The organism is Mesorhizobium sp. USDA 4775, assembly GCF_054062655.1.
Genome location: NZ_JBSSFM010000001.1, coordinates 563,427 through 1,470,439, shown reverse-complemented (window position 1 = coordinate 1,470,439; position 907,013 = coordinate 563,427). Strand labels below are relative to the sequence as shown.

The following is a 907,013-nucleotide window of genomic DNA, read 5'->3' as shown; positions in this document are numbered from 1 at the left end:
TGCTGGTCAAATTTTCCGACGGTGGATCGATTTTCTACGGCCATCGGCGAATCGGTCGCGGCGGACGGATTTTTCCGTGCCTGAAATTCCGCACCATGGTTCCGGACGGCGACAAGGTGCTGGCCGCCTATCTAGCCACCAATCCGGAGGCCAATGCGGAGTGGATAGCGACCCGCAAGCTGAAGAACGATCCGCGCGTCACCCGCGTCGGCGCGGTGCTGCGTAAGCTCAGCCTCGACGAATTGCCGCAGATCATCAATATTCTGCAGGGCGATATGAGCCTTGTCGGTCCTCGCCCGGTGGTGCGCGACGAGTTGGAAATCTACGGCAGCGCCGCCGTCTACTATCTGAAGTCGCGGCCCGGCCTGACCGGCCTGTGGCAGGTCAGCGGCCGCAACGATGTCTCCTACGACAGCCGCGTCGCCTTCGACCGCCACTATGTCGAGAACTGGTCGCTGTTCGGCGACGTGCGCATCATCATCAAGACCGTGCCGGCCGTCTGGATGTCACGCGGCTCTTACTGACCGGTCGCCGGCACCAGGCATCCGGCGGCAAGCTCATCGGGCGATGGGGCTAAAACGGATCGGAACGTTCAGTTGAAAAAAGATATGTTCGAAGCCTTTGGCAGCGGCCGCTTTTCCGGCCGCTCTCGGCTTATGGCCACCTGCCTTGCGATGTCGCTGGCTTTTCTTCCCCAGGTCGCCATCTCAGGTGAATACCATCTCGGCTCGCAGGACAAGCTCAACATCCGCATCGCTGAATGGCAGACCGTCGAAGGCACGTTCCGCGACTGGACGGCGGTAAACGGCGAATACACGGTCGGCCCCGCTGGCACGCTGTCGGTGCCTTTCGTCGGCGAGTTGCCGGCGGCCGGCAAGACCACGGCGGAAGTCGCGGCGGCAATCGCCGAGGCGCTGCAGCACAAGCTCGCTCTGTCGGACAAACCCGAGGCCTCGGTCGAGATGGCGCAGTTCCGGCCCTTCTATATTTCGGGCGAAGTGCAGAATCCCGGCCAGTTTCCCTTTGTTCCCGAACTGACGGTGCTGAAAGCGATCAGCGTCGCCGGCGGCATCAGGCGCAGCGCCGATTACGGCCCCCAGCTCGGCAAGGACCTGGTCACCGCCAAGGGCAATTTCGATATCTCCGACGACCAGCGCGTCCGGCTGCTCGTCAGGCGCGCCCGCATCGATGCCGATCTGGCCGGCAAGGCAAGTTTCGAAGCGCCGAAAGAGGTCGAGGGCGATCCGCGGCTGCCGACCATCGTCGCCGACGAAATGACGATTCTCACGGCGGACCAGAAGGCGCTGAAGTTGAAGCTCGAGGCGCTCGACGATCTCAAGAGTGTCCTTCAGGCCGAAATCGAATCGCTGCAAAAGAAGATCGTCAACCAGCAGAAGCAGGTCGACTTGGCGCAGCAGCAGCTCACCAGCATCGGTCCGTTGGCGCAGAAGGGCCTGGTCGCCAATGCCAGGCTCCTGGACTCGCAGCAGTCCGTCACCGACCTGCAGGGCAAGATCCTCGACTACGAGACGGCCATCCTCACCGCCAAGCAGTCGATCAGCAAGGCGACGCAGGACGCCATCGACGCCCAGAACACGTTGAGCTCGAGCCTCGCCGCCGACCGGCAGCAGACCGAAGCCGACCTGAACGAGGCCGCGCTGAAGGTGAACATGCAGAAAGGCCTGATCGCCCAGGCCAGCGACCCCGCAACGACTGCCGCCATCACCAACGACCAGCAGCCTACGCTGCTCTATTCGCTGGTACGCAATGTCGACGGCAAGACCAGCGAAATCGCGGCGAAGGAAGAGACACCGGTGCTGCCCGGCGACGTGATCAAGGTCAAGCTGGCGCCACTCGCCAGCCAGTAGGTCACGCGTCCCTCTGAGCGGTTCATCGTTTCACGGAAAGCAGAGCCGCTCCGCGATTTGTTGCGTGGCGATGCCGAGCGGAAACCGGAAGCCCTCGCTTCCGGACCTCGGATTATGACTTGGCCCGCGTTGACTCTCATGGACGGTCCAGGCAGTAGCGCCTCTGACAGTGGTCAGTAAATCCGTTACTGCTCCTTCTTGAACAGGTCCTGGAAGATGAGCTGGCCCCAAGTGCGGCCGCGTGCGTGCACCAGCGCGCCACCCTCGTTGAGTTTTCCCAGCTTGACGGCTGCGAATCCGAGTTGTTTGGCCAAATCCGCCACGAGAGCGGTCGCGTCCTCGTCGTCGCTCGACAGAAAAACCACCCGGTGGCCGCCCTCGACGACCGGATCGGCAGCCAGGGTGGCCGCAGCCAGGTGATTGAAGCCTTTCACGAACCTGGCGCCGGCAAACGCCTTCGCGACGAAGGCGGAGGACGGGAGGCCGTCCAGCTCTTCCGGGACGGGAAACGCGTTCATCGCGTCGATGACCGTCTTGCCTTCCCAGCTCGGCAGGGCCTTGGCGACCTCGCGATGCTCCGCAAACGGGACCGCCAGGATGATCGTGTCGGCCTCGAGCGCATCGCGCAGCGATTTGGCGACGACCGTGGGGCCAATCGCCCTTGCCTGCGGCGCCAACGCCTCGGGCGGCCGGCGGCTCGCGACGGTCACCTCGATGTTCTTACGGGCGAAGGCGTGGGCGAGAGCCTGGCCTATCTTACCGAATCCTATAATTGCGTAGCTCATAGTGCTTCTCCGATCCGTGTTGATATTGATTGCCCGGCCTTCAACGGCGCCGGGTTATCCACTTCGCTGCGTGGCGACTGCTCGCGTAGACGTCCCGCCGTGAACGACTTCGACGCTTCCGGACGGTCAGCCACGTCCGACGATCCGGCGCGAATTCAGATGGCCGAGAAGCCGCCGTCGACAGACAACTCCACCCCATTCACGAAGCTCGAATCGTCTGAAGCAAGAAACACCGCGACAGCCGCGATTTCCTCAGGACGCCCCATCTTTCCCCGCGGGATCAGGGATTCGAACATCTGCTTCGCCTCCTCGGTGAGAACCTGGTCCTGCATCGGTGTGGCGATCGGCCCCGGGCTCAGCACGTTCACGCGGATATTCCTGTCCTTCAGTTCGTTGAGCCAAGTGCGTGCGAATGAACGCAACGCCGCCTTGCTCGCCGCATACACGCCGTAACCAGGAAAACCTTTCACCGAAGCAACTGACCCGGTCATGAGGATCGATCCGCCATCGTTGAACAGCGGCAACGCTTTCTGGACCGTAAACAGCGTGCCGCGCGCATTCAGGTTGAAGGCCGCATCGAAATGCTGCTCGGTAATCTCGCCGAGTGGGACGGCTTCGCCCGTGCCGGCGCTCGCGTACAGGACGTCGATCTTGCCCTTTTCCCGCCTGACTGCGTCGAACAGACGGTCGAGGTCGTCGAGATTGGCCGCGTCGCCGCGCACGCCGGTCACGTTCCGTCCCACCAGCTTGATGGCCTCGTCCAGCGCCTCCTGTCTCCGGCCGGTGATGAAAACATAGGCGCCTTCTTCAACGAACCGCTTGGCGCTCGCCAGCGCCATGCCGCTCGATCCTCCCGTGACGACCGCAACCTTACCGTCTAGCTTTCCCATGACTTTTCCTTTCGTGGTGTCGGGACAGCATCTGCCTCCGAGAACCTCGAAATGGGGCCGCCCTCGTCAGTTGTTGAGTACGGAAGCGCGCACATCGGTGGTGCGAAATCGATCCGGCTGGACAACCGACGCCAGCCCCGACGATCGGTGTCCGCCGTTCGGAACCGGCCTGCTTGTAGGCATGGGCTGTGATGGCCGCCCCGCGCCACCCACATACGAGTTGCCGTACGATGTGTTAGACACCGGCTTTGAAAGGCGCACCTGGCGGTGCCGGATTGCACCATGATCGACTGGGATGACGTTCGCTACTTTCTTGCCGTCGCGCGCGGAGGCTCGGTGCGGGCTGCCGCCGGGCGCCTCGGGGTGAATCACTCGACCGTGCTGCGACGCATCGCCCAGCTCGAGGAACGCCTCGGGGCGCACATGTTCGAAAAGCTGCCCTCGGGCTACCGCCTGACGGCTGCGGGCGAGGAGGTCCTCGAGCTCGCAAACCAGATGGAAGCGTCGTCGCACCAGCTGGAGACGCGCGTCTTCGGGCGCGACCAGAGCGTGCGCGGGCTTCTGCGGGTAACGCTGGCACCGCCCCTCGCGACACACCTGCTCATGCCGGACTTCGCCGATTTCGCGCGTATGCATCGCGACATCGAGATGGAAGTCTTGTCATCCGGCGAGCTGGCGAATCTGACCAACCGAGAGGCCGACGTCGCGATCCGCGTCGTCTACGACCGCAAAACCCTGCCGCTCAATCTTCACGGCCTGAAGGGACCGCAGCTGTTTGGAGGCGTCTATATGTCCCGCGATCGACTGGCCGCGTGGCGTGCGGGCGCGCCTGATCCAATCCGGTGGATCGTCATAAGCAGCCATGGAATCCCGGATTGGGCCAGCGAGGGCGAGGTTCACACCACTGGGGTCCCGTTCAGGATCACGGACGGCGAGGCGCAGATCGTTGCTGTACGGCAAGGGCTCGGGATGACGACACTGCCGTGCTTCGTCGGAGATGCCGACCCCCTGCTGGCGAGGGTGCCGGGCACCGACCTGCACATGTACGGAACGGTTTGGCTTCTCACACAGGGCGAGACACGCAAGACGAAGCGCGTGCGGCTCTTCACCGAGTTCGTATCCCGCAGGCTCGCCGCGCATGCGCCGCTTCTGGCGGGACTGTCCGTATCGCGCGACTGACGCGCGGCAGGTCGACGGCGACGCTTGCAGTGGACAAGTGCCTGCAAGCGAACATTCCTAGCGTCCGACATGAGGTCGAACCCGGTCGCGGGACCGTAGTTCACATCTGATCGGCGGCGGCCGGACGGCCGACATGCCGGGGCCAGGCCGGCTCGCCCCTTGCCGCATCCGCCGGCTCGAAGGCCGGCGACCAGCGGGTGCGGGTGACCGGCAGACGCGCCAGCTTGAAGTAGCTGAAATACATCAGGAAGGAGCCCATAATGTAGGGGTTGAGGACCTCGACCTCGACGAAGGAGCGGATGAGCAGCAACACCATCACGCCGAACAGCACCACCGATTCGGCCTGCCATGCCTTGAAAATTACCGTCGAGACATGGCCGTAGAGCGTGCGCAGCATGATCAGCGAGATCATCACCGCTCCGGTGAAGCCGAGTTCGACAAGCGCCTCGACATAGGTGTTGTGGAAATGGAAGCCGGTGCGGGTGGTGATGTAGAATTCGTTCCACAGCCGCTCGGCCTCGGCAAAGCCCTGCACCCAATAGGCGGCATAGCCGACGCCGAGGATCGGCGAGCGCTGCGCGGCGTTCCAGCCCTGCTCCCACAGATAGGTCCGCCCGGTGAGCGTCGAATCCTTGCCGAAGAGGCCAAGCACGAAGTCCATGAGCCCGAGATTGAGGGCGACAAAGGCCACCACGACGATCAGGCCAGCGCCGACCACGAAGATCACCCGGCGATAGCGCCGTGACAAAAGCTTGGTCATGGCAAGAAGCGCGATCAGCGCCAGAACCGCCGGTATCGAGGCCATCGAGGTAGCGGAATGCGAAATGACCAGCAGGTAGGCCGACAGCAGCACGACAGGCACGGTCAGCATGAAACTCAGCCGGCCACGGCGCAGGAAAGCAAGGAACACCACGGAGAAATAGATGCCGAGCGAGCCGACGAAGCCGATCTGGTTCTTGGACGCAAATGCGCCAACGAAATTGTAGGTGCCGTCAAGGACGTCCTCGGAATAGGCCCCGACCTTGAGCGAATAGAGCATGACGAAGAAGATCCCGATCAGGGCGCCGAGGGTCAGGGTCCGCACGCTGACGGTGCGCGCCGCGACATAGGCACAGGCGATGTGGGACAGGTACTGGACCGCCGTTCTGGCGGTGACGCCGGGCGCCTGCGACCAGAAGATGGAAAAACATATATAGGCCGCGAACAGCAGCGGCAGCCAGGCGCTGGAAAGCTGCCGCAGGAAGCGCCGATAGTCGACCAGGATGAGCGGAAGCCAGACGGCATAGTAGGCCAGGATCAGCACCTGGCCGAAAATGACGGAATAGGAGAACGCCCAGATCGAGACGGCAACGGCAAAAGCGCCATAGACCGAGTTCTTCTCGGGATCGACCAGCAGGGACTTTGGAATTTTCATCTCAGAGTCCCGTCGGCGCGGCCCAAGACCAGCAAACCCGGCAGGCCGCAAGCCGGCCGGCATATCCGCAAAGAGGGCGTGCAATAAACGGCATCTCCATTGTGCAGTGCAATATAGCCTATCGCACCGCATGCTCAATGGCAAATCCGGTCACCTTGTCTTACATCAGAGCCGTTCACCGTTTCGCGGAAACGGCGAACCACTCTAACTCTTTGTTTTGACGCAATTCCTGTGGGAAGACCGTTCACACTTTTCCTGGAATTGCTCCAGCGAACGCAGAGAGATCAGCCGGTGGCCCGCCCCGCGACAGCCGCCTGGATCAGCGACGAGGACGCTACCAGAGTGCTCCGCCGGTGACCTGGATGTTTTCCATGGTGATGCCCTTGGCCAGGTCCGAGCACAGGAACACGGCCAGTGCGGCGATTTCCTGCGGCTGCAGCATGCGCTGCTGCGGGTTGCCCCTGGCGATCTCGGCCATCGCTTCTTCCGCCGTGCGCCCCTTGCCCTCGCGCTCGACGACCTGGGCCACGTTGCGGCGCATCAGTTCGGTCTCGACCCAGGTCGGGCTGATCATGACGCAGGTGACGCCATGCGTCGCGCCCTCCAGCGCCACGCAGCGGGTCAGGCCAAGCAGGCCGGCCTTGGAGGCGCAGTAGGCGGGATTGTCCTTCCAGCCGACTGAAGCCGCGGTCGAGCCGATGTTGACGATGCGGCCCCAGCCACGCTCGATCATGCCGGGAAGCACGGCACGGGTGGCGCGGAAGGCGCCGGTCAGGTTGGTGTCGACGATCTTGTCCCACAGCGCGTCGGAATGGCCGCAGACCGGCTGCTCGGCGGTGGTGCCGGCGGCGTTGACCAAGATATCGGCAGGACCGATGGTGGCCTCGGCTTGCGCCACGAAACGGTTGGTGACCTCGCTGTCGCGGACATCGAGGTGAGCAGCATGCACCCTGGTGCCATGGGCCGACAGGGCCGAGCGCACGCGCTCGATTTCGTCGACGCCGGGATAGTAGGCGGCGTCGGATCTGTCGGCGCCCGCAGGCGCGATGTAGGAGCCGACGGCGACATTGGCACCGGCTTCAGCCAAGGCCGTGGCAATGGCGAAGCCCATCCCGGAAAAGCCGCCGGTGACGATTGCACCGCGCCCAGCAAGGTTTGTCATCGCGTGCTTCTCCAATGGTTGCGGCAGGCAATCAGGTTCCGGAGTATTTGTCGACGCGGTCCGCCTTTCTCTAGAGCGGCTTGCCCAGCCATTCGCGATAGAAGCCTTCGAGATCGGGCTGAAAATCGTGCACGATGGGATAGCCGGGGGCAGCCGCTTCCACCTCGTGCATGGTGCCGCATTCCGGGCAGATGAATTCGCGGATCTCCATCCATTGCGGATCGGGGATATCGCTGTTGGGATAGATTTCGCGCAGCGTCTCCTCGGTGTTGCGCACGATGATCGAAGCCTTGAGCTTCCAGTTCTTGCGATAGTCGCCGAAGGAGTGACCGCATTCGCAGCGTGTCACACGCTCGTCGCCGCTCTGGCAGATGAAGAGGTGATCCGAGACCGGCAGCAGGATCGGGTCCTTCCAGCCGACACGGTCCTGCAGCACCGCGACGTATTTGAAGAAGCGGTCGTCATCCTTGTAGGCGCTCATGACGCGGCGCGTCTGCGGCCAGGGCAGCGTGCCCGCGACCAGATCGGCGATGACTTCCTTGCTGTACGAGGTCATGGCTTTGCTCCCGGCATGAAGATCGATTTGGCGTCGACGTTCCAGAAATCGCTGAATTCCCTGGTGAAGCGCGACGATAGCTTGATCGCGCTGGCGTACATCTTCTTCACCTCGGGCGCGAAGTCGGCCTTCTCGACACGGCAGCGTTCGGTAGCGATCCACTCCGAGACCGGCTTTGCCTGCGCAAGCCGCCTGGCGCGAATTTCGGCGCGGTGGCGCTTGGTGGCCTCGAGGTTGGCGACGGGATAGCCGTCCTCGTCCTCGTCGAGCATGATGCCGAAGATGCCTGTAGCCGCTTCCTTGGTGAGATAGCCGTTCTCGACATCCGTCGCCGTCTTGAGCGGGTCGCGCTCCAGCACGTCGCCATAACCACCGCCGCCATTATAGGAATGGGTGAAGACGTCGCCGGTCTTGTGCGGGGCGGTGATGTAAGGGCCTTCCATCGTCACGTGCTCGCCCTGCAGCCGCAGTTCGAGTTCCGAGCGATGCGGGTTGGTGCCGGTGTGATGCGCCAGCGGCGCCCGCTTTTCGGCGAGTTCGAAGATGTTGCTATCGCGCACCGCGCGGTGCTTCTGGCAGGTTGGCGCCGGGTAGCCGCCGCACATGCCGCCATTGTCGAACACGCGGGAGGAATGTTCAGATGTAACCAGCCTGAGATGGTCGGTCTTGCTGACCAGCCAGGTAGAGATGAAGGAGCAGCCGCCGCGATATTTGCCGGCGCCGCCGGAATTGGGAACGATCGAGCGGCCGATATAGACCATCGGCATGTTCTGTTCCCAGATCTCGATATTGCCCATGTCGGATTCGGGGTTCCAGCCGACATAGGCGGTGTCCAGCCCATCCTTGATGGCCAGCGCGCCGGAACCGGCGGCGGCGCATTCGAAATGCGCCATGCCGAACAGCTTGCCGTACTGGCTGGTGCCGCCCATCTCGATCATCGGGCTGTTGACCTGGCCGACGAAAGCTTCCTCGACAAAGCCGCGCCCGATGAAGGAGCGCGACAACAGCCGCTGGAACACGCCGTAGGCCGGTAGCAGCAAGGCCCATGAGGTGGCGGTCGCCACCATCTCATTGTCCGGATTGGTCCAGGTGCCGTGCGGCAGCTTCAGCTCGGTCGCCATCCAGGCGCCGTCATTGACGAGGCCCTCGAAATTCATGTGCTGGGTGAGCGTCACGAACATGCCGCCATCCATGCCGGCCGGCGTGCAGTTCATCGAATGGTAGCCCCAGGGCTGCGTGCCCTCGAAGTCCATGATGATCTTGCCGTCGGTGGTGATCTCCATTTCGATCGGCATGTTGTAGAGCCAGTCGGGATCGCCGAGCGGCTGATAGCCAGGCTTGCCCGCGGTGACATGGCCGTAGAATGTATGACCGCGATAGATGCCGGGAACCGTGAGCTGGCGCGTGCGGGCGAGCTGGGCACGGCGGCCTTCCTCGATGAATTCCTTCGACACCTGCATCCAATAATCCAGGCCGATCTCGTCGATCAGAGCCTTGACGCTTTCGCGCATGTCGATGCAGGAGGCGACCTTGGCCTTCTCGTCGAGCACCCAATAGATCGGCATGCGCAAATTGCGCTCGCAGCGGATGACATAGTCGCGACGGATCTCGTCGTTCTCGCCGACCTTTTCGGCGCAGACGAAAAGGCCCTCGGTGAAGCGCTCCTGCGCCAGCGCCACATCGCCGCCGGGGGTGATGCCGCCGGCCTCGAGTTCGTGGCAGACCGCGCCCGCCCAGCCGACCAGCTTGCCGGAGTGGAAGATCGGCACCACGTCCATCACATCGGGCACCTGAACGGTGCCGATGAAGGCGTCGTTGTTGGCGAAGATGTCGCCGTCGCGGATGCAAGGGTTTTCCTCGTAGCCGTTGCGGATCATCCATTTGATGAAGCGGCTCATCGTGTGCACATGCACCATGATGCCGTTGGAGAGCGCGATCGCATCGCCTTCCGGCGTGTAGATGGCGACGACCATCTCGCCGACTTCGCGCACGCCCGGCGAAGCCGAGATGCGGCGGGCCATTTCGCGTGCCGAGACGCAATAGGCGCGCAGCTTGGTGTGCAGCGTCTCGAATTTCAGCGGATCCTGGTTGCGCAGCTGCAATTCGGTGATGCCGTCATAGCAGCCGGTCTCTTCCATGAGCCGTTCGGATTCGATCAGCCGTTCGCGGATGCGCAGGGCGGAGGCGGGTTTGTCCAGCATGGCGTTCGCCCTTCTCAAGCGTGGGTGTAGTGCAGCAGTGTCCACTCATCGACATGGACACGGTCCTGCGGATGAACGACGAGCGTGGTGGCGGGATGTTCGATGATGGCCGGGCCGATCACCTCATGACCGGGCTGCAGAAAGTCCATCTCGTAGAGATTGGCCTTGTGCCAGCGGCCGCCAATATAAGCCTCGCGCACGCCCTTATGGGCGGACGACGGATCAGACTTGCCAAGCGGACGCTTGAGCAGCACCGGCTTGACCTTGTCGGCGGTGGCGATCAGCCCAAGTTCGGTGATGGAGAAGCCGGCTTCGCCATAGCGCGAGACGCGATGGTTGACCTTGGCGTAGACCGCCTCGAACTCGTTGATGACCCTGCGCATGTCGTCGGCCGATTGGAGGGCCGACAGCGGCGCCATCACCTCGACGTCCTCGAGCTGGCCGGTGTAGCGCATCATCAGGAACGGCACGGTCTTGATCTTTTCGCGCGCATGGCCGTCCACGATCATCTCGTCGACCGCCGCCTTGGTGAGGTCGTCCCAGACGGCGGTGACCTTCTTGCCGAAGGCGAGCAGCTCGTCGTCGCTGGCCCGCGCGCCGATGTCATGCTGCGTCGACACGGAGTGGCGGCGCATGAAATCGGCGGTGGTGCAGCCGAAGGCCGAGAAGGCGGCGGCGAACTGGAAGGTGATGATGTCCTTGAAGCCGATGCCCCTGGAGCAGCCGGCGAGATGCAGCGGACCCGAGCCGCCATAAGAGAGCAGGGTGAATTCCGAGGGGTGGATGCCCTGGCCGGAGATGACGCGGCGCAGTGCGTTGTTGGCGTCGGCCTCCAGCATGTCGATCATGCCTTCGGCGGCTTCCTCGACACCGACGCCAAGCAGGCGCGAGCATTTTTCCTCGAAGGCTATCCTCGCCTTCTCGACCTGCAGCACGACCTTGCCGCCAAGGAAATAGTGCGGATTGAGTCGGCCGAGGATGGCGTCGCAATCGGCGATGGTCGGTTCGGTGCCGCCCTTGTCGAAGCAGATCGGGCCGGGATCGGAGCCGGCGCTTTCCGGCCCGAGCGAGACTTTCTTGGTCAGCGGATCGACTTTTAGGATCATGCCTGCGCCGGCGCCGATCGTGTCGAGATGCAGCGTCGGCACGTTGAGCTTGAAGCGGTCCATCAATGGCTCGTTCTCGATCCGCGTCTGGCCGCGGGTGATGACGCCCATGTCGAAGGAGGTGCCGCCCATGTCCGAGCAGATCAGCGAGTCGTTGCCGATCAGCTTGCCGACATAGGCCGCACCCAGAATCCCGCCGATCGGGCCGGAGATCATGGTCTCATGCAGGCGCGGATGGTTGATCGAGGTCAGGCCGCCGAAGGAGAGCAGCGTCTGCACACCATATTTGAAGCCGTATTTCTTCGAGACGTCCTCGATGCCCTTGAGCTGCTTGCGGCCGCGCGAGGTGGCATAGGCCTCGATCAGCACCGAGTTCAGCCGCGACTGCTCACGGATGACCGGGCGCACCTCGTGGCTGGTGTAGACGAGGATGTCGGCCCCGGCCTTGGCGATCTCCTCACGGCAGATCTCGGCAATGCGCTTCTCGTGCACGGGATTGACATGCGAGAAGATGGTCATGATGCAGATCGCCTCGACCTTGTCGGCGATCAGCTTCCTGGCGGCGGTCGCGACCTCATGTTCGTAGAGCGGCAGGATGATGTCGCCGAACTGGTCGATGCGCTCGGTGACGCCATGGGTGCGGCGGCGCGGCACCAGCGGATCGGGATGCTGGTGTGTCACCGCATGCAGCCGGTCGGCATAGGAATAGTCCGCCCAGGCCTGCAGGCCGCGGCCCATCAGGATCATGTCCTCCAGGCCTTTGGTGGTGATGAGGCCCAGCCGGCGCCCCGTGCGCGACAACAGCGTGTTGAGCATGCCGGTGCCGGAATAGAGCACGACGTTGACGCCGGAGAACAGCTGCTCCAGCGAGATGCCCCAGGCATCGGCCGCGTCCTCGGCCGAGGCGAGGAAACCCTCGGCCTCGTTCTTCGGCGTGGTCGCCGACTTGCCGATCTTGAAGTGGCCGTCCTGATCGACAAGGATCGTGTCGGTCATGGTGCCGCCGGCGTCGATGCCGATGACGATGGGGTTGGTGGTGATCTGGTCCACGGGTCGCCTTCCCTCTTCGAGAATGACCGCAGGCTAGATTCGATCGTGCGGATCGCGCCATATGCCTAAAGACACAATGACTGCGCGGCGCGGTTCGCCGAGAAAAGGGCATGCGCATGGGCAACATCTGGGCGCCGCTGGCCAAGGCGATCGCCGCCACCGGCACCGACCTGCATGTCGACTGCCTGATCGACCTGATCGGGGCCGACATTGCGCACGATTTGGTGACGGTCACCCGCTACTCGGCGACCAAGACGCCGGAATTCGTCAAGCACCGCCGCTTCTCGGACCAGATGGTGCGGCGCTATCTCGACAATTACTACGTCTTCGACCCGTTCTATGCCTCGTGGCGACGCGAGCGTCGTCTCGGCATCCTGCCACTCAAGGGATTGGCCGACGAAGAAGCCAAGCGCGGCCAGTACATAGCCGGCTTCCTGGCACAGTCCGAAATCTGCGACGAGGTCGGCATCATGCTGGCCGATGGCGGCGACTGGTGCCTGGGCATCTTCCTCGACCGCTCGACCAGTTCGTTCAAGGATAGCGAGATTGCCCTCTTGGACGAGCGACTGCCGGTGTTCGAGGCGCTGCATGCGCTCGACATCAAGGCGCGCGGCAGCAACTTTTCGCGCACCTCTGCCCCGACCGGCCCCGGCGCTTCGCCGCAACAGAAGCCGACCATCCCGACAAGCCTGTGGCCGGAACTGTCGCTGCGCGAGCGGGAGCTGGTGCAGCTGATCCTCGCCGGTCATCCGACAGCCAACATCGCCGAGCGTCTCGGCATCACCGTCGGCACCGTCAAGAACCATCGCCGGCGCATCTACGAGAAGCTCGACATCACCACCGAGCGGGAGCTGTTCTTGCAGTTCTTTCAGAACCGATAGCGCTCCTGCTGGCCTACCAATATCCCGTCCGGCAAGCCCGATCCCGCCTTGAACTTGGTTGCGGTTGACTTCACATTCGCCATCGATTGGGAGGAAGACCATATGCCGAACTTCGCGGGACGCTTCGCTGGCCGGTCAGCCGTCATCACCGGCGGAGCCTCGGGCATCGGCCTGGCAGTCGCGCAAAGGATCGTCGAGGAAGGTGGACGCGTCTGCGTCTGGGACCGTGATCCGGCCCAGATCGAACAGGCGAAAACTCTCATCCCTGGCCTGCATGGTGTTGCCATTGACGTCGCCGATGCCGCCGGCGTCGAAGGCGCCGCCGCACGGACGATCGAAGCGCTTGGCGGCGTCGACATCCTGGTGACCAGCGCGGCCATCACCGGACCGAACATGACGACCTGGGCCTATTCGACCGAGGACTGGCAGAAGGTCATCGACATCAACATCAACGGCGTCTTCTACTGCAACAGGGCGCTGGTGCCGCATATGCTCGAGCGCAATTATGGCCGCATCGTCAACATCGCCTCGATCGCCGGCAAGGAAGGCAATCCCAACGCTTCCGCCTACAGCACGTCCAAAGCCGCCGTGATCGGACTGACCAAGTCGCTCGGCAAGGAACTGGCCAAGACCAAGGTAACGGTGAATTGCGTGACGCCGGCGGCCGTTCGAACAGCGATCTTCAAGCAGATGAGCCAGGAGCACATCGACTTCATGCTGTCCAAGATTCCGATGAGGCGCTTTGGCGAGGTCGAGGAAGTGGCGGCGCTGATCTGCTGGATCGCCTCGGAAGAATGCTCGTTCACGACCGCCGCCGTCTTCGACGTCTCCGGCGGCCGCGCCACTTATTGACCCGGGCCGTAACATCCCAACATTGGCCGGTGCGACTACAATTCCGCGTGACGAGGCAACGATCGGAACTGGACAGGCGTATATAGTCGGCGACGGGCGGCGACAGAACAGGGTTTGCGGGGAGGCCATGACACGACGAGACAGTTTGGCGATGACCCACGGCCGCCGTGCCGGCGCCGTGCTATCGACAGGGGTCGCGGCCATAAGGCTGGAGATTGCATCGCTTGCCTGAAGCAGATCCTGCAGCACTATCCGATGACGACCTCCTGGACCGCTATCAGCGCGCGGCCTTCGGCTATTTCCTGGAGAATGTGAACCCCGACAACGGGCTGGTCGCCGATACATCGCGGCCGAACTCGCCGGCCAGCATCGCCGTCGTCGGTTTCGCCCTCTCCTGCTATCCGATCGGTGTCGAGCGCGGCTGGATGACACGTGCGGCGGCGGTGGAGCTGACGCTTGCGGCGCTGCGTTTCTTCTCGGCCAGTCCCCAAAACGGTGGTGACAACGTCACCGGCCATAAGGGTTTCTACTACCACTTCCTCGACATGCGTACAGGCTTGCGCGTCTGGCGCTGCGAGCTGTCGATGGTGGACACCGCCTTGCTGATGGCCGGCATATTGGTGGCCGGCGCATATTTCTCCGGCGGGGACGCGAAGGAGGCCGAAATCCGGCGGCTTGCCGAAGCGCTCTACCGGCGCGTCGACTGGCGCTGGGCGCAAGGCGCCAGCCCGACCTTGCGGCAAGGATGGAAGCCGAAGAGCGGTTTTCTCCACTATGGCTGGGAAGGCTATAACGAGGCGACCGTCCTCTATGTGCTGGCGATGGCCTCGCCGAACAGCCCGACTTCCGACGACAGTTACGAAGCCTGGACGGCGACCTACCAATGGGAAAACATCTACGGCCATGACGTGCTCTATGGCGGCCCGCTGTTCATGCACCAATTCTCGCATGCCTGGATCGATTTCGCCGGCATCCGCGACGCCTTCATGCGCGAGAAGAATTCGGACTATTTCGAAAACAGCCGCCGCTCGACCTATCTCCACCGCGATTATGCCCGTCACAACCCCTATGGCTTCGACGGCTATGGCGAGAACCTTTGGGGCCTCTCGGCGGGAGACGGGCCGGGCGGCTTCCGCGCCAGCGTGGAGCGACGGAGGCACCGGTTTTCGGGCTATGCCGCGCGCGGCGCACCGTTCGGGCCGGATGACGGGACGATCGCGCCATGGTCCTATCCGGCGTCGCTGCCTTTCGCGCCTGACATCTGCCTGGCAGCCATGCGTCATCTCGGTGAGCGCTATCCCCAGGTGATCGACAATTTCCGCCTGCCGAGCGGCTTCAATCCGACCTTGGCCAACCGGCGAAAATTCGGCCGCGACGGCTGGGTGTCGGAAGGCCATTACGGGCTGGACCAGGGCATCGTGGTGATGATGATCGAGAACCACCGCTCGCGCCTGGTCTGGGAGCTGATGCGCTCCAATCCGCACATCCGCCGTGGCCTGGACAAAGCAGGTTTCACCGGCGGCTGGCTGACACAGCCGGCAGGCTCCGCATCGGGAGCCTACGATGGCGCGTGAACAGACAAAGGCGGCCACCTTCCCGGTCGACCGCAACGACGTCGAACTGGTCCGAGGCGCGCATCCGCCGCACTGGAAGAACCCTACGCCCGACGGCCCCTACAATCTCGTCGTCATCGGCGCCGGGCCTGCCGGGCTGACCGCGGCGCGTGACGCCGCAAGCCTTGGCGCAAAGGTCGCGCTGATCGAACGCGGGCTGATCGGCGGCGCCTGCGTCAATGTCGGCGGCATCCCGTCGAAGTCGATCATCCGCACGGCCAGGCTCTATGCCGACATGCGCGACGCCGAGAATTTCGGCGGTGACACGCCTGCGCGTCTTCCCGTCGACTTCGAGCGGGTCATGATGCGGATGCGGCAGATCCGGCAGCGGCTCAGCCGCGCCGATTCAGCCGCGGCCATCACAGCCGAAGGCATCGACCTCTATTTCGGCGAAGCGCAGTTTGGCGGACCGGACACGGTTGAAGTCGCCGGCAAGACGCTGCATTTCAAGAAGGCCCTGGTCGCGACGGGCGCGCATCCGAGCGGGCCGGCGATCCCCGGACTTGCCGAGGCCGGCTATCTCGACAATGAGAGCATGTTCAACCTCACGCAACGTCCTGAGCGGCTCCTGGTCATTGGCGGCGGTCCGCTTGGCTGCGAGACGGCGCAGGCCTTCTGCCTGCTCGGTGCGAAAGTCATCCTGGCGCAGAACGATCCGATGTTCCTGCCCGGCGAGGAACGCGACGCCGCGCAGATCCTTTCGGACGCGCTGGCACGGGAGGGGGTGGAGGTGCGCCTGAACACCGAGGTGGTGGCGGTGCGCAAGGAAGGCGGCAAGAAGCTCGCCGACCTTTTGCGGGACGGCGACACGACAACGATCTCCGTTGACGAGATCATCGCCGGCGTCGGCCGTTCGCCCAATGTCAGGGGTCTCGGCCTGGAAGAGGCCGGCGTCGTGTATGACGCCAACGGCATCAAGGTGGACGATCACCTGAGGACCACCAATCCGCACATCTACGCGGCAGGCGATGTTTGCCTGGAATACAAGTTCACCCATACCGCAGAGGCAACGGCACGCATTGTCGTGCGCAATGCCCTGTTTCGCGGGCGCGAAAGGCTCAGTGACCTCGTCGTTCCCTGGTGCACCTATACCGATCCGGAGATCGCCCATGTCGGGCTCTATCCGATCGAGGCGCGGCAGAACGGCATTCCGGTCAAGACCTATACGGTGCTGATGCATGACGTCGCCCGCGCCGTGATGGACGGCGAGGAAGAAGGGTTCGTCAAGATCCATGTCCGGGAGGGATCCGACCGCATCCTGGGGGCGACGGTCGTCGCCGCCCATGCCGGCGAGATGATCAATGCGGTGACGCTTGCCATAAGGTCGGGCATGGGATTGCACGCCCTGGCCGACGTCATCCATCCGTTCCCGACGCAGGCACAAGGCATCAAGATGGCGGGCGATGCCTACAGGCGAACCCGGTTCACCTCCTTGCGCAGGCGTCTGGCGGCGCGCTGGCTGGCCTGGTCGAGGCGATGAACCCGGCCCCGCGCAGAGGACTCGGGGCGCGGCAGTATTCAAAATATACAGTGCTTGACGAAAGCCTTGTTCAGCTAAACAAGGTGGCGCTGATGCCTGTAATCACGGAATCGTTCTGAATGCCATCCGAATTGGACCCCTTGCCTGGCACAAAGCCCCAGGCGTCAGCATTGAACGGCACAGGCGCGCAACCAGCTGTCGGCCAGCCCGAGCGGGCGACCCAGAAACGTACGGTGGTCGTGTCGCACGACCCGGGCTTTCCGCCAGCTTCAGGTGCGGATCTGAGAAACTATCGCAACGCCGAAGCGGCCGCCAGGTTCGGACCGGTCTGCCTGGTTTCAGTGAAGCCGAACAAGGTAAGGAATGCACCTGATCCATTGATCCGGGTCGAGGCCCTGTCGATCGAAGGCGAACCTCGTACAGCCTCGATCGGTTGGTGGCGCTCAAGGGCGGAGAATCGCATATCGCGTTCCGCGCTGACGCGGCTTGAGGCACTCGTCCGTGAATTCCGCCCTGACACCATCATTGTCGAGGGCGTTGGCCTGTTCAAGCTGCTGCGGCCCCTGCGGCCGCTGGTGGAGCAACTCATTCTCGACATGCACAATGTCGAGTCCGACCTGGCCGGACAGATCAGGCGTCTCAGTGCCAAGCGAAGCGCGGCAGCATTCAACGTCCGGCTCCTCGAGAGAAAAGCACTATCCCTCGTCGACAGGGTATGGGTCTGCTCGAACCTCGATCGCCAGAAGCTGATGACGCTTTCCCGGCACAGGATCCCGATCGACGTTGTTCCGAACGGAATTCCGCAGGCCGGGGATGGTCTCGCGCGCCTGCCCGCCGAGCCGTCGACCGACAACGGCTTTCCGGTGATCGTGTTCATCGGCCATCTCGCCTACCCGCCAAACATCGATGCCGCCCAGCGGTTGGCCAGTGTCATATTGCCCCGTATGCGAAACGCCCTGCCGGATGCCAAGCTCGTCCTGGCGGGACGCACCCCGCGACCGGAAGTGCAGGCATTGGCTGGATTGCCTGGTGTGGAGCTCATCGAAGATCCCGCGGATGTCGCGCCGCTGTTGTCCAGCGCGCATCTCACAATCGTCCCACTGACGGCGGGCGGCGGCACACGCATCAAGATCCTGGAGGCAATGGCCGCGGGCGTGCCGGTGATCGCCACGCCGATCGCGGCCGAAGGCCTGGACCTGGTCGAAAATGACGAGGTGCTGCTGTCTCAATCCGACGAAACGCTTGCCGAGATGGCCATCGGACTCTGTCTCGACCCCGAACGCAGGGCGCGGCAACGCCTTCGGGCGCATCAGGCGGTATGGGCAAGGTTCGGCCCGCAAGCGATCCGCGATGCCGTTCGTGACGGGCTTGGATCAAACGGCGCCACCGGATGATTCCGGCAATCCTGCACCAGACCTGGAAGAGCGACGCCATTCCAGCGCGCTTCCAGGCCTATGCAGACAGCTGGAAGCGGCACAATCCGCACTGGACGGTGATGTACTGGAGCGACCGGATGCTGCTCGAATTCGTGGCCGAGCACTACCCTGATTTCCTGTCGATGTTCTGCGGCTACACGAGGGGCGTGCAGCGCTCGGATGCGGCCCGCTACATGCTGCTGCATCATTTTGGCGGGGTCTATGCCGACATCGACTGCGAATGCGTGGCAGCCTTCGATCCGATCATGGGCGAGACCCGTGTCGTGCTGTGCAAGGAGCCGGCGTCGCATGCGGCCGTCCAGGCGGACTTCCGGGGCCTGCCCTATCTTCTGTTCAACGGAACAATCGCGAGCCCGCCCCGGCATCCGTTCTGGATGCATGTCCTGTCCATGATGCCCGGGCTCGCAGACGCCGAGGACGTGCTCGACGCGACCGGTCCTTGCCTTTTGACCTCCGCCCAGCGCGGTTACAGCGATCAGGAAGCCTTTGCCATTCACCCTTCCGGCCTGTTCTCGCCGGTGACGTCTGCCGGGAGCATGGAACGTGAGGCCGGCGACGATACTGCAGCACTTTCGATCCATCACTGGGCCGGCACATGGTGGATCCCGGAGCCGCCACCGAAATGGACGACCAGGCTGCGCAACCAAGCCTATCGGCTTCGGTACCAGCTGACGCGCGGAGCGTATCTGGATGAGGCCGAGGCCAAAGCCGGCGTCGACAAGGCGGTTCTGGCGGCGCCGCCGCCTTCGGGCCAGAACATCGCTGTTCTGGTGCCGCTTCGCGACGCCGCCGACCTCATCCAACCCTTTCTCGATGCGCTGGACGGGCTCGACTACCCCAAGGACAGGATCAAGCTGGTCTTCTGCGAAGGCGACAGCCTGGATGGCAGCTGGGAACGGCTGCAGGCCGCGACGACGGGGCTGGCCGGCAGATATCGTGATATTGTGCTGCTGCAGCGACAGGTCGGCACCAGGCTCGACAGGGCAAAACGGGCCAGGCCGAGCATGCAACGCGTGCGGCGCGGCGCGATTGCCAAGGTGCGAAATTACCTCATCGATCACGGGCTGAAGGAAGACGACGACTGGGCGCTGTGGATCGATATCGACATCTGGCGCTTTCCTGGCGATGTGCTGGGCCGGCTGATCGCCACGCGGCATCGCATCGCTGTGCCCAACTGCGTGAAGATCGCCGGCGGCGACAGCTTCGACCTCAAAAGTTTCGTTATCCGACGGCGGACCAGGGATTATCGCTACTACCGCGAGATCCGCGGCGGTCTGCACCAGCCTCCCAAGCAGACCCCATATCGCTATCATCTGAGCGATGTCAGGCATCTCGACATCATCGGCCTCGATGCGGTCGGCGGAACCATGCTTCTGGTCGATGCCGCTCTGCATCGCGGCGGCCTTCGCTTCCCCGAAATTCCCTACCGCGACCTGATCGAGACCGAAGCCTTTGGGGTGCTCGCCAACGATCTCGGCATCCGGCCGGTCGGCCTGCCGAAGCTGGAGATCCTACACGTCCCCTGGTGAGGCGGCAGCCTGCCGAAGTTCCTGCCTGAGGGGCTCCAGATAGGCCTGCGGCCGCAGGCGTCGCCACAAATATTCCCGGTCCATCAGATGCGCGACTTTGCCGATCCAGCGCTGTGGCGCTTCCGGATCCCTGACCTCGTGCCAATCCTCGACAATGATGACCGGCAAGCCCTCGTAGAGAGGATCGAGCGGCGAGGTCTTGGTCACGACGATGCAGCCGAGATAAAGCAGCTCCCATGTGCGGTGACAGTCGAGGCCGTTTCCCGTGGTCGAAAGCACGAGCGGATATTGCGAATACAGCTGCCAGATGCCGCGCTGCGAAACACGTCTTTTCAGGAAGTCGACATGCGGGCATCCGTCCAGCACATCAAGCAATTCCCGACGATCGCTCGAGCCGCTGCTGACGCTGAAATCACAGAATATCCTGGGCTGGCGACGATCCGCACCGCCTTGCCGGCCGCGCAGGGTTTGCAGTTGCCGCACCAGTCCGGCAGGCGTCGCAAGGGAGCGTGGCGTATGGAGGTCCAGTCCGATCGGGAACGGCTTGATCCGGGGATGGACGCCATCGCAGTTCTGGCTGTACCAGGATACCAGATAGGGGTTGGCGAGGAGCCGCTCGACGGTGTCCTTCGCCAGGTCCGACGGCACCGAGGCATCGCCGTCGGTTGTCAGCAGGACGAAGGGAGCCTTGATGGTCGGCAAGACGACCCGGGTGAACGTATCGAGGTCGCAGTTTCGCCGTTCCCTGGCCAATGTGCTCAGCCGCACCCAGACGATGCCGTGTGCGCCACTGTAGTGGTCGCGGAAAAAGGCCTCGTCCTGCGTCGATTCGGTCGGCGCGTTGCGATACCAATCGGGTCCGGCGAAGTCGCAGAAGTAAGCGATGCCTTGCGACCACAGCACGGAAGGAACGCCGAGAAATCTCAGCGCCCAGGAACGCACCGCCTTTTTGAGTTTTGCCCGCCAACGCGACATGCCCATCGGCAAGACTTAGCCCAGACACCGTCGCGGCTGCAATGTCCCGGTTCCGGCCGGAACGTCAGCCGTGGAGTTCCCTTGAAATCGGCGGGCCGACCGAAAATCCCGAGAATGTGACCTCGAAACCCTCGCGCTGCGGCGAACAGCACATCATGCCGACATCGACCGTCTTCGAGATCGGAAAATAGGCGAGCCGCACCGGCTTCCAGTGACCGTCCGAAGCGTCGAGATACTGGACGCGGATCGCCTCGCCGTGGCGGGTCAGGCGGATGCTGACGCCGTTCGGGCCGGCGTGAATGGCGACCAGCGACCAGTCCGATGTGTCGTTGGTGACGACGACGGAGAAATAGGCAAGGCCGTCGGTGTATTCGATGCCGGCCTTGATCCAATGCGTTTCGCTGAGCCGGACCATCAGTCCGGCCTGGTCATAGAGCACCTTGTAGTCGCCCTTGACGGTGACTTCGGCGGTGAAATCGCCCTCGACCGGCCGATGCAGGAAGTGGCCGTTGTCACGCCAGAAACCGTAGAAGGTCTGGCGCCAGAAATCGGTCTCCTTGCCGGTGCGCACGCGCACCGCATCGCCGTCGACGGCGTGATGCGGCGGCGGGTTGAGCCAGGTCAGGTCCTGCAACGTCATTGCCTCATGCCGATTCCCCGGTGAAGGTCGCCGGCCCGACAGGCCGGCGCCCGATCAGCCTGCGAATGTATAGGCGGTCTTCACCGTGGTGTAGAACTCCATGGCATAGCGGCCCTGTTCGCGCGGGCCGTAGCTCGAGCCCTTGCGGCCACCGAAGGGAACATGGAAATCGACGCCCGCCGTCGGCAGGTTGACCATCACCATGCCGGCCTCCGAATTGCGCTTGAACTGCGTGGCATGCTTCAGGCTCGTGGTGCAGATGCCCGAGGTGAGCCCGAAAGGCGTGTCGTTGGCGACGGAAAGCGCCTCGTCATAATCCTTGACGCGGATGACGCTGGCGACTGGGCCAAAAATCTCCTCGCGCGAAGAGCGCATGGCATTGGTGGCTTCGGTCAGCAGGGCCGGGCTGAGATAGAAGCCGGGTGTCTTGCGGTCGAGCCGTTCGCCGCCGAAGGCGAGCGTAGCGCCTTCCCTGACTCCGATGGCGATATAATCCTCGTCCTGTTTCAGCTGGGTCGCGTCGACGACCGGGCCGATCTGGGTCTGCGCATCGAGCGCATCGCCGATCACCAGTCTGCCCATCCGCTCCTTCAGCGCATCGACGAAACGGTCATGGATCCCTTCGGTCACGATCAGCCTGGACGAGGCGGTGCAGCGCTGGCCGGTCGAGAAGAAGGCGCCGTTGAGCGCGCAATCGACCGCGACCGCAAGATCGGCGTCGTCAAGCACGACCAGCGGGTTCTTACCGCCCATTTCGAGCTGGAACTTGCGCATATGCTCGACACTTGCCGCGGCGACGCGTTTTCCCGTGCCGACCGAACCGGTGAAGGTGATGGCGTTGACATCGGGGCTGTCGAGCATCGCCTGGCCGACCACCGAGCCCTTGCCCATCACGAGGTTGAGCACGCCCTTGGGCAGGCCGGCGCGATGCAGGATATCGACGATGGACCAGGCGCTCTCCGGAACCAGCTCGGCCGGCTTGAAGACGATGGTGTTGCCATGCGCCAGCGCCGGCGCGATCTTCCAGGCCGGGATGGCGATGGGGAAATTCCACGGCGTGATGATGCCGACCACGCCGACAGCCTCGCGGGTGATCTCGACGCCGACGCCCGGCCGCACGCTCGGCACCATCTCGCCGGTCAGGCGCAATGTTTCGCCGGCAAAGAAATCGAATATCTGGGCGGCGCGGATGGTCTCGCCAATGCCTTCGGCCAGCGTCTTGCCTTCCTCACGCGCCAGATTGCGGCCGATCTCGTCCTTGCGCGCCATGATCTCGTCGGACGCCTTTTTCAGCACCGCATGGCGTGCCAATGGACCGGAGCGGGACCATGAAGGAAACGCCGCCTTGGCCGCCGCGATGGCCTGCTTGGCCTGTTCGACCCCAGCCGAGGCATATTCGCCGACGACATCGCCGGTGTCCGAAGGGTTGATGTTGCGGGAGCCGGCATCGCCGACCCATTCGCCATCGATGAGGTTCTTTCGAAACTGTGCCATATCTGGTCTTTCCTGCTGGTTGGCCGCGCGGCGGCATCTGGTGAATTGGTATTTGCCAGACAAATGCCTTGCGGGAAAGCACGCACTGGTCGAACAGCCGCGACAAAAATCCCCGGGCCAGCCGTCGCAGCCAGCCCGACTGGTATCCGCGGAGCGTTATTCCCGACCAGGCGAATTGCCCTGTACACCTATGTCCATAGCCTTGATTTGGCTGATGCGGCGTGTCATGCGTCGTAGAGATGGCAGCACTCGAAACGACGATCCAGCGCGCCGGCGCCACCGGCAACATCAAGGCCACGCGCGAAGACTGGCTGAAACTGGCGCTTGAAACGCTGATCTCGGACGGCGTCGAACGCGTCCGCGTGCTGACGCTTGGCCAGCAGCTCGATGTCTCGCGCTCCAGCTTCTACTGGTATTTCAAGAGCCGGCAGGATCTGCTCGACCGGTTGCTGGACTATTGGCGGCAGACCAACACAAGGTTCATCGTCGAACGCGCCTCGCGGCCTTCCGCGACCGTCATCCGCGGCGTGATGAGCATTTTCGAATGCTGGGTGGATGAGAGGCTGTTCGATCCCCGGCTGGACTTCGCGATCAGGGCCTGGGCCCGGCGTTCACCCGCCATCAGGCGCGCCCTCGACGAGGCCGACGAGGAACGCGTCAATGCCATACGCGACATGTTCAAACGTCACGGCTATGAGGAGGAGGACGCATTCGTGCGCGCTCGCGTCCTCTATTTCATGCAGATCGGCTATTACTCGCTTGAGCTCAACGAACCGATGAGCACCCGTCTCACGCACGTCGCCTCCTATCTGCGCAGCTTCACCGGCCAGGAGCCTCCGGCAGAAGATGTCGAGGACTTCGCACGCTACGTCGAGAAGACGCTTTCCGGCAAACGATAGACACATTCGCCGGCCGCCCTGACCCGACAGTTTTCTGGACGCGGTCCGTAGGGCCACCCCCATAGCCAGCCAGCACGCTTGCCTGCTGCGAGCCAACTTGGCAACGTACTAGACACATGTGTACAATGCCGGTAGGCTGCGCCGCCATAACCGGTGGAGTGCGGCAAGATGAAATCCCAATACAGGGCGATCGTAGTCGGCGGCGGCGTGGTTGGGGCTTCGGTGCTCTACCATCTGGCGAAGTTCGGCTGGAGCGATGTCGCGCTGATCGAACGCGAGGTGCTGACCGCCGGGTCCAGCTGGCACGCGGCCGGCGGCTTCCACGCGCTGAACGCCGACCCCAACATCGCCGCGCTGCAGGCCTATACGATCGACCTGTTGTCGGAGGTCGAGACGGAATCGGGCCAGAACATCGGCATGCACATGACCGGCGGCATCTCGGTCGCGTCGGCGCCGGAACGTTGGGAATGGCTGAAGGCCTCCTACCGCATCTTCCAGACCATGGGCATTGACGATGTCCATCTGGTCGGCGTCGACGAGATCAGGCAGCGCTGCCCGATCCTCAACACCGACGGCATGCTGGGCGGCCTTTACGCGGCGCGCGAGGGCCATCTCGACCCCTCGGGCGTCGTCCATGCCTATGCCAAGGCGGCAAGGAAGCGCGGCGCCGAGATCATCGAGCACAACCGCGTGCTGGCGCTGAACCGCCGCGCCGACGGCAGCTGGGATGTGGTCACCGAGAAAGGCACTGTCATTGCCGAGCACGTCGTCAATGCTGGCGGATTGTGGGCCAAGCAGGTCGGTCGGATGGCCGGCATCGACCTGCCGGTGTCGCCGATGGAGCATCACTACCTCGTCACCGAGGCGCTGCCTGAGATCCAGGCGCTCGACCGGGAATTGCCGCTGATCGTCGACCTCGAAGGCTTCACCTATATGCGCCAGGAGCAGAAGGGCCTGCTGCTCGGCATCTACGAAATCAAGCACAAGCACTGGAACATGGACGGCGCGCCGTGGGACTACGGCATCGAGCTGATCCAGGAGGACACCGATCGCATCGCCAACGAGCTGGCGCTCGGCTTCAGCCGCTACCCCTGCCTTGAGACCGCCGGCATCAAGCGCTGGGTGAACGGCGCCTTCACCTTCTCGCCGGACGGCAATCCGTTGGTCGGCCCGGTGCGCGGCGTCCCCAACTACTGGGTGGCCTGCGGCGTCATGGCCGGGTTCCTACAAGGCGGCGGCGTCGGCAAGTCGCTCGCCGAATGGATGATCCATGGCGAGCCGGAAGCCGACGTCTACGGCATGGACATCGCCCGCTACGGCGATTTCGCCTCCAACCGCGAATACATCAAGCAGACGACCGGGCAGTTCTATTCACGCCGCTTCGTCATGAGCTATCCCAACGAGCAATTGCCGGCGGGACGGCCGTTGAAGACGGCGGGTGCGCATGACGCCATGGACGCCGCGGGTGCGCGCTGGGGCAATTCCTGGGGCATGGAAGTGCCGCTGTATTTTGCCCCGCAAGGCTTCGTCGAGGCACCGACGCTGAGGCGCTCCAACGCTTTCGACATCGTCGGCCAGGAATGCCGCAAGGTGCGCGAAGGCGTCGGCCTGCTCGATATCACCGCCTTCTCGCGCTACGAGGTCTCCGGACCGCATGCGGAGGCGTGGCTCGACCGGCTGCTTGCCTGCGCGCTGCCCAAGCCCGGCCGCGCGAAGCTCGCGCCGATGCTGGGCGAAAACGGCAAGCTCAAGGGCGATCTCACGGCCTTCAACTGGGGCGACGGCTCCTGGTGGATCTTGGGGTCCTATTATCTTCGCCAATGGCACATGCGCTGGTTCGAACAGCATCTCGCTGACGGCGTCACCGTGCGCGACATTTCGGACGCGGTCGTCGGCTTCTCATTGGCCGGCCCCAATGCGCGGCGTCTGCTCGAGCGGCTGACACATCAGGATGTCTCGCACCAGGCCTTCGGCTTCCTGGCCTGCAAGACACTCGATGTCGGCCTGGTGCGGGCCAAGGTCGGGCGGCTCTCGGTCATCGGCGAACTCGGCTACGAGATCCATTGCCAGGCCAACGAGCACGCCGGGCTGCGCCGCGCGCTGTTGGCGGCAGGCAGCGACCTTGGCGTCACGGAATACGGCTTCGGTGCGGTCAATTCGCTGCGGCTCGAAAAGAGTTTTGGCATCTGGTCGCGCGAGTTCACCCAGGACTATACGCCTAATGAAACCGGCATGGACCGCTGGATCGCTTTCGACAAGGGCGACTTCATCGGCCGTGAAGCAGCGCTGAAAGAGCGGAAGACCAGATCCAGGCGCACGCTGGTGACGCTCGAAATCGACGCTGCGGATGCCGACGCCAGCGGCTACGAACCGGTCTGGAGCAGAGGCAAGCTTGCCGGTTTCGTTACATCGGGCGGCTATGGCCATACGGTCGGCAAGAGCCTTGCCATGGCGCTTGTCGATCACGATGCGGCCGGTATCGATACGGAGTTGACAACCCATATCGTCGGCGTCGAAACAGGTGCGCGCGTCATCGCTTCGTCGCCCTACGATCCACAGGGCAAAGCGATGCGGGCATGACCGGACGAACCGCTGCCATCCCTGCGGAAGACATACCATGACCAGACGCTATTCCGCTTTGTCGCTGTTCAAGGAGGGCCTTGCCGGCCAGACCGGCTGGAAGCAGGCCTGGCGCTCGCCCGAGCCGAAGCCGACCTATGACGCGATCATCATCGGCGGCGGCGGCCACGGGCTGGCGACAGCCTACTACCTGGCCAAGAATCACGGCATCACCCGGGTCGCAGTGCTGGAAAAGGGCTGGATCGGCGGCGGCAATACCGGCCGCAACACCACCGTGGTGCGCTCCAACTATTATTATCCCGAAAGCGTCGAACTCTACGGGCTGGCGCACCGGCTCTATGAAGGCCTGTCGAAGGATTTGAACTACAACGTCATGCTGTCGCAGCGCGGCATGGTCAATCTCTGCCACTCGACGGCCGAGATGGAGATCGGCGCACGCACCGTCAACGCCATGCAGCTCAACGGCATCGATGCGGAGCTGTTTTCATCAGAAGATGTGCGGCGCGTGGCGCCGATCTACAATTTCTCCCCGGATGCGCGTTTCCCCGTGTTCGGCGGTATCTGGCAAGGCAGGGCCGGCACCGCGCGCCACGACGCGGTCGCCTGGGGCTATGCGCGGGCGGCGAGCCGGCTCGGCGTCGACATCATCCAGAATTGCGAGCTCACCGATTTCATCGTCGAAGGCGGCCGATGCCGCGGCGTCCAGACGACGCGCGGCGCGATCCGCGCCGAGCGCATCGGCATGGCGGTGGCCGGCCATTCCTCGGTGCTGGCGACCAAGGCCGGCTTCAGGCTGCCGATCAATTCCTATGCGCTGCAGGCCTGCGTCTCCGAGCCGGTGAAGCCGATCCTCGACACGGTGGTGCTGTCGCCCGGCTGCGGCGTCTATGTCAGCCAGTCGGACAAGGGCGAGATCGTCATCGGCGGCGGGCTCGACCGCGTCCCCTCCTATGCGCAGCGCGGCAATCTGCCGACGCTGGAAACCGTGATCGCCGGGCTGCTGGAAATGTTCCCGATCTTCGGCCAGTTGAAGCTGATGCGGCAATGGGCCGGCATCGTCGATGTCGTGCCGGACTCCTCGCCGATCATCGGTCCCTCGCCGCTGCCCAACCTCTTCCTCAATTGCGGCTGGGGCACGGGCGGCTTCAAGGCCATTCCCGCCGGCGGGACGCTGCTGGCGAACCTGCTGGCGATCGGCAAGCACAACGACATCAGCCGTCCCTTTGATCTCGATCGCTTCGCCAGCGGACGGCTGATCGACGAAGCGGCCGGCTCCGGCATCGCGCATTAGAGGTTTCTTGATGCAGCTCTTTCCTTGCCCGTTCTGCGGCCCGCGCGACGAGACCGAATTCCACTATGGCGGCGATGCCGGCAACGCCAGGCCGGATGGCGCCGAGGTGCCCATCGAGCGCTGGGCCGGATATCTCTATCTGCGCGGCAACCCGAAGGGCACGGCGCGCGAAATCTGGGTTCACATGAGCTGCGGCGAGTTCTTCGTCATGGAGCGTGACACCGTCACGCACAAGGTGCTGTCGTCGACCGCGCTTGGCGGGGAGCACGCGGCGTGAGCGCCTCGCGTCTCGCCACCGGCGGCAGCGCCATCGACCGCTCGCGGCCGATCCGCTTCAGCTTCGACGGCGCAAGCGTGGACGGTTTTGCCGGCGACACCATCGCTTCGGCACTGCTCGCCAATGATATCGCGGTCGTCGGCCGTAGCTTCAAATACCACCGGCCGCGCGGCATCTGGGGCGCCGGCGTCGAGGAGCCGAACGCGCTGGTCGATATTGGCGGCCCACAGGCGTCGCCGAACACGCGGGCCACGACCGAGCCGGCACGCGACGGGCTGGTGGCGAAAAGCGTCAACGCGACGCCCAATGCGCTGGCCGACCGCAACGCCTTCCTCGATCGCTTCTCGCGCTTCATTCCGGCGGCGTTCTACTACAAGACCTTGATGTGGCCGGACTGGCACATGTTCGAGCCGCGCATCCGCGCCATGGCCGGACTGGGCAAGGTCGACACCGACTGGACCTCGCCGGGCACGGCGGATCAGGTCAACCATCATTGCGACGTGCTGGTGGTCGGCGCTGGACCGGCCGGACTGGCGACAGCCAGGATGGCCGCCGGCGCGGGCCTCTCCGTCACGCTGGTCGACGACCAGCGCAAACCGGGCGGATCGCTCGGCCATCGCGCCGGCGAGATCGACGGCAAGCCCGTGGCCATGTGGATCGAGGAGACAGTTGCGGAACTTACCGCCGGCGGTCACCTGATCCTGCCATCGACCACCGCCTTCGGCATCTACGACCACGATCTGGTCGGGCTGAACCAGCGTCATTTCGATGGCCGGCGCGACACGCTGTGGCGGGTCCGGCCGCGTCATATCGTGCTGGCGACCGGCGCCATCGAGCGGCCACTGCCCTTCGCCAACAACGACCTGCCGGGCGTCCTGTCGGCGGATGCGGCACTCGCCTATCTCAGACGCCACGCGGTTCTCGTCGGCCGGCGCGTTGTCGTCGCGACCAACAATGACAGTGCTTATGAGGTGGCGGCAGCGTTGGCCGAGGCTGGCGCCGACGTCACGCTTGTCGACATCAGGCGTGACGGCATCCCCGAAACGCCGGCCAAGGTGCGGCTAGTCAAAGGGCGGGCGCTTGCAGCCGCCATGGGCAGACTGCGCGTCGAGGGCGTAACGCTGGATGACGGCACCAGGCTCGACGCCGACTGCGTGCTGGTCTCGGGCGGCTGGACGCCGACAATCCATCTGTTCGGCCAGGCCAAAGGCAAGCTCGCCTGGAGCGACGCCCGCGCCGCGTTCCTGCCGGGTGATCCCGTCGATGGCATTTCAGTCGCCGGTGCGGCAGCAGGTTCGGTCTCGTTGTCGGAGGTGTTCGCCAGTTCGGAGAAGACCGTTGCCTCGCTCAGCAAAACGAAAGCAGCAGTGCCACGCAGCACGGGGCCGGAAGCGACTGGCGGCATAGCGGCGGCCTGGCCGGTGCCCGGCTCGAAAGGACGCATCTGGATCGACTACCAGAACGACGTGACAGTGAAGGACGTCGAGCTGGCGGCGCGCGAGAACTTCGTCTCGGTCGAGCACCTGAAGCGCTATACCACGCTCGGCATGGCAACCGACCAGGGCAAGACCTCCAACCTGCCCGGGCTGGCGCTGATGGCCGGGATTACCGGACGCACCGTGCCGGAAGTCGGAACCACAACCTACCGTCCGCCCTTCACGCCGGTGCCGCTGGCAAGCTTTGCCGGCGCGCGCGCCGGTGAATTGATGGCGCCGGTGCGTCGGCTGCCGCTGGAGAGCGTGCATCGCGCCAGCGGCGCGGTCTTCCAGGAATATGGCGGCTGGCTGCGTCCGGCCCACTATGGCGGCCGCGACGCCGATGCGGATCGCGCCATCCAGGACGAAGCGTTGCGCGCCCGCCGGTCGGTCGCGCTGTTCGACGGTTCGACGCTGGGCAAGATCGAGGTGATCGGTCCGAAGGCCGCCGAATTCGTCGATTTCCTCTACTACAACACCATGTCGACGCTGAAGCCTGGCCGCTGCCGCTATGGCTTCATGCTGTCGGAGACTGGCGTGGTCTTCGACGACGGCGTGCTGGTGCGGCTGGACGAGCATCGCTTCGTCGTGTCGTGCTCGTCCTCGCATGTCGCGGCGGTGCATGCCCGGCTGGAGGAATGGCGCCAGGACCGCTTTGGCCGCGAGGCCGTCTATATCCACAACGCCACATCGGACATGGCGACACTTACCGTCTCCGGACCGAACGCCCGCAAGCTGCTCGAAACAATCGATCTTGGCCTCTCGCTCGACGATGCCGATCTGCCGCATATGGCGATCGGTCACGGCAGCTATAGCGGCGACGCGGTGCGCATCGCGCGGGTCAGCTTCACCGGCGACAGGAGCTACGAGATCTCGATCCCTGCGGATCGCGCCGAGCCGCTATGGGCGCATCTGCGGCAAGCCGGGCAGGCATTCGATGCCGTCGTCATCGGTCTCGAAGCGCTGATGATCCTGCGTGCCGAAAAAGGCTTCATCGTCATTGGAAAAGATACGGACGGCACCACGCTGCCACATGATCTCGGCAGCGAAGGCCCACGCACCAAACGCCAGACCGAATATGTCGGTCGCCGCTCGCTGTTTACCGAGGAGGCCTCGCGCGGCGATCGCCTGCAGCTTGTCGGCCTGACGGTGCCGTCCGGTGAAGCGCCGCTGCCAACCGGCGCGCATGGCATCAAGCGGGAGAGCGGCAGGCTGCACAGCCAGGGCTTCGTCACCTCGAGCTACCGGAGCCCGACGCTTGGCCGGCCCATCGCGCTCGCTCTGATCGAGCGCGGCGCGGCGCGCCACGGCGAGACGATCGAAATCCAGCATCTCGGCAAGGTCAGGACGGCGACGATCGCCGCGCCTTGCGCCTTCGACCCGGCAGGAGACCGGCTCCATGCGTGATCTCGCGGAAAAATGGTCCGTCCCACCGGACTGGCGGAACGCCACCATTGAAGTGCCGGGGATGAAAGTAGGCGCCGTTGCCGGGCTGCACCAACGCCTGGTCAGTGGCGACCTTGCGGCATGGGCCGAGGCTTCCGGCTTCGATGGACCAGCCGTCGGGGCATTCGGCCTGGCGGAAGGCATACGCTATTCGGTGCGCTTGGCGCGGGACCGCCTGCTTGCCGTGTCCACCACACCCATCGGCATTGCCACCGGGTGGTTCTCCGAGGGGTTCGCTGTGACGGAGATCAGCGCCGGATTGCAGGTGTTCGAGGTCGAAGGCCCGGCGCTTGATGCCTTCATCGCACGCGGGACGACGCTTGACCCCGCTGGGCAGCCAAGCGCCAGTGCAACGCTTTCCTTCGCCGGCATCAGCGCCGTCGTGTACCGCCATCAGCGCGGCCTGCGCATCCATGTCGATCGTGGCCTCGCCGCCTATCTCTGGACATGGATGGAAACAGCCGCCGCCAAAATCGCCGCCGGATCCCAGAACTAGCCGGCCACGACAATGCCGAACATCCCTGGCTGACTGCCACCCCAGGTCGGCGTGGGTGCGTCTTGCGCAAAATCAATCGCAAGGGCTGGACGCCGTCGCGCAAGGGTTCGACTGTAAAATCTCCATTCATGAATCGACGTCGCGGTTTTGCCGGAGCAATTGCCGATCATGGTCCAAAAGCATACGAGCCGGCCATCTCCCCATCCCTGGATCGACACAGTCTGGCAAACTGTGTGTTTGAGCGACGGGATTTACAAAGCCACACCTGACGGTTCGTGGGATCTGCTCCGCAGCGTCGCGCCGGACGGGATTTCCGTGGTGTTCTTGAGCGGCCAGGCAACCGAGCCCGTCGACGTGCCATATGTCGAGGGTGAGCACTCGGTCGTCATCTCATTTGCCGCCCATGTCTATCTTGCGCGTGACAAGGAGGTGCGAACCGGCGCCGCGGTCCGATTTCTGGATGTAACACAAGACCAATTTCTATTGGATGGCGTGGAACTGCCGTTGCCGACTTTCCTGAACGCCGAAGCTCTTGTCGACGAGATGATAGCGGCGGGGCTGCTTGCGTCCGACGACGTCGTGGCCAGGGCCTTTACCGAGAAGCCCAAGGCTGCCTCCAAACGCTCGGTGCAGCAGCATTTCAAGAACACCACCGGCATCACGCAGAAGGATTTCCAGTTGATCCGCCGCGCACAGGAAGCGGTTCGGCGCTTGAAAGCCGGCGATAGTGCCGCGGCCGTGGCTTTCGATCTTGGCTATACGGATCAACCGCACATGATCAAATCCATAAAGAAGATCATGGGTTCTCTGCCATCAAACCTCGATGCGGTTCACAAGATCTGATGCCGGGCGAGGGTTCGCCCGGCGGAGATCACCGCGGCGCTATTTCGTGACAAGCGCCGCGAATTGCTTGATGTCCTCGACATAGAATGCCGGATCTTCCCACGCGGCGAAATGGCCCGTCTTTTCCATATTGTGAAATTGCACGACATTTCCCGACGTCTGGCGGTCCGCCCATTCACGCGGCAGGCGAACGCCGCCCGGGATCGGCGCTTCGGTCGCCACCGCCACCGGAACCCCGGTGTTCTTTCCCTTGATGGTCGGCGGCTGCATCGCGTTCTGATTGTAAATGCGGAATGACGAGGCCGCCGTTTCCGTCAGCCAGTAGATCATGATGTTGGTCAAAAGCGCGTCGCGACCAAATCTGGCGTCGGCCTCGTCGCCGACCCCCATTCCGGCCATGAAGCTCATAATCCATGCGGCAAGGCCGACCGGAGAGTCGTTCATCGCAAAGGCAAGGCTCTGCGGCTTTGTCGCCTGGACCAGATTGAAGGCGCCATGCATGAAGAACCATTGCTGGATCGCTCCCGCGTAACCCTGCTCCGGCCCGCTGAGGGCGCCAAAATCCGTGGTCTGGTCCGGGTAGCCCACATCGGTCAGATGGAAGCCGATAAGCTTGTCCGAGTGGCGCTGCGCCAGCGACATGGCGATCACCGACCCAAGATCGCCGCCAGCCACGATGAAGCGGTCGTAGCCCAGCACGTCATTCATAAGGTGAGCAAGAATGTCGGCCACCTTGTCGGCGGGCAGAGCCGTTCTGCCAGAAAAGCCAGTCCCCGGAATGGACGGCACGACGACGTGAAATTCCTCCGCCAGCGCATCCACGACCTTGTGATAGCGGTAAAAACTGTCCGGCCAGCCATGAAGCAGAAGGATTGCCGTCGCACCCTTCTTTTTCGACGGCTGATGGACGAAATGCAGGTCGATGCCCTCGATATCGACCTTGTAGTTCGGCAATGCGTTCAGGCTCGCTTCGGCCTTCCGCCAATCATAGTCATGGAGCCAGTAGGCGGTCAGCTTCTTCATGTAGTCGAGATTCGTACCAGTCATCCATCCGGCTCCGGCGCGTTCATCCGGCCAGCGGGTGTGGCTCAGGCGCGCCTTGAGATCGGCGAGTTGGTCATCGGAAATGGCAATCTTGAACGGCGTCGGCTTGGCCATTGTCGTATTCTCCTGTGAGACGGCGCTGCGATCGGTGAGACCGCCGAGAAGAGCTGCCGCGATGGCGCTTTTGGCAAATTCGCGGCGGTTCATTCTCGCAGCTCCTTGTTCATTTTCGATGGAGCCAAACTATTGGAACGGCGGCCGCGCGGATTGTAAATTTGCGCAAACCATCCAGACGAGACGAGCACGCGACAGGTCTCATTCTCGCGCCCGCTGAGGCATGAGGGATGCACAACGACAAACGGTGCAGCGTTCCGCCACCCGGCAACAAAGGGTGGAGGCGGACGAACATTGTGCTTTTTCTAGAGGGTGAACGACCAGAACAGGCAGGCCAGCGTCGCGGCGGCGAAGACCACGAAGAACAGGCTGCGCAACAGCACGTTGCGGCGCAGTTCGTTCATGACGAAGTGGCAGCCGACGACAGCCACGGCGAACAGGAACCGCCAGTTCAGCAATGCGAGCATTGCGCTGCCCTGACCGAAAGCCCATCGGGCGAGAAGGCCGCCGACGATGGTGGCGAACAGCACGATCACCGCCCAGAAGATCGCGTCGGCGCAATGGGTGAGGACGATGCTGGCCGCCCTGATCGGCAGGATCATCATCAACAGCGCGCTGAAGAAAAAGACGGCGGCGAGCGGAATGAAGGTTCCGGCATCAGCGATGCCGTCGAGGCGTCTGACGCCGATTGCGCCATAGGGATAGCCATGCCTGGCCACCGCAAGGCTCAGCGCCATGAGCAAGGCGGTCAGCACGGCGACGAGTGCGAAGGTCGTAAGGGCTTTGCTCATGGTGTTCCTGTCCCGGACGAATCAGACAGGAACTTTGTAGCGGGCGGTCGTAAATTGCACGTAAGTGAGGAAGCCGCTCGTGCGGATTTCAATCGGTGAAAGCCACTGTCGGCTGCTATTCGGCGGCGATCCTGCCTGCCGAGCGGTTGGCGAGTACGAAGCCGACCTCGTCCACCGCCTGCGCCGCGCGCTTCAGGATCGCCTCGGAGCGCAGCACTCCGTCGGTGAAATCCTTGTCGGTGGCATAGACGGCAGTCGGCAAGGCAAAGGCCTCGAAGAAGCCAAACAGCGGCCGCAGTTGATGCTCGACGATCAACGCATGGCGCTCGCCGCCGCCGGTCGCGGTCAGCACGATGGGCTTGCCCCGCAACGCGGCCGGATCGATCAGGTCGAAGAAGTGCTTGAACAGGCCGGTATAGCTGCCCTTGTAGGTCGGCGAACCGACCACCAGCACATCGGCCGCGAGGATCTGCGCCAGGATCGGCTGCGCCCGGCTGTCGAGGTCGCGCGCCCACCGTGCCGTGCCGAGCGAAGGGCCGACATCCTCGATGTCGTAGGTTACAGCCGACAGGCCGTGGCGCGCGGCGATGTCCCTGGTGACCAGTTCGACGAAGGCGCGCGTCTTTGACGGCCGGGTGATGTTGCCGGAAAAACCGACGACTGTGGGGTTTGACATGGCAGTGGGCCTCTTGGATGTCGAAGTTTGAAGTGGCGGGCCACCCGGCCCGCCGAGGGGAAATCAGCTCCAGGCGTGCAGCGGCGGATTTTCGCCGTTTAGGAAATATTTGCCGAGGATCGAGTACTTCCAGCGTACCGGATCGTGCAGCGTGTGGGTGCGGGCATTGCGCCAATGCCTGTCGAGATTGTGCTCGGCCAGCGTCGAACGCGTGCCGGCCAGTTCGAACAGCGTGTTGGTGGCGGCGATGGCGATTTCGGTCGACAGTATCTTCGCCTCGGCAGTTACGATCTGCGCATGCGCCACCGTATCGGCGGTCGGCTCGGCCACCGCGCGGTCGATCGCCAGGCCGGCCTTTTCGAGCAGCGCCTGCGCGGCGTGCAGGCGCAGCGTCAGGTCGCCGACCGCCTGGATGGTGTAGGGATCGTCCCAGGCATTGTCGACGCCGCTGTCGATCCAGGCGCGGCTCTTCGTCCTGACGAAGTGAACCGTCTCGTCGATCGCCGCCTGGGCAATGCCGGTGTCGACCGCCACCTGGATGATCTGGAAGATGGCGCCGTCGGCGGTCGGTTTGTCGTAGCCCTTGTAGCCGGGCACCAGAAAAGTCTTCGGCACCTTGACATTGTCGATGATGACGGTGCCCGACAAGGTCGTGCGCTGGCCGAAGCTCGACCAGTCGTCGATGACCGTCAGGCCCGGCGCTCCGCGGTCGGCAATGGCATACCAGGCGCGGCCCTCGTCATCGAGCGCCACGATCGGCACCAGATGGGCAAGCAAAGCGCCGGAGGAATAGAATTTGCGGCCGTTGACGACGACATGGTCGCCGGCATCGGTGAAACGGGTCTCGAAATCGGCGGCGCGCTTGGAGCCGAACTCGGAAAAGGCGTTGCCGAACCGCGTGCCTTTCAGCGCCTCGGCAAACAGCAGCTTCTGCTGGTCCGCGTCGGAAACGGTGCGGATGGCGGCGACGACGCCGAGATGGTTCTGCGCGATCTGGCCGATCGAGGAATCCGCAGCCGAGATGATCTCGATCACCTTGGTCAACGTCGCGTAGGACACCTCCGGCCCGCCGAACGCCTTGGGTACGTTGATCGACCACAGGCCGCTCTGCGAGAAGGCGTCGAGTTCGGCGACCGGCCAGATCCGCTCGCGGTCGCGCTTCGAGGAGCCCTTGACGAATTCGGCGGCAAGCGCGTGGGCCACCGCAATCGCTTCGGCGTCATCCCGGATGATGTGGGCCGGCGCCGACGGCCTTGCAACGGGCGGCACGGCGGCGGAGGCGTGGTCTGTTTTGACGTTCGAGACGGTCATTTCACTGCTCCTTGAGATTTTGTTCAAGCGACGGCATGGAGATGGGCTGGTTTGGCAGCCGGCGAGGGCTGTTGGCCGGTGGTCGATTGACCGAGATAGAAGGCGCGCACGTCCTCGCGCTGGCGAAGATTGGCAGCCGCGCCGGTGAGAACGGAGACGCCGTTTTCGAGCACCGTGGCGTGGTCGGCATAGCGCAGCGCGACAGCGGAATTCTGCTCGGCGACCAGGATCGACAGGCCGGTTTCGCGGTTGAGTTTTCTGAGTGTCTGGAAGATGTCCTGGACGATGAGCGGGGCCAGCCCCATCGACGGCTCGTCGAGAACCAGCAGACGCGGCCGCGACATCAGCGCCCGGCCGATCGCCGCCATCTGCTGCTCGCCGCCGGAGGTCAGGCCGGACAGGGTCCGACGCTTCTCCTTGAGACGGGGAAAATAGCCGTAGATCCGCTCGAGATCCGCGTTGATCTCGGCACGGCGGCCGCTGCGGCCGATGCCGCCGGCGACCAGGTTTTCCTCGACGGTGAGGCTCTTGAAGCAGTGGCGGCCTTCCAGCACCGACACCAGCCCGGCGCGCACCAGATCGCCGGGCTTGTGGCGAGAGACATCGGCGCCGTCATAGCGGATGCTACCGGCATTGACCTGGCCGCGTTCCGCCGGCAGCAGGTTGGAGACGGTCTTCAGCGTCGTGGTCTTGCCGGCGCCGTTGGCGCCGAGCAGCGCCAGGATTTCGCCGCGCCGGATCTCGAAGCTGACGCCATGCAGCGCCGTGATGGCGTGGTTATAGGTGGCATGGATCGTGTCCACCGCAAGGATGACGTCATTGTCCGGCATGGGCTCTTCTTCCGCGGTTGGAGAACCGTAAGGAGCGGTGCGCCACGGAAAGCTGTCCGTGGCGCCCGGCATTGGCTGATCAGTTGGTGGTCACGGCGTTGGCATCATCGGCGGTGCGCAGCTTGATGCACTTCTCGGCGGCATAGGCTTCGGCGGATTTCTCGATGATTGGCCGCAGCAGCGCCCAGTCCGGCGCGATCCAGTCGGAGACGACGTTCCACTTCTTGCCGTCCCACTGCTGGAAGGTCACGTAGCCTTCGCCCTCGTGATTGTCCCAGCTGACATTGATGGAGTGGAACAGGTCCTTGGCGCCGAGCGCCTCGACCTTGGCCGGATCGAGCTTGAGATGTTCGAAGCCCCAGCGGACTTCATCGCCGGTCAGCGTGCGGTGGCCGAATTTCTCTTGCGCGACACGGATTGCCTCGACATTGAGGATGCCGTTGACGATGCCGAGATTGTGGTAGACCGAGCCGATGCGCGACTTGTCTTCAAGGTTGCCCTTGCTGGCGCCGTAGACAGTCTTCACGATCTCCTGCACCACCGGATAGGTGTTGCCGGAGGCCTGGGTGGTGATGGCGGTGTAGCCCTTGGCGGCGTCGCCGGCCGGGATGACGTCCTCTTCCGAATTCGACCAGACATTGCCGACAATATGGTCGACGGGGAAGCCGACCTTGACCGCCGTCTTCAGCGCCACCGGGTTCATCACGCCCCAGCCGCGCAGGACGACGAAGTCCGGCTTGGCGCGGCGGATGGTCAGCCATTGCGACTGCTGCTCATTGCCGGGATGCGGCACCTCGATCTGCTGCACGGTGAAGCCGTATTTCTGCGCCAGCAATTCATAGATCGGGATGGTCTCCTTGCCGTAGGGCGAGCCGTGATAGAGCACGACGATCTTCTTGCCCTTGAGCTTGTCGATGCCGCCTTCCTTGGCGGCGATGTAGTTCACGATGCCTGATGTCTCGCTGTAGGGATTGAGCAGCAGCGGGAAGACGTAAGGGAAAACGCGGCCGTCGGTGGAGTCGGTGCGGCCATGGTTGACGGTGATCAACGGCACCTTGTCGGCGGTGATGCGGTCGATCATGGCATAGGCGATGCCGACCGAAAGCGGGTTCCATGCGGCGGCACCCGCATGGCTCTTCTGCCGCTCATAGCATTCGACGCCACGCTCGACCTCGTACTGGGTCTCGCATTCGTCCCAGGTCAGCTTGACGCCGTTGACGCCGCCGTCGCGGATGTTGATGAGATTGAGATAGTCGATGAAGCCGCCGAAAAAGCCGGTGCCGCCGGCCGCGTAGGGACCGACGCGATAGCTCTGCAGCGGAAAGTATTGTTCGTCGGCGTGGGCGGCCGGCAAGGCCACCGACACGATCATCGCCGCGGACAGCGCCGCCGCCTTGATTGTGCTGAGGAAGGTCATGGTCGAGATACTCCCGGTATGGGCCGTCTTGGTTCGGCCTCTGGTTCATTTTCCGATTCAGTTCGATGCGGTTGCCCCGCAGGGCTCATGTCGACTGCCAGGCGAACAGGAGCCGTCTTCGGATCCTGTCCCACAGGGCCACCAGCCCGTCGGGTTCCAGGATCAGAAACAGGATGATGAGGGCGCCGAGCACGATGCGCTGGCTCATGTCGAGGACGCCCGAGTCGAAGACATCGCCGAGCAGGAAGCCGCCGAGGCGCGACAGGCCAAGCGGAAAGACGACGATCAGGGCGGCGCCGAAGAAAGCGCCACGGATCGAAGCGAGGCCGCCGATGATGATGATGAACAGGATCTGGAACGAGCGGTCGAGATCGAAGCCGTCCGGCTCGACGGTCCTGAGATAGGCGAAGGCCCAGATGACGCCGGCAACGCCGAAAATGAAGGAGGAGATGGCGAAGGCCAGCAGCTTGGTCTTCAGCACCGGAATGCCGATGATGCGGGCGGCGGTCTCGTTGTCGCGGATGGCAATGAAGTTGCGACCGGTCTGCGACGACACGAGCCGATAGGCGAGGAAGGTGAGGATGCTGACGATGGTCAGCGCAAAGAGATAGCGGCCGACGGCGCCATCCAGCGCAAGACCGCCGATAGACAGCCTCGGCGCGTCGATGACACCGGACGCCGAGTTGTTGGAGAACCAGCTGAACTTGGTCAGCGCCCATTGCACGAAGAACTGAGCGGCGAGCGTCGAGACGGCGAGATAGAACCCTTTCAGCCGTAGGCTCGGCAGGCCGAAGACGATGCCGATCGCGGCGGCGACGATGCCGGCGAGCACGATGCTGCCGATCAGCGGCAGGCCTTCAACACGCAGGTTGAAATTATAGGCGGCGAAGGCGCCCGCCGCCATGAAGGCGCCGCTGCCCAGCGAGACCTGGCCGGCATAGCCGGTGAGGATGTTCAGCCCGACGCCGGCAAGACCGAGCGCCAGGAACGGCAGCAGGATGGCCTCGAACAGATAGCTCGAACCGATCAACGGCACGACGCCATAGGCAAAGGCAAGCAGCAGCACGGGCGCGATCCATTTCGGCAGCACCGGTGCGGAGGTGAGATCGCTTGTGATCGCGGCCATGCTCAGACCCTTTCCACGAGCTTCTGGCCGAACAGGCCGGAGGGGCGAATGAGCAGGAAGACCAGCGCCACCACATAGGCGAACCAGCTCTCGATGCCGCCGCCGAAATAGTCGCCGATATAGACCTCGGCGAGTTTCTCGCTGGCGCCGATCAAGAGGCCGCCGACGATGGCGCCGAGAATGGAATCGAAGCCGCCAAGCACCAGCACCGGCAGCGCCTTGAGCACCACCAGCGACAGGGAGAATTGCACGCCGAGGCGGGCGCCCCAGAGCAGACCCGCGACCAGCGCGACCAGGCCGGCGGCGGCCCAGACGGTCGCCCAGATCAGCGGCAGCCTGAGGCCGACAGCCAGGGCGGCGAACTGGTCGTCGGCAACGGCGCGGAAGGAGAGCCCGATGCGGGTGTAGCGGAAGAACAGCGACAGCAGCAGAACCATGCCGGCGGCGACCACCGCCGCGAAGATGTCGAACTGGCTGATCAGCACGCCGCCGACTTCCAGCGGCACATCCTCGATGCCGAGGTCGAGGCCGTGGACCTGCGTGCCCCAGATCAGCTGGGCAGCGCCCTCGATGATGTAGGACAGGCCGAGCGTCGCCATGAACAGCGTGATCGGCGGCTTGTTGGTGAGTGGCCTGAGCACCGTGCGCTCGATGGCGATGCCGATCGCCACCATAATGGCGAAGGTGGCCACCAGCGCCAGCGCGAAGGGAACGCCGCGCTCGACCAGGCTGACGAAGGTGAGTGCCGCAAACAAGAGCAGCGCGCCTTGCGCGAAATTGAGCACGCCTGATGTCTTGTAGATCAGCACGAAGCCGATCGCGACCAGCGAGTACATGACGCCGGAGAGCAGGCCGCCGACGAGCACTTCGATGAAGAACTGGTAGTCGAAATCGGCGATCATATGCCTGCCCCGTCCTCATTGTCGGAGGCGACGCCGAGATAGGCATCGATGACGCGCTGGTCGTTCCTGACCTCGTCAGGCGTGGCATCGGCGATCTTGCGGCCGTAGTCGAGAACGGCGATGCGGTCGGACAGGCCCATGACGACGCCGACATCATGCTCGATCAGCACGACAGTGGTGGCGAAGCGGTCGCGCGCGGCGCGCACGAAACTTGCCATCTCGCTTTTCTCGCCGGCGGTCATGCCGGCCATCGGTTCGTCGAGCAGAAGCAGGCGCGGTTCAGCGACCAGCGCGCGGGCCAGTTCGACCCGCTTCTGCAGACCGTAAGGCAGCGTCCCGGCGAGACGATCGCGGACTGCGGTGAGATCGAGGAATTCGAGGATCTGGCCGGCGCGGCTCAGGGAGTCGCGCTGCTCGCCACGCGAGCGGCCGATGCCGAGCACCTGCCCGGCGAAATTGGAGCGAACCTTGTAGGCGAGGCCGGAGGCGACATTGTCGAGGACGCTGAGGCCCTTGAACAGGGCAAGGTTCTGAAACGTCCTGGCGACCCCGAGATGCGCCAGCCGCTGCGTCGGCACCTGACCATAGCGGATGCCATCGAGCAGGACATGGCCGCGATCCGGCCAGTAGACGCCGCTGATGACGTTGATCAGCGAACTCTTGCCGGCGCCGTTCGGGCCGATGATGGCGCGGATCTCTCCGGGGCGCACCGACAGGTCGATATCGGCCAGCGCGACGACGCCGCCGAACGACAGGCCGATGCCCTGCAGTGAAAGCAACGGAGCGGCGGCATCCGCGATCGACCCTGCCGGCACGATGCCAACGGCGGACGGCTGGGGCGTTGACGGCAGGCCGGGCGCAAAGACTTCCGGCGCGTAGACCGAGGCGTCCATCATTCCAAGGGCATAGCTGGCCAACGGCATTCCAATCGTCCTCGATTGCTTCAGCAGGCGCACGAACCCTCATCGCCGCCCGATCGATCGAGCGCGCTTGGGAACCTTCATTGGTGTGCAGGCCGGACTGATCGGCCTGCGTTTTGAAAAGGGTTATTCCGCTGCCAGCGATGCAGCCTGCTCGGCATTTTCCAGCTCGCGAACGAGCGGGATGACATGCTTGCCGAAATACTCGACCTCTTCCTGGAAGTGCAGGAAGCCGAGCAGGATGAGATCGGCGCCGGCGCGCTTGAGATCGACGATGCGCTCGGCGACCTGCCTTGGCGTGCCGATCAGGTTCGAACGGAAGCCGTCATTGTACTGGACCAGATCGTCGAAGGAGGATTTTGCCCAGTTGCCCTCGCCTTCCGGCGAGGCCTTGCCGGCATTCTTGACCTCGTGGCCGAAGGCGTTGACCGCTTCGGGGTTGGCCTTGGCGATGATTTCGGCGAGCACCGCCTTGGCCTCGTCCTCCGTCTCGCGGACGATGGCGAAGGCGTTGACGCCAACCTTGACCGAATGGTTGTTGGCCTTCGCCTTGGCCCTGATGTCATCCACCTGCTTGGAGATTTCGGCCGGCGTGTTGCCGTTGGTGAAGTACCAGTCCGAGACACGCGAGGCCATGTCGCGCGCGGCACGCGACGAGCCACCCTGGAAGATTTCCGGCAAAGGCTGTGGCGGCTTCGGCTTCAGTGAATATTCGTTGAAGCGGTAGAAATCGCCGCGGAAGGTGAAGCTGTCCTGCGTCCATATTCCACGCAAGGCGCGGATGAATTCCTCGGAGCGGCGGTAGCGCTCGTCATGGTCGAGCCAGTGCTCGCCGATGGCGTGGAACTCGCCGCGGAACCAGCCGGAGACGAGGTTGATGGCGACGCGGCCATTGGTCAGGTAGCTGATGGTGGCGAGCTGCTTTGCGGCCAGCGCCGGATTCCACGGCCCGGGCAGGATCGCCGCGATGACCTTCAGCGTCGTGGTGGCCGCCAGCAGATCATGGCTGAAGGCAACCGATTCATGCTGTTCGTCGGCGCCGTAGCCGGCGGTGAAACGGATCTGGCTCAGCGCATAGTCGAAGCCGGCCTTCTCCGCGATCTGCGCCAGCTTGCGGTTATATTCGGCCGAATGGTTGGTGCGCTGCTCGATGTTGGAAATCACCAGGCCGCCCGAAACATTCGGCACCCAGTAGGCGAACTTGACCGCGTCGGTTGCTGCGTGTGCCATGAACTGTCTCCCCTTCAGGCCGTGTCGTTGATCGGTCCGGCGTGGCCGGATCTCATCGATATTTATTATGTCTACTGATTATATATACAAAGTAGGATTTTCCGTTTTTGCCGGCCGCTTGGGACGGAAATACCAATTTTGCCCGGCCAGGCCGGCTTCAGCTTGTCAGCGCACGGTCGCAACGTCGCTGGCATTGGCGCCAACCGCCTGGACGGACGGAAACCCGTCGACCAGCCTTGCGATCTCGGTCGCGACCATCTGGGCATGGCGGGCGACCTCCGGCAGGCCCATGAGTTCGCCGAAGGTGCCCCGCGCCAGCGGACCGGCGACAAAGAGCCCGGCGACCGCCTCGCCATCCCGGCCGATGGCGCGGCTGTCGAGATTTGTCTCAATGCCGAGTCCGTAGGCGTCGACCCTGATCAACCCGGCCTCGGCCAGGGAGCGCAGCGCCGGATTGAGCTGAAGCGCCCGCCCATGGGCAGGCCCCGTCGTGTTGATGACGGCATCGAAGCGTGCGGTCTCGATCCTAGTCTGGCCGCGCCGCTGAAAGCTGACCGCGAGGTTCTCGCCCTCGTCGTTCGACGCGACAAGCCTGGCGGCGATGGTGTCGAACGTGCCGGCGGCCTTGCGGCGGTCGAGCACGGAAGCAATTTGCGGGGCGATCCTGAAGCGATGCACGTCCCAGAACACGCGCAGCCGGCGGACGAGCCTTGCACGTTCTGATGGAGCAAGCGCGGCCCACAGAACCGGCCCCTGCAGGCGCAACTGGTCGAAGACGGACTGCCACTTGACATTGGCCTCGCGCGCCGCCGCCAGCGTCACGCGGATTTTGCGAAGCAGACCGAGGGCCGATGTGGCCGGCGCCGATGCGAAATCGCCGAAGGGTTCGCCCCTGACATCAGGATGGCCGCGCGAGCGAAGTCCGCGGCGCGACAGCGCCAGGACGCGGCCGCGATGGCCGCGGCGGTCGAGCTCCGCGACCATGTCGGCCGAGGTCAGCCCGGAGCCGACGATCAGCACCGAAGCTTGCCGGTCGATCCTGGCAAGTGCCGACGCTGCGTAGGGATCGGCGACAAAACCCGGCGCTTCGGCAAGGGAAGCAAGCGCTGCCGGGATTGCGGGAGCAGGATGCGTGGCGGCGAGAACGACAATGTCGGCGATGACAGGTCCGGCGGACGTCTGCACAGCCCAGCCCGCGCCATTGGCTTCGCGTGTCACGCCTGTGGCGAGACAGCCGACATGACGGACCGCGCCTGAAGCCAGATAGGGCGCGAGGTGCTCGGCGACATAGCGGCCGAACACCCGCCGGCGCGGATAGGCGTCGCCATTCTTCCAGATCGCGTCCGCATCACGATCGAGTTCGCCGGAGCCGGCCAACCAGCGGGCGAAATGCTGCGGGTCGTCGGGAGCGATGCTCATTCTGACGGCCGGCACATTGACCCGGTGCGACGGCTCTTCGCTGGAATAGGCCAGGCCGCCGCCGAGCGTGGGGCGTGGCTCGATCACCGAGATCGACAGGCGCTCCGGCCGATGCGCCCGCGCCAGATGCCACGCCAGCGCCGCGCCGGAAAAGCCGCCGCCGATGATGGCGACGCGCAGTCGGCTGACCGGAGGCAGCGCGTTCACGAGGCGCTGGCGAGCGACTTCGGCCGATGGTCGCCGGCGATGGTCTCGCCGAACGGGCCGGTGTTGACGGATGCGCCGGCGGCTTTGACCGGATGATCGGTTGGCAATTTCGGCAGCACCAGTTCGCCAAAACGATAGGCTTCTTCCAGATGCGGGTAGCCGGACAGAATGAAGGTGTCGATGCCGAGGCGCCGGTACTCATCGATGCGCTCGGCGATGGTGTCGGGGTCGCCGACCAGGGCTGTCCCCGCGCCGCCGCGCACCAGGCCGACACCGGCCCACAGATTGGGGGCGATCTCGAGCTTGGCGCGATCGCCGCCATGCAGCGCGCTCATCCGCGCCTGGCCGACCGAATCCATGCGGGCAAAGACCTTCTGGGCCGAAGCAATGGTCGCGTCGTCGAGGCGGCTGATCAGCCGGTCGGCGGCGGCCCAGGCCTCCTCGGTGGTTTCGCGTGCGATGACATGCAGGCGAATGCCGAAGGAGAGTTTTCGGCCTGCCTTTTCGGCCAGGTCACGCACGGCGTCCAGCTTGCGCTCGACATCGGCGGGCGGTTCGCCCCAGGTCAGATATTTGTCGATCTCCTGCGCCGCCACTGTCGACCCGGCATCGGACGAGCCGCCAAAATAGAGCGGCGGATAGGGCGTCTGCACGGGCGGGAACAGCAGCCTGCCATCCTCGATGTGGAAATGCTTGCCCTTGTGCTCGACCGTCTCACCGCTCAGCACGCGCTTGTAGATCCGCAGGAATTCCTGCGTCACCTCGTAGCGCTCGGCATGCGACAGGAAAATGCCATCACCCTTGTTCTCAAGCGGATCGCCGCCAGTGACGACATTGATCAGCAGGCGGCCATTGGAGATGCGGTCGAGCGTCGCCGTCATACGCGCGGCGAGCGTCGGCGACTGCAAGCCGGGCCGCACGGCGACCAGGAAACGCAGCCGCTCGGTCAGCGGCACCAGCGCCGAGGCGATCACCCAGGAATCCTCGCACGACCGGCCGGTCGGCAGCAGCGCGCCGTAATAGCCCAGCGTGTCGGCGGCCTTCGCCACTTGCGTCAGGTAGGGCAGATCGACCGATCGGCCGCCCTCAGCGGTGCCGAGATAGCGGCTGTCGCCATGTGTCGGTAGAAACCAGAGGACCTTGATGCGGTCCGGAACGTCGCCGGTCATGGCCTGCCTCCCGCGAGCCGGTGGCGATGGCGGACTCTTCCTGGCGGGGTTGAGAGCGAGCGCAAAGAGGCGGGCATGGCGGAATCCTGTCCGGGAAACAGATCGTCCGCACTTTGCTTATTCTATAAACTCTGTAGAGTTAGTTTATTCCAAATCCGCGGTTAAAATTGGAAATTCCCTTCGATCGATCGAACCCGCGCCTGATCCTCGGCGGGCTCGCTGGCGTCAGGCCCTGGCGGATTGGAGAACCCTGCTTGGCGGCTTTCCGTTGCAGCGCATCGGGCGCCTGGAGGTGGCTCAAGCCGAGAAATGATGACTGGGAAAGTCACATGCATTCCGGACTTCGAAGGCATGCGGGCTAGGAGCAACCGAGAACTGCTGGAAGCCGACGTTCGATCGAGGTGAAGGCGCTATCGATTGCCCTCCGGACACGTGATCGGGCGTCCCGACAGTCGGAGGGGGCGGCGGCCGAAACTCGCGCTGGCGAGGTTCGCTCCGTCCCTTCCGACCCCTAGGTGCATATTAGCCACAGGTAATGTTAATCAGCTATCCGGTCTTGCAATCGTCGGCATAGGTGTCCCTTAATGGGTCACCGTGTCTGGCACCGTCATTGCACTGTCGGCAATGCCGGCGACATCTCTCACCCAGCAATCGGGGGGCAGATGGGGGGCCCCGCCGCTTCGCAAATGGAGCGGCGGGCTATCGACAACGGGGGGCGGGCAATCATGTATTTTCCGCAATTTTTGGTGGGGATGTTCACCACGTCGGCCGTAGTGGCGATCTGGGCCGAAATGGAAACCGGATCTGTCGGCAAAGCGCTCGTTTGGACCGTCCTCACGCTGATGATGCTGCAGGTTGGATATTTCCTGCTGGCATTTGGGCTTTTCTATAAGCGCTCGACGGAAAGCACCGATACAGAACCGGACACTGCTCATCAGCCCGTCCGTCGAGACGGTAGCGTCTCATCGGGCCGATGATGACCGACAAGCCGGCCGCAACCTACTGTGAGCATGACGCCGCCTACGGGCAATTCCAGGAAAAGTGTGAGCGGTTTTCCGTCTGGAATTGCGTCAAAACAAAGAGTTAGAGCGGTTCGCCGTTTCCATGAAACGGTGAAACGCTCTAAGGGCGAAGTGATGGAGTGGCCAGCGCCCCGTCAAGCCAAAGCTATTTGGCCGTCATCTGCTTGCGCGCCATCCCAAGGTCTGTCGAACGATCCCGACCATACACCGCGCTTGGTTGCCGCGCATTTGCACGACGAAGTGAAGCTTCCGTACCAAGAGCAGTCCTAAAGGCTTGCGGTGCTGGTGAAACTTGAGGCTCGGTCGCGGCTTTCCCGCTTTTTCCTGTCAGTCCGCCGCGCAAACTTGGTCTCCGGGTCGAAAAACGCTCCTGGCCGTGCCCCGGCAGGTTTCCGAATGGCAGCCGCGGACACGCAAACGGCAAATAACTTGAAAACATTGGGAGACTGTTTGGTGGAGCCAATCGGAATCGAACCGACGACCTCTTGAATGCCATTCAAGCGCTCTCCCAACTGAGCTATGGCCCCACTCCCGGCAGTCAGCCGGCGCCGTTTCCGGCGAAGAGATCAGCGCGGGTTGGAACACCGCGCCGTTAGTGCAGGCGGCTTCTAACCCCGCCTTTCTCAGATATCAAGCCTTGATGAGCGGCTTTTTGTTCACAGGCCGAGAAAGCCTGCAAACGCTTACGTTTCAGGCCTGTCAGACCTCGTCGTCGTCGTCGCCGACGCCGATCATGTCGGCAACGTCGTCGTCTTCTTCCTCTTCGTCGGCAAGGAAAGTGTCATCCTCATCGTCGCCGAGGTCGACGTCCTCGTCATCGCCGAGATCGGGCAGGTCGTCGCCCTTGACGTCGTCGTCGGCCTCTTCGAGCGAGACGACTTCAACGCCCTCTTCGTCCTCGGCGTCCACTTCCTTCTCGGCCACTTCCTCTTCCTCCTCGAGGGCGGCGATCTTGCCTTCCTCGAAATAGGAACGCGGATAGGTCTTGCCGGTGTAGGGCGAGACAATCGGGTCCTTGTTCAGGTCGTAGAATTTTCGACCCGTCTCGGGGTCGATACGCTTTGTGCCAAGTTCGGTTTTTGCCACGGCAAGCCTCGTCAATAAAAGAGTGGTCCCCTTAACCACTGTTTGCGGCGCTGTCAAAGCCAAAAGCCGGCGTCACAAAACCAAGTCCTGAAAGGCCTCGCGGCAAGTGACGACCATGGGGATGACCATTTCGCCTCGCCGTGATACGAGACCGCCGCAACAAATGAAAAGCGCCGGCACGCCGGCATTCCGTCCAGGGAAATTCCATGTCTCACGCCGCCGCTGCCAAGCCGGCCACCGCCCGCAAATCTCAAGCCCTTTCCGGCACCGCGCGCGTGCCGGGCGACAAGTCGATCTCGCATCGCTCCTTCATGTTCGGCGGCCTCGCTTCCGGCGAAACCCGCATCACCGGCCTGCTCGAGGGCGAGGATGTGATGCGCACGGGCGCGGCCATGAAGGCGATGGGCGCGCATATCGAGAAGCACGGCGCCGAATGGGTGATCCGCGGCACCGGCAACGGCGCGCTGCTGCAGCCGGAAGGCCCGCTCGACTTCGGCAATGCCGGCACCGGCTCGCGGCTGACCATGGGTCTCGTCGGCACCTATGACATGGAGACCACCTTCATCGGCGACGCCTCGCTGTCCGGTCGGCCGATGGGCCGCGTGCTGGAGCCGTTGCGCCAGATGGGCGTGCAGGTGTTGAAGGCGACGCCGGGCGACCGCATGCCGATCACGCTGCATGGCCCCAAGCACGCCGCCCCGATCACCTACCGCGTGCCGATGGCCTCGGCGCAGGTGAAATCGGCCGTGCTGCTCGCCGGCCTCAACACGCCGGGCATCACCACCGTCATCGAACCTGTCATGACGCGCGACCACACTGAAAAGATGCTCAAAGGCTTCGGCGCCAACCTGTCGGTCGAGACCGACGAACGCGGCGTGCGCCATATCTTCATCGAGGGTCAGGGCAAGCTGACCGGCCAGGCGATCGCCGTGCCCGGCGACCCGTCCTCTGCCGGCTTCCCGCTGGTCGCCGCGCTGATCGTGCCGGGCTCGGACATCGTGATCGAAAACGTGCTGATGAACCCGACCCGCACCGGTCTGCTGCTGACGCTGCAGGAAATGGGCGGCCAGATCGACATCTTGAACCCACGCAATGCCGGCGGCGAGGACGTCGCCGATCTGCGCGTGCGTTATTCCGAACTCAAGGGCGTCACCGTGCCGCCGGAGCGGGCACCGTCGATGATCGACGAGTACCCGGTGCTGGCTGTCGCCGCCAGCTTCGCCGAGGGCGAGACGCTGATGCAGGGGCTGGAAGAATTGCGCGTGAAGGAATCCGACCGGCTGTCGGCCGTCGCCAACGGGCTGAAGCTCAACGGCGTCGACTGCAACGAGGGCGAGGCGTCGCTTGCCGTGCGCGGCAGGCCGGGCGGCAAGGGCCTCGGCGGCCATCCCAACGGCCTGGATACGACGGTGCAGACACATCTCGACCACCGCATCGCCATGAGCTTTCTGGTCATGGGGCTGGCGACGGAAAAGCCTGTCACCATCGACGACCAGGCGATGATCGCGACGAGCTTTCCGGAGTTCATGGGACTGATGACGGGGCTCGGGGCGGAGATCGGGTGACGGTCGTGGCAACCAACAGCCGCGGCACTTTGGGAGGCGGCGAAGGATCTCGGCGCCCAACCCTTTCGTTGGCCAGCCAATGACTCACGTCTTCACCATTGCCATAGACGGCCCTGCCGGTGCAGGCAAAGGCACACTCGCCCGGCGTCTCGCCGACCACTACCGGCTGAACCTACTCGACACCGGCCTCACCTATCGGGCGGTCGCCTATGCATTGCTTCAGCATGCGCTGCCGCTCGACAATGTCTCGGCGGCCGAGACCGCGGCGCGCCAGGTCGATATGGCAAAGCTCGACCGGGCGGTGCTGTCGGCGCATGCCATCGGCGAGGCCGCCTCGAAAGTTGCGGTGTATCCGACGGTGCGGCGCATTCTCGTGGAAAAGCAGCGCGCCTTCGCCAGGACGCCGCCGGGCGCGGTGCTGGACGGGCGCGACATCGGCACGGTCGTGTGCCCTGATGCCGACATCAAACTCTATGTGACGGCGAGCGCGGAGGTACGCGCCAAGCGCCGGCTGGCAGAGATCGAAAGCATCGGCGGCACCGCCAATTTCGCCGAAATCCTCGCCGATATCATGCGCCGCGACGAGCGCGACATGGGCCGTGCCGACTCGCCCTTGAAGCCGGCCGCCGACGCGCACTTGCTAGATACCAGCGAAATGGCTATAGAAGCCGCGTTTCTCGCGGCCATGGCGATCGTTGACGACGTGCTGGCCAGGAGAAACAACGCCTGATCCGGGTTTTCTCCCGCGTTTCCGTTGCCGGAAGCGCAGAAAATACCCATATCGGGCACGAACCAGCCTGCCAGCATTCTTCATGCGCCGGAACTGCCGCTTAAAATGCGGCCCAGGGCTTTTTTAAGCCCGGAACGCCGGCAGGCCGACGCAACGCTAACCCACGGCGCCCGTCCCGCTCAGAGATGCGGGGCACTCCAGGAGAAACAATGTCAGCTGCAAATCCCACTCGCGACGATTTCGCGAGCCTGCTCGAAGAATCATTCACTACCGGCCATTCCGGCGAAGGTCAGGTCGTCAAGGGCACGATCACCGCGATCGAAAAGGACATGGCCATCATCGACGTCGGCCTCAAGGTCGAAGGCCGCGTGCCGCTGAAGGAATTCGGCGTCAAGGGCAAGGACACCACCCTCAAGGTCGGTGACACCGTCGAAGTCTATGTCGAGCGCATCGAGAACGCGCTTGGCGAAGCGATGCTTTCCCGCGAGAAGGCCCGCCGCGAAGAGAGCTGGGTCCGTCTCGAAGAGAAGTTCACCAAGGGTGAGCGCGTCGAAGGCGTCATCTTCAACCAGGTCAAGGGCGGCTTCACCGTCGACCTCGACGGCGCCGTGGCCTTCCTGCCGCGCAGCCAGGTCGATATCCGCCCGATCCGCGACGTCTCCCCGCTGATGCACAACCCGCAGCCCTTCGAGATCCTCAAGATGGATCGCCGCCGCGGCAACATCGTGGTGTCGCGCCGCACCGTGCTCGAGGAGAGCCGCGCCGAACAGCGTTCGGAAATCGTGCAGAACCTCGAAGAAGGCCAGGTTGTCGAAGGCGTCGTCAAGAACATCACCGACTACGGTGCGTTCGTCGACCTCGGCGGCATCGACGGCCTGCTGCATGTCACCGACATGGCCTGGCGCCGCGTCAATCATCCGACCGAAATCCTCAACATCGGTCAGACGGTCAAGGTGCAGATCATCCGCATCAACCAGGAAACCCACCGTATCTCGCTCGGCATGAAGCAGCTCGAGAGCGATCCGTGGTCCGAGATCGGCACCAAGTTCCCGATCGGCAAGAAGATCAAGGGCACCGTCACCAACATCACCGACTACGGCGCGTTCGTCGAGCTGGAGCCGGGCATCGAAGGTCTCATCCACGTTTCGGAAATGTCGTGGACCAAGAAGAACGTGCATCCCGGCAAGATCCTGTCGACGACCCAGGAAGTCGACGTGGTGGTGCTCGAGGTCGATCCGGCCAAGCGCCGCATCTCGCTCGGCCTCAAGCAGACGCTCGAGAACCCGTGGGAAGCCTTCGCGCGCAACCATCCGGTCGGCAGCCAGGTCGAGGGCGAGGTCAAGAACAAGACCGAGTTCGGCCTGTTCATCGGCCTGGAAGGCGACGTGGACGGCATGGTGCATCTCTCCGACCTCGACTGGACCCGTCCGGGCGAGCAGGTCATCGAAGAGTACAATCGCGGCGACATGGTCAAGGCGCAGGTGCTCGACGTCGACATCGAGAAGGAGCGCATCTCGCTCGGCATCAAGCAGCTGGCCCGCGACACGGTCGGCGAAGCGGCGACCTCGGGCGAACTGCGCAAGAACGCCGTGGTCACCTGTGAAGTCATCGGCGTCAAGGATGGCGGTCTGGAAGTGCGGCTGGTCGACAGCGGCATCGAGACCTTCATCAAGCGCTCCGATCTGAGCCGTGACCGCGACGAGCAGCGCCCAGAGCGCTTCACCGTCGGCCAGAAGGTCGATGCCCGCGTCATCGCCTTCGACAAGAAGACCCGCAAGCTGCAGGTCTCGATCAAGGCGCTGGAAATCGCCGAAGAGAAGGAGGCGGTCGCCCAGTACGGCTCGACCGACTCCGGCGCTTCGCTGGGCGATATCCTGGGTGCCGCGCTGAAGAAGCAGGGCAACTAAGGCGTCAGCCATCGACAGCACGCCTCGCGTGCGGCCTTACAAAAAAGACCCGCCGGAGCGATCCGGCGGGTCTTTTTCTTTACGAGAACATAAACTTCATCGCGTATTTGCCGGTGGTCCAACGGAATACTTCCATGAGCACTGGCGCCAATCGTGCCGCTGCGCAGCCTTCGGGGTTGCTGCGCCTTTACACCAGCTCGCCTGTCCTGTTCTGCTTTTGCGCGATGGCGATCCTGACGACCGCTCTGTGGTCTCTGGGCTTCCAGCTCAACAATGACGCGGACGATCTCCTCAAGCTGCACGAAATCCGTACTTTGCTTGAAACGGGCAATATCTTCGACCGCACGCTGCCCGGCATCGTCCAGCCAGAGCCCTATGTCTCACACTGGCCGTGGATCGTGGACTTGCCCTACGCCGCCTTCGCGCGCCTGTTGGCGCCGTTTGCCGGCTTCGAGCCGGCTCTGACGCTGGCAAGCTTTGCCGTCCCGCTGCTGCTGTTGGCGCCCGCGCTCTATTTCTACAATCGGCTGGTGACAGCCATCGGCTTTGCCTACCCGGCCGTTGCATTGCCGTTGGCTTTGATCTTTGCCGCGCGCAGCTTTTTCGAATTCGCCCCGGGACGGATCGACTATCACAATCTGCAAATCCTGCTTCTGCTGGCGGCGCTGGTTTTGATGATGTCGCAGAACCGCCTTTCGGCCTTCGTCAACGGGCTGCTGACGGCCCTGGCAATCGCCGTCAGCGCCGAATTCGCGCCGTTCTACGCCCTGGTGATGGCGGTCTATGCCTTCGACTGGATCTTCGACCGCGAGGGCGGCCAAAACAGGATCATCGGTTTCGGGCTGGCCTTGACCGCCGGTGCAATCGGCCTGTTCGCGGCGATCGTGCCGCCTTCTGCCTATGCCGCGGTCAGATGCGACACCTATTCGACGCCGCATGTCACGGCATTGGTCGCGGCCGGGCTCTCGTTCGCCTTCGGGCCCTTGCTTGCCGGCCGGCGTGTAGGGTGGCCGATGCGAACAGCAATCCTACTGGTGTTCGCGGCGGCCAGCGCGGCGGTGCTGGCGGGGTTGTTCCCGCAATGCCTGGCCAGCCCCTATGCCTCGATCGACGCCTATGTCCGCGACAACATGATCAACAGAATTCTCCAGGAATTGAGCCTGTTTCGGCGCCCTGATGTCGTCCTGTCGACGGGTTTTCTCAGCATGGCGCTGCTGTTTATCGGCGCGCTCGCGCCAGCCGTGATCTGCGCCAGGCCGGAAGGTCGAAGCCGGCCTGTCGTCATATTGGCGCTGTTCTCGCTGCTCTCGCTGGCGCTTGCGATCGGTTACATCCGCTACTACCGCTACCTGCCGATCTTCTCCGGCATCGGCCTCATCTTCGCCCTGGCGAGCCTCCTGCCGAGTGCGGGGCTGGGTCGCTATTTGAAATCTCCGGCGCCGGCGGCATCGCACAGATACGCATTGATCCTGCCCGGTCTGGTTTTGTCCGGAGCAATGGCGCTGTACCACCTGTCGGTAAAACCGGCGCAAGCGGCGGTTCCCGCCGCCGAACTCGCCGACGGCTGCTATTACAGCCCTTTTGAACCGGAACAGGGTTGGCCCTCTGGCGCCGTCGTTCTTTCTCCCCCGCTGATCGGCTCACGTTTCGTCGCCCTCGCCGAAGGTCCGAAGGTGGTGACGATCCCCAACCATCCATCGGCCAAGGGCATCGAGCGCAGCTATCGTTTCCTCGATCCGGCGACCGCCGACCCCCGCGCGATACTCGATGCGTCCAAGGCAACGCATGTCGCGATTTGCGCCTGGCGAGGCCCGCCATTGCCGGGACTGGAAGCCGCCTATCCATTCGCGGCGGGCCTGATTGAAGGCCGGCCGCCGGCATGGTTGCGGGAGTGCCCGACGAAAGCTTCATCGCCGCTGCGCATCTACAGCTATCGCAATGCCGATGGATCGGATGCCGCGTGCCCGACTTCGACGCTCGCCGCTCAGGCCCGGCCGTAGAGCGGCACCAGCGTTCCGCTCATCGCCTGGTTGGCCGGCGAGGCGAGATAGGCGATGGCTTCGGCCGCTGCTTCCAGGCTGACCCATTTGCTGAAATCGGCATCCGGCATGTCGGCGCGGTTTGCCGGCGTGTCGAGCGTCGACGGGGCCACGGCATTGACCAGGATGCCCTTGGCCTTGAGTTCTTCGGCCATCGCCACCGTCATGGCCGCGACCGCCGCCTTGCTGGCGGTGTAGGCGACCATGCCGGCGCCGCGCCTGGGGTCGAGCCCGGCGCGCGCGGTGACGTTGACGATGCGGCCTGATGTGCCCGACGCCAGCATCGATCGGATCGCCGCGCGGCTGCACAGGAAGGTGGTGCGGGCGTTGGTGTCCATCATCTCGGCAAAGGATGCCGATTCGATCTTTTCCACCGGCGCCATGGTGAAGCCGCCGGCGAGATGGATCGATCCCCACAAGGCAGGAACCTGGGCATAGAAGGCTTCGACCTTGGCGGAGTCCGACAGGTCGACATTGTGCGCCAGCTTGACGTTGTCGTGGGCGGTGAAAGGAAATTGCTGGGGTGCCGCGGCGTGTGCGTTCGGCACGTGGCAGATGGCGCCCTGTTCCAGCAGCCGGCCAACCACCGCACCGCCGAGAGCGCCGGTCCCACCGGTCACAACGATATGCCTGCCTTGAAGTGTTTCCGTCATCCTGGACCGCTCCTGTCGTGTTTTTATGATTGTGTCGCTTGTTGTGCCGCCCCGACGCGAAGCGTCGCGCCTTTCGGGCGATCACTCAATTGATATCTCGACATGGCAGCCGTCGCGTCTTTGCATGCGTCACAACGCATATTATGGCAATAGCGTCAGCCATGCGGCCGTTGCGGTACAACAGGCGAGCCGACGAATGGTCCGATGCAGACGAGAGATCAACGCTGGGCTGAAGCCTTCAATCGACGGTGATTTCGATGACGCAAGGCAATCCGGTTGCCCGGGCGCGCTTCAGGGCCTGCGGCAAGGCGCCGATATCGGCGAGCCGTTCTGCTGATATGCCATAGGCTTCGGCCAACTTGCAGAAATCCGGCGGCGCCGGCGAGACCCCGACGGGCTCGACGCCGACATCGAGCATCGAGGTCTCGATCTCGCGATAGCCCCTGTTGTTCCAGACCACGAAGATGACCGGCGCCTTTGCATCGAGCGCCGCGCCAAGTTCGGGTAAGGTGAACTGGAAGCCGCCATCGCCGGTCAGGCAGACAACCGGCGCATCGGGCACGGCAAGTGCGGCGCCGATTGCCGCCGGCGGGCCGTAACCAAGCGCGCCGAAGCCGGTGGCGGCGTTGAACCAGCCGCCTGGCCGGTCGTGATCGTAATAGAGGTTGGCGGCGTAGACCGGCTGCGTCGAATCGCCGACGACGATGGCACCCGGCAAGGCATCGCGGATCATCTCCACGGCATGCACCTGCGCCAGATAGGCCGGGCTCAGCTCGGCGGATGCCGCCTTGCGTGCGGCGGCGGCGCGCGCCTCGCCGCCGGACGCGGCAGGATGAGTGGGGCCGATCGCGGCGAGCAAGGCTTCAATCGCCTCGGCGCAGTCGGCCTGGATGCCGACCGTCACCGGGCGGCGTGCGAGCTGGTCGGCGCCGATGTCGATGCGAATCAGGTTGGATGGCAGCACAAAGCCGCCGTCGCCATAGCCGTCATAGTCGGTCGGGCCGAATTCGGTGCCGGCGGCAATCACCAGATCGGCCTCGGCCATCAGCGCCCGAACCGCCCTCAGGCTTGGGCTTGCCGGCACGCAGAGCGGGTGGCGGTGCAGCAGGCCGCGCGCATTGGTGGTCTCGACGACCGGCGCGCCCAGTGTCTCGGCCAGGCGCCGCAGCGCCGTCTCGGCCCGCTTGGCGCCGCCTCCGGCCAGGATCAGCGGGCGGCGCGCTGCGGCGATGAGTTTGGCAGCACTGGCAATGGCCGCGCCATCCGGCGCCGGCGGCGCCGCGTTGCTCAACAATGCCGCGATGCCGTCGCCCGGTTCGACCATGACATCGGTCGGGATCTCGATGTGCACCGGACCCGGCCGCGAGGATGAAAACAGCGCGAAGGCCTGTGCCAGCGCGTCAGGCAATTCGCTTGCCTCGGTGACACGCCGCGACAACAGCGCCACCTTTTCCATCATGCCGCGCTGGTCCGGGAGCTCATGCAGGAAGCCCAGCCCCTTGCCCAACGTCGGCATTGCGTTGACGCCTGATATGACCAACATCGGCACCGAATCGGCGCGCGCCTGGCCCATGGCGGTGATGGTGTTGGTCAGCCCCGGTCCGGTGATGACGAAGGCGACCCCTGGCCTGCCGCTGGCTCGGGCATAGCCGTCGGCCATGAAGCCGGCGCCCTGTTCATGGCGCGGCGTGACATGGCGGATCTTCGAGCGCGCCAGGCCACGGTAGAGCTCGACCGTGTGGACGCCGGGAATGCCGAAGACGGTATCGACGCCGTGCGCTTCGAGCAGCGTGATCAGGGCTTCGCCGAGTGTTGTCATTGATTGTCTTCCCTTAGAGCCGATCACTGTTCGGAAACAGTGATCGGCTCGGTCCTTTGTTTTCAACGCAATTCCGGACGGAAAACCGCATCTCACTTTTCCTGGAATTGCTTTAGCGGCGCGAGGCCCAGTTCGGCCTCGACAGTCTTGATGCCGATCGCCGCCAATTCGCCGGGCGAGAACATCTCGCCGGCCAGGCAGCCTTCTATCCAGAGCCCGTCGATGATTGCATTGATCGCGATGGCATGGTGGCGCAACTGGCTTGCGTCCGGCTCGCGCCGTTCGGCGGCGAGCACCTCGGCCACAACGGCTTCCACCTCGTTGCGAAAGCCAAGGTAGCCTTCGCGGTGGGCGCGAGCCAGGCTTGGATCCGCACCGGCGCGGCCGATGAAGGTTGCCCAGAGCGAAAACACTCGCGCGTCGATGATCGGCACGTTGAGGTTGGCGGTAACGAAAGCCGCAAGGCGCTGGCGCGGCGAGGCATCTTCCATGGCCAACGCCGCTTTCGCCTGCTCGGTCATGCGGCCCATGAGGGCAGCATAGGCTTCCTGCAGCAATTCTTCCTTGCCGGGAAAATAGTGCCGGATCAGCCCGGCGGTGACGCCGGCGCGCAATGCGATGGTGCGCAAGGTGGCGCCCTGCAGACCACGTTCCGCCACGCTGTCCAGAGTTGCCTCGATCAAATCCTGCCGCCGCCGCTCCTCGCCCTCGCGACGGAACCTGCGGCGGGATGGCGTATTCATTGGCGCAGAATCGGCCGCGTCAGGCATGTCGGCCCGCCTTCACAGGCGATGCAGAGCGCATCGGCCTCGAAGATTTCGACCGTGCAGCCGGCGGCTTCCATCGCGGCCTTGGTCTTTGGAAAGCCTGCGACGGCAATGACCTGGAGCGGATTGGTCGGCAGCACGTTCAGGCTGAGGCCGTTGGAAGCCGCGAACTCTTCGGCATCGCCTTCGACCAGACGGATGCCGCGCGCCTTCAGCATCTGATAGAACGGGGCCGGCAAAAGCGGTGAATAGACCAAAGCAAGGTCATCGGCCAGCGGGCTGATCACCGACATCAGATGCAGGCAGGCCTCTTCGCCCTGCCACAACGGAAGGTCAAAGCCGTAGACCGATACGCCCAGCGGCGTCAGCAGGTTGGAGATCTGCTGGATGCCTTCCTGGTTGGAACGGACACCGCGCCCGATCACCAGCGTTCGCGCATCCAGCCAGACACAGTCACCGCCTTCGACCTGGCCTGGGGCCTCGACGCGGCCGAGGATCGGAATGCCCAGTCTCCTGTAGGTCTCCTCATGCAGCGAAGGCTCCCGGGCGCGCAACGGCTTGCCCATGGACAGAATCAGTGCGCCGCGGTTGGTCATCAGCGATGGGTCGTGCGTGAACACCGAGTCCGAAAGTCCGTCGGCCTTGTCCTCGATCCATTCGATTTCGGCGCCGGAGGCCGCCACCAGTTCAGCAAGGGCCGCGTGCTGCGATGCCGCTTTCGCTGGATTGAATCCCGGGCCATAGTGCCAGGCGGCTCTGTCGGCGTCGCGCATCGCGTTGGCCGCCGACCGCATCAGCACGCGTCGCAGCGGCGCTGCCATGGATTGTGATCCGAAAGCGCTCATCGAAGCCCTTTTTTTGCTGAAAAAAACCGAGAAAATTTCATGGAGGGCTATTTATACACTTGCGCAACAAGCTCGCAAGTGCCGTAATGGGCGGGATTGACGGGCTCGCGCCGTTGGGTCCATGCTGAAATCTGGAGCGGGGCAGTACAGCGTATATGTTGATTGGCCGGATAGACGTTCGACGAACTGCCGCCGACGATGCAGAGGCCAGCCGGTGAGCGCGGTGGAAGCTGCCGCAGTCTCATCCGGCAAGGCGCAGAGTGGCGCTGCCGAAGCAATCCATGTCGAAAACCTGCACAAGAAATTCGGCCAGCTGCATGTACTGAAGGGCGTGTCGCTGTCGGCGCGCGATGGCGAGGTGATCGCCATCATCGGCGGCTCGGGCTCGGGCAAATCGACGCTGCTGCGCTGCATCAACTGCCTGGAAAATCCGACCAGCGGCATCATCCGTGTCAATGGCGAGGAGATCAAGCTCAAGGCGGACAGCCATGGCCACACCGTTCCGGCCGACCGCAGGCAGATCGAGCGCATCCGCTCCAAGCTCGGCATGGTGTTCCAGAACTTCAACCTGTGGAGCCACATGACGCTGATCGAAAACGTCATCGAGGTTCCCGTGCATGTGCTCGGCGTCAAGCGCGACGAGGCGATCGCCCAGGCCGAAAAACTGCTGGCGCGCGTCGGGCTTGCCGAAAAGCGCGACGTCTATCCGGCCTATCTTTCAGGCGGCCAGCAGCAGCGCGCCGCAATTGCCCGCGCGCTCGCCATCAATCCGCGCGTCATGCTGTTCGACGAGCCGACCTCGGCGCTCGACCCCGAACTGGTCGGCGAGGTGCTGAAGGTTATCGGCGATCTGGCGCGCGAAGGCCGCACCATGGTGCTGGTCACCCATGAGATGAAGTTCGCCCGCGAGGTCGCGACCCATGTCGTCTATCTCTACAACGGGCTCGTCGAGGAAGAAGGCCCGCCGGAGCAGATCTTCGGCGCGCCGAAATCCGAAAGGCTCAAGCAGTTCATCCGCAACATCGGCTAGGGACAGGCCGAGACGGAAGAAAACCGGGAACCAACAACAAACTGGGAGTTTGAAATGAAGACTGTTCTGAAGACATTCGCCGCGGCACTGCTGCTCGGCGTCGCCGCCATGGGCGTGGCCAAGGCCGATCCGGTCAAGATCGGCGTCGCCGCCGAGCCCTATCCGCCCTTCACCTCGCCGGATGCCTCGGGAAAATGGGTCGGCTGGGAAATCGACTTCATCGACGCCGTGTGCGCCGAGGAGAAACTCGACTGCGTCATCACGCCTGTTGCCTGGGACGGTATCATCCCGGCGCTGACCACCAAGAAGATCGACCTCATCGTCTCGTCGATGTCGATCACCGACGAGCGCAAGAAGACGATCGACTTCTCGGACAAGTACTACAACACGCCGACGGCGATTATCGGACCGAAGGACCAGAAGTTCGGCGCCACGCCTGACGACCTGAAGGGCAAGGTGGTCGGCGTCCAGGTGTCGACCGTGCACGCCGTCTACGCCAAGAAGCACTTCGGCTCCACGGCTTCCGAAATCAAGGAATACCAGACCCAGGACGAAGCCAACCAGGATCTCGCCGCCGGCCGCCTCGATGCGGTGCAGGCCGATTCCATCGCGCTTGGCGAATTCCTCAAGTCCGACCAGGGCAAGGCCTGCTGCGACCTGAAGGGCATGGTGGCTCCGGACGACGAGGTGCTTGGACCGGGCGTCGGCGCCGGCGTGCGCAAGGAAGACACCGACCTGAAGGGAAAGATCAACGCCGGCATCAAGGCGATCCGCTCCAACGGCAAGTACGACGAGATCTCGAAGAAGTACTTCGATTTCGACATTTACGGCGGCTCGACGCAGTCGAACTGACGCCCCTCCGCATGAGCCGGAGGGCATGACGCCAACGTCGTGCCCTCCGGCCTATCCTTCCCACGCATGCCTGCCGCCGGCCGCTGGCGTCGGCAGAGAGAGCCAGCAATCCGGGGGCAAAGCTGATCGACGCGCTTCTTCCGGCCTCGGCGGCCGGTATCATCGAACTCCTCTCGCCCGCGCCCGTCGGCTGGGGCGGCACACTCATGCTCGGGCTGTTGCATTCGCTCGAGATTGCCGTCGGCGCCACGATCGTCGGCCTGCTCATCGGGATCTGCGGCGCCTATGGCAAGCTCTATGGCGGGCCTGTGGTGCGCGACCTGCTCGCGGTCTACACCACCGTGGTGCGCGCCGTGCCGGAACTGGTGCTGATCCTGCTGCTCTACTATGCCGGCACCGACCTGATCAACCAGGTGCTGACCGCGATCGGTTACCAGCGTGTCGATATTAGCGGGTTGGTGGCCGGCATAGCCGTGCTCGGCTTCTGCCAGGGCGCCTATTCGACGGAGGTCATGCGCGGCGCGATCCTGGCCATCCCGCAGGGCCAGATCGAAGCCGCCCGCGCCTTCGGCATGTCTCCCGGCCTTCTCTTGCGGCGCATCACGTTGCCGGCGATGCTGCCCTTTGCCATTCCGGGTCTCGCCAATCTGTGGCTGATCGCGACGAAGGACACCGCGCTGCTGGCCGTCGTCGGCTTCTTCGAGCTGACGCTGGCGACTCGGCAGGCAGCAGGCGTCACCAAGGCCTATCTGATATTCTATCTCGCCGCCGGCGTTCTCTATCTGGCGGTGACGCTGTTTTCGAACTTCCTGCTTGGCCGCGCCGAGAAATGGGCGCGGCGGGGCATGCCTTCGGTCAAGGAGGCACGCTGATGGCGGGCGAAGCGGCCATCATCAACACGGCGGCGCGCGCCTCGCTCTGGCTGCAGCCGCACCGCATCGTCCTCATCCTGATCGCGCTGGGGCTGGTGCTGTCGGCCGCCTTTTTCATGCGCTGGGACTGGCTGCCGCAATATTGGGAAATGGGCCTGATGGGCATCTGGCGGGCCCTGTGGATCCTGGCCGTCACCTGCGCGCTCGGCTTCCTGATCGCCGTGCCGGTCGGGCTGGCGCAGGCCGCCGGTTCAATCTGGGTCGCGGCGCCGGCGAAAATCTTCTGCACCATCATCCGCGGCACGCCGCTGCTTCTGCAACTGTGGCTGCTCTATTACGGGCTGGGCTCGCTGTTCCCGCAATATCCATGGATCCGCGACTCCTGGATGTGGCCCTATCTGAGGCAGGCATGGCCGTACGGCGTTCTGGCTCTCACCCTGTCCTTCGCCGGTTACGAGGGCGAAGTGATGCGCGGCGCCTTTGCCGGCGTGCCCAAGGGACAGTTGGAAGCCGCCCGCGCCTTCGGCATGAGCCGCTGGAAGATCCTCCGGCGCATCTGGCTGCCGCAGGCCTTCTACCGGGCGCTGCCGACGTTGACCGGCGAGACCGTGCTGCAGTTGAAGTCGACGCCGCTGGTGGCGACGATCAGCGTGATCGATATCTTCGCCGTCGCCGGTAAGGTGCGGCAGGACACCTACCTCACCTACGAGCCCTTGCTGCTGCTGGCGTTGATCTATATGGCGATCACCGGCATTCTGGTCCTGGCTCTCAGCCGGATCGAGGCGCGGATTCCGGTCAAGGTCGGCTAGAGGCGCACCGATCGCGCAGACGGCAACGATGGAGATATCCGCCGCTTTTCTTGCAGGTGCGGACGATTTTCAACACAAACGCCGGCTCATCTGCTGCTAGGCACAGACCAGACAACGCAACCAGATTCCCGCAACCCCAGGACAGCCATAATGCAACTCAGTCTCGACCAGGCAAGAGGACTGTGCCGGATGGCGGCACTCGGCGCCGGCGCCAATGAGGAAGCGGCGCAGTCGCTCACCGCCTCGATCATCGCCGCCGAGGCGGAAGGGCTTTCGACCGTCGGCCTGTCGCATTTCATCGACTATCTCGAAGCGCTGGAAGCCGGGCGCATCGACGGCAATGCCGATCCGGTGATCACAAGGCCGGCGCTGGCCGTCTATCTCTGCGATGCACGGGGCGGGCTGGCGCATACCGGCTTCGACCGGACGATCGACGATCTTGCCAAGGCGGCAAAATTGTTCGGCGTCGCCATCTTCTCGCAGAAGAACGCCTATACGTGCGGCGCGCTCGGCTATTTCACCGGCAGGCTGGCGGCACAGGGGCTGGTGTCCTTCGCCGCGACCAACGGCCCGGCGGTGCTTGCCGGCTCGGGCTCGGTCAAGCCGGTCTATTGCACCAATCCGATGTCGTTTGCCGCGCCCGCCGCCGACGGCGCGCCTCTGGTCATCGACCAGTCATCGAGCGCCACTGCCTTCGTCAACATCCGCAAGGCGGCCGAAGACGGCAAGAAAATCCCGGAAGGCTGGGCGCTGGACGCCAGCGGCAATCCGACCACCGACCCGGCGGCGGCCATGAAGGGCGCCATGCTTGCCTTTGGCGGCCAGCGCGGCGCCAACATCGCGCTGATGGTCGAAGTGTTGGCTGCGGGCATTTCCGGGGCCAACTGGTCGCTCGATGCGCCCTGGTTCACCGGCGGGCCCGACAGCCCCGGCACCGGCCTGTTCGTGCTGGCTATCGAGCCCAAGCTGCTCGATCCGGATTTCGAACAGCGCATGAAGGACCAGCTCGACCGCCTGCGCCGCCGCTTCGGCGTGCATGTGCCGGGCCGCGCCCGGGCGGAAGCCGCCGAGAAGGCGCAGGCGCGCGGCATCACCGCGCCCAAGGCGGTGGTGCAGCGCATTTCCGAATTCGCCGAGCGCTATTCGGCCTGAATTGCGGCGGACGAACGCCGGCCGGTGCCGGGCCTTAGACAGTGCCTTTCACCGGGGATATTCGAGCTGCATGGCGACGAAGTCGGCCGTGCGTGCACCGTGGCGCGCCGAGATGTCTTGCAGCGCCTGGTCAAGCGCCCTCGCCGGCCGCGGATCGGCCATTGCCGGAACCAACCGGTCGACCGGCCAGCCGGTGGCGATCTGGTCAGGCAAGATACGCAAGCCGTCGCGGCTGACGATCGCGCCGTCGTTGCCGGCGAATGTGACCGCGCCGGAGCGAAAGGTTCGCGACCAGGCATCGGCGACCAGCGCCAGCGACACCTCATCCACGCCTGATGTCAGCGGGATGCCGAGCTGCTCATGATCCAGCACGGCAAGCGCGTTGCCGATCGCCGTCAGCGCGAACGGGCGGGTGAACTTGAAGACGCCGCTGTCGTGCCGCGCATCCCAGTGCGCCAGGCCCAGATCACGGCCGACGGCTTCGGCCTTGTCCCGGCCGGCGATGGCCTCGATCAGGGTCAGCATCATCGGCATCGACGCGGTGATCCCCGTTGTCGTCGCGACACCCTGATCGACGACGAAGCGCCGGTCGGCGACATAGTGAATCGCAGGATGTTTCTCGCGGAGCTCGCCGACGGAATACCAATGGGTCGTCGCCCGCTTGCCGTCGAGCAACCCGCTGGCACCGACCACCTTGGCGCCGGCGCAGATGCCGATCACCATGGCGCCCTTGGCTGCCTGGCTCTTGATCCATTTCAGCACCTCGGCGTCGTCGTCGCGCATCATGGCCGGGACGATGACGTAGTCGGCGCCGTCCGGATGCTCGGCGTCGAATGCCGCTGTCGTCGCATCGGGCTCGATCTGCAAGGCCGGGTGCAATCTCATCGGTCCGGGCTGCGTCGCCAGCGCCACGACATCGGCGACATCGGCGCGCCGCAGGATGCCGTAGGGCATGAGATAGTCGGTGGTTTCGGTGCCGTCGTTGATGCCGACGATGGCGATCAGGGGACGCTGGCGCTTCGGCGGCTTCAATGCCGCAAGCGTCGCGGCGGCCTCCTTGGCATCGATTGCCGGCTGAACGGCAGCCTGGGACGCCGCCGGCAGCGACAGCAGCCATGCGGCACCCAATGCGAGGACAGCCGCCACGACGCCGAGACCACTCCACAGCATGATACGCAAATTCATGACCCAGTCCTTCCGATCGAAACACTTGACCATCACCCTAACTGCGGTAGGACTTGTCCGAAATGACATATATCGCGCAAAAACTGCCATGATCCGCAAGGTTGGCATCATCATTCACCCCGGCTTCCAATTGCTGGATGCGGCCGGCCCGGCGGCGGCCTTTGAGCTGGCGGAAGGCTTTTGTGTCGGCAGCTATACGCTCGATATACTGGCGCCCGGCGGCGGGGAGATCGAAAGCTCATCCGGCATGCGGCTCGCGGCCCGGCCTTTGTCGACGGAAGAGCCGCTCGACACCGCCATCATCTCCGGTGGCGAAATCATTCGCTCCATGGCTGCCGCACAGGAGATCGTCACCTGGCTTCCGGGGCACGGGTGTGAGGCGAACGGCGAGCGTGTGCACAGGCGCCTATCTGCTGGCCGAAGCTGGACTTCTCGACGGCAGGCGCGCCACCACCCACTGGTGGAGCACGCACGACTTCGCACGCCGCTATCCCGCGGTGAAACTCGATGCGGAGCGGATCTTCGTCAGGGATGGCAGCGTGTGGACCTCAGCCGGCATTTCGGCCGGCATCGACCTGGCCTTGGCGCTCATCGAGGATGATCTTGGCCCGGCCATGGCGCGACGCGTTGCGCAGCAGCTTGTCGTGCATCAACGCCGCCCCGGCGGCCAGTCGCAATTCTCCGCCCTTGTCGAACTCGGCGGACGAACGGGCCGCTTTATCGAGCTGATCGGGTGGATGCGCACCGCGCTCGCCCAACCGCTGACCGTGGAGTGCCTTGCCGATCGTGCCGCCATGAGCCCGCGGCATTTTGCGCGCGCCTTCAAGGCGGAAACCGGCACCACTCCGGCCAAGGCCGTGGAACGAATTCGCCTTGAGAGCGCGCGGATCGCTGTTGAAACAGGCCCCATGTCGCTCGATCGCATCGCAGAAGAGAGCGGCTTCGGCGATGCCGGGCGAATGCGCCGCGCTTTCCTCAGAAGCTTTGGCCAGCCACCGCAGGCGCTCAGGCGGGCAGCGGCGGTTTCCCGCAATAGCGGCCGGTGACGTCCTTCGACGCATTCATGTCGCCCCGGCGGTACGATTTTTATCCGCCTTTATGAACCTTCCTGCGTGTCGCGGCGACCAATGACTGTCCGGGTTGGGTTTGCCCGGTCGGTGTCTTTTGTCGAATGCGTCCAGGGCTGGGGCGGGCGTCTTACGCCATGCTGATACCGTCTCAGGTCAGGCCGCCTCGTTGGACCCTGCTTTCGACGCGAGTTCACCCGGAAAACCCCGCCTCGGCGGGGTTTTCTGCGTTTCGTCCCACGCGTCCGATAAACATGATCGTAAAAGTTAACTTTAGTTAACTTGACTTGATGGGATCCATCGGGCGTCTGCAGAGGTGTTCACACAGACAGGAGCTACGATGTCCGCAACCACCGACGCTTCCCGCGGCAGACTGATCATTCCGGCGCTCGGCCGCCTGTATTCGTCGCTGCATGACGCTGGCGAAACCGTGCTGCGCGCCGTCGCCGGTGCGTTCCTCGCCATCCACGGCTCGCAAAAGATCACCAATCCTTTCGGCGCCGCCGAGATGGTCGAAGGCCTCGGCTTCTATCCCGGCGCCTTCTGGTCGCTGCTTCTGGCCTGCACCGAATTCTTCGGCGGCATTTTCATCGCCATCGGGTTCTTGACGCGTCCTGCCGCTTTTGCCGGCCTGTTCGTACTGCTGGTCACAGTCTGGTTCCACTGGGTGACCATGGGCCAGGGTTTTTCGGGTGCTGAAAAGTCGCTTTTGTGGGCCGCGATCCTGCTCTTCTTCGTCATTCGCGGCGGCAACCGTCACTCGGTCGACGCCCGCATCGGCAAGGTGTTCTAACCAGCTTTCAAGAGGGGTGACGCGACGACGCGTCACCCTTTGCCTTTGGCGCAAAACCGACTATGAAACGGCTTCAGCCAAGCCATCTGGAAAGTGCGCCGGAGCCAGCCATGACCGAAATCCTGCAGACCCCAAAGCTCGTCGTCGTCTTTGGCGGGTCTGGCTTTGTCGGCCGCCATGTGGTGCGCGCGCTGGCCAAGCGCGGCTACCGCATCCGGGTTGCTTGCCGGCGGCCCGACCTTGCCGGCCATCTGCAGCCGCTCGGCAATGTCGGCCAGATCCAGCCGGTGCAGGCCAATGTGCGCGTGCGCTGGTCGGTCGACCGCGCCGTGCAGGGCGCCGACCATGTCGTCAACCTCGTCGCCATCCTGCATGAGACCGGCCGGCAGAAATTCTCCGCCGTGCACGAATTCGGCTCCCGCGCCGTCGCCGAGGCGGCGCGCTCGGTCGGTGCCGGGCTGACCCATATTTCAGCGCTTGGCGCAGACGCGGACTCCGAATCGGATTACGCGCGCACCAAAGCGCTTGGCGAGAAGGCCGTGCTCGAGACGATCAACGACGCCGTGATCTTCCGGCCGTCGATCAATTTCGGACCGGAAGACAGCTTCTTCAACCGCTTCGCCAACATGGCGCGCTATTCGCCGGTGCTGCCGCTGATCGGCGGCGGCAGGACCAAGTTCCAGCCGGTCTATGTCGGCGACGTCGCCGAAGCGGTGGCGCGCTCGGTCGACGGCAAGATCAATCGCGGCCAGATCTACGAGCTTGGTGGCCCCAATGTGCTCACCTTCAAGGAGTGCATGGAAGAGCTGCTCGCCGTGATCGAGCGCAAGCGCTTGCTGGTTCCCGTGCCGTGGTGGGTTGCCAACATCCAGGCCTCGATCCTCGGCCTGTTGCCCAATCCGCTGCTAACCAAGGACCAGGTGATGCAGCTGCGCGAGCACAACATCGTCTCGGAAGCCGCCGTCAAGGCCAACCGGACGCTCGCCGGGCTCGACATCCAGCCGCAATCGATCGCGACCATCCTGCCGAGCTACCTCTGGCGCTTCCGCGCCGCCGGCCAGTTTCAGCAGCGCAAGCCCGCGGCTTGATTCACCGCAACCGCCTGAAAGCCACGCCTAGCGCGGCGTGACCTGCATGGGCAGCCCGCCTTGCGGTTGGGTCGTTAGCTTCTGCACCGGCCAAGGCTTGGTCTCGGCCGTCGTGTCGAAGCGGAAGCGCGACAAAAGGATGGCGAGGGCGATGATCGCTTCCTGCATGGCGAAACTGGCGCCGATGCAGACGCGCGGCCCCGCACCGAACGGCAGATACTGGAAGCGATCGATCTTCTCACGGTTGCCTGGGTGGAAGCGCTCGGGCAGGAAGGCGTCGGGTCTGTCCCACAGCTTCCTGTGGCGGTGGACGACCCAGGGCATGACCAGCACGGCCGCGTGCTTGGGGATATAAAGGTCCTTCCACATCTCCGGCTCGATCGGCTCGCGGTTGATCGAGGGCGCCGGCGGATAGAGCCGGAGCGCCTCGTCGAAGGCGGCGCGGGTCAACGGCATGGCGTCGAGCCACTTCGTCGGATCGGGTTCGCGCGCCAGCACCTCATCGATCTCCTGCTCGACCCGATTGCGCTCCCATGGCGATTCGGCGAGGCAGTAAAGCGTCCAGCCCAGCGCCCGCGCGGTGGTCTCATGGCCGGCGCCGATGAAGGTGATGATGTTGTCCTCGACTTCCGAGCGCGTCAGCCCGTCGGGACCTTCGGCCTTCAGCAGCAGCGTCAGGAAATCTTGCGGCACCGCATCGGGATCGCGCTTGAATTTCTCTTCGCGCATCTTGACCGTATCGGTCACGATCTTGCGGAAATAGGCCATGGTCTTGCGGCCGCGGATGCGGGTGAGCCGCGGCAGCCAGTCGGGCGCGCGCAACAGATCGAGCGGATCGACGCGGCCCATGGTTTCGAACAGGCGGTCGATCTCGTTGGCGAAACTGCCCGGCTCGCCCGCGATCTGGCCGGAAAACAGCGTCTCGGCGAGGATATCATAGGTGAGCAATGTCATGTCGTGGGCGATGTCGGATGTGCCGCCCGCTTCGTACCGGGTGACGAACTCCTTGGTGCGTTTCAGCATCGGCTGGGCAAAGCCGAAGATATGGCGCGGCGTGAACACCGGCGCCATCGCCTTTCGCGAGCGCCTCCACACCTCGCCCTCGGCGGTCAGCAGGCCATCGCGCAGGATAGGCCGCAGGATCTTCTGGCGCACCGTCGCCATCTTGTAGTTCTTGGCGTTGTCGACCAGCACATGTCGGATGAGGCCGGGATCGTTGGCGACGATCAGATGGCCACCAACGCCATTCGCGGAAATCCACGGCTCGTTATAGGTATGCTCTCCCCACAATTCGAGCGGATTGCGATAGACAATGCGGATCATCTCCAGCGTCGAAGGCGGCGTTGTGCGCGGCTTCGGCGCGGGGGGAACAAAGGGGGCGGGCTGAATGTCCATGAAGTGCTCCGCTGCTCGCATCAATGTAGTGGCTGGCGATCCCCGCGTCCATGTGACCGGACGGCAGGCGCTTCGCCACGCGAAGCAGACGCTCCATTCATCCGATCGTGACCGCCTGCTCCGGCATCTCGCCTTGTCCGCCGGGACGCTCTGCCGTACTGACAGTCACCAACAGATACCGCTTGAGAAAGGAGCCCCGCCTTGAAGCACCAGTTGAGCATTATCATCGGCAGCACGCGGCCCGGCCGCGCCGGCCCGGTTTTTGCCGAATGGCTGGACACATTCGCGCGCCAGCACGGGAAATTCGAGCCGGTGCTGACCGACATTGCCGCGTTCCACCTGCCGGTGCTGGACGAGCCGCACCATCCAAGGCTTGGCAATTATCAGAACGACCACACCAAGGCCTGGTCGAAGGCGATCGACGCCGCGGACGCCTTCGTGTTCGTGGCGCCGGAGTATAATTATTTCGCAGCGCCAGCGATCGTCAACGCGATCGACTACCTGCTGCGCGAATGGAAGTACAAGCCGGCCGCCATTTTCAGCTATGGCGGCGTGTCCGGCGGCCTGCGCGCGGCGCAGGCGCTGAAGCCGCTTTTGACGTCGGTGGGGATCATGCCGATCCCGGAAGGCGTCGCGCTGCCGATGTATCAGAAGCTGCTCGACGAGAACGGCGCCTTCAGCGCCAGCGAACAGGTGACCGGCGGGGCCAGGACCATGCTGGACGAGCTGTTGCGCTGGAGCGAAGCGCTGAAGCCGCTGCGCGCTGCCTGAACGGGCCGGTGTTGGCCAAACGCGCCGGCTTGCCCGCGCCGTAAAGAGGTGGAATGGTCGGCAGGTGACTGAGCCGGGGGCGGTTCGACTTGCGCTTGCTGTTTGCCTTGCTGCTGACGATTGCGACCACCGCCACCGCGGTGGCGGAACGGCGCGTGGCGCTGGTCATGGCAGAGGACGACTACCGGCTGGTGCGGCCGCTCGCCAATCCCATCCATGACGGCGAGGCGATGGAAGCCGCGCTTAAGAAGCTCGGCTTCGAGGTCACCCTAGAAACCAACCGGGACCTTCGGCGCATGCGGCGCGCGCTCGACGACTTTCGCGAGGATGCCAAGGGCGCCGATGTCGCGCTGGTCTATTTCTCCGGCCATGGCGTCGAAATCTCAGGCGACAACCGGCTGCTGCCGGTCGATGCCGACGCGTCTTCGCTCGATCAACTGGACAAGACCAGTCTGCCGCTGGAGGAGGTGCGCGATGCCGTCGCCGCGACCGCCAAGGTCGGGTTGATCGTGCTCGATGCGTGCCGCAGCGATCCGTTCTCGGCAAGCAGCGGCGAAGGGCGTGGCGCGACTTCGCTGGCGAAGGATGTCGCCGACAAGGTCAAGCCGGGTCTCGGCCGCGTCGGGCGTGCGGAAAACATCCTGTTCGCCTTCTCGGCCGCCCCGGGCGAGACCGCCGCCGACGGCACCGGCCAGAACTCGCCCTTCACGACCGCGCTGACCAAATATCTCGGCACGGATGGATTGGAGATCCGCTCGGTGCTGACCTTGGTGCAGCAGGAGGTCTATGACCTCTCGCGCGGCAAGCAACTGCCTTATGTCGAAAGCGGCCTGCCGAAACTGTTCTTTGCCGCTGCCGCCAAGGAACAGCTGCCGGAGCGCGAACGGCTGCTGCTGGCCATGGCCGACGTGACCCCGGAAATGCGCGGCGAGGTCGAACAGATCGCCAGCGACGCCGATATGCCGCTGGCGCCGCTTTATGGCGCGCTGATCAGTTCCGACGCCAACCATCTCTCCGCCGACAGCCTGAATGCCCGGCTGCGCGAGGCCGCCGACGCCTTCGTCAAGGTGCGCGGCGAAATGAAGACGCTCGCCTCCGACGATCCGCAGGTGGCGGAATTGCGCCGGCAGGCCGAGGAACAGCTTTCGCTCGGCGCCTTCGATGGTGCCCGCGCTCTTCTCGCCAAGGCCGCCGACATCGACAATGTTTCGCGCCAGGCGCTGAAGGGCAATTTCGTCAGCCGCACCCTGTCCGAGGCCGCGACGCGCTTCCTATCCGGTGGTGCGGCGCGCGCCGACCTCGACTACGCCACGGCCATTAGTGACTATGAATCGGTGCTGGCGCTCTATGGCGAGGCCGGGCAGACCTCGCTCAACCTGGAACAGGCCGATCGCCAGAGCCGCACGCTGGAGGAACTCGGTATTCTCTATACGACGGTGGGCAATGTCGAGGCGGCCGGCCGCGCCTTTACCGCGCTGTTGACCAATCTCGAGCAGCGGTCACGTCAGGAAACCGACCGCAGCGTCAAGCGCGATCTCGCCATCAGCCACATCAAGCTCGCCAACATAAAGATGGTGCAAGGCGACCTGCCAACCTCCCTGGAGCACTATGAGGCGGCCCGGGACATGCTGCGGGACCTGACCGCAAGCGTGCCGGACGAGAAAGGCTGGCTCGGGGATCTTGCCATGGCCAATGACAAGATCGGCAACGTGCTGGCAACGCAGGGCGATGTGGGTGCGGCGGCCAAGGCCTACCAGCAAAGCCTGTCGATCAAGCAGAAATTGGCCGATGCCGAGCCGAACAGCGCCTACCTGCTGCGCGACCTGACCATAACCTATGATGAAATCGGCGACCTTGCCCGGACCGCGGGACAGTTGGACGACGCCCAAACGGCCTTTGAAGAGAGCCTGAGAATTCGGCTTGTGCTGGCCAAGAACAAACCCGATGACCCTGAGCGCGAGCGCGCGGTTTCTGTCAGCCACGAGAGGATTGGGGATGTACTGCGCGAGCGCGGCGACGCCGCCGGTGCGCTCGCGGCCTACAGCAAGAGCCAGGCGATCGCCGAGGAACTGGTACGCCGTGACCCTAACGACACCGACTTGAAGCGCGATCTGTCGATCAGTTACGCCAAGATCGGCAACGCGCTCAACGACCAGGAGAACTGGCCAGCGGCACTGGCTTCCTATCAGCAAGCGCTGGCCGTAGCGCGCGAACTTGCCGCTGAAGACCCCGGCAACACCGACTGGCAGCGCGACCTGTCGGTCTGCCTGGAAAAAGTTGCCGGTGTGCTTGATGCCCAGGGCAATGTCGGCGGCGCATTGCAAAACTACCAGGATAGTCTTGCCATTGTCGACCGGCTGGCCAAGCTCGATCCAGGCAATTCCGACTGGCAACGCGACCTGTCGATCACTTTGTCGGAAATCGGCATGCTGGAGACCAAGCAGCGCCACTTCGAGGGCTCCAAGAAGGCCTTCGAGGCCAGCCTCGGCATCCGCCAGAAACTGGCTCAGTCCGATCCGAACAATGCGATCTGGCAATTTGATCTGGTACAGGCCTACATCAACTACGCGTATGTGGCGAAGGATCCGAAGGCCGTGCTGACCAAGGCGCTGAACCTGACGCTGGAGCTCGACCGCACAGGCCGGCTGGCTCCAAGAGACAAACCCACGATCAAATATTTGCGCGGCGTTCTCGCCAAATTGAACGCCCAGAAAAAATAGCCGGCTGCCAGCCCGGGATTCGGCCCGGAAATGCCCGCAAACCTTGGAAAAACTGCCTTTAGCGCCTATATCTACGTTATATCAGACGCGCGATTCGGGGCCGATTTTTCGCGCTGTACAAGCGGCATCTAGACAATAGGTTTTCATGAGCGACCAGACCGAGAACACCAACGGCGCCGAAGCCGAATACGGCGCCGATTCCATCAAGGTTTTGAAGGGCTTGGACGCTGTCCGCAAACGCCCCGGCATGTATATCGGCGACACTGACGACGGTTCGGGCCTGCATCACATGGTCTACGAGGTGGTCGACAACGCCATCGACGAGGCCCTGGCAGGGCACGCCGACCTCGTCACCGTGACGCTCAACCCCGATGGTTCGGTGACGGTGATCGACAATGGCCGTGGCATTCCGACCGATATCCACACCGGCGAAGGCATTTCCGCGGCCGAAGTGATCATGACGCAGCTGCATGCCGGCGGCAAATTCGACCAGAATTCCTACAAAGTGTCGGGCGGCCTGCATGGCGTCGGCGTCTCGGTGGTCAACGCCCTTTCGGCATGGCTGAAGCTCAAGATCCGCCGCAACGGCCAGATCTTCGAAATGAGCTTCACGCACGGCAATGCCGATGCGCCGTTGAAGGCCACGGGTAGCTACGAGCAGGACAAGCAGCCAGGCACCTATGAGGGCCGCAGCGGCAGCTCGATCACCTTCTTCCCGTCGGCCGAAACCTTCACCATGGTCGAGTTCGACTTCGGCACGCTGGAGCACCGGCTGCGCGAGCTCGCCTTCCTCAATTCCGGCGTGCGCATCATACTGACCGACGCCCGCCACGCCGACGTCGTGCGGCATGAACTGCACTATGATGGCGGCCTCGAAGAGTTCGTCAAGTATCTCGACCGGGTCAAGAAGCCGCTGATCGAGAAGCCGATCGCCATCAAGGCCGAGCGCGACGGCATTACGGTCGAAGTGGCGATGTGGTGGAACGACAGTTATCACGAGAACGTGCTGGCCTTCACCAACAACATCCCGCAGCGCGATGGCGGTACCCATCTGGCCGGTTTCCGTGGCGCGCTGACGCGCCAGATCACCGGCTATGGCGAATCCTCGGGCCTGACCAAGAAGGAAAAGGTCTCGCTGATCGGCGACGATTGCCGCGAAGGGCTGACGGCGGTACTGTCGGTCAAGGTTCCCGATCCGAAATTCTCCTCGCAGACCAAGGACAAGCTGGTTTCCTCCGAGGTCCGCCCGGTGGTCGAGGGGCTGGTCAACGAGGCGCTCGGTACCTGGCTGGAAGAGCATCCGACCGAAGGCAAGGTGGTCATCGACAAGGTGATTCAGGCCGCGGCGGCGCGCGAAGCCGCGCGCAAGGCGCGCGACATCACCCGCAAGAGCTCGCTCGGCGTCACGTCCTTGCCCGGCAAACTGGCCGACTGCCAGGAGCGCGATCCGGCGAAATCCGAAATCTTCATTGTCGAGGGTGACTCGGCCGGCGGCTCGGCCAAGGGTGGCCGTTCGCGCCAGAACCAGGCTATCCTTCCCCTGCGCGGCAAAATCCTCAACGTCGAGCGGGCGCGTTTCGACCGCATGCTCGGCTCCGACATGATCGGCACGCTGATCACGGCGCTGGGCACCTCGATCGGCAAGGACGAGTTCAACGCCGACAAGCTGCGCTACCACAAGATCATCCTGATGACCGACGCCGACGTCGACGGCGCCCATATCAGGACCTTGTTGCTCACCTTCTTCTTCCGGCAGATGCCGGAGCTGATCGAGCGCGGCCATCTCTACATTGCCCAGCCGCCGCTCTACAAAGTGACGCGCGGCAAGAGCTCGCAATACATCAAGAATGAAAGCGCCTTCGAGGAGTTCCTGATCGAGTCCGGGCTGGAGGAAGCGTCGCTCACGCTGGGCTCGGGCGAAGTGCGTACCGGGCAGGATCTGCGCGGTGCGGTCGACGACGCGCTGGCTGTGCGCCAGCTCATCAACGGCCTGCACACGCGCTACAACAGAGGCGTGGTCGAACAAGCGTCGATCGCCGGCGGTCTCAACCCCGACGTCTTCAGCGATCTTGGCCGCGCCAACGCCATGGCGGAGCGGATCGCGCAACGGCTCGACATCATCGCCGAGGACACCGAGCGCGGCTGGACCGGCCGCATGTCGACCTCGAATGACGGCAGCGGCGGCTATGTCTTCGAGCGCACCGTGCGCAGCGTCAAGGAATACGCCCATCTCGACATGGGGCTGATCAATTCGGCCGACGCCCGCCAGCTCGACCGCTACGCACAGCGCCTCAGCGAGGTCTACGGGACGCCGCCCGTGCTGCGCCGCAAGGATGTCTCCGAAGTCGTCTCGGGGCCACTGGCGCTGCTCAACGCCGTCTTTGCGACCGGCCGCAAGGGGCTGACCATGCAGCGCTACAAGGGTCTCGGCGAAATGAATGCCGAGCAATTGTGGGAAACCACGCTCGACCCGAATGTGCGCTCGCTGCTGCAGGTCAAAGTCAACGACGCGACCGATGCCGACAGCCTGTTCTCACGGCTGATGGGCGACGAGGTCGAGCCACGGCGCGAATTCATACAGGACAACGCGCTGTCGGTCGCCAATCTGGATATTTGATGCATGTCGCCCAAAACCGTGCAGCGGTTTTGGGCAAACGATATGCACAAGAGTCTGGAGCGGTTCACCGTTTCACGGAAACGGCGAACCGCTCCATCTCTTTGTTTTAACGCAATTCCGGACGGAAAACCGCTCACACTTTTCCTGGAATTGCTCTGCGCGCGTCCGCTGAATCCGCTTCAATGCGACGGGCTTTGAGACTGTAGCGATGCGCTGAAGAAGTCTGCCAGGGCGGCGTTCAGGCGCTGATGGAACGCGGCCCGGTCAAAGCCGGGTGCGTCGATGCAAATTTCGGGAGCAGCGGCGCGCCGTCCGGCACCGCATGGCGGCAGGAACGCATAGTGACCCGCCAGGGGTTCGACACGATACTCCGGCGGTCGCGGCAGCGCCGAACGGATCTGTTCCTCATACCAGGGGTCGGGTTGATGCCGGTCGTCGGCCGCGCGCCATAGAAGCACCGGGATCTGAACCGCGGCGAGGCCGGCGCGGTCAAAGGTGAAGCCGAACGCCGGCGCGGCAGCCGCGATGGCGCGAATTCGCCGATCAGGCTGCCACGCATCCGGTGGCGGCTGGACCGCTTTTGCAACGGAATGGACCCCCGCTTTCGCCAACGCCGTGCAAAGATCGTGCTGCGGGTTTGCCGCACAGTATGGGTCGATCCTGCCGAGATCGGGTATTCCGCCCGCTTCGATCAGTACGGTGAAGCCGCCATTCGAGAATCCGAAGGCGCCGATGCGCTGCGGATCGATGTCGGCGTGCTCCTGCCAGTCCTTCAGCATGAAATCGATCAGCCGGCTTAGCTGGGCTGGCCGGCGCCATAACATCAGCACCTTGCTCTGGTCGTCGAAAGTATCGCCGGCGTGGCTGACCGCGGCGACGATGAACCCCGCTCTCGCCAGCGCGATCGCCGTATCATAGTGGCCGGCATAGGATCCGCCGCCGCCATGCGAGATCACGATAAGCGGCAGCGCATGGCCTTTTACCGGACCGGAAGGCGCAACGCGCTGGTGGAAGCCTTCCAGCGGTACATCGCGCGGCTCGGCTGAAGTCGGGTACCAGATACCGGCAGCCAGCGGCGCCTCTCCGCCATTGGGTATTTGAACCGCTTCGAAGCCCACGGGAGAAAGATGCGCGGTGTCTTCGGCAGCCGAACTGGCCGATGGCGCGCCGATCGGCGCACCAGCTGCAGCGGCAAGGGCCGCGCCCCAGGTGAACAGACCAGAGAGCAAGACGAGGCCGACGAAAATTGCCGGGCGCAGCCCGCGGACAGGAGCAGAAATCCGCCGGGCTTTTGCTCTTTGCTTCTTCTGGAATCTCTTCAGAGCCATTTGGCTTCCTGTTCGGCAAGGCACTTCGAAGAAAATTCGTCCAGATTTCCGCTTTTGCCCGACACGGCCTATGGGTCAAATCACAACAACATGATCACTTGAGCCATTGGTGCGGAGCGACGCTCCGAATTGTTCCATCGCCGGCAAACAAAATCATTTTATAGCCCGCCGGAACGGAAGCCCTCTCGGGACATTGTGCCAACATCGATCACAATTTCTCACAGGAGGCCTTCATGGGACGTGGTATTTTGCTCTGGTTGCTCGGTATTCCGATCCCAATCATCATCCTCATCATGCTGTTCGTACGGTAGGGGGCGTTGATGCAGCCCACCGTATCGGCTATCGACCTATCCGCTTCAGAAGAATCCTCCGCGACAGCAGTCAGTTGGGGACCGATCATTGCCGGCGCTTTCGCGGCTTCGACGCTGACTTTCATCCTGATGCTGCTCGGCTCCGGTCTTGGGCTCACCATGGTCTCACCATGGTCGGGCTCTGGTGCGTCGATCACCACCTTCGCGGCGTCGACCGCGATCTGGCTGGTTATCGTGCAATGGCTGTCCTCCGGAGTCGGCGGCTACCTAGCGGGGCGCCTGCGTACCAAATGGGTCGGCATCCACACGGATGAGGTCTATTTCCGCGACACGGCGCACGGCTTTCTTGCCTGGGCGTTGGCCACGTTGCTTGTCGTCGGTGTCCTCGGCTCTGCGCTTTCCGCAGTGCTTGGCTCGGGCGTGCAGGCCGTGTCCACGGTGGCGTCGGGTGCAGCCCTGGGAGCATCTGCCGGTGCCTCAGCCAATGCCGGCAATGCGTCGGCCGACAACGCGACCTCCTATCTGGTGGATTCGCTGTTTCGTCCCGCCGATCCGAGCAAGCTGGCTGCTGCCACTCCGGATGGGGATGCCGCCGCTGTAGGCCAGGCCTCGCGTATCCTCGTCGCCAGCGCCGCCGCGGGTGAGATTTCGGCCGACGACAAGACCTACCTGGCGCAACTGGTTGCCGCCCGCACCGGCCTTTCCGAGGCCGACGCCAAGGCGCGCGTCGATGCAATGGTTGCCAAGGTCGAGGACGCCAAGGTTAAGGCCAAGCAGGCGACCGACAGCGCCAGGAAGGCCAGTGCGACCTTCGCCCTGCTCGGTGCCCTATCGCTGGTCATCGGCGCCTTCATCGCCAGTGCGGCCGCGGCCCTCGGCGGCAGGCAGCGCGACGAAGAGGAAGCGGTTTTCCTGACCAGCCGCTGAGCCTAGGCTTGCGCCAGAAATGAAAGAGCCCGGCACCAGAGCCGGGCTCTTTGCTATTTCTGCCTATCGGCCGTATCAGTGATCCATGGCCTTGACGATTTCCTCGGTCATCTTCTTGGCGTCACCGAGCAGCATCATGGTGCCGTCCTTGTAGAACAGCGTGTTGTCGATGCCGGCATAGCCGGAGCCGAGCGAACGCTTGACGAAGAGGCAGGTGCGCGCCTTGTCGACGTCGAGGATCGGCATGCCGTAGATCGGCGAGGACTTGTCGTCGCGGGCAGACGGGTTGGTGACGTCGTTGGCACCGATGACATAGGCGACGTCGGCCTGGGCGAACTCCGAATTGATGTCCTCGAGCTCGAACACTTCGTCATAGGGCACGTTGGCTTCGGCCAAGAGCACGTTCATGTGTCCGGGCATGCGGCCGGCCACAGGATGAATGGCGTACTTCACGTCGACGCCGTTGGCCTTGAGCTTATCGGCCATTTCGCGCAGCGCGTGCTGCGCCTGGGCGACCGCCATGCCGTAGCCGGGCACGATGATGACCTTCTGCGCGTTCATCATCAGGTAGGCGGCGTCGTCGGCCGAGCCCTGCTTGACCGTGCGCTCGATGCCGTCATCGGCCGCAGCCGCCGTCTCGCCGCCGAAGCCGCCGAGGATGACCGAGATGAAGCTTCGGTTCATGCCCTTGCACATGATGTAGGACAGGATCGCGCCGGACGAGCCGACCAGCGCGCCGGTGATGATCAGCGCCAGATTGCCGAGCGTGAAGCCGAGCGCAGCCGCCGCCCAGCCCGAATAGGAGTTGAGCATCGAGACGACGACCGGCATGTCGGCGCCGCCGATCGGGATGATCAGGAGAATACCGAGCACCAGCGAGGCGGCGACGATCAGCCAGAACACCAGTTTTGACTCGGTGGTGACGAGCAGGATGATCAACACGATCAGCGCGACGCCGAGGGCCGCGTTGATGAAGTGGCGGCCGCCGATCATGATCGGCTTGCCGGACATGCGGCCATCGAGCTTCAGGAAGGCGATGACCGAGCCGGTGAAGGTGATGGCGCCGATGGCGACGCCGAGGCTCATTTCGATCAGCGCTTGTGCATGGATGTCGCCCGCCGTGCCGATGCCAAAACTTTCCGGCGCATAGATGGCCGCCGCCGCGACCATGACGGCGGCGAGGCCGACCAGCGAATGGAAGGCGGCGACCAGCTGCGGCATCGAGGTCATGGCGATGCGGCGCGCGGTGACGGCACCGACACCGCCACCGATGGCGAGGCCGAGCACGATGAGGCCGAAGCGGCCCGCGGACGGGGTTGCCAGCGCCAGCGTGGTGGCAATGGCGATGCCCATGCCGATCATGCCGTAGAGATTGCCCTGGCGGCTGGTGGTCGGATGCGACAGGCCGCGCAACGCCATGATGAACAGGACGCCGGAGACGAGATAGAGGAAGGACGCGAAGTTGGCGTTCATGGCGCTCTACTTGTCCTTCTTCTTGTACATGGCCAGCATGCGCTGGGTGACGAGGAAGCCGCCGAAGATGTTGACCGAGACCAGCATCAGCGCCACGAAGCCGAAGCCGGCGGCAACGCCGGAAGCGGCGATGCCGACGGCGAGCAGCGCGCCGACGACGATGACCGACGAGATGGCGTTGGTGACGGCCATCAGCGGCGTGTGCAGCGCAGGGGTCACCGACCAGACGACATAGTAGCCGACGAAGATCGCCAGCACGAAGATGGCGAAGCGGAAGACGAAGGGATCGATGGCGCCGCCGGACAGGGCGTGCGCGGCATCACCCGCCGCCTCGGCGCCGCCTGGAGCATTGGCCAGGTTCTGCACCGCCAGCCGGACGGCGGCACTTGCCTGGTCGAGCTGGTCCAGGGCTTTCTGCAGGGTCTGATCCATCACGCTGTGCCTTTCGACTTGGGCGAGGACGACTTGGATGCGGCAGGTTTCTTGGCTGCGGTCTTTTTCGGCGTGGACGCGTCGGCGACCATGGTCTTGGCTGGGATCGCCGCCGGCTCGACACGCGGCTGCTGGTCGGCCTTGGCGAAGGCCGGATGAACCACCTTGCCGCCGTCGGTCAGCATCGTCGCCTTGACCAGATCGTCGTCGCGGTTGATGGCGAGCGTCTTGGTGGCCTTGTCGACCAGCGTCTCGAGGAAAGCGAACAGGTTCTTGGCATAGAGAAGCGAGGCGGACGCAGCGACGCGGCCTGGCACGTTGAGGTGGCCGACGATTTTTACGCCATTGGCCGTGGTCACCACCTGACCCGGCCGAGCACCTTCGACATTGCCGCCACGTTCGACGGCGAGGTCGACGAGCACCGAGCCCGGCTTCATCGAGGCGACCATCGCCGCCGACACCAGCTTCGGCGCCGGCCGGCCTGGAATCAGCGCCGTGGTGATGACGATGTCCTGCTTGGCGATGTGCTCGGCGGTGAGTGCCGCCTGCTTGGCCTGGTATTCCTTGGACATTTCCTTGGCGTAGCCGCCGGCTGTTTCGGCGGCCTTGAACTCTTCGTCCTCGACGGCCAGGAACTTCGCGCCGAGCGAGGCGACCTGTTCCCTGGCGGCGGGGCGCACGTCGGTGGCGGTGACAACGGCACCAAGGCGGCGCGCCGTGGCGATCGCCTGCAGGCCGGCGACGCCGACGCCCATGATGAAGACTTTCGCCGCCGGCACCGTGCCGGCCGCCGTCATCATCATCGGCAAGGCACGATCATATTCCGAGGCGCCGTCGATGACCGCCTGATAGCCGGCGAGATTGGCCTGGCTGGATAGCACGTCCATCGATTGCGCCCGGGTGATGCGCGGCATGAATTCCATCGAGAAGGCAGTGACACCGGCCTTTGCCAGCGCCGCGACGACGGCGTCGTTGCCGTAGGGATCCATGATGGCGATCACGGCCGCACCCGATTTGTAGCTCTTCAGCTCGGTTTCATCAGGCCGGCGGACCTTCAGCACGACATCGGCCTTGGCAACGTCCGCGGTCTTGCCGATGGCGGCACCCGCCTTGGCAAACTCTTCGTCGGGGATGCGCGACCTTGTGCCGGCGCCGGTTTCGACAATCACGTCGAAGCCCAGCCCCGCCAGCCGCTTGACCGTATCGGGCGAGGCCGCGACGCGCGGCTCGTTCGCATCAAGCTCACGAGGGATGAAAACCGTCTGTCCCACCGCATGATCCTTTCGGCTGGAACCTGTTTGCGCAAAGTCGGCCGGAATATCCGGCGAGGTCAATGGCAACTGGGTTTTGGAAGGTCTATCGCAGAATGAAGGCGCCGGCGGCCATGATCAAGGCGAACAGGATAAGTGCCGAGAAGAAACCGCCCGCGAAGAAACCGAAGGCCATCGCGATAAGCAGCGCGCCGCAGAAAAGCGATCCATATTTGGCCAGAGCGAGAAAGCCCGCATAGGTGCGGTCATGCTCGGCATAGTCCATCTTCGCGCCCAGTTCGACAGGACCGGTCGGCGAGTGATCAGCCATAGGAATACCCCTTCGAAGACATCTTTCAGGCACATAGCGAAAAGCCGGCCCGAGAGCAATGGCGCTATTGCCGCATTGGAGCCGACAACTGCCTCAAGGGAAAATTGAAACCGCCGACCGGTTCGGCGAAGGGTGGCTGTTGCGGCAGGGCAGCTCGGCGGCGCTCAGCCAGCGAGGTGCGGGAAAAGCCCGAGCAGCCCGACGACGATCAGATAGAGCGCGACGATGTAGTTCAGCAGCCGTGGCATGATCAGGATCAGCACACCGGCGATCAGCGAGATAAGCGGCGTGAGCGCAAGCTGGGAAATATGCATGTCGGGGGTCCTTTCCAGAGGCGATGGCATCGGCTGATGCTGCCACTGATAACGCCGTCAGGCCTGGAAAGCTCCATCGGGATGCATCGTTACCCAATGACGAGACATGAGGCCCTTGGGCCGCGTGCTCTTAGGCCGCTTCGAAATATTTGGCGGTGGGCAGGATGGTCAACGGCGCCAGTTCACCCCTGTTGGGGCGTTGGAAAAGCATGCGTTGCTCGAACGTCGTCGAGTTGAAGAACGGGAAGCGATCCAGCGTCGCCTGCATGTTTTCGGAGCATTTCGACTGGAACAGATGCACGGGAACGGTAAGCCCGGGGTAGTTTCGCGGGGGTACCGCCTGCTCCGACCTGAAGATGCGGTGATAGAAAGCGGAATGTTCTTCCTTGATCGCCGTCAGGCAATAAGTCGGCTTGAAGTGACTGCAGGCAACCACCGCCAGCCTGAGCGTAATGTATGGCAGCACCCGCAGGCTGCTCGACCATTCGAGATCGGCCGCGAACCGGCTTGGATCGACGAAAGTCTCACCGGCCGCCAGACGCCGCGCCAGCACGTCGCCGAAAACATCGGTACTGGGTGAAACAGGGTATCTCGCGCTGGCATAATGGAGCCTGATGGTGCTGACGAGCACACCGTCGAAGAACACGCCAAAGCGATAGGAATTGGGCAGATCGTCGAAACTGTCCTTCACCATGCGGGAAGCCATCGGCTTCACCATGCCGGCGTGAAGGTAGGAGTTGTAGCGGAGCCTGTAGATCGCCTCGAGGTCCTCGGCGCCATCGCAGAGCCGATATTCCACGTGCTCCAGAACATCCATGACGTGATCCGAGAACACTGACGGGCGATGCTTATCGCTGGTCGCAGCCGCCAGCGGCGTACCCAATACCTTGTTTTCCATTTTGTCCTCGCACCGCCACACAACGACAATAGCGAAGCGCTGGAGGAACAAGAAGCAAAATTGCCAGCTTTTGCGTTTACCCTAAATTAACGTTAACAAATGGTAAATTGCGGGCGCAGCGGCGCTTTGGGCAATTCGACGGCTGATTTCAGGTGGCGACGCGCCTTGCAACCGGCTGCAATTCCGCGGCGAAAGGCCAGGTCACGTTGGACATGGTTTCGATGCCCGACGCGCTGAGTGCTGCGCCGAACAGGAAGCCCTGGACAAGATCCGGCTTCACCGAATGCAGCAGGACCTTGAGCTGCTCAAATGTTTCGACGCCTTCGATAGTGACTATGAGTCCCAGGATACGGGCCAGGTCGACGACGCCCTTCAGCAGCTCCAGCGAGCGCGGATTCTGGGTGACGTCCATCACGAAGGAGCGGTCGATCTTGATCTTGTCGAGAGGCAGCTTGTGGAGATAGCTCAGGCTCGAATAGCCGGTGCCGAAATCATCAAGGGCAATGCGCACGCCAAGCTGCTTCAGTTCCTCGATGTATTGGCGGGTCTGCGACTTGTCATCCAGCAGTGCGGTTTCGGTGACTTCGATCTCGAGGCGGTTGGCCGCGAGCCCGGAAACCTCCAGCGCTTCGCGAACCTTCCGGATGACGTCGCCATTGCGGAAGTCCCTGGCGGACAGATTGACCGAGACGCTGGTCTGGTCGCGCCATTTGGCGCATTCGAGGCAGGCGGCCTGAAGCACAAAGGCGCTGATCTCTGAAATGATGCCCATCTCCTCGGCCAGCGGGATGAAGACGCCGGGTGAGATCGGTCCGAGATCGGGATGGTCCCAGCGGCACAGCGCCTCGCAGCTGGCGATGCGCATGGTGTCCATCGCCACGATCGGCTGATAGACGACCCGCAGGCTCCTGCTTTCCACCGCGCTGCGAAGATCCGCCTTCATCAGCTGCCGGTTGCGGAACGCGGCGTCCATTGCCGCCTCGAACAGCCGCCAGCCGTTCTTACCAAGCTCCTTGGCCTTGTAGAGCGCGAGGTCTGCCTTGACGATCATGGCGTCGACATCGGTTTCCGCGACCTTGGACAGAACCGCGCCGGCGCTGGCCTGGATCCGCAATCCATGCCCGGCGACGTCCACCTCGCCCTGCAATGCCGCGAAGATCTCGTCGATCTGCATGGTCAGATGGCTCTCATCCTCGATGCGGTCGAAGAAGACCATGAATTCGTCGCCGCCGAAACGGCTGACGGTGATGCCTTGCCCGGCAACGGCGGCGAGACGCTCGGCGACCGCGTAGATCAAACCGTCGCCGATCGGATGGCCGAGCGTGTCATTGACGCTCTTGAAATCATCGAGGTCGAGCACGGCCAGGCCGCACAGGCGGTCGCGCTCTCCGGAGGCCATCAGCTCGCCGACCAGTTCATGGAAATAAGCACGGTTCGGCAGACCGGTAAGGTTGTCGTAGCGCGCCATGAAACGGATCTTTTCCTCCGCCTCGACTCGAGCCGTGACGTCTTCAAAGGTGATGACACCCAATTCCTGGTTGCCTTCGCGAGCGGAGAATTCGTAGTGCTGCCCGTTGGAGAAGGAGACAAGCACCTTGCGGTCACGTCCCTCGCGCAGCGCGCGCGTCAGTTGCGCCTCGACATAGCGGCAATCCTTCGGTGCCAGCATGCCGCCGGCGACGCCGCGCAGCAACAGCGAATGGATCGACCGTCCGAGCAGTTGGTCCGGCGACCTTAGTGACATCAGACGGGCGGCTTCAGCGTTGCCGACGACCACCTTGCCGTCGGGGCCGAGCATCACCAGACCATGCGACATGGTGTTGAGGGCGCGGTTGAACCGCTGTGCGATCTGTCGCGCCTGCTTGTGTCCAACGACCGCCGAAAACAACACGTTGCGGACGTGGTCGGCACTGCCCTTGATGATAAACATGAAGGGAATGATCAGCAGGCCCAGCACGACATAGGGGATGTCGAGCCTGAGGATGAGCGCCGCGGCGATCGGCCCGACAAAGGTAACCGCGAAGATCATTACCATGCGCGGCGACCCGTAATTTCGGCCGACGACGGTCACCAACGAAGCCATCGTTACCGACAGCGCTCCGATCTCTGCATAGGAATCGGAGTAGACATAGATGGAGATGAAGCAAAAGAACCCCAGCAACAACCCTTGAAGGCTGCCCTTCAGGATGTATTCGCGCTCCCACTTCTTTGCATCGGCGGCGTCGTGCATTTCGCCGCCCGAGCGGTGGAACCGCCGCAGGCTGAAGTAACGCCAGACGCCGATGCCAAGCAGCGCGCCCGCCAGAGCCAGAAAAACCGGCTGGCCATTGCGCCAGTAAACCATGAGGCTGATGACAGCGTGACAAAGCGCGCCGATTATCAGCATGTGCGCGTTGTCGAACAACGAGCGCACAAACTGGATATAAACATCCACGGGGATGTTATCGGCTTTTGTTTTGCCCATTACTGGCGCCCAATGAGCCCCAGCCTTGGCATAGTCCCATTAAAAAACCTTTAGCTTGGCTTGAAATGCCTGATTTCAGAGGCTTTTTGGATCACTCGGCGGCCTGGAGTTCCACCCGCGTCGGCGAGCTAGACAGGCGCTCGACCAGTCTTCGACGCTCGCCCGCGGCCTTTTCCGCGCTGGCCTGCCGGACATGGCCATAACCACGGATGAGCGCGGGAACCGAAACCAGAGCGACCGCCGCCTCGGCCTTATCAGGCGCCAGCGACCTGGCGACGAGCTCAAGATCGCCCTCATATTGCGCCAGAAGCTGCCGTTCCATGCGCCTTTCGGCGGTATAGCCGAACAGGTCGAAAGCGGTGCCGCGCAGGCCCTTCAGCACCGCCAGCAGCCGGAAACCCTTCATCATCCAGGGGCCAAAGCTCGACTTCCTCGGTCTGCCGTCATTGCCGCGACGGCCCATGATCGGTGGGGCGAGATGGAATTCGAGTTTTTCATAGCTCTGGAACTGCTTGCCTAGCTCGGCGGCGAAGGAGCCGTCGGTGTAGAGCCGCGCCACCTCGTACTCGTCCTTGATCGCCATCAGCTTGAACAGGTTCCTGGCCGCTGCCTCGGTCACGGCGGTCGAGCCTGGCACGGCCCTGGCCTCGGCGGCGCGCAGCAGCGCCAGCCTGTCGGCATAGCGCTTGCCATAGGCGGTGTTCTGGTAGGCGGTCAGGAAGGCGACACGGCGGGCAATGATCTCGTCCAGCGTCTGCGCGACCGGGGCCGTCTCTCCTGCCTTGCCTGGCTGGGCGACGAGGCCACGCACGAAATCCGGCTGGTGCGCCGCGCGGCGGCCCCAGCGGAAGGCGGCGATGTTCATCGCCACCGCTTCGCCGTTCAGCTCGATCGCCCTCTCGACAGCCTCCGCCGACAGCGGCAGGCCGCCATGCTGGAAGGCAAAGCCGAGCATGAACATGTTGGCGCCGAGCGAATTGCCGAACAGCGCCGTGGCGGTGCGGGTGGCATCGAAGAAATGCGCCTTGTCGTCGCCGGCGGCGGTGCGGATCGCCTTCTTCAGGCGCTCGATCGGCAAGGAGAAATCCGCCGAGCGGGCAAACTCGCCGGGCATGATCTCGGCGGTGTTGGCAAGGAAGATCGTATGGCCCTCGCGCACTGCGGTCAGCACCTTCTTGGCACCCGACACGACGAGGTCGCAGCCAAGCACGAGGTCGGCCTTGCCAGCCGAGACGCGGATGGCATGGATCTCGTCCGGCGTGCGGGCGATGCGGACATGGGTGAATACCGAGCCGCCCTTCTGGGCGAGGCCAGCCATGTCGATCATGCCGCAGCCCTTGTCCTCGAGATGGGCCGCCATGCCGAGCACGGCACCAACGGTGACGACGCCGGTGCCGCCGACGCCGTCGATGATCGCCGCCCAGCCCTCGGCGCCCAGCGGGAATTCGGCCGGTGTCGGGACGCCGTCAAGCGGATCGGTCTTGCCGGCAAGGCCCTCGGCCTTGCGGATCTTGGCGCCGTGCACGGTGACGAAGGACGGGCAGAAGCCGTTGACGCAAGAGAAGTCCTTGTTGCAGCTCGACTGGTCGATCTTGCGCTTGCGCCCGAATTCGGTCTCTGCCGGCTGGATCGAGACGCAGTTCGACTGCACGCCGCAATCGCCACAGCCTTCGCAGACCAGTTCGTTGATGAAGACGCGCTTGTCGGGATCGGGAAAGGTGCCGCGCTTGCGCCGCCGGCGTTTTTCGGCGGCACAGGTCTGGTCGTAGAGCAGGATCGAGACGCCCTTGACGTCGCGCAGCTCGCGCTGGACGAGATCGAGGTCGTCGCGGTGATGGATGGTGGCGCCGGCCGGAAATTCGGCCTTGCCGGCGTATTTGTCCGGCTCGTCGGTGACGATGGCGATGCGGTCGACGCCTTCGGCCCGCACCTGCCTGGCGATCATGTCGACCGTCAGGCCGCCCTCATGCGGCTGGCCGCCGGTCATGGCCACGGCGTCGTTGTAGAGGATCTTGTAGGTGATGTTGGCCTCGCTCGACAAAGCGAAGCGGATCGCCAGCGTGCCGGAATGATTGTAGGTGCCGTCGCCGAGATTCTGGAAGATGTGCCCGCGCTTCGAGAACGGCGCCTGGCCGACCCATTGCGCGCCCTCGCCGCCCATGGCCGTGAAGCCCAGCGTGTTGCGATCCATCCAAAGCGCCATGAAATGGCAGCCGATGCCGGCGGCGGCGATCGAACCGTCCGGCACCTTGGTCGAGGAATTGTGCGGACAGCCGGAACAGAAGAAGGGCGTGCGCGAACCGATGTCGGTGGCATCGGCCAGCATCGCCTGGAACTGGCGCAGCTTGCCGACCCGCGCCGAGATATCCTCCGACGGGCCGATGGTCTTGACGATCCTCTCGCCAAGGGCAATGGCGATCTCGTTGGGATCAAGTGCGCCCTTGGCCGGAAACAGCCAATCGCCGCGCTCGTCCTTCTTGCCGACGATGACCGGCTGCGAGGCGGTGCCATAGAGGCTTTCGCGCAGCTGCACCTCGATCAGCGAACGCTTCTCCTCGACGACGACGATGGTGTCGAGGCCGCGGGCAAAGTCAGCGATGTGCTGCAGGTCGAGCGGCCAGGGGCAGCCGACCTTGAACAGCCTGATGCCGATGCGGTTGGCGGCCGCCTCGTCGATGCCGATGTCCTCCAGCGCCTGGCGGACATCGAGATAGCTCTTGCCCAGCGTGATGATGCCGAGCTTGGGGTTGCGGCCGCCCGAATAGACGATGCGGTTCAGCCCGTTGGCATGGATGAAGGCGGAGGCTGCGGCACGCTTGTATTCGTGCAGCCGCTCCTCCTGGCCGAGCATATCGATCTCGTGGCGAATGTTGAGGCCGCCCGGCGGCATGTCGAATTCCGGCACGACGATGTTCAAGCGCTCGAGCGAGGCATCGACCGAGGCCGTCGATTCGATGTTGTCCTTGACGCATTTGATCGCCGCCCAGGTGCCGGCAAAACGCGACATCGCAAAGCCGTACAGACCGTAGTCGATGATCTCCTGGACACCGGCCGGGTTGAGGATGGGCACCATGGTGTCGACGAAGAGGAATTCTGTTGCGTGCGCGTTGGTCGAGGATTCGGCCATATGGTCGTCGCCCATCAGCGCAAGCACGCCGCCATGCTTGGATGAGCCGGCGAGATTGGCGTGGCGGAACACGTCTCCCGAACGATCGACGCCCGGACCCTTGCCGTACCAGACGGAAAAGACACCATCATGGGTGCCCTCACCCAGGAGTTCCGTCTGCTGCGATCCCCAGCAGGCGGTGGCGGCAAGCTCCTCGTTGAGGCCGGGCTGGAAGACGATGTCGGCCCCGGCGAGCTGCTTCTTGGCCTTCCACAGCTGCATGTCGAGGCCGCCGAGCGGTGAGCCGCGATAGCCGGAGACGAAACCGGCGGTGTTCAGGCCAGCGCGGCGGTCGCGCTCGCGCTGCATCAGGAGCATGCGGATGACCGCCTGCGCGCCGGACAGGAAGATGCGCTCCTTCCCGAGGTCGAACTTGTCGTCGAGCGCGACATCATGCAGCGTCATCAGGCATTTCCTCTGCGAAGGCCGCGCGGGAGCAGGCAGCCAACGTCGGGGTCGGATGACGCATCCTTTCTCCCCTTGCAAGTGAGGTCAAACAAAATCGCAGGAGCCAGGCAACGCGCAACAAACAGTCCGGCGGGTGCTGGAGCGCGCACGAAACCGCACGTCGAGAGTGCCTCGGCGCACGAAAACTCCGGCCGGAATCGATACCGTCTGAAGGTGTCAGCCGGCTTTCGAGCAGTCCGGCTTCGGCTCGCCCGGCAGCTTGCCGTCGGGATGGCCGGCGAGATCGGGATTGGGCGTATAGAGCTGGTCCATGACCAGCGGCCGGTCGGGCAGGATCGACTGGTCTTCCGTCGACATCAGCGTGGTGTCGATCTTCTGCAGGACCGCGCCGTCGGCGCCCTTGATGCTGATGGCGATGGCGTAGGGCTTGTTCTTGACGATGCAGGTCAGCGCCGGGCTCTCCAGGCTGACCTTGTCGAGCTTCGGCCAGACCTTCTGCTCGACCACCAAGGGCGCACCGCCGGCGGGATTCTGGAAGCTGGCAACCGCCACCTGACCCTCGCCCATCGGCTGCAGGGGCCGTAGCGTCACGACATAGGTCGCCCTGGCGAGACGGTAGTTGAAGACAAATATCTTGCCGGAAACCTCGAACAGCTTGCCCTCGCCGCCGGTGTCGCGGCAGGCGCCGAGGGTCGCTGCGGCAATCAACATGGCGCCGGCAACGAGCGCGCGTGAAAATCCTCTAGGCATCCTTGACCTCATGGGCCGCCATGCGGCGGCGGCGATAGTGACGACTTGCCTTCTGCCGGTTGCCGCACACCGCCATGTCGCACCAAAGCCGGCTGGAATTGCGGCTTCTGTCGACGAACAGCCAGGTGCAGTTGGGGCAGATCCTGAGCCGCGCGACCGTGTCGTCGCGCAGCAGCGAAAGGGCCGAGACCGCCAGCGCCGCCTCGAAGGCGATAGGCGCCGCCGGATCGCCGAACGGCCTTCCCGGCGCGCCGATCTCGGTCCGGCTGCCGGCCAGGCCCTCGGCGCAGGCACGCAGGAAGTCTGGCAGGTCGGCGGTGGCGACTGACCCATTCGACACCGCGCCGCGAAACAGCCGGTCTGTCGTCTCGCGGATCGACAGCACGACAGGCGCGATTGCCCTCGGCGAGGACACGGTCAGCCGCCGGTCCCCAAGCTCGGCGGCGCGAAAGCCGCTGGCCGCGTCGGCGAAGCGGGCGATTTCGGCCGGATCGTCAAAACGATCGAACGTGCGCTCCGGATCGCCGCGCAGCACGACGGTGTTCGCCGTATCGAGCGCAAGCAGGCCGCCGGTGAAGCGGTGCGGGGTCCAAGCAACTGTCATGATGCAAAATCTAACCGATAAATCGCATTTGACAAGTTAGATTCGGCGATGCAAACCTCCGTTGCGCACGGTATCGTCGCCTTTGTCTCGAGCATTCCGTCGTCCCGACCGCTGTCGGCGAGATGCTTTTGGTGTTGTTGAGCATGCTCTATTTCTTCCAGCAGGTGCTGAACGGGCTGCACTCCGGCGCGCTCTATGCGCTGCTCGCCTTCGGCTACGTGCTGATCAACGGCATCCTGCACCGCACCAACCTCGCCTATGGCGCGCTGTTCGCCTTCAGCGGCCAGGCAATGATCCTGAGCGTCGCCTTCGGCTACCAGGTGCTGTGGCTGAAGCTGTTGGCGTCGGTGCTGTTCGGCGTCGTCGCGGCATTCCTCTATGCCGCGCTGATCAGCCACGTCCTATCGCGCAGCGTCTTCGAACCGTTGGCCGACCGCTCGCCCAATGCGATTGTGGTGACGACGCTGGGCATCCTGATCGTCCTGTCGGAAGCAAGCCGCATCGCCGCCGACACGCATGATCTGTGGCTGCCGCCAATGCTGGCACAGCCCATCGTTTTCGCCGAAGGCGCCGGCTTCAAGGCGACGCTGACGCTGATCCAGGTGCTCGACTGCGCGGTGGTGCTGGCGGCGGTCGCACTCGCCACCTCAGCGTTTGCCCGCTCCAGCTTCGGCCGGCGCTGGCGCGCCGTCTCCGACGACCCGCGCGCTGCCGCCCTGTGCGGCGTTGATGTGCGCGGCGTGTTCCGCCATGCCGTGCTGCTCGGCGGCTTCTGCGCCGCGCTGGCCGGCGTCATGGCCAGCCTCTACTACGGCAACGTCAGCTTCGGTTCCGGCCTCGTCTACGGCCTGAAGATCCTGTTCGTGACGGCAGTCGGCGGCTATCTCTCGCCGCCACGGGCAGCGCTTGGCGCGGCCGCCTTCGGCATGGCCGAATCACTGTGGGCCGGTTATTTCCCAATCGAATGGCGCGATGCGTGGATGTATCTGTTCCTGGTGGCCATGCTGATCCTCATCGGCGCCGGCCGCGACACGAGCAAAGTCGTCTGAACCATCAGACTTTGGTTGCATGACGCGGGGCAGAGCGCCCTTGTCCGGCCCCGCTCTCCATCCGATACCGTTTTGCTGCCTCCATGCGTGTTGACCCGTCCGGCCACGCGCGGCATACCGTTGGGCCACGAGGCGTGACGGCAGGGGGAACCGGCACGCCTCCGCTACAAGGGAGGACTGCATGCAAGGGCCGCTCGCTCTGTCACGAGGCATCGACCGCCTCAACGAATTCATCGGCAAATCGGTATCCTGGCTGATCCTGCTGGCGATCCTGGTGAGCGCGGCCAACGCCGTCATCCGCAAGATCTTCGACATTTCGTCGAATGCGTGGCTGGAGCTGCAATGGTATTTGTTCGGCGCCGCCTTCATGCTGGCCGCCGCCTATACGCTGAAGCAGAACGAGCATATCCGCATCGACATTGTCTACGGCCTGTTTTCACGCCGCGTACAGCACTGGATAGACCTTCTCGGCCATCTCCTCTTCCTGATGCCGTTCGTGACGCTGATGGTCATCTATTTCGTTCCCTACGTCTCGCTGTCGTTTCGCAGCGGCGAAATGTCCAACAATTCCGGCGGTCTCATCATCTGGCCGGCCAAGGCCATCCTGCTGGTCGGCTTTTTCCTGCTTGCGCTGCAGGGCATCTCCGAAATCATCAAGAAGATCGCCATCATGCGCGGCGACATGGACGACCCCAATCCGTTCATATCGGCACATGAGCAAGCCGAACTCGAAGCCAAGGCACTGGCCGACGAGGTGCGCTCGTGATGGAATTCATCGCGCAGAACATGGCGCCGATCATGTTCGCCTCGCTGATCATCTTCCTGCTGATCGGCTACCCCGTGGCCTTCTCGCTGGCCGCCAACGGCTTGATGTTTTTCTTCATCGGCGTGCTCCTCTCGCCCTATTCTGGTGGATCGATCAATCTCGCCTGGCCGCTTCTGCACGCACTGCCGGATAATTTCTACGGCTCGAGGGTGATGTCTAACGACACGCTGCTGGCCATTCCGTTCTTCACCTTCATGGGCATCGTGCTCGAGCGATCCGGGATGGCCGAGGATCTGCTCGACACGATCGGCCAGTTGTTCGGTCCGATCCGCGGCGGCCTCGCCTATGCGGTGATCTTCGTCGGCGCGCTGCTGGCGGCGACCACCGGCGTGGTGGCGGCATCCGTCATCGCCATGGGTCTGATCTCGCTGCCGATCATGTTGCGCTACGGCTACGACCGCCGGCTGGCTGCCGGTGTGATCGCGGCATCCGGCACGCTGGCCCAGATCATCCCGCCATCGCTGGTGCTGATCGTGCTTGCCGACCAACTCGGCCGCTCGGTCGGCGACATGTACGCCGGCGCACTGATCCCGGGTCTGGTGCTGACCGGCCTCTACGCGCTTTACATCCTCATCGTATCGATCTTCCGGCCGAAAATGGCGCCGGCGCTGCCGCTCGAAGCACGCACGCTCGGCCACGGTGTTCTGTCGCTGCTGGTGGCGCTGGTGGTGGCGGTGGCCATCTCCTATGCCGCGTATCGCTATCTCGCGCCAGCCCATGGCGACAATGCCGACATTCTCGGCGCCACCGTAGGGGTGCTCTTCATCTACATCGTGGCAATTGCCGACAAACGTCTGAACTTCAACATGATGTCCAGGCTGGCACAGCAGGTGGTCATCGTGCTGATCCCGCCGCTGGCACTGATCTTCCTGGTGCTTGGCACCATCTTCCTCGGCATCGCCACCCCGACCGAGGGCGGCGCCATGGGCTCTGTCGGCGCATTGATCATGGCGGCGGCAAAAGGGCGGCTGTCGCTGGACGTGATCAAGCAGGCACTGACCTCGACGACGCGGCTGTCGTCCTTCGTGCTGTTCATCCTGATCGGCGCGCGCGTCTTCTCGCTCACCTTCTACGGCGTCAACGGCCACATCTGGGTCGAACACCTTTTGACCTCGCTGCCGGGCGGCGAAGTCGGCTTCCTGATCGGCGTCAACATCCTCGTCTTCTTCCTGGCCTTCTTCCTCGATTTCTTCGAACTGGCCTTCATCATCGTGCCGCTGCTGGCGCCGGCGGCCGACAAGCTCGGCATCGACCTGATCTGGTTCGGCGTGCTGCTGGGCGTCAACATGCAGACCAGCTTCATGCATCCGCCCTTCGGCTTCGCGCTGTTCTACCTGCGCTCGGTCGCCGCGCGCGTGCCCTATCTCGACCGCCTTACCGGCAAGCAGATCGCGCCGGTGACGACCGGCCAGATCTATTGGGGCGCGGTGCCCTTCGTGCTGATCCAGGTGGTGATGATCGGGCTGACCATCGCCTTCCCGCAAATGGTGATGCGCTACAAGGCCACGGTGACCGATCCGGGCACGATCGACTACAAGGTGCCGGAAGTGCCCGGCCTGTCGCCGCTCGGTACACCGCCGGCTGGTGGCACGGCCCCCGCCAATGGCGGCAGCGCACCGGCCGCGCCCGGTACGCCGGACCTGTCGCAACCGCCGAGTTTCGGCGATGCGCCGCCGGCCAAGCCGGCAACGCCCGCGCCTGACCTCTCGCAGCCGCCGAGCTTCAATTGATGGGGACGGCGCCATGAAAGCGGTGCGGCTGGAGGCGGTTGGCAGCATTGCGCTGCGCGAAGTCGGCAAACCTGTCGCCGGCCCGGACGAGCTTCTGGTGCGGATCGAGGCTTGCGGCGTCTGCGGCACCGACCGGCATCTTTTCCATGGCGAATTCCCCTGCCGGCCGCCGGTGACGCCCGGACATGAATTTTCGGGCATCATCGAGGCGGTCGGCGACACCGTCTCCGGCTTTGCCGTCGGCGACCGCGTCACCGGCGACCCCAACATCGCCTGCGGACGATGCCCGCAATGCCATGCCGGCCGGGTCAATCTCTGCCGCAATCTCAACGCCATCGGCATCCATCGCGATGGCGGCTTTGCCGAGTATGTCGTGCTGCCGCAGAAACAGGCTTTCATCCTGCCCGCCGATCTGCCGCCGACGCATGGCGCCTTCTGCGAGCCGCTCGGCTGCTGCCTGCATGGCGTCGACCTTGCGCAGATCAGGCCGGGCAGCTCGGTGATCGTGCTGGGCGGCGGCGTGATCGGCCTGCTGACCGTGCAATTGGCAAAACTGGCCGGCGCCACGACCATCATCCTGTCGACCAGGCAGGCTTCTCGGCGCGCGCTTGCCGAGGCGCTCGGCGCGACGGCGACGGTCGATCCCACCGCCGGCGACGTCATCGATGCCATCGCAGGCCCCGCGGGCCTGATGCCGGGCGGCGCCGACGTGGTGTTCGAATGCGCTGGCGTGCGCGACACCGTCGAGCAATCGATGCGACTGGCAAGGGCCGGCGGCACGGTCGTCATTGTCGGCGTGACGCCGCAAGGCATGAAGGCGGAATTCGAACCTTTTGACTTGCTGTTTCGGGAATTGAAGGTGGTCGGCTCATTCCTCAATCCCTACACGCATCGCCGCGCCGCCGAGCTTATCGCGTCGGGCGCGATCGAGATCGACCGGCTGATCTCCAGGCTGGTGCCGCTCGACGAGGCGGCCGATGTGATCGCCAACCCGCCGGCGCCCGGCGAGGTCAAGGTTCTGGTGGTGCCGCGACGGGGTTGAGCCGAGGACCAGTCGCGCCGGACCCGCTTGCCGTCACGCCCCCGATCGGCTACCCAGCCAGCGCCGAAAAAGACATGACCGGTTCGGTAGTCCGGTCTCTTCCGTTCCTGGCGGAGGCCTGTTCGCCGCATGAACGTGCGGGAGAACCCGCAGCCGGCAAGCGAGGCGAAAGCCCGCGGGCCGGTTGGGTCATGTCCGGATTTCCTGATGTCACGGTCCCGCCGGTTCTCGGTCCGCAGCCAAGCCTGTCCGCGCTTCAACCGTGACAGGACAAAGACCATGAAACTGAACCATCTCAACCTCATCACATCGGAGGTCGCGGCTCTTGCCGGCTTCTTCACCAGCCATTTCGGCTTCGAACTTGTCGCCATGCGCGGCAAGGATGCCTTCGCGATCCTGCGTGGAGCCGATGGCTTTGCCCTCAACCTGATGGCGCCGGGCAAGGGAGAGCCTGCTACCTATCCCGACAATTTTCATGTCGGCTTATTCGTTGGCAGCCCAGAGCTTGTACACGCCAAGCAGGCCGAATTGACCGAAGCAGGCTTCGCGCCGGGCGAGGTCGAGGACCTGGCACGCGGCGGCTTCAAATCGACGACGTTCTACTGCATGGCGCCGGGCGGAATACTGGTCGAGGTCGGCTCCTCACGGACCTGAAAAAGAAAGACCCCGGGCATGTCGCCCGGGGTCTCTTCAACAAACGCGATGGGACCGTTTTTACAGCTTGCCGTTGCGCTGCTGGACCATCATGAAGGTGTCGTAATTGTACTCGGCCACCTGCGCCCAGAGATAGTGCTCCTTGCGGAAGCCCTTGATCGATTCCCAGATCTTCTTGAACGGCGCGTTCGAGGCTTCCATTTCGGCGTAGACCTCGTTGGCCTTTTCGAAGCAGGCGGCCATGATCTCCTGGCTGAACGGACGCAGTTTGGCGCCGCCGGCGACCAGCCGCTTCACCGCCGCGGGGTTCACATAATCGTATTTCTGCAGCATGTCGGCATCGGCGGCTTGCGCGGCGGTGCGCAGCAGCGACTTGTAGGCCGGCGAAAGCTCTTCGTATTTCGCCTTGTTGAACATCAAATGCACGGTCGGGCCGCCTTCCCACCAGCCGGGATAGTAGTAGTAGGGCGCGACCTTGTAGAAGCCGAGCTTCTCGTCGTCATAGGGGCCGACCCATTCGGCGGCGTCGATCGTGCCTTTTTCCAGCGCCGGATAGATGTCGCCGCCGGCGATCTGCTGAGGCACGACGCCGAGCTTCTGCACCACCTTGCCGGCGAATCCGCCAATGCGCATCTTGAGGCCGGAGAGGTCGGCGACCGTGTTGATTTCCTTGCGGAACCAGCCACCCATCTGCACGCCGGTGTTGCCGCCCGGCAGGCCGAAGAGACCTTGCGTGGCGAGGAACTCATTGAACAGGTCGATGCCGCCGCCATGGTAGTGCCAGGCATTCATGCCGCGCGCGTTGAGCGAAAAGGGGACCGCCGCGCCGAGCGCCCATGTCGGGTCCTTGCCCCAGTAATAATATGCCACCGTGTGGCAGGCTTCGACCGTGCCGGCCGTGGTGGCATCGGCGGCCTGCAGGCCGGGCACGAGTTCGCCGGCGGCAAAGACCTGGATCTGGAAATTGCCGTCGGTGGCTTCCGACAGCATCTTGGAGAACACCTCGGCGCCGCCATAGATGGTGTCGAGCGATTTCGGGAAGGACGATGCCAGCCGCCATGTCACCTTGGGATTGGACTGGGCGATTGCCGGGGCCGCAAGCGTTGCCGCCGCCGCCGCGGCGCCGACGCCGGTCACACCGGCCTTGCGAATGAATGAACGACGATCCATGCAGTTCCTCCCTTTTGGATCAACAGACCGACATCCGGGAAATCCTCGGGCTCCCGCATCGGTTGGCCGAAACAATACACAGGCGAGAAGGCTAGTCCAGCACGGCGACCGGATTTGGTGACCAAGCCGTGCGACCCTGCAACTATAGTCTAACAGACGACTTCGTGGTCCATGCGACACGCCAAAACTTGGCATGGAAAAATGCCCAGGGATCGCCTATTTTGCAGGCAGGATATCCCTTGCAAGATGGAAAACAGACCCAAAATGCACCAGCCGCTCGTCGCCATATCGACCGACGTCCGTCAGTTCGACAACTACACCTGGCATGCCGCCCCGCAGCAATATCTGGAAGCGGCGGTTGCCGGCGCCGGCGTGTTTCCGCTGCTGGTGCCGTCGTTCGGCGACAGGCTCGACTTCGATGAACTCCTATCCTCGGTCGACGGCGTCATGGTCACCGGTTCGAAATCCAACGTGCACCCCTCGCTCTATGGTGGCGATGCCAGCGAAGCCAACGGTCCCTATGATCCGGCGCGTGACGCCACCACGCTGCCGCTGATCCGCCGGGCGATCGAGCGCGGCGTGCCGCTGCTCGCCATTTGCCGCGGTATCCAGGAGTTGAACGTGGCGCTCGGCGGCACGCTGGGCACCGAGATCCAGGAGCGCGAGGGTTCGCTCGACCACCGCGCGCCGGTGAGCGACCACCAGGACGAGCGCTTCGCCATTCACCAGGCCATTTCGATCAAACCAGGCAGTTGCCTGGCCGGTGTGTTCGGCGCCGGTGAGATCAAGGTCAATTCACTGCACCGCCAGGCGATCGACCGGCTCGGGTCGAAGCTCGAGATCGAGGCTGTCGCCACCGACGGCACGGTCGAAGCGGTTTCGGTGAAGGGCGCCCGAGCCTTTGCCGTCGGCGTCCAGTGGCATCCGGAGTACTGGGTCAACTCGGACAGCAACTCGGCCAAGATTTTTCGCGCGTTCGGCGATGCGGTGCGCCTGCACGCCGCCGCGAAGGCCGGGGCACGGGCAGCGGCGGAGTAGTCAGTCGCCGGTCCTGCGGCCGCCCGCCAGCGACAGCAAGGGCGTGGCTGGCGCATAGGATTCGTAACCGTCGCCGTCGGCCACGGCGAAGGTGACGATCGGATCGACGCCGTTGGCGCTGAAGGCGACCGTGCCGTCATTCTGTTCGCGCCAGAACTTTGCCCGTTCTATGCCAGGGATCAGACGACGGCATGTCGGAGCAACAGTAAGCAGGGACAGGCCATCCGAAATTTCGGCCCCGCGGCCTCACCGCGCAGGCTCCCTCATCGCCATTGGCGACCAGCCTGTAGGTGCTGGACCGCGTGACCTCTTCGGCGACGCTTTGCCCATTGCCGTTATGAAACAGCTGAACGCCGCCAAACAAGGCGGCGATTGCGATCAATGCGGAAAGCGATTTCATTCTGTCTCATCCATGCACACGGGCAGGATGCAAAATGATTTCAAAGGGTTAAGCTGGCGTTAATAAATGTGACGGAGCCACTGCCGGCATCAACGAACGCGGAAGACGAAACCGTCGAACTATTGAGGGACGGTCGTCGGATAGCGATCTGAAAGGAGTTTAAAGAGCCACTCGCGCTCGACATCGGTGGCTGCCGAACCGATCTCGACCCTCTGGGCCCCAGCGTCGACTGTCAGGCGATTGTGAGTATCGCCGTCGCGAAGCCTCAGCGATTTGAGCTGCATCCGGTCGAACCTGCGCTCAGTCCGCTTCGAAAACAGCTGCGTCCAGGCGGAGGCGCCGTAGGACGGCATTTTGAACGGCGGCAACCCAGGGTCATGGCTGACCCCGGCCGCATCGAGCCTTATCACTTCGGGCACGGAGCGCCGGAAAATGCGGCGAACCATGAGCATTGCGAAGATGCCACCGACTGTCCAAGCGCAGAGCCAGAAGGCAACAAACGCCGTAGGCCCGCCGAACGGCCTGGTCACGAGCTGATATGCGGCTGTAATCTCGCCAAAGGCCCAGCCTCCTAGCCAGCAAAGAACGAATATTCCGATCAGGTAGTTGGCGAAGGGCCGCTTTGGATACGGAATCGAAATGATCTGATCTCGGCCATTGGTGGCGACCAAAATCGTGGAATTGTCAGGCGGCTTCACCGTCATCGGTTTGCCTTTCGCTAGCCGCGAGCCTTGACATGCGCCGTCTCCGGCACCGGCGTCAGCGGCCGGCGCTCGGTGAACCAGGACACCAGATTGTCGACGCACAGATCGGCCATGGCGCGGCGTGTGTGTTCCGAGGCAGAGCCGACATGCGGCAAAAGCGAGGCGTTGGGGGCGTCGAGCAACGCCTTGGGCACATTCGGCTCGTCGGCGAAGACATCGAGCCCGGCGGCGGCGATGGTGCCGTCGGCGAGCGCCGCCGCGAGCGCCGCCTCGTCGACCGTGCTGCCGCGGCCGATATTGACGAAGACGCCGTTGGCGCCAAGCGCCGACAGGATCTCGGCATTGACCGCCTTCTGCGTCGAAGCGCCACCAGGCGCCACCGAAATCAGCGTATCGACCGCTTCCGCCAGACCTTTCAGCGTCGGATGATACTCGTAGGAAAGACCCTCGACCCTGCGCCGGTTGTGATAGGCGACCGGCAGGCCGAACGCCTCAAGGCGCCGGGCAATGGCCTGCCCGATGCGGCCCATGCCGAAAATCCCGACGCGGCGGGCGCGCAAGGTCAGCCGGCTCAGCGGATAGTTGCCCTTGCGTACCCAGCTGCCGTCACGCAGCCAGTTTTCCGCGCGCGGCAGGTCACGGATCGTGTTGATCAGCAGCCCGATCGCGGTGTCGGCGACCTCCTCGGTCAGCACGTCGGGCGTGTTGGTGACCATGATGTTGTTCGCCGCCGCATGGCCGACATCGACCGAATCATAGCCGACGCCGAAGGAGGCGATGAGTTCGAGATTGGGCAGCGCATCCATCATCGCCGCGCTGATCCCGGCAAACGACGCAATGCCACGCACCGTGCGGCGCATCTCGTCGGTGACCAGCGCCGGGTCGGTGCGTTCGACCCTGATCTGTTTGAAAGTACGGTCGATGCGCCGGACGGCGTGGTCGCTGAAGTCCGCCGGCACCAGAATGGCGACGGCTTGCAGCTGTTCGGCCTTGGTCATGCCCGCTCCACCGGCTTGCCGGTCGACTGGCGCACATGCAGCTCCGGCTTGATCAATTCCTGCGAGGGCCGCACCGTCTGCCCGTTGAGCTTGTCGAGCAGCGCGCTGGCGGCGCGGCGGCCGACCTCGCGCTGGCCGTTCCAGACGGTGGTGAGCGCCGGCGTGGCGATCGCCGCCTCCTCGAGATCGTCATAGCCGGTGACGGAAATGTCGATGCCCGGCACCAGGCCGGCGCGCGCAATGCCGTTCATCAGGCCGATGGCGACGAGGTCGTTCCAGCAGCAGGCGGCGGTCGGTCTGTCTTTCAGCGCCAGGAACTGCCCGGCGGCCTCGAAGCCGGCCTGCTTGGTGCGCGGACCGGCGATGCGCCAGGACGGCCTGACTTCGAGCCCTGCCGCCTCCATGGCGTTGACATAGCCCTGATAGCGGTCGCGGCCGGTCGAGGTCTGGTCGGTGCCGCCGATCATGGCTATGCGCTTGTGGCCGAGCGAGATCAGATGGTTGGTGGCAAGCCCGGTGCCGTAAGCGTCGTCGCCGCGAAACACCGGCACGTCGGCGCCCTCGACGGTGCGGGCGATCAGCACCGCCGGCAGGCCGTTTTCCTCGGCCATCAGTATGTCGGCAGCCGGGGTGCCGATGGCCGGCGACATGATCACGCCGTCGGCGCCGAGTTGCAGCAGCGTGTCGATGAAGGTGCGCTGCTTTTCGAGCTGGTCGTAGTGATTGGACAGGATGAAGGTCTGCCGGCTGCGGTCGAGTTCGCTTTCGATCGAGCGCAGGATCTCGGCGAAGAACGGGTTCATGATGTCGTGGACGACGACGCCGACAATGCCCGAGCGCGAGGTGCGCAGGCTGGCGGCGCGGCGGTTGTAGATATAGCCGATGGCGCGCGCATGTTCCTTGATACGGTCGCGCGTCGCGCCGGCCACCAGCGGGCTGTCGCGCAACGCCAGCGACACGGTGGCCGTGGACACGCCGAGTGCATCGGCGATCGTCGAAAGCTTGATTTTTTGTGCCAGCGCCTTGCGCTCCCCGAACGAGCTGAATTGCGACCTAAACAGTTTAAAGGCGGCGTTATGCCACCGATCGGGGGCAAATCAAAGTTTTTTTGCCAGCGCCTCGGCCTCGACATCGGAGGCCGCGCGGCTCCGCAGCCGCAGCCGGTGCTCGCGGTGGACGATGTAGAGGCCGCTGGCAACGATGATGGCGGCGCCGACCAGCGTCCAGCGATCCGGGAACTGCTTGAAGACGATCCAGCCGGAAATGATCATCCACACCATCTGCGAATAGGGATAGGGGGCGAGCGCCGTGGTCGTTGCCAGCCGATAGGCCTGGACCAGCAGCCAGTGCCCGACACCGCCGAACACGCCAAGCATGAGCAGGATGAACCAGTGCCAGCCATCATGCGGCAGCGAGAAGGAAAACGGCAGCATGGGCAAAAGCAGCACCGTCGGCGCCAGCGCCGAAAACAGGATCAGGCTTTCCGACGTCTCGGTCGACGACATGCGGCGCGTCATGATGACATAGAAGCAGTTCGACAGCATCGAGCCGAGTGCGAAGAGATGGCCGATGCCGAAGACGCCGACACCTGGCCTTGTGATGATGAGGACCCCGGCGAAGGCGGCCAGAATGGCCAGCCAGCGCCGCCAGCCGGCCCATTCTCCGAGCAGCGGGCCGGCAAGGGCGGTGATCACCATCGGCCCGAAGAAATAGATCGACGTCGTCTCGGCCAGCTGCAGGGAGCGCAAGGCCAGGATGTTGCACATGGTCGAGCCGAACAGGAACACGCCGCGCAGCACATGCGCCGGCAGGTTGACCGGGCGAAACCGCAGCGGATCGCGCCAGCCGCGCAGGAGGGTGCCGACCAGCACGACATGCACGGCAAAGCGCACCCAGGCGACGATCAGCGCCGAAACGCCGGCAAGGACGAGATATTTGCTTGAGGTGTCGAGGAAGGTGAAGAAGACATAGGTGGTCAGCATGCACAGGATCGCCACCGGCGGCGTCGCGCTTTCGACATGTCTTTGGGAAGCGTTCACTTGCAGGCCGGGGAAAAGCTGGGCTGGAGCGCACCTTTGCGGGAATTGTCGCTTGCCGGCAAGCCAATTGTCGGCCACTGCCGCGCACATGAGCTCGCTGGCACAACAATAGAAGCCGCCAGGCTTAGTCCAAGCCTCCCACGCTATGCCTGCATGCGGGCGCCCTTGGTGATCTTGTCGACCACCTTCTTCTCGGCGCGCAGCGCGATGCCGACCACCTTGGCATCTTCTGGCGCGAATTGCGCAAAGACGGCGCGGTTGGCGGCGTCGAAGCCGGTGGAAAACATCTCCTCGACATAGAGCGAGGTCGTCACGCCGCGCTCCAGCGCGCGCCGGTGGAGCGCGGCCAGCGTCGCCTGGTCTGCCGACAACACGATGACCGGCTGGATCGACAGCGGATTGTAGAGATTGCCTGAGCGGTCGCGATAGGGCTCGCCGATGATGTCGGGAAACTGCGCGACGATGCCGCTGGTCAGGAAGGCGGTGACGTTGAGTTTCTGCCAGACGGGCAAGTCTTCGCGCAGCACGATTGCAAATTTCGTATCGAACATGACAAAATGGACCATTCGAGGTTAGGCCCCGATTGCGAGGCTGAATGAGACGATGTCGTTCGAACTAGACCGCCAGGCCTCTAAGGGTCTTGGACGTTTGTGCGCGGACGCGGCGGAGAATTGCATCATCTCCGCACCCGACCCCGCCGGCATGGAGCGGATCGAGGCGCGCTTTCATGGCAGCGCCTTCGATCTGCATCGTCATGACACCTATGCGATCGGGGTGACGCTGCATGGCGTGCAGACCTTCCGCTATCGCGGCGCGACGCGGCTAAGCCTGCCCGGCCAGATCATCGTGCTGCATCCCGATGAGTTGCATGACGGCGGCGCCGGCACCGAGGACGGGTTGCGCTACAGGATGCTCTACCTCGAACCGTCGCTGATGCTGGACTGCCTTGGCGGCGCGTCGTTGCCCTTCGTCAGGGAAGCCGTGGTGCGGGACGAAGCCTTCTGCGCCACGCTGCTTTCGGCGCTGGGGCCGCTGCAACAGGAACTCGACGAGCTGTTCGTCGATGATTTTCTCGCCCAACTGATGCATGGCCTGGCACGGCATGCCGGCCAGCCGGCAAAGCCGATGGCCCGGACGGCATGGCGGGCGGCGACGCTGGCGCGGGACTATCTGACGGAGAACGCAATGCGCCCGGTGCGTTCCGGCGAATTGGAAGCCGTCACCGGACTGGACCGCTACGCCTTATCGAGGCATTTCCGCGCCGCCTTCTCGACCAGCCCGCATCGTTTCCTGGTGATGCGCCGGCTTCAGCGCGCGCGGCGGATGATTACCGCCGGCGAGCCCCTGGCGCAGATCGCGGTCGAGGCCGGCTTCACCGACCAGAGCCATTTCAACAGGCAATTCAAGAAGGCATTTGGCATGACGCCGGGGCGTTGGTCCTCGCTGATCCGGGACGCGGCTCCAGCAGCGGCCTGATCACTCGTCCGACTCGGCGTCGTCGTCGATCAGCACAAGCTCCTCGTTGGAGAGATTGGCCTCGATGCGGGCCAGCAGCTTGAACAACGCCTTCTGGTCCTTCTTGTCGAGGCCCTTCAGCGCCTGCTTTTCGGTCTTCTTCACCGATTTCTCGATGGCGTGGATGATATCGCGGCCAGTGTCGGTGAGGAAAATATGAGCCTGACGGGCGTCGGCCGACGAGGCGCGCTTTTCCAGAAAGCCCTGCGCCTGCAGCCGGTTGATGGTCTTGGTGATGGTGGGCGGGCGCACGCCGAGGCGGCCGGCGAGATTGCCAGGCGTCTGGCCGTCCTCGCGGTCGAGCGCCAGCATGATCTGGTCCTGGCCGGCATAGAAGCCGTGCGCCAGGAGCCGGGCCGCCAGCGCCGTTCTTGCCAGCCTTGCCGCCGAATGCAGCCGGCTCATTGTTGCAGTTTTGTCCGCCTTGGCCATGGTCATCCCCTCTTCGGCCATACCGGTAGCGACAGCATAGACGCAGCCGGCCGGTTGGCAATCGACGATAAAAAGAATCCGGCGCGTGAAACAGCTTTGCCGGCAAGCATTGCGGTGCCCGCCGTGGCTAATGCCAGATGTTTATTTCAGTTAGATGACAAACGACTTTTCGCCGCACGGGAATCGCCGCAAAGGTGAGGCCCGCGTGGCGTGAGACGCGCCTTGCTCGCGACAAAGGCGCACTTTCGCAGTCATCCGGCACGCCGATATCACAGTGGCCGGGCCAAGAGCTTTGGCCCATCGGTTTGCCCCGTGCAAAAGCCCCGCACACATCCTATATGGAGCCCAGAATCCCTTTTTCGCGGCCTGGATTTCAAGGCCCAGTCATCTCGAGGCAAGCCATGAGCGACGCACAGACGCAGATCCCCGTAACCGTTCTCACCGGCTATCTCGGCGCCGGCAAGACGACGCTGCTCAACCGCATCCTGTCGGAGAACCATGGCAGGCGCTACGCGGTCATCGTCAACGAATTCGGCGAAATCGGCATCGACAACGACCTGATCGTGGAATCCGACGAGGAAATCTACGAGATGAACAATGGCTGCGTCTGCTGCACGGTGCGCGGCGACCTGATCCGCGTCGTCGAGGGCCTGATGCGCCGACCGGGGCGCTTCGACGCGATTGTGGTCGAGACCACCGGCCTCGCCGATCCGGTGCCGGTGGCGCAGACCTTCTTCATGGACGACGACGTGCGCTCCAAGACCAAGCTCGATGCGGTGGTGGCGCTGGTCGATGCCAAGCATCTGCCGCTCAGGCTCAAGGATTCCAAGGAAGCCGAAGACCAGATCGCTTTCGCCGATGTCGTCGTCCTCAACAAGACCGATCTCGTCACCCCGGAAGAGCTCGCCAAGGTCGAGGCGACGATCCGCGCCATCAATCCGGCAGCCAGGATCCATCGCACGACGCGCGCCGGCGTCGCCCTGTCGGAGGTGCTCGACCGCGGCGCCTTCGACCTCTCCCGGGCGCTGGAGAACGATCCGCATTTCCTTGAGGCGCATGACGATCACCATCATGACCACGATCACGACCATGATGGCCACGATCACCACCACCATGATCATGACGGGCATGACCATCATCACCACGACCACGCGCATCCCTCAGACATCCATGATGTGACGGTGCAGTCGGTGTCGTTGCGCGGCGGCGAGATGGACCCGAAGAAATTCTTCCCATGGATCGAGAAGATCACCCAGATGGAAGGCCCCAACATCCTGCGGCTGAAAGGCATCATTGCCCTGAAAGGCGATGATGAACGCTACGTCATCCAGGGCGTGCACATGATCATCGAGGGCGACCATCAGCGCGCCTGGAAAGACGGCGAGAAACATGAGAGCCGGCTGGTGTTCATCGGCCGCGAACTGGACGCCGAGCGGCTGAAGAAGAGTTTCGAGGCCTGCCAGGCCTAGTCAGGCTTTGCCGTGCGGTTCCAGGCTGGATGTAATGATCGAAGGAATTGCGGCCGTGGAATTTCAGAAGCCGCCGTTGACGATCGTGGCGTTTCCACGAACGCCGCCACTGCGACGGTAGGTCGGCGGTCCCTTCGCTCAGCGCCGCTTGCTCGATTTGATTGGTGTCAGACCAAGCGAGCGGCTGCCGCCGCCCGTCAGGGTTGAGGTCAAAGTCGCCTGCCTGCCTCCTTCCCAGATAATGGCGGCTGACCGCCAGGCGGCCACCATTCTAGCACAAAACCCGCCGCCGAAGCGGGAGCTTGTCCATGAGGAAAGGAAGACGGGCGGGCGTGTCTAGCCAGTGCATCCTTGAAATGGTCGAATGATCGGCTTTGACCAACAGGCGATAGCTAGCGCGACGTACATCTGTGATCGAGGAGGTGCTCAGCTGCCCTTCCCCAATTTACCAGAATATAGAATCCCGGCCTCGCGTCAGCCAGCGTTGCACCGGCGACGAGTACATTTAGATCATCCATGGTGTGTCGTGCCTGAGGCAAACCGGCAACAACCAGGCCGACCACGTTAGTGGTTCGCAGATCCGGCTCAGCCACTGCCATTATCCAATAGGGTCGCCCCTTCAATATCAATGGAAACGGTTGCCAAATCGCGTCTTGCTTCGGCCCATCTAAGGCAAGCGTCCTTTCCACCGACTCCAGCAAGCAATCGACGTGGATGTGCAACTGATCCTGGGACCGCTCAAAGCGGGAATTAACCGCCAGGCCAACGGCTGATCGTGGCAGGCCGTGTCCGAGTCTTGCTTCAACTTTCTGTCGGGCTTCCCATGCCCGGTTCCATAGTTGGGCGCTATCAGTGGAACGGGCGGATGGGCTTTCCAAGCCCGCAATCGCTGTGATTGGGGCCACCAGAAACTCGGTCCGGTGTAGAGGTGATTTGATGAGGACTGACCCATAATCCCCCTGCTCGGTCAGTATCACCTGGTCGCAGGGGAAGGCGACGCCAAGCCGCGTACTTGCAAGTGCGCAGGTCTGCACCATCTCCCACAATATTCTGCGTTTGAGGAAAGCGTAGCCGGCAGCGGCTGACAAAGCGACCAACAATGTCACGAACAGCCGAAGGCCCCTGCGCTCCAAGAAGCCCAGCACATTGTTCCTTTCTCAAACGACCGGAGCGAGCGGCGCGAGCATCGCCAAGAACATGGTTTGGGTCATCATACAATCGCAGGGTGCGGAAGTTCCGTTCCCGCCTGGAGATCACAATCGCTGATGTTATCCCATTCCGTTGGGGAGGTCGCCATCGGGCAGGGCTTGGAGGCCAACTGCTCGCCGCCGCCGCGTTGCGCTGCCTGCGGCTTGCAGGCGAAGGCGGCGGCATCCTGCTCATCATCGATGCCAAGAGCGACCGGGTCCGCAAGGTGGTATGCCAGCTGTGGTGCAGAGCGCCTCCAGGGATCGGCTTTGACCCTGGTGATGCCATTGGCGACGTTTGCAACTGAACTGCGAGCCAAGGGGCTGCCTTGACTAGATTACAGCCTCTTGCCGCCTCGCCGATCCTCCAAGGTTGCCGGAACCGTAAACGTCGAGTAAGCCCCTGCAACCGCTGCAATTCAACTGAACAAAGATATCCATGCCCACAGTTGCCCCCCTCGACCTCGAAGGCCATTGCGTTGCCGCCGTCTTCCTTGGCGACGTGCCGCATTTCGCGCTGGCCGATGGCGCTATCCATCGGCTCGACAATGGCCACAAGACCATCCAAGCCAATGACGGGCTGCTGGCGGCTTTCCACGATGCGGCCAACGACCGGCTGATCACTGGCGGCGAGGACGGCAAGGTGTTTGCCGTGAAGACAGGCGGCGAAGCCACCGAAGTGGCCAGCGCCGGGAAAAAGTGGATCACCAGCGTCGCCGCCGGGCCGCAGGGCGCCGTCGCCTATGCCACGGGCAAGACCGCCTTCGTGCGCTTCGCCGACGGCAAGACCAGGGAATTTGCCCATCCGCGCTCGGTCGAGGGGCTGGCGTTTTCGCCCAAGGGCATGCGCTTCGGCGTTGCCCGCTACAATGGCGCGACGCTGCATTTCCCGGCCGCCGAGGGCAAGCCGGTGGAACTCGAATGGGCCGGCGCCCATACCGGCATCACCTTCTCGCCGGATGGCGCCTTCCTCGTCACCACGATGCAGGAAAACGCCCTGCATGGCTGGAAGCTGGTCGACGGCAAGCACATGCGCATGAGCGGGTATCCCGGCAAGGTCAAAAGCCTGTCATGGAGCGTCAAAGGCAAATGGCTGGCGAGTTCCGGCGCGCCGGCGGCGATCGTCTGGCCGTTTTCGGGCAAGGACGGACCGATGGGCAAGGCGCCGCTGGAACTCGGCACGCGCGGCAACACGATGGTGACTTGCGTGGCCTGCCATCCAAGCCAGGATGTCGTGGCGATCGGCTACGAGGACGGCATGGTAATCGCCGCGCGCTTCGCCGACGCCAAGGAAGTGCTGCTGCGCCGGCAAGGCAAGGGCGCCGTCACCTCGATGATGTGGGACAGGGAAGAGCGCCGTATCGCCTTCGGCAGCGCGGCCGGCGACTGCGGCGTGATCGACATCACGGCCTGACCTCACCGCGCTCGCGTGGCCAGCCGAAGAGGCTTGCGCCGCAGCGACAGCCCATCGCGAATGTTGAGCGACAACAGTGCGATGTTCGTTGCGCCGGCTACCAGCTCGATCGCCTGGACGACTGCGAAAAACTTGTCGAAGCGACCGGCCGTGGCAAAGCTGCTGAGCAGGAAGGCCGAGGGCACGAGGACCAGCAATCCGTTGGCGGCAATGATGCGCATGCGCCACTTCTTGCGTGCCACGACCGGGCTCTTCCAGCCCTTGCCAAGTGAGAAGCCAGACGCGCCGGCAATGATCATCGCCGGGATGAGCACCACCATGCCGGCCAGCACGCAGTTCTTGACCGTTGTGATCGCGGCCGCGTCGCCGAGCAGTTCGGCCGTAGCCGTCGACAGCCAAAAAGCCGAAACCGTGATGAGCGCGACGGCGCCCGCTGCCGCATGAATTTTGGTTTTCTTTAGTATCTCCATAGCAAGCTATATATCATTGCATAGCATGCTATTCAACTATTATCTGGCAGGCATGACATTTCAGAAAGGACGATCCGCCGGATTCCTGGCCAACCACATGGCGCGGTTGTTTGCCAACGGCCTGCAGCAGCGCATCCGGCCGCTTGGCCTGGCGCCCGCCCAGTTCATGACGCTGCTGGCGCTGTGGGATGAAGACGGCCTGACGCAACGCGAACTCGTGCAGCGTCTCAATGTCGAACAGGCGACGATGGCCAACACGCTGATCCGCATGGAACGTGACGGCCTGATCGAACGACGCCTGCACCCCGAAGACGGGCGCTCGCAGTCGATCCATCTCACCGCGAAGGCCGTTGGCCTGCGCGAGCCGGCGACACAGGCCGCGCGTTCACAAAACGAGGTGGCCCTGACCGGCTTCAGCGAGGACGAGCGGCTGGTGTTCCTCGACCTGATGCGGCGCGCCATCGCCTCGATGCAGGCGGGCTGACACAACCGATCGGCGAGCCTACTCAGCCCCGCACGACACCTTGCCCGTCAATTCCACCGGTTTGCCGTCCTTGTCCGTGTCGGCGGCGTTGTCATAGACGGCAAGCGTGTACTGCCCGTCATAGACGCCTTCGTCGCTGGCCTTGGTCAGGATCGTCAGCTCGACCGAATTGAAGGCGTTGGCCACCTCGTGCTCGTGGTAGATATTCAGCCGCAGTTCCTTGTCGTCCAGCCAGTACTGGGTCAGGTTGGAATCCTCGAACACCGTCTTGCGCAATCCATCGCCAGCCAGCCTCGCCTTGATTTCGAGATCGCCGCGAAAATTGAAGGTCGGGCCGCCCATGCCTCGGGTGACACCGGCGCCGACGTCGAATGTCACCGCCCTGTCGTCGACATTGCACCAGATGCCGCCCGAGGCGAAGGCAGTGCCGGCCGACGCCAGTAGCATTGCCACACAGAGGATGGTCCGCATTTTTGTTCCCCCACCTCATTCCCGTTCATATTGGCGCTGACTTCGCCAGCACGGTCAAGCGCCGCCGGAGCAGGCTGAGCCAATGCAGGGCAGGCGCGCGGCCAATTGCGGTTGCGGACATGGATTGGCTAAGAGGGACGGACGAGAGGGGTTTTCATGCACAGCAGCGACGGTTCAAAGACGTCCATCGGCGGCATCAGCCGTGACCGCATCGTAGAATTGCGCGAGACCGAAGGCGCGGCCTTCCGCAAGGCGCGGCCGAAATCGCAGTCCAAGGTCAGCAACGGCCTGCCCGGCTTCTTCGGCGGCGTGCCGATGCACTGGATGAACGACTGGCCGACGCCATTTCCGATCCTTGTCGACAGCGCCAAGGGCGCTGCGATCACCGACATTGACGGTAACAGGCTCGACGATTTCTGCCTTGGCGACACCGGCTCGATGTTCGGCCATTCGCCGCCACCGGTGGCGCGGGCCATCCGCCGCCAGGCCGGGCGCGGCCTCACCTATATGCTGCCCTCGGAAGACGCGCTTGCCATCGGGCCGCTGCTGCAGCAGCGTTTCGGCCTGCCATTCTGGCAGATCGCGACGACGGCGACCGACGCCAACCGCTTCTCGCTGCGCGTCGCCCGCGCCGTCACCGGGCGCGAAAAGATCCTGGTCTTCAACGGCTGCTACCACGGTTCGGTCGACGAGACGATGGTGCGGTTGATCGACGGCAAGCCGGTCAACCGGCCAGGACTGGCGGGCGAGTTCCGCGACCTGACCCGTACGGCGAAAGTCATCGAGTTCAACGATGTTGCAGCCCTTGAAGCAGCCCTCAAGGACAGGGATGTGGCCTGCGTCATCGCCGAGCCGGTGCTGACCAATTCCTGCATGGTGCTGGCCGACCCCGGCTTCCACGACGCGCTGCGCAGACTGACCCGCGAGACCGGCACGCTGCTCCTGATCGACGAGACACACACGATCTCGACCGGCCCCGGCGGCTACACCGGGAAGTACGGGCTCGACCCCGACTTCTTCGTGCTGGGCAAGCCGATCGCCGGCGGCGTGCCGGCAAGCGTGTGGGGCATGAGCGATGAAGTCGCCTCGCGCTATGCCGAGTACAACAGGACCAAGGAACCCGGCTATTCCGGCATGGGCACGACGCTGTCGGCCAACCCGCTGCAGTTCGCCACCATGCGCGCCACGCTCGAAGAGGTGATGACAGCGGAGAATTATGACCGCATGGACCATCTGGCGCGGCGTTTGGATGCCGGGCTGAACGGGGTGATCGACCACTATCGCCTGCCCTGGCATGTTGCCCGCGTCGGCGCCCGCGTCGAGTTCATCTGCGCGCCCGGACCGTTGCGCAACGGCGACGAAGCCGAGACCGCGCATGCGCCGGAACTGGAGGCCGCCATCCATGTCGCGCTGGTCAATCGTGGCGTGCTGATCGCGCCCTTCCACAACATGATGCTGATCTCGCCGGCGACGTCAGGCGCACAGGTCAACCGGCTGATCAGCGCCTTCGGCGCTGTTGCGGCAAAGCTTGCGGCATGAGACAAGCGGCCATGGACAATGCCTTTGTGACCTCCCCGTCGGGGTCTTCGCCCACCGAGGCGCAAGCCTTTCTCGACGCCCATCCCGAGATCGAAGCCTTCGATATCGTGCTGACGGACGCCAATGGCGTGGGCCGCGGCAAGATCGTGCGCCGGCATGAGTTGAGAAGCATTTTCGAGGGCGGGCGGCACATGCCGATCTCGATCCTCGGCCTCGACATCACCGGCGAGGACGTGCACGAGACCGGACTGATCTGGACGACCGGCGACGGCGACCTCAGGGCATGGCCGATCCCCGGCACGCTGGTGCCCCTCTACGGCACCAATCCGCCGCGCGGCCAGGTGCTGATGGCGATGTATCACCTCGACGGCCTGCCGATGTCGTCGGACCCGCGCCTGGCGCTGGCCCGGCAGGTCGAGATCCTCGCGGCCAAGGGCCTTTACCCGGCCGGCGCCTTCGAGCTGGAATTCTTCCTATTGGCCAATGAGCGAGACGCCGACGGCAAGGTGCAGCCGGCGCGCGCCGTGCTTGATGGCCGCGTCTCGGGCAAGACGGAGGTCTATTCCGTCGACCACCTGCACGGCATGGAACCGCTGTTCTCAGACATCTATGCCGCCGCCAAGGCGCAAGGCATTCCGGCCGAGACGGTCATATCGGAATATGCGCCCGGCCAGTACGAGCTGACGCTGAACTACCGCAAGGATGTGATGCGGGCGGCCGACGACCTCGTCATGCTGAAGCGGCTGGTGCGGGCGCAGGCGCGCCGCCATGGCGTGACCGCCTGTTTCATGGCCAAGCCGATCGAGAAATATGCCGGCTCGGGCATGCATTTCCACGTCTCTCTGCAGGACAAGGCTGGCCGCAACGTGTTTACCGAAGCCGGCGGCGAGAGCTGGTCGCTACCCCTGTTGCAGGGTCTCGGCGGGCTGATCCAGACGATGGCGGAATCGATGCTGGTGTTTGCGCCGCACGCCAATTCCTGGCGGCGTTTCGTCTCGCAATCCTATGCGCCGGTGGCGCCGACCTGGGGCGTCAACAACCGCTCGGTGGCACTGCGCGTGCCGGCTGGCGACGCCAAGAACCGGCGCATAGAGCACCGGCCGTCCGGCGTCGACGCCAATCCCTATCTGATCGCCGCGACGGTACTGGCCGGCATCATCAAAGGCCTCGACGAAGGGCTCGATCCCGGCCCTGAAACGACCGGCAACGGCTATGAAGCAGCCGTTACCCGCACGACGATGCCGGCGGACTGGCGCGCCGCGATCGAAGCGGCCAAGGCCTCCAGCTTCCTGAAAGGCGCGCTCGGCGAGGATTTGCACCGCACCTTCGTGGCGATCAAACAGTCGGAATATCTGCGCGTGGCACGCACGGTCAGCGAACTGGATTACCATCTCTATTTGCACGAGGTGTGAGGACCTTGAGATGGCGGCGATCACTTTTTCGCCGCCTATGTCAAATGACGTAGCGCGGCAGTTGCCCAGAACATATCATGAACGGATGAGCGCTCTCACCGTCCGTGAAAAGCTGGCGATCCTTTCCGACGCCGCCAAATATGATGCTTCCTGTGCCTCATCGGGCTCGGCGAAGAAGGATTCGCAGCAATCCGGCGGCATCGGTTCCACCGAAGGCATGGGCATCTGCCATTCCTATGCACCGGACGGCCGCTGCATCTCGCTCCTGAAAATCCTGCTCACCAATTTTTGCATCTACGATTGCAGCTATTGCATCAACCGCTCGTCCTCGAATGTACGGCGCGCCCGCTTCAGCATCGACGAGGTGGTGAAGCTGACCATGGATTTTTACCGGCGCAACTACATCGAGGGACTGTTCCTGTCCTCAGGCGTCATCCGCTCGCCGGATGAAACCATGGGCGAGATGGTCGAGGTGGCGCGACGGCTGCGGCTGGAAGAGAAGTTTTCCGGCTATATCCATCTCAAAACCATTCCGGAAAGCTCTGCCGAACTGGTCGAGAAGGCGGGGCTCTATGCCGACCGGCTGTCGATCAATGTCGAGCTGCCCACCGATGAGGGCGTCAAGAAGCTGGCGCCGGAAAAGAAGCCGGAAACGATCCGTCTTTCCATGGCCAGGCTGCGCCAGAAGATGGAGGAAAAGGCCGAGCCGACGCTGAGGACCAAGAAGCGCGAACGCTTTGCGCCGGGTGGCCAGTCGACGCAGATGATCGTCGGCGCCGACAAGACCTCGGACGACGGCATATTGCACACCAGCGCGCGGCTCTATGGCAGCTATCATCTGCGGCGGGTTTATTACTCGGCCTTCAGTCCGATCCCGGACTCGTCATCGTCGCTGCCGCTGCAGAAGCCACCGCTGATGCGCGAACACCGGCTCTACCAGGCCGACTGGCTGATGCGTTTTTACGGGTTCTCGCAGCCGGAAATCCTGGCCGGCAGCAGCGATGGCATGCTTGATCTCGCCATCGACCCGAAGCTCGCCTGGGCGCTGCGCAATCGCGGCCAGTTTCCAGTCGACATCAATCGCGCGGATCGCGAGGCGCTGCTGCGCGTGCCTGGCCTCGGCACCAAGGTGGTGGCAAAAATCCTGGAGACGCGGCGCCACCGGCGAATGCGGCTCGAAGATGTCGGGCGGATCTGCCAGTCAATCGCCAAGCTTCGGCCATTCATCATCGCCGAAGGCTGGTCGCCAGGCGCTGTCACCGACAAAACCGGCCTGCGCGACACCATCGTGCGTTCCTGCGAACAGCTGTCGTTGTTTTGACCATGCCGTCGGCCGAGCTCAACCTTGCCCGATACAGTGTCTTGCTCGAAAGCGAGACCGATTTTGCCGGTTGGCGCGACGCGGCCCGTCGCCTGGCGCTGAACGAGGTCAGGCCCGAGGATATCAGCTGGCATGTCGCGGCCGGTTCGGACCGGACGCGGAACGATTTGCCGGCCGCGCCGCAAGGCTCACAACTCGTGGTGCCGCGCGACTTCATCGGGCAGGCGGAAACCGCCTTCTGCCATTCCGATCCCACCCGGTTCGCCTTTCTCTACCGGATGCTGTGGCGGCTGCGCAGCGAGCCTAAGCTGCTGTCGATCGCCTCGGATCCCGACACCAGGCGGCTTGAGGCCATGGAAAAAGCGGTGCGGCGCGACAGCCACAAGATGCATGCCTTCGTGCGCTTCCGGAAGATAGGCGATGGCGCCGTGGAGCGTTATGTTGCCTGGTTCGAGCCTGATCATTTCATCGTTGAGCGCAATGCGGATTTCTTCGTCAGGCGCTTCACGGGCATGCGCTGGACGATCCTGACGCCGCACACCTCCGCCGATTGGGATGGTGAAAGGCTGGCGATCGGGCCGGGTGCGGCCAAAGGCGATGCTCCGACTGAGGATGATACCGAGGCGCTGTGGCGCACCTATTTCGAGAACATCTTCAATCCAGCGCGGCTGAAGGTGAAGGCCATGCAGAAGGAGATGCCGAAGAAATATTGGCGGAACCTTCCCGAGGCCTCGCTCATTCCAGAGCTGATCGCAGGAGCGGACAAGGCCGCCAAGGAGATGATTGCCAGAATGCCGACAACGCCCGCACCGCACCACGCCAAGGTGCAGGCAAAGCATTGGCCAAAGCGTGAGCCGACACAGACGCCGGGAGGTGATGCCGCCAGCAGCATTTCCGAGCTGCGCGAGGCCGCGAAAGGCTGCCGCCGCTGCCCGTTATGGCGCGATGCGACGCAGACCGTGTTCGGCGAAGGGCCTGACAATGCCAAGGTCATCTTCGTCGGCGAACAGCCCGGCGATCAGGAGGACCTCGCCGGCAAACCTTTCGTCGGTCCGGCCGGCAAGGTGTTCGACGCGATCCTCGACGAGGCGGAGGTGGATCGCCAAAAAGTCTACGTCACCAACGCGGTCAAGCACTTCAAATTCGAGCCGCGCGGCAAGCGCCGTATCCATTCCAAGCCGAATGCCGGTGAGGTGCAGGCCTGCCGCTGGTGGATCGACAGGGAATTCGCACTGATCAAACCGGATCTTGCCGTGGCGCTCGGCGCTACGGCTGCCTTGTCTTTGCTGGGCAAGGCCATACCGGTGACAAAGATGCGCGGCCAAGTGATCGAACGAGAGGATGGCCTGCGCGTGTTCATCACCATCCATCCCTCCTTCATCCTGCGCATCCATGAGCCTGCCGACAAGGAGGCCGAGCGCGAGCGTTTCCTGCGGGATATGAGAGAGGTGAAGCGGTTGATGGTTGCCTGAGCCGGTCGCCTATCGGATCAGGATCGCCCTGAGATCATTGACATTCGTGCCGGTCGGCCCCGGCACGAAAAGATCGCCAACTGCATTGAACGCCGTCCAGGCATTGTTGCCGGCCAGCATTGCCTTGGCATCGACGCTTGCAGCGCGCATGCGCGAGACGGTCGAACCGTCGGCGAAGGCCCCGGCATTGTTTTCCGAACCGTCGATGCCGTCGGTGTCGGCGGCCAGGGCGTGAATGCCTTGCACGCCGTTGATGCCAAGGGCGAAGGCGAGCAGGAATTCCGAATTGCGGCCGCCCTTGCCTTTTGCCCGCAAGGTCACGGTTGTTTCGCCGCCCGAGAGAATGAGCACCGGTTTCGAAAATGGCCGGTCGCGCGTCGCCACTTCGCGGGCAATGGCGGCATGGACGCCGCCGACCTCACGCGCTTCGCCCTCGATGGCATCGGAGAGGATGACGGCCTCTATCCCTTGCCGCTTGGCTTCCGCCGCTGCCGCTTCCAGCGACACGCCGGCCGAGGCGATCAGATGCACTTCGTTGCGCGAAAAACGCTCATCTCCAGGGTTTGGCGCATCGGCCGCCGGCGAACTGATATGCGCCATCACCGAAGCCGGCAGCTTCATGCCATAGGCAGATATAGACGCCAACGCGTCTTCCCGGCTGCCGGTATCGGGGATCGTCGGACCGGAGGCGACAAGAGCCGGGTTGTCACCGGGAATGTCGGAGACAACCAGCGACACCACCTTGGCCGGCCAGGCAGCGGCGGCCAGCCGGCCGCCCTTGATGGTCGAGACATGCTTGCGGATGGTGTTCATGGCCGCGATCGGCGCGCCGGAGGCAAGCAGCGCCTCGTTGACGGCCATCTCGTCGGCCAGCGTCAGGTTGGCCGCCGGCGACGGCAGCAGCGCCGAACCGCCGCCGGAAATCAGCGCCACGACCAGATCGTCCGCCGTCAGGCCCTGGACCTTTTCCAGCAGTCGCCGTGAGGCTTCCAATCCGGCAGCGTCCGGCACTGGATGCGCCGCCTCGATGATCTCGATGCGTTCGCATTTCGCGCCATAGCCGTAGCGCGTGACGACCAGCCCTTCGATCGGCCCGTCCCAGACCTTCTCGAAGGCAGCCGCCATCTGCGCCGAGCCTTTGCCGGCGCCGATGACGATGGTGCGACCCTTCGGCCTGGCCGGCAGATGATCCCTGATCGTTCGCTCCGGATCGGCGGCGGCAACGGCGGCGTTGAAGACGGAGGTGAGAAAGGCCTTGGGATCGAGCACGGTCATTCGGCGTCCGTAGCCAGTGCCAGCCCACGCTTGTCGACACCCAAGTGGTCGCACAGCGCATCGACGACCACGCCGTGATCCTCGCGCTCCGGCAGCCCGGAAACCGCGATCACGCCGATAACGCCGGCGCCCTTGACCGTCACCGGAAAACCGCCGCCGGCGAGCACATAGTCGGAGATGTCGAGGCCCTCGCCGATCTTGAAGGCGCGGTCGGGGCGTTGCTGCTCCAGCACCATGCGGTAAGTGCTCCTCAGGAACCGTTTCACCACATTGATCTTGCGGCGCGCCCAATCGGGATTGGAAGCATTCGACCCCGGCATGGCCGCATAGAACAGCGGCCGGTCCCACAGCCTGATGTCGACGATGATGGGCAGGTTTTCGGTGATTGCGCGGTGGCGGATGGCGGAGCCGATCTTGAAGGCGACGGCCTCATCGAAGGCTGGGAAGACAAGAACTTCTTCCTGTTTCCGGATCAGAGCGATGTCGTCAGCAACGGCCATGTCGTTCCCCTGTCAACTTCGCCGCACGCTTTGACCGATGGCTGCCGCCGGGTCAAGCAATGAACGCACCCCGGCGCTCTAATTCGCCATATCGCTCTTGGCCGCCCGCCCCGCGACATAGACCTCGCGCACGGCGCGGTCGTCGCCCAGGGTCTGCAGCAGGAACAATTCCTGCGCCAGCGTCTGCGCCGTTTCCATCCTCAGCCGCATCGCCGGCGTCGCCCTAGCGTCGAGCACGACGATATCGGCGTCGGTGCCTTGATCCAGCGTGCCGATCTTGCCGGCCACGGACAGCGCCTCGGCATTGCCGCGCGTGATCTGCCAGAAGGACTGGAACGGGTTGAGCTTCTCGCCATTCAGCGCGATCACCTTGTAGCCCTCGTCCATGGTGCGCAGCATGGAGTAATTGGTGCCGCCGCCGACATCGGTGGCGGCGGCTATGCGCAGCGACTTTTCCCGGCGGCGAAAGCGCTGGTAGTCGAACAGGCCGGAGCCGAGGAACAGGTTCGAGGTCGGGCAGAACACCGCCACCGAGCCGCTCTCTGAAAGCGCATCGGCCTCGCGCTCCGACAGATGGATGCAGTGGCCAAACAGGCTATTTTTGCCCAGCAAGCCGTAATGTTCGTAGACATCGGTGTAGTCGCGCGACCACGGGTAAAGCTGCTGCGTGAAGGCGATTTCGGCGTGGTTTTCGGACAGATGCGTCTGCATGTGCAGGTCGGGATGCTCGCGGCACAGCGCGCCGGCCATCTCCATCTGCTCCGGCGAGGAGGTGATGGCGAAGCGCGGCGTAATGGCATAGTGCTGGCGCCCCTTGCCGTGCCACTCCCTGATCAGCGCCTTGGTGTCGTCATAGCCGGATTGCGGCGTGTCGAGCACGCCTTCGGGCGCATTGCGGTCCATCATCACCTTGCCGGCGATGTTGAGCATGTTGCGGTCATGCGACTCGGCGAAAAAGGCTTCGGCGGAAGCCTTGTGCACCGAGCAGTAGGCAGCCACCGTCGTGGTGCCGTGCCGCACCATCTCATCGAGGAACAGCCGCGCGATGCGGCGGCCATGCTGGGCGTTGGCGAATTTCGTTTCTTCCGGAAAAGTGTAGGTGTTCAGCCAGTCGAGCAGTTCGGCGCCGTAGGAGGCGATGACCTGCATCTGCGGGAAATGCACATGGGTGTCGATGAAGCCCGGCAGCAAGAGGTGCGGCCGGTGATCGATTTTCTTGGCCCCCTCACCGGCCTGCTTCTCGACGTCCGCATAGGCGCCTGATGCAACGATCTTGCCGTCGCTGATCAGCAGGCCGCCATCTTCCTCGTAGCGCCAGGCCGAATGGTCGTCGATGGTCTCGGGCCAGCGCACGAAGGACAGCATGCGGCCGCGCAGAAGTGTCGAATTCATGCTTATTTCCCCGCGCCTTCGAACCAGGCCACCAGCAGCGCCCGCTCCTTGTCGGTGATCTGGCTGACATTGGCGGGGGGCATGGCGTGGCTACGGCCGGCCTGCAGATAGATCTCGCGGGCGTGGTTGGCGATATCAGCATCGGTGTCGAGCATCACCCCCTTGGGCGCGTGATAGATGCCTTCATAGACCGGCTCTTGCGCATGGCACATCGAGCAGCGGCCGAGCACGGTGTCGCGCACCGCCGGGAAATGCGCGGAAGCGATGTAGATATCCGCCGAGGCGGAGGCCTTGGGCTCACCGGTCAGCACCTTCGGCACGGTCGACAGCCAGATGATGATGATGAACAGGACAAGCGCGCCGAGCCAGGTCCAGTGCGGGTTGCCGGCCCGCTTGTGCACGGTGTTGAAATAGTGCCGGATCAGCACGCCGATGATGAACACCAGCGAGGCGATGACCCAATTGAACTGCGTGCCGAACGCCAGGGGATAGTGGTTCGACAGCATCAGGAACAGAACGGGCAGCGTCAGATAGTTGTTGTGGAGCGAGCGCTGCTTGGCGATCTTGCCGTATTTCGGGTCAGGCTTGCGGCCGGCGATCAGGTCGGCGACGACGATCTTCTGGTTGGGGATGATGACCATGAAGACGTTGGCCGACATGATCGTGGCGGTGATGGCGCCCAGATGCAGGAAGGCGGCGCGGCCGGTGAACAGATGCGTCAGCCCCCAGGCGATGAACACCAGCACGCAGTAAAGCACCAACATCAGGCCGGTATCGCTTTTTCCCAGCGGCGAGCGGCACAGGAGATCATAGACCACCCAGCCGACGCCGATCGTGGCCATGGACAAAAGGATGCCGACCGGCACCGACATTGGCAGCACATTGGGATCGATCAGGAACAGGTCGGCGCCGGCATAGTAGACCACGCACAGCATGGCGAAGCCGGACAGCCAGGTGGCGTAGGATTCCCATTTGAACCAGGTCAGGTGCTCCGGCATCTCGGCCGGCGCCACCAAATATTTCTGGATGTGGTAGAAGCCGCCGCCATGCACCTGCCACTCCTCGCCGAAGGCGCCGGCCGGCATGCCCGGACGCTGGCGCAGGCCGAGATCGAGCGCTACGAAATAGAAGGACGAGCCGATCCAGGCGATGCCGGTGATGACATGCAGCCACCGCACGGCGAAGCTCAGCCAGTCCCAGAAAATCGCGAAATCCATCATTGAAGTCGTCCCTGCCGATGACGCGACTTTACGGTGTCGCACGCAAACGGAAAGAGGCGAGGTGTACGATGACTTTCAAAAAAAAATGGAAAATACTAGGCTAATCGCTGCAAACCGGCGAAGGTGCTCCGAATGGCCTATCTCGACAACATCGCCGTCTTCGTCCGCGTCGTCGAACTCGGCAATCTGTCGGCGGCTGGCCGCGACATGCGCATTTCTCCGGCGGTCGCCTCCAACCGCATCAAGGAACTGGAGAAGCATCTGGGCGTGCGGCTGTTCAACCGTACGACGCGGCAATTGATGCCGACCGAGCATGGCACGGTTTTCTACTCGGGCGCCAAGCAGGTGCTGGAGGCGATCACCGAGGCGGAAGCCGCGGTGTCCGCCTTGTCCGGCCAGCCGCGCGGCACCATTCGCGTGACAGCGCCACTCGGCCTCGGGCGCCGGCTGGTGGCCTCGGGCATTCCCGATTTCCACGACAAATATCCTGACATCGAGGTGCGGCTGAGGCTCTCGGACCACAATGTCGACATCATGAAGGAAGGCATCGACGTCGCTTTCCGGCTCGGCATCATCGAGGATTCCAGCCTCAGGATGCGCGGCATCATGGAATGCGAGCGGGTGCTGGTGGCGGCGCCGAAATATCTGGAGGCGCGCGGCGAGCCGGCCGAGCCGCAGGAGCTGATCGGCAAGAAACACGACTGCCTGATGCTGCGCTATTCCGGTGCGCGCGAATATGTCTGGACGCTGCAGACCCCCACAGGGCCGCAGAAATTCGAGGTGCATGGGCCTTACGACACGGACGATGGCGACGTGCTGACCGGCTGGGCACTGTCGGGACGCGGCATCATCAACAAGCCGCGCTTCGAGGTCGAACCGTTCATCCGCGACCGGCGGCTTCAGGTGATCCTGGCCAACACGCCGCCGACGCCGGTGCAGTTCGCCGCCGTCTATCCGCACAAGAAGCTGCAGGACCCCAAGGTACGGCTGCTGCTGGACTTCATGGCGGAGCGCTGCCAGCGGTTGATCAAGGATATCCTGGCCGGCAAGTAATCGGCTGGCCGACAAGTGAGGGTCCACTGGTCTATCCGCCGGACTTGCCTTGCGCACCGGCGAACCTAGGTTGACGCAATGCATCTCGCCATTTCGCTCAACATCGCTGCCGCCAAAGGACAGGCCGTTCTGGATTTCGGAGAGATCAAGACCTTCGTGCGAGCGGCAGAGGCGGCCGGCATCGACATGGTCGTGATTTCCGATTCCGCGGAAGGGTTATCAAGCAGCCCGTTCGAAGCGACAACGCTGCTGGCCTCCCTGGCGACCGTCACCGATAAGATTGGACTGGTTGCCTCGGCCTCGACGGTTGCCCATCAGCCCTACAATCTGGCGCGCCGTTTTGCCTCGCTCGACATCATCAGCCATGGCCGCGCAGGCTGGCATGCGACGATGGCGCAAGGCCCACGCGAAGCCGCCAATTTCAGCCGGCCGGAAGGATTTTCCGACACGGACTTTCGTCGCCGCAGCGAGGAATATATCGGCATCGTTCAAGGCCTGTGGCAGGGCTGGGATGCCGACGCGTTGCTGTTCGACAAGACCGGCGGCAGATTCCATGATCCCGAGAAAATGCACCTGCTCGATCACAAAGGCGAGTTCTTCTCCGTGCGCGGGCCGCTGAACGTCGCGCGTTCGCCGCAGGATGCGCCGGTGGTGGTGCTGTCGGGCCTAACAGAAGCCGATTTCGACATTGCCGCCCGCACTGCCGATGTCATTTTGTTGGAGAGCGGATCGGCCGAGAGCGCGAAAACACGCTTTGATGATCTGAGGCGTCGTGCCACGGCCGCTGGGCGCGATCCGGACGCCGTGAAGGTGCTGACGAATATCTCGTTCGCCCCCGACGATGAGCCGGCCGCCAGCATGGACAGGCTGGAAACCCAATTGCGGGCGAAAAGCTGCGATGGCTTCAACATCCAGTTGCCCGCGCAGCACTCAGCGCTCGACGATTTCGCCGATCGTGTTCTGCCGGCGTTGCGGCGGCGTGGCCTTGTTCGAGAGGGCTATCGCGGGGCGACGCTGCGCTCGCATCTTGGACTTGCCGGCGGAGGTGACCAATGACCGCGCAGATGAAGCTCGGCGCCTTCCTCTGGGCGACTGGTCACCACATCGCTGCCTGGCGGCACCCGAAAGCGCATGTCATGGCCGGCATCGACATCGACCACTACATCCAGCTGGCGCGCACGGCGGAAGCGGCGAAATTCGACATGATCTTCTGCGAGGACGCCGCGGGCCTGCGCGAAGCCAATGTCGGCATCGCCAGCCAGACGTCGCGCTCGATCGGCTTCGAGCCTATCAGCCTGCTGTCGGCACTGGCCGTACGGACCAGCCACATCGGCCTCGTTTCGACGGCGTCGACAAGCTACAACGAGCCGTACGGGCTGTCGCGGACCTTTCTGTCGCTCGACCATCTGAGCGGCGGCCGGGCCGGCTGGAACCTGGTCACCTCGGCCAGCCCGATCGAAGCAACCAATTTCGGCTCGACGGGCCTCAAGCCCCATGCCGACCGCTACGAGCGTGCGCGCGAGTTCGCCGAGGTGGTCACCGGGTTGTGGCACGGCAAGGCTCCCGGCCATCACGGCCAGAGCTTTTCGGTGCGCGACCCGCTCGACCTGCCCCGTTCGCCGCAGGGCGCGCCGGTCATGGTCCAGGCCGGCGCCTCGGATGTCGGCCGCGACCTTGCCGCCCGCACCGCCGACGTGGTGTTCACGGCAGCGCAGACTTTTGAGGAAGCCAAAGCCTTCTACGATGATCTCAAGGAGCGCATGGCCGCCTATGGGCGTGAGCCCGACGACATCAAGATCATGCCCGGCGTGTCGCCCGTGGTGGCGGAAACCGAGGCCGAGGCCCGCGAGAAGCACGAGGAATTGCAGGAACTGATCCCCGACGATGTCGGCGTGGCGCTGCTCTCCAGCTACCTCAGCATCTCCGATCTCTGGCGCTATCCGATCGACGGGCCGCTGCCCGAACTGCCGGAGAGCGAGGGCATGAAAAGCCGGCAGGCGCTGGTCGTCGAGCAATCGCGCCGCGACGGCCTTTCCATCCGCCAGCTGGCTCGCCACTTCGCCGGTGCGCGCGGCCATTGGCGCATTGTCGGTACGGCGGCGCAAGTGGCAGACGAGTTGCAGGCGCGGTTCGAAGGCGGGGCGGCCGACGGCTTCAATGTCATGCCGTCCTATTTCCCGGGCGATCTTGATGCCTTTGCCACGCTCGTCGTGCCGGAACTGCAGCGGCGCGGCCTGTTTCGCCGGGAGTATGAGGGTCGCACGTTGCGCGACCATCTGGGCTTGAGACGGCCGGCCTGAGCACCAGCAAAAAGCTTAGCCGGCCATCTCCCTGTCATGCGGACGGTCGGCATTTGGTGCGGTGTTGTGACTGACCAGCGCCGTCATGATTTCGGCGGCTGCAAGTGCGGCAATGACTTGGGGGCGCTTGTCCTTGACGGCGTCGCCGCCGATCGGCGTGACGAGGCGGGCAAATTCCGCATCGCTGCCATCCGCCGATTTCAGGAACCAGTGCCTGAACGTAGCTTTCTTGGTCTTCGAGCCGATCATGCCGACATAGGCCGCATCGTCGCGTTTCAGCGCTTCGGCGACGATCAGGAAATCAAGCGCGTGGTCATGGGTGAGGATGGCGAAAGCAGTGCCGGCGGGCGCGTTGCGCACCTCGGCCTCAGGCATCGGCGTCAGCCGCGTCTCGACGGTTTCCGGCATGCCTTGCAGCGCCTCGGCCCGCGTCTCGATGACGACTCCGTGTACGGGAAGGAGCGCAATCGTCGACGCCAGCGCCTGGCCGACATGGCCGCCACCGAAGATATAGACGTGCGGCAGGTGGGCCTCTTCGACTTCGGCCGCCGAAACCAACTCAGCAGCGAGCGCGCTGTCGACAAGCCGGATCAAGACTTCGACGCGCCCGCCACAGCATTGGCCAATCTCGGGCCCGAGAGGCACGTCGAGCGTGGCGCAGACTTCATCGACCTCGATGCGGGCCTCTTTGCCCTCTAGCTTGCGGTGAAATGAAGACGCCACCATCTGCCGCGCCTTGTCGATCGCCATATATTCGAGCTGGCCGCCGCCGATCGTGCCGAAAGTCGCCTCTCGCGAGACGAGCATGAAGGCGCCCTTCTCGCGCGGCGTCGAGCCCTTGGTGCCGGCCACTTCGACCAAGGCGATGCGACCTTGGCCAGCCAGGAAGTCTTTCAGGCTTTGCACTTTCGAATTCATCATTCGCATTCCCGTGCGGGAAACATAGGGTTTTTCGGTCTGAATTGCACGTTTTGCCGGATTCAGTCCTTCGCCTCACCTTTCAGCCGCTCGATCGTCATCAGCACACGCTCCGGCGTCGCTGGAGCATCAAGGCGCGGACAGATCCTGTGATCGGCGACGCTGGCCACCGCATCCGACAGCGCGTGCAGCACCGACATGCCGAGCGGGAAGGGCGGCTCGCCGACCGCCTTGGAGCGATGGATCGTCGGCTCTCCGGCTTCCGGCCAGTCGGCCAAAGTGACGTTGAAGATCTTCGGCCGATCGGAGGCGAGCGGGATCTTGTAGGTCGACGGTGCGTGGGTGCGCAGCCGGCCCTTGCCGTCCCACCACAGCTCCTCCGTCGTCAGCCAACCCATGCCCTGGATGAAGCCGCCCTCGATCTGGCCAAGGTCGATGGCGCGGTTCAGCGAACGGCCGGTCTCGTGCAGGATATCGGTGCGCTCGACCACATATTCGCCAGTCAGCGTGTCGACCGAGACTTCCGAGCAGGAGGCGCCGTAGGCGAAATAGTAGAAGGGGCGGCCCTCGCCCTTGTCGCGGTTCCAGTGGATTTTCGGCGTCTTGTAGAAACCCGCCGCCGAGAGCTGGACGCGCGCCATGTAGGCCTGCTTGACGAGATCGGCGAAGGCGATCTCCTGGTTGCCGATACGCACCCGGTTGGGCAGGAACAGCACCTGATCGCGCGGCACCTGGTATTTCTCGGCGGCGAAATCGGTCAGCCGGTCCTTGATCTGGCGGGCGCCATTCTGTGCCGCCATGCCATTGAGGTCGGAGCCGGACGATGCCGCGGTGGCCGAGGTGTTGGGCACCTTGCCGGTGGTGGTCGCGGTGATCTTCACCTGGTCGAGATCGATCTGGAATTCTTCCGCCACCACCTGCGCGACCTTGAGGTAGAGCCCCTGCCCCATCTCGGTGCCGCCATGGTTCAGATGCACCGAACCATCGGTGTAGACATGCACCAGCGCGCCGGCCTGGTTGTAGTGGGTGGCGGTGAAGGAAATGCCGAACTTGACCGGCGTGAGCGCCAGGCCGCGCTTGATGAAACGGCTGTTGGCGTTGAAGGCCGATATTTGGCGCCGCCGCCGCGCATAGCTGGCGCTCTCCTCGAGTTCGGCGACGATGCGCTGGATGATGTTGTCCTCGACCGTCTGGTGGTAGGGCGTGATGTTGCGGTCGCTGGTGCCATAGAAATTCGTCTTGCGGATCTCGAGCGGATCCTTGCCGACCGCGAACGCCACCTCGTCGATGACGCGTTCGGCGCCGACCATGCCTTGCGGGCCGCCGAAGCCCCGAAAGGCGGTGTTCGACACGGTGTTGGTGTAGAGCGGCGCCGATTGCGCGTGCACGGTCGGCCAGAAATAGGTGTTGTCGCAATGGAACAGCGCGCGATCCGTCACCGGGCCCGACAGATCCGACGAGAAGCCGCAACGCGCGGCGAACATGAAATCGACACCGAGAATGTTGCCCTCGTCGTCGAAGCCGACTTCGTAGTCGACGAGGAAATCATGACGCTTGCCGGTGGCGATCATGTCGTCGTCGCGGTCGGGCCGGATCTTGACGGCGCGATGGTGTTTCTTGGCAGCGATGGCCGCGAGCGCGGCAAACTGATTGCCTTGCGTTTCCTTGCCGCCGAAACCGCCGCCCATGCGGCGGATCTCCACCGTGATGGCATTGCTGGGTACGCCGAGCGCATGGCTCACCATGTGCTGGACTTCGCTCGGATGCTGGGTCGAGGAATAGATGGTGACGTCCTGATCCTCGCCGGGAACGGCCATGGCGATATGGCCTTCAAGATAGAAATGCTCCTGGCCGCCGACGCGCATCTTTCCGTTCAGCCGGCGCGGCGCCGCCTTGATCGCAGCGGCGGCATCGCCGCGTTTCAAGGTAAGCGGCGGCGTGACGAGCTTGTCCTTCCTCGGATCGAGTTCGCCAATGTCGGTGACGAAAGGCAATTCCTTGTATTCGACCTTGGCCAGCCTGGTGGCGCGGCGTGCCTGCTCGCGGGTTTCGGCGATAACGCAGAAGATCGGCTGGCCGAAGAACTCGACCTTGCCGTCGGCGAGCACCGGCTCATCGTGCCGACCGGTCGGCGAAATATCATTCTCGCCCGGCACATCCTTTGCCGTGAGCACATCGACGACTCCGGAGGCAGCGCGCACCGCCGAAAGGTCCATGCGGGTGATGGTGGCATGCGCGGCGGCCGAGAGCCCGAGGCAGCCATGCAGCGTGCCGGATGGTTCCGGCATGTCGTCGATATAGACGGCTGTGCCGCTGACATGCTTGTGAGCGGAATCATGCCGCTGATCGGTGGCGACGCCGCCGACGATCTTCTCGGCCTTGAGGTTCGATGTGGCGTGCTTGTTCATCATGCCGCCTCGTTGCGGGACACCTGGAAGGGCGCCCTGGTGCCGCTGGTCTCGGCGAAGAAACGCAACAACAAGTTGCGCGCCGCAAGCGCCCGGTATTCGGCTGAGGCCCGCATGTCGGTGAGCGGGGTGAAATCCCTACCGTATTGTGCCATCGCCGCCTCGACCGTCTCTTCAGTCCATGGCTTGCCGAGCAGCGCCTTTTCGACAAAGGACGCCCGCTTCGGCGTCGCTGCCATGCCACCATAGGCGATGCGCACATCGGCGACCGTGCCGTCCTTGGCCAGCGTCAGGAAGAAGGCGCCAAGCGCAGCGGTGATATCCTCGTCGCGCCGCTTGGTGATCTTGTAGACGGCAAATTTCTCTCCCTTGGCCGGCACGGGCACGTGCACGGCCTCGACGAATTCGCCCGGCTGCCGGTCCTGCTTGCCATAGGCGATGAAGAAGGTTTCCAGCGGGATCGTGCGCCGCTTCTTGCCCTTGCGCAGGGTCAGGCGCGCGCCGAGCGCGATCAGGGGCGGCGGCGTGTCACCGATCGGCGAGCCGTTGGCAATGTTGCCGCCGATGGTGCCCATGTTGCGCACCTGTTCACCACCGATGCGGTCAAACAGCGGCCCCAGCGCCGGGATGCGTTTCGACAGCGTCGAAAAGGCTTCGGTGTAGGTGACGCCGGCGCCGATCGAAATGACTCCCTTGTCTTCGGCGATGGTGCACAGCCCATCGAGATTGCCGATGAAGACCGCCGGAGAGATGTCGCGCATATGCTTGGTCACCCACAGGCCGACATCGGTCGAGCCGGCAACGATGGTGGCGCCGGGTTCCTGGTCGAGCACAGTGGCGAAATCGTCGACATTGGCCGGCACGATGAGCCGCGCCCTGGCCGAACCGATCTCGACCCGCGCGCCGTCCCGCAAGGCTTCCAGCCTCGCCGTGATCGCCTTGCGCTCGACAGCCAGCGGATCCTTCCCCGCTTTGCCGTAGCTGGAGATGGCGTGCGCGGCGCGCATGATCGCTTCATAGCCGGTGCAGCGGCAGAGATTGCCCTGCAGCGCCTTTTCGATCTCCGCGTTCGATGGATCCGGCGACTTCATCCACAGGCCATAGAGCGACATGACGAAGCCCGGCGTGCAAAAGCCGCATTGCGAGCCATGAAAATCGACCATCGCCTGCTGGACGGGATGCAACTGGCCGGGCTGACCACGCAAATGTTCCACCGTCACGACATGGGTGCCGTCGAGCGAACCGAGGAAGCGGATGCAGGCATTGACGCTTTCATAGACCAGCCGGCCGGCCGAAAGCCTGCCGACCAGAACGGTGCAGGCGCCGCAATCGCCCTCGGCGCAACCTTCCTTGGTGCCGCGCAGCGAACGGTCGAGCCGCAGCCAGTCGAGCAGGGTCGCGTCCGGCGCCACCGAGGACAGCACGACATCCCTGCCATTGAGGATGAAGCGGATTTCGTTGCGGATATTGACCTTGGCCATGCCTCAGCTCCCCCTGTAGGTCGAATAGCCATAGGGCGAAATCAGCAATGGCACGTGATAGTGCACCGCCTCCGCCATGCCGAAACGGATCGGCACGCTGTCAAGGAAGGCCGGCTCGGGCAGCTTTGTGCCCTGGCCGCGCAGATAGTCGCCGGCCGCGAACACCAGTTCGTATTCGCCAGCGCGGAACTCGGCGCCGACCAACAGCGGCGCGTCACAGCGGCCGTCGGTATTGGTTGCGACCGTCTTCAGATGTGTCCTCGCCGAACCGTCGAGACGATAGAGTGCGATCGACAACCCGGCCGCCGGCTTGCCGGTCGCGGTGTCGAGGACATGCGTCGTCAGACGTCCGCCATCGGCTTTCGACGTTTCTGCCACTGGCGCCTCCCATTTCCAATATGAACGAACTGGCCCGGTACAGTCGAACAAAGCAATGAATTGTGCGCCAATTAAAGGCGATGCATAAGTCCCGGTCGAGCGGAGCGGCACAAAAACACTTTCAAAAATTTTAAGGGAATGCTGCGGCAACCCTTTCGACTATCCTGATCACAACTTCCGGCAGTGTCCGGCAGGAGGGGCAATGCGTTACGAAAGAGACATGCACGGCTACGGAGCCAATCCACCGGATCCGAAATGGCCCGGCGGGGCGCATGTCGCCGTGCAGTTCGTCGTCAATTACGAAGAGGGCGGCGAGAATTGCGTGCTGCATGGCGACAAGGCGTCGGAAGCCTTCCTGTCGGAGATCGTCGGTGCCGCACCATGGGTGGGACAGCGCCATTGGAACATGGAATCGATCTACGAATATGGCGCGCGGGCCGGCTTCTGGCGGCTGCTGCGTCTGTTCAGCGAACGCCAAGTCCCTGTGACCTGCTACGGCGTCGCCACAGCGTTGGCACGCTCGCCCGACCAGGTCGCGGCCATGCAGGACGCCGGCTGGGAAATCGCCTCGCATGGGCTGCGGTGGATCGACTACCGCGATCATAGCGCCGAGGATGAGCGCCGCGACCTCGATGCGGCAATCAAGCTGCATTACGAAGTGACCGGCCAGCGCCCGACCGGCTGGTATACGGGCCGCACTTCGGTCAACACCGTGCGGCTGGTGGCCGAAGAAGGCGGCTTCGACTACGTCTCCGATACCTATGACGACGAACTGCCTTATTGGTTCGAGCATGCCTGCGGCACGCAGCTCATCATTCCCTATACGCTCGACGCCAACGACATGCGCTTCGCCACGCCGCAGGGCTTCAATTCGGGCGACCAGTTCTTCGCCTATCTCAAGGACAGTTTCGACACGCTCTATGCCGAGGGCAAGGCCGGGCGGCCGCGCATGATGAGTATCGGCCTGCATTGCCGCCTCGTCGGGCGGCCGGGCCGGGTCGCGGCGCTGAAGCGCTTCGTCGACTATGTCAAATCGCATGACAAGGTCTGGCTGGCGCGGCGCATCGACATCGCCAAGCACTGGCAGGAGAACCATCCCTACAAGCCAGCGGCGCTGCGCCCCTCCAAGATGGAATTCGAAACATTCGTCCACACGTTCGGCGGCGTGTTCGAGCATTCGCCCTGGATTGCCGAGCGAGCCTACGAGTTGGAGCTGGGCCCGGCGCACGACACGGCTGGCGGCCTGCACAATGCGCTCTGCCGCATCTTCCGCGCTGCCAGCGAGACCGAGCGGCTGGGTGTGCTCAACGCCCATCCCGATCTTGCCGGCAAGCTGGCCAAGGCCAGGCGGCTGACGGCGGAATCGACCAGGGAACAAGCCTCCGCCGGCCTCGACGCGCTGACCGACAAGGAACGCGAACTGTTCTCCAAGCTCAACGCCGCCTACGTCACCACTTTCGGTTTCCCCTTCATCATCGCGGTCAAGGGCAAGACCAAGGAGGAAATCCTCGCCGAGTTCGAGGCGCGCATCGGAAACAGCCGCGGCGTCGAATTCGAGACCGCCTGCAAACAGGTCGAGCGCATCGCGCTGCTCCGCCTCAGAGACATGCTACCGCAATAGGTTTGAACCCATGGATACGATCAGGATGCCAGAGCGCACCTACTACGCACCACATGGCGGCCATCCCGGCCAATCTGAATTGCTGACAGGCCGCGCCGTCTTCACCGAGGCCTATGCCGTCATCCCCAAGGGCGTGATGCAGGACATCGTCACCAGCGCCTTGCCGTTCTGGGACAAGACCCGCGTCTGGATCCTGTCGCGGCCACTGTCCGGTTTTGCCGAGACATTCTCGCAATACATCGTCGAGGTGGAGCCCGGCGGCGGCAGCGACCGGCCGGAACCCGATGCCGGCGCAGAAGGCGCCCTGTTCGTGGTCGAGGGCGAACTGACCGTTCTGCTTTCCGGCAAGAAGCATGTGTTGCGGCCAGGTGGCTTTGCCTTCCTGCCGCCGGCGAGCGGCTGGACGGTTCGCAACGAGGCCAAGGCGGCGGTCCGCTTCCACTGGATTCGCAAGGCCTACGAAGTGGTCGACGGTCTCGATATGCCGGAAGCCTTCTTCACCAACGAGCAGGATATCGCACCGACGCCGATGCCGGGCACCGAAGGCCGCTGGGCGACGACACGCTTCGTCGACCCGGCCGATTTGCGCCACGACATGCACATGACCATCGTCACGCTCGAGCCGGGCGCGGTCATTCCGTTCGCCGAAACGCATGTGATGGAACACGGCCTCTATGTGCTGGAAGGCAAGGCGGTCTACCGCCTCAACCAGGACTGGGTCGAGGTCGAGGCCGGCGACTATATGTGGCTGCGCGCCTTCTGCCCGCAGGCCTGCTATGCCGGCGGCCCGGGAAAGTTCCGCTATCTGCTCTACAAGGACGTCAACCGGCACGCCAAGCTCGGCGGGGCCGGTATCGGCGGTCGCGCGCGGTGACCCGCATCACAGCACAGAAGCTGACCCGTGAGGCCTTTGCCCCCTTCGGCGATGTCATCGACATGGGTGGCGACAACCACTACCCGATCAATGGCGGCAAGGCTGAGCGCTACCACGATCTGGCGACCGCCGAGGCCACAGGGCCGAACGCGCGCGTGCTGATCTCGATGGTGCGCGGCACGCCTTACGAACTGCCGCTGAAACTGACCATGGTCGAGCGCCACCCCTTCGGCAGCCAGGCCTTCATTCCGCTGTCGCCGCGTCCGTTCCTGGTTGTCGTCTGCCATGACGGCAAGGAGGGGCCGGGCGAGCCGCACGCCTTCATCACCGCGCCCGGACAGGGCATCAACTATTCCCGCAATCTCTGGCACGGCGTGTTGACGCCGCTCGGCGAGCCCCAGGACTTCCTTATCGTCGACCGTGGCGGCGACGGCTCCAACCTCGAAGAGTTCCATTTTTCGCACGCCTACGAGATCCATCTCCCCTGAAAGCTTTCCCCATGACCGATATATCGCTGATCGACCGCCTGCTCGACGTGATCGAGCACGACATCGTGCCGAAGACGGCGGAAGGCGTCGCCCACGGAAACAAGCTGTTCGGCGCGGCGATCCTGCGCAAGGACGACCGTTCGCTGGTGCTGGCCGAAACCAACAACGAGATGGAAAACCCGCTCTGGCACGGCGAGGTGCATTGCCTGAAGCGGTTCTACGAGATGCCGAGGGCCGAGCGCGTCGACACCAAGGATGCGCTGTTCGTCGCCACGCACGAACCCTGCTCGCTCTGCCTGTCGGCGATCACCTGGACGGGCTTCGACAATTTCTACTACCTGTTCAGCCACGAGGATTCGCGCGACAGTTTTGCGATCCCGCACGATCTGAAGATCCTGAAAGAGGTCTTCACCCTCGACCCCGGCGGCTACAATGCCGAGAATGCCTATTGGAAGAGTTTTTCGATCCGCAGGATGGTACGGGCGTTGCCCGAGGCGCAGCGTCAGCGGCTGGAAACGCGCATCGGCAAGATCTCGGCACGCTACGACGAACTGTCCGACGCCTACCAGGCGAGCAAGAGCGAAAACGACATTCCGCTGAACTGAGGTTGTGCCGCAGGTAACGGCACAGGTCGCATAATTCGCTGCTCCAGTCGCGAATGGCGATTGAAACTTGCCGCGCCGCGGGGCGTTATGCGCACCCATGAAAACCATCACCGAATTTCCCCGCAAGGTCGTCGAATTCCCCGATATGGGCATCGTCATGCCGGATGGCTGCCGGCTATCGGCGCGGGTGTGGATGCCGGAGGATGCCGGCGACGAACCAGTGCCTGTCATTCTCGAGCATTTGCCCTACCGCAAGCGCGATGGCACCATCTTTCGCGATCAGCTGACGCATCCCTATTTCGCCGGCCACGGCTACGCCTCGATCCGCGTCGACATGCGCGGCAATGGCGATTCCGAAGGGCTGATGGACGACGAATATTCCGAACAGGAATTGCAGGATGCCTGCCACGTCATCGCCTGGGCGGCGGCCCAGCCCTGGTGCAACGGCAATGTCGGGATGATGGGCATCTCCTGGGGTGGCTTCAACTGCCTGCAGGTTGCGGCCAAGCAGCCGCCGGCGCTGAAGGCGGTGATCAGCCTGTGCTCGACCGTCGACCGCTACGCCGACGACATCCACTACAAGGGCGGCTGCCTGCTGATCGAGAATTTCGGCTGGGCCTCGACTATGCTCTCCTACTCGTCGCGGCCGCCGGACCCGCTGATCGCCGGCGACAACAGATGGCGCGATCTGTGGCTGACCCGGCTGGAGAACCAGCCCTTCCTTTTGCCGCTGTGGCTCAGCCACCAGCACCGCGACGCCTATTGGAAGCGCGGCTCGATCTGCGAGGATTTTTCGGCCGTCAAGGCCGCCGTGCTGTCGATCGGCGGCTGGCATGACGGCTACCGCAACACGATCTCGCACCTCGTCACCAACATCGAAGCGCCGGTCAAGGGCATTGTCGGCCCCTGGATCCACAAATACCCGCACTATGCCGGACCCCAGCCGGCCATCGGCTTCCTGCAGGAAGCGCTGCGCTGGTGGGACCACTGGCTGAAGGGCGCCGAGACCGGCGTCGAGGACGATCCCGCCTACCGCGCCTATGTGATGGACAGCGTGCGCCCGGCGCGCTGGCATCCCGAGCGGCCCGGCCGTTGGGTGGCCGAGCAACAATGGCCGTCACCCGCGATCAAGACCCAGGCCATCGAACTGCTGCCCAAGGGGAGCAAACCGGCCATCATTGCCTCGCTGCAGAATTGCGGGCTGGCCGGCGGCGAATATTTCCCGTTCACCTTCGGCCCGGAATTGCCGGGCGACCAGCGTCCCGACGATGCCTTGTCTGTCTGTTTCGACCAGCCGGAGCTCACCGAGGCCATCGATATTGTCGGCGCGCCGGAAGTCCAAGTCACTCTCTCCTCCGATCGCCCGCAGGCCAACATCGCGGTGCGGCTGTGCGACGTGCATCCCGACGGCGCTTCCGAACTGATCTCCTATGGCGTGCTCAATTTGACGCATCGCGACTCGCACGAATTCCCGCAGGCCCTGGTGCCTGGCGAGACCGTGTCGGCGCGCGTCGTGCTCGATCAATGCGCCTACCGCGTACCGGCCGGCCACCGCCTGCGCATCGCCGTGTCGAACGCCTATTGGCCCATGATCTGGCCGTCGCCGGAGCCGGTGCAGCTGAGCTTGTCGGCGGCGACACTTGCCTTGCCGCTACGCCCGCTGGCAAAAGGCGACGAAGCGACGTTCGCCGAGCCGGAAGGTGCCACGCCCTGGGCGACCGAGACGATCCGTGCCGCCAACTCCGAGCGCCATGTCGATCGCGACGAAAAGACCGGAATCGTCACGCTTTCCATCGCGGATGATTTCGGCGCGGTGCGTGATCTCGACCACGGCCTGGTCAATGGCAGCATCGCCCGCGAGACCTGGGCTATCCATCCTGACAATCCATTGTCGGCCTCGGGGAAAACACACTGGACGCAGACACTGTCGCGAAATGGATGGTCGGTGCGTACCGAGACATGGGCCGAGATGCGATCGGACGCACAAAACTTCATCGTCAGCGCCAGAATCGAGGCCTATGAGGGTGAGAAAATCGTCTTCGAGCGCAATTTCGAGGAGAAAATCCCGCGCACGCTTGTTTGAGCGCCGACACCCTTGGTCCAAATGCGACGTACGATTTACGCCACGGCATGTCGCATTCGGTCTTGCTTACGGCATTGGCTTACCCTCATTATTCAGGGAGAATTAACAACAAAAATCGACCGTAGAGTCGAACCAACAGAGTGAGGAACTCAAAATGTCGAACGAACTGGAATTCCTTAGCCGGCGTGTCGCAGCGGGCAAGCTGAGCCGTCGTGATTTTCTCGGTCGCGCGGCAGCGCTCGGCATTGCCGCACCCTTCGCCAATTCGCTGCTTTCAAGTGCTGCGCGCGCGGCAGGCCCGGTCAAGGGCGGCACGCTGAAGGCCGGCCTGGTCGGCGGTGAATCCACCAACAGCCTCGATCCGGCGCTGATGATGACGCAGGTGCCGTTCGCCTTCGGCAAGTGCTGGGGCGAAATGATCGTCGAACTGTCGCCGGACGGCAAGCTCGAGAACCGCATCGCGGAAGAGATCGGCTCGTCCGACGACGCGAAGACCTGGACCCTGAAAATCCGCGACGGCGTCGAATTCCACAACGGCAAGACCGTGACCGCCGAGGACGTGGCCGCCACGCTGGAGCGCCACTCGGACGAGAAGTCGAAATCCGGCGCCCTCGGCTACATGAAGGGTATCGCGACCATCAAGGCCAGCGGCAAGGAAGTGGTGCTGACGCTGAAGGAGGCCAATGCCGACCTTCCCTACCTGCTCAGCGACTATCACCTGATCGTCCAGCCGAATGGCGGCAAAGACAAGCCCGATGCCGGCATTTCGGCCGGCCCGTATGTGGTCAAGACCAACGAGCCCGGTGTGCGCCATGGCGGCGAGCGTTTCGCCAATTACTGGCAGGGCGACAAGATGGGCCATGCCGACCAGATCGAAGTCATCGTCATCAACGATGCGACGGCGCGCACGGCGGCCCTGCAGGGCGGCCAGGTCAACATGATCAACCGCGTCGAGCCGAAGATCGTCGACCTGATCAAGCGCGTGCCGGGCGTGACCATCCGCAACCATGCGGGTCCGGGCCACTATGTCTTCATCATGCATTGCAACACGGCGCCCTTCGACAACAACGACCTGCGCATGGCGCTGAAGCTCGCCATTGACCGCGAAGAGATGCTGACCAAGGTGCTGCGCGGCTATGGCTCGCTCGGAAACGACTTCCCGATCAACGCGTCCTATCCGCTGTTCACCGAAATCGAGCAGCGCAAGTACGATCCCGACAAGGCCAAGTTCCACTATAAGAAGTCCGGCCATGATGGCACTGTTCTGCTGAGGACTTCGGACGTCGCCTTCCCCGGCGCGGTCGATGCCTCGCAGCTCTTCCAGCAGAGCGCGGCGAAGGCCGGCATCAAGATCGAGCTCAAGCGCGAGCCCGGCGACGGCTACTGGAATGAGGTCTGGAACAAGCAGCCCTTCTGCGCCTCCTACTGGGGCGGACGCTCGACGCAGGACCAGATGTACTCGACCGCCTATCTGTCGACCGCCGACTGGAACGACACGCGTTTCAAGCGCCCGGACTTCGACAAGATGGTGCTGGCGGCGCGCGCCGAGCTCGACGAGGCCAAGCGCAAGCAGATGTACCACGACATGGCCGTCATGGTGCGCGACGAAGGCGGCCTGATCCTGCCGATGTTCAACCAGTTCATCGACGCCACCGGCGCCAAGGTCGATGGCTGGGTGGACGATCCGCACCAGGAACTGATGAACGGCTACGCCCTGGCGAAGTGCTGGCTGCAGGCCTGAGTCCGGCTTTGCGGAGATGTCCTCACCCATCCTGAAGCTAATTGCCCAGCGCGTCGCGCTGGGCATCCTCCTTCTGCTGGCCATTTCGGTCCTGATCTTCGCCGGCACGCAAATCCTGCCCGGCGACGTCGCGCAAGCCATTCTGGGACAATCGGCAACGCCGGAGTCGCTCGCCAATCTGCGCGAACAGCTCGGCCTCAACGACCCGGCCTATGTCAGGTATTTCCACTGGCTCGGCGGCGTGCTGACCGGCGACCTCGGCGCTGCCATGTCGAGCGGCCAGGATATCGCCACCTCGATCAAGGGCCGGCTGTGGAACACGCTGTTCCTGGCCTTCTGGGCGGCGGTCGTGGCCGTGCCGCTGGCAATCATCCTCGGCCTGATCGCCGTGCGCTACCGCAATGGCTGGGTCGACAAGCTGATCTCCGGGCTGGCGCTCGCCTCGACCTCCTTCCCGGAATTCTTCATCGGCTATCTCCTGGTCTATTTCTTCGCGGTGAAATGGCAGATCTTTCCCGCCATCTCGACCGTCTATGACGGCATGCCCTTTGGCGAGCGCATGCAGGCCATCGCGCTGCCGCGCGACGGCCCTGACGCTGGTGGTGCTGGCCCACATGATGCGCATGACCCGAGCCGCGATCCTCAACGTCATGCAGTCGGCCTATGTCGAGACGGCGGAGCTCAAGGGGCTCTCTGCCTTTGCCGTCATCCGCAAGCATGCCTTCCCGAACGCCATCGCGCCGATCATCAACGTCGTCATGCTCAACCTCGCCTATCTCATCGTCGGCGTCGTCGTGGTCGAGGTGATCTTCGTCTATCCCGGCATGGGGCAGTATCTGGTCGACCACGTCACCAAGCGCGACGTGCCGGTGGTGCAGGCGGTCGGCCTGATCTTCGCCGCCGTCTATATCAGCCTCAACATCATCGCGGACATTGCGGCGATCGTCGCCAATCCGCGTCTGCGACATCCAAAGTGAGGGGGCGGGCATGCTCGATATAAGACGCATTCCCATCCCCGCCCTGATCGGCCTCGTGCTGACCGCCCTGTTCGTGCTGGCGGCGATCTTGGCACCGTGGATCTCGCCGCACGACAATGCCGAGATCGTCGGCGACGTCTGGGAACCAATGTCGGCCGCGCATTGGCTCGGCACCGACAATCTCGGCCGCGATCTCTTGTCGCGCATGATCTACGGCGCCCGCATCACCCTGTTCATCGCCGTGCTGGCCACCGCGCTGTCCTTCTCGCTCGGCGCCATACTCGGTTTCTCGGCGGCGGTGTTCGGCGGCTGGTTCGACACGATCCTGTCGCGCCTCGTCGACCTGCTGATGTCGATCCCGACCCTGATCATGGGCCTGGTCGTGCTCTCCGTGCTGCCGACAAACCTGGTAACGCTGATCCTGGTCATGGGCATTCTCGACTCGACCCGCGTCTACCGCCTGTCGCGCGCGGTCGCCGTCGACATCAACGTCATGGATTATGTCGAGGCGGCAAAACTGCGCGGCGAAGGCAGCGCCTGGATCATCTTCCGCGAAATCCTGCCCAATGCGCTGTCGCCGCTGGTTTCGGAACTCGGCCTGCGCTTCATCTATGCTGTCCTGTTCCTGTCGACGCTGTCCTTCCTCGGCCTTGGCGTGCAACCGCCGGACGCCGACTGGGGCGGCATGGTCAAGGAAAACAAGGACGGCATCGTCTTCGGCATCGCCGCAGCACTCATTCCGGCGGGGGCGATCGCCGCGCTCGCCATCTCGGTCAACCTTGTCGCCGACTGGATTCTCAACCGCACGACAAGCCTGAAGGGAGGACGCGGGTGATGGCCGACAGCAAAGCGAAGCCCGGCGTGCTGCTCGATATCAGGAATCTGCGCATCGAGGCCACGGTCTACCCGCCCGGCGAGGCGCCAAAGAACATCGTGCTGGTGCACGATGTCTCGCTGACGCTGGAAAAGGGCAAGGTGCTGGGCCTGATCGGCGAATCTGGCGCCGGCAAGTCGACCATCGGCCTGTCGTCGATGGGCTATGGCCGCGGCGGCGTGCGCATCACCGGCGGCGAGGTGATCCTCAACGGCCGCGACATCCTGAAGGGCGGCAAGGAAGGTTTCCGCAAACTGCGCGGCCGCGAGGTCTGCTATGTCGCGCAGTCGGCGGCGGCCGCCTTCAACCCGGCGCACCGGCTGATGGACCAGGTGGTGGAAGCCACGCTGCTGCATGGCACGGCGACACGCGCCGAAGCCGAGAAGCGCGCCGTCGCGCTGTTCAAGAAGCTCAGCCTGCCGAACCCTGAAACCATCGGCGAACGCTTTCCGCACCAGGTCTCGGGCGGCCAGCTTCAGCGCGTCATGACGGCAATGGCGCTGTGCTCGGAACCCGACCTGATCGTCTTCGACGAGCCGACAACGGCGCTCGACGTGACGACGCAGATCGACGTGCTGTCGGCGATCAAGGATGCCATCCGCGACACCCATGTGGCGGCGCTCTACATCACCCACGACCTTGCCGTCGTCGCCCAGGTCTCCGACGAGATCATGGTGCTGCGCCATGGCAGGCTGGTCGAATGGGGCGGTACAAGGCAGATCATCAAGGAGCCGCGCCAGGAATACACCAACGCGCTGGTCTCGGTGCATGAGATCGAGCACCAGGAGCAGAACCCCGGCGCCACGCCGTTCCTGTCGGTGAAGAACGTCACCGCCGCCTATGGCGGCGGCCACGTCAAGGTGCTGAAGAACGTCTCGGTCGACATCTACCCCGGCCAGACGCTGGCCGTGGTCGGCGAATCCGGCTCCGGCAAGTCGACGCTGGCGCGCGCCATCACCGGACTTTTGCCGCCCGAACAAGGCACCGTCACCTTCGATGGGCGCCCGCTCGCCAACCGGCTTGCTGACCGGCCGAAGGAAGATCTGCGCCAGTTGCAGATGATCTACCAGATGGCCGACGTGGCGATGAACCCGCGCCAGACCGTCGGCACTATCATCGGCCGGCCGCTCGAATTCTATTTCGGCATGCGCGGCAGGGAACGCGACAAGCGCGTCGCCGAGCTGCTTGACGAGATCGAGATGGGCAAGGGCTTCGTCGACCGCTATCCGGCCGAGCTTTCCGGCGGCCAGAAGCAGCGCGTCTGCATCGCCCGTTCGCTCGCCGCCAAGCCGAAGCTGATCATCTGCGACGAGGTGACCTCGGCGCTCGATCCGCTGGTGGCCAACGGCATCCTCAAGCTGCTGCTCAACCTGCAGCAGCATGAAAAGGTCGCCTATCTCTTCATCACCCACGATCTGGCGACGGTGAAGTCGATCGCCGATTCGATCGCGGTGATGTATCGCGGCGAAGTGGTTCGCTACGGCTCGAAGAGCAAGGTTCTGACGCCGCCCTTCGATGCCTATACCGACCTTCTCCTGTCGTCGGTTCCGGAGATGGAGATCGGCTGGCTGGAAAAGGCGATCAAGGGGCGGCGCATGGCCAGCGCGGGGAACTAGCGACCTGCTGGTCGGGCGGCTGTCGTCATCCAGATGCAACACGAAAGCGCCACACGTCCTTGCGGACGGACGCTGCCCGTGACGTTGTTTTCAACAGGGGGTAGGAACATGAAGCCGGAACTCGACCATCTCGCCGATCTCGCCGGACAGGGCCGGATATCGCGGCGCGACTTCCTTGGCCGCACGGCGGCACTGGGTGTGTCGGCGGCGCTGGCAACGACGCTGGCCGGGAAAGCCTTCGCACAGACGCCGGTCAAGGGCGGTATCCTTAAGGCCGGCCTGCAGGGCGGCGAGTCGACCAACAGCCTCGACCCCGCGCTGAACCTCAGCCAGGTCACCTTCAGCTTCGGCAAGCAGTGGGGCGAATATCTGGTCCGGCTGATGCCCGACAACAGCCTGACCAATATGATCGCGCAGGAGATCGGCGCATCCAAGGATGCCAAGACCTGGACGATCAAGGTGCGCGACGGCGTCGAGTTCCACAACGGCAAGACCGTCACCGCCGAAGACATCGCCGCCACCATCGAGCGCCATGCCGACGAGAAGTCCAAATCCGGTGCGCTCGGCATCCTCAAGAACATCAAGGGCGTCAAGGCAAGCGGCAAGGAAGTCATCGTCACGCTCGGCGATGCCGACGCCGATTTCCCCTATCTGATGGCCGACTACCACCTCGTCATCCAGCCGAATGGCGGCAAGGACAATCCCAATGCCGGCATCAGCGCCGGTCCCTACAAGGTCACCGTCAACCAGCCCGGCGTGCGCCATGGCGGCGAGCGCTTCGCCAATTACTGGCAAGGCGACAAGATGGGCCATGCCGACCAGATCGAGATCGTCGTCATCAATGACGCCACCGCGCGGCTTGCGGCGCTGCAGGGCGGCCAGGTGCACATGATCAACCGCGTCGAGCCCAAGGTCGTCGACCTGGTCAAGCGCATCCCCGGCGTCAGCATCGAGAACGTGTCGGGCAAGGGCTACTACCCGTTCAACATGTTCTGCGACACCGCGCCCTTCGACAACAACGACCTGCGCATGGCGCTGAAACTCGCCATGGACCGCGAGGAAATGCTGACGAAGATCCTGCGCGGCTATGGCTCGGTCGGCAACGACTTCCCGATCAACGAAGCCTACCCGCTGTTTTCGACCGACATTGAACAGCGCAAGTTCGATCCGGAGAAGGCGGCCGCTCTCTACAAGAAGTCGGGCCACAGCGGCTCGATCCTGCTGCGCACTTCCGATGTCGCCTTCCCCGGCGCCGTCGACGCCGCCCAGCTCTATCAGCAGTCCTGCGCCAAGGCCGGCATCAAGATCGAGATCAAGCGCGAGCCCGGCGACGGCTACTGGTCGGAAGTCTGGAACAAGCAGCCCTTCTCGCTCTCCTACTGGGGCGGGCGCGCCACGCAGGACCAGATGTATTCCACCGGCTACGTCTCGACCGCCGACTGGAACGACACGCGCTTCAAGCGGCCGGAATTCGACAAGATGCTGCTTGCGGCGCGCGGCGAGCTCGACCACGCCAAGCGCAAGGCGATCTACCACGACATGGCGGTCCTGATGCGCGACGAGGGCGGCCTGATCGTGCCGTTCTTCAACCAGTTCATCGATGCCGCCGCTACCAACAAGATCGGCGGTTTTGCCAAGAGCCCGATCGGCGAGATGATGGATGGCTACGCGCTTGGTGAGTGCTGGCTCAACGCTTAGCCGGACCCTGCCTGTCTGATTCACGTGCCCCGTCTGATTTACATACAAGAACGCCGTGTGCCAGAAACGGCACGCGGCGTTCCCGTTTCAACAGCCAGACATCATGGAGCAGCCCATGGCGCTCAAATCCAAGCTTCTGCTGATCATCCTCGACGGCGTTCCCTATCGCAACTGGCGCCGGCTGATGGGCAATCTCGAAGGCTGGGTGCAATCGGGTGAAGCGCGGGTCTGGAAGATGCGCTCGGTGCTGCCGTCGACCTCGGCCTGCTGCTATGCCTCGATCCACACCGGCGTGTCGCCGCAGGTGCATGGCATCCTTTCCAATGAGAATCGGTTCCGCGTCGGGCAGCCCGACATCTTCTCCGAAGTCAGCAAGGCCGGCGGCAGGACCGGGGCGGTCACCCACTCCTACTGGTCGGAATTCTTCCGCTCCCACCCGTTCGACCTGGTCGAGGACATGGAGTATGACGAGCCGGGTGGGCCGATCACGCATGGCCGCTTCCACACCATGACCGGCTACAACGCCCGCAACCAGATGACGCCGAGCGACGTCGATTTGTTCGCGACGCTGACCATGCTGACCAAACGCCACGGCATCGACTACGGCATCCTGCACACCTGCACGCTGGACTCCATGGGCCATCGCTTCGGCCATGACTGCCACGAGATGGACCATGCCGTCTACGCGATGGACGGCATGCTGGCCGCCTTCCTGCCGGGCTGGATCGCGGCCGGCTACGAGGTGATGGTCACCGCCGACCATGGCCAGACCGACCGCGGCCACCATGGCGGCCATGATGACGAGATGCAGGATTTCGCGCTGTATTATTTCGGACAAGGCCAAGGGCCTGAAGCCGATACGCTGCTCGACCAGCTGCAGCTGGCGCCGACGGTGCTGAGCCGGCTCGGCGTGCCGGTACCGGCGACGATGAAGGCGAAGCCTTTCTTGGGTTGAGCGGGTCGCCTTTCCTTCTCCCCTTGCGGGAGAAGGTGGCCTCGCGAAGCGAGGTCGGATGAGGGGTGTTCCGGGAAAAGCCAACGTCTCACTCCGCTGGAGCACCCCTCATCCGTCTCGGCGCTGCGCGCCGATCCACCTTCCCCCACAAGGGGGGAAGGAAAGGCGTCCCTACTGGCAACCGCCCCGTTCTTCAGTTAGCCTCCGCAAATTCCTTGGCGGAGGATGAACCTTTTTGGACCGACCGGCGACAGAGCAGACAGGAGCCAGGCGGCTCGATCGGCCATGACGGCAGCGACGGAGACCGATCGCGCGCTTGTCGACCGGGTCGCGAAGGGCGACCGTGCCGCCGTGCGGCTCCTGTTCATGCGTCACCACGCGCGGGTCTACCGCTTCGTGGCGCGCCAGACGGGATCGGAAATGATGGCTGACGATATCGCGAACGAGGTGTTCCTTGAGCTGTGGCGCCAGGCGCCAGGCTTCGAGGGGCGTTCCGAAGTCTCGACATGGCTGCTCGGCATCGCCCGGTTCAAGGCGCTGTCGCTGCTGCGCAAGAAGAAGGAAGACTGGATCGACGACGAGGCGGCCGCCGCGGTGCCGGACAGCGCCGACACGCCGGAGGTCGTCACCATGAAAGAGGACAAGGCCGCCGCCTTGCGCCGCTTTATCGACGCCTTGCCCGAAGAACACCGCACGGTGATCGACCTTGCCTATTATCACGGACAGTCGGTAACCGAGATCGGCGAGGTGCTCGCCATCCCGGTCGCGACGGTCAAGACCCGGATGTTCTACGCCCGCAAGAAACTCGGCGAGGCCCTCAAGGCCGCCGGTTACGACAGGGGGTGGCCATGAGCGCCGCTGAAAAAATGTCACGCCGCGACGAAATGGAAACGCTGCTGCCGTTCTACCTGAACGGCTCGCTGGAAGGCTCCGACCTCGAAGCCGTCGAGGAGTGGCTGGCGACCGATCCCGCGGCGATGACAGCCCTTGGCGAGGCCGAAGCAGAATTCTCCGGCACATCGGCGGCCAATGAAGCAATCCGCCCGCCAGCCGATGCGCTCAGCCGCTTCGCCAAGGCGCTCGACGCCGAGGCCGGACCCGCGCGCAAGCCAGCAGGTTCGTCCTGGCTGGCGCAGGCCTGGGGCCGCTTCTTGGCGGTGCCCGTCGGCGTCGCCTGGGCGGCGGCCGCGGTCCTGCTTGTGCTGATCGCGGTGCAGTCCCTGGTGCAGCCCGGCGGCAAGGGCAAGGATTTCGAAATTGCCGGCGCGCAAGACGACCTGGCGAAAATGCCGTTCGCCCTGGTCAAGTTCAAACCGGATGCGAAGATGTCGGACATTTCGGCATTCCTCGGCAGCAACGGGCTGAAGGTCATCGGTGGACCGACCGCCGACAGCGTGTTCCGGATCGGCATTCCCGCCGCCAACGCAGCCGACTATGCCAAGCAGCTCAGCCTTATTGCCGCCCAGCCATTCGCCGACACTGTGATCGAGGGAAGGAAACCGGTTGATGGCGGCTGAGGCGGCCCTTCGATTTGCGGCGATCCTGGCGGCGGCGATGACAATCGCCGCCGTGCCTGCGTCGGCACAGACCAATGCCGCCAAGGGCGACCAGACGAAAATCGACTGCCGAAACGGCAGCAACGCGGCCGGCGCCGACTGCGCCAAGGACGGCAGCGCCAGCGACAATGCCGGCGGTGCGGGTCCTGCCCAGGCGGCCGCCGTCTTTCTTCCCGCCCTGATCGTCGACCTGTTTCCCAATCCGGTCGCGCCTCCGGCACCGGTGCCGACGCCGCAGCCGGAACCGGTCACGCCGCCCGGCAACAATCAGGCCGGCCCGCCGGCCGGCGGGCCGATCGTCTCGCCGACCGATCTCGTCGCCGTCCAGCCGCCGCGCGCCGTGGCCGGCGAGTTCGTGCCCGACGAGGTGCTGGTGACGGTTGACGGCAATGCCGGCGCCGTGCAGCAGATCGCCGCCTCCTTCGGCCTCGAAGTGCGCTCGCAGCGCCAGTCACGCCTGCTCGGCACCACTTTGGTACGCTTCGGCATTCCCGACGGTCGCCCCGTCGGCGTCGTGCTGGCCCAACTTGCCGCCGACGGCCGCACGCAGCGGCGCGAGCCCAACCACATCTATTCGCTGCAGCAGGCCGCCGGCATCGTCAACTATGCCTTTGACCGCATCGCGCTCGATGCCAAACAGGCGAGCGGCCAAAACGTCCGCGTTGCCGTCATCGATACCGGCATCGACGACAGCAATCCGGCGCTGGCCGGTGTCATCGCCGCGCAGTTCGACGCCATGCCCGACGTGCCGGTCGAAAAGCGTGATCATGGCACCTCGATCGACGGGCTGATCGCCGGCGTCGGCGCCCTGGAAGGCATGGCGCCGGGCGCCAGGATCTACCACGCCCGCGCCTTCGAAGGCGGCAAGTCGACCATGGATGTCATCCTGTCGGCGCTCGACTGGGCGGCGGAACAGAATGTCAGCATCATCAATATGAGCTTCGTCGGACCGAAGAACGACCTGCTCGGCGCCGCCTGCCGCAATGCCCGCGCGCTCGGCATGGTGCTGGTCGCCGCCGCCGGCAACAACGGACCGAAAGCACCCTATGGCTACCCGGCCGCCTTCGACGGCGTCATCGCGGTGACCGCGACCGACGCCAAGGACGCTCTGATGCCGCAGGCCAATCGCGGCGCCTATGTCTTCATCTCGGCGCCCGGCGTCGAGATGGTGGCGCCAAGCGGCGCCGGCTCGGATGTCGTTACCGGCACCTCTTTCGCCGCGGCGATCCTCAGCGGCGCCATCGCCAATCTCCTCCATGCTTCGCCTGGCCGCTCGGCCGACGACATCGAGAAGGCGCTGGCAGCCACCGCCAAGGATCTCGGCCCAAAGGGGCGCGACAATGATTTTGGCTACGGGCTGCTGGACATCAAGGCGGCCGAGGCGGCGAAGGAGTGAATTTTCCTCTGAGCTTCCGGTCTATGCCGCCGGGAGCTGCCGGGTTCGGCCGATCTGCAGAAGCAACGCGGATGCGAGACAAAGCCCAACGACCGCCAGCCCTGATATAACAAGCCATCGCATCAATGCCGCCTGCTCGTCATGGCCGATGACGCGGTAGAGACCGTTGATCTCGACCATTTCCGTGTCGGAGAGCCGCTTCTTGGGCAGTGTTTGGTCGGTGTAGAAATATTTGGTCATCGCGTTGAATTCGAGTTCGCTGCCGATGAACATTTCGGTGGGGTTCAGGTCTGACGTGACATGACCCTTATAGAGGCGTTCCTGTGTGGTCCGGATGTCGACATTGTTGAAGTCCGGCTTGGTCGCACCCGCATGAAACCAGCCTGGCGAAAACACCGTGAATGACCCGGACCGAGGCAGATGGGTAATCGGTTGGTTGACGATTTCGACCACTTTCTGTTCGGTCCGCGCGGCTTCCGCATTTGCCTTCCCGATCCCTGGCAACGTCCAGAAGATCCCAGCGCCGACCGTCAGCAAAAGGCCCGTTAAGCCAAGCAGAAACACGATATGGCCGACAGGGCGCGTCGGTCTTGCGGTGCGCCCAATCGGGGCCGCCGGGACGCGACTCTCGCGCCCGCGCCGGCCGAAAACCGCGCTGGGCTGATCGGTGTTCATCCGCCCATGTTGGAGCAGGCGGGCTAATGCGGCGTTAATAGGATCCATGTGAGGTGATCCCGGTCCGGACTAAGGGATACGCAGGGCGCAAACAGGGCGCACCCGACCCCTGATCGAGGTCAGGTCCTAGACTAGGCCGGCGCTCCCGCAACCGATCCCCTGACCACCAGATCGACCGGCCAGACTTCGCCGCGGGCGCCTTCTTCCAGCCCTGAAATCCGCGCCGCCAGCCGCTCTGCGACGCGGGCGCCGGCAAGGCGGATGGACGAGCGCGTAGTCGACAGCGGCACGGAAAAATTTTCCGGCTTCAACCAGGGGAAGACGTCGTCATGGGCGATCAGCGAGACATCGCCGGGAATGGTGAGGCCTAGGTCGCGCACCGCGCGCACGACGCCCAGCGCCATGATCAGGCTGGAGCAGGCGATTGCCGTCGGCGCATCGCCCTCCTCGAGCAGACGCCTGGTGGCGCGATAGCCGTTCTCTTCGGTCATGACCACAGAACAAACATGGCGTTCGCCCAGGCTCAGCCCACTTGCCGCGAGCGCCCGGCGCACGCCGCGCTCGCGATGGATGGCGAAGGTCTCGCGGTCGTCGCCATTGATCAGCGCCAGCCGCCGGTGGCCGAGTTGGACCAGCAGCCGCGCCGCTTCGTGGAAGGCGCCCTCATTGTCGATGTCGAGATAGGGATAGTCGAAATCGAAGCCTTCGCTGCGGCCATGGACGAGGAAGGGAATGCCGAGCGTGCTGACCAGCGCCACCCGACTGTCCTGCGGCCGCGGCGAGGAGATATAGACGGCATCGACCTGCCGGTTGGCGACGATGCGCCGATAGGTCGTCTCCTGGTCGTCGGCATCGGCCGGCGACAGCACGAGGTCAAGCTCGTGCGAGCGGGCATAGTCGCCGAGGCCCGACAGGAACTCGACAAAATGCGGATCGATGTCGACGGCCGCGCCGGTCGGCAGGACATAACCGATCATGCCGGATTTGCCAGTCGCCAGCCGCCGCGCGCTCGGATTGGGGCGATAGCCATGGCGCTTGGCGGCGTCCATGACGCGCCTGCGCGTTTCCTCGTTGACCTCCGGGTAGCCGTTCAATGCCCGGCTTACCGTGGTCTGCGAAAGCGCTAGCATATGCGCGAGCTGCTTGAGGTTCACAACGGTCTCCATTCCCTCAAAGCGCTTTTAAATTGAATCGACCCAATCGCCACAAGGGCGCGACGATATCGAGATGACCATAGTCGGGGTTGGGGCCAGTTTGAAACGAAAATTGCTGTTGCGCTGCCAAAAAAGCATGCTGCGCTGCACTTTTCGGCGACAAAATTCGCTAGATTAAATCGATTAGCTACCGAGCCTCTTGACTTTCGGATGATTCAATGGCGTGATCGGAAAAGCCAAAGCGCTTTGGAAGACTCTTCGAAAGGTTGCGGTTCCCTTGCGACTGAGTCACAGTCCTGCGGCGTCGGCGGGCGGAATGGAGGTTCCGTCCGGTGTGTGTGACCCACTGGGAGGAATACCGATGAAGAAAATGCTTTTGCTGGGTGTTGCGTTTGCCACGTTCGCCCTGAATGCGCCTGCGCATGCCGAACTGAAGTTCAAGCCGGGCGAGGACAAGCGCTTCAACTGGGCAAACTTTGAAGACCTCAAGAAAGTCGATCTCAAGGGCGAGACCCTGACCATCTTCGGGCCGTGGCGCGGCGAGGATGAGACGCTTGTCCGTTCGGTGCTCGACTATTTCTCCGAGGCGACCGGGGCGGAGGTGAAATACTCCTCGTCCGAAAACTACGAACAGCAGATCGTCATCGACACCCAGGCCGGCAGCCCGCCGAACATCGCCGTCCTGCCGCAGCCGGGCCTTATCCAGGATCTTGCTTCCAAAGGCGTGCTGACCCCGCTGGGCGACGACGTCGCCGCCTGGATCAAGGAGAACTACGCCGCCGGCGACTCCTGGGCCAAACTCGGCACCTATACCGGCAAGGACGGCAAGTCGGCTTTCTATGCCTTTCCCTACAAGATCGACGTGAAGGGGCTGGTCTGGTACTCGCCCGACAATTTCCAGGAAGCCGGCTACAAGGTGCCGAAGACCCAGGAGGAACTGGCCGAGCTCGAAAAGAAGATCATCGCCGATGGCGGCAAGCCCTGGTGCATCGGGCTTGGTTCCGGCGGCGCGACCGGATGGCCGGCGACCGACTGGGTCGAGGACATCATGCTCAGGACGCAGCCGCCGGAAGTCTATGACAAGTGGGTGAAGAACGAGATCCCGTTCACCGATCCGGCGGTGGTCAACGCCATCGACATCTTCGGCAAGATCGCCACCGACGACAAGATGGTCGATGGCGGCGCCAAGGCGGTGGCCGCGACCGACTTCCGCGACAGCCCGAAGGGCCTCTTTACCGTGCCGCCGAAGTGCTACATGCACCATCAGGCATCGTTCATCCCCTCCTTCTTCCCTGAGGGCGTGAAGCTCGGCCAGGACGCGGACTTCTTCCCCTACCCGCCCTACGCCTCCAAGCCGGAACTCGGCACACCCCTGGAGGTCGCCGGAACGCTGGTGATGATCACCAAGGATTCCAAGGCATCGCGCGAGTTCATCAAGTTCCTCGAAATGCCGCTCGCGCATGAATTGTGGATGGCGCAGAAGAGCTTCGTCACCCCCTTCAAGGGCGCCAATAAGGATGCCTATGGCAGCGATGCGCTGAAGAAGCAGGGCGAGATCCTGGTCGGAGCGACGACTGTCCGCTTCGACGGCTCCGACCTGATGCCCGGCAAGGTCGGCGCGGGCTCGTTCTGGACGGGCATGATCGATCTGGTCGGCGGCAAATCTGCCCAGGACGTGGCCGCCGACATCCAGAAGAGCTGGGACGCAATCAAGTAGGTCGCTACAGGCAAGCTAAAACCTTACTGATCCTCCTGCAGGATCCGGGCCACGGCCCGGGTCCGACCGGCGGCATACGCCGGAAGCCTTCGCGTTTCGATTGTTCCGAATGACTCACAAAGTCGGTGCATCCGACCGCCAGCTTGCCTGGCTGGTCATGCGCAGGGAGAGGGACCCATGGCGGCTCAGATCTTCTCGGCCATTTTCGTCATCATCATCGGCGTCGGCGGCTGTGTCGCCTACTTCTGGGGCGCCAACAAACTGCTGGACCTGACCTTCCCCTCGCGTGGGGTCACCGGCACGGCTGCCGTCAACAATCTACGCCGGCAGGGCCTTGTGCGGCCATGGCTGTTTGTCGGCCCGGCGCTGATCATTCTCACCATCTACCTGATCTACCCGGTGATCGCGACACTGTGGCTTTCCTTCCTCGACCGCGGCGGCACCAGTTTCGTGGGGCTGGCCAACTATGAGTGGGCGCTTCGCGATCCCGACCTCCGACACTCGATCCTGAACAACCTGCTGTGGCTGGCGGTGGTGCCGGCGGCCTGCACCTTCCTCGGCCTGATCATTGCCGTGCTCACCGACAAGATCTGGTGGGGCACGATCGCCAAGAGCCTGATCTTCCTGCCGCTGGCTATCTCCTTTGTCGGCGCCAGCGTGATCTGGAAGTTCATTTACGAGTATCGCGGCGAGGGCCAGGTGCAGATCGGCCTGCTCAACGCCATCATCCAGCATTTCGGCGGCCAGCCGCAGGTGTGGATATCGCTGCCGTTCTGGAACAATTTCTTCCTGATGATCATCCTGATCTGGATCCAGACCGGCTTCGCCATGGTCATCCTGTCCTCGGCGCTGCGCGGCATTCCGGAAGAAACGCTGGAGGCCGCCGTCATCGACGGCGCCAATCCGTTCCAGATCTTCTGGAAGATCATGGTGCCGCAGATCTGGGGCACCATCGCCGTCGTGTGGACCACCATCACCATCCTCGTGCTCAAAGTGTTCGACATCGTGCTGACCATGACCAACGGCCAGTGGAACAGCCAGGTGCTGGCCAATCTGATGTTCGACTGGATGTTCCGCGGCGGCGGCGATTTCGGCCGTGGCGCGACGATTGCCATCATCATCATGATCGCGGTCATCCCGATCATGGTCTGGAACATCCGCCAGGCGAACAAAGAGACGGGAGGACACTGAGATGGCCGTCGCGACTGGAAAATCCTTCGTCAGCCGTTTCGGCGTCCACATAGCGGTGCTGGTCTTCGTTGCCATCTGGACCATTCCCACACTCGGCATCCTGGTCTCGTCGCTGCGCGACAAGGACCAGATCGTCGCCTCGGGCTGGTGGAATTCGTTCGCCAGTTCCAGCCAGACCGAGGCCGGGCGGCTGCCGCCCGCCACGGCGCAGACCCAGAAGGACGGCAAGTTCGTCCTCGAGGGCAACATCTTCGGCGATGGCGCCAAGCGCAACATCAGTGCCTTCGGTGTCAAGGCCGCGGCACCGACGCAATATCCGGCCGGCTCATCGGCCGACCTGGGTGACGGCGTAACCCTGCAGGTCAATGCCGACGGCAGCTTCGTCATGACCTCGCCCAAGGCGTTCGAAGGCGACCGCGGCCAGCGCCTCTACTATGCCTCGTCGGCGCCGCCGAAATTCACCACCGACAACTATCAGACCGTGCTGTCCTCGGAAGGCATCGGCCGCTCGTTCATGAATTCGCTGACCGTCACCATACCGGCGACCGTCATCCCGATCCTGATCGCCGCCTTTGCCGCCTATGCGCTGGCCTGGATGCGGTTTCCCGGTCGGGCGCTGCTGATCGCGGTCATCATCGGGCTGCTGGTGGTGCCGCTGCAGATGTCGCTGATCCCGCTGCTCAAGCTCTATAACGGCGTCGGTACTTTCTTCGGCGTGCCGTCGAAGACCTATCTCGGCATATGGCTGGCGCATACCGGCTTCGGCCTGCCTTTCGCCATCTACCTGCTGAGGAGCTATATCGCCGGCCTGCCGCGCGAGATCATGGAATCGGCCCGCATCGACGGCGCCAGCGATTTCGAGATCTTCGTCAAGATCGTGCTGCCGCTGTCCTTCCCGGTGCTGGCCTCCTTCGCCATCTTCCAATTCCTGTGGGTATGGAACGATCTCCTGGTGGCGATGGTTTTCCTTGGTACGGCACCCGACCAGATCGTGTTGACGGCCAAGCTCAACGCGCTGCTCGGCTCTCGCGGCGGCAACTGGGAGATTCTGACGACATCGGCCTTCATCACCATCATCGTGCCGCTGATCGTCTTCTTCTCGCTGCAGCGCTATTTCGTCCGCGGGCTGCTCGCCGGCTCGGTGAAAGGAGGCTGAAACCATGCAATCCGCTTTGAAAGCCAGTTCGAACCCTGACCTCGCCGTCGATCGCGACTGGTGGCGAGGCGCGGTGATCTACCAGATCTATCCGCGCAGCTACCAGGATTCGAACGGCGACGGCATCGGCGACCTCAAGGGCATCATCGGACGGCTGCCCTACATCGCCGCGCTCGGCGCGGACGCCATCTGGATCTCGCCCTTCTTCAAATCGCCGATGAAGGATTTCGGCTACGACGTCTCGGACTATTGCGACGTCGACCCGATGTTCGGCACGCTGGCCGATTTCGACGCACTGACGGCGGAGGCGCACCGGCTGGGTCTCAAGGTGATGATCGACGAAGTGCTGTCGCACACGGCCGACATCCATCCCTGGTTCAAGGAAAGCCGGTCGAGCCGCACCAATCCCAAGGCCGACTGGTATGTCTGGGCGGACGCCAGGCCAGACGGCACGCCGCCCAACAACTGGCTGTCGATCTTCGGCGGGTCGGCCTGGCAGTGGGACACCAGCCGCCAGCAATATTACCTGCACAATTTCCTGGCCGAGCAGCCCGACCTCAACTTCCACAACCGCGAAGTCCAGGATGCGCTGCTCGACGTCACCCGCTTCTGGCTGGAACGCGGCGTCGACGGCTTCCGCCTCGACACGATCAATTTCTACTTCCACAGCCAGGGCCTGGAAAACAATCCGCCGCTGCCGCCGGAAGAACGCAACGACCAGACCGCGCCGGCGGTCAATCCCTACAATTACCAGGACCATCTCTACGACAAGAGCCGTCCGGAAAACCTCGGCTTCCTGGAACGCTTCCGCGCCCTGCTCGACGAATATCCGGCGACGGCGGCCGTCGGCGAGGTCGGCGATTCGCAGCGTGGGCTGGAAGTCGTGGCCGCCTATACGGCCGGCGGCAAGCGCGTGCACATGTGCTATTCCTTCGACTTCCTGGCGCCGGAAAAGATCAGCGCCGCCAAGGTGCGTTCGGTGCTGGAGGCTTTCGGCAAGGTCGCCAGCGACGGCTGGTCGTGCTGGGCGTTTTCCAACCATGACGTGATGCGCCCGGCCTCGCGCTGGGCCGCCGGCGAAGCCGACCCTGTCGCCTATCTCAAGGTCATCTCGGCCTTGCTGATGTCGCTGCGCGGCTCGGTCTGCATCTACCAGGGTGAAGAACTCGGGCTGGGCGAGGCCGAACTGCGCTTCGAGGATCTGCAGGACCCCTATGGCATCCGCTTCTGGCCGGAATTCAAGGGCCGCGACGGCTGCCGCACGCCCATGGTGTGGGATGGCGGCGCCAAGAATGGCGGCTTCTCCCTGGCCAAGCCCTGGCTGCCGGTGCCGGCCAAGCATCTGGCGCAGGCGGTCAATGTCCAGCAAGGCGACCAAGCTTCGCTGCTCGAGCACTACCGGCGCTTCCTGACCTTCCGCCGCGCCCATCCGGCGCTGGCCAAGGGCGACATCACCTTCATCGAAAGCGAGGGCGACACCGTCGCCTTCACGCGCCGCGCCGGCAATGAGCAGGTTGTCTGCGTCTTTAACCTCGGCGCCAAGCCGGCCAAGGTTGACCTTGGCGGCCGATCCCTGCAACCTTTGCCGGGACACGGGTTTTCCGGGCAGGCGAGCCCCGGTTCGGTCGAGCTTGGCGGCTACGCCGCCTGGTTCGGGCGCATAGACTGAAATCTTTGAGGAAATCACTGGGAGGACACCAATGGCCGATGTCAATCTGAGACAAGTGAAGAAGTCCTACGGCAATCTCAACATTCTCCACGGCATCGACCTCGATATCAAATCGGGCGAGTTCATCGTCTTCGTCGGTCCATCGGGCTGCGGCAAGTCGACCTTGCTGCGCTCGATCGCCGGGCTCGAGGAAATCACGTCGGGCGAACTCAAGATCGATGGCGACGTGGTCAACGACGTGCCGCCGTCCAAGCGCGGCATCGCCATGGTGTTCCAGTCCTACGCGCTCTATCCGCATATGACGGTCTACGACAACATGGCGTTCTCGATGAAGATCGGCAAGGAGAACAAGGCCGAGATCGACCGCCGCGTGCGGCAGGCGGCGGAAATCCTGCAATTGACCAAATATCTCGACCGGCTGCCCAAGGCGATGTCGGGCGGCCAGCGCCAGCGTGTCGCCATCGGCCGCGCCATCGTGCGCAATCCGAAAGTGTTCCTGTTCGACGAGCCGCTGTCGAACCTTGACGCGGCGCTACGCGTAGCCACGCGCATCGAGATCGCCAAGCTCAAGGAATCGATGCCCAACACGACGATGATCTATGTCACCCACGACCAGGTCGAGGCGATGACGCTGGCCGACCGCATCGTGGTGCTGAAGGACGGCCATGTCGAACAGGTCGGCACGCCGATGGACCTTTACAAGAAACCCGGCAATCTGTTCGTCGCCCAGTTCATCGGCTCGCCGGCCATGAACATCCTGCCGGCAACCATCGACAAGACCGGCAACCCGACCGTCGTCAACCATGTCGGCGGCCGCAAGGCGACGGTGCCGATCACGACGCCGGCCTCGGCAAAGGGCGCGGCGGTCAGTTTCGGCGTGCGGCCGGAAGACCTGATGATTGCCAGCGGCGCGGACTATCTGTTCGAGGGAACGGTCGACTATGTCGAGCAGCTCGGCGAGGTCCAGCTGGTCTATGTCGATATCGGCCGCGCCGACCTGCCCCTGGTGACCAAGCTGCCCGGCAATGTCGAGGTCAAGCGCGGTTCGACATTGCGGCTGAGCGCCGGTGCCGAGGACCTGCATATCTTCGATGCGGACGGACATTCCTTCGCGCTGCAAAAGCCGGAAGCAAAAGCGGCTTGAGGCCGCCGGTCCTGCTGGGTCAAGGCAACAAAAAAGAGCGGCGGGCCAGGCCCGCCGCTCTTTTTTTGGAGATCAGCTTCGGCTGTTAACGGCCGAAGAGGTTCCGGTCGCTGCCCTGAGGAGCGGACTTCTGCACGTCGCCCGACGAATTGAGCAGCTTGTAGACGGGCGAGCCGCTCTCGCGGATCGAAGCCGTACGCGAGTTGTCGACCGAAGTTGCGGCGGGCTGGTTGGCGCCATTGGAGCCATAGTTGTCGCTGCCCGCGAAAGCGCTGCCGGAGATGGCCAGAACGGCGGCGGCAGCAAGGATGAGCTTGTTCATGTTAGTCTCCTGAATTTCTGGATTTCACGGGAATGGCCGGCATCGCCGCCATTTCCGTGAACCGGCATTACTTGCCGAAGAGGTTGCGGTCAGCGCCCTGCTGAGCAGGCACCTGGGTGGCCGGAGCCGACTTGTCGACCGAAGCCGTGTAGGAATGGTCGACCGCAGCGGCCGGCTGGTTGGCACCGTTGGAACCGTAGTTATCGCTGCCAGCGAAGGCACTGCCGGAAATGGCCAGGACGGCGGCGGCAGCAAGGATGAACTTGTTCATGTTAGTCTCCTGAGTTTCTCAAGATCGGCCAGAGCGGCGGGCGAAAAGCCCGCCATTAGCCGGGACCCGTTGTTAGTTATTGCCGAAGAGGTTGTGATCTGCGCCCTGGGCAGGCGTCTGAGCAGCCGGTTCCGACTTCTTGGTCGAAGCGGTGTACGAGCTGTCGACAGTCGTGGCTGCGGCGGCATTCGAACCGTAGTGGTCGCTACCAGCGAAGGCGCTGCCGGAAATGGCCAGAAGGGCGGCGGCAGTGAGAACAGTCTTTTTCATTTTTAGTACTCCAGTATTTTTTTCCGTCCGTCTAGCGGCGTGTCTTGGGATTGAAATCGCGTCGTTCGGACAGCCCCGATGTGGGAAAGCCAGATCGCCGTTTCCAATCACGAAGTTGTTCCGTGTGGACCAAGAATCCACCACTTGAAATTGTGCCAGAGGTTTCCTCGCCATAAATTTTTCTTCTTAATATCAATCACTTAATAAAAGCCAGCCGCAAGATCACAGACTGTATCGGAGGTCCAGTGTTCACACCGTCCTGCACGCACCGTCAACAGAAACGAACCGTTCGGTTCGATTTTAGAATCCGCTAATAGTCACTTTTCGAAACCGTTAACCTTTTTTGCCCCTGTTCCGGGTCGATTTTGACAGCCAGTACAGCTAACGGCGAAGACGATTTTCGTGACCGCTGTCCGCGCCCAGATCGTTGCGCATGCGTGTCGCGCCGCATGGATGCGATGTCGCTTTCATGCCGATGTCGCAAACGCCGTCGTGATTAGATCATGTCATCTCAGGTGCCGCTTCGTGACGACGGGGCGGAGAATTGGGAAGCCGGTCAAAATCCGGCGCTGCCCCCGCAACGGTGATGGAGTTCAAGTCGCAACGGGAGACCACTGGGCGAAAGCCTGGGAAGGTGTCGCGACCGTCCGCAAGGACACTCCAGAGCCCGGAAACCAGCCCGAGATTTTTGAACTCGACTGATCGCGGTGGGCGGTCAAGAGGCGGATGGCGCGCGCCCGGCTTTCGCCGGCCTGCGTCTCATCCTTCCTCAATCACCACCAGTTCAGTCCTTTAAGTATGAGGACAGGGCATGGATGCGCGCAACGATATGCTGAGGCTCTTGAACAGCCGCAGAGAGGGCTTCTCGCTCGAGCAGCCCTTCTATACCGATCCCAATTTCTTCAAGCTCGACATGGAGCTGATCTGGTATCGCGACTGGCTGTTCGTCGGCCATGATTGCGAACTGCCCAAGCCCGGCAGCTTCATCACCGTGCAGATCGGCGACTATCCGGTCGTGCTGGTGCGCGATCAGCAGGGCAAGATCAACGCTTTCCACAATTCCTGCCGCCACCGCGGTAGCCGGGTCTGCAACACCGACAAGGGCATGGCCGCCAAGCTGGTCTGCCCTTATCACCAATGGACCTATGAGCTGGACGGAAGGCTGCTGTTTGCCCGCCAGATGGCCGACGGTTTCGACAAGAGCCAGTTCGGCCTGAAGCCGGTCGCCTGCGAAAGCGTGGCCGGCTATATCTTCATCTGCCTGGCCAAGGAACCCGCCGACTTCTCGCCGATGCGGGCGATGATCGAACCCTATCTCAAGCCGCACCGGCTCAGCGAAGCCAAGATCGCCTTCGAGAGCACGATCGTCGAGAAGGGCAACTGGAAGCTCGTCTGGGAAAACAACCGCGAGTGCTACCACTGCGCCGGCAATCACCCGGAGCTGTGCAAAACCTTCCCGGAAGCCCCGACGGTGACCGGCGTGCAAGGCGCCGACAGCGATCCGGAGATGCTGGCACACTGGGCCAAATGCGAAGCGGCCGGCCTGCCGAGCAAGTTCCGCATCGATCCGGCTGGGCAATACCGCGCCACCCGCGCGCCGCTGCTGCGCGATGCGGTCAGCTACACGATGACCGGCAAGCGGGCGGTGAAGAAGAACCTGTCCGACAGCGTCTCCGCCGACCGCATCGGTTCCTTGCTGCTCTATCACTATCCGACGACGTGGAACCACATTCTGGGCGACCACGCCGTCACCTTCCGCGTGCTGCCGATCAGCGCCACGGAAACCGCGGTGACGACCAAATGGCTGGTTCACAAGGATGCGGTCGAGGGTGTCGACTACGATCTTGCCGAACTCACCCATGTCTGGACCGAGACCAACGACCAGGATCGCCGCATCGTCGAGGAAAACGCCTTCGGCATCCAGTCGCCGGCCTATGAACCCGGCCCCTATTCGGAGCTGCATGAGGGCGGCGTGATCCAGTTTGTCGACTGGTACGCCCGCTTCATCGGTCCGCGCCTTGCCGACGATGGCCGGCCGGCCCTGCGCAGTGTCGCCTGAGGGGTTTGGGGATGAACGCGATGACGGATCTTGGCCTCTATCGCCATCTCGACCAGATGGCGCCCTGGAACGACAGGCTGCAGGTGCTGGAAGTGATCGGCGTCAGCGACGAGGCGCCTGACGTCAAGACCTTCACCTTCCGCTCCGACAACCAGACCTGGTTCCGCTACAAGCCGGGCCAGTTCGTGACGCTGGAACTGCCGACGCCGGACGGACCGCTGATGCGCACCTATACGCTGTCGTCGTCGCCGTCGCGGCCGTTCTCGATCGCGGTGACGGTGAAGGCGCAGGCCGGCAGCATCGGCACACGCTGGATGTTCGATCACCTGGTGCCCGGTTCGCACGTCAAGGCCTATGGGCCGAGCGGCGATTTTTCGCTGCACAGCCATCCGGCGGCCAAATATCTGTTCATCTCGGCCGGCTCCGGCGTGACGCCGATGATGTCGATGCTGCGCTGGCTGAACGATTGCGCGCCATGGACCGATGTCGGCTTCGTCAACTGCGCGCGTCGCCCGGAAGAGATCATCTTCCGCAAGGAGCTCGAACTGCTCGGCGGCCATATGCCGGGCCTGTCGCTCGGCTTCATGATCGAGGAGCGGTCGAGCCGCGAGGGCTGGTACGGCCATATGGGCCGCATCGACGCGATCCGGCTGCCGCTGCTGGCGCCCGATTTCCGCGAACGCGAGATCTTCTGCTGCGGTCCGGATCCTTTCATGCGCGCCGTGCGCGGCATGCTTGAAGCCGCCGGCTTCGACATGACGAAATACCACCAGGAGAGCTTTGCCGCCCCCGCGGTGGAGGAAGTCCCGGCGCCGTTCGCGTCGCCCGGGGAAGACGGCATCGCCGTTCCCGTAGAGGCCACACCGATCCGCTTCGCGCTTTCGGATGTCGATGCCGAGTGCGTCGCCGGCCAGACCGTGCTGCAGACGGCGCGCTCCTCGGGCGTGCGGATCCCAGCGGCCTGCGAATTCGGCCTGTGCGGAACCTGCAAGGTGAAGAAAGTCTCCGGCGCCGTCGAGATGAGCCACAATGGCGGCATCCTCGATCACGAGATCGATGACGGCTTCATCCTCGCCTGCTGCTCGAAGCCGCTTTCGGCTCTCGAAATCGAGGCGTGACAGCGTCGGCCGGCCCCGGCACCGCAGCCTTGCCAGGCAGTTGCGGCTGTTGTTTCCAGGACCCTTGCGGCCTTGATAGGGACGTGCCTCGGGAGCGGCTTATAAGGCGTTCTCGTGCGGCTTCGTTACCCGCCGCAGCGTCAGATTGATCCTGCCGCCGTTCTTGAGCAGCGCCGAGGTCGAGGGATAGATGCGGTCGACGCCGTGGAAGGCGAGACGGCCCTCGCCGCCAAGCACGACGACGTCGCCGCTCTTCAGCCTGAACGATTTGGTGGCGCCGTCGCGCGTCGTCTGGCCGACCCGGAACAGGCAATCGTCGCCCAGCGAGACGGAGACGACTGGCGCCGAGAAATCGGCCTCGTCGCGGTCCTGGTGCAGGCCCATCTTCGCGTCGGCCGTGTAGAAATTGATAAGACAGGCCTCCGGCGGATTCGGATAGCCCGACACCTGCCGCCACAGCTCGAGCAGGCCCTCCGGGATCGGCGGCCATGGCTCTCCTGTCAGCGGATGCGTCGGCTGGTAGCGATAGCCGCGCTCCTTGTCGGTGACCCAGCCGAGCGGGCCGCAGTTGGTCATGCGCACGCTCATCTCCTTGCCGGTGCGCGGCATGGCAGGGACGAACAGCGGCGCCTGCTGGATGATGCCTCTCACCTCTTCGACCAGCGCCTCCTGAACAGCGCGGGAGAGATAGGCCGGCATGTGGCGGACGCCGTTGGGCAGAACGAGCATGGAATAGCGCACCTTGAGATGGTTCGAGCCCGCAAGATGCCACCATCAACGGAAAACAGCGACCCGAAAGCCGTCGCCGATTGCACTGCTGCGGCTATTGCTATCTGGGTCAGGGCCGCACCATCACGGCCTCGCTGAAGCGCAACTGGCAAAATCGAAAACGCCGCGCGTCCTTTCGGATGCGCGGCGCTTGATTAAGCCGTTTCGAGACTGCCTGGCAGCCGAATCAGGGGATGCGCAGCACCTGGCCCGGATAGATTTTGTCCGGGTGGGTCAGCATCGGCCTGTTGGCCTCGAAGATGGCGGTGTTCTTGGCGCCCTGGCCCTTGCCGTAGCTTTTCTCGGCGATCTTCCAGAGGTTATCGCCCTTCTGGACGGTGTAGAAGGTCGGTTCCTTGGCCGGGGCAGCTGCCTTGCCGGCGTCCGGCGCGACCTGCAATTCGTCGGCCTGCACCTTGGAGACGCCCAGCGTGTTGCCGACGGCGATGACCGCCTTTTCAAAGATCGACTGGTCCTTGACCACGCCCTTCAGCACCGCCGTGTCGCCCTGCACGACGACCTGCACGCCATCGGTGCCGAGCTTGTGTGAATCGAGCTCCTTCTTGAGCGTGTCGGCCGTGGGTGCGGCTTCCTCGTCGCCGCCGATGCCCAGTTTCTTGCCGACGCTCTTGACGAAATCGAACATGCCCATCTCTGGTCTCCCTTGCTGTGGCAATGGCGAAACCTCGCATCTGCGGTGCGAAATGGAAAGCCGTTTTATGCACGCGGCTGGTGTGGTGCTTAGTCGTTTTCCACCCGGCCGCGCAGCTTCTTGATCGTGCCGCGTCCAGCCTTGCTCTTCAGCCGCCGCTCCACCGCGCCTTTCGAGGGGCGCGTCTTCTTGCGGGGTGGCGGCGGCGGTTCGGCGGCCTTGGCGACAAGCGCCGTGAGCCTCGCTCTGGCATCCGCCCGGTTCTGCTCCTGGGTGCGGAAGCGCCCGGCCTCGATGACGATGACGCCGTCCTTGGTGGCGCGCTGGCCGGCAAGCTTGATCGTGCGGGCACGCACGCGTTCCGACAGGCCGGCCGCGCTGGCCGCGTCGAAGCGCAGTTGCACGGCGGTTGCCACCTTGTTGACGTTCTGACCACCCGGCCCCGACGAGCGGATGAAATCCTCGTGCAGGTCACCGGGATGGATCACGGCTTCGTCTGATATGATGATATTGTCATCGATCGGCATGCCGCAGTCATGGCGCGGCGGCGGACAAAAGAAAAGGCCCGATCGAAACCGGGCCTTCGATGGTACTGCGCGGCTACGATGCCAAGCGATCCGGGCTCTTACTCCGCCGCTTCCTGCATGCGAGGCGCCGCCCCCATCACGGTTGCATCGACATGCGGCTCGAATTTCTCGAAGTTGACGGCGAACATGCCGACCAGTCTTGCCGCCTGGCGGTCATAGGCAGGCTTGTCGACCCAGGTCGAGCGCGGATCGAGAATGGCGCCGTCGACGCCAGGCACCGCTACCGGCACCTCGAAGCCGAAATTGGCGTCGGTGCGGAATTCGGCTGTCTTCAGCGAGCCGTCGAGCGCGGCGGTCAGCAGAGCGCGCGTCGCCTTGATCGGCATGCGCTTGCCGGTGCCGTAGGCGCCACCGGTCCAGCCGGTGTTGACCAGCCAGCAATCGGCGCCGTGGCTGGCAATGAGCTCGCGCAGCAGATTGCCGTATTCCGAGGGGTGGCGCGGCATGAACGGGGCGCCGAAGCAGGTCGAAAACGTCGCTTCGGGTTCGGTGACGCCCTTTTCGGTTCCGGCCACCTTGGCCGTATAGCCGGAGAGGAAATGGTACATCGCCTGCGCCGGGGTCAGCCGCGCGATCGGCGGCATCACGCCGAAAGCGTCGGCGGTCAGCATGATGATGTTCTTGGGATGACTGGCGCGCCCGGTCTTCGAGGCATTGGGGATGAAGTCGAGCGGGTAGGCGCAGCGTGTGTTTTCGGTAAGGCGACCATCGTTGAAGTCCGGCACGCCGTCGGCGTCGAGCACGACATTTTCCAGCACCGTGCCGAAGCGCTGCGTGGTGGCGAAGATCTCCGGCTCGGCCTCGGCCGACAGCTTGATCGTCTTGGCGTAGCAGCCACCTTCGAAATTGAAGATACCGTGCGGACCCCAGCCATGCTCGTCATCGCCAATCAGCGTGCGCGACGGATCGGCCGACAGTGTCGTCTTGCCGGTGCCGGAAAGCCCGAAGAAGACGGCCGCGTCGCCCGCCGGCCCTTCATTGGCCGAGCAGTGCATCGGCATCACGCCCTTCTGCGGCAGCAGATAGTTGAGCATGGTGAACACCGACTTCTTCATCTCGCCGGCATAGGAGGTGCCACCGATCAGCACGATCTTGCGGGTGAGGTCGACGGCGATCATCGTTTCCGTGCGGCTGCCGTGGCGGGCGGGGTCGGCGCGGAAGGACGGCAGGTCGATGATCGTCATCTCGGGCACGAATTGTTCGAGCTCGGCCTTGTCCGGACGGATGAGAAGATTGCGGATGAACAGCGAGTGCCAGGCAAACTCGGTGACTACGCGCGTCGGCATTTTCAGCTCGGCATCGGCGCCGCCGACGAGGTCCTGAACATAGAGATCCTTGTCCGCGGCGTGGGCAAGGAAATCGGCGAACAGCGTTTCGAACTGGGCCGGCGAGATCGCCTTGTTGTTGTCCCACCAGACATGCGCCTCGGTGGCGGCGTCGCGGACGACGAACTTGTCCTTGGGCGAACGGCCCGTGTGCTGGCCGGTCTCGGCGACCAGCGCGCCATGCGCGGTCAGCCGGGCCTCGCCGCGCCGGATCGCCTCCTCATAAAGGGCGGCCGCGCCAAAATTATAGCGCACCATGCCGGTGGTTTTCAGGCCGATACGATCGATCGGGCAAGCAGGATTGCGTTTGCCGACTTCCGACATTGGTGTCCCTTCTACGATTTGCCGCATCTTTGCCGGCACATTTCCGGCACGCCCGTTGTGCAGGCTGAGATGGTCAAAACCAGAAAAGCCAAATGATATCAAATCATTAATCGATTTAAAAATTTTGAAAGTTGTTTAAATCGTTTATATATGCGAAAAGTTTCACGGTTGCCCAAAGGATTGGCGATGTACGTTCGTCCAATCCATGTCGAGGTAGGATTGTGGCCTGCGGCACCCCGCGCGTGACAGCGGACAAGGCCTATGCCACATTTTGTACCTAATTTGTCCTGCAAAAGCCCCTTCTCTACGAAAGAAGGGACAGCTCATGAGGGAGCCGCTTGAAATGGCAACAATCGCGCTTGTCGATGACGACCGCAACATTCTGACGTCGGTGTCGATCGCCCTCGAATCCGAGGGATATCGCGTCGAGACCTACACGGATGGTGCGTCCGCGCTGGAAGGCTTGGCGGCGCGTCCGCCGAATCTTGCCATCCTCGACATCAAGATGCCGCGCATGGACGGCATGGAACTCTTGCGCCGGATGCGCCAAAAGTCCGACCTGCCGGTGATCTTCCTGACCTCCAAGGATGACGAGATCGATGAATTGTTCGGCCTCAAGATGGGCGCCGACGATTTCATCCGCAAACCGTTCTCGCAGCGCCTGCTGGTCGAGCGGGTGCGCGCCGTGCTGCGCCGTGCCAGCGCCCGCGAAGCTGCGGCAAAGGCGCCCAGCCAGCAGGCCCGCTCGCTCGAGCGCGGCCAGCTCGTCATGGACCAGGAGCGCCACACCTGCACCTGGAAGGGCGAACCGGTGACGCTCACCGTCACCGAATTCCTGATCTTGCATTCGCTGGCGCAGCGTCCCGGTGTGGTAAAAAGCCGTGATGCGCTGATGGATTCGGCCTATGATGAGCAGGTCTATGTCGATGACCGCACGATCGACAGCCACATCAAGCGGCTGCGTAAGAAGTTCAAGGCTGTCGACGACGACTTCGAAATGATCGAAACCCTTTACGGAGTCGGATACCGGTTCCGCGAAGCGTAATTTGATGTATGTCGAGCAAGAGCGGTCCCGGTTTTGGGGCTGCGACATGCGTCAAACCGAAGACTAAGCAGGGACTGCTATTCGATGGCAGTGGAAGCACAGCGAACAAGAACGACGGGCGCCGCCAGGCGGCCGTCGCGTATCATGCCGTCCTTCGTCTCGAAGATCACGGTGCCGATGCGCCGCTTCCTCGGCCACCACATCTTTTCCAGCCTTACGCGGCGCATCCTGTTCCTCAACCTTGCCGGCCTGGCTGTCCTGGTCACCGGCATCCTCTACCTCAACACCTTCCGCGACGGGCTGATCGATGCCCGCGTCGAAAGCCTGATGACGCAGGGCGAGATCATCGCCGGCGCGATCGCGGCATCGGCGACGGTCGAGACCGATTCGATCAGCATCGACCCGGAGAAGCTGCTTGAGCTGCAGGCCGGCGAAAGCCTGGGGCCGGGCTCCGACCAGCTCGACAATCTCGATTTCCCAATCAATCCCGAGCGTGTCGCGCCGGTGCTGCGGCGGCTGATTTCGCCGACCCGCACACGGGCCCGCATCTATGACCGCGACGCCAATCTACTGCTCGATTCGCGCCATCTCTATTCGCGCGGCCAGATCCTGCGCTACGATCTGCCGCCGGTCGAGGAGGAACAGCCCGACCTTGTCGAGCGCGTCCAGAAATTCATCTTCGACTTCTTCCGCAACACCGACCTGCCGGTCTATCGCGAGCAGCCCGGCGGCAATGGCGCCGCCTTCCCGGAAGTGGTCAAGGCGCTGACCGGCAGCCCCTCGACCATCGTGCGCGTCTCCGAGCAGGGCGAGCAGATCGTGTCGGTGGCGGTGCCGATCCAGCGCTTCCGTGCCGTTCTCGGCGTGCTGATGCTGTCGACCGAAGGCGGCGATATCGACAAGATCGTCGCCGCCGAGCGCAAGGCGATCCTGCGCGTCTTCGGCATCGCGGCACTGGTCACCGCCATCCTGTCGATGCTTCTGGCCTCGACCATCGCCAATCCGCTGCGCCGGCTGTCGGCGGCGGCGGTCAGGGTCCGGCGCGGCGTCAAGAGCCGCGAGGAAATCCCCGACTTTTCCGACCGGCAGGACGAGATCGGCAACCTGTCGGTCGCGGTGCGCGACATGACCAACGCGCTCTATGCGCGCATCGAGGCGATCGAAAGCTTCGCCGCCGACGTGTCGCATGAATTGAAGAACCCGCTGACCTCGCTGCGCAGCGCCGTGGAAACCCTGCCGCTGGCCAAGAACGACAATTCGCGCAGCCGGCTAATGGACATCATCCAGCATGACGTGCGCCGGCTGGACCGGCTGATCACCGATATTTCCGACGCTTCCCGTCTCGACGCCGAGTTGGCGCGTGAGGATGCCGGGACGGTGGACCTGAAGAAATTCATCACCGACCTCGTCGCCGTGTCGCGCGAGACCACGCGCAACAAGAAGGCGGTCGAGATCGAGCTCAAGGTCGCCAAGCTGCCGCAGGGCGTCAAAGGCTATTTCGTCGCCGGCCACGATCTGCGCATCGGCCAGGTCGTCACCAACCTGATCGAGAATGCGCGCTCCCTTCGTTCCCGAGGACCATGGCCACATCAGCCTGTCACTGGCGCGCGCCGGCAAATTCAACATCCTGACCGTCGACGACAACGGTCCCGGCATCCGCGCCGACAATATCGACCGCATCTTCGAACGCTTCTACACCGACCGGCCGGCCGGCGAAGCGTTCGGCCAGAATTCGGGCCTTGGCCTGTCGATTTCGAGGCAGATCGTCGAAGCCCATGGCGGCACGCTGACCGCCGAGAACATCCCCGGCACCAAGCCCGGCGAGATCAAGGGCGCGCGCTTCGTCGTGACGTTGCCGGCCGAAGCATGATCCCGAAAAGTGGGAACCGGTTTTCTCGGACGAACGGTTCCGTTCGTCCAGAGATCTTGCTTCACGCAAAAGGCATGATCGGGCAGCATCGTGCCTGATCCAGTTGCGCAGCCAGAAAACATTCACGGAACCGCGATCCTGATCGGCGAGCGCGGCGTCCTTATCACCGGGGCGTCCGGCGCCGGCAAGACGACGCTGGCGCTGACACTCCTGGACCATTGCCGCGCGCGCGGGCTGTTCTCGCGGCTGATCGGCGACGACAGGCTGCTCGCCGCGGCCCGCGCCGGGCGGCTGGTCTGTCGCGTGCCGGCGCCTATCGCCGGTCTCGCCGAAGTGCCTGGATTCATGCCGCGCCGGCTGCCGTTCGAGCCGGGCGGGGTGATCGACCTGCATGTGAGGCTGGTGCCAAAGGCAGAGATGGCCCGTTTCCAGGAGGAAATCAGCGGGCCGGTCGCAGGCTGCCCGGTGCCGCGTATCGACCTTGCCGAGCGTAACGCCGCCACGGCCCTGCCGGCCGTGATCGCGCGGCTGTCGATCGCGCCTTTTCTATGATCCGCTCCCGATTTTTTGCTGCAATGCGTCAAAATGGCATGGGCCGGCGCAATTTTGGGCTTGTCAACGGGCCGCGCGTCGACAAGATAGCGCTCCCGCCGCCTGGAATGGCTGGCGAGCATAAAATGCGCCTGTGAAGCGGCGATGACGGGAGCCACCAAAGAATGATCGGACTCGTGCTTGTAACGCACGGTCAACTGGCCACCGAGTTCCGACATGCCGTCGAACATGTCGTCGGGCCACAAGACAATTTCGAAACCGTGGCGATCGGTGCCGACGACGATATGGAACAGCGTCGCCGCGACATCGTCGACGCCGTCGCCCGTGTCGATACCGGGGCGGGCGTCATCGTGCTGACCGACATGTTCGGCGGCACGCCGTCGAATCTCGCCATTTCGGTGATGGAGTCCGGCCGCACCGAGGTGATCGCCGGCATGAATCTGCCGATGCTGATCAAGCTGTCCTCGATCCGCAAGGGCGACAATATGGCCGCCGCGCTCGACGAGGCGCAGGCCGCCGGCCGCAAATACATCAATGTCGCCAGCCAGCTTCTGAGCAGCAAATGAACGCGCTATCCCCGGAGAAAGACCACATCGTCCGGGAGTTTCCGATCGTCAACCAGCGCGGCCTGCATGCACGCGCCTCGGCGAAATTCGTCCAGCTCGCCAGCGGCTTCGACGCCGCGGTCCATGTCGAGAAGGATGGCGTCAAGGTGGGCGGCACGTCGATCATGGGCCTGATGATGCTGGCCGCCAGCCCGGGCTACTCGATCCGCGTCACCGCCAGCGGGCCAGAGGCGCTCGAGGTCATGGACGCGCTGGAGCAGCTTGTCGCCTCTCGCTTCGGCGAGGAATGCTGATCCCGGGCGCTGCCCTAGCATGTTCGAGAGACATGCAGGGATAAAGATTTCTTTATATCCCATTGTCGTCTTGAGCCTGATCTGCTAGTCAGGCCGGCAATTCGCGTCCTTCGACGCGCCGACCGGCGCGGGCGCATCCGCAACCAATTCGCAGCATAACAATTCGCATCGGAGTACTGCCATGACGGGTAGCAAGGATTATGTGGTCGCCGACATCTCGCTTGCCGGCTGGGGCCGCAAGGAACTCGATATCGCCGAAACCGAAATGCCGGGCCTGATGGCCTGCCGCGAGGAATTCGGCGCCAAGAAGCCGCTGAAGGGCGCGCGCATCACCGGCTCGCTGCACATGACCATCCAGACCGCGGTGCTGATCGAGACGCTGAAGGTGCTCGGCGCCGACATCCGCTGGGCCTCCTGCAACATCTTCTCGACCCAGGACCATGCCGCCGCGGCCATCGCCGAGGCCGGCATCCCGGTCTTCGCCGTCAAGGGCGAGAGCCTCGAACAGTATTGGGACTACACCGACCGGATCTTCCAGTGGACCGACGGCGGCCTCTCCAACATGATCCTCGACGATGGCGGCGACGCCACCATGTACATCCTGATCGGCGCCCGCGCCGAAGCCGGCGAGGACGTGCTGTCCAACCCGCAGAGCGAGGAAGAGGAATATTTCTACGCCCAGGTCAAGAAGCGCCTGAAGGCTTCGCCCGGCTTCTTCACCAAGCAGAAGGCTGCGATCCGCGGCGTCACTGAAGAGACGACCACCGGCGTCAACCGGCTCTACCAGCTGCAGAAGAAGGGCCTGCTGCCCTTCCCCGCCATCAACGTCAACGATTCCGTCACCAAGTCGAAGTTCGACAACAAGTATGGCTGCAAGGAATCGCTGGTCGACGGCATCCGCCGCGGCACCGACACGATGATGGCCGGCAAGGTCGCGGTCGTCTGCGGCTATGGCGACGTCGGCAAGGGCTCGTCGGCTTCGCTCAAGGGCGCCGGCGCCCGCGTCAAGGTCACCGAGGTCGATCCGATCTGCGCCCTGCAGGCGGCGATGGACGGCTTTGAAGTGGTGACGTTGGAAGACGCGGCGCCGACCGCCGACATCGTCATCACCACCACCGGCAACAAGGATGTCGTCACCCTCGACCATATGCGGTCGATGAAGGACATGGTGATCGTCGGCAATATCGGTCACTTCGACAACGAGATCCAGGTCGCCTCGCTGCGCAATCTGAAATGGACCAACGTCAAGCCGCAGGTCGACATGATCACCTTCCCGGACGGCAAGCGGATGATCCTCTTGTCGGAAGGCCGCCTGCTCAATCTCGGCAACGCCACCGGCCATCCGAGCTTCGTCATGTCGGCGTCCTTCACCAACCAGGTGCTGGCCCAGATCGAGCTGTTCACCAAGGGCGAGCAGTACCAGAACCAGGTCTATGTCCTGCCCAAGCATCTCGACGAGAAGGTCGCGCGCCTGCACCTCGACAAGCTCGGCGCGCGCCTGACCGAACTGTCGGGTGAGCAGGCCGCCTATATCGGCGTCACGCCGCAGGGTCCGTTCAAGCCGGAACACTACCGCTATTAACCAAAGCTAAGTTTACTACCATATATTGAGGCCGGGCGATTGACTTTTCGCCCGGCCTTATTTTTGCGCGCGATCAGCCTTCACGGCGATTCGGCGAGGGTTTATTGTCAGGTGATTCGCGACGCTTCCGGCCCGAGAGGGGATCAGAGAGGCGCGTATCAGGGCGGTCTTGCATTCAGGCGGCGGAGAGGACCAAGACATGCCGGGGCAAAACCCGCACGGAGCGGGATCGGCCGTTTCCGGCGGCCATGACGATTCGGGGACCATAGGCTCGACCATTCAGGGCGGGCGCCTTTCATGGCGTGCCCGCATCGGTCTGTTCCTGACCAGTTCCGCGCTGGCCGGACCCTTGGCCAGTGCCGTGGCGCATGCCGAGAACGCCGCCGCGGCCACCGCCGGCCTGTCGATCAACACGGTCGAAGTCATGCAGCTTGCCGTGTTCGTCGGCGTGACGGGCGCGGCATTCCTGTCGGCCATCGTTCTCATCCGCGAACGGGCCCGCACTTCGGCGGAGAATGTCGAACTGAGAAGCCGCGTCGCCGACATCAATGCGGCACTGCGCCGTTCGGAAGCGCTGCTCAATCTGCGCGACCAGCGCGTGGTGGTCTGGGCCTCGGAGAACAAGAAGCCCGAACTCATCGGCACGTTGCCTGTCGAAAGCGGCGCGCCAGAGGAACGGGCGGCTTTCCTCGCTTTTGGCCGCTGGCTGATGCCGCGCTCGGCGGCGGCGCTCGAGCACGCCATCGCGGGCTTGCGCGAAAAGGCCAGGCCCTTCGACCTCGTCATCGAATCGCAAGCCGGCGCCCCGCTTGAAGTGCATGGCCGCAAGAGCGCCGCGCATATCCTCGTGCGGTTTGTCTCGCTTTCCGAGACACAGCGCAGCCAAGCCCGGCTGAAGATCGACAACCAGCGGCTGGCCGCCGACCATGACACGATGATCGGCCTGCTCGAAGCGCTGAAGATGCCGGCATGGTTGCGCGACGAGCACGGACGCCTGAAATGGGTCAACCGGGCCTATGCCGACGCGGTCGAAGCCGAAAGCGCGGAAGCCGCCGTCCGTGACGCCAAGGAATTCCTCGGCGGCCAGGCACGCGAGGCAATCGACGCCCAGCACAAGACGCATCCGGTCTTCGAGCAGTCGCTCTCCACCGTGATCGAAGGCGACCGCCGCGTCTTCGCGGTGACCGACTTCGCCGGCGCCGACGGTTCGGCCGGCCTTGCCGCCGACACCAGCGCCATCGAGACCATTCGCGGCGAATATGAGCGGACGGTGCGCAGCCACGCCGACACGCTCGACCAGCTCAACACCGCCGTCGCCATCTTCGACACAGACGAGAAGCTACGCTTCTTCAACCAGGCCTTCCAGAAACTTTGGGGCCTGGACAGCGGCTTCCTGCACAGCGCGCCCGACAATGCGCTTTTGCTCGACCGGCTGCGCAGCGAAGGCAAGATCGCCGAGCAGCCCGAATGGCGCCGCTGGAAGGAAGGCCTGCTCGGCGCCTATCGCGCAGTGGAATCGCAGGAACATTGGTGGCATCTGCCCGACGGCAAGACCATCCGCGTCGTCGCCAATCCGCAGCCCAAGGGCGGCGTCACCTGGGTATTCGAGAACCTGACCGAGAAGATGGACCTGGAAAGCCGCTACCGCACCGCGGTGCGCGTCCAGGGCGAAACGCTCGACAATCTCGCCGAAGGCGTGGCGGTGTTCGGCCCCGATGGTCGGCTGCGCCTGTCGAACCCGGCCTTTGCGACACTCTGGGGATTGAGCGGCGACGCCGCCAAGCCCAATGTGCACGTCTCCACCATACGCGACCTTTGCGACCGCCAGGCGGTCGACAGCCCCTGGCCCGGTTTCGTCGCCGCCATCACCGGCTTCGACGACGAGCGCCGCGACCGTCACGGCCAGAGCGAGCTCAACAACGGCACCGTGCTGCGCTACGCCGTGATCCCGCTGCCCAACGGGCAAGTGATGATGACCTTTGTCGACGTCACCGACAGCGTCCATGTCGAACGCGCACTGAAGGACAAGAACGAGGCGCTTGAGAAGTCGGACCAGCTCAAGAACGACTTCGTCCAGCACGTGTCCTACGAACTGCGTTCGCCGCTGACCAACATCATCGGCTTCACCGAACTGCTTTCACTGCCCACCACCGGACCGCTGAATCAAAAGCAGCGCGAATATGTCGAGCACGTCAGTTCGTCCTCCTCGGTGCTGCTGACCATCGTCAACGACATACTCGACCTTGCGACCGTCGATGCCGGCATCATGCAGCTCGACATTTCCGAGGTGCATGTCGACCGCACCATCGCGGCGGCCGCGGAACTGGTTGCCGACCGGCTGCAGGAGCATTCGATCCGGCTCGAAGTCGATGCCGCTGCCGCGCCGAAGACGTTCCACGGCGACGAGACCCGCATCCGCCAGATCCTCTACAATCTGCTGAGCAACGCCGCCAACTACGCGCCGGAAGCCAGCACCATCCGGCTCGCTTGCCGGCATCTGGCGGACGGGGTGGAATTCTCCGTTCACGACGATGGCCCCGGCATGCCGCCGGACGTGCTGGATTCGGTGTTCCGCCGCTTCGAGCCGCGCACCAATGGCGGCCGCCGGCGCGGCGCCGGCCTCGGCCTGTCGATCGTCAAGAGCTTTGTCGAACTGCATGGCGGCAATGTTCGCATCGAAACCGGCAAGGACAAGGGCACCACCGTCATCTGCACCTTCCCCGACATGCCGGGCATCCGCGCCGCGGCCGAGTAGCGCGCTCGATGACGGGACCTGTGCTGGAGCGTTTGCTCGCCGATGAGACACAGACAGCGCGGCTGGGCGAAGATCTGGCCCTGTCCCTGCGCGCCGGCGACGTGCTGGCGCTCAAAGGCGATCTCGGCGCCGGCAAATCGACACTGGCGCGGGCGCTGATCCGGGCGCTGGCCGATGATGGCAGCCTGGATGTGCCGAGCCCGACCTTCACCTTGGTGCAGAGCTACGACACGCGCATTCCGGTGCACCATTTCGACCTCTATCGCCTGGCCTCGGCAGCCGAGCTCGACGAACTCGGCTTCGACGAAGCGCTGACGCAAGGGGCTGCCCTGGTCGAATGGCCCGAGCGGGCGGAAGGCTATCTGCCGAAGACGACGCTCTCGATCGAACTCGTCCAGCATGGCGAGGGCCGGCTGGCGCGGCTGTCGGGGCAAGGCGCCGCCTTCGACCGCGCGGCGCGATCGCTGGCCATGCGCGATTTTCTGGAGAGGGCCGGCTGGGGCGACGCGCGGCGACGCCATTTCATCGGCGACGCCTCCGCCCGCTCCTATGAGATCGTGACGCTCGCCGGCCAGGAGCCGCGCGTGCTGATGAACTCGCCGCGGCTGGTGCTCGGCCCCGCCGTGCGCGACGGCAAACCCTATGCGGTGATCGCCCACACCGCTCAGTCGGTCACCGCCTTCGTCGCCATCGACCGCGCCTTGAAGGCCGGTGGCGTCAGCGTTCCGCAAATCCATGCCGAGGACCAGGACCAGGGCTTTTTGCTGCTCGAACATCTCGGTTCCGAGGGGTTTCTCGGCAAGGACGGCGAGCCGGTGGCCGAGCGCTATGCGGCGGCAGCCGAGTTGTTGGCCATGATGCATGGCAAGACCTGGCCGCAGCGCCTGCAAGCAGGACCCGGCAGCTTCCACGAGGTGCCGCCCTTCGACCGCGACGCGATGATGATCGAAGCCGATCTTTTGGTCGACTGGTATGTGCCGGCGATATCGGGCGGCCCGCCAAGCGACGATCTGCGCTCGGGCTACGCCAGGGAATGGAACGCGCTTTTCGACCGGCTGCAGGGCAGCGAATACACGCTGATGCTGCGCGACTTTCATTCGCCCAACATCATCTGGCGCGACGACCGCGCCGGCCATGACCGGCTGGGCATCGTCGACTTCCAGGATGCGCTGATCGGGCCTTCAGCCTATGACGTCGCCTCGCTGGCCATGGATGCCCGTGTCACCCTATCGCCCGAAATCGAGAAGAAGACGCTCGATGCCTATGTCGCAGCGCGCCATGCGGCAGGCGCCTTCGACGAAGCAAGTTTTCTGGAAGCCTATGCAATCATGGCCGCGCAGCGCAATTCCAAGATCCTCGGCATTTTCGTGCGTCTCGAAAAGCGCGACGGCAAACCTTATTATCTGAAGCACCTGCCGCGCATCCGCGACTATCTGCGCCGGGCGCTGTCCCATCCGGCGCTTGCCAGCCTGCGGGAATTCTACAATACGCACGGGCTGCTCGAGGAACGAACACTGTGACAAGACCGGACACTGCCATCGTCCTTGCCGCCGGGCTCGGCAAGCGCATGCGGCCGATCACCGATACGATCCCCAAGCCGCTGGTCAGGATCGCCGGCAAGACCTTGCTCGACTGGGGGCTCGACAGCCTCGCCGCCGCCGGCGTCGCCAAGGCGGTGGTCAACGTCCACTATCTTCCCGAGCAGATCGTCGCCCATGTCGCGGCGCGCAGCGCTCCGCGGATCATCATTTCCGATGAGAGCGACCGGCTGCTCGATTCGGCCGGGGGCATCGTCAAGGCGCTGCCGGAACTCGGCCAACAACCCTTCTATATCCTCAATGCCGACACGTTCTGGATCGACCACGGTCCGCTCAATCTCGGGCGGCTTGCCCTTGCGTGGGACGCCGCGAAAATGGATATTCTGCTGATGCTGGCGGATCTCCATCAGGCGACAGGACATTGTGGCAGCACCGATTTCCTGGTGGCGCCGGACGGTGCCCTGCGGCGTTCAAAAGGCGATCCGGCGGGCTTGATCTATGCCGGCGCGGCGATCGTCCATCCGCGCCTGTTCAAGGATGCATCGGCCGAACCGCATTCGCTCAACGCCTATTTCGATACCGCCATCGCCGCCGGCCGGCTGTTCGGCATGCCGATGCACGGCCACTGGATCACCGTCGGCACGCCCGATGCCATTCCGCTGGCGGAAGAAGCCGTCGCCGGCGCGCTAACCGAGTCGCAATGAGCGGCTCGAGCCGCGTTTTCTCGATCCCCCCCGGAGCGCCGTTCCTGCCGACGCTGGCCGAGGCGCTGCTTGCCGGCCGCCTGGTTCCGGGATTTCGTTTCGACGGCGATCCGCTCGCGCTCGCCGATGTCACCATCTATGTGCCGACGCGTCGTGCCGCGCGCGCCTTGCGCGGTGTCTTCGTCGACAGTTTGAGGGCACGCGGCGGCGGCGGTTCGGCGATCCTGCCGGTCATCCGCCCGCTCGGCGAATTCGACGAGGACGAAGCCCTGTTCGAGGCCGAGCCTTCGGCGGCGATCGATCTCGCGCCGCCGATCTCGGCGACCGAACGCCTGTTGCTGCTGACGCCGCTGGTGCGGGCCTGGAAGCGCCGGCTGCCGGAACATGTGGCGAAGCTTTTCGCCGAGGAAATCGTCATCCCCGCGTCCACCGCCGACGCGATCTGGCTGGCGCGCGATCTTGCGGGGCTGATGGACGAGATCGAGACGGAAGGCACCGACTGGACCAAGCTCGCCGATCTGGTGACCGGCAACCTTGCCGGCTGGTGGCAGGTGACGCTCGAATTCCTCGGCATCGTCACTGACGCCTGGCCGAAATTCCTGAGCGAGAGCGACCGCTCCAATCCGGCCGCGCATCGCAGCGCGCTGATCCGCTCCGAGGCGGCCCGGCTGCGGCGCAATCCGCCGGCCGGACCGGTCATCGCCGCCGGCTCGACCGGCTCGATACCCGCCACGGCCGAACTGCTTGCCGCGATCTCCCGCCTGCCCGGCGGCGCCATCGTGCTGCCCGGTCTCGACCGGACGCTGGACGAAGCGTCCTTCCAGGCGCTTGTCGCCCCCGGCGCGCGCCCAGCCGTACTTGGCCACCCGCAATATGGCCTGGCCAGGCTGATCGGCAAGATCGGCGTGCTGCGCTCCGACGTCGAAGAACTCAGCACGGCCGAACCGCACCTTGCGCTTCGCGCCGCGCTTGTCGGCGAAGCGCTGCGGCCGGCCGAGACCACCGAATTGTGGGCCGAAACACGCAGCGGGTTTTCGGCATCCGATATTGCCGGCGCCTTTGCCGAGGTGACGCTGCTGGAAGCCGCCAGCGAGCGTGACGAAGCCGTCGCCATCGCCGTTGCGCTGAAGCAGGCCGTGGAAGCCCCCGGCCAAAGGGCCGCGCTCGTCACCGGTGACCGCGCGCTGGCGCGACGCGTCTCGGTCGAACTCAAGCGCTTCGGTGTCGTCGCCGACGATTCCGGCGGCACGCCGCTCGCCAACAGCCCGGCGGCCAGCCTGCTCCGCCTGGCGCTGGAAGCGGTGTTCCGGCCGGGCGATCCCGTCGGCCTCTTGTCCCTGCTCAAGCACCCACTGCTTGGCCTCGGCCTCGAGCGTGCTGCCGTGCGCCATGCGGCAGAACTGCTCGAACTGGTGGCGCTGCGCGGCGGTACCGGCCGCCCCGACATCGTTTCGCTGCCGAAATTGTTCGAAAACCGTCTTACCGGCCTCGGCGATGACAGCCGGCCGCCCTTCTGGTTTTCCCGTCTCACCGTGCGCTCCATCGAGGATGCGCGGAGTTTGCTCGCGCGACTGACGGAAGCGCTGGCGCCGCTTTCGGCCTTTCGCGGCCAGGCGAATGCCGATCTTGCCGCGCTGGTCCAGGCCAGCGTCGTGGCTTTGGAAAGTCTCGGCCGTTCCGCTGATGGCGGCCTGGGCGACCTCTATGCCGGCGATGCCGGTGAAAAGCTTGCCGAATTGCTGCGCGGGCTGGTCGCTGCTTCGGCCTCGCTGTCATTCGCGGCGAGCGAATGGCCCGATGTGATGGACGCGCTGATCGCGCCCGAGACGGTCAAGCCGGCGCAAGGCACCGACAGGAACATCGCCATCTGGGGTGCGCTGGAAGCGCGGCTGCAGGACGTCGACACGCTGGTCATCGGCGGGCTCAACGAAGGTGTCTGGCCGCGCAAGCCGGAGAGCGACCGCTTCATGTCGCGGCTGATGAAGACCGGCATCGATCTCGAACCGCCGGAGCGGCGCATCGGCCTTGCCGCGCATGATTTCCAGATGGCGATGGGCGCGAGACGCGTCGTTCTGGCCCGCTCGGCGCGTTCCGGCGACGCCCCCGCCGTGCCGTCGCGTTGGCTGCAGCGGCTGCTTACCTTCATCGGCAACGACCAGGCGGCAACCCTGCGCCGGCGTGGCGACGAGCTGCTCGCCTGGGCACGCGCGCTCGACACCGGCCCAAAACAGGATTTCGCGCCGCGGCCGCAACCGAAGCCGCCATTGGCGGTGCGCCCAACGCATTTCTCGGTCACCGAGATCGAGACCTTGCGCCGGGATCCCTACGCCGTCTATGCCAGACGCATCCTCGGCCTGATGCCGCTCGATGCGCTCATCCGTGATCCCGGTGCCGCCGAACGCGGCACGCTGTTCCACGCCATCCTGCATCTGTTCTCGTCTGAGGTTGCCGATCCGCGCGCACCCGACGCGCTGGCCGGTCTCATTGCCGCCGGCCGCGCCTGCTTTGCCGAAGCCGCCCTTCCGGCCGATGTCGAGGCGGTGTGGTGGCCGCGCTTCGAAAAGCTCGCCGCCAACATCGTCAAATGGGAGCGCACGCGCGCCGATGCCGTGACCCGGCGCCATGCCGAGGAGCGGGCCGGCAAGACCCCGGTCGGCCAATCCGGCGTGACGCTGTCCGGCTATGCCGACCGCGTCGATCTGCTGGCCGGCGGCATGGCCGATATTCTGGACTACAAGACGGGTTCTTCGCCCTCCAAGGCGCAGGCGCACACGCTGCTGGCGCCGCAACTGGCGCTGGAGGGCGCTCTGCTGCGGCGTGGCGCGTTCAAGGATCTGGGCGCGCGCGAGCCGTCGCAACTGGCCTTCATCAGGTTGAAGCCGAATGGCGAGGTGTTCGAGGAGTCCATCCTCGAGCACAACCGCCAGCCACGGACCGCCGCCGACCTTGCGGAAGAGGCCTGGGCGCGGCTGGAAAAGCTGCTGATCCATTATGCCGACCCGCAGACCGGCTATCTGTCGCGCGCGCTGCCGTTTCGCGAGGGCGAGACCGATGGCGACTACGACCATCTCGCCCGCGTGCTCGAATGGTCGGCCGGCGGCGATGCCGGCGACGAGGGAGGGGAGGCATGAAGAAGGCCTATCCCATCCCGAGCGATACCGCCAACAGCCAGGCCCGCGCCGCAGATCCGCAGAATTCGGCCTGGGTGTCGGCCAATGCCGGCTCCGGCAAGACCCATGTGCTGGCCCAGCGCGTCATCCGGCTGCTGCTCAACGGCACCGACCCGTCGAAGATCCTGTGCCTGACCTATACGCGCGCCGCCGCCGCCAATATGTCGAACCGGGTCTTTTCCACGCTGTCGGACTGGACGGTGCTCGGTGACACCGAGTTGGCCGCGAAGATCGAGGCGCTGGAAGGGCGCCGCCCAGACCGCGACACGATGCGCCGGGCGCGGCGCCTGTTCGCCGAGGCACTGGAGACGCCAGGCGGACTGAAGATCCAGACCATCCACGCCTTCTGTGAATCGGTGCTCCACCAGTTCCCGCTTGAAGCCAACATTCCGGCCCATTTCGAGATGCTCGACGGCCAGATGGAGGCATCGCTGTTCGCTGCCGCGCGCCGCGAGATGATCACCGGCACGGCTGCCGGCAACCCGGATCTGGCCGACGCCTTCGCCACCGTGCTGGAACGCGGCGGCGAGGCCGGTCTCGATGCCTTGCTCGGCGAGATCGTGCGCAAGCGCGACGGGTTGCGGCAGTTCCTCGATGCGGTCGGGCGTGACGGCTTCCAGCCTTTGTTCGATGAATTCCATTTCCGCCCTGGCCAGACCGCCGAAGGGATTGCGGCATCGGTCTGGCCGCTGCCCGGCTTCCTGCCCGACTATTTCACCGGCTTCGCCCAGGCCGCCGAATCTACCGACGCCAGGTCGGTGCTGAACAACATCCTGCCCTATGCGCGCCAGGCTTTTGCCGAGAGCGATCCCGTTCGCCGCCTGCAATCGCTCGCCAGAGCCTTTCTCAAGACCGATGGCGATCCGTACGATCCGGCGAAGGCCTTCAAGAAAGCCCTGACCGACAGGCTGCCGGACCTTGCCGAGCGCTATGTCTCGGCGGCAAGCGCCATTATAGAAACCGTCGACCGGCTGGCGCTGTTCCGCATGCTGGAAGGCACACGAGCGGCACTGACCATCGCCGACTGGCTGATCGCCCGCTACGAAGTGCTGAAGCGCAGCCGCGGCTTTCTCGACTTCAACGATCTGATCACCCGCACGGTCAACCTTCTGGCGCGGCCCGATGCCGGCCCCTGGGTGCAATACAAGCTCGACCAGGGCATCGACCACATTCTGCTCGACGAGGCGCAGGACACCAGCCCGGATCAATGGGAGGTGGTGAAGCGGCTGGCGGAGGAATTTTTCGCCGGGCTCGGCGCGCGCGACCGGGTCCACCGCACGGTCTTCGCCGTCGGTGACGAGAAGCAGTCGATCTATTCCTTCCAGGGAGCCGCGCCCGACTCGTTCGCCGACAGCCGGCTGTTGTTCGCCGGCCGGGTGCGCGATGCCGAGGCATCCTTCGCCGACCTCAAGCTGACCTGGTCGTTCCGTTCGACCGACGACGTTCTGGCCGCCGTCGACCGCGTCTTTGCCGATCCCGTCGTGCGGCGCGGCATCAGCCATGATCCCGATCCGTTGAGCCACAAGGCCATCCGCACCGATGCGCCGGGCTATGTCGAGGTCTGGCCGTCGATCGGCGCCGATGTCGTCGACGAGCCCGACGACTGGACGCAAGCCATCGACCACGCCCATGCGCCGGCGGTGCGCGTTGCCGAGAATGTCGCGGCGACCATTGCCGGCTGGATCGGCAAAAGCGAGATCATCGAAGGCCGCGGCAAGCGGCTGCGGCCGGGCGACGTGCTGGTGCTGGTGCGCAAACGCGACAGTTTTGTCCATGCGCTGACCCGCGCCTTGAAGCGCCGCGACATCCCGGTTGCCGGCGCCGACCGGCTGAGCCTACCCGGCCACATCGCGGTCAAGGACCTGATCGCGCTCGGTCATCTGCTGATCCAACCGCAGGACGACCTGTCGCTCGCGGCCGTGCTGCGCAGCCCGATCTTCGATCTGCCGGAGGAGGCACTGTTCACGCTCGCCGCGCAAAGGCCGCCCGGCCTGTCGCTGGCCGCGTCGCTGCGCCAGCATGCCGAAGAAAACGAGCGCCTGGCGAAGATTGTCGCGCAACTCGACGCCTGGGCTGACGAGGCCGCCTTCAAACCGGTGTTCGAACTCTATGCCGGCCTGCTGGCGCGTGATGGCGTGCGTAAAAGGATGATTGCGAGGCTTGGGCCGGAAGCCGGGGATATTCTCGACGAATTCCTGAGCTTCTGTCTTGCCGAGGAACGGACCGGCCTGCCCGGGCTGGAAGCCTTCCTGTCGACGCTGGAAAATGCCGGGCCCGAGATCAAGCGCGAGATGGACCAGACGCGCGACGAGGTTCGCGTCATGACCGTGCACGCCGCCAAGGGCCTGGAGGCGCCAGTGGTGTTCCTGGTCGATGGCGGTTCCGCTCCGTTCAGCGACCAGCATCTGCCGCGGCTGATGCCCTTCGACGGCTCAGGCACTTTCTGGTACGGCAAGGGCTACCTCTGGCGCTCGGCCAGCGACGTCGCCAACGGCTTCTCGAAGGCGGCAGCCGCCAGGGCAAGGGAACTCGCCGACGACGAGTACCGCCGGCTGCTCTATGTCGGCATGACCCGCGCCGAGGACCGGCTGATCGTCTGCGGCTATCACGGCAAGCGGGCGCCGAACACCGGCACCTGGCATTCGATCGTCAGCCGCGCGCTAACCGGCGCGCCGGAAAGCGAACAGCGCGCGCATCCCGCCGGCGGCGAGCCGGTGCATCGTTTCCACGTCACCAAGCTGCCGCCCGTCGCGGCGAGCGCCGATGAACAGGCGCGGCAGGCCGATGCTTTCGGTCCGCTGCCGGGGACCCTGTTCCGGCCCTTGCCGCCCTTCGAGGACCTGCCGCGGCCGCTGTCGCCATCCGGCGCCTCAGCGCTGATCGACGAAGGCAAGGAAGCGGTCGTCGACAAGGCTTCACCGGTGCTGGACGCCGATGCCGAGCCCGGCTTTGCCGTGCTGCGCGGTCTCGCCTTGCACAAGCTGCTGCAGATGCTGCCCGGCATTGCCGAGGGTGAACGCCAGGGCGCGGCCGAGCGTTATCTCGCGCGAACGGGTGCCGTGTGGCCGCCGTCGGAGAGGGAAAAGGCCATGGCATCGGTCATCGCCATCCTCGACGATCCACGCCTCGGCCAACTTTTCGCGCCCTCCTCGCGCGCCGAGGTGGCGGTCATGGGCCGCCTGCAAGTGAGGGGCAAAACACGCTCGATTTCCGGCAAGATCGACCGGCTGGCGGTGACCGCGGACACGGTGTCGATCGTCGACTACAAGACCAACCGGCCGGCGCCCGCTTCGCTGGCCGAAGTCCCGCCGGCCTATCTTTTGCAGTTGGCGCTTTATCGCGCCCTGCTGCAGCCGCTTTATCCTGGGCGCGAGGTCAAGGCGGCCCTTCTGTTCACCGAAGCGCCAAGGCTGATCGAGCTGCCGGCCCGGACCATGGATGACGCCCTTGCCCGACTCACAGGAGCGTGACACAAGACCTGCTTGAAGAAGGGCCAGATAACCACCACATTTGGTGCGACAAAGAACTCTCGAAAGGAATTTTCCGCATGGGTGCCACCGTCAAGGTCGACAAGAACAATTTCCAGGCTGACGTGCTCAACGCCAACGTACCGGTTGTGGTCGATTTCTGGGCGGAATGGTGCGGCCCCTGCAAGCAGATCGCGCCGTCGCTCGAAGACATCGCCACTGAACTCGGAGCCAAGATCAAGATCGCCAAGCTCAACATCGACGAGAATCCCGAGCTTGCCGCCCAATTTGGCGTGCGCTCGATCCCGACGCTGATGATCTTCAAGGGCGGTGAAGTGGCCGACATGAAGGTTGGTGCAGCGCCCAAGACCGCGCTGTCGCACTGGATCAATGGCAGCCTCTGATCCTCTCTGTTTAGACGCAATTCCGGACAGAAAACCGCTTCACACTTTTCTTGGAATTGCTTTGAAATTCCCGATATCAAGAGCCCGGCCATCGCGCCGGGCTTTTTGTTGGCGTCACCTACAGCGCCGCGCATCCTTGGATGCGCAGAGGACGCTGTAGCAGTTGGATGGCTCATTATCCTCTGGGTCATGCGCTGGGCGGCTCTGGCCCTCACATCAGGGCACGCCATGTCTTCTGCTGGGAACCAGAAACAGGGAGAGCGACATGACCGGATCCGCCAAGGCCACCGTCTTCATCGACAATGAGCGCGTCATCGTCACCGAGTACCGCTTCCAGCCCGGCGACAATACCGGCTGGCATCGCCATGGCCACGACTATGTCGTGGTGCCGCTGATGGACGGCAAGCTGAAGTTGGTGACCAAAGACGGCGAGACCTTCGCCGAGATGAAGAAAGGCGCGCCCTATTTCCGCAAGGAGGGTGTGGAACACGACGTCATCAGCGCCAATGACGGCGAATATGCTTTTATCGAGATCGAGTTGAAGTAAGCAGGCTCATCGCGCATGAGATGGCACGCCATCAAGTGCCATCTTGATGGCAGAGACGCGTAGGCTTATATTCCCTTTTCCAAAGGGAGTCTTAAATGGCCGAACCACAGCTCTCGGTCCGCAGCGCGAAAGCACGTGACCTGGCTCATAGGCTTGCTCGTCGCGAGAACCGCTCGATAGCCGACGTGGTCGAACGCGCGCTTGAATCCTACGAGATTCGAGAGGCTGGCCGCGAACCTGCTTCCATTTTCTATGCCAGCCTGACCGCAAGCAGTGGCGTCGACATCGATCTGGAGAACGTTATTCGCCAAGGTCGTGAGGTTCATTCAGGAATTGAGCTTTGATTTTCGTCGATACCAACGTGATTTCGGAGTCTCTGAAGAAGACGCCGGATCCAGCCGTGCTGGCGTGGCTTGTGCGCAATGACGCCGAACTGGCGCTTCCCACGGTGACGATTGCTGAAGTCGCCTTCGGTATTCAAAAGATACCTGACGAGCGTGCGGATCGGCTGGAACAGGGACTTTCCCGATGGCGGCATCGATTTGCCGACCGGATTTTTGGACTGACGGAAGAGGCTGCCTTGGCTTACGGCGAGATCATGGGGGCCGCGACACGCCAAGGTCGCGGCATGTCGGCTCCCGATGGCATGATCGCGGCGATAGCGCGCGTGAATGGAGGCCGGCTGGCAACCCGAAATCTCAACGACTTCGGCACCACCAGCCTGGACCTGATCTCACCATGGAATTTCTGAAGCATGTCTAGTCACCAGTCGGCGATACGGTCGCCGCCGACGAACTGCGCGCTTTTGGCGGTGTATTCGAACAGCTCGATCTTCACGCCGTTGGGATCGCGTATCCAGGCCTGAAAGGTGTCGTCGCAGGCATGCTTCTTGGCCGTGACGTCGACGCCCTTCGACTTGATGTGGGCGATCGCCGCGTCGATGTTTTCGACCTCAAGGCAGAAATGGTTGATCTGGTTGAGTTCGCTATAGGTGGTGGCTTCCTTCTGGAACACCTCGACGTGGCTGCCGCCGCCGCAATCGAGATAGAAGCCGAAAATCTTGCCGTCGCGCAGGAAATTGAACCTTGTGTCCATGCCGAGCACGTCGCGGTAGAAACTGCGCGTCGCTTCCAGATCATGCGCGAAAATGCAGACATGGGCGAGCTGCTTCACCTTGATCATCACGGGCTCCTTGTGCAAGCCAGGCTCTCAGGTTGGCGGCGTGCCATTCTCGGCGAGCACCGAGCCGGCCAGATAGAGTGATCCGCCGATCAGGATGCGCGGCGCCGGGCCGTCCCAGGTGTCGCGCAGCAGCATCAGCGCGTTGGCGACGGAACTCACCGGCTCGGCCGTCAGCCCGGCTTCCGTGGCCCGGATCGCCAGCTCATCGTTCGGCACGCCGGCATCGCTCAGGCTCACCGGCACGGTGTAGACATGCCGGACGAGGCCCTTGAAGGCGCGGAAATAGCCGCTCTGGTCCTTGGTGTTGATCATGCCCGAAATGAGGAACAGCGGCCGCGGGTTCTTCTCTTCCTGTTCGGCCAGCGCCTCGGCGACGACCACGCCGGCGCCCGGATTGTGGCCGCCGTCGAGCCAGATGTCGGTGCCCTTCGGCGCCAGCTCCGTCAGCCGGCCTTGCATCAGCTTCTGCATCCGGCCGGGCCAGACGACATGGGTCATCGCCTTCTCGGCGGCGCGGTGGCTGATCTCGAAGCCCGCCGCCTTGACCGCGGCGATCGCGGCGGCCGCATTGGCGAACTGGTGGCGCCCGGGCAGGCGCGGCGGCGGAAGGTCCATCAGGCCGTCCTCGTCCTGGTAGACCATGCGGCCGTTTTCCTCGAAGGCGAGGAAATCCTGGCCATAGACGAAGGTCGGGCACTCCAGCCGCTCGGCGGTCTCGATCAGCACCTGCAGCGCCGTCTCGCTTTCCTGCGCGCCGATCACCACCGGGCAGCCGCGCTTCATGATGCCGGCCTTTTCGGCAGCGATCAGTTCGACCCGGTCGCCGAGATAGGCTTCATGGTCCATCGACACCGGCATGATCACCGTCACGGCGGGCCGGGCGACAACATTGGTGGCGTCGAAGCGGCCACCGAGGCCGACCTCGATGATGGCGGCTTCGGCCGGATGTTCGGAAAACAGGATGAAGGTGACGGCGGTGAGGATCTCGAAGACGGTGATCTTCTGGCCGTCATTGGCCTTGGCGACGCGGGCAATGGCCTCGGCGAAGGTCTCATCGTCGACGAGTTTGCCGCCGCCTTCGGCGGCCAGCCGGTAGCGCTCGGCCCAGTTCACCAGATGCGGCGAAGTGTGGACATGGACAAGGTGGCCGGCGGCTTCAAGCAGCGCGCGAGAAAAGGCGGCGCAGGAACCCTTGCCGTTGGTGCCGGCGATGTGGATGACCGGCGGCAGCAGATCCTGCGGACTGCCAAGCCGCTCCAAGAGCCGCGTGATGCGGTCGAGCGAAAGGTCGAAGCCTTTCGGGTGAAGCGCCATCAGGGCTTCGATTTCGCGGTCGGCGGCAAGCGTTGTCATGACAAAATCCCGGCGCATGGCCCAAGCACCAGAATCAATCCCGGAATGGCCATGGCAATCAAAAGGCTACAGCGCGCGATGGACATGGCGCAATCGCTGTTCGCGGCGGCCAAAGCCGCGTTATGCATGTCGTTTCCCAAAACCGAGGTCACTTTTGGGCGACATGCACAGTGTCGTGTCAGGCCTGCGGCCTGGCTTCGGCGGCAACCACCGCGGGCGGCAGGATTTCCGGCTCCAGCGGCTTCTGCTCGCCTGGCATCTTGAGCAGCATCTTCAACAGCCGCGCTATCGTTTGGCGCATCTCCAGCCGCGACACCACCATGTCGACCATGCCGTGCTCCATCAGATATTCGGAGCGCTGGAAGCCGTCCGGCAGTTTCTCCCGGATCGTCTGTTCAATGACGCGCGGCCCGGCAAAGCCAATCAGCGCGCCCGGTTCGGCGATATGCACGTCGCCCAGCATGGCATAGGAGGCGGTGACGCCGCCGGTGGTCGGGTTGGTCAGCACGACGATATAGGGAAGGCCGGCTTCCTTCAGCCTGTCGACGCCGACCGTGGTGCGCGGCAATTGCATAAGGGACAAAATACCTTCCTGCATGCGGGCGCCGCCAGAAGCGGCGAACAGGATCAGCGGCCGCTTGCGCTGCAGCGCAACTTCGAAAGCGTGCACGATGGCGTCGCCCGCCGCCATGCCGAGCGAGCCGCCCATGAAGGCGAAATCCTGCACCGTCACCACCACCGGCAGGCCCTCGATGGTGCCCAGCGCGTTGACGATGGCGTCTTCCAGCCCGGTCTTGGCCTTGGCGTCCTTCAGCCGGTCGGTGTAGCGCTTCTCGTCGCGGAACTTCAGCGGATCCAGCACAACCTTGGGGTTTTCGAGCTGCTCGTACCTGCCGTCATCGAGGAAGTATTTCAGCCGCTCCTTGGCCGAGATCTTCATGTGATGGCCGGAAGACGGGATGACGAACTGATTGGATTCCAGATCCTTGTGGAACACCATTTCGCCGGTCTCGGGATCCTTGATCCAGAGATTCTCGGGCATGTCGGTGCGCCGGCCGAGCATCGAATTGATCTTCGGGCGAACGTAATTGGTGATCCAGTTCATCGCTTCGGCTCCTGTCCTGACGAAGAGTTGGCTAAAGACGTAGGAAAACTATTCGGCGGCAGCAAGGCGGGCCGAGCGCACGCCTTGCGCCAGGCCGCTGACCAGCGTGGCGACGGCCTCGGCCGGGTCGGCGGTCTTTTCGCCCTTCGGCCCCAGCACATTGGCGACCGCATTGACGATCGCCGTGCCAACGACGACGCCATCGGCATTGGCGCCGATGACACGCGCCTGTTCGGCGGTCTTGACGCCGAAGCCGACGCAGACCGGCAGGTCTGTGTGGCCCTTGATGCGCGTGACGGCGGCGGCCACCTTGCCGGTGTCGGCCAGCGCCGAACCGGTGATGCCGGTCATCGAGACGTAGTAGACGAAGCCGGAGGTGTTCTGCAGCACTTTCGGCAGGCGCTTGTCGTCGGTGGTCGGCGTCGCCAGGCGGATGAAGTTGATGCCGGCCTTCAGCGCCGGAATGCAGAGTTCCTCGTCCATTTCCGGCGGCAGGTCGACGACGATCAGCCCGTCGATGCCGCTGGCCAGCGCGTCTTTCAGGAAGCGATCGACGCCATAGATGTAGATCGGGTTGTAGTAGCCCATCAGCACGATCGGCGTTTCATTGTCGCCGGCGCGGAACTCGGACGCCATCTTCAGCGTCTTGACCAGCGTCTGGCCGCCTTTCAGCGCCCGCAGGCCCGCCGCCTGGATCGCCGGACCGTCGGCCATCGGGTCGGAAAACGGCATGCCGAGCTCGATGATGTCGGAGCCGGCGCCGGGCAGCGCCTTCATAATCGACAGTGAGGTGTCGTAGTCGGGGTCGCCGCCCATGAAATAGGTGACGAGTGCCGGGCGGCCTTCGGTCTTGAGCTTCGCCATGCGGCGGTCGATGCGGGTCGTCATGTGTGGCCCTTTGGACGAATTTTGCTCATAATCAACTCCCAAGTCGAAACTTGTTCAAAGGGCCTAGATCTCCATGCCCAGCATCGAGGCCACCGTGTGCACGTCCTTGTCGCCACGGCCAGACAGGTTGACGATGACGATCTGGTCCTTGTCCATGGCAGGCACGATCTGCACCGCGTGCGCGATCGCGTGCGCCGATTCCAGCGCCGGGATGATGCCTTCGACGCGCGTCGTCAGCTTGAAGGCTTCCAGCGCCTCGTCATCGAGGATCGGCACATATTCGACGCGGCCGGTATCGCGCAGCCAGGAATGTTCCGGGCCGACGCCGGGATAGTCGAGACCGGCCGAGATCGAATGGCCGTCCATGATCTGGCCGTCGGCGTTCTGCAGGAGATAGGTGCGGTTGCCATGCAGCACGCCGGGCGAGCCGGCATTCATCGAGGCGCAATGCTCGATGCCGTCGAGACCACGTCCGCCTGCTTCGATGCCGATGATGCGCACATCCTTGTCGTCGAGGAAGGGATGGAACAGGCCGATGGCATTCGAGCCGCCGCCGACGGCGGCGATGATGGTGTCGGGCAGCCGGCCTTCCCGTTCGAGGATCTGCGCGCGCGCCTCGGTGCCGATTACCGACTGGAAGTCGCGCACCAGTTCCGGATAGGGATGCGGGCCGGCGGCGGTGCCGATCAGGTAATAGGTGTCGTCGACATTGGTGACCCAATCACGAAGGGCTTCGTTCATGGCATCCTTCAGCGTGCCGTGGCCGGCGGTGACCGGCCGCACTTCGGCGCCGAGCAGCTTCATGCGGAACACGTTCGGGCTCTGCCGGGCGACGTCGGTGGCGCCCATATAGACGACGCAGGGATAGCCGAAGCGGGCGGCGACGGTGGCGGACGCCACGCCATGCTGGCCGGCACCGGTCTCGGCGATGATGCGCTTCTTGCCCATGCGCTTGGCCAGCAGGATCTGGCCGAGGCAGTTGTTGATCTTGTGCGACCCGGTGTGGTTCAGGTCCTCGCGCTTGAAATAGACTTTTGCGCCGCCGAGATGTTTCGTAAGACCCTCGGCGAAATAGAGCTTCGACGGGCGCCCGGCATAGTGGGTCGAAAGATCGGTGAGCTCAGCCCTGAAATCCGGATCGTTTTTGACCTCGTTCCAGTGCCTCTCCAGGTCGAGGATCAGCGGCATCAGCGTTTCGGCGACGAAGCGGCCGCCGAAAATGCCGAACATGCCCTGCTCGTCGGGTCCGGTGCGGAAGGAATTGGGTGTCGCCGGCTGGTCCATCGCCGATCTCCTGGTCTCGATGTGGGAGCATGTCCTTGTCGGAAAACCGGTTACCACTTTTCCGGGGCATGCTCAGGTTTGAGCCGGTCAGGCGGCGCGGTTGTCGCGCGCTGCCCTGACGGCCCGGAAAAACTGTTCGATCAACGCCGGGTCCTTGACGCCCGGCGCGCTTTCGACGCCTGAGGAAATGTCTATTCCGGGCGGGTTCGCAAGCCGAAGGGCATCGCCGATGTTGGCGGCGTTGAGCCCACCGGAAAGCATGTAATCGACGCCGGCGTCAAGGCCGGCGAGGATGCGCCAGTCGAAGGCCACGCCATTGCCGCCCGGCAACTCGGAGCCCTTTGGCGGCTTGGCGTCGAACAGGAAGCGGTCGGCGACGCCGATGAATGGCTTGATCCGGTCGAGATCGGCCGCCTCGCTGAGTGGCAACGCCTTCATCACCGGCAAGCCATAGCGAGCTTTCAGTTCAGCCACCCGTTCGGGGTGTTCGGAGCCGTGCAACTGCAACATGTCGGGCTGCATGGCCGTGACGATTGCGTCCAGGAAGGCGTCGCTGGCGTCGACCGCGACAGCAACCGCCAAGGCCTTGCCGCGCGCGGCTTCGCGCAGGCGGCCGGCTTCAGCCGGCTCGACATAGCGAGGGCTTTTCGCGAAGAAAATAAAGCCGACATGGCTGGCACCGCCGGCGAGCGCCGCGGCCATTGCCTGGTCGGTCTTCAAGCCGCAGATTTTGATGTCGAGCGCCATGGCGCGGGAATTGGCATGAAATCGAGCCAGAGTCGAGAAAAAGCATACTGTTTGCCGGCAAGGCCAAAGGCGCTACCTATTGATGGACGGGATTATCAGCATGCCGGGCGGGAGAACGATCATGGCCGACAGAACGGTTGCCGAACTGAAGCAGAAGATCGCGCAGGCGCGCGAAGTCATCGCCCATCTGATGGACAAGGCCGCCTTCAACGGCGCCGAGGCGCATCGCGCGCTCGACTATTTCGGCAGCGATGAATTCGACCGGAATTTCCTACCGTGGCCGCATCATGGCGATGAGGGGCTGCGGCCGGAGGAACTCAACGCCGCGAATGACGACTGACTACTCGAACACGATCGCCTGCAGCGCACCGCCGTTGCGCTTCAGCCAGTCCTTGCAGCGGTCGGTGTCGGGGCAGAGTTTTTCGCACAATTTCCAGAATTTCGGACCGTGGTTCATCTCCTTGAGATGCGCGACCTCGTGCGCCACGAGGTAGTTTATCACAGGCTGCGGCGCCATCATGATGCGCCAGGAGAAGGAGAGATTGCCTTCCGAGGTGCAGGAGCCCCAGCGGCTGGAGGTGTCCTTGTAGCGGATCGCCTTGGCGCGCTTGCCGAGCGCCTCGGTGTGTTTGACCACCAGCTTCTCGATCTCCTTCTTGGCCTCGCGCTTCAAGAAGTCGGCGATGCGGCGCGGCAGGTGCACACGGTCGCCATGCACGATCAGCAGCGGGCCGCGCTCGTCACGCGATACCGTCACGGTGCCGCGCTTCGACGGTTCATGGACGATGCGGTGCGCCACGCCCCGGATCGGGATCTTGATGCCCGGCCGCACTTGCGGGCGCGTCGGCACCTTGGCCAGGCGCTGCTCCAGCCAATCCTGATGGCGGTCGAGGAACCTGTCCACCTCGCCACGCCGCAGGCCGGGCGGCACGGTGATGCGCAGGCCCTGGCCGCCGGAATCGATGCGCAGCGTCAGGCGCCGTGCCCGGGCGCTCTCGACGATCTTGAGCGGCAGCGTGCGACCGGCGACGCAATATTCGCGCTCCACGACTGGCGTGGCCTTGGGCTTCGTCAGATTGCGGAAGAATCCGATGGTCATGGCGGGACGATACGCGATTCGAGAAAAACGACTAGAACAAAAAAGAAACGGCGCCGCTCGCGCGACGCCGTCATCGTACCTTGGCTCGTCGCAAAGCCTCAGTCGTCAAGCAGGTTCGAGCCCTTGCCGCGCTTGGTAGGGGTCGTGCCGGTGCTCGGATCGGTCTTCGCCGGCGCGGTCGACTTGTTGCGCTTCGCCATGAAGCGATCGAACTCGTCCTGATCCTTGGCGCGACGCAGTTCGCGGGCATAGTCGTCGAACTCGGTCAGCATGTCGTCGAGCTTGCGGCGCTCCTCGGCGAGGCGCTCAAGCTCCTTTTCGCGCCAGTCGTCGAAAGCGACGTTGCCGGTGCGGGCGGAGCCATTGCCCCAGCGCGCGGCCTTGTCGGAACCGCGGCGGCAGCCGGCGAAGATGCCGTCCGTCGCACGGTTGACGTCACGCTTGAAGCCGTCGAGCCGGTCGCCCCAGATGATGTAGGCGAGCATGGCGAAGCCGAGCGGCCAGAACACCATGAAGCCGATCACCATCAACGCGATGGTTGCCGGCGTCCAGGCCGGGCGGATCAATGCAGATGTGTTCATTTTCTCCCATTCCTTCGGTTGGAGACAGCCAAGACCGGCTGCGTGGAATCGAAATGGGAAGGCAAAAACGGCGATTCAAGACAATGTCCGCCAAAACCGGACAAGGGTCTGAAATGATTATCGCTTTTTGAGCCTGTCGAGGAAAAGCACGACCAGCCCGGCGATCAGCCCCCAGAATGCCGCGCCAACACCGAACAGGGTCAGCCCCGAAGCGGTGACGACAAAGGTGACGGTGGCGGCCATGCGATCGCCTTCGTCCTTCAGCGCGATCGCCAGCGCGTTGGCCAGCGAGGCCATCAGCGCCAGGCCCGCCACCAGCACGATCAGACTCTGCGGCAGGACGGCGAAGATCGCCACCAGCGAGGCGCCGAAAATCGCGAAGATGAGATAGGCGACCGCATAAAACGGGCCGGTCTTCCAGCGCTCGGCGGGGTCGGGATGTACGTCCGGCCCGGTGCAGATCGCCGCCGAAATCGCCGCCAGATTCGTCGTCGAGCCACCGAATGGCGCCGACAACAGGGAAAACAGGCCGGTGACGCCGATCAACGGGCCGGGCTCCGGGTGGTAGCCGGCGGCGCGCAGCACGGCCAGCCCCGACAGGTTCTGCGAGGCCATGGTGACGAGATAGAGCGGCAGCGCCAGGCCGATCATCGCCTTGGCGGTGAAATCAGGTGAAATCAGCGTCAGCGTCGACAGTTCGGGTGTCGGCAGGCCGCCGACACGGCCGGTGAGAAATGCGGCGAGACCGCCGCCGACCAGCACCGACAGCACCGACAGCGCCGGGTGGAACACGCGGATCAAGAAGAAGGCCGCGATCAGCGGCAGGATCAGCCAGGGGTCGACGGGAACGGTCTTGACCGCATTGAGGGCGAAGGTGACGACGATGCCGGCGAGCATGCCTGAAGCGACGGAGGGCGGTATCCTGGAGATCAATTGCGTCAACGGCCGGAACAGGCCGGTGGCGATCAACAGGATGGCGGTGGCGATGAAGGCGGCGACGGCCTCGCCGATCGAAAAGCCGGTCGACGCCGCCATCAGCGCCAGGCCTGGCGTCGACCATGCGGTAATGACAGGCATTTTCGTGCGCCAGGACAGCCACAGGCTCTCGATCGCCATGGCCAGGCAAATGGCCGTCACCCAACTCGCCGTCTGAATTTGCGTGGCGCCGACCGCGTGGGCGGCGGCAATGACGATGGCCAGCGTACCGCCAAAGCCGACGATTGCCGCGACGAAGGCCGAGATCGGAATGGAAAGGCGCATCGTCACTTGCCCCGCCCGGCCATGTCGCCGACCGCGCGCACCAGCATGTCGAGGTCCTGCGGCCGCGACAGGCGGTGATCGCCGTCGGGAATCAGCGACAGCGTGACATCATCGGCCGGCAGCAGGCTGACCAGCTTCAGAGCGTGGCTCGACGGTACGTCCGGATCGGCCAGCCCCTGCAGGATGTGCACCGGGCAATGCGTGTCGATCGGCCCAGTCATCACCCGGTTGGCGCGCCCGTCCTCGATCAAAGCGCGGGTATAGATGTAAGGCTCCGTGGAATAGTCCGACGGCTCGGCGAAGAATCCCTTCTCAGCGAGGGCGCGCTTCTGCGCTTTGGTCAGCACGGGCTCGACCAGCTCGGAGGTAAAATCCGGCGCCGGTGCCAGCAGCACCAGGCCGACGACGCTTGCGTCGCCCGCCTTACGCAATTCCTGCACCATGCGCAGCGCGATCCAGGCGCCCATCGACGAGCCGACCAGGATCTGATTGCCCTTGGCAAACTTCCGGAACACGGCAAGGCTCTGCGAAAGCCATGTCGAAATCGTGCCGTCGGCAAAGGCGCCGCCGGATTCGCCGTGGCCGGAATAGTCATGGCGCAGGAAGGCGCGACCCTCTTTCGCCGCCCAGTCCGACAGGGTCTGCGCCTTAGTGCCCAGCATGTCCGACTTGTAGCCGCCGAGCCAGACGATACCGGGCGTCGAACCCGCATTATGGCGCACCGCGATGCGCGATCCATCGACATCGAGAAAGGTTGGGGGCGTGACGGTCATGGCTTTTTCCTCAGGCCCCTCTTCTGGCTCGGGGTTCTTGTGGCACAGCCACGGGCGTGGCGAAAAGTGCTCGCGCCGTTTCTTTGTTTGGTGCAGGCGGTGATCAGGGTGATTTTCTATCAATGCTGTGCTATTGACTCCGCCCGCGCGCTCACCACATTGGCGCGTCCACGCATCAAGACTGACAAATCCTGAACGAAACGGCCAAGGAGACCACGACCATTCGCAGACCTTTCAAAGCAGCGGCGCCGACCAAGGATGGGCCGCGCTCCAACCGTGACATCCGGGTTCCCCGGGTCCAGCTTATCGACGCCGAAGGCCAGAACCGCGGCGATGTTTCCATCAACGACGCATTGCTGCTCGCCGAAGAGGCGGGGCTCGATCTCGTTGAGATATCGCCCAATGCGGTGCCGCCCGTCGTAAAGATCCTCGATCTCGGCAAGTTGAAATACGCCAACCAGAAGAAGGCGGCCGAGGCGCGCAAGAATCAGAAGGTCATCGAGATCAAGGAGATCAAGATGCGCCCGAACATCGACAGCCATGACTACGAGACCAAGATGAAAGCGGTGCGCCGCTTCTTCGAGGAGGGCGACAAGGTCAAGCTGACATTGCGCTTCCGCGGCCGCGAGATGGCGCATATGGAGCTCGGCATGCAGCTTCTGAACAAGGTGCGCGAGGAAGTGGCGACCATTGCCAAGGTCGAGGCGGAGCCGAAGCTCGAAGGCCGCCAGATGATGATGGTGCTGGCGCCGCGCTAGCTAAAGGTGTGCTGAATACCGACACATCTGAGATCACGATAAAGTCAGGCGTGACCAGCGCTCCAAATCCGCCTGAATTGTCTTGCAGAGCGTCCCGGCGATCGGCGGGACGCCTGTTTCTCGGCTAAAGCTGCGATCGCCGGCTTTGTATTATGCATGTCGTCCTCCCAAAACCTGGGCCACTTTTGGGCGACATGCAATAGCTCCTCGACGATCGGATATCCCCTTGGACAACGAACTCAAATACGGGCTGGGCAATTACCAGCAGATGCGACGGCTGGTGCTTGCCGTGCTCGTGGTGGTGCTGTTTCTGGCGCTGCTGTTCGGTCAATCGACCTTCCCGCCCGACACGCCGGTGCATGAAACAATCGAGATGTTCGGCGTGCTCCTGATTTTCCTCGGCATCGTCGGCCGCCTTTGGGCGACGCTCTATATAGGCGGGCGCAAATCCTCCGAGGTGGTGACGGGCGGGCCCTACTCGATCACCCGCAACCCGCTCTACGTGTTCTCGACGGTGGCCGCGGCCGGGGTCGGCGCACAAATCGGCTCGTTCTCGGGCATCATCCTGTTCGCACTGCTGTGCGCCGGCGCCTTCCACATCGTCATCCTGCGCGAGGAGAAATTCCTTAGGGAAGCGCTCGGTGCGCCCTATCAGGCCTATCTGGACAAGGTGCCGCGTTTCTTCCCGAAGCTTTCCCTCTACCAGGAGGGCGACACTGGCAGCTTCAAGCCACGCCTGCTGTTGACCACGCTGCTCGACGGCCTGGTGTTCCTGATCGCCCTGCCGGCCTTCGAACTGATCGACGGCGCGCAGCAGTCGGGCATGCTGCCGGTGTGGTTCACGCTGCCCTGAGCGGGGGACACAGCGTCTCACGGCTTCAGGTGTTGCGCACAGGCCGTCTTTGACGTATAGGACCGCCGTTCAAGAAAACCGCCCGGCAGGGCATGCCGTGGCGGTTTCATTTGCTTTTCGGGCTTTGGTCGGCCCGGAGCGAACAAGAAGCGCGATAGTGCGCCAACAATACGGAGTAGCAAAATGCCCAAGATGAAGACCAAGTCGGCCGCCAAGAAGCGGTTCAAGATCACAGGTACGGGTAAAGTCCTGTCGGCTGCGGCCGGCAAGCGTCACGGCATGATCAAGCGTTCCAACAAGTTCATTCGAAATGCCCGCGGCACGATGGTTCTGGCTGAACCGGATGGCAAGAAGGTCATCAAGAATTTTCTGCCGAACGGCCTCTAAGGCATTCGGTCCGGACACGCAGTAGTTTTACGCAATTCCGAACGGAAAGCCGCAGGCACCTGGAATTGCTTTTAAGGAGATCATGACATGGCACGCGTAAAGAGAGGCGTCACCTCGCACGCCAAGCACAAGAAGGTCCTGAAAGCCGCCAAGGGCTTCTACGGCCGCCGCAAGAACACCATCCGCATCGCCAAGCAGGCGGTGGAAAAGTCGCTGCAGTACGCCTACCGCGACCGCAAGAACCGCAAGCGCTCGTTCCGCGCGCTGTGGATCCAGCGCATCAATGCCGCGACCCACGAGCATGGCCTGACCTATGGCCGCTTCATCGATGGCTTGAACAAGGCCGGAATCGAGATCGATCGCAAGATCCTGTCCGACATGGCCATCCATGAGCCGCAGGCTTTCGCCGCGCTCGTGGCCAAGGCCAAGGTCGCGCTCGAATATCTGAAGAACACCACGCCGAACGCTTTTGAAAGCGCTGTCGCCTAAGACCAGCGCTTCCCAAGCATTCGCAATTCTGATTTGGGGAACCCGCGCTGGCACGGCTGGCGCGGGTTCTTTTTTGACCCTGATGCAACCAAAATGGTGACGACGAACCAAAGTGGTGTCGGTCGCCCTATCGAGAGAGCTTCACTGTGAACGCCACCGCTGGAAATCTTGAAGCCCTGGAAGATTCACTGCTGGCCGATATCGCATCGGCCGCTGACGAGCCGGCCATCGAGGCCGTGCGCATCGCCGCCTTCGGCAAGAAGGGCACCGTGTCCGAGATGCTGAAAACGCTTGGCGCCATGACCGCCGAGGAGCGCCAGCTCAAGGGGCCCGTCATCAACGGCCTCAAGAACCGCGTCACCGAGGCGCTGACGGCCCGCAAGGCCGAATTGAAAGACGTGGCGATCGCAGCGCGTCTGGCCGCCGAGAAGGTCGACGTGACGCTGCCGGTGCGGCAGTCGCCGGCCGAGCGCGGCCGCATCCATCCGATCAGCCAGGTCATCGACGAGATCGCGGCGATCTTCGGCGATCTCGGCTTCGCCATCGCGGAAGGTCCAGACATCGAGACCGACTATTACAATTTCACCGCGCTGAACTTCCCTGAGGGACATCCGGCGCGCGAGATGCACGACACCTTCTTCTTCCAGCCGGACGAAAAGGGCGAGCGCAAGCTGTTGCGCACGCACACCTCGCCCGTGCAGATCCGCACCATGGAGAAGCAGAAGCCGCCGATCCGCATCGTCATTCCGGGCAAGACGTACCGGCAGGATTCCGACGCCACGCACTCGCCGATGTTCCATCAGGTCGAGGGACTGGTGATCGACAAGACGGCCAACGTCGCCAATATGAAGTGGGTGCTGGAAGAATTCTGCAAGGCGTTCTTCGAGGTGCCCTCGGTCAAGATGCGCTTCCGGCCGTCCTTCTTCCCGTTCACCGAGCCAAGCCTCGAGGTCGACATCCAGTGCGACCGCTCGCGGCCCGGCGAAGTGCGTTTCGGCGAAGGCTCCGACTGGATGGAGATTCTCGGCTGCGGCATGGTGCATCCCAATGTGCTGCGCGCCGGCGGGCTCGATCCGGACGAATATCAGGGTTTTGCCTGGGGCATGGGCATCGATCGTATCGCCATGCTCAAATACGGCATGCCGGATCTGCGCGCCTTCTTCGACGCGGATGTCCGCTGGCTGTCGCATTACGGTTTCCGGCCGCTCGATATGCCGACGCTGTTCGGCGGCTTGAGCGCATGACAGCGCTCCACATCGGCGGCTGCCGCTGCGGCGCCGTGCGGTTCGAGGCTTCGGCCGAGCCGCATCACGTCAGCTATTGCCATTGCGGCGATTGCCGGCGGGCCAGCGGCGCGCCGGTCTCGGCCTTTGTCGGCTTTTTGGCCGGCAAGGTGGCGTTCACCGGCAAGGCGCTGAAGATGTACGAGAACGGCCCGGTGACGCGCTCGTTTTGCGGCGTCTGCGGCTCGCCCATCGCCTATGTCGACGAGCGGCTGGAAGACGACATCTACTTCATGCTCGGCGCCATGGACGCGCCGGCGGATTTCAAGCCGACGCTGCATGCCTATGTCAGCGAGCAGCTTCCCTTCCTGCATATGTCCGACGATCTGCCGAGACATCTGAAATCAAGCGTCAAAAGACCAGACGGAACAGCCCCATGAAATTCACCCTCTCCTGGCTCAAGGATCACCTCGAGACCGATGCCTCGCTCGACGAGATCGTCGAGCGGCTGACGTCGATCGGCCTCGAAGTCGAGCATGTCGACGACAAGTCGAGCCTGAAACCCTTCGTCATCGCCAAGGTGCTGACGGCGGTGCAGCACCCCGATGCCGACCGGCTGCGCGTGCTGACCGTCGACACCGGCGACGGCAAGCCCCCCGTCCAGGTTGTCTGCGGCGCGCCGAATGCTCGCGCCGGCCTGATCGGCGCTTTCGCAGCGCCCGGCACCTATGTGCCCGGCATCGACGTGACGCTGACAGTCGGAAAGATCCGGGGCGTCGAAAGCCACGGCATGATGTGTTCGGAGCGCGAGCTGGAACTGTCCGACGAGCACAATGGCATCATCGACCTGCCGGCCGACGCGCCGGTCGGCACCAGCTTTGCGTCCTACGCCCATCTCGACGATCCGGTCATCGAGATTAATCTGACGCCGAACCGGCCGGATGCCACCAGTGTCTACGGCATTGCCAGGGATCTGGCGGCAAGCGGGCTCGGCACGCTGAAAAGCGCTGCGGTCGAACAGATTCCCGGCAAGGGCGAGACGCCGGTCAAGGTGGTGATCGAAGCGCCGGAGCTTTGCCCGGGCTTCGCCTTACGGTTGGTGAAGGGCGTCAAGAACGGCCCGTCACCGAAATGGCTGCAGCAGAGGCTGATCGCCATTGGCCTCAGGCCAATCAGTGCACTGGTCGACATCACCAACTATGTCACCTTCGATCGCGGCCGGCCGCTGCATGTGTTCGACGCCATGAAGGTCGCCGGCAACCTTGTCGTGCGCCGCGCCAGGGACGGCGAGAAGGTGATGGCGCTCGACGGTCGCGAATACACGCTGACATCAGACATGTGCGCCATCGCGGACAACAACGGCGTCGAATCGATCGCCGGCGTGATGGGCGGCGAGCATTCCGGCTGCGACGAGTACACGACCGACGTGCTCATCGAATCCGCGCTTTGGGATCCGATCACCACCGCCCGCACCGGCCGCACGCTCGGCATCATCACCGATGCGCGCTACCGTTTCGAGCGCGGCGTCGACCCTGAATTCATGGTCCCCGGCGTCGAGCTGGCGACGAGGCTGGTGCTCGATCTCTGCGGCGGTGAGCCGGCCGAGACCGAGGTCGTCGGCTATGCCGGCCACAAGCCCAAGATCGTCTCCCTTCCGCTGTCGGAAGTGACGCGGCTGACCGGCATCGAGGTGCCCAAGGCGGAAAGCCTCGACATCCTGTCACGACTCGGCTTCAAGCCGCAGGGTTCGGGCGATGTCGTCGATGTGGCGGTGCCGTCCTGGCGTCCCGATGTCGATGGCAAGGCCGATCTGGTCGAGGAAGTGATGCGCATCCACGGCGTCGACAACATCGCCCCGCAGCCGCTCGGCGCTCATGACGCAGTCAATTCGAAGATCCTGACCACGCTGCAGATCCGCACCCGCACAGCCAAGCGCGCGCTTGCCGTGCGCGGCATGATGGAAGCCGTCACATGGTCGTTCATTCCGGCCAAGCATGCCGAGTTGTTCGGCGGCGGCCAGACGGCGCTGAAGCTTGCGAACCCGATCGCCGCCGACATGTCCGACATGCGGCCGTCGCTGCTGCCGGGGCTGATCGCCGCCGCGCAGCGCAATGCCGACAAGGGCATTGGCGACGTCGCGCTGTTCGAGGTCTCGGGCACCTATGAGGGCGACGGCGCCGACCAGCAGCGGCGCGTGGCCGCCGGCGTGCGCCGCGGCACGGCCAAACTCGACGGCTCCGGCCGCAGCTGGGCCGGCAATTCCGGTCCGGTCGGCGTGTTCGATGCCAAGGCCGATGCGATTGCGGCGCTCGAGGCCTGCGGCGCGCCCGTCGAACGGCTGCAGATCGAGGCGGGCGGTCCGGCCTGGTACCATCCCGGCCGGTCCGGCACGATCAAGCTCGGGCCGAAGACCGTGCTCGGCACGTTCGGCGAATTCCATCCCAAGACGATGGAAGGGCTCGATGTTTCCGGCCCACTCTGCGGCTTCGAAGTGTTCGTCGACGCCGTGCCGGAGCCGAAGGCCAAGCCGACGAAGACCAAGCCGAAGCTGGAGCTCTCGGCCTTCCAGGCGGTGAAGCGCGACTTCGCCTTCGTCGTCGACAAAGCGATCGAGGCCGGTACGCTGATGCGCGCCGCACTTGCCGCCGACAAGAAGCTGATCACAGCCGTCTCGGTCTTCGACATTTTCGAAGGCGCGTCGCTCGGCGCTGACAAAAAATCGATCGCCATCGAAGTGTCGATCCAGCCGGTCGAGAAGACGCTGACCGACGAGGATTTCGAGGCGCTGGCCAAGCGCATCGTCGAGAATGTCGGCAAACAGACGGGCGGCGTGCTGCGCGGCTGAAGCAATTTCGGGAAAAGTGCGTAGCGGTTTTCCTACAGGAATTGCGCCGGAACTACGCCTTGCAGGCAGATGGCGAATCGTCCTCCAAAGGGCGATGGACCATCTGCGCTATTCCGGGCTGCCGTTCGAAGCACAGCGAGGGGCGTTTCTCGAGATCGTGTCGGGGGACTCGCTCGTCCGTGAAGCACTGGTACGTGCCCGCACGCTTGAGCTGCCGGACTGGCTGGTCGTCTCCGGCGCACTTTACAACAGCGTCTGGAACCATTTGACGGGCAAGCCATCAGGTTACGGCATCAAGGATGTCGACCTGTTCTATTTCGACGACAGCGACCTGTCCTATGAGGCCGAGGACGATGTCATCCGCCAGGCAGCGCGGCATTTCGAAGAGCTGGCGCTGCCGGTCGAGGTGCGCAACCAGGCGCGGGTGCATCTTTGGTATCCGCAGAAATTCGGGCAGCCCTGCCCGCGCTATACGAGTTCCCGCGAACCCATCAGCCATTTCGCCTCGAAGACGCATGCGGTCGGGGTGCGGTTCGATGCCCACGGGCAGCTCGATCTGGTGGCGCCATTCGGGCTCGACGATGTCTTTTCGTTCCGCATCACGCCAAACCGAGTGATGGATAACCGGCGCACGCATGAGGCGAAGGGCAAGCGGGCGCGGGAGTGCTGGCCGGAGATTGAGGTGGTGCCGTGGTAGGACGCGGAGGCAGGACAGAGGGGGGCGCTGTCCCGCCGACGGCTCCCATTCTCAACGCTGCAAAAAGAGGCGCCGAAGCGCCCCTTCTTCCGCTGACCGCTGCTCACCCATTCACAAGCGCCAGCAACTCCTCCGTGTAGCGCTTGCCGACCACCTTGTCCGGCGACAGCGCATCGCCGATCGCCGCGACCTCGGCTGCACTCAGTTCGATCTCCGCCGCCGCAGTGTTCTGCTCCAGATGGCGGATTTTCCGTGCACCCGGGATCGGCACGATGAAATCGCCCTGGTGCAGCACCCAGGCGAGCGCCAGCTGCGCCGAGGTTACGCCCTTTTCCGCCGCCATTTTTTCCAGCGTGGCGATAACCTTGGCATTGGCTTCCATGGCCTCGGCCTGGAAGCGCGGCAAGGTCCGGCGCCAGTCGCCATCGTCTAGCGTTTCCGGCCTGGCGATGGTGCCGGTCAAAAGGCCACGGCCGAGCGGGCTGTAGGGAACGAAGCCGATGCCGAGTTCGCGGCAGACGGCGAACACCTCTTCTTCCGGGTCACGGGTCCACAGCGAATATTCGCTCTGTACGGCCGCGATGGGATGCACGGCATGCGCACGGCGGATGGTCGCCGCACTTGCCTCCGACAGGCCGAGCGCGCGCACCTTGCCCTCGCGCACCAGCTCGGCCATGGCACCGACCGTATCCTCGATCGGCACGTTGGGGTCGACACGGTGCTGGTAATAGAGGTCGATGACATCGGTACCCAACCGCTTCAGCGAGGCCTCGGCCACCGCCTTGACGTGCTCGGGGCGGCCGTCGACGCCGGCCATGCGGTCGAGGCCGGTGCCTTCCTCCAGAATCTTGAAGCCGAACTTGGTGGCGATAGTCACCTTGTCGCGAACCGACTTCAGTGCCTTGCCGAGCAGGATCTCGTTCTCGTAGGGGCCATAGACTTCCGCCGTGTCGAAGAAGTTGACGCCGATCTCGACGGCGCGGTGCAGCGTGGCGATCGCCTCGCCCTCCGGCTGACCGCCATAGGCAAAGCTCATGCCCATGCAGCCGAGGCCGACGGGATAAACGTTCAATTCAGTTCCCAGCTTGCGGGTTTGCATCACGCGTCTCCTTGTTGTGATGCTTAAAGCGCGTCGACAACGCGCTTTAAGTTTTGTTTTGTGCATGTCGTTGTCCCAAAACCGCTGCGCACTTTTGGGCGACATGCGTGAGGAGATAGCGCCTTGCTTTGTGTTCGATAATCGTCTCTCATTTGCACGGGCTGTTCCAAGAAATAGATCAATGAACCGAGCGCATCTCTCCCAACTGGCCGTGCTTGCGACCGTCGCCCAATGTGGCAGCTTTCGCGGCGCGGCCAGGGAATTGGCCATCGCACCGTCAGCGGTCAGCCATGCCGTGTCCAGTCTGGAGGCACGGCTCGGCGTGCGGCTCCTGGCGCGCAGCACCCGCAGCGTCGCGCCGACGGAAGAGGGTGCGCAATTGCTGGAGCGGTTACGTCCTGCCCTTTCCGAAATCGACCTGGCGCTGGAGACGGCACTCGAGGCGCGCGACCGGCCGGCCGGGAATCTGCGGCTCAGCGTGCCGCGCACGGCGGCGCATCTGGTGCTGACGCCACGGCTCGGCGCCTTTGCCGCGGCCTATCCCGATATCGTGCTGGAGATCCTCATCGAGGATCGTTTCACCGATGTGGTGGAAGGTGGTTTCGACGCCGGCGTGCGGCTCGGCGAGAGCCTGCAGCGCGACATGATCGCGGTGCGCATCGGGCCGGACATGCGCGGCGCGGTGGTCGGCGCGCCATCCTATTTCGCGGCCATGCCGAGGCCGCATCATCCGCGCGACCTTGCCGTTCATCGCTGCATCCGCTTCCGCTTCTCCAGCGGCATTCTCTACCGCTGGGAATTCGAAAAGGACGGCGAGGAGATGGAGATCGCCGCGCAGGGGCCGCTGATCCTCGACGAGGACCATCTGATCGCGCAAGCCGCGATCGACGGCGCCGGGCTCGCCTTCGTCTTTGAGCCTTATGTGCATGCCCCGCTCGCCGACGGAAGGCTGATCCGCGTGCTGGAGGACTGGTGCCCACCCTTCGACGGGTTCTTTGTCTATTACCCCAGCCGCCGGCAGATGCGCCCGGCGCTCAGGGCATTTGTGGATTTCTTCAAGGTGAGCGGTTAGCTTACCCTTTCACCTTGTAGGGAGGGTGAGGGGCGTTGGAAGAAAGTTCTGTCCAGCGTCGTTCACACACAATGCAGTCGATCACCAACACCGCGACCCGCTACGGCTGGGCGACGATCCTTCTTCACTGGCTGATCGGCATCATCTTCATCGGCCAGTTCGCCCTCGGCTTCATCATGGTGCGGCTGACCAGCCAGCGCACCGCTTTCGAGCTGATCCAGTTGCACAAATCGCTGGGCTTTCTGCTGCTTGGCCTCATTATCCTGCGCATCGCCTGGCGGCTTGGCAATGCGATGCCGCCTCTGCCGGCTTCGGTCGGCGCGCTCGAACGGCGTACGGCGCCGCTTGCGCATCTGGCGCTCTATGCCTTCCAGATCACCTTGCCCTTGTCCGGCTGGGCGCTGGTTTCGGTTTCGACGCTGGAAATTCCGACCATGCCGTTCAACCTGTTCGTTATGCCCAATCTGCCGCTCGCCGAATCCGATGCCGCCGAAAGCTTCTGGGCGGCCGCGCACTGGTATCTCGCCTATGTCGGCATCGCGCTCGTCGCGCTGCATGTCGCAGCCGCCCTGCGCCATCACTTCCTGCTGCGCGACAGCGTGCTCACGCGTATGATCACACCTTCGTCAGGTGGGGAATAGAGCGGGCGGCACGCGCGTTTGTGAGGGGAGGACGCTAACAAGCGTTGCCTCCAGGAAAGGAACAATCCCATGCATGCGCGCATCCTTGGATTCGCGGCTTTTGCCGCATGCCTTGCCGTGCCCGCAGCCGCGGCGGTGGCATTGAGCGACGCCGCCGGCAGCTACACGATCAGCCCGGCAGGCTCCAGCATCCGTTTCACCATAGGCAAGGCCGGCGGCGGCGGCTTCGACGGCGCCTTCGCCCGCTTCAAGGGCACGATCCGCATCGACAATGGCGATGTCGGGCGCTCGAAGGTCGACCTTACCATCTATCCGGAAAGCGTCGGCACCGGCCAGAGTCGCATCGATGCCTTCCTGCGCTCCGACGCGGTGTTCGATGCGGCCAACAGCCCGGAAATCCAGTTCCGCTCGACCAGCGTGACCCGCACCGGCGACACGTCAGCCCTTGTCACCGGCAGGCTGACGGCGCGCGGCAAGACGTTTGCGGAAAAATTCACCGCCGAGCTCAATGGGTTGAAGGGCGGCACGATCAAATTCCATGTCACCGGCAAGGTACTGCGGTCGCGCTACGGCATGGATGTCGGCACGCCGCTCTATTCCAACGTCGTCGACTTCGACATGACGCTGACGGGGAAGCGGGGCTGAGCCAGGGGTCAGCCTCGGTCATTGGCTTTTCCGTCGATTTCGGGCAAACCTCGCCTGATGTAACCGACATGGAGAAGCGTGATGTTCCGATGGGGTGTGTTGTCGACGGCCAAGATCGGTCGCGAGCAGTTGTTGCCGGCAATCGTCGAGGCGGAGAATGGCGTGCTGTCGGCGATTGCCAGCCGCGACCTGTCGAAAGCCACGGCCCTGGCCGAGCGCTTCGGCGCGCGCCATGCGTTCGGATCGTACGAGGAACTGCTGGCCTCCAAGGATATTGACGGCGTCTATATCCCGCTGCCGACCTCGCAGCATGTCGAATGGACGGCCAAGGCCATCGAGGCGGGAAAACATGTGCTGGTCGAGAAGCCTCTGGCGCTCGACGCCAAGGATATCCCGCCGCTGATCAAGCTGCGCGATGCCAAGAAGGTGCTGGTCTGCGAAGCCTTCATGGTCATTTACCACCCGCAATGGATCAAGGTGCGCGACCTCATCGCCGGCGGCGCCATCGGCCGGCTGCGCCATGTGCAGGGCGCGTTCTCCTATTACAATGTCGACCCCAACAATATGCGCAACCAGCTCGACCTCGGCGGCGGCGCATTGCCCGACATCGGCGTCTACCCGACTGTGTCGACGCGGTTTTCGACCGGCAAGGAGCCTAGCCGTGTGCAGGCAACGATCGAGCGCGACAAGAAATTCGGCACCGACATCTACTCCTCGATCCGCGCCGATTTCGGCGATTTCGAACTGTCCTTCTATCTGTCGACGCAGATGGCGGCGCGCCAGGTGATGGTGTTCCACGGCGAGAAGGGTTTCATCGAGGTCTTCTCGCCCTTCAATGCCGGGCTCTACGACCATCACCGCGTCGAGTTGCACAACCAGAACCATACCGAAGCGCAAGTGTTCCGCTTTCCCGGCACGCAGCAGTACCGGCTGGAGGTCGAGACTTTCGCGCGCGCCGCACAGGGCGGCAAGGAGCGTGTCTTCACGCTGGAGGAATCCGTGCTCAACCAGAAGGTCATCGACGCTATCTTCCGCGCCGGCGGCAAGGACGGCTGGGAGGCCGTCTGACATTTACTTTGACGCAATTCTGGATGGAAAACCGCCTCACACTTTTCCTGGAATTGCGCTAGCCGGCTAATTCTGGGAGGAAAGATGGCTGACGATGCGGACGTTATCATTGTCGGCGGCGGCCTTGCCGGGCTGGTTGCCGCCGCCGAACTCGCCGAGGCCGGCAAGAAGATCATCATCGTCGACCAGGAGCCGGAGCAGTCGCTGGGCGGACAGGCGTTCTGGTCGTTCGGCGGGCTCTTCCTCGTCGATTCGCCCGAGCAGCGGCGCATGCGCATCCGCGATTCGCATGATCTGGCGCTCGAGGACTGGATGGGCACGGCCGCTTTCGACCGGCCGGAGGATTTCTGGCCGCGCAAATGGGCGGAAGCCTATGTCGGTTTCGCCGCCGGCGAGAAACGCTCCTGGCTGCTGCAGCGCGGCCTGAAATTCTTTCCCGTCGTCGGCTGGGCCGAGCGCGGCGGCGGCAATGCCATAGGCCACGGCAATTCAGTGCCGCGCTTCCACATCACCTGGGGCACCGGCCCCGGTGTTCTCGAGCCCTTTGTTCAGCGCGTGCGCGAGGCGCAGAAGCGCGGATTGGTCAGCTTCAAGTTCCGCCACCGGGTCAACGAACTGACGCGCACTGGCGCTGTCGTGACCGGTGTGCGCGGCGACATCCTGGAACCCAGCACCGTCGAGCGCGGCCACAAGAGCTCGCGCGACATATCGGGCGATTTCGAGCTTCACGCGCAAGCGGTGATCGTCGCCTCCGGCGGCATCGGCGCCAACCACCAGCTGGTGCGGGAAAACTGGCCGAAGCGGCTGGGAACGGCGCCCAAGCGCATGATCACCGGCGTGCCTGACCATGTCGACGGCCGCATGCTGGCGATCACCGAAGCGGCCGGCGGCATGATCATCAACCGCGACCGCATGTGGCACTATGTCGAGGGCATAAGAAACTGGGCGCCGATCTGGACCGACCATGCGATCCGCATCCTGCCCGGCCCGTCCTCGCTCTGGCTCGACGCGCGCGGCAAGCGCCTGCCGGTGCCGCTCTATCCCGGTTTCGACACGCTGGGCACGCTCAGCCACATCATGAGCACCGGCTTCGACTATTCCTGGTTTATCCTGACCAGGAAGATCATCCAGAAGGAGTTCGCGCTGTCGGGCTCCGAGCAAAATCCCGACCTCACCGGCAAGAGCTGGCGCCAGGTGCTCGGCCGCGCGACGTCGGGCATTCCGGGTCCGGTGAAAGCGTTCATGGAGAAGGGCGAGGATTTCATCGTCGAGGCCGACCTTTCGAAGCTGGTGACGCGCATGAACGCGCTGGCCGGCGGCGAGCCGCTGCTCGACGTCGCCCAGGTGGAACGCGAGATCCGAGCCCGCGATCGCCAACTCGACAATCCGTTCTCCAAGGACATGCAGATCACCGCCCTGCGCGGCGCCCGCGCCTATCTCGGCGACAAGCTCATCCGTACGGCCAAGCCGCACAAGATGCTCGATCCGGCAAAGGGCCCGCTGATCGCGGTGCGGCTCAACATCCTGACGCGCAAGACGCTGGGCGGCCTGCAGACCGATCTCGATAGCCGCGTGCTGGGCGCCGATGGGCAACCAGTACCCGGGCTCTATGCGGTGGGCGAAGCGGCCGGCTTCGGCGGCGGCGGCGTGCACGGCTATGCCGCACTGGAAGGCACGTTCCTTGGCGGCTGCATCTTCTCCGGCCGCAGCGCCGGCCGAGCGGCGGGACGCTCGGTGGCGTGAAACGACGTTACCATGGCCCGTGGTGAGACGGGAAACCGCTTACCAGAGCCAGGCGCCTCGTCCAAGGGCGGCGACCGCGTCGACGATCCGCGTGAAACTTTCGCGGGCGCGCCCGACCGTGTGCCGGGCCCTGAGATAGCCGTGCACCAGACCCGGTTCCTCGAACCAGGTGGCCCGCCCGCCTGCCGCGACGATGCGGTCACAATAGGCCTCGCCGTCCGAAGACAGCGGGTCGCACTCAGCGGTGACCAGCACTGTCGGCGGCAGCTTGGCGAAGTCGGTGTCGGCAAGCGGCGCCAGCGCGGCATCGCCGCTGCGATCCTGCCCGCCGGTGCGGATATGCTTGTAGAATTCGAGATCGCGCATGGTCAGCATCGGCGCTTCGGCATGTGTCACATACGAACCCTTCGAGCGGTCGCCGCCGAGGCCGGGATAGATCAGCACCTGGCCTGCCGGCCGTTTCGCATGGCCGCGCGTTGCGTGCGCAGTGGCGGCGCAGAGATTGCCGCCGGCGCTGTCGCCGCAAAGCAGGATGGGTTGGTCGCGGGTGGAGGCAGCCCATGCGAAAGCGCTCATGGCGTCGTCAAAGGCGGCCGGATGCAGATGCTCCGGCGCCAGCCGGTAATCGACGGAGACAATTTCGTAGCCAGTGCGGGCGCAGAGCTCGGCGCAGACGTCGTCATGGCTGTCCAGCCCGCCAAGGATGAAGCCGCCGCCATGGATGTAGAGCACTGTCGCCGCCGGTTGCGGGGCGCTTCGGTAGGTGCGGATCGGGATATTGTGCGTTGGTGTTGCAATGGCCGAGGTTTCGACCGTCACGCCCTGGGGATAGCCGGCAAAGAATTCCCGGCACATACGGTCATAGATCTCGCGCTGCTGCGCGATCGTGTAGTCGATCGTATCGGGCGGATAATAGGAATTGGTCCGCTCGATGAAGGCCCAGGTCTCTGCGTCGATGAGTTTTGTGTAATCGGTCATGCTGGACACGCCGACTGCAAAGGTCGAGCCCAGTCACCCCCCTCTGTCCTGCCGGACATCTCCCCCGCAAGGGGAGAGATTAGCAACTTTGATCGCGGCGCTTTTCTTGCGGCGCCTGTGATTGGCGAAAGCAGAGACAACATCCGATCTCCCCCCTTGCGGGGGAGATGCCCGGCAGGGCAGAGGGGGGTGCTTTGCGCTGTCATCTCCGCGGAGTCACTTCCCCTTCCACACCGGATCGCGCTTTTCGGCGAAGGCGCGGAAACCTTCCATATTGTCTTCCGACCCATACAGCGCATCGACGGTCGCCAACTGGCGGCGCGTCACCTTGTTCATGGCGTCCTGAAAGGTCAGCGCTTCGGCCACGCGCGCGGTCTCCTTGATCGCGGCGAAGACCAGCGGCGGGCCGCTGGCGAGCAGGCGGGCGATCTCCCAGACGCGGTCCTCGAGCTTTTCCTTGGGCAGCACTTCGTTGACCAGGCCCCAGCGATGCGCCTCAGCGACATCCATCCAGCGGCCGGTGAGCAGAAGGTCCATGGCGACATGATAGGGAATGCGCTTCGGCAGCTTGATCGTCGCCGCGTCGGCCAGCGTGCCGGCACGGATTTCGGGCAGCGCGAAAGAGGAGTGGTCAGAGGCGTAGATGAGGTCACAGGACAGCGCCAGTTCGAAGCCGCCACCCACCGCCATGCCGTTGACGCAAGCGATGACCGGCTTGTTCAAGTCGCGCAATTCCTGCAGGCCGGCAAAGCCGCCGACGCCATAGTCGCCGTCGACCGCGTCGCCGCCGGCGGCGGCCTTCAGGTCCCAGCCGGCGCAGAAGAACTTGTCGCCGGCTGTCTTGACGATGGCGACGCGCAGTTCCGGGTCGTCGCGGAACGCCTTGAAGGTTTGCCCCATCAGCCGCGAAGTCTTCAGGTCGATGGCGTTAGCCTTGGGCCGGTCGAGGGTGACCTCTAGGATCGAGCCTTCGCGGCGGGTGGAAATGACGTCAGACATTCTTGTTTTCTCCGAGCACCAGCAGCGCGTCGGCGATCCAGGCGCCCTTGCCCTCGACGCAGACGATCAGCGGGTTGATGTCGAGTTCCTCGATCTCGCCGGCATTCTTCTGCACGAAGCCGGCAATGCCCGCGATGGCATCTATGGCGGCCGCGACATCGGCCTTCGGCCGGCCGCGATAGCCTTCGAGCAGCGGGAACAGTTTGAGGCCGCGCAAAGCCGCCTCGATGTCGTCGCGGGTCGCCGGCAGCATCAAGGTGACGCTGTCGCGCAGCAATTCGACCAGCACGCCGCCTGTGCCGAGCGTCATCACCGCGCCGAACATCGGATCCCTGGTGAAGCCGACGATCAGTTCGGCGACGCCGTCGCGCACCATGCGCTCGACATAGAGGCCTGTGCCGAGCGGCAGCAGATCATGCGCCGCCGTGCTGACGGATTCGGCGTCCTTGAGATTGAGCCGGACGGCGCCGACCTCGGATTTATGGGTGACGCCCAGCGCCTTCAGCGCCACGGGAAAGCCGAGCGCCATCGAGGAGATCACCGCTTCCACCGCATTGCCGGCGCGCTCGCCCTTGGGCACCGGAAGCCCGGCCTTGATCAGCCGCGCCTTGGCTTCGGCCTCGTCGGGCGTGACCTGCTCGCCGCCGGCAGCACCTGCAGCGGATGTGTCGACCGGCTTCGCCTGCGGCTCGCCCCATGCCCAGCCGATGAAGGCCGCCGCGCCCGCCGCATCCATGGCCTCGGAAATGCCGAACAACGGCACCATGCCGCGCGCCATCAGTTCGGCGGTGTATTCCTCGGGCAGGTTCTCCGGCAGCGAGGAGACGATCGCGCCATGCGCCCCTGTTGGTCTTCAGCGCCGATTCGAAGGCGCGCAGCGTCGCCCACCAGTCGGTGACCGAACAGCGGTCGGGGCGCGGAAAGTCGAGCACCAGCATGTTGAGGTCGAAGCCGCCCGACACCATGGCGGTGAAGGTGGCGGTCATCGCCGGCTCGTTGTTCCAGATGAAGGTGTGATAATCCAACGGATTGGCGACCGCGACCAGCGGCCCGAGCGTCGACTTGACATAGGCGCGATGGCTCTCGGTCAGAACCGGGAAATTGACCCAGCGGCCTTCGGCGCTGTCGGCCATGACGGAGGCCTCGCCGCCCGAACAGCTCATCGACGACAGCCTATAGCCGGGCAGCGGCCCGGTGATGTGCAGCAGCTTCAGCGCCTCGATGAAGGCGGGGATGGAATCGACGCGCGCAATGCCGAGCCGCCTCAGGAAGGCACCCGAGGCCGCGTCCGAGCCGGCCAGTGAGGCGGTGTGCGAAACGGTCGCCTGCCGCGCCTGTTCGGAGCGGCCGACCTTCATGGCGATGATAGGCTTTTTCAGTTCGCGTGCGCGCGCCGCCAGCCGCTCGAAGCCGGCTACCGAATCGAAGGCCTCGATATGCAGGCCGAGCGAGGTGACCCGCTCATCCTCGATCAGGCCGAGCGCCATTTCGGAGAGGCCGGTCTGCGCCTGGTTGCCGGCGGTCATCAGGAAGGCGATCGGCAGGCCGCGCTTCTGCATCGTCATGTTGATGGCGATGTTGGAGGACTGGGTGATGATGGCGACACCCTTGCCGCCCTCCTCCAGCCGGATGCCGCCATGCTGGTCAGGCCACAAAAGCGCGCCGTCGGCATAGTTGATCAGGCCGTAGCAATTCGGCCCGATGATCGGCATCTCGCCAGCGGCCGCGACCAATTCGGCCTGCAGCCGCTCGCCGTCATCGTCATAGGCTTCGGTCTCGAGGAAGCCGGCGGCAAAGCAGACGGCGCCGCCGGCGCCGCGTTCGGCCAGCGCCTTGACGACCTCGATGGTCAGATGCCGGTTGACTCCGACAAAGGCGGCATCCGGCGCGCCGGGCAGATCGGCGACGGACCGGTAGGCCTTACGTCCGGCAACCTCGTCCTTGGTCGGGTGCACCGGCCAGATCTCGCCGGCAAAACCCATCTTGATCGATTGCGCGACGACGGCGGCGGCCTGCACGCCACCGAAGACGGCGATCGATTTCGGGCGCAGGAGACGTTCGAGTTTATGCATGGTCATCTTTTCGTTTGAGCATCTCAGGACAAACGATCTCGTTTGCCCGACAAAACCGAATCTCGGCTTTGGACGATCATGCTCTAAGCACCGAACGGACGCAGCAGCGCCCGCGAAATAATATGTCGCTGAATCTCCGACGTGCCCTCCCAGATGCGTTCGACGCGAGCGTCGCGCCAGATGCGTTCCAGCGGCAGGTCGTCCATCAGCCCCATGCCGCCATGGATCTGGATCGCCTCGTCGGCAACGTATGCGAGCATTTCGGTGGCCTTCAGCTTGGCCATGGCCATGTCCTGGTCGGTGACGGTGCCTTGATCGTACTTCCAGCCGGCTTCGAAGACCATGAGGTCGGCGGCCTTCAATTCGGTCGCCATGTCGGCGAGCTTGAACGACACGCCTTGGAACTTGCCGATCTGCTGGCCGAATTGCTGGCGCTGCGCGGCATACTCCACCGCATGGCCGAGCGCCCGCTCGGCGCGGCCGAGACAGGTGGCGCCAACCTGCAGGCGCGTGGCGCCCAGCCAGGAATTGGCAACATCGAAGCCCTTGTGCACTTCGCCGAGAACCTGGCTTGCCGGCAGCCGGCAATCGTCGAATTCGAGGATGGCGTTGGTGTAGCCGCGGTGGGAGACGTTGCGGTAGCCATCGCGCACCGTGAAACCCTTGGTGCCCTTGTCGACAAAGAAGGCGGTGATCTTCTTGCGCTTGCCACGCGGCGAATCCTCTTCGCCGGACGCCATGAAGACGATGGCGAAATCAGCGAGATCGGCGTGAGAGATAAAATGCTTGGTGCCGTTGAGCACCCAGTCATCGCCGTCCTGCACGGCTGACGCCTTCATGCCGCGCAAATCGGAGCCGGCGCCAGGCTCGGTCATCGCCAGGCAGTCCCATTTCTCGCCACGGATGCAAGGAAACAGATATTTTTCGCGCTGCTCGGGGGTGCCGGCCAGGAGGATGTTGGAAGGCCGCGCGACGCAGGTCCAGTGCAGCGCATAATTGGCGCGGCCGAGTTCCTTTTCGTAGAGCAGCCAGGTCACCGTATCGAGACCCGCGCCGCCGACGTCCGCCGGCATGTTGGCGGCATAGAGCCCGGCCTCGATCGCCTTGGCCTTGATCTCCTCGATCAGCTCGCGGCGCAGCACGCCGGTGCGCTCGACCTCGCGCTCATGCGGATAAAGCTCGTTCTCGACGAAGGCGCGCGTCGTCTCGACGATGAGTTTTTGTTCCTCCGAAAGACCGAAATCCATGGCCTCAGCCCTTCTTCTTTTTCTTCGGCTTCTCCGCCTTCTTCACCGGCTTGGAGGCCTTGGCCTTCTCGGCGGCCGTGGAAGCCGTCGGCTTCTTCGCCGCCAGCTTGGCCAGCTGCTTCGTATAATCCTTATGCAGCGCGCCGGCGCCCCAGCCCTTGCCCTTGTTCTGCTTCGACAGCGCATCCATGATCGCGACAAGATTGTCGTCGCGGATCTTTTCCAGCTCGCGGATCGACAGGCCATGCGCCTGGTCGTCCGACTGGGTGGCGATCAGGTCGACCAGCTCGTCGTTGAATTCCGGCACGTCCATCAGCTTGGTCCACGGCCATTTCAGGCACGGCCCGAACTGCGCCATGAAGTGGCGCATGCCGGCCTCGCCGCCGGCGACGCGGTAGACCTGGAACATGCCCATCTGCGCCCAGCGCAGGCCGAAACCGTAGCGCATGATGTCGTCGAGTTCCTCGACCGTGCAGATGCCGTCCTTGATCAGCCACAGCGCCTCGCGCCAGGCTGCTTCCAGCAGGCGGTCGCCGACGAAGGCCTCGATCTCCTTGCGGATGACGACAGGCTTCATGCCGATCGAGGCATAGATCTCCTTGGCGACCTCGATGGCCTCGGGAAAGGTCTGCTCGCCGCCGACGATTTCGACCAACGGCAGGAGATAGACCGGGTTGAACGGATGGCCGACGACCAGCCGCTCCGGGTGCTTCTTCATCGCCACCTGCATGTCGGTCGGCTTGATGCCGGAGGTCGAGGAGCCGACAATCGCGTTGGTCGGCGCATGGGCGTCGATCTCGGCCAGCACCTTGTGCTTGAGATCGAGACGCTCCGGCACGCTTTCCTGGATGAAATCGGCATCGGCGACCGCCTCGGCAATGGTCTTGGCGAAGGTGAGCTTGCCCTCTTTCGGCAAGCCGCCGGGCACCATCTGCTTGTAGGCGCGGCGCGCGCCCTTCATCACTTCCGAGACCTTGCGCGAGGCTTCGGGATCGGGATCGAAGATCGACACGTCGATACCGTTGAGCAGCAACCGCGCCACCCAGCCGGCGCCGATGACACCGCCGCCAATGGCGGCCGCCTTGTTGATGATGCTCATGCGGAAGCTCCGGTTCTTGTCCTGGCTGTTTCGGGATCGACGAGAGGCACGCGCTCGCCGGCGCGGATCACGGCCGGGTCGTAAGCCTTGCGGGCAAAGACCTCGAGCACGAAGGGTCGGAAGAAGTCGATCGGCAGCGTCTCGTAATCGGGATCGAAGCTCGACTGGTCCCAGCGCTCGCAAAACTGGTCGCAATCGTCGAAATAGGCGTGGCCGGCAAAGCGATCGCGCGCATGGCGGTTGCCGCCGAGATGATGGGCGTAGTAGAGCCGCTGGAAGTCACCGTGCTTTTCCACCACCCAGGTGCATTGCTCGCGCACGAAGGGCTTCAGGATCGAAGCGGCGTATTCGTCGTGATTGTAGGGCGCGTAGATGTCGCCGATATCATGCAGCAGCGCGCAGGCGATCCAGTCGGTGTCGGCGCCGTCGCGCCAGGCGCGCGTCGCCGCCTGCAGCGAATGGCCGAGCCGGGTGATCTTGTAGCCGGACAGCCCCTCGTCGAGCTGGACCAGCGCGTCGAGCAGCCGCTCGCCGGTTTTGGCGGCATAGTCGATTTCATGGGCGGTCAGGAACTCGTAATCGTCCCTGTCGCCATCCTTCATCGCGGTGAACTTGACGGTAGCCATGATCAGACCCCGTTTTACGCCGCGGCTGCGATCGGCGCCCGCTTGGTCAGGTTGAGCTTCTTGCGCACTTCCTCCGGCCCCAAGATCCGGGCGCCGAGATTGGTGACGATGCTGGCGGCGCGCTCGACCAGCTGCGCGTTGGTGGCCAGCACGCCCTTGTCGAGCCAGAGATTGTCTTCCAGACCGACGCGGACGTTGCCGCCGGCGAGCACGGCCGCGGCGGCATAGGCCATCTGGTTACGGCCGATGGCGAAGGCCGACCAATTCCAGGTCGACGGCACATTGTTGACCATTGCCATGAAGGTGTTGAGATCGTCGGGCGCGCCCCACGGCACGCCCATGCAGAGCTGCACCAACGCATCGGGGTTAAGCACCTTTTCCTCGACCAGTTGCTTGGCGAACCAGAGGTGGCCGGTGTCGAAAGCCTCGATCTCCGGCTTGACGCCGAGCGCCGTCATCATGCCGCCCATGGCGCGCAGCATGCCGGGCGTATTGGTCATGACATAGTCGGCTTCGGCGAAGTTCATGGTACCGCAGTCGAGCGTGCAGATTTCCGGCAGGCACTGGCGCACATGTTCCATGCGGTTGGTGGCGCCGCCCATGTCGGTGCCCTTTTCGTTGAGCGGAAGCGGCGCTTCCGGCGAGCCGAACACCATGTCGCCGCCCATGCCGGCGGTGAGGTTGAGCACCACGTCGACATTCGCGTCGCGGATGCGCTCGGTCACTTCGCGGTAGAGATGCACATCGCGCCTGGGTTTGCCGGTCTCGGGGTCGCGGACATGGCAGTGGACGATTGCCGCACCGGCCTTGGCCGCGTCGATGGCCGAATCGGCGATCTGCTTGGGCGAACGCGGCACATGCGGAGAGCGATCCTGCGAACCGCCGGATCCGGTCACGGCACAGGTAATGAAGACCTCACGGTTCATCGCAAGCGGCATGGAATTCTCCTCCCAATCGAAACAGAAGCACAGCATTGCGCGACTTGCAGGCGACTGTTTTGCGCTTTACGAAGGCTGCATGCCAAAAAACGAAAAAGCGACAATCTTTCGCGCCGAGCAGTCGCCGCTCAAGGTGACGTTGCTGGTGTTTTCCGGGGCATCCATCATGTGCGTGGCGTGCGCCGTCGATCCGCTGCGCGCCGCCAACCGCATCGCCGGCGAAACCCTGTTCGACTTCAAGCTGGTTTCGGTAACCGGGGAGGCGCCGGTCACGACATGCGGCCTGCCCGTGGCTGTCAGCGGCCGATTCGATGCGACGGAACCAACCGATGTCCTGGTCGTGGTCGCGGGCTTCGGCACGCAGAACTATGCCACGTCTGCCTTGCTCGCCGGGCTGCGCCGCGCGGCGCGTTCGGCCCGCGCCTGCGGCGGCGTCGAGGCGGGCACCTGGCTGGTGGCGCGCGCCGGCTTGCTGGAAGGGCGCAGCGCCACCACCCATTGGGAAGACATGGAAGATTTTTCGTCGGCCTTTCCCGGCGTCGACGTGCGCCCCGATCGATACATCATCGATGGGCCGGTGTTCACCACGGGCGGCGCGTCACCGACCCTAGACCTGATGCTGCACCTGATTCGCACCCGGCTCGGCATGGCCGTGGCGCTCGATGTGGCAAGCGCGTTCATCTACGATCAGGCGCGCGTGGCGACGGATGCGCAGCCGCTGGTCTCGCTTGGTCGGCTCGATGGCTACGATCCACGCCTGGCGCAGGCCATCCGGCTGATGGAAGCGCATGTCGATCAGCCGCTGACCATCGAAGCAATAGCCAAGCGTGCCGGCGTGACGGCGCGCACCCTGGAAAGCATCTTCCGCAAGTCGATTGGCGAGACGCCGGGCGCCTATTATCTGAGGCTGCGGCTAGGGGCCGCGCGCCGGCTGGTGGTCGACACGCGCGTGGCCATGGCGGATATTGCCGGGCGGACGGGATTCTCGTCCGCCGCGGCATTTTCCAGAGCGTTTTCAAGAGCTTTTGGCGAAGCCCCGGTCAGGTTGCGCCGGGGCTAATTCAGTTCAGGGGAATCAAGCAGCGTTCTGGCGATCGCTGCCGGCGTCGATCTGCGAGCGCATCTGTCTCACCAGCCGGACTTCAAAACGGTTGCTGACGGCGCGATCCCATTGGTTTTTCACGTCGTCGGTCGGCCGCGGCAGCGCCATCAGCCGGTCGATGATCGATCCGGTCTCCCCAGATGAGAGCAGGGCGTCGATTTCGCGTTCGTGCTGCATATCGGTTCGCCTCCTTCCTTTTCACCCGCCACAGGCCCCTCTTATACGAGATACGTGACGGCAGTTTGAAGGCAAGAGCGAGGTCATTGAGGGGCGGCCAAGGGCAAAACCTTGTCGCCGGATGAGCGCTTCGGCGCAAAGCCGTTCCGCGCGCCAAAACCCGAATCAGGAAGATCAGCCGGGCCGTTTCACGAACAGCACGGTGGCGAAGCCGCTGTCCCATTCATCATCGGGATAGCGGTCTTTTTCGGATGTAGCCGACCGCCTTGTAGACATTGCGGGTGCGCTCGTTGAACGTGTCGGTCTCGACATAGCGCCGCGCCGATGCCTGGGTGACGTGCGGCAGCCAGGTGCCTTCAAAGGTTTCCCGCAGCGCCTGTGTCAAGGCTGCGACGTCGCCCGCCTGCGCCTTGCGCACCGTGATCCGCCCGTTTGCCATCGTCATCTCCCTTAGGAAGAGCGGATTAGCAAAAGGCGATCACGGCGGCTTTCGGCCACATCGGGCAGCTGTCTGTCCAGCGTCCGCCCTCAGACGTAGCGGTTGACGATGTTTTCCAGCAATTCCTGACGGCCGGAGCGCGGCTGCGGTTCGATCTTCTTCTTGACCACGCGCTCGGCGATGTCCTCGAGCGTGCGCTTGCCCGACAGCATTGCCTTGCCCTCTGCCGTGTTCCAGCCGGCATAGCGCTCGGCCAGCGGCGCCGACAGCGCCTTGTCCTCGACCATGCGGGCCGCGGCCTTGAGGCCGCGCGCACAAGAATCCATGCCGCCGATATGGCCGATCAGCAGGTCCTGCGGGTCGAGCGACTGGCGACGCAACTTGGCGTCGAAATTGGTGCCGCCGGTCTTGAAGCCACCGGCCTGCAGGACCTGGTAGTAGGCCAGCGCCATTTCCGGCACGTTGTTGGGGAACTGGTCGGTGTCCCAGCCCGACTGGTAGTCGTTGCGGTTCATGTCGATCGAACCGAAGACGCCAAGCGCATTGGCGAGCGCCAGCTCGTGCTCGAAGGAATGGCCGGCGAGGATGGCGTGGCCCTGCTCGATGTTGAGTTTTACTTCCTTCTCCAGGCCGAAGCGCTTGAGGAAGCCATAGACCGTGGCGACGTCATAGTCGTACTGATGCTTTGTCGGCTCCTGCGGCTTTGGCTCGATCAGGATGGTGCCCTTGAAGCCGATCTTGTGCTTGTAGTCGACGACGAGGCTGAGGAAGCGGCCGGCCTGTTCCTGCTCGCGGGCAAGGTCGGTGTTGAGCAGCGTCTCATAGCCTTCGCGCCCGCCCCACAGCACATAGTTCTCACCCTTCAGCCGCTTGGTGACGTCGATGCAGCTCTTCACCGTCGCCGCCGCATAGGCAAAGACATCCGGATCGGGGTTGGTGGCGGCGCCCGACATGAAGCGGCGATGCGAAAAAAGGTTTGCCGTGCCCCAGAGCAGCTTGACCCCGGTCTGCTTCATCTTGCCGGCGAAATAGTCCGCGATCTCGTCGAGGCGGGCGGCACTTTCTGAAAAGTCCTTGCCCTCGGGCCGGACATCGGCGTCGTGGAAGCAGAAATAGGGCGCGCCGAGCAGCGAGAACATCTCGAACGCAACATCGGCCTTGAGCTTCGCCAGTTCCATCGTGTCGATGCCGCCGGCCTTGGGGAACCAGGGGCGATCGAAGGTCTGGCCGCCGAACGGGTCGCCACCCGGCCAGGCAAAGGAGTGCCAATAGGCGACGGCGAAGCGAAGATGGTCTTCCAGCCGTTTGCCGGCGACGACCTCGTCAGGATTGTAGAAGCGGTAGGCCAGCGGATTGGTCGAATCCGGCCCCTCATATTTGATCTTCTGAATGTCGCCGAAAAATCCGCTGCTCATGATTTCTGTCCTCTCTCGAATAGTTCGCCCTGATTACCTCAGGTAATTCGCCTTGATTACCTCAGGCGTAATTGGTTTCGCACTGCCGTGGGGTGAAAAGGGTTGCGTCAAAGCCACTCAACGAAGGAGACAGACCATGACCGACCTCAACAAAATCGCCGAGGGCTACATCACCGCCTGGAACGAAAGCGATGCCAGCCGTCGCGCCGAATTGCTGAAGGCCACGTTCACCGAAGACGTCAGCTATCGCGATCCGCTGATGCAGGGCGACGGCCATGACGGTGTCGCGGCGCTGATCGACGGCGTGCAGCAACGCTTTGCCGGCTTCCGCTTCTCGCTGAAGGGCACGCCGGACGGCTTCGCCGACAAGATCCGCTTCTCCTGGAACCTCGGGCCTGAAGGCGTTCCTTCGGTCATCGAAGGCACCGATATCGGCGTCATCGAAAACGGCCGCCTGAAGAGCATCACCGGCTTCCTCGACAAGGTCCCGGCGCAGTGAGGCCGGAAGTCGCGGCGTGGGCGAGAAATCGTTCACGCCGTGGCACCCCTGATTGCCGGATAGAGCGCCCGGTAGCGATGATAGGCATCGGCGTAGGCGCCGCCGAGCTTGGCATCCGGTTCGATCGTGGCATCCGTCCTTGGGGCGGAGCAGACGGCCAGCGGATCGGCACCCGTCGCCGCGATCAGGCCGAGCCTGGCGGCACCGAAGGCGGCGCCGAAATCGCCGTCGGCGGGAATATCCACCGGCACCTGCAGCGCGGTGGCGATCGATTTCAGCCAGTAGCGCGAGCGTGAGCCGCCGCCGATCGCCGTCACCCGCGTCAATGTGGTGCCGGCTGTCTTCAGGGCTTCGAGACTGTCGCGGAAGGCGAAGGCGACGCCTTCGAGCACCGCCTGCGTCAGGACTGCCCGGCTCGATTCATGCGCCAGCCCGGTGAAGGAACCGCGAATGGCGGAATCATTGTGTGGCGTGCGCTCGGCCGAGAGGTAGGGCAGGAAGGATACACCGGTCGGCGCCTTCAGCGCGTCGCCGAGTTCAGCGGTCAGTTCACCCGCGCCCTTTCCAGTGATCTCCGACAGCCAGTTGAGCGAATCGGTCGCCGACAGGATGACGCCCATCTGGTGCCAGGTGTCGGGCAGCGCATGGCAGAAGGTGTGGACGGCACTTGCCGGGTTGGGCAGATAGGACGCGTTGGCGGCAAACAGCACGCCCGACGTGCCGAGAGAGACAAAGGCATGGCCAGCGCCGACCGTGCCCATGCCGCAGGCCGAGGCTGCATTGTCGCCGGCGCCACCGGCAATCGGGATGCCGGCCTCGACGCCCCATTTCGATGCCAATTCGCTGCGCAAACCGCCGGCCTTCTCGGTGCCTTCGACCAGGGACGGCATCTGCTTCTCGTCGAGCGACGTTGCCGCCAGCAATTCGGCCGACCAGCGGCGCTTGCCGACATCGAGCCAGGACGTGCCCGCTGAGTCCGACATTTCGGAAATGTGCTCGCCAGTCAGCCAAAGCCGCAGGAAATCCTTCGGCAGCAGCACCTTGGCCACTTTGGCGAAGACGGCGGGTTCGTTGTTCTTCACCCAGGCGAGCTTGGGCGCGGTGAAGCCGGGGAAAACGATGTTGCCGGTGAGCTTGCGGAAGCGCGGATCGGCGTCGAGCGCTGCTGCCTCGACATGGCTGCGCGTGTCGTTCCACAGGATGCAGGGGCGCAGCACATGATCAGCCGCATCGAGCAAGGTCGCGCCGTGCATCTGGCCGGACAGGCCGATGCCTTTCACCGCCGCGAACTGCCTGGGGTGCGAAGCCTTGAGTTCGGCGATCGCGTCTTCGCAGGCGCGTATCCAGTGGGACGGGTCCTGTTCGGACCAGCCGGGATGCGGCCGCGAAACGTCAAGCGAACCATGGCCGGAGCCGACGACGGTCTGTCCGGCATCGATCAGCAGCGCCTTGACGCCCGACGTGCCCAGGTCGAGGCCGAGATACATATCATCCTCCCATGCCAATTATTTTTTTCGGATCTCGAAAAAATCTGGCTGAGCAGTTTTTAAGGCAAGATCGGCTTGCGGTCAATTCTCTGACAAATCGGCCGCGCGTCGCGCAAGCAGCACAGACAGCGGGCTATCCGGCCGCGCCATCGAACGCTCCGCCGTGAGCGCCCCGGCGAGCGCGCGGTCACCGGCCCGCAAGGCCGCTTCGATCAGCGTCAGGTCGATGACGTCGCGCTGTGCGTGGCTGCCGCCGAAGCGGTTGGCGATCGCCCGGATCGGCCGGATCAGGTGCACGGCCTCGCTGTAGTTGCCCTCGCCGAACGCCTTGATTGCCAGCGTCAGTGGATGGCCGACATCCCGCGTGAAAGCGACGTTGTCGCCGCCGCCATGCATCGCCTCGCGTTGCGCCTCGAGCAAGGCAAGGGCGGGTCCGTCGAGCCCGGCGCCAACGAAGGCCATCATCGCATGCGCATCGTTGAAGGCATAATCGCCGGCGCCGGCCTTGGGCCAATTGGCGGCGAGCGCCGTCCAGCGGTCACCGACATCGATGCCGCCGAGATGCAGCCGCCACAGGATTGCCGACGCATCGACCATGTTCAACGCCATCGCCGATGGCGTGCCATAGATCGGTCCGTCATAGAGCGCCAGCACCTGGTCGATCTCGCCGAGATCGTAGTGGAACAGCGCCAGGTGCCACCAATTGTGCACCTGCAGGAAGCTCTCCTTTGTCCAGGCTTCGGGATTGGCGCGCATCCAGGCGATACCGTCCTTTTGCCGGCTTTGCATTTCCATGACATGGGCGACCGCATGTTGCGCCCAGCCGTCGCGCGGCTCGATCTCGACCGCCGCGCGACCAAGCTTTTCGGCCCTGGTATAGTCCCCCATTTCCTCCAGCCCGAAGGCCTGCATGCCGAGGATGGCGTGGTAGCCCGGCATGCCGCTCTGCCATGACGGCAAGGCGCGGGCGATGCGATCACGCAGCATGCGGGCATTGCCGGTGAAGAAATCGATCTGGTGCCCGACCTGCAGCGCCAGCGCGTCGAGCGGGGTCTGGATGGCGATATCCTCGAGGATCCTGGCGGCGTCATGCCAGCGCCCGTTGGCGAGGTGGCCGAGGGCCAGAACATGCGCCGCTTCGCGCGCCGTCGCGGCAAGCGGCAGCGCCGCCTCGTGGCAAGCCCTGGCCACCGCCGTCGCGTCGCGCTCGGTGGCAAGGCCGAAGAGATAGCCCTTGAAGACATGCGCCATGACGAAACCGGGATCCGCCGATATGGCACTGTCGACGGAAGCGACGGGATCGCCGATGAAGCACAGCAGTTCACGCACGGCCTGGCTGTAGGGCGTGAACCCCGCTTCGGTGGCGCCCGAAAATGTCAGGCCGAATGTGTCCCTGATTGCCATGCAACATCCCTCTGATCGACCTGGAACAAGCCCCGGACCCTTCGGGCCAAGGCGATCTTAAATCATGGGCCACGGACGTGCCAATCGTGCACTGCATAAGGTCTATGCCAGCAGCCTTTGCAGTTCATCAACCATGGAATGCAGATTAGGCTTTGTAAAATCGAACGAATTGTGGCTTCATTGCGGCGCGGCGAAGGGCTTGTAATCGCGATCTGAGAGGGGACGCGATGCGGCATTTTGAAATACAGCGTCCGAACAGCCGTTCGGAAAACGTTGATGAGTCGATTTCTTTGTTGTGGCGAAAACCACGGCAAATCCATCCATGGTTTATTAGCTTACTTGCAACTACCACGCTTGTGTTGCTGCCGAATTCCGCGGCCCTGGCGGCCTGCGTGCTGGTTCCGTCGGCTGGAAATACCACCTTCACCTGCGATAGCGGCGATTCGGGCGGCGGCCTTACCGATACAAGCGGCGACAACACGCTGACCTTTCCCGCCGGCGGCACCGGGCAGGTGAGCGGCAACGTCACCTTCGGCGCCGGTACGGATCGCATCGACATGCAGTCCGGCACCATTACCGGTACGGTCAACCAGGGCGACGGCACGGATTTCTTCACGATCGGCGGCGGCACCGTCTCCGGCAATGTCCAGCAGGGCGCCGGCATCGACGATTTCAACATGAGCGGCGGCCAGATCGGATCGCTCAACCAGGGCGACGGACTGGACACATTCACCATGACGGGCGGACGCATCGTCGATTTCTTCGACGATGGCGACAACGCGGTGATGACCGGCGGCCGCATCGGCCGGGTCAACATGAAGCTCGACAAGAACTATTTCAACCTGTCCGGCGGCACCATCGACCGCAACCTCGTCACCGGCTTCGATCAGGACACCATCATCCTCTCGGGCGGCACGATCGGCGGCAACATCAGCGTCAGCGGCGGCAATGACAGCGTGACGATATCGGGCGGCACGGTCGGCGGCGATGTGCTGATGAGCTTTGGCTCCGACAGTTTCGTCTGGAATGGCGGCGGCATCATCTATGGCGCCGTCGATCTCGGCGCCGACAACGATACCGCCAAGCTCAGCAACCTCACCAACGCCAATCTCGGCGACACGGATGCCCTGAATGGCGGCCTCGGTACCGATGCGCTGACCTTCGACAACGTCAAGCTGGAGGGGATCGCCAGAGTCCAGAACTGGGAAAGCATCGGCGCCACCAACGACACACAGCTGCTGCTCGACGGCAATCTCAAGCTCGGCGACAGCGGCACCGGCACGGGCTTGCTCAGCGTCGATGCTTCGAGCACGCTCTATGGCGGCGGCTTCAACGCGACGATCCAGGCTTCACGGCAGGCCAGTTGGCGGAAGTGACCAATGCCGGGCGCATCGACCTGACCAACGGCACCACCGGCGCAACCGATCGGCTGACGATTTCGGGCAATTATGTCGGCGCCGGCGGCGTGCTGCTTGTCCAGACCGAACTCGGCGACGATTCTTCCGCGTCCGACAGGCTGGTGCTTTCGGGCGGCACGGCTTCCGGCTCGACCGGCATTTCCGTGGTCAACGCCGGCGGCGCGGGTGCCGCGACCGCTCAGGACGGCATCATGCTCGTCCAGGCAGTCAACGGCGCCACTTCCGGCGCCTCGACCTTCGCGCTCGACGGGCCAGTCGCCGCCGGCGCCTTTGAATACTATTTGTTCAAGGGCGGCGTCAGCGCCGGCAGCGAGGAGAACTGGTATCTGCGCTCGACGCTGATAACACCGACGACGCCGGCCGCGGCGCCGCCGACGGTCGAGCCCTCCCCGCCGGTGGAACCGGTGCCGCCGGCGGCCGAGCCGCCACCCCCGCCGCCATCCGAACTGCCGCCGACGCCACCGCCGAGCGAGGGCGACATCAACAATCCGCCGCTCGACCCGACACCGCCCGTGCAGGCCAGCGACCCGCAACCCGAACCGCCGCCGCCGCCGCCACCGGCGCCTCCGGCGGATCCGCCACCGCCGCCACCGGTGGTGCCGACCGAAGCGCCGGCGCTTCCGGTGCCGACACTGCCCGGCCCGCCGCCTGTCCAGCCGGCGCCGCCGACACCCGGAGCGACCGCGGTGCAGGCAGCCGTGATCCCGCTCTACCGCATCGAGGTCCCGGTCTATTCGGCCTTGCCGCCGGTGGCCGAACACCTGGCGATGACGACGCTCGGCACCTTCCACGAACGGCGGGGTGAGCAAAGCCTGCTGTCGAACCCCGAGCTATCGCCGGTCTGGGGCCGCATCTATGGCCAGGACGCCAAGATGGGCTGGTCGGGAACGGTGTCGCCCTCCTTCGACGGCACGCTGTTCGGCCTCCAGGCGGGTTTCGACGTGTTCGGCCGCGACACCACCTCGGGCGGAATCGATCGCGCCGGCCTGTTCGTCGCCTATGCCAGCATGAAGGGCGATTTGCGCGGCCAGGCGCTGGGATGGAACGATCTGTCCGTCGGCAGCCTCAACGTCACCGGCACCAGCGTCGGCGGTTACTGGACCCGGATCGGCCAAAGCGGCTGGTACCTTGACGGCGTCCTCATGGCCACGTTCTTCGGCGGCCACGCGACATCGTCGCGCGACATCGGCATCGATGTCGGCGGAACAGGCGTCACCGCTTCGCTGGAAGGCGGCTATCCCATCGCGCTGGCGCAGGGCTGGACGCTCGAACCGCAGGCGCAACTGGTCTGGCGGCATCTGTCGCTCGACGACACCAACGACCGCTTCTCGTCGGTTTCCTTCGACACCAACGACAGCGTCAGCGGCCGGCTGGGTGCGCGGCTGCAGGGCGAGACCACCATCAACGGCATGGCGCTGCAACCCTACCTCAAAGCCAACATCTGGCACGATTTCGGCGGCACCAGCCATGTCAATTTCGACACCACCGACATCTCGACCGAGGGCCGGTCGACCTCCTTCGAGTTTGGCGGCGGCGTGGTCGCCAAAGTGACCGACAAGGTCAGCCTCTTCGCCACCGGCGACTACACGACCAATCTGGGCGGCGACAAGCGCCGCATCCTCGAGGGCAATGTGGGCATCAGCGTGAAGTGGTGAACCACCATCCGAAACCGGTTCCGGTTCGGATGGTGGAATAAAGGGTCGCCTAGTTCCCCGAACGCATCGCCACCGTGGCGATGCCGGCGCCGACCAGCAGCGTGCCGCCGGTGCGGTTGAAGATGCGGATCGCCTTGGGATTGCGGACGACGTTTCGGGCGCGGGCCGCGACCAGCGCATAGCCGAAGGCATTGGCGAAGGCGAGCGCCAGGAAAGTCGTCTCGAAAATCAGCATCTGCGTCCAGAAATCGGCGTGCCGGTCAAGGAACTGTGGCAGGAAGGCGACGAAGAAGGTGATGCTTTTCGGGTTGAGCGCGGTGACCAGCCAGGCATGCGCCATCATCTTGGCCGAAGACACCACGTCGGTGCGCGGCTCGGCCTTCAGCGCGCCGCCGGCGCGGAACAGCTTTACGCCGAGATAGATCAGATAGCCGGCGCCGATCAGCTTCAAGATGGTGAAGACCGTCGCCGAAGCGGCGAGCAGCGCGCCAATGCCGAGCATCGACAAGGTCATGGCGGTGAAATCGCCGAGTGCCACGCCAACCGCCATCGGCAAAGCGGTGCGCCAGCCCTGGCCCAGCGCATAGGACACGACCAGCAGAATCGTTGGCCCCGGAATGATGAGCAGGATGGTAGACGCGGCGGCGAAGGCGGCCCAGTTCTCGAAGGACATGTCTGTCTCCCTTGGGTTAAGGAGAAGGATAAATCCTCAGCCCAGGGGCAATGTAAAGAGGCATGATTTTTGTTTTTACGAAAATCCGGGCGGAAGACCGCCACGCACTTTCCTTGGAATTGCCGCGCCATCAATTGCGCCAAAGGCAGGTCGGCGTCAGTTCGCGCCGCTCAGCGTGCTCACGATATCGGCCAGGCTGACATCGGCACCGAGAACCAATGCGGCCGCGACAATGGCAGCGGCAAAAAGCGTGATGTCGGTTTTTAACGTCTTGCACATGGAGGCCCCTCGCTGATCGCCCGATGGGTAGGAAAGACCGGTGCCGGGATTATGACCCTGCCTGGGTCTTTTTGTGCAGGAACGCCCGGTTGCCAGTTCATTCGGCACGGTCAGGTGCCGCCAGGCCAGGCGCAAATCCAGGCAGCGCAAGGCATTCACGCTTTATCAACCATGAATGATGAAAATGCCCGCTATCCGGCCGGACCGTGCTTCCCGCCGACAGCGTAGGGTTTGGGTATATGCGTGAGTTGCCGCAAGGTCCGACGCCGCCACGATACGGCGACGCAATCGATACCGATCATCATCTTTCCCGCCGCGCTATCCTGTCCGGGGCAGGCGCGCTGGCGCTGCTCAGCGCGGCCGGCTGCTCGACGTCCGGCGGCGGCATGCCGGCGCTCGAACTCGACAATACGGTCACCGGTTCCGTGCCGCCGATGCGGCCGGCGATCAGCGTCGACAGGAATATCACCAGCCCCGACCTGATGTACGCCGCCTTGACGGACAATGGTTTCAACGTGCCTGAAGTGCCGTATCAGAAGGTCAAGCCGGAATTCCGCCGCCAGATCGTCGTCGACACGACCGGCGAGGCGCCCGGCACCATCGTCGTCCATCTCAAGGAGCGCATGCTCTATCTCGTCCAGCCGGGCGGCGACGCCATCCGCTATGGCGTCGGTATCGGCAAGGACGGCTTCCGCTGGTCCGGCCGCGCCAACATCCAGTATGGCAGGGAATGGCCTACCTGGACGCCGCCGCCGGAGATGATCCAGCGCAAGCCCGAACTGGTGAAGTGGCAGGGCGGCCAGCCAGGCGGCCTCACCAACCCGCTCGGCGCGCGCGCGCTCTACATCTACCAGGACGGCAAGGATACCGGCTACCGCATCCATGGCTCGCCCGAATGGTGGAGCATCGGCCAGGCGATGTCGTCTGGCTGCGTGCGCCTGATCAACCAGGACATCATCGACCTCTACAGCCGCGTTTCGAAGAAAAACCCGGTCGTCGTCATGTGATCGTTTTGGGCGGCTCAGGCGGCCGCTTCCATCTTCCTGTTCGCGCATGAACTTTTCCCGAAAACCCGTTTCCACTTTTCGGGATCATGCTCAAGACTCTCCCGTTGCGTGACGCGGCAAGACAGGCCAAGGTGCCTTGAAAACCATCGCTCGGGAGACGTCAGGAATGGCCGGAACTTTTGTCATCGCACAAGGCGGCGGCCCGACCGCCGTCATCAACCAGACGGTGGTCGGCGCCACGCTGGAGATCCGCAAGCGGCATCCCGGCGCCAAGGTGCTGGGTTCCATCCATGGCGTGCGCGGCATCCGTGACGGCAATTATGTCGACCTTTCGGCCATTCCCGAGGATCGGCTGCGGCTGATCGCCGGAACGCCAAGCGCGGCCCTCGGCTCGACACGCGACAAGCCGGATGCCGCCTATTGCGATATCATCCTCAACGGCCTGAAGAAGGCCGGCGCCGACGCCTTCATCTATATCGGCGGCAACGACACGTCGGGCACGCAGCAGATCCTGACCGATGCCGCCGGCGGCTCGATCGCTTTCGTCCATGCGCCCAAAACCATCGACAATGATCTGGAGGAGAACGACCATACGCCGGGATTCATCTCGGCGGCCGAGTTCGTCGCCGGCGCCTTCCTCTCGGTCGATCTCGATTTCCGCGCTTTGCCCGGCATCTATGTCGGCATCGTGATGGGCCGGCATGCCGGCTTTCTCACGGCAGCGGCGGCTGCCTGGCAGCTCGATCCCGACAGCGGCCCGCATTTGGTCTACGTGCCGGAACGGCCATTCTCGGCCGCGGGCTTCATCGACGATGTGCGTGCCACGCTCGACCGCCACAAGCGCTGCATCGTTGCCGTGTCGGAAGGGGTGAGCACCGCCGACGGCAAGGCGCTGGTCGAAAGCCTGGTAGCGCCGGAGAAGCTCGAGCGCGACGCGCATGGCAACGTCAAATTGTCGGGCAGCGACCTGCCGGCAGCTCTCGAGCGCGCATTGGCCGAGGGCCTGCCGGGCAAGCGGGCCCGCGTCGACGCGCTCGGCTACATGCCGCGCGGCTATGTCGGCGCCATCAGCGCCGTCGACGCACAAGAGGCGTTCGATGCCGGCGCCTTCGCCGTGTCCGTAGCCGAACAGGGCGGCGGCTCCGTGGCGCTGCAATATGACGGCGCAAAGACCGTTCTGAAGAAGGTGCCGCTGAAGAACGTCGCCGGCAAGACCCGCCACATGCCTGACAATTTCATGAAGCCCGACGTCAACCAGCTGTCGGAGGCCGGCATGGCCTATCTCAAGCGGCTGGTGCCGGAAAAGTACAAGGTCGGGAAGCCTTTCGTTTGATGTCAGGCTTCCACCTGATACCGGGCTCACAAGTGATGCCGGAGTGGTTCAGCAAGAGCATCGTCGACGACAGGACGACGATGCTGACCGAGCCGTTCGTGCATGACTATGTGCGCGCCAACATCTGGCATCTGCGCGGCCGCGACGCCGACCTTTTGGTCGACACCGGGATGGGCATCTGCCCGCTGGCGCCGCAGATAGAGACGCCGCAAGGCAAACCGCTGCTGGTCGTCGCCACCCACATCCATCTCGACCATGTCGGCTCGCTGCACGAATTTGCGTGGCGGGCCGGGCCGAAGATGAGTGCGGCGCAATTCGAAAGCATGGATGAGGCGGCGACCTACGCCTACATGTTCCACGATCTCGAAGGCGCCGTGTCGAAATTGCCGGCGCCGGGCTGGAAGGCCGCCGACTACAAGATCCCCTCGGCGCCGCTGACGCGGACGCTTGACGAGGGCGACGTGGTCGATCTCGGCGACCGGCAATTGCGCGTGCTGCACCTGCCCGGGCATTCGCCGGATTCGATCGCGCTTTTCGACGAGGCCGACGGGCTTTTTTTCAGCGGCGATGCCATCTACGACGACACGCTGATCGACACGCTGCCGGATTCCGATCGGGCCGCCTATGCCAGCACCATGCAGCGCCTGCTCGACCTGCCGATCCGCATCGGCCATGGCGGCCACGGGCCGAGCTTCGACGGCAAGCGTATGCGCGAGATTGCGGCCGACTATCTGCGCCGGCATGACGATCCGTAAGCGCTCCCTGAATTAAATCTTCGTAAGGTCGGCCGAAAACCCTAATTCGGGCCGATCGGCACCCTAGATACCTCGGTGTCGATCCGGCCGGCCGCCATGTACGGCGAGACAGGCAATCCGGTCGTCGACACGCCGGCGGGCGCTTCTCCCAAGGTGCCCGCGGCGCCCGATCAACTCTCGCCCGGACAGAACGACCATGTCACCTCTTGGTATTCTTCGTAGGCATCGCGTCGCCGCCCTGCTGGGCGCTGCGCTGATCATCTCCCCCGTCGTCGTCTCGTTCGCCCAGAGCGCGAACAACAGCACCGGCGTCAGTAAAATTGTCGCGACGACCCAGACCCCGGTCGCCGGAATAACGGCCCCGAACGGCTCCTTTGCGCCGATCGTGGCGGCCGACAAGCCGGCAGTGGTCACGGTCACCACCATCATGAAGGCCCAGCCGGCAGGCGCCGATGACGGCATGCCTCTCGGCAATTCGCCGTTCGACCAGTATTTCCGCCAGTTCTTCGGTGACCAGGGCATGCCCGCTCCGCAGACGCCGCCTCAGCAGGCACAACGGGCCGAAGCGCTCGGTTCCGGCTTCATCGTCAGCGCCGACGGCACCATCGTCACCAACAACCACGTCGTCGACGGCGCCTCTTCGATCAAGGTGACGCTCGATGACGGTACCGAACTTCCCGCCAAGCTCGTCGGCCGCGATGCCAAGAACGACCTTGCCGTGCTCAAGATCAAATCCGACAAGCCCTTGCCGACGGTCAAATGGGGCGATTCCGACAGGCTGATGACCGGCGACCAGGTGCTGGCGATCGGCAATCCGTTCGGCATCGGCACCACGGTCACCGCCGGCATCGTTTCGGCACGCGGCCGCGACCTGCATAGCGGGCCGTTCGACGATTTCATCCAGATCGACGCGCCGATCAACCATGGCAATTCCGGTGGCCCGCTTGTGGATGTGAACGGCAATGTCGTCGGCATCAACACGGCGATCTATTCGCCCAATGGCGGCAGTGTCGGCGTCGGCTTCGCCATCCCGTCGGACCAGGCGCAAAAGGTCGTCGCCAAGCTGATGAAGGACGGTTCCATCCAGTACGGCTATCTCGGCGTCGAGATCCAGTCGGTGACGCCGGACGTGGCAAGCGCCATCGGGCTCGATCACCCCGGCGGCGCGCTGGTTTCCAAGGTCAATGACAGCTCGCCCGCCGCCAGCGCCGGAGTCGAGGCCGGCGACGTCATCACCGGCTTCGCCGGACAGGACGTGAAGGATCCCAAGGATCTGTCGCGGGCCGTGGCCGATGTCGCGCCCGGCGCCAAGGAAACGCTTGATGTCTGGCGCAAGGGCAAGGCGATACAGATTTCCGTCAACGTCGGGCAAAACAGCGACGATGTTAAGACGGCATCGACGGACGATTCCGGCGCACCGAGCGCCGAGCAGGGCTCGCGCGCACCGGCGATCGGCCTCGGCCTGATGGACATCACGCCCGACATTCGCCAGGAAATGAACCTCGCCGACAATGAGCATGGCGCGGTGGTTGCGCGCGTCAATCCCGACAAGGCGGCCGCTGCTGCCGGCATTCAGCCCGGCGATGTCATCGTCGCCGTCAACCAGGCCCCGGTGAAGAGCGCCAGGCAGGTCACGCAGGCGATCGCGCAGGCGAGCAAGTCGGGCCGCAAGTCGGTGCTGCTTTTGATCGAACGCGATGGCAGCCAGATCTATGTCGCCGTGCCGTTCGCCAATGGCTGAGCCGCGATGCCGATGACATGAACGTCGAAGTGGCGGGCCTGCCGGAGGCGGGGCCGCCACCTCGGTATCTGGCTGGAGCAATTCCAGAAAAAGTGTGCGGTTTTCCCGGGAAAAGCGCGTAGCGCTTTCCCTTGGGAATTGCGCCAAAACAAAGAGTTAGAGCATTTCGCCGTTTCCATGAAACGGTGAAACACTCGGGTCTAAAGTTTGCGCAGCGCCACTTCCTCGACCAGATGGTCGGCGCCCTTGCGCAGGATGAGGTCGGCGCGGGCGCGTGTCGGCAGGATGTTCTCGCGTAAATTCTTCAGATTGATGTTGGACCACAGGCCTTCGGCGATGGCGCGCGCCGCTTCCTCCGAAAGCTGCGAGTAGCGGTGGAAGAACGAGTCCGGATTGCGGAAGGCGGTCTCGCGCAGCCGCATGAAGCGCGCGATGTACCATTCGTGGATCAGCTTCTCGTCGGCATCGATATAGATGGCGAAGTCGAAAAAGTCGGACAGGAAGGGCACGATCTTGCCGTCCTGCGGCAACTTGCCCGGCTGCAGGACATTGATGCCTTCGAAGATCAGGATGTCGGGCCGGTCGATAGTGACGAACTCGCCGGGAATGACGTCGTAGGTGAGGTGCGAATAGACCGGCGCGCGGATATCGGGCAGCCCCGACTTGATGCCCGAGAGGAAACGTAGCAGCGCGCCGACATCGTAACTGTCGGGAAAGCCCTTGCGTTCCATCAGGTTCTCGCGGCGCAACACCTCATTGGGCAGCAGGAAACCGTCGGTGGTGATGAGATCGACCTTGGGGCTCGACGGCCAGCGCGCCAGAAGCTCCTTCAGCACGCGTGCGGTGGTCGATTTGCCGACGGCGACGGAGCCGGCGATGCCGATGATGAACGGCGTCTTGACGATATCGACGGCGTTGAAGAAAGCTTGGCGCTGCCGGAACAAGAGCTGGCTCGCCTCGACATGGGCGGACAAAAGCCGCGACAGCGACAGATAGATGCGCTTGACCTCCTCGAGGTCAACCGGATCGTTGAGCGAACGCAGGCGGCGGAACTCGTCCTCGCTCAGCGTCAGTGGTGTGTCGGCGCGGAATTGCGACCATTGCTCGGCCGAGAAGAAACGAAAGGGGGAATATTTCTCGGTTGGCGCGAGCTGATCCATCGAGATACCTGCCCTCCTTCGCGGTCAGCCCTGGGGCCGTGACGCCTTCTCGGCGATGCCCGAACGCCCGGTGCGGCTTTCGAGCTCCTTGAGCACGTCGCTCAGCGGAACACCCGAGAGGCCGAGAACGACGAGCCAATGATATATAAGATCGGCACTTTCGGAAACGAGGCCCTGTCTGTCGCCCTTGACGGCGGCAATCACCGTCTCGACCGCCTCCTCGCCGAGTTTCTGGGCCGCCTTGTCGATGCCGCGCGCGAACAGTTTCGCCGTCCAGGAGTCCGGGTCGCCGGAATGGGCGCGGTCCCTGATGATTGTCTCCAGATCGGAGAACGAAAATTCAGCCATGGCGCCTGGGCCCTTTTCTTAGCCGGAACAGCCTCTAGGGCCGATCACCCGAGGAGTCCAGCCGCATCGGCAGGCCCGCGGCGGCCATATGCGCCTTGGCCTGGGCGATTGTATAGGTGCCGAAATGGAAGATGGACGCCGCCAGCACCGCGCCGGCGTGGCCGTCGCGAATGCCTTCGACCAGGTGATCCAGCGTGCCGACGCCGCCCGAAGCGATGATCGGCGCGCGCACCGCATCGGCGATCGCACGCGTCAGCGCGATATCGTAGCCGGCCTTGGTGCCGTCGCGGTCCATCGAGGTCAGCAGGATCTCGCCGGCGCCGCGATCGACCATTTGACGCGCGAATTCGACCGCGTCGATGCCGGTCTTCTCGCGCCCGCCATGGGTGAAGATCTCCCAGCGGTCGGCCTCGCCAGCGCCGGAGACCTTCTTGGCGTCGATGGCGACGACGATGCACTGGTTACCGAACTTGTCGGCGGCTTCGGCGACGAAATCCGGGTTCTTCACCGCCGCCGTGTTGATCGACACCTTGTCGGCGCCGGCCAGAAGCAGCTTCCTGATATCGGCGACCTGGCGCACGCCGCCGCCGACGGTCAGCGGCATGAAGCACTGTTCGGCGGTGCGGGCGATGACATCGAAAATGGTTTCACGGTTGTCGGACGAGGCGGTAATGTCGAGAAAGCAGAGCTCGTCGGCACCAGCGGCATCATAAGCCTTGGCCGCCTCGACCGGGTCGCCGGCGTCGATGAGGTCGACGAAGTTGACGCCCTTGACGACACGGCCGTCTTTGACGTCGAGGCACGGGATGACACGGGCTTTCAGCATCAGCGGCCCTCTATCGTGGCGATGAGATCGTTTAGCAGCTCGCCGACCAGCGGCGGGACGTCGCCCTGCGCGTCGAAGGCCGGATCGTAGGCGGAAACGGTGATGCCGACGACCGGCACCGCCAGCGCGATGGCGCAGGCCGCGTCGCGCAACTGTTCCGGGCTGGGCCCGCCTGACGTGACGTATCGATTGGCCTGCAGTTCCTTGGGGTCGTGCACGTCGAGATCGAGATGCATGTGCACGCTTTTGGCGCCTGCGGCCTTCAGCTTCGCAGTTGCTGGTCCAATGCCTGGACATTCGGTGCGGATGACCGGCAAGGTCTTGAGCAGTTCTTCCTCGGCCGGATCGAGATCGCGGGCGTTGACAAGCACACAGCGTGACGGATCGATCGGCTTGAAACCTGGAATGGCCGCTGCCATCGGACGCCAGCACAGGCCAAGCACGGTCGCCAGCGCCATGCCGTCGAGAAAGCCGTATACCGAGGTCTCGGGCGTGTTGAGATCGCCATGCTGGTCGGCCCAGATGATCGCATCGGCACCCTCGCCGGCGACCGCGCCGGCCGATGTCAGGCAGTTTCCGGCCAGCACGATGGGGAACCGCCCCCTGTCGATGGCAATGCGGACCTCGCCCGAGACGGCATTGCAGACGGCGAAACCGGTGGCGATCTCGCGTTCCTGGTCGTCACCGACCCTGCCGATATCCGCGACCGCGACCTCGTGGCCGGCAATGGTCAGGGCGTCGACCAGACCGCCTGCAATCAGCGCATCCGGGCCCTGTCCCATGCCGCCGTGATAGTGGCCGCTGTCATAGGAGGCGAGGATGATGGTGATCTTCACGATTTCGCCTCCGCCGCCGGCCGGCCCTGCAGGATCGCCAGCGCCTCGGCGGGATCGATGCGGCCGTCATAGAGCGCGCGACCGGAGATGGCACCTTCAAGCTTCTTTGCATCGGGCATCGTCATGCGCACGATGTCGGCGATCGAGGCGAGGCCGCCAGAAGCGATGACCGGGATCGATACGGCCTCGGCGAGGTCGATGGTGGCGTCCCAGTTGATGCCGGTCAGCACGCCGTCGCGATCGATGTCGGTGTAGATGATGGCGGCGACGCCGGCACCCTCGAATTTCCTCGCCAGTTCAATGACGCCGAGGCTCGACGCCTCGGCCCAACCCTCGACCGCGACCTTGCCGCCCTTGGCGTCGATGCCGACGGCCACCTTGCCCGGGAAAGCCTTGCAGGCCTGCCTGACAAGGTCGGGATCGCGCACCGCCACCGTGCCGAGGATGACGCGGGCCAGCCCGCGGTCGAGCCAGTCCTCGATCTGCGCAAGCGTGCGGATGCCGCCGCCGAGCTGCACCGGGTTCCTCGTCGCCTTGAGGATGGCGCCGACCGCCGCGCTGTTGACGCTCTGGCCCTTGAAGGCGCCGTTGAGGTCGACGACGTGCAGCCATTCGAAGCCCTGGTCCTCAAAGGCTTTTGCCTGCGCGGCCGGATCATCATTGTAGATGGTCGCGGTCGCCATGTCGCCGTGCTTCAGGCGCACGCACTGGCCGTCCTTGAGGTCGATGGCGGGAAACAGGATCACGATTCAGGCGCCCTTCTTGCTCATGCACTAGGGCCTCCAGCGCAGGAAATTGGTGATCAGCGCCAGCCCCAGCGCCTGGCTCTTTTCGGGATGGAACTGCGTGCCGACGAGATTGTCGCGGGCGACGGCCGCCGTCACCGGACCACCATAGTCGGCGACGGCCAGAACCTCGGCCGGCTTTTTCGCGTCGAGATGGTAGGAATGGACGAAATAGGCGTGCAGCCCCTCCGGTCCGGTCGGAATGCCGACAAACAGCGGGTGTTGGCGTCTGAGCTCGATCGTGTTCCAGCCGATCTGCGGGATTTTCAGAGCCGGATCGGCGGGCGTGATCTCCTTGACGTCGCCCGAGATCCAGCCAAAGCCATGGGTGACGGTCTTTTCCAGGCCGCGCTCAGACATCAGCTGCATGCCGACGCAGATGCCGAGGAAGGGCCGGCCCTTGGCGATGGCGACGTCTTCGACCGCGTCCCACATGCCGTCGACCGCCCGCAGACCGGCCGCGCAGTCGGCATAGGCGCCGACGCCGGGCAGGACGATGCGGTCGGCGCTGCGCACCCGGTCGGCATCGGCCGTCAGGTCGATTTCGGCCGATATGCCGGCTTCGCGCGCGGCGCGCTCGAAAGCCTTGGTGGCCGAGCGCAGATTGCCCGAGCCGTAGTCGATGATTGCTACCCGCATGTCAGGGCCGTCCCGGTATGTGGGTCAGGCCCAGCGCCATGCCCGGCTGCGCCGGACGCGCCTGGGCGGCATCCGGAACGATGCGCGGCGGCGGCGCGGCTTCCTCCGCATGCGCCTCGACCTCCAGCGCGTAGCGTATGTCGGCATCGTCGAGCCGGCCGGCCTGAACCGCGCCCCATTCATGCCAGCCGCGCCGGCGCAGGGCCGCGATACGCAACCCCTGCCCTTCCAGGCCGACATAGAACGAAACTAGCGTCGACAGCAGTGAACTTGCCAATCCAAGGCCAAGGTTTTGCCCAGCCATCGAAAGCGCGCCCATGACGACGAAGGCAAGTCCGGCCTCGATCCACAGCCGGTGCCAGGCGAGCCATATCGGCGGCGCCAGCAGGCCGAGCCAGGTGAAGCCGTCGCGGATAAAGGCCGTTGTGTCGACCTTCTCGCTGCGGCCGGGCGGTTCCATCACGACATAGGTGGCCATGGCCTATCCCTTCAACGATCCCTTGGTGGAGGGAACCGCGTCCGGCTGGCGCGGGTCGGGCTCGAGTGCGGCACGCAGCGCGCGCGCCACCGCCTTGAAACAGGTCTCGGCGATGTGGTGGTTGTTGGCGCCATAATGGTTGGTGACATGCAGCGTGATGCCGGCATTTTGCGCCAGCGCCTGGAAGAATTCACGCACCAGTTCGGTGTCGAAAGTACCGATCTTGGGCGACGAGAAAGACACGTTCCAGACCAGGAACGGCCGGCCCGACACGTCGATCGCCGCGCGCGTCAGCGTCTCGTCCATGGCAAGGTCGATCGAGGCATAGCGCATGATGCCGCGCCGTTCGCCCAGCGCCTTGGTCAGCGCCTGGCCGAGCGCGATGCCGGTGTCCTCGACCGTGTGGTGGTCGTCTATGTGCAGGTCTCCCTTGGCCCTCACCCTCATGTCGATCAGCGAATGGCGCGACAGCTGGTCGAGCATATGGTCGAAGAAGCCGACGCCCGTGGCGATATCGGATTTGCCCGAGCCGTCGACATGGACCGACACCGAGATGTCGGTTTCCTTGGTCTTGCGGCTGGCTTCGGCGGAACGGGGCGCCATGACCTTGTCCTTGTCTCAGGGTTTCAAAGCTCCGCAGACGAGCTTCGAACATTCACCGGCTTGAAAACGAAAGCCTTCTATCAGCATGATCCGGCGATTGCCAGTTGCCTCGGACAGAGGTATCGGCCTTGCCGGAGTGGCGATTTGCAATCATGGGTCCCGTGCATACATATGGCCGATAAAATCACTCGTACCGCGCCAATCGCCTTTTGGGATCGCGCGAATCGGAGCCAATAAATGTCTGATAATCTGACCATGCACGCCACGACCATCGTGACGGTGCGCAAGGGCAACAAGGTGGTGGATCGCCGGGGACGGCCAGGTCAGCCTTGGCCAGACCATCATGAAGGGCAATGCCCGCAAGGTCCGCCGCATCGGCAAGGGCGGCAATGTGATCGCCGGTTTCGCCGGCGCCACCGCGGACGCCTTCACACTGCTGGAACGGCTGGAAGCCAAGCTCGAACAATATCCCGACCAGCTGACGCGCGCCTGCGTCGAGCTCGCCAAGGACTGGCGCACCGATCGCTATCTGCGCCGGCTGGAGGCGATGATGCTGGTGGCCGACAAGTCGGTCTCGCTGGCGCTGACCGGCACCGGCGACGTGCTCGAACCCGAACATGGCGTCATGGCCATCGGTTCAGGCGGCAACTATGCGCTGGCCGCGGCGCGGGCGCTGATGGACACCGACAAGGATGCCGAGGAGATCGCCCGCAAGGCGATGCAGATCGCCTCCGACATCTGCGTCTACACCAACAACAATTTCGTCGTCGAAACGCTCGATGCCGCCTGAGAAGGGTGTGCTCTACGATTTTCGGCCGGTTACCGAAAAGGACCTGCCGATGATCGCCGGCTGGCTCGCCGAGCCGCATGTTGCCCAGTGGTGGAACGATCCGGAGACGGAGATCGCCGAGATTCGCGATCATATCGACTCGATTTCGGTCGAGCCGCTGATCGTGGAACTCGACGGCAAGCCGATCGCCTATCTGCAGAGCTACGACCCGCATCTGGAAGACGACCATCCCTATGCCGACCAGCCGTTCGGCACGCTCGGCATCGATTTGTCGATCGGGCCGCCGGAGCTGGTCGGCATCGGCCATGGCTCGGCGATCGTACGCCAGTTCGTCGAAGATCTGTTCGAGGAAGGTGTGCCCCGCGTCATCATTGATCCCAACCCCGCCAACATCCGGGCCATCCGCGCCTATGAAAAAGCCGGATTCCGGGCCATAGACCGCAGGCAATCGGTCTATGGCGACGTCGTGCTGATGGCGATCGATGCCGACGATGAACAAATGGGGGAATAACCAGATGAGCAAGCCGACCGCGGATGATGGCTATTCGGCCTATGAAGACAGCTGGCGCATGGGTCTTCTGCTCGTCCTTGGCCTGCTCATCTTCCAGGCCGGGGCTCTCTATGGCATGGGCCGGACGCCGATCTGCACCTGCGGCTACGTGAAACTCTGGCATGGCGTGGTGAACAGTCCGGAGAATTCCCAGCACATTTCCGACTGGTACACCTTCTCGCACATCATCCACGGCTTCCTGTTCTATGCCTTGGCGAGGTTCCTGTTTCCGCGTTCGCCGATCGGCTTGCGGCTGGCCTTCGCCGTCCTCATCGAGGGCGGCTGGGAGCTGCTGGAGAACAGCCCGTTCATCATCGACCGCTACCGCGCCGGCACCATCTCGCTCGATTATTACGGCGACAGCATCATCAATTCGGTGTCCGACACACTGGCCATGGTGCTGGGATTTGTGATGGCGCGAAGGCTACCTATATGGGTGATCGTCAGCCTCGCCATCCTCTTCGAACTCGGTACCGGCTATCTCATCCGGGACAATCTGACACTCAACGTGATCATGCTGCTGCATCCGTTCGAGGCCATCAAGCAGTGGCAAAGTGGAATTTAGCTATGACGACATTTTCTCCCCGCGAAATCGTTTCGGAACTCGACCGCTTCATCATCGGCCAGAAGGACGCCAAACGCGCCGTAGCCATCGCCTTGCGCAACCGCTGGCGCCGCCAGCAGCTGGAAGGCCAGATGCGCGAAGAGGTGATGCCGAAGAACATCCTGATGATCGGCCCGACCGGCGTCGGCAAGACCGAAATCTCGCGCCGCCTGGCGCGGCTGGCCGGCGCGCCTTTCGTCAAGGTCGAGGCCACCAAATTCACCGAGGTCGGCTATGTCGGCCGTGACGTCGAGCAGATCATCCGCGATCTCGTCGAGATCGCCATCGGGCTCGTCCGCGAAAAGATGCGCGAGGACGTCAAGGCGCGCGCCCACATCAATGCCGAGGAACGTGTCCTGGAAGCGCTGGTCGGCAAGACCGCCAGCCCGGCGACGCGCGACTCTTTCCGCAAGAAGCTGCGCGACGGCGAGCTCGACGACAAGGAAATCGAGATCGAAGTGGCCGACACCGGCAATGGCGGCATGCCCGGCTTCGAGATCCCCGGAATGCCGGGCGCCAATATCGGCGTGCTCAACATCAACGACATGCTGTCGAAGGCGATGGGCGGCAAGAAGACCAAGCTGCGCAAGACGACGGTGAAGGAGTCCTACGATCTGCTGGTCAGCGACGAGTCCGACAAGCTGCTCGACCAGGACGAGGTGGTGCGCCGGGCGCTCGATGCCGCGGAAAATGACGGCATCGTCTTCCTCGACGAGATCGACAAGATCGCCGCCAGATCCGACATTTCCGGCGGCCCTTCGCGCGAAGGCGTGCAGCGCGACCTGCTGCCGCTGGTCGAAGGCACCACGGTGGCGACCAAATACGGGCCGTTGAAGACGGATCACATCCTGTTCATCGCCTCGGGCGCGTTCCACGTGTCGAAGCCGTCCGACCTGTTGCCCGAATTGCAGGGCCGCCTGCCGATTCGCGTCGAACTGCGGGCCTTGGAGAAGCAAGATTTCGTCCGCATCCTGACCGAGACGGAAGCGAGCCTGATCAAGCAATATATCGCGCTGATGAAGACCGAGGGTGTCGACCTGACCTTCACCGACGACGCCATCGATTCGCTGGCCGGCATTGCCGTCGACCTCAATGACAGCGTCGAGAATATCGGCGCCAGGCGGCTGCAGACGGTGATGGAGCGGGTGCTGGACGAAATCTCCTACGACGCGCCCGACCGCAACGGCACATCGGTCACCATCGACGCCGCCTATGTGGAAAAGCATGTGGGCGACCTGTCGCGAAACACAGATTTGTCGCGATTCATCCTTTAAAGCACGGCGCCGGCTGGTCCGGCGCCGGTTCAGGCAACCCGGTAGAACAATCATGTGTGGCCAGATGGTACCATCTGGCCACCTTTCGTCTTGCCGGGTGAAGGGGCGCTCTCGACTCGAACGGGAGCACTACCCTAGTTTGCCCGCAAGATTGCAGGCGGCGGACGCATGAAAAAACTCATCCCAATCATTCTCAGGCCAGTCATTCTCGGCTTGACGCTGGCGGCGACGCTGTTCGCGGCTGAGGCGGCGACATTGGTGCCGGCGGGAAACCGCAATGCCGAGCAGCCCGATATCCCCGGCGCGTCGAGCCGGCGCACGCAGGCGACCAACACCACCTTCCAGGCGAAATACCGCAAGGTCTATGCCTTGCTGCAGAACGACCCCGACCTGCGCGGCAAGATCAAGAAGGCCGCTGCCGCCTATGGCATCGATCCGATGCATATCGTCGGCGCCATCGTCGGCGAGCACACCTACAATGTCGACGCCTATGACCGGCTGCAGACCTATTACGTCAAGGCGATCTCCTACCTCTCCAGCAAGCTCTCCTTCGCCTATGATGGCGAGGACATCACCGATTTCGTGCAGCGGCCGGAATTCAAGAAATGCGCCGGGATGTCGGACAGCTACGACCTCTGGGAATGTCGTGAACAGGTCTGGAACCATACGTTTCGCGGCAAGAACGTCGGCGGCGAGGACTTTCCCGATGACCGCTTCGGCGCCACCTTCTTCCAGCCCTATTATGCCGGCCAGACTTTTGGGCTCGGTCAGCTCAACCCGCTGACCGCGCTGCAGATGAGCGATCTCGTGCACAAGGTGTCGGGCCTGCCGAAGCTCGATGTCGGTGACCCCAATTCGGTCTACAAGACCATCATGGATCCCGATCTGACACTGCCTTATGTCGCCGCGACGATCAGGAAATCGATCGATGCCTACAAGAGCATTGCCGGCTTCGACATTTCGGGCAATCCCGGGCTGACCGCGACTCTCTACAATGTCGGCAATCCGGAGCAGCGCGCCGATGCGCTGAAGGCGGAGAACGACAGGCGTCGCGCCGCAGGCGAGCCGGAAAAACTGCCGGAGGAGAATTATTACGGCTGGCTGGTCAACGACAAGCTGCCGGAGCTGAAGGCGCTTTTTTAGACCGGTTCACGCCGCCAGCAACGACTTCAGCTTGACGGCCTGCGATCCCAGCGCCTCCGGTGCCGGCTTGGCCCGCTTGCCGATCAGCATTTCGGCCAGCCGGATGTCGCGGGCGACCGCATTGCCGGGGCCGATGCCGCTGGCCGCCACCAGCCTGCCGTCTTCGGCGAGATGGAAAAGTATGAAGGCGCCGTCACCGAGATCGCGGCGCACCGTGTTTCGGCCTTCGTCCGAAAGTCCGGCTATCTGCAGTGACAGGCCATACTGATCCGACCAGAACCACGGCACCGCCGCATGCGCCTCGCCGGCACCGAGCATGTTCTTTGCCGCCAGTGCGCCTTGTTCCTGGGCGTTGCGCCAGGCCTCCAGCCGCACGCGGCGGCCGCCATAGACGGCAAGCGGGAACGAACAGCAGTCGCCGGCGGCAAAGATGTCGGGATCGCTGCTGCGCAGCTCGGCATCGACAGCGATGCCATTGTCTATCGTCAGGCCGGCCTCGGCCGCGAGCCCGGTCACCGGCACGGCGCCGATGCCGATAATGGCGAGGTCGGCTGATATCTCGCGCCCGCCGGCGAGTGTCAGGTACACTTGCCTGCCGTCGTCGGCGATGGAGGCAATACCTTGACCACACACGATGTCGACGCCTTCGGCGACATGGGCCTGATGGATGATTTCGGCGATCTCGGCCGGCACGCCGCGCATCAGGATGCGCGGCTGCGCCTCGATGACCGTGACCGCAGCACCGAGCTTGCGGGCCGCGGCGGCGAGTTCGAGGCCGATGAAGCCACCGCCGATGACGGCAATGCGGTTGCCGGCACGGAGATGGCCGCGAATGGCCAGCGCATCGGCGAAGGTCCTGAGATACACGCAGCGCGCGCCAAGGCCGGGCAACGGCAGCTTGCGTGGGGTCGAGCCGGTGGTCAGCAGGAGCTTGTCGTAAGGCAGGACCGAACCATCCGACAGGCGCACCCTATGTGCGGCGCGATCGATCGCCACGGCCTGGACGGAATGGATATGGCGGATCGACCTCTCGGCCAGCACCGCGTCGCTGGCGATCGCCTTGATTTCCGGCGCGTCGCTGGCCATCGCCTCCTTGGACAGAGGCGGCCGTTCGTAGGGCAGATACGGCTCGTCGCCGACCAGCGTCACCGGCCCATCATAACCGAGATCGCGCAGCGCAAGTGCTGCCCGCCCGCCGCATTCGCCGGCGCCGATGATGACCATGCCCCGCGCCATCTCCGTCACCCGATCTGAACGAGGACTTTGCCGGCGTCGACCTTGACCGGATAGGTTTTCAGATTGACGCAGACCGGGGCGCCACGGGCCGCACCCGTCTTGTAGTTGAAGCGGCCATTGTGCTTGGGGCATTCGATGATGTCGTCCATCACCAGACCGTCGGCGAGATGCACCTTTTCATGCGTGCAAAGCCCATCGGTGGCGAAATAGTCATCGTCGGGACTGCGATAGATGGCGAAGGTGCGGCCGCCATGATCGAAGCGCATCACGTCCTCTTCATCGATGTCACCGGCGGCACACGCCTCGACCCAGTCGCTCATTCAGTCCTCCCCTGGAAGATCGGATAGCCAGCGCGCGATCATTCCGCAGCGGCGGCGACGACATCGTTGTGGAATTCCTCGCGGTATGGCCTGGCGGTCGGCGGCAGTTCGCGCTTGAGGAAATAATCCTCGTTGCGCAGCTGACGCAGGAAGACCGGGACCATCTCGCGATAGCCGGCCAGGATCGACGGCGTCGGCGCCGGCAGATCATGCTTGATCAGTTCATGCAGCCGGGGCAGCGCATGGTAGGGCACCATGGGGAACATGTGATGCTCCACATGGTAGTTCATGTTCCAGTAGATGAAGCGGCTGATCGGGTTCATGTAGACGGTGCGGCTGTTCAGCCGATGGTCGATGACATTGTCGGCGAGGCCGCCATGCTGCAGCAGGCCGACCATGACGTGATGCCAGGCGCCATAGAGCCTGGGCAGGCCGACCAGCATCAAGGGCAGGAACGAGCCGGAATAGATCGCCAGCGCGATGGTTGCGGCATAGATCGCCGTCCAGATGCGGGCAATGCGGATCGCCTTGCCCTGCTCCTGCTCGGGAACGAAGGTCTTTTCGGCGGCGCTGATGTTGCCGGCGGCGTTGCGCAGCATGTCCGACATCGCATGCCAGGCGTCCAGCACGCCGACAAAGCCGAGCAGCGCGCGCACCAGGTCCGGCGGCCGCATGACCGAGATTTCCGGGTCACGGCCGACGATGATGGTGTCGGTGTGATGGCGCGTGTGGCTCCAGCGCCAGGTCACCGGATTGCGCATGATCATGAAGCAGGCGATCTGATAGACCGCATCGTTCATCCACTGCGTCCGGAACGCCGTACCGTGCCCGCATTCATGCCAGCGTGAATCCGTCGATGAGCCGTAGAGGACGCCGTAGACGAAGAAGAACGGCACGCACCACCAGCTGCCCCAGAACCAGGCGCCACCGGCGCCGCTGGCGATGAGCGCGGCCAGCCAGATCGCGGTGTCGCGGATCGCCGGCCCGTCGGAGCGCTGCATCAGCTCCTTCATCTGCTTGCGGGACACGTCGGTGTGATACCACTCGGCCGCCGACAGGCCGGTTTCCACGGCAAGTTTGGCGTCGCGGCCGATCAGGCTGTAGTCCCGCCGGGACGGCGCAGTGATCATGATTGCCTCCTCGGCAGGCACTCGCCCAGGCGAATGCCGGTTGCCCATATGGCTTCTAGCGTGAAAGTACCGCTTGCCCATGATAGACTCAATATCACAAAGATAGTTTCTATCATTTCCTATCAGAATGATGTATCGTGCCCGGCAACGGAACCGAGGGCGACCATGGCGAAACGGCCGACCATATCCGATCTGTCACGCATCTCCGGCGTAAGCGTTGCCACGGTGGACCGCGTGCTCAACAATCGCCTGCCGGTGCGCGAGGAGACCGCGCGGCGCGTCTATGAGACCGCGACCGAGATCGGCTATCACGCGGCCGGCCTGATCAAGCAACGGATGCGCCATGAACTGCCGGAGTACCGGCTCGGCTTCCTGCTTTTGCGAGGCAACGATGTCTTCTACGGCGATTTCGCGGCGGAGCTCGAACTGGCGGTGTCGCAATCGCAGCGGTTCCGTGGCGCCGCAACCATCGACTTCGCCAGTTCCCTGGTCCCCGACGAGATCGCTGCCCAGATGCGCAAGCTGGCGGCAAAATCGAGGGCCATCGCCGTTGTCGGCCCGGACCATCCGACCCTGACGGCGGCGGTCGAGGCGTTGAAGGCGAGAGGGCAACCGGTCTTCTCGCTGCTGTCCGACTTTGCCGCCGGTATCCGCGAGGGCTATGTCGGCCTCGACAACCGCAAGGTTGGTCGTACCGCGGCCTGGATGATCGCCAGGGCGGCGCGGCAGCCCGGCAAGGTCGCCCTCTTCGTCGGCAGCCATCGCTTCCATGGCCACGAGTTGCGCGAGATCGGCTTCCGCTCTTTCTTTCGCGAGCATGCACCCGACTTCAGCGTGCTGGAAACGCTGGTCAATCTGGAGGCAAACCAGGTGACCCATGATGCGATGATCGATCTTCTGGCGCGCTATCCGGATCTTGCCGGCTGCTACGTCGCGGGCGGCGGCATGGAAGGCGCGGTATCGGCGCTGCGGGCAGCAAGGCCGGTGCATATGCCGGTGGTCGTCTGCAACGAGATCAACGCCGAGTCGCGCGCGGCACTCGCCGACAACATCCTGACCATGGTGATCTCCACGCCGCTCGCCGCGCTCTGCCGCGAACTGGTCGATCGCATGGTGCATGCCATCGAGACCGGCGCGGCCAATGCGCCTGGCCAGACCTTCCTGCCCTTCGACATCTATCTGCCGGAAAATATCTGACCTTTGCCGGGCGGAAGCAGCCGCCGGAAATGATAGAATCCATCAGGACGATCCGAAAATCCGGCGGCAGGCCGCGGAATCGCCCTTGACGTTCCGCTGGAATGGAATAAATATTTCACCCACTGTACATTTTGGTTCTTTCGTTCCGGAACGTCTGTTTCAAACAGAGGGTTTGGCATTCCAGCTCAAGCAGGGGCCAGCCCAAGTAGGGGATGCCACACGGAGCGAAGCGATATCAGGGAGAGATTCCCCGGGGAGATCGGGGATTCCGGATAGATCGGTGCAACCGGACACCAAAAGTGGAGGAGAGATACAATGAAGAAACTGCTTTTGGGCGTCGCCTTCGCGGCGCTGATGAGTTCATCGGCTTTTGCCGCCAAGATCGGCGTATCGATGGCCAAGTTCGATGACAACTTCCTCACCGTGCTGCGCAACGGCATGATCGCCCAGGCCAAGGGCATGAGTGGCGTCGAGCTGCAGGTCGAAGACGCACAGAACGACGTTGCCAAGCAGCTCGACCAGATCAAGAACTTCGCCGCTTCGGGCGTCGACGCCATCATCGTCAACCCGGTCGACACCTCGGCCACGCAGGCGATGTCCGACGCTGCCGCCGCCGCCAAGATCCCGCTGGTCTATGTCAACCGCGAGCCGGTCAACGTGAACTCGCTGCCCGACAATCAGGCCTTCGTCGCCTCGAACGAGGCCGATTCCGGCACGCTCGAGACCAAGGAAGTCTGCCGCCTGTTCAAGGAAGCCGGCAAGAAGGAAGCCAATGTCTATGTGATCATGGGCGAGCTTTCCAACCAGGCCGCCGTGCAGCGCACCAAGGACATTGAAGAGGTGATCGCCACGCCGGACTGCAGCTTCATCAAGATCATCGACAAGCAGACCTCGAACTGGAACCGCGACGAGGCGCAGAACCTGATGACCAACTGGCTGTCGACCGGCAAGAAGTTCGACGGCGTCATCGCCAACAATGACGAAAGCGCCATCGGCGCCATCCAGGCGATGAAGGCCGCCAACATCGACATGAAGTCGGTTGTCGTCGGCGGCGTCGACGCCACGCAGGACGCGCTTGCCGCCATGCAGGCCGGCGACCTCGATGCAACCGTGTTCCAGGACGCCGCCGGCCAGGGCGCAGGCGCGCTGGATGCGGCGCTGAAACTGTCCAAGGGCGAGAAGGTCGAGCACAAGGTCTACGTGCCGTTCCAGCTTGTCACCCCGGCAAACATCGACAAGTTCCTGAAGAAGAACTGAGCCGCGGACATAGGAGCGGCGCGCGCGCAGAAGGCAGCGCCGCTCCCCTTTCCCTCGGCGCCTGACGGCGCTCGAGGCGCGACCGCGGCTGACGGAGGATAGAAGATTGGCACAGACATCTCATGGCGTCGGAGGGCTTACCTACGATGCGAAGAAGCGCGCCTGGCCGGCCGAATTCAACGTTTTCCTGGCGCTCGTCATTCTCGTCGTCATCTTCGAACTGATCGGCCGCATCTTTCTCGGCGACAGTTTCCTGTTCAACACCCGCAGCGACGTCTCGGGGATCTTCAATGAGGCCCGCCTGCAGATCATCATCCTGCAGGTGTCGATCGTCGGCATCATCGCCATCGGCGTGACGCAGGTGATCATTTGCGGCGGCATCGACCTGTCTTCGGGTTCGATCGTCGGGGCCACCGCCATGATCGCCATGAGTTTCGCCCAGGTGGCGACCGTCAACGGCAATCCCAACCCGAAGGCGATGTTCCTGGCGCAAGGCTGGACCGACCTGCCCGTCATCGTGCCGCTGCTGGTGGCGATCGGCTGCGGGCTGCTCGCCGGCCTCGTCAATGGCTCCTTGATCGCCTACACGCGCATTCCTCCCTTCATCGCCACGCTCGGCATGATGGTGACCGCGCGCGGCATCGCCAAATGGTGGTCGAAGGGCCAGCCCATCTCGTTTCCCACCGACAGTTTCGCGGCGATCGGCAAGGGCCTGATGCCCGTCATCATCTTCCTGTCGCTGGCCGTGCTGTTCCAGCTCATCATGAGCTACACACGCTACGGCAAGCACTGTTACGCGATCGGCTCCAATGAGGACGCCGCGCGCATGTCCGGCATCAAGATCGCCAACCACAAGATCCTGGTCTACGTCATCGCCGGCATCCTCGCCTCGCTCGCCGCGGTGGTGCTCTCGTCCAAGAACCTCACCGCCCAGGCCGGCATGGGGGTGATGTACGAACTCGACGCCATCGCCATGGCCGTCATCGGCGGCGTCTCGCTGTCGGGCGGCCGCGGCTCGATCATCGGCACGGTGATCGGCTCGCTGATCTTCGGCGTCATCATCTCCGGCTTCACCTTCCTGCGCCTCGACGCCTACTACCAGGAGATGGTGAAGGGCGTGATCATCGTCGGCGCGGTCGTTCTCGACCAGTGGCGCCAACGCCTGCGGGCATTGAGGGCTTGACCATGTCAGACATCGTCCTGAAGACCGAAAACCTGACCAAGCGCTATGGCGGCGTGCATGCGCTGGAAGGCGCAAACTTCGAACTGCGCAAGGGCGAGCATGTCGCCATCATGGGCGACAATGGCGCCGGCAAATCGACCTTCGTGCGCCAGATCACCGCTGTCGAGCAGCGCACCAGCGGCCAGATCTGGTTCGACGGCAAGGAAGTGAATTTTGCCGGGCCGATCGAGGCCCGCACCGCGGGCATCGAGACAGTGTTCCAGAACCTGGCGCTGGCCGACGATCTCGACGTGCCGTCGAACCTGTTCCTCGGCCGCGAAAAGGTGCTGTTCAATCTGGGGCCCTTCTCAATCCTCGACCGCAAATACATGCGCAAGGCAACCGAGGCGGCGCTGGTGCGCACGGCGGTGAAGATCCCCAATCTCTCCAACACCATCCGCCACATGTCGGGCGGCCAGCGGCAGTGCGTGGCGATCGCACGGACCGCGACCTTCGCCTCCAAGCTGATCATCATGGACGAGCCGACAGCCGCACTCGGCGTGCAGGAGACGGCGCAGGTCGAAAACATCATCCGCACGCTGAAGGACAATGGCGAGCCGCTGATCCTGATCAGCCACAATATGCGCCAGGTATTCGACCTGTGTGACCGCATCGTGGTGTTCCGGCGCGGCCGCATCGTCGCCAATCTGCGCAAGGAGAATACCGACGGCCAGGACATCGTCTCCTACATCACCGGCGCCAAGACCGGGGAGGCGGAACTCGCGGCTTGAGGCTAGGCGATCGCCCGCTTCCGGGACGATCTGCCGCGCCAACAAAATACCCCAGGCACCTTTCCCTAACAGGAAGGTGCGGACACAACGCTCTCGAACCCATCCCTCAGAGGAAACATCCATGACTGTTCGTTTCGCCCTCCTCGGTGCCGGCCGCATCGGCAAGGTCCACGCCCGCGCTGTCGGCTCCAACCCGCAGGCCAAACTGGTGGCGGTGGCCGACGCCTTCGAGAAGGCGGCGACCGAACTGGCAACGGCCTATGGCGCCGAAGTGCGCACCATCGACGCCATCGAAAAGTCCAAGGACATTGACGCCGTCGTCATCTGCACGCCGACCGACACCCATGCCGATCTGATCGAGCGTTTCGCCAAGGCCGGCAAGGCGATCTTCTGCGAGAAGCCGATCGACCTGAACGTCAAGCGCGTCGAAAAATGCCTGGCCGTGGTCGAGAAGGCCAAGGCGACGCTGATGGTCGGCTTCAACCGCCGCTTCGACCCCCACTTCGCCGCCGTGCGCAAGGCAATCGACGACGGCGCCATCGGCACGGTCGAGATGGTCACCATCACCTCGCGCGATCCCGGCGCGCCGCCGATCGACTACATCAAGCGCTCCGGTGGCATTTTCCGCGACATGACCATCCATGATTTCGACATGGCGCGCTTCCTGCTCGGCGAAGAGCCCGTTGCCGTGAGCGCCCACGCCTCGGTGCTGGTCGACAAGAAGATCGGCGAGGCCGGCGATTTCGACAGCGTCAGCGTCATCCTGGAGACGGCTTCCGGCAAGCAGGCCGTCATCTCCAATTCGCGCCGCGCCACCTATGGTTACGACCAGCGCATCGAAGTGCATGGCTCGAAAGGCATGATCGCAGCCGAGAACCAGCGGCCGGTGTCCATCGAACTGGCCAATGAGAAGGGCTATACGCGCCCACCGCTGCACGATTTCTTCATGACCCGCTATCTCGACGCCTATGCGATCGAGATCGCCTCGTTCATCGCCGCCGCGACATCAGGCAAGAAAGCGGCACCGAGCGGTGCAGACGGCCTCGTGGCGCTGAAGCTGGCGGATGCGGCGCTGAAGTCGGCGACTACAGGCAAGACCGTTCGTCTCGACACGGTGCGTTGATATTCGGGTGAGGCCGGCCTGACCCGAACCTAAACACACCTTGAGTTGTTTGGAACCTAACAAAGGAGTAGGGCGATGAGCGCATCCGCCGATCGTAATTCACAGACACGCGCCATCGTCACCGGCGGCGCGCAAGGCATCGGCTTTGCCGTCGCCGAGGCGCTGGCCGACGAGGGCTGCCGGGCATTGGCGCTCATCGGCCGCTCGCAGGAGAAGGGCGACAAGGCCGTTGCCCATTTCAAAAAGGCCGGCGTCGACGCGATCTTTGTCAGCGCCGACGTCTCGAAGGTGGCGGACTGCAAGCGCGCGGTTTCGACCGCGCTCGCTCATTTCGGCACGCTGAACGCGCTGGTCAACGCCGCCGCCACCTCGGCGCGCGGCTCGCTGGTCGAAACCTCGGAAGAGCTTTTCGACCAGATCTTCGCCACCAATGTGCGCGGACCCTTCTTCTTGATGCAGGGGCTGGTCGCCCATCTCCTGGAGCGCAAGGCGCCGGGCTCGATCGTCAACGTGCTGTCGATGTCGGCGCATTGCGGCCAGTCGTTCCTGACGCCCTATTCGACCAGCAAGGGCGCGCTGATGACGCTGACCAAGAACGTCGCCAACGCCTATCGCTTCAACCGCATCCGCTGCAACGCGGTCCTGCCTGGATGGATGGATACCGAGGGCGAGGACATCGTGCAGAAGAAATGGCACGACGCCCCGGACGACTGGCTGGCGAAAGCCGAAGCCGCGCAGCCGATGGGCCAATTGGTCAAGCCGGACCAGCTGGCCCGGCTGATCAGCTACATGGTCAGCCCGCAATCGGGGGTGATGACGGGGTCGCTGGTTGACTACGACCAGAGCGTTGCCGGGTCGTCGCCGGAGTAGCAGCGAGCCCTGCGCAAACGCTCCTCACTTCGTCATCCACGGGCGGAGCAAGGAGCGAAGCGACGCCGCGCAGCCTGAGGATGACGAAATCGCGAGGGTACGGCTCATCCCTGATTGACTGTCGTCGAGGGGACGTGACAAACGCCTCGGCTTCGACTATATGAGCCGCATGATCCACCTGTCCGCCACCTATTGGTACTTTAGCAGCTCGCTGGCGGCGGGAGGATTGCGCTCGATCTGAAGATTGCAGCAACACAATCCGAACAGCCGCCAGACCTGGCGGCTTTTTTGTTTCAGCCGGCAGGTCTCCTAACAGGAGCAGAAAGCCGTGTTGACCACCACAGACGACCTGCGGGTCAAGGAAATCCGAGAACTGAGCACGCCGGACCAGGTGATGCGGGAGATCCCGCGCACGCTGACGGCGACGCGCACCGTGAGCGCCTCACGCAATGCCATCCACGCCATATTGAACGGCACCGACGACCGGCTGCTTGTCGTCGTCGGACCTTGTTCGATCCATGATCCGGTCGCGGCCGTTGACTATGCCAGCCGTCTGGCGGCGCTGCGCGAGACCCTGTCCGACCGGCTCGAGATCGTGATGCGGGTGTATTTCGAGAAGCCGCGCACCACGGTCGGCTGGAAGGGCCTGATCAACGACCCCGACCTCGACGGAAGCTTCAACATCGACAAGGGGCTCAGGATGGCGCGCAATGTGCTGTCGGCGGTCAACAATCTCGGCCTGCCGGCGGCGACCGAATTCCTCGACATGACCACGCCACAATACATTGCCGACCTCGTCGCCTGGGGCGCCATCGGCGCGCGCACCACCGAGAGCCAGATCCACCGCGAGCTGGCCTCGGGCCTGTCCTGCCCGGTCGGCTTCAAGAACGGCACCGACGGCAATCTCAGGATCGCCGGCGAGGCGGTAAAATCGGCCGCCCAGCCGCATCATTTCATGGCGGTGACCAAGGGGGGACGCAGCGGCATTGCCACCACCACGGGCAATGAAGACTGCCACGTCATCCTGCGCGGCGGAGTCCAGCCGAACTATGACGCGGCAAGCGTCGAGGCGGCCTCGCTCGAACTCGCCCGCCTCGGTGTCGCGCCGCGGCTGATGATCGATGCCAGCCACGCCAACTCGACCAAGAAGCCGGAGAACCAGCCCAAGGTGGCGGCCGATGTGGCCGGCCAGGTGGCGGCGGGCGACGAGCGCATCATCGGCCTGATGATCGAGAGCAATCTCGTCGCCGGCCGGCAGGACGTGGTGCCCGGCAAGCCGCTCGTATATGGCCAGAGCATCACAGATGGCTGTATCGACTGGGCGACCACCGAGACCGTGCTGCACGGCCTTGCCGGCGCCGTCGAATGGCGCCGGTCGGCACGCCGCGCCATGCTGGAAAGCCGGCAAGGCGCTGCCTGACAGGACGGCAATGTGGGAAGGGCGGCGCTGGATTACGCCGTCCTCAGCCCTTCCCAGGCGGTGAACACCGAGACCGCAAAGAGCAACAGCCCGACCGCGCGGCCGGCAAGGATGGTCGCCCGCGGATTGGCGATCAGAAGCTTGCGGCTGCGGCCGGCGGTGATTGCAAGCCCGCCATAGATCCCGGCCTGGGTGATCACCGTCATCAGACCCATGACAGTCGCCTGCACCCAGATCGGGCCGTAGTCCGGCTTCAGGAACTGCGGATAGACGGCAAGCACGAACAGATAGGCCTTCGGATTGATCAGGCAGGTCACCAGCCCCTGACGAAACGCCTTCCATGCGGAGCGGCTGCCGACAGGCCCGTCCTGACCGACGGTGATGGAGCTGCGCATCAGCGTGATGCCGATGAAGGCCATGTAGGCGGCGCCGGCGATCAGCAGCGGCTTGAACAGGATCGGCACGAAATGCATCAGCAGGCCGACGCCGATCGCCCCGTTCAGCGTGTGCACCATGCCGCCGACCATGATGCCGCCGGTCGCGGCCAGACCCCTGTCGCGGCCGCCGGTCAGCGCATTGGCCAGCACGAACAGCATGTCCATGCCCGGAACGGCGATGATGCCGAACAGCAGGATAAAGAAAAGCCAGAGATTTTCCGCGTAGCCCATGTCAGTTGCCTGTCGCCTCGTTCCACCAAGCCGCAGCGGAACCTGTTGATTTTCAATTCGATAGGCAGTCCTATAGGTCGACCCAACTGACAAGGGTGTGTCAGTTGCGGTCGGAGCCGGGTGAGGAAAATGCGCAAGGCGTCACGCCTGTTCGAGATCATCCAGATCCTGCGGCTGGCGCGGCACCCGGTGACGGCCGCCATGATCGCCGAACGGCTGGAAGTGACGATCCGTTCGATCTATCGCGACATCGCCGCACTTCAGGCGATGCGCGTGCCGATCGAGGGTGGGCGCGGCATCGGTTATATCTTGCGCCCCGGTTTCGACCTGCCGCCGCTGATGTTTTCGATCGAGGAGATGGAGGCGATCGTGCTGTCGCTGGCGCTGCTGGAGCGCACGGGCGACGACGAGCTCAAGCAGGCGGCCAAGCGCGTCAGCAGCAAGATCGCCGGCGCGGTGCCGCCGCCGCTGCGCCAGACATTCGACGCCAATGCCCTGCATGCCTGGGGCTTTGCCGCCCCCTCGGCCGGCACGATCGACCTGGCTCTGGTGCGCCGCGCCGTCCGCGACGAGGAGAAGCTCGACCTCTCCTATCGCGACGAAGCAGGCCGGACCACGCAACGCATCATCCGGCCGATCGCGCTGATCTACTACGCCGAGTCCGCCAACATCGTCGCCTGGTGCGAACTGCGGCACGCGATCCGCAATTTCCGCAGCGACCGCATCGAGGACTGCCAGCCGACCGGGCTGCACTTCAAGGGCGAAGGCGACCGCCTGCGCCAAATCTGGGTCGACGGCTGGGAAACCCCGGCCCCCGGCGGCTAGACGAGCAGGTATTACCGCACATCCACCCAGCGCTTTTCCTCGAAGGAACGTGCCATGGCGTGCACGGTGCGCTCGATCTCCAGACCCTCGGCGAATTCGATGAGGCGCGCCGGTCGGCCGGCGAGCCGCGTCAGCAATTCGTGGCACTCGATGATCTTGAGGTCGTTGAAGCCCAGGCCATGGCCGGGCGCCGGCAGGAAGGCGTCGTAGGGCTTGTGGTGCGGCGCCACCAGGATGGTGCGGTAGCCCTGTTCGGTCGGGCGATCCGCGGTGAGATAGAGCTGCAATTCGTTCATTCGCTCCTGGTCGAACAGGATCGAGCCCTTGGAGCCGAAGATCTGGATGGCGATGCGGCCCTTGCGGCCCCAGGCCGAGCGGTTGACCTGGAGCGTGCCGGCAATGCCGTTTTCCAGATGCATCAAGATGCTGGCGATGTCGTAGGTCTCGACCGCGCGGCGGCCGCCCGCCGCCAGCTTGCGGTCGGCATAGGGCTTGGCCATATCGCAGATGACGCTGGCGACGCGGCCGAACAGGACAGAGACCAGCGACAGCGGATGCACGGCGAAGTCGTCGAGCGCGCCGTAGCCGGAGGCGGCATCGTGCTTCCAGAAGAACAGCGCCTCGGGATCGGCCATGAAATCTTCGTCCATCTCGATGCGCAGATGATTGACCTCGCCGATGATCTTCTCGTCGAGCAGCGCGCCGATGTGACGGATGGCCGGGCTCTGGATGTAATTGTAGCCAAGGGCAGCGACCTTGCCGGATTTCCTGGCCGCTTCCGCCATCGCCTCGGCTTCGGCAAAGCTCGGCGCCATCGGCTTTTCGCACCACAGATGCTTGCCGGCCTGGAGGATGGCGATGGCCATTTCCGGATGGAACTGGTTGGGCGTGGTCAGCGAGACGATATCGACTTCCGGATCGTTGACGACGGCGCGCCAGTCGCCTGAGGCCTTGGCGAAGCCGAACTCCCCGGCCTTGCGCCGGGCAAGCTCCTCATTGACCTCGCCGAGATGGACGAGCCTGGGCTTGGCCACGTCGGGAAAGACGGCGCCGACGGCACTCCACGCAATGGCGTGGCACTTGCCCATGAAACCCGTGCCGATAAGACCGACGCCGACCATTTTCTGTTTCCTCCGCTGCCTGAAGCACTGCGTGGATGAATTAGTCCATTTTCTCTCCAAATGGAATGTCTGCCTCATTTTTTATGGCGTTCTTGCGCAGGCTCGCTATGATGGGGCAGAGAGGACGTTTCACGGATGAGCTTGGACGGGCCGACGATGGACGAACGGGTACCTCGCGACTTCGAGACGCTGCGCGCCACCATCCTGGACCGGCGCGAAAGCCTGCCCAAGCGCATCGCCCAGATCGCCGCCTACGCGCTCGACAATCCCGACGACATCGCCTTCGGTACCGCCGCCAGCATCGCCGCCTCGGCCGGCGTGCAGCCCTCCACCCTGATCCGCTTTGCCCAGCAGCTCGGCTTCGACGGCTTCACCAGCCTGCAGCAGGTGTTCCGCGAGCGGCTGCGCGAGCGCAACTCATCCTATGACGAGCGGCTGCAGGCGCTGCGCGCCAAGGCCGAGGGCGGCGCCGGTCACCGCGCGATCTTCGACGGCTTCGTCGCCGCCGCCAGCACCTCGCTCAACGACATTTCGCGCACGCTGGACGATGCGCATCTGGAAGAGGCGATTTCGCTGCTGGCAAAGGCGCAGACCATTTATGTCTTAGCCAAGCGCCGCTCCTATCCGGTGGCGAGCTATATCGCCTATGCGCTGGGCAAGCTGAAGATCCGCAACCAGCTGATCGAATCGGCCGCCGGCCTGAACGCCGAGATGATCGCCTTCGCCACGCCGGCGGACGCCGTCATCGCCATCTCCTTCTCGCCCTACGCGCCGGCCACCATCGAGGAAGCCCGCACCATTTCAGAACAGGGCGTGCCGATCGTCGCCATCACCGACAGCTCGTTTTCGCCGCTCGCCCAGTTCGCCAGGGTCTGGTTCGAGGTTGCCGAGGCGGATTTCGCCGGCTTCCGTTCGCTGTCGGCGACGATGGCCCTGGCCATGGCGTTGACCGTTGGCGTCGGCGAGAAGCGGCGCGATACCGCCCGCAGGCGCAAAGCCTGATCGGGCACCTAAAAGCCAATTTTAGATCCGGGAATGCTCATTCCATATTGACTATGGATTGGAATTATTATTTCATATTCCCGGCACCACGCCGCCGCTCGCGCGTGTTACCCAAACAATGTTGTTCCTGACAACAAGTCTGACGGGAGGTTCCAATGAGCGAAGCCGTGGACGCCAGACAGGCGCCGCTCGACGTCATCACCATCGGTCGCGCTTCCGTCGACCTCTACGGCCAGCAGATCGGCTCGCGGCTGGAGGACATCACCTCTTTCGCCAAGTCGGTCGGTGGCTGCCCGGCCAACATTTCGGTCGGCACGGCGAGGCTTGGCCTGCGTTCGGCGCTGCTGACGCGCGTCGGCGACGAGCAGATGGGCCGCTTCATCCGCGAACAGCTGAAGCGCGAAGGCGTCAACACCGATGGGCTGAAGACCGACAAGGAGCGGTTGACCGCCCTGGTGCTGCTTTCGGTCGAGAGCGAAGGCGTTTCGCCGATGATCTTCTACCGCTCGGACTGCGCCGACATGGCGCTGGCGCCGGAAGACATTGACGAGGCCTTCATCGCCTCGGCACGCTCGATCGTCGTCACCGGCACGCATTTTTCCCGCCCCAACAGCGACGCCGCCCAGCGCAAGGCGATCCGCATCATGAAAGCCAAGGGCGGCAAGGTTATCTTCGACATCGACTATCGGCCCAATCTGTGGGGCCTTGCCGGCCATGCCGAAGGCTTCGAGCGCTATGTCAAATCCGACCGGGTCTCGGCCCAGCTGAAGACCGTGCTGCCCGATTGCGATCTCATCGTCGGCACCGAGGAAGAGATCATGATCGCCTCGGGCGCCGACGACTGCCTGAGCGCGCTGAAGACGATCCGCGCGCTGTCGGCGGCCACCATCGTGCTGAAACGCGGCGCCATGGGCTGCATCGTCTATGACGGACCGATCAGCGACGATCTGGAAAACGGTGTCGTCGGCAAGGGTTTTCCGATCGAGATCTACAATGTGCTGGGCGCCGGAGACGCCTTCATGTCCGGCTTCCTGCGCGGCTGGCTGGGCGGGCAAGACCACGCGACGGCGGCGACCTGGGCCAATGCCTGCGGCGCCTTCGCCGTGTCGCGGCTGCTCTGCGCGCCGGAATATCCGACCTTCGAGGAGCTGCAGTTCTTCCTCAAGAACGGCAGCAAATACAGGGCGCTGCGCAAGGACGAGGCGATCAACCATATCCATTGGGCAACGACCCGGCGGCGCGATATCCCCTCGCTGATGGCACTCGCCTGCGATCACCGTGTGCAGCTAGAAGACGTGGCGGCGAAAGCCGGCGCCGATGCGGCGCGCATCCGCGATTTCAAGGTGCTGGCGGTCAAGGCGGCGGCCAAGGTCGCTGCCGGCCGTGACGGCTACGGCATGCTGATCGACGAGAAACATGGCCGCGAGGCGATGTTCGAATTCGCCAGGCATTCCTTCGCCTGGCTCGGACGCCCCGTGGAACTGCCGGGCTCGCGGCCGCTGCGTTTTGAGTTCTCGCAGGACATCGGCTCGCAACTGGTGGAATGGCCGGTCGACCATTGCATCAAGTGCCTGTGCTTCTACCACCCCGACGATCCGGCGGCCTTGAAGGAGGAACAGCAGCAGAAATTGCGCGCGCTGTTCGAGGCGGCGCGGAAAGTCGGCCGGGAACTGCTCGTCGAGATCATCGCGGGCAAGCACGGCAAGCTCGACGACATGACCATTCCGCGCGCGCTGGAAGAGCTTTATGCGCTCGGCATCAAGCCGGATTGGTGGAAACTCGAACCGCAGGCTTCAGCCGGTGCCTGGACCAGGATCGAAGCGGTCATCCTGAAGCATGATCCGTGGTGCCGCGGCATCGTGCTGCTTGGCCTGGAAGCGCCGCAGGACGAGCTGGAAGCCGCCTTTGCGGCCACCGCCAATGCGCCGATCGTCAAGGGTTTCGCCGTCGGCCGCACCATCTTCGTCCATGCGGCCGAAGAGTGGCTGGCCGGCAGGATGTCGGATGACGAGGCTGTCGCCGACATGGCGTCGCGCTTCGAACAGTTGACCGAGGCGTGGCTTGCCGCGCGCGGCCGCAAGGCGGCATAAGAAGGCGCGGCACAAGGACTGCGGAGGAAAACACCATGAGCAAGACAATCCGCCTGACGATGGCGCAGGCGCTGACCCGCTTCCTGTCCCGCCAGATGACCGAGATCGACGGCAAAAAGATGCCGATCTTCGGCGGCGTCTGGGCGATCTTCGGTCACGGCAATGTCGCCGGCATGGGCGAGGCGCTCTACCAGGTGCGCAACGAATTGCCGACCTTCCGCGCCCACAATGAACAGGCGATGGCGCATGCGGCTATCGCCTATGCCAAGGCCAATTTCCGCAGCCGCTTCATGGCCGCGACCTCTTCGATCGGCCCCGGCGCGCTCAACATGGTGACGGCGGCGGCGCTTGCCCATGTAAACAGGTTGCCTGTCCTGTTTTTGCCCGGCGACGTCTTCGCCAACCGCATCCCCGACCCGGTGCTGCAGCAGGCCGAGGATTTTTCCGACGGCACGGCGACGGTCAATGACTGCTTCCGTCCGGTGTCGCGCTATTTCGACCGCATCACGCGGCCGGAGCAGATCATCCCGGCGCTGAGCCGCGCCATGCAGGTGCTGACCGATCCGGCCGATTGCGGCCCGGTGACGCTGTCGCTCTGCCAGGATGTGCAGGCCGAGGCCTATGACTATCCCGAAAGCTTTTTCGCCGAACGGGTCTGGCACCAGCGTCGGCCGCGCCCGGACCGCCACGAACTCGCCGCCGCTGTGGCGGCACTCAAGGGCGCGAAGAAGCCGCTGATCATCGCCGGCGGCGGCGTTCTCTATTCGCAGGCCTCCGATGCGCTGGCCGAATTCGCCCAGGGCGCCGGTATTCCGGTCTGCGAGACACAAGGCGGCAAATCCTCGCTGCCGGACGATCATCCGCTCAACATGGCGGCGGTCGGCGTCACCGGCACCTCGGCCGCCAACCGGCTGGCGGAAGATGCCGATGTGGTGCTCGCCATCGGCACGCGCCTGCAGGATTTCACCACCGGCTCATGGGCGCTTTTCAAGACTTCCGGCAAGACCATCATCGGGCTGAACGTCCAACCTTTCGATGCCGGCAAGCACCGGGCACTCCCGCTGGTCGCCGACGCGGCCGAGGGACTGGCCGAACTCGGCGCGGCGCTGAAGGGCTGGAAGGCGCCTGCCGCCTGGACCGACAATGCGGCCAAGGGCAAGAAGGCCTGGCAGGCCGACGCGGCCAAGGTGACGGCCTCGACCAACGCCGCTTTCCCGTCCGACGCGCAGGTGATCGGCGCCGTGCAGCGGGCCATGGGCTCCGGCGTGACGCTGCTGCATGCAGCCGGCGGTCTGCCCGGCGAATTGCACAAGCTTTGGCAGGCCGGCGCGCCGGGTTCCTACCACGCCGAATACGGCTTCTCGACCATGGGCTACGAGATTGCCGGCGGACTCGGCACCAAGATGGCCAAGCCCGGCGAAGAGGTGGTCGTCATGATCGGCGACGGCTCCTATCTGATGCTGAATTCGGAGATCGCCACCTCGGTGATGCTGGGTTTGAAGCTCACCATCGTGCTGCTCGACAACCGTGGGTATGGCTGCATCAACCGGCTGCAGATGGCGACCGGCGGCGCCAACTTCAACAATCTCCTGAAGGATTCGCGCCACGAAATCCTGCCCGACATCGACTTCGCCGCGCACGCGGCGAGCATGGGCGCAATTGCCGAGAAAGTGCCGTCGATTGCCGGCCTGGAAAACGCCCTGCAGAAGGCGAAGACGAACGACCGCACCACCGTGCTGGTCATCGACACCGACCCGCTGGTCTCCACCGACGCCGGCGGCCATTGGTGGGATGTGGCGGTGCCGGAAGTCTCCGCGCGGCCGCAGGTCAACGCGGCGCGCAAGGCCTATGACGAAAAGCGCCAGATGCAGAGCGTTGGCGATTGATGCTAAGTCGGCGCTGCTCCCTACCTCCCCCTTGTGGGGAGGTCGGACCGAGGGTCCGGGTGGGGGTCGGCGTCGCACCCCCACCCCGCTGCTTCGCAGCGACTTGCCGGGGCGAGCCACGGGTCTCGCCCGTCCTTCGGACCCCCACAAAGGGGAGGACAGATACGAACTGAAACTGGAGTGACGACTTGAAAGCCAAACTGGGCATGTCCCCCATCGCGTGGTGGAACGACGATCTTGCGGAACTGAGCGATGACGTGTCGCTGGAGGAGTGCCTGCGCCAGTCGCGCTCGGCCGGCTTCACCGGCATGGAGATGGGGCGGCGCTTCCCCAACGATCCCGCTGTCATGCTGCCGATCCTGAAAGCCGCCGACGTGACGCTGTGCGGCGGCTGGTTTTCCGGCACGCTGGTCGATGAGGAGATGAGCAAGAACAAGGATCGCATCCAGCCGATGATCGAGCTGTTCAAGGCGGTCAACGCGCCTTGCATCGTCTATGGCGAGGTCGGCCGCTCGATCCAGGGCGACCGCTCGAAGCCGCTGGCCACCAAGCCGAAACTCACCGGCGACGAGATGAAGGCCTATGCAAGGCGCCTGACCGAATTCGGCGAATGGTGCGCCGAACAAGGCATGCCGCTGTCCTATCATCACCACATGGCGGCGGTGGTCGAGACCGAGCCGGAGCTCGATGCATTCATGCGCCATTCCGGCGAAGGCATTCCGCTGCTGCTCGATGCCGGACACCTGGCCTTTGCCGGCGGCGATGTGCTGCGCGCCATCGACAACCACCACAAGCGCATCAGCCATGTGCATGTGAAGGATGTGCGCATGGATGTGATCGACAGGCTCGACCGCACGAAACAGTCGTTCCTCGACGCCGTGGCGCTCGGCGCCTTCACCGTGCCGGGCGACGGCTCGCTCGACTTCGGCGCCATCGTGCAGCGCTTCGCCGACCATGGCTATGAAGGCTGGTTCGTGGTCGAGGCCGAGCAGGACCCGAAGAAGAACCCGCCGCTCAAGATGGCGCAGGTCGGCCACAAGGAGCTGATGCGGGTGATGACATCAGCCGGCTACACGGTCGAAACCCAGGGTTTTCCGAATGCCTGACGCGACGGGTTCACGGCGAGGCAGGTTGCTGTAGATTGGCCCGATGAAAGATTCCGAGCACCCCTTCTTCCGCCCGTTGTGGCGGCGTGTCGCCGTCGTCGCGGTCTGTATCATCTGGTCGATCATCGAGTTCACCACCGGCACGCCATTCTGGGGCACCATCGCGCTCGGCTTCGCCGGCTATGCCGTCTGGCAGTTTTTTTATCTGTACAAGCCGGTTGATGAGAACAAGGCGCCGGCCGAGTCCGAACCGAAGGAGTAACCCGATGTCGAAGCTGCTGGTGAAGGCCGACAAGGGCCATGGCCGCGTTGCCCATGTGACGCCGAAAAGCGCCGGCTGGACCTATGTCGGTTTCGACCTGCATCGGCTGCAGCCCGGCGAAAGCGCCTCGGGAAAGACGCAAGACCGCGAAGTCTGCCTGGTGTTCGTCACCGGCAAGGGCAGCGCGACAGCCGGCGGCAAGGATCTCGGCCTGCTCGGCGCGCGTATGTCGCCTTTCGAGGGCAAGCCGTGGTCGGTCTATGTGCCCGAGGGATCGGACTGGTCGGTGACAGCGGACACCGAATTGGAACTCGCAGTCTGCTCGGCCCCCGGCCTCGGCGGCGGCTTGCCGGTTCGGGTGATCGGGCCGGACGATCTCGGCCAGGAGGTGCGCGGCAAGGGCACCAACACGCGCTACGTCACCAACATCCTGCCGGAAGGCAAGCCGGCCGATTCCTTGCTGGTGGTCGAGGTCATCACGCCGGGCGGCCACACGTCGAGCTATCCGCCGCACAAGCATGACCAGGACAATCTGCCGGCAGAATCCTATCTCGAGGAGACCTATTACCACCGCCTCAACCCGCCGCAGGGCTTTGCCTTCCAGCGCGTCTACACCGATGCCGACACGAATGGCCATCGCGCGCTGGACGAAGCCATGGCGATCGAGGATGGCGATGTCGTGCTGGTGCCCAAAGGCTATCACCCCTGCGCCGCCTGCCATGGCTACGATCTCTACTATCTCAACGTCATGGCCGGGCCGAAGCGGACGTGGAAATTCCACAATGCGCCCGAGCACGAATGGTTGATGAAGGCCTGACCGTTTTGCGTTTCCGGCTGAACTTATTGGTCCAGCTCGGAAAAATCGTCGGCTAAGGACCTATTGGGTCGATTTGCCTTCGAAAACCCTTCAAAGCTTCGTCAATCCGTCATGGAAATCACCTATGGCAGCGGTCTGACGAGGATTTTCGATGCGTTATGCCATCTACTTCACCCCCCGGCAGGACGAACCGCTGGCGCGGATCGCCGCCAACTGGCTGGGCCGTGACCCATTCGGCGCGGCGACAAGGCCGGTTGAGGCCGTGGCCGATCTGGCGGCGGAGGAAGTTGCCTTCCACACCGCCTCGGCACGCCGCTATGGCTTCCACGCGACGCTGAAAGCACCCTTTCGCCTGGCTGCCAGCGAGACCGAGACGTCGCTGCGCGCCGCAATCGACCATTTTGCCGAAGCGACGCCGGTTGTGACGATCCCGCGTCTCTTCGTCAGCCAGATCGACAGCTTCTTCGCGCTGGTGCCGGAAGGACCGCTGCCGCCGCTCAACCGTTTCGCCGACGAGGTGGTGCGCGATTTCGACCGCTTCCGCGCGCCACTGACCGAGGCCGAGATCGAACGGCGCAGCCCGGATTCGCTGAAGCCGGCCGAGTTCCGCAATCTCTGCCAGTGGGGTTACCCCTATGTCTTCGAGACCTTCCGCTTCCACATGACTCTGTCGGGCCGCGCCGGGCCACAGGAAAGCCCTCGTTTGCGCGCAGCAATCGACAGCCTGTTCGCGGATGTGTTGCGGCAGCCGGTGCTGGTCGACGCGTTGACGCTGTTTATCGAGCCCGAACCGGGCGCGCCGTTCATGGTGCTTTCGCAGCACGCGCTGGGACGCCGCCCGGCAAGGAAAACTGCCTGAACTAACCTGCTCGAAGAACCAAAGGACTGCCCGAAATGACCGCCGAAACCGCTCTTTCCAACGCCCGCATCGTGCTTGCCAACGAGATCGTCGAGGGGTCGCTGGTGCTGCGTGATGGCTTTATCGCCGGCATCGATGCCGGCGGCAGCCGGTCGGGCGAGGACATGGGCGGCGACTATGTCATTCCCGGGCTGGTCGAGCTGCACACCGACCACCTGGAAGGCCATTACGCACCCCGGCCTAAGGTGCGCTGGAATCCGATCGCCGCAGTGCTTGCCCATGACGCGCAGGTGGCGACGGCCGGCATCACCACCGTGCTCGACGCCTTGCGCGTCGGCATGGACGAGGACGCCGACCTCACCTTAGCCGATATCCGCAAGCTGGCCGATGCCATCGAGGACAGCGTCGCGCAGGATCGTCTGCGCGCCGATCACTTCCTGCATCTGCGCTGCGAGGTTTCGGCGCCGGACTGCCTGCAGGCCTTCGCCGATTTCGACCGGGACGACCGGGTCAAGCTGGCCTCGCTGATGGACCATGCGCCCGGCCAGCGTCAGTTCGTCAATCTCGAAACCTATGCCTATTACTACCAGCGCAAGCTGAAGCTGACCGACCGCGACTTCAAACTGTTCTGCGAAAAGCGGCTGGCGGAATCGGCGCGCTATTCGGCGCCGAACCGCGCGGTGATCGCGGCTGCCTGCCGTGAGCGCGGCATTGTGCTTGCCAGCCATGACGACGCCACATCGGGCCATGTCGACGAGGCGATCGAGCAGGGCGTGCGCGTTGCCGAGTTCCCGACCACCGAGGAAGCGGCGCGCGCTTCGAAGGCCGCGGGCCTGGGTGTTCTGATGGGTGCGCCGAATGTCATGCGCGGCGCCTCGCATTCGGGCAATGTCTCGGCGCGCGCGCTGGCCGGCGACGGCCTGCTCGACATCTTGTCATCAGACTATATTCCCTTCAGCCTGATCCAGTCGGCCTTCTTCCTCGGCGACATGGTCGAAGGCATTTCGCTGCCGCAGGCGGTCGCCATGGTGTCGAAGAACCCGGCCGAGGCCGTTGGCCTGACCGACCGCGGCGTCATCGAGCAGGGCCGCCGCGCCGACCTGGTGCGCGTGCGCGTCGACGACCATGTTCCGGTGGTGCGCACCGTCTGGCGGCAAGGGCGCCGGGTCGCATGATGGTGTCGGCCTTGATCGAGCGCGAGTTGTCCGCTGAAACGTTCCCTGTGCGTCATGGCGTCTTTGTCGCCGTCGTGGGGCCGAGCGGCGCCGGCAAGGACACGGTGATCGGTTACGCCCGTGCCCTCTTCGCCGATGAGACCCGGCTGGAATTCGTCCGCCGCGTCATCACCCGGCCAAGCGATGCGGCGAGCGAGGATCACGACACACTGGCCGACGCCGCCTTCGTCGAGGCCGAGGCCGACGGCGCCTTCGCCATCTCCTGGGAAGCGCATGGCTTGCGCTACGGCCTGCCTGCCGATGTCGACTGGTCGGTCGCCAATGGCCATGTGGCGGTGGCGAACGTGTCGCGTGCGATCATTCCCACCTTGCGCGAGCGCTATGCCAATCTGGCCATTGTCGAGATCACCGCTTCGCCTGACGTGTTGGCCGAGCGGCTGGCGATGCGCGGCCGCGAGTCGCGCGGCGAAGTGCTGGCGCGCCTGGCGCGCAGCGCCAATGTGACCCTGACCGGCCCCGGCGTGACCACGATCGACAATAGCGGCCCGCGCGAAGTGGCGGGCGAGCGCTTCGCCGAGCTGCTGCGCAAGGCAATGGCCTTCTCCGACATGTCGGGCATGATCTGATTTAGGCGTGCATCCTGCAGCGGCAGCGTGCGCGGCTCAATTGGCCCCAAGCGCCGCCCATTGGCGCTCACTTGCTTTCCCGCGGCTTCCGGAGCGCTATGTGGTGCTGACCACAGAAGTGATTCCAGGCCACGCGTCCTGGAACACCCGATCAGAGAATCCGGGGCGAACGAGGACAGGGAGCTTTCATGCAGACGCTGACGCCCATCCTCCCGACGGTCACGGCGGCATTTCTCGCCTCCTTCGTCGAGGTCGTCGAAGCCTTCACCATCGTGCTTGCGGTCGGCGTGACGCGCAGCTGGCGCCCGGCGCTGACTGGCGCCGCCTTGGCGCTGGCGTTGCTGGCGGCGCTGGTGCTGGCGTTCGGGCCGCTGCTGGCGCTGGTGCCGATCACCACGCTGCAGTTCATCGTCGGGGTGCTGCTGGTCCTGTTCGGCATGCGCTGGCTGCGAAAGGCCATCCTGCGCAGCGTCGGCGTCATTGCACTGCATGACGAGGAGGCGGCCTTCTCCAAGGAGACCGCCGCCCTCAGCCAGCAGGCCAATGACCGCCGCGCCGACTACCTCGCCGGCCTGGCCTCGTTCAAGGCGGTGCTGCTCGAGGGTGTCGAGGTTGTGTTCATCGTCATTGCCGTCGGCGCCGCCCATGGGCAGACGCTCTACGCCAGCCTGGGCGCGCTGGCAGCCTTCGTCCTGGTGATGCTTATCGGCCTGGCGGTGCACCGGCCGCTGGCACGCGTGCCGGAGAATGCGCTGAAATTCGTGGTCGGGCTGATGCTGACCAGCTTCGGCATCTTCTGGACCGGCGAAGGCATAGGCGCCGACTGGCCGGGCGCCGATCTCGCTCTGCTCGCCATCTTCTCCATCGTCACGCTGGCGTCCTTTGCCATGGTGCGCTGGCTGCGCGGCACCTATCCCGTATCAGCCGGAGGATTCGCCCGATGAGCATCATCCGTCTTGTTGCCAGGGAATTCTTCGGCATGTTCGTCGATGACGGCAATCTGGCGCTGTTGGCGCTGGTGCTGGTGGCCGCCGTCGCGGCGGCGGTGAAGCTGCTGGCCCTGCCGCCGCTGCTCGGCGGCGTGCTGCTGCTGGTCGGCTGCCTCGCCATCCTGCTGCAAAGCGTTCGCCGCGCGGCACGTGCGGTCAAACGATAAAGGCGGCCCGCATGGCCGCTACCTCGGGCATCGTTTCGATAGCAAAACGATGCCCCAGCGATGCTGGCTATCCCTTGAACGCCGGCAGGGTCAGGCCCTTGACGCCGACATCGAGCGCGAACAGTCCACCCGGATTCTTCTGGCGGACGAAGTGGCTGGCCGGGCGCTTGAGGACGGCTGACGTGACATAGAGGATGTCGAGGTCCTTGCCACCGAATTCGCAGCAGGTCGGCAGGTCGGTCGGCAGAACCACGGTCTGCATCAATTCGCCATCAGGATCATATCGGCAGACCTTGCTGGTCACCGGGATGGTCACCCAATAGCATCCCTCGGCATCTACGGTGGCGCCGTCGGCGACGCCGCCGGTCGCCGTCATGTCGATGAAGGTGCGGCGGTTTTCGATATCGCCGGTGGCGGCCTCGAAATCATAGGCCCACACCGCGCCGGCATGGCTGTCGGAGAAATACATGGTCTTGGAATCCGGGCTCCAGGCCAGCCCATTGGAGCAACCGATGCCATCGATCATCTTGTGCACGGAAAGGTCGGGATCGAGCCTATAAAGCGCGCCGATGAATTCGATCGGCTGACCCGGCACCTCGAACATCGAGCCCGACCAGAAGCGGCCCTGGCGATCCGGCTTGCCGTCATTGAAACGGGTGTTGGGCATATGAGATTCCGGGTCGACGATCGCCTGGAAAGTGCCGGTCGCCGGGTCGAAGAAGTGAAAGCCGTTGGCCATGGTCAGCACAAGGCCGCCCCTCTCGCGCAGGCCGAGGCAGCCGAGATATTCCGGTGTCTCGAAGGTCTCGTCCTTGCCGGTCGCTGGATCATAGCGGTGGATCAGCTTCTTCCAGATGTCGATCCACCACAGCACGCCGGCCTTGGGGTCCCAGAGCGTGCCTTCGCCGAGTTCGGCCCTGGCATCGACGACGCAAGTGATTTCGACCATGGTCAGCCCTCTTTTCTCCGCAGCCTGCCGCCGAGGCCGGCGAAGGTCTCGCTGCCGATCGACACGGTGAGCAGGATGACAGCGCCGTAAACGATGAGCAGCGCTCCGCTCGACAGGTTCAGCGCCGGCAAAAGGCCGGTGAGGATGGTGAGCACCATGGCGCCGGCGACGGTGCCGAGATAATGGCCGCTGCCCCCGAGGATGGAGGCGCCGCCGATGGCCACCGCCGCGATCGAGGTGAACAGATAGGCGTCGCCCATGCCGAGATAGGCCTGACCGGAATAGCCGGTCAAAAGCATGCCGGCGAAAGCGGCGGTGAGGCCTGAGATGACATAGGTGAGGATAGTGGTGCGTGCGGTCGGCACGCCGGAGAATTCGGCGACCGTGGCGCTGGTGCCTAGCGCGTAGAGATGGCGGCCGAACGCCGCCTTGGAGAGCAGCAGCGTCGCCACCAGGGTCAGCGCCAGCCAGATCAGCGCGATGACCGGAAAACCACCGAGCCGCCCGACCGACAGGAACTGGATCAGGGCCGGGGCCGAAGGCGTCGGCGAGCCGCCCGTCAGCACCAGGATCAGCCCTTGCAGGATGACGTTTGTGGCCAGCGTCATGATGATCGGCGGCACGCCGAACTGGGCAACGCCGATGCCGTTGATGAGGCCGATGAAAGCGCCGCCGGCAAGCAGCAGCGGCATGACCCAGACCAGCGGCAGATCCTGGCCGCCGCACAGCAGCGCCATGATGATGGCGGCCGAATTCAGCACCCAGGGCACCGACAGGTCGATGCCGCCGCCGATGATGACGAAGGTCTGGCCGAGCGCGACGATGCCGACGAAGGCGGCCAGCACGACGGTGGAGCGCATGTTGGAGACCGACAGGAAACCCGGCGAGAACAGCGCCGTGACCAGAAGCAGCACCACCATGCCGGCATAGGCGAGCACGATGAGGCGGTTGCGGGCAAGGAAAGCGCTCATTGGACACGGTTCCTTGCGGCTTTCTCGGCGACGGAACTGGCCAGCACCGAGAGCAACAGGATGACGCCGGAGGCGACCGGCTGCCAATAGCTCGACACATGCAGGACGAAGACCAGATTGCCTATCAGGGTGAGCACGAAGGCGCCGATCAGCGTGCCGGCGAGATGGCCGCGTCCGCCGAACAGGCTGACGCCGCCGATGACCGCCGCCGCCACCGAAGGCAGGATATAATCCTTGCCGATGGTGGGCGAGCCGGCGCCGGTCTGCGTCACCAGGAACAGCGCCGCACCAGCCGCGAACAGGCCGGACAGGCCATAGGTGACGAGGTTGACCCTTGCGATCGAGACGCCGGACAGGAAGGCCGACTTTTCGTTGGAGCCGGTCGCCTGGATGGCGATGCCGACCCGCGTCGCGCGAAACCACCACCAGAACAACAGCAGCACCAGCAGCATCCAGACCGGGCTGGTCAGGCCGAGGGGCTGTGCGGAAGCGAAGCCAACCCACCATGAGGGAATGCTGCCGCCATCGGTCGGCAGGATGATCATGGCGACGCCGTTGAGGATCGACCAGGTGGCGAGCGTGACCAGGAAGGGCTGCAGCTTGAGCAGCGAGATCAGCAGGCCGTTGAGTGCGCCGATCAGGAAACCGAGCGCCAGGATGATCAGCGCCCAAAGTGCCGTGATCGACGGATCGTCGGTAAAGCGCGTCGCCGCGATCACCGTGCCGAGGCTGATCATGCCGCCGATCGACAGGTCGATGCCGCCGCGCAGCAGCACGATGGTCTGCCCGGTCGCCGCCAGCATCAGCGTCATCGCCGCCGCCGTGTCGAGATTCAGTTCGTCCAGCGAGAAGACGCCGGATTGTAGGCTGCCATAGATGCCGACAATCAAGGCCAGCATCAGGCAGGCGACCAGGAACGGCGCGCGGTCGAGCAGGCGGCCGCGCCAGTCGATGGCCGGCTTGGTGGGCTTCGTCTCGGCCGGCCTCTGCGCCATCTCCACAGTCTGCTCCACGGACATCACCATGATTCAGGCCGCCCTGGTTTCAAGCATGGCGGCGCGCAGGATTTCCTCCTCCGAAATGTGATCCCCCTCCAGCGTCGCGGCAATGCGGCCGTTGCGCATCACCAGCACGCGGTCGGCGACATGGACGAGTTCCGGCATGTCGCTGGAATGGAACAGGATCGCATAGCCCTTGGCGGCGAGGTCGCGCATCAGCTGGAAAATCTCGCCCTTGGTGCCGACATCCACGCCGCGCGTCGGATCGTAGAGCAACAGCACGCGCGCCTGCGTCAAAAGCATCTTGCCGAAGATCACCTTCTGCTGGTTGCCGCCTGACAAGGTGCCGGCAAGCTGTTCCGACGTGCCGGCCTTGATACGCAGGAAATCGACCATCTCCTTGACGAGCGCCGCTTCCTTTTGCCGGCTGAGCAAGCCGTTTTCAGTGAAGCGCTTGATGACCGACAGCGTCAAATTCTCGCGCACGCTCTTGGTCAAAAGCAGGCCCTGGCCGCGCCGGTCCTCCGGTACCAGCGCGATGCCATCCTTGCCGGTCAGCGCCTGGCGCGGATTGCCGATCGAAACCGGCTTGCCCCACAGTTCGATCGAGCCGCTTGCCTTGGTGGCGCCGAACAGCGCCTGAAACAGTTCGCGCTGGCCATGGCCTTGCAAACCGCCGACGCCGAGCACCTCGCCTTCGCGCAGCGCGAAGTCGACGCCGGAAAGCCGGCTGCCGCTCGAAAACCCCTTTACTCCGAGAGCGATGCGATCTGTCGCGGTGGACACACGCTCGGGATAGAGCCGGTCGAGATGGCGGCCGATCATCTGGGTTACGATCTCATTGTCGGACACCGCATCGGCCTCATGCGCGGCGACGGTGCTGCCATTGCGGAAGATGGTCAGCCGGTCGGCGATGGCGCGCACCTCGGCCATGCGGTGCGAGATGAAAATGACCAGCCGGCCTTCGGCGGCGAGCTGCCGGGTGAGCTTGAGCAGCCATTCAGCTTCCCGCGCCGGCAGCGCCGAGGTCGCCTCGTCGAGGATCAGGATGCGCGGGTCCTTGGCCAGGCCCTTGGCGATCTCGACGATCTGCCGTTCGGCCAGGGTCAGCCGCCGCAGCTCCTGATCGGGGCGCAGCGCCGGGAAGTTGTATTTTTCCAGCAACGCCAGCGTCTTGCGGCGCATCTCCGTGCGGTTGACGGTGCCAAGCCACGTGCGCGGCTCATGGCGAAACCAGATGTTCTGTTCGACGCTGAGATCAGGGATCAGCGACAACTCCTGGAAGACTGCGGCGATGCCGCGTGCCTGCGCCGCATCCGGATTGGCCGGGCGATAATCCTGGCCATCAACCAGGATCGAGCCGCCATCATGCTGCACGGCGCCCGACAGGATCTGGATGAAGGTGCTCTTGCCCGCGCCATTCTCGCCAAGCAGGGCATGCACCTCGCCGGCACGGGCGCTGAATGTCGCCTCGCTCAGCGCGACAATGCCGCCATAGCGTTTGGACAGGCCGTTGACGGTGACAAGGTCCATGCATGCGCCTTCGAAAAGCTCTCCCGACATCTTGCGATGCCGGGAGACAGGGTCATGGTCACTGGATGTTACTTCGCCCCGGCGGCTTCCGCAGCGGTGATCTCTACCCAGTCGGGCGTGATCGGCAGCGTCAGGCCGGGCGCCTGGTCCGGGAAGGCATTTTCGCCAATGGCGATCTTGATCATCTTGGTGCCCGGATAGAGCTTGGACTCGAAGGGATCGGTGGTGACGAAATCGCCCTTGACCGAGACGGAACGCTCGGCCGGCTTCTTGCCGGTGTCGAGAATGTCGACCGCCAGCTTGATCGCTTCCGAGGAGAGGTAGGCCGGGTTGGAGCCCAGGATGCACTTGGCGCCTTGCGTCTGCGCGCAGGTGACGGCGGCGACATTGTAGGAGAAGCCGACGACCGGGACGATCGGCCGGCCGGCATCCTTCAGCGCCTGGATGGCGCCCGAGCCATAGCCTTGCGTCATGATGCCGTCGATCTTCGGATTGGCGGCGAGCAGCGCCGCGACACCCGACTGTTCCGGTCCGAGCGCATAGTTGCCGTTGTAGTAGCCGACGACCTTGATGTCGGGATATTTGGCCAGCACCTTCTCATAGCCCCCCTGCAGCTGCGCCGAGATCGGCGCGCCGGCGAGGCCGCGGTCGAGGATGATGTTGCCCTTGCCGCCGAGCTGCGTGGCCATCCACTCGGCCATGACGGAGGGGATGCGGTCCCAGTCGGAAGCGACGGCATAGGCGCAGGGTTCGGTCACCACCTGGTCGAAGGAGATGACGACGATGCCGGCGTCGCAGGCCTTCTTGATGGTCGGATTCAAGGCCGAGTCCGAACCGGCATCGACGAGGATGGCGTCCGGCTTCTGGCGGATGATGTTGTTCAGCGAGTTGATCTGCGCCTGGACGGTGTTCTCGACATTCTCGATCTTGAGGTCGACGCGGCCCTTCAGCGGCCCTTTGTTGACCGAGACGGTGGCGACGCGCTCCATCTGTTGGCGCCAGTCATTGCCGACGAAATTGTTCGAAAGATAGATGGTGTAGGGCTTCTTGTCCTCGGCGTGGCCAGTCTGCATGCCGGCAGCCATCATGGTGGCGGCAAAAGCTGCGAGGCCGATGTTACGGCTCAATGATTTCATGATTTTCTCCTCCCGTTTTTCGTTTCGCGCCCGATGCGGCGCATTGCAATTCACCAAATCAGGTTCCCGAGGCCTCCTTGGGGGTGATCTCCACCCAGCTCGGCGACACCGGCAAGGAAAGTCCCGGCGCGAGATCGGGAAATACGGTCTTGCCGAGCTCGATCTTCACCGCCGAGGAATTCGGCGCATATTTGGCATCGACCATATCCGTGGTCAGGCCGGGCGAATTGAACAGCACGGTGGTGTCGGCCGGCTTCTTGCCAGTGTCCAGTATGTCGACCGCGAGCTTGATCGCTTCGGCCGACAGCGACGGCGGATTGGCGCCGAGCCAGCATTTGGCGCCCTTGGTCTGCGCGCAAGTCACGCCGGTGCCGTTGAAGGCGGCGGCGACGATCGGCACCATCGGCCGGTCGGCATTCTGCAGCGCCTTGATGGCGCCTGTACCGTAGCCCTGCGAGAAGATGCCGTCGACTTCCGGATGCGCGGCGAGCAGGCTGGCGACGCCTTCCTGTTCGGGGCCGGCGGCATAGTTGCCGTTGAAATAGCCGACGATCTCGATGCCGGGATATTTCTTCAGCACGGCGCCAAAGTTCTTCTCGAACTGTTCCGAGATCGGCGCGCCGGCGAGGCCGCGATCCATGAAGACCTTGCCCTTGCCGCCGAGGATGGAAGCCATCCACTCGGCCTGGTTGTTGGCCATGATATCGAAATCGGAATGCATCTTGTAGGCGCATTCGGCAGACACGGTCTGGTCGAAGCTGACGACGATGATACCGGCGTCGCAGGCCTTCTTGATGGTGGGATTGAGCGCCTCGGCCGACGACGCATCGATGAGGATGGCGGCCGGTTTCTGGCGGATGATGTTGTTCAGCGAATTGATCTGCGCCTGAACGGTGTTCTCGGCATTTTCGATCTTGAGGTCGACGCGACCCTTCAGCGGCCCCTTGTTGACGGCGACATTGGCGACGCGTTCCATCTGCTGGCGCCAGTCATTGCCGACGAAATTGTTCGAGAGATAGATGGTGTACGGTTTCTGGGTCGCGGTATGGCCCGGCATCGCAGCCATCGACGCTGCGAACCCGGCAAGCGCCACGAAGCAGGCGCTCAAGCTCCTTAGTTTCATGGTCTTCCTCCCTGTATTTCCTGCCCAGCCGGTGATGGACTGCGCCATCTTAGTCGGATGAAGACGACAAATTGATACCGGTACCAATCGCTGTTGTCAATTTGCCCAGACTTCCCAAAGGCTGCGTCCGCGAGCCGAATTCGCAGGAGTTCTTCTCTTGCGACGTCTCCCGTGGCCGGCACTTCAGCCTAGCTATCATGCTATTATAATTTTATGGGCCTGTCTATGCGACGTCAGCAGAAAATCCCGCCTCCGGCGCGCTTCAGGACAGGTCGTTCGGCGCGTCGTAAGTGATGCTGAAGATATCGGCGGGGTGGCGGGCGACGGAGAATTCGATGCTGCGCTGGTCCGCCGACTGGTAGAGCATCTCTACCGTCAGCACCGGACTGCCGAGCGTTATGCCAAGGTCGGCGGCAACCGCCTCGTCGGCGATCTCGGCGCGCACCGTGACATGCGCCACGTCGAGCCGCAGGCCGAGATGTTGCTGCACCGAACGGAAGATCAGCACGTCCGAAAAATCCTCCCGCTTCAGGCGCGCGCCGATGTCGGGCGGGAAATAGGTGGTGATCTGCGCCTTGCGCTGTTCGCCGATCGACAGCACGCTGCGCAGGCAATAGCCGGCCTCGTCCTTGCCCATGCCGAAATGCCGCTGGAGCACGGGCGAAACCTCCTTGCGGTAGGATTTCACCGTCAGCTCGGCATCCTTGGTGAAGGCCGCCATGTCGGCGAAATTCTTGAACTTCCAGCTCAGATTGACCGAGGGGCTGCGCGCCGCGACCACGGCAGGCTTGGCCGAGCGCTTGCGGATCAGCCCGTCGGCTTCGAGATCGCGCAGCGCCTGGCGAACCGTGATCAGGCTGACGCCGAAATGCTCGGCAATGGCCGCTTCCTTCGGCAGTTCGCCGCCGACGGGGAAGGTGCCGTTGCCGATCGGTTCGCGCAGAATGTCGGCGAGCTGGCGGTAAAGCGGCCCGTTGGCGCGGCCGAGCGTGCGCCTGGGAAGACTGTCTATGGTGGGGTGGTCCATGTGCCTCGTCGCGTCTGTGTCGAAGCTTTTATAATAGCTTCCTGGGCCCGAGGCTAGGCAAGGCTGTTGACGATCAACCGTCTCAGACAAAGAGCCGAAGCGGCTGTTCGATCACCGATTTCAGGGTCGCGAGCCATGCGGCAGCGGTGGCCTCGTCAACACTTGCCGCATCTATCGTCAGCAGGCATTCGGCATGGCCGCCCGGCGTGTCGGGCGAAACGGTCAGGCGCATGGCACGGCCCGGCAGAAGCGGCGTCATCACCGGCCTGATGTCGCTCGCCGGCAGCAGCCGCAGGGATAGGGTCGCTGGCGTTCCCGTCCCATCCCGGCTGTCGGCCAATGCCGCAAGCCGCATGGCGCGCAGCGATGTCAGCGGCATCTCCGGAATCACTGCGAATACGGTTTGCCGACCCGCCAGTTCCAGCGCCACGCAAGCGCCACCTAACCTAGCTGCCTCCGGCATCTCGACAAATGCGCGACCGGCGGCTCGCAGCAGCACGTCGTCGATGGCGAACACATGCCCCGAGCTCTCAAGCGCCGCCAGCAGGTCTTCCAGCGCGCCAAGGGCAACGGAGGTGGCAAAGGCGGCGATCCGGGGCGCGGTCGGGGACAGGGGCGCTGCCGCGGGGGCGACTTTTGGCGAGACGACCGGCGCGGCAACCGGAACGAAGGCTTGCACATCGGCGGCCAGGATGCGGCCGCCCAGGCCGCTGCCGCGAAGTGTTTCGAGCGGCAGGGAACGCTCGCGCGCTAGGCGGCGGGCATAGGGCGAAACCGCCAGCCGGGTCTGCGCCGTCGCGATGTTCATTTCAGATACTCTGAATTCACGCAGTTGGTCAGCCGCCCCTCGGCGAGATAGGCGTGCACCACCTCGATCGATTTCAGCCGGAGGTCGCGCATCGACGCCGGGCTGTAGAAGGCGGCGTGCGGGGTGACGATCAGCCGATTGGCGATCCAAGGTTCTCGGGCGCGCCATGCGGCGAGCAGCGGATGATCGAGATCGCCGGGCTCGTTCGGCAAAACGTCGAGGCCGGCGCCGGAGACGATGCCCTCGCGCATCGCCGCTTCCAGCGCGTCGAGATCGACGATCGGACCGCGCGCGGTGTTGATGAGCACAAGACCAGGCTTGGCGGCGGCGAAGGCGGCCGCGCCAAGCAGCTTGCGGGTCTCCTCGCTGAGCGGCGTGTGGACGCTCACCACATCCGCCCGCTCCATCAATTCACTGAGCGAATGGACACGTTCGTAACCGGTCGACAGGTCGACACCGGAGAGAAGATGCGGGTCATAGAACACCACCTTCATATCGAAGGCGGCGGCGCGGCGCGCCGTCGCAAGTCCGATGCGGCCGAGACCGACAATGCCGAAGGTGGCGCCCTTGTGCCGGCGCACCAGCGGCGCCTTGGAAAAATGCCAGCCTCCGGCGCCATGGCTGGAAAGCTCCGCGCCATAGGCCGATGTGCCGCGCGTCAGCGCCAGCATGAGGCCGATGGCGTGGTCGGCGACCTCGGTGGTGCCATAGTCCGGCACGTTGCAGGCCGGAATCTTGCGCGCACCCCAGCCCGCCGTATCGATGTTGTCGAAGCCGACGCCGGAACGCACGGCGATGCGCGCCTTGGGAAAGGCCGATGGCGCGGCAGCGACATTGTGGGTGGGCGAATAGTTGATGACGGCGTCGACCACCTCGCAGACGGCAGGATCGAGTGCGGCTGCCTTGTCGTTGGTCGAGCGGGCGAGGATGAACTCCACATCGGGATAATGCTGCCGCTCGAGTTCGGCCTCGTCGGCGGCTTGCCAGTTGGCGCAAAGGATCTTCATGCTTGCCCTTCGGATTTCCTCGGTACGATGATTATTTCTTGATGCCGCCGATGCGGCCGCCCATCGGCACCACGGCGCCGACCGGCTGATCGATGGTGTTGAGCGTCCCGCTGACCGGTGCCTCGATCTCGACCACGGCCTTGTCGGTCTCGATCTCGGCGATCAGTTCGCCTTCCTTGACCGGATCACCGACCGCCTTCAGCCATTTGACGACAGTGCCTTCGCTGACGGTGAGATCACCGAACGGCATTGTGATCGGCTCGTCGTTGCTGGGAGCGGCAGCCGCTGAAGCGGCGGGCAAAGGTTTGGCTGGAGCAGGCGTTGGTTTAGCCGGCGCAGCGCTTTTCAGGCCGACCGTGTACCAATGGTCCGGCACCGGCGGTTGGCCTGATATGACATCGCGCACGCCCTGGGCGATGCGCGCCGTGTCGACCAGCATGGCGCGCTCCAGTACCGGCGCGAAGGGATGCGAGGTCGGCGCGGTGTGCAGCCTTCCGGGCGGGGCGTCGAGTTCGTCGAAGGCGAGTTCGTTGATGGCCTGGGCGATCTCGCCGCCAAGGCCGCACATCGCCCAGGCTTCGTCGACGATGAGCAGGCGATGGGTCTTTCGCACGCTGGCGACGATAGTGTCGATGTCGAGCGGCATGATGGTGCGGGGATCGATCACCTCCGCCTCGATGCCTTCACCAGCCAGCGCCTCGGCAGCCTCCAGCGCGCGCTGCACCATCTGGCCGGCGGCAACGATGGTGATGTCGGTGCCGGCCCGCGCAATGCGCGCGACGCCGAAAGGCACGAAATGCTCGCCGACCGGCACCTCGCCCTTGGAGCCGAACAGCGCCTTGGGTTCCAGCATGATGACGGGATCGCCGGCCCTGAGCGCTGTCTTCATCAGGCCCTTGGCGTCGGCAGGGGTCGACGGCACGCAGACGATAAGGCCCGGCATATGGGCAAAGACCGGATGATAGATGCCGCTGTGATGCGGGCCGGAGCTGCGCAGCGCGCCGGCGCCGACGCGCACCACCATCGGCGCGCTCATCAGGCCACTGGTCATGTAGCGCAGCTTGGCTGCCTGCAGGAAGATCTGGCCGGCGGTCTCAAAGGCGAAGTCGGCGAACATCAGGTCCGATACGGTGCGCGCACCGGTGGCCGAAGCGCCGACGGCGGCGGCGGTGAAACCCTGTTCGGAGATCGGCGTGTCGACCATGCGCTCGGCGCCGAATTCCTGCCATAGGTTTTTGGTGTGTGCGAAACTGCCGCCACGCTCGCCGGTGCCCTCGCCGAAATAGAGGATCGCCGGATTGGCGCGCATTTCCTCGGCGATGCCGTCGCGCACCGCTTCGAGCCAACCTTGCGTGCGCGTCTCGCCGACGGCGCGCGGCTGTAATGCGGCCGGCGGATTGATCGGATCGGCGAAGACATGCAGGCGCACCGTCGCCGGATCGGGCTCGGGCGACTTGCGGGCGAAGGTCAGCGCCTCCTCGACCACCTTTTCGATCCGCGCCTCTATTGCCGCGAGCGCCTCGGCATCGGCGATGCCATAGTCCTCGATCAACCGCTTGCGGAACATGTCGATGGGATCGCGCTTGACCCAGGCGTCGAGTTCCTCCTGCGTGCGATAGGTGCCGATGACCGGATCGCCCTCATGGTGACCGACGGTGCGGTAGGTTTTGGCCTCGATGAGCGTCGGGCCCTTGCCTGAACGGGCGCGCTCGGTGGCCTCCTTCATCGCCAGCCAGACGGCGAAGACGTCGTTGCCGTCGACCGCGACCCCAGGCATGCCGTAGGAGGCGGCCTTGGTGGCGATCTCTGGGTTCAGCGTGACCGACTTCAACGGCGTCGCGGTGGCGTAGAGGTTGTTCTCGCAGATGAAGACCGCCGGCGCCCGCTGCACGGCAGCGAAGTTGAGCGCCTCGTGGAAGCCGCCATGGTTGGCGGCGCCGTCGCCGAAGAAGGCGACGCCGATGTCGTCGCGGCCCTGCTGGCGGGCGCTCATGCCGATGCCGACGGCATGGCCGATGCCGGCGGCGACGATGCCGTTGGTGCCGAACAGGCCGACCGAACGGTCGTAGAGATGCATGGTGCCGCCACGGCCGCCGCAAATCCCGTCAACCTTGCCGAACAGCTCGGCCATCACCCGGCCGGGATTGGCGCCCTTGGCAAGTGCGTGGCCGTGGCCGCGATGGGTCGATGTGACCCAGTCGGTTGGCCTGAGATGCGCGCAGACGCCGACGCCTGTCGCCTCCTCGCCGATATAGAGATGCAGGAAGCCTGGCGTTTCGCCCTTGCGGCAGGCGATCTGGGCGATGCTTTCGAAGCGGCGCAACAGCACCATGCGTTCGAACAGGTCGAGCAGGATTTTTGGATCGGGCAGGTTTGGAGCGCCCTTGAAATCGTCGCGTGCGCGCGCCGCAGACATTGCCACCAAAGCCTCCCTGAAATGCGTCCGACGCCGGGCGGCAGAGCGCCGGCGGCGAGCTTGTTGGCCGCTCGCTTTGGCGCATCATAGATTATAATAGCATAATGTCTACTGGCTTCGGACAAAGCCGTGCGACGGCTAGAGTCTGGTGATCCGAACGGTCGCGTCGGGCCGCTGAAACAGCTCCGGCCGCAGGCTGAGACCCAGCCCCGGCCCTTCGAGCGGCGCGACGTGACCGTCCTTGACCGGCGGAATGTCGGCGACGATCTCGGTGTACCAGCCGGTGAAATAGGCGCGCACCGCCTCTTGGTAGTTGACGTTCGGCAAGGTCGCCGACAGCGCGCAGCTGGCGGCATAGACGATCGGCCCGGTGCAATCGTGCAAGGTCACCGGCAGTTCGCTGGCCTCGGCCATGTTGGCGATCTTGCGCGCCTCGGAGAGGCCGCCGCACCAGGCGAGATCGATCATGATCACGCTGGCCGCGCGCTTGTCGATCAGCTGCTTGAACATCTGCCGCGAGGCCAGCCGCTCGCTGGCGGCGATCGGGATCGAGGTATGGCGGGCAAGCTCGGCCATGGCGTCGAGCTCATTGTAGCGGATCGGCTCTTCCAACCAGGCGACGTCATGGGCTTTCAGCGCCTCGGCAATGCGCAGCACCGGCGGCAAGGTCCACAGGCCGTGCAGCTCGACCATGATTTCCATGTCGCGGCCGACGGCGTCGCGGATTTTCTGGAAAGGCTCCAATGCCTTGTCCAGATCGGCCAGCGAAATGCGGGTGCCGTTCGACGCTTCGGCGGCGATGTCGAACGGCCATATCTTCATCGCGCCGATGCCTTCGGATTTCAGGCTCCTGGCGAGATCGCCGGCATTGTAGCGCCAGGCGAGCAGGTCCTCGTAGGGGCCTTCGTTGGAATCGCCAGGCTTGAGCGACCAGTCCTCGCCCCGCTCGAACAGGGCGTTCTTCTTCTTCGTGGCGCGGACATGCTTGTAGCCGGCGCAGGTGTTGTAGATCGGCACGCTCTTGTGGGTGCGCCCGCCAAGCAGCCGCCAGACCGGCTCGCCAAGCGCCTGGCCATAGATATCCCACAGCGCGATGTTGACGGCGGAGTTGCCGCGTACCTCGGCGCCGGAATCGCGCGCGCCGACATAGACGCTGCCTAGCGTGCGATCATGCAGCTCGATGTCGCGCGGATCCTTGCCCAGCAGATAGGACGCGACATTGTCGTGGATATAGGCGGCGACCGGCCCCGGCGCCCAGAACGTCTCGCCGGTGCCGATCAGGCCGGCATCGGTGTGGACGCGCAGCCAGAACAGGAAGGGAAACTCCGCCAGCTGCAACGTTTCGAGCGCGACGACTTTCATCTTCTTCTCCCCATTGCAGCGGACCATGCGGTCGATGGGACAATAGCACATCGCCGTTGACAGCCACTTATGGTACCGGTATCAATTCCGTCAAGATGGCCACCGGGAGGGTGTTTTCTTGCCAGCCGAAAATCACAATACGCCGCCACGAAGAACACTCGTCACCGGTGCCGCCGGCGGCCTCGGTCGCGAGGTGGCGATCCAGCTGGCGCGGCGCGGCTGTGTCGTCGCGGTCACCGACATCAATGGCGAGGGCCTGGCCGAGACCGCCAGGCAGATCGGCGAAGCCGGCGCGGAAAGCGAGAGCATCGTCAGCGACTTCACCGGGGAAGGAGCGCCGGAGGCGGCGGTGGAGAAAGTGGTGGCGCGCTGGGGCGGCATCGACATCCTCGTCAACAATGCCGGCTATGGCGTGATCGAGCCCTTCCTCGACGCCACCTTCAAGGCCTGGACGCGCACGCTGGCGCTCAATGTCACCGCATTGGCCATGGCCTGCAAGGCAGCTGGCCGGGTGATGCGCGAGCAGCGTTCGGGGCGTATCATCAACATCACCTCGCCGGGTTCGCGCATGGCGCTGCCCGACTACACCGCCTACACGGCGAGCAAGGCCGGGGTCGATTCCATCACCCGCGCCGCGGCGGTGGCGCTGGCGCCCTATGGTGTGCTGGTCAATAGCCTGGCGCCGGGCATGATGGACACGGACATGCAGCGCTCGACCGAGGTCGACCTCGCCCGCGCCAATGGCCGCAGCGACCTGCAGGCCTTCCTCGACGAGCGCACCCGCCGCATCCCGCTCGGCCGCCGCGCCGAGATTGCGGAAGTCGCGGAAGCCGTCGTCTGGCTGTGCCTCGATGCGCCCAAATACATGACCGCCGAGCGGCTCAACATGTCGGGCGGGCTCGACAAGGACTGATCAGATGCTGCGAAACTCCCCACCCGGCAGCGCCGATATCGGCGCGCTCGAACGCAAGGCGATACAATTGCGCCATCACATGCTGACCATGGCGCGCGGCCAGGGCCAGGGCTACGTCGGCCAGGGCCTCGGCATCGCCGATGTGCTGGCCGCGCTCTACTTCCACGAACTGCGTTACGACCCGCACAATCTGGCGTGGGCCGACCGCGACCGCTTCCTGTTGTCGACCGGGCATTATTCGATCGCGCTGTGGGCAGCGCTGGCCGAGGCCGGCATCATCCCGGTCGAGGAACTTGCCACCTATGGCGCCGACAACAGCCGGCTGGAGATGTCGACGCTCGACACGACGCCCGGTGTCGAGGTCATCGGCGGCTCGCTCGGCCATGGGCTGGGACAAGGCGTCGGCCAGGCGCTGGGCCTGCGCATCGACAAATCCGAGGCGCGCGTCTTCGTCGAACTGTCCGATGGCGAAATGCAGGAAGGCTCAACCTGGGAAGCGGCGATGTCGGCCAGCCATTTCAAGCTCGACGGGCTGGTGGCGCTGGTCGACTGCAACGGCATCCAGGCCGACGGGCCTGTCGTCCTCGATATGGAGCCGGTCGCCGACAAATGGCGCGCCTTCGGCTGGCAGACATCGGAGATCGACGGCAACAACATGAAGGCGGTGGTCGGCGCACTGGCCGATGCGCGCGAGCGAAACGGCAAGCCGAAGGCGATCGTGCTGCGCACGCTGCCTGGCAAGGGCGTGCCGCGCATCGAAACCTCCGAGAAATCGCATTTCTTCCGCATCGACGTGGCGCAATGGGACGGCATCATCGCCGAGTTCGAAAAGACCGTGGGAGCAGCCCAATGAGCGGCGCGGCGACGGAGGCCGGCCGCACGCTGGCCATGGGTCAGGACGAAGCTGTTGGCGGTGGCCGGCAAAGCGTGGAGGCGCCGTTTGGCAAGGCGCTGGCGCGGCTCGGCCAGAACCGTCCCGACATTGTTGGGCTGACCGCCGACCTCGGCAAATACACCGACATCCTGCCGTTCCGCGACGCGTTCCCCGACCGCTTCTTCAATGTCGGCATGGCCGAGCAGAACCTGGTCGCTGTCGCCGCCGGGCTGGCGCGTACCGGCAAGGTGCCGTTCGCCACCACCTATGGCGTGTTCGCGACAAGGCGTGCCTATGATTTCGTCGCCATCGCGGTCGCCCACTCCAACCTTAACGTCAAGATCGTCGCCGGCCTGCCGGGATTGACCACCGGCTATGGCGGCACGCATCAGGCGATCGAGGATCTGGCACTGATGCGCATGATTCCCGGCCTGACCATCATCGACCCCTGCGACGCGACCGAGATCGAGGCGGCGACCGAGGCGATCGCCGAGCGTCACGGGCCGGTTTATATGCGGCTGCTGCGTGGCAACGTGCCTGTGGTATTTGAAGCCGGCTATCGTTTCGAAATCGGCAAGGCGCGGCAGCTTCGTAAGGGCTCCGATGTCGGCATCATCTCGACCGGCTTCATGACCGAGCGGGCGCTGGATGCGGCGGACGCGTTGCGAAAACAGGGCATCTCCGCCGGCCTGCTGCATGTGCCGACCATCAAACCGTTCGATGCCGAGGCGGTGGCCGCGTTCGCAGCCGGCGTCAGCCACATCGTCACAGCGGAAAACCATGTTGTCGTCGGTGGCCTGGCCAGCCTCGTTGTCGAGACCTTGTTCGACGCCGGCATTGCGAAGAAAGTCACCCGCATCGGCTTGCCCGACCGCTACATCGAATGCGGCGCGGTGCCGACCCTGCAAGCGAAATACGGCCTGACATCAGAGGCCGTCGTCGCCGCGATCATAGCCCTGGGTTAGGACCACCGCATGAAAATCACCGAAATCGAGACCTTTGCCGTCGGCGCCGGCTGGAAGAACTGGCTGTTCGTCAAGGTCCATACCGACAAGGGCATCCATGGGATCGGCGAAGGCACGCTGAACGGCTTCATCAAGACCACCGAAGCCGGCGTGCACGAGCTCAAGCATCTCGCCATCGGCCAGGATCCGCGCCGCATCAATGCGCTGGCCAGGCGCATGCTGGATAGTGTCTCGCTCGACGGCGGCCACATCCATCGCACGGTGATCGCGGCGATCGAGGTTGCCTGCTGGGACATTCTGGGCAAGAGCCTCGGCGTGCCGATCCACCAGTTGCTCGGCGGCCAGGTGCGCGACAGCGTGCTCGGCTACGCCAATGGCTGGTACCGCACCGAGCGCACGCCGGAGGCCTTCCTCGAGGCCGCCAAGGCGGTTCTGACCAAGGGGTTCAAGGCGTTCAAGCTCGACCCGTTCGGCACAGCGCAAGGTTTTATCTCGCGCGAGGAATTGGAGCTTTCCTACGCGATCTGCCGAAAATTGCGTGATGAACTGCCTCGGGACACGCTGATCCTGATCGACGTGCATGCGCGCTTCACCGAGATCGCCGCCCTGCAGGCAGCGCAGAAATTTGCCGATCTCGACATCTTCTGGTGGGAGGAGCCGACCTCGCGCGACCGGCAAGAGACGGTGCACGAAGTGGCGCATCGCTCACCGATCCCCGTGGCGACCGGCGAAATGTACGACACGGTCGGGCAATTCTACACGCTGGCCGCAGGTGGGGGCGTCAACATCTTCCAGCCCGAACCGATGTCGCTCGGCGGTATCGCGCCGTCCATGCAGGTGGCCAACCTCGCGCTTGCCCATGGCAGCCACATCGCCCCGCACCAGAGCGGCGGCCCGGTGGCGACGGCGGTGTGCCTGCAGCTGGCGGCCGCGGTGCCGAACTTCCTCATCCAGGAGCACTTCGACGCTTTCAACGACCCGTGGACGCGCGATCTCGTGACCTGGCACCCGACCGTCGATCCGGACAATGGCCATCTGTCACTGCCCGACGCGCCAGGCCTTGGCATCGATCTCAACATCGAGGCGATCAAGAGCCACCCTTACGATCCCAACGCCTATCTCAACGTCCATGCGGAAGGATGGGAAAAACGGCTCGGGCGGCGGGAAGACGCGGGGCAGCGTGCTTTCTAATCCGTCACGCGCTTTCGCGATCGACGATCTCGAAGCCGAGGCTGGTGATGGTCGGCACCTTGGTGTCGCCGCCGAGCCGTGCCAGCAATTGCCGCACCGCACGGCGGCCCATCTCGTAGCGGTTGACCTTCACCGTGGTCAGCGGCGGATAGAGCTGCGCGGCGAGATCCATGTCGCCATAGCCGGCGATGGCGATCCTGCCCGGCACCGCCCAGCGCCGGCGGTGGCATTCCTGCACGGCGCCGACCGCGAGCGTGTCGCTGGAAAAGAAGATGGCATCGATATCCCGGTGGCGGGAGGTCAGCGTCACCAGCGCCTCGGCACCGCCCTGCGCGGTGATCGGCACTTCGACCTCCATATCGGCATGGTTCTTGATGCCGAGTTCCGTCAGGGCGGCGTGGTAACCGGTGCGGCGCTGCCGCAGGCGGTCATTGCCGTGGATCGGCGTCGAAACGAAGCCGATGCGCTTGTAGCCCTTGGCCGCCAGATGCATGGTCATGGCATAGGCGGTCTCGAAGTTGGAGACGCCGACCACCATGTCGATCGGCTTGCGGCCCTTGATTTCGGAAATTTCGACCACCGGGGCGCCGCTGCTCTTCAGCAAGGCGCGCGCGGTCTCGCTTTGCACGAAGCTCTGCAGGATCATGCCGACCGGGCGCCAGCCGAGCAGGTTGCGGATCGACTTCTCCTCGGCCTCCTGCGTGAACTCGCCTTGCACCAGGAGCATCGAGTAGCCGCTCTCATGGCATTCGTCGGACATGCCTTGCACCTGTTCGGCAATGCCCGAATTGATCAGCGGCGGCACGACAGTGCCGATCATGCGGCCATTGCCGCGCATGCTGGACGCAAGCCGGTTGGGTACGAAGCCGGCCTGCTCGATGGCTTCCAGCACTTTGGCCCGCGTTTCCGGCGAGACCATGTCGGGATTAGACAGCGCGCGCGACACCGTCATCGGCGCCACACCGACACGCTTGGCGATCTCGCGAACGCCGAGGCGTTGCGGCTTCTTTTCGCCCGCCGGCGGCTTGTCGACCATCACCATGCTCCAAGAAAGCGCTATCCACCAAGGCAATGTCCTGCGGATCACGCCGAAACGTCCATTCATAGCGGTTGCCGAGAGTGCTTTCCAGCGATGGACCCAGCTATGCACCGCCAGAAAATTTCAGCGTTGACAAGTTATAATATTATAATCTTAATGGCCGAGAGGAGCGCGCCAGGATCGGCGCGGGCGCATGGGGCCGGCCGCAAGAGCGGCAAAGGTCGCTGCCAGGGAGGTCGGGATGAACAGCGCGGCTGAGGTGAGCGCGCCGCCAAGGGACGCGCGATCGTTCCGGCGGCGACTGATCGGCTTGATTGCCGTCGGTGAGGTCGGCGTGCTGGCGGCCATGGCTTTGCTGATCGCCTTCTTCTGGCTGCTCGAGCCGGCCTTCCTGTCGGAGCGCAACATCCGCGCCATTCTCAACGTCGTCTCCTTTGTCGGCATCATCGCCATCGGCCAGACCATTCTGCTGGTCGCCGGCGAGTTCGACCTGTCGGTCGGTTCGGTGGCCGGACTGTCGGCCGTAGTCGCCGCCAAGCTGATGACCGCGGCCGCCCTGCCGGTGAGCGTCGGCATTCTCGGCGGCATCGGCGTCGGCGCGCTGATCGGCCTCCTCAACGGCTTGATCGTCGTCAGGCTGGGCATCCCCGCCTTCATCCAGACGCTCGGCATGCTGTTCATCGGCCAGGGCCTGATCCAGGTGGTGACGGGCGGCTATCCGGTCTATCCGCTGCCCGAGGCGATCAACACCATTGGCGGCACCGATCTCGCCTTCGGTCTCGGCTGGAGCTTTGCCTTCTTCATCGTCGCCGCCCTCTTTGCCGACTTCGTGCTGCGGCGCACCGTGCTCGGGCGCAACATGTATGCCACCGGCGGCAACAAGGAAGTGGCGCATCTCGTCGGCATCAACACCAGCGCCTACAAGATCGGCGCCTTCATCACCGTCGGCGCGCTGTCGGCGATCGCCGGCATGTTCGTCATGGCCGATCTCGGCAGCGGCGGCACTTCGATCGGCAGCGGCTGGGAACTGACCGTCATCGCTGGCGTCGTGGTCGGCGGCGTCAGCCTGTTCGGCGGCGCCGGCACGGTGGCCGGCGGCGTCGTCGGCATCCTGATGCTGAAAGTGGTGCAGAGCGGCCTCGTCGTCATCGGCGTCAACTCCAACTGGCAGCAGATCTCGGTTGGCGTGATCATGGTCATGGCTGTCGGCCTCGACATAGTGCGCCGCCGCTACTTCATCGCCGGCGCCTGAGAGGCCGCGGATATTGCGCCGGCAAAAATGCCGGCGAACCAAGGGAGGTAAGGCATGAAAACCCATTTGAAAAAGCGGCTGATCCGAACCGCATTGGTGGCAGCGGCACTCGCCACCTCGCTCGGCTCGGTGAGCCTGGCCCGGGCGGCGGACATCCACCTGCTCTGGGTGCAGGCGATGAAGGATCACCCGGTGCACCGGCTGATGCAGGCGGGCTTCCTCAACAAGTGCAAGGAACTTGGCTACACCTGCGAGGTGGTCGGCGACCCGAGCGCCACCAACTGGGATATTCCGGCGACCTTGCCGCTTGCCGAGGCCGCCCTTGCCCGCACCAAATACGACGCGATCGCGGTCTACGGTCCCGATCCGGCCATCTATTCCTACATCTCCAAGCTGGCCAAGGAAGGTTTCCCGATCGTCACCTGGCACGTCCTGCCGCCCGAAGGGACCGTCAACGGCCTGAAAGCGGCAACGGGAGAGAACATCGCCGAAGCGGGAACCAATGCCGCGATCGCGATCGGCGACAAGCTCGGCGGCAAGGGCACCGTGGCGTTGACGCAGGGCGCTTCCAACGACACCGAAAATGCCATGTCGGATGCCTTCCGCAAGACCATCGCGGCGAAATATCCAGGCATCAAGGTGCTCGACACGCAGATGGAAGGCTTTGAGCCGTCGGCGGCCGAGGCAAAGGCGGTGGCGATCCTGCAGGGCAATCCCGATGTGACCGCCGCCTTCGGCACCACCGGCAACAGCATCCAGACCTGGTCGGGCGCCGCCCGCAAGGCCGGACGCGACGTCGTCATCGTCGGCATGGACTATATCAGGCAGAATCTCGATCTGGTGAAATCCGGCGCCGCCTACGGCATCGTCGCGCAGCCGCTCTATGAAGAGAGCGCCAAGGTCGCCGAACTGCTCGGCGATCTCGCCCAGGGCAAGACCGTGCCTTACAGCAATCCGCTGCCGGCAAAGGTGATCACCGCAGCTGATCTCGATCCCTATTACAAGATGCTGGACAGCGCCGGCCAGTAACACCTGCCGCCGGGCCCGCGCCTTGCAGGCCCGGCGCTTTCCGAAGGGATGCGTCTTGTCCATCACCACCCAAGCGCCGCTGTTTTCGGCCACCGCCATCGCCAAGAATTTCGGCGGCGTGCAGGCGCTTCGCGGCGTCGATTTCGATGTCGTGGCCGGCGAGATCCACGCCTTGCTCGGCCAGAACGGCGCCGGCAAGTCGACGTTGGTCAAGATCCTCAACGGCGTGCATCCGGCCGGTTCCTACACCGGCACGATCCAGCTCGACGGCCAGCCCATCAGCTTCGCTTCGCCGGCCGATGCGCGATCGAACGGCGTCGGTTACGTGCCGCAGGAAATCGAGGTGCTCGAACAGCTGTCGGTCGCCGAGAATGTCTTTGCCGGCCGCACCGGGCTGGGCACCGGCATGCTGGTTTATCAGCGCAAGCTCGAGCAGCGGGCCGGCGAAATCTTTGCCGACCTCGGCATCGACATCAACCCCAGGGCCTATGTCGCGTCGCTGACCTCGGCGCAGCGTCATCTGGTGATGATTGCGCGTGCCATCGTCACGAAGCCACGCGTGCTGATGCTGGACGAGCCGACGGCCTCGCTCTCCGGCACCGAGGTCGATGCGCTGTTCGCCGTGCTGCGCCGCCTGAAGGCGCAAGGCGTGGCGATGATCTACATCACCCACCGCCTGCCCGAGGTGCTCGCCATCTGCGACCGCGCCACGGTGCTGCGCGACGGGCAGGTGGCGGTACGGATCGCGCGCGAGGACTTCGATGCCGAGACCTTCATCTTCTCGATGTCGGGTCAAAGGCTGCAGCGGCTGTTTCCTGAACATGCAGCACCCGTCGGCGCGCCGACGGCGCTGGAGGTGCGCCATCTCACAGTCGCCGGCCACAGCGGCGCGGTCCATGGCGCCAGGGATATCAACCTGTCCGTGGCGGCGGGCGAAATCGTCGGGCTGGCCGGGCTGCTGGGCTCGGGCCGCAGCGAGATCCTGCACGGCATCTATGGCCGCGTCGCGGCCGAGGGCGAAGTCCGTGTCGCCGGCCAGACCGTGTCGATCAAATCGCCCAGGGATGCCCGCGCGGCCGGCATTGCGCTGCTGACGGAAGATCGCAAACGCGACGGCCTGCTGTTCAACCTGCCGGTCGGCGCCAACATCACCATCGGCAATCTCGCGCCTCTGTCGCGTCACGGCATGGTGCGCGGCGGACTGGAGCGGAGCTCCATCCTCACCGCCATGCGCGCGCTCAACGTCAAGGCGTCGTCGCCGCAGGCCGTGGTCACCCATCTGTCGGGCGGCAATCAGCAGAAGCTGTTGTTCGCCCGTGTGCTGATGCGGGCACCCAAAGTGCTGCTGCTCGACGAGCCGACCAAGGGCGTCGACGCGGCGACCCGGCACGAAATCTACCGGCTGGTGGTTGAACTCGCCGAGAAGGGCGTGGCTTTGCTGATCGTCGCTTCCGAACTGGAAGAGCTGATTGGCCTTTGCGATCGCTGCCTCGTGGTCGCCGACGGGCGCATCGTCGACGAATTTGGCCGTGGCGAAGGCGGCGAGGACCGCGTGCTGCGCTCGGTGACCGCGGCGCAAGCGGAACGCCACGCTGTGGCTGCACAGGTTTCAGCATGATGTTCGCCGGCAAACGTGTTTTCGTCACGGGTGCTGCGACCGGCATTGGCCGGGCGACCGCGGAGTACCTCGCCAACGAGGGTGCCAGGGTTTTCGGCGCCGGACTGGACGGCGAGGAGGGCAAGGCCCTTGCCGGCCGCTATGGCGAAAGCCAGTTGATCTTCCGCGAGTGCGATCTCACCCGCGAAGCGGAGGTTCAGTCGGCAGCGACGGCAATCACCAAACGGCTTGGCGGGCTCGACGCCGTCGTCAACTGCGCCGGCATCTACCCCACCGGCAAGCGGCTTGAAGACGTTTCCGACGCGGAGTGGGAAAAAACCATCGCCGTCAACCTCACAGCCATTTTCCGGGTCTGCCGCGCGACCTTGCCGCTGCTGCGCGCGGCCGGCGGCGGCTCGATCGTCAACATCGCGTCCGTCCACGCCGATGCCACGGTTCCCGGCGTGCCCGCCTATGCCGCGACGAAGGCGGCGGTCGTCGGCCTGTCGCGGCAGATGGCGCTCGACTATGCCGTCGACCGCATCCGCGTCAACGCCGTGCTGGTCGGCTCGGTCGCCACCCGCATGACGCTGGACGGGCTGGAAGCGGCCGGCGGCGCCGAAGCGCTGGGCCTGTCCTTCGAGCCCAACAGGATTGCCCGCATCGCCAACCCTTCCGAGGTCGCCACGGCAATAGGCTTCCTGATCTCGGACGCCGCGTCCTTCGTCACCGGCAGCGCCATGCAGGTGGATGGCGGCCTGCTGGCGCGGCTTCTCTAAGCCTAAACGCAATCGGCTGGTTGACTGAAGATCCGATTATCCTGCCCCTTCAGTTTGCCGCGCACAGGCGCTACCCTGCCAGGGCACGGAATTCCGCAGCCATGGCTGTAGCGGGGGGCAAGCCACCATGAACATGGACTCGACCATTGCTGGTCCGACACCACATTTGACCGCCCCGGCCATCGGTAGCGAGCTTGTTTGCATCGTCGATCGCAGTTCGTGTTTCCATGGCGCGATTCACGTTTCAGGATTCACTTTCTCCGCAAAATCCCCTGTCATTGGGGTCGCCTTGCTTCTGCCGGATGGCCGCACAGTCGTCCTGTCGCAAACTGGCCTTCCCAGTGCGGATTTGAGTCGTCTCTATGGGCGACTTGCGGCGTCGTGCCGATTTGACGAGCGGGTCTTTACGGGGCTGGACAACGCTCAGATGCTGGATGTGAAACTCGAAATAAAATTGGCGGACGGGTCGAAGGAAGTGCGCCCGCTTGCGGCGGCAGATCCGAACGATCCGATACTGCCCCTGGTAAACAGATTCTTTGCCGAGTTGCGGTCACGTTCCGGCGGACATTTGCTGGAGATCGGTTCGCGCAACCGGACCGGTGCAATGTGGCGCAACAGCCTACCGCCGGGCTGGGTCTACACCGGTTTCGATATTCTGGACGGCGAGAACGTCGACATCGTTGGAGACGCCCATGAGGCCAGCCGCTTTCTGCCTCGCAAAACCTATGACGCCGTCATGTCATTTGCGGTGTTCGAACACCTCCTGATGCCCTGGAAGGCCGCGATCGAAATGAACCGGGTTCTCAAGACAGGCGCTCTGGGGATTATCCTGGCGCCGCAGACATGGGCTCTGCACGAAGAGCCGTGCGACTATTTTCGGTTTTCGAGTCACTCCTGGAAGGCCTTGCTCAACAGATCGACCGGGTTTGAAATCATCGAAGCCATCGATGGTGTGCGGGCATACATCGTGGCCCGAGTGCACAACATATCGACGCATTTTGGCGAGATGCACACCGGAGCGTTGATGTCGGCCGTCCTGTTTCGCAAGACAGGTGAAACAAAATTGGATTGGCCGGTCTCGCTTTCCGACGTTGCCGAAGATCTATACCCTTTTTAGATCCTTTTTAGCGGTTGGCAGGGGCCGTGGTTCTTTACGCGTAGCCTTGGGGCTGCGCGTCGCCAGGATCGACAGCGACGGACCATGCTCGTTGTCCGGTGTCTCGTGTGCGACCGCCAGATCGTCGAACCCCAGTTTGGCCAGACCCCACAGCAGATCGTCGCGATGTATCCAGCGCGGTACCGGGTCCATGCCTCCGCAAAATGTCGATGCGCCAAGCGGTCCGTAGGGGCGCGGATAAAGCGTCACCGTTCGGCCGTGCCAGTCGCGTTGCTCTGGCGCTCCAAGCGCCGCGCGCCGCCGGTCGCCGGCCGGCATCGCATTGTCGTCGACGACGTGAGTCCACAAAAACAGGCGATCGGTTCGGTCCGCCAACAAGTCCAGCACGTGCAGCGGGTCCGTCATATGATAGAGAACACCGCTGGCTACGATCAGCGGCCAATGCTTTGTTTCACTCTCCAGGAAGGGCACAAAATTGCCGAGCCGAAAGCTCGCGTCGCGCAAGCCAAGGATTTCCTTCGCGACCAGACAGCGAAGAAAGGCATCGCGATTGGCCTCGATGGCCAGAACCGACCCTGCACCTTGGGACAACAAAGTTGCGGTATGCGCCGCCTCCAAGGGACCTAGTTCGAGGACTTGCTTCCCGTTGAGCCAGCCACCCAGTTTCTCCGCGAGCCAAAGTATGCGTGGGTCCTCGTGCAGATGGGATGTGCCCGCCTGCAAGCCTTGCGCTGCCGGGAACGCGGTGACCCATTGGCCCTTGAATGCATCAATCGCATTTTGGGGTGACGGCGCTGATCCGATGTGCACGGGAGGATCGACAACGGCCGCAGCGATGTGTTCAGGCCCGGCTTCGTTGATCGCGTCGAGCGCCAGGGCCAGTCTGTCGGGACTATGCGTCGCCGGATTGGCGGACATCACCGCAAAGAACTCGCACCCTACAGTCGGGTAAAATTGCTCTTCACGAAGTCCCAGGACTCCTGCTGCGTGCAAATCCGCCATGGCCAGGCGGAAACTGGACGGCGTGAAGACCCAGGCGTGACAGTCGACATAGTCGTCTCCTTGCCTGGTTGCCATCGCGTAGCCTGCTTGAGGCGTTCCGGCGAAAGCATACTCTCCCTTGAACCCTTCCAGCCAGACCTGCACACCTCCGCGCGTTCCATGCGATGCATGGTGATCGAACATGGCCGCCGTGCCATGCCTTTTTTGCCCTGCCATATAGGCGGCCAACAGATGGCCCGCGGTACAACTGGGCCGCAGATAATCGAAGGTGTATCGACGATCCGGAATCAGGAGATACACCCGCCCACCCGGCTTGAGTGCCCGTTCGCAGCGTTGGAGGAAATGAACAGGGTCCGTGAGATGCTCAAAGACGTGACTGGCCACTATGAAGTCGAAGCCCTCGCCAGTCAGGTCGAGTTGTCTGAATTCGCCTCCATCGTCGATGGCATCTACCGTTTCAAGCCGTGAAACGTCGACGCCGATCGCAGCGTATTTCGAGCGCAATCCGTCGGCATCGGTATGATCGACAACGAGCGTTTTGTAACCTTCGGCCTTGGGCAATATGGGCGAGTATGAAGCGCCAATCTCGATGCCGCGTCCATTCTTGCCGATTGCAGTTCGGATAGTCTTTCGGAAGTCCAAGTTCGCATCCCCCGCACCGAGCGTTGCACGTCATGAGTAGACCATTTCACAGCGTCGACTGAAGTGTTATCTGTCGGGGCCGGGGGGCGCGCGGCCATGAAAAAGATCGGGCAAATTGCGAACTGGGCGGCCGCAGGAGCGTATGTTCTGGCCGCCAAGATAATTCAGTTCCCAGGCATTCTGGCCGAACGCGAGCCGCGATTTGTTTCCGATGAGACCGTGACGCCGGCCATCGGCAATTGTTATGCGATCGTCGTCAAATATCACCTCATTGGGATTACGAGCGACTTTCTCGACCTCCTGGCGACGCTTCGTCGCCAACATGTCAACGCCATTGTTGTCTGCAATGGCGATCTTCGTCCGGATGAACTCGTGACCTTAAGGGCATTTGCGCACCGCATCCTTGTGCGTAACAACATTGGCCGTGACTTCGGAGCCTACCGTGCCGCGACCTTGCATCTGGCGTCGGAGGAACTCCGACCCGAACGTATGATTTATCTGAACGATAGTGTCATTTACATTGCCGGACCTGGCTTGGACTCAATGATCAAAGCTCTGCTTCAGAGCGACTATGACGCCGTTGGCACTTACGAGAACCATGAGTTTGCCCATCATATGGGCAGCTACGCATTTAGTGTAGCCGGCAAAGTATTCGCCGATGCACAGATTCGGCGATTTTGGCGAGGGTACAGGCCCTACGACATTCGCCCCCACGCGATACGGAAGGGAGAACTCGGCTTTTCGCAATGCCTGGAGCGTTGTGGCTACCGGGTTGATGTTATCTATTCCGCCGACAAGCTCGCGCTTCAGCTCGACAAGATGTCGATCTCCGAGCTGGTAGCAACACTTCGTTACGTCCCTTATGGCGCGCTTCGCGGTTACGATCTTGGCCCGCTTCTGAAAGGCGCTCAAAGAACCGGACAAATGCTGGCGGGCAATCCCAAATCAAAAAGGCGTGGAGAAAAACGCGGAAAGGACTCCGCCATTCTCGAACAGGAATCGCGAACGCCTACAATATCGGAGTTTGGCAGGTTTTCGGCCGAAACAAAGGCCCGGCTCGCGGAAGCCGAGAAAAATGCATCCGTGGCCATTCAGATTAAACAAGAGACGCGTGGTCAATCATATGATTGGGACCATCATCAATGGCAGCCAAATACACTTCGGCTTCGGGCTCTTTCATCGGGTGATGGATAGTCCTTTGGTGAAGCGCGACCTACTTATTCGGGGGATTTTGCTTGAACATGACTGTGCTCGTATCCTCGAACATCTGACGCCGCCACGGCGGGAGCCGATCATGCGCGAGTTGTTGAACCGTGGGCGGGCCGTCAATGTGCGTGGCATGCGCCGCTTCAAGCTCAGGAATGGGCTTATTTAGACGACCATCGTCGTCAGGCGCACCCGTCTCATGCCCCAGCCTCAAGCGAAAAGGGCGTGAAACAGACGGTGCCGGCAGCACTTTCGCCCTGGGCGAGGACGATCACGCCCTCGTCCGCATCATCCCATCGGCCGCGGTTGAAGGCGCCGGAGGCGTTGGTCTGCGGCTCGACGCAGAAATATGGTTTGGCCGGATCGGCGTAAAACATCAGATGCTTGAAGATCGGGTCGGCCCTCATGCGCAGTCCCGCGCCGCGAGCCGGAAAGCGCAGCGTCGCTTCACCGCCCCAGCCGCCATAGTCGTTGTTGCGCCAACCACCCGGGAGGGGTCTGCCTTCGGCAAAGTCGAGTTCGGGCGGCAAGGTGACGGGATCGCCTGAAATGCCGTCGGGCTCTTCGAGATAGAAACGCCTGGCGTTGAACTGCACCGTCACGTCCGGATCGCGATCGAACCAGGGATGCAGTCCAAAACCGAACGGCATGGCGACCGGACCGGTGCTGGTCAGGGTCATGGTCACGCTCAGCCCCTCATCCGAAACCGCGAAAGCCTGGGTCGCGCGATAGGAATAGGGCTCGGCTCCGGCGGCGATGTCCAGCGACAGGGTGGCGTTGGCGGCACCTGCCCCGGTGACATCCCAGGCGTGTTGCCAACCGCTGCCATGGACGTTGAATTTCTCGGGCGGATTGTTGGGCAGGACCTGCCAGCGTCTTGCGCCGAAGTCGAAGGCGTTTCCGGCGATGCGGTTGGCATAGGGCGTCATCGGAAACATGGCGACGCCAAGCACGTTGCCGGATCTGCGATCATCTTCCGAGAGCCGGCGCATGAGATCGATGCCGCGCCAGCGCAGCGAACTCACGGAGCCGCCGATTTGCGGTACCAGCGCGACTTCGAGCGCTCCCGATCCGATGCTCAGCAATTCAGAAATTGCGGCCATAGCCTGCCGTCCATCCACCGTCGACGCCCAGCATCTGGCCCGTCGTGTAAGTGTTGAGCGGATCGCAGAAGAACAGCACGGCCGCGACCGCTTCCTCGATGCAGCCGGCGCGGCCGACCGGCGTGTGGCTGAGCATCGCCTTGTCGCCCGAGACCATGGTTTCGTCCTCGACCGCGCCGAAGCCGACGGCATTCACCAACACCTTCGGCCCGAACTCCATGGCCAAGGCACGCATGCCGGCTAGAATCGCCGCGTTCTCCATGGAAAAGCGCGGATGACGGCGCATCGGCATGCCGGCGGTGGCCGAGATCAGGAAGACGATGCGCCCGCCGCCGCGCTCGGCCATGGCCACGGCCGCCCTGCGCGCATCGGCATGCTGGCAGCGTGGATCCTGCATCGTCGTTCCCGGGCGCAGCGGGTTGGACATCAGCAGGATGTCGGCGGCATCCCCTGCTTCGAGAACCGTGCCGCCATTGGCACGCAGTGCGGCAAGCACGGCGTCGACGATCGGGTTGGTCTCGCCATCGAGGGCCACCGCGGCGCCGTTGAGATCGATTTCCATCGCGCCACTCACATCATGTATCCCGCCGTCCAGCCGCCATCGACGGCCAGCACCTGGCCGTTGACGTAGCTGGCGGCCGGCGAGGCCAGGAACAGCACCGCCTCGGCGATCTCCCGCGGCTCGGCCGGGCGGCCGAGCGGCACATGGGCCAGGAATTCCTGCGTGCGGCCGGCGAACTTGCCGTCATCGCCGTAGAACAGCTTGGCGGTCAGCGCCGTCATCACCGAACCCGGGGCGACCGCGTTGGTCAGGATGCCTTTGGCGCCGAGTTCGATCGCCATAGACCGCGTCAGATGGATGATGCCGGCCTTGGCGGCGACGAACGGGCTCTGCAGGCGCATGGCGGCAAGGCCGACGACCGAGGCGATGTTGACGATGCGCCCGCCCCTGCCGGCGGCGAGCATGGGACCGAGTGCCGCCCGGCTCATAATGTAGAGGCCGTCGAGATCGATGCCGGTGATGCGGTCCCATTCCTCGGCCGGGAATTCGTCAATTGTGACACGATGCGCCAGCGTATTGACGCCGGCATTGTTGATGAGGATGTCGAGGCGGCCGTAACGCTGCATGATCGCGGCTATCGCGCTGCCGACCGATGCGGCATCACGGATGTCGGTGGCGCAGGCCATGGCATCGGTCAGGTCGGCCGCGACCTGGCTTGCGCCCTCGCCGTTGATGTCGGCGACGACGACCGCGGCACCATTGTCGGACAGGCGCCTGGCGATGGAACTGCCGATGGCGCCAGCCGCTCCCGTGACCAGCGCCACCTTGCCTCGCAAATCGCAGCGCATGTCCCGCACACCCCCCGAGCAATACCGGATATGCTATTATAATATCTACAGGAGTCGGGCAAGCGGCAGCGTCGCCCCGCGATTATTCCGCCGGCGCGCCGGCAACGTTCTTGCGGGCGGCATCGACCATCAGCCGCCGTGCGCGGAACACACCCCATTGCTGGTCGACGAGCACGCCGATGAGGATGACGCCGCCCATCACCGCGAAGTTGAGCGAGGACGGGATGCCGAGCAGATTGACGAGATTCTGCAGCTCCTGCAGCAGCACGGTGCCGAGGATGACGCCGATCAGCGAGCCCTCGCCGCCACGCAGCGAGAAGCCGCCGAGCACGGCGGCGGCGATGGCGTAGAGTTCATAGAACTGGCCATGGCTGGCCGGCGAGATCGAGCGCGTGTACATGGCGAAATAGATCGCCGACAGCGCCGTCAGCACGCCGCAGATGACGTAAGCCGCCATGACGATGCGGCCGGTGCGGATGCCGGAATATTTCGCCGCCTCCTCATTCTTGCCGATGGCATAGAGATAGCGGCCGAACACCGAACGGTGCAGCACCACCCACATGACGATGGCGATGACGATCAGCGCGATGAAGCTGTTGGGCACGCCATAGGAACGTCCGGCTGTCAGGAATTCGAGCTCGGGAAAATTCTGGCCGAAGGCGAAGCCGGCGGTGCCGTCGGCGGTGTAGAAGCGGGCGACGCCGCGATAGATCAAGAGGCCGCATAAGGTGACGACGAAGGGCTGCAGCTTCAGCCTGGTGATAAGCCAGCCATGCACCAGGCCGATGATGGCGCCAAGCGCGATGATCAGCACGAAGGCTAGCGGCCAGTCCAGCTCGCGCACGGCGATGAAATCGATGAACAGCGTTCCCAGCAGCGCCACCACCGATCCGACCGACAGTTCGATGCCGCCGGTGATGATGACGAAGGCCTGGCCGATCGACAGGATGCCGAACAGGCCGATCAGGTTCGAGGTGTTGGCAAGGTTGATCGGCAAGAGGAAGCGCGGATTGATGATGGCCACGATCGCTCCGACCACCAGGATCAGGATCAGCAGGCCGAGATCTTTCTTGCTCATCGTCGTCTCCCCAATGCCTGCCTGAGCAGGTTGCGCGGTCTCGCAGCGCAAAAACTATTTAGGCTGCTTGCCCACAGCCAGCAGCAGCACGTTTTCCTGGCTGAACTGGTCCTTGTCGAGAATGCCCGAAATCTGGCCCTCATGCATGACAGCGATGCGGTCGGACACGCCGATCACCTCTTCCATGTCGCTGGAGATCATCAGCACGGCGACGCCTGCATCGGCCAGCGCGCGCATCAGCCCGTAGATTTCCGCCTTGGCGCCGATGTCGATGCCGCGCGTCGGCTCGTCGAGGATCATCACCTTCGGGTTCATGGCCAGCCACTTGCCAAGCACGACCTTCTGCTGGTTGCCGCCCGACAGCGTGCCGGTGCGAGTCTGCACCGAAGGCGCCTTGATGCCGAGATTTCTCTTCTGCTTCTCGGCGGTTGCCGTTTCAGCGCTTGCCGACACAAGCGAGCGCCTGGCATGCGCCGGCAGATTGGGCAGCGAAATGTTCTGCGCGATCGACAGATCGAGCAGGATACCGGTCAGCTTGCGGTCTTCCGGCACCAGGAAAATGCCTTGCGCGACGGCATCGGCCGCCGAACCCAGCACGAGCGTCTTGCCGTCGAGCTCGAGCGTGCCGCCAAGGCTGCCGTCGATGCCGAAGAACACGCGCGCCAGTTCGGTGCGGCCGGAGCCGACAAGGCCGGCAAGGCCGAGGATTTCGCCGCGCCTGACATCGAGGTCGACGGGCCGGCTGGGATAGGTGGGGGTGCGGACGGCCTTGGCCGCAAGTGCCACGGCGCCGGGCGCGCGCGCGGCTTCCGAGGCCTTTTCGCGCTCCTTCAGCATGCGGCCTATCATCAGCTTGACCATCTGGTCGTGATTGATGTCGCGCTTGCCCAGCGTGCCGGCCAGCATGCCGTCGCGCAGCACGACGACGCGGTCGGCGACCCGCTCGACCTCGTGCAGGCGGTGCGAAATGAAGATGACGCTGATGCCGTCGGCCTTCAGCGCCTTGATGACGTCGAGCAATTTGTCGGTCTCGGCGAGCGGCAGGCTCGATGTCGGCTCGTCGAGGATGACCAGCCGTGCCTTGATCGACAGCGCCTTGGCGATTTCGACCATCTGCTGCTGGGCGAGCGACAGGTCGGCGACCTGCGCATCGGCCGAGAAATTGGCGCCGACGCGCTTCAAGAGCGGCGCCACCATCTCGCGCAGCTTCGAGCGGTCGACGAGTTTCAGCGGCCCGGCGCGCAGCGGCTCGCGGCCGAAGAAGATGTTGGCGGCGACGTCGAGGTTTTCGAACAGATTGAGTTCCTGGTGGACGAAGGCGATGCCCGAGCCCAGGCTGCCTTCGACGCTCAGCCCTTTATGGGCGGTGCCATCGACGGTGATCGTGCCGGTGTCCGGCGTGGTGACGCCGCCGAGGATCTTCATCAGGGTCGACTTGCCGGCGCCGTTCTCGCCGACGAGGCCGATGACCTCGCCCGGCCTGACCTCCATGGAGAAGCCATCCAGCGCGACGACGCCCGGATAGGTCTTGCGCACGCTCTCGAGGCTGAGGAACGGCGTGGTCGCTGCGATGGATGTATCGGAATAGTTCATCATGCCTGACAGCAGTTAGCGGGCCGGCCTTCCGGCAGACTGACGATCCTCGAAGGGTTCGTCAATGCGCGCAGCCGGCTCAAGCGAAGTTGAGCCGGCTGAACTGCCTGTGGTCTTACTTTCCGGCCATCGCCTTCAGATTGGCGGCGTAGGCGTCGACATCATCCTTGCCGATGATCTTGGTCGGGATGATGATGAGATTGCCAGCCGGGATGCCCGACTTGTCGCCCTTGAGATAGGCAGCCATCAGCTTCATGCCCTGATAGGCCCATTCGAAGGGCTGCTGCACGACAGTGGCGGCAACGGTGCCTTCCTTGACGCCGCCCAGCGTGATCGGATCGTCATCGAAACCGACGACCGTGATCTGGCCGAGCTTGCCGGCATCGCGCAGCGCCTCATAGATGCGCGGCGTGTTGTAGGAATAGAAGCCGACCATGCAGGTGACGTCGGGGCTGGCGACCAGCGCGTCCTCGACATTCTTCTTGGCGCGCGCCTGGTCGATATCGTCGCCACGCACGTCGACGAGTTCGATCTTGGTGCCGGCCAGGCCATCCTTCATGCCCTGGATGCGCTCCTTGGCATTGTCGGCGCCGAGCAGGCCGACGAAGCCGAGGCACTTGCCGCCATTGGGCATCGCCTTCTTGGCGATTTCGGCCGCCTGCTTGCCGGCATCGACGTTGGACGAGCCGATATAGGCGACACGCTTGGTCTGCGGCGCATCACTGTCGGTGGTGAACAGCGCGGTTTCAGACGCGATCTTGTTCAGGCCGTCGGTCGAGGTCTTGGGATCGACGGCCGAGACCATGATGCCCTTGACGCCGGCCGTCACCAGATCGTCCATCAGCCGCTGCTGGATGGCGACCGAGGATTGTTCGGGATATTTGAGTTCGAGATTGTAGTCGGGCAGTTCGCCCTGCGCCTTCTTGACGCCGGCTTCGGCCGCTTTCCAGAAATCGGAAGCGCCGTTGACGACGAAAGCCAGTGTCGGCTTGTCGTCGGCGCGCGCGATGGCCGTCGCCGTCAGGCCGACAACCAGGGCCGCGGCGGCCACGGATGCATTGCGTATCAAGGACTTCATGTTCAACCTCCCTTTTTGGTTCAGCCGTCGGGCTGGACCGTCTTGCTCACTAGAATTGCGTGCTCACCTGAATTTGCCGTTTGCGGCTTGGATACCCCCTCCTCCTCAGGGTTTCCCGGCACTCAGAAGAATGGCCTCGTTCCAGCCACGGTTGCAGACTTTAGAGACTCATCCTTCGTTCGTAAATAGTCCGATTTGTCTGACATATCACATATCCGAGACATGGCTCGCGGAGGCAATCTCCGCAAGCCATCAGACCATTGACGTTCGCTTTCCCGCCGCTCCAGACCCAACAAGGCCGGGCGCGACGGATTGACGTTACAGCGCATTTTTGTATTAGTAAACACTATTAGTTTTCAGCCGATATTCGGGCACAGCATGGCGCCACCGCGAACGGTGCACCGACGAACCCATGCCCTGGCCGCACGACGCAAGAAGCCGTGCAGCCATTACTGTCCCTGCGCATAAGGAGCCTGATGATCGATGGACCAGACGGCCGCTAATAGATATAAACGAAGCGGCGGCTTCTATAAACCGGCACCGCCGAGCCATCTTGTCGGACCGGCAGGCGGCCGCTAGACAGGCCGTGATTGGGGACACGAACGCCATGAGCGAGACCAGGGATTCGGCCATCGAGACGGTCAAGCGCCGCAAGGCGCCGGCCAAGCCCAAGGGGCGGGTCACCATGACCGATATCGCCCGAGCCGCCGGCTGCTCGCAGGCGACGGTTTCCTTCGTGCTCAACAATTCGCCAGGGATCAAGCTGTCGCAGCAGACCCGCGAGCGGGTAATCGAGGCCGCGAGGACGCTTGGCTACAGCGCACCCGCCTTCTCGGCGCTGCGCAAGCCTGTTGCCGCCTTCGACGGGCTGGACGGGGTGATCGGCTTTGCCGTCGACCAGCTGGCGACCAGCCCGGAGGCGGTGGTGGCGATCGAAGGCGCGCGCCAGGCTTCGTGGAATGCCGGCAACGTGCTTCTGGTGGCGCAGACCATGGGCGACGCCGTGATGGAGCCGCGCGCCATCCAGGCGCTGACAAGGCGGGGCATTTCGGCGCTGATCTACATGACCATCTTCACCCGCGAGATCACCGCGCCCGACTTCCTCTACAGCCTCGACATTCCGGTGATCCTGCTCAATTGCTATACGGCCGACTATGCCTTCCCCGCCGTGGTGCCCTCCGAGATCGCCGGCGGCCAGAACTCGACAAGGCACCTGATCAGCCACGGCCACCGCCGCATCGCCACCATCACCGGCGAGCCCTGGATGCAGGCGGCGCAGGACCGGCTGAAAGGCTACCGCCGCGCGCTCGCCACCGCCGACATTCCCTTCGACCCGGAGCTGGTGGTCGAGGGCGACTGGTCGGCAAGTGCGGGCTACGCCGCGACCGTCAAGCTGCTCGCGCTCAAAGACCGCCCGACCGCCATCTTCTGCCAGAACGACCGCACCGCGATCGGCTGCTACGAGGCGCTGAAAGAAGCCGGCCTGCATATTCCGCAGGACATCTCCGTGGTCGGTTACGACGACGAGGAAATCGCCCGGCATCTGTTCCCGCCGCTGACCACTTCGATCCTGCCGCATATGGCGATGGGCCAATGGGCGATCGAACAGCTGGAAGCGCCGACGGCGCCCGGACAGGGGCGGTATCCGATTACGAAGCTGGAGTGCCCGCTGGTGGAGCGGGAGAGCGTGCGGGCGGTGGCTGGAGGCTGAGGCAAGGCGGCCGAGCCATGCGTTGCGCGGAGCGGCGGCATTCTTTCGACAGCCGACCAAGGTCATCGCATTCCGGTCTGTCTTCGGCCAGTTTGCGGCCAGGCAATTGTCGTTCATACTCCGGCCATGACGCGTCCGGGCTTGCGCTGTGTGCAGGTATTCGCGGCTCTGCTGGCCGCGAGCTGCCCGCGCGCCATGGCCGACGGGATCTTCGAGGCGGGCGCCTACTCCTTCTCCGACGAACGCGGCGGCTTCCGGATCCTTTCGGCCACGGGCGCCGGGACCCGCGCCGACCCGATCGTGGTCACCGAGGAACTGGACACCGCCGACCCGGTGACGCTGACCATACGCGCCGCGCGGCCGATCCAGCCCTTCGGATCGACGGGCAACTACTCGACCGGCTTCTTGCCGCTGAAAATCGTCACCCGCAACAACAGCGGCGAGGCCTGGATCGAATTCGGATTCGAGCTGCAGGCGATCCTGAACGCGCCGAGCGATTATGGCGACGGGCTGTCCTTCGACCAGGCGCAGCGCGTGGACAACATGATCAAGTCCGACAGCTTCGCCGAATTCAAACGCGACTTCGAACCCTATGACCGGCTGCTGTTCAGCAAAGGCAAGGTCGACCCGCAGGAGAGTGCGTCGTTCTCGTTCCTGGTGACGGACTTTTCGCCGAAGGATCGGTTTTACCTGGTGGAGGAGCCGAGGGTGCCTTCGTCGTAAGGGAGTCTGCGGACTGTAGCGCTGGTGCAAGGTCTGGCGCACCCGACAGGATTCGAACCTGTGACCTCTGCCTTCGGAGGGCAGCGCTCTATCCAGCTGAGCTACGGGTGCTTTCAGGATCGACAATCCGGAAAACGAACCAGCCGGTGAACCGGCAAGTCACGGCTTCTTAGCGGAAGCCGGCGCGGGCTTCAACGGGCAATTGGCGATTGAGCGGCGTCCTGTGAAGGGGGTGGGGTGGGTTAGTGCTCTAACGGGTGCGCTTGTTGGATATGGCGCTCCCCTCTCCGTCTCGGCTTCGCCGAGCCACCCTGCCGGGGCGAGCCACGGGTCTCGCCCGTCCTTCGGACCCCCCACATTCGTGGGGGCGAGGAACCCAAGCGTCACTCCCCCGCCTCACTCTTCACCACCCGCCGCCCGCGCACGGCCCGCTTCACCTTCTTGGTACCCGCAAGCTCGTTCATCGCGTCGAGCTGCATCTGCTGCATTTCGGCCAGGCGCGTCCATTGGCGGGAGATGAGGTAGTCGAGCTTTTCGTGCAGATGGCGAACTTCGAGCTCGGCCTTGAGGTTGACGCGGTATTCGTTGAAGGAGCGCAGGCGGTCTTTCACCTCCTGGCGCTTCTGGCTCATCATGATGATGGGCGCCTGGATGGCGGCGATGCAGGAAAGCAAGAGGTTGAGCAGGATGAAGGGATAGGGGTCGAAGGCGCCGTTCAACCCCTCGAACAAATTGACGCCGATCCAGACCAAGAGCACGGCGGCAAACGAGATCAGGAACCACCAGCTGCCGCCAAAGGCGGCCATATTGTCCGAGACGCGGTCGGGGAAGGTGCGGTGCTCCTCGAATTCTTCTTCCGAGTTTTCGGAAATCGTGTCCTGCCTGGCGATCGATTCCACCACCTGGCGGTCGAGCTCGGAGAATTCGCCGTGCTCCTGCTGCAGCAGCTCTTCCATATAGCGCATGCGGTAGCGGCCGAGCTCCTCGCGGCTGATGCGGGCGCCCCGGGGCAGGTCCGGATGGTCGGAGCGGATGCGGTCGGCCAGGCTCGGGCGCAGCGTGTCGATGCGCACCAGGTCGCGCTTGTGGAATTTGCGGCCCGAGATCGCCGACGGCTTCTTCTTCGGCTTTATGCGCGACGTTCCTAGGCCGGTGGGTTCTGAGTCCGGCACTTCGGGCGTGTCGAAATGCTCGTCCGAAACCTCGTGCAGGTCTTCCGGCGTGATCGGCGCCTCGAAATATTCGCCGCCGCTGTCGTTCTCAGTGTCCGCCGCCTGCTGCTCGGATGCCTTGGGGACAGTGCTCATGGTGCGGGCTCCTGCTGTGGCGCTGCTGGTTTGAGGATACGCCGAGGTGACGGGGCATATCCACTGTCGGTTTGCGCTGCCTATGCCATGGCTTCCCGACGATTGCATGACAACAGGATAACAATAGCCGGCTGCGGGTTTTTGGGGCGGTTCGCGGGTTCATAGCGGCGCGCCATCTGAGACCCTGGAGATTAGCCGAGGCCACCCCGACTTCGTCATCCACGGGCGGAGCAAGGAGCGCAGCGACGCGGCGCAGACCCCTGGATGACGAAGTGAAGCGGTTCCGCCCTTGCTATTGCTGTTCGGCGAACATCAGCCTGGTGTTGGCGTCGGCCGTGGTCGGCGACAGGCTGCGCTGGATCAGCGCCTCGACATGGTCGTTGCGCTGGCGGGCCGAGTCGGCGCCCATCACCACCACGATCAGCTGGCGGCCGTCGGCATTGTAGGAGGTGACGATGTTGAAGCCGGAGGCCCTGATGTAGCCGGTCTTGATGCCGTCGACGCCGCGCACGCGGCCGAGCATGTCGTTGTGGCCGCGCACCAGCCTGCCGCGGAACATGAAATCGCTTTCGGAGAAATAGTGGAAATGCTGGGGGAAGCGCTGGCGCAGCGCCATGCCGAGCACCGCCATGTCACGCGCGGTGGTCATCTGGCCGTCGTCGGGCAGGCCTGAGGCGTTGCGGAAGGTGGTGCTGGTCATGCCGAGCGAGCGCGCCTTGGATGTCATCATGGCGGCGAACTGGTCCTCCGAGCCGCCGAGATATTCGCCGACCGCCACCGCCACGTCATTGGCGGATTTGACGACGATGGCGCGGATGGCCGAATCGACGTCGATGGTTTCGCCGCGCCGGAAACGCATCTTGGTCGGTGGCTGCGAGGCGGCGTGGTCGGAGATGGGGATCTGCGTTCCCTTGGTCACGCGGCCGGACTCCATCGCCTCGAACAGGAGATAGAGCGTCATCATCTTGGTCAGCGAGGCCGGATAGCGCTGCGCCGTAGAGTTGACCTCGAACATCTGCTTGCCGGTTTTGACGTCGACGACGATGGCCGCATATTTCTGCGGCGGCGCGGGGACAGACAGCACCTGGTCCGGCGGTGTCGTGGTCGAGCAGCTGGCGACCATCAGCAACAGGCCAAGGGCGACGAAAACTCTCTGGAGAAGCGGAAAAGGACGCAATTTGGACAAGGGCGGGACTGTTCTGGCGATGCTGTTGCTGAGATGAGACGAAGCTAACGTAACGCGCTGGATGCGTCCATTTGGTTAATGGCGGTTAGCCCCAGGATTGTCGAGCTCGACCTGGTTCCTCTTCCCCGCTTTGCGCTACGCTATGCACACATCTTCTGTGACTGGCGTGACTGATCGACGCAAGGCTTGATTGCCACGTGGCTCCCCCAATCCGTCGCTGCTTCCCAGCGCCACCTTTCCCCCCTCCGGAGGGAAAGGTGGGGAGCATTGCTGCACGAGCTTTGCCGGCGAAAAAGCCTGGCGCCTTTCCTGTACCCCGTCGATCGGGGGAGAGGTGGCTCGGCGAAGCCGAGACGGAGTGGGGGTCGACCAGCGCTGCCATGCAGGCTATCGCCAAAGACCAGCCTCTTGGAAATGTGTGCATGCCGTTGCACGGTAGTGAGGGCGAGGAACTTGAGGATTTATCCGCCCCGAAAACGCCTGTTTCTGTGTCTTTCCTTGCAAGAGCCGCGTTTCCTGTGGGAAGGGGCGTGGCATTGGCTGGCTTGGGGGGTGGCATGACGAATATCGGGGCCGGGGGCGCAGCGCCCTCGCTTATCAAGGCATCGCTCAGCCGCACCGGCAAATGGGCCGGCAGCGTGGCTTTCATCAGCGGCGCCGTTGGCGACGTGCTCAATCCGCTGGCGCCGTTCGCCGCCTATATCGCGCTGGTCGCGTCGATTGCCGCGGCCATCATCGCCATTGCCATTGTGCTCAGGCTCGTACTGGCGGCCAAGGCGCTGCCGGCGCTGTTGTTCGCCACCAGCGCGGCGGCGGTCGCCGGCGGCGTCTTTGCCGTGCAAAAGGAAACCAATTCGCAGAACGGCGTCATCGCCGGCCTGGTGCCGGCGATCGCGCAGCTGCAGCAGTCGATGGGCATCGTCTCCGAAAAGGTGGCCAAGATCGAGCAGACGGTGACGCAGACGCAAAAGACCGTCGAAGAGGTCAAGAAATCGACCGACACGGTGGCGCAGAAGACCGACCAGATCGCGTCCGCGCAGCAGCAGCAGACGCAGCAGGGCGCGCAGACGCAAAAGACCGTCGAGGCGGTCAAGCAGACCACCGACACGCTCGCCGCCCGCCAGCAACAGCAGCAGGCCCAGGCCGAAAAGCTGCAGGCGACGACCGAGCAGATCGCCGCCTCGATCGACACCATCGCCAAGGGGTTTGCGCAGCTTTCGGCGCAAGGCGGGGCGATCGCCGAGCCGAAGCGGCCGGACGAGTTCTACCACAATGCCCGCGTCTACGAATTGTCGGGCGACATGCTCAACGCAAGGCGCTCCTACCTCGCCTTTGCCGGCTTCGATGTCGACGCCATCGACCCTTATACGCGTTTTGCCACGCTGCTTCGGGTGCAGGACGGCAAGGCGGGCGCGCGCGAAGTGTTCGGGCAGCTGGCCGACAAGGGCAAGGCGCTGTCGATCAAGCTGGTGCATATATTGCAGTTCGAGGACGCGCAGCGGCTGGACAAGCTCGACGCCTTCATCACGGCCAATCCCGACTACGCGCCGGCCTATTTCCTCAAGGCGCAGGAGTTTTCGGAAGACCGCCTCGGCAGCCAGACGCTGGCCGACAAGCGCAGCGAAGCCCAGGCGCTGACCAAGTTCGTGTCCAACGAGAAGGATGGCGGGCTGCTCAAATATTTCGTCGACCAGACGCAGTTGGCCGACTGGCTGGACCGCAGCCGCAGCCGGCTGGCAGCCCTTGGCGACGTGCTCGACCCGGCGCGCTTTGCGCCTTCGTTGACGCCGATGCGCTCCAACCAGGGCTGGTCGATGACCATTTCGTTGCCCGAGCCGGCGACCGCGATCTCCTGGCGTCTGGGCACCGCCGGCCCGTTCACCGACACCGGCTTCCTGGCGATGAAGGACCAGACCACCGGCAAGCCGATGGCCAATCCGAGCTTCGAGTTGCCCGACAGCACGGCGGCGACCACGATCGCGATAAAATATCTCGACATAAGGGGCCGCGAGACCGGCCCGTTCGACATAAGCTTCGATCCGGACGCCGCGCTGCAGCAAGGCGACAAACAGATCCTCGACCAGTTCTGGACGTCGTGGATCGCCTTCGATTCCGGCGGCAATCACGGCCTGGTCTATTTCACCCAGATGCTGTCCTACCGCTGCGCCATCAAGGAGGTGCATTACAGCCTGAACGGCGCCGCGCTCGACAGGTCGCTCGAGATCCCGCCTTGCGACAAGAAGGATCCCTACGCCATCCCCTACGACGCCAAGGGCTATTTCAAGGTCGCCGACAGCGTGAAATCGATGTCGGTGCAGGTGACCTACACCGACGGGACGAAATCGCCGGTCAGGGAATACAAGCGGCAGTAGGCCTGAGAGCGCTGGTCATGGCGATGGCTTCAGTTTGGCCCTCGTCTTCCCTCGTTTGCGCCGCCCCTCACCTGCCTGCCGGCATCCTCTCCCCGTGTAGAGACGGGGAGAGGGGCGCTGTCGTCAACGGTTTCGCCAATCATCAGCGTTGCAGAGAAAGCTCCAGCGTGCGGCCAGTTCCCTTCTCCCCGTCACTATACGGGGAGAAGGTGCCGGCAGGCGGATGAGGGGCAGCGCCGACGGCTTCCATTGTGCCTGATGCAAAATGCCTTACGCAGTGCTTGCGCAATCGGCGCCTAACGGGTTCTGTTTGCGCCTTCAGATTCGGGTGAGAGCGCTATGGACACGATCACGATCAAGGCCAAAGGTATTTCGGTTTCGCTCGACCTCACCGTCGGCCACATCGCCGACATGACCGTCGAAAGCGACGGACGCCAGCTGAAGCCGCTGCACCGCGCGCCCTGGGTCGACGCAAACGAGACGCTGCCGAAGGACCTGCCGCAAGGCACGGTCCGGCTGTCCGGCGATTTCCTCTGCGCGCCGTTTTCGCGCAGCGATGTCGAGGAGGCGCCGCTGCATGGCTGGACGGCCAACAGTGCCTGGGATGTCACCGAAAGCAGTGCCACGGACGGCGGCTGGCGCGCTGTCTTCCGGCTGCGGCACGAGGTCATGGGCGCCAGCGTCGACAAGATTTTTACGCTCATCGACGGCCATCCCTTCCTCTACCAGGAACATGTGTTTTCCGGCGGCTCCGGCGCGATTTCCGTCGCCCACCACCCGATGACGGTGATGAAAGGCGGCGGACGGCTAGCCTTTTCGCCGAAGCGCTTTGCCGCGACGCTGGCCGATCCGCTGGAGCCGGATCCCGCGCGCGGCCGCTTCATGCTGGCCTATCCGGCGCGTTCGGCCGAGCTCGGCCAGTTTCCCGCCGCCGGCGGCGGCACGCTCGACCTGACGCAATACCGCATGGAGGACAGGCGCGAGGATTTCATCACCCTGGTCGAAGCCGACCATGCCGGGCCGGGCTGGACGGCACTGGCACGCCAGGCCGAGGAGGACCTGGTGCTGGTGCTGAAGAACCCCGTGGAGCTGCCTGTTACCATGCTGTGGCTGAGCAATGGCGGGCGCAACTATGCGCCGTGGAGCGGCCGCCATCTCGGCGTGCTCGGCATAGAAGACGGCCGCACGGCGATAGGCCATGCCGCTTCCATCGGCGACAACTGGCTGAAACGCGAAGGCGTGGCGACCGCCTTTGCGCTCGGCGAGGGCCGGAGCTTTTCGTTCCGCCATGTCATCGGCGCCCTGTCCGGCGGCACCCCGCCGCGAGAGATCACCACGGCCGACGGCCGGATGCGGCTTGCGACCGGCGGCTCGACGTCCGACGTGCCGTTCGACAGCGCGTTCCTGCGCATCGGCCAGCCTGCGGCCGCCTGAGGCGAGGTATGCCCTGAGCGCAGGATTTGAAATTTCCGCCGACTGCCGCCAAAATGCGGCGTAATGTTTCGCCGATCATCCAGGCAAGTGAGGCTCCCATGTCCGAAATCGCCCACCTAGCCGCCACCATCTTCAAACGTGCCGGCAAGGCAAAACGCTTCATCGTCGCCATCGCCGGACCGCCAGGCTCCGGCAAGTCCACGCTGTCGGCCGGCCTGCATGACCTTTTGCCGGAAGGGGCGGTGGAAGTCGTGCCGATGGACGGCTTCCACTATGACGACATCGTGCTCAACGCGCGCGGCATGCGGGCGCGCAAGGGCGCGCCGGAAACCTTCGACTTTGCCGGCTTCGAGACCCTGATGAAGCGCATCCGGGCCGGCGAACCCGACATCGCCATTCCCGTCTTCGACCGCAGCATGGAATTGTCGCGCGCCGCCGCGGCTATCGTCGGCACCGAGACCAAGTTCATCCTGGTCGAAGGCAATTACCTGCTGCTCGACGAGGAACCGTGGGCGCGGCTGGCGCCGCTGTTCGATTTCTCGATCTTCGTCGACGTGCCGCGCAATGAGCTCGAGCGACGCCTGATGGAACGCTGGCACGGCCATGGCCGTTCCGACGAGGAGGCGCGCGCCTGGATCGCCTCCAACGACATGCCCAACATCGAACGCGTGCTGGCCCGGCGCCGGGCCGCCGACCTGATCATTGGTTAACACGCTTAATTTTCGGTATTTTTTGGCGGGAACCTTAAGAGTTTCGCGCCGTTATGCCTGACAACCCAATTGTCCGGCGTAAGGGATTTTCCAATGGCCACCAAGGCAAAAAAACCAGCCAAGACGAGGCCTGCGAAGGCAACCCAAGCGAAAGCCGGTGCTGGCCCCGCGATTGCAGAACGCTCGAAAGACGCCAAGGCCGCTTTCGGCAAGGCCGCACCGCGAAAAGTCGTACCGGTCGCCAAGACCGCCAGCCCGCGCAAACCGGCGCCGGCAAAGGCCGGTGCCGTCAGGACGGCGGCTAATGTTGCCGCCGGCGCGGTGGTCGCTACCGCGCGCGGCGCCGTCTCGCTGGCGGCCTCGGTTATCGGCAGGGGCGGCTCGAAGGCCAAGGCGAAGTAGCAGGCTGCTCCGCCCGACCGTGTGTATTGGGCCAAGGCCGTCGCCTTGCAGGGACAGGGCGCACTAGTCCTTTGCCGGTATGGTCAGGCCCTTCTGGACCGCCGGCCGGGCCAGGCCGCGCTCCAGCCATGCCGCCACATTGGCGAAATCATCGAAACCGACGAGGTCGCGCGCTTCATAGAAGCCGATCAAATTGCGCACCCAGCCGAGCAGCGAGATGTCGGCGATGGTGTAGTCATTGCCCATGATCCATTTGCGGCCCTTCAGCCTGCCATCGAGCACGCCAAGCAACCGCCGCGATTCGTCGCGGTAACGTTCCAGCGGACGCTTGTCGGCGATCTCGCGGCCGGCGAATTTGTGGAAGAAGCCGACCTGGCCGAAGATCGGCCCGATGGAAGCCATCTGGAAGAAGACCCACTGGATCGTTTCGTAGCGCCGCGCTGCGTCCGCCGGGACGAGCAGGCCGGTCTTGTCGGCGAGATAGAGCAGGATGGCGCCGGATTCAAAAAGGCCGATCGGCTTGCCGTCCGGGCCGTTGGGATCGATGATCGCCGGGATCTTGCCATTGGGGTTGAGCGACAGGAATTCCGGCGTCCAGCTTTCGTCCTTGCTGATGTTGATCAGATGCGGCTCATAGGGCAGGCCGAGCTCTTCCAGCGCGATCGATATCTTCACGCCGTTCGGCGTCGTTGCCGAATAGAGCTGGATCTGGTCGGGATGTTTGGCCGGCCAACGGATGGTGATCGGAAAGGCGGACAGGTCGGCCATCGGGAAACTCCTGAGCGGGGGATTTGGCGCGCCAAGGTGCGCGGTGTTGGCGGGTAGGCCCAAGAACTAGGCCTGCGACCCGCTAGGATCAATATGGCGGCGGCAGTTTCGCCATCCTTATCCTTGGACACCGAATCGAACGCGGTGGATGGTGTCCCCGCCCTGGGGCGGTGGTGACCGCCGAGATCAGATGGCCTTGAATGCCAGCACCGCGTTGGTGCCGCCGAAAGCAAAACCGTTGCTGATCGCGGCGCGCACCTTGCGCTCGCGCGCGACATTGGGCGTCACGTCGAGATCGCAATCGGGATCGGGTTCACGGTAATTCGCGGTCGGCGGCACGACGCCTTCGCGGATCGCCATGACGCAGGCGATCATCTCCAGCCCGCCCGAAGCGCCGAGGCAATGGGCATGCATCGACTTGGTCGAGGAGACCGACAGCGAGCGCGCGTGCTCGCCGAAGACGCGCTTGATCGCGTTGGTCTCGATCTGGTCGTTGGCCTTGGTGCCGGTGCCGTGCGCGTTGAGATAATCGATGTCCTCGGGATTGAGCCCGGCATCGGCGAGACAGAAGCGCATCGCCGCTTCCGGTCCCTCGATGGTCGGGGCGACGATGTCGGAGGCATCGGCCGAAAGGCCGGCGCCGGCGATTTCGGCGAGGATGGTGGCGCCACGCGCCATGGCGTGATCGTAGCTTTCCAGAACCGCCATGCCGGCGCCTTCGCCGAGCACCAGACCCTGGCGGTCGGCCGAGAACGGCCGGCAGGTGTCGGGCGATAGCACGCGCAATGCCTCCCAGCCCTTGAGCACGCCCCAGACCAGCGGCGCATCGGTGCCGCCGGCGACCATCACGTCGGCACGGCCGAGCCTGATCTGGTCGACCGCGGAGGCGATGGCGTGGTTGGCCGACGAGCAGGCCGACGTGACGCCGAAAACCGGTCCACGCAGGCCAAGATGCATGCTGACCTGGCCGGAGGCGGCACCTGGCATGACCCGGGGCACGGTGAAGATGCCGGCGCGATTCTTGCCCTCGATCAGAATAGCGCGATAGTTCTCCTCGACGGTCTCGAAGCCGCAGACGCCGACGCCGACAATCGTTCCCATGCGATAGGTGTTGTCGGCATGTGGGGCCAGGCCGGACTGCTGCATCGCCTCCTTCGCAGCGATAACCGCCAGCAGGCTGAAACGGTCCATCGACACAAGCTGCTTGCGCTCGATGCCGTGATCGGGCAGCGCCTTGATCTCGCAGCCGGTCTTGACCTTCAGGTCATGCAGGAAGGGATTGTCGATGGGGCCGATGGCCGAACGGCCGGCCCGCATTTCAGCCCAGATCGACTGCGCATCGACGCCTAGTCCGCACAGCCCGCCAATGCCGGTAATGACGACGCGTTTCAGCATTCGGTCAGGCTTTTTTCGCGATCAGCGCGCGAACGGCCTCGACCATGTCGCCAACATTCTTCAGATTGCTCCAGGCATCGACCGTGTTCATCTCGATCTCGATGTCATACTGCTCCTCGAGGTCGAAGATGATCTCCGTCAGCTCCAGCGAATGGATGCCGAGCGACGTCAATTCGGTGCTGGTGGTGATTTCTTCACCGCCCGGCTCGGCATGGGCTTTGATCTTTTCGATGATGTCCGTTGCCAGCTGGTCAGCCATTCGGTTTCTTCCCCACTTTATCGTTTCCCGACGCTAACTGAACAGCGCCTTCTTATCCTCGATATCAGGCCGCGATCGTCGCCTTCTACCCCCGTCAAGCATCGCCTGACCGTATCGAGGTGGCTCCCTCTATAGAAACGGAAACGCCATCAAGCAACAAGCTATATATCGACAAAACCGCCGCAGTGCTTAACCTGACGACGTGGATACGATCGAATATACCAAGTTTTCGGCCCCTTTGGCCCAGCGCGCCGCGGGTCTGGCCCAGCTGGGCTGCGCCAGCGCGGACGGGCGCACGCGGCTGCGACGCCTTTATCAGGACGGTTCCGCCAAGATAAGGCTGCCGGCCGTTTTGGCCGACCCGCTGGAGGCAGTGCTGATCAACACCGCCGGCGGATTGACCGGCGGCGACCGCATCGGCTGGGATGTGGATGTCGGCACAGAAGCCTCGGCGTCGATAACGACCCAGGCCTGCGAGAAGGTCTATCGCGCCGCATCCGACCATGCCGAGGTGCGGGTCAAGCTGACGGTCGGCGAGAACGGCCGCATCGCCTGGCTGCCGCAGGAGACCATCGTCTTCGACCGGGCGGCCTTTGCCCGCACATTGGATGTCGAGCTTGCCGCGGGGGCCGAGGCGCTGGTGCTGGAGGCCACCGTCTTCGGCCGCCTGGCCATGGGCGAACGCGCCGCGCAAGGCATTTTCCGTGACCGCTGGCGGGTTCGCCAGGACGGTTTCCTCATCCATGCCGAGGATTTCCGTATTGGACCCGATATCGCTGGTGCCCTGGCACGCCCGGCGGCCGCCGGCGGCGCGATCGCCGTGGCGACGCTGCTGCTGGTGTCGCAGCAGGCCGAGACCCTGCTCGACCCGGTCCGGGAAATCATCGGCGACCAGGGCGGCGCCAGCGTCTGGAGCGTGAAGGCATCTGGCAAGCTTCTTGCGAGGCTTTACGCCGGGGACGGCTACCAACTGCGTCAGCGGCTGGTTCCGCTCGTCGGACTGCTCAACGGAAGGGCGGGGCTGCCCAAATTATGGTCACTGTGATTCTGGAAACCGCATGAACCTGACGCCGAGGGAAAAAGACAAGCTGCTGATCGCCATGGCGGCGATCGTGGCACGCAAGCGGCTGGAGCGCGGCGTCAAGCTCAACCATCCGGAAGCGATCGCGCTGATCACCGATTTCGTCGTCGAGGGCGCCCGCGACGGCCGCCCGGTCGCCGAACTGATGGAGGCCGGCGCCCATGTCGTCACCCGCACGCAGGTGATGGAAGGGATCGCCGAGATGATCCATGACGTGCAGGTGGAAGCGACCTTCCCCGACGGCACCAAGCTGGTGACCGTGCACGAGCCCATTAGGTGAGGAGATCGACATGCTCGAACTGCGCCCAAACTGCGAGTGCTGCGACAAGGACCTGCCGCCTGAGGCGACGGATGCATTGATCTGCACCTTCGAATGCACTTTCTGCGCCGATTGCGTGGAAAACGTGCTGGACGGCGTCTGCCCCAATTGCGGCGGCAATTTTTCGACCCGGCCGATCCGCCCGGCAGCGAAGCTGGAAAAATACCCGGCGTCGACCAAACGCGTCCTTAAGGCCGAGGGCTGCGGCCCGCGTAAGGCCGCGTGACTGCACCATCGCAAACGAAAGGCATGTAGAATGATCCCTGCCAAACGCCTGTGCCTCGCGGCGATCCTGCTCATGGCTGCCGCCATGCCGGCCTATGCCCATGTCGGCATCGGCACGACCTCTTCCTTCACGGCCGGCTTCATGCATCCCTTATCCGGCCTTGATCATATGATTGTGATGATCGCCGTCGGCCTGTGGGCGGCGCTCAAGGGCGGCAGGGCGATCTGGGCATGGCCGGCGGCCTTTGTCGGCGTGATGCTTGCCGGCTCGGCCCTTGGCATGGCGCATGTGCCGGTGCCCTTCGTCGAGCCAGGCATACTGGCCTCCGTGGTGGCGCTTGGCCTGCTCGTGGCGCTGGCGGTCGACCTGCCGGTTTCGGCCGGCGTCGCCATCCTCGGCCTTTTCGCGCTTTTCCACGGCCACGCTCATGGCACCGAAGTGCCGGAAAACGCCGGCGGGCTCGAATACGTGGCCGGCTTTGCCGTCGCCACCGTGCTGCTCCATGCCGTCGGCATCGCCGCCGGAATGAGCCTTGGCATGAGGTTCCGTGGTCTGGCTCGTGTCGCCGGTGCTGCCTGCGCGGCGATCGGCGTCGGCCTCGCCTTCGGCGTCGTGTGACATCAGATGATCCCCGGCGAAATCATTCCCGTCCCAGGCGACATCGAGCTCAACAAGGGTCTGCCGACCGTCACCCTGAAAGTCGCCAACAGCGGCGACCGGCCCATCCAGGTCGGCAGCCACTACCATTTCTTCGAAACCAATGAAGGGCTGAAATTCGACCGCGAACAGACCCGCGGCATGCGCCTCGACATCGCCGCCGGCACCGCCATGCGCTTCGAGCCGGGACAGGAACGCGACGTCACGCTGGTGCCGCTCGGCGGCAAGCGCGAGGTCTATGGATTCCAGCAGAAGGTGATGGGCAAGCTGTGAATTCTGTGGCGTCTCGCGCTTGGCCTTCAAAGGCCGCGACCGGCGTTTGGGCAAGCGTGAAAGCAAATGGTGCTTTCGGCTCAGTCCGACGGTTTGGCGGCCGCATAGATGATGATCTTTCCGGGATCGTCGAACGCGACGGCAAGGACGTCCTGCGCGGCCACGCGCCGCGAATCGATGGCGTTAAAGAGCAGGGCGTTCGCCTCAATCTCCTTGCGCAGTTCCGCGACGTCGTCCTGATGCTGCCGGACCTTGTTCTCGATGACCGGCGGCGGGCCGCCTTCGCTGCGTGCCGCGTCGGTCAGGAACACGATATCGACCTTGTCGAGCTTGGAGGTCTTGCGCACCGTGCCGATGTTGTCGCGCGTGCGGTCGATCGCCGAACTGACTTTTCCGATTTCAGCTGTCGTCTTGGCCTGTTCCTCGCTGATTTGCGAGCCGACGATGCGGTCAACGGTCTCCGGGCTTTCAAGGCCTTGCGCATTCAGCGCGGCCTGGGGAAGGCTCGCTGCCAGAAACGCGGCCGCCGCAATGGCATGCAGCCATCGGGCATCGGGCAAGGTGGTGGAGGTCATCGTTCGCTTTCGCAGCTTGTTTCAACAATCAGCAAGCGAAACGACTCCAGCCCTGCCACGGTTCCCTTCGCAATACGGCCGGCGGACCGGATACCGGCCCGCCGCGCCGACCCGTCAGCTGGCCTTCTTGGTGATCAAGGTCAGCGCGCCATTGGGCTCCATGCTGGCCGCGACGACCTGGGCCGAGGTCATTCCCTTGGCCTGGAGGGCGGACTTCACCTTGGGGGTGGCGTCGATCGAGCTGCGCAGTTTCTGCAGGCCGGCGTCACCGCGCTGGGCGATCACCTGATTGACCTGCGTCTGGGTGTCCTTCGGCAGCTCGGTGATGTCGACAATGTTGACGCTCTGGATCGCCGGCGCGGCCTGCTGACCGCCGGGGGCGGGAGTCGTCGCCGTGGGGGCAGGCGTGGCCGGAGCGGGCTGCTGCTGGGCACTGGCGGCACCGGCCAGCATCAGGCTGGCGGCGGCTGCAAGAATTATCGTTTTGCGCATGGATTTTCCTTCCATCGATTTGGCAAACGGTCGTTTTGGGGTGACCTGCCAACCTCAACCGCCAAATGGGATCAGAAGGTGTCGCCCAGCGGGTCATTGCGTGACCATTGGATGGCGGCAATGTGCAGGCCAGCCTCAACCACACCGCATTTCGGGAGCAATCGCTGATGGCCAGAATCTCGCGTGCCGCCTACGCCCAGATGTATGGGCCGACTGTCGGCGACAAGGTCAGGCTGGCCGACACCGAACTCTTCATCGAGGTCGAAAAGGACCTCACAATTCACGGTGAGGAAGTAAAATTCGGCGGCGGCAAGGTGATCCGCGACGGCATGGGCCAGAGCCAGGTTTCCCGCGCCCAGGGCGCGGTCGACACCGTCATCACCAACGCCTTGGTGATCGACGCCAGCGCCGGCATCTTCAAGGCCGATATCGGCCTCAAGGACGGCCGCATCGCAGCGATCGGCAAGGCCGGCAATCCGGACACGCAAGACGGCGTCACCATTATCATCGGCCCGGGCACCGAAATCATCGCCAGCGAAGGCAAGATTCTCACCGCTGGCGGCTTCGACGCGCATATCCACTTCATCTGCCCGCAGCAGATCGAGGAAGCGCTAATGAGCGGCATCACCACAATGCTGGGCGGCGGCACCGGGCCGGCGCATGGCACGCTGGCCACCACCTGTACGCCGGGGCCGTGGCACATGGCGCGCATGATCCAGTCCTTCGACGCCTTTCCGATGAATATCGGCCTGTCCGGCAAGGGCAACGCCTCGCTGCCGGCGGCACTGGAGGAAATGGTGCTGGGTGGCGCCTGCTCGCTGAAACTACATGAGGATTGGGGCACGACGCCGGCGGCGATCGATTGCTGCCTGTCGGTGGCCGACGATTACGACGTTCAGGTGATGATCCACACCGACACGCTGAACGAATCCGGCTTCGTCGAAAACACGGTCGCGGCGATCAAGGGCCGCACCATCCACGCCTTCCACACTGAGGGCGCCGGCGGCGGCCATGCGCCCGACATCATCAAGGTCTGCGGCCTGCCCAATGTCATCCCGTCCTCGACCAATCCGACGCGGCCCTACACGGTCAACACGCTGGCCGAACATCTCGACATGCTGATGGTCTGCCACCATCTGTCGCCGTCGATCCCCGAGGATATCGCCTTTGCCGAGAGCCGCATCCGCAAGGAGACGATCGCGGCCGAGGATATCCTGCATGACATTGGCGCCTTCTCGATCATCTCGTCGGACAGCCAGGCGATGGGCCGCGTCGGTGAAGTGGCGATCCGCACCTGGCAGACCGCCGACAAGATGAAGCGCCAGCGCGGCTCGCTGCCACAGGAGACCGGCGACAACGACAATTTCCGCGTCCGCCGCTACATCGCCAAATACACGATCAACCCGGCCATCGCGCATGGGCTGTCGAAAGACATCGGCTCGATCGCCGTCGACAAACGCGCCGACCTGGTGCTGTGGAACCCGGCCTTCTTCGGTGTGAAGCCGGACATGGTGCTGATCGGCGGCATGATTGCCGCCGCCCCGATGGGCGACCCCAACGCCTCGATCCCGACCCCGCAGCCGATGCACTACCGGCCGATGTTCGGCGCCTATGGCAAGGCCAGGACCAACTCGTCTGTGACCTTCGTTTCCAAGGCGGCACTCGAGTCTGGCCTGCATGGCCGGCTTGGCGTCGAAAAACAGTTCGTCGCCGTGGAAAACACCCGTGGCGGCATCGGCAAGCGTTCCATGGTGCTCAACGACGCCACGCCGCATGTCGAGGTCGATCCGGAAACCTACGAGGTCCGCGCCGACGGCGAATTGCTGACCTGCCAGCCGGCGACCGTGCTGCCGATGGCGCAAAGGTATTTCCTGTTCTGAGGTCGGTCGGCCAAATTCCGTTGCGGCTGGTATGCATAGGCCGCAATATGCGGTCGAGCAGAAACCCACCGTGATCAGGCATGGCCACCGAAATCGCCTCTCCCCACGACATTTTCCCGCATATCCGGATCGTCATGGGCATGGTGATCGGGCTTGGTGTCGCCCGCCTGCTGTCGGGGGTGGCGCGCATCGTCCAGCATCCCGGCCAGTACCGGCTGTATCCCGTGCATCTGGCCTGGGTCGCCTCGGTGCTGTTGATGCTGGTGCATTTCTGGTGGTGGGAGTTCGGGCTCTACGCCATCGAGACCTGGACCTTCGGCAAGTACCTGTTCATCATTTTCTACGCGATCACGCTGTTCCTGCTGTGCGCGCTGCTGTTTCCGGATTCGATGCTGGACTACACCAGCTACGAGGATTTCTTCTATTCGCGCCGCGGCTGGTTCTTCGGCCTGCTGGCGGCGACCTATCTGCTCGATGTCATCGATACGCTGCTGAAAGGGCCCGAGCATTTTGCCCGCTTCGGCAACGAATATCTGTTCCGCACGCCGGTCTTCGTGGCACTGTGCATCGCCGCGATCCTGGTGCGCGACCGCCGCTTCCACATCGCCTTCGTCGCGGCAGCACTGATCTACCAGATATCGTTCATCCTGCGGCTCTTCGACACGATCGTATGACTGTTGCGGATGGTCTAGAGTCCAGGAAAAGACAGGATCTTAGCATGTACAAGGCCGTTGGATCACGGGGATCCCGGGTCAGCCGCGTTCTCTGGATGCTCGAGGAGCTCGGGCAGCCCTATGAATTCGTCGAGGTCAAGCTGCGCTCGCCGGAAGCCTATGCGCTCAACCCGTCGGGCAAGGTGCCGGTCCTCATCGACGATGAACTGACGGTGACGGATTCGGCGGCGATCTGCGTCTACCTGGCCGACAAGCACGCCGACAAGGGCATGGGCGCCAATCCCGGTGTTGCCGGCCGCGCCGAGATGGATTCCTGGATGCATTTTGCCCAGAGCGAGTTCGAGGCGCCGCTGTGGAACAAATTGCGCCACCGCTTCCTGCTGCCGAAGGAAGTACGCGTCGATGTCGGCCCGGCGGCGGCCTACGATTTCGCCTCGGAAGCCAAGGCACTGGACCGCCGGCTCGGCGACAAGCCGTTTGCGCTGGGTGACCGGTTTTCCGCGGTCGACGTGCTGCTCGGCGACATGGGCAACTGGGCGCGCGCCGGAAAATTCCCGATCGAGTCCGCCCGCGTCAACGCCTATTTCGACCGGGTGCTTTCGCGCCCAGCCCGCGCACGGGCGCAGGCCAACGGAGGCTCCATGAAATGAAGCTCAACCTCAACACCGACTTCACCAAATTCCCGCGTGCCGTTACGGTGCTGCTCGCCGGCAAGGCGGGCACGGCGGCTCCGTTTGCCAAGGCCGTTCTTGTCCATGACGAACGGCATCTGCGCCGCCGCGCCATCGAACTGTCCGACGGCAGCAAGGTGCTGGTCGACCTGCCCGAACCCGTCGCCCTGAACGATGGCGACCGGCTGGTGCTGGAGGATGGCCGCCATGTCGAGATCATCGCGGCGCCGGAAGAGGTCTATGACATCCGCGCCCGCGACGGCGTGCATCTGACCGAACTGGCCTGGCATATCGGCAACCGCCATCTCGCCGCAGGCATCGAGGCGGATCGCATCGTCATCCTGCGCGACCATGTCATCAAGGCGATGCTGGAGGGGCTTGGCGCCACGGTGCGCGAGGTCTCCGAACCGTTCAAGCCGGTGCGCGGCGCTTATTCCGGCCATGGTGATGGGCATGGTCATGACCATGGCCACGATCACAGCCATGCCGAGGCGCATGCACATAGCCACGGTGAGGCACACTCCCACTCGCATAGCGAATCGCATTCGCACAGCCATACCGGCCACCACCACGATCATGACTGACCAGCCTTCGAACATCGCCCTGCTGCGGCTGATGGCGTGGCTGTCGCCGGCCTTCCCGGTCGGCGGCTTTGCCTATAGCCACGGTCTCGAACGGGCGGTGCATGACGGGCAGGTTGCCGATGCCGCGAGCCTGGCCCACTGGCTGGAAACGCTGGTCGAGATGGGCTCGGGCTGGAACGATGCCGTGCTGTTTGCCGAGAGCTGGCGCCGCGCCCGCACCGCCGGCGATCTCGACGAAGTCGCCGCACTGGCCGAGGCGCTGGCCGGCTCGCGGGAACGCCATACCGAGACCATGCTGCAAGGTGCCGCCTTCCTCAAAGCAGCTGCGGCCTGGCCCAATCCGGTGCTGGCGCGCCTGCCCGCCGAATGCGCTTATTGCGTCACCGTCGGCGCCATTGCCGGCGGCAACGGCATTGCGCTGCAGGATGCGCTGTCCGCCTTCCTGCAAGCCTTCTTCTCCAACCTCGTCCAGGCGGCGATCAGGCTCGGTGTCGTCGGCCAGAGCGAGGCCACCACGCTGCTGGCCGGCTTCGAGCCGTTGGCGCTCTCAACCGCCGACCGCGCGTCCCGATCGACATTGGACGATCTCGGCGGCTGCGCCTTCGTCTCCGACATCATGGCGATGAGGCACGAAACCCAGTATTCGCGATTGTTCCGTTCATGATCGCCCTCGCCTTTGTCCTCTCCTTCGTCCTGCTGCTGATCACGGCGCTGCATGTCTATTGGGGCATTGGCGGCATCTGGCCGGGCAGGGATGCGGCGTCCTGCGCCCGCGCGGTCGTCGGCTTTCGCGGTGTCGACGAAATGCCGACGCCCTTCGCCAGTTTCGCCGTTGCCGCCTGTCTTGGCCTGGCAACGCTCTGGCCGCTGGCGCTCATCGGCTTCTTTGCCTCGCCTTTCCCGAGGGAAGGCCTTGCCGCCACCTCGCTGCTCATCGGGCTTGTGTTCCTGGGGCGCGGCATTGCCGGCTTCACGCCGTGGTGGCGGCGCCTGGCGCCAGAACAGCCTTTCGCGCGGCTCGATGTGCGTTACTATTCGCCGCTGTGCCTGTTGATCGGGCTCGGCTTCGCAGTCCTTGCCATCATGGAGTTCCCGACATGACTCAAGCCAACGGTCCTCTTCGCATCGGTATTGGCGGCCCTGTCGGCTCCGGCAAGACGACGCTCACCGAAAAACTCTGCAAGGCGCTGCGCGACGAGTTCTCCATCGCCGTCGTCACCAACGACATCTACACAAGGGAAGACGCCATGATGCTGGCCCGGCTGCAGGCGCTGCCGGAGGATCGCATCGTCGGCGTCGAGACCGGCGGCTGCCCGCACACCGCCATTCGCGAGGACGCGTCGATCAATCTGCAGGCGATCGCCGAACTCAACCGGAAGTTTCCCGACCTCGACATCATCTTCATCGAATCCGGCGGCGACAACCTTGCCGCCACCTTCTCGCCGGACCTCGCGGATCTGACGCTCTATGTCATTTCGGTCTGCCAGGGCGAGGAGATCCCGCGCAAGGGCGGGCCGGCGATCACCCGCTCCGATTTCCTGATCATCAACAAGAGCGATCTGGCGCCCTATGTGAACGTCAATCTCGACGTGATGGAGAGCGACGCCGGCCGCATGCGCGGCAAGCGGCCGTTCGGCTTCACCGATCTGTCGCGCGGCAAGGGGCTGCAAGATGTCATCGATTTCATCGTCGAGCATGGCGGGCTGAGGATTGGCACCGCCACCAGCACGGCGGCCTGACAGGCATCCGGCCCCTCTGCACCAACCGAAACCCGTTGCGGGCAGCGGTGGCTCGCGGCATTCTGGCCAAAACCGGAGGATTTTTCCATGAGCATCGCCCGCCTGCAGAAGGAACCGCTGACCAACCTGCCCTTCTACGAAGAGCGCGTCGATCTCGCCTGTGCCTTTCGCTGGACGGCGCGGCTCAACATGCACGAGGCGGTGGCCAACCATTTCTCGCTGGCGGTCAATGATGACGGCACGCAGTTCCTGATGAACCCCAACCAGGTGCATTTCTCGCGCATCAAGGCCAGCGACATGTTGATGATCGACGCCAACGATCCCAACACGCTCTCCGGCCCCAACGCGCCCGACCCGACGGCCTGGGGCCTGCACGGCGCCATCCACCGCAACGTGCCCCATGCGCGCTGCGTCATGCATGTGCATTCCATCCATGCCACGGTGCTGGCGTCGCTCGCCGATTCGACATTACCGCCGATCGACCAGAATTCGGCGATGTTCTTCAACCGCCATGTCGTCGACGCGCATTATGGCGGGCTGGCCTTCGAGGAAGAGGGCGAGCGCTGCTCGCAGCTTCTCACCGACCCCAAGGTCAAGGTCATGGTGATGGGCAATCACGGCGTGCTGGTGATCGGCGATACGGTCGCCGATGCCTTCAACCGCATGTTCTATTTCGAGCGCGCCGCCGAGACCTATATCAAGGCGCTGTGGACCGGCCGGCCTCTGCGCACGCTGTCCGATGCGATCGCCGAGAAGGCGGCCAGCGAAATGGACGACTATCCCGGCCAGGCCGAGCGCCATCTCGCCGAGTTGAAGGCGATCCTCGACGAGGAAGAGCCGGTCTACAGGAATTAGAGCCCGAGCTGAGCCCGTAATTCCTCGGCGCTGTTGATGACGATGGCGCCGGGCGGTCCTTCCATCGGCTTTTCCGGCCAGAAGATCGTCTTCATGCCCGCCGCCAGACCTGCCATGGCGCCCGGCCAGCTGTCGTCGACCGCGACCGCGTGCGCGGGATCGACTTCGGCCAGGTACGCGGCGCGCAGGAAAGGTTCGGCGTGCGGCTTGCCATCACGCACATCGTTGCGGCTGATCGTTTTCATGCCGGGATAAAACAGACCGACCATGCGCAGATTGGCGTCGACGATCATCCGGTCCGAATTCGATACCACCGCTTGCTGCACGCCAAGCGCGCGCAATTCATTGAAGACTTCTATAGCGCCAGGACGCGGTTTCAGCCCCTCCACCAGCGGCAGATAGTGCTCGTATTTGCGCATGATCCAGTCGTCGAAGGGAAGATCGAGGCCGAACTCGTCGCGCATCATTTCGTAGACCGGCCAGGCGGCGACACCGAGCACGCGCTCATGAAGGTCGGCGGGCGGCTTGAGGCCTGCATTGCGCATTGCCGCCACAAGGGCGGCCTCGTGCAGCGGCTCGCTATCGACCAGCGTGCCGTCCATGTCCCAGAAAACCGCCTTCGGTGTCATGCAGCGCTCCTTTTGCGATCCCCTTAAAGGGTTTGCGCCGGGAGATAAACCATCGCGATCACAGAAGGTGACTGCCGCCGGAAGCGAAGCCGTCCTGCTTTGCGCGTCGCGATCGTGTCAGAGAGAAAATCCCTGCCGTGCGTGGCCAAACAATTGCCCTTGAGATTGACAATTGCGCAGGAGGCCGTTCCCTGCGAAACTGGGAGCGGACCGCTCCTGTGAGCAGCGGTTTGCGGAGGCAGGACGTGAATACCCGGCAGGATGGCGGCAGCAACAGGCTGGACGACGCGGCGCGCGCCGGATGGCTCTATTATGTCGCCGGTAACACACAGGATCAGATCGCCGCCACGCTCGGCATTTCGCGGCAGACGGCGCAGCGGCTGGTGTCGCTGGCGGTGTCGGAAGGCCTGATCAAGGTCCGTGTCGATCATCCGATCGCCAACTGCCTTGACCTCGCCGCCCGGCTGAAATCGCGTTTCGCACTAGACCTGGTCGAAGTGGTGCCGAGTGATCCGAATTCATCCTCCACCACCATCGGCATCGCCGAAGCGGCGGCCGCCGAGATCGAGCGGCGGCTGCGGTCGCCGACGCCGATCGTCATGGGCATCGGCACCGGACGCACGCTGAAGGCGGCGATCGAGCAACTGCCGCCGATGGAATGCCCGCAGCACAAGGTGGTGTCCTTGACCGGCAACATTTCGCCGGACGGCTCGGCCGCCTTCTACAACGTCATCTTCACCATGGCCGACCGGGTCAAGGCGCGCTCCTTCCCGATGCCGCTGCCGGTCATCGCCTCCTCGCCGCAGGAGCGCGAGATGCTGCTCAACCAGCCGATGATCCAGCCAACGCTGGCGCTTGCGGCGGAAGCCGACGTCACCTTCATCGGCATCGGCGATCTCGGTCCGAAGGCGCCGCTCTACGAGGACGGCTTCATTTCCGAAAGTGAGTTGAAGGCCCTGCAGAAGGCTGGCGGCATCGCCGAAATCGTCGGCTGGGTGTTCGACAGGGAAGGCCGCATGATCGAGGGCATCACCAACGACCGGGTGTCGTCGGCATCGCTGCCGTCGCGCGAGAAGTCGCTGGTCATCGCGCTGGCCATGGGCGAGCGCAAGCTGCCGGGTATCCTGGCGGCGGTGAACCGCCGGCTGGTCAATGGTCTCATCACCGACGAACGGACGGCGACTGCTTTGCTGGCCAGCATTTGACCGGGACGCGGCAGCGCCTGCCGGATACGGTCGCGGCGGCTGCCTGGCGATAAAACCAGCAAGTCTATTTGTGCCGGCCGAAAGGGTCGTTGCCATCGAGGAAACCGAGGTCGCGCTGCAGATGGGGCGACAGGTCCCTGATGTCGAGACGGGCCTTTCTTTTGCTCGCGAACCAGCCGAATCCGTCCGCAAGCCACGAAATCCAGCGGTGATCGGGAGCGGGAGTGCATTTTTGCTGCGCCATGGTCATGATCGTCAACCTTCGCTATCCTGGACCCGAATGACGGGTTGACAGTGAATGTCGGTCTTGCTGGCCAGCTTTGCCAATCGAACGTCGATAAGGACCCATAAGGAGCCTTTATGCCGGATCTGAGCTCACCGCAGGTTTCGCAACTGCCACCGCTGCAGGCGATCCGGGTGTTCGAAGCGGTGGCGCGGCATCTTTCCTTCACCAAGGCCGCCGTGGAACTCGCCATGACACAGGCCGCCGTCAGCTATCAGATCAAGGTGCTGGAAGAGCGCGTCGGCGCACCGATGTTCCTGCGGCGGCCGCGGCAAATCGAGCTGACCGAAGCCGGCCAAAGGCTGGCGCCGGCGGTCAGCGAGGCCTTTGCCATTCTTAGCCAGGCCTATGCCGCCGCGCGCGGTGGCGCGGACGGGCTGCTGTGCGTCACCACCGTGCTGACCTTCGCCTCGAACTGGCTGGCTCATCATCTGGGTTCGTTCCAGATGGCTCATCCAGCACTTGCCGTGCGGCTCGAAACATCGAGCCGTCTGACGGATTTCGCCCGCGAGGATGTCGATCTCGCCATCCGCTCGGGCAGCGGCAAATGGCCGGGTCTGGAGGCCCACAAGCTGCTCGACGCCGATTTCACGCCGATGCTGAGCCCGAAGCTCGCGGCCAGCATTGGCGGCGTCAAGGAGCCGGCCGACCTCTTGCGGCTGCCGATCCTCGATCCGGGCGATGTCTGGTGGACGCAATGGTTCGAGACGGCCGGCGTGCATGCGCATGATCTTGCCAAGCGGCCCGGCAGCAGCATGGGCGCGCAGGCCTATGAGGCCAATGCGGCTATCGCGCGGGCCATGGCGTGGCGATCCTGACCCGGGCGCTGTTCAAGGCGGAACTTGCCGACGGCCGCCTGATCCAGCCTTTCGACCTGGTCGGCGATGACGGCCACGCCTATTGGCTGGTCTATCCCGAAGCACGCCGCAACGTGCCGAAGATCCGCGCCTTCCGCGACTGGCTGCTGGCCGAGATCGCCTGCTGACAGGCGCTTTTCTCCCGATTCAATCCTCCGGCCCTTCCAGTCCCGCCGCCTGATATCAGGGGCGGACAAGCCTCTCTTTGTCTGTCCATCGGCAGGTCCGGTGCTGCGCTGCAGCATCGAATCCGGCTTGACATAATTCACGGCAAGTGAGTAATTGCTCACAGCCAAGGCAAATGCTCATCTTGGTTCATGGGAGGAATTTGATGAAACTGCGTACGCTCACCCTGGGCTTGTTGTCGGCCAGCGCTCTCGCCTTTGCCGCACATGCCGAATCCATCACCATCGCCACGGTCAACAATGGCGATATGGTCCGCATGCAGAAGCTGACCGACGACTTCACCAAGGCCAACCCCGACATCCAGCTCAACTGGGTCACGCTTGAAGAGAACGTGCTGCGCGAGCGCGTCACCACCGACATCGCCACCAAGGGCGGCCAGTATGACGTGATGACCATCGGCACCTACGAGGTTCCGATCTGGGCCAAGCAGAGCTGGCTGCTGCCGCTCGACAAGCTCGGCGACGACTATGACGCCAAGGACATCATCCCGGCCATCGCCGGCGGTCTTTCGGTCGACGGCAAGCTCTATGCCGCGCCCTTCTATGGCGAAAGCTCCTTCGTCATGTACCGCAAGGACCTGATGGAGAAAGCCGGACTGAAGATGCCCGACGCGCCGACCTGGGATTTCATCAAGCAGGCCGCCGACAAGATGACCGACCGCGCCAATGGCGTGAACGGCGTGTGCCTGCGCGGCAAGGCCGGCTGGGGCGAGAACATGGCCTTCCTGACCGCCATGTCGAACTCCTTCGGCGCCCGCTGGTTCGACGAGAACTGGAAGCCGCAATTCGACCAGCCCGAGTGGAAGAAGACCTTGCAGTTCTATGTCGACCTGATGAAGGCCGACGGCCCCGAGGGCGCCTCTTCCAACGGCTTCAACGAGAACCTGGCGCTGTTCCAGCAGGGCAAGTGCGGCATGTGGATCGACGCCACCGTCGCGGCGTCCTTCGTCTCCGATCCCAAGGCATCCCAGGTCGCCGACAAGGTCGGTTATGCGCTGGCGCCCGACAATGGCCTCGGCAAGCGCGGCAACTGGCTGTGGGCGTGGTCATTGGCCATTCCGGCCGGCACCAAGAAGGCTGACGCGGCCGAGAAATTCGTCTCATGGGCGACCAGCAAGCACTACGCCGAACTCGTCGCTTCGAAGGAAGGCTGGGCCAACGTCCCTCCGGGCACGCGCTCCTCGCTCTACGCCAATGCCGAGTACCAGAAGGCGGCTCCGTTCGCCAAGATGACGCTGGACTCCATCAACGCCGCCGACCCGACGCATCCGACCGTCAAGCCGGTGCCCTATGTCGGCGTCCAGTTCGTCGCCATCCCTGAATTCCAGGGGCTTGGCACCACGGTCGGCCAGCTCTTCTCGGCGGCTCTTGCCGGCCAGTCGAGCGTCGACGATGCGCTGAAGCAGGCCCAGGACGCCGCCACCGCGGCGATGACCGAAGGCGGGTATATCAAGTAAGGCTCCTCCCGGTGCCGAATGCCGGTTGCCTCCTCGACCGGCAACGGCCGCCCGAGTTCCCAGCTCGGGCGGCCGCCTTCAACGCCTCTGAAAATTCAGTCTGACCATTGAAGGGTGACCGTCATGGCTACTCAGCAGACCCGTTCGCTTGCCCGTTTCATGATGGCACCATCCGTCGTGCTGCTGTTCGTCTGGATGATCGTGCCGCTGGTCATCACCATCTGGTTCTCCTTCCAGCAGTACAATCCGCTCAACCCGATCCGCGACGGGTTCGTCGGCTTCTCCAATTACGCGCTGTTTTATTCCAATCCGGCCTTCCTGCAGTCGATCCTCAACACCTTGATCCTGGTGATCAGCGTGCTGCTGATCACGGTTATCGGCGGCATCCTGCTGGCGCTGTTGATCGACCAGCCGATGTGGGGACAAGGCATCGTGCGCATCCTCGTCATCTCGCCGTTCTTCGTCATGCCGCCGGTGGCCGCGCTTGTCTGGAAGAACATGATCATGCACCCGCAATACGGGGTGTTCGCCGACATAGCGCGCTTCTTCGGGGCGCAACCGATCGACTGGTTCGGGCAACATCCGATGACGGCCATCATCATCATCGTCGCCTGGCAGTGGCTGCCTTTCGCGACGCTGATCCTGTTGACCGCGCTGCAGTCGCTTGACGGCGAGCAGAAGGAAGCCGCCGAAATGGACGGCGCCGGCTTCATCAGCCGCTTCATCTATCTGACGCTGCCGCACATGTCGCGCGCCATCACCGTCGTCATCCTCATCCAGACGATCTTCCTGCTCTCGGTCTATGCCGAGATCCTCGTCACCACCAATGGCGGCCCCGGCTACGCCTCCACCAACCTGCCCTTCCTCGTCTACCAGAAGGCGCTGCTGGAGTTCAAAATCGGCCAGGCATCCGCGGGCGGTGTGATCGCCGTCATTCTCGCCAACATCGTCGCCTTCTTCGCCATGCGCGCGGTCGGCAAGAACCTCGACAAGTAAGGGAGGACAAGATGGCCCGTGCAGTCACCACCCAGCACAAGACGATCGCGACGGTTGCGGCCTGGATCGTCGCCCTGCTGATCTTCTTCCCGATCCTCTACACGATCATCACCTCGTTCAAGTCGGAACAGGAGGCGATCCAGGGCTTCGCGCTGATCCCGTCGGGAACTTTCGAGAGCTATACCGAGGTTCAGGCGCAGAGCGGCTATTTCAAGTTCTTCTTCAATTCGGTCCTGCTCTCGGTCGGATCGACCGTCCTGGCCCTGCTGGTCGCAATTCCGGCGGCATGGTCGATGGCGTTCTCGCCGACCAAGCGGACCAAGGACATTCTGATGTGGATGCTGTCCACCAAGATGATGCCGGCGGTCGCGGTGCTGTTCCCGATCTACCTGATCTTCCGCGACACCGGCCTGCTCGACAGCCGCATCGGCCTGATGGTCATGCTGATGCTGATCAACCTGCCGATCGTGGTGTGGATGCTCTACACCTATTTCCGCGAGATCCCGGGCGAGATCCTGGAAGCGGCGCGCATGGACGGCGCCTCCCTGTGGAACGAGATCATCTATGTGCTGACCCCGATGGCGGTGCCCGGCATCGCCTCGACCATGCTCTTGAACATCATCCTGGCCTGGAACGAGGCGTTCTGGACGATCCGGCTCACCACCACGGAAGCAGCGCCGCTGACCGCCTTCATCAGTTCGTTCTCCAGCCCGCAAGGCCTGTTCTGGGCCAAGCTTTCGGCGGCCTCGACGCTGGCGATCGCGCCGATACTGATCATGGGCTGGTTCAGCCAGAAGCAGCTGGTGCGCGGCCTGACCTTCGGCGCCGTGAAGTAAGTAAGCCGTGACCTAACGTGACGCTCAAGAACGTCGGACAATAACCCCTCGGGGAGGAAACCATGGGAAACATCACGCTCAAGAACGTCTCCAAATCGTTCGGGTCGACGGTCATCATTCCAGGCATTGACCTGGTGATCGAGAATGGCGAGTTCGTCGTCTTCGTCGGCCCGTCGGGTTGCGGCAAGTCCACGCTGCTGCGGCTGATCGCCGGGCTGGAGGACACCAGCGGCGGCACCATCAACATCGACGGCCGCGACGTCACCGGCGAGGCGCCGGCCAAGCGCAAGCTCGCCATGGTGTTCCAGTCCTACGCGCTCTACCCGCATATGACGGTGGCCAAGAACATTGCCTTCCCGCTGAAGATGGCGGGCGAGGACCAGGCGACCATCGACAGGAAGGTGAAGGACGCGGCGCGCGTCCTGAACCTCACCAACTATCTCGAACGCCGGCCCGGCCAGCTCTCCGGCGGCCAGCGCCAGCGCGTCGCCATCGGCCGCGCCATCGTGCGCCAGCCCTCGGCCTTCCTGTTCGACGAGCCGCTGTCCAATCTCGACGCAGCCCTTCGCGGCACGATGCGGCTGGAGATCAGCGAGCTGCACCACCAGCTCAAGACGACCATGATCTACGTCACCCATGACCAGGTCGAGGCCATGACCATGGCCGACAAGATTGTGGTGCTGAACGCCGGCAATATCGAGCAGGTCGGCTCGCCGATGGAGCTCTACAAGACGCCGCGCAACCTGTTCGTCGCCGGCTTCATCGGCTCGCCGAAGATGAACCTGGTGGAAGGCCCGCCGGCCGCCAAATATGGCGCCAAGACCATCGGCATCCGCCCCGAGCATATGCAGATCTCGACCACGGCGGGCGAATGGAAGGCCACGGTCGGCGTTGCCGAGCATCTGGGCTCCGACACCTTCCTGCATGTCCAGGCCGACGGCGTCGGCCCGCTGACGGTGCGTGCCGATGGCGAACTGGCCGTGCATCATGGCGATACCATCTATCTCACGCCCGACAAGGCCAAGCTCCATCGCTTCGGCCCCGACGGCAAGGCGATGGCGACGTGAGGCTGAAAGGCAAATCGGCGCTGATCACGGGATCGGCGCGTGGCATCGGCAAGGCCTTCGCCGAAGCCTATGCGCGCGAGGGCGCTATCGTTGCCATTGCCGACATCAATCTCGAGGCCGCGCAAAAGACGGCGGCAGAGATCGGCGACAAGGCCTATGCGGTCAAACTCGATGTCACGGATCAGGCCTCCATCGACGCCGCGGTGAAGGCAGTGGAAACGAGGACCGGCGGCCTCGACATATTGATCAACAACGCCGCTCTGTTCGATCTGGCGCCGATCGTCGAGATTTCGCGGGCGAGCTATGAAAAACTGTTCTCCGTCAATGTCGCCGGCACGCTGTTCATGCTGCAGGCGGCGGCCCGCTCGATGATCGCGCGGGGCAAGGGCGGCAGGATCATCAATATGGCGAGCCAGGCCGGACGGCGCGGCGAGCCGCTGGTCGGCGTCTATTGCGCGACCAAGGCCGCCGTCATTTCGCTGACCCAGTCGGCCGGGCTCGACCTGATCAAGCACCGCATCAACGTCAACGGCATCGCGCCCGGGGTCGTGGACAGCGACATGTGGGATCAGGTCGATGCCCTGTTCGCCAAATACGAAAACCGGCCGAAAGGCGAGAAGAAGCGGCTTGTCGGCGAAGGGGTGCCTTATGGCCGCATGGGCAAACCGGAGGACCTCGCCGGCATGGCCGTCTTCCTGGCCAGCGATGAAGCCGAGTACATCGTCGCCCAGACATACAATGTTGATGGCGGCCAGTGGATGAGTTGAGGGGGGCGGCCTCTGCTTCTCGTCCCTCCGCGAGGAGCAGAGGCTCACATTACAGGCCGCATCGGCCTCGCAAGGCATGTGTCGTCCCTTTCCCGACAGGACGGAGAGAGGCGGAGTAACGAGGCCGAAGCCCGGCCAAAGGGTAAAACAGATGACCGTGAAACTCTCGTCTTCAAACCTCTCCAGCCTGCCCGGCAATGTTGCCGTTCCTAAGTATGATCGTGCCAAGCTCAAGGCCGGCATCGTGCATTTCGGCGTCGGCAATTTCCATCGCTCGCACCAGGCGGTCTATCTCGACGATCTGTTCAATTCAGGTGTCGGCCATGACTGGGCGCTGGTCGGCGCCGGCGTCTTCGAGGGCGAGAAGATCGGTCGCGGCAAGCTCGAAGAGCAGGACTGGCTGACCACGGTGGTCGAGCAGGATGAAGGCCATATGAGCGCCCGCGTCACCGGCGCCATGATCGACTTCCTGATGCCCGGCGACGCGGCCGGCATCATCGAGCGGCTTGCCGATCCGGCGATCAAGATCGTTTCGCTGACCATCACCGAAGGCGGCTATTTCATCGACCCGGCCTCCGGCGTCTTCAACCCGGCCCATCCCGATATCGTCGCCGACGCGCAGCCGGGCGCGACGCCGAAGACCGTGTTCGGCATCATCCTCGCCGGACTGCTGCGCCGGCGCGACGAGGGCACCGTGCCGTTCACCGTGATGTCCTGCGACAACATCCCTCACAATGGCCACGTCACCTCGGATGGCGTCATCGGTCTGGCGCGGCTGATCGACGAGGATCTCGCCAACTGGGTCAGCAGCAACGTCGCCTTCCCAAACGGCATGGTGGACCGCATCACGCCAGCCACCACCGACCGCGAGCGCGGCATCCTGGCCAAGGATTTCGGCGTCGAGGACGCTTGGCCGGTGTTCTGCGAACCGTTCCGGCAATGGGTGCTGGAAGACCATTTCACCGATGGCCGGCCGCCGCTGGAAAAGGTCGGCGTGCAATTCGTCAAGGATGTCGCGCCGTACGAGTTGATGAAGATTCGCATTCTCAATGGCGGCCATGCCACCATTGCCTATCCGGCCGGGCTGATGGACATCCATTTCGTTCATGAGGCGATGCAGGAGCCGCTGGTGCGCGGCTTTCTCGACAAGCTCGAGCATGACGAGATCATCCCGACGGTGCCGCCGGTGCCGGACACGGTGCTGGAGGACTATTACCAGCTCATCGAGAAGCGCTTTTCCAACCCCAAGATCGGCGACACCATCCGCCGGCTCTGCCTTGACGGCTCCAACCGCCAACCGAAATTCATCATCCCGACCATCGCCGACCGCCTGAAGGCCGGGAAGAGTGTTGCCGGGCTGGCGCTGGAATCGGCGCTGTGGTGCCGCTATTGCTTCGGCACATCAGACAGCGGCGCCGTCATCGAACCCAACGACCCGAGCTGGGACCGGCTGCAGGCGACGGCAAAAGCGGCAAAGGAGGCGCCGGCCGCCTGGCTGGCCATGGAGGACATCTATGGCGATGTCGGCCGTGCCACTGCGTTCGTCGAGGCCTTCGGCCACGCGCTCAACGTGTTGTGGGCCAATGGCGCCCGCGCCACGCTGACCCGCTACATCGCCGGCAAGCTCTGAGAGCTATCAACCATCATGGCGCCTGAACTGGTCATCTTCGACTGCGATGGCGTGCTGGTCGACAGCGAGGCGCTCTCCGTCTCGGCACTGCTCGGCATGATCGGACGTGCCGGCGGCACTGTCAGTGAGGACGCCGCCTACGAGCATTTCCTCGGCAAGAGCATGAAAAGCGTGCGCGAGATCCTTGCCCGCGACTTCGGCCTGGAGATCAGCGATCAGCATCTGACCGCCATGCGTGTGGACCTGATGAGAAGATTCCGCGAGGAGCTCAAGCCCATCCCCGGCGTCAAGGAGATGTTGCCGAAGCTCGGCCTGCCGTTCTGCGTCGCCTCTTCGGGCACGCTGGAGCGCATCCGCTATGCGCTCGACGTTACCGGTCTGCTCGGGTTGATGGAGCCACATCTGTTCAGCGCAGCCATGGTCGCCAAGGGAAAGCCGGCGCCCGACCTTTTCCTGCACGCCGCCGCCAGCATGCGGGCACATCCGCGCAAATGCCTGGTCATCGAGGACAGTCCGGCCGGCGTCGCGGCGGCGCGCGCGGCCGGCATGCGCGTCCTTGCCTTCACCGGCGGTGCTCATGCCGGCAACCCCGCTTTGAAAGCGCGGCTTGCGTCGAGTGAACCGGACTTTATATTCGCTGACATGCTGCAATTGCCCGATCTGATTGCAGGCCTGGGAGCGAGAGTTAGAGCATCTTGACGAAACAGTTTGTTTGCGCGGTCGATGTCGGCACCGGGAGCGCTCGCGCGGGCATTCTCGACGCCCGTGGTATCTTGCTCGGCCGTGCCGATCGGCCGATCGCCATGAACCAGCCGAAGCCCGATCATGCCGAGCATGATTCGCGCGACATCTGGTCGGCGGTCTGCGCCGCCGTGCGTGCCGCCCGCGAAAGAGCCGGCGTCGCGGCGCAAGACATTGTCGGCATCTCGTTCGACGCGACCTGTTCGCTGGTGGTGCGCGACCGGCAAGGCGATCAGCTCAGCGTTTCGACCACCGGCGAGAAGCGCTGGGATACCATCGTCTGGCTCGACCACCGCGCCATTGCCGAAGCCGACGAATGCACGGCGAGCAGCCACGAGGTGCTCAACTATATTGGCGGCGTCATGTCGCCGGAGATGGCGACGCCGAAGCTGATGTGGCTGAAGCGCAACCTCCCCAAGACCTGGAATGAAGCCGGCTATCTATTCGACCTGGCCGATTTCCTGACCTGGCAGGCGAGCGGCTCGCTGGCTCGTTCGCAATGCACGCTGACGGCGAAGTGGACCTATCTCGCGCATGAGGAAAGCGCCTGGCAGCGCGATTTCTTCGAGATTGTCGGCCTTGACGACCTTTTCGAGCACGGCAATCTGCCGGAGCGGGCCAGTCCGGTCGGCGCCGACATTGGTCCGCTGACGGCGCAAGCGGCGGCGGAGCTCGGCCTGAGCGAAAACTGCCGGGTCGGCGCCGGTGTCATCGACGCCTATGCCGGCGCGCTTGGCGTGCTCGGCGGCTTTGCCGGCGACGATCAGGATATCGGCCGGCATCTGGCGCTGATCGCCGGCACGTCGAGCTGCGTCATGGCTATGTCGCCCGATCCGCAGCCTTTCGCCGGGGTCTGGGGCCCTTACTATGGTGCTGCGCTGCCGAAGCTGTGGCTGTCGGAAGGCGGCCAGTCGGCCACCGGCGCGCTGCTCGACCACATCATCCGCTGGCACGGCGCCGGCGGCGAGCCGGACGCCGCCATGCACGCCAAGATCGCCAGGCGGGTCGCCGAACTGCGCGCCGCCGAGGGCGACAACCTCGCCGCGCGCCTGCATGTGCTGCCGGATTTTCATGGCAACCGCTCGCCGCTCGCCGACCCGCATGCCGTCGGCGTCGTCAGCGGGCTGACGCTGGATTCCTCTTTCGACAGTCTTTGCAAGCTCTACTGGCGCACCGCCGTCGGCATCGCGCTCGGCGTGCGCCATGTGCTGGAGGCGCTGAACGAGAATGGCTATCTGATCGACACGCTGCATGTCACCGGCGGCCACACCAAGAACCCGCTGCTGATGGAGCTCTACGCCGACGCCACCGGCTGCACGGTGGTCGAGCCGCTGGCCGACGAGGCGGTGCTGCTCGGCACCGGCATGGTTGCCGCGACCGCCGCCGGGCTTTTTCCCGACCTCAACGCCGCCTGCCTTGCCATGCAGCAAGGCGGCAAGAGGCGGGCCGCCAACCCGGCAGCCGGCGCCCGCTTCGACCGCGACTACCGGATTTTCCTGGAGATGCACCGCCAACGCCAGGCGCTCGACGCCATCCGGTAGGCTTTTGCCTACTGCTTGCGCAGCGACGCGCCTGATGTCGCGTCGAACAAATGGATGGCCTCTTCCTCGAATGTGTAGCGGACAGGGGCATTCAGCGCCGGGCATTCGCGTGCCGGAACCAGCGCGCTAATCTCCTTGCCGCCGGAGCCGAATGTCACCAGCGCGTCATTGCCGTGGAATTCGATGAGATCGGCCGTGCCTTGCAATATGCCGGCGGCGCCGGCATTCGCCGTCTTCAGGTCCGACGGCCGGATGCCCAGCACGGCGCGGTCGCCATGCTGCAGATGGAAACCCCGGCCCTCGATCGAAAGCACCGTTCCCGCGCCGGTCAACGTCCAGTCATTGCCCGAGCGGCCGACCGTCACCTCGACGAAGTTCATGTTCGGCGTACCGATGAAACCAGCCACGAACATGTTGGCGGGCCGCAGGTAGATTTCCGCCGGTGCGCCGATCTGCTCGATGACCCCCTCTTTCAGCAGCACGATGCGATCGGCCAGCGTCATCGCCTCCAGCTGGTCATGGGTGACGTAGACGGTGGTGGTCTTCAGCGACTGGTGCAGGCGCGCGATCTCGACACGCATATGGTTGCGCAGCTTGGCATCGAGATTGGAAAGCGGCTCGTCGAACAGGAACACCTTTGGCGTCTTGATCATGGCCCGCGCGATCGCCACACGCTGCTGCTGGCCGCCGGAAAGCTCGGCCGGCTTACGGCCGAGATAGGGATCCAGCCCGAGCGTCCTCGACACCGCGTCGACCCGCTTGCGGATCTCGGCCAAAGGCACCTTCTGGCGTCGCAGCCCGAAGGCGATGTTGTCGAAGATCGTCATGTGCGGATAGAGCGCGTAGTTCTGGAAAACCATGGCGATGCCGCGGTCGCCCGGATCGAGATCGTTGACCACCTTGCCGCCGATCGAGACCTCGCCGCCGCTGATATCCTCCAGCCCCGCCAGCATGCGCAGCAAGGTCGACTTGCCGCAGCCGGACGGGCCGAGGAACACGACGAATTCATGTTCCTCGATCGAGAGGTTGAGGTCGCGGATGACAGTGGTGGCGCCATAGGCCTTGTCGACATGGGAGCAAACGATCGCGGACATGGTCAGCCCTTCTCGCCGGTGAGCAGGATCTGCAGCTTGACGTCTTCCGGATTGCCTTGGGCAGCGCGCTCGAAGGCCTCGATGCTGTCTGAGAAATCATAGGTGCCGGTGATCAGCGGCTTGAGGTCGACCTTGCCGGAGGCGATCAGTTGCAAGGCGCGGTCGAAGATGTTGGCGTAACGGAACACCGTCTCGATGCGCACCTCCTTCGAGATCGCCGCCGGCACGTTGAGGGCAACCGGCTCCACCGGCAGGCCGACCAGCACCACCGCGCCGCCCGGCCGCACGACATCGAACAGATCGGCGAAGGCCTTCGGGCTGCCGCTGGCTTCGAAGACGATGTCGGCACCCCAATTGTCGGTCGCGGCGGCTACCGCGTCGACCAGCGAGCGCTCGCCGATATTGACCGGCACGATGCCGGCATATTGCGCGGCGATCTTCAGCTTGGGCGCGGAAAAATCGGAGATCAGCACCTTTGAACAGCCGCCGGCCAGGGCGGCAAGCGCGATCATGATGCCGATCGGGCCGCAGCCGACGACGACGGCGACATCGCCCGGAACGATGCGGGCACGGCTTGCCGCCTGCATGCCGATGGCGAAGGGCTCGACCATCGCGCCCTCGGCGAAAGAGACGTTGTCCGGCAGTTTGTAGGTGAAGGCGGCGGGATGCACCGCATAGGGCGCGAGCACGCCATGCACCGGCGGCGTCGCCCAGAAACTGACGTCGGGATCGACATTGTAGATGCCGAGCTTTGTCGCGCGCGACGACAGGTTCGGCACGCCCGGCTCCATGCAGACGCGGTCGCCGACCTTGAACGTCTCGACATTGGCGCCGGTCTCGACGACCGTTCCCGCGGCTTCGTGGCCGAGCACCATCGGCGCGCGCACGACATAGCTGCCGATGGCGCCATGGGTGTAATAGTGCACGTCGCTGCCGCAGACGCCTACGGTGTGGATGGCGATCTTGACGTCGTCCGGCCCGACATCGAGCGGCAGCGCGATCTCGCGCAACGACAGTTCGCCTTTTTTCTCAAGCACCAGTGCCCGCATCGGGAAATCCTCACATCAAGTCTTTTTTTGCCGGAAAACGGAATTCAGGAAGCCGCTGAGCACGCCGAGGAACAGCAGCGGCGGCAGCGACAGGAGCACGACCGAGGCGTTGAGAATCCCCCATGGCACGTTCATGCCTTGCTGGGAGAGTTCCGAGGCGACGATCGGCAAGGTCTTGGCGTTGGAGCTGGACAGCATCAGCGCGATCAGGAATTCGTTCCAGACCAGCACGAAGCTGAAGGCGACCGCCCCTGCCAGGGAGCGGGCGGCCACGGGCAGCGCGATGCGCCAGAACACCGAATAGGCGCCGTAGCCGTCGACGAAGGCGGCTTCCTCGATCTCTTTCGGCACGCTCTGGAAGGCGGGGATGGCGAGCCACATGATCACCGAGATGGTGAGCAACGAATAGGTGATGATCAGCGCCGGCAAAGTATCGTAGAGGCCGACCTGCAGCCAGATCACCATCAGCGGGATGGCGACCGCCACCGGCGGCAGGAAGCGCAGCGACAGCACGAAGAACTGGATGTCGCCGGCCCAGCGGTTGGGATAGCGCGCCACCGCGTAAGCCGCCGGCAGGCCGAGCACGATGCCGATCAGCACGGCCGAGCCGCAGGCGACGACCGAGTTGTAGAGCCCGGTCAGCACGCTGTCGCGGCCGAGGATGTAGCCGATGTTGGCCCATGTCGGCGTGAACACCAGGCGCGGCACGCGGGTAATGATGTCGACATTGTTCTTCAGCGCGTTGAGCGCCGTCCACAGCAGCGGAAACACGGCCAGGAATCCAGCCAGCGCCAATATGGCCTTGCCGATCAGGCGACCCGGTCTCATGCCTGCACCCGCTTCCACAGCATGGTGAAGGTGATGACGGTGGCGATCATCATCAGCACGGCCATGGCCGATGCGTAGGAGACCTTGCCGGACTCGATGAAGCCTTGCGAGAAGGCGTACATGTCGAGCGTTTCGGTGGCCACGCCCGGTCCGCCGCGGGTCATGACATAGATCAGGTCGAAGGAGCGCAGCGATTCGATCATCTTGACGAACATCAGGCTGATCAACGGCGCCTTCAGCATCGGCAAGGTGACATAGGCGTGGATCTGCCAGCGTTTGGCATGGTCGAGCCGCGCCGCCTCGATCGGCTGCGGCGGCAAGGTTTCGAGCAGTTTCAGCACGATGACGGCGAAGAACAGCCCCCATTGCCAGACATCGACCGAAGCGACGGCGAACAAGGCCGTCGCCGGCTTGGACAGCGGGTCGAAGATTAGCCCACCGGTCAGTAGCCTATAGGGATAGGTGGCGATGCCGTAGAGCGGGTGATAGGCGAACTTCCAGACGAAGGCCGCCGAGACGCGCGGCAACAGCACCGGGATGATGAAGAGCAGGCAGTAGATATTGCGTAGGCGTGGGCTGGCGACCTCGAACATCAGCACGCCGAGGCCGATCGCCACCACCATGGTCGCGACAACAGTGACGATCTCCCACTTCACCGACACCCAGACCGCGTTGAGGAAGCGGCGGTCGAGGAAGAGGTCGACGAAGTTCGACAGCCAGACCCAGGAATAATCGGGTGTGCTCAACTCGCGATTCTGCAAGGCGATGACGATGGCGTAGAGCGTCGGCACCATCGACAGCACCAGAAGGATGGCAATGGTCGGAACGACGAAGGTGACAGGGAGCGACGTGCGTCGGGCCATTGGCATCTATCCTCGCTTGCGTCTCGATCGTGTCGGCATGATTTCCTCGTTGGGCAAATTCCCCGTGGCGCGCAGGTCCCGGCATTGCGGACAATGCCGCGGACCGCGCGCCACGGGCGGGAGGATGGCCCTACTTCTTCTTCGCCAGCTCGTTGGCATAGGCGTCGAGTTCGTTGAGGCCGCCCTTGATGTCGGTGCGGGTGCCGGTCACCAGTTCCTCGAGGATGATGCCCCAGCGGTCGCCGAGATCGGGCCAGCGCGGATCCTGCCAGAAGTTGACCGCGGTGACCTTGCCGGTTTCGGCCAGCGCCTGGCCGAGATCGGCGCCGTAGATGTCGGCGAACTCCTTGCTGGACAGGATGCTGGTGCGGTTCAACTCGCCGAACTGGTGGGCGTCGAGCCGGCGCTTCTCGTTTTCCTTCGATGTCGCCCAGGCGATGAACAGGCCGGCGCATTTCTTCGAAGCGTCATCGGCATTGGCCTTCGCCGCGATGGCAAGGCCATGGCCGTAACCGCCGCCGGGCAGCGGCGAGGGCGGCGGCAGGAAGCCGATCTTGCCGACCACCTGCGAGGTCTTCGGGTCCACCGCCATGCCCGACAGCGGCGTCGATTCGACGAGGATGGCGACCTGGCCCGACAGGAAGGCGCCGGTCGATTCATCCCAGCTGCCGGTCTGCGTGCCGGGTGCCGAATCCTTGAACAGCTTCAGATAGGTTTCGGTCGCCTTGACGGCGGCGTCCGAATTGAAGACCGGCTTGTCGCCATCAAACCATTGGCCGCCATAGGCCTTGAAGAACGGCATCCAGCGCCAGACATTGGCGCCCGAGCCGCGCGCGCCGCGCAGCGCGATGCCATACATGCCCTTGTCCGGGTTGGTGAGCTTCGGCACGTCGGCGATCAGCTCGTCCAGCGTCTTGGGTGGCTGGATGCCGGCGGCCTCGAGCACGTCCTTGCGGTAGACCATCAGGTCGCCGCCGCCGGTCAGCGGCGCGAACCAGACCTTGCCGTCAAAGGTGGCGACCTTCTGGCGGCCGGGATCGAAGTCGGCATAGTCATAGTCAGCCGGATAATAATCGGTCAGCGGCACGATCCATTTCGACGAGGCAAACAATGCGACATTGGCTTCGTCGACATAGTAGACGTTGTAATTGCCGACGGTGGACGCATCGGCGCGCGATTTCGCCCGGCGGTCGTTTTCGTTCAGATAGTCGATCTGGAAGCCGGCGCCGGCAAGCTTCTCGAACTCGGCCTTGGAGTCCTCCAGAAGCGTCAGGCCGTCGCGCGGCTGCGCCAGCACCTTGACCGGCGCCGAGCAGACCGGCGCCTGTGCCAGCGCGATGGTTGATACGGTAGCGGAAAGCATGAAAGCTGCGCCCAAGCCCGCAGCGAGCCGAATTGGTTTCATTGATTTTCTCCTCCAGGAACATTCGCAGGAAGCGCAAGTCCTCGGGCTTCGCGATCCTCACCATCGCCCGAACGACAAGCCACCCATCGCCAAAATGCGGAGTTCAACCGGGCCAAGCTAGAAGCCCCGTTGCAGCAAACCTGTACTTTTATGCATTGTGCAGCGCAAAATACGGCGCCCCGCAACGAAGTCCGTCACATGAGTATCGATCGCGTGAAAGCCGCTGATTTAAGCCGTGCTTATGCGCGCATCGTCAGCCGCTGCCGCGACAGCTTGCGATAGGAGGACGGCGTCATCTTGTGCTTGCGCAGGAAGGCGCGGTTAAAGTTGGAGATGTTCATGTAGCCGACCTGGAAACAGATGTCGGTGATCGCGACATCGGTGTCGGCCAACAGCTTGCAGGCCTGCCAGAGCCGGAGCTTGGCGAGGTGGTCGCTGAAGGAGTTGCCGGTGTTCTTCTGGAAGAAGCGCGAGAATGTGCTCTCGCTCATCCCGGCGCGTTCGGCAACGTCCGGCAGCTTCAGATCCTCGGCGAAATGCTGGAACAGATAGGTCAGGGTGCGCTGGATGATGTCGAGCGAGGCGGCGTCGAGGAGCGGCGAGAAATCCGGCGACGACAAAAGCTCGTATTCGTCGGTCCTGGCCAGCAGGTCGACCAGTTCGAGGAACAGGCAGAGGCGCGCGAGCCCATGCACGGTTCCCATCCGCTCCATCAGCTCGGCGCCTTCCAGCGCCGTGCGGCCGTGGAAGACCATGCCGCGCAGCGACCGCTCCAGGAACGGCTCCAGCTCGCGCAGTTCCGGCAGCAGGCCCGCCGAGCCGCGCAGCCTCTGCGCATCGAATTGCAGGACGATGTCGCGGCCTTCGATCAGCTCGCCCGGCCGCACCGCCGTCACCCAGTCATGCGGCAGGCCGCCGCCGACAATGGTCAGGTAGCCCGGCCCGAACTCGCCGATGTGATCGCCGACCAGGACCACGCCGGAGGATTTCCGCAGCAGATGGATTCGTATTCCGGATGGAAGTTCCAGACATTGCGCTCCCAGGGATAGTCATCGAGCCGCCACAGGAAACTGTCGCTCGCCTCGGTCACGATGTGCTCGAAAGCGGGCGCCGTGCGCGGAATCGCGGCCGTGTTTTTTCGCTGCCTGAACGCCATCCGTTCCTCCCGGCGGGTTCGCTGGCTGCCGGTCTCCACGACAATCCGTAGCAGCCAGCGGCCGGCAAGGGAACGAGGCTACGGTAGCCCCTGGAATGGCGCTGGCTCAATCGGTGCCCGCTCCTCCTCCCTTGCCATCATGTCGCATTTCGTTCAATAGACGGCGCAAACGCCGCGAAACCGAAGGTTTTGCCGTTTGCAATGCGGCTTCCGGCCTATGCCGATGCGCCGCAACCTTGAAAGAGCGGAACAATGTCTGCGATCGAAGCCGGCGCTCGCGCGCCGGAAAATCTTTGGCGTCAGGAAATCAGGGCGACGCTGGCGCTGGCCTGGCCGATGGTGCTGACCAATCTCGGCCAGACCGCGATGACGGCCACCGACGTGATGATGATGGGCAGGCTCGGGCCGGACACGCTGGCCAGCGGCGCGCTTGGCGCCAACCTCTATTTCATGCCGCTGATCTTCGGCCTCGGCCTGATGCTGGCGACCTCCCCGATGATCGCCACCGAGCTCGGCCGCCGCCGCTATTCGGTGCGCGATTTGCGCCGCACCGTGCGCCAGGGCCTGTGGCTGGCGATCCTGATCTCGATCCCGATCTGGATCGTGCTCTGGCACGGTGAGGCGATCCTGCTGGCCATGGGCCAGGAACCCGCGCTGGCGCACAAGGCCGGCATCTATTTGCGCTGGCTGGAATGGGCGGTGCTGCCTTTCTACGGCTATATCGTGCTGCGCTCGTTCATCTCGGCGCTGGAGCGGCCGGGCTGGGCGCTGATCATCGTCTTCGTCGCCGTCGCCTGCAACGCGCTGTTCAACTGGGTGTTCATGTTCGGCAATCTCGGCTTTCCGGCGATGGGCATTGCCGGCTCAGGCCTCGCCACCTCGCTGTCCAGCATGCTGATGTTCATCGGCATGGCTCTCGTGGTGATGCTGGAGAAGAAGTTTCGGCGCTACCGCCTGTTCGGCCGCTTCTGGCGGTCCGACTGGCCGCGCTTCAAGGGCCTGCTGCGGCTTGGCCTGCCGATCGCCGGCATCCTTGCCTTCGAGGTGACGATCTTCAACGCGGCGGCCCTGCTGATGGGCCTGATCGACGCGGATTCGCTGGCTGCGCACGCCATCGCCATCCAGATCGCCTCGATCTCCTTCATGGTGCCGCTCGGCCTCAACCAGGCGGTGACGGTTCGCGTCGGGCTTGCGCATGGCGCCGGCAATCCGGAGGGCGTGTCGCGTGCCGGCTGGACCGCGTTCGTCATCGGCGTCTCGTTCATGGCGCTGATGGGGCTGGTGATGGTGCTGTGGCCGCATCTCTTGATCAGCGCCTTCATCGACCTCGCCAACCCGGCCAATGCCCGGGTGATCGCGCTTGCCGTGTCGTTCCTGGTGTTTGCAGCACTGTTCCAGGTCTTCGACGGCGCGCAGGCGGTGGCCGCCGGCATGCTGCGCGGCCTGCACGACACCAAGGTGCCGATGATCTATGCCGCGATCGGCTATTGGGGCGTCGGCCTGCCGCTCGGCGTGCTGCTCGCCTTCCATTTCGGCTTCCACGGCGTCGGCATCTGGATCGGCCTGTCGTCGGGGCTGGCTGTGGTGGCGGCGCTGCTCCTGGCGCGCTGGCTGCGGCGGGATCGGTTGGCACCGCCGCTGGCGTTCGGGCATTGAACCAGACGGCCGGTGGCCGCCAGCGGTCATCAACACTTGCAGATGTGGGGCAAGCTAGTTCTGTCCGAGAGCCGACCGGAAGTCCTTGGTGTTGTTGCGATTGGGGTACGACCGGTCCGGCACCGGCACACCGAGATGGAGGCAAAGCGGCTCCCATCCGTCTCCCCAGATTGTGGACCAGCAGCCTGCCCGGTGGCACTGTCGCAATGACTGCCCTTACATTGGCTTCGTAAACGGCGATGGCATGGGCGCGATCATGCGCCCGGCCGCCGAAGACCTGCCTGGAGATCAAGGCAAGACCGAGCGATTCCTGATCCGTACTCTGGTTGATGCCCGCCAGGATCGTCTCCTCGAAGCTTGCCCACCAGCTTTCCGGCGAGCGATATGTCAGAATGACCCGTGCGTCCGGATAGAAGTCGATCAGCTCACGCCAATAGTGCGCCGAGGGCCAGTCGACGCAGGATGCGTAGCCGGCCAACAGCTGATTCCATTCTGGCGCCGCGCCCTGGGCCAGAGCGCGCCAAAGCCGCTTCTGGTCTTCATTGGCCATGACTTCGTACATGTGGTGACATGGGCCGAAGCCAAGGATCGTCAGCGCCTCGCGCATCGAGTCCGTTCCTGTCCGGCCAAAGCCCGTTCCGATCACCCTTATCACCACAGTTCCCCCGATTCAGGTCTGCTGCTGTCAGATCAATCGCTTGCGAGCAGCACCCGCAGGCGGTTTCCCACAGGATCGGTGGTCAGCGCTCGAAGATTAGCCGTGAATAATATTCCTGTCTTGCACATAATTCGGGCCGCGTAGCCCCGTAGCCCGGTGACAGTCAGGTTGATCCGATGTCGCCTATTGCTTCAGCACGGCGAGGAAGTCGGGCACGTCCTTGAGCGCTGCTGCACGGGCTGCCGGATTCAGTCCGGCATGGGCCACGCCGTCGCCATTGGCGGTATAGGCCAGCCCATGCAGTTCGTGGAGCTTTTGCGCCTCATTGTCGAAATCATGATAGGCGCCGGCATAGAGGATAAGCTTGACGCTGTCGGGATTGGCGTCGGCCAGCGCCTTGCACGGCGCGGCCGGTGTCCAGTCGTCCGCCTCGCCCATCACAATCAGCAGCGGCACACGGGTCGCCCAATCGCCTTTTTCGGCCGGAGCCCTGCAGCCGGGGTAGAAGGCAACCGCCGCGCGAAAGTCGGGCGAATCCGGCTTCGGCCTATCCTTCGGCCGGACCGTGTAAAGAACGGTCGAGCCGCCATTCGACCAGCCAAGCAAGGCGATGGCGGCAGGCTTCACATAGGGCAGCGTCTGCAGATAGCGGCGGGCGGCATTGGCATCCTCCACGCGCTCGCGGTAGGGTTCGACCTCGCGGTCGCCGTTCTTGCATTGCGGTCCAAGGTCGCGCGAGCCGAAACTGTCCGGAAAGATCACGACATAGCCGAGAGCGGCCAGGCGCCGGCCCCAATCGGCATGGCGCGGGCTGAGCTCCGCCCCGTTCTTACTGCTCCATAGGCCACTGCAGCCATGCATGGCCACGACCGCCGGAAATGGCCCTTGCCCTCGCGGCTTGAACAGCATTGCGTCCAGCGTCGCCGGCTCGTTCTTGCCGTCGGCCGGTATGCTTATGCGATCGGGTGCTTGGTCGGCGGCCGCGGCCGGCTGTATCATCCAAAAGGCAAACAGGCCCGCGAGAGCGACACGATATTTCGCCTGCATCGCCAACGCCCCTCCCTCCCGAAAGCCGTTGCGCTCACATTGGGGCGCGGCGCGGCTTACCGCAAATCACGGTTGCGTGGTGAAGATAGGGAAACCGACGAGGCCAAAATGGCAAGATCGGTCGAGCGCGACATATCTGGGAGCGTCTATCTGGTGCTGCCACGGAGGAAGAGACGGTGAAGGCGTCCGTTGAAAAATATCATGCCCGGATGCAGCGGGTGCTGGACCATATAGACCAGCATCTGGACGACGATCTGGGCCTGGAAGCGTTGAGCGGCGTCGCGGCGTTTTCGAAATTCCATTTCCACCGGCAGTTCATGGCCACCTTCGGGCTGTCCGTGCATCGCTATGTCCAACTCGCCCGCATGAAGCGCGCTTCGCACAGGCTTGCCGCGAGCGACGCCCAAAGCGTCACCGATATAGCGATGGATGCCGGTTACGACGCACCGGATGCCTTCGCCCGCGCCTTTCGGCAACGGTTCGGACAGTCGCCTTCGTCGTTTCGGAAATCTCCCGACTGGGGGGCGTGGCTCATGGCCTTCGGGCCTTTCGACAAAGCAAGGAACACGCTCATGCAGATAATCTTCGAACCCGACGACGTGACGATCCGCGATGTGCCGCCCACACCGGTGGCGATCATGGAGCATCGCGGAGACCGGGCGACACTCCAGGACACCATCCAGCGGTTCATCGCCTGGCGCAAGGCGGCGGGCTTGTCGCCCGAGACAAGCCCGACCTTCAACGTCTTCCGTTCCGAAAGGGAGCCCGCAATCGCGGCTGACTACAGCATGGACATTTGTGTTGGGACCGATCAGCCGATCGATGAGAATGACGGGCAGATGAAGGCCGGCGTGATTCCCGGCGGACGCTGCGCGGTGCTGCGCTACCCCGGCAACACCAACAATCTCGAACCCGCGGCACTCTACCTCTATCGGGAATGGCTTCCGGCCAGCAGCGAGGACGTGCGCGACTTTCCAGTCTATTGCCAGCGCCGGCTGTTCCGCCTCGCGGAAGGCCCGCTGCACGAAGTGGTCGTCGAGCTCTTCCTGCCCCTGAAATAGCGCTTGGGGCGGCTTGTCCCTTCTGATCGCAAGACGCGGACAAGCCGTCCACTCCACCTCGGTTGTTCCGCCTGGATCTAGCGGGCCGCCGCGCGCTTTTCGAGCGAACGGGCATATTGCGTCAGCGGGAAGCACATGAGGAAGAAGATCAGCGCCACCAGCCCGTAGACCTTGAACGGTTCGAAGGTGGCGTTGTTGATGGCGTTGGAGGTCCGCACCAGCTCCTCGAAACCGATGATCGAGGTCAGCGCCGTCGACTTGATCAGCTGCACCAGGAAGCCGACCGTCGGCGCGCGGGTGATCGAGAATGCCTGTGGCAGGATGATCAGCCTGAGCTCCTGCAGATAGTGCAGGCCGAGGCTGGCGCCGGCGTCCCACTGGCCGCGCGGCAAGGCATCGACGCCGGAGCGCCAGATCTCGGCGAGATAGGCGCTGGCGAAGAAGGTGAGGCCGAGCACCGCCGCGGTCCAGGGCTCGATGCGCAGGCCGAGCATGGGCAGGCCGAAGAACATCAGGAAGAGCTGCATCAATAGCGGCGTACCCTGGAAGAGGGCGATGTAGCCCGAGGCAAGGCGGCGGCTCCATTTATGCTTGGAGATCCGGAAGAACAGCACCGCCATGCCGACCAGCGCGCCGCCGACGAAGGCGGCCAGCGACAGCAGCACCGTCCAGCGTGTGGCCAGCAGAAGGTTGCGCACGATGTCCCAGAAAGTGAACTCGATCATGACACGCCCGCTCCGAGCGCACGGCGCCCGCCGGTGACCAGAAGCCGGCGCAAGGCCATCGACATTGCGAGATAGACCAGCGTCACGACGAAATAGGTCTCGAAGGACCGGAAGGTGCGCGCCTGCAGCATATCGGCCTCATAGGTCAGCTCGCGCACCGCGATCTGCGACACGACGGCCGATTCCAGCATCATGATGACGATCTGGCTGGTCAGCGCCGGATAGATGATCTTGAGCGCCTGCGGCAGCACGATCTTGATGAACACCTGGCGGGGCCTGAGCCCCAGAGCCAGGGCTGCTTCCGTCTGCCCACCCGGCACGGCATCGAGCCCGGCGCCGACGATCTCGATCGTATAGGCCGCCATGTTGAGCGTCATCGCCAGCATGGCGGCCAGGATCGGGTCGAGCCGGATGCCGAGGCTCGGCAGGCCGAAGAAGATGAAGAACAGCTGCACCAGGAACGGCGTGTTGCGCATCACCTCGACATACCAGCCGATGGCCCGGCGCAGCAGCACGGGACCGTTCCGCCGTCCGGCGGCGCCCAGGATGCTTAGCAGCGTGCCGGCCAGCGTGGTCACGGCGATCAGCAGGATCGTCGTGGCCGCGCCATGCGCGATGTCGCCCAAGGCACCCGGGAGCCAGGCAAAGGCCACGGCGACTCAATCCTTGAGGTTGTCGGGGTTGAGCGGCGTCTTCAGCCAGGCTTTCGAGCTTTCGTCCAGCTTGCCGTCGGCCAGCATCTTGGCGATGGCGTCGTTGACCGCCTTCTTCAGCCCGTCTTCGTTCTTGTTGAGGCCGATATGCGAGGGCGAGGTCAGCAGCTGGAACTTCTGCTCCGGCTTCAGCGCATCCTGCTTGGCCAGCACCTGGGCGCCGACATCGTTGCCGACGACCATCAGCTGGGTCTGGCCCGAGATGAAGGCCTGGATGACCGAATTGTAGTTGTCGAAGCGCTTGATGTCGGCCGAGGCGGGCGCGGCCTCGGTCAGCGAGGTGTCCTCGAGCGTGCCGCGATTGACGGCGATCGACTTGTCGGCAAGGTCTTCCTTGCCTTTGACCGACATCGCCGCCGGACCGATCACCGCGATGTAGTAGGGCGCGTAGGCGGCGGCAAAGTCGATGACCTGCTCGCGCTCCTTGGAGTAGCCGACGCTCATCAGTATGTCGACGCGATGGTCGTTGAGATAAGGGATGCGGTTCTGGCCGGTGACGGCGACCGGATTGAGCTTCACCTTGAGCGTGTCGGCGATGTATTGCGCGACATCCATGTCGTAGCCCTTGAGGCTCATATCGGCGCTGGCCGAGGAGAAGGGCGGGAAGTCGGCGAAGACGCCGACATTGATGGTGCCGGCCTTGGTGATGTCAGCCAGCGCGTCGGCATTGGCCGCCTGGGTGGCGAGACCGAGGCCGGCGGCACCGAGCACTAGGATGGCGGCTATGGATGATTTCAGTGTCGAGTGGATTGTCATTCTTATTCCCCTTGATTGTTTGAGGCGGCTGCCGGCTCCAGCGCGGCGGCCGCCTTTACTGGTTCAGGTGTCAGGCGCGCTTGCCCGTGATGGCCGGGCTGAATACCATCAGGCTCAATATCTCGAACAGCACCTGGGCGCCGGCATGCGCGGTGTTGGTGGTGGCGTCATATTGCGGCGCCACCTCGACGACATCGCCGCCGACGATGTTGAGGCCCTTGAGGCCTCGCAGCAGCTCGAGCACTTCGCGCGTCGTCAGGCCGCCGACTTCCGGCGTGCCGGTGCCGGGCGCGAAGGCGGGATCGACGCTGTCTATGTCGAAGGAGACGTAGGTCGGGCCGTCGCCGACGATCTTGCGCGCCTTCTCGATGATGGCGGGGATGCCCATCCCGGTCACCTCTTCGGCGTGCACCACGGTCATCCCCGACTCGTAAGTGAACTCCCAGAGATATTCGGCCGAGCCGCGGATGCCGATCTGGATGGTCCGCGTCGGGTCGAGCACGCCGTCGAGCACCGCGTTGCGGAACGGGCCGCCGTGGTGGAACTTGGTCATGTCGAACAGGCCGCTGGTGTCGCAATGGGCGTCGATATGGATGAGGCCGACCGGCGCCTTCTTGCCGACGGCCTTCAGGATCGGATGGCTGATCGAATGGTCGCCGCCGACCGACAGCGGGATGACGCCGGCATCGACGATCTGGTTGGTGCGGCGCTCGATGTCCTCATGGCTGGTCTCCAGCCGGTAGCGGCTGCGGAATGGCGTGTCGCCGATGTCGGCAACGCGAAGCTCATGCGTCGGCGCGCATTCCAGCACATGGTTGTAGGGGCCGATGCGTTCGATGGCGCGCAGCGCCCTCGGCCCGAAGCGCGAACCGGGCCGGTTGGTGACGCCCAGATCCATCGGCACGCCGATGATGGCCACCTGCAAGTCGCCGAAATCCGGGTTCTCGGCAGCGATTTCGCGGTAGGGCGCGGCGAGAAAGGTCGGGATGCCGGAATAGGGCGCCAGCCTTGTGCCCGACTTGGAGAAGATCTTGTCGGCGACCTTGCGGAATTTCGGGTCGAACATCTCGCCGCCATGGCTCTCGCCATACTTGCGGCGCAACGCGTCGAGCTTGCCGCGATCGTAACCCATATCCGCTCCTCCTGGGCTGATGCAGTGCCGCCGTCGGCGATCTCAAACGAACCGGCCGTCATCCGGCCGGGTCGCTGTCCCGCTGGCTGCCTGCAGATTTCACGTCTTGGTGTTATTTCGAGCCGAAGTGTCCGGCAGCCCAATTGAAAAAGCAATTGATATTGTTAGGGTGTTTCCTGTGAGAAAATCTCACAAAGAAGCCGAGCGTCCATGGTCAAGCGCCTGCCACCCCTGAACCCGCTGCGCGCCTTCGAGGCAACGGCGCGCCATGGCTCACTGACCAAGGCGGCGAGTGAGCTGAATGTCACGCATGGCGCCGTCAGCCACCAGATCAAGGCGCTGGAGCAGTCGCTCGGCGTCAAGCTGTTCGAGCGTATTGGCCAGCGGGTCAGGCTGACGCCGCATGGCGCGGAGCTGTTGCCGGCGGTATCGACCGCCTTCGACGGCATCGCCGCCGCCACGCAGCGGCTTACGCGGCCGGCCAGCAGCGGCGCGCTGTCGGTATCCTGCGTGCCGGCCTTGCTGCTTTTGTGGATGACGCCGAGGCTGGGCAGCTTCACCGCGCAATATCCCGACATCCAGCTGACGCTGATCCCCTCCAACGACCCCAGGGATATCCGTGCGCCGCATATCGATGTCTGCGTGCACTATGGCGATGGCAGCTGGGCCGATTGCTGGATGCGCAAATGGTCGGGGCTGGAGCTGTTTCCCGTGGTCAGCCCAACTTTGATCAACAACCGGCCGATCCGCAGCGTCAGGGACTTGGCCGACCATGTCTTCCTGCATGGCGACGACGGCCGCGAATGGCACACCTGGCTGGCGGCCGCCGATGCGCTGGACCTCGAAAAGGGCCGCCGCCATCATCTGGGCGACGCGCGCATGGCGGCCGAGGCGGCGGTGCATGGCCATGGCGTGGCGCTTGGCGACTCCGTGACGGCAAGCGCGCTGCTGGCCAGGGGCATGCTGATCGCGCCGTTCAGCCTTTCGGTGCCGGCGGTCGACGATTTCTATGTCGTCTGCCGCAACGAGATGCGCGCTACGCCGATCGTGCAGGTGTTCATCGACTGGCTGTTTGCCGAGAAGGCCGGAGATGACGGCCGTGCCGACGCTCCGGTCGCCGGCCGCATCATCAGCCGCCGCAAGCGTCCGCAACTCAAGGTCATCGGCGCGAAGGCGGTCGGCTGAGACCGGCTGCTCATGGCCATGCGCAGGCCGTTCTTTTTGTCGGGCCAGCCTGAAAGCGGGCAGCGCTTTGGCCAATTCGATGCTATGAGGCCTGTCGCGGTTATGGATGGCAGGCAGCGAAGGCGGTGTTGAAACATGGCTAAGACCGATATTGCGCGGCGTGTCTACAACCACACCTGGAAGCTCGACCCGATCGTGCGCAGCCTGCTCGACACGGACTTCTACAAGCTTTTGATGCTGCAGATGATCTGGGGCATGTACCCCAAGGTCGACGCCACCTTCTCGCTGATCAACCGCACCACCTCGGTGCGTCTTGCCGACGAGATCGATGAAGGTGAACTGCGCGAACAGCTCGACCATGCCCGCACCTTGCGCTTCTCCAAGAAGGAAATGATCTGGCTCGGCGGCAACAATTTCTATGGCCGCAAGCAGATCTTCGAACCGGAATTCCTCGCCTGGCTGGAAGGCTTCCGGCTGCCCGAGTACGAGCTGTCGAAGCGCGACGGCCAGTACGAGCTCTCCTTCAGCGGCCCGTGGATGTACACCACGCTGTGGGAAATCCCGGCGCTCGCGATCATCAACGAGCTGCGCTCCCGCGCCGCCATGCGGGCCTTCGGGCCATTCGCGCTCGATGTGCTCTATGCCCGCGCCAAGGCCAAGATGTGGGCTAAGACCGAGCGGCTGAAGGCGCTGCCCGGCATCCGCATTTCCGATTTCGGCACGCGCCGGCGGCATTCCTTCCTCTGGCAGCGCTGGTGCGTCGAGGCGCTGAAGGAAGGCATCGGCGAGGCCTTCACCGGCACCTCCAACGTGCTTTTGGCCATGGACAACGACCTCGAAGCGCTCGGCACCAATGCGCATGAACTGCCGATGGTTTTTGCCGCCCTTGCCAATTCGGAGAAGGAGCTGAAACAGACCCCCTACAAGGTGCTGCAGGACTGGCAGCGCTATTATGGCGGCAATCTTTTGATCGTGCTGCCCGACGCTTTCGGCACCGCCTCCTTCCTGCGCGACGCGCCGGACTGGGTGGCCGACTGGACAGGCTTCCGCCCCGACAGCGCGCCGCCCATCGAGGGCGGCGAAAAGATCCTGTCCTGGTGGCGCGAGAAGGGCAAGGACCCGAAGCAGAAGCTGCTGATCTTCTCCGACGGCCTCGAGGTCGAAACCATCGAGGAGACCTACCGCCACTTCAAGGGCAAGGTGCGCATGTCCTTCGGCTGGGGCACCAACCTCACCAATGATTTCGAAGGCTGCGCGCCGACCGAAACCAACAGCCTCGACGCCATATCGCTGGTCTGCAAGGTGACGGAAGCCAATGGCAGGCCGGCGGTGAAGCTTTCCGACAATCCCGCCAAGGCGACGGGGGACGAGAAGGAAATACAGCGGTATCTCAGGATTTTCGGCGAGAAGGACCGGGTGGAGCAACTGGTCAAGGTGTGAAGAACAGGCGGGCTCTTGGATAGGTCGAGTTCCTTGTCGCCCCCCTCTGTCCTGCCGGACATCTCCCCCACAAGGGGGGAGATTGGCTGTGATCTCCGCTTTCGCCAATTTTCAACGTCGCAAGAAGGGCGCCGATCGTGTCAACTGCCGATCTCCCCCCTTGTGGGGGAGATGTCCGGCAGGACAGAGGGGGGCGCCGTAGAGTGCCGTTGCCTGTCGTTGGCCTTGTTGTTTGTCGCGCTGCTTATCGCCCCCACACCCGCCCTCGCCCACGCCTCCGACCGTGGCCACGTCCTGCTTCTCCCAACCGGCTACTACCTGATCGGCGGCGCATTCGCCGTGGCCGTCAGCTTTCTCGTGCTGGCACTGCTGCCCGCGGCCTCCCTCGACCGTTTCTGGCGCAGGCGCCTGCCGCTGTTCACCCTAAGCGACAGCGCCCTCAGCGCCATCAGCGCCATCAACCTGATATCCTTTGCCGGCTTTGCAATTCTCATTGCTGCCGGCTTGTTCGGCAGCCGCGACCCGCTCTCCAACCCGCTGCCGCTGGTGATCTGGACGCTGCTGTGGGCCGGCATCACGCTGCTGCAAGGTGTCTTCGGTGACTTCTGGTCATGGCTGAACCCTTGGGTTGGACCATGGCGTCTCGTCTCGCGCCTGCTCGGCACAGGCGATGAGGGACCATGGCGCCTCCCCGGCTGGCTCGGCTGCTGGCCTGCCGTCATCCTGTTCTTCGCCTTTGCCTGGTTCGAGCTGATCGATCCGGCGCCCGACGACCCGGCCCGGCTCGCCCTTGCCGCCGGCCTCTATTGGCTGTTCTCTTTCCTCGCCTTGCTGGCCTTCGGCTATCGCGGCTGGAGCCGCGGCGGCGAGTTCCTGACCGTCTTCTTCTCCATGGTGGCGCGTTTCGCGCCGGTCGAGCGCGACGGGAATGGCCGGCTCAGGCTGTGCTGGCCGGCCGCCAAGCTGCTCGCCGCCGAGCCATTGCCACCCGGCGGAATCGCCTTCCTGTTGCTGGCCTTGTCCTCGGTCTCGTTCGACGGCCTGTCGAAAACCTTCTTCTGGCTCGGCCTGTTCGGCGTCAATCCGCTTGAATTCCCGGGCCGCACGGCGGTGATCGGTAGCGGCACTTTTGGGCTCGTTCTGACATTCGTGCTGCTGGCAGCGGTGTTCCTTTTCGCGGTCTGGCTCGGCCAGCGCCTGGCCGGCAGCGGTCCGCCACTTGGCCAGGCGGCCGGACTGCTGGTGTGGTCGATCGTGCCGATCGCGCTCGCCTACCATGTCGCACACTATCTAACGGCGCTGCTGGTCGACGGCCAGTATGCACTAGCCTCGTTGTCCGACCCGTTCGCACTGGGCTGGAACCTGTTCGGCTCCGCCGACATACAGGTCGAGGCCGGCATCGTCGCCGGCGCGGAGTCGGCCTGGTGGCTGTGGAACATCCAGGCCGGCGCCATCATCCTGGGCCATGTGCTCGCCGTGCTCGTCGCGCATGGCTTTGCCTGGCGCCTGCATCCGCAACCTGCCCGCGCCGCACTCAGCCAGTTTCCGCTCACGCTGCTGATGATCGCCTACACGGTCTTCGGCCTCTGGCTGCTTGCCACGCCAACCGTTGGATGAGAAAAGGGCGACCCCGATGTCGTTGGGGAAAGCTCGCTTGCCACATCAGGGCTTTGGTGATTTAGTTTGTACACATGCAATTTTCCGCACCCTCTGAGCGAGGATGCCGAACCCGCACTATCGTTGGTCAAAACCGAAAAAACAGGGGAACGAACATGGCTGACAAGAACGGATTTTTCGACCTCTCCAAGACTGGCCTCACCCGCCGCACCGCGCTGAAGGGCCTGGCCGCGGGCGCCGGCCTTGCCGTGGCGCCCGGTTTCGTCCGCTATTCCCAGGCGCAGAGCTCGGCGCCGATCAAGATCGGCTTCCAGTCGCACCGCACCGGCATCGGCGCCGCCTATGGCCGCTGGTACGAGAAGACCACCGCCGCCGCGGTCAAGGCGATCAACGCCGCCGGCGGCATCAGTGGCCGTCAGGTCGAGGTGATCATCGAGGATGACGGCACCGATCCCGGCCGTGGTGCGGAAGTTGTCGGCAAGTTCGCCACCCAGCACAAGACCGACATCGTCTTCGGTACGCTGTTCTCGCATGTCGTCATCGGCTCGGCGCCCGCCGCTGGCGAAAACAAGATGCCCTATTTCGTCGTCAGCGAAGGCCACCACGTCGCCTCGACCAAGCTCAACCGCTATGTCTTCCAGCCCGGCATCACCGACGTGAAGAGCCAGATCCAGTCGATGGCGCCGTGGATCGCGGCCAATGCCGGCAAGAAGGTGACGCAGATTTTCCCGGATTTCGCCTTCGGCTACGACCACCGCGACTACCTGCCGCCGGCGCTGAAGGCGCAAGGCGCCGAGGTCATCGCGCAGATCGCCATCCCGCCGACGGAATCCTCCTTCACCAAATATTTTCCGCAGATCCCGCCCGAGACCGAGGTGATCTACCACGTCATGGTCGGCCCGGCCGTGCTCACCTTCGTCAAGGAGCTCGGCGAGTTCTACGGCTCCAACCGGCCGCAGCTGTTTGGCTTCATCGATTCGCTCGAAGCCACCGACATCAACAGCCCCGGCCTGGAATTCCTGGACGGCAGCCATTTCTGGGAAGGCTCGCCGCGCTACGCCCAGCCCGATGATAGCGCTGCGCAGAAGGCCTACCGCGCCGCCGTCGGCATCGACGACAATGGAGCGGCGGTCGGCGATCCCAAGGACGTTTCCACCGCGGCGCACATGTTCGGCTGCTGGGAAACGCTCTATGTCGTCAAGAAGGCGATGGAAGATGCCGGCTACAAGGGTCCGGAGGACCGTGCCAAGCTCGTCGAGGCGACCGAGGCGCTGACCGCCTTCGCCGAAGGTCCGGAGCATCCGCAGGGGCCAAAGACCTTCAACGGCAAGATCCACCAGTGCTTCGGCATCCAGAATATCTCCAAGGTCGAAGGCGGCAAGCTGAAGGTGGTGCACAAGACCAAGATCGAGGACGGGCTTTACGAGGCCGAGGGGGACTATACGAAGCAGGCGCTTTAGGTTTAGCCATCTAGCAAGCGTGAGCGCCAAGGCACCCCCCTCTGTCCTGCCGGACATCTCCCCCGCAAGGGGGGAGATCGGCAGTTTGTGTGGCAGCGCCCATCCGCCAGCGTTGATGATTGGCGAAACCAGAGACGACATCCAATCTTCCCCCTTGCGGGGGAGATGCCCGGCAGGGCAGAGGGGGGTGCCTCGCGCATCCATCGGTGCCTAGCCGATGCACTTCGGTCCCCACCTTCTCCTCGCCGCCCTCGAAGGCCTCGTCACATCAGCCGTGCTGGCGCTGACCGCGCTTGGGCTGTCGCTGGTGTTTGGCGTCATGCGCGTCGTCAATGTTGCGCATGGCGAGTTCTTCATGCTGGGCGCAGTGCTCGCCTGGGCGATCTCGACAGCAATATCGGGCCACCCGGCGGTCGGCTTCCTGGCGGCGCTGGTGATCGCGCCGCTGATCGTCGGCGCCATTGCGCTGGTGGCCGAACGACTGGTGCTGCGCCGGCTCGACTACAATCCGGAAGCCACCATCGTCGCCACGATCGGCATGCTCTACATCATCCAGCAGCTGGCGCTGACCTTCTATGGCCCGGAGGCGCGGCCGGTGGAGCCGCCCTTCAGCTACCGCATCCTTTTGCCGTGGTTCGGCTATTCCGGCTACAAGCTGTCGATCATTGCGGCTTCCGCACTTCTCCTGATCGCCACCTGGCTGGTGCTGACGCGCACCAGGATCGGCCTGATCATGCGCGCCACACAGTATGACAGCGAGACGGCGCAGGCCTTCGGCATCCCGGTCGGCCGCGTCTATGGCGGCGTCTTCGCGCTCGGCGCCATGCTGGCGGCGATCGCCGCGGTGCTGATCGTGCCGATCAGTCAGGCGCATTACCTGATGGGGCAGGATCCGCTGCTCTTGTCCTTCATCGTCGTCATCATCGGCGGCCTCGGCTCGCTGCGCGGCACCGTCGTTGCCGCCGTGCTGATCGGCCTTTCCGACGGCATCATTTCGATGTTCTTCTCGCCGACCTTGGCCAAGATAATCGCCACGCTGCTGGTCGCCATGGTGCTGGTGTTCCGGCCTCAAGGCTTGTTCGGGACGGCATCGCGATGAGCGAAGCTTCGCCGGCAAAGGCCTATGCGCTGCATCTCGGCGTGATCGCCCTGCTCTTCGCGCTGAGCTTCGTTCTGCCGGAGTACTACCACGGCCTGCTCGCCCGCATCATGGTGCTGGCGGTGTTCGCGATGGGCTACAACATGCTGTTCGGCTATGTCGGCCTGCTCAGCCTCGGCCACGCCATGTTTTTCGGCGCCGGACTTTACGGCGCCGGCCTTGCCATCATCCAGCTCGGTTGGGGCGTGCCGTTGGCCTTCCTTGTCGGGATTGCCTGCGGCGCCGTGCTGGCGCTGGTGATCGGCCTGCTGGCGTTACGCACCACGGGCGTCGCCTTCATGATCGTCACCATGATGTTCGCGCAGGTGTTTTCGCTGTTGATCCTCTACTTCGCGACGTGGACCGGCGGCGATCAGGGCCAGGTCGTGCCGCAGCCGGCGCGTGTCCTCAATCTCGGTGCGACGTCGCTGGACCTCACCGACCCCACCGTGCGTTACATGAGCGCACTGCTGCTGTTCTCGCTCGTGCTTTTGGTTACGCTGGCCATCGTCCGCTCCCGGTATGGCCGCGTTCTGGTCGCCATCCGCGAAAACGAGGAACGCACGAAGATGCTGGGCTACGACACCTTCTCCAACAAGCTCATGGCCGTCGTCGTCTCCGGCACGATCTGCGCGGCGTCGGGCGCCGCCTACGCGCTGCTGTTCGGCTATGTCGGCTCGAGCTTCGCGTCGGTGCAATATTCTATCCTGCCGCTGTTGTGGGTGCTGCTCGGCGGGGCCGCCACGACGCTCGGGCCGCTGATCGGCACCGTCTTCATGTACTATGTCATCGACGTCTCCAGCGGCTACACCTCGGCCTATCTGCTGATCGTCGGCATTGCGCTGATCCTTCTGGTGCTGTTTTTCCCGAAAGGCATTCTCGGCACCATCCGCCAGCGCTGGCTCGGATGGCTGCCATGACGCCGCTTTTGGCCACCAAGGGCCTGTCGCGCCATTTCGGCGGCTTGCGCGCCGTCGACAACGTCGACTTCACCTTGATGCCCGGTGAAATCCGTGCCGTCATCGGCCCCAACGGGGCGGGGAAGACTACCTTCGTCAGCATGGTCAGCGGCCGCATCCAGCCGTCTTCAGGAGCGATCGTGTTCGATGGCGCCGACATCACCGGCATGCCGGCCTATGTCAGGGTGCGCCAAGGCATCGCCTACACGTTCCAGATTACCAGCATCTATGCCAACCTGTCCGTTTACGCCAACGTCGCGCTGCCCGTGCAACTGACACTGAGGCACGGGCCTTCCAAGAGCGCGATACAGGCCGCTGTCATGACGGCGCTGGAACGCACCGGGCTCGCGGACCGCGCCCATATGCCGGCCGGGCAATTGTCCTATGGCCACCAGCGCCTGCTCGAAGTGGCGATGGGCCTGGCGCTCAAGCCGCGCCTGCTGATCCTCGACGAGCCGACGCAGGGGCTCGCCGACAGCGAGATCGACAATTTCATCGTGCTGGTGCGCGACATCGCCAGCAGCGCCACGGTGCTGCTGATCGAACACAATATGCCCGTCGTCATGCAACTCGCCGACCGCATTACCGTTTTCAACGCCGGCAGGATCCTGGCGGAAGGCACCCCGGAAGCGATCCGCGAGAACGCGGCGGTACAGCAAGCCTATCTGGGGACCGCCCCATGAATGAGACGAGCAAGGCCGAGGCATTGCGGATCGCCGGACTGAACTGCTTCTACGGCGAGGTCCAGGTGCTCTACGGTCTCGACCTCGTGCTCAACAAAAGCGAGGTGCTGTGCCTGTTCGGCCGCAACGGCGCCGGCAAGACGACGACGCTGAAGGCGATCATGGGCCTGCTTCCTTCGAGCGCGGGCTCGATCAAACTCGACGGCCAGGAATTGACCGGCCTGCCGGCGCACGAAGTGCCGAAGGCCGGCGTCGCCTATGTGCCGCAGGGCAGGCGGCTGTTTGCCGAGATGACGGTGGCGGAGAACATCGAGATCGGGCTGATGGCGCGCGGCAAGGGCAAGGCCGTGCGGGAAAACGTCCTCGACCTCTTTCCGCTACTGCGCCAGCGGCTGCGGCAGCGCTCGGGCACGCTGTCGGGCGGCGAGCAGCAGATGCTGGCGATGGCGCGCGCGCTTTGCCTCGAACCGCAAGTGCTGTTGCTCGACGAACCGACCGAAGGGCTGATGCCGTCGATGATCGCCAAGATCCGCGAGACGGTATCGAAGCTGCGCGAGATGGACGTCTCGACCATCCTGGTGGAACAGCGCGTCGATGCGGTGCTGTCGGTCGCCGACCGTGTGTCGTTCATCGAGAACGGCCGTAACCGCGAGACGGTGGATGTCGAGGAATTGCGTGCCGACCCATCGGCGGTCAGGCGCTATGTGGGCGTTGGTTGATCAGCCGAAAAACAGAAAGCCGGCGATCAGGAAGGCCGGGATCAGCACCAGGCCGGACCACAGCATGTAGCCGAAGAAGCCGGGCATCTTCACGCCACGCTGCCTGGCGATGGCATAGACCATGAAGTTGGGCGCGTTGCCGATATAGGTGTTGGCGCCCATGAACACCGCACCCGCCGAGATCGCGGCAAGCGTCGAGGCGAATTCGGTCATCAGGTGATGTGGATCGCCGCCGGCAAGCTCGAAGAACACGAGATAGGTCGGCGCATTGTCGAGGAAGGACGACAGCGCTCCGGTCAACCAGAAATAGGCGAGATCGTTAGGCGTGCCTTGCGCCGAGGTGACGAGCGCGACCAGCGGCGCCAGCGCACCCCTCGTGACCGGCCCTCAGGATGGCGATGACCGGCACGATGCAGATGAAGATGCCGGCAAACAATTTTGCCACTTCCGCGATCGGACCCCAGTTGAAGCCGTTCGCCGCGCGGTATTCCTTGCGCGAAACCGCCAGCGACACGAAGGCGAGCGCCAGGATAACGGCGTCGCGCACCAGGTTCTGCAGTTCCAGCGCCACGCCTTGAATGGAGAAGGCGACATCAGGCTTCCACGTCGCCGACAGCAGGATGGCGCCGATAACGCCGGCCAGCAGCGGAATGTTGGGCAGGCCGCGGATGCGAACCTTCGAATCCGGCGTCGGGTCCTTGATCTTCGGCGCGCCGGCCTCGCGCCGGTGCAGGATGATGTCGATCGCCAGGAACACGGCCAGCACCAGGCCGCCGACGAACAGCGTCTCGCGCCAAAGGTTGGCGGTTGTCCAGAAGAAGTCGACGCCACGCAGGAAGCCGACGAACAGCGGGGGATCACCGAGCGGCGTCAGCGAGCCGCCAATGTTGGACACAAGGAAGATGAAGAAGACGACGACATGGGCGTTGAACGGCCTGTTATCATTGGCGCGGATGATCGGCCGTATCAGGATCATCGAGGCGCCCGTCGTACCGATGACCGAGGCGAGCAGCGCGCCGACCAGCAGCAGCCCGGCATTGACCAGCGGCGTGCCGTGGATGTTGCCGGCGACTAGGATGCCGCCCGAAATGGTGAACAGCGCAAACAGCAGGATGATGAAGGACATGTATTCGGTGAGCAGCGCATGCAGCACCGCCTCGGCCGCCTGGGGGATCCCGAAGGCGAGCGCCAGCGGCACGACGACCAGCGCCGCCCACAGGGCCGCGATCTTGCCGTAGTGATGCTCCCAGACATGGTGGAACAGCAGCGGGCCGGTGGCGATGGACAGCAGCAGGCCGGCAAAGGGCAGTGCCCACCACAGCGACATCGCGGCACCGGGCAGAGCATGTTCCTCGGCCGCTACGGCTACGTCCGGGAACAGCATGGGGACGGCGATGCCAGCGCCCACCATCACGCCTGCACTGATCCGCGAAAAGCCCCCTCGATGCCCCACCGTTCAGTCCGACAGTTGGTCTTCGAGCGTCACGCCGGCATCGCGCATGCGTTGCAACATCGCGTCGAGCGAGCCGTTGAGATCGATGCCGCGACAGGCGTCGAGCCGCACGGTGGTCTTGAAACCCTGGCTGACGGCGTCCAGCGCCGAAAAGCCGACGCAGAAATCGGTCGCAAGGCCAACCAGGGTGATGCTGTCGATACCGCGCTCCCTGAGGTAGCCCCCGAGGCCGGTCGGCGTCGCGTGGTCGTTTTCGAAGAAGGCCGAATAGCTGTCGATGGCGGGGCGAAAGCCCTTGCGGATGACGAGTTCGGCCTTGGTCCAGGCAAGGCCGGAATGGAAATCCGAACCGAGGCTGCCCTGGATGCAATGGTCCGGCCACAGCGTCTGCTGGCCGTAAGGCATCTCGATCACGGAGAAGGGTTGCGCGCCGGGATGGCTGGAGGCGAAGCTCGAATGCCCGGCGGGATGCCAGTCCTGCGTCAGCACGACATGGTCGGCGTGCCGGATCATGTCATTGACCAGCGGCACGATCTCGTCGCCGCCGGTCACGGCCAACGCGCCGCCCGGGCAAAAGTCGTTCTGCAGGTCGATCACAACAAGCGCTTGGTCGGCCATTGGGCCTCCTTCTTCTCTGCGTTGGGCTCAGGCTCCAGTAGAAAGATGCCGCTGACGCGACCGGAGGCAGAAACTTGACCAGATGGCCGGCCGCGTCAACCTCCGAAGGCGTAACAATCTCGTTGCATGCACCCTGGCAAGCACGGCGACCCAAACTCTGGCTTTGACAATTTCCACCGGCTTGATATCATTTGCATACGAATGAATTTCCGGTTTGCGGACCGGCAAGATCATGCCTGGGGTAAACGCCCTGGGAGGGCCATTTCGGGGAAGGCCCACTCTCTGGGAAGGCAAAGCGTGATCCGTTACGCGAAACCCACCACTGTCGACGCGGCGCTCGCTTTGCTTGGCGAGGGCGCCTGGCGCATTCTTGCCGGCGGCACTGATTTCTATCCGGCACAGGGCGCGAAGCCGTTCCGCGACAATGTCCTCGACATCAACGGCCTCGCTGCGCTGCGCGGCATCGCCGAGACGGACGACCACTTTGTCATCGGCGCGCGCACGACCTGGACAGACCTCATCCACCACCCCTTGCCGCCAGCATTCGATGCGCTGAAACAGGCCGCGCGCGAGGTCGGCTCGCCGCAGATCCAGAACGTCGCTTCCGTCGCCGGCAATCTCTGCAACGCCTCGCCGGCCGCCGATGGCGTGCCGGGCCTGCTCGTGCTCGATGCCGAGGTCGAGCTGCGTTCGGCGATAGCGACACGGCATCTGCCCTTGCCCGATTTCATTCTCGGCAATCGGCGCACGGCCTTGCAGTCTGGCGAAATGGTGACCGCCATCCGCGTGCCGAAGCCAGCCGCCGGTACATCGGCTTTCGTCAAGCTCGGCGCACGGCGCTATCTCGTCATTTCCATCGCCATGGTGGCGGCGCGCCTGGTCGTCGACAACGGCAGGGTTACTGAGGCGGCCATCGCCGTCGGCTCCTGCTCGGCTGTCGCCAGGCGGCTTGCCGGCGTCGAGACGGCGCTGCTCGGATTGCCTAGGGATGGCGGGCTCGCCGGCGCCATCCAATCCGCGCCGATGACCGAACTGTCGCCGATCGCCGATGTGCGTGGCAGCGCCGAATACCGGCTCGACGCGGTGCGCGAGATCGTCGCGCGGGCCGTGCTGACGGCCGCCGGACCGATGAACGATCATATGGTGGCGGCGGCATGAGACAAGCTCAGCCCGACGTGAACCAGGTTCTGCCTGAAGTCAGTGAAGCTCGGCCCGAATTGGGCGTAGTCCAGCCCGGTCTCGGCCGCGCCGACATCGCCTTCGCGGTCAATGGCGCCGCCGTCTCGGTCAATGTGCCGCCGCTGCGCCGGCTGTCCCAGGTGCTGCGTGAGGAATTGCGGCTCACCGGCACCAAGGTCGGCTGCGATGCCGGCGATTGCGGCGCCTGCACGGTGCTGGTCGACGGCGATCCGGTCTGCGCCTGCCTGATGCCGGCGGCTTCGGTCGCCGGCGCATCGGTGACGACGGTCGAGGGGCTGGCCAACGGCCGGCTTTCGGCGCTGCAGGCCTCTTTCCTCGCCCATGGCGCGGCGCAATGCGGCATCTGCACGCCGGCGCTGCTGGTGGCAGCGACAGCGCTGCTGGACACGACTCCCAGACCGACCGAGACCGAGGTGCAGGATGCGCTGGGCGGGATTCTGTGCCGCTGCACCGGCTACCGGAAGATCATCGCGGCGGTGATGGAGGCAGGACGATTCGAACCGTCAACCGACAGCGCGGCCCCTCATCCGCCTGCCGGCACCTTCTCCCCGTATAGTGACGGGGAGAAGGGAGAAGCTCCAGCGCTGGCGACCCCCTCTCCCCGTTCTTCACGGGGAGAGGGTGAGGAGCAGCGCGAACGTCATTCGTTCGATCTCGGCCTTGACCGTAGAATGCCAATTTCGGGCAATGCCGTAGGCGCGTCGCCCGTCAGGCTCGACGGTGTGCCAAAGGTGACCGGGGCTGAGAAATTCGGCGGCGATTCCTTCCCGGCCGATGCGCTTGCCGTGCTGGTGGTCCGCTCGCCGCATTATCACGCCGGCTTCGCCTTCGGCGATCTCGACGGCTGGGCAAACAAGCACCCCGGCATGGTTGGTGTCTTCACGGCCGCCGACATTCCGGGCAAAAACTGTTTCGGCGTCATCGGTCCGTTTGCCGACCAGCCGGCGCTCGCCGAAGGATTTGCGCGGCTGCGCGGCGAGGCGGTGGCGCTGGTCGCCGGCGAGCGCGAGGCGATGTTCGATCTCGATATGTCGGATTTCCCGATCCGCTGGACCGAGTTGCCGCATATCCTGCAGCCCAGCGAAGCGCAGGCCAAGGATGCTGCGCTGATCCATGGGAACCGCCCTTCGAACCTGCTGACCTCCGGCTTCGTCGAGCGCGGCGACCCCGAGACGGCGCTTGCCAATGCGGCCGTTGCCGTGACGGGCGCAATCGAAACCTCCTATGTCGAGCACGCCTATATCGAGCCGGAAGCCGGCCATGCCTATATGGACGGCGATACGCTGGTCGTCGTCGCCTGCACCCAGGCACCCTATATGGACCGCGACGACACGGCGAAGGTGCTTGGCCTGCCCGTCGACAAGGTGCGCATCGTGCCGACCGCGACCGGCGGTGGCTTCGGCTCGAAACTCGACGTTTCGCTGCAGCCGCTGATCGGCCTTGTGGCGCTTAAGACCGGCCGGCCGGCCGCCTTGGCCTACACCCGCAACGAATCGATGATGTCGACCACCAAGCGCCATCCGGCCGAAATGAAGGCGACCATCGGCGCCGATGCCGACGGCCATGTCACCGGCATGATCTTTTCAGGCGATTTCAACACCGGAGCCTACGCCAGCTGGGGGCCGACCGTCGCCAACCGCGTGCCGGTGCATGCTTCCGGCCCCTATGCGACGCCGAACTACCGCGCCGAGGGCCGCGCCATCCATACGCATGGCCCGATCTCCGGCGCCTTCCGTGGCTTCGGTGTGCCGCAGGCGACGATCATGCAGGAGACGCTCTATGATGAGCTGGCCGGCAAGCTCGGCATCGACCGGCTCGACTTTCGCCTGAGAAACTGCCTTCGGAACGGCTCCGAAACGGTTACCGGCCAGACGCTGGAATCCGGCGTCGGCATTGCCGAATGTCTTGAGGCCCTGCTGCCGCATTGGGCGCGGGCGCAGGCTGATGCGGATACTTTCAACAGCAACCATGAAGAAAAAAAGCGCGGCGTCGGCGTGGCTTCGTGCTGGTATGGCTGCGGCAACACCTCGCTGCCCAATCCGTCGACCATCCGGGTCGGCATCGCGGCTGACGGCACCGTCATCCTGCATCAGGGCGCCGTCGATATCGGCCAGGGCTCCAACACCGTCATCACGCAGATCTGCGCCGACGCGCTTGGCCTGCCGCTGGAAAAATTCCGGCTGAAGAGCGCCGATACGGCAATCAGCCCCGACGCCGGCAAGACCTCGGCCTCGCGCCAGACCTTCGTGACCGGGAAGGCGGCCGAAAAAGCCGGGCGGGCCTTGCGGGAAAAGATCCTGCGCTTCGCCAATGTCTCCGAAAAGGCAACTTTGCAACTGGACGGCGCGGCGATCGTCATCCGCGAGGGCGAAGCCACGCGCCGCATCGATCTCGCCTCGCTCGACATGGATGCCGACGGCTTCGTCTTCCGCGCCGAGGAGACCTACGACCCGCCGACGCTGCCGCTCGATGCCAAGGGCCAGGGCAAGCCCTACGCCGTCTATGGCTATGGCGCGCAGATCGCCGAACTCGAGGTCGATCTCAAGATCGGCACAGTGAAGCTGATCAAGATCACCGCCGCGCATGATGTCGGCAAGGCGATCAACCCGCTGCTGGTCGAGGGCCAGATAGAAGGCGGCATCGCGCAAGGCATCGGCATGGCGCTGATGGAAGAATACATTCCCGGCCGCACCGAGAATCTGCACGACTATCTCATCCCGACCATCGGCGACGTGCCGCCGATCGAGACCATCCTGGTCGAGGTTCCCGATCCCGAGGGGCCGTTCGGCGCCAAGGGGCTGGGCGAACATGTGCTGATCCCGACCGCACCCGCGATCCTCAACGCCATCCGCCACGCCACCGGCGTGCTGGTCACCAAGGTTCCGGCGACGCCGACGCGCATCCGCGCCGGCATCCTTGAAAAAGATGGCATCCGCGAAAAGGAGGCACGCGCATGAGCGAGCTTGCCGAGCGTTTTGAGACCCATGACCCCGGCGAGAAGCAGGTGGCGGAGAAGATCCGCTGCGATGCCTGCCCGGTCATGTGCTACATAGCCGATGGCCGCACAGGCGCCTGCGACCGCTACGGCAATGCCGGCGGCCGGATCGTGCGCATGGATCCGCTGACCATTCTCGACCACGCGGCCGAGTCCGGCGGGACAATCGTGCCCTTCGTCGCCGAAGGCGAGGCATGGGACGGCGAACTGGTCAACACCGGGCGCCGCTTCGTCACGGCAATCGGCGCCGGCACCACCTATCCCGACTACAAGCCGGCGCCGTTCATCGTCAGCCAGCAGGTCGAAGGCGTCGATCTCGTCACCGTCGTCACCGAAGGCATTTTTTCGTATTGCGGCGTCAAGGTGAAGATCGACACCGACCGTCATATCGGACCCGAAACGCAAATCGTGCGCTCGCAAGGCGAGGCGATCGGCCATGTCACCACGGGCGAATACGGCTCGCAGATGCTGTCGCTGGGCGGCGTGCATCATCTGACCGGCGGCTCCAAGGCGGAAGGCCGGGCAACCTGCGACGCGCTGCTCAATCTGTGCAACCGCAAGCCGGTGGAACTGACCATCGATGGCGGCGCCACCATCATCGTCGAAGCCGGCAAACCACCTGTCATCGACGGCAAGCAGGAGCACCGCATGCGCGTCGGCTGCGGCTCGGCCACGATCGGCATGTTCGCCACGCAATGGCGCGGGCTGGTCGACGAGGTGGTGGTGGTCGACGACCATATCACCGGCGTCGTCTCCGAACACCAGGCCGGCAAGGTGCTGGGCTGGCAGGACACCGGCATCAAGATCATCGGACGCCGCTCGACGCCGGGTCGCTATTTCAAGGTCTCCGAGCCCGGCCTCGGCTGGGGCGGCACCTCGATTTCCGACCCGCTGTCGATCCTTGGTGAGTGGAACGCCAAGAAGGGCGCGCGACCGGGCCTGTCGATGCTGATGGTTTCGACCACCGGCGAGCAGTACGCCTATTACGAACTCGACGACGAACTGAAGCCGGTCGAAAAGCCGTTTCCAGAACGGCTGCAGAAGTCCGTGAACCTGATCGAGGACAATTGCGAGCCGGCGCTATGCACCGTGCTGTTCATCGGCGGCGCCGGCGGCTCGCTGCGCGCCGGCGTCACCGAAAACCCGGTCAATCTCACCCGCTCGGTGCAAGGCCTGACGACCTATGTGACGGTCGGCGGCGCGCCGGTCTATGTCTGGCCGGGCGGCGGCATCACGCTGATGGTCGACGTGACGCGCGTGCCGGAAGGCGCCTTCGGCTATGTGCCGACGCCGGCGCTGGTGGCGCCGATCGAGTTCACCTTGCGCCGCGACGACTATGTCAGGCTCGGCGGCTACGAGGCCGAGATCCGCAGCGTCGAGGACATCGTCGCGAAGGGCGGCGAATACCTCAACCCGCGCCACGGCACCGGTGCGCCGTCCGACAATCCATGGCCGCCGCTGGCGCAATTGCGGCGCGCCGCGTCGAACGGAGCCGGATGATGGGCGGCCCGCAAGCGCATTGGCTGCAGGACGGCAAGCGGCTGCATCTCAACCATGGGCCGATCGACCTGATCATCGAGGCCTTTGGCGAGGCGCAGGAATGCCGTCTGGCCTATGAGCAAGCCGTGGCGCGCTTCCAGACGATCCTGATCGAGCTGGTCAGGGAGCTTCCCGAATTGCGGCTCCCGGCATTTTTCCTGGCGCCGCGCGCCTTTGACGGCCCGACGGCGCGCCGCATGGAAGCGGCCGTCATGCCGCTCGCGGAATGTTTCATAACACCGATGGCCGCCGTTGCAGGATCGGTAGCCGACGAAATTCTCGCCGCATTGCTTGCCGGCCGCAAACTCGAGCGCGCCTATGTCAACAATGGCGGCGACAGCGCCCTCCACCTCGGCAAGGGCCGGTCGATCGGCCTGGCGGTCGCCGGCACCGGCAACGGCGTGGCCGACCGGATCACGATCCGCGCGGAAGATGGCGTTCGCGGCGTCGCCACCAGCGGCTGGCGCGGCCGTTCCTTCTCGCTTGGCATTGCCGACGCCGTCACCGTGCTGGCGCGGACCGGCGCTGAGGCCGATGCGGCGGCGACACTCATTGCCAATGCGGTGGACCTTCCCGGCAATCCCGCCATCAAGCGCATTCCCGCACGCGAACTGTCGCCCGACAGCGACCTCGGCGCGCGGCTGGTGACGCAAGGCGTCGGCATGCTTGCGCCTGGCGAGGTGGCGCGGGCGCTGGACAATGGCCTTGCCCTCGCCGAAGATTTTCGTCGGCGCGGCCTGATTGCCGGATCGGCGCTGTTTCTTGGCGGTGAGGCCCGCATCAGTGGTTCCGTAGCGCTTGCCGCGCCCAACAAAAATCCGAGGGAGGAAGTTGCCCATGCCTGAGTTTCCGATCCGCAAGATCGCGGTGCTGAGCGAAGAGATCTTTCATGATGGCGGTCCGGTCGCGGACGTGCCGCGCCGGCGTGCGGCGGCCATGGCCGTGATCAAGAACCCATTCGCCGGGCGCTATGTCGAGGATCTGCAGAGCGCCATGGACGATCTGAAGCCGCTTGGCCTGCTGCTTTCCGACAGGCTGGTCGCCGCGTTGGGCGGCGACGTCAAACAGATCGACGGCTACGGCAAGGGCGCCATTGTCGGCACGGCGGGCGAACTGGAGCATGGCGCGCTCTGGCATGTGCCGGGCGGCTACGCCATGCGCGAGCGGCTTGGCGACGCCAAGGCGATCGTGCCCTCGGCCAAGAAGGTCGGCGCGTTCGGCTCAAAGCTCGACGTGCCGCTCGGCCACATCAACGCCGCCTATGTGCGCAGCCATTTCGATGCCATGGAAGTCGGCATCAGCGACGGGCCGCGTCCCGACGAGATTCTTTTTTGTCTGGCCATGACCTGCGGACCGCGGGTTCACAACCGCATGGGCGGGTTGGCGGCAGCCGACATCAAGGCCTGGGACGGGCTGCGGTGAGCGGCGAGGACAATCTGCTCAAGCTGGTCGAGGTCGAAGAGCCCGAGGACCAGGATTACGTCCTGCAGGAGCAGGTCGGCTTCATCCTGCGCAAGGCGCACCAGCGCCATGTCTCGATCTTCGCCGCGCATATCGGCGACCTGACGCCGCCGCAATTCGCCGCACTGGCCAAGCTGCGCGATGTCGGCGAGACCTCGCAGAACCAGCTCGGCACGCTGATCGCCATGGATGCGGCGACGGTGAAGGGCGTGATCGATCGCTTAAAGGCACGCGGCCTGGTCGAGCTCTCCAAGCATGAGGTCGACAAAAGGCGGCTGCTGGTCAATCTGACCGCCGAAGGCCGCGACGCCATCGAACGCCTGATCCCGTTGGCGCGCGAGATCACCAGGGAAACGCTGGCGCCGCTCTCGGCCAAGGAGATCGCCACCTTCATGAAGCTGCTGGCCAAGCTGGCGTAGGTGCCGCCACGATCCATCGCGTCAAATGGCGATCAGAGCGGGAACGCTTCCCTGCACAGGTCCTGCAGCTTCGAAAAGACGCCCTTGCCGCCGGTGATGACCTGCGTGCCGCTCTGCAGCACCGTCTTGGGATCCGCCTTCAGGACGGTGCCGCCGGCCTCTTCGATCAGCAGCATGCCGGCCAGGCAGTCCCAGGCGTTCATGTGTTCCTCGACATAGCCAAGCAGCCGGCCCGAGGCCACATAGGCCAGCATCAGGGCGCCGGACGCATTGCGGAAGAAGACACCGCCTTCGGCGAGGAGCTTCTTGATCAGCACGGCGATGTTCTCGGCCTCGGCCCGGTTCGAGAATCCGGTCCCCACCGAGCCTTCTTCCAGGCTGGCCGCGGCACTTGCCTTGATCGGCCTGCCGTTGATGAAGGCGCCGCCACCGAGCCTGCCGTGAAACGTCTCGCCGGTCGACGGTTCGTGGATGACGCCGACGACCGTCTCCCCGTCCTTTGCGCAAGCGATCACCACGCACCAGGCCGGAATGCCGCGCACGAAATTGGCGGTGCCGTCGATGGGATCGATGACCCAGGCATAGCCGCTCGAGCCGGAAACCGAGGCGTGTTCCTCGCCGACGATGCCGTCCTGCGGATAGTCCTTGGCGATCGCCGCGCGGATGAACAGCTCGACCTCGCGGTCGGCTTGCGAGACCAGGTCCTGATGACCCTTGCTCTCGATGGTCAGGCTTTCCAGATCGCGGAAATATTCGAGTCCGCGTTCGCCGGCCCGCCGCGCCAGATCGATGGCAAACTGCGTGCGGGCGTCGAGTTCATGGGTCACGGTAAGGCTCGCTCTGCGGAAGGATGCGCCGCACTTAGAGCAATTCCAGGAAAAGTGTAAGCGGTTTTCCGTCTGGAATTGCGTCAAAACAAAGAGTTAGAGCGTCGCTGCCGGCAAAAGCATCTGGCCGATAAAAGTCAGGCCGCCTGCGACAGCGATTTGTGCGCGTCAGCCAAGATCTCGAATGACCGCACCCGCGCGGCATGATCAAAGATCTGCGCGGTCACCATCAGCTCGTCGGCGCCGGTGCGGCGCACGAAGGCGTCGATGCCCTGGCGGACGGTTTCGGGAGAGCCGACGACGGCACAGGACAGCGCCTGGCCGAGCATGGTCTTGGCCATCGGGTCGAGATCGCGGTCATAATTCTCGACCGGCGGCGGCAAGCGTCCGGGACGGCCGGTGCGCAGATTGACGAAGGCCTGCTGCAGCGACGTGAACAGCAGCCGTGCCTCGGCATCGGTGGGCGCGGCAAAGACGTTGAGGCCGAGCATCACATGCGGTCTGTCGAGCTGTTCCGACGGCTGGAAGCGCGAGCGGTAGATGTCCAGCGCATGATCGAGCTCGGCCGGCGCGAAATGCGAGGCGAAGGCGTAGGGAAGGCCAAGCATGGCGGCGAGCTGCGCACCGTAGAGGCTGGAGCCGAGAATCCAGATCGGCACGGTCTGGCCCTCGCCGGGCACGGCGCGCAAGCGCTGGCCTTCCTCCGCGGGCAGGAAATAGCCCATCAGTTCGACGACATCCTGCGGGAAACTGTCGGCGCCGGCCTCGAGGTTGCGGCGCAAGGCGCGCGCGGTGTTCATGTCGGTGCCTGGTGCCCGGCCGAGGCCGAGATCGATGCGGCCCGGAAACAGGGCGGCTAGCGTGCCGAACTGCTCGGCGATGACCAGCGGCGCATGGTTGGGCAGCATGATGCCGCCGGCGCCGACGCGGATGGTTTTGGTGCCGCCGGCAACATGGGCGATGACCACGGATGTGGCGGCGCTCGCAATGCCCGGCATGTTGTGGTGCTCGGCCAGCCAGTAGCGCTTGTAGCCCAGCCGCTCGGCATGGCGGGCGAGATCGAGCGAGTTGGCCAGCGACTGCGAGGCATCGCTGCCTTGGATGATCGGCGACAGGTCGAGAACGGACAGTTCGGTCATGCGGTGGTCTCCACGATCTTCGTCTCACGCACTTTGGCCTCGAAAGCCGTGCGGTCCGGAATGATGATGCCGAGCAGGCCTTGCAGCGTGTCGGCGAGTTCGGCGGCGGTGGCTATCTCTGTCTGCTCGGTGCGGCCACCAAGGTGATGGATCGACAGGCGGTTTCCGCGCAGCGCGTAACGCCGGTCCGGCGCGGCGCGGGCCGCTATGACGGAGGAGAGGAAATGCGATGTCGGGCTGGTCGACAGGAAGTAATTGGTGACGGAGTAATCGACCTCGTATTGCGGCTGCAGATCGAAGCGGTAGAGCGAGCGCCAGTCGCCGCCGATGGCGGCCTGCAGGCGGAAATGATCGCTGGCCTCGACGATGCGGAACGGCTCATGCGGGGTTTTCTGTTCGCGGCCCGGTTCCAGCTGCAATGGCGCGGTCAGGGTCAGGCCGCCGAAGCCGACATCGGCGATACAGGTCCGGCCATCGAGCTCGACGCGCAAAAGCATGTGGCTGCGCGCGGTGATGGCGTCCTCGCTCTGGCCCCAGAGCACGCGCGCGGCCAGGCCGACGACCTCGAAGCCGAGCGCCCGCAGCGCATGCATGAAGAGCAGGTTGTGCTCGAAGCAATAGCCACCGCGCCCACCAAGGACGATCTTGTCGTGCAGCGCGGCAAGATCGAGCCGAACCGGGTGGCCAAGAAACGGGTCGATGTTCTCGAAGGGGATCGCCTGCGGATGCGCGAAATGCAGCGTCTTCAGCGTATCCAGCGACGCGTCGCGCGGACCGGCGTAACCGATGCGCGCGAGATAGGCGTCGAGGTCGAAGGGAGGAGCATCGCTCATAAGGAAGGCACCGGGCGTTGATCGGCCGGATATAGGCATTCGATCCGGCCGCCGCAAACAGCGCCCGCCTTCTATGCCGTGGCCTTGCCGTTCTCCTCGACGGGTTCGTCCTCGACCACGGCGGTTTGCTGCGCGGCGAGGAAATTGCCGACATGGCCAAGCCCCTCGAAATGGTCGCAGAACACCTTGATGACGACCAGCAGCGGCACCGCCATCAGCGCGCCGACGAAACCCCAGAGCCACGACCAGAAGGCAATGGCGATGAAGATCGCCACCGCGTTGATCTCGAGACGCCTGCCGACCACCATCGGTGTCACGAACTGGCCTTCGACCACGTCGCACAAAAGCACGAAGGCCGGCGCCAGAAGCGCGTAGGAGATGGTGTCGAAGCTGATCAGCGCCATCACCGCGACCAGCACGATGGTCAGCAGCGCGCCGACATAGGGCAGGAAGTTGAACAATGCCGCGGCGACACCCCAGACCAGAGGGTTCGGCATGCCGAGCGCCCACAGGCCTAGGCCGATGACCAAACCGAGGCCGACATTGATGATGGTGACGGTGAGCAGATAGTGCGAGATTTCGCGCTCGACGTCATAGACGACGCGCAGCGCCCGCTTCTTCTCGCTTAGGCTGGCGAAGGACTGGATGATCTTCTCGTAGAACATCGTGCCCGAGGCGAGCAGGAACAGCGACAGCACGAAGATGATGGTCAGGCTTGTTCCCGCCGCCAGGATGTTGCCGGCGGCCGACGACAGGATGCCGGACTGGGCGACCGCCACCTTCTGGACGCCAGGCTCCTGCGAGGTCTCGGTCATCTGCTCGACCTGATGCGAGACCTGCATGATCTTTTCAAGCGGACGCCGCAACTGCGCCAGCCGCTCGGTGAGCTGCTGGCCGATCGACGAGGTGTTGTTGAGGAGATCGATGACAGGACCTGAGAGCAAATAGCCGGCGATGGCGAAGACGCAGATCGACAAAAGCACCAGGAGCGTCGCCGAAACCGCTTCGGGAATACCGCGCTTGCGCAGCAGCCGCACGATCGGCGTCAATGTCAGCGCCAGCAGGAAAGCCAGCATGACCGGCATGAAGAAAGCGCGGCCGAAATAGAGCGCATAGACGCTCATGAATATGAATATGCCGACCAGCAGCGAACGCATCAAATGCGTGTCCGCGCGGGCCTCGACGCGCGGATCCGGGCTTTCGGCAACGCCTGCGCCCGTAGCGGCGGGTTCGGCTTTCATCATGGACCCTCAGCGGTGCACCGCAACTGGTGCAGTCCGTTGATGGAAACGCCCGCGTCGCTTCAAGGTTCCTTTAGCCGGCAAGGCCCGCGGGTACGGAGCTTTGCCGTTGGCTCATGCGACGGGCGCTTCCACCGCAGGCGTGGACTTCGCCGTTTCCTTGCGCACGATCGGCGCCACTTTGGTGCCGTAGAGTTCAATCGCCTTCATGATCTTGGCATGCGGCATGGCGCCGATCGCCATCTGCAGCAGGAAGCGGTCATTGTTGAAGATCCTGTGCTGGGCGACGATCTTCTCGGCCACCTGCTCTGGACTGCCGACGAACAGGGCGCCGTTCGGACCACGCGACTGGTCGAAATGCGCCCGCGACGTCGGGCCCCAGCCCCGCTCGCGGCCGATGCGGTTCATCACCTCGGCCTGCGGGCCGTAGAAATCGTCGGCCGCCTGTTCGGTCGTCTCGGCAATGAAGCCATGCACGTTGATGCTGGTGGCGAGACCCGCCGGGTCGCTGCCGGCGCGCCTGGCGGCCTCGCGGTAGAGGTCGAACAGCGGCGCGAAGCGCGCCGGCTCGCCGCCGATGATGGCAAGCGCCAGCGGCAGGCCGAGCGCGCCCGCGCGGGCGGCGGACTGCGGCGTGCCGCCGATGGCGATCCAGACCGGCAACCTGTCCTGGAAGGGCCGGGGATAGACGCCGCGATCGTTGATCGGCGCGCGCAGATTGCCGGACCAGGTGACCTTGACGCTATCGCGGATGGCGAGCAGCAGATCGAGCTTTTCGGCGAAGAGCTCGTCATAGTCTTCCAGATTGTAGCCGAACAGCGGGAAGGATTCGATGAACGAACCGCGCCCGGCCATGATCTCGGCACGGCCGCCCGAGAGAAGATCGAGCGTGGCGAACTGCTGGAAGACGCGCACCGGATCGTCGGAGGACAATACCGTGACCGCGCTGGTCAGCTTGATGCGCTTCGAGCGCTCGGCGGCAGCGGCGAGCGCCACGACTGGCGCGGAGGCGGCGTAGTCGGGTCGGTGATGTTCGCCGAGACCGAAGACGTCGAGACCGACCTGGTCGGCGAGTTCGACCTCCTCGATCAGGTTGCGCAAGCGCTCATGCGGCCCGATGGCGCCCGGGCCGGGCTGCGGGCTGACGTCGGCGAAAGTGTAGAGACCGAGTTCCATGTGATGTCATCCTGGTGTTGGGTTTTGCCGCTAGAAGTAGCCACCGGCTCGCCTCGCCGCCAGAGGGGCTATCGGTGAACAGTGCATGTCGGTTTGGGCGGCAAAAGGCGTCTCCCGGCTGCAACATCGCGGAATTTCATGGCTGGCATACCGATTTGGCGCTTGAACTCTCGGCATTCGCGCGTATGTAAGCCTCGCGAATTGACTTCAGGGAAGTGGACTTGGCTATCTACAGGGAAAAAGACATTTTCGAGCGGCGCAATGCCGCGAACGAGGCAAAGAAGGCGCTTCTGGAGCGCTTCAAGTCAAAGCCGGCGGCAGATGATCCTGCGGTGCTGGCGCGACAGGCCGAACGCAAGGCAATCCTCCAGGCTCGTGAGATCCGCGAAGCCGAGAAGGCCAGGCTGAAGCAGGAAAAGCTGGCACGCGAAGCCGCAGAGAAGGCCGAGCGCGAGGCAGCAGCCGAAGCGGCACGCATTGCCGCCGAAGAGGCAGCCCAAGCCGAGGCCAAAATTCGGGAAGCCGAAGAGACCGAGCGCATTGCCCGCCTGCTCGCCGACGAGGCCGAGCGCAAGGCCAAGCGTGACGCACGCTATGCGGCGCGCAAGGCACGGACCGGCCGAGCTCCTCCGGGCTTCTCGGCCCGCTAGCAGCTTCGGCGCAGCCAAGTTCGAACATTGAATCAGGGTCGCCTCGCAGCGGCCCTGAAGGTGTTTGTGCGGAAGGTGCGCTTTTTTGGGCGACTTCCGCTCAGGCCGCGAATTTCAGCCCCATAATGCCGCAGACGATCAGCGCGATGCAGGCAAGCCGGATCGCGGTGGCGGGCTCGCCGAGCAGCCAGATGCCGAGCAGGGCCGTGCCGACCGTGCCAATGCCGGTCCACACCGCATAGGCGGTGCCGACGGGAAGCGCCTTCAGCGCCAGGCCCAGCAAGGTAAGACTGACGATCATCGAGGCGACCGTGAGCACGGTCGGAACAAGCCTGGTAAATCCGTCAGTGTATTTGAGGCCGATCGCCCAGCCGATTTCGAAGAGGCCGGCGAAAAACAGAAAAGTCCAAGACATCGGAACGCTCCATCCAGCATCGGGCCGGAGACAGGATCCGATCCTCAGATGCCGATCATTATGGCGGGTCGTCCCGACCGAATTGTTGGGGAGGCGCGGGGTCGTCCCCGCACTATCGATATAGGTTATCCAAATACCCGATCAACCCGGCGGCATTGTCTGACGCCGCCGGTGGGATTTGCCGCGCCTGACCTGCCGAGGCCTACTTTTCCTTGATGCGCATCGCCTTGACCGGCGGCGCCTTCAGGACGGGAGCGGGCGCCGGCTTCTTGGCATCCTTCTTCGGCTTGCGGGCTTCCTTGCCTGCCTTCATCGCGCCTTTAGCCATGATTCGTTCCTCCTGTTGCGGGGAGCGAAGTGAAACAAGAGAAACGCTTTGCTGCAAGAGGGCAGCGCTGGCGGGAAGCCTCAGGCTGACTGCTTTCAACCAATTTCTAATTTGCTCGTAAACCATGGCCGTCCGTGCCATTCTCTTCTTCGCACTGCAACATCGACCCGCGCTTTCGCCGGGTGATCGTCGGGCAGGCCGGTCAGGACGAAAATGCGGATCCACATCGGCTGCGAGATGAGCTTCGACTTCCCGCAGGAAACGCCGCTCATCGCGATGCTCAATGTCCACTATTCGCGCGCCTCCGACCTCGAGCGGCCGGATTTCCTAACTTCCAGCCCGCCGGTACCGATCGAGAGCTACCGCGACAGTTTCGGCAATTGGTGCAACCGCTTCGTCGCGCCGCCCGGACGGTTCACCTTCGGCACGGATGCGGTGATCCGCGCGCCCGGCACATTCGAGATGGCCGAGCTGATGGCCTGGCAGCACGAGGTGCGCGACCTGCCGGCCGAAACCCTGCTTTTCCTGCTGCCCAGCCGGTTTTGCGAGAGCGACCTTTTGGCCAGCGAAGCGTGGCGGCTGTTCGGCCACACACCGCTCGGCATCCCGCGCGTGCAGGCGGTGTGCGATTTCGTTCACAACCACATCGTCTTCAACTACGGCAATGCGCGGCCGACGCGCACCGCGGCGGAAGCCTATCGGGAACAGAGCGGCGTGTGCCGCGACTTCGCGCATCTTGCCGTCACCTTCTGCCGGGCGCTCAACATCCCGACGCGCTACTGCACCGGCTACATCAGCGATATCGGCATGCCGAAGCCGTGGTCGAGCATGGATTTCGCCGCCTGGATGGAAGTCTATCTCGGCGGCCGCTGGCATGTCTTCGACCCGCGCAACAATGCCCCGCGCATCGGCCGCATCCTGATCGCTTCCGGCCGCGACGCGGCGGATGTGCCGCTGACCCATATTTTCGGACCGGGGACCCTGGCCGGCTTCAAGGTGTGGACCGACGAGATCGTCGAATAGTCGCAGTCTCCGCGGCCGATCCCAAACAAATCGCGTCTTGAACGACCCGGCCGTTGGCGCGTTATGGTGGAGCTGCGGCCATCCGGCCGCTAGACTGGGCACGTTGAACGGGGACCAGACCGCATGGCCGGGCACGGCGGCTCCAAGATGGTCATCTATGCGGCGCTCGCCGGCAATCTGGCGATCGCACTGACTAAATTCGCCGCCGCCTTCTTCACCGGCAGCTCGGCGATGCTGTCGGAAGGCGTGCATTCGCTGGTCGATACCGGCAATGGCGGCCTGCTGCTCTACGGCATGCACCGTGCCGCGCGCCCGGCCGACCGCACGCATCCGCTCGGCCATGGCCGCGAACTCTATTTCTGGAGCTTCATCGTTGCCCTCCTGGTCTTCGCCCTGGGCGCCGGCGTGTCGTTCTACGAGGGCATCGTCCACATCATGGCGCCGGAGCCTGTCGCCAACGTCAAGGTGAACTATGTCGTTCTCGGCTTGTCCTTCCTGTTCGAGGGCAGCTCCTGGCTGGTGGCGCTGAAGGAATTCCGCCGAGAGAAAGGCAAGCAAGGCTGGCTGCAGGCCGTGCAGTCGAGCAAGGACCCGAGCGTCTATACGGTGCTGTTCGAGGACAGCGCGGCGCTTCTCGGCCTGATCGTCGCCTTTGCCGGCATATTGGCGGCGGAGCTGCTGGAGATGCCGGAGCTCGACGGCGCCGCCTCGATCGGCATCGCGCTCATTCTCGGCGCCACGGCGATCTTCCTCGCCCGCGAAAGCAAGGGGCTGCTCATCGGCGAGCCGGCTTCGCCCGAAGTGCAGAAAAAGGTGCTGGCGATCGCGCAGCAGGATCCGGCGGTGCAGCGCGCGAACGGTGTCCTGACCGTCCATATGGGACCGCAAGAGATCGTTGCAGGGCTCAGCATCGAATTCGAGGACCATCTGTCGGCGCCGGAGATCGAAGCCTGTGTCGAGCGCATCGAGGCACGGCTGAAGAAGGAGATGCCGGAGATCACGCGGCTGTTCGTCAAGCCGCAGACCACGGGCACCTGGGAGCAGCGGCGCAAGCTGATCGAAGCCGCGTCCAACTAGTCCTGGACCAGCGTTGCACCGTTGCCCCGTCGCATTGCCTTGCTAAGATCAGGCGACGGATTTCGGAGGATAGACCATGAAGATCGACGGCGGGTGCCATTGCGGCGCCATCACCTACGAGGCGGAGGTCGACCCAGCAAAGACCTCGATCTGCCATTGCACGGATTGCCAGCAATTGACCGGCACGGCCTTTCGCGTCACCGTTCCCGCGCCCGAGGATCACTACCGGATCACCAGAGGCACGCCAAAAATCTATATCAAGACCGGATCGAGCGGCGCCAAGCGCGCCCAGGCCTTTTGCGGCGACTGCGGGGCGCATCTTTACGCGACGTCGGTTGGCGGCGGCCCGAAGATCTATGGAATCAGGACGGGCACCGCGCGGCAACGCGAGGATCTGGTGCCGACACAACAGAAATGGCACCGGTCGGCCCTGCACTGGCTTCCCGAATTCGAAGGCATGAGCATCGTGGAGGAGCAGTAGCACCTGCCTCCCGGCCGAAAGCCGCCCAAGACAGGCAATTCTGTGCTAGCTTCGCTCACCTCAGACGGGCGGATAATAGCGATGTTGGAAACGGACAAGCTGTTTGCCGGCTCGATCCCGGAAAACTACGACCGCTATATGGTGCCGTTGATTTTCGAGCCGTTCGCCGCGGACCTTGCACGGCGGGCAGCGTCCTTCTCGCCCAAAGCCGTGCTGGAAGTCGCCGCAGGCACCGGGGTCGTCACCCGTGCCTTGGCGCCGAAACTGTCCCCTGACGCAAGCTATGTCGTGACCGACCTGAACCAGCCGATGCTCGACTACGCCGCTTCGCTACAGGCTCCCGACAGTCGCATCCAATGGCGCCAGGCCGATGCCATGGCGCTGCCGTTTGAAGACGCGGCCTTCGATCTGGTTTGTTGTCAGTTCGGCGCGATGTTCTTTCCCAGCCGTCCATCCGCCTACCGCGAGGCCAGGCGGGTGCTGAAGCCCGGCGGACATTTCCTGTTCAACGTATGGGACCGCATCGAGGAGAATGTCTTTGCCGATGATGTGACCAATGCGCTGGCCAGGCTTTTTCCGAACGATCCGCCGCGCTTTCTGGCCCGCACGCCGCATGGCTACCACGATACGGCGCTGATCCGCCGAGACCTCGAGGAGGCCGGCTTCTCCGATGTGGCGATCGAGACGAGAGCCGAACAGAGCCGTGCGCCCTCACCGCGCATTCCGGCCGTTGCCTATTGCCAGGGAACGGTGCTTCGCACCGAAATCGAGGCCAGGGATCCCGGGAAACTGGACGCTGCAACGGACTACGCCGCATCCGCGATTGCGGCCAGGCATGGTAGCGGCTCAGTCGCCGCCAAAATTCAGGCACATGTCATCGTGGCGGTGGCCTAGATTAGCCGTTCAGTCGTCGCCTTCGACGACCCGCAGCCTGAGCTGCCCGGTTTTTGAATCGGCAACGCGCGGGCCGGGTTCGAGTTTCGCCGCCGGCACCCGTGACGGCGTCTCCGGGCCGGCATCGCCATCGGCCTGCGCGCCGAACTCCAGCGCCTCGATCTTCTGGCCGCGCTTGGTCACCTTCGACGTCGAGACGAGGATGTCGTCGATGTCCTTGGCCGACTGGCCGAAATGCACCTGCAGCTTGCGCACACGCTCGTCGACGCGCGCGACATCCTCCATCAGCCGGATGACCTCGCCCTGGATCAGATGCGCCTGTTCGCGCATGCGGGCGTCCTTGAGGATGGCCTGAATGACCTGGATCGACAGCATCAGCAGCGACGGCGAGACGATGACAACGCGGGCGCGGTGCGCCTTGTGGACGATCGCCTCGAAATTCTCGTGGATCTCGGCGAAGACCGATTCCGACGGCACGAACATGAAGGCGGTGTCCTGCGTCTCGCCTTGGATCAGGTATTTTTCCGAGATGTCGCGGACATGGATCTCGATGTCGCGGCGGAAAGCCTGCGACGCGACCTTCTGCAGGTCCGCACCGTCGGCGGCGCGGATGGCGTTCCAGGCTTCAAGCGGAAATTTGGCGTCGATGGCAAGTGACGGCGCGCCGTTCGGCATCTTCACCAGGCAATCGGGCCGGCTGCCATTCGACAGCGTCGCTTGGAATTCATAGGCGCCATGCGGCAGGCCGTCGGCGACGATCGCCTCCATGCGCGACTGGCCGAAGGCACCGCGCGTCTGCTTGTTGGAGAGGATGGCCTGCAGCTGCACGACCTGGCCGGCGAGCGACTGGATGTTGCCTTGCGCGGTGTCGATGATCGCCAGCCGCTCCTGCAGTTTCGCCAGGCTCTCATGCGTGGATTTGGTCTGCTCGGTCATGGTCTGGCCGATGCGGCCGGTCATGGCGTCGAGGCGCTGGCCGATCGACTGCGTCAGCTCCGCCTGGCGCGCGCCGAACACTTCGGCAATGGCGCCCATGCGGCCCTGCATCTCGGCCTGGCTTTGCAAGATGCCGGCCATCCGCGCCTCGGCGTCGCGGGCATGGTCGGCGGCTTCCGCCGCAGCGACGGCGCGCGCCTTGGCCGACCGCCACAGCGCGATGACCAGCGCCACGAACAGGCCGAGAAACAACAAGGCGCCGAAGGCCAAGGCGTGGCCCAGCGTGATTGTCGACGCGCCAAGCCGTGCGACAGGCTCGGAAAGGATGGTACTCAGATCATTCATGTGGACAGCATAGCCGATTCGTGGGGCCGGCACAGATCAAAACGTGAACGAGGCTCAGGTCCACCGGTTGACGCTTTTCGCTGGACGTCTTACGTGGGACGCCATGCCGATCAAGCCGCTCATCATCCTTCCCGATCCCATCCTGCGCCAGGTTTCCAAGCCGGTGGAGCGCATCGACGCGCCTTTGCGCAAATTGGCCGACGACATGCTGGCGACCATGTATGACGCGCCCGGTATCGGGCTGGCGGCAATCCAAATCGGCGAGCCGCTGCGCATGCTGGTGATCGACCTCGCCAAGGAAGACGAAACGCCGGCGCCGCACGTCTTCATCAACCCGGAGATCCTGGAAACCGCTGAGGCGCGCTCGGTCTACGAGGAAGGCTGCCTGTCGATCCCGGACTATTATGCCGAGGTCGAACGCCCGGCTTCGGTGCGGGTGAAATATCTCGACCGCGACGGCAAGCTGCAGGAGATGGAGGCCGAGGGGCTGATGGCGACCTGCCTGCAGCACGAGATCGACCATCTCAACGGCGTGCTGTTCATCGACCACATCTCGAAGCTGAAGCGCGACATGGTGGTGAAGAAATTCAAGAAGCTCGCCAAGGACAAGGCGCCGGGCAAGCTGGTGGGATAGGGGAAAAATGCCCCTTCGCGTCATCTTCATGGGCACGCCGGAGTTTTCGGTGCCGACGTTGCGCGCGATCGCCGAGGCCGGACATGAGGTATCGGCCGTCTACACACAGCCGCCACGCGCGGCCGGCCGGCGCGGGCTGGAGCTGACGCCGTCGCCGGTGCAGCGCGAGGCCGAGCGGCTCGGCATCGCGGTGCGGACGCCGACCTCCCTCAAGGGCGAGGCCGAGCAGGCCGCTTTCAGCGCCCTGCGGGCCGATATCGCCGTGGTCGTGGCCTATGGTTTGCTGCTGCCTAAGGCAATTCTCGACGCGCCCCGCCTTGGCTGCATCAACGGCCATGCATCGCTTTTGCCGCGCTGGCGCGGCGCCGCCCCCATCCAGCGCGCCATCATGGCGGGTGACCTGGAAAGCGGCATGATGGTGATGCGCATGGAAGAGGGTCTGGACACCGGTCCGGTGGGATTGCTTGAAAAATGCGCCATCGACCCCGATATGACAGCCGGCGATCTGCATGATCGGTTGATGAGCGTTGGTGCTGCCCTGATGGTGGAAGCGCTGGCGCGGCTGGAAGGGAACATCCTGACATTTACCGCGCAAGCGGCGGAAGGGGTGACTTACGCCAGAAAAATCGATAAATCCGAGACGCGGGTGGATTGGACGCGGCCCGCGGCCGAGGTCCACAACCATCTTCGTGGCCTGTCGCCCTTTCCCGGCGCCTGGTCCGAAATTGACATTGGCGGCCGCGTGGAACGGCTGAAACTGCTTCGCTCGACACTATCCGAAGGCCTGTCGCTTTCGGAAGGTTCGGGCGAGTCGGGAGGAATTCTCGATGACCGGCTGACGGTCGCCTGCGGGGCAGGCGCGATCAGGCTGGTCGAAGTTCAACGTGCGGGCGGAAAGCCCGCCGCCGCGTCGGAATTCCTGCGCGGAGCCAAGATCGTAAAAGGAATGAAGTTCTCATGAGCATGATGTCGATACGCGCGGCGACGCCGCGGGATCGCGAGGCCATTCGCCTCGTCGAGGAACATGCATTCGGCCAGCAGGCGGAGGCCGGGTTGGTCGACGCGCTGGTCACCGGCGGCGACGCCGTCGTCGAACTGGTGGCGGAAGAAGACGGCCAGGCGGTAGGCCACATCCTGTTTTCCCGGCTGTTCGTCCAGAATGGCGGCAAGAGCTTCGCGGCCGTGGCGCTGGCGCCGCTGGCGGTGGAACCTTCGTTCCATGGCAGCGGCATTGGCGGCGCGCTGATCCGCGAGGCGCATATTCGCCTGAAGGATGCCGGCGAGACGCTGGCCGTGGTGCTGGGCGACCCCGCCTATTACGGCCGTTTCGGCTACAGCCATGCGCGGGCCGAAAAATTCGAGAGTGAGTACCAAGGCGAGGCGCTGCAGGCGCTGGCCTGGGGCGACGCTCCGGAGGCCGGCAGGCTGGTCTACGCTTCCGCCTTCACCGCTCTCGCCGCGTAGAGCAGTCCACCGTTTCATGGAAACGGTGACCTGCTCTACCTCTTTGTTTTAACGCAATTCCGGACGGAAAACCGTTTCACACTTTTCCTGGAATTGCTCAAGGCGAGAGCTCTAGCCGCAAATGCCGCGTTTTCGCCTCGACATCGAATATGACGGCGGCCTGTTTGCCGGCTGGCAGCACCAGGCCGACCAGCCTTCGGTGCAGCAGGCGATCGAGCAGGCGATCGAGAAATTCTGCGGCGAGGCGGTGCGGCTGCGCGCCGCCGGCCGCACCGATGCCGGCGTGCATGCGAGCGCCCAGGTGGCGCATGTCGACCTCGCCAAGCCATGGCCCGGCGACAAGGTGCGCGATGCCGTCAATGCCCATCTGCAGGCAGCCGGCGCGCATGTCGCCATCCTGAAGGCGGCGATCGTCCCGGACGATTTCGACGCCCGCTTCTCTGCCACCGGCCGCCACTATCTCTATCGCATCCTCAACCGCCGCGCGCCCGCGGCGCTGGAAAAGGGCAAGGTGTGGTGGGTGCCGAAGCGGCTCGATGCCGGCGCCATGCACGAGGCCGCGAAACTTCTGCTCGGCCGGCATGACTTCACCACCTTCCGTTCGACCCAGTGCCAGGCCAACAGCCCGGTCCGGACACTGGAACGGCTCGATGTGAGCCGGGCGGGCGACATGATCGAGGTGAGAGCTTCGGCCCGTTCCTTCCTGCACAACCAGGTGCGCTCCATGGTCGGCTCGCTCAAGCGCGTCGGCGATGGCGGCTGGACCGAGGCCAACCTCAAGGCGGCGCTCGAAGCGCGCGACCGCGCCGCCTGCGGCCAGGTGGCGCCGCCCGACGGGCTTTTCCTCATTGGCGTCGATTATCCCGGATGAGCCGGCAGGCTCTATTCTGAACAGTGCCCAGAAGCTCTGTTCAGAACAGAGTCCGTAGCCGCTATTCAGAGCCAGGCAGGCTCTACCCCGGGAACGGTCCGGAAAGGCTCTGAGCCCCGATATCGTCCGGCACGGTGATGCCAAGCAGTATCTGCAGCCCGAACAGCACCAGCAGCGAAGCAATGAACATGCCGACGAAAACGGCGGTGCCGACCGCCGCGCCCTTGCCGATTGTGGCATTGGTCATGCGCCAGGTCAGCGCCATCGACAAGGCAAACAGCAACAGCGACACAAGGCTCGCGACCTGGCTTGCCGACGACAGGAAAAGCCTGATCAGCGCCGAGGGCAGCATGAGCCAGGCGGTGATGGCGGAGGCCCAGTTGCTGGCGACGACATAGTGCACGAAGCGCCCACCAATGCCGGCGCGCGGCGCGACCAAGGCGAGCGCGACCAGCGGCAGCACCCAGGAACCGATATCGACCGTCGCCAGGCGCAACAGCATGCCGAAACGGCCCACGAAGGCGTCGGGATCGCCGATCTGGTTGGCGATGCCGACCCAGCCCACGATCAGCGCCGGCGCGGCAACGACGATGGCGAAGAAGGAATTCCAGAAGCCGTCGGCCGACAGGTCGAGCAGGCGCAGGCCGTCGGCCTTGCCGAGCATCAGCCGCCAGGCACCGGTCAGCGAAGCGTGGGTTTCATCCGCCGAAAGCATGCTGCTCAGCCCTGCCCGAACCAGTCTTCGATGAAGCGCTGGTAGATCCGCGTCAGCGTTTCGAGATCGGCAAGGGCGACGCGCTCGTCGACCATATGCATGGTCTTGCCGACCAGACCGAACTCGACCACCGGGCAGTAATCCTTGATGAAGCGCGCATCCGATGTGCCGCCCGAAGTGGACAGCGCCGGCTTCTTGCCGACCGCCGCCTTGATCGAACCGGCAAGCGTGTCGACCAACTTGTCGTCGCGGGTCAGGAAAACATGGCTTGGCCGGTCGCGCCAGACAAGGTCGTAGTCGACCGGCGTCTTCTTGCCCGGCCGGTACTTCTTGCGCTTCGCCGCCTGGTCGAGCCGGTTGTGGATTTCGGCCTGGACGGTCTCGGCCGTCCAGGTGTCGTTGAAGCGGATGTTGAAGGTCGCGGTGGCCTTGGCGGGGATGACATTGGTGGCCGGGTTGCCGACATCGATGGAGGTGACCTCCAGATTGGTCGGCTGGAAATCCCTGGTTCCCTTGTCGAAGACGGGATGCAGCAAGGCGTCGACCAGGCCCATCAAGCCGCGCACCGGATTGTCGGCAAGCTGCGGATAGGCGGCATGGCCCTGGCGGCCATTGACCATGATCGACCCGGACAGCGAGCCGCGCCGGCCGATCTTGATCATGTCGCCGAGCGCATCCGGATTGGTCGGTTCGCCGACGATCGAGGCATCCCATTTCTCGCCCCTGGAAGCGGCCCATTCGAGCAGCTTGACCGTGCCGTTGATGGCCGGGCCTTCCTCGTCGCCGGTGATCAGCAGCGAGACCGAACCCTTGGGGCCGCCATTGTTCTCGACATGGCGCGCTATCGCCGCGACGAAGCAGGCAATGCCGCCCTTCATGTCGACGGCGCCACGGCCATACATCTCGCCATTGGCGATCTCGGCGGCGAAAGGCGGATGCGTCCAGGCGGCTTCGTCGCCGACCGGCACGACATCGGTATGGCCGGCGAACATCAGATGCGGACCGTTGCCGGACCGCCTTGCATAGAGGTTCTCGATGTCTGGCGTGCCGTCTTCCGAAAAGACCGGCCGGTCGACCAGGAAGCCGAGCGGCTTCAGCATCGTTTCCAGCGCGCTCAGCGCGCCGCCTTCGGCTGGTGTCACCGAGGCACAACGGATAAGGGCGGCGAGGTTTGCGGCGGGGTCGGTCGGCAGCGTCATGGCAAAAGCGATAGTCGAAAGCTGAGGGCCTGTCACGGGCAGACATAGGGGCCAGCGCAATGGCAGACGATGCCGCCGACATTATGGTTTTCATGTCGTATAGTCGGGCCGGTGCGGAGCAAGAGATGGCAGACGGGGAAAAACGGATCGTCATCGCAGGCGCCGGCAGCATCGGCTGCTATGTCGGCGGTTGCCTGGCGCTCGCCGGGCGGCAGGTTGTCCTGCTGGCCCGGCCGCGCGTCGAGGCAGCGCTGCGACAGGGCGGATTGCGTGTCAGCGACCTTGAAGGCCGCGATCGCCTGGTCAAGCCGGACGCGCTCGGGGTCACCGCCGATCCCGCCGTCGCTCTGCCGCAGGCGGATGTGATCCTGGTGACCGTCAAGAGCGGCGCGACACAGGAGATGGCGGCGCTGATCAAGGCCCATGCCCGACCCGATGCGGTGGTGATCAGCCTGCAGAACGGCGTCGACAACGCCGACAGGCTGGGCGCCAGGTCTGGCCAGCGAACCGTGCTGGCCGGCATGGTGCCGTTCAATGTGGTGCAATCGCCTGACGGCGAGCTGCCGCTGCGCGTCCACCGCGCCAGCGAGGGCAAGGTGATGATAGAGGATGGCGGCCTTGCCGGCCTTCTCGATGTCGCCGGTCTTCTCGATGTTGAAGGGCTGGCGGTCGAGACGCATGGCGACATGAAGGCTGTGCTGTGGGGCAAGCTTTTGATGAACCTCAACAACGCGCTGGTGGCGTTGTCGGACCTGCCGCTGGCGCGCGAACTCGCCGATCGTCGCTGGCGGCTGATCCTGGCCGGCCAGATCGACGAGGCGCTGCGGGCGATGAACGCCTCCGGCATCGCGCCGGCGCGTATCGCCGGACTGCGGCCGGCGCTGCTGCCGAAAGTGCTGCGGCTGCCGGACTGGCTGTTCAAACTGCTGGCGCGGCGCATGCTGGCGATCGACCCTCAGGCGCGCTCGTCGATGTGGGACGATCTGCAGCGCGGCCGGCCGACGGAGATCGACGAACTGCAAGGCGCGGTGCTCGGCCTCGCCCAGAGAACGGGGACGCCGGCGCCGCTCCTGAAAAGCGTTACCGCTTTGGTGCGCGCGGCGGAAGCGGCACGGCTTGGCTCGCCCGGCCTGGCGCCGGAACAGGTTGTGCCGCCGGGTGCCTCTCGATCAGCGTGATCTTCTGCCAGATCTTGCGCGACAGGTTGGACGCCAGGTTCTCGATGTCATTGACGCCGTCGATGACGACATCGTCATTGACCGACTGCGCGAACAGAGCGGCGATCTTGCCGGTGATCGACAGCATTTCGGAGCAATAGTCGAGGTAACGCGCGAGATCAGCGGCATTGGTGATGCGGGCCGGGGAATGCGCCGTCGGCCTGAAATCGGCCGAAAGAGCCGCCGGATCCTTGGTCAGCTGATGCATGTCGATGACGTGGATCAGCGAGCGCAGACCGTGCAGTTGGCGAAACACCCGCTTGCGCTTGATGCGCTCCTCGGTGCGAATCAGCGCCAGCAGGCCGAGCACGGCAAGGATGATCATGTTGATCGTGGCTTCGATGCCTTGCACCGACTGCACCGCATCGTCAGCCTGGGAGATATGGATGAGCGGCAGGATGGTGCCGACGAACAGGAAGATCAACGCGCCGGCGAGGACGGCGGCGATGATGAGCCCGCGCAGCCACCAGATCGGCGCTTCGAGCGCCTGGGCCGCCTTGGCCAGGTCGCGAGACAGCGACACCAGTTCGGCGGCGACGCCGCGCAGCCCGGCCTGGGGAAACCGTTCCGCAACGCGCTCTTCAAGCCGTTCGGCGGTCTCGATGATCAGTTTCGGATCAAGCGTGCGGTAGCGCATGTCCGATCGGCCCTCAGAGCATGATGCCGAAAAATGTGAAGCGGTTTTCGGACGGCATCATGGTCTATCTCTTTGATTTAGAGACGGATTCAGATTTCAGGTCGATTCGACCTGAAATCATCCGGCTCTAGGGTTGTGCCGGCTCGTTGGTGCGCCGGCCATAGCGGTTGGGTCCAGGCTGCCCTGGAAACAGACACAACACAAGAAAGGCGACGATCGAGACGACCGGTACGAACAGGATCAGCGCGGCAATGCCCGGCTTGTCGAGGTCGTGCAGCCGCTTCACCGCCAGCGCGATGTTCGACCATAGCGAGGCAATGAAGGCGATGAAGAAGATGAACGACCACATATTGCTCTCGGCCGAGCCTTCCGGAACCAGCGTGAAGCGGTAGAGCGGGAAGGCCTGGATGATGGCGACGAGCAGGCCACCAAGAAAATAGGCCGCGCGGCTGACGCGGCCCGATATCTTGAAGAAAAGCCAGGTGAGATTTGAACTGTCAGGCAAGCGGGTCCGGTCCGTATTGATTGGCACCCCTGGCGCCTTCGAGAATGCCGCATTCCACCAGAAACCAGATCGCGCCGATAAAGGGTACCAGGATGATCAGGCTCCACCAGCCGGACTTGCCCCGATCATGCCAGCGCTTGGCGTAGACGGCGAAGACCGAATAGAGCATGGCCAGCCCATAGAGCAAATAGATAAAGCCGTAGGGCATTTGGTTGAATGTCGTGCCCAGTATGTTGTCGAGGATCATCGCGATGACCGCGCCAACGAAAATGATGCCAACGCAGGCCCAGAACTTGGCGCGGTTGATGCGGCCGTCGAAACTTGTGAGCAGATATTTCCAGTCCATGTCACCCCTCCATGTCGAACCAGCGCGACGGATTGTCGCGCCGGCGGAAGGTGCGCCCGCTTTGCGGAAAGATCAATCGCGCAGCAATTCGTTGATCGAGGTCTTCGACCGGGTCTTGGCGTCGACGCGCTTGACGATGACGGCGCAGTAGAGGCCGGGGCCGGGCTCGTTGTTCGGAAAAGGCTTGCCCGGCAGCGAGCCGGCGACGACCACCGAATTGGGCGGCACTTCGCCGTAGAAGATTTCACCGGTGGCGCGGTCGACGATCTTGGTCGACTGGCCGATGAAGACGCCCATGCCGAGCACCGAGCCTTCGCGCACGATGCAGCCCTCGACGACTTCTGAACGCGCGCCGATGAAGCAATTATCCTCGATGATGGTGGGGCCGGCCTGCATCGGCTCCAGCACGCCGCCGATGCCGACGCCACCCGACAGATGTACGTTCTTGCCGATCTGGGCGCAGGAGCCGACGGAGGCCCAGGTGTCGACCATGGTCCCCGTATCGACATAAGCGCCGACATTGACGAAGGATGGCATCAGCACGGCGCCCGGAGCGACATAGGCGGAACGGCGCACGATCGACGACGGCACGGCGCGGAAGCCTGCCTTCTCGAAATCGACGGCGCTCCAGCCATCGAACTTGGACGGCACCTTGTCCCACCAGACGGCCTGGCCCGGGCCACCCTTGATGATCTCCATCGGGTTGAGCCGGAAGGAGAGCAGCACGGCCTTCTTCAGCCACTGGTTGACGTGCCACTTGCCGTCGGCCTGGCGCTCGGCGACGCGCGCCAGGCCGCGGTCGAGCAGGTCGAGTGCGGCCTGGATGGCGTCGCGCGTCTCGCCGCGGGTCGCGGTCGAAATCGTATCGCGTTCGTCGAAGGCCTTCTCGATGGTCTTTTCGAGGCTCGCCAGATCGGGCTTCGACATGAATTCGCTCCATTACCAAGCTGTTAAGGGGCTGCGCCTTAACCTGTTTTGACGTCGCGTGGACCGCAGGCATGCTTCGTCTGCCTGGGTCTTTGCATGTAGCAGGTTCTTGTCGCAAAACCGCCGGACACGTTTGCGCGACCTGCTTATGTTAAGGCTCAGTGAGGGTCAATCGCACCTGCGTCATGGGACGGCGCAGTCAAGGAAATTTGGACGGGTAATTTGATGACACCTATGGAAAAGGCGGGGTGGACGCCGCTGCCGCATTCGGACGAGGATCTGGAGCGGTCGAAAAGCGTGCCGGACACGCCGCAGACGCGGGCCGAGACCTACCGGCTTGCCTGGAACGATCCCGACTTCATGACGCGGCGCGAATTGCGCGCGGTGCGTCTGCAGCTCGAACTCTTGAAGCCGGAAATGATCCTGGCCGAGCGCGGCATCCGATCGACGGTGATCCTGTTTGGCGGCGCGCGCCTGCCGGAACCTGGCGGCGAGGCCTGGGCGGCCAAGAACGAGACGCAGAAGAAGAATCTCGAGGAAAACAGCAAATATTACGAGGAGGCGCGCAAATTCGCTCGCCTGTGCTCGCAGCAATCGGCCGCCTCGTATTACCGCGAATATGTCGTGGTGACCGGCGGCGGCCCCGGCGTGATGGAAGCGGGAAACCGCGGCGCCGACGATGTCGGCGCACCGTCGATCGGGCTCAACATCGTGCTGCCGCATGAACAGGCGCCGAACGCCTATGTGACGCCGGAGCTGTGTTTCAACTTCCACTATTTCGCCATCCGCAAGATGCATTTCGTCATGCGCGCCAAGGCGGTGGCCGTGTTTCCCGGCGGCTTCGGCACGATGGACGAGTTCTTCGAGACGCTGACGCTGATCCAGACCGGACGCATGGAGCGCGTGCCGGTGATCCTGTTCGGTAAATCGTTCTGGAAACGCGCGATCAATCTCGACTTCCTCGCCGAGCAAGGCACGATCAGCCCCGGCGACCAGGACATCATCGATTTCGTCGACACCGCCGACGAAGCCTGGGGGATTGTCAGCCGGTTCTACAAGTTGGGGGAGTAAGGCAGTAGGCAGTAGGCAGTAGGCAGTAGGAGAATAAGGCGTTTGCAGTCGCTGCTTCCAGCTCAATTTCCCCTACTGCCTACTGCCTGTTCTCCCGCAACTATCGCCGTCAGAAACCCCGCCAGATCGTCGGTGACGAAATCGACGTCGTCTTCCTGCGCGGGGTCGCGTTCCCAGATCTCGGCGAAGGTCGGCTCGAAATTGCGCGGCACGACGAGCACGGTGGTCATGCCCAGTGCCTTCGGCACCTCCAGGTTGCGGGCGAGGTCCTCGAACATCACCGCATTGTGGCCGGTAACGGCATGTAGCTCGGCGAACTTCTCGTAGGTCTGGCGCGCGGGCTTGGGATTGAGGCCGGCGGCGACGATATCGAAAATGTCGTCGAAATGGTCGAGGATGCCGAGCTGGCGCGCGGTGCGCTCGGCGTGCCGGCGGTCGCCATTGGTGAAGATGAACTTACGGCCGGGGAGCTGGCGGATGGCGGTGCCCAGGACAGGGTCGGGCACCAGCCAAGAATAGTCGATGTCATGCACCTTCTCGAGGAAATCATCGGGATCGATGCCATGGCGCGTCATCAGCCCGTTCAGCGTCGTGCCATATTCGCGATAAAGCTCCTTCTGCAGCTTGCGCGCCTCCTCGCGCGGCAGCGACAGCAGTTCCCCGACATAGGCGGTCATCTTGACGTCGATCTGCGAGAACAGATTCGAATGATGCGGATAGAGCGTGTTGTCGAGGTCGAACACCCAGTCGGTGACATGGGCGAAGCGGGCGGGATCAGGCTGCGTGGTCATGCGCTCCTTATGGCATGAAACGCGGATACTGAAAGAGACTTTATCCACAACTTCCACGCGCTTTTAGTGGCAGAAATGGCCGCACGATTCAAATTTTATGCAACCGGGAAAGGTGGCCTTCAGGGCTTGCTGGCACAGAGACAGTCCTGTGGGGAGCCCGCGATGAACAGCATCATTCTGAAATCCGCCGCTATCGCTTTCGCCTCCGTCGCCGCCTCGCTTCTTCTGACGCTGATCATCGTTCCGGCCCTGGGATTCCCGGTCAACCGAACGATCTGGCTGAGTTCGACGCTCTGTCCGCTGGTGCTTGCATGGGTGGCCTGCGCCAGCACCTTCTGGCAGAGCGACCGGCTGAAAAACGCGCACCGCGAACTGGCCCGGGCGCACGCCCAGCTTGCAGCAGCGCACCGCCGCCTGTCGGAGAAGGCTAGCCGCGACGACATGACCGGCATGCTCAACCGGGAAAGTTTCTTCGCCGCGCTCGACGGTTCGCGGCGCAAGTCCGACCGCGGCGCGCTGCTGATCATCGACGCCGATCATTTCAAGAAGATCAATGACAGTTTCGGCCACCTGACCGGGGACGACGCGCTGCTGCTGATCGCCAGCGCCATCGAGCGCGGCGTGCGCAGCGGCGACGTGCTTGGCCGCATCGGCGGCGAGGAATTCGGCGCCTTTCTGGTCGGCGCCACCGAGCAGGAAGCCAAGCGTGTCGCCGAGCGCATTCGCCGCGAGGTCGAGCTGATCCGCTTCCGGCCGGTGGACGAACGCACCATTCCACTGACCGTCAGCATCGGCGGCACCGTGTGCGGCGAGGACGTCAACGTATCGGAGCTGATGCGCGCCGCGGACCGGCGCCTCTACCAGGCCAAGCATGGCGGCCGCAACCTGACGATTCTCGATACGGACATTTCCGCGGCCGCGTGAGCCGGCCGGTCCGGCACACCTCGCCCGTTAAGGAATTTCTAACCCTGTTTGCATTCGGTTGTACCGCTTGCCCGCCTTTTCACGCCTTGGGGCCGGGCTTGGCACGATACTGGCCTCTGTGACGATGCGTGTGCCGTTCGGGGATTGTCATGCGCGCATCGAGGCCCTATCCGAGAGACCTGGCATGAGTTTCTTCAAAAAAATGTCGCGCCGCACGCTCGTGCAGGCGCTGATCGCCCTGCCTGCCCTGTCCTTGTTCCGCAAGCTGCCTGAAGCCGACGCGGCCCGTGCCGGTCCTTCAAGGTCCGATCCATCACCGGACGACCCGAATGAGATCGTCGAGGTCAATGGCTGGATCCTGAAGCGGGGCGACCTGGCATGATCTTCGACAGCTATGAGGCGTATCGCGCCGCCAACTTCAAACCCAAGGTCTGCATCCTCGGTTCGGGTCCGGCCGGCACCACCATTGCCCGCAAGCTGGGCGCCGCCGGCATCCCGGTCGTGGTGCTGGAGGCCGGCTCGCGGGAGTTCAGCGACGAGTCGCAGGATTTCTACCGCGGCACCACGGTCGGCGATTTCTATTTCGACCTCGACATCACCCGGCTGCGATATATGGGCGGCAGCTCCAACCATTGGGCCGGCTGGTGCCGCGTGCTCGACAAGCAGGATTTCGAGCCGAAGGCCTGGGCACCCGACACAGGCTGGCCGATCCGCCGTGCCGACATCGAGCCCTATCTGCCCGAGGTGCACGATATTCTCGAACTTCCCGATTTCCGGCCCGATGTGCCGATCTCGGACGACATTCGCTGGGTGCAGCTGATCAAGAGCCCGGCGGTGCGCTTCGGCGAGAAATTCGCCGACGAGCTCGACAAGAGCCGCAACATCGCCGTCGTGCTCAACACCTATGCCACCGAGCTTGCCGGCGACGGCAAACGCGTGAACGGCGCCAAACTATGGTCCAACGGCCAGGACGCGGGCGCTTTCAGTGCCGACTATTTCATCGTCTGCACCGGCGGGCTGGAGAATTCGCGGCTGCTTCTGTGGTCGAACCAGCGCTCCAACGGCGGCGTCGTCCCGAACGCCACGGCACTTGGCCGCTACTGGATGGAGCACCCGACCTTCGAGGGCGGCAATGCCATCCTGGCCGACTACGGTGAGTTCGAGGTCGATGCCGTCAATGAGGCCTTCTTCTCGCCGACGCTTGCCGCGATGGAGCGCCTGCGGATCATGAATTTCGGCATCAGGCTGATCGAGACGCCCTATGCCGGCGTCAAGCATGTGATTGCCGACCTCGCCTGCACGGCGCCCGACATGGCCGAATGGGTTGCCTATCAGCTCAGCCAGAACCTGCGCTGCGCGGCCCAGCTCTACGTCGCCTGGGAACAGGCGCCGCTGGCCTCCAACCAGATCGAGCTGTCCAAGACCGATGTCGACCATGCCGGCGTGCCGCGCATCGCGCTGCACTGGAAGAAATCGGAGCTCGAACGCCGCACGCTAGTCGAAGGCCTGAAGCTGTTCGGCACGACGCTCATCGAAAAGGATCTCGGCCGTGTCCGTCTCATGGACTGGATTGCCAATGGCGAGGATTATCCGACCGACGAGGAGACCGCTGGCCACCATCATATGGGCGGCACACGCATGGGCACCGACATCGCCAGAAGTGTGGTGGACGCCAACTGCAGTGCACGGCATGGACAATCTCTATGTCGGTGGCTCCTCGGTGTTCTGCACATCCGGTCAAGCCAACCCGACGACGACGATCACCGCGCTGGCCTGCCGGCTGGGCGATCATCTGAGCAAGGTGATCGCTGTCTGAACGGCTGGGGTCTTCCGCGCCCGCGACCGGCGCGGAAATCCAGTCAGGTCGACGGTTTTTCGAGCGGCGTCAGGTCGGCACGGTAACGCGTCATGGCGCGGTTCGTGCGTGCGCCCAAGCGGACGAAGAACGGCAACATGAGGTCACGCAGGAACAGAGCGACGCGGCCTTTCACCTGTTTTTGCGCGCCGATCCGCCGGCTGACCTTGACGATGTGCTCGACGCGGTCCTGACGCAGCGCCTGAAAGGCGGCGAAGGCCTGCGCCGGCAATGGTGTCGCATCCAGGCACGCGGCCAGCACCACGGCGTCCTCGATGGCCATCGACGCGCCCTGCCCGGAATGCGGCGCGACGGCATGCGCGGCATCGCCCAGCACGACCACCCGGCCGGTGTGCCATTTTGGCAGATGCAGCATGTCGAACACGGGGTAGGCGCGCGGGATTTGCGTGACGGTGTCGACGATCTGGCGGATCGTCCGGGGATCGCCGGCATGCAACTGGCGAACGGTTGCCGCCAGATGCAAGGGATCGGGTCTCGCCAGGGCAGCATCCTCGTCCAGCGGGAAGGACGAGAACCACAACACCGGTCCGTCATCCGGTTTCATGTAGCCGAAGAAGGCTTTCCTGCCGAACACCATATGCATCAGGCCGTCGGTGGACTCGACAAAGGGCAGTTCCGCCACGCCGCCGACGCCGGTCAGTCCAGTATAGACCGGATCCGGGGAGGCCGGAAAACAGACGCGACGGACGCGCGACCAGACGCCATCGCAGCCCGCGAGCCAGGCGGCATCGACGGTGACGCCATTGCCGAAGGCAAGGCGCACACAATCAGGCTGGTCTTCGATTTCGGCGAGCGCATGGCCAAAACGGATGTCGGCGCCAAGCGCCAGCGCCTCATCCAGCAGCGCGCCGAGCAGGTCCGAGCGCCGCAACGTGACGCTTTCGGCGCCGGCCTCGCGCATCGATAGCTGCTCGTCAAGATGGATGAGCCGGCGCCCGGCGGCGTTCATGATCTCGAAGCCAAGGGTGCGAATGCCCAGCGCGCTTACCCGCTCGGCGAGCCCAAGCGCACGCAGCGCGTTGATGCCGTTGGGGGCCAGAGTGAGGAAGGCGCCTTCGCTCAACGCTTCGCGCGACCGCGCCTCGAACAGGCGGACGGCAAGCCCCTGCCGCCGAAGCATGACGGCAAGGGCCAGCCCGGCAACACCGGCGCCAATGATGGCGACCGGCAATGCCGAGGGGGTGGTGACGGCCATGGTCACAGGCCGTAGATGGCGATGCGCACCAGCACCGCCGCGGCGGCCAGCGCCACGAGCAGGATGCCGAGGCCGATCGGGGAACCCCAGCCATACCATTCCATCGCCAGCTTGGCGTATTTGAATTCATCCTCGTGGGAGAGAGGGGTACGTTGTTGAATCAAGCTCATTTTTTCACTCCTTGTCGGCGGCCGGCTCTTGCCTTGTCGGTGCTACGGCCGCATATTGCTGCGATAGTCTAAATGTTAGACGGATTGATAGTTAGATGATCGAAATAAATTCGTCAAGCAGGTATCGCGACGAAATCGCGGCCGCGATCGGCCTTGCCGTGATGCAATGGCAGGACGCCACGCAGGCCTATGACGAGGCGGTGGGGGCGAGGCTCGGGCTGAACATGGCCGAGCGCCATTGCATCGGACTGCTCTATGGCGGCCCGCAATCGGCCGGCGCGATCGCGACCGCGACCGGGCTGACGCCGGCCGCCGTGACGGCGCTGATCGACCGGCTCGAGGCACGCGGGCTGCTGACGCGCACGCGCAGCCTCGAGGACAGGCGCAAGGTGGTGATCGAAGCGACCGAGGCTACGCGGGACCTGTCGGCGCGCTATTACGGCGCCATCGCCAAGGAGGGAGAGAAGGTGATCGCCACCTTCAGCGACGCCGAACTCGCGACCATATCACGCTTCGTCAACGCCGCGCTCGACCTGCAGCGCGCCCAGCTTGCGCGGCTGAAAGCCGAGGGGTCGGACACCTCAGGGCGATAGGGGCGCATTTTTTGTTCGCGGCGTTACCGCAATGTCGGCGGGGAACGCGACTATTTCGGCTGGACCCCATAGACGGCCAGAAATGCCTCCACCGAGGCATCCGCGTGCCGTTCCAGTTCGGCTTTGGAGCGCCGGTTGCTTCCCGTGAACATGGCTTCATTCATGGGGATCCAAAGAAGCATTCCAAAAAGATGGCTGGCTGCCAGATAGGGATCGCTGGTCTGTATCAGTCCTCGATCGGTGAGCTTTTGAAAGCAGGACCCCGTCGAGGCAAGCATGCGCTCAAAACCTTTTTCGTACCAAGCGCGGCCAAGCTGCGGCATTCGATCCGCGTTGGCGATGATCAAGCGCCGCAGCTTCAACAACTCTTCGTCCATGAGAACCGCTATCAGACGTCGGGCAAGCTGCTGCAGGCCGCCTTCCATGAATTTCGCCTCGGAAAGCAGCGTCGTCACGGACTCGATAATATCGTTGACCTGGCCAGCGGTTGACAGAACGACTTCGCCGAACAGCGTCTCCTTGTCGGTGAAATGCTTGTAGACGGTCTGCTTGGAGGCCCCCGCTTTGGTAGCGATTTCCTCCATGCTGGTCCCGTCATAACCCTTGCTGATGAACGCCGCCGTGGCCGCCTGGATGATCTCGCGATCCTTGCGTTCCGATCTGGTCTCACCGTCGATTTTCAAGGCGCTCTCCTGGCCAGTACTAGACGGTACCGTTCCCGCATGGTAGCCATGAAACGGTACTGGACTGACTAGTACCTGTCAACGAAGGCAAGGCTTAGACCGATGACCAAGATGATCTTCATAAATCTGCCGGTGCGCGATCTGCAGGCGGCGACCAACTTCTATCTCGCGATCGGCGGCACGCTCAATCCGCAGTTCTCGAACGACCAGGCCAGCTCGATCATGTTCTCCGACTCGATCGGGGTGATGCTGCTGACGCACCAGCACTACGGCCAGTTCACGACGCGCCAGATCGGCGACGCCAGGCGCGACAGCCAGATGCTGATCGCGCTCACCGCCGGCAGCAAGGACGAGGTCAATGCCACGATCGAGAAGGGCGTGGCGGCCGGTGGCCGCGCCGATCCCAACCCCGCGCAGGACCTCGGCTTCATGTTCAACCGCCACACGAAGACCCCGACGGCAACGTCTGGGAGTTCCTGTGGATGAACCCTGCCGCCATGCAATAGCCCCGCGGATCAAAGCGTCCAAAGCGCGTCGCGTTGAAACGGATTCATGCGACGCGCTTTGCGTTTTAGACTGTCGCCGGGTCGAGCGCCTCCTCGCCCTTGCGGCGCGCGACGATCGCCTCGAAATCAGCCGTCTGGAAAGCGTCGCGCAAGGCGTCGAAGGACGGCAGCACGAAATAGGCGCGCTGGAACTTGTCGATCTCGTAGCCGGTGCGCATCACCATTTCCAAGTCGAAAGGCACATGGTGGGCGTCCTTGCCCTCGACGGCGAACTGCAATTCGGTGAAGGACGACATCAGGCCGGCGCCAAAGGCCTTCAGCGGCTGGCCGGCCTCCTGCATCAGGCCGTATTCGGCCGTGTACCAGTAGAGCCGGGTGATCATCTCGTCGCCGCCGAGCGCGATGATGTCGCCGGCCTTCTTGCCGTACATCTGCATGAAGTCGGCGAAGACCGGCTGCGACAGCACCGGCACGTGGCCGAAGAAATCATGGAACATGTCCGGCTCGACGATGTAGTCGAGCTCCTGCCTGGTGCGCAGCCAGTTGGTGACCGGGAAGCGGCGGTTGGCGAGATGGTCGAAGAAGGGGGCGGCGGGAATAAGACCCGGCACGGCAACGATCTCCCAGCCGGTCAGCTTGCGCAGCTTGGCGCTGACGTCCTCGAAATCGGGAATGCGGTCAAGCAGGCCAAGTTTTTCAACACCGTCGAGATAGGAATGATGGGCGAGCTTGCGCGTCAGCTTCGTCTGGCGATCGCACAGAGTGCGCCACACCGCCTGTTCCTCGTCGCTGTAGTCATAACCCTGGGCCACGGTGAAATCGGCACGGCAGACCGAATAGTCGCCGCGCAACCCCTGCGCCGCGCAATCGCGGGCATATTCGGCAACACTCATCGTCGTCATGGTTTTTCTCCTCGCAAATCGGCAATTGCAGACGTGTCCGTAGCGTAACCGGATTTGGTGAGGCAATTCGGTTTTGATGATGGCTCATCAGCGATGTTCGGGATAATATTCACTCACAATCCGCATCCGAGGAGTGAAAATGCCTCAATTCGATGATTTCGAGATCAAGATGCTCGATGTACTGCAACGCGACGGGCGCAAGCCTGTCTCGGAACTGGCGCAAGAGATCGGCCTGTCGACGACGCCATGCGCGCGGCGCTTCGAGGCGCTGCAGGATGCAGGTGTCATCAAGGGTTTTGCCACGGTGATCAGCCGCCGCGCGGTCGGCCTGACGGTCGAGGTGTTCATCCAGGTGCGCCTTGTCAGCCACAGCGATGGCTCGCCGGAGAAGTTCATTGCCGCGGTGCAGCGCATGGACGAGGTGTCTTCGTGCTGGACGATGACCGGCGACCACGACTTCCTGCTGCATGTGATGGTGCCTTCGGTCGACGAGCTGAACGCCTTCGTCATGCACCGGCTGATGCGGCTCGACGGCGTGCGCGACGTCCACACGCAGCTGGTGCTGCAAAACATCAAGGGGCCCGGCCACGTGCCGCTCGCGCATCTCAGGAAGTAGCGCCATCTCCAGCGCTCCTGCGGAAAAGCTGCACGCAAACTGCTGAAACGGGCCAATTGGGCGGCTAGATCGCCGGCCAGCATATGCGGACCAACTGCCTAAGAGGTCCGCCATGAAAATCGTCCTGATCAATCCACCGCACACAGCCATCGGCAGCCGGGTGCCGGACGATCATTTGCCGCCGCTTGGCCTGCTGGCGATCGGCGGCCCGCTGATCGATGCCGGCCATGATTTGCGGCTCGTCGATGCCGAACTCGGGCCGATGCCGCTCGAAAAGGTGGTGCGCGACGCCCTGGACTGCTTTCCGGACTTCGTCCTGATCGGCCATTCCGGCTCGACCTCGGCGCACCCGACCGCCTTGCTGATCGCCAAAATGATCAAGCAGCGCGAGCCGGCGACGATCGTCATCTATGGCGGCGTCTTCCCGACCTACCACTGGCGCGACATATTGGCGGCGACCGACGTCTTCGACTTCATCGTGCGCGGCGAGGGCGAAGCGACCGTCGTGGCGCTGGTCGAGGCGCTGGAAATGCACCAGCCGCCGGCGAGCGTCGCCGGCATCGCCTTCCGTGACGATCTGCGCCGTCCCTTTGCCACGCAGGGCGCCATGACCATCGCCGATCTCGACGCTTACCGCGTCGGCTGGGAGCTGATCGACCACGGCCGATATAGTTACTGGGGCGGCAAGCGCGCCGTGGTGATGCAGTTTTCGCGCGGCTGTCCGCATCTGTGCAACTATTGCGGCCAGCGCGGTTTCTGGACCCGATGGCGGCACCGCGATCCCGTAAAATTCGCTAAGGAGATCGCCTGGCTGCACCGCGAGCACGGCGTCAAACTGATCAACCTCGCCGACGAGAACCCGACCGTTTCGAAGAAGGCGTGGCGCGCCTTTCTCGACGCGCTGATCGCCGAGAACGTGCCGGTGCTGATCGTCGGCTCGACCCGCGCCGACGACATCGTGCGCGACGCCGACATCCTGCATCTCTACCGCAAGGCCGGCGTCATCCGGTGGCTGCTCGGCATGGAGAACACCGACGAGCAGACGCTGCAATTGATCCGCAAGGGCGGCAGCACCTCATCCGACCGCGAGGCGATAAGGCTGTTGCGCAAGCACGGCATATTGTCGATGGCGACCTGGGTGGCCGGCTTCGAGGATGAGGGGTTTCGCGACCTGTGGCGCGGCTTTCGCCAGCTCATCGCCTATGACCCCGACCAGATCCAGGCGCTCTATGTGACGCCGCATCGCTGGACGCCGTTCTTCCGCATCGCGCGCGACCGCAAGGTGATCCAGAAGGATGCCCGGCTGTGGGACTACAAGCACCAGGTGCTGCAGATGACGCGGCTGAAGCCGTGGATGCTGTTCTTCAGCGTCAAGCTCATCGAGCTCGCCGTGCAATCGCGGCCGAAGGCGCTGGCGCGCATCCTGTTCCACCCCGATCCCGAGCAACGGCATTCGATGCGCTGGTACACCAAGATGGGCCGCCGGGTCTGGTTTCGCGAGGTCTGGGGTTTCCTGGCCCGTGATGGCAGGGTGAAGGACGGTCCGACGCTTGCCGAATTCTGGGGCGCGCCGCAGGACGCGGAGGAGGAATCGATGATCGTCGCGCGACAGCCGCGCAAGCCGGAGCTTTCCGCCTCCACAAATAGCGGGCTGCCGGCCAGAAGACTAGCCGGCTGAGGCCGACTAAGGCACGATCAGCGTGCCGGCGCCGTGTTCGGTGAAGAGTTCTAGCAGCACCGCATGCGGCGTCTTGCCGTTGAGGATGACCACGCCTTCGACGCCGCGCTCGATCGCCTCGATGCAGGTCTCGACCTTGGGGATCATACCGCCCGAGACCGTGCCGTCCTTGATCAGCGCCCTGGCCTCGGCGACGGTCAATTCGTCGATCAGCTTCTTGTTCTTGTCGAGTACGCCCGGCACGTCGGTAAGGAACAAAAGGCGCGAGGCCTTGCAGGCGCCGGCAATGGCGCCGGCGAAAGTGTCGGCGTTGATGTTGTAGGTGTGGCCGTCGCGGCCCGGCGCCACCGGCGCCAGCACCGGGATCATTTCGGAGCGGGCCAGGAGGTCGAGCAGCGTGCGGTCGACCTCGACCGGCTCGCCGACGAAGCCGAGATCGAGCACGCGCTCGATGTTGGAATCGGGGTCGATCATGGTCTTGCGCGCCTTTTCGGCGAACACCATGTTGCCGTCCTTGCCGCAGAGGCCGATCGCCCATTCGCCTTCGGCGTTGATGAGCGCAACGATCTCCTTGTTGATCGAGCCGGCCAGCACCATCTCGACGATCTCGACCGTCTTCTGGTCGGTGACGCGCAGGCCGCCCTCGAACTTGGATTCGATGCCCATCTTGGTCAGCATGGCGCCGATCTGCGGCCCGCCGCCGTGAACGACGATCGGGTTGACGCCGGACTGCTTCAGCAACGCGATGTCGCGGGCGAAGGCCTTGCCGAGCTCGATATCGCCCATGGCGTGGCCGCCATATTTCACCACGACGGTCTTGTGTTCGTAGCGCTGCATGTAGGGCAAAGCGCGCGACAGCAGGGCGGCCTGCATTTCGGCGGTGGCGGCGATGTCCGTCATCGGGCGGTTCCCTGGCTTTTTGGTTTATGCATGTCGTTGCTCCAAAACCGCCGGGCACTTTTGGGCGACATGCATCAGGTAAAGACGGCGGCGTCTTAGCGGGATTTGGCCCGGGGGGCAAATGGCATTGCTGTCATATTCGCCGCGTTCACGGCCTCGTCATCATGACGGCACCATCAGCGGCGCCCGCCGTTTCAGCCAACCCGAAAGCTTCTCCATCTGCGCGGCGAAGGACAAAAGCGTCTCCTCGTCGCCCGGGCGCCCGGCGGCCTGGATGCCGAGCGGCAGGCCGGCCTCGGTGACATGGACGGGCAGCGCGATCGACGGCTGGCCGCTGACATTGTGGATTGCCGGCCAGTGCGTGAACAAAAGGCTCTTGTCCATCAGCTGGCCGAACAAGGGTTTCAGCTTGAGCAAAGACGTCAGGTGAAGCTTGTCGAGAAGGTTTTCGACCAGCTCATCGGTGCCTTTCGGGTCCATGGCGCCGCAGGCGAGCGGCGGGTGCGCGATAACAGGCATCAGCACAGCGTCATATTGCGCGGTTTCCTCGATCATCCGGCGCGAGGCGGCATGTAGCCGCTGCAGGCCGGCATAGATTTCGCCGGCCGAGACCATTTCGCCCAACCGGCCGAGCACCCGCGTGGCGCGCTCGACGTCGCCGGTGACGGGACGGCCGACGCGCAGCGCTTCGGCCCGCAGCGTGCCGGCGACGGCGGAAGCAACCGTCCTGCAGAAGTCGGCCATGAAATCGCGGCCGATGAAGGGCAGGTCGATTTCCACGGTGGTGTGGCCGCCCTCGCGCGCAAGCGCCACAGCCATGTCGAGCGCTTTCATCGTCTCGGCCGAGATCGGCAGGCCAAGCGGCGACTTGCGGTAGACGGCCAGGCTGAGCTTGCCGGGATCGCGCGCGGCGGCGGCGGCGAACGTGCCCTTTGGCGGCAGTGCCGCATAGGGCGACAGGGAGTCGGGACCGTGGGTGAGGTCGAGCAGCAGCGCGCTATCGCGCACCGAGCGGGTGACGGCATGATCGACCACCATGCCGTACCAGCTTTCGCTGACCAGCGGCGTCAGCGGGATTCGACCCCGCGAGGTCTTGAGGCCGACCAGGCCCGTGCAGGCGGAAGGCACGCGGATCGAGCCGCCGCCATCGGAGGCATGCGCCACCGGCACCACGCCGGCAGCGACGAGGGCCGCCGCGCCACCCGATGAGCCGCCGCTGGTGTGGCCGGTGTTCCAGGGATTGCGGGTGATGCCGAAGGCCTTGGATTCGGTCATCAGCCGCAACCCATGCTCCGGCGAAGTCGAAGTGACGATCGGGATCAGCCCGGCGGCAAGGTAGCGGTCGGTCATCAGCGAATTGACGTCGGGCACCGAGGCCGGAATGCGGCTGCCGCCATGCGAGGGCACACCCTTGATGGCGATGCCGAGGTCCTTGATGGCAAAGGGCACGCCGGCCAGCGGCAGCGAGCGGTCCATGGTTTTCGCCCGCGCCCGCGCGGCCTCGTAGAGCGGCTCGGCCGTGGCATTGATTTCAGGCCTTGAGGCCTCGGCGCGCGCGATCGCCGCTTCGGTCAACTCGATCGCCGACAGTTCGCCCTTGCGCACCAGACCGGCGAGGCCGGTGGCGTCTTCTTGCCACAGAATGCGTTCGACCGACATCGGCGCCTCCCCGTTCCCGCCAAGCTAGCCAGCGCCTGATCCCTTGGCAATCGAAGCCTGCGCCAGCACGCCGGACTTTAGGTGCACGGAATATTTCCAGCGTTGCAAATACAATGCAATCGCCTAACTTGGCGCACATGACGCCGCAGGACATCACCAAGCTGATCGTCCGGACTTCGATGAAGGATCGGGCAGCGTTCGATCTGCTCTACCGGCAGACCAGCGCGAAACTTTTCGGCGTGTGCCTTCGTGTATTGAACGACCGAGGAGATGCTGAAGAAGCGCTGCAGGAAGTCTTCGTGAAGATATGGACGAAGGCGGATCGTTTTGCCGTCTCCGATCTGAGCCCGATCTCCTGGCTGGTGGCAATCGCCCGCAACCACGCGATCGATCGCGTCAGGGCACGGCGCAAGCCTGCCGCCGATATCGATGCCGCGCTCGAGGTGGCCGATCCGGCACCGGGACCTGAAGCGATGGTGGTGGCAGGCGACGAATCCGTACGCATCCATCATTGTCTCGAGGAGCTGGAGAAGGACCGGGCGGCGGCCGTCCGGGGCGCTTATCTCAAGGGCGAAAGCTATGCCGAACTGGCGGAGCGCCACGGCGTGCCGCTGAACACGATGCGTACCTGGCTGCGCCGCAGCCTGATGAAACTGAGAGAATGTCTGGAAAGATGACACTGGCAGAGGACAACGGACCGGAACGTGGAGGCGACGAGCTGTTCGCCGCCGAATACGTTCTCGGCGTTCTGCCGGTGGAAGAGCGGCAGATCGCGTCCAGGCGCGTCGACACCGACACCGATTTCGCGCGGCTCGTCGATGGCTGGGAGGTTCGCCTGTCGCCGCTGGCATCAGCCTATGCCGAGGTCGAGCCGCCGGCTTCGGTGAAGGCGGCTGTCGACCGCCGGCTGTTTGCATCGACCGCCGCCACTCCGGCCGAGGCCCGTGCCGGCCTGTGGTCCAGCCTCGCCTTCTGGCGCGGCCTTGCCGTCGCTGCTGTTGCGGCGCTGGCTCTCTATATCGCCGTGCCCTATGTCAATCGGCCGGCCGAACAGCCGCAGGCGCGGCTTGTCGCCTCGCTGGCGGCCGACGGCAGCGATGTAAAATATCTCGCCGTCTATGATTCCGAGCGGCATGACGTCAGCCTTTCGCACGTTTCCGGCACGCTTGCTTCCGGCAAGGACTTCGAACTTTGGATGATCGAAGGCAAGAACGCACCGGTCTCGATGGGCGTCATCCCGGCCGGCGCGACCGCGCATATCGGGGTCTCGCCCGCCACGCAGCAGAAGCTGGCGCAGGGCGCGGTGCTGGCCGTCAGCCTGGAACCGGCCGGCGGCTCGCCGACGGGACAACCGACCGGACCGGTGGTTGCCGCTGGCGACCTGAAGGGCATCTGACCTGCTGCATCTCGCAGCGAATCCGTTTCCGGAATTTCCCAAATATATCTTATGTAACACCTGCCTAAAATAGGTGTGCGTGCCGGTAAGAAGGTGCGCCATAAAATCTCTTTGCCCGAGCGAAAAATTCAAAAATCCAAAAATATTCTGAAACTCGCGCGTTTGTGTTGCGTATCTCCTCGCGTCCCCAAAAAATGGGAAGAGAAAACCGAGGAGTTTGAACATCATGCGTAGATACGCCACCCTTTTTCTTGCCGGTACGATCGCTGTTTCCGCGCTTGCCACCGCCGCCTATGCCGAAAACCCAATGGTCGGCGGCGCCGCCATGTATGCCCAGAAGAACATCGTCGAGAACGCCGTCAATTCGAAGGACCACACCACGCTGGTCGCCGCCGTCAAGGCGGCCGGCCTGGTCGACACGCTGCAGGGCGCCGGTCCGTTCACCGTCTTCGCGCCGACCAACGAGGCCTTCGCGGCACTGCCGGCCGGCACGGTCGACACGCTGCTCAAGCCCGAGAACAAGGACAAGCTGACGAAGGTCCTGACCTGCCATGTCATCGGCGCCAAGGCGATGGCGGCGGATGTGGCCTCGATGGCCAAGGCCGACGGCGGCACGCACAAGGTCAAGACCGTCGGCGGCTGCGAGCTTTCCCTGAAGGCCGAGGGCGGCAAGGTCACCGTTACCGACGAGAATGGCAATGTCGCCAATGTGACGATCGCCGATGTCGAGCAGTCCAACGGTGTCATCCACGTCATCGACAAGGTTCTTTTGCCGAAGATGTAACAAGGGGCCAGCCGCGGACGAACCTGCGGCAAGAGCTCTCCGCCGATTGCGTCGTCCCGCTCCCCTGATCCGCAATCGACACGCACGCTCCGCGCCGCCCACAGCCAACTGTGGAACGGCGCGGAGTGTCGTTTGGGGGCAACCGTCACCGGCTTTTGATTTTGGCGTGGCGGTATAGTTTGGCAAAAGGAACAACCGGAGGAATGGTCATGAACCGTCGCGACTTTCTTTTGAGCGGTGCCGCCGCCCTTGGCGTCGTCGGGGCCGCCGCAACCATGCTGCGCATGGGCGCTCCGCAGCCCGCGCTGGCGGCCGAAAAATTCGAGATCACCAAGACGGATGACGAGTGGAAAGCCATCCTGTCGCCTGCCGCCTTCGACGTGCTGCGCAAGCAAGGCACGGAATATCCGGGCACCAGCCCGCTGCTCAACGAGCACCGCAAGGGTATCTTCGCCTGTGCCGGCTGCGACCTGCCGGTCTACCCCTCTGAGACGAAATTCGATTCCGGCACCGGCTGGCCGAGCTTCTGGCAGGAGATCGCCAACGGCATCGGCAAGACCGAGGACAGGTCGCTCGGCATGACCCGCACCGAGGTGCATTGCCGCCGCTGCGGCGGCCATCTCGGCCACGTCTTCGACGACGGTCCGGCGCCGACCGGCCTGCGCCACTGCATCAACGGCGTGGCGCTGACCTTCAAGCCGGCCACGGCCTGACGAAATTCGACCGGAAACGAAAAACTCCGGGTCTTGCGGCCCGGAGTTTTTTGCGCGGTCAGAGCTTTCGGGCGTGGACTGGAGGAGCTTCCCGAAACCGCTGCCCACGTCTGTGTTTCTGTCTTGACGCAATTCCTGTGGGAAAACCGCTTCACACTTATCCTGGAATTGCTTAGTGCCCGCCACCTCCGCCACCACCGGGCGGGGCCGGCTTGTTGATCAGCATCGTGAACAGGCCGAGCGTCGCAAACAGCACTGTCAGCATGTAGAACACGTCCATGAAGGACAGCAGCGCCGCCTGCTGCTGGACCATGCCCGACAGCTTGGAGATCGCCGCGCTGGCCGCATCCAGGCCAGTGGTCTGTTCGAAGTTCAGCGTCATGTTCTGCAGCTTGGTCTGCGCGGCGGCACTGCCCCACTGCACATGCTCTGCGAGCCTCGCATAGTGGAAGGCGTTGCGGTCGATCAGCACGGTGTTGATGAGGGCAAGGCCGACAGCGCCGCCGAGGTTGCGGGTGAGGTTGAACAGGCCGGAGGCGTTCTTCAGCCGGTCGGGCGGCAAGGTGCCGAGCGCGATGTTGTTGATCGGCACCATGCACAGCATCATCGAACAGCCGCGCAGGATCTGCGGGATGAGCAGTTCGTAGAAATCCCAGTCGGCGGTCAGATGCGTCATCCACCAGGTGCCGGTGGCGAAGCCGAAGAAGCCGATCATCATCATCAGCCGCAAGTCCATCTTGCTCGACAGGATGCCGGAGATCGGCGCGGTGACGAACATCGCCAGGCCGCTGACGAACAGCGCCTCGCCGATCATCATCGAATCATAGCCGCGGATACGGCCGAGGAAGACCGGATAGAGATAGGTCAGGCCGTAGAGGCCGATGCCGATGACGAAGGAAAACAGCGAGCCGAAGGCAAAGTTGACGTTGCTGAAGGCCCGGAGGTCGACGATCGGCTCCTCGGCGGTGAAGACACGCCAGAAGAAGATCACCGCGCCGACGCTCATGACAATGGCGCAGATGAACACGCCCTGGTCCTGCAGCCAGTCATTGTTCGGACCCTCTTCCAGCACATATTCCATACAGCCGAGGAAGGCCGCCATTCCGGCGAGGCCCCACCAGTCGAACTTGTTGAACAGCTTGAGATTGGGCTTGTCGAAATCGATCAGCGCCCAGGCGGCGCTCGCCACCAGGATGCCGGGCACGACATTGACCAGGAACAGCCAGTGCCATGAAAAGGCGTGGCTGATATAGCCGCCGACGGTCGGGCCGATGGTCGGCGCCAGCGTCGCCACCAGGCCGATCATCGGCGAGACGACGGCGCGCTTGGAAGGCGGGAAGATGGTGAAGGCCGCGGCAAAGACGCTCGGGATCATGCCGCCGCCGATGAAGCCCTGCACGGCGCGGTAGACGATCATCTGGTCGATGTTGGTGGCGGTCGCGGCAAGCGCGCTGGCCGCGGTGAAGCCGGCGGCGGCGATGGTGAACAGCACGCGCGTCGACAGCATTCGGCTGAGGAAGCCCGACAGCGGGATCATGACCACCTCGGCAATCAGATAGGCCGTCTGCACCCACGGAATTTCATCGGAGCTGGCGCTGAGGCCCGCCTGGATCTCGGCCAGCGAAGCCGAGACGATCTGGATGTCCAGGATCGCCATGAACATGCCGAACACCATCGCCAGGAAGGCGATGACGCGGCGTGTGGAGATGGTGTCAGGGACCGCCGGTCTTGCCGGCGGCGATCCTGCGGTGATGGTAGCGGTTGCCATTTCATGGGCCTCCTTGAGGCCGGCCGGGCGGCCCAGCGCTTCATCAGCCGCCGAGCCACCCTCCGAAAGCGCTTAGTTGGTCGTCGCGGCAGGTGCGGTGCGGCTGTCAACGTTGACGACAACGCTGAGGCCAGCACGCAGCTTGCGCGTCTTCAGGGCATCGGCCGGCACGTCGATGCGGACCGGGACGCGCTGCACAACCTTGGTGAAGTTGCCGGTGGCGTTTTCCGGCGGCAGGAGCGAGAAGACCGCGCCTGAAGCCGGAGCGAGCGACGAGACGGTTCCCTGGATGGGATGGCCGTCGATGGCGTCGACCGAGATGTTGACCTTTTCGCCCGGAACCAGCCGGGCAAGCTGCGTCTCCTTGAAGTTGGCGACGATGTAGAGCTTGTCCAACGGCACGACGACGGCGAGCTTCTGGCCGGGGCTGACAAGATCGCCCTGCTCGACCGAGCGGTTGCCGACGACGCCGTCATAAGGCGCCTTGAGCACGGTGAAGGACAGGTCGCGCGCGGCCTTGTCGCGGCTGAGCTGCAGCGAAGCGAGCGTGCTCGCCGACTCGGCGCGCTGCGCCTCGAACACGCCGATATTGGCCTGTGCAGCGGCGATCTGCGCATCGGCGCCAACCAACGCGGCATTGGCCTGGTCGAGTGCAGTCTGGGCATCGTCCAGTTGCGCCTGCGTGCCGACATGCGTCTTGACCAGTTGCGCGGCGCGCTGCTGGGCACGGGCGGCGTTGTCGGCCGCGGCCTGGTCTGCAACCTTCTGCGCCTGGGCCTGCTGCAGGGAGGCCTGCGCCGCCTTGGTCTGCGCGTCGATGCGGTCGAGCGTCTTGGACAATGTGGCGATCTGCGCTTCGGCCTGGGCAACGGCGATCTTGTAGTCGCCATCGTCGATCGTCAGCAGCGGGTCGCCGGCCTTGACCAGCTGGTTCTCGCTGACCTTGACCTGATCGACATAGCCGGAGATCTTGGGCGAAACGAACGCCATGTCGGCCTGGACATAGGCATCGTCGGTCGAGATCATGAAACGGCCCGTGGTCCAGTAGTCATAACCGTACCAGGCGCCACCGCTCAGGAGGGCAAGGCCGATGATCGGCAACAGGATGGAACGCACCGAGCGCTTCTTCTTGGCTGGAGCTTCGGCCGCCGGCGGCGGTGCCACCGGCAGGACGGGAATCTCCGGTGCTTCCGTCGCCGGAGCGACCTTGGCGTTGGGGAAGGGGCGGACTTCGGCTGTGTTGGGCGCGTTCGAGGACATGACATCTCTCTAAAGTAATAATACTGAACCGTTCGGTTCGATCCGGCCGTTGACATAGCGTGAAAAGAGGACCATATCAAGGGCAATCGAACCGGTTGGTTCGAATTATTTTCGAGGTGTGACTTTTATGGCCGAGACAACGCCTGACGTCGAAACCGACAACTGCAACGACCTGCTGGAAAGCCTGCGCCGCGGCCGCCCGGCGGCCGGACAGGATCCGGCCAAGCGCAGCCAGATCATCGACGGCGCCCGCCGAGTCTTCATAGACAAGGGCTTCGAGGCCGCCTCGATGAACGACATCACGCGCGAGGCCGGCGTTTCGAAGGGCACCATCTATGTCTACTTCGCCAACAAGGAAGAGCTGTTCGAAGCGCTGATCGAGGAAGAGCGCGGCACCATCTTCAAGAATATGTACGACATGCTCGACCGCGCCGACGATCTGCGCCAGACCCTGGTGAAGTTCGGCAAGGTGCTGTCGATGAAGATCACCTCGGCCAGGGTCATCCAGGCGCAACGCACGGTGATCGGCGCCTCCGACAGGATCCCCGACATGGGCGCGCGGTTTTACGAACGCGGCCCCAAACGCGGCCATGACAAGGTGGTGGAGTTTCTCAATGCCGCCATCGAACGCGGCCTGCTCAAGATCGACGATGTCGATCTTGCCGCCTACCAGTTTACCGAACTGTGCCTGGCCGGCCTCTTCCGGCAGTGCATCTTCGCCTACCGCACCAAGGCTCCGAGCGACGAAGAGATCGACCACATCGTCAGGTCGGGCGTCGGCATGTTCCTGAAGAACTATGGCACCGAACGGCTCGCGGAGGAAGAAAGCCACCAGATGATTGCGCTGGAGGCAAAGGCCTAGAGCGTTTCACCGTTTCATGGAAACGGCGAACCACTCTGACTCTTAGTTTGACGCAATTCCCAAGGGAAAACCGCTCACACTTTTCCTGGAATTGCTCTAGCCGCCATTGGCGGCAAGCACGATGGCGGCCTGCAATTCCTCCAGCCCCTCGCCCTTTTCCGATGACGTCGCCAGGACGAACGGAAACGCCGCCGGCCGTTTCTTGATCTTTTGCAGCGTCTCCTCGATCAGCCGCGGCACGCCGGCGACCTTGATCTTGTCGGTCTTGGTCAGCACGATCTGGTAGGACACCGCCGCCTTGTCGAGCAGCGACAGCACCTCGTCGTCCTTGGCCTTGATGCCATGGCGGGCGTCGATCAGCACATAGACCCGCTTCAGCGTGACCCGGCCCTTGAGATAGTCGAAGACCAGCTTGGTCCACTCGTCGACTTTCTCCTTGGGCGCGGTGGCGTAGCCGTAGCCCGGCATGTCGACCAGCGCCATCGGCGGCAGGTCAGCGCCCTCGCCGGAAAATCCGTCCGGCACGAAATAATTCAATTCCTGCGTGCGCCCCGGCGTGTTGGAGGTGCGCGCCAGCCCCTTCTGGTTGACCAAGGCGTTGATCAGCGACGATTTGCCGACATTGGAGCGGCCGGCAAAGGCGATTTCCGGCGGCCCTTCCGGCGGCAGGAACTTCATGGCCGGCACGCCGCGGATGAAGATCCACCCGCGCGTGAACAGGTCGGTGGTGATCACAGTGCTGTTCAGAGCGTTCAAGCTGCTGCCTCCAGAAGAGAGATATCGGCGCCCCTAATGGCATCGAGGTTGCGGCCGATCTTGTCCACGGGCCAATGCCACCATGCCAGTGCCAGCAACCGCCTGATCGTCCTGTCGTCGAAACGCATCTTCACCACCTTGGCGGCGTTGCCGGCGACAATGGCATAGGGCGGCACATCATGCGTCACCACGGATTTGGCGGCGATGATGGCGCCATGGCCGATTTCCACGCCGGGCAGGATAACCGCCTCCATGCCGATCCAGACATCGCTGCCGACCACCGTGTCGCCGCGCACCTCCTTCGACCATGTCGCCGGGTCAAAGCCTTTTTCCCAGCCATGGCCGAAAATGTTGAACGGATAGGTGGAAAAGCCGGACATTGCGTGGTTGGCGCCGTTCATGATGAAGCGCGCGCCTTCGGCGATGGCGCAGAACTTGCCGACGATGAGCTTGTCGCCGATGAAGGGATAGTGGTGCAGCACGCATTTCTGCGCGAATTTGTCCGGTCCGTCCGGGTCGTCATAATAGGTGAAGTCGCCGATCTCGATGTTCGGCTCCGTCACCAGCGGCTTCAGGAAGCCGACGCGCGTGTGCATCGGGATCGGGTGCTTGATGTCGGGGTTGGGTCCGTCCATGTCGGGTCGTCCGGGAATTGGCAGACAGGCGCATCCGAACCGGAGGCGCCTGGTCAAAATAACGTGATCCGCCCTATAGCACCAATCGGCCGGGGTGCGAGTCTTCCGTGCGTGCCAGGCTCATTTGTCGCCGCGGCAGCTCACGATCGGATTGGACAGCGCGCTGTCGAAACCGCTGCCCTGGTAGACGGTGACGTTGGCCGCACCTGGCGGCAGCAGGAACGTGCCTTCGACGACCTTCTGGTCGCCCGCCATGGTGTGGAGAGCCCAGCTAAACGTGCAGAATTGCGGCGGTGCTGCGGGTTCGACGTGGCTGCAGGTCAGCTGCGCGCCACCCAGCATGGCGGCGCCGCCGCAGCTCACCGCCTCCTTTGCAACCGCGATGCCGGGACACCCGACGAGAGCCGTCACGGCTGCGATCCTGATCCAGTTCATCGTCGAAATCCTTGCCGGAAAAATTCGCGCCGCAGGGGCGCCTCTTCCGTGTCGTGGCCCATGCGATTTTTGGCCAACGCGGCTTAGTCCGTCTTGCACGCGCCGTCCAGCGGGATTATGTGCATGATGATAATAAGCATGCTCACGAAAACTTGTCCGTAGATCCCGATCTCTTCCCATGTCCTCCTCGCCCCATATCAGCTTCGTGCTGCACAACGTCGCGCGCCTGCTTCGAACGCGGTTCGAGCAGCGTTTGCGGGCGTCGGCGCTGAGCCGTCCCCAATCGCAGGTGCTGGCCTGGCTGCCTTACCTGGCCCCGCTGGTCCGCCGGCTGCTCGAGATCATGCGCGGCAACGGCCGGAGAACGCGAGACGAGGCCTTCGCCGGCCCTTCTCCTGAAACACGGCAGCATCGGCTGCAAACCCCAAACTTTATCAAATCCAATCTGCTCGCGGCTCGCACCCAGCCAGCCGGCGACCGGGAGAAAGTCCATGGCTGAATCAACATCCCCCAAGAAGCCTGCCGAAAACGACCCCGCCACGGGTCGCCCCGGCGACCAGATCATCCGGCTGGACAGCGAGCGCGAACAGAGGCGTGCCAATGTCGTCATCGACAATGACGAGCTGGAAGCGCCGGTTGCGCTGCAGCCGGCGGCACTCGAGGCGCCGACCAAGGAGCCGCAGCCGCAGCCGGCTCCTATCGCCGTTGCCCCTCCCCCCGCTGCCCCAGCCAAGCCGAAGCGCAGTCTGAAGCGGCCGGTGCTGTTTGCCTTGCTTCCCATCGCGCTCGCCGTAGGCGGCTATTACTACGTGACCGGCGGCCAGGTGATGACGACCGACAATGCCTACATCCAGGCCCAGTCGCTCGGTGTGTCCACCGACGTCTCCGGCACCGTGCAGGAGATCGACGTACACGAGAACCAGGTGGTGAAGAAGGGCGACGTGCTGTTCCGCCTGCGGCCGGCCTCCTTCGAAACCGCTCTTGCCGCCGCCCAGGCCCAGCTCGGGACGGTGCGCAACCAGGTGCTGACCCTGCAGGCGAGCTACCAGCAGTCGCTGTCGCAGATCGAACAGGCGCAAGCCGACATTCCCTATTACGAGGCCGCCTTCCAGCGGCAGCAGGACCTTCTCAAGACCTCCACCGCCTCCAAGGCGTCTTTCGATAGCGCCCAGCACGACCTCGTCGCGGCGCGCCAGAAAGTGGCCGTCGCCAAGGCGCAGGCGCAGGCCACGCTTGCCCAGCTGGGCGGCGACGCCAACCAGCCGGTGGAAAAGAACCCGTTCTACCTGCAGGCCCAGTCGGGCGTCGACGACGCGCAGCGCAACCTCGCCGATTCCGTGGTCAAGGCGCCGTTCGACGGTGTCGTCACCAATGTCGATGCGCTTCAGGTCGGCAAATATCTGCCGGCCTCGCAACCGGCCTTCAGCCTGGTTTCGTCGACGGATCTGTGGATCGAGGCGGAGCCGAAGGAAACCGAACTGACCTATGTGCGGCCGGGACAGACGGCGACGATCAGTGTCGACACCTATCCAGGCGCCGTCTGGCACGGCACGGTTGCCTCGATCAGCCCGGCCTCGTCGTCGAGCTTCTCGCTGCTGCCGGCGCAGAACACCACCGGCAACTGGGTCAAGGTCGTGCAGCGCATCCCGATGCGCGTGACGGTCGACGATACCAAGGGCAAGCCGCCGCTGCGCGGCGGCATGAGCGTGGTGGTCGACGTCGAGACCGGCCATGCGCGCGGCCTGCCGGACTTCGTCACCAACCTCATCGACCGGTTCGGACAAAAATCATGACCAGCGCGACCGCGGCAGGTGCCACACCGGTGGTCGCCAATCGCGGCGCCATCACGGCTTGCGTGATCCTGGCGGTCATCATGCAGGCGCTGGACACGACCATCGCCAATGTGGCGCTGCCCTACATACAGGGCAGCGTTTCGGCCAGCGCCGATCAGATCAATTGGGTGCTGACCTCCTATATCGTCGCGGCCGCCGTCATGACGCCGCCTTCGGGCTACCTTGCCAACCGCTTCGGCCGCAAGCGCATCCTGTTGACCTCGATCACCGGCTTCGTGGTCGCCTCGGTGCTGTGCGGCTTCGCGCAGTCGCTGCCGCAGATCGTCGGCTTCCGCCTGCTGCAGGGCCTGTTCGGCGCCGCACTGGTGCCGCTGTCGCAGAGCATCCTGCTCGACATCTACAGCGTGGAGGAGCGGGGCTCGGCGATGGCGCTGTTCGGCGTGTCGGTGATGGTCGGGCCGGTGTTGGGCCCGGTCATCGGCGGCTGGCTGACCGAGAACGTCTCCTGGCGCTGGGTGTTCTACATCAACGTGCCGATCGGAGCGCTGGCTTTCGCCGGCGTATCGCTGTTCGTGCTCGAAACCAAGCTGGACATCAAGGCAAAGCTCGACTGGCTGGGTTTCGGCATGCTCAGCATCACCATCGCGGCGCTGCAGATGTTTCTCGACCGCGGCGAGCAGCTCAACTGGTTCTCCTCATCCGAGATCATCGTCGAGGCGCTGATCTGCGCGTCGGCCTTCTACATCTTCCTCGTCCACACCTTCACCGCCAAGAACACCTTCGTGAACCCGCGGCTGTTCCTGGACCGGAATTTCGCCGTCGGCATGATCTTCATCTTCATCGTCGGCATCACCTATCTCGCCTCGCTGGCGCTGATGACACCCTATCTACAGACGCTGATGGGCTATCCGGTGGTGACGGCCGGCATCGTCATGGGCCCGCGCGGCCTCGGCACGATGGCGTGCATGTTCCTGGTCGGCAGGCTGGTCGGCAAGGTGGACACACGCTGGCTGCTGTTCATCGGCCTCGCGATCACCGCCTGGGCGATGTACGACATGACCGGCTGGACGCCCGATGTCTCGCAATGGACGATCATCAGCACCGGCTTCATCCAGGGTGCGGGGCTCGGCTTCCTGTTCGTGCCGCTGACCACCATCACCTTCGCCACGCTGGCGCCGGAACGGCGGGCGGAAGGCACCGGGCTTTACAATTTGTCGCGAAATATCGGCTCCAGCGTCGGCATCTCGGTGGTCACCGCGCTGCTGACGCAGAACGTGCAGATCAACCATGCCAACATCGCCACCTATGTGACGCCCTTCAACCAGGCATTCGGCAATCCGGCGATCGCGCAGGCCATGAACCCCTACACCGCCGCCGGTCGCGCAGCACTGGACGGCGTGGTAACGCTGCAGGCGACTGTTATCAGCTATATAGACGACTTCAAGCTGATGATGATCCTGTCGCTGGCCGCCATCCCGCTGGTACTCTTGCTGCGCAAGCCAGGCACGCCGGCCAAGGTCGACCATAGTGCCGTGATGGAATGATGCGCTGGAAGCGGTCGAAGTTCGATCGCTGAAGCCAAGCGTCTTCACGGTACGCAAAAAGAAACCGGGGCCCTGTGAGGGACTACAGGACCCCGGCCTCGCCGATAACGACTTCCCCAAGAAACTTGGCACCTCGTCACGAGGCGGGGATGGCAGGCCAAGAAAGCCCCAACGACCTGCCACTGCCCCTTTCACCGGAAGCCGTTACTTCGGCAACAGCACCTTGTTGACGACATGGATGACGCCGTTCGACTGGTTGACGTCGGCGATGGTCACCTTCGCCTCGCCGCCGGACTCATCCATGATGAAGAGCTTGCCCTTCTTGACCTCGGCGGTGAGCGTGTCGCCCGAGACGGTCTTCATCTCGTATTTGCCGCCCATCGCCTTGGCCTGCTTCATCATCTCGGCGCCCGAGATCTTGCCAGCCACGACATGCGCGGTCAGGACCTTGGTGAGCTTGTCCTTGTTCTCGGGCTTGAGCAGCGTGTCGACCGTGCCGGCCGGCAGTGCCGCGAAGGCCTCGTTGGTCGGTGCGAAGACGGTGAACGGGCCGGCGCCCTGCAGCGTGTCCACCAGCCCGGCGGCCTTGACGGCGGCGACGAGCGTGGTGTGGTCCTTCGAATTCACGGCGTTCTCGACGATGTTCTTGGTGGTGTACATCGGCGCCCCACCGACATTGGGGTTCTTGGCGTAGGCGGGGGCGGCAATCGCCACGCCGGCGACGAGAGCGGAAATGGCGATGATCCTGAATGACGGCAAGCGCATGTGGTCTTCCTCCGGGTGAGGGCTGATCGGAATTGATAGCCTTTGGAAATGCACACGCAGTCACGCTCCGCGACCGCTCGCAGTTTCGCCGATCACGGGAACGTGAACGGATATCCACCCAAAGAAAAAGCCCGGACGAACCGGGCTTTCGCGAAGAGAGAGCTTCTATTCCGCCGGTGACGGTTTCTTTTTGAACAGGGCCATCAGATTGTCCCATAGCTCGATCTTGGCGCCCTGGCGCTTCATGATCACACCCTGCTGCAGGATCGACAGCGTGTTGTTCCAGGCCCAGTAGATGACCAGGCCGGCCGGGAAGCCCGCCATCATGAAGGTGAAGATAACAGGCATCCAGGTGAAGATCGCGGCCTGCGTCGGATCCGGCGGCGTCGGGTTCATGCGCATCTGCAGGAACATGGTGACGCCCATGATCAGCGGCCACACGCCGATCATCAGCATGTGCGGCAACGTCACCGGGATCAGGCCGAACAGGTTGAACAGCGACGTCGGATCGGGCGCGGCCAGATCCTGGATCCAGCCGAAGAACGGCGCGTGCCGCATCTCGATGGTGATGTAGAGCACCTTGTAGAGCGAGAAGAAGACCGGGATCTGCAGCGCCACCGGCCAGCAGCCGGCAAGCGGATTGATCTTCTCGGTCTTGTACAGCTCCATCATCGCCTGCTGCTGCTTCATCTTGTCGTCCGCGTATTTCTCGCGGATCTCCAGCATCTTGGGCTGCACCTTCTTCATGTTCGCCATCGACGCGTAGGACTTGTTGGCGAGCGGGAAGAAGATGGCCTTGACGATAACGGTGGTGGCGAGGATCGCCAGGCCGAAATTGCCGAAGAATTTGTAGAGCGTGTCGATCAGCCAGAACATCGGCTTGGTGATGAAATAGAACCAGCCCCAGTCGATCAGCAGATTGAACTGACGAATATGACGGTCCGCCTCGTAGGCGTTGATCTTGGCGACTTCCTTGGCGCCGGCGAAGATCTCAGTCTCCACCGTCGCGGACTGGCCGGCCTCGACATTGATGGCGTCGGTCAGGAAGTCGGACTGGTAGCGGTGCCGGCCGTCCTCGAAAAAGGCGTAGCGCGGCTGGAAAGGCTGCTTTTCGGTCGGCACCAGCGTGACGGCCCAGTATTTGTCGGTGATGCCGAGCCAGCCATCGGTCGACTTGCCGGGCGTAATCTGCTTGTCGGATTCGATCTTGGCGTATTTGTACTCGGCCAGGCCCTCGGTGCCGGTAACGCCGATCAGACCTTCGTGCAGCACATAGGTGCTGGCAACGGCGGGCTTGTCGTAGCGCGTGACGCGGCCGTAATTGAACAGCGAAACCGCGCTCGAGCCGGAATTCTGCACCGTGTCCGACACCGTGAACATGTAATTGGCGTCGACGGAGAAGATGCGCTTGAAGGTCAGGCCCTTGTCGTTGGTGTAGGTGAGCGTCACCGGCGTCGATGGGGTCAGCGTCGGGTTGCCCTCGACATTCCACACCGTTTCGGCACCCGGCACCGTACCCGTCTTGTCGTTGCCGACGAAGCCGATCTCGGCGAAATAGCCGGTGGGCAGCGCCTGCGGGTTGAGCAGTTCGATCTCGGGCGAATTCTTGTCGACGGTCTCGGTGTAGTGCTTGAGCTTGAGGTCGTCGAGGCGCGCGCCAGTCAGGTTGATCGAGCCCTCGAGGCTCGGCGTGTCGATCTTGACGCGCTTGGAAGCGGCCAGCGCCTGATCGCGGCCAGCAGCGGTGACGGTGTCACCGCCGGGCGCGTTGGGAATGGTGCCCGGCGCCGGAGCCGGCGTTCCAGCACCCGGATTGGCGGCCTCGGCCGCCTTCTTCTGCTCTTCCACCCGCTGCTGCTCGATCTTGGCGGCCTCGCGCTGCTGCTCCACGCGCGGGTTCATGTAGAAAACCTGCCACAAAGTCAGGATCAGCACCGACAGCGCGATGGTGATAAAGAAGTTCCGGTTGTTTTCCATCGAGAGCCTTTGGCCTATCGTGTTCCGCGAAGTCGGCGGGAGAGTTCAGCCTTCAACTGGCCGAAAGGGGCGCGCAGCGCATCGTCGCGCCCGACGATGACATAATCATTGCCGGGCACCATGTCATCTGCGGCATGGACGCGGACGGCCTCTTTAAGCCGCCGCCTGACGCGGTTGCGCACAACAGCGTTGCCGACCTTCTTGGTGACGGTGTAGCCGACGCGCGGTACCCCGCCATCGCCGCGGTCGAGGACCTCGACGAGGAAAAACCGTCCGCGTCGCTTTTCACCACGACGGACGGCCAGGAATTCCGCGCGTTTCAGAAGCCGCTTGGGATTTTGCCCCACTGGCTTGCCGGTTGCGGGCAACGATATCGTCTCGCTTAGGCGCTGAGCCGCTTGCGGCCGCGGTTGCGGCGAGCTGCGACGACTCCACGACCACCCTTGGTGGCCATGCGGGCACGGAAACCGTGCCGGCGTTTGCGGACGAGTTTGGACGGTTGGTAGGTACGCTTCATTTGTTTTAATACCGCGGGGTGCGGCCCTTCTTGATTCTGTCACTCTGTAACAGGAGCTTTGCCGGGCCGGCTTTGGCGCGATCGAAACCGCGCCGGGACGAGTGGCCCGAGCGTGAGCGGGCTTATAGAAAGAAGGGTTTTGGAAGTCAATCCGGCGTCGGCGCGGCGCGGACGCCGGCTTCATGACGGTAATTTAATGTTCCGGCCAAAGGATGAAATTGGCAAAAATGCCGTAATCGCCTAATCTTGGCCGATCAAGTGATCGTGAAGACAGAGTCGCATGAGCGAAACCAGCCAAGCGGGGGAAGGGAACGGAACGGCGCCCGCCGCCGTCCGCACGGTACCCCTGTCACGCGGCCTGTCGACGAAACTGCTGCTGCTGACCATCGTTTTCGTGCTTCTGGCCGAAGTGCTCATCTTCCTGCCCTGGATCGCCAGCTACCGGCTGAGCTGGCTCAAGGAACGGCTGAGCACGGCGGCGGCCGTGTCGATCGTGCTGGTGCAGGGCGAGTCGACCTCGCTGTCGCGCACGGCACAGAATGACGTGCTGATGGCGATCGGCGCCAAGGCGATCGCGGTGCGCGACGGCGGCGTCTCGCGGTTGCTGGTGGTGGCGGACATGCCGCCGCAGGTCGACGAGCATATCGACCTCGCCAGCGTCGGCATGATCAAAGGCATGACCGGCGCGCTCGACACGCTGTTCTTCGGCGGCGACCGGATGCTGCGCGTCTTCGGACCGGTCGGCGACAGCGACAAGGAATTCGAGCTGATCATGCCGGATTACTCGCTGCGCAAGGCCATGCTCATCTATTCACGCAACGTCGCCTTCGTCTCGCTGCTGATCTCGCTGTTCACCGCCATGCTGGTCTATGCCGCGATCGACCTGATCATGATCGGGCCGATCCGCACCATGACGCGCTCGATGCTGTCCTTCTCCGAAGCGCCCGACGACCCTGGCCGCATCATCCATCCCGCCGCCCGCTCCGATGAGATCGGCGTTGCCGAACGCGAACTGTCGCAGATGCAGGAGCGGCTGCAAAAGATGCTTTCGGAGCAGAAACACCTTGCCGATCTCGGCCTGGCTGTCTCGAAGATCAACCACGACATGCGCAACATCCTGGCCTCGGCGCAGCTGATTTCGGACCGCCTGCGCCTGGTCAAGGACCCGACCGTGCAGGCCTTCGCGCCGAAGCTTTTGCGCGCGCTCGACCGGGCCGTCTCCTATTCAGAAGGCGTGCTTCACTATGGCCGCACGCAGGAGCCGCCGCCTTCGCGCCGCCGGGTGCGGCTGCGGCAGCTGGTCGAGGACGTGCACGGCCTGCTCGACATCGAGGACGGCATCGAGTTCATCAACGCCGTCGAGGCGGCTTTCGAGGTGGACGCCGATTCCGACCAGCTGTTTAGGGTGCTCACCAATCTTTGCCGCAACTCGGTGCAGGCGATGGCGGCCGACACCGAGAGCGCCGTGGTGCGGCGGCTCGCCGTATCGGCCGAGCGCATGGGCAGCGTCAGCCGCATCGCCGTCACCGACACCGGCCCCGGCCTGCCGCCGAAGGCGCGCGAAAACCTGTTCGCGGCGTTCCGCGGCTCGGCGCGCAGCGGCGGCACTGGCCTTGGCCTGGCGATTGCCCACGAACTGATCAGGGCGCATGGCGGCTCGGTGGAACTGGTCGAATCGATTGGCGGGCGCACCACTTTCGCCGTCACCATCCCCGACCAGCCGGTGCGGCTCGACCAGGCCCGCGGCAGCCTGCGCCGCCCGGCGTGACGGGCTCGGCGCTGTTTTCCCGAGGCTTCTGCCCTTCAAGTCTGACGCTTTCGATGATCTTCGCCGCGACTTTTCCCCACTCGGCCTGAATCAGACTGGCTTCGCGGCAGCTTCAAAGCCCTGGGATCGGGGCCGTCGTCACCAGATGACACACCCACGACAAAACTTTTGCCGGATCGGCTTGCTTTTCCCAAATTCAGTCGTTAGGGAACTGCACACATTCGCGGCCGGTCCTTGGGATCGGATCGCAGGGCCGTTGAAAACATGGCCTGATGCGCGCCCGTAGCTCAGCTGGATAGAGCACCAGACTACGAATCTGGGGGTCAGGAGTTCGAATCTCTTCGGGCGCGCCAAAAACTCATCCATGTCGTTGGGTATTCGGATCGAGTGGCCCCGTCGGAAGCCACGCGAGAGTCGATCTGTCGCACAGGTGTCACACCGAGGCGGATGACAAATCGTGGCGACGATCCGGAAACGAGGTTTCAAGCCCTCTGCCGGCGGCATGAGGAGCGCGCGAGGGACGTCACGGGCGTGTCGAGAAGCCGTCGTTCGTTATGCCCTTGCCCTGACGAGCACTCCGATCACAACGAGCATCAATCCGATCAGACGCCCCATGCCGAAAGGCCTTTCGGTTAGTCCGAACGCCCCAAAGTGATCGTAGACCGTGAGGCATCGAGGTCAGGGCGGGTACGGATCGAGCGCCAACTGCCGAGCCTGACCACCAGCAGACGGGCCGCGACGGTGGCTATCAAGAAGGCCAAAAAGACCGCGGCAAGCGAATCGCGGTTCAGTTCCTCGGACAGACGCGCGCAAATCGGACCTTGCGCGGCAACCAGCATTCCGCCGATCACCGCGCTCATGCCGGCGAGAATCAGACCCGCTGGCACCCGGCTATATCCGCCTGAACATGTAGGTCGTCGCGTGCAGCGCCTTGCCGTCCGGGTCCCAGGCGAAGTCGGGGATCACACCAGCCACCTCGAAGCCGACGGAAGCGTATAACGGCTCCGCGGCGTCCCCGGTTCGCGTGTCGAGGGTTACGAGGGTTTTCCCCAGTTCACGCGCGCGATCCAGCGCTTCATTCATCAGGGCCCGCCCGATGCCGAGCCTGCGTGCCTGCGGATGGACGATCATCTTTGCGATCTCGCAGCGATGCGGCTGGTTGGGCGGCATGGCGGCGAGAAGCTGGACGGTTCCGACGATCTCGCCGTCCCGCTCCGCGCCGAAAAGCACTCTGCGTCCTGCAGCGACCTTACGTCGAACATCGCCCGACCAGAACCGAGCCGCGTCCTCGTAGGGCATGGGCGCCATGAAGCTGATAGCCGCGCCATCGGCTACGCTGTCCGCGAGAACCCTGGAAAGCTCGCCCAGCCTTTTTTCGATGGCGAGACCGTCGAGTTCAATGATCTGCATTTCCATGTATGGCGGTTCCTTAAGCCATGGCGATAATGTAGCGGGCCGATTGTTCGCCGGTCTCAAAGGAAGAGGCGCCACGCAGCCGATAGCGCAGGCAGTCACCGGGACGCAGGTCGTGCCGAACGCCATCGACGATCAAAACAAGCGCACCTGCCAAAAGCACGAGGTGGTGTTCGTGCCCCGGAAGAGCGGGCCGATCGTAGACGATGCGCTGGTTGGGCGCGATCTCGCACTCGATCATTTCGAGCTTCAGCTGTCCGCTGGGCGGCGAAAGAGCACGACGAGTGAATCCCTTCTCCTGATCCGACCATATGCTTTGGTCAGCGTGGTGGACAAGCGGGGGAAAGTCCGACTCGAGCGGCGCCAGAAGCTGGGAAAGCGGCAATGCGAAAGCCGACGCCAGACGACCAAGCGTTTCCGCTGTGGGGCTGACTTCGCCATTCTCGATCCGCGACAGCGTCGCCCGACTGACCCCGCTGTTTGCCGCGAGCTCCTGAAGGGTAAGCCCACGATCTGCTCGAAGCATACGAAGATGATCGGCCAAGGCTTTAACGTGGCGAGACGCTGTGTCCATATGTGGGAAAATATCCCAATTCAGGGAAATTGCAAGCGAGACCTGATCGTAAACATGTCTATCGCACGGCCCCAAAGGCAGTTTCTGGGAACGCTGGAAGCGGCGGTGAATGTCTCGAGGAGGCCGGAAGCGACGCGCCATAGCGCATAGCCGGCGGCTCGAAGCCTGGGCCATCTGCAAGAAGGAGGACCTGGAGGCGATAGCGTAGACAAGTGATCATCTTAGCCCGGTGGGGCCCAACCCAAGACCGGACTTCAGCGCCGATTTCATTCGACGGGCCGCGAGCTTATACAGGAACGTAGGTCAACCTGATCACATCCTCGCCGATCCGATCGTGGGTCATAAGGCGCAGCGGTGGCCGGGGTCCGGCAAAATAGGGCTTGCCGTGCCCAAGCACGACGGGATGCAAGTAGATCCGATACTCATCGATCAGGCCAAGTTCGGTGAGGGTCTGCGCCAGGTTCGGGCCGGCAACTTCGATCTCCCCATCGCGGTCGGCCTTCAACTCCCGCATCGCGCCTCGAGATCATCCCCGACGAGCCTGGCGTTGGGACCAACCGACTTCAACGAGCGCGAGACGACCCATTTCGGCTGGTTCCGCCACGCCGCCGCGAAGGCGCGTTCGTCCGCATTCCATTCGGGATGATCGTCGTCCCCAGTACCGCATGATTTCATACATCCGGCGGCCATAGACACTGCCCGCCTGCGCCTGAGCCTCCTCGATGAAGTGGCGGAAGAGCGTGGGGCCTGGCGCAAATCCCATATGGTCGACATAGCCGTCCAGGGACTGGTTCATTCCGAACACGAGCTTGGCCATACCCCTTCCTTCCTCACCGGCACGTCCGCGCGGTTCCGATTGTGTTATGCAATCGGTTATAGGCTAGATCGACTGATTTTGGATCGCAATTGGTTTTTGGCGGGGTCGCGCTCGGCGAGGTCGAGCAAACCTACATGGCCCGGCTCAGCGAACGCGACGCCTTCGGGCGGGCGATGGAAAGCTGTCAAGGCCACGCGAGCGTGGGTCGAGGCGTCCTCTAAAGCGCGCCGCGCCTGAACGGATTCATGCGTCGCGCTTTGGTCTCCTCAGGACGCCTTGGCCAGAAAACTCTGGTAGTCCGACTTTGCCTGCAACAGGCGCAGCACGTTTTCGCGTGAGCCGCGCACATGGGCGCGGGCCAGGGCGCCGGCCCGGGTGGCATCGCCGGCGCAGATCGCTTCGACGATCTCGGCATGCTCGTCGCGGGCGATCTTCCATTCGTCGAGCCACAAGAGTTCGGTCCATACATAGTGCTGGCACTTGTCGAGGATGCCGCACAGCATGCCGTGCAGCATGGCATTGCCGCTGATCTCAGCGATGACGCGATGCAGGTCGATGCCGACCTCCAGCTCCTGGAATTTTTCCTTTGTGGTGCGGTCCGGAATGGCGGCCAACCGCTCGCATTCGGCCAGCATGGCGCGCAGCCGCGCTTTGTCCTTGTCGGTCGCGGCGGCCGCGGCCAGTTCGGTCGCATGGCCGTCGAGCAGTTCGCGGATGGCGAAGGCCTCGCGGAACATGTTGATGTCGAACTCTGTGACGACATAGCCCTGGCGCGGCCGGCCGGTGACCAGGCCGTCGCGCTCGAGGCGGTTGAAGGCTTCGCGCACCGGCGTGCGGCTGACATTGAGTTTTGCGGCTATGTCGCTCTCGGTGACGCGCGAGCCGGGCGGAATCTGGCCGGTCACGATCATCGCCTTCAGCGACGTGTAGACCGAGTCGCGCAGTGTGTTTTTGGGTTGCTTGCTCAAAGATCCGTCCCCACCGGCAATCGATATTTGCCTATCTCTATTCGCAGTCGGCGCGATTTGCCACGCCTTGACGGCGCTGCTCACGCCCGCCTGCATCGTGCCTGTCAGCCAGATTCGGACGGTGTTGACATCGTCGATCCCTAGGCTACACTGAAAATTGTATACAAAATCGCATGCTAAATCAAAACAAATGGGAACACCGGCTGGAGAACCGACATGAAAACCATCAATAGCCTTGGGATTGCCGCGGTCGCGGGCCTCATGGCATCGGCAGCGGCGCCCGCCTTTGCCGCCGATACGATCACCGTCGCCTCGTGGGGCGGCACCTATCAGGAGGCGCAGACCAAGGCGTTCTTCGATCCGACCGCCAAAGCGCTCGGCATCACCATCAAGCAGGACACCACCAACGGCCTCGACGATGTGCGCCTGCAGGTGACCGGCAATGCGGTGAAGTGGGACATCACCGAACTCGGCGCCGACGAATGCGCGCGCGGCTCGAAGGAAGGGCTGTTCGAGAAGCTCGATTACGGCTTGATCGACAAGAGCGGCATCAACCCGAAGCTGGTCCATGACGACTGGGTCGGCATTTCCTACACCTCCGTCGTGCTGATCTACCGGACCGATGTGTTCGGCGACAAAGGCCCCAAGACCTGGGCCGATTTCTGGAACGTGGAAAAATTCCCGGGGCGGCGCGCGCTCTCCAGCAGCCAGGCGACCGAGACGCTGAGCGTCGCCGCTCTCGCCTCCGGCCTGCCGATCGACAAGGTCTATCCAGTCGACATCGACGGCGCCTTGAAATCGGTCGACAAGATCCGCGGCCATGTCGACGCCTGGTGGACATCAGGCGCACAGGCCATGCAGCTGGTCAAGGACGGCGAGGTCGACATGGCGAGCATCTGGAACGGCCGCGCCGGCACGCTGAAGAAGGAAGGCGCACCGGTCAGCTTCTCGTTCGACCAGGGCGTGCTGACCGCCGACTGCATGGTCATCCCCAAGGGCGCCAAGAACAAGGAAGCGGCGATGAAGGCGCTGGCGATGTTCGTGAGCCCGCAATTGCAGGCCAACCTGCCGCTCTATGTCGACAATGGGCCGGTGAACGAAAAGGCCTTCGAGACCGGCAAGATCCCGCCCGAGCGGATCAAGGACATCAACTCGGCGCCCGAAAACGTCAAGAAGCAGGTGCTGCAGGATGCCGAGTTCTGGCGCGACACGCTGGTCGAGGCGACCGAGAAGTTCAACAATCTGATCCAGCAATAGCTGCCCGGCAGACACTTCACGGCAGGGCGGCGCAAGCCGCAAAGGCTGCTTCGCCCCGCCCTCCTCTTCGCCGCCCAGAGCAGTTCACCGTTTCTCCGAAACGTCGAACGACTCTATCTCTTTGTTTTTACGCAATTCCTGAGGGAAAACCGCTCCTCACTTTTCCTGGAATTGCCCTAAGGAGAAAAGAATCTTGTCCATTGCGCCATCCGCGCTGCCGATCAGCATGCGCCGGATCGAGAAAACGATTTGGCAGCGTATCGGTGCTGCGCGACCTGAACCTCGATGTCGAGGCCGGCGAGTTCCTGACGCTGCTCGGGCCTTCCGGCTCCGGAAAGACGACGCTGCTGATGATCCTGGCCGGTTTCGTGCGGGCCGATGGAGGGTCGATCCGGGTCGGCGACGACGAGATCATCACCACGCCGCCGCATAGGCGCAACATCGGCATGGTGTTCCAGAACTACGCGCTGTTTCCGCATATGAACGTTTTTCACAACATCGCCTTTCCGCTGAAGCAGCGCGGCGTGGCGGCCACCGAGACCGCCGAGCGTGTCGAAAAAGCACTGGAACTGGTGAAGCTCAAGGGCCTGGGCGAACGGCGTGTCGACCAGCTTTCCGGCGGCCAGCGCCAGCGCGTGGCGCTGGCGCGCGCCATTGTCTTCGAACCGCGCATCGTGCTGATGGACGAGCCCCTGTCGGCGTTGGACAAAGGCTTGCGCGAGCATATGCAGATCGAGCTGCGCGCCCTGCACCGGCGGCTTGGCATGACGACGGTCTATGTCACGCACGACCAGCGCGAAGCCATCACCATGTCGGACCGCATCGCGGTGATGAATGCCGGACGCATCGAGCAGCTCGACAAGCCCGAGACGCTCTACGCCGCGCCGAAGACGCAATTCGTCGCCGGCTTCATCGGCGAATCGAATTTCATTCCGGTCGAATGCCGCAACGGTTCGGTCTGGTATGAGGACAGGCGCATCCAAACGGCGGGGGCGGCACCGGCCCCCGGCCAACATCTGATGGTGGTGCGGCCGGAAAAGCTGCGGCTGGTCACGGCGGCCGAGCCGTCGAGCGGCATCAATGTGCTCGATGCCACGGTCGGCGACATCATCTACCAGGGCGACAGTTTCGTCTGCTACGCGGTCCTGCGCGACGGCCGCCAGCTGACTCTGCGCGACTACTGCCGCAGCGATGTGCTGGCCAGGCTGCCGGCGCCCGGCCAGCCGATCCGCCTCGGCCTCGATGCGCAGGACACCATCCTGGTGGCGGCCGAAAGATGAGCGCGCCATCCGCCCTCCTGAGAGAACCAGCCGGCGCGGGCCGGGACCTCAACGCGCAGGCGCTGCGCGCCGACGCGCGGCGCGAGTCGCTGCGGCTGCTGGCACTTTTGTCGCCGAGCCTGTTCCTCGTCTTCGCCATCATCATCGTGCCGATCGGCTGGCTGTTCTGGCTATCGCTGTTCGACGAGGCCGGCGCCTTCAGCACATCCAACTATGCGCGCTTCTTCGAGCAGGCCTCCTACATCAAGACCTTCGTCACCACCTTCAAGGTCGCCTTCATCGTCACCGGCGCCTGCGTGCTGCTGGGTTATCCCCTCGCCTACATGCTGTCGCAGCTGCCGCGCCGGGCGGCATCGATCTGCCTGATCTTCGTGATCCTGCCGTTCTGGACGTCGGTGCTGGTGCGTACCTATGCCTGGCTGGTGATCCTGCAGCGCAAGGGCCTGATCAACAGCTGGCTGATCGACCTCGGCGTGATCAGCCAGCCGCTGTCGCTCGCCAACAATCTGTCCGGCGTGGTCATCGGCATGACGCATATCCTGCTGCCGTTCCTGGTGCTGCCGCTCTACGCCTCGATGAAGACCATCGACACCGACTGCCTGCGCGCCGGCATGAATCTCGGCGCCGGTCCGGTCGCAACCTTCCGGCAGATCTTCTTTCCGCTGTCGCTGCCCGGCCTTGCTTCGGGCGTGGTCATCGTCTTCGTGCTGTGTCTCGGCTTCTTCGTCACCCCGGCGCTGATGGGCGGCGGCAAGGTGATCATGTGGGCGATGCGCATGGAGCAGACCACCAGCCTCTATTCCAACTGGGGCGCGGGTGCCGCGCTCGGCGTGGTGCTGCTGGTGGTCACGCTGGCGCTTCTCGGCCTGTTCCAATGGCTGCTTGGCGCGCGCGCCACCGGCGTGTGGAGTTCGCGATGAGCGCAGATGTCGGCCTGCCAATCTCGCATCGGCAACGCCTGTGGCTTTACGCTCTGGGCGGCCTGGTGCTGCTGTTCCTGATCGCGCCGTCGGTGATCATCGTCATCATGTCATTTTCGGATTCGACGCTGCTGCAGTTCCCGCCGCAGCAATGGTCGCTGCGCTGGTACGAAACCTATTTTCAGTCGGTGGAATGGCGTGATGCGACCATCGTCTCGGTCAAGGTGGCTGTCATGACCGTGCTGGTGGCGACACCGCTCGGCACCGCCGCCGCCTATGCGATCAACCGGGGCACGCTGCGCTTCAACGGCACCATCAATGCGCTGCTCACCGCATCGCTGATCATCCCGGTGATCCTGATCGGCATCGGCACCTTCTTCCTCTATGCCCGCATAGGCCTCAACAACACGCTGACCGGCCTGGTCATCGCGCATGCGGTGCAGGCCTTGCCGCTGGTGGTGCTGACCGTGCTTTCCGGCCTGCGCTCCTACGATATGAACCAGGAGCGCGTGGCGCGCAGCCTGGGCGCCGGGCGCATCGCCGCCTTCTGGCAGGTGACGATGCCGCAGATCCGTTTCTCGATCGTCTCGGGCGGGCTGTTCGCCTTCATCACCTCCTTCGACGAAGTGGTGGTTTCACTGTTCATCTCGGGCGGCGAGACCACCACGCTGACGCGGCGCATGTTCAACGCGCTGCGCGACCAGATCGACCCGACCATCGCCGCCATCTCGACCTGCCTGATCGTGCTTTCCGTCCTGCTCCTGTCGGTGGCGCAGATCTTCGGGCGGCGGCATTGATTTCATCAGACCATGGGATATCCAGACAGAATGCGTGATTTCCAGTTTCCCGGCCGCTCCCCGGTTCGTGCCACGCAAGCGATTGCCGCGACCTCGCACCCGCTTGCGACCCTTGCCGCGATCGACATGCTGCGCGCCGGCGGCAATGCCATGGACGCCGCCGTTTGCGCCGCCGCCGTGCAGGGCGTCGTCGAACCCCAATCGACCGGCATTGGCGGCGATTGCTTTGTCCTCTACTGCCCGAAGGGACAAGGCGATGTGCTGGCCTTCAACGGTTCGGGCCGCGCGCCCGCCAAGGCCACCGTCGACTGGTACCTCGACAAGGGTTTCAACGAGCTTCCCAAGCAGGGACCTCACGCGGTGACCGTGCCGGGCGCCGTCGATGCCTGGAGCCGTCTGTTGGAAGACCATGGCAGCAAGGACCTTGCCGAGGTGCTGGCGCCGGCCATCCATTATGCCGAGGACGGCTATGTCGTGCATGACCGCGTCGCCTTCGACTGGGCGGACCCGGAGATCGACCTTACCGCCGACGAACATGCCGCACGCATCTTCCTGCCGGGCGGCACGGCGCCGAAGGCCGGCGATGTCCACCGTCAGCCGGAACTCGCCGCCACCTTGCGGGTGATCGCAAAGCAGGGCCGCGCCGGCTTCTACGAAGGCGCCGTTGCCGACGACATGGTGCGCCGGCTCAGTGAACTGGGCGGGCTGCATAGCCAAGAGGATTTCGCCGCGACCAAGGGCGACTATGTGGCGCCGGTCAGCACCGCCTATGGCGGCTACGATATCCACCAGATGCCGCCGAACAATCAGGGGCTGACGGCGCTGCTCATGCTGAACGTGCTGTCGGGCTTCAAGCTTGGCGGGCTCGACCCGAACGGTGCCGAACGCCTGCATCTGGAGATCGAGGCCGGGCGGCTGGCCTATCAGGACCGCGACCGCTTCGTCGGCGACCAGGACCAGGTTCATGTGCCGATAAAACAGCTTCTGTCCGGCGCCTATGCCGACCGGCTGCGCGCCGAGATCCACCGCGACCGCGCCATGACGCATCTGCCGCGCCTGGAGCTGCCCGGCAGCGACACCGTCTACATCTCGATCGTCGACCGTGACCGCAACGCGGTCTCCTTCATCAACTCGACCTATTACTCCTTCGGCAGCGGCGTCGTCGGCCCGAAGAGCGGCGTCGTGCTGCAGAACCGCGGCTCGAGCTTCCGCCTCGACCCGGCGCACCCGAACGCGATCGCGCCCGGCAAGCGGCCGATGCACACGATCATGCCAGGCATGGCGACGAAAAACGGCCGCGTGGTGATGCCGTTCGGCGTCATGGGCGGCGGCTACCAGCCTTTCGGCCATGTCCATCTCCTGACCAACATGATCGACTTCGGCATGGATCCGCAGCAGGCGCTGGATGCGCCGCGCGTGTTCTACAATGACGATACCGTGGAGGCAGAGCGCAACGTTCCCGCCGAGGCGATCGAAGGCTTGCGCAAGCGCGGCCACCGCGTCGTCGAGCCGCAGCATCCGCTTGGCGGCGGACAGGCGGTGCTGATCGACTGGGAGAAAGGCACGCTCACCGGCGCCTCCGATCCGCGCAAGGATGGGATGGCGCTGGGGTATTGAGGTGGTTCGGGGATTGGAGAACCGGCTTCCGGTCGCGGACAATTGTCCGGGGTCGGAACCATTCCCAGGGCTTTCTAGAAGCAGTCGTTTGAAACATAGTCGGTGACCATGAGCACGAATTCAAAAGACCTTTCCCATCGTCTCGCCGCCGGCGCGGACGACGCACCGGCGATCCTGGCGCCCGACAAGGCGACGCTCAGCCATGGCGGGCTGCGCCGCCTGATCGCAGCCACGGCCGAGCGGCTGCACGCGCTCGGCATCGGCCGGGGCGACCGGGTGGCGATCGTGCTGCCGAACGGGCCGGAGATGGCCACCGCCTTTGTCGCTGTGGCGGCGACAGCCTCGACGGCGCCTCTCAATCCCGCCTATTGCGCCGACGAGCTGGATTTTTACCTGACCGATATCGGTGCCAAGGCGATCCTTGTCGCGGAGACCGAGACCGGCCCGGCCGTGGCGGTCGCCGAACGGCTCGGCATCGGCGTGTTCAGGCTTGTCGTGCAAGCCGACGCGCCTGCCGGCTCCTTCACCATCGAGGGCGCGGCGATCGGTCCGCAGGCGGCGCCCGACATGGCAGGAGATGGCGACATCGCGCTGCTGCTGCACACGTCAGGCACGACATCGCGCCCAAAAACTGGTGCCGCTCAGCCATGCCAATATCGCCGCCTCGGCAGCCCATATCGGCGCGACGCTCGGCCTGAGCGCCGACGACCGCTGCCTCAACATCATGCCGCTGTTCCATATCCATGGCCTGATCGCGGCAGTGCTGTCGTCGCTGGCGGCGGGCGGCAGCATCTACTGCACGCCGGGTTTCAACGCGCTGCGCTTCTTCCAGTGGCTGGGCGATGCCAAGCCGAGCTGGTACACGGCGGTGCCGACCATGCACCAGGCGATCCTGCCGCGGGCGGCGCGCAATGCGGAAGCGCTGGCGGCGGCACGCCTGCGTTTCATCCGCTCGTCCTCGGCATCGCTGCCGGCGCAAGTGATGGGGGAACTGGAAGCGACCTTCGGTTGCCCGGTGATCGAATCCTACGGGATGACCGAGGCCGCCCACCAGATGGCGTCGAACCGGCTGCCGCCGGGCCAGCGCAAGCCGGGCAGCGTCGGTGCCGGCGCCGGACCGGAGGTCGCGGTGATGGCGCCGGACGGGCGGCTGATGGAAGCCGGCGAGACCGGCGAGATCGTCATTCGCGGACCCAATGTCACCGCAGGCTATGAGAAGAACCCGGAGGCCAATGCCACGGCCTTCGCGCATGGCTGGTTCCACACCGGCGACCAGGGCGTGCTCGATGAGGACGGCTATCTCCGCGTCACCGGCCGGCTCAAGGAGATCATCAACCGCGGCGGCGAAAAGATCTCGCCGCTCGAGGTCGACGACGTGCTGATGGACCATCCGGCGGTGGCGCAGGTCGTCACCTTCGCCATGCCGCATGACAAGCTCGGCGAGGAGGTGGCGGCGGCCGTGGTGCTGCGCGAAGGCATGATCGCCACCGAAAGCGACATCCGCAGCCATGCCGCCACGCGGCTCGCCGACTTCAAGGTGCCGCGCAAGATCCTGATCCTGGACGAGATCCCCAAGGGCGCGACCGGCAAGCTGCAGCGCATCGGGCTCGCCGCCAAACTCGGGCTTTGACGATGAAGATCACCATTTTCGGCGCCGGCGCCATCGGCGGCTATCTCGCCGCCAAGCTGGCGCTCGCCGGCCGTACCGACCTGTCGATCGTCGCGCGCGGCGCGCATCTGGAAGCGATCCAGGCGAACGGCCTGCGCCTGATCGAGGACGGCGAGGAATCGGTTGCGCCGGTGAGAGCCGCCGCCAAGGCCGAGGAACTCGGCGTGCAGGACATCGTCGTGCTGGCGCTGAAAGCCCATTCGCTGACCCCGGCGCTTGACCAGATCGCGCCGCTGCTCGGGGATCACACATCCGTCGTCACCATGCAGAATGGTGTGCCATGGTGGTATTTCCATCAACTGGGCGGCCCGCTCGAAGGCACAAGGCTGAGTGCGGTCGATCCCGGAGGGGCGATCTGGCAGCGGATCGGGCCGGAGCGCGTCATCGGCTCGGTCGTCTATCCCGCCGTCGAGGTCGACGCGCCCGGCCTCATCCGCCATGTCGAGGGCAAGCGGTTCTCGCTCGGCGAGCCCTCGGGCGAACGCAGCGAACGGGTGACGCGACTGGCGGAGGAAATGGTCAAGGCCGGCCTGCAGGCGCCGGTGCGCGAGGATATCCGCAGCGAAATCTGGGTGAAGCTGTGGGGCAACCTCTCCTTCAACCCGATCTCGGCGCTGACCGGCTCCACGCTTGCCGCAATCGTCGCCGACGAAGGCACCCGCGCGCTTGCCCGCACGATGATGCTGGAGGCGCAAGCGATCGGCGAAAGCCTCGGCGTGCGTTTTCCGATCGGGGTCGACCGCCGCATCAAGGGCGCCGGCGATGTCGGCGAGCACAAGACCTCGATGCTGCAGGACCTGGAACGCGGCCGACCGATGGAAATCGACGCGCTGGTGAGCGCGGTGCAGGAGCTTGGCCGGCTGACGGACAAGCCGACGCCGACCATAGACACGGTGTCAGCACTGGTGCGCCGGCTGGCAGTGGAGCGGGGGTGTTACGGGTGATGGCGGCACGGCGGGCCGAACCTTGACGCGCTGACGCCCTGCCCAACATATCGTGGGCCGCCCTCGTTGCCGATCCGAGATGGGCGTGCCGAAACAGATATGCCCTGACCCGCATCCAGCCTTTGGTATCAAGGAACCGCCTCCATGCTCCGATATGCCTGCCTCTTCGGAATTCTGGCCATGACAACGGCTCATCCAGCGATGGCGCAGAGCGATGATGAAATGAAAGCGTGCGTCGACTGGTCCGGCGGTGCCACGTCGGAAATGCTGGATTGCGGGAAAGTCGAGATCGACAAGTTCGATGCCAGGTTGAACGCGGCTTACAATACGCTGATGCATCGCGAACAAGGCCCTCAACGTGCCCGGTTGCAGCGCGAGCAGCGCGCCTGGCTGAAACATCATCTGCGGGAAGCGCATCGTCTTGCCGCCGATCCGAACAACGGATCGGCCGCTTTCCTTACATCTCAAAGCTTTGAATTGGACGATTTGAGCGCGCGCACAGCCGAACTCGAAAAACGTGTCCAGCAAAACCCGTAGTCGCTCAACCGGGGGTCATCGTTCGCCGGCACCCTGGCGTGGCCCGATCAATCGCGCCCGGTCGATCTGGAACTGATCAGTGCTTGCCCTGTCGCTTGAGAAGCCGCGCATAAAGTTCGCCGACAATGCCGCGCCGGAAGACCAGCACGCACACCATGAAGATCAGCCCGGTGGCGATGGTCACCGGGAAACCGGAGGTGGCAAGCGTGTTCTCCAGCCCGACGACGAGGCTGGCGCCGACAATCGGCCCGACCATAGTGCCGATGCCGCCCAGAAGCGTCATCAGGATCACCTCACCCGACATCTGCCAGGTGACGTCGGTGAGCGTGGCGAACTGGAAGACGATCGCCTTGAGGGAGCCTGCCAGCCCGGCCAGCGCCGCCGACATGACGAAGGCGCCGAGCTTGTAGTTGGCGACGGAATAGCCCAGCGAAATGGCGCGGCTCTCGTTTTCCCGGATCGAGCGCAGGATCATGCCGAAGGGTGAATTGACGATGCGCCAGATGGCGAAAACGCCGATCAGGAATACCGCGAGCACGAAGTAATACATATTCAGCGAGACGTTCAGGTCGAGGACACCGAACAGCATGCCGCGCGGTACGCCCTGAATGCCGTCCTCACCCTCGGTGAAAGGCGCCTGCACGCAGAAGAAGAAGAACATCTGTGATAGCGCCAGGGTGATCATGGCGAAATAGATGCCTTGCCGGCGAATGGCGAAGAAGCCCATGACCAGGCCGAGCAGCGCGCCGCCCGCCATGCCGAGCAGGATGCCGGCTTCCGGCGGCCAGCCCCACACCTTGACGGCATGCGCGGTGAAATAGGCGGCGCCGCCAAAGAAGGTGGCGTGGCCGAACGACAGCAGGCCGGTGTAGCCGAGCAGGAGATTGAACGCGCAGGCAAGCAGCGCGAAACACAGCATCTTCATCAGGAAGATCGGGTAAACCAGGAAGGGCGCTACCAGCAGCGCCGCTATGCCGAGCCCGACCAGCGTCCATTCGAGCCATGCCGGGGTTCCGGCTGATGTCTCGCGACGCGACAGCCCGGCCATGTCAGATGTCCCTTCCGACATGTCAGGCATCCCTTCCGAACAGGCCGGCCGGCCGGACCAGAAGCACGATCGCCATGATGACGAAGACCACGAGGTTGGAGGCCTCGGGATAGAAGACCTTGGTCAGGCCCTCGGCGAGGCCGAGCATGTAGCCGGTGACGATCGCGCCAAGAATCGACCCCATGCCGCCGATGACGACGACCGCGAAGACGACGATGATGAGATCCGATCCCATCAGCGGGCTCACCTGATAGACGGGGGCGGCCAGAATGCCGGCAAGCCCGGCAAGGGCGGAACCGAGGCCGTAGGTCAGTGTCAGCAGCAACGGTACGTTGACGCCGAAGGCCTGGACGAGACGGGGATTCTCGGTTGCCGCGCGCAGATAGGAGCCGAGCCTGGTCTTCTCGATCAGCGCCCAGGTTCCGAAGCAGACGATCAGCGAGGCGACCACGACCCAGCCGCGATAGTTGGGCAGGAACATGAAGCCGAGATTGGTGCCGCCCGCAAGCAGCGGCGGCACGGCGTAGGGGTTTCCCGACACGCCGTAGTAATAGCGGAATATGCCTTCGAGCACGAGCGCGAGACCGAAGGTGAAAAGCAGGCCATAGAGCGGATCGGTGTCGTAAAGCCGCGACAGCGCCAGGCGCTCGACCACGATGCCGAAGAGGCCGACGATCAGCGGCGCGAGGATCAGCGCGGGCCAGTAACCGATGCCGAGATAAGTGAGCAGCAGATAGCCTACGAAGGCGCCGAGCATATACTGGGCGCCATGGGCGAAATTGATGACGCGCAGCAAGCCGAAAATGACGGCCAGACCCAGGCTCAGCATGGCGTAGAAGGAGCCGTTGATCAGCCCCACCAGCAATTGGCCAAGCAGTGCCTGGACGGGGATTCCGAAGATCATCGTCATGGCGTCCTCATACACCCAGAACGTCGTGGAGCTGCCCCATGCGGTTCGTCAGTTCGCCGACCGGGAACCCGGCGACGACCTTGCCGTGCTCCATCAGGTAGAAGCGATCGGCGACACGGCTGGCGAAGCGGAAATTCTGCTCGACCAGCAGGATCGTCATGCCGCGCTTCTTCAACGTCACCAGCAACTCGCCGATGCGCTGCACGATGACGGGAGCCAGGCCCTCGGTCGGCTCGTCGAGAAGCAGCATCTTGACGCCGGTTCGCAGCATGCGGGCGATCGCCAGCATCTGCTGTTCGCCGCCCGACAGCCTCGTGCCGGGACTGTTGCGGCGCTCCTTCAGATTGGGGAAGAGGTCGAATATCTCCGCGACGCTCATGCCGCCCTCGGCGACGACCGGCGGCAGCACCAGATTCTCGTCGACCGTCAGCGTCGCGAAAATGCCGCGCTCCTCCGGCACGAAGCCGATGCCTTGATGCGCGGTGCGGTGCAGCGGCAGGCGCATCAGATCCGCACCGTCGAAAACGACCTCGCCGGTCCGAGTGCGGATCAGCCCCATGATGGCGCGCAGCGTCGTCGTCTTGCCGACGCCGTTGCGGCCGAGCAGCGTGACCGTCTCGCCGGCAAACACCTCCAGATCGACGCCGTGCAGCGCACGGCCCTCGCCATACCAGGCGTTGAGGCCGCGGACCGCAAGCAGGGGGGCAGCACTAGTCATCGGCGGTGCCCATGTAAGCGACCTTCACCCGCTCGTCGCGGCTGACCGTCGCGTAGTCGCCGGCGGCGAGCACCTCGCCGCGCTGCATGACGGTTATCCAGTCGCAGAGATCGGCGACAACAGTCAGATTGTGCTCGACCATCAGCACCGCGCGCTCGCTCGCCACCGAACGGATGAGGTCGGAAACCATGGCGACGTCCTCATGCCCCATGCCGGCCATCGGCTCGTCCAACAGCAGCACCTTCGGGTCGAGAGCCAGGGTCGTGGCGATCTCCAGCGCGCGCTTCCTTCCATAGGAAAGATCGCCGGCCAGCCTGTTCCTGGCGTCGTCGAGACCAACGGAGCGCAACAGTTCGACGGCTCGCGGCGTCAGCCTATCGAGCGCCGCCAGGGAACGCCAGAACTGGACGCCGAGCCCACCCGGCCGCTGCAATGCGACGCGCACATTGTCGAGCACGCTAAGGTGCGGAAAGATCGCCGATATCTGGAACGAGCGCACCAGCCCCATGCGCGCCACCTTTGCCGGTGGCGTGCGGGTGATGTCGTGGCCGAGCAGTTCGATCCTGCCGCTGGTCGGCGCCAGGAACTTGGTGAGCAGGTTGAAAACGGTCGTCTTGCCGGCGCCGTTAGGCCCGATCAGCGCATGGATGTTGCGATGGCGGACGTCGAGATCGACATTCCTGACGGCGACGAAGCCGGCAAAATCGCGCCGCAGCCCGCGGGCGGAGAGCACCACCGGCGGCTCGTCGGCGTTGAGATCAGACGGCGCCACGGGCCGCGCCGATCACTGTGCCGCGGTTGGACAGCCGCTTTCCTTCTCGCTCAGGAAGGCCTCGTTGCCGGGAATGGTTGCGAGATATTTGTAATAGTCCCAGTCCTTGGTGCTCTCGTTGGGCGCCTTGACCTGGTAGAGATACATGTCGTGGACCATGTTGCCGTCCGCCTGCACCTTGCCGTTGGTCGTCACGGCGTCGTCAACCGGCATCGAATGCAATTGCTTGGCGACGGCTTCGGTCTCGTCGGTGCCGGCCTTGTCGATCGCCTTCAGATACTGCGTCACCGCCGAATAGGTCGCGGCCTGGATCATGTTCGGCATGCGGTTGGTGCGTTTGAAAAAGCGCTGTCCGAATTCGCGGCTCTTGTCGTCGCGATCCCAGTAGTAGCCCTCGGTCAGCACGACGCCCTGCGCGGCCTGAAGGCCCAACCCATGTACCTCGGCCAGCGTGAACAGAAGTGCCGCAAGGCGCTGGCCGCCCTGGACAATGCCGAATTCAGCCGCCTGCTTGATGGAATTGGACGTGTCGAGGCCGGCGTTGGCCAGCCCGATGACCTTGGCGCCCGACGACTGCGCCTGCAGGAGGAAGGATGAATAATCGGTCGACCCCAGGGGATAACGCACTTCGCCCAGCACCTTGCCGCCGTGGCTCTCGACGAATTTGGCGGTCTGCTCCTTGAGCGAATAGCCGAACGCATAGTCGACGGTGACGAAGAACCAGCTGTCGCCGCCCTGCTGCACGAGGGAGCCGCCAGTTCCCACCGCCTGCGAATGGGTGTCATAGGCCCAGTGGAAGCCGTAGGGCGAGCATTGCTTGCCGGTGAGATCGGTGGTTGCTGCGCCGGTAACGATGTCGATCTTCTTCTTTTCCTTGGAAATCCCCTGGACGGCGAGCGCGACCGATGAGGTTGTCAGCTCCATGATGGCATCGACCTGTTCGGTGTCGTACCATTGCCGCGCGATGTTGGAGGCGATGTCAGGCTTGTTCTGATGGTCGGCGCTGATGATCTCGATCGGCGCGCCCTGTACCTTGCCGCCGAAATCCTCGACCGCCATCTTGGCCGCCTCGACCGACCATTTGCCGCCGAAATCGGCATAGACGCCGGATTGATCATTGAGGATGCCGATCTTGACTTTTCCGTCGGAAATTTCGGCGGCCGAGGCGGGGATAGCGGCCGCGGCAAGAAGCGCGGCGGAAACGAAATAGCATACCTTCATTATCGACTTCCTCCCATGATGAATCCGACCGTTCCCCCCGGACGATCACCAGCAAGCGGTATTGAACATGAGCAAGATGGGGATGAACGGCAAGGGGCCGTTGCGGATTTCTGGTTCGAAGCAGCCCTTCCTCGCCGGGAGTTTACCGCCCCGAGGGCAGCCAAGCCGATTGGCGATCACGCCAGCCGGAAACCTCGGAAGCAGCAAGACCATGTGAACCGTGACCGGCGGCTTGGCGAGACCGCGCGTCCATGCCCACGAACTTAGTCGGGAGTATTGACTCGACCGCCGGAGTCGCAACGCTTAGATTGCGTACGGATCACTAGCCTTTCCACGGGGGAAGCCAACTGAGGTATCAGGGTGGCTTTGGCAATGAACAGGTCGATAACTGCCATTACTGTGACGCACAACAGCGCGCATACCGTGCGGGGCGCGCTCGCTCGCCTGCCTCCAGGGGTGGAGATCGTATGCGTCGACAATGCAAGTACCGACGATCTTTCCACCGCTCTGTCCGGCCTTGCCGTTCATCGTATCGACAATCCTGTAAACCTCGGCTTCGGGCGCGCCTGCAACATCGGGGCGGCGGCGGCGACGGGGGAGTTTCTGCTGTTCGTCAACCCCGACGTGCGTCTTGGGACGGACGCCGTCGATGCGCTCATGCAGGCGGCTGAACGCTATCCAAATTGCGGCGTCTTCGTGCCGCGCACCAATACGGTGGATGGCCGGCTCTGGTTTCGCGAGGAGAGCGAGATCGATCGCCTTTCCGGCGTGTCGCTGCCCACACGCATCCGGCAGGTCTGGGGAGATTGTTGCGTCCGCTTCGTCAATGGCGGCGTGTTTATGATCAAACGAACGCTCTTCCTCGATACGGGCGGGTTTGACGAGGATATTTTCCTGTATTTCGAAGATGACGACCTTTCATATCGTCTGCTGCAGCGTGACGAACCCATGATCCTTGTCAGCGGCGCGCATGCTGTCCACGACATTGGCACGTCGGTTGCGCAATCAACCCGAGCGCGCATTTTCCGGTACCGCTCGAAGATGCGATCGGAGATCCACTTGCGCAAGAAATACGGCATCGCCTATAGCCCGTTTGTGGACATACTCCGTTACTCTACGAAAATAGGCTTCTATTGCCTGACGCTTAATCGAAACAGATTGATCAATTCCCTGGGCCGACTGATTGGCATATTCGACAGCATCCTTGACCGATCGCGCGCGAATCGGAACGGCGGCTATGTCGCCTGACGCTGCCGACACGAGGGTCACCTTGCCTGATGTCCTGTCCAGCGAGCCGCAAAAAAGCGACGCCGACCCAAGCAGTGCCGTGAGCGAAATCCACATCCACGCGCCGGGACGCTATATCGTCGAGTTTCGGCCGACAGAGAGGTGGATGCCGTTTCTCCGGCTCGATGTGCGCCGCCCCGGACATGCGGACAGGACCGTCTATGTGCCGGTCACCACGCGGACGTCCTATCTGCTCACAAGCAGCGAAGGCGGCCTGGCGCTGCAATTTGATAGAGGCGACGTCGTTGCGGCGCGTGTTCGGCCCTTAACCATCGGGGATATTGGCGCGCTGCTGCGTCGGCGCCGTCGCCACAAGCGATTTCAGCTGCCGCTTGGCGAAGGCCTGGTCTTGCAGCCTCTTTTCCACGTCTCGGGATCGCAAGGGCGTGAATTGGCCCGGGCGCTCGGCAGTCTTGCCGGTTGGGGCTTTGGCACTGCAAGCGACAATCTGCAGAAGACCCTGTCGCGGCACTTTGATGGTCCGCCAGCCGAGGCCCCCGAGCGCCGGCCCACCGTCGAGCCGAAGATTGCCGTAGCGCTTCACCTGCATTACCCCGATCTCTGGCCCGAGTTCGAGGCGTTGCTGGAAGCAACCGGTCGTCAATTCCAGCTCTTTCTCACGCTGACCCAGCCTGACGCGGCACTTGCGCAACGCGTTCAGGCAAGATTTCCGGGTGCCGAGATCACGGTCTACGAAAATCGTGGCCGCGACGTCGGCCCTTTCATCCAATTGCTTCGCGAAGGAAAGTTCGATCCCTTCGATCTTATCTGCAAGCTGCATGGCAAGAAGTCGGGGCAGAGCGGGCCGCGCATGGTTCTCGGCGAGATCTGGCGCCAGGTGAGCGCGTTCGACCTGATCGGATCCCGCGGCGTGGTCGACCGCATCATCGCTGAGTTCGAGCGTTCCCCCGAAACCCAGATGATTGGATCCAGACGCTTTCGGCTGCCCAATGAATGGAAGGGGGAGAAGGCTGCGTGGGGCGAGAACAGGGCGATGGCCCTCAATCTGCTGGAGGCAATGGGGATGCCCGGTTCTCGCCTCGATTTCTTTGCCGGGACGATGTTCTGGGTCCGCCGCGGCGCGCTGGAACCACTGCGACGGCTGGATCTGCCTTTGGCAGCCTTTCCCGAAGAGGCAGGCCAACAAGACGGCACATTGCAGCATGCCCTCGAGCGTGTTCTTGGAATGATCTGCACAAAGATCGGCGTTGCCTCGGATGGTGACATGACGACGGATTCCCGCGAGGCAGACCCGATTGGATAGATCCGAATTTTTGATCTTTGTAAGATCGCTCACCAGCAGAAGCCGATGGAAGAGATTTCGCCTGCGGCAACGAATTCGGGCCAGCGGCCTGTTCGATGTGTCGTGGTATATGGTTCAAAATCCGGATTTAGCCCGGAGCGGGAAAGATCCGATCCTGCATTACATCAGGTACGGTGCCGCGGAGTCCCGAAACCCGAGTCCGGACTTCGACAACGAATACTATCTGGCGAAAAATCCCGACGTGGCCGCCGCGTCGATGAATCCGCTGGATCACTACATTCGTTTCGGCAAGAGCGAGGGGCGCAGCCCCCGACGTGCTCCGGGCACAAATGCCGGCGCCATACAGAGACCCGACACCTACGTGCCGCGATCCAACGAGAGGCGACCCGCCGCATTAAAGGCGCGCCTCATTGCCTTCTACCTACCACAGTTTCATCCGATTCCTGAAAATGACGCCTTTTGGGGAAAGGGCTTCACGGAATGGACGAATGTGACACGCGCGACGCCGCAGTTCGACGATCATTATCAGCCCAGGCGGCCGGCGGACCTCGGCTTCTACGATCTGAGGGTGAAGGACATCCAGAAGGAACAGATCGAGATTGCCCTTCAGTACGGCGTCTCGGGGTTCTGCTTTCACTTCTACTGGTTCAACGGCAAGCGCGTCCTCGAGATGCCGATCACACAATTTGTCGAAAATGACGCGCACGAACTGGGCTTCTGCATCAATTGGGCAAATGAACCCTGGAGCCGCCGTTGGGATGGGCGCGAGCAGGAGGTGCTGATTGCGCAATCGCATTCACCCGAAGACGACCTGGCCTTCATCGAATATGTATCCCGCTATTTTCGCGACCGGCGATACATCCGCATCGGCGGCAAGCCACTCCTGATGATTTACCGGCCCGGATTGTTTCCGTCAGCCGCTGAAACAGCACAACGCTGGAGAGCCTATTGCCGGGAAGCCGGCATCGGCGAGATTTTTCTTGCCTATCCGCAGTCGTTCGACAAGGACGATCCCGCCAAATTCGGATTCGACGCCGCCGTCGAATTTCCACCGAATCTTGGGAAATTTCGCGAGATCAGCGACAGAATTCCAACGCTCAAGAGCGGCTTCAGGGGAAAGATCTTCGACTGGACGGAGCTCCTCAATCGCAGCCGCGCCTACCCACAGGTTCCCTACACGCTGTTTCGCGGACTTTGCCCTTCCTGGGACAACACCGCACGGAGAATGGAGGCAGCCCACATTCTGATGAACGCATCACCGTCGCGCTACGCAGAATGGCTCGCCAACGCGGTCGCCGATACGTGCGATCGTTTCGCCGATTTCGACAGCCGCCTGATCTTCGTCAATGCCTGGAACGAGTGGGCGGAGGGAGCCTATCTCGAGCCCGACGCCCGCTATGGCTATGCCTATCTGCAAGAGACGCGGAACGTCCTGTCGGCTCCGTCAGCGGCCGGTAAATTCCCCGGGGATGCGTCATGGCGCGTTTTGTTCGTTTCGCACGATGCGGCTCTCGGTGGGGCGCAGGCTTCGTTGATCGACATCGTCCAATGGCTGCAATCGCACGCGGAGTTGGAGGTCAAGGTGCTGTGCCTGGCAGGCGGTGAACGGCTCGAACAGTTTCGACGCATCGTCGATACCGCCCTTCTGGACGATCTGGTTTCGCCGACCGAGACGACCGCCACGAAGCTGGCCCGCATCGCCGATTGGTACGGTGGCAGACCGGACCTGATCTATTGCAACAGCCTGGCCACCGGCCGTGTGCATGCGCTGCTTGGTGAACTGGACATTCCTATCCTGACGCATGCCAGGGAATTGGCAGCGAGCGTCGCCCGATACGCCAAGGACGATATGGAGGATGTCGTTTCCCACACGCGGAGATTCGTTGCGTGTTCGCCAAGCGTCCGGGACTACCTGGTGGCCGAGCACAAAGTCGAAACGAACGCCATCGACGTCATTCCAAGCGCGGTTCCGCAGCCCGGCGCCGATCCCGGTCAGACGGAAATCCAGCGTCTTGAACGTCGCCGGCTGGCCGGCTGGCCAGTGGACAAGACCATCGTCCTGGGATCCGGCCTCGCAATGCCATTCCGCAAGGGTGCCGACCTGTTTATCGAGGTGGCCCGAATTCTTCGGGCGCGGGGGATTGAGGACTATCATTTCTACTGGCTCGGCTCGTTTCCGGAGCGGGAACGGGATGAGGTTCTCGGCACCTGGTCGCAGCACCTCGACCGGATGCGGGCGGACGGGTTGGACGAAAAAGTTACATTTCTGGGCGATGTCGACGATGTGAGCGGCTATCTTCGGGCTGCCGATCTGTTTCTTCTGACATCCCGCGAAGAGCCGTTCGGCCGCGTCATGCTGGAGGCGGCATTCGCCGAGTTGCCGGTGATCTGCTTCGCAGGCAGCGGCGGGGCGCCGGATTTCGTCGAGGACGATGCCGGCATCATCGTCGAACGGGTCGATCCGGCCGCCATGGCCGATGCCACGCTGAAACTGATCCGGAACCAGCCGTTGCGGATGCAGCTCGGCAGGCAGGCGGGCGCCAAGGCGCGGCGGCATTTTTCCACCGACCAGGTCTTTCCGCGCCTGCTGTCGACCATGCGGAAGGTTGCAGGCCAGACGCCCGCGGTTCCGATCATCGTGCCTAACTAAATTATGCCCGCCTATGTACGATCAGCGCCGTGCAACTGCTTCCGCCGCCAGGCGGCAGGCGCTTCGCCGACGCGTCCGCGGAAGAACCTTTGAGAAATAGGCGGGGTCGTCGAAGCCGATCTCGTAGACGATGTCTTCGACCGTGCGCACGGTGAACAGCAAGAGCCGCTTGGCTTCCAGCAACTGCCGTTCGCTGACGACGCGCTTGACGCCGCTGCCCAGCAACATCCGCGCGGCCTTGTCGAGAAGATGCGGCGTCGTGGCCAGCGTCTCGACGTAGCGGTCGACCGGCCAGTTATCGCGGAAAATGCGCATGACCGTGGAAAGTTCTGCCGCGACGAACCGAACGCCTCAGCTCTCACCCTCGATCAGACCCTCCAGGAGATCGAGCAGCTGCTCTAGCTTCTCATGCCCAAGCCGCCGCTCGATGTCGTCGTAGATGACGCGGCGCTCGGGCGACAGGGCGTCGATCAGGGCGGAACCGGCCGGGGCGATGGTCAGCACGACGCGGCGGCCGTCGCCTTCCGCCTTGTTGCGGGTGATGAACCTTCGGCCCTCGAGCGCCTTGATGATGCGCGTCAGGCTGGGCGGCAGCACCGATGCACGATCGGCGAGCTCGGTCGCCTCGACCGGGCCGGCCTCACTCAGCACGCGCAGCACACGCCATTGCTGCTCGGTGACGTCATGCGCGGCGAGCATCGGGCGAAACCGCGCCATCACCACTTCGCGGGCATGAAGCAGCGCCATTGGTAAGGAGCGGCGGGTGTTCTCGGGCAGCAAGTGAAATTCTCTCCAGCGCAGGCTTGCAATCGGCAGGCTTTGCCGAGCGCTAGCCCTAAAGCCGGTCACCTTCATCCCGTATCGTCGCCTCAGGCCTGATGCAAGGCTTGACTTCCGATGTCCCCGGATCGCGGCGCGCTGGCGCCATGGTCGGTCCGGCGCCGTCTTGTGCTCCGGCCCTTCAAATTTTTGAGAGAATATTCCCGGCTTTGCCGAGAACGGCGAAACCCGTTCTTTGATAAAATCGATAGAATTTCTGACGATGTGACCAAGCTTGGGCAATCCGCCTTGCTGTCATGACTTCACAACCGCAGAGATCAATCATGTCCGGGCGTCAACAACACTTTGCCCTCTTCCCTTTGGTCAACCCTCAACCGGCGCGGCGGCCTTGCTCTGCTGTTCGCATCGGCCGTCGCGGTCGGCAGCCTGATGGCACCGCATGCGTCCTTCGCCGAGGACAAGAAGGCGATCAAGGTCGGCATCATCAGCGGCGAGGACGAGGATGTCTGGCGCGTCGTCGTTGCTCAAGCCGCCGAAAAAGGCCTGACCATCGAGACCGTGGTGTTCAACGATTACACGCAGCCCAACGAAGCGCTTGAGCGCGGCGAGATCGACGCCAACGCCTTCCAGCACCAGCCCTATCTCGACAACCAGATAAAGACTCAAGGCTATCACATCGTGCGCGTCGGCTATACCGGGGTCTGGCCGATCGGCCTTTACTCCAAGAAGTACAAGGCGGTCGCCGACCTGCCGGGAGGCGCTGTCATCGGCGTGCCGAACGACCCGTCCAATGAAGGCCGGGCGCTGCGCGTGCTGCAGAACGAGGGCGTGATCAAGCTGAAGGACGGTACCGGCATTCTGGCCACCACCGCCGACATTGCGGAGAACCCCAAGAAGGTCGAGATCAAGGAACTTGATGCCGGCATCGTCGGCCGCTCGGTCGAGGATCTCGACGCCGCCGTGGTCAATACCGACTGGGCGCTGAAGAGCGGCCTGACGCCGGAAAACCGCATCGCGCAGGAACCCATTGCCGACAATCCGTACCGCAACTTCATCGCGGTCAAGGTCGGCAATGAAAACGACGCCTGGGTGAAGACGCTGGTGGCCTCGTACCAGAACGACGCGGTCAAGGCCGAGTTCGACAAGGTCTACAAGGGCACCGGCCTCAGCGCCTATTGATCCGCGATCGGACGCCCGGTTCGAGAGCAAATGCGGTCCGCGCCTGAGCGCGGGCCGCACTTGCATTTTCGGATGGCGAGAGCAGGAACACGCATGAACCAGCATATCACGGCATCCCAGGCGATCGCCGATCCGAACCACGCGAGACCCGACGCGTCGCAAGACGTGGTGCGCCTTGTCGACCTGAAGCGCCGCTTTGGCGCCACGCCGGCGATCGACGGCATCTCGCTGACGGTGCGCAAGGGCGAGATCCTTGGCATTATCGGCCGCAGCGGCGCCGGCAAATCGACGCTTATCCGCTGCCTGAACGGGCTGGAGCGGCCCGATTCCGGCGAGGTGTTCATCGAGGGTCGCGAGATCAGCCAGCTCGGCGAGCGTGACCTGCAGCCGCTGCGCCGGCGCATCGGCATGATCTTCCAGCACTTCAACCTTTTGTCGGCCAAGACGGTCGAGGACAATGTGGCGCTGCCGCTGAAGATCGAGGGCCGTCCGAAGGCCGAGCGGCTGGCGCGGGCGGCGGAGCTGCTTGAGCTTGTTGGCCTGTCGGAGAAAGCCCGGGCCTATCCGGCATCGCTGTCAGGCGGCCAGAAGCAGCGCGTCGGCATCGCCCGGGCGCTGGCCGCGCGCCCGGCGCTGCTGTTGTCGGACGAAGCAACTTCGGCGCTCGACCCGGAGACGACGCGCTCGATCCTGGCGCTGCTGAAAGACATCAACCGGCAGCTTGGCCTGACCATTCTGCTGATCACCCATGAGATGGAGGTGATCCGCTCGATCGCCGACCGCGTGGCGGTGATCGATGCCGGGCGCATCGTCGAGGAGGGGCCGGTCTGGTCGGTGTTCGCCGACCCGCAATCGGACATCACCAAAAGCCTGCTCGGCGCCATCCGGCCGCAACTGCCGGCCGAACTGGCGGCGCGGCTGCTGCCGGCTTCCGGCGCGGAGACGATCCTGCGTATCGATGTGGCTGGCGAGGTCGCGCGTGGACCATTGCTGTCCGACCTTGCCACTTCTGTTCCGGGCGCCTTCCGCCTCGTCCATGGCGGCATCTACCATATCCAGCAGCAGCCGATCGGGACGCTGTTTCTCTCCGTTCCCGGCAGCGATGCGAGCCATCTCGCTGCCGTCATCACATTCCTGAAGGCCCGCCAGGCGCGGGTGGAGGTGCTTGGCCATGTCGCCAATCCTGTTTGAGCTTCTGCTGCGTTCGATCTGGGAGACGGTGCTGATGACGACCGCCTCCGGCCTGATCTCGCTGGTCTTCGGCCTGCCGCTCGGGCTGGCCTTGATATCAACCGAACGCGGCGGCATCGCCGAGAGCCTGTGGGTCAACCGCGTGCTCGGCGCCGTCATCAACGGCTTCCGCTCGGTGCCGTTCATCATCCTTCTGGTGGCGCTGATCCCGCTGACGCGGCTGATCGTCGGCACCTCGATCGGCACCTGGGCCGCCATCGTGCCGCTGTCGATCGCCGCCACGCCCTATTACGCCCGCATCGCCGAGGTTTCGCTGCGCGAGGTCGACCACGGCCTGATCGAAGCGGCGCGCGCCATGGGCGGCAACCGCTGGACGATCATCCGCGAGGTGCTGGTGCCCGAGGCGCTGCCTGGCATCGTCGCCGGCTTCACGGTAACGCTGGTAACGCTGATCGGCGCCTCGGCCATGGCCGGCGCCATCGGCGCCGGCGGCCTCGGCGACCTCGCCATCCGCTATGGCTACCAGCGCTTCGAGACCTCGGTGATGGTGGCGGTGGTGATCGTGCTGATCATCCTGGTGTGTGGAATCCAGTGGGCGGGGGATCGATTGGTGGCGCGGCTGGATCGGCGGGGGTGAGCCGGTGCCCTCGGACCCACTGAAACTGTCAATCAGGGCCTAAATCACCCGGTCACGGTCGAGGATATCGGCGTTGAACGTGAAGCCTGCGTGCTCGGCGAGCATGGCAAGGAATGTAAGCTGGGTACGGCCATTGCCTTCACGAAATGGGTGATGGCATTGATCTCCGCGATGATGTGCGCCAGATGCTTCGCAAAGCTGACTCTGTCAACGATTCCAGGCAAGCCGGGCTACCCCCTCAACCTCATACCCTCCGGATCGAAAAACGGCATCGGCGCCACGACCGCGCGGGTCGGCACGCCATTAATGTCGATGCTGAGTTCGGTACCGACCGCCGTGAACGGCAAGCGCAGATGCGCGGTGGCCAGCACCCTGCCGAGAGAGTAGCCGTGGTCGCTGTAGGTGACGATGCCGGCATCCTCGCCATCGGCCAGGATCCTGGCGTCCGTCGCCGCCGGTTTGTCGCCGTCGAGGATCAGTCCCGTCCAGCGCTCGTCGAGGCCCTTGTCGCGGATTTTGAGCAGCGCTTCGCGGCCGATGAAATCGCCCTTGTCGAACTTGATCCAGCGGTCGAGGCCGACATGGAACGGCGTGCGGCTCTCGTCCATGTCGATGCCATGCGCCGGATAGGCCTTTTCCAGGCCGAGCGTGAACATCGCCAGCACGCCATAGGGTTTCAGGCCGAAGTCCTTGCCGGCCCGCATCAGCGTATCCCAGACGGAGGCCGCCTCGTCGGCCGGCACGAAGAGTTCGAAGCCGAGCTCGCCGGTGACGCCGGTGCGCGAGATCAGGACGCGAGTGCCATTGACATGGCCCGACGTGAACGCCCAGCGCTTGAGACCGTCCAGATCGGCATCCGAGATCATCGCCTTCAACAGTTCGCGCGAGCGCGGACCCTGGATGGTCGGGAAGGCGACGGCGGCGGTGATGTCGGTGACATAGGCCTTGCGGCCCTGGGCATGGTGCTGCAGCCAGGGCAGCATCTTCAGCCGGTTGACCGAGCCGGTGACCAGCATGAAATGCTCAGTCGCCAACCGGAACACGGTGAGGTCGTCCATGATGCCGCCATCCTCGCGGCAGACCGTGGAGTAGCGGACCTGGCCCGGCTTCATCGCCGCCGCGTCGTTGACGATGACATGGTTGACCAGCGCCTCGGCCTCCGGCCCCTTGATGTCCATCTTGCCCATGGTGCTGAGATCCTGCACGCCGACATTGGCGCGCGTGTTCAGGTGCTCGTCGGCGATGCCGGAATAATATTTGGCCGAGATGAAATCGCCGCCGACCCGACCCATGGTCGCGCCGAGCCCGACGATGCTGCTGTAGAAGGGGGAACGCCGCTCAGCCAAGAAGGTCTCCATCATTCATGAAAAGCAGCAGCGCCAAGCGGCGCTGCCGGAAGGCATTGGTTGCCGGTCTCAGTTGCCGTAGACGTCGAAGGCAAAATACTTGTCGTTGATTTCCTTGTATTTGCCGTTGGCGCGCAACGCGTCGATCGCCGCATTGAACTTACCGGCAAGTTCCTTGTTGCCCTTCTGCAGGGCGATGCCGACGCCGGGTCCGTGAATGGCCGGATCGGCCGTCAGCGTGCCGAGCAGCTTGCAGCAGGCGCCATCGGGCTTCTTCAGCCATTCGGTCAGGATGATCGAGCCGTCCATCATGGCGTCGAGGCGGCCATTGGCCATGTCGGTGCGGGCATCGTCGCCGGTCGGGTAGGCCTTGACGGTCGAGCCCGCATATTTCTGCTCGGCGAATTTCTGGTGGATGGTGGCGGTCTGCACGCCGAGCGCCTTGCCCTTCAAATCGTCGGGTGAGGTGCCCGCGATGGTCGAATCCTTCGGCACGGCGATGGCCGGCGGCGTCTGGTAATATTTGTGGGTGAACTCGACCTTCTCGGCCCGCTCGGGCGTAATGGTGATGTTGATGATGGCATCGAACTTGCCGGCTTGCAGCGCCGGAATAGAGCCGTCGAAATCCTGAACGGTGAATTCGCATTCGGCCTTCATCTCAGCACACAACGCCTTGCCGAGATCGATGTCGAAGCCGCCGAGCGTGCCGTCGGCATTGGCATAGTTGAAGGGCGGATAGGCGCCCTCGGTGCCGATCCTGAGCTTGTCCTGGGCGCTGGCGGCACCGCTGGCAAGGGTAAGGGCGACGGAAGCGGCAAGCACGAAACGACCGAAAAGACGCATGTTCCAGATCTCCGTTGACTGGGGAAGTCTACGGGCTTTGGTGCTTTCGGCGGAGACGGAAGCGACATGTGCTGCGGCGATCACGGCGCCGTGAGCGATCCACGCCGTGGCGGATAGCAGTGCGTCAGCCGGCGCGCTGCCTGTCCGTCGCCTTGCGGTCAATTGTGAGACCGCCCGCCGAAAGAACCACGCCGAACTTCTCGCTGGCTTCCTCTGAGGTGTAGTACCCCAGCGCAACGTCGCGAAGCACGAGATTGGCGTCACGCTCTAACGGATCGCCATAGCCGCCACCGCCTGGCGTGCCGACGCGCACGCGGTCGCCGGCCTTGAGCGGGATGTCCTGCTCCTTGGACAGATGCGGCGGCACATGTTCGACGCCGCCACGAAAGACGGTCACGCTGTTGGGTTCGCCATCCTTGCCGCCGAGCGCGCCTTGCGGGCCGAAACGGCCGTGATCCATGACGAAGGAGGCCCGCGCATCGCCGCGCAGGATCTCCACCTCATAGGCGAGGCCAAAACCGCCGCGATGCTTGCCGGCGCCGCCCGAGCCTTCGCGCAGGGCGTAGTGGCGGTAGAGCACCGGGAAGGCCTGCTCCATGATCTCGACCGGCGGCGATTTGGAAATGCCGATGGTCGAGCAGCCATTGGTCAGCCCGTCATGGCCCGAATTGCCGCCATAGCCGCCGCCGGAGATCTGGTACATGACGTAATCGCGGCCGCGCGCCGGGTCGTTGCCGCCCAGCGCGAAATTGCCGCTGGAGCCGGCGGGTGCGGCCGTCACCTTGTCCGGCAGAGCCTGCACCATGGCCGCGAACACCGCTTCGGCGATGCGCTGCGAGACTTCCGCCGCGCAGCCCGACACTGGACGCGGATATTTGGCATCGAGGAAGGTGCCTTCCGGCCGCTTGACGATCAACGGCTCGAAGGCGCCGGCGCTGATCGGCACGTCCGGGAAAATGTGGCGCATGGCGAGATAGACCGAGGACAGGGTCGTCGCCAGCACGCTGTTCATCGGCCCGGCGCAGGGCCTGGACGAGCCGGCGAAATCGAAGGTCAGCGTGTCGCCCTGTTTCTCCACCGCAAGCGCGATGGTCAGCGGCTCGTTGACCACGCCGTCGGAATCGACAAAGGCCTTCGAATGATAGGTGCCGTCGGGAATGGCCGCGATGTTGGCGCGCATCTGCTCGGCGGCGCGGCGGCGCAGTTCGGCGATCGCCTCGACAACAGTTTCGTCTCCGTAACGATCCAGGATTCCATTGAGCCGATCCTGACCAATCAGCAGCGCCGCTGCCTGCGCCCTGATGTCGCCGATGCGCTGGTCGGCGACGCGGATGTTGGAGCAGATGATGGCGTAGATTTCCGCGTCGAGCACGCCCTTCTTGAACAGTTTCACCGGCGGCAGCCGCAAGCCTTCCTGCTCGACCGCCGTCGCGGAAGCCGAGAAACCGCCCGGCACCGAGCCGCCAATGTCGGGCCAGTGGCCGGTGTTGGACAGCCAGCAGAAGATCTTGCCGTCGCGGTAGACCGGCATGGCAAAGCGCACATCCATCAGATGCGTGCCGCCGAGATAGGGGTCGTTGACGATGTAGATGTCGCCCGGCTCAGGGGCCAGGCAACGGCCGTCGGCGATCATCTCGATCACCGTTTTCGTCGAATATTGCATGACGCCGACGAACACCGGCAGGCCTTGCGATCCTTGCGCGATCAGCGAGCCGTCGACGGCCGAATAGATGCCGTCGGAGCGGTCGTTGGCTTCCGCAATGACCGGCGAGAAGGCAGCGCGCGAGAATGTCAGGTCCATCTCGTCGCAGACCTGCTGCAAGGCAGCCTGGAGGACCGAAAGCGTGATGGCGTCGAGCTTTGCCATATTGATGTCAGACATCTCAGGCCTCGCCAATGTCGATGATGATATTGCCGTCGGCGTCCGACCTTGCGCGGTCGCCGGGTTCGAGCACCGTGGTCGCATCCATCTGTTCGAGGATCGCCGGCCCTTCGATGACTGCATCGATCGGTAGCTTTTCGCGTGCGTATACCGGCGTGTCGTGCCACTGGCCCGCATACCAGACCGGTCGGATCTCGCGCCGCGCCGCGTCCAGCGTCTCGGCGCGCCCGGCCGGGTCGATCAGGCGCGACAGGTCGATCGCCGGGCGCACGCCGGTAACCGAGGTGTTGAGGTTGACCAAGTTGGCGCGGATTTCCGGCAGCTCGACCTTGAAGCGGGCGAAATAGGCCTTTTCGAACAGGGCTTGCAGCTCCTGTCGGCTCACGGTCGAGAACGGCAGCGGCACGTTGATGATGTGGGTCTGGCCGACGAACTGCATGTCGGCGGAGTGGGTGACGCGGATCGTCTCCGGCTTCACCGCTTCTTTGCCGATCAGCTCCTCACCTTCGTTTCGGTGCCGTTCCAATACTTGGCGCATCTGAGTTTCGTCGAGCACGGCAACCGGCTGGTTGATGGTGTTGACGAAGTCATGGCGCAGGTCGGCGACGACGCAGCCGAGCGCATTGGTGATGCCGGGACGCGCCGGCACCAGCACCCGTGGCAGGCCGAGTTCGCGCGCCAGCGCGGTCGCATGCAGCGGCCCGGCGCCGCCGAAGGCAAACAGTGCGAAATCGCGCGGGTCATGGCCACGCGACACCGAGACCATGCGGATGGCGCCGGCCATCTTCATGTTGCCGAGCCGCAGCACAGCGCCCGCCGCCTCGACGCCCGACAGACCGGTTGCCCTGCCGATCTTCTCCTCGAAAATGCCGGTAACGCGCTCTGATGTGACCGGGTTTTCGACCGCCAGCAGCTTCTTCGGCGCCAGCCGGCCGAGCACCAGATTGGCGTCGGTGATGGTCGGCTCGAGACCGCCGCGGCCATAGCAAATCGGGCCGGGATTGGCGCCGGCGCTTTCGGGACCGATCTGGATCAGGCCGGCCGCGTCGACGCGGGCGATGGAACCGCCGCCGGCGCCGACCGTGTGCACCGCCACCATCGGCACATGGATGGGCATGGCATATTCGATCTCGATCTCGTTCGACACCGCCGGCTCGGCGTTGCGGATCAGCGCCACGTCGGTCGAGGTGCCGCCCATGTCGTAGGTGACGAGGTTTTCGAAGCCGGCACGCTTGCCCGTATAGGCGGCGGCGATGACGCCCGAGGCCGGGCCGGACATAACGGTCTTGGCCGATTCACGTGTGACGAAGCGGGCCGAGATCATGCCGCCATTGCCGTTCATGATCAGGAAGTCGCGGGCATAGCCTTTTGCCGCCAATTCCTTGCGCAGCCGCTCGACATAGCGCTCGAGGATCGGCTGCACCGAGGCGTTGACGGAAGCCGTGACTCCGCGCTCGAATTCGCGCGCTTCCGACAGCAGCGCATGGCCCGTGGTGATGTAGCCGTTCGGCCAGAGCTCCGCGGCGATCTCGGCGGCGCGCCGCTCATGCGACGGGTTGGCGTAGGAATGCAGGAAGTGGATGACGAGGGATTCGCAGCCGGCCCCGATCAGCGCCTTCACCGCCTCGCGCATCCCGGCCTCGTCGAGCGGCGTGCGCACCGCGCCGGAAGCCTCGACGCGCTCCGACACTTCGAGCCTCAGGTTGCGCGGAATGACGGGGACGAAAGTGCCGGTCATGCCATAGGGTTGCGGCCGCGTGCGCCGGCCAAGCTCGATCACGTCGCGAAAGCCGCGCGTGGTGATCATGCCGGTCTTGGCCAGCCGGCGCTCCAGCACGGCATTGGTGGTGGTGGTCGTGCCGTGCACGATGAGGTCGATGCCGTCGATCGCAAATCCGGTGGCGCCAAGTGCCGAAACCACACCGAAAGCCTGGTTGTCGACAGTCGTCGGGGTCTTGGCGATATGCACCTTGGCGCCGTGCTTGCCGTCGATCAGAAGCAGGTCGGTGAAGGTCCCGCCGACATCGATGCCGGCCACGACGCTGCCCAGGGAATCCGGCGGCTGCACCGAAAAATTCTCTTTCATTGTCGAAACCCGAAATGCTGGGACTACGGATATGGCACAGTTTGGAAAGGTGTTTCGCGGCGGTATCTTGACGCAAATATCGTTTGTATACTAATAAATTCCGGACACAAGAGCTTACCGCTTTGGAGTGTGCGAGCAGCACGCCGGGATCTGAACGGTCCGGGCGCGCAGGTAAAAGTTTGGCGCCCGCGTCCCCGGTTGGGCCAGAAAGTTGGATTTGATGAACACCACATCCGCCTTCAACACCGCCGGCGCCCGCCCGTTGCAGTTTCCTATACCGGCCAATGTCTATGCCGAAACGGTCGTCTCGGTGAAGCACTACACCGACCGGCTCTTTTCGTTCCGCATCACCCGTCCGCAGTCGCTGCGCTTCCGCTCCGGCGAGTTCGTCATGATCGGCCTGCCCAATGCCGAGAAGCCGGTGTTCCGCGCCTATTCGGTGGCAAGCCCGGCTTGGGACGAAGAGCTGGAATTCTTCTCGATCAAGGTGCCGGACGGCCCGCTGACCTCGGAACTGCAGAAGATCCAGGTCGGCGACACCGTCATCATGCGCCAGAAGTCGACCGGCACGCTGGTGGTCGACGCGCTGACCCCGGCCAAGCGACTGTTCATGATTTCGACCGGCACCGGCATCGCGCCCTTCGCCAGCCTGCTGCGCGACCCCGACACCTATGAGAAATTCGACCAGCTGATCCTGACCCACACCTGCCGCGACAATGCCGAGCTGACCTACGGCCAGGAATTGGTGGCAGCACTTGAAAGCGACCCGCTGATCGGCGAACTGACCACCGGGCGCGTCACGCTCTACAATTCGACGACCCGCGAAGAATCAGCTCGCATGGGCCGCATCACCGCGCTGATCGGCTCTGGCAAATTCTACGCCGATCTCGGCATCGAGAAGCTCAATCCGGAAACGGACCGCATCATGATCTGCGGCTCGATGCATATGCTGAAGGACGTCAAGGAACTCGCCGAAAGCCTCGGCTTCCAGGAAGGCTCGCTCAGCCATCCCGCGACTTTCGTCGTCGAGCGCGCTTTCGTCGGCTGAGGGCCTCTGCCCAGCCTGAGGACAGGCTGCCTTTCCAGGCGAATACCGAAGCCCGGATAGGCTGCCGCAACAGCTCCGGCCACTCCTTCCCAATAGCGAATACGGCAAGCGCGCGCCTGTCGCGTCGTCCCAGCCATATCTGATTTCAGGCCACGCGAAGTGCCCCGGAATGGCAATGGCGACGTCTCCTGCGTCGACCGGACCGATGTATCCGTGGGCAGTTAACAAGCGCCTCGCATCCCCCCGGTCGATCGAGGCTCAGCCCTGACCCCGGGAGTAACTTTATCGCGATGGTGCATTCAGCGCGGCCTCACGCATCCTTGAATGCTGCGGCGCAACATGACCGACTTGTAACCTGACAGGGCTGGGTCGTCGGGACTACTGTCCCGGTGATCGACGCGGTCGGTCCTAACCCCCAACCATCCCGAAAAAGGCTTGATATCCTTGCCAGCCAGGTGGACGGCACCATGACTAATTCCACGACACAGCAAGCCAGGCGAAAACGACCCATGCGCTCCCGGGGCATCGTCCTGTTGACCACACTCCTCCTGCTCGGCGGCGGTTACGGCATATGGCGCAACCACGCCGAGGCAAGGGCAGCCACTCAATCGACGCCGCCCGCACCCAAGGTGCCGGTTACCGTGGCCACCGTGCAAAAGACCGATTTCCCGCTTTACCTCTATGGACTCGGCACTGTTACGCCGCTGAACAGCGTCAGCATCTCGAGCCGGGTCGCCGGTGTCGTCAACCAGGTTCCGGTCGATCAGGGACAGATGGTCAAGCAGGGCGATCTGCTCGCCGAGATCGACCCTCGCCCGTATCAGGCGGCGCTCGACCAGGCGAAGGCCAAGGAGGCGCAGGACGAAGCGACGCTCAAGAACGCGCAGGTCGTTCTCAATCGCCTTTCCACGCTCCTGAAAAAGACGTTCGAAACGCAGCAGGATGTCGATAACCAGCAAGCAGTGGTCACGACGGCAGCCGCCACGATCGAGGGTGACAAGGCCGCGGTCGAGGCGGCGCAACTCAACCTCGATTTCACCAGGATCACGGCGCCGCTGACCGGCAAGACGAGCTTCCGCACCATCGATCCGGGCAACATCGTGCAGGCCGGCCAGAGCCCCCCGGGCTTTTCACGGTCGTGCAGCTTCAGCCGATCTATGTGTCATTCACGCAACCGCAGGACGAGGTTTCGACCATCAACAAGGTTTTCGCGGCCGGTCCGGTTGCGATCGATACACTTGGCGCGGATATGAAGACCGTGCTGGCGAGCGGCACACTGGAAGCGATCCAGAACGCGGTCGACCAGGCTTCCGGCACGATTTCGCTCAAGGCAACGTTTACGAACCAGGACAATGCGCTATGGCCGGGCCTGTCCGTCAACACACGCATACGCATCGGCACGATGGCAGGCGCGATCGTGGTGCCCGACGAAGCTGTCCAGCATGGCCCTGACGGGCTCTTCGCCTATGTCGTCGGCGACGACGGCAAGGTCCGTCGCCAGACCGTCAAGACAGGCCCTTCCGACGGCGGCGAGACGGTCGTCACCGACGGTATCGCCGCGGGGCAACGTGTCGTGGTTGCCGGCCAATACCGGGTGGTTGACGGCGCAAGCGTCGACGCCGCCACGGCTCCCGGCGCCGGACAGGCGCAGAGCGGCGCTGCCGGAGGTGCAAGCTGATGGCACAGATCGGTGTTTCCACGCCTTTCATCCGCTATCCCGTCGCCACGTCGCTTCTGATGATCGGCGTGCTGTTCGTCGGCGTGGTCGCCTATCTCAACCTGCCGGTCGCGGCGATGCCGAACGTCGACTTTCCGACGATCCAGGTGTCCACCAGCCTGCCGGGCGCCGATCCGATCACCATCGCGTCGTCGGTGACCCAGCCACTCGAGACGCAGTTCGCGCAGATACCGGGCATTGCCGAAATGACATCGAGCAGCCTGTCCGGTTCCAGCCAGGTCACCTTGCAATTCGCGCTCGACGTCGACATCGCATCGGCGGCCGGGCTGGTGCAATCGGCCATCAATGCGGCCGGCGGACAGCTGCCGAAGAACCTTCCCAATCCGCCCACCTACCGGGAGGTCAACCCGACGGATTCGCCGATCATGCTGATCGGGGCCAGTTCGACCGACTTGCCGCTGACAACGCTGAGCGACGACGTCTACACCAAGCTCGCGCAGGTGATCAGCCATGTCGACGGCGTCGGCCAGGTGCTGGTCGGCGGCCAGCAGACACCGTCGATCCGCGTCCAGCTCGATCCGGCCAAGCTCGCGGCAAGGGGCCTGTCACTGGAAGCGGTGCGTACCCCGCTGTCGATCGGCACGGTGGACCTGCCCAAGGGCAACATCCAGGGCGAAGTACGCTCCTTCACCATCTTCTCCAACGACCAGATGACGGCGGCCGATGACTGGAACAACGCCATCATCGCCTATCGCGACGGCGCGCCGGTGCGGGTCAAGGATGTCGGCCGGGCCGTGCTCGACGCGCAGGACTACACCCAGGCCGGTTGGACCGACACGACACGCGGCGTCGTGCTCGTCATATTCAAGGAGCCCGGCGCCAACATCATCGACACGGTCGACAGGATCAAGGCGGAGCTGCCGATGCTGACCGCCTCGATGCCGGCTTCACTGAAGCTGCAGGTGCTTTCCGACCGCACCCAGACCATCCGCGCCTCGGTGGCGGACGTGCAGTTCACGCTGATGCTCACCATCGGGATGGTGGTGATGGTGATCTTCCTGTTCCTGCGAAATGTCTGGGCAACCGCCATCCCGGCTTTCACCGTGCCGCTGGCGCTGCTTGGCGCATGCGCCTTGATGTGGTCCGCCGGCTACAGCATCGACAATCTGTCGCTGATGGCGTTGACGATCTCGATCGGCTTTGTCGTCGACGACGCCATCGTCATGCTGGAGAACATCGTCCGCTACATCGAGCACGGCGAAAAACCGATGGATGCCGCGATCCGCGGGGCCAGCGAGATCGGCTTCACCATCATGTCGATCTCGATTTCGCTGGTGGCCGTGCTGATCCCGCTGCTCCTGATGAGCGGCATTATCGGCCGCCTGTTCAAGGAGTTCGCGGTGACGCTGGCGATGACCATCCTGGTTTCGGCCTGCGTTTCGCTGACGCTGACGCCGATGCTGGCCTCGCGTTTCATCAAGCCGGCGAACGAGGAGCATCACGGCAGGCTCTATCGGTGGAGCGAAAGCGTTTTCGACGGGATGCTGCGCGCCTATGAGCGCGGCCTCGACCATGCGCTCGGGCATCGTTTCATCACGCTGCTGGTGTTCCTGACCTGTGTGGGCCTTACCGGCTATTTCTTCACGCTGGTGCCGAGCGGCTTCTTCCCACAGCAGGATACCGGCCTGATCTTCGGCCAGGTGATCGCCGGGCAGGATGTCTCCACCGGCCAGATGCAGTCCTACATGGCGCGATTTGCCGGGATCGTCTCCAAGGATCCGGCGGTGGCGCATTTTGCGGCATCGACGGGCGGCAATGGCAACACGCAGAACACCGGCCGCATGTTCATCCAGCTGAAGCCACGCGACGAGCGGGACGTTTCCGCCGACCAGATCATCCGGCGGCTGCAGCCGAAGCTTTCGGCCGTCCAAGGCGCGCGCTTGTTCATGCAGGCCTCTCAGGACGTGCGCGTCGGCGGCAAACTGTCCGCGTCACAATATCAATATGTGCTGGAAAGCAGCGACCTCGACACGCTGGATAGCTGGGCGCCCAAGCTGTTGACGGCCCTACAGCGCCTACCCGAATTGCGGGACGTCTCGACCGACCAGATGAGTTCAGGCACGACGCTGACGCTGCAGGTCGATCGCGATCAGGCTGCCCGCTATGGGCTAACGGCGAACGATGTCGACAACACGCTCAACGATGCCTTCGGGCAACGCCAGATCGCCCAGTATTTCACGCAGCTTTCGACCTATGACGTGATCCTGGAGGTGCTGCCGTCGCTGCGCGGCGACATCAAGGCGCTCAACCAGATCTACCTGACGACGCCGAGCGGTTCGCAGGTGCCGCTCTCGGCGATTGCCAGATGGACCACGAAGCCCGTACAGCCGCTGGTGATCAACCATGAAGGCCAGTTCCCGTCGGTGACGATCAGCTTCAACCTGGCGCCCAATGTCGCGCTCGGCCAGGCCACCGCCGCGATCGACAGAACCGCCGCCGAGATGCGGCTGCCGGCGACCATCCAAACCAATTACACGGGGACGGCGCAGGCCTTCCAGCAGTCGCTGTCTTCGGTGCCAGTGCTTATCCTCGGCGCCCTGGTCGTGGTCTACCTGATCCTCGGCATCCTCTACGAAAGCTACATCCACCCGCTGACCATTCTCTCCACGCTGCCCTCCGCCGGGCTTGGCGCGCTGGGTACGCTGCTCGTCTTCCATATGGAGTTCAACCTGATCGGCCTGATCGGCGTCATCCTGCTCATCGGCATCGTCAAGAAGAACGGCATCATGATGGTCGACTTTGCCATCGCGGCCGAGAGGGACCAGAACCTCAGCTCGCTGGAATCGATCCGCCAGGCCTGCCTGCTGCGCTTCCGGCCGATCATGATGACCACCATGGTCTCCATGCTGGGCGCGTTGCCGCTGATGCTGGAGAACGGTACGGGGGCGGAAATCCGCCAGCCGCTCGGCTACACGATGTTCGGCGGGCTGCTTGTCAGCCAGGCGCTGACGCTCTTCACCACGCCGGTGATCTATCTCTACCTCGACGACCTTTCCCATTGGCTCACCTCATTGCGCAGGCATGAGCAGGATGACGGCGAACCCGAAGGCGTGGAGGCTGAAATCGGCCCGGCTCGGCGCAAGCTGGCGGCCGAGTAGGCCTTACGTCAGCGCCTAAGGTCGGCATCGGACCGACAGGCTTGTGGCCTCGGTCCAAACGATCGTGTAAGTATCGCCCTAAACGAGAAAGGGCAGGAAATGAGCAACACGATCCGCGAAGCCGAGCCTGGCACCAGCGCGTCCAAGGTGACGCCGCTGCCGGCCCGCGCCGCCGCCAACACCCCCGTACCGCTGGACCATCGCATCGCGCGCAATCCCGGCATGAAACTCGACCTCGGCTTCATGGAATCGGTGCGCAGCGTCAACCGTTCGGCGCTGGAACCGGCGCGTCGCCAGCCTGACCAAACGGCGTTCGATCAAGGCCGACAACCAGGCGGCCTGGCTGCTGCGCGCCGTCGCCTGCATGGATCTGACGACGCTGAACTCCAACGACACTGAGGAGCGCGTGCGCCGGCTCTGCGCCAAGGCGATCAACCCGTTCCGCCGCGACATCGTCGAAGGCCTCGGCATTGCGGGTGAAACCATCCGGCCGGCTGCCGTCTGCGTCTACCATCCCTTCGTCGCCACGGCCGTCGATGCCGTGCGCGGCACCGGCATTCATGTCGCGGCCGTCTCCACCGCCTTTCCGCATGGCCTGGCGCCCCTGTCGACCCGGCTGCAGGAAATCGAGGCTTCGGTGCGCGACGGCGCCGACGAGATCGATGTCGTCATTCCGCGCGGGCTGGTGTTCGGCGCCAAGTGGCGGGAGCTCTACAACGAGATCGTCTCGATGCGCGCCGCCTGCGGCGACGCGCATCTGAAGGTCATTCTGGGCACCGGCGACCTCGCCACTTTGCGCAACGTCATGCTGGCCTCGATGGTGGCGATGATGGCGGGCGCCGATTTCATCAAGACCTCGACCGGCAAGGAAAGCGTCAACGCGACGCTGCCCGTTGGCCTTGCCATGGTGCGCGCCATCAGGGCCTATTTCGAGGAAACCGGCTATCTCATCGGCTTCAAGCCGGCCGGCGGCATTTCCACCGCCAAGGCCTCGCTCGACTGGCTGGTGCTGATGAAGGAAGAACTCGGCCGGCCATGGCTGGAACCGGAACTGTTCCGCTTCGGCGCGTCGAGCCTTTTGACCGACATCGAGCGGCAGCTCGAGCATCATCTGACCGGTCACTATTCGGCCAATCACCGCCACGCAATGGCTTGAGCACCCACCCCGATCGGCTTCGCCGGTCGACCCTCCCCGCAAGGGGGAGGGTGAAGGAGGCACCCCCATGAATATTCTCGACCGCTATCATGCCATGGAATACGGCCCGGCGCCGGAAGCCCGCAACGAGGCCGATGCGTGGCTTGCCGCGCGCGATTTCGGCAAGGCGCTGTTCATCGACGGCGGCTGGAAAGCCGCTTCCGGCGGCAAGACCTTCGACACCAGCGAGCCGTCTTCCGGCAAGCTACTGGCCAAGGTCTCCGACGCCAGTGCCGCCGATATCGACGCGGCGGTTGCGGCCGCCACCAAGGCGTTGCCGAAATGGAGCGCCAGTTCAGGCTACGCCAGGGCAAAGGTGCTCTACGCCATCGGCCGCGCCATGCAGCGGCATCAGCGCCTGTTCGCGGTGCTGGAATCGATCGACAACGGCAAGCCGATCCGCGAAAGCCGCGACATCGACGTGCCCCTGGCGATCCGCCATTTCATCCATCATGCCGGCTGGGCGCAAGCGCTGGACAAGGATTTTCCCGGCCACAAGGGCGTCGGTGTCGTCGGTCAGATCATACCGTGGAATTTCCCGCTGCTGATGCTGGCCTGGAAGATCGCACCGGCACTGGCCGCCGGCTGCACGGTGGTGCTGAAGCCTGCCGAATTCACGCCGCTCACCGCCATCCTGTTCGCCGAAATCTGCGAGCGTGCCGGCGTGCCGAAGGGCGTCGTCAACATCGTGCAGGGCGGCCCAGAGGCGGGCGCGGCCATCGTCAACCATCCCGGCATCCAGAAGATCGCCTTCACCGGCTCGTCGGAAGTCGGCAAGATCATCAGGAAAGCCACCGCCGGGTCGGGCAAAAAACTGTCGCTGGAGCTCGGCGGCAAGTCGGCCTTCATCGTCTTCGAGGATGCCGATCTCGACAGCGCCGTGGAAGGCCTGGTCGACGGCATCTGGTTCAACCAGGGCCAGGTCTGCTGCGCCGGGTCGCGGCTCCTGGTACAGGAAGGCATCGCCGAGGCCTTGATCGCCAAGGTCAAGACGCGGATGAGCCGGCTGCGCGTCGGCAGCCCGCTCGACAAGAACACCGATATCGGCCCGCTGGTCGACTTGACCCAGCTTGACCGCGTCAAAGGCCTGGTCGCCGAAGGCGCCAGGCAGGGCGCCGTCTGCTGGCAGCCGGACGCAGCACTGCCGTCTTCCGGCTACTACCATCTGCCGACACTCGCCACCGGCGTTTCGCCGGCTAATATCCTGGCGCAGGAAGAGGTGTTTGGACCGGTTCTGGCGACCATGACCTTCCGCAACACCGAGGAAGCGATCGAGCTTGCCAACAACACGCGCTATGGGCTCGCGGCGAGCGTGTGGAGCGAGAACGTCAACCTCGCCTTGCACGTGGCGCCGCAATTGAAGGCCGGCGTGGTCTGGGTCAACGGCACCAACATGTTCGACGCCGCTTGCGGCTTCGGCGGCTACCGCGAGAGCGGCTTCGGCCGCGAGGGCGGGCGCGAAGGCATGTTCGAATATCTCGCGGCAAAGCTGCCGCTCGGACCGGTCATCAAGCCGGCGGTGGTCTCCGCGCAGCCCGTCGAGCAGGCTGACGGCGCGGCCATCGACCGCACCGCAAAACTGTTCATCGGCGGCAAGCAAATTCGGCCCGATAGCAATTATTCGCTGGCTGTCGCCACCGCCAAGGGCAAGCTGGCCGGCGAAGTCGGCTTTGGCAATCGCAAGGACATCCGTGACGCCGTCGCCGCCGCACGCGCCTGCAAGGGCTGGCCGGAAGCCACCGCCTATAACCGCTCCCAGGTGCTGTATTACCTGGCGGAGAATCTTTCCGGCCGCGCCGGCGAATTCGCCGCCCGTCTCAGTGAGCTGACCGGCGCCAACGCCAAGGCCGCGCGGGAAGAGGTAGAGCTGTCCATCGAAAGGCTGTTTCTCTATGCCGGCCTCGCCGACAAGTTCGAGGGGCGCGTGCACCAACCGCCGGCCCGCGCCGTGACGCTGGCGCTGCATGAGCCGGTCGGCGTCGTCGGCATCGTCGCGCCGGATGCCTCGCCGCTGCTCGGCCTGATCTCGCTGATCGCGCCGGCGCTGGCCATGGGCAATACGGTGGTCGCGGTGCCTTCGGAACGCTATCCGCTGCTCGCCACCGATCTCTATCAGGTCATCGAATATTCCGACGTTCCGGCCGGCGCGATCAACATTGTCACCGGCCGCACGGCGGAACTTGCCGGCGTGCTGGCCAAGCATGACGATGTCGACGGGCTCTGGGTGTTCGCCGACGCCGAGACCTGCGCCAAGGCGGAGGCCGAATCCATCGGCAACCTCAAGCGCGTCTGGAGCGGCAATGGCCGCACCCTCGACTGGGCATCCGACGAGGCGGCCGGCGATGCTTTCCTGCGCCGCGCCGTCGAGGTGAAGAATGTCTGGGTGCCTTACGGCGACTGACATTTCCAGACTGTCGCAATGGTGATCGTGTTCGGGCTTGACGCCCGGACACATGTTCTTTAACGAGAAAAAACATCTTTATCAGTGAACTGGCTGCGACACAGGCCGCACAATCGAGCCTGACTGGCACATGACGCCTTGGCCGGCCGCCGATAAAGGCAGTTGACCCAAGCAGGCGAGGAAGGAAGGCATGGCGGATCTGGCAGGCAAGGTCGTTGTCATCACGGCGGCGGCGCAAGGCATCGGCAAGGCGAGCGCGCTGGCCTTCGCCAAGACTGGAGCCACCGTCCACGCCACCGACATCAACGAGACGCTTCTCGCCGAACTTGCCAAGACGCCTGGGATCAAGACCCGCAAGCTCGATGTGCTGAACGACGAGGCGGTCAACGCCGCCTTCACCGAGATCGGCCGCGTCGACGTGCTGTTCAACTGCGCCGGCTTTGTCCATTCCGGCTCGATCCTGGAGATGAAGGATGGCGATCTCGATTTCGCCTTCAACCTCAATGTCCGCGCCATGATCCGCACCATCAGGGCCGTGCTGCCCGGTATGCTGGAGCGCGGCGACGGATCGATCGTCAACATGTCTTCGGTCGCCGGCGCCGGCAAAGGCGTGCCGAACCGCTTTGCCTATGGCGTTACCAAGGCCGCTGTCATCGGCCTGACCAAGGCGATTGCCGCCGACTATGTCGGCAAGGGCATACGCTGCAACGCCATCTGCCCCGGCACGGTCGAGAGCCCGTCGCTGCAGGACCGCATGCATGCGCAAGGCGACTACGAAGCCGCCCGCGCCGCCTTCATCGCCCGCCAGCCGATGGGCAGGCTCGGCACGCCGGAGGAAATCGCCGATCTCGCCGTCTACCTGGCCGGCGCAACCTACACGTCCGGACAGGCCTATAATATCGACGGCGGCTGGTCGATCTGAGATCGGGCTGCGCCCTAACGTTTGCCGCGGATCGGGAAGTCTGAAATTCCGGCGTGCCGGGGCGCCCAACAGCTGTCCGCGCTTGCCCGGGAAGAGGTCGATGGGTACGGTCCGCCCGGCTCCTCGGGGAGCCATCGCCTCGGCGGAGAGTTTGCAAAAGGCCGCGAGGCCGCAACCAGGAGAAGGATTTAGATGAAACTGCTGCGCTATGGCGAGGTAGGGAGCGAACGCCCCGGCCTGCTCGATGCGGATGGAACGATCCGCGATCTCTCCGCCCATGTCGCCGACATTGCCGGCACCACGCTTCATCCGGCCTCGCTGGAGATGCTGGGCAAGCTCGATCCGAAGTCATTGCCGGTGGTTTCCGGCAAGCCGCGCCTCGGCGCCTGCGTTGGCGGCACCGGAAAATTCATCTGCATCGGCCTCAACTACTCCGACCACGCCGCCGAAACCGGCGCCACCGTGCCGCCGGAACCGATCATCTTCATGAAGGCAAGCTCGGCCATTGTCGGCCCGGATGACGACGTGCTGATCCCGCGCGGCTCTGAAAAGACCGACTGGGAAGTCGAGCTCGCCGTGGTTATCGGCAAGACCGCCAAATATGTCAGCGAAGCCGATGCGCTCGACTATGTCGCCGGCTATGCCGTTGCGCATGATGTCTCCGAGCGCGCCTTCCAGGCCGAGCGTCAGGGCCAGTGGACCAAGGGCAAGAGCTGCGACACGTTCGGCCCGACCGGCCCGTGGCTGGTGACCAAGGACGAAGTCGCCGATCCGCAGAACCTGAAGATGTGGCTGACCGTCAACGGCAAGACCATGCAGAACGGCTCGACCAAGACCATGGTCTACGGCGTCAAATATCTGGTGTCCTATCTCAGCCAGTTCATGTCGCTGCACCCTGGCGACATTATTTCGACGGGTACCCCGCCCGGCGTTGGGCTGGGCATGAAACCGCCGGTGTTCCTCAGGGCTGGCGATGTGGTGGAACTGGGCATCGAGGGCCTGGGCCAGCAGAAGCAGACGTTCAAGGCTGATTTGTAGGCGGCGGCTCCTGACCTTCTCCCCTTGCGGGAGAAGGTGGCCTCGCGAAGCGAGGTCGGATGAGGGGTGCTCCAGGGAACGCCGACGTCTCACTCCGCTGGAGCACCCCTCATCCGTCTCGGCGCTAGCGCGCCGATCCACCTTCCCCCACAAGGGGGGAAGGAAGAGCGCGGTCCCGCGCTACTTGATCGTCTTCCCATCCGCGCCAAATCTATACGTCTTCGCCGGATCCGGCGTCGCATAGAGCGTCGCGCCCGGCTCGGCGTCATAGACGCCGAAAATCCGCACCGTAATCAGCCCAGCCTTTTCGCAGTCGAGATAAAGATTAGTGTCGGCGCCGAGATGCTCGGCATGCACCACCGTGCCCTTCCAGCTGCCTGACTTCGGATCGACGGTCAGATGTTCCGGCCGCACGCCGATGGTCTTGGCCGTCTCGCCGAGGCGCGCGCCGTCGATGAAGTTCATCTTCGGCGAGCCGATGAAGCCGGCGACGAATTCGTTCGCCGGTGAATTGTAGAGCTCCATCGGGCCGCCGATCTGCTCGATCCTGCCGGCGTTCAGCACGACGATCTTGTCGGCCAAGGTCATCGCCTCTACCTGGTCGTGGGTGACGTAGATCATCGTCGCCTTCAGCCGGCGGTGCAACTGCGCGATCTCAAGCCGGGTGTTGACGCGCAGTGCCGCATCAAGGTTCGACAGCGGCTCGTCGAAGAGGAACAGTTTTGGCTCGCGCACCACGGCGCGGCCGATGGCGACGCGCTGGCGCTGACCACCGGAGAGTTCGGCCGGGCGCCGTTCGAGATAGGGCTCCAGCGACAACATGGACGAGGCGATGCCGATACGGCGATCGATCTCCGGGGCGGGCGTGCCGGCCTGTTTCAGGCCGAGGCCCATATTGTTCTTCACCGTCAGATGCGGGTAGAGCGCGTAGGTCTGGAAGACCATGGCGATGCCGCGCTTGGCCGGCGGCGTGACGGAGACGTCCTGACCGTCGATGACCACGCGGCCCGAGGTCGAATCCTCCAGCCCGGCGATGACCCTTAGCAAGGTCGACTTACCGCAGCCCGACGGGCCGACGAAGACGACGAATTCGCCATCGGTCACTTCGAGGTTGATGCCCTTCAGCACCTCGACCGGCCCGAAGGCCTTCTTCACATTCTCGATCTTCAGCGAGCCCACAATATTGTTCCTAGCTTTAGAGTTTGACGGCTGCGCCGCTGCGCACGCTCTCGTCGGCGGCAAGGCAGACGGCGAGCGACTTGACCGCGTCGTCCATGTGGCGGGTGAGATCCATGTCCTCGCGGATCGCCTTCAGCACGAAGGCCTGTTCGAGATCGCAGAGGTCCTGGTGGCCGGGTTCGCCCGCCATGGACAGCATCTCGTCCGCCTTGACGAACTTGCCGTCCGGGCCGGTCGCCGCACTGTGCAGCCGGATGGTCGAGGTCTTGGTATGGGTGTCGATGTCGTCGGACTTCACACCTTCCTTCATGACGATCGACACGCAGCCATTCGGCGAGATGACGTCCTTCACGAAGAAGGCGGTTTCGGAGATCATCGGACCCCAGCCGGCCTCGTACCAGCCGACCGAACCGTCATCGAACAGCACCTGCAGGTGGCCGTAATTGTACATCGATGGCGCGACCTCCGGCGTCAGCCGCACGCCCATGCCGCGCACCTCGACCGGCCTGGCATCGGTGATCTGCAGCATGACGTCGAGATAGTGCACGCCGCAGTCGACGATCGGCGACGTCGTCTGCATTAGCTGCTTGTGCGTCTCCCAGGTATGGCCTGAGGATTGCTGGTTGAGGTTCATGCGGAAGACATAGGGGCCGCCGAGCTTGCGCGCCTCGGCGATCAACCGGATCCAGGACGGGTGGTGGCGCAAGATATAGCCGATCACCAGTTTCTTGCCGTTGGCCTTGGCGGCCGCGACGACGCGTTTTGCGGCGGCCACCGTGGTTGCCAGCGGTTTTTCGACGAAGACGTGGCAACCGGCCTCGAACGCCCTGACCGCATAGTCGGCATGGCTGTCGGAATAGGTGGCGATGCAGGCGACATCGGGCTTTTCGTCGCGCAGCGCCTCGTCGAAAGACCGCCTGATGCCATAGGCCGACAGCCCGTCCGGCAGCGGCACGTCGGAGCGGTTGACGAGGGCTGCGATCTCGAAGCCCGGATTGGTGTGATAGGCCAGCGCATGGCTGCGGCCCATATTGCCGAGTCCGGCGACGATTACGCGAAGAGGTTTTTGCGAACTCACTTGACGGCTCCGGAGGTAATGCCACGAATCAGCTGCCGCGAGAAGATGACGTAGAGGATCAGCACCGGCATGATCGCCAGCGAGAGTGCGGCCAGGATGGCGTTCCAGTTGGTGACGAACTGGCCGAGGAACAGCTGGGCGCCGAGCGTCACCGTCTTGGTCTCTTCCGACGGCGCCAGGATCAGCGGGAACCACAGATCGTTCCAGATCGGGATCATGGTGAAGACGGCGACCGTCGCCATCGAAGGCCGCACCAGCGGCAGCACCAGCCGGAAGAAGATGGTGTATTCCGACAGGCCGTCGATACGGCCGGCATTCTTCAAATCGTCGGACACCTGCTTCATGAATTCCGACAGGATGAAGACGGCGAGCGGCAGGCCTTGCGCGGTGTAGACCAGGATCAGCGCCGTCAGCGTGTTGACCAGCCCGCTCGCCACCATCAATTGCAGGATGGCGACGGTACCCAGCCGGATCGGGATCATGATGCCGAGCGCCAGATAGAGTCCCATCAGCGAATTGCCACGGAAGCGGTATTCCGACAGCGCAAATGCCGCCATGGCGCCGAACAAAAGCACGAAGAACAGCGAGGCGACGGTGACGACGAGGCTGTTCTGGAAATAGTGGATGAAGTCGCCCTGGCCGATGACGGTGGTGTAGCCGATCAGGTCGAAGGTTTTTGGCGTCGGCGGCGTCAGCGGCGCGCCGAAAATGCCGGCGCGGGACTTGAACGAATTCATGATGACAAGGATCACCGGAAACAGCGCGATCGCCGTGTAGGTCAAAAGGATCGCGTGAGCGCCGATGGTGCGGGGCAGCGAACGGGTAGCGGTGCTCATTGGAAGGTCTCCTGGACAATCGCGATCCGTGAGGTCGGCGCCCAGGCACCCCCCTCTGCCCTGCCGGGCATCTCCCCCGCAAGGGGGGAGATTGGCAGCTTTTGCGTTGCCGCACGTCTTGCAACGCTGGAGATTGGCGAAGGCCGAAATGACATCCGATCTCCCCCCTTGCGGGGGAGATGGCCGGCAGGCCTAAGGGGGGTGTTCAGCCGTAACATATCCACCCCTCAGAACTGGTAGCGACGCAGGCGCGTCTGGACGAGGAACAGGTAGACGCAGACGCCGCCGAGGATGATCAGGAACATCATCGTGGCGATCGCCGCGCCCATATTGGGATCGCCGACCTGCAGCTGGAAGCCGAAGAAGGCGCGGTAGAGGAAGGTGCCGAGAATGTCGGTCGAATAGTTCGGCCCGGCGAGCGCGCCTTGCGCGGTGTAGATCAGGTCGAAAGCGTTGAAATTGCCGACGAAGGTGAGGATCGAGATGATGCCGATCGACGGCAGGATCAGCGGCAGCTTGATCTTCCAGAACTGCGACAGTCCCGTGATGCCGTCGCATTCGGCGGCCTCGATCACCTCTTCGGGAATCGACAGCAGGGCGGCGTAGATCAGCATCATCGGGATGCCGACGAACTGCCACACCGAGATCAGGCTGAGCGCGGTCAGCGCGTACTGCTCCTTGCCGAGCCAGGGCGTGAACAGGCTTTTCAGGCCGACGAGGTCCATCATATGCGGCGCCACGCCCCACAGCGGCGACAGGATCAGCTTCCAGGCGAAGCCGACGATGACGAAGGACAGGATGGTCGGCACGAAGATCGCCGTGCGGTAGAAGGCCGCGAATCTAAGCCTCGGGCTGGACAAGAGGGCGGCCAGCATGACGCCGATCGGGTTCTGCACCAGCATGTGGATGATGAAGAACCAGACATTGTTGCGCAGCGCATTCCAGAAATTCACCGACCAGTTGGGATCGCCGAACAAGGTGCGGAAATTGTCCAGACCGACAAAGACCTGGTGCTGCTCGATGTTGCGGAACAGCGAGAGCTGCAGCGTGCCGGCAAGCGGCAGGATCATGATCGCCGTATAGACGAGCACGGCCGGCGCCAGGAAGATGGCGATGTGCCAGCGAAACGGTCTTTTCGGTCTGATATCTGCGGCCATGAGTTCGGTTCCCGCCGTCTCTCGGTTCCAGACGATGTTGTTGCTAGATGATGCCTCGATGCACGGCCCCGACATCCTTGCCCGGTGCGGCAAGAACAAAGGCCTGCGACTGATCAGCCAGCCTTCCCCAAGACGAGCAAGGGTAAGGCCGCGAGGCGGTGCCGACAATCGCTATCTGAACGGACTTATTCTGAAAGCCAGGGTATCCGGAACCGGCCAGGCATGCGCCCGGCCGGCTCCGTTGCCTGAGCTCTTACTTCGCCGGCTTATACCAGCTGTCGAGACCGGTCTGCAGCTTCTTGGCCGCGGCTTCCGGCGTGTCGGTGCCGTTGATGACGTTGGCCGATTCAACCCAGGTCTCGTTCTCGAGGTTCGGCGTGCCGCGCGACAGGATCTGGTAGGTCGAGCGGATCGTCGACTTGCACTTGCCGCGCCAGGAGACGAATTCCTGCGCCAGCGGGTCCGCCATCTTCACCGGCGAGGAGTTCAGGCTGAAGAAGCCCGGCAGAGCGTTGGCGTAGATGGTGGCGAAATCCGGCGAGGCCACCCATGACAGGAAGGTCTTGGCCGCGTCGGCATGCTTGGAGGCTGCATTCAGGCCCATGCCGATATCGGTATGGTCGGAGATGTAGCAGGTGTCGCCGGCTTTCTCGACCGGCGGCGGGAAGGCGCCCATCTTGAACTGGGCCTGGGTGTTGAACAGGCCGATTTCCCACGAGCCGGCCGGGTAGATGGCGGCGCGGCCGAGCGTGAACAGGTTCTGGCTGTCCGGATAGGTCTGCGCTTCGAAGCCATCGCCGAGATACGGCTTCCACTTGGCCAGTTCCTCATAGGGCGCGACCCAGTCCTTGTCGGTCAGCTTCTGCGTGCCCTTGATCAGCGCCTGACGGCCGTCCTCGCCCTTCCAGTAATTGGGGCCGATGTTCTGGTAGCCCATGGTCGCGGCTTCCCAGAGATCCTTGGTGCCCATCGCCATCGGGATGTAGGTGCCGTCGGCCTTGATCTTGTCGAGCGCGGCGAAGAACTCGTCGCGGGTCGTCGGCACCTTGATGCCGAGCTTGTCGAAGGCGTCCTTGTTGTAGATGAAGCCGTGGATGACCGACGCCATCGGCACGCAGAAGCTCGCCTTGCCGTCATCGGTCTGCCAGGCGGACTTGGCGACCGGCGAGAAGTTCTCCATGCCGGGCAGCGCCGAGAGATCGGCGAGGTTGCCCTTCTTGTAGAGCTCGAGCGACTTGTCGAAGGGGCGGCAGGTGATCAGGTCGCCCGCCGAGCCGGCGGCGAGCTTGGCGCCGAGGGCTGCGTCATATTCGGTCGGAGCCGATGGCGCGAACACCACCTTGATGCCGGGATTCTTGGCTTCGAAGGCCGGGATCAGCTTGTCCTTCCAGATGGCAAGGTCGTCGCCGCGCCAGCTTTCGATGTTGAGCGTTACGTCCTCGGCATGAGCCAACCCGGCCGAGCCGAGAATGCTGGTGCCCAGAAGCAGTGCCGTCAGTAATTTCGTTGTCATGCTCAGTCTCCCTGTTGACCTTTTTCAGGTTCGGTTTTGATGAGAACAGAGGTTTTAGGCCCCTTGCTCCCCTCGATCGCGGAAAGCGCCGGTCGCAGCTTCTGGCCGGTTCCTTCCAGCAGTTTCTCCGCCGCATCGGCGCTGTCGGCGCCGGCGGCGAGCAGAATGGCGGTCTTGACCGCGCCGCCGCTCTTTTCGAGCAGCCGGGCGGCTTCGTTCCTGTCGCGCCCGCTGATGGCGGCGACGATGCGCGCGGCGCGGTCGCGCAGCTTGATGTTGTCGGCCATGAGATTGACCATGTAGCCGTCATGGACATGGCCGAGATGGACGGCGGTCAGCGTCGACAGCATGTTGAGCGCGATCTTCTGGGCGGTACCGGCCCCCATGCGCGTCGAGCCGGCGATCACTTCCGGCGGCGTTTCCAAGAGGATGGCGGTTTCCGCCTGACGCAGCAGCGCTGAGTCCCGGTTGTTGGCGATGCCGATGGTGGCCGCGCCACGGCGCCGGGCGTCCTCGATGGCGCGCACCGCATAGGGCGTGGTGCCGCTGGCGGAAAGGGCGATCAGGCAATCGCCGGCGCCGATGCCGGCCTTGGCGACCGCCGCCGCGGCTTCCTCCGTATCGTCCTCGGGGCCGCCGGCCAGCGTCTTGAAGGCCTCGTCGCCGCCGGCGATCAGGATGGCGATGCGGTCGCGCTGGATGCCGAAAGTGCCGGGAAGCTCCAGGGCGTCGGCCAAAGCCATCAGGCCGGAACTGCCGGCCGCGGCATAGGCAAGCTTGCCGCCGCCGTTCAACCGGCTGGCGATGATCTCGGCTGCCCGAGCGATGGCGGGGATGGCGTTGTGGACGGCCTTGGCGGCTTCGATCTGCGCATCGGCCAGCGAAACAAGGATGGCTTCCGGAGCCTGGATATCCAGCCCCTCGGCATTCCTGTGAAGCGCTTCGGTGCGCGTTTCAGCCATCCGTGTTCCTCCAATACCAGAACAATACCAAAAAAATACCACTTGTCCACACGCATTAACGAAATCGCGGAGAGGAAATCGTTCAGTCGACGAAATGTTCAGGATTTTCAATAAAATACGGCTTAATCTTTTTGAAACGGAAATTAACTCTTGGCTATTGGTATTTTATTGGTATTATCCGCCCGGAGGAGAAATCGCGTGAAATTCGTGCTCGGTATCGATGGCGGCGGCACCAGCTGCAGGGCCGCCCTGGCAACGGTTGAAGGTTCGGTCATCGGCCGTGCCAAAAGCGGCGCCGCCAACATCCGCACCGACCTCACCGGCGCGCGCTCGAACATTGTCGACGCCGCGCGGCAAGCCTTCATCGCCGCCGGGAAGGATCCCGAACTCATCCCGCAAACACCGGCCATTCTCGGCCTTGCCGGTGCCAATGTCGGCACCTACCGGCAGCAGCTCGAAGCCATCCTGCCGTTCAGCATCAGCCGCGTCGAGACCGATGCCGAGATCGCGCTCGAAGGGGCCGTCGGCTCCGGTGACGGCGCCATGGCCATCCTCGGCACCGGCACCGCCTATATGGCGCGCAAGGATGGCACGTCGCGCGCCATCGGCGGCTGGGGCTTCCAGGTCGGCGACCAGGGCAGCGGCGCCCGCATCGGCCGCGACCTCCTAGAACAGACGCTGCTTGCCCATGACGGCGTGCGCGCGGCTTCGCCGCTGACCGACACCATGATGGCCATCTTCCGCAACAATCCCGAGGACGTGGTCGAATTCACCACCAATGCCAAGCCCGGCGATTTCGGCGGCTTCGCGCCGAAAGTGTTCGAGCATGCGCAAAAGGGCGATGCCGTCGCCAACTGGATCGTCGACAAGGCGGTCGGCGATGTCGAGGCGTCACTCGGCGCGCTCGGCCTTTCGGACGATGCGCCGCTTTGCCTGCTCGGCGGGCTGGCGCCGCTCTACGCGCCGCGCCTGTCGGCGCGCTACCGGGCACTGCTCAAGCCGCCGCTCGACGATGCGCTGGGCGGCGCGGTGCAGATGGCGGTCCGGCTTTTCGCCAGACCGGTGGAGGCGGCGCGATGAATGACGCCGCCGACCAGATCTTTGCCACGCTGAAGCAGTCCGCGCAAAGCGGCGCGCCGCTCTATCTGCAGCTGCGCAAAAGCATCGAGGACGCCGTCAATCGCGGCCTGATCGGCCCGGGCGACGCGCTGCCTTCCGAACGCGACATCGCCACCAAGGCCGACATTTCGCGCGTCACCGTGCGCAAGGCGGTGCAGGATCTGGTCAAGGGCGGCATCCTCGTGCAGCGCCACGGCTCCGGCACTTTCGTGGCGCCGCGCATGGAGCGCGTCGAGCAATCGCTGTCGCGGCTGACCTCGTTTACCGAAGACATGGCGCGGCGCGGCATGGCGGTGCGTTCGGCATGGCTGGACCGCGGCCTCTACGCGCCCTCGCCCGACGAGATGATGGTGCTTGGCCTGTCATCGAGCGAACTGGTGGCGCGCGTGGCGCGCCTGCGCATCGCCAACGACACGCCGCTGGCGATCGAACGCGCCTCGCTGTCAGCGAGCGTGCTGCCCGACCCAGCTGGTATCGGCTCCTCGCTCTATACGGCGCTGGAATTGACCGGCAACCGCCCGGTACGGGCGGTGCAGCGCATCTCGGCCGCCAATCTCGGCGACAGCGATGCGCGTCTGCTCGAAGTGCCGCCCGGTATCGCCGGCCTGCATATCGAACGCATTTCCTATCTGGCGAGCGGCAAGGTGATCGAATTCACCCGCTCCATCTACCGGGGCGACGCCTATGATTTCGTTGCCGAACTGCGGCTGACAGGGCCGAGCGAAGAGGGCCGACCATGATCTCCAACACCACCCATATGCAGCGCGAGATCGAGGAGATCCCTGAGGCCGTCGCCCGGCTGCTCGACGGCTCCGGCGCCGTGCTCGCCGAGGCCGGGCGCGGTATCAAGGAGCGCGACCCGCATTTCGTCGTCACCGTGGCGCGCGGGTCGTCCGACCATGCGGCCACCTTCATGAAATATGCCGTGGAGCTGACCGCGGGCCTTGCCGTCGCTTCGGTCGGTCCGTCCATTGCCTCGATCTATGGCCGCAAGCTGAGGCTCGACGGCTCGGCGTGTCTCACGATCTCGCAGTCGGGCAAGAGCCCCGACATCGTCGCCATGGCCGAAACCGCCCGCGCCGGCGGCGCGCTGACCATCGCCGTCACCAACACCGCCGACTCGCCGCTGGCGCGCGCCTCGGACTATGCGATCGACATCCTTGCCGGCCCGGAGCGCAGCGTCGCGGCGACCAAGACCTTCGTCAATTCCGCCGTCGCCGGTCTTGCGTTGATGGCGCATTCCACCGGCGACGAAGCTCTTCTGGCAGCACTGGCCCGTTTGCCAGAGCATTTCGGCAAGGCGATCGCCTGCGACTGGATGAGCGTGCTGGCCGAAACCATCGAGAAGCAGAAATCGCTGTTCATCCTTGGCCGCGGCCCGTCGGCGGCGATGGCCAACGAGGCGGCGCTGAAGTTCAAGGAAACCTGCGGCATGCATGCCGAGGCCTATAGCGCGGCCGAAGTCATGCATGGCCCGCTGGCGCTGATCGGTCCCGATTTTCCGGTGCTGGCGCTGGCCGCGCGCGATGCGTCAGAACCGTCCATCACTGAGGCGGCCGACGGGCTGGCGGCCAAGGGGGCGCCGGTGTTCGTCACCTCAGCGCTTGCCAACCGCGCCACCCGCCTGCCGCATGTCGCCACCGGTCACCCGCTGACCGATCCGCTGACGCTGATCGTTTCGTTCTACGTGTTCGTCGAGGCCTTCGCGCGCCATCGCGGCCTCGATCCAGACACGCCGCGCAATCTTCGCAAAGTGACGGAGACCGTATGAGCGACCGTTTTGCCCTGACTGGCGCCCGAATTTTCGACGGCGACGACTGGCATGAAGGCCACGCCCTAGTCGTGCGCGACGGCCTGGTCGAGGCGATTTTACCCACCGGCGCCCTTCCCTCGGATATCCGCGCCGCCGACACCGGCGGCGGCATGCTGGTGCCGGGCTTCGTCGACATCCAGGTCAATGGCGGCGGCGGCGTCATGCTCAACGACCACCCCGATGTCGCCTCGATCGAAACCATCTGCCGGGCGCATGCGCCGTTCGGCACGACGGCGCTGCTGCCGACGCTGATCACCGACACGCCCGCGATCACCGCTGCCGCCATCGCCGCTGGCGAGGCCGCCGCGCGGCAAAAGGTGCCGGGCTTCCTCGGCCTGCATCTCGAAGGCCCGCATCTGTCGATCGCGCGCAAGGGCGCGCATGATCCGGCGCTGATCCGGCCGATGACGGATGCCGACCAGGCAATGCTGATCGCGGCGCGGCCGAAACTACCGGTGCTGCTCACCACGATCGCACCGGAATCCGTCGATCCGGCGCGCGTTGCGGCCTTGGCCAAGGCCGGCATCATCGTCAGCCTCGGCCATTCCGACACGGGCTACGCCACGGCAAAGGCCTTTGCCGATGCGGGTGCCGGCGTGGTCACGCATCTGTTCAATGCGATGAGCCAGATCGGCAACCGCGAGCCTGGCCTCGTCGGCGCGGCCGTCAACATCGGCACATTGTCAGCCGGACTGATCGCCGACGGCATCCACGTCCATCCAGCCAGCATCAGGATCGCGCTCGACGCCAAGCAGGGGCCGGGCAAGATCGTGCTGGTCACCGATGCGATGGCGACGATCGGCACCGACATGACCTCGTTCACGCTCAACGGCCGCACCATCTACCGCAAGGACGGGAGCCTGCGGCTTGCCGACGGCACGCTGGCCGGCGCCGATCTCGACATGATCTCGGCTGTGCGGTTCATGCACGATGTCGTCGGTGTCGATCTGTCCGAGGCCTTGCGCATGGCCTCGCTCTATCCGGCGCAGGCGATCGGCCAGTCGCACCGGCTTGGCCGTCTGGCCAACGGCACGGCGGCCGACATCGTTGCGCTGTCGGACGATCTTGGCATAGGAAGCGTCTGGATCGGCGGCGACAAGGTGTTCGAGGCCGGCGCTTCACGCTGAAGGCGGGGCCATGCAGACAATCGATTGTGTCGTCGCCGGAGCGGGCGTCGTCGGGCTTGCCGTCGCCAGGGCGCTGGCCGTGTCGGGCCGCGAGGTGGTGGTGGTCGAGCAGGCCGATGCGATCGGCACCGCCACCAGTTCGCGCAATTCCGAAGTCATCCATGCCGGGCTCTACTACGCACCGGGAAGCCTGAAGGCCCGGCTCTGCGTCGAGGGGCGCCGGCGTCTCGACGCCTACTGCGCCGAGCACGACATCGCCCATAAGCGCACCGGCAAGCTGATTGTCGCCAGCGAGCCCGGCCAGACCGACGGGTTGCGGAAGATCGACGCCAATGCGCGACGCAGCGGGGTTGATGATCTCGAGTTTTTGACGCAAAGCGAGGCCGAAAGCCTGGAGCCGGCACTGACCTGCGCCGGCGCACTGCTGTCGCCATCGACGGGCATTGTCGACAGCCATGCGCTGATGCTGTCGCTGCGCGGCGAGGCCGAAGCCGCCGGTGCGTCCTTTGCTTTCCTGACCACCGTTGCAAGGGCGACGGTGGAGGCTGGCGGGATCCGGATCGAAACGCGCGATGCCAATGGCGAGGCCTTCGCCCTGGATGCCGGCGCTTTCATCAACGCTACGGGCCTCGATGCGCAGGCCCTGGCCGGCCAAATCGACGGTTTCCCCGGGGATTTCATCCCCCGGCAGTGGCTGGCGCGCGGGAATTATTTCGCGCTTCCCGGCCGGTCGCCGTTTTCGCGGCTGATCTATCCGGTTCCGGTCGAAGGTGGCCTCGGCGTCCATCTGACGCTCGACCTTGGCGGCGGCGCACGCTTCGGGCCTGATGTCGAATGGATCGACCGTGTGGATTACACGGTCGATTCCGGCCGAAGTTCTGCCTTCTACGAAGCGATCCGGCGCTATTGGCCCGGTCTTGCCGACGGCGCTCTGCAGGCGGCTTATGCCGGGGTCAGGCCGAAACTGTCAGGTCCCGGCCAGCCTGCCGCCGATTTCATCATCCAGGGTCCGGCCGACCACGGAGCCGGACGGATCGTCAACCTGTTCGGCATCGAGAGCCCCGGCCTGACGGCAAGCCTGGCCATCGCCGACCATGTCGTCGAACTGCTGTACCCGCGATAACGGTCGCAGCCGGGAATTTTGCCATATAAGCGGGCGACATGAAACCTTTTGATTTCAAGCTCGTTGTCGGGGCGTATGTCCGAGGCGAAACCCAGATCGAAACCGGCCGACGGCATCAAACCGCGCGGCACCCCGAAGCCGCGACGGCAAAAGCCGCGTGACGAGAGACCGCGCGGGGAGGAACCGGGCGAAAAGAAGCCGCGCGATAAGAAGGCATCGACCGTGGAAGCGGCGGCGTCCGAGATTGTCGGCGAAGCCCCACCGCCGGAGGCCGTCGAACCCGATCCCGAGCTGGCGCCCGAGCAGTTAGAACAGGCGCGCAAGAAATATTTGCTGAAACGGTTCTGGATCAGCGGGCGCGGCTATTGGGGGCGGCACGGCGACAGGCTCGGCTGGCCATTGACGATCGGGCTGCTGATCCTGATCGGCATCAATGTCGGCTTCCAGTACGGGATCAATGTTTGGAACCGCTCGATTTTCGACGCCATCGAGAAGCGCGACGCCCACACCGTCTATTTCCTGAGCGCGGTGTTCGTGCCGCTCGTCATCGGCAGCATCAGCCTTGTCGTCACGCAGGTCTATCTGCGCATGACGATGCAGCGCCGCTGGCGCGCCTGGCTGACCACCTCGGTGATAGCGCGTTGGCTCGCCAATGGCCGCTACTACCAGTTGAACCTCGTGCAGGGCGACCACCAGAACCCCGAGGCCCGCCTCTCGGAAGATCTGCGCGTCGCCACCGAGGCGCCCGTCGACTTCGTCGCCGGCGTGATTGTCGCCACCCTGTCGGCCTCGACCTTCATCGTGGTGCTGTGGACGATCGGCGGGGCCTTGAGCTTCAACTTGGGGGGCTCGACTTTCACCGTGCCCGGCTTCCTCGTCGTCACGGCGGTGATCTATGCCGCGATCACTTCCACGTCGATGTTCGTCATTGGCCGCGATTTCGTGCGGCTGTCCGAAGAGAAGAACCAGGCGGAAGCCGAATTCCGCTACGTGCTGACGCGCGTGCGCGAAAACGGCGAGAGCATCGCCTTGCTCGGCGGCGAGGAGGAGGAACGCAGCGGCATCGACAAGACCTTTGCCGGCGTGCTGAAACGCTGGGCACAACTGACCGGCCAGCACATGCGCACGGCATTGGTGTCGCAGGGTTCGAGCCTGTTCGCACCGGTCGTGCCGGTGCTGCTGTGCGCGCCAAAATTCCTTGAAGGCTCGATGTCGCTCGGCCAGGTCATGCAGGCGGCGTCCGCCTTCGCCATCGTGCAGGGCTCTTTCGGCTGGCTGGTCGACAATTATCCGCGCCTCGCCGACTGGAACGCCTCCGCACGCCGCATTGCTTCGCTGATGATGTCGCTCGACGGGTTGGAGCGCGCCGAGCAGAGCGACGAGCTCGGGCGCATCCAGCACGGCGAGACCAAGGGCGACACCATGCTCTCCCTCGACAATCTCTCCGTGACGCTCGACGACGGCACGTCCATGGTGAAGGAAACGGAAGTCGCGGTCGAAGCGGGCGAACGGGTGCTGGTGTCGGGCGAATCCGGCTCGGGCAAGTCAACTCTGGTGCGGGCGATCGCCGGCCTGTGGCCATGGGGAAGCGGCAGCGTCAATTTCCATCCCGACAAGCGGTTGTTCATGCTGCCGCAGCGGCCCTACATCCCTTCGGGCACGCTGCGCCGGGTGGTCGCCTACCCCGCGGCCGCCGACAAGTGGAAGCTCGACCAGATCAAGGCCGCTCTCGACAAGGTCGGCCTCGGCCACCTCGGCGGCCGGATCAAGGAGGAAGCGCCCTGGGACCAGATGCTGTCGGGCGGCGAAAAGCAACGTGTCGCCTTCGCGCGCCTCTTGCTGCATCGCCCCGACATCGTCGTGCTGGACGAGGCAACGTCGGCGCTGGACGAAAAGAGCCAGGACCAGATGATGGAAACGGTGATCCGCGAACTGCCTAAGGTTACCATCGTCAGCGTGGCGCATCGCGCCGAGCTGGAAGCGTTCCACACCCGCAAGATCACGCTGGAGCGGCGCAAGGGCGGCGCGAAACTGGTCGGGGATATCGATCTCGTGCCGCGCAACCGCAAACGCGGGCTATTTCAGCGCGCCTTGTGGGGCTCCGGCACCAGGATCAACAAGCCGCGCAAGACGGCGAACGGCAGTTAGGACGCGTAAATATCCTTATAGGCATCGCGCAGAAGATTCTTCTGGACCTTGCCCATCGTGTTGCGCGGCAATTCGTCGACGAAGATCACTTGCTTCGGGTGCTTGTACCTGGCCAGTCGCCCGGCGATGGCGCCGAGGATTTCGGCTCCGGTGATCGCTGCCCCTGGCGCCCGCACGACGACCGCGGTGACGCCTTCGCCGAAATCCGGATGGGCGACGCCGATGACGGCGCTTTCGCTCACTCCATCAAGCGCGTCGATCTCGCTTTCGAGCTCCTTCGGATAGATGTTGTAGCCGCCCGAAATGATCAGGTCCTTGCCGCGGCCGACAATATGGACATAGCCGTCGGCGTCGACCATGCCGAGATCGCCGGTGATGAAGAAACCGTCGGCGCGGAATTCCGCCTTGGTCTTTTCCGGCATGCGCCAGTAGCCGCCAAAAACGTTCGGACCCTTGACCTCGATCATGCCGACCTCGCCCTGGGCCAGTGGCTTGCCGCTGTCGGGGTCGACGATGCGCAAAGCGACACCCGGCAAGGGGAAGCCGACCGTGCCGGCGCGCCGTTCGCCCTCATAGGGGTTCGAGGTGTTCATGTTGGTCTCGGTCATGCCGTAGCGTTCGAGAATGGCGTGGCCGGTGCGCTCGCGCCAGGCCTTGTGCGTGTCGGCCAGCAGCGGCGCCGAGCCGGACACGAACAGGCGGATGGTCTTCGTCGCCTGTCGGTCCAATCCATCCTGCTGCAGCAGCCGCACATAAAAGGTCGGCACGCCCATCAGCGCGGTGGCGCGCGGCAGCAGCGCGACGATCCGGGCCGGATCGAATTTCTGCTCGAACAGCATCGAGGCGCCCGCCATCAGGACGACATTGGTGGCGACGAACAGGCCATGGGTGTGGAAGATCGGCAGCGCATGGATCAGCACGTCGTCTGACGTGAAGCGCCATTGCTCGACCAGCACCCGCGCATTCGAGGCCAGGTTTTCGTGGCTGAGCATGGCGCCTTTCGAGCGGCCTGTCGTTCCCGATGTGTAGAGGATTGCCGCGAGATCATCGGGCCCGCGCGCCACATCGTGAAAATCCGACGGCAGACGCGAAGCCTGGTCCGCCAGCGATCCCCGGCCGTTGCGGTCGAGCGTGACGACGACGGCGCCGGATGGCTCGACCATGCGCCCGATATCGGCCGCCCTTGCCGGATCGCAGACGATGACGCGCGGCGCCGCATCCCCGAAGAAATAGGCAAGCTCGGTCAGCGTGTAGGCGGTGTTGAGCGGCAGGAAGACAGCGCCGGCGCGCACGCAGGCGAGATAGAGCAGCAGCGCCTCCGGGCTCTTGTCGACCTGCACGGCGACCCGGTCGCCGGGCTTGACATCCAATTGCAGCAGCGCATGCGCGAACTGTGCCGACCGCGCCAGCATGTCGCCATAGCTGAGCGAGCGCCCGTCATCGGTTTCCATCAACAGATGCCCGGGCGCCGGCATCCGGGACTTGAACGCATCGAACAGATGATTGCTCATGAAGTCTTCCCGCAGTGACGGCAATGGCGACGCCGGCAACGCCTTGAGGGCTACATGAGTCGGCGGCGAAGAGTTCGCGTTTCCAAGCCATGCCGTCAAGGCCGCAAACGGCGGTCCAGCACGTCACTCCCGCCGAAGGTCGCGACAAGGCGCCAAGGGAAAGATCGTTACCGCCGGGCGCGTGCGGCCGAGGCGGCGACCTTTGAGACTTCACCTTGCTTGAAACGCTCCATGCATATGGAAGCGGTCAGCTGGTAGTGGTCGATCAAAGCCTGGACCGCGCCATCGGCATTGCCGTCCAGCGCGTATTCGGCGATCAGCCGGTGTTCGGCGGAACCGTCGCGCGGGACGCTTTCGCCGCCATTGGCCATTTGCCGGTAGCGATAGGCGTGATCGGAAAGCTGATCGCAGAAACCCACGAGCCAGTGCGACCGGCAGGCGGAGATGAGCACGCGATGGAAGGTGCGATGCAATTTCTCCCAATCCGGATCGAGCGACGAGGGATCTTGCTGCGAAAGACGTGACGCGCGGCCCAGGCGATGCAGCGCCAGCACCAGTTGTTCTTCCCATTCCGCGGTGCGGTGGGCGATGGATTCGCGAAGCGCCCGCTCCTCGAGCCAGCAGCGGGTGCGCGTCAGCTCCTCGAGCTCCGCCGCACTGACCGGCATGATGAAAAAGCCACGCTGGTCGTGGCGACCAAGAAGTCCTTCGGAGGCAAGGCGATTGAGAGCTTCGCGAACCGGGGAAGCGCCGGCGCCATATTTGGAAACAACCCACTCGACCCGCAGCTTGCTTTCGGTTTCAAGAGCGCCGCTGAGAAGATCCTCCCGCAATTGTTGGTAGACCGTACTGGCAAGTGTGCTCTTGGATCCTGTGCCGTCGTCGTTCAGGTTGGCAGCTCCGTATGTCAAGGTTGACTCCTTGTCCCCAATTTTCCGGGCAATGCGAGTCCTAGAAGAATCTTCCGTACGTGTACCATACAATGTCTGCGTCAAGGGGCTCAAGCAGAAGATGGCGCTATTGTACTTAAGCACAAAGAAATATACTCCGCTCTGCATCTGATCGTGGAAACTTGCGCATCTCTACAACCAGCAGAAACTTAACGTGTTTTGTATACACGCAGGTTTATCCGTTTCTTGTGTGCCTGTGCGAGCATCTTTTCTGTCGCGCGCAAAGACTGCGGGCGGTTTGCCCCAATCAGGCCCGTCAGCGAATCCGATTCGTGGCGGCGCGTTAGAGCAATTCCAGGAAAAGTGTGAGCGGTTTTCCCGGGAAAAGCGCGGAGCGCTTTCCCTTGAGAATTGCGCCAAAACAAAGCGTTAGAGCGATCCGCCGTTTCCGTGAAACGGTGAAACGCTCTAGCCGGCGGCCTTGTCGGCCGCTGTCCTGATCGCCTCGATGTTGGCGCGGTAGGCTTCAACGCTGCCGCCCTTGAAGATGGCCGCACCCGCCACCAGCACATCGGCACCGGCTGCCGTGACCAGGGGGGCTGTCTCCGGCGACACACCGCCGTCGATCTCGATGCGGATCGGCCGGTCGCCGATCAGCGCCTTGACCCTTCTCACCTTGTCGACGACCCCCGGGATGAAAGCCTGGCCGCCAAAACCCGGATTGACAGTCATGATCAGGATCAGGTCGAGCCGGTCGAGCACATATTCGATCATCGTTTCCGGCGTCGCCGGATTGAGCGACACACCGGCCTTCTTGCCGAGATTCCTGATGGTCTGCAGCGAACGGTCGAGATGCGGCCCGGCCTCGGCATGCACGGTCATGCCGTCACAGCCGGCCTCGGCGAAAGCGGCGAGGTAGGGATCGGCCGGCGCAATCATCAGATGGCAGTCGAAGAAGGCCTTGGTGCGGTTGCGGATCGCCTTGATGACGGGCGGGCCGAAGGTGATGTTGGGGACGAAATGGCCATCCATGACATCGAGATGGATCCAGTCGGCGCCTGCCGCCGCGACGGCTTCGACCTCGTCGCCGAGCCTCGAAAAGTCCGAAGCCAGCACCGATGGTGCGATCAAGGTCTTTCTGCTCATCCTGCGGCCTTTCCGGGCGCCCTTTTCATACCGGTCACTCTGGACCGACTGCCTAATGCCCGGCGGGTGACTTGTCGAGGGTGCAGACGTGGCGGCTCCACAGGCTTGGGTGGCGTTGCCGCGTCTGCGATCCCCGATTGCCGGTGCCATGAAGAAAAACCCGCCGGATTGCCCCGGCGGGTTTCTGGTCTGGCGTCGAGCAGCTGGTTACTGCTGCTGGAGCTTCAGGATTCTGTTTGGTGCTGGATCCTGCTGCTGGTCGACCTGCGGCTCACGCCGTGGCAGCACCTGCTGTAGCAGCAGTCCCGGGTTGATCTCCAGCGATGGTTGTCCCCGGATCGGACGGCAGTTTGGATACCGTCCGATCGTGCCTTCCGGGCAGCGCCGCTTGAAGATCGGCTGGCACTGGCCATTGATCATCTGGGTGCCCGGCGCGCACTCCGTCTGCTGCCTGGGCCTGCGGCATGCGCCGTCGATCACCTCGGTCCCGCGCGGACAGACACACTCGCCGCGCTTGTTGTGGACCTGGCCGCGTATGTCGCATTGCTCCAGTTGCGGCTGCTTGCGCCGACATGCGCCGTCGATCACCTCAGTCCCACGCGGGCAGACGCAATCGCCATTGGCATCGTGCACCTGGCCGCGGATAGCGCACTGCTCAGGCTTCGGCCGGACCGGACGGCAGGCGCCGTTGCGCACCTCGGTGCCCTGCGGACAGACGCAATCGCCATCGCCATTGCGGATCTGGCCGGGGATGCGGCACTGCTGAGGCTTCGGCCGCACTGGACGGCAAGCGCCGTTGCGCACCTCGGTCCCCTGCGGGCAGACGCAATCGCCATCGGCATTGCGGATCTGGCCGGGGATGCGGCACTCCTGGGGCTTCGGCCGGATCGGGCGGCAGGCGCCGTTGCGCACTTCGGTCCCTTGCGGGCAGACGCAGTAGCCGTCGGCGTCGTGGATCTGGCCGCGGATGGTGCACTGCTCGGGCCTGTTGGTGCTGACGCACTTGCCGTTCTCCAGCGCCGTGCCGCGCGGGCAGATGCAGCGCCCGTCCTCGGTGCGGATCTGGCCTTCGAGCAGCACGCAGCGCTTCGGCGGCGGTGGCGTCGGCAGAATGTTGGTGCCGCCGCCGGTGCACTGGCCGTTGCGGAAGGTGGTGCCTTCCGGGCAGACGCAGCGGCCGGCATCGTTCATGACGAAGCCCGGCGAGCATTCCTTCTTCACCTCATGGGTGATGATGAAGGGATGGCACGCATAGGCTTTGCCGCGATCGCCCTGCACATTGGCCGCATCCTTGGACAGCACGTCGCCGCCGTCCTCAACCCGCGTGTCGGGAGACAGGACGCCAACGCAGTTCTGGCCATTGACGTTGCCCTGCAGGTTGGCCAGACGCCCGTCGTCGGGAATGACTACGGTGACATGATGCGACTGGCTCTCGCCGGCGCCGAGCGTCAGGTTGGCGATGCAGGACAGAGGCAGGGTTGCCGGTTCGGGCGAGCAGCCGAAGGGCGGATCGATCGAGGTGATCGCGACGCCGTCCAGCCGGCCGAGACCTTCGACGCCGATCGCATCGCCGATGCGGACCGGGCCGGAGAAGGGGCTCGTCCCGTCATTTGATATGGTGATGTCGAACGAGCAGGGCTGGCCGAGCCGGCATTCGCGGTCGCCGGTCTTCTCGACACGGATGGTCGAAGCGCCGCCGCCCTTGGCGCAGGCCTGGCCGATCGGATAGACGATGTCGTCGCCAGGCGCCCGACCATAGGAGCCGCGCGCGCAGTTTTCGAACTCGCCATTGGCCGAGACCGTGACGTCGAAGTGCCTGCTGGTTCCGGGCGTCATGACGGCGCCGGGAATCTGGCACGACAGCGTGTTGGCCGGAACCGGTCCGCACGCCCATTCCGCGCCGTCAGGAGTGACGGTCTGGATCTGGACGGGCGCGCCGCCCGACACCAGCGTGGCGGCATCGTTGACCCGCACCGGCCCGGTGGGGGCGGCCGTGCCGGCGTTGGAGACGGTGATGCGGCAAGAGACGACCGCGGCACCGGCCAGCGAGCCGTTGCACACCTTGGTGATGCGCAGGCCAGGCTTGCCGCCATTGGGACGACGGATGCGTTCCTTGGCGCAGGCCTTGTTGTTGGTGAGATCGACCTCACCGGGAATGGCCTTCACCGCGGCGCAGTTCTCGACCGTATCCGACTGATAGTCGGCCGGCATGACCGCCTTGACGAAGATCGGCGTCGAGGCGCCCGCGGGCAGCGAGATGCCGGCATTGTCGCAGCGGAACTGGCCGGGGCCGTTCGGACCGCATGTCCAGGGCGGGCTCGGCCCGAAGGTCGAGGAGCTCGGTGCGCCGCCAGGATAGTTGTCGATCACCGTCAGCGGCCCGTTATAGGTCGATGTGCCGTTGTTGATGATGTCGATCACGAAGTAGCAGACGCCGTCCGGCGTGCAGACCGGGATGCGCGCGCGCTTCTTCAGGATCAGGTCGACCTTCTTCTCGACCGGCGGCTGGCAGTCGCGGTCACGATCGCCACGGCGGCAGATCGGGATCGAGGCGCAGCCACGATCATTCGACTGGCTGCCGAACAGCGGCTTGCCGCTGGCGGCATAGTTGTAGGTCGCGCAGTTGCGCAGCGCACTGCCTTGCCAGCCCCCGGCCGGCTTGAAGCCGAGCTTGAGGTCGACAAAGGCCCCCGGATTGAGCGTGGTCACCGGATAGGTGCATGTCATCGGCGTGGTGCCGGGCACGCAGACCCAGGGCGGATTGGGCCCTGAACTCAGCGTCGAGCCGGCCGGCAGCGTCACCTCGTCGAGCACGATCTTGCCGTCGTAGGGCGCGGTGCCGACATTGGTGACCCTGATGGTGAAGTCGCAGCCGCCGGCCATGGTGCAGCGTGGGACATCGGCGCGTTTCTCGACCTTGAGATCCGGCTCCTTGTCCTTGGGCGGGCACCGCTGGTCACGCGGGATGACGATGTCGATGGTCTGCGTGCAGCACAGGCCCCAGCCCTCCTTCGGCCCGGCATAGGTCTCGATGCCGGTGACGATGAGGTGGATGACGTCGCCGGGCGATGCGCCGACGATCTTCCAGTTGAGCACACCGCCGCCCACCGGCACCAGCTGGGTGTCGGGGATGATGGTGATGCCAGGCGTGGTGGTCGACACCTGCACCCACTTGCCGCCCATCTCCGGACCGACCGGCATGTGGTAGATGAAGGCGCCGCCGCCGGGCACGCAATCGACCGTGCCGCGTTCCACCTTGAAGCATTCCTTGCCGGGAGGTGGTGGCGGCGGGTTGCATTTGGTGACATCGATCTTGATCGAGGTCTTCACACCGGTCTTGTAGTCACCATCGTCAGGCTTGCTCGGATCCTGCGACGGGATGATGGTCCCGGTGCCGGCTTCGTTGCTCACCTTGATCAAGCCCTGATTGTCGACGATCGTCGGCGCGGGAAACGCCGCATGGTCGATCTTGGCGGTGATCTGGAAATTGATGACACGTTCATTGGCGGCACCGGCGCCGTCGAGATCGGCGGCGGAGAGCCGGAAATCGGACACCGTGGCGGTATCATTGGGACCCGCCGTATTGCTGATCGTCGCGCTCGGCAGGGGTCCGCCGGAGGCATCCGTGCCGTCGCCGGACACATTGACGTTGACGATGGCAAGGCCGTGCGGAAGCTGGTCCTTGAACTCGATCTTGAGTTTCTTCAGCAAGCCCACCAGGCCCGGATCGGCAAAACCCTGCGGGTCACCGCGCAGGCCGAAGCTCAGGGAGTAGACGACATAGTCGCAGCCTCTCTGGGTGCCTTGCTTGGTGAAGAACGGGACGACCCGCTCCGGCCTCGGATTGACGACGCGCGAATTGTCGAGATCGAGCCTCAGTTCCGGGGTGATCGGAGCGGCGTCTTCCGCGTGGCTCGCGAACGGGGTTAGCATGGCGACCGCGATACCGGCCGCCATCAGCCAGCGCGCGCCGCGCCTGGCGTATGACAGGGGTTTCATGATCGTCTCCATGACGGTTGCGTGGTTTTGCGCGAGCGGGGAGAGTGCGAGATTGTTCATCTTCCCCTCCTCAACGTTCGCAGCTGACGGCTGGGGTGCGGAGCGGCAAGGTCATCTTGCAGCAAGGGTAGTAGCCACCCTTGTCCTTGTCGGACTTCCTGTAGAAGCAAAGTCCAACATCCACTCTGTCGCCCGGATAATGGCCGGTGATGCCGATCGTGTAAGGCTTGCCGGGCGCATGCGACATGGGTGACGTCACCGCGACGCCTGGCGTCCTGGACTGGGCCTTGATCGAATCGCCGCCGAAGCCGGCATGGTCATGGAGATAGAGATCGGCCTCGAGGCCCGAAGGCGTGCAGTAATATTGCACGTCGTCGACATCGAGACAGGGAGGCAGATTGCCGGGCGGTGGGAAATCCGGCGGGTAGAAGGGTGGCAGATAGCCGCCCGGGATTTCTTCATAGTAGCCGGCGCGGCCCTCGCAGGGGTGCCAGACGGCGACGTCGCCGACATGGCCTTCCACCTCGGGATCCTCGAAATAGCCGTCGAAATCGACGAACCAGGAACCGAAGGGCGGCACGTTGGCCGGCTTGACCAGGTCCTTGGGCGTGATCTGCACGCCGTGCACGGCGAGCGGCCCGCCGGCGGCGAGTTGCTCGGCAAGCGTCGGATTGTCGCGCAGTTTGTCGCCGGTGTTGACCAGCGTCTGCGTGCATACCGAGGTGTCGAGATTGCCGTTGGCGTCATAGCCATATTGCAGGTCGAGGCCGCCGGCCGACTGCCGGTTGCCTTGCGGGAAACCGACCGCGTATTCCTGCGGCACTTCCACCCAGACCGATTCCGTTGCCGGATCGTCCGGATTCTCACGCCAATAACGGATGACCTCGCCTTTGCCGGAATCCGCGAACTGGCTGTAATCATAACGGTTTTCGACCGGGCCGCGCTGGGCGAGATACATGAAGCCGCTGTTGTCGAAGGCGATGTCGGTGACGGCGTAGTCCTTGTCGGCCTTGACCGTCAGTTCCCAGCGCGGGTCGCCGGCAAAGCTGCCGTCGCGGGCAATGCCCACCGACCAGATTTCCGACTTTTCGCCGACCGAATAGTAGAGCCGGCCGCCATGGTAGAAGACGGCCCAGACGCGGCGCTCGTCCTGGGTGTAGCCCCAGGTCTCGGGGTCTTCGGTGTCGAAGGCAGCACCCTGAATGTCCATCACCGCGCCGTCGTCGGCGACGGGAGCCAGGCCATGCGCCGGGCGCCCGGCGACGCCATGATCGAACGTGTCGATCAATCTGCCGGTGGCGTCGATGCGATGGATCAGGCCGGTGTCGAGATCCGAGGCGAAAAACTGGCGGTGGTTGGGATCGAAGGTGAGATTGCCGATGCCGGGGCCGCTGTTGGTGTCGATGTCGGCGAATTTGGCGACCTGGCCGGTGATGCCGTCGATCTTCCAGATGGTGCCGGGTCCGCCGCCGTTTTCGGTGCCGAACTGGCCATCCATGAAGGCGGCGCCCGCCGTGCCGCGGCGCTGCCGCTCCGGCCTGCCGTCATTGTCGGTATCAGGCGTGACGATGCGGATGCCGTGCAGCGAGGTGGCGGCGGCGTAAAGATTGGGAACGCCAGACGGAACGCCATCGCGCACGCCGTCATCATAGGTGAGGCCGAAAACCTGGCCGATCTGGCCGGCCGTGACCTCGAAGGGCGGCGGCGTGAAGACGAGCTGGCCCGAGGCCGGCCCGCCGAGATGCGAAACGTCGAAAACGCGCAAAGTGGCGCGCGTGGTGTCGATGAAGGTTTCGTCGACCGGATCGACACCGGGCGGCAGGCCTTCGTCGAAATTCGGAATGATGGTGCCGGAAAATCCGGTGACCGCCATCGAGCCGGGATAGATGATCTGGGTGTCCTGCGCCCGGGCGACGCCGCCAAGCCAAAGGCCGGCGGTCAGGGCAAACGCAAGAAGTCCGCCGGTTGCCTTGATCAGGCGGTGCAACCGGCTGATGCGAGAAGACACGAACGGGCCGTGATCGCAAGACATGGAACTCCCCCCGAAGTCTGCGGGAGGAGCCTCCGGCTGTGCCGCGCGAACCAGGGCAAGGCGCGGCGGTCCGGCTCGTTCTTCCCTGCTCGAATTGTCTGCTTTCCTCATTGTCACGATACGCCTGCTCTTACGCAGGGTCAACGGAATCAGCGGGAAGCCCAGCGCATCGACCCCGTCCCGAAGGCGGTGGTCGCGCCGAGCTCCTGTTGTTCCCGGAGACCTCAGAGCCTCTGGGTTGCTGGTCATGGGGGCTTCCTTTCCGGGCCGCACCATGCGGCACCTTGACCTCTGTCGCGGACGGAGGTGAAAAGGTTCATGGAAGCCTTGCGCAGAATGCTTGCGCCCGATGCTGCCTGTTCTTATATACGCGCCAAGCCGTGCGACGCCGGGACACCGGTGGCCGGACGGGATTTCTTATGAACAGGGGCTTTCGTCGGAACGCCTTCATGGGTCCTGAAAGCCTGCTTAGAGGAGAGACTAGAAAAATGGCAAAAGTAATCGGTATCGATCTCGGCACCACCAATTCCTGCATCGCCATCATGGATGGCAAGGAGCCCAAGGTGATCGAGAATGCGGAAGGCGCGCGCACGACGCCTTCCATCGTCGCCATCTCGGGCGACGGCGAACGTCTGGTCGGCCAGCCGGCCAAGCGCCAGGCGGTCACCAATCCTGAAAACACCATCTTCGCGGTCAAGCGCCTGATCGGCCGCCGCTATGACGATCCGGTGACGGAAAAGGACAAGAAGCTTGTCCCCTACAAGATCGTCAAGGGCGACAATGGCGATGCCTGGGTCGAGGCCGGCGGCAAGAAGCAGTCGCCCAGCCAGATCTCGGCCATGATCCTGCAGAAGATGAAGGAAACGGCGGAAGCCTATCTCGGCGAGAAGGTCGAGAAGGCGGTCATCACCGTTCCGGCCTATTTCAACGACGCCCAGCGCCAGGCCACCAAGGACGCCGGCAAGATCGCCGGCCTCGAAGTGCTGCGCATCATCAACGAGCCGACGGCTGCCGCGCTCGCCTACGGCCTCGACAAGAAGGATGGCAAGACCATTGCCGTCTATGACCTTGGCGGTGGCACGTTCGACATTTCGGTGCTCGAAATCGGCGACGGCGTGTTCGAGGTGAAGTCGACCAATGGCGACACCTTCCTCGGCGGCGAGGATTTCGACATGCGCCTAGTCGAGTACCTGGCGGCCGAGTTCAAGAAAGAACAGGGCATCGACCTGAAGAACGACAAGCTCGCCTTGCAGCGTCTCAAGGAGGCGGCTGAAAAGGCCAAGATCGAGCTGTCGTCCACCACGCAGACCGAGATCAACCTGCCCTTCATCACCGCCGACGCGACCGGCCCGAAGCACCTGACGCTGAAGCTGACGCGCGCCAAGTTCGAAAGCCTGGTCGAGGATCTCGTCCAGCGCACCATCGACCCGTGCAAGGCGGCGCTCAAGGATGCCGGCCTGAAGGCCGGCGAGATCGACGAAGTGGTCCTGGTCGGCGGCATGACCCGCATGCCCAAGATCCAGGAGATCGTGAAGCAGTTCTTCGGCAAGGAGCCGCACAAGGGCGTCAACCCGGATGAGGTCGTTGCTCTCGGCGCCGCCATCCAGGCCGGCGTGCTGCAGGGCGACGTCAAGGACGTGCTGTTGCTCGACGTGACGCCGCTGTCGCTCGGCATCGAGACGCTGGGCGGCGTGTTCACCCGGCTGATCGAGCGCAACACGACGATCCCGACCAAGAAGAGCCAGGTGTTCTCGACCGCTGAAGATTCGCAGTCGGCCGTGACCATCCGCGTCTTCCAGGGCGAGCGTGAAATGGCCGCCGACAACAAGGCGCTCGGCCAGTTCGACCTGGTCGGCATCCCGCCGGCGCCGCGCGGCGTGCCGCAGATCGAGGTCACCTTCGACATCGACGCCAACGGCATCGTCAACGTTTCGGCCAAGGACAAGGGCACCGGCAAGGAGCACCAGATCCGCATCCAGGCCTCGGGTGGTCTTTCGGACGCCGACATCGAGAAGATGGTGAAGGACGCCGAAGCCAACGCCGAGACCGACAAGAAGCGGCGCGCCGTGGTCGAGGCCCGCAACCAGGCTGAGGCGCTGGTGCATTCGTCCGAGAAGTCGCTGAAGGAATATGGCGACAAGGTCTCGGAAGCCGAGCGCACGGCGATTTCCGATGCCATCGCGGCGTTGAAGACCGCCGCCGAGGGCGACGACGCGGCCGACATCGAGGCCAAGAGCCAGGCGCTTGCCGAAGCTTCGATGAAGCTTGGCCAGGCCATGTACGAGGCTTCGCAGAAGGAAGCGGCGGACGCCGATGCCAAGGCGGACGCCGCCAAGGACTCCGACGTGGTCGATGCCGATTTCGAGGAAATCGACGAGGACGACGACAAGAAGAAGTCGGCCTGAGCCGCCTGACGGCAAGATAAAGCGGAAAGCCCGGCATAAAGCCGGGCTTTTTTGCAACCCTTGCCGGAAAAGTGCGGGACCTCCCCGAAAAAACGACAGAAAAACCCGGACAGAGGCACGCCAGCACTGGCATCCGGGCGGCACCGATCCTAAATCGAGACAGCGTGCCGGCAAAAGACGCAACAATGCATCAAGACGTTGAGCATCCGGACAGCGGGAAAAAATGAAAGCTGATTTCTACGAAACGCTGGGCGTGCAAAAGGGCGCCGACGAGAAGGAGCTCAAGAGCGCTTTTCGCAAGCTCGCCATGCAGTTCCATCCTGACCGCAACCCCGGCGATCATTCCTGCGAGCACAAGTTCAAGGAAATCAACGAAGCCTACGAGACGCTGAAGGACCCGCAGAAACGCGCGGCCTATGACCGTTTCGGCCACGCCGCCTTCGAACAGGGCGGCATGAATGGCGGCGCGCAAGGCTTTGGCGCCGGCGGCTTCGCCGACATCTTCGAGGATATTTTCGGCGACATGATGGGTGGGCGCCAGCGCCGATCGTCAGGCGGCCGCGAGCGCGGCGCCGACCTGCGCTACAACATGGAAATCTCGCTGGAAGAGGCTTTCGCCGGAAAGACCGCGCAGATCCGGGTGCCGGCCTCGATCTCCTGCACGGAATGCTCCGGCAGCGGCGCCAAGCCCGGCACCCAGCCGGTGACCTGCTCGATGTGCCATGGCCACGGCAAGGTGCGCGCCACGCAAGGCTTCTTCTCGATCGAGCGTACCTGCCCGCAATGCCAGGGCCGCGGCCAGACGATCAAGGATCCGTGCCCGAAATGCGCCGGCCAGGGCCGCGTCACCGAGGAGCGTTCGCTGTCGGTCAACATTCCGGCCGGCATCGAGGACGGCACCCGCATCCGCCTTGCCAATGAGGGCGAGGCCGGCCTGCGCGGCGGGCCTTCGGGCGACCTCTATATTTTCCTGGCGGTGAAGCCGCATGAATTCTTCCAGCGCGACGGTGCCGACCTCTATTGCAAGGTGCCGATCTCGATGACGACGGCCGCCCTTGGCGGCTCCTTCGAGGTGACGACGCTGGATGGCAGCCAGACCAAGGTGAAAGTACCCGAAGGCACGCAGAACGGCCGCCAGTTCCGCCTCAAGGGCAAGGGCATGCCGGTGCTGCGCCAGCCCAATGTCGGCGACCTCTACATCCAGACCGCTGTCGAGACCCCGCAGAACCTGTCGCGCCGCCAGCGCGAGTTGCTGGAGGAGTTCGAACAGCTGTCCTCGCAGGACAATTCGCCCCAATCGAGCGGGTTTTTCGCCCGCATGAAGGATTTTTTCGAGTCTTTCGGCGAGCGCTGATAGTGCAAGAACGGCGCGGGAATGCATGAAACGCGCCGTGTTTTGAGACGCGACGAAATCTATCTTATCCACGACATGCGTCTCGCAACGCCTTGCCTTGCGTCAACCAGATGTTAAGTAGCTTTGCGGGGAGCCTTGAGGAGAGCTTGCATGACACGTGGTCACGGACTGCGGAAGGCGCTTGCCGAGAAGTTCGACGACGAACTCAAATTCTTCAAGGGCTGGATCGACAAGCCGAAGACGGTCGGTTCGATCGTGCCGACCAGTTCGATCACCGCGCGCAAGATGGCCTCGATCGTCAATCCCAGGTCCGGCCTGCCGGTGCTTGAAGTCGGTCCGGGCACCGGTGTCATCACCCGCGCCATCCTCGCTCAGGGCGTACGGCCCGAAAACCTCTATGCCGTCGAATACAACACCGATTTCGTGCGCCATCTGCGCCAGCTCTATCCCGGCGTCAACGTCATCGAGGGCGACGCCTTCAACCTCAACGCGACGCTTGGCGAGAGGAGCGGGATGATCTTCGATTCCGTCGTGTCCGGCGTGCCGCTGCTCAATTTCCCGGTCGCCCAGCGCATTGCCTATATAGAGAGCCTGCTCGACCGCATCCCGGCGGGCCGCCCGATCGTGCAGCTGACCTATGGCCCGATGTCGCCGATCCCGGCCGGCCGCGGCGACTACACTGTCAAGCATTTCGATTTCATCTTCCGCAACATCCCGCCGACGCAGCTGTGGATCTATCGAAGAGAGGGATAAGGCAGTAGGCAGTAGGGAATAGTCAGGAACCGCTTATCTCCTACTGCCTATTCCCCACTGCCTACTCTCTTTGCGAAGCAATGGCAGTGATCCCGAAAATCCTCGTCTTCGCCGGCTCGGTGCGCAGCGGCGCCTATAGCGGCAGGACCGCCGATGTGGCGCAGAAGGAACTTGCGGTGCAGGGCGCCGAGGTGACCCGCATTTCGCTCGCCGATTATCCCTTGCCGATCCTCGACGAGGATCTGGAGAAGGAGGAGGGTGTCCCCGAAAACGCCGTCAAACTCGGCCGTCTGATTTCAGCCCATGACGGATTGCTGATCGCCACGCCCGAATATAACGGCTCGATCCCGCCGCTGCTCAAGAACACGATCGACTGGGTGAGCCGGGTGCGCCGCGATGGCGGCCGATCGGTCAGGCCGCTTGCCGGCAAGGTCGTCGGGCTGTGTTCGTCCTCCAATGGCCATTTTGCCGGCATACGCTGCATCAACCATCTGCGCGCGGTGCTGGTACGCTGCCAGATGGAGGTGGTGACACCGGAATGCTCGGTGCCGGACGGCGGCGACGCCTTCGACGAAGGCGGCAATTTCCGTGACGAAAGACTGTACAAATCGATGGAGCATTTATGCCGCACGCTGATCGAAACCTCGCGCATGCTGTCGACCCGGATCGAGGCGTGACCGCCACGACCATGCAGGCCAAATCCATCCGGGCCCAGTCCATCCAGGAAAGACTGATCGTCGGCCTCGACGTGCCGACCGTGCGGGAAGCCGAGCAGGCGGTGCGCGAACTCGACGGCGTCGTCTCCTTCTACAAGATCGGCTATCAGCTGGCCTTCGCCGGCGGGCTCGACTTCGCCAGGGAGCTGGCCAGCGGCGGGACAAAAATCTTCCTCGACATGAAGCTGCTCGACATCGACCACACGGTGGCCAAGGGCGTCGAGAACATCGTCAAGATGGGCATGACGATGCTGACCATACACGCCTATCCCAAGGCGATGCGTGCGGCCGTGGACGCGGCCAGGGGCAGCGACCTTTGCCTGCTCGCCGTCAGCGTGCTGACCTCGATGGACGAGCAGGACATGATCGATGTCGGCTATGAATATGACCCGCACACGCTGGTGTTGCGGCGCTCGGAACAGGCGCTGCATGCCGGCATGGGCGGCATCGTCTGCTCGGCCGCGGAAGCCGAAGCGGTGCGCCGCATCGTCGGACCCGACATGGCGGTGGTGACGCCCGGCATCCGGCCGGTGGGCAGCGACCATGGCGACCAGAAGCGCGTGGTGACGCCGGCGCAAGCGATCCGCAACGGCGCCAGCCATCTCGTCGTCGGCCGCCCGATCGTCGCGGCAAGCGACCGCCGCGCGGCGGCGCAGGCGATCCTCGACGAAATGCGCTCTGCATAGAATAAGGGAGAGAACAATGCCCAAGGGATACTGGATCGCCCGCGTCGATGTGCGCGATGCCGAAGGCTACAAGGAGTATATCGCCGCTTCGAAGCTCGCCTTCGACCGTTTTGGCGCGAAATTCCTGGCACGCGGCGGAGCCCATGAGCTGGCCGAAGGGCCTGGCCGCGCCCGCAACGTGATCATCGAATTCGAATCGCTTGCGATCGCGCACGACTGCTACCATTCGCCGGAATATCAGCGCGCGGTCGCCATCCGCCAGAAGGTCGCCGACGGCGAGATCGTGCTGGTCGAAGGGGCCTGAAGCGCGCCGCGCTTTTCCCCGGAACTGCTCTTTCAGACGAAGTCCTGAAGGTTCACATCCCGCAGCTTGGCCCCGCCAAGCAGCGCCCCGACCAGTTGATGCTTGAGGGCAAGGCACTGCGAGCGGGCGAGTTTCACGATGCCGGGAACGTCGCTCTTTTCGCAGGCCTGCAGCAATTGCTTCTGCTGTTCGATGATCAGCGGCATGAAATCGCGCGACTTGAAGCCGAGATGGAGCGCCCGTTCCGACTGGTCGAGGATCTGGCTGAGCAGCTGTGCCAGCCGCAAATTCTCGGAAAGCTCGGCGATCGCCAGGCGGAAGGCACGGTCGGCCGCGAGGAACGCAACAGGGCTGCGCAGCGTCTCCGGCTTCAGCACCTTTCTCGCCGCCAGCCTGATCTCGTCCAGCCCGCGCTCGGTGATGCCCGTGGTGGCAACCCGGAACACTTCCGGCTCGACCAGGCTGCGCACGTCGAAGATCTCGTTGACGTCGCGTAGGGTCAGCGTGGTGATGACATAGCCGCGACGCGGCTCGCTCCTGACCAGACCCTCCTGCATGAGCCGGGCAAGTGCGGAGCGGATCGTCGCCTTCTTGATGCCGTAGCGTGCCTCGATCTGCTTTTCGGTCAGCGCTTCACCAGGCGACAGAACGCAAGCGACGATATCGCTCTTCAGCTGTTCGTAGGCCTGTTCGCTGCGCAGCACATCCGCCGTCGACAGCGCCGGCGTACCATCCGGGGACGCGGCCGATTTCGATGGCGTGGCTTTTGTCGGCTTCATGCTTGTCTCGCCTTTCATCGGTCTTGACATTGGCCATCTTAGCTATGCTAACTGAGCATCTCAGTCAGGAGCTGTGGCATGCCTCTATCGGCCGACTCCCCTCTCTACCGCGCGATCAGGGATATCGTCAACGCGGCGGCCGGCGCCAATCCCTTCGAGGACGTCAAGGCTGTCTTGAGCGACTATACCAACCGCTTCCATGCGCTCGGCGGGCTGGTTCACGAGGAGGAGGACGACGAGCTTTTGCTGCATGCCAGCCCGAAGCTGACGATCTACCACATCACGCTTTCGCCCGGGGTGCAGTATCCGCCGCATAACCATCTGATGGACGCCCTGGTCGGCATCTATTGGGGCGGCGAGACCAATTTCATCTACCCGCTCGCCGGCGAAAAGGTCGCCGAGCCGGAGCGGCAGGATTTTTCGGCGCCCTCGCTGGTGCACATGTCTTCCAGCACCATCCACTCAGTCGCCAATACCGGCAGCGCCCGCTCCGGCGCCCTGCATGTCTATCTCGGCGATCTGCCGGGCACCGACCGCCAATTGTGGAGCCTGGCCGACAACCGGCCGGAACCCTTCGACAACGCCAGGTACATGGCCGGCGCGCGACCGATATAGGCCAAGCCTAGCCGCTGCGGCGCTGACCGATAAATCGGCCTGCCGCCGTCGCCGCCATGGCATCGGCGAGGTTCAGGCCCCATTGCTGGCGGCAATAGGCGCGGAAATCGAAGCAGGGAAGGCCGGGGCAGACCTCGAACTCGATCAGGTGAACCGTCTCGTCGGCCTCGACGCGCAGGTCGATGGAAAACACGTCGCGCAGGCCGAGCCCGCCGATCAGCCGCCCGGCGATCGCCCTGACCCTGGCGTCGGCGACCGGCTGGGCATCGGCGACGGCGACGAGCTCCGGTTCGGCATAAAGTCCTGCCGCCTTCGCCGCCTCGCCGGTTTCGCCGTAGAGCGCCATGCTGTCGGCCATGGTCTGGAAATCCGCGCCGGAATCGACAAAGGCGATGCCGAGCGCCTCGACACCGGTTTGCGGCGTCAGCCCGAGGAAGCTGGCGCGCACATTGCGGCCGGCGACATAGGGCTGGACGACGACATCGTCGCGATAGGCGGCGAAGACGCGCCGGCTAAGCTCCAGCGCATGGGCCAGCTCATAGCACCGGGAATCCGGCCAGATGCCTATCTTGGCGCCAAGCCGATTGGGCTTGACGAACCAGCCGGCGGTGGAGGCCGGCGGCTCGACCAGCCATTTGCCATCGCGGGCAAGGCCGGCTTGCGGCGCCGGCAGGCCGAGCGCGCCAAGGACGGCGCCGGAGCGGAACTTGTCCTGGCAGAGCGCGAACAGCGAATCGTCGGCTCCGATCGTCCGCAACCCCTTGAGCCGGGCCAGCGCAGGAGCCGCGCCGCCACGGAAATAGGCGATGCCATCAGACAACGTCCAGACCAGCGTGTTCTCAACATCCTCACCCTCCAGCGTCTCGGCGGCATCGTCGAGCGCCACCGGCGCAAAGGCGAGACCGCGCGCCTCGCAGGCGACGGCGAGTGCCGCGAATTCGGGAGCGATGTCCGTCGACTGCGCCAGGTAGGACGAGATTTCGGTGGCGCGCTGCGGCGGGAAGCCGTCGGCGACCAGCCGGTCGAAGCAGGCCTTCTCCGGCTCGTAGACAAGGATCAGCTTCGGCTTGCGGCTCGACATGAGATGGACGATTCCCGGCGATGCGATCGCCTACCATCGCACGGCCGACGCAAACAGCTTTCGCGAAACCGACCCAAGCCGGACGCCTGCGTGACAACACCGCTATGAAGAGGGGCGGCGCCGATCGCCCAGTCTGTTCGGGCGCTCTCTGTTCAGGCGATCAGCACGCGCGGTTCGAACCGGCCGTTGACGGGGATGTCGATGAGGAAGGTCATGCCCGCCTGCGGATCGAGCTTGCGCTGCTTGTCGTCCTTGCCCTTCCAGGCCGAGGTCACCGCCAGACGGTCGGCCTTGGCGCCGACAAAGGCCGGACAGGAGGCCTGCGTCACCGGCATGGGAATTTCGCGCAGCAATGCGCCATCGGGCGAATAGGCCTTCACCGCCGCGCCGCCCCAGACGGCATTCCACAGCACGCCATCGCGGTCGACGACGGAGCCGTCGACATAGCCCTTCGAGGAGCGATGGTCGACGAACACTTTCGGTACGCCAACCGGCAGGCCAGTCGCCGGATCGCAGGCGACGCGCATCAAGAGGCCGGTCGCGGTGTCGGTGTAATAGGCGATCGTCCCGTCCTGCGAAAAGCAGATCGAGTTCGACACGGTGATGTCCGAAAACAGGCGGCGCAACTCGCCCCTGAAAAACCAGTAGATCGCGCCCGCACCCTTGCTCTCGTCCTTGGCCATCGTGCCGACCCAAAAGGCACCGCAGGGATGGACGCGGGAATCGTTGGAGCGGGTGAGCGGATTGTCGGCCTCGATGGGCGTATGCAGCGTCATCGCACCGGTCGCGACATCGCGGACAAAAAGCCCGGTCTCGGTGGCGATCAGCTGGCGCTGGTCGTCGATGATGGCGATGGCACTGGCCATCTGGCCAAGCTCGTGGATTTTCAGCGCGCCCGTGAGCGGCTTTTCCAGAAGCTTGCCGTTGACGATATCGAACCAGAACAGCGCATCGCTGGCCGGATCGTAGCTCGGGCCTTCGCCGAGCTGGCAGATGTGATCGGAAAAAACCGAAACTTCGCTCATCATGCTTCTCCGAACACCGCGTCCCAGGCCGCGACGGCGGCGTGCGCACGCGCCGCGACGTCGTCGACGCTCATGCCGGGCTTGAACAGGCTTGAGCCCAGGCCGAACACCGTGACGCCCACCGCCTTGTAGCCGGCAAAATCCTTCTCCGAAACGCCGCCAACGGCACCGACCAGCGTCTGTGCCGGCAGCACCGCCCGGATGGCGGAAATGCCGGATGCGCCGAGCGCGCTTGCCGGAAAGAACTTCAAGGCCGAGGCGCCCAGCCGGATCGCCTGAAAGGCCTCCGTCGGCGTGAACACGCCGGGCATGGTCACCATGCCGTAGTGCATGGCGCGCGCCATCACCTCGGCATCGATGTTGGGGCTGACCAGCAGCCGCCCGCCGGCCTGGTGCAGGCCGTCGACATCGGCCGCCGTCAACACCGTGCCGGCGCCGATCAAGGCCGACTTCGGCAGCACTTGGACAATCCTGGCGATCGACGAGAAGGGCTGGGGCGAGTTGAGCGGCACTTCGATCGCCTCGATGCCGGCATCGAACAGCGCCTGCCCCATGGCAATCGCCTCGGCGGGTTTCAGGCCACGCAGTATGGCGACCAGCCCGCGCTTGAGTTTTGGAAAGGCTGCGGTCTCGGTCATGCCAAGGCTCCGGTTCTGGCGATCATGCCGTTTTCGCGCGCGGCTTCGATGAGACCGGCGCGCACCGCTTCATCGGCGTCGACGGTGCGGACGGCAAGTCCTGCGAGGTCGAGTGCAGCCTGGTAGAGCACAGCGAGCGCACCCGAGGCAATCAGCACGACCGGCGCATCGCCGGCGCCATAGCGGCGCTTCGCCGAGGCGATCTCGCCGCCGATCAAAAGCCCGGACAGGCAGGCCGCCGCATCTTCCGACTTCAGGTCCTGCAGGAGCCCGGCGGCACGGATGGCAAACAGCTTCGAGGTGACATCGCCACCCTCGCCGAGCGCGCGTTCGCACCATTGCCGGAAGAATGTATTGTCCCCGGTGACGGGAGCCGGATGCTCGCCCAGCGAATGCTTGAGGATGGAGTGCGCGGCCAGCACCGAAAACAACTCGCCGGTCGGCCATGTGCCGAAGCCGGCAACCGCGCCATCCTCGACCAGCACCCATTTCGAATGGGTGCCGGGCATGCAGGCGAGATGCCGCCCCTTTGCCGGCAAACCGGCGCCGGCCAATTGTGTTTCCTCACCGCGCATGACATCGGGCGCATCGGCCAGGCGCTGGGCGAGGCCCGGCACGATGCGGATGTCGCGTTTCTGATCAGCCACGCGAGCGGCACCGCCAAGGATGGCGCCGATCGGCGCCGGTACGGTCACATACGGCGCCTCGATCCAGCCCTGACGAGAGCCGGCCATGCCGCAGATGATGACGGGCAGTGTTTCCGGCGCGCCCATGGCGGCCAGATGGCCTTCCAGAACGTTCGAAAAACCTTTTTCGCGCGCGGTGATCAGGCCGTCATCGCCGCGGCGCTCGGCCAGCACCTTGCCGCTGCCGTCGATCAGCCATGCGCGCAGCCGGGTCGTGCCCCAATCGAGCGCGGCGACCGCCGGAGCGTTGCCGGCAAATTCCGGGGTCACAGAAAACCTCCGTCGACGATCAGCATCTGCGCGGTCAGCATGCGCGAGGCGTCCGAGGCGAGGAACAGCACCGTGCCGACCATGTCGTCCGGGCGCATGACCTCCTTGATGCACTGCTTGGCAACATGGGCGGCAAGCGCCCCTTCGGTCACCCAGCGTTCCTGCTGCCGTTCGGTGATCACCCAGCCTGGCGCGACGGCGTTGACGCGGATGCGGTCAGGCCCGAGCTTGCCTGCCAGCCCCTTGGTGAGGCCGAGGATGCCCGCCTTGGCGGCGGTATAGGCCGGCATGTCAGGGTGGTTGATGAGGTAGGATGTCGAGGTGAAGTTGATGATCGAGCCGCCGCCGGCCCGCTTCATGCCCGGTGCCACCGCCTGCGCGGTGAAGAAATGTGGTCTGAGGTTGATCGCCTGGTTGTTGTCCCAGAACTCCACCGTCACGTCCTCGACGGCGTGGCGCTCGTCCCAGGCGGCATTGTTGACCAGCACGGTGACATCGCCATGCGCCTGTGCCGCCCTGGCAGCCGAGGCGCGCAGCGCCTCGATGTCGCGCAGGTCGGTCTTGAGGTAGAGCGGCCGGCGGCCGAATTCCTTCTCGATGCGGTCGGCAAGCAGCGTGCTCGGCCCCTCGGCGATGTCGATGAAGGCGACATTGGCACCCTGGCGCACGAAACCCTCGGTCAGCGCCGCGCCGATCCCGGAACCGCCGCCGGTGATCAGCACCGAGGCTCCCTTGAGGTCGGCAAAATCCGCCGATGGCATCATATTCTTCTCTCCCGGCGCATGACCCCGAAAATCGGATCGATTTTCGGATAGGGATCATGCGCAAATATAAGTTGCTACAGCGTCCTTTGCGCGTCCCAGGGACGCGCGGTGCTGTAGGCATGAACGGCGCGCATCCTAGCCACGCAAGTCGCGCGGGCAAGGGCGAAACGTCGGATTTGCAGGCTTATGTCGGACAAAACGACAATGCGCCGCACCGGAAGTGCGCCGCGATATCGGCGGAATGTCGATTAGGCCGAAAGCGCCGGTCAGATCGCCTTGGCGCGCAGGGCGCCACGGAAGGAATCGCGGAGATAGCCGAGCGTGGCGTCGGCATCGACCGGCTTGCCGAACAGATAACCCTGCCCGCCGGCGCAGCCGAACTGGACCAGGCGATCGGCCTGCGCTTCCTCTTCTATGCCTTCGGCGACCACATCCATGCCCAACCCTTCGCACATGGCGAGAATGGCGCGGATGATGTGTTCGGACGGGCGGTCGTCGAGAATGGAGGCGACGAAGGCGCGGTCGATCTTGAGCTTGTCGAAATGGAATTCGCGCAGGCGGCCGAGCGAAGACTGGCCGGTGCCGAAATCGTCGAGCGAGACGCGGATGCCGACGCGCCGCAGATCCTCGACGATCTGCGCGGCGGAGGCCGGGTCGTTCATCAGGCCGGTCTCGGTGATCTCGATCTCGAGACGGCGCGGATCGAAGCCGGTGCGGTCGAGGATCGCCAATATGTGCAGGCCGGTGTTCTGGTCGACGAGCTGCGAGGGCGACAGGTTGAAGGACAGGAACAGGTCGCTCGGCCAGCTCCTCGCCGCCTCGGTCGCCTTGCGCAGCACCAGCTGCGACAGCGGGCCGATGATGCCGCGCTCCTCGGCGATGGGGATGAAGACCGTCGGCGGCACGGCACCGAGATCGCGATCGGTCCAGCGCGCCAGCGTCTCGAAGCCGATGGTGCGGCGCGTGGTGAGGTCGACGATCGGCTGGAAATGCGGTTCCACCTCGCCCGCCGAGACGGCGCGGCGCAGCGCCTGCTCGATGCGGGTGACGCGCTTGGCCGCCTCTTCCATCTCGCGGGTGTAGACGACGACGCGGCCACGGCCGGAACGCTTGGCGTGGTAGAGCGCCGTCTCGGCCTTGTTGACGAGGATCTCGGTGGTCTCGTCGCCGGAATAGAACAGCGAGCAGCCGACCGAGGCCGACAGCCTGGCGGTGCGTTCGCCGACATCGTAGGGCGCCGACAGGATCTCGATCAGCATGCGGGCTTTTTCCGCCGCCGCGTCCTCGGAGAACACCAGCGGATAGAGGAAGGCGAATTCGTCGGCGCCGATGCGGCAGACCGTCGAATGGCCGTCCATCGAGGCGCGCAGCCGCATGGCGACCTGGATCAGGATGTCGTCGCCGGCCTTGTGACCGAACAGATCGTTGATAGGCTTGAAGCCATCGAGGTCGAGAATGCCGACTGTGAAGGGCGCGGGATCATCGGCGCGGTCGCTGATCAGGCGATCGACCTTGTCGAAGAAGCGGCGATGGTTGCCAAGCCCGGTCAACGGATCGGTGAAGGCCAGATCCGTGCTCTCCCTGTTTGCCTGACCGGTGCCAAACGGAGTTTGCATCGGTGTCCCTGTTTTAACGTCGGAATTTGTGTCGGAGACTGCCAGCAAACCCTTTAGGAAACGTATCTCGAAAATCGATTTTTCGCGGCCGGAACGTAATCCGGAAAAGCGGAATCCGGGTTTCACCGGCGATCTTGCCGGGGCAGAAAGCCGGATACCCCGGGGAGCCGGCTAAACCAAGCGTCAAGCCTTTGTTTTCGCGCTGATTTTCAGCCGCCGAGCTTGACGCGATAGAGCTCGAGCCGGGCACCCCGTGTCTCCGCCACCGGCTCCAGCCAGTCCGGCAAATTGCCGCGCGTCAGCCCGGCCAGAAAGCCGTCCGGCGCCCTGCCGACGAGCAGGCGGGTTTCCGGGTTGCCGCGGCAGAGCGCGACAAGCCCGACATGGTGGCTTTCGACCACCGACCTGGCATCGGCGGCCGATCCGAGGAAGGTATCGAGTGCAAGCAGGTTTCCCGCGACGTTGCGATGATACGGTCCGGCGAACACGCGATGTCCGGAATAGGCCAGGATGGGCGAGCCAAGATTGGAAATGGCGAGCACGGTGGTGTCCGGCAGCTGGCTGAGCGCTGCGAACGAGGTCTTGCCTTGGCAGTTCCCATCGACACTGGCGGCCTTGACGGCCTCAGCTGTTTCGAAGGCGCTTGATGCAGCCACGGCCGCGCACGCCCAGAGTGCGTTGACCGAGACCAGCCAGGCCGCGGCCACCCTGAGCGCGGCGCCGCGCGACGGGCTGGCTTCGGCCCGCTGCCGCCATTTGGCGATCCAGGCGCAAAGCGGGATCACCGCCAAGGCAATGGAGAAAGTCGAGCCGCGCACTTGCCAGGCACTGACCAGGAACGCCACCACCAGCAGCGCGCCAACGAGGCTGTCCTGCCGCCGCGAGCCGCCACGGCCGAGGCCAAGCGCCATCAGCAGGATCGCCACCAGTGGCGTGGCGAAACGCTCCACCACCGCGACCTGGTTGTAGATGACAAGCTTGTACAGCGACTGCGCCTCTTCGATGTTGTCGAGCCATAATTCCCTGAGGCGCGGATCGAGGTTCGCATAGGGGGCTGCCAGGCATTGCGGGAAAAGCGACACCACGACAGCGCCCAGCACGAGCACGAGCAGGCCGAGCGCAAACAGGCGACGGCCGAGCGTGGCGTTGGCCATGTTGAGCGATGCCACGGCGGCAAGGCCGCATCCGGCGAGCGCGGCCATCACGAACTGCACTGTCGAGAAAGCATCGCATTGCGGCTGGCCCCACGCCGATGGGGCGATGGTGGTGAGGAAGACCAGCCCCGAAACGCCGGCAAAGCCAAGGCCGAAATCCCTGGCGATCCGCCCCTCGCCGCTGGGGTCGGCGACAAACAGCAGGGCAATGCACGCGCCGATGGTGGCGACGTAGGGCGCCGTTTCCATGCCGACGGCCAGCATCAGCGCCGCGCACAGGCCCGCGAGCAGCGCCGCCCAGCGCTGCACGGGTGCGTCGAGCAGCAGGCTCAGGCAGGCCATGGTCAGCGTCAGCTGGACATTGTGATGATCGAGCGAGCCGGGCGAAAAGATGCCGATGAAATGCAGCGCCGCGGCGCCGATGACGACAGCCGGCAGCACGGCCGCGGCACCGGCGAAACTGCGCGCCGCGCGGGCGGTAAAGAGCAAAGCGAGGTAGAAGAGCAGTGCCGGCCAGAGCACCTCGGCGATGGTCTCGGCCCTGGCCATGCTGCCGGTCAGCGCCGAGGCTACGAGAACGATGGCGGCGAGCGGCGCGTCGACCAGCCGCGACCAGTGCATGACGAAGCCGCCTTCAAGACCCATCCGGTACTGATGCAGGTCGAACCAGCCCTGGCCGGCCAGCATGTCGCGAACCTCGACCAGACGCAACAGATTGTCATTGTCGCCGCCGGCGTCGGTCAAGTCGCGGAATCCGCTGAGGGCGCTGACGGCAACCATCACCAGCGTGGCGACGAGCACGAGCGCGAGGTCGTTGCGCCGTGACGGAAGTGGCTTGGCCTCGACGGAGATCATGGTATCGGCAGGAGTCACGGGACGGCCTCTGGGCGCTCTTTTCGCGACGGAAGTTATCGCGAACTCACTGCGCAAATCTTAAACCAGCCTTGCACGTCGTCGCATCGCGTCGGCGGGCCGCCGTCGAATGCCTTCACGCGGCTCTTTGATCGTCGCGAAACACCCAGACCGATGAGAGCACATAGCTCGCGGCGCTTGCGGCGACGGTGATAATGGCTGACATGATCAGCGGCGAGGCGGAAAATATCGACACCGCGACATGGGCGGACAGGCCTGCAAACGCTGCGCAGACCAGCTGGGTGACGAGATAGCGTGGAAACGCATGGGCGTGGTCGTGGCGTCCCTCGAACGTCCAGCCACGTTGTGCCGAATATGCCACGACGAAGGCCAGCATATAGGCGATGACGCTTCCGACGAATGGCGGCAAACCGGCCGACACCAAGGCCCATGACAGCATGAACAACAGCAGCGCCGCGCCAACGCCGACGATGACAAACCGGACAAGCCGTACCGCGGCGAATCTTCGTAGAAGCCGGCTCATTTTTCGGCAGTCGCGGCGGCTTCGCCGGATCCGCCGGGCTGGCCGGCTTTCAGCCGCTTGACCGGGATCTCCAGGACACCGAGCAGGAATGCCGAAAAGAAGGCCTGGAACGAAATGACGATCAGGCTCAGGCCCAGCACGACGATGCGCGGGATTTCGGAATCGTTCAGCGGGCCGAAGCCAAGATGCGCCCAGCGCAGCACCGCATAGCCGAAGAACAGGACGCCGCCGGCAAAGCAGATGCCGGCATTGGCGGCAAGACGGTCGGTGCTGATGGTCCTTCTCAGCCAGTCGGACCCGCGGCTGCGCGGCAGGATGCCGGTGATCTCGGCATAGTATCGCGATATGGCGCCGAAGGTGATGAGCTGGATGCCGGTGATGATCATGAAGCAGGCGGCGACGAAAGTGTTGAGGTCGAGCGAAAGATTGTCGATCACCCGCAGCGGTCCAAACACCAGCAGGGCTGCGAACAGCATGCCCAGGCCGCACAACGCCGCGCCCGGGATGAAGAACATCCAGCGCGGATTGTAGACGAGCAGGAATTTGAGATGCCGCCAGCCGTCACGCCAGGTCCTGAGATGCGGCGGCCGGCTGCGGCCGTCGGGTTTGAGCGTGGTCGGCACTTCCTCGATGCGCAGCCCGGCAAGCGCGCTGCGCACCACCATTTCGCTGGCGAATTCCATGCCGGTTGTCTGCAGGTCGAGCTTGCGGATGCTCTCGGCATTGAAGCCACGCAGGCCGCAGTGGAAGTCCCCGGTCTTGATGCGGAAAAACAGGCGGCCGACGAAGCTCAGCACCGGATTGCCGAGATAGCGATGCAGCGTCGGCATGGCGCCGGTTTCGATGCCGCCCTGGAAGCGATTGCCCATGACCAGGTCGGCGCCGTCGCGCAGGCGCGTCATGAAGGCATCCAGCGCGCCGAAATCGTAGCTGTCGTCGGCATCGCCCATGATGATGAAGCGCCCCCTGGCGGCGGCGATGCCGCCGAGAAGTGCCGCGCCATAGCCCTTCTGCGCCACCGGAACGACACGAGCGCCGCCCTGGGCCGCGATCTCCTGCGAACCATCGGTGCTGCCATTGTCCGCGATCAGCACCTCACCCAGGATTCCGGCCTTATCGAGGAAAGCCCTGGCCTTGCCGATGCAAACGGCCAGCGTCTCGGCCTCGTTGAGGCACGGCATCAGGATGGTGAGTTCAAGCTGTTTGGTCGCGGCGGCGCGGATGGCGGTGAGCGCGTTCATGGTCGTTGTTCCATCGAGGGCCCCCATCCGGCGCCTGCCGTTGGGGTATTCGAGGCCTATTCTTGTACAGCAAGGCTTAAGAAAACGATGACGCGGCCGCTTGTCTTGTCGCGATCGGGCTGGCGGGGATTGTGCCCTGCTGTTGCCGATCTTCAGATGTCGCGATTGGCAGAAGGCGCGGCGACCCTTATATCGCTCTCGTCGACTGCGCTGGGGACCCGCCATGAAGCTGAAAATCGCCGTCCAGATGGACCATATCTCCACCGTGTCGATCGCCGGCGACACGTCGTTCGCGCTGTCGCTGGAAGCGCAGCGGCGCGGCCACCAATTGTTCCATTACACGCCCGACCGGCTGTCGCTACGCGACGGCAAGGTGTTTGCGCGCATCGAGGAGATGCAGGTGCGCGACGAGAAGGGCAGCCATTACTCGCTGGGCGAGAAGGTGCGCACCGACCTTTCGGAGATGGACGTCGTCCTGCTGCGCCAGGATCCGCCCTTCGACATGAACTACATCACCACCACGCATATCCTCGAGCGCATCCACCCGAAGACGCTGGTCGTCAACGACCCGGCCTGGGTGCGCAACAGCCCGGAAAAGATCTTCGTCACCGAGTTTGCCGACCTGATGCCGGACACGCTGATCACCAAGGACAGCCAAGAAGTCGCCGCCTTCCGCAAGGAATTCGGCGACATCATCGTCAAGCCGCTCTACGGCAATGGCGGCGCCGGCATCTTCCATCTGCACGAGGCCGACCGCAACCTCGCCTCGCTGCTCGAAATGTTCGGCCAGCTGTTCCGCGAGCCCTATATCGTGCAGCGCTACCTCAAGGATGTGCGCAAGGGCGACAAGCGCATCATCCTGATCGACGGCGAGCCGGTCGGCGCCATCAACCGCGTGCCGGCCGAGCATGATTCCCGCTCCAACATGCATGTCGGCGGCCGCGCCGAGAAGACCGAACTGACCGAGCGCGAGCGCGAGATCTGCGCCCGCATCGGGCCGTCGCTCAGGGAACGCGGCTTCATCCTGGTCGGCATCGACGTCATCGGCGACTACATGACCGAGATCAACGTGACCTCGCCGACCGGCGTGCGCGAGGTGCAGCGCTTCGGCGGCGCCGACATTGCCAGCCTGTTCTGGGATGCGGTCGAGGGGAAGCGGAAGTAACCTCCGACACCCTGCTGCCTAAGCGATCCGGGAGGAGAAATGTGGCAAGCATCCTATATGAAAATGTCTTTTTAATACTCGCCGTTTGTTTCGGTATTGCGGCATCACTGGTGAATTTATTTGGGTTGAACAGCATGCGAGGTAAATTCTTTCGTCCTCTCGACGAGAAGGACCGAAGCCTTTACGGACTTGCTTCGATACTGGTTATCCTGGTAGTCATTTTCATGGCTGCTCATATTCACTCCCTGGGTGGATCGAAATGAGACCTGCCGCGAGACTGGGGCTGACAATTCTGTGACGATGTCGCGCCTCACTGCGGTCATAGGCACACAGCGATATTTTCCGTTTTCAGTTCGTATTAACCATGTTCCGCCTTTTCAACCGGGCTCAATCCGGCTGCAACCATAGCGATTGCCTTGTTCTCGTAATGTTCTTGATTTGACCGGCAATCTGTGATTGTCTTCTGCCGGGGCCACGTTCCAGGCCTATCGCATGGGTTGCGGCCCATATCCGGGGTGGGAAAATGGTGGCGCGGGTTCGCACGGTCGCTTTCCAGGGCATCGAGGCCGTGCCGGTCGACGTGCAGGTGATGATCGCGCCCGGCAAGGTCGGCATGCAGATCGTCGGCCTGCCCGACAAGGCGGTGGCCGAAAGCCGTGAGCGGGTGCAGGCGGCGCTGCATGCGTCGGGCCTGTCGATGCCGTCGAAGAAGGTGACGGTCAATCTGGCGCCGGCCGACCTGCCCAAGGAAGGCAGCCATTACGATCTGCCGATCGCGCTTGGCCTGATGGCCGCGCTTGGCGCCATTCCGGGCGACATGCTGGCCGGTTATGTCGTGCTTGGCGAATTGTCGCTCGACGGCACCATTGCCGCCGTCGCCGGTGCCCTGCCGGCGGCGATCGGCGCCAATGCCGAGGGCAAGGGGCTGATCTGTCCGTTCGCCTGCGGGCCGGAAGCCGCCTGGGCCGGCAAGGACTTCGATATTCTGGCGCCGCGCAGCCTGATCGCCATCGCCAATCATTTCCGTGGCACGCAGGTGCTGTCGCGGCCGGAGGCCGGTATCCACGCAGCGGCGCGCGACCTGCCCGACCTTGCCGACATCAAGGGCCAGGAGACGGCCAAGCGGGCGCTGGAAGTGGCGGCGGCCGGCGGCCACAATCTGCTGATGGTCGGCCCGCCAGGCTCGGGAAAATCGATGCTGGCGCAGCGGCTGCCGTCGATCCTGCCGCCGCTGGCGCCGAAGGAATTGCTCGAAGTCTCGATGATCGCCTCGGTGGCGGGCGAGCTCGGCGAAGGCAAGCTGACCGACCGGCGGCCGTTCCGCGCCCCGCACCATTCGGCCTCGATGGCGGCAATGGTCGGCGGCGGGTTGCGCGCACGGCCGGGCGAAGTCTCGCTCGCCCACCACGGCGTGCTGTTCCTCGACGAGTTCCCCGAATTCACGCCGCAGACGCTCGATGCGCTGCGCCAGCCGCTGGAGACGGGCGACTGCATGATCGCGCGCGCCAACCACCGCGTCACCTATCCGGCGCGCATCCAGCTGGTGGCGGCGATGAACCCGTGCCGCTGCGGCATGGCCGGCGAACCGGGCTATCGCTGCCTGCGCGGCGAACGCTGCCGCACCGATTATCAGGCACGCATTTCCGGTCCGCTGCTCGACCGCATCGACCTGCGGATCGAAGTGCCGGCGGTCTCGGCCAGCGACCTGATAAGGCCGGATCGAGCGGAGAAGAGTGCTGATGTGGCGCTGCGCGTCGCAGGCGCCCGCACCCTGCAGCGCGAGCGTTTCGAACGGCTCGGCGTGACCAGCGCCACCACCAACGCCCATTGCGCACCTTCTGTCATCGAGGACATCGCGATGCCCGACGCAGCCGGCCTGTCGCTGCTCAAGGACGCCAGCGAGAAACTCGCTTTCTCGGCGCGGGCCTATCACCGCGTGCTGAAAGTGGCGCGCACGCTGGCCGACCTCGACGCCAGCGAAACCGTCGGCCGCATCCATCTTGCCGAAGCGATTTCCTATCGCATGAGTTCGGAACGCGTGGCGCAGGCGGCGTAGAGCGCCTTCCGCCGTCGCCAATCACTTGCGCAGTACCCACGTGCTGTCTCGCCCCAAAGCCAGGATCCATGCCTCGGTGCGCGACCTGCTTCGTGAGCGCACCGGCTGGATCCCACGAAGCCGGTGAAGCGAGTGCGCTCCGAATGCGTCGCCTCGTCCGGCTTTTGCGAGATGCGCAGCCTCGTCGGCTGCCGCTCATGAAGGAAGTTCATCCCGCCATTTGATAGCTTCCATCTCGACGCGGACCGCGTCCTGAACGTCGATGACCTGATGGACGTCGAATTGGAACGCCGGGAAGGTCGAACACATTTTGTGGGCTACCAGCGGGTCATCTGCCTCGATCAGCATGCTGCCACCCCATTCACCCACCCGCGCCACGAAGGCATGTACCTTGACTTCGCTGGGTATCTCCCAGTGCCGGAAGATTTTCAGGATGCGCTTTTGGACGTTCTCGTATTCGATCGCCGATCCCTGTGGCCGCTCGTTCCAATTTACGAGGTATTTCATAATCTCCTCCCTCCGGGGTGACCGTAAATCCGCGAGCGACATTGTAGCTCCCCTCCTTCAAAAAGAGGTAGGCATCACGACAGGAAAGGCGGTGAACCTGTCCGACATTTGAGAACGTATGAAGAACATTCGGCCTGACGGTGGATGCGGCTGATTTTGGGCGTAGAGGGCCTCGTAAAGCACGGTTTTGCCGATTTTCACGCGCGCGACCAGCCCGTCGCTGGGAGCTACAGGTGCGGCTTCGGAGGAGCCACCTATCCTAACATTGTGGTCATTAAACCGCGCGTCGGGCCGATCCGCCTTTGCCCGGATCAATCGGTCGCGGGGATCAACTTCTGCAGCGTCGGCGTCAGGATCATGCCGAAGGTCAAGACATCGCCATAGGCTCGCGCGGAAAGCATTGCCCCGTGGACGGTCGCCATGAAGGCTTCCGCTTCCACACGCGGCGCATTCGATATTGCCAGTGTCCTCTGTTCTGCGCCGCGCTCGATGACGCCAGTCAGCCATCCCGAGAGAAACTGGAAATACGCCCGGACTTCCACGGCAACCTCCGGCGGAAGGGCGGGCAGCTCGCTGGCAAGCAGCGCGCAGACGCAGAACGGCACGCTCGCATCCTCGATGCATCGGGCCCAGATGCCGGCATAGGTTCGAAGCAACTCGGGCGGTTCGGGGACATCGCGCTCGAGCCCTCCCATGCCGATGACGGCATCCTCGAGGTAACGCTTGAGCAGGGTCTGCACGAGGTCGACCTTGCTGGGGAAATGGTGATGGATGCTGGCTTTGCGGATGCCAACCACCTCGGCGATATCGGCGTAGCTGAATCCATTGTAGCCGCCCGCGACGATGAAGGCTCGCGCGGCGGCCAGGATCTCGTCGGCGGTGTTCGAAGGCTTGCTCATGACTTGCTCCGGCGGAGGGCTCCTCTGCACTTAGAGCGGTTCGCCGTTTCATGGAAACCGGCGAACCGCTCTAACCCGTTTGTTTTGACGCGATTCCCAAGGGAAAGCGCTCACACTTTTGCTGGCATTGCCCTAACTTGCGACCCGCGGCGACTTGCGAAGGACGTCGCTGACCGACAGCCACAGAGCGGACACGAAGAAGTAGAAGGCGCCGAACGCGGCATAAGGTGCAACATTGGCGATGCCGATGATCTCCGTGCCGCCGGCCATCTTGACGAAGAACAGACCCGCCAGCGCCGATTGGGCGCCGCTCAGGATCATCGGCCATTGCGCACCGTTGGTTTTCCAGCGCCGCGCCGCGGTCAGGAGCTGAAACACGCCGGAGACAACGGCCCAGACGCCGTAGACCGAGAGCACCGCATTCATGCTGTGACCGAGCGCGATGGCGACCGCAATCGTGGCGACGATGCTGACGGCGAAGTTCAGCAATTGCGACTTGTTGCGGCCGAGCCCGCCGGTGCGCCGGGCGTCGATGTAATTCGCAAGCGCATCCCATGCAGGATAGGCAACCAGCATGGCGGCAGCGAGCGGCGGGCTGCTTTTCGCGACGGTGAAAGCCGCCACAACCCAGGCTGCCGATACGGCAAACCGCAGATAGTAATAGCTTTTGAGCCAGCCGTTTGATGACGGGCTCTGATCGTTCATTTGTCCAGGCATTATGGGGTCTCTCGTTTAATCTACCTACCAACTAGTAGGTAGATTAGTGGTCGTCAAGGCGCGTGGAACTGATTGCCGGTCACCTCGACATCGCATTTATGTGATCAGCGCCCTAATGCCCGACTTAAACACCGCCTGTGAGAATATGTCATTAAGTCAGCATGTTAGGCGCGCGCCGGCGCGTGTTACCACTACATTTTGGGGGGATCTCAGGCGAGTTGTTCGTCGAGGTTGTGTGGCAGAGCGATGCCAGCTGCCTTGAAGACGTTGCCCACTTGGCCGGTGACGTGAGTTCTGGTTGTGACGATGCGACCATCCTTTTCGATGGTGGCTTCCTGGAGGCGATCGAGATCGCGTAGGAGCGGCTGCCATTCGGGCGTCAGGCCTTTGGCCCGGCAGAGGCGGCGCAGTTCCTTGCTGAGCACGAGCGCCAGGAACGAGCAGAACACATGCCCGCGGATGGCGGCATCGGATTGGTGGAAGATCGGCCGGGTATTGAAGGTTGCCTTGGCGGCGCGGAACAGGCTCTCGACCTCGAGCAAATCGCGATACCGCAGCACGGCCTGGAGCGGGGTCACCTTCGCGTTGGTCCGCACCACGGTGATACCGTCGTAGCGGGCTTCCTCGGCAAGCTTGCCGACATCGATCTTGAAGTTCTTGCCGCCGGCCTTGAGGTAACGCCGGTAGGCCGAGTTGCCGACCAGTGCCTTGTCGCCCTTCTTGAGCTGTGCCTCGAGGCCGGCGATGATCGCCTGGCGGTCGGCCTTGTCCTTCTCGGCCTCGGCGTCATTGCGGCTGACGATGTAGCGGTCTTTACCGAACTTGACCTCTTTGACCCACAACTGAGTTTCACCGCGCTGGCGCTCGAGAACGAGCGGAACCATCGGCGCCGTGTCATTGAGCACGACGTTGTGGATCACGCTGCTCGAGCGTTCGCGGGCCCCCAGAATGTATTCCATGCCCAGCTTTTCGAGCGCGGCGATGGTATCGGCGCTGATCATGCCGCGATCGGCGACAACGCAGGCGCGTGTGACGCCGAAGCGCGTTCGCAGCCGATCGACCACCGGCAACAGGACGGTCACGTCAGCGGTGTTGCCAGGCACCATCTCGGTGCAGATCGGCCGGCCCTCGCCATCAACGACCAGCGCCAGGATCATTTGCGCCAGATCGGGGCGGAAGTCCTTGGAATGCCCGCGCTTGCCCAGCGTCTCGCCGCCCGCGCCGTAGAAGGATAACGAGGTTGTGTCCATGAACACAAGGCTGAGGTCGGTGAACAGGTCCTGCCGGCGCGCGAAGAGCTTTTCCTCGATCACGTCTTTCACGCAGCGCGCCACCAGCGCGCCTTGCGCCTTTTCGCCGCGTTCCTCGCCCAGCCACGCCATGGCCCGGTAAAAGTGATGGAGCGCCAGACCCTCGGCGCCCTCGATACCATAATCGGCCATCCAGTTCGCGCAGTCGCGGTCCGAGCCCGACACGAACAGCCGATGCAACGTGCCAATGAACACCGCCCGTTCCACCGCAAAGCCGAACTGGCGCCCTTCCAGCACCTCTTCCAGCACATCGCCAATCCCGAGCCGCTGCCACAGCCGCCCGAACAACAGCGGACCGCCAATGCGGCGAGAGGCAATCCGCCCCGCGTCAATGTCGGACAGGATGAGGCTGCGTTCGCCATGGCGCGCAATCGAGGCCGCCAATCTGTCAAGTTCGCCGCTGGCAACCAGCGCATCCTTGCGGCCCAGTGCCTTTATCGTGCGCTGGCGAACGGTTTTGCCGTCGCGGACACTTTCCACGAGGTAGAGATAGCGATGGCCGCGCGCGACTCTCTCAACGACAAACATGCCAGCGTTGTTAGTAAATAAATGCCGTCAAATCCAGACAAAACAGAGCAAACAGCACAAATGTTGTTACCACACATTTTCGCGCCCGAAATTCAAGGCAAATGAATTCAATGGCTTAACGGACAGTGTTCGCTATCCGTTCACGTCCAACTGTTCAAGTTGGGTAATGGTTCCTGTCTCACCGCAAGGCGCGCGCCGGCCCGGTGACAGCGCTGGCCGGGATCGGTCGAAATTGCGGGGAACGCTGAGGCTGAATTGAGGATCGTAGAACGGATCCGGGATCTCTTTGAACACGCGGCGTCCGGTGCTGGCTGCCTATTTGCCAGATGCAGCGCCGCCCCTCATCTGGCTGCGGCCATCTTCACCCCGCAAACGGGGAGAAATGCCCGGCAGGGCAATGAGGGGCAGCGCCGACCTGTGAAAAATGATCGCGGCGGCTTAATGCGGTGCCAGTGCTCTTGCCCGTTCAGCCCTTCGCCTTCAGCTCCAGCCGCCGCGCGTGCAGCACCGGCTCCGTATAGCCGTTGGGCTGGCTGGTTCCCTTGAACACCAGGTCACAGGCGGCCTGGAAGGCGATGGAGGTGTCGAAATCCGGCGCCATCGGCCGGTAGAGCGGATCGCCGACATTCTGGCGGTCGACGATGGCCGCCATGCGCTGCAGGGAATCGCGTACCTGGATCTCCGAACACACCTTGTGGCGCAGCCAGTTGGCGATGTGCTGCGAGGAGATGCGCAGCGTGGCGCGGTCTTCCATCAGGCCGACATCGTTGATGTCGGGCACTTTCGAGCACCCGACGCCCTGGTCGATCCAGCGCACGACATAGCCCAGAATGCCTTGAGCGTTGTTGTCGAGTTCGCGCTGGATCTCGTCGGGTGTCCAGTTCGGCCGCACGGCCACCGGAACGGACAAGATATCGTCGAGTTTCGCCTTCGGCCGGCTCTTCAACGCCGCCTGCACGGCGTGGACGTCGACCTTGTGATAGTGCGTGGCATGCAAGGTCGCGGCCGTCGGCGACGGCACCCAGGCGGTGTTGGCGCCGGCCTTGGGATGCGCGATCTTCTGTTCCAGCATCGCCGCCATCAGATCCGGCATCGCCCACATGCCCTTGCCGATCTGGGCATGGCCGGCGAGCCCGCATTCGAGCCCGGTGTCGACATTCCAGGCCTCGTAGGCGGAGATCCAGGCGGCCTGCTTCATGTCGCCCTTGCGGATCATCGGGCCGGCTTCCATCGAGGTGTGGATCTCGTCGCCGGTGCGGTCGAGGAATCCGGTGTTGATGAACACCACGCGTTCCTTCGCGGCGCGGATCGCTTCCTTGAGGTTGATAGTAGTACGCCGCTCCTCGTCCATGATGCCCATCTTGATGGTGTTCTTCGCCATGCCGAGCAGCGCCTCGACACGGTCGAAGATCTCGACGGCGAAAGCGACTTCCTCCGGCCCGTGCATCTTGGGCTTCACCACATACATCGAGCCGGCGCGGGAATTGGCGCGGCGGCCTTTCGACCCGACATCGTGCAACGCGATCAGCGCCGTCAGCGCGGCGTCCATGATGCCTTCCGGCACCTCGTTGCCGTCGCGGTCCAGGATCGCCGGATTGGTCATCAGGTGGCCGACGTTCCTGACCAGCATCAGCGAGCGGCCGGGCAGCGTCAGCGTGCCGCCGCCGGGCGCGGTGTAGGCGCGGTCGGGGTTGAGCTTACGGACAAACGTCTTGCCGCCCTTGCTGATCTCTTCGGCGAGGTCGCCCTTCATCAGGCCGAGCCAGTTGCGGTAGACGACGACCTTGTCCTCCGCATCCACCGCCGCGACCGAATCCTCGCAGTCCTGGATGGTGGTCAGCGCCGATTCCAGGATGACGTCGGCAATGCCCGCCGGATCGGTGCGGCCGATCTGGTTGTTGCGGTCGATGACGATCTCGATGTGCAGTCCGTTCTTCACCAGCAGCACGGCATCGGGGTTGGCGGCATCGCCGCGATAACCGACGAATTGCCTGGGGTCGGCCAGCGTGGTGCCGCCGGCGCCGGCGCCAAGCTTCAGCGCGCCATGCGCCACCGACAGGCCGTTGACCCCCGCCCATTTGCCCGAGGTGAGCGGCACCGACTGATCGAGGAAATCCTTGGCCCAGGCGATGACCTTGGCGCCGCGCGCCGGGTTGAAGCCTTTACCCTTTTCCGCGCCGCCGGTCTCGGGAATGGCATCGGTGCCATAGAGCGCATCGTAGAGCGAACCCCAGCGCGCATTGGCGGCGTTGAGCGCATAGCGCGCATTCATCACCGGCACCACCAGCTGCGGCCCGGCAACAAAGGCGATTTCGGGATCGACATTTCCCGTCAACACGCTGAAGGCCGGCCCTTCGGGAACGAGATAACCGATCTCTTTCAGGAAGCCCCTGTAAGCCTCCATGTCGACCGGCGCGCCATTGTCGCGATACCAGCCGTCGAGCTTTTCCTGCATGGCGTCGCGTTTTTTGAGCAGCGCCCGGTTCTTCGGCGCGAGGTCGTGGACGATGGCCGAAAAACCGTTCCAGAACGCATCTGCGGCGATGCCGGTGCCGGGCACGGCCTCGCCAGCCACAAAATCATGCAGCGCGCGGGCAATCCGCAATCCAGCGATCTCGATGCGATCGGTCATCAGCTTGTCTCCAGACGAAAGGCTCGGGCGGGCCTTTGGCATGTCAGGTCTACAGGGTCAATTCGGCTTAAGGTGAAGGGGACATTTAGGCAAGGTTGGCGAAGCTGCGTCCTTCTCCCCGTTCTATGGGGAGAAGATGGCGGCAGCCAGATGAGGGGGCGGCGCGGCGTTGGCCGAACGGGCGGCACAGTGAAACTGCATTCCCTTGGCTCTGCCCCTCATCCGCCCTTCGGGCACCTTCTCCCCGTGAACGGGGAGAAGGAAGGCGCTCACATCGCGATCCGTGGCCGTCCCGAGGCGACCGCCACCACATGCGCCTCGATGAACATGCGCTGGGCTTCGACGGTGGAAACCTTGAACTCGGTCGCGACGTCGATCTCGGCATTGTCGGTACCGGCGTCCCGGGCGCGCTCGGCCACGATCGCTCGCACATCGGCCTCGGCAGCGGCGATCGCCGCAGCCTCGTCGAGGAAATCGCGCACCGTTTCTCCGGAGGCCAGACGGAACAGCCCTTCCCTAGGCTGGCTGACCCGCGCTTCGGCCGAGACCCTGACCTGGCCGACGACGGCGCCGAGCGCGTTGGCGACATCGGTGTCCTCGGGCACCACGCAGTCATTGCCGACCAGGGGCGCCAGGCCGGCGTAGTGCAGCGGCGCGGAAGCGCCGAGGCCGATGACCGGGCGGTCGAGCGCGACGCTCAACCGGGCGATGCCGGGATGGGCATCGACGGCGCGCTGCACCAGCGCGTGCGCCACGGTCGCGGCGCCATCGAGCCCGTCCTCGGCGAAGGCGGTTTCGAGGATGTATTCGGCCGACCAGCGCGTCAGCGTCACCAGCACGCGCTCCGAGATCACTTCCGGCGACGCGGCGATAGGCTGGCCACGGCCATCGCGCTTGCGGGCGAACAGCTCGGCGCCGAGGCGGGCGGTGGCGGCATCCCAATTGGCCTGCTTGCCCAGCACGTGTGCTGCGTCCGACGGGGTGAAGCCTGAGATATGCACCAGCCCACGCGAGACTAGCCGGTTCAAGGTGGCGTTCTGGGCATTGGACGTCAGCAACCTGTCGAGGGCAAGCGGCGTCGCGCCGATCGCCTCGTAAAGCCGCGCTTCCGGAGCGGTGAGACCCGCCGCAAGCCTGTCCGGCACGCCGGTGCGCACCGCGAAGCGGCCGTCCATGCGGCCGGGATTGGGCGAACGCAGCTGGCGTTCGAGCTCCGATTTGACGGCGTCGCCATGCCCCATGCCGGCCAGCGCCAGCGGCACCAGGCGGCGCGGCCCGAGCAGTATTTTTGGATTGAGCGCGCCGTCCTCCAGCGCCACTTCGGAATCGCCGCCAAGGCCGAAGGTGCGCATGGCGACCGCCTCGACCATGGTGCGGAAGCCTCCGACGGTGGCGCCTTCGGGATCCAGGCGCGGCCGGCCCTTGTCGAGCACGGCGACATCGGTGGTGGTGCCGCCAATGTCGGAGACCACGGCATTGTCGAGCCCGGTCATGTGGCGGGCACCGACCAGGCTGGCCGCCGGACCGGAGAGGATGGTCTCGATCGGCCGCTGGCGGGCGAACACCGCCGAGACCAGCGCACCGTCGCCGCGCACCACCATCAGGGGAGCGGCGATGTTGCGGGCTTGCAAAAACCCTTCGGTCGCCGCCACCAGCCGGTCGATCATCGAGATCAGCCTGGCGTTGAGCAGCGTGGTCAGCGCCCGACGCGGGCCGCCGAGCTTGGCCGAGAGTTCGTGGCTCGCGGTGACCGGCAGGCCGGTCTTGTCGCGGATCAGTTCGCGGGCGGCGATCTCATGCGCCGGGTTGCGGGTGGCGAAATAGGCGCACACGGCAAAGCCGGACACCGAGGCACCGAGTTCCGGCAGGGCCTCTTCCAGCCCTGACAGATCGAGCTTGGCGGCATTGCCGTGGACATCATGGCCGCCCGGGCAAAACACCACCGGATCGGTGCCGAGCGCGGTCTTCAGCCCATCGCGGGCGAGGTCGGCTTCGGAAAAGCCGATCATGACGAGCGCGACGCGGCCCCCCTGGCCCTCGACCAGCGCATTGGTGGCCAGCGTCGTCGACATCGAGACCAGTTTGATCGCGGCCGGATCGGTACCGGCCTTTTCGAGCACCGCGTCGACCGCGCCGGAAATGCCGACAGCGAGATCATGCCTGGTGGTCAGCGCCTTGGCCTTGGCCAGCACCTTGCCCTTGTTCGGCCCCTGCTGCGGGCCCTCCGTCTCGGACCACAGCACGGCATCGGTGTAGGTGCCGCCGGTGTCGATGCCGAGGAACAGAGGTTTTGACTTGGTCTTGGCGGTCATTGGCAGTCCGGGCGGTGGGGAATTTTGCTTCCCGCCCTTAGCCTATCGCGGCCGGCCGATAAAGCCACGAGCGCTGGGCCAACACGCGATGACCGCAATAGGAGCCCCGATCTCCCCTTGGGAGGGGATCGGCGGCTTTGACCGCAACGCCAGGGGCCCTCTGGCGAGGATGCCGCTATTTGGCTGTGACAATGCCCTTCATCGAGCTGTGGATCGCACAATGGAATGGATGTGCGCCGGCCGCCGATACCTTGACCTTGGCGCTCTTGCCGGTGGCGAGATGGCCGGTGTCGAAGGAGCCATCGAGCGCGGTGGCGGTGTGCGTCATCGAGTCGGCATTGGTGAAAGTGATGGTATCGCCAACGGCGACCGCGATTTTCGGTGGGTTAAATTTCATGCCCTTGATCTGGACCGCATGATTGGCGGCGTAGGCGGGCACGGCAAAGGCAAGCAAAGCAAGAACGAGCATGGTGCGCATGATGGATTTCCTCCTGAGCGCGAACCCTCATCCTACACTAACGCTGGCGAACGGCCTTTTATGCCACGAAGCCGATCTTCTTATGCGTATTGTCACAAAACGGCTTGTTGGCCGAGTGGCCGCAGCGGCAGAGGAAGGTGCGCTGCGTGCGGTCGATCGTGTGGCCGGTGCCGGTGACGATCTCGACATTGCCTTCCAGCTTGAGTGGGCCGTTGGTGGTCGGCGTCACTTTCAGCGGGCCGTTGCGCGCTTCGAGCGCCGGCGTGTCCTTCAGCGGCGGTTCGCCGGTGGCGGTGAAGCCGGCCTTGCTGTGGCTGCCGTCGCAGAACGGCTTGTTTTCCGACGCGCCGCAGCGGCACAGCGTGGCGCGAAAGAAGGTTTCGCCGTCGAGCACGATCTCGGCATGCACGGCAAGCGGGCCGTTTTCACGCAGCCGCACGGTGTTGACCACCGGCGGCTGTTCCTGCGGCCCGCCATCCTTCCTGACATAGGTGATGGCACCCGACGGACAGCTTTCGGCGATGGCGACAATCTTTTCGACACTGGCCGCGTCGGGATGGATCCATTGCCCCGGCGCGTTGGGCACGAAGACATGCGGGTCGCCGAGCACGCAATTGCGCGAATGGATGCAGCGCTTGGCGGAAAAGCCGACGTCGATCTTCTCACCCTCGACCGTGCCTGCCATTGCCGTGCTCCTCTTGCCTGGGGCGCGTCGCGGCTGAACCGACGCGGCGCGCTTTGGGTATCGGCACAGGCTATCGCTCCCATGGGGGAGACCGTCAAGCTGGCAAACCGGTCAGGGGACGAGATTGATCTCCTCGGTCTCGCCGCCGCTGCAGGTGTAGCAGCAATCCTCGCATTTTTCCTTGTTGCCGGGGCCGACGCCCCAATAGGTGCCCTCGTCGCCATCGACCCAGGCGCCGTAGCAGATGGATTCGCCTTCGTTGCAGGAGATCGGCAACGACTTGGTCTCGCCGTCATCGAGATAGAAGTCCTTGCCGTTGCCCGGCCAGACATAATCGCGATCCTGGCTGTAGAGCTCAAGGCGCATGGCGTTGGGATGGCTGTTCTTGATGGCAAAGGTGACGTCGCCGGCATGGGCGGCTGGTGCAAAAAGGATGGCAAGCGAGAACGCGGCGGCAAGCCGGCGCGCTGGTATGAAAGACATGGAAACCCCCGATGAAGAATCGGCCCCCACGGCCGATGGGGTCATCATGCCATGACGGGGGCCGGTGCTAAAGGGGGATGACGACAATCCCTGATAGAATCGCGGGAGCTAAACGACGAACCGGCGTCATTGCAGGCTTGCCCCTATCGTTGCCAGAACGGCAGCTTGGCGATCTCTTCATCGACCTCCCGCCTGGTCAGGCCGATATCGTCGATCAGATGCGGATTGACTTCCGAGATCCGCTTGAGGTCCCAGCGATAGCGTGTCTGTTGACGCCAGGCCGCGATGGTGTTCCGCAAGGTGGCAAGGCTGTAGCGCCGGCGCGATGTCTGCCCCACCGCGCGCTCCACACCGCACTGCCTGATGCGGGGCCGAAGCAAAGATATTGGTCATGACAACCTCCATATGTTTTGGCGCCCACAGGCTTGAGAATGGGCGGCCTTTGATCTGAACGAGGTTGAATTCTGCAGGATATGGAGGGCGCCGTAATTAAGCCCTGCCAAATAGTTCTCAAAAGTTCCAAACAGGCGCTAACGCGTTGTTTTGACGCCATTCCCTGGGGAGGCGCCGCGCGCTTTCCCCGATGAAACCGCCTCACACTTTTCGCGGAATTGCTCTATAGATGCGCCCTATGCAGGGATCGCGCTTTGCCTTTGGTCCGTTCGTGCTTGATCCGGGTGCGGGAACGCTGCTTCGGAACGACGATCCTGTTGCTGTCGGCTATCGTGGGCTGAAGCTGCTTGCCGCGCTCGTCGGACGGCCCGGCGAAATCCTGGAGAAAGCCGAGCTGATGGATGCGGCGTGGCCGGGAACGGCGGTCGAGGAAGGCAACCTCACCGTCCAGATCGCGCAGCTGCGCAAGCTGCTTGGTCCGCCCGCCGATGGCGGAGAATGGATATCGACGGTTCCGCGCGTCGGCTACCGCTTCACGGGCGCCATCGAAAAGCTCGACCGGGCAAAGCGTAAACCCTTGCCGCTGCCCGACAAGCCATCGATAGCGGTGCTGCCTTTCGTCAATCTCAGCAACGACCCCGAGCAGGAGGCCTTCGCCGACGGGTTAACCGAGGATCTGATCACCGACTTGTCCAGGGCCCCGGGCCTGTTCGTCATCGCCCGCAACTCGACCTTTGCCTACAAGGGCAAGGCGATGGACGTGCGCGCGATCGCCGAGGAGCTTGGCGTGCGCTATCTGCTGGAGGGCAGCGCCAGACGCGCCGCGGGGCGCGTGCGCATCAACGCCCAGCTGGTCGACGCGATAAGCGGCGAGCATCTGTGGGCCGAACGCTTCGATCGCGGCCTGGACGACATATTTGCCGTTCAGGACGAGGCCACGGCCAAGATCGTCGAGGCGCTGCTCGGACGGCTGCGGGCGCCGCCGCCACGCAACCGGCCGACAAATCTCGAGGCCTACGATCTGTGCGTGCGGGCGCGCAAGCTGATCGACGAATCACCACAGACGGCAAGGGAAGCGCATCTGTTGCTGACGCGCGCGGTGTCTCTCGACCCGGACTACGCCGAGGCTCATCGCTGGCTTGCCATGAACCATTGGATGGGATGGGTGCATTGGGGCGAGCCGGTCGACCCCAACCGTCGCATCGCGCTGGAACTGGCGCGCAAGGCCGTGGCGATCGATCCCAACGATGCCGGCTGCCGTTGGGTGCTCGGCAATCTGCTCGCCTATGAGCACAGTTTCGAAGAGTCGGAAGCCGAATTCGCCAAAGCGTTCGAACTCGACCCGAACGAGGCCGACGCCTGGGCGACCTTGTCCGACATCGCGGTGCTGGCCGGACGAGTCGAGGAAGGCCTCGAGCACATCCGCAAGGCGTTCCGGCTCAATCCCTATCCGGCAAGCTGGTACTATCTGACGCTCGGCGAAGCACAATATGCGGCGCGCGACTACGAAGCCGCCGTCGAGACCTTGCGCCGGGAGGAGACTTACCGGACGAGCTCACGCCGTTTCCTGGCGGCGAGCCTGGCGCAACTCGGCCGGCTCGACGAGGCGCGGGCCGAGGTCGAAATGTTCCTCATCGGCAACCCGCACTTCACGACCAGCTACTGGGTCTGGACGGAGCCATTCCGCGACACCGCGATGCGCGATCATTTCGTCGACGGTTTTCGCAAGGCGGGCCTTCCCTAGAGCAATTCCTGACCGAAACCATTTCACAATTTCCCGGAATTGCTCTGGTGACGCCCGGCCAATCACGGCACCAGATCGATCGTCTCGGTCGTGTGTTCCACGCAGATGAAGCAGCAGGTGTCGCAAGGCTGGTCGTTATCAGGCCCGACGCCGGCCGAGATCCGGTCATTGCCGTCGACCCAGGCGCCATAGCAGATGCGCCTCACCCTGATTGCAGGAAAGAGGCACCGATTTCTGGGAATTCGGGTCGATCAGGAACACCTTGCCGTTGCCCGGCCAGACGGTCTCGCGGTCGCGGCTGAACAGCTCGACCGCTACCGCTTCCTTGCGCAGGTTCTTGACGAAGAAGGCCATGTCGGCGGCCTTGGCCGAGGTCGTGCAGACGAGCGCCGCGAGCACGGCCATACGAAACAGCGTCACGGTCGGACCTCCCGAATCACCACCGCAGAATCGCATGACCGCCCATGCCTGTCGCTTCGCTTTTGGAACTATTTCACGGAAGAACCTTCCGCCATGATCTGCCGCCCCAGCCGCACCGTTTCGCCGACCAGAAGATCGAGATCGTCGCGCCTTGTGCGGTGGTTGGCGATCGCCACGCGCAGCCAGTGTTCGCCATACAGGGTGGTGTCGGAAAGGGCGGCAATGCCCTTTTCCTGCAGCCGCAGCATGATCTCGGTGTTGAGCGCCTTCAGTGCCTCGCCGGTGACGCCGGGCTGGTAGCGGAAGCAGACGATGTTGATGGTCGGCGCCATCGCCAGCTCCAGCAGCGGCTCGGCCTCGATCAGCCCGGCGAGATAGGAGGCCTGCGCGATGTTCTGGTCGATGAGGCGGCCGAATTTATCGGCGCCATGTTCCTTCAGCGCCATCCAGACTTTCAGCGCGCGAAAACCGCGCGAGGTCTGCAGGCCGTAATCGTGCAGCCATTCGCCTGAGGCGAGGCCGCGCGGCGTCGATTCCAGATATTCCGGCGTCACCGCGAAGGTCCGGCGATGCGCGACGGCGTCCCTGACCAGGGCGCAGCCGACCTCGAACGGCGCGTGCAGCCATTTGTGCGGATCGAGCGCGACGGAATCCGCCCATTCGATGCCGGCGACGCGATGCGCATTGTCGGGCGCGATCGCGATCAGCGCGCCGATGCAGCCATCGACATGGAACCATAGGCCTTCCTCATGCGCGAGCTTGGCGAGCGCCCGCAGATCGTCGATCGCACCGGTGTTGACGGTGCCGGCATTGCCGATGACGCAGGCCGGATTGAAACCGCCTTCGCGATCCTCCGATATCGCCGCGCGCAAGGCCGGTATGTCGATGCGCAGGCCGGCATCGGTCGGGATGCGGCGCAGCGCCCGGTTGCCGAGGCCGAGCGCTTCCATCGCCTTGCGGTGGCAGGAATGGATCTGGTCCGAGCCATAGAAGCGCAGCGGCTTTTCGATTGCGGCGACGCCGTGCTCGCGCACGTCGATGCCGGCCTTGGTGTTGCGCGCCACGGTCAGGCCGATGATGTTGGCCATCGAGCCGCCGCTGACCAGCGTGCCAGAGGCGGAAGCGGGAAAGCCCAGCATCTGCTTGCACCAGTTGACCACCTGGCTGTCCATCAGCCCGGCGGCGTGGTTGCCGCCGCCGAGATTGGAACCCTGGATCGCCGCCAGGAAATCGCCGAGCGCGCCGGTGAAGTTGCTCGACCCCATGTACCAGGCCCAGAAGCGCGGATGGATGTTGCCCATCGGATAGGACATCACCGTGCGCGACACCTCGCCGTAGACGGCGGCCAGCGGCGCCGGCGATCGCGGCAAGGGTGCCGCGAAGGCTTCTCGCACCTCCGCCGGCATCTCGCGCCAGGCCGGGCGGTCCCTGATGTCGCTGAGGTAATCGACAGCATCATCAATGACCTGGTGCGACAGGGCTTGCACTGCGGCCCAGTCGGCGGGGTCGAGCGTTTCCTCGGCGGCCACGCCGAGGGTTTCCTGCGCGATGTCCATGACCGGTCTCCGTCAAGCCGCCGGGAACTGGCAGCCGGGCGTCGAGCGCGACAGCGCCATCTCCTCGGCATCCATCTCGGCCTCGATGCCGTCGAACAGCGGCGTCGACATGTAGCGCTCGCCGGTGTCGGGCAGCATGCACAGGATCACCGATCCGGCCGGCGCCTTTTCCGCGACCTGCCGCGCCACGGCGAAGGTGGCGCCGCCGGAAATGCCGGTGAAGATGCCCTCCTTCTGCGCCAAGGCCTTGGCCCACTTCATGCCTTCGGGTCCGGCAATCGGCACCACCTCGTCATAGAGGCTAGCGTCGATGGCTTCCTGCAGCACGTTGGGGATGAAGTCCGGCGTCCAGCCCTGGATCGGATGCGGCTCGAAGGCCGGGTGGCTGGCGGCAGGGGCGCCATGGGCACCGCGCTGCTGCGCCTTGCCGCTGCCGACCAGCTGCGCATTGGCCGGTTCGGAGAGCACGATGCGGGTCTCCGGCCGCTCACGGCGCAGCACGCGCGCCACACCGACGACCGTGCCGCCGGTGCCATAGCCGGTGACGAAGCAATCGAGCCGCGACCCGGCGAAATCATTGACGATCTCACGCGCCGTGGTGGCCTCGTGGATGGCGGCGTTCGCCGCCGTCTCGAACTGCCGGGCGAGGAACCAGCCATTGGCCTCGGCCAGTTCCACCGCCTTCTTGTACATGCCGAAACCCTTTTCGGCGCGCGGCGTCAACACCACCTTGGCGCCGAGCATGCGCATCAGCTTGCGGCGCTCGACCGAAAAGCTGTCGGCCATGGTGACGACCAGCGGATAACCCTTCTGCGCGCAGACCATGGCCAGCCCAATGCCGGTGTTGCCGCTGGTTGCCTCGACCACCGTCTGCCCGGGCTTCAACGCGCCGCTGCGCTCGCCCTCCTCGATGATGTTGAGCGCCAGCCGGTCCTTCACCGAGGCGGCGGGGTTGAAGAACTCGGCCTTGACGTAGATCGTCGCATGGGCCGGTGCCAGATTGTTGATGCGGATCACCGGCGTGTCGCCGACGGTGTCAAGAATGCTGTCGAACAGGCGACCGCGCCCGGCGGTGGTTCTGATTTCCTGTCGATTCAACATGTTTTGATCTCCTCGATCGTGTTCGTCTTCACAGGCCGGTTACAAACCGGCGGGTTGGGCGGCGAGGTTTCGAGACATGGCCGCGCTAGGACTGACATGCCGACGATGCGGCAGTGACGGTATCCGGCGCGAGATTCGCCCCGGATGCGCCGTGTCACGTTTGGTGATACAGCAAGGGTCGACGGGCCAGCGTGGGAGCAGGCGTGGAAACGCACGTGGAATCCGCACCATCGAGGCTGGAGGCTGACAGGCCGATCCTGTCCTTGCGCCTGCTCGGACCGCTGGAAATCCTGCGCGACGGCGTGCCAGTGGCGCTGCCGGCATCGCGCAAGTTGCGCGCGCTCCTGGCCTATCTGGTGCTGGCGCCGCACGCCGTGGGCCGTGGCCGCCTGTGCGAGTTGCTGTGGGATGTGCCCAACGACCCCCGCGGCGAATTGCGCTGGTGCCTGAGCAAGCTGCGCGCCGCCCTCGACACGCCGGACCGGCGTCGGGTCATCACGCCAGGCGATACGGTCGCGCTCGATCTCGAAGGCTGCCATGTCGATGCGCTGGAGATCAGCCATGCCGCCGCGCAAGGGATCGCTACGCTTGATGTGGAGCGGCTGCAGGCGCTGGCAGGACTCTTCGCCGGCGATCTGCTCGACGGGCTGGAGCTGGAGCGGAGCCCGCTTTTCGACGGCTGGCTGGTCGCCCAGCGCCGGCGTTTTCACGCATACCACGCCGCCGTGCTGGAACTGCTTGCCGCAAACCATCCGGCGGGCTCGCCCGAAATGTCCACGCATCTCGATAAATGGGTCGAGCTGGCGCCTTTCGACACGCGCGCTCATCTGGCCTTGCTATCCAATCTGGCCGAGCGCGGCGCTATCGGCGCGGCCGAGGAGCATCTGGCGTCGGCTGCTCGCCTATTCCAGTCGGAAGAGCTGGATTTCGCCCCGCTTCGCGCGGCCTGGCAGGCAATCCGCCATCAACAGTCAAGCAGCCCGCTCAAGTCACAGCCGGCCGGCCTGTCCACACTGCCGCAATTGGTGGTCACAGCGGATAACGTGGCCACGGTCGAGCCAAGCCAGGCGTCGCTGGCGGTGATGCCGTTTGTCGAGGAAAGCGGCGGGCGTGGCGGGCTCGCCGACGGCTTCACCCACGACATCATCACCCGGCTTGCCAAGCTTCGGGATTTCTTCGTCATCGCGCGCGGATCGGTGTTCGCGCTGGCCGAGAAAGCCATCGCACCCGAGGAGGCCGGCAGAAAGCTTGGCGTCGACTATGTCGCCACCGGCACGGTGCGCAGCCTGACCGGCCGCCTGATCGTCAGCGTCGAGCTGGTCGAGGTGCGCACGGCCAGGATTGTCTGGGCCGAAACCTTCGAGCGTCGGCCCGACGACCTCTTCGCCGTGCTCGACGATATCGGCGACAGCATCGTGTCGTCGATCTCGGCCGAGATCGAAACGGTCGAGCGCAACCGCGCCAAGCTGAAGGCGCCCAACTCGCTCAATGCCTGGGAAGCCTATCATCGCGGCCTCTGGCACATGTACCGCTTCACCCAGGCCGAGAACGAGCAGGCGCGGCATTTCTTCGACAAGGCCTTGCAGCTCGATCCGACCTTTGCCCGCGCCTATGCCGGCCTGTCCTTCACCCACTGGCAAAATGCCTTCCAGCGCTGGGGCGACCGCGACCGGGAAAGCGCGCTGGCCTATGAGAGCGCCGGCCACAGCCTGCTGGTCGACGATCACAATCCGGCCGCGCACTGGGCGATGGGCCGGGCGCTGTGGCTGCGCGGCGAGCAGGACGGGTCGCTCTCCGAACTGGAGCGGGCGGTGGATCTCAGCCCGAATTTCGCGCTTGGCCATTACGCGCTGTCCTTCGTCCACTCGCAGTCGGGCGACCCGCAGGCGGCGATAAGCTCGTCCGACCATTCGCGGCATCTCAGCCCCTTCGACCCGCTGCTGTTCGGCATGCTGGGGTCGCGCGCCATGTCGCATGTCCGGCTCGGCCAGTTCGAGGAGGCGGCCGAATGGGCGCTCAAGGCGGCGGCGCGGCCCAACGCGCATACCATCATCCTGGCGATCGCCGCGCACTGCCTGGCGCTTGCCGGCCGGCTCGAGGAGGCGCGCGGCTTCGCCGCCGCGATCCGCAGGACATTGCCTGATTACCGTGCCGACGATTTCATCGGCACCTTCCGCTTCGACCCCGATGCCGAGGCGCTGTTCCGGCAAGGCGCGAGGCGCATCGGGCTCAGCTGATTTCGCGTTTGCGGCCCCGTTAACGAAGTCGGAAGGAGTTGCTTAACAGTTCACCTCTATGTGACCCCTCGGGGGGTCCATGGCAAAGTGAGTATGATGAGCGACAGCCCCGACAAGCGCAGCAACGAATGGCGCGCCATTCTTCATGTACAGGCCCGTGTCGCCGTCCTGTTCGTTCCGGTGGTGGCCAGCCTGCTGCTCATAGCCGCGCTTGCCGGCAATGACCGCAAGTCCGTTCCGGATGTCGACCGGACCGTTACCGGATCCGTGCGATAAACGGAGCGGCTCCGAGCCGCTTGCGGGAAGCCCCGAACCGGTGCCATGTATTAACAAGAGGTCCGTCAGCTCTTCGAGGCGGATGCCATGTAGGGGCGCCGGGCGGCTGGCGTGCGCTATCGGGGCATCATCGTCGGCGTTAAGGTCGCCAATGGCTCCGAGACTGAATGAATGGGCGCGAACGATCAAGCGCGACGTGCATGCGCTCTACATCGCCGCGCGCGATCCCCGAACGCCGTGGTACGCCAAGGCGCTTGCTATGTGTGTCGCGGGCTACGCCTTGTCGCCAATCGATTTGATTCCCGATTTCATCCCCGTGGTTGGCTACCTCGACGATGCGGTCCTGGTCCCCTTGGGCATCCTTGCCGTGGTCAAGATGATACCGCCCGAGGTCATGGCAGAACACAGGGCGGCCGCCGCCCTCGCCATCGATAGGCCGGTGAGCCGCGGCGCGGCGCTGATCATCGCCTGTATCTGGGTCGCTTCGGTGGCGCTGGCGGGATGGCTGGGGTATCGGTACTTCGCGGGCTGATCCTGAAGAGCCGTCCCGTCGATCGCGTTCTGCACGCGTCCGTTGGCGGCCTAAAGAACTTTGGTCACCAGATTGTCCAGCCGGGAGTTCTCGCGGTAAGCCAGTCGTACCACGTGGCTGGTTGTGAGGTGGATTGTTGAAACCCGTCGATGAACACCGCATCCATCAGATCTTCGAAGTCAGCGTATGGCTGAAGGGCGCGCATGCCCTGATCGAATGCATCGGCGGGCTTCTGCTCTATGTCGTCACCACCGATACCATCGCCTCCTGGGTCAATGCCCTCACCGCGGAAGAATTGATCGAAGATCCGAACGATTTCATAGCTGGGCATCTGTCGCAGATGGCAAGCCATTTTTCTATCGCCAGCAAAGAGTTCTACGCCTTCTACCTGCTCAGCCACGGCCTGATAAAGCTTGCCCTGGTTGTCGGGCTTTTGAGAGGCAAGCTCTGGTCTTACCCGGCCTCGCTCGCGGCCTTGGGCCTGTTCATGATCTATCAAGTCTACCGCTACTCATACACCCATTCACCCGGCCTGCTGGTCCTGACCGTCTTCGATGCGGTCGTGATGGTGTTGATCTGGCATGAGTGGAGGGTCGTGCGACAGCACAAGCCGGCATGACGGTGCCGGCACAAGGTGGACCGACGGTAAACGCTGCTGCTGTCCGGCCACAAACGCCTGATTGCAAGGCGCGCCTGCTTTGCCGGCGGAACCGCGTGCCGCGTCGAACATTGTCTTCCAGGACAGCCCTGGAGGACATCATGACCCGAGCCCTCGACGTCAACGAAAACACCGAGCAAAATCCCGAGGGTCCGCCGCAACCGCAGACCGGCGACGATCTCAGGAAAAAGAAGGTCGAAGGAAAGGCCTTCCAGGTGAATGAGAACAGCGTCGACAATCCGGCACGCGCGCCCGTGACGCCAAAGCGGGACTGATCGCGAGATCGGCAGTATCGGGCGGAAACTTGGCCGCGTGCGCGGCGCCTCAATAAAACCTTGGGATCGGCCCGTTCTGCGGCGTCGTGCGGTCGCCGAGGTCGAGAAAGACCTCGTCGACATAGCACCAGCCCCAGCCTTCCGGCGGATCGTAGCCCTCGATGACGGGATGGCTGGTGGCGTGGAAATGCTTTGTCGCGTGGCGGTTGGGCGAGTCGTCGCAGCAGCCGACGTGTCCGCAGGTGCGGCAGAGCCGCAGATGCACCCACCACGAGCCGCTCTTCAGGCATTCCTCACAGCCGAGCGCGCTCGGCGTCACATCCTTGATCCCGGCCGCATGCTTGCATTCGTCCGCCATCACTCTCTCCTGAAATATCTCTTCGTTGAAGCGTGATCTTCTTCCGAAAACCGGTTGCCACTTTTCGGGATCATGCTTTGAGGCGTGACGGCGGGGCTGCCGTCCCGCGCGAGATAGGCATGCAAGGCCGCGACCACCTGGGCACCTTCGCCGACGGCGGCCGCGACGCGCTTGACCGAGCCGCAGCGCACGTCGCCGATGGCAAACACGCCGCTGCGGCTGGTCTCCATCAGGCCATGCTCCGGTCCGAGCTCCGATCCGGTGCGGATGAAGCCCTTGGCGTCGAGCGCCACATTGCATTGCGCCAGCCAGTCGGTGTTGGGATCGGCGCCGATGAACAGGAAGAGGTGGCCGATCGGGCGTGTCGTCTCCTGCCCGCTGACACGGTTGCGCCAGCGGACAGTGGCAAGATTGCCTTCCTCGCCCTCCAGTGCCTCGATTTCGGTCTCGGTCAGCACCTCGATGTTCGGCTGCGCCTTGATGCGCTCGACGAGGTAGCGCGACATCGAGGCATCGAGGCTGCCGCCGCGCGCCAGCAGCGCCACCTTGCGCGCATGGCTGGCGAGATAGACGGCCGCCTGCCCGGCCGAATTGCCGGCGCCGACCAGCGCCACCTCCTGCCCGGCGCAAAGCCGGCCTTCGATCGGCGAGGCCCAATAATGGACGGACGTTCCCTCGAACTGCGACAAATTAGCGACATCGAGGCGGCGATAGCGCGCGCCGCTGGCGATCACCACGCTGCGGGTGCGCACCGTCTCGCCGTCGCCGACATCGAGCAGGTAGCGGGCGCCCGAATTGTCGGTCGCGGCACTCAAAAGCTTCGCCTCGTCCGGAATCACCATTTCGACGCCGAATTTCTGCGCCTGGTTGTAGGCGCGCGCCATCAGCGCCATGCCGGTGATGCCGGTGGGGAAGCCGAGATAGTTCTCGATGCGCGAGGAAGCGCCGGCCTGGCCGCCGAAGGCCCGGCAATCGAGCACGATGGTCGACAGCCCTTCGGAGGCGGCATAGACCGCCGCCGCCAAGCCCGCAGGCCCGGCGCCGACAATGGCGACATCATACAGCGTATCGGCATCGATCGGCCGCAGCAGGCCGATGCAGCGGGCGAGGTCCTTCTCACCGGGATTCATCAGCAGCCTGCCGTTCGGGCACAGCACGACCGGCAGATGGTGCGCGTCGACATCGAAACGCTCGACCAGGGTTTTGGCGCAAGGGTCGCTGCCGGAATCGAGCACGCGGTGCGGCTGGCCGCTGCGAGCCAGGAAGCCCTGCAGCCGCAGCACGTCGGCATTGCCTGAGGGTCCGATGATGATCGGCCCGCTTGTGGCGCTTTCCAGGAGCCCGACGCGGCGCAGGATCAGCGCCCGCATGATGCGCTCGCCGAGATTGGCCTCCTGCACCATCAGGTCGCGCACCCGCCGCGAGGGAATGACGAAGGCCTCGACCGGCTCGGCGGCCTCGGCATTGACCAGCGAGGGCCGGGCCGAAAGCTGCGCCAGCTCGCCGACGAAGCTGCCGGGGCCGTGGGTGACGATCGTCTCGCGCCGGCCAAGACCATCCTGGGTGATATCGACCTTGCCCGACAGCACGACGATGAGACCCGGCGCGACATCGCCGGCCCTGATGATGTGCTCGCCGGCCGCATAGGCGCTGGCCTCGCCGAAACGGCGCATGTGATCGATGTCGGCCTCGCTCAGCGTGGGAAACGCCTGGTCGCGACGGGCGCCGAAGATCGCGGTGCTGGATTGAGACATGGCCGCAAGCGTAGCGAAGCCGCGGCCCGGTTTGAAGTGGTTTGTTCAGCGCCTAGCCGCGAGGGCAGGTTTGGTTGACGGCCGCCGTCGTCCCGTTCGTTTCGAGGTGACGACTGGAGGCTCAAGGATCGGTGCTGTTGACGGTGCCGGGGCCTGACAGCCAATTGTCAGGTGGATCGTGAGACATTGTTTCCGAATAGCCGCGAAGCCGATTCGCCGGCACGGGATTCAAGGTGAAACGAGCCCATGAAACAGATTGCCCTGTCACTTTTCGTGATCGCGTCTTCGGGCGCCTATGTATGGGACCAGGCAGGCAAGGGTCCTGCCGGCGACATGATCGACACAGCGGGTTCCGCCAATGCCGCCGAGGACAGTGTGGTGCAGCCCCCAGCTCCGGCCAGCCCCGTTCGAACCGATCCCACTCCAGCGCCTGCGCCGCCATCGCCTGGGATCCGCCAGCAGAGTGTGCGGTTCGATCCTCCTGCACCCAAGCCAACATCGGTCGGCGATGAAACCACCGCCGCGATCTCGGCGCCCACCCCGAAGCAGCAGGCGATAAAGCCGCCGCTCTCATCCAGCCCTCCGCAGCTTTCTCAAGCGCCCGCAGCCCAGCCCGAACAGGCGCCAGTTCAAACTGGCGCCGATGCCGCGCCACGGACGGCATCCTTCACCATAACCCCGGCCGTCTATATCCCCATTCCCCAGCCGAGGCCGGACTATCCGCAAGCACCCGCCCGCGTCTTCAAGGCCGCCATGAAGCTGGCTGTGAGCCCCAAGCCGGCGGGGCACGGCTTTGCCGACGGTACCTACACCGGTCCTGCCGCCGATGCCTATTACGGCCTCATCCAGATTCAGGCCTCCATCCAAGGCGGCCGTCTCACGGCGCTCAAGGTGCTGAAATACCCGAATGACCGCCGCACCTCGGTCAGCATCAACAGGCAGGCGCTGCCGATGCTGCGTGACGAGGCGATCAGTGCGCAGAGCGCCAATGTCGACATCATTTCGGGCGCCACGCTGACCAGCAAGGCCTTCATCCAGTCGCTTGGCGGCGCATTGAAGAAGGCATCGTCCTGATCGATGCGCGACACGAGGATCTTGATGGGCATGCCCATCACCGTCGACATCGCCGGTGCCTCGGGTGCGACCCTTGTGGAAGCGGTCTTCGATTATTTCGAGCACATCGACCACCGCTTCAGCACCTACAGGACCGACAGCGAGATTTCGGCCATCAACCGGGGTGATCTTCCGATCCGCGACTGGAGCGCCGAAATGATGGAAGTGATGGCGCTTGCCGCACAGACGAAAAACCAGACGGACGGATATTTCGACATCCGCAAGCCCGACGGATCGCTGGACCCGTCCGGCATCGTCAAGGGCTGGGCCATCCGCAATGCCGCCGGGATCGTTCGCCGGGCCGGCGTCGGCGATTTCTTCATCGAGGCGGGCGGCGACATCCAGTCCTGCGGCCGAAATGCTTCGGGTCTCGACTGGAGCGTCGGCATCCGCAATCCCTTCAATGCCGAAGAGATCATCAAGATCGTCTACCCGCGAGGACACGGCGTCGCCACCTCCGGCACCTATGTGCGCGGGCAGCACATCTACAATCCGCTCGGAGCCGATCCGATCACCGAAATCGTCAGCCTGACCGTCATCGGCTCGGATGTGTTGGAGGCCGACCGTTTCGCCACCGCCGCCTTCGCCATGGGCCGGCAGGGCATTCTCTTTCTCGAACAGGCGCCTGGCCTCGAAGGCTACGTCGTCGACAGCAACCGTCGGGCCACGCCGACGAGCGGCTTCGGAGCTTTTTGCCAGCCATGATCAAGACCATCGACCGGCTTCTCGACCATCAGACCATGTACCGGCTGGTCCTCTATTACCTGATCGCCCTGCTGGGCACGGCCTTCGTGCTCGGTTTCCTCAAGCTGGTGCCGCATGACCCGGTCATGCTCGCCTTCACGACGGGGCTGATGCTGGCAGCCTGCTGGATCACCAACAGGGTTTTTGCCGCCGTCTTCAAGGTTCCGGCCAACAACGAGTCGGTCTACATCACCGCCCTCATCCTGGCGCTCATCCTCGATCCGGTGGCCGCCACGGACCTCAAGGGGATATGCGCGGTGGTATTCGCCTGCGTCTGGGCGATTTCATCCAAGTTCATCCTCGCCATCGGCGGGAAACACCTGTTCAATCCCGCGGCGCTGGGCGTGGCGCTGACCGCGCTGCTGCTCGACCAGCCGGCCACCTGGTGGGTCGGCGGCAATTTGCCATTGCTTCCCGTCGTGCTTCTTGGCGGCCTTCTCATGGTGCGCAAGCTGCGCCGGCTCGATCTGGTCGCCACCTTCGGTGTCGTCGCGCTGGCGACAATCCTGGCAACCACCGAGCCGTCGCAATACGCTGCCGCGCTGACGGAGACACTGGGCTCGTCGCCGCTGCTGTTCTTCGCCTTCGTGATGCTGACCGAGCCGCTGACGGCGCCGACGACACGGTGGCCACGCATCGCCTTCGCCGCCATCGTCGGCTTCCTGTTCGCGCCCAACATCCATGTCGGCTCGTTCTATTTCACGCCGGAACTGGCGCTTCTGACCGGCAATCTGTTTGCCTACGCCGTGAGCCCGAGAGGACGCCTCGTGTTGACGCTCGAGCGCATCGAGCAATCGGCGGTCGACAGCTATGATTTCATCTTCAGGTCACCGCGAAAGCTTGCCTTCCAGGCTGGACAATATCTGGAATGGACACTTGGGCTCGACCGATCGGACAGTCGCGGCAACCGCCGCTATTTCACGGTGGCGTCGGCGCCCACGGAGCAATCCATACGGCTCGGCGTCAAGTTCTACCCGCAATCGAGCGCCTTCAAGCGAATGCTGGGCGCGATGAAGCCGGGCAGCACGATCCACGCCTCCCAGCTGGCCGGCGACTTCACCTTGCCGGCCAATCCCCAAACCAAGATTGCCTTCCTGGCCGGCGGCATCGGCATCACGCCATTCCGCTCGATGCTGCAATATCTCATCGACAGCCATGAAAGGCGGCCCATCGTCGTCCTCTACGGAGCAGAGACGCAGCAGGACATCGCCTATCGCGACGTGCTCGGCGCGGCGAGACGGGAACTGGGTATAAGGACGGTGCTTGCCGTGGCCCGGGGGGCCGAGCGGGGCCAGTATCCCGGCTATATCGACGCGCGCCTGGTGCGCCTGGCCATTCCCGACTATCCGGAGCGGACCTTCTACATTTCCGGCCCCCAGGCCATGGTCAAGGCGCTGCGCGACACGCTGCTGGCCATGGGTGTTCGCCGCTCGAAGATAAAGGTCGACTATTTCCCCGGCTTTGCCTGAGTGTCGATCAACCCTGGCGGGGGAGGGTGATGGTCACGACCAGGCCTGGATCGGCGTTGGCCATGGTCAGCCGCCCGCCATAGGCTTCGACAATGTCCGAGACGATGGCCAGGCCCAGCCCGCTGCTGCCGCCCTTGCTGTCCAACTGCACCCCGCGCGACAGGGCGGATTCCCGGTCGGCATCGGGGATGCCCGGGCCGTCGTCGGCGACGGCTATGGACACCTCGCCGCCGGTTGCCCACGCATTGACCTTGACCGAGGATCTCGCGAAGCGTGCGGCGTTCTCTACCAGATTGCCGAGGATTTCCGAAAGGTCGCCCTCGTCGACCGGCGCCATGAAATCGTCCGCGACGTCGACCAGGAACGAGAGCTGCTTGCCGCCCGGCGTGCGCTTGATGACGGCGATGACGCCGGCCGCGGCTTCCCTGACACGGCACGATGCCTTGCCGGAAACGCCGGGCGCCAGACGGGCGCGCGCGAGTTCGCGCTCGACATGACGTCGGATCGCTCCAGCGCTCTTCTCGATCTCGTCGGCCAACTCGGTTTCGCCCTTCCCGCGCAGGGCCCGGATGTCGGCCGACAGCACCTGCAGTGGCGTCTTGAGGCCATGCGCCAGGTCGGTGGCGCGCGACCGGGCGCGTGCAAGGGCCTTCTCCTGCGCATCGAGGAGGCGGTTGATTTCGTCGGCGAGCGGCTGCACCTCGCTCGGCGCCGCCACGTCCAGTCGTGCCGTCCGCTGCGCGATCACGTTTCGAACGGCGACCCGCAGGCTTTCCAGCGGCGCGAGGCCAACGGTGATCTGGACGAAGAAGGCCGCCATGAGGGCGGCGGCGAGCAGGATGAGCGCCGGGATGAGATCGCGTACATATTCGCGCACCGACACTGTGACGCTGCTATGATCTTCCGCCACGATGGCGCGAAACGACCGGCCGTCTGCATCGGTTATGGTGCGCACGACGGCTACGGTGAGTTCGTCGCCAGGCCCCTTGAGCTCCTCGATCGTTCTCAGTTCGCCGCTCGCGCCTTGGCCGGGCAATGCAAGCTTTGCGTCCCACAACGAACGCGAGCGCACCAGGCCATGGCTGGCCAGGTCTTCCACCTGCCAGTAATGACCCGACAGCGGATTGGTGAAGCGCGGGTCGGTCAGGCCCGGGGCGACCGAAAGCTGGCCGTTGGCCGCGAAGCTGGTCGCGCCGATCAGTTCATTGAGATCGGCGGTCAGTTCGCCGACGATACGCCTCTCGACATTCAGCTCGAACAGATAGCGTAGCCCGACCCCGGCGATGGCAAGGGCGACGAGGATCGAAATGGTGGCCGCCGACCAAAGCCTGAAGCGGATCGAATTGCCCATCAGGACGGCTCGTCGGGTACGAAATATCCGAAGCCGCGGCGAGTCTCGATGACGTCGTTGCCGAGCTTGCGGCGCAGGCGCGCGACAATGACCTCGATTGTGTTCGGATCGCGATCATTGCCGGAATCGTAGAGATGCTCGGCGAGTTCGGTCGGCGCCACCACGCGCCCGGCATGATGCATCAGGAACGCCATCAGCCGGTATTCCAGCGGCGACAGTGCGACGGGAACGCCGCGCAGCGAAATGCGCATCTGGCGCGTGTCGAGGACCAGCGGTCCGGATTTCAGCACCGGTGCCGCCTGGCCTGTCGAACGGCGAAGGATAGCGCGCAGCCGCGCCAGCAGCTCGTCCATTTCGAACGGCTTGGGCAGGTAGTCGTCGGCGCCCGCGTTGATGCCTTCGACGCGCTCGGTCCAAAGGCCCCGTGCCGTCAGGATGAGGACGGGAAAGCGGCGCGTGTTGGCCCGCCAGCGCTTCAGCACCGTCAGGCCATCGAGTTTCGGCAATCCGAGATCGAGGATCGCCGCGTCGTAATTCTCGACGTCGCCCGCGAACCACGCGGCCTCTCCGTCGCGCACGGTATCGACGGCCATCCCCGCGGCCTTGAGCACTGCCGCGATGTCGCCCGCGATGCGCGGCTCGTCTTCGGCAAGGAGTATTTTCATCAATCACCACCCCTGTCGCGCATCAGCACGCCGGCGCCGGCGTCGACGTCAACGATCCTGCGGCGTCCGTCAGGGGCGACGACCTGGAAGCGATAGACCCAGCGGTCGCCAATCCGGATGAAATCGACGGCCACGATGTCGCCGGGAGCATCGGCGTGAACCACGCCCAGTATATTGGCCAAGCCCTTTATTTCGCCACGCTCGTAAAGGTCCCGCGCCCGGTCGTGATCGCCGTCGTCATCCTCGTCCGCGCGGGCGTGGAACGGTCGAAGCAGGACAAGCCCGACCAGGCTCGCCGTCGCCAGATGTTTCAGTATCGGTTTCATCCAAGGGCCATGCAGCAGACCTTGTGTTTCAATCCGGCTCGTCACCTGGCCAGTCTCCTGGCCCACAAACACGACAAAGGGCATCGCCCGCCGACGTTTGACTCGCGATCAGGGGCCACTTGTCCCCGGCAGCATACGCTTGAGCACCTCGTCCCGGCGGACATAGTGATGCCAGAGCGCAGCCGCCGCATGCAGGCCGGCAAGGATAAGGATCAGATTGGCGCAGAGGCTGTGCAATTCTCTTATGGTTCGGGCCGTGGCGCTGTCCGCGGAGACCGGAGCCGGGATGGTGAAGAGGCCGAAGAAACTCAAGGCGTCGCCCCTGTACCAGGTCACCAGGATGCCAAGAACGGGAATGGCGACAAGCAGCCCGTAAAGCACGAGATGCGCGACCTTGGCCACCCATCGTTCCAGCTCCGACATTTCCCGCGGCAGCCCCGGGGTTCCCAAGATCAGGCGCAGGCCAATGCGAATGACGACCAGCGCGAACAGCAGCATCCCGAACGAGATATGGAACCACCAGACGAGTGCCCGGCCGGGGTCGTTGCGTGGAAAGATATCCGCGACATAAGTCAGGCCGTAAAGGCCGATAACCAGCAGAAACACGGCCCAATGAATGGCCTTCTGTGCGCTTGTGTAGGTAGGATTCATGCAGGGCTGTCCAATTTCGAATGTTTCTAAACTAGCCGCGATCATGTCAAAGCTTTGTCAGGTCCCTTCGACGGCAATCGAGGGGGCCGTGACGGTTCCCCCGACGAGAGCGGTCCTGGAACCGGGCTTCGGCGATCGTGACCTATTGGGACATTGGCTGGAGGAACCTGTCAATTCGCTGACAGTCGGACACCGGACAACGCCGATATGCCGGACAAAGAAAAAGCCCGGACGAACCGGGCTTTTTCTTTGGGTCTCTGAACCATCGAACGGTTCGAAACGGGAATTTGGTGCCCAGAAGAGGACTCGAACCTCCACTCCTTGCGGAACACGGACCTGAACCGTGCGCGTCTACCAATTCCGCCATCTGGGCTGGTGCGGGCTCATGTAAGCGGGCAAGCGATTGCTGTCAACGCGCTTTTTGGACCATGTCGCCGAAAGCTGGAAACACAGCTTTGGCAAAAGCGCCACGTTCCAGCCAGGGCCTGGACTTCCACTTGCCGGCTCAGCAAGCGTCAGCTCTCCAGCACTTCCTTCGACGCCACGGTAGAATCGGCGTTCAGCTGGTAGATGACCGGCACGCCGGTGCCCAGTTCCAGCTTGACGATCTCCTCGCCCGACTTGCCGTCCAGCGCCATGATCAGTGCGCGCAGCGAATTGCCGTGCGCGGCGACCAGCACGGTGCCGCCGCGCAGCACGTGCGGCTGCAGGTCGTGCAGGTAGTAGGGCCAGACGCGGGCGCCAGTGTCCTTCAGGCTCTCGCCGCCGGGCGGCGGCACGTCATAGGAGCGGCGCCAGACATGCACCTGCTCCTCGCCCCATTTCTTGCGGGCATCGTCCTTGTTGAGGCCGGAAAGGTCGCCATAGTCGCGCTCGTTGAGCGCCTGGTCGCGGATGGTCTTGAGATCGCTCTGGCCGACCGCGTCGAGAATATGCTGGCAGGTCTTTTGCGCCCGGCTCAGCGCCGAGGTGAAGGCGATGTCGAACTTCAGGCCGCGCGCCTTGAGTTTCTGCCCAGCGGCCTTGGCCTCGGCATGGCCCTGCTCGGTCAGGTCGACGTCACGCCAGCCGGTGAACAGGTTCTTCAAATTCCATTCGCTCTGGCCATGGCGCACGAGCACGAGGGTTCTCGACATGTTTGCTCCTTCAGATTGGCAAAATTGGCAGATTGGCCGCTTCAGCTCAGGCCGAGCACGTCCCGCATCGAATAGAGTCCTGGCTTCTTGCCACGGGCCCACAGCGCCGCCTTGACGGCGCCGCGCGCGAAGATGGCGCGGTCCTCGGCATGATGGGACAGCGTGATGCGCTCGCCGGTGCCGGCCAGGATGACGCTGTGGTCGCCGACCACCGAGCCGCCGCGCAGCGTGGCGAAGCCGATCGACCCGGTTTTTCGCACACCCGTATGGCCGTCGCGTGAACGCACATCGTTGCCGGCGAGCGCAATGCCGCGCCCGGCGGCGGCGGCTTCGCCGAGCAGCAGTGCCGTGCCCGACGGCGCGTCGACCTTGTGCTTGTGGTGCATCTCCAAAATCTCGATGTCGAAATCGTCGGCGTCGAGCGCGCGTGCCGCCTGTTCGACCAGCACCGCCAGCAGATTGACGCCGAGGCTCATATTGCCCGACTTGACGATCGTCGCGTGGCGCGCCGCGGCCGCGATCCTGGCATTGTCGTCGGCTGAGCAGCCGGTGGTGCCGATGACATGGACGATGCGCGCCTGCGCCGCGTAGCCGGCGAATTCGACGGACGAGGCCGGCGTGGTGAAGTCCAGCACGCCGTCGGCCTTGGCGAAGACCGGCAGCGGATCGTCTGATATCGGCACGTTGATGATGCCTATGCCCGCGAGCTCACCGGCATCCTTGCCGAGATGGGGCGAATCCGCGCGCTCGACCGCGCCGATGACGCGGGCGCCCGGAATGGTATGGATGGCGCGGATCAGCGTCTGGCCCATGCGGCCGGCTGCCCCCACCACCACAAGGCCCATATCGCCTGCTTCGCTCATGTGCTCCTCACCGCCGTCTTTTTCGCACGCGTGGCCCGGACCGGAGTTTGGATCGGCTTGCTGTCATCGACAAGCCCCAGACCCTTCTTGCCCTGCACCCGGTGGAACCGTGCATAGACACTGTGCTGGTCGGCCATCAGCTCGGCATGCGTGCCTTCCTCGACCACCCGGCCCTGTTCCATGACGACGATGTGGTCGGCATTGACCACCGTCGACAGGCGGTGGGCGATGACGATGGTGGTGCGTCCTTCCATGACATGGGTCAGCGCTTCCTGGACACGCGCCTCCGCCTCGTTGTCGAGCGCCGAGGTCGCCTCGTCGAGCAGCAGGATCGGCGCCTGGCGCACGATGGCGCGGGCGATCGAGACGCGCTGGCGCTGGCCGCCGGACAGCGTCGCGCCGTTCTCGCCGACCGGCGTGTCGTAGCCTTGCGGCTGCTGGCGGATGAACTCGTCGGCCGCCGCCTGGCTTGCCGCGCGCTCGATCTCGGCGTCGGTGGCCGAGATACGGCCGTAGCGGATGTTGTCGCGAATCGTGCCTTCGAACAGATAGGGCGACTGCGAGACATAGGCGATCGAGCCGCGCAGCGACTGTTTGGTGACCTTGGAAATGTCCTGGCCATCGACCTCGATGGTGCCGGATTCGACGTCGTAGAAACGCTGCAGCAGCGCCACCAGCGTCGTCTTGCCGGCGCCCGAGGCCCCGACGATGGCAGTCATCTTGCCGGCGGCGGCGACGAAGCTCAACTCCTGCAGCACCGGCGTCTCCTCGACATAGCGGAAGGACACGTTGTTGAAGCGCACTTCACCCGACGTGAAGTGTGCCTCGACGGCATCCGGCGCATCGCCCTGCTGCGGCTTGAGGTCGAGCAGTTCGTAGATCATGCGGGCATTGACCAGCGCGCGCTCCATGCCGACCTGCATGCGCGCCAGGCGCCGGGCCGGATCGTAGGCCAGGATCAGCGCGGTGATGAAGGAAAACACCGCGCCCGGCGGCTGGCCGAGAACGAGTGCCCGGTAGCCGGAATAGGCGATGACGGAGGTGACGGCGAGGCCGGCCAGCATGTCGGAAATCGGCGCCAGCCGCTCCGAGACGCGGGCGATCTTGTTCGAGCGCTGTTCGGCCGTGTCTGCCAAGGCGCCGATGCGGCTCGCCAGCTGGTCCTCCATGGTGAAGGCCTTGACGATGGCGATGCCTTGCGTGGCTTCCTGGACGGCGCCGATGAGCCGGGAATTGATCAGCACGGATTCCCGTGTGATACGCCGCACGCGACGCGTCAGGTAGACGACCGCCCAGATCAGCGGCGGTCCGATCAGCAGCGAACTCAGCGATAGAACCGGATCCTGGTAGATCATGATACCGACAAGGCCGACCAGGGTCACCGCGTCGCGGGTGATGGATGTCAGCGTGATCGACAAGAGGTCGCGGATGCCGCCGACATTCTCGTTGACCTGCGCCGCCAGCCGGCCGGAGCGCGTATCGTTGAAGAAGCCGACGCCGAGCTTCATCAGATGGTCGAAGATGCGTTTCTGATAGCGCGCCACCAGATTGTTGCCGATCGTGGCCAGCGCCACCGCCTGGCCGTAGCCGGCGAAACCGCGCACCAGGAAAGCCGCCATGATCCCGGCGCAAATCCACACCACCAGGTCGCCGCGCCGTTCGTAGAAGATCTGGTTGACGATCGGGCTCATGATCCAGGCCGTGAAGGCCGTCGTGCCCGACACCAGCAGCATGCAGGTGATGGCGACGACATAGGACCAGCGATGATCGCGGCCGTTTTCGGAGAGGATGCGGCGCAGCACGGCGTTGACTTCGCCAACGCTGGCTTTCTGCTTGTTTGGAGCTTGAAGTGTCAAATCGGGAGCTTCGTGGGTTTTTCGCCTGGGACCGGGCTGCAATTCGGCACTCCTCTTAGCGCCATGCGGCCGGCTTGCCTATGCCCGCGGCTGATTAACTTCGTCGCGGGCGCCCCGACGCTTCGCGCCGAGGGTTCATGCCTGCCAGCGCCGGCCGGCCGTCTGGACGCCGAACAGCGACGGGTTCCTGGCATAGGCGGCAAGGCCGAGAAGGGCCGCCAGCGGATGGGTGATGACATAGACGGGCATGGTGCGCATCAGCGCGCTGTGCGGTGCCTTGTCCTCGAAGGCGGCGCGGAAATTGCCCTCCTTCAGCGCCGGCACAATTTTTTGGGCGATGCCGCCGGTCAAAAACACGCCGCCACGGCTCATGAACACCAGGGCAAGATCGCCGGCGGTGCGCCCAAGGCAGGTGACGAAGGTCTCCAGCGCTTCCTGCGCCACCGGATCGGTCTTGGCCAGCGCCGCGCCGGTGATCTCGGCCGGCGTGGTGAAAGGCGCCGGCTTGCCGTCCGCCTTGGCGACAGCCCGGTAGACGTTGACGAGGCCGCGCCCGCACAGGATCTGTTCGCCGGAAATGCGGCCCTCGAGCTTCTCGATATGCGGGAAAACCTCGAAATCGCGCGGCGTGCGCGGACCGATGTCCATATGGCCGCCCTCGCCGGGCACCGGGATCCAGTGGTGCAGCGCATGGACCAGCCCGGCGACACCGAGCCCGGTTCCGGGCCCGAGCACGACGCGGCCGGCATTGGGCTCCGGCGTGCCGCCGCCGATCTTTTCCATATGCTCTTCGCCGAGCGCCACGACGGCCAGCGCCTGCGCCTCGAAATCGTTGAGCACGACGATGTCGCTCAAGCCGACATTGGCGAACATCTGCTTCGGCTTGACGACCCACGGGCAATTGGTGAGTTCGATCTCATCGCCGTCGACCGGACCGGCCACCGCCAGCACCGCCGAATTGGGGCGGACCGACGAGCGGTCGAGCACCGCCGCCTGAATCGCCTCGTCGATCGTGTTGAAACTTGCGGTCTGGACGATCTGCGGCTCGGTCGGTTCGGAATTGGCGTCAAGCACGATCGAAAAGCGCGCATTGGTGCCGCCAATGTCGCCGATCAGGATCGGAAACCGCAACGACGTGTCGGTATCGCTTACGCTTGGCATGCTCTCGTCCGTCCCCGGCGCCCCCTGACGGCGTGTCGCCGTTCCTCCGTTGACTAGCGCATGAGTTTGAAAAGGGAAACGGTTTTCGAACCCGTCGGTGCGCAGAGAGTGGTTCTGCGGCCAAACGGCCACTATTTCCCGAAAACGGCTGGCTAAACCGATTGAGCCGACCGGTGGCGCGAAGGCAATCAGTTCGCGGGCGGTCGAGGCCTTGGCACCGGCGCGCCCATTCTGGGGGTCGCGGCGAATGCATTTGCCGCGCTCGGCAAATCGCCGCTATCGCTGGCCGGGGTGGCGGGCCCGGACGGCGCCGCCGGTTCGGGTGCCGCGGCCGCGACCGGCACGGCGCCGCCGTGATAGGTCGCAGCCTCGGCTGACACCGGCCCCGGCGCGTCGAGCACGGCGCGGCATTCCTTCGGCAGGTTGGCCATCGTCATCACGTCGCGGGCCTTCGGCGCATCCGGGTTCTTGTTGGGCCGCCACGGTTCTTCGGTGAACCACCAGGCCAGCGGCTTGCCGCAGCCGTCATCATCCGGCGTCGCCTCCTGCGCCTTGCAGTCGGGCGAGCCCGGCTGGCAGCCGATGCGCATGTGGAAATGATAGTCGTGGCCCCAGAACGGCCGGATCTTGCGCAGCCAGCTACGGTCGCCCTTGACGGTGTCGCAGAGCTTTTTCTTGATGCCGGGATTGACCAGGATGCGTTCCACCTCGGGGTAGCTCGCCGCCCGCTTCAAGAGCGCCGTGTGCTGGGGCGTCCACAGCGCGTCCTTCACCAGATGGGTCTTCTCGTCGACCATCAAGGTGGCGCTCATCGATTCGCGCTGCGCCCTGGTCATGGCGCGGTCAGGCATCGGCGTCAGCCAGATGTCGGCATCGAGCCCGATCTGGTGCGAGGCATGGCCTGTCATCATCGGGCCGCCGCGCGGCTGCGAAATGTCGCCGATCAGAAGGCCCGGCCAGCCGTCGGCGGCGGCGTCGCGCGACAGTTTCTCGATCAGCGCGATCATCGCCGGGTGGCCCCAGCGGCGGTTGCGCGAGGGCCGCATGACCTGCCAGGTCGGGCCGTCCATGGGGATGGCGACACCGCCGGCGAAGCAGCCCTTGGAATAGAAGCCGAAGGATTGCGCGGCGGTCGCGGCCGGCAGTTTTTCGGCGCCGAACAGGTCCTTGGCCCGTTCCTCGGCCGCCGCCGGCTGGATGGCGAGGCCAAGCAAACCGAGCACCGCTGCCAGCAGTGATTTCTTGCCAAGCCGCATCGCTGTCTTCATGAAACCGGATCCCCACCGCAATCCCAGGCCGAATCATAGCACGCCGCGCAGTATGCTTCGATCGTCAGCGTTTCATCGGGCTGCGCGCTTCGCCGTCGCGCCAGTCGCCGCTTGCCCACATATGGTCGAAGGCGGCGCGGTAGTCCGGAAAGCGCAGGGAATAGCCCGCCGCCTTGATCGCCGCATTGGCGACACGCTTGTTCTCGCCATAGAAGGACCGCGCCATGGGCGAAAGTTGGGCGGTGTCGAAAGGAATTTCGGGCGGCGGCTCGACGCCCATCAGCGACGCGGCATAGGCAACGACATCCTGCGGCGGCGCCGGCTCATCATCGGTGACGTTGAAGATGCCCCCAGTGTTGCCTTCGACAAGCCGCCACAACGCCCCGGCAATATCGTCGCAATGGATGCGGTTGAACACCTGGTCCGGCTTGACCAGCCGCCGCGCGGTGCCGTTTTCCAGATTGACCAGCGCATTGCGGCCAGGACCATAGATGCCGGACAGGCGCAGGATCGCCACCGGCTTGCCGATTTCCGCGCCGAGCTTCAGCCACGCCTGCTCAGCCTCAACCCGCATGACGGAGCGCTTCGACACCGGCCGGCATGCGGCCGTTTCATCGACCCAGGCGCCGCCATAGTCGCCATAGACGCCGACGGTCGAGAGATAGCCGATCCATTCGACCGCCGGCATCCCCGTGATTGCCTCCCGGGCGGCATTCAAGACTGGGTCGCCGGCCTCTTCCGGGGCGACCGAAATCACCAGATGCGTCGTTTTCGCCAGCGCCTCGCCGATTTCGCCGGTCAACGCGCCATCGAACAGCAGCGGCGCGATGCCGGCCTGGCGCAGCGCGTCGAATTTTTCATCGGACCGCGTCGTGCCAAGGATCACGGCGGCATCCCTGTTGGCGCGGGCAAAGGCTTTGCCGGAATAACCGGCGCCGAAGATGAATATCTGCTTCTCGCTCATGCATGCGCCCCGTCTGGCGGCGCCAGGCGCCATTCCTCGCGCACCGCCGCATCGTTCTCGGTTTTCAGACCGGTCGCGGCCCATTTGGCATATTCGGCGTCAGGCACCAGCCGCGCCAGCGCCCATATTGCCGCGCCCCGCACCAGCGGCGAGGGATCGCCGAGCAGCGCACGCACAGGGACGGCCAGCGCGGCATCACCGGAATTGCCGGCGGCGATCAGCACGTTGCGGATGAAACGATCGCGGCCGATGCGCTTGATCGGCGAACTTGAGAAGAAGGCGCGGAAGGCCGCGTCGTCCAGTTCGAGCAGGTCGGCGAGCGGCGGCTTGCGCAGATCGTCGCGCGCGGCAAGTTTTGCTTCCGATGCCGCGCGGGCGAACTTGTTCCAGGGGCAGGCGGCCAGGCAATCGTCGCAGCCATAGATGCGGTTGCCGATCTTTTCGCGGAATTCGTGCGGGATCGGACCCTTGTTCTCGATGGTGAGGTAGGAAATGCAGCGCCGCGCATCGAGCCGGTAGGGCGCGGGAAAGGCATCGGTCGGGCAGGCATCGAGACAGGCGCGGCAGGAGCCGCAATGATCGATCTCGGCCCGGTCGGGCGCGAGCTCAACCGTGGTGAAGATAGTGCCGAGGAACAGCCACGAACCATGTTCGCGGCTGACCAGATTGGTGTGTTTTCCCTGCCAGCCAAGCCCGGCGGCTTGGGCCAACGGCTTTTCCATCACCGGCGCGGTGTCGACGAACACCTTCACGTCGCCGCCGGCGCGCGCGACGATCTTGCCGGCGATTTCCTTCAGCCGGCCTTTTATCACATCGTGATAGTCGCGGTTTTGCGCATAGACCGAGATGGCGCCCCGGTCGCGCCTGGCCTGCAGCGCACGCGGGTCGTGGTCGGGGCCGTAATTCATCGCCAGCACGACGATCGAGCGCACTTCAGGCCAAAGCGTGGAAGGTTCGCTCCGCCTTGCAATCGTCTCGGCGATCCAGTCCATCGAGCCGTGAAAGCCGTCGGCGACGAATTCGGCGAGCCGCGCCGGCGCCAGCGGGATCGCATCAGGGGTGGCGACGGCAATGGCATCGAAGCCGGCGCGCTGCGCCTCCGCGTCGATCAGCGCGCGCAGTTTTGCGGCGTCAGAAGTCGAGGTCCGCATAATGCGACACCGGCGACAGACCGCGCACGCGGTCGGTCAAGAGTGGCCGGAAGGAGGGCCGCGACTTCACCCGCGTATACCATTCGCGCGCCGCGGCGTGTTCGCGCCAGTCGATCTCGCCGAGATAGTCGAGCACCGACAGCGTCGCGGCGGCGGCCAGATCGGCATAGGTGACCCTGCCGCCGGCCAGCCAATGGCGGGTGCCGGCCAGCCAGTTGGTGTATTTCATATGCTGGCGGATGTTGGCGCGCGCCGCACGGATCGCGCCCGAATCGGGCGAGCCGCCGCCCGCCGTTTCCGGCATGATCGGCTTCAGCACGCGTTCGCGCACCAGATGGCGGGTGACTTCGCTTTCGGCCTTGTTGAGATACCAGTCGATCAGCCGGCGGATTTCGGCGCGCTGCATCGGGTCCTCGGCGAACAGCCGCTTGTCGCGCTTGAGCACACCGCGGGTCTCGTCGAGATATTCCGAGATCACCGTCGCGCCGACGATCGGCACGTCGCCTTCGGCGAGCAGGATCGGCAGCGTGCCGGCCGGGTTCAGCGCCAGAAACTCCTTGCGCCGCGTCCACGGCTTTTCCTCGATCAGCGCCAGCTCCTCGCCATACTCGCCGAAAGCAAGGCGGACGAAGCGGCAGGTGGCGAACATGGGATGATGGAAAAGCGTCAGCATGGTTCCGCGATGATAAAGCGCACTGGCGAATCGCCGGTCGCACCGGTAAGTCTTGGCCGCCCGGTTAGCGGGCCGTCAGGTGTTGCGACCTATAGGGGGAGTTCAACGCCATGACAAGCAAGCCGTTCTGTTAGCCGTCGCGCAAAGCCGAGGTAGCCATGGAAAGCCAGACCATCGTCGAAGCCCTGCTGCTCGGCCTGCTGGAGGGGTTGACGGAGTTCATACCGGTGTCCTCGACTGGCCATATCCTGCTTGCCGGCCATTTCCTCGGCTTCAACTCGACCGGCAAGGCCTTCGAGATCCTGATCCAGCTCGGCGCCATCCTGGCGATCCTGAGCGTCTATTTCCGCCGCCTGTGGCAGATGCTGCTCGACCTGCCGCACGACCGGCTGACGCGGCATTTCGTCATCGGCATCCTGATCGCCTTCCTGCCGGCGGCCATCATCGGCGCGCTGGCGCATGATTTCATCAAGACGGTGCTGTTCGAATCGCCGAGGCTGATCTGCATCATGCTGATCATCGGCGGTGTCGTGCTGCTGGCGGTCGACCGCATGAACCTGAAGCCGGTCTACCGCGACGTTGAGCGCTTCCCGACCAGGCTTTACCTGCAGATCGGCCTGTTCCAGTGCCTGTCGCTGATCCCCGGCACGTCGCGCTCGGGCTCGACCATCGTCGGCGCGCTGCTTCTGGGCGTCGACAAGCGGGCGGCGGCGGAATTTTCCTTCTTCCTGGCGATCCCGACCATGGTCGGCGCCTTCGCCTTCGACCTGTTCAAGAACCGTAATGTGCTGACCTCGGCCGACCTGCCGATCATCGCCATCGGCTTCGTCGCCGCCTTCGTCGCGGCGCTGGTCGTGGTGCGCTACCTGCTCGATTACGTCTCGCGCAACGGCTACTCGCTGTTCGGCTGGTGGCGGCTGGTGGTGGGCATCGTCGGCCTGGTGGCGTTGATGATCTGGGGGTGAGGAGTGATCCGCGAAGCGGACGGAAAGCCAATTGCTTGGCTTTCCGAACGACGAACGCCCTGAGCTGGCGAAGGGCGAGCAATGCCTCTCTGAGGTCCCCCTAATTCCGTCCATAGAACGCATTTTCGACATGCACCGGCCAGCGCCAGGGCAGCACGGCGACCATGTCGAAGCGCATCGACAGCCTGCCATAATCCGCCTGCCGCGACAGCCAGATGTCGGCCGCCGCTTCGATGCGGCGCTCCGATTCACGGCCGATCGCTTCCATGGCTTCCATCAGCGTGCGCCGCGCCTTGACCTCGACGAACAGCACCAGGTCGCCACGCCGCGCGATCAGGTCGATCTCGCCGAAGCGGGTGCGATGGCGGCGCGCCAGAATCCGGTAGCCCTTCAGCATCAGTGCGGCGGCTGCCAGCCACTCGCCGCGATGGCCGCGCCGATAGGCTTTCTGGCGGCTGGCGCTCGGGCGCTCAGCCACCGTCGCTTTCTCCTGAGGCGTCCCTGAGTTCCAACAGTCGGCGATACAGCGCCTGCTTCTGGCCACCGGTCATTTTCGCGGCCTCGGCCGCTGCCTTGGAGGCCGGCATTTCGGCAGCGAGCGACAAAAGCAACCGGTCAATGTCTGCGGGCTCGTCCGCCTTGGCCTCGGCCGGGCCGACGCAGACGACGATCTCGCCCTTCGGCGTGTCGGCCGCCGCATAATGGTCGACCAGCGCCCGTAGCGTGCCGGTGCGCATTTCCTCGAAGGTCTTGGTCAGTTCGCGACCGATGGCGGCTTTGCGCTCGCCGCCGAGCGCCTCGACCATGGCGCCGAGCGATTCGGCCAGCCGGCGCGGCGATTCAAAGAAGATCAGCGTCGCCGGTACCGCCTTCAGCGCCTCCAGCCGCGTCAGCCGCTGCCCTGATTTGACCGGCAAAAATCCGGCGAACAGGAAGGCGTCGGACGGCAGGCCGGACGCGGTCAAAGCCGCAAGCGGGGCCGACGGACCGGGAATCGGCACGACGCGAATGCCGTGGTCGATCGCTTCCCCGACCAGCCGGTAGCCGGGATCGGAGACCAGCGGCGTGCCGGCGTCGGAAATCAGCGCCACGCTCTGGCCGCCTTGAAGCGCCGCGATCAGCTTCGGCCCGGCCTCGCCGGCATTGTGCTCATGATAGGCCGTGGTGCGGCGGCGGATGCCGTAGCGGTCAAGCAGCACGCGCGACACCCTGGTGTCCTCGCAGGCGACGACGTCGGCGGCGGCCAGCGTCTCCAGCGCGCGCAGCGTGATGTCGGCGAGATTACCGATCGGCGTCGCCACAAGGTAGAGCGCCGGCTCGAGCGGACGGGCGGGGATTTCGGTCTGCCCGACCACATAGCTGCGTCTTCCCGTCTCTTCGGTCACTGATGCCGTCTCCGTTCCGCCCTGTTTGGCCTGCCAAATCTTGTTTGGCATGGCTGGCGCGGCCTTGCAAAAGGTCATGCCGATGTAAGGTGATCGCCATGCCTTCGCCACAGTAGGGAACCAAACCGGCATTGGCAGATTTAGCCCCTGATTCCTAAAGGGAGGACAGGATGGACAGCCTGAAGATACAGGACGCTTTCGAGCCTTACTATGCCGGCCGCAAGCGCGTTGCCGCCGCCAGGGACAAGCGCCTGCCTGCCAAGACCGACACCAGCCTGATCGAGCGGGCGACAACCGCCCTGCCGACGAATGTCAGGCTTTCCGACAACCAACCCGATAGCACGACGGAGCACTGACCGGACGATGCCCAATCGCTTCGATATCTTCATCACCCGTCTTGAAACGAAAAGCGCCAGGGAAGGCGTGCCCCCGCACCCGATGAACGACCAGCACAGCGTTCGCCGCGAAAAGGCCGACGCCAAACCGGCCCGGAACGGCGAGGCGCATGCCGAGAAGGATCGCGGCAAGCGCCGTTTCAAGCACGACGCCTGACCGCCGCGACTGGCCGAGACCGTTCTGCCTTCGTCTGGGTCACCCCAGATAGCGTGAAACGCGCGCCTTCAGAAGGTCAATCAGATCCAGATCCATGAATTCATAGTTGTCCGGTATATCGAGGCAGATGACCCGGGCCTTCTTCAGGCTGGTCTTGAATTTCTTATGCAGTTTGGTGCGGTGCACCTTTTCCATGACGAAGATGATGTCGGCCCAGGCGACGAGCTCATGAGTCAGCGGCGTGTCGGCATCATGATTGGTGCCGGCCGACGCAACTTCGATATCCCGGCGCGTTGAAAACACCTGCTCGGCGGTCGGGCTGCGCAAGAGGTTCTGACTGCAGACGAAGAGGACGTTTTTCAAGACTTTTGCTCAAGCATGATCTTGACCGAAAACCGGCTTCCACTTTTCGGGATCATGCTTAGCGCGCCAGATCCGCGACCACGGCGTCGAGAACGATCATCCCGGCCGGCGTGGCGCGCAGACGGGCATTGCCGATCGGCGCTACCAGCCCCTCGCCCTGCAGTACCGACAGCCGTGCGCTCGACAGGCCGCGGCCGGAAAACGCCTCGTAGCGCGAGAGGTCGATGCCCTCGGCCAGCCTCAGCCCCATCAGCAGGAACTCGTCGGCCTCTTCCGAGCGTGTCAGGATCTCGCCGCCGGTGACGCCATGGCCCTTGGCCTCGACGAGGTTGGCCCAGGTCTCCGGCATCCGCTCGGCGATCGTCACCGTGCGGCGGCCGTTCTCGACGAAGCGGCCATGCGCGCCGGGGCCGACGCCGACATATTCGCCATAGCGCCAGTAGGTCAGATTGTGCCGGCTTTCCGCGCCCGGCCTGGCGTGGTTGGAAATCTCATAGGCCGGCAGGCCATGCGCGGACGTAATCTCCTGCGTCAGCGCATAGAGGTCGGCGGCGTGGTCATTGTCGGGAATGGCGAATTTCTTTGCCGCGTGCAAAGCGTGGAAGGGCGTACCTTCCTCGATGGTCAGCTGGTAGAGCGAGAGATGGTCGGCGGCGTGGCCGATCGCCTGTTCGAGCTCGGCTGCCCAGGCTTCCGGCGTCTGGCCGGGCCGGGCGTAGATCAGGTCGAAAGACAGGCGCGGAAAGATTTCCCGCGCGAGGCCGATGGCGTGCAGCGCCTCGTCGACATTGTGCAGCCGGCCGAGGAAACGCAAATCCTTGTCGTTCAGCGCCTGTACGCCGAGCGAGACGCGGTTGACGCCGGCCGCGCGATAGCCGCGAAAGCGTTCGGCCTCGACCGAGGACGGGTTGGCCTCCAGCGTCACTTCGATGCCGTCCGGCACCGTCCAGTTCTTGGCCACGGCGTCCAGAACCCTGGCCACGGTTTCCGGCTTCATCAGCGAGGGCGTGCCGCCGCCGAGAAAGATGCTGGTCACCTCGCGCGGCCCGGTGCGCTCACGCATCGTCGCCAGTTCCGCCTCGAAGGCGGCGGCAAAGCGCTCCTGGTCCACCGGCTGGTGGCGGACATGGCTGTTGAAGTCGCAATAGGGGCATTTGGCCGCGCAGAACGGCCAATGGATGTAGACGCCGAAGCCGGGGCTGCGGTCGAGCGGCATGGTCATGCCGGGTCCAGTCATGCCGAGCCCAATCTCGGCAGATCCAACCGTGCTTGGGCGAATTTCTGGAAAGCACGGGCGCGATGTGAGAGCGCCGCAGCCTGGCCGGGTTTCCAGCCATGCTTTTCCTCAGCGCTCATCTCGCCAAACGTCTTGTCGAAACCATCGGGCAAGAACACCGGATCATAACCGAAGCCGAGCTCGCCACGCGGCGGCCAGACCAGCGTGCCTTCGGCCTCGCCGCGATAATATTCGGCCGCCCCGTCGGGAAAGGCCAGACAAATGACGGCGACGAAGCGGCCCTTGCGCTGTTCGGCCGAGGCTGCGCCGACTTCCTGCAGCGCCACTTCGGTGCGCTGCATGGCCATGGCGAAATCTCTGCTGCCGTCAGGGGTTTCGGCCCAGTTGGCGGTGTAGACGCCGGGCGCGCCGTCGAGCGCGTCGACGCACAGGCCGGAATCGTCCGACAGCGCCGGCAGGCCGGTCGCCTTCGCGGCGGCCAGCGCCTTGATGTAGGCATTTTCCTCGAAAGTGGTGCCGGTCTCGTCGGGCTCAGGCAGACCGTAGTCCTTGGCCGACTTCGCCTCGAAGCCGAACGGCCCCATCAAATCGGCGAATTCGCGCAGCTTGCCGGCATTGTGGCTGGCGACGACGATCTTCTTGCCATCAAGTGTATGCATCAAAGGCCCCAGATTCTCGGCTCGGCGAACTCGATCGAATTGCCCGAGGGGTCGCGTATATAGAGCGAACGGCCGCCTTGCGGCCATTCGAATTCGCTTTCGATGGCGATTCTTTTTGCCCCTAAATGCGCTTTCCAAGCCACGATTTCATCCGCGCTGGCCGCAAAGCAGAGATGACCTTCTCCGACCGCGCCGTGCGGCGGCACGGGCAGCCGGGCATCCGGCGCCGGCGGTATTCTGGTCGCCTCGGCGTTGAAGATGAGCAGCACGCCCGGCCCGCAACGAAAGAAGAGGTGGCGGCCGTCGACCTTGCCGAGCAGATCAAGGCCGAGCACGCCGACATAGAATTCTTCCGCCGCCGCCAGATCGGTGACGTAGAGGGCTGATTCAAGGATGGCGGAGGGGGTCACCAGAAAATCGATGGCTTACGCCACCGCCATCTGCTGCAGGCTGACCAGGCGCTGGATGCCTTTCTTGGCCAGGCCCATCAACTCGCCGAACTGGTCCTCCGAGAAGGGCTCGCCCTCGGCTGTGCCCTGGATCTCGACGATGCCGCCCTTGCCGGTCATGACGAAATTGGCGTCGGTGCCGGCCGCGGAATCCTCGAGATAATCGAGGTCGATGACCGGCTGGCCGTCATGGATGCCGCAGGAAATCGCCGCGACATGGTCCTTCAGCACCTTGGCGACGCTCGCCATCTGCCGGGCTTCCATCCAGCGCAGGCAGTCATACAGCGCCACCCAACCGCCGGTGATCGAGGCGGTGCGGGTGCCGCCATCGGCCTGGATGACGTCGCAATCGACGGTGATCTGCTGTTCGCCCAGCGCCTGCAGATCGACGACGGCGCGCAAGGACCGGCCGATCAGGCGCTGGATTTCCAGCGTGCGGCCGCCCTGCTTGCCGGCCGAGGCCTCGCGGCGCATGCGCTCGCCGGTCGAGCGCGGCAGCATGCCATATTCGGCCGTCACCCAACCCTTGCCGGAATTGCGCATCCAGCCCGGCACCTTCTCCTCGAGGCTCGCCGTGCACAGGACATGGGTGTCGCCGAACTTCACCAGGCACGAGCCTTCGGCGTGCTTGGAGACGCCACGCTCGAAGGAGATGGCGCGCATTTCGTCGAATTGGCGTTTGGAGGGGCGCATTCAGGCTTCTTTCCCAGTCATTTTTCGGATTCGTGGCCGGCTTTTAGACGGATGGGGGGCAGCGCGCAAAGGAAAACGGACCGGGCGACCCGATACAGAGACCGGGTTGCGCCCACCGTGCCGAAGTCTATATCCTGAACAAGGAGGTTTTTGGCCGAATGACCAAGGCAATCGATCCGGGTTCGCAGCCGCTTGCACTTCAATCACTCGACATGCGCTCTCGCGACATCTTCCGGCGCATCGTCGATTCCTATCTCAGGGACGGCGAGCCCGTGGGCTCGCGCAGCCTGTCGCGCATCCTGCCCTCCTCGCTGTCGCCGGCCACCATTCGCAATGTGATGAGCGACCTCGAGCATCTCGGGCTGATCTACGCGCCGCATATCTCGGCCGGCCGGCTGCCGACGCAGGCGGGCCTGCGCTTCTTCGTCGATGCCTTCATGGAACTTGGCGACCTCTCCGACGAGGAGCGGCGCACCATCGAGGCGCAGGTGCGGGCCTCCGGCTCGGGCGCGACGCTGGAGCACATGCTGACCGAGGCCAGCCAGATGCTGTCGGGCATGTCGCGCGGCGCCGGCCTGGTGCTGGCCGCCAAGAACGAGGTGGCGCTGAAGCATATCGAATTCATCCAGCTGGAGCCGACCAAGGCGCTCGCCGTGCTGGTGTCGCAAAATGGCGACGTCGAGAACCGCGTTGTCGAGCTGCCGGCGGGCATCACCGTCTCGCAGCTGCACGAAGCCTCGAATTTCCTCAACGCCCATATTCGCGGCCGCACGCTGGCCGAGGCGCGCACCGAGATCGCCCGCATCAAGGAAGAGACGAGAGCCGCCCTCGACACGCTGTCGCAGGACCTCGTCGAGAAGGGGCTGGCGGTGTGGGCGGGTGCGGAAAGCGGCCTGCCGGCACGGCTCATCGTGCGCGGCCGCGCCAACCTGCTCGAAAACGTCACCGCCCAGGCCGACATCGAATTGCTGCGGCATCTGTTCGAGGACATGGAGACGCAGGACGGGCTGATCCAGCTGCTTGACCTCGCCGAGCAGGGATCGGGCGTGCGCATCTTCATCGGTTCGGAAAACAAGTTGTTTTCGCTGTCGGGCTCGTCGCTGGTGGTCGCGCCCTATCGCGACAAAGATGCCCGCGTCGTCGGCGCGCTCGGCGTCATCGGGCCGACCCGGTTGAACTACGCCCGCATCGTGCCGATGGTCGATTATACGGCGCAGCTGATTTCACGCATGCTAAGGTAGGGCCCCGAACGGGAAGAGACGGGCAGCAAGGAGAAAAGAATGGCGCTCGAAGAACTCAAGGCCCGGATCAGCCTGCTGCTCGAGGAGATGGTCAACCAGCCGGAAGACCAGCACGAAATCCAGGAACAATTGCGCGAGAAATTGCGGGAAATGCGCGCCATGGGCCTGCCGCTGCCGGCCGATCTGGTCGCGCTGGAAAAACGCCTCGACGACGATTTTTACGCTGCCGGCACATAAGACCGGATTTTCGCTTCCTCGTCAGGTCGAGCGAGCGGAACCCGGAGACAAGCCGGCCGTTGGTTTCCTTCGCGACCAGATGGAGGACAAGATGATCCGATTGGCCGGACTGGTGATCCCCGCCCTGTTCCTCACAAGCGCGGCGTTCGCACAGCAGGCGGACCAGCCGGTGCTGAAGGGCGCGGCGGCCTTCGGCGACTGGCGTGCCGACAAACCGGGCGTGCGCCGACTGATCAAGCCGGAAGACCTGCCGAAGCCCTATGTCACCAAGTCGGTGTCGAACAGCGCCGGCCTTGCCGACATGCCGGCGGGCGCGAAGCCGCAATTGCCGCCGGGTTTTTCGGCCGAGCTGATCGCATCCGGCATCGACAATCCGCGCGCCGTGCGCGTCGCACCCAATGGCGACCTGTTCGTCGCCGACAGCGAAGCCAACCAGGTCCGCGTCTATCGCCTGGCCAAGGACAGCGCCAAGCCCGCCGAGGACGGCATTTTCGCCGGCAATCTCAACCAGCCCTATGGCATTGCCTTCTATCCGCCGGGGGACGACCCGCAATGGGTCTATGTCGCCAACAGCGACAGCATCGTGCGCTTCGCCTACCGCGGTGGCGACCTGAAGGCATCCGGCGAACCCGAAATCATCGTCGCAAACATTCCCGCGAACCATCACTGGACCCGCGACATCGTCTTTTCGCCTGACGGCAAGACGCTCTATCTGTCGGTCGGCTCCGGCTCGAACGTCGCCGAGGATATGGGCAAGGAGCCCGATGGCGGCCTTGAAGCATGGGTGACATCGCAGCCGCTGGGCGCAACCTGGGGCTCCGAAGAGGGGCGCGCCGACGTGCAGGCCTTCGATCCGGATGGCAAGAACGGCCGCATCGTCGCCACCGGCCTGCGCAACTGTTCTGGCATGACCATCCAGCCGGCGACCGGCGCGCTGTGGTGCGTCGTCAACGAGCGCGACGCGCTGGGCGACAATGTGCCGTTCGAATACGCCACCTCGGTCAAGGACGGCGCGTACTATGGCTGGCCCTGGTACTATATCGGCAACCACGAGGACCCGCGCCACAAGGGCGCGCGGCCCGACCTCGCCGGCAAGGCAACCACTCCCGACGTATTGATGCAGGCGCATTCGGCGCCGCTCAACATCGCCTTCTACGACCGCAAGGACCTGCCCGCCGACAGCGGTTTTCCCAAGGAATACAGGGGCGATGCCTTCGTTGCCCTGCACGGTTCGTGGAATCGCGGCAACCGGACCGGCTACAAGGTCGTCCGACTGCTGTTCAAGGATGGCAAGCCGACCGGCGAGTATGAGGATTTCATGACCGGCTTCGTCGTTTCCAGCGGCGAGGTCTGGGGCCGGCCCGTGGGCGTGGCGGTGGCCCATGACGGCGCGCTGATCGTCACCGAGGACGGCAATGGCACGATCTGGCGCGTGACCTATGACGGCGGCCGTTCCTGAGGGATTTTACTCGGATGGCGCGGTATCTGGTGCAATAGAATCCGACCGCCAGGGAATTCAATCCTGGTCCGTTCCGTGCGAAAAGGCCGCCTGATCCAGGACCACTCGCCATGACCCTCACCGGCTTCCTCGCCTACAGTGCCGCCCTCGGCATCGCCGCCGCCATTCCCGGCCCCGGCGTCACCGCGCTTGTCGCACGGGCGCTCGGCTCGGGTTTTCGCTCGTCGCTGGCCATGTCTTTTGGCCTGATGCTCGGTGACCTCATTTACCTGACCGCCGTGGTGCTCGGCCTCGCCTTCGTCGCGCAGACCTTCGGCATGGTGTTCCTCGCCATCAAATGGGCCGGCGTCGCCTATCTGGCATTTCTGGGCTGGCGCTTCTGGACCGCCGGCATCACGCCCGAGACGGTCGAGGCGAAAAAGGGCAAGGGCGGACTGGTGTCGAGCTTTGTCGCCGGCCTCACCGTCACGCTCGGCAATCCGAAGACGATGATCTTCTACCTGGCGATCACGCCGACCATCGTCGACCTGAAGACGATCAGGCTGGCCGATTACGGCATTCTCGCCGCGCTGACGGTGGTCGTGCTGTTCGTCGTGCTGGTTCCCTACCTGGCGCTCGCCGCCAAGGCGCGCTGGTTCCTGAAATCGCCGCGCGCGCTAAAGCTGCTGAACCGCACCGCCGCCGGCTTCATGGTCGGCGCGGCAGCGGCGATCGCGGCCCGCCAGTAGCACGCTTTCAGCCAAAACATTCCGGGGCCAGGCTTCCCCGCGAAATGCTTTTCCGGGACTTGGGCGTTTTAGACACAGGCCCCACTCGGATATTTCCGGCCGACAGCTTATGTTGCGCGGCTGAAAGCCCTATCTTGCCGGCTGCAATGCCACTTGCCTGAAATCCTGGGAGCGAAACCAATGAACAAGCCCGTCACCTCCGCCCGCGTCCCCGGCCGCGGCCGCATCTACAGTTCCATCACCGACACGATCGGCGACACGCCCCTGGTCCGGCTCGACAAGTTCGCCAAGGAGAAGGGCGTCGTCGCCAATCTGGTCGCCAAGCTCGAATTCTTCAACCCGATCGCCTCGGTCAAGGACCGCATCGGTGTGGCGATGATCGAGGCGCTCGAGGCTGCCGGCAAGATTGCGGCCGGCAAGACGACGCTGATCGAACCGACCTCAGGCAATACCGGCATCGCGCTTGCCTTCGCCGCCGCCGCCAAGGGCTACAAGCTCATCCTGACCATGCCCGAGACGATGTCGGTCGAGCGCCGCAAGATGCTGGCGCTGCTCGGCGCCGAACTGGTGCTGACCGAAGGGCCGAAAGGCATGAAGGGCGCGATCGCGAAAGCGGACGAACTGGCCGCGACGATCCCCAATGCCGTCATCCCGCAGCAGTTCGAGAACCCGGCCAACCCGGAAATCCACCGCAAGACGACGGCGCAGGAGATCTGGAACGACACGCAGGGCGAGGTCGACATCTTCGTCGCCGGCATCGGCACCGGCGGCACCATCACCGGCGTCGGCCAGGTGCTGAAGAAGCTCAAGCCTTCGCTGCATGTCGTCGCCGTCGAGCCGGAAGCCTCGCCGGTGCTGTCGGGCGGCCAGCCCGGCCCGCACAAGATCCAGGGTATCGGCGCCGGCTTCGCGCCAAAGATCCTCGACACCACGATCTATGACGAGATCGTCAAGGTTTCCAACGAGGATTCGGTCGCCAATGCCCGCCTCGTCGCCCGCCTCGAAGGCGTGCCGGTCGGCATCTCGTCGGGTGCCGCGCTGCAGGCGGCAATCGTCGTCGGCTCGCGGCCGGAGAACAGGGGCAAGACCCTGGTCGTGGTCATCCCCGACTTCGCCGAACGCTACCTGTCGACGATCTTGTTCGAGGGATTGGGGGCTTAGGCCTAACAGCTTCGTCATCCCAGGGCGGAGGGACGCGAAGCGGCGCGCAGACCCTGGGATCCATGCCGTGATCGCGGCCGAGGAGTGCCGCGGTTCAGGATGAAGCTCTATTTGCATCGTCGCGGCGCTTTGAAGTCGCGGCATGGATCCTCGGGTCTGCGCCGCGTCGCTTCGCTCCTTCCTCCGCCCGTGGATGACGAAGCGAAGGGCAGCGTCGTGACCCAATCTCGCTGGCCCGTTGAAAAATCCTCCCGTGGCGCCTGTGAGCCGGCTTGAGCAGGACCCTGCTTCCGGTGCATATCGCCCCGGTCCGCTTTGCGCGGATCAGGGGAGAATTTCATGTACAAGCTCTATACCCGTCCCGGCAGCGGCGGCTTCGTCGTCGAGGCGGCGCTGGCGCTCGCCAACGCACCGTTCGAACAGGTCGATGTGCCGAAGACCGACCGCCCCGATCCGGCCTTCCTCGACATCAGCCCGCTGAACCAGGTGCCGGTGCTGACCTTGCCGGACGGCAGCTCGATGACCGAATCGGCGGCGATCTGCATCCTGCTCGCCGAGCGCCATCCCGAGGCCCGCCTGGCGCCGGCGGTCGATGCGCCTGCCCGCGCCGATTTCCTGCGCTGGATGGCCTTCATGTCGTCGGTGCTCTACCCGGCGGTGCTGCGGTTCTACTACGCCCATCGCTACACGGCAGACGCCGACGGCACGAAAGCCGTCAAGCAGGCGGCAGTCGCCGAGATGGACCGTGGCTTCGCCGTCCTCGATGCCGCTCTGAAGGGTCGTGACTGGCTGGTTGGTGACCAGATGTCGCTGGCCGACATCTATCTCGTCATGCTGGTGGCCTGGCATCCCGACATCGACACAGCGCGAGCGGCATGGCCTGATATTGAACGTCTCTGGGCCAGGCTGCGCGGCCATCCGCTGCTGAAGACGCTCAACAGCTCACATGAGATGTGGCCGGGCTGAAGATCAGTTTCGCAGCGCCGCCCTTTTGCCTTGCAGGAACCGGCGCACCGCCGGGTCGCGTTCGAGACCGATTGCCCTGTCATAGGCCTCGGTTGCCTGCGGCGCCTGGCCAAGCCTGGCCAGGAGACCGGCCCGCGCCGCCCAATAGGGCTGATACTCATTGAGCCGCTTGTCGTCGCCCAACACGTAAAGCGCCGCCAGCCCCGCCACGGCGCCCTCCGTCTCGGCAAGCGCCACCGCGCGGTTGATCGCCACCACCGGCGATCCGACGATCGAAAACAGCGCGTCGTAAAGCGCGCGGATCGCCGGCCAATCGGTGCGGCCGGTCAGCCGCCGCGCCGCGTGGGCGGACTGGACGGCCGCCTCGAGCTGGTAGCGGCCGACGACGCCGCTCATCGCGGCATGGGACAGAAGCGCCTCCGCCTCGTCGATGAGGGCGCGGTCCCACAGGTCGCAGTCCTGTTCGGCCAGCGGCACGAAGTCGCCTTCGGCACTGCGCCGGGCAGTGCGGCGGGCCTCGGCAAACAGCATGAGCGCCAGCAGGCCAAGCGCTTCCGGCTCTTGCGGCATCAGCGTCACCACCAGGCGGCCGAGCCAGATGCCTTCGGTGGCGAGGTTGCGGCGCTGCGTCTCGGTGCCGACCGGATCGGACCAGCCTTCGGCGAAGGCGGCGTAGATCGCTTCCAGCACCGCGCCCAGCCTTTCGCCGAGTTCGGCCCGCTCCGGCACACGGAACGGAATGCCGGTTTCGCGGATGCGCGTCTTGGCGCGCACCAGGCGCTGGCCCATCGTTGCCGGCGAGACCAGGAAGGCGGAAGCGATCGTCGCGGCATCGAAGCCCAGCACTGTCTGCAGGATCAGCGGCGCCCGCACGCCCGGCTCGATCGCAGGATGCGCGCAAGCAAACATCAGCCGCAGCCGTTCGTCGGGCAGCTCTTCGTCGGTCATGCGCGCCTCCATCTCCTCGGCGATCAGCTTGAGATGATCGCGGGCCGCCTCCCGGGTGAGCCGCCGGCGAACCGCATCGACCCGCCGCCGCCGCGCCACGGCCAGCAGCCAGGCTTCCGGCTTTTCAGGCACGCCTGACTTCGGCCAGCGCTCGAGCGCGGCGGCAAAGGCGTCCGCCAGCGCATCCTCGGCCGCGGTCACGTCGCGCGTGCGCGCCGCGAGCCAGGCGACCAGCTTGCCGTAGCTCTGCCGGGCGGCGGCCTCGGCGGCCGCCCGGGCGATCTCCGGGCGACTGTCCATCACATGGTCATTTCCTGGCACGTCGTCATTGCTTGGGCATGTAGTCGGCCATTTCCCAGATCGGCCGCAACTCGACCGTGCCGGTGCTGGCCGCCGGACAGCGCGCGGCCCATTCGATGGCGGTGTCGATATCGGCCGCCTCGATCATGTAGAAGCCGGCAAGCTGCTCCTTGGTGTCGGCATAGGGGCCGTCGATCACATTGGTCTTGCCGTCGGCGATCCGGACCGAGGTGGTCGCCTGGGTCGGGCGCAGGCGTTCGCCGGCCAGCCAGGCGCCGGATTTCTTCAACGCTTCGGTATAGGCGCCATAGGCCGCGCTCATCTGCTGGGTCTTCTCGATCGGCATGGCCGCCATTGCGGCTTCGTTATTGTTGATCATCAGCATGTATCGCATGGGTCTTCTCCCGTGGTTTCGAAGGCCGCGTCCTTGCGGGGCCAGACGTATGTCGCGCGGCGTCGACCGATTTCGACAGGCGCCAAGAAAAAACTTTCGGCTTCGTCACGCGGTTTCGCAAGGACCAGGTTTCGCCAAGCGGCCGGCGGCGCTGGCCATGATGCCTCGCCGCGCTACCCTTTGTGATCCAGGCACGTCACGCCAGAGATGGGAGATGAGCAATGGAACTCGTGACCCACAAGAAATTCAAAAGCGGCCGGTTGATGCCGTGGGGCAAGGGGACCGTCGTCACCGGCGCGAAGGGATTCGTCTACCTTTGCGGAAACACGGCGACCGCCGCCGACTACGATCCGGCCGGCAAGCAGGGCGGTCGTTTCGCCGGCGATGCGGCGGCGCAGTGGCTCGAGGTTCTGGGCAACATCAAATCCGATCTGGAGGAGCTGGGCACCGCGCTTGAAAACCTCGTCAAACTGACCTTCTTCGTCCGAGGACCGTTTCCCGACGGCGGCGTTCTCAGCTCTCCCAATTTTCGCCTGGACGTTCTGGACGCGTTCTTTGCCGAGCATTGCCCGAAGCACTGCAGTTACAACAACCCGCCGCCCTCGGAGGTGATTGGCGTTGCCGCGCTCGCTCAAGCCGACATCGTCGTTGAAATTGTCGCGATCGCGGCCCTGCCGGATTGAGCCGGGCCTTGGCGTGCCTCCCTCACCCCCATGCGCACGAGGCCGGAGCGCAGTACGCAGACGCCATCGAAGACGATCAGCGGATGGCTGGTATCGAAAGATGGTTCAGCGGGAGGACTGGGCTTGGCCAGACGTGATTGGGGCGGACTGGACCGAGGAAGGTCGGTCACGCGGTCCTCGGCTGATCGTGTCCTGGGACACCAGGCCAGCCGGGGGCGGGATCAAAGACGTGGCGATGTCGCACGACGCCTGTCGCTCAGAGCCGGGCGCTCGGAACGATAGGTGGTGGCGCGGGTCGTGGCTCCCGGCCTGCAGATGCGGCTGTTGTGGCGGCTCTCGAACGTCATGGTCAGTGCGCGCCCAGCGACGTGCCGCGACGGGCGCAAGCCGGACCGGGGCCGCGCATGTAGTAGCGCTCCGGCCGATAGGTCGGCGCGACGAATTCGCGGATGGCAGCGGCGTAGCCGATGAGGTGCGTGAGGAAGTTCATTTACCCTGTCCCTGTCCCGATTTTCGGATGTCCCTTCCGAATTGCGCGAAGGATAGCATCGAGGCGTGAATAGTCGGTGAACACGATGTTAATATCCGGTCGAAAACCCGTTGCTTCGTGGCCGGAATGCGGCTGTTTCGGGGTGTTTCCGCGCCTTTTGTCGCCTTTCCGGCCAGTGTGACTTTTGCATCACATATGTTTCGTTTGAATGTCGCCTGGGCGCGGTTCTGTTTCAATTTCCGGCTGGCTGATGGAATTTCCTTGCTCAGGCAGGAAAGGAAGGAACCGGCATATAGGGCGGACGTTGACCGTCGGGACTGGCGTGGCCGGCCCGCGATTGCCTGCAAGCCGCAGGCACGTACACCAACACCGCAAGAGCAAATGGAAAGGCTAGAACCATGGGCTTCTTTTCGAAGGACATCAACACGCTGGACGACCTGTTCGTGCACACGTTGCGCGACATCTATTACGCGGAAAAGCAGATCGAGAAGGCATTGCCGAAGATGATTGACAAGGCCACCAACGCGCAGCTCAAAGCAGGCTTCGAAAAACATCTTGAACAGACCAGGGGCCATATCGAACGCGTCGAAGAGGTGTTCGAGCTGCATGGCGTCAAGGCCAAGGCCATCGACTGCCCGGCCATTGACGGCATCCTCAAGGAAGCCGACGAGGTGAGCGGCGACATCGCCGACAAGGAGGTCCTGGACGCCGCCCTGATCGCGTCTGCGCAAGCAGTCGAGCATTACGAAATGACCCGCTACGGCACGCTGATTGCATGGGCCAAGCAACTCGGCCGCAGCGATTGCGCCAATGTACTCGCGAAGAATCTCAAGGAAGAGCAGGCGACCGATCGCAAGCTCACCGAGATGGCGGAAAGCAAGATCAATCTCCAGGCTGCCGAATAGTGAGATGGCAGGCAAGATCGGCGCGGCAACGGCGCCGACTTGCCTTGTCGCGCGGTCGGAACCGGAATGGGCTTTGCCCCGTTCTGGATTGAACCCATTGCAAGGAGTTTGTCATGGCGCCGCGTCCAGCCTGGAAGGGTTATCTGAAGCTGTCGCTGGTCACCTGTGCCGTCGAACTGACCAATGTCGTGACGCATGCCGAAAGGGTGTCGTTCCGCATTCTCAACCGCAAGACCGGCAACACGGTGAAGCGCATCTATGTCGATGCCGAAACCGGCAAGCCCTTGGACGATGGCGACGAGATCAAGGGCTATGAATTGGACGGCGGCGATTTCGTCCATATCGAGGAAGACGAGATCGAGGCCGTGCAGATCGAATCCTCGCACACGATGAGCCTCGACGGTTTCGTCGACAAGGCCTCGATCCAGCAGATCTATCTCGACACGCCCTACTATGTCGCGCCGGCCGACAAGGTGTCGGAAGAGGCGTTCGCCGTCATCCGCGATGCCATGGCGGGCAAGAAGATGGCCGGGCTGGCGCGCATCGTGCTCTACCAACGCGAGCGCCCCGTGGTCATCGAGCCGCTCGGCAAGGGCATGGTGCTGACGACGCTGCGCTACGACAACACGGTGCGCCAGGCGGACAGCGTGTTCGGCGAGATCAAGGCGGTGAAGACCGACCAGGAAATGACCGATTTGGCCGAGCTGATCATCGACAAGAAGAAAGCAAAATTCGACCCCTCGAAATTCGACGACAAATATGAGGACGCGCTGCTCGAACTGATCCGGGCCAAGAAGGCGGGGCACAAGGCGCCCAAGGCCAAGGTGGCCCCCAAACCCTCCAACGTCGTCAATCTGTTCGACGCGCTGAAGAAGAGCCTGTCGTCGGATTCGGGGTCAACGAAGGCTTCATCGCCGGCGGCCAAACGCGCCAGGCCGAAAGCCACCGGGCCGAAGCGCAAATCCGCCTGAGGACATCATATGGCCGGCCTCGAACAATATCACGCCAAGCGCGATTTCAAGAAAACGTCGGAGCCGGCGGGCAAGGTCGCACGCACGAAAAAGAGCGAAGCGGGCGGCATCTTCGTCATCCACAAGCACGCTGCGACCAGGCTGCATTACGATCTTCGCCTCGAGCATGGCGGCGTGCTGTGGAGCTGGGCCGTGACGCGAGGGCCGAGCCTTGATCCGCACGAAAAGCGGCTCGCCGTTCATGTCGAGGATCACCCGATCGACTATGCGCCGTTCGAAGGCACGATCCCGAAGGGCGAATATGGCGGCGGCTCGGTCATCGTCTGGGACGAGGGGACATGGGTGCCTGAGACCGACCCGGCCAAGGCGATGAAGAAGGGCCACATCAGTTTCGAGCTCAACGGCCACAAATTGCATGGGCTGTGGCATCTGGTGCGGCTGAAGCCGCGGGCGGGCGAAAAGCGCGACAACTGGCTCTTGATCAAGTCCGACGATGCCGCGGCGCGCCCGGGCGAGGACATTTTGAAGGAGAGGCCGGAATCGGTGAAGTCGGGCCTGACGATCGAAGAGGTCGGCGAGGGCAAGGCGGCCAAGGGTAAGAAGCCAGAAGTCTGGCACTCCAACAAGCCGGCCGCCGGCAAGGCGAAGGCCGCAAGCCGCAAACTCGTTTTCATCGAGCCGCAACTGGCGACGCTGGAGCGGGACGCACCACCGGGCAAGGACTGGCTGCATGAAGTCAAATTCGACGGCTATCGCATGCAGGCGCATATCGCCGGCACGGATGTGCGGCTCTTGACCCGCACCGGCCTCGACTGGACGGAAAAATTCGGCGGGGAGATCATTGCCGAGCTCGCCGGGCTGAAGTGCAGCGACGCCATCATCGACGGCGAAATTGTCGTGCTGGCCGACAGCGGCGTCTCGTCCTTCGCGCTGCTGCAGCAGGATCTGTCGGCGAAGCGGGCAAACCGCTTCCTCTATTACGTGTTCGACCTGATGCGTCTCGACGGCAAGGATTTGCGCGCCGAGCCGCTGGTCGAGCGCAAGCAGGCCTTGCAGGAGCTGCTCGGCAAGCAGGCCGAGAACCCGGCGGTGCGTTTCTCCGACCATTTTTTCGAGCCCGGCAAGATCATGCTGGAGCATGCCTGCAGGATGGGGCTGGAAGGCGTCGTGTCCAAACGCGCCGATGCGCCCTATCGCAGCGGGCGCGGCCCGACCTGGGTGAAGTCGAAATGCACGGCACGGCAGGAATTCGTCATCGGCGGCTATCTGCCTTCGGACAAGACCGGGCGCGGGCTGCGCTCGCTGCTGGTCGGCTATTACGAGGGCGGCAAACTGCAGTATGCCGGTCGTGTCGGCACCGGTTTTTCCGCCAAAGGCGCGACGGAGCTGAAGAACAAGCTCGACGCGCTGCAGGCGAAGGCTTCGCCCTTCGACAAGGCCGTGCCGAAAGGCAAGGGGCTGGTCTGGGTCAAGCCGGAATTGGTCGGCGAAGTGGAGTTTCGCAGCTGGACGTCGGACCGTATAATACGTCATGCCTCGTTCCAGGGGCTGCGCGAGGACAAGCCGGCGGAGGACGTTGTGCAGGAAAAGCCCAAGGCAGCGACAGGCAAGGGCAAGCCGGCCTCGAGCGGCGGCGGGACGATGACGACCAGCGTAAAACTCTCGCATCCCGACAAGCTGCTATGGCCCGACGAGAAGATCTCCAAGCAGGGCCTGCTCGACCATTACGCCGAGGTTTGGCCGCGCATGGAGCAGTTCGTCGTCAACCGGCCGCTCAGCCTGGTGCGGGCGCCGGACGGCATCGGCGGCCCGCGCTTCTTCCAAAAACATGCCTCGGCCGGCATGAGCGACAGAATAGCCCGGATGAAAGACCCGACGGATGGCGAGGAAATCCTGTTCGTGCGAGATTTCGACGGGGTGGCGGCGCTCGTCCAGTACGGCGTGGTCGAAATCCACATCTGGGGATGCACGATCGACAAGCTTGAACAGCCGGACCAGATCATCTTCGATCTCGACCCCGATGAAGGTGTCGACGTCAAAGCGGTGCGCGAGGCGGCGCTCGATATCAGGGGCAGGCTCGACGAGCTGTCGCTGCCGAACTTCGTCAAGACATCGGGCGGCAAGGGCTATCATGTGCTGGTGCCGCTGAAACCGTCGGCGGACTGGGAGGCGGTGAAGACCTTCGCCCATGATTTCGCCAAGGCGCTCGAACAGGGTGCCCCCGACCGCTACACGGCGACGCTGTCGAAGAAGGCGCGCACCGGGAAAATCTTCGTCGACTATCTGCGCAATGGCAGGGGCTCGACAACGGTCGCTCCGTATTCCTCGCGCGCCAAGAAGGGCGCCACCGTATCGATGCCGGTGACCTGGGCCGAGATCGAGGCCGGCCTGGCGCCGAACGCTTTCCCCATAGGCGACAAGACGACGCTGAAGCAGTTGGCGGAAGCCGATCCTTGGGTGGATTTCTTCAAGCAGGGCAAGGTGTTGAAGCGGGGGTAGTTCTCGGCGCTCAGCTCAAAAACACTTTCTCGAAGGCCTGCTTGCCCGGTGGCGAGAAAATCACCGCGCGGCTGTCCTTTTCGCGGCGCGCCCATTTTTCCAGAAGGATCTTGTCGAGGATGGCGGCGCCCAGCGTGCCGGCGAGGTGCGAGCGGCGCACGCTCCAGTCGAGGCAGGCGCGGCAGACCGGGCGGCGCGGTTTGGCGTCGACATCGATGCCGATCGCGGCAAAATGCGACGACGCGGATGGCCCAAGCCTGATCTCCCTGTCGTCGCGCAGCAATATGTCTTTCTCGACCAGACGGTCGAGCATCGCCACCGCCTGCTCGCCGGCGAGATGGTCGTAGCAGACGCGGGCGACGCGCATGGCGCCGTCGCGCGGGCCGGGCCGCACGCGCTTGGGGCCGACAGCCTCGGCGACACCGGTGATGGCCTCGATCATGCCCGCCACTTGCGGCCCGGCAAGGCCGTAATAGCGGTGCCTGCCCTGGCTGGCCAAGGTCAGCAGCCCGCCCTCCATCAGTTTCGACAGATGCGAAGAGGCGGTCGGCAGCGACACGCCGGCTTCCAGCGCCAATTCGCTCGCCGTCAGCGCCGTGCCGCCCATCAGCGCGTTCAGCATGTTGGCGCGGGCCGGGTCGCCGACCAGGCTGGCGATGCGGGCGATGTCAGGTCCTTCACGCATAGTTCGTTCCTCATCGAAGCATTCTTGTCAGATAGCCATTATTCTCCGGCCAGATCAAGGAGCCGGCGACGCAAGCGACGATGGCTCCTGACACGAACTGCCTAGCACACCAATGCGTATGACGTTTCGACCGCGCTCGAAGCGTCGATGCAGAACCCAAGGAGACGACCGTGACCATCACCTGCTTTATCCGCTATCAGATCGACCCGTTCGGCAAGGCCGCCTTCGAGGAATACGCCCGCAACTGGGGCCAGGCCATTCCGCGCTGTGGGGCCGATCTGATCGGTTACTATGCCCCGCATGAAGGCTCGGCGACGACGGCCTACGCCGCCTACAACATCGAGAACCTGGCGGCCTATGAAGCCTATCGCGCCCGGCTTGCCGCCGATCCCGCCGGCAAGGCAAACTATGAGTTCGCCAAGCGCGAACGATTCATCCTCAAGGAGGACCGCATGTTCCTGAAACACGTCTCCGGGCCGCACGCCAAGCTGGTGCTGCCGTGATCGCCGTCATCTTCGAGGTGCAGCCCGCGGAGGGCCGGCGCGATGCCTATCTCGGCATCGCCGCCAATCTGCGTCCCTTGCTCGACGGCATTGACGGCTTCATCTCGATCGAACGTTTTCAGAGCCTCGCCGACCCGAACCGCATCCTGTCGCTGTCGTTCTGGCGCGACGAGGACGCGGTGAAGGCCTGGCGCAACACCGAAGAGCACAGGCAGGCGCAGCATGCCGGCCGCGGCGGCATCTTTGCCGGCTACCGATTGCGCATAGCGCATGTGGTCAGGGATTATGGGCTGACCGAAAGGGACGAGGCGCCGGCGGACAGCCGGGCCGTGAATGGGTAGTGGAGAGGCGCGTTTCTTCCTTCTCCCCTTGCGGGAGAAGGTGGCCTCGCGAAGCGAGGGCGGATGAGGGGTGTTCCAGGGAACACCAGCGCCTCACTCCGTTGGAGCACCCCTCATCCGTCTCGGCGCTACGCGCCGATCCACCTTCCCCCACAAGGGGGGAAGGAAGAACTATGCATTCCCGATCAGCACGCCGGCCGCGAACACCAGCGCGCCGCCCAGCACCACCTGGAAGGCGGCGCGCAGGAACGGGGTCTGCATGTAGCGGTTCTGGACGAAGGCGATGGCCCACAGCTCGAAGAACACCACGACGGCGGCAACCGCCGTCGCCGTCCAGAAATGCGGGATGAGATAGGGCAATGCGTGGCCGAGACCACCGGCCGATGTCATGACGCCAGTGGTGATGCCGCGCTTTATCGGCGAGCCGCGACCCGAGAGCTTGCCGTCGTCGGAAGCGACTTCCGTAAAGCCCATGGAGATACCGGCGCCGATCGACGCGGCAAGCCCGACCAGGAAGGTCTGCCAGGTGTCGTGCGTGGCAAAGGCAGCGGCGAAGATCGGCGCCAGCGTCGACACCGAACCGTCCATCAGGCCTGCCAGGCCCGGCTGCACATAAGTCAGGATGAACTGGCGCTGCTCGGCGGCGGCCTCTTCATCCTTCACTTCGCCAGGCACATGCTTCTGCTCCAGCCGCTGGGCGAGCGTCTCGTGGCCCTGTTCGGCTATTGCCAGGTCGCCGAGAAGTTTTCGCGTCGAGGCATCGGTCGTGCGCTTTGCCGCCTCGACGTAGAACAGATAGGCCTGCCGCTCCATGGCCTCGGCCTGGCTGCGCACATGCTCGATGCCGAGCGGCCTCACCAGCCAGTCGGGCTTGCGCTCATAGTAGCCCTTCACATGTTCGCGCCGGATCAGCGGGATGCGCTCGCCGAAACGCTTGCGGAAGAGCTCGATCAGCGAGTCGCGATGGCCGTCCTCTTCCTCGGCCATCTCCTCGAACACTTTCGCCGATTGCGGGAAGTTTTCCGCCAGCCCGTCGGCATAGGCGCGGTAGATGCGCCCGTCATCTTCCTCGGATGAAATGGCCAGCGCCAGGATTTCCTGTTCGGAGAGCGATTCGAAGGGGCGGCGGCCGAAACCGAAAACACGGGAAAGCATGAGGAAAGGATCCTAGTTTAGAATTGTTCTAAACTAGGGTCTGCGGTGCTCCGGGTCAATCGCGCTGAAGTCTCGGGGTTCAAGAATTGTTGAAGCGCTTGAGCGGCGTCGACCCTTATCTATTGGCAAAGCTTCACCTATATAGCTGAACCTAAGACAAGAATGAGGATTTTGAGCGTATGACGAAGCCGCACCCCCAGCATTTCGACCCGAAACCCGTTCTCGATCTCATCGCCAGCATCGAGGCCGATCTGCAGCGCCTGAAGGGCCTGGTCGAGCAGCAGATCGAGAAATTCGACCCCGCCAACCCGCACAACAAGGCCCCCGACGGCAAGCTGACCGAGGAAGGGGTCGAGTGCTGCTACCGCATGTTCGACGAAGGCAAGTCGCGCTATTCGGTCGCCCAGCAGATGAAGATCTCATTTGCCGCCGCCACGCATCGCTTCAACAATTGGCGCAAGCTGGGCGGGACGAAGAGGCAGCGGACTTTGCTGGGGTGAGAACCCGGTTCGCCGCAGGCGAATTGAAAGGTCCGGTGGACCTTTCAAGGGTTTGAACCGGGGAGCTGCCGCAGGCAGCGGGCCCCCGGCTAAGCGCTCCGACTGCAGGAAACAGAACATCGCAGACGTCGGCGGGACAGCACCCCCCTCTGTCCGGCAGGACAGAGGGGGGTGGCCGGCCGTAACGCTAGCCACACTTGGCACCTAGCTCATATCGCCAACTTTGTATCGGTCACATCTTTTCGTTGGCATGGCGCGGCCGTTTGCGTGCACCATGGCCGGATCACATCGCCACAGGATCCGCCATGACCACCCCTCCCGGCATCGCCGACATCCATGCTGCCGCCGCGCGGCTTTCCGGCCTGATCGTCGAAACGCCATTGATCGAATCGGCCGAGCTGAACAAACGCTTCGGCGGCCGTATCCTGTTCAAGCCGGAGACGTTGCAGCGCACCGGCTCGTTCAAGTTCCGCGGTGCCTACAACAAGCTGTCGTCGCTGAGCGAGGAAGAGCGCAGCCGTGGCGTCGTCGCCTTCTCCTCCGGCAATCATGCGCAAGGGGTCGCCGCTTCGGCCGCCATGTTCGGCGTCAAGGCGGTCATCGCCATGCCGGCGGACGCGCCGGCGATGAAGATCGGCAATGTCCGCAGGATGGGGGCGGAAGTGGTGCCGTTCGACCGCTTTCGCGATGACCGCATGACCGTGGTTCGCCCCTATATCGACAAGGGCATGGTGCTGGTGCCGCCCTTCGACGATCCGGCCATCATTGCCGGGCAAGGTACGATCGGCCTTGAACTCATGCGGCAGGCCAAAGCGCTTGGCGTCAGCCTCGACGCCGTCGTCATTCCCTGCGGTGGCGGCGGGCTGTCGAGCGGCATTTCGGTCGCGGTCAAGGATGCCTCGCCCAGCACCGCGGTCTGGGCGGTGGAGCCCGAGCATTTCGACGACACGCGCCGCTCGCTCGCCGCCGGCGCCCGGGTTTCGAACGAACGGGTTACAGCTCGATCTGCGACGCGATCCTGACCGCCGAGCCGGGCGCCATCACCTTCGAAATCAACCGCAAGAACCTCGCCGGCGCCATCGCCGTCTCCGACAAGGCGACCGCACAGGCGATGCGCGACGCCATGGCCTATCTCAAGCTGGTGGTCGAGCCGGGCGGCTGCGTGGCCCTCGCGGCGCTGGGGTCGGGCGAGATCGAACTGTCCGGCAAAAGTGTCGCCGTGGTGCTGTCCGGCGGCAATGTCGATTTCGGCACCTATGCCGGGATCATGGCGGCCGCCTGAACGCCCTATACTCTCCGGGGTGCCCACTATCGGCGCGGCCCGACGGCCTGCCATCCAACCCAAGTGGCCTGCACGTAGCGTAGCCTTTTCAGCGACCTCCTTGCGAGCGCCGGTCAGTCCAGCGTGCGCCTGAACCGCAGCAGCGCGGTGCCCGCGAACACCAGCACGAACACGGCCAGCCAGCCGACCTCGGTGGCGATGGCATGGAAGTCGGCGCCCTTCAGCATCACCGATCGGGTGATGCGCAGGAAATGCGTCAGCGGGAAGATTTCGCCCAGCGCCTGGGCCCAGCCCGGCATGCCCCGATAGGGGAACATGAAGCCGGACAGGAGCAGTGACGGCAGGAAGAAAAAGAAGGTGAGCTGCATCGCCTGCATCTGCGAGCGGGCCATGGTCGAGATGGTGTAGCCGAGCAGCACCAGCGACAGCACGAAGACAAGCACCGACGACAACAGCAGCGTCAGGCTGCCGACGAAGGGGATATCGAACAGAAGCTTCGCCGCCACCAGCACCACCGCCACCTGCACCGCGCCGACGACAAGGAAGGGCAGCACCTTGCCCAGCATGATTTCGGCCGGACTGGACGGCATGGCGAGCAGGTTTTCCATCGTGCCGCGCTCGGTTTCGCGGGTCAGCGCCATGGCCGTCATCATCACCATGGTCATCTGCAGGATGACGCCGAGCAGACCGGGCACGATGTTGTATTGCGAAATGCCTTCAGGATTGTAGCGATGGTGCACCACCACCTGCAGCTGCTGTCTGGCATTCTCGGCGGCCGCCGCCTGCATGCCTTGCGCGCGCAGCAGCGCCTGGCTCGCCACCGTGCTCAGCGTGGAAATGGCGCCGCTCGCGGCCGAGGGATCGGTCGCGTCGGCCTCGATCAGGATCTGCGGATTGTCGCCGCGCTCGACTCGGCTGGCGAAGTCGGCCGGGATGGTGACGACGAAGGAAACGTCGCCGCGCGCCATCAGGAACTCCGCCTCTTCGGCGCTTTCGGTAACATGGTCGAAATGGTAGTAGCCCGTCACCTGCAGCGCCGAGACCATGGCGCGCGTATACTGGTCGTTGCTCATCGCCACCAGCGCCGTCGGCAGGCCCTTCGGATCGTTGTTGATGGCAAAGCCGAACAGAATGAGCTGCAGCAGCGGCACGCCGAGCATCATGGCGAAGGTGATGCGGTCGCGCCGCATCTGGATGAATTCCTTGATCAGCAGGGCACCGAGCCGGGCGAAAGAGAAGACGCTGTTCATGCCATATTGTCCTTCGACCCCGACATGAACTGGATGAAGACATCCTCCAGGCTGGTTTCGCCCGGCGCGACCGTCACGCGCTCATGCTCCTTCTCGACATCGGCAAGGGCTGCCTCGAGCTTCTTCCTGTCGGAACCGACGACATGCAGCGTGGCACCGAAAGGCGCCACCTGGTCGACGCCGGGGCGGCCATGCAGCTCTTCGGCCACCTTGGCGAGCCGTGGACCCTGCACCACGAACGTCGTCAGGCCGGCGTTTTTCACCACCTCCTCAACGGTGCCGGTGGCCAGCATCTTGCCATAGGAGATGTAGCTGATGCGGTGGCAGCGCTCGGCTTCGTCCATGTAATGGGTCGAGACCAGCACGGTGAGCCCGCCGCTGGCGAGGCGATGGATCTCGTCCCAGAATTCGCGCCGCGCCTTCGGGTCGACGCCTGCCGTCGGCTCGTCGAGCAGCAGCAATTTCGGCTTGTGCATGATGCAGGCGGCGAGCGCCAGCCGCTGCTTCCAACCGCCGGAGAGCGTGCCGGCCAGCTGGTTGCGGCGCGTGGTCAGCCCGAGTTCCTCCAATGTCCTGGCGACATACTCCTCGACCGGTTTCAGCCGGTAGAGCCGCGCCACGAATTCGAGGTTCTCGCCGATCGTCAGATCTTCGTAGAAGGAGAATTTCTGCGTCATGTAGCCGACTTCGCGCTTGATCCTGAGCGACTCCGTGCGGATGTTGAAACCGAGCACCGTGCCTTCGCCTTCGTCGGGCGTCAGCAGGCCGCACATGATGCGGATGGTGGTGGTCTTGCCTGAACCGTTGGGGCCGAGGAAGCCGACGATCTCGCCTTCGGCGACCGACATCGTCACATGGTCGACGACGGTCTTGTCGCCGAACCGCTTGACCAGGCCGTGAACGTCGATGGCGTTCATTTTGCCGTTCCCGCAAGATCGACGTCGACGATCTGGCCGGGCTGCAGCGGGCCGGCGTCGCCCTCCGGCCGCGCCTCGACCAGATAGACCAGCTTCTGCCGGTTCTCGAGCGAATAGATCACCGGCGGGGTGAATTCGGGATCGGGCGAGACATAGCTGACGCGCGCCTTCACATCGGGGCCGCAGCCGTCGCAATGGACGCTGAGCAGGCTGCCGATCCTGACCGAGGCGAAGGCGGCTTCCGGTATGTAGACGCTGAGCTTGACCGCACCGTCAGGCAGCATCGAGATGACCGGCGCGGTCGGGCCGGCGGTGTCGCCGGGATTGCGGATGACGTCGTTGACGCGGCCGGGCGAAGGTGCGGCGAGCGTGCGCTTGGACAGCCGCCACTGAGCCTGCTGCAGGGCTGCCTGCGCCTGCTTGACCTGGTTGTCGGCGGCCTTGATCGTCTCGGGCCGCGCCGGCAGGCCGCCGACGGCGAGATTGGCCTGCGCCTGGCCGACCTGGGCGTTGGCGGTCTCCAGCGTCGCCGAGGCGGTGTCGTAATCGGCCTGGGTGCCGGTGCCGCGCTTGAACAGATCGGCGGCGCGGTCGTATTTGCGCTTTGCATCGTCGGCTTGCGCCTTGGCCATGTCGACCTGCGCCTTGAGTGCGGCGATCTCTTCCGGCCGCTTGCCGACCTGCAGATCGGCGAGCTGCGCCTGCGCCTGGGCGAGGCTTGCCTGGGCCTGCGCCACCGCGATCCTGGCGTCGGCGCTTTCCAGCGTCACCACCGTCGCACCGGGCGTGACGCGATCGCCGCGCTTGACGGCGACGGTCTCGACCTGCGCCACCTCGATCGGCGCCAGCAGCACATAATCGCCCTCGACATAGCCGACGGCGAGTGGAGCGGCGGGCGCACAGGCACTGAGGAGCTTGGCGGCAAGCGGCAAGGAGCAAAGGAAACTCATTGTTTTGATCCAATTGGGGGTTTTGATCCCATTTTAGGTTTTGATCCCATTCGGGCGGCCAGTATGGCGCTGAGATTGTCCGTCGTGACCGCCACGACCTTGGCGGCCTCGGCGGCGCCGATGTCGTGCCAGCCCATGCGGCGCTTCACCGCCTCGCGGCCGATGCGGAAATAGACGACCTGGCCGATCAGCGTGAACACGGTGAGCCGGGTCCGCTCGCTTTCGGCCGGCTCGCCGGTCGCCTGCTCCCAGAGATAACATAGCCGGCGATGCGTGGGCTCGAACACGCCGTCATAGATGCGGTCGAGCGCAGCGGTGGGATGCTGCAGTTCGCGCAGCAAGAATTGCACGATCTCGCCGGCGTGCGGCTGCGCCACGACGAAACCGACGATCCCCTCTATTGCGGCGAAAAGCTGCGCGCGCGCCGCCTTGGGATCGCCCGCCGGCGCGGCCTGGCCACTGGCTGGCGCCTGGCCGGCGGCCAGTGCCCGGCCGGCAACAGCCTGGACGGTTTCGACGATATAGTCGGCGACGGCGGCGCGGAGGCCCTCCTTGCCGCCGAAATGATAGGCGATCGAGCCGATATTGGCCTGCGCCTCGCCCGCGATCTCACGGGTCGAGGTGCCGTCGAAACCCTGCCGGCCGAACAGTTTCAGCGCCGCCTGCACGAGTGCTGCACGGGTCGGCTCCGGTGATGTCTCGCGGCGGGAATTTTTGGCGTCGGGCAATTTGATCATGACAGGGCTTTAATCAATCGATTGATTAAAGTCAACTTGTGTTCGGAGCTGTCTTGCCATCGCCCGCGCCAAACGCTTTAGTGCGCGGCCATGGGCAAGGAAGTCGAGCGCAAGTTCCTGGTCTCCAGCACCGCATGGCGGGAGCTGGCCGAGGCGGACATCCGCATGCGACAGTTCTATCTCGCCACGGCGCCCGGGCGAACCGTCCGCATCCGCATCAGCGACGGCGCTTCCGCCAAGCTGACGCTCAAATTCGGCAGCGGCGCTCGCGAGCGCGACGAGTTCGAATATCCGATCCCGCTTGTCGATGCCCTGGAGATGCTGGACTTCGCCATCGGACGTGTCATCGAGAAGACACGTCACCATGTTAGGCATCGCGGCTATCTCTATGAAGTCGATGTCTTTGGCGGTGCACTGGCGGGACTTGTGGTGGCCGAACTCGAAACTCCGGAAGATGTGCCGGACGAAATGCTGCCTGACTGGCTCGGCCGTGAAGTGACCGGCGAGCAGAAATTCTACAACGCGTCGCTCGCCCTCGGGGGGATACCGGAGATCGCCGCATGAGCTTTCGCATCGACCCGCGCCTGCCGCTGACCGGCGAGGTCAGGCGCATCCTTGCCGCGGAAATCGGCAAGGCGCTCCAGCATCTGGATGCGGCGCGCAGCCGGCCGGAACAGGGGCTGCATAAATGCCGCAAGCGGCTGAAGAGCGCGCGTGCCTTGCTGCGGCTGGTTCATTCCGGTGACGAAACATTCTGCACAACAGAGAATCAATGCTATCGCAACGTGGCGGCGCTGCTTGCCGCCCCCCGCGAGGCGACGGCGCTGATCGAGACCCTCGACCGGCTGGCCGCAGCTTTTCCCAAGGAGAGCGCCGATGGCGGGCTCGACGCCGTGCGCGACAGGCTGGTCGCCCGTCAGCACGATTTGCATGAAGGCGCCGGCCTCGAAGCCGCGATCGGCGCGGCGACCGCTGCCTGCGAAGACGGCATGAAGCGAATCGAAAGCCTCGCCTTGCCCGACCAGCCGGAACAGGCAGCCGACGTGCTGGCCGAGGGCGCACGCGTCACTCTGCGCCGCGCCAAAAAGGCGCTCGACAAGGCCAGCGCGCGCGGCGAAGCCAATGATTTCCATGATTTGCGCAAGGCCGCCAAGACGCATGGCATGCACCTGTCCCTGCTGGGAAGGCTGTGGCCGACGCCGATCAAGGCGCGGCGCAAGGCGGTGGATGAACTGGGCGAGCGGCTCGGCGAACTGCATGACCTGTTCGTCATGCGCGCGCTGCTCGAGGCGGACGACGAGCCGCTGGGTCCGCACGAGGACACAAAGCTTCTCGGCAAGCTGTTGAAGCGCTCGGAGAAGAGCCTGAGGAAATCCTGCCTTGCCGAGGCGGCCGAGCTGTTCGGCGACAGCCCCAAGCGCTCGACACGCAAGCTGGCCCGCAAGGCGCGCGACGACCTGGCCAGCCCGGCGCCGCATGACGAGACGAACGCTTCCGCCGGCTGACCAAACGCCGGCGCGCTGGCACTCCCGCGCCGGCCCGTGCTAGTCACGCTCTACCATGACCGAGCCCGGCGACACGCTTCTGGATCGACTTGGCCGCTGGCTGGCTGGCCGGCTGCAGCAAGAATCCTCCGGCTATGAGCCCTATACCCCATCCGACGCCGAAACGCTGCGCCGCACGCTGGAGCCAGGCGACATCCTGCTGGTCGAGGGCAACCAGAAGATTTCGGCGGCTATCAAATACCTCACCCAGTCGACCTGGTCGCATGCGGCATTCTATGTCGGCGACGCGCTGGCCGAACCGGAGGACGGAACCGAGCGGCGTCGGCTGATCGAGGTGACGCTCGGCGAAGGCTGCGTGGCGGTACCCCTGTCGCGCTATCGCACCTACAACACCCGCATCTGCCGGGCGAGCGGGCTGACACCGGAGGACCGCGATCACGTCGTCGCCTTCATGATCGGCAAGCTTGGCCTGAGATACGACCTCAAGAACATTTTCGACATGTTGCGCTACTTCTTCCCGACACCGCCGGTGCCGGTGCGCTGGCGGCGCCGCATGCTGGCTTTCGGCTCCGGCGATCCGACGCGGGCCATCTGCTCCTCGCTCATCGCCGAGGCCTATGGCCAGATCCACTACCCGATCCTGCCCGAGATCACCCGTGCGCCGGGCCGCGCTTCGGCGCAGTCGACCTACATGCGCAAGGAAATCCTGCACATTCGCCACCACTCGCTCTACACGCCTCGCGACTTCGACCTGTCGCCGTTTTTCCGCATCGTCAAGCCGACGCTGGAATATGGTTTCGACTACCGGCAGATGGTCTGGGACGACAAGGCTGCGGGCGCGGAGACGAGGGCCGCCGAATAGCAGATGCTAGGCCGGCATGGGGCGACGTGTCTTGGCGACCCGATCGTCGGGCCTTGCCCCGGCATCGCGCGGGTGCGGGCCGATCGGCATGATCGCGGGGAACGGCGTCGCGCCGAAGGCAAACGTGAATTTGTAGCCGGTGAGCCCGTCCTCGGGCGTCGTATGCTGGTCGTGATGGGCGAGCAGCTTGGCGCGCTCGGCCAACTCCTCGGCCTCGCGCCGTACCATCTCCGCCGTCTCCGGCCGCATCCGCCTGGAGAAGCTGACGAAGGTCGCCTCCTTGTCGATATGGGTGATGGCCCAGCCGATGAAATTCTTGTTGGTCATCTCGAACAGCGGCCTCAGCGGCCCTTCGAAATTCCACTGGATCGGCGTCTCGACCAGCAATCTTGCCGAAAGACCCCGGCCGAGCGCGATCAGGCCGAGCTCCTCGAGGTCTCGCAGATAGAGGAACATCGAGGCCTCGCTCAGGCCTTGCGAGCGCATGATGCCTTCGGGCGTGAACTTTTCCGACAGCATGACGAAGATGAACAGCAGCGCCGGCCGGCCGGCCAGCCTCTGTTCGATCTCGGGCGCGATGTGGTTGACCGGACCCGGCCCGCGGTTCATCGAGCCGAGTACGTTCTCCAGCTCGACGCCGGCGGCCGTGCAGATCTCCATCAGCCGGTCGAGCTTGCAGTTGCGCTCGTGGAAGATGCGCTTCACCGTCGGCTCGGAAACGCCCATGCGTTCGGCAAGCTCGCGATAGGTGACGCCCTTGGCCTTCAGCGTCCGCTTCAGCGCCTCGAAGATCAGACTGTTCATGGCATGCACCTCTTGCCGGCAGTTTCGTATCGATATTTGATACTAGCGGTAATCTGGCTTCCGGAAAAGTATCGAAAATCCTAGCTCTTGCCTGTCATCACAGGAGAACAGCCATGAACCGCCTCATCCTCTCAGCCTTTGCCGCCGCCATCGGAATTACCGCCGCACCCGTCGCCCGGGCCGGCGAGCTCTGGCGCGCCACGGGCCTCGAACAGCCGGAATCGGCGCTGTTCGACGCCACCAATAACCGCATCATCGTCTCCAACATCGTGGGCAATCCCGGCGCTGCGGACGGCAACGGCTATCTCTCGGTGCTCTCCCTCGACGGCAAGATGATCACCCAGCACTGGACCGACGGCATGGACGCGCCCAAGGGCATGGCGATATCCGGCGGCAAACTCTATGTCGCCGACATCACCAAGGTCCGCGTCGTCGATCTCGCCAGCGGCAAGCTGATCGCCAGCATCGTGGTGCCAAATGCCGTCTTCCTTAACGACATGACCTCGGACCAGACAGGCAAGGTCTATGTCAGCGACATGCTGGCCGACACGATCTACCGCATCGACGGCGACCGGCCGGAGCTGTTCGTCAGGGATGCGCTGCTGGCTTCGCCCAACGGCGTCTTCGCCGATGGCGACAGGCTGATCGTCGCCTCCTGGGGCAAGGGCATCAAGCCCGACTTCAGCACGGCGGAGCCAGGCGGGCTGCTCGCCATCGACCTCGCAAGCAAGGCGATTTCGCCGCTGCCCGGCGCGCAGAAATTCGCCGACCTCGATGGCGTCGTCGCCATTGGCGACACCATCTACGCCACCGCCTACATGACCGGCACGCTTTACCGATACAAGGCCGGTGGCGCACCGGAAGCGGTGGCGCATTTCAAGCCGGGCAGCGCCGACATCGGCACCGGCGGCAAGTCGATCCTCTATGTGCCGCTGATGAACGAGGGCGAAATCGCGGCGCTGAAGCTGGACTGAGAGCCGGCGCCTCAAGGTCGATCCGCGCGACCTCTGGCTAACAGCCGTGGGATGGACCGTGCTACGACGGGCCATCCCACGGTGACGGTCAAGGAGGATTGCGATGGAAGACATTGCCATGGAAGACCGGGACATCCCCGTGGCTCTGGATCGTCACTGGGCCGCCTCGGATGCCGGTGATTTCGAGGCAGAGCATGAGATCTATCGGGAGGATGCGGTGCTTGACTATCCGCAATCGGGCGAGCGCATCCACGGGCGGCGCAACATCCAGGCCTCCCGCGCCGCGCAGCCCAACCGCAAGCGTTTTGCCGTGCGGCGGATCACCGGCACGGATGGTCTCTGGGTCACCGAGTATGTCCTGACCTATGACGGGCGGCCCTCCTATACAGTCAGCATCATGGAGTTCCTCGACGGCAAGGTGGCCCACGAGACCCAGTATTTCAGCGACCCGTTCGAGCCGGGACCGTCGCGTGCGCAATGGGTCGAGCGCATGCCGTGAGCCATGGGGAAGATCATCCGCCGATCGCTCGTTCGGAGCTGCCTGATGATACGGCTGCGTTAGCCCGTCTCCATGATGCTGAATGTCTCGAGCGAGGCGGAAGGAATCGGAACGGGCGTGCTGATCCGGGCGCTCGAGCCACTCGAGGGCATCGCCATCATGCGTCAGAATCGCGGCGTCGAGCGCTTGCGCGACCTGGCGCGCGGACCGGGCAGGCTGGCCGCGGCGCTGCGGATCGATCGGTCGCTCGACGGGCTCGACCTCTGCCGGAAAGGGCCGCTATGGCTGGCGAAGGACGGCCAAAAGGCCGGCGAGATCGGGCAAGGCATCAGGATCGGCATTACCAAGGATGCGGACCGGCTGCTGCGGTTCTATGTCAGGGGAAGCCCGTTCGTCAGCGGTCCGAGATCGCTTCAGAAATAACAGCCCTGCCAGCTTTCGCAGCGCGCCGCGCTCAAGCTCTAGACGGCAATTTGCAGCGTCCCGTAACGCTTTACCTCAGCCTCGATCTCCCTGACCAGAGTCTCGAGCGCGGGGTTCCTAGGGGTGCGCGCGCGCCTGATGACATAGGCCAGGTCTGGCGGCTTGGGGAATGTGTTGTCGACAATCTCCATGTCGGGCTGCAGGTACCGCTGACTCAGGAGTGCCACGCCGAGCCCCGCGGTCACGCCTGCAATGATCCCGGCCGCGCTGGAGCATTCGAACACGGTCTCCAACACCGTATCCTCGTCCTGCCCGACGTCGATGCCCCAGCGCCGGTAAAAGCAATTCTCATCGAAGGAAAGAAATGGGACCGGCTTCCCGTTCGACAGAACCAGGTCGCGAGATTTCACCCAATGCAGCGTCTCGCGGAACAGGAGGATGTCGGCGGGGCGGACCTCGTGCTGGAATACCTGGATGATGGCGGCGTCAAGGGCTCCCTGGCTGAGCTGCTCCTGCAAGACGAGGCTCATGCGCACCTGCGTGCGGACGCTCACCTCCGGGTAGAGCCGGCGAAACCGGCCAAGAATGCGCGAAAGGTCCGTGCAGGTGGTATCCTCGGTCATTCCCAGCGCGATCTTGCCTTGCAAAGAGCTTTTCGACAGGCTCAGGACCGCCTCGTCATGGATGCCCAGAATGCGCCGCGCATAGCCAAGCAGGTCCCGTCCGGCCGTGGTGAACATCGGCGCGTTTGCTTTCCGGGTGAGGATTTCGCAGTCGAGACTCGTTTCGAGTCTCTTGATCTTGTGGCTGACGGCCGACTGCGACAGGCCGAGAATTTCGGCCGCGCGCGTGACGCCGCCGTGCTTCTCGATCGCGACCAGTGCGCGCAAGGCGTCGACATCCAAGCGGCGGCTCATCAGTCCGGTCATGACAATCCTCGCTCGAAACCAAAGAGACGCGCCAATTTCTGATCCTCCGATGCGTTTCAGGCAAGCCAGTATGGCGATTTTTCTGACTGCTTCATGATCGTATCGAAATTTGTCATGTGCAAACACGCGCTGGAGCCTTCAATGGTCTGAGCCACGTCGGACATGCTCCGCTTCGGGGTCACGGGCCGGCTTGAACAGAGAGATTTCATGGCGCTCCCGCAAACCAAGATCCATCGCCTCGTGTGGCCAACAATGGCGACGGCGCTGGTCGTAAGCTGGAGTTCCGGCTTCGTCGGCATCCGCTACGCCAGCGAGAATGCCGATGTCATGCTGGTGCTGTTCTGGCGGACCTTGATGTCCGGGCTGATCCTCGTGCCATTTGCTCTCCTGATCGGACCGCGCATAAGCGCCCGTGCCCTTGTCCAGCAGATAGTCTTCGGCGTGGCGACGATGTTCCTCTATCTCGGCGGATTCGCGCTTGCCATCGGCCAGCGCATGCCGACCGGCCTTGTCGCGCTGATTTCCGATCTTGTCCCGCTCGCAATCGCGGCCTTGTCGCAGCCGGTTCTGGGACATCGATTGACCGGGAGACAATGGATCGGAACGGCTCTCGGAGTGACCGGCGTTCTCATCGTTTCGCTGGACAGCCTGAGCCTCGGGACGGCCCCGGCCTGGGCATATCTGTTGACAGTCGCTTCCATGATGGTTCTGGCGCTGGCAACGGTGGTGCAGAAGCGGATGGGGACGATCAATATGCCCATTCATCAGAGCCTGTGCATTCAATGCCTGACGGCAGCAGTCCTTTTCGCCGCTTGCGCCGGATGGAATGGCGGGCTGATGCCGCCCCTCGATGCCAGGTTCGGATTCGGCATCGCCTGGCTGGTGCTGTTTTCGACCTTCTTCTGCTACGGCACGTACTACGCAAGCCTGCGCCTCTACACGGCCTCACAGGTCAGCAGCGTGATCTATCTCAGCCCACCCGTGACGATGCTCTGGGGCTGGTCGATGTTCGGCGAGCCGCTTTCGAAGGCGATGCTGGCTGGCCTTGCGGTGACACTGTCCGGCGTCTGGTTCATCTCGTCGGGCAGCGCAGCGTCGAAGGACTTTCAGTTCAGTCAGCATCATGTCGGCTAGTCGCCGAGGCGAAATCGACCTGATGATTGGGAGTCCGGCATGATCGCCGGCCTGAAGCCGCTGACAGAAAGGGCTGCCCGCAGCTTGAGCCGGAACGAGATCCTCGAGGCGCACGCCCGGCACGAATCCAGTCAACAGAAATGGACGCCGGGGAAACGCTACCGCGACCTCCTGCCGATCGTTTACAAGCGACTTGCGGAGGAGTGGGGTGTCGTCGCCACGCGAGAGGAATGCGTGGCGTATGGGGAAAGCGTGAGGGATTGGCCGGCTTTCGCCGACTCCGCGGAAGCCTTGCAGTACCTCAAAAAGCACTACAAGCTGATCATCCTCTCCAACGTCGACAACGAAAGTTTCTCGTTCAGCAACAAGAAGCTCGGCGTTGATTTCGACGCGATCTATACGGCGGAAGATATCGGCTCCTACAAGCCCTCCGACCGGAACTTCGACTATATGCTCGAAAAGCTCGGTACAATCGGGGTAGAAAAGCGAGAGGTCCTACACACTGCGGAAAGCATGTTTCACGATCACGCTCCCGCAAATCGCTTCAGCCTGACAACGTGCTGGATCTATCGCCGGCATGCGGATCAGGGCTTCGGCGCCACGATGAACCCCGGCGATGCACCGACGGTGGATTTTCGCTTCGACAGCATGGCCGACCTCGTGAAGGCGCACGCTGAAGAAATACGGGGCGCTGGCCTCTGAGCCGCCAGGCTGCCTATTGCGTGGCATCAACCGCCGGCGGAACCGTCAGTTGCGCCCGCGCATCGCTGATCGAAGCGGCATAGGTCACCAGCGGCCGCTTGACGCCGTGGTTGATCAGGGTGCGCCGTATCTGCGGAGAGGCACCCGATATGATGAAGCGCACACCGGCGCGCCTGGCCTTGTGGGCCGCGCTTTCGATGACATTGGCGGCCGTCGAATCGAAGAAAGGCACCGCCGAGCAGTCGAGGATGAAATTCTTACGCTGGTCGGCAATGCGGTCGAGCACGCCGCCGACGGTGGAAGCGGCGCCGAAGAAGAAGGCGCCCGAGATGCGGTAGACGACGGTGTCGACGTCGCTCGCCTCGCTGGCATCATAGGCGCGACCGCTGCTGTCGGCGACATCGTCCTGCACCAGATCCGCCTCGACAGCGATCGACTTGGCCATGCGGTCGATGAACAGGATCGAGCCCAGCGCGAAACCGACGACGATACCTTCGGTCAGGTCGCGGAAGACGACGATCAGGAAGGTCGCCATCAGCACCAGCGCGTCGCCGCGCGAGGCGCGCAACAGCGTCGCGAAGGCCTGTTTCTCGAACATGTTCCAGCAGACCACCGCCAGCACGCCGGCAAGCGCAGCAAGCGGGATGTAGCTGGCCAGCGGCGCGGCCACCAGCATGAAGACCAGCAGGAACAGTGAATGCAGCATGCCCGAGACCGGCCCATGCGCGCCGGCCCGCACATTGGTGGCGGTGCGGGCGATGGTGCCGGTGACGCAGATGCCGCCGAACAATGCGGATGCGATGTTGGCGAAACCCTGCGCCACCAGCTCGCAGTTGGAACGGTGCCGCCGGCCGGTCATGCCGTCGGCAACCACGGCCGACAGCAACGATTCGATGGCGCCGAGCAGGGCAAAGGCAATGGCGTCCGGCAGCACCGCGACGATCTTGCCCATGCTGAGCGTCGGCAGCGTCGGAAACGGCAGGCTGCGGGGAATGCCGCCATAGCGCGTGCCGATGGTTTCAGCCGGCAACGCCAGCAGCGCCACCACCAGCGAGGCAAGTCCGACGGCGATCAGCATGCCCGGCCAGCCCGGTCGCCAGCGCTTCACCGCGACAATGGTGACGATGGTCAGCACCGCCACCAGCGTCGCCGAGATGTTTACCGTGCCGGCCGCCTGCCCGATCGCCATCAATTTCGGCAGCAGCGGCCCCGGCTCCGGCCCCGCAAGCTTAAGCCCGAACAATTCGACGATCTGGCCGGAGAAGATGATGATCGCAATGCCTGCGGTGAAGCCGACCGTCACCGGATAGGGGATGAATTTGATGTAGGTGCCAAGCCTGAGATAGCCGATGGCGAGCAGGAACACGCCGGCCATCATCGTTGCCAGAAGCAATCCATCGACACCTTCGCGCTGGACGGTCGCCGCCACCAGCACGATGAAGGCGCCGGCCGGCCCGCCGATCTGGAAGCGGCTGCCGCCGAATGCCGAGATGATGAAGCCGCCGACGATGGCTGTGAACAGGCCGCGCTCCGGCGTCACGCCGGAGGCGATCGCAATCGCCATCGACAGCGGCAGCGCCACGATGGCGACGGTCAGCCCGGCCATGAAGTCGGCCTTGAACTGCGGCAGGTGGTAACCTTCGCGCCAGACCGTCACCAGTTTGGGCGTGAACAATTCGGCAAATGTCGGGCTTGCCGACCCTTGGGCCGACCCTTGGGCCGACCCACGAGTCGATTTGTGGGCCGACCTTTGGGTCGATTGATGCACTGCCTGCCGTGTCTGATCCATGGACTGCCTTCCGCACATGAAGGCGGCGGGATCGTCGGCAGGAATGTCGGCGGTCGCCGTCGCGACTTATGCCGGCTCAGCCCTGGGATCTGGCGGCACGGCGGGTTTGAGGCGCACGCCCCTGCCGCCGCGCTCGCTGGCCTGGTTCTCGCCGATCAACTCCACCCCGGCCTCGTCGAGCGCCTGGATGACCTTCATCAGCGTATCGACCACGCCCCGGACCACGCCATCGCTCGCTTCCATGCGCTGGATGGTCGGAAGCGAAACGCCTGCGCGTTCGGCGAGCGTCTTCTGGTCGATGCCGGCCAAGGCCCTTGCGGCACGCATCTGCGCGGCAGTGATCATCGGCCGGACCCCATGTCTGAGTCTGCAGGAATAAGGTATAATACCATTGTCATGATGTTTCAAGCATCAATATGAATGTCTGAGGCGTAAGCGCCTTCGCCTGATTGTCCATTTTTTCCGATACTTCCCGAGGATTGCAGGCTAGGGTGCTGCCCATCTGGGCAGGGGGTAACGCTGTGAATATTTTCAAGACCTTGATGACATCCGCATGCCTGCTTTCGATGGTTCTGGCTCTGGCAGGCTGTGGTGGACACCTCATCAACCGCTTGATCTGAGCGCCAGCCCGAGGGTGCGGTCAGGCGCCATCGGCATCGTCGCTCACCACCTTGCGGCGCTGCAACACACGCGCCACCAGCCAGCACAGCATCGCCCAGGCGAAGCCCGCGCACCAGCCGGCCAGCACATCCGACGGCCAGTGGACGCCGAGATAGATGCGGCTGACGCCGACCAGCACCGTCGACAGCACGGCCAGCGACAAGACGTAGATCTTCGTCGCCCTGCCATGCAGGAAGCGCGCCGCGAGCGAACCAAGCGTGAGATAGGTCACCGCCGACAGCATGGCGTGGCCGCTTGGGAAGGAAAGCGACGTCTCGCTGACCAGATGCGAAACGAGCTCGGGCCGCGGCCGGTCGACGCCGACCTTCAGCAGGCTCGACAGCACCTGGCCGCCGGCCACGGCGACGAAGATGAGAAGTGCCGTCCCCGGCCGGCGGATCAACAGCAAATAGAGGATCGTTGCCGTCGTGATCAGCACCAGCACGCTGGCGCTGCCGAGGCTGGTGATGTCGCGCATCGCGCCTTCCAGCCACGATGGGCCGATCGGGATTGCCGGTTGGCCAACCTGGCGGAAGGCAAGCAGGATTTCGGTGTCGAAGGCGTGCGACGCGGTTGCCCGCGCCACCTCCATGAGCTCCACGAAGCCCCACAGGCCGCCGGCGATGACCAGGCCGGCCAGCAGCACCGGGAATTCGATGCGGTTGAGCAGGGTGCTTGCGGTGTCTTTCATCGGGCCGGTGTCGCAATCTTCATCTCGATCAACGCCCCTGCAGATAGGGCCCAAGCGTGATCAGCGCCACTGCGGCGATCGCCAGCACGATGCCGGTGGCCTGCAGCGCGTTGACGCGCTCGCCGAAGAACACCAGCGCCACGACGTTGACCGAGACCAGCTGGATGACCGCCGAGAGGCTGAACGACACCGACATGCCGAATTCGCGGATCAGCCGCAGCATGATCAGATTGCCCAGCGAATAGAGCGCGAGCGTCAACAGGATCTTGCCGAGGCTCGGCGCCAGTCCCCATTGCTTGGCGGCGGTCGCCGCCAAAAGGAAGATCACCGTCGAAAAGCCAAGCTGCAGCAGTCCCGAAAAACTCAACGTCCCATCCCCCTCGAAGCGGCTGCCGCCGCATGTGCCGCGGACCTTGTTTCCGAAGCGCCTCGAGACGTCAAGCGACCTCGTTCTAACGACAGGGTCTTGGCAACGGCAAGACTGAGGCTCAATGTGCGATGTCGCCCAGCTGTTCGATGGAAGGGCGGTCAGGGGATCATGATTCGCATTCTGCAGAATTTGGCGCGGCGCTGGAGCGAGCTTTCGCTTGCCCTGCAATTCCTCGTTGCCGGCGGCTTTGGCCTGCTGGCCGTCATGCTGGTGGTGGGTGCCTGGGTGACGTCGCAGATCCGGGACGGCGTCACCCGCAATTCGGCAGCCACGACGGCGCTCTATGTCGACAGCGTGATCGCGCCGCTGCTGCCGGACCTGCGCAAGAGCGAGGAGCTCAGCGAGTCCGTCAAGCAGGCGCTCGACGAGACGCTCGGCCAGGGCGCGCTCGGCAAGCGCCTGGTCTCGTTCAGGCTCTGGCGCCGGGACGGCACCGTGCTCTACGCGAAAGATGCAACTTTGATCGGCCGCCGCTTTGATCTGACCGACGATCTGCGGTCCGCCTTTCAGGGCAACGTCACCGCCCAATTCGATACGTTCGACGAAACCGAAAGCAAGGAGCAGGCCGCGGGCGTGCCATTGCTGGAGATCTACAATCCCGTGCGCGAACCCTGGTCGGGCGAGGTGGTGGCCGTCACCGAATTCTTCGAGGTCGCCACTGATTTCAAGGCCACGCTGGCCTCTGCCCTGCTGTCGAGCTGGCTGATCGTGGCCGGCACCACCCTGACGGCTTTTCTGCTCCTGTCGAGCATCGTGCTGCGCGCCAGCCGCACCATCGACGATCAGCGCGGGGCGCTGCGCCGCCAGGTGTCGGAGTTGCAAGGCCTGGTGACGCAAAACAGCGCCTTGCGGCAGCGTGTGCAGAGGGCGTCCCGCCGCGCCACCGCGCTCAACGAACGATATTTGCGCCGGATCGGTGCCGACCTGCATGACGGACCGGCGCAACTCGTGGCCCTGGCGGCGCTGCGCATGGACAGCCCGGTATTCTCCGGCGACGGCCATTGGGGCGAAAACCGCGCGACCGAGGTCGCGATGATCCGCAAGACGCTGGAGGATGCGATGCGCGAAATTCGCGGTATCTGCACCGGTCTCGTCTTGCCGCAGATCGAAACTGCCGCGGCAACGGACATATTGCGGATGGCGGTCGACGAACATCAGCACCGGACGGGAACGTCCGTGCTGCTCACGCTACCCAGGCATTTGCCTGAGCTCGGCACTTCCGAAAAGATCAGCATCTATCGTTTCGTGCAGGAAGGGCTGAACAATGCCTATCGCCACGGGCGGGCCAAGGATCAGACGGTGCGGGCCGGGATGAAGAATGGCAGGCTTTTTGTCGAAGTGTCGGACGGCGGGCCGGGTTTTGATCCGGCGCGGGTCGACGGGTTGGGGCTCGCCGGCCTCAGGGAGCGGGTCGAAAGCATTGGCGGCCAGTTCGAGACCTTGACCGGAGCGCAAGGCACGCGATTGGTGATCAGTCTTTCGATCGAGGAGCAAGCATGATTGGCGCTATCCGCATCGCTATTGTCGACGATCATCCGCTGTTTCGCGAAGGCGTGACGCGCAGCCTGTCGGAGATCGGAGGTTTCGAGATCGTCGGCGAAGGCGCGACAGCGCAGGATGCCGAACGCATCGCCTCGACGGTGCAGCCTGACATATTGCTGCTCGACATCTCCATGCCGGGCGGCGGCCTGTCCGCGGTTGTCAGCATCCTCGCCGACCATCCTGCCCAGAAGATCGTCATGCTGACGGTTTCGGAGACCAATGCCGATGTAACCACGGCGCTGAACGCAGGCGTGCAGGGCTATATCCTCAAGGGCGTCGGATCGCGCGCGCTCGCCGACATCCTGCGCAATGTGGCTGCCGGCGAGGGCTACCTTACGCCGACGCTGTCGGCACGGCTGCTTTCCGATCTCCAGTCCCCGCAATCTGCCAACGGCGTGGCGGACCGGTTGCGGCAACTGACTGAACGGCAGACGGAAATCCTGCGGCTGGTGGCGGAGGGGCTCAGCAACAAGGAGGTTGCCTTGCGCCTGGAGCTGCAGGAGAAGACGGTCAAGCACCACATGACCGGGGTGCTGTCCAAACTCAATGTGCGAAACCGCACGGAAGCGGCTCTCATGGTGCGCGAGTTCCGCGACCGGGACAGAAACCGCTCTTAGAAGCGTTGGTGCATGGATCCTTTGTCAACGGTTTGGCGATAGGCAGGCAGGATCGAAATCAGCTTGATACGAGTTGCCATGGAGCTATGGCGGAAAATGGGTGATGACGGTTTGAGAAGGGCGGCGTATCGAGGCGGGTGATTGAAGCCTGCCAGAACCAGCCCTGTTGCATGGATCAGACTTTGGACGAGGCAACCCTATCCACTGCATTTTTCATGCAACGCGCTCGAACTTGGGCCGGCCAAGTTCTGTCATCCGGTTAAGAACACGGACGCCAATCTTCGCGGCGTTGGTGCATGGATCTTTTGTCGACGGTTTGGCGATAGGCAGGCAGGATCGAAATCAGCTTGATGCGAGTGCCATGCCGTACAAACACAACGCAGATCGTCGTCATCACGTGGGAAAGATGAAATTCAGGGTGACGAATTGGCGTGACTACGAAGCAGGTCTGCGCCGGCGTGGTAGCCTGACCTTATGGGTAACGCCGGAGGCACTGGCGGGATGGCGCGCTCCGCGACGCAAGACCCGCGGCGGCCAAGCCCGGTATTCCGATCTCGCCATTGAGACAGCGCTGACGCTGGGTTGCGTCTTGGCAATGCGGCTGCGCCAGACCGAGGGATTGCTCCACTCGCTGCTGGATCTCATGGGGCTGAAAGTTCCAGTTCCAGATCATACGACGCTGAGCCGTCGGGCACAGAAGTGGGAGCCATCAGCCCGACGAAACCCGCCGCTGCCGGACGGCCCGCTGCATGTGCTTGTCGATAGCACGGGATTGAAAGTCTACGGCGCCGGGCAATGGCTGGAGCAGAAACATGGCGCCAGATCACGTCGCAACTGGCGCAAGCTGCATCTGGCAGTGGATGCCAAAAGTGGCGCGATCATTGCCCAAAGGCTGACAGATCAGGACACGGATGATCCTTCCCAGGTGGCACCGCTGCTCGATCAGATCGACGGCGAGATCGACCAGTTCACAGCCGACGGAGCCTATGACCCAACTTGAACAGTTGGACGTGAACGGATAGCGAACACTGTCCGTTAAGCCATTGAATTCATTTGCCTTGAATTTCGGGCGCGAAAATGTGTGGTAACAACATTTGTGCTGTTTGCTCTGTTTTGTCTGGATTTGACGGCATTTATTTACTAACAACGCTGGCATGTTTGTCGTTGAGAGAGTCGCGCGCGGCCATCGCTATCTCTACCTCGTGGAAAGTGTCCGCGACGGCAAAACCGTTCGCCAGCGCACGATAAAGGCACTGGGCCGCAAGGATGCGCTGGTTGCCAGCGGCGAACTTGACAGATTGGCGGCCTCGATTGCGCGCCATGGCGAACGCAGCCTCATCCTGTCCGACATTGACGCGGGGCGGATTGCCTCTCGCCGCATTGGCGGTCCGCTGTTGTTCGGGCGGCTGTGGCAGCGGCTCGGGATTGGCGATGTGCTGGAAGAGGTGCTGGAAGGGCGCCAGTTCGGCTTTGCGGTGGAACGGGCGGTGTTCATTGGCACGTTGCATCGGCTGTTCGTGTCGGGCTCGGACCGCGACTGCGCGAACTGGATGGCCGATTATGGTATCGAGGGCGCCGAGGGTCTGGCGCTCCATCACTTTTACCGGGCCATGGCGTGGCTGGGCGAGGAACGCGGCGAAAAGGCGCAAGGCGCGCTGGTGGCGCGCTGCGTGAAAGACGTGATCGAGGAAAAGCTCTTCGCGCGCCGGCAGGACCTGTTCACCGACCTCAGCCTTGTGTTCATGGACACAACCTCGTTATCCTTCTACGGCGCGGGCGGCGAGACGCTGGGCAAGCGCGGGCATTCCAAGGACTTCCGCCCCGATCTGGCGCAAATGATCCTGGCGCTGGTCGTTGATGGCGAGGGCCGGCCGATCTGCACCGAGATGGTGCCTGGCAACACCGCTGACGTGACCGTCCTGTTGCCGGTGGTCGATCGGCTGCGAACGCGCTTCGGCGTCACACGCGCCTGCGTTGTCGCCGATCGCGGCATGATCAGCGCCGATACCATCGCCGCGCTCGAAAAGCTGGGCATGGAATACATTCTGGGGGCCCGCGAACGCTCGAGCAGAGCCCTGTTGCATGGATCAGACTTTGGACGAGGCAACCCTATCCACTGCATTTTTCATGCAACGCGCTCGAACTTGGGCCGGCCAAGTTCTGTCATCCGGTTAAGAACACGGACGCCAATCTTCGCTTCAGTCTTCTGATTGTCAAAATGTCGCGCTTTGAGTTTGGGCCCGATCACAGCCTTCCATCGACCCATCTGGGTCTCAGCGCGACTGCGCTTGTTGTAGCCGGTGGATTTCTGCCATGCCATCCGCCCTTTGGTCTGGATTTCTGCAATATGGCGATCGCGGACAGATGGAACCAGCACGGCGTTGGTGCGCGGATATGAAATCGAACGCATTTCGATCATTAATGTAGTTGGTTATGCCTGCGTGACTTGACGCCGGATAGACTCCGGGCGTGCCCATGCCAGCATGCGGTTGAGAACGATGCAACCGATGGCAACCTCGGTCTGTTGAGCCGGAAGAGAGCGTGCTCGCAGGCGCCGTCCGATCAGCCCCTTGTATCGTCCGATGGCTGTTTCGCTCAGCGCCCGCTTGCCGTAGCCGGAGGCTGCCTGCCATTTCAGCCGACCGTCGCTTGCGATTGCGGCAATGTGCTTGTCCCTTTGACCAGGCGGTCCGCTATCACCGCTTTCCACCGCCGTGGCACGCGGTGGAATGACGATGTTCGCGGTTGCGCTGTGCTGCAGGATAGACCGATAGGTTGGCTTGCCGTCATAGGCTCCGTCGGCTGTGAACTGGTCGATCTCGCCGTCGATCTGATCGAGCAGCGGTGCCACCTGGGAAGGATCATCCGTGTCCTGATCTGTCAGCCTTTGGGCAATGATCGCGCCACTTTTGGCATCCACTGCCAGATGCAGCTTGCGCCAGTTGCGACGTGATCTGGTGGCATGTTTCTGCTCCAGCCATTGCCCGGCGCCGTAGACTTTCAATCCCGTGCTATCGACAAGCACATGCAGCGGGCCATCCGGCAGCGGCGGGTTTCGTCGGGCTGATGGCTCCCACTTCTGTGCCCGACGGCTCAGCGTCGTATGATCTGGAACTGGAACTTTCAGCCGCATGAGATCCAGCAGCGAGTGGAGCAATCCCTCGGTTTGGCGCAGCCGCATTGCGAAGACGCAACCCAGCGTCAGCGCTGTCTCTATGGCGAGATCGGAATACCGGGCTTGGCCGCCGCGGGTCTTGCGTCGCGGAGCGCGCCATCCCGCCAGTGCCTCCGGCGTTACCCATAAGCTCAGGCTACCACGCCGGCGCAGACCTGCTTCGTAGTCACGCCAATTCGTCACCCTGAATTTCATCTTTCCCACGTGATGACGACGATCGGCGTTGTGTTTGTACGGCATGGCAACTCGCATCGAGCTGATTTCGATCCTGCCTGCCTATCGCCAAACCGTTGACAAAGGATCCATGCACCAACGCCACCTGGGAAGGATCATCCGTGTCCTGATCTGTCAGCCTTTGGGCAATGATCGCGCCACTTTTGGCATCCACTGCCAGATGCAGCTTGCGCCAGTTGCGACGTGATCTGGTGGCATGTTTCTGCTCCAGCCATTGCCCGGCGCCGTAGACTTTCAATCCCGTGCTATCGACAAGCACATGCAGCGGGCCGTCCGGCAGCGGCGGGTTTCGTCGGGCTGATGGCTCCCACTTCTGTGCCCGACGGCTCAGCGTCGTATGATCTGGAACTGGAACTTTCAGCCGCATGAGATCCAGCAGCGAGTGGAGCAATCCCTCGGTTTGGCGCAGCCGCATTGCGAAGACGCAACCCAGCGTCAGCGCTGTCTCAATGGCGAGATCGGAATACCGGGCTTGGCCGCCGCGGGTCTTGCGTCGCGGAGCGCGCCATCCCGCCAGTGCCTCCGGCGTTACCCATAAGGTCAGGCTACCACGCCGGCGCAGACCTGCTTCGTAGTCACGCCAAATTCGTCACCCTGAATTTCATCTTTCCGACGTGATGACGACGATCGGCGTTGTGTTTGTACGGCATGGCACTCGCATCAAGCTGATTTCGATCCTGCCTGCCTATCGCCAAACCGTTGACACGGATCCATGCACCAACGCCGCTCGACGTCACATCACAATCGATTCATTGTTCGCAGGAACTGCTTTAGAAGCGCGCCGGCAGCCTGGGCGGGGGGCTTGGGGTTAGACTGCCGGCGCACGCCACTCATGAAGAGCGGCCCCTTTTCGCGGTTCCGACACCCATAGTCAACCCGGCAGTGTCTGGGTGCCCGCTGTGCTCTTGTCAGAGCGGCGCGATGTCGACCGTGTCGGCCGATCCTGCCCAACTTGGTGGGCCGCTCTCGTCGGCCAACCTGATGCTCCAGCCAGTATCGCGTTGCCGACCAGCATGAGTTCGCCGCTAGCAATCCTTCGTCGGTAATTACATGGGGTAATCGCGGCAGCCGCGCTAGATCACCACCTAAACCGGCGTTTGGTTATCGGTTGCGCGAAGTTGAGTAAGTGGGCGGCACGTGCAGCCAATTCTGCTCCACAATGTGGGCAGTCTTATACGTTCCGATACTGGCTCGGGGCTTCGTTACTCCCGCAGCTTCGGCATGGTCTCACAAAGGTCCCACGCTGGCTTCGAGGCTGATGAGCCTGCTAAGCCGATGGAGAACTCGCAATGCCGGCATTGGCTACCATACCGTGGCGGCACTTGATATTGCATCGCAGCAAGCGTAGAGCACCGCGCGCTTACCGGAGTGTCGCCCATGGCCCTTACCAATGCTGGTAGTGAGGCAGAACCCGTCGAACAATCGAGCCATCCCGAGATCGAACAGCACAGCACCAAGGTTCTGATGCTGGGCGCGCTCGGCGTCGTCTATGGCGACATCGGCACCAGCCCGATCTATGCATTCCGTGAGGCATTGCATGCTTCGTCCGGTGGCAATGTTGCCGAGCGCGGCGATATTCTCGGCGTGCTGTCGCTGATTATCTGGTCGCTCACCATCACAGTCACAGTAAAATACATCATGTTCGTGCTGCGCGCCGACAACCGCGGCGAGGGCGGGGTGCTGTCGCTGATGGCTTTGGCGCGCGGCGGTTTCCCGAAGCGCTCGGCGCTGATCCTGGGCATCGGCATCGTCGGCGCCTCGCTGTTTTTCGGCGATGCCGTCATCACGCCGGCGATCTCGGTGCTGTCGGCGGTCGAGGGCATGAATGTCGTTACCCCCGCGTTCCAGCCCTATGTGGTGCCGCTGACACTGGTCATCCTCGCCATGGTGTTCGCGGTGCAGCGCTTCGGTACGGGCGGCGTGGGCCTGGTGTTCGGCCCGGTGACCGCCGTATGGTTTCTGGCCATCGGGCTTTCCGGCCTCAACCACATCATCGACGATCCGGAAATCCTGCTGGCAGTCAGTCCACATTATATCGTCGCCTTCCTGATCAACTCGCCCGACGTTTCTTTCGTGACCATCGGTGCCGTCTTCCTGGCTGTCACCGGCGCCGAGGCGCTTTATGCCGATCTCGGCCATTTCGGCCGCAAGCCGATCGTGATCGCCTGGCTGGCGATCGTGTTTCCTTGCCTGCTGCTCAACTATGCCGGACAGGGAGCCTTCGTGCTGGCGCATGGCGGCGTCGTCGGCCATCCGTTCTTCGAGATGAACGAGGGATGGATGCTGATCCCGATGGTGGTGCTGGCAACCGCCGCGACCGTGATCGCCAGCCAAGCGGTGATTTCCGGCGCTTTCTCGCTGACCAGACAAGCGGTGCAGCTCAACATGCTGCCGCGTTTCGTGATCCAGCATACGTCGGAAAAACAGTCAGGCCAGATCTACTTGCCGCGAATCAACCTGCTGCTGGCACTGGTGGTGATACTGCTGGTGGTCGGCTTTGGCGAATCCAGCAAGCTGGCCTCAGCATACGGTATTTCGGTGACCGGCAACATGCTGGTGACGACGGTGCTGCTCTATGTGGTCATGCGGCGCATCTGGAAATGGCCATTTGGCGTCGCGGCAGGATTGACGGCGCTGTTTGCCTTCATCGACATCGGCTTCTTTGCAGCCAACATTGTCAAGGTGTTCGAAGGCGGCTGGGCTTCGCTTGCCGTTGCCGCGGTGGTCGTGATGACCATGTGGACCTGGATAAGAGGCACCAGGTATCTGTTCGAAAAGACCCGCAGGAACGAGATCTCGCTCGATTTCCTTGCCGGCAATCTTTTGAAGAAGAAGCCGCAGCTGGTATCCGCGCACGGCGGTTTTCCTGACCAGCGATCCGCAAAGCGCGCCGACCGCGCTGATGCACAGCCTGAAGCACTACAAGGTGCTGCATGAGCAGAACGTCATCCTTTCCGTCGTGACGGCGCCGCAGCCGGTGGTGCCCGACAGCGAACGCGTCAATATGGAGCATATCAACGAGCTGTTCATGCGGGTGACGCTGACATTCGGTTATATGGTACAGCCCAACATTCCACGCGCGCTGGCGATCTGCCACAAGCAGGGCTGGAAGTTCGATATCATGACCACGTCGTTCTTCCTGTCGCGGCGCTCGCTCAAGGCGTCGCCCAATTCCGGCATGCCGGTGTGGCAGGACAAGCTGTTCATCGGACTGGCGCGCACGGCAGCCGATGCGACGGAGTATTTCCAGATCCCGACCGGGCGCGTGGTCGAGATCGGAACCCAGGTGACGATTTAGGGCATGCCGCAGCGTTGGTGCATCTGCGGACGCCCCATAGAATGCAAGACAAATTTTGATTTTATGGAGTGTAGTTGAGGGCACCGTAAAGTTAACCGACGGCTGATGAAGATGTGCGAACATGGGCCATGTCAGAAGTTGCTCGTGATCCGCTTTATCGTCGCCACCGCTTTCCCGCCGAGATCATTGCGCACGCGGTATGTCTCTACTTTCGCTTTCCGCTCAGCCTGCGCATGGTTGAGGACATGTTGGCGGCCCGCGGCATCATCGTCACGCATCAGACCATTCGAAGCTGGGCGGAGAAATTCGGGCGGCATTTCGCCCGGGAGATCAAGCGAGCGGTCAGCCGGCTGCCTGGGCGACAAATGGCATCTCGACGAATGTTTGGTGGCCATCAATGGCAAGAAGCAGTGGCTCTGCCGTGCCGTCGATCAGGACGGCTTCGTCCTCGAAGTGCTGGTGCAAAGCCGCCGAAATGCCAAGGCGGCAAAGCGTCTGATGCGCAAGTTGCTGAAGGCTCAAGGGCGGACACCACGGGTCATGATCACCGAAAAGCTCCGGTCCTATGATGCCGCCAGGCGCGACCTCATGCCCGGTGTCGAACACCGGTCGCACAAAGGCCGGCGTTGGTGCGCGGATATGAAATCGAACGCATTTCGATCATTAATGTAGTTGGTTATGCCTGCGTGACTTGACGCCGGATAGACTCCGGGCGTGCCCATGCCAGCATGCGGTTGAGAACGATGCAACCGATGGCAACCTCGGTCTGTTGAGCCGGAAGAGAGCGTGCTCGCAGGCGCCGTCCGATCAGCCCCTTGTATCGTCCGATGGCTGTTTCGCTCAGCGCCCGCTTGCCGTAGCCGGTGGCTGCCTGCCATTTCAGCCGACCGTCGCTTGCGATTGCGGCAATGTGCTTGTCCCTTTGACCAGGCGGTCCGCTATCACCGCTTTCCACCGCCGTGGCACGCGGTGGAATGACGATGTTCGCGGTTGCGCTGTGCTGCAGGATAGACCGATAGGTTGGCTTGCCGTCATAGGCTCCGTCGGCTGTGAACTGGTCGATCTCGCCGTCGATCTGATCGAGCAGCGGTGCCACCTGGGAAGGATCATCCGTGTCCTGATCTGTCAGCCTTTGGGCAATGATCGCGCCACTTTTGGCATCCACTGCCAGATGCAGCTTGCGCCAGTTGCGACGTGATCTGGTGGCATGTTTCTGCTCCAGCCATTGCCCGGCGCCGTAGACTTTCAATCCCGTGCTATCGACAAGCACATGCAGCGGGCCGTCCGGCAGCGGCGGGTTTCGTCGGGCTGATGGCTCCCACTTCTGTGCCCGACGGCTCAGCGTCGTATGATCTGGAACTGGGACTTTCAGCCGCATGAGATCCAGCAGCGAGTGGAGCAATCCCTCGGTTTGGCGCAGCCGCATTGCGAAGACGCAACCCAGCGTCAGCGCTGTCTCTATGGCGAGATCGGAATACCGGGCTTGGCCGCCGCGGGTCTTGCGTCGCGGAGCGCGCCATCCCGCCAGTGCCTCCGGCGTTACCCATAAGCTCAGGCTACCACGCCGGCGCAGACCTGCTTCGTAGTCACGCCAATTCGTCACCCTGAATTTCATCTTTCCCACGTGATGACGACGATCGGCGTTGTGTTTGTACGGCATGGCAACTCGTATCAAGCTGATTTCGATCCTGCCTGCCTATCGCCAAACCGTTGACAAAGGATCCATGCACCAACGCTCATTGAAGCCCTCGAAATGGCCGATGAGGCCGCGCGCAATGGCGGGGAGGACATCAGCGAGATGGAGCAGATGATTCGGGCAATGCTCGCAAAACAACTCCTCTCCGTTATCGATCAAGCCGGCGGTCAAATTTCAAACTGAGACACTACCAACGCTTCAAGTCGGCACGCCAGCTTCAGCGGTTCGTTTCCATTCATGATCCGATTGCCAACCTGTTCCACTTTCCCCGCAATACGCTGTCATCGGCTCAACATCGAGACCTGCGTAACGCCGCCATGCAAATCTGGAACAAAATCGCGCGCCGCAGCGTGACAGCCGTCCCGGCCAGCTATCGCTGCATCAATCCGCTGATAACTTTACAGTGCCATTGCAAGGCCCTTGCCGCCGATGTGGAGTCATCCCCGCGCTCGCGATGAAAAAGTACGCATCATCAATTACTTGCAGCCTCATCTCGGCAAGTGCTGCATGCCCTCCGAAATTCTGGCACGGCCTTTGCAGCGTAGTTCTCGAACCGCTTGAGGAGGCGGCAAGGGGACATCGGCAGACCGCCCATGTGACAGCAAACCAGCGAGGTTGGCGAAAGTGCTTGCGATGGCGACGCTGTGCCCGTACCTCCCGACGGCCCAGCGACATTTTTGAGGAGAACCACGATGAATATCCAGAACCAGAATTTCCTCGATAGCGAGCGCTGGCAAGGGCGCGCCTTCTTTGCCGATTGGGAGAAGACGGCCGCCGGCGTCATGGACGTGACCGACCCGGCGACCGGGGCGATAATCGCTTCGGTTGGTATCGGCGGCGCGGCCGATATTGCCCGTGCCGCATCGGAGGCGCGTGCCGCACAGAAGGCCTGGGCGAAGACCTTGCCGACCGACAGGGCGCGCATTCTTTCCAAGGCTGCGGACCTGCTCGAAGAGAACGGCGCGGAGCTCATCCCCTGGATCATGCGTGAGTCCGGATCGATCTATCCGAAGGCGGGCATCGAGATCGAACATGGTGCGCTGTTCATCCGCCATGCCGCATCGCTGGCCACGGCACCGATGGGAATGATGATTCCGGCCATGGACGACCGGACAAACTATGCCAAGCGCGTGCCGCATGGCGTTGTCGGCGTCATCTCACCGTTCAACTTTCCGCTTGTCCTCTCCGTGCGCTCGATTGCCGCGGCACTCGCCTTCGGCAATGCCGTGGTCCACAAGCCCGATCCGCGCACGCCGATCTCCGGCGGCATCATCATCGCCCGCATCTTCGAGGAGGCCGGCCTGCCGAAAGGCGTGCTGCAGGTCGTTCCGGGTGGCGCCGATGCCGGCGAGGCCATGTGCATCGACCCCAACATCGCGATGATCTCCTTTACAGGATCTGCGAGAGGCGGCTCGAAGGTCGCCGAGGTCGCGGGCCGGCATTTCAAGAAAGTGCAGCTGGAACTCGGCGGCAAGAATTCGCTGATCGTGCTCGACGATGCCGATGTCGACGTCGCCGCTTCGAACTCGGCCTGGGGGGCTTTCCTGCACCAGGGCCAGATCTGCATGGCGACAGGCCTGATCCTGGCCGACGAGAGGATCGCCGATGCGCTGACCGAAAAACTCGTCGTCAAAGCTGCCCATTTGCCGGCCGGCGACCCCTCGACCAATCAGGTGGCGCTTGGTCCGATCATCTCGGACGGTCAGGTGGCCGGTATCCAGGCGATCGTCGACGATGCCGTGGCCAGAGGGGCAAAGCTCCTGGCCGGCGGCACGCATGACGGCCGTTTCTACGCCGCGACCGTGCTTGCCGGCGTCAAACCCGGCATGCGGGCTTTCGATGAAGAAATCTTCGGCCCGGTGGCCTGCATCGCCACCTTCAAGACCGATGCAGAGGCGATCGAACTCACCAACAACAGCGATTACGGCCTCGCGGCCGGCGTGATCTCGTCCGATACCGGCCGTGCTCTCAGGATCGCCGATGAACTCGATGTCGGCATGGTCCATGTCAATGACCAGACGGTCAATGGCGGTCCCTTCGCGCCCTTCGGCGGACCGCGCAAATCCGGCAACGGCACCCGCATTGGTGGGCCGGCCGACATCGAGGAATTCACCACCTGGAAGTGGATTTCCGTCAAGGACGCCGCGACGCCCTATCCGTTCTGATCATTCCTACGATGGATGCGGGCGACGAGGCCCGCATCCGCTTATTCCCTTCATTTCGGAGACTGCCATGCAGATCAAAGCTGCGATTGCCCGCGCCGAGGGCGCCGACCTCGTCCTCGAAACCATCGATATCGAGGAACCCCGCGACAATGAAATCCTCGTGAAAGTCGTTGCCACCGGTGTCTGCCACACCGATATCGTCGTGCGTGATGGCATGTTGCCGACGCCGCTGCCCGTCGTGCTCGGCCATGAAGGCGCCGGCGTGGTCGAAAAGGTCGGCCGTGCCGTTTCGAAAGTCAAAGCCGGCGACAAGGTGGTGATGACCTTCAATTCCTGCGGCCATTGCCCGAGCTGCCAGGACCATCATGTCAGCTATTGCCACGAGTTCTTTCCGCGCAATTTCTTTGCCGCGCGCACCGACGGCACGAGCGCGCTTTCGGCCGGCGGCGAGCGCATACACGGCAACTTCTTCGGCCAGTCCTCCTTCGCCACCCACTCCATCTGCCATGAAGTCAATGTCGTCAAAGTGCCGGAGACGGCGCCGCTCGAACTGCTCGGGCCGCTGGCCTGCGGCATCCAGACCGGTGCGGGCGCGGTGATGAATGCACTCAAGGTCTCGGCCGGCAAGTCCTTTGCCGTGTTCGGCTCGGGTTCGGTCGGCTTGTCCGCCTTGATGGCAGCCAAAGTGGTGGGCGCGACGACCATCATTGCGGTGGACATGAACGACGAGCGGCTGGCCATGGCGCGGGAGCTCGGTGCCACGCATGTGATCAATCCGGGCAAGACAGATGCGACAGCCGAGACCATGGCGATCACCGGCCATGGGCTCAATTTCGCACTGGATACGACGGGGATCTCGAGCGTCATCCGCGCCGCGGTCATGGCACTTGCGCCGATGGGAACCTGCGGCATTCTTGGCGCCTCGGCCATGGGCACAGAGATCAAACTGGACGAAGTGCATTTCATGAGCGGCGGCCGCCGGCTGATGGGCATCGTCGAGGGCGAGTCCAATCCGGATACCTTCATTCCCATGCTGGCCGCACTACACGCACAGGGTCGCTTCCCTTTCGATAAGCTCGTGAAGTTCTACGACTTCGCCGAGATCAACCAGGCGATCCACGATTCCGAGAGCGGCAAGACCATCAAGCCGATCGTGCGCATGCAGTAGCCCGCCCATCCCATCCGACACTTCAGGGAGGAAACCATGTCGAAAGCCCAACTCGATTTTATTCTTGATATCAGCAGCCAGAACCCGCCGCCAGAGGATGCCACGCCTGCCATGATGCGGGCGTGGTTCGAGGGCATCAATGCCCAGATGCCGATCGCCGATGGCTCGATGATCGAGCGGGTGCTCGCCGGCCCATGCGGCGGCGACCTGATCCGCCGGGAGGAGACCGATGAGCGCAGCTTGGTCATCTACTATCACGGTGGCGGATTCTTCTTCGGCTCAAGCCGGTCGCATCGGGTGATCGCAACCCATCTCGCCCGGACATCGGGTGCTGCGGTGCTGGCAGCAGACTATCGGCTGGCGCCTGAATATCCGGCACCGGCTGCGCATGACGATGCGCTCGCCGTCTACAAATGGGCATTGGCGCGAGGTTGTGACCCGAGGGCGATCGCGCTGACTGGGGACAGCGCCGGCGGCAATCTCGCGCTTTCGGTCGCCGTCAGAGCGAAGAAGGAAGGCTTGCCGCAGCCCGGCGCGGTGGTGCTGATGTCGCCCGCGCTCGACTTCGCAGGCGAAGGCGTTTCGCATCATTCCGTACCCGATGCGCCGCTTCTGACGCCGCAGCTCATGGAACTTTTCAACATGGTCTATGTCGGCACTGGCGATCGCAAGTCGGAGCTGGTGACGCCTTTCTACAGCGATTTTACCGGCTTGCCGCCGACGCTGGTGCAGGTCGGTTCCTGGGAGATCCTGCGCGACGATTCGGTGACAGTCGTCGAGCGGCTCAAGGCCGCGGGCGTATGCGCCGAACTCAAGATCTTCGACGGCATGGTGCATTCCTGGCAGCTCTTCGCGCCGATGCTCGACGAGGGCATGCAATCAATCGAGGAAGCCGGCGGCTTTCTCCGCGAGCATCTGCGATCCGGGTAATGTCACGTTATCTGGCTCTGACCGCGCTGAGGCCTGTATGGCGGATGTCAGTTGCCCCCGGTGACGACTTTCCACTCTGCCATGGCTTGCAGGCGGTGAAGATGGATCTGAATGGCGCGTAAAGTTAACCGACGGCTGATGAAGATGTGCGAACATGGGCCATGTCAGAAGTTGCTCGTGATCCGCTTTATCGTCGCCACCGCTTTCCCGCCGAGATCATTGCGCACGCGGTATGGCTCTACTTTCGCTTTCCGCTCAGCCTGCGCATGGTTGAGGACATGTTGGCGGCCCGCGGCATCATCGTCACGCATCAGACCATTCGAAGCTGGGCGGAGAAATTCGGGCGGCATTTCGCCCGGGAGATCAAGCGACGGTCAGCCGGCTGCCTGGGCGACAAATGGCATCTCGACGAATGTGTGGTGGCCATCAATGGCAAGAAGCAGTGGCTCTGGCGTGCCGTCGATCAGGACGGCTTCGTCCTCGAAGTGCTGGTGCAAAGCCGCCGAAATGCCAAGGCGGCAAAGCGTCTGATGCGCAAGTTGCTGAAGGCTCAAGGGCGGACACCACGGGTCATGATCACCGACAAGCTCCGGTCCTATGATGCCGCCAGGCGCGACCTCATGCCCGGTGTCGAACACCGGTCGCACAAAGGCCTCAATAATCGAGCGGAAAATTCGCACCAGCCGACCCGACGACGCGAAAGGACCATGAAACGCTTCAAGTCGGCACGCCAGCTTCAGCGGTTCGTTTCCATTGGCGTTGTTGCGTGGATCACGCGGCGACTGATATTGAGCGGTGGTTTTCAGTCTCCTGATCCGGATTTCGACGATGCCGCACAAGTTCAATGCCGATCGGCGGGACAAGATTGCCAAGCAGAGATATCAAGTGACGAATTGGCCGGCATATAATGAAAGCCTGCGTCAACGTGGTGATTTGACCATCTGGGTGAAGGATGAGGCCCTGTCTTTATGGACGGCGCGGAGGCGGACATCGCGGGGTGGTCAGCCGAAATACTCGGATCTGGCGATTACGTTGTGCTTGACCCTGCGCGTCGTCTACGGGCTGGCGCTACGCCAGACCCAAGGCTTGATGCGCAGTGTCGCGGCGCTGATGGGGTTCGATATTGCCGTGCCTGACTTCTCCACCCTGTCTCGCCGGAGCAAAGGGCTAGCGTTGCCGTCGACAAAGTCCCGAGCCACAACATCAGGTCCGGTCCATCTGGTTGTCGACAGCACCGGCTTGAAGGTCTTCGGCGAGGGCGAGTGGCTGGAAAACAAGCACAAAACCAAGGGCAAACGCAAAAGATGGCGCAAACTGCACCTTGGTCTCAATCTTGTCAGTGGTGAGATTGGGCGTTGTTGCGTGGATCACCCGGCGACTGATATTGAGCGGTGGTTTTCAGTCTCCTGATCCGGATTTCGACGATGCCGCACAAGTTCAATGCCGATCGGCGGGACAAGATTGCCAAGCAGAAATATCGAGTGACGAATTGGCCGGCATATAATGAAAGCCTGCGTCAACGTGGTGATTTGACCATCTGGGTGAAGGATGAGGCCCTGTCTTTATGGACGGCGCGGAGGCGGACATCGCGGGGTGGTCAGCCGAAATATTCGGATCTGGCGATTACGTTGTGCTTGACCCTGCGCGTCGTCTACGGGCTGGCGCTACGCCAGACCCAAGGCTTGATGCGCAGTGTCGCGGCGCTGATGGGGTTCGATATTGCCGTGCCTGACTTCTCCACCCTGTCTCGCCGGAGCAAAGGGCTGGCGTTGCCGTCGACAATGTCCCGAGCCACAACATCAGGTCCGGTCCATCTGGTTGTCGACAGCACCGGCTTGAAGGTCTTCGGCGAGGGCGAGTGGCTGGAAAACAAGCACAAAACCAAGGGCAAACGCAAAAGATGGCGCAAACTGCACCTTGGTCTCAATCTTGTCAGTGGTGAGATTGTTTGTTCCGATCTGACCGTGGATGATGTCGGCGATCCGACAGCGTTACCAGGACTTCTGGACCAGATCTGTGGCCCCGTCGAGAAGTTCATTGCCGACGGCGCCTATGATGGAACGCCAACCCGAGATCTTCTGGCGACACGCTTTGGTGAGATCGTGGAGGTCATTATCCCACCTCCCAAGACTGCCATTGCCAGCCCTCAATCGGTGCTGGTTCCATCTGTCCGCGATCGCCATATTGCAGAAATCCAGACCAAAGGGCGGATGGCATGGCAGAAATCCACCGGCTACAACAAGCGCAGTCGCGCTGAGACCCAGATGGGTCGATGGAAGGCTGTGATCGGGCCCAAACTCAAAGCGCGACATTTTGACAATCAGAAGACTGAAGCGAAGATTGGCGTCCGTGTTCTTAACCGGATGACAGAACTTGGCCGGCCCAAGTTCGAGCGCGTTGCATGAAAAATGCAGTGGATAGGGTTGCCTCGTCCAAAGTCTGATCCATGCAACAGGGCTGAGACGACCAAGCTGCTCGACCTCTTGGCGGTGGTGACGGCGGCGAACCTTAACGCCGTGGCGGCCCGCTACGACGCCAGCAAGAGCAGGCTGGCGCAGGCCGGGCAGGTTGCCGAAGCCGTCGGGCTCGACATGAAGCAATGGTGGACGCCCGAAGCGCCGTTCCTGTCGCGCCTGTCCAAGGCCGATATCGCGGACGTGCTGCGCGAGGCCGGTTGCAGCGAAACCGCCGCCAGATCGGTGGAACGCGCGCCCAAGGACTGGCTGCCGCTGCCGTTGCGTGGGCGCGAACAGCCCACCCACGAACAGGCCACCCAGACCATCGCGGCGCTGCCTGCCGCCGCCGAGTGAATGACAGGCCCGGTGCTACCGGCACCGGGCTTGTTCTTTGGCCCGACAATTGTATCGTACGAAACAACAGCGAGGACACCATGTCCGCCATCAATCCCACCACCACGACCTATGAGGGCCTCAACCGGGCCTACGGGTTCTTCAACGAGCGCCTGTTTGGCGGCACCTTGCCGCCCTGCCTGATCACCATGCAACGCAAGGCCAAGGCCCACGGCTACTTCGCCGGGGGCCGCTTCGGCTCCAAGGACGGCGCGGTCGTCACCGACGAAATCGCGCTCAACCCGTCGCATTTCCACGAGCGCAGCACCGAGCAGAGCCTGTCCACCCTCGTCCACGAAATGGTGCATCTGTGGCAGCACCATTTCGGCAAGGTCTCGCGCGGCGGCTACCACAACGCCGAATGGGCCACAAAAATGAAGGAAATCGGCCTCGTTCCCTCCGACACCGGCCAGCCCGGCGGCAAGCAGACCGGCCAGAGGGTCAGCCACTACATCGCCGACGGCGGCGCCTATCGCGTCGCCTTCGTCGAGCTCGAGGCGAGCGGCTTCGACGCGCTCTATGTCGAGCTGTGGGCCGAAGGGGCGGGGCGGGCCAAGCGCAAGGCCAAGAACGCCAGCAAATCCCGCTACACTTGCCCGGATTGCGGCCTCAATGCCTGGGCCAAGCCCGCAGCGCCGCTGATCTGCGGCGACTGCGGCGTACGGATGAAGGCTCCGGAGGGCGAAGGGGAGGAAGAAGAAGCCGAGACCGAGCTGGAAGCCGCATAGGCTCCGGCGTCTCCGGCCGAGGACGCCTTGACGGCATCGAGCCGCCGACGGCGCCAGCTATGAGGAAACGCCATTCCCAAGCTCTCAGGCGCTAGGAGCCCGTCCAGATAGCTCTGGGAGTGGGCTGTTTGACGAATGATAGCCCACTCAGGCGGGGCGGGCGAGCTTGGTTAGATTGTGCGCGGTGCAGATCAGCGCCCATTCCGCTTCGACTTTTTCGATGCCCCGCAACAGGAACTGCCTGAACCCTCTTGCCTGTTTGATCTGTCCGAACACCGGCTCCACGATTTGCTTTCTGAGCCTGTATCTACTTCGCCATCCTGCCCGCTTGAGCTTGTCTCGCATGGCTTTTGTGAGCGGTTGGACGATCTTTCGTTTGCCTTGCGCGGCATGTTTGGCGCGTCCGGTTGCGACGTGTCAGATGGGTGTTGACAAAAGCATGAGTACATACTCATAATATGGGGAGATGGTCACATTGCCCCGCCCTAGTCGCCCGCTGCTCTGGATAGCTTCGAGCCGTAAGGACTATGGCGACTTTCCGCCGAAAGTGCAGGAAGCCATGGGCTTTGAGCTGTTCCTGGCACAAACCGGGCAACACCCGCCATCTGCGAAGATGCTGAAGGGCATTGGCAATGGTATAGTGGAACTGGTCGAGGATTTCGACAGTGACACCTACCGGGCCGTTTATACCGTTCGCTTTGAAACGGCCGTTTATGTGCTGCATTGCTTCAAGAAGAAGTCGAAGCGCGGCATCCAAACCCCACAGAGCGATATTGAGCTGATTAAGCGCCGCTACCGCGATGCGGAAGCCGATTATTCAGCGAGGAAAAATGAGGAGCGCAAGCGATGAAAGCGAGCAATGCTGAGGTGCATGTTGGCAATCCCAACATCTTTGCCGAGCTGGGCCTACCGGATGCTGAAAATCACTTCCTGAAGGCGCAAATCGTGGCTGAAGTCTACCGGCTGGTACGGGAGCAAAAACTGACCCAAGCGAAGGCTGGCGAAGCCATGGGCGTGAGCCAGCCGGAAGTGTCCCGCCTGTTCAAAGGGCACTTCCGCGAATACTCGGTGGAACGCCTGATGAACTTCCTGGCCGCATTGGGACAGGAAGTGGAAATCGTATCCCGGCCGCTGCCGCAAGACAGTGGCCCCGGGCATATCACCTTCCGTCACGCCACGGCCTAAAGGCCGAAAAATCGTAGAGAAACGCCGCCAACAAGCGGCGTTTTTTATGCCGACAAGGCCGATTCCGTGACCTGAAACAGCACGTCGAGGAAGGGCAGGGCATGCTTGGCCTGGTGCGCCTCGGCCGCCGAGTAGGCACGACGCGCCGGTTGCGCAACTCGACCGGCCGGACCAACAGCTCGGTCAGGGCACCCAGTGGTGCAATTCGGCGTCGTCACCGTCCAAGCATACGAAATAATGGGTGAGGCAAAGCCGCCCCAGCAGCACTCCACGCCGATCAATTTTCCGGCGGGGACTGGCGCCCACAAATCGTGACGATCGCGGAACTGCCCCATGCGGCACGAGGCGCGAACATGATCGAATAATCACGGCGGGGATGTCACATTAACTCAGTAAAGAGCTTTTTCCATCGCGCCGCGCCGATTCTTGACGCCCTAACCCTTTGATTTCTTTTGCCCGAAACTTTTCCGCTTGACGAGTAGATAGTAGTATTTCTCGTTAATGTGACATCCCCCTCACCGATTATCGCACCATCGTCGAACTCATCGGCGCCACAACCTCGACGGCGGGACTGACCGTTCGTTGCGAACTTGATGAAAACCGCTATCCCGCCGGGATCAAAGTCTCCGACGAGGACATGGCCAGCTTGAACATCATTCGCAACGAATTCCACGGTGAATGGAACTATACAATCAAGCCGCAATCCAAATATTAGCGCGATAAATTATCGACACGTCCTAGGTCACATGAAGTCGTCGTCGTCGGAGTATGTGGAAAGGCGGGCCGCACTCTCAGAGTCATTGACGACACTGTCTTCTTTTGAGAGATACAGCTGCGGCTTGTCTGCACGTTGCCATTCATCTGCGCTATTCTTCATCCATTTGTTGCTCTGGGTTGGATCGAGCACCATGCTTGAGTCATCTACTTCAACGAACCCCATGGCTATTGCGCGCACCTTTGCTTCTTTATTTGCTGATCTGGAATTGAGCAATGGATACTCGCCACAAATCCGAAGTTGATGCTCGAGTAGAATATCTCCTGCATTATCGACCAGTGGGTGCGTTACTCGAAAGTCAACAATAGATGTTATTTCGGTACGCCCAGGAAACTTCTCCCGCCATCCATCGCCGCCGAACTCAGTCATACTAAAGCCAACTTCTGTTCTTAGAAGGCCAACACTCGTTCTTCCGAGCTGGTAGCTAAAATATCTTGCACCCTCAGAGTCGCGGGTATGGCCATATTGCTGCGCAACCTCGGCAGCTAGTTTGGCCTTTCTTGACACCGACTTCGAGTACTCTTCCGGATTATTCGCGATGTACGTCATGTCGTCATTATAGAACGCCTTCACTTCGTCTCTGAATGTTTGTTTGTTAATTTCTTTGATCGGAGGCTTGGAAGCCAAGAAGTATGACGGAGTCGCCGAAGACGAGCCGCCAGGGTCGATATGCATCGTAGCCGCCGCGCTGGTTAGGGCTCGCATCCAGCCACGGGTGTCCTCCTCCGAGGAGATCTCCCCGCGGCTGAGCCGCTGCTGGCCTTGTCCTGAGGTAGTGCTACAATCCGGGCGTCCTGTGTTCACCATTGACATCGCTCCTTGTCACACGAGTGCTTAGATTACTCCCCACCGGGGTCCCTCGCCATGAAATAGATATTCCGATATGCTCCGAAAGACTAACTGCTTCGGGCGCTCTTTCGATCCGGCCAATGACTGGTTCGATGATTCGTTCGGCACAGTCGAGGAACTTTTCTGGTTTTGTTGCAACGGCTGAATAGGGGCACAGAGGGGCACCGTAAAGTTAACCGACGGCTGATGAAGATGTGCGAACATGGGCCATGTCAGAAGTTGCTCGTGATCCGGCGTTGGTGCGCGGATATGAAATCGAACGCATTTCGATAGCCCTGTTGCATGGATCAGACTTTGGACGAGGCAACCCTATCCACTGCATTTTTCATGCAACGCGCTCGAACTTGGGCCGGCCAAGTTCTGTCATCCGGTTAAGAACACGGACGCCAATCTTCGCTTCAGTCTTCTGATTGTCAAAATGTCGCGCTTTGACCCAACTTGAACAGTTGGACGTGAACGGATAGCGAACACTGTCCGTTAAGCCATTGAATTCATTTGCCTTGAATTTCGGGCGCGAAAATGTGTGGTAACAACATTTGTGCTGTTTGCTCTGTTTTGTCTGGATTTGACGGCATTTATTTACTAACAACGCTGGCATGTTTGTCGTTGAGAGAGTCGCGCGCGGCCATCGCTATCTCTACCTCGTGGAAAGTGTCCGCGACGGCAAAACCGTTCGCCAGCGCACGATAAAGGCACTGGGCCGCAAGGATGCGCTGGTTGCCAGCGGCGAACTTGACAGATTGGCGGCCTCGATTGCGCGCCATGGCGAACGCAGCCTCATCCTGTCCGACATTGACGCGGGGCGGATTGCCTCTCGCCGCATTGGCGGTCCGCTGTTGTTCGGGCGGCTGTGGCAGCGGCTCGGGATTGGCGATGTGCTGGAAGAGGTGCTGGAAGGGCGCCAGTTCGGCTTTGCGGTGGAACGGGCGGTGTTCATTGGCACGTTGCATCGGCTGTTCGTGTCGGGCTCGGACCGCGACTGCGCGAACTGGATGGCCGATTATGGTATCGAGGGCGCCGAGGGTCTGGCGCTCCATCACTTTTACCGGGCCATGGCGTGGCTGGGCGAGGAACGCGGCGAAAAGGCGCAAGGCGCGCTGGTGGCGCGCTGCGTGAAAGACGTGATCGAGGAAAAGCTCTTCGCGCGCCGGCAGGACCTGTTCACCGACCTCAGCCTTGTGTTCATGGACACAACCTCGTTATCCTTCTACGGCGCGGGCGGCGAGACGCTGGGCAAGCGCGGGCATTCCAAGGACTTCCGCCCCGATCTGGCGCAAATGATCCTGGCGCTGGTCGTTGATGGCGAGGGCCGGCCGATCTGCACCGAGATGGTGCCTGGCAACACCGCTGACGTGACCGTCCTGTTGCCGGTGGTCGATCGGCTGCGAACGCGCTTCGGCGTCACACGCGCCTGCGTTGTCGCCGATCGCGGCATGATCAGCGCCGATACCATCGCCGCGCTCGAAAAGCTGGGCATGGAATACATTCTGGGGGCCCGCGAACGCTCGAGCAGCGTGATCCACAACGTCGTGCTCAATGACACGGCGCCGATGGTTCCGCTCGTTCTCGAGCGCCAGCGCGGTGAAACTCAGTTGTGGGTCAAAGAGGTCAAGTTCGGTAAAGACCGCTACATCGTCAGCCGCAATGACGCCGAGGCCGAGAAGGACAAGGCCGACCGCCAGGCGATCATCGCCGGCCTCGAGGCACAGCTCAAGAAGGGCGACAAGGCACTGGTCGGCAACTCGGCCTACCGGCGTTACCTCAAGGCCGGCGGCAAGAACTTCAAGATCGATGTCGGCAAGCTTGCCGAGGAAGCCCGCTACGACGGTATCACCGTGGTGCGGACCAACGCGAAGGTGACCCCGCTCCAGGCCGTGCTGCGGTATCGCGATTTGCTCGAGGTCGAGAGCCTGTTCCGCGCCGCCAAGGCAACCTTCAATACCCGGCCGATCTTCCACCAATCCGATGCCGCCATCCGCGGGCATGTGTTCTGCTCGTTCCTGGCGCTCGTGCTCAGCAAGGAACTGCGCCGCCTCTGCCGGGCCAAAGGCCTGACGCCCGAATGGCAGCCGCTCCTACGCGATCTCGATCGCCTCCAGGAAGCCACCATCGAAAAGGATGGTCGCATCGTCACAACCAGAACTCACGTCACCGGCCAAGTGGGCAACGTCTTCAAGGCAGCTGGCATCGCTCTGCCACACAACCTCGACGAACAACTCGCCTGAGATCCCCCCAAAATGTAGTGGTAACACGCGCCGGCGCGCGCCTAACATGCTGACTTAATGACATATTCTCACAGGCGGTGTTTAAGTCGGGTTTGAGTTTGGGCCCGATCACAGCCTTCCATCGACCCATCTGGGTCTCAGCGCGACTGCGCTTGTTGTAGCCGGTGGATTTCTGCCATGCCATCCGCCCTTTGGTCTGGATTTCTGCAATATGGCGATCGCGGACAGATGGAACCAGCACCGATTGAGGGCTGGCAACGGCAGTCTTGGGAGGTGGGATAATGACCTCCACGATCTCACCAAAGCGTGTCGCCAGAAGATCTCGGGTTGGCGTTCCATCATAGGCGCCGTCGGCAATGAACTTCTCGACAGGGCCACCGATCTGGTCCAGAAGTCCTGGTAACGCTGTCGGATCGCCGACATCATCCACGGTCAGATCGGAACAAACAATCTCACAGCCCTGTTGCATGGATCAGACTTTGGACGAGGCAACCCTATCCACTGCATTTTTCATGCAACGCGCTCGAACTTGGGCCGGCCAAGTTCTGTCATCCGGTTAAGAACACGGACGCCAATCTTCGCTTCAGTCTTCTGATTGTCAAAATGTCGCGCTTTGAGTTTGGGCCCGATCACAGCCTTCCATCGACCCATCTGGGTCTCAGCGCGACTGCGCTTGTTGTAGCCGGTGGATTTCTGCCATGCCATCCGCCCTTTGGTCTGGATTTCTGCAATATGGCGATCGCGGACAGATGGAACCAGCACCGATTGAGGGCTGGCAATGGCAGTCTTGGGAGGTGGGATAATGACCTCCACGATCTCACCAAAGCGTGTCGCCAGAAGATCTCGGGTTGGCGTTCCATCATAGGCGCCGTCGGCAATGAACTTCTCGACGGGGCCACAGATCTGGTCCAGAAGTCCTGGTAACGCTGTCGGATCGCCGACATCATCCACGGTCAGATCGGAACAAACAATCTCACCACTGACAAGATTGAGACCAAGGTGCAGTTTGCGCCATCTTTTGCGTTTGCCCTTGGTTTTGTGCTTGTTTTCCAGCCACTCGCCCTCGCCGAAGACCTTCAAGCCGGTGCTGTCGACAACCAGATGGACCGGACCTGATGTTGTGGCTCGGGACATTGTCGACGGCAACGCCAGCCCTTTGCTCCGGCGAGACAGGGTGGAGAAGTCAGGCACGGCAATATCGAACCCCATCAGCGCCGCGACACTGCGCATCAAGCCTTGGGTCTGGCGTAGCGCCAGCCCGTAGACGACGCGCAGGGTCAAGCACAACGTAATCGCCAGATCCGAATATTTCGGCTGACCACCCCGCGATGTCCGCCTCCGCGCCGTCCATAAAGACAGGGCCTCATCCTTCACCCAGATGGTCAAATCACCACGTTGACGCAGGCCTTCATTATATGCCGGCCAATTCGTCACTCGATATTTCTGCTTGGCAATCTTGTCCCGCCGATCGGCATTGAACTTGTGCGGCATCGTCGAAATCCGGATCAGGAGACTGAAAACCACCGCTCAATATCAGTCGCCGGGTGATCCACGCAACAACGCCCGAAATTGGCGCCAGCCGGCGACACGCAAAGACGCAGTGCGTGGGTCTCACGGCGGTTTGCCGATATATTGCAAACCGCCATCATGAATCTCGACTTCTCTCAAAGTCCAGCATCACCTTCAGATCGTCAGGGTGCCCTCTTTGGCGCCTTTATAACGCTCGGTGATCTTCGACCAGTTGACGATGTTCCACCAAGCTTTGAGATAGTCAGCGCGCCGGTTCTGGTATCTGAGATAGTAGGAGTGCTCCCAGACATCGTTGCCGAACAGAACGCGTTTGCTATCCATCAGGGGCGTGTCCTGGTTAGGCCGTGCTTCGATCGCGAGCTTGCCTTCGGCGCTCACCGTCACGAACACCCAGCCCGAGCCGAAGACACGGCCGCCGGCACTGTTGAAATCCATCTGGAGCTTTTCGAGTCCGCCAAGATCGCGATCGATAGCCGCGAGAAGCTCGCCGTCCGCATTCGCACCGTTGCCGCCCATGATCTGCCAGTACATCGAGTGGTTCACATGTCCGCCCATGTTATTGCGAACCGTGGTACGGACACTCTCCGGCACATCACTCAAGTTGGCAAGCACGTGCTCCATCGGATGCCCGGCGATCTGCGGCGCCAACTTGGCGGCGTCGTTCAGATTATTGACGTAGGCCGCATGATGCTTGTCGTGGTGCAGCTCCATGGTCTGCGCATCGATGGACTGCTCGAGCGCATTGGTCGCGTAGGGTAATGCGGGAAGGACGAACGGCGCACCGGCGCCGGCGCTCGTGGCGTTGTCGTACTGCTGCGCAAGGCTGATGCGGGTTGTGGCTGCGACGGCCGTCGCGCCAGCGGCGAGGGTCAGAAGGTTGCGGCGAGTCAGTGCGGTCATGGTGTTGATCTCCTTGATTCTATCAATAATCGGCTGGGGCGGTGAGAGGGAGGGGCGAACCCCGGGCGTGTCGCAAAGCGGTCGGCCGAATGGTTTGGGCTGAAATACGTTCTGCTCTTCACGCCTTATTAACCTTTTGAAGTCCGAAGAGACGCGCGAGCAGTTCGTTCTGATCATTGACGGTCCACTCTCCGGAGAAGCCAAACCCTTTTCGCAGCCACAGCACCGCTTCGAACCCTGCGATAGTTCGACGCGCGGTTTTGAAGGATTGGAATCCGCCGATCTTCGGCATGTTCTTCTTCACGCGGAAATGGTCACTGTCAATGCCTTGTTGGAGATGTTTGGTGACATAATGAACCGGATCCGGATGCAGGTGCCCATCGTCGACTGACGTCTTGATCGCCGACGGAAAGGTGTTGGCGCGGTGCTGTCACATTGATTGAGGGGTAAGGAAATTGAGGTAGCAGCGCGCCCATGACCGTGAGTGCACCGACCTACAAGAACCACCGCTATCCGATCGAAATCGTGGCCCGTGCTGTCTGGCTCTACTTCCGCTTCAATCTGAGCTTGCGCGATGTCGAGGAAATGCTGCTCGAACGCGGGATCGTCGTTTCCTACGAGACCATCCGCCGATGGTGCCGAAAGCACGGCCCTGATTATGCGCGCCGCATACGCCGCAAGGCGCCGACGAAAGATGATGTCTGGCACCTGGATGAAGTCGCGGTGCGCATCAACGGTCAGAAATGCTGGTTGTGGAGAGCGGTTGATCAGGACGGATATGTGCTCGACGAGATCGTCCAGACGCGTCGCAACAGCAAGGCCGCCAAGCGCCTGCTGACGTGACTTCTGAAGAAGCAGGGTCTGCCGCCAAAGCGTATGATCACCGACAAATTGCGCTCCTACGGGGCGGCCAAACGCCAGCTCATGCCGAACTTGGAACACCGCTCGCATAAAGGCTTGAACAACCGGGCGGAGAATTCTCACCTGCCGTTCCGAAAACGGGAACGAACGCGACAGGGTTTCCGGTCGGTCGGCTCATTGCAGCATTTCGTGTCGATCTTCTCCGCCGTCCGAAATCTCTTCGTCCCATCCCAGACCAACCGCTCCGCAGCACAAATTCGAGCCCATCGACGCCAAGCCATGGCCGCGTGGGAAGCCGTGAGTGCACCGCCTGCCTGAAAAGCGCGGTAGCAGCCTCACGCGGCCACATTGCAAACAACGTGACAACGCACTCTGGAAGTATGTGACCGCCGACATCGTGATCGAAGGCGTCGTGATGAAGAGCCCTGTTGCATGGATCAGACTTTGGACGAGGCAACCCTATCCACTGCATTTTTCATGCAACGCGCTCGAACTTGGGCCGGCCAAGTTCTGTCATCCGGTTAAGAACACGGACGCCAATCTTCGCTTCAGTCTTCTGATTGTCAAAATGTCGCGCTTTGAGTTTGGGCCCGATCACAGCCTTCCATCGACCCATCTGGGTCTCAGCGCGACTGCGCTTGTTGTAGCCGGTGGATTTCTGCCATGCCATCCGCCCTTTGGTCTGGATTTCTGCAATATGGCGATCGCGGACAGATGGAACCAGCACCGATTGAGGGCTGGCAATGGCAGTCTTGGGAGGTGGGATAATGACCTCCACGATCTCACCAAAGCGTGTCGCCAGAAGATCTCGGGTTGGCGTTCCATCATAGGCGCCGTCGGCAATGAACTTCTCGACAGGGCCACCGATCTGGTCCAGAAGTCCTGGTAACGCTGTCGGATCGCCGACATCATCCACGGTCAGATCGGAACAAACAATCTCACCACTGACAAGATTGAGACCAAGGTGCAGTTTGCGCCATCTTTTGCGTTTGCCCTTGGTTTTGTGCTTGTTTTCCAGCCACTCGCCCTCGCCGAAGACCTTCAAGCCGGTGCTGTCGACAACCAGATGGACCGGACCTGATGTTGTGGCTCGGGACTTTGTCGACGGCAACGCCAGCCCTTTGCTCCGGCGAGACAGGGTGGAGAAGTCAGGCACGGCAATATCGAACCCCATCAGCGCCGCGACACTGCGCATCAAGCCTTGGGTCTGGCGTAGCGCCAGCCCGTAGACGACGCGCAGGGTCAAGCACAACGTAATCGCCAGATCCGAATATTTCGGCTGACCACCCCGCGATGTCCGCCTCCGCGCCGTCCATAAAGACAGGGCCTCATCCTTCACCCAGATGGTCAAATCACCACGTTGACGCAGGCTTTCATTATATGCCGGCCAATTCGTCACTTGATATTTCTGCTTGGCAATCTTGTCCCGCCGATCGGCATTGAACTTGTGCGGCATCGTCGAAATCCGGATCAGGAGACTGAAAACCACCGCTCAATATCAGTCGCCGGGTGATCCACGCAACAACGCCGCCGAACAGTACGGCCTGGAGGCTGCTGACTTCGAACGCGAGTTTATCGCTGGTGGCGAGCGTTTCCGGATCACCGGCATTGATCCACGAAGACCTAAATATCCCATCTCCGTCCAGCGTATCCCCGATCGCCGCGGCTTCAAGTTCACCGCCGACAATGTTGCCATGTTGCTCAAAGCTCAGGCCAAACCCTGACGTTCACCAATCGTTCTTAAACTTGGCCAAAATCCCAGCTTCGAGCCGACAGGGCCGTCTTGCGTCGCGGAGCGCGCCATCCCGCCAGTGCCTCCGGCGTTACCCATAAGGTCAGGCTACCACGCCGGCGCAGACCTGCTTCGTAGTCACGCCAATTCGTCACCCTGAATTTCATCTTTCCGACGTGATGACGACGATCTGCGTTGTGTTTGTACGGCATGGCAACTCGTATCAAGCTGATTTCGATCCTGCCTGCCTATCGCCAAACCGTTGACAAAGGATCCATGCACCAACGCTGCGCCGGCGACATGATAGAATACAAAACATGCATAGGGAGGCGCGCGACTCGCCAGTATATTATGGGGTGCTTCCTTGCCCCCGGAGAGAACGAAATGGACAACACAGGACGCCCGTTGCGCCACGGCTCACCGACTAGACAGGATAGCACGATCGGACTGGCCAGCCCCTCATGCAACGTTCCAGCGACGGATGAGGGCGTGGCCAGCGGGACATATCCGCAGACCGACGCGCCTGCGCGGCAACCCCTCCCCTCGGACGCTATGGACGAGGCTCTGCAATGGGTGGAGCCATTGTCAACGCAGCAGGATGTGGCGTTGGCGGATGACCCCGTTGCCGGGCCAGGCGATAGCACTCCTGCGGTGGATAGGGGAGCGACCGCGAGTACGGAGGAACCCCCTGCGCTCACTCACGCCGCCCGCCCTCAAATCTCTGCCGGCACAACATTGGAGGCCGCTCCGGCTTCCTGGATGAGGGAGACACGACAGTGACGGACAGGAAATCAGCCCGCCGGATTGCTGGCTCTTCGGAACCAATCTCTTCGAGCGAAGGGGAAAAGAGTTGGCTCAGGCACCTGACCGGAGCGAGTGTGGTCACTCAGGATGGTGATACGGCGGAGGCGTCGCCAGCAAAGCGGGTGAAGCTCGAAGCGGAGGAGGTGCTGCCGGAGGAGGCGTTGTTTGAGCTCGACCAGTCGCGGAGTGCGTTCGGCAGAGCCTTGCCGCTCGGCGATCTGACCGGGGATCCGGATCGCCCCCAGTGGCAACTGTTCCTTGCTGACGACGACGCCGTCATCTTGCAACATGCGATGGAGCCCTGTCCGCCGATGGATAACGTGATCCCGTTCCGCGATCCGCAGAGCAGCCAATCTCCCCATCCGGACTATGCGGATCCGGAGCATCCGGACAAGTGCTCCCCCAGGGTCAAGGTCGAGAAGGTGACCTTCCCCCGGGGGTTCAGGCAAGAGCTGCAGCACCACTTGGGGTCGGATGCGAAGAAAGCAGAAGACCGATTGCGGACGGCCGTTCAGGTGGAGCTGGAGCGACAGATCAAGGGCACCCTCCTGGCCAATCCCCCCTACACGGTGCGCCGGCTGACCGCGGCGGATGTTCAACCGCATGAGCAGAAGCTGGCCGGCCAATACGGCCTGTTCCTGGCGCAGGATCTGCCCACGGTACCGACGCTCCGGAACGGCCAGATCCTGGGCCTGTATTCGGGTGTTCAACTGGTGTCAGAGGGGGACTTGAAACAGCACCTGGCAAAGTATCAGGAGCGGGAAGTCGAACGCTATCAGATGACCATATCGCGCGGGGGAGTGGAATACCAGTTATCGCCGTTGGGTGGCGCCAATTCGATGGCGTTCGCCAACACGGCTTTGAAGGCGGGCATGACTGAGCCGGCTTATGATTTCGATCGGATCAACGCGATTTTCTTTCCCTTCCACGTGGATATGGCCGACAGGGAAGGCCGCAGCAAGAAGGAGGCCGTCATGGCCGTGGTCGCGTTGGACAACGTCCGTCCGGGCGGAGAGATCAGGGTGGATTACAGCGACGGATACCTCGGCCAGTTCAAGAAGGCAGATAAGCCGGCTCCGTCACCGTCGATCCCCCCGCCATTGCTACCCATCAAGGAAGAGGACGGAGGGCCTCTGCCGAGCACGTCCGAACAGTCTCCTGACGATAAGGCAGCGCCGGACGGAATGGATGTGGACCGCCCGAGCGCCGCAGCGTCAGGTGGATCGCGCGCGAGCAGCCTCTTGAGATGGGGTTCGACCGCGCAAAGGTCGAGGGCCCGCGCCGTCGAGGATGCGCGCGCGGCGGGCAACTTGAGATGGGGTTCGACCGCGCAAAGGTCGAGGGCAGCGTCAGGTGGATCGCGCGCGAGCAGCCTCGGCCCGGGTCGCGCCGCCCTGGCAACGCAGGATCCAACGGATATGGATCAACCGGGACAGGCCTCCGGATTGGCCATCGCGCAGCTCGGCCCCACGGCCTGGCTGTACGACGAGCACATTCATGCGGACTACAATCGTCTTGCCCTGGATCTGAGTCAGACCGACCCAGGGTTCGCTGCCCAGACCCGTTTTGTGCCGCCCGCGGTCGTCCACATGCTGCTCCATACCGAGGGAGAAGTTCTGCAGGACACGCTGCGGGGGCTTTATGTCACCGACGCCGGGCAAGAGGCCCGGTTCCTGTTTTTGCCGGTGAACAATGCCAATGGTGCGAACGACGACGGGACGCACTGGTCGCTGCTGTTCGTCGACCGCAGTCCCGAGGGACAGCAGGCCATTCACTACAATTCACTGACGGACCCTGCGCAGGATCTTATTGCATGCAACCTCGCTCGCAAGCTGGGAGAGGAGATACGGTACCAGCAAGGGCTGATGGCGCCGCAGGACAACGGATATGACTGCGGTGTTTTGGTGCTTGAGGCCACGCGCGAACTGGCGACCAGGCTGGCGAACAGCCAGCCGCCAGAGGCCGCATCGCTGGATCTTCGAAGCGTTCTCGCCGATCGTAGTGCATTACGGGCGCGGCACGGGGCGCAACCGGCAATCGCCTTTCCCTCCGATGAGAAGATGGACGAAGGTCCCGATCTGGCCAAGATCGCGGAGGCGACGCCGCGGCTGCCGGGACAGAGAAAAGTAGTCTGGGCCGACGCGCTGAAGGCGGCCGATGCCGATCTCGGCGCCGCGGATGCCGCCCTAATCGTCCGCGCCACAAGGAGGGCGGCGTTCAAGGCGGTGTCGGTCCAGGACCAGGAAAGGCTGAACGAGATCGCGAAGGCGACGCCGCAGCAGCCGGAGCAGAGCAAAGGAGGCTGGGCCGACGCGCTGAAGGCGGCCCATCCCGATCTCAGCGCCGCGGATGCCGCCCTAATCGTCCGCGCCACAAAGCGCGAGATCGCCAGGAGGGCGCCGTTCAAGGCGGTGTCGGTCCAGGACCAGGAAAGGCTGAACGAGATCGCGAAGGCGACGCCGCCGCAGCCGGAGCAGACCAAAGGAGGCTGGGCCGACGCGCTGAAGGCGGCCCATCCCGATCTCAGCGCCGCGGATGCCGCCCTAATCGTCCGCGTCACAAAGGACGAGATCGCCAATCGGGCGGCGTTCCAGGCGGTGTCGGTCCAGGACCAGGAAAGGCTGAACGAGATCGCGAAGGCGACGCCGCCGCAGCCGGAGCAGACCAAAGGAGGCTGGGCCGACGCGCTGAAGGCGGCCCATCCCGATCTCAGCGCCGCGGATGCCGCCCTAATCGTCCGCGCCACAAAGCGCGAGATCGCCAATCGGGCGCCGTTCCAGGCGGTGTCGGTCCAGGACCAGGAAAGGCTGGACGATATCGCGGAGGCGACGCCGCGGCAGCCGGAGCAGACCAAAGGAGGCTGGGCCGACGCGCTGAAGGCGGCCCATCCCGATCTCAGCGCCGCGGATGCCGCCCTAATCGTCCGCGCCACAAAGGGTGAAATCGCCAGGAGGGCGCCGTTCAAGGCGGTGTCGGTCCAGGACCAGGAAAGGCTGAACGAGATCGCGAAGGCGACGCCGCAGCAGCAGGGGCAGACCAAAGGAGACTGGGCCGACGCGCTGAAGGCGGCCCATCCCGATCTCAGCGCCGCGGATGCCGCCATAATCGTCCGCGCCACAAAGGGCGATATCGCCAGGAGGGCGGCGTTCAAGGCGGTGTCGGTCCAGGACCAGGAAAGGCTGAACGAGATCGCGAAGGCGACGCCGCGGCAGCAGAGGCAGAGCAAAGTAGACTGGGCCGACGCGCTGAAGGCGGCCCATCCCGATCTCAGCGCCGCGGATGCCGCCCTAATCGTCCGCGCCTCAAGGGGTGAAATCACCAGGAGGGCGGCGTTCAAGGCGGTGTCGGTCCAGGACCAGGAAAGGCTGAACGAGATCGCGAAGGCGACGCCGCGGCAGCCGGAGCAGAGCAAAGGAGGCTGGGCCGACGCGCTGAAGGCGGCCCATCCCGATCTCAGCGCCGCGGATGCCGCCCTAATCGTCCGCGCCACAAAGGGCGAGATCGCCAATCGGGCGGCGTTCAAGGCGGTGTCGGTCCAGGACCAGGAAAGGCTGGACGATATCGCGGAGGCGACGCCGCGGCAGCCGTCTGGGCGGACGCGCTGAAGGCGGCCCATCCCGATCTCAGCGCCGCGGATGCCGCCCTAATCGTCGGCGCCACAAAGGGCGATATCGGCAGGAGGGCGGCGTTCAAGGCGGTGTCGGTCCAGGCCCAGGAAAGGCTGCATCCGGCGCAAGGGTGCCGGACGCAAACCTTTGACGCAGACGAATCCGACACTTCTCAGCGACCTGGAAAGGCTTGTCGACCCCGCCACGCGTGGCGATCCGATGTCACCCTTGAAGTTGACATCGAAAAGCTTGCGGAACTTGGCGGCGGCGCTTTGCGCCATGGGCCATCGTGTGGCACCGTAAAGTTAACCGACGGCTGATGAAGATGTGCGAACATGGGCCATGTCAGAAGTTGCTCGTGATCCGCTTTATCGTCGCCACCGTTTTCCCGCCGAGATCATTGCGCACGCGGTATGGCTCTACTTTCGCTTTCCGCTCAGCCTGCGCATGGTTGAGGACATGTTGGCGGCCCGCGGCATCATCGTCACGCATCAGACCATTCGAAGCTGGGCGGAGAAATTCGGGCGGCATTTCGCCCGGGAGATCAAGCGACGGTCAGCCGGCTGCCTGGGCGACAAATGGCATCTCGACGAATGTGTGGTGGCCATCAATGGCAAGAAGCAGTGGCTCTGGCGTGCCGTCGATCAGGACGGCTTCGTCCTCGAAGTGCTGGTGCAAAGCCGCCGAAATGCCAAGGCGGCAAAGCGTCTGATGCGCAAGTTGCTGAAGGCTCAAGGGCGGACACCACGGGTCATGATCACCGACAAGCTCCGGTCCTATGATGCCGCCAGGCGCGACCTCATGCCCGGTGTCGAACACCGGTCGCACAAAGGCCTCAATAATCGAGCGGAAAATTCGCACCAGCCGACCCGACGACGCGAAAGGACCATGAAACGCTTCAAGTCGGCGTTGGTGCATGGATCCTTTGTCAACGGTTTGGCGATAGGCAGGCAGGATCGAAATCAGCTTGATGCGAGTGCCATGCCGTACAAACACAACGCCGATCGTCGTCATCACGTCGGAAAGATGAAATTCAGGGTGACGAATTGGCGTGACTACGAAGCAGGTCTGCGCCGGCGTGGTAGCCTGACCTTATGGGTAACGCCGGAGGCACTGGCGGGATGGCGCGCTCCGCGACGCAAGACCCGCGGCGGCCAAGCCCGGTATTCCGATCTCGCCATAGAGACAGCGCTGACGCTGGGTTGCGTCTTCGCAATGCGGCTGCGCCAAACCGAGGGATTGCTCCACTCGCTGCTGGATCTCATGCGGCTGAAAGTCCCAGTTCCAGATCATACGACGCTGAGCCGTCGGGCACAGAAGTGGGAGCCATCAGCCCGACGAAACCCGCCGCTGCCGGACGGCCCGCTGCATGTGCTTGTCGATAGCACGGGATTGAAAGTCTACGGCGCCGGGCAATGGCTGGAGCAGAAACATGCCACCAGATCACGTCGCAAACTGGCGCAAGCTGCATCTGGCAGTGGATGCCAAAAGTGGCGCGATCATTGCCCAAAGGCTGACAGATCAGGACACGGATGATCCTTCCCAGGTGGCACCGCTGCTCGATCAGATCGACGCCGAGATCGACCAGTTCACAGCCGACGGAGCCTATGACGGCAAGCCAACCTATCGGTCTATCCTGCAGCACAGCGCAACCGCGAACATCGTCATTCCACCGCGTTCCACGGCGGTGGAAAGCGGTGATGCCGGACCGCCTGGTCAAAGGGACAAGCACATTGCCGCAATCGCAAGCGACGGTCGGCTGAAATGGCAGGCAGCCACCGGCTACGGCAAGCGGGCGCTGAGCGAAACAGCCATCGGACGATACAAGGGGCTGATCGGACGGCGCCTGCGAGCACGCTCTCTTCAGGCTCAACAGACCGAGGTTGCCATCGGTTGCATCGTTCTCAACCGCATGCTGGCATGGGCACGCCCGGAGTCTATCCGGCGTCAAGTCACGCAGGCATAACCAACTACATTAATGATCGAAATGCGTTCGATTTCATATCCGCGCACCAACGCCGCTCTTAGAGCAATTCCAGGAAAAGTGTGAAACGGGTTTCCCGGGCAAAGCGCATGGCGCTTTTCCCTTGGGAATCGCGGCAAAACAAACAGTCAGGCCATTGCGGACCCGCAAGGGCCGGACAAGGGAAGATCACCTCCGCCGGGGCCGGCGGAGGTGACGTGTGAAACCGGCCGTTGCCTGCTAGCCAGTTTCACAAGGCCTTTAGACGGCTGACATCGGCCGACGTGGCCCGGCGGTCGATGATCGTGCGACCCAGCGCATCCTTCATTTTGAAACGGCCGTTTTCGATCTTTTCGGTGATGCCGTCGGGATGTGTCACCGTGATGTTGTTGCCGCTCACCGAGACCTTGTCACCGGTCGCGGCGTTGACATGGCTGACGCCTTTGTCGCTCTGTCCCTTGCCGGATGCCGAGTTGTCACCACTGCCATCCGTTCCGGAATTGCCGCCGTTTCCATTTCCGTTGCCGCTGTTACCGCCGCTGCTGTTGCCGCTGTTACCGCCGCTGCTGTTACCGCCGTTACCGCCGCTGCTGTTACCGCCGTTACCGCCGCTGCTGTTACCGCCGTTACCGCCGCCGCTGTTGCCACCGTTACCGCCGCCGCTGTTGCCGCCATTACCGCCGTTGCCACCGCTGCCATTGCCGCCATTGCCACCGCCACCGTTGCCGCCGCCATTGCCGCCATTGGCGGCCTGTGCTGATGCGGCGTCGATTCCGGGGGCGGAGCCGTGCAGGGCAATTCGATAGGGAATGATGGTCAGCGCCAGAGCAGCCGCCGAAACGAGCGTCAGCCGGCGGCACCGGGCCGTGATCGATCCGTGCATCCTGATCTCCGTCGATTGAGCCGGCGCGCCCACCCCAACGTTGCAACCAGCAACATCGCCGAAAGATGTATTGGCCGGAAGCGACCTCCGACCGTTGCGTTTGTCCTCCAGGACTTTTGCAAGCGCAAGGTTGGACTAAAGTCCGATGTCACGGTGACAACCACCTCGCGTGGAGCGGCGGAGCAGGTATGATGTCACGAAAATGTGATCAGTTGGCTGTAGGGGTCGAAAGGCGACAAAAAAGCTCCAGCCACTCCAAAGCCAGAGGCCCTTCGTGACCGAACATCGCTCTCCCGACGCCCGATTCCGCACCAGCCTGCTCGAGGAAAACGAAGGACCGGCCACCAACCCCACCGACAACCGCACCATGGGCGAGATCATCGCCGCGCGGTTCTCGCGCCGGGGATTCCTGAAGGGATCGCTCGCCGTCTCGGCGATCGCCGCGACCGTCGGCCCGCTGGCCATGATCGCCGCCGACGATGCCCGCGCCGCGGAAGGCTCCGCCTTCAAATTCGACGAGCTCGAGGCCGGGATCGACGACAAGCATCATGTCGCGCCGGGCTACGACGCCGACGTGCTGTTGCGCTGGGGCGATCCGCTGTTTGCCGATTCGCCGCAGTTCGACCCGACGAAACAGTCGGCCGAGGCGCAGGCCAGACAGTTTGGCTACAACAACGACTATGTCGGCTACATCGCGATCGACGGCTCGGCCGAGCACGGCCTGCTCGTCGTCAACCACGAATACACCAACCCGCATCTGATGTTTCCGGGCATCGTTTCGATCGTCGAGAAGGACGGGAAGAAGAAGGCCGAGGTCGCGCCGCTCTCGAAGGAGCAGGTCGATGTCGAGATGGCGGCGCATGGCGGCACCATCGTCGAAATCCGCAAGGTGTCAGACAAATGGCAAGTGGTGCGGGACGGCAAGCTCAACCGCCGCATCACCGCCACCACCGAAATGGCGCTGTCGGGCCCGGTCGCCGGCCACGACCGCGTCAAGACCAATGCCGACCCGTCCGGCACGAAAGTGTTCGGCACTTTCAACAATTGCGCCGGCGGCGTCACCCCTTGGGGCACCTATGTGATGGCCGAGGAGAACATCCACGGCTATTTCTCCGGCGAATTGCCCGAGGGCCACAAGGAAGCCGCCAACTACAAGCGGCTCGGCATTCCGGAAGGTGCCTATGAATGGGGCGCGCATTACGACCGCTTCAACCTCGCCAAGGAGCCGCACGAACCCAATCGCTTCGGCTGGATCGTCGAGGTCGACGTCAACGATCCGACATCGACACCGAGGAAGCGCACCGCCATGGGCCGCTTCAAGCATGAGGGCGCCGAATCCATCGTCGCCAAGGACGGCCGCGTCGTCTTCTATCTCGGCGACGACGAGCGCTTCGACTATGTCTACAAATTCGTCACCAAGGGCACGTTCAACGCCAACGACCATGCCGCCAACAAGGACCTGCTCGACGAGGGCACGCTGCATGTCGCCAAATTCGCCGAGGACGGCACGGTCGACTGGCTGCCGATCGTCTTCGGCCAGGGGCCGCTGACGGCGGAAAACGGCTTTGGCAGCCAGGCCGACGTGCTGATCGAGACGCGGCGCGCCGCCGATCTGCTTGGTGCCACCAAGATGGACCGGCCCGAGGACATCCAGCCCAATGGTGTCAACGGCAAGGTCTATGTCATGCTGACCAACAATTCGAAGCGCAAGGCAGACCAGGTCGACGCCGCCAATCCGCGCGCCGAGAATGCCTTCGGCCACATTATCGAGATCACCGAGACCGACGGTGATTTCACCGCCGCCAAGGGCAAATGGGAAGTGCTTTTGAAATGCGGCGATCCGTCGGTTGCCGATGTCGGCGCCACCTTCTCGACGGCGACGACGGCCCATGGCTGGTTCGGCATGCCCGACAATTGCGCGGTCGATTCGGCCGGGCGCCTGTGGGTCGCTACCGACGGCCAAGGCCCGAAGGCCACCGGCCGCACCGATGGCTTGTGGGCGGTCGACACCGAGGGGGCTGCGCGGGCAACTTCGAAACTGTTCTTCCGCGTGCCGATCGGCGCGGAAATGTGCGGCCCGCTGTTTGCGCCCGACGACCGGACCGCCTTCGTCGCCGTCCAGCATCCGGGCGATGGCGGCGAGGATTGGGAAGGCTTCGGCCGGCCGTCCTACTATGAGGATCCATCGACGCGCTGGCCGGACTTCAAGCCCGAAATGCCGGTGCGGCCGTCGGTCGTCGCCATCACCAGGCAAGGCGGCGGCAAGATCGCGGTGTGACATCAGGCGGCTGGAGCAGGCAGGGGATTTGACCATGCCCTGCGTGCCGACCGCCTCCCCAACGTCGATGGATGTTTCCGCCAATCGCCAAGGTTCAAGCCTCGGGAAAGATCGGCAATTTACTGATGGCGCCCTAACGCGCGTCGAAACGGATTCGTGCGACGCGCGTTAGGTCTTTGTCTTGTGCATGTCGTACGCCCAAAGCCGGAGCCGCTTTTGGGCGAGATGCATTGGGTCGTTTCCTGGAGCCCGCCACCATGTCGAAGTCAGTCTATGACCGGGGCCTGCTCAAGCCCGGCGACATCGCCAGGCTGCAGCGCGTCTTTGACGAAGTCTGCCTGCGGCGCACAGCTCAGCCCGATTCGCCGGAAGCACGCGAGATCGCGCTCACCCTGCTCGCGCTGCACAATGCCGGCATGGTCGACGAGGAGATGCTGATGCAAGCCGTCGGCTTCCGCCGGCTCGAGCCGAAATCGGCGTGAGGCGTCAGGTCGCTAGAGCTCTTTGTTTCGACGCAATTCCCAAGGGAAAGCGCTCACACTTCCCGGAATTGCGCTAGCGGCCCGCGCCGGCGATCCGCCTGGCGATCGCCTTGCCCAAAATGGCGGCATTGGCGAAGCAGCCACGAATGCTCGGCCGCATACCGGTGAACCACAGGCCGGGCAGTTTCGGGTCGGCTTCACCGCCGTTGAAGAGCGGGACACCCTTGCCGTCGAGCACGCCGAGATCGCCGACCATGCGCTCCAGCCCGGTGCGGTAGCCCGTGGCGGCAATGACGATATCGGGATCGATCAGGCGACCATTGGCCAGGATCACGCCATCGCGGGTGAATTCCCGTATCGCCGGCACCACGGTAATCTTGCCAGACTTTATGGCGTCGACGGCACCGTCATCCGCAGCAATCGCGGTGTAGTCCGAGGCCAGGCGGCTGGCGCCGCCCGACGGCGCGGGCGGCATGCCGAATTTGGTGAGATCGCCGAAAACCAGCCGCTGCGTCGCGGCCATCACCGCATCGGCAACGCGCAGCGGCAAGCGCGCCATGAGCGGCGAAAGCCGGTGCACGGCGATCTTGCCGATCCGCTTGGGCAGAAGCGCGGGGCCATTGCGGGCCGACAGCCAGAGAGAAGCCGTATCCACGCCGGCCAGATGATTGAGGGCATCGAAGCCCGAATTGCCGGCGCCGACGACCAGCACCTTCTTGCCGGCATAGGACTTGGCGTCGCCAAAATCCGCCGAATGGATGATCCGGCCCGCGAAGGCCTGCATGCCCACCCACTGCGGCGTGAAGGGCTCCTTGTCACGACCGGTGGCGACGATGACATGACGCGCCAGACGCGAGCCGGCGCTGGTGCGCACCAGCCAATGGTCGCCCTTGAACACGAGGGTCTCGACGGCAACGCCGAACTCCACAGGCAACTGGTTCGCCTCGCGGAAATCGTTCATATGGCGGATGACGACGCTCTTGGGTGGAAAGGCTGGCGTACCCCCGGGAAAGGAAAGGCCGGGCAGCGCCGAGAGATCGCGATGGGTGTTGAGATGCAGCTGCTGGTGCCGCCGATGCCAGGGTTCGGCCAGCCGGCTCTCCTGTTCCAGGATCGCCACCGGCACGTCGGCCTTGATCAGGGCCTGCGCGACAGCCAGTCCGGCGGCGCCGGCGCCAATGACAATCGCCGGCTCGATCGCCGCCACCTGCTCCACCTTCGATCTGGTTGTCGTATCTGCCATTCGCTCTCAAAATCCATTCAACCGCCCGCCCTACAAGCTCGCAGGACGCTGTAACCGTTTGATCGCGCGCAAACCCAACAGCGGATCGGTGCGCTCAAGTGCCTTGCGCCGCCAGGGCGCAAACAACTCCCGTCGCGCAAATGCGGCTAAACCAACGACATGGAACGGAATGCCCCGCTTCCGTCCGAAACCATGCAGCCCTATATGGCATATCAGCGGCATCGGCGATAATCAGGTCGCGGCAATGTGATTGATTCGAGTTCCGAGGGGCTGGCGGATCTCGTTACCGACGCAGGAATTCGAAACCGAAGCGATTTCGGCTTCCCGTGAAAAATCAAGGCGCCGTGGTGCGTCTGGCGTGCCGAAAGGCATGTCGCGCCACAGACGGCACGCGGAATCCGGACCATGCCCTCCTTGCGGATCTATTTCGACAAAATCCTCGAGGGTGCCTCGCCCAGGGTCGAGCGCCAGGCATTGACGCATGTCGAACGCCTGGCGATGGTCCGTCGCCATGGCGACTTCTCGCTCGCCTATTCGACTGCCGTACAGCGCAAGCTTTCCTATTTTGGCGACGCCGACGGCTACATCGCCTTCGGCACCAAGATGAAGCATCATTTCGCGCTTGGCGACCCGGTGGCGGCGCCGGCCCGGCGGCCCGACTATATCAGGCGCTTCGTCGAGACCGCCGGCGACCCGTGGTTCGTGCAGGTTGGCGAGGAGACCGCGGTGGTGCTGGCCGGGCTCGGCTACAAGGTCAACCGGCTGGGCATCGACACCCGCCTCGCCCTGCCCGAGCATGATTTTTCCGGCAAGCGCAACGAGACCGTGCGCTATTCCGAGCGCTGGCTCTTGAAGAAGGGCTTTTCGTTCGAGGAAGACAAGCGGACCGTATTCCTCGACGAAATCGCCCGGCTGTCCGAGAACTGGCGCGGCGACCGCATCGTCAAGCGCTGGGAGATGGGTTTTCTCAACCGCCCATTCTACGATCAGCTTGGCACCGACATGCGCCGCTTCGTCCTGCATGGCCCCGATGGCGAACTCATCGCGCTGCTCGATTTCGATCCGTTGTTTCGCGACGGCAAGGTCATCGGCTACACCACCGCCTTCAAGCGCAAGCACATCGATGCCTCGCCGCACGCCGAGATCGGCCTGACCAAATTCGCTGTCGACCGGTTTCGCGAAGAGGGCATTTCGGCGGTCACGCTCGGCCTGTCGCCGCTTCTCGACGTCACCCCCAGCGGGTTTGCCGAAAGCGATTTCTGGCGCAACACTTTTCAGCGCGCCTACTCTTCGCCATGGGTCAACCGCCGCAGGTTCAACCTGCAGGGCCAGGCGGCATTCAAACGCCGCTTCCATGGCATGGAAGAGCCGGTCTACATCGCTTTCCGCAAGGGGACCTATATCGAGATGCTGGGCCTGCTGCGGCTGGTGAAAGCAATCTAGGGACCCGGCGCGGTCCTGGCCAAAGCCTTATCATTCGTCATCCCTGCGCCGTCGCTCCGCCCCTTGCCTTGCCCTCGAATGACGAATGCCGGGTTGTCGTGGAAGATACTTCCGCACCTTTGCGCCAATTCGCAAAATCATTCCTCTACTAGGAACGCATCTGGCTCGCCCAGAAATTCACCGCCGTTCTGGTCACGCACGATGTCGCCGAGGCGGTCGCCCTCGCCGACCGGGTGGTGGTGATCAGCGCCGGCAGGATCGCGCTCGACCTGGAGGTGCCGGTGGCCCGGCCGCGCCGGCGCGGCTCCGCCGAGCTCGCCCGCCTCGAAGGCACGATCCTGGACCGGCTGTTCGGTTAGGGGTGTCGGGGGCGGCGCGAACCTCCAGACGGCGGCGCGACAGCGCCCACGCTCGTTCTGCAACGCAGTCTAGCGCCACTCATCACCCCTACCGGTTCGCCCACACCAGCCCGGCCAGGCCGAGCAGCATGGCGACGAGACCGATATAAAGCCATTGCGACTGGCCGGTCATGAAGCTGCCGCCGATCACGCCGATGCCTTGCAGCGCCCACACCGCGCCGACAGCCAGCACAATCAAGGCCAGCAGATTTTTGGTCAGTCTCATTGACGGATCTCGCTTTTCAAGTCGATCGTTTGCCGCGCAGTGAGCGTGATGAAAGAGCCAAAGGAAGGCACCCAATCACGTCGGATTCTACTTGGATATTTATCCGATATCTTGTCAAAGACATCTCGCATATCGGCCCGAAGATCATCGGAAATGAATCAAATCGCGCCGGAAAATCCCTGACAGACTGTTACCTTCTGACTCCAAACGTGTGATCTCGCCACGGAACGGACAGATGCTTGCCGCATTTCCTGCCTTATTCGGCACCTAACGGCTGGGGTCTGTCAAAAACGGAGCCACCCCTCAAATATGAAGACCCTAAACCAGACCGCGCTTGTCGCGGTAACGATCGCTGCTGGCCTGATGGTCGGCGCTTCGGCCACTTCGGCAACCGCCGCCGGCCAGTGTGGCCGTGCTTCCTGGTACGCGCTGCACTCGCGCACCGCATCGGGCGAGCGCATGAACCCGTCGGCGTTGACCGCCGCCCACCGCACGCTGCCGTTCGGCACCAAATTGCGGGTCACCAACCAGAACAATGGCCGCAGCGTCGTCGTGCGCATCAACGATCGCGGCCCGTTCATCCGGGGTCGCGTGCTCGACCTGTCGAAGGGCGCCGCCGGCCAGCTCGGCTTCATCGGTTCCGGCCATACCTCGGTCTGCATGGCGCGCGTTTGATATGATTTTCCCTGGACCATGATCTTCTTCCGAAAACCGGAACCACTTTTCGGGATCATGGTCTGGTGTCCGGCAGCAGGGCCGGACACATTTCCTACACATTTCGGCACTGCACATTGAGCCGGCTCGGCCGTCCCAGGCGGATTTGCAGCGCTTTGGACGAAAGAACCATTGGTCACGCCACGTGACGTATTGCATCGCAGCAATTAATTGTTAACTTCGCCACGAGACATTTGAGGCTCGGCGCTGCTCGTCGTCCCTTCGGTCGCAGCAGCAGCGGGGTTGTCGATGTTCTACCAGCTCTACGAATTGAACCATGCAGCGCTGCAGCCGGCCCGGCTCTATGCCGATGCGGTGCGGATGTTCTATTCCAACCCGCTGAACCCGGTCTCGCACACGCCCTGGGGCCGTTCGATCGCGGCGGGCGCCGAACTGTTCGAGCGCACCACGCGCCGCTACGGCAAGCCCTCCTTCGGCCTCGACAAGACCGTCGTCGACTGGAAGAGCGTCGCGGTCACCGAAAAGACCGTCTGGTCGAAGCCCTTCTGCAATCTCGTCCGCTTCGAACGCGCCGTGCCGGCCGGCCGCAAGCCGGATCCGAAGCTGCTGATCGTGGCTCCGATGTCGGGCCACTATGCGACGCTGCTGCGCGGCACGGTGGAAGCAATGCTGCCCCATGCCGATGTCCACATCACCGACTGGGTCGACGCCCGCATGGTGCCGCTGGCCGACGGCAGCTTCGATCTCGACGACTATATCGACTATATCGTCGACATGTTCCACACGCTGGGTCCCGACACCCATGTGATGGCGGTGTGCCAGCCTTCCGTGCCGGTCCTGGCGGCGGTGGCGCTGATGGAGGCGAAGGGCGATCCCTTCGTGCCCTCGACCATGACGCTGATGGGCGGCCCGATCGACACGCGCCGCAACCCGACCGCGGTCAATCTCCTGGCCGGGGAAAAGGGCATCGACTGGTTCCGCGACAATGTCATCATGCGAGCGCCCTGGCCGGTGCCGGGCTTCGGCCGCGAGGTCTATCCGGGCTTCCTGCAGCTGTCGGGCTTCATGAGCATGAATCTCGACCGACACATCATCGCCCACAAGGACTTCTTCATGCACCTTGTGAAGCATGACGGCGACAATGCCGAGAAGCACCGCGACTTCTATGACGAGTACCTGGCCGTCATGGACCTGACGGCGGAATTCTACCTGCAGACCGTCGACACCGTGTTCGTGCGCCATGCCCTGCCGAAAGGTGAGATGATGCATCGCGGCACCAGGATCGATCCGTCTGATATCCGCAACGTCGCCTTGTTCACGGTCGAGGGCGAGAATGACGACATATCGGGCCTCGGCCAGACCAAGGCGGCGCAGGATCTGTGCGTCAACATTCCGGCCGACAAGAAGGCGCATTACATGCAGCCGGCGGTCGGCCATTACGGCGTCTTCAACGGCTCGCGCTTCCGCTCCGAAATCGTGCCGCGCATCGTCGACTTCATCACCAGCTATGGCCGCCAGAACCGCGTCGCGGTGAAGCCGAAACTGGTCCGCACCGCCAAGCGGTAGGCCATTCCGGGACAGATCGGCTGCAGGGCCGATTCTGTTGCACAATAGACGCTGTCCCTGCCCGCGGGTAACCATGCCGCAAATCAGTCCGTCGTCGTAATTGACACGGACTGTCAATCGCCCTTAACGTTTCGTTAATAACAGGGTGAGCGGGGACAATGAATTCCTCAACAATGGCGAGAAGGCTGCGTTTGTGCGTGGCTGCGGCCGGTCTGGCAGCCACGGGAAGCTGGCCGGCAATGGCTGCCGGAGCGATGGCGACCGGGGGCATCACCTCGCAGCCGATCGGCCACTATGATTTCTGCAAGCAGCACCCGGGCGAATGCTCGATCCGTCCGAGCAACCTGGCGCCGGCCAGGATGACCAATGGGCTGATGAGCAAGCTCGCTAGCGTCACCGCCAGGGTCAATGCCGCCGTCAAGCCGATGAGCGACATGGACATTTACGGCAAGGATGAGGTCTGGGCCTATCCCGACAAGGGCGTCGGCGACTGCGAGGACTATGTTCTGGAAAAGCGCCGCCGGCTGTCCCACATGGGCATCTCGCTGGCCGACCTGCTCATCACCGTGGTGCGCAAGCCCGATGGCGAAGGCCATTCCGTGCTGACGGTGCGCACCGACAAGGGCGACTACGTGCTCGACAATCTGACCGACAAGGTCAAGGCCTGGGACCAGACCGGCTACCGCTTCCTCAAGCGGCAGGCGATCGACAACACCGGCCGCTGGGTCTCCATTCGCGGTGGCCAGCAGGTGCTGGTCGGGTCGGTGGAGTAGGGGCTGCGGCTGCGGTTTTAGAGGCGCGGCCGTTCTTGCGAGTCCCATGGGCGCTGCGGCCATTGTAGTCAAATAGCAGAGGTCAGCGCCGCCCCTCATTGCCCTGCCGGGCATTTCTCCCCGTATAGTGACGGGGAGAAGATGCTGTCATCGCCGCTTTCGCCAATCACCAACGCCGCAAGACAAGCGTCAACGGCGCGGCGGTTCCCTTCTCCCAGTAACTATACGGGAAGAAGGTGCCGGCAGGCGGATGAGGGGCTGCGTCAACATAGACAGCCACCCACCTCACGCATCCCTCCCGAAAAATTTTCACACCTCTCCATGAACCATTTCCGTCCGCCTGGCGACACACAGCCGTGAACGACGAAAACCCAACCATGGAGACTTCAAATGACTGCTTTCCTGCGCAACACCCTTCTCGCCTTCGCTGCCGTGTCGGCCCTGGGCGGATCCGCAATGGCCGACCAGACGGTCAGCTGCGTCCACACCAACCTCAATGATCTCTGGGCCGGCCGTTGTTGCGGCACTGCCGGCGCGTCGGACTGCCTGGGCGGCGGCAACAATGGCCACGACCATGGCGACCCCGGCACCAAGGGCGGCAACCCCAATGGCAGCACGGCCGGCAAGCCCTGATCCCGCCACAGTGGCCCGCCGGCTGCCGCCGGCGGGCCCTGTTTTTGCGCTCCGGCAGGCCGTCGCGAAATCCGTGTAAAACCTGCTACTTCAGCCGGCCAAGCGCGGCGCGGATCGAGGCGGTGATGCGGCGCAGCTCCGCTTCGTCGAGCTTCTCGATGTTCTCGGCCAGGAGATTGGCGAGCTCGGTGGCGGCGGGATTGAGACCCGACGTGTCTAGCCGAACACGCGGGTGCGAGGCTTCGGCCAGCCGCGCCAGCTCCTCGGCATCGTCCCAGATGATGTTGAAATAGCCGATGATCTTCTGGATCAGCGTCCAGGTCGGCGCGCCGCGCCTGCCATGCTCGAGCGCCGAGAGGTAGGCGGCGCTGACGCCGATTGCCGCGGCCATGTCCTTCTGGCTGACGCCGCGCTCGCGCCGCAGCGCCCGCAGCCTCTCGCCGAACGGCGTCATGCGGCCTGCCCTCCAGCCCTCATGAGCGTGCCCGCCGCAGCCTGATATAGAGCGCGCCCGCGCCGCCATGGTTGCGTGCGGCATGGTCGTGGCTGGAGACCAGCGGCCGGAAGGCCGGCGTCGACAGCCAGGCGGGCACCGCGCGCCGCAGCACGCCGTCGCCGCCGGAGGACGACCCCTTGCCGGTAATGACCAGGACATAGCGGATGCCGCCGGCATGCGCCCGGTGCAGGAACGAGAACAGCAGCGAATAGGCCTCGTCCTGTGTCATGCCATGCAGGTCGACGCGGCCCTCGATCGGCAGCCGGCCTTTCGACAATTTGTCCAGCGTCGGCTCGTCGAGCCGGTGCGTGACATGCTGCACCTTCGGCTTTGCCGCGCCCGCCGCATTGGCGGCGGGCTGGGCCGCCTGCGGCGCCGCCGGCTTGGCCTCGATGGCCATGTCGGGAATGTCGACCGAGGCCCTGCCCTTGAGCGGCTTGGCCGTGCGCGCCACCAGGTTCCACAGCACCCGGTCGTCTTCGCTCAGCCTGTCCGGGCGCTTGCTCATTTGGCGCCCCCGGCCAGCGCGCGGGGCACCAGCGCATAGAAATCGGCGGCGTTGCGCACCACGCCGGCGATCTCGCCGGCGGCATCGCCCGAGCCGGCGAAGAGGTCGCCGCGCGCCGGGCCGGTGATGGCCGAGCCGGTGTCCTGCGCGATCATCAGGCGGCGGAACGGTTTTGCGTCGAAGGCGGTCAGCGTCGGCGCGTCGATGTAGAAGGGCGTGCCGAATGTGTGCAGCAGCCGGTCGACCGCGACGGAGCGGCCCGGCGTCAGCGGCACCTTGGCGGCGGCGATCGGGCCGAGCGCGGCATCCTCCACCTCAGCCTCGCGGAAGAAGATGTAGGAGCGGTTCTGCCACAGGATCTCGTCGATGCGCTGCGGATGTGCCTTGAACCAGGCGCGGATCGACTGCATCGTCACCTGCGCCAGCGGGATTTCGCCGAGCTCGCTCAGCACCTTGCCGGGTCCTGTAAAACGCTGGCCCGACTTGGCAGCGTAGGTGACGCGGCGCAGCCGGCCGTCGGTCATGGCGAGCCGTGCCGCGCCCTGCACATGGATGAAGAAGGCGTCGACCTTGTCGGCCAGCCAGGCGATCTCCAGCCCTTGGCCGGCAAGCGCCCCGCGCTCGATAGCGCCACGGTCGAAATACTCGGCCAGTCCATCCGTCGTCCGGCGCGCGAAGGCGAGGTAGGGATCCATCCCGGCGGGCCGGTTGGCGTCGTCGACATCGACGAGATCGGCCGGCCGCGACAGCAGCGGCACGACGAAGCGCTCCGTGCGCACCGGCGAGGCCTCGACCTGCGGCTCGTAGAAGCCGGTGACGAGGCCGGCGCCGCTCTCGGGGCGGACCAGCATGGGGACAAAATGGCGCTCGAAGAAAACGCGGGCTTCCGCTCGGGTCGCAGGCGAAGCGCCGCGCGCCTCCGCATAAGCCGCCGTGAAGGCGCCAAAATCGACGCCGAGGGCGCCGCTGCGATAGGGCTTTACCGGCGCATGGAAGGCGGAACGGCGAAACGCGGCGAAGGCCGGCACAGCGTCGTCATCGCCCCAGCCGGGCAGATCGTCGAAGGATTTTTCGATGAAGAGAGGCGATAGCGACACCGGAGCCCCGTCGCTTTAAAGCGCGTCGTGTTTGAAGAGGGTCATGCGACGCGCTTGGAGTCTTGATTTTGCTGCAAGTCGTTGTCCCAAAACCGCTTCGCACCTTGGGCGACATGCATCGGGGCTCAGTCTTCTTCTTCGGTGGCGACGAGCTTCCAGTTCGGATCGCGCGAGCGCGTGTCGCGGGCGAAGGTCCAGACATCCTTGACCTCGGCCACGGTTTCCGGATCGCCGTCGATCACCGTGCCGGCCTTGTCGCGCGTCGCCGAAATCAGCTCGCTGATGATGCGCAGCGTCACATGCGCCTCGCCGCCCTTCATCTCGGCCGAGACGATATCGGCCTTGTCGATGCCGACGAAGGAGGACTGGATCTTCTCCGACTTGGCCTCGCGCTCGCCGATTGCGGCGACGAAGCCGTCGAACACCTCGCGCGACAACAGGTTCTTCAGCGTTTTGCGGTCGCCATCGGCATAGGCCATGACGATCATCTCATAGGCCATCTTGGCGCCGTCGATGAACCCCTTCGGGTCGAAGGACGGGTCATTGTCCTTGATCGCGCGCAGGCCCTTGTTGAGGTCGGTGTCGGGCTTGGCGAAGGCGTCGATCGCCGTATAGGCGTCGGCCGGCGCCGGCTCCCCGGGCAGGCGCTTGCGCGGCAGCGAAACGACATTTTCGGGCTTCTGCGTGGCGTCCTTGTCGGTGCGCGCCGCCGAGTACGGATCGAAGGGCGGCCGCTCGCTACCGGTCCGACGGCCCAGCACGTTGCGCAGCTGGAAGAAGATCACCACCGCCGCGATCAGGAAGAAAATCGTGCCGAAGTCGAAGAAACCCATATCTTCCGCCAATCAATCCCTGCCTCGAGGCCGGACCATCCGGCCAACAGGCCGCGGTCGCATAGCGTTCAACATTCAAAGCATATAGAACGCAAGGTGCAATCATTCAAATTAAAGGCAGGCATACCTATCTAACAGCCTCAGTGCCAGCGGCGATTGGCCGCCAGGGGCCAAAACAATCGAAACGACCAACAAGGTTGGCAAGACTTGCGCATTTCGCTGCTTCCCCTTTTTCTTCTCGCCCTTCCGCTCATGGAAATCGCCGGTTTCGTCATCGTCGGCCGTGAGGTCGGCGCGCTGGCGACGGTCGGCCTGGTACTGGCCTCGAGCATCGCCGGCGTGCTTTTGCTGAGGCACCAGGGTTTCGGCGTCATGGCGCGGGTACGCGCCGAGATGGACGCCGGCCATGATCCCAGCCGCCATCTCGCCCACGGCGCCATGATCGTGGTCGCCGCGATCCTGCTGATCATCCCCGGCTTCATCACCGACATTATCGGCCTGCTCCTGTTCCTGCCGCCGGTGCGCGACCTTGCCTGGCGCCGGTTCAAGGGCCGCATCGTCGTCGCCACCGATTTCTCGGCCGGCGGTTTTCGCCGGTCGCGCGACAAGGTCATCGACCTCGACGACGGCGACTATTCGCGCGAGGACGATTTCAAGCGCGGCCCGGATCACAATTCGCCGTGGCGGCGGCTGAAGGACGACTGAGACTGCACCGATATTCAGGTGATGCCGGTCTGCAAAGGGCGGCTTCCTGCGCTTCCGGTGCTCACGTACTTCAAGTACGCTCCGCTCCGGTTCTCGGAAACCACCCTTTTCGCCTCGGCCTGACCTGAATCTCGATGCAGTCTGGGTCCGCTCTGGTCACAAGGCGGCAAACCTTGTCTTGTCATGCCGACCATGGTAGCGAACGCCCGATTTCAATTCGGTCAGCAAGGCTGCCCAGGGGAAAAGGATATAAGGCTCATGGCCAGCAATGATGACGCGCCGACCGGCGCAGCCAACGGCAACGGCAATGCGGCGCAGCCGTCGCTCAACGTGCTTGCCCAGTATGTGAAGGACCTGTCCTTCGAAAGCCCCGGCGCGCCGAACTCGCTGCGCGGCCGCGACAAGGCCCCCGGCATCGCCATCAACGTCAATGTCAACGCCAACCCGCTCTCCGACAAGCAGTTCGACGTCAATCTGACGCTGAACGCCAAGGCCTCCTTCGACCAGGAAGTGCTGTTCAATGTCGAGCTGGTCTATGGCGGCGTCTTTGCCATTTCCGGCTTCCCGCAGGAGCACATGCTGCCGATCCTGTTCATCGAATGCCCGCGGCTTTTGTTCCCCTTCGCCCGCCAGATCATCGCCGAGGCCACCCGCAATGGCGGCTTCCCGCCGCTGATGCTCGACCCGATCGACTTCGCGCAGATGTTCCAGCAGAAGATCGCCGAGGACCAGGCCGCGTCGAAGGTCCAGGTGAGCTGAGGTTTATCCTCCTCGTTTCTGAAAAGCCCGGCCTCGCGCCGGGCTTTTTTGTTGGCCACGGCCGGCCGGGTCCCCGCTGCTTCGCGGCGTCCCGGCGTTTGCTGCCTTTCATCGTGCCCCAGGCACGACGAATTCACTTCGTGAACCGGCACTCACCCTGCGGAGCAGCGCACAACTCCTGCGGATTCCAGAACACTCCGCAACGTCACCCCGCCCTATCATCGCCGCCTCAGGCCAAGGCGTCCCGGCGGTCGTAGCCGCCCCGCGTCGGCGATCCGCCGGGACGAGCCTGCTTCCGTGCAAGCCCCAAAACCCCAGCGCTTTTGGGCGGCCTGCACCAACGACAAAGGGAACGACGATGAGATTCATGCTGACCGACCGCAAATTGCACCCGCAGGCCAAGCCCGTCGCCGAGGATTTCAAAACCGGCGGCATCAGCCGCCGCGAATATCTGGCGCTGATGGCCGGCCTCGGCGTCAGCGCCGCCGGCGCGTTTGCACTGGGCGGCCTCGCCCCGACACCTGCCCGCGCCGCCGAGCCGAAGAAGGGCGGCACCTTGCGCGTCGCCATGAACGTCAAGGGTTTCAAGGACCCGCGCACCTTCGACGGCGTCGAAATGTCCAACGTCGCCCGCCACTGCAACGAATATCTGGTGCGCTGGAACACCGATTTCTCGTTCGAGCCCTGGCTGCTCGAAAAATGGGAGATGAGCGACGACGCCAAGACGCTGACACTGCATGTGCGCAAGGGCATTTCTTGGTCGAACGGCGACGCCTTCAACGCCGACGATGTCGTCCACAACCTCACCCGCTGGTGCGAGGCCGGTGTGGCCGGCAATTCGGTAGCCGCGCGCATGGGCGCGCTGGTCAATGCCGACACCAAGAAGGCGGTCGATGGCGGCATCGAGAAGGTCGACGACTACACGATCAAGTTGAACCTGCCGAAGCCCGACATTTCGCTGATCGCCGGCATGGCCGACTATCCCGCGCTGATCATGCACCGCTCCTATGGGGGCGACGGCGATCCCCTGAAGGCGCTGGCCATCACCACCGGCCCCTGCGAACTGGTGAAATGGGACGCCGAGACGGGCGCGGAGGTCAAGCGCAAGGACAAGCCGTGGTGGAAGGGCGAGTTCTATCTGGATGGCATACAGTGGATCGACTACGGCTCCGACCCCAACGCCATGCTGTCGGCCTTCGAATCCGGCGAGATCGACACCGACCACGAAACCGCCTCCGACGCCGTCGCGCAGACCGACAAGATGGGGCTGAAGAATTCCGAGATCGCCACCGGCTCGACCATCGTCGCCCGCTTCAACATCGGCAACGCGCCCTATGACGACATCAAGGTGCGCCGCGCCGCCCAGCTCGCCGTCGACAATTCGGCCGTGCTGGCGCTCGGCCTCGGCGGCCGCGGCAAGCCCGCCGACAACCACCATGTCGGCCCCATGCACCCCGAATATGCCGATATCGGCCCGGCCAAGCGCGATGTGGCGGAGGCCAAGAAGCTGCTCGCCGCCTCCGCCAAGCCGGACCATGAATATGAGCTGATCTCGGTCGACGTCGAATGGCAGAAGAGCACCGGCGACGCGATATCAGCGCAGATGCGCGAGGCCGGCCTCAAGATCAAGCGCACCGTGCTGCCCGCCGCCACCTTCTGGAACGACTGGAGCAAATACCCCTTCTCCTGCACCGAATGGCTCGGACGCCCGCTCGGCGTCCAGGTGCTGGCGCTGGCGTATAAATCGGGTGCGGCCTGGAACGAAAGCGCCTATGCCAGCAAGGAGTTCGACGAGTTGCTCGACAAGGCGCTGGCGACGCCGGACGCCAAGGCGCGCAAGGAGATCATGGCCGGCATCGAGAAGAACCTGCGCGATTCAGGCATCATCATCCAGCCCTACTGGCGCTCGGTGTACCGGACCTATCGCGAGGGGGTCGAGGGCTGCGAGCAGCACCAGGCGCTCGAGCAGCATTTTGAGAAGGTTTGGATCGAGGGGTGTGAGGCGCCGACGCTTCTTCCCTTCTGCCCTTGTGGGAGAAGGCGGATTGCCGCGAAGCGGCAAGACGGATGAGGGGTGTTCCAGCTTGACGCGACGTCGACAACGAATCGAACCAGAAAACACCAACGCCTCACTCCGCTGGAACACCCCTCATCCGTCTCGGCGCTAGCGCGCCGATCCACCTTCTCCCACAAGGGGAGAAGGAAGGCGCGCTCCCCTCACCGCCCCTCCCTCACCAACGTCCAGATCCACCCGATAAAAGTCAGCACCAGGAACGGATAGCCTGCCGCCGGCAGCGGCGACGAGGTCGGCAGCAAGGGCGCGCCCCACAGGATCATGGCGGCCGAGACGACAAACAGCACGGCGGCCACAAGCGCGGTGAGCCGCATCCACAGCGCGAACGTCCTCGGCGCGCTGACCATGACCAGCCCCGCCGCCCACAGCGAAATGCCGCCGACATAGGAAGGCACGCTGGCCTCCAACCCCGCCGCATTGCCGGCCAGCAGCAGGCTCTCGCCGGCCAGGAAGGTCAGGAAGCCCGCGGCGACGCAATCATTGCCCAGCCGCTGGTATTTCATGGTGAGCAGCGCGGTGGCGACGACGAGCGCCACGCCGTCGATCGTCCAGAGCGTCTCGCGCAGCGGGGCGCTGGCGACGAAAGTGCCGGCCAGGCCGAAGGCACCGCCGATCGCGAGGCCGAGAGAGGCGACGGTGTCTGAGGTGGTGCGCATGTGGTGTGTCCCCCAAGCCGAAGTGAGGCTACCTCAGGGCAGGGCATTCTTAAAGGGGCATCAGGATCGTCTTCTGCTTCAAATGACTGGGTTCATACACAAGACAGTGGATCGTCCAAACGTCAGCAAAACCGCGCAAATTTAATAGCTAATAGACCGGCCAGCTCAATCTTAATTGATAGTTGAACTTTTCCTGCAAGCAAATATTATGAGTATCGGCAGCCGCTCCGATACCAACCAAAACAAAGGATGCGCTGGGGGATGGGTGTTAACATTAGCTACATGGGCACCAAGCGTGAGCTTGCGCCCACAGTCGCAGAGGTTGTTCAGTCGGCCCAGGATGGACCAATGCTGGACGCCTTCTCCGGCATGTGCTCAGTCGGAGAAGCGGTGGGCCAAGCCCGGCCAGTTTGGATCAATGATATTCAGGCATTTGCATACGAAGTCGGGACGGCCATGTTTACCTCGGCTTATCCGTCCCTGACCTCTGCCGACATTTCAGATCGATTGTTCTACCATTACGACACCCACTTCTCTCGGTTGCGGTCTGTTTTTGTTGACGCTCTTTTAGAGGAAGAGGCGCTTCTTCAGGCCCCCGAGTTTTGTGATTTTGTCGAACGGTATCGGTGCTTCAAGCATTCGCTCAACCTGTCGCTCACCGGGTCCCGTAAACCGGAATATTCTCTATTTTCAACAACCTATTCCGACTCATTCTTTGGGCTGGGACAAGCAATGGAATTGGATTCCATACGGTTCAGTGCGTTCAAAGCGTATTCCGAGGGGTTCCTAAACGCTGATCAGCATAGATGGGCATTGATTGCCCTCGGGAGGGCGATGCTACGAGTATCGAATTCCACCGGCCATTTTGCTCAGTTCTTGAAGCCCAAGGAAGGATCTTTCCGTGTCTTCCTCCGCCAGAGGCGGCGATCGATATGGCTCGAATTCCTAACTGCAATAGAAGGTTTGCGCCCAGTAGGCACCGCCTCTTGGCGGCAAGACAACCGCAGCTTTAACCGAGATAGTGTTTCGCTAATCAGGTCGTTTGGGAAAAGAAAAATTCGTCCTTCGGTTATATACGCCGATCCGCCTTACACAGACGATCAATACTCACGATATTATCATCTTCTTGAGACTTTGGTAAAGTATGACTACCCTCCTGTCACGGGCGCTGGCTTATATAGGCCAGACAGGTTTCGTACACCTTTCTCGGTCAAGTCGTTGGCGCCCACTGCGATTATGGGGATAATTGGCGCGGCAGCATCGATAGGCGCAGACTTAGTGCTTAGCTATCCGACCAACGGTCTCGCGTGCAAAGCCGGCTTCGACATCTTGACTATGATGCGTGAACGCTATCCACGCGCGGAACGCTGCCATGCAATCTCACACGTTCATTCTACACTTGGCGCATCGAAGGGGAGTGCAACCTCTCCTGTGATAGAGCAGATTTTTCTTGGGCGAGTTTAAAAGTGGACAAGCACCCCTCCGGCTATCTCAAGGAATTATCGCCTGATCGAATCAGGCGAAATCCTGAGAATCCAAGGCTCTTCTTCCGTTCTGAAGAGATGGACACCCTAATGGCGTCTATAAGACGCTACGGAATACAGGTTCCGCTCACGGTTTACGAAGATGGTGGCGACTATATTCTGATAGATGGAGAGCGGCGTTGGCGATGTGCTCTTAAGCTAAATCTCAAGCGTGTACCGGCCTTGGTTCAACCCCGGCCCACGCGGTTGACTAACCTGCTCCTTATGTTCAACATACATGCGCTACGCGAGCAGTGGGACTACCTTACTATCGCCAACAAACTTCCCAGCGTTATTGATCTTTTCGCTGGCGAAAACGAGGGCAGAGAGCCGAATGAGATAGAGTTGAGCGAAATTACAGGCCTCACTCGCGGTCAAATACGCCGTTGTCGCCTTCTGTTTGACCTACCTCCAGCATATCGATCACAACTAGAGGAAGAACTTTCTCTTCCGAAGCCATTACAGCGCCTTTCCGAAGATTTCTTCATTGAGATGGAAAGGGCACTGAAAACCGTTCAGAACAGGGTCCCATCTGCACTTCCGAATGCCAATGCTGCGCGAGACGCGCTGATCGCTAAGTTTCGCGATGGCACAATAAACAATGTGACGGACTTTCGAAAACTCTCGAAAATTGCCACGTCTATTAGTAATGTTGGCGTAAAAGAAGATAGCGCGCGTCGCGCTATCAGGGATATATTCGACGGGCGGAATAACATCGGAATTCATGATGTGTACACCAAGCACTTTGAGATGCGATACGATGAAAGGAAGATAACCCTAAGTGTGGAATCTGTATACGAGTATCTAGACGCGACCCTTGAAAGCGACGATGCCGCCTCTATCCACAAGCCTCTTCGAGCCAAGCTCACAAAACTAAGGGACATCATCGACAGAATTCTCGGGGCGGCGACAGATGCCCTTTGATACGCTGAGCCCTCGACTCAAAGAAGTTGCAACACGCTCCCTGAATTTCTGCCGCGGCAAGTATGGGGTTAATGGCCTTAAAATAGAGGAAGGCATCCACGATTCAATTTTGTGGCGGCCGAGTTTTTTTTTAAAACCCACTAGGACGAAGATCGTGGCTGTGGAAGTTGACGATAACCTGTATCCAAATAGCTTAAAGGGGGCGGCCCATGAGATCGGCCATTTTGATTTTCCAATATCTGTTTTTCAGGCATGCAGCCTCGAGGCATATCTGAATGACCCAAATCATAGAAGCGTAAGTTTACTTAAGAAGCACGGATTCGGTATAATAACTGTAGACGGCAACGGAAACGCTTCCATGCAACACAATTGCATACCGTTAGCGCAGCACATTTCTCCTGATGAGTTTGATAGGAGAATACAAGGTTTGACACCAAAGCTGAAGGTCCTTTTTCGAACCGCTTATGACGTTTACCAGACGAATGAGGGCCAAGGCTTGCAGGAGGCTGGCCAGATAGTGGAGGCGATAGTAACATCTTTGGCCGAAGAGGCTCATCGTGTCGGCGTTGTTCCAGCCAATACACTTGTAAAGCCACTGGCCTTTCGAATAGACGATCTATACGGAAAAAATACTTTTCAAAATTACAGGGCAGCGTTGGGCGGGGCCCGTCAATTCGTTCAAGACTTCCGAAATACCGCTAGCCATCCAGCCCGAAGCGCGAAGGAAGCAGCCGAAAAAATAAGAAAATGCAAAGCTGGCTTTCTTGATGCAATAGGTATCGCGGTAAAACTACGCCAAGCCACGCATGATCTGGGATATCACCTTAGAATGCATATCGCGTAAGCTTCTGCGTGCAGTTCCCCGCTTAGTCCCCCATCTTAAGCGCCTGGATAAACGCCTCCTGCGGGATATCCACCTTGCCGAACTGGCGCATCCGCTTCTTGCCTTCTTTCTGCTTGTCCAGCAGCTTGCGTTTGCGGCTCACGTCGCCGCCGTAGCACTTCGCGGTCACGTCCTTGCGTAGCGCCGAGATGGTTTCGCGCGCGATGACCTTGCCGCCGATCGCGGCCTGGATCGGGATCTTGAAGAGGTGGTGCGGGATCAGCTCCTTCAGCTTCTCGCACATCTGCCTTCCGCGCTTTTCCGCCGCCGTGCGGTGCACCAGCATGGACAGCGCGTCGACCGGCTCCTCATTGACCAGGATCGACATCTTCACCAGGTCGCCCTCGCGATAGTCGGTCAGGTGATAGTCGAACGAGGCGTAGCCCTTGGAGATCGACTTCAGCCGGTCATAGAAATCGAACACGACTTCGTTGAGCGGCAGGTCGTAGGTCAGCATGGCGCGTTTTCCCACATAGGACAGGTCGGCCTGGATGCCGCGCCGGTCCTGGCAGAGCTTCAGGATGCCGCCGAGATAGTCGTCGGGGGTGAGGATGGTGGCGCGGATCCACGGCTCCTCGATGGCCGAGATCTTGACCACGTCGGGCATGTCGGCCGGGTTGTGCAGTTCCTTCACCGAGCCGTCATTGAGCAGCAGCCGGTAGACGACGGATGGCGCGGTGGCGATCAGGTCGAGGTTGAACTCGCGCTCCAGCCGCTCCTGGATGATTTCGAGATGAAGCAGGCCGAGGAAACCGCAGCGATAGCCGAAGCCGAGCGCGGCACTGGTTTCCATTTCATAGGAGAAGGACGCGTCGTTGAGGCGCAATTTGCCGACGGCGGCGCGCAGGTCCTCGAAATCGGCGGCGTCGACCGGGAACAGGCCGCAGAACACCACCGGCTGCGCCGGCTTGAAGCCGGGCAGGGCATGCGCGGTGGGGCGCTTGTCCTCGGTGATGGTGTCGCCGACGCGGGTGTCGGCGACTTCCTTGATCGAGCCGGTGAAGAAGCCGAACTCGCCGGGGCCGAGCTCGTCGACATTGATGCGGGCGGGCGTGAACACGCCGGTGCGCTCGACCAGGTATTTGGCGCCGGTGCCCATCATGCGGATGGTCTGGCCCTTCTTCAGCACGCCGTCGATGATGCGCACCAGCACGATGACGCCGAGATAGGCGTCGTACCAGCTGTCGACCAGCATGGCCTTCAAGGGAGCGGTCGCATCGCCCTCGCGCGGCGGCGGCAATTGGTGGACGATGGCTTCCAAGACATCCGGAATGCCAAGGCCGGTCTTGGCCGAGATCAGCACGGCGCCGGAAGCGTCGATGCCGATCACCTCCTCGACCTGCTCGCGGATGCGCTCGGGCTCGGCGGCCGGCAGGTCGACCTTGTTCAACACCACGACGATCTCGTGGTTGTTGTCGATGGCCTGGTAGACATTGGCGAGCGTCTGCGCCTCGACGCCCTGCGAGGCGTCGACCACCAGCAGCGAGCCCTCGCAGGCGGCCAGCGAACGCGACACTTCATAGGCGAAGTCGACATGTCCGGGCGTGTCGATGAGGTTGAGGATATAGTCCTCGCCATTGTTGGCGCGGTATTTCAGCCGCACCGTCTGCGCCTTGATGGTGATGCCGCGCTCGCGCTCGATGTCCATCGAGTCCAGCACCTGCTCCTTCATGTCGCGCAGCTCCAGACCGCCGGTGGACTGGATCAGGCGGTCGGCAAGCGTGGATTTGCCATGGTCGATATGGGCGACGATGGAGAAATTGCGGATGTGGTCGAGGGGCGTGCTCATGTCGCGCGCTTTAGCAGGGGTGGCTTGCGGCGGCAAGGCTTGCGGCGCAAGGGCGGCGCCTTCGATCACAAAGCGGTGAGCCGCGCCAAATGCCGGTCCCGGCGGCCGCGGATGCTTAAACTTTGATCGATCGCGTTAGACCTTGGTTTGCTGCCGCGTGGTATATGCGGCATCACTAATATCCGCGGGGTAAAAAAATGCTGAAAATTGCAGGCGGGTTCGCCCGTTCGCGCAGCGGCTCGATGATGCCGCTGTTTTTCCTGAGCCTGGTGCCCTTGATCACCGCCGTCGGCTTCTCCGTCGACTACACCAATGCCGTCGAGACCCGCTCCAACATGCAGGAAGCGCTGGATGCCGCGACGCTGGCCATCACCACGCTGCCGCCGAGCACGACGCAGCCGGTCCGCCAGCAGGCGCTGCAGGACAACTTCACCGCCAACAACGGCCAGGGCACCACGACGCTGGTGAGCTTCAACGTCGCCGCCGACGGCACCGTCACCGCGCAGACCTCGGCCAGCTTTGCCATGCCGACCAATTTCATGACCATCGCCCGGATCAACACCGTGCCGGTCGCCGTCGCCTCGGGTGTCAACAAGGCGCCCGGCCTGGTGCAGGCGACGTTCAAGATCGACAAGGTGTCGGGCTACTGGAACAAGATCATGACGCTTTACGGCACGGCCTTCAGCGCGACGACGTCGCAAAAGCTGATGACCGCCAGCTATGTCTACTCGCCCTACACCTATTCATACAAGGTGAACGGCAAGTCCTATTCCATGACGGAACCGAAGGGTTACGGCACGACGACGATCTCGCTTGTCAATGGTTCGACATCGACGATAGTCCAGACGCAGACATGCTCGACCATCGGTGCGACGGCCGCTTTCACCAGCCCGCCGTCGGGCGCGATCCTGAGCGCCGGGCAGTACGACAGCAACAGCGGCAAGACGGTCTATTTCCAGACCACATGCGTCACCACCAACGTGCCGGCCACCGGTGCCGGCGCCGCCGTCGACGTCAGCCAGATGGGCCAGCTTTACCTGCAGATGGATGTCACGACCGGCAACAAGGCAACGTTCAAATCGAACGACGCCACCACCTCCGACCACCTCTATCTGGGCACCACACCCACGCCCTTGACCGAGGTCGCCGCGGGCAAGCTCATCGACATCTTCAGCGTCGTGCCTTGCTCGCAGACCAGCTACCAGGCCTGGGAAGATGGCGGCACCACCCTTCCCGCGGATTATACCAATGCCGACTTCGTCTACAACATCTCCGGCAAGTGCGACTTCAACCAGCGCCCGTCGCTGACGGCGCTGACGCAGTAAGGCAGCCAACCTCCCCCCTTGTGGGGGAGATCGGCCGTCGGGACGGCTTTCGCCAATCTCCGGCGCTGAAAAAATCCGCACTCAATCTTGATTGGCACGGTATTGGCGGACAGGGTCGGCGGGGCCTAGCCTGGGGCACGTCAACTCCCGGAGAAGAACCCGATGCCTGATTCCGTGCTGCGTGTGTCCATCCTGCGCTGCGATGCAGCGAAGTTCGCGTCGTTGCGAGAGATGATGGTGGACGCCGAAGCAGAGCTTCGGCCCGGCATCGAGGCGCTGCCGGGGCTGCTCGTCTTCTACGCCGGCGCCGACGAGGCGACATCGTCGCTGATCAACACCAGTATGTGGGACACGCTGGAGCACGCCAGGCAACTCGATACGTTCCAGCCCATGCTGGATGCGGGAAAGCGTTTTGTCGCCGAAGGCGCAAGGTTCGAGCGGCCGATCATGCACTACACCTCGCTGTGGCGTTTCGGGCCGCTCGCGTAGGCCTGGCGAGGCGCTCCAATCACAAACCGGTGAGCGCTGTAACGAAGCGGCAGATGGCAGCGAAATGGGGGAATGACCGGCGCATCTCAGCGCCCCCCACGGAGCCCGCCCTATGCCGAGATCCTCAAAGTTCATTGCCCTGTCCAGCCTGGGGGCGTTGGCGCTCGCAGCCTCGCTCGGTGCCGCCGCCGCGCAGCCGCTCAGCGTCGTCGAGCTGTTCACCAGCCAGGGCTGCTCGTCCTGCCCGCCGGCCAATGCCAATCTGATTAAGGTCAAGGACCAGCCCGGCGTGCTGGCGCTGTCCTTCAACGTCACCTACTGGGATTATCTCGGCTGGAAGGACACTTTTGGAAAGCAGGAATTTACCCAGCGCCAGGTTTCCTACGAGCCGCCGCTCGGCCATGACGGGCCGTTCACGCCGCAGGTGGTGGTCAACGGCCATGCCGATGTCGTCGGCGCAGCACCTGGCGAGATCGAGCAGCTGATTTCCGCGACGGGCAAGACCGGCGGCCCCTCGCTGTCGCTCGAGGGCGGCAAGGTGACGATCGGCGCCGGTGCCGCACCGGGCGGCAAGGCCGATGTCTGGCTGGTGCGCTATGCCAAGGGCGTCGTGCAGGTGCCGGTGGCGCGCGGCGAAAACACCGGCCGCACGCTGCCGCATGCCAATGTCGTGCATGCGCTGGAAAACCTCGGCAGCTGGACCGGCGGCGCCACCGCCTATGCGCTGCCGGCCGCGCCCGGTGGCTTGAGCACCGCCGTGCTGGTGCAATCGCCGGGCGGCGGACCGATCCTGGCCGCCGCCACCAACTGATTTTCTTTCTCTTCGCGCGGGGCCGCATTCAGCGGCAACGCATCACCCGGCCCGCTTGCGCGCCAAAACCCAAGGAGACTCTCAATGACCAAGTACCTGACCCTGCCGGCGCTCGCCTTCGCGCTCTCGGCCGCCGTTTTCGTCGCCGGCGCCCGTGCCGACGACGCGACCAACGCCATGAAGCCCGCCAATGCGATGGCCACCGACGCCATGAAGCCGGCGACGGATGCGATGAAGCCGGCGGATGCCATGAAGCCCGCAACCGACGCGATGAAGCCGGCCGACCCGATGGCCACCAATGCGATGAAGCCAGCCACCGACGCGATGAAGCCAGCGCAGTAAGCAGGTCGGCTGCCCCTCACCCAGCCTCCGCTTCGCTCGCCTGACCGTTCCGGGGCGAACGGCGCCAACTTTTCTTCTCCCCCTCGGGGAGAAGGTGGCCCGAAGGGCCGGATGAGGGGGAGTGCCGGCGACAGGAGCCGCCCGCACGGCAAATTGAGACCTCTTGGCGGCTTGCGTCGTATATATTGGAACAACAACAGGAGATCAGAACATGACCGGTATCGAAAAGACACGGCCGTTCTTTACCCGCGGCGCGCTGGCCGTGCTCGGTTTTGCCGCGGTGGCGGCGGCCGCCTTCTGGCAGACCCCGGCGCGCTCCGCCGAGGACGCGGTGGTGATCCCGCCGCCGGCAATTGACGAAAAGGCCGCCCCGGGCAGCGAGACGGCGATCTTCGCCGGCGGCTGCTTCTGGGGCGTGCAGGGCGTGTTCCAGCACGTCAAGGGCGTCAGCAAGGCCGTCTCCGGCTATACCGGCGGCGCCAAGGATGACGCCGTCTACGAGACCGTCGGCACCGGCCGCACCGGCCATGCCGAATCCGTCGAGATCACCTACGACCCGTCGAAGGTGACCTACGGCCAGCTGCTGCAGGTCTATTTCTCGGTCGCCCACAATCCGACGCAGCTGAACTACCAGGGACCGGATTCCGGCACCCAGTACCGCTCGACGATCTTCGCCGAGAACGACACGCAAAAGAAGATCGCGCAGAGCTATATCGAGCAGCTCGACAAGGCCAAGCTCTACCCGGCACGAATCGTCACCACGATCGAGACCGGCAAGACCTTCTATCCGGCCGAGAACTACCACCAGGATTTCCTGACGCTGAACCCGACCTATCCCTACATCGTCTACAACGACCTGCCCAAGGTGGCGAACCTGAAGCAGCTGTTCCCGGCGCTGTACAGCGACAAGCCGGTGCTGGTTCTGTCGGCCAGCAATTGAATTCAAAAAGGGGCGCGCATCTTACCTCCAAGGGTGGATACGCGCCCCTTCTATCCAGCCGGTTACATGGCCTTCATCGCGTCGCATGACACATCAGGGTTCATGTCGGCGAAGGTGCCTGTCGGGTTCTTCTTCCAGGCCCAGACATGCAGCTCGTAGAAAGGCCCCAGGCCATACCGGTTGGGCGCGCTGTTGAAGTTGAACAGCTGTCCTTCCAGCGAGGCCGGACCTTTCGAGGTGATGTATTCGACGGCCACCAGCTTCAGCTTGCCGTCCGCCATCGGCTCGTACATCACGGCCTCCGGCTTAGCGAGGTCGACGGCGTCGTCCTTCAGGTAGGCCGCATTGACGTAGTGAATGCCCATGGCGCCGCCGGTGATGCCGCTGGCGCAAGGGATCGGCGCATAGCCTTCCGCGGTGGCCTTCGCCACATCCTCGAAACGGCTGTCGGCTGCCCGCACCTTCTCATCCAGCCTACCCGTGTCATTGGCATTCGCCGCCGTTGCCGCGATCGAGAGGATCGACAGGTTGATGAGGTGCCTGGTCCACACATGAATGTTCATTTTCTCTCCTGGTTTGTTGATTGCGCGCGGGGACAGCCGCCCCCGCCGCGAAGTCGGGTCCGGGCTGGGCGCATCATCTGTCCGACCGGGTGAAGTCCCAGTATTGCGGCAGCTCCACGAGCTCCGGCAAGCCGATGTCGCGTCTCAGATAATCGTCCTGCGGTGGCAATCCGCGCCGGCTCGGGCGCAAGGGTGCGAACAGCAAGGCGGCAAGCCACCGGAAAAGCCGGCCCAGCAACGGGTCTCGTCCGACCGGTCTCGAAGCCGCCGACACCTCGCTGGACGCGTTGTCAGGCAAGCCGCCATCGCCGCGAAGGGCAGTTGGATGCGCATTGCCGCGATCAACGGTAAAAGTAAGGGTCAAGAACCCGCACCTCCGTGATCTTGTCGACCGGAAGCGCGTTTTTCTGGGCAGTGCTGCGGATCGCTTCGGGCGAGGGCGCATCATAAATGCAGAAGCTCTGCTTCTTGTCCGGCGAGACGAAGGACTGCACCCAGGTCACGCCCTTCTCGGCGTTGCGCATGATGACGCCGCCAAGCGCGTCGGCGCCGACATCGTTCATCGGCACGCTGAGGCCATCGGGAAATGTGCGTTCAACCACATAGCGAGGCATATTGGTTTTCCTTTTTCCATGGCTTCACGCTCGATTTGAGCGCGCCAGGACATTGACCACGCTCGCCATGGACGCGCATCGGAGCCTTTCCCTATGTTTTGTGGGAAGATTCCCTATAATGGCGACGTTATGTGTGAGGTTGCACCGAAATGTGTGGAGGGTCACATTGTCGGTGATGGTCCCGGACGATTCTGGCGGACGTCCAGGGAACCGCCGAAACACAATCCTTTCTGGGCGTATGATGATGCTTCTGGAACGGCAGACACAGCTGGCGCAGCTGGATGAACTTCTCGCAGAGGCCGCGAATGGCCGCGGCCGCGTGGTGGCGCTGTCGGGCGAGGCAGGCGCCGGCAAGTCGGCGCTTGTCGAGGCCTTCGTTGGCGGAGTTGCCGATGGCACGCGCATCTTCCGCAGCGCCTGCGAGGATTTGTCGATCCCCGATCCGCTCGGCCCGCTCTACGATCTTGCCCGCGAGGCGCAATGGGCGATGCCGCAGGCGATCGACGCGCGGCAGGGGCAGAGGTTGCCCCTGTTTTCCGACGCGCTGGGAGTCTTCGAGGCAAGGAGCCAGCCGACGCTCCTGGTCATCGAGGACCTGCACTGGGCCGACGACGCGACGCTGGATTTCGTTCGCTTCCTCGGGCGCCGCATCGCCAACACCCACATCCTGCTCGCCCTGACGGCGCGCACCGACCGCAGTGAGGGGCAGATGCGCGTGCGCCGCGCGCTCGGCGAAATCCCCGCCGGCAACGTCGTGCGCATCGATGTGCCGCTGCTGAGCGAGGCGGCGGTGCTGTTGCTTGCCAATGCCGCCGGCCGTGATGGCGATGCCATCTACCGCGCGACGGCGGGCAATGCCTTCTTCGTCACCGAGCTTTTGTGCGCGGACAATGAGATGACGCCACCCGCCAGCGTGCGCGACGCCGTCGTCGCACGGGCCGAACGGCTGTCGGCCGGCGCCCGCTCGATGCTCGATGCAGTTTCGGTGTTTCCCAGACGCGCCGACGCGTGGGCCTTGCAGGGCCTGTGCGGCGTCGCGGCTGCCGGCCAGCTCGCGGAATGCGTGTCGAACGGCCTGCTCGACGATCTCGGCGACGGCTACGCCTTCCGGCATGAGATCGCGCGCCGCGCCATCGAGATGATGCTGACGACCAGTTCCAGGAGATTGTTCAATCAGCGTGCGCTGTCGGCGCTGCTCGAGAACGGTGGTGTCGCCACCGCGCGCCTCGTCCACCACGCGGTCGAGGCGCACAATCTGCAGGCGGTGCGTGAGTTCGCACCGATTGCGGCGCGGGAGGCCTCGCGTGTCGGCGCCCATCGCGACGCCGCCGGCTACTACGAGGTTGCCTTGCGTCAGGCCGATAGCTTGCCTCAAGACGAGCGCGCCGGCCTTTACGAGCAATATGCGTTCGAGTGCCATTTGATCGCTCGCATAGACGAGGCCATCAAGGCGCAGGAACAGGCACGTGTGCTGCAACAGGCGCTTGGCAACAGGCTGAAGGAAGGCGACAGCCTCAGATGGCTGTCGCGCTTCGCCTATCTTCTGGGGGACCGACAGGCAGCCGACATGTTCGGCACCCAGGCGGTCGCATTGCTGGAAACCGTTCCGGCCAGCGCCGAACTCGCCATGGCCTATTCGAACCTTTCGCAGCTTGCGATGCTGGCCGAAAGGCTGGACGAGACCTTGTCGCTCGGCGCCAGGGCGATCGAACTCGCCGAACGGTTGAACAGGCCGGAAGTCGTTTGCCATGCTCTCAACAATGTCGGCGCCGCCGAGCAGTGGCTGGACCTGAGCAGCAGCAGGCTGCATCTTGCCCGCAGCCTCGAGATCGCGCTGGAGCAGAATTTTCAGGAACATGCCGCGCGCGCCTTCACCAACTGCGCTTGTGGCGAGATGAACCAGTTGGGCTACAGCCAGGCCCAGTCCTTCCTAGATCGCGGCATCGACTATTGCGTCGAGAACGATCTGGCGACCTGGCGCGATTACATGCGTGGCGTGCGGGCCCAGTTGTTGGTGCGCAACGGACGCTGGGATGACGCGGCTGCCGAGGCGCTGGATGTGATTGCCAACGACCGGGCGACGGCGCTGGTGCGCTATCCCGCGCTCGTGGCGCTGTCGCGGCTGAGGGTCCGCCGCGGCGACCCCTCGGCAGAGCCGCTCCTGGCGGAGATGAAGCGGTTTCTGGAGAAGGGCGCCGAACTGCAGCGGCTGTTACCCTACACGGCTGTGATGGCCGAACTGGCCTGGCTGGGGGAGGCGGACAAGGACGAGGCGCTGCGGCTGATCGGCCTTGCCGAGGGCATGTCGCCGACCCGGGCGGTGTTCGCCGAACTGGCAAGCTGGCGGCAGATGCTGGCGCCCGATGCAGATGCGGGCGACACATCAGGCATGGCCGCGCCCTACCGGATGCTCCTGGCCGGCGACTGGCGGGGAGCGGCCGCGGCGTGGGCCGAACTCGACGCGCCTTACGAACGCGCCCTGGCGCTGGCGCAGGGCGATGAGGCGGCACAGCGGGCGGCGCTGGAGATCCTTGAGGCGCTCGGCGCCCGGCCGGTCGCGAGCCATGTGCGCGACATCATGCGGCGAAACGGCGTCATCGGCATCGCGCGCGGACCGCGCCGCACCACGCGCGCCAACAGCGCCGGCCTGACCCAGCGCCAGATGGAAGTGCTGCAGCTGATCGAGCGGGGTCTCTCCAACAAGCGCATAGCCGAGCATCTCGCCATTTCGCCCAAGACGGTCGATCACCACGTCTCGGCGGTGCTGGGCAAGCTGGATGCCGTCTCACGCGGCCAGGCCTCCGCGTCCGCGCGCGCCAGCGGGCTGATCTGAAGGCGGCAGGCCAGTTTGAACGGCCGGCCCCTCAATCGTAGGTCAGATCCGTCGCCTTGCCGCCGAACACCCGGTAGGCATAGAAGGAATAGAAGATGATGATCGGCAGCACCACCACCGTGCCGACAAGGATGATGGCCAGGCTTTCGGTCGCCGACGCCGCCTGCCATATCGTCAATCTATCGGGCACCACGAACGGGTAGAACGACCAGGCGAGGCCGGCAAAGCCGAGCGCGAAGATGGCGGCCAGCGTCAGGAACGGCGTCAGCGCATGACGGTCGTCGGGCTTCGGCAGATGGAAGGTCTGCCGCCACAGCCACAGGAACAACAGCGCCGACAGGATCGGCAGCGGCGACAGATAGAGAATCTGCGGCCAGACGAACCATTTATCGAAGATGCGCGGGCTGGCGAAGGGTGTCGCCAGCGACACCGCCGCCATGCCGAGCGCCGTCAGCACCAGCGCGGTGCGCAGCCAGCGCACCGCCTTCTTCTGCAGCTCGCCTTCGGTCTTGTAGATCACCCAGGCGGCACCCATCGCCGCGTAGGCGGCGGCCAGGCAGAACGCCACCAGCACGCCGAAGGCCATGCCGCCCAGGCCGACATCGAGGCCGAGCACATAGACGCCCAGCATATAGCCCTGCGCCAGCGAGGCGATGACGGAGCCGAGGAAGAAAATGCGGTTCCAGCGATGCTTCTTGCCGCTCGGCACCTTGGCGCGAAAATCGAAGGCGACGCCGCGCAGGATCAGCCCGACCAAGAGCACGAAGACGGGAATGTAGAGCGCGCTGAGGATGACGCCATGCGCCATCGGGAACGCCACCAGCAGCAGGCCGACGGCCAGCACCAGCCAGGTCTCGTTGGCGTCCCAGAACGGACCGATCGCCGCGATCATCGTGTCCTGTTCGCCGTCCTCGGCCACGGCGAACAGAATGCCGATGCCGAGGTCGAAACCGTCGAGAATGACATAGATCAGGATGGCGAGGCCCATCAGGCCGGCGAAGATGAGGGGGAGAGCGGTGGGCCAGTCGAAGGTCATTTTTCTTACTCCCCAGCCGCCGGCTGCGACATGGCTGCTTTCATGACGCCCGGCAGTGGTGATGAATCGCCATCCTTCGCCGCCTTCAGCGCCAGATGCACCAGCACGCCGAGATAGGCGAGCAGCAGCAGCACGTAGAGGATGAGATAGACGGCGAGCGTCAGCGCGACATGGCTGCCCGCCACCGGGCCGACGGCATCGGCGGTCTTGAGCACGCCGGTGACCAGCCAGGGCTGGCGGCCGATCTCGGTCGTGTACCAGCCGGCCAGCGTCGCCAGCCAGCCCGACAGCGCCATCAGCACCATCAGCATGGCGAGCGGCTTGGGCAGGCTATGCCGGCGCTTGAGGAAGAAGGCGGCCGACCAGGAGACGGCGAGCATCAGAAGGCCGGTGCCGACCATGATGCGAAACCCCCAGAACACCGGGAAGACCGGCGGATGATTGCCGGGATAATCGTTCAGCCCCGGCACCACGCCGTCGGTCGAGTGCCGCAGCACCAGGCTGGCGCCGTCGGGAATGGCGATCTCGAACCGGTTTTCCTTCGCCGCCTCGTCGGGCAGCGCGAACAGCACCAGCGGCACGTTGGGGCCGGTGTTCCAGTTGGCCTCCATGGCGGCGATCTTCTGCGGCTGGTGCTCCAGCGTGTTCAGCCCATGCTGGTCGCCGGCAAAGATCTGGATCGGGATCAGGATCGCGGCGGTGAAGACGCCGGTGCGCAACGCCTTCCACATCGATTCCGAGCGGTCGCCGTTGAGATAACGCAGCGCCGACAGGCCCGATACCAGGAACGAGACCGTGAGACCCGATGCCAGCAGCATGTGAACGAGGCGGTAGGGCATGGACGGGTTGAAGACGATGGCCCACCAGTCGACGGCATGCGCCTTGCCGTCAATCATCTCGAAGCCGGCCGGCGTCTGCATCCAGGAATTCAGCGCGATGATCCAGAAGGCCGACAGGGTGGTGCCGCCGGCGACCAGCACCGTGGCCAGCGTGTGGACGCGGTTGGAGACGCGGCGGAAACCGAACAGCATGATGCCGAGGAAGGCCGCCTCTAGGAAGAAGGCGGTGAGGATCTCATAGGCCAGCAGCGGTCCGGCGATGTTGCCGACATGCTCCATATAGCCCGGCCAGTTGGTGCCGAACTGGAAGCTCATTGTGACGCCGGACACCACGCCCATGGCGAAGGACAGCGCGAACACCTTCACCCAGGTGAAATAGGCGCGCATCCAGGCGGAATCGTTGGTCGCGTTGTAGCGCAGCTTGAAGAATAGCAGCACCCAGCCAAGTGCAATGGTGATTGTCGGAAACAGAATATGAAACGAAATATTCGCGCCGAACTGGATGCGCGACAGTATGAGCGGGTCCATGGCGGGCTCCGGCTGCTATTTGCTGGGGTCAGCGTATGCCCGTTATGCGAGTTGGTCAAAGCGGCGTCCTGCCGCGAGGCTGAACGCCACAGGACAATTTTACCGGTTCATGCGGTACATCTCCAGCCGCTCCCGGCACTGGCTGTCCAGAACTGTCAGCAGCGCCATTGACTTGCGGTTGCACGCGACGACATTCGGCCTATATCAGGGGACCTCTTTCAGGCAGCCGTTTTCAGCCCATGCCCTCCATTCTGTCCATTTCCGGGGTCTCCAAGACCTATGCCACCGGTTTCACCGCGCTCAAGGAAGTCAATCTCGACATCCAGCGCGGCGAGATCTTCGCTTTGCTCGGGCCAAACGGCGCCGGCAAGACGACGCTGATTTCGATCGTCTGCGGCATCGTCAACCGCTCGACCGGCACCGTCACCGTCGACGGTCACGACATCAGCAAGGATTACCGCGCCGCGCGCAGCCTGATCGGCCTGGTGCCGCAGGAACTGACCATCGACGCTTTCGAGAGCGTCTGGGCGACGGTCAACTACAGCCGCGGCCTGTTCGGCAAGCCGGCCAGTCCAGCCTTCGTCGAGAAGGTGCTGCGCGACCTGTCGCTGTGGGACAAGAAGGACGCCAAGGCGATCACGCTGTCGGGCGGCATGAAGCGCAGGCTGATGATCGCCAAGGCGCTGTCGCATGAGCCGCGCATCCTGTTCCTCGACGAGCCGACCGCCGGCGTCGATGTCGAGCTGCGCCAGGACATGTGGGAGATGGTGCGCCGGCTGCGCGAGGATGGCGTCACCATCATCCTCACCACCCACTATATCGAGGAAGCCGAAGCGATGGCCGACCGCGTCGGCGTCATCAACCGCGGCGAAATCATCCTGGTCGAGAACAAGGCCGAGCTGATGCACAAGCTCGGCCGCAAGCGGCTGGTGCTGGAGCTGCGCAATCCGCTGACGACGATCCCGGAAACCTTCTCGCGCTATGCGCTGGAGCTGTCGCCGGATGGCGGGCAATTGACCTACACCTATGACAACCAGGCCGAGCGGCCGGGCGTCGCCTCGCTGATCCGCGACCTCGAGGCATCAGGCATCCAGTTCCGCGACATCGACACGCAAAACAGCTCGCTCGAGGAGATCTTCGTCAATCTGGTGAGGAGAGAGCCATGAACCTGCGCGCAGTGTGGGCGATCTACCGGGTCGAGATGGCGCGTGCCTTCCGCACCGTGCTGCAGAGCATCATCTCGCCGGTCATCTCGACATCGCTCTACTTCGTCGTCTTCGGCTCGGCCATCGGCTCGCGCATCACCGAGATCGACGGCATCAGCTACGGCGCCTTCATCGTGCCGGGGCTGATCATGCTGTCGCTCTTGACGCAGTCGATCTCCAACGCCTCCTTCGCCATCTATTTCCCGAAATTCGTCGGCTCGATCTACGAGCTTCTGTCGGCGCCGGTCTCCTATCTGGAGATCGTCATCGCCTATGTCGGCGGCGCGGCGACCAAGTCGATCATCCTCGGCCTGATCATCCTGGCCACCGCCTCGCTGTTCGTGCCGCTGCAGATCGAACATCCCTTCTGGATGATCGCCTTCCTGGTGCTGACGGCGGTGACCTTCAGCCTGTTCGGCTTCATCATCGGCATCTGGGCGAAAAGTTTCGAGCAGCTGCAGCTTGTGCCGCTGCTGATCGTCACGCCGCTGACCTTCCTCGGCGGCAGCTTCTATTCGATCCACATGCTGCCCGGCATCTGGAAGACGATCACGCTGTTCAACCCGGTCGTGTACCTGATCAGCGGTTTCCGCTGGAGCTTTTACGGCAAGGCCGACGTCTCGGTCGGCGTCAGCCTCGGCATGACGCTGGTCTTCCTGGCCGTCTGCATCGCCATCGTCGCCTGGATCTTCAAGACCGGCTACCGCCTGCGGAACTGACGCAGTGCTAAAGTCGTCGTCCTGGGGCAATTCCAGGAAAAGTGTGAGCGGTTTTCCGTCCGGAATTGCTTCAAAACAAAGAGTTGGAGCGATACAGGGAGCGAAGCTCCCTGTAGCTCTCACTGCGACCAATACTGCCAGGCCCAGTAAAAACTTTCGTCGCGCGGCGGCAGGCGGTCGCGGCCGGTCGGGAATTGGACCGGCGCCGGCGAGCGCTCCTGGCTCGCCGCCTTGTCGTCGGAGGCAAGGCCGAGCAGCCAGGCGCCGAAATGGGCGAACAGCACGGCGGTGGAATGGGTCATCGTCACTCTCCTGCGCTTGCGGTTGATCATTCCCGTCCCGCCCACGGGACGAGCGCGCGCTCGATCCGGCGGATGGTGAATTCGAGCACGAAGGCGATGGCCGCGATCACCAGAATGCCCATGATCACCACGTCGGTGACCAGGAACTGCGCCGCCGACTGGATCATGAAGCCAAGCCCGCGCGTCGCCGCCACCAGCTCGGCCGCCACCAGTGTCGACCAGCCGGCGCCGAGCGCGATGCGCAGCCCGGTCAGGATCGAGGGCAGGGCGCTCGGCAGGATGACGTGGCGGACCACCTGGCGCGTGGTCGCGCCGAGCGAGCGCGCCGCGTCGATGCGCTCCTGCGAGACGCCGCGAACACCCGATGCGGTCGACAGCGCCACCGGCGCCAGCATGGCGATGGCGATCACCAGGATCTTCGATGGCTCGCCGATGCCGAACCAGATGATGACCAGCGGCAGATAGGCCAGCGGCGGGATCGGCCGCAGGAATTCCAGCAGCGGATCGAAAATGCCGCGCCCGACCGTGCTGATGCCGATGGCAAGACCGACCGGCACGCCGACGAGGATGGCGGCGACCAATGCGGCGAACACCCGGCCGAGGCTGGCGACAGTGTGCTGCAGCAGCGTCGCGTCGACGAAGCCGTCACGCGCCACGACGATGAATTTGTTCCACACCGCGACCGGCGAGGGCAGGAACACCGGCGACACCAGCTGCAGGCGGGCCGACAGCCCCCACGCCCCCAGCACCAGCAGTATGGTGACCGCGCTGATCATGCGGGCCGAAACCCCTTTGCGTTTCGGGCTGGGCCGCGACCACGGCACCGATAGGCCGTCGGCCTCTTCGGTCCTGTGGCCGGCGCGCTCGGTGTAGGAGGAGATGGTCATGCCGCTTCTCCCTCGAAGATGGCATCGGTCAGTTCGCCGCGCGCCGCGGCGAAGGCCGGGTCGGCCTTGATCGCGCGGATGGCCTCGCCCGCGGCGTAGCGCCTGGAAAAGCCTGGCTCGAAGCTGCGCACCACACGGCCGGGGCCTGGCGCCAGCACGACGATGCGGGTGGCGAGCACCAGCGCCTCCTCGATGCCGTGCGTGACCATCAGCACGCCGGCATGGCTGGCCGTCCAGAGATCGAGCAGCGTCGTCTGCATGCGCTCGCGCGTCAGCGCATCGAGCGCGCCGAGCGGCTCGTCGAGCAACAGGAATTGCGGTTCGGCGGCGAGCGCGCGGGCAAGGCCGACACGCTGGCGCATGCCGCCGGACAGCTCCCAGATGCGCTTGTCGCCGGCGTCACCGAGCTTGACCAGCGCCAGAAGCTCGTCGGCGCGCCGCGCACGCTCGGCCGGCCGGACACCGCGCAGACGCAGCGCGAAGGCAACATTTTCGCGCGCGGTCAGCCAGGGAAACAAGGCATCGTTCTGGAACACCACGGCGCGATCCGAACCTGGCGCCGTGATCGGCCGGCCGTTGATCGTGGCATTGCCGCGCGCCGGCGTGACCAGGCCGGCGGCGACATTGAGCAGCGAGGTCTTGCCGCAGCCGGAACGGCCGACAAGGACGACGAAATCATCCCCGGCCACATCGATCGACACACGCTCGACGGCAGGTGCCGGCTGGCCGTCATAGTGGATCGAGATCTTGTCGAGCACGAGATGCGGCATGGAGCCTCTCAGGACGTTCATTGAAACTCGCCTGCCCCGAAAACGCGCCTCGTCAGCGATTCCGGGGCAGGCACGCGGCGTCAGGGAAGGAGATCCGCGCGCGTTCAGGTGGCGCCAGGCGCTCAGTTCGAGGCCAGCGCCTCGGTGACGTATTTCGATTTCACATATTTCGAATAGTCCGGCAGCACGGCATCGACCTTACCCTGCTCCTTGAGGAAGGCGGAGGCCGCCGCGACCGCCTTGACCGTGCCGCCGCCGAGGAATTTGTCGGAGGCCTGCTCTTCCAAGGTCGGGAAGACATAGCCCTTCAACAGTTCCGGCACCTCTTCCAGCTTGGCGCCGGTGAGCTTGGCGATCTTGCCGGCCTGCGGCGAGGACATCGACCAGGCGTCGGGCTTGGCGAGGTACTCGGCATAGGCCGCACCCGTCACCTTGACGAAGTCGCGCACGGCTTCCGGGTTCTTCTGCGCAAAATCGGTGCGCACGATCCAGGCGTCGAAGGTCGGCGCTCCCCAGGCGGCGACCTGCGAGGAATCCACCACCACCTTGCCCGTCGTCTTGATCTGGCCGAGCGCCGGATCCCAGACATAGGCCGCATCGATGTCGCCGCGGGCGAAGGCGGCGGCGATTTCCGGCGGCCGCAGATTGAGGATCTGGACCGACTTCGGATCGACATTCTCGTGCTTGAGCGCGGCAAGCAGGCTGTAATGCGTGGTCGAGACGAAGGGCACGGCGACCTTCTTGCCGGCGAGGTCGGCGACCTTCTCGATGCCGGCGCCGTTGCGCGCGACCAGCGCCTCGGACGGTCCGATCAGGCCGACGACGAAGATGGTCTGGATCGGCAATTCGCGGCTGGCCGCGGCCGCCAGCGGGCTCGAACCGACATAGCCGATATCGACCGAGCCGGAAGCGACCGCGGTGATGACATCGGCGCCGGAATCGAATTTGCGCCAGTCGATCGCGGCCTTGGTAGCCTTTTCATAGGCGCCATCGGCCTGCGGCACCTTGGAGGGTTCGACCACCGTCTGGTAACCGATGGTGATCTTCAGGTCATCGGCCAAAGCCGGGCTGAGAAAGGCGGCGCCGGCGAGGGCAGCCGACGACAGAAGGAGAATGCGTCGCGAAATGGTGGACATCAAAGGGCTCCATGAAAACAGAGAAAACCGGATTGCCCTATGATAGTCCGCTAATTCTATCGGCCTTGTAGAGTTAAATCCTTCCAACGAAGGCGGGTTTGTTGGAAAAAATCTGCCGACGAGATGGCGCCAAGGCCGAAAGGGCGGCTGCAGCGACGGTCACCGCCACGATGGTAAACCTCCATATGAAGGGGAATGACGCCCCACGAACGCCAGACTTCGTCATCCCGGGCGAAGCAAGGAGCGAAGCGACGCGGCGCAGACCCTAGACCCATGCCGGGACTCCGGAGCGCTGCTGCGGTTCAGGTTCTGGTCCTCTGCACCCTTAGACCAGGGTCGCGGCATGGATCCATTGGGCTGCGGAGCAGCTCCAGGGGTCTCCGCGACGGAGCTTCGCTCCTGCTCCGCCCGTGGATGACGAAGTCGGGAAGGCTCGGGGCAGGTCGACAACCGTCGGCACCCATCACCCACGAAATGACAATTTTCGCTTTTGCGATTGCCACGAAAAATCCATGCCTCAAACAGCCACGGAATTGACATGCCATTCCGCGTGTTCGAGGGTAAGTATAGTATCCTTATCGACATGAGGGATTGGAGGCGACGATGAGCGAGCACCCCACCACCATGATCGTTCACGGCATGCGTCGGCTGAAGGCACCACATCAGTCGGCGCGCGACACGGTGGACCTGCGGGAAACCATTTGCCGCCTCTTCGCCATCGAGACGCATTTCTGTGCTCTTATTGGCACAAAGGCCGGATAAAATGGCTATTGCGGCTTGAAAACGAAGCAAAATCAACGTTTCTCGGCTTGTATATCATGTCACTAGAATTTATGTGTCATGGATGCTTGGGCGCGGCGGGGAGGCTCGCCAGGCGTTTCGCAACGGATGGCTTCGTGCCATCGCAGGACAGAGAAACGTTCGGTCAATGCTCACCAAAAAAGGCAAGTACGGCCTCAAGGCGCTGGTCCACCTCGCGCACATGCCGGCCGGGCAGCTGGCTTTCGTCAACGACATCGCGACCGGCAACAACATTCCGAAGAAATTTCTCGACGCCATACTGGGCGAGCTGCGCAATGCCGGTTTCGTCCAGAGCCGCAAGGGCAAGGATGGCGGCTACCGCCTGTCGCGGCCGGCCGACGAGATCAAGGTCGGCCATGTCGTGCGCGTCCTCGACGGGCCGCTGGCGCCAATTCCCTGCGCCAGCCGCACGCAATATCAGCGCTGTGAAGACTGCAACGAGGCGACATGCCAAGTCCGACATCTGATGCTCGAGGTCCGGCAGGCGATCGCCGAGGTGCTCGACCAGCGCAGCCTCGCCGAAATGCGCGACATCGTCCTCGACGACCTTACGGTCGCGAGGGCTATCGACGAGCTACCAGTGAAGGTCCAGGCCTGACGCCTCCCGTCCTGCGGAGGCGCGCATGAGTGGCCGCGCGAACTCGATCATCATCGTCGGCGGCGGCGCCTCGGGCGTCGTGATGGCCGCGCATCTCCTGAAATCACCCAATCCGGATCTGCGCGTCACACTGATCGAAAAGCGCCCGCATTTCGGTCAAGGCATCGCCTATTCGACGCTGCTGTCGGCCCATGTCTTGAATGTCAGCGCCGCCGGCATGAGCGCCTATGCCGACGACCCCGGCAATTTCTGGCGCTGGTTGCAGGGACGTGGCCTTGTAGACCAGGAGCAGACGCCGCAGACACCCTTCTACGCGCCGCGCAGTATTTATGCCCGCTATCTCGGCGAGCTGCTCGACGAGCTCGAAGCGCGCGAGCAGCCGACCGGACGGCTGCGCCTGATCCACGAAGAAGAGCCTGTCGATCACGCCGACCGCGTCGGGCGTCGAGGTGGCGCTTGCCAACGGCACCAGCGTCGTCGCCCATCTGGCCATACTCGCCACCGGTCATGACGAACAGCCGGCGCAAGGCCATGCGATCCGCATGGGCTCGGAGGCCGACACCGCGCTCGACGCCGAAAGCCGCGTCATGGTGCTGGGCACCGGCCTCAGCATGGTCGATGCGTTCCTGGCGCTGGAACAGCGCGGCCACACGGGCGAGATCGTCGCGGTGTCGCGGCGCGGCCTGCTGCCGTCGCCGCACCGCAAGGTCAATCCGATCAAGCTCGACGTCGCCGACATTCCGCTCGGCACCCAGCTTTCCTATTTCGTCGGCTGGTTCCGCGACCTGATCCGCGAGAACCAGAAGGCCGGCATCGACTGGCGCGACGTGGTCGATGGTCTCAGGCCGTTCAACCAGAAGATCTGGCAGAACTGGCCGGCTTCCGCCAAGCGCCGCTTCGTCGAGCACACCAAGGCCTGGTGGGACATCCACCGCCATCGCATGGCGCCGGAAGTCTACGCCAAGGTGACACAAGCCGTGCAGGCCGGCCGCATCCGGCTTGTCGCCGGGCGCGTCGTCGGCATCGTGCCAAGCGAGGCTTTCAGCGTCGACATCCAGTCGCGCCACAGCCAGCTTGTCGAGACTTTAGACGTCGCCCGTATCTATGATTGCTCGGGCATCGTGCGGGACATTTCGACCTCGTCGAACAGCGTGGTGCGCTCCCTGGTCGACCGCGGGCTCGCGCGGCCGGATCCCCTGCGCATCGGCCTCGACGTCTCGGCCAATTGCGAGATCATCGCCAGCGACGGCACGGTCTCGCGCAAGATCCTCGCCGTCGGCCCGCTGACGCGCGGCACCTTCTTCGAGATCGACGCCATTCCCGACATCCGCGTCCAGTGCGCGCGGCTGAGCAAGCAGTTGCTGGGATAAATGCCGGCTGGCGCTCAGCCGCCTAGCGCCTCGCACACCAGGCGCGCGGTCTCGGCGCCGGAGAAATTCTGCTGGCCGGTGATCAGATTACCGTCGCGCACGGCGAAGCCGCGCCACAGCCCGGCCTGGACATAGTTGGCGCCGATCGCCCTCAACTCGTCCTCGATGCGCCAGGGCATCAGATGCTTGCCGCGCTCGAGCGCGCCCATCTCCCAGGTCGCCTTGTCGGCGAAATCCTCCTCGGCATTGGCGAAACCGGTCACGGTCTTGCCGGCGGCGAGCAGCGCCCCATCGGCGCGCCTGGCGTAACGCAGGATGGCGGTGCCGTGGCAGAGTGCGGCGGCCACCTTGCCGGCCTCATGGAAGGCGACGAAGGTCCGTTGCAGGTCGGTCGCGCTCTCGTAAGAGAACATCGGCGCCTGGCCGCCGGCAACCACGATCGCGTCAAAGCTGCCGACATCGATCTCCGCCGCCTGCCGCGTGGTCTCGACCAGGGCCGCGAGTTTCGGGCTCGACAGGAAGCCGAGCGAGATGAGATCGGTTTCGGAATAACCCGAGGGATCACGCGGATCGCTCAGCGCGTCGGCCTCGCATCTGCCGCCCTCGGGCGAGAAGATTTCCACCGCATAGCCGCGCTCGGTGAAGGCGAACCAGGGATGCGTCAACTCGCTCCACCAGAAGCCGACCGGCCATCCTGTCGTGGTCGATATGGCCGGATTGGCGATGACGATGGCCACACGTTTCGGCTTGCGTGCATTGACCGGATTGGCATCCCTGACGCTCATCTTGGCTCTCCCTCATGAAACTGTCGCCGACAAAGCCGGGCTCGGCAATCTGGCCACATGGCGGGGCAAAATCCGCTTCCGTCGCGGCGGCGCCTTGCTTAGAATCGGTGCGATGACACAACGCGGTAGACTCTATGGCTGCCCGGTCGAGTTCGCGCTCGACGCGCTTGGCGGCAAATGGAAAACGGTGATCATCGCGCGCATCAAGCAAGGGCCGCTGCGCTATTCCGAACTGCGCCGGCTGATCCCCTCGCTGTCCGACAAGATGCTGACGCAGCGCCTGGCCGATCTCGTCGAGATCGGCTTCGTGGTGCTCGAGACATCGCCCGACGGCAAGGCGCGCTACGCCTTGACCGAGCGCGGCCAAGATCTGGCCGAAGCACTCCAGGCGCTCTACGACTGGGGCAGCGTGCATGGCCGCGCCGAGGGCGTGCGCTTCCGCAGTGATATCGAGGCGGCGGCCTAGCAACTTTTGTCCCTCACGCCGCATCGGCAAGCGCGCCGCAAAAGCCGGCGACATCGGTGATGACGGCCTCGCCGAGGAAACGCAGCGTCGCCATCGAGCGGTCGCGCGCTTCCTGGTTGCCGAAGCCGCAGGCGTCCGCGATCACCACAGCCGTAAAGCCATTGTCGGTCGCCTGGCGGGCGGTCGGCTCGATGCCGATCTCCATGGCGATGCCGGCAAGGGCGATGGCGCGCACGCCGCAATCGCGCAAGGCGAAGCCCAGGGCGGTGGAATCGAAGGCCGACATGGTCAGCTTGTCGAACACGGCTTCGTCGGCGCGAGGCGCCAGTTCGGGGACAATTCTCGTCGCTTCGGCGTCGCGCAGGAACCACGGCTCTACCGCGTCGGGACTGTCGCGCCGCTGCCAGGCCATGGCGGTGCGCAATTGGGTGGCGCCCATCCATTTGCGCGGCAAGGAGAGATGGCGCGTGAACGCCACCCGCATGCCGGCCGAGCGGGCGGCTTCGAGCACAATACGTGTGCGCTCGACGATATCGGCCGCGCCGGCGACCTGGCGGCAGATGCCGACCTGCATGTCGTAGACCACCAGCGCCACGCGGCTGGGATCACACCATTCGGCCAGGTTGGTTGGAACCTCTATGCCTTCGCTCGACCGGATCATGCCGCGGTCCGGTCCCAGGGTTGGGCGATGTCGACGCCGGGGTCGAACAGGTATTCGAGCGGCAGCGGCGCCGGGTCGAAGGCGAGGAAATGCCATTCGAGCAGCCCCGCCTTCGACAGCGGGAAGTCGTCCGTATAGCGCCTTGCCTCCTCGACGCTATCGAGCTCGAAGACGATGATGACGCCGCCGATATCGGCGCGGGCATAGTTTTCGCGCACGATGCCGGCCTTCCACAGCCGCCAGACATTCGACACCTCGTCGCGCAGATAGGGTTTCAAATCATCGAGTGTGACGCCGGGCTTGAAGTTGTCATAGGCGATGATCTTCATCGGCTGTCTCCTCTTGGCATGTCAGGATCGCGCGGCCTGCTTGTTTCGGCCTGCATCCCGTTCGGCTAGCATGTCGAAAATGGCGGCTTCAACGAACGAGATGGTTCGTTGAACGAGCCGGCCGGTTGCCCTTTCGTGGCGCGTGGCATCCAGCGGAGAGGAGACAACAATGGCCATCGAGCGGCTGAACCCGAAGGGCATGCACAGCAACCCGGCCTATTCGCAGGGCGTGGCGCTGCCGGCCTCGGCCCGCATCGTACTGATCGGCGGCCAGAACGGCATCGACGCCAATGGCCAGATCGTCGGCAAGGGCGACATCGCGGCGCAGACCGCGCAGGCGCTGGCCAATCTGGCGATGGTGCTCGATGCCGGCGGCGCCAGGCCGGAAGACCTCGTCCGCCTGTCGATCTACATTGTCGGCGACGCCGACATCAGGCCGGCCTTCGGCGCCTGGATGGCATTTTGGGGCGATCGCGGGCCGCCGCCGGTGGTGACAGGCATACGCGTGCTCGGCCTCGCCAATCCGGATTTCCTGATCGAGATCGAGGGGCAGGCGGCGATCGTGTAGAACCCCTGCTTTGGTGCCATGGGGGATGAGCAGCTGCCGCTTGGAATTTCATTCCTCGTCTGGCCGGCTGATTGGCACGTTCTATCTTCTTTCCCGCGACAAACGGCTGGAAAAGAGGCTACGCTGCCGCTCTGCCCCCGAGCCGGTTGCTTGATCAGGGAGCTTCGATATGAGCGAGCACGGAAAAGCTGCGCCAGGCAGCCCGGATGGCCAATCCTCGCGCCTGCGGCCGCCTTACAAGTCGGTTCTCGATCTGATCGGCCAGACGCCGGTGGTCGAGCTGACCAAGTTCGACACCGGCAAATGCCGGCTGTTCATCAAACTCGAAAGCCAGAATCCCGGCGGCTCGATCAAGGACCGCATCGCGCTGTCGATGATCGCGGCGGCCGAGAGAGAGGGCAGGCTCAAGCGGGGCGGTACCATCGTCGAGGCGACCGCCGGCAATACCGGCCTCGGCCTTGCCCAGGTCGGCATCCCCAAGGGCTACCGCATCGTGCTGGTCGTGCCCGACAAGATGTCGCGTGAAAAGATCCAGCATCTGCGCGCGCTGGGCGCCGAGGTGCGCATGACGCGCTCGGATGTCGGCAAGGGTCACCCGGAATATTATCAGGACATGGCCGAGAAGATCGCGGCGGAGGTGCCCGGCGCCTTCTATGCCAACCAGTTCGCCAATCCGGCCAACCCGCTGGCGCATGAGACGACCACCGGCCCGGAGATCTTCTCGCAGCTTAACAGTGATGTCGACGCGGTGGTCGTCGGCGTCGGCTCGGGCGGTACGCTGACCGGGCTAGGCCGCTACTTTGCCGAGGTGTCGCCGAAGACCGAAATGGTGCTGGCCGATCCGGTCGGCTCGGTGCTGGCGCCCTTGATCAAGACCGGCAAGATGGAAGAGGCCGGCAGCTGGACGGTGGAGGGCATAGGCGAGGATTTCGTACCGCCCAATGCCGACCTGTCGCTGGTGAAGAAAGCCTATTCGATATCAGACAAGCAAAGCATGCTGGCGGTGCGCGATCTCCTATCGCGCGAAGGCATTCTGGCCGGCTCGTCCTCGGGCACGCTTTTGTCGGCCGCCTTGCGCTATTGCCGCGAGCAGACGGTGCCCAAGCGCGTCGTCACCTTCGTCTGCGACAGCGGCAACAAATACCTGTCGAAGGTGTTCGACGATTTCTGGCTGGCCGAGCAAGGGCTGGCCGAGCACGAGCAGCATGGCGATCTGCGCGACCTCGTCATGCGCTCGCACCGCACCGGCGACACGGTCTATGTCGGCCCGGATGAAAGCCTGCTCAACGCCTATGGCCGCATGCGCCGCTCCGATGTCTCGCAACTGCCGGTTCTGGAAGATGGCAAGCTGATCGGCATCGTCGACGAGAGCGATATACTGGCGAAAGTCGACGGACCCTATGACGGCCGCTGGGAGCGTTTCAACGGTCCGGTGCGCACGGCGATGACCTCCAATCTGCACACGCTGCAGGCCAGCCAGACGCTGGATGCACTGCTGCCGGTGTTCGACCGCAACGAGGTCGCCATCATCTTCGACGGCGACGAGTTCGTCGGCCTGATCACCCGCATCGACCTGATCAACCATTTGAGGCGCGCACGATGACCAGCCACACAACACCACCATCGGGCAAGAATCGCCTGGCCTTCTCGACGCGCACCATCCATGGCGGCCAGAGCCATGATCCGCTGACCGGCGCGGTGATGGTGCCGATCTATGCGACCTCGACCTACGGCCAGCAGTCGCCTGGCGTGCACAAGGGGTTCGAGTACGCCCGCAGCCAGAACCCGACGCGCTTTGCCTTCGAGCGCGCGGTGGCCGATCTCGAAAGCGGAACGGCCGCCTTCGCTTTCGCCTCCGGCCTGGCAGCGATCTCGACGGTGCTGGAACTGCTCGACAGCGGCGCCCATATCGTCGCCACCGACGACATCTATGGCGGTTCCTTCCGGCTGATGGAGCGGGTGCGCAAGCGCTCGGCGGGTCTGCAGGTCTCTTTCGTCGACTTCACCGACCTTGGCGCGGTCGAAGCGGCGATCCGCCCGGAGACGAAGCTGCTGTGGGTCGAGACGCCGACCAATCCGCTGCTGCGCATCGTCGATCTCGAAGGTGTCGCCGCGCTGGCCAAGCGCAAGAGCGTCCTCACGGTCGCCGACAACACGTTCTGCAGCCCCTATATCCAGCGGCCGCTGGAACTTGGCATCGATATCGTCGTGCACTCAACGACAAAGTATCTCCAACGGCCATTCCGACATGGTCGGCGGCGTCGCTGTCGTCGGCGACAACAAGGAATTGGCGGCCCAGCTGAAATTCCTGCAGAACGCCGTCGGCGCCATATCGGGCCCGTTCGACAGTTTCCTCGCGCTGCGCGGCCTGAAGACGCTGGCGCTCCGGATGGAGCGCCATTCCGACAACGGGCTAAAGATCGCGCAGTGGCTGGAAGCGCGAAAAGATGTGCGCCGCGTGATCTATCCAGGCCTCGCCAGCCACCCCCAGCATTCCATCGCCGTCCAGCAGATGCATGCTTTCGGCGGCATGATATCAGCTGTGCTCGACCGCGATCTCGCCGGAACCAAACGCTTCCTCGAACGCACGCAATTGTTCACACTGGCCGAAAGCCTCGGCGGCGTGGAGAGCCTGATCGAGCATCCGGCGCTGATGACGCATGGGTCCATTCCCGCCGAGAAGCGCGACGAGATCGGCATTTCGGATTCGCGTGGTGAGGCTGTCGGCGGGGATCGAGGATGGCGATGACCTGATCGCCGATCTGGAGCAGGCGCTGGGGGGATAGCGCCAGCGGTTGACGCCAAGCGCCATTCGCCCGAGATGTAGCGGCCATGGCAACGCGCGAACCCGAAAAACCCACCGATCCCCTGACCTTCGCGGTGCTGGTGTTCCCCGGCTTTCCGATGATGGCGTTCAGTTCCGTCATCGAGCCGCTGCGCGCGGCGAACATCCTGGCCAAGCGGCAGTGCTATCGCTGGATCATCGTCGGCGGCACGAAAGGGGCGGTCGAGGCCTCGAACGGCGTCGTCATCCAGCCGGGGTTCTATGCCGAGGATGCGCCGAAGGTCGACCGCATCGTCGTCTGCTCGGGCGGCGATGCCGACCATCTCGTCGCCGAGGACGCGGCAAGCTGGATCCGCCGCAGCCTGCGCAATGGCGCGCATATCGGCGCGGTGGCGGATGCGGCGTTCTTCCTGGCGCGCGCCGGCCTGCTCGACGGCCATGCCTGCACCTTGCACTGGACCAGCCAGGCCGCCTTCACCGAGGCGTTCCCCAACATCGAGCTGCGGCGCGATCTCTATGTCATCGACCGCAAGCGCTTCACCTCGGCCGGCGGCGTCGGCAGTCTCGACATGATGCTGGAGATCATCACCCGCGACTATGGCGCCGAGCTTGCCGCCGGCGTCGCCGAATGGTTCGTGCACAGCCAGCTGCGTTCCAGCGTCGACCGCAAGCTGATGCCACTCAGGCTGCGCACCGGCGTGCAGAACGAGCTGGTGCTGTCGGCCATCGCCATCATGGAAGACGCGGTCGAGGAACGGCTCGGCATGGCGGAGCTGACGGCGCGGCTCGGCGTCTCCTCCGACAAGCTCGAGCGCTCCTTCCGCTCCGAACTCGCCATCTCGCCCAATGGCTACTACCGGCGGCTCAGGCTCAAGCGCGCCGCCGACCTCTTGGCGCATTCGACGCTCGCCGTGCGCGACGTGGCGCTCGCCTGCGGCTTTGCCTCGATGTCGAGCTTTGCCCGGGCTTTTCGCGAGGAGCATGGCCATCCGCCGAAGCTGGCGCGACGGCATTAGGCCCTTGCTCCCGACGGCTAAGATAGGCGGAATGTAGCCTTGGCTACTTCAGGTGGCCGACGACGCGCAAACCTTGTTCGGTAAGTTCGATGGGGAAGCGCTTGCCGGTGGCATCGATCACTGCGCGAATAGCGTCGACGTCTTGCGGAAGAAGCGCCGGGGGCACATTGTTTGGTCGTGTCTCCACCACAATCCGCCGGAATTCAATCCACTCTATCTCGACCAGTGGGTGGATATTCAAGGGCCATAAATCCACGTAGGCATGGGGTGGGTATAGACTAGGGAACACTGGTGACCATTCCTGGCTGTCGCCAACAAACTTGACTGCGATTCCCTTGATATTAACGCCAGAGGCTTCCAATGCTTTGAACAAAATGCGCCATTTCGTATTGGACATGAGCGAAGCCGAATAATTCTGCGCCACTTCTTTCTTAGCGCTGAGCCGTAGCGCATTCATGTCTATCGCCGGTTCTCTTCTTGGCACGATTTGAGCTCCAATAGTCATGGATATGTTCGCTGAATTGGAGTGCCTCCACAATACCGATGAATGGCCCGACCGCCCTTGATCATGTGTTGATCGGTTTTGACCGAGGTCGCGGCGGTATCTCGCACAACAATCGCGGTTTTCCGCACAATGCGTTCCCCGCTCCTGCGCCATGGTCGGACCTTCCAACCGACCCAAGGCCGAACCCCATGAGCATCGTCGTATTCGACCCCGACAGCACCGAGGACGTCGACTTCAAGGACCGCATGCGCCACCCGGCGGCGGCTGATCCGGCCGGCGGCATGTGGCTGTCCGACACCGAGCCATCCTTCATTGACGCCGATGCCTTGCGCAAAGGCCGGCTGGCCAAATTGAGGGGCTGGATGCGCGACGCCGGCTATGGCGGGGTGGTGCTGTTCGACCCGTACAACCAGCGCTACGCCACCGGCTCGCGCAACATGTTTGGCTATTTCCTGCGCAACTCGACCCGCTATTTCTTTATCCCGACCGAAGGGCCGATCGTGCTGTTCGAGTACCCGCAGAGCTACCATGTCTCGATGGTGCTCGACACGATCGACGAGGCGCGTCCTTCCAAGCTGGTGTGGTCGTCGGTTTCGGGCCGCGACGACGAAACCGCCGGCCCCTTCGCCGACGAGATCGCCGAACTCCTGAAGAAGCATGGCGGGGGCTCGATGAAGCTCGGGCTCGACCGCTGCAGTCATCTGCAGGCGCTCGCCCTGGAAAAGCGCGGCTGCGAGGTCAAGGATTGCCAGGGCGAGATCCTGGCAGTACGCGCGGTGAAGACCCCGGAGGAGGTCAAATGCCTGCAAGTGTCGATGGCCGGCGCCGAGGCCGCCGTCTATGCAGTGCGTGAGGCGATCAAGCCCGGCGTTTCCGAAAACGATTTGTTCGCCATCATGTATGGCGAGGTCATCCGCCAGGGCGGCGAGTTCATCGAGACGCGGCTGTTGACCTCAGGCCAGCGCACCAATCCCTGGTTCAACGAGGCCAGTGGCCGCAAGATCCGGCCGGGCGAGCTGCTCGCGCTCGATACCGACACGATCGGCTGCTACGGCTATTATTCGGATTTCTCGCGCACCTTCCGCTGCGGACCGGGCAAGCCGACCGATTACCAGAAGTCGCTCTACCGCATGGCGCACGACCAGGTTCAGCACAACATCTCGATCGTCAAACCCGGCATGGCGTTTCGCGAAATCGCCGAGAAGGCGTGGAAGATCCCGGACCGCTTCGTCGACCAACGCTATACTTCGGTGATGCATGGCGTCGGCATGCATGGCGAGACACCGTTCATCGCGCATGCCATGGATTACGAGACCTATGGCCGCGACGGCCATATCGTGCCAGGCATGGTGGTGAGCGTGGAAAGCTATATTGGCGAAAAGGGCGGCCGCGAGGGCGTCAAGCTGGAGGACGAGATCCTGATCACCGAGAAGGGCACGGAGCTTCTGTCGCGCTTTCCCTATGAGGACGAGTTTTTGGCGTGAGGGCTCCCATCTCCATCAAGCGCGGCACGGTGGCCGCCGTGTTCATAGACCTGCAGGAAGAGCACCGGCAGGACAAGCGCTACCTCGTCGAGGGCTTTGCCGGCATCCTCGCCAATGTCCAGCGGCTGCAAGAAGCGGCGCGCGCCAATCACGTGCCGCTCCAGCACTGGGCCTATATCGTCGATCTCGACAAGCAGGACCGGCCCTTTCATCCGCTCGGTGCCGACGGCAAGTCGGCCTTCTCAGACAAGAGCGATCCGCTGACCGAGATCTGCCGTGAGGTAGCGCCGGCCAGGGACGAGGCGCTGCTGATCAAGGCCGAGGCCAGCGCGTTGCGCAGCGGTCCGGCGGCCGATCGGCTCAAGGCCTCCGGCATCGAATGGCTTGTGGTCGCCGGCGTCTGGACCGAAGCCTGTATCGACGCCACCGTAAAGGACGCCGTGGCGAAGGGATTTCGCGTGCTGCTGGTCAAGGATGCCTGCGGCAGCGGCAGCGCGGCCATGCACCAGACCGGCATCCTCAACCTCGCCAACCGGCTCTATGGCGGCGCGGTCACCGACACGGACGGCGCCTGCCGGCTGCTGGCCGGCGAGACCGTCACCGCCTGGCAGGTCGAGGGGTCGGTGCCGCTGCGCTTCACCTTCGACAATGCGGCGGCGCTCTACGCCGATCTATGACGGCAGACCGACACCGCGGCAAATATGAAACACGGCTCGACCCGGCGCTGTGGGCCTATATCGACAGCGTCAACGCCTGGTACCCGCCCGAGGTGATCGGCCTGCCGATCGACAAGCAGCGCGCGGTCTATGACAGGATGTGCCGGGCTTTCCATCAGGGCCGTCCGCCGGGGGTCAAGGCCAGCGATGGCCTGGTCGGCGCTTCGGGCCACGGCATCCCGATCCGCCACTACCAGCCCGCCGGCAAGGCAGCGCGGGCCATGGTGCTCTATTTCCATGGCGGCGGCTTCATCCTCGGCGGGCTCGACAGCCATGACGACATCTGTGCCGAGATCTGCGCCGGCACCGGCTTCGACGTGGTGTCGGTCGACTACCGGCTGGCGCCCGAGCATGTGCACCCCGCCGCCTTCGACGATGCGATGGCCGCCTTCGCATGGGCGGCGACGTCGGGCCTGCCGCTGGTGCTGTGCGGCGAGAGCGCCGGCGGCAATCTCGCAGCGGCCGTGGCGCAGGCGACGCGCCAGCATATCAGGGCCGCGATCGGCCAGGTGCTAATCTATCCCGGTCTCGGCGGCGATGAGGCAGCCGGCTCCTATGTCGAACATGCCGAAGCACCGCTGCTGTCCGTCAGCGATATAGCCTTCTACCGCGACGTCCGTTCGGCCAAGCGGCAATCGCCCGACGACCCGACCTTGTCACCGTTGCGCGACAACGACTTTTCCGGCCTGCCGCCAACGGTGATCATCACGGCCGAGTGCGACCCGCTATCGTCCGATGGCGAAACCTACCGCGACCGCATCGTTGCGGCCGGCGGCAAGGCATGGTGGCATGAGGAGAAGCGCCTGGTTCACAGTTTCCTGCGCGCCCGCACCACGGTGCCGGCCGCGGCGGAGGCGTTCGCGCGCATCATCGCGGCGATTGCATCACTGGGGCGTGGCGAGTGGCCGTATTGAGTGTTTGTCCTACGACGCCGCAACGCTCTTTTCGGAGGAATTGGCTTTCAGCCAGAGCGCCTTTTCGCCGAGTGTCGTGACCATGGCGGCATGCGCCGCGCGCTCGGCTTCGGTCAGGCGCGCCGGCAGCGGCCTCGGGCGCTCGGCGACGATGATCTCGATGTGGCGGACATTCTCGCCCTGCGCCGGCGCGGTGGCGCTGTCGAGGATAAGTGCGGCCTGCTTACCGCCGATCAGCTCGATATAGACCTCGGCCAACAATTCGGAATCGAGCAGCGCGCCGTGCTTGGTGCGTTTCGTGTTGTCGATGCCGTAGCGCCGGCAGAGCGCATCGAGCGAATTGGGGCCCATCGGGTGCTTGCGGCGCGCCAGCGCCAGCGTGTCGACGACACGGCCGGGATCGACGACGGGATGGCCGAGCCGGCCGAATTCGACATTGAGGAAGCCGATGTCGAACGTGGCGTTGTGCGCGACCAGCTTGGCGCCGTCGGTGAAGGTCAACCATTCCTCGGCGATTTCGGCAAAGGTCGGCTTGCCCGCGAGATCCGCCGCGCTGATGCCGTGCACGGCCTGCGCCTCCTCATGGATCGCCCGGCCTTGCGGGTTGATATAGTGGTGGAACGTCCTGCCGGTCGGGAAACGGTTGACCAGCTCGACGCCGCCCAGCTCGATCACGCGGTCGTCGCGCGAATCAAGGCCGGTGGTTTCCGTATCGAAGATGATCTCGCGCATCGAATCAGTCCGTTCTAAGCAAGCAGAATCATACAGCGGAACAAAATGGCAATGCCTGTTTTCTCTTCTCCCCTTGTGGGAGAAGGTGGATCGGCGCGTAGCGCCGAGACGGATGAGGGGTGTTCCAGCGGAGTGAGACGTTGGCGTTCCCTGGAACACCCCTCATCCGTCGCCTTCGGCGACACCTTCTCCCACAAGGGGAGAAGGAAAGCGTCAGCGACCAGACCCCCCGGAGAGCTCGGCGATAATGGCGGCAACGGCGGCACGCGCCGCCTCCAATCCTTGGCCGGTGTCGATGACGAAATCCGCCAGCCTGCGCTTCTCCGCATCCGGCACCTGCTTGGCCAGGATCGCCGCCAGTTTTTCTTCCGTCATGCCCGGCCGGGCCAGCACGCGCTGGCGCTGGATTTCGGTGGGCGCCGTGACGACGACGACCTTGTCGACGCGGCCACGGCCGCCGGTTTCGAAGAGCAGCGGAATATCGAGCACGGCGATCGATTCGCCGGCGTTACGATGCATGGCCAAGAAGGCGTCGGCATCGGCGCGCACCAGCGGATGGATGATCGCTTCCAGCCGCTTCAGCGCGGCGGCATCGCCAAGCACGCGCGCGCCAAGTTTTGCGCGATCGACCACACCATCGACAACCGTTCCGGGAAAAGCGGCCTCGACCAAAGGCGCCGCCGCACCGGAATAGAGGCGATGCACCGCCTCGTCGGAATCATGGACCGGCACGCCCGCCTCGGCGAACATTTTCGCCGTCGTCGACTTGCCCATGCCGATCGAGCCGGTGAGGCCGAGCACGATCATGGTTTCGGCACCAGATCGGCAACGATGAGTGCGCGAAGCTCCGCCGTGACCTGCGGCCTGATGCCGAACCAATGTTCGAAGCCGGGCACGGCCTGGTTGAGCAGCATGCCGAGGCCGTCGACCGTCTTCAGCCCCCTGGCGCGCGCGGCGGCGAGCAGGGGGGTTTCGAGCGGCACATAGACAAGGTCGGTGACGATGGCGTGGTCCGGCAGCAAGGCCGGATCGGCGGCGAGGCCTTCATTGCCGACCATGCCAAGTGCCGTGGTGTTGACCAGCAGGCCGGCGTCGGCCAGCAATTCGTGGGTCTCCGCCGTGCCATGCGCCGAAACGCCGGCGCCGAAACCATCCCGCAATTCCTGCGCCCGGGCGAGCGTGCGGTTGACGATTCTGATATCGCCGACGCCACGCTGCTTCAGTGCCTGGATGACGGCGCGGGACGCGCCGCCGGCGCCGAGCACGACCGCGGGGCCGGTGTTTGCCCAGCCCGGCGCGTAATCATCGAGGTTGGCGGCAAAGCCGTGGCCGTCGGTGTTGCCGCCCCACAGGAGACCGTCCTCGAACCACAGCGTGTTGACGGCGCCGATCTCCTCGGCCGCCTGGTCGCGGCGGTGGACAAGAGCGAAAGCGGCTTCCTTGTGCGGAATGGTGACATTGCCGCCGCGAAACCCGTTTGCCCGCAAAGCCGCGATGAATTCGGCAAAATCCTGCGGCGCCACGTCGATCGCCTCATAACTGCCGTCGATGCCGTGCTGGGCCAGCCAGTGGCCATGGATCTTCGGCGAGCGCGAGTGCTTGATCGGATGGCCGGTGACAAAAGCCTTCTTCGTTGCCTCAGCCATCGATGGCCCCCAGCGTGCGCAGTTCGGCCAGCAGCGGCAAAAGCGGCAGGCCGACAATCGTAAAATGATCGCCCTCGATCTTCTCGAAGAGCTGGATGCCTTCGCCCTCGACCTGGTAGGCGCCGACGCTGGCCAGCGCCCTGGCGCCGACACGGGCGAGATGGCGGCCGATGAAGCCGGGGTCGAGCTTGCGCATGGTCATGCCGGCGATGCCGACATGGCGCCATAGCACCTTGCCGTCGCGCACCAGAACGGCGGCGCTGTTGAGCTGGTGGGTCTTGCCCGACAACGCCAGGAGATGGCGGCGCGCGCCTTCCATGTCGGCCGGCTTGTGGAACACTTCGTCACCCAAAGACAAAGTCTGGTCGCAGCCGAGCACCAGCGCGCCGGGCCGGCGTTCGCTGACCTCGGTGGCCTTGGCCTCGGCCAGAACCAGGGCGACATCCTCGGGCGAAACGCCGCTATCCTGCAACGGCGCCTCGAGCGCGCGCTCATCGACATCGGCCGGCACGGCCTCGACATCGAGCCCGGCATTGAGAAGCATTGCCTTGCGGAACGGACTGCCGGAGGCGAGGATGATTTTTTCGGTCATTTTTCACTCAGGCGCAGGTACAGGCGCGGTTGGGATATGAGCTTCAATCTGCAACGTTGGCGCCGCCCCTCACTATCCTGCCGGACATTTCTCTCCGTATAGAGACGGGGAGAAAGGGGCAGCTTCAGCGCAGGCGCTCTTCTTCGGCTACGCTGGTGATTGGCGAAACCTTCTACGACAGCGCCCCTCTCCCCGTCACTATACGGGGAGAGGATGCCGGCAGGCAGGTGAGGGGCGGCGCCGAGTTTCCGCTAAGAAGTCTCGGAAAACGCACTCCTCGTTCAATTATCTGTTCTTCCCCCGCAGGGCAACGATCGCCGCCGCCGTTTCCTCGATCGAGCGGCGGCTGACGTCGATCATCGGCCAGCCATGGCGCGTGCAGATCTGGCGGGCATAGGCGAGCTCCTCGTTGATGGCGGCGCGGTCGACATAGTCGGTCGGCACATAGGAACTGCTGTTGCCGAGGATGCGGTTCTGGCGGACATGCGAGATGCGCTCGGCGGTGGCGATCAGCCCGACGATCAGCGGCTTGGAGGCGCTGACCAGGCTTTCGGGCACCGGCACGCCGAGCACGATCGGGATGTTGGCGGTCTTGATGCCGCGATTGGCGAGATAGATGCTGGTCGGCGTCTTCGACGTCCGCGAAATGCCGATCAGCACGACATCGGCATCGTCCATATTCGCCGGCAGCTGGCCGTCATCATGGTCCATGGTGAAGTTCAGCGCATCGATGCGGCGGAAATATTCGGCGTCGAGAACGTGCTGGGCGCCGACACGGCGGCCGGCCGGCGTGCCGAGATAGGACTGGAAGACGGTGAGCACCGGCTCCAGCACCGACACGCAGGGCAGGCCCATTGTGGCGCAGCGCTCGTCAATGCCGCGCGCAAGCTTCTGGTCGACGACCGTATAGAGGATGATGCCCGGCTCCTCCTCTATGTCCTCGAACACCTTGGCGACCTGCTTTTCGGTACGGATGAGCGGGTAGATGTGCTCGATCGCCCGTGCATCCTTGTATTGCGCCGAAGCCGCCCGCCCGGCGGCGAGCAGCGTTTCGCCGGTCGCGTCGGAAATCAGGTGCAGGTGAAAGAAGCTCTGGGGTTTGTTCACAGGGATCACCTGGGGCTGTGGGCGGATGTGGATAAAGCGGGACAGAAAGAGGCGCCGGTCGGAGGCGACTGTATCAGATGGCAGTTTGTCCACAATTCGCTGTGCTGTCAGCTTGGTCGGGCGGCTGGGGACAAGTCTGGGGACGGCCGCCTTTGCCTTTCAGCCGTCCACAGGGCGGGATTCTTCCTCGGTTTGCTAAAGCTTTGACTCCGATGATGGATTCCGGATGATCCCCAGAACCCTTAAGTCGGGAGAGGGAAGCGCGCGACAATATGCTTGCTGGCTTTTTGGCTGGCGAAGCGGGACAGGTGACAACCACCACAACCAACAGACTCTTAGAATCAGAAGAATCTTAGATATAAGAATCTTTGATTATAGGAAGGCTGGGAGAGGGTAAGCGCTCAATGCCCAAAAGCCGGATCATGCTGGACGTCCTGAAGGGCGAGGCGCACTTTCCGCCTCCGCTCTGGATGATGCGTCAGGCCGGACGCTATCTGCCGGAATATCGTGAAACACGCAGGCGCGCAGGTTCGTTCCTCGATCTCTGCTACGATCCCGACCTTGCGGTGGAAGTGACCTTGCAGCCGATAGAGCGCTTCGGCTTCGACGCCTCGATCCTGTTCTCCGACATCCTTGTCGTTCCGCATGCGCTCGGCCGCGACGTTCGCTTCGAAGAGGGAAGAGGCCCCCTTTTGACGCCGATCTCCGTGGCCGAGATCATGGCTCTGGAAAGCGATGTGTTTCACGTGAATCTCGAACCGGTCTACGAGACGGTTCGCCGGTTGCGGGCAAAACTGCCTGACGAGACCACGCTGATCGGCTTCTGCGGCGCGCCCTGGACGGTGGCGACCTATATGATTGCCGGCCATGGAACGCCCGATCAGGCGCCGGCACGGCTGTTTGCCTATCGCGAGCCGGCGGCGTTTCAACATCTCCTGACGGTGCTTGCCGACCAGTCGGCGGCCTATCTGATCCGGCAGATCGAAGCCGGCGCGGATGTGGTGCAGATTTTCGATTCCTGGTCCGGCGTGCTCGACGATGCGACGTTCGACCAGTTTTGCGTTTGGCCGGTGGCCGAGATGGTCCGCCAGGTTCGCGCCGTTCATCCCGATGTGCCGATCATCGGATTTCCCAAGGGCGCCGGCGCGCGCTACCGGACCTATCGCCAGAAGACCGGTGTGACGGGGCTGGGGATCGACTGGACGGTGCCGCTGGCGGCGGCGAAGGATCTGCAGCGTTCGGGTGCGGTCCAGGGCAATCTCGATCCCTTGAGGCTCGTGGCCGGCGGCAAGGCGCTGTCGGATGGCGTCGAGGCGATCCTGAAGGCGCTGGGAGACGGGCCGCTGATCTTCAATCTCGGCCACGGCATCACGCCGGAGACGCCGATCGCACATGTCGAGGCGATGGTGAAGCAGGTGAGGAGCGCGGCACGCTGATGGCTGAGTCAGACAATACCAACAGCACCGGACAGGCCATGATGCGCATGGTCATCGGCATCGCTGTGCTGATCGTGGCGACGGCGTTTCTGTTTTTCGTCGCGCCCGAAAGTTTCTATCCCTGGGCAAAGGCGATCCATATCCTTGCCGTCATTTCGTGGATGGCCGGCATGCTCTATCTGCCGCGGCTGTTCGTCTACCACGTCGATGCCGAGAAGGGCTCGGTGCAGTCGGAGACCTTCAAGGTGATGGAGCGGCGCCTGCTGCGCGGCATCATCAATCCGGCGATGATCGTCACCTGGGTGTTCGGCCTGTGGCTCGCCTGGAAAGTCTTTGGATTCCAGGGCGGCTGGCTGCACGCCAAGATCGGTTTGGTGTTGTTAATGTCCGCCGTTCACGGCTATCTGGCCGGCGCGGTGCGCAAATTCGCCGAGGATCGCAACGAAAAACCTGCGAGGCACTGGCGGATCGTCAATGAGATCCCCACATTCCTGATGATCGCCATCGTGATCCTGGTTGTCGTCAAGCCGTTCTGAGGCCGATCAGGCCGTTTAAAACGCGGCTTGCTCTTTCATCCGACCGACGATAAAAGACGGGTCTTCCTTCCCGTCATGCGCCGCCCCTCATTGTTTTCGGCCGCGCCCGGCATTTGTCGCATCCCGCCGATATTTTTCTCCCAAAGCTCACCCAGAGTCCGTCTATGCAAGAAATGAAACTTACCGAATTCAAGAACAAGAAACCGCCAGAGCTGATCGCTTATGCCGAATCGCTCGAGGTCGAGAACGCCAGCGTCATGCGCAAGCAGGAGCTGATGTTCGCGATCCTGAAGAAGCTGGCCGCCCAGGACGTCGAGATCATCGGCGACGGCGTGGTCGAAGTGCTTCAGGACGGGTTCGGCTTCCTGCGCTCAGCCAACGCCAACTATCTGCCAGGTCCCGACGACATCTACATCTCGCCGTCGCAGATCCGGCGCTTTTCGCTGAAGACCGGCGACACGGTCGAAGGACCGATCCGCAGCCCGAAAGAGGGCGAGCGCTATTTCGCGCTGCTCAAGGTCAACACCATCAATTTCGACGATCCCGAAAAGATCCGCCACAAGATCCATTTCGACAATCTGACGCCGCTCTATCCGACCTCGCGGCTGAAGATGGAAATGGAGGTTCCGACCTCCAAGGACATCTCGCCGCGCGTCATCGACCTGGTGGCGCCGCTCGGCAAGGGCCAGCGCGCTTTGATCGTCGCGCAGCCGCGCACCGGCAAGACGGTGCTGCTGCAGAACATCGCCCACTCCATCACCACCAACCATCCCGAATGCTATCTGATCGTGCTTCTGATCGACGAGCGGCCGGAAGAAGTGACCGACATGCAGCGCTCGGTGAAGGGCGAGGTCGTCTCCTCGACCTTCGACGAACCGGCGGTGCGCCACGTCCAGGTCGCTGAAATGGTCATCGAAAAGGCCAAGCGCCTGGTCGAACATGGCCGCGACGTCGTCATCCTGCTCGATTCCATCACCCGCCTCGGTCGCGCCTACAACACCGTCGTGCCGTCATCCGGCAAGGTGCTTACCGGCGGTGTCGACGCCAACGCGCTGCAGCGCCCGAAGCGCTTCTTCGGCGCCGCGCGTAACATCGAGGAAGGCGGTTCGCTGACCATCATCGCCACCGCGCTGATCGATACCGGCAGCCGCATGGACGAAGTCATCTTCGAAGAGTTCAAGGGCACCGGCAATTCGGAAATCGTGCTCGACCGCAAGGTCGCCGACAAGCGCATCTATCCGGCCATGGACATCCTGAAGTCCGGTACCCGCAAGGAAGACCTGCTGGTGCCGCGTCAGGACCTGCAGAAGATCTTCGTGCTGCGCCGCATCCTGGCGCCGATGGGAACCACCGACGCAATCGAGTTCCTCATCGACAAGCTGAAGCAGACCAAGACCAATGCGGATTTCTTCGATTCGATGAATACGTAAGGGCCGGTCCGAAGCTTCCGGACCTGTAGCGAGCCCCATTCCCGGAAACTGGGATGGGGTTTTTCTTTGCTGGGTTAGGTCGGCGGGCCTCGCGGCAAATCGCATAAGTCGGCGCCGCCCCTTATTGCCCTGCCGGGCATTTCTCCCTGTAAACGGGGAGAAAGAGGCTGGAACCAGCGCCGGCGCCTTCCTCGGGAGCGCTGACAATTGGCGAAAGCAGCGACAACAGCGTCCCTCGCCCCGTTTACGGGGAGAGGATGCCGGCAGGCAGGTGAGGGGCAGCGCTGACGTTGAAATTTGGGGGCACGGAGCAGTCAGCTAGGTCTCCGGCTCCGCCTATCGACGGCTCAACAACCGCTCCAACTCCTCAGCACTTGTCACCACCGGCAAACAAACCTGCCCTGTACAAAGCCAGGCACCCGGCCTGTCGGTCGGCGGCAGAATCCCGCCCGGCAGCAAGGGTCGATTCGTTTCCGAACCAATCGCGGCAATGATGTCGACGCGGCGCGGGTCGGGGCATCGATTCGCGACCGGAACGAGCTTTGGATCTTCTGGATTGTCGACGATGACCAGTTTCAAAGGCTCGATGGCAAGCGCGCAGGCATTGACGATGCCGGCCTGGCCATAGGCCTGTTGCGTTGCGCGGCCGGCGGCGTGCTCTGCGATCTTCCAGGCTTTTTCGCCGAGATCGAGATCGCCGGTCACGGAGGCGAGCCTCACCAGTGCCGCGATGATTTGACTGGTGGCTGACGAAATCGCCTCGTCGACATCGCCCCTGATGCGGATCGGCACGTCGGTGCTGTCCGAGGCGGTCAGATAGTAACCTGTGCCGGCTTCGTCGGCATGCCAATGGTCGAGCTGCTCGATGAACTGTTTCGCCCGGTCGATGTAGCTCCAATCGCCAGACGCCTCGAACAGCGAAATCCCCGCATTGGCCATGGCGGCATAGTCGCTCGACAGAGCGGGAAACAGTTTCCTGGCGCCAAGCATGGAATGCGGCAAGCGGCCGTCGCGGCTGGCGCCGGAGATATGGGCAAAGGCCTTGGCCGCGGCCTCGATCCAGTCGGGCCGGCCCAGCGAGCGACCGGCCTCGGCGAGTGCCGCAATCATCAGGCCGTTCCAGTCGGTGAGGGTCTTGGCATCGAGGCCTGGCCTGACGCGCTCTTCCCGCACCGCGAGTAGCCTTGCCTTAAGCGGCATCAGCCGTTCGCGATCGGCCACGCTTTGGGTTTGCTGGCCACGAGTTTGGTGGACGACCGGCTTGCCTTCCCAGCCATCCGGGCTGGAGAGGGTGAAGTACTCGAAAAACAAGGCTGAATCGTCGCCGAGGACGGCTTCGATCTCTTCCCTGCTCCAGGTGTAGAACAGCCCTTCCTCGCCATCGCTGTCGGCATCGAGACTGGCGGCGAAGGCGCCGCCTTCGACGCGCATTTCACGCAGCAGCCAGTCGACGGTCTCTTCGATTCGTATCCGGAACAAATGATTGCCGCTTGCCGAAAACGCCCAGTTGCAGAAGCGGATCAGCTCCGCATTGTCGTAGAGCATCTTTTCGAAATGCGGCACCAGCCATTCGGCATCGGTGGAGTAGCGGCTGAGCCCGCCGCCAATATGGTCATAGATGCCGCCGCCCAGCATCCGTTCCAGGCTGACCAGCACGTCATCGCGATGCGCGGCGTTGCCATCGCGCAGCCAGGACAGCCAGAGTGTCAGCATGAACGGCGCGTTGGGGAATTTCGGCGCGCCGCGCAGGCCGCCAAGTTCGCTGTCGATCATGCCGTCGATGCGGCCGGCGAAGTCGGTGAGCGTGCCGCGGTCGAGGCTCTGCTTGCCATGCGTGCCGGAAAGCCGCGCCTCGACATGGGAGGTCAGCCCGTCGGCGCTCTGGTGCAGGCTGTCGCGCTTCTCGCGCCAGGCCTTGTCGACCGCTTCCATGACCTGGATGAAGCCCGGGCGGCCATAGCGCGCCTCGCGCGGAAAATAGGTGCCGCCCCAGAATGGCTTGCCGTCCGGCGTCAGGAACATGGTCAGCGGCCAGCCGCCTTGCTCGCCCATCGAGGACAGCGCGGCCATATAGATCTGATCGATGTCGGGACGCTCCTCGCGGTCGACCTTGATATTGACGAACAGACGGTTCATGACGGCGGCGACGCCGTCATTCTCGAAGCTTTCATGCGCCATGACATGGCACCAGTGGCAGGCGGCATAGCCGACGGAGAGCAGGATAGGGCGATCGAGCGTCCTTGCTTCTTCGAGCGATGCCGTCGACCAGGCCCGCCAATGGACGGGATTGGCGCTGTGCTGCTGCAGATAGGGGCTGGCCTCTTCGGCAAGCAGGTTTTGCGCGGGCAATGTCACAATGGGCAACTCGGGTTGTTTGAAGGCGCGAGGCTAGGGCGGTTCAACAGAGCGGGCAAATGATTTCAGGCGATTCGATCGTTGCGCTGTCGAGCGGCCGGCTTCCGGCCGGTGTCGCCGTGCTGCGTATCTCCGGTCCGCAGACTCGATTCGTAGTCGAAACGATTGCCGGTAGCATGGTTAAGGACCGGGCGGCGGTTCTGCGCAGGTTCAGAGCGCCGGATGGAACCGTGCTCGACAGCGGCCTGGTCATCTTCTTTCCCGGTCCGGCGAGCTTTACCGGGGAGGATGTCGCCGAATTCCATGTCCATGGCGGGCGCGCCGTCGTGGCGCGGATGTTGGAGATCATCGCCAGCTTTGACGGCGTCAGGCTCGCCGAACCCGGCGAATTCGCGCGTCGCGCCTTTCTTAACGGCAAGGTCGACCTCGTCGAGACGGAGGCGCTGGCGGACCTGGTCAATGCCGAGACCGAGGCGCAGCGACGTTTCGCGGTCCAGAATGCCGAGGGTGTCCAGAGCGATCTGTATATGAGTTGGCGCCGCCGGCTGATCCACGCGCGGGCGATGATCGAGGCCGAGATCGATTTTGCTGACGAAGACGACGTGCCGGGATTCGTTTCGGACACGGTCTGGTCGGATGTCCGGGTGATGATCGGCGAAATCGATCGCCACATCGCCGGATTTCACGCTGCCGAAATCATTCGCGACGGTTTTGAGGTGGTGATTCTAGGCGCGCCGAATGCCGGCAAGTCGAGTCTGTTCAACGCCTTGGCGAGGCGCGATGCAGCTATTGTAACGGATGAGCCCGGCACGACCCGCGACCTGCTCGAGGTGACGCTGGATCTCGGCGGCCTGCGCGTCAGGCTGACGGATACGGCCGGCTTGCGCGACGCACCGGGCAAGGTCGAGGCGATCGGCATCGAGAAGGCGCGGGCCAAGGCCGATCGCGCCGATCTCTTGCTGCTGCTGGAGGACATTTTGTCTCCCGGAGACGTCAGGCCTTTGCCGGGCAAGGCACCGCTGTTGCGTGTCGGCACCAAGTTCGACCTGTTGGATGAGCAGGCGGCCGGTGATGCGGCTGGCAGATACGACTTCGTCATTTCAGTTATGAATGGCACTGGTGTGGAGGCGCTGCTCGCCGAAATCGGCCGTTGCGCGGCGGACGCGGCTGGCGACGTCGGCGATATCCTGCCGTCCCGCCTGCGGCATGTTGAACTGCTCGGTGAGGCGAATCGCCATTTGCATCGCGCGATCGATGAGCACACCGGCGGCCAGGAACTGCGGGCCGAGGAGCTGCGGCTGGCGGCGGATAGGTTGGGCCGAATTGTCGGCGCGATCGATGTCGAAGATATGTTGGATGTGATCTTTTCGCAGTTCTGCATTGGGAAATGATTCACGTGAAACTATGCGGCGTATTGCTTTCCGTGACTCACGTGAAACACAGCGATCCAGAATATGATATGAAGCAGGTGCGGGGGTAATTTGCGAGATAGTGGCGGGTGGTGGCGCTGCCACCTCACCTGCCTGCCGGCATCCTCTCCCCGTATAGTGACGGGGGACAGGGCGCTCGCAGGAATGGTTTCGCCAATCGCCGACGTCCCAAGAAGGGTGCCGGTGTTGCGGCCAGCTACTTTCTCCCCGTTACGATGCGGGGAGCAATGTCCGGCAGGACAATGAGGGGCGGGCGCCTTCCAGGACTGATTTGCCGTACCGATTGGCGCAGTACCGTCGCCGCGCTGCATCGCCCCTGTTTCACGTGAAACTTGTCGCGAAGTTTTCTTGACAGCTTGGCCCCGCGGGGACATGTGTCCCTCAATCTTCTTGAGTCCAGGAAATTTGAAATGACCGGTCACTATGATGTGGTTGTGGTGGGTGGCGGCCATGCGGGGTGCGAGGCGGCCAGTGCAGCCGCGCGCGCCGGCGCGAAAACCGCGCTGGTGACGCTGCGCTTCGACACAATCGGCGTGATGTCGTGCAATCCCGCGATCGGCGGGCTCGGCAAGGGCCATCTGGTCCGCGAGATCGACGCGATGGACGGGCTGATGGGCCGGGTGGCGGATGCCGCCGGCATCCAGTTCCGCCTGCTCAACCGGCGCAAGGGTCCGGCGGTGCGCGGCCCGCGCACACAGGCGGACAGAAAGCTCTATCGCCTTGCCATGCAGGAAGCGATTCGGCAGCAGAACGATCTCGACGTGGTCGAGGGCGAGGTGCTGGATTTCGAGATCAACGACGGACGGATCGCCGCTGTTCTGCTCGCCGACGGCCGCAGGCTTGCCTGCGGCGCCGTGGTGCTGACGACAGGCACCTTCCTGCGCGGCCTTATTCATATTGGCGAGAAGAAGATCGTCGCCGGCCGGATGAATGAGCAGGCGAGCCTTGGGCTGTCGGCGACGATGGACCGCGCCGGCTTCGAGCTCGGCCGCCTGAAGACCGGCACACCGCCACGTCTGGACGGAAGGACCATCGACTGGGCGTCGCTGGAAAGCCAGGCGGCGGATGAGGATCCCGTGCCGTTCTCGCTGATGACCGACCGCATCACCACGCCGCAGATCGAGTGCGGCATCACCCGCACGACATCAGCCACGCATGGGTTGATCCGCGCCAATCTCGGCCGCTCCGCCATGTATTCCGGCTCGATTGAAGGCGTCGGACCGCGCTATTGCCCGTCGATCGAGGACAAGATCGTCAAGTTCGGGGACCGGGACGGCCACCAGATCTTTCTGGAGCCGGAAGGGCTCGACGACGACACCGTCTATCCCAATGGGATTTCGACCTCGCTGCCGCAGGATGTGCAGCTCTCGATCCTCAAGACCATTCCGGGGCTGGAGCGGGCAGTCATGCTGCAGCCTGGCTATGCCATTGAATATGACCACGTCGATCCGCGCGAGCTGCAGCAGACGCTGGAGACCAAGCGCGTTGCCGGCCTGTTTCTCGCTGGGCAGATCAACGGCACGACCGGTTATGAAGAGGCGGCCGGGCAAGGCCTGCTTGCTGGCCTCAACGCGGCACGACGGGCGTCGGGCGGCGAACAGATCGTGCTCAGCCGCACCGAGGCCTATATCGGCGTGATGGTCGACGATCTGACCAGCCGCGGCATCAGCGAACCCTACCGCATGTTCACCTCGCGGGCCGAATTCCGGCTGTCGCTGCGCGCCGACAATGCCGATGAGCGGCTGACGCCGCTCGCCGAAAAGCTGGGGATCGCCTCGGCGCAACGCATGCAGCGCTACGGTGATGTCATGCAGCGGCTCGACGCGGCGCGCGAATTGGCCAGGTCGGTGGCGATGACTCCGAATGAGGCGGCGCGGCATGGGCTGGAGATCAACCGGGACGGCGTGCGCCGGTCGGGTTATGAGCTGCTGGCCTATCCCGACGTGGATGTTGCCTGGCTGGCCAGGGTCGAGCCGAAATTTGCGGCGATCGACGCCAAGACCGCCGAGCGTCTCGAAACGGAAGCGAAATATTCTGTCTATCTCGACCGGCAGAAGAGCGATGTCGCGCAGATCCGCCACGAGGAGAGAAGGCTGATCCCCGAGACGGTGGATTTCGCCGGCGTGCCCGGCCTGTCCAACGAATTGAAGCAGAAGATGCAGGCGCGGCGGCCGCGGTCCATCGCCGACGCGCAACGCATGGAGGGCATGACGCCGGCGGCGCTGGCGATCATTGTCGCACATGTCCGGCACCATGAGAGTGTGCAGAGGCCCCAGAGCGATCAAAGGGTTGTTGCGTGAGCTCTTTCTCTTGGAAGAGCCTGCAGGACGCGGCGGGCCCGGTTTCACGTGAAACATTCGATCGCCTTGTGGCGTTCGAAGCCATGTTCCAGAAATGGAATCGCAGCATCAATCTGGTGGCGCAGTCGACCGCGGGCGATGTCTGGCAGCGCCACATCCTCGACAGCGCGCAGCTGGCGCGCGTAGAGCCCACTGCCGCGCGCTGGGTCGATATCGGTTCGGGCGGTGGATTTCCGGGCCTGGTCATGGCTTTCCTGCTCGCCGAGCGCGATGGCGCCAGCATCGATCTGGTGGAGAGCAACCGCAAAAAGGCTTCGTTCCTGCAGACCGTGATCGGCCAGTTCAACCTGCCGGCGCGGGTTATCGCGCGCCGGATCGAGGACAGCCATGCGCTTGTTTCGCAACCGCAAATCGTCACGGCGCGGGCTCTGGCCTCGCTTTCGGTCCTGCTCGACCTGTCGGCGCCGTGGCTGATGTCGGGCGCACGCGGGCTGTTCCACAAAGGCCGGGATTATCGCGCCGAAGTGCAAGAAAGCGTTAACCGATGGGCCTTCGATCTGGTAGAACATGCCAGTGTGACGGACCCCCAAGGCGTGATCCTGGAACTGTCAAACCTGCGACCCGTCTGATCTTCGACTTGTCGGGCTATTTGGCGACCCAAAAATGAATTTCTGGCATAAACCCATGAAGAACGGCCCCCGAATCATCACCGTAGCCAACCAGAAGGGCGGTGTCGGCAAGACCACCACCGCCATCAATCTGGCCACCGCTCTGGCCGCGATCGGCGAAAAGGTGCTGATCGTCGACCTCGACCCGCAAGGCAATGCCAGCACCGGCCTCGGCATCGACCGCAAGGACCGCACGGTCTCGTCCTACGACGTGCTGACCGGCGAGCTGGAACTGGAAGCCGCGGCCATTCCGACAGCCGTGCCCGGCCTGTCGATCGTGCCGTCGACGCTCGACCTGCTCGGCATCGAAATGGAGATCGCATCGGCGCCCGACCGGGTGCTGCGGCTGCGCAACGCCTTGCGTGCCGCCTCGGCGCGTTCGGCCGGCTTCGGCTATGTGCTGATCGACTGCCCGCCGTCGCTCAACCTTCTGACGTTGAATTCGATGGCGGCGGCCGATTCGGTGCTGGTGCCGTTGCAATGCGAGTTCTTCGCGCTCGAAGGTCTCAGCCAATTGCTGGAAACCGTCGAGCAGGTGCGCCGGTCGATCAATCCGGACCTCACCATCCAGGGCATCGTGCTGACCATGTATGACGGCCGCAACAATCTGGCCAACCAGGTGGTGCAGGATGTGCGCCAGCATATGGGCGACAAGGTCTACGAGACCATCATTCCGCGCAATGTGCGGGTGTCGGAGGCGCCGTCCTACGGCAAGCCGGCAATCCTTTACGATTTGAAGTGCTCTGGCAGCCAGGCCTATCTGCAACTGGCCTCGGAAGTGATCCGCCGCGAGCGTAAATTGCGCGCCGCTTGATTGGATCGGATGCAGAATTAACAGCCGATTCGATACCGAAACGATCCAAAGACGATTATCCAAGATAGACCTGGAATTGACATGAGCGAAGACCTTTCGAGGAAAAGACTGGGCCGTGGCCTGGCGGCACTGATCGGCGAGATCGATCGCCCGGCGGCGCCGGAAAAGCCCGGGATGAGCGCCGACGGCAAGGTGCCGATCGAGTTCGTGAGCCCCAACCCGAAGAACCCGCGCCGGCATTTTGGCGACGCCGAACTGACCGATCTCGCCCAGTCGATCCGCGAACATGGCGTGGTGCAGCCGGTGGTGGCGCGGCCGTCGCCGACGCAGGCGGGCCGCTACGAGATCATCGCCGGCGAGCGGCGCTGGCGGGCGGCGCAGCGCGCCGGGCTGACCGAGATCCCGGTCATCATCCGCGAGGTCAACGACCGCACCGCGCTCGAGCTGGCGATCATCGAGAACGTCCAGCGCACCGACCTCAACGCCGTCGAGGAAGCGCTGGGCTACCAGCAGCTGATCGACGAGCACGGCTACACCCAGGCCGATCTCGGCAATGTCATCGGCAAGAGCCGCAGCCATGTCGCCAACACGCTCAGGCTGCTGAAGCTGCCGGATGTGATCCGCGACATGCTGGTCGACGGCGCGCTGTCGGCCGGCCATGCCCGTACGCTGGTGACGGCGGAGGATCCGGCCGGCCTTGCCAAGCGCATCGTCGAGGAAGGGCTTTCCGTGCGCCAAGCCGAAGCGCTGGCGCAGATGCCGGCCGGCCCCACGCCGGCCAAACCGAAGCAGCCGCAAGCCGCGCAGGAAAAGGATACCGACACGCTGGCACTGGAAAAGCTGATGACCGACACGCTCGGCATGATCGTGGCCATCGATCACAAGGGCAAGGGCGGCGAGCTGCGGGTGTCCTATCGCTCGCTGGAGCAGCTGGATGAGCTGTGCCGGAGATTGAAGCAGGAACGGTAGTTAGCCGGCGAATTGTATTAAGCGAAAGCTTGACTAAACGCAGAGAAAAAGAGGGCTGGCCGTTTGGTCAGCCCTTTCTGTTTGCGGCGTGATTGGCGAAATCGGCGAAGCGATCAATCTCCCCCCTCCTGGGGGAGATGCCCGGTAGGGCAGAGGGGGGCGCCGTAGAGCGCTGCCTCTGTCATCTGCGGCTGGCCGAGAACCCGCATCACGACCGATCGAGAGGTCGGCGGGCCAGCGCCCCCCTCTGGCTTGCCAGCCATCTCCCCCACGAGGGGGGAGATCGGCCAATCGCCGACCGCAGCTCCAGTCTAGCACTATGCTTGACAGTGCCCGGCAACGGCGTAACTTATATTAGACTTGGCTTAAATTAATTGCCCTGGCGTGCCGGTCGCGGCGAGGGCTATTTGCCATTCCTGCAGTCGTCGTGAAATGGCACCGCCTCGCCAAAATGATATGCCGACGCGCCTGACGCATGGGAGGTGCAAATGGCAGTCCGTTGGCAATTGTCCGGAAGCTACTTCGAAAATTGCAGCTGCGATGTCGTGTGTCCTTGCCTGCTGTCCACCAAGGCGCAGCTGACATCGAGGCCGACGAAAGGCGTTTGCGACGTCGGCCTGGTCTTTCACGTCGATACGGGCAATTACGGCGACGTTCGATTGGATGGGCTCAGTGTGGCACTGGTTGCTCACACGCCGGGTCCGATGGCAGACGGCAATTGGACGGCCGCGGCCTATATCGACGAACGGGCCGATGACAGGCAGACAGAGGCGCTGGGTGCCATCTTCACTGGCGCCGCGGGCGGCCCCATGGCGGTGTTGGCACCCTTGATCGGCACGAACCTCGGCGCCAAGAAGGTGCCGATAGACTACCGCATAGACGGCAAGAAGCGGTCGGTGGCGATTGCCGGCGTCATGCAGCTGGCGGTCGAGCCGCTGCCGACAATGCGCGAGGACGGGCAGATGTGGGCGGCCACCGGCCATCCTGTCAATCCCGACTGGCTCGGCATGGCGATGGGGGCGCCAAGCAGTACGTTCAGCGACCATGGCATGAGCTGGGACAATTCCGGGCAAAACGGACATTACGCCCCAATCAATTGGTCCGGCGAGTAGCTGTTGGCCGCATAGTACGGGAGGATCGCTCGCCTAACGCTGCCCCAGCCTGGCGCTTTCCACCGCAATGCCGAGCAGCGCTTGGCGCGCCAGCGCTTCCGACAGATCGGGCCGTTTGCGGGTCTGCAGCACGGCAGTCTGCAGCCGGGTCAGTGCGCGGCTCAGCGCATCGCTGCTCCAGCGCTCCAGCGCTTTCTCCACCAGCTTGCGCCGCGAAAAGAAAACCGGCGGGCGGGCGCCGGCGACGACCGATGCGGCATTGCGCCCGGCCGAGTCCATCTGGCCGCGCATGATTTGAATCTGCTGCAGCTGGCGCATCGCCGAGGACAACACCAGGAAGGGCGGGCCGCCGGACTGGCAGTGGCGGGTGAAGGCGGTGTCGAAGTCGCCGATCTTGCCTTCGAGCAGCGCGTCGACGGCATCGTCGAACGAGGCGCCGGACACGTCGCCCGACATCGCCCTGACATCGTCCAGGCCGATCTCCTTCTGGCCATGGGCGTAGAGGATGAGCTTTTCGATCTCGCCGCGCGAAGCGAGCCTGTCGCCGCCGAGATTGCGGCGCAGCGCTTGTCTGGCTTCCAGCGTCATCGACATGCCGGCCTTGCGCAATTCGTCGTCGATGACCGTGTCGATGTCGCGGGCCTCGTCGGCGTAGCAAGGCAGCGCCATGGCGTTGTCGGCGCCCTCGACCACGGCGCGCAAGCCGACGCCCTTCTTGAGGTCGCCGGCCTCGATCAGGATGATGGCATCGCGCGCGGGCTCCGCCGTCAGCGCCTTGACGTCCTCGGCCAGCGCCTTCTGGCCGGTGGCATTGCGCACCCAGAGCAGCCGGCGGTCGGAAAACATCGGCACGGTGCGGGCCTCGTCCAGCAGCCGGCCCTCGTCGCGATCGACCTCCGAGCCCTCGAGCCGGACCACGGAAAAGGGATCGTCGAGCGGCAGGCCGGTCTTTTCGGCAAAGGCCTTTGCACGCTCGGAGACGAGGCCGCGATCGGGGCCGTAGAGCAGGATGATGGAGATGCGCGGGTCAGGCCGCGCGAGCCAGGAATCGACCTCGAAAGCTTTCTTCTGTGCCATGGTGGGTGGTTAGCATGATGTGGGGTTGGGGTGAATGGCGATCGGCACCGACGCTCTTTTCCTTCTCCCCTTGTGGGAGAAGGTGTCGCCGAAGGCGACGGATGAGGGGTGTTCCAGGGAACGCTAACGCCGCACTCCGATGGCACACCCCTCATCCGTCTCGGCGCTGCGCGCCGATCCACCTTCTCCCACAAGGGGAGAAGGAAGACCGCGCGATGGTCCGCCGCCCAATCGCCTTATCTTCCGACAAACCCTGCCCAAGCTTGCGCCAAATTGCGCGCCGCCGTGAAACATCGACAAGAAATTTCGCGGACATATCTTCATCTTGGCGCCGGGGAGGCTGGATCGGCCGGCGCGGCCGGTCCGATGACCTTCGGCGAATTCGCACTGGACGCGCGGATGTGCAAATATCGGCGCCAGGCAACATTGGAGGACGAAGGTCATGGCCGATGCTGGGATGTTGCGTTTTCACGTTCCGGAGCCGGAAGTGCGGCCGGGCGGCACCCCTGATTTCTCCAACGTGACCATCGCCGCGGCCGGCTCGGTGCCGCGCCCAGACATCGATGTCGATCCGCGCACCATCCGCGACATGGCCTTTTCGATCATCCGCGTGCTGAACCGCGATGGCGAGGCGGTCGGCCCGTGGGCCGGGTTGCTGTCCAGCGAGGAGCTGCTGGAAGGCCTTCGCCATATGATGACGCTCCGGACCTTCGATGCCCGCATGCAGATGGCGCAGCGCCAGGGCAAGACCTCCTTCTATATGCAGCATCTCGGCGAAGAGGCGGTGAGCTGCGCCTTCCGCAAGGCGCTCGAGCCGGGTGACATGAATTTTCCGACCTATCGGCAGGCCGGCCTGCTCATCGCCGACGGCTATCCGATGGTCACGATGATGAACCAGATCTATTCCAACGAGGCCGACCCGCTGAAGGGCCGGCAGCTGCCGATCATGTATTCGTCGAAGGAGCACGGCTTCTTCTCCATCTCCGGCAATCTGGCGACGCAGTACATCCAGGCGGTCGGCTGGGCGATGGCTTCGGCGATCTCGAACGATTCCAAGATCGCGGCGGGATGGATCGGCGACGGCTCGACGGCGGAATCCGATTTTCACTCGGCGCTGGTGTTCGCCTCCACCTACAAGGCGCCGGTCGTGCTCAATGTCGTCAACAACCAGTGGGCGATCTCGACTTTTCAAGGCATAGCGCGCGGCGGCTCCGGCACCTTCGCGGCCCGGGGCCTCGGTTTCGGCATCCCGTCGCTGCGTGTCGACGGCAACGACTATCTCGCCGTCCATGCGGTGGCCAAATGGGCGGCCGAGCGGGCGCGGAAGAATCTCGGGCCGACGCTGGTCGAATATGTCACCTACCGCGCCGGCGCCCATTCCAGTTCGGACGATCCGTCGGCCTACCGGCCGAAGACCGAATCCGACGCCTGGCCGCTCGGCGATCCGATCGTGCGGCTGAAGAACCATCTGATCGGGCTCGGCGCCTGGTCGGACGAACGCCACGCGCAGGCCGAGGCCGAAATCCTCGACACGGTGATCGCGGCGCAGAAGGAGGCGGAAAGCCACGGCACGCTGCATGCCGGCGGCAAGCCGTCGACGCGCGACATGTTCGAGGGCCTCTATGCCGAGATGCCGCCGCATCTGCGGCGCCAGCGCCAGCAGGCGGGAGTCTGAGCCATGCCGAGACGGACCATGATCGAGGCCATTCGCGACGCCATGGATGTGTCGATGGGGCGCGACGACAAGGTCGTCGTGTTCGGCGAGGATGTCGGCTTCTTCGGCGGCGTCTTCCGCTGCACGCAGGGCCTGCAGGCCAAATACGGCAAGAGCCGCTGCTTCGACGCGCCGATCAACGAATCCGGCATTGTCGGCTCGGCCATCGGCATGGCCGCCTACGGGCTGAAGCCCTGCGTGGAAATTCAGTTTGCCGACTACATGTATCCGGCCTACGACCAGCTAACCCAGGAAGCGGCACGGCTGCGCTACCGTTCAAACGGCGATTTCACCTGCCCGATCGTGGTTCGCATGCCGACCGGCGGCGGCATTTTTGGCGGCCAGACGCACAGCCAGTCCCCGGAAGCCTTGTTCACCCATGTGTCCGGGCTGAAGACTGTCGTGCCGTCCAACCCGCATGACGCCAAGGGGCTGCTGATCGCGGCGATCGAGGATCCCGATCCGGTGATTTTCCTCGAGCCGAAGCGGCTCTACAACGGCCCCTTCGACGGCCATCACGACCGGCCGGTGACGCCCTGGTCGAAGCATGAGCTCGGCGAGGTCGCCGACGGTCACTACACCGTGCCGCTCGGCAAGGCGGCGATCCGCCGGGCCGGCTCTGATGTCACCGTGCTCGCCTACGGCACCATGGTCTATGTCGCGCAGGCCGCGGCCGAGGAGACCGGCATCGACGCCGAGATCATCGATCTGAGAACGCTTTTGCCGCTCGACCTCGACGCCATCGTCGCCTCGGTCAAGAAGACCGGGCGCTGCGTCATCGTGCATGAGGCGACGCTGACCTCCGGCTTCGGCGCCGAGCTGTCGGCGCTGGTGCAGGAAAACTGCTTCTACCATCTGGAGGCGCCGGTGGCGCGGGTCGCCGGCTGGGACACGCCCTATCCGCACGCGCAGGAATGGGATTATTTCCCCGGTCCCGCCCGGGTCGGCCGCGCGCTGATCGAAACATTGGAAGCCTAGAGTGGGGAGGCCTGACATGGGCGAACACATCATCAAGCTTCCCGATGTCGGCGAAGGCGTTGCCGAGGCCGAACTCGTCGAATGGCACGTCAAGGTCGGCGACATGGTGCGCGAGGACACCGTGCTTGCCGCCGTCATGACCGACAAGGCGACGGTCGAGATCCCTTCCCCCGTCGATGGCGAGATCCTGTGGCTGGGCGCCGAGATCGGCGACACGGTGGCGATCGGCTCGCCCATCGTGCGGCTGAAAGTGGCGGGCGAGGGCAATGTAAAGCCGCAGGGCGATGCCAAGGCCGAGGCGGTGGCCGCCGAGCCGCCGGCCAAGCTGCCGACGCCGAAGCCGGAGACCGCCGCGCCGGTCGCGAAGACCCCGCCAAAGGCCGGCGCCCTGGAGGCGAAACCCGCTCCGGCCGTTGCGAAAAGCTCCGAGCAGAGGTCCGTCCCCGGCGGGCCGCGCCCGGAGGGTGAAAAGCCGTTGGCGTCGCCCGCCGTGCGGCTGCGCGCGAAGGAGGCTGGCATCGATCTCAGGCAAGTCACGGGAAGCGGCCCGGCTGGGCGCATCGGCCATGAGGATATCGAGGCGTTCCTGGCGCGCGGGCCGCAGGTCGCCAAGGCATCGGGCCTGGCGCGCAACGATGCCGTCGAGGACATCAAGGTGGTGGGCTTGCGGCGCAAGATCGCCGAGAAGATGACGCTGTCCAAATCGCGCATCCCGCACATCACCTATGTCGAGGAGATCGACGTCACTCCACTCGAGGACTTGCGCGCCGCGCTCAACAAGGAGAAGCGGGCGGACAGGCCGAAGCTGACATTGCTGCCGTTCCTAATGCGGGCGATGGTCAAGGCGATCGCCGACCAACCCCAGCTCAATTCGCTGTTCGACGACGAGGCCGGCATCATCCACCAGCATGGCGGCATCCATATCGGCATCGCCGCGCAGACGCCGTCCGGGCTGGTGGTGCCTGTCGTCAAACACGCCGAGGCGCGCGACATCTGGGATTGCGGCGCCGAGGTCAACAGGCTGGCTGAGGCGGCCAAGTCAGGCACGGCGACGCGTGACGAGCTGTCCGGCTCGACCATCACCATCACCTCGCTCGGCGCCATGGGCGGCATTGCGACGACGCCGGTCATCAACCACCCGGAAGTGGCGATCATCGGCGTCAACAAGATGATGGTGCGGCCGGTGTGGGACGGCACGCAGTTCATCCCGCGCAAGATGATGAACCTGTCGTCCAGCTTCGACCACCGGGTGATCGACGGCTGGGTCGCGGCGGTGTTCGTGCAGCGCATCAAGGCGCTGCTGGAAACGCCGGCGCTGATCTTTGTGGATTGAGGGGATGCAGTCGTCATGAAAGAAATCTCCTGCAAGCTGCTGGTCATCGGCGCCGGTCCGGGCGGTTATGTCTGCGCCATCCGTGCCGGCCAGCTCGGCGTCGACACGGTCATCGTCGAGGCCGGTAAGCCCGGCGGCACCTGCCTCAATGTCGGCTGCATTCCGTCCAAGGCGCTGATCCATGCGGCGGAGGAGTTCGAGAAGGTCGCCCACATGGCCGGCGGCAAGAGCCCGCTCGGCATCGCGGTATCGGCGCCCGTGCTCGACCTTGGCAAAACCGTCGCCTGGAAGGATGGCATTGTCAGCCGGCTCAACAGCGGCGTCGCCGGCCTGCTAAAGAAGGCCGGCGTCAAGACCGTGCATGGCTGGGCGACGTTCCGCGACGGCAAGACCGTCGAGGTCGAGACCGAGACGGGAAGCCAGGTGATCCGGGCCGAGACGATCGTCATCGCCACCGGCTCGGCGCCGGTGGAACTGCCGTTCCTTCCCTTTGGCGGGCCAGTGATATCGTCCACGGAAGCGCTGGCTTTGAGTGCGGTGCCCAAGAAGCTTGCGGTGGTCGGTGGCGGCTATATCGGGCTGGAGCTCGGCATGGCCTTCGCCAAGATGGGCGCCGAAGTGACCGTGGTCGAAGCCTTGCCGCGCGTGCTTGCGCAATATGACGCCGAGCTGACGCGGCCTGTCGTGAAGCGGCTTGGGGCGCTTGGCATCGAAGTCATGACCGGGGCCAAGGCCAAGGGGCTGTCGACCCAGGGACAGGCGGGCAAGGGCGACGCGCTGCTGGTCGAGACGGCGGACGGCAAGAATGCCAAGGTTTCCGCCGACAAGATCCTGGTGACGGTTGGGCGCAAGCCGGTGACCGAAGGCTGGGGCCTGGACCAGATCGACCTCGATAGGACAGGCAAGTTCATCAGGATCGACGACCAGTGCCGCAGCTCGATGCGCGGCATCTTCGCCATCGGCGACGTCACCGGCGAGCCGATGCTGGCGCATCGGGCGATGGCGCAAGGCGAAATGGTCGCCGAGATCGTCGCCGGTCACAAGCGCAACTGGGACAAGCGCGCAATCCCCGCCGTCTGCTTCACCGATCCGGAGCTGGTGACGGTTGGGCTGTCGCCGGAGGAGGCCAAGGCTCAGGGCGAGATCAAGATCGGGTTGTTCCCGTTTGCCGCCAATGGACGGGCGATGACGAAGCTCGGCGAGGATGGTTTCGTCCGCGTCGTGGCGCGGGCCGACAACCATCTGGTGCTCGGTATCCAGGCGGTCGGGCAGGGCGTGTCGGAACTGGCTGCGGCGTTCGGCCTGGCGCTTGAGATGGGGGCGCGGCTGGAGGACATCGCCGGCACCATCCATGCGCATCCGACGCAAGGCGAGGGGTTCCAGGAAGCGGCGCTGAAGGCGCTGGGGCACGCGCTGCATATTTAGAGGGAGCGGTTCTTCCTTCTCCCCTTGTGGGGTCCGAAGGACGGGGCGAGACAAGTGGCTCGCCCGGGGCGGTGTCGCCGAAGGCGACGCAGGAGGGGTGTTCCAGCGGAGCGAGGCGTTGGAGTCCCCTGGAGCACCCCTCATCCGTCTCGGCGCTACGCGCCGATCCACCTTCTCCCACAAGGGGAGAAGGAAGAGGAGCGGCTCCTCAGCTCGCGAGCCGGCTCACCATCTCATGTTGCGCATAGGCCCGCCCGAAACGATTGGCCAGAAAGGCATCCAGCGCGATGTCTTCCTGCTTGACGAAGCCGGTCGCCGGCAGGCTGCCGTCGGCCAGCATGTCGAGAACGGCGCAGATGCCTGACGCCGTGGTGATCTGGATGGCGCTGCGTACCTGGTTGCCAACGCGCTGCGAGTAGATCTTGTTGGCGTAGGTTTCCTGCAGCAGGCGGCCGTTGCGGCGGCCGGAGACTGTGACGAAGACGATGACCACGTCCTGCAGCGTCGCCGGCAGCGCGCTTTCAAAAATGTCCTTCAGCACGTCGCGGCGGTGGCGCAGGCCAAGGTCGTTGAGCAGCGCCTTCATGATGGCGGCGTGGCCGGGATAGCGGATGGTGCGGTAGTTCAGCGTGCGCACCTTGCCCTTCAGCGTCTCGGCCAAGGTGCCGAGCCCGCCCGAAGTGTTGAACGCCTCATAGGTGACGCCGTCGAGCGAGAATTCCTCGCGCTCCTCCAGCGGCGGCACTTCGATCAGCTCGCCCTCGACGATCGCCTCGCAGGGCTCGCAATATTCGTTGATGACGCCGTCGGTGCTCCAGGTCAGATTGTAGTTCAGTGCATTGGACGGGTACTGCGGCAGCGCGCCGACGCGCATGCGCACGCTTTCCAGCGTGTCGAAGCGGCTGGCCAGATCATTGGCGACGATCGAGATGAAGCCCGGCGCCAGCCCGCATTGCGGGATGAAGGCGCTCTTGCCCGAACGCGCCAGTTCCTTGACGCGGCGGGTCGAGACGACGTCCTCGGTGAGGTCGAGATAGTGCACGCCCACACTGGCCGCCGCTTCGGCGATGCGCGTGGTGAGATGGAAGGGGGCGGCGCTCAGCACGGCGAACTTGCCGGCGAGCGCTGCCTCCAGCGCCGCCGGCCGCCGCGATGTCGAGTTCGAGCGCCTCGACGCCGGCGGGCACTTCGGCCGCGGCAAGCTGCGCCGTCGAGCGGTCGACGAGGGTGACGCGGTAGTCGCCGGTCGCGGCGAGCATTCCGGCGATGGTCGAGCCGATCTTGCCGGCGCCGACGATAACGATGTTGTTCATGGTCAAGTACCCCTGCCAATTTCGATTTGCTTTACGCAAGTCCGGACGGAAACCGCTTCACACTTCCTGGAATTGCTCGCGAATTGGCGGAATCATCGCAGCATGCCTGTCGAAAGGAAGTGTGAAATCTGGCAGAGTGAACCCTATCTTTCATCGATCCGCCGAAGGAGATCGTCGAAATGCTCAGTGAAGCCGAACAGGCGCTGCTTTCCCTGCTGCGTTCCAACGCCCGCGCCTCGACGGCCGAACTGGCGCGGCGGCTCGGCGTGTCGCGCACGACGGTGCAGAGCCGGATTGAGCGGCTGGAGCAGCGCGGCATCATATCCGGCTACGGCGTCAAGCTTTCGCCGGACTATGAGCAGGGCCTAGTCAAGGCGCATGTGCTGCTCACTGTCACGCCCAAGCTCGCCGACAAGGTGGTGCGCGCGCTGCAGGCGCTACCGCCGGTCAGGACGCTGCATTCGGTGAGCGGCAATTTCGACATGATCGTCATCGTCGACGCGCCATCGATCCGCGACCTCGACGCGCTGCTCGACCAGATCGGCGCCATGGACGGGGTCGAGCGAACCTCGTCGTCGATCATCCTGTCGACGCGCATCGATCGGTGAAGGCCGGCTCCGGCTGTGCCGCCGGATCGCCCGTGAACAATTTCAACCTCTTACTGATTTGTAAGAACCCGGCAAAGCGGCCGTATGGCTGGTGAGGCAGTGTGACGCCTGGACCGCTGCGGCCAAGATCATCCCGAGCCGAAAGCCTGTCGTGTTCCGAGAGGTGGCTTTGACCGTACCGCGCAATATTCCCGCCCAGGCTGGCCAGCGGATCTGGATCACGATCGGCAGCATCCTGCTGGCTGTCGCCTGCCTGACCGTCGTCATGGCGGGAAATGGCCCGGCGCCGGAGTCCCACATGTTCTGGTTCTGGTAGGACACCAGATGCAGATCGAGGAGACCTGGCAAGGGGCCGGCGTAGCCACGTGGCCCGCTTCCAGCGCGGCGCGCGCTTTTCCGTTCCACCCGGCTTCCCAGATGGCACTTCTCGTCGCCGTGTTCCTGGCCTTCAGGATCGCGCTTGCATCGGTCATTCCGTTGTCGATCGACGAGGCCTACGCGGTCGTGGTGTCGCGCAGCCATTCGCTTTCCTATTTCGATCATCCTCCGATCGGCTTCGCGCTTGCCCGGTTCATGGCAGATGTCTCCGGCTGCGAATGCCGGCTTGTGGTGAGGCTCCCCTATGTCGTGCTCGGCTCGCTGTCGGCGCTGTTGCTGTTTGCACTGACCCGGTATGCCTACGGCGCCATCGCCGCTTTCTGGGCCGTGGCCTGGTATACGGTCGCCCCGTTCTTTCTCATCTCCGCCGGCCATTTCGTCGTTCCCGACGGGCCGCTTGATTTCTTCTTGCTTGCCGCCGCGTGCCTGGCCGCGCCGATGCTCCTGGGCGCAGACTCACGTTTTGCGTTGCTGCGCTGGTGCGCGGCCGGCGTGGCGCTCGGGTTGGCGCTGGCGTCGAAATATCAGGCCGGCCTGTTCTGCATCTCGGCGCTGCTGGTCTTGCTGCTGACGAAACCCGGCCGCGCCCAGCTTGCAACCGCAGGGCCATGGGTGGCCGGAGCCATCGCGGCACTTGGCCTGCTGCCGGTCGTAATCTGGAACATGGATCATGGCTGGATTTCCCTGGCATTCCAGTCCGGGCGGGGCACCGCCAATGACGGCCATCTGCTGCATCCCGGCAACTTCGCCGTCACGTTGCTCGGCCAGGCGCTGTATGTCTGGCCGCCGATCTGGGCGGTCGCCATGGCCTGCCTGTGGCGAGGCGCCTGGAGCGGCACGGCGGTCGATCGCCTCTTCGTGCTGCTCTCGGCGCTGCCTGTCGTGTTCTTCGACCTGATCGCCCTGGTCAGCGCGCACTCGCTGCCGCACTGGTCGATGAGCGGCTTCCTGTTTGCCTTTCCGATCGTCGGTCAATGGTGCGCCGTATTCTCTTTGCGCAGGCCAAGACTGCTCGTGGTGTCCATCGTCGTCGCCGCCGTCGTGGTTCCGCTTCTGGCCACCGGGTTCGCGGTGCAGGCGACGACCGCGGCATTGACGAGGCCCTTCTTCCAAAGGGCGTCGAAGTTCGACGTCAACTGGCAGCTCGTCGATTGGTCCGCGCTATCGGACAGCAAGGTTGCCGACGAGATCAGGCGCGCCAACGGATATGTCGTTGCCACCAACTGGATGCAAGCGGCCAAGCTGGCCTACGAACTTGGTCCGGACATTCCGATCGTGGTGCTTCCCGGAGATCCGCGCCACTTCCAGTTCATGGACGACAGGCGCCTCGCCGGCCAAACCAAGGGCTTTTTCATCGGCGCCATGAATTTCCGCGACGACGAGGCCGCTCAGGAGAAAGCCTATCGCGACAGTGTCGGCGGCCTGTTCGTCGTCGACGGCGACGCCCGGCACATGACGCAACGGCTTTCCGGCTTTCCGGTCTTCGACATGCTGATCCTGCCCGTGACGCGCCCGGCGCCGCCGCTCCCGGAAGCCAATGTCCAGCCGCCTCGGGGACAGCCATGAACCAGGCGGCCCCCCAGCACGGCGCCCTTGCATTGGCGACCGACAGCGTATTCCCCGTCGCGGCCCGGCATGGCGGCCCGGAATTGACGATCGTGGTTCCGACCCTGAACGAGCGCGCCAATATCGGCCTGCTGGTGGCCCGGCTGCGGCATTCGCTGGCACGCATCGACTGGGAAGTGGTGTTTGTCGATGACGACTCGAAGGATGGCACGATCCGGGCGGTCCGCGACATCGCCGCCGGCGATCACCGTGTTCGCGGCATCAGGCGCATTGCCAGGCGCGGTCTTGCCGGCGCCTGCCTCGAGGGCATCCTGTCGAGCTCGGCGCCGATCGTGGCCATCATGGACGGTGACCTGCAGCACGACGAAAAATGCCTGCCCGCCATGTTGGCGATCCTGCAAGGCGGCGAGGCCGAACTGGTGATTGCCAGCCGCTACCAGGGCGAAGGCAGCGCCAGCGGCGGGTTCACCAGGCTGCGGTCCGGCGCCAGCCGGCTGGCGACGCACCTTGCGCGCCTGCTTCTGAAAACACCGATCAATGATCCGATGAGCGGGTTCTTCATGCTGCGCAGGGAAATCGTCGACGCGGTGGCGCCCCGGCTGTCGCGGCAAGGCTTCAAGGTCCTGCTCGACATTGTTGCGTCTTCGCCAAGCGCCATCAGGATCAAGGAAATCCCCTACGTGTTCGGCCCGCGCCTGCACGGAGAGAGCAAGCTCGATTCCCTTGTCGCGCTTGAATATGCCGGCCTGCTGGTCGCGAAAATGTCGGGAGACCTGATCTCGACGCGCTTCCTTGCCTTCGGCCTGGTCGGATCCGCCGGTGTCGTCGTCCATCTCGCGGTTCTGCATGCATTGCTGCCGCACGGGCTGTCGTTTGCCGTCGCCCAGACAGCCGCCATGTTCACGGCGATGGCCTTCAACTACACGCTGAACAACGCCTTCACCTATCGCGACCAGCGCCGGCGGGGCTGGCGGTTCCTGACCGGCTTGCTCATGTTCGCGGCGCTGTGCAGCTTTGGCGTCGTGGCAGGTGTCGGCGTGTCGACGCTTCTCTATAGCGGCCACTCACGCTGGTGGGTCGCCGGCCTTGCCGGCGCCGTCGTCGGCTCCGCGTGGAACTACATCACCAATTCCGCCATAACCTGGCGCCGGCAGTAGACTAGGAAGCGGCGACCAGAGGGAAACTCACCATTACGGCAAGGCCGGGCCGGCAATCCTCGAGGGCGATGGTGGCGCCGTGCAGGTCGGCGATGGCCCTGACGAGGCTCAGCCCAAGGCCGCTGCCCGGCGTCGAGCGGCTGTGATCCAGCCGGTAGAGACGCTGGAAGACCTTTTCGCGTTCGTCCGGGGGGATGCCGGGTCCATTGTCGGCGACGCCGGCAAGGACATGGTCGCCGTCGCGCGCCACCGACAGCTTGATCGTCGTGCCGGGCGGGCAATGGCGCAGCGCGTTCTCGACCAGATTGGCGAACATCTGCGTCAGCAGTTCCGGGTCGCCGTGGATGCGGCCGGCGGTCTGATGCAGCTCGACCGACGACAGCGACTTGCCGTCATCCTCGGCCACGTCGGTGTAGATCTCGGCGATGGTTTGCAGGATCTCGCCGAGGTCGACATCGGTGAACCGCGCCTTGCGCGCGCCGGCCTCGATCTGCGCAATACGCAGCAGCGCGTCGAACGTCTCGTTGATCTGCAGGCTCTCGGCATGCGCCTCGGCCAGTTCACTGCCGACTTTCTGGCCCGACAGGTTCTTTTCCGACGCGCTGTCGAGGATCATCTGCAGCCGGTTGAGCGGCGTTTTCAGGTCGTGCGCGATGTTGGCGCTGACCTGCTTCATGCCGTCCACCAGGCCCGACAGGCGATCGAGCGCCGCGTTGACTTGGCTGGAGACGACGTCGATGTCGTCGCCCGTGCCGGTCAGCGGAATGCGGGCATCGAGCCGGCCATGCGAGACATCGACCATGGTGGCGGCGATGCCGTCGAGACGGAGCTGGACACGCGAGGCAAGCAGGGCGCCGCCGGCGACCGCCAGCCCGGTGATGATCAGGGTCGCCCAGCCGAAGCTCATCAGCATGATCGTCTCCAGTTCCTCCGTCTCGGACAGGCTGATGGCGACCGTCAGGGTGTTGCTGCCGACCGCGCCCGAATAGGCGCGGTACTCGGTACCTTGGGGCAGGTCGGGCATTTCGGCGCCGAACATCGAAAAGCCGTCGGGAAGCCCCGCGGCGGTGAAGTTGCCGGCCAGCCGGTTGCCGGCCGCGTCGGTCAGCGAAAACAGCTGCTCCTTCTTCGGGCTGCGCGTGGCGTGGCTCTCGACGGTCTCGACCAGTTCCTTGGGATCATTGTCGGCATAGCTCGCGGCGATGACGGCGTAGGTTTCCTTGATGGTGTCGTCGAGTTGCCCGGCCAGATCGGCGCTCATCATCTGGTAGACGATGGCACCCGACAGGATGAAGGCCAGCATGAACAGGAAGGCGAAAGTGAGGGCGAGCCGGAACGGCGTGCTGCGCAGCAGGCGAGACCAGCTTCCGGTCATGGCGCAAGCGGTGCGTGCAGGCTGTAGCCGGTGTTGCGGATGGTATGGATGAGCTGGGCCTCGAACGGCTTGTCGACCTTGGCCCGCAGCCGGCTGATATGGGTCTCGACAACACTGGTCTTGGGATCGAAATGAAAGTCCCAGACGCGCTCCAGAAGCATGGTGCGGGTGATCACGCGGCCCTCGCCGCGCATCAGCACCTCCAGCAGGCTGAATTCGCGCGGCTGCAGGTCGATCGGCTGGCCCTGGCGCGTGACGCGCCGCATGATGAGGTCCATTTCGAGGTCGGCGACCCGCAGCATCGTCTTTTGCTCCTGCGCCGCCGGCCTGCGTCCGAGCGCATTGATGCGGGCAAGCAGCTCGGAAAAGGCGAAGGGCTTGACCAGATAGTCGTCGCCGCCGGCCTCCAGGCCCTCGACGCGGTCGTCGATGCCGCCGATGGAGGTGAGGAAGATCGCCGGCGTGCGCACGCCGGCCGCGCGCACCGCCTTGATCATCGACAGGCCGTCCAGACCGGGGATCATTCGGTCGGCGACGATCACGTCATAGCTGCCGCTGGTGGCAGCAAAAAGCGCGTCATGGCCGTTGCGCAGGAGGTCGCAGACATGGCCGGCCTCGGTCAGTCCCCTGACGATATAGTCCGCCGTCTTGTGGTCGTCCTCGACAAGAAGAAGTCGCATCGCTGTTCCGGTTGATCGCCGATATCGGGCACAGGCTATCACCGGCACGGCCCCGTTCCTAGGATGGCAGGATGGCTTTGGCGGGGGCTTTCGCCATAAACCTTCGAGATTGGCCGAGGCCTTCCCCACGTTCGTCATCCTAGGGCGAAGCAGGAGCGAAACTCCGTCGCGAAGACCCTGGGATCCATTCCGTGACCTTGGTCATAGAGTGCAATGGAGCTGAATTCTGCACCGCTGCGTCGCTTTGAAGTCGCGGCATGAATCCTCGGGTCTGCGCTGCGTCGCTGCGCTCCTTGCTCCGCCCGTGGATGACGAAGTGGTGGGGTTCTCTGCCAATTGTCAGCGCTAGCGCATCCTCACAGTCCTTAATCCTGCTCCAGCAGGATCTCGTCGGCATCGTCGGCCGTTCTCTTCAGCGTCATGTAGAGAACGAGTGCCGCGATGCAGCCCAGGAAGATCAGGCTGGTGAAGGTGGTGCCGAAGCCGAGGCCGCCATATTCGGCCGGCTGCGACAGAAGATCGCCGAAGGAGGCGCCGAGCGGGCGCGTCAGGATATAGGCCACGCCAGAAGGCGAGGATGGCGTCGAGGTGAATGAGATAATAGGCCAGCGCGATCAGCGCGATGACGCCGCCGAACATGAGGCCCGACGTGAGATAACCCATGTCGAAACTCTCGGCGACGAGATCGCCGGCGGCGGTGCCGAGCGAGAAGGTGAACAGGATCGCCAGCCAGTAGAAGATCTCGCGCCTCGTCGTGAAGATGGTGTGGATCGACAGTGTTCTTTCGCTCGCGTACCAGACCGCGAAGGTAGCCACGAGCGCCACCGAAAAGGCAATCGTCGTCGTCTGCAGACGCACGCCGAAAGTATCGACGAGGTTGTCGGTGATCAGCGTGCCGACGACGCTGATCAGCACCACCGCCAGCCAGTAGGCCCAGGGCACGTAGCGCTTCTGCGCGAACTGCAGGCCAAGGGCGACGATCAGCACCCCGGTCATGATCAGCGAGGTGACGGTCAGCCCGAGCCCGAGATTGACGGCGAGATAATCGGCCGCCGTCTCGCCCATGGTGACCGCCATCAGCTTGATCAGCCAGAAGTCGAGCGTGACCTCCGGAACCCTGTTACGGTTCGGTCCAGTGGTTTTGTTGGGAGAGAGCATCGCGGCCGTCCTTATGGTTGCCGGATCTACTTGCCCATGACCTTCATGGCCTGGGCGAAGAAGTCGTCGGCGCGCTTGTCGTCGTCGGCATTGCAGCGTTCGATGCCCTTGGTCTCCAGCTCCGAGACCTTGGCCTTGTCGGCAGCGCTGAGCGTGGCCGTGGCCTCCGCTGCGCGAAGGGTCTTCAGCGTCTCCTCGCAAGGCGCGGGGCCTGCGAAAACGGAGGACATCGAGGCGGCGATGGCGAGCGCGCCACCTGCGACGGCAAGTGCGTATCTCTTCATGGAAAAATTCCCTATCTGATGCCGGTGATCCCGGCCGCGGCAATTGCAGCCGAGCCCTAATTGGCGGACCGGCATCTGAACGATAAGGAAGCGACTTCACTCCAGCCTGTCCCGTGGCATACAAATTCGTAAGGATGGCCGTGATTGGCGCAAAAGGCCTTTACGAACGCCGCGTGCTGCGCTGATAGAAAGCGGCGGCCTTGTATCCGCCATCAATGGCGCGCCCCAGTGGCCGAACCCGTAATCCGTGCCCCAGGAAGACACGAATGACCTACGCGTCCCTCAAGCCTGTTTCACAGGCCTTCGTGCAGCGAAAGCGGCTGATCTTCGTTCGGGTGGCGGCGGTGCTGGCGGTGCTGCTGCTGTTTCTCACCAAGCCGGCGCTCAGCGAGGGCTCGAACGGTCACGAAACGCTCGAATTCCTGGGCTTCTGCCTGGTGCTCGCCTGCGTTGCCGGCCGGCTGTGGAGCATCCTCTATGTCGGCGGCAAGAAGAACGAGGAGCTGGTTTCGACGGGGCCGTTCTCGATGAGCCAGAACCCGCTCTATTTCTTCTCGACGGTGGGCGCGGTCGGCATCGGTCTGCTCTACGGCTCGCTGGTGGCGGCGGCCGTGCTTGGCGTCGCCAGCTTCCTCATCTTCCGCGTCACGGCGCGCAAGGAAGCCGAATATCTGCTGGGCAAGTTCGGCCCGGCCTATTCCGCCTATATCAAGACGACGCCGCGCTTCTGGCCGAACCCGCTGCTCTACCGCGACGACGACCAGCTGCAGTTCTCGACCCGCGCACTCAAGCGCACCTTCTTTGACGGGCTCTATTTCCTCGCCATCTTCCCGGCCATCGAACTGATCGAGTACTTGCGGCAGACGGGCCTGCTGTTCCCGGCCTTCTTCACCCTGTACTGATCGGCCATTGTCCGGCTAATTTGCGGGTCATGCAGCACTTCGAGGAGCCTGTGGTATCGGCTGGAGGCGAAGGGGCCAATGTGACGGTCTTCACGGCCGAACACCCGGCCGTCTGGGCCGACCTGATCGCGGCGGTGCCGGCCGAGGCCGGCGATCGGCTGGCGGCGCTGCGGGAGATCGCCGGGGTCACCGGTGTGGCGTGCTACAGCGAGGACCGCCCGGAGGCAATCGTGGTCGGGCAGCGCCGGCCGGCGGCAGCGATGCTGCGCACCGCCTTGTTCTGGTCTGCTCCGAATTTCATCGCGGGTGACGGCCTGCGCCTGCTGGAGGCGCTGGAGAAGGAGGCGCTTGCGCAAGACGTGCTCTGCCTGCGCGCCGACGAGGATACGGCGCAGCGCATCGGCGGCCAGTGGCAGCGCCGCGACGGGTTCCTGCAACGCTGGACCGGCAGCGAACCGAACCGCCGGCAGGTTCCGCCATCCTGGCCGCAGACGGCGGGTTTTACCTGCGGGCCGTCGGCGCTGGCCATGGCGATGGCCGGGATCGATCCGGCCTTGCGGCCGAACCGGGCGCTGGAGGTCGAACTCTGGCGCGAGGCCACCACCATCATCGGCCCGAGCGGTCCGGGCGGCTGCGACCCCTACGGCCTGGCGCTGGCGGCGCGCCGGCGCGGCCTTCGGGCCGAAATATTCATGAGCAGCGCCGAACCGATTTTCCTCGACCGTGCCAGCTCGGAGGAAAGGCGCGGGCTGATGAGCTTCGTGCAGGAAGGTTTCAAGCGCGAGGCCGAAGCCGCGTCATTACCGATCGAGAGGCGCGCCTTTGCCGTCGAAGACATCGGCCAGGCGCTCGATCGCGGCCTGTCGGCGCTGGTGCTGATCGACCAGGCGCCGATGATGGGCCACACCTGCCCGCACTGGGTGCTCGTCCATGACCATGGCGACGGCGTCTATTTCCTCAACGATCCCTGGATAGAGCCAGACCGGCTCGAACAGAAGATGGACGTCGTCGATCTCCCGGTTAGGGCGGCGGAACTCGACCGGATGGCCTGGTACGGCAATCCGGCCTACCGCGCCGCGGTGCTGGTCGGGCGATAACGGCTGGGGGATTAGCGGAGGCTTCCATTGCTTCGTCATCCTCGGGTCTTCGCGACGCCGCTACGCGGCTGCTTCGCCCGTGGATGACGAAGTCGGAAGGCCCGGCTAATCCCGAACGCCTATGATAAGCCGAACGAACGAGGGTACCCTGTTACCACAGCCTTTTACCCGCCCCGCTACGGCGTTCTCAGGCCCCCAGCGGATACGGCATGTAGCCGACGAAGCCGGCGATCTTCCAGCTGCCTTCGACCTTCCGGCAGAAATACAGGGTCTGCCATTTCAGCCGGTCGACGCTGCCATCCGCCTTGGCGACGGAGCCGTCGAACTTCTTGTGCAGCACGGCACGGTCGCCGTCGACATCGATGTCGCGCAGATTGGTGACGCGAAACAGCGCCTCGCGCAACGGCTCGGCGAATTTGGTCGCCGCCGTCTCCTTGGCCTGGCGCAGCCACTCGTCGCGATAGATATCCAGCCGCGGGAACTGCAGCCGCCAGGCATCGGCATTGGCGAGGAAATGCGCATGCATGCCGAAGAAGCTTTCTGCGATGAAATCGTGCTCGACCATGGTCCAGTCCTGGCCGATGAAGGCGTCGATGTCGCGCCGCACCAGCATCTCCCACAGCGCATGGCGGTCGGCATCGCCTGAAGGAAACGGGTTCTTGTCGAAGGTCATTCTCGGTTTCTCCGTTCTCGCACAGGCATGTGTCCGTCGCGGCGCGCAGGCCGCCCGGCCGGTGCGCACGATGCAAGCGCTTCTGTAATAAAGCAACACGGATTTCGAAGAATGTTGCTTTCCAACAAGGGCCCTATCGGGACCGCCGCGATCGCGGTAAATCTGCGCGGAAGGGGGCGCCGCGGTGCCCTGCCGCGTCATCAGAGGAGGCGATCCCTTGCCCAAGCAGACTTTTGGAACATCCCATGTGCCGCTGTCGCCCGCCGTGCGGGCCGGCGACTTCGTCTATGTCTCGGGCCAGGTTCCGGTCGGCAGCGACGGCATCGTGGTCAAGGGCGGTATCACCGAACAGACCGAGCAGGTGCTCGCCAATGTGAAGGCGGCGCTGGCCTTGGCCGGCTGCACACTGGACGATGTGGTGAAGACCACCGTCTGGCTGGAAGACGCGCGCGATTTCGGCGCCTTCAACGCGGTCTACGCCAGGCACTTCCCGAAGAACCCGCCGGCCCGCACCACGGTCGAATCGCGGCTGATGATCGATATCAAGATCGAGGTCGAAGCGGTCGCCTATCGACCAGTTTGAGACGACAAAGCAAAGAACCGGAGGTTCCCCTCATGCAATTCGACCTCCTGCTGAAGGGCGGACGGCTGATCGATCCGGCGTCCGGCATCGATGCGCTGCGCGATGTCGCCATCGCCAATGGGCGGGTCGCGGCGGTCGATGCCGATATCCCGGCGGATCGCGCCGCGCAGGTCGTCGACGTGACGGGCTGCATCGTCGCGCCCGGGCTGGTCGACCTGCACAGCCACGTCTATTGGGGCGGCACCTCGCTCGGCGTCGATGCCGACCGGCTCGCCGCCAAAAGCGGCACCACCACCTTCATCGATGCCGGCAGCGCGGGCGCCGGCAATTTCCTCGGCTTCCGCCGCCATGTCATGGAGCGCTCCAGGGCGCGCATCCTGGCGTATGTCAACATTTCCTTTGCCGGCATCTTCGGCTTCTCGCAGTCGGTGTCGGTCGGCGAGTGCAGCGATCTGCGGCTCTGCGAGCCGCGCGAGGTGGTCGCCGCGGCGCGCGAGCACGCCGATGTCGTCGTCGGCGTGAAAGTCCGCTCCGGCAAGCATGCCGGCGGCACCAGCGGCATCGCGCCGGTCGATCTGGCGCTGGAGGCGGCCGACAGAGCCGGACTGCCGCTGATGGCGCATATTGACGAGCCGCCGCCCGGCCGCTCGGAAGTGCTGCCGCGCCTGCGCCGCGGCGATATCCTCACCCATTGCTTCCGGCCGTTCCCCAACGCGCCGGTCTTCGCCTCCGGCGCGGTGCGGCCCGACATGCGGCTGGCGCGCGAGCGCGGCGTCATCTTCGATCTCGGCCATGGCATGGGTTCGTTCGATTTCGACGTGGCGCGCGCCATGCTGGCCGAGGGGCTGGCGCCGGATGTCATCTCGAGCGACGTGCATCTCTACTGCGTCGACGGGCCGGCCTTCGACATTCTGGTCTGCATGTCGAAGCTGATGGCGCTCGGCATGCCGCTGGTCGAGGTGCTGCGCGCGGCGACGCAAGCGCCGGCGCGGGCGATCGCCAGGCCGGATCTCGGCACGCTGGCCGTCGGCACCGTCGGCGATGTCGCCGTGCTTCGCCAGCGATCGGGCCGGTTCACCTTCGTCGACGCGGTCGGGGCCGCGCTGGTCGCCGACCAGCGGCTGGTGTCGGAAGGCATCGTCATCGGCGGTACATGGTGGCCGAACGAGGCGGTGAACGATGTCAGCGAGACCGAGCGTTTCGAGGCGCATGCTGCGCATACGCATGTCGAGGTGGCGGCGCGGCATTTCGGGCACCGGCATGATTAGCCGATCTCCCCGTCGTGGGGGTCGACCTTACCCGGCGTTGCTCGGCTTGCCGTAAACCGGCGTGGCAATCCCTTCCATGCGCGCCTTGATCTGCAGCGCCACGTATTTCGAGTAAAACCGCGACAGCGCCAGATTGCCGCCGTGGAACCACAGCGCTTCCTGCGCCGTCGGCTTCCACATATTCCGTAGCTCGCCTTGCCAGGGTCCGGGGTCGCCCTTGACACCGGAACCGAGGCCCCAGCAGGGGCCGACCTTGTCGGCGACTTCGCGCGAGACGAGTGCGGCGACATTCTCGTTCATCGACTGGTAGCCGGTGCAGGCGATGATGGCGTCGGCCTCGAGCTCGCTGCCATCCTCGAACAGGATGCCTGTCGGCGTCAGCGCCTTGATGGCGACGCCGCTGCGGATGCCGATCTTGCCGTCGATGATCAGGTCCGAGGCGCCGACATCGATGTAGTAGCCGGAGCCGGTGCGATAGGCCTTCATCAAGAGGCCGGTCTCGTCGTCGCCGAAATCGATGGCGAAGCCGGAGGCGCGCAAGCGGTCGTAGAAGGCGGCGTCGCGCGCCTTGATCACCTCGTAGAGCGCGCGCTGGCCCTTGGGCACCAGCGCGAAGGGGGTCGAGGCGACGATCATGTCGGCCTTTTCGGTGGTGATGCCGCGCGCCAGCGCGCTCTCCGAGAAGATCTCGAAGCCGACCTCCATCAGCGTGTCCGACTTGACCACGGTGGTCGGCGAGCGCTGGATCATGGTGACGTCGGCGCCGCTTTCCCAGAGATCGACGCAGACGTCATGGCCGGAGCTGGCCGCGCCGATGACGGCGACCTTTTTGCCGCGGAATTTGTCGCCGCTGGCATACTGGCTGGAATGCAGCAATTCGCCCTTGAATTCGCTCGCGCCGGCCAGGTCGATCTTTCGCGGCGGGCCGTAGGCGCCGGTGGCGAAGACGACATGTTTCGGCTTCAGCGTGATCCGCCGGCCGACACGGTCGACCGCCACGGTCCACTCCTTCCGCGCCTCGTCATAGGAGGCGCTGAGGCACTTTGTGGCGACCCAGTAGTTGAGCTCCATGACCCGCGTGTACATTTCCAGCCAGTCGCCCATCTTGTCCTTGGGCGTGAAGACCGGCCAGTTTTCCGGGAACGGAATGTAGGGCAGATGGTCGTACCAGACCGGATCGTGCAGCACGAGCGTGCGGTAGCGGTTGCGCCAGGAATCACCCGGGCGTGCATTCTTCTCGATGACGATGGTCGGCACGCCGAGCTGCCGCAGCCGTGCACCCAGCATGATGCCGCCCTGCCCGCCGCCGATGACCAGGCAATAGGGCTGCTCGGTGGCGCCGAGCTCGCGCGTCTCGCGCGCCCGCGCCTCCGACCAGGTCTCGCGTTCGGGGTCGGCCTTGTGACGCACGCCGAGCGGCCGCGCCAAACCCTTGCGCTCCTCGAACCCCTTGAGGTCGGTCATCGCCGTGAACAAGGTGCGGCAGCGGCCGTCGCGCAGGCGCACAATGCCTTGCCCTGACGCCACCGCGGTCTCGAAGGTGAACCAGGCTTCGATGGTGCCCTCGTCCGAGGTCGCCTCGCCGGCGAGCTGCCATGCGGTGGGCTTGGTCGTCGCCAACGTTGCCTCGAGCATGTCGACGATGGCCTCGCGGCCTTCCATGGTCGTGACGTTCCAGGTGAAGCTCAGAAGATCGCGCCAGTAGCAGTCGTCGACGAACAAATTGCTTGCCGCGGTCGCATCACCGGCCGCGAGCGCCTGCGCCAGGGATTCCAGCCATGCGGCTGCCTGTTTCGTCGGTGCCATTTCGAGCATTCCTTTTCCCTCTCAGGTTGACGGCTTTCCTTCTCCCCTTGTGGGAGAAGGTGGCCTCGCGAAGCGAGGTCGGACGAGGGGTGTTCCAGCTTGGCAAGGACGGCACTCCGTCACCCACCCTTCAACCGTCTCGGCGCTGCGCGCCGATCCACCTTCTCCCACAAGGGGAGAAGGAAAAAAGCTGTGCCCTAGTCCCCGAGCGGCTCCATCTCCTTGCCGGTGCGGTGGATCTGGGCGTTGTATTTGATGCGGCGGACCGTCTCGCGCGCCGAGCCGTCGAGCTTGTAGGCGGAGGCCACGGCCAAGAGGTCGATCGCCGCCAGGAAGGCGAAGCGCGAAGCGGTCGGCTTCAGCGTGTCGGGATATTCAGGCACCGCGACCGTCAGCCGGACATCGCAGGCGCGGGCGAGATCGGTGTCGGGCGCGGTCACGGCGATGGCGTTGGCGCGGTAGTGCTTGGCGAGTTCGACGGCCTCGATCACCTCGCGCGTGCGTCCGGTCGCCGAAATGGCGATCACCAGGTCGCCCGGCTTCAGCGTCGAGGCGGTCATGCGCATCAGATAGGGATCGCACTGGGCGCTGACGGTGATGCCGTAGCGAAACAGCCGGTATTGCGTCTCCTGCGCCAGCGCCGAGGAACTGCCGCCGAGGCCGAAAACGGTGACCTGGCGAGCCTTGGCGATGAGTTCCGCCGCCTTCTGCAACTCGCCTGGGTCAAGCTGGCGTTCAGCCTCCTGCAGCGCCCGGCGCGCCTCGCCGAAGACGGCGTTCCAGAACGGCATGCCATTGTCGTTGCTGATGGCCGGCGGCTTGGCCAGATAGAGCGCGCCGACGACGAGGCTCTGCGCCAGCTTCAGCTTGAAATCGCGCACGCCCTCGCAGCCGATGGCGCGGCAGAAGCGGGTCACGGTCGGTTCGCTGACCCCGGCGCGTTCGGCAATCGCCGCATTGGAGGCGTCGACGGCGTATTTGACATTGTCGAGCACGACATCGGCGACGCGGCGCTCCGCCGGGCTCAACTCTGCGTAGGAATCCTTGACCAGCGAGATGATGTCGGGGATGCGCCTGATGTCGCGTCCCTCCGGCTCGTGGCTTGCAACGGGCTCTTGCTGGCTGTCAGCTTCGGTCATGAAGTCGGTCTTCCCTGTCTTTTCGACCTGACCTCTTACCATGTTTGCACATCGTCGTTCCATGCGCCCAGCCGCGCTGCAACCGTGGCGTGCCTGGCGATAGGCTCGCGTTTCCTTTTCAGAGTATGTAGGAAAGCAACACGTATTTCAAGGCTGGGAAAATTAAGTAGAAACAGTGTATTAAGCGAAATCTGGAATTTTCATGATACGGTTACCACCGCGAGCGCTTGACAGCAAAGTAGGATAGTTACAGACTGATTTTAGCAGGCGATGACCTACTGGATCATCACGCAATCTCCGAGGGGCGGATGAACGCGGGCGAGACAACAACGCCGAAGCTTGGCGTGCAGGCAGCGACCAAGATCTATCACACGGCGTCAGGCGACCTCCTGGCGCTGGACCGCTGCAGCCTCGATGTCAGGGCCAATGAAATCGTCTCGATCGTCGGCCCGTCCGGCTGCGGCAAGACCACGCTCTTGTGGTCGATGTCGGGCCTGCACGGCCTGACCAGCGGCGAGATCCGGCTCGACGGCGTCAAGATCGCCGGCCCGCATCCCGATATCGGCATCGTCTTCCAAGAAGCCAACCTCCTGCCCTGGCGCAATCTCGATGCCAACATCCGCTTTCCCTTCGAGATCAAGGGCGAAAAGCCGGACCGCGCCTGGATCGCGCATCTGCTCAACCGCGTCGGCCTCGACGGTTTCGGCGGCAAGTTCCCGCGCGAGCTTTCGGGCGGCATGCAGCAGCGCGCGGCGATCGTGCGGGCGCTGGCGCTGAAGCCCTCGGTGCTGTTGATGGACGAGCCGTTCGGCGCACTCGACAGTTTCACCCGCGAAGAGATGAACCGGCTGGTCGAGGAAATCTGGCTCGACACCAAGACCACCATCGTCTTCATCACCCACAGCATCGAGGAAGCGATCTTTCTGTCGGACCGCGTGGTGGTGCTGAGCGCCCGGCCGGGCAAGGTCGCCAAGGAGTATCGCGTGCCGTTCGCTCGGCCGCGCTCGCTGGAGATCATGGCGACCAAGGAAGTCTTCGACCTCACCAACCGGATCAAGATGGACATTGTCGGCGAGCGCGCCAGGCCGAAGGCGCCGGAACAGGAGCCCGCCAGCGCCGAGATCGTGAGGATCAGGCCGTGAGCGACGCCATCCCGGAATTCTCCAAATCCAAATCAGGCGATGGCCAGGAGGTCAGCCTGACCAATCTGTCGGCCTTCGCCAGCGGCCCCGGCATCAAGTCGGGCAAGGAGGTGGCGGCCATCATCGCCGTTGCCGTGGTCATCATCGGCGGCATCGAACTCGCGCTGCGGCTGTTCCATGTGCCGCTCTACATCATGCCGCCGCCGAGCTCGATCGCCTATGCGCTGTTCGACGAGTTCCCGCTGATCGCGCCGCATCTCGGCTACACGCTGGTCGAGCTGGTCTCCGGCTTTGCCATCGGCGCCGTCGTCGGGCTGGTGCTGGCCGCCGTCATCACCCAGTTCCCCTTCGCCGAAAAGATCGTCGCTCCCTACATATTGCTGCTGGTCACCACGCCGATGCTGGCGCTGGTGCCGCTGCTCATCCTGCGCTTCGGCTTCGGCTACACGCCGCGCATCATCGCGGTGGCGCTGGCCGCCGGGCCGATGGTGATGATCAACGCCGCCACCGGCTTTCGCCGCGTCGACAGCGCCAAGATCGCGCTCGCCCGCTCCTACGGCGCCAGCACCTTGCAGATCTTCTGGAAGATCCGCGCGCCGATGGCGCTGCCGATGATCCTGGTCGGGCTGATGATCGGCGCCATTTTCGGCCTGCTCACCGCCGTCGGCGCCGAGATGGTCGGCGGCGGCTTCGGACTCGGCAACCGGCTGACCACCTATTCGTCGATGATCCAGATGCCGCAGTTCTTCGCCGTGGTGCTGATCCTGTCGACGCTCGGCATCCTGATCTACGTGCTGTTCTTCCTCATCGGCAAGAAATGGGCGAGCTGGGAGGCTTGAAGACAAGGATTTGAAGCAAGACGCCCGGGAGGCGGGCGGCAGACCGACGTCAAACAAAAAGGGGAATGCCATGACCAAAGACAATTCGATGAACCAGCCAGGCATCAGCCGCCGCTATTTCCTGCAGGTCACCGGCGCCGGCCTGGTGACGGCAACCGCACTCGGCGCCACCGGTTTCAAGGCAAGGGCCGAGGCGTATGGCAAGTTCACCTGGATCTCGCCGCGCGGCACGCTCGAAGTGCTCGACGACTATCCCTACTGGGCAGCCAAGAAAGCCGGCTATTTCGACGGGCTCGACACCGACATGCAGCCGGGGCCCTCGGACGGCACGGCGACGGTGAAATTCGTCGATGTCGGCCAGGCCGATATGGGCTTCCCCTCGCCCGGCGTGTTCTCCTTCGCCATCCAGAACGGCATGAAGCTGAAATCGGTGTTCCACATGGGCGCGCGCGATACGTTCAGCATCGCCTTTCGCAAGGGCGAGGGATCGAACGATCTGAAGAAGCTCGAAGGCAAGACCATCCTGCTCGGCTCCGCCGCCTGGCAGTCGATCACCGATCCGCTGCTCGCCGCGCAAGGCGTCGACATCAAGAAAGTAAAGTATGTCGAGGCCGGCTGGCCGACCTGGGGTACCGCGCTGGCCGGCGGCCAGGGCGATGCAGCCCTGTCGTGGGAAGGGCTGCGCGCCGAATGGATCGCCAAGGGCCTCGACTTCGAATACTGGCTCGGCGTGAAGAACTCCAAGCTGCCCGCCAACACCTTTGTCGTGCGCAGCGCCGACCTCGAGGACCCCGACAAGAAGGCGTTCCTGGAAAAGTACCTGCGCGGCTGGGCGATGGGCCTCGAATTCGGCTACCAGAATCCGCGCGCGGCGGTCGAAGCGGTGTTCGAGCAGTTCCCGACGCTGGCCAAGAATCTCGGACCGGAGCTCGGCACCACCTCGATCCTGCAGCAGATCAACGTCTTCCGCGGCGACATGGACAAGCGCGGCGGCTGGGGCTCGCACGACATGGCGAGCTGGCAGGGCTTCTTCGACGAGATCCACAAGATCGGCCAGATCACCAATCCGGTGAAAGCCGAGGATGTCTGCACCAACGACCTCATCCCGGCCGCCAACGATTTCGACAAGGCCAAGGTCAAGGCCGATGCCGACGGCTTCAAATTGTCGGAAGGCTTTGCCGCGCTCGATGTCGAGAAGATCAAGGCGCATCTGTTCGATTCGGCGGTTAAATAGGGTGCAAAAAAGAGGTCATGCCGTTCCTTGCCCTGTCTTGGCTCGTTTCCTCTCCCTCGATCGACGGGGGAGAGGAAGGGGCCGGGCAACGAGCGGCGGCGCTGACCTGAGGTGATTGTCCCAATGGACATGCGAACGGCGATCGATCGCCGTGTGCGATACAATCAAGAACCGGGAGGCTGACTTGGCCGACAGAGTAAAAGTGCTGGTGGTGGGTCTCGGCAATATGGGTGCGTCGCACGCCAGCGCCTATCACCGCTCCGAGGGTTTTCAGATCGTCGGCATCATGAGCCGCTCGATCAAGAGCAACACCAAGATACCGGCCGAATTAGCCGGCTATCCGCTCTACGAGGATTTCGACCTGGCGCTGAAGGAGACGAAGCCGGACGCCGTCTCGATCAACAGCTGGCCGAACACCCATGCCGAATATGCGCTGAAGGCGATCGCGGCCAATTGCCATGTGTTCATGGAAAAGCCGCTCGCCACCAACATCGAGGACGCCGAGAAGGTCGTGGCGGCGGCGCGCGCCAAGAACCGCAAGCTGGTGCTCGGCTACATCCTGCGCGTCCACCCCTCCTGGATCAAGTTCATCGAGGTCGGCAAGACGCTGGGCAAGCCGCTGGTGATGCGCCTCAACCTCAACCAGCAGAGCAGCGGCAGCGCCTGGCACTGGCACAAGAACCTGATCGATTCGCTGATCCCGATCGTCGATTGCGGCGTGCACTATGTCGACGTCATGTGCCAGCTGACCGGCGCCAAGCCGGTGCGTGTGCACGGCATCGGCGCCAAATTGTGGGCGGAGGCCGACAAGCAGAATTACGGCCATCTGCACGTCACCTTCGATGACGGCTCGGTCGGCTGGTACGAGGCCGGTTGGGGGCCGATGATGAGCGAGACGGCCTATTTCGTGAAGGACGTGGTCGGTCCGAAGGGCGCGGTGTCGATCGTCGCCGGCCAGGCCGCCAGCACCGCCTCGGACGCCGAAGTGTCGAACTCGGCCGATATCGACCGTCACACCAAGACCGATGCGCTGAAGATCCACTATGCCCAGGTCGACGGCGACAAGAACTTTTCCAAGCCCGACGAGATCGTCAGCATGGAGGACGAGCCCGGCCACCAGGAGCTGTGCGACCGCGAGCAGGCCTTCTTCCTGCGCGCCATCCGCGAGGACCTCGATCTGACCGAGCAGATGGACGCGGCGGTCAACAGCCTGCGCATCGTGCTCGCCGCCGAACAGAGCATTGCGCTGGGACGGACGGTCGAGCTGGCCTGACGCAACCGGTTGCTGGCACTGGAGGCGGCACCGGCAGCGCAGCAGTTTCATCCTTCTCCCCGTCACCATACGGGGAGAAGATGCCGGCAGGCGGATGAGGGGCAGCGCTTACATTTGCAATTAGCCGATAGCGACAGCTCGCGCATTCTTAAGCGCGGTGTCGAGGCATGCAAATTTGGGAGAGAGGCATGGTCACCGACAGTCTTTTGAAAACCTATGCGGACTCCGATGCGCTCGATCTGGTCGGGCTGGTGCGCGGCGGCCAGGTTTCGCCGGCCGAACTGGTCGAGGCGGCGATCACGCTGGTCGAGCGGCTCAATCCGGCGCTGAACGCGGTGATCCATCGCCTCTACGACATGGCGCGGGCGCAGGCGCAGACGGTCGACAGATCGGCACCCTTCGCCGGCGTGCCGTTCCTGCTCAAGGAGCTGGCTTCGTCCTGGACCGGCGCGCCGAACACCAATTCCTGCTTCTACCTCAGGGATGTCGTCGCCGATTCCGACACAAAAGTCGTCCGCCGCATGAAAGCGGCGGGACTGGTGCTGGTCGGCAAGTCGAACGCGCCGGAGAACGGCTGGTCGATCACCACCGAGCCGAAACTCTACGGCGTCACGAAGAACCCGTGGAAGGAGGGCATCACGCCCGGCGGCTCGAGCGGCGGGGCGGCGGCGGCCGTCGCTTCGCGCATGGTGCCGATCGCCGAAGCCAGCGACGGCGCCGGTTCCATCCGCATTCCAGCCTCATGCTGCGGCATCGTCGGCCTGAAACCGTCGCGCGGCCGCGTCAGCCTCGCGCCGTTCGGCGACTATTGGTATGGCGGCGCCTATTTTCTCTGCTGCTCGCGCAGCGTGCGCGACACGGCGGCCTATCTCGATGCGGTGGCTGGCGCGCTGCCGGGCGATCCCTACACGCCGCGGGTTCCCGATGCCTCCTGGCTCAGCCTGTCGGCACGGGCGCCGAAAAGGTTGCGCATCGGCTTCACCGTTACGCCGCCCAACGGCACGGCCATCGATCCGGAGGTGAAGGCAGCGGTGCTGGCGACCGTGGCTACACTCGAACGGCTGGGGCATCACGTCGAGCAGCACGACATGCCGCTCGACGCCAACGGCGCCTGGGCGACCTACACCAACATGACCTGCGTGCAGACGGCGGCGACCTTCGACTATCTTGAAACGGTGATCGGGCGGCCGGTGACGCCAGCCGACGTCGAAGCGGTGACCTGGGCGATCATCGCGCGCGGCCGCGCCACCAGCGGTGTCAGGCACATCTCCGATGTCGAGCAGCTCAGGCAGATCGGCCGCGACATTGTCGGCGATCTCGACGCCTACGACCTCTTCATCACGCCGACGCTGACGCAGCTGCCGCGCCCACTCGGCTATTACGACATGTCGGAGACGGACATCGACCGCTACAACGCCAAATGGACGGACGCGGTGTTTGCCTTCCCCTTCAACATTTCAGGCCAGCCGGCGATCTCGCTGCCGCTCGGCTGGTCGAAAGGTAGCGTGCCGATCGGCGTGCAGCTGGTCGGCCGCTATGGCGACGAGGCGACCGTGCTGGCGGCATCGGCGCAGTTGGAGCAGGAGATGCCGTGGAGGGATCGGCGGCCAGCCGTGAGTGTTAGTTAGCCGGCGCGGCAGGGGCGGAGCGCGACGAATAACGAAACATCGGCGGTCGCGCCCTACGGCGACAACGACCAACCCTACCCAACCGTCTCCAGTCGCCTTGGCAGCCGGTTCATCGGCCTCGGCCCATCCGCCGTGATCAGGAACTGGTCCTCGAGATTGAAGCTGGCGAGGCCGTCTATGTAGAGCGGGATTTCAAAGGCCAGCACCATGCCGGCCTCGATCACCGCATCGCTGTCGGCCGCAATGAACGGCCATTGCTCGGAAAACACCGACTGGCCGACGCTGTGGCCGAAATGGCCGCGGCGGAAGCTGCGCAGGCCTTGCCGCGCCAGGCTGTCGGTGGTGACGCGATGCACATGAGCGAGCGTGTTTCCGGGGATCAGCGCCGCCAGCCCGTCCTCGAAGGCGCGCTCGGCGATGGCATGCAGCTCGGCCTGGTCGGCGGAAGGCGGCCCGAAGGTGAAATTGCGCGACATGTCGGAGGCGTAGCCACCGACCGTGCAGACCATGTCGCATTTCAGGGGATCGCCGGCCACGGCCCTGGCGTCGGCGCCCTTGGCGCGGCCGCCCAGCGTCACATATTCGGCTGTTACGACCGGATGCGACAGCCCGGCGGCCGCGTCGGCGACGCCCTTGCGGTAGAGCGCGACGAGATCGGCCTGTCGCATGCCGGCCATCGCGTCCACCTGCAAGCGCTCCAGCCCGGCTTCCGAGAGAAAGATGCCTTGCTGAAGGAGATCGATCTCGCGCTGTGATTTGACGGCCCGTAGCCTGTCCAGCACCGGCGAGCCATCGACCATCGGGGAATGCGGCAGCAGCGCCTGGATGGCCGCGAAATCGGCGGCCGGGACGAAGTCGAGGTCGATGCCGAGCATTGCGCGCTCCAGTCCGAATTGCTTGAGCAAGGCCTGCAGCTGGCGCACCGAGCCGGCGAGATCGAAAGTGGCGGGACGGGAGAAGTCCGGCGCCCGGCCAAGCGAGGCAAGGCCGGCCTCGATGCGTTCGGCCAGGGGCAACTCGTGCGCTGTCTCGACCGGCGCGGATTCGATCCAGATCGGGTGCCACCGCACAACCGCTTCGGGTGCGGCGAGCCGCAGCTGCACGGCGTTGAAGTCGGCGACGACAACACCGATCGGCAAATCTTGTTCGGCCGGGATGATAACGAAGCCGCCACCGGCGCGGCGGAACAGCCCGGCCGGGCCGATCCACGCGCCGGTCGCATAATGGAAAGCCTCGGGTGCGCACAGCACCAGCGCCCCGATGCCGGCGCCTTCCATCAACTGCGCGGCGCGCTGGCGGTCGACAAAGCCTGTCATGGGTTTCTCCGGATAGCCTGGCGGCAACGGAGCATTGCGGGCGCGGACAATCAAGGGCCGGATGGGAGATCCGGCTGCCGACAGATCGCGCGTTGGCCGGCAGATGCTGCAGGCGACTGCAAGGGAGACCCGTGGGACTTGATACCCACCCATCTCTTTCCAGGCTTTGGCGCCGCCCCTCACCTGCCTGCCGGCATCCTCTCCCCGTATAGTGACGGGGAGAGGGGAGCTGTCATCAACGGTTTCGCCCGCCACAAGCGTCGCAAGAAAAACGGCGAGGTCGCCGCCAGCTACTTTCTCCCCGTCACTATGCGGGGAGAAATGCCCGGCAGGGCAATGAGGGGCGGCGCGAGCTTCGGCAATGGGCCGCCTCTGCCACGCGTTAGGATTATTGGGGCGTGCCCTACGGCCGTCGCAAGACAGCGGGCGGGCGCAATCCCTACTTGATCGATTCCAGCACCCAGCCGCAGAACTCCAAGAACCCGAAGAGCGTATCTCAGTACCGACGTTGCCGGCTTCCAGCAGTCCCATAAGTGACGCCCGGCCCTTTGGCGGGCGAGATTCCACCCGCCAAAAACGAAAAAGCCGCGGCGGACCGCAGCTTTTCGATGCTTGATTCCCTGGAAGGAAACTGGAGCGGGTGAAGCGATTCGAACGCTCGACCCCAACCTTGGCAAGGTTGTGCTCTACCCCTGAGCTACACCCGCTCACACGGCGTCTTGGCCGCAAGCCGGGCCTATATGGCTGAAGAGCGCGGCGATTGCAACAGGGAAATCGCAGGCTTTTTTCAACATGCCAAGCGATGCCGGCAAACCGCCGGTGCGGCGCGGATTTCACCGCGCCTTTGCGCGATGGCCTTGTGCCGGCCACCGCATTGGCCGTAAACGGCAAGGCGGGAAAACGACGAAGAAGAAGACCGATGCCGAAGACCGAAGCCGAACTTTTTGCCTTTCTCGCCGAACTCGGCGTCACCGTTTCGACGAAACGCCATCCGCCGCTCTATACGGTCGCCGATTCGCAGGCGCTGCGCGGCGAAATCGCCGGCGGGCACACGAAAAACCTGTTCCTGAAGGACAAGAAGGACAATTTCTTCCTGGTCACCGTCGGCGAGGACGCGGTCGTCGATCTCAAGCAGATCCACCAGCTGATCGGCGCCGCCAGCCGTGTTTCGTTCGGCAAGCCGGAGATGCTGATGGAGCTTCTGGGCGTCTCGCCGGGCGCGGTCACCGTCTTCGGCGTCATCAACGACACGGCCAATCGGGTCAAGCTGGTGCTCGACGAGGATTTGATGGCACATGCCGTCATCAACGCCCATCCGCTGACCAATGAGGCGACGACATCGATCGCCTCGGCCGATCTCATCAGATTCGTCGAGGCAACCGGGCACGATGCTGCTATCTTGAAAGTCTCGGCATGATCGCCACATGCATGGCGAAACCGACTTCCAATGACATGGCGCCGACCCGCGGGCCGGCGGCGCGACCGAAAGGGTGACGAGATGAGCGACAACAAGCCGTTTGGCGGGTCATTCGGCAGCAGTGGCGGCCAGTATGCCACCACCGTTCAGTATGGCGGAACCGCAGCCGCGCCGGCGAAGGTCTCGCTTGGCGATGCGCCAGCCGCCGCCCCCGCGGGCGATGTCATCAAGGAGACCACGACCGCCGCCTTCGCCGCCGACGTCATCCAGGAATCGCGCCGCCAGCCGGTGCTCGTCGATTTCTGGGCGCCGTGGTGTGGCCCCTGCAAGCAGCTGACACCGCAGCTGGAAAAGGCAGTCCGGGCCGCCGGCGGCAAGGTCAAGCTGGTCAAGATGAACATCGACGATCACCCCTCCATCGCCGGCCAGCTCGGCATCCAGTCCATTCCGGCCGTCATCGCCTTCAAGGACGGCCAGCCGGTCGACGGCTTCATGGGCGCCATTCCGGAGAGCCAGATCGCCGAGTTCATCACCAAGGTCGGCGGCAAGGGCAATGGCGCCCCGGCCGTGGCCGAGGCGCTGGCGGCTGCGACCGAAGCGCGCGAGGCCGGCGACATGCAGACCGCCGCCGACATTTTTGACGCCGTCCTGGCGCAGGCGCCGGAGACGGTCGAGGCGATCGCCGGACTGGGCGAGCTGCTGTTCGAGGCCGGCGACACGCAAGGCGCCGAGGCGCTGCTGGCAACGGCACCCGAGGCCAAGAAGGACGCGCCTGTTCTCGCCGCCTTGCGCGCCAAGATGGCGCTGGCCGCGCAGGCCGCGGAACTGGGCAATCCGGCCGAGTTCGAGCGCCGCCTCGCCGAAAACCCCAAAGACCATCAGGCGCGTTTCGACCTGGCCATGATCCAGAACGCCAGGGGCGAGCGCACGGCGGCAGCCGACAATCTGCTGGCCATCATCAAGGCCGACCGCGGCTGGAACGAGGACGGCGCCAGGACGCAATTGCTGCAGTTTTTCGAAGCCTGGGGCATGACCGACGAGGCGACGCTGGCGGCGCGGCGCAAATTGTCGGCGCTGCTGTTTTCCTGAGCCGGCGGCTGTTTCGTCGCACGGGCTTGTGGTCGGCGGCGGCCGCGCCAGATTAGGAAGCTGACTTCGGCCAAGCCGACGATCCCGGCGGCGGGCGAAAGAAGTCGATCGGAGGAATGTGGTGCAAGCGGGAAACGCGCATTACCGGCTGGCCAAGGATCTGCCGTCGACGATCCCGATCTTTCCGCTCGAGGGCGCGCTTTTGCTGCCGGGCGGCCGCATGCCGCTCAACATCTTCGAGCCGCGCTATCTGCAGATGGTGGACGAAGCGGTCGCCGGCTCGCGGCTGATCGGCGTCATCCAGCCGCGTCTGGACGGCGCGCTGCGCGAGGATGGCGAGCCTGAGCTGTGCAATGTCGGCTGCGCCGGCCGTATCATCGCCTTCTCCGAAACCGGCGACGGCCGTTACCTGATTTCTCTGCAGGGCGTGTTCCGCTTCCGCATCGCCCATGAACTGACGGTCAAGACGCCGTTTCGCCAGGCGAAGCCCGCGCCCTTCCTCGCCGATCTCGATGACGATCCGGCGGCGAACGAGATCGACCGGCCGGCACTGCTCAAGGCGTTTCGCGCCTATCTGCAGGCCAATGATCTCGAGGCCGACTGGGAAAGCGTCAGCCGCGCCGAAAATGCCATGCTGGTCAATGCGCTGTCGATGATGGCGCCCTACGGCCCGGCCGAGAAACAGGCGCTGCTCGAAGCCGCCGACCTGAAGACGCGCGCCGAAACGCTGATCGCCATCACCGAAATGGCGCTGGCGCGCGAGAATGAGGACTTTGGCTCGAGCCTACAGTAAGATGTGCCGATATTCAGGTGATGCCGGCCTGCAAATGGAGGCTTCCTGCGCTTCTCAGTTCTACTGCGTCGCAGTAGAACTGAGCTCACGTACGAAAAGTACGCTCCGCTCCGGTTCTCGGAAGCCACCATTTTGGTCGCTGCGCGCCCGTCTTCGACTCCGGTTCGGCCTGACCTGGGTCTTGGTACATCTAGGCTAGAAGCTGAGAAGAGGAACCGATGGCGGCGGATGGGCGTGACGGGAAGAAGATCGATGTCGATCCCAAGCTGCTGGAGCTTTTGGCCTGCCCGCTGACCAAGGGGCCGCTAGCCTGGGATCCGGAGCGCGGCGAACTGATCTCGCGGGTCGCCAAGCTCGCCTATCCGGTGCGTGACGGCATCCCGATCATGCTGCCCTCCGAGGCGCGGACGCTGTCGGCGGAAGATGTGCTGGCGCCGCCGCCGAGGCTGAGCGGGCCGGGTTGAGCAGCATAGCCATCCGTCGTTTTGCTCTCCCAAGGCAGCGCAATCGCGAAGCAGCTGGGCGTAGAAGTTTGAGAGGCTGGCGGGACAGCGCCCCCCTCTGCCCTGCCGAGCATCTCCCCCACAAGGGGGGAGATCGGCTGTCACCTCGGCCTTCGCGAATTTTCAGCATTGCGAGTTAAGAGAGGCGGCGAGATCGAAGCTGCCAATCTCCCCCCTCGTGGGGGAGATGTCCGGCAGGACAGAGGGGGGCGCCAAGGATCACGGCGTCTCTTCAGATGACGAAGACAAGGGCCGCGCCTACTGAAAATTGCGCCCCTTGGGCATGACCTGTTCCGCCTCTTCCGACAGCGTTGCGAGGTCCTGCCTTGCCGGCGCGTTCCCAATCTCGGGCCGGCTGCGGCGATCCGAGCCTACCTCTTTGGCATACCCCATCGGTTGGGCCCCCGGCGCTCCGGCTCCGCTGACCTTCTCCAGCAGCACGGTCAGCCAGGGCGTGAGATCCTCGATCTTTTCGGCGACGATATGGATGACACCGGATTCCGACTGCAATTTCCCGGTCACCTTGACGAAGCGCGCGCCCATGACGATGGGCCGGAAGCGGGTAAAGGTCCGCTCCCAGAAGATGACGTTGGCGACCGCCTTGTCGTCCTCCAGCGTCAGGAAGATCGCATTGCCCTTGCCGGGACGCTGGCGCACCAGCACGAGGCCGGCGACCGAAACCCGCCTGCCGTCGCGCTGGGATGGCAAGTTGGCATTGGGCGTGACGCCGGCGCGGTCGAGCCGCTCGCGCAGGAAGGCGACGGGATGCGCCTTCAGCGACAGGCCGAGCGAGCGGTAGTCGTGGATGACATGCTCGCCGAGCGGCATTTTCGGCAGCTTCGTCTCCGGCTCCAGTTCGCGCAGGCGCAGCGCCGGCTGGTCGAACAGCGGCAGCTTTTCGGCGGCACTCTTGGCGCCAAGCGCGCGCACTTCCCACAGTGCGGCACGGCGGTCGAGGCCGATCGAACGAAAGGCATCGGCCTGCGCCAGCCTCTCGATCTCGTCGACATCGAGGCCGGAGCGCAGCCAGACGTCACGGACGGTTTCATAAGCTGAACCCCGCCGCTTTACGAAATCCTCCATGCGTTCCTTGGAAAGACCCTTGATCTGCCGGAAGCCGAGCCGCACCGCATGGTTCGTCTCGATGACACCACGCATATCGGCATGGCGCGGCAGGATGCGGGCCGGATCGAACGGCGCTTTTTCCAGGGTGCAGTCCCAGACGGAATAATTGGCGTCGACCTCGCGGATGTCGACGCCATGGTCGCGCGCGTCGCGCACCAGCTGCGCCGGCTGGTAGAACCCCATCGGCTGCGAATTCAGGATCGCGGCGCAGAACACGTCGGGATAGAAGGTCTTGAACCAGCAGGAGGCATAGACGAGCAAGGCGAAGGAGGCGGCGTGGCTTTCGGGAAAGCCATATTCGCCAAAACCCTCGATCTGCTTGAAGCAGCGTTCGGCGAAGTCCTTGGTGTAGCCCTTGCCGACCATGCCGTCGATCATGCGCTGGCGGTAATTGCCGATGGTGCCGGTGCGCTTGAAGGTGGCCATGGCGCGGCGCAGTTCGTCGGCCTCGCCCGGCCTGAAGCCGCCGGCGACGATGGCGATCTTCATCGCCTGTTCCTGGAACAGCGGCACGCCGAGCGTCTTGCTGAGAATCGCCTCGAGCTCCGGCTTCTGATATTCGGGTTTTTCCTTGCCTTGCCGGCGGCGCAGATAGGGGTGCACCATGTCGCCCTGGATCGGGCCGGGCCGCACGATCGCCACCTCGATGACAAGATCATAGAAATCCTTTGGCTTGAGCCTCGGCAGCATCGACATCTGGGCGCGCGATTCGATCTGGAAGACGCCGAGCGTGTCGGCGCGGCCGATCATGTCGTAGACGCGCCTGTCTTCCGGCGGCAAGGTGGCGAGCACATAGGGTTGGCCATAGGGATCCCGGGCTTTTGGATAGTGATCCGTAAGCAGGGTGAAGGCGCGCTGCAGGCAGGTCAGCATGCCGAGCGCCAGCACATCCACTTTCAGGATCTTCACCGCGTCGAGATCGTCCTTGTCCCATTCGACCATCTTGCGCTCGTCCATCGCCGTCTTGACGATGGGCACGATCTCGTCGAGCCGGTCCCTGGTGATGACGAAGCCGCCGACATGCTGGGAGAGGTGGCGGGGGAACCCCATGATCTCGTTGGCCCGTTCCATCACATGACGCGATGTCGGGTCGCTCTGGTCGAGGCCGCCGGCGCGGGCTTCCTTCTCGCCGACCTCGGAGGTCGACCAGCCCCAGATCGAGCCGGACAGGGACGCCCGGACATCCTCCGACAGGCCCATAGCCTTCGACACTTCGCGCAGCGCCGAACGGCCGCGATAGCTGATGACGGCGGCGGCGAGCGCGGTGCGCTTGGAGCTGTATTTCTCGTAGATGTACTGGATGACGGTCTCGCGCTTCTCATGCTCGAAGTCGACATCGATGTCGGGCGGCTCGTTCCTCTCCTCGGAAATGAAGCGCTCGAACAGCGTGTCGATCCGGTCCGGCCCGACTTCGGTGATGCCGATGCAGAAGCAGACGATCGAATTGGCGGCCGAGCCGCGCCCCTGGCAGAGAATGTCCTGGCTGCGGGCGTATTTGACGATGTCGTAAACCGTCAGGAAATAGCGGGCGTAGTTGAGGCGCTCGATCAAAGCGAGCTCTTCTTCGATGCGCTTGATCACCGAGTGAGGCACGCCTGAGGGATAGCGCCTGGCTGCCCCCTCCCGCGCCAGCCTTTCCAGCTCGGCCTGCGGCCCGAGGCCGGATTCCGTCGGCTCGTCGGGGTAATTGTACTGGAGATCACTGAGCGAGAAGGTCAATTCTTCCGCGAACAGCAGCGTCTCGGCCAGCGCCTGCGGATGCCTGCGGAACAGGCGGGCCATTTCCAGCGGCGGCTTCAGATGGCGTTCGGCATTGGCGCTGAGTTCCAGCCCGACCTCGGCGACGGGCGTGTTGAGGCGGATCGCGGTCAGCACGTCCTGCAGCGGGCGTCGTTCGGCGGTGTGGTAGAGGACATCGTTGGTCGCCATCAGCGGGATGCCGGTGCTCTGGGCAAACGCCGCTGCCTGCTCGATCCGGAAACGGTCATTGCCCGCATAACAGGGCGAGACGCCAAGCCGCAGGGCCTTGCCGAAGCGGTCCTTGAGCTGGCCAAGCAAGGCAAGACCGTCTTCAGCGCCCGCCGCCAGATCGGGCAGGACCGCCAGCGACATCAGATCTCCCCATTCGAGCAGATCTTCGCGCTGGAGAAGGGTGGCGCCCTTTTCGGTCTCGTCGCGCAGATTGGCCTGGGTGAGCATGCGGCACAGATGCCCCCAGCCTGCCCGGTTCCTGGGATAGGCGAGAATGTCCGGCGTGCCGTCGCCAAAAACCAGCCGGCAGCCGGGGTGATAGGCAAGCTTTTCGACCTTGGCCTGCTGCCAGGCGCGCACCACGCCGGCCACCGTGTTGCGGTCGGCTAGGCCGATCGCCGAAAAACCCATGAGCTTGGCCGCGACCACCAGCTCCTCCGGCTTGGAGGCGCCGCGCAGGAAGGAGAAATTCGACTGGATGCCGAACTCGGCATAGGGAATGACGGTCAGCGCGTTCATGCGAAGACCCCGTGCATGAACCAGCGCGGCGCGGCTTGCGAGCCGCCGTAAAGCCCTTGCCGGTAGAGCCAGTAGCGGCGGCCTTCGGCATCCTCGATGCGGAAATAGTCGCGTGTCGATGCCGCCGCGTCGCCTGGCGCCTGGCGCCACCATTCGGCGGCGATGCGTTCGGGACCCTCGGCGCGGGTGACGCGATAGAGCGCGCGCCGCCAGCGGAAATGCAGCGGCGGACCCTCCGGCATTTCGGTGGCCGGCACCTCGATGGGCTCGGGCGCGCGGAACAGCCGGATCGGCCGTTCCGGCGGAAAGATGGTTTTGGGCGCCTGCACCCTGTCCTGTCTCTTCGGCGGCGTGGTCCGGCGCGGCGCTTCGCTGAAGGGGACGATGGCGACGGCACGCTCCGGCAGATGGCTTTCAACCGCAACCGGCTGCAGCACGGCGCCCTCGCCGAGCCTGGCGCGGATGCGGTCGGCGAACAGCGCGATGTCGGCGCCGTCATCGGTCACCTCGCCGGTCAGATCGGCCTGCGCCATGTCGAAGGCGGCGGCCGCCAGCACCGAAAGCCGCACCAGATCGAAGCCGTAGCCGGCGTCGATGTCCTGCTCGAGGGCGGCCAGCCTTTCATGGAATAGCTTCTGGATCAGCCGGGGATCGCGCATCGGCCGCGAGGTGCCCAAGGCGATGCGGCTGACGGCGCCGTCGACGCGGAAGAGCAGCAGCGCCAGCGTCCGGGCGCCCTCGCCGCGGCGTTCGAGATCGGTCTTCAAGGTCGTCGCCAGCAGGCCGACCAGGCGTTCGATGTCCTCGGTGAGCGTGACGGGTTCGGCGAGATGCCGCTCGACCGAAAGCGGCGCAACGGGAAGGCGCGGCGACACCGCCTCGTCGAGACGGCCAAGGGCCTGGTCGAGGCGCAGCAGCAAGGTGGCGCCGAAGCGGCGGGCAAGCGGCGCGCGCGGGGCGGCCATGACGGCGCCCGCCGTGCGCAGGCCGACACTTTCCAGGCTGGCGCGGGTTTCCGGCGCTATGCGCAGTGCGGCGAGCGGCAAGGGCGCCAGCAGCGCTTCCTCCTCGCCGCCATCGACGATGCGGTCGCCGCAAAAGCGGGCCGCCGCCCAGGCCGCGCCCGGCGTCGGGGCAAGGCCGGCGCGGACATCGAACCCCTGATGCAGGAAGCGCGACAGGATGTCGTCCAGCATGGCGCGTTCGCCGCCGAACAGATGGGTGCAGCCGGTGACGTCGAGAAACAGGCCGTCCGTCCCGTCCAGCGCCACCAGCGGAGTGTAGCGGTCGCACCAGTCGGCAAGGCCTTCGAGCAGGCGCCGGTCTGCCTCCGGATCGGCCTCGACGATGTCGATCGAGGGATGCATGGCACGCGCGTCGGCAATGCCCATGTCGCGCTTCAGGTGCAGTGCCTCAGCCCGCTCGTCGAGGGCTGAGATGCGCTGCGCGTTGCCCTGGCGGTGGCTGATCACCAGTGGCGGATGAGATGGCGTCGGATGATCTTGGGGCCGGGAACGCCAGGACCGCCCCAGACGCTGCCGCAGGATCCTTTCGGCCGCCAGATAGGGAAACCACAGGGTCAGGATTCTTTGCCCGGCCTTCTTCGCCCCTTCTTTCGTCGAATACGCGTTCATCGGGGTTCCACTCCAGTGTGAATTGTCCAGGCAGGGCCGTGCGGCTCTTGCCGATGCTGATGGTGAAGGCCGGGCGGCCGATCGATCCGGCGAGCGGCCCGGCGACGGTTTCGCGCGGCACGGCCGGCGCCGGCGAGACGATGAGGCGGACGGGCGCCGCCGTCGGTTCGGGCTCGGCCGCCTGCCGCAGCAGGAATACGGGGCGGCCGGCACTTTGCGCCCGCGCATGCAGCCGCCGCGTCGCGGTCAGGTCGAGCCGCTGCGGATTGCCGCGGATTTCCAGGATGACCGCGGCGAGGGCCGTCATCCGCGCCGCTTCCTCGGCGACCCACAGCGCATCGACGAGTTTCGGCGCCTCGGAAAACAGCAATTGTTCCGGTTCGATGCCGAAGGAGGCCTGCAGTCCCCTGGCATAGGGAAAGCCCGCCTCGCGGAAGATTTCCGTGGTGCCGATCCACAACACCGGCAGCCCTTGCGCCTGCTTGAGGATCAGGCTGGCGAGCGACAGGGCAAAGCCGGCGACGGCTCCAGAATCGCGGGTTTCCAGGCCATGGATTTCGCTGAGCGCCGCTTTCGGCAGCCCGCCGCTCAGGGCGGCATCGAGGGGGTCGACGCCGACAGGCAGGAAGGCATCCGGCAAGGCAGCGGCAAGACCGCGCCGGACGATCGTGAGATCGGGGCTGGCGTCGGCATCAAGCGGCGCGCCAGCCGGCGCCTGCAGGCGCTCGGGCAGCGTTCCCTCGATCTTCGCGATCTGGCGGCGCAGGGCAAAAACAGTCTCCCGCGCCACGGCTGATATCGCCATGACGGTCAGTGTCCACTCACAATTGTTCCTGTTATGTTCTCTAGGATTCCAGAGCCGACCCGAAGAGTCAAGCAGAGTCACAAGGAATTTATTCCTGCAGACCCTGCACGACAGGGCGTAGCGGCCACTTCATTTGCCTCGCCCGGTGCGAAAGCCTATATGCCGGTCAAAGGACAAAGCATGGCCCGCATCTACAAGACCCGCACCTGGCATGGCGAACTCGCGCCCTCGATGGAGGAGATAGAGTTCCTGGCGCTGGAGGCGTACGCCCATCTGCCGGAGGATTTTCGCAAGCTGACCGGCGAGATCGTCATCCAGATCGCCGAGTTCCCGACCGACGAGATCATGGACGACCTGTCGCTGGAGACGCCGTTCGACCTGCTCGGCCTGTTCGAGGGCCGCGGCATCGCCGAGCGCTGGAACCCGCAGACCGGCGAAGGCCCGAACCGCATCACGCTCTACCGCCGCGCCATGCTCGACTATTGGGCCGAGAACGAGGAGACGCTGGGCGACATCGTCACCCATGTGCTGATCCACGAGATCGGCCACCATTTCGGCCTGTCGGACGATGATATGGAGAAGATCGAAGAGGCAGCCGAGTAGGCTGTGTCGATATTCAGGTGATGCCGGCCTGCAAATTGCGGTCCCCTGCGCTTCCGGTGCTCACGTACCAAAAGTACGCTCCGCTCCGGTTCTCGGGCACCACCATTTTCGACTCGGCCTGACCTGAATCTCGACACAGCCTGCGTCGGCGCTTTGCAAAATCTACCAGTCGCTGAGCTTGGTGTCCGGCCCATATTCCTGGCCGTCGACGTCCTTCACCACAGCCTGGCCGCAGCGCATGGTCTTGGCCTTCTTGTCGTAGGCGTAGGTCGGCGAGCCGAACAGGTGCCAGCCCTTGTTCAGCGCCGCCGTCACCTTGTGGCAGAAGCTGGCGTCGTCCGGGCCGGTGAGAAAGCGGTAGAGTTTCATGTCTCAAGTCCTGTCGTAAGTGCCCATAGCCCGCGAGCATGGGGCTATATCATGCGCCGATGGCGGCCGCCTTCGCCAGCAGTTTTTCGGCCTGTGCCAGATGCAGCCGCTCGACCATCTTGCCGTTCAGCGCGATCACGCCTTTGCCAGTATTCTCGGCACGTGAAAAGGCATCCTTCACCGCGCGTGCCTCGGCGACCGCCTGCGGCGAGGGCGCGAAGGCGCGGTTCGCGGCGTCGATCTGGGCCGGATGGATCAGCGTCTTGCCGTCGAAGCCCATGGCCGCCGCCTCCGCACACTCACGGGCAAAGGCGTCGAGGTCGCGAAAATCATTGGCAACGCCGTCGAGCATGTCGAGACCGCCGGCGCGCGCGGCCAGCACCATCTGCATCAGCCATGGCACGAGGTAGCGCCGGTCCGCCGTCACCAGCACACCGGTTTCCTTGGCGAGATCATTCGTTCCGGCCACGAAACAATTGAGCCGTGAGGCCGGATCGCGGCCCAGTTCGGCAATGGCGCCGATGTTGAGCAGCGCCTTGGGCGTCTCGATCATCGCCCAGAGTTTCATGCTGTCGGGGGCAAAATTGTCGTCGAGCACGTCGCCGACTTCGAGGATGTCGCGCGGCGTGGCGACCTTGGACAAAAGGATGCCGTCAGTCTCGACTTTCGCCACGGCCAAGAGGTCGTCGGCGCCCCATTCGCTGGCCAGCGCATTGACGCGCACCACCATCTCGCAGCGGCGGCCGAGATTGTTGGCGACCGGGCGGTTGGCGAAGATCGCGGGCAGTTTTTCGCGGGCGGCGATCTTGTCGGCCGGGGCGACGGCGTCCTCGAGGTCGATGATGATTGCGTCGCAGGACAGAAGCGCGATCTTGGCAAGCGCCTTGTCGTTGGAGGCCGGGACATAGAGGACGGAGCGGCGCGGGCGGTAGGGTTCGGTCATATCCGATCTATGCCGTCTGTGGGTGGTCGAGGCAAGCGTTGGTGCTGTGCGCAGGGTCGCTGCGAAGCTGCGGGGTCGGCGCCAGCACCCCACCCGGACCTTCGGTCCGACCTCCCCACAAGGGGGGAGGTAGAAGCTCGGCGCCCTTCCTCAGCAGTTGCGGAAGAGAGCCTTCCTCTCCCCCGTCGATCGGGGGAGAGGTGTCGAGCGAAGCTCGACGGAGTGGGGGGTCGACCCTTGCGTGCAAGGCGGGGCGATGCTTGCGCCTGGTGCCTTCCTATGTGCGTTCGCGGGGGTTGCCAGCTGGTTCCCCCACTCCGTCTCGGCTTCGCCGAGCCACCTCTCCCCCCTCCGGAGGGAGAGGAAAGGAGCCTGCCTGGGGCAGCGCCAACGTCCGTAGGATGGTGGGGCAGCGCACCAGCCGTGATGCGCGACCCTGCACGAAAACTGCACAGGCCTGCGGAAAAGCTCCTCGGATCCGCCCTGCCGTTTCCCTGCCGGCCTGCGAAACAGGCGGCATGCACAAGCGAGCAAAACCCCATTGGTCCGTGCCACAGCGCCTGCGCAGCGAAGGCTGGTGGCTGGTCGATCCGCCACGCGCGAATCCCATGGCGATTCTCATCCCTTTCGCCCGCAAGTGTCCGCCGACCTTCCGGCTGGACACCATCGGGAGGATCAGGTCGTGACAGCGTTCTTCTCTGCCGCGCCAAGTTATTGCAGCCGCTTCGGTGTTGCCGTGCTGCTGGTCGTGCTGGCGGATTTCCTGTTCTATGGCCAGCCCCCCGGCATCACGGTTTTCCTGTTCGCCATCCTGATTGCCGCCGCGGTCGTGGCCGTGCATCCCACGGTCTTCAGCGACATCAGGGTCTGGCTCAAGCCCGCTGCCCTGCTTGTCGCGCTGCTGCCGCTCGCCGAAAATGTCAGCCCCCTGTCCGTCTCGATCGCGCTTGCGGGGCTGGTCGTCTTCGCGCTTTCGCTGAGCGGCCGGCCGCGGCACGGCATGGCCCGTATTGCCGGTCAGATCGCGTTGTTCGGGCTCGCGGCGCCGTTCCGCTTCGTCCGTGATTTCATCCGTTGGCGCAAGACGGCGCGCCGGCTTGGCGGGCGCCGCGTCAGGCTTGCGGCGGTCGCCGTCTGGGTGATGCCGCTGACGCTGGGCGCCGTCTTCCTGGCGCTGTTCGGCGCCGCCAATCCGGTCATCGACTACTGGCTGTCGCTGATCGACCTGATGAAGCTGCTCGATCTCATCCAGCTGGCGCGGATCGCCTTCTGGCTGTTCGTGCTTGCCGGCGTCTGGGCCTTTCTGCGGCCACGCCTGCCGCGTTTTTCGCGGCGCATCTCCCGGCCACCACTTGCCGTTGCTCAACCGGCGACCAATCCGCAACGACACGTCATCGAGGAGACCGTCTTCGGCAAACCCGCCATCCTGCGCGCGCTGATTGTCTTCAACGCGCTGTTTGCGCTGCAGACCGGGCTCGACGCCACCTATCTGTGGGGCGGTGTCGCCCTTCCCGACGGCTTGAGCTATGCCGCCTATGCGCATCGCGGCGCCTATCCCCTGATCGTTACCGCACTGCTTGCCGCCGGGTTCGTGCTGGCGGCGCTCAGGCCGGGCAGCGAGACCTCAGGAGATCCCGTCATCCGCCGGCTGGTCTATGCCTGGGTGGCGCAGAACATCATGCTGGTCATCTCGTCGATCCTGCGGCTCGACCTCTATGTCGGCATCTATGCGCTGACCTATTGGCGCATCGCGGCTTTCGTCTGGATGGGGCTGGTGGCGGCAGGGCTTGCGCTGATCATCGCCCGCATCGCGCTTGGAAAATCCAATGAATGGCTCTCCTCCGCCAATCTTCTGACGTTATCCCTGACGCTTTATGCCTGCTGTTTCATCAATTTCGCCGCGACGATCGCCAATTACAATGTCGACCATTCCCTCGAAATGACCGGCCAGGGTATTCCCCTCGACGCTTGGTACCTGCGCTCGCTCGGCCCGGGCGCGTTTCCGGCGCTCGACCGCTTCTTCGATCATCAGGGCAAGACCCCCGACGCCGGCGCCACACGCGAACTTGCGAGACTGCGTGGCATCGACGAGGGTTGGTACCGAACCGTCCAGGAAAACTGGCGGGCCTGGAGCTTTCGCGACTGGCGCCTGCTTGCCTATCTCGACAGCAAGGGGTCGCTCGTGCTTCCTCAGCCTTCGCAACCTTCCTTGCCGGGCCGCTGACCGATGCCGCATCACATCCTCGTCGCCGACGATGACCCGCACATCCGCGAGGTGATCTGCTTCGCGCTGGAAAAGGCCGGCATGAAGACGCTTGGCGTGGCCGATGGCGCCGCCGCCTTGCAGGAGATCGGACGCCGGGCGCCGGATCTCGTCGTGCTCGACATCGGCATGCCGGAGATGGACGGGCTGGAGGTCTGCCGGCGGCTGCGCCACACATCGGACGTGCCGGTGCTGTTCCTGTCCGCGCGCGACGAGGAGATCGACCGCATCCTCGGGCTCGAAATGGGCGGCGACGACTATGTGACGAAACCGTTCAGCCCGCGCGAGCTGGTCGCCCGCGTCAACGTCATCCTGCGCCGCGCCCGCCCGGCGGCGGCCGAGGCGGCCGACGACCGGCAGTTTTCGCATGGCAAGCTCACTCTGGCGCCGGCCAGCCACGCCGCAAGCTTCGACGGCAAGCCGCTTGCCCTGACGGGGATCGAATTCTCGATCCTGAAAGGGTTTTTGGCGCGGCCGGCGCATGTGCTCGACCGTGACGCGGTGATGGCGAACGCCTATGCCGGCAAGATCCATGTCGCCGACCGCACCGTCGACAGCCATATCCGCAACATCCGCGCCAAGCTGGCGGCGGTGGGCTGCCCTGATGTCATCGAGACCGTGCATGGCGTCGGCTTCCGGCTCGGCCGATGCGGCTGACGACGTCCAGCAAATGGATCGGCCGCAAATGGCGACCAAGGCTTGCCACGGTCGTCGTCGCCATCCTGATCATGGTGATGGCGCTGCCGCTGGTCGGCCTGTTCTTCTTTCGCCTCTACGAAAACCAACTGATCCGCCAGACCGAGGCGGAACTGATCGCCCAAGGGGCGGCCATCGCCGCCATCTATGCGCAGGAAGTGCGCGACGCCGGCATTCCCCCGGACAAACTCGGCGCGCCGATGCCGCAGGCCAATGGCGGTGCCAGCCGAGCAGCCAATCCCGACGGCCCGTACCGGCCGATCGAGCCGCAGCTCGATCTCGCCTCAGACGCCGTGCTGCCGACCCGGCCCGCCGCCATGCCCGCCACCACCGATCCGGCCTTCGCCGCGATCGGCACGCGCCTGTCCGGCATTCTCGACGCCACGCAGAAAACCACGCTGGCCGGTTTCCGGCTGCTCGATCCCAAAGGTGTCGTCATTGCCGGGCGCAGCGAGGTCGGGCAGTCGCTTGGCGAGGTCGACGAGGTGCGCACGGCACTTGGCGGCCACTATGCCAGCGCGCTCAGGCTGCGCATCCCCGACCAGCCGCCGCCGCCGCTCTATTCGGTCAGCCGCGGCACCAAGGTACGGGTCTTCGTCGCCCTGCCGGTGGCCGTTGATGGCCAGGTCGCCGGCGTGGTCTATGTCTCGCGGACACCCAACAACATCATCAAGCATCTCTATGGCGAACGCGGCAAGGTGACCCTGGCGGCGATCGCCATCCTCGGCGGCACGCTGCTCATCGGCCTGGTGTTCCTGCGCACGGTCAGCCGGCCGATCTATGCGCTGATCGACCGCACGCAGCGCATCGCCGCCGGTGAGCGTGACGCAATTCGGCCGCTCGACCATCATGGCACCTACGAAATGGCCGAGCTGTCCGCCGCCTTCCTCGACATGGCCGAAAAACTGCAGGCGCGCTCGGATAGCATCCAGACCTTCGCCACCCATGTCTCGCACGAGCTCAAATCGCCGCTGACGGCGATCCAGGGCGCGGCCGAATTGCTGCGCGATTCCGGCAGCACGATGGATGATGAGGAGCGGCGGCGCTTCTCTAACAACATCGTCACCGATGCCGGGCGGCTCAATCTGCTGGTGCGGCGGCTGCTCGATCTGGCCAAGGCCGAAAATCTTGCACCGAGCGGCGAAAGCACCTCGATCGGTGCCGCGCTGGCCCTGCTGCCCGCCGACACCAGGCTGGCGGTCCGCATCGAGGCGGGCGGCGATCTCGCTCTGCGCATCTCGGCCGAGAACGCGGCAATCGTGCTGGCCAATCTCATCGACAATTCCGCCAGGCACGCCGCGACGCTCGTTTCGATCACGGCGGCAAGCGCCGGCGGCAAGGCGACGGTGCTGGTCGGCGACGACGGCGCCGGCATTTCGCCGAGCAACCGGGCGCGCATCTTCGAGCCGTTCTTCACCACGCGGCGCTCCACCGGCGGCACCGGCATGGGCCTCGGCATCGTGCTGGCCCTCCTGAAAGCGCATGATGGTATGATCCGGCTGGTTGACTCCGAGCGCGGCACGCGCTTCGAGATCACACTGCCGGTAGTATGAGAGGGAGCATGATCTCTTCCGAAAACCGGCGGCCACTTTTCGGGATCATGCTCTAGGCTTGGAGAGGCATTAAGCGTGCGCTACGACATCGTCATCATCGGCGGGGCCATCGTCGGGTCCTCCATTGCCTACTATCTGCGCGAGGAGGGGTTTTCCGGCTCCATCGCGCTCATCGAGCGCGATCCGCAATTCGCCCACGCGGCAACGACGCTGTCCATGGCCTCGATCCGCCAGCAATTCTCCATTCCCGAAAACATCCGGCTATCGCAATTCACGCTGAAGCTGTTCCGGCGGCTGAAGGAGACGTTCGGCGCCGATGCCGATATCGGGTTCCGCGAGGGTGGCTATCTCATCCTGGCCGGCGAGAACGGCCTGCCGGTGCTCAAGGCAAACCATGATGCACAGGTCGCCGAAGGCGCCGACATCGTGCTCGAGGACGCCGAGCAGCTGACGCGGCGCTTCGCCTGGCTGTCGGCTGAAGGCATTTCCGCCGGCGCCTATGGCCGGACCGGCGAAGGCTGGTTCGACGCGCATGCGATGCTGACGCTGTTCCGCAAGGCGCTGCGCGACAAGAAGATCGATTTCATCGCCGCTTCGGCCACCGGCATTACGCGCAACGGCAACCGCGTCACCGGCGTCTCCCTCGAAAATGGCCAGACCTTGGAGGCCGGTATCGTCGTCAACGCCGCCGGGCCGAATGCCGGCAAGGTCGCGGCTCTCGCCGGGCTGGCGCTGCCGGTCGAGCCGCGCAAGCGCAACGTCTTCGTCTTCGAGGCGCGCGAGAAATATGCCGACATGCCGCTGCTGGTCGATCCCTCCGGCATTTATGTACGGCCGGAAGGCTCGGTCTACCTCACCGGCGGCGCCGAGCCGGAAGAGGGCGACGGCCCGGCCGATCCCGCCGATTTCGAGGTCGACTGGCCGCTGTTCGAAGAGGTGATCTGGCCGGTGCTGGCGACCCGCATTCCCGCCTTCGAGGCGATCAAGGCGACCCGCGCCTGGGCCGGGCACTATGACTACAACACGCTCGACCAGAACGCGGTGATCGGGCCGCATCCAGAGGTCGGCAATTTCCTCTTCGCCAACGGTTTTTCCGGCCACGGCCTGCAGCAGGCGCCGGCGGTCGGCAAGGCGCTGGCTGAGTTGATCGTGCATGGCGGGTACCGGACGATCGATTGCTCGGCGTTCGGCTATGAGCGGGTGGCCGAGGGGCGGGCGTTCCGGGAATTGAATGTGATTTGAGAAGCGCCTAGTCAACCGTCGCATCGATAGCGAAAGCATTGCCGAGCGCGTGGCCGGCGGCCGTGTTGTCGAAGATGCCCCAGACCTCCGCGCACGAGGCAGCCGCTGCCTGCAGCTGTCGGCCGATCCGGTCGAGGCTTTCGGCGTCGTAGTCCGAGTAGTAGACACGCGGCACGCCGTGCCAGCGGAAATAGGCAAGGCCGGCCCAACCGCCCGGCACCGCAGCAGGCGGCACTAGAGCGGGATCGGCGGCAACGCGCGCGATCCGCCGGTCGGCAAGGAGCGCTTCCGCCTCCGCTTCGAACCAGCTCGGGTGGCGTGGTTCGCATGCCAGCCTTGCCTTTGTCCGCCTGCCCAGCATGTCAAAGAAACCGCAGGCGATGTCCGGCTCGAACGGCAAGCTCGGCGGCAGCTGCACCAAAAGCACGCTCAGTTTTTCGCCGAGACCTTCGACCTGCTGGAGGAACATTTCGGCAAGCGCATCGCCATCCGCGAGACGATGCTCATGGGTCATTGCCTTGGGCGTCTTGACGGCAAAGCGGAAGTGCTCCGGCACGGAGCGTGCCCAGCGCTCGTAGGTCTCGCGACGGTGTGGCTTGTGGAAGGACGTGTCGATTTCGACGATCGGAAATCGGCGGGCGTAGCGTTCGAGATGCGAACCGGGTTTTGGCAAGTCCTCCTTATATCGGGTTGGAATTCCCCAGCCGGCCGTGCCGATGAAACATCCCTGCTTTTCCATGCATGGGATGTGGACCAGATGAAGTGTGGGTCAAGACGAGATGAACGACGAGCCGTTGCCACCGACCCGCTGCTCAGGCCGCCGCTAGTCTTCCATCCCCGACATAGGCCTGCAGCCAGGCCAGCACCCGGCCCCAACCCTCGGCATGCTCGGCCGCCGCATCGCTCAGGCCGGCAAAACCGCCATGGCAGATGGTGAGGCGCGTGCCCTTGGCGGTCGGCTCGAGCAGCCAGGCGACCGTGGTTTGCCGCCGGCCAAGCGTCGGATGGTCCCAGGCATAGGCCCGCGTCTGCACGATACGGCGCGGCGCTTCGATCTCGAGGAATTCGCCGCCGGCCGGCAGCTCCCTGCCGTCGGCAGTGCGGACGACGACCGTCCAGCGACCGCCGACGCGAAGGTCGGCCGACCAATCGGCCATCCGGTAGTTGTCGGCGGTCCCCCACCATTGCTCGATTTCTCTCGTGACCAGCGCGCGAAAGATGCGTTCCGTGGGCGCTTCGATCTCGGCCGACGCCATGATCGTCTCGCCATTGGTCATGCTCTGTACCCCGAGGACGTGTATCATCGGTGCCTCCGTTTTGTTTCGGTATCGAAACGAGCCCTTCACCCTTTCGTTGGCGGGCGCTCGAAACCCTTGCCGGTCTCGAGCAGGCTCTTGAGGCTCGCCAGCACCAGCGGCCAGCCCTTGCTGACATTCGGGATCAGCCGGTGCGGGCCGTCGGCCTCGTGGGTGACGGCCAGCTTCATCAGCTCGCCGTCCTGTTCGATTGTGAAGGTGCAGCGCGTGTAGCCGTCTTCCTTGACCTCCGGCATCCATTCATTGCGCCATTTGATGACCAGGCGTCGCGGCGGGTCGATCTCGAGGATCTCGCCCGAGTCGGCGACGCGGCCGTCGGGGAAGATCAGTTTCCAGCTGGAGCCGACCTTCCACTCGCTCTCCTGATAGGAGCAGAGGAAGAACTGCCGGTTGAACTCCGGGTCGGTCAGCGCCTCCCAGAGTTTTTCGGCCGTGGTGCGGATGTAGGTCACGTAAACGAAGCTGTTGCTCATCAGTCTTCCCTTTCGAGGCGTTTCTTCAGATCACTCAATGCATCCAGCCGATGGCGCTCGAACTTGCCGATCCAGCGCTCGGCGATCTCGTTGATGGGGACCGGATTGAGGTAGTGCTGCTTCTCGCGTCCCTTGCGGAGCGTGGTGACGAGGTTGGCTTCCTCCAGGATCGCCAAATGCTTGGTCACCGCCTGGCGTGTCATGTCCATCTCCGCGCACAGCGCGTTCAGCGTCTGCCCGTTCCGGGCATGGAGGTTGTCCAGCAATTGCCGGCGTGTCGGGTCGGCCAGGGCGCGAAAGACTGCATCCATGCTCATCGCTTTAATATGCAACCATTTGGTTGCATGTCAAGCGACAAGATCGCACACCGTCGGCGGCTGGGCGCGGCCACGGGAGAAAAAAGTCAGCCCTTGCGGGAGAACCAGAAGGCGTCGGCCATGCGCTTCATGCCGATGCGTTCGTAGAAGCCGACGGCGTCGGGCATGGAAATCAGGCTGATGGCGACCGACGGCCCAAGCTGCCGTCGCGCCTCGTCCATCAGGCCCTTGCCGATGCCGAGCCCTTGCGCCGATCGGGACACGGCGAGTTCCGAGATGTAGCAAACCCAGGAGAAGTCGGTGACCGCACGGGCCACGCCGATCAGCGGCTTGCCTTCGATATCGAGACGCGCGGTCAGCACAAGATTGGCACCGGACAGCATCGCCCGCAGCCTGGCGGGATCATCGACAGGCCGCGTCTCGCCGAGGCCGGATTCCACCAGCACGCGGCGGAATTCGGCGATGTCGAGCGCGGACTCGCTTGCGTAGAGGACATGGGAGTTTTCAGCCATGCCGGTCAGACTGCATCATCGCCTCGCGAATTCGAAGTCGTTTTGTGGTACGCCCCTTGTGCCAGCGCGCACGAACAGTTGCCTTTTATTTGCCCTCGGCTTTGTGTAAACGGGGCGTCAGCAAATCCCCCGCAACGAAAACACGGGCCAAAGCCATGGAAAAATTCACCAAGCTCACCGGCGTCGCCGCTCCGATGCCGATCGTCAATGTCGACACCGACATGATCATCCCGAAGGATTATCTCAAGACGATCAAGCGCACCGGCCTCGGCACCGGCCTGTTCGCCGAAATGCGCTACAATGACGATGGTTCGGAAAATCCGGATTTCGTGCTCAACAAACCGGCCTACCGCAAGGCGCAGATCCTGGTCGCCGGCGACAATTTCGGCTGCGGCTCGAGCCGCGAGCACGCGCCGTGGGCGCTGCTCGACTTCGGCATTCGCTGCGTCATCTCGACCTCGTTCGCCGACATTTTCTACAACAACTGCTTCAAGAACGGCGTGCTGCCGATCACCGTCAGCCCCGAAGATCTGGAGAAGCTGATGGACGACGCCTCGCGCGGCTCCAACGCCACTTTTGTCGATCGATCTCGAAGCCAAGGAAATCCGCGGCCCCGATGGCGGCGTCGTCAAGTTCGACCTCGACGACTTCAAGCGGCACTGCATGCTCAACGGCCTCGACGATATCGGCCTGACCATGGAGAAGGCCGGCGCCATCGCCTCGTTCGAGAAGAAGAACGCCGAACAGCGTCCCTGGGCCTGAGCGGCACCGTCCGACGATAGGTCCGGCCGCGTTCCGGCCGGGTTTGGTGGCGACTGAAGGGAGGGACAGTCATGGCACGTTCGCTTCTTGCCGGCGTTTGCGGGCTGGCGCTGGTGGTGGTGCCCGCCGCGAGCGCCTTTGCCCAGACACAGACGCCCGCGGCGCAACAGACGCCAGCGGCAGCCCAGAAACCGGCCGAGCAGCCGGCGACCGACCAGGGATCGTCCAACACCAGCGACGCGGCGCCCGCCGACGACGACAAGCAGGCGCCGATAGCGTTCGAGGGCGGCCAGCTGACCATCACGCAGCCGGAGCAGGACGGCGAGAAGGTGCTCGCCTATGACGGCAAGCAGCTGGCCAGCAACTACGATGTCTTCTTCGACAAGATCGTGAAGATCGGCGACGTCAACGTGGCGCTGGTCGATGTCGGCGACGGCGGCAATCAATGCGGCCCGGCCAAGGTCATCGTCTGGAAGCCGAAGGACGGCGAGATCAAGACCACGACGGTCGAGCAGGACGAATGCGGCGCGCCGCCGGCGGCGATCTCCGACAGCGCCATCTATTTCGTGCCCTATCTGCTGCCGGGCGATCAGAAGCCGGCCCTGCAATGGTCGCCGACCGAAGGCCTGACGACTTCCGGCAACCTCGCTTACACGCCCGAACCCGGCACCGACTGGAAGGATATCGATCCGTCGAAATACGACAACATCATCGATGCCTTCCACAACGAGGCGGTCTACAAGGCGGCCAAGGCGCTGCTCGGCGACACCATGCCCGACATGGCGACCAGCTTGCTGGTCGGTGGCGGCACGGAAAAGACGGCCTCCGGCGCCTTTTACGCCACCGGCTGCGTGCCGCATGATTGCGGCGGCAATGACGGCTTCATGGCGGTCGATCCGGCCAAGCACACGGTCTATTTCTCGCGGCGTGGCGACGATGGCGCGCCAGCGGCCTGGCCGCCGCTCAAGGACTGGCCGGACGATATCAAGAAGGCGCTCGACGACGCGCAGGCGTCGGGGAACTAGGGCACTAGCGTTGCGCGACGGCCAACAGAGCTTCGTCATCCACGGGCGGAGCAGCCGCGCAGCGGCGTCGCGGAGACCCGAGGATCCATGCCGCGACCGTGCCGACGGGTGCGGCGGAGCAGAATTCTGGACCGTGGCGACGCTTCGGAGTCCCGGCATGGATCCTAGAGTCTGCGCCGCGTCGCTTCGCTCCTTGTTACGCCCTAGGATGACGACGGGAGGGATACCCCGACTAATCTCCGAGGCAGCACTTCGCCGCGTCGTGACAATGGTCCGCCCTGCTTGGCCCACGACCCGCGCCGCGCCGCCTGCTAGACGCAGGCCACAATCCAAGGAGGCCTTCCATGCGCAAACTGATCTCCACCGGTTCGCCCTTCGAGAAGACCGCCGGCTATTCGCGCGCGGTGGTGCAGGGCGACTGGTGCTTCGTCTCCGGCACGACCGGCTATGATTACGCGACGATGACGATGCCGGAAACGGTCGAGGCGCAGACGCGCAACTGCCTGGCGACGATCGGCAAGGCGCTGGCCGACGGTGGCTTCGAGATATCAGACGTGGTGCGGGCGCATTACTACATCACCGACCAGGCCTTCGTTGATGTGGTCTTCCCGATCCTGGGCGAGACATTCGGCGACATCAGGCCGGCGGCGACAATGATCGTGTGCCAGCTCAACAAGCCGGAAATGAAGATCGAGATCGAAGTCACGGCGCTGCGGCGCTCGGCTCCGAGGCGCTGAGACCATGAAGGTCCGGCGCATCGTGGCCAATATCGAGACGCAGGATGCAGCGGCGGCGAAACGCTTCTACCAGGATGTGCTTGGCCTCGACATGCTGATGGATCAGGGCTGGATCGTCACCTACGGCTCCGCGGAAAAGATGCAGGTGCAGGTCTCCTTCCATGGCGCAAGGCGGCTCCGGCACGCCGGTGCCGGACCTGTCGATCGAGGTCGACGATCTCGAGGCGGCACTTCAAGGCATGAAGGCCGCCGGCTTCGCCATCGAATACGGTCCGGCCGACGAACCGTGGGGTGTGCGGCGCTTCTATGTGCGCGATCCCCTGGGCCGGCTGGTCAACATTCTCTCACATCGGTGATCGTGGTTCTGAACCGCAGGCTTGCGCCGCAAGCGCTTGGCGTTTAGCAAGGCCGCGGTTCAAATTCTTTCTGGGACGGTTTCTCCATGGCAACGAAGCATCTTTTCCTGCTCCCCGGCGACGGCATCGGCCCCGAGGCCATGGCCGAGGTCAAGAAGCTGATATCGGCCATGAACGAAAAGCTCGGCAGCGGCTTCGTCACCGATGAGGGCCTGGTCGGCGGCTGCGCCTACGACGCGCATGGCGCGGCGATCTCCGATGCCGACATGGCCAAGGCGATGGCGGCGGACGCGGTGCTGTTCGGCGCCGTCGGCGGACCGAAATGGGATGCCGTGCCTTACGAGGTGCGCCCCGAGGCCGGCCTGCTGCGGCTGCGCAAGGACATGGAGCTGTTCGCCAATCTGCGTCCCGCCATTTGCTATCCGGCGCTCGCGGCGTCCTCCTCGCTCAAGCAGGAGGTGGTCGAAGGCCTCGACATCCTCATCGTGCGCGAGCTGACCGGCGGCGTCTATTTCGGCGAGCCCAAGCAGATCATCGATCTCGGCAACGGCCAGAAGCGCGGCATCGACACGCAGGTCTACGACACGTTCGAGATCGAGCGCATTTCGGGCGTCGCCTTCGAACTGGCTCGGACCCGCAAGAACCACGTCACCTCGATGGAAAAGCGCAACGTCATGAAATCGGGCGTGCTGTGGAACGAGGTCGTCACCCAGACGCACAAGGCGCGCTATTCCGACGTCAAGCTCGACCACATGCTGGCGGATGCCGGCGGCATGCAGCTGGTGCGCTGGCCAAAACAGTTCGACGTCATCGTCACCGACAATCTGTTCGGCGACATGCTGTCCGATATCGCCGCCATGCTGACCGGCTCGATCGGCATGCTGCCGTCGGCTTCGCTCGGCGCGCCCGACGTCAAGACCAAGAAGCGCAAGGCGCTCTACGAGCCCGTGCACGGCTCGGCACCCGACATTGCCGGCAAGGGCATCGCCAACCCGATCGCCATGATCGCTTCCTTCGCCATGTGCCTGCGCTATTCCTTCGGCATGGTCGATGAAGCCGACAGGCTGGAGGGCGCGATCGCCGCCGTGCTCGATCAGGGCCTGCGGACGAAGGACATTTTCTCGCCGGGCATGACCGAAGTCGGCACGGTCGAGATGGGCGATGCGATCATCGCCAAGTTCCTGGGCTAAGGCGTGCCGATATTCAGGTGAGGCCGGCCTGCGAATGACGGCTGCCTGCGCTTCCGGTGCTCGCGTACTTCAAGTACGCTCCGCTCCGGTTCTCGGCAGTCGCCATTCTCGGCTCGGCCTGACCTGAATCTCGACACACCTTGGCGCAGGACCTCCCGGTTTAGCGGATCTCGCCGGCCAGCTGCTGCAGCAGGCCGACGAACTGTGCTTCGTCCACCGGTTCGAAAAAGGCCGCGTCGGCGGTCTCCACGGCAACGATGGCGCGCTGTGCGGCGGCCGCCCCGGCCGGGGTGACGCGGATCACCTTGGCACGCGAATCCCTGAGGTCGGCTTCCCGCGCGATCAAACCCTTGGCCTCGAGCCGGGCAACGACGTCCGACGTCATCTTCACCTCGGTGCCGGCCTGGGCGGCGAGCTGCACCTGGTTGGGCGGCTCGCCATTGCGGCCGAGCCACATGGCCGAGGCCAAGAGCACGAACTGGACATGAGTCAGGTCGAGCGGCGCCAGCGCCGCCGTCATGACGCGCTGCCAGCGCATGGTGGTTCGCCACAACAACAAGCCCGGGCTCTCCGAAGGTCCGCTGAAGCGCGTTTTCAAATCCTGTCCATCAGCCACCCGTCGCAAACTCCTTTGCCTGCTCGAACAATTTAGCCATCGACACGTCGAAATCGCCGCTGATCTGCGGGCCGAGTTCGGGTCCGACCTCGGCTGCCGAGGGGCCGGAAATTTCCAGCCGGTGCGTCACCTGCGTGCCGCCTTCGACTGGCACCAGCGTATGCCGGAACAGCAGCTTGATGTCACCGAACGACGTCTCGTCGGCATAGGTGACATTATCGACGAGATCGACGATGGTCGATTCAAACGTGTCCTGCCCGACCGGCGTCACCGAGACACGGGTGCCCTTGGCGAACGGGCCGTGCAGCACGAAAGTGTCGGACCCTTCATAGGTCAGGCGGCCCTCGTGCAAAGCCTTCAGCGCGTTCCAGACGGCTGCTGCGGGAAGGGAGGAAATGGCGGTGTATTCATTGCTCCACATTGTCTCGGCTCCATTCATCCTGGCTGATCGATCATTCGATCTGTGCACAGATTAAATAGCAAGAGGAATCTTGCTGCTCCGCCTGGATGGTGCCAACTCCTTGCTTTTATGCAGTTTCGAGCGGCATGCAGCCGAAGTCGCTAAACCCTGACCCCCGCCGGCACCGGTCCCCACTGGTTTTCGCGCCCCTGAGACGGCACAAGCCCCAAGACCAGCACGGCCACCCCGCCGATAGCCGGGATGAAGCAGATCAACACAAGCCAGCCACTCAGGCCGATGTCGTGAAGACGCCGCACGACAAGCGCGATCCACGACCAGCCGAATGCCAGTGTAAAGATACCAGCGGGTAGGAACCCTATCGAGCTTTTGCCCGCGTTGATGCCGAAACCGTTGATGGCCAGATTGACGAGTATCCCGAGGCCAACAAGTGCTAACTGCACAAGGATAAAGCATAGCCAAAAGGCCCAGAATTCCTTGCGGCGGCCGCGTCCGTGGAAATTGAAATAGTTCACGCTCACCGTGCACAGGAAGTACGCCCACAGTCCTGTGGAAGCGGCAAGCCGCTTTTCGGCAAGCTGGCTAGGTTGCGATGGCCGGCCGGTGCTTGACGACGGCGAGGTTGAGGCCACAGCGGCTATATTGTGAGCCGTACCGTCGTCTGGCTGGAATTCGACGAGCGTACCCCTGGCGAGAGCCACCTCATGGCTTAGATCACTACGGGCAAACATGTAGCGTTTGCCGTCAACCCCATTGATGTAACCGAAATCCTGATCCTGGTCGAAGTGATAGACCGTGCCACGCATACTTTGCCCCCGTCATGCCGAGCGGGGACTCTACCTAAAGTTGCAAGTAGTTGCAAGATGCACGTTTAGGTTAGATCCTGACCCCCGCCGGCACAGGCCCCCACTGGTTTTCGCGCCCTTGTGTCGGGATGAGCGCGAAGACCAGGATGATCAGGCTGCCGAAGGTCGGGATCAGGAGGAGCAGGCAGAGCCAGCCGGTCAGGCCGAGGTCGTGCAGGCGGCGCACGATCATGCCGAGGCTGGGCAGGAAGGTGGCCAGCAGGAAGAGGCCGAAAAGCCCCACCGTCATCGCCGGCACCTCGGCGTTGTCGAAATTGCCGATCTCGGCATCGGTGAAAACGCCGATGCCGACGATCACCAGCAACGCGATCGTCCAGAACAGGCAATAGCCCCAATATTCCTTGCGGCGGGCGCGGCCGGCGAAATTGAAGTAGTTCCGGGTCACGCCACCCCAGAAATAGGACCAGAGATCGGTGGGCTCTGAGGGCTCGGACGTCCGGCCGAAATGCGGCGCCGGCGATGCGACGGCAGTAGGTGCGGGACCGGCTTGAGCCGGTGCGGGAATGGTGCCGGCGGCCGGGCTTGCCGCCTGGGCGGCGATCGAGAAAACGTCACGCGCCTGGCCGCCGCTCGGCTGGAATTCCACCGTTGTGCCCTTGGCCATCGCGGTTTGCCGGCGAAGGTTCTCGCGGGTGAATGTGTAGCGGTTGCCGTCGGCTCCGGTGATGAAGCCGAAACCCTGGTCTTCGTCATAGTGAAGCACTTCGCCACGCATCGCCCACCCCCTTGTCGCCGCGTCCCCGCCAAGGTGTGGCACAGGGCCGATCCCGTGGGCAACACCGTGCGGCATGGCTACCATATTAGCGGCAAATCAAGCATAAGGCTTCACGTGCAGCCGTCTTCGACAAAGCAGATCATGACAGTCGAGCATTCCGATGCCAGAGCCGGGACCGAGGGTAGGCAGGTCGCAAGGCCGCCGAGGTATGCCCCTGCACTGGCCATCGATGCCACCGGCCTGATGTTCTGGCCGCCGGGCAAGGGCCTGGCGGGCATTCCACGGGTGGAGAGCTTTCTCGTCAACGCTGCATTGGCGGATCCCGACCCAGACGTGGAGGTGGTGGCGTTCAGGCCAGGCGAAGGCCGGTTCCGGCCGCTCGCGCCTTTCGAACAGGACCATGTCGCGGCGGGCGAGATTTCACCGCATCGTGTCAAGCGGTGGCCGGGGAGACGCATGGCGCTGTCGCAGGCTTTCGAGGCGGTGCGGCAACAGCCCTGGGACAAGCGTGACGCGGACCGCCATCTGGCCAGGACGGTGACCAATGGCGGCATGGGGATCGCCTGGCAGGCGACGCGGCTGTTGATCCGCGCTTATCGCCTGTACCAGCGGGCGCGGATTCGATTTGGCTTGCGAGAAGATGCCCCAGCCCGGCCGGCCGAGACGGAGCCCGGCCTTGTGCTGATCAGCCATCACATCCTGACCCAGGAAGACCGGTCCGCCGTTTCGGGCGGCGCCGGCAGGCCTGCCTTCCTGTGCCACGATATCATCCCGGCATTGCGCCCCGACCTGATCGGCTCGAGCGCCGGCGAGCGCCGTTTCGGCTCCGATCTCGAGCAGCTCGTGCGCGCCGGTGCGCCGGCATTCTGCGCCTCCGACGAGGTCGGCGCGACTCTGACCGAATATATGCGCAAGGCCGGCATCGGCGCGCCGGTGGTGTGCCGGTTTCCGATGCCTTCCATCCTGCACGAGACGGCATCGCGCATGGGAAGCACCTCGCGCATCGAGCCCGGCGAGCCGTTCGTGTTCTATTGCTCGACCATCGAAGTGCGCAAAAACCACATATTGCTGGCGCGGATCTGGCAGCAGGCGCGCGAAGAGGGCGTCAAGCTGCCAAGGCTTGTCTGCGCCGGGCGCTGGGGCTGGATGATCGAACCGCTGCGCGCTTTTCTCAAGGCGCATCCCGAACTGCTCCAGTCGGTCACTTTCACCGGGTTGGTCAGCGACGAGCAGCTCATCGGCTATTATCGCAGCGCCACGTTCGGCGTTTTTCCCTCGCATATAGAGGGCTGGGGCTATGGCGCCTCGGAATGCCTCGATTTCGGCGTTCCGGTCATCGTGTCGACGGCGCCGTCGCTGATCGAGGCGAGCGGCGGGCTGATGCCGGCGATCGATTCCGAAGACCAGGCCGGCTGGTACGCCGCCATCCGCAAGATGGCTGAGGATCACGCCTGGCGCTCCTCTTTGGCGGAGCGCATCGCCCAAAACCATCGGCCGACGCCGGCGGCCGCTAGCTGGTCGGCCATCAAGGCCGGGCTGCAGGAGAGCGCGTCCCGGCGTTTATAGGGTTATGAAGGCCGCTTCTTCGGCTTCTTGTGCTTTGGCGGGCTGGCATTGTCGAATTTCGGCTTGCCCGGCTTTTTTGCCCATGGCTTTGCCTCATGCGCGGCTGCCGGGCGCTGATCGACTGAAGCCGGCGCGCGCTTCTCGAATTTGCGCTTCGGCGCGTTCGGGTCGAATGGCGCCTTGCCGCGATGCGGCTTCTTGTCGGGGCTGGGTGGCTGATAGCCGGCCCGCGACAGGTCCGGCGTGCCGTCCAGCCGCTTGACCACGATGTTGCCCTGCAATTTGCGGTCGGGACCGATGGCGGCGAGAAAACGGTCGGCCCAGTCCACGGCGATCTGCACGAAGGTTTCTTCCGGCTGCATCTTGATGGCGCCGATCTCGCGCTTGGAGATGCTGCCGGTGCGGCACAGCATCGGGATCAGCCAACGCGGCTCGGCATTCTGCCGGCGGCCGACCGACAGCGAGAACCAGACGCTGGCGCCGAAATCGTCGCGGCGGCTCGGCGCCTCGTCGCGCTGCGCGAATTTTTCGCCGGCCGGTCTTTCGCGTGAAGGCGTGAAGGGTGCGACGTCCAAGAGATCCTCGGGCGCCGAGCGGCTGGCGCGGCACTGGCGCACGAAGGCGGCCGCCACCTGTTCGGCGCCATGCCGGCTGAGAAGCGCGTCGATGAAAGCGCGCTCATCGTCCTTCACCGGCTCGTCGAAGGCCGGATCGGAGAGGATGCGCTCGTCGTCGCGGCGGATCACGTCGTCGGCGGAGGGCGGACTCGCCCATGTCGCCTTGAGGCCGGCGTTCTGCAACAGGCGCTCGGTGCGCCTGCGGGCGCTGCCCGGCACGATCAGTGCGCTGACGCCCTTGCGCCCGGCGCGGCCGGTGCGGCCGCTGCGATGCAGCAGCGTCTCGGGATTGGTCGGCAGATCGGCGTGGATGACCAGTTCGAGGTTAGGCAGGTCGATGCCGCGCGCCGCGACATCGGTGGCGATGCAGACTTTCGCACGGCCGTCGCGCATCGCCTGCAGCGCATGGCTGCGCTCGTTCTGGCTGAGTTCGCCCGAAAGTGCCACGACGGAAAAATTGCGGTTGTTGAAGCGCGCGGTCAAATGATTGACGGCGGCGCGTGTGTTGCAGAACACCAGCGCGTTCTTCGCCTCATAGAAACGCAGCACGTTGATGATGGCGTTCTCGCGGTCGGCCTGGGCGACGTTGAGCGCGCGGTATTCGATGTCGAGATGCTGCTTTTCCTCGCCGGCGGCGGAGATGCGCACGGCATCGCGCTGGTAGCCTTGCGCCAGCGTGGCGATCGAGCGCGGCACGGTGGCCGAGAACATCAGCGTGCGGCGTTCGGCCGGCGCGGCGTCGAGTATGAACTCGAGATCCTCGCGAAAACCGAGATCGAGCATCTCGTCGGCCTCGTCGAGCACCACCGCTTTCAGCGCCGACATGTCGAGCGATTGCCGTGTGATGTGGTCGCGCAGCCGCCCGGGCGTGCCGACGACGATATGGGCGCCGCGCTCCAGCGCGCGCCGCTCGGTGCGCATGTCCATGCCACCGACGCAGGACGCCACCGTGGCGCCGGTCGGCTCGTAAAGCCATTCGAGTTCACGCGTCACCTGCAGCGCCAGTTCGCGCGTCGGCGCCACCGCCAATGCCAGTGGCGCTGTCGCATGGCCAAAGCGCTCGGCGCCGTCGAGAAGCGTCGGCGCCATGGCAAGGCCGAAGGCCACGGTCTTGCCGGAGCCGGTCTGCGCCGATACCAGAGCATCGGCGGACCCAAGTTCCAGCACCGCCTTCTGCACCGGTGTCAGTGCGGAATAGCCGCGTTTTTCCAGCGCCTGTGCCAGCGCCGGGACGATACCTTCAAAGTTGGACATCTCGCTCTTTCGGAATTCAGGGGTCTGCGCTCATCATGGAGCACGAGCCGGGGCCGGCGCCGCGCCAGCCAAACAATCTTGGCCGTTCGTACTTCCTGCCGCCGCTCTTGTACAGGGCGCGCCATGAAGGCCATGCGACGCGCAGCGCATTGACTCCTGCCGCAAACCGCGTAAAAGCCCGCTTCGAACGGGATCGTTTTTCGATGCGCGGCCTTTCGATGGCTCTTCTTGCATTCGATGCCCCCAGCCTCAATGCGAACCATTGGGCCGGGCGCCTCGGCTCGTCTCCTCGTTCCAGCAAAACCACGGCCAAAACCACCACCAAAACGGTGTGATTCCCTTGGCCTAACCACCCTCTCCCGGGTTCGGCCCGGGGGACGGAACCCGCATTGGCCGGCGGGTTTTCTCCAAAAACCAAGCGGAGAGGGACAGGAGATCTTTATGAGTTTCAAGGTTGCAGTCGTCGGCGCCACGGGCAATGTGGGCCGGGAAATGCTCAACATACTGGAAGAGCGCGGCTTTCCGGTAAGCGAAGTGGTGGCGCTGGCGTCGCGGCGCAGCCAGGGCACGGAAGTGTCGTTCGGCGACCGCACGCTGAAGGTCAAGGCGCTCGACCAGTATGATTTTTCCGACACCGACATCTGCGTCATGTCGGCCGGCGGCAATGTCTCCAAGGAATGGTCGCCGAAGATCGGCAAGCAGGGTTGCGTCGTCATCGATAATTCGTCGGCCTTCCGCTATGACCAGGACGTGCCGCTGATCGTGCCGGAGGTGAACCCGGACGCGATCTCGCTGTTCACGCGCAAGAACATCATTGCCAACCCGAATTGCTCGACTGCGCAGCTGGTCGTGGCGCTGAAGCCGCTGCACGATTTTGCCACCATCAAGCGCGTCGTGGTTGCCACCTACCAGTCGGTGTCGGGCGCCGGCAAGGAAGGCATGGACGAGCTGTTCACGCAGACCCGCGCGGTGTTCGTCGCCGACCAGGTCGACGTCAAGAAGTTCACCAAGCGCATCGCCTTCAACGTCATTCCGCATATCGACGCCTTCCTCGACGACGGCTTCACCAAGGAAGAGTGGAAGATGGTCGCCGAGACCAAGAAGATGCTCGATCCCAAGATCAAGCTGACGGCGACCTGCGTGCGCGTGCCGGTGTTCATCGGCCATTCGGAAGCGGTCAACATCGAGTTCGAGAAGCCGATCACCGCCGACGAGGCGCGCGACATCCTGCGTGATGCTCCCGGCTGCCAGGTCTTGGACAAGCGCGAGGACGGCGGCTACATCACGCCGCTGGAATCGGCCGGCGAGGACGCCACCTTCATCTCGCGCATCCGCGAGGATTCGACCGTCGACAACGGCCTGTCGATGTGGATCGTCTCCGACAATCTGCGCAAGGGCGCCGCGCTCAACGCGGTGCAGATCGCCGAGCTTCTGGTCGAGCGCGGCCTGATCCAGCCGAAGAAGAAGGCGGCGTAGTTTACCGCTCAGGGGCCTTATCGCCGCTGCCGCGGCGGGCCCTCCGCGAGGGCGCCGGACGACCGGCGGCCCGCGGTCGCGGGCTCGGCCTTCGGCCGGGGCGCTTCTTCCTTCTCCCCCTGTGGGAGAAGGTGGATCGGCGCGAAGCGCCGGATGGGGGGTTCCAGCGGAGTGAGACGTTGGGGTTCCCTTCATGACTAGCGCTCAGCCCGTAGATACCATCCTGCGTCCGGCCATCGGCTCGGACGCTGCCGCCATCGCGACCATGATGCGGGCGGCGCTCAGCTCCTTCGACTGGATGCCGGTGCTGCATACCCCGGAGGAAGACCTTTTCTTCATCCGCGATATCGTGCTGCCACGGCAGCAGGTGACGGTCGCTGAGGCCGGCAAGGTGATTGCCGGTTTCATTGCCGTCAGCGGCGATTGGGTGGAGCAGCTCTACCTCGACCCGGCCTGGACGGGGCAAGGCATCGGCAGCCGGTTGCTGACGGACGCCACCGCTGCCCTGCCGGTCACCAAACTCCATTGCTTCCAGGCCAACACCGGTGCCCGGCGTTTTTACGAGCGCCACGGGTTCCGCGCCGAGTCGTTTGGCGACGGCATGACCAATGAGGAAGGCCTGCCGGATATTCTGTATGTCCGCAGGCGCTGACGCCTTACTCCACCCGTCCGTTCTCTAGTCCACGCAGCAAGATCATTGCCTCCTCGGCCCGTTCCGCCGGCACGAACAGATGGTCGTGATAGAAAGCCGAGACCGGATTGACGCCCATGCCGGCGCTAGCCAGCCGCGTGGTGATGGCGGCGAGGAAGCCGACGGCTTCCAGCGATGAGTGGATGTTCAGCGTGATCATCCGGCAGCGGAACGAGGCGCTCAGTCTGGCGGCCTTCGCCGCGTCCTCGGTCACGATCAGCGTCGTGCCCTCGCGCTCGCGAAACACCATCACCGGGTCGAGGTCCTCCGGCTGGGGAACCCCAGGCGCCAGCATGGCGAAGACATGGATGCCGTCGAGCAGTTCCGGTGTCATCGATGCCAACAATGCCTTCAGGTCGGTCTCGCCGGTCATTTCTCTCGCCTGAAAAGGAACGGTTATAGGCTTCTCAATATCGGCAACCGGCACACGCCGATAGTCCGCGCGCACGACATGGCGATGTCGCTGGCGGCCGGGCTTGCGGATCTGTCGCATCGCACAATAGAGCAGCTGAGGGCCGATGCCGGTCCGTGAAAGGCCGTCCATGATCGTTCGCCCGCGCCCCAACTTCCTGCAGCTGTTCTTCATCATGCGCGGCTCCGTGGTGCCGCGCATCCTGCCGCAGATCTTTGGGTTCGCCGTCTATTCGGCGGTCATCCTGGCCCTGGCGCGATGGTTCGAGCTCGATCTCGGCGTCTTCAACATCACGCCGTTCGGGCTGGTGGGCGTGACGCTGTCCATCTATCTGTCGTTCCGCAACAACGCCGCCTATGACCGCTGGTGGGAAGCGCGCAAGCTGTGGGGCACGCTGGTCTTCGAGATCCGCAACCTGGCGCGGGCCACGACCAGCCTCATTCCCGATCCGGCCGAACAGCGCGCCTTGCTGATGGAGGCGCTGGCCTTCTGCCATTTCCTGCGCGGCCAGTTGCGCAAGATCGACAGCATCAAGGATGCCCGCGCCTTCATCGACGCCGAGGCGGATACGGTCGCGACTTTCGCCAATCCGGCGGACGAGATGGTCCGGCGCATGGGACGGCGCGCCAATGCGCAGCGCCGGGCGGGCGACGTCGATCCGATCGGCTTTCGCATTCTTGATGAGAGGCTGGCGTCGATCACGGCCATCCAGGCCGGCTGCGAGCGGATCGCCGGCACGCCCTTGCCTTTCGCTTATACACTGCTCGTGCACCGCACGGCCTATATCGTCTGCCTGCTTCTGCCCATCGGGCTGATCTCGACCACCGGCTGGGCGACGCCGCTGTTCACGGCGCTGATCGCCTACACCTTCTTCGGCCTCGATGCGCTTTCGGAGGAGCTCGAAGACCCGTTCGGCACCGAAGCCAACGACCTCGCGCTCGACGGCCTGTGCCGCGTTTGCGAGATCTCGGTCTTCGAGGCGCTGGGGGAGGCGCCGCCGAAGTTGCTGCCGGCCCAGAAGTTCTATTTTTCGTAGAATCTGGACTGGCCTGCTTGCCGGCCAAAGGACGGATCGAAAAAACCCAGCCCCCTGTAGGATCGCCGCCTCATGCCGCGTCCTTGGTTCGACCCCGGCGAAAGGGGTTCGAACCATCAGGAGGGAACACCGATGAGCATTTCCGAAACCGCGCCTGTCTCGTCCGGCGCCTTGTGGGCCGGCCGTGTGCTCAGCGGCATCATCATCCTGTTCATGATCTTTGACGGCGCCATCAAGCTGCCGCCGCTCGATGTCGTCACCCAGACGATGGTGCCGCTCGGCTGGCCGGCCGACGCCAACGTCGCGCGCCTGCTCGGCGTCATCGGCCTCATCGCGACCGCGCTCTACGCGCTGCCGCGCACATCGGTACTCGGCGCCATCCTGCTCACCGCCTATATGGGCGGCGCCATCGCCACCAATGCCCGGATCGGCAATCCGCTGTTCTCGCACACGCTGTTCGGCGTCTACCTCGGTGTCATCCTGTGGGGCGGCCTCTATCTGCGCGACCCCAAGGTGCGCGCACTGATCCCGTTCAGCCGATAGTTTTTCAGGTATTTTTCAGGGAGAGAAAAATGTTCAGCACCATCCTCATCATCCTGGTCGTCATCATCGCCGCGGTCCTCATCTATGCCGCGACACGGCCGAACGATTTCGTCGTCACCCGCACGGCCAGCATCAAGGCGCCGCCAGAGGCGATCTTCCCTCTGATCAACGATTTCGGCCGCTGGCCGACATGGTCGCCCTACGAGAAGCTCGACCCGAACATGAAGCGCACGCTCTCCGGCGCGCCAAGCGGCAAGGGCGCCGTCTATGCCTGGGAAGGCAATGGCAAGGCCGGCAAGGGACGCATGGAGATCGTCAATTCGGTGCCGTCGTCGCAGGTCGCGCTCAAGCTCGATTTCGAGAAGCCGTTCCGCGCCAACAACAGCGTCGACTTCACCTTGACGCCATCGGGCGAAACCACCGCCGTCTCCTGGGCGATGCGGGGCAGCCGGCCCTTCATCGCCAAGTTGATGGGCCTGTTCATGAATTTCGACACGCTGATCGGCCGGGATTTCGAGGTCGGCCTCGCCAATCTGAAGCGCAACGCCGAGGCATGATGCGAACGGGCACGGCCGTTCGCGGGAAGTCGCCCGGGCGAGCGGCACCACGATCTTCATTCTCTCTTGGATCAAATTAGCCGTCTGCGAGTTAAGCACTTGGCGGAGCGATGGCGATCCCCCTGTGAGAGGAACTAAAATGAAGAAAATCATGACCATTCTGGTACTGACGATGGCGTTGGGCGCGTGCTCGCAGACGGAAAAAGGCGCTGCAATAGGCGGCCTTGGTGGTGCCGCGGTCGGCGCGGCCGTGGCCGGTGATCCGGTCCAGGGCGCCGTCGTCGGAGGCGCGGTTGGCGCCGTGGCGGGTGCCTTGATTGGCCACGCCAGCGAAAGTGGCCAGTGCCGCTACCGCGACCGTCATGGTCGTGTCTATGTCGACCGCTGCCCCAGCGGCTATTGAGCAGCGACCAGCACTGAAGACAGCAAAACGGCGGGCACTGGCCTGCCGTTTTCGTCTGAAACCGCCTACAACAAGTCCCTGATGAATTCCCAGGCTTCTTGACCGAGACGCGCATCGGCTCGGTCATTGCCGCCATGGGCTTGCAATGCGGACCGTGGGGTGGTTTCACCCGGCAAGAGAATGCGGTGACCGGCATCGGAGTTTGAGACGAGGCGGGTGGCCTTTCCGGCATCCTCCCGACGCCGAACGATCGACCGGGCAAAATCGAGGGATGGCCACAGCGCGTCGTCGCCGCCCGCGACCAGCACAAGCTTCGCCGAGATAGCCTCGACGCGAATGGCGGCCTTGTCCGCCTCCTGCTCGAAGCTCGCCAGGCAATGCTCGAACAGCCCCCTGTAGGACACAAGGCCATCGACATGGCTCGCGCGCCAGTTCGGCTCGGTCGGAACGAACGGGAGCGGAGCTCGGGCCAGCTGATGCCGTCGTCGCCCGGCCCGATATTGCCCCAGACCACCGATGTCGGGCTGATCGCGGCCACGGCATCGATGCGTGGGTCGTGAACCGCCGCGAGCAAGGCCGCCTCGGCGCCCTTGGACGTGCCGACATAGACGATGCGCCGGCAGCCCTGTCCGACAAGATGGTCGGTCGCGGCGAAAAAAGTCTCGAGCGGGATTTCGCAGATGCCGGGAATCTGGCCTTCGCCGCCGAACCACCGGAGCGCCAGGGCGGACGCGCCCTCGCCGGCAAACAGCCGTGCGCGGGCGACGTCGACACGGCCGCTGGATCCGCCCAGCACCACGACACCCGTCGTGGCGTCAGCGCATCGCAGCAGCGTTCCGGCAACGCCGCCGGACATGATTTCTTCCGTGACTGGCCGTTCGTCCATCCGATCCGTCGGCGCCTCACCGAGGCGTGGTCGGCCGGGACCTATTCGCACAGAACCGTGCTACGGCCAGCCAAATCATCGAATGCTGAAGGGCGCCGAGTCCGCAACCGTACCGTCGATAGACAGATCAACGCGATAGGTGCCAACTGGCCACCCCGCCGTCGGCTTGCTGAGTTGCGAATCCGCCTCGGTGTTCTCTCCGACATTGAGGTCAACCTTGTCGATCGTGTAGTTGGCCGGCGCAACGCCATGAGAATCGATCGAAATCCAGGAGAATGTGATCGTCGACGTGGCCGGGATGTCCACCAGGTCAGCCGATAAATAGACGACCGGTGTGTCCGCGGGGAACTCGCTCTGGGCCTCGCCTCCCTTCGTCGCTGAAACGACGATGTTGTCGAAACCGGCCGCTTGGGCTGGCATGTCAAGGGTTAGCGCCGCCAGGGCCGCGATGGCCAGAACCAGAACTGATTTCAAGACTCACACCTCTCTGAAGCCGGAAGAAAATCAACGTCGCGGTGCTTCGTCAAGTGGGACGCAGCGGTGCCGGGGCGAGATAGGACCAAACAGCAAAACGGCGGGCACAGGCCCGCCGTTTTGTCGATGCGATGAAGCGATATTTATTCGGCGGTGGCGGCTTCCGCCTCGGCCGGTGCCGCGGACGCGGCCGCGACAGCAGCGGCAGCGTCTTCCTGCGCCTTCTTCAAAAGGGCAGCGCGTTCCTGCGCCTTCTTGCCCGGCTCGGCCTTCTTCGGGTTGGAGCGGGCGTCGCGCTTGGCAAGGCCGGCCTCGTCGAGGAAGCGCAGCACGCGGTCGGTCGGCTGGGCGCCGTGCGACAGCCAGTGCTTGACGCGGTCGGCGTCGACCTTGACGCGCTCCCCGTCCTTCGGCAGCAGCGGGTTCCACGAGCCGAGCGACTCGATGAACCGGCCGTCGCGCGGCGAACGGGCGTCGGCGACGACGACGTGGTAGTAAGGACGCTTCTTCGAGCCCGCACGGGCCAGTCTGATCTTCAGTGCCATTTCTTATCTCCTAAAAGCTCTGATTTCGTTGATATGGTTTCGGCTAAATCTTTGGTTTCAGCCGGTTTTCGTCACGCCGTTGGCAGCGGCGATCTGTTCGTGGTGGCGGATCACTTCGCGGACGACGAAGTTGAGGAATTTCTCCGCGAAATCGGGGTCGAGATGCGCGTCCTTGGCCAGCTGGCGCAGACGGGCGATCTGCTGTTGCTCGCGCGCCGGGTCGGCCGGCGGCAGGCCATGCTCGGCCTTCAGCACGCCGACCGCCTTGGTGCAGCGGAAGCGCTCGGCCAGCATGTGGATGAGGGCGGCGTCGATGTTGTCGATCGAAGCGCGGTAGCCTGCCAGGATGGTGCGGGCGTCGGCCATGTCCTTTTCTTCGTTCATCCGTATTCTCACTTCTTCTTGCCAAGGCCCGGCAGTCCGCCTCCGCCGAGGCCGGGAAGCCCCGGAAGTTTCATGCCGCCGGGCAGGCCAGGCAGCCCGCCGCCGGGGGCGGGCAGGCCCTTCATGCCGCCGAGACCGGCGGCCTGCGCCTGCTTCTGCAAGGCTTCGAGCTGCTTTGGGTCCATCTTCGACAAATCGGGCATGCCGCCCATGCCGCCCATGCCGCCGGGCATCATGCCGCCGAGACCCATCTTGGAGGCAAGGCCGCCCATCATGCCGCGCATCAGGCCGCCGCCTTTGCCCTTGCCGCCCATCGCCTTCATCATGTCGGCCATGCCGCGATGCATCTTCAACAGCTTGTTGATCTCGGCGGCGTCGGTGCCGGAGCCGGCGGCGATGCGCTTCTTGCGCGAGTGTTTCAGAATATCGGGATTGGCGCGCTCTGCCTTGGTCATCGAGGAGATGATGGCGAGCTGGCGGCCGAACATCTTGTCGTCGAGGCCGGCGGCGGCCATCTGGTCCTTCATCTTGCCCATGCCGGGCATCATGCCCATGATGCCGCCCATGCCGCCCATTTTCGACATCTGCTGAAGCTGCTGGGCGAGATCGTTCAGGTCGAACTTGCCCGACTGCATCTTCTTGGCCATCGCCGCCGCCTGCTCGGCGTCGATGTTCTCGGCGGCCTTCTCGACCAGCGAGACGATATCGCCCATGCCGAGGATGCGGTCGGCGATGCGCTTGGGGTGGAATTCCTCCAGCCCATCCATCTTTTCGCCGGTGCCGATCAGCTTGATCGGCTTGCCGGTGACGGCGCGCATGGAAAGGGCGGCACCGCCGCGGCCATCGCCGTCCATGCGGGTCAGCACAAGGCCGGTGATGCCGACGCGCTCGTCGAAGCTTTTGGCCAGGTTGACGGCGTCCTGGCCGGTCAGCGAATCCGCGACCAGCAGGATCTCGTGCGGGCTCGACACCTTCTTGATGTCGGCCATCTCGACCATCAGCGGCTCGTCGATATGGGTGCGGCCGGCGGTGTCGAGGATGACGACGTCATGGCCGCCGAGCTTGGCCGCCTGCACGGCGCGCTTGGCGATGTCGACCGGGTTCTGGCCAGCAATGATCGGCAGCGTCGCGACCTTGGTCTGCTCGCCGAGCTGGCGCAACTGCTCCTGCGCGGCGGGCCGCCGCGTGTCGAGCGAGGCCATCAGAACCTTCTTGTTCTGGCGCTCGGTCAGCCGCTTGGCGATCTTGGCCGACGTGGTCGTCTTGCCGGAGCCCTGCAGGCCGACCATCATGATAACGACCGGGGCCGGCGCATTGAGGTCGATGGCGACGCCCTCGGCGCCCAGCATATCGACCAGCTCGTCATGGACGATCTTGACGACCATCTGTCCGGGCTTGATCGACTTCAGCACCGCGGCGCCGACGGCCTTCTCGCGCACCTTGTCGGTGAAGGACCGCACCACTTCGAGCGCCACGTCGGCCTCGAGCAGCGCACGGCGCACCTCGCGCAGCGCCGCCGAGACATCAGCCTCGGAAAGCGCGCCGCGGCCGGTGAGGCCGTTCAGGATGGAGCCAAGACGCTCCTGCAGCGATTCAAACATCTTGCGTCCTTCGATCTCGGTTCATTCGACCCGAGAGGTAATGCGTTCGCGCCAACTGTCCAAGCAAAAGCAAAGCCCAAAACCAAAAAGCACCCGGGGGCGCATTGCGCTGCCGGGTGTTGGCCTCCAGGATCTATTTACAGCACGGCCTCATAGAGGCTTCGGCGTCCTGGTCGGCTTGCTCGGAGGATACTCGTCGCGGAATTCGAGGCGTGTAGACAGGAAATCGGCCGAAGAGTCAAGACAAGGGCCGGGCGGCGACAGTCTCCAAGTCCTGACCGGGCCATGATCGTGGCATCAGGAAGCTCGACACCGCCCCTCATCTGCCTGCCGGCATCTTCTCCCCGTATAGTGACGGGGAGAAGGACGCCTTCGCAAAGGGTGGCGCTTCCCAATACAGGCAACCTGTTGCCGCCTTGGCGACCGCCGATTTCTGTCAACGCACCACGTACATGATGCGCCGTGTCTGCGGGTCGATCAGCGCTGGCTGACCGTTCACATAGACATAGCGGTAGTTGTAGTCGGGAATTTCGCGCAGCTCGACCGTGTCGGGCAGGGTCGCGCCGGTCACAACCTCACCGTCGAGATAGACGGGGTCGAGGCGATGCGTATCGACATAGGTGCGGACCTCGGCCGGAGGCGGCGGAAAGGCGTCCTCGGCAGGCTGGCCGGCGACGATGGCACCGGTATAGTCGGTCGAATAATTGCCGATGTCTTCCGGCGGCGAGACGATCGCGACGCTGGAGCCGTGCGGACGCTGCGTCAGGATCACCCGGCTGCCGCTGAAATCGGCCGTCACATAGTCGGAATAGACCCAGCCCTGGCCGCCGGCTTCGGCGATGGTGCACCATTTGCTGTTTTCGATGCAGCCATTGAGCGTCGCCGACTGGCCGGACGCGAGAACGCCGATGACCGGATATTGCGGACCGGGGCCGGCGCGCACGTTGAGATCGGTGACGGCCGAGACGGCGGTGTCGGCAAAGGCAGCGCCCGACATCACGGTCATCATCCCGGCGATTGCGGGCAACAAGACGGATTTCATGGTCTCACTCCGTTTTCATGGTCCCTCGGCGGTGAAAACGGGGCAGCGGCGCATGCGTTCCGGCTAAAACGCCCGCGCCAACTCACGATTTGTTCCCGCGTCTTTCGGCAGGCCGGTCAAAAGCTCGTGAACAAAGGCCAGTTTTCGCGCCGTCACGTCCGAAATGACGAAGGGATAGAGGTCGGGCAGACCCATGCAGCGGTTGATCGAATTGGAGGCTTCCGACAGCACCAGCCAGCGGGCAAGGATCTTTTTGAAGGGCTCGGGCGCGTTGGCAGGTTCCGAAGGGGCCGCCTGCAGTTCGCCGCCGGTGTCGCCGCGCGGCAGATCATTGGCCTCCACCGTCTCCAGCCGGCCGAGCGGGAAGTTCAGCGCGTGGACCATCTCCAGCGTGTCGGTGATGTGCAGATGGTGGGCCCAGGTCTCGGCCCAGTCCTCCCAGGGATGCGAGGTGGCGTAAGCCGAGATGTGGTTTTGCTGCCAGTCGGGCGCGGCACCATTGGCGTAGTAGGCTTTCAGCGCCTGTTCGTAATCGGCGCGATCGTCGCCGAACAAAGCGCGGAAAGCGTCCAGCCTTTGCGCATCGTCGCGGATCAGGCGGTCCCAGTAATAGTGGCCGAGTTCATGGCGGAAATGGCCGAGCAGCGTCCGGTAATTCTCACCCATCTCGACGCGGCGCTTCTCGCGCTCGGCTGAATCGGCCTCGGCGACGTTGAGCGTGATCAGGCCATTGTCATGGCCGGTCAGGATGCGTTCGCCGCCCGGCCCGCCGCCGATCGGATCGGCGAGGAAGTCGAAGGCGAGGCCCACCTCGTCGGCGGGCGCCTGTTTTGGCGCCACCGGCAGGTCGAAAGCGAGCAGCGAATAGATGGCGCGCTTCTTCGCCGCCTCGACCCGGATCCAGCGGCGGCGGTTGCCGTCGACGGAGAGATCGGGGATCAGCTGGTTCAGCGCGCAGGCGCGGCAAAACCCCTGTCCCGGTTCGGCCATCCAGTTGCAGGCGCATTCATCGGCATTGGTGCACTGGAAGATGCCGTCGGCGCCCGACAAGGCGAAGCGGGCGTGCTCGGGATCGTAGAGCACGAGGCTCGAACAGTTCAGGCACTGCGCGTTCTCGAAGTAGAGACGATGGCCGCAATGCGGGCAGTCGAACAGTTTCATGTCGGCCTCAAAACCTCAGAGCCCAGCGGGCGGCAGGTGCCCAACGCCGAGCGCCGGCCGCCGTTCCGCATGTGTCGACGCTATTTCGCCGCATGCGGCCCATCGCCTGCAGGGTGCCAGCCGCGGCAAGCCCCGCCGCGCCGCCGATGATCACGCCGCCTATGTCGAAAGGCACACCGACATGCCGGGCGCTGGTCCAGGCGCGGCCGCCGACGTGATATCAACGTCTTCCATGGCTATTTCGACCCCGCCACAATAATCACTTGATCGTAGGCAAATTCCCCGGCATTCGCCAGCATCGTGCGGCGGACGGTGACAAATGCTCGTTTCGCTGGCAAATTCGCAGATGGGACGTGAATCAGGCAACCAGGAGAACAATATGGCATTTCTTGCCAAGGGTAGGATTTTAGCGGCCGCGGTGGTGGCCGTACTTGGGCTGGCGACGGGCGCACAGGCGGCGGCCAGCTGTGGCAGCAACGGTGCGGGTTTCGATGCCTGGAAGCCGGGGTTCGCCGCAGAGGCCAAGTCCGAAGGGGTCGGCGCCAAGGGTCTGGCCGCATTGGCCGGCGCCACTTACGCGACAAAGACAATTTCTGTCGACCGGGGCATTCACAAGGCGTTCAGCGGCTCGGTGGATGCCTTCATGAAGCGCCGTGGCGGCGCGGCGATTATTTCCAAGGGCCGTTCGCTGAAAAAGGCGAACGCGGCGCTGTTCAGCCAGATCGAAAGCAATTACGGCGTGTCGCCCGGCGTGCTGCTGGCCATCTGGGGCATGGAGACCGGCTTCGGTTCATCCATGGGCAACCAGAACACGGTCTCGGCCATTTTGACGCTTGCCTATGATTGCCGCCGTCCGGAATTCTTTCACCCGCATGCCATTGCGGCGCTCAAGCTGGTCGATCGCGGCGCCCTGAGCGCCTCGTCGGTCGGCGCCGCGCATGGCGAGATCGGCCATACGCAGTTCCTGCCCGGGAATGTCCTGAAATATGGCGTGGGCAGCGGCAATTTGCGCGACAAGGCCACCGCACTGGCTTCCACCGCCAACTTCCTGAAAGCCCATGGCTGGCGGCGGGGCGCGAGCGCGGCGGACAATATCGGCGCCATTGCCGGCTGGAATGACGCCAACGTCTACCAGCAGGCCATCGTGCGCATCGCCACGGCGATTGACGGCGACTGATTGAAGTCCCTATCCGACAAGAGCCCGGCCATGCGCCGGGCTTTTTTGTTGCGTGGACGATCACGGAGATCCGGGAATGGCCGAAGCATCCAACTTCGTCATCCTCGGGTCTGCGCTGCGTCGCTGCGCTCCTTGCTCCGCCCGTGGATAACGAAGCGATGGCGTTCCCGGCAGCGGGGTCGTCGCCGATGCGCCGGTCAAATCCCTGAGCCGGGGGCGTATTTCACTTGGCTCAATCGAACTCCGTGCAACGCCGGATTTTCTATTCCACATCAAGCAGGTAGGAGCAGCCGGCCAGTGTCTTGCCGGGATGGGAAGTGACGGTCGAGACGTTGAGCGTGATGCGCGTGGAAAGGCTGACGCCGCCGGTGTTGTCTGTGCTTTCGGCAACGACCTTCTCGCCAAGGAACTTGTCCGGCGACGAGACCATTGCCGGGACGCTGCCGAGCGAGATCCGCTGCTGCAATGCCGTCAAGCACAGCCATCGGCCCTGATGCGGTAAACACGATTGTCGCCGTCTCGCGCCCGAAGACACGGGTCGGGGCGGGCAGTCGATACTGCCGCAGGAAGGCATTGCCTGACGGCACCTCTTTCCAGCCGAGCGTGCTCGCCGCGCCGGGGTCACCGGCCAGCCAAAGGGCGTAGCCAGTATAAGCGGACACGTCGGCGCGGCATTCGATCAGCGCGGCGAGGTCGAGAGAGGCGGGGTCATAGTCGTCGGTTTTGGCAACAGCCAAACTCGCCAGGACAGCCAAGGCCAGCAGGAAACCGGTTCCAGGCGTGGCAAGGCGCGTGATCACATCACTCTCAATGGTTCGCGTAACCGCTCAGCGGGCATTTCTGGGAGATGGGGACCTGGAAAGTGCCGTCAATACCGTTGCAGTTGCGGAAGTAGCGGTTCTGCCGGGCCGGGGTAGCCGCCTTTCGCTTGCCCTCGATGACCGTCGGGACGCCGGAACCCTGCGCGTAACCGCTCAGCGGGCATGGCTGCGAAACGGGAATCTGGAAGGGGCCGTCGAAACTTTTGCAGGTACGGAAATTGGGGTTTCGCCGCGCCGGAGCCGCCGCCTTTGGCCTGCCCTCGATGACCGTCGGGACTCCGGAACCCTGCGCATAACCGCTCAGTGGGCATTGCTGGGAGGCGGGAATCTGAAACGGACCATCAAAACTTTTGCAGGTACGGAACTTGGATGTCTGCGCCGCCTGCGTTGATTGGCATCCGGCAAAGACGGCGACCACTGCAAGCAGAAGAAAAATTCCGTTTTTCACTGTAAAACCTCCCCTAGCCCCGTAAGAAAAAGTAAGATCCGAGCGCCTGAGCGCATCACTTTCAATAATGCGCCCAGCCGCTCAGCGGGCATTTCTGGGAAATGGGAACCTGAAAGGCGCCGTCGACACCGCTGCAGTTGCGGAAGTTGGATGACCGCGGCGCTTGGGATCGCGTGGGCGCAGCCGGCTTTGGCTTGCCCTTGAGGACCATCCAGATTTCGGTCGGCTGGTCGAGCTGCAGGCGGTTTATGTCGGAATAGCTGATCCGGCCGCTGTGGATACCATCGTAAAGACGCTGGCAGAACAAAGCCGGCAAGCGCTCGAGCGACACACCCATGAACGAAGCCATATCGTGTTTGGCGGTGGTGTTCCATGAATGGACGACGTCGATGCACCCGGCCGCACCCGCCTTCGGGTCGCGCTTGGCGCTGGCCTGCGAGGGCTGGCATACTGCCAAGACGACGACCGCGCCAAGCAGAAGAGGAATGCTTTTTTTCACGGTCAAAACCCCCAAAGCCCGTAAATGAACTTAGATGAAGCTGTCAAAAGGTCAAACAAGAACCGACTGCAGGTGGCTTCATTTTCGTTATATTAGCGGTACAAAATAAAAACCCGGCGTCTCCGCCGGGTTTCTTGGACATGATTGATAGCGCCAGGCCGTTGTTTGGGTATCAGCCCTTGCGGTTGCGTGCGGCAAGCGTGCGCAGCCTGAGCGCATTGAGGCGGATGAAGCCGGCGGCGTCCTTCTGGTCGTAGGCGCCGCGATCGTCCTCGAAGGTGACCAGCGCGTCGGAATAGAGCGTCTTCTTCGACTTGCGGCCGGTGACCATGACATTGCCCTTGTAGAGCTTCAGCCGCACCGTGCCTTCGACGTCTTCCTGGCTCTTGTCGATCATCGCCTGCAGCATCAGGCGCTCGGGCGAGAACCAGAAGCCGTTGTAGATGAGCTCGGCGTAGCGCGGCATGAACTCGTCCTTGAGGTGCGCGGCGCCACGGTCGAGCGTGATCGATTCGATGGCGCGGTGGGCCACGATCAGGATGGCGCCGCCGGGCGTCTCGTAAACGCCGCGCGACTTCATGCCGACGAAGCGGTTCTCGACCAGGTCGAGCCGGCCGATGCCATTGTCGCGGCCAAGATCGTTGAGGGCGGCCAGCATGGTCGCCGGCGACAGCTTCTTGCCGTTGAGCGCTACGGGATCGCCCTTCAGGAATTCGATCTCGATCTCGGTGACCTTGTCCGGCGCGTCCATCGGCGAGACGGTGCGCTGGTGGACGAATTCCGGCGGCTCGCTCCAGGGATCTTCCAGCACCTTGCCCTCGGAAGAGGAGTGCAGCAGGTTGGCGTCGACCGAGAAAGGCGCCTCGCCCCTTTTGTCCTTGGCCACCGGGATCTGGTGCTGCTCGGCGAAGTTGATCAGGTCGGTGCGCGACTTGAACGACCAGTCGCGCCACGGCGCGATGACCTTGATGTCGGGGTTCAGCGCGTAGGCCGACAGCTCGAAGCGAACCTGGTCATTGCCCTTGCCGGTGGCGCCATGCGCGATCGCATCGGCGCCGGTCTCCCTGGCGATCTCGACAAGGTGCTTGGAGATCAGCGGCCGCGCGATCGAGGTGCCGAGCAGATAGGTGCCTTCATAGACGGTGTTGGCGCGGAACATCGGGAAGACGAAGTCGGCGACGAATTCCTCGCGCACATCGACGATGCGGATGTCCTTGATGCCCATCATCTCGGCCTTCTTGCGTGCCGGCTCCAGCTCGCCGCCCTGGCCGAGATCGGCGGTGAAGGTGACGACCTCGGCGCCGAGTTCGGTCTGCAGCCATTTCAGGATGATGGATGTGTCGAGGCCGCCGGAATAGGCGAGCACGACTTTCTTGACGTCTTTGGTCTTGGACATTTCTGCTCCGTCGGTGGCGGACGCCTGGGCAAGGGCGTCACGCATTGTCGGAGCGCCTTTTAGCAGGAACGGCAAAGCGAGCAAGCAGGCGCGGCGCCAGACTGCTGATCCAGCGCGCGGCGAGGGCATAGAACGGCATCAGGCTTTTCGCTGGCGCGGTCCCCAGTTTGCGATAAAGCGCCTGGGAAAACAACCTGCTACAATCATGGGCTGCATTTATGCCCGGGATTTAAGCAAGTTTTCACGTCCTGCCGCTAAACCAGCGACACAGAATTGCCCTGGCCACGCAAGGGTGGCGAAGCGGCTTTTGCCTGCTCATTGCGGGTGTCTCGGGCTTGGACCATTCCTGATGCGCGTCATATCATGCATCGTCACGGAGCATAATCTGTGGCTCGTCCTGCTGGCGGCGCTGATGTGCGTCACCGGCTGCTGGGTGACGATCGGCCTCCTGGACCGCGCCAGGAAAACCGTCGGCGTGCAGATGCGGGGATGGCTCTTCCTGACCGCGGTCGCGGCCGGTTCCTCGGTCTGGTGCACGCATTTCATCGCCATGCTGGCCTATCAGCCCGGCGCGCCGATCACCTTCGATCCGGCGCTCACCATGATCTCCCTGGTCATCGCCATGGTCGGAACCGGGGCGGGCTTCGGTCTTGCGCTCGGCAAAGGCCGCGGCCTGGCGCCGGAATGGGGCGGGTGTGCCGTCGGCCTGGCGATCTCGGCCATGCACTATACCGGCATGATGGCCTATCACGTGGCCGGCATCGTCGAATGGGACGCCTTCTACGTCATCGCTTCCGTGCTGATCGCGATGGCATTCTCCTCCGTGGCGGTCGGCCATGCGATGCGCCGGCCGTACCGCTGGTCGCACTATGTCGGCATCGGCCTTCTGGTGCTGGCGATCGTCGGCCTGCATTTCACGGCGATGGCGGCGGTGGCGGTGACGCCGCTTTCCTTCATCACCACGGGCACCAATCCCGATATCCTGGAAGCGATGGCCGTCGCGGTCGCCGTGGTCGGTCTGATCGTCGCCGCAACCGGCTTCGCCAGCTATCTGATCGACGAACGCGGTCGGCTCGAAAGCTTCGAGCGGCTGCAGCATCTTGCCCTCAACGATGCGCTCACCGGCCTTGCCAACCGGGTCTCCTTCAACGACCGCCTCGACCATGAGATCGAGCGGGCGCGCGAGGATCAGGGCACGATGACCGCCGTCATCGTCATCGACCTCGACCGGTTCAAGGAAATCAACGACCTCCGGGGACACGCCGCCGGCGACCAGGCGCTCAAGATCATTGCCCGCAGGCTGGCAAAGCTGGCCGGCGACGGCGAGTTCGTCGCCCGGCTGGGCGGCGACGAATTTGCCGCCATCAAGCGCTTCAAGGACCAGAACGACCTGCTCGGCCTGGTGTCGCGGCTGGAGAAGTCACTGTTCGAGCCCTTGCGGATCGACGATTTCGAGAGCGTCACCGGCGCCAGCATCGGCGTTGCCGTCTATCCGCGCGACGGGGCCGACCGGGAGAGGCTGGTCAGCAATGCGGATCTGGCCATGTACCGGGCCAAGAACGACGTGACGCGGGCCGTCTGCTTCTACGAATCGGCGATGGACGAGACGGCGCGGGCGCGCCGGGCGCTGGCCACCGATCTTCGCCAGGCAATCGACCGGGGCGAGTTCTCGCTGCACTATCAGGTGCAGACTTCGGTGCAAACCGGCGCCACGTGCGGCTACGAGGCGTTGCTGCGCTGGACGCACCCCGTGCACGGCATGGTCCCGCCCGCCGAATTCATTCCGATCGCCGAGGAGAACGGTTCCATTCTGTCGATCGGCGAATGGGTGCTGCGCACCGCTTGCCGCCAGGCAGCCTCCTGGGACAATGGCCACAAGATCGCGGTCAATCTGTCGCCGGTGCAGTTCGCCCATGCCAATCTCGCCACGCTCGTCCATCAGATCCTGGTCGAGACTGGCCTGTCGCCGAAGCGTCTCGAGCTCGAGCTGACCGAATCGACGATCGTCGCCGACAAGGTGCGCACGCTGCACGTGCTGCGCCAGATCAAGGCGCTTGGCGTGACGATCGCGATCGACGATTTCGGCACCGGCTATTCCTCGCTCGACACGCTGCGCTCGTTCCCGTTCGACAAGATCAAGCTCGACCGCTCCTTCATGGCCGATGTCGAGCGCAGCCCGCAGGCAAAGGCGATCATCCGCGCCGTGCTGACGCTGGGGCGCAGCCTCGACATTCCCGTGCTTGCCGAAGGCGTCGAGACCCATGTCCAGCTCACCATCCTGCAGGTCGAGGGCTGCAACGAGGCGCAGGGCTATTTCCTCGGCCGCCCCAAGCCGATCGATCAGATCGTGCTCATCGGCGGGCCTGATGGCCAGGACGGCCCGCCCGCCTTCGAGGCGCCTGCCAGGATGCGGGCTGCCGCCGGCTGGCGCTCGCCGCCATAGGCTGGAAACTGCAGTTACCGAAGCGATTGCCATGCTGGATCAACGCTTTATCTGGCGCCGGCGTGACGCATCCTGTATAGGCCTACACGTTCCCTGGGGCCTGCCATGTCCTTCATTCCCGACACCACCACACTGATCCAGTTCGCCATCGCCACCGTGATCCTGGCGATCACGCCCGGGCCAGACATGACCCTGTTCGTCTCGCGCACGCTGAGCCAGGGGCGCGCCACCGGCTTTGCCTCGATGGCCGGCGCGCTGTGCGGCACGCTGATCCACACCACGCTGGTGGTGGTGGGCGTCTCGGCGCTGATCGTCGCCTCGCCGATGGCCTTTTTCGTGCTGAAGATCTTTGGCGCCGGCTATCTCGTCTTCCTGGCCTCGATGTTCATCGTACTGTCGATCCCGGTGACAGCGCCGATGGTGCTGGCGGCGGAGAAATTTTCCGCGGCGATGAAGGCCAGCCCGCGCGTCACGCGGGTGGTCGATTATCTTTTCGCCGGTGTGTTCTCGGCCTTCGCGCTCAAGATCCTGACGGCCCAGGCGAAGTAGAGACGTTGTCGTCCTTCCACCAGCTTCCGGCCCAGCGCCCGGCGCTCAGCCAGTAGAAGATGCCGCCGACCATGCCGCCGCCGATCACCGCCATGATGGCGCTGGTGTCGGTGATCGCGAAGGTGGACTCTTGGGCGTGGTCGACCAGGCCGAGGAAGACGACCGCCACCACCGCACCCGCCAGCGCATAGTACAGCCAGTCGCGCCGGCCGAGGATTTCGGCAAGCAGGATGACGATCACCGCCGGCAGGAAGGCGAAATAGGCGACGAACAGAGCGACGAAGGGGATCGAGAAATACAGCGAAGCCGTCGCCGTCGGGTGCGTGTGGTCAGGCGTGTAGCCGAGCGAGGCCAGGAACAGAACGTTAAGGAAGGCGCTCGCCGCCAGCGAGGCGACGGCATAGCCGAACAGGATCATGGCAAAGCGAACGAGATAGGCGACGAGACGGGTCATCCGGGATCTCGCGGCATCAGACGGCCGGACCTGCGCCCGGCCAGGAGCCAGTAGACCGAACCGGCGACGGTGCCGGCCGTGGCCAGGAAGCCGAGAAAGCCCGGATTGAAGACAAAGCCTCCGGCCGAGCCCGGGACAAGAACGCCAAAGGCGATGGAGGTGATCGCGCCCGTGACCGCGAAATAGAACCATCCCCGCAGCGACAGCCATTCGGCGACCAGGATCGCGGGGCCAACGATCAGCAGAGCGCAGACCGCCACGGTCAGCACGGCGAGCGGGAAGGACCCGAGCCAGTCGAAGGTGAAAACCAGCGACCAGTTGCCATATTCGATGCCTTCCAGCAGCGTGATCAGCAGCACCGGCACCAGGATCGAGGTCAGCACACCGGCGATGTAACCGACGGCTATGATGGCGATGCGTTTGAGCCCGGCGACGAGACGGCTCACGCCTCCCCATGCCCCGCGATCATCATGGCTTCCAGCGCCAGCCGGTCCACTTTTCGCATGCGCTCGGATTCCGATTTCAGCTGGCCGCAGGCGGCGAGGATGTCGCGGCCGCGCGGCGTGCGGATCGGCGAGGCATAGCCGGCATTGTTGATGTAGTCGGCGAATTTCTCGATCGTCTCCCAGTCCGAGCACTGGTAGTTGGTGCCCGGCCACGGGTTGAACGGGATCAGGTTGATCTTGGCCGGAATGCCCTTGAGCAGCTTGATCAGGCCCTTGGCGTCCTCGATGGAATCGTTGACGTCCTTCAGCATCACATATTCGAAGGTGATGCGCTTGGCGTTCGACAGGCCGGGATAGGCGCGGCAGGCGGCGATCAGTTCCTTCAGCGGATATTTCTTGTTGATCGGCACCAAGAGGTCGCGCAGATCGTCATTGGTGGCATGCAGCGAGATCGCCAGCATGACGCCGATCTCCTCGCCGGTGCGGAAAATCTCGGGCACGACGCCGGAGGTCGACAGCGTGATGCGGCGCTTCGACAGGGAAAGCCCGTCGCCGTCGGAAGCGATCAGCAGCGCCTTCTTCACCGCCTCGAAATTGTAGAGCGGCTCGCCCATGCCCATCATGACGATGTTGGACACCTTGCGGCCCTCGGCCGGCACGATGGCGCCGTCCGGCGTGTCGCGGTCGGGGAAGTCGCCGAGGCGGTCGCGCGCGGTGAGCAACTGGGCGAGAATCTCTTCCGCCGTCAAATTGCGCACCAGCTTCTGCGTGCCGGTGTGGCAGAAGGAGCAGGTCAGCGTGCAGCCGACCTGCGAGGAGATGCAGAGCGTGCCACGGCCTTCCTCGGGAATATAGACGGTCTCGATCTCGACCGGCCGGCCGGCGCCGCGCGGCGGAAAACGGAACAGCCATTTGCGGGTGCCGTCGGAAGAAATCTGCTCCTCGACAATCTCGGGACGCGCGACGGTGAAATGCTTGTCGAGCTCGGCGCGCAGGTCCTTGGAGATGTTGAACATGCCGGCGAAGTCGGAAACGCCGCGCACATACATCCAGTGCCAGAGCTGCTGGGCGCGCATCTTGGCCTGGCGCTCCGGCACGATGCCGGACGCGACCAGCGCCTCGCCAAGCTCGGCGCGCGTCAGGCCGATCAGCGACGGCTTCTCGGGCGCGGCGCGGGCGCGCAACGCGTCACGGGCACCTTCAGTGGTGAGGTCGAAGGAAAGGGTCATGGTCGCACTGATATAAGCGGTTTGCGGCCGATTTCATCCATCGTGCCGGGAACTGAAGCGCGGCGCATAGCACAGGTTGCGGGCAGAGTCATGCGGAGCGAACGCAACCATACGCACTTCGGCTGACAGCCCGCTCCGGCTATCTGACAGCTTTGCCCTATCTTCCCGCTGCAAAGGAGAGATCACATGGTCGTGTTCGCGTAACGATTCCCATCGCGCCTTCGAAGTCTGAATGGGGCAACCATGCCTCTATAAAATGGGAGTATGCAGAATGAACTCTATCAAGTTCGCCGTCATTGCCGGCCTCGTCGGCCTTTCCGCCTCGCAGGCATTTGCTGAAGACGCAATGGGCACGATGACCATGATGAAGGGCGGAGAAGTGATGGCGATCATGCCGGATGGGCACATGGGCACCATGATGCCGGATGCAAAGATGGGTGCCGAGATGATGAAGATTGCAAAGCCGATCAAGCACTGCATGATGATGATGACCGACGCCAAGGGCAAAGCCTTCATGATCGATACGTCGACTAAGAAGGCTCAGGCCGAATGTGAAAAAATGGCCATGTAAGACTGGACCTGTCACGATCTAGACTCGCCGGCGCACACGCCGGCGGGTCATGATACGAGTCCCAACTTCGCCGGACTTCGTTTCCCGCTCCCCGTCATTTACCTCGCGTGTGACGGCGGCCTGACCTCGCAGGCTTGATCGACCTCATGCCTGTGCTAGGGCTGGGCATTCACCGCGAGGACAGACATGGCCGGAACATCGCGAAAACATCCCATGCTGCGGCGCTCGCTGGCGATGTGGGGCTCGCGGCGTGTGTGGCAGCCGCGGCTGGTGTTCTGGGCCGGCGCGGTCTCGATCGGCGTCATCAGCGTGCTGTTCGCGGTGTTGGCCGACAAGGCGCAGGCGCTGTTCCATATGATGATCGGCGATGGTGGCGGCCGGCGCTTCTATCTGCCGCTTGCGATCACGCCGCTCGGCTTTGTCCTGTGCGCCTGGCTCGCCCACGCCTTCTTCCCGGGTTCGCAAGGCAGCGGCATTCCACAGGCGATCGCCGCGCGCCATTTGCGTGAAGACGACGATCGCAACCACCTTCTGTCGCTGCGGCTGGCGGCGGGCAAGATCGCGCTCACCGTCGTCGGCCTGTTCTGCGGTGCTTCCATCGGCCGCGAGGGCCCGACCGTGCAGGTCGGCGCGTCGCTGATGCTGCAGGCGGCGCGCTGGGGCGGCATGGCGCAGGCGCGCGGCCTGATCCTGGCCGGCTCGGCCGCAGGCATTGCCGCCGCCTTCAACACGCCGCTGGCCGGCATCGTCTTCGCCATCGAGGAGATGGGCCGCACCTATGAGGCGCGCACCAACGGGCTGGTGCTGACGGCGGTGATCCTGGCCGGCCTCGCCTCGCTCGGCCTGCTCGGCAATTACACCTATTTCGGCGTCTCGAAGGAGACGATCGCGTTTGCCGTCGACTGGCCGCTGGTGCTTGGTTGCGGCATCATCGGCGGCGGCTTCGGCGCGCTGTTCTCGCTGCTGGCGCTGAAGATCACGCGGCGGATCCGCCGCTGGCACACGCAGCAGCCTTTGCGGCGCGCCTTGCTGGTGGCGGCTGTCTGCGGGCTCGGCGTGGCGGTGATCGGCATCGCCTCGGGCGGGCTGACCTTCGGCACCGGCTACGCGCAGGCGCGCGGCGCTGTCGAAGGCGCGCCGCTGCCATGGTTCTTCTTTGCCGAAAAATTCCTGGCCGGGCTGCTGTCGATGGTCTCGGGCATTCCCGGCGGCATCTTCGCGCCGTCTCTGGCGGTCGGCGCCGGCATCGGCAGTTCGCTTGGGCTGCTGTTCGGCGCCAGCGCGGGGGCTGCCGCGCTGCTCGGCATGGCCGGCTATTTCGCCGGCGTCGTGCAGGCGCCGATGACGGCCTTCGTCATCATCCTGGAGATGACCGGCAATCACGACAATGTCATCGCGCTGATGCTGGCCTCGATGTTGGGCTACGGCACGGCGCGCATGATCTCGCACGAGCCGCTCTATCATGCGCTGTCGCGCGTCTTCATCGCCGAGGCGATCCGGCGGCGGCGGGCGGAGAGCGTGCCGGAACCAGGTCAGGGCTGAACGAGAACCCCTATGGCGGGCCCTCAGGTGCCTGCGGGAGGCGAACCTCACTGTTGCGCCACAGGGAAAGATCGCCCTGATTTTCGATGTCGCCCTGGGAGGAAAGAACGGCTATTCGCTCGGCGATTTCTTCCCAGGACGCTTCCACGCCGGCTTTGCGAAGTGCTTCTTCTGACTTAGCTATGATCATGGCGGTCTTCTGCCACCGCTCCACGACGATTTGCATAATCGTGGCGTCGATGTCGCGATTTGTCATCGGGGTTGGCAGCAGCCTATTTGCACTTGGCGATCGACGACAGCGCCGCCGAAATGCCCTTCAGCGAGAAGACATAGGAGGTGGGGTTGCCGCGGCCGGACTTCGCCGTCACCTTCATGTCGGTGCCGGTCTTCATGGCGGCGATCAGCACCGGCTCCTCGGCGGCGTTCTCGACCCAGGCCGACTTGCCGCGCGTGAACATCGAGAAGGACTTCTTGTCGATGGTGACGGTGGCCTTGGAGCCTTCCTGGAAATTGTAGCCGGCGATGAATTGCGGCTCGTAGGACACCTGCTGGCCGGGACGCTGGCTGACGAAGAAGAACATGTCGCCATGGTCTAGCGTCGGCGGCTGCTTGTCGGTCGGCACGGTGAGCACGTAGCAGACCTTGCCGCCCGATGCCTGGTAGCTGTAGGTGCCCCAGGCATTGTGCTGGCCGATCTTGGTCGCCTGCTGCGCCAGAACGGGCGCTGCCGAGGCCACCAGGACCAGACTCGAAACTAGTGCTATCAATCCGCGCATCGTCTTTCCCGTATTCCAAATGGTGCGGGGGCGGGCCGCATGGCGTCCTGCCGTCGCTTCATTTTGATTTAATCTGGGTTACCAAACGGTGAATTTCCCTCAAGAAAAGGACGCTCACCCCAGGAAACCGCCGCCATTCCCGCGCCGCCGCCTTGTCAGCGGCCGGCGCGACGTCCCTTCGGCGACTTGGAGGCCACGAAAGCGGCAAGAGTTTGACTTTTCAGCAGGCCTCCAAACGCCTCTGTCCACAGGGCGCGCGCCACGTGAAGGTGCTCAGCTCCTGTCGGCGATGGCGTCCTTGGCGGCCTGGCGATGTGCCGGCGTGATGTGGGCGCTGACGGCGGTGATCGCGGCGGTCAGCACGGCGATGTCGTCGGTGAAACCGAGGCCGACGACGAAGTCGGGGATGAGGTCCACCGGCAGGACGAAGTAACCGAGCGCGGCCACCAATATGCCCTTGGCGCGCAGCGGCGTGTTCTTGTCCATGGCGCAGTAATAGGCGGCAACGACCTCTTCCATGAACGGGATCTGCCGCGCGGCCTTCTTGGCCGTGCGCCAGAATTTCTCGCGCACTTCGCCCTCGCCGCCCAGCCTGTCGCCAAAGCCGAAGAAATCAAAACCGGATTCTCGCGCCATCAATCACTCCTTGCGGGCTCATGCGCGTCCTGGCGCATGCCTCGCGGGGGAAAATGTGGTGAAAGCCGGACCCGGCTGCAAGATGCCGGCGCCGATTTGGGCTCGCCGCTCACGGCCAAGCGTGCATTCAGCCGCCGAAATAGTGGTTCATCTTCTTGGCCAGCGCGATGTCGAGCGCCGTGACGCCGCCGGCGTCATGGGTGTTCAGCGTCACGTCGACGGTCTTGTAGACATTCGACCAGTCGGGGTGATGGTCCATCTTCTCGGCAGCCAGCGCGACGCGGGTCATGAAGGCGAAGGCTTCGGAAAAATTCCTGAAAACGAAGCTGCGCTTGATCGAGCCGCCGTCCGGGGCCAGCGACCAGTCGCCGAGTTCGGCAAGGGCAGCGGTGATAGCGTCCTTGCTGAGTTTTTCTCTCGTCATGATGTTTTCCCGTGCTATTTCGAATTTGACCCTCACCATAGTGCAAGTTGCCCCGGAGTGCTTCGCGGTTTTGGGGTTCCAAATGCACAAACGGCGCATATCGAATGAGCTTAAAGCCGATAAATTCCATTCTGTTCGTCTGCCTCGGCAACATCTGCCGTTCGCCACTGGCCGAGGGCGTCTTTCGCGCCGTCTGGGCCGAGCGTGGCCGGGGCCGCGACATGCTGCTCGATTCGGCCGCCACCAGCGGCTGGGAGGTCGGCTCGGCCCCCGATCCACGCTCGATCGCGGTCGCGATGCGTCACGGCATCGACATTTCCGGACAGAGGGCACGCAAGGTCCGGCGTGAGGATTTCTCCCGTTTCGACCTGATCCTCGGCATGGACCGCTCGAATGTCGCCGATCTCAAGGCGCTGGCGCCCGCGCGGGACCGGGTGCACCTGTTTTTGGAGTTCGCGCACGGACAGGCGCGTGACGTGCCCGATCCCTATTATGACGGGCCGGAGGCCTTTACCGAAGTCTACCGCATGATCCGCGAAGCGTCGGAGGCGCTGGCGACGCGGCTGGCGGCGCGGGCATCGTTGCCGGACAGCGGCCAGGCTTCCTCGACGATATAGGGGCCGCCGCCGACCGAATCGCGCGACGACATCAGGACGAAGCGGCCGATGCGGAAGGGTAGCGTCGAGAAATTGCCGCGTGCCGACAGGTATTGCGCGACATCCAGCGGGCTCGAATTGCGCAGCCGCGCCAGTGTGACGTGCGGCATGAACTTGCGCGGATCGGCGGGGATGCCGAGCCGCTGGCAGATGCGCTCGATCTCGCCCTGAAGCGCGGCCAGATCGGGCGAGGCGGACGCCCCGGCCCATACCGCATGCGGCTTTTTCTGGCCGAAAGCGCCGACACCGGACAGGGTCAGCGAGAAGGAGGGGCGGTGGACGCGGTCCAGCGCGTTGGCGATCTCGTCGGCGACATGGCCTTCGACATCGCCGATGAAGCGCAGCGTCAAATGGTAGTTTTCGACATCGATCCAGCGGGCCCCGGGCAGGCCGCCCCGGAGCAGGGACAGCGACAGGGCAGCATCACGCGGAATTTCGAGGGCGGTGAAAAGACGCGGCATGAAGAGCCTCCCTTCCTCGAATCGAACTGTCACCCATAGCGAATCATCGATAGTCGAACGGAGCAAGAGGTTTATTGGTCACAGTCTTTGCTAAAAATTTCCCTAACGGAAAGCGGTTCCGGCCGGCCTCACGCGCCTCCGGGCACCGCGGCAATGGCTTTCTCGACCGTCGGGAGGATGCGCTCGACCATCAGGTCGACCCCCTTGGCGCTCGGATGCAGGCCATCCTCGAGCTGCATGCCGGGCTGCCCGGCGACGCCGTCGAGGAAGAACGGGTAGAGCGGGACATCGTATTTTTTCGCCAGCTCCGGAAAGATGGCGTCGAAGGCGGTCTGATAGTCGGCGCCGAGATTGGGCGCGGCGCGCATGCCGGCCAGAAGCACGGCGATCTTGCGCTGCTTGAGCTTGGCCAGCATCTCGTCGAGGTTCTTCCTGGGAATATCGGGCAAAACGCCGCGCAGCATGTCGTTGGCGCCGAGTTCGAGGATGACCAGCTGGGTTCCGTCCGGCACCGACCAGTCGAGCCGCGCCAGGCCACCGCTGGTGGTGTCGCCGGAAACACCGGCATTGGCGACGGCCACGTCACGGCCCTTGGCGCGCAGGGCGGCCTGGAGCTTGTCGGTAAAACCCTCGCCGGGCCCGAGACCGTAACCCGCCATCAGGCTGTCACCGAAGCCGACGATCTTGAAGGGCTCCGCCCGCGCCGACGAAATGGCGCCGCAAAGAGCGAGGAAAAGGATCAAGCCTGCGGCTATCTGGCGTTTGAAAGACATAAGGCAGGCCCCATATGACCAAAGGATTCTTCCGGGCGACGGCTTCCGGCAAACAGAGCCTTCACGCTCCATATAGGACACTTTCATTTTGACAGAAGCCGTCATCGCGCTGAAAGACGTATCCCTGACGCTCGGCGAGGGCGCTTCGTCGGTCCATGTGCTCAAGGGCGTCAGCCTCGAGGTGGCGCGCGGCGAGGCGACCGGCATCGTCGGCCCTTCGGGGTCCGGCAAGTCGACACTGCTGATGGTGCTGGCAGGCCTGGAAAGGGTCGATTCGGGTACGGTACGAATCGCCGGCGAGCTGCTCAACGGCAAAAGCGAGGACCAGATTGCTTCGTTTCGTGGCCGAAACATTGGCATCGTCTTCCAGTCCTTCCACCTCATCCCCAATATGACGGCGCTCGAGAATGTCGCGGTGCCGCTGGAACTGGCCGGCCATGCCGATCCGTTTTCGGTGGCGGCGCGCGAACTGGGGGCGGTGGGCCTGAGCGACCGCGTCACCCATTATCCCGGCGAACTCTCCGGCGGCGAGCAGCAGCGCGTGGCGATCGCCCGCGCCCTGGCGCCGTCGCCGCGCATCCTCATCGCCGACGAGCCGACCGGCAATCTCGACCAGGCGACGGGGCGGCAGGTCGCCGACCTTTTGTTCGCTAAGGCGGCCGAGCGCGGCATGACGCTGGTGCTGGTCACCCACGATCCGGCGCTTGCGGCGCGCTGCTCGCGCCAGGTTTCGATGCGTTCGGGCCGGATTGAAACACCGGCGCCCCTGAAGGTCACAGCCTGATGCCGCTGGCACAGACGCTGAAGCTCGCGGTCCGCTTCTCGCTGCGCGAAATGCGCGGCGGCCTGTCCGGCTTCCTGATCTTCCTTGCCTGCATCGCGCTCGGCGTCGCGGCGATCGGCGGCGTCAATTCGGTTGCGCGCTCGATCAGCGCCGGCGTCGCCGATCAGGGCCAGACGCTGCTCGGCGGCGACCTTCGCTTCCAGATCAACCAACGCGACGCCAGCCAGGCCGAGCGCGGCTTCCTCGACGGGCTTGGCACCGTTTCGCGCACCGCCAGCATGCGCTCGATGGCGCGGCTGGCCGACGGCTCGGACCAGGCGCTGGTCGAGGCCAAGGCGGTCGACGACGCCTATCCGCTCTATGGCGCGCTGGAAACCGAACCGAAGCTGTCGAGGCAGGAGCTGTTCGGCGAAGAATTCGGCGTCTTTGGCGCGGCCGCCCCTGATCTGCTGTTCGAACGGCTGCACCTCAAGCCCGGCGACCGGCTGAAGCTCGGCACCGCCACCTTCGAACTGCGCGCCAGACTGATCACCGAGCCGGATGCCGTGTCCGACGGTTTCGGCTTCGCGCCGAGGCTGATGATCTCGATGGAAGGCCTGGCCGCCACCGGGCTGGTGCAGCCGGGCAGCCTGGTCGAAAACGCCTACAAGATCCGGCTGCCCGCCAACGCCGGCGCGGCGCGGCTCAAGGCCATTCAGGATAAGGCGGCGAAAGACTTTCCCGAGGCCGGCTGGTCGATCCGCACGCGCGACAATGCGGCGCCGGCGCTGTCGTCCAACATCGAACGCTTCTCGCAATTCCTGACGCTGGTCGGGCTGACGGCGCTGGTGGTCGGCGGCGTCGGCGTCGCCAATGCGGTGCGTGCCTATCTCGACGGCAAGCGCGGCGTCATCGCCACCTTCAAGAGCCTCGGCGCTTCCGGCGGCTTCGTCTTTGCCGTCTATCTCGTGCAGATCCTGATCATCGCCGCCCTTGGCATCGTGCTCGGTCTCGTGCTCGGCGCGCTGATGCCGTTCGTGGCAAGTGCCGCCCTCCAATCGGTCATTCCGGTACCGGCGGAGGGTGGCTTCTATCCCGGCGCGCTCGCCATGGCGGCGCTGTTCGGCCTGCTGGTGACGCTGGCCTTCGCGCTGCTGCCGCTTGGCCGCGCCCGCGACGTGCCGGCGACGGCACTGTTTCGCGAGATGGGGCTCGAAGGCCGCGGCCAGCCTCGCCCCGTCTATGTCGCTTCGGCGCTCGGCATCGCGCTGCTGCTGGCGGCGCTGGCGATCCTGTTCTCCGGCGATCAGCGCATCGCCTCGATCTTCGTCGGCGCCACCATCTTCGCCTTCCTGGTGCTGCGCCTGGTCGGCGCACTGGTGCAATGGGCGGCGAGAAAAAGCCCGCGCGTGCGCTTCGTGGCGCTCAGGCTCGCCCTCGGCAACATCCACCGGCCGGGCGCCCTGACGCCATCGGTGGTGTTGTCGCTGGGGCTCGGGCTGACGCTTCTGGTGACGCTGGCGCTGATCGACGGCAATCTGCGGCAGCAGATCTCCGGCAGCCTGCCGGAGCGGGCGCCGAACTTCTTCTTCGTCGACATCCAGGGCAGCGATGTCGATGCATTCTCCGCGCTGATCGGCAAGGAGGCGCCAAAGGGGACGCTGGCGAAGGTGCCGATGCTGCGCGGCCGGGTGATGGCGCTCAACGGCGTCGATGTCGACAAGGTCAAGGTGCCGGCCGAAGGCGCTTGGGTGCTGAAAGGCGATCGCGGCCTGACCTACGACGCCAGGCGACCGGAAAACGCGACGCTGACCGAGGGCAAATGGTGGCCGGACAATTACGCCGGCGAGCCGCTGGTTTCCTTCTCGGCTGTGGAAGGCAAGGAGATCGGACTGAAGCTCGGCGACACCGTCACCGTCAATGTGCTCGGCCGCAATGTGACGGCGAGGATCGCCAATTTCCGCCAGGTCCAATGGGAAACGATGGGCATCAACTTCGTCATGGTGTTCTCGCCCAACACATTCGCTGGCGCCCCGCATGGCTGGATGGCGACACTGACCGAAAGGAGTGCCACCACGGCCGACGACGCGCGCGTCCTCAACGCCGTCACCCGCGCCTTTCCCGCGGTGACGACGGTGCGGGTCAAGGACGCGCTCGATGTCGTCAACCGGTTGGTCGGGCAGCTCGGCACGGCGATCCGCGCGGCGGCCGGCGTGGCGCTGATCGCTTCGGTGCTGGTGCTGGCGGGCGCGCTCGCCGCCGGCAACCGTGCGCGCATCCATGACGCGGTGGTGCTGAAGACGCTCGGCGCCACAAGGAGAACGCTGATCACGGCGTTTTCCCTCGAATACATGCTGATCGGATTGGCCACGGCCATCTTCGCGCTGGCGGCCGGCGGCATCGCGGCCTGGTATATTGTCGCCCGCATCATGACCCTGCCGTCGCATTTCATGCCGGAGGTGGCGGTGGCGACCATCGTCTTTGCGCTGGTGATCACCGTCGGAATCGGCCTCGCCGGCACCTGGCGGGTGCTCGGCCACAAGGCAGCACCAGTACTGCGCGAGCTGTAATTTCGCGGCCGGAGCGACCATCCCGGATTAAATCTTGGTAAGGATGCCGGTCGGAAAGCCCGGGAATCGGCCTTTCGGCCTCTCACGAACCGTTACATCCGGTTACGGTCTTGTTCTTGACGCGAATAACCATCATATTTCGCCATAGGCATGCTGGAGCCCTGCCAGCGGCGCCTGGGTCCGTAAGAGGCCCGACACCGGACGGGGCAGAAGCAATAGAGGATTCCAATGGCTGATCCCATTCGCAACTATCAGACGTCGGCGGTGCCCGGCGTCCGCGCCGACATCGATCAGGGTCTGCGCGCCTATATGATCAAGGTTTACAATCTGATGGGGCTTGGCCTCCTCATCACCGGTCTTGCCGCGGTAGGCACAATCATGCTGGCCACCACCACCGATCCGGCCTCGGCTGTCGCAACGCTGCCGAGCGGCGAGATGCTGACGTCCTTCGGCTATGCGATCTTCGGGTCGCCGCTGCGCTGGGTGGTGATGCTGGCGCCGCTGGCCGCCGTGTTCTTCCTGTCGTTCAGGATTCAGTCGATGAGCGTCGCTGCCGCGCAGACGACGTTCTGGGTCTATGCCGGCCTCGTCGGCCTGTCGCTGTCGTCGATCTTCCTGGTCTACACCACGGCCAGCATCTCGCAGACCTTCTTCGCCACCGCCGCCGCCTTCGGCGCGCTGTCGCTCTACGGCTACACGACCAAGCGCGACCTGACGGCGATGGGCTCGTTCCTGATCATGGGCGTGTTCGGCATCATCATCGCGATGGTGATCAATATCTTCCTGCAGTCGTCGGCGCTGTCCTTCGCCGTTTCGGCGATTGGCGTGCTGGTCTTCGCCGGCCTCACCGCTTACGACACGCAGAAGATCAAGGAGATGTATTTCGAGGGCGATGCTTCCGATATCGCCGGCCGCAAGGCCATCATGGGCGCGCTGAGGCTCTATCTCGACTTCATCAACCTGTTCATGTTCCTGCTGCAGTTCATGGGCGACCGCCGCTAGAGCAGCTCGCCGTTTCAAGGAAACGGCGAACCGCTCGAAATTTTTGTTTGGCGCAATTCCGGAGGGAAAGCGCTACACGCTTTTCCCGGGAAAACCGTTTCACACTTTTTCCTGGGGTTGCTCTAAGGCTTCGCATCAGGTCTGACTGGACCATCGAGTTTGGAAAGGGCGGCCCAACGGCCGCCCTTTTCTTTTGCGCCGGCGTTTGCTGTTATCAGAGCCAGACAGAAGGCTTGCATAAAGAATGAGCAATATCGTGATTCGAGCGGCCAGCGCCGCCGACCTCGACACCATCACTGAAATCTACGCCGACGCGGTGACTCACGGCACGGCGAGCTACGAGCTGGAGCCGCCCAGCCGCGCCTAGATGGGCACGCGATTCGCCACGCTCACCGCCGGCGGCTTTCCTTATCTGGTGGCGGAGAAGGACGGCGCCGTGCTCGGCTATGCCTATGCCGGCGCCTTCCGGCCGCGCCCGGCCTATCGCTTCATCGTCGAGGATTCGGTCTATGTCGCGCCTGACGCCAAGGGGCAGGGCATTGGTCTCAAGCTGATGCGGAGCCTGATCGCGGCGGCCGAGGCGGCGGGTTTTCGCCAGATAATCGCGGTGATCGGCGACGGCCATGCCGACAGCGCCTCGGTCAGGCTGCACGAAAAGCTCGGCTTTCGCCATTCAGGCCGCCTCGAAGGCTCCGGCTACAAGCACGGGCGCTGGCTGGACACGGTGTTCATGCAGCTGTCGTTGAATGGCGGCGCTTCGCTGCCGCCCGATCCGGCCTCGCTGCCGGAGCGGAGGTTTCGGGGGACAAAGAAGAACTGAAGAATTGGGAGAATTGAAGAACAAAGAAGATGGCGCTTACGTCAGGTAAGTGCCTTTTCCTCAATTCTCAATTCTCAATTCTCAATTCTCAATTCTCAATTCTCAATTCTCAATTCTCAATTCTCAATTCTCAATTCCTCAATTCCTCAATTCCTCAATTCCTCAATCCTATTCCCGGCTCACGCCTCGACCACTCTCAGCTTGCTGTCGAAGACGCCAAGCACGCGGCCGAGCTCCTGGCCGCGTTTGAGGATGCGGCCGCCGGCGGCGATGACGGCGAAGGCGCCCTGCTTGCGGGCCAGCTTCGGATCCTTGACGATCTGGAACAGCGGCACTTCGCTGGCGCGGCGGAAGACGGAAAACACCGCCCTGTCGGTGAGATGATCGATGGCGTAGTCGCGCCATTCATTGGCGGCGACCATGCGTCCGTACAGCCTGAGGATCTGGTCCAGTTCACGCCGGTCGAAGCGTACCGGCTGGTCGAGGCGTGCGCTGCGCACCTCGTGCAGCGGGATCAATATTGCGGATGCGTCACCATCCCCCGTCCCGCCGCTGTCGTCAGTCATGCCTCGATCCTTCAAAATGAATCTTTGCCAACCAAAATTGGCCCCTTCGCGCGGCAATTGCAAGAGCCGGCGAAGCGGTCGTGGCGATGCGCCTTTTCGGTCACGTCCAGTCACGTTTGCAAACCGCATGTTGGAATTGGTGATGCTTCGCCACATTTCTGCCTTTTTTTATCCGCGCTCATGCCCCAATCTCCGACGAATTTACCGGCGTTGCCTGAGACGGTTCGGTCCGGCACCGGCTCGTAAACCCCAAGCCCCCCGCCCACGGGTCTGCGTCGGATCGAACCAACCTCGGTTTTTCCTTGGAAAAATCGGGTGCGACGATCCCAAAACCTAAATGACCGGCGTCAGAAGCAAGCTGACGTCGGTTTTTTCATGCCTGAAGGTCCAGATCAGCGTAGACCTAGCCGGCGCTTGCGAGGTGACCGGGCAGGTACCTGCTGGTGTCATGTAGGTCGGCGCGATCCGATACCGTCAACGTGGATGTCAAAGACGACACTCGCCTCGGTTTGAAGCCGACAGCAATCCTGTTCGGCCTGTTCTACGCTCTCACGGTCGCATTGTGGTCGCTGGGCGGCTGGCTATCATGCATGTCCCTGCCATACGCCGCCGGAATGGCGGTGATCGCCGCTCATCTGGCCTGGCAGGCCCGGCGTATTGACCTTCAGCGCCCGGAGCTGAATTTCAGGCTTTTCCTGTCCAACATTTTGACCGGCGTGCTGCTGGCTTGCACGGCATTCGCCGGGACATGGTGAGGTTATCCGGCTCGCCGGAGATGGTTATAAGTCCTGGGCCTTGTTCAGGGGCTTGTGGATGAAGGCAGCGCCGAGAATAGGCCCCGGCATGCCGTCCTTGCCGACCGACTGCAAAAGCACGGCGCAGCCGCCCTTCTTGGTGATCTCGCTCATCGGCAACTCATAGCGCTGCGCCTTGCCGTGCCACATGCCGGCGGTCTGGATGCTGGTGACGGCGTTCCAATAAGTCATCTTGCGGCCGGAGTTCTCGCCCTGGGCGATCTTGACCGTCTGCGGCGGCTCGAAATAGACGATGACGACATGGGCGTCGCTCGGACCGGCGCCGGCATCGCCGGCATCGATGATCACGCGGTCGCTGGTGCGGCTGACCTTGACGGGCACACGCATGCCTTCGCCGGATCTCGCCATGCGGGCGAGCGCGCCGTCGACCTCGCCGCGATTGGCGCCGTTGACATGCGCGCGGCCATTGAGCACCGCCTGCGGCGTATAGACGGAGCGACTGCCGAAGGCGCGCATGTAGTCATATTGCCGCTCGGTGTTTTCCTTGCGGCTCAGCGTGTCCTTCCAGCCGAGATAGTCCCAATAGTCGACGTGATAGGAGAGCGCGACAATGTCATCCTTGGTGGCAAGTTCGGCGAAGAAGGCATCGGCCGGCGGGCAGGAGCTGCAGCCTTGGCTGGTGAACAGTTCGACCACGCCGAGCGGCTTGTCGGGCGAGGGTTTTTCGGCCTGGATTCTTTCGGTCTCGCCGGCATGGCCGGCACCGGCAACCGCCGAGAAGGCCAGCGCGAAGGCTGCCAGCCAAAGTGATCTTCGCCAGGCCATGATCATTCCAATTCCCGCCGGTGGCGCCGGCTTTGTTCTGATTGTCTGAAATATGTGGCAGAAGCGGAAGTCAACGGGAAGTCACGTTGCGGTGAAATTTTTGCCGTTGCCGCCGCAGGTAAGGCCGCAACAGGACCGACACTGCATTTCACGACGTGGTTCGATTAGGGAGTGGCATCACCATCATGTGGCAAACTCTCCTGACCCCTGTCGATCTCTATTGCGAGCGGACCGGGCCTGGACTTTGGGTCGAACCCGCCAATGCTTTGACCAACCTTGCTTTCATTGCAGCGGGACTATGGGGTGTGCGGGAAGTACGCCGATGCAAGGCCGGCACTATCGCCGAGGTGCTGGCTTGGTGGGTGGTGGCGATCGGCATCGGTTCGACCATCTTCCATACCTTTGCCACCAAGGGCACGATCTGGGCCGATATCCTGCCGATTGCCAGCTTCACGCTCGCGTATACGCTGTTTAACCTGCGCCGCTTCCTCGGCATGGAATGTGGCAAGGCGATCGCGGTCTTCGTCGTTTTCTATGCGGTGGCCGGCGCGATAAGTTTCGCCGTGCCGGATTGGCTGCGCCAGGCATCGAACGGCACGACGAGCTACCTGCCGCCGTTCCTGGCGCTCGCCTTCTTCGGTATCTGGGTGACGGCAAGCGGCAACCGGGCCGGCTGGTACAATCTGGCGGGGTCGGCGATCTTCGTGGTGTCCGCCATCTGCCGGATGATCGACCCGATCGTCTGCGCCAGCTTTCCGCTTGGCACGCACTTCCTGTGGCACCTCCTCAACGGGCTGATGCTGGGGGTGCTGTTGGCGGCGGTGGCGCGGTTTGGAGCGCCGAAGGAGTAGGCAGTAGGCAGTAGGCAGTAGGCAGTAGGGGTCTTATTCCCTACTGCCCAAGCCCTATTCCCTGGCTGCGGCTACGCAGCCAAATCGCGCAGCACGTACTGCAAGATGCCGCCGTTCTTGAAGTAGTCGAGCTCGTCCAGCGTATCGATGCGGCAGATGATCGGCACGTTCTTCACCGTGCCGTCGCCATAGGTGATCTTGGCGGTCATCGTCTGGCGCGGCTTGATCGTGCTCAATCCGTCGATCTCGACCAGTTCGTCGCCCTTGAGGTTGAGCGAAGCCCAGGACGTGCCTTCCTCGAAGACGAAGGGGATGACGCCCATGCCGACCAGGTTCGAGCGATGGATGCGCTCGAAGGACTGGGCGATGACCGCGCGGACACCAAGGAGATTCGTTCCTTTGGCGGCCCAGTCGCGCGAAGAGCCGTTGCCGTATTCGACACCGGCGAATATCACCAGCGGCACGCCTTCATTCTTGTACTCCATCGCCGCGTCGTAGATCGATTCCTCTTCCTTCGACGGGTAGTGGATGGTGTAGCCGCCCTCGCGGCCGTTCTCGCCCAGCATGTGGTTGCGGATGCGGATGTTGGCGAAGGTGCCGCGCATCATCACCTCATGATTGCCGCGCCGCGTGCCGTACTGGTTGAAGTCGGCGACGCCGACGCCATGGTCGGTGAGGTATTTGCCGGCCGGCGAGGCGGCCTTGATCGAACCCGCCGGCGAGATGTGGTCGGTGGTGATCTTGTCGCCGAACAGGCCGAGCACGCGCGCGCCCTTGATGTCGCCGATCTTGCCGAAACCTGATGTCATGCCGGCGAAATAGGGCGGGTTCTGCACATAGGTCGAATTGTCGTCCCAGGCATAGGTCTGACCTTCCGGTGCCTGAACCTTCTGCCAGTGCTCGTCGCCCTTGAAGACGTCGGCATATTTGCGGGCGAACAGCTCGCGGGTGACGTTCTTCTCGATGAACTCCTGGATCTCGGCCGAGCTCGGCCAGATTTCCTTGAGGTAGACCGGATTGCCGTTCTTGTCCTCGCCGAGCGGCTCGGTCGTCAGGTCCTTGGTGACGGTGCCGGCCAGCGCGTGCGCCACGACCAGCGGCGGTGACGCCAGGTAGTTGGCCTGCACGTCGGGCGAGACGCGGCCTTCGAAGTTGCGGTTGCCTGACAAGACCGCGGCGGCAATCAGACCTTTGTCGTTGATGGTCTTGGAGATCGGCGCCGGCAGCGGGCCGGAATTGCCGATGCAGGTGGTGCAGCCGAAGCCGACCAGGTTGAAGCCGATCTGGTCGAGCTCCTTCTGCAGGCCGGACTTTTCCAGATATTCGGCGACCACCTGGCTGCCGGGGGCGAGCGAGGTCTTCACCCACGGCTTCTGCTTGAGGCCGAGGCGGTTGGCGTTGCGGGCCAGAAGGCCGGCGCCGATCAGCACGCTCGGGTTCGAGGTGTTGGTGCACGACGTGATGGCGGCGATGACGACGTCGCCATGGCCGAGATCGTGGTCGGTGCCTTCGACGGCGTAGCGCTTGGAAATCTCCGCCGCCTTCTTGTATTCGGTGTCCATCGCCTTGGCGAAGCCGGCCGGAATGCCTTCCAGCGCGACGCGGCCCTCGGGGCGCTTGGGGCCGGCCATCGACGGTACGACGCTGCTCAGCTCGAGTTCGAGCAGGTCGGTGAAGACCGGATCGGCGGAGCCGGCCTCGCGCCACATGCCTTGCGCCTTGGAATAGGCTTCGACCAGCGCGATGCGGCTTTCCTCGCGGCCGGACATCGTCAGGTAGCGGATGGTTTCCGAATCGACCGGGAAGAAGCCGCAGGTGGCGCCATATTCCGGCGCCATGTTGCCGATGGTGGCGCGGTCGGCCAGCGTCATGTTGGACAGGCCCGGGCCGAAGAACTCGACGAACTTGCCGACGACGCCCTTCTTGCGCAGCATCTGGGTGACGGTGAGCACCAGGTCGGTGGCGGTGACGCCTTCTTTGAGCTTGCCGGTGAGGCGGAAGCCGATCACCTCGGGCAGAAGCATGGAGACCGGCTGGCCGAGCATGGCCGCCTCGGCCTCGATGCCGCCGACGCCCCAGCCGAGAACGCCAAGGCCGTTGATCATCGTGGTGTGCGAATCGGTGCCGACGCAGGTGTCGGGATAGGCCGTGGTTTCGCCGTCCTCGGTGTTGGTCCACACCACCTGGCCGAGATATTCGAGGTTGACCTGGTGGCAGATGCCGGTGCCGGGCGGCACGACGCGGAAGTTGCGGAACGCCTGCTGGCCCCATTTCAGGAACTTGTAGCGTTCCTCGTTGCGCTCGTATTCGAGCTCGACATTGCGGGCGAAGGCCATCGGCGTGCCGAATTCGTCGACGATGACGGAATGGTCGATGACGAGGTCGACCGGCACCAGCGGATTGATCTTCTGCGGGTCGCCGCCGAGCGAAGCCATGGCGTCGCGCATGGCGGCCAGGTCGACCACGGCCGGAACGCCGGTGAAATCCTGCATCAGCACGCGGGCCGGGCGATAGGCGATCTCGACGCCGGCGGTGCCCTTGTCGGTCAGCCAGCCGGCCACCGCCTGGATCGATTCCTTGGTGACGGAGCGGCCGTCCTCATTGCGCAGCAGGTTCTCCAGCAGCACCTTCATCGAATAGGGCAGCTGGGCGATGCCGGTGAGGCCGTTCTTCTCGGCCTCGACGAGGTCGAAATAGGCATATTCGGTGCCGCCCGCGGTCAGCGTGCGACGGCAATTGAAACTATCGAGGGATTTTGACACGTGCGATCCGTCCTTGTCTGTTCAGCCTGAAAGGGAACGGACGCCGATGGCATGCAATCACGCGCAAAGGTGCGGGTACGGCCATTTCCGCTGTCCGTTCCCAAGCAACCCGAGCCGTTCAAGGCGGCGCGTGCGCTGGTTCGGCGCTAATTCTGTTCCCGAGCCGGCCGCTGGCACGGATGCACCGCATATAGAGAATTTTCTGGAATAGTTCTAGACAGTCAAAAAGCAAATTTGTGCGATGCGGCAGCGACCGCGGAACATTGTTTTCGGGGCAGGCGAGGGATGCGGCTTATCGCCGAAAATCTGGGCGGCGAACGCGGCGGCGAGGGGGTTTTTTCCGGCGTCGGCTTTGCGCTCGATCAGGGCCAGGCGCTGGTCGTCACCGGGCCGAACGGATCGGGCAAATCGACTTTGCTCCGGATCATCGCCGGACTGCTGCCGAAGGCCGAAGGCCGGCTGCTGATCGAAGGTGGCGGCGATGACTTTCCGTCGATCGCCTCGGCCTGTCATTATCTCGGGCATCAGAACGCGATGAAGACGGCGCTGAGTGTCGTGGAAAACCTGCGCTTTTGGCGTGATTTCAATGGAAGTGGCGATTCGAGTGTCGACGAGGCGCTGGAGACCGTCGGGCTCGGCGGCATCGGCCATCTGCCGTTCGGCTATCTCTCGACCGGGCAAAGGCGGCGCGCGGCGATCGCCAAGCTCTTGGCCAGCCATCGGCCGCTGTGGCTGCTCGACGAGCCGACGGCGGGTTTGGACAAGGCTTCGGAGGCGCGGTTCGCGGGACTGATGATGAAGCATTGCGTGGCTGGCGGGATGATTGTCGCGGCGACGCATCTGCCGCTGGGGATCGAGGCGACGGAGTTGAGGATGGGGGAAGCCACAGAGCGCCTGCCTCAACAAGGGATCATATCGTAATGTGGTCCCTCTTCGCCCGTGACATCCGCCTCAACATCCGTGCCGGCGGAGGCGCGTTGACCGGCGTCATTTTCTTCCTCGCCGTCATCGCCACCATCCCGTTCGGCGTCGGGCCGGACCTGAAGCTGCTTTCCCGCATCGGCCCGGCGATCCTGTGGATCGGCGCGCTGCTCGCCTGCCTGCTCGGGCTCGACCGGCTGTTCCAGGCCGACCGCGAGGATGGCTCGCTCGATCTGCTGGTGCTGGGCAACGACCGGCACATGCTGGCGCTGACCGTGCTGGTGAAATGCCTGGCGCATTGGGCGGGCAGCGTGCTGCCGCTGGTCGTCGCCGCCCCCTTGCTCGGCCTGTTCATGAACATGGAGCCGCTCGGCATCGGCGCGACCGCGCTGACGCTGCTGGTCGGCACGCCGGCCATCACCTTCATTGGCGCCGCTGGTGCCGCGGTGGCGGTGGCGCTGCCGCGCGGCGGGCTGCTGATCTCGGTGCTGGTGCTGCCGCTGACTATTCCGGTGCTGATCTTCGGCGTTTCGGCGAGCTACGGCGCGACGGCCGATCCCGATCCTTTCCTGCAACCCTTCCTCATTCTTGCCGCGCTGACGCTGTTTCTTGGCGTGCTGGGGCCGGCCTCGGCAGCGCTGGCGCTGCGCCACGGAACCGATTGAGCGAGGTTTGGCATGGTTTGCGCGACATCAAGGGCGGCGGCGCGGCGGCCATGTAGGTTTGAAACCACGGCGCGTTGCGCAGCCATGGGCATGTCGCTAAGGGAAAGCATGATCGAACGAGGCAGACGGCTGGAAAGAGGCGCGCCGATGGAGCGGCAGGCATGAGTGCGCACGCACTCTATGTCACGGCCGCCTACGGCATCACGGCGGTTGTTCTGGCCGGGCTGATCGGCTGGATCCTGCTCGACCAAAAGGGCCGCAAGCGCGATCTTGCCGAACTGGAAGCAGCCGGCGTGCGGCGGCGTTCCGACAAGGCGGAGGCAGAAAAGTCGTGAGCAGCGAAACCGAAACGCCGACGCGTGGCCGCCGCCTGTTCGTGCTGTTGCCGCTGCTGATCTTTCTCGGCCTGGCGGGCCTGTTCCTGTGGCAGCTATTGTCAGGACGCGATGTCTCGGAAGTGCCATCGGCGCTGATCGGGCTGCCGGCGCCGCAGACCAATCTGCCGGCACTGGAGGGGTCAAACCTGCCGGGGCTTGATTCCAGGGTGTTCGCCGGCAAGGTCACGCTGGTCAATGTGTTTGCGTCATGGTGCGCGCCGTGCCGCGAAGAGCATCCGGTGCTGCTGGCGCTGTCGCAGGACAAGCGGTTCACCATGGCGGCGCTGAATTACAAGGACCGGCCGGAAAACGCCCGCCGGTTCCTCGGCGATCTCGGCAATCCGTTCCAAGCCATCGGCGTCGACGAAGCCGGCCGCACGGCGATCGACTGGGGCGTCTACGGCGTGCCGGAAACCTTCGTCATCGGCAAGGACGGCAGAATTGCCTACAAGCATGTCGGCCCGCTGACGGCGGAAGCCGCGCGGGATCTCTTGCTGCCGCAGATCGACAAGGCATTAGCAGCACCGAACTGATGGCGTTCTCGCGCTTCGTCATTCTAGGGCGAAGCAAGGAGCGAAGCGACGCGGCGCAGACCCTGGAGCTGCTCAGCAGCCCAAGGAATCCATGCCGGGACGTTGGTCAAGGATACTTCGGATCAGAATAGGCGTTGCGTACAGCGGTAGACAGAAATTCTGCACCGCCGCGGCGCTCGAAGAGCACCGCCGCGGCGCTCGAAGATCACGGCATGGATCCCTCGGGCTGCTGAGCAGCTCCAGGGGTCTTCGCTCCGCTTCGCGTCGCTACGCCCAAGGATGACGAACGTGATAGGTCGACCGAATACTCAGCCGTAGATCTGCTTGTGGATCTGGTAGAGCATTTCCGAGCGGTCGGCGCGCATGTCGGCCAGATCGCGGCTGGAGAAGCTGTCGATTTCGGCGACGAGGCGGTTGTAGTGCTTGCGCTTGGCGATGTTGTTGCGAGCGCGGGTCATGAGATCGTTGAAGATCATAGCAAGGGTCCTTCTGTGCCGCATTCTGGCGGCGGTTTCTTCCTCCCTTGGTCAATACGAAACATGACATAGGATTGGTGCATTGCAAAAAGAAGATGTTGCAATGCACCATTGCACGCAGCGCATAGCCGGTTAATCGAGTCCTAAGGCGTCCTGGTTGGACGATCGGGGCCAGAACTGCCTGGGCGGCGGCTTCCTCTCTGTTTTGTCATACAAATTGCGAAGGCCGCGTCTTGCCAGATCGATCGCGGGCTGGCTTGATCCGGTATCACGTGATGCCGGGAGGAAATGCATGGCGGCCGCAGACTATTACGAAATTCTCGATCCGCGCTTCGCGCGCCTGTTCAACGGCAATGCGCAGGTGGAGAAGCTGTTCACCGGATGCCGCTGGGCGGAAGGGCCGGCCTGGTTCGCCGCCGGGCGCTATGTCGTCTGGTCCGATATCCCGAACAACCGCATGCTGCGCTATGACGAGACGGATGGCAGCGTCAGCGTCTTCCGCCAGCCCTCGGGCAATTCCAACGGCAACACCGTCGACCGGCAGGGCCGGCTGGTGACCTGCGAGCATTCGGGCCGCCGCGTCAGCCGCACCGAGCATGACGGCTCGGTCACCACCATTGCCGCCAAATGGAAGGGCAAGCGGCTGAACTCGCCCAACGACGTGGTGGTGAAGTCCGACGGCTCGATCTGGTTCACCGACCCGACCTACGGCATCGACACCGACTATGAGGGCGACAAGGCCGAGAGCGAGATCGGCGCCTGCTACGTCTACCGGGTCGATCCCGACAGCGGCGAGATCGAGGCCGTCATCACCGACATGGTGCGGCCCAACGGGCTCGCCTTCTCGCTCGACGAAAGCCTGCTCTATGTCGTCGACACCGGCCGTACGCACGGCGCTGAGAACCCGGCGCATATGCGGGTGTTCAACGTCGGCAAGCACGGCAAGAAGGTGTCGGGTGGCAAGGTCTTCGCCGACTGCACCGCCGGCCTGTTCGACGGCTTCCGGCTCGACGCCGACGGACGCATCTGGACCAGCGCTGCCGACGGCATCCACTGCTACGATCCGGATGGCACGCTGATCGGCAAGGTCAAGGTGCCGGAGGTGACCGCCAATTGCGTGTTCGGCGGCGCCAAGCTGAACTGCCTCTACATCGCCGGCACCACCTCGCTCTATTCGGTGCGGCTGATGGTGAACGGGGCCAAGACTTTTTGAGGCTGCTCGACACGCTTCTCTGGCGGGTTTTGATGGCGTTGCTGCGCATACCCGTGGCGCCAGTTGCGCCTCGGCTACCGGAGCTGCCGCCATTCAGTTCTCCGGAAAGGATCTCGAAGCAGTCTCTTGCCGGTATCAGACACAATTCAAGGGGAGAGCGTCATGCCATTCGTCAACATCCGCATCGTCAAGGAAGTGATCGCCGCCGATCCGGCAGGCAAGAAGGCTGACATCGCCAAGAAAGTCACGGCGGCCATCATGGACGCCACCGGACTTGGCAATGACGATGTCTGGGTGGTTTTCGAGGAGATCAATGCCCGCGACTGGTATGTCGGCAGGACCGACGTCGAGACGCTGCGGAAGGGGTAGGGTGGCGACGCTCGACTGCGGGTGCACCTTTCCTTCGTCAATTTCGGGCTTGACCCGAGGATCCATGCCGTGACTTCCGACTCGGAGTGCTGCGGTGCAGAATTCTGTAAGGATTGCAGCGCCTTAGTGTAACGGCATGGATTCCTTGGGCTGCTGAGCAGCTCCAGGGGTCTGCGCCGCGTCGCTGCGCTCCTTGCTCCGCTCTAGAATGACGAAGTCGTATGGTTGGCCGCCAACAGATCAGCGCGAGCGGATAAACTCCGCGAAGGCCGTGAGCCCATTGCGCATTGCCAGCACGCTCACCGGCTCCGCCAGGATGCCATCCACCTCCGGCGGCTTCTTCCCCAGCAATGCAACCTCGATCCCGCCCTCACAAAGCGCGAAGGACATAGTCCGCATGACCTCGGCCAAAGCGGCGCGGGCGAACAGCGAGCGCTGCGAGGCGTGGGCCAGCATGGCGGGCTTGGCGATGGCGGCGTCGCGCGAGACCAGCCAGTCGAGCGCGTTCTTCAGCCCGCCAGGCACGCCATGGGCATATTCGGGACAGGAGACGATGATGCCGTCGGCGCCGGTGACGGCGTCGATCAGCTCGGCCGCTTCGCGCGGCGTGCGCTCGCCCTCGTCATCGGGATTGAAGATCGGCAGACGGCCGAGCCCGCCATAGATGGTGACGCGGCAGCCCGCCGGCGCGTTGCGCGCCAGTGCCGCGACCAGGGCGGAATTGGTGGAGGCGGCCCGCAAGCTGCCGGAGATGGCGAGAAGGTTCAGCACAGCGTGAGATCGGTCCGGCGCCTACCACATCGTCTGCTTGTATTCTTCGTCGAGCCAGCGGTCCGTCGCCTCGGCCGAATCGGCGACCACCAGCTGGTCGCGCAGGATCTGGCCGAGCGTCGGCAGCGTCGCGCGGTCGTACCAGGTGTCGGGCTTCCACAGATCGGAGCGCATGAAGGCCTTGGCGCAATGCATGTAGGCCGCCTTGACCGTGACCACGATGACGCTTTGCGGCTCCTTGCCGTCGACGGCGAGGCGCTTGCGCAAACCGGCGTCGACGGTGATGCGGGCATCGCCATTGACGCGCAGTGTCTCGTTCATGCCGGGGATGAGGAAGAGCAGCCCGACCGAGGGATTGCGCAGTATATTCTCCAGCGTGTCCAGCCGGTTGTTGCCGGGCCGGTCGGGGATGGCGATGGTCCTGTCGTCGAGAATGGCGGCGAAGCCGGGCTTGTCGCCCTTCGGCGTCACGTCGGCATTGCCGGCACCATCGGACGAGCCGATCAGCACGAAGGGGCTCTTGCCGATGAAGGAGCGGCAATGGCCGTCGAGCGCCTTGAGCTCCTTGCGAATGGAACCGTCGGTCGGCCGTGGCGTCTTGTAGATCGTCCGCAATTCTTCGTGCGTGGTGACGAATTCCATGGCCCTCTCCTCAGTTGTTTGGACGCAATTCCGGACGGAAAACCGCTTCACACTATTCCTGGAATTGCTCTACTTGCCGGCCTTTTCTTCCCCGCTTGCCTTGTCGTCCAGCGAATGGCGCAGGATCAGCGGCATCTGGCTGAAGGTGAACAGAAGCGTGATCGGCATGATGCCCCAGACCTTGAAGGTAACCCAGGCATCGGTGGAAAAATTGCGCCACACCACTTCATTGACGATGGCCAGGAACAGGAAGAACAGGCCCCAGCGGAAGGTGAGCTTGCGCCAGCCTTCGGCATCGAGCTTGAAGGCAGAATCGAAGACATAGCCGAGCAGCGACCTGCCGAAGAACAGGCCGCCGAGCAGCACGCCGCCGAACAGCGTGTTGACGATGGTCGGCTTCATCTTGATGAAGATGTCATCCTGCAGATAGAGCGTCAGCGCGCCGAAGATGAAGACGACGACGCCCGACACCATCGGCATGATCGGCAGCGTGCGCGTCAGCAGCCACGAGGCGATCAGCGCGATTGCCGTTGCGGCCATGAACAGGCCGGTGGCGACGAAGATCGGGCCGCCGAATTCGCCCAGAACAGGGAACTTCTGCACCAGCCACTCGCCGCGCGCATTGGCGAAGAAGAACACCAACAGCGGCCCAAGCTCCAGCACCAGCTTGAGCACGGGATTGACGCCTTCCTTCTTCTCTTTCTGCGGGTCGGACGGATCGCGTTCGAGAATGGGTGGGTTCATGATCTTCCTTCTTACGCACGATCCCGTTGAAAAGGGATCATGCCGTTACGCCACTCCAGCGATCGCCCTGGCGAATTCGCTCGCGGAGAAAGGTTCGAGGTCGTCGACCTGTTCGCCGACGCCGATGAAATAGACCGGCAATTTGTGCTTTGCCGCGATCGCCACCAGAATACCGCCGCGCGCCGTGCCGTCCAGCTTGGTCATCACCAGGCCGTTGACGCCGGCGATGTTGCGGAAGATCTCGACCTGGTTGAGCGCGTTCTGGCCGGTGGTGGCGTCGACCGTCTGCAGCACGGTGTGTGGCGCTTCCGGGTCGAGCTTGCCGAGCACGCGCACGATCTTCTCGAGCTCGGCCATCAGTTCAGTCTTGTTCTGCAGGCGTCCGGCGGTGTCGATGATCAGCACGTCGGAGCCGGCTTCCTTGGCCCTCTCGAAGGCGTCATAGGCGAGGCCGGCGGCATCGGCGCCGAGCTTGGAGGCGATGACGGGCGATTTCGTCCGTTCGCCCCAGATCTTCAGCTGTTCGATCGCGGCGGCGCGGAAGGTGTCGCCGGCGGCGAGCATCACCGACAGGCCGCCATCGGTCAGTTTTGCCGCCAGCTTGCCGATGGTGGTGGTCTTGCCGGTGCCGTTGACGCCGACCACCAGGATGACATGCGGCTTGTGCGAGAGGTCGAGTTCCAGCGGCATGGCGACAGGGGTCAGCACCTTCTCCACCTCGGCCGCCATGATGGCGCGCACTTCGGTGTCGGAGACATCCTTGCCGTAGCGGCTGGAAGCCAGCGCATCGGTAACGCGCAGCGCCGTCTCCATGCCGAGATCGGCGCGGATCAGCACGTCTTCCAGGTCCTGCAGCGTGTCCTCGTCCAGCTTGCGCCTGGTGAAGACGCCGGCAATGTTGCCGGTGAGCTCGCGCGAGGAACGGGCAAGCCCGTCCCGCATGCGCTGGAACCAGGAGCGCCGCGGCGCCGGCTCCGGCGCCTTCACCGGCTCGGCCTTCTGCTCGACCTTCTTGGCGACGGTCACCTTGCCGGGAGCGGGTTTCGGTTCCGGCTTCGGCTGTGGGACGGGCTGCGGCTCGGGCGCGATCTCGGCAAGGACGGGCTGCGTCTCGATTGGTGCCGGCTGACGAATGGGAGGCGCGATTTCCGCCGCCGGGGCCTGAGGCGCGGCAGTCGCTGGCGCGAGTTCGGCAGCAGGTGCCAAATCTTGCGTGCGCTCGCGCTGCCCCTCACCCTTACCCTCTCCCCGTGAAGTACGGGGAGAGGGGGGCGTCGGCGTCGAGGCTTCTTCTTCAATGTTTGCGAGAGAAGGCGTGGCGTCACTGGCAGCTTCCTTCTCCCCGTCTCTATACGGGGAGAAGGTGCCGGCAGGCGGATGAGGGGCGGCGCCAGCTTCTAAAGTCGGCTGTGCGGACGGGGCCGCCGGTGGAGGCACCTCGATCGGTGCTGGTGTCTCGACCGGGATCTCCGCAGGCGGCGCTGGCACTTCGATCGGTGCCGGTTCGGGCTGCCTTTCCGGGCGCGGCGGCACAATCTCCGGCTCGGCAGGTGCCGGAGCGGGGACTTCTTGCGGCTGCGGCTCGGGAGCGGGCTCCGGAGCGGCGGGAGGAAGCGGAATTTCCTCGGGCGCCGGCGGCTCAGGCGCGGGTGCGGGTTCCTCTTGCGGCGCGGGCTGCGGCAGGGGTTCCGGCTCAGCTGGAATCGCCGGCTCCGGCGTGGGCGGGATGGTCGGAGCGGGCTCGGGTGCCGGCTCCTCGACAGGCGACGGCTGAGGCGCGTCCTTTACCTCCCCCTCGATGGGGGAGGTCCCAAGCGCAGCTTGGGGGTGGGGGTGATCGGCGCTGGCGTCGGCGCTGTTGCCCCTCCCCGCTACTTCGTGGAGACCCTCCCCATCGAGGGGAGGGTGGGGCGCCGGTTCCAGTTCCTCGCGCTTCAGAAATTCCGGAACGACCTGTTCGGCAGCCGGCTTCAGCGCATCGAGCTGGTCCCATTTGATCGGGGGCAGCGGGGCGGTCTCGTCGACGCGCTCCTCGACAACCTCTTTCTTGCCGAACGAAAATATCTTCTTGAAAAAACCAGCCATGCTTTGCGTTTCTCAGGCGGCGCGTGCGGCAAGCGGCACTGCGTTGAGCCGGGCGCCATCGTGGCCAGTAATTGTCGCTTCGACGATCTCGCCCGGCGCGCCGGTGCCGAGTGCGGCGAGGGTAAATCCTTCGGTGCGGCCGAGGCCATCGCGCTCGATCAGGATCGACTGACGGGTTCCAGGCAGCGAGGACAGATGGCGCCGATAGGCGGCTTCGCCGGCGGCGCGCAAACGGGCGGCACGCTGCTTGACCAGTTCGCGGCGGACCTGCGGCATGCGCGCGGCGGGCGTGCCCTCGCGCGGTGAAAACGGGAAGACATGGAGATGGGTCAGGCCACATTCCTCGACGATTTTTATCGAGTTCTCGAACATGGCGTCGGTCTCGGTCGGGAAGCCGGCGATGATGTCGGCGCCGAAGACGATCGCAGGGCGCAATTTGCGCACATCCTCGCAGAAACGGATCGACTGGTCGCGCAGATGCCTTCGCTTCATGCGCTTCAGGATCATGTCGTCTCCGGACTGCAGCGACAGATGCAGATGCGGCATCAGCCTGGGTTCGGTGGCGATGGCATCGAGCAAATCGTCGTCGGCCTCGATGGAATCGATCGAGGATAGCCGCAGGCGCTTCACGTCGGGCACCTGCTTCAAAATGGTCTTCACCAGTTTGCCGAGCTTGGGCGCCCCCGGCAGATCGGCGCCGAAACTGGTCATGTCGACGCCGGTCAGCACGATCTCGGCATAACCATTGCCGGCGAGACGCTTGACCTGCTCGACCACGGCGCCCATCGGCACCGAGCGGGAATTGCCGCGGCCATAGGGAATGATGCAGAAGGTGCAGCGATGGTCGCAGCCATTCTGCACCTGGACGAAAGCGCGGGCGCGGCCTTCTATGGCATCGACCATGTGGCCGGCGGTCTCGCGCACCGAGAAGATGTCGTTGACGCGGGCCTTCTCGGTGTCGTTGACGCCGAAATCCGGCAGCGCGCGGTACGAGTTTGCCTTCAGCTTCTCTTCATTGCCAAGCACGAGATCGACCTCGTCCATGGCGGCGAATTTTTCAGGCTCGGTCTGCGCGGCGCAGCCGGTGACGATGATGCGCGCCTGCGGATTGTCGCGGCGCGCCTTGCGGATCGCCTGTTTGGCCTGGCGGACCGCCTCGCCGGTGACGGCGCAGGTGTTGAAGATCACCGCGCCGCCTTGCAGCGTGCCGAGACCGGCGCTTTCGGCCTCGCGCCGCATCACTTCGGATTCATAGGTGTTCAGCCGGCAGCCGAAGGTCACCACGTCAATGCGGCTGGGGGCCTCGGAAAGGGAGCCGTCGAAATCCGGGCTCCTGGACAGAGCAACCGACATCAGGCCGCGCTTTCGGTGTCGCGGGCCCAGGTGCCGGTCGAGGGATCGAAGCTGCCGGAAAATTCCCACTCGGCTGCACCGGTCAGGATGACGTGGTCGTCCTCGCGCCATTCGACATGCAGCGTGCCACCGCCGGGGGTCAAAAGGCTGACGCTGCGGCCGGTGCGCCTCGTGCGGGCCGCGGCCACCACCGATGCGCAGGCGGCGGAGCCGCAGGCCTTGGTCAGGCCGGCGCCGCGTTCCCAGGTACGGATGATCATGCTCTCCGGTGAGGTCACCTGGGCAATGGTGATGTTGGCGCGCTCGGGAAAGATCGGGTGGTTTTCGAGCAGCGGGCCGAAACGCTCGAGCTCATAGGACCAGACATCGCGGTCGACCCAGAAGATGGCGTGCGGGTTGCCCATCGAGACGGCGGAGGGCGAATGCAGCACCGGAGCGTCGATCGGGCCGATCTGCAATTCGATCATGCGGGTGTCGCGGAACTCCTCGGCGAGCGGAATTTCCTGCCAGCCGAAATGCGGCATGCCCATGTCGACCGAGATCGTGCCGTCGGCATGTTCCCTGGCGTTGAGAATGCCGGCGCGGGTCTCGAAGGTGAAGGTCTTCTGGCCGGTCTCGGCGGCGAGCGCCTGGACGACGCAGCGCATGCCGTTGCCGCAGGCCTGCGCACTGGTGCCATCGGAATTCAGGATGTCGACATAGTAGGCGGTGCCCGGCGTCTTCGCATCATGGATCGCCATGATCTGGTCGAAGCGGGTCGCGGCATCGGCGTTCAGCGCAAGGGCCGCCGCCGCCGTCACCTGATCGGCACGGCCGCGCATATCGGCGACGATGATCTCGTTGCCGATGCCGTTCATCTTGGCGAAAGGGGCAGTGCTTGCCATTGCTCCGCGAAATTCCGTGTCCGTTTGGCGCTATATGGCGGAAACGGGCGGGAATTACCAGTGCGCAGGCGTGTTCCGTCACGGCGAAGACGCCGGACTGGTCACCGCGAAGGCGCCGGACTTAGTCACGGCGAAGGCGCCGGACTTAGTCACGGCGAAGGCGCCGGACTTAGGTCACCGCGAAGATGCCCAGCACCACCAGCAGGAAGATGACGAGAACGATGCCGATGAGGATGCGCGCGCCGGTGGCCGCGGCTCCGGCCAGCGCCGGCATGCCGAGCAGGCTCGCCGCCGCGGCGACGATGAGCAGGATGATGATCCATTTGATCATGGGAATGCCTCGCAAAACGACAGATTTCAAAACCGCATGAAAACGCTTCTGTCGCGCTTGGGTTCCCGCCGACTGCAAGGCGATGTCAGTGGGAAAAACCAAAGCGCGTCGCGTTGAAACGGATTCATGCGACGCGCTTTAGGTCTCTGCTTTTATGCATGTCGTTCTCCCAAAAACCGAGATCACTTTTGGGCGACATGCATTAGCCGGCGATCTCGATATCGGTGCTGAACGGCGCCGTCTTCGTCGAGTTCTGGTCATGCATGAGGAAGTTGCACTTGTATTTCCCGGCCGGCAATCCATCGAGGGACAGGTCGAGTTTGAAGAAGAGTTCGCGGTTGTGCGAGCGGGAAGCGACCTGAACGCTTCCGATTTTCTCGAAGGTGCCCAAAGCTTCGCCCGAGTCGGAAAGCACGGTGAGGTCGACGGAAAGCGCGATCTGGCTGTTGCCGAGGCCGTCCGACCCATAGCCGTAGCCGACCGGCTCCATATAGAGCACGACCTTCTCGCCTGGCTTGTAGATATGATTGGCACGCTCGCTGTAGATGCCGAAGCCGCCGGCCGAATCGACCTGTTTGACATTCTGCACGGCGAGCGGCATCGCTTGCCACAAGGCCGCCTCGGCGCCGCGGAATTTCTCCAGCGCGCCGGCTCCGTCACCGGCCTGCAGCGCCTTTTCGGCCTCGGCGGCGCGATCAGTGATTTCGCCCGCGAAAGCCGCCGGCACCGAGATTGCCAGCACCATCAGCGCTGCAAGCATAGATTTCATCCGCATCCCCCTTTTCTGCTGGGCGGACCATCGGCGAAAATGACGGTGCCGTAAATGGCCAATGCAGACTTCAGCCGTGCCCGATCTCCGGCACGTCCCAGACCTCGCCGGGTTGCAAGGCGCGAAAGCGCTCCGGCGGCACGCCCTCCGCCTCACGCGCCTCGGCCAGTTTGCGGACCGGTTCGTCCATCGGTTCGTCGGTGAGCTGGAATGTGCCCCAGTGGCAGCCGGCGGCGAAGGCGGCCTTGCACAGCTTCATGCCTTGCACCGCTTCCTCCGGGTTCTGGTGCTGCGGCGCCATGAACCAGCGTGGCTCATACGCGCCGATCGGCAGGATGGCGAAGCGGAAGCCGCCATGTTTGTCCGCCATCAGCCGGTAGTTGATGCCGTCGTGGAAGCCGGTATCGCCGGCGAAATAGAGTTTGCCGCCCGGCGTCTCGATGACGAAGCCGGCCCACAGTGCCATGCGCCGGTCACGGGCACCGCGCGCCGACCAGTGATGCGCCGGCTCGATGTGGATGGCGGCGCGGTCACCGATGTCGATCCTGTCGCCCCAGTCATGCGCCGCCAGCCGCATGCCGGGAACCGCCTCGCCGATCAGCACATCGTTGCCGAGCGGCGTCACCACCAGCGGATCGTCTCTTTCCTTCAGTCGCCTCAGCGTGACGAGGTCGAGATGGTCATAATGGTTGTGGCTGACCAGCACGAGGTCGATCGGCGGCAGGTCGTCGAAGGCGATGCCCGGTGCATTGACGCGTTTTGGCCCGGCGAATGAGAACGGCGAGGTGCGTTGCGACCAGACCGGATCGGTGAGGATGTTCAGGCCGGCCGTCTGGATCAGCAAGGTCGAATGGCCGACCATGGTGACGGTCAGGTCGGTGCCTTCGACCCTCGCGGACGGCCTCGCCTGCGGAAAGGGACTCGGGCTGGTCGCCGGCCATTTCGCGCGTTGGCCGTTGAGCTGCCATTTCAGCAGATCGGTGAAGCGTCCGGGCATCCGGCCACCGGGATTGAAGAACAAGGTGCCATCGAAATGGTCGCTGGGCGGACCGCTGTAATAGCGGTTGGCGGCTTTCTTTCTCGCGGCCAAGGCATGCTCCAGCGGGTTTCGGCTCCTAGACATAGGCGTTACGCCGGTTGGCGCAAGCATTTGCAGGGCGAATGCGCGGTCGCGGCCGAACTCCACGGATTTGAGCGACGGGGCGAACATGGCAGGTCGAGATTGCGATAAATTTGCAACAATCTTGCCGCAAACCCTATTTTAACCATATCGGGTTGAAATTTCGCCACCTTCTCCATCTTGGTGGAGGGTGATATTGCGCGGACGGCTTCCCCCCAGCCGGATCCGACGGAGGTTGTAATGAATTTTTCGAAAAGCGGTCTTGTGGCCGCATCGCTGGCGGCGCTCGTTGCGAGCGGTTGCTCGACCTCGCGCTTCTCGTCCATGGACGACCAGCAACCGGCGCCGCTGCAGCCGGCGCCGGCCGGCCAGGTGACTTCCAACCAGTTGCCGCCGCCTGCCTCGCCCGGCACCACCGACCCGTCGAAGTTCCCGACCGCTCCGGCGAACACGCAGGTTGCGTCCTTGCCGCCGGACGGCCAGGCGCCCGCCGGGGCCTCGGATCTCAGCGCGGCAGCCGTCGCCGGCGTCTGGAATGCCAGCGTTTCCGGGCAGAGCTGCAAGATCGCGACGCCGCAGACCAAGTTCGGCGCCGGCTTCCGCGCCGGGCCGCTGCATTGCCCGGCTCCGATCGACGGCATCAAGTCGTGGAACGTCGCCGGCAAGCAGCTGACACTTTACGATGAGAATGGCGGCTCGCTGGCGCGGCTCTATTCCTCGGGCGGCTCGAAATTCGACGGCCAGACTTCCAACGGTCAGCCGATTTCGCTTACTAGGTAGCCCGATCTCCCCAGTGCATGTCGCCCAAACTGGGGCTCCGGTTTTGGGGCAACGACGTGCATGAGAAAAACGACGTGACCGATGCATCTGCGTGACGGCCTCCAGACCCATGCGACCGTCAGGCAGCGCTACGACCACCTGGTGGAAACCGGCGCGATCGGACGCGATCCGGCGCAGGAGCTGATCGCCGCGGCGCTCGACCGGCTGACCGACGAGATCTCGGCCAAGCGGCTGGCGCACAAGTCCAGCGCGCTGGGCTGGCTGTTTGCCCGCAAGCGCGAGACGCATGAGGCCGTCAAAGGCCTCTACATCCATGGCGGCGTCGGCCGTGGTAAGACCATGCTGATGGACATGTTCTTCGAGCTGCTGCCGGTACGGCGCAAGCGCCGCGTGCATTTCAACGACTTCATGGCCGATGTGCAGGACCGCATCCAGAAGCACCGGCAGGCGCGCAAGAACGGCGACGTCAAAGAAGACGATCCGATCCCGCCCGTGGCCAAGGCGCTGGCTGAGCAGGCCTGGGTGCTGTGCTTCGACGAATTCTCGGTCACCGACATCGCTGACGCGATGATCCTGTCCAGGCTGTTTTCGGCGCTGTTCGCCAATGGCGTCGTGTTGATCGCTACTTCGAACGTGGCGCCGCAAGATCTCTACCGTGATGGGCTCAACCGCCAGCTGTTCCTGCCGTTCATCGGCATATTGGAACGACACGCGCAGGTGCTGTCGCTCGACAGCGACAAGGATTACCGGCTGGAAAAGCTCGCCCGCACGCCGGTCTATGTCACGCCAGCCGACGACACGGCCGACCGGACGCTGGACGAGGCCTGGCGGACGATGACGCGCGGCGCGCCGACAGCCGCGACCTCGCTGACGCTGAAGGGCCGGCAGGTTCTGGTGCCGGCCGCCGCCGGCGACGCGGCGCGGTTCTCCTTCGCAGATCTGTGCGAAAAACCGCTTGGCGCGCGTGATTTCCTGGCCATCGCCGGACGGTTCTCGACCATCTTCATCGACCATGTCCCGGTGCTGGGCGAAGGCAAGCGCAACGAGGCCAAGCGCTTCATCCTGTTGATCGACACGCTTTACGATCATCATGTGCGGCTGGTGGTGAGCGCCGAGGCGCCGCCACAAGAGCTTTACGTGGCAAAACGCGGCGTCGAGGTGTTCGAGTTCGAGCGCACGGCCTCTCGCCTGATCGAGATGCAGAGCCGCGACTGGCTGGAGGACTGGGCTGAGCGGCGAAAAGAAAGGGCGCCGCCGGCTGCGGCACCGCGGGCTCAAGCCCTGCCTTCGTCGTCCTAAGCAGATGGACCCAAAGCAGAGCGAAGACCCTGGTCACTAAAGCCTGTACGCATACATGACGAAACTCTCCGCTTCCCCATGCGGCTCCTTGCGCGACTCATAAAGTGCCCGGGCCGGGAGGTTGCCGGGTTCGGTGCCAACCCAGGCCTCCTCGCAGCCATTCTCCCTGCCGATCGCGAACATCGCGTCGAGCATTTTGCGCGCGATACCCTGGCGCTGGAAGGCGGGCGATACGCCGACCTCGTCGATGTAGAGTTCCGCAACCTTGTCAGGATGGCGGTGGATCACCGCCGCACATTGACCGACAACCGCGCCGTCAGCCAGGGCTACGACCATGAAATGGCCGGGTTGGCTGAGATAGGCTGCCAATCGATCCGGCCTGACCGGTTCGTCGAACACATCCTCGGCGATCCGCATCACAAGGGCGTCATCGCCGGCTTCAAGCCTTACGATCTCCATCTTCATTGTGTAACTTCTCCCAAGTCGGCTTACAAACTTTGACGTTTACGTAAATCCCAATCCATCTAACCGATTGAAAATGTTCACTCCAAAATAATCGTTTGAATTTATCTTGCACCGGGGCTATTGGGTGCGGCGAAATCTCGCGGGTTTCCTCAGCATTCCGGCCTCTTCCTCGACGCCGTCATCAAGTCGTCAAAGATTTGGGCGCAGTCACAGACAAAGGGAAAACATCCTCACATGGCACGCAACAAGATAGCGCTTATCGGCTCGGGCATGATCGGCGGCACGCTGGCCCACATGATCGGCCTCAAGGACCTCGGCGACGTGGTGCTGTTCGATATTGCCGAGGGTATTCCGCAAGGCAAGGGGCTCGATATCGCGCAATCGTCGCCGGTCGATGGTTTCGACTCCCGGCTGACCGGCGTCAACGACTATGCCGGCATCGAGGGCGCCGATGTCTGCATCGTCACCGCCGGCGTGCCGCGCAAGCCGGGCATGAGCCGCGACGATCTGCTGGGCATCAACCTAAAGGTCATGGAACAGGTCGGCGCCGGTCTGAAGAAGTACGCGCCCAAGGCCTTCGTCATCTGCATCACCAACCCGCTCGACGCCATGGTATGGGCGCTGCAGAAGTTTTCCGGCCTGCCCAAGACCCATGTCGTCGGCATGGCCGGCGTCCTCGACAGCGCGCGCTTCCGCTATTTCCTGGCCGAGGAATTCAAGGTTTCGGTCGAGGACGTCACCGCCTTCGTGCTCGGCGGCCACGGCGATTCCATGGTGCCGATGATCCGCTACTCGACGGTGTCGGGCATTCCGCTGCCCGACCTCGTCAAGATGGGCTGGACCTCGAAGGAGAAGCTCGACCAGATCGTGCAGCGCACCCGTGACGGCGGCGCCGAGATCGTCGGCCTGCTCAAGACCGGCTCGGCCTATTACGCGCCGGCGGCCTCGGCGATTTCCATGGCCGAAGCCTATCTCAAGGACAAGAAGCGCGTGCTGCCCTGTGCGGCCCACCTCTCCGGCCAGTATGGCGTCAAGGGCACCTATGTCGGCGTTCCCGTGGTGATCGGCGCCGGCGGCGTCGAGCGCATCATCGAGATCGACCTCAACAAGAGCGAGCAGAAGATGTTCGACAGTTCGGTGGCGACGGTGCAGGGCCTGACCGAGGCCTGCGTCAAGATCGCGCCGCAGCTCGCCTCGAAGTGAATCCCACCAAAACGTCGACCCCGGCAAAACGACCTGGAGATAGTTCCCGATGAACATCCATGAATATCAAGGCAAGGCGCTGCTGAAGAGCTTTGGCGCGCCGGTGGCCGAAGGCGTGCCGGTGTTCAAGGCAAGCGAGGCGGAAGCCGCGGCACGCGCGCTGCCCGGCCCGCTCTATGTGGTGAAGAGCCAGATCCACGCCGGTGGCCGCGGCAAGGGCAAGTTCAAGGAACTGTCGACCGACGCCAAGGGCGGCGTGCGGCTGGCGAAGTCGGTCGCCGACGTCGTCGCCAACGCCAACGAGATGCTCGGCCACACGCTGGTGACCAAGCAGACCGGCCCGGCCGGCAAGCAGGTCAACCGCCTCTATATCGAGGACGGCGCCGACATCGAGCGCGAGCTTTATCTGTCGATCCTGGTCGACCGTTCGGTCGGCCGCATCGCCTTCGTCGTCTCGACCGAAGGCGGCATGGACATCGAGGCGGTCGCCCACGACACGCCGGAAAAGATCATCACCGTCGCCATCGATCCGGAAAAGGGCGTCACGGCGGATGACGTGAAGGCGCTCAACACAGCCCTCAAGCTCGACGGCGACGCGGCCAAGGACGGCGGCACGCTGTTCCCGATCCTCTACAAGGCCTTTGTCGAGAAGGACATGAGCCTGCTCGAGGTCAATCCGCTGATCGTCATGAAGAACGGCCGGCTACGCGTGCTCGACGCAAAGGTGTCGTTCGACAACAACGCGCTGTTCCGCCATCCGGACGTGCTTGAATTGCGCGACACCACCGAAGAGGACGAGAAGGAGATCGAGGCGTCGAAATACGACCTCGCCTATGTCGCGCTCGACGGTAATATCGGCTGCATGGTCAACGGCGCAGGGCTTGCCATGGCGACGATGGACATCATCAAGCTTTATGGCGCCGAACCCGCCAACTTCCTCGATGTCGGCGGCGGCGCGTCCAAGGAGAAGGTGACGGCGGCGTTCAAGATCATCACCAAGGATCCGGCGGTCAAAGGCATACTGATCAACATCTTCGGCGGCATCATGAAGTGCGACATCATCGCCGAGGGCGTGATCGCCGCGGTCAAGGAAGTCGGGCTGGAAGTGCCGCTGGTGGTGCGCCTGGAAGGCACCAATGCCGAACTCGGCAAGAAGATCATCAACGACAGCGGCCTCAACGTCGTGTCGGCCGATGATCTGGACGACGCAGCCAAGAAGATCGTGGCGGCGGTGAAGGGCTGAGCCTGTGCCTCCACGCAAGATAAACCTGGTCGAGGCGGCGGATCAAAAGATCAGCAAGGTCTTCGATCCGCATATCGCCGGCGACGTCAATGACAGCCAGGCCAAGGTCGCCAAGTTCGGCGCGACCTTCGACTGGCACGCGCATGAGCATGAGGACGAAGCCTTCCTCGTGCTGCGGGGCAGGATCGCCATCGATTTTCGCGACGGACCGGTCGAGCTCGGCGAGGGTGATTTCATCGTCGTGCCGCGCGGCGTCGAGCACCGGCCGCGTTCGCTCACCGCCGAGCCCGTGGTGCTGATGTTCGAGCCGGCGACGACGCTCAACACCGGCAACGCCAAGAGCGACCTCACCGTCACCGATCTGAAGCGGCTCTGACCGATGAACGCTGCCTCCTTCTCCTCGCTTTCCGCCGATCACCAGCGCCTGCAGGCGCTGGTCGGCGCGTGGCGCGGCGAGGAAGAGGTCGCGGCCACGCAATGGACCGATGCCGGCACGGCGACGTCCGAAGTGCTGGCGGAGGCGCAGTTCGGCGGCCTGTTCGTGGTGCAGCGCTATCGCCAGCGCCGCGACGGCACGATTTCCTTCGGTTCGCACAATGTGTTCGGCTTCGACCAGCCGAACCGCCTCGTCACCATGCACCAGTTCGATTCAATCGGCTTTGTCCCGGCCTCGCCGGCGACGGGCACGTGGAATGGCAGCGAGCTCAATCTGGAGCGGTCGTCGCCGCGCGGCGCGGCGCGGGTGACGTATATTTTCGACGATGCCGACACCTATCGCATGCGACTGCATTTCAAACCCGCCGGCAGCGATGGCTGGCAAGACATGGTGAGTGGCGTCTACCGGCGCGTCTCGCCTTCCTCGATCAACAGTCTTTAGAAAAGGGCTCCGATGTCCATTCTCGTCGACAAGAACACCAAGGTGCTGGTTCAGGGCCTGACCGGCAAGACCGGTACGTTCCACACCGAACAGGCGCTGGCCTATCACGGCACCAAGATGGTGGGCGGCATCCATCCCAAGAAGGGCGGCGAGACCTGGACCGGGTCGAAGGGCGAGAGCCTGCCGATCTTCGCCACCGTCGCCGAAGGCAAGGCAAAGACCGGGGCCAATGCCTCCGTCGTCTACGTACCGCCGGCGGGTGCCGCCGAAGCGATCCTGGAAGCGATCGAGGCGGAAATCCCGCTGATCATCTGCATCACCGAAGGCATTCCGGTGATGGACATGGTCAAGGTCAAGGCGCGGCTCGACCGCTCGACCTCGCGGCTGATCGGGCCGAACTGCCCGGGCGTACTCACCCCTGACGAATGCAAGATCGGCATCATGCCCGGAAACATCTTCCGCAAGGGCTCGGTCGGCGTTGTTTCGCGCTCGGGAACACTTACCTATGAGGCCGTGTTCCAGACCACCAATGTCGGCCTCGGCCAGACCACGGCCGTCGGCATCGGTGGCGACCCGGTCAAGGGCACCGAGTTCATCGACGTGCTCGAGATGTTCCTCGCCGACGACGAGACCAAGTCGATCATCATGATCGGCGAGATCGGCGGTTCGGCCGAGGAAGACGCCGCGCAGTTCCTCAAGGACGAAGCCAAGCGTGGCCGCAAGAAGCCGATGGCCGGCTTCATCGCCGGACGCACGGCGCCGGCCGGCCGCACCATGGGCCATGCCGGCGCGGTCATCTCCGGCGGCAAGGGCGGCGCCGAGGACAAGATCGCGGCGATGGAATCGGCCGGCATCAAGGTCTCGCCATCGCCGGCGCGGCTTGGCACGACGTTGGTTGAAGCCATCAAGGGCTGAGCGTCGGCGCCGGCAGTGGAATGAGAGCCGACGGCGGTTCGTTGGCTTTGAGGGGACAAGAAGGGCGGGTGAATCGCCCACTATCGCGGCGCTGCCGCAAACGTAAGGAGACGGAGCCAGGCTCCGCTGAAACGACATGGCAAGACAAGATCAGGCCAACGACCAATTCTCGCTCACCTCGTTCCTCTACGGCGGCAACGCCGATTACATCGACGCGCTCTATGCCGCCTATGAAGACGATCCCGCCTCGGTCAATCCCGAATGGCAGGAGTTCTTCGCCGGGCTGAAGGACGATGCCGGCGATGTGCGCAGGAACGCCAAGGGCGCTTCCTGGGCCAAGCCGTCCTGGCCGCTGCAGGCCAATGGCGAATTGGTGTCGGCGCTCGACGGCAATTGGGGCATCGTCGAGAAGCATCTGGAAAAGAAGGTCAAGGACAAGGCGGTCACCAACGGCATCGTGCTCTCAGACGCCGACGTGCACCAGGCGACGCGCGATTCGGTGCGCGCCATCATGATGATCCGCGCCTACCGCATGCGCGGCCATCTGCACGCCAATCTCGACCCGCTCGGCATCGCCAAGCCGCTCGAGGACTACAACGAACTGTCGCCGGAGAATTACGGCTTCACCGCAGCCGATTACGACCGGCCGATCTTCCTCGACAATGTGCTGGGGCTCGAATTCGGCACCATCCGGCAGATGCTGGAGATCCTGACCCGCACCTACTGCTCGACGCTGGGCGTCGAGTTCATGCATATCTCGGACCCTGAGGAGAAGGCCTGGATCCAGGCGCGCATCGAAGGCGCCGACAAGGAAATCTCCTTCACCACGACCGGCAAGAAGGCGATCCTGCAAAAGCTGGTCGAGGCCGAAGGCTTCGAACAATTCATCGACGTCAAGTACAAGGGCACCAAGCGCTTCGGCCTCGACGGCGGCGAGGCGCTGATCCCGGCGCTGGAGCAGATCGTCAAGCGCGGCGGCCAGCTCGGCATGAAGGAGATCGTGCTCGGCATGGCGCATCGCGGCCGCCTGAACGTGCTGTCCCAAGTGATGGCGAAGCCGCACCGCGCCATTTTCCACGAGTTCAAGGGCGGCTCGGCAGCCCCCGACGAGGTCGAGGGCTCGGGCGATGTGAAGTACCATCTCGGCGCCTCGTCGGACCGCGAGTTCGACGGCAACAAGGTGCATTTGTCGCTGACCGCCAATCCCTCGCATTTGGAAATCGTCGATCCCGTGGTGATGGGCAAGGCGCGCGCCAAGCAGGACTATCTGTTCGGCCGCGGCCGCGAGGAGATCGTGCCGCTGGAAGAGCGCGCCAAGGTGCTGCCGCTGCTCCTGCATGGCGATGCCGCTTTCGCCGGCCAGGGCGTGATCGCCGAAATCCTCGGCCTGTCGGGCCTGCGCGGCCACCGCGTCGCCGGCACGCTGCATTTCATCATCAACAACCAGATTGGCTTCACCACCAATCCGCGCTTCTCGCGCTCGTCGCCCTATCCGTCCGACGTCGCCAAGATGATCGAGGCGCCGATCTTCCACGTCAATGGCGACGATCCGGAAGCCGTGGTGCACGCCACCAAGGTGGCGATCGAATTCCGCATGAAGTTCCACAAGCCGGTGGTCGTGGACATGTTCTGCTACCGCCGCTTCGGCCACAATGAGGGCGACGAACCGGCCTTCACCCAGCCGATCATGTACCGCAACATCCGCACCCACAAGACGACGGTGCAGATCTATGGCGACCGGCTGATCGCCGAGGGCCACATCACCCAGGCCGAGCTCGACCAGATGAAGGCCGACTGGCGCGCGCATCTGGAATCCGAGTGGGAAGTCGGCCAGCATTACAAGCCCAACAAGGCCGACTGGCTGGATGGCGCCTGGTCTGGCCTGCGCACGGCCGACAATCAGGACGAACAAAGGCGCGGCAAGACCGCGGTGCCGGTCAAGACGCTGAAGGAAATCGGCAAGAAGCTGACCGAGGTGCCGAAGGGTTTCGAGGCGCACAAGACCATCATCCGCTTCCTCGAAAACCGCCGCGAGGCGATCGAATCCGGCGAAGGCATCGACTGGTCGACGGCGGAGGCGCTGGCTTTCGGCGCCATCCTGCTCGACGGCAATCCGATCCGCCTGTCGGGGCAGGATTCCGAGCGTGGCACCTTCTCGCAGCGCCATTCCGTGCTCTACGACCAGCGCGACGAGACCCGCTACATCCCGCTCAACAATCTGTCGGCGGCGCAGGCCGGCTACGAAGTCATCAACTCGATGCTGTCGGAAGAGGCGGTGCTGGGCTTCGAATATGGCTACAGCCTGGCCGAGCCGAAGGCGCTGACCTTGTGGGAAGCGCAGTTCGGCGACTTCGCCAACGGTGCCCAGGTGGTGTTCGACCAGTTCATCTCTAGCGGTGAGCGCAAGTGGCTCAGAATGTCGGGCCTCGTCTGCCTGTTGCCGCATGGCTATGAGGGCCAGGGTCCGGAGCATTCCTCGGCCCGGCTGGAGCGCTTCCTGCAGCTTTGCGCCGAAGACAATATGCAAGTCGCCAACTGCACCACGCCGGCCAACTACTTCCACATCCTGCGCCGGCAGCTGAAGCGCGATTTCCGCAAGCCGCTGATCCTGATGACGCCGAAGTCGCTGCTGCGCCACAAGCGGGCGGTGTCGACGCTGCCGGAAATCTCGGGCGAAAGCTCGTTCCACCGGCTGCTGTGGGACGACGCGCAGTTGTTGCCCAACCAGCCGGTCAAGCTCACCAAGGACAGCAAGATCCGCCGCGTCGTGCTGTGCTCGGGCAAGGTCTACTACGACCTCTACGAGGAGCGCGAGAAGCGCGGCATCAACGACATCTACCTGCTGCGCGTCGAACAGCTCTATCCATTCCCGGCCAAGGCGCTGATCACCGAACTGTCGCGTTTCCGCAACGCCGAGATGGTGTGGTGCCAGGAGGAGCCCAAGAACATGGGCGCCTGGTCGTTCATCGACCCGTATCTGGAATGGGTGCTGGCGCATATCGACGCCAAGCATCAGCGCGTTCGCTACACCGGCCGGCCGGCGGCCGCGTCGCCGGCGACGGGATTGATGTCCAAGCACCTTGCCCAGCTCGCCGCCTTGCTCGAAGACGCGCTCGGCGAATAAAGCAGGCGAATAGAACAGAACCGACAAGAACGGACAGGCACAATGGCTACCGAAATCCGCGTTCCCACTCTCGGCGAATCCGTCACCGAGGCGACCATCGGCAAATGGTTCAAGAAGGTCGGCGATGCCATTGCCGTCGACGAGCCGCTGGTCGAGCTTGAAACCGACAAGGTGACGGTGGAAGTTCCGGCGGCCGCCGCCGGCACGCTGGGCGAAATCGTCGCCAAGGAAGGCGAGACGGTGGGTGTCGGCGCTTTGTTGGGTTCGATCTCGGCAGGCGGCGCCGCCGCGCCGGCGACCAAGCCGCAGGCGGTTTCGCAGGCCTCGTCGCCGGATGCGGCGTCGACCAGCAAGCAGGCCGCGGCCGAGACCGCCAAGATCGCCGGCGATGGCGGCGCGGTCGAGCCGCGCAGCATGCCGCCGGCGCCGGCAGCCGCAAAACTGATCGCCGAGAACAATCTGTCGGTCGACCAGCTGTCCGGTTCGGGCAAGCGCGGCCAGGTGCTGAAGGGCGACGTGCTCGACGCCATCGCCAAGGGCGCGCCGTCGCAGCCGGCCGAGACGCCCAGGGCGGCGCCGGCACCGATTGCCGTGCGTGCGCCATCTTCCGGTGACGATGCCTCGCGCGAAGAGCGCGTGCGCATGACCAAATTGCGCCAGACCATCGCGCGCCGGCTCAAGGAAGCGCAGTCGACCGCGGCGATGCTGACCACCTTCAACGAGGTCGACATGTCGGCGGTGATGGCGCTGCGGACCAAGTACAAGGACGTGTTCGAGAAGAAGCACGGCGTGAAGCTGGGCTTCATGGGCTTCTTCACCAAGGCCGTCACCCATGCGCTCAAGGAAATCCCGGCGGTCAATGCCGAGATCGACGGCACCGACATCATCTACAAGAACTTTGCCCATGTCGGCGTCGCCGTCGGCACCGAGAAGGGCCTCGTCGTGCCGGTCGTGCGCGACGCCGACCAAATGTCGATCGCCGAGATCGAGAAGGAAATCGGCCGGCTCGGCATCGCCGCGCGCGATGGCAAGCTGTCGGTCGCCGACATGCAGGGCGGCACGTTCACCATCTCCAATGGCGGCGTCTATGGTTCGCTGATGTCGACGCCGATCCTCAACGCGCCGCAGTCGGGCATTCTGGGCATGCACAAGATCCAGGACCGGCCTGTCGTGGTCGGCGGCCAGATCGTAATCCGGCCGATGATGTATCTGGCGCTGAGCTACGATCACCGCATCGTCGACGGCAAGGAAGCGGTCACCTTCCTGGTGCGCGTCAAGGAAAGCCTGGAGGATCCGGAACGGCTGGTGCTCGATCTCTGAGGCGGTCGGATGGCAGCTCGCGGCAGAGGCGGCCAATGATGGCCCGTTTGCTTGGGTCTGCCAAACTGGCTGTGCTTATGGCCGGCATGGCGCTGGCTCCCGCAACCGCCGATGCCGCCTGCCCGATCGAACTCGCCGTCTACGGCGATGCGCAAAGCGGCAGCGAGATCGATTTTACCCCGACCGGCACCTCCGCCACCGTCACCAACACGTTCCGCATGATCCTCGACAACAATGTGGTGCTGAACGGCATCGTCATGTGGAACGAAGGCGTGGCACGGCCGAACGGCGCGCTGATGTTCAAATGCCCGGAGGGCGACACCACCGGCGCCGAGCTCGCCGCCTGTACCCCCTGGCACGGCGTCATCTACACGTCTGACGACAAGGGCAGCATCGGGCTCTTGCCGGCAGAAGGCGTCGAGGCGCCGAAGACGCTGATCCTGCCGGATCTCGGTCCGATGCTGCGTCAGTCCTCGGCCTATGGCGGCAACGGCTTCTCGAAAGTGCCGTCGGACGTTTTTACGTTGAAGGGATGCCAGGAATGAGCGAAGCGCAGAAGGTGCTGCTGGTCACCGGCGGCAGCCGTGGCATCGGCGCCGCCATCTGCCGGCTTGGCGCGAAGGCCGGCTATCGCGTCGCGGTCAACTATGCCTCCAACAAGGCTGCCGCCGACGCGCTGGTCAGCGACATCAAGGCTGCCGGCGGTGATGCTTTCGCGGTCAAGGGCGATGTCGGCAGCGAGGCCGATATCCTCTCGATCTTCGAGGCCGTCGACCGCACCCATGGCCGGCTCGACGCCTTCGTCAACAATGCCGGCATCGTCGACGCCAAGGCGCGCGTCGACGAAATGAGCGCGGCACGGCTCGAGCGCATGATGCGCATCAATGTCGTCGGTTCGATCCTGTGCGCCCGTGAGGCGGTCAAGCGCATGTCGACGCGCCATGGCGGCAAGGGCGGAGCGATCGTCAACATCTCATCGGCGGCGGCGGTGCTGGGCGCGCCGGACAATTATGTCGACTATGCCGCCTCCAAGGGCGCCATCGACACGTTCACCATCGGGCTCGCCCGCGAGGTGGCGCTGGAAGGCATCCGCGTCAACGCGGTGCGGCCGGGCATCATCGACACCGACATCCATGCTTCCGGCGGACAGCCGGACCGGGTGGCGCTGATCCGGGACACGCTGCCGATGAAAAGAGCCGGCACCGCCGATGAAGTCGCGGGTGCGGTTCTCTATCTTCTATCCGATGCCGCGTCCTATACGACGGGCGCGATCCTGAACGTTAGCGGCGGCCGCTGAGCGCCAAGCAAAGGGAAACAAACATGGCTTATGACGTCGTTATCATCGGATCGGGACCCGGCGGCTATGTCTGCGCCATCAAGGCGGCGCAGCTCGGTCTGAAGGTGGCGGTGGTCGAGAAGAACGCCACCTTCGGCGGCACCTGCCTCAACATCGGCTGCATCCCGTCCAAGGCGCTGCTTCATGCCTCCGAAATGTTCGCCGAGGCCGGCCATTCCTTCGACACGCTGGGTGTCGAGATACCAGCACCGAAGCTCAACCTGAAGAAGATGATGGCGCACAAGGATGCGACGGTGTCGTCCAACGTCAACGGCGTCGCCTTCCTGTTCAAGAAAAACAAGATCGACAGTTTCCGCGGCACCGGCAAGGTGGTCGCGGCAGGCAAGGTGTCGGTGACGGGCGAGGACGGCAAGGTCGAGGAGGTCGAGACCAAGAACATCGTCATCGCCACCGGTTCCGATGTCGCCGGCATTCCCGGCGTCAAGGTTGATTTCGACGAGAAAATCATCGTGTCGTCGACCGGCGCGCTGTCGCTGGACAAGGTTCCCGGCCACCTCGTGGTGGTCGGTGGCGGCGTCATCGGCCTCGAGCTCGGCTCGGTCTGGGCGCGGCTCGGCGCCAAGGTCACCGTGGTCGAGTTCCTCGACACGATCCTCGGCGGCATGGACGGCGAGGTCTCCAAACAGTTCCAGCGGCTGCTGTCCAAGCAAGGCTTCGAGTTCAAGCTCGGCGCCAAGGTCACCGGCGTCGCCAAGGCGAAGAAAGGCGCAACCGTCACCTTCGAGCCGGCCAAAGGCGGCGCCGCCGAGACCGTCGCGGCCGATGTCGTGCTGATCGCCACCGGGCGCCGCGCCTATGCCGACAGTCTTGGGCTGAAAGAGGCGGGGGTCGAGGTCGACGAGCGCGGCCGCGTCAAGACCGACGGGCACCTGCGGACCAACGTGCCGGGCATCTATGCCATCGGCGACGTCATCGCCGGGCCGATGCTGGCGCACAAGGCCGAGGACGAGGGTGTCGCGGTGGCCGAAACCATCGCCGGCCAGGCCGGCCATGTGAACTACGAGGTCATTCCGAGCGTCGTCTACACCAGCCCGGAAATCGCCTCGGTCGGCAAGACCGAGGAAGAACTGAAGAAGGCCGGCATCGACTACAAGGTCGGCAAATTCCCGTTCAGCGCCAATGGCCGCGCACGCGCCATGCTGCACACGGACGGCTTCGTGAAGATCCTCGCCGACAAGGCCAGCGACCGCGTGCTCGGCGTGCACATTGTCGGCTTCGGCGCCGGCGAGATGATCCACGAAGCGGCTGTGCTGATGGAGTTCGGCGGCTCGTCGGAAGATCTCGCCCGCACCTGCCACGCGCATCCGACAATGTCGGAAGCGGTGAAGGAGGCGGCGCTGGCCACCTTCTTCAAGCCGATCCATATCTAAGGCGCCCGACCCTTCGACCGCGCGAAACAAACAAAACGGCCCGCCTTTCGACGGGCCGTTCGTATCTTGATGTCTAGCCGATCAGTTGGCCGGTGCCGGAGCGGGTGCTGGCGCAGGCGCAGGCGCCGGAGCGGGCGCAGGAGCCGGTGCCGGAGCTGGCGCGGGAGCCGGAGCCGGAGCTGGCGCTGGGGCCGGAGCTGGCGCAGGAGCCGGTGTGCTGGCCGCTGGCGCTTCGGCGGGTGCCGGATGCTCGCCGCTTCTGCCGAAAACGTAATACGCGACAATCGCCAGGATAACGACGACCAGAGCAATCAGCCAGGGGCTGCCGCCGCCACCGCCGCTTGGCCTGTCGTTGGATGGATTCGCCATAAAAGTGTCCTCCGTGGATGAAAATGATCAATCAACAGCCATCAACGTGCAACCGTTGAATGGGTTTCACGCTAGGGAAGGAAAGCGCCGAAAACGCGGCGTTTGGCCTCCCACTGCCATCCGACTCAATTGACGGCGGTGACAGTATAGCCGGCTTTGCGGAAATCCTCGACCAGTCCCTCGGGACCGGGCAGGTGGAGCGCGCCGACCGCCATGAAGGCATTGCCCCTGGCCAGGATCGGTCCGGCATGATCGACCATCACCTTGTTGCGGCTGGTGATCATGGTTTCCTCGAAGGCGGCATAGCCCGAGGGGTCGTTCTGCTCGTCCGGCATGGCGGCGCGGAACAATGGCCAGAACATGCCGGTGTCGCCGCGCTGGTAGAGCACGATCATGGTCTCGTTGATGTCATTGACCTTGTCGCCGAGCTTCAGCGTGTCGACCAGGCCCTTCATGTGGAAGGCAAGCGGCAGCGAGGCCATGGCGCGTAGCTGGCTCTCGGCCGTTTCCAGACCTTCCACCGGCTTGCCGGCCGCCTTGGCGCTCTCGGCCAGCTTGACGTCGAGCACCGGTGCTCCGCCGGACTGGCGGGCGAGTTCGCAGGCCGGCAGCGCCATCATCGCCGACAGCATCCACGGCTTCATCTTGGCGACGGTTGCCGGCGGGATGCCGCGCGCGTCGAGTGCTGCGTTCATCGCCGCCGCTTCGTCCGGCTTCAGCAAGGATGACAGCGTCGTGGAGTCGGTGAACATCATCAGGTCCGGCTCCTTCAGCATCGCCGTCATCATCTTCTGCTTGTCGAGCACGTCGGTGGTTTCGATGATGAGGGTGCCGGCGGCGTCAAAGGCCCTCTGTGCTTCCGGCGGCAACGTTGTGACGCGCCGGTCGGTCATGTGCATGGTGCCGAACAGATAGGATGGCTGTTCTCCCGATTTCTCAAGCTTCCACAGCAGGCCCTTGCCATTCAGCGTGGCGGCGGCTTCCGCCTCGATCTTGCTGTAGGTGGCAGGGCTGCTCTTCTGCAGGGCCGACAGCATGTCGGCACCGCTGCAGGTCGGGACGTCCGCATGCGCCCTGCCGGCCGCGAACAGCAGCATGGCAAGGAAGGACAGGAAAAACAGCACGTTGAGTGCGACAAGCAGCTTCAGCGAGATGGAAGCTGCACGGTCGGCGATGGCAATGACGCGTTTCATGGCCCCTTTCTAAGGGGGAAAAGCGGCAAAACGGTTAATTGGTAGGTCGAAATTGAAGGGTTCACGCCCTTGGATGGGCCGATTCGTAGATTTCAAGCAGCCTTGCGGTGTCGACGCCGGTGTAGATCTGCGTCGTCGACAGGCTCGCATGGCCAAGCAGCTCCTGGATGGTGCGCAGATCGCCGCCGCGGCCAAGCAGATGGGTGGCGAAGGAGTGGCGCAGCGCGTGCGGCGTCGCGGTGTCGGGCAGGTTGAGCGCCGAACGCAGTTTGGCCATGTCGCGCTGGATGATGGCCGGATTGAGCGGGCCGCCGCGCGCGCCGCGAAACAACAGGCCTTTGGGATCGAGATGATAGGGGCAGAGCCGGCGGTATTCGGCGATTGCTCTGAGCGCCACCGGCAGCACCGGTACCAGCCGCGTCTTGCCGCCCTTGCCGGTGACGCGCAGCACTGTGTCGGCCTCGGACGCCAGATCGGCGCCGGCGAGGCCGAGCGCTTCGGAAATGCGCAGCCCCGAGCCGTAGAGCAGCGTCAGCACGGCGGCGTTGCGGGCGGCGATCCAGGGCTCTTCGGCCAGCTGGCCTTCGACCGACACGACCTGTTTGGCGTCGCTCGCGGTCAGCGGTTTTGGCAGCGATTTGGGCTGGCGCGGCGCGCGCAGCGCGGCGGCGCCGGCGGCGTTGACCAGGCCACGGCGTTCGAGGAAACGCAGCAGCGAGCGGATGCCGGCCAGGCCTCGGCCCAGCGTGCGGGCGCCGGCGCCGGCGTTGCGGCGGGCGGCGAGAAAGCCGCGCAGGTCGGCCGGGCGCAGATTGGCGATGTCCGAGATGCCGGGCGAGCCACCACAATGGCCGGTCAGGAAATGCAGGAACTGGCGCGTGTCGCGCTCATAGGCTTCCACTGTCTCGGGCGACAGCCGACGTTCACGCGCGAGCATCTTCAGCCAGCTTTCACGCGCCGCCTGGAGATCGGGTTTCGCCGGGATGAGGAATTCCTGCATGGCGGCATTTTCCTGCATCCGGGTTAGGAAGCGGTGAAGAGCCCGTCATTGAAATGACAGCCGCGTGGGGTTAGAGCAGGCCAAAGGATATTCGCGATGAGCAAGCCGCAAAACCCTGTCCAGATGGCCGTGATCGGCGCCGCCCATGGCATCAAGGGCGAACTCAGGGTGAAGACCTTCACCGGCGATCCGATGGCGCTGGCCGATTATGGGCCGCTCTATGCCAGGGACGGCCGCGCCTTCCAGATCACAGACATAAGGCCGGCCAACACCGTCGTCGTGGTGCGTTTCAAGGGCATCAGCGACCGCAATGCCGCCGAAGCGCTCGCCGGTACGGAGCTTTTCGTCGACCGCTCTGTGCTGCCGGACGATGGCGAGGAGGATGAATTCTACCATGCCGACCTGGTTGGACTGGAGGTTCGCGACGACACCGGCACTGCGCTTGGCAAGGTGGTTGCCGTGCATAATTTCGGCGGCGGCGACATTCTCGACGTGACGCTCGCCGGCCGCAAGGGCGTGCTGATCCCATTCACCCAGGCCGCCGTGCCTGATGTGTCGATCGCCGAGGGCTTTGTCCGCGTCGACCCGGTGGCGGCCGGGCTGGTCGAGGACGAGGATGACGATGCGCCGCGCGAGGAAGACTTCGACCCGAAGGGCAGGCCGCGCGGACCGCGCGACGCCGGGGGCAACCGGTGACATTCAAGGCCTCGGTGCTGACGCTCTACCCCGAGATGTTCCCGGGCGCGCTTGGCCTGTCGCTGGCGGGCCGCGCGCTCGAGGCCGGCACCTGGTCGCTGGAGGCGATCCAGATCCGCGACTTCGCCACCGACAAGCACCGCACCGTCGACGACACGCCGGCCGGGGGTGGCGCCGGCATGGTGATGCGCGCCGATGTCTTGGCCAAGGCGATCGACCATGCCTCGCCGCCGGGCGATGCGCGTCCGCGCCTTTTGATGAGCCCGCGCGGCAAACCGCTGACCCAGGCGCGGGTGCGCGAGCTTGCCGCCGGGCCGGGCGCCGTCATCCTGTGCGGCCGCTTCGAGGGCGTCGACCAGCGGCTGATCGACGCGCGCGGCCTGGAAGAGGTGTCGATCGGCGATTTTATCCTCTCCGGCGGCGAGCCGGCGACGCTCGTGCTGCTCGACGCGGTGGTGCGGCTGCTGCCCGGCGTGATGGGCAATGCGGTGTCCGGCGAGGAAGAGAGTTTTGAAAACGGCCTGCTCGAACATCCGCACTACACAAGGCCGCAGGAGTTCGAGGGGCGCGCGATTCCCGAAGTGCTGATCTCCGGCAATCACAAGAAGATCGCTGCATGGCGGCGGGCGGAGTCCGAGCGGCTGACCAGCGAGAGGCGGCCGGACCTTCTCGGCGCTCACCCCTTGGTAAAATAATAAAACGCCAGAAACAGGCCGACGGCGACGACGATGCCGCGCACCACGTTCTGCGGCACGCGCTTGGCGATCCACACGCCGGCATAGCCGCCGAGCGCACCGCCCGGGATCATGACGATCGCCTGCGGCCAGGCAACGACGCCACCCGAGACGAAGACGATGATCGCCACCGCGGCAACGACCACGGCCAGCATGTTCTTCAGCGCGTTCAGCCGGTGGTAGTCGCCGGCCTGCGTCAGGCCGAGCGTCGCCAGCATCATCACGCCCATGCCGGCGCCGAAGAAGCCGCCATAGATGGCGGTGACGAACTGCGCCAGCGAACCGGCGAGCGAGCCGACCGCCGCCTCATGGCCGGGTTTTGGCGTTGGCTTCAGCCACGGCCCGGCGGCAAACAGGGCGGTTGCGCCCAAGAGCAACCACGGCACCATGACGCGGAAGGAAGGGTTGGACAGTGCCAGAAGGATGAAGGCGCCGGCCAGCGCACCGGCCGCCGAGATCAGGCAAAGCACCAGGGCACCGCGCCAGAAGTGCCTGATATCGGTCCAGTAGGCGAGCGTCGAGGTGATGTAGCCCGGGAACTGCGTGACCGAGGAGGTGGCGTTGGCGACGATCGGCGGCACGCCGACCAGTGTCATGGCGCCGAAGGTGATGAAGGTGCCGCCGCCGGCGACCGCATTGGCGGTGCCGGACAGGAAGCCCGCCAGGAACAGCAGGATGGCGTCGAAGACAGACATGGAATGCCGCCGCGGAAAACTCTGTTATGTCAGGCTTAGAAAGGCCTGAGGGCCGGCGCAACCCGGCACGAAGCGATTACGATGGTGCCATGCCGGCAAAAAAGACTCGTGCGCGGGCGTGACAAAGCGCCGAAATAGCTGTATGTCGCCGCCGAACCGGAAGAAGAATCTGCCGGACCCGTCAACAATGACGGTGTAGTCGCCCCTGTCCGATGTCTTGCAGACGAATGTCTCGGAGGCAAAGGACATAGCCGAGCGGTCAATGGAACTGCAAGGCGAGTGTCGGACGCTCTGACTGTCGGAAGAACAAGAAGTGGATTATTGAGATGGATCTCATCCGTCAGCTTGAGGCCGAGCAGGCCGCCAAGATCGAAGCCAAGCGCAAGCTCCCCGAATTCCAGCCCGGCGACACCGTGCGCGTCCAGGTCCGCGTGACCGAAGGCACCCGCACCCGCGTCCAGGCCTATGAAGGCGTCGTCATCGCCCGCGCCGGTTCCGGCTTCCAGGAAAATTTCACCGTCCGCAAGATCTCCTATGGCGAAGGCGTCGAGCGCGTTTTCCCGGTGTTCTCGCCGATGGTCGAGGGCGTCGAGATCGTTCGCCGCGGCAAGGTGCGTCGCGCCAAGCTCTATTACCTGCGCGACCGTCGCGGCAAGTCGGCCCGTATCTCGGAAAACACCGGCGTGCGCGCCCGCAAGCTCAACGATGAGGAGCGCGACGCGCTGAACGCTGAGAAGGCCCGCATCGAGGCCGAGAAGGTCGCCGCCGCCCAGGCGCTGGCCGCCGAGACGGCCGCCAAGGAAGCCGCCGAGAGGAAGGCCGCCGCCGAGGCTGAGGCAGCCAAGGCCGCCGAGGCGACCCCGGCCGAATAAGGCTTTCGGAAATCCCATTCAAAAAAGGCGGCTTCGGCCGCCTTTTTTCGTTTCACCAGACTGTGAGCGCTTCCGGCCCTCGAAACAGGATCAGGCTGTTGACGGAATATTATCTTGTGTATTAAATAATCGTGCACAAGATAATTGGAGATTTGAAATGGCACTCTACACCACACAGGCTCACGTCACCGGCGGCCGCGCCGGCCATGGCGAGACCAGCGACGGCCTGCTCAAGGTCGATCTGGCGATGCCCAAGGAACTCGGCGGGCCGGGTGGCGCGACCAATCCCGAGCAGCTTTTCGCCGTCGGCTACGCCGCCTGCTTCGAAAGCGCCATCCGCTTCATCGCGCGCAAACAGAAGCTGCCGCTCACGGATGCCGGGGTAACCTCCACCGTCAGCCTGCTTCCCAATGGCGAGGGCTTCAAGCTCGGTGTCGCGCTCGCGGCGCAGACGAAAGGCCTTGATCAGGCGGCCGCGGAAGCGCTTGTATCGGAAGCGCACAATATCTGCCTTTATTCGAACGCCATCCGGGGCAATGTCGAGGTGGCGCTTTCGGTAAAGGCGGCATGACGGGAAAGACCATAAATAGCCCCAGAGACGTCCCGGCGGCGGCCGCCGGGACAGTGGGGGTTCCGCGACTCGATCAGCAACTCTGCTTCGCGCTCTATTCGGCGAGCGGGCTGATGACCAAGCTCTATCGGCCGTTGCTCGATCCGCTCGGCCTGACTTATCCGCAATATCTGGTCATGCTGGCGCTATGGGAGCACGCGCCGAGCACTGTGGGCGCGCTTGGCGAGGCGCTGGGCCTCGATTCCGCGACGCTGACGCCGCTGCTCAAGCGGATGGAGGCGGGCGGGCTCGTCACCCGCCGGCGCGATGCCGCCGATGAGCGCCGCGTGCTGGTCGAGCCGACGGCCAAGGGCCAGGCTCTGAGTGCGCGAGCGCAGGATGTGTCCGCGGCGCTTGCCTGCAGCGTGCCGCTCCAGCCTGGTGAAGCGAAAGCGCTGCATGCGACGCTCACCCATCTCGTTGCCGACTTGCGCAACGCCGTAGCGGAAGACGCCTCGGCGGATGCGGAGGCGCTGGTTTCCGGTTCGAGATAGCCAGATTATCCCGAAATCCCTGAATTGAGGGCATCCGAATCCCTTTTCGCGCGCGCTGAAGCAGCGGTCCGTCTTGCATGACGCAAGCGGAAAGTTAAAGTCGGCCCGGATTTCCTGTAAGCCCATCCGGGCGCCTTCAATTTTCCGGGAGTGTGTCATGACCAAATCGAAACTGCTGCTGGCCGGCCTGCTGGCCCTCGTGCTGGCGCCCGTTGCCGCCTTCGCGCAGGCGTTGCCCGATCTCGGCGGCAGACAAGTGGTGGTGGTGACCGAAAACGCCTATCCGCCGCTGCAGTTCATCGATCCCAAGACGGGCAAGCAGATCGGCTGGGAATATGACGCGATGAACGAAATCGCCAAGCGGCTCAATTTCAAGGTCGAGTACCAGAACACCTCCTGGGACGCGATGATCCAGGCGGTTTCCGACAAGCAGTACAACATCGGCATGACCGGCATCACCATCAAGGATGACCGCAAGGAGAAGGTCGACTTCTCCGATCCGTATATGCGCTCGGAGCAGTTCATGCTGGTGCGCGGCGATGAAAGCCGCTTCACCGACGCCAAGACCTTCGGCGCTTTCAAGGACGGGCTGATCGGTGCGCAACCCGGCACCACGCCCTTCTACACCGCCGTCTACAGTGTGCTCGACGGCAATGAGCAGAACCCGCGCATCAAACTGTTCGAGACTTTTGGCGCCACGGTGCAGGCGCTGAAATCGGGCGACGTCGATGTCGTGCTGACCGACGGCACCGCCGGCAAGGGCTATGTCGATGCTTCCGAAGGCAAGCTCAAGCTGATCGGCGGCCCGCTCGGCACCGAGGACTTTGGCTTCATCTTCCCGAAGGGATCGGACCTGGTGAAGCCGGTCAACGCCGCGATCGCGGCGTTGAAGGCGGACGGCACGCTCGATGCGCTGAACAAGAAGTGGTTTCTCGACTACAAGATGGGGCAGTAGTCGTTGGCGCGCGTGCTTGCTGACGATGGTGCGCCGCAAATCGCGCTGACCCTGCGCCAGGGCACCCCTCTCTGTCCTGCCGGACATCTCCCCCTCAAGGGGGGAGATCAGCAGCTTCAGCGCCGGCAGCAGTTTTACGACGTCGGGGATTGGCGAAAGTCGAGAGAATATCCAATCTCCCCCTTTGAGGGGGAGATGCCCGGCAGGGCAGAGGGGGGTGGCTTGCCGCGATCCTCCGACAATCCTTGCGCTGCCACGCTCGCCTGAATGGTGCCGTCCTCCTCCGCCAAGTCCGAATTCCCCTGGTGGCTTGCCGCTGCCGCCGTGCTTGCACTTGCGGCGGCCCTGTTCATCGCGGCCAGCGATCTCTATGCCCAGGTCTTCGCCACGGTCGCCAAGGGCATCGGCATCACCGTCTTCGTCACCGTAATCGCCTTCGCCATGGCGTCGATCATCGGTCTCGGGGTTGCGCTGATGGGCTTGTCGGGCTCGCCTTGGCTTCGGCAGATCGCCCGCTTCTATGTCGAGATCATCCGCGGCGTGCCGATCCTGGTGCTGTTGTTCTGGATCGCCTTTGCCGGCGCGCCGGCCTTCGTCGCGGCCTGGAACGCGTTGACCGCGCCGCTGCAAAGTGCCGGCTATCTCGGTGAGCTCCTGGTGCGCGACGTGTCGCTGTTGTGGCGCGCCATCATGGCGCTGACCATCGGCTACTCCGCCTTCATCTCGGAGGTCTTCCGCGCCGGCATCCAGGCAGTCGAGAAGGGCCAGATCGAGGCGGCCAAGGCGCTTGGGCTGAGCCGTGCGCAACGCTTCCGGCTGATCGTCTTTCCGCAGGCGATCCGCACCATCTTGCCGCCGCTCGGCAATGATTTCGTCGCTTTGGTCAAGGATTCCTCGCTGGTATCGGTGCTCGGCGTCGCCGACATCACCCAGATGGGCAAGATCTATGCCGCCGGCTCGTTCCGCTTCTTCGAGACCTATTCGATCGTGGCCTATATCTATCTCATCCTCACCGTTGGCCTGTCGCTGGCGCTCAGGGCGCTGGAGCGGCGCCTGCGCCGCCAGCACGAGGAATAGTCTTTGGGCCGAGACAGGGTTACGATCCTGTCGACATCGAGGGAGGTCTCATGATTGCCGACAAGGCCAATGCGGCGCTGGATTCCGTCTATGGCGCCGACACGCCTGAAACGCTGGCGCAGGCCTATGCCGCCTGGGCCGCGACCTATGACAGCGAGACCGCCTCGCTCGGCTATCTCCTGCCGTTCCTCATCACCGCCTGGGTGGCACGCCATGTTCCGGCTGGCGAAGGGCCGCTGCTCGACGCCGGCTGCGGCACCGGCCTGTCGGGGCCGTCGCTGAAGGCGCTGGGCTATGGCGACATTGCCGGGCTGGATCTCTCGGACGACATGCTCAAGATCGCCGGCAGCCGCAACGCCTATGGCGAGCTGAGACAGGCGATGCTGGGCGGACCGCTGCCCTGGCCGGACGGGCATTTCCGCGCCTTCTTCTCCACCGGCGTGTTCACCATCAGCCACGCGCCGGCATCGGGCCTGCACGAATTGGTGCGCATCACCAAGAAGGGCGGCCACGCCATCTTCACCGTGCGCGACCAGGTGGTCGAGAGCGGCGGTTTTCAGGCGGTGTTCGATGAACTCACGCAGGCGAAGAAATGGCGGCTGGTCGAGCAAAGCCCATGGTTCCGTTGCTATGCCATCGCCGAGCCCGATGCGCTGGTGAAGACGTTTGTCTTCGAGGTGATGTGAGTGGTGCCACCTCCCCCAGAGGGGGTAGGGAAAGTCGCACCGCCACGCCGCAATTGCCGAAGAGCCAAAACATTGGTATGAGCCACGCCATGGAAGAGCTTTTTGGCGATCCGGCCTACAAGGGGTTCGTGCTGCAGGACAGAAAACGCCTGCCGTCGCGCTTCTCCGCGCGCGTCTGCGGCGCCCTGACCAGCCGACTTAGCTAGACTGCTTTCGCCGGGCCAAGGCTTGCGGCGTTACACTCTTCCCCTTCTCATATCGACGGATTTACGCACATGAGCGCACCGCGCACCCTCTACGACAAGATTTTCGACGACCACGTCGTCGACCGCCAGGACGACGGCACTTGCCTGCTCTATATCGACCGGCACCTCGTCCATGAAGTGACCAGCCCGCAGGCCTTCGAAGGCCTGCGCCTGAGCGGCAGAAAAGTCCGGCATCCGGAAAAGACGCTGGCCGTGGTCGATCACAATGTCTCGACCTCGCCCGAGCGCAAGTTCGGCATCAAGAACGAGGAAAGCCGCATCCAGGTCGAGGCGCTGGCCAAGAACGCCAAGGACTTTGGCGTCGAATATTATTCCGAGAACGATATCCGCCAGGGCATCGTCCACATCATCGGCCCCGAGCAGGGCTTTACGCTGCCCGGCATGACCATCGTCTGCGGCGACAGCCATACCTCGACGCATGGCGCGTTCGGCGCGCTGGCGCACGGCATCGGCACGTCGGAAGTCGAGCATGTGCTGGCGACGCAGACGCTGATCCAGCGCAAGGCCAAGAACATGCTGGTGCGCGTCGACGGCCAGCTGCCGGAAGGCGTTACCGCCAAGGACATCATCCTCGCCATCATCGGCGAGATCGGCACCGCCGGCGGCACCGGCTATGTCATCGAATATGCCGGCGAGGCGATCCGCTCGCTGTCGATGGAAGGCCGCATGACGATCTGCAACATGTCGATCGAGGGCGGCGCGCGCGCCGGCCTGATCGCTGCCGACGAGACGACCTTCGCCTATGTCAAGGACAAGCCGCGTGCGCCGAAGGGCGCGGCCTGGGACGCCGCGCTCGCCTACTGGAAGACGCTGCAGTCCGACGAAGGCGCGCATTTCGACAAGGTGATCGTGCTCGACGCGGCCAAGCTGCCGCCGATCGTCTCCTGGGGCTCCTCGCCCGAGGATGTCGTTTCCGTGCAAGGCATCGTGCCGAACCCGGACGATATCGCCGACGAGAACAAGCGCACCTCCAAGCAGCGGGCGCTCGACTATATGGGCCTCACGCCGGGCACCAAGATCACCGACATCGCGCTCGACCGCGTCTTCATCGGTTCCTGCACCAATGGCCGCATCGAGGATCTGCGCGCCGCCGCCAAGGTGATCGAGGGCAAGACCGTGAATCCGCGCGTCAACGCCATGATCGTGCCGGGCTCCGGCCTGGTCAAGGAACAGGCGGAAGCCGAGGGTCTGGACAAGATCTTCCGCGCCGCCGGTTTCGACTGGCGCGAGCCGGGTTGCTCGATGTGCCTTGCCATGAACGACGACCGGCTGAAGCCGCATGAACGCTGCGCCTCGACCTCGAACCGCAATTTCGAGGGAAGGCAAGGCTTCAAGGGCCGCACCCATCTGGTGTCGCCGGCCATGGCGGCGGCGGCGGCGATCGCCGGCCACTTCGTCGACATCCGCGACTGGAAATAACCTCCGGTCCACACATTCCGATGATTGCCGGACCCCGGAACCGCAATGCGGTTCCGGGGTCTTTTTTCATTCGCGCGGTCCGCATATTCGTCCGGGCTTAACCGCTTGTTTGGGCTTGCGCCCTATGGTCTTCCCTCACGTCACGCGAGGGGAAGTCACCGTCCTTTGGACACCGGCCTGTTGATAGCGCTGCTCAATCCGACGATCGCGCTGGCCCTCGGCGCGGCCTTCCTCGTGCTATGGGCCTATCAGCGTCACCGGCCCTATCTGGCCGTGCTGGCGCTCAGCTATTGTGTTTCGGCGCCCGGCTTTCTGTTCCAGTATTTCACCTTGCCCATCGGCATGGTGCTGACCAAGCTGGTGTCCAACATCTGCTTCGCCATCGCCGGCTGCTGCCTGTCGAGCGCCATCGTCGCCCGTTATGGCCGCAAGGTGCCCTATGTGGCGATCGGCGTGCTGGCCGGTGGTGGGCTGGCCTCGTTCTGCTGGTTCCTCTTCGTCGCGCCTGATCTCACCTGGCGTATCCTGGCGATGAATTTCGCCTTCGGCGGCCTCAGCCTTCTGGTCGCCGCCGAACTCAGGCCGGTGCGCAACAATGGCCCGACCGAGAAGATCCTGTTCGTGCTGTCGCTGCTGTCGGGCCTCAACTTCTTCGTGCGAACCCTCGTCGTCGTCATCGCGCACGGGCCGTTCACCAGCTATGACGGATTCTACAACTCGTCCTACTGGACGACGGCGCTGCTGTCGCATGCGCTGCTGTCGCTGCTGATCGCGCTTTGCCTGTTCACCGCTGCGGCCCTCGACGTGATGAAGGCGCTGAAGGCCGAGACGCATACCGATCCGCTTTCGGGCCTGCTCAACCGGCGCGGCTTCGAGGAGCGCGCGGCCCAGCTTCTGCGACACTGCGCAATGGCCAGGTTCCCGGTGGCGCTGGTGCTGGCCGACCTCGATCATTTCAAGGCGCTCAACGATGTGCACGGGCATGCCGCCGGCGATCGGGTGATCGCCGATTTCGCCGCCAAGCTCCGGTCGGCCACCGGCGCGCGCGGCGCTGCCGGGCGCATCGGCGGCGAGGAATTCGCCGTGCTTCTGCCGCTCAGCGATCTCGCCGCCGCGCGGCTGTTCGCCGAGGCTGTGCGCACGCTCTACTCGGCAGGCGGCGTCGACGGGCTTCCCGCCGGCACCAAGGTCACCGCCAGTTTCGGCGTGGCGGCCCGCAGCGGCGAGGAAGCGCTGGAGCCGTTGATGCGGCGTGCCGACGAGGCGCTCTACAAGGCCAAGAAAAACGGCCGCGACAGCGTGCGCCTGTCGTACGAACGGCCCGAAACGCTGTTCGTGCCGGAGCCGTCCAAGGCCGGCTGAAGCCGTACGTCCCAGCACACGTTAACGTCTTTTTCGCCCGTCGGTGTTAGGTGACACACGGGGTGCGAAAGAGATGAGCGGCGCGAACTTCATCCTGTTGATCAATCTGTCGGTTGCCGGCCTGCTGGCAGCATCCTTCATGGCGGTCGCGTTTCATGATGTCGGCCGCGCTCCGGCGCGCTGGTTTGCTTCTGGCTATGTGCTGGGCATGGTCTACTCGGCGATCGAATTCAGCATTCCCGCCTTCACCGATGCCCGGCTGCCGGTGGTCACCGCCTTCGCGGTTTTCCTGGGCGCAACAATAGCCTTCAACGTCGGACTGGCCCGCAAATACGGCGTCGCGCCGCCATGGTCGCCGATGCTGTTCTTCCTGGTCGCCGCCACCATCGTCGTCTATTTCGTACAAGACCTGCCGCGCCAGTCGCTGGTCCGCATGATGGCCTACCAGCTCCCCTATGCCGTCATGCAATTCGTCGGATTGGCCATCGTCTGGTCGTCCAGGCAAAGGCGCGGCCGGCTCGATCGCATCCTGATGGCGGTGCTCGCCGCCAGCGCTGTGCAGTTCGCCTCAAAGCCGTTCATCGCGCATGCGCTTGGCGGCTGGGGCGCCAATCCGCAGGCCTATCTGCAAAGCAGCTACGCGCTGGTGTCGCAATCGCTCGGCACCGTCTTTGCCCTGGCCATGGCGCTGCTGACGCTGGCCATCCTGGTCCGCGATGTGCTGGCCGAAGTGACGTCGAGATCGGAGACCGATACGCTTTCGCGACTGCTCAATCGCGGTGCCTTCACGCGCCAGGCCGAGCAGGCCGTGCTTGGCGCTATGCGGCAAGGCGTGCCGGTCGCGCTGGTCATCGCCGATCTCGATCATTTCAAGAGCATCAACGACAATTTCGGCCATGCCTCCGGCGACCGGGTGATCGAGACCTTTGCCGGTTCCCTGCGCGAAGCCGCCGCCGGGTACCATGTCGCGGGCCGCATCGGCGGGGAGGAATTCGCCATCATCCTGCCGGGAACCAATCTGGCCGCCGCCCGGCTGTTCGCCGAGGGCACGCGCAGCGCGTTCGGCGCGCTGCGCATCGACGGGCTGCCCGCGGACATCAGCTGCACGGCGAGTTTCGGGGTTGCCGAACTTCATCCCGGTGAAACCACCGCCGATCTCATGCGGCGCGCCGACGAGGCGCTCTACCTGGCGAAGAATGCGGGGCGCGACTGCGTCCGTGTCTCGGCCGGGCCGGGAGGCGAGTGGTCGTCCAGCGCAATCGTCATCAATTCCAGATCAGCATGACGTTGGTCGAATCGTCATCCTGATCCACCTCTTCGCCGTTTCCGTGAAACGGTGAAACGCTCTAGCGGCAGGGGCTGAGTTCCGGCATCTCGCCTTCGGAAAGCCCGTACATGTAGCTGCGGCCTTTGACGAAGACCGGCGGCCGGTAGCAATCGCTATAGCCTGAAATCTCGTCGGATTCATTCTGGTAGATCACCTTGGGCTGGCCGGCGCTGGTGTAGTCGGCCAGCTTCTTGGCCAGCTTGCCTTCGCCGACGATGATGCGCTTGTAGCCGGCGGCGCTGTCGATGACGAGATTGCCGAAGGAATCGGCGTAGACGCGATCCTGGTGGCGCCCATTGGCCAGCGTGGGCGTCGCCAGGCTGGCGAGCGAAACCGCTACCATAAGCGCCGAGAGGCGTGATCTGCTTGAGTTCGAACGCATGGCGTCTTCCTGATGGTTAGAGGCCAAAGCGCGTCGAGACGCGCTTTTTGATTTCTTGTCTGGATGCATGTCGTTGCCCCAAAACCGCTGACGCACTTTTGGGCGACATGCATGGCTCCTCGAATCAGAAATTAACCTTTTCTTAACCTTTGTTAAGAGGCCGGCGCGTTGCGCGGCGATGTCTCGTCAAACATGGTTAATTTCCGACTGGAGGGAAAACCCGATAGCCATCATTCGGCCATGCTTGGCGGCACCATCGCGGCCGGCATCGAATGGACCCAAAGGCAGCCTCGGGGCAACCTTGATCTTGGTGCAACATCGTGGCTAGTCTGCCGCGCGGGAGGACAGCATATGGCGCTACGCCGGACGGTTTGGGTGTCCGTTTTCCCGTTGCTTGCCGTCGTTGCGGCCTGTGTGCCGCAGGATGGCGCGCCGAAAGCGGCCAATGTCGTCTCGCCCGCGCCGGCACAGCAGTCCATCGCAGCCGCGGCTCGCCCGGCATCCGCGCCTCCGGCACCGGCAACCAAGATCACCACCGATCTCACCGCGCCGCGATCCACAGTGGGTACGGCAACCTATGGATGCGGCAATGGCAGCACGATCACCATTCAGAATCTCGGCTCGTTGTTGCGTGTGATCGAGCCGAATGGCACGACCGAAGAGTTTGCGGCGTCGCCCGCCAACCAGTCCAGCCGCTACCAGGAAGCCGCCACGCATAACGCAATCGTGATCGACGGGCGTGAGGCGCTGGTGATGAAGAGGGGCTCGACGCCGCAGACCTGCAGGCGCTAGGCCGCACGGCCAGGAAGTCGCTTATGCTGCACTGCAGCGATATCGAGCCGGCTTTGGGTCCTCCGCCCCTAATCGATTGAAGCCCGAGCCAGCCTTTTTGTCAGACTAAATGACGTTTCCAAAACGATTTTCTGGCTTTGACGCGGTGCAAAAAGAGCATTAGAAACCGGCTGTCCGAAGTCGCAACCGGAAGCGGCAATGCCGTATTTCCACCTGAGGCTAAAAGCGCGTCGCGCCGAAACGGATTCATGCGACGCGCTTCGGATTCTTGTTTAGTGCATGCCGTCCTCCCAAAACCGAGGTCACTTTTGGGCGACATGCACGAAGACGCCGAACCTGGGGGAGCCATGAGCAAATCACCAGCCACCCGCGAATTCGCCAGACGAGAACGGCCGCTTTCGCCGCACCTGACGATCTACCGGCCGCCGATCACCATGACGATGTCGATCATCCATCGCATCACCGGCGGGGCGCTTTATTTCGGCACGCTGCTGGTCGCGGTCTGGCTGATGGCGGCGGCAAGCTCGCAGGCGACCTTCGACTGGGTCAACTGGGCCTTCGGCACCTGGCTCGGCCGGCTGATCCTGTTCGGCTACACCTGGGCGCTGATGCACCACATGCTGGGCGGCGTGCGCCACCTGGTCTGGGATACGGGCGCCGGGCTGGAAAAGCATACGGCCTCGAAGATCGCCTGGGCGACGCTTGTCGGCTCGGTCCTGCTCACCTTGCTGATCTGGATCGCCGGCTACATGGCGCGAGGAGCCTGATCATGAGCGGCAAGAACAATACCGATATGCGCACGCCGCTGGCGAAAGTCCGCGGTCTCGGCTCCGCCCGCGAGGGCACCGGTCATTTCTGGCGCCAGCGCCTGACCGCAATCGCCAACATCCCGCTGACGCTTTTCTTCGTCGGGTTCCTGATCGCGCTCAACGGCGCCGGCTATGCGGAAGTGCGCGCGGCGCTCGCCAATCCGTTCGTGGCGCTGATGCTGGCCCTGGTGCTGATCTCCGGGCTCATCCATATGCGGCTCGGCATGCAGGTGATCATCGAGGATTACATCACCAGCGAAGGCCTGAAGCTGGCGACGATCGCGCTCAACACATTTTTCACCGTAGCGGTCGGCGTCGCCTCGATCTTCGCCCTGCTCAAGCTGGCATTCGGAGGCTGAGTTGGCCAAGGACGCGAAATCAGCCAAAATGGCAGGCTATAATTTTGTCGACCACAAATTCGACGTGGTGGTGGTCGGCGCCGGGGGCGCGGGCCTGCGCGCCACGCTTGGCATGGCCGAACAGGGCCTGCGCACCGCCTGCATCACCAAAGTGTTCCCGACGCGCTCGCACACGGTGGCCGCGCAAGGCGGCATTGCCGCTTCGCTGTCCAATATGGGCCCCGATTCCTGGCAGTGGCACATGTACGACACCGTCAAGGGGTCGGACTGGCTCGGCGATGTCGACGCCATGGAATATCTGGTGCGCGAAGCGCCGGCCGCGGTCTACGAGCTCGAACACTATGGCGTACCATTCTCGCGCACCGAAGAGGGCAAGATCTACCAGCGGCCGTTCGGCGGCCACATGATGAATTACGGCGAAGGCCCGCCGGTGCAGCGCACCTGCGCCGCCGCCGACCGCACCGGCCACGCCATCCTGCACACGCTCTACGGCCAGTCGCTGAAGAACAACGCGCAGTTCTTCATCGAGTATTTCGCGCTCGACCTGATCATGGAGCCGGACGGCACCTGCACCGGCGTCGTTGCCTGGAACCTCGATGACGGCACCATCCACCGCTTCTCGGCCAAGATGGTGGTGCTGGCGACCGGCGGCTATGGCCGCGCCTATTTCTCGGCCACCTCGGCCCACACCTGCACCGGCGACGGCGGCGGCATGGCGTCGCGGGCCGGCTTCCCGCTGCAGGACATGGAATTCGTGCAGTTCCACCCGACCGGCATCTACGGCGCCGGCTGCCTGATCACCGAAGGCGCGCGCGGCGAGGGCGGCTATCTCGTCAATTCCGAGGGCGAGCGCTTCATGGAGCGCTACGCGCCGTCCGCCAAGGACCTTGCCTCGCGCGACGTCGTCTCACGCTGCATGACGCTGGAGATCCGCGAGGGCCGTGGCGTCGGCAAGAACAAGGACCACATCTTCCTGCATCTCGACCACCTCGATCCGGCCGTGCTGCATGAGCGGCTGCCCGGTATTTCGGAATCGGCCAAGATCTTCGCCGGCGTCGACCTGACCAAGGAGCCGATCCCGGTGCTGCCGACGGTGCACTACAATATGGGCGGCGTGCCGACCAACTACTGGGGCGAGGTGCTGAACCCGACGACGCGCAGCCCCGACAAGGTGTCGCCCGGACTGATGGCGGTCGGCGAGGCCGGCTGCGCCTCGGTGCACGGCGCCAACCGGCTGGGCTCGAACTCGCTGATCGACCTGGTGGTGTTCGGCCGCGCCGCGGCGATCCGCGCCGGCCAGGTCATCGACCGCAAGTCGGCGATCCCGTCACCCAACGAAGCCTCGGTCGAGAAGATCATGGACCGCTTCGACGGGCTGCGCCACGCCAATGGCTCGACGCCGACGGCCGTGCTGCGCGAGAAGATGCAGAAGGCGATGCAGGAAGACGCCGCCGTGTTCCGCACGCAGGAATCGCTGGAGAAAGGCTGCAAGCGCATTTCGCAGATCTGGGGCGAGCTCAAGGACATCAAAGTGTTCGACCGCTCGATGATCTGGAATTCCGACCTGGTCGAGACGCTGGAGCTGGAAAACCTGATGGCCAACGCCATCACCACCGTCTACAGCGCCGAGGCGCGCAAGGAGAGCCGCGGCGCGCATGCCCGTGAAGACTTTTCGGCGCGCGACGACGCCACCTGGCGCAAGCACACGCTGGCCAGGGTGAGCGAAGACGGCAAGGTGACGCTCAGCTACCGGCCTGTGCACACCGAGCCGCTGCTGGCCGAAAAGGACGGCGGCATCAGCCTCGCCAAGATCGCGCCCAAGGCCAGGGTGTACTGACGATGGCGCTGGCTGGCACGGGATATTCCAGCAAGCCCCTTCCGGCCAAGCTCGGCCTGAAGGACGGCATGATTGCCGCCTTCATCGCGCTGCCGCCGGAGCTCGACGAACTGGCCGGCGCCGTCGATTTCGCCGAGGTCGACCGGCTGGCCGAATGGTCCGACATTTCGGGCAGCCATCAAAGATACGACGCCGTGCACGCCTTCACCAAACAACGCGCCGAGATCGAGGATCGCCTCGGCGATGTCGAGGCGGCGATCAAGCGTGACGGCATGGTCTGGGTGTCGTGGCCGAAGAAGGCATCGAAAGTGCCGACCGACGTCACCGAGGGTGTCGTCCGCACCGAAGCGCTGAAGCGCGACCTTGTCGACGTCAAGGTCGCCGCCGTGAATGAAGTCTGGTCCGGGCTGAAGCTCGTCATCCGAAAGGACCTGAGGTAATGGTCGAACTGACGCTCCCCAAGAATTCGAAGATCCAGCAGGGCAAGACCTGGCCGAAGCCGGAGGGTGCCACCAATCTGCGGGAATACCGCATCTACCGCTGGTCGCCGGACGATGACGAGAACCCGCGCATCGACACCTATTTCGTCGACATGGACGATTGCGGGCCGATGGTGCTCGACGCGCTGCTCTGGATCAAGAACAAGATCGACCCGACGCTGACCTTGCGCCGCTCCTGCCGCGAAGGCATTTGCGGCTCCTGCGCCATGAACATCGACGGCTCCAACACGCTGGCCTGTACCAAGGGCTGCGACGACATTTCCGGCGCCGTCAAAGTCTATCCGCTGCCGCATATGCAGGTGGTGAAGGATCTGGTGCCCGACCTCACCAATTTCTACGCCCAGCACGCCTCGATCGAGCCGTGGCTGAAGACGGTGTCGCCGCAGCCGGCCAAGGAATGGCTGCAGAGCCATGAGGACCGCGAGAAGCTCGACGGGCTCTACGAATGCATATTGTGCGCCTGTTGCTCGACCTCGTGCCCGAGCTACTGGTGGAACGGCGATCGCTATCTCGGCCCGGCAACCCTCTTGCAGGCCTATCGCTGGCTGATCGACAGCCGCGACGAGGCCAAGGGCGAGCGGCTCGACAATCTCGAGGACCCGTTCCGGCTCTATCGCTGCCACACCATCATGAACTGCGCGCAGACCTGCCCCAAGGGCCTCAACCCGGCCAAGGCGATCGCCGAGATCAAGAAGATGATGGTGGAGCGCCGAGTCTGACGCCGAAATTACCTGCCGCTTTCTCTCTCGCCGCCATAGCGGCACTCCGCGCTCGCCTCGATCTTGTGCGAAGCCCGGGTGTTAAAATCCTGTTCGCCACTGAAAGCGGCAGTTGCGCCAGGACCTCTCCCGCATCGAAGTCCGTGTGCTCGGTTGCCTGATTGAAATAAGCAACCGTCGAACCGCGCAAGCGACTTGAGCAGAAGGGCCGATGTGGCTGCCCGGCTCTCGTGTCGAACGCCGTCAGTTCAGATGGACCGGCAGTTCTTGCTGGCTGCGCTGTGTCCAGCCAGATGGGCCGTCCGCGACCGATCCCGTTTCAAACATGTCGCTTACAAGTCTGGGACGCCAAGGGAGTCCTTGCGGCTAATATTAGCAGCAACTTAAGTAATTGATTGCTGTATGCGCACGATTACTGGTATTGCCTTAGTATAGTTTTAAGCCGTCGTCGATATTCACTTTCGAGATCGCGGTTCGAGTGCAAATCAGTGCGCGGCTTCATCGTGAATGGGTATTCAGTATCTGGGCCATTGATCAGCGCCGCAACAGTCGGCTCGCTCACCTGGCTTGTGTCGCTGATCTATTTTCAGGAGAAGGGGCTGCTTGCGGCTCTCGGTTTGGGGGTTTTGATCGCGCTTCTCTGGCTTGACGGGTTCCGGGACAAGAAGGCGGATCGGCAGAGAAGCCGGTGGTTCAGGCCCTATTTCTCGCTCTTCCCCTGCCTTCTATTCCTTGTCTATGTCTATCTGGAAAGCGTCTTCGGCTATTTTGACTGGGGTGCGATGTTCATGCATGCCGGCGCCGGGATGCTGACGCCCGGTGTCGTCTTTGAGTATTTGTGGAATACCGGAAGCACGATGCTGGTTATTCTGGTCGTTCTTCTCGGTCTCGGCGCACTGAAGGCGCGCGGTACGCTGACGAGAGGATTGGATGTCGCCTTGATGGCGTTCTTCCTGGCGGCGAACCCGATGCTGACACGTCCGATCGCGGCAGCGATTCATCCCAATCCCCTGCATGATTTCCTGTCCAAGCGGTTCGTCGATATTGCCGCTTTGGCAGAGCCGGAGGTTGCAGCAGCATCCGTGGCCGTCGCGCCCAGCAACCTCGTTCATATTTTCATCGAAAGCGCCGAGCGCTCCTACATGAACGAGGCGGAGTTCGGTGACGTCATGGGACCGCTGCTCGAATTCGATAGGCGTGGCGTTTCGGCGAGCAACATGGTGCAGCTTGCCTACACCAACAACTCCATCTCAGGGATGGTCGCTGCGAATTGTGGAACGCCGCTGCTGATAACGTTCTTCACATCGCGCCAATACCTGGAGGAGCATTCGCAATTCCTGCCTGGCCTGACCTGCCTGGGCGATGTTCTGAAGGCACGGGGTTATCAGCAGAACTTTGTTACCGGTTGGCCACTCAGCTTCACCGGTCAGGGGACATTCTATTCCACCCATGGCTACTCATCGCTTTTCGGGGGCCCCGAAGTGGTGGCTGCGGTCGCCGGGCGCGGCAACAGTTTCGGCGCCGACGACGCTGAAGTCCTGGATTTGAGCTTCGACATTTTGCGGCGTGCGCAGCGCGGCGGCAAACCGTTCTCCTTGACGATCGCCGTCAGCGGTGGGCACGCGATGGATGGCTACCTGACCGACAAATGTATCGGCAAGACGGGACTTTCCCCGCAAGCCCCCAATATTCTCCACGCCGTGAAATGCACCAACATGCTCGTTGCCGACTTCATTCACAAAGCCGAAGCCGACGGTCTGATGGCGAACACCGTTCTGGTGCTGCAAAGCGACCATCTCAGTGCACCTAGCGCGGTGACGGACCGCCTGGACAAGTATGAACGACGCAACTTTTTCTCCCTCTCGGGGGATGGCATTCCGTCCAAGACATATACCGGACTTTCGGGCACGATCGACATATTCCCCACCATCCTCGACGCGCTGGACGTGCCACCCCCCAATGGCCAGGCCGCCTTTGGCGTCTCGCTGCTCGGGGATCGGCCGACGCTGGCCCAGGAACTTGGACAGGACCTGCTCGATGACGCGGTCTATGCCGAGGATATCCTCGTCAGATCATTCTGGCAGCCGAAACCTGAGCGGAAGGCCGAGACGCCTAGGACTAATGCCCTCTAGTGCCGAACCGCGCCGGTGCAAATGTCCGATGCCAGATAGCGCCCTGATGCGAGAAAAGGCTGAAAAGTGTGACGCTTCGTAGCGCATTCGTCGATCGAAAATGGGAGACGTTTCGCGGACGGTCATGGTATCGGAAGCTTTGGGTATAGAAATCCATGAGCGAAGACCTTCCCATCCTCTCCCCCATCGAAGCGCGCATGCTCGGCTGCCTGATCGAGAAGAAGGAGCTGACGCCTGACGTCTATCCGCTGACGCTCAACGCAGCCCTTGCCGCCGCCAACCAGAAGACGGCGCGTGACCCGGTCATGGCGCTGGAGCAGACGGAGGTGCACCGGGCGCTGAAGCTGCTCGAGCAGAAGGGGCTGGTGCGGCAGATGTTCGGTTCGCGCGTCGAGCGCTACGAGCATCAGATGGCGCAGCGCTTCTCGCTGACCACGCCACAGACCGCCTTGATCGGCCTGCTCCTGCTGCGCGGACCGCAGACGGCGCATGAACTCCTGGCTCGAGCCGAGCGCATGGCGCGATTTTCATCGATCGAGGATCTGCGCGCTGAACTCGACATGCTGATCGGCCGGCGGCCGCCGCTGGTCCAGGAAATCCCGCGCGGACCAGGCCAGCGCGAGGATCGCTACGTGCATCTTCTCGCCGGCCCGGTGGACGTTGCAGCCCTGTCGGCCCAGCGTAGCGCGCCGGCCATGCCTCACTCCGACCTCGAAGCGAGGGTGGAAGCGCTGGAGCAGGAAGTCGCGGCCCTTCGCGCCCGGCTTGACGCGCTGGGCGGCTGAGGCCACCTGGAGTTGCTCGAATGAAAACGCCGGCTCTCAGGCCGGCGTTTGTCGCTTCTGGTTACCCCGCTCAGCCGAGCCTGGCGTCGAGCGACACCTTTATGGCGCCGAGCGCCTTGGAGACCGGGCATTCGGCCTTGGCCTTCTCGGCCAATTCCTTGAATTTCGCCGCATCGATGCCGGGCACTTTGCCGACCAGCGTGATCGCGCTGCCGGTGATGCCGGTGCCTGGAACCAGCGTCACCACCGCCTTGGCGTCGAGTTCGGCGGCGGGCGTGCCGTTCTCGGCCAGGAAGTGCGAAAGCTGCATGGCGTAGCAGCCGGCATGTGCCGCCGCGATCAGCTCTTCCGGGTTGGTGCCGGATTTGCCGCTTTCATCCTCGAAGCGCGCCTTGAACGAATAGGGCGTGCCCTTGAGCGTCCCGCTCTGGCTGTCGAGCGTGCCTTTGCCTTCTTTCAGATTGCCTTTCCAGACGGCGGTTGCGGTGCGGTCCATGAAGTCCTCCTTGGTTGCCGTGAACTTGGGGTTGTCGTGAACTTGGTCCGGGTGAAGCCCGGCGTCCGGTCAACTATAGCGCGGGTCGGCGCGAAGACCACTGCACTGTTTGGACCACGGCACGATGACGGCGCATTTGCCTTCGGAAAAATCCGGGCAGCCCGGAAAAAAATAGTCGCGCAAAAATGTCGACTTCCATCCAGCCCGTCCGTCCTGTGGGCGGCCATGGGATTTGTGGCCTGATGGAGGTTCACATGGACAATCTGTTTTTCGCACTGTGGAAGAGCCCGGGCCATGGGCCTGAGCGACAGGAAGACTTCTGGCTGGATCCGCCGGCGCCCGTCTTCGCCAGGCTGCTGGCGGCGGTCGCCATCATCGGGGTCGCGACATGCCTTCTCGACCATGCGGCGGCCATCGACGGCAAGGCTGACACGCTCGTCGTCGCATCCTATGGTTCGTCTCAGCAGGAGAGCTCGCGATGAAATATGTCTGCCTGGTTTATGGTGAGGAAGAGGATCTCTACGCATTGACCGTGGAGCGCGGGGCCAAGCTCGACGCGGATTCACTGGCCTATGACAGGTCCCTGGACCAGGAGGGCAAGCTGATCATCGCGCAGGCGCTGCAATCGGTGAGAACGTCGAAGTCGGTGCGCCGGCGCGAGGGCAAGCGCCTCGTCACCGACGGCCCTTTCGCCGAAACCAAGGAGCAACTGCTCGGCTTCGTCATGGTCGAGGCCGACACTCTCGACGAAGCGCTGGACATCGCCGCCGGTATTCCGCTGGCCGAACTCGGCACGGTCGAGGTCCGGGCGATCTACACTATACCGGGGTCTTAGGTGGTGCCTGGCCTTGGCGGCTGAGGCTACAAACCGGCTGTTTAATCGCCTAAGTTTCACCAGCCGCAATTGAAGTTTCTTCGCCGCAAGCAACTCTCGCGTGTTGAAGCGGCGCGACAGTTCTCTTATCGTCGGATTTCCGGGGGATTTCGACATGCCTTTCCTGATTGCTGTCCTTGGCGTGCTGGGTGCGGCGGCGTTCTGGTGGTACCGGATGAAGGCCATGAACGATGCCGCGCGCGAGGTCGCCGATGTCGTCGGGCGCGTGCAAGGCAACATCAGGCGCAAGAAACTGCGCAAGCAGGCGGCCCTGTCGCCGCTCACGGCGATCGACGATCCGGTGGTGGCCGCCGCGACGCTGATTACCGCGATCGTTTCCGAGAACGGCCCCGTGCTGCCGCAGCGCGAGGCCGTCATCCGCGCTGTAATCTCCGAGATCGCCGACAAGAAGAAAACCGACGAGGCGGTGATTTACGCCAAATGGGCGGCGGCGCAGATCGACGACACCACGATCGTCATCGACAAGCTGGCGCCGTTCCTGCGCGAACGTCTCGACGTCGCCGAGCGCAACGATCTGCTGCAGATGGTCAACCGCGCCGCCCAGGGTGGCGAGATGCGCCTCGAGATCGCCGACCAACGCATGCTGCGGCTGCGGCAGAAGCTTGGTTTTGAAGTGAACTAGGCTGTGGCGATATTCGCCGGCGTATTGGCGAGGCGCTCTCGGCTGCGGACTCACAAAGGCGCAGCGACAGTCTGATGGCCGCCAAGATCATGCACAATCGCTTGCTTCGAATGTCGGAATTGGGCTCGAGCTCAGCGCATTTCATGGCGGCTCCCCCACTACGACCGGTATAAATTATCGGTCAGTCGATTGGCTCAAGGAGAATTCGCATGCGCGGTCATTGTTTATGTGGCGCCATTGCGTTTTGAGGTCGATGGTCCGGCACAAGCATGCGTGAGCTGTCATTGTGAAAGTTGTCGGCGGCAATGTTCTGCGCCGATGACCACCTATATTGGCGTCTTGGACCACCAATGGCGATGGATGAGCAAGCCTCCGAAGGTCTTCAACTCTTCTCCCGGTGTGGAAAGAACATTTTGCGATCACTGTGGCTCGCCACTGTCTTTCCGCTCAAAGAACATGTCCGGTGTCATGCATTTTTTTGCCGCGGCGATGGAGGACCCGGAAAAATTTGCACCAACGCTGCATGTCGCTTTTGAGGAGAAGCTCCCCTGGCTGAAACTCGCCGACGGCCTGCCGACACGTTTTGGGCCTGACTATACGAAAGGCTAGATCGCCTCGCCTTTCAGCAGCCGCGGCGTGCCTGCGGACAATCCCGATGCCTGCCGGATGAAAAACGCCTTCAGCCTGGGCATGCGCTCGACGAGGCCGAGGCCGATGTCGCGCACGGTGCGCAGCGGGGTGATGTCGTTGGAAAACAGCCGGTTAAGCACATCCGTCGTGACGCCCATCTGCACCGTGTCGAAACGGCGCCATTGCTGGTAGCGTTCGAGCACGTCGAGCGCGCCGATGTCCTGGCCGAGCCGGTCGGCCTCGACGATCACTTCGGCAAGTGCGGCCACATCCTTGAAGCCGAGATTGAGGCCCTGGCCGGCGATCGGATGGATGCCGTGGGCGGCGTCGCCGGCAAGGGCCACGCGCGGGGCGACGAAGGCGCGCGCGATGGTGAGGCCGAGCGGCCAGGCGCGCGGCTTGTCGGCAACGCGGATCTCGCCGAGCTTCAGGCTGAAACGCTGTTCCAGTTCATGCTCGAAGACGAGGTCGTCGCCTTCCACCAGCGTTTTGGCATCCTCCGTGCGTTCGACCCAGACGATCGACGAGCGGTTGGTGCCGTCTTCGTCGGGTTTCAGCGGCAGCGTGGCGAAGGGGCCGGCGGGCAAGAAGTGCTCTTCGGCGCGGCCATTATGCGGGCGTTCATGCGCCACGGTGCAGACGATGCCGGACTGGCCATAGTCCCACTTCACCGTCTTGATGCCGGCCATGTCGCGCAGCTTCGAATTGACGCCGTCGGCGGCGACCAGCAGCCGTGCCGTCAGCGCGGCGCCGTCGGCCAGATGCACGGTGATACCGGCGCCATTGGTCTCGAAACCCTGCACCGCGACGCCTTCGATGATGTCGATGCCGAGCTTTTCGGCCCTGGCGCGCAAGGCGCCGTTGAGCGACTTGTTGGCGACCATATGGGCGAAGGGCTCGCCCGGCGCCACTTCGCCGCCAAAGGTCAGGAAGACCGGGCGCACAGGATCGGCGCTGCGCGAATCGGTAATGATCATCTCGGTGATCGCCTGCGCCTGCGGCGCGATCTCGGCCCAGACGCCGAGCTGTTCGAGCATGCGGCAGGCGGCAGCGGCAATGGCCGAGGCGCGGCCGTCGCGTTGCCAGGCGCCGGCGGGCGCGGCATCGACCAGCGCCACGGCCAGATGCGGTCGCGCCTGTTTCAGCGAGACGGCGGTGGCCAGGCCGACATAGCCTGCTCCGGCGACGAGGACATCGAGCCCGGATCTGGTCTTGGCGTCCGCCTTGCGTTCCATGCCTTGGCTCCTTGCGCGTCGGCCCGGGCTCGCGCCCTTGACGGCTCGTTCTTCCTGTCGGAAACCGCCATAGCAATTTTGCGGCGAGGTCACAAAACATGACGGCGGCGATCGACGAGCTTCTGAGCATTCTCGACCTCGAGAGGCTGGAACACAATCTGTATCGTGGTCGCAGCCCCCAGGTGGAGTGGCAGCGCGTGTTCGGCGGCCAGACCATCGCCCAGGCGCTGGTAGCGGCGCAGCGGACGGTGGAGCCGGACCGCTTCGTGCATTCGCTGCACGGCTATTTCATGCGGCCGGGCGACATCAGGGTGCCGATCGTCTACGAGGTCGACCGCATCCGCGACGGCGGCTCCTTCACCACTCGACGCGTGCTGGCGATCCAGCACGGACAGGCGATCTTTTCGCTGGAAGCCTCGTTCCAGGTCGACGAGAAGGGGCTGGAGCACCAGTTCGCGCTGCCCGACGACGTGCCGCCGCCGGAAGGGCTGCTGACGCAGCGCCAGCTGCTCGAAAGAGCCGAGCGTGTGCCGGAGGCGGTGCGCCGCTTCTGGGCGCGCGAACGGCCGCTGGAACTCAGGCCGGTCAATCTCCAGCACTATGAAAGCCGCGACAAGCTGCCGCCCCGGCAGAACGTCTGGATCCGCCTTGGCGGCCCGGTTCCCGATGACCGCGCGCTGCAATCGGTGCTGCTGGCCTATCTCTCCGACATGACGCTATTGGACACCTCGACCTTCGCACATGGGCGCGGCCTGTTCGATCCCGATATCCAGGCGGCGAGCCTCGACCATTCGATGTGGTTCCATCGGCCGCATTCGCTCGACGGCTGGCTGCTCTATGCGCAGGACAGCCCGTCGAGTTCGGGGTCGCGCGGCTTCAGCCGCGGCACGCTCTATGCGCGCGACGGCACGCTGATCGCCTCGATGGCCCAGGAAGGGTTGATCCGGCTCAAGCGTTGAGCATTGCGAGTCTTGTTTGAGCAGGATCACTGGGCAAACGAAAACCGTTTGTCCGGGAAAACCGGGCTCGACTTTTCGGGATCATGCCCAAAGCCGGCAAATTAGGCAAATTCGAAAAATTGCATATTTTTTGAGCATGTGGCGTGCCGCAGGCATTGGCACCCGCTGCCTCCCATCGCCTCATTCCCTGTATTTACAACAGGTTAACATGCTGCTTCGGCACTTGGCACGGAGCTTGAATCCTTGTGTGCACTCTCCGGCTCTTTGGGATCGGTGAAGTCGTGCAAACGCGGGGGACCGCAACAGCAAAGGGTGAAACCTTATGAAAATCGTGATGGCAATCATCAAGCCGTTCAAGCTGGACGAGGTACGCGAAGCGCTTACCGCCGTCGGCATCCAGGGCCTGACCGTCACCGAAGTCAAAGGCTACGGGCGTCAGAAGGGACATACGGAAATCTATCGCGGAGCGGAATACGCGGTCAGTTTCCTGCCGAAGATCAAGATCGAGGTCGCTGTCAGTGCCGACATGGTCGACAAGGCCGTCGAAGCCATCACCGCCGCGGCCAAGACCGGCCAGATCGGCGACGGCAAGATCTTCGTTTTCGGCATCGATCAGGCGGTGCGCATCCGCACCGGCGAAACAGACACCGACGCGCTCTGAGCGGCGAACACGTATTCCAATGGAGAGTTCAATGAATATTTCTTCCACCTTGAAGACGACGGGACGGGCGGCCCTTCTGGGCTCGCTTGCTCTGGCAGCATTGGGCAGCGTCGCCGCCTTTGCGCAGGAAGCCGCTCCGGCCGCTGCCGCCGCCGCACCGGCTGCCGCGCCCACCCCGGTGCTCGACACCGGCAACACCGCCTGGATGCTGACCTCGACGGCCCTGGTGCTGATGATGACCATTCCGGGCCTGGCGCTGTTCTACGGCGGCATGGTGCGCAAGAAGAACGTGCTCGCCACCATCATGCAGAGCTTCGCCATCACCTGCCTGGTAACGGTGCTGTGGTTCATGTTCGGCTATTCGCTGGCCTTCACCACCAATGAATCCGCCAGCATGAACAGCTACATCGGCGGCTTCTCGAGATTCTTCCATCACGGCATCACCGTCTCGACGCTGTGGCTGCCAGGGGTCGCGAACATTCCTGAGTTCGTCTTCTCGATGTTCCAGATGACCTTCGCCATCATCACGCCTGCCCTCATCGCCGGTGCCTTCGCCGAGCGCATGAAGTTCTCGGCGCTGCTGATCTTCATGGCCCTGTGGCTGCTGGTCGTCTATGCGCCGATCGCGCATTGGGTCTGGGGTGGCGGCTTCCTTGGCGCGGCCGGCGTGCTCGACTTCGCCGGCGGCACGGTCGTCCATATCAACGCCGGTGTCGCGGGCCTGGTCTGCGCGCTGGTCCTGGGCAAGCGCGAAGGCTACGGCACCACCAACATGGCGCCGCACAACCTTGTCTATTCGGTGATCGGCGCTTCGCTGCTGTGGGTCGGCTGGTTCGGCTTCAACGCCGGTTCGGAACTGGCAGCCGACGGCCTTGCCGGTGCCGCCATGCTCAACACCCAGGTCGCCACCGCCGCGGCGGCTCTCGCCTGGATGTTCGCCGAATGGATCGTCGCCAAGAAGCCCTCGGTGCTCGGCATCATCTCGGGCGCCGTCGCCGGTCTCGTCGCGGTGACGCCGGCTTCCGGCTTCGTCAACCCGACCGGCGCCTTCATCGTCGGCATCGTCGCCGGCGTGGTCTGCTACATCTCGGCGGTCAAGGTGAAGCACATGTTCGGCTATGACGACTCGCTCGATGCCTTCGGCGTCCATGGCGTCGGCGGCGTGGTCGGTGCGTTGCTGACCGGCGTGCTCGCCGATCCGGCGATCAATGCACTCGGCAAAGACGCTTCCATCGGCAAGCAGCTCTACGGCATCGTCTTCACCATCCTGTGGACGGCGATCGCCACCTTCGTGATCCTCTACATCGTCAAGGCGCTGGTCGGCCTGCGTCCGACGACCCAGGAAGAGGTCGAAGGCCTCGACATCTCCCAGCATGGCGAAGTGGTGCCGTAAGGCAAGCTTCGCCAAGGGGCCGGCGGATCCTCCTCCCGCCGGCCCCATATTTTCACGCAATCCCGGGAAAACCTGCAATTCGGCTTTCCCGGAGCTACTCCAGAGATCCCGTCGTGACGTTCTCGAAAGAGGCTCACGCATTGAGGCCCGAAGCAATTCGGGCCTCTTTTTTTGGAAAATCGAACGCTTCGAAAAGAAGAAGGACGAATCGTTTTTCGATGCGATCACGTTCGCGTGATCAGCCAACGAGGAGAAACATAGAGCCTCCCGGCTCCGTACTGGAGGTGCGAGCGCCGTTCTGGTGCTCGCTACCAACAGGGAAGGAACCAACTGATGAACATCAAGAACATCTTCCTGGGAGCACTGGCTCTGTCGATGGTCGGCGGCGTTGCGCTTGCTGGCGCGCTCGACGAGCCTGACAATATGGCGCCGTTCTTCACCGATGCCGGCATGAAGACCATGAAGTCCGAGGCGGATTTCAAGGCAGCCTGGGCCTCGACGGCCAAGGACAAGCAGGACCAGATGATGAAGGAGTGCCAGGACGCAGCGATGAGCAAGCCTCACGCCGAATTCTGCGCCAACCTGATGATGTACGCCGGTCACAAGTGATCGCGCGGGATCGGGCAGAGGCCCGATCCTTTTGTTGTCGAGCGAAACGATGGCGGGTCCAGGTGCCCGCCATTGTTTCGTTTGCCGGTACGCCTTGGCGGAGACCGCAGGCGTTCCCGATGCCCGTCCGATGGCGGAGTCTATCCGCCGGTGCCGTCGTCCATCATGGTGTTTGTCAGCGCCTCATAGGCACTGCTGCACATCTGGGAACGGGGGCAATTGCGGACAATCAACGTCGGCGCCACCGTCAGTACGGCCGCAATCAGAATTTGCAGGCCTAGACCCGGCACCCCAAATGCCTTGCCGAAGAGAGCCCTGTACAGAAAATACAGGCCCTGTATCAGGCAGGCGGAGGCGAGCAGGTGCAGGAGCGGGCCGGTCGCCCTGGCAAAGGGCGTCACGTGACCATCCGGAAAGCCCACCATCCCGAGTTCGATAAACCAGTGCGCAGCAAGCAGGAGACCAAGCCCTGCCCAGGCCAGGGCCGCCCCGCGAAGGAAGATAGACCGCATGCCTCTATCCACCCCGGTGGCCGCACGGCGACATTGCACATCCCGCCCGCTTCCGCTGCAACCTGAAGTGACGAGTTTGATGATCTCAACCTCTTATAGTTAATGCCCCCTTAACCTTCCCACCGATAGTCTGGCATCCGAATCTGCCGGAGTGCGTCATGCGCTAGGGCCAGGCAATCACTGACGGGGAAGAGCATGCGTTCAGGGGCTTCAGCACCGCTCGCGATGACCGATACGGGGCACGGCATCCAGGCTTTCGCGCGGCGCCAGGTCGGCCGGCTGGTCGGCGCCGGCATGTTTCTGGCTGTGGCCTTCGGGGTTGCCAGCCTCGCCACTTGGAACGTTGCCGATCCAAGCTTCTCGCACGCCACCAACAACACCGTCACCAACGCCATGGGCTATGCCGGCGCGGTTTTCTCCGACCTCGCCATGCAGTTCTTTGGCCTTGCCGCGGTTGCGGCGCTGGTTCCGGCTGTCATCTGGGGGTATCTCTTGTTTTCGGCGCGCGGCGTCGACAGGCTGCCCAAGCGCGGGCTGTTCTGGTTCGGCTTCGCGCTGCTCGCCGCCGCCATCGCCGGCTGCATCGTTCCGCCCAAGACCTGGCCGCTGCCCACCGGCCTCGGCGGCGTGTTTGGCGACATGGTGCTCAAGATTCCCGGCGTGCTGATCGGCGGCTATCCGACCGGGCTGATCGCCAGCGTGCTCGCCGTGCTGCTGGCCGTGCCGGCGCTCTGGCTGTTCGCCTATGGCTCGGCGCTGATCGGGCGCAAGAACGGCTTCGCCGTGATGGAAGAGCCGGCGGCCGCGGACCCGCGCGAGGACGATCTTCTGTTCGACAATGAAGAGGATGAGGGCGACGAGGGCATATTGGCGCTCGGCGCCATCACCCATTGGTGGCTGTCGTTGCGCGCGTGGATGCATCGCCGCGCGGTGCGCCGCAGGCAGGAACGCGACGAGTACGAGCCGGAGATGGAGCCGCGCCCCAGCGCCTGGCGGCGTGCCGCCGAGCGCGTCGAATCGGCCGAATTCGCCGAGCAACGGATGAGCCCGGATGGCCGCGCCCGCGTCGAGCCGGAATTCTTCGCCGCCATGGTCAATGACCGCAGCGTATCCGTCGATCCGGACGATGACGACATCTTCGACCGCGACGACGAGGACATGGATTTCGACGAGGAGCCCGTCACCCAGCGCCGTGCGGCGCCAACGGCCAAGGTGCAGCAGTTCCGTTCGGATGCCGCCACCCGCGTCGAGGCGCCGGCGCCGCGGCCGGCGCCTGGCGCACGCGTCCAGCGCGAGGCGCAGACCTCGCTGATCGGCTCGGACAAGTTCGAGATGCCGTCGCTGCATTTCCTGTCCGAACCGAAGAACGTCGCGCGTGACCCGAGCCTGTCGAAGGATGCGCTGGAACAGAATGCGCGCCTGCTTGAAGGCGTGCTGGAGGATTTCGGCGTCAAGGGCGAGATCATCGCCGTGCGCCCGGGTCCCGTCGTCACCCTCTATGAGCTGGAACCCGCGCCCGGCATCAAATCGTCGCGGGTCATCGGCCTCTCCGACGACATCGCCCGCTCGATGAGCGCGATCGCCTGCCGCGTCGCCGTGGTGCCCGGCCGCAACGCCATCGGCATCGAATTGCCGAACGCCAAGCGCGAGACGGTGTATCTGCGCGAGATCATGGCGAGCCGCGATTTCGAGACGACCAAGGCAAAGCTCGCGCTGGCGCTGGGCAAAACCATCAATGGCGAGGCCGTCATCGTCGACATCGCCAAGATGCCGCACGTGCTGGTCGCCGGCACCACCGGCTCCGGCAAGTCGGTCGCCATCAACACCATGATCCTGTCGCTGCTCTACCGGCTGACACCGCAGGAATGCCGGCTGATCATGATCGATCCGAAGATGCTGGAACTCTCCGTCTATGACGGCATCCCGCATCTGCTCACGCCGGTCGTCACCGATCCGAAGAAGGCGGTGGTGGCGTTGAAATGGACCGTGCGCGAGATGGAGGACCGCTACCGCAAGATGTCGAAGGTCGGCGTGCGCAACATCGACGGGTTCAACGCACGGGTCCAGCTGGCTGAGAAAAAGGGCGAAAAAATCTCGCGCACCGTGCAGACCGGCTTCGACCGCCAGACCGGCGAGGCGATCTACGAGACGGAGGACCTCAATCTCGAGCCGATGCCCTACATCGTCGTCATCATCGACGAGATGGCCGACCTGATGATGGTCGCCGGCAAGGACATCGAGGGCGCGGTGCAGCGCCTGGCGCAAATGGCGCGCGCCGCCGGCATCCATGTCATCATGGCGACGCAGCGTCCGTCGGTCGACGTCATCACCGGCACCATCAAGGCCAACTTCCCAACCCGCATCTCCTTCCAGGTGACATCGAAGATCGACAGCCGCACCATTCTGGGCGAGCAGGGCGCCGAGCAGCTGCTCGGCATGGGCGACATGCTCTACATGGCCGGCGGCGGCCGCATCCAGCGCGTGCATGGCCCCTTCGTCTCCGACGACGAGGTCGAGAAGATCGTCGGGCACCTGAAGCTGCAGGGCGTGCCCGAATATCTCGACGCCATCACCGAGGATGATGACGAGGATGAGGACGAGCCGTCCGGCAAGGGTGGTGGCTCCGGCGGCGGTGGCGGCGGCAATTTCGAGGATTCCGACGACCCCTACGACCAGGCGGTGGCGGTGGTGCTGCGCGACGGCAAGGCGTCGACCAGCTACATCCAGCGCCGGCTCGGCATTGGCTATAACCGCGCCGCCTCGATCATCGAGAAGATGGAAAAGGAAGGCATCGTCGGCCCGGCCAACCATGCCGGAAAACGCGAAATCCTGGTGCCGACCGAGGACGACAAGTTCTGATGGCGGGGAGCTCACGGCAACTTTGAACCCTCTGGCGCGTTCAGCAACTAAGCAGCGTTCGCCCCGCCAAACTTCAGCCCAACTGGGGGTTCAGGACAGCGACAGATACAGGAATCACCACGAGAGTGACCGACATGAAAAACGATCTTTCCAAGCTCAGCGATTTTGCCCCGACCCGCCGCCAGCTCCTCGGCTTCGGCCTTGTCGCTACGGGTGCAGCCGCCTTCAACGTGGTGCCCGGGTTCGAGCTGCTGGCTTCGGCGCAGGCGGCCGTGCCCGCCGCCGCGCAGAAGATCGCCGACCATTTTTCCTCGGTCAAATCGATGAGCGGCGAATTCGTGCAGTTTGGCCCCAAGGGCGAGCAGACCGGCGGCAAATTCTTCCTCGAGCGGCCGGGCAAGATCCGCTTCAACTATGATGGAGCGTCGAATTTCAAGGTGATTTCCGACGGCAAGTCGGTGGTCATACTCAACAAGAAAATGAACACATCGGACCTTTATCCGCTGTCGAAGACGCCGCTGAAGCTGCTGCTCGATGACCGGATCGACCTCTCCGGCGACCGCGTCAAGAGCGTCAAGGAAGAAGACGATCTCACCACCATCCAGCTTTCCGACAAGTCGGTGTTCGGCAATGCGCGCATCACCATGATGTTCGATCCGAAAACCTATGATCTGCGCCAGTGGACGATCACCGACGCGCAAGGCAAGGACACCACGGTGATGATCTTCAACACCAAGGAAGGCGTCAGCTTCGCGCCCGACACCTTTGCCATCGACTATACGGCGAACCGCGAGCTGAACACCAAGACAAGATAGCTCCCGTCGCTACGGCAAGTTTGCGGCGGCGGCGCTGAAACCAGTTTCTTTCTCCCCGTTTGCGGGGAGAAATGCCCGGCAGGCCAATGAGGGGCGCCGAGATCAATAACTGGCGCCCGGCTTGTCTTTGCTGCCCGCGGCTGGCAGTTTCCGGACTGACTCCCTCAAAAGGCGTCTTCTCCGTCAGGGCCTATCGATCCTGGCTGGCTGCACGCTGTCCGGATTGCCAAATGCCCTTTTCCGTCGCCACTTGGAACATCAATTCGGTTCGTCTGCGCATGCCGATCGTGGAGCGACTGCTCGACGAGTACGCGCCCGACGTGCTTTGCCTGCAGGAAACCAAGGTTCCCGACGAGCTGTTCCCGGAAAAGGCATTCCGCAGGCTCGGCTACCAGCACATCGCCTTCCATGGCCAGAAGGGCTATCACGGCGTCGCCACGGTGGCGCGGCGGCCGATCGAGGTGGTCGAAAAGCGCCGCTTCTGCGAGATCGAGGACAGCCGGCATCTGTCGGTGACGGTGCGCGCCGGCGGCAAGACGATCCTGCTGCACAATTTCTACGTTCCGGCGGGCGGCGACGAGCCCGATCCCGAAATCAACAAGAAATTCAAGCACAAGCTCGATTTCGTCGCCGAGATGAACGCTATTCGCGCCGAGCACACAGAGGTGTCCGCCTCGGTGCTGGTCGGCGATCTCAACATCGCGCCGCTCGAGCACGACGTCTGGTCGCACAAGCAATTGCTCAATGTGGTCAGCCACACGCCGGTCGAGACCGAAAACTTCGAGGCGATGCGGCTCGCCGGCAATTGGGTCGACCTGATGCGGCACAACGTGCCACTAGACCAGAAGCTCTACACTTGGTGGAGTTATCGCGCGCAGGACTGGGAAGCATCGAACCGGGGCCGGCGGCTCGACCATGTCTGGTCGTCGCCCAATCTGGTGCCTGATTTCGCCGGCTACGAAATACTGCGCGCGGCGCGCGGCTGGGAGCGGCCGTCGGACCATGTTCCTGTCATCGCACGCTTCGATCTGGACTGATTATCCCAACCGGCGTTTTTCCCATTCCGGCCGCAGCTGCGCCATGACCAGTTCGTCGCGGTGCACGCCATTGAAAAACGCGCTTCCTCGCGCAATACCTTCGGCTGTGAATCCAACAGCCTCGTAGGCGCGCCGCGCGCGATGGTTGTCCGGAAAGAGGCCGATGCATAGCCGATAGGCGTCGGTTTCGACAAAGGCCCGGTCAATCGCTGCCGCCAGCAGCATCCGGCCCTGGCCTTGGCCCGGCGCGACAACGGCAATGCGCTTGACCAGTGTCACACGTTCGGCAGAAGCCCAACCGCGCAAGATCACGAAGCCGATCGGCGCCGAGCCTTCGATCCCTACGAAATAGGCGTGGGTGCCGTCGGCAAAGGCTTGGCGATGACATGGCTCATCCCAGCGTCCGACAAAGGCAACGTAGCCTGCGCGCCGTTCGGTGGCCATGATGAAGGGCAGGTCATTTTCGGTGGCTCGAACAAGCCGGAAGTCCATTCGCGGCTCTCACCTACCCGAAAACCGTGGCGCCAGTTCCTCGATGCGGCGGATCATGTCCTGGAATTCCTCGGAGATGCGCTGGTGCAGCTTCACCGCCAGTTCCGGATATTCCTCGAGGATGCGGCGGAACATCTTGCGGCTGAGCCGGATCACTTCCGAATCGATTTCGGCCGACGCGCTGGTCAGCCGATTGGTGTCGGCGATCAATGCCAGTTCGCTGAGCATGGTGCCGGGGCCGGCGGTGCCGATCGGGATACGCTCGCCACTCTGCTCGCGATAGAGCACGATGCGTCCGCTGACCACGACATAGGCCGAATCGGCCTCGTCGTCCTCGCGGTAGAGCTTGTGGTTGGCCTGCAGCAGGGTGGTCTCGGCGCCGAAGGCGAGCAGGCGCAGCTGTTCCTGCGTGAAACCCTGGAAGAGCCTCACGGCGGACAGAATGCGGATGTCGTCATCCAACGCCATCTCTAGCTGCGTCCCCGAACGGTCAGTCCAATCCCTCCTTCACGAGTCGATCCTTAATCCCCTCCAACAGGATCGCACCCGAAAGCGGTCCCGCCCAGACCGCTTATTGGATAATGAAATGTTTAAGGAACCAGCTTGTAGCCACCGCTTTCTGTCACAAGAATTTCCGCATTGGAAGGATCGCGCTCGATCTTCTGGCGCAGCCGGTAGACATGGGTTTCCAGCGTGTGCGTGGTGACGCCGGAATTGTAGCCCCAGACTTCCTCCAACAGCACGTCGCGCGTCACCACCTTCTGGTCGGCGCGGTAGAGATATTTGATGATCGAGGCTTCCTTCTCCGTCAGCCGCACCTTGCCGCCACGCGGGTCGATGAGCAGCTTCTGGCTGGGTTTGAAGGTGTAGGGGCCGACCGAGAAGGTGGCGTCCTCGCTCTGCTCGTGCTGGCGCAGCTGGGCACGGATGCGCGCCAGCAGCACCGCGAAGCGGAACGGCTTCGTCACATAATCGTTGGCGCCGGCCTCGAGACCCAGAATCGTGTCCGAATCGGTGTCGTGGCCGGTCAGCATGATGATGGGCGCCTTATAGCCGCCCTTGCGCAGGATTTTGACGGCCTCGCGGCCGTCCATGTCGGGCAGGCCGACATCCATGATGAGCAGGTCGATGAGGCCGCCGCGTGCCGCCGTGACGCCTTTTGCCGCAGTCGCTTCCTGCAGCACGTCGAATTCCTCGTAGAGGGCGAGTTGCTCGACCAGTGTGCCGCGCAGGTCGTCGTCGTCGTCGACGATTAGGATGGTGCGTGAAGTCATGGATCAATCCGTTGTTTTGAAAATGAAATTCAGTTGACCGCTGCGTATTTATGCGGAAGCTGGCCGACACAATAGCCGATCACAGTGATTTGTTCCGTGGCACGATCATACAAGAAAAAACGCGATCGCAATGCAGCCGGCGCAATTTTGCCGAAACGGCTGCGTGTGCTGACCGTGCGGGCAAGGCCCGGCCACCCCAGCCAGGGCCTGCTGCAGGCCGGAAAAACCGTGTTTGCCTGCGCGCTCGGGCGTGGCGGCATCTCGGCCGACAAGCGCGAGGGCGATGGCGCCACGCCGCTCGGCTCGATGCGGATCCTGTCGGGTTATTTCCGGGGAGATCAGTTTGCCGGTGGCCGCCGGACGCGGCTGGCGATGACGCCGATCGGGCCCGACCTCGGCTGGTGCGAGGTATCAGACGACCGCAACTACAACAGGCCTGTCAAGATCCCCTATGGCGCCAGCCATGAGCGCATGCGGCGCGACGACCGGCTCTACGACGCCTGCCTGGTGCTCGACTGGAACATCGCGCCGCGCCGCCGCGGGCGCGGCAGCGCCATCTTCTTCCACCTGGCGCGACCGGATTTCACGCCGACGCAAGGTTGCGTGGCGGTGACCGCGCGCACGATGGCCCGGCTGCTGCCGCTGCTGTCGGGTAGGACAGTGGTGAAGGTGGTGCGGTAGGGAATGGGCAGTAGGCAGTAGGCAGTAGGGATCTCTTTCTACGTCTATCCCCTACTGCCCACTTCCTTTTCTATCGCTTCTGCCAACCCGTGCCCAGCAGTCCGATTTCACGGAGTTCCCGGTCCATCGCCCTGGCGATGTCGCGGCGTTCGCCGCCGATATCGCGCAGTTCACGGTCGGAAAGGTCGTCGACCGATTCCAAGGGAAGCCTGGCGGCGACGTTGGCCTGGCGCAGCCAGTCGAACGTGGCGCGCAGCCACTGCGGGAGAGATGATTTCAGGGCGGTATGGGACTTCAGAGCGATGTCGGTCATGGCTTTATCCGGTTTCTCCGGATATCAAATCCGGTTTGAAGGTATCTCGATGTCGAGATCATGCCGGATTGAAAAACAAACGGGAAACGAGTAGTTCTTTTCAGATCATCAAGTTTTATTTGGAGATCAGATGTCTCGCCTCCTGCCCGGAACGCGCGCGCTGAGGACCTTCGAGGCGGCGGCGCGTCACCTCAATTTCACCCGCGCCGCCGACGAGCTTGGGCTGACGCCGGCCGCGGTCAGCCATCAGGTCAAGGAAATCGAGGATCAGCTTGATCTGGTGCTGTTCACCCGCACCAGCCGCACCATGCGGTTGACGGAAGCGGGAAACGTGCTTCACGAGGCGTCGATCGATGCGCTCGACCTGCTCAACCGGGCGGTGTCGCGCGCCCACAAGATGACGCGCGGCACGGCGCTCTTGAAGGTGACGCTCGACGCGCAGTTCGCGACGAAATGGCTGATGCGGCGCATCGACGATTTCCGCGGTCAGAGGCCGGGCATCGAGTTGCGTTTCGACATCACCTACGATGTCAGGGACTTCGAGCGCGACGACGTCGATATCGGCATCCGGTTCGGCACCGGCAGATATGCCGGGCTTTGCGCGCACCGGCTGTTCGACAACATCATCATCCCGGTGTGCAGCCCGGCGCTGCTGGCTTCCGGGCCGCCGCTCAACGAACCGCGCGATCTCTTCCGGCATACGCTCGCGCATATCGATTGGTCGCGGCAAGGCGTCACCTGGCCGAATTGGAGCATGTGGATGCAGGCGGCCGGCGTCGACGATTTCGACGACAGCCGCACGCTCGTCTTCGGTTCCTCGACCGATGCCACGCAGGCGGCACTCGACGGCAATGCCGTGGCGCTGGCCGACTTCGCCATGGTCGCCAATGATTTGTCGCAGGGGCGTCTCGTGCGCCCCTTCGAGCTCGGCATCAAGGTCGCGCCGGAATTCGCCTATTTCCTGGTCTATCCGGAAACCGTGAAGGACGACGCCCGCATCGCAGCGTTTCGTGAGTGGCTGCTGGAGGAAGCGGCAAAGACGCACGGCACGGAGAAGGTGTAGGCGGCTGCCGGGCCTGTCTTTCGGTCACGACCGGGCGTTGTAGCCGAAGATCATGCGTCGGAACTTCTTCAGGGTCCATTTCAGCTTTTTGTAGAAAAGCGGCTGCTTTTTGCTGGCGACGGAGGTGTGAAATGAGCCGTTCTCGCTGCCCTGCTCGGCAATCGGCCGCTCGAACCAAAGCATCTCAACCCCGAGCCTCTCGTCCATCTGCTCAATCTGGTGGTCGATCGCCGTCGATATCTTGTTTTGCGCGATCCAGGCGCAGCGGGCCTCGGCAACCGGGCGGGTGATAAGGTAGGAATCGGCGCATCTTGCATGGAGAGCCGGATAAAGCTTCTGGCCCTTCCGCAATTTCCAACTCGGCGTGTAGTAGTTGCTGCCATTGCCGAGATAGATGACGGCCTTGCGCGTTGAGCCGCCGAGTTCAGCCAGCCCCTGCCGGAACTTGGCGACGAAGTCGCGGGCGAGGAAGACGTCGTCCTCGAAAACCAGGCAGTAGGGCTGGTCGGTCTCGAGGAAATCGCGCCAGATGCCGACATGTTTCAGCGCCAGCGAGACGGTCGCCAGGTGGGTAAGGGCGGGCGCGACCAGCTCGTTTCGGATTTCCGGCGTGATGTCTGCCTGGTCCCAGTCCGTGTAAAAATAGACCGGCACGCCGCGCCGCTCGAATTCGCGGACGATGTGGCGGCGCCGGTCGTCATAGCCTTGCTTGACGTGGCAGATCCGGGTGAACACCTGGTCGCGTGGAAATCCGGACTCGTCCGCCATCGACAATGCGCCGGCTTAGCTTGCCGTGGCGCCGAACCAGCCGATCACCGCGCCGACGATCAGCAAGACACCCAGCCAATGGCCGCCGTCTATAAGGGTCAGGTCCCAGCCGAAATTCTCGTAGCGATGGTTGACCGACAGCGTCGTGGCGATGAACCCCAGCCAAAGCACGAAGCCGAAGACAAGCCCGGCGAGCAATGTCGGCTCACCGCCGGTCATCGCGGCGACAATCAGGGCCATGATGTAGGCCATGACCAGTTCGGCGACGAAGCTGATTACGAAAGGCAGCGGCGATTTCTTCATCGTCGCCGGATCGAGCTTGGCGGCCTTCAGCCACGGCTTGCTCAACGCCATGTACCAGGCGGCGCCGAACAGCCAGGCCAAGACGGCGGCGGCAATGACCGCCAGCCAGTTCACTGCTGAAAAATCCATGAGCTTCCCCCTCCAGATGCAAGCCATGCGACATGCATGCATTCTGTATCAGGCGCTTCGGCGATGGCGTCAAGCAAAGCGCCAGACGGTGGTGCGCTTGACTAGGGAATCCTCCAGCGCCCGCGTGACTTCCACCTCATAGACTGCAAGCGGCTCCAACCCCGATTTCGGCAGATACGACCGGCCGGGATCGCCGACGAAGATCTCGGCTCCGCGCGCCTTGAGTGTCGCAAACCATGGCATCAGGCGGTCGGCGAAGGATTTGTCGTAGAAAACGTCACCGGCCAGCACCACGTCCCAGCCCGCATCGGTGCCGATGCAATCCGTGCCGAGGAAGCCGATCCCGACGCCATTGGCCTCGCCGTTGAGGCGGATCGCGGTGGCGCAGAACGGGTCGATGTCGGCGGCGATCACTTCGGCGGCGCCCGCCTTGGCGGCGGCGATGGCGACAAGGCCGGAGCCCGAGGCGAAGTCGAGCACGCGCTTGCCCCGCACCGTGTCGGGATTGTCGAGGACATAGCGGGCAAGGCCCTGGCCGCCTGCCCAGGCAAAGGCCCAGAAGGGCGGCGGCAGGCCGATCTCGACCAGTTCGTCCTCGGTCCGCTGCCACAGATCGTGCGCTTCATCGGCGAGGCGCAGCAGAATCTCGGGCACATGCGGCGGCGCCATCAGCGCCGTGTTGTCGAGGATGAATTGCTTCGCGCCGTGCGGGGTCAGCGCCGTCACGGAGTGGGCGTCAGGCCGCCCATGCGGCAGACTTCCTTCCATTCGGCCGGGGTCACCGGCTGCACGGAAAGCCGGCCGAGCCGCACCAGCGCCATGTCGGCAAGCTTCGGATTGGCTTTTACCTGTTCCAGCGTCGGCGGGTTCGGCACATCGCGAACCGCGCGGATGTCCACGCATTCCCAGCGCGGATCATCCGAAGTGGTGTCGGGGTGGGCCAGCGCGCAGACTTCGGCGATGCCGACGATGTTGAGCCCCTCATTGGAATGGTAGAAGAAGCCGAGATCGCCGATCTGCATGGCCTTCATGTTGTTGCGGGCGGCGTAGTTGCGCACGCCGTCCCATTGCGTGCCTGCCTTGCCTTTGGCCTTCAACGCCTCGAAGGAGAAAACGGAGGGTTCGGATTTGAACAGCCAGTAGTTCATGTTTCTCCTCCGTGCGATCCAGGTGCCGGCAACCGGAATTAACTAACCGCCGGCTTGTTGAACGTCCAGTTCCACTGGCGAATTTCGACGCTTTCGAACAGGCCCGCCTTGGCATAGGGGTCGGCGGCCGACAAGGCCTGCGCCACGGCCAGATCCGGCGCCTCGACGACCACGAGACTGCCGTTGGGCTTGCCGTCGGCATCGAGGAACGGACCGGCGAAGGCCAGTTTCTTCTGCGCATTCAGCCCTTCGAGAAAGGCGACATGCTCGGGCCGCGTGTCGAGGCGCACCTGCAGGCTTCCGGGCTTATCCTTGCAAACAAAAGCAAACAGCATGGTCTTTCTCCTGGTCTTGGGATTGAATTTGGGGGGATCAATGGTTGGTTTCGGTCTTCAGCGGCCGGGTCATCAAGGCCGTCACAGCCTGGCGGATGGTGATGGCGCCGTCCAGTATGGCCGCCACGGCGGCGATGATCGGCGCGTCGATGCCGCGCTCGGCGGCGATGCGGGCGGCGATCGCCGCCGTCGGCACGCCCTCGGCCAGCGGCAGGCCGGCAAGTGTCTTGCCTTGCCCGAGCGCCAGCCCGTAGGCGAAGTTGCGCGATTGGGCGGATGAGCAGGTCAGCAGCAGGTCGCCAAGGCCGGAAAGCCCCATCAAGGTCTCGGGCCTGGCGCCGAAGGCGGCACCGATGCGGCGCAGTTCGACGAAGCCGCGCGTCACCATGGCGGCCTGGGCGCTGGCGCCAAGCCCGGCGCCGGTGATCGCGCCGGCGGCAATGGCAAAGACATTCTTCAAGGCGCCGCCGATCTCGACGCCGATCAGGTCGTCGCTCGAATAGCAACGCAGGTTTTCGGCGGAAAAGCGGGCGGCAAGGTCAACCGCCAGCGCCTCGTCACGGGCGGCGACCACCACCGCCGTCGGCAGGCCGCGGGCGACATCGGTGGCGAAGCTCGGGCCCGACAGTGCGGCAACCGGATTTCGCGGCAGGATTTCCTCGACAATTGCCGACAGCAAGGCGCCGGTGTCGCGCTCGATGCCCTTGGCGCAGAGAACAAGCGGGATGCCACCCGGTATATGGTCCTTCGCGGCCGTCAGCGTCGCCCGCAGCGATTGCGCCGGCGTCACCGCCAGCACGCAATCGGCGCCCGAGAGCGCTGCCGCAATGTCCGATGTCGCCTCGATGCCGGGCGCAATGGCGATGCCGGGCAGATAGCGCGGATTCTGGCCTTGGCCGATCGCCGCCACGGTTTCCGGATCGCGCGCGAACAGCCGCACCTTATGGCCGGCGCGCAGCATGGCCAGCGCCAGCGCCGTGCCCCAGGCGCCGCCGCCCAGCACGGCGACCTGCCAGCCGCCTTTACCGGGACGGGCCATACCCTGACTGTTCTCGCTTGGACCAGTCATGCCTTGGCTCCGCGCCGGCCGGAACCGACCATCGGCGCCGAGATGCTGTCCAGCGGCCAGCGCGAGCGCGGCACGAAATCGAAGCCGTTCTCCTGCGCCATGCCTTCCCGCAGCCGTTCGATGCCGGCCCAGGCGATCATCGCGGCATTGTCGGTGCAAAGCTTGAGCGGTGGCGCGACGAAGGTGAAACCGGCCTCGGCGCACAACCGTTCCAGCGCTGCCTTGATGGTGCGGTTGGCGGCGACGCCGCCGGCAACCACCAGCGCAGGGTTTTTCGTGTCGGGAAATGTCTGGCTGAATCGCGCCAGCGCGCGCGAAACGCGGTCGGCCAGCGCATCGGCGACCGCTGCCTGGAACGAGGCGCAGATGTCGGCGACGTCCTGGTCGCTCAGCGGCTCGATCGCGGTCGCCGCCTGGCGCACGGCGGTCTTCAGGCCGGAGAAGGAGAAGTCGGGCTGCGCCGAACCCTTCATCGGCCGAGGGAAGGCAAAGCGCGAGGCGTCACCTGATAGAGCCGCCGTCTCGACGTTCGGTCCGCCTGGATAGGGCAGGCCGAGCATCTTGGCGGTCTTGTCGAAGGCTTCGCCGAGCGCGTCGTCGATGGTGGTGGCCCAGCGCTGATAGTCGCCGACACCGCGCACCGCCAGGATCTGCGTGTGACCGCCGGAGACCAGCAGCAGCAAATAGGGAAATTCGAGCCCATCGGTCAGCCGCGCCGTCAACGCGTGTCCTTCGAGGTGGTTGACGGCGATCAGCGGCTTGCCTGCGGCGGCGGCGATCGCCTTGGCCGTCATCAGCCCGACGATCAGGCCGCCGACTAGGCCGGGGCCGGCGGTGGCGGCGATGGCATCGATATCGGCAAGGGTTGTGCCCGAATCGGCCAGCGCCGCCTCGATGATGCCGTCCAGCGCCTCGACATGGGCGCGGGCGGCGATCTCGGGCACGACACCGCCGAAGGCGGCATGTTCCTCGATCTGCGAAAGCACGACGTTGGACAGGATTTGCGGCGCGGCATCGCCTTCCAGCGCCACGACGCTGGCGGCGGTCTCGTCACAACTCGTCTCAATGCCCAGAACGCGGATCAATTCGTCGCTATCCCAAGAGATTGTGTAGCCAGGCGTTCCCCTTTAGGGAGAATGCCGGAAACGCAAAGCCAGCCGGGGGGTTATCACGGACCGCGCGCCATGCAAACAATCTTGAAAATCGGAACACGCGGCAGCCCGCTGGCGCTGGCACAGGCGCATGAAACACAGGCGCGGCTGATGGCCGCGCATGGCCTGCCGGCGGAAGCCTTCGAGGTCGCCGTCATCTCGACCAGCGGCGACCGCATCCAGGACCGGCCGCTGTCGGAAGCCGGCGGCAAGGGCCTGTTTACCAAGGAAATCGAGGAAGCGCTGCTTGCCGGCGCGATCGACATCGCCGTTCATTCGTCGAAGGACATGCCGACGCGATTGCCGGACGGTCTGGAACTCAGCGCATTCCTGCCGCGCGAGGATGCGCGCGATGCCTTTGTCGGCAAGGCGGCAAAGGCCATCGCTGAGCTGCCGCGCGGCGCCAAGGTCGGCTCGTCGTCGCTCAGGCGGCAGGCGCTGATCCGCCGCATACGGCCGGATCTCGACGTGGTGATGTTCCGCGGCAATGTGCAGACGCGGCTGCGCAAGCTCGACGAAGGCGTCGCCGCCGGCACCATCCTCGCCTATGCCGGGCTGAAGCGGCTCGGTCTTGAGCATGTCGCCACCGATTTGATGCCGCTCGACATTTTTCCGCCCGCACCCGGACAGGGTGCGATCGGCATAGAGAGCCGTATCGGCGACCGCGACGTCGAAAAGATGCTGACGGGGATCCATGATGTTCGGACGGGGCAGGCGCTGGCCTGCGAGCGCGCCTTCCTGGCGGCGCTCGACGGCTCCTGCCGCACCCCGATCGCCGGCCATGCGACGATCGAGGCCGGAACTCTCTCTTTCGCCGGCCTGATCATCTCACCCGACGGCACGCAGTCGCACACGGTCGAATTGCAGGGACCGGCACAGGATGCCGACCGCATCGGCGATGAGGCCGCCCGGACGGTGCGGGCCCGGGCCGGCGAAAAGTTCTTCGACGGCTGGCTCTGACGATGCTTCGCGTCCTGGTGACCAGACCGGAACCGGGCGCCTCGCGCACGGCGCGGCAGCTTCAGGAGAGGGGCTTTCAACCGGTCGTTCTGCCCTTGACCGAAACGGTGGCTTTGCCTGGCGATGCGGGGTTCGTCACCGGTGATGCCGTTGCCGTTGCCGTTACCAGCGCCAATGCCGTGCGCCATACCGCAAACGAGGTCATCGCGGCGCTTGCTGCTCTTCCTTGCCATGCCGTGGGCGCCAGGACCGCCGAAGCGGCGCGCAAGATGGGGTTCTCATCCGTCATTGAAGGCTCGGGCGATGCCGAGGCGCTGGCCGACGCCATCGCGGCGGCGTTGCCCGGCAAGGCAATCACCTATCTCTGCGGGCGCGTGCGGTTTCCGATGTTCGAACAACGGCTGGAAGCGGCTGGAGTCCGGGTTCGCGCCGTGGAGACGTATGACACGCTCCCGGTGCCATATTCCGACGAGACCATCCTCGCGCTGCTTTCCGGCCAGTCGGTCGATGCGGTGCTGCTCTACTCGGCCAAGGCGGCCGTCGCGATGCAGGCTTTGAGCAAACGGCCTGCCTTGCAAGAGGCCTTTGAAAAGATACAGGTTTTCGCTCTTTCCGCCCGAATAGCCGCTGCCTTCGGCGACGACGCCGGCAAAACAATCCGCATCGCCGCGCGACCCGACGAGGAGGCGCTGCTGGCGCTTTTGCGGGTGCTGCCCTGAGCCGCGTCATCACACCGCCCCTTTTCACCGCTTGGTGATGTGCTAGACCCTTTCTGAACCATCACGCGCCGCCAGGCGTTGAGACGAAGCGAATTTTGCGGAGCCCAGGCATGGTCAAGACGCCGAAGATGCGACACTCGAAAAGCCGCCGCGAGCCGGTGACCATCGATCTCGAGCCCGGTGCCGTTTCCCGCGTCGTCGATGAGGATGCTGCCAGGGCAGCGGCCAAGACAGACGAGGCCAAGGCTGAGGAAGCCGCTGATGCCTCGCAGCCGGAGGCTCCCGAAGAGCCGGTGCATGCCGACCAGACCGATCTCGAACCCTGGGAGCATGCCGATGGCGTGGGGCAGGCCGGGACCGAGCCGTCCGCGGAGGCCAAGGCCGTTGAGCCGGAGATGCCCTATCCCGGCTCGGATGCGCCAGCCCATCGCACTGCCGCCTCCGACTATAATTTCGAGGATGCGTCGGCCAAGCGTAGCGATGACAGAAAGGCAAAAACCCAGACCCGGGACGAAAAGATGGCGCCGATACCGGCCGCGGCAAAGCGTGGCGGCCTGAACGGCATCGCTGCCGGCATCATCGGTGGCGTCATCGCGCTCGCCGGCGCCGGCGGCTTGCAATTTGCCGCGCCTGCTTGGCGCGCCGGGTTCCGGCGCCGGCGTCTCGCTCGACGGCGTCAATGGCGAGATCGCTTCGCTGAAAACCGAAATTGCCGGGCTGAAGGACGGCGGCGGCAATAATGACGCAGCGGCCAAGGTGGTTGGACTTTCCTCGGGGCTGGAGCAGGTAAAGGCCGATGTCGCGGCGCTGAAATCGGCGGTCGAACAGGGCGGTGCTGGCGACAATGCCGGGCTTGCGGCGCTCGGCGACAAGGTCAAGCAGATCGAAACCGCGGTCGCCGCCCTCGGCAAGGCCGGCAGCGCGGCGCCGGTCGATCTCGGCCCGCTCAACGAAAAACTGGCGAGCCTCGACGCGCTGGTGAAATCGACGGGCGAAGCTGCGAAGGCCCAGGACAGCCGCCTCGCCGCGTTGGAACAGTCGGTGTCGCAGCTTTCCGGCAAGGTCGAGGCGGCGGCAGGACAGCCGAAGATCGCGCTCGCCATTGCCGCGTCGGCTTTGAAGTCGGCGCTCGAACGCGGTGCGCCGTTCTCGGCTGAACTCGATACGCTGGCGGCGATTTCGCCCAACGCGCCTGAGCTCGCGACACTACGGCCCTATGCCGAAAAGGGCGTGCCCACCCGCACCGAGATCGCCTCGCAAATGGATGCCGCAGCCAATGCCATGGTCGCCGCCGCCACGCCGGTCGACCAGAATGCCGGCTTCCTGCAGAACCTGATGTCGAGTGCCGAATCGCTGGTCAAGGTCCGGCCGATCGGCGCCGTCGAGGGGCCTGGCGCGCCGGAAACCGTTGCGCGCATGGAGGTGGCCGTCACACAGGGCGACTATGCCAAGGCGCTCGGCGAATACAATTCGCTGCCTGAGGCCGTGAAGGCCGCCGGTGCCGACTTTGCCGGCAAACTGAAGGCGCGCATCGAGGTCGAAACCCAGGTCGACGCGCTGATCTCCGGCGCGATGAAGGCATGAGGGCAAAACGATGATCCGCCTGCTCGCCTTCCTCATCGTCGTCTTCGCGCTCGGTCTCGGCTTTGCTTGGCTGGCCGACCGGCCGGGCGACATGGTCGTTACCTTCAGCGGCTACCAGTATCAGGTCAGCCTGATGGTGGCGGCGGTGGCCATCGTCGCTGTCGTCGCCGCGGTAATGATCCTGTGGTGGCTGATCAGGTCGCTGTGGAACAGCCCCTATACCATCTCGCGCTATTTCCGCGTGCGCGGCCGCGACCGCGGCTACCAGGCGCTGTCGACCGGCATGATCGCCGCCGGCGCCGGCGACGGTGCGCTGGCCCGCAAGAAGACCAAGGAAGCGGCCAAGCTGATCCGTTCCGACCAGGAACCGCTGATCCATCTGCTCGAGGCGCAGGCTTCGCTGCTCGAAGGCGACCATGAAGGGGCGCGGCAGAAGTTCGAGAGCATGCTCGACGATCCCGAAATGCGGCTGCTCGGCCTGCGCGGGCTTTATCTCGAAGCCGAACGGCTGGGTGACCGCAATGCCGCCCGCCACTATGCCGGCCGCGCCGCCGCCGTTGCGCCGCAACTGGCCTGGGCGGCCGAATCGACACTGGAGGAGCTGACCGCGCGCGGCGATTGGGACGGCGCCTTGAAACTGGTCGACGCGCAGAAGGCGACGCGGCAGATCGAGCGCGATGCCGCTAATCGCCGTCGCGCCGTGCTGTTGACCGCCAAGGCGCAGTCGCTCGCCGACAGCGATCCCACCACCGCCAGGGCGGCCGCACTCGAGGCCAACAAGCTGCAGCCGGATTTCGCCCCCGCCGCCGTTGCCGCCGCCGCCGCGCTGTTCAGGCAGAACGATGTGCGCAAGGGCTCGAAAATCCTGGAGACCGCCTGGAGGGCCGAGCCGCATCCCGAGATTGCCGAGCTCTACACCCATGCCAGGCCGGGTGACGCCGTGCTCGACCGTCTCAACCGGGCGAAGAAGCTGCAGGAGATGAAGAAGAACCACGCCGAATCGTCGATGACGGTGGCGCGTGCCGCGCTCGACGCACAGGATTTCGCTACCGCTCGCACCGAGGCCGAGGCCGCGATCCGGATGGACCGCCGCGAGGGCGCCTATCTGCTGCTGGCCGACATCGAGGAGGCCGAGACCGGCGACCAGGGCAAGGTGCGGCAGCTGCTGTCCAAGGCGGTGCGGGCGCCGCGCGATCCGGCCTGGGTCGCCGATGGCGTGGTTTCGGAACGCTGGGCGCCGGTATCGCCTGTCACCGGTCGGCTCGATGCCTTCGAATGGCGCGCGCCGATGGAGCGGCTTGGCCAGTTGATCGACAGCCGTGACGATGCGCCTGAGACCACGGTGCCGGTGATCGAGGCGTTGGCGAAGCCGGCCAGCGAGAAGCCGATCGACGCGATCGAGCCTGCCACGGCGAGCAGCGAGACAACAAGCAAGGGAATCGATAGAAGCGAAGACCACGTCACGCCGGTCACGGCGGCTGCGTTCGCGGCGGTACCAGCCGATGCCGAGGCCGTCGAGCCGGCGGAAGAACTGGCGCGGCTGCCGGACGATCCGGGCGTCGATCCGGACGAGGAAGCGGAAAAATCGCCGCGCCGCTTCCGGCTGTTTTAATTTTTGGCCTTCGGGTGATTGACTTGGCCCTTGGGCCGTTTGGGAATGGATTGATGTTCGAACGCGTTCTGTCGTTTCTCAGGGATTTGCCGGCCGGCGCCGGCGCGCAAACCAGCACGGACGACCCGCGCGTCGCCGCCTCGGCGCTGCTCTACCATGTGATGAACGCCGACGGCGTGCGCCAGGACGTCGAATGGGAGCGGTTCAAGGCTGTGCTCTCCGAGAGCTACTCGATCAGCGGCGCCGAACTCGAAGCGCTGGCCGCCGCGGGCGAGCGCGCCGACAATGAGGCGATCGACCTCTACGCCTTCACCAGCGTGCTCAAGCGCCATCTCGACGCGGACGGGCGCAAGGCCTTCATCGGCCTGATGTGGGAGATCGTCTATGCCGATGGCGAGCTGCATGAGCTAGAGGACAATACGGTGTGGCGGGTCGCCGAACTGATCGGCGTCGAGCGCCACGACCGGGTCGAGGCGCGCCGCAAGGCGGCGGCGCAGGCGCCGGGTGCCCGCGGAACATCCAGCGACGAATAGACGGGGTCTCGCCTGACGATGCCGCGCGCAACGAGCTCGAAGCCAAAAATCCTGATCGTGCTGCATCAGGAGAATTCGAGCCCCGGACGCGTCGGCCACATGCTCATCGAAGAGGGTTTCGAGCTCGACGTCCGCCGGCCGCCGCTCGGCGACGCCTTGCCGGACGCTGGACGGCCATGCCGGCACGGTGGTGTTCGGCGGACCGATGAGCGCCAATGACGAGGACGAGTTCGTTCGCCGCGAGACCAACTGGCTGGAAATCCCGCTCAGGGAGAACCGGCCGTGCCTGGGCATCTGCCTCGGCGCGCAGATGCTGGTCAACCATCTCGGCGGCAAGGTCGAGGGGCACGGCGAAGGGCTGGTCGAGATCGGCTGGTATCCGCTCAAGGCGACCGAGGCCGGCAGGAAGCTGATGCACTGGCCCGACATGGTCTACCAGTTCCACCGCGAGGGCTTTTCCTTGCCCCGCGACGCGACGCTGCTGGCGACGGCGGAGACCTATCCCAACCAGGCCTTCCGCTATGGCGACAATGCCTGGGGCATCCAGTTCCATGGTGAGTTGACCCGGGTGATGATGCAGCGCTGGGTGGTGCGCGGCGCGCATCGCTTCGAATTGCCCGGCGCCCAGCCCGGCCGCGATCACCTCGGCGGCAGGCTGATCTGGGACATGCATCTGAAGCGCTGGCTGGACGAGTTTTTGCGCATGGTGTTTGGGACGCCGGCGGTGCGGTAGCTCCAATCTCTTGGAGCAATTCTTTAGCTAGGGTTCGAGCACCGGCCGCATGAAGCTGCGCTCATAGCTTAGAATGCTGCGATTGCGCTTTTCCGCTTCAAACACATCCTGGCATTCCGGGTCGGCTGCCATCCGCTTGCGATAGTCCTCATAGTCGGCAAGGCTCGGAAAGCTGAACATGGCATAGGCGATATTGTTCGCTCCTTCGCTCGGCAGGAAATAGCCATGATGGTTTCCGCCGAGGCGATTGACCAGACCGATCCAGCGACGGCCATATTCTTCAAACTCGGCAAGCTTGTAGGGGTCGATGACATATTTCAGGCAGCAGGTGATCATGGGATTTCCTGTGACGGGGGTGATGTATCTTGCCGACCATCGGCGAGCGTCAGTTGCGCCCGTTGAGGTGGCGAACCCTGCGCAATTGCGGAAACAGCCAGGCCCACAGGCCTGCTACCGCGATGGCGCCGACGCCGCCGATCACCACCGCCGGCACGGTGCCGATCAGCGCCGCCATGGTGCCGGCACGGAATTCGCCGACTTCGTTGGAGGCGCCGACGAAAACCTGGTTGACGGCGTTGACGCGGCCGCGCACCTCGTCCGGCGTCCACAGCTGGATCAGCGTCTCCCTGATGTAGACGCTGAACATGTCGGTGGCGCCGAGGAGGGCCAATGCGACGATCGACAGCCAGGTGAGGGTGGACAGTCCAAACAGCACCGTGGAGGCGCCGAATGCCGCGACGAAACCGAGCATGATCACACCGGCATGGTTGCGGATCGGGTGCCCGGCGAGCCACACCGCCACGCAGATGGCGCCGATGCCGGGCGCCGAGCGCAGCAGGCCGAGGCCCCACGGGCCGAGCTGCAGGATGTCGCGCGCATAGACCGGCAGCAATGCCGAGGCGCCGGAGAGAAGCACCGCGAACAGGTCGAGCGAGATGGCGCCAAGCACGATCTTCTCGCTCCAGATGTAGCGGAAGCCGGCAAACAGCGTCTCCATGGTCGGCTTGTCGGTGGCGGTCCGCTGGGCGGGCCTGGGAATGGTGAAAATCAAAAGGGCGGCGGCCAGCATCAGCATGGCGGCGATGGCGTATGCGACTTCCGGAGAAACGCCGTAGAGCAGGCCGCCGGCAACCGGTCCAACGATGGTCGCCGTCTGCCAGGCGGACGAGTTCCAGGCAATCGCATTGCCGAAATCCTCCGGCGGCACCAGATTGGCGAACAGCGAGGACGAAGCCGGGCCGTAAAAGGCCCGCGCCGTGCCGAACATCGCGAGCACGGCGAAGATCGGCAGCGGGCTGACAAGACCGCGCAGCGTCAGGACCAGCAGAGTGAGGGCGCATATGCCCTCGATCACCGTCGACAGCGCCATGATCAGCCGGCGTCCGAAGCGGTCGGCGACGACGCCGGTGACCAGCACCAAAAGCAGCGATGGCAGGAACTGGACGATGCCGACAATGCCGAGGTCGAAAGGATCGCGCGTCAGATCATAGATCTGCCAGCCGACGGCGACGGAGACGATCATGGTCGCGAAGGTGGTGAGGAAGCGCGCCGTCCAGTAGCTGAGGAAGGCTTTGTGCCGGAAGGCAGCGTAACGCTGCTCAGGTGAAGTTTGTAGGGATGTCATGAATAAAGGCCCCGTTGCGATGGCATTGGAGCGACGTGCGTCCAATTGGACGCACAAAGTGCGCTCCAACACTGTTTAGTTTCGCATCGTGCTTTCCGAAAATCGGAGTGGACTTTCGGGCCGATGCGATGCCGGCGGGGCACTTCCCAAGGTTGGGCGCTGGTCCGACCAATGGAACGTCTAGCAAAGTTCGATGCGCGATGCGTGCGAAAATCAGCACTGGATCAAGGGATTTTCAGCCTGTTGCGCCCATCGCACAAGGAAATTACTGCCGAAGTGCTGCCGAAATGGCGTCGAGCCCGCCTCGCAACTCGGCCTCCGTCGGCCAGCCGAAGCCGACGCGGAAGAAGCGCTTTTCCATCTCGAACCAGTGGCCGGGCCCGACATAGGTGCCATGGTTTTCCAGCAGGTTCACATAGAAGCGGTCGAGATCGAAGCCGGGTTCGACATTGAGGCGCGGGAAGCCGACGACACCGCCTTCGGGCCGCACCCAGTCGACCAGCGGTTCGCGGTCGATCCAGGCCTGGACGATGTCGCGGCGCTTGGCCATTTCGGGCAGCAGCGCTCCCAGGAAGGCGTCCCGGCGTTCGAGCATGCCGCGCGCAATGCCTTCGTCGATGACGCTGCCGCAGATGCCGATCTGTTCCTTGGCGGCAAGGAACGTCTCCTGTAGTGCTGGATCTCTGGTGATCAGCCAGCCAATGCGGATGCCTGGAATGCCGAAGGCCTTCGACAGCGACGCGACGCTGATCGCCTTCGTGCTCAGCGAGGCCGCCGACGGCAGGCGCCGGCCATAGGAAAGGTCGCGATAGGTCTCGTCGACCAGCAAATGGCATCCGCTGGTCTCCGCGAGCGCCACCAGCGCGTCGAGATCGGTCTGGCCCATCATCGTGCCGGTCGGGTTGTGCGGGCACGTAACGCTGATCAGTTTCGTGTTCGGTCGCATCGCCGCCCTGACGGCCTTGACATCGATGGCAAAGCCGTCCTCGAAGGCGAGGTCGACGAAGCTGATGGCGCAGCCGATCGCCCTTGGGGTTTCGATGTTGGTGGCGTAATTGGGCCGGATGACGACGAGATGGTCGCTCGCCGACAGAAGCGATGTCGAGATGATGAACAGCGCGCCGGCGGCACCGGCGGTGACCAGCACATCGTCAGGCGAGACGCCGGCGTCCTGTGCCGCGATCAGCGCGCGCAAGTCCTTGTCGCCGCGATGCTCGCCATAGAACAGCGTGAGGTCCGGCAGCGACAGGCCGATGTCGGAGAGCTTCTGGTCGGCGATCGAGCTCTCGGAGAGGTTGAAGCGGATGCGGTCGTAGCCGTACTCCTCCGGCGCTTCCTTCTCGATCACCATCCTGGTGTAGTTCATGGCTTCCCCCAGATCCCCTTGTCTGGTTTATCCAAGCCACAAAAACAGGAAGCCTGCCAAGGCGGTTTCGCCGGCAGGCTTCTGTTCCAGTCGTCCTAAATATTGGCTCAGGACTGAATTGCTCAGGCTGAAACCTTGGCCTTGCGGCCCTTGGCCTTGACGGGCGCCACCTCAACGGCCTTGCGGCCGAGTCCGATGGACTTCGCCAGTTGCGAGCGCGAGGCCGCATAGTTGGGAGCAACCATCGGATAGTCCGACGGCAGGCCCCATTTTGCGCGGTAGGCGTCCGGCGTCAGGCCGAAATGCACGCCGAGATGGCGCTTCAGCGATTTGAACTTCTTGCCGTCTTCGAGGCAGATGATGAAATCCGGCGTCACCGACTTTTTCGGGTTGACCGCGGGGACCAGCGGTGCGGCCACCGGCACCGCCGGCTTGCCGAGCCCGCCGATCGAGGTGGCGACGCTGGCGATGAGGTCGGCCAGGCCGGAGGCGGGCAGGCGGTTCTTCTCAACGTAGGCGGATACGATGTGGGCGGTCAGCTCGAGAAGGTCGATGCGAGCGTCGTTGCTATCGTCGGTCAATGTTTCCTCCGTCTATGGTGCACGGCCTCGAAAATGGGGTTCGTTTTCGAAAGGACGAGGCACAAAATCAAAAATGCTGAAGCGTTTCTGGCGTATCCATTTCTGGCGTATCCAGTGGACCGCGCGGGGGCAGCGCGCAAAATTCCTAGTCGGCAAATCTGCACAACGCAATGATTAAGCGCGGCGCCACACGTTATTTTGAACAACTATACTAAACTGTAATAATATCAGACGATCAGAGCCTTGTCTCGCCACAGACGAAATCCGCCTTCGAAGGCGCGTGTGTTGTCACCGCGCCTGGTCTCGGCCGGTAACGCGTCGAGCTTGTCGACATTGCCGCCGCCAATGACGACATAGTCTGGCTGCAGGGCGGCGCGCAGGCGAGTGACGACGTCGAAGACGTATTTGCGCCACTTCTTCTTGCCGTGCTTTTCCAGGCCGCGCTCGCCGACATAGTCCTCGAAACTCCGGCCTTTCCTGTAGGGAAGATGGGCGAGTTCCATCGGCTGGCCGACATTGTCGAAGACCATCGCCGCGCCGAGGCCGGTTCCCAGCCCGAGGAACAGCATGCGCCCGCCTTCGTAGCTGCCGATGGCCTGCATCAGCGCATCATTGACCACCTTGACCGGCTTGCCGAATTGGGCGGCGAAATCGAAGCCAGCCCAGCCCTTGCCAAGATTCTTCGGATCGAGCACCGGCTTGTTGTGACGCACCGGGCCGGGATAGCCCATCGAGATGACGTCGTAGGACAGGCCCTCGGCGAGCTTCTTCACCTTGTCGATCATCTGCTGCGGCGTCAGGCCCGGGCCAGAATCGTCCCGGCGCTCGGCGCCGCCGGCGCTGGTCAGGATCTTGACGTGCGAGCCGCCAATGTCGATCGCCAGAACGATCTTCTCGGTGTCGGGTGCCGGTTGCTTCATCGCCTTGGCCATCGTGTCTTCTCCGATCATGCCACCGGGTCGATCCAGCCATTGGGCGGTCCGAAGCCGGCCATGGCGTCCGTCGGTCCCCATGTCTTCGGCTCGTAGAGATGCGGCGGCGTGGTGTCGCCGAGCACCGGCCCGACGATGCGCCAGGCAAGCTCGGCCGCGTCCTGGCGGGTGAAGAGCTGGCCGTTGCCGTTCATGGCGTCGCCGATCAGCCTTTCATAGGGCGGCATGTCGGCCTTGCTGTCGTCGAGCGCCGTCAGTTCCACCTGCTCGCCGACCATGTCGTCGCCTGGCGCCTTGCGCTGGGCGCCGATGGCGATCACCACTTGCGGGTCGATGCGGAAGCGCACGTAGTTCTGGTCGGCGGGCTTGATCGGGTCGAAGACGTCGAGCGGCGGCCGCTTCAGCCGCACCACCACCTCGGTGACATGCACCGGCATGTTCTTGCCGGCGCGGATGAAGAAAGGCACGTCCTGCCAGCGCCAGGTGTCGACGAAGAAGCGCACCGCCGCGAAGGTCTCGACCGGCGAGTTCGGCGCCACGCCGGGCTCGGCGAGGTAGCCGGTGAACTGGCCGCGCACGACATCGTCTTTCGCCAGCGTCCGAATCGCCCTGAGCACCTGGACCTTCTCGTCGATCAAATCGTCGGCGGAGCGGCCGACCGGCGGCTCCATGGCCAGCAGCAGGAGGATGTTGAGCAGATGGTTCTCGATGACATCCCTTATGCAGCCCACATCGTCATAGAAGCGGCCGCGCCCCTCGACGCCGAAATCCTCGGCCATGGTGATCTGCACGCTCTCGACGAAATTGCGATTCCAGATCGGCTCGAGAAAGGAATTGGCGAAGCGGAAATAGAGCAGGTTCTGGATCGCTTCCTTGCCGAGATAGTGGTCGATGCGGAAGATCGACTGCTCGTCGAACACCAGATGCAGCACGCGGTTCAGCCAGCGCGCCGACTGCAGATCATGGCCGAACGGCTTTTCCACCATCAGCCGCGCGCCACGCGCGGTGCCCGACTGCTCCAACCCCTGCACGACAGTCTCGAACATGGTCGGCGGCACCGCCATGTAGTGCAGCGGCCGCTGGGCGGTGCCGAGTGCGGTCTTCAGCTTCTCGAAGGTGGCCGGATCGCGGTAGTCGCCGCTGACATAGCGCAGCAGCGAGGCGAATTTGGCGAACACCTTCTCGTCGATCTTGCCCAGCGCATTGACGATGCCGTCGCGAGCGCGGGCCTGCAACTGCTTGATGTCCCAGGCGTCGAAGGCGACGCCGATCACCGGTTCGGTGAGCGTGCCCTTGGCGACCATCTGGTAAAGGGCCGGAAATATCTTCTTGTGGGCGAGGTCGCCGGTGGCGCCGAAGAGCACCAGCGTGTCGGACCGTTCCTGGCTCATGCGTGCGTCTCCTGCTGTGGCGTCACTTGCCGGCCTTCGGCTTTTCGACATGGCCGCCGAAGGCATAGCGCATGGCGGACAACAGCTTGTCGGCAAATTCGGATTCGCCTTGCGAGGAGAAGCGGTCGAACAGCGCCGAGGACAGCACCGGCGCCGGCACGCCGGTGTCGATCGCCGCCTTCAGCGTCCAGCGTCCTTCGCCCGAATCCGAGACGCGGCCGCCGAACTGCGCCAGGCCCGGATCGCCCTTCAGCGCGCCGGCGGTGAGATCGAGCAGCCAGGAGCCGATGACGCTGCCATGCCGCCAGACCTCGGCCACCTGCGGGAGGTCGATGTCGAACTGATAATATTGCGGGTTTTCCAGCGGGCTGGTCTCGGCGTCGGCCGTGCGTTGCCGCTTGCCGGCATTGGCCGACTTCAGGATGTTCATGCCTTCGGCATAGGCGGCCATGACGCCATATTCGATGCCGTTGTGCACCATCTTGACGAAGTGGCCGGCGCCGCTCGGCCCGCAATGCAGATAGCCGAAGGGCGCGGTGCCGGCAGCCTTGTCGGGAGCCGGCGCGCCGGCATCGGCGCCGGGCGCCAGCGTGGCGAAGACCGAATCGAGGTGCTGCACCGCCACGTCGGGGCCGCCGATCATCAGGCAGTAGCCGCGCTCGAGGCCCCAGACACCGCCGCTGGTGCCGACATCGACAAGATGGATACCCTTGGTGGTCAGTTTCGCGGCCTGGTCGACGGCGTCGTGATAGTAGGAATTGCCGCCGTCGATGACGATGTCGCCGGGCTCCATCAGGGCTGAGACCTGATCGATGATCTTGCCGGTGATCGCCGCCGGCAGCATCAGCCAGACACAGCGCGGCTTGGCGAGCTTGCCGACGAATTCCGTCAGGGATGCCGCGCCCAGCGCGCCGTCGCTGACCAGGGCGGCGACGCTTGCCGGGTTGATGTCGTAGACGACGCATTCATGGCCGTCGCGCATCAGGCGCCGCACCATGTTGGCGCCCATCCGGCCCAGTCCCATCATTCCGATCTGCATGGTTTCGTCCCGATTGCTTGAGGAGAGAGAAAATCTATCGGCCCGGCCGCTTTTACCACGATGCGTCGATGCCGACGCTGAAGTCGACATTCTCCCAACGCATCGCATCGGGCCAGAAAAAAGTGAAGACGATGGTGCTTCCCGACGTCAATCCGGCGACCGGCAGGTCGGCCAGATGGACGCCAAAAGCGGTTTCCCTGGTCTTGTGGTCCTGGATCGTCAGCCAGTTGTCGCTGCTCCAATGGACGACGCCGGGCGCTGAAAGCTCTACGCGTAAAGCCTTGCCGGCCGGGATGGAGCGGATTTTGTTGTTGAAGCGCCATATCCTGAGCGGCGAGCTTGTCTTGCCCTTGATGTAGCGCTCGACGCCTTGCGGCGGCGTGTCGAAGACCACGCCGTCGCGCAACGAACGCAACAGCTTTATGTGCTCGGCATGCGCCCAGACCAATGGCATGGCGCTGCCGGACGGTTTGCCCTCCCACAGCTCGCGGCCCGGCACATCCGGGCTGTCCCAGACCTGTTCCGGCAGCAGCCCGCCCATGCCAGCCGAACGCTCGAAGGTCTCCAGAAGCTGCGCGGCTTTCTCCTTGCGGCCGGCGGCAAGCTCGTAATGCGCCCGCTCGCCGGTGAGCAGGGGCCAGGCGCGTCCCCGGCCTGTGCCGTCGAAAGGCGTGCCATCCTCGTGCTCGCCATAGCCGTCATCGGTGTAGCGGTACCAGACCGGGCCTTGCGGCAGATCGCATCGCAAAAGGGTGTCGACGGCCTTGACGGTACCGACGATGCGCGGATCGTCGGCTGCCCTGAGGCCAAAGCGAACCAGGGCCAGGGCGTCGGGGCTGATTATGGCTTCTGCCGGTTTGTCAGTGTCGGCCGGCGGACGGTTCTTGATCGGCACGAAGCCGTCCTTCGGCGATGCGGCGCCCGCATCGTCCGGCGGCGCGATGCGGACATAGTAGCCTGTGATGCCGGCCTCGATGCAGAGCTGGGTGCCCGTGACGTAGGTCCAGCGTTCGACCTGATCGTTCCAGCAATCAGCGGTTTCACGCAGGTTGTTTGCCGGCTCACTCTTTCCCAGGATATCCAGCATATCGGCGGCGGCAAGCAGCGCGGCGATCTCGACGGCCAGCGTGAACGGGCTGTACCCGGCGTCTTCCTCCCAGCGGTCCTCGCCGGTGACGGGGCCGTTGCGCACGACATAGGAGGAGGCGGCTTCGATCATGGCCAGGAAATCGGCGAGCCTGGCACGCGGCAGGTGGCCCGCTCGGCGCAAGGCGTCGGCCAGCAGCAGCGGAAAGGCGCATTCATCCATCTGGATGCCGGGCCAATAGGCGGTGCCGTCCGACCAGACATTCTGCGGCCAGTGACCGTCCGGTTGCTGAATCGAGTGCAGATAGGTCAGGATCTGCAGCGCCTGCTTGCCGTCGCCGGCGGCGAGGAAACCGCCAGCGGTCTCGACCAGGTCGCGCGGCCAGACCAGATGGTAGCCGCCGAGATCGTCGTCGCCCTTGTTGAAGCCCCATGGGATCGACAGGCTGGCAACAGCGGCGCCGGGTCTCGCGACCGAGAGATGCGAGGCCAGAACCGCTGTGCTCACACGATAGGTGTTCAGCCCGGAGGCAGTGTGGCGGTCGAGCTTCTCAAGCCTGGTCTGAAATGTCCGCCAGTTTTCGACATAGGTTTCGGCGGCGGCGTCGAAACCCTGCTTGAGACTGGCCAGCGCCAGGTCGGCGGCGGCTTCCGGCGTCGCGCCGAAGCCAAGCGCCAGCAAGGCCGTGGTCTTGCCGGCGGAAAAGCCGATATCGCCGGTCAGAGCGACATTGCCGTCTTCCGCCCGCTGGCAGGAGGGATCGAGCGCACCGCCGTTCTGCAATTGCTGCCATCCGTCGGAGAAACCGACATAGCCGGCCGAACAGGTATTCCAGGGCAGTGAGGAGACCAGCGCAAGGGATACGCCGCGCCCCGTGGCGAAGAGCATGCGCTGGCCCTTGTGTTCGCCGACCCAGGCAGTGTTGCCCATGCCGGCGTTGACGAGGTGCGGCGCAAGCAGCGCGTAGATCTTGTAGTCGGCCGCCGAATTTTTCAGCGGTACGAATGCAATCTCCTGCAGCAGGACAGGCCGTTTCGGATCCGTAATGATGCGCTTTTCGATACGGTAGGCGCCGTCTGCCGCGGTGTTGGTCAGCCTGTAGCCGGGTACGCCGTCCTCGAAAGGCGCTACTGCGTGCGCGGCGTCGCGCTTCTCTTCCGAGAAATAGCCACCGGGGCCGGTGACGATCAGCTCCATGTCGCGCGTGCAGGCGCTGTCGAGACGCGGATAGTAGATCTCGTTCAAGATGCCGTGGCTGATGGTGAACCAGAGCGGGCTCTTGGCTGAAAACGCGGTGCCGACGCCGCTCTTGGCGCTCGACGTCCAGCGCGCCGGAATGCCCGGTGCGCCCGGGGGAACGATCGGCGTCACTGCCATCTCTGTTGGGCCTCCTGTGCGCATGGCTTACCCATCCAGCCAGACCATTTCAATTGGCGCACCGCAAGTTGATCGGCGGGCTTTGCGGATTGCAGTTGACAGGCTGCCGCGCCATCTGCATTTGTCTGACAATCGATAAAAAACAGGAACACAGGCTCGATTTTCCATCTAGAATCTACACGACCAGCAACTCTTGGGAGGAGTATGACATGAAGAAACTGTTAGCCTTGAGCGCTCTTGCCGCGATGCTCGCATCGGGGACGGCGCTTGCCGATACCAGCGGCAAAAAGATCGCATTCTCCAACAATTACGCCGGCAATTCGTGGCGGCAGGCGATGCTCGACAGCTACGGCATCGTCACCAAGAAGGCGGTCGCCGACAAGATCGTCGGCGCGGCCGACATCTTCACCACCGCCGACAAGGAAGTGCCGACGCAGGCGGCCCAGGTGCAGAACCTGATCCTGCAGGGCTATGACGCCATCGTCATCAACGCCGCCTCGCCGGACGCGCTCAACGGCGCCATCAAGCAGGCCTGCGATGCCGGTATCACCGTCGTCTCCTTTGACGGCACCGTCACGGAGCCCTGCGCCTATCGCGTCGTCGTCGACTTCAAGGACATGGGCAAGCAGGAAGTCGAGCAGATGGCCAAGTTCCAGCCCAAGGGCGGGAACCTGTTGGAAATCCGTGGCTTGGCTGGCACCTCGATCGACGATGCCATCCATGCCGGCATCCTCGAAGGCGTTGCCGCCCATCCCGAGTTCAAGATTGTCGGTTCGGTGACCGGCGACTGGGACCAGACCACGGCGCAGAAAGCCGTCGCGACCATCCTGCCGTCGCTGCCTGACGTCGTCGGCATCGTCGACCAGGGTGGTGACGGCTATGGCGCCGCACAGGCTTTCGCCGCCGCCGGCAAGCCGCGCCCGACCATCATCATGGGCAACCGGCAGGACGAGCTGAAGTGGTGGAAGGAACAGAAGGACAAGGACGGCTACAAGACCTGGTCGGCTTCGATCGCGCCTGGCGTGTCGTCGCTCGCCTTCTGGGTGGCGCAGCAGGTGCTCGATGGCCGCAAGGATATTCCGCACGACCTGCTGGTGCCGTATCTGGCCTTCACCCAGGACGACTTCGAGGCAGCCCTGCCGAAGATCAAGGAAGGCGGCGTCGCCACCCACGAATACACGCAGGAAGACGCCCTCGCGGCGATCAAGGCCAACATCAAGTGAATGTCGCGCTTGCGTTGCCCTTCGTACCATCGCGCGGATAGTGTTGAGCATGCCTGAAGGGAACGCTGACATCATCAGACTGAACGGCGCCGAAAAACATTTCGGCGCCGTTCGTGCGCTGGGCGGCGTGGACTTCCATGTCCGGCCCGGCGAATGCGTCGGCCTGGTCGGCCACAATGGCGCCGGCAAATCGACGCTGATGCACATGGTGGCGGGCACGCTCACACCCGACAGCGGCAAGATCGGCGTGCATGGCGGCGTCGAGGACAACTACTCGGTGTCGCGGGCGCAAAAGCTCGGCATACGTTGCGTGTTCCAGGAACTGTCGCTGTGCCCCAATCTCAGCGTCGCCGAAAACACGCGCATCAACCATGCCTCGCTCTCGGGCCTCGGCTGGCGGCGCAAGGCGGCCGCGCTGATCACCGCCAAGCTTGACGAGATCTTTCCGGATCATGGCATTTCGGCCTGGGACATCGTCGGCGACCTGTCGATCGGCCGGCGCCAGATGGTCGAGGTGGCGCGCGCCTTCACGGTGACGCAGGACCGGCTCGACCTCGTCATCCTCGACGAGCCGACATCGTCGCTGGATGCGCACACGGCTGGCCAATTGCTGGCCTTCGTGCGCCGTTTCATCGCCAGCGGCAAAAGCTGCATCCTGATCTCGCATGTGCTGGGCGAGGTGCTCAGGAATGCCGACCGCATCGTGGTGATGCGCGACGGCAAGGTGGTGGTCGCCGATGCGGCGAATGCCTTCGACCGCGACCGGCTGGTGACGGCGATGGGCGGGGCCGAGGCGCGCCAGAAGATCGCCGCTGAAATTGCCGCCGCGAGGCCAGCTGCCGGTCCGTTGCGGGTGCGGGCGCGTCCCGCCGCGCAGAAGGACGGCGCCGACCTTGTCGCCCGCGCCGGCGAGATCATCGGCCTTGCCGGGCTGGCGGGACACGGCCAAACCGACCTGTTGCTGGCGATTTTCGCTGCTGCTTCCCGCGCCAGAACCGGCATCGAAGTGACCGAGCCGGTAGCGCTGGTCGCTGGCGACCGCCAGTCGGATGGGATTTTCCCGCAATGGTCGATTGCCGAGAACATCGGCATCCGCTCGCTGGCGCGGTTGCGCAACGGGCTGCTGATTTCGCCGCGGCGCGAGGCCGAGTTGGCCCAGTTCTGGCAGAAGAAGATCGGCATCCGCACGCCCGACATGAACAACAACATCTTCTCGCTGTCGGGCGGCAACCAGCAGAAGGCGCTGTTTGCCCGCGCGCTCGGCTCGGATGCCCAGATCGTGCTGATGGACGATCCGATGCGCGGCGTCGATATCGGCACCAAGCTGGAAGTCTACGACCTGGTGCGCGAGGAGGCTGGCCGCGGCCGCACCTTTCTCTGGTACACCACGGAAACAGAGGAACTCGACAATTGCGACCATGTCTATGTCTTCAAGAACGGCCGCATCGTCGCCAATCTGGGTCGCGACGAATTGACCGAAGAGAAGATTATCCAGTCCTCCTTCGGCGATGCGGCCTGAGATGACTGCCGCCAGCCTCGACGCCACCGCCAGGAGTTCCGCCGAGCGTGGCGCGCTGGCCCGTGCCCGCCTGCTGCGCGGGCTGCTGCCGGCGCTGTCGCTGGCATTGGTGCTCGCCGCCATCGCCTGGCTCAACCCGCGCGCCATCAGCTATTTCGGCTTCAGCCTGATGCTGAACCTGGCGATCCCGATCGCGCTGGCGACGATCGCGCAGATGTTCGTCATTTCAGGCAATGAGCTCGACCTGTCGATCGGCACCTTCGTCGGTTTCGTCGGCTGCGTCACCGCGACCTGGCTGAAGGACGCGCCGCTTATCGGCGTTGCCATCCTGCTTGGCTCGATCGGCGTCTATGCGCTGCTCGGCGCGCTGATCCATCTGCGCAATCTGCCGTCGATCGTGGTGACGCTCGGCATGAGTTTCGTCTGGCAGGGGCTGGCCATCCTCGTCCTGCCCAAGCCCGGCGGCAAGGCGCCGGACTGGCTGCTGGCGATCATGTCCTTCAAGCCGCCTCTTATCCCCTTCCCGATCATCGCGGCGCTGCTGATCGGCCTCGTCGTCCATTTCGGCCTGATGCGCACCTCCTATGGTGTGATCCTGCGCGGCTCCGGCGGCAATCCGGCCGCGCTCAAGCGCGCAGGCTGGTCGCTGCTCAGAACCAAGATCGTGCTGTTTGCGCTGGCCGGCCTGTTCGGCGTGCTGTCCGGCATGGCGCTGATCGGCATCACCACCTCGGCCGACGCCAATATCGGCAATGGCTACACGCTGCTTTCGATCGCTGGCGTCATCCTCGGCGGTGGCGAATTCGTCGGCGGCCGGGTGTCGCCGATCGGCGCGGTGATCGGCGCGCTGACGCTGGCGCTGGCCGCTTCGCCGCTGCTCACCTTCATGCACATTCCGCCGGACTGGCAGGTGGCCGCCAACGGCGCCATCCTGATCATCGTGCTGGCGGCGCGGGTGCTGATCAGCCGCAGGGAGAGGTGAGCGATGTCATTGGTTAGATCGCTGGCCGGCAAACCCTGGGTATGGTCGTTCCTCGGCGCGCTGGTCGTGTGGCTGGCGACGATCGCCTTCACCGGCGGATATGGCGCCGGCGGCATGGTCACGGCGGCGTTGTCACTTGCCGTCTTCACGGTGATCGTCGGCGTCGGCCAGATGTTCGTCATCACGCTCGGCCCCGGCAATGTCGACCTGTCGCTGCCGGCCAACATCGGCTTGGCCAGCGCGGTCGCCATGAAGGTGATGGCCGGCAGCGATTCCATGATCGTCGTCGGGCTGCTGGCGGCGCTCGCCTGCGGCGCGGCGATCGGCGCGATCAACTATCTGCTGATCTGGGCGCTGCGCATTCCGCCGATCATCGCCACCTTGTCGGCGAGCTTCATCATCCAGTCGATCGACATCAGCTACGGGCGTGGGCTGCAGATCAAGCCACCGCCTGGCTTTGCCGATTTCACCAACTGGCAGGTGCTGGGTATTCCCGTGCTGGCGGTGCTGACCGTGCTGTTCACCATCGGCGCGGCCATCGCCTTGCAGCGCATGATCTATGGCCGCTCGGTGCTGGCGATCGGTCAGAACATCCGCGCCGCCTGGCTCGCCGGCGTCAATGTCGGCCGCATCCGCTTCCTCACCTACACGCTGTCGGGCGCGCTTGGCGGCATCGACGGCGCCCTGCTCGCCGGCTATTTCAGGGGCGCCAATGTCGATATCGGCAATGAATATCTGCTCGCCTCGATCGCCGTCGTTGTCATCGGCGGCACGTCGGTCGCCGGCGGCAAGGCCAATGTGCCCGGGGTCTGGGGCGCGGCGCTGTTTCTGGTGCTGCTCTTGACCATGCTCAACACGTTCGGCGTCAGCGCCGGCGTGCGGCTGCTGCTGACCGGGCTGATCATCGTCGGGGTGATCACGGCGGCGGGTGGGGAGAAGGCGGTGCGGTGATCGCCGTTCCGAAGCGTCTGGCGACCATCGACCGCAATCTCCCGGGGCAGCCCGTCGTGCCGCCAAATGTTGGGCCAGCCCAACAGCGGGTTCCCATTCGCGGCGCGGCCTAGTAAACCCTTCCGCGATCCCAGTCGGTCCCGGGAGGGCTCTGCTTGTCCAATTCTGTCAGCGTCATGAACGACAATGGCGTCGCCATCGTCACCATCGACAACCCGCCGGTCAACGCGCTGAGTTTCCATGTCCGCGAGCCGCTGATGCAGGCGCTGGTCGACTTGCGCGACGATGCTTCGGTCACGGCAATAGTCATCGCCTGCGCCGGACGGACCTTTGTCGCCGGCGCCGACATCACCGAATTCGGCAAGCCGGTGCAGCAGCCCGATCTGCGCGCCATCGTCGCGATGCTGGAAACCATCGCCAAACCGACGGTCGCCGCCATCCACGGCACCGCGCTCGGCGGCGGGCTGGAACTGGCGCTCGGCTGTCATTTTCGCGTTGCCGATGCCGGCGCCAAGCTCGGCCTGCCGGAAGTGAAACTTGGCCTGCTGCCGGGCGGCGGCGGCACGGTGCGGCTGCCGCGTCTTGTCGGGGCGGTGAAGGCGCTGAAGATGATTGTCTCGGGTTCGCCGGTCGGTGCCGACGAGGCGCATGAAGCCGGTCTCGTCGATGCCGTTTTCGAGGGCGATCTGGTCACGCATGCCACGAACTTCGCAGGGGAAATCGCCCGCAAGGGTGGTCCATTCACACCTGTGCGCGATCGCAAAGACGGGCTTGGGGAGACCGACCTTGCGGCTTTCGATGCCGAGGCGGCGGAGCTCGCCAAAAAGGCGCGCGGGCTTGAAGCGCCGGTCGCCTGTGCGCAAGCGGTGCGCAACGCCGTCACACTACCCTTTGACGAAGCGCTGGCGGCGGAGCGGGCGCTATTCGTGAAACTGGTCGCCAGCGACCAGTCGCGGGCGCAGCGCCATCTGTTCTTCGCCGAACGTGAGGCGGCAAAGCTTCCCGGCAAGGACACGTCCAAGCGCAGGTTCGCCCGCGTCGGTATCATCGGCGCCGGCACGATGGGCGGCGGCATCGCCATGGCCTTCGCCAATGGCGGCTTTCCGGTCACCTTGCTGGAAACCAGCGTGGAAGCGCTGCAGCGCGGGCTGGGCATGATCGAGAAGAACTACGCTGTTTCCGTTTCGCGCGGTTCCCTGGCCGAAGACGCCAAGCGTCAACGGCTCGCCCAGTTCAAGGGCTCGACCGACTATGCCGATCTCACCGAGTGTGACCTGATCATCGAGGCGGTGTTCGAGGACATGGCGGTGAAGAAGGAGGTCTTCGGCAAGCTGGATGCCATCGCCAAGCCGGGCGCCATCCTTGCCACCAACACTTCCTATCTCGACATCAATGAGATCGCCGGCTCGATCTCGCGGCCACAGGATGTGCTCGGCCTGCATTTCTTCTCGCCGGCCAATGTCATGAAGCTGCTGGAGATCGTGCGGGCAGACAAGACCGCGCCGGATGCGCTGGCGACGGTGGTCGACCTCGCGCGGCGGATCGGCAAGGTGGCGGTCGTCGTCGGCGTCTGCCACGGCTTTGTCGGCAACCGCATGCTGGCCGCGCGCGGTTCGGAATCGGAAGCGCTGCTGCTCGAGGGCGCGACACCCAGCCAGATCGACAAGGCCTTCACCGATTTCGGCTGGCCGATGGGGCCGTTCCAGATGGGCGATCTCGCCGGGCTCGACATTGGGTGGCGCAACCGCAAGGCCCGTGGCCTGACGGCCGTGATCGCCGATACGCTGTGCGAGCAGGGGCGCTTCGGGCAGAAGACCGGCCGGGGCTTCTATCTGTACGAGGCCGGCGCCCGGGCAGGCGTTCCAGATCCAGAGGTTGAGGCGCTGATCCGCGAAAAGGCCGCCGAGCGTGGCATCGCGCCGCGTGCGATCAGTGCGGAAGAGATCATCGATCGCACGCTCTACCCCCTGGTCAATGAGGGGGCGAAGATCCTCGAGGAGAAGATCGCGGCCCGTGCCTCCGACATCGATGTCGTCTGGGCCAATGGCTACGGTTTTCCCATCGGCAAGGGTGGCCCGATGTTCTGGGCCGGTCTCGAAGGGGCGGCCAGGATCGTCGAACGGCTCGACCACTGGCATCAGCGGACCGGCAAGCAGGTTTTCGAGGTGGCTCCGCTCCTCAGGCAAATGGCCGAGACCGGTTCCTGGGAGACCGACGCGACAGCCTGACCAGATGACCGCCGAAGGCGGCGGCGATCATCGAGCCGCGCGGTGTTGCCGCGACATTCCCTCAGACGTGCTTGCGTCCGCCGGTCTCGCGGAACCAGCTGTCGGGATAGGGATACCACCAGTCCTGGATCGCCGGTCTGTGGTCGATGATGACCATCTTGGAACGGCGGAAGGCATCGAGCCCCTGCCGTCCCAGTTCGCGGCCGAGACCTGAAGCTTTCCAGCCGCCGAAGGGCAGGGCGTCATTGTCGATCAGCGGATTGTTGACCCAGACCATGCCGGCCTCCAGCCGTTCGGCCGCCTCATGCGCTTCGGCGAGATCCGTGGTGAACACCGAGGCGCCGAGCCCGAACGGGCTGTCATTGGCAAGCCGGATCGCCTCATCGAAATCCTTCACGCGGCAGATGGCGGCGACCGGGCCAAAACACTCTTCGCGCACGATCGCCATGTCGGGGGTGACGCCGGTCAGGATCGTCGGTTCGTAAAACCAGCCGGTGTTGTGCGCCGGCGGGATGCGGCCGCCGGTGACGGCTTTGGCGCCATTGGCAATAGCATCGTCGACCAACCGCATGACCTTGACGCGAGCCGCCTCGCTGACCAGCGGACCGATCTCGCTCTTGTCCATGCCGTTGCCGATGCGCAGCGCGCGTGTCCTTTCGGCGAACAGGTCGACGAAGCGGTCATGCACGGCATCGACGACGAAGAAGCGTTCGGCCGACGTGCAGACCTGGCCGGTGAGGTGGAAGGCGGCGGTGACGCTGCCGGCCGCGGCGACCTCCAATGGCGCGTGCTTGCTGATGATCAGCGGATCGCTGCCGCCGGCCTCGATGACGCAAGGCTTCATGCGTTCGGCGCAGGCAACCGCCACCGCCTTGCCGGCGGCGACCGAGCCGGTGAAGGCAACCGCATGGGTGCGGTCCGAAGTGATCAGCGCCTGCGCCGTTGCCGCGCCGCCGGGCAGGCAAGAGACCAGGCCTTCCGGCAGCGAGCGGAACACCGCCATGTAGTCCAGCGTCGACAGCGTCGTCGCCTCGGCAGGCTTGATGATGCAGGCATTGCCCGCGGCAAGCGATGCCGCGACGGTCCAGCACATCAACAGGATCGGAAAATTGTAAGGCATGATGTGGACGGAGACGCCATAGGGCTCGTAGCGCGCATATTGGAACGAACCGGCCTGCGTCGTGCCGGCCACCTTGCCGGCATCGTCGCGCGCCATCTCGGCATAGTAGCGGAAGATCGGCGCGCAATTGGCGATCTCACCGATGGCTTCCGGGTAGGGCTTGCCCATCTCCCGCACCATCAGCTCGGCGCAACGGGTGAAGTCGGCGGCCTCGATGGCATTGGCGACGGCATGCAGATGTTTCGCCCGGCTCTTGGCATCGAGCCTTTTCCAGGCGACTTGCGCCCTGGTCGCGGCGGTGAGCGCGGCGTCGATCTCGCCCTCGCTGGCCGTGGAGATGGCGCCGACCGTCTGCAGCGTGGCCGGGTCGATCACTGCCTTGTTTGCACCGGCCATCGGCCGGTAGTCCGGATTGACGAAGTAGGTCGGCCGGTCGGGGGAGAAGGGCATGGACATCCTCTCGAATCCGCTCAGCGGATCATGTAGACCTTCTTGATGGTCTCGTGGACGGTGCAGACGCCTTTCCAGTCCTGCGGAAAGAAAGCCGCCGTGTCCGGCTCGATTTCGATCACTTCGCCCGATTCGTGCACATAGGTGCAGCGGCCTTCGAGAAAGTGGCAGAACTCGTCGCGGGTGACGTGGCAGTGCCATTTGCCCGGCGTGCAGACCCATAGGCCGCATTCGGAACGGCCTTCCGGTCCCTTGTGGAGCAGCTTGCCCGAGGTGTGGGACTGCCCCTCGATCATCGTCGGGATGACGCCCCAGTCGATGAGGTCGGTGACGGCGAGCGGCGATTGCATGATTGGCGTGGTCATATCGAATTCCTTGAAATGATGCTCACCGGCACATGAAGGCCTTGGTCAGCGTTTGCGTGATGATGGAAATGCCGGTCCAGCCGGCGGGAAAGAACACCAGCGTGCCGGCCGCGATCGGAATCTCCTCGCCATTCTCATGGACATAGCTGCCTTGACCCGACAGGAAATGGCAGAACTCGTCGGCGGCGAAGGTGACCTTGCGGGTGCCCGGCGTGCACGACCACAGGCCGCATTCGCTCGACCCGTCCGGGTTTTGCGACAGGATCTTGCCGGAGGCGCGCGGTGCGCCGGCAAGCGTGTTGCTGCCCGCGCCCCAATCTTCCAGTTCCACGGCCGAAGCCTGCGGCCAATGCGGTGTCGACATGTCTTGCTCCGATTCTTGCTAAGCATGATCTTGTCCGAAAACCGGTTCCCACTTTTCGGGATCATGCTTCTCAGGCCAGCATGTAGACGTTGCGCATGGTCTCGTGCACCGTGCACTCGCCCGTCCAGCCGGAGGGGAACATGACCACGGTCCCAGCCGATACTTCTATCACTTCGCCGACATCCGAGCGGTAGGTCGCACGGCCGGCGACGAAGTGGCACAATTCGTCGCGCGGGATCGAGAGTCGCCAGCGGCCCGGCGTGCACACCCAGATGCCGGATTCCGGCTGGTTGTTGGGGCCCTTGTGCACCAGCCTGCCGGTGGAGTGCGAGGCGCCGTCCAATGCGTCGGGCTGGGCGCCCCAGTCGACGAGATCGGTGCGGGTGGAGGCTTGATAGAGGTGCGGAGCGGAGGAGGTCATGGACGTGCTCCGATGGCGGGATGCCTAATGTCGACATGTTGCGCCCAGGCACCCCCCTCTGGCCTGCCGGCCATCTCCCCCGCGAGGGGGGAGATCAGATGCATCTCAAACATCGTGCTCACAGCAGCGCCTCCAGCAAGCCGGCAGCCTTTTCCGGCCCGTTCTGCGCATGCATCTGCGCCGAGGTCCTCGCCAGCTTGGCCTTCATCCTGGGATCGGTCAGGCAGGCCTCGATCTTCGCGACCAGCTCGGCGTCGTTCCAGTGATAGCGCGGCATGCCGAAGCCGTGGCCGGTTTCCTCGACGCGGGTGGCGTTGTCGTGGCCATCCCAGACATAGGGCATGATGATGGCCGGTTTGCCGAAAAAGAGGCACTCGGTGAACGAGTTGTTGCCGCCATGGTGGATGACGGCATCGACCTGCGGGATGACCGAAGGCTGCGGAAACCAGCTCTCGACGATGACGTTGCCGGGCACGTCCTTATATTGGTCCTTGTAGCCGCCGACATTGACCAGCGCGCGGTAGCGCGTCTTGCCCAGCGTGGCGATGATGCGCTTCAAGAGTTCGACATCGCCGGCGCCAAGGCTGCCGAAGGAGACATAGAGCAGCGGCCCGTCATTATTCTCACCGAAGGTCGGCACGGCGTAAGGTTTCTCCTGCCGCACGCAGCCTTCGAGATACTGGAATTGTCGGGGGTCGAGCGGATGACGGCGCTTGAATTTCGCCGCTTCGGGATAGAGCAGCAAATTGAGATATGGCGAGGACTCGAAGAATTGGCCGACCGGGTAGGCCGCCTCGTTGTTGGCCTTCAGGAAGGCATTGAAGTCGTCATGGATCGGCTTGATCACCGCGTTGAAGTGATCGCGATAGCGCTGGTGGCCGGCATGGTCGTTCTCGCCGCAACCGGAGAGATGCGGCGGGATGTCCTCGTCCTCGATCTCGTTTTCCGAGCAGGAGATGACGCGCACCCAAGGCTTGCCGAACTGTTTGATCGCCGGGAACAGGATGACGTTGTCGACGCAGATGACGTCCGGCTTGATAGCGGCCAGCACGCGCGGCAGATCCTTCTGCGCCCATTTGGCGCTGTCGACGATCGCCGTCCAGCAATCCTTCACATAGTTGTCGACCTGGTCGTAGGGCGATTTGCGGAAATTCGGGATGTGGCCGTTGATGAAATCCTCCCAGAATTTCGCCATCTGCTCGGGCGGCATCGGTTCGGACAGGTTCACCGTATGCGCCTCGAAGCCGTAGCCCCTGTAAACCTCGACAAAGCCGGGGTCGGACAGGAACACGGCCTTGTGGCCACGCGCCTCGACGGCTTGCGCGATGCCGACGGAATTGAGCGCCGGGCCGTAGGCGGCTTCCGGAAAAAAGGCGATCGTCTTCTGCGCCATCAAGCTTCTCCTATTCTGCGAAAATTCTGACATCGGCGGCGTCCCAGCCGAGTTCGACCTGGTCGCCGGATGCGACAGGCCTGCGGTCAGCCGCATCCGCGGTGACGCGCACCAGGAACGGTTTTGGCGACAGCGGCGTGCGGATATGCAGCTGCAGGTCGAGCCCGTGATAGGCCAGCGCCTCGACCGTGCCGGTCGTACGGTTAGCGGTCTCGGCTGACGGGAACAATCGGATGCGCTCGGGCCGCACCGAGGCAACCGCCGATGCGCCCGGGGTGAGCGCTGCAGGGACCTTGCCAGCTATGCGCGCACCGTTCGCGGCGACCACGCCATCGGCTGAGGTCTTGCCCGGGATAAAATTCATCACGCCGATGAAGTCGGCGACGAAACGGTCGGCGGGATGCTCGTAGATCGCGTGCGGCGTGTCGCATTGCAGCAGCCTGCCGTCTTTCAGCACCGCCATGCGATCGGCCATGACAAGCGATTCTTCCTGGTCATGGGTGACGATGACGAAGGTGATGCCGACCTCGTGCTGCAGGCGCTTCAATTCCAGTTGCATGGCGCCGCGCAGCTTCTTGTCGAGCGCGCCGAGCGGCTCGTCGAGCAGCAGCAGCCGGGGCCGCTTGACCAGGGCGCGGGCGAGCGCGACGCGCTGCTTCTGACCGCCCGACAATTGCTCCGGCTTGCGGTCGGCGAAGGGGACGAGCTCGGTGGTCGCCAGGATGGCGTCGACGCGGGACCGGATCTCTTTCGCCGGCAAGCGCTCCATCTCCAGCCCATAGGATACGTTGGCGCGCACGCTCATATGCGGGAACAGCGCGTAAGACTGGAACATCAGGTTGACCGGCCGCTTGTTGGGCGGGGTCCTGGCGATGTCCTTGCCGTCGAGCAGGATGCGGCCGTCGCTCGGCATCTCGAAACCGGCCAGCATGCGCAAGAGCGTGGTCTTGCCGCAGCCCGATGGGCCGAGCAGCGCGAAGAACTCGTTCTCGCGGATGTCGAGCGAGATGCCGTCGACGGCGGTGACCCGGCCGAAATTCTTCGACACATGGTCGATGGCCAGCAGCGTGCGCGGTTCGCTCATTGGCCGATGATTCCTCGATTGAGCCGCTGCGACAGGGTCAGCGCGGTGATGCTTACGGCCATGACGATGGTCGCCAGCGCGTTGATCTCAGGCGTGATGCCGAAGCGGATCATGGCGTAGATCTGCATCGGCAGCGTGGTCGAGGCGCGGCCGGCGCCGGCGGTGAAGAAGGCGATGATGAACTCGTCGACCGACAGGGTGAAGGCAAGCAGCGCGCCGGCGATCACCGCCGGCGCGATGACCGGCAAGGTCACGCGCCGGAAGGTGGTGAGCGCGGAGGCGCCGAGGTCGGCGGATGCCTCGACGATCGACCAGTCGAAGCTCTTCAGCCGGGCGCGCACCACCGAGCAGACGAAGGCAAGGTTGAAGACGACATGGGCGAGGATGATGGTGTGCAGGCCCATGGTCAAATTGAGCATGGAAAAGAACGACAGCAGTGCAATCGCCAGCACGATGTCGGGGATGATCATCGGCGCAAAGATCAGGGCTTCCAGCCCCTTGCCATATTGCCGGCGCATCTCGACGCCGATCGCCAGCAGCGTGCCGAGCAAGGTGGCGATGGCTGTCGAGACCAGCGCCACGATCAGCGTGTTGAGCGCGGCGGACAGGATCGCGGAATTGTTGGCTAGCGAGGCATACCATTTCAGCGAGAAGCCGGACCATGCGGTCGGCAACCCGCCTTCGTTGAAGGAGAGCGCCACCAGTACGGCGATCGGGATGTAGAGGAAGGCGAAGACGAGGCTCAGCACAAGCCACAGCGTACGCCGCGTCACAGGGGAACGCTCAGCCATCGGCGTCACCTTTGGTCTGCGCTGCCCGCCCCGAGGCGCGGTCGGCGGCGAGCGCCTGGACCATCAGCACCAAAAGCATGATGGCGATCAGCGCCATGGCGAGGGCAGCGCCGAAGGGCCAGTCATTGGCGGTGAGGAACTGGTCGTAGACGAGATTGCCGATCATCTGGAAACGGCCGCCGCCGAGCAGGGCCGGGGTGACGAAATTGCCGATAGACAGCACGAAGACGAAGACCGCGCCGGCGGCGATGCCGGGCACGGTCAGCGGCAGGATGACACGGCGGAATGTGGTGGCGGCCGAAGCGCCGAGGTCGCGCGAGGCTTCGGCGAGTTCGGGGTTGAGCCGCGACAGCGGTGCGTAGCAGGCGAGGATGACGAAGGGCAGATAATTGTAGACGAGGCCGGCGATGACCGCGCCTTCGGTATAGAGCATCGATGGCGGTTCGCCGGTATAGCCCAACCAGCGCAGGAGCTGGGTGATCAGGCCTTCGCGGTTGAGCAGCACGATCCAGGCATAGGTGCGGATCAAATAGTTGGACCAGAACGGCAGCACGGCGAAGAACAGGAACACAGGCTGCCAGCGGCGCGGGGCAGCGGAGATGGCGTAGGCGGCGGCATAGCCGATCACCACCGCGATCAGCGTGGCAGTGCCGGCGATGCGCGCTGACTTCAGGAAAATGCCGGCATAGAGCGGGTCGAAGACCAGCCCGAAATTCTCCAGCGTGAAGGTGTAGTCGATGCCGCCATAGATGCCGCGCCGGAAGAAGGCGAGCGCCAGCACCAGCGCGCACGGCACCACCATCAGCACGGTCAGCCAGACCAGCGCCGGGGCCATCAGCAGGGAGGAGCGAAGTCGGGTCTGGGACAATTTAAGGTACCGCTCAGGGCCGGCAGCCAAAGCACTGCCGGCCGTGATATCCGTGCCGCTTACTGCGCGGCCTTGATCTCGCTGACGATCTTGGAATAGTCGCGCTGGGCTTCGCCGACATCCCGCAGCTGCTCGAACTTGACGAGATCGGCCACCGGCATCGCCATGTTGGGGAATTTCGCCAGGAAATCGGCGGGCAGGCTTTCCATCGCCGGCTTGTTCGGCACCTTGTAGTCGATGTTCTGCGCCGCCCAGGCGTGGTTCTTGGCGTCGAGCATGAAGTTGATGAACTTGAAGGCGTCGTCCTTGTGCTCGGAGGCCTTCATCACCACCATCGTGTCGACCCAGAGGTCCGAGCCTTCCTTCGGAATGACGTATTTGATCTCCGGCTTTTCGGCGATGCCGTAATTGCACCAGCCGTCCCAGGCCTGCACCATCAGCGCCTCGCCGGAAACCAGTTTGGAATAGAAGGTGGTGTCGTCATAGGCGAGCAGGGTCCTCTTGGCCGAGATCAAGAGGTCCTTGACCTCGGCCATCTTGGCCGGATCGGTCTCGTTGACGGAAAAACCCTTGTCGAGCTGGCCCGCGGCCAGCAGCCAGCGGTCGGTCGCCAGCATGGTGGTCTTGCCCTTCAGCGCATCTGAAGGCGCGAGCAGATCGCTCCAGCTCGTCGGCGCCGTCTTGACCAGGTCCGAGCGGTAGCAGAGGCCGGTCGTGCCCCAGGTGTAGGGCACGGAGAACGCGTTGCCGACATCGTGCGGCAGCTTGGTCGCTTCCGGATAGAGGTTGGCGAGATTGGGGATCTTGGCGTGGTCCATCGGCTCGGTCAGACCGAGCTTGTTCAGCACTTCGGCAAAGGGCGAAGAGACGAAGACCACGTCATAGCCCTTGCCGCCGGCGGCGATCAGCTTGCCCATGATCTCTTCATTGGTGGCGTGCACCACCACTTCGCCGGAGACGCCGGTGGCGGTCTTGAAGGCGGTCATGGCGTCGGGCGCCATGTAGCCGTCCCAGTTGGAGATGACGAGGTCGGCGGCCATTGCCGGCGCCGACAGCGCCAGGGCAAGGCCGAGAGCGATTGAAGAGACCTTGAGCGCACGGCGCTCCGGGCTGGTAGCGGTCATGGCAGACTCCCATTCCGGTTGATCGTCGAATTCTGTGCTGGACCGGACGCGACCCATGCCGCTGCCTTCGATCCTGTTCCCTCGGTCTTTTTTGTCGCCGATTGCCAGGACAGTACTATTGCAGAAAAAAGTACGTCAATCCATAATTTGCCAACCGACCGAGGAATCTGGCCGATTGCGCTTGCTCCGGCGATCAGCCAAACCAATGCGGTCACATCCGTCCGCCGAGACAAGTCATGCAAGCCGCAGCCCGACGACCTCGAACCAACCATCTCGACCTGGCGCAGCGCATCCTCGATGTGGCGCGCCAGCGCGGCTTCGAGCCCGGCGCGCGCCTGCCCGAACAGCAGATCGCCTCTTTGTGTAATGTCTCGCGCACGCCGGTGCGAGCGGCACTCAGCCTTTTGGCTGAGCGGGGCGTCGTGCGCTGGGAAGCCGATACCGGTTATCACCTGGCGGTCGACCTCGCCGCGCAGCCGGCCATATCAGCCGAGCTTCCCAGCGCGGAGGAAGACGAGCTGGCCGAGGCGATCCTGCGCGACCGCTCGGCGCGGCGGCTGGACCAGACGGTGACCGCCGCGGCGCTGATGCGACGCTACAGCGCTGATCGAAAGACGGTACTAAAAGCGCTTAATAAACTGACGGAAGAGAATCTGCTGGACCGCGCGCCCGGCCAGTCCTGGCTTTTCCGGCGCACGCCCGACGATCCGGAGGCGCAAGGCGAAAGCTACGAGTTCCGGCTGCTGCTCGAGCCGGCGGCGATCCTGACACCGGGCTTCCGGCTGGACGGCGCGCGCGCGGCGGCGTTGCGCCAGGGCATGGACGCCTTGTCGGCGCTGCCGGATGCCGCGTTCGACACGCGCGAGTTCCAGCGTCTGGACATGGATTTCCACGGCATGATCGCCGAGGGCTGCGCCAACCGCTTCATCGCCGACGCGCTGGCCGATCATCTCCGCCTGCGCCGGCTGCCGGGCATCTATGCCGGGGTCAACGTCTTCCGGCTGCGGCAATCCTTGCTGGAACACCTGAACATACTCGACCATCTCGAAAGCCGGCAGTATGAGGTGGCTGCCGATCTGCTTCGCATCCACCTGAGGCTCTCCCGCAACCAGCGACCGCAAGCGGCCAGCCGCGGGGCGCCCGCCCTGTTCGGCATGATCAGCCGGCCGGAATGAAGAGGATTAATTGACGCGCAAAGCCAGCCCGACCATCGCGCTGTTTCCCGAAGCCAGCTTCGGCGCCGCGTTGAATTGCGTCGGCATCGCGCAGGCCTTGCGAGCGCGGGGCGCCCGGCCCGTCTTCATCTGCCATGCTGGTTTCTCCGGTGTCTTTGCCGACTATGGTTTCCAGGAATATCAACTGCCCACCGACGAGCCGCTGAGCGACAGCGAGCGCCAGAGCTACTGGCAGGCCTTCGTGCGCCGGCACCTGCCGCATTTCCGGCTGAGCCCGATCGACCAACTCGAAACCTATGTCGCACCGACCTGGCAAGCGATCGTCGACACTGCGGTCAATGCCGAGGCGCCGCTGCGGCAATTGCTGGCGCGGCTGAAGCCGGACGCGGTGGTGCTCGACAATGTCATCATGTTTCCGGCGATCGCCGCCGCCGGCTGCCCCTGGGTGCGCGTCGTCTCCTGCGCCGAGACCGAGCTGCCGGACGCCGAGGTGCCACCCTACCTTTCCGGGATGGCTGCCGATGACCCGCAACGCGCAGCGTTCGAGGCGCGCTATCTCTCGGCTTCGGCGCCGGCACATGACCGCTTCAACCGCTTTCGTGCCGATGCTGGCCTGGGACCGTTGCCGAAGGGCCTGTTCCTGGAAAGCTCGCCCGATCTCAATCTGCTGCTGACGCCAGCGATCGTGCGGCGCGAGCGGGCCGAACCGCTCGATCCGGCCCGCTTCGTCTATCTCGAAGGCTGCGTGCGCTCGGAAGGGCCGTTCGAGGTGCCGGTGTTTCCGCGCAATGGCGGGCCGCTGGTCTATGTCAGCTTCGGCAGTCTCGGCGCCATGGATGTCGGGCTGATCGAGCGCATGCTCGCAGTCTTCGACAGGCTGCCGGCGCGCTTCATCGTCAATGTCGGCGGCCTGCGCGACGCCTATCGCGCGGTGCCGGACAATGTCTATCTCGACGCCTGGTTTCCGCAGCCTTCGGTGGTGGCGAAGTCGGACCTGTTCATCCATCACGGCGGCAACAACAGCTTTTGCGAGGCGCTGCGCTTCGGCGTGCCGTCGCTGATCATGCCCTATTGCTGGGACGGACACGACAATGCACGCCGCGCCGAAGAGACCGGCACCGGCGACCATATCGGCCGTGACGGCTGGACCGAAGGAGTATTGGAGAGAGCCATTCTCGGCCTGCTGGCCGACGACGCCATGCGCGCCCGCCTGAGGGACAATGCAGCCCAGATGGCGCTGAAACCCGGAACGGACGTGGCCGCGCAAGCCATACTCTCTCTGATACGGACTTGAACGACATGCTTGATAAAAACACCAAGACCTCTCTCTCCAGCGGCAACGATCCCAAGGCCTGGCTGGCCCAGCACGGCATCACCGAGGTCGAATGCCTGGTGCCCGACATGAACGGCGTGCTGCGCGGCAAGGCGCTGCCGACGGTGAAATTCCTCAAGGCGCTGGAAGACCGCGCGCTCTATCTGCCGAGCAGCGCCTTCCTGGTCAGCATCGACGGCCGCTATTCCGGCTCGATCGACGAGGGCTTTGCCTATTCGGATCCGGATATGCGCATGGTGCCTGACGTTTCGACGCTGTGCCTGGCGCCGGGTGCCGGGGCCGGCAAAGCCTATGTCTTCGCCGACGCCTTCCACATGGACGGCCGGCCATGGATGGCCTCGCCGCGCCATGTGCTGCGCGCCGTGCTCGATCTCTACCCGCCAGCGCGGCTGGCGCGCGGTGGTGGCGCCGGAGGTCGAATTCTATCTGACCGCGCCCAACCCCGATCCGGACAGGCCGCTGACCGCGCCGGTCGGCAGCAATGGCCGCGCGGAAACTGTGCAGCATCCCTACGACATGGTGGCACTGGAAGAATTCGAGCCGGTGATCCGGCGCGTCTATGATTATGCCGCGGCGGCCGGCCTGCCGCTCGATACGCTGATCCATGAATCGGGCACGGCGCAACTGGAGATCAATCTCCTGCATGGCGACGCGCTGCCGCTCGCCGACCAGGTGCTTTTGTTCAAGCGGCTGACGCGCCAGGCCGCGCAGCAATGCGGCATGCACGCCACCTTCATGGCCAAGCCGATCGCGGCCCAGGCGGGCAGCTCGATGCATCTGCACATGTCCGTCATCGACGAGAAGACGGGCACTGCACTGTTTGCCAGCGACGATGATGCCGACACCGAGATGTTCGGCCATTTCATCGGCGGCCTGCAGAAATATGTGCCGGAAATCATGCCGCTGTTCGCGCCGAACGTGAATTCGTTCCGCCGCATAAGGCCGAACCACAGCGCTCCGGCCAACATCGAATGGTCGCACGACAACCGCTCCTGCGGCCTGCGCGTACCGGCCGGTGGCCGCTCGGCGCGGCGGGTGGAGAACCGTTTGCCGGGCGCCGATTGTAATCCCTATCTGGCCATCGCCGGCTCGCTGCTCGCCGGCTATCTCGGCGTCGAGCAGAAGCTGGCGCGCTCGGCGGAAGCCACGGGCAATGCCTACAAGATCAAGAGCACGCTGCCGAAGACCATGGAGGAGGCGCTCGACCGCTTCACCGCCTGCGAGCCGGTGCGCAGACTCCTCGGCGAGGATTTCTTCCAGACCTATCTGCGCGTCAAGAGCATCGAGCTTGACCTGTTCCAGAGCGTGGTGACGAGCTGGGAACGCGATCACCTGCTGCTGAAGGTGTGATCATGGCATCTTCAACAGGTTTCAATTCCGGTCTCGATATCGGCAAATCCTACTATGTCGCCACCGCCAATCCGGCGCAGGACCATCCGGCGCTTGTCGGCGATGTCGAAGCCGATCTGGTCGTTGTCGGAGGCGGCTGCACCGGCCTGTCGGCTGCCCTTCACGCCGCCGAGCGCGGCCTGAAGGTGGTGCTGCTCGAAGGCGGCAAGATCGGCTGGGGCGCATCGGGGCGCAATGGCGGGCAGATGATCCCCGGCCTGCGCAAGGGCGCCAAGGGCCTGGTCAAGCTTTACGGGCCGGAGCGGGCGAAGGTGCTATTCGACCTTGCCTTCGAAGCACGCGGCCTAGTGCTCGATATCATCGAGCGCCACGCCATCGACTGCGATCTGAGGCTCACCGGCCATATGGTCGGTGCGGTCAACGGTTCCGATCTCAAGGATTTGGAGGAAGAGGCCAAGTGCCTCGACAGCGTGATGAAGTTCCGCGACGTCGAGATCCTCTCGGCGGCGGATGCACGCGCCAAGGTCGACACCTCATATCATGGCGCGATGTACGAGCCGCTCGGCGGCCACATGCATCCGCTGAACTATACGCTCGGCCTTGCCCGCGCAGCCGTGGCCGCCGGCGTCGTCATCCACGAGAATTCGGTGGCGGTGAAACTGGAGCGCGAGCCTTCGATCCGGGTCTCGACATCGAAGGGCTCGGTGCGCGCAAAACATGTCGTGCTGGCGGGCGATGCGCTGCTCAATGGGCTGGAGCCGCGCGTCAACAGCCGCATCATGCCGGTCGGCAACTACATCGTCGCCACCGAGCCGCTGGAGGGCAAGCGCAACGTCATCCCGGCCAATGTCGCGGTGTCCGACACGCGCTTCGTCGTCAATTACTACCGCATGTCGGCGGATGGACGCTTGCTGTTCGGCGGCGGCGAGCGCTACACGCCGTCGCCGCCGGCCGACATTGCCGGCTTCGTGCGGCCGCACATGGAAGGCACCTTCCCGCAGCTCAAGGGCTGCCGCATCGATCATGCCTGGGGCGGGCTGGTCTCTGTGACGACATCCAGGCTGCCGCATGTCGGGCACTATGGCGAGGTCTATTTCGCGCATGGCTATTCCGGCAAGGGCGTCATCCTGTCGACGCTGTCGGGCAAACTTTTGGCCGAGGCGATTACAGGCGACGCCTCGCGGCTCGATTTGTTCTCCACGCTGACTCCAATGCCGTTCCCCGGCGGCACGACGCTGCGTGGGCCGCTCTATGTGCTGGGCATGCTGTGGTACGCGATGCGGGATCGCATCAAGCATTGAAGGTTGGCGCAGTTACGCATCGAAGTTTGCGCTGCCCCTCACCTGCCTGCCGGCATCCTCTCCCCGTATAGTGACGGGGAGAGGGGCGCTACCATTGGCGATTTCGCCAAGATGGCGTTGAGGCCAGCCACTTTCTCCCCGTCTCTATACGGGAGAAATGCCCGGCAGGGCAATGAGGGGCGGCGCTGGCGTTGAAAGCTTTGGCGATTTGATTAGACGACGAAGAAATCTTCGATCCGCTCCCTGGCCTCAAGCAGCGCCGGCAGGATTTCCCGCTCCATCTCGGCGACCGAAAATCGCGCCGACTGCGTCGAGACATTGATCGCCGCGACCGTGCCGCCAGCGCGGTCGCGGATCGGCACGGCGATGGAGCGCAGGCCGAGCTCCAGCTCCTCGTCGACGATGGCAAAGCCGTCGGCTTTCGCCTTGCCGATGGCCTCGGCCAGCAGCCTGATGTCGGTGATCGTCTTCGGCGTCCGTCTCTCGATGGTCGCCTGGTGCAGAAACTCGTCGAGTTCCTCAGGCGCCAGGCCGGCGAGCAGAATGCGCCCCATCGAGGTGCAATAGGCGGGCAGCCTGGTGCCGACATCGAGCGACACGCTGAGGATGCGTCGGCCGGGAATGCGGGCGACATAGACGACATCCTGGCCCGACAGGATCGCGGCCGAGCAGGCCTCGTTCAGTTGCGCGGCGACCGCGCGCATGATCGGCGCGGCGAAGCTCCACAGCGAGCCGCCGCCCAGCCATGTGCGGGCAACGGCCAGCAGGCGCGGCGACAGCGAGAACACACGGCCGTCCTGGGTGGCATAGCCCGTGGCGACAAGCGTCAGCAGGAAACGGCGGGCGCCAGCACGGGTCAGGCCGGCTTCCTCGGCCATCTCGGTCAGCGTCATGCCAGAGGGGTGGCGGGCGAGGATCTCCATGACGGCAAGGCCGCGCTCAAGCGAGCCGACATGATCACGGGAAGCGGCCTCTTCGTCCATCTCACCTCCGCCAAACGGCATCGCCGCCAGGATTGACTCCACGACCTCACTCGGCGTAGAAAGTTTCGCATACAAAACAAAAGTTCGCAATACGAACTTTTTGAATCCGGAGCCGATCGATGGTCAAGTTCCTGCCGCTCAAACAGGCCGTGGCCGAGAATTTGAACGATGGCGATTCCGTCGCCTTCGAGGGCTTCACCCATCTGATCCCGACAGCCGCAGCGCATGAGGCGATCCGTCAGGGATTTCGAGATTTGACCCTGATCCGCATGACGCCGGACCTGATCTACGACCAGATGATCGGCATGGGCATGGCGAAAAGACTAATCTTCTCCTATGTCGGCAATCCCGGCGTCGGCCTGCTGCGGCGCGCCCGCGATTCCATCGAGAACGGTTTTCCCCGGACGATCGAGGTCGAGGAGCACAGCCATGCCGGCATGGCCAACGCCTATGAGGCGGGCGCGGCCGGCCTGCCCTGCGCGGTGTTCCGCGGCTATCGCGGCGCAGGCCTTGCTGCGGTCAACCCGAACATCAAGTCGGTCACTTGTCCGTTCACCGGCGAGGTGCTGGCGGCCGTTCCCTCGATCCGGCCTGACGTGACCTTCATCCATGCGCAGAAGGCCGACAAAAAAGGCAATGTGCTGGTCGAGGGCATCATCGGCATCCAGAAGGAGGCCGTCCTGGCGGCCAAGCGCGCTGTGGTGACGGTGGAGGAGGTGGTCGACAATTTCGACGATCTGCACCCCAACCTGACCGTGCTACCCCGGTGGACGATCGCGGCGATATCCGTCGTGCCTGGCGGCTCGCACCCGTCCTACGCGCATGGCTATTATGCGCGCGACAACGCCGCCTATCTCGAATGGGACGAGATCGCCGCCGACCGCGAGAAATTCCAGGCCTGGATGCAAGCGAACGTCATCGAGAAGAGCGCCGACGATTTCGCCGGCCGCGTCGACCATCTGAGGAAAGCGGCATGAGCGACAATCCGGGCTTCACCCCCAACGAGATGATGACGATTGCCGCCAGCCGCGCGCTGCGGAATGACGATGTCTGTTTCGTCGGCATCGGTGCGCCGTCCGCCGCCTGCAATGTGGCGCGGTTGACGCACGCGCCCGACATCACCTTGATCTACGAGAGCGGCACGATCGGCACCGCGCCTGATGTGCTGCCGCTGTCGATCGGCGACGGCGAATTGTGTGAGACCGCCGTCACCACCGTCGCGGTGCCGGAAATGTTCCGCTACTGGCTGCAGGGCGGCCGCATTTCGATCGGCTTCCTCGGTGCCGCACAGCTCGACAAGTTCGGCAACATCAACACCACCGTCATCGGCGACTATGTCCATCCCAAGACCAGGCTGCCCGGCGGCGGCGGCGCGCCGGAGATCGCGACCTCGTCGAAGGAGATCTACATCACCATGGCGCAGAGCAAGCGCGGCATGGTCGAGAAGATCGACTTCTTCACCTCCTTCGGCCATGGCGAGGGCGGCGATCACCGCAAGCGGCTTGGGATCGACACCGCCGGGCCGACGCTGCTGATCACCGATCTCGCCATCTGGAAGCCGGATCCGCTGACCAAGGAATTCACGGTCGTGTCACTGCATCCCGGCGTCACCCGCCAGCAGGTGCAGGAGAGCTGTGGCTGGATCGTAAAGTTCGCCGAGGCGCTTGACGAAACACCGGCGCCAAGCGAACTCGAACTCAATACATTGCGTGACCTGCAGGCCCGCACCAAGGCGGCGCATGAGGGAACCGGAAAAGCAAAGGCTGCATGACATGGCCGAGGCCTATATCTGCGACTACATCCGCACGCCGATCGGCCGCTTTGGCGGGTCGCTGTCCTCGGTGCGATCAGACGACCTCGGCGCCATTCCGCTGAAGGCTTTGACCGAGCGCAATGCCGGCATCGACTGGCAGGCGGTGGACGACGTCGTCTATGGCTGCGCCAACCAGGCCGGCGAGGACAACCGCAACGTGGCGCGCATGGCGCTGCTGCTGGCCGGCCTGCCCAAGGAAATCCCGGGTTCGACCGTCAATCGCCTGTGCGGGTCCGGCATGGATGCGCTGACCATCGCCGCGCGGGCCATCAAGGCCGGCGAGGCGGAACTGATGATATCAGGCGGTGTGGAATCGATGAGCCGGGCGCCCTTCGTCATGCCCAAGGCCGATACGGCGTTTTCGCGCAATGCCGAGATCTACGACACCACGATCGGCTGGCGCTTCGTCAACCCGCTGATGAAGAAGCAATATGGCGTCGATTCGATGCCGGAGACCGGCGAGAACGTCGCCGAGGATTTTGGCGTCTCGCGCGCGGCCCAGGACGCCTTTGCCGTGCGCAGCCAGGACAAGGCGGTCGCGGCGCAGGGCAATGGAAGGCTGGCCAAGGAGATCACCGCGGTGACGATCCCGCAGCGCAAGGGCGATCCGGTCGTCGTGTCGAAGGACGAGCATCCCCGCGCCGGCACGACGGTCGAGGCGCTGGCCAAGCTGCCGACGCCGTTCCGCCAGGGCGGCACGGTGACCGCCGGTAATGCCTCCGGCGTCAATGACGGCGCGGCGGCGCTGATCGTTGCCTCGGAGGCTGCGATAAAGAAATTCGGCCTGACGCCGATCGCCCGCATTCTCGGTGGGGCTGCCGCCGGCGTTGCGCCGCGCATCATGGGCATTGGCCCGGCGCCGGCGACGCAGAAGCTGTGCGCGCGACTTGGCCTGACGCCAAAGCAATTCGATGTCATCGAGCTCAACGAGGCCTTTGCCTCGCAAGGCATCGCCGTGCTGCGCCAGCTCGGAATCGCCGAGGATGCCGAGCATGTCAATCCGAATGGCGGTGCCATCGCGCTCGGCCATCCCTTGGGCATGTCGGGCGCGCGCATCTCCGGCACGGCGGCGCTGGAACTGCGCGAACGCGGCGGCCGCTATGCTCTCGCGACGATGTGCATCGGCGTCGGCCAGGGCATCGCCATCGCGCTCGAACGGGCCTGACCGCCGCCTTCCCTTTGGCCAGCGAGAATCAGGGTTGGATTCGGCGTGTCGCCAAATTTGACCATGTGGACAAAAGTCCGGACCCGTTCCATAGTTCCCCGTCTGATTTTTAGAACGGCCGGCTCGACACGGCTGTCAAACAGAGGGGACTGCAATGGAAAACCGGAAGAACAAGTTTTCGTCGACACGCGAAGGTCTCTCGCGACGCAATGTGCTGGAGCTCGGCGCGCTTGGCCTGGCAGCGGCCATGCTGCCGGGCGCGGCTTTCGCCAAGGACAAGAAACTGAAGGTGGCGGCGATCTTCGCCACGCCGATCGAGGAGCCGTGGGACAACCAGATCCATGTCGCCCTGCAGAAGGCGGAGAAGGAACTCGGCATCGAATACAAATGGTCCGAAAAAGTCCAGACCGCCGACTTCAGCCGCGTCATGCGCGAATATGCGCAAGGCGGCTACCAGCTGGTGCTGGGCGACGCCTTCGCCGCCGAACGTGAATCGCGCCGCACCGCAAAACAGTTCCCGAAGACCGCCTGGCTGTTCGGCTCTGGTGCCGGCCCGGCCGAACCCAATTTCGGCGTCTTCGACAACTGGATCCACGAGCCCGCCTATCTCTCGGGCATGATCGCCGGCAAGATGTCGAAGTCGGGCACGGTCGGCGCCGTCGCGGCGATGGGCATTCCGGAAGTGAACCGGCTGGTCAACGCCTTCTTCGCCGGCGCCAAGGAGGTCAACCCGAACGTCAAGAAGAAGGTCGCCTTCATCGGTTCCTTCTTCGATCCGCCCAAGGCCAAGGAAGCCGCGGTCGCGCAGATCGATGCCGGCGTCGACGTCATCTATGCCGAGCGCTTCGGCGTCATCGAGGCGGCGGTCGAGAAGAAGATCCTCGCCATCTCCAACATGTCGGACCAGTCGAGCCTCGGCCCCGACACGGTCATCACCGGCCCGGTGTGGGACATGTATCCGACGGTCGAACAGGCGATCAAACTGGTCAAGGCCGGCGTCTACACCGCGCAGGACTATGGCGACTTCTCGCGCATGGCCAAGGGCGGTTCCTATCTCGCCCCCTACCACAAGTTCGACAAGACGCTGCCGGCCGAGGTCAAGGATCTGGTCGAGAAGAAGAAGGCCGAGATTCTTGAGGGCAATTTCCGCGTCGACGTGGATGAAAATACGCCGGTTTCGGATTGAGCCTTGCTCACCCTCCCCTTGTGGGGAGGGTCGATCCGCGAAGCGGAGCGGGGTGGGGGTCTTCAGCGCCGCACCCCCACCCCCGGCTCACGATCTCCGCTTCGCTGCGATCGTAAGCCGACCCTCCCCACAAGGGGGAGGGTGAGGAGCCGCGCCATCTCATCGGAGCATTCTGACCCTTGTCCGCCCCACTCATCGAAATGCGCGGCATCACCAAGAGCTTCGGCGCCGTCAAGGCGAACGAGGCTGTCGACCTCAGCGTCGCGCCCGGTGAAATCCTCGGCCTGCTGGGCGAGAACGGCGCCGGCAAGACGACGCTGATGAACGTGCTGTTCGGCGCCTACGCGCCGGACGCCGGCGAGATTCTCATCCAGGGTGAGCCAGTGAGGATCACCAGTTCAGCCGATGCGCTGGCCGCCGGCATCGGCATGGTGCATCAGCATTTTCACCTCGCGCCACGGTTGACGGTGCTGGAGAACCTCTTGATCGGCATTCCGGGCAAAGGCGGGCGGATCGACCGCGCCGGCGGGCTGGCGCGGCTGGCCGAAATCGGCCGCCAGCATGGACTGACGCTCGATCCCGACCTGCCGGTCTCGGCGCTGTCGGTCGGCGAACAGCAGCGGCTCGAGATCGTCAAGGCATTGTTTCGCGGCGCGAGGCTTCTGATCCTCGACGAGCCGACGGCGGTGCTGGCGCCGAGCGAGGTCGACGGGCTGTTTTCGGCGCTGCGCTCGATGGCGGCGCAAGGCCTCGGCATCATCTTCATCTCGCACAAGCTCAATGAGGTGCGGGCGCTCACCCATCGCTGCACGGTGCTGCGGCATGGCCGCGTCGCCGGTCGCGTCGACGATCCGGCCAACACGACATCCGCCGCCATGGCGCAGCTGATGTGTGGCCACGAGATCGTGCCGCCGGCCAGGGGGCCATCAACGCCGGGCGAAGCGGTGCTGACGCTCGATGGCATTTCCACCTCGAACCATGCAGGCACAGTGCTGCGCGGTGTGTCGCTTGCCGTCCGCTCCGGCGAAATCCTCGGCATTGCCGGCGTGTCCGGCAATGGCCAGCGGGCGCTGGCGGAGGTGATTTCGGGCGTGCGCGCGCCCGATGCCGGCCGGATGACGATCGCCGGCCAGACGGTCTCGCGGTTCTCGCCGCGCGAGGTGCAGGCGCTCGGCCTCGGCCGCATCCCGGAGGACCGCATGACCACGGGTCTGGTCACCAATCTGCCGCTTGCCGATTCGATGGTGCTGCCACGCATCGGTACCGCCGCGTTCAGCAGCAAAGGCCTGCTCAAGCCGGATGCGATCCGCACCTTCGCCGAAGAACAGATCAAGGCCTACGATATCAGGTGCCCCGGGCCGATGACACGTGCCGGGGCGCTGTCGGGCGGCAATCTGCAGAAGGCGCTGTTGGCGCGCGAACTCGCTTTCGATCCGAAGGTTCTGATCGTCTCGCAGCCGACGCGCGGCCTCGACATTGGGGCGGCCCGCTTCATCCACGAAAAATTCCTCGACATGCGGGCCAAGGGCTGCGGCATCATCGTCATCGGCGAGGATCTGGAAGAACTCCTGGTGCTCTGCGACCGCATCGCGGTGATGTATGAGGGCCGCATCGTCGGTACGCTCGACAGTGCTGATGCGACGATCGCGCGGCTCGGCCTGCTGATGACCGGAGCGGAGGGGAGGGCATAGCATGGATTTTCCGCCGCGGCTCTTCGCACGGACCTCAAAGGATATCGCCCGCTTTTGGCTGACTTTGAATGTCGGCGCCGCCCCTCACCTGCCTGCCGGCATCCTCTCCCCGTATAGAGACGGGGAGAGGGGCGCTCTCATCGCTGCTTTCGCCAACCACCGACGTTGCAAGAAAAGTGCCGAGGTCGCGGGCAGTTCCCTTCTCCCCGTCCCTATACGGGGAGAAGGTGCCGGCAGGGGGATGAGGGGCAGCGCCAACGCCGGATCCGTCGGTTGGGCTGCTGCGCCGAGTGCGGAGGGCCACAGCTGATGTTTCGCCTGGAAGTTCGCACCTCGACGCCGACCTGGTTCAATCTCGCGCTGCCGTTGCTGGCGATCGCGGCAACGCTTGTCCTGTGCAGCGGCCTGATCGCGCTGGCCGGCGCCGGCATTCTGGAATCCTACGGCGTGATGTTCACCGCCTCGCTCGGCGACAGCTACGCCATCACCGAAACGCTGGTGCGCGCCGCACCGATGATCTTCACCGGGCTGGCGGTCGCCGTCGCCTTCCGCGCCAAATTCTGGAACATCGGCGCCGAGGGGCAGTTGCTGGCCGGTGCCGTCGCCAGCTGCTTTGTCGGCGCCATCCCGATGCCGGGAGCGCTCGCCATGCTGTTGATGGCAATCGCCGGCGCCGCCGCCGGTGCGGCCGTCGCGCTGGTGCCCGCGACGCTGCGGGTCAAATTCAAGGTCGACGATGTCGTCAGCTCGCTGTTGCTCAACTCGGTCATCTACTACGCGCTGATGGCGCTGATCGAAGGACCGTGGAAGGACAGTTTCAGCGGCTATCCGATCTCGCCGCCGATCGAGGATTCGGCCAATTTCCCAGTGCTGATCGAAGGCACGCGGCTGCATCTGGGCGTCATCGTGGCGCTGATCGCAGCACCGCTGATCTGGTTCCTCATCGCGCGCACGACGCTTGGTTTCCGCATCAGGGTCACCGGCGAGAACCCGGAAGCCGCCCGCTATGGCGGCATCCATGTCGAGCGGGTGCTGCTCTCGACCGCGTTGCTGTCCGGCGCGCTGGCGGGGCTCGCCGGCGTCGGCGAAGTCGGCGGCGTGCATTTCCAGGTGATGAGCGACATCTCGCCGGGCTACGGCTATTCCGGCATCGTCGTTGCCATGTTGGCGCGGCTCAATCCGCTGGGCGTCGTGCCAGCGGCGATCTTCCTCGCCGCCGTGATGACCGGCGCCGAGGCGATGTCGCGCGCGACAGGCGTGCCGGCCTTCCTCAGCGACGTCATCCAGGGCACTGCCTTGCTGGCCATGCTGGTGGCGCTGCTGTTTACCGCCTATCGCATCCGCCGCGTTGGAGTCGCCACATGAGCGTGGTGCTGGAACAGATTTTCCAGGTCGGCTTCCTGGCCGCCATCATCCGCATCGCCACGCCTTTGGCTTTCGCCACGCTCGGCGAAATGTTCTCCGAGCGGGCCGGCGTGCTCAATCTCGGCATCGAAGGCATCATGCTGCTCTGCGCCATGACCGGCTTCACCGCCACCAGCCTCAGCGGCAGCCTGTGGCTCGGCGTCCTGGTGGCAGTGCTGACCGGCATGCTGATGGGCGCGCTGCATGCGCTGTTCACCGTGATGCTGGGCCTCAGCCAGCATGTCTGCGGCATTGGCGTGACTTTGTTCTCGTCAGGCCTTGCCTATTTCCTCTACCGGCTGATCTTCGGCCAGCAATCGGTGCCGCCTGCCATCAAGGGTTTTCAGACGCTGCCGATCCCGGTTCTGTCGGACATTCCGGTGCTCGGACCGGCGGTGTTCAACCAGTTCGCACTGGTCTACATGGCGATCGTTGCCATACCGCTCGCCGCCTTCGTGCTTTACCGCACACCCTGGGGCCTGTCGGTCCGCATGGTCGGCGAGAACCCGCGCGCAGCGGACTCCGCTGGCGTCAGCGTCATTGCCACGCGCTTCCAGGCCGTCATCCTCGGCGGCGCGCTGATGGGGCTGGCCGGCGCCTTCCTGTCGATGGCGCAGTTCAACGCCTTCACCTTCGGCGTCGTGTCGGGGCGCGGCTGGGTGGCGATCGCGCTGGTGGTGTTCGGCCGCTGGGACCCGTGGCGTTCGGCGGGCGCGGCACTGCTGTTTGCCTTCGTCGATGCGTTGCAACTGCGCATGCAGGCCAGCGGCTTGGGGCATATCCCCTACGAAGCGTTCCTGATGCTGCCGTTCATCTTCACCATCGTCGCCATGGCTGTGATGTCGCGCAATGCGGTGGCGCCCTCGGCGTTGTTGAAGCCGTTTCGCAGGGAAGAGCGTTAGCAAGGCTTGGGTTCCTCGCCCCCGCAAAAGCGGGGAGAGGTGGCCGCGAAGCGGTCGGAGAGGGGGCCTGCGACGCTGGTGAATTGTTTACGAGTCCAAGGAAAGTCGAGCCATTCCCCCTCTCCGTCTCGGCTTCGCCGAGCCACCTCTCGCCCACTCGCGTGGGGGCGAGGAACCTAGATTCTGAAAGCCTCACATCGCCGTAAAACCATTGTCCACGAACAGATGCGCGCCGTTGACGAAGCTCGACTCGTCGCTGGCCAAATACAGTGCGGCCTTCGCCACCTCCTCCGGCTCACCGATGCGCCCCTGCTGCGCCGCCAGCGCCGCATCCGAAACATCGACGCCGAGCTTGCCGAGGTCGGCGACCTCGCGCAGGCCGTGCGGCGTCCTGATAAAGCCGGGGCAGACGGCATTGCAGCGGATGTTGCGGTCGCGGAACTCCACCGCGATGGCGCGCGCGAACATGTGGCAGGCGCCCTTGGTGGTGTCGTAGAGCACCTCCATCGGTGTGGCCGCTACCGCCGAGATCGACGAGGTGCAGACGATCGAGCCGCCGCCCGCCGCGATCATGCCGGGCAGCACGGCACGCGTCATCAGGAACATCGAACGCACATTGACGGCATGCAGCCAGTCCCATTCCTGCACGGTCGTCTCCAGGAACGGCTTTATCACGATGGTGCCGGCGTGATTGAACAGCACCGTGACCGGCCCGAGTTTTTCGGTCGCGCCCTTCACCGCCGCCTGAACCTGCGCCTCGTCGGACACGTCGGCGACAAAATGCTCGGCGACATGGCCGCGCGCACGGATCGCCGCTGCCGTTGCGGCCGCTGCCTCGCCGTTGCGATCGATGATCGCGACCTTGGCGCCTTCGGCCGCGAACAACTCAGAAGCCGCGCCGCCCATTCCCGTCGCGCCGCCCGAAATGATGGCAACCTTGCCGGTTAGTCTTTCGCCCATTTTTGTTCCCCTGTTCGACCCAGTTCGCATTTGTTTGTCGCGCGATGCTACCGCGCCCGCACAAGGCGGCCAATGGACGAATTGGGTGCAGCGCGAACAAGGCCATAGGTCCATTCGGACGCGTCCAGAGCAAGGCTCATGCCTGCCGATCAAATCGCGCCGGCAAGCGATCCCAGCAACTCACAACCAACTTAACCCCTGGGGAGAGAAAAATATTCTGCCTCCAGCCCAAAAATAGCAATCGACAAAGTCTACAAGTTTTATAGATTAACCGGCGAGACGGAGGTCGATATGTCCTACATCCAGAACGCTCAGACTGACAGCACCGGCCAGAGGCTGGCCAATGCCCAGACCTTTCGCCCGGCCTATGCCGGAGCTTTCGCCTATCTCGTCTTTGCCCTTGCGTTTGTGTTCACCGGGGCCGTCGTTCTGGGCCTTATTCCCTAGGGCACCGGATCGACAGGGGCCAGCCGCCCCGCTGTATCAGGCAATCGGAGTTGAATGAACCGGATCCCGGTGCGTTTGCGCGCGGCCGCGATTCGAATTTCAGCGCATCCATGATTCCAGCGATGGAGGAGATGACAATGCCGATCGAATTCACCCATGTCCCCGGCAAGACCGCCGACGCCGCCATTCCGTTTTTCTATGATTTTGCCGAGACGGCAACCAAGCTCGGACTGATCGAGGATGGCGGCTTTCAGAAGATCGTCGTCGACGATTCGGCCGGGCTGCTGACCAATATGGATCTTGCCGCTCAGGTCCTCGACCGCACCGCCTCGCTCGAGGTCGTGCTGACCCACTGGGCAGGTGTCGTCGAGCCGACCGTGGCGGCGCGCCAATTGGCATCGATGGATCGAAAAAGCGGCGGTCGGCTGGCGCTCCGGATGATCAGCGAGCCGTTGAACGATGACGATGCCGAGTCGCGGCCGGCCGGGCATGGCGTCATCTGGCAGCGCATCGACGAATATCTCGTGCTTTTGAAACGGCTGTGGTCGAACGACCGGCCCTTCGATCATGAAGGCGCCTTCTACAGCATCAAGGGCGGCTACGTGCCGCGCAAAGGGCCGCACGGCGCCGACCTGACCATCCGCATGGGCGGGCAATCGGGAACGGCGCTGAAAGTGGCCGGCCGGCATGCCGATGTCTTCGAACTGGCGCCGGGCTCGATCGACGATGTCAGGCAGTTGATGGAGCGGGTGCGTGGCGCTGCCGCCGAACATGGCCGGGCCGGCAAGCTGCGCTTCGCGCTTCCGGTGCGGATCCACCAGGGCGCTTCCGCTACCGGCCACAAGGCGGTCGACCTGTCCGGGCCGCCCGCCCAGGTCGCGTTGTCGCTGCTGGCCTATGCCGGGCTCGGGATCGATGAGTTCATGATCGTCGGCGTCGACACGCCGCGCGAGATCGCGACGGCCGGCCGGGAAACGATCGCGCTGCTGCGCAACTCGCTGGCGCGCCGCGAACATGATGTTTTCCAGCCGGGGGCCTACGCGCCTCGCACGGGGCTGGAGACGCTTGCAGCACGGTGACGTCAATCGTCTGCGTGATGCCTGTTGCCAAGCCGCGACAGGCCATCGATGACGGCGGCTGAATCGGCCAGGACGCCGAACACGCCGTCCTCGACCGTCACCATGTGAAGCGCCGCCTCGTGAGCTCTCTGGTCGCCGCTGGCGCAGGCGTCCGAGATCGTCAGGCACTGAAAGTTGCGGTCGCAGGCCTCGCGCAGCGTGGTGTGCACGCAGACGTCGGTCGTGCAGCCGGAAAACATCAGGTGCGAGATGCCTTGCGCGCGCAGCACAAGCTCGAAATCCGTATAGGTGAAGGCGCTGTTGCAGGTCTTGTCGACGATGATGTCCTGCGGCGCGACGTCGATCTCCGGAACGATCTGGAACCCCGCGCCCGAGCGCAGCAGTATGTCGGTGCCGTCGAGACCGGAGCGCTTGCGGCGCCATTTCTCATAGGGCGTCATGTCGGCCATGTCGGCGCGATAGCCCTGCCTGGTGTGGATGACCGTGACGCCGGCTTTGCGCGCGGCTGATATCAGCCGGTTCACCGTGGGCAGGATCGCCCGCAGCGGCGAAGGGTCATATCCTTTTCTGGCGAAATAGCCCGTGGTCGACAGGAAATCCTGCTGCAGGTCGATGACGACAAGTGCCGTGTTTTTGGCCACCAGCCTGCCGTCATACGGGAAGTCGAAGGGCGTTGCCTTGATCATCCGAGGGTGTCTCCTTGCCTATCGCGAGAGCCATCCTGACTGGCGAAGCTCAAGTCGTCCACTCAGGCCGCGGCTCTGACGCGAAGAAGCAGGATGTTGCGGGCATCGCGCTGCCGCAGGCGAACGTCATCGGCTGTCCCGGCGAATTGTTGACTGTTGTAGTCATCTTCAATGTTGACTTGCATAGTCATGTTTAATAATCAACCCAGACATCGGACTGCCGAGGCCAGAAATGGGAAATCGGCGACCGCATTGGAGAAAGCCAATGGAGCTGAACCTGCCGCACGATCTGTCGCCATGGGGCATGTTCATGGCCGCCGACATCATCGTGAAGGCGGTGATGATCGGATTGGCCTTCGCTTCTTTAGTCACCTGGACGATATGGCTGGCCAAATCGCTGGAAATTTTTGGCGGCAAACTGCGTATCCGCCGCGCCGTCCGCGCGATCGGCGGTGCCGCGACGCTGAAGCAGGCGATCGGCGCGCTCGACCGCAGTGGCGGCCCCGGCACGCTTCTGGTCAAGGCAGCGGAAGATGAGACCGCGCTCTCGGCCGGCGCGCTCGACCATGCCGGCGGCGACGGGCTGAAGGAAAGGGTCGCCTCGCGCCTGTCGCGCATCGAGGCGGCGGCGTCGCGGCGCATGTCGCGCGGCACAGGCGTGCTGGCGACGATCGGGTCAACGGCGCCCTTCGTCGGCCTGTTCGGCACCGTCTGGGGCATCATGAACGCCTTCATCGGCATTTCGCAGGCGCAGACCACCAATCTGGCAGTGGTCGCGCCGGGCATCGCCGAAGCGCTGCTAGCCACGGTGATGGGCCTCGTCGCGGCAATTCCGGCAGTGGTGATCTACAATGTCTTCGCCCGCTCGATAGCCGGCTACCGGCAGATCCTCGCCGACGCCTCGGCGGGCGTCGAGAGGCTGGTCAGCCGCGACCTGGACTTCCGCACGGTCGCGCCGGCGACGGCGCCGACGGCGGAGTAGCGACGCCATGGGAAGCAGAATCCGCCAGACCCTGGACGACGATCTCGAGGAGAGCCACGAGATCAACGTCACGCCCTTCATCGACGTCATCCTGGTGCTGCTGATCATCTTCATGGTCGCCGCCCCGTTGGCGACGGTGGACGTCAATGTCGACCTGCCGGGCTCGACGGCGACGCCCGCGCCGCGACCCGAAACGCCGTTGTTCCTGACCTTGAAGGATGATCTTACGCTGGCTATCGACAACGACAGCGTGCCGCGCCCGGCCTTCGCGGCCACGTTGGACAGCAGGACCAGGGGCGACAAGCAGACGCGCATCTTCCTGCGCGCCGACAAGGCGGTCGCCTATGGCGACCTGATGGAGACCATGAACCTGCTGCGCGGCGCCGGCTATCTGAAGATCGCGCTGGTCGGCCTGGAGACGGCGCCCGCGACCAATGCGCCGGCACCCGCTCCCGCGGGAACGGCCGCGCCATGACGCAGGCGGCGGCCCCGCCCACGACTTACCTGTCGCGCTTCGGCTGGCGCGATCTTGGCTTGTGGACGGGTGCGGCGGTGCTGGTGCTTGGCGCCCATGTCGCAGTCGCCTATGCGGTGCAGAGCTTCAGTCCGATCGAGACGGATGGCGGGCCGCTGCGGGCTCCGATGATCGAAATGGTGCCGATGACGGTGATGCCGGCCGTGCCCGAACAGGCGGCGATGCTTGAAGCAGCGATGCCCGACCAGGCCGAACCAGTCGAGGAGGCCGAGAGGGTCGCCGAAGCCGAGCCCGAGAAGATGATCGAACAGACCGAGCCGACAGCCGAGCAACCGGAAATGGTGCCGCCCGACGAGACCGAGCTGACCACGACAGCCGAGCCCGAACCGGCCGATCAGCCGCCCTCGGACGAGGTCATTCCCGATGTCGTCGAGGCCGTCACGCCCGAGGTCGTCGTTCCGTTGCCGCAGCCGAAGCCGGTCGAAGAAGCCAAGGAAAAGAAGCTGGTCCAGGCCAAGGCGAAAAACCCGGCTGAGAAACCCAAGCCGCGGCCAAGGAAGAAAAAGGCCGAGCCGGCAAGGAAGGTTGCCACCGCAAGCGCGCAGACAAGGCCGGCGGCAAGGGCGGCCGCGCCGAAAGCGGCGGCAGGGTTCTCGGGCATAAGCCCGGCCAAGTGGGAATCCCGGCTGGCGGCATGGATCAATCGGCACAAGCGTTATCCAAGTGCTGCGAAATCCAGGGGAGCGCAGGGCAATGTGAACGTGGCCTTCGCGGTGGACGCATCCGGCAGGGTGGTGTCGGCGCGCGTGGCGCGTTCTTCGGGCGATCCCGACCTCGACCGCGCCGCGCTCGCCGTGCTGCAGGGCGCAACGGTGCCGGCACCGCCGCCGGAGCTCGGTTCCCGCGTCAGCCGCACGGCGCCGTTCGTGTTCAATTTGCGGGATTAGAGCAGAGGCCCGACCCGTGCTGTCCGATCTTTGTGAGGACCGCAGTCAATGGCTCATCGACTGGCACAGCGCTTCGACCTGATCCAGGTAGAAGCGGCATTTCGTGCGCAGTGTCCTGAGGTTTGGATCGTCGGCGCCGTTGATCTCGATGGTCTGCATCATGAAGTCGAAATGGGCGTGGAAGGCGTCCGCCGCGCCCCACAGGCCGTCTGCCTGCCAGGTGTCGGCCATCGCCAGGGAAATCAGTTGCCGGGCCTCGGCGCGTGCGGCATCCGGCGATGCCGGCCGACTGGCGATCAGGGTCTGGAGCCGGCCGAAGATGCTGTTCCTGGCGTCGGCGCTCCTGATGGGTGCGATCATGTTCATTGGCGGGTCCCCCTCGAATCTCTATGCATGAAGTCCATTTGCGGGCCGCGGGCGATCAAGGCGGGGATCGCAGCGCCGGCGCGCACACGGCTGCGTGTTGCATCCGCTACGCTCTCCTTTGCTGAGCGTGGTTGTCCTTCGGCTTGGTATGCATCGGGTTGCCGCTGAGCTGCGCATGCCTTGCCGGCTGCGCGCCGCGCAGGACGTCGAAGGCCTCGGCATAGGCCATGCCGAGCAGGTAGGAGATCATGGGAAAACGGCTTGCTTCGGCCATCTGCACGAGCTCATTGCTCATTGTCGCGATATATTGAAGGCTATCGATCTCTGACTGACGTAGGGACTGATTGGCCACGTGCTTCTCCTGTCATCGGATGGAACTCAGGGAACGCGTATTGGCTACACGGACATACTAAGACGGCTAATTAACGGACCGACCCACCGAATGCGGGTTTGGTTCCGGGGTCGAAAGGGTCAACGCATAGATGGGTGCATCAGTGAGACGGTCGAGGCCGAGAAGACGCTTGATCGCCGAATGGCTGAGCGCTGCTGTGGGGCAGGCCGACAGACCATGCCTGGTCGCCGCCAGCATCATGTTCTGGCCGATATGGCCCGCCTCGATCAGCACGACGCGGTAGGCGTTGGCATCCTCATATTTCCACATGGTGCGGTCGAGCCTGGCGCAAAGCAGGATCAGGCAAGGCATGGCATCAGCCCATTCCTGACCGCCGACCAGTTCGGAAATCTTCGGCAGATGGTTGGCCGAGATCCTGCCGAGGTCGTGATCGGCGGCGGAATAGTGGTAGACGCCGGGCTCCAGGCCCTCGACGCCAAGCGCAACCACATAGGCCTCGTAAGGGTTGCGTGCGCCGCCCGAAGGGGTCATGCCCAGCGGCAGGGCGCCGACGCAGTTGCTGGTCTCGCCGGTAATGCCCATGCCCGCGAACAGGCAGTCGGAAAGCTGCCGCGCGGTGATGGTGGGGGCGGCCGCGGTGCGGTTGGTGCGGCGCCGCGCCATCAGGGTCAGGAGTTCGTTGTCGTCGAGTGCGTTCGGCAGCCGAATGGCGCCGGCGGCATTCTTGAGCATGAGGTCGGGCTGTGCGACATGGCCGGCGCGTTCGATCTGGCGGGCCTCGGCCTGTTCAATGGTCATGAACTCCGAGTCCTGGACGCAGAAGTGCATCAGCGCGGTCGGGATGCCCCAGTTCCACTGTCCGGAGAATCTTGTTTCCTGTTCGGCCAGCGGTGAGCCGGCGGTGACCAGGGCGGAAAAATCGAGCAATTGCGGGACGACGGCGCTCAGGTCGGACGTCGACCATCCGTGAGCGCGCGAGATTTCCGCGGGAGAGGCCCATTCGTCCCAGGATGCGAGGAGACCGATCACGTCGGGGCTGCATTCGAAGACGCTTCGGGTCAGGAAATTGCAGGCCGTGACCTTGTTGGTCCCGGGATAGAGGACGAGCGTTTTTGAAGAGCGCATTTTCATGATGCTGAATGCCGTTTTGTGAATGCGAGGCGCCGACAGGCGAACCGCCCATCGGCGCCGAACGGCTTCAGCGCTTGTTGTAGTGCATGCCCTGCGAGAAGAAGACGGTCTGCGTGCCCGCGGCGACCGTCAGCTTCGGGGCATTGTTCACTTTCTTGGCCATTTTTGTCCCTTTCCCGACCCCCAATGGGATCTGTTGAAAGACCCCGGCAGCGGGATCCGCGTGAAGAAAGGTAAGGTCGAAAGAGTTAATGGTTTGTTAAAATTGTAGTAAAGGCAGTGTTATCTAAAATATCTTTCTTGGCGATAAAGTCTAAAATATCGATTTTACTCAGATATGGAGTAGGCAATCGTTACCATACGCTTTTTCAGGATATCCTTATTCTTATTTAGCGTAACCTGGCGACTAAGCCAGTCCGTCCCGGGCGAGGCTGGCGACGAGTTGATCGATGCCGGGATCGTCGAGCCTGACGACATGCGCCATGCGGATCGCATGCCGTGGCCGGATGCCGGACATATCCTGCCGCATGATGACCGATACGAATGCCGGCCCGGCCTCTGTTAGAAGCATGGCCTTGCCCGTCAGCACCGGTTCGGAGATGGGAGCCCACTGCACGGAAATCAGCGACGGTTCGCCGGTCTGACGACGGTTGACGCCGCTGAAATAGATCCAGTTCAGGCGCGAGATGGCCACGCCATAGTGATTGCCGCGCGCCCGCGCCCATGTCGAGCCACGGCGCTCCGACCACCCGGTGACCCTGCGGAATGTGACCAGTTCGGCCTCGCGACGCACGAAGGTCACCGACCGCATCAGGAGGTCGGGACGGGCGGGGATGGAAAAGTAGGTGAAATAGGTACCGCCCGCGATCGACGGGGCGGGAGGGCGGATCATCTGGTTGAACAGACTTTCGGAAATCGGCGGCAGACCGGGAGCCCTGTGCTCGGGGGTACCAGGGTCCTGGTAGAGTTCGGCCTCGTCGATGCGGAAGTAGTCGCAGATCAGCTTGGCGGTGGCTTTGTTTGGAACGGTCTGCCCTTGCAGGTATCGCTCAAACTGCGTGCGGTTGATGCCCAACTCACGGCATACCGCGCTAACGGAGGCATGGTCCTTGCAGAGTCGTCGGAGATTTGCAGCGAGGTTCTCGCGAATGGACACGTCTTTGCTTTCGCAGGCGAATTCTTCATTTCAAACTCGGAATCCCTGTAGCGCCTTCGGTCGCCCCGCCGAAACGCCTTGTCACAACACACAGAAAAAACCGATTTGAGAACGCCACTCTAATGGGGCGGCTTCCAAAAAAAATAGCGGCGATCCGGCAACGGCCATCGCCATAAGTCCAATTGACAATTGCCTAGCCCCGGAGGTCGCGAAATTGCGTGCGGCTTTCTTTGGGGTGGAATTGGCACGCAGCGCCGCATGACGAGGCATGGGACGACCATTCGCCCTGGCGGCGCGGCGGAAAAAGCAGAAAACCAATTATTCCGCTGGTGGAGCTGAGGAGGATCGAACTCCTGACCTCGTCATTGCGAACGACGCGCTCTCCCAGCTGAGCTACAGCCCCGTCCAACGGATGGCGCATTTATCTGGCACGGCGGATTTCTGTCAAGGCGGGGTTTTGCCGAAAATCCCTGTTGCCTGATGCTTCGGTTGCCGGCCCTTGCCGGTTTGGCGTGCAATGGCTACATGTCGGCAACAATTGGAGACCGGCATGCTCGCCCTCATTCAAACCATCGTCATGGCGCTTGACCTCTACTGGTGGATCATCATCGCCTCGGCGATCTTTTCCTGGCTCTATGCCTTCAACGTCGTCAATTCGCGCAACCAGTTCGTCGGCAGCATCGGCAACATGCTCTACCGGCTGACCGAGCCGGCGCTGCGGCCGATCCGCCGCTTCATGCCGGACCTTGGCGGCATCGACATCTCGCCGATCATCCTGCTCTTGATCCTGTTCTTCGTCAGGCAGTTCATTCTCACCACGGTAGCACCGCTGGTGCTTTGAGCCCGACGATCGCATGAGCGCGCCGTTCCGCATCCGTGAGAACGGCATCGACCTGTTCGTGCGGCTGACACCTAAATCTTCCATGGACAGGTTGGAAGGCGTCGAAACGGCGGCGGACGGGCGAAGCCATTTGAAGGCGCGGGTCCGCGCCGTGCCGGAAAACGGCGCCGCCAATCACGCGCTGGAGAGACTGGTCGCCAAGACGCTGGGCGTGCCGGCATCGGCCGTTTCGGTTGTCGCTGGCGGCACGAGCCGGCTGAAGACTGTGCGCATCGTGGGCGATCCGGAGGCGCTGGCGCAGCGCGTTGAGGCGCTCGGCCCATAGAGCCTAGTTCTGCTAGGCGGTGCCCCCTCATCCGGCCGCTTCGCGGCCACCTTCTCCCCCCAGGGGAGACGAGGAAAGCGCCGGCGGTGGCTACCTCCTCTCCGCTTGGGGAGAGGTCGGATTGCCCCGAATTGTCTTTTGCAATTCGGTTGGCAATCCGGGTGAGGGGCTTCGCCCGGCGCGATCACCCCGGGGACGCCTTCAATCCCCCAATGGCAGCCTTGGATCGTCGACCTTCAGCGTGTTCACGCTCTGCTTGATGCGGCGCAAATTCTCCAGCACTTTCGGACCGCGCGTCTCGGCAACCGATGTCACGATCATGTCGACGATCGCCAGCAGCGCATAGCGTGACGATGTCGGCTTGTAGATGTTGCCGTCCTCGAGCGGCTGCAAATGGATGACCGTGTCGGCGGCCTTGGCCAGCGCCGAATCGGGCGCGGTGATGGCGACCGTGGTGGCGCCATATTGCTGGGCGACCTGCACCGCCTCGATGACCGAGCGCGCATAGCCGGACACCGAAAAAGCGACCAGCGTGGTTTCCGGCGTGGCTACGGCGGCGTACATGCGCTGCAACTGCCCATCGATCTGCGCCAGCACCGGCAGGCCAAGCCGGAACAGCCGATTCTGCATCTCGGTCGCCATCATCGAGGAGATGCCGCCAGAGCCGATGCACAGCACATTGCCTGACGTCGCAAGCCGCTCGGCGACGGCGACCAGCGTCGTCATGTCCAGGTTCTCGCTGGCGCGCTGGATGGCCGAGATCGCCGCTTCGGTGATGGCCGAGGCGATGCGCTGCTCACGCGCGTCGCGACTCAACGGTTCGGGCGACAGATACTGGCCGCCAATGGCGATGGCCTGCGCCAGGTAGAATTTGAAGTCGCGCAGGCCCTCGCAGCCGAGATTGCGGCAAAAGCGCGTCACCGTCGGTTCGCTGACGCCAACGCGCGCGGCAATCTCGGAGATGGCCGCCTTGGAAGCGAAATCGAGATCGGACAGCACAAGGCCGGCCAGCCGGCGATCCGACTTGGTGCCGTCCTGCGACATCAGCTGCAGCCGCGTGATGATGTCGGCCGGCGTCTTCATGTCTGTTGTTTCGTCTTCATGCCGTTGCCCTCGGGGCAGGCCTTATAGCGGCAGGCCCGTCGCCTTGTCGAACAGATGGATGTTGCCGGGATCGACCGAGACCGGCAGCAGGTCACCCGGCTTGACCGGCACCCTGTCGCGGAACACGGCGCGCACCGTATCGGTGCCGATGGCGCCATAGACATGGGTCTCGGAGCCCGTCGGCTCGACGACATCCACCTTGAGCGCCATGGCATCGGCGGCCTCACCGATGATGAAGTGCTCGGGCCGGATGCCGGCCTCCACCGCATTGCCAGCCGGTGCCGCCTTGCCGGCAAGCGCAAGCCGTCCGCCGCCGGCCGATTCGAACCAGCTTTTCTCGGGCGTCGCCTTGAGGGCGCCGGAGACAAAGCTCATCGACGGCGAGCCAAGAAAGCCGGCGACGAACTTGTTGGCCGGCCGGTCATAGAGTTCGAGCGGGGCGCCGACCTGCTGGATCCGGCCGCGGTCCATCACGACGATGCGGTCGGCCATGGTCATGGCTTCGATCTGGTCGTGGGTGACATAAACGATGGTCGATTTCAGCCGCTGGTGCAGCGCCTTGATCTCGGTGCGCATCTGGACGCGCAACTGCGCGTCGAGATTGCTGAGCGGCTCGTCGAACAGGAACACCGAGGGTTCGCGCACGATGGCGCGGCCCATGGCGACACGCTGACGCTGGCCGCCCGAGAGCTGGCGGGGGTAGCGGTCGAGATAGGAGAAGAGGTTGAGCACCGCGGAGGCCTTCTTGACCTTGTCGTCGATGGCGGCGCGGCTCTCGCCACGGATCTTCGGGCCGAAGCCGATATTGTCGGAGGCCTTCAAATGCGGGAACAGCGCATAGGACTGGAACACCATGGCGATGTTGCGCTGCTGCGGCGGCAGATCGTTGGCGCGCGTGCCGCCGATCATGAGGTCGCCGGAACTGATCGTCTCCAGGCCGGCCAGCATGCGCAGCAAGGTCGACTTGCCGCAGCCGGACGGGCCGACCAGCACCACGAACTCGCCGCTCCTGATGTCGAGGTTGATGTCCTCGAGGATCTTGTGCTGGCCAAAGGATTTCGACAGGTTGCGAAACAGGACGTCGGTCATGGTCACGCTCCCAATATGTCGTCGATGAATGGCAGGCAGCCGGCGGTCAGTCCGGCATCCACGGGCATCACCACGCCTGTTACGCCCGATGCGCGGTCAGAGGCAAGGAAAGCCACGGCTTCAGCCACTTCCGAGGCGTTGACGATGCGGCCGAGCGGGTAGAGGCGCTTGAGCTTGCCCAGGATTTCCGGGTCCTTGGCCAGGCGATGGTCCCAGGCGGCGGTGCGGATCGATCCGGGACAGACGACATTGGCGCGCACGCCGCTGCGGCCGAGTTCGACGGCGATCGATTTGGCATAGGCGTTGATACCGGCCTTGGCCGCGGCGTAGGCCGGATTGCCGAAATGCGCGATGGCGTTGACGGAGGAGATGAAGACGACGCTGCCTGACCTGCGCGCCGCCATTGCCTTGACGATAGGGTCGGCGAAAGTCATCACCCCGGTCAGATTGAGGTCGAGCTCGTGCTCGATCCTGTCGGCATCGAGCGCGGAAATCGTCTCGGCGCGCGTCCAGCCGGCATTGTTGATCAGGATGTCGGGCACGCCGTCAGTATCCAGCACGGCGGCGATCCCCGCCTCGATCGAAGCCCGGTCGAGAAGGTTGAAGACATGGCGCGAGGCAAGGTGCGGGCTTGCCAGCGCCTCCTGCGACTGGTCGCAGCCAACCACCCGGGCGCCCCTTCCGGCCAGCAATGCGACGATCGCCGAGCCAAGGCCGCCGCCGGCACCGGTGACGACGACAGTGCGGCCTTCGAATTCGGCTTTCGAAACCACGGCGCTTGCTCCTCCCGCAGGTCAGGCAGATGTCGGCAGGCTACCGAAAGGAATGTAATTAAGCAACATGATAATCCGCTTGCATGCCGTGAATTCCTCGATAATGTAGGAAAGTCACATAAATCTTGTGCCTGGTATCGGCACAAGGAGCGCAAATGCGCGGAACAATGGGAGAGATCAGATGAGCCTTGCCAAATGGACTGTCGGCCTGATGGCCGGAATGAGCATGCTGGCCTTCGCGGCGCAGGCGAATGCGGGTGAAGTACGCGTAACCGTCGCCGAATACAGCGCCAAGACCGGTCCGTATTTCGAAGAGGTCAAGAAGGAGTTCGAGGCCAAGAACCCCGGCATCACCATAAAGTTCGAGGTCGTGCCGTGGGATGTGCTGCTGCAGAAGCTGACTACGGACATCACCGCCGGCACCAATGCGGATCTGTCGATCATCGGCACGCGCTGGCTGATCGACTTCGTCCAGCAGGGCGTCGCCGAACCGCTAGACAGCTACATCACGCCAGACTTCAAGGGCCGCTTCATCGACACCTTCCTGTCGCCCTCGATCATGGACGGCAAGACCTACGGCTTGCCGATCGCCGCTTCGGCGCGCGCGATGTATTACAACAAGGAACTGTTCGAGAAAGCCGGCATCGCCAAGCCGCCGGCGACCTGGACCGAGCTGCAGGACGATGCCCGCAAGATCAAGGCGCTTGGATCCGGCGCCTTCGGGTTCGGCCTGCAGGGCAAGGAGATCGAGACCGACGTCTATTACTACTATGCGATGTGGTCGCAAGGCTCGGAAATCCTCAACAAGGACGGCACGTCGGGCCTCGGCACGCCGGGCGCGCTCGAAGCCGCCAAGCTCTACAAGTCGATGATCGACGAGGGGCTGACCGAACCAGGTGTGACCTCCAACAACCGGGAGGACGTGCAGAACCTGTTCAAGCAGGGCAAGGTCGGCATGATGATCACCGCGCCCTTCCTGTCCAACCAGATCAAGGACGAGGCGCCGAAGCTCAAATACGGCGTCGCCGCCATTCCGGCCGGCCCGACCGGGGCGCGCGGTACCTATGGCGTCACCGATTCCATGATCATGTTCAAGAACTCCAAGAACAAGGATGAGGCCTGGAAGCTGATGGACTTCCTGTTCACCACGGAACAGCGCGCCAAGTTCACGCAAGGCGAAGGCTTCCTGCCGGTGAACAAGGAAGAGGCCAAGATGGATTATTACGTCAACAACGCCGATCTGGCCGCCTTCACCGCGCTGCTGCCCGACGCCCGCTTCGCGCCGGTCATCCCGGGCTGGGAAGAGGTTGCCCAGATCACTTCGGATGCCATGCAGAAGATCTATCTCGGCGGCGACCCGGAGGCAGGCTTGAAGGACGCGGCGGCGAAGGCCAATGCAGTGCTGAAGAAATAGGGCGTATCTCCCTGCGCCCCGTGGCGCGCCCCAGACTCAGGCGGGGCGCGCCACATCTTGCAGATGCGAATTTTGGATTCGCCAGCCAGGCCAGCCGATGCAAAATCGTTTCCTGCCCTATCTCCTGACCTTGCCCAGCCTGTTCCTGGCGGCGGTCGTCATCTTCTGGCCGGTCTGGGACCTGATCCAGATATCGACGCATGACGTCAATCGCTTCGGCCAGTTGCGCGAGTTCAGCGGCCTTGCCAATTTCGCGTCGCTTGCCGCCGATCCCGATTTCGTCGCGGCACTCTGGCGCACCGGTGTGTGGACCGTGCTGGTGGTCGGCGGCGCGCTGCTTTTGTCGGTGCCGGTGGCGATGATCCTCAACACCGATTTCTATGGCCGCGGCCTTGCCCGCGTCATCATCATGCTGCCCTGGGCGGTGTCGCTGACCATGACGGCCGTGGTCTGGCGCTGGGCGCTCAGCGGCGAAAGCGGCATGCTGAATTCGGCGCTGCTTGGCCTTGGCCTGATCGACCACAACATCCAGTGGCTGGCCAGCGCCGAGACGGCGTTCCCGATGCAGGTGCTGATCGGCATATTGGTGACGGTGCCGTTCACCACGACGATCTTCCTCGGCGGCCTGTCGTCGATCCCGGACGATCTCTACGAGGCGGCGGCGCTCGAGGGCGCCACGCCGCTGCAGCAGTTCCGCGAGATCACCTTTCCGCTGCTGAAGCCGTTCATCAACATCGCCATCGTGCTGAACACCATCTACGTCTTCAACTCCTTCCCGATCATCTGGGTGATGACGCAGGGCGGGCCGGCCAACTCGACCGACATCCTGGTCACCCACCTCTACAAGCTCGCCTTCCGCATCGGCAAACTGGGCGAGGCCTCGGCGGTGTCGCTGGTGATGTTCGCCATATTGCTGGTCTTCACCATGATCTATGTGCGGTTGGCGATGCGGGAGCAGCGCGCATGACAAACAAGCTCATGACGGGCAAGCTCAAACGCACCGTCATCGCCTGGCTGCTTTTGGCGCCGCTGATCGTGGTGACGATCTTTCCCTTCGCGGTGATGTTCCTCACCGCGGTCAAGCCGCGCCAGGAGGTGCTGTCGCCGACATGGTGGCCGAGCGAGTTCCGCTGGTCGAATTTTGCCGACATGTGGGTGGCGACCGGCTTCGGCCAGGCACTGGCCAATTCGCTCTATGTCTCGGTCATCGCCACCGTCGGCGCCATCCTTATCTCCGTTCCCGCGGCCTACGCGATGTCGCGCTTTCGCTTTGCCGGCTACGGCGCCTTCCGCCAGTTCCTGCTGATCTCGCAGATGATCTCGCCGATCGTGCTGGTGCTCGGCCTGTTCCGGCTGATGGCCGCATGGGGGCTGGTGGAATCGACGACGGCGCTCGGCTTCATCTACATGGCCTTCAACGTCGCCTTCACCGTGTGGATGCTGCAGAGCTATTTCGACACCATTCCGCGCGACCTCGAAGAGGCCGCCTGGATGGAAGGCGCCGGCCGCTGGCTGACCTTGCG

Annotated in this window: 845 protein-coding genes, 6 tRNA genes, 51 pseudogenes and 1 riboswitch (2 of these 903 cut by a window edge); of the genes and pseudogenes, 487 read left to right on the top strand and 415 right to left on the bottom strand. The window is 64.0% G+C overall.

What is annotated here, in order from left to right; translation table 11 throughout:
* Positions 1-524 carry the 3' portion of a sugar transferase gene (locus tag ACVILI_RS07325; RefSeq protein ID WP_027047680.1) on the top strand. The gene continues 154 nt to the left of window position 1, outside the view, so 524 of the gene's 678 nt are visible here — the last part of the coding sequence; the start codon falls outside the window, past its left edge; it ends in the stop codon at positions 522-524.
* An 84-nt stretch (positions 525-608) separates the two neighbouring features.
* A complete protein-coding gene (locus ACVILI_RS07320; RefSeq protein WP_038651722.1) occupies positions 609-1,868 on the top strand; it encodes a polysaccharide biosynthesis/export family protein in 1,260 nt (419 codons plus the stop codon).
* Positions 1,869-2,053: 185 nt separating this feature from the next.
* On the opposite strand, the gene ACVILI_RS07315 is transcribed toward ACVILI_RS07320, so the two are convergent.
* Together ACVILI_RS07315 and ACVILI_RS07310 are read right to left on the bottom strand one after the other, a co-directional pair.
* Entirely contained in the window at positions 2,054-2,653 is a 600-nt protein-coding gene (locus tag ACVILI_RS07315; RefSeq protein WP_038651719.1) for an NADPH-dependent F420 reductase, read from the bottom strand.
* A gap of 155 nt (positions 2,654-2,808) precedes the next feature.
* Positions 2,809-3,543, bottom strand: coding sequence for an SDR family NAD(P)-dependent oxidoreductase (locus ACVILI_RS07310; protein ID WP_027047679.1), 735 nt, complete (start codon positions 3,541-3,543; stop codon positions 2,809-2,811).
* A 282-nt stretch (positions 3,544-3,825) separates the two neighbouring features.
* On the opposite strand from ACVILI_RS07310, the gene ACVILI_RS07305 reads away from it, so the two are divergent.
* Positions 3,826-4,722 carry a LysR family transcriptional regulator gene (locus ACVILI_RS07305; RefSeq protein ID WP_038651712.1) on the top strand — a complete coding sequence of 299 codons (897 nt, stop codon included), beginning with the start codon at positions 3,826-3,828 and terminating at the stop codon, positions 4,720-4,722.
* 100 nt (positions 4,723-4,822) lie between these two features.
* Here ACVILI_RS07305 and ACVILI_RS07300 read toward each other — a convergent pair whose 3' ends face one another.
* The 5 genes from ACVILI_RS07300 to ACVILI_RS07280 form a co-directional block, all read right to left on the bottom strand.
* Positions 4,823-6,136 (bottom strand): O-antigen ligase family protein, encoded by a 1,314-nt coding sequence (locus ACVILI_RS07300; protein ID WP_038651709.1) that lies wholly within the window; start codon positions 6,134-6,136, stop codon positions 4,823-4,825.
* A 334-nt stretch (positions 6,137-6,470) separates the two neighbouring features.
* Positions 6,471-7,298 carry an SDR family NAD(P)-dependent oxidoreductase gene (locus ACVILI_RS07295; protein ID WP_038651705.1) on the bottom strand — a complete coding sequence of 276 codons (828 nt, stop codon included), beginning with the start codon at positions 7,296-7,298 and terminating at the stop codon, positions 6,471-6,473.
* Positions 7,299-7,368: 70 nt separating this feature from the next.
* The gene (locus tag ACVILI_RS07290; RefSeq protein WP_019862825.1) at positions 7,369-7,854 is read right to left on the bottom strand and encodes an acetone carboxylase subunit gamma; all 486 of its coding nucleotides are present in this window, start codon (positions 7,852-7,854) and stop codon (positions 7,369-7,371) included.
* Entirely contained in the window at positions 7,851-10,055 is a 2,205-nt protein-coding gene (locus ACVILI_RS07285) for a hydantoinase B/oxoprolinase family protein (RefSeq protein WP_038651702.1), read from the bottom strand. Before ACVILI_RS07285 ends, ACVILI_RS07290 begins: the two co-directional genes overlap by 4 nt.
* Positions 10,056-10,069: 14 nt before the next feature.
* Positions 10,070-12,211, bottom strand: a complete 2,142-nt coding sequence (locus ACVILI_RS07280; RefSeq protein ID WP_038651699.1) for a hydantoinase/oxoprolinase family protein — start codon at positions 12,209-12,211, stop codon at positions 10,070-10,072.
* Between the two features lie 110 nt (positions 12,212-12,321).
* Between ACVILI_RS07280 and ACVILI_RS07275 the strand changes: the two genes are divergently transcribed.
* From ACVILI_RS07275 to ACVILI_RS07250, 6 genes are all read left to right on the top strand, one after another.
* A complete protein-coding gene (locus tag ACVILI_RS07275; RefSeq protein ID WP_038651696.1) occupies positions 12,322-13,092 on the top strand; it encodes a helix-turn-helix domain-containing protein in 771 nt (256 codons plus the stop codon).
* Positions 13,093-13,194: 102 nt separating this feature from the next.
* Positions 13,195-13,944 (top strand): SDR family NAD(P)-dependent oxidoreductase, encoded by a 750-nt coding sequence (locus ACVILI_RS07270; RefSeq protein ID WP_038653761.1) that lies wholly within the window; start codon positions 13,195-13,197, stop codon positions 13,942-13,944.
* A gap of 224 nt (positions 13,945-14,168) precedes the next feature.
* A complete protein-coding gene (locus tag ACVILI_RS07265; protein WP_038653758.1) occupies positions 14,169-15,518 on the top strand; it encodes a glucoamylase family protein in 1,350 nt (449 codons plus the stop codon).
* On the top strand, positions 15,508-17,037 hold the full coding sequence (locus ACVILI_RS07260) for a mercuric reductase (protein WP_019862820.1): 1,530 nt from the start codon (positions 15,508-15,510) through the stop codon (positions 17,035-17,037). Before ACVILI_RS07265 ends, ACVILI_RS07260 begins: the two co-directional genes overlap by 11 nt.
* A 377-nt stretch (positions 17,038-17,414) precedes the next feature.
* A complete protein-coding gene (locus tag ACVILI_RS07255) occupies positions 17,415-18,431 on the top strand; it encodes a glycosyltransferase family 4 protein (RefSeq protein ID WP_457102366.1) in 1,017 nt (338 codons plus the stop codon).
* Positions 18,428-20,002: a glycosyltransferase gene (locus ACVILI_RS07250; protein WP_457102365.1), complete on the top strand. Its 1,575-nt coding sequence runs from the start codon at positions 18,428-18,430 to the stop codon at positions 20,000-20,002. The genes ACVILI_RS07255 and ACVILI_RS07250 overlap by 4 nt, the downstream gene beginning before the upstream one ends.
* On the opposite strand, the gene ACVILI_RS07245 is transcribed toward ACVILI_RS07250, so the two are convergent.
* The 3 genes from ACVILI_RS07245 to ACVILI_RS07235 form a co-directional block, all read right to left on the bottom strand.
* Complete coding sequence (locus tag ACVILI_RS07245; RefSeq protein WP_240565056.1) at positions 19,985-20,977, bottom strand: hypothetical protein; 993 nt, start codon at positions 20,975-20,977, stop codon at positions 19,985-19,987. The two genes, ACVILI_RS07250 and ACVILI_RS07245, sit on opposite strands and share 18 nt — an antisense overlap.
* A 64-nt stretch (positions 20,978-21,041) precedes the next feature.
* The gene (locus ACVILI_RS07240; RefSeq protein WP_038651687.1) at positions 21,042-21,617 is read right to left on the bottom strand and encodes a DUF1349 domain-containing protein; all 576 of its coding nucleotides are present in this window, start codon (positions 21,615-21,617) and stop codon (positions 21,042-21,044) included.
* A 54-nt stretch (positions 21,618-21,671) separates the two neighbouring features.
* Positions 21,672-23,111 carry an aldehyde dehydrogenase family protein gene (locus ACVILI_RS07235; RefSeq protein WP_038651684.1) on the bottom strand — a complete coding sequence of 480 codons (1,440 nt, stop codon included), beginning with the start codon at positions 23,109-23,111 and terminating at the stop codon, positions 21,672-21,674.
* Positions 23,112-23,350: 239 nt separating this feature from the next.
* On the opposite strand from ACVILI_RS07235, the gene ACVILI_RS07230 reads away from it, so the two are divergent.
* From ACVILI_RS07230 to ACVILI_RS07200, 7 genes are all read left to right on the top strand, one after another.
* Positions 23,351-24,010, top strand: coding sequence for a TetR/AcrR family transcriptional regulator (locus ACVILI_RS07230; RefSeq protein ID WP_038651681.1), 660 nt, complete (start codon positions 23,351-23,353; stop codon positions 24,008-24,010).
* Positions 24,011-24,178: 168 nt separating this feature from the next.
* Positions 24,179-26,590: a GcvT family protein gene (locus ACVILI_RS07225; RefSeq protein WP_038653749.1), complete on the top strand. Its 2,412-nt coding sequence runs from the start codon at positions 24,179-24,181 to the stop codon at positions 26,588-26,590.
* A gap of 37 nt (positions 26,591-26,627) precedes the next feature.
* Positions 26,628-27,881 (top strand): sarcosine oxidase subunit beta family protein, encoded by a 1,254-nt coding sequence (locus ACVILI_RS07220; RefSeq protein ID WP_038651677.1) that lies wholly within the window; start codon positions 26,628-26,630, stop codon positions 27,879-27,881.
* A 10-nt stretch (positions 27,882-27,891) separates the two neighbouring features.
* The gene (locus ACVILI_RS07215) at positions 27,892-28,158 is read left to right on the top strand and encodes a sarcosine oxidase subunit delta (RefSeq protein WP_038651674.1); all 267 of its coding nucleotides are present in this window, start codon (positions 27,892-27,894) and stop codon (positions 28,156-28,158) included.
* A complete protein-coding gene (locus ACVILI_RS07210; protein ID WP_038651671.1) occupies positions 28,155-31,040 on the top strand; it encodes a sarcosine oxidase subunit alpha family protein in 2,886 nt (961 codons plus the stop codon). The genes ACVILI_RS07215 and ACVILI_RS07210 overlap by 4 nt, the downstream gene beginning before the upstream one ends.
* On the top strand, positions 31,033-31,575 hold the full coding sequence (locus ACVILI_RS07205; RefSeq protein WP_038651669.1) for an aminomethyltransferase family protein: 543 nt from the start codon (positions 31,033-31,035) through the stop codon (positions 31,573-31,575). Before ACVILI_RS07210 ends, ACVILI_RS07205 begins: the two co-directional genes overlap by 8 nt.
* Before the next feature lie 168 nt (positions 31,576-31,743).
* Positions 31,744-32,418, top strand: a complete 675-nt coding sequence (locus ACVILI_RS07200; protein ID WP_027047674.1) for a helix-turn-helix domain-containing protein — start codon at positions 31,744-31,746, stop codon at positions 32,416-32,418.
* A gap of 39 nt (positions 32,419-32,457) precedes the next feature.
* On the opposite strand, the gene ACVILI_RS07195 is transcribed toward ACVILI_RS07200, so the two are convergent.
* The 12 genes from ACVILI_RS07195 to ssuD form a co-directional block, all read right to left on the bottom strand.
* Positions 32,458-33,669 (bottom strand): epoxide hydrolase family protein, encoded by a 1,212-nt coding sequence (locus tag ACVILI_RS07195; protein WP_457102364.1) that lies wholly within the window; start codon positions 33,667-33,669, stop codon positions 32,458-32,460.
* A gap of 212 nt (positions 33,670-33,881) precedes the next feature.
* Positions 33,882-34,367 carry a hypothetical protein gene (locus ACVILI_RS07190; RefSeq protein ID WP_038651664.1) on the bottom strand — a complete coding sequence of 162 codons (486 nt, stop codon included), beginning with the start codon at positions 34,365-34,367 and terminating at the stop codon, positions 33,882-33,884.
* 115 nt (positions 34,368-34,482) lie between these two features.
* Complete coding sequence (gene msuE, locus ACVILI_RS07185) at positions 34,483-35,043, bottom strand: FMN reductase (RefSeq protein WP_019862803.1); 561 nt, start codon at positions 35,041-35,043, stop codon at positions 34,483-34,485.
* 63 nt (positions 35,044-35,106) lie between these two features.
* A complete protein-coding gene (locus ACVILI_RS07180) occupies positions 35,107-36,354 on the bottom strand; it encodes an SfnB family sulfur acquisition oxidoreductase (protein WP_038651661.1) in 1,248 nt (415 codons plus the stop codon).
* A gap of 23 nt (positions 36,355-36,377) precedes the next feature.
* A complete protein-coding gene (locus ACVILI_RS07175) occupies positions 36,378-37,184 on the bottom strand; it encodes an ABC transporter ATP-binding protein (RefSeq protein ID WP_240565055.1) in 807 nt (268 codons plus the stop codon).
* Between the two features lie 79 nt (positions 37,185-37,263).
* Entirely contained in the window at positions 37,264-38,601 is a 1,338-nt protein-coding gene (locus ACVILI_RS07170) for an ABC transporter substrate-binding protein (RefSeq protein WP_038651655.1), read from the bottom strand.
* An 85-nt stretch (positions 38,602-38,686) separates the two neighbouring features.
* Positions 38,687-39,727: a branched-chain amino acid ABC transporter permease gene (locus tag ACVILI_RS07165; protein ID WP_457102363.1), complete on the bottom strand. Its 1,041-nt coding sequence runs from the start codon at positions 39,725-39,727 to the stop codon at positions 38,687-38,689.
* Positions 39,728-39,729: 2 nt separating this feature from the next.
* On the bottom strand, positions 39,730-40,629 hold the full coding sequence (locus ACVILI_RS07160; protein ID WP_064984417.1) for a branched-chain amino acid ABC transporter permease: 900 nt from the start codon (positions 40,627-40,629) through the stop codon (positions 39,730-39,732).
* Positions 40,626-41,552, bottom strand: coding sequence for an ABC transporter ATP-binding protein (locus ACVILI_RS07155; RefSeq protein WP_038651645.1), 927 nt, complete (start codon positions 41,550-41,552; stop codon positions 40,626-40,628). The genes ACVILI_RS07160 and ACVILI_RS07155 overlap by 4 nt, the downstream gene beginning before the upstream one ends.
* Before the next feature lie 123 nt (positions 41,553-41,675).
* Positions 41,676-42,779 carry a dimethylsulfone monooxygenase SfnG gene (sfnG, locus tag ACVILI_RS07150; RefSeq protein ID WP_019862796.1) on the bottom strand — a complete coding sequence of 368 codons (1,104 nt, stop codon included), beginning with the start codon at positions 42,777-42,779 and terminating at the stop codon, positions 41,676-41,678.
* A 165-nt stretch (positions 42,780-42,944) separates the two neighbouring features.
* A complete protein-coding gene (locus ACVILI_RS07145) occupies positions 42,945-44,405 on the bottom strand; it encodes an FAD/NAD(P)-binding protein (protein ID WP_240565054.1) in 1,461 nt (486 codons plus the stop codon).
* On the bottom strand, positions 44,402-45,574 hold the full coding sequence (gene ssuD, locus ACVILI_RS07140; RefSeq protein WP_019862794.1) for an FMNH2-dependent alkanesulfonate monooxygenase: 1,173 nt from the start codon (positions 45,572-45,574) through the stop codon (positions 44,402-44,404). The genes ACVILI_RS07145 and ssuD overlap by 4 nt, the downstream gene beginning before the upstream one ends.
* 725 nt (positions 45,575-46,299) lie before the next feature.
* Between ssuD and ACVILI_RS07135 the strand changes: the two genes are divergently transcribed.
* The gene (locus ACVILI_RS07135) at positions 46,300-46,551 is read left to right on the top strand and encodes a hypothetical protein (RefSeq protein ID WP_027047672.1); all 252 of its coding nucleotides are present in this window, start codon (positions 46,300-46,302) and stop codon (positions 46,549-46,551) included.
* 496 nt (positions 46,552-47,047) lie between these two features.
* On the opposite strand, the gene ACVILI_RS07130 is transcribed toward ACVILI_RS07135, so the two are convergent.
* Both ACVILI_RS07130 and ACVILI_RS07125 read right to left on the bottom strand, forming a co-directional pair.
* Positions 47,048-47,123, bottom strand: a tRNA-Ala gene (locus tag ACVILI_RS07130).
* A 172-nt stretch (positions 47,124-47,295) separates the two neighbouring features.
* Positions 47,296-47,682: a TIGR02300 family protein gene (locus ACVILI_RS07125; protein WP_027047671.1), complete on the bottom strand. Its 387-nt coding sequence runs from the start codon at positions 47,680-47,682 to the stop codon at positions 47,296-47,298.
* Positions 47,683-47,888: 206 nt separating this feature from the next.
* On the opposite strand from ACVILI_RS07125, the gene aroA reads away from it, so the two are divergent.
* From aroA to ACVILI_RS07105, 4 genes are all read left to right on the top strand, one after another.
* Positions 47,889-49,247, top strand: coding sequence for a 3-phosphoshikimate 1-carboxyvinyltransferase (gene aroA / locus ACVILI_RS07120; protein ID WP_038651639.1), 1,359 nt, complete (start codon positions 47,889-47,891; stop codon positions 49,245-49,247).
* A gap of 79 nt (positions 49,248-49,326) precedes the next feature.
* On the top strand, positions 49,327-49,977 hold the full coding sequence (cmk, locus tag ACVILI_RS07115; protein ID WP_019862791.1) for a (d)CMP kinase: 651 nt from the start codon (positions 49,327-49,329) through the stop codon (positions 49,975-49,977).
* 209 nt (positions 49,978-50,186) lie between these two features.
* The gene (gene rpsA / locus ACVILI_RS07110; protein ID WP_010913037.1) at positions 50,187-51,884 is read left to right on the top strand and encodes a 30S ribosomal protein S1; all 1,698 of its coding nucleotides are present in this window, start codon (positions 50,187-50,189) and stop codon (positions 51,882-51,884) included.
* Between the two features lie 134 nt (positions 51,885-52,018).
* Positions 52,019-53,884 (top strand): hypothetical protein, encoded by a 1,866-nt coding sequence (locus ACVILI_RS07105; protein ID WP_240565053.1) that lies wholly within the window; start codon positions 52,019-52,021, stop codon positions 53,882-53,884.
* Here the strand turns inward: ACVILI_RS07105 and ACVILI_RS07100 are convergent.
* From ACVILI_RS07100 to ACVILI_RS07085, 4 genes are all read right to left on the bottom strand, one after another.
* Positions 53,869-54,576, bottom strand: a complete 708-nt coding sequence (locus tag ACVILI_RS07100; protein ID WP_019862788.1) for an SDR family NAD(P)-dependent oxidoreductase — start codon at positions 54,574-54,576, stop codon at positions 53,869-53,871. The genes ACVILI_RS07105 and ACVILI_RS07100 overlap by 16 nt on opposite strands.
* A gap of 238 nt (positions 54,577-54,814) precedes the next feature.
* Positions 54,815-56,395 carry a 5-guanidino-2-oxopentanoate decarboxylase gene (locus tag ACVILI_RS07095; RefSeq protein ID WP_019862787.1) on the bottom strand — a complete coding sequence of 527 codons (1,581 nt, stop codon included), beginning with the start codon at positions 56,393-56,395 and terminating at the stop codon, positions 54,815-54,817.
* 92 nt (positions 56,396-56,487) lie between these two features.
* Complete coding sequence (locus ACVILI_RS07090; RefSeq protein ID WP_019862786.1) at positions 56,488-57,138, bottom strand: TetR family transcriptional regulator C-terminal domain-containing protein; 651 nt, start codon at positions 57,136-57,138, stop codon at positions 56,488-56,490.
* Entirely contained in the window at positions 57,135-58,007 is an 873-nt protein-coding gene (locus ACVILI_RS07085; protein ID WP_019862785.1) for a dimethylarginine dimethylaminohydrolase family protein, read from the bottom strand. The genes ACVILI_RS07090 and ACVILI_RS07085 overlap by 4 nt, the downstream gene beginning before the upstream one ends.
* Before the next feature lie 214 nt (positions 58,008-58,221).
* Here ACVILI_RS07085 and ACVILI_RS07080 point away from each other — a divergent pair, with 214 nt between their 5' ends.
* The 5 genes from ACVILI_RS07080 to ACVILI_RS07060 all read left to right on the top strand — a co-directional run bounded on the left by ACVILI_RS07080 (position 58,222) and on the right by ACVILI_RS07060 (position 62,722).
* Positions 58,222-59,037, top strand: a complete 816-nt coding sequence (locus ACVILI_RS07080; protein WP_019862784.1) for an ABC transporter ATP-binding protein — start codon at positions 58,222-58,224, stop codon at positions 59,035-59,037.
* Positions 59,038-59,091: 54 nt separating this feature from the next.
* Positions 59,092-59,889, top strand: coding sequence for a transporter substrate-binding domain-containing protein (locus ACVILI_RS07075; protein ID WP_038651633.1), 798 nt, complete (start codon positions 59,092-59,094; stop codon positions 59,887-59,889).
* A gap of 206 nt (positions 59,890-60,095) precedes the next feature.
* The gene (locus ACVILI_RS07070; RefSeq protein WP_019862781.1) at positions 60,096-60,761 is read left to right on the top strand and encodes an ABC transporter permease; all 666 of its coding nucleotides are present in this window, start codon (positions 60,096-60,098) and stop codon (positions 60,759-60,761) included.
* The gene (locus tag ACVILI_RS07065; protein ID WP_038653745.1) at positions 60,761-61,570 is read left to right on the top strand and encodes an ABC transporter permease; all 810 of its coding nucleotides are present in this window, start codon (positions 60,761-60,763) and stop codon (positions 61,568-61,570) included. The genes ACVILI_RS07070 and ACVILI_RS07065 overlap by 1 nt, the downstream gene beginning before the upstream one ends.
* 150 nt (positions 61,571-61,720) lie before the next feature.
* Positions 61,721-62,722 (top strand): Ldh family oxidoreductase, encoded by a 1,002-nt coding sequence (locus ACVILI_RS07060; RefSeq protein ID WP_019862779.1) that lies wholly within the window; start codon positions 61,721-61,723, stop codon positions 62,720-62,722.
* A 48-nt stretch (positions 62,723-62,770) separates the two neighbouring features.
* On the opposite strand, the gene ACVILI_RS07055 is transcribed toward ACVILI_RS07060, so the two are convergent.
* Positions 62,771-63,907: a DJ-1/PfpI family protein gene (locus tag ACVILI_RS07055; RefSeq protein ID WP_038653742.1), complete on the bottom strand. Its 1,137-nt coding sequence runs from the start codon at positions 63,905-63,907 to the stop codon at positions 62,771-62,773.
* Between the two features lie 88 nt (positions 63,908-63,995).
* Between ACVILI_RS07055 and ACVILI_RS07050 the strand changes: the two are divergent.
* From ACVILI_RS07050 to ACVILI_RS07040, 3 genes and pseudogenes are all read left to right on the top strand, one after another.
* Positions 63,996-64,953 (top strand): annotated as a pseudogene (locus ACVILI_RS07050) (GlxA family transcriptional regulator).
* Between the two features lie 361 nt (positions 64,954-65,314).
* On the top strand, positions 65,315-65,767 hold the full coding sequence (locus ACVILI_RS07045) for a DoxX family protein (RefSeq protein ID WP_019862777.1): 453 nt from the start codon (positions 65,315-65,317) through the stop codon (positions 65,765-65,767).
* Between the two features lie 110 nt (positions 65,768-65,877).
* The gene (locus tag ACVILI_RS07040; protein ID WP_038653739.1) at positions 65,878-66,855 is read left to right on the top strand and encodes a complex I NDUFA9 subunit family protein; all 978 of its coding nucleotides are present in this window, start codon (positions 65,878-65,880) and stop codon (positions 66,853-66,855) included.
* Between the two features lie 27 nt (positions 66,856-66,882).
* Here ACVILI_RS07040 and ACVILI_RS07035 read toward each other — a convergent pair whose 3' ends face one another.
* The gene (locus ACVILI_RS07035) at positions 66,883-68,250 is read right to left on the bottom strand and encodes a cytochrome P450 (protein WP_038651627.1); all 1,368 of its coding nucleotides are present in this window, start codon (positions 68,248-68,250) and stop codon (positions 66,883-66,885) included.
* A 201-nt stretch (positions 68,251-68,451) separates the two neighbouring features.
* On the opposite strand from ACVILI_RS07035, the gene ACVILI_RS07030 reads away from it, so the two are divergent.
* The 3 genes from ACVILI_RS07030 to gyrB all read left to right on the top strand — a co-directional run bounded on the left by ACVILI_RS07030 (position 68,452) and on the right by gyrB (position 74,358).
* Positions 68,452-69,021, top strand: coding sequence for an NADPH-dependent FMN reductase (locus ACVILI_RS07030; protein ID WP_038651623.1), 570 nt, complete (start codon positions 68,452-68,454; stop codon positions 69,019-69,021).
* Positions 69,022-69,110: 89 nt separating this feature from the next.
* Positions 69,111-71,741, top strand: coding sequence for a caspase family protein (locus tag ACVILI_RS07025; RefSeq protein ID WP_038651620.1), 2,631 nt, complete (start codon positions 69,111-69,113; stop codon positions 71,739-71,741).
* 145 nt (positions 71,742-71,886) lie between these two features.
* The gene (gene gyrB / locus ACVILI_RS07020; protein WP_019862771.1) at positions 71,887-74,358 is read left to right on the top strand and encodes a DNA topoisomerase (ATP-hydrolyzing) subunit B; all 2,472 of its coding nucleotides are present in this window, start codon (positions 71,887-71,889) and stop codon (positions 74,356-74,358) included.
* 179 nt (positions 74,359-74,537) lie between these two features.
* Here gyrB and ACVILI_RS07015 read toward each other — a convergent pair whose 3' ends face one another.
* Positions 74,538-75,686 carry an alpha/beta hydrolase family protein gene (locus ACVILI_RS07015; RefSeq protein WP_064984402.1) on the bottom strand — a complete coding sequence of 383 codons (1,149 nt, stop codon included), beginning with the start codon at positions 75,684-75,686 and terminating at the stop codon, positions 74,538-74,540.
* Between the two features lie 320 nt (positions 75,687-76,006).
* On the opposite strand from ACVILI_RS07015, the gene ACVILI_RS07010 reads away from it, so the two are divergent.
* Complete coding sequence (locus ACVILI_RS07010) at positions 76,007-76,924, top strand: membrane protein (protein WP_038651614.1); 918 nt, start codon at positions 76,007-76,009, stop codon at positions 76,922-76,924.
* 75 nt (positions 76,925-76,999) lie between these two features.
* Here the strand turns inward: ACVILI_RS07010 and ACVILI_RS07005 are convergent, their stop codons facing one another.
* The 10 genes from ACVILI_RS07005 to ACVILI_RS06960 all read right to left on the bottom strand — a co-directional run bounded on the left by ACVILI_RS07005 (position 77,000) and on the right by ACVILI_RS06960 (position 89,014).
* Complete coding sequence (locus ACVILI_RS07005; protein ID WP_019862768.1) at positions 77,000-78,397, bottom strand: NAD(P)(+) transhydrogenase (Re/Si-specific) subunit beta; 1,398 nt, start codon at positions 78,395-78,397, stop codon at positions 77,000-77,002.
* Positions 78,398-78,403: 6 nt separating this feature from the next.
* Complete coding sequence (locus ACVILI_RS07000; RefSeq protein ID WP_032919126.1) at positions 78,404-78,829, bottom strand: proton-translocating transhydrogenase family protein; 426 nt, start codon at positions 78,827-78,829, stop codon at positions 78,404-78,406.
* Positions 78,829-80,100, bottom strand: coding sequence for a Re/Si-specific NAD(P)(+) transhydrogenase subunit alpha (locus ACVILI_RS06995; protein ID WP_038653728.1), 1,272 nt, complete (start codon positions 80,098-80,100; stop codon positions 78,829-78,831). The genes ACVILI_RS07000 and ACVILI_RS06995 overlap by 1 nt, the downstream gene beginning before the upstream one ends.
* An 85-nt stretch (positions 80,101-80,185) precedes the next feature.
* Complete coding sequence (locus ACVILI_RS06990) at positions 80,186-80,410, bottom strand: aa3-type cytochrome c oxidase subunit IV (protein WP_019862765.1); 225 nt, start codon at positions 80,408-80,410, stop codon at positions 80,186-80,188.
* A gap of 164 nt (positions 80,411-80,574) precedes the next feature.
* Positions 80,575-80,724: a DUF3096 domain-containing protein gene (locus ACVILI_RS06985; RefSeq protein ID WP_019862764.1), complete on the bottom strand. Its 150-nt coding sequence runs from the start codon at positions 80,722-80,724 to the stop codon at positions 80,575-80,577.
* Positions 80,725-80,854: 130 nt separating this feature from the next.
* Positions 80,855-81,622, bottom strand: a complete 768-nt coding sequence (locus ACVILI_RS06980; protein WP_038651611.1) for an N-acyl amino acid synthase FeeM domain-containing protein — start codon at positions 81,620-81,622, stop codon at positions 80,855-80,857.
* A 148-nt stretch (positions 81,623-81,770) separates the two neighbouring features.
* Complete coding sequence (locus ACVILI_RS06975) at positions 81,771-84,086, bottom strand: putative bifunctional diguanylate cyclase/phosphodiesterase (protein WP_038651609.1); 2,316 nt, start codon at positions 84,084-84,086, stop codon at positions 81,771-81,773.
* A gap of 91 nt (positions 84,087-84,177) precedes the next feature.
* A complete protein-coding gene (locus tag ACVILI_RS06970) occupies positions 84,178-87,657 on the bottom strand; it encodes an indolepyruvate ferredoxin oxidoreductase family protein (RefSeq protein WP_038651606.1) in 3,480 nt (1,159 codons plus the stop codon).
* Positions 87,658-87,876: 219 nt separating this feature from the next.
* Positions 87,877-88,410, bottom strand: coding sequence for a hypothetical protein (locus tag ACVILI_RS06965; RefSeq protein WP_080643856.1), 534 nt, complete (start codon positions 88,408-88,410; stop codon positions 87,877-87,879).
* Positions 88,403-89,014: a CGNR zinc finger domain-containing protein gene (locus tag ACVILI_RS06960; RefSeq protein WP_019862759.1), complete on the bottom strand. Its 612-nt coding sequence runs from the start codon at positions 89,012-89,014 to the stop codon at positions 88,403-88,405. Before ACVILI_RS06960 ends, ACVILI_RS06965 begins: the two co-directional genes overlap by 8 nt.
* 143 nt (positions 89,015-89,157) lie before the next feature.
* Between ACVILI_RS06960 and ACVILI_RS06955 the strand changes: the two genes are divergently transcribed.
* From ACVILI_RS06955 to ACVILI_RS06935, 5 genes are all read left to right on the top strand, one after another.
* Positions 89,158-90,063 carry a branched-chain amino acid ABC transporter permease gene (locus ACVILI_RS06955; RefSeq protein ID WP_038653725.1) on the top strand — a complete coding sequence of 302 codons (906 nt, stop codon included), beginning with the start codon at positions 89,158-89,160 and terminating at the stop codon, positions 90,061-90,063.
* Between the two features lie 181 nt (positions 90,064-90,244).
* Positions 90,245-90,829, top strand: coding sequence for a TRAP transporter small permease subunit (locus ACVILI_RS06950; RefSeq protein WP_019862757.1), 585 nt, complete (start codon positions 90,245-90,247; stop codon positions 90,827-90,829).
* Complete coding sequence (locus ACVILI_RS06945; protein WP_019862756.1) at positions 90,829-92,619, top strand: TRAP transporter large permease; 1,791 nt, start codon at positions 90,829-90,831, stop codon at positions 92,617-92,619. The genes ACVILI_RS06950 and ACVILI_RS06945 overlap by 1 nt, the downstream gene beginning before the upstream one ends.
* 13 nt (positions 92,620-92,632) lie before the next feature.
* Positions 92,633-93,661, top strand: a complete 1,029-nt coding sequence (locus ACVILI_RS06940) for a zinc-dependent alcohol dehydrogenase family protein (protein WP_038651603.1) — start codon at positions 92,633-92,635, stop codon at positions 93,659-93,661.
* 279 nt (positions 93,662-93,940) lie between these two features.
* Entirely contained in the window at positions 93,941-94,315 is a 375-nt protein-coding gene (locus ACVILI_RS06935; RefSeq protein ID WP_038653722.1) for a VOC family protein, read from the top strand.
* 60 nt (positions 94,316-94,375) lie between these two features.
* On the opposite strand, the gene ACVILI_RS06930 is transcribed toward ACVILI_RS06935, so the two are convergent.
* A complete protein-coding gene (locus tag ACVILI_RS06930) occupies positions 94,376-95,485 on the bottom strand; it encodes a TRAP transporter substrate-binding protein (protein ID WP_038651600.1) in 1,110 nt (369 codons plus the stop codon).
* A 264-nt stretch (positions 95,486-95,749) separates the two neighbouring features.
* Between ACVILI_RS06930 and ACVILI_RS06925 the strand changes: the two genes are divergently transcribed.
* Positions 95,750-96,523 (top strand): gamma-glutamyl-gamma-aminobutyrate hydrolase family protein, encoded by a 774-nt coding sequence (locus ACVILI_RS06925; protein ID WP_027047665.1) that lies wholly within the window; start codon positions 95,750-95,752, stop codon positions 96,521-96,523.
* Here the strand turns inward: ACVILI_RS06925 and ACVILI_RS06920 are convergent.
* From ACVILI_RS06920 to ACVILI_RS06895, 6 genes and pseudogenes are all read right to left on the bottom strand, one after another.
* Positions 96,524-96,923, bottom strand: a pseudogene (locus tag ACVILI_RS06920) (hypothetical protein).
* Between the two features lie 119 nt (positions 96,924-97,042).
* A complete protein-coding gene (locus tag ACVILI_RS06915) occupies positions 97,043-97,627 on the bottom strand; it encodes a hypothetical protein (protein ID WP_019862750.1) in 585 nt (194 codons plus the stop codon).
* 14 nt (positions 97,628-97,641) lie between these two features.
* Complete coding sequence (locus ACVILI_RS06910; protein WP_038651597.1) at positions 97,642-98,625, bottom strand: 2-hydroxyacid dehydrogenase; 984 nt, start codon at positions 98,623-98,625, stop codon at positions 97,642-97,644.
* The gene (locus ACVILI_RS06905) at positions 98,622-99,644 is read right to left on the bottom strand and encodes a LacI family DNA-binding transcriptional regulator (protein WP_081296113.1); all 1,023 of its coding nucleotides are present in this window, start codon (positions 99,642-99,644) and stop codon (positions 98,622-98,624) included. The genes ACVILI_RS06910 and ACVILI_RS06905 overlap by 4 nt, the downstream gene beginning before the upstream one ends.
* Before the next feature lie 78 nt (positions 99,645-99,722).
* Positions 99,723-100,664: a DMT family transporter gene (locus ACVILI_RS06900; protein ID WP_084791811.1), complete on the bottom strand. Its 942-nt coding sequence runs from the start codon at positions 100,662-100,664 to the stop codon at positions 99,723-99,725.
* 143 nt (positions 100,665-100,807) lie between these two features.
* Positions 100,808-101,215 (bottom strand): DUF2000 family protein, encoded by a 408-nt coding sequence (locus ACVILI_RS06895; protein WP_038653716.1) that lies wholly within the window; start codon positions 101,213-101,215, stop codon positions 100,808-100,810.
* Positions 101,216-101,267: 52 nt separating this feature from the next.
* Between ACVILI_RS06895 and ACVILI_RS06890 the strand changes: the two genes are divergently transcribed.
* Positions 101,268-102,140 carry an AraC family transcriptional regulator gene (locus ACVILI_RS06890; RefSeq protein ID WP_019862744.1) on the top strand — a complete coding sequence of 291 codons (873 nt, stop codon included), beginning with the start codon at positions 101,268-101,270 and terminating at the stop codon, positions 102,138-102,140.
* Here the strand turns inward: ACVILI_RS06890 and ACVILI_RS06885 are convergent, their stop codons facing one another.
* Complete coding sequence (locus ACVILI_RS06885; protein WP_032921461.1) at positions 102,141-102,611, bottom strand: MarR family winged helix-turn-helix transcriptional regulator; 471 nt, start codon at positions 102,609-102,611, stop codon at positions 102,141-102,143.
* A gap of 401 nt (positions 102,612-103,012) precedes the next feature.
* On the opposite strand from ACVILI_RS06885, the gene ACVILI_RS06880 reads away from it, so the two are divergent.
* Complete coding sequence (locus ACVILI_RS06880; protein ID WP_038651594.1) at positions 103,013-104,080, top strand: CobW family GTP-binding protein; 1,068 nt, start codon at positions 103,013-103,015, stop codon at positions 104,078-104,080.
* Between the two features lie 392 nt (positions 104,081-104,472).
* On the opposite strand, the gene ACVILI_RS06875 is transcribed toward ACVILI_RS06880, so the two are convergent.
* On the bottom strand, positions 104,473-105,117 hold the full coding sequence (locus ACVILI_RS06875; protein WP_420871167.1) for a CDP-diacylglycerol diphosphatase: 645 nt from the start codon (positions 105,115-105,117) through the stop codon (positions 104,473-104,475).
* A 266-nt stretch (positions 105,118-105,383) separates the two neighbouring features.
* Here ACVILI_RS06875 and ACVILI_RS06870 point away from each other — a divergent pair.
* Together ACVILI_RS06870 and ACVILI_RS06865 are read left to right on the top strand one after the other, a co-directional pair.
* A pseudogene (locus tag ACVILI_RS06870) lies at positions 105,384-105,600 on the top strand (GNAT family N-acetyltransferase); the annotation flags it as partial.
* A 106-nt stretch (positions 105,601-105,706) separates the two neighbouring features.
* The gene (locus ACVILI_RS06865; RefSeq protein ID WP_038651591.1) at positions 105,707-106,681 is read left to right on the top strand and encodes a WD40 repeat domain-containing protein; all 975 of its coding nucleotides are present in this window, start codon (positions 105,707-105,709) and stop codon (positions 106,679-106,681) included.
* Between the two features lie 2 nt (positions 106,682-106,683).
* Here ACVILI_RS06865 and ACVILI_RS06860 read toward each other — a convergent pair whose 3' ends face one another.
* Positions 106,684-107,151: a hypothetical protein gene (locus ACVILI_RS06860; protein WP_038651587.1), complete on the bottom strand. Its 468-nt coding sequence runs from the start codon at positions 107,149-107,151 to the stop codon at positions 106,684-106,686.
* A 52-nt stretch (positions 107,152-107,203) separates the two neighbouring features.
* Between ACVILI_RS06860 and ACVILI_RS06855 the strand changes: the two genes are divergently transcribed.
* Entirely contained in the window at positions 107,204-107,635 is a 432-nt protein-coding gene (locus ACVILI_RS06855; protein WP_038653713.1) for a MarR family winged helix-turn-helix transcriptional regulator, read from the top strand.
* Between the two features lie 18 nt (positions 107,636-107,653).
* On the opposite strand, the gene ACVILI_RS06850 is transcribed toward ACVILI_RS06855, so the two are convergent.
* Positions 107,654-108,106: a hypothetical protein gene (locus ACVILI_RS06850; protein ID WP_019862737.1), complete on the bottom strand. Its 453-nt coding sequence runs from the start codon at positions 108,104-108,106 to the stop codon at positions 107,654-107,656.
* A 156-nt stretch (positions 108,107-108,262) separates the two neighbouring features.
* Here ACVILI_RS06850 and ACVILI_RS06845 point away from each other — a divergent pair, with 156 nt between their 5' ends.
* From ACVILI_RS06845 to ACVILI_RS06830, 4 genes are all read left to right on the top strand, one after another.
* Positions 108,263-109,645: an aspartate aminotransferase family protein gene (locus tag ACVILI_RS06845; protein ID WP_038651584.1), complete on the top strand. Its 1,383-nt coding sequence runs from the start codon at positions 108,263-108,265 to the stop codon at positions 109,643-109,645.
* An 11-nt stretch (positions 109,646-109,656) separates the two neighbouring features.
* Positions 109,657-111,057: a glutamine synthetase family protein gene (locus ACVILI_RS06840; RefSeq protein ID WP_084791810.1), complete on the top strand. Its 1,401-nt coding sequence runs from the start codon at positions 109,657-109,659 to the stop codon at positions 111,055-111,057.
* Positions 111,058-111,142: 85 nt separating this feature from the next.
* On the top strand, positions 111,143-112,378 hold the full coding sequence (locus ACVILI_RS06835) for a putative DNA modification/repair radical SAM protein (RefSeq protein WP_019862734.1): 1,236 nt from the start codon (positions 111,143-111,145) through the stop codon (positions 112,376-112,378).
* A 2-nt stretch (positions 112,379-112,380) separates the two neighbouring features.
* Complete coding sequence (locus ACVILI_RS06830) at positions 112,381-113,850, top strand: UdgX family uracil-DNA binding protein (RefSeq protein WP_038651581.1); 1,470 nt, start codon at positions 112,381-112,383, stop codon at positions 113,848-113,850.
* Positions 113,851-113,859: 9 nt separating this feature from the next.
* Here the strand turns inward: ACVILI_RS06830 and ACVILI_RS06825 are convergent, their stop codons facing one another.
* The 4 genes from ACVILI_RS06825 to ACVILI_RS06810 all read right to left on the bottom strand — a co-directional run bounded on the left by ACVILI_RS06825 (position 113,860) and on the right by ACVILI_RS06810 (position 118,237).
* Entirely contained in the window at positions 113,860-115,125 is a 1,266-nt protein-coding gene (locus ACVILI_RS06825) for a glycerate kinase type-2 family protein (RefSeq protein ID WP_240564623.1), read from the bottom strand.
* Entirely contained in the window at positions 115,122-115,625 is a 504-nt protein-coding gene (locus tag ACVILI_RS06820; RefSeq protein WP_019862731.1) for a heme-degrading domain-containing protein, read from the bottom strand. Before ACVILI_RS06820 ends, ACVILI_RS06825 begins: the two co-directional genes overlap by 4 nt.
* A 78-nt stretch (positions 115,626-115,703) precedes the next feature.
* Positions 115,704-117,017: a guanine deaminase gene (gene guaD, locus ACVILI_RS06815; RefSeq protein ID WP_019862730.1), complete on the bottom strand. Its 1,314-nt coding sequence runs from the start codon at positions 117,015-117,017 to the stop codon at positions 115,704-115,706.
* Between the two features lie 2 nt (positions 117,018-117,019).
* Positions 117,020-118,237: a urate hydroxylase PuuD gene (locus ACVILI_RS06810; RefSeq protein WP_064984378.1), complete on the bottom strand. Its 1,218-nt coding sequence runs from the start codon at positions 118,235-118,237 to the stop codon at positions 117,020-117,022.
* A gap of 132 nt (positions 118,238-118,369) precedes the next feature.
* Between ACVILI_RS06810 and ACVILI_RS06805 the strand changes: the two genes are divergently transcribed.
* The 3 genes from ACVILI_RS06805 (at position 118,370) to ACVILI_RS06795 (ending at position 121,590) form a co-directional block, all read left to right on the top strand.
* Positions 118,370-119,290 (top strand): LysR family transcriptional regulator, encoded by a 921-nt coding sequence (locus ACVILI_RS06805; RefSeq protein WP_010912979.1) that lies wholly within the window; start codon positions 118,370-118,372, stop codon positions 119,288-119,290.
* 78 nt (positions 119,291-119,368) lie between these two features.
* A complete protein-coding gene (locus ACVILI_RS06800) occupies positions 119,369-120,346 on the top strand; it encodes an LLM class flavin-dependent oxidoreductase (RefSeq protein WP_038651574.1) in 978 nt (325 codons plus the stop codon).
* A complete protein-coding gene (locus ACVILI_RS06795; protein WP_038651572.1) occupies positions 120,343-121,590 on the top strand; it encodes an LLM class flavin-dependent oxidoreductase in 1,248 nt (415 codons plus the stop codon). The genes ACVILI_RS06800 and ACVILI_RS06795 overlap by 4 nt, the downstream gene beginning before the upstream one ends.
* A gap of 15 nt (positions 121,591-121,605) precedes the next feature.
* Here the strand turns inward: ACVILI_RS06795 and xdhC are convergent, their stop codons facing one another.
* From xdhC to uraH, 4 genes are all read right to left on the bottom strand, one after another.
* Positions 121,606-122,508, bottom strand: a complete 903-nt coding sequence (gene xdhC / locus ACVILI_RS06790; RefSeq protein ID WP_038653707.1) for a xanthine dehydrogenase accessory protein XdhC — start codon at positions 122,506-122,508, stop codon at positions 121,606-121,608.
* 62 nt (positions 122,509-122,570) lie between these two features.
* On the bottom strand, positions 122,571-124,916 hold the full coding sequence (gene xdhB, locus ACVILI_RS06785) for a xanthine dehydrogenase molybdopterin binding subunit (protein ID WP_038653704.1): 2,346 nt from the start codon (positions 124,914-124,916) through the stop codon (positions 122,571-122,573).
* The gene (gene xdhA, locus ACVILI_RS06780) at positions 124,916-126,397 is read right to left on the bottom strand and encodes a xanthine dehydrogenase small subunit (RefSeq protein ID WP_038651570.1); all 1,482 of its coding nucleotides are present in this window, start codon (positions 126,395-126,397) and stop codon (positions 124,916-124,918) included. Before xdhA ends, xdhB begins: the two co-directional genes overlap by 1 nt.
* Before the next feature lie 3 nt (positions 126,398-126,400).
* Positions 126,401-126,775, bottom strand: a complete 375-nt coding sequence (gene uraH, locus ACVILI_RS06775) for a hydroxyisourate hydrolase (RefSeq protein ID WP_019862722.1) — start codon at positions 126,773-126,775, stop codon at positions 126,401-126,403.
* Positions 126,776-126,977: 202 nt separating this feature from the next.
* Between uraH and puuE the strand changes: the two genes are divergently transcribed.
* From puuE to ACVILI_RS06705, 14 genes and pseudogenes are all read left to right on the top strand, one after another.
* The gene (gene puuE / locus ACVILI_RS06770) at positions 126,978-128,396 is read left to right on the top strand and encodes an allantoinase PuuE (protein WP_038651567.1); all 1,419 of its coding nucleotides are present in this window, start codon (positions 126,978-126,980) and stop codon (positions 128,394-128,396) included.
* A gap of 10 nt (positions 128,397-128,406) precedes the next feature.
* Complete coding sequence (locus tag ACVILI_RS06765; RefSeq protein WP_038651564.1) at positions 128,407-129,270, top strand: bifunctional allantoicase/(S)-ureidoglycine aminohydrolase; 864 nt, start codon at positions 128,407-128,409, stop codon at positions 129,268-129,270.
* Positions 129,267-129,758, top strand: coding sequence for an ureidoglycolate lyase (locus tag ACVILI_RS06760; RefSeq protein ID WP_038651561.1), 492 nt, complete (start codon positions 129,267-129,269; stop codon positions 129,756-129,758). The genes ACVILI_RS06765 and ACVILI_RS06760 overlap by 4 nt, the downstream gene beginning before the upstream one ends.
* 11 nt (positions 129,759-129,769) lie before the next feature.
* Positions 129,770-130,363 (top strand): nucleoside deaminase, encoded by a 594-nt coding sequence (locus tag ACVILI_RS06755; RefSeq protein WP_038651558.1) that lies wholly within the window; start codon positions 129,770-129,772, stop codon positions 130,361-130,363.
* A gap of 97 nt (positions 130,364-130,460) precedes the next feature.
* On the top strand, positions 130,461-132,446 hold the full coding sequence (locus tag ACVILI_RS06750) for a CocE/NonD family hydrolase (protein WP_038651555.1): 1,986 nt from the start codon (positions 130,461-130,463) through the stop codon (positions 132,444-132,446).
* 154 nt (positions 132,447-132,600) lie between these two features.
* The gene (locus ACVILI_RS06745) at positions 132,601-134,187 is read left to right on the top strand and encodes an ABC transporter substrate-binding protein (RefSeq protein WP_019862713.1); all 1,587 of its coding nucleotides are present in this window, start codon (positions 132,601-132,603) and stop codon (positions 134,185-134,187) included.
* 16 nt (positions 134,188-134,203) lie between these two features.
* A pseudogene (locus ACVILI_RS06740) lies at positions 134,204-135,164 on the top strand (ABC transporter permease).
* Between the two features lie 10 nt (positions 135,165-135,174).
* Complete coding sequence (locus ACVILI_RS06735) at positions 135,175-135,999, top strand: ABC transporter permease (protein ID WP_019862711.1); 825 nt, start codon at positions 135,175-135,177, stop codon at positions 135,997-135,999.
* On the top strand, positions 135,999-137,654 hold the full coding sequence (locus ACVILI_RS06730; protein ID WP_020629117.1) for an ABC transporter ATP-binding protein: 1,656 nt from the start codon (positions 135,999-136,001) through the stop codon (positions 137,652-137,654). The genes ACVILI_RS06735 and ACVILI_RS06730 overlap by 1 nt, the downstream gene beginning before the upstream one ends.
* Positions 137,655-137,762: 108 nt before the next feature.
* Complete coding sequence (locus ACVILI_RS06725) at positions 137,763-139,352, top strand: ABC transporter substrate-binding protein (protein WP_240564622.1); 1,590 nt, start codon at positions 137,763-137,765, stop codon at positions 139,350-139,352.
* Positions 139,353-139,467: 115 nt separating this feature from the next.
* Entirely contained in the window at positions 139,468-140,307 is an 840-nt protein-coding gene (locus tag ACVILI_RS06720; protein ID WP_038653702.1) for an alkaline phosphatase family protein, read from the top strand.
* Positions 140,308-140,592: 285 nt separating this feature from the next.
* Positions 140,593-141,159 (top strand): sigma-70 family RNA polymerase sigma factor, encoded by a 567-nt coding sequence (locus tag ACVILI_RS06715; RefSeq protein WP_038651547.1) that lies wholly within the window; start codon positions 140,593-140,595, stop codon positions 141,157-141,159.
* On the top strand, positions 141,156-141,824 hold the full coding sequence (locus ACVILI_RS06710) for an anti-sigma factor (RefSeq protein WP_240564621.1): 669 nt from the start codon (positions 141,156-141,158) through the stop codon (positions 141,822-141,824). The genes ACVILI_RS06715 and ACVILI_RS06710 overlap by 4 nt, the downstream gene beginning before the upstream one ends.
* On the top strand, positions 141,814-143,259 hold the full coding sequence (locus tag ACVILI_RS06705; protein WP_064985117.1) for a S8 family serine peptidase: 1,446 nt from the start codon (positions 141,814-141,816) through the stop codon (positions 143,257-143,259). The genes ACVILI_RS06710 and ACVILI_RS06705 overlap by 11 nt, the downstream gene beginning before the upstream one ends.
* A gap of 21 nt (positions 143,260-143,280) precedes the next feature.
* On the opposite strand, the gene ACVILI_RS06700 is transcribed toward ACVILI_RS06705, so the two are convergent.
* Positions 143,281-143,982: a hypothetical protein gene (locus ACVILI_RS06700; protein WP_457102362.1), complete on the bottom strand. Its 702-nt coding sequence runs from the start codon at positions 143,980-143,982 to the stop codon at positions 143,281-143,283.
* An 83-nt stretch (positions 143,983-144,065) separates the two neighbouring features.
* Entirely contained in the window at positions 144,066-145,088 is a 1,023-nt protein-coding gene (locus ACVILI_RS06695; RefSeq protein WP_038653696.1) for a substrate-binding domain-containing protein, read from the bottom strand.
* Positions 145,089-145,449: 361 nt separating this feature from the next.
* Between ACVILI_RS06695 and ACVILI_RS06690 the strand changes: the two genes are divergently transcribed.
* From ACVILI_RS06690 to ACVILI_RS06670, 5 genes are all read left to right on the top strand, one after another.
* Positions 145,450-146,805, top strand: coding sequence for an ABC transporter substrate-binding protein (locus tag ACVILI_RS06690; protein WP_019862703.1), 1,356 nt, complete (start codon positions 145,450-145,452; stop codon positions 146,803-146,805).
* 177 nt (positions 146,806-146,982) lie between these two features.
* Positions 146,983-147,996: a carbohydrate ABC transporter permease gene (locus ACVILI_RS06685; RefSeq protein WP_019862701.1), complete on the top strand. Its 1,014-nt coding sequence runs from the start codon at positions 146,983-146,985 to the stop codon at positions 147,994-147,996.
* A 1-nt stretch (position 147,997) separates the two neighbouring features.
* A complete protein-coding gene (locus tag ACVILI_RS06680; RefSeq protein ID WP_457102361.1) occupies positions 147,998-149,152 on the top strand; it encodes a carbohydrate ABC transporter permease in 1,155 nt (384 codons plus the stop codon).
* Positions 149,153-149,156: 4 nt separating this feature from the next.
* Entirely contained in the window at positions 149,157-150,821 is a 1,665-nt protein-coding gene (gene bglA / locus ACVILI_RS06675; protein ID WP_038651537.1) for a beta-galactosidase BglA, read from the top strand.
* A 31-nt stretch (positions 150,822-150,852) separates the two neighbouring features.
* Complete coding sequence (locus ACVILI_RS06670; protein WP_038651534.1) at positions 150,853-151,965, top strand: ABC transporter ATP-binding protein; 1,113 nt, start codon at positions 150,853-150,855, stop codon at positions 151,963-151,965.
* Between the two features lie 85 nt (positions 151,966-152,050).
* Here the strand turns inward: ACVILI_RS06670 and ACVILI_RS06665 are convergent, their stop codons facing one another.
* The 3 genes from ACVILI_RS06665 to ACVILI_RS06655 all read right to left on the bottom strand — a co-directional run bounded on the left by ACVILI_RS06665 (position 152,051) and on the right by ACVILI_RS06655 (position 152,828).
* Positions 152,051-152,287 carry a DUF680 domain-containing protein gene (locus tag ACVILI_RS06665; RefSeq protein WP_019862696.1) on the bottom strand — a complete coding sequence of 79 codons (237 nt, stop codon included), beginning with the start codon at positions 152,285-152,287 and terminating at the stop codon, positions 152,051-152,053.
* Between the two features lie 67 nt (positions 152,288-152,354).
* Positions 152,355-152,558, bottom strand: coding sequence for a DUF680 domain-containing protein (locus ACVILI_RS06660; protein ID WP_038651531.1), 204 nt, complete (start codon positions 152,556-152,558; stop codon positions 152,355-152,357).
* Between the two features lie 72 nt (positions 152,559-152,630).
* Positions 152,631-152,828 carry a DUF680 domain-containing protein gene (locus ACVILI_RS06655; RefSeq protein ID WP_457102360.1) on the bottom strand — a complete coding sequence of 66 codons (198 nt, stop codon included), beginning with the start codon at positions 152,826-152,828 and terminating at the stop codon, positions 152,631-152,633.
* A gap of 496 nt (positions 152,829-153,324) precedes the next feature.
* Positions 153,325-153,525, top strand: a riboswitch (cobalamin riboswitch).
* A 114-nt stretch (positions 153,526-153,639) separates the two neighbouring features.
* Between ACVILI_RS06655 and ACVILI_RS06650 the strand changes: the two genes are divergently transcribed.
* Both ACVILI_RS06650 and ACVILI_RS06645 read left to right on the top strand, forming a co-directional pair.
* Positions 153,640-154,887 carry an aromatic ring-hydroxylating oxygenase subunit alpha gene (locus ACVILI_RS06650; protein WP_038651528.1) on the top strand — a complete coding sequence of 416 codons (1,248 nt, stop codon included), beginning with the start codon at positions 153,640-153,642 and terminating at the stop codon, positions 154,885-154,887.
* Between the two features lie 20 nt (positions 154,888-154,907).
* Positions 154,908-156,005 carry a hybrid-cluster NAD(P)-dependent oxidoreductase gene (locus ACVILI_RS06645; RefSeq protein WP_240564627.1) on the top strand — a complete coding sequence of 366 codons (1,098 nt, stop codon included), beginning with the start codon at positions 154,908-154,910 and terminating at the stop codon, positions 156,003-156,005.
* 99 nt (positions 156,006-156,104) lie between these two features.
* Here the strand turns inward: ACVILI_RS06645 and ACVILI_RS06640 are convergent, their stop codons facing one another.
* The 4 genes from ACVILI_RS06640 to ACVILI_RS06625 all read right to left on the bottom strand — a co-directional run bounded on the left by ACVILI_RS06640 (position 156,105) and on the right by ACVILI_RS06625 (position 159,661).
* Positions 156,105-156,734, bottom strand: coding sequence for an alpha-ketoglutarate-dependent dioxygenase AlkB family protein (locus ACVILI_RS06640; RefSeq protein WP_019862691.1), 630 nt, complete (start codon positions 156,732-156,734; stop codon positions 156,105-156,107).
* 226 nt (positions 156,735-156,960) lie between these two features.
* On the bottom strand, positions 156,961-157,425 hold the full coding sequence (lysM, locus tag ACVILI_RS06635) for a peptidoglycan-binding protein LysM (RefSeq protein WP_019862690.1): 465 nt from the start codon (positions 157,423-157,425) through the stop codon (positions 156,961-156,963).
* An 89-nt stretch (positions 157,426-157,514) separates the two neighbouring features.
* The gene (arfB, locus tag ACVILI_RS06630; protein ID WP_038651522.1) at positions 157,515-157,952 is read right to left on the bottom strand and encodes an alternative ribosome rescue aminoacyl-tRNA hydrolase ArfB; all 438 of its coding nucleotides are present in this window, start codon (positions 157,950-157,952) and stop codon (positions 157,515-157,517) included.
* A 98-nt stretch (positions 157,953-158,050) separates the two neighbouring features.
* Positions 158,051-159,661 (bottom strand): phosphoenolpyruvate carboxykinase, encoded by a 1,611-nt coding sequence (locus tag ACVILI_RS06625; RefSeq protein WP_038651518.1) that lies wholly within the window; start codon positions 159,659-159,661, stop codon positions 158,051-158,053.
* A 343-nt stretch (positions 159,662-160,004) separates the two neighbouring features.
* Between ACVILI_RS06625 and ACVILI_RS06620 the strand changes: the two genes are divergently transcribed.
* The 15 genes and pseudogenes from ACVILI_RS06620 (at position 160,005) to ACVILI_RS06550 (ending at position 178,905) form a co-directional block, all read left to right on the top strand.
* The gene (locus ACVILI_RS06620; protein WP_010912942.1) at positions 160,005-160,706 is read left to right on the top strand and encodes a response regulator transcription factor; all 702 of its coding nucleotides are present in this window, start codon (positions 160,005-160,007) and stop codon (positions 160,704-160,706) included.
* A gap of 84 nt (positions 160,707-160,790) precedes the next feature.
* Positions 160,791-162,576, top strand: a pseudogene (locus ACVILI_RS06615) (stimulus-sensing domain-containing protein).
* 90 nt (positions 162,577-162,666) lie between these two features.
* A complete protein-coding gene (locus tag ACVILI_RS06610; RefSeq protein WP_019862685.1) occupies positions 162,667-163,128 on the top strand; it encodes an HPr kinase/phosphorylase in 462 nt (153 codons plus the stop codon).
* Between the two features lie 164 nt (positions 163,129-163,292).
* Positions 163,293-163,694, top strand: coding sequence for a PTS sugar transporter subunit IIA (locus tag ACVILI_RS06605; RefSeq protein ID WP_010912939.1), 402 nt, complete (start codon positions 163,293-163,295; stop codon positions 163,692-163,694).
* On the top strand, positions 163,691-163,987 hold the full coding sequence (locus tag ACVILI_RS06600) for an HPr family phosphocarrier protein (RefSeq protein ID WP_010912938.1): 297 nt from the start codon (positions 163,691-163,693) through the stop codon (positions 163,985-163,987). The genes ACVILI_RS06605 and ACVILI_RS06600 overlap by 4 nt, the downstream gene beginning before the upstream one ends.
* Positions 163,988-164,168: 181 nt before the next feature.
* The gene (ahcY, locus tag ACVILI_RS06595) at positions 164,169-165,569 is read left to right on the top strand and encodes an adenosylhomocysteinase (RefSeq protein ID WP_019862682.1); all 1,401 of its coding nucleotides are present in this window, start codon (positions 164,169-164,171) and stop codon (positions 165,567-165,569) included.
* A 199-nt stretch (positions 165,570-165,768) separates the two neighbouring features.
* Positions 165,769-168,324: a sensor histidine kinase gene (locus ACVILI_RS06590; RefSeq protein WP_038651510.1), complete on the top strand. Its 2,556-nt coding sequence runs from the start codon at positions 165,769-165,771 to the stop codon at positions 168,322-168,324.
* 8 nt (positions 168,325-168,332) lie between these two features.
* On the top strand, positions 168,333-169,844 hold the full coding sequence (gene tsaE / locus ACVILI_RS06585; protein WP_038651507.1) for a tRNA (adenosine(37)-N6)-threonylcarbamoyltransferase complex ATPase subunit type 1 TsaE: 1,512 nt from the start codon (positions 168,333-168,335) through the stop codon (positions 169,842-169,844).
* Complete coding sequence (locus tag ACVILI_RS06580) at positions 169,841-170,566, top strand: nucleotidyltransferase family protein (protein WP_019862679.1); 726 nt, start codon at positions 169,841-169,843, stop codon at positions 170,564-170,566. The genes tsaE and ACVILI_RS06580 overlap by 4 nt, the downstream gene beginning before the upstream one ends.
* Positions 170,563-173,697: a double-strand break repair protein AddB gene (gene addB, locus ACVILI_RS06575; protein ID WP_038651504.1), complete on the top strand. Its 3,135-nt coding sequence runs from the start codon at positions 170,563-170,565 to the stop codon at positions 173,695-173,697. Before ACVILI_RS06580 ends, addB begins: the two co-directional genes overlap by 4 nt.
* Complete coding sequence (addA, locus tag ACVILI_RS06570; protein ID WP_038651501.1) at positions 173,694-177,206, top strand: double-strand break repair helicase AddA; 3,513 nt, start codon at positions 173,694-173,696, stop codon at positions 177,204-177,206. Before addB ends, addA begins: the two co-directional genes overlap by 4 nt.
* Before the next feature lie 77 nt (positions 177,207-177,283).
* Positions 177,284-177,607: a thioredoxin gene (gene trxA, locus ACVILI_RS06565; RefSeq protein WP_010912931.1), complete on the top strand. Its 324-nt coding sequence runs from the start codon at positions 177,284-177,286 to the stop codon at positions 177,605-177,607.
* Between the two features lie 265 nt (positions 177,608-177,872).
* Complete coding sequence (locus tag ACVILI_RS06560) at positions 177,873-178,154, top strand: cupin domain-containing protein (protein ID WP_019862676.1); 282 nt, start codon at positions 177,873-177,875, stop codon at positions 178,152-178,154.
* Positions 178,155-178,249: 95 nt separating this feature from the next.
* Positions 178,250-178,498, top strand: coding sequence for a type II toxin-antitoxin system VapB family antitoxin (locus ACVILI_RS06555; RefSeq protein WP_019862675.1), 249 nt, complete (start codon positions 178,250-178,252; stop codon positions 178,496-178,498).
* Complete coding sequence (locus ACVILI_RS06550) at positions 178,495-178,905, top strand: type II toxin-antitoxin system VapC family toxin (RefSeq protein WP_038651498.1); 411 nt, start codon at positions 178,495-178,497, stop codon at positions 178,903-178,905. Before ACVILI_RS06555 ends, ACVILI_RS06550 begins: the two co-directional genes overlap by 4 nt.
* Before the next feature lie 11 nt (positions 178,906-178,916).
* On the opposite strand, the gene ACVILI_RS06545 is transcribed toward ACVILI_RS06550, so the two are convergent.
* The 6 genes from ACVILI_RS06545 to ACVILI_RS06520 all read right to left on the bottom strand — a co-directional run bounded on the left by ACVILI_RS06545 (position 178,917) and on the right by ACVILI_RS06520 (position 184,713).
* Complete coding sequence (locus ACVILI_RS06545; RefSeq protein ID WP_038651495.1) at positions 178,917-179,336, bottom strand: VOC family protein; 420 nt, start codon at positions 179,334-179,336, stop codon at positions 178,917-178,919.
* 27 nt (positions 179,337-179,363) lie between these two features.
* Positions 179,364-180,689, bottom strand: coding sequence for a bifunctional folylpolyglutamate synthase/dihydrofolate synthase (locus ACVILI_RS06540; protein ID WP_027047649.1), 1,326 nt, complete (start codon positions 180,687-180,689; stop codon positions 179,364-179,366).
* 178 nt (positions 180,690-180,867) lie between these two features.
* Positions 180,868-181,794: an acetyl-CoA carboxylase, carboxyltransferase subunit beta gene (gene accD, locus ACVILI_RS06535; protein WP_010912925.1), complete on the bottom strand. Its 927-nt coding sequence runs from the start codon at positions 181,792-181,794 to the stop codon at positions 180,868-180,870.
* Positions 181,795-181,842: 48 nt separating this feature from the next.
* A complete protein-coding gene (gene trpA / locus ACVILI_RS06530) occupies positions 181,843-182,682 on the bottom strand; it encodes a tryptophan synthase subunit alpha (RefSeq protein WP_019862669.1) in 840 nt (279 codons plus the stop codon).
* Positions 182,683-182,745: 63 nt separating this feature from the next.
* Positions 182,746-183,966 carry a tryptophan synthase subunit beta gene (gene trpB / locus ACVILI_RS06525; RefSeq protein WP_019862668.1) on the bottom strand — a complete coding sequence of 407 codons (1,221 nt, stop codon included), beginning with the start codon at positions 183,964-183,966 and terminating at the stop codon, positions 182,746-182,748.
* An 87-nt stretch (positions 183,967-184,053) separates the two neighbouring features.
* Positions 184,054-184,713 carry a phosphoribosylanthranilate isomerase gene (locus ACVILI_RS06520; protein ID WP_019862667.1) on the bottom strand — a complete coding sequence of 220 codons (660 nt, stop codon included), beginning with the start codon at positions 184,711-184,713 and terminating at the stop codon, positions 184,054-184,056.
* Between the two features lie 121 nt (positions 184,714-184,834).
* Here ACVILI_RS06520 and ACVILI_RS06515 point away from each other — a divergent pair, with 121 nt between their 5' ends.
* Entirely contained in the window at positions 184,835-185,053 is a 219-nt protein-coding gene (locus tag ACVILI_RS06515) for a hypothetical protein (RefSeq protein WP_027047648.1), read from the top strand.
* Here ACVILI_RS06515 and ACVILI_RS06510 read toward each other — a convergent pair whose 3' ends face one another.
* The 4 genes from ACVILI_RS06510 to ACVILI_RS06495 all read right to left on the bottom strand — a co-directional run bounded on the left by ACVILI_RS06510 (position 185,054) and on the right by ACVILI_RS06495 (position 188,426).
* On the bottom strand, positions 185,054-185,812 hold the full coding sequence (locus tag ACVILI_RS06510) for a M48 family metallopeptidase (RefSeq protein ID WP_019862665.1): 759 nt from the start codon (positions 185,810-185,812) through the stop codon (positions 185,054-185,056).
* Positions 185,813-185,910: 98 nt separating this feature from the next.
* A complete protein-coding gene (locus ACVILI_RS06505) occupies positions 185,911-186,393 on the bottom strand; it encodes a DUF2852 domain-containing protein (protein WP_027047647.1) in 483 nt (160 codons plus the stop codon).
* Between the two features lie 117 nt (positions 186,394-186,510).
* Positions 186,511-187,653 carry a benzoate/H(+) symporter BenE family transporter gene (locus tag ACVILI_RS06500; protein ID WP_081296163.1) on the bottom strand — a complete coding sequence of 381 codons (1,143 nt, stop codon included), beginning with the start codon at positions 187,651-187,653 and terminating at the stop codon, positions 186,511-186,513.
* A 2-nt stretch (positions 187,654-187,655) separates the two neighbouring features.
* The gene (locus tag ACVILI_RS06495; protein WP_019862662.1) at positions 187,656-188,426 is read right to left on the bottom strand and encodes an alpha/beta hydrolase; all 771 of its coding nucleotides are present in this window, start codon (positions 188,424-188,426) and stop codon (positions 187,656-187,658) included.
* Between the two features lie 221 nt (positions 188,427-188,647).
* Between ACVILI_RS06495 and infC the strand changes: the two genes are divergently transcribed.
* The 8 genes from infC to ACVILI_RS06455 all read left to right on the top strand — a co-directional run bounded on the left by infC (position 188,648) and on the right by ACVILI_RS06455 (position 195,678).
* Entirely contained in the window at positions 188,648-189,184 is a 537-nt protein-coding gene (gene infC / locus ACVILI_RS06490) for a translation initiation factor IF-3 (RefSeq protein ID WP_010912915.1), read from the top strand.
* Positions 189,185-189,410: 226 nt separating this feature from the next.
* Positions 189,411-190,037, top strand: a complete 627-nt coding sequence (locus tag ACVILI_RS06485; RefSeq protein WP_019862659.1) for a methyltransferase family protein — start codon at positions 189,411-189,413, stop codon at positions 190,035-190,037.
* Between the two features lie 183 nt (positions 190,038-190,220).
* Positions 190,221-190,424: a 50S ribosomal protein L35 gene (rpmI, locus tag ACVILI_RS06480; protein WP_006201248.1), complete on the top strand. Its 204-nt coding sequence runs from the start codon at positions 190,221-190,223 to the stop codon at positions 190,422-190,424.
* Between the two features lie 87 nt (positions 190,425-190,511).
* Positions 190,512-190,913, top strand: a complete 402-nt coding sequence (gene rplT / locus ACVILI_RS06475; protein WP_006201247.1) for a 50S ribosomal protein L20 — start codon at positions 190,512-190,514, stop codon at positions 190,911-190,913.
* 146 nt (positions 190,914-191,059) lie between these two features.
* Entirely contained in the window at positions 191,060-192,157 is a 1,098-nt protein-coding gene (gene pheS / locus ACVILI_RS06470) for a phenylalanine--tRNA ligase subunit alpha (RefSeq protein WP_019862658.1), read from the top strand.
* The gene (locus ACVILI_RS06465; protein ID WP_038651485.1) at positions 192,154-192,576 is read left to right on the top strand and encodes a GFA family protein; all 423 of its coding nucleotides are present in this window, start codon (positions 192,154-192,156) and stop codon (positions 192,574-192,576) included. The genes pheS and ACVILI_RS06465 overlap by 4 nt, the downstream gene beginning before the upstream one ends.
* Entirely contained in the window at positions 192,573-194,981 is a 2,409-nt protein-coding gene (gene pheT, locus ACVILI_RS06460) for a phenylalanine--tRNA ligase subunit beta (RefSeq protein WP_019862656.1), read from the top strand. The genes ACVILI_RS06465 and pheT overlap by 4 nt, the downstream gene beginning before the upstream one ends.
* A 94-nt stretch (positions 194,982-195,075) precedes the next feature.
* On the top strand, positions 195,076-195,678 hold the full coding sequence (locus ACVILI_RS06455) for a nucleotidyltransferase family protein (RefSeq protein ID WP_038651482.1): 603 nt from the start codon (positions 195,076-195,078) through the stop codon (positions 195,676-195,678).
* A gap of 103 nt (positions 195,679-195,781) precedes the next feature.
* Here ACVILI_RS06455 and ACVILI_RS06450 read toward each other — a convergent pair whose 3' ends face one another.
* Positions 195,782-196,777, bottom strand: a complete 996-nt coding sequence (locus tag ACVILI_RS06450) for an aldo/keto reductase (RefSeq protein WP_038651479.1) — start codon at positions 196,775-196,777, stop codon at positions 195,782-195,784.
* A gap of 181 nt (positions 196,778-196,958) precedes the next feature.
* On the opposite strand from ACVILI_RS06450, the gene ACVILI_RS06445 reads away from it, so the two are divergent.
* The 5 genes from ACVILI_RS06445 (at position 196,959) to ACVILI_RS06425 (ending at position 201,946) form a co-directional block, all read left to right on the top strand.
* On the top strand, positions 196,959-197,849 hold the full coding sequence (locus tag ACVILI_RS06445) for a LysR family transcriptional regulator (RefSeq protein ID WP_019862653.1): 891 nt from the start codon (positions 196,959-196,961) through the stop codon (positions 197,847-197,849).
* A 71-nt stretch (positions 197,850-197,920) separates the two neighbouring features.
* On the top strand, positions 197,921-198,490 hold the full coding sequence (locus ACVILI_RS06440) for a cytochrome b (protein WP_019862652.1): 570 nt from the start codon (positions 197,921-197,923) through the stop codon (positions 198,488-198,490).
* 69 nt (positions 198,491-198,559) lie between these two features.
* Complete coding sequence (locus tag ACVILI_RS06435) at positions 198,560-199,135, top strand: YceI family protein (RefSeq protein ID WP_038651476.1); 576 nt, start codon at positions 198,560-198,562, stop codon at positions 199,133-199,135.
* 81 nt (positions 199,136-199,216) lie between these two features.
* Positions 199,217-200,203 carry a Gfo/Idh/MocA family protein gene (locus tag ACVILI_RS06430; RefSeq protein ID WP_038651473.1) on the top strand — a complete coding sequence of 329 codons (987 nt, stop codon included), beginning with the start codon at positions 199,217-199,219 and terminating at the stop codon, positions 200,201-200,203.
* 84 nt (positions 200,204-200,287) lie between these two features.
* Positions 200,288-201,946, top strand: a complete 1,659-nt coding sequence (locus tag ACVILI_RS06425) for an FAD-binding dehydrogenase (protein ID WP_240564620.1) — start codon at positions 200,288-200,290, stop codon at positions 201,944-201,946.
* Between the two features lie 39 nt (positions 201,947-201,985).
* Here the strand turns inward: ACVILI_RS06425 and ACVILI_RS06420 are convergent, their stop codons facing one another.
* From ACVILI_RS06420 to ACVILI_RS06390, 7 genes and pseudogenes are all read right to left on the bottom strand, one after another.
* Positions 201,986-202,924: an alpha/beta hydrolase gene (locus ACVILI_RS06420; protein WP_457102359.1), complete on the bottom strand. Its 939-nt coding sequence runs from the start codon at positions 202,922-202,924 to the stop codon at positions 201,986-201,988.
* A 216-nt stretch (positions 202,925-203,140) separates the two neighbouring features.
* Complete coding sequence (locus ACVILI_RS06415) at positions 203,141-203,923, bottom strand: carnitinyl-CoA dehydratase (RefSeq protein ID WP_032932615.1); 783 nt, start codon at positions 203,921-203,923, stop codon at positions 203,141-203,143.
* Positions 203,916-205,995, bottom strand: a pseudogene (locus ACVILI_RS06410) (acetate--CoA ligase family protein). Before ACVILI_RS06410 ends, ACVILI_RS06415 begins: the two are co-directional and overlap by 8 nt.
* An 83-nt stretch (positions 205,996-206,078) precedes the next feature.
* Positions 206,079-207,242 carry an acyl-CoA dehydrogenase family protein gene (locus tag ACVILI_RS06405; protein WP_019862645.1) on the bottom strand — a complete coding sequence of 388 codons (1,164 nt, stop codon included), beginning with the start codon at positions 207,240-207,242 and terminating at the stop codon, positions 206,079-206,081.
* 4 nt (positions 207,243-207,246) lie between these two features.
* Positions 207,247-208,341 (bottom strand): carnitine 3-dehydrogenase, encoded by a 1,095-nt coding sequence (locus ACVILI_RS06400; RefSeq protein WP_038651464.1) that lies wholly within the window; start codon positions 208,339-208,341, stop codon positions 207,247-207,249.
* Complete coding sequence (locus tag ACVILI_RS06395; protein WP_019862641.1) at positions 208,338-208,967, bottom strand: HD domain-containing protein; 630 nt, start codon at positions 208,965-208,967, stop codon at positions 208,338-208,340. Before ACVILI_RS06395 ends, ACVILI_RS06400 begins: the two co-directional genes overlap by 4 nt.
* Before the next feature lie 14 nt (positions 208,968-208,981).
* Complete coding sequence (locus tag ACVILI_RS06390) at positions 208,982-209,905, bottom strand: BKACE family enzyme (protein WP_032933947.1); 924 nt, start codon at positions 209,903-209,905, stop codon at positions 208,982-208,984.
* A 79-nt stretch (positions 209,906-209,984) separates the two neighbouring features.
* On the opposite strand from ACVILI_RS06390, the gene ACVILI_RS06385 reads away from it, so the two are divergent.
* Positions 209,985-210,965 (top strand): GlxA family transcriptional regulator, encoded by a 981-nt coding sequence (locus ACVILI_RS06385; RefSeq protein WP_027047641.1) that lies wholly within the window; start codon positions 209,985-209,987, stop codon positions 210,963-210,965.
* A 15-nt stretch (positions 210,966-210,980) separates the two neighbouring features.
* Here ACVILI_RS06385 and ACVILI_RS06380 read toward each other — a convergent pair whose 3' ends face one another.
* The 3 genes from ACVILI_RS06380 to xylA form a co-directional block, all read right to left on the bottom strand.
* Complete coding sequence (locus tag ACVILI_RS06380; protein ID WP_019862638.1) at positions 210,981-211,184, bottom strand: hypothetical protein; 204 nt, start codon at positions 211,182-211,184, stop codon at positions 210,981-210,983.
* A 226-nt stretch (positions 211,185-211,410) separates the two neighbouring features.
* Positions 211,411-211,623, bottom strand: a complete 213-nt coding sequence (locus ACVILI_RS06375) for a hypothetical protein (RefSeq protein ID WP_223217824.1) — start codon at positions 211,621-211,623, stop codon at positions 211,411-211,413.
* 89 nt (positions 211,624-211,712) lie between these two features.
* Positions 211,713-213,038 carry a xylose isomerase gene (xylA, locus tag ACVILI_RS06370; protein WP_038651459.1) on the bottom strand — a complete coding sequence of 442 codons (1,326 nt, stop codon included), beginning with the start codon at positions 213,036-213,038 and terminating at the stop codon, positions 211,713-211,715.
* Positions 213,039-213,174: 136 nt separating this feature from the next.
* Here xylA and ACVILI_RS06365 point away from each other — a divergent pair, with 136 nt between their 5' ends.
* Positions 213,175-213,537, top strand: coding sequence for a nuclear transport factor 2 family protein (locus ACVILI_RS06365; RefSeq protein WP_019862634.1), 363 nt, complete (start codon positions 213,175-213,177; stop codon positions 213,535-213,537).
* 32 nt (positions 213,538-213,569) lie between these two features.
* Here the strand turns inward: ACVILI_RS06365 and xylB are convergent, their stop codons facing one another.
* Together xylB and ACVILI_RS06355 are read right to left on the bottom strand one after the other, a co-directional pair.
* Positions 213,570-215,024, bottom strand: coding sequence for a xylulokinase (xylB, locus tag ACVILI_RS06360; RefSeq protein WP_457102358.1), 1,455 nt, complete (start codon positions 215,022-215,024; stop codon positions 213,570-213,572).
* An 81-nt stretch (positions 215,025-215,105) separates the two neighbouring features.
* On the bottom strand, positions 215,106-216,428 hold the full coding sequence (locus ACVILI_RS06355; RefSeq protein ID WP_019862632.1) for a tetratricopeptide repeat protein: 1,323 nt from the start codon (positions 216,426-216,428) through the stop codon (positions 215,106-215,108).
* A gap of 227 nt (positions 216,429-216,655) precedes the next feature.
* On the opposite strand from ACVILI_RS06355, the pseudogene ACVILI_RS06350 reads away from it, so the two are divergent.
* Positions 216,656-219,501 (top strand): annotated as a pseudogene (locus ACVILI_RS06350) (autotransporter family protein).
* 49 nt (positions 219,502-219,550) lie between these two features.
* Here the strand turns inward: ACVILI_RS06350 and ACVILI_RS06345 are convergent.
* A complete protein-coding gene (locus ACVILI_RS06345) occupies positions 219,551-220,174 on the bottom strand; it encodes a LysE family translocator (protein WP_019862631.1) in 624 nt (207 codons plus the stop codon).
* Positions 220,175-220,330: 156 nt separating this feature from the next.
* Complete coding sequence (locus ACVILI_RS06340) at positions 220,331-220,612, bottom strand: hypothetical protein (RefSeq protein WP_240564617.1); 282 nt, start codon at positions 220,610-220,612, stop codon at positions 220,331-220,333.
* Positions 220,613-220,692: 80 nt separating this feature from the next.
* On the opposite strand from ACVILI_RS06340, the gene ACVILI_RS06335 reads away from it, so the two are divergent.
* From ACVILI_RS06335 to ACVILI_RS06320, 4 genes are all read left to right on the top strand, one after another.
* Positions 220,693-221,460: a L,D-transpeptidase gene (locus ACVILI_RS06335; RefSeq protein ID WP_038651450.1), complete on the top strand. Its 768-nt coding sequence runs from the start codon at positions 220,693-220,695 to the stop codon at positions 221,458-221,460.
* A gap of 166 nt (positions 221,461-221,626) precedes the next feature.
* A complete protein-coding gene (locus ACVILI_RS06330; RefSeq protein ID WP_457102357.1) occupies positions 221,627-222,793 on the top strand; it encodes a diphosphate--fructose-6-phosphate 1-phosphotransferase in 1,167 nt (388 codons plus the stop codon).
* A 35-nt stretch (positions 222,794-222,828) separates the two neighbouring features.
* Positions 222,829-223,548 carry an MBL fold metallo-hydrolase gene (locus ACVILI_RS06325; RefSeq protein ID WP_019862627.1) on the top strand — a complete coding sequence of 240 codons (720 nt, stop codon included), beginning with the start codon at positions 222,829-222,831 and terminating at the stop codon, positions 223,546-223,548.
* A gap of 196 nt (positions 223,549-223,744) precedes the next feature.
* Positions 223,745-225,289, top strand: coding sequence for a DegQ family serine endoprotease (locus ACVILI_RS06320; protein ID WP_038651447.1), 1,545 nt, complete (start codon positions 223,745-223,747; stop codon positions 225,287-225,289).
* 200 nt (positions 225,290-225,489) lie between these two features.
* Here the strand turns inward: ACVILI_RS06320 and coaA are convergent, their stop codons facing one another.
* From coaA to hisB, 8 genes are read right to left on the bottom strand one after another with little or no spacing between them, the layout of a single operon-like run.
* Positions 225,490-226,449, bottom strand: a complete 960-nt coding sequence (coaA, locus tag ACVILI_RS06315; protein WP_019862624.1) for a type I pantothenate kinase — start codon at positions 226,447-226,449, stop codon at positions 225,490-225,492.
* A gap of 24 nt (positions 226,450-226,473) precedes the next feature.
* Positions 226,474-226,797, bottom strand: a complete 324-nt coding sequence (locus ACVILI_RS06310) for a phosphoribosyl-ATP diphosphatase (RefSeq protein WP_019862623.1) — start codon at positions 226,795-226,797, stop codon at positions 226,474-226,476.
* Between the two features lie 34 nt (positions 226,798-226,831).
* Positions 226,832-227,626 (bottom strand): imidazole glycerol phosphate synthase subunit HisF, encoded by a 795-nt coding sequence (gene hisF, locus ACVILI_RS06305; RefSeq protein ID WP_038653686.1) that lies wholly within the window; start codon positions 227,624-227,626, stop codon positions 226,832-226,834.
* Complete coding sequence (locus tag ACVILI_RS06300; protein WP_038651441.1) at positions 227,623-228,459, bottom strand: arginase family protein; 837 nt, start codon at positions 228,457-228,459, stop codon at positions 227,623-227,625. Before ACVILI_RS06300 ends, hisF begins: the two co-directional genes overlap by 4 nt.
* Positions 228,456-229,205, bottom strand: a complete 750-nt coding sequence (gene hisA, locus ACVILI_RS06295) for a 1-(5-phosphoribosyl)-5-[(5-phosphoribosylamino)methylideneamino]imidazole-4-carboxamide isomerase (protein ID WP_019862618.1) — start codon at positions 229,203-229,205, stop codon at positions 228,456-228,458. The genes ACVILI_RS06300 and hisA overlap by 4 nt, the downstream gene beginning before the upstream one ends.
* Positions 229,206-229,232: 27 nt before the next feature.
* The gene (gene hisH / locus ACVILI_RS06290) at positions 229,233-229,883 is read right to left on the bottom strand and encodes an imidazole glycerol phosphate synthase subunit HisH (RefSeq protein WP_038651438.1); all 651 of its coding nucleotides are present in this window, start codon (positions 229,881-229,883) and stop codon (positions 229,233-229,235) included.
* Position 229,884: 1 nt separating this feature from the next.
* The gene (locus ACVILI_RS06285; RefSeq protein ID WP_240564616.1) at positions 229,885-230,361 is read right to left on the bottom strand and encodes a DUF2628 domain-containing protein; all 477 of its coding nucleotides are present in this window, start codon (positions 230,359-230,361) and stop codon (positions 229,885-229,887) included.
* Positions 230,362-230,364: 3 nt separating this feature from the next.
* On the bottom strand, positions 230,365-230,964 hold the full coding sequence (gene hisB / locus ACVILI_RS06280; protein WP_038651433.1) for an imidazoleglycerol-phosphate dehydratase HisB: 600 nt from the start codon (positions 230,962-230,964) through the stop codon (positions 230,365-230,367).
* A 237-nt stretch (positions 230,965-231,201) separates the two neighbouring features.
* Between hisB and hslV the strand changes: the two are divergent.
* The 5 genes and pseudogenes from hslV to ACVILI_RS06255 all read left to right on the top strand — a co-directional run bounded on the left by hslV (position 231,202) and on the right by ACVILI_RS06255 (position 235,325).
* A pseudogene (gene hslV, locus ACVILI_RS06275) lies at positions 231,202-231,754 on the top strand (ATP-dependent protease subunit HslV).
* On the top strand, positions 231,744-232,265 hold the full coding sequence (locus tag ACVILI_RS06270) for a GNAT family N-acetyltransferase (protein WP_019862613.1): 522 nt from the start codon (positions 231,744-231,746) through the stop codon (positions 232,263-232,265). The pseudogene hslV and the gene ACVILI_RS06270 overlap by 11 nt, the downstream one beginning before the upstream one ends.
* A gap of 4 nt (positions 232,266-232,269) precedes the next feature.
* Positions 232,270-232,869: a DUF2585 domain-containing protein gene (locus tag ACVILI_RS06265; RefSeq protein WP_027047639.1), complete on the top strand. Its 600-nt coding sequence runs from the start codon at positions 232,270-232,272 to the stop codon at positions 232,867-232,869.
* A 2-nt stretch (positions 232,870-232,871) separates the two neighbouring features.
* Positions 232,872-234,182, top strand: a complete 1,311-nt coding sequence (hslU, locus tag ACVILI_RS06260; protein ID WP_027047638.1) for an ATP-dependent protease ATPase subunit HslU — start codon at positions 232,872-232,874, stop codon at positions 234,180-234,182.
* A 168-nt stretch (positions 234,183-234,350) separates the two neighbouring features.
* On the top strand, positions 234,351-235,325 hold the full coding sequence (locus ACVILI_RS06255; protein WP_019862610.1) for a DUF1402 family protein: 975 nt from the start codon (positions 234,351-234,353) through the stop codon (positions 235,323-235,325).
* Between the two features lie 6 nt (positions 235,326-235,331).
* Here the strand turns inward: ACVILI_RS06255 and ACVILI_RS06250 are convergent, their stop codons facing one another.
* From ACVILI_RS06250 to ACVILI_RS06240, 3 genes are read right to left on the bottom strand one after another with little or no spacing between them, the layout of a single operon-like run.
* The gene (locus ACVILI_RS06250; protein WP_084791727.1) at positions 235,332-236,561 is read right to left on the bottom strand and encodes an NAD(P)/FAD-dependent oxidoreductase; all 1,230 of its coding nucleotides are present in this window, start codon (positions 236,559-236,561) and stop codon (positions 235,332-235,334) included.
* A gap of 5 nt (positions 236,562-236,566) precedes the next feature.
* The gene (locus ACVILI_RS06245) at positions 236,567-236,881 is read right to left on the bottom strand and encodes a MocE family 2Fe-2S type ferredoxin (RefSeq protein WP_019862608.1); all 315 of its coding nucleotides are present in this window, start codon (positions 236,879-236,881) and stop codon (positions 236,567-236,569) included.
* A gap of 38 nt (positions 236,882-236,919) precedes the next feature.
* The gene (locus ACVILI_RS06240; protein WP_038653683.1) at positions 236,920-238,011 is read right to left on the bottom strand and encodes a fatty acid desaturase family protein; all 1,092 of its coding nucleotides are present in this window, start codon (positions 238,009-238,011) and stop codon (positions 236,920-236,922) included.
* A gap of 165 nt (positions 238,012-238,176) precedes the next feature.
* On the opposite strand from ACVILI_RS06240, the gene ACVILI_RS06235 reads away from it, so the two are divergent.
* From ACVILI_RS06235 to ACVILI_RS06205, 7 genes are all read left to right on the top strand, one after another.
* On the top strand, positions 238,177-239,208 hold the full coding sequence (locus ACVILI_RS06235; protein WP_038651427.1) for a LacI family DNA-binding transcriptional regulator: 1,032 nt from the start codon (positions 238,177-238,179) through the stop codon (positions 239,206-239,208).
* 315 nt (positions 239,209-239,523) lie between these two features.
* A complete protein-coding gene (locus ACVILI_RS06230) occupies positions 239,524-240,465 on the top strand; it encodes a sugar ABC transporter substrate-binding protein (protein WP_019860851.1) in 942 nt (313 codons plus the stop codon).
* Positions 240,466-240,571: 106 nt separating this feature from the next.
* Positions 240,572-241,648 (top strand): ABC transporter permease, encoded by a 1,077-nt coding sequence (locus ACVILI_RS06225; RefSeq protein WP_019862603.1) that lies wholly within the window; start codon positions 240,572-240,574, stop codon positions 241,646-241,648.
* A 2-nt stretch (positions 241,649-241,650) separates the two neighbouring features.
* On the top strand, positions 241,651-242,418 hold the full coding sequence (locus ACVILI_RS06220; RefSeq protein ID WP_010912863.1) for an ATP-binding cassette domain-containing protein: 768 nt from the start codon (positions 241,651-241,653) through the stop codon (positions 242,416-242,418).
* 121 nt (positions 242,419-242,539) lie between these two features.
* On the top strand, positions 242,540-243,541 hold the full coding sequence (iolG, locus tag ACVILI_RS06215; protein ID WP_038651424.1) for an inositol 2-dehydrogenase: 1,002 nt from the start codon (positions 242,540-242,542) through the stop codon (positions 243,539-243,541).
* A 75-nt stretch (positions 243,542-243,616) separates the two neighbouring features.
* Positions 243,617-244,411 carry an SDR family oxidoreductase gene (locus ACVILI_RS06210; protein ID WP_038651421.1) on the top strand — a complete coding sequence of 265 codons (795 nt, stop codon included), beginning with the start codon at positions 243,617-243,619 and terminating at the stop codon, positions 244,409-244,411.
* 328 nt (positions 244,412-244,739) lie between these two features.
* The gene (locus ACVILI_RS06205) at positions 244,740-245,831 is read left to right on the top strand and encodes a 3-deoxy-7-phosphoheptulonate synthase (RefSeq protein WP_038651418.1); all 1,092 of its coding nucleotides are present in this window, start codon (positions 244,740-244,742) and stop codon (positions 245,829-245,831) included.
* Between the two features lie 32 nt (positions 245,832-245,863).
* Here ACVILI_RS06205 and ACVILI_RS06200 read toward each other — a convergent pair whose 3' ends face one another.
* Positions 245,864-246,499 carry a LysE family translocator gene (locus ACVILI_RS06200; protein ID WP_019862599.1) on the bottom strand — a complete coding sequence of 212 codons (636 nt, stop codon included), beginning with the start codon at positions 246,497-246,499 and terminating at the stop codon, positions 245,864-245,866.
* Between the two features lie 129 nt (positions 246,500-246,628).
* On the opposite strand from ACVILI_RS06200, the gene ACVILI_RS06195 reads away from it, so the two are divergent.
* The gene (locus ACVILI_RS06195) at positions 246,629-247,324 is read left to right on the top strand and encodes a helix-turn-helix transcriptional regulator (RefSeq protein ID WP_038651416.1); all 696 of its coding nucleotides are present in this window, start codon (positions 246,629-246,631) and stop codon (positions 247,322-247,324) included.
* 11 nt (positions 247,325-247,335) lie between these two features.
* Here the strand turns inward: ACVILI_RS06195 and ACVILI_RS06190 are convergent, their stop codons facing one another.
* Complete coding sequence (locus tag ACVILI_RS06190; RefSeq protein ID WP_038651413.1) at positions 247,336-248,445, bottom strand: Gfo/Idh/MocA family protein; 1,110 nt, start codon at positions 248,443-248,445, stop codon at positions 247,336-247,338.
* A gap of 156 nt (positions 248,446-248,601) precedes the next feature.
* Here ACVILI_RS06190 and ACVILI_RS06185 point away from each other — a divergent pair, with 156 nt between their 5' ends.
* The 11 genes from ACVILI_RS06185 (at position 248,602) to ACVILI_RS06135 (ending at position 259,424) form a co-directional block, all read left to right on the top strand.
* Entirely contained in the window at positions 248,602-249,447 is an 846-nt protein-coding gene (locus ACVILI_RS06185) for a MurR/RpiR family transcriptional regulator (RefSeq protein ID WP_038651410.1), read from the top strand.
* Positions 249,448-249,602: 155 nt separating this feature from the next.
* Positions 249,603-251,537: a bifunctional 5-dehydro-2-deoxygluconokinase/5-dehydro-2-deoxyphosphogluconate aldolase gene (locus ACVILI_RS06180; RefSeq protein WP_038651407.1), complete on the top strand. Its 1,935-nt coding sequence runs from the start codon at positions 249,603-249,605 to the stop codon at positions 251,535-251,537.
* Positions 251,538-251,572: 35 nt separating this feature from the next.
* The gene (iolD, locus tag ACVILI_RS06175; protein ID WP_038653680.1) at positions 251,573-253,423 is read left to right on the top strand and encodes a 3D-(3,5/4)-trihydroxycyclohexane-1,2-dione acylhydrolase (decyclizing); all 1,851 of its coding nucleotides are present in this window, start codon (positions 251,573-251,575) and stop codon (positions 253,421-253,423) included.
* 188 nt (positions 253,424-253,611) lie between these two features.
* Positions 253,612-254,529 carry a myo-inosose-2 dehydratase gene (gene iolE, locus ACVILI_RS06170; RefSeq protein WP_038651404.1) on the top strand — a complete coding sequence of 306 codons (918 nt, stop codon included), beginning with the start codon at positions 253,612-253,614 and terminating at the stop codon, positions 254,527-254,529.
* A gap of 43 nt (positions 254,530-254,572) precedes the next feature.
* Positions 254,573-254,791 carry a hypothetical protein gene (locus ACVILI_RS06165; protein WP_019862591.1) on the top strand — a complete coding sequence of 73 codons (219 nt, stop codon included), beginning with the start codon at positions 254,573-254,575 and terminating at the stop codon, positions 254,789-254,791.
* 4 nt (positions 254,792-254,795) lie between these two features.
* Positions 254,796-255,608 (top strand): 5-deoxy-glucuronate isomerase, encoded by an 813-nt coding sequence (gene iolB, locus ACVILI_RS06160; RefSeq protein ID WP_038651401.1) that lies wholly within the window; start codon positions 254,796-254,798, stop codon positions 255,606-255,608.
* Positions 255,609-255,759: 151 nt separating this feature from the next.
* Positions 255,760-256,467, top strand: a complete 708-nt coding sequence (locus tag ACVILI_RS06155) for a DUF1045 domain-containing protein (RefSeq protein ID WP_038651398.1) — start codon at positions 255,760-255,762, stop codon at positions 256,465-256,467.
* Positions 256,468-256,502: 35 nt separating this feature from the next.
* Positions 256,503-257,642, top strand: a complete 1,140-nt coding sequence (locus tag ACVILI_RS06150) for an alpha-D-ribose 1-methylphosphonate 5-triphosphate diphosphatase (RefSeq protein ID WP_038651395.1) — start codon at positions 256,503-256,505, stop codon at positions 257,640-257,642.
* On the top strand, positions 257,639-258,268 hold the full coding sequence (phnN, locus tag ACVILI_RS06145; protein WP_064985184.1) for a phosphonate metabolism protein/1,5-bisphosphokinase (PRPP-forming) PhnN: 630 nt from the start codon (positions 257,639-257,641) through the stop codon (positions 258,266-258,268). The genes ACVILI_RS06150 and phnN overlap by 4 nt, the downstream gene beginning before the upstream one ends.
* A 188-nt stretch (positions 258,269-258,456) precedes the next feature.
* Positions 258,457-259,212 carry a COG4280 domain-containing protein gene (locus tag ACVILI_RS06140; RefSeq protein ID WP_019862586.1) on the top strand — a complete coding sequence of 252 codons (756 nt, stop codon included), beginning with the start codon at positions 258,457-258,459 and terminating at the stop codon, positions 259,210-259,212.
* A complete protein-coding gene (locus ACVILI_RS06135; protein ID WP_038651389.1) occupies positions 259,209-259,424 on the top strand; it encodes a hypothetical protein in 216 nt (71 codons plus the stop codon). Before ACVILI_RS06140 ends, ACVILI_RS06135 begins: the two co-directional genes overlap by 4 nt.
* 67 nt (positions 259,425-259,491) lie before the next feature.
* Here the strand turns inward: ACVILI_RS06135 and ACVILI_RS06130 are convergent, their stop codons facing one another.
* The 11 genes from ACVILI_RS06130 to ACVILI_RS06080 form a co-directional block, all read right to left on the bottom strand.
* Positions 259,492-260,373 (bottom strand): SMP-30/gluconolactonase/LRE family protein, encoded by an 882-nt coding sequence (locus ACVILI_RS06130; RefSeq protein WP_038651386.1) that lies wholly within the window; start codon positions 260,371-260,373, stop codon positions 259,492-259,494.
* A 2-nt stretch (positions 260,374-260,375) separates the two neighbouring features.
* Complete coding sequence (locus tag ACVILI_RS06125; RefSeq protein ID WP_038651383.1) at positions 260,376-261,344, bottom strand: ABC transporter permease; 969 nt, start codon at positions 261,342-261,344, stop codon at positions 260,376-260,378.
* Positions 261,341-262,363, bottom strand: coding sequence for an ABC transporter permease (locus ACVILI_RS06120; protein WP_457102738.1), 1,023 nt, complete (start codon positions 262,361-262,363; stop codon positions 261,341-261,343). Before ACVILI_RS06120 ends, ACVILI_RS06125 begins: the two co-directional genes overlap by 4 nt.
* A 9-nt stretch (positions 262,364-262,372) precedes the next feature.
* Positions 262,373-263,875 carry a sugar ABC transporter ATP-binding protein gene (locus ACVILI_RS06115; RefSeq protein WP_240564615.1) on the bottom strand — a complete coding sequence of 501 codons (1,503 nt, stop codon included), beginning with the start codon at positions 263,873-263,875 and terminating at the stop codon, positions 262,373-262,375.
* A gap of 68 nt (positions 263,876-263,943) precedes the next feature.
* Positions 263,944-265,011 (bottom strand): substrate-binding domain-containing protein, encoded by a 1,068-nt coding sequence (locus ACVILI_RS06110; protein WP_038653674.1) that lies wholly within the window; start codon positions 265,009-265,011, stop codon positions 263,944-263,946.
* Between the two features lie 58 nt (positions 265,012-265,069).
* Complete coding sequence (locus tag ACVILI_RS06105; RefSeq protein ID WP_032920846.1) at positions 265,070-266,134, bottom strand: substrate-binding domain-containing protein; 1,065 nt, start codon at positions 266,132-266,134, stop codon at positions 265,070-265,072.
* 262 nt (positions 266,135-266,396) lie between these two features.
* Entirely contained in the window at positions 266,397-267,161 is a 765-nt protein-coding gene (locus ACVILI_RS06100) for a GntR family transcriptional regulator (RefSeq protein ID WP_457102356.1), read from the bottom strand.
* A gap of 82 nt (positions 267,162-267,243) precedes the next feature.
* Positions 267,244-267,969 carry an E3 binding domain-containing protein gene (locus tag ACVILI_RS06095; RefSeq protein WP_038651372.1) on the bottom strand — a complete coding sequence of 242 codons (726 nt, stop codon included), beginning with the start codon at positions 267,967-267,969 and terminating at the stop codon, positions 267,244-267,246.
* The gene (locus tag ACVILI_RS06090) at positions 267,966-268,976 is read right to left on the bottom strand and encodes a C-terminal binding protein (protein WP_038651369.1); all 1,011 of its coding nucleotides are present in this window, start codon (positions 268,974-268,976) and stop codon (positions 267,966-267,968) included. The genes ACVILI_RS06095 and ACVILI_RS06090 overlap by 4 nt, the downstream gene beginning before the upstream one ends.
* A gap of 31 nt (positions 268,977-269,007) precedes the next feature.
* Entirely contained in the window at positions 269,008-271,392 is a 2,385-nt protein-coding gene (locus tag ACVILI_RS06085) for a thiamine pyrophosphate-dependent enzyme (protein WP_240564614.1), read from the bottom strand.
* Positions 271,393-271,530: 138 nt separating this feature from the next.
* Complete coding sequence (locus tag ACVILI_RS06080; RefSeq protein WP_038653668.1) at positions 271,531-272,754, bottom strand: mandelate racemase/muconate lactonizing enzyme family protein; 1,224 nt, start codon at positions 272,752-272,754, stop codon at positions 271,531-271,533.
* Positions 272,755-272,872: 118 nt separating this feature from the next.
* Between ACVILI_RS06080 and ACVILI_RS06075 the strand changes: the two genes are divergently transcribed.
* The 4 genes from ACVILI_RS06075 to ACVILI_RS06060 are packed head-to-tail and all read left to right on the top strand — an operon-like array spanning position 272,873 to position 276,697.
* Positions 272,873-273,667, top strand: coding sequence for an SDR family NAD(P)-dependent oxidoreductase (locus ACVILI_RS06075; protein WP_019862572.1), 795 nt, complete (start codon positions 272,873-272,875; stop codon positions 273,665-273,667).
* 4 nt (positions 273,668-273,671) lie between these two features.
* A complete protein-coding gene (locus tag ACVILI_RS06070) occupies positions 273,672-274,520 on the top strand; it encodes a transketolase (protein WP_038651366.1) in 849 nt (282 codons plus the stop codon).
* Positions 274,517-275,506 carry a transketolase family protein gene (locus tag ACVILI_RS06065; RefSeq protein WP_240564613.1) on the top strand — a complete coding sequence of 330 codons (990 nt, stop codon included), beginning with the start codon at positions 274,517-274,519 and terminating at the stop codon, positions 275,504-275,506. The genes ACVILI_RS06070 and ACVILI_RS06065 overlap by 4 nt, the downstream gene beginning before the upstream one ends.
* Positions 275,507-275,515: 9 nt before the next feature.
* Positions 275,516-276,697 carry a mandelate racemase/muconate lactonizing enzyme family protein gene (locus ACVILI_RS06060; protein ID WP_038651363.1) on the top strand — a complete coding sequence of 394 codons (1,182 nt, stop codon included), beginning with the start codon at positions 275,516-275,518 and terminating at the stop codon, positions 276,695-276,697.
* 4 nt (positions 276,698-276,701) lie between these two features.
* Here ACVILI_RS06060 and ACVILI_RS06055 read toward each other — a convergent pair whose 3' ends face one another.
* Positions 276,702-277,733, bottom strand: a complete 1,032-nt coding sequence (locus tag ACVILI_RS06055; protein ID WP_027047628.1) for a LacI family DNA-binding transcriptional regulator — start codon at positions 277,731-277,733, stop codon at positions 276,702-276,704.
* 244 nt (positions 277,734-277,977) lie between these two features.
* Here ACVILI_RS06055 and ACVILI_RS06050 point away from each other — a divergent pair, with 244 nt between their 5' ends.
* The 5 genes from ACVILI_RS06050 (at position 277,978) to ACVILI_RS06030 (ending at position 283,510) form a co-directional block, all read left to right on the top strand.
* Positions 277,978-278,988, top strand: coding sequence for an ABC transporter permease (locus ACVILI_RS06050; RefSeq protein WP_240564612.1), 1,011 nt, complete (start codon positions 277,978-277,980; stop codon positions 278,986-278,988).
* Between the two features lie 54 nt (positions 278,989-279,042).
* Positions 279,043-280,017 carry a sugar ABC transporter substrate-binding protein gene (locus ACVILI_RS06045; protein WP_038651352.1) on the top strand — a complete coding sequence of 325 codons (975 nt, stop codon included), beginning with the start codon at positions 279,043-279,045 and terminating at the stop codon, positions 280,015-280,017.
* 55 nt (positions 280,018-280,072) lie between these two features.
* Positions 280,073-281,635 carry a sugar ABC transporter ATP-binding protein gene (locus ACVILI_RS06040; protein WP_051726892.1) on the top strand — a complete coding sequence of 521 codons (1,563 nt, stop codon included), beginning with the start codon at positions 280,073-280,075 and terminating at the stop codon, positions 281,633-281,635.
* Positions 281,632-282,393, top strand: a complete 762-nt coding sequence (locus ACVILI_RS06035) for an SDR family NAD(P)-dependent oxidoreductase (RefSeq protein WP_038651349.1) — start codon at positions 281,632-281,634, stop codon at positions 282,391-282,393. The genes ACVILI_RS06040 and ACVILI_RS06035 overlap by 4 nt, the downstream gene beginning before the upstream one ends.
* A 127-nt stretch (positions 282,394-282,520) precedes the next feature.
* Complete coding sequence (locus tag ACVILI_RS06030) at positions 282,521-283,510, top strand: class I SAM-dependent methyltransferase (RefSeq protein WP_240564611.1); 990 nt, start codon at positions 282,521-282,523, stop codon at positions 283,508-283,510.
* On the opposite strand, the gene ACVILI_RS06025 is transcribed toward ACVILI_RS06030, so the two are convergent.
* A complete protein-coding gene (locus ACVILI_RS06025) occupies positions 283,496-285,154 on the bottom strand; it encodes a methyltransferase domain-containing protein (protein WP_457102355.1) in 1,659 nt (552 codons plus the stop codon). The genes ACVILI_RS06030 and ACVILI_RS06025 overlap by 15 nt on opposite strands.
* A gap of 96 nt (positions 285,155-285,250) precedes the next feature.
* Here ACVILI_RS06025 and ACVILI_RS06020 point away from each other — a divergent pair, with 96 nt between their 5' ends.
* A complete protein-coding gene (locus tag ACVILI_RS06020; protein WP_457102354.1) occupies positions 285,251-286,348 on the top strand; it encodes a rhamnan synthesis F family protein in 1,098 nt (365 codons plus the stop codon).
* Positions 286,349-286,557: 209 nt separating this feature from the next.
* Here ACVILI_RS06020 and ACVILI_RS06015 read toward each other — a convergent pair whose 3' ends face one another.
* The 6 genes from ACVILI_RS06015 to ACVILI_RS05990 form a co-directional block, all read right to left on the bottom strand.
* Complete coding sequence (locus tag ACVILI_RS06015; protein ID WP_202361089.1) at positions 286,558-287,463, bottom strand: aldose 1-epimerase; 906 nt, start codon at positions 287,461-287,463, stop codon at positions 286,558-286,560.
* A complete protein-coding gene (locus ACVILI_RS06010) occupies positions 287,447-288,025 on the bottom strand; it encodes an SDR family oxidoreductase (protein ID WP_019862557.1) in 579 nt (192 codons plus the stop codon). Before ACVILI_RS06010 ends, ACVILI_RS06015 begins: the two co-directional genes overlap by 17 nt.
* 8 nt (positions 288,026-288,033) lie before the next feature.
* Entirely contained in the window at positions 288,034-288,813 is a 780-nt protein-coding gene (locus ACVILI_RS06005; RefSeq protein ID WP_019862556.1) for an SDR family NAD(P)-dependent oxidoreductase, read from the bottom strand.
* Positions 288,814-288,895: 82 nt separating this feature from the next.
* On the bottom strand, positions 288,896-289,891 hold the full coding sequence (locus ACVILI_RS06000) for an ABC transporter permease (RefSeq protein ID WP_020629113.1): 996 nt from the start codon (positions 289,889-289,891) through the stop codon (positions 288,896-288,898).
* A 54-nt stretch (positions 289,892-289,945) separates the two neighbouring features.
* Entirely contained in the window at positions 289,946-291,484 is a 1,539-nt protein-coding gene (locus tag ACVILI_RS05995; protein WP_038651343.1) for a sugar ABC transporter ATP-binding protein, read from the bottom strand.
* A 115-nt stretch (positions 291,485-291,599) separates the two neighbouring features.
* Entirely contained in the window at positions 291,600-292,562 is a 963-nt protein-coding gene (locus ACVILI_RS05990; RefSeq protein WP_019862553.1) for a sugar-binding protein, read from the bottom strand.
* A gap of 607 nt (positions 292,563-293,169) precedes the next feature.
* On the opposite strand from ACVILI_RS05990, the gene ACVILI_RS05985 reads away from it, so the two are divergent.
* Positions 293,170-294,273: a LacI family DNA-binding transcriptional regulator gene (locus ACVILI_RS05985; RefSeq protein ID WP_171880346.1), complete on the top strand. Its 1,104-nt coding sequence runs from the start codon at positions 293,170-293,172 to the stop codon at positions 294,271-294,273.
* A gap of 126 nt (positions 294,274-294,399) precedes the next feature.
* On the top strand, positions 294,400-294,996 hold the full coding sequence (locus tag ACVILI_RS05980; RefSeq protein ID WP_019862551.1) for a hypothetical protein: 597 nt from the start codon (positions 294,400-294,402) through the stop codon (positions 294,994-294,996).
* 34 nt (positions 294,997-295,030) lie between these two features.
* Here ACVILI_RS05980 and ACVILI_RS05975 read toward each other — a convergent pair.
* From ACVILI_RS05975 to ACVILI_RS05965, 3 genes are all read right to left on the bottom strand, one after another.
* Positions 295,031-295,107: transfer RNA gene (locus ACVILI_RS05975), tRNA-Arg, on the bottom strand.
* A 272-nt stretch (positions 295,108-295,379) separates the two neighbouring features.
* The gene (locus ACVILI_RS05970) at positions 295,380-296,303 is read right to left on the bottom strand and encodes a DUF1003 domain-containing protein (RefSeq protein WP_019862550.1); all 924 of its coding nucleotides are present in this window, start codon (positions 296,301-296,303) and stop codon (positions 295,380-295,382) included.
* Between the two features lie 292 nt (positions 296,304-296,595).
* A complete protein-coding gene (locus ACVILI_RS05965) occupies positions 296,596-297,489 on the bottom strand; it encodes a D-alanyl-D-alanine carboxypeptidase family protein (protein ID WP_038651337.1) in 894 nt (297 codons plus the stop codon).
* A 557-nt stretch (positions 297,490-298,046) separates the two neighbouring features.
* On the opposite strand from ACVILI_RS05965, the gene ACVILI_RS05960 reads away from it, so the two are divergent.
* The 4 genes from ACVILI_RS05960 (at position 298,047) to ACVILI_RS05945 (ending at position 302,407) form a co-directional block, all read left to right on the top strand.
* Positions 298,047-299,861, top strand: coding sequence for a methyl-accepting chemotaxis protein (locus tag ACVILI_RS05960; RefSeq protein ID WP_457102353.1), 1,815 nt, complete (start codon positions 298,047-298,049; stop codon positions 299,859-299,861).
* Positions 299,862-300,200: 339 nt separating this feature from the next.
* Positions 300,201-301,295 (top strand): hypothetical protein, encoded by a 1,095-nt coding sequence (locus tag ACVILI_RS05955; RefSeq protein ID WP_240564606.1) that lies wholly within the window; start codon positions 300,201-300,203, stop codon positions 301,293-301,295.
* A gap of 98 nt (positions 301,296-301,393) precedes the next feature.
* Positions 301,394-302,005, top strand: coding sequence for a nucleoside triphosphate hydrolase (locus tag ACVILI_RS05950; RefSeq protein WP_027047624.1), 612 nt, complete (start codon positions 301,394-301,396; stop codon positions 302,003-302,005).
* A gap of 93 nt (positions 302,006-302,098) precedes the next feature.
* A complete protein-coding gene (locus ACVILI_RS05945) occupies positions 302,099-302,407 on the top strand; it encodes a hypothetical protein (protein ID WP_038651334.1) in 309 nt (102 codons plus the stop codon).
* Between the two features lie 63 nt (positions 302,408-302,470).
* Here ACVILI_RS05945 and ACVILI_RS05940 read toward each other — a convergent pair whose 3' ends face one another.
* From ACVILI_RS05940 to ACVILI_RS05930, 3 genes are all read right to left on the bottom strand, one after another.
* Positions 302,471-303,175, bottom strand: a complete 705-nt coding sequence (locus tag ACVILI_RS05940) for a glutathione S-transferase family protein (protein ID WP_019862544.1) — start codon at positions 303,173-303,175, stop codon at positions 302,471-302,473.
* 186 nt (positions 303,176-303,361) lie between these two features.
* Positions 303,362-304,570 carry a beta-ketoacyl-[acyl-carrier-protein] synthase family protein gene (locus tag ACVILI_RS05935; protein WP_019862543.1) on the bottom strand — a complete coding sequence of 403 codons (1,209 nt, stop codon included), beginning with the start codon at positions 304,568-304,570 and terminating at the stop codon, positions 303,362-303,364.
* A gap of 4 nt (positions 304,571-304,574) precedes the next feature.
* Positions 304,575-304,829: an acyl carrier protein gene (locus tag ACVILI_RS05930; RefSeq protein WP_019862542.1), complete on the bottom strand. Its 255-nt coding sequence runs from the start codon at positions 304,827-304,829 to the stop codon at positions 304,575-304,577.
* 202 nt (positions 304,830-305,031) lie between these two features.
* Here ACVILI_RS05930 and ACVILI_RS05925 point away from each other — a divergent pair, with 202 nt between their 5' ends.
* Genes ACVILI_RS05925 through ACVILI_RS05905 form a run of 5 tightly spaced genes read left to right on the top strand, consistent with a single transcriptional unit; the run spans position 305,032 to position 307,385 of the window.
* Positions 305,032-305,874 carry an urease accessory protein UreD gene (locus ACVILI_RS05925; protein ID WP_038651333.1) on the top strand — a complete coding sequence of 281 codons (843 nt, stop codon included), beginning with the start codon at positions 305,032-305,034 and terminating at the stop codon, positions 305,872-305,874.
* A 13-nt stretch (positions 305,875-305,887) separates the two neighbouring features.
* Entirely contained in the window at positions 305,888-306,190 is a 303-nt protein-coding gene (locus ACVILI_RS05920) for an urease subunit gamma (RefSeq protein ID WP_019862540.1), read from the top strand.
* A 10-nt stretch (positions 306,191-306,200) separates the two neighbouring features.
* Positions 306,201-306,455 carry a DUF1272 domain-containing protein gene (locus ACVILI_RS05915; RefSeq protein ID WP_038651331.1) on the top strand — a complete coding sequence of 85 codons (255 nt, stop codon included), beginning with the start codon at positions 306,201-306,203 and terminating at the stop codon, positions 306,453-306,455.
* 30 nt (positions 306,456-306,485) lie between these two features.
* Positions 306,486-307,073 carry a HupE/UreJ family protein gene (locus ACVILI_RS05910; RefSeq protein ID WP_038651329.1) on the top strand — a complete coding sequence of 196 codons (588 nt, stop codon included), beginning with the start codon at positions 306,486-306,488 and terminating at the stop codon, positions 307,071-307,073.
* Between the two features lie 6 nt (positions 307,074-307,079).
* Entirely contained in the window at positions 307,080-307,385 is a 306-nt protein-coding gene (locus ACVILI_RS05905; RefSeq protein ID WP_038651327.1) for an urease subunit beta, read from the top strand.
* A gap of 80 nt (positions 307,386-307,465) precedes the next feature.
* Here the strand turns inward: ACVILI_RS05905 and ACVILI_RS05900 are convergent, their stop codons facing one another.
* Together ACVILI_RS05900 and ACVILI_RS05895 are read right to left on the bottom strand one after the other, a co-directional pair.
* Positions 307,466-307,960, bottom strand: coding sequence for a hypothetical protein (locus ACVILI_RS05900; protein ID WP_038651325.1), 495 nt, complete (start codon positions 307,958-307,960; stop codon positions 307,466-307,468).
* 114 nt (positions 307,961-308,074) lie between these two features.
* Positions 308,075-308,452 (bottom strand): hypothetical protein, encoded by a 378-nt coding sequence (locus tag ACVILI_RS05895; RefSeq protein ID WP_084791805.1) that lies wholly within the window; start codon positions 308,450-308,452, stop codon positions 308,075-308,077.
* A 167-nt stretch (positions 308,453-308,619) separates the two neighbouring features.
* Between ACVILI_RS05895 and ureC the strand changes: the two genes are divergently transcribed.
* The 8 genes from ureC (at position 308,620) to ACVILI_RS05855 (ending at position 314,855) form a co-directional block, all read left to right on the top strand.
* Positions 308,620-310,332, top strand: a complete 1,713-nt coding sequence (ureC, locus tag ACVILI_RS05890; RefSeq protein WP_038653653.1) for an urease subunit alpha — start codon at positions 308,620-308,622, stop codon at positions 310,330-310,332.
* Between the two features lie 80 nt (positions 310,333-310,412).
* Positions 310,413-311,006, top strand: a complete 594-nt coding sequence (locus tag ACVILI_RS05885) for a hypothetical protein (protein WP_019862533.1) — start codon at positions 310,413-310,415, stop codon at positions 311,004-311,006.
* A gap of 44 nt (positions 311,007-311,050) precedes the next feature.
* Positions 311,051-311,656: a glutathione S-transferase family protein gene (locus ACVILI_RS05880; protein WP_038651319.1), complete on the top strand. Its 606-nt coding sequence runs from the start codon at positions 311,051-311,053 to the stop codon at positions 311,654-311,656.
* Positions 311,653-312,261 (top strand): urease accessory protein UreE, encoded by a 609-nt coding sequence (gene ureE, locus ACVILI_RS05875; protein WP_038651316.1) that lies wholly within the window; start codon positions 311,653-311,655, stop codon positions 312,259-312,261. The genes ACVILI_RS05880 and ureE overlap by 4 nt, the downstream gene beginning before the upstream one ends.
* The gene (locus ACVILI_RS05870) at positions 312,254-312,925 is read left to right on the top strand and encodes an urease accessory protein UreF (RefSeq protein ID WP_038651313.1); all 672 of its coding nucleotides are present in this window, start codon (positions 312,254-312,256) and stop codon (positions 312,923-312,925) included. The genes ureE and ACVILI_RS05870 overlap by 8 nt, the downstream gene beginning before the upstream one ends.
* Positions 312,922-313,362 (top strand): DUF3995 domain-containing protein, encoded by a 441-nt coding sequence (locus ACVILI_RS05865; protein ID WP_019862528.1) that lies wholly within the window; start codon positions 312,922-312,924, stop codon positions 313,360-313,362. Before ACVILI_RS05870 ends, ACVILI_RS05865 begins: the two co-directional genes overlap by 4 nt.
* Complete coding sequence (gene ureG / locus ACVILI_RS05860; RefSeq protein ID WP_069090718.1) at positions 313,359-314,000, top strand: urease accessory protein UreG; 642 nt, start codon at positions 313,359-313,361, stop codon at positions 313,998-314,000. Before ACVILI_RS05865 ends, ureG begins: the two co-directional genes overlap by 4 nt.
* An 87-nt stretch (positions 314,001-314,087) precedes the next feature.
* Positions 314,088-314,855, top strand: a complete 768-nt coding sequence (locus ACVILI_RS05855) for a class II aldolase and adducin N-terminal domain-containing protein (protein ID WP_069090717.1) — start codon at positions 314,088-314,090, stop codon at positions 314,853-314,855.
* Here ACVILI_RS05855 and ACVILI_RS05850 read toward each other — a convergent pair.
* Complete coding sequence (locus tag ACVILI_RS05850; RefSeq protein ID WP_038651309.1) at positions 314,852-315,484, bottom strand: HAD family hydrolase; 633 nt, start codon at positions 315,482-315,484, stop codon at positions 314,852-314,854. The two genes, ACVILI_RS05855 and ACVILI_RS05850, sit on opposite strands and share 4 nt — an antisense overlap.
* Before the next feature lie 245 nt (positions 315,485-315,729).
* Between ACVILI_RS05850 and ACVILI_RS05845 the strand changes: the two genes are divergently transcribed.
* Positions 315,730-316,689 carry a sugar-binding transcriptional regulator gene (locus tag ACVILI_RS05845; protein WP_010912814.1) on the top strand — a complete coding sequence of 320 codons (960 nt, stop codon included), beginning with the start codon at positions 315,730-315,732 and terminating at the stop codon, positions 316,687-316,689.
* A gap of 64 nt (positions 316,690-316,753) precedes the next feature.
* Here ACVILI_RS05845 and ACVILI_RS05840 read toward each other — a convergent pair whose 3' ends face one another.
* Positions 316,754-316,939, bottom strand: a complete 186-nt coding sequence (locus ACVILI_RS05840) for a hypothetical protein (RefSeq protein WP_038653650.1) — start codon at positions 316,937-316,939, stop codon at positions 316,754-316,756.
* Positions 316,940-317,049: 110 nt separating this feature from the next.
* Here ACVILI_RS05840 and gcvA (ACVILI_RS05835) point away from each other — a divergent pair.
* The 9 genes and pseudogenes from gcvA (ACVILI_RS05835) to ACVILI_RS05795 all read left to right on the top strand — a co-directional run bounded on the left by gcvA (ACVILI_RS05835) (position 317,050) and on the right by ACVILI_RS05795 (position 327,049).
* Positions 317,050-317,957 (top strand): annotated as a pseudogene (gcvA, locus tag ACVILI_RS05835) (transcriptional regulator GcvA).
* 203 nt (positions 317,958-318,160) lie between these two features.
* Positions 318,161-319,471 carry an ABC transporter substrate-binding protein gene (locus tag ACVILI_RS05830; RefSeq protein ID WP_019862523.1) on the top strand — a complete coding sequence of 437 codons (1,311 nt, stop codon included), beginning with the start codon at positions 318,161-318,163 and terminating at the stop codon, positions 319,469-319,471.
* A 123-nt stretch (positions 319,472-319,594) separates the two neighbouring features.
* Positions 319,595-320,467 (top strand): carbohydrate ABC transporter permease, encoded by an 873-nt coding sequence (locus tag ACVILI_RS05825; RefSeq protein WP_027047618.1) that lies wholly within the window; start codon positions 319,595-319,597, stop codon positions 320,465-320,467.
* Positions 320,468-320,478: 11 nt separating this feature from the next.
* Entirely contained in the window at positions 320,479-321,303 is an 825-nt protein-coding gene (locus tag ACVILI_RS05820; RefSeq protein WP_019862521.1) for a carbohydrate ABC transporter permease, read from the top strand.
* Positions 321,304-321,365: 62 nt separating this feature from the next.
* Positions 321,366-322,370 carry an ABC transporter ATP-binding protein gene (locus ACVILI_RS05815; protein ID WP_038651303.1) on the top strand — a complete coding sequence of 335 codons (1,005 nt, stop codon included), beginning with the start codon at positions 321,366-321,368 and terminating at the stop codon, positions 322,368-322,370.
* On the top strand, positions 322,367-323,137 hold the full coding sequence (locus ACVILI_RS05810) for an L-iditol 2-dehydrogenase (RefSeq protein WP_038651300.1): 771 nt from the start codon (positions 322,367-322,369) through the stop codon (positions 323,135-323,137). The genes ACVILI_RS05815 and ACVILI_RS05810 overlap by 4 nt, the downstream gene beginning before the upstream one ends.
* 151 nt (positions 323,138-323,288) lie before the next feature.
* Positions 323,289-324,767: a mannitol dehydrogenase family protein gene (locus ACVILI_RS05805; protein ID WP_038651298.1), complete on the top strand. Its 1,479-nt coding sequence runs from the start codon at positions 323,289-323,291 to the stop codon at positions 324,765-324,767.
* Between the two features lie 15 nt (positions 324,768-324,782).
* Positions 324,783-325,466, top strand: a complete 684-nt coding sequence (locus ACVILI_RS05800; protein ID WP_038651294.1) for an HAD family hydrolase — start codon at positions 324,783-324,785, stop codon at positions 325,464-325,466.
* On the top strand, positions 325,463-327,049 hold the full coding sequence (locus ACVILI_RS05795; RefSeq protein ID WP_019862515.1) for an FGGY-family carbohydrate kinase: 1,587 nt from the start codon (positions 325,463-325,465) through the stop codon (positions 327,047-327,049). The genes ACVILI_RS05800 and ACVILI_RS05795 overlap by 4 nt, the downstream gene beginning before the upstream one ends.
* Before the next feature lie 8 nt (positions 327,050-327,057).
* Here ACVILI_RS05795 and ACVILI_RS05790 read toward each other — a convergent pair whose 3' ends face one another.
* From ACVILI_RS05790 to ACVILI_RS05765, 6 genes and pseudogenes are all read right to left on the bottom strand, one after another.
* Positions 327,058-328,143, bottom strand: a complete 1,086-nt coding sequence (locus tag ACVILI_RS05790; RefSeq protein ID WP_038651288.1) for an ABC transporter ATP-binding protein — start codon at positions 328,141-328,143, stop codon at positions 327,058-327,060.
* 2 nt (positions 328,144-328,145) lie between these two features.
* A complete protein-coding gene (locus ACVILI_RS05785) occupies positions 328,146-329,192 on the bottom strand; it encodes an NAD(P)-dependent alcohol dehydrogenase (RefSeq protein WP_038651286.1) in 1,047 nt (348 codons plus the stop codon).
* Between the two features lie 15 nt (positions 329,193-329,207).
* Positions 329,208-330,020: a carbohydrate ABC transporter permease gene (locus tag ACVILI_RS05780; RefSeq protein ID WP_027047617.1), complete on the bottom strand. Its 813-nt coding sequence runs from the start codon at positions 330,018-330,020 to the stop codon at positions 329,208-329,210.
* A complete protein-coding gene (locus tag ACVILI_RS05775) occupies positions 330,017-330,883 on the bottom strand; it encodes a carbohydrate ABC transporter permease (protein WP_027047616.1) in 867 nt (288 codons plus the stop codon). Before ACVILI_RS05775 ends, ACVILI_RS05780 begins: the two co-directional genes overlap by 4 nt.
* A gap of 130 nt (positions 330,884-331,013) precedes the next feature.
* Positions 331,014-332,288: an ABC transporter substrate-binding protein gene (locus ACVILI_RS05770; RefSeq protein WP_027047615.1), complete on the bottom strand. Its 1,275-nt coding sequence runs from the start codon at positions 332,286-332,288 to the stop codon at positions 331,014-331,016.
* A 239-nt stretch (positions 332,289-332,527) separates the two neighbouring features.
* Positions 332,528-333,444, bottom strand: a pseudogene (locus tag ACVILI_RS05765) (AraC family transcriptional regulator).
* Between the two features lie 252 nt (positions 333,445-333,696).
* Between ACVILI_RS05765 and ACVILI_RS05760 the strand changes: the two are divergent.
* The gene (locus tag ACVILI_RS05760; RefSeq protein WP_038651280.1) at positions 333,697-335,100 is read left to right on the top strand and encodes an MATE family efflux transporter; all 1,404 of its coding nucleotides are present in this window, start codon (positions 333,697-333,699) and stop codon (positions 335,098-335,100) included.
* Positions 335,101-335,154: 54 nt separating this feature from the next.
* Here ACVILI_RS05760 and ACVILI_RS05755 read toward each other — a convergent pair whose 3' ends face one another.
* From ACVILI_RS05755 to ACVILI_RS05745, 3 genes and pseudogenes are all read right to left on the bottom strand, one after another.
* Complete coding sequence (locus ACVILI_RS05755) at positions 335,155-335,229, bottom strand: hypothetical protein (protein WP_457102737.1); 75 nt, start codon at positions 335,227-335,229, stop codon at positions 335,155-335,157.
* Between the two features lie 97 nt (positions 335,230-335,326).
* A pseudogene (locus ACVILI_RS05750) lies at positions 335,327-335,707 on the bottom strand (sulfotransferase family protein); the annotation flags it as partial.
* Positions 335,708-335,941: 234 nt separating this feature from the next.
* Positions 335,942-336,805 carry a dienelactone hydrolase family protein gene (locus ACVILI_RS05745; protein WP_038651276.1) on the bottom strand — a complete coding sequence of 288 codons (864 nt, stop codon included), beginning with the start codon at positions 336,803-336,805 and terminating at the stop codon, positions 335,942-335,944.
* A 209-nt stretch (positions 336,806-337,014) separates the two neighbouring features.
* Here ACVILI_RS05745 and ACVILI_RS05740 point away from each other — a divergent pair, with 209 nt between their 5' ends.
* The gene (locus tag ACVILI_RS05740) at positions 337,015-337,866 is read left to right on the top strand and encodes an AraC family transcriptional regulator (RefSeq protein ID WP_457102736.1); all 852 of its coding nucleotides are present in this window, start codon (positions 337,015-337,017) and stop codon (positions 337,864-337,866) included.
* 77 nt (positions 337,867-337,943) lie between these two features.
* Here ACVILI_RS05740 and ACVILI_RS05735 read toward each other — a convergent pair whose 3' ends face one another.
* The 4 genes from ACVILI_RS05735 to speB form a co-directional block, all read right to left on the bottom strand.
* Positions 337,944-338,591 (bottom strand): amino acid ABC transporter permease, encoded by a 648-nt coding sequence (locus tag ACVILI_RS05735; RefSeq protein WP_038651269.1) that lies wholly within the window; start codon positions 338,589-338,591, stop codon positions 337,944-337,946.
* Entirely contained in the window at positions 338,588-339,244 is a 657-nt protein-coding gene (locus ACVILI_RS05730) for an amino acid ABC transporter permease (protein WP_038651267.1), read from the bottom strand. Before ACVILI_RS05730 ends, ACVILI_RS05735 begins: the two co-directional genes overlap by 4 nt.
* A gap of 6 nt (positions 339,245-339,250) precedes the next feature.
* The gene (locus tag ACVILI_RS05725) at positions 339,251-340,060 is read right to left on the bottom strand and encodes a transporter substrate-binding domain-containing protein (protein WP_019862501.1); all 810 of its coding nucleotides are present in this window, start codon (positions 340,058-340,060) and stop codon (positions 339,251-339,253) included.
* Positions 340,061-340,130: 70 nt separating this feature from the next.
* Positions 340,131-341,192, bottom strand: a complete 1,062-nt coding sequence (gene speB, locus ACVILI_RS05720; RefSeq protein WP_019862500.1) for an agmatinase — start codon at positions 341,190-341,192, stop codon at positions 340,131-340,133.
* 210 nt (positions 341,193-341,402) lie between these two features.
* On the opposite strand from speB, the gene gcvA (ACVILI_RS05715) reads away from it, so the two are divergent.
* The 8 genes from gcvA (ACVILI_RS05715) to ACVILI_RS05680 all read left to right on the top strand — a co-directional run bounded on the left by gcvA (ACVILI_RS05715) (position 341,403) and on the right by ACVILI_RS05680 (position 350,393).
* The gene (gene gcvA / locus ACVILI_RS05715) at positions 341,403-342,377 is read left to right on the top strand and encodes a transcriptional regulator GcvA (RefSeq protein ID WP_019862499.1); all 975 of its coding nucleotides are present in this window, start codon (positions 341,403-341,405) and stop codon (positions 342,375-342,377) included.
* A gap of 135 nt (positions 342,378-342,512) precedes the next feature.
* Positions 342,513-343,817 (top strand): nicotinate phosphoribosyltransferase, encoded by a 1,305-nt coding sequence (pncB, locus tag ACVILI_RS05710; RefSeq protein WP_038651265.1) that lies wholly within the window; start codon positions 342,513-342,515, stop codon positions 343,815-343,817.
* A gap of 171 nt (positions 343,818-343,988) precedes the next feature.
* Complete coding sequence (locus ACVILI_RS05705; RefSeq protein WP_038651263.1) at positions 343,989-345,434, top strand: hypothetical protein; 1,446 nt, start codon at positions 343,989-343,991, stop codon at positions 345,432-345,434.
* 155 nt (positions 345,435-345,589) lie between these two features.
* On the top strand, positions 345,590-346,894 hold the full coding sequence (locus tag ACVILI_RS05700) for an ABC transporter substrate-binding protein (protein ID WP_038651261.1): 1,305 nt from the start codon (positions 345,590-345,592) through the stop codon (positions 346,892-346,894).
* A gap of 217 nt (positions 346,895-347,111) precedes the next feature.
* Positions 347,112-347,993, top strand: coding sequence for a branched-chain amino acid ABC transporter permease (locus ACVILI_RS05695; RefSeq protein WP_019862495.1), 882 nt, complete (start codon positions 347,112-347,114; stop codon positions 347,991-347,993).
* Positions 347,990-348,952 carry a branched-chain amino acid ABC transporter permease gene (locus ACVILI_RS05690; protein ID WP_019862494.1) on the top strand — a complete coding sequence of 321 codons (963 nt, stop codon included), beginning with the start codon at positions 347,990-347,992 and terminating at the stop codon, positions 348,950-348,952. The genes ACVILI_RS05695 and ACVILI_RS05690 overlap by 4 nt, the downstream gene beginning before the upstream one ends.
* Positions 348,949-349,674 carry an ABC transporter ATP-binding protein gene (locus ACVILI_RS05685; RefSeq protein ID WP_027047612.1) on the top strand — a complete coding sequence of 242 codons (726 nt, stop codon included), beginning with the start codon at positions 348,949-348,951 and terminating at the stop codon, positions 349,672-349,674. Before ACVILI_RS05690 ends, ACVILI_RS05685 begins: the two co-directional genes overlap by 4 nt.
* Complete coding sequence (locus ACVILI_RS05680) at positions 349,671-350,393, top strand: ABC transporter ATP-binding protein (RefSeq protein ID WP_019862492.1); 723 nt, start codon at positions 349,671-349,673, stop codon at positions 350,391-350,393. Before ACVILI_RS05685 ends, ACVILI_RS05680 begins: the two co-directional genes overlap by 4 nt.
* Here the strand turns inward: ACVILI_RS05680 and ACVILI_RS05675 are convergent.
* Positions 350,394-351,804: pseudogene (locus ACVILI_RS05675) on the bottom strand (sodium:proton antiporter).
* A gap of 45 nt (positions 351,805-351,849) precedes the next feature.
* The gene (gene pncA, locus ACVILI_RS05670) at positions 351,850-352,464 is read right to left on the bottom strand and encodes a bifunctional nicotinamidase/pyrazinamidase (protein ID WP_038651257.1); all 615 of its coding nucleotides are present in this window, start codon (positions 352,462-352,464) and stop codon (positions 351,850-351,852) included.
* 297 nt (positions 352,465-352,761) lie between these two features.
* Here pncA and ACVILI_RS05665 point away from each other — a divergent pair, with 297 nt between their 5' ends.
* Genes ACVILI_RS05665 through ACVILI_RS05640 form a run of 6 tightly spaced genes read left to right on the top strand, consistent with a single transcriptional unit; the run spans position 352,762 to position 360,078 of the window.
* Complete coding sequence (locus ACVILI_RS05665) at positions 352,762-353,622, top strand: FAD binding domain-containing protein (protein ID WP_038651255.1); 861 nt, start codon at positions 352,762-352,764, stop codon at positions 353,620-353,622.
* Entirely contained in the window at positions 353,619-356,621 is a 3,003-nt protein-coding gene (locus ACVILI_RS05660) for a molybdopterin-dependent oxidoreductase (RefSeq protein ID WP_240564604.1), read from the top strand. Before ACVILI_RS05665 ends, ACVILI_RS05660 begins: the two co-directional genes overlap by 4 nt.
* Complete coding sequence (locus ACVILI_RS05655; RefSeq protein ID WP_038651250.1) at positions 356,618-358,159, top strand: hypothetical protein; 1,542 nt, start codon at positions 356,618-356,620, stop codon at positions 358,157-358,159. Before ACVILI_RS05660 ends, ACVILI_RS05655 begins: the two co-directional genes overlap by 4 nt.
* Positions 358,159-359,043, top strand: a complete 885-nt coding sequence (locus ACVILI_RS05650; protein ID WP_038653644.1) for a UPF0280 family protein — start codon at positions 358,159-358,161, stop codon at positions 359,041-359,043. Before ACVILI_RS05655 ends, ACVILI_RS05650 begins: the two co-directional genes overlap by 1 nt.
* Positions 359,036-359,620: an amino acid synthesis family protein gene (locus ACVILI_RS05645; protein ID WP_038651246.1), complete on the top strand. Its 585-nt coding sequence runs from the start codon at positions 359,036-359,038 to the stop codon at positions 359,618-359,620. Before ACVILI_RS05650 ends, ACVILI_RS05645 begins: the two co-directional genes overlap by 8 nt.
* Complete coding sequence (locus tag ACVILI_RS05640) at positions 359,617-360,078, top strand: MarR family winged helix-turn-helix transcriptional regulator (protein ID WP_038651243.1); 462 nt, start codon at positions 359,617-359,619, stop codon at positions 360,076-360,078. The genes ACVILI_RS05645 and ACVILI_RS05640 overlap by 4 nt, the downstream gene beginning before the upstream one ends.
* A 32-nt stretch (positions 360,079-360,110) precedes the next feature.
* Here the strand turns inward: ACVILI_RS05640 and ACVILI_RS05635 are convergent, their stop codons facing one another.
* The 5 genes from ACVILI_RS05635 to ACVILI_RS05615 form a co-directional block, all read right to left on the bottom strand.
* Positions 360,111-360,905, bottom strand: coding sequence for an inositol monophosphatase family protein (locus tag ACVILI_RS05635; RefSeq protein WP_038651240.1), 795 nt, complete (start codon positions 360,903-360,905; stop codon positions 360,111-360,113).
* Positions 360,906-361,042: 137 nt separating this feature from the next.
* A complete protein-coding gene (locus ACVILI_RS05630; RefSeq protein WP_019862482.1) occupies positions 361,043-362,044 on the bottom strand; it encodes an LLM class flavin-dependent oxidoreductase in 1,002 nt (333 codons plus the stop codon).
* On the bottom strand, positions 362,041-362,877 hold the full coding sequence (locus tag ACVILI_RS05625) for an arylamine N-acetyltransferase family protein (protein WP_038651237.1): 837 nt from the start codon (positions 362,875-362,877) through the stop codon (positions 362,041-362,043). Before ACVILI_RS05625 ends, ACVILI_RS05630 begins: the two co-directional genes overlap by 4 nt.
* A gap of 71 nt (positions 362,878-362,948) precedes the next feature.
* A complete protein-coding gene (locus tag ACVILI_RS05620; protein WP_032921437.1) occupies positions 362,949-364,118 on the bottom strand; it encodes an AI-2E family transporter in 1,170 nt (389 codons plus the stop codon).
* Positions 364,119-364,232: 114 nt separating this feature from the next.
* On the bottom strand, positions 364,233-365,294 hold the full coding sequence (locus ACVILI_RS05615; protein WP_064985264.1) for an LLM class flavin-dependent oxidoreductase: 1,062 nt from the start codon (positions 365,292-365,294) through the stop codon (positions 364,233-364,235).
* Positions 365,295-365,515: 221 nt separating this feature from the next.
* On the opposite strand from ACVILI_RS05615, the gene ACVILI_RS05610 reads away from it, so the two are divergent.
* The gene (locus ACVILI_RS05610; protein WP_027047610.1) at positions 365,516-365,944 is read left to right on the top strand and encodes a DUF6481 family protein; all 429 of its coding nucleotides are present in this window, start codon (positions 365,516-365,518) and stop codon (positions 365,942-365,944) included.
* Between the two features lie 100 nt (positions 365,945-366,044).
* On the opposite strand, the gene sugE is transcribed toward ACVILI_RS05610, so the two are convergent.
* Both sugE and ACVILI_RS05600 read right to left on the bottom strand, forming a co-directional pair.
* Entirely contained in the window at positions 366,045-366,359 is a 315-nt protein-coding gene (gene sugE / locus ACVILI_RS05605) for a quaternary ammonium compound efflux SMR transporter SugE (RefSeq protein ID WP_010912766.1), read from the bottom strand.
* Between the two features lie 202 nt (positions 366,360-366,561).
* Positions 366,562-366,828 carry a hypothetical protein gene (locus tag ACVILI_RS05600; protein WP_167470445.1) on the bottom strand — a complete coding sequence of 89 codons (267 nt, stop codon included), beginning with the start codon at positions 366,826-366,828 and terminating at the stop codon, positions 366,562-366,564.
* 72 nt (positions 366,829-366,900) lie between these two features.
* Here ACVILI_RS05600 and ACVILI_RS05595 point away from each other — a divergent pair, with 72 nt between their 5' ends.
* From ACVILI_RS05595 to ACVILI_RS05580, 4 genes are all read left to right on the top strand, one after another.
* Positions 366,901-367,710 carry a transglutaminase-like domain-containing protein gene (locus ACVILI_RS05595; protein ID WP_019862476.1) on the top strand — a complete coding sequence of 270 codons (810 nt, stop codon included), beginning with the start codon at positions 366,901-366,903 and terminating at the stop codon, positions 367,708-367,710.
* A gap of 123 nt (positions 367,711-367,833) precedes the next feature.
* On the top strand, positions 367,834-368,787 hold the full coding sequence (locus ACVILI_RS05590) for a cation diffusion facilitator family transporter (RefSeq protein WP_019862475.1): 954 nt from the start codon (positions 367,834-367,836) through the stop codon (positions 368,785-368,787).
* 76 nt (positions 368,788-368,863) lie between these two features.
* The gene (locus ACVILI_RS05585) at positions 368,864-369,268 is read left to right on the top strand and encodes a GFA family protein (RefSeq protein ID WP_038651231.1); all 405 of its coding nucleotides are present in this window, start codon (positions 368,864-368,866) and stop codon (positions 369,266-369,268) included.
* Positions 369,269-369,349: 81 nt separating this feature from the next.
* On the top strand, positions 369,350-370,162 hold the full coding sequence (locus tag ACVILI_RS05580; protein WP_038651228.1) for a class I SAM-dependent methyltransferase: 813 nt from the start codon (positions 369,350-369,352) through the stop codon (positions 370,160-370,162).
* Positions 370,163-370,171: 9 nt separating this feature from the next.
* Here the strand turns inward: ACVILI_RS05580 and ACVILI_RS05575 are convergent, their stop codons facing one another.
* On the bottom strand, positions 370,172-371,443 hold the full coding sequence (locus ACVILI_RS05575) for a DNA recombination protein RmuC (protein ID WP_027047609.1): 1,272 nt from the start codon (positions 371,441-371,443) through the stop codon (positions 370,172-370,174).
* 103 nt (positions 371,444-371,546) lie between these two features.
* Here ACVILI_RS05575 and def point away from each other — a divergent pair, with 103 nt between their 5' ends.
* The 4 genes from def to truA all read left to right on the top strand — a co-directional run bounded on the left by def (position 371,547) and on the right by truA (position 374,412).
* Positions 371,547-372,077: a peptide deformylase gene (gene def, locus ACVILI_RS05570; protein WP_038651225.1), complete on the top strand. Its 531-nt coding sequence runs from the start codon at positions 371,547-371,549 to the stop codon at positions 372,075-372,077.
* A gap of 7 nt (positions 372,078-372,084) precedes the next feature.
* A complete protein-coding gene (gene fmt / locus ACVILI_RS05565; protein ID WP_038651222.1) occupies positions 372,085-373,038 on the top strand; it encodes a methionyl-tRNA formyltransferase in 954 nt (317 codons plus the stop codon).
* The gene (locus ACVILI_RS05560; protein ID WP_019862469.1) at positions 373,035-373,541 is read left to right on the top strand and encodes a GNAT family N-acetyltransferase; all 507 of its coding nucleotides are present in this window, start codon (positions 373,035-373,037) and stop codon (positions 373,539-373,541) included. The genes fmt and ACVILI_RS05560 overlap by 4 nt, the downstream gene beginning before the upstream one ends.
* 121 nt (positions 373,542-373,662) lie before the next feature.
* Positions 373,663-374,412 (top strand): tRNA pseudouridine(38-40) synthase TruA, encoded by a 750-nt coding sequence (gene truA / locus ACVILI_RS05555; protein WP_038651216.1) that lies wholly within the window; start codon positions 373,663-373,665, stop codon positions 374,410-374,412.
* Between the two features lie 82 nt (positions 374,413-374,494).
* Here the strand turns inward: truA and ACVILI_RS05550 are convergent, their stop codons facing one another.
* Both ACVILI_RS05550 and dapE read right to left on the bottom strand, forming a co-directional pair.
* Positions 374,495-375,127 (bottom strand): transporter, encoded by a 633-nt coding sequence (locus ACVILI_RS05550; protein WP_064985272.1) that lies wholly within the window; start codon positions 375,125-375,127, stop codon positions 374,495-374,497.
* A gap of 5 nt (positions 375,128-375,132) precedes the next feature.
* Positions 375,133-376,326, bottom strand: a complete 1,194-nt coding sequence (gene dapE / locus ACVILI_RS05545) for a succinyl-diaminopimelate desuccinylase (protein ID WP_019862466.1) — start codon at positions 376,324-376,326, stop codon at positions 375,133-375,135.
* 125 nt (positions 376,327-376,451) lie between these two features.
* Here dapE and ACVILI_RS05540 point away from each other — a divergent pair, with 125 nt between their 5' ends.
* A complete protein-coding gene (locus ACVILI_RS05540) occupies positions 376,452-377,504 on the top strand; it encodes a 2-dehydropantoate 2-reductase (protein ID WP_084791725.1) in 1,053 nt (350 codons plus the stop codon).
* Here the strand turns inward: ACVILI_RS05540 and ACVILI_RS05535 are convergent.
* The 4 genes from ACVILI_RS05535 to dapD all read right to left on the bottom strand — a co-directional run bounded on the left by ACVILI_RS05535 (position 377,407) and on the right by dapD (position 379,958).
* The gene (locus ACVILI_RS05535; protein ID WP_019862464.1) at positions 377,407-378,180 is read right to left on the bottom strand and encodes a hypothetical protein; all 774 of its coding nucleotides are present in this window, start codon (positions 378,178-378,180) and stop codon (positions 377,407-377,409) included. The genes ACVILI_RS05540 and ACVILI_RS05535 overlap by 98 nt on opposite strands.
* A gap of 127 nt (positions 378,181-378,307) precedes the next feature.
* Positions 378,308-378,685, bottom strand: coding sequence for a DUF805 domain-containing protein (locus ACVILI_RS05530; RefSeq protein ID WP_019862461.1), 378 nt, complete (start codon positions 378,683-378,685; stop codon positions 378,308-378,310).
* The gene (locus ACVILI_RS05525) at positions 378,678-379,031 is read right to left on the bottom strand and encodes a DUF805 domain-containing protein (protein ID WP_019862459.1); all 354 of its coding nucleotides are present in this window, start codon (positions 379,029-379,031) and stop codon (positions 378,678-378,680) included. The genes ACVILI_RS05530 and ACVILI_RS05525 overlap by 8 nt, the downstream gene beginning before the upstream one ends.
* Positions 379,032-379,103: 72 nt before the next feature.
* Positions 379,104-379,958 carry a 2,3,4,5-tetrahydropyridine-2,6-dicarboxylate N-succinyltransferase gene (gene dapD / locus ACVILI_RS05520; RefSeq protein ID WP_038651207.1) on the bottom strand — a complete coding sequence of 285 codons (855 nt, stop codon included), beginning with the start codon at positions 379,956-379,958 and terminating at the stop codon, positions 379,104-379,106.
* A gap of 225 nt (positions 379,959-380,183) precedes the next feature.
* Between dapD and ACVILI_RS05515 the strand changes: the two genes are divergently transcribed.
* Positions 380,184-381,029 (top strand): LOG family protein, encoded by an 846-nt coding sequence (locus tag ACVILI_RS05515; RefSeq protein WP_081296171.1) that lies wholly within the window; start codon positions 380,184-380,186, stop codon positions 381,027-381,029.
* A 62-nt stretch (positions 381,030-381,091) separates the two neighbouring features.
* On the opposite strand, the gene ACVILI_RS05510 is transcribed toward ACVILI_RS05515, so the two are convergent.
* Positions 381,092-381,820 carry a pyrimidine 5'-nucleotidase gene (locus ACVILI_RS05510; protein ID WP_019862456.1) on the bottom strand — a complete coding sequence of 243 codons (729 nt, stop codon included), beginning with the start codon at positions 381,818-381,820 and terminating at the stop codon, positions 381,092-381,094.
* 162 nt (positions 381,821-381,982) lie between these two features.
* Here ACVILI_RS05510 and ACVILI_RS05505 point away from each other — a divergent pair, with 162 nt between their 5' ends.
* The 3 genes and pseudogenes from ACVILI_RS05505 to ACVILI_RS05495 all read left to right on the top strand — a co-directional run bounded on the left by ACVILI_RS05505 (position 381,983) and on the right by ACVILI_RS05495 (position 384,560).
* Complete coding sequence (locus ACVILI_RS05505; RefSeq protein WP_019862455.1) at positions 381,983-382,744, top strand: GGDEF domain-containing protein; 762 nt, start codon at positions 381,983-381,985, stop codon at positions 382,742-382,744.
* A gap of 184 nt (positions 382,745-382,928) precedes the next feature.
* Complete coding sequence (locus ACVILI_RS05500) at positions 382,929-383,126, top strand: hypothetical protein (protein WP_038651202.1); 198 nt, start codon at positions 382,929-382,931, stop codon at positions 383,124-383,126.
* A pseudogene (locus ACVILI_RS05495) lies at positions 383,123-384,560 on the top strand (GMC oxidoreductase). Before ACVILI_RS05500 ends, ACVILI_RS05495 begins: the two are co-directional and overlap by 4 nt.
* Before the next feature lie 43 nt (positions 384,561-384,603).
* Here ACVILI_RS05495 and ACVILI_RS05490 read toward each other — a convergent pair.
* Both ACVILI_RS05490 and ACVILI_RS05485 read right to left on the bottom strand, forming a co-directional pair.
* The gene (locus ACVILI_RS05490) at positions 384,604-385,815 is read right to left on the bottom strand and encodes an FAD-dependent oxidoreductase (protein WP_038651196.1); all 1,212 of its coding nucleotides are present in this window, start codon (positions 385,813-385,815) and stop codon (positions 384,604-384,606) included.
* Positions 385,816-385,817: 2 nt separating this feature from the next.
* Positions 385,818-385,985 (bottom strand): hypothetical protein, encoded by a 168-nt coding sequence (locus tag ACVILI_RS05485; protein WP_010912744.1) that lies wholly within the window; start codon positions 385,983-385,985, stop codon positions 385,818-385,820.
* Between the two features lie 95 nt (positions 385,986-386,080).
* Here ACVILI_RS05485 and ACVILI_RS05480 point away from each other — a divergent pair, with 95 nt between their 5' ends.
* Positions 386,081-386,578, top strand: coding sequence for a MarR family winged helix-turn-helix transcriptional regulator (locus ACVILI_RS05480; protein ID WP_019862451.1), 498 nt, complete (start codon positions 386,081-386,083; stop codon positions 386,576-386,578).
* A 50-nt stretch (positions 386,579-386,628) separates the two neighbouring features.
* Here the strand turns inward: ACVILI_RS05480 and ACVILI_RS05475 are convergent, their stop codons facing one another.
* The gene (locus tag ACVILI_RS05475) at positions 386,629-387,261 is read right to left on the bottom strand and encodes a TetR/AcrR family transcriptional regulator (protein WP_038651194.1); all 633 of its coding nucleotides are present in this window, start codon (positions 387,259-387,261) and stop codon (positions 386,629-386,631) included.
* 102 nt (positions 387,262-387,363) lie between these two features.
* Here ACVILI_RS05475 and ACVILI_RS05470 point away from each other — a divergent pair.
* Positions 387,364-387,767 (top strand): annotated as a pseudogene (locus ACVILI_RS05470) (VOC family protein).
* Positions 387,768-387,832: 65 nt separating this feature from the next.
* On the opposite strand, the gene phhA reads toward ACVILI_RS05470, so the two are convergent.
* The gene (gene phhA, locus ACVILI_RS05465; protein ID WP_240564602.1) at positions 387,833-388,669 is read right to left on the bottom strand and encodes a phenylalanine 4-monooxygenase; all 837 of its coding nucleotides are present in this window, start codon (positions 388,667-388,669) and stop codon (positions 387,833-387,835) included.
* A 139-nt stretch (positions 388,670-388,808) separates the two neighbouring features.
* On the opposite strand from phhA, the gene ACVILI_RS05460 reads away from it, so the two are divergent.
* Positions 388,809-389,285 carry an Lrp/AsnC family transcriptional regulator gene (locus tag ACVILI_RS05460; protein ID WP_038651188.1) on the top strand — a complete coding sequence of 159 codons (477 nt, stop codon included), beginning with the start codon at positions 388,809-388,811 and terminating at the stop codon, positions 389,283-389,285.
* Between the two features lie 112 nt (positions 389,286-389,397).
* Positions 389,398-390,963, top strand: coding sequence for a magnesium-protoporphyrin IX monomethyl ester anaerobic oxidative cyclase (gene bchE / locus ACVILI_RS05455; protein WP_038651186.1), 1,566 nt, complete (start codon positions 389,398-389,400; stop codon positions 390,961-390,963).
* 6 nt (positions 390,964-390,969) lie between these two features.
* On the opposite strand, the gene argB is transcribed toward bchE, so the two are convergent.
* Both argB and ACVILI_RS05445 read right to left on the bottom strand, forming a co-directional pair.
* A complete protein-coding gene (gene argB / locus ACVILI_RS05450; protein WP_038651183.1) occupies positions 390,970-391,863 on the bottom strand; it encodes an acetylglutamate kinase in 894 nt (297 codons plus the stop codon).
* 162 nt (positions 391,864-392,025) lie between these two features.
* The gene (locus ACVILI_RS05445) at positions 392,026-393,522 is read right to left on the bottom strand and encodes an amidase (protein ID WP_038651180.1); all 1,497 of its coding nucleotides are present in this window, start codon (positions 393,520-393,522) and stop codon (positions 392,026-392,028) included.
* A 137-nt stretch (positions 393,523-393,659) separates the two neighbouring features.
* Here ACVILI_RS05445 and ACVILI_RS05440 point away from each other — a divergent pair, with 137 nt between their 5' ends.
* The 4 genes from ACVILI_RS05440 to msrB all read left to right on the top strand — a co-directional run bounded on the left by ACVILI_RS05440 (position 393,660) and on the right by msrB (position 396,415).
* Positions 393,660-394,199 (top strand): sigma-70 family RNA polymerase sigma factor, encoded by a 540-nt coding sequence (locus ACVILI_RS05440; RefSeq protein WP_019862441.1) that lies wholly within the window; start codon positions 393,660-393,662, stop codon positions 394,197-394,199.
* The gene (locus ACVILI_RS05435) at positions 394,196-394,918 is read left to right on the top strand and encodes an anti-sigma factor (RefSeq protein ID WP_084791724.1); all 723 of its coding nucleotides are present in this window, start codon (positions 394,196-394,198) and stop codon (positions 394,916-394,918) included. Before ACVILI_RS05440 ends, ACVILI_RS05435 begins: the two co-directional genes overlap by 4 nt.
* A gap of 226 nt (positions 394,919-395,144) precedes the next feature.
* Positions 395,145-395,702, top strand: a complete 558-nt coding sequence (locus ACVILI_RS05430) for a fasciclin domain-containing protein (RefSeq protein ID WP_038653641.1) — start codon at positions 395,145-395,147, stop codon at positions 395,700-395,702.
* A 209-nt stretch (positions 395,703-395,911) separates the two neighbouring features.
* On the top strand, positions 395,912-396,415 hold the full coding sequence (gene msrB / locus ACVILI_RS05425) for a peptide-methionine (R)-S-oxide reductase MsrB (protein ID WP_019862438.1): 504 nt from the start codon (positions 395,912-395,914) through the stop codon (positions 396,413-396,415).
* Positions 396,416-396,587: 172 nt separating this feature from the next.
* On the opposite strand, the gene ACVILI_RS05420 is transcribed toward msrB, so the two are convergent.
* A complete protein-coding gene (locus ACVILI_RS05420) occupies positions 396,588-398,183 on the bottom strand; it encodes a DHA2 family efflux MFS transporter permease subunit (protein WP_038651174.1) in 1,596 nt (531 codons plus the stop codon).
* A gap of 72 nt (positions 398,184-398,255) precedes the next feature.
* A complete protein-coding gene (locus tag ACVILI_RS05415) occupies positions 398,256-399,443 on the bottom strand; it encodes an HlyD family secretion protein (RefSeq protein WP_038651171.1) in 1,188 nt (395 codons plus the stop codon).
* 127 nt (positions 399,444-399,570) lie between these two features.
* Between ACVILI_RS05415 and ACVILI_RS05410 the strand changes: the two genes are divergently transcribed.
* Positions 399,571-400,305: a TetR/AcrR family transcriptional regulator gene (locus ACVILI_RS05410; protein WP_019862434.1), complete on the top strand. Its 735-nt coding sequence runs from the start codon at positions 399,571-399,573 to the stop codon at positions 400,303-400,305.
* Between the two features lie 96 nt (positions 400,306-400,401).
* Here ACVILI_RS05410 and yihA read toward each other — a convergent pair whose 3' ends face one another.
* From yihA to ACVILI_RS05395, 3 genes are all read right to left on the bottom strand, one after another.
* Positions 400,402-401,061, bottom strand: a complete 660-nt coding sequence (yihA, locus tag ACVILI_RS05405; protein ID WP_019862432.1) for a ribosome biogenesis GTP-binding protein YihA/YsxC — start codon at positions 401,059-401,061, stop codon at positions 400,402-400,404.
* On the bottom strand, positions 401,058-401,696 hold the full coding sequence (locus tag ACVILI_RS05400; RefSeq protein ID WP_038651168.1) for a CatB-related O-acetyltransferase: 639 nt from the start codon (positions 401,694-401,696) through the stop codon (positions 401,058-401,060). The genes yihA and ACVILI_RS05400 overlap by 4 nt, the downstream gene beginning before the upstream one ends.
* A 120-nt stretch (positions 401,697-401,816) precedes the next feature.
* On the bottom strand, positions 401,817-402,131 hold the full coding sequence (locus ACVILI_RS05395; RefSeq protein ID WP_038651165.1) for a hypothetical protein: 315 nt from the start codon (positions 402,129-402,131) through the stop codon (positions 401,817-401,819).
* A gap of 178 nt (positions 402,132-402,309) precedes the next feature.
* On the opposite strand from ACVILI_RS05395, the gene ACVILI_RS05390 reads away from it, so the two are divergent.
* The 3 genes from ACVILI_RS05390 to ACVILI_RS05380 are packed head-to-tail and all read left to right on the top strand — an operon-like array spanning position 402,310 to position 405,468.
* Positions 402,310-402,630, top strand: a complete 321-nt coding sequence (locus ACVILI_RS05390) for a hypothetical protein (protein ID WP_038651162.1) — start codon at positions 402,310-402,312, stop codon at positions 402,628-402,630.
* Positions 402,623-403,924, top strand: a complete 1,302-nt coding sequence (locus ACVILI_RS05385; RefSeq protein WP_202361132.1) for an HlyD family secretion protein — start codon at positions 402,623-402,625, stop codon at positions 403,922-403,924. The genes ACVILI_RS05390 and ACVILI_RS05385 overlap by 8 nt, the downstream gene beginning before the upstream one ends.
* Positions 403,921-405,468: a DHA2 family efflux MFS transporter permease subunit gene (locus tag ACVILI_RS05380; RefSeq protein ID WP_038651159.1), complete on the top strand. Its 1,548-nt coding sequence runs from the start codon at positions 403,921-403,923 to the stop codon at positions 405,466-405,468. Before ACVILI_RS05385 ends, ACVILI_RS05380 begins: the two co-directional genes overlap by 4 nt.
* A 204-nt stretch (positions 405,469-405,672) precedes the next feature.
* Here the strand turns inward: ACVILI_RS05380 and ACVILI_RS05375 are convergent, their stop codons facing one another.
* From ACVILI_RS05375 to rpmH, 4 genes are all read right to left on the bottom strand, one after another.
* A complete protein-coding gene (locus ACVILI_RS05375) occupies positions 405,673-406,233 on the bottom strand; it encodes a fasciclin domain-containing protein (RefSeq protein WP_019862426.1) in 561 nt (186 codons plus the stop codon).
* 165 nt (positions 406,234-406,398) lie between these two features.
* The gene (gene yidC, locus ACVILI_RS05370; protein ID WP_019862425.1) at positions 406,399-408,210 is read right to left on the bottom strand and encodes a membrane protein insertase YidC; all 1,812 of its coding nucleotides are present in this window, start codon (positions 408,208-408,210) and stop codon (positions 406,399-406,401) included.
* A 14-nt stretch (positions 408,211-408,224) separates the two neighbouring features.
* Positions 408,225-408,578 carry a ribonuclease P protein component gene (gene rnpA, locus ACVILI_RS05365; RefSeq protein ID WP_027040889.1) on the bottom strand — a complete coding sequence of 118 codons (354 nt, stop codon included), beginning with the start codon at positions 408,576-408,578 and terminating at the stop codon, positions 408,225-408,227.
* Positions 408,579-408,592: 14 nt separating this feature from the next.
* On the bottom strand, positions 408,593-408,727 hold the full coding sequence (gene rpmH, locus ACVILI_RS05360) for a 50S ribosomal protein L34 (protein WP_008833937.1): 135 nt from the start codon (positions 408,725-408,727) through the stop codon (positions 408,593-408,595).
* Between the two features lie 280 nt (positions 408,728-409,007).
* On the opposite strand from rpmH, the gene ACVILI_RS05355 reads away from it, so the two are divergent.
* A complete protein-coding gene (locus ACVILI_RS05355; RefSeq protein WP_038651154.1) occupies positions 409,008-410,495 on the top strand; it encodes an ATP-binding protein in 1,488 nt (495 codons plus the stop codon).
* Between the two features lie 276 nt (positions 410,496-410,771).
* Positions 410,772-410,848: transfer RNA gene (locus ACVILI_RS05350), tRNA-Arg, on the top strand.
* 199 nt (positions 410,849-411,047) lie between these two features.
* On the opposite strand, the pseudogene ACVILI_RS05345 reads toward ACVILI_RS05350, so the two are convergent.
* The 6 genes and pseudogenes from ACVILI_RS05345 to ACVILI_RS05320 form a co-directional block, all read right to left on the bottom strand.
* A pseudogene (locus ACVILI_RS05345) lies at positions 411,048-411,116 on the bottom strand (hypothetical protein); the annotation flags it as partial.
* 11 nt (positions 411,117-411,127) lie between these two features.
* Positions 411,128-411,382, bottom strand: a complete 255-nt coding sequence (locus ACVILI_RS05340; protein ID WP_148307433.1) for a DMT family transporter — start codon at positions 411,380-411,382, stop codon at positions 411,128-411,130.
* 4 nt (positions 411,383-411,386) lie between these two features.
* On the bottom strand, positions 411,387-411,911 hold the full coding sequence (locus ACVILI_RS05335; RefSeq protein WP_038651151.1) for a GNAT family N-acetyltransferase: 525 nt from the start codon (positions 411,909-411,911) through the stop codon (positions 411,387-411,389).
* Between the two features lie 13 nt (positions 411,912-411,924).
* On the bottom strand, positions 411,925-412,452 hold the full coding sequence (locus tag ACVILI_RS05330; RefSeq protein ID WP_457102352.1) for a helix-turn-helix domain-containing protein: 528 nt from the start codon (positions 412,450-412,452) through the stop codon (positions 411,925-411,927).
* Between the two features lie 316 nt (positions 412,453-412,768).
* Positions 412,769-413,299: pseudogene (locus ACVILI_RS05325) on the bottom strand (dihydrofolate reductase family protein).
* Positions 413,300-413,565: 266 nt separating this feature from the next.
* A complete protein-coding gene (locus ACVILI_RS05320) occupies positions 413,566-414,267 on the bottom strand; it encodes a GntR family transcriptional regulator (protein ID WP_019862416.1) in 702 nt (233 codons plus the stop codon).
* A gap of 216 nt (positions 414,268-414,483) precedes the next feature.
* Here ACVILI_RS05320 and ACVILI_RS05315 point away from each other — a divergent pair, with 216 nt between their 5' ends.
* The 8 genes and pseudogenes from ACVILI_RS05315 (at position 414,484) to ACVILI_RS05280 (ending at position 423,288) form a co-directional block, all read left to right on the top strand.
* Complete coding sequence (locus tag ACVILI_RS05315) at positions 414,484-415,524, top strand: ABC transporter substrate-binding protein (RefSeq protein ID WP_019862415.1); 1,041 nt, start codon at positions 414,484-414,486, stop codon at positions 415,522-415,524.
* 193 nt (positions 415,525-415,717) lie between these two features.
* Positions 415,718-416,804, top strand: a pseudogene (locus tag ACVILI_RS05310) (ABC transporter ATP-binding protein).
* Positions 416,801-417,724: an ABC transporter permease gene (locus tag ACVILI_RS05305; protein ID WP_019862413.1), complete on the top strand. Its 924-nt coding sequence runs from the start codon at positions 416,801-416,803 to the stop codon at positions 417,722-417,724. Before ACVILI_RS05310 ends, ACVILI_RS05305 begins: the two are co-directional and overlap by 4 nt.
* Positions 417,721-418,521 carry an ABC transporter permease gene (locus tag ACVILI_RS05300; RefSeq protein ID WP_038651145.1) on the top strand — a complete coding sequence of 267 codons (801 nt, stop codon included), beginning with the start codon at positions 417,721-417,723 and terminating at the stop codon, positions 418,519-418,521. The genes ACVILI_RS05305 and ACVILI_RS05300 overlap by 4 nt, the downstream gene beginning before the upstream one ends.
* Positions 418,522-418,551: 30 nt before the next feature.
* Entirely contained in the window at positions 418,552-420,138 is a 1,587-nt protein-coding gene (gene ggt / locus ACVILI_RS05295; protein WP_038651142.1) for a gamma-glutamyltransferase, read from the top strand.
* A 108-nt stretch (positions 420,139-420,246) separates the two neighbouring features.
* Positions 420,247-421,768: pseudogene (locus ACVILI_RS05290) on the top strand (acyl--CoA ligase).
* 2 nt (positions 421,769-421,770) lie between these two features.
* A complete protein-coding gene (locus ACVILI_RS05285; protein ID WP_038651136.1) occupies positions 421,771-422,751 on the top strand; it encodes a 2-dehydropantoate 2-reductase in 981 nt (326 codons plus the stop codon).
* Between the two features lie 144 nt (positions 422,752-422,895).
* On the top strand, positions 422,896-423,288 hold the full coding sequence (locus ACVILI_RS05280; RefSeq protein WP_038651133.1) for a lysozyme inhibitor LprI family protein: 393 nt from the start codon (positions 422,896-422,898) through the stop codon (positions 423,286-423,288).
* A gap of 76 nt (positions 423,289-423,364) precedes the next feature.
* Here the strand turns inward: ACVILI_RS05280 and ACVILI_RS05275 are convergent, their stop codons facing one another.
* Genes ACVILI_RS05275 through ACVILI_RS05255 form a run of 5 tightly spaced genes read right to left on the bottom strand, consistent with a single transcriptional unit; the run spans position 423,365 to position 427,957 of the window.
* Positions 423,365-424,336, bottom strand: coding sequence for a branched-chain amino acid ABC transporter permease (locus tag ACVILI_RS05275; protein ID WP_081296173.1), 972 nt, complete (start codon positions 424,334-424,336; stop codon positions 423,365-423,367).
* A 22-nt stretch (positions 424,337-424,358) separates the two neighbouring features.
* A complete protein-coding gene (locus tag ACVILI_RS05270) occupies positions 424,359-425,246 on the bottom strand; it encodes a branched-chain amino acid ABC transporter permease (protein ID WP_020629107.1) in 888 nt (295 codons plus the stop codon).
* Between the two features lie 7 nt (positions 425,247-425,253).
* Positions 425,254-425,964, bottom strand: coding sequence for an ABC transporter ATP-binding protein (locus ACVILI_RS05265; RefSeq protein WP_038651127.1), 711 nt, complete (start codon positions 425,962-425,964; stop codon positions 425,254-425,256).
* On the bottom strand, positions 425,957-426,736 hold the full coding sequence (locus ACVILI_RS05260) for an ABC transporter ATP-binding protein (protein ID WP_038651124.1): 780 nt from the start codon (positions 426,734-426,736) through the stop codon (positions 425,957-425,959). Before ACVILI_RS05260 ends, ACVILI_RS05265 begins: the two co-directional genes overlap by 8 nt.
* 12 nt (positions 426,737-426,748) lie before the next feature.
* A complete protein-coding gene (locus tag ACVILI_RS05255) occupies positions 426,749-427,957 on the bottom strand; it encodes an ABC transporter substrate-binding protein (protein ID WP_038651121.1) in 1,209 nt (402 codons plus the stop codon).
* Between the two features lie 372 nt (positions 427,958-428,329).
* On the opposite strand from ACVILI_RS05255, the gene ACVILI_RS05250 reads away from it, so the two are divergent.
* Genes ACVILI_RS05250 through ACVILI_RS05240 form a run of 3 tightly spaced genes read left to right on the top strand, consistent with a single transcriptional unit; the run spans position 428,330 to position 433,158 of the window.
* Positions 428,330-429,205, top strand: a complete 876-nt coding sequence (locus ACVILI_RS05250) for a glycosyltransferase family 2 protein (protein WP_038651118.1) — start codon at positions 428,330-428,332, stop codon at positions 429,203-429,205.
* A gap of 22 nt (positions 429,206-429,227) precedes the next feature.
* Positions 429,228-430,508: a rhamnan synthesis F family protein gene (locus tag ACVILI_RS05245; protein WP_240564600.1), complete on the top strand. Its 1,281-nt coding sequence runs from the start codon at positions 429,228-429,230 to the stop codon at positions 430,506-430,508.
* Positions 430,501-433,158 carry a glycoside hydrolase family 99-like domain-containing protein gene (locus ACVILI_RS05240; protein ID WP_148307432.1) on the top strand — a complete coding sequence of 886 codons (2,658 nt, stop codon included), beginning with the start codon at positions 430,501-430,503 and terminating at the stop codon, positions 433,156-433,158. Before ACVILI_RS05245 ends, ACVILI_RS05240 begins: the two co-directional genes overlap by 8 nt.
* A gap of 11 nt (positions 433,159-433,169) precedes the next feature.
* On the opposite strand, the pseudogene ACVILI_RS05235 reads toward ACVILI_RS05240, so the two are convergent.
* Both ACVILI_RS05235 and hpaR read right to left on the bottom strand, forming a co-directional pair.
* Positions 433,170-433,464: pseudogene (locus tag ACVILI_RS05235) on the bottom strand (helix-turn-helix domain-containing protein); the annotation flags it as partial.
* Positions 433,465-433,509: 45 nt separating this feature from the next.
* Entirely contained in the window at positions 433,510-434,013 is a 504-nt protein-coding gene (gene hpaR / locus ACVILI_RS05230; RefSeq protein ID WP_010912713.1) for a homoprotocatechuate degradation operon regulator HpaR, read from the bottom strand.
* A 270-nt stretch (positions 434,014-434,283) separates the two neighbouring features.
* On the opposite strand from hpaR, the gene ACVILI_RS05225 reads away from it, so the two are divergent.
* The 3 genes from ACVILI_RS05225 (at position 434,284) to ACVILI_RS05215 (ending at position 436,945) form a co-directional block, all read left to right on the top strand.
* Entirely contained in the window at positions 434,284-435,117 is an 834-nt protein-coding gene (locus ACVILI_RS05225; RefSeq protein WP_457102351.1) for a MetQ/NlpA family lipoprotein, read from the top strand.
* 93 nt (positions 435,118-435,210) lie between these two features.
* Positions 435,211-436,308, top strand: coding sequence for a methionine ABC transporter ATP-binding protein (locus ACVILI_RS05220; RefSeq protein WP_019862397.1), 1,098 nt, complete (start codon positions 435,211-435,213; stop codon positions 436,306-436,308).
* Entirely contained in the window at positions 436,289-436,945 is a 657-nt protein-coding gene (locus ACVILI_RS05215; protein ID WP_027047598.1) for a methionine ABC transporter permease, read from the top strand. The genes ACVILI_RS05220 and ACVILI_RS05215 overlap by 20 nt, the downstream gene beginning before the upstream one ends.
* A 39-nt stretch (positions 436,946-436,984) precedes the next feature.
* Here ACVILI_RS05215 and ACVILI_RS05210 read toward each other — a convergent pair.
* From ACVILI_RS05210 to ACVILI_RS05190, 5 genes and pseudogenes are all read right to left on the bottom strand, one after another.
* Positions 436,985-437,098, bottom strand: a pseudogene (locus tag ACVILI_RS05210) (adenosine monophosphate-protein transferase); the annotation flags it as partial.
* 77 nt (positions 437,099-437,175) lie between these two features.
* On the bottom strand, positions 437,176-438,306 hold the full coding sequence (locus tag ACVILI_RS05205; RefSeq protein WP_038651108.1) for an aminomethyltransferase family protein: 1,131 nt from the start codon (positions 438,304-438,306) through the stop codon (positions 437,176-437,178).
* Between the two features lie 54 nt (positions 438,307-438,360).
* On the bottom strand, positions 438,361-439,134 hold the full coding sequence (locus tag ACVILI_RS05200) for an ABC transporter substrate-binding protein (protein WP_038651105.1): 774 nt from the start codon (positions 439,132-439,134) through the stop codon (positions 438,361-438,363).
* Positions 439,135-439,258: 124 nt separating this feature from the next.
* Positions 439,259-441,001: a hydantoinase B/oxoprolinase family protein gene (locus tag ACVILI_RS05195; RefSeq protein WP_038653625.1), complete on the bottom strand. Its 1,743-nt coding sequence runs from the start codon at positions 440,999-441,001 to the stop codon at positions 439,259-439,261.
* Positions 441,002-441,017: 16 nt separating this feature from the next.
* Positions 441,018-443,102 carry a hydantoinase/oxoprolinase family protein gene (locus tag ACVILI_RS05190; RefSeq protein WP_038651102.1) on the bottom strand — a complete coding sequence of 695 codons (2,085 nt, stop codon included), beginning with the start codon at positions 443,100-443,102 and terminating at the stop codon, positions 441,018-441,020.
* Between the two features lie 220 nt (positions 443,103-443,322).
* Here ACVILI_RS05190 and ACVILI_RS05185 point away from each other — a divergent pair, with 220 nt between their 5' ends.
* The 8 genes and pseudogenes from ACVILI_RS05185 (at position 443,323) to ACVILI_RS05150 (ending at position 454,542) form a co-directional block, all read left to right on the top strand.
* A complete protein-coding gene (locus tag ACVILI_RS05185; protein WP_019862391.1) occupies positions 443,323-444,150 on the top strand; it encodes a ferredoxin--NADP reductase in 828 nt (275 codons plus the stop codon).
* Between the two features lie 389 nt (positions 444,151-444,539).
* Positions 444,540-445,403, top strand: a complete 864-nt coding sequence (locus ACVILI_RS05180; protein ID WP_457102350.1) for an efflux RND transporter periplasmic adaptor subunit — start codon at positions 444,540-444,542, stop codon at positions 445,401-445,403.
* On the top strand, positions 445,289-445,828 hold the full coding sequence (locus tag ACVILI_RS05175) for an efflux RND transporter periplasmic adaptor subunit (RefSeq protein ID WP_457102349.1): 540 nt from the start codon (positions 445,289-445,291) through the stop codon (positions 445,826-445,828). The genes ACVILI_RS05180 and ACVILI_RS05175 overlap by 115 nt, the downstream gene beginning before the upstream one ends.
* The gene (locus ACVILI_RS05170; RefSeq protein WP_240564576.1) at positions 445,828-448,986 is read left to right on the top strand and encodes an efflux RND transporter permease subunit; all 3,159 of its coding nucleotides are present in this window, start codon (positions 445,828-445,830) and stop codon (positions 448,984-448,986) included. Before ACVILI_RS05175 ends, ACVILI_RS05170 begins: the two co-directional genes overlap by 1 nt.
* A 99-nt stretch (positions 448,987-449,085) precedes the next feature.
* Positions 449,086-450,142, top strand: a pseudogene (deoC, locus tag ACVILI_RS05165) (deoxyribose-phosphate aldolase).
* A gap of 67 nt (positions 450,143-450,209) precedes the next feature.
* On the top strand, positions 450,210-452,582 hold the full coding sequence (locus ACVILI_RS05160; RefSeq protein WP_038651090.1) for an aldehyde dehydrogenase family protein: 2,373 nt from the start codon (positions 450,210-450,212) through the stop codon (positions 452,580-452,582).
* 190 nt (positions 452,583-452,772) lie between these two features.
* Positions 452,773-453,504 carry an SDR family oxidoreductase gene (locus tag ACVILI_RS05155; RefSeq protein ID WP_038651087.1) on the top strand — a complete coding sequence of 244 codons (732 nt, stop codon included), beginning with the start codon at positions 452,773-452,775 and terminating at the stop codon, positions 453,502-453,504.
* Between the two features lie 192 nt (positions 453,505-453,696).
* Positions 453,697-454,542 (top strand): fumarylacetoacetate hydrolase family protein, encoded by an 846-nt coding sequence (locus tag ACVILI_RS05150; RefSeq protein ID WP_019862383.1) that lies wholly within the window; start codon positions 453,697-453,699, stop codon positions 454,540-454,542.
* Positions 454,543-454,722: 180 nt separating this feature from the next.
* Here ACVILI_RS05150 and ACVILI_RS05145 read toward each other — a convergent pair whose 3' ends face one another.
* The 6 genes from ACVILI_RS05145 to ACVILI_RS05120 all read right to left on the bottom strand — a co-directional run bounded on the left by ACVILI_RS05145 (position 454,723) and on the right by ACVILI_RS05120 (position 461,267).
* Complete coding sequence (locus ACVILI_RS05145; RefSeq protein WP_019862382.1) at positions 454,723-455,721, bottom strand: ABC transporter ATP-binding protein; 999 nt, start codon at positions 455,719-455,721, stop codon at positions 454,723-454,725.
* A gap of 16 nt (positions 455,722-455,737) precedes the next feature.
* Entirely contained in the window at positions 455,738-456,799 is a 1,062-nt protein-coding gene (locus tag ACVILI_RS05140; protein WP_038651084.1) for a Gfo/Idh/MocA family protein, read from the bottom strand.
* Entirely contained in the window at positions 456,796-457,635 is an 840-nt protein-coding gene (locus ACVILI_RS05135; RefSeq protein ID WP_010912697.1) for a carbohydrate ABC transporter permease, read from the bottom strand. Before ACVILI_RS05135 ends, ACVILI_RS05140 begins: the two co-directional genes overlap by 4 nt.
* 227 nt (positions 457,636-457,862) lie before the next feature.
* Complete coding sequence (locus ACVILI_RS05130) at positions 457,863-458,792, bottom strand: carbohydrate ABC transporter permease (protein ID WP_038651080.1); 930 nt, start codon at positions 458,790-458,792, stop codon at positions 457,863-457,865.
* Positions 458,793-459,045: 253 nt separating this feature from the next.
* Positions 459,046-460,305, bottom strand: a complete 1,260-nt coding sequence (locus ACVILI_RS05125) for an ABC transporter substrate-binding protein (RefSeq protein WP_010912695.1) — start codon at positions 460,303-460,305, stop codon at positions 459,046-459,048.
* Positions 460,306-460,307: 2 nt separating this feature from the next.
* On the bottom strand, positions 460,308-461,267 hold the full coding sequence (locus ACVILI_RS05120; RefSeq protein WP_038651076.1) for an N-acetylmuramic acid 6-phosphate etherase: 960 nt from the start codon (positions 461,265-461,267) through the stop codon (positions 460,308-460,310).
* Positions 461,268-461,465: 198 nt separating this feature from the next.
* On the opposite strand from ACVILI_RS05120, the gene ACVILI_RS05115 reads away from it, so the two are divergent.
* From ACVILI_RS05115 to ACVILI_RS05090, 6 genes are all read left to right on the top strand, one after another.
* Positions 461,466-462,347 (top strand): N-acetylglucosamine kinase, encoded by an 882-nt coding sequence (locus tag ACVILI_RS05115; protein WP_038651073.1) that lies wholly within the window; start codon positions 461,466-461,468, stop codon positions 462,345-462,347.
* Positions 462,344-463,126, top strand: coding sequence for a GntR family transcriptional regulator (locus ACVILI_RS05110; RefSeq protein ID WP_019862377.1), 783 nt, complete (start codon positions 462,344-462,346; stop codon positions 463,124-463,126). The genes ACVILI_RS05115 and ACVILI_RS05110 overlap by 4 nt, the downstream gene beginning before the upstream one ends.
* Entirely contained in the window at positions 463,123-464,157 is a 1,035-nt protein-coding gene (locus ACVILI_RS05105; protein WP_038651070.1) for an SIS domain-containing protein, read from the top strand. Before ACVILI_RS05110 ends, ACVILI_RS05105 begins: the two co-directional genes overlap by 4 nt.
* Positions 464,154-465,326, top strand: a complete 1,173-nt coding sequence (gene nagA, locus ACVILI_RS05100) for an N-acetylglucosamine-6-phosphate deacetylase (RefSeq protein WP_038651067.1) — start codon at positions 464,154-464,156, stop codon at positions 465,324-465,326. Before ACVILI_RS05105 ends, nagA begins: the two co-directional genes overlap by 4 nt.
* A gap of 10 nt (positions 465,327-465,336) precedes the next feature.
* A complete protein-coding gene (locus ACVILI_RS05095) occupies positions 465,337-466,449 on the top strand; it encodes an NAD(P)/FAD-dependent oxidoreductase (protein ID WP_038651064.1) in 1,113 nt (370 codons plus the stop codon).
* A 75-nt stretch (positions 466,450-466,524) separates the two neighbouring features.
* Positions 466,525-468,597, top strand: coding sequence for an ABC transporter ATP-binding protein/permease (locus tag ACVILI_RS05090; RefSeq protein ID WP_038651061.1), 2,073 nt, complete (start codon positions 466,525-466,527; stop codon positions 468,595-468,597).
* On the opposite strand, the gene ACVILI_RS05085 is transcribed toward ACVILI_RS05090, so the two are convergent.
* From ACVILI_RS05085 to ACVILI_RS05065, 5 genes are all read right to left on the bottom strand, one after another.
* Complete coding sequence (locus ACVILI_RS05085) at positions 468,594-470,108, bottom strand: malonate--CoA ligase (protein WP_038651058.1); 1,515 nt, start codon at positions 470,106-470,108, stop codon at positions 468,594-468,596. The genes ACVILI_RS05090 and ACVILI_RS05085 overlap by 4 nt on opposite strands.
* A 167-nt stretch (positions 470,109-470,275) precedes the next feature.
* Positions 470,276-471,019 carry a GntR family transcriptional regulator gene (locus ACVILI_RS05080; RefSeq protein WP_240564579.1) on the bottom strand — a complete coding sequence of 248 codons (744 nt, stop codon included), beginning with the start codon at positions 471,017-471,019 and terminating at the stop codon, positions 470,276-470,278.
* Positions 471,020-471,466: 447 nt separating this feature from the next.
* A complete protein-coding gene (gene rpe, locus ACVILI_RS05075) occupies positions 471,467-472,144 on the bottom strand; it encodes a ribulose-phosphate 3-epimerase (RefSeq protein WP_038651055.1) in 678 nt (225 codons plus the stop codon).
* Between the two features lie 207 nt (positions 472,145-472,351).
* Positions 472,352-476,203, bottom strand: coding sequence for a DUF11 domain-containing protein (locus ACVILI_RS05070; RefSeq protein ID WP_240564575.1), 3,852 nt, complete (start codon positions 476,201-476,203; stop codon positions 472,352-472,354).
* Positions 476,204-476,213: 10 nt separating this feature from the next.
* Positions 476,214-478,451, bottom strand: coding sequence for an NHL repeat-containing protein (locus ACVILI_RS05065; protein WP_038651049.1), 2,238 nt, complete (start codon positions 478,449-478,451; stop codon positions 476,214-476,216).
* A 212-nt stretch (positions 478,452-478,663) separates the two neighbouring features.
* On the opposite strand from ACVILI_RS05065, the gene dnaK reads away from it, so the two are divergent.
* The 6 genes from dnaK (at position 478,664) to ACVILI_RS05035 (ending at position 484,393) form a co-directional block, all read left to right on the top strand.
* Positions 478,664-480,580 carry a molecular chaperone DnaK gene (gene dnaK, locus ACVILI_RS05060; RefSeq protein WP_038651047.1) on the top strand — a complete coding sequence of 639 codons (1,917 nt, stop codon included), beginning with the start codon at positions 478,664-478,666 and terminating at the stop codon, positions 480,578-480,580.
* 223 nt (positions 480,581-480,803) lie between these two features.
* Entirely contained in the window at positions 480,804-481,934 is a 1,131-nt protein-coding gene (dnaJ, locus tag ACVILI_RS05055) for a molecular chaperone DnaJ (protein ID WP_019862366.1), read from the top strand.
* A 150-nt stretch (positions 481,935-482,084) separates the two neighbouring features.
* Complete coding sequence (pmtA, locus tag ACVILI_RS05050) at positions 482,085-482,687, top strand: phospholipid N-methyltransferase PmtA (protein ID WP_019862365.1); 603 nt, start codon at positions 482,085-482,087, stop codon at positions 482,685-482,687.
* Between the two features lie 80 nt (positions 482,688-482,767).
* Positions 482,768-483,364, top strand: a complete 597-nt coding sequence (locus tag ACVILI_RS05045) for an NADPH-dependent FMN reductase (protein WP_019862364.1) — start codon at positions 482,768-482,770, stop codon at positions 483,362-483,364.
* 11 nt (positions 483,365-483,375) lie between these two features.
* Positions 483,376-484,089 (top strand): orotidine-5'-phosphate decarboxylase, encoded by a 714-nt coding sequence (gene pyrF, locus ACVILI_RS05040; protein ID WP_038653622.1) that lies wholly within the window; start codon positions 483,376-483,378, stop codon positions 484,087-484,089.
* Between the two features lie 16 nt (positions 484,090-484,105).
* Positions 484,106-484,393, top strand: coding sequence for a DUF1330 domain-containing protein (locus tag ACVILI_RS05035; protein WP_019862362.1), 288 nt, complete (start codon positions 484,106-484,108; stop codon positions 484,391-484,393).
* A 32-nt stretch (positions 484,394-484,425) separates the two neighbouring features.
* Here the strand turns inward: ACVILI_RS05035 and ACVILI_RS05030 are convergent, their stop codons facing one another.
* Positions 484,426-485,172 (bottom strand): GntR family transcriptional regulator, encoded by a 747-nt coding sequence (locus ACVILI_RS05030; protein ID WP_038653618.1) that lies wholly within the window; start codon positions 485,170-485,172, stop codon positions 484,426-484,428.
* Between the two features lie 78 nt (positions 485,173-485,250).
* Between ACVILI_RS05030 and ACVILI_RS05025 the strand changes: the two genes are divergently transcribed.
* Positions 485,251-485,787 (top strand): autotransporter, encoded by a 537-nt coding sequence (locus ACVILI_RS05025; protein ID WP_038651044.1) that lies wholly within the window; start codon positions 485,251-485,253, stop codon positions 485,785-485,787.
* Positions 485,788-485,794: 7 nt separating this feature from the next.
* Here ACVILI_RS05025 and ACVILI_RS05020 read toward each other — a convergent pair whose 3' ends face one another.
* The 9 genes from ACVILI_RS05020 to ACVILI_RS04980 all read right to left on the bottom strand — a co-directional run bounded on the left by ACVILI_RS05020 (position 485,795) and on the right by ACVILI_RS04980 (position 495,658).
* Positions 485,795-486,868 (bottom strand): D-alanine--D-alanine ligase family protein, encoded by a 1,074-nt coding sequence (locus ACVILI_RS05020; RefSeq protein WP_240564574.1) that lies wholly within the window; start codon positions 486,866-486,868, stop codon positions 485,795-485,797.
* Positions 486,869-487,020: 152 nt separating this feature from the next.
* A complete protein-coding gene (locus tag ACVILI_RS05015) occupies positions 487,021-487,893 on the bottom strand; it encodes an SMP-30/gluconolactonase/LRE family protein (protein WP_038651038.1) in 873 nt (290 codons plus the stop codon).
* Positions 487,893-488,531, bottom strand: coding sequence for a 2-dehydro-3-deoxy-6-phosphogalactonate aldolase (locus ACVILI_RS05010; protein ID WP_038651034.1), 639 nt, complete (start codon positions 488,529-488,531; stop codon positions 487,893-487,895). Before ACVILI_RS05010 ends, ACVILI_RS05015 begins: the two co-directional genes overlap by 1 nt.
* Entirely contained in the window at positions 488,528-489,487 is a 960-nt protein-coding gene (locus ACVILI_RS05005) for a 2-dehydro-3-deoxygalactonokinase (RefSeq protein ID WP_038651031.1), read from the bottom strand. The genes ACVILI_RS05010 and ACVILI_RS05005 overlap by 4 nt, the downstream gene beginning before the upstream one ends.
* Positions 489,484-490,251, bottom strand: a complete 768-nt coding sequence (locus tag ACVILI_RS05000; protein WP_019862353.1) for an SDR family NAD(P)-dependent oxidoreductase — start codon at positions 490,249-490,251, stop codon at positions 489,484-489,486. Before ACVILI_RS05000 ends, ACVILI_RS05005 begins: the two co-directional genes overlap by 4 nt.
* 266 nt (positions 490,252-490,517) lie before the next feature.
* Entirely contained in the window at positions 490,518-491,867 is a 1,350-nt protein-coding gene (locus tag ACVILI_RS04995) for a putative bifunctional diguanylate cyclase/phosphodiesterase (protein WP_019862352.1), read from the bottom strand.
* 209 nt (positions 491,868-492,076) lie between these two features.
* Positions 492,077-493,894: a hypothetical protein gene (locus ACVILI_RS04990; protein ID WP_038651027.1), complete on the bottom strand. Its 1,818-nt coding sequence runs from the start codon at positions 493,892-493,894 to the stop codon at positions 492,077-492,079.
* A gap of 115 nt (positions 493,895-494,009) precedes the next feature.
* A complete protein-coding gene (locus ACVILI_RS04985; protein WP_038651025.1) occupies positions 494,010-494,417 on the bottom strand; it encodes a GtrA family protein in 408 nt (135 codons plus the stop codon).
* Positions 494,414-495,658 (bottom strand): glycosyltransferase family 2 protein, encoded by a 1,245-nt coding sequence (locus tag ACVILI_RS04980; RefSeq protein ID WP_038651022.1) that lies wholly within the window; start codon positions 495,656-495,658, stop codon positions 494,414-494,416. Before ACVILI_RS04980 ends, ACVILI_RS04985 begins: the two co-directional genes overlap by 4 nt.
* Positions 495,659-495,881: 223 nt before the next feature.
* Between ACVILI_RS04980 and gshB the strand changes: the two genes are divergently transcribed.
* Together gshB and ACVILI_RS04970 are read left to right on the top strand one after the other, a co-directional pair.
* The gene (gshB, locus tag ACVILI_RS04975) at positions 495,882-496,823 is read left to right on the top strand and encodes a glutathione synthase (protein ID WP_038651019.1); all 942 of its coding nucleotides are present in this window, start codon (positions 495,882-495,884) and stop codon (positions 496,821-496,823) included.
* Positions 496,824-497,346: 523 nt separating this feature from the next.
* Complete coding sequence (locus ACVILI_RS04970; protein WP_240564572.1) at positions 497,347-498,879, top strand: YifB family Mg chelatase-like AAA ATPase; 1,533 nt, start codon at positions 497,347-497,349, stop codon at positions 498,877-498,879.
* A 195-nt stretch (positions 498,880-499,074) separates the two neighbouring features.
* On the opposite strand, the gene ACVILI_RS04965 is transcribed toward ACVILI_RS04970, so the two are convergent.
* The 10 genes from ACVILI_RS04965 to ACVILI_RS04920 form a co-directional block, all read right to left on the bottom strand.
* On the bottom strand, positions 499,075-499,386 hold the full coding sequence (locus tag ACVILI_RS04965) for a DUF3303 domain-containing protein (RefSeq protein WP_038653615.1): 312 nt from the start codon (positions 499,384-499,386) through the stop codon (positions 499,075-499,077).
* Positions 499,387-499,697: 311 nt separating this feature from the next.
* Positions 499,698-500,285 (bottom strand): TetR/AcrR family transcriptional regulator, encoded by a 588-nt coding sequence (locus ACVILI_RS04960; protein WP_019862344.1) that lies wholly within the window; start codon positions 500,283-500,285, stop codon positions 499,698-499,700.
* 132 nt (positions 500,286-500,417) lie between these two features.
* On the bottom strand, positions 500,418-501,002 hold the full coding sequence (locus ACVILI_RS04955) for a DUF308 domain-containing protein (RefSeq protein WP_064985343.1): 585 nt from the start codon (positions 501,000-501,002) through the stop codon (positions 500,418-500,420).
* Between the two features lie 209 nt (positions 501,003-501,211).
* Entirely contained in the window at positions 501,212-502,840 is a 1,629-nt protein-coding gene (locus ACVILI_RS04950) for an IS1634 family transposase (RefSeq protein ID WP_038655116.1), read from the bottom strand.
* A 466-nt stretch (positions 502,841-503,306) separates the two neighbouring features.
* Positions 503,307-505,472: a malate synthase G gene (locus tag ACVILI_RS04945; protein WP_038651013.1), complete on the bottom strand. Its 2,166-nt coding sequence runs from the start codon at positions 505,470-505,472 to the stop codon at positions 503,307-503,309.
* Positions 505,473-505,741: 269 nt separating this feature from the next.
* The gene (locus tag ACVILI_RS04940) at positions 505,742-507,784 is read right to left on the bottom strand and encodes a hydantoinase/oxoprolinase family protein (protein ID WP_240564571.1); all 2,043 of its coding nucleotides are present in this window, start codon (positions 507,782-507,784) and stop codon (positions 505,742-505,744) included.
* 175 nt (positions 507,785-507,959) lie between these two features.
* The gene (locus ACVILI_RS04935) at positions 507,960-508,262 is read right to left on the bottom strand and encodes a cupredoxin domain-containing protein (RefSeq protein ID WP_019862340.1); all 303 of its coding nucleotides are present in this window, start codon (positions 508,260-508,262) and stop codon (positions 507,960-507,962) included.
* Between the two features lie 58 nt (positions 508,263-508,320).
* The gene (locus ACVILI_RS04930) at positions 508,321-508,947 is read right to left on the bottom strand and encodes a CDGSH iron-sulfur domain-containing protein (protein ID WP_038651010.1); all 627 of its coding nucleotides are present in this window, start codon (positions 508,945-508,947) and stop codon (positions 508,321-508,323) included.
* Between the two features lie 111 nt (positions 508,948-509,058).
* Positions 509,059-509,430 (bottom strand): hypothetical protein, encoded by a 372-nt coding sequence (locus ACVILI_RS04925; RefSeq protein WP_019862338.1) that lies wholly within the window; start codon positions 509,428-509,430, stop codon positions 509,059-509,061.
* 143 nt (positions 509,431-509,573) lie between these two features.
* On the bottom strand, positions 509,574-509,768 hold the full coding sequence (locus ACVILI_RS04920) for a DUF1127 domain-containing protein (protein WP_457102348.1): 195 nt from the start codon (positions 509,766-509,768) through the stop codon (positions 509,574-509,576).
* A gap of 284 nt (positions 509,769-510,052) precedes the next feature.
* Here ACVILI_RS04920 and ACVILI_RS04915 point away from each other — a divergent pair, with 284 nt between their 5' ends.
* Positions 510,053-511,567, top strand: a complete 1,515-nt coding sequence (locus ACVILI_RS04915; RefSeq protein ID WP_240564570.1) for a winged helix-turn-helix domain-containing tetratricopeptide repeat protein — start codon at positions 510,053-510,055, stop codon at positions 511,565-511,567.
* A 165-nt stretch (positions 511,568-511,732) separates the two neighbouring features.
* On the opposite strand, the gene ACVILI_RS04910 is transcribed toward ACVILI_RS04915, so the two are convergent.
* The 3 genes from ACVILI_RS04910 to ACVILI_RS04900 all read right to left on the bottom strand — a co-directional run bounded on the left by ACVILI_RS04910 (position 511,733) and on the right by ACVILI_RS04900 (position 514,644).
* Positions 511,733-511,987, bottom strand: coding sequence for a hypothetical protein (locus ACVILI_RS04910; protein WP_457102347.1), 255 nt, complete (start codon positions 511,985-511,987; stop codon positions 511,733-511,735).
* 68 nt (positions 511,988-512,055) lie between these two features.
* Complete coding sequence (locus ACVILI_RS04905) at positions 512,056-513,543, bottom strand: pyridoxal phosphate-dependent decarboxylase family protein (protein ID WP_051726883.1); 1,488 nt, start codon at positions 513,541-513,543, stop codon at positions 512,056-512,058.
* A 12-nt stretch (positions 513,544-513,555) separates the two neighbouring features.
* Positions 513,556-514,644: a PLP-dependent cysteine synthase family protein gene (locus tag ACVILI_RS04900; protein ID WP_019862335.1), complete on the bottom strand. Its 1,089-nt coding sequence runs from the start codon at positions 514,642-514,644 to the stop codon at positions 513,556-513,558.
* Between the two features lie 215 nt (positions 514,645-514,859).
* On the opposite strand from ACVILI_RS04900, the gene ACVILI_RS04895 reads away from it, so the two are divergent.
* The 5 genes from ACVILI_RS04895 to ACVILI_RS04875 all read left to right on the top strand — a co-directional run bounded on the left by ACVILI_RS04895 (position 514,860) and on the right by ACVILI_RS04875 (position 518,622).
* A complete protein-coding gene (locus tag ACVILI_RS04895; RefSeq protein WP_051726948.1) occupies positions 514,860-516,881 on the top strand; it encodes a transcriptional regulator in 2,022 nt (673 codons plus the stop codon).
* A 96-nt stretch (positions 516,882-516,977) separates the two neighbouring features.
* On the top strand, positions 516,978-517,157 hold the full coding sequence (locus ACVILI_RS04890) for a hypothetical protein (protein WP_027047588.1): 180 nt from the start codon (positions 516,978-516,980) through the stop codon (positions 517,155-517,157).
* Between the two features lie 151 nt (positions 517,158-517,308).
* Positions 517,309-517,689, top strand: coding sequence for a YkvA family protein (locus ACVILI_RS04885; RefSeq protein ID WP_038651004.1), 381 nt, complete (start codon positions 517,309-517,311; stop codon positions 517,687-517,689).
* A 136-nt stretch (positions 517,690-517,825) separates the two neighbouring features.
* Complete coding sequence (locus tag ACVILI_RS04880; protein WP_441937222.1) at positions 517,826-518,308, top strand: DUF2127 domain-containing protein; 483 nt, start codon at positions 517,826-517,828, stop codon at positions 518,306-518,308.
* A gap of 140 nt (positions 518,309-518,448) precedes the next feature.
* Positions 518,449-518,622 (top strand): hypothetical protein, encoded by a 174-nt coding sequence (locus ACVILI_RS04875; protein ID WP_019862329.1) that lies wholly within the window; start codon positions 518,449-518,451, stop codon positions 518,620-518,622.
* 49 nt (positions 518,623-518,671) lie between these two features.
* On the opposite strand, the gene ACVILI_RS04870 is transcribed toward ACVILI_RS04875, so the two are convergent.
* Positions 518,672-518,980 (bottom strand): UBP-type zinc finger domain-containing protein, encoded by a 309-nt coding sequence (locus ACVILI_RS04870; RefSeq protein ID WP_015314705.1) that lies wholly within the window; start codon positions 518,978-518,980, stop codon positions 518,672-518,674.
* Positions 518,980-520,734 carry an FAD-dependent oxidoreductase gene (locus tag ACVILI_RS04865; RefSeq protein ID WP_038650995.1) on the bottom strand — a complete coding sequence of 585 codons (1,755 nt, stop codon included), beginning with the start codon at positions 520,732-520,734 and terminating at the stop codon, positions 518,980-518,982. Before ACVILI_RS04865 ends, ACVILI_RS04870 begins: the two co-directional genes overlap by 1 nt.
* A gap of 246 nt (positions 520,735-520,980) precedes the next feature.
* Between ACVILI_RS04865 and ACVILI_RS04860 the strand changes: the two genes are divergently transcribed.
* From ACVILI_RS04860 to ACVILI_RS04850, 3 genes are read left to right on the top strand one after another with little or no spacing between them, the layout of a single operon-like run.
* Entirely contained in the window at positions 520,981-521,808 is an 828-nt protein-coding gene (locus tag ACVILI_RS04860; protein WP_038650992.1) for an FMN-binding protein, read from the top strand.
* Positions 521,809-521,832: 24 nt separating this feature from the next.
* Complete coding sequence (locus ACVILI_RS04855; RefSeq protein ID WP_240564569.1) at positions 521,833-522,552, top strand: FAD:protein FMN transferase; 720 nt, start codon at positions 521,833-521,835, stop codon at positions 522,550-522,552.
* Positions 522,549-524,060 carry an RnfABCDGE type electron transport complex subunit D gene (locus ACVILI_RS04850; RefSeq protein ID WP_038650986.1) on the top strand — a complete coding sequence of 504 codons (1,512 nt, stop codon included), beginning with the start codon at positions 522,549-522,551 and terminating at the stop codon, positions 524,058-524,060. Before ACVILI_RS04855 ends, ACVILI_RS04850 begins: the two co-directional genes overlap by 4 nt.
* 7 nt (positions 524,061-524,067) lie before the next feature.
* Here ACVILI_RS04850 and ACVILI_RS04845 read toward each other — a convergent pair whose 3' ends face one another.
* From ACVILI_RS04845 to ACVILI_RS04785, 13 genes are all read right to left on the bottom strand, one after another.
* Positions 524,068-525,411, bottom strand: a complete 1,344-nt coding sequence (locus ACVILI_RS04845) for a sensor histidine kinase (protein ID WP_019862322.1) — start codon at positions 525,409-525,411, stop codon at positions 524,068-524,070.
* A complete protein-coding gene (locus ACVILI_RS04840) occupies positions 525,411-526,076 on the bottom strand; it encodes a response regulator transcription factor (RefSeq protein ID WP_019862321.1) in 666 nt (221 codons plus the stop codon). The genes ACVILI_RS04845 and ACVILI_RS04840 overlap by 1 nt, the downstream gene beginning before the upstream one ends.
* A complete protein-coding gene (locus ACVILI_RS04835) occupies positions 526,076-526,402 on the bottom strand; it encodes a PepSY domain-containing protein (RefSeq protein WP_019862319.1) in 327 nt (108 codons plus the stop codon). Before ACVILI_RS04835 ends, ACVILI_RS04840 begins: the two co-directional genes overlap by 1 nt.
* Before the next feature lie 108 nt (positions 526,403-526,510).
* Positions 526,511-527,053 carry a cytochrome b gene (locus ACVILI_RS04830; protein ID WP_019862317.1) on the bottom strand — a complete coding sequence of 181 codons (543 nt, stop codon included), beginning with the start codon at positions 527,051-527,053 and terminating at the stop codon, positions 526,511-526,513.
* A 288-nt stretch (positions 527,054-527,341) separates the two neighbouring features.
* Positions 527,342-527,426, bottom strand: a tRNA-Leu gene (locus tag ACVILI_RS04825).
* Positions 527,427-527,568: 142 nt separating this feature from the next.
* Positions 527,569-528,189: a 2,3-bisphosphoglycerate-dependent phosphoglycerate mutase gene (locus tag ACVILI_RS04820; RefSeq protein WP_038650980.1), complete on the bottom strand. Its 621-nt coding sequence runs from the start codon at positions 528,187-528,189 to the stop codon at positions 527,569-527,571.
* Positions 528,190-528,230: 41 nt separating this feature from the next.
* Complete coding sequence (dapB, locus tag ACVILI_RS04815) at positions 528,231-529,052, bottom strand: 4-hydroxy-tetrahydrodipicolinate reductase (protein ID WP_038650977.1); 822 nt, start codon at positions 529,050-529,052, stop codon at positions 528,231-528,233.
* On the bottom strand, positions 529,049-530,908 hold the full coding sequence (locus ACVILI_RS04810) for an ABC transporter ATP-binding protein (RefSeq protein ID WP_080643847.1): 1,860 nt from the start codon (positions 530,906-530,908) through the stop codon (positions 529,049-529,051). Before ACVILI_RS04810 ends, dapB begins: the two co-directional genes overlap by 4 nt.
* 135 nt (positions 530,909-531,043) lie before the next feature.
* Positions 531,044-532,069, bottom strand: a complete 1,026-nt coding sequence (locus tag ACVILI_RS04805) for a glucokinase (protein ID WP_038653604.1) — start codon at positions 532,067-532,069, stop codon at positions 531,044-531,046.
* A gap of 188 nt (positions 532,070-532,257) precedes the next feature.
* On the bottom strand, positions 532,258-533,337 hold the full coding sequence (mepA, locus tag ACVILI_RS04800; RefSeq protein ID WP_069090626.1) for a penicillin-insensitive murein endopeptidase: 1,080 nt from the start codon (positions 533,335-533,337) through the stop codon (positions 532,258-532,260).
* Between the two features lie 64 nt (positions 533,338-533,401).
* Entirely contained in the window at positions 533,402-534,301 is a 900-nt protein-coding gene (locus ACVILI_RS04795; protein ID WP_038650971.1) for an SDR family oxidoreductase, read from the bottom strand.
* Positions 534,298-535,452 (bottom strand): tRNA epoxyqueuosine(34) reductase QueG, encoded by a 1,155-nt coding sequence (queG, locus tag ACVILI_RS04790; protein ID WP_038650968.1) that lies wholly within the window; start codon positions 535,450-535,452, stop codon positions 534,298-534,300. The genes ACVILI_RS04795 and queG overlap by 4 nt, the downstream gene beginning before the upstream one ends.
* A complete protein-coding gene (locus tag ACVILI_RS04785; protein WP_010912586.1) occupies positions 535,433-536,125 on the bottom strand; it encodes a glutathione S-transferase family protein in 693 nt (230 codons plus the stop codon). Before ACVILI_RS04785 ends, queG begins: the two co-directional genes overlap by 20 nt.
* A gap of 158 nt (positions 536,126-536,283) precedes the next feature.
* Here ACVILI_RS04785 and ACVILI_RS04780 point away from each other — a divergent pair, with 158 nt between their 5' ends.
* The gene (locus ACVILI_RS04780) at positions 536,284-537,090 is read left to right on the top strand and encodes an undecaprenyl-diphosphate phosphatase (RefSeq protein WP_038650965.1); all 807 of its coding nucleotides are present in this window, start codon (positions 536,284-536,286) and stop codon (positions 537,088-537,090) included.
* 100 nt (positions 537,091-537,190) lie between these two features.
* Here the strand turns inward: ACVILI_RS04780 and ACVILI_RS04775 are convergent, their stop codons facing one another.
* Together ACVILI_RS04775 and rsmI are read right to left on the bottom strand one after the other, a co-directional pair.
* On the bottom strand, positions 537,191-537,568 hold the full coding sequence (locus ACVILI_RS04775) for a YraN family protein (RefSeq protein WP_019862285.1): 378 nt from the start codon (positions 537,566-537,568) through the stop codon (positions 537,191-537,193).
* On the bottom strand, positions 537,561-538,526 hold the full coding sequence (gene rsmI / locus ACVILI_RS04770; RefSeq protein ID WP_081296191.1) for a 16S rRNA (cytidine(1402)-2'-O)-methyltransferase: 966 nt from the start codon (positions 538,524-538,526) through the stop codon (positions 537,561-537,563). Before rsmI ends, ACVILI_RS04775 begins: the two co-directional genes overlap by 8 nt.
* A gap of 119 nt (positions 538,527-538,645) precedes the next feature.
* Between rsmI and ACVILI_RS04765 the strand changes: the two genes are divergently transcribed.
* Both ACVILI_RS04765 and ACVILI_RS04760 read left to right on the top strand, forming a co-directional pair.
* Positions 538,646-538,831: a hypothetical protein gene (locus ACVILI_RS04765; protein ID WP_019862283.1), complete on the top strand. Its 186-nt coding sequence runs from the start codon at positions 538,646-538,648 to the stop codon at positions 538,829-538,831.
* 7 nt (positions 538,832-538,838) lie between these two features.
* On the top strand, positions 538,839-539,027 hold the full coding sequence (locus tag ACVILI_RS04760) for a hypothetical protein (RefSeq protein WP_038650961.1): 189 nt from the start codon (positions 538,839-538,841) through the stop codon (positions 539,025-539,027).
* A gap of 39 nt (positions 539,028-539,066) precedes the next feature.
* Here ACVILI_RS04760 and ACVILI_RS04755 read toward each other — a convergent pair whose 3' ends face one another.
* Genes ACVILI_RS04755 through rph form a run of 5 tightly spaced genes read right to left on the bottom strand, consistent with a single transcriptional unit; the run spans position 539,067 to position 542,428 of the window.
* Positions 539,067-539,390: a low molecular weight protein tyrosine phosphatase family protein gene (locus tag ACVILI_RS04755; protein WP_457102346.1), complete on the bottom strand. Its 324-nt coding sequence runs from the start codon at positions 539,388-539,390 to the stop codon at positions 539,067-539,069.
* 58 nt (positions 539,391-539,448) lie between these two features.
* Entirely contained in the window at positions 539,449-540,627 is a 1,179-nt protein-coding gene (gene hemW / locus ACVILI_RS04750) for a radical SAM family heme chaperone HemW (protein ID WP_038650954.1), read from the bottom strand.
* Positions 540,624-541,286 (bottom strand): RdgB/HAM1 family non-canonical purine NTP pyrophosphatase, encoded by a 663-nt coding sequence (rdgB, locus tag ACVILI_RS04745; RefSeq protein WP_038650951.1) that lies wholly within the window; start codon positions 541,284-541,286, stop codon positions 540,624-540,626. Before rdgB ends, hemW begins: the two co-directional genes overlap by 4 nt.
* A complete protein-coding gene (locus tag ACVILI_RS04740) occupies positions 541,286-541,696 on the bottom strand; it encodes a VOC family protein (protein ID WP_019862278.1) in 411 nt (136 codons plus the stop codon). The genes rdgB and ACVILI_RS04740 overlap by 1 nt, the downstream gene beginning before the upstream one ends.
* 15 nt (positions 541,697-541,711) lie before the next feature.
* Positions 541,712-542,428 (bottom strand): ribonuclease PH, encoded by a 717-nt coding sequence (gene rph, locus ACVILI_RS04735; protein ID WP_019862277.1) that lies wholly within the window; start codon positions 542,426-542,428, stop codon positions 541,712-541,714.
* A gap of 158 nt (positions 542,429-542,586) precedes the next feature.
* On the opposite strand from rph, the gene hrcA reads away from it, so the two are divergent.
* The 6 genes from hrcA (at position 542,587) to ACVILI_RS04705 (ending at position 548,220) form a co-directional block, all read left to right on the top strand.
* Positions 542,587-543,669, top strand: coding sequence for a heat-inducible transcriptional repressor HrcA (gene hrcA / locus ACVILI_RS04730; protein WP_010912575.1), 1,083 nt, complete (start codon positions 542,587-542,589; stop codon positions 543,667-543,669).
* A gap of 39 nt (positions 543,670-543,708) precedes the next feature.
* The gene (locus ACVILI_RS04725; protein ID WP_010912574.1) at positions 543,709-543,906 is read left to right on the top strand and encodes a hypothetical protein; all 198 of its coding nucleotides are present in this window, start codon (positions 543,709-543,711) and stop codon (positions 543,904-543,906) included.
* A gap of 91 nt (positions 543,907-543,997) precedes the next feature.
* Complete coding sequence (locus tag ACVILI_RS04720; RefSeq protein WP_084791803.1) at positions 543,998-545,365, top strand: PQQ-dependent sugar dehydrogenase; 1,368 nt, start codon at positions 543,998-544,000, stop codon at positions 545,363-545,365.
* A gap of 110 nt (positions 545,366-545,475) precedes the next feature.
* Entirely contained in the window at positions 545,476-546,093 is a 618-nt protein-coding gene (locus ACVILI_RS04715) for a LysE family translocator (RefSeq protein WP_038650942.1), read from the top strand.
* A gap of 180 nt (positions 546,094-546,273) precedes the next feature.
* Positions 546,274-547,254: a cysteine synthase A gene (gene cysK / locus ACVILI_RS04710; RefSeq protein WP_019862274.1), complete on the top strand. Its 981-nt coding sequence runs from the start codon at positions 546,274-546,276 to the stop codon at positions 547,252-547,254.
* Between the two features lie 339 nt (positions 547,255-547,593).
* Entirely contained in the window at positions 547,594-548,220 is a 627-nt protein-coding gene (locus tag ACVILI_RS04705) for a glutathione S-transferase family protein (RefSeq protein WP_019862272.1), read from the top strand.
* Positions 548,221-548,223: 3 nt separating this feature from the next.
* Here the strand turns inward: ACVILI_RS04705 and ACVILI_RS04700 are convergent, their stop codons facing one another.
* Together ACVILI_RS04700 and ACVILI_RS04695 are read right to left on the bottom strand one after the other, a co-directional pair.
* Positions 548,224-549,468, bottom strand: a complete 1,245-nt coding sequence (locus tag ACVILI_RS04700; RefSeq protein ID WP_019862270.1) for an RNA polymerase sigma factor — start codon at positions 549,466-549,468, stop codon at positions 548,224-548,226.
* 25 nt (positions 549,469-549,493) lie between these two features.
* A complete protein-coding gene (locus tag ACVILI_RS04695; RefSeq protein WP_019862269.1) occupies positions 549,494-549,862 on the bottom strand; it encodes a YciI family protein in 369 nt (122 codons plus the stop codon).
* 221 nt (positions 549,863-550,083) lie between these two features.
* Here ACVILI_RS04695 and ACVILI_RS04690 point away from each other — a divergent pair, with 221 nt between their 5' ends.
* Positions 550,084-550,545, top strand: a complete 462-nt coding sequence (locus ACVILI_RS04690; protein WP_038650939.1) for a RidA family protein — start codon at positions 550,084-550,086, stop codon at positions 550,543-550,545.
* A 349-nt stretch (positions 550,546-550,894) separates the two neighbouring features.
* On the opposite strand, the gene ACVILI_RS04685 is transcribed toward ACVILI_RS04690, so the two are convergent.
* The gene (locus ACVILI_RS04685) at positions 550,895-551,035 is read right to left on the bottom strand and encodes a hypothetical protein (protein WP_013892047.1); all 141 of its coding nucleotides are present in this window, start codon (positions 551,033-551,035) and stop codon (positions 550,895-550,897) included.
* A 398-nt stretch (positions 551,036-551,433) separates the two neighbouring features.
* Here ACVILI_RS04685 and ACVILI_RS04680 point away from each other — a divergent pair, with 398 nt between their 5' ends.
* From ACVILI_RS04680 to ligD, 3 genes are all read left to right on the top strand, one after another.
* A complete protein-coding gene (locus ACVILI_RS04680; protein ID WP_038650936.1) occupies positions 551,434-551,940 on the top strand; it encodes a YciE/YciF ferroxidase family protein in 507 nt (168 codons plus the stop codon).
* Between the two features lie 113 nt (positions 551,941-552,053).
* Positions 552,054-552,911, top strand: coding sequence for a non-homologous end joining protein Ku (gene ku, locus ACVILI_RS04675; RefSeq protein ID WP_038650933.1), 858 nt, complete (start codon positions 552,054-552,056; stop codon positions 552,909-552,911).
* Positions 552,912-552,920: 9 nt separating this feature from the next.
* Positions 552,921-555,410, top strand: a complete 2,490-nt coding sequence (gene ligD, locus ACVILI_RS04670; protein ID WP_038650930.1) for a DNA ligase D — start codon at positions 552,921-552,923, stop codon at positions 555,408-555,410.
* A 10-nt stretch (positions 555,411-555,420) separates the two neighbouring features.
* Here ligD and ACVILI_RS04665 read toward each other — a convergent pair whose 3' ends face one another.
* Positions 555,421-556,095 (bottom strand): ArsR/SmtB family transcription factor, encoded by a 675-nt coding sequence (locus tag ACVILI_RS04665; RefSeq protein ID WP_019862264.1) that lies wholly within the window; start codon positions 556,093-556,095, stop codon positions 555,421-555,423.
* A 170-nt stretch (positions 556,096-556,265) separates the two neighbouring features.
* Between ACVILI_RS04665 and ACVILI_RS04660 the strand changes: the two genes are divergently transcribed.
* Both ACVILI_RS04660 and ACVILI_RS04655 read left to right on the top strand, forming a co-directional pair.
* Positions 556,266-556,598: an NIPSNAP family protein gene (locus ACVILI_RS04660; RefSeq protein ID WP_038650927.1), complete on the top strand. Its 333-nt coding sequence runs from the start codon at positions 556,266-556,268 to the stop codon at positions 556,596-556,598.
* On the top strand, positions 556,595-556,939 hold the full coding sequence (locus ACVILI_RS04655; protein ID WP_038650924.1) for an antibiotic biosynthesis monooxygenase family protein: 345 nt from the start codon (positions 556,595-556,597) through the stop codon (positions 556,937-556,939). The genes ACVILI_RS04660 and ACVILI_RS04655 overlap by 4 nt, the downstream gene beginning before the upstream one ends.
* A 171-nt stretch (positions 556,940-557,110) precedes the next feature.
* Here the strand turns inward: ACVILI_RS04655 and mbfA are convergent, their stop codons facing one another.
* Positions 557,111-558,094: an iron exporter MbfA gene (gene mbfA, locus ACVILI_RS04650; protein WP_019862260.1), complete on the bottom strand. Its 984-nt coding sequence runs from the start codon at positions 558,092-558,094 to the stop codon at positions 557,111-557,113.
* A 179-nt stretch (positions 558,095-558,273) separates the two neighbouring features.
* Here mbfA and ACVILI_RS04645 point away from each other — a divergent pair, with 179 nt between their 5' ends.
* Both ACVILI_RS04645 and ACVILI_RS04640 read left to right on the top strand, forming a co-directional pair.
* Complete coding sequence (locus ACVILI_RS04645; protein ID WP_019862259.1) at positions 558,274-558,594, top strand: hypothetical protein; 321 nt, start codon at positions 558,274-558,276, stop codon at positions 558,592-558,594.
* Positions 558,595-558,899: 305 nt separating this feature from the next.
* Positions 558,900-559,876, top strand: a pseudogene (locus ACVILI_RS04640) (threonine/serine dehydratase).
* 113 nt (positions 559,877-559,989) lie between these two features.
* On the opposite strand, the gene ACVILI_RS04635 reads toward ACVILI_RS04640, so the two are convergent.
* Genes ACVILI_RS04635 through ACVILI_RS04620 form a run of 4 tightly spaced genes read right to left on the bottom strand, consistent with a single transcriptional unit; the run spans position 559,990 to position 563,730 of the window.
* Complete coding sequence (locus tag ACVILI_RS04635) at positions 559,990-561,126, bottom strand: ABC transporter permease (RefSeq protein WP_010912557.1); 1,137 nt, start codon at positions 561,124-561,126, stop codon at positions 559,990-559,992.
* Entirely contained in the window at positions 561,123-562,043 is a 921-nt protein-coding gene (locus tag ACVILI_RS04630; protein ID WP_019862256.1) for an ABC transporter ATP-binding protein, read from the bottom strand. Before ACVILI_RS04630 ends, ACVILI_RS04635 begins: the two co-directional genes overlap by 4 nt.
* Complete coding sequence (locus tag ACVILI_RS04625; RefSeq protein WP_019862255.1) at positions 562,040-562,993, bottom strand: HlyD family secretion protein; 954 nt, start codon at positions 562,991-562,993, stop codon at positions 562,040-562,042. The genes ACVILI_RS04630 and ACVILI_RS04625 overlap by 4 nt, the downstream gene beginning before the upstream one ends.
* The gene (locus ACVILI_RS04620; protein WP_038650918.1) at positions 562,990-563,730 is read right to left on the bottom strand and encodes a CerR family C-terminal domain-containing protein; all 741 of its coding nucleotides are present in this window, start codon (positions 563,728-563,730) and stop codon (positions 562,990-562,992) included. The genes ACVILI_RS04625 and ACVILI_RS04620 overlap by 4 nt, the downstream gene beginning before the upstream one ends.
* A gap of 90 nt (positions 563,731-563,820) precedes the next feature.
* Between ACVILI_RS04620 and ACVILI_RS04615 the strand changes: the two genes are divergently transcribed.
* From ACVILI_RS04615 to ACVILI_RS04605, 3 genes are read left to right on the top strand one after another with little or no spacing between them, the layout of a single operon-like run.
* The gene (locus ACVILI_RS04615) at positions 563,821-564,294 is read left to right on the top strand and encodes a CYTH domain-containing protein (protein ID WP_457102345.1); all 474 of its coding nucleotides are present in this window, start codon (positions 563,821-563,823) and stop codon (positions 564,292-564,294) included.
* Positions 564,291-565,235, top strand: coding sequence for a CHAD domain-containing protein (locus ACVILI_RS04610; RefSeq protein WP_019862252.1), 945 nt, complete (start codon positions 564,291-564,293; stop codon positions 565,233-565,235). Before ACVILI_RS04615 ends, ACVILI_RS04610 begins: the two co-directional genes overlap by 4 nt.
* 55 nt (positions 565,236-565,290) lie before the next feature.
* The gene (locus ACVILI_RS04605) at positions 565,291-566,097 is read left to right on the top strand and encodes a C40 family peptidase (RefSeq protein ID WP_019862251.1); all 807 of its coding nucleotides are present in this window, start codon (positions 565,291-565,293) and stop codon (positions 566,095-566,097) included.
* A 6-nt stretch (positions 566,098-566,103) separates the two neighbouring features.
* On the opposite strand, the gene ACVILI_RS04600 is transcribed toward ACVILI_RS04605, so the two are convergent.
* Positions 566,104-566,901: a helix-turn-helix domain-containing protein gene (locus tag ACVILI_RS04600; protein ID WP_038650911.1), complete on the bottom strand. Its 798-nt coding sequence runs from the start codon at positions 566,899-566,901 to the stop codon at positions 566,104-566,106.
* A 113-nt stretch (positions 566,902-567,014) separates the two neighbouring features.
* On the opposite strand from ACVILI_RS04600, the gene ACVILI_RS04595 reads away from it, so the two are divergent.
* From ACVILI_RS04595 to ACVILI_RS04585, 3 genes are all read left to right on the top strand, one after another.
* Positions 567,015-567,875 (top strand): SMP-30/gluconolactonase/LRE family protein, encoded by an 861-nt coding sequence (locus ACVILI_RS04595; RefSeq protein WP_038650908.1) that lies wholly within the window; start codon positions 567,015-567,017, stop codon positions 567,873-567,875.
* Between the two features lie 118 nt (positions 567,876-567,993).
* Positions 567,994-568,374, top strand: coding sequence for a nuclear transport factor 2 family protein (locus ACVILI_RS04590; protein ID WP_038653595.1), 381 nt, complete (start codon positions 567,994-567,996; stop codon positions 568,372-568,374).
* A 72-nt stretch (positions 568,375-568,446) separates the two neighbouring features.
* Positions 568,447-568,797 carry a DNA-3-methyladenine glycosylase gene (locus ACVILI_RS04585; RefSeq protein WP_457102344.1) on the top strand — a complete coding sequence of 117 codons (351 nt, stop codon included), beginning with the start codon at positions 568,447-568,449 and terminating at the stop codon, positions 568,795-568,797.
* A gap of 38 nt (positions 568,798-568,835) precedes the next feature.
* Here the strand turns inward: ACVILI_RS04585 and ACVILI_RS04580 are convergent, their stop codons facing one another.
* The gene (locus ACVILI_RS04580; RefSeq protein ID WP_019862247.1) at positions 568,836-569,726 is read right to left on the bottom strand and encodes a LysR family transcriptional regulator; all 891 of its coding nucleotides are present in this window, start codon (positions 569,724-569,726) and stop codon (positions 568,836-568,838) included.
* Positions 569,727-569,933: 207 nt separating this feature from the next.
* On the opposite strand from ACVILI_RS04580, the gene ACVILI_RS04575 reads away from it, so the two are divergent.
* Complete coding sequence (locus tag ACVILI_RS04575) at positions 569,934-570,860, top strand: DMT family transporter (RefSeq protein WP_240564568.1); 927 nt, start codon at positions 569,934-569,936, stop codon at positions 570,858-570,860.
* Positions 570,861-570,884: 24 nt separating this feature from the next.
* Positions 570,885-571,562, top strand: a pseudogene (locus tag ACVILI_RS04570) (haloacid dehalogenase type II); the annotation flags it as partial.
* A 13-nt stretch (positions 571,563-571,575) separates the two neighbouring features.
* Here the strand turns inward: ACVILI_RS04570 and ACVILI_RS04565 are convergent.
* From ACVILI_RS04565 to ACVILI_RS04550, 4 genes are all read right to left on the bottom strand, one after another.
* Positions 571,576-573,351: a SulP family inorganic anion transporter gene (locus tag ACVILI_RS04565; RefSeq protein WP_083246499.1), complete on the bottom strand. Its 1,776-nt coding sequence runs from the start codon at positions 573,349-573,351 to the stop codon at positions 571,576-571,578.
* Between the two features lie 66 nt (positions 573,352-573,417).
* Positions 573,418-573,696, bottom strand: a complete 279-nt coding sequence (locus ACVILI_RS04560; RefSeq protein WP_010912541.1) for a helix-turn-helix domain-containing protein — start codon at positions 573,694-573,696, stop codon at positions 573,418-573,420.
* A gap of 295 nt (positions 573,697-573,991) precedes the next feature.
* On the bottom strand, positions 573,992-574,702 hold the full coding sequence (locus ACVILI_RS04555; RefSeq protein ID WP_019862243.1) for a phosphatase PAP2 family protein: 711 nt from the start codon (positions 574,700-574,702) through the stop codon (positions 573,992-573,994).
* Positions 574,703-574,730: 28 nt separating this feature from the next.
* The gene (locus ACVILI_RS04550) at positions 574,731-575,069 is read right to left on the bottom strand and encodes a hypothetical protein (protein ID WP_019862242.1); all 339 of its coding nucleotides are present in this window, start codon (positions 575,067-575,069) and stop codon (positions 574,731-574,733) included.
* Between the two features lie 171 nt (positions 575,070-575,240).
* On the opposite strand from ACVILI_RS04550, the gene ACVILI_RS04545 reads away from it, so the two are divergent.
* From ACVILI_RS04545 to ACVILI_RS04530, 4 genes and pseudogenes are all read left to right on the top strand, one after another.
* On the top strand, positions 575,241-576,632 hold the full coding sequence (locus ACVILI_RS04545; RefSeq protein WP_027047576.1) for a sensor histidine kinase: 1,392 nt from the start codon (positions 575,241-575,243) through the stop codon (positions 576,630-576,632).
* Positions 576,629-577,291 (top strand): response regulator, encoded by a 663-nt coding sequence (locus ACVILI_RS04540; RefSeq protein WP_019862240.1) that lies wholly within the window; start codon positions 576,629-576,631, stop codon positions 577,289-577,291. Before ACVILI_RS04545 ends, ACVILI_RS04540 begins: the two co-directional genes overlap by 4 nt.
* A gap of 361 nt (positions 577,292-577,652) precedes the next feature.
* Positions 577,653-578,282: pseudogene (locus ACVILI_RS04535) on the top strand (IS5 family transposase); the annotation flags it as partial.
* A gap of 163 nt (positions 578,283-578,445) precedes the next feature.
* Positions 578,446-579,369, top strand: a pseudogene (locus ACVILI_RS04530) (IS1634 family transposase); the annotation flags it as partial.
* 353 nt (positions 579,370-579,722) lie between these two features.
* Here the strand turns inward: ACVILI_RS04530 and ACVILI_RS04525 are convergent.
* Together ACVILI_RS04525 and ACVILI_RS04520 are read right to left on the bottom strand one after the other, a co-directional pair.
* Positions 579,723-580,706 (bottom strand): IS5 family transposase, encoded by a 984-nt coding sequence (locus ACVILI_RS04525; protein WP_457102343.1) that lies wholly within the window; start codon positions 580,704-580,706, stop codon positions 579,723-579,725.
* Between the two features lie 76 nt (positions 580,707-580,782).
* Positions 580,783-581,350, bottom strand: a pseudogene (locus ACVILI_RS04520) (IS5 family transposase); the annotation flags it as partial.
* A gap of 727 nt (positions 581,351-582,077) precedes the next feature.
* Between ACVILI_RS04520 and ACVILI_RS04515 the strand changes: the two are divergent.
* Together ACVILI_RS04515 and ACVILI_RS04510 are read left to right on the top strand one after the other, a co-directional pair.
* A pseudogene (locus tag ACVILI_RS04515) lies at positions 582,078-583,998 on the top strand (potassium transporter Kup).
* Positions 583,999-584,126: 128 nt separating this feature from the next.
* Positions 584,127-584,619: pseudogene (locus ACVILI_RS04510) on the top strand (IS6 family transposase); the annotation flags it as partial.
* Between the two features lie 55 nt (positions 584,620-584,674).
* On the opposite strand, the gene ACVILI_RS04505 reads toward ACVILI_RS04510, so the two are convergent.
* Entirely contained in the window at positions 584,675-585,658 is a 984-nt protein-coding gene (locus ACVILI_RS04505) for an IS5 family transposase (RefSeq protein WP_457102342.1), read from the bottom strand.
* A gap of 93 nt (positions 585,659-585,751) precedes the next feature.
* Between ACVILI_RS04505 and ACVILI_RS04500 the strand changes: the two genes are divergently transcribed.
* The 10 genes and pseudogenes from ACVILI_RS04500 (at position 585,752) to ACVILI_RS04455 (ending at position 593,534) form a co-directional block, all read left to right on the top strand.
* On the top strand, positions 585,752-585,877 hold the full coding sequence (locus ACVILI_RS04500; protein ID WP_276315588.1) for a hypothetical protein: 126 nt from the start codon (positions 585,752-585,754) through the stop codon (positions 585,875-585,877).
* Positions 585,877-586,038: pseudogene (locus ACVILI_RS04495) on the top strand (IS6 family transposase); the annotation flags it as partial. The gene ACVILI_RS04500 and the pseudogene ACVILI_RS04495, both read left to right, overlap by 1 nt.
* Positions 586,039-586,386: 348 nt before the next feature.
* Complete coding sequence (locus ACVILI_RS04490; RefSeq protein WP_038644990.1) at positions 586,387-587,859, top strand: benzaldehyde dehydrogenase; 1,473 nt, start codon at positions 586,387-586,389, stop codon at positions 587,857-587,859.
* A gap of 67 nt (positions 587,860-587,926) precedes the next feature.
* Positions 587,927-589,027 (top strand): NAD(P)-dependent alcohol dehydrogenase, encoded by a 1,101-nt coding sequence (locus ACVILI_RS04485; RefSeq protein ID WP_038644992.1) that lies wholly within the window; start codon positions 587,927-587,929, stop codon positions 589,025-589,027.
* Positions 589,028-589,063: 36 nt separating this feature from the next.
* Positions 589,064-589,957, top strand: a complete 894-nt coding sequence (locus tag ACVILI_RS04480; RefSeq protein WP_038644994.1) for an alpha/beta hydrolase — start codon at positions 589,064-589,066, stop codon at positions 589,955-589,957.
* A gap of 161 nt (positions 589,958-590,118) precedes the next feature.
* A pseudogene (locus ACVILI_RS04475) lies at positions 590,119-590,712 on the top strand (IS6 family transposase); the annotation flags it as partial.
* Between the two features lie 73 nt (positions 590,713-590,785).
* Positions 590,786-591,367 carry an IS5 family transposase gene (locus ACVILI_RS04470; RefSeq protein WP_457102341.1) on the top strand — a complete coding sequence of 194 codons (582 nt, stop codon included), beginning with the start codon at positions 590,786-590,788 and terminating at the stop codon, positions 591,365-591,367.
* 14 nt (positions 591,368-591,381) lie between these two features.
* Positions 591,382-592,362, top strand: a complete 981-nt coding sequence (locus tag ACVILI_RS04465; protein WP_457102340.1) for an IS5 family transposase — start codon at positions 591,382-591,384, stop codon at positions 592,360-592,362.
* A gap of 18 nt (positions 592,363-592,380) precedes the next feature.
* Positions 592,381-592,767 carry a hypothetical protein gene (locus ACVILI_RS04460; RefSeq protein WP_240564861.1) on the top strand — a complete coding sequence of 129 codons (387 nt, stop codon included), beginning with the start codon at positions 592,381-592,383 and terminating at the stop codon, positions 592,765-592,767.
* 80 nt (positions 592,768-592,847) lie between these two features.
* Positions 592,848-593,534 carry a SprT-like domain-containing protein gene (locus tag ACVILI_RS04455; RefSeq protein WP_051726744.1) on the top strand — a complete coding sequence of 229 codons (687 nt, stop codon included), beginning with the start codon at positions 592,848-592,850 and terminating at the stop codon, positions 593,532-593,534.
* 147 nt (positions 593,535-593,681) lie between these two features.
* Here the strand turns inward: ACVILI_RS04455 and ACVILI_RS04450 are convergent.
* Positions 593,682-593,951 (bottom strand): annotated as a pseudogene (locus ACVILI_RS04450) (transposase); the annotation flags it as partial.
* 49 nt (positions 593,952-594,000) lie between these two features.
* Here ACVILI_RS04450 and ACVILI_RS04445 point away from each other — a divergent pair.
* The 3 genes and pseudogenes from ACVILI_RS04445 to ACVILI_RS04435 all read left to right on the top strand — a co-directional run.
* Positions 594,001-594,384, top strand: a complete 384-nt coding sequence (locus ACVILI_RS04445) for a type II toxin-antitoxin system RelE/ParE family toxin (protein WP_038645004.1) — start codon at positions 594,001-594,003, stop codon at positions 594,382-594,384.
* Complete coding sequence (locus ACVILI_RS04440; protein WP_038645006.1) at positions 594,381-594,719, top strand: helix-turn-helix domain-containing protein; 339 nt, start codon at positions 594,381-594,383, stop codon at positions 594,717-594,719. The genes ACVILI_RS04445 and ACVILI_RS04440 overlap by 4 nt, the downstream gene beginning before the upstream one ends.
* A 511-nt stretch (positions 594,720-595,230) precedes the next feature.
* Positions 595,231-595,434: pseudogene (locus ACVILI_RS04435) on the top strand (ISAzo13-like element transposase-related protein); the annotation flags it as partial.
* A 27-nt stretch (positions 595,435-595,461) separates the two neighbouring features.
* Here ACVILI_RS04435 and ACVILI_RS04430 read toward each other — a convergent pair.
* Positions 595,462-596,169, bottom strand: a complete 708-nt coding sequence (locus ACVILI_RS04430) for an effector protein NopP (protein ID WP_457102339.1) — start codon at positions 596,167-596,169, stop codon at positions 595,462-595,464.
* Positions 596,170-596,939: 770 nt separating this feature from the next.
* Between ACVILI_RS04430 and ACVILI_RS04425 the strand changes: the two genes are divergently transcribed.
* The gene (locus ACVILI_RS04425) at positions 596,940-598,568 is read left to right on the top strand and encodes an IS1634 family transposase (protein ID WP_038655116.1); all 1,629 of its coding nucleotides are present in this window, start codon (positions 596,940-596,942) and stop codon (positions 598,566-598,568) included.
* On the opposite strand, the gene ACVILI_RS04420 is transcribed toward ACVILI_RS04425, so the two are convergent.
* The 4 genes and pseudogenes from ACVILI_RS04420 to ACVILI_RS04405 all read right to left on the bottom strand — a co-directional run.
* On the bottom strand, positions 598,516-599,037 hold the full coding sequence (locus tag ACVILI_RS04420; protein WP_457102338.1) for a transposase: 522 nt from the start codon (positions 599,035-599,037) through the stop codon (positions 598,516-598,518). The genes ACVILI_RS04425 and ACVILI_RS04420 overlap by 53 nt on opposite strands.
* Positions 599,038-599,078: 41 nt before the next feature.
* On the bottom strand, positions 599,079-600,059 hold the full coding sequence (locus ACVILI_RS04415; protein ID WP_457102337.1) for an IS5 family transposase: 981 nt from the start codon (positions 600,057-600,059) through the stop codon (positions 599,079-599,081).
* Between the two features lie 192 nt (positions 600,060-600,251).
* Positions 600,252-600,998 carry a superoxide dismutase gene (locus ACVILI_RS04410; protein WP_038654867.1) on the bottom strand — a complete coding sequence of 249 codons (747 nt, stop codon included), beginning with the start codon at positions 600,996-600,998 and terminating at the stop codon, positions 600,252-600,254.
* A 118-nt stretch (positions 600,999-601,116) separates the two neighbouring features.
* A pseudogene (locus tag ACVILI_RS04405) lies at positions 601,117-601,419 on the bottom strand (DDE-type integrase/transposase/recombinase); the annotation flags it as partial.
* A gap of 53 nt (positions 601,420-601,472) precedes the next feature.
* On the opposite strand from ACVILI_RS04405, the pseudogene ACVILI_RS04400 reads away from it, so the two are divergent.
* Positions 601,473-602,177, top strand: a pseudogene (locus tag ACVILI_RS04400) (IS6 family transposase).
* Positions 602,178-602,334: 157 nt separating this feature from the next.
* On the opposite strand, the gene ACVILI_RS04395 reads toward ACVILI_RS04400, so the two are convergent.
* Positions 602,335-603,315 carry an IS5 family transposase gene (locus tag ACVILI_RS04395; RefSeq protein WP_457102336.1) on the bottom strand — a complete coding sequence of 327 codons (981 nt, stop codon included), beginning with the start codon at positions 603,313-603,315 and terminating at the stop codon, positions 602,335-602,337.
* On the opposite strand from ACVILI_RS04395, the gene ACVILI_RS04390 reads away from it, so the two are divergent.
* Entirely contained in the window at positions 603,305-603,583 is a 279-nt protein-coding gene (locus tag ACVILI_RS04390) for a hypothetical protein (protein ID WP_457102335.1), read from the top strand. The genes ACVILI_RS04395 and ACVILI_RS04390 overlap by 11 nt on opposite strands.
* A gap of 55 nt (positions 603,584-603,638) precedes the next feature.
* Here the strand turns inward: ACVILI_RS04390 and ACVILI_RS04385 are convergent.
* A pseudogene (locus tag ACVILI_RS04385) lies at positions 603,639-603,803 on the bottom strand (IS5/IS1182 family transposase); the annotation flags it as partial.
* A gap of 666 nt (positions 603,804-604,469) precedes the next feature.
* Here ACVILI_RS04385 and ACVILI_RS04380 point away from each other — a divergent pair.
* The 4 genes and pseudogenes from ACVILI_RS04380 (at position 604,470) to ACVILI_RS04365 (ending at position 609,969) form a co-directional block, all read left to right on the top strand.
* On the top strand, positions 604,470-608,000 hold the full coding sequence (locus ACVILI_RS04380) for a C48 family peptidase (protein ID WP_457102334.1): 3,531 nt from the start codon (positions 604,470-604,472) through the stop codon (positions 607,998-608,000).
* Positions 608,001-608,120: 120 nt separating this feature from the next.
* Positions 608,121-608,297 (top strand): annotated as a pseudogene (locus ACVILI_RS04375) (ISAzo13-like element transposase-related protein); the annotation flags it as partial.
* A 48-nt stretch (positions 608,298-608,345) separates the two neighbouring features.
* Positions 608,346-608,960: pseudogene (locus ACVILI_RS04370) on the top strand (IS6 family transposase); the annotation flags it as partial.
* Positions 608,961-608,984: 24 nt separating this feature from the next.
* A pseudogene (locus ACVILI_RS04365) lies at positions 608,985-609,969 on the top strand (IS5 family transposase).
* A 247-nt stretch (positions 609,970-610,216) separates the two neighbouring features.
* Here the strand turns inward: ACVILI_RS04365 and ACVILI_RS04360 are convergent.
* Complete coding sequence (locus tag ACVILI_RS04360) at positions 610,217-610,849, bottom strand: hypothetical protein (protein ID WP_240564566.1); 633 nt, start codon at positions 610,847-610,849, stop codon at positions 610,217-610,219.
* A 274-nt stretch (positions 610,850-611,123) separates the two neighbouring features.
* On the opposite strand from ACVILI_RS04360, the gene ACVILI_RS04355 reads away from it, so the two are divergent.
* On the top strand, positions 611,124-613,127 hold the full coding sequence (locus tag ACVILI_RS04355; RefSeq protein WP_038650899.1) for a PhoX family protein: 2,004 nt from the start codon (positions 611,124-611,126) through the stop codon (positions 613,125-613,127).
* 257 nt (positions 613,128-613,384) lie between these two features.
* Entirely contained in the window at positions 613,385-613,609 is a 225-nt protein-coding gene (locus ACVILI_RS04350; RefSeq protein ID WP_019862237.1) for a hypothetical protein, read from the top strand.
* A gap of 73 nt (positions 613,610-613,682) precedes the next feature.
* Here ACVILI_RS04350 and ACVILI_RS04345 read toward each other — a convergent pair whose 3' ends face one another.
* Positions 613,683-614,852: a flavin-containing monooxygenase gene (locus ACVILI_RS04345; protein WP_038650896.1), complete on the bottom strand. Its 1,170-nt coding sequence runs from the start codon at positions 614,850-614,852 to the stop codon at positions 613,683-613,685.
* Positions 614,853-615,257: 405 nt separating this feature from the next.
* Between ACVILI_RS04345 and ACVILI_RS04340 the strand changes: the two genes are divergently transcribed.
* Both ACVILI_RS04340 and ACVILI_RS04335 read left to right on the top strand, forming a co-directional pair.
* Complete coding sequence (locus tag ACVILI_RS04340; protein ID WP_457102333.1) at positions 615,258-616,295, top strand: phosphatidylglycerol lysyltransferase domain-containing protein; 1,038 nt, start codon at positions 615,258-615,260, stop codon at positions 616,293-616,295.
* A 152-nt stretch (positions 616,296-616,447) separates the two neighbouring features.
* Positions 616,448-616,654 (top strand): annotated as a pseudogene (locus ACVILI_RS04335) (ABC transporter ATP-binding protein); the annotation flags it as partial.
* 88 nt (positions 616,655-616,742) lie between these two features.
* Here ACVILI_RS04335 and ACVILI_RS04330 read toward each other — a convergent pair.
* Positions 616,743-616,919, bottom strand: a complete 177-nt coding sequence (locus ACVILI_RS04330) for a hypothetical protein (protein WP_010912525.1) — start codon at positions 616,917-616,919, stop codon at positions 616,743-616,745.
* A gap of 309 nt (positions 616,920-617,228) precedes the next feature.
* Between ACVILI_RS04330 and ACVILI_RS04325 the strand changes: the two genes are divergently transcribed.
* The 4 genes from ACVILI_RS04325 to ACVILI_RS04310 all read left to right on the top strand — a co-directional run bounded on the left by ACVILI_RS04325 (position 617,229) and on the right by ACVILI_RS04310 (position 620,566).
* A complete protein-coding gene (locus tag ACVILI_RS04325) occupies positions 617,229-617,594 on the top strand; it encodes a septal ring lytic transglycosylase RlpA family protein (RefSeq protein ID WP_019862233.1) in 366 nt (121 codons plus the stop codon).
* 288 nt (positions 617,595-617,882) lie between these two features.
* Positions 617,883-619,160, top strand: a complete 1,278-nt coding sequence (locus ACVILI_RS04320) for a polyhydroxyalkanoate depolymerase (RefSeq protein WP_019862232.1) — start codon at positions 617,883-617,885, stop codon at positions 619,158-619,160.
* A gap of 158 nt (positions 619,161-619,318) precedes the next feature.
* Positions 619,319-619,933: a transglutaminase-like cysteine peptidase gene (locus tag ACVILI_RS04315; protein WP_038650891.1), complete on the top strand. Its 615-nt coding sequence runs from the start codon at positions 619,319-619,321 to the stop codon at positions 619,931-619,933.
* 390 nt (positions 619,934-620,323) lie between these two features.
* Positions 620,324-620,566, top strand: coding sequence for a hypothetical protein (locus ACVILI_RS04310; protein ID WP_019862230.1), 243 nt, complete (start codon positions 620,324-620,326; stop codon positions 620,564-620,566).
* Between the two features lie 85 nt (positions 620,567-620,651).
* On the opposite strand, the gene ACVILI_RS04305 is transcribed toward ACVILI_RS04310, so the two are convergent.
* The 4 genes from ACVILI_RS04305 to ACVILI_RS04290 all read right to left on the bottom strand — a co-directional run bounded on the left by ACVILI_RS04305 (position 620,652) and on the right by ACVILI_RS04290 (position 623,500).
* Positions 620,652-621,020: a helix-turn-helix domain-containing protein gene (locus tag ACVILI_RS04305; RefSeq protein ID WP_019862229.1), complete on the bottom strand. Its 369-nt coding sequence runs from the start codon at positions 621,018-621,020 to the stop codon at positions 620,652-620,654.
* A 19-nt stretch (positions 621,021-621,039) separates the two neighbouring features.
* Complete coding sequence (locus ACVILI_RS04300; RefSeq protein ID WP_019862228.1) at positions 621,040-621,570, bottom strand: Smr/MutS family protein; 531 nt, start codon at positions 621,568-621,570, stop codon at positions 621,040-621,042.
* Positions 621,567-622,667, bottom strand: coding sequence for a murein transglycosylase A (gene mltA, locus ACVILI_RS04295; RefSeq protein ID WP_240564565.1), 1,101 nt, complete (start codon positions 622,665-622,667; stop codon positions 621,567-621,569). Before mltA ends, ACVILI_RS04300 begins: the two co-directional genes overlap by 4 nt.
* Before the next feature lie 125 nt (positions 622,668-622,792).
* Positions 622,793-623,500: a Tim44/TimA family putative adaptor protein gene (locus tag ACVILI_RS04290; RefSeq protein ID WP_019862226.1), complete on the bottom strand. Its 708-nt coding sequence runs from the start codon at positions 623,498-623,500 to the stop codon at positions 622,793-622,795.
* 207 nt (positions 623,501-623,707) lie between these two features.
* Between ACVILI_RS04290 and ACVILI_RS04285 the strand changes: the two genes are divergently transcribed.
* The 3 genes from ACVILI_RS04285 to ACVILI_RS04275 all read left to right on the top strand — a co-directional run bounded on the left by ACVILI_RS04285 (position 623,708) and on the right by ACVILI_RS04275 (position 627,035).
* On the top strand, positions 623,708-624,205 hold the full coding sequence (locus ACVILI_RS04285; RefSeq protein WP_038650885.1) for an FxsA family protein: 498 nt from the start codon (positions 623,708-623,710) through the stop codon (positions 624,203-624,205).
* A 258-nt stretch (positions 624,206-624,463) separates the two neighbouring features.
* Positions 624,464-624,964, top strand: a complete 501-nt coding sequence (gene secB / locus ACVILI_RS04280; protein ID WP_019862223.1) for a protein-export chaperone SecB — start codon at positions 624,464-624,466, stop codon at positions 624,962-624,964.
* 358 nt (positions 624,965-625,322) lie between these two features.
* The gene (locus tag ACVILI_RS04275) at positions 625,323-627,035 is read left to right on the top strand and encodes an ABC transporter substrate-binding protein (RefSeq protein WP_457102332.1); all 1,713 of its coding nucleotides are present in this window, start codon (positions 625,323-625,325) and stop codon (positions 627,033-627,035) included.
* A gap of 146 nt (positions 627,036-627,181) precedes the next feature.
* Here ACVILI_RS04275 and ACVILI_RS04270 read toward each other — a convergent pair whose 3' ends face one another.
* The gene (locus tag ACVILI_RS04270; protein ID WP_038650878.1) at positions 627,182-627,694 is read right to left on the bottom strand and encodes a hypothetical protein; all 513 of its coding nucleotides are present in this window, start codon (positions 627,692-627,694) and stop codon (positions 627,182-627,184) included.
* 249 nt (positions 627,695-627,943) lie between these two features.
* Between ACVILI_RS04270 and ACVILI_RS04265 the strand changes: the two genes are divergently transcribed.
* From ACVILI_RS04265 to ACVILI_RS04255, 3 genes are read left to right on the top strand one after another with little or no spacing between them, the layout of a single operon-like run.
* Positions 627,944-629,158, top strand: a complete 1,215-nt coding sequence (locus ACVILI_RS04265; RefSeq protein WP_038650875.1) for a DNA adenine methylase — start codon at positions 627,944-627,946, stop codon at positions 629,156-629,158.
* Between the two features lie 2 nt (positions 629,159-629,160).
* A complete protein-coding gene (locus ACVILI_RS04260; protein WP_240564564.1) occupies positions 629,161-630,141 on the top strand; it encodes a ParB/RepB/Spo0J family partition protein in 981 nt (326 codons plus the stop codon).
* A complete protein-coding gene (locus tag ACVILI_RS04255; protein ID WP_148307430.1) occupies positions 630,131-630,985 on the top strand; it encodes a hypothetical protein in 855 nt (284 codons plus the stop codon). The genes ACVILI_RS04260 and ACVILI_RS04255 overlap by 11 nt, the downstream gene beginning before the upstream one ends.
* A gap of 22 nt (positions 630,986-631,007) precedes the next feature.
* Here the strand turns inward: ACVILI_RS04255 and lepA are convergent, their stop codons facing one another.
* Positions 631,008-632,813, bottom strand: a complete 1,806-nt coding sequence (gene lepA, locus ACVILI_RS04250; protein ID WP_038653584.1) for a translation elongation factor 4 — start codon at positions 632,811-632,813, stop codon at positions 631,008-631,010.
* A 197-nt stretch (positions 632,814-633,010) separates the two neighbouring features.
* On the opposite strand from lepA, the gene ACVILI_RS04245 reads away from it, so the two are divergent.
* From ACVILI_RS04245 to msrA, 5 genes are all read left to right on the top strand, one after another.
* Positions 633,011-634,138, top strand: coding sequence for a TadE/TadG family type IV pilus assembly protein (locus ACVILI_RS04245; protein ID WP_038650872.1), 1,128 nt, complete (start codon positions 633,011-633,013; stop codon positions 634,136-634,138).
* A 162-nt stretch (positions 634,139-634,300) separates the two neighbouring features.
* A complete protein-coding gene (locus ACVILI_RS04240; protein WP_038650869.1) occupies positions 634,301-634,627 on the top strand; it encodes a hypothetical protein in 327 nt (108 codons plus the stop codon).
* A 112-nt stretch (positions 634,628-634,739) separates the two neighbouring features.
* Positions 634,740-635,438 (top strand): DUF1223 domain-containing protein, encoded by a 699-nt coding sequence (locus ACVILI_RS04235; protein WP_038650867.1) that lies wholly within the window; start codon positions 634,740-634,742, stop codon positions 635,436-635,438.
* 84 nt (positions 635,439-635,522) lie between these two features.
* Positions 635,523-635,780 carry a hypothetical protein gene (locus ACVILI_RS04230; RefSeq protein ID WP_038650864.1) on the top strand — a complete coding sequence of 86 codons (258 nt, stop codon included), beginning with the start codon at positions 635,523-635,525 and terminating at the stop codon, positions 635,778-635,780.
* Positions 635,781-635,991: 211 nt separating this feature from the next.
* Complete coding sequence (gene msrA, locus ACVILI_RS04225) at positions 635,992-636,720, top strand: peptide-methionine (S)-S-oxide reductase MsrA (protein ID WP_038650860.1); 729 nt, start codon at positions 635,992-635,994, stop codon at positions 636,718-636,720.
* Between the two features lie 62 nt (positions 636,721-636,782).
* Here msrA and ACVILI_RS04220 read toward each other — a convergent pair whose 3' ends face one another.
* Positions 636,783-637,283 carry a hypothetical protein gene (locus ACVILI_RS04220; protein WP_038650857.1) on the bottom strand — a complete coding sequence of 167 codons (501 nt, stop codon included), beginning with the start codon at positions 637,281-637,283 and terminating at the stop codon, positions 636,783-636,785.
* A 341-nt stretch (positions 637,284-637,624) separates the two neighbouring features.
* Positions 637,625-637,897, bottom strand: a complete 273-nt coding sequence (locus ACVILI_RS04215; protein ID WP_027047569.1) for a DUF4242 domain-containing protein — start codon at positions 637,895-637,897, stop codon at positions 637,625-637,627.
* 244 nt (positions 637,898-638,141) lie between these two features.
* On the opposite strand from ACVILI_RS04215, the gene ACVILI_RS04210 reads away from it, so the two are divergent.
* Positions 638,142-640,730, top strand: coding sequence for an ATP-binding protein (locus tag ACVILI_RS04210; RefSeq protein WP_038653581.1), 2,589 nt, complete (start codon positions 638,142-638,144; stop codon positions 640,728-640,730).
* Positions 640,731-640,761: 31 nt separating this feature from the next.
* On the opposite strand, the gene ACVILI_RS04205 is transcribed toward ACVILI_RS04210, so the two are convergent.
* A complete protein-coding gene (locus ACVILI_RS04205; protein ID WP_038650851.1) occupies positions 640,762-641,766 on the bottom strand; it encodes a cytochrome d ubiquinol oxidase subunit II in 1,005 nt (334 codons plus the stop codon).
* Between the two features lie 5 nt (positions 641,767-641,771).
* Entirely contained in the window at positions 641,772-643,133 is a 1,362-nt protein-coding gene (locus ACVILI_RS04200) for a cytochrome ubiquinol oxidase subunit I (RefSeq protein WP_038650848.1), read from the bottom strand.
* Between the two features lie 239 nt (positions 643,134-643,372).
* Here ACVILI_RS04200 and ACVILI_RS04195 point away from each other — a divergent pair, with 239 nt between their 5' ends.
* Together ACVILI_RS04195 and ACVILI_RS04190 are read left to right on the top strand one after the other, a co-directional pair.
* A complete protein-coding gene (locus ACVILI_RS04195) occupies positions 643,373-644,299 on the top strand; it encodes an ABC transporter ATP-binding protein (protein ID WP_038650845.1) in 927 nt (308 codons plus the stop codon).
* On the top strand, positions 644,296-645,057 hold the full coding sequence (locus ACVILI_RS04190) for an ABC transporter permease (RefSeq protein WP_019862205.1): 762 nt from the start codon (positions 644,296-644,298) through the stop codon (positions 645,055-645,057). The genes ACVILI_RS04195 and ACVILI_RS04190 overlap by 4 nt, the downstream gene beginning before the upstream one ends.
* Positions 645,058-645,176: 119 nt before the next feature.
* On the opposite strand, the gene ACVILI_RS04185 is transcribed toward ACVILI_RS04190, so the two are convergent.
* From ACVILI_RS04185 to tauA, 4 genes are all read right to left on the bottom strand, one after another.
* Positions 645,177-645,359 carry a hypothetical protein gene (locus ACVILI_RS04185; protein WP_027047567.1) on the bottom strand — a complete coding sequence of 61 codons (183 nt, stop codon included), beginning with the start codon at positions 645,357-645,359 and terminating at the stop codon, positions 645,177-645,179.
* A gap of 26 nt (positions 645,360-645,385) precedes the next feature.
* Entirely contained in the window at positions 645,386-646,246 is an 861-nt protein-coding gene (locus ACVILI_RS04180; RefSeq protein ID WP_038650842.1) for an ABC transporter permease subunit, read from the bottom strand.
* Positions 646,243-647,016, bottom strand: a complete 774-nt coding sequence (locus ACVILI_RS04175; RefSeq protein ID WP_038650839.1) for a taurine ABC transporter ATP-binding protein — start codon at positions 647,014-647,016, stop codon at positions 646,243-646,245. The genes ACVILI_RS04180 and ACVILI_RS04175 overlap by 4 nt, the downstream gene beginning before the upstream one ends.
* A gap of 122 nt (positions 647,017-647,138) precedes the next feature.
* Positions 647,139-648,152, bottom strand: a complete 1,014-nt coding sequence (gene tauA / locus ACVILI_RS04170) for a taurine ABC transporter substrate-binding protein (protein WP_038650837.1) — start codon at positions 648,150-648,152, stop codon at positions 647,139-647,141.
* 603 nt (positions 648,153-648,755) lie between these two features.
* Between tauA and ACVILI_RS04165 the strand changes: the two genes are divergently transcribed.
* The 3 genes and pseudogenes from ACVILI_RS04165 (at position 648,756) to ACVILI_RS04155 (ending at position 650,921) form a co-directional block, all read left to right on the top strand.
* Entirely contained in the window at positions 648,756-648,914 is a 159-nt protein-coding gene (locus ACVILI_RS04165; protein ID WP_240564563.1) for a hypothetical protein, read from the top strand.
* Between the two features lie 166 nt (positions 648,915-649,080).
* Positions 649,081-649,551, top strand: a complete 471-nt coding sequence (locus ACVILI_RS04160; protein ID WP_038650834.1) for an RrF2 family transcriptional regulator — start codon at positions 649,081-649,083, stop codon at positions 649,549-649,551.
* A 25-nt stretch (positions 649,552-649,576) separates the two neighbouring features.
* Positions 649,577-650,921, top strand: a pseudogene (locus ACVILI_RS04155) (FAD/NAD(P)-binding protein).
* Positions 650,922-650,935: 14 nt separating this feature from the next.
* On the opposite strand, the gene ACVILI_RS04150 reads toward ACVILI_RS04155, so the two are convergent.
* On the bottom strand, positions 650,936-651,706 hold the full coding sequence (locus tag ACVILI_RS04150; RefSeq protein WP_038650829.1) for a type 1 glutamine amidotransferase domain-containing protein: 771 nt from the start codon (positions 651,704-651,706) through the stop codon (positions 650,936-650,938).
* Between the two features lie 112 nt (positions 651,707-651,818).
* Between ACVILI_RS04150 and ACVILI_RS04145 the strand changes: the two genes are divergently transcribed.
* On the top strand, positions 651,819-652,172 hold the full coding sequence (locus tag ACVILI_RS04145) for a winged helix-turn-helix transcriptional regulator (protein ID WP_038653578.1): 354 nt from the start codon (positions 651,819-651,821) through the stop codon (positions 652,170-652,172).
* Positions 652,173-652,185: 13 nt separating this feature from the next.
* On the opposite strand, the gene ACVILI_RS04140 is transcribed toward ACVILI_RS04145, so the two are convergent.
* Together ACVILI_RS04140 and ACVILI_RS04135 are read right to left on the bottom strand one after the other, a co-directional pair.
* Complete coding sequence (locus tag ACVILI_RS04140) at positions 652,186-652,833, bottom strand: cysteine hydrolase (RefSeq protein WP_038650826.1); 648 nt, start codon at positions 652,831-652,833, stop codon at positions 652,186-652,188.
* On the bottom strand, positions 652,830-653,162 hold the full coding sequence (locus ACVILI_RS04135; protein ID WP_038650823.1) for a hypothetical protein: 333 nt from the start codon (positions 653,160-653,162) through the stop codon (positions 652,830-652,832). The genes ACVILI_RS04140 and ACVILI_RS04135 overlap by 4 nt, the downstream gene beginning before the upstream one ends.
* A 169-nt stretch (positions 653,163-653,331) precedes the next feature.
* On the opposite strand from ACVILI_RS04135, the gene ACVILI_RS04130 reads away from it, so the two are divergent.
* The 4 genes and pseudogenes from ACVILI_RS04130 (at position 653,332) to ACVILI_RS04115 (ending at position 657,531) form a co-directional block, all read left to right on the top strand.
* Complete coding sequence (locus ACVILI_RS04130; protein WP_038650820.1) at positions 653,332-653,730, top strand: RidA family protein; 399 nt, start codon at positions 653,332-653,334, stop codon at positions 653,728-653,730.
* A gap of 169 nt (positions 653,731-653,899) precedes the next feature.
* A complete protein-coding gene (locus tag ACVILI_RS04125) occupies positions 653,900-655,333 on the top strand; it encodes a pyridoxal-phosphate dependent enzyme (RefSeq protein WP_038650817.1) in 1,434 nt (477 codons plus the stop codon).
* Positions 655,330-656,516 (top strand): annotated as a pseudogene (locus ACVILI_RS04120) (trans-sulfuration enzyme family protein). The gene ACVILI_RS04125 and the pseudogene ACVILI_RS04120 overlap by 4 nt, the downstream one beginning before the upstream one ends.
* Before the next feature lie 46 nt (positions 656,517-656,562).
* Complete coding sequence (locus tag ACVILI_RS04115; protein WP_038650810.1) at positions 656,563-657,531, top strand: GlxA family transcriptional regulator; 969 nt, start codon at positions 656,563-656,565, stop codon at positions 657,529-657,531.
* Between the two features lie 43 nt (positions 657,532-657,574).
* Here ACVILI_RS04115 and ACVILI_RS04110 read toward each other — a convergent pair whose 3' ends face one another.
* Positions 657,575-657,988 (bottom strand): DUF6678 family protein, encoded by a 414-nt coding sequence (locus ACVILI_RS04110; protein WP_038650807.1) that lies wholly within the window; start codon positions 657,986-657,988, stop codon positions 657,575-657,577.
* A 236-nt stretch (positions 657,989-658,224) separates the two neighbouring features.
* Here ACVILI_RS04110 and ACVILI_RS04105 point away from each other — a divergent pair, with 236 nt between their 5' ends.
* From ACVILI_RS04105 to ACVILI_RS04095, 3 genes are read left to right on the top strand one after another with little or no spacing between them, the layout of a single operon-like run.
* The gene (locus tag ACVILI_RS04105; protein ID WP_038653575.1) at positions 658,225-659,520 is read left to right on the top strand and encodes a M24 family metallopeptidase; all 1,296 of its coding nucleotides are present in this window, start codon (positions 658,225-658,227) and stop codon (positions 659,518-659,520) included.
* Positions 659,517-660,197 (top strand): isochorismatase family protein, encoded by a 681-nt coding sequence (locus ACVILI_RS04100; protein ID WP_038650803.1) that lies wholly within the window; start codon positions 659,517-659,519, stop codon positions 660,195-660,197. The genes ACVILI_RS04105 and ACVILI_RS04100 overlap by 4 nt, the downstream gene beginning before the upstream one ends.
* Positions 660,194-661,150, top strand: a complete 957-nt coding sequence (locus ACVILI_RS04095; RefSeq protein WP_240564562.1) for an alpha/beta hydrolase — start codon at positions 660,194-660,196, stop codon at positions 661,148-661,150. Before ACVILI_RS04100 ends, ACVILI_RS04095 begins: the two co-directional genes overlap by 4 nt.
* Before the next feature lie 9 nt (positions 661,151-661,159).
* On the opposite strand, the gene dnaQ is transcribed toward ACVILI_RS04095, so the two are convergent.
* From dnaQ to ACVILI_RS04070, 5 genes are all read right to left on the bottom strand, one after another.
* Entirely contained in the window at positions 661,160-661,882 is a 723-nt protein-coding gene (gene dnaQ, locus ACVILI_RS04090; protein ID WP_019862183.1) for a DNA polymerase III subunit epsilon, read from the bottom strand.
* A gap of 213 nt (positions 661,883-662,095) precedes the next feature.
* Positions 662,096-662,689 (bottom strand): dephospho-CoA kinase, encoded by a 594-nt coding sequence (coaE, locus tag ACVILI_RS04085; protein WP_038650797.1) that lies wholly within the window; start codon positions 662,687-662,689, stop codon positions 662,096-662,098.
* A complete protein-coding gene (locus tag ACVILI_RS04080; protein WP_038650794.1) occupies positions 662,686-663,528 on the bottom strand; it encodes a shikimate dehydrogenase in 843 nt (280 codons plus the stop codon). Before ACVILI_RS04080 ends, coaE begins: the two co-directional genes overlap by 4 nt.
* Positions 663,521-664,120: a Maf-like protein gene (locus ACVILI_RS04075; RefSeq protein ID WP_019862180.1), complete on the bottom strand. Its 600-nt coding sequence runs from the start codon at positions 664,118-664,120 to the stop codon at positions 663,521-663,523. Before ACVILI_RS04075 ends, ACVILI_RS04080 begins: the two co-directional genes overlap by 8 nt.
* A 285-nt stretch (positions 664,121-664,405) precedes the next feature.
* Complete coding sequence (locus ACVILI_RS04070; protein WP_394811824.1) at positions 664,406-665,320, bottom strand: pyruvate, water dikinase regulatory protein; 915 nt, start codon at positions 665,318-665,320, stop codon at positions 664,406-664,408.
* 311 nt (positions 665,321-665,631) lie between these two features.
* Here ACVILI_RS04070 and hemE point away from each other — a divergent pair, with 311 nt between their 5' ends.
* The 3 genes from hemE (at position 665,632) to rho (ending at position 668,629) form a co-directional block, all read left to right on the top strand.
* On the top strand, positions 665,632-666,663 hold the full coding sequence (gene hemE, locus ACVILI_RS04065; protein WP_019862179.1) for a uroporphyrinogen decarboxylase: 1,032 nt from the start codon (positions 665,632-665,634) through the stop codon (positions 666,661-666,663).
* Positions 666,663-667,199, top strand: a complete 537-nt coding sequence (gene hemJ, locus ACVILI_RS04060; RefSeq protein ID WP_038650791.1) for a protoporphyrinogen oxidase HemJ — start codon at positions 666,663-666,665, stop codon at positions 667,197-667,199. Before hemE ends, hemJ begins: the two co-directional genes overlap by 1 nt.
* A gap of 164 nt (positions 667,200-667,363) precedes the next feature.
* Positions 667,364-668,629: a transcription termination factor Rho gene (gene rho, locus ACVILI_RS04055; protein ID WP_019862177.1), complete on the top strand. Its 1,266-nt coding sequence runs from the start codon at positions 667,364-667,366 to the stop codon at positions 668,627-668,629.
* Positions 668,630-668,965: 336 nt separating this feature from the next.
* Here rho and ACVILI_RS04050 read toward each other — a convergent pair whose 3' ends face one another.
* The gene (locus ACVILI_RS04050) at positions 668,966-670,984 is read right to left on the bottom strand and encodes a thioredoxin domain-containing protein (protein WP_038653572.1); all 2,019 of its coding nucleotides are present in this window, start codon (positions 670,982-670,984) and stop codon (positions 668,966-668,968) included.
* Between the two features lie 59 nt (positions 670,985-671,043).
* Here ACVILI_RS04050 and mnmE point away from each other — a divergent pair, with 59 nt between their 5' ends.
* The 6 genes from mnmE to ACVILI_RS04020 all read left to right on the top strand — a co-directional run bounded on the left by mnmE (position 671,044) and on the right by ACVILI_RS04020 (position 678,277).
* Complete coding sequence (gene mnmE / locus ACVILI_RS04045; protein WP_038650788.1) at positions 671,044-672,375, top strand: tRNA uridine-5-carboxymethylaminomethyl(34) synthesis GTPase MnmE; 1,332 nt, start codon at positions 671,044-671,046, stop codon at positions 672,373-672,375.
* 449 nt (positions 672,376-672,824) lie between these two features.
* Entirely contained in the window at positions 672,825-674,714 is a 1,890-nt protein-coding gene (gene mnmG / locus ACVILI_RS04040; RefSeq protein ID WP_457102331.1) for a tRNA uridine-5-carboxymethylaminomethyl(34) synthesis enzyme MnmG, read from the top strand.
* On the top strand, positions 674,711-675,343 hold the full coding sequence (rsmG, locus tag ACVILI_RS04035) for a 16S rRNA (guanine(527)-N(7))-methyltransferase RsmG (protein WP_038650782.1): 633 nt from the start codon (positions 674,711-674,713) through the stop codon (positions 675,341-675,343). The genes mnmG and rsmG overlap by 4 nt, the downstream gene beginning before the upstream one ends.
* 55 nt (positions 675,344-675,398) lie before the next feature.
* Positions 675,399-676,196, top strand: a complete 798-nt coding sequence (locus ACVILI_RS04030; protein ID WP_019862172.1) for a ParA family protein — start codon at positions 675,399-675,401, stop codon at positions 676,194-676,196.
* A gap of 81 nt (positions 676,197-676,277) precedes the next feature.
* Entirely contained in the window at positions 676,278-677,165 is an 888-nt protein-coding gene (locus ACVILI_RS04025; protein WP_038650778.1) for a ParB/RepB/Spo0J family partition protein, read from the top strand.
* A 488-nt stretch (positions 677,166-677,653) separates the two neighbouring features.
* Complete coding sequence (locus tag ACVILI_RS04020; RefSeq protein WP_038650775.1) at positions 677,654-678,277, top strand: DUF1326 domain-containing protein; 624 nt, start codon at positions 677,654-677,656, stop codon at positions 678,275-678,277.
* Between the two features lie 33 nt (positions 678,278-678,310).
* Here the strand turns inward: ACVILI_RS04020 and holA are convergent, their stop codons facing one another.
* Positions 678,311-679,354 carry a DNA polymerase III subunit delta gene (holA, locus tag ACVILI_RS04015; RefSeq protein ID WP_038650772.1) on the bottom strand — a complete coding sequence of 348 codons (1,044 nt, stop codon included), beginning with the start codon at positions 679,352-679,354 and terminating at the stop codon, positions 678,311-678,313.
* A 442-nt stretch (positions 679,355-679,796) separates the two neighbouring features.
* On the opposite strand from holA, the gene ACVILI_RS04010 reads away from it, so the two are divergent.
* Genes ACVILI_RS04010 through lpdA (ACVILI_RS03995) form a run of 4 tightly spaced genes read left to right on the top strand, consistent with a single transcriptional unit; the run spans position 679,797 to position 684,804 of the window.
* Complete coding sequence (locus ACVILI_RS04010; RefSeq protein WP_038650770.1) at positions 679,797-681,029, top strand: 3-methyl-2-oxobutanoate dehydrogenase (2-methylpropanoyl-transferring) subunit alpha; 1,233 nt, start codon at positions 679,797-679,799, stop codon at positions 681,027-681,029.
* Positions 681,030-681,032: 3 nt separating this feature from the next.
* Positions 681,033-682,046 (top strand): alpha-ketoacid dehydrogenase subunit beta, encoded by a 1,014-nt coding sequence (locus ACVILI_RS04005; protein WP_019862166.1) that lies wholly within the window; start codon positions 681,033-681,035, stop codon positions 682,044-682,046.
* Positions 682,047-682,062: 16 nt separating this feature from the next.
* On the top strand, positions 682,063-683,379 hold the full coding sequence (locus tag ACVILI_RS04000; protein WP_038650763.1) for a dihydrolipoamide acetyltransferase family protein: 1,317 nt from the start codon (positions 682,063-682,065) through the stop codon (positions 683,377-683,379).
* A 15-nt stretch (positions 683,380-683,394) separates the two neighbouring features.
* Positions 683,395-684,804, top strand: coding sequence for a dihydrolipoyl dehydrogenase (gene lpdA / locus ACVILI_RS03995; protein WP_038650760.1), 1,410 nt, complete (start codon positions 683,395-683,397; stop codon positions 684,802-684,804).
* Positions 684,805-685,012: 208 nt separating this feature from the next.
* On the opposite strand, the pseudogene ACVILI_RS03990 reads toward lpdA (ACVILI_RS03995), so the two are convergent.
* A pseudogene (locus ACVILI_RS03990) lies at positions 685,013-686,117 on the bottom strand (saccharopine dehydrogenase C-terminal domain-containing protein).
* Between the two features lie 179 nt (positions 686,118-686,296).
* Here ACVILI_RS03990 and ACVILI_RS03985 point away from each other — a divergent pair.
* The 4 genes from ACVILI_RS03985 (at position 686,297) to ACVILI_RS03970 (ending at position 689,826) form a co-directional block, all read left to right on the top strand.
* Complete coding sequence (locus ACVILI_RS03985) at positions 686,297-686,725, top strand: Lrp/AsnC family transcriptional regulator (protein ID WP_038650757.1); 429 nt, start codon at positions 686,297-686,299, stop codon at positions 686,723-686,725.
* Positions 686,726-686,894: 169 nt separating this feature from the next.
* A complete protein-coding gene (locus tag ACVILI_RS03980; protein ID WP_240564560.1) occupies positions 686,895-687,041 on the top strand; it encodes a hypothetical protein in 147 nt (48 codons plus the stop codon).
* 8 nt (positions 687,042-687,049) lie between these two features.
* Complete coding sequence (locus tag ACVILI_RS03975; protein ID WP_038650751.1) at positions 687,050-688,669, top strand: ArnT family glycosyltransferase; 1,620 nt, start codon at positions 687,050-687,052, stop codon at positions 688,667-688,669.
* Positions 688,666-689,826, top strand: coding sequence for a glycosyltransferase family 2 protein (locus tag ACVILI_RS03970; RefSeq protein ID WP_038650748.1), 1,161 nt, complete (start codon positions 688,666-688,668; stop codon positions 689,824-689,826). The genes ACVILI_RS03975 and ACVILI_RS03970 overlap by 4 nt, the downstream gene beginning before the upstream one ends.
* A gap of 1 nt (position 689,827) precedes the next feature.
* Here ACVILI_RS03970 and ACVILI_RS03965 read toward each other — a convergent pair whose 3' ends face one another.
* The 4 genes and pseudogenes from ACVILI_RS03965 to ACVILI_RS03950 form a co-directional block, all read right to left on the bottom strand.
* Positions 689,828-691,201: a HAMP domain-containing sensor histidine kinase gene (locus ACVILI_RS03965; RefSeq protein WP_038650745.1), complete on the bottom strand. Its 1,374-nt coding sequence runs from the start codon at positions 691,199-691,201 to the stop codon at positions 689,828-689,830.
* Entirely contained in the window at positions 691,198-691,881 is a 684-nt protein-coding gene (locus ACVILI_RS03960; protein ID WP_019862157.1) for a winged helix-turn-helix domain-containing protein, read from the bottom strand. Before ACVILI_RS03960 ends, ACVILI_RS03965 begins: the two co-directional genes overlap by 4 nt.
* Before the next feature lie 365 nt (positions 691,882-692,246).
* Positions 692,247-693,039 (bottom strand): annotated as a pseudogene (locus tag ACVILI_RS03955) (COG4705 family protein).
* A 26-nt stretch (positions 693,040-693,065) separates the two neighbouring features.
* Complete coding sequence (locus ACVILI_RS03950; RefSeq protein ID WP_027047561.1) at positions 693,066-693,323, bottom strand: hypothetical protein; 258 nt, start codon at positions 693,321-693,323, stop codon at positions 693,066-693,068.
* A gap of 266 nt (positions 693,324-693,589) precedes the next feature.
* Here ACVILI_RS03950 and ACVILI_RS03945 point away from each other — a divergent pair, with 266 nt between their 5' ends.
* Both ACVILI_RS03945 and ACVILI_RS03940 read left to right on the top strand, forming a co-directional pair.
* Positions 693,590-694,225, top strand: coding sequence for a methyltransferase family protein (locus tag ACVILI_RS03945; protein ID WP_019862154.1), 636 nt, complete (start codon positions 693,590-693,592; stop codon positions 694,223-694,225).
* Between the two features lie 29 nt (positions 694,226-694,254).
* Positions 694,255-695,322 (top strand): peptidase C39 family protein, encoded by a 1,068-nt coding sequence (locus tag ACVILI_RS03940; RefSeq protein WP_038650739.1) that lies wholly within the window; start codon positions 694,255-694,257, stop codon positions 695,320-695,322.
* A gap of 187 nt (positions 695,323-695,509) precedes the next feature.
* Here the strand turns inward: ACVILI_RS03940 and ACVILI_RS03935 are convergent, their stop codons facing one another.
* Positions 695,510-695,995, bottom strand: coding sequence for a hypothetical protein (locus ACVILI_RS03935; RefSeq protein ID WP_019862151.1), 486 nt, complete (start codon positions 695,993-695,995; stop codon positions 695,510-695,512).
* Positions 695,996-696,212: 217 nt separating this feature from the next.
* Between ACVILI_RS03935 and ACVILI_RS03930 the strand changes: the two genes are divergently transcribed.
* Both ACVILI_RS03930 and ACVILI_RS03925 read left to right on the top strand, forming a co-directional pair.
* Positions 696,213-696,578 carry a RidA family protein gene (locus ACVILI_RS03930; RefSeq protein ID WP_027047560.1) on the top strand — a complete coding sequence of 122 codons (366 nt, stop codon included), beginning with the start codon at positions 696,213-696,215 and terminating at the stop codon, positions 696,576-696,578.
* 32 nt (positions 696,579-696,610) lie between these two features.
* Complete coding sequence (locus ACVILI_RS03925) at positions 696,611-697,846, top strand: amidohydrolase/deacetylase family metallohydrolase (RefSeq protein WP_038650736.1); 1,236 nt, start codon at positions 696,611-696,613, stop codon at positions 697,844-697,846.
* A gap of 27 nt (positions 697,847-697,873) precedes the next feature.
* Here ACVILI_RS03925 and ACVILI_RS03920 read toward each other — a convergent pair whose 3' ends face one another.
* Together ACVILI_RS03920 and ACVILI_RS03915 are read right to left on the bottom strand one after the other, a co-directional pair.
* Positions 697,874-699,661 carry a flavin-containing monooxygenase gene (locus ACVILI_RS03920; RefSeq protein ID WP_038650733.1) on the bottom strand — a complete coding sequence of 596 codons (1,788 nt, stop codon included), beginning with the start codon at positions 699,659-699,661 and terminating at the stop codon, positions 697,874-697,876.
* 188 nt (positions 699,662-699,849) lie between these two features.
* Positions 699,850-700,791, bottom strand: coding sequence for a MurR/RpiR family transcriptional regulator (locus ACVILI_RS03915; RefSeq protein ID WP_019862147.1), 942 nt, complete (start codon positions 700,789-700,791; stop codon positions 699,850-699,852).
* Positions 700,792-701,099: 308 nt separating this feature from the next.
* Between ACVILI_RS03915 and ACVILI_RS03910 the strand changes: the two genes are divergently transcribed.
* The 5 genes from ACVILI_RS03910 to ACVILI_RS03890 all read left to right on the top strand — a co-directional run bounded on the left by ACVILI_RS03910 (position 701,100) and on the right by ACVILI_RS03890 (position 706,907).
* The gene (locus tag ACVILI_RS03910; protein ID WP_038650730.1) at positions 701,100-701,933 is read left to right on the top strand and encodes an ABC transporter ATP-binding protein; all 834 of its coding nucleotides are present in this window, start codon (positions 701,100-701,102) and stop codon (positions 701,931-701,933) included.
* Positions 701,930-702,772, top strand: coding sequence for an ABC transporter permease (locus tag ACVILI_RS03905; protein WP_038650727.1), 843 nt, complete (start codon positions 701,930-701,932; stop codon positions 702,770-702,772). Before ACVILI_RS03910 ends, ACVILI_RS03905 begins: the two co-directional genes overlap by 4 nt.
* Before the next feature lie 70 nt (positions 702,773-702,842).
* Entirely contained in the window at positions 702,843-704,006 is a 1,164-nt protein-coding gene (locus tag ACVILI_RS03900) for an ABC transporter substrate-binding protein (protein WP_038650724.1), read from the top strand.
* A 184-nt stretch (positions 704,007-704,190) separates the two neighbouring features.
* Positions 704,191-705,279, top strand: coding sequence for a Gfo/Idh/MocA family protein (locus ACVILI_RS03895; RefSeq protein ID WP_019862142.1), 1,089 nt, complete (start codon positions 704,191-704,193; stop codon positions 705,277-705,279).
* A 188-nt stretch (positions 705,280-705,467) separates the two neighbouring features.
* Positions 705,468-706,907 (top strand): amidase, encoded by a 1,440-nt coding sequence (locus ACVILI_RS03890; protein WP_038650719.1) that lies wholly within the window; start codon positions 705,468-705,470, stop codon positions 706,905-706,907.
* A 74-nt stretch (positions 706,908-706,981) separates the two neighbouring features.
* On the opposite strand, the gene ACVILI_RS03885 is transcribed toward ACVILI_RS03890, so the two are convergent.
* Together ACVILI_RS03885 and ACVILI_RS03880 are read right to left on the bottom strand one after the other, a co-directional pair.
* The gene (locus ACVILI_RS03885) at positions 706,982-708,223 is read right to left on the bottom strand and encodes a M24 family metallopeptidase (protein WP_038653569.1); all 1,242 of its coding nucleotides are present in this window, start codon (positions 708,221-708,223) and stop codon (positions 706,982-706,984) included.
* 632 nt (positions 708,224-708,855) lie between these two features.
* Positions 708,856-708,930, bottom strand: a tRNA-Gly gene (locus tag ACVILI_RS03880).
* A 212-nt stretch (positions 708,931-709,142) separates the two neighbouring features.
* On the opposite strand from ACVILI_RS03880, the gene ACVILI_RS03875 reads away from it, so the two are divergent.
* The 4 genes from ACVILI_RS03875 to ACVILI_RS03860 all read left to right on the top strand — a co-directional run bounded on the left by ACVILI_RS03875 (position 709,143) and on the right by ACVILI_RS03860 (position 711,986).
* Positions 709,143-709,640: a prolyl-tRNA synthetase associated domain-containing protein gene (locus tag ACVILI_RS03875; protein ID WP_027047558.1), complete on the top strand. Its 498-nt coding sequence runs from the start codon at positions 709,143-709,145 to the stop codon at positions 709,638-709,640.
* A gap of 81 nt (positions 709,641-709,721) precedes the next feature.
* A complete protein-coding gene (gene trxA / locus ACVILI_RS03870; RefSeq protein WP_038653564.1) occupies positions 709,722-710,729 on the top strand; it encodes a thioredoxin in 1,008 nt (335 codons plus the stop codon).
* A 121-nt stretch (positions 710,730-710,850) separates the two neighbouring features.
* On the top strand, positions 710,851-711,522 hold the full coding sequence (locus tag ACVILI_RS03865) for an LON peptidase substrate-binding domain-containing protein (protein ID WP_027047556.1): 672 nt from the start codon (positions 710,851-710,853) through the stop codon (positions 711,520-711,522).
* A gap of 218 nt (positions 711,523-711,740) precedes the next feature.
* A complete protein-coding gene (locus ACVILI_RS03860; protein WP_019862137.1) occupies positions 711,741-711,986 on the top strand; it encodes a Trm112 family protein in 246 nt (81 codons plus the stop codon).
* 297 nt (positions 711,987-712,283) lie between these two features.
* Here ACVILI_RS03860 and ACVILI_RS03855 read toward each other — a convergent pair whose 3' ends face one another.
* The 3 genes from ACVILI_RS03855 to ACVILI_RS03845 are packed head-to-tail and all read right to left on the bottom strand — an operon-like array spanning position 712,284 to position 718,079.
* Positions 712,284-715,640: an error-prone DNA polymerase gene (locus ACVILI_RS03855; RefSeq protein WP_038650716.1), complete on the bottom strand. Its 3,357-nt coding sequence runs from the start codon at positions 715,638-715,640 to the stop codon at positions 712,284-712,286.
* Positions 715,637-717,112 (bottom strand): DUF6504 family protein, encoded by a 1,476-nt coding sequence (locus ACVILI_RS03850; protein WP_038650713.1) that lies wholly within the window; start codon positions 717,110-717,112, stop codon positions 715,637-715,639. Before ACVILI_RS03850 ends, ACVILI_RS03855 begins: the two co-directional genes overlap by 4 nt.
* Complete coding sequence (locus ACVILI_RS03845; protein ID WP_240564558.1) at positions 717,054-718,079, bottom strand: ImuA family protein; 1,026 nt, start codon at positions 718,077-718,079, stop codon at positions 717,054-717,056. Before ACVILI_RS03845 ends, ACVILI_RS03850 begins: the two co-directional genes overlap by 59 nt.
* 180 nt (positions 718,080-718,259) lie before the next feature.
* On the opposite strand from ACVILI_RS03845, the gene ACVILI_RS03840 reads away from it, so the two are divergent.
* Positions 718,260-718,682 carry a metallopeptidase family protein gene (locus ACVILI_RS03840; RefSeq protein WP_019862133.1) on the top strand — a complete coding sequence of 141 codons (423 nt, stop codon included), beginning with the start codon at positions 718,260-718,262 and terminating at the stop codon, positions 718,680-718,682.
* A gap of 162 nt (positions 718,683-718,844) precedes the next feature.
* On the opposite strand, the gene ACVILI_RS03835 is transcribed toward ACVILI_RS03840, so the two are convergent.
* Complete coding sequence (locus ACVILI_RS03835) at positions 718,845-719,051, bottom strand: DUF1737 domain-containing protein (protein WP_027047555.1); 207 nt, start codon at positions 719,049-719,051, stop codon at positions 718,845-718,847.
* Between the two features lie 49 nt (positions 719,052-719,100).
* Positions 719,101-719,994 (bottom strand): HpcH/HpaI aldolase/citrate lyase family protein, encoded by an 894-nt coding sequence (locus ACVILI_RS03830; RefSeq protein ID WP_038650710.1) that lies wholly within the window; start codon positions 719,992-719,994, stop codon positions 719,101-719,103.
* A gap of 682 nt (positions 719,995-720,676) precedes the next feature.
* On the opposite strand from ACVILI_RS03830, the gene ACVILI_RS03825 reads away from it, so the two are divergent.
* The 4 genes from ACVILI_RS03825 (at position 720,677) to ACVILI_RS03810 (ending at position 725,748) form a co-directional block, all read left to right on the top strand.
* Positions 720,677-722,218 (top strand): DUF4153 domain-containing protein, encoded by a 1,542-nt coding sequence (locus ACVILI_RS03825; protein WP_457102330.1) that lies wholly within the window; start codon positions 720,677-720,679, stop codon positions 722,216-722,218.
* Positions 722,219-722,221: 3 nt separating this feature from the next.
* Positions 722,222-722,914 (top strand): response regulator transcription factor, encoded by a 693-nt coding sequence (locus ACVILI_RS03820; RefSeq protein ID WP_038650704.1) that lies wholly within the window; start codon positions 722,222-722,224, stop codon positions 722,912-722,914.
* Complete coding sequence (locus ACVILI_RS03815) at positions 722,905-724,506, top strand: ATP-binding protein (RefSeq protein WP_038650702.1); 1,602 nt, start codon at positions 722,905-722,907, stop codon at positions 724,504-724,506. Before ACVILI_RS03820 ends, ACVILI_RS03815 begins: the two co-directional genes overlap by 10 nt.
* A gap of 75 nt (positions 724,507-724,581) precedes the next feature.
* Positions 724,582-725,748, top strand: a complete 1,167-nt coding sequence (locus ACVILI_RS03810) for an NAD(P)/FAD-dependent oxidoreductase (RefSeq protein WP_019862124.1) — start codon at positions 724,582-724,584, stop codon at positions 725,746-725,748.
* A gap of 7 nt (positions 725,749-725,755) precedes the next feature.
* Here ACVILI_RS03810 and ACVILI_RS03805 read toward each other — a convergent pair whose 3' ends face one another.
* The 5 genes from ACVILI_RS03805 to ACVILI_RS03785 form a co-directional block, all read right to left on the bottom strand.
* Entirely contained in the window at positions 725,756-726,487 is a 732-nt protein-coding gene (locus tag ACVILI_RS03805; protein WP_038650699.1) for a DUF72 domain-containing protein, read from the bottom strand.
* Positions 726,488-726,560: 73 nt separating this feature from the next.
* Entirely contained in the window at positions 726,561-727,052 is a 492-nt protein-coding gene (locus ACVILI_RS03800) for an SRPBCC family protein (RefSeq protein WP_038650696.1), read from the bottom strand.
* 38 nt (positions 727,053-727,090) lie between these two features.
* The gene (locus ACVILI_RS03795) at positions 727,091-727,537 is read right to left on the bottom strand and encodes an SRPBCC family protein (RefSeq protein ID WP_019862121.1); all 447 of its coding nucleotides are present in this window, start codon (positions 727,535-727,537) and stop codon (positions 727,091-727,093) included.
* A complete protein-coding gene (locus tag ACVILI_RS03790) occupies positions 727,537-727,848 on the bottom strand; it encodes an ArsR/SmtB family transcription factor (RefSeq protein WP_064987727.1) in 312 nt (103 codons plus the stop codon). The genes ACVILI_RS03795 and ACVILI_RS03790 overlap by 1 nt, the downstream gene beginning before the upstream one ends.
* Before the next feature lie 92 nt (positions 727,849-727,940).
* Positions 727,941-728,366 carry a GNAT family N-acetyltransferase gene (locus ACVILI_RS03785; protein WP_027047554.1) on the bottom strand — a complete coding sequence of 142 codons (426 nt, stop codon included), beginning with the start codon at positions 728,364-728,366 and terminating at the stop codon, positions 727,941-727,943.
* 155 nt (positions 728,367-728,521) lie between these two features.
* Between ACVILI_RS03785 and leuD the strand changes: the two are divergent.
* The 5 genes and pseudogenes from leuD to leuB all read left to right on the top strand — a co-directional run bounded on the left by leuD (position 728,522) and on the right by leuB (position 732,436).
* Positions 728,522-729,128: pseudogene (gene leuD / locus ACVILI_RS03780) on the top strand (3-isopropylmalate dehydratase small subunit).
* Between the two features lie 71 nt (positions 729,129-729,199).
* Complete coding sequence (locus ACVILI_RS03775; RefSeq protein ID WP_038650692.1) at positions 729,200-730,153, top strand: hypothetical protein; 954 nt, start codon at positions 729,200-729,202, stop codon at positions 730,151-730,153.
* A gap of 344 nt (positions 730,154-730,497) precedes the next feature.
* Positions 730,498-730,890: a RidA family protein gene (locus ACVILI_RS03770; RefSeq protein ID WP_019862118.1), complete on the top strand. Its 393-nt coding sequence runs from the start codon at positions 730,498-730,500 to the stop codon at positions 730,888-730,890.
* 4 nt (positions 730,891-730,894) lie between these two features.
* Positions 730,895-731,246: pseudogene (locus ACVILI_RS03765) on the top strand (VOC family protein).
* Between the two features lie 86 nt (positions 731,247-731,332).
* On the top strand, positions 731,333-732,436 hold the full coding sequence (gene leuB / locus ACVILI_RS03760) for a 3-isopropylmalate dehydrogenase (RefSeq protein ID WP_019862116.1): 1,104 nt from the start codon (positions 731,333-731,335) through the stop codon (positions 732,434-732,436).
* A gap of 160 nt (positions 732,437-732,596) precedes the next feature.
* On the opposite strand, the gene ACVILI_RS03755 is transcribed toward leuB, so the two are convergent.
* The 4 genes from ACVILI_RS03755 to ACVILI_RS03740 all read right to left on the bottom strand — a co-directional run bounded on the left by ACVILI_RS03755 (position 732,597) and on the right by ACVILI_RS03740 (position 735,051).
* The gene (locus ACVILI_RS03755) at positions 732,597-732,974 is read right to left on the bottom strand and encodes a MarR family winged helix-turn-helix transcriptional regulator (protein ID WP_240564555.1); all 378 of its coding nucleotides are present in this window, start codon (positions 732,972-732,974) and stop codon (positions 732,597-732,599) included.
* A 70-nt stretch (positions 732,975-733,044) separates the two neighbouring features.
* On the bottom strand, positions 733,045-733,473 hold the full coding sequence (locus tag ACVILI_RS03750; protein ID WP_457102329.1) for a polyketide cyclase: 429 nt from the start codon (positions 733,471-733,473) through the stop codon (positions 733,045-733,047).
* 140 nt (positions 733,474-733,613) lie between these two features.
* Positions 733,614-734,276, bottom strand: coding sequence for a DUF805 domain-containing protein (locus ACVILI_RS03745; protein ID WP_038650686.1), 663 nt, complete (start codon positions 734,274-734,276; stop codon positions 733,614-733,616).
* Between the two features lie 70 nt (positions 734,277-734,346).
* The gene (locus ACVILI_RS03740; protein ID WP_038650683.1) at positions 734,347-735,051 is read right to left on the bottom strand and encodes a DUF805 domain-containing protein; all 705 of its coding nucleotides are present in this window, start codon (positions 735,049-735,051) and stop codon (positions 734,347-734,349) included.
* A 141-nt stretch (positions 735,052-735,192) separates the two neighbouring features.
* Between ACVILI_RS03740 and ACVILI_RS03735 the strand changes: the two genes are divergently transcribed.
* Positions 735,193-736,617 carry a glycosyltransferase gene (locus ACVILI_RS03735; RefSeq protein WP_457102328.1) on the top strand — a complete coding sequence of 475 codons (1,425 nt, stop codon included), beginning with the start codon at positions 735,193-735,195 and terminating at the stop codon, positions 736,615-736,617.
* Positions 736,618-736,619: 2 nt separating this feature from the next.
* On the opposite strand, the gene ACVILI_RS03730 is transcribed toward ACVILI_RS03735, so the two are convergent.
* Complete coding sequence (locus ACVILI_RS03730; RefSeq protein WP_019862108.1) at positions 736,620-738,488, bottom strand: DEAD/DEAH box helicase; 1,869 nt, start codon at positions 738,486-738,488, stop codon at positions 736,620-736,622.
* A gap of 35 nt (positions 738,489-738,523) precedes the next feature.
* Here ACVILI_RS03730 and ACVILI_RS03725 point away from each other — a divergent pair, with 35 nt between their 5' ends.
* From ACVILI_RS03725 to ACVILI_RS03715, 3 genes are all read left to right on the top strand, one after another.
* Positions 738,524-738,823, top strand: a complete 300-nt coding sequence (locus ACVILI_RS03725; protein ID WP_038650680.1) for a hypothetical protein — start codon at positions 738,524-738,526, stop codon at positions 738,821-738,823.
* Positions 738,824-738,929: 106 nt separating this feature from the next.
* Positions 738,930-739,964 (top strand): aspartate-semialdehyde dehydrogenase, encoded by a 1,035-nt coding sequence (locus ACVILI_RS03720; protein ID WP_038650677.1) that lies wholly within the window; start codon positions 738,930-738,932, stop codon positions 739,962-739,964.
* Between the two features lie 193 nt (positions 739,965-740,157).
* Positions 740,158-740,616 (top strand): GNAT family N-acetyltransferase, encoded by a 459-nt coding sequence (locus tag ACVILI_RS03715; protein ID WP_064981518.1) that lies wholly within the window; start codon positions 740,158-740,160, stop codon positions 740,614-740,616.
* Between the two features lie 4 nt (positions 740,617-740,620).
* Here ACVILI_RS03715 and ACVILI_RS03710 read toward each other — a convergent pair whose 3' ends face one another.
* Complete coding sequence (locus ACVILI_RS03710) at positions 740,621-741,028, bottom strand: ACT domain-containing protein (RefSeq protein WP_038653555.1); 408 nt, start codon at positions 741,026-741,028, stop codon at positions 740,621-740,623.
* A gap of 169 nt (positions 741,029-741,197) precedes the next feature.
* On the opposite strand from ACVILI_RS03710, the gene ACVILI_RS03705 reads away from it, so the two are divergent.
* The 4 genes from ACVILI_RS03705 (at position 741,198) to ACVILI_RS03690 (ending at position 743,606) form a co-directional block, all read left to right on the top strand.
* On the top strand, positions 741,198-742,103 hold the full coding sequence (locus ACVILI_RS03705) for a bestrophin family protein (RefSeq protein WP_038653552.1): 906 nt from the start codon (positions 741,198-741,200) through the stop codon (positions 742,101-742,103).
* A gap of 132 nt (positions 742,104-742,235) precedes the next feature.
* Positions 742,236-742,646 (top strand): DoxX family protein, encoded by a 411-nt coding sequence (locus ACVILI_RS03700; protein WP_038650673.1) that lies wholly within the window; start codon positions 742,236-742,238, stop codon positions 742,644-742,646.
* Between the two features lie 29 nt (positions 742,647-742,675).
* Positions 742,676-743,203 carry an SRPBCC family protein gene (locus ACVILI_RS03695; RefSeq protein WP_038650670.1) on the top strand — a complete coding sequence of 176 codons (528 nt, stop codon included), beginning with the start codon at positions 742,676-742,678 and terminating at the stop codon, positions 743,201-743,203.
* A 139-nt stretch (positions 743,204-743,342) separates the two neighbouring features.
* The gene (locus ACVILI_RS03690; RefSeq protein ID WP_019862099.1) at positions 743,343-743,606 is read left to right on the top strand and encodes a YMGG-like glycine zipper-containing protein; all 264 of its coding nucleotides are present in this window, start codon (positions 743,343-743,345) and stop codon (positions 743,604-743,606) included.
* Between the two features lie 65 nt (positions 743,607-743,671).
* Here ACVILI_RS03690 and ACVILI_RS03685 read toward each other — a convergent pair.
* The 7 genes and pseudogenes from ACVILI_RS03685 to ACVILI_RS03655 form a co-directional block, all read right to left on the bottom strand.
* Positions 743,672-744,462, bottom strand: a pseudogene (locus ACVILI_RS03685) (acyl-CoA thioester hydrolase/BAAT C-terminal domain-containing protein).
* A gap of 105 nt (positions 744,463-744,567) precedes the next feature.
* Positions 744,568-744,966, bottom strand: a complete 399-nt coding sequence (locus ACVILI_RS03680) for a hypothetical protein (protein WP_038650664.1) — start codon at positions 744,964-744,966, stop codon at positions 744,568-744,570.
* A gap of 143 nt (positions 744,967-745,109) precedes the next feature.
* Positions 745,110-745,511 (bottom strand): 30S ribosomal protein S16, encoded by a 402-nt coding sequence (rpsP, locus tag ACVILI_RS03675; RefSeq protein WP_019862097.1) that lies wholly within the window; start codon positions 745,509-745,511, stop codon positions 745,110-745,112.
* Between the two features lie 57 nt (positions 745,512-745,568).
* Entirely contained in the window at positions 745,569-745,895 is a 327-nt protein-coding gene (locus ACVILI_RS03670) for a chorismate mutase (protein WP_019862096.1), read from the bottom strand.
* Positions 745,896-745,903: 8 nt separating this feature from the next.
* Positions 745,904-747,496 carry a signal recognition particle protein gene (ffh, locus tag ACVILI_RS03665; protein WP_064981513.1) on the bottom strand — a complete coding sequence of 531 codons (1,593 nt, stop codon included), beginning with the start codon at positions 747,494-747,496 and terminating at the stop codon, positions 745,904-745,906.
* A gap of 436 nt (positions 747,497-747,932) precedes the next feature.
* A complete protein-coding gene (locus ACVILI_RS03660; RefSeq protein ID WP_020629086.1) occupies positions 747,933-748,538 on the bottom strand; it encodes a DUF1236 domain-containing protein in 606 nt (201 codons plus the stop codon).
* Between the two features lie 63 nt (positions 748,539-748,601).
* Positions 748,602-749,699 carry a zinc-binding metallopeptidase family protein gene (locus ACVILI_RS03655; protein WP_038650655.1) on the bottom strand — a complete coding sequence of 366 codons (1,098 nt, stop codon included), beginning with the start codon at positions 749,697-749,699 and terminating at the stop codon, positions 748,602-748,604.
* Positions 749,700-750,078: 379 nt separating this feature from the next.
* Between ACVILI_RS03655 and ACVILI_RS03650 the strand changes: the two genes are divergently transcribed.
* Positions 750,079-750,876: a lytic murein transglycosylase gene (locus tag ACVILI_RS03650; RefSeq protein WP_027047549.1), complete on the top strand. Its 798-nt coding sequence runs from the start codon at positions 750,079-750,081 to the stop codon at positions 750,874-750,876.
* 262 nt (positions 750,877-751,138) lie between these two features.
* On the opposite strand, the gene ACVILI_RS03645 is transcribed toward ACVILI_RS03650, so the two are convergent.
* From ACVILI_RS03645 to ACVILI_RS03630, 4 genes are all read right to left on the bottom strand, one after another.
* Positions 751,139-751,351, bottom strand: coding sequence for a hypothetical protein (locus ACVILI_RS03645; protein WP_240564554.1), 213 nt, complete (start codon positions 751,349-751,351; stop codon positions 751,139-751,141).
* A 332-nt stretch (positions 751,352-751,683) separates the two neighbouring features.
* Entirely contained in the window at positions 751,684-752,145 is a 462-nt protein-coding gene (locus ACVILI_RS03640) for a hypothetical protein (RefSeq protein WP_038650652.1), read from the bottom strand.
* 61 nt (positions 752,146-752,206) lie between these two features.
* Positions 752,207-752,644: a hypothetical protein gene (locus tag ACVILI_RS03635; RefSeq protein ID WP_148307449.1), complete on the bottom strand. Its 438-nt coding sequence runs from the start codon at positions 752,642-752,644 to the stop codon at positions 752,207-752,209.
* Between the two features lie 172 nt (positions 752,645-752,816).
* A complete protein-coding gene (locus ACVILI_RS03630) occupies positions 752,817-754,040 on the bottom strand; it encodes an argininosuccinate synthase (protein WP_027047548.1) in 1,224 nt (407 codons plus the stop codon).
* 349 nt (positions 754,041-754,389) lie between these two features.
* On the opposite strand from ACVILI_RS03630, the gene ACVILI_RS03625 reads away from it, so the two are divergent.
* Together ACVILI_RS03625 and ACVILI_RS03620 are read left to right on the top strand one after the other, a co-directional pair.
* Positions 754,390-756,483, top strand: coding sequence for a putative bifunctional diguanylate cyclase/phosphodiesterase (locus tag ACVILI_RS03625; protein WP_240564553.1), 2,094 nt, complete (start codon positions 754,390-754,392; stop codon positions 756,481-756,483).
* A gap of 105 nt (positions 756,484-756,588) precedes the next feature.
* Positions 756,589-757,032, top strand: a complete 444-nt coding sequence (locus ACVILI_RS03620) for a LysE family translocator (protein ID WP_457102327.1) — start codon at positions 756,589-756,591, stop codon at positions 757,030-757,032.
* Here ACVILI_RS03620 and ACVILI_RS03615 read toward each other — a convergent pair.
* Genes ACVILI_RS03615 through rlmN form a run of 3 tightly spaced genes read right to left on the bottom strand, consistent with a single transcriptional unit; the run spans position 757,004 to position 759,161 of the window.
* Complete coding sequence (locus tag ACVILI_RS03615; RefSeq protein WP_038650645.1) at positions 757,004-757,486, bottom strand: hypothetical protein; 483 nt, start codon at positions 757,484-757,486, stop codon at positions 757,004-757,006. The two genes, ACVILI_RS03620 and ACVILI_RS03615, sit on opposite strands and share 29 nt — an antisense overlap.
* The gene (locus ACVILI_RS03610; RefSeq protein WP_019862082.1) at positions 757,483-757,932 is read right to left on the bottom strand and encodes a hypothetical protein; all 450 of its coding nucleotides are present in this window, start codon (positions 757,930-757,932) and stop codon (positions 757,483-757,485) included. The genes ACVILI_RS03615 and ACVILI_RS03610 overlap by 4 nt, the downstream gene beginning before the upstream one ends.
* Positions 757,929-759,161, bottom strand: a complete 1,233-nt coding sequence (gene rlmN, locus ACVILI_RS03605; protein WP_019862081.1) for a 23S rRNA (adenine(2503)-C(2))-methyltransferase RlmN — start codon at positions 759,159-759,161, stop codon at positions 757,929-757,931. Before rlmN ends, ACVILI_RS03610 begins: the two co-directional genes overlap by 4 nt.
* A gap of 271 nt (positions 759,162-759,432) precedes the next feature.
* Between rlmN and ACVILI_RS03600 the strand changes: the two genes are divergently transcribed.
* Positions 759,433-759,732, top strand: a complete 300-nt coding sequence (locus ACVILI_RS03600) for a hypothetical protein (protein ID WP_457102326.1) — start codon at positions 759,433-759,435, stop codon at positions 759,730-759,732.
* Between the two features lie 186 nt (positions 759,733-759,918).
* A complete protein-coding gene (locus tag ACVILI_RS03595) occupies positions 759,919-761,274 on the top strand; it encodes a chloride channel protein (protein WP_038650642.1) in 1,356 nt (451 codons plus the stop codon).
* 10 nt (positions 761,275-761,284) lie between these two features.
* Here the strand turns inward: ACVILI_RS03595 and ACVILI_RS03590 are convergent, their stop codons facing one another.
* The 4 genes from ACVILI_RS03590 to ACVILI_RS03575 all read right to left on the bottom strand — a co-directional run bounded on the left by ACVILI_RS03590 (position 761,285) and on the right by ACVILI_RS03575 (position 763,110).
* A complete protein-coding gene (locus tag ACVILI_RS03590; protein WP_038650639.1) occupies positions 761,285-761,530 on the bottom strand; it encodes a hypothetical protein in 246 nt (81 codons plus the stop codon).
* Between the two features lie 16 nt (positions 761,531-761,546).
* Positions 761,547-762,050 carry an invasion associated locus B family protein gene (locus ACVILI_RS03585; RefSeq protein WP_010912373.1) on the bottom strand — a complete coding sequence of 168 codons (504 nt, stop codon included), beginning with the start codon at positions 762,048-762,050 and terminating at the stop codon, positions 761,547-761,549.
* 273 nt (positions 762,051-762,323) lie between these two features.
* On the bottom strand, positions 762,324-762,686 hold the full coding sequence (locus ACVILI_RS03580; protein WP_038650638.1) for a YkvA family protein: 363 nt from the start codon (positions 762,684-762,686) through the stop codon (positions 762,324-762,326).
* A 127-nt stretch (positions 762,687-762,813) separates the two neighbouring features.
* A complete protein-coding gene (locus ACVILI_RS03575) occupies positions 762,814-763,110 on the bottom strand; it encodes a 4a-hydroxytetrahydrobiopterin dehydratase (protein ID WP_027047546.1) in 297 nt (98 codons plus the stop codon).
* A 104-nt stretch (positions 763,111-763,214) separates the two neighbouring features.
* Between ACVILI_RS03575 and ACVILI_RS03570 the strand changes: the two genes are divergently transcribed.
* A complete protein-coding gene (locus ACVILI_RS03570) occupies positions 763,215-763,727 on the top strand; it encodes a low molecular weight protein-tyrosine-phosphatase (RefSeq protein WP_084791711.1) in 513 nt (170 codons plus the stop codon).
* Here ACVILI_RS03570 and thpR read toward each other — a convergent pair.
* Together thpR and ACVILI_RS03560 are read right to left on the bottom strand one after the other, a co-directional pair.
* Positions 763,631-764,227, bottom strand: a complete 597-nt coding sequence (thpR, locus tag ACVILI_RS03565; RefSeq protein WP_019862074.1) for an RNA 2',3'-cyclic phosphodiesterase — start codon at positions 764,225-764,227, stop codon at positions 763,631-763,633. The genes ACVILI_RS03570 and thpR overlap by 97 nt on opposite strands.
* A gap of 128 nt (positions 764,228-764,355) precedes the next feature.
* Entirely contained in the window at positions 764,356-765,000 is a 645-nt protein-coding gene (locus ACVILI_RS03560; protein WP_027047545.1) for an arylesterase, read from the bottom strand.
* 88 nt (positions 765,001-765,088) lie between these two features.
* Here ACVILI_RS03560 and ACVILI_RS03555 point away from each other — a divergent pair, with 88 nt between their 5' ends.
* The 4 genes and pseudogenes from ACVILI_RS03555 (at position 765,089) to ACVILI_RS03540 (ending at position 770,155) form a co-directional block, all read left to right on the top strand.
* Positions 765,089-765,784, top strand: coding sequence for an ABC transporter ATP-binding protein (locus ACVILI_RS03555; protein ID WP_038650633.1), 696 nt, complete (start codon positions 765,089-765,091; stop codon positions 765,782-765,784).
* A complete protein-coding gene (locus ACVILI_RS03550; RefSeq protein ID WP_038650630.1) occupies positions 765,784-768,333 on the top strand; it encodes an ABC transporter permease in 2,550 nt (849 codons plus the stop codon). Before ACVILI_RS03555 ends, ACVILI_RS03550 begins: the two co-directional genes overlap by 1 nt.
* Before the next feature lie 228 nt (positions 768,334-768,561).
* The gene (locus tag ACVILI_RS03545) at positions 768,562-769,335 is read left to right on the top strand and encodes a Bax inhibitor-1/YccA family protein (protein ID WP_038650627.1); all 774 of its coding nucleotides are present in this window, start codon (positions 768,562-768,564) and stop codon (positions 769,333-769,335) included.
* A gap of 244 nt (positions 769,336-769,579) precedes the next feature.
* Positions 769,580-770,155, top strand: a pseudogene (locus ACVILI_RS03540) (N-acetyltransferase family protein).
* A gap of 179 nt (positions 770,156-770,334) precedes the next feature.
* Here the strand turns inward: ACVILI_RS03540 and ACVILI_RS03535 are convergent.
* Positions 770,335-770,721: a DUF2794 domain-containing protein gene (locus ACVILI_RS03535; RefSeq protein WP_019862068.1), complete on the bottom strand. Its 387-nt coding sequence runs from the start codon at positions 770,719-770,721 to the stop codon at positions 770,335-770,337.
* Between the two features lie 479 nt (positions 770,722-771,200).
* Between ACVILI_RS03535 and ACVILI_RS03530 the strand changes: the two are divergent.
* Positions 771,201-771,476: pseudogene (locus ACVILI_RS03530) on the top strand (4-hydroxybenzoate octaprenyltransferase); the annotation flags it as partial.
* A gap of 24 nt (positions 771,477-771,500) precedes the next feature.
* Here the strand turns inward: ACVILI_RS03530 and ACVILI_RS03525 are convergent.
* Entirely contained in the window at positions 771,501-772,307 is an 807-nt protein-coding gene (locus tag ACVILI_RS03525) for a DUF1223 domain-containing protein (protein WP_019862065.1), read from the bottom strand.
* A gap of 179 nt (positions 772,308-772,486) precedes the next feature.
* On the opposite strand from ACVILI_RS03525, the gene ACVILI_RS03520 reads away from it, so the two are divergent.
* The gene (locus ACVILI_RS03520) at positions 772,487-773,152 is read left to right on the top strand and encodes a ceramidase domain-containing protein (RefSeq protein ID WP_038650616.1); all 666 of its coding nucleotides are present in this window, start codon (positions 772,487-772,489) and stop codon (positions 773,150-773,152) included.
* 71 nt (positions 773,153-773,223) lie between these two features.
* On the opposite strand, the gene acnA is transcribed toward ACVILI_RS03520, so the two are convergent.
* Complete coding sequence (gene acnA / locus ACVILI_RS03515) at positions 773,224-775,914, bottom strand: aconitate hydratase AcnA (protein WP_038650613.1); 2,691 nt, start codon at positions 775,912-775,914, stop codon at positions 773,224-773,226.
* A gap of 285 nt (positions 775,915-776,199) precedes the next feature.
* On the opposite strand from acnA, the gene ccmA reads away from it, so the two are divergent.
* The 4 genes from ccmA to ACVILI_RS03495 all read left to right on the top strand — a co-directional run bounded on the left by ccmA (position 776,200) and on the right by ACVILI_RS03495 (position 778,410).
* A complete protein-coding gene (gene ccmA / locus ACVILI_RS03510; RefSeq protein WP_038650610.1) occupies positions 776,200-776,835 on the top strand; it encodes a heme ABC exporter ATP-binding protein CcmA in 636 nt (211 codons plus the stop codon).
* A complete protein-coding gene (ccmB, locus tag ACVILI_RS03505; protein WP_019862060.1) occupies positions 776,835-777,500 on the top strand; it encodes a heme exporter protein CcmB in 666 nt (221 codons plus the stop codon). Before ccmA ends, ccmB begins: the two co-directional genes overlap by 1 nt.
* A 161-nt stretch (positions 777,501-777,661) precedes the next feature.
* Positions 777,662-777,835 (top strand): heme exporter protein CcmD, encoded by a 174-nt coding sequence (gene ccmD / locus ACVILI_RS03500; protein ID WP_010912356.1) that lies wholly within the window; start codon positions 777,662-777,664, stop codon positions 777,833-777,835.
* Complete coding sequence (locus ACVILI_RS03495) at positions 777,832-778,410, top strand: DsbE family thiol:disulfide interchange protein (protein ID WP_038650606.1); 579 nt, start codon at positions 777,832-777,834, stop codon at positions 778,408-778,410. The genes ccmD and ACVILI_RS03495 overlap by 4 nt, the downstream gene beginning before the upstream one ends.
* Before the next feature lie 308 nt (positions 778,411-778,718).
* On the opposite strand, the gene ACVILI_RS03490 is transcribed toward ACVILI_RS03495, so the two are convergent.
* Entirely contained in the window at positions 778,719-778,886 is a 168-nt protein-coding gene (locus ACVILI_RS03490; RefSeq protein WP_019862058.1) for a hypothetical protein, read from the bottom strand.
* 292 nt (positions 778,887-779,178) lie between these two features.
* Here ACVILI_RS03490 and ACVILI_RS03485 point away from each other — a divergent pair, with 292 nt between their 5' ends.
* Positions 779,179-780,099 carry an SMP-30/gluconolactonase/LRE family protein gene (locus tag ACVILI_RS03485; protein WP_019862057.1) on the top strand — a complete coding sequence of 307 codons (921 nt, stop codon included), beginning with the start codon at positions 779,179-779,181 and terminating at the stop codon, positions 780,097-780,099.
* 162 nt (positions 780,100-780,261) lie between these two features.
* Positions 780,262-780,468, top strand: a complete 207-nt coding sequence (locus ACVILI_RS03480) for a tautomerase family protein (protein ID WP_038650602.1) — start codon at positions 780,262-780,264, stop codon at positions 780,466-780,468.
* A gap of 240 nt (positions 780,469-780,708) precedes the next feature.
* Here the strand turns inward: ACVILI_RS03480 and ACVILI_RS03475 are convergent, their stop codons facing one another.
* The 9 genes from ACVILI_RS03475 to ACVILI_RS03435 form a co-directional block, all read right to left on the bottom strand.
* Positions 780,709-781,239: an NADPH-dependent FMN reductase gene (locus ACVILI_RS03475; RefSeq protein ID WP_019862054.1), complete on the bottom strand. Its 531-nt coding sequence runs from the start codon at positions 781,237-781,239 to the stop codon at positions 780,709-780,711.
* Positions 781,240-781,260: 21 nt separating this feature from the next.
* Positions 781,261-781,881 (bottom strand): pyridoxamine 5'-phosphate oxidase family protein, encoded by a 621-nt coding sequence (locus ACVILI_RS03470; protein ID WP_038650599.1) that lies wholly within the window; start codon positions 781,879-781,881, stop codon positions 781,261-781,263.
* A gap of 69 nt (positions 781,882-781,950) precedes the next feature.
* Positions 781,951-782,625 carry a septation protein A gene (locus ACVILI_RS03465; RefSeq protein ID WP_038650596.1) on the bottom strand — a complete coding sequence of 225 codons (675 nt, stop codon included), beginning with the start codon at positions 782,623-782,625 and terminating at the stop codon, positions 781,951-781,953.
* Between the two features lie 45 nt (positions 782,626-782,670).
* Positions 782,671-784,710, bottom strand: a complete 2,040-nt coding sequence (ftsY, locus tag ACVILI_RS03460) for a signal recognition particle-docking protein FtsY (protein WP_038650593.1) — start codon at positions 784,708-784,710, stop codon at positions 782,671-782,673.
* Positions 784,711-784,722: 12 nt separating this feature from the next.
* Positions 784,723-786,063 (bottom strand): tRNA (N(6)-L-threonylcarbamoyladenosine(37)-C(2))-methylthiotransferase MtaB, encoded by a 1,341-nt coding sequence (gene mtaB, locus ACVILI_RS03455; protein WP_019862049.1) that lies wholly within the window; start codon positions 786,061-786,063, stop codon positions 784,723-784,725.
* Positions 786,063-786,947: a diaminopimelate epimerase gene (dapF, locus tag ACVILI_RS03450; RefSeq protein WP_038650590.1), complete on the bottom strand. Its 885-nt coding sequence runs from the start codon at positions 786,945-786,947 to the stop codon at positions 786,063-786,065. Before dapF ends, mtaB begins: the two co-directional genes overlap by 1 nt.
* Before the next feature lie 169 nt (positions 786,948-787,116).
* Positions 787,117-787,278, bottom strand: a complete 162-nt coding sequence (locus ACVILI_RS03445) for a DUF1328 family protein (RefSeq protein WP_010912345.1) — start codon at positions 787,276-787,278, stop codon at positions 787,117-787,119.
* A gap of 202 nt (positions 787,279-787,480) precedes the next feature.
* Complete coding sequence (locus ACVILI_RS03440; protein ID WP_457102325.1) at positions 787,481-788,047, bottom strand: hypothetical protein; 567 nt, start codon at positions 788,045-788,047, stop codon at positions 787,481-787,483.
* A gap of 70 nt (positions 788,048-788,117) precedes the next feature.
* Complete coding sequence (locus ACVILI_RS03435) at positions 788,118-789,170, bottom strand: MBL fold metallo-hydrolase (protein ID WP_038653541.1); 1,053 nt, start codon at positions 789,168-789,170, stop codon at positions 788,118-788,120.
* A 237-nt stretch (positions 789,171-789,407) separates the two neighbouring features.
* Between ACVILI_RS03435 and ACVILI_RS03430 the strand changes: the two genes are divergently transcribed.
* Complete coding sequence (locus ACVILI_RS03430; protein ID WP_019862043.1) at positions 789,408-789,947, top strand: protease inhibitor Inh/omp19 family protein; 540 nt, start codon at positions 789,408-789,410, stop codon at positions 789,945-789,947.
* Positions 789,948-790,028: 81 nt separating this feature from the next.
* Complete coding sequence (zapE, locus tag ACVILI_RS03425; RefSeq protein WP_038650586.1) at positions 790,029-791,246, top strand: cell division protein ZapE; 1,218 nt, start codon at positions 790,029-790,031, stop codon at positions 791,244-791,246.
* A gap of 36 nt (positions 791,247-791,282) precedes the next feature.
* Here zapE and ACVILI_RS03420 read toward each other — a convergent pair whose 3' ends face one another.
* Positions 791,283-791,711, bottom strand: a complete 429-nt coding sequence (locus ACVILI_RS03420; RefSeq protein WP_069090514.1) for a GNAT family N-acetyltransferase — start codon at positions 791,709-791,711, stop codon at positions 791,283-791,285.
* Positions 791,712-791,945: 234 nt separating this feature from the next.
* Between ACVILI_RS03420 and mdh the strand changes: the two genes are divergently transcribed.
* From mdh to lpdA (ACVILI_RS03370), 10 genes are all read left to right on the top strand, one after another.
* The gene (gene mdh, locus ACVILI_RS03415) at positions 791,946-792,914 is read left to right on the top strand and encodes a malate dehydrogenase (protein WP_019862040.1); all 969 of its coding nucleotides are present in this window, start codon (positions 791,946-791,948) and stop codon (positions 792,912-792,914) included.
* A 49-nt stretch (positions 792,915-792,963) separates the two neighbouring features.
* A complete protein-coding gene (gene sucC, locus ACVILI_RS03410) occupies positions 792,964-794,157 on the top strand; it encodes an ADP-forming succinate--CoA ligase subunit beta (RefSeq protein ID WP_038650580.1) in 1,194 nt (397 codons plus the stop codon).
* Between the two features lie 4 nt (positions 794,158-794,161).
* On the top strand, positions 794,162-794,533 hold the full coding sequence (locus ACVILI_RS03405; protein ID WP_038650577.1) for a cupin domain-containing protein: 372 nt from the start codon (positions 794,162-794,164) through the stop codon (positions 794,531-794,533).
* Positions 794,534-794,536: 3 nt separating this feature from the next.
* Complete coding sequence (locus tag ACVILI_RS03400; RefSeq protein ID WP_038650574.1) at positions 794,537-795,034, top strand: DUF1579 family protein; 498 nt, start codon at positions 794,537-794,539, stop codon at positions 795,032-795,034.
* A 12-nt stretch (positions 795,035-795,046) separates the two neighbouring features.
* A complete protein-coding gene (gene sucD, locus ACVILI_RS03395) occupies positions 795,047-795,949 on the top strand; it encodes a succinate--CoA ligase subunit alpha (RefSeq protein ID WP_010912334.1) in 903 nt (300 codons plus the stop codon).
* A 136-nt stretch (positions 795,950-796,085) separates the two neighbouring features.
* Positions 796,086-799,073, top strand: a complete 2,988-nt coding sequence (locus ACVILI_RS03390; protein ID WP_457102324.1) for a 2-oxoglutarate dehydrogenase E1 component — start codon at positions 796,086-796,088, stop codon at positions 799,071-799,073.
* Positions 799,074-799,115: 42 nt separating this feature from the next.
* Complete coding sequence (odhB, locus tag ACVILI_RS03385) at positions 799,116-800,393, top strand: 2-oxoglutarate dehydrogenase complex dihydrolipoyllysine-residue succinyltransferase (RefSeq protein ID WP_019862034.1); 1,278 nt, start codon at positions 799,116-799,118, stop codon at positions 800,391-800,393.
* Positions 800,394-800,470: 77 nt separating this feature from the next.
* Positions 800,471-800,938 carry a hypothetical protein gene (locus tag ACVILI_RS03380; protein WP_420871161.1) on the top strand — a complete coding sequence of 156 codons (468 nt, stop codon included), beginning with the start codon at positions 800,471-800,473 and terminating at the stop codon, positions 800,936-800,938.
* The gene (locus ACVILI_RS03375; RefSeq protein ID WP_038650566.1) at positions 800,935-801,690 is read left to right on the top strand and encodes an SDR family oxidoreductase; all 756 of its coding nucleotides are present in this window, start codon (positions 800,935-800,937) and stop codon (positions 801,688-801,690) included. Before ACVILI_RS03380 ends, ACVILI_RS03375 begins: the two co-directional genes overlap by 4 nt.
* 23 nt (positions 801,691-801,713) lie before the next feature.
* Entirely contained in the window at positions 801,714-803,120 is a 1,407-nt protein-coding gene (gene lpdA / locus ACVILI_RS03370) for a dihydrolipoyl dehydrogenase (protein WP_019862031.1), read from the top strand.
* Positions 803,121-803,614: 494 nt separating this feature from the next.
* On the opposite strand, the gene ACVILI_RS03365 is transcribed toward lpdA (ACVILI_RS03370), so the two are convergent.
* Positions 803,615-804,682 (bottom strand): TraB/GumN family protein, encoded by a 1,068-nt coding sequence (locus ACVILI_RS03365; protein WP_038650560.1) that lies wholly within the window; start codon positions 804,680-804,682, stop codon positions 803,615-803,617.
* 61 nt (positions 804,683-804,743) lie between these two features.
* Complete coding sequence (locus tag ACVILI_RS03360) at positions 804,744-805,682, bottom strand: tyrosine recombinase XerC (protein ID WP_064981746.1); 939 nt, start codon at positions 805,680-805,682, stop codon at positions 804,744-804,746.
* Between the two features lie 96 nt (positions 805,683-805,778).
* Here ACVILI_RS03360 and rimM point away from each other — a divergent pair, with 96 nt between their 5' ends.
* Together rimM and trmD are read left to right on the top strand one after the other, a co-directional pair.
* A complete protein-coding gene (gene rimM / locus ACVILI_RS03355; RefSeq protein ID WP_038650557.1) occupies positions 805,779-806,378 on the top strand; it encodes a ribosome maturation factor RimM in 600 nt (199 codons plus the stop codon).
* Positions 806,375-807,073, top strand: coding sequence for a tRNA (guanosine(37)-N1)-methyltransferase TrmD (gene trmD, locus ACVILI_RS03350; protein ID WP_019862027.1), 699 nt, complete (start codon positions 806,375-806,377; stop codon positions 807,071-807,073). The genes rimM and trmD overlap by 4 nt, the downstream gene beginning before the upstream one ends.
* Here the strand turns inward: trmD and ACVILI_RS03345 are convergent.
* A complete protein-coding gene (locus ACVILI_RS03345; RefSeq protein WP_019862026.1) occupies positions 807,055-807,807 on the bottom strand; it encodes a sulfite exporter TauE/SafE family protein in 753 nt (250 codons plus the stop codon). The two genes, trmD and ACVILI_RS03345, sit on opposite strands and share 19 nt — an antisense overlap.
* A gap of 326 nt (positions 807,808-808,133) precedes the next feature.
* On the opposite strand from ACVILI_RS03345, the gene rplS reads away from it, so the two are divergent.
* The 9 genes from rplS (at position 808,134) to ACVILI_RS03300 (ending at position 816,833) form a co-directional block, all read left to right on the top strand.
* Positions 808,134-808,679, top strand: a complete 546-nt coding sequence (rplS, locus tag ACVILI_RS03340) for a 50S ribosomal protein L19 (protein WP_038650554.1) — start codon at positions 808,134-808,136, stop codon at positions 808,677-808,679.
* A 157-nt stretch (positions 808,680-808,836) separates the two neighbouring features.
* Complete coding sequence (locus ACVILI_RS03335) at positions 808,837-809,250, top strand: organic hydroperoxide resistance protein (RefSeq protein WP_457102323.1); 414 nt, start codon at positions 808,837-808,839, stop codon at positions 809,248-809,250.
* The gene (locus ACVILI_RS03330; RefSeq protein WP_038650552.1) at positions 809,247-809,783 is read left to right on the top strand and encodes a MarR family winged helix-turn-helix transcriptional regulator; all 537 of its coding nucleotides are present in this window, start codon (positions 809,247-809,249) and stop codon (positions 809,781-809,783) included. The genes ACVILI_RS03335 and ACVILI_RS03330 overlap by 4 nt, the downstream gene beginning before the upstream one ends.
* A 157-nt stretch (positions 809,784-809,940) precedes the next feature.
* Positions 809,941-810,738 carry a transporter substrate-binding domain-containing protein gene (locus ACVILI_RS03325; protein WP_038650551.1) on the top strand — a complete coding sequence of 266 codons (798 nt, stop codon included), beginning with the start codon at positions 809,941-809,943 and terminating at the stop codon, positions 810,736-810,738.
* A gap of 267 nt (positions 810,739-811,005) precedes the next feature.
* The gene (locus tag ACVILI_RS03320; protein ID WP_038650549.1) at positions 811,006-811,815 is read left to right on the top strand and encodes an amino acid ABC transporter permease; all 810 of its coding nucleotides are present in this window, start codon (positions 811,006-811,008) and stop codon (positions 811,813-811,815) included.
* Between the two features lie 50 nt (positions 811,816-811,865).
* Entirely contained in the window at positions 811,866-812,501 is a 636-nt protein-coding gene (locus ACVILI_RS03315; RefSeq protein WP_038650547.1) for a class I SAM-dependent DNA methyltransferase, read from the top strand.
* 275 nt (positions 812,502-812,776) lie between these two features.
* Positions 812,777-814,186, top strand: a complete 1,410-nt coding sequence (leuC, locus tag ACVILI_RS03310; RefSeq protein ID WP_019862016.1) for a 3-isopropylmalate dehydratase large subunit — start codon at positions 812,777-812,779, stop codon at positions 814,184-814,186.
* A 165-nt stretch (positions 814,187-814,351) separates the two neighbouring features.
* The gene (locus ACVILI_RS03305) at positions 814,352-815,548 is read left to right on the top strand and encodes a GGDEF domain-containing protein (protein WP_038650542.1); all 1,197 of its coding nucleotides are present in this window, start codon (positions 814,352-814,354) and stop codon (positions 815,546-815,548) included.
* A gap of 73 nt (positions 815,549-815,621) precedes the next feature.
* The gene (locus ACVILI_RS03300) at positions 815,622-816,833 is read left to right on the top strand and encodes a GGDEF domain-containing protein (RefSeq protein WP_038650539.1); all 1,212 of its coding nucleotides are present in this window, start codon (positions 815,622-815,624) and stop codon (positions 816,831-816,833) included.
* A gap of 61 nt (positions 816,834-816,894) precedes the next feature.
* Here ACVILI_RS03300 and ACVILI_RS03295 read toward each other — a convergent pair whose 3' ends face one another.
* Entirely contained in the window at positions 816,895-817,257 is a 363-nt protein-coding gene (locus ACVILI_RS03295; protein WP_038650537.1) for a hypothetical protein, read from the bottom strand.
* Positions 817,258-817,425: 168 nt separating this feature from the next.
* Here ACVILI_RS03295 and ACVILI_RS03290 point away from each other — a divergent pair, with 168 nt between their 5' ends.
* The 8 genes from ACVILI_RS03290 to ACVILI_RS03255 all read left to right on the top strand — a co-directional run bounded on the left by ACVILI_RS03290 (position 817,426) and on the right by ACVILI_RS03255 (position 825,190).
* Positions 817,426-818,049 carry a hypothetical protein gene (locus ACVILI_RS03290; RefSeq protein ID WP_342216767.1) on the top strand — a complete coding sequence of 208 codons (624 nt, stop codon included), beginning with the start codon at positions 817,426-817,428 and terminating at the stop codon, positions 818,047-818,049.
* Positions 818,050-818,396: 347 nt separating this feature from the next.
* Positions 818,397-818,816 carry a succinate dehydrogenase, cytochrome b556 subunit gene (gene sdhC / locus ACVILI_RS03285; protein WP_019862010.1) on the top strand — a complete coding sequence of 140 codons (420 nt, stop codon included), beginning with the start codon at positions 818,397-818,399 and terminating at the stop codon, positions 818,814-818,816.
* 2 nt (positions 818,817-818,818) lie between these two features.
* The gene (sdhD, locus tag ACVILI_RS03280; protein ID WP_019862008.1) at positions 818,819-819,217 is read left to right on the top strand and encodes a succinate dehydrogenase, hydrophobic membrane anchor protein; all 399 of its coding nucleotides are present in this window, start codon (positions 818,819-818,821) and stop codon (positions 819,215-819,217) included.
* Between the two features lie 28 nt (positions 819,218-819,245).
* The gene (gene sdhA, locus ACVILI_RS03275) at positions 819,246-821,054 is read left to right on the top strand and encodes a succinate dehydrogenase flavoprotein subunit (RefSeq protein ID WP_171903230.1); all 1,809 of its coding nucleotides are present in this window, start codon (positions 819,246-819,248) and stop codon (positions 821,052-821,054) included.
* A gap of 2 nt (positions 821,055-821,056) precedes the next feature.
* Positions 821,057-821,494: a DUF3052 family protein gene (locus tag ACVILI_RS03270; protein WP_038650533.1), complete on the top strand. Its 438-nt coding sequence runs from the start codon at positions 821,057-821,059 to the stop codon at positions 821,492-821,494.
* Entirely contained in the window at positions 821,494-822,273 is a 780-nt protein-coding gene (locus ACVILI_RS03265; RefSeq protein WP_010912301.1) for a succinate dehydrogenase iron-sulfur subunit, read from the top strand. Before ACVILI_RS03270 ends, ACVILI_RS03265 begins: the two co-directional genes overlap by 1 nt.
* Positions 822,274-822,761: 488 nt before the next feature.
* Entirely contained in the window at positions 822,762-824,405 is a 1,644-nt protein-coding gene (locus ACVILI_RS03260) for a sulfatase-like hydrolase/transferase (RefSeq protein WP_240564551.1), read from the top strand.
* 155 nt (positions 824,406-824,560) lie between these two features.
* Positions 824,561-825,190 (top strand): YceH family protein, encoded by a 630-nt coding sequence (locus ACVILI_RS03255; protein ID WP_038650528.1) that lies wholly within the window; start codon positions 824,561-824,563, stop codon positions 825,188-825,190.
* A gap of 70 nt (positions 825,191-825,260) precedes the next feature.
* Here the strand turns inward: ACVILI_RS03255 and ACVILI_RS03250 are convergent, their stop codons facing one another.
* Complete coding sequence (locus tag ACVILI_RS03250) at positions 825,261-825,686, bottom strand: OsmC family protein (protein ID WP_010912297.1); 426 nt, start codon at positions 825,684-825,686, stop codon at positions 825,261-825,263.
* A gap of 254 nt (positions 825,687-825,940) precedes the next feature.
* Between ACVILI_RS03250 and ACVILI_RS03245 the strand changes: the two genes are divergently transcribed.
* The 4 genes from ACVILI_RS03245 (at position 825,941) to ACVILI_RS03230 (ending at position 827,812) form a co-directional block, all read left to right on the top strand.
* Positions 825,941-826,168, top strand: coding sequence for a hypothetical protein (locus ACVILI_RS03245; protein ID WP_038650525.1), 228 nt, complete (start codon positions 825,941-825,943; stop codon positions 826,166-826,168).
* Complete coding sequence (locus ACVILI_RS03240; protein ID WP_038650522.1) at positions 826,165-826,521, top strand: YciI family protein; 357 nt, start codon at positions 826,165-826,167, stop codon at positions 826,519-826,521. Before ACVILI_RS03245 ends, ACVILI_RS03240 begins: the two co-directional genes overlap by 4 nt.
* A 154-nt stretch (positions 826,522-826,675) precedes the next feature.
* Positions 826,676-827,203 carry a hypothetical protein gene (locus ACVILI_RS03235; RefSeq protein WP_038653532.1) on the top strand — a complete coding sequence of 176 codons (528 nt, stop codon included), beginning with the start codon at positions 826,676-826,678 and terminating at the stop codon, positions 827,201-827,203.
* A gap of 228 nt (positions 827,204-827,431) precedes the next feature.
* The gene (locus ACVILI_RS03230) at positions 827,432-827,812 is read left to right on the top strand and encodes a GFA family protein (RefSeq protein WP_457102735.1); all 381 of its coding nucleotides are present in this window, start codon (positions 827,432-827,434) and stop codon (positions 827,810-827,812) included.
* Here the strand turns inward: ACVILI_RS03230 and ACVILI_RS03225 are convergent.
* Positions 827,809-829,068 carry a ubiquinone biosynthesis hydroxylase gene (locus tag ACVILI_RS03225; RefSeq protein ID WP_038650518.1) on the bottom strand — a complete coding sequence of 420 codons (1,260 nt, stop codon included), beginning with the start codon at positions 829,066-829,068 and terminating at the stop codon, positions 827,809-827,811. The two genes, ACVILI_RS03230 and ACVILI_RS03225, sit on opposite strands and share 4 nt — an antisense overlap.
* A 98-nt stretch (positions 829,069-829,166) precedes the next feature.
* Here ACVILI_RS03225 and tesB point away from each other — a divergent pair, with 98 nt between their 5' ends.
* From tesB to ACVILI_RS03205, 4 genes are all read left to right on the top strand, one after another.
* Positions 829,167-830,027, top strand: coding sequence for an acyl-CoA thioesterase II (gene tesB / locus ACVILI_RS03220; RefSeq protein WP_019861992.1), 861 nt, complete (start codon positions 829,167-829,169; stop codon positions 830,025-830,027).
* Positions 830,028-830,349: 322 nt separating this feature from the next.
* Entirely contained in the window at positions 830,350-830,688 is a 339-nt protein-coding gene (locus tag ACVILI_RS03215) for a P-II family nitrogen regulator (RefSeq protein WP_013528889.1), read from the top strand.
* Positions 830,689-830,719: 31 nt separating this feature from the next.
* Positions 830,720-832,081 carry an ammonium transporter gene (locus ACVILI_RS03210; RefSeq protein ID WP_019861991.1) on the top strand — a complete coding sequence of 454 codons (1,362 nt, stop codon included), beginning with the start codon at positions 830,720-830,722 and terminating at the stop codon, positions 832,079-832,081.
* A gap of 333 nt (positions 832,082-832,414) precedes the next feature.
* Positions 832,415-832,690 carry a hypothetical protein gene (locus ACVILI_RS03205; RefSeq protein WP_019861990.1) on the top strand — a complete coding sequence of 92 codons (276 nt, stop codon included), beginning with the start codon at positions 832,415-832,417 and terminating at the stop codon, positions 832,688-832,690.
* A 140-nt stretch (positions 832,691-832,830) separates the two neighbouring features.
* On the opposite strand, the gene ACVILI_RS03200 is transcribed toward ACVILI_RS03205, so the two are convergent.
* Positions 832,831-833,202, bottom strand: a complete 372-nt coding sequence (locus ACVILI_RS03200) for a hypothetical protein (RefSeq protein WP_038650513.1) — start codon at positions 833,200-833,202, stop codon at positions 832,831-832,833.
* Between the two features lie 195 nt (positions 833,203-833,397).
* On the opposite strand from ACVILI_RS03200, the gene ACVILI_RS03195 reads away from it, so the two are divergent.
* The 3 genes from ACVILI_RS03195 (at position 833,398) to ACVILI_RS03185 (ending at position 837,913) form a co-directional block, all read left to right on the top strand.
* The gene (locus ACVILI_RS03195; RefSeq protein ID WP_038650510.1) at positions 833,398-836,061 is read left to right on the top strand and encodes a DNA translocase FtsK; all 2,664 of its coding nucleotides are present in this window, start codon (positions 833,398-833,400) and stop codon (positions 836,059-836,061) included.
* 134 nt (positions 836,062-836,195) lie between these two features.
* Entirely contained in the window at positions 836,196-836,876 is a 681-nt protein-coding gene (locus ACVILI_RS03190) for an outer membrane lipoprotein carrier protein LolA (RefSeq protein ID WP_027047537.1), read from the top strand.
* Between the two features lie 230 nt (positions 836,877-837,106).
* The gene (locus ACVILI_RS03185) at positions 837,107-837,913 is read left to right on the top strand and encodes an exodeoxyribonuclease III (protein WP_038650507.1); all 807 of its coding nucleotides are present in this window, start codon (positions 837,107-837,109) and stop codon (positions 837,911-837,913) included.
* Here the strand turns inward: ACVILI_RS03185 and ACVILI_RS03180 are convergent, their stop codons facing one another.
* From ACVILI_RS03180 to ACVILI_RS03170, 3 genes are all read right to left on the bottom strand, one after another.
* Complete coding sequence (locus tag ACVILI_RS03180; protein WP_038650505.1) at positions 837,914-838,405, bottom strand: GNAT family N-acetyltransferase; 492 nt, start codon at positions 838,403-838,405, stop codon at positions 837,914-837,916.
* Positions 838,406-838,414: 9 nt separating this feature from the next.
* Complete coding sequence (locus ACVILI_RS03175) at positions 838,415-838,873, bottom strand: cyclic nucleotide-binding domain-containing protein (protein ID WP_038650502.1); 459 nt, start codon at positions 838,871-838,873, stop codon at positions 838,415-838,417.
* 122 nt (positions 838,874-838,995) lie between these two features.
* Positions 838,996-839,679, bottom strand: a complete 684-nt coding sequence (locus ACVILI_RS03170) for a response regulator transcription factor (RefSeq protein WP_010912284.1) — start codon at positions 839,677-839,679, stop codon at positions 838,996-838,998.
* A gap of 144 nt (positions 839,680-839,823) precedes the next feature.
* Here ACVILI_RS03170 and ACVILI_RS03165 point away from each other — a divergent pair, with 144 nt between their 5' ends.
* The gene (locus tag ACVILI_RS03165; RefSeq protein WP_223217913.1) at positions 839,824-840,360 is read left to right on the top strand and encodes a L,D-transpeptidase family protein; all 537 of its coding nucleotides are present in this window, start codon (positions 839,824-839,826) and stop codon (positions 840,358-840,360) included.
* Between the two features lie 70 nt (positions 840,361-840,430).
* On the opposite strand, the gene ACVILI_RS03160 is transcribed toward ACVILI_RS03165, so the two are convergent.
* Positions 840,431-840,673: a hypothetical protein gene (locus ACVILI_RS03160; RefSeq protein ID WP_038650500.1), complete on the bottom strand. Its 243-nt coding sequence runs from the start codon at positions 840,671-840,673 to the stop codon at positions 840,431-840,433.
* A 130-nt stretch (positions 840,674-840,803) separates the two neighbouring features.
* Between ACVILI_RS03160 and gcvA (ACVILI_RS03155) the strand changes: the two genes are divergently transcribed.
* On the top strand, positions 840,804-841,736 hold the full coding sequence (gene gcvA, locus ACVILI_RS03155) for a transcriptional regulator GcvA (protein WP_019861981.1): 933 nt from the start codon (positions 840,804-840,806) through the stop codon (positions 841,734-841,736).
* A gap of 24 nt (positions 841,737-841,760) precedes the next feature.
* Here gcvA (ACVILI_RS03155) and ACVILI_RS03150 read toward each other — a convergent pair whose 3' ends face one another.
* The 7 genes from ACVILI_RS03150 to tsaD form a co-directional block, all read right to left on the bottom strand.
* Positions 841,761-842,504 carry a glycosyltransferase family 25 protein gene (locus ACVILI_RS03150; RefSeq protein WP_038650497.1) on the bottom strand — a complete coding sequence of 248 codons (744 nt, stop codon included), beginning with the start codon at positions 842,502-842,504 and terminating at the stop codon, positions 841,761-841,763.
* 15 nt (positions 842,505-842,519) lie between these two features.
* Entirely contained in the window at positions 842,520-842,936 is a 417-nt protein-coding gene (locus ACVILI_RS03145; protein ID WP_038650494.1) for a DUF1761 domain-containing protein, read from the bottom strand.
* 69 nt (positions 842,937-843,005) lie between these two features.
* The gene (locus tag ACVILI_RS03140) at positions 843,006-843,704 is read right to left on the bottom strand and encodes a class I SAM-dependent methyltransferase (RefSeq protein WP_420871202.1); all 699 of its coding nucleotides are present in this window, start codon (positions 843,702-843,704) and stop codon (positions 843,006-843,008) included.
* The gene (locus ACVILI_RS03135) at positions 843,659-844,084 is read right to left on the bottom strand and encodes an EVE domain-containing protein (protein WP_038650492.1); all 426 of its coding nucleotides are present in this window, start codon (positions 844,082-844,084) and stop codon (positions 843,659-843,661) included. The genes ACVILI_RS03140 and ACVILI_RS03135 overlap by 46 nt, the downstream gene beginning before the upstream one ends.
* Positions 844,085-844,122: 38 nt before the next feature.
* On the bottom strand, positions 844,123-844,419 hold the full coding sequence (locus ACVILI_RS03130; RefSeq protein ID WP_038650489.1) for a YciI-like protein: 297 nt from the start codon (positions 844,417-844,419) through the stop codon (positions 844,123-844,125).
* A 37-nt stretch (positions 844,420-844,456) separates the two neighbouring features.
* Positions 844,457-845,488: an NAD(P)H-dependent glycerol-3-phosphate dehydrogenase gene (locus ACVILI_RS03125; protein WP_038650486.1), complete on the bottom strand. Its 1,032-nt coding sequence runs from the start codon at positions 845,486-845,488 to the stop codon at positions 844,457-844,459.
* A complete protein-coding gene (gene tsaD, locus ACVILI_RS03120) occupies positions 845,485-846,570 on the bottom strand; it encodes a tRNA (adenosine(37)-N6)-threonylcarbamoyltransferase complex transferase subunit TsaD (protein ID WP_240565051.1) in 1,086 nt (361 codons plus the stop codon). The genes ACVILI_RS03125 and tsaD overlap by 4 nt, the downstream gene beginning before the upstream one ends.
* Before the next feature lie 102 nt (positions 846,571-846,672).
* Here tsaD and hemC point away from each other — a divergent pair, with 102 nt between their 5' ends.
* The 6 genes and pseudogenes from hemC to ACVILI_RS03090 all read left to right on the top strand — a co-directional run bounded on the left by hemC (position 846,673) and on the right by ACVILI_RS03090 (position 852,780).
* Entirely contained in the window at positions 846,673-847,599 is a 927-nt protein-coding gene (gene hemC, locus ACVILI_RS03115) for a hydroxymethylbilane synthase (protein WP_240565049.1), read from the top strand.
* 2 nt (positions 847,600-847,601) lie between these two features.
* The gene (locus tag ACVILI_RS03110) at positions 847,602-848,318 is read left to right on the top strand and encodes a uroporphyrinogen-III synthase (protein ID WP_038650480.1); all 717 of its coding nucleotides are present in this window, start codon (positions 847,602-847,604) and stop codon (positions 848,316-848,318) included.
* Between the two features lie 110 nt (positions 848,319-848,428).
* Positions 848,429-849,902, top strand: a pseudogene (locus ACVILI_RS03105) (COG4223 family protein).
* A 10-nt stretch (positions 849,903-849,912) separates the two neighbouring features.
* Positions 849,913-851,514 (top strand): heme biosynthesis protein HemY, encoded by a 1,602-nt coding sequence (locus tag ACVILI_RS03100; protein WP_038650476.1) that lies wholly within the window; start codon positions 849,913-849,915, stop codon positions 851,512-851,514.
* Between the two features lie 53 nt (positions 851,515-851,567).
* Positions 851,568-852,047: a tellurite resistance TerB family protein gene (locus ACVILI_RS03095; RefSeq protein ID WP_027047532.1), complete on the top strand. Its 480-nt coding sequence runs from the start codon at positions 851,568-851,570 to the stop codon at positions 852,045-852,047.
* An 18-nt stretch (positions 852,048-852,065) separates the two neighbouring features.
* Positions 852,066-852,780: pseudogene (locus tag ACVILI_RS03090) on the top strand (glutamine amidotransferase).
* Between the two features lie 27 nt (positions 852,781-852,807).
* On the opposite strand, the gene ACVILI_RS03085 reads toward ACVILI_RS03090, so the two are convergent.
* The 8 genes from ACVILI_RS03085 to ACVILI_RS03050 all read right to left on the bottom strand — a co-directional run bounded on the left by ACVILI_RS03085 (position 852,808) and on the right by ACVILI_RS03050 (position 862,177).
* Entirely contained in the window at positions 852,808-853,116 is a 309-nt protein-coding gene (locus ACVILI_RS03085) for an NIPSNAP family protein (protein ID WP_019861965.1), read from the bottom strand.
* A 49-nt stretch (positions 853,117-853,165) separates the two neighbouring features.
* A complete protein-coding gene (locus ACVILI_RS03080) occupies positions 853,166-854,404 on the bottom strand; it encodes an MFS transporter (RefSeq protein WP_019861964.1) in 1,239 nt (412 codons plus the stop codon).
* Between the two features lie 265 nt (positions 854,405-854,669).
* Positions 854,670-855,770, bottom strand: a complete 1,101-nt coding sequence (locus tag ACVILI_RS03075) for an aminotransferase class I/II-fold pyridoxal phosphate-dependent enzyme (protein ID WP_038650472.1) — start codon at positions 855,768-855,770, stop codon at positions 854,670-854,672.
* Positions 855,771-855,892: 122 nt separating this feature from the next.
* A complete protein-coding gene (locus ACVILI_RS03070) occupies positions 855,893-856,351 on the bottom strand; it encodes a MucR family transcriptional regulator (protein WP_010912262.1) in 459 nt (152 codons plus the stop codon).
* A gap of 227 nt (positions 856,352-856,578) precedes the next feature.
* Positions 856,579-857,283: an ROK family protein gene (locus ACVILI_RS03065; protein WP_038653527.1), complete on the bottom strand. Its 705-nt coding sequence runs from the start codon at positions 857,281-857,283 to the stop codon at positions 856,579-856,581.
* A 14-nt stretch (positions 857,284-857,297) separates the two neighbouring features.
* Positions 857,298-858,674 carry a glucose-6-phosphate dehydrogenase gene (zwf, locus tag ACVILI_RS03060; RefSeq protein WP_027047530.1) on the bottom strand — a complete coding sequence of 459 codons (1,377 nt, stop codon included), beginning with the start codon at positions 858,672-858,674 and terminating at the stop codon, positions 857,298-857,300.
* A 22-nt stretch (positions 858,675-858,696) separates the two neighbouring features.
* Positions 858,697-859,713, bottom strand: a complete 1,017-nt coding sequence (gnd, locus tag ACVILI_RS03055; RefSeq protein ID WP_019861959.1) for a phosphogluconate dehydrogenase (NAD(+)-dependent, decarboxylating) — start codon at positions 859,711-859,713, stop codon at positions 858,697-858,699.
* Between the two features lie 52 nt (positions 859,714-859,765).
* The gene (locus ACVILI_RS03050) at positions 859,766-862,177 is read right to left on the bottom strand and encodes a glucan 1,4-alpha-glucosidase (protein WP_457102322.1); all 2,412 of its coding nucleotides are present in this window, start codon (positions 862,175-862,177) and stop codon (positions 859,766-859,768) included.
* A gap of 209 nt (positions 862,178-862,386) precedes the next feature.
* On the opposite strand from ACVILI_RS03050, the gene ACVILI_RS03045 reads away from it, so the two are divergent.
* From ACVILI_RS03045 to ACVILI_RS03025, 5 genes are all read left to right on the top strand, one after another.
* Positions 862,387-863,400 (top strand): ABC transporter substrate-binding protein, encoded by a 1,014-nt coding sequence (locus ACVILI_RS03045; RefSeq protein ID WP_027047529.1) that lies wholly within the window; start codon positions 862,387-862,389, stop codon positions 863,398-863,400.
* A gap of 49 nt (positions 863,401-863,449) precedes the next feature.
* Positions 863,450-864,919 carry a sugar ABC transporter ATP-binding protein gene (locus ACVILI_RS03040; RefSeq protein WP_240565048.1) on the top strand — a complete coding sequence of 490 codons (1,470 nt, stop codon included), beginning with the start codon at positions 863,450-863,452 and terminating at the stop codon, positions 864,917-864,919.
* A gap of 1 nt (position 864,920) precedes the next feature.
* Entirely contained in the window at positions 864,921-865,901 is a 981-nt protein-coding gene (locus tag ACVILI_RS03035; protein ID WP_019861955.1) for an ABC transporter permease, read from the top strand.
* A 3-nt stretch (positions 865,902-865,904) separates the two neighbouring features.
* Complete coding sequence (locus ACVILI_RS03030) at positions 865,905-866,852, top strand: ABC transporter permease (RefSeq protein ID WP_038650463.1); 948 nt, start codon at positions 865,905-865,907, stop codon at positions 866,850-866,852.
* A 155-nt stretch (positions 866,853-867,007) separates the two neighbouring features.
* The gene (locus ACVILI_RS03025; RefSeq protein ID WP_038650460.1) at positions 867,008-869,080 is read left to right on the top strand and encodes a 3-hydroxyacyl-CoA dehydrogenase NAD-binding domain-containing protein; all 2,073 of its coding nucleotides are present in this window, start codon (positions 867,008-867,010) and stop codon (positions 869,078-869,080) included.
* A gap of 61 nt (positions 869,081-869,141) precedes the next feature.
* On the opposite strand, the gene ACVILI_RS03020 is transcribed toward ACVILI_RS03025, so the two are convergent.
* From ACVILI_RS03020 to ACVILI_RS02980, 9 genes are all read right to left on the bottom strand, one after another.
* Positions 869,142-870,650 carry an aldehyde dehydrogenase family protein gene (locus ACVILI_RS03020; RefSeq protein WP_038653524.1) on the bottom strand — a complete coding sequence of 503 codons (1,509 nt, stop codon included), beginning with the start codon at positions 870,648-870,650 and terminating at the stop codon, positions 869,142-869,144.
* A gap of 20 nt (positions 870,651-870,670) precedes the next feature.
* Positions 870,671-871,015 carry a cupin domain-containing protein gene (locus tag ACVILI_RS03015; protein ID WP_038650458.1) on the bottom strand — a complete coding sequence of 115 codons (345 nt, stop codon included), beginning with the start codon at positions 871,013-871,015 and terminating at the stop codon, positions 870,671-870,673.
* Between the two features lie 22 nt (positions 871,016-871,037).
* The gene (locus ACVILI_RS03010) at positions 871,038-871,379 is read right to left on the bottom strand and encodes a cupin domain-containing protein (RefSeq protein ID WP_457102321.1); all 342 of its coding nucleotides are present in this window, start codon (positions 871,377-871,379) and stop codon (positions 871,038-871,040) included.
* A gap of 70 nt (positions 871,380-871,449) precedes the next feature.
* Positions 871,450-871,800, bottom strand: a complete 351-nt coding sequence (locus ACVILI_RS03005) for a cupin domain-containing protein (RefSeq protein ID WP_038650452.1) — start codon at positions 871,798-871,800, stop codon at positions 871,450-871,452.
* Positions 871,801-871,918: 118 nt separating this feature from the next.
* Positions 871,919-873,193 carry a glycosyltransferase gene (locus tag ACVILI_RS03000; protein ID WP_038650449.1) on the bottom strand — a complete coding sequence of 425 codons (1,275 nt, stop codon included), beginning with the start codon at positions 873,191-873,193 and terminating at the stop codon, positions 871,919-871,921.
* Between the two features lie 10 nt (positions 873,194-873,203).
* Positions 873,204-874,277: an ABC transporter ATP-binding protein gene (locus tag ACVILI_RS02995; protein ID WP_038650447.1), complete on the bottom strand. Its 1,074-nt coding sequence runs from the start codon at positions 874,275-874,277 to the stop codon at positions 873,204-873,206.
* Positions 874,274-875,068 (bottom strand): ABC transporter permease, encoded by a 795-nt coding sequence (locus tag ACVILI_RS02990; RefSeq protein ID WP_038650444.1) that lies wholly within the window; start codon positions 875,066-875,068, stop codon positions 874,274-874,276. Before ACVILI_RS02990 ends, ACVILI_RS02995 begins: the two co-directional genes overlap by 4 nt.
* Positions 875,061-875,903 carry an ABC transporter permease gene (locus ACVILI_RS02985; RefSeq protein WP_038650442.1) on the bottom strand — a complete coding sequence of 281 codons (843 nt, stop codon included), beginning with the start codon at positions 875,901-875,903 and terminating at the stop codon, positions 875,061-875,063. Before ACVILI_RS02985 ends, ACVILI_RS02990 begins: the two co-directional genes overlap by 8 nt.
* A gap of 92 nt (positions 875,904-875,995) precedes the next feature.
* Positions 875,996-877,060, bottom strand: a complete 1,065-nt coding sequence (locus tag ACVILI_RS02980) for a polyamine ABC transporter substrate-binding protein (RefSeq protein WP_038650440.1) — start codon at positions 877,058-877,060, stop codon at positions 875,996-875,998.
* 236 nt (positions 877,061-877,296) lie between these two features.
* On the opposite strand from ACVILI_RS02980, the gene ACVILI_RS02975 reads away from it, so the two are divergent.
* From ACVILI_RS02975 to ACVILI_RS02960, 4 genes and pseudogenes are all read left to right on the top strand, one after another.
* Entirely contained in the window at positions 877,297-878,235 is a 939-nt protein-coding gene (locus ACVILI_RS02975; RefSeq protein WP_038650437.1) for a GntR family transcriptional regulator, read from the top strand.
* A 10-nt stretch (positions 878,236-878,245) separates the two neighbouring features.
* Positions 878,246-879,529, top strand: coding sequence for a glycosyltransferase (locus tag ACVILI_RS02970; RefSeq protein ID WP_038650434.1), 1,284 nt, complete (start codon positions 878,246-878,248; stop codon positions 879,527-879,529).
* Between the two features lie 5 nt (positions 879,530-879,534).
* Positions 879,535-880,918 (top strand): annotated as a pseudogene (locus ACVILI_RS02965) (glutamine synthetase family protein).
* A gap of 2 nt (positions 880,919-880,920) precedes the next feature.
* Positions 880,921-882,219 carry an NAD(P)/FAD-dependent oxidoreductase gene (locus tag ACVILI_RS02960; protein ID WP_038650429.1) on the top strand — a complete coding sequence of 433 codons (1,299 nt, stop codon included), beginning with the start codon at positions 880,921-880,923 and terminating at the stop codon, positions 882,217-882,219.
* Between the two features lie 212 nt (positions 882,220-882,431).
* Here the strand turns inward: ACVILI_RS02960 and ACVILI_RS02955 are convergent, their stop codons facing one another.
* The gene (locus ACVILI_RS02955) at positions 882,432-883,202 is read right to left on the bottom strand and encodes an IclR family transcriptional regulator (RefSeq protein ID WP_038650427.1); all 771 of its coding nucleotides are present in this window, start codon (positions 883,200-883,202) and stop codon (positions 882,432-882,434) included.
* Between the two features lie 119 nt (positions 883,203-883,321).
* Here ACVILI_RS02955 and ACVILI_RS02950 point away from each other — a divergent pair, with 119 nt between their 5' ends.
* From ACVILI_RS02950 to ACVILI_RS02920, 7 genes are all read left to right on the top strand, one after another.
* A complete protein-coding gene (locus tag ACVILI_RS02950) occupies positions 883,322-884,179 on the top strand; it encodes a CoA transferase subunit A (RefSeq protein WP_038650424.1) in 858 nt (285 codons plus the stop codon).
* Positions 884,176-884,973 (top strand): CoA-transferase subunit beta, encoded by a 798-nt coding sequence (locus ACVILI_RS02945; protein ID WP_038650421.1) that lies wholly within the window; start codon positions 884,176-884,178, stop codon positions 884,971-884,973. The genes ACVILI_RS02950 and ACVILI_RS02945 overlap by 4 nt, the downstream gene beginning before the upstream one ends.
* 1 nt (position 884,974) lies before the next feature.
* A complete protein-coding gene (pcaF, locus tag ACVILI_RS02940) occupies positions 884,975-886,180 on the top strand; it encodes a 3-oxoadipyl-CoA thiolase (protein WP_038650419.1) in 1,206 nt (401 codons plus the stop codon).
* Between the two features lie 154 nt (positions 886,181-886,334).
* On the top strand, positions 886,335-887,366 hold the full coding sequence (locus ACVILI_RS02935) for a BMP family protein (protein WP_019861931.1): 1,032 nt from the start codon (positions 886,335-886,337) through the stop codon (positions 887,364-887,366).
* A 179-nt stretch (positions 887,367-887,545) separates the two neighbouring features.
* The gene (locus tag ACVILI_RS02930) at positions 887,546-889,057 is read left to right on the top strand and encodes an ABC transporter ATP-binding protein (protein WP_069090460.1); all 1,512 of its coding nucleotides are present in this window, start codon (positions 887,546-887,548) and stop codon (positions 889,055-889,057) included.
* Between the two features lie 309 nt (positions 889,058-889,366).
* Positions 889,367-890,422 (top strand): ABC transporter permease, encoded by a 1,056-nt coding sequence (locus ACVILI_RS02925; RefSeq protein WP_038650416.1) that lies wholly within the window; start codon positions 889,367-889,369, stop codon positions 890,420-890,422.
* The gene (locus ACVILI_RS02920; protein WP_019861928.1) at positions 890,419-891,363 is read left to right on the top strand and encodes an ABC transporter permease; all 945 of its coding nucleotides are present in this window, start codon (positions 890,419-890,421) and stop codon (positions 891,361-891,363) included. The genes ACVILI_RS02925 and ACVILI_RS02920 overlap by 4 nt, the downstream gene beginning before the upstream one ends.
* 192 nt (positions 891,364-891,555) lie before the next feature.
* Here the strand turns inward: ACVILI_RS02920 and ACVILI_RS02915 are convergent, their stop codons facing one another.
* A complete protein-coding gene (locus tag ACVILI_RS02915; RefSeq protein WP_019861926.1) occupies positions 891,556-892,323 on the bottom strand; it encodes an SDR family NAD(P)-dependent oxidoreductase in 768 nt (255 codons plus the stop codon).
* A 291-nt stretch (positions 892,324-892,614) separates the two neighbouring features.
* Between ACVILI_RS02915 and ACVILI_RS02910 the strand changes: the two genes are divergently transcribed.
* Together ACVILI_RS02910 and ACVILI_RS02905 are read left to right on the top strand one after the other, a co-directional pair.
* The gene (locus ACVILI_RS02910) at positions 892,615-892,770 is read left to right on the top strand and encodes a hypothetical protein (RefSeq protein WP_019861925.1); all 156 of its coding nucleotides are present in this window, start codon (positions 892,615-892,617) and stop codon (positions 892,768-892,770) included.
* A gap of 137 nt (positions 892,771-892,907) precedes the next feature.
* A complete protein-coding gene (locus tag ACVILI_RS02905; RefSeq protein WP_038653521.1) occupies positions 892,908-893,849 on the top strand; it encodes an LLM class flavin-dependent oxidoreductase in 942 nt (313 codons plus the stop codon).
* A 2-nt stretch (positions 893,850-893,851) separates the two neighbouring features.
* Here the strand turns inward: ACVILI_RS02905 and ACVILI_RS02900 are convergent, their stop codons facing one another.
* Positions 893,852-894,535, bottom strand: coding sequence for a cysteine hydrolase family protein (locus tag ACVILI_RS02900; protein WP_019861923.1), 684 nt, complete (start codon positions 894,533-894,535; stop codon positions 893,852-893,854).
* A 232-nt stretch (positions 894,536-894,767) separates the two neighbouring features.
* On the opposite strand from ACVILI_RS02900, the gene exbB reads away from it, so the two are divergent.
* The 3 genes from exbB to ACVILI_RS02885 are packed head-to-tail and all read left to right on the top strand — an operon-like array spanning position 894,768 to position 896,939.
* Positions 894,768-895,517, top strand: coding sequence for a tonB-system energizer ExbB (gene exbB / locus ACVILI_RS02895; protein WP_019861921.1), 750 nt, complete (start codon positions 894,768-894,770; stop codon positions 895,515-895,517).
* 7 nt (positions 895,518-895,524) lie between these two features.
* A complete protein-coding gene (gene exbD, locus ACVILI_RS02890; RefSeq protein WP_038650413.1) occupies positions 895,525-895,992 on the top strand; it encodes a TonB system transport protein ExbD in 468 nt (155 codons plus the stop codon).
* Positions 895,989-896,939: a TonB family protein gene (locus tag ACVILI_RS02885; RefSeq protein WP_038650411.1), complete on the top strand. Its 951-nt coding sequence runs from the start codon at positions 895,989-895,991 to the stop codon at positions 896,937-896,939. The genes exbD and ACVILI_RS02885 overlap by 4 nt, the downstream gene beginning before the upstream one ends.
* Before the next feature lie 45 nt (positions 896,940-896,984).
* Here the strand turns inward: ACVILI_RS02885 and ACVILI_RS02880 are convergent, their stop codons facing one another.
* The 5 genes from ACVILI_RS02880 to ACVILI_RS02860 all read right to left on the bottom strand — a co-directional run bounded on the left by ACVILI_RS02880 (position 896,985) and on the right by ACVILI_RS02860 (position 900,347).
* On the bottom strand, positions 896,985-897,305 hold the full coding sequence (locus tag ACVILI_RS02880; RefSeq protein ID WP_038650409.1) for a hypothetical protein: 321 nt from the start codon (positions 897,303-897,305) through the stop codon (positions 896,985-896,987).
* Between the two features lie 106 nt (positions 897,306-897,411).
* Complete coding sequence (locus ACVILI_RS02875) at positions 897,412-897,657, bottom strand: hypothetical protein (RefSeq protein WP_019861913.1); 246 nt, start codon at positions 897,655-897,657, stop codon at positions 897,412-897,414.
* Between the two features lie 66 nt (positions 897,658-897,723).
* Positions 897,724-898,782, bottom strand: a complete 1,059-nt coding sequence (locus tag ACVILI_RS02870) for a SagB/ThcOx family dehydrogenase (RefSeq protein ID WP_457102320.1) — start codon at positions 898,780-898,782, stop codon at positions 897,724-897,726.
* A 412-nt stretch (positions 898,783-899,194) separates the two neighbouring features.
* Entirely contained in the window at positions 899,195-899,944 is a 750-nt protein-coding gene (locus tag ACVILI_RS02865) for a helix-turn-helix domain-containing protein (RefSeq protein WP_019861910.1), read from the bottom strand.
* Between the two features lie 327 nt (positions 899,945-900,271).
* Positions 900,272-900,347 (bottom strand) — tRNA-Ala (locus ACVILI_RS02860).
* A 147-nt stretch (positions 900,348-900,494) separates the two neighbouring features.
* Here ACVILI_RS02860 and ACVILI_RS02855 point away from each other — a divergent pair.
* Together ACVILI_RS02855 and ACVILI_RS02850 are read left to right on the top strand one after the other, a co-directional pair.
* Positions 900,495-900,785 carry a YggT family protein gene (locus ACVILI_RS02855; protein ID WP_027047523.1) on the top strand — a complete coding sequence of 97 codons (291 nt, stop codon included), beginning with the start codon at positions 900,495-900,497 and terminating at the stop codon, positions 900,783-900,785.
* A 13-nt stretch (positions 900,786-900,798) separates the two neighbouring features.
* A complete protein-coding gene (locus ACVILI_RS02850) occupies positions 900,799-901,110 on the top strand; it encodes a DUF167 domain-containing protein (RefSeq protein ID WP_019861908.1) in 312 nt (103 codons plus the stop codon).
* 201 nt (positions 901,111-901,311) lie between these two features.
* Here the strand turns inward: ACVILI_RS02850 and ACVILI_RS02845 are convergent, their stop codons facing one another.
* From ACVILI_RS02845 to ACVILI_RS02835, 3 genes are read right to left on the bottom strand one after another with little or no spacing between them, the layout of a single operon-like run.
* Complete coding sequence (locus ACVILI_RS02845) at positions 901,312-902,193, bottom strand: MurR/RpiR family transcriptional regulator (RefSeq protein ID WP_019861906.1); 882 nt, start codon at positions 902,191-902,193, stop codon at positions 901,312-901,314.
* Between the two features lie 42 nt (positions 902,194-902,235).
* The gene (locus tag ACVILI_RS02840; RefSeq protein WP_038650405.1) at positions 902,236-903,303 is read right to left on the bottom strand and encodes an ABC transporter ATP-binding protein; all 1,068 of its coding nucleotides are present in this window, start codon (positions 903,301-903,303) and stop codon (positions 902,236-902,238) included.
* Positions 903,304-903,305: 2 nt separating this feature from the next.
* A complete protein-coding gene (locus ACVILI_RS02835) occupies positions 903,306-904,076 on the bottom strand; it encodes an SDR family NAD(P)-dependent oxidoreductase (protein ID WP_038650403.1) in 771 nt (256 codons plus the stop codon).
* A gap of 181 nt (positions 904,077-904,257) precedes the next feature.
* Between ACVILI_RS02835 and ACVILI_RS02830 the strand changes: the two genes are divergently transcribed.
* The 3 genes from ACVILI_RS02830 to ACVILI_RS02820 all read left to right on the top strand — a co-directional run.
* Positions 904,258-905,490 (top strand): ABC transporter substrate-binding protein, encoded by a 1,233-nt coding sequence (locus ACVILI_RS02830; protein ID WP_019861903.1) that lies wholly within the window; start codon positions 904,258-904,260, stop codon positions 905,488-905,490.
* Positions 905,491-905,587: 97 nt separating this feature from the next.
* On the top strand, positions 905,588-906,457 hold the full coding sequence (locus ACVILI_RS02825) for a carbohydrate ABC transporter permease (protein WP_010912213.1): 870 nt from the start codon (positions 905,588-905,590) through the stop codon (positions 906,455-906,457).
* 11 nt (positions 906,458-906,468) lie between these two features.
* On the top strand, positions 906,469-907,013 hold the 5' portion of the coding sequence (locus ACVILI_RS02820) for a carbohydrate ABC transporter permease (RefSeq protein WP_038653518.1). 280 nt of this gene lie beyond the right edge of the window; the window shows 545 of its 825 coding nt (coding positions 1-545); its start codon is at positions 906,469-906,471; the stop codon falls past the right edge of the window.

Bases quoted from the DNA above. Each gene is read 5' to 3' on its own strand.
- mnmG (WP_457102331.1), top strand. From the start codon at position 672,825: ATGACCGGTCACTATGATGTGGTTGTGGTGGGTGGCGGCCATGCGGGG.
- ACVILI_RS05815 (WP_038651303.1), top strand. From the start codon at position 321,366: ATGGGAAACATCACGCTCAAGAACGTCTCCAAATCGTTCGGGTCGACG.
- ACVILI_RS06660 (WP_038651531.1), bottom strand. From the start codon at position 152,558: ATGAACAAGTTCATCCTTGCTGCCGCCGCCGTCCTGGCCATTTCCGGC.
- ACVILI_RS04645 (WP_019862259.1), top strand. From the start codon at position 558,274: ATGACGAAGCCGCACCCCCAGCATTTCGACCCGAAACCCGTTCTCGAT.
- ACVILI_RS06055 (WP_027047628.1), bottom strand. From the start codon at position 277,733: ATGGTCGACAAGCCGCCGGCGGGCGAAAAGAAGCCGCAACGCCTCGGC.
- ACVILI_RS03845 (WP_240564558.1), bottom strand. From the start codon at position 718,079: ATGGCGATATCAGCCGTGGCGCGGGAGACTGTTTTTGCCCTGCGCCGC.
- ACVILI_RS05660 (WP_240564604.1), top strand. From the start codon at position 353,619: ATGAGACAAGCTCAGCCCGACGTGAACCAGGTTCTGCCTGAAGTCAGT.
- ACVILI_RS06135 (WP_038651389.1), top strand. From the start codon at position 259,209: ATGAGCATCATCCGTCTTGTTGCCAGGGAATTCTTCGGCATGTTCGTC.
- ACVILI_RS07205 (WP_038651669.1), top strand. From the start codon at position 31,033: ATGCGTGATCTCGCGGAAAAATGGTCCGTCCCACCGGACTGGCGGAAC.
- ACVILI_RS05855 (WP_069090717.1), top strand. From the start codon at position 314,088: ATGAGCATCGCCCGCCTGCAGAAGGAACCGCTGACCAACCTGCCCTTC.
- tesB (WP_019861992.1), top strand. From the start codon at position 829,167: ATGACGGCGGCGATCGACGAGCTTCTGAGCATTCTCGACCTCGAGAGG.
- ACVILI_RS03700 (WP_038650673.1), top strand. From the start codon at position 742,236: ATGAGCATTTCCGAAACCGCGCCTGTCTCGTCCGGCGCCTTGTGGGCC.
- ACVILI_RS04685 (WP_013892047.1), bottom strand. From the start codon at position 551,035: ATGAACTTCCTCACGCACCTCATCGGCTACGCCGCTGCCATCCGCGAA.
- ACVILI_RS03480 (WP_038650602.1), top strand. From the start codon at position 780,262: ATGCCATTCGTCAACATCCGCATCGTCAAGGAAGTGATCGCCGCCGAT.
- gshB (WP_038651019.1), top strand. From the start codon at position 495,882: ATGAAGCTGAAAATCGCCGTCCAGATGGACCATATCTCCACCGTGTCG.
- ACVILI_RS05110 (WP_019862377.1), top strand. From the start codon at position 462,344: ATGAATGACGCCGCCGACCAGATCTTTGCCACGCTGAAGCAGTCCGCG.
- ACVILI_RS07085 (WP_019862785.1), bottom strand. From the start codon at position 58,007: ATGAGCGCTTTCGGATCACAATCCATGGCAGCGCCGCTGCGACGCGTG.
- ACVILI_RS03650 (WP_027047549.1), top strand. From the start codon at position 750,079: ATGGCATTTCTTGCCAAGGGTAGGATTTTAGCGGCCGCGGTGGTGGCC.
- ACVILI_RS07075 (WP_038651633.1), top strand. From the start codon at position 59,092: ATGAAGACTGTTCTGAAGACATTCGCCGCGGCACTGCTGCTCGGCGTC.
- ACVILI_RS06495 (WP_019862662.1), bottom strand. From the start codon at position 188,426: ATGACCGTCACGCCCCCAACCTTTCTCGATGTCGATGGATCGCGCATC.
- ACVILI_RS07000 (WP_032919126.1), bottom strand. From the start codon at position 78,829: ATGGATCAGACCCTGCAGAAAGCCCTGGACCAGCTCGACCAGGCAAGT.
- ACVILI_RS03245 (WP_038650525.1), top strand. From the start codon at position 825,941: ATGGACAATCTGTTTTTCGCACTGTGGAAGAGCCCGGGCCATGGGCCT.
- ACVILI_RS05825 (WP_027047618.1), top strand. From the start codon at position 319,595: ATGGCTACTCAGCAGACCCGTTCGCTTGCCCGTTTCATGATGGCACCA.
- ACVILI_RS06935 (WP_038653722.1), top strand. From the start codon at position 93,941: ATGAAACTGAACCATCTCAACCTCATCACATCGGAGGTCGCGGCTCTT.
- ACVILI_RS04700 (WP_019862270.1), bottom strand. From the start codon at position 549,468: ATGGACAGTCGCCCGGAGATCGCCCGGGCGGCCGCCGAGGCCGCCGCC.
- sucC (WP_038650580.1), top strand. From the start codon at position 792,964: ATGAACATCCATGAATATCAAGGCAAGGCGCTGCTGAAGAGCTTTGGC.
- ACVILI_RS06945 (WP_019862756.1), top strand. From the start codon at position 90,829: ATGGAATTCATCGCGCAGAACATGGCGCCGATCATGTTCGCCTCGCTG.
- ACVILI_RS03125 (WP_038650486.1), bottom strand. From the start codon at position 845,488: ATGACTGGTCCAAGCGAGAACAGTCAGGGTATGGCCCGTCCCGGTAAA.
- ACVILI_RS06860 (WP_038651587.1), bottom strand. From the start codon at position 107,151: ATGGAGATACTAAAGAAAACCAAAATTCATGCGGCAGCGGGCGCCGTC.
- ACVILI_RS06655 (WP_457102360.1), bottom strand. From the start codon at position 152,828: ATGAAAAAGACTGTTCTCACTGCCGCCGCCCTTCTGGCCATTTCCGGC.
- ACVILI_RS04270 (WP_038650878.1), bottom strand. From the start codon at position 627,694: ATGCGCACCACCTCAGACACCGTCGCCTCTCTCGGCCTCGCGATCGGC.
- addB (WP_038651504.1), top strand. From the start codon at position 170,563: ATGAGCGGCTCGAGCCGCGTTTTCTCGATCCCCCCCGGAGCGCCGTTC.
- msrB (WP_019862438.1), top strand. From the start codon at position 395,912: ATGAACCGTCGCGACTTTCTTTTGAGCGGTGCCGCCGCCCTTGGCGTC.
- ACVILI_RS04430 (WP_457102339.1), bottom strand. From the start codon at position 596,169: ATGCATATCGACCCTGGCGGCTCGTCTTCGGCGACTCCGTCATACTTC.
- ACVILI_RS04680 (WP_038650936.1), top strand. From the start codon at position 551,434: ATGGGCTTCTTTTCGAAGGACATCAACACGCTGGACGACCTGTTCGTG.
- pheT (WP_019862656.1), top strand. From the start codon at position 192,573: ATGAAATTCACCCTCTCCTGGCTCAAGGATCACCTCGAGACCGATGCC.
- ACVILI_RS04265 (WP_038650875.1), top strand. From the start codon at position 627,944: ATGCGCTGGGGGATGGGTGTTAACATTAGCTACATGGGCACCAAGCGT.
- queG (WP_038650968.1), bottom strand. From the start codon at position 535,452: ATGCGGACCTCGACTTCTGACGCCGCAAAACTGCGCGCGCTGATCGAC.
- ACVILI_RS03000 (WP_038650449.1), bottom strand. From the start codon at position 873,193: ATGGCGCAGAAGACGATCGCCTTTTTTCCGGAAGCCGCCTACGGCCCG.
- ACVILI_RS04500 (WP_276315588.1), top strand. From the start codon at position 585,752: ATGGCCGATGAGGCCGCGCGCAATGGCGGGGAGGACATCAGCGAGATG.
- ACVILI_RS06990 (WP_019862765.1), bottom strand. From the start codon at position 80,410: ATGGCTGATCACTCGCCGACCGGTCCTGTCGAACTGGGCGCGAAGATG.
- ACVILI_RS06335 (WP_038651450.1), top strand. From the start codon at position 220,693: ATGCGTGAGTTGCCGCAAGGTCCGACGCCGCCACGATACGGCGACGCA.
- ACVILI_RS04220 (WP_038650857.1), bottom strand. From the start codon at position 637,283: ATGAACATTCATGTGTGGACCAGGCACCTCATCAACCTGTCGATCCTC.
- ACVILI_RS03900 (WP_038650724.1), top strand. From the start codon at position 702,843: ATGACCAAAGACAATTCGATGAACCAGCCAGGCATCAGCCGCCGCTAT.
- ACVILI_RS06690 (WP_019862703.1), top strand. From the start codon at position 145,450: ATGAAGAAAATGCTTTTGCTGGGTGTTGCGTTTGCCACGTTCGCCCTG.
- ACVILI_RS07250 (WP_457102365.1), top strand. From the start codon at position 18,428: ATGATTCCGGCAATCCTGCACCAGACCTGGAAGAGCGACGCCATTCCA.
- ACVILI_RS07200 (WP_027047674.1), top strand. From the start codon at position 31,744: ATGGTCCAAAAGCATACGAGCCGGCCATCTCCCCATCCCTGGATCGAC.
- ACVILI_RS04900 (WP_019862335.1), bottom strand. From the start codon at position 514,644: ATGTTGAATCGACAGGAAATCAGAACCACCGCCGGGCGCGGTCGCCTG.
- ACVILI_RS06435 (WP_038651476.1), top strand. From the start codon at position 198,560: ATGCATGCGCGCATCCTTGGATTCGCGGCTTTTGCCGCATGCCTTGCC.
- ACVILI_RS03790 (WP_064987727.1), bottom strand. From the start codon at position 727,848: ATGGATGCAGTCTTTCGCGCCCTGGCCGACCCGACACGCCGGCAATTG.
- rplS (WP_038650554.1), top strand. From the start codon at position 808,134: ATGGATCTCATCCGTCAGCTTGAGGCCGAGCAGGCCGCCAAGATCGAA.
- ACVILI_RS03750 (WP_457102329.1), bottom strand. From the start codon at position 733,473: ATGTGGAGCAATGAATACACCGCCATTTCCTCCCTTCCCGCAGCAGCC.
- ACVILI_RS03755 (WP_240564555.1), bottom strand. From the start codon at position 732,974: ATGCGCTGGCAGCGCGTCATGACGGCGGCGCTGGCGCCGCTCGACCTG.
- ACVILI_RS03800 (WP_038650696.1), bottom strand. From the start codon at position 727,052: ATGATACACGTCCTCGGGGTACAGAGCATGACCAATGGCGAGACGATC.
- ACVILI_RS06165 (WP_019862591.1), top strand. From the start codon at position 254,573: ATGAAAGATTCCGAGCACCCCTTCTTCCGCCCGTTGTGGCGGCGTGTC.
- ACVILI_RS06390 (WP_032933947.1), bottom strand. From the start codon at position 209,905: ATGCCGCTTGCGATGAACCGTGAGGTCTTCATTACCTGTGCCGTGACC.
- ACVILI_RS05865 (WP_019862528.1), top strand. From the start codon at position 312,922: ATGATCGCCCTCGCCTTTGTCCTCTCCTTCGTCCTGCTGCTGATCACG.
- ACVILI_RS06665 (WP_019862696.1), bottom strand. From the start codon at position 152,287: ATGAACAAGCTCATCCTTGCTGCCGCCGCCGTTCTGGCCATCTCCGGC.
- ACVILI_RS06155 (WP_038651398.1), top strand. From the start codon at position 255,760: ATGCGTTATGCCATCTACTTCACCCCCCGGCAGGACGAACCGCTGGCG.
- cysK (WP_019862274.1), top strand. From the start codon at position 546,274: ATGAACAAGCCCGTCACCTCCGCCCGCGTCCCCGGCCGCGGCCGCATC.
- ACVILI_RS04165 (WP_240564563.1), top strand. From the start codon at position 648,756: ATGAGCGAGCACCCCACCACCATGATCGTTCACGGCATGCGTCGGCTG.
- ACVILI_RS05430 (WP_038653641.1), top strand. From the start codon at position 395,145: ATGCGTAGATACGCCACCCTTTTTCTTGCCGGTACGATCGCTGTTTCC.
- ACVILI_RS06590 (WP_038651510.1), top strand. From the start codon at position 165,769: ATGCCGGGGCAAAACCCGCACGGAGCGGGATCGGCCGTTTCCGGCGGC.
- gcvA (WP_019862499.1), top strand. From the start codon at position 341,403: ATGGTCAAGCGCCTGCCACCCCTGAACCCGCTGCGCGCCTTCGAGGCA.
- ACVILI_RS06605 (WP_010912939.1), top strand. From the start codon at position 163,293: ATGATCGGACTCGTGCTTGTAACGCACGGTCAACTGGCCACCGAGTTC.
- trpA (WP_019862669.1), bottom strand. From the start codon at position 182,682: ATGACGACCCGCATCGACCGCCGCATGGCGAAGCTCAAGACCGAAGGC.
- ACVILI_RS04615 (WP_457102345.1), top strand. From the start codon at position 563,821: ATGGGCAAGGAAGTCGAGCGCAAGTTCCTGGTCTCCAGCACCGCATGG.
- ACVILI_RS07165 (WP_457102363.1), bottom strand. From the start codon at position 39,727: ATGGCCGCGATCACAAGCGATCTCACCTCCGCACCGGTGCTGCCGAAA.
- ACVILI_RS06680 (WP_457102361.1), top strand. From the start codon at position 147,998: ATGGCCGTCGCGACTGGAAAATCCTTCGTCAGCCGTTTCGGCGTCCAC.
- ACVILI_RS05685 (WP_027047612.1), top strand. From the start codon at position 348,949: ATGACGCCGCTTTTGGCCACCAAGGGCCTGTCGCGCCATTTCGGCGGC.
- ACVILI_RS05155 (WP_038651087.1), top strand. From the start codon at position 452,773: ATGGCGGATCTGGCAGGCAAGGTCGTTGTCATCACGGCGGCGGCGCAA.
- ACVILI_RS03170 (WP_010912284.1), bottom strand. From the start codon at position 839,679: ATGACTTCACGCACCATCCTAATCGTCGACGACGACGACGACCTGCGC.
- ACVILI_RS06545 (WP_038651495.1), bottom strand. From the start codon at position 179,336: ATGATCAAGGTGAAGCAGCTCGCCCATGTCTGCATTTTCGCGCATGAT.
- ACVILI_RS03325 (WP_038650551.1), top strand. From the start codon at position 809,941: ATGACCAAATCGAAACTGCTGCTGGCCGGCCTGCTGGCCCTCGTGCTG.
- ACVILI_RS04210 (WP_038653581.1), top strand. From the start codon at position 638,142: ATGCTTCTGGAACGGCAGACACAGCTGGCGCAGCTGGATGAACTTCTC.
- ACVILI_RS06805 (WP_010912979.1), top strand. From the start codon at position 118,370: ATGGCCTATCTCGACAACATCGCCGTCTTCGTCCGCGTCGTCGAACTC.
- ACVILI_RS07190 (WP_038651664.1), bottom strand. From the start codon at position 34,367: ATGAGCAAAGCCCTTACGACCTTCGCACTCGTCGCCGTGCTGACCGCC.
- ACVILI_RS05725 (WP_019862501.1), bottom strand. From the start codon at position 340,060: ATGACAATCCACTCGACACTGAAATCATCCATAGCCGCCATCCTAGTG.
- ACVILI_RS02845 (WP_019861906.1), bottom strand. From the start codon at position 902,193: ATGAAGACGCCGGCCGACATCATCACGCGGCTGCAGCTGATGTCGCAG.
- ACVILI_RS06970 (WP_038651606.1), bottom strand. From the start codon at position 87,657: ATGACGCTGCATGATGTCGCGCTCGACGACAAGTTCGACCTCGGGAAG.
- ACVILI_RS06030 (WP_240564611.1), top strand. From the start codon at position 282,521: ATGAACATGGACTCGACCATTGCTGGTCCGACACCACATTTGACCGCC.
- hemJ (WP_038650791.1), top strand. From the start codon at position 666,663: ATGGCTGAGTCAGACAATACCAACAGCACCGGACAGGCCATGATGCGC.
- pcaF (WP_038650419.1), top strand. From the start codon at position 884,975: ATGGCCGAGGCCTATATCTGCGACTACATCCGCACGCCGATCGGCCGC.
- ACVILI_RS06705 (WP_064985117.1), top strand. From the start codon at position 141,814: ATGGCGGCTGAGGCGGCCCTTCGATTTGCGGCGATCCTGGCGGCGGCG.
- ACVILI_RS04820 (WP_038650980.1), bottom strand. From the start codon at position 528,189: ATGTCGAGAACCCTCGTGCTCGTGCGCCATGGCCAGAGCGAATGGAAT.
- ACVILI_RS05760 (WP_038651280.1), top strand. From the start codon at position 333,697: ATGTCTGCGATCGAAGCCGGCGCTCGCGCGCCGGAAAATCTTTGGCGT.
- iolG (WP_038651424.1), top strand. From the start codon at position 242,540: ATGACTGTTCGTTTCGCCCTCCTCGGTGCCGGCCGCATCGGCAAGGTC.
- ACVILI_RS04410 (WP_038654867.1), bottom strand. From the start codon at position 600,998: ATGACCGCACTGACTCGCCGCAACCTTCTGACCCTCGCCGCTGGCGCG.
- ACVILI_RS03775 (WP_038650692.1), top strand. From the start codon at position 729,200: ATGGCACGTTCGCTTCTTGCCGGCGTTTGCGGGCTGGCGCTGGTGGTG.
- ACVILI_RS06080 (WP_038653668.1), bottom strand. From the start codon at position 272,754: ATGAAAGTCGTCGCGCTCGAAACGTTGCAGCTGGCGGAGTTTCCCTTC.
- ACVILI_RS03190 (WP_027047537.1), top strand. From the start codon at position 836,196: ATGAAAAACGATCTTTCCAAGCTCAGCGATTTTGCCCCGACCCGCCGC.
- ACVILI_RS06010 (WP_019862557.1), bottom strand. From the start codon at position 288,025: ATGGAAATCGATCTCAACGGCGCCGCGGTGGCCCTCGATGGCGAGACC.
- ACVILI_RS03045 (WP_027047529.1), top strand. From the start codon at position 862,387: ATGAAGAAACTGTTAGCCTTGAGCGCTCTTGCCGCGATGCTCGCATCG.
- tsaE (WP_038651507.1), top strand. From the start codon at position 168,333: ATGACGGGACCTGTGCTGGAGCGTTTGCTCGCCGATGAGACACAGACA.
- ACVILI_RS03570 (WP_084791711.1), top strand. From the start codon at position 763,215: ATGAGCTTAAAGCCGATAAATTCCATTCTGTTCGTCTGCCTCGGCAAC.
- ACVILI_RS05560 (WP_019862469.1), top strand. From the start codon at position 373,035: ATGAGCATGATGTCGATACGCGCGGCGACGCCGCGGGATCGCGAGGCC.
- ACVILI_RS04630 (WP_019862256.1), bottom strand. From the start codon at position 562,043: ATGAACGCCATCGACGTTCACGGCCTGGTCAAGCGGTTCGGCGACAAG.
- ACVILI_RS03240 (WP_038650522.1), top strand. From the start codon at position 826,165: ATGAAATATGTCTGCCTGGTTTATGGTGAGGAAGAGGATCTCTACGCA.
- ACVILI_RS05025 (WP_038651044.1), top strand. From the start codon at position 485,251: ATGCCTCTATCGGCCGACTCCCCTCTCTACCGCGCGATCAGGGATATC.
- ACVILI_RS04545 (WP_027047576.1), top strand. From the start codon at position 575,241: ATGATTCGCATTCTGCAGAATTTGGCGCGGCGCTGGAGCGAGCTTTCG.
- ACVILI_RS04445 (WP_038645004.1), top strand. From the start codon at position 594,001: ATGGTCACATTGCCCCGCCCTAGTCGCCCGCTGCTCTGGATAGCTTCG.
- ACVILI_RS05935 (WP_019862543.1), bottom strand. From the start codon at position 304,570: ATGCTGAAACGCGTCGTCATTACCGGCATTGGCGGGCTGTGCGGACTA.
- ACVILI_RS06320 (WP_038651447.1), top strand. From the start codon at position 223,745: ATGTCACCTCTTGGTATTCTTCGTAGGCATCGCGTCGCCGCCCTGCTG.
- ACVILI_RS07155 (WP_038651645.1), bottom strand. From the start codon at position 41,552: ATGCCGTTGGCCAGCTATGCCCTTGGAATGATGGACGCCTCGGTCTAC.
- ACVILI_RS05915 (WP_038651331.1), top strand. From the start codon at position 306,201: ATGCTCGAACTGCGCCCAAACTGCGAGTGCTGCGACAAGGACCTGCCG.
- ACVILI_RS03445 (WP_010912345.1), bottom strand. From the start codon at position 787,278: ATGATCAAATGGATCATCATCCTGCTCATCGTCGCCGCGGCGGCGAGC.
- ACVILI_RS03690 (WP_019862099.1), top strand. From the start codon at position 743,343: ATGAAGAAAATCATGACCATTCTGGTACTGACGATGGCGTTGGGCGCG.
- ACVILI_RS07295 (WP_038651705.1), bottom strand. From the start codon at position 7,298: ATGACAAACCTTGCTGGGCGCGGTGCAATCGTCACCGGCGGCTTTTCC.
- tauA (WP_038650837.1), bottom strand. From the start codon at position 648,152: ATGTCCACCATTTCGCGACGCATTCTCCTTCTGTCGTCGGCTGCCCTC.
- ACVILI_RS03595 (WP_038650642.1), top strand. From the start codon at position 759,919: ATGGCCGGAACATCGCGAAAACATCCCATGCTGCGGCGCTCGCTGGCG.
- ACVILI_RS06310 (WP_019862623.1), bottom strand. From the start codon at position 226,797: ATGGCTGAATTTTCGTTCTCCGATCTGGAGACAATCATCAGGGACCGC.
- ACVILI_RS05410 (WP_019862434.1), top strand. From the start codon at position 399,571: ATGGCCGAGACAACGCCTGACGTCGAAACCGACAACTGCAACGACCTG.
- ACVILI_RS04525 (WP_457102343.1), bottom strand. From the start codon at position 580,706: ATGCCGTACAAACACAACGCCGATCGTCGTCATCACGTGGGAAAGATG.
- thpR (WP_019862074.1), bottom strand. From the start codon at position 764,227: ATGCCGCGTCTTTTCACCGCCCTCGAAATTCCGCGTGATGCTGCCCTG.
- ACVILI_RS04145 (WP_038653578.1), top strand. From the start codon at position 651,819: ATGACACAACGCGGTAGACTCTATGGCTGCCCGGTCGAGTTCGCGCTC.
- ACVILI_RS06975 (WP_038651609.1), bottom strand. From the start codon at position 84,086: ATGGGCAAAACAAAAGCCGATAACATCCCCGTGGATGTTTATATCCAG.
- ACVILI_RS03585 (WP_010912373.1), bottom strand. From the start codon at position 762,050: ATGCGCGGATTGATAGCACTAGTTTCGAGTCTGGTCCTGGTGGCCTCG.
- ACVILI_RS06125 (WP_038651383.1), bottom strand. From the start codon at position 261,344: ATGAGCGCTTTCCTTGCCCGCAACCGCCTCATCGTGCTCGCCTATGCC.
- ACVILI_RS06455 (WP_038651482.1), top strand. From the start codon at position 195,076: ATGGACCATCTGCGCTATTCCGGGCTGCCGTTCGAAGCACAGCGAGGG.
- ACVILI_RS06195 (WP_038651416.1), top strand. From the start codon at position 246,629: ATGCGCAAGGCGTCACGCCTGTTCGAGATCATCCAGATCCTGCGGCTG.
- ACVILI_RS07170 (WP_038651655.1), bottom strand. From the start codon at position 38,601: ATGACCTTCCTCAGCACAATCAAGGCGGCGGCGCTGTCCGCGGCGATG.
- ACVILI_RS05035 (WP_019862362.1), top strand. From the start codon at position 484,106: ATGCCCAAGGGATACTGGATCGCCCGCGTCGATGTGCGCGATGCCGAA.
- ACVILI_RS05010 (WP_038651034.1), bottom strand. From the start codon at position 488,531: ATGACCGAGACCGCAGCCTTTCCAAAACTCAAGCGCGGGCTGGTCGCC.
- ACVILI_RS04830 (WP_019862317.1), bottom strand. From the start codon at position 527,053: ATGAATCCTACCTACACAAGCGCACAGAAGGCCATTCATTGGGCCGTG.
- ACVILI_RS06895 (WP_038653716.1), bottom strand. From the start codon at position 101,215: ATGTTCGATACGAAATTTGCAATCGTGCTGCGCGAAGACTTGCCCGTC.
- ACVILI_RS03670 (WP_019862096.1), bottom strand. From the start codon at position 745,895: ATGAACGAAGAAAAGGACATGGCCGACGCCCGCACCATCCTGGCAGGC.
- ACVILI_RS03180 (WP_038650505.1), bottom strand. From the start codon at position 838,405: ATGGACTTCCGGCTTGTTCGAGCCACCGAAAATGACCTGCCCTTCATC.
- ACVILI_RS04140 (WP_038650826.1), bottom strand. From the start codon at position 652,833: ATGATCCGGTCGAGCGAAGGCATAGAGGTTCCAACCAACCTGGCCGAA.
- odhB (WP_019862034.1), top strand. From the start codon at position 799,116: ATGGCTACCGAAATCCGCGTTCCCACTCTCGGCGAATCCGTCACCGAG.
- ACVILI_RS03015 (WP_038650458.1), bottom strand. From the start codon at position 871,015: ATGACCACGCCAATCATGCAATCGCCGCTCGCCGTCACCGACCTCATC.
- ACVILI_RS05980 (WP_019862551.1), top strand. From the start codon at position 294,400: ATGACGCGTCCGGGCTTGCGCTGTGTGCAGGTATTCGCGGCTCTGCTG.
- ACVILI_RS03010 (WP_457102321.1), bottom strand. From the start codon at position 871,379: ATGTCGACACCGCATTGGCCGCAGGCTTCGGCCGTGGAACTGGAAGAT.
- ACVILI_RS04835 (WP_019862319.1), bottom strand. From the start codon at position 526,402: ATGAAACCGATACTGAAACATCTGGCGACGGCGAGCCTGGTCGGGCTT.
- ACVILI_RS06050 (WP_240564612.1), top strand. From the start codon at position 277,978: ATGAACAGCGCGGCTGAGGTGAGCGCGCCGCCAAGGGACGCGCGATCG.
- secB (WP_019862223.1), top strand. From the start codon at position 624,464: ATGGCCAGCAATGATGACGCGCCGACCGGCGCAGCCAACGGCAACGGC.
- ACVILI_RS06185 (WP_038651410.1), top strand. From the start codon at position 248,602: ATGGACGAACGGGTACCTCGCGACTTCGAGACGCTGCGCGCCACCATC.
- ACVILI_RS04360 (WP_240564566.1), bottom strand. From the start codon at position 610,849: ATGCACGGATCGATCACGGCCCGGTGCCGCCGGCTGACGCTCGTTTCG.
- ACVILI_RS04340 (WP_457102333.1), top strand. From the start codon at position 615,258: ATGCCCTCCTTGCGGATCTATTTCGACAAAATCCTCGAGGGTGCCTCG.
- ACVILI_RS06130 (WP_038651386.1), bottom strand. From the start codon at position 260,373: ATGGTCGAAATCACTTGCGTCGTCGATGCCAGGGCCGAACTCGGCGAA.
- ACVILI_RS04315 (WP_038650891.1), top strand. From the start codon at position 619,319: ATGAATTCCTCAACAATGGCGAGAAGGCTGCGTTTGTGCGTGGCTGCG.
- ACVILI_RS02900 (WP_019861923.1), bottom strand. From the start codon at position 894,535: ATGATCAAGGCAACGCCCTTCGACTTCCCGTATGACGGCAGGCTGGTG.
- ACVILI_RS06235 (WP_038651427.1), top strand. From the start codon at position 238,177: ATGGCGAAACGGCCGACCATATCCGATCTGTCACGCATCTCCGGCGTA.
- ACVILI_RS05705 (WP_038651263.1), top strand. From the start codon at position 343,989: ATGTCCGGCAGGACAGAGGGGGGCGCCGTAGAGTGCCGTTGCCTGTCG.
- ACVILI_RS03600 (WP_457102326.1), top strand. From the start codon at position 759,433: ATGAACTCTATCAAGTTCGCCGTCATTGCCGGCCTCGTCGGCCTTTCC.
- exbD (WP_038650413.1), top strand. From the start codon at position 895,525: ATGGGAAGCAGAATCCGCCAGACCCTGGACGACGATCTCGAGGAGAGC.
- ACVILI_RS05655 (WP_038651250.1), top strand. From the start codon at position 356,618: ATGAGCGAGCTTGCCGAGCGTTTTGAGACCCATGACCCCGGCGAGAAG.
- gnd (WP_019861959.1), bottom strand. From the start codon at position 859,713: ATGCAGATCGGAATGATGGGACTGGGCCGGATGGGCGCCAACATGGTG.
- ACVILI_RS04985 (WP_038651025.1), bottom strand. From the start codon at position 494,417: ATGAGCCGGCTTCTACGAAGATTCGCCGCGGTACGGCTTGTCCGGTTT.
- ACVILI_RS05590 (WP_019862475.1), top strand. From the start codon at position 367,834: ATGGCCGGGCACGGCGGCTCCAAGATGGTCATCTATGCGGCGCTCGCC.
- ACVILI_RS06725 (WP_240564622.1), top strand. From the start codon at position 137,763: ATGAAGCCGGAACTCGACCATCTCGCCGATCTCGCCGGACAGGGCCGG.
- ACVILI_RS03485 (WP_019862057.1), top strand. From the start codon at position 779,179: ATGGCGGCCGCAGACTATTACGAAATTCTCGATCCGCGCTTCGCGCGC.
- ACVILI_RS06820 (WP_019862731.1), bottom strand. From the start codon at position 115,625: ATGGCCGTTGCTGACGACATCGCTCTGATCCGGAAACAGGAAGAAGTT.
- ACVILI_RS06960 (WP_019862759.1), bottom strand. From the start codon at position 89,014: ATGACAGTTGCTTGGACCCCGCACCGCTTCACCGGCGGCCTGCTTGCG.
- ACVILI_RS06880 (WP_038651594.1), top strand. From the start codon at position 103,013: ATGAGCGACGCACAGACGCAGATCCCCGTAACCGTTCTCACCGGCTAT.
- ACVILI_RS03020 (WP_038653524.1), bottom strand. From the start codon at position 870,650: ATGCCCTTCTCCCCCGACCGGCCGACCTACTTCGTCAATCCGGACTAC.
- ACVILI_RS06065 (WP_240564613.1), top strand. From the start codon at position 274,517: ATGAGCGGCGCGGCGACGGAGGCCGGCCGCACGCTGGCCATGGGTCAG.
- ACVILI_RS06230 (WP_019860851.1), top strand. From the start codon at position 239,524: ATGAAGAAACTGCTTTTGGGCGTCGCCTTCGCGGCGCTGATGAGTTCA.
- ffh (WP_064981513.1), bottom strand. From the start codon at position 747,496: ATGTTTGAATCGCTGCAGGAGCGTCTTGGCTCCATCCTGAACGGCCTC.
- ACVILI_RS04000 (WP_038650763.1), top strand. From the start codon at position 682,063: ATGGGCGAACACATCATCAAGCTTCCCGATGTCGGCGAAGGCGTTGCC.
- ACVILI_RS05630 (WP_019862482.1), bottom strand. From the start codon at position 362,044: ATGACCGAACTGTCCGTTCTCGACCTGTCGCCGATCATCCAAGGCAGC.
- ACVILI_RS04325 (WP_019862233.1), top strand. From the start codon at position 617,229: ATGAAGACCCTAAACCAGACCGCGCTTGTCGCGGTAACGATCGCTGCT.
- dapD (WP_038651207.1), bottom strand. From the start codon at position 379,958: ATGTCGAAGCCCGATCTGGCGAGCCTCGAAAAGACCATCGAGAAGGCC.
- ACVILI_RS04080 (WP_038650794.1), bottom strand. From the start codon at position 663,528: ATGGCTGAGGCAACGAAGAAGGCTTTTGTCACCGGCCATCCGATCAAG.
- ACVILI_RS03235 (WP_038653532.1), top strand. From the start codon at position 826,676: ATGCCTTTCCTGATTGCTGTCCTTGGCGTGCTGGGTGCGGCGGCGTTC.
- ACVILI_RS05600 (WP_167470445.1), bottom strand. From the start codon at position 366,828: ATGGCACGGACGGCCATGGTTTACGAGCAAATTAGAAATTGGTTGAAA.
- ACVILI_RS06090 (WP_038651369.1), bottom strand. From the start codon at position 268,976: ATGAAGATCCTTTGCGCCAACTGGCAAGCCGCCGACGAGGCCGAACTC.
- ACVILI_RS02850 (WP_019861908.1), top strand. From the start codon at position 900,799: ATGAGCGCGCCGTTCCGCATCCGTGAGAACGGCATCGACCTGTTCGTG.
- ACVILI_RS06755 (WP_038651558.1), top strand. From the start codon at position 129,770: ATGACCGATATATCGCTGATCGACCGCCTGCTCGACGTGATCGAGCAC.
- ACVILI_RS05955 (WP_240564606.1), top strand. From the start codon at position 300,201: ATGGACACGATCACGATCAAGGCCAAAGGTATTTCGGTTTCGCTCGAC.
- iolD (WP_038653680.1), top strand. From the start codon at position 251,573: ATGAGCAAGACAATCCGCCTGACGATGGCGCAGGCGCTGACCCGCTTC.
- rsmI (WP_081296191.1), bottom strand. From the start codon at position 538,526: ATGCCAAACAAGATTTGGCAGGCCAAACAGGGCGGAACGGAGACGGCA.
- ACVILI_RS04860 (WP_038650992.1), top strand. From the start codon at position 520,981: ATGAAACAGATTGCCCTGTCACTTTTCGTGATCGCGTCTTCGGGCGCC.
- ACVILI_RS03630 (WP_027047548.1), bottom strand. From the start codon at position 754,040: ATGTCCAAGACCAAAGACGTCAAGAAAGTCGTGCTCGCCTATTCCGGC.
- ACVILI_RS02960 (WP_038650429.1), top strand. From the start codon at position 880,921: ATGGCATCTTCAACAGGTTTCAATTCCGGTCTCGATATCGGCAAATCC.
- ACVILI_RS06795 (WP_038651572.1), top strand. From the start codon at position 120,343: ATGACCGCGCAGATGAAGCTCGGCGCCTTCCTCTGGGCGACTGGTCAC.
- ACVILI_RS04115 (WP_038650810.1), top strand. From the start codon at position 656,563: ATGGCAACGCGCGAACCCGAAAAACCCACCGATCCCCTGACCTTCGCG.
- ACVILI_RS03295 (WP_038650537.1), bottom strand. From the start codon at position 817,257: ATGCGTTCGAACTCAAGCAGATCACGCCTCTCGGCGCTTATGGTAGCG.
- ACVILI_RS06180 (WP_038651407.1), top strand. From the start codon at position 249,603: ATGAGCGAAGCCGTGGACGCCAGACAGGCGCCGCTCGACGTCATCACC.
- hisH (WP_038651438.1), bottom strand. From the start codon at position 229,883: ATGCGGGTAGCAATCATCGACTACGGCTCGGGCAATCTGCGCTCGGCC.
- dapF (WP_038650590.1), bottom strand. From the start codon at position 786,947: ATGGCAAGCACTGCCCCTTTCGCCAAGATGAACGGCATCGGCAACGAG.
- ACVILI_RS04580 (WP_019862247.1), bottom strand. From the start codon at position 569,726: ATGACCGGACTGATGAGCCGCCGCTTGGATGTCGACGCCTTGCGCGCA.
- ACVILI_RS04690 (WP_038650939.1), top strand. From the start codon at position 550,084: ATGGAACTCGTGACCCACAAGAAATTCAAAAGCGGCCGGTTGATGCCG.
- ACVILI_RS06855 (WP_038653713.1), top strand. From the start codon at position 107,204: ATGACATTTCAGAAAGGACGATCCGCCGGATTCCTGGCCAACCACATG.
- mbfA (WP_019862260.1), bottom strand. From the start codon at position 558,094: ATGCTTTCCCGTGTTTTCGGTTTCGGCCGCCGCCCCTTCGAATCGCTC.
- ACVILI_RS04885 (WP_038651004.1), top strand. From the start codon at position 517,309: ATGGCTCCGAGACTGAATGAATGGGCGCGAACGATCAAGCGCGACGTG.
- ACVILI_RS04575 (WP_240564568.1), top strand. From the start codon at position 569,934: ATGGCGCTCCCGCAAACCAAGATCCATCGCCTCGTGTGGCCAACAATG.
- xdhA (WP_038651570.1), bottom strand. From the start codon at position 126,397: ATGGCCAAGGTCAATATCCGCAACGAAATCCGCTTCATCCTCAATGGC.
- xdhC (WP_038653707.1), bottom strand. From the start codon at position 122,508: ATGAATTCGAAAGTGCAAAGCCTGAAAGACTTCCTGGCTGGCCAAGGT.
- ACVILI_RS03975 (WP_038650751.1), top strand. From the start codon at position 687,050: ATGCAGATCGAGGAGACCTGGCAAGGGGCCGGCGTAGCCACGTGGCCC.
- ACVILI_RS04275 (WP_457102332.1), top strand. From the start codon at position 625,323: ATGAGATTCATGCTGACCGACCGCAAATTGCACCCGCAGGCCAAGCCC.
- ACVILI_RS05435 (WP_084791724.1), top strand. From the start codon at position 394,196: ATGACACTGGCAGAGGACAACGGACCGGAACGTGGAGGCGACGAGCTG.
- def (WP_038651225.1), top strand. From the start codon at position 371,547: ATGCCGATCAAGCCGCTCATCATCCTTCCCGATCCCATCCTGCGCCAG.
- ACVILI_RS05585 (WP_038651231.1), top strand. From the start codon at position 368,864: ATGAAGATCGACGGCGGGTGCCATTGCGGCGCCATCACCTACGAGGCG.
- ACVILI_RS04305 (WP_019862229.1), bottom strand. From the start codon at position 621,020: ATGACGCCGTTCGGCGAGAGGCTGCGGGCGCTGCGGCGCGAGCGCGGC.
- nagA (WP_038651067.1), top strand. From the start codon at position 464,154: ATGAGCGACCGTTTTGCCCTGACTGGCGCCCGAATTTTCGACGGCGAC.
- ACVILI_RS03205 (WP_019861990.1), top strand. From the start codon at position 832,415: ATGAACATCAAGAACATCTTCCTGGGAGCACTGGCTCTGTCGATGGTC.
- dapB (WP_038650977.1), bottom strand. From the start codon at position 529,052: ATGAGCGAAGCAGGCGATATGGGCCTTGTGGTGGTGGGGGCAGCCGGC.
- ACVILI_RS03110 (WP_038650480.1), top strand. From the start codon at position 847,602: ATGCTTCGCGTCCTGGTGACCAGACCGGAACCGGGCGCCTCGCGCACG.
- ACVILI_RS04925 (WP_019862338.1), bottom strand. From the start codon at position 509,430: ATGTCTTTCATACCAGCGCGCCGGCTTGCCGCCGCGTTCTCGCTTGCC.
- ACVILI_RS04915 (WP_240564570.1), top strand. From the start codon at position 510,053: ATGCGCCCTATGCAGGGATCGCGCTTTGCCTTTGGTCCGTTCGTGCTT.
- ACVILI_RS06910 (WP_038651597.1), bottom strand. From the start codon at position 98,625: ATGACCAAGGCCGAACAGCTGCAAGCCGTCGCCATTCTGGTGCCGGCG.
- leuB (WP_019862116.1), top strand. From the start codon at position 731,333: ATGGCAACGAAGCATCTTTTCCTGCTCCCCGGCGACGGCATCGGCCCC.
- mtaB (WP_019862049.1), bottom strand. From the start codon at position 786,063: ATGTCGGTTGCTCTGTCCAGGAGCCCGGATTTCGACGGCTCCCTTTCC.
- ACVILI_RS06015 (WP_202361089.1), bottom strand. From the start codon at position 287,463: ATGGCCGCAATTTCTGAATTGCTGAGCATCGGATCGGGAGCGCTCGAA.
- ACVILI_RS05335 (WP_038651151.1), bottom strand. From the start codon at position 411,911: ATGGAAATGCAGATCATTGAACTCGACGGTCTCGCCATCGAAAAAAGG.
- ureE (WP_038651316.1), top strand. From the start codon at position 311,653: ATGAAGCTCAACCTCAACACCGACTTCACCAAATTCCCGCGTGCCGTT.
- ACVILI_RS04490 (WP_038644990.1), top strand. From the start codon at position 586,387: ATGAATATCCAGAACCAGAATTTCCTCGATAGCGAGCGCTGGCAAGGG.
- ACVILI_RS06445 (WP_019862653.1), top strand. From the start codon at position 196,959: ATGAACCGAGCGCATCTCTCCCAACTGGCCGTGCTTGCGACCGTCGCC.
- ACVILI_RS02825 (WP_010912213.1), top strand. From the start codon at position 905,588: ATGCAAAATCGTTTCCTGCCCTATCTCCTGACCTTGCCCAGCCTGTTC.
- ACVILI_RS05390 (WP_038651162.1), top strand. From the start codon at position 402,310: ATGTCCTCCTCGCCCCATATCAGCTTCGTGCTGCACAACGTCGCGCGC.
- ACVILI_RS02955 (WP_038650427.1), bottom strand. From the start codon at position 883,202: ATGGACGAAGAGGCCGCTTCCCGTGATCATGTCGGCTCGCTTGAGCGC.
- ACVILI_RS03545 (WP_038650627.1), top strand. From the start codon at position 768,562: ATGGCTGATCCCATTCGCAACTATCAGACGTCGGCGGTGCCCGGCGTC.
- ACVILI_RS05870 (WP_038651313.1), top strand. From the start codon at position 312,254: ATGACTGACCAGCCTTCGAACATCGCCCTGCTGCGGCTGATGGCGTGG.
- ACVILI_RS03080 (WP_019861964.1), bottom strand. From the start codon at position 854,404: ATGACATCCCTACAAACTTCACCTGAGCAGCGTTACGCTGCCTTCCGG.
- ACVILI_RS05380 (WP_038651159.1), top strand. From the start codon at position 403,921: ATGACCAGCGCGACCGCGGCAGGTGCCACACCGGTGGTCGCCAATCGC.
- ACVILI_RS03655 (WP_038650655.1), bottom strand. From the start codon at position 749,699: ATGAAACTGTTCGACTGCCCGCATTGCGGCCATCGTCTCTACTTCGAG.
- ACVILI_RS05190 (WP_038651102.1), bottom strand. From the start codon at position 443,102: ATGAAAGAGAATTTTTCGGTGCAGCCGCCGGATTCCCTGGGCAGCGTC.
- ACVILI_RS06395 (WP_019862641.1), bottom strand. From the start codon at position 208,967: ATGGCTACCGTCAAGTTCACCGCGATGAAGGATGGCGACAGGGACGAT.
- ACVILI_RS06735 (WP_019862711.1), top strand. From the start codon at position 135,175: ATGCTCGATATAAGACGCATTCCCATCCCCGCCCTGATCGGCCTCGTG.
- ACVILI_RS07225 (WP_038653749.1), top strand. From the start codon at position 24,179: ATGAAATCCCAATACAGGGCGATCGTAGTCGGCGGCGGCGTGGTTGGG.
- ACVILI_RS03945 (WP_019862154.1), top strand. From the start codon at position 693,590: ATGACCTACGCGTCCCTCAAGCCTGTTTCACAGGCCTTCGTGCAGCGA.
- ACVILI_RS06385 (WP_027047641.1), top strand. From the start codon at position 209,985: ATGCCAAAAAACGAAAAAGCGACAATCTTTCGCGCCGAGCAGTCGCCG.
- ACVILI_RS03435 (WP_038653541.1), bottom strand. From the start codon at position 789,170: ATGTCTAGGAGCCGAAACCCGCTGGAGCATGCCTTGGCCGCGAGAAAG.
- ACVILI_RS04950 (WP_038655116.1), bottom strand. From the start codon at position 502,840: ATGTTTGTCGTTGAGAGAGTCGCGCGCGGCCATCGCTATCTCTACCTC.
- ACVILI_RS06750 (WP_038651555.1), top strand. From the start codon at position 130,461: ATGAAAACCATCACCGAATTTCCCCGCAAGGTCGTCGAATTCCCCGAT.
- ACVILI_RS05575 (WP_027047609.1), bottom strand. From the start codon at position 371,443: ATGAATGATCTGAGTACCATCCTTTCCGAGCCTGTCGCACGGCTTGGC.
- ACVILI_RS04865 (WP_038650995.1), bottom strand. From the start codon at position 520,734: ATGTCTCAATCCAGCACCGCGATCTTCGGCGCCCGTCGCGACCAGGCG.
- ACVILI_RS03390 (WP_457102324.1), top strand. From the start codon at position 796,086: ATGGCAAGACAAGATCAGGCCAACGACCAATTCTCGCTCACCTCGTTC.
- ACVILI_RS04240 (WP_038650869.1), top strand. From the start codon at position 634,301: ATGCCTGATTCCGTGCTGCGTGTGTCCATCCTGCGCTGCGATGCAGCG.
- ACVILI_RS03215 (WP_013528889.1), top strand. From the start codon at position 830,350: ATGAAAATCGTGATGGCAATCATCAAGCCGTTCAAGCTGGACGAGGTA.
- ACVILI_RS06730 (WP_020629117.1), top strand. From the start codon at position 135,999: ATGGCCGACAGCAAAGCGAAGCCCGGCGTGCTGCTCGATATCAGGAAT.
- pmtA (WP_019862365.1), top strand. From the start codon at position 482,085: ATGACACGTGGTCACGGACTGCGGAAGGCGCTTGCCGAGAAGTTCGAC.
- ACVILI_RS03970 (WP_038650748.1), top strand. From the start codon at position 688,666: ATGAACCAGGCGGCCCCCCAGCACGGCGCCCTTGCATTGGCGACCGAC.
- ACVILI_RS07240 (WP_038651687.1), bottom strand. From the start codon at position 21,617: ATGACGTTGCAGGACCTGACCTGGCTCAACCCGCCGCCGCATCACGCC.
- ACVILI_RS05205 (WP_038651108.1), bottom strand. From the start codon at position 438,306: ATGATGGAGACCTTCTTGGCTGAGCGGCGTTCCCCCTTCTACAGCAGC.
- ACVILI_RS05120 (WP_038651076.1), bottom strand. From the start codon at position 461,267: ATGGCTGAAACGCGCACCGAAGCGCTTCACAGGAATGCCGAGGGGCTG.
- ACVILI_RS06930 (WP_038651600.1), bottom strand. From the start codon at position 95,485: ATGGATCGTCGTTCATTCATTCGCAAGGCCGGTGTGACCGGCGTCGGC.
- ACVILI_RS05515 (WP_081296171.1), top strand. From the start codon at position 380,184: ATGACACCTATGGAAAAGGCGGGGTGGACGCCGCTGCCGCATTCGGAC.
- ACVILI_RS04255 (WP_148307430.1), top strand. From the start codon at position 630,131: ATGCCCTTTGATACGCTGAGCCCTCGACTCAAAGAAGTTGCAACACGC.
- ACVILI_RS05780 (WP_027047617.1), bottom strand. From the start codon at position 330,020: ATGAGACCGGGTCGCCTGATCGGCAAGGCCATATTGGCGCTGGCTGGA.
- ACVILI_RS03335 (WP_457102323.1), top strand. From the start codon at position 808,837: ATGGCACTCTACACCACACAGGCTCACGTCACCGGCGGCCGCGCCGGC.
- ACVILI_RS07055 (WP_038653742.1), bottom strand. From the start codon at position 63,907: ATGAATTTGCGTATCATGCTGTGGAGTGGTCTCGGCGTCGTGGCGGCT.
- ACVILI_RS03085 (WP_019861965.1), bottom strand. From the start codon at position 853,116: ATGATCACCTGCTGCCTGAAATATGTCATCGACCCCTACAAGCTTGCC.
- zwf (WP_027047530.1), bottom strand. From the start codon at position 858,674: ATGAGCCAGGAACGGTCCGACACGCTGGTGCTCTTCGGCGCCACCGGC.
- ACVILI_RS02920 (WP_019861928.1), top strand. From the start codon at position 890,419: ATGAGCGTGGTGCTGGAACAGATTTTCCAGGTCGGCTTCCTGGCCGCC.
- ACVILI_RS07320 (WP_038651722.1), top strand. From the start codon at position 609: ATGTTCGAAGCCTTTGGCAGCGGCCGCTTTTCCGGCCGCTCTCGGCTT.
- dapE (WP_019862466.1), bottom strand. From the start codon at position 376,326: ATGACGCTGCCGACCGACCCCGCCGCAAACCTCGCCGCCCTTATCCGT.
- ACVILI_RS03770 (WP_019862118.1), top strand. From the start codon at position 730,498: ATGCGCAAACTGATCTCCACCGGTTCGCCCTTCGAGAAGACCGCCGGC.
- ACVILI_RS02975 (WP_038650437.1), top strand. From the start codon at position 877,297: ATGCAAGCCGCAGCCCGACGACCTCGAACCAACCATCTCGACCTGGCG.
- ACVILI_RS04840 (WP_019862321.1), bottom strand. From the start codon at position 526,076: ATGAAAATACTCCTTGCCGAAGACGAGCCGCGCATCGCGGGCGACATC.
- ACVILI_RS05015 (WP_038651038.1), bottom strand. From the start codon at position 487,893: ATGAGCGAAGTTTCGGTTTTTTCCGATCACATCTGCCAGCTCGGCGAA.
- ACVILI_RS03100 (WP_038650476.1), top strand. From the start codon at position 849,913: ATGATCCGCCTGCTCGCCTTCCTCATCGTCGTCTTCGCGCTCGGTCTC.
- ACVILI_RS03830 (WP_038650710.1), bottom strand. From the start codon at position 719,994: ATGACCGAACCCTACCGCCCGCGCCGCTCCGTCCTCTATGTCCCGGCC.
- ACVILI_RS04935 (WP_019862340.1), bottom strand. From the start codon at position 508,262: ATGCGCACCATGCTCGTTCTTGCTTTGCTTGCCTTTGCCGTGCCCGCC.
- ACVILI_RS02945 (WP_038650421.1), top strand. From the start codon at position 884,176: ATGAGCGACAATCCGGGCTTCACCCCCAACGAGATGATGACGATTGCC.
- rdgB (WP_038650951.1), bottom strand. From the start codon at position 541,286: ATGCATACACTTGATGGCAAGAAGATCGTCGTCGCCAGCCACAATGCC.
- ACVILI_RS05265 (WP_038651127.1), bottom strand. From the start codon at position 425,964: ATGACTAGTGCTGCCCCCCTGCTTGCGGTCCGCGGCCTCAACGCCTGG.
- ACVILI_RS05745 (WP_038651276.1), bottom strand. From the start codon at position 336,805: ATGCAGGCGAAATATCGTGTCGCTCTCGCGGGCCTGTTTGCCTTTTGG.
- ACVILI_RS07060 (WP_019862779.1), top strand. From the start codon at position 61,721: ATGCAACTCAGTCTCGACCAGGCAAGAGGACTGTGCCGGATGGCGGCA.
- ACVILI_RS03910 (WP_038650730.1), top strand. From the start codon at position 701,100: ATGAACGCGGGCGAGACAACAACGCCGAAGCTTGGCGTGCAGGCAGCG.
- ACVILI_RS04190 (WP_019862205.1), top strand. From the start codon at position 644,296: ATGAACCTGCGCGCAGTGTGGGCGATCTACCGGGTCGAGATGGCGCGT.
- ACVILI_RS04020 (WP_038650775.1), top strand. From the start codon at position 677,654: ATGGCAGTCCGTTGGCAATTGTCCGGAAGCTACTTCGAAAATTGCAGC.
- ACVILI_RS04150 (WP_038650829.1), bottom strand. From the start codon at position 651,706: ATGAGCGTCAGGGATGCCAATCCGGTCAATGCACGCAAGCCGAAACGT.
- ACVILI_RS05185 (WP_019862391.1), top strand. From the start codon at position 443,323: ATGAACACCACATCCGCCTTCAACACCGCCGGCGCCCGCCCGTTGCAG.
- xylB (WP_457102358.1), bottom strand. From the start codon at position 215,024: ATGTATCTCGGCCTCGACCTGGGCACGTCGGGCGTCAAGGCGCTGCTG.
- hpaR (WP_010912713.1), bottom strand. From the start codon at position 434,013: ATGAAGGTGACCGGCTTTAGGGCTAGCGCTCGGCAAAGCCTGCCGATT.
- ACVILI_RS05440 (WP_019862441.1), top strand. From the start codon at position 393,660: ATGACGCCGCAGGACATCACCAAGCTGATCGTCCGGACTTCGATGAAG.
- ACVILI_RS06270 (WP_019862613.1), top strand. From the start codon at position 231,744: ATGCCGCCTGAGAAGGGTGTGCTCTACGATTTTCGGCCGGTTACCGAA.
- ACVILI_RS05150 (WP_019862383.1), top strand. From the start codon at position 453,697: ATGAAACTGCTGCGCTATGGCGAGGTAGGGAGCGAACGCCCCGGCCTG.
- ACVILI_RS03525 (WP_019862065.1), bottom strand. From the start codon at position 772,307: ATGATCATGGCCTGGCGAAGATCACTTTGGCTGGCAGCCTTCGCGCTG.
- ACVILI_RS06505 (WP_027047647.1), bottom strand. From the start codon at position 186,393: ATGAACACATCTGCATTGATCCGCCCGGCCTGGACGCCGGCAACCATC.
- ACVILI_RS06700 (WP_457102362.1), bottom strand. From the start codon at position 143,982: ATGGATCCTATTAACGCCGCATTAGCCCGCCTGCTCCAACATGGGCGG.
- ACVILI_RS04585 (WP_457102344.1), top strand. From the start codon at position 568,447: ATGATGCTGAATGTCTCGAGCGAGGCGGAAGGAATCGGAACGGGCGTG.
- ACVILI_RS03950 (WP_027047561.1), bottom strand. From the start codon at position 693,323: ATGAAGAGATACGCACTTGCCGTCGCAGGTGGCGCGCTCGCCATCGCC.
- ACVILI_RS04760 (WP_038650961.1), top strand. From the start codon at position 538,839: ATGCCCAATCGCTTCGATATCTTCATCACCCGTCTTGAAACGAAAAGC.
- ACVILI_RS04940 (WP_240564571.1), bottom strand. From the start codon at position 507,784: ATGACCGCCAAGACCAAGTCAAAACCTCTGTTCCTCGGCATCGACACC.
- ACVILI_RS06110 (WP_038653674.1), bottom strand. From the start codon at position 265,011: ATGAAATCATTGAGCCGTAACATCGGCCTCGCAGCTTTTGCCGCCACC.
- ACVILI_RS04005 (WP_019862166.1), top strand. From the start codon at position 681,033: ATGCCGAGACGGACCATGATCGAGGCCATTCGCGACGCCATGGATGTG.
- dnaQ (WP_019862183.1), bottom strand. From the start codon at position 661,882: ATGCGCGAGATCATCTTCGATACGGAAACCACCGGCCTTGATTCGCGC.
- ACVILI_RS03785 (WP_027047554.1), bottom strand. From the start codon at position 728,366: ATGGCTGAAAACTCCCATGTCCTCTACGCAAGCGAGTCCGCGCTCGAC.
- ACVILI_RS07315 (WP_038651719.1), bottom strand. From the start codon at position 2,653: ATGAGCTACGCAATTATAGGATTCGGTAAGATAGGCCAGGCTCTCGCC.
- ACVILI_RS04805 (WP_038653604.1), bottom strand. From the start codon at position 532,069: ATGCCAAGCGTAAGCGATACCGACACGTCGTTGCGGTTTCCGATCCTG.
- ACVILI_RS03185 (WP_038650507.1), top strand. From the start codon at position 837,107: ATGCCCTTTTCCGTCGCCACTTGGAACATCAATTCGGTTCGTCTGCGC.
- ACVILI_RS03805 (WP_038650699.1), bottom strand. From the start codon at position 726,487: ATGGAAAAGCAGGGATGTTTCATCGGCACGGCCGGCTGGGGAATTCCA.
- ACVILI_RS06095 (WP_038651372.1), bottom strand. From the start codon at position 267,969: ATGAACATCGCGACGGCGCAGACCCGGCTGGCGGTTTCGCCCTATGCC.
- rpmH (WP_008833937.1), bottom strand. From the start codon at position 408,727: ATGAAGCGTACCTACCAACCGTCCAAACTCGTCCGCAAACGCCGGCAC.
- ACVILI_RS04195 (WP_038650845.1), top strand. From the start codon at position 643,373: ATGCCCTCCATTCTGTCCATTTCCGGGGTCTCCAAGACCTATGCCACC.
- puuE (WP_038651567.1), top strand. From the start codon at position 126,978: ATGCGTTACGAAAGAGACATGCACGGCTACGGAGCCAATCCACCGGAT.
- ACVILI_RS05900 (WP_038651325.1), bottom strand. From the start codon at position 307,960: ATGACCTCCACCACCTTGCCCGATGCCCGATGGCTGCATGCCATTGCG.
- ACVILI_RS06715 (WP_038651547.1), top strand. From the start codon at position 140,593: ATGACGGCAGCGACGGAGACCGATCGCGCGCTTGTCGACCGGGTCGCG.
- ACVILI_RS03710 (WP_038653555.1), bottom strand. From the start codon at position 741,028: ATGACCGGCGAGACCGACCTGAAGGCATTGTTGGCATCGATGACACCG.
- ACVILI_RS03855 (WP_038650716.1), bottom strand. From the start codon at position 715,640: ATGAACGCGCTGACCGTCATTCCCTATGCCGAGTTCGGCATCCAGTCG.
- ACVILI_RS07245 (WP_240565056.1), bottom strand. From the start codon at position 20,977: ATGTCGCGTTGGCGGGCAAAACTCAAAAAGGCGGTGCGTTCCTGGGCG.
- ACVILI_RS05895 (WP_084791805.1), bottom strand. From the start codon at position 308,452: ATGCGCAAAACGATAATTCTTGCAGCCGCCGCCAGCCTGATGCTGGCC.
- ACVILI_RS06245 (WP_019862608.1), bottom strand. From the start codon at position 236,881: ATGAGCGACTGGGTCGAGGCGTGTGCCGCCGGTGACATCGATGAAGAG.
- ACVILI_RS03005 (WP_038650452.1), bottom strand. From the start codon at position 871,800: ATGACCTCCTCCGCTCCGCACCTCTATCAAGCCTCCACCCGCACCGAT.
- ACVILI_RS05580 (WP_038651228.1), top strand. From the start codon at position 369,350: ATGTTGGAAACGGACAAGCTGTTTGCCGGCTCGATCCCGGAAAACTAC.
- ACVILI_RS06265 (WP_027047639.1), top strand. From the start codon at position 232,270: ATGAGCAAGCCGACCGCGGATGATGGCTATTCGGCCTATGAAGACAGC.
- ACVILI_RS05620 (WP_032921437.1), bottom strand. From the start codon at position 364,118: ATGAAAGCCGAACCCGCCGCTACGGGCGCAGGCGTTGCCGAAAGCCCG.
- ACVILI_RS06845 (WP_038651584.1), top strand. From the start codon at position 108,263: ATGCACAGCAGCGACGGTTCAAAGACGTCCATCGGCGGCATCAGCCGT.
- ACVILI_RS04785 (WP_010912586.1), bottom strand. From the start codon at position 536,125: ATGCTGACGCTTTTCCATCATCCCATGTTCGCCACCTGCCGCTTCGTC.
- ACVILI_RS04945 (WP_038651013.1), bottom strand. From the start codon at position 505,472: ATGACCGATCGCATCGAGATCGCTGGATTGCGGATTGCCCGCGCGCTG.
- ACVILI_RS03195 (WP_038650510.1), top strand. From the start codon at position 833,398: ATGCGTTCAGGGGCTTCAGCACCGCTCGCGATGACCGATACGGGGCAC.
- ACVILI_RS03420 (WP_069090514.1), bottom strand. From the start codon at position 791,711: ATGAAGATGGAGATCGTAAGGCTTGAAGCCGGCGATGACGCCCTTGTG.
- ACVILI_RS02985 (WP_038650442.1), bottom strand. From the start codon at position 875,903: ATGGCCCCGGCGCTGGTCTGGCTGACCGTGCTGATGGTGGTGCCGTGC.
- ku (WP_038650933.1), top strand. From the start codon at position 552,054: ATGGCGCCGCGTCCAGCCTGGAAGGGTTATCTGAAGCTGTCGCTGGTC.
- ACVILI_RS06005 (WP_019862556.1), bottom strand. From the start codon at position 288,813: ATGCGCTGCGATTTGCGAGGCAAGGTGGCGCTGGTCACGGGAGCGGCT.
- arfB (WP_038651522.1), bottom strand. From the start codon at position 157,952: ATGCCGATCGATGACAATATCATCATATCAGACGAAGCCGTGATCCAT.
- ACVILI_RS07100 (WP_019862788.1), bottom strand. From the start codon at position 54,576: ATGACGGAAACACTTCAAGGCAGGCATATCGTTGTGACCGGTGGGACC.
- rho (WP_019862177.1), top strand. From the start codon at position 667,364: ATGCAAGAAATGAAACTTACCGAATTCAAGAACAAGAAACCGCCAGAG.
- ACVILI_RS04695 (WP_019862269.1), bottom strand. From the start codon at position 549,862: ATGCGATACATGCTGATGATCAACAATAACGAAGCCGCAATGGCGGCC.
- ACVILI_RS05695 (WP_019862495.1), top strand. From the start codon at position 347,112: ATGCACTTCGGTCCCCACCTTCTCCTCGCCGCCCTCGAAGGCCTCGTC.
- ACVILI_RS05285 (WP_038651136.1), top strand. From the start codon at position 421,771: ATGAAGATCACCATTTTCGGCGCCGGCGCCATCGGCGGCTATCTCGCC.
- ACVILI_RS04970 (WP_240564572.1), top strand. From the start codon at position 497,347: ATGGTGGCGCGGGTTCGCACGGTCGCTTTCCAGGGCATCGAGGCCGTG.
- ACVILI_RS05045 (WP_019862364.1), top strand. From the start codon at position 482,768: ATGGCAGTGATCCCGAAAATCCTCGTCTTCGCCGGCTCGGTGCGCAGC.
- ACVILI_RS06685 (WP_019862701.1), top strand. From the start codon at position 146,983: ATGGCGGCTCAGATCTTCTCGGCCATTTTCGTCATCATCATCGGCGTC.
- ACVILI_RS06925 (WP_027047665.1), top strand. From the start codon at position 95,750: ATGCACCAGCCGCTCGTCGCCATATCGACCGACGTCCGTCAGTTCGAC.
- ACVILI_RS07090 (WP_019862786.1), bottom strand. From the start codon at position 57,138: ATGAATACGCCATCCCGCCGCAGGTTCCGTCGCGAGGGCGAGGAGCGG.
- ACVILI_RS05740 (WP_457102736.1), top strand. From the start codon at position 337,015: ATGCAGCGGGTGCTGGACCATATAGACCAGCATCTGGACGACGATCTG.
- ACVILI_RS04665 (WP_019862264.1), bottom strand. From the start codon at position 556,095: ATGCGTGAAGGACCTGACATCGCCCGCATCGCCAGCCTGGTCGGCGAC.
- zapE (WP_038650586.1), top strand. From the start codon at position 790,029: ATGCATCTGCGTGACGGCCTCCAGACCCATGCGACCGTCAGGCAGCGC.
- ACVILI_RS05805 (WP_038651298.1), top strand. From the start codon at position 323,289: ATGACCGTGAAACTCTCGTCTTCAAACCTCTCCAGCCTGCCCGGCAAT.
- rpmI (WP_006201248.1), top strand. From the start codon at position 190,221: ATGCCCAAGATGAAGACCAAGTCGGCCGCCAAGAAGCGGTTCAAGATC.
- ACVILI_RS04780 (WP_038650965.1), top strand. From the start codon at position 536,284: ATGGAAAGCCAGACCATCGTCGAAGCCCTGCTGCTCGGCCTGCTGGAG.
- ACVILI_RS02855 (WP_027047523.1), top strand. From the start codon at position 900,495: ATGCTCGCCCTCATTCAAACCATCGTCATGGCGCTTGACCTCTACTGG.
- ACVILI_RS04425 (WP_038655116.1), top strand. From the start codon at position 596,940: ATGTTTGTCGTTGAGAGAGTCGCGCGCGGCCATCGCTATCTCTACCTC.
- ACVILI_RS05700 (WP_038651261.1), top strand. From the start codon at position 345,590: ATGGCTGACAAGAACGGATTTTTCGACCTCTCCAAGACTGGCCTCACC.
- ACVILI_RS06285 (WP_240564616.1), bottom strand. From the start codon at position 230,361: ATGGCCACCTATGTCGTGATGGAACCGCCCGGCCGCAGCGAGAAGGTC.
- ACVILI_RS03320 (WP_038650549.1), top strand. From the start codon at position 811,006: ATGGTGCCGTCCTCCTCCGCCAAGTCCGAATTCCCCTGGTGGCTTGCC.
- ACVILI_RS07160 (WP_064984417.1), bottom strand. From the start codon at position 40,629: ATGATCGCCGATTTCGACTACCAGTTCTTCATCGAAGTGCTCGTCGGC.
- ACVILI_RS03145 (WP_038650494.1), bottom strand. From the start codon at position 842,936: ATGGATTTTTCAGCAGTGAACTGGCTGGCGGTCATTGCCGCCGCCGTC.
- ACVILI_RS05960 (WP_457102353.1), top strand. From the start codon at position 298,047: ATGACGAATATCGGGGCCGGGGGCGCAGCGCCCTCGCTTATCAAGGCA.
- ACVILI_RS04605 (WP_019862251.1), top strand. From the start codon at position 565,291: ATGACCGAGCCCGGCGACACGCTTCTGGATCGACTTGGCCGCTGGCTG.
- exbB (WP_019861921.1), top strand. From the start codon at position 894,768: ATGGGAAATCGGCGACCGCATTGGAGAAAGCCAATGGAGCTGAACCTG.
- ACVILI_RS03175 (WP_038650502.1), bottom strand. From the start codon at position 838,873: ATGGCGTTGGATGACGACATCCGCATTCTGTCCGCCGTGAGGCTCTTC.
- pyrF (WP_038653622.1), top strand. From the start codon at position 483,376: ATGCAGGCCAAATCCATCCGGGCCCAGTCCATCCAGGAAAGACTGATC.
- ACVILI_RS05000 (WP_019862353.1), bottom strand. From the start codon at position 490,251: ATGATGCCATCGGCGGATTTTGCCGACCTCAAGGGAGCCTCGGTGCTG.
- sucD (WP_010912334.1), top strand. From the start codon at position 795,047: ATGTCCATTCTCGTCGACAAGAACACCAAGGTGCTGGTTCAGGGCCTG.
- ACVILI_RS03615 (WP_038650645.1), bottom strand. From the start codon at position 757,486: ATGACCCGTCTCGTCGCCTATCTCGTTCGCTTTGCCATGATCCTGTTC.
- lepA (WP_038653584.1), bottom strand. From the start codon at position 632,813: ATGAGCACGCCCCTCGACCACATCCGCAATTTCTCCATCGTCGCCCAT.
- ACVILI_RS02830 (WP_019861903.1), top strand. From the start codon at position 904,258: ATGAGCCTTGCCAAATGGACTGTCGGCCTGATGGCCGGAATGAGCATG.
- ACVILI_RS04010 (WP_038650770.1), top strand. From the start codon at position 679,797: ATGGCCGATGCTGGGATGTTGCGTTTTCACGTTCCGGAGCCGGAAGTG.
- pncA (WP_038651257.1), bottom strand. From the start codon at position 352,464: ATGGCCGACCAAGCGCTTGTTGTGATCGACCTGCAGAACGACTTTTGC.
- ACVILI_RS04565 (WP_083246499.1), bottom strand. From the start codon at position 573,351: ATGGATCAGACACGGCAGGCAGTGCATCAATCGACCCAAAGGTCGGCC.
- ACVILI_RS06765 (WP_038651564.1), top strand. From the start codon at position 128,407: ATGGATACGATCAGGATGCCAGAGCGCACCTACTACGCACCACATGGC.
- ACVILI_RS05305 (WP_019862413.1), top strand. From the start codon at position 416,801: ATGAGCGCGCCATCCGCCCTCCTGAGAGAACCAGCCGGCGCGGGCCGG.
- ACVILI_RS05385 (WP_202361132.1), top strand. From the start codon at position 402,623: ATGGCTGAATCAACATCCCCCAAGAAGCCTGCCGAAAACGACCCCGCC.
- ACVILI_RS04130 (WP_038650820.1), top strand. From the start codon at position 653,332: ATGGCCATCGAGCGGCTGAACCCGAAGGGCATGCACAGCAACCCGGCC.
- ACVILI_RS04890 (WP_027047588.1), top strand. From the start codon at position 516,978: ATGAGCGACAGCCCCGACAAGCGCAGCAACGAATGGCGCGCCATTCTT.
- ACVILI_RS03985 (WP_038650757.1), top strand. From the start codon at position 686,297: ATGCTCAGTGAAGCCGAACAGGCGCTGCTTTCCCTGCTGCGTTCCAAC.
- ACVILI_RS03740 (WP_038650683.1), bottom strand. From the start codon at position 735,051: ATGCGTGGCGAAGTGCTTCACTATGACGAAGACCAGGGTTTCGGCTTC.
- ACVILI_RS05395 (WP_038651165.1), bottom strand. From the start codon at position 402,131: ATGAACTGGATCAGGATCGCAGCCGTGACGGCTCTCGTCGGGTGTCCC.
- ACVILI_RS05550 (WP_064985272.1), bottom strand. From the start codon at position 375,127: ATGCTTTCGGCGGATGAAACCCACGCTTCGCTGACCGGTGCCTGGCGG.
- ACVILI_RS06330 (WP_457102357.1), top strand. From the start codon at position 221,627: ATGGCCGGAACTTTTGTCATCGCACAAGGCGGCGGCCCGACCGCCGTC.
- ACVILI_RS07010 (WP_038651614.1), top strand. From the start codon at position 76,007: ATGCAGCCCACCGTATCGGCTATCGACCTATCCGCTTCAGAAGAATCC.
- ACVILI_RS03720 (WP_038650677.1), top strand. From the start codon at position 738,930: ATGAGTTTCAAGGTTGCAGTCGTCGGCGCCACGGGCAATGTGGGCCGG.
- ACVILI_RS06745 (WP_019862713.1), top strand. From the start codon at position 132,601: ATGTCGAACGAACTGGAATTCCTTAGCCGGCGTGTCGCAGCGGGCAAG.
- ACVILI_RS06465 (WP_038651485.1), top strand. From the start codon at position 192,154: ATGACAGCGCTCCACATCGGCGGCTGCCGCTGCGGCGCCGTGCGGTTC.
- ACVILI_RS06420 (WP_457102359.1), bottom strand. From the start codon at position 202,924: ATGACCGATTACACAAAACTCATCGACGCAGAGACCTGGGCCTTCATC.
- ACVILI_RS04440 (WP_038645006.1), top strand. From the start codon at position 594,381: ATGAAAGCGAGCAATGCTGAGGTGCATGTTGGCAATCCCAACATCTTT.
- ACVILI_RS04635 (WP_010912557.1), bottom strand. From the start codon at position 561,126: ATGAACAGCGTCTTCTCTTTCGCCCGGCTCGGTGCCCTGCTGATCAAG.
- ACVILI_RS06810 (WP_064984378.1), bottom strand. From the start codon at position 118,237: ATGATGGATTTCGCGATTTTCTGGGACTGGCTGAGCTTCGCCGTGCGG.
- ACVILI_RS04960 (WP_019862344.1), bottom strand. From the start codon at position 500,285: ATGAGCAAGCCTTCGAACACCGCCGACGAGATCCTGGCCGCCGCGCGA.
- ACVILI_RS05945 (WP_038651334.1), top strand. From the start codon at position 302,099: ATGGCCACCAAGGCAAAAAAACCAGCCAAGACGAGGCCTGCGAAGGCA.
- ACVILI_RS07180 (WP_038651661.1), bottom strand. From the start codon at position 36,354: ATGACCGTCTCGAACGTCAAAACAGACCACGCCTCCGCCGCCGTGCCG.
- ACVILI_RS03365 (WP_038650560.1), bottom strand. From the start codon at position 804,682: ATGAAACGCGTCATTGCCATCGCCGACCGTGCAGCTTCCATCTCGCTG.
- ACVILI_RS03705 (WP_038653552.1), top strand. From the start codon at position 741,198: ATGATCGTTCGCCCGCGCCCCAACTTCCTGCAGCTGTTCTTCATCATG.
- ACVILI_RS03345 (WP_019862026.1), bottom strand. From the start codon at position 807,807: ATGTCTGTCTTCGACGCCATCCTGCTGTTCCTGGCGGGCTTCCTGTCC.
- ACVILI_RS06890 (WP_019862744.1), top strand. From the start codon at position 101,268: ATGTCGTTCGAACTAGACCGCCAGGCCTCTAAGGGTCTTGGACGTTTG.
- holA (WP_038650772.1), bottom strand. From the start codon at position 679,354: ATGGCACAGAAGAAAGCTTTCGAGGTCGATTCCTGGCTCGCGCGGCCT.
- ACVILI_RS03960 (WP_019862157.1), bottom strand. From the start codon at position 691,881: ATGCGACTTCTTCTTGTCGAGGACGACCACAAGACGGCGGACTATATC.
- xdhB (WP_038653704.1), bottom strand. From the start codon at position 124,916: ATGAACAAGCACGCCACATCGAACCTCAAGGCCGAGAAGATCGTCGGC.
- ACVILI_RS03265 (WP_010912301.1), top strand. From the start codon at position 821,494: ATGGTCGAACTGACGCTCCCCAAGAATTCGAAGATCCAGCAGGGCAAG.
- ACVILI_RS05090 (WP_038651061.1), top strand. From the start codon at position 466,525: ATGTCCGAGGCGAAACCCAGATCGAAACCGGCCGACGGCATCAAACCG.
- ACVILI_RS06885 (WP_032921461.1), bottom strand. From the start codon at position 102,611: ATGGCCAAGGCGGACAAAACTGCAACAATGAGCCGGCTGCATTCGGCG.
- ACVILI_RS03065 (WP_038653527.1), bottom strand. From the start codon at position 857,283: ATGGCCAAGGCGATGAAGCAACCGGCACCCGACACCGAGAAGATCGTT.
- ACVILI_RS07040 (WP_038653739.1), top strand. From the start codon at position 65,878: ATGACCGAAATCCTGCAGACCCCAAAGCTCGTCGTCGTCTTTGGCGGG.
- ACVILI_RS05920 (WP_019862540.1), top strand. From the start codon at position 305,888: ATGAACCTGACGCCGAGGGAAAAAGACAAGCTGCTGATCGCCATGGCG.
- ACVILI_RS06220 (WP_010912863.1), top strand. From the start codon at position 241,651: ATGTCAGACATCGTCCTGAAGACCGAAAACCTGACCAAGCGCTATGGC.
- ACVILI_RS05085 (WP_038651058.1), bottom strand. From the start codon at position 470,108: ATGAGCAATCATCTGTTCGATGCGTTCAAGTCCCGGATGCCGGCGCCC.
- ACVILI_RS03920 (WP_038650733.1), bottom strand. From the start codon at position 699,661: ATGCTCGAAATGGCACCGACGAAACAGGCAGCCGCATGGCTGGAATCC.
- ACVILI_RS04625 (WP_019862255.1), bottom strand. From the start codon at position 562,993: ATGAGTTTCCTTTGCTCCTTGCCGCTTGCCGCCAAGCTCCTCAGTGCC.
- ACVILI_RS02840 (WP_038650405.1), bottom strand. From the start codon at position 903,303: ATGACCGACGTCCTGTTTCGCAACCTGTCGAAATCCTTTGGCCAGCAC.
- ACVILI_RS05500 (WP_038651202.1), top strand. From the start codon at position 382,929: ATGAGTTTCTTCAAAAAAATGTCGCGCCGCACGCTCGTGCAGGCGCTG.
- ACVILI_RS03210 (WP_019861991.1), top strand. From the start codon at position 830,720: ATGAATATTTCTTCCACCTTGAAGACGACGGGACGGGCGGCCCTTCTG.
- sdhA (WP_171903230.1), top strand. From the start codon at position 819,246: ATGGCAGGCTATAATTTTGTCGACCACAAATTCGACGTGGTGGTGGTC.
- ACVILI_RS03140 (WP_420871202.1), bottom strand. From the start codon at position 843,704: ATGGAAGGAAGTCTGCCGCATGGGCGGCCTGACGCCCACTCCGTGACG.
- ACVILI_RS05885 (WP_019862533.1), top strand. From the start codon at position 310,413: ATGGCCACCGAAATCGCCTCTCCCCACGACATTTTCCCGCATATCCGG.
- ACVILI_RS03795 (WP_019862121.1), bottom strand. From the start codon at position 727,537: ATGAGCAACAGCTTCGTTTACGTGACCTACATCCGCACCACGGCCGAA.
- ACVILI_RS04465 (WP_457102340.1), top strand. From the start codon at position 591,382: ATGCCGCACAAGTTCAATGCCGATCGGCGGGACAAGATTGCCAAGCAG.
- ACVILI_RS06520 (WP_019862667.1), bottom strand. From the start codon at position 184,713: ATGGCGCTCGACATCAAAATCTGCGGCTTGAAGACCGACCAGGCAATG.
- ccmB (WP_019862060.1), top strand. From the start codon at position 776,835: ATGTGGTCCCTCTTCGCCCGTGACATCCGCCTCAACATCCGTGCCGGC.
- ACVILI_RS04455 (WP_051726744.1), top strand. From the start codon at position 592,848: ATGTCCGCCATCAATCCCACCACCACGACCTATGAGGGCCTCAACCGG.
- ACVILI_RS05490 (WP_038651196.1), bottom strand. From the start codon at position 385,815: ATGGCCGTCACCACCCCCTCGGCATTGCCGGTCGCCATCATTGGCGCC.
- ACVILI_RS04995 (WP_019862352.1), bottom strand. From the start codon at position 491,867: ATGCAAACTCCGTTTGGCACCGGTCAGGCAAACAGGGAGAGCACGGAT.
- ACVILI_RS05995 (WP_038651343.1), bottom strand. From the start codon at position 291,484: ATGAACTATTCCGATACATCCATCGCAGCGACCACGCCGTTCCTCAGC.
- ACVILI_RS05480 (WP_019862451.1), top strand. From the start codon at position 386,081: ATGATCGAAATAAATTCGTCAAGCAGGTATCGCGACGAAATCGCGGCC.
- ACVILI_RS05255 (WP_038651121.1), bottom strand. From the start codon at position 427,957: ATGAAGGTATGCTATTTCGTTTCCGCCGCGCTTCTTGCCGCGGCCGCT.
- ACVILI_RS05690 (WP_019862494.1), top strand. From the start codon at position 347,990: ATGAGCGAAGCTTCGCCGGCAAAGGCCTATGCGCTGCATCTCGGCGTG.
- ACVILI_RS06000 (WP_020629113.1), bottom strand. From the start codon at position 289,891: ATGAGCAAGAAAGATCTCGGCCTGCTGATCCTGATCCTGGTGGTCGGA.
- ACVILI_RS03695 (WP_038650670.1), top strand. From the start codon at position 742,676: ATGTTCAGCACCATCCTCATCATCCTGGTCGTCATCATCGCCGCGGTC.
- ACVILI_RS05280 (WP_038651133.1), top strand. From the start codon at position 422,896: ATGCTCCGATATGCCTGCCTCTTCGGAATTCTGGCCATGACAACGGCT.
- ACVILI_RS06140 (WP_019862586.1), top strand. From the start codon at position 258,457: ATGCAGACGCTGACGCCCATCCTCCCGACGGTCACGGCGGCATTTCTC.
- ACVILI_RS03890 (WP_038650719.1), top strand. From the start codon at position 705,468: ATGGTCACCGACAGTCTTTTGAAAACCTATGCGGACTCCGATGCGCTC.
- mepA (WP_069090626.1), bottom strand. From the start codon at position 533,337: ATGAAGACAGCGATGCGGCTTGGCAAGAAATCACTGCTGGCAGCGGTG.
- ACVILI_RS05790 (WP_038651288.1), bottom strand. From the start codon at position 328,143: ATGTCCGCGATCGTTTGCTCCCATGTCGACAAGGCCTATGGCGCCACC.
- ACVILI_RS02980 (WP_038650440.1), bottom strand. From the start codon at position 877,060: ATGACCGCTACCAGCCCGGAGCGCCGTGCGCTCAAGGTCTCTTCAATC.
- ACVILI_RS03270 (WP_038650533.1), top strand. From the start codon at position 821,057: ATGGCGCTGGCTGGCACGGGATATTCCAGCAAGCCCCTTCCGGCCAAG.
- ACVILI_RS05830 (WP_019862523.1), top strand. From the start codon at position 318,161: ATGAAACTGCGTACGCTCACCCTGGGCTTGTTGTCGGCCAGCGCTCTC.
- ACVILI_RS06250 (WP_084791727.1), bottom strand. From the start codon at position 236,561: ATGGCGCGGGGCATGGTCATCATCGGCGCCGGCGAATGCGGCGGGCGG.
- ACVILI_RS07070 (WP_019862781.1), top strand. From the start codon at position 60,096: ATGCTCGGGCTGTTGCATTCGCTCGAGATTGCCGTCGGCGCCACGATC.
- ACVILI_RS06150 (WP_038651395.1), top strand. From the start codon at position 256,503: ATGACCGCCGAAACCGCTCTTTCCAACGCCCGCATCGTGCTTGCCAAC.
- ACVILI_RS05195 (WP_038653625.1), bottom strand. From the start codon at position 441,001: ATGGCAAAGCTCGACGCCATCACGCTTTCGGTCCTCCAGGCTGCCTTG.
- ACVILI_RS02925 (WP_038650416.1), top strand. From the start codon at position 889,367: ATGTTTCGCCTGGAAGTTCGCACCTCGACGCCGACCTGGTTCAATCTC.
- ACVILI_RS03490 (WP_019862058.1), bottom strand. From the start codon at position 778,886: ATGATCTTCAACGATCTCATGACCCGCGCTCGCAACAACATCGCCAAG.
- hslU (WP_027047638.1), top strand. From the start codon at position 232,872: ATGACGACATTTTCTCCCCGCGAAATCGTTTCGGAACTCGACCGCTTC.
- ACVILI_RS06115 (WP_240564615.1), bottom strand. From the start codon at position 263,875: ATGGACCTTGTCACCGTCAACGGCCTGTCCAAACGCTATGGCGGCATT.
- phnN (WP_064985184.1), top strand. From the start codon at position 257,639: ATGATGGTGTCGGCCTTGATCGAGCGCGAGTTGTCCGCTGAAACGTTC.
- ACVILI_RS05615 (WP_064985264.1), bottom strand. From the start codon at position 365,294: ATGGAACTCGGTCTCTACACTTTCGCCGACGTCAGCCCGCAGCCCGGC.
- ACVILI_RS03330 (WP_038650552.1), top strand. From the start codon at position 809,247: ATGACGGGAAAGACCATAAATAGCCCCAGAGACGTCCCGGCGGCGGCC.
- ACVILI_RS05910 (WP_038651329.1), top strand. From the start codon at position 306,486: ATGATCCCTGCCAAACGCCTGTGCCTCGCGGCGATCCTGCTCATGGCT.
- ACVILI_RS04320 (WP_019862232.1), top strand. From the start codon at position 617,883: ATGTTCTACCAGCTCTACGAATTGAACCATGCAGCGCTGCAGCCGGCC.
- ACVILI_RS04610 (WP_019862252.1), top strand. From the start codon at position 564,291: ATGAGCTTTCGCATCGACCCGCGCCTGCCGCTGACCGGCGAGGTCAGG.
- ACVILI_RS06600 (WP_010912938.1), top strand. From the start codon at position 163,691: ATGAACGCGCTATCCCCGGAGAAAGACCACATCGTCCGGGAGTTTCCG.
- ACVILI_RS03200 (WP_038650513.1), bottom strand. From the start codon at position 833,202: ATGCGGTCTATCTTCCTTCGCGGGGCGGCCCTGGCCTGGGCAGGGCTT.
- ACVILI_RS07285 (WP_038651702.1), bottom strand. From the start codon at position 10,055: ATGCTGGACAAACCCGCCTCCGCCCTGCGCATCCGCGAACGGCTGATC.
- ACVILI_RS03030 (WP_038650463.1), top strand. From the start codon at position 865,905: ATGTCATTGGTTAGATCGCTGGCCGGCAAACCCTGGGTATGGTCGTTC.
- ACVILI_RS06640 (WP_019862691.1), bottom strand. From the start codon at position 156,734: ATGCTCGTTCTGCCCAACGGCGTCCGCCACATGCCGGCCTATCTCTCC.
- ACVILI_RS05375 (WP_019862426.1), bottom strand. From the start codon at position 406,233: ATGCGCTTGCCGTCATTCAGGATCATCGCCATTTCCGCTCTCGTCGCC.
- ACVILI_RS07305 (WP_038651712.1), top strand. From the start codon at position 3,826: ATGATCGACTGGGATGACGTTCGCTACTTTCTTGCCGTCGCGCGCGGA.
- ACVILI_RS05160 (WP_038651090.1), top strand. From the start codon at position 450,210: ATGAATATTCTCGACCGCTATCATGCCATGGAATACGGCCCGGCGCCG.
- ACVILI_RS07065 (WP_038653745.1), top strand. From the start codon at position 60,761: ATGGCGGGCGAAGCGGCCATCATCAACACGGCGGCGCGCGCCTCGCTC.
- ACVILI_RS06430 (WP_038651473.1), top strand. From the start codon at position 199,217: ATGTTCCGATGGGGTGTGTTGTCGACGGCCAAGATCGGTCGCGAGCAG.
- ACVILI_RS04230 (WP_038650864.1), top strand. From the start codon at position 635,523: ATGACCAAGTACCTGACCCTGCCGGCGCTCGCCTTCGCGCTCTCGGCC.
- ACVILI_RS04105 (WP_038653575.1), top strand. From the start codon at position 658,225: ATGAGCATCGTCGTATTCGACCCCGACAGCACCGAGGACGTCGACTTC.
- ACVILI_RS05650 (WP_038653644.1), top strand. From the start codon at position 358,159: ATGGGCGGCCCGCAAGCGCATTGGCTGCAGGACGGCAAGCGGCTGCAT.
- ACVILI_RS03550 (WP_038650630.1), top strand. From the start codon at position 765,784: ATGCCGCTGGCACAGACGCTGAAGCTCGCGGTCCGCTTCTCGCTGCGC.
- ACVILI_RS04200 (WP_038650848.1), bottom strand. From the start codon at position 643,133: ATGGACCCGCTCATACTGTCGCGCATCCAGTTCGGCGCGAATATTTCG.
- ACVILI_RS05850 (WP_038651309.1), bottom strand. From the start codon at position 315,484: ATGACACCGAAGGCGGTTTTCTGGGACATGGACGGCACGCTGGTCGAT.
- ACVILI_RS06345 (WP_019862631.1), bottom strand. From the start codon at position 220,174: ATGTCCTTCGAGAACTGGGCCGCCTTCGCCGCCGCGTCTACCATCCTG.
- ACVILI_RS06965 (WP_080643856.1), bottom strand. From the start codon at position 88,410: ATGCCTAGAGGATTTTCACGCGCGCTCGTTGCCGGCGCCATGTTGATT.
- ACVILI_RS06355 (WP_019862632.1), bottom strand. From the start codon at position 216,428: ATGGCAATCAGGGACACATTCGGCCTGACATTTTCGGGCGCCACCGAA.
- ACVILI_RS07105 (WP_240565053.1), top strand. From the start codon at position 52,019: ATGAGCACTGGCGCCAATCGTGCCGCTGCGCAGCCTTCGGGGTTGCTG.
- ACVILI_RS06830 (WP_038651581.1), top strand. From the start codon at position 112,381: ATGCCGTCGGCCGAGCTCAACCTTGCCCGATACAGTGTCTTGCTCGAA.
- hisB (WP_038651433.1), bottom strand. From the start codon at position 230,964: ATGGCGCCCCGTTCCGCCGAAGCCAGCCGCAAGACCAAGGAAACCGAC.
- ACVILI_RS04235 (WP_038650867.1), top strand. From the start codon at position 634,740: ATGCCGAGATCCTCAAAGTTCATTGCCCTGTCCAGCCTGGGGGCGTTG.
- ACVILI_RS05820 (WP_019862521.1), top strand. From the start codon at position 320,479: ATGGCCCGTGCAGTCACCACCCAGCACAAGACGATCGCGACGGTTGCG.
- ACVILI_RS03380 (WP_420871161.1), top strand. From the start codon at position 800,471: ATGGCCGGCATGGCGCTGGCTCCCGCAACCGCCGATGCCGCCTGCCCG.
- ACVILI_RS02885 (WP_038650411.1), top strand. From the start codon at position 895,989: ATGACGCAGGCGGCGGCCCCGCCCACGACTTACCTGTCGCGCTTCGGC.
- ACVILI_RS02990 (WP_038650444.1), bottom strand. From the start codon at position 875,068: ATGGCTGAGCGTTCCCCTGTGACGCGGCGTACGCTGTGGCTTGTGCTG.
- ACVILI_RS05645 (WP_038651246.1), top strand. From the start codon at position 359,036: ATGCCTGAGTTTCCGATCCGCAAGATCGCGGTGCTGAGCGAAGAGATC.
- ACVILI_RS04205 (WP_038650851.1), bottom strand. From the start codon at position 641,766: ATGACCTTCGACTGGCCCACCGCTCTCCCCCTCATCTTCGCCGGCCTG.
- ACVILI_RS06020 (WP_457102354.1), top strand. From the start codon at position 285,251: ATGAAAAAGATCGGGCAAATTGCGAACTGGGCGGCCGCAGGAGCGTAT.
- ACVILI_RS04245 (WP_038650872.1), top strand. From the start codon at position 633,011: ATGCTGAAAATTGCAGGCGGGTTCGCCCGTTCGCGCAGCGGCTCGATG.
- dnaJ (WP_019862366.1), top strand. From the start codon at position 480,804: ATGAAAGCTGATTTCTACGAAACGCTGGGCGTGCAAAAGGGCGCCGAC.
- ACVILI_RS06560 (WP_019862676.1), top strand. From the start codon at position 177,873: ATGACCGGATCCGCCAAGGCCACCGTCTTCATCGACAATGAGCGCGTC.
- ACVILI_RS03590 (WP_038650639.1), bottom strand. From the start codon at position 761,530: ATGACAAATCGCGACATCGACGCCACGATTATGCAAATCGTCGTGGAG.
- ACVILI_RS04075 (WP_019862180.1), bottom strand. From the start codon at position 664,120: ATGACCGAAAAAATCATCCTCGCCTCCGGCAGTCCGTTCCGCAAGGCA.
- ACVILI_RS05485 (WP_010912744.1), bottom strand. From the start codon at position 385,985: ATGAGCTTGATTCAACAACGTACCCCTCTCTCCCACGAGGATGAATTC.
- ACVILI_RS03575 (WP_027047546.1), bottom strand. From the start codon at position 763,110: ATGACGAGAGAAAAACTCAGCAAGGACGCTATCACCGCTGCCCTTGCC.
- ACVILI_RS04595 (WP_038650908.1), top strand. From the start codon at position 567,015: ATGAACCGCCTCATCCTCTCAGCCTTTGCCGCCGCCATCGGAATTACC.
- ACVILI_RS03925 (WP_038650736.1), top strand. From the start codon at position 696,611: ATGCAATTCGACCTCCTGCTGAAGGGCGGACGGCTGATCGATCCGGCG.
- rpe (WP_038651055.1), bottom strand. From the start codon at position 472,144: ATGAGCAGAAAGACCTTGATCGCACCATCGGTGCTGGCTTCGGACTTT.
- speB (WP_019862500.1), bottom strand. From the start codon at position 341,192: ATGGGTTACGATCGCGGCAAGCTCGACGCGTTGCGCCGCAAGTATGGC.
- ACVILI_RS04720 (WP_084791803.1), top strand. From the start codon at position 543,998: ATGATCCGATTGGCCGGACTGGTGATCCCCGCCCTGTTCCTCACAAGC.
- ACVILI_RS03160 (WP_038650500.1), bottom strand. From the start codon at position 840,673: ATGACCGACATCGCTCTGAAGTCCCATACCGCCCTGAAATCATCTCTC.
- ACVILI_RS02905 (WP_038653521.1), top strand. From the start codon at position 892,908: ATGCCGATCGAATTCACCCATGTCCCCGGCAAGACCGCCGACGCCGCC.
- trxA (WP_010912931.1), top strand. From the start codon at position 177,284: ATGGGTGCCACCGTCAAGGTCGACAAGAACAATTTCCAGGCTGACGTG.
- ACVILI_RS07095 (WP_019862787.1), bottom strand. From the start codon at position 56,395: ATGACAACACTCGGCGAAGCCCTGATCACGCTGCTCGAAGCGCACGGC.
- ACVILI_RS06650 (WP_038651528.1), top strand. From the start codon at position 153,640: ATGGATGCGCGCAACGATATGCTGAGGCTCTTGAACAGCCGCAGAGAG.
- ACVILI_RS04290 (WP_019862226.1), bottom strand. From the start codon at position 623,500: ATGGGTTTCTTCGACTTCGGCACGATTTTCTTCCTGATCGCGGCGGTG.
- coaA (WP_019862624.1), bottom strand. From the start codon at position 226,449: ATGGATCAGCTCGCGCCAACCGAGAAATATTCCCCCTTTCGTTTCTTC.
- ACVILI_RS05535 (WP_019862464.1), bottom strand. From the start codon at position 378,180: ATGCGCTACCGCACGCTTGATCCGAAACTGATCATCGAGACCGCCGAA.
- ACVILI_RS06875 (WP_420871167.1), bottom strand. From the start codon at position 105,117: ATGGTGCAGACCTGCGCACTTGCAAGTACGCGGCTTGGCGTCGCCTTC.
- ACVILI_RS06255 (WP_019862610.1), top strand. From the start codon at position 234,351: ATGAAAAAACTCATCCCAATCATTCTCAGGCCAGTCATTCTCGGCTTG.
- ACVILI_RS04485 (WP_038644992.1), top strand. From the start codon at position 587,927: ATGCAGATCAAAGCTGCGATTGCCCGCGCCGAGGGCGCCGACCTCGTC.
- ACVILI_RS05510 (WP_019862456.1), bottom strand. From the start codon at position 381,820: ATGACCACGCAGCCTGATCCCGCCCGCTTCGCCCATGTCACCGACTGG.
- ACVILI_RS06060 (WP_038651363.1), top strand. From the start codon at position 275,516: ATGAAAATCACCGAAATCGAGACCTTTGCCGTCGGCGCCGGCTGGAAG.
- rimM (WP_038650557.1), top strand. From the start codon at position 805,779: ATGAGCAAGCCGCAAAACCCTGTCCAGATGGCCGTGATCGGCGCCGCC.
- ACVILI_RS05950 (WP_027047624.1), top strand. From the start codon at position 301,394: ATGTCCGAAATCGCCCACCTAGCCGCCACCATCTTCAAACGTGCCGGC.
- ACVILI_RS04395 (WP_457102336.1), bottom strand. From the start codon at position 603,315: ATGCCGCACAAGTTCAATGCCGATCGGCGGGACAAGATTGCCAAGCAG.
- cmk (WP_019862791.1), top strand. From the start codon at position 49,327: ATGACTCACGTCTTCACCATTGCCATAGACGGCCCTGCCGGTGCAGGC.
- ACVILI_RS03400 (WP_038650574.1), top strand. From the start codon at position 794,537: ATGAACGCTGCCTCCTTCTCCTCGCTTTCCGCCGATCACCAGCGCCTG.
- ACVILI_RS06540 (WP_027047649.1), bottom strand. From the start codon at position 180,689: ATGACAACGCTTGCCGCCGACCGCGAAATCGAAGCCCTGATGGCGCTT.
- ACVILI_RS04470 (WP_457102341.1), top strand. From the start codon at position 590,786: ATGCCGCACAAGTTCAATGCCGATCGGCGGGACAAGATTGCCAAGCAG.
- ACVILI_RS06380 (WP_019862638.1), bottom strand. From the start codon at position 211,184: ATGCAGCACGAACGCGAAATCGACGCCCTGCTCTCATCTGGGGAGACC.
- ACVILI_RS06085 (WP_240564614.1), bottom strand. From the start codon at position 271,392: ATGTCTGCGGCGCGCGCACGCGACGATTTCAAGGGCGCTCCAAACCTG.
- ACVILI_RS02880 (WP_038650409.1), bottom strand. From the start codon at position 897,305: ATGAACATGATCGCACCCATCAGGAGCGCCGACGCCAGGAACAGCATC.
- sfnG (WP_019862796.1), bottom strand. From the start codon at position 42,779: ATGGCACACGCAGCAACCGACGCGGTCAAGTTCGCCTACTGGGTGCCG.
- ACVILI_RS04980 (WP_038651022.1), bottom strand. From the start codon at position 495,658: ATGAACGCGCTCACCGCCATCCGCGCCGCCGCGACCAAACAGCTTGAA.
- ACVILI_RS04930 (WP_038651010.1), bottom strand. From the start codon at position 508,947: ATGGCAGGCACGGTCGAGGGTGAGAAGATCGACGTCGGCTTTTCCGCC.
- ACVILI_RS05275 (WP_081296173.1), bottom strand. From the start codon at position 424,336: ATGGCCGGGCTGTCGCGTCGCGAGACATCAGCCGGAACCCCGGCATGG.
- ACVILI_RS05250 (WP_038651118.1), top strand. From the start codon at position 428,330: ATGAACAGGTCGATAACTGCCATTACTGTGACGCACAACAGCGCGCAT.
- ACVILI_RS03620 (WP_457102327.1), top strand. From the start codon at position 756,589: ATGTCCTTCATTCCCGACACCACCACACTGATCCAGTTCGCCATCGCC.
- ACVILI_RS03375 (WP_038650566.1), top strand. From the start codon at position 800,935: ATGAGCGAAGCGCAGAAGGTGCTGCTGGTCACCGGCGGCAGCCGTGGC.
- ACVILI_RS07270 (WP_038653761.1), top strand. From the start codon at position 13,195: ATGCCGAACTTCGCGGGACGCTTCGCTGGCCGGTCAGCCGTCATCACC.
- ACVILI_RS03820 (WP_038650704.1), top strand. From the start codon at position 722,222: ATGCCGCATCACATCCTCGTCGCCGACGATGACCCGCACATCCGCGAG.
- ACVILI_RS06800 (WP_038651574.1), top strand. From the start codon at position 119,369: ATGCATCTCGCCATTTCGCTCAACATCGCTGCCGCCAAAGGACAGGCC.
- ACVILI_RS02935 (WP_019861931.1), top strand. From the start codon at position 886,335: ATGGAAAACCGGAAGAACAAGTTTTCGTCGACACGCGAAGGTCTCTCG.
- ACVILI_RS03915 (WP_019862147.1), bottom strand. From the start codon at position 700,791: ATGACCGAAGCTGACAGCCAGCAAGAGCCCGTTGCAAGCCACGAGCCG.
- rplT (WP_006201247.1), top strand. From the start codon at position 190,512: ATGGCACGCGTAAAGAGAGGCGTCACCTCGCACGCCAAGCACAAGAAG.
- ACVILI_RS02870 (WP_457102320.1), bottom strand. From the start codon at position 898,782: ATGCGCTCTTCAAAAACGCTCGTCCTCTATCCCGGGACCAACAAGGTC.
- ACVILI_RS07310 (WP_027047679.1), bottom strand. From the start codon at position 3,543: ATGGGAAAGCTAGACGGTAAGGTTGCGGTCGTCACGGGAGGATCGAGC.
- ACVILI_RS04620 (WP_038650918.1), bottom strand. From the start codon at position 563,730: ATGATCAAATTGCCCGACGCCAAAAATTCCCGCCGCGAGACATCACCG.
- ACVILI_RS06915 (WP_019862750.1), bottom strand. From the start codon at position 97,627: ATGACGGTGAAGCCGCCTGACAATTCCACGATTTTGGTCGCCACCAAT.
- ACVILI_RS05135 (WP_010912697.1), bottom strand. From the start codon at position 457,635: ATGAGCACCGCTACCCGTTCGCTGCCCCGCACCATCGGCGCTCACGCG.
- ACVILI_RS04705 (WP_019862272.1), top strand. From the start codon at position 547,594: ATGTACAAGCTCTATACCCGTCCCGGCAGCGGCGGCTTCGTCGTCGAG.
- ACVILI_RS05125 (WP_010912695.1), bottom strand. From the start codon at position 460,305: ATGACAACGAAATTACTGACGGCACTGCTTCTGGGCACCAGCATTCTC.
- bglA (WP_038651537.1), top strand. From the start codon at position 149,157: ATGCAATCCGCTTTGAAAGCCAGTTCGAACCCTGACCTCGCCGTCGAT.
- ACVILI_RS04560 (WP_010912541.1), bottom strand. From the start codon at position 573,696: ATGATCACTGCCGCGCAGATGCGTGCCGCAAGGGCCTTGGCCGGCATC.
- ACVILI_RS04855 (WP_240564569.1), top strand. From the start codon at position 521,833: ATGGGCATGCCCATCACCGTCGACATCGCCGGTGCCTCGGGTGCGACC.
- ACVILI_RS05315 (WP_019862415.1), top strand. From the start codon at position 414,484: ATGAAAACCATCAATAGCCTTGGGATTGCCGCGGTCGCGGGCCTCATG.
- ACVILI_RS03940 (WP_038650739.1), top strand. From the start codon at position 694,255: ATGCAGCACTTCGAGGAGCCTGTGGTATCGGCTGGAGGCGAAGGGGCC.
- ACVILI_RS06950 (WP_019862757.1), top strand. From the start codon at position 90,245: ATGCAAGGGCCGCTCGCTCTGTCACGAGGCATCGACCGCCTCAACGAA.
- ACVILI_RS04135 (WP_038650823.1), bottom strand. From the start codon at position 653,162: ATGAAGATCATCGCCTATGACAACTTCAAGCCCGGCGTCACACTCGAT.
- guaD (WP_019862730.1), bottom strand. From the start codon at position 117,017: ATGAATTCGACACTTCTGCGCGGCCGCATGCTGTCCTTCGTGCGCTGG.
- ACVILI_RS05785 (WP_038651286.1), bottom strand. From the start codon at position 329,192: ATGCGGGCACTGGTGCTTGAGAAAAAAGGCGAACTGTCGTTGCGCGAG.
- ACVILI_RS06850 (WP_019862737.1), bottom strand. From the start codon at position 108,106: ATGCGGACCATCCTCTGTGTGGCAATGCTACTGGCGTCGGCCGGCACT.
- ACVILI_RS06375 (WP_223217824.1), bottom strand. From the start codon at position 211,623: ATGGCAAACGGGCGGATCACGGTGCGCAAGGCGCAGGCGGGCGACGTC.
- lpdA (WP_019862031.1), top strand. From the start codon at position 801,714: ATGGCTTATGACGTCGTTATCATCGGATCGGGACCCGGCGGCTATGTC.
- ACVILI_RS06425 (WP_240564620.1), top strand. From the start codon at position 200,288: ATGGCTGACGATGCGGACGTTATCATTGTCGGCGGCGGCCTTGCCGGG.
- ACVILI_RS05105 (WP_038651070.1), top strand. From the start codon at position 463,123: ATGATCTCCAACACCACCCATATGCAGCGCGAGATCGAGGAGATCCCT.
- ACVILI_RS05300 (WP_038651145.1), top strand. From the start codon at position 417,721: ATGAGCGCAGATGTCGGCCTGCCAATCTCGCATCGGCAACGCCTGTGG.
- rlmN (WP_019862081.1), bottom strand. From the start codon at position 759,161: ATGACCCTTTCCTTCGACCTCACCACTGAAGGTGCCCGTGACGCGTTG.
- xylA (WP_038651459.1), bottom strand. From the start codon at position 213,038: ATGAGCAGCGGATTTTTCGGCGACATTCAGAAGATCAAATATGAGGGG.
- ACVILI_RS03660 (WP_020629086.1), bottom strand. From the start codon at position 748,538: ATGAAATCCGTCTTGTTGCCCGCAATCGCCGGGATGATGACCGTGATG.
- ACVILI_RS04600 (WP_038650911.1), bottom strand. From the start codon at position 566,901: ATGAACAGTCTGATCTTCGAGGCGCTGAAGCGGACGCTGAAGGCCAAG.
- ACVILI_RS03465 (WP_038650596.1), bottom strand. From the start codon at position 782,625: ATGAACCCACCCATTCTCGAACGCGATCCGTCCGACCCGCAGAAAGAG.
- ACVILI_RS03745 (WP_038650686.1), bottom strand. From the start codon at position 734,276: ATGCGTGGCACGGTCTATCACTTCGACCAGGATCAGGATTTCGGTTAC.
- ACVILI_RS03150 (WP_038650497.1), bottom strand. From the start codon at position 842,504: ATGGCGGACGAGTCCGGATTTCCACGCGACCAGGTGTTCACCCGGATC.
- ACVILI_RS05970 (WP_019862550.1), bottom strand. From the start codon at position 296,303: ATGAGCACTGTCCCCAAGGCATCCGAGCAGCAGGCGGCGGACACTGAG.
- mdh (WP_019862040.1), top strand. From the start codon at position 791,946: ATGGCACGCAACAAGATAGCGCTTATCGGCTCGGGCATGATCGGCGGC.
- ACVILI_RS03430 (WP_019862043.1), top strand. From the start codon at position 789,408: ATGAATTTTTCGAAAAGCGGTCTTGTGGCCGCATCGCTGGCGGCGCTC.
- ACVILI_RS05220 (WP_019862397.1), top strand. From the start codon at position 435,211: ATGAACCAGCATATCACGGCATCCCAGGCGATCGCCGATCCGAACCAC.
- ACVILI_RS02950 (WP_038650424.1), top strand. From the start codon at position 883,322: ATGGTCAAGTTCCTGCCGCTCAAACAGGCCGTGGCCGAGAATTTGAAC.
- ACVILI_RS03250 (WP_010912297.1), bottom strand. From the start codon at position 825,686: ATGGACCGCACCGCAACCGCCGTCTGGAAAGGCAATCTGAAAGAAGGC.
- ACVILI_RS03935 (WP_019862151.1), bottom strand. From the start codon at position 695,995: ATGACCTTCGACAAGAACCCGTTTCCTTCAGGCGATGCCGACCGCCAT.
- trpB (WP_019862668.1), bottom strand. From the start codon at position 183,966: ATGGACCAGCCGGCGACACCCAATTCCTTCCGCACCGGACCCGACGAG.
- gcvA (WP_019861981.1), top strand. From the start codon at position 840,804: ATGTCTCGCCTCCTGCCCGGAACGCGCGCGCTGAGGACCTTCGAGGCG.
- ACVILI_RS06100 (WP_457102356.1), bottom strand. From the start codon at position 267,161: ATGGACCACCCCACCATAGACAGTCTTCCCAGGCGCACGCTCGGCCGC.
- ACVILI_RS05420 (WP_038651174.1), bottom strand. From the start codon at position 398,183: ATGGCAACCGCTACCATCACCGCAGGATCGCCGCCGGCAAGACCGGCG.
- sdhC (WP_019862010.1), top strand. From the start codon at position 818,397: ATGAGCAAATCACCAGCCACCCGCGAATTCGCCAGACGAGAACGGCCG.
- ACVILI_RS05445 (WP_038651180.1), bottom strand. From the start codon at position 393,522: ATGTCGGTCGAACGCATTCTGTGGCAAGAAGACGCCACCGGCCTCGCC.
- sugE (WP_010912766.1), bottom strand. From the start codon at position 366,359: ATGTCTTGGACTTTTCTGTTTTTCGCCGGCCTCTTCGAAATCGGCTGG.
- addA (WP_038651501.1), top strand. From the start codon at position 173,694: ATGAAGAAGGCCTATCCCATCCCGAGCGATACCGCCAACAGCCAGGCC.
- hemC (WP_240565049.1), top strand. From the start codon at position 846,673: ATGCAAACAATCTTGAAAATCGGAACACGCGGCAGCCCGCTGGCGCTG.
- ftsY (WP_038650593.1), bottom strand. From the start codon at position 784,710: ATGGCTGGTTTTTTCAAGAAGATATTTTCGTTCGGCAAGAAAGAGGTT.
- ACVILI_RS05130 (WP_038651080.1), bottom strand. From the start codon at position 458,792: ATGGCCGCAGATATCAGACCGAAAAGACCGTTTCGCTGGCACATCGCC.
- ACVILI_RS04415 (WP_457102337.1), bottom strand. From the start codon at position 600,059: ATGCCGCACAAGTTCAATGCCGATCGGCGGGACAAGATTGCCAAGCAG.
- ACVILI_RS03735 (WP_457102328.1), top strand. From the start codon at position 735,193: ATGACAGTCGAGCATTCCGATGCCAGAGCCGGGACCGAGGGTAGGCAG.
- accD (WP_010912925.1), bottom strand. From the start codon at position 181,794: ATGAACTGGATCACCAATTACGTTCGCCCGAAGATCAATTCGATGCTC.
- msuE (WP_019862803.1), bottom strand. From the start codon at position 35,043: ATGTCAAACCCCACAGTCGTCGGTTTTTCCGGCAACATCACCCGGCCG.
- ACVILI_RS04590 (WP_038653595.1), top strand. From the start codon at position 567,994: ATGGAAGACCGGGACATCCCCGTGGCTCTGGATCGTCACTGGGCCGCC.
- ACVILI_RS06645 (WP_240564627.1), top strand. From the start codon at position 154,908: ATGACGGATCTTGGCCTCTATCGCCATCTCGACCAGATGGCGCCCTGG.
- ACVILI_RS05905 (WP_038651327.1), top strand. From the start codon at position 307,080: ATGATCCCCGGCGAAATCATTCCCGTCCCAGGCGACATCGAGCTCAAC.
- ACVILI_RS05020 (WP_240564574.1), bottom strand. From the start codon at position 486,868: ATGTCGAGCCGCAAGCCGAAGCTGATCCTTGTCTACGAGCCGGAGAAG.
- ACVILI_RS05400 (WP_038651168.1), bottom strand. From the start codon at position 401,696: ATGGACGGACCCAACCCCGACATCAAGCACCCGATCCCGATGCACACG.
- ACVILI_RS04875 (WP_019862329.1), top strand. From the start codon at position 518,449: ATGACCCGAGCCCTCGACGTCAACGAAAACACCGAGCAAAATCCCGAG.
- ACVILI_RS02915 (WP_019861926.1), bottom strand. From the start codon at position 892,323: ATGGGCGAAAGACTAACCGGCAAGGTTGCCATCATTTCGGGCGGCGCG.
- ccmA (WP_038650610.1), top strand. From the start codon at position 776,200: ATGCGGCTTATCGCCGAAAATCTGGGCGGCGAACGCGGCGGCGAGGGG.
- ACVILI_RS06415 (WP_032932615.1), bottom strand. From the start codon at position 203,923: ATGTCTGACGTCATTTCCACCCGCCGCGAAGGCTCGATCCTAGAGGTC.
- ACVILI_RS03580 (WP_038650638.1), bottom strand. From the start codon at position 762,686: ATGGCGCGAGAATCCGGTTTTGATTTCTTCGGCTTTGGCGACAGGCTG.
- ACVILI_RS03815 (WP_038650702.1), top strand. From the start codon at position 722,905: ATGCGGCTGACGACGTCCAGCAAATGGATCGGCCGCAAATGGCGACCA.
- ACVILI_RS06240 (WP_038653683.1), bottom strand. From the start codon at position 238,011: ATGATCACTGCGCCGTCCCGGCGGGACTACAGCCTGATCGGCCGCGAC.
- ACVILI_RS05355 (WP_038651154.1), top strand. From the start codon at position 409,008: ATGAGCGAAACCAGCCAAGCGGGGGAAGGGAACGGAACGGCGCCCGCC.
- ACVILI_RS07005 (WP_019862768.1), bottom strand. From the start codon at position 78,397: ATGAACGCCAACTTCGCGTCCTTCCTCTATCTCGTCTCCGGCGTCCTG.
- ACVILI_RS06720 (WP_038653702.1), top strand. From the start codon at position 139,468: ATGGCGCTCAAATCCAAGCTTCTGCTGATCATCCTCGACGGCGTTCCC.
- ACVILI_RS03360 (WP_064981746.1), bottom strand. From the start codon at position 805,682: ATGCAGGAATTCCTCATCCCGGCGAAACCCGATCTCCAGGCGGCGCGT.
- ACVILI_RS04540 (WP_019862240.1), top strand. From the start codon at position 576,629: ATGATTGGCGCTATCCGCATCGCTATTGTCGACGATCATCCGCTGTTT.
- ACVILI_RS04870 (WP_015314705.1), bottom strand. From the start codon at position 518,980: ATGGCGGACGAATGCAAGCATGCGGCCGGGATCAAGGATGTGACGCCG.
- ACVILI_RS03715 (WP_064981518.1), top strand. From the start codon at position 740,158: ATGACTAGCGCTCAGCCCGTAGATACCATCCTGCGTCCGGCCATCGGC.
- pncB (WP_038651265.1), top strand. From the start codon at position 342,513: ATGGCTAAGACCGATATTGCGCGGCGTGTCTACAACCACACCTGGAAG.
- ACVILI_RS06450 (WP_038651479.1), bottom strand. From the start codon at position 196,777: ATGCAAACCCGCAAGCTGGGAACTGAATTGAACGTTTATCCCGTCGGC.
- ACVILI_RS03520 (WP_038650616.1), top strand. From the start codon at position 772,487: ATGTGGCAAACTCTCCTGACCCCTGTCGATCTCTATTGCGAGCGGACC.
- ACVILI_RS04480 (WP_038644994.1), top strand. From the start codon at position 589,064: ATGTCGAAAGCCCAACTCGATTTTATTCTTGATATCAGCAGCCAGAAC.
- ACVILI_RS03535 (WP_019862068.1), bottom strand. From the start codon at position 770,721: ATGACTGACGACAGCGGCGGGACGGGGGATGGTGACGCATCCGCAATA.
- ACVILI_RS04300 (WP_019862228.1), bottom strand. From the start codon at position 621,570: ATGAGCAAGCGCCCGGACAGGCTGAGCGAAGACGACCGGGTGCTGTGG.
- trxA (WP_038653564.1), top strand. From the start codon at position 709,722: ATGAGCGACAACAAGCCGTTTGGCGGGTCATTCGGCAGCAGTGGCGGC.
- ACVILI_RS06865 (WP_038651591.1), top strand. From the start codon at position 105,707: ATGCCCACAGTTGCCCCCCTCGACCTCGAAGGCCATTGCGTTGCCGCC.
- ACVILI_RS04505 (WP_457102342.1), bottom strand. From the start codon at position 585,658: ATGCCGTACAAACACAACGCCGATCGTCGTCATCACGTGGGAAAGATG.
- ACVILI_RS03315 (WP_038650547.1), top strand. From the start codon at position 811,866: ATGATTGCCGACAAGGCCAATGCGGCGCTGGATTCCGTCTATGGCGCC.
- ACVILI_RS07260 (WP_019862820.1), top strand. From the start codon at position 15,508: ATGGCGCGTGAACAGACAAAGGCGGCCACCTTCCCGGTCGACCGCAAC.
- ACVILI_RS04110 (WP_038650807.1), bottom strand. From the start codon at position 657,988: ATGAATGCGCTACGGCTCAGCGCTAAGAAAGAAGTGGCGCAGAATTAT.
- ACVILI_RS05540 (WP_084791725.1), top strand. From the start codon at position 376,452: ATGGCAGACGGGGAAAAACGGATCGTCATCGCAGGCGCCGGCAGCATC.
- ACVILI_RS07230 (WP_038651681.1), top strand. From the start codon at position 23,351: ATGGCAGCACTCGAAACGACGATCCAGCGCGCCGGCGCCACCGGCAAC.
- ACVILI_RS04180 (WP_038650842.1), bottom strand. From the start codon at position 646,246: ATGACCATCTCCTCCTACACCGAGCGCGCCGGCCACAGGACCGAAGAG.
- ACVILI_RS06985 (WP_019862764.1), bottom strand. From the start codon at position 80,724: ATGCATATTTCCCAGCTTGCGCTCACGCCGCTTATCTCGCTGATCGCC.
- rph (WP_019862277.1), bottom strand. From the start codon at position 542,428: ATGCGCCCCTCCAAACGCCAATTCGACGAAATGCGCGCCATCTCCTTC.
- aroA (WP_038651639.1), top strand. From the start codon at position 47,889: ATGTCTCACGCCGCCGCTGCCAAGCCGGCCACCGCCCGCAAATCTCAA.
- ACVILI_RS07135 (WP_027047672.1), top strand. From the start codon at position 46,300: ATGTATTTTCCGCAATTTTTGGTGGGGATGTTCACCACGTCGGCCGTA.
- phhA (WP_240564602.1), bottom strand. From the start codon at position 388,669: ATGACGACGATGAGTGTTGCCGAATATGCCCGCGATTGCGCGGCGCAG.
- ACVILI_RS03035 (WP_019861955.1), top strand. From the start codon at position 864,921: ATGACTGCCGCCAGCCTCGACGCCACCGCCAGGAGTTCCGCCGAGCGT.
- rpsA (WP_010913037.1), top strand. From the start codon at position 50,187: ATGTCAGCTGCAAATCCCACTCGCGACGATTTCGCGAGCCTGCTCGAA.
- ACVILI_RS05990 (WP_019862553.1), bottom strand. From the start codon at position 292,562: ATGAAGTCCTTGATACGCAATGCATCCGTGGCCGCCGCGGCCCTGGTT.
- dnaK (WP_038651047.1), top strand. From the start codon at position 478,664: ATGGCAAAAGTAATCGGTATCGATCTCGGCACCACCAATTCCTGCATC.
- ACVILI_RS05625 (WP_038651237.1), bottom strand. From the start codon at position 362,877: ATGAGCGATGCTCCTCCCTTCGACCTCGACGCCTATCTCGCGCGCATC.
- ACVILI_RS04555 (WP_019862243.1), bottom strand. From the start codon at position 574,702: ATGAAAGACACCGCAAGCACCCTGCTCAACCGCATCGAATTCCCGGTG.
- gyrB (WP_019862771.1), top strand. From the start codon at position 71,887: ATGAGCGACCAGACCGAGAACACCAACGGCGCCGAAGCCGAATACGGC.
- ACVILI_RS05595 (WP_019862476.1), top strand. From the start codon at position 366,901: ATGCGGATCCACATCGGCTGCGAGATGAGCTTCGACTTCCCGCAGGAA.
- ACVILI_RS04125 (WP_038650817.1), top strand. From the start codon at position 653,900: ATGAGCGAGCACGGAAAAGCTGCGCCAGGCAGCCCGGATGGCCAATCC.
- ACVILI_RS05525 (WP_019862459.1), bottom strand. From the start codon at position 379,031: ATGGACTGGAAATATCTGCTCACAAGTTTCGACGGCCGCATCAACCGC.
- ACVILI_RS06510 (WP_019862665.1), bottom strand. From the start codon at position 185,812: ATGACCATCGGATTCTTCCGCAATCTGACGAAGCCCAAGGCCACGCCA.
- ACVILI_RS07015 (WP_064984402.1), bottom strand. From the start codon at position 75,686: ATGGCTCTGAAGAGATTCCAGAAGAAGCAAAGAGCAAAAGCCCGGCGG.
- ACVILI_RS07045 (WP_019862777.1), top strand. From the start codon at position 65,315: ATGTCCGCAACCACCGACGCTTCCCGCGGCAGACTGATCATTCCGGCG.
- ACVILI_RS06670 (WP_038651534.1), top strand. From the start codon at position 150,853: ATGGCCGATGTCAATCTGAGACAAGTGAAGAAGTCCTACGGCAATCTC.
- ACVILI_RS03625 (WP_240564553.1), top strand. From the start codon at position 754,390: ATGCGCGTCATATCATGCATCGTCACGGAGCATAATCTGTGGCTCGTC.
- ACVILI_RS07235 (WP_038651684.1), bottom strand. From the start codon at position 23,111: ATGGCACAGTTTCGAAAGAACCTCATCGATGGCGAATGGGTCGGCGAT.
- ureG (WP_069090718.1), top strand. From the start codon at position 313,359: ATGACTCAAGCCAACGGTCCTCTTCGCATCGGTATTGGCGGCCCTGTC.
- ACVILI_RS05770 (WP_027047615.1), bottom strand. From the start codon at position 332,288: ATGAAACCAATTCGGCTCGCTGCGGGCTTGGGCGCAGCTTTCATGCTT.
- sdhD (WP_019862008.1), top strand. From the start codon at position 818,819: ATGAGCGGCAAGAACAATACCGATATGCGCACGCCGCTGGCGAAAGTC.
- ACVILI_RS03725 (WP_038650680.1), top strand. From the start codon at position 738,524: ATGGAGCACGAGCCGGGGCCGGCGCCGCGCCAGCCAAACAATCTTGGC.
- ACVILI_RS05200 (WP_038651105.1), bottom strand. From the start codon at position 439,134: ATGCGTCTTTTCGGTCGTTTCGTGCTTGCCGCTTCCGTCGCCCTTACC.
- ACVILI_RS04310 (WP_019862230.1), top strand. From the start codon at position 620,324: ATGACTGCTTTCCTGCGCAACACCCTTCTCGCCTTCGCTGCCGTGTCG.
- ACVILI_RS05840 (WP_038653650.1), bottom strand. From the start codon at position 316,939: ATGACCATGGCGCAGCAAAAATGCACTCCCGCTCCCGATCACCGCTGG.
- ACVILI_RS03050 (WP_457102322.1), bottom strand. From the start codon at position 862,177: ATGGCAGTGACGCCGATCGTTCCCCCGGGCGCACCGGGCATTCCGGCG.
- ACVILI_RS03835 (WP_027047555.1), bottom strand. From the start codon at position 719,051: ATGAAACTCTACCGCTTTCTCACCGGCCCGGACGACGCCAGCTTCTGC.
- ACVILI_RS06555 (WP_019862675.1), top strand. From the start codon at position 178,250: ATGGCCGAACCACAGCTCTCGGTCCGCAGCGCGAAAGCACGTGACCTG.
- ACVILI_RS06210 (WP_038651421.1), top strand. From the start codon at position 243,617: ATGAGCGCATCCGCCGATCGTAATTCACAGACACGCGCCATCGTCACC.
- ACVILI_RS03470 (WP_038650599.1), bottom strand. From the start codon at position 781,881: ATGGAATTCGTCACCACGCACGAAGAATTGCGGACGATCTACAAGACG.
- ACVILI_RS03130 (WP_038650489.1), bottom strand. From the start codon at position 844,419: ATGCTGTTTGCTTTTGTTTGCAAGGATAAGCCCGGAAGCCTGCAGGTG.
- ACVILI_RS04215 (WP_027047569.1), bottom strand. From the start codon at position 637,897: ATGCCTCGCTATGTGGTTGAACGCACATTTCCCGATGGCCTCAGCGTG.
- ACVILI_RS05800 (WP_038651294.1), top strand. From the start codon at position 324,783: ATGGCGCCTGAACTGGTCATCTTCGACTGCGATGGCGTGCTGGTCGAC.
- ACVILI_RS05065 (WP_038651049.1), bottom strand. From the start codon at position 478,451: ATGGTGCGGCCCGGAAAGGAAGCCCCCATGACCAGCAACCCAGAGGCT.
- ACVILI_RS07035 (WP_038651627.1), bottom strand. From the start codon at position 68,250: ATGGACATTCAGCCCGCCCCCTTTGTTCCCCCCGCGCCGAAGCCGCGC.
- ACVILI_RS04420 (WP_457102338.1), bottom strand. From the start codon at position 599,037: ATGCAACAGGGCTGTGAGATTGTTTGTTCCGATCTGACCGTGGATGAT.
- ACVILI_RS06440 (WP_019862652.1), top strand. From the start codon at position 197,921: ATGCAGTCGATCACCAACACCGCGACCCGCTACGGCTGGGCGACGATC.
- ACVILI_RS06365 (WP_019862634.1), top strand. From the start codon at position 213,175: ATGACCGACCTCAACAAAATCGCCGAGGGCTACATCACCGCCTGGAAC.
- ACVILI_RS06835 (WP_019862734.1), top strand. From the start codon at position 111,143: ATGAGCGCTCTCACCGTCCGTGAAAAGCTGGCGATCCTTTCCGACGCC.
- hrcA (WP_010912575.1), top strand. From the start codon at position 542,587: ATGACCAAGGCAATCGATCCGGGTTCGCAGCCGCTTGCACTTCAATCA.
- iolB (WP_038651401.1), top strand. From the start codon at position 254,796: ATGTCGAAGCTGCTGGTGAAGGCCGACAAGGGCCATGGCCGCGTTGCC.
- ACVILI_RS07275 (WP_038651696.1), top strand. From the start codon at position 12,322: ATGCGCATGGGCAACATCTGGGCGCCGCTGGCCAAGGCGATCGCCGCC.
- lpdA (WP_038650760.1), top strand. From the start codon at position 683,395: ATGAAAGAAATCTCCTGCAAGCTGCTGGTCATCGGCGCCGGTCCGGGC.
- ACVILI_RS06625 (WP_038651518.1), bottom strand. From the start codon at position 159,661: ATGTCGGAAGTCGGCAAACGCAATCCTGCTTGCCCGATCGATCGTATC.
- ACVILI_RS06120 (WP_457102738.1), bottom strand. From the start codon at position 262,363: ATGTCCGTGGAGCAGACTGTGGAGATGGCGCAGAGGCCGGCCGAGACG.
- ACVILI_RS06500 (WP_081296163.1), bottom strand. From the start codon at position 187,653: ATGCGCCTTTCCATTCCGATCTCGGCCTTCGTCGCGGCAATCGTCGGC.
- ureC (WP_038653653.1), top strand. From the start codon at position 308,620: ATGGCCAGAATCTCGCGTGCCGCCTACGCCCAGATGTATGGGCCGACT.
- ACVILI_RS06105 (WP_032920846.1), bottom strand. From the start codon at position 266,134: ATGAAACTAAGGAGCTTGAGCGCCTGCTTCGTGGCGCTTGCCGGGTTC.
- ACVILI_RS04345 (WP_038650896.1), bottom strand. From the start codon at position 614,852: ATGGCAGATACGACAACCAGATCGAAGGTGGAGCAGGTGGCGGCGATC.
- ACVILI_RS06940 (WP_038651603.1), top strand. From the start codon at position 92,633: ATGAAAGCGGTGCGGCTGGAGGCGGTTGGCAGCATTGCGCTGCGCGAA.
- truA (WP_038651216.1), top strand. From the start codon at position 373,663: ATGCCGCGTTTTCGCCTCGACATCGAATATGACGGCGGCCTGTTTGCC.
- ACVILI_RS03840 (WP_019862133.1), top strand. From the start codon at position 718,260: ATGGCCCGCATCTACAAGACCCGCACCTGGCATGGCGAACTCGCGCCC.
- ACVILI_RS05940 (WP_019862544.1), bottom strand. From the start codon at position 303,175: ATGGCCGACCTGTCCGCCTTTCCGATCACCATCCGTTGGCCGGCCAAA.
- ACVILI_RS03225 (WP_038650518.1), bottom strand. From the start codon at position 829,068: ATGGAACGCAAGGCGGACGCCAAGACCAGATCCGGGCTCGATGTCCTC.
- ccmD (WP_010912356.1), top strand. From the start codon at position 777,662: ATGAGTGCGCACGCACTCTATGTCACGGCCGCCTACGGCATCACGGCG.
- ACVILI_RS05215 (WP_027047598.1), top strand. From the start codon at position 436,289: ATGTCGCCAATCCTGTTTGAGCTTCTGCTGCGTTCGATCTGGGAGACG.
- ACVILI_RS06325 (WP_019862627.1), top strand. From the start codon at position 222,829: ATGCCGGAGTGGTTCAGCAAGAGCATCGTCGACGACAGGACGACGATG.
- bchE (WP_038651186.1), top strand. From the start codon at position 389,398: ATGAAAATCGTCCTGATCAATCCACCGCACACAGCCATCGGCAGCCGG.
- msrA (WP_038650860.1), top strand. From the start codon at position 635,992: ATGACCGGTATCGAAAAGACACGGCCGTTCTTTACCCGCGGCGCGCTG.
- ACVILI_RS06840 (WP_084791810.1), top strand. From the start codon at position 109,657: ATGGACAATGCCTTTGTGACCTCCCCGTCGGGGTCTTCGCCCACCGAG.
- ACVILI_RS02910 (WP_019861925.1), top strand. From the start codon at position 892,615: ATGTCCTACATCCAGAACGCTCAGACTGACAGCACCGGCCAGAGGCTG.
- ACVILI_RS07300 (WP_038651709.1), bottom strand. From the start codon at position 6,136: ATGAAAATTCCAAAGTCCCTGCTGGTCGATCCCGAGAAGAACTCGGTC.
- ACVILI_RS06620 (WP_010912942.1), top strand. From the start codon at position 160,005: ATGGCAACAATCGCGCTTGTCGATGACGACCGCAACATTCTGACGTCG.
- ACVILI_RS05735 (WP_038651269.1), bottom strand. From the start codon at position 338,591: ATGATCGAGTTCACTTTCTGGGACATCGTGCGCAACCTTCTGCTGGCC.
- ACVILI_RS05460 (WP_038651188.1), top strand. From the start codon at position 388,809: ATGCCTCAATTCGATGATTTCGAGATCAAGATGCTCGATGTACTGCAA.
- ACVILI_RS05170 (WP_240564576.1), top strand. From the start codon at position 445,828: ATGGCACAGATCGGTGTTTCCACGCCTTTCATCCGCTATCCCGTCGCC.
- ACVILI_RS05415 (WP_038651171.1), bottom strand. From the start codon at position 399,443: ATGTCCTCGAACGCGCCCAACACAGCCGAAGTCCGCCCCTTCCCCAAC.
- ACVILI_RS03300 (WP_038650539.1), top strand. From the start codon at position 815,622: ATGAGCGGCGCGAACTTCATCCTGTTGATCAATCTGTCGGTTGCCGGC.
- ACVILI_RS03040 (WP_240565048.1), top strand. From the start codon at position 863,450: ATGCCTGAAGGGAACGCTGACATCATCAGACTGAACGGCGCCGAAAAA.
- ssuD (WP_019862794.1), bottom strand. From the start codon at position 45,574: ATGACCGGCGACGTTCCGGACCGCATCAAGGTCCTCTGGTTTCTACCG.
- ACVILI_RS03860 (WP_019862137.1), top strand. From the start codon at position 711,741: ATGGCGGCGGATGGGCGTGACGGGAAGAAGATCGATGTCGATCCCAAG.
- ACVILI_RS04330 (WP_010912525.1), bottom strand. From the start codon at position 616,919: ATGAGACTGACCAAAAATCTGCTGGCCTTGATTGTGCTGGCTGTCGGC.
- hemW (WP_038650954.1), bottom strand. From the start codon at position 540,627: ATGACTGGACCCGGCATGACCATGCCGCTCGACCGCAGCCCCGGCTTC.
- ACVILI_RS04765 (WP_019862283.1), top strand. From the start codon at position 538,646: ATGGACAGCCTGAAGATACAGGACGCTTTCGAGCCTTACTATGCCGGC.
- ACVILI_RS05505 (WP_019862455.1), top strand. From the start codon at position 381,983: ATGAACAGCATCATTCTGAAATCCGCCGCTATCGCTTTCGCCTCCGTC.
- yidC (WP_019862425.1), bottom strand. From the start codon at position 408,210: ATGGAAAACAACCGGAACTTCTTTATCACCATCGCGCTGTCGGTGCTG.
- ACVILI_RS04715 (WP_038650942.1), top strand. From the start codon at position 545,476: ATGACCCTCACCGGCTTCCTCGCCTACAGTGCCGCCCTCGGCATCGCC.
- ACVILI_RS03560 (WP_027047545.1), bottom strand. From the start codon at position 765,000: ATGTCTTTCAAACGCCAGATAGCCGCAGGCTTGATCCTTTTCCTCGCT.
- ACVILI_RS04095 (WP_240564562.1), top strand. From the start codon at position 660,194: ATGACGGCAGACCGACACCGCGGCAAATATGAAACACGGCTCGACCCG.
- ACVILI_RS07175 (WP_240565055.1), bottom strand. From the start codon at position 37,184: ATGCCGGACAATGACGTCATCCTTGCGGTGGACACGATCCATGCCACC.
- ACVILI_RS06515 (WP_027047648.1), top strand. From the start codon at position 184,835: ATGGCCGACAGAACGGTTGCCGAACTGAAGCAGAAGATCGCGCAGGCG.
- coaE (WP_038650797.1), bottom strand. From the start codon at position 662,689: ATGATCGTGCTCGGCCTCACCGGCTCGATCGGCATGGGCAAGTCGACG.
- ACVILI_RS05270 (WP_020629107.1), bottom strand. From the start codon at position 425,246: ATGACGATGATCTTCGGAATCCCCGTCCAGGCACTGCTTGGCCAATTG.
- ACVILI_RS04160 (WP_038650834.1), top strand. From the start codon at position 649,081: ATGCTCACCAAAAAAGGCAAGTACGGCCTCAAGGCGCTGGTCCACCTC.
- ACVILI_RS02995 (WP_038650447.1), bottom strand. From the start codon at position 874,277: ATGAGCGAACCGCGCACGCTGCTGGCCATCGACCATGTGTCGAAGAAT.
- ACVILI_RS06710 (WP_240564621.1), top strand. From the start codon at position 141,156: ATGAGCGCCGCTGAAAAAATGTCACGCCGCGACGAAATGGAAACGCTG.
- ACVILI_RS04850 (WP_038650986.1), top strand. From the start codon at position 522,549: ATGATCAAGACCATCGACCGGCTTCTCGACCATCAGACCATGTACCGG.
- leuC (WP_019862016.1), top strand. From the start codon at position 812,777: ATGAGCGCACCGCGCACCCTCTACGACAAGATTTTCGACGACCACGTC.
- lysM (WP_019862690.1), bottom strand. From the start codon at position 157,425: ATGGGCATGTTCGATTTCGTCAAGAGCGTCGGCAAGAAACTGGGCATC.
- ACVILI_RS03965 (WP_038650745.1), bottom strand. From the start codon at position 691,201: ATGACCGGAAGCTGGTCTCGCCTGCTGCGCAGCACGCCGTTCCGGCTC.
- ACVILI_RS03875 (WP_027047558.1), top strand. From the start codon at position 709,143: ATGCCGAAGACCGAAGCCGAACTTTTTGCCTTTCTCGCCGAACTCGGC.
- ahcY (WP_019862682.1), top strand. From the start codon at position 164,169: ATGACGGGTAGCAAGGATTATGTGGTCGCCGACATCTCGCTTGCCGGC.
- ACVILI_RS03095 (WP_027047532.1), top strand. From the start codon at position 851,568: ATGTTCGAACGCGTTCTGTCGTTTCTCAGGGATTTGCCGGCCGGCGCC.
- ACVILI_RS05030 (WP_038653618.1), bottom strand. From the start codon at position 485,172: ATGAAGCCGACAAAAGCCACGCCATCGAAATCGGCCGCGTCCCCGGAT.
- argB (WP_038651183.1), bottom strand. From the start codon at position 391,863: ATGACGGACATCGCCGCCACCGCCGAAATGCAGGCCGCCCTGCTGTCG.
- mnmE (WP_038650788.1), top strand. From the start codon at position 671,044: ATGATTTCAGGCGATTCGATCGTTGCGCTGTCGAGCGGCCGGCTTCCG.
- ACVILI_RS04905 (WP_051726883.1), bottom strand. From the start codon at position 513,543: ATGGACATCGCGCAGGAAACCCTCGGCGTGGCCGCCGAGGAAACGCTC.
- ACVILI_RS06200 (WP_019862599.1), bottom strand. From the start codon at position 246,499: ATGGGCTACGCGGAAAATCTCTGGCTTTTCTTTATCCTGCTGTTCGGC.
- ACVILI_RS03255 (WP_038650528.1), top strand. From the start codon at position 824,561: ATGAGCGAAGACCTTCCCATCCTCTCCCCCATCGAAGCGCGCATGCTC.
- ACVILI_RS05930 (WP_019862542.1), bottom strand. From the start codon at position 304,829: ATGGCTGACCAGCTGGCAACGGACATCATCGAAAAGATCAAAGCCCAT.
- ACVILI_RS05775 (WP_027047616.1), bottom strand. From the start codon at position 330,883: ATGGCCCGACGCACGTCGCTCCCTGTCACCTTCGTCGTTCCGACCATT.
- ACVILI_RS06980 (WP_038651611.1), bottom strand. From the start codon at position 81,622: ATGGAAAACAAGGTATTGGGTACGCCGCTGGCGGCTGCGACCAGCGAT.
- ACVILI_RS03730 (WP_019862108.1), bottom strand. From the start codon at position 738,488: ATGTCCAACTTTGAAGGTATCGTCCCGGCGCTGGCACAGGCGCTGGAA.
- rpsP (WP_019862097.1), bottom strand. From the start codon at position 745,511: ATGGCACTGAAGATCAGACTGGCCCGTGCGGGCTCGAAGAAGCGTCCT.
- ACVILI_RS04030 (WP_019862172.1), top strand. From the start codon at position 675,399: ATGAAGAACGGCCCCCGAATCATCACCGTAGCCAACCAGAAGGGCGGT.
- ACVILI_RS04725 (WP_010912574.1), top strand. From the start codon at position 543,709: ATGGCGCTCGAAGAACTCAAGGCCCGGATCAGCCTGCTGCTCGAGGAG.
- ACVILI_RS04185 (WP_027047567.1), bottom strand. From the start codon at position 645,359: ATGACCCATTCCACCGCCGTGCTGTTCGCCCATTTCGGCGCCTGGCTG.
- hemE (WP_019862179.1), top strand. From the start codon at position 665,632: ATGCCCAAAAGCCGGATCATGCTGGACGTCCTGAAGGGCGAGGCGCAC.
- ACVILI_RS06955 (WP_038653725.1), top strand. From the start codon at position 89,158: ATGCTCTATTTCTTCCAGCAGGTGCTGAACGGGCTGCACTCCGGCGCG.
- ACVILI_RS06400 (WP_038651464.1), bottom strand. From the start codon at position 208,341: ATGAGCATCATCAACAAGGCGGCCGCCATTGGCGGCGGTGTCATCGGC.
- ACVILI_RS07220 (WP_038651677.1), top strand. From the start codon at position 26,628: ATGACCAGACGCTATTCCGCTTTGTCGCTGTTCAAGGAGGGCCTTGCC.
- ACVILI_RS07195 (WP_457102364.1), bottom strand. From the start codon at position 33,669: ATGAACCGCCGCGAATTTGCCAAAAGCGCCATCGCGGCAGCTCTTCTC.
- ACVILI_RS05880 (WP_038651319.1), top strand. From the start codon at position 311,051: ATGTACAAGGCCGTTGGATCACGGGGATCCCGGGTCAGCCGCGTTCTC.
- ACVILI_RS07215 (WP_038651674.1), top strand. From the start codon at position 27,892: ATGCAGCTCTTTCCTTGCCCGTTCTGCGGCCCGCGCGACGAGACCGAA.
- ACVILI_RS06825 (WP_240564623.1), bottom strand. From the start codon at position 115,125: ATGACCGTGCTCGATCCCAAGGCCTTTCTCACCTCCGTCTTCAACGCC.
- ACVILI_RS05680 (WP_019862492.1), top strand. From the start codon at position 349,671: ATGAATGAGACGAGCAAGGCCGAGGCATTGCGGATCGCCGGACTGAAC.
- ACVILI_RS04025 (WP_038650778.1), top strand. From the start codon at position 676,278: ATGAGCGAAGACCTTTCGAGGAAAAGACTGGGCCGTGGCCTGGCGGCA.
- ACVILI_RS03075 (WP_038650472.1), bottom strand. From the start codon at position 855,770: ATGAACTACACCAGGATGGTGATCGAGAAGGAAGCGCCGGAGGAGTAC.
- ACVILI_RS04845 (WP_019862322.1), bottom strand. From the start codon at position 525,411: ATGGGCAATTCGATCCGCTTCAGGCTTTGGTCGGCGGCCACCATTTCG.
- ACVILI_RS04965 (WP_038653615.1), bottom strand. From the start codon at position 499,386: ATGAAATACCTCGTAAATTGGAACGAGCGGCCACAGGGATCGGCGATC.
- fmt (WP_038651222.1), top strand. From the start codon at position 372,085: ATGCCCCTTCGCGTCATCTTCATGGGCACGCCGGAGTTTTCGGTGCCG.
- ACVILI_RS03135 (WP_038650492.1), bottom strand. From the start codon at position 844,084: ATGAACTACTGGCTGTTCAAATCCGAACCCTCCGTTTTCTCCTTCGAG.
- ACVILI_RS06070 (WP_038651366.1), top strand. From the start codon at position 273,672: ATGCTGCGAAACTCCCCACCCGGCAGCGCCGATATCGGCGCGCTCGAA.
- ACVILI_RS06405 (WP_019862645.1), bottom strand. From the start codon at position 207,242: ATGGATTTCGGTCTTTCGGAGGAACAAAAACTCATCGTCGAGACGACG.
- ACVILI_RS05095 (WP_038651064.1), top strand. From the start codon at position 465,337: ATGCAGACAATCGATTGTGTCGTCGCCGGAGCGGGCGTCGTCGGGCTT.
- ACVILI_RS06190 (WP_038651413.1), bottom strand. From the start codon at position 248,445: ATGGTCGGCGTCGGTCTTATCGGCACGGGTTTCATGGGCAAGTGCCAC.
- ACVILI_RS07290 (WP_019862825.1), bottom strand. From the start codon at position 7,854: ATGACCTCGTACAGCAAGGAAGTCATCGCCGATCTGGTCGCGGGCACG.
- ligD (WP_038650930.1), top strand. From the start codon at position 552,921: ATGGCCGGCCTCGAACAATATCACGCCAAGCGCGATTTCAAGAAAACG.
- ACVILI_RS04175 (WP_038650839.1), bottom strand. From the start codon at position 647,016: ATGCCGCATCTCGTGCTCGACAAGATCTCGATCCACTATGACGGCCAG.
- ACVILI_RS06045 (WP_038651352.1), top strand. From the start codon at position 279,043: ATGAAAACCCATTTGAAAAAGCGGCTGATCCGAACCGCATTGGTGGCA.
- ACVILI_RS03440 (WP_457102325.1), bottom strand. From the start codon at position 788,047: ATGAAATCTATGCTTGCAGCGCTGATGGTGCTGGCAATCTCGGTGCCG.
- ACVILI_RS05985 (WP_171880346.1), top strand. From the start codon at position 293,170: ATGAGCGAGACCAGGGATTCGGCCATCGAGACGGTCAAGCGCCGCAAG.
- ACVILI_RS04955 (WP_064985343.1), bottom strand. From the start codon at position 501,002: ATGCCTGGACAAATGAACGATCAGAGCCCGTCATCAAACGGCTGGCTC.
- ACVILI_RS06035 (WP_038651349.1), top strand. From the start codon at position 281,632: ATGATGTTCGCCGGCAAACGTGTTTTCGTCACGGGTGCTGCGACCGGC.
- ACVILI_RS04350 (WP_019862237.1), top strand. From the start codon at position 613,385: ATGTCGAAGTCAGTCTATGACCGGGGCCTGCTCAAGCCCGGCGACATC.
- ACVILI_RS05070 (WP_240564575.1), bottom strand. From the start codon at position 476,203: ATGAACAATCTCGCACTCTCCCCGCTCGCGCAAAACCACGCAACCGTC.
- ACVILI_RS04795 (WP_038650971.1), bottom strand. From the start codon at position 534,301: ATGAGCGAGAAGCAGATATTCATCTTCGGCGCCGGTTATTCCGGCAAA.
- ggt (WP_038651142.1), top strand. From the start codon at position 418,552: ATGCGTGATTTCCAGTTTCCCGGCCGCTCCCCGGTTCGTGCCACGCAA.
- ACVILI_RS03885 (WP_038653569.1), bottom strand. From the start codon at position 708,223: ATGACAGGCTTTGTCGACCGCCAGCGCGCCGCGCAGTTGATGGAAGGC.